764 protein-coding genes, 31 tRNA genes, 9 rRNA genes, 6 pseudogenes, 6 riboswitches and 2 other annotated features (1 of these 818 only partly in view) are annotated in these 922,746 nt (G+C 51.3%); of the genes and pseudogenes, 653 read left to right on the top strand and 157 right to left on the bottom strand.

All coding sequences use genetic code 11. The annotated features are described in order from the left end of the window. A protein-coding gene (locus MKZ07_RS22055; RefSeq protein ID WP_341027531.1) for a sensor histidine kinase crosses the window boundary here: on the bottom strand, positions 1-1,015 show its 5' portion. 284 nt of this gene lie to the left of the window's left edge; the window shows 1,015 of its 1,299 coding nt (coding positions 1-1,015); its start codon is at positions 1,013-1,015; its stop codon lies off the left edge, out of view. After that, entirely contained in the window at positions 1,015-1,692 is a 678-nt protein-coding gene (locus MKZ07_RS22050; protein ID WP_036691822.1) for a response regulator transcription factor, read from the bottom strand. Before MKZ07_RS22050 ends, MKZ07_RS22055 begins: the two co-directional genes overlap by 1 nt. Before the next feature lie 169 nt (positions 1,693-1,861). On the opposite strand from MKZ07_RS22050, the gene MKZ07_RS22045 reads away from it, so the two are divergent. From MKZ07_RS22045 to MKZ07_RS22035, 3 genes are read left to right on the top strand one after another with little or no spacing between them, the layout of a single operon-like run. Next, on the top strand, positions 1,862-2,605 hold the full coding sequence (locus tag MKZ07_RS22045; RefSeq protein ID WP_036691824.1) for a polyphosphate polymerase domain-containing protein: 744 nt from the start codon (positions 1,862-1,864) through the stop codon (positions 2,603-2,605). Further along, positions 2,598-3,281, top strand: a complete 684-nt coding sequence (locus tag MKZ07_RS22040) for a DUF4956 domain-containing protein (RefSeq protein WP_036691827.1) — start codon at positions 2,598-2,600, stop codon at positions 3,279-3,281. Before MKZ07_RS22045 ends, MKZ07_RS22040 begins: the two co-directional genes overlap by 8 nt. A gap of 27 nt (positions 3,282-3,308) precedes the next feature. Further along, positions 3,309-5,522: a carbohydrate-binding domain-containing protein gene (locus tag MKZ07_RS22035; RefSeq protein ID WP_036691830.1), complete on the top strand. Its 2,214-nt coding sequence runs from the start codon at positions 3,309-3,311 to the stop codon at positions 5,520-5,522. A 74-nt stretch (positions 5,523-5,596) separates the two neighbouring features. Here MKZ07_RS22035 and MKZ07_RS22030 read toward each other — a convergent pair whose 3' ends face one another. Beyond that, a complete protein-coding gene (locus tag MKZ07_RS22030; protein ID WP_036691833.1) occupies positions 5,597-6,511 on the bottom strand; it encodes a phosphatidate cytidylyltransferase in 915 nt (304 codons plus the stop codon). Positions 6,512-6,629: 118 nt separating this feature from the next. Between MKZ07_RS22030 and MKZ07_RS22025 the strand changes: the two genes are divergently transcribed. From MKZ07_RS22025 to MKZ07_RS22015, 3 genes are all read left to right on the top strand, one after another. Beyond that, positions 6,630-7,175, top strand: a complete 546-nt coding sequence (locus MKZ07_RS22025) for a hypothetical protein (protein WP_036691837.1) — start codon at positions 6,630-6,632, stop codon at positions 7,173-7,175. Positions 7,176-7,251: 76 nt separating this feature from the next. After that, positions 7,252-7,734 (top strand): DinB family protein, encoded by a 483-nt coding sequence (locus MKZ07_RS22020; RefSeq protein WP_036691839.1) that lies wholly within the window; start codon positions 7,252-7,254, stop codon positions 7,732-7,734. Between the two features lie 311 nt (positions 7,735-8,045). Further along, positions 8,046-8,921: a phosphotransferase family protein gene (locus MKZ07_RS22015; protein WP_036691842.1), complete on the top strand. Its 876-nt coding sequence runs from the start codon at positions 8,046-8,048 to the stop codon at positions 8,919-8,921. 61 nt (positions 8,922-8,982) lie between these two features. On the opposite strand, the gene MKZ07_RS22010 is transcribed toward MKZ07_RS22015, so the two are convergent. From MKZ07_RS22010 to MKZ07_RS22000, 3 genes are all read right to left on the bottom strand, one after another. After that, positions 8,983-9,870, bottom strand: coding sequence for a diacylglycerol/lipid kinase family protein (locus MKZ07_RS22010; RefSeq protein ID WP_076156465.1), 888 nt, complete (start codon positions 9,868-9,870; stop codon positions 8,983-8,985). Positions 9,871-10,003: 133 nt separating this feature from the next. Then, positions 10,004-10,978 (bottom strand): catalase family peroxidase, encoded by a 975-nt coding sequence (locus MKZ07_RS22005; protein WP_341027527.1) that lies wholly within the window; start codon positions 10,976-10,978, stop codon positions 10,004-10,006. Positions 10,979-11,047: 69 nt separating this feature from the next. Next, complete coding sequence (locus MKZ07_RS22000; protein WP_036691845.1) at positions 11,048-11,533, bottom strand: GNAT family N-acetyltransferase; 486 nt, start codon at positions 11,531-11,533, stop codon at positions 11,048-11,050. Between the two features lie 149 nt (positions 11,534-11,682). Here MKZ07_RS22000 and MKZ07_RS21995 point away from each other — a divergent pair, with 149 nt between their 5' ends. Further along, a complete protein-coding gene (locus MKZ07_RS21995; protein ID WP_036691846.1) occupies positions 11,683-12,024 on the top strand; it encodes a zinc ribbon domain-containing protein YjdM in 342 nt (113 codons plus the stop codon). Between the two features lie 249 nt (positions 12,025-12,273). Here the strand turns inward: MKZ07_RS21995 and MKZ07_RS21990 are convergent, their stop codons facing one another. Continuing rightward, on the bottom strand, positions 12,274-13,314 hold the full coding sequence (locus MKZ07_RS21990; protein ID WP_341027525.1) for a C40 family peptidase: 1,041 nt from the start codon (positions 13,312-13,314) through the stop codon (positions 12,274-12,276). A 183-nt stretch (positions 13,315-13,497) separates the two neighbouring features. On the opposite strand from MKZ07_RS21990, the gene MKZ07_RS21985 reads away from it, so the two are divergent. Both MKZ07_RS21985 and MKZ07_RS21980 read left to right on the top strand, forming a co-directional pair. Next, on the top strand, positions 13,498-14,169 hold the full coding sequence (locus MKZ07_RS21985; RefSeq protein ID WP_084648825.1) for a TetR family transcriptional regulator: 672 nt from the start codon (positions 13,498-13,500) through the stop codon (positions 14,167-14,169). A gap of 70 nt (positions 14,170-14,239) precedes the next feature. After that, positions 14,240-15,664, top strand: a complete 1,425-nt coding sequence (locus tag MKZ07_RS21980) for a DHA2 family efflux MFS transporter permease subunit (protein ID WP_036691852.1) — start codon at positions 14,240-14,242, stop codon at positions 15,662-15,664. A 31-nt stretch (positions 15,665-15,695) separates the two neighbouring features. Here MKZ07_RS21980 and MKZ07_RS21975 read toward each other — a convergent pair whose 3' ends face one another. Next, positions 15,696-16,130, bottom strand: coding sequence for a MarR family winged helix-turn-helix transcriptional regulator (locus tag MKZ07_RS21975; protein WP_036691854.1), 435 nt, complete (start codon positions 16,128-16,130; stop codon positions 15,696-15,698). A gap of 121 nt (positions 16,131-16,251) precedes the next feature. Between MKZ07_RS21975 and MKZ07_RS21970 the strand changes: the two genes are divergently transcribed. The 10 genes from MKZ07_RS21970 (at position 16,252) to MKZ07_RS21925 (ending at position 26,356) form a co-directional block, all read left to right on the top strand. Continuing rightward, complete coding sequence (locus tag MKZ07_RS21970) at positions 16,252-16,836, top strand: NAD(P)H-dependent oxidoreductase (RefSeq protein ID WP_036691856.1); 585 nt, start codon at positions 16,252-16,254, stop codon at positions 16,834-16,836. A 130-nt stretch (positions 16,837-16,966) separates the two neighbouring features. After that, a complete protein-coding gene (locus MKZ07_RS21965) occupies positions 16,967-17,821 on the top strand; it encodes an SDR family oxidoreductase (protein WP_341027522.1) in 855 nt (284 codons plus the stop codon). 181 nt (positions 17,822-18,002) lie between these two features. Further along, positions 18,003-19,631, top strand: a complete 1,629-nt coding sequence (locus MKZ07_RS21960; RefSeq protein ID WP_341027520.1) for a copper amine oxidase N-terminal domain-containing protein — start codon at positions 18,003-18,005, stop codon at positions 19,629-19,631. 257 nt (positions 19,632-19,888) lie between these two features. Then, positions 19,889-20,980, top strand: a complete 1,092-nt coding sequence (locus MKZ07_RS21955) for an iron-siderophore ABC transporter substrate-binding protein (RefSeq protein WP_341027518.1) — start codon at positions 19,889-19,891, stop codon at positions 20,978-20,980. Then, positions 20,977-22,017 (top strand): FecCD family ABC transporter permease, encoded by a 1,041-nt coding sequence (locus MKZ07_RS21950; protein WP_341027516.1) that lies wholly within the window; start codon positions 20,977-20,979, stop codon positions 22,015-22,017. Before MKZ07_RS21955 ends, MKZ07_RS21950 begins: the two co-directional genes overlap by 4 nt. Then, positions 22,014-23,045, top strand: coding sequence for a FecCD family ABC transporter permease (locus MKZ07_RS21945; RefSeq protein ID WP_036691869.1), 1,032 nt, complete (start codon positions 22,014-22,016; stop codon positions 23,043-23,045). Before MKZ07_RS21950 ends, MKZ07_RS21945 begins: the two co-directional genes overlap by 4 nt. After that, on the top strand, positions 23,045-23,845 hold the full coding sequence (locus tag MKZ07_RS21940) for an ABC transporter ATP-binding protein (RefSeq protein WP_341027513.1): 801 nt from the start codon (positions 23,045-23,047) through the stop codon (positions 23,843-23,845). Before MKZ07_RS21945 ends, MKZ07_RS21940 begins: the two co-directional genes overlap by 1 nt. Positions 23,846-24,076: 231 nt before the next feature. Next, entirely contained in the window at positions 24,077-24,532 is a 456-nt protein-coding gene (locus tag MKZ07_RS21935; RefSeq protein WP_341028075.1) for a LytTR family DNA-binding domain-containing protein, read from the top strand. Between the two features lie 14 nt (positions 24,533-24,546). After that, entirely contained in the window at positions 24,547-24,981 is a 435-nt protein-coding gene (locus tag MKZ07_RS21930; protein ID WP_341027512.1) for a DUF3021 family protein, read from the top strand. 139 nt (positions 24,982-25,120) lie between these two features. Further along, complete coding sequence (locus MKZ07_RS21925) at positions 25,121-26,356, top strand: alpha/beta hydrolase family protein (RefSeq protein WP_341027511.1); 1,236 nt, start codon at positions 25,121-25,123, stop codon at positions 26,354-26,356. Between the two features lie 26 nt (positions 26,357-26,382). Here MKZ07_RS21925 and MKZ07_RS21920 read toward each other — a convergent pair whose 3' ends face one another. Then, entirely contained in the window at positions 26,383-27,210 is an 828-nt protein-coding gene (locus tag MKZ07_RS21920) for a GNAT family N-acetyltransferase (protein WP_341027509.1), read from the bottom strand. Positions 27,211-27,305: 95 nt separating this feature from the next. After that, positions 27,306-28,409, bottom strand: coding sequence for a GIY-YIG nuclease family protein (locus MKZ07_RS21915; RefSeq protein WP_341027508.1), 1,104 nt, complete (start codon positions 28,407-28,409; stop codon positions 27,306-27,308). A 205-nt stretch (positions 28,410-28,614) separates the two neighbouring features. On the opposite strand from MKZ07_RS21915, the gene MKZ07_RS21910 reads away from it, so the two are divergent. The 11 genes from MKZ07_RS21910 to MKZ07_RS21860 all read left to right on the top strand — a co-directional run bounded on the left by MKZ07_RS21910 (position 28,615) and on the right by MKZ07_RS21860 (position 39,048). Then, positions 28,615-29,436 (top strand): MerR family transcriptional regulator, encoded by an 822-nt coding sequence (locus tag MKZ07_RS21910; RefSeq protein WP_036691883.1) that lies wholly within the window; start codon positions 28,615-28,617, stop codon positions 29,434-29,436. Positions 29,437-29,577: 141 nt separating this feature from the next. After that, positions 29,578-31,569 (top strand): FAD-dependent oxidoreductase, encoded by a 1,992-nt coding sequence (locus MKZ07_RS21905; RefSeq protein WP_036691885.1) that lies wholly within the window; start codon positions 29,578-29,580, stop codon positions 31,567-31,569. A gap of 76 nt (positions 31,570-31,645) precedes the next feature. Then, on the top strand, positions 31,646-32,191 hold the full coding sequence (locus MKZ07_RS21900; RefSeq protein WP_341027507.1) for a hypothetical protein: 546 nt from the start codon (positions 31,646-31,648) through the stop codon (positions 32,189-32,191). A gap of 160 nt (positions 32,192-32,351) precedes the next feature. Further along, positions 32,352-33,773 (top strand): hypothetical protein, encoded by a 1,422-nt coding sequence (locus MKZ07_RS21895; RefSeq protein WP_076156504.1) that lies wholly within the window; start codon positions 32,352-32,354, stop codon positions 33,771-33,773. Between the two features lie 90 nt (positions 33,774-33,863). Next, a complete protein-coding gene (locus tag MKZ07_RS21890; protein ID WP_036691893.1) occupies positions 33,864-34,145 on the top strand; it encodes a hypothetical protein in 282 nt (93 codons plus the stop codon). A 161-nt stretch (positions 34,146-34,306) separates the two neighbouring features. Beyond that, entirely contained in the window at positions 34,307-35,155 is an 849-nt protein-coding gene (locus tag MKZ07_RS21885; RefSeq protein WP_036691896.1) for an EcsC family protein, read from the top strand. 47 nt (positions 35,156-35,202) lie between these two features. Further along, positions 35,203-36,387 (top strand): nitric oxide synthase oxygenase, encoded by a 1,185-nt coding sequence (locus MKZ07_RS21880; RefSeq protein WP_051493241.1) that lies wholly within the window; start codon positions 35,203-35,205, stop codon positions 36,385-36,387. A gap of 52 nt (positions 36,388-36,439) precedes the next feature. Then, positions 36,440-36,991, top strand: a complete 552-nt coding sequence (locus tag MKZ07_RS21875) for a TetR/AcrR family transcriptional regulator (protein WP_036691898.1) — start codon at positions 36,440-36,442, stop codon at positions 36,989-36,991. 97 nt (positions 36,992-37,088) lie between these two features. Continuing rightward, a complete protein-coding gene (locus MKZ07_RS21870) occupies positions 37,089-37,445 on the top strand; it encodes a nucleotide excision repair endonuclease (RefSeq protein WP_036691900.1) in 357 nt (118 codons plus the stop codon). Between the two features lie 193 nt (positions 37,446-37,638). After that, positions 37,639-38,727, top strand: coding sequence for a 23S rRNA (adenine(2503)-C(2))-methyltransferase RlmN (rlmN, locus tag MKZ07_RS21865; RefSeq protein WP_036691903.1), 1,089 nt, complete (start codon positions 37,639-37,641; stop codon positions 38,725-38,727). Positions 38,728-38,760: 33 nt separating this feature from the next. Continuing rightward, entirely contained in the window at positions 38,761-39,048 is a 288-nt protein-coding gene (locus MKZ07_RS21860; protein WP_036691905.1) for a DUF6509 family protein, read from the top strand. A 440-nt stretch (positions 39,049-39,488) separates the two neighbouring features. Here MKZ07_RS21860 and MKZ07_RS21855 read toward each other — a convergent pair whose 3' ends face one another. The 3 genes from MKZ07_RS21855 to MKZ07_RS21845 form a co-directional block, all read right to left on the bottom strand. Next, positions 39,489-40,241 (bottom strand): esterase family protein, encoded by a 753-nt coding sequence (locus tag MKZ07_RS21855; protein ID WP_036691908.1) that lies wholly within the window; start codon positions 40,239-40,241, stop codon positions 39,489-39,491. Positions 40,242-40,254: 13 nt separating this feature from the next. Further along, entirely contained in the window at positions 40,255-41,424 is a 1,170-nt protein-coding gene (locus MKZ07_RS21850) for an ATP-grasp domain-containing protein (protein WP_036691910.1), read from the bottom strand. 96 nt (positions 41,425-41,520) lie between these two features. Then, positions 41,521-41,952: a MarR family winged helix-turn-helix transcriptional regulator gene (locus MKZ07_RS21845; protein ID WP_036691913.1), complete on the bottom strand. Its 432-nt coding sequence runs from the start codon at positions 41,950-41,952 to the stop codon at positions 41,521-41,523. A gap of 233 nt (positions 41,953-42,185) precedes the next feature. Between MKZ07_RS21845 and MKZ07_RS21840 the strand changes: the two genes are divergently transcribed. The 3 genes from MKZ07_RS21840 (at position 42,186) to MKZ07_RS21830 (ending at position 45,359) form a co-directional block, all read left to right on the top strand. Beyond that, on the top strand, positions 42,186-43,652 hold the full coding sequence (locus tag MKZ07_RS21840; RefSeq protein ID WP_036691916.1) for an MDR family MFS transporter: 1,467 nt from the start codon (positions 42,186-42,188) through the stop codon (positions 43,650-43,652). Between the two features lie 116 nt (positions 43,653-43,768). After that, the gene (greA, locus tag MKZ07_RS21835; RefSeq protein WP_036691918.1) at positions 43,769-44,251 is read left to right on the top strand and encodes a transcription elongation factor GreA; all 483 of its coding nucleotides are present in this window, start codon (positions 43,769-43,771) and stop codon (positions 44,249-44,251) included. A gap of 181 nt (positions 44,252-44,432) precedes the next feature. After that, positions 44,433-45,359: an AEC family transporter gene (locus tag MKZ07_RS21830; protein WP_036691919.1), complete on the top strand. Its 927-nt coding sequence runs from the start codon at positions 44,433-44,435 to the stop codon at positions 45,357-45,359. Positions 45,360-45,419: 60 nt separating this feature from the next. Here the strand turns inward: MKZ07_RS21830 and MKZ07_RS21825 are convergent, their stop codons facing one another. From MKZ07_RS21825 to MKZ07_RS21810, 4 genes are all read right to left on the bottom strand, one after another. Then, positions 45,420-45,806, bottom strand: a complete 387-nt coding sequence (locus MKZ07_RS21825; RefSeq protein ID WP_036691922.1) for a VOC family protein — start codon at positions 45,804-45,806, stop codon at positions 45,420-45,422. A gap of 81 nt (positions 45,807-45,887) precedes the next feature. Then, the gene (locus MKZ07_RS21820; RefSeq protein WP_036691924.1) at positions 45,888-46,748 is read right to left on the bottom strand and encodes a helix-turn-helix domain-containing protein; all 861 of its coding nucleotides are present in this window, start codon (positions 46,746-46,748) and stop codon (positions 45,888-45,890) included. A 126-nt stretch (positions 46,749-46,874) separates the two neighbouring features. Next, positions 46,875-48,050: an ATP-binding response regulator gene (locus tag MKZ07_RS21815; protein WP_036691927.1), complete on the bottom strand. Its 1,176-nt coding sequence runs from the start codon at positions 48,048-48,050 to the stop codon at positions 46,875-46,877. A gap of 8 nt (positions 48,051-48,058) precedes the next feature. Beyond that, a complete protein-coding gene (locus MKZ07_RS21810) occupies positions 48,059-51,541 on the bottom strand; it encodes a response regulator (RefSeq protein ID WP_235218355.1) in 3,483 nt (1,160 codons plus the stop codon). A gap of 347 nt (positions 51,542-51,888) precedes the next feature. Further along, a riboswitch (purine riboswitch) is annotated at positions 51,889-51,992 on the top strand. A 179-nt stretch (positions 51,993-52,171) separates the two neighbouring features. Between MKZ07_RS21810 and MKZ07_RS21805 the strand changes: the two genes are divergently transcribed. The 19 genes from MKZ07_RS21805 (at position 52,172) to MKZ07_RS21715 (ending at position 74,612) form a co-directional block, all read left to right on the top strand. Then, a complete protein-coding gene (locus MKZ07_RS21805; protein ID WP_036691931.1) occupies positions 52,172-52,777 on the top strand; it encodes a xanthine phosphoribosyltransferase in 606 nt (201 codons plus the stop codon). Then, complete coding sequence (locus tag MKZ07_RS21800; protein WP_036691933.1) at positions 52,771-54,069, top strand: nucleobase:cation symporter-2 family protein; 1,299 nt, start codon at positions 52,771-52,773, stop codon at positions 54,067-54,069. Before MKZ07_RS21805 ends, MKZ07_RS21800 begins: the two co-directional genes overlap by 7 nt. Positions 54,070-54,206: 137 nt before the next feature. Continuing rightward, positions 54,207-57,278: a hybrid sensor histidine kinase/response regulator gene (locus MKZ07_RS21795; RefSeq protein ID WP_341027496.1), complete on the top strand. Its 3,072-nt coding sequence runs from the start codon at positions 54,207-54,209 to the stop codon at positions 57,276-57,278. A 39-nt stretch (positions 57,279-57,317) separates the two neighbouring features. Continuing rightward, positions 57,318-58,454: a response regulator gene (locus tag MKZ07_RS21790; RefSeq protein ID WP_036691937.1), complete on the top strand. Its 1,137-nt coding sequence runs from the start codon at positions 57,318-57,320 to the stop codon at positions 58,452-58,454. Between the two features lie 146 nt (positions 58,455-58,600). Continuing rightward, positions 58,601-58,819, top strand: coding sequence for a hypothetical protein (locus MKZ07_RS21785; protein WP_036691939.1), 219 nt, complete (start codon positions 58,601-58,603; stop codon positions 58,817-58,819). Between the two features lie 29 nt (positions 58,820-58,848). Continuing rightward, a complete protein-coding gene (locus MKZ07_RS21780) occupies positions 58,849-59,535 on the top strand; it encodes a hypothetical protein (RefSeq protein WP_036692216.1) in 687 nt (228 codons plus the stop codon). After that, positions 59,532-60,755 (top strand): glutathionylspermidine synthase family protein, encoded by a 1,224-nt coding sequence (locus MKZ07_RS21775; RefSeq protein ID WP_341027495.1) that lies wholly within the window; start codon positions 59,532-59,534, stop codon positions 60,753-60,755. The genes MKZ07_RS21780 and MKZ07_RS21775 overlap by 4 nt, the downstream gene beginning before the upstream one ends. Next, positions 60,742-61,395, top strand: coding sequence for a hypothetical protein (locus tag MKZ07_RS21770; RefSeq protein ID WP_036691942.1), 654 nt, complete (start codon positions 60,742-60,744; stop codon positions 61,393-61,395). The genes MKZ07_RS21775 and MKZ07_RS21770 overlap by 14 nt, the downstream gene beginning before the upstream one ends. Further along, positions 61,392-61,784 (top strand): DUF350 domain-containing protein, encoded by a 393-nt coding sequence (locus MKZ07_RS21765; protein ID WP_036691943.1) that lies wholly within the window; start codon positions 61,392-61,394, stop codon positions 61,782-61,784. Before MKZ07_RS21770 ends, MKZ07_RS21765 begins: the two co-directional genes overlap by 4 nt. Before the next feature lie 92 nt (positions 61,785-61,876). After that, a complete protein-coding gene (locus tag MKZ07_RS21760) occupies positions 61,877-62,893 on the top strand; it encodes a potassium channel protein (RefSeq protein ID WP_036691946.1) in 1,017 nt (338 codons plus the stop codon). A 189-nt stretch (positions 62,894-63,082) separates the two neighbouring features. Then, positions 63,083-64,243 (top strand): hypothetical protein, encoded by a 1,161-nt coding sequence (locus MKZ07_RS21755; RefSeq protein ID WP_036691950.1) that lies wholly within the window; start codon positions 63,083-63,085, stop codon positions 64,241-64,243. 22 nt (positions 64,244-64,265) lie between these two features. Further along, complete coding sequence (gene wsfD, locus MKZ07_RS21750) at positions 64,266-65,813, top strand: glycan biosynthesis hexose transferase WsfD (RefSeq protein WP_341027492.1); 1,548 nt, start codon at positions 64,266-64,268, stop codon at positions 65,811-65,813. Continuing rightward, positions 65,810-67,366, top strand: a complete 1,557-nt coding sequence (locus tag MKZ07_RS21745; RefSeq protein ID WP_341027491.1) for a hypothetical protein — start codon at positions 65,810-65,812, stop codon at positions 67,364-67,366. The genes wsfD and MKZ07_RS21745 overlap by 4 nt, the downstream gene beginning before the upstream one ends. Before the next feature lie 34 nt (positions 67,367-67,400). Further along, positions 67,401-68,651 (top strand): glycosyltransferase family 2 protein, encoded by a 1,251-nt coding sequence (locus tag MKZ07_RS21740; protein ID WP_341027489.1) that lies wholly within the window; start codon positions 67,401-67,403, stop codon positions 68,649-68,651. 42 nt (positions 68,652-68,693) lie between these two features. Beyond that, complete coding sequence (locus MKZ07_RS21735; protein WP_341027487.1) at positions 68,694-70,781, top strand: cellulose biosynthesis cyclic di-GMP-binding regulatory protein BcsB; 2,088 nt, start codon at positions 68,694-68,696, stop codon at positions 70,779-70,781. Further along, positions 70,778-71,632 carry a diguanylate cyclase domain-containing protein gene (locus MKZ07_RS21730; protein WP_036691958.1) on the top strand — a complete coding sequence of 285 codons (855 nt, stop codon included), beginning with the start codon at positions 70,778-70,780 and terminating at the stop codon, positions 71,630-71,632. The genes MKZ07_RS21735 and MKZ07_RS21730 overlap by 4 nt, the downstream gene beginning before the upstream one ends. A 49-nt stretch (positions 71,633-71,681) precedes the next feature. Beyond that, entirely contained in the window at positions 71,682-72,470 is a 789-nt protein-coding gene (locus MKZ07_RS21725) for an SDR family oxidoreductase (RefSeq protein ID WP_036691960.1), read from the top strand. Positions 72,471-72,635: 165 nt separating this feature from the next. Beyond that, positions 72,636-72,884 carry a type B 50S ribosomal protein L31 gene (locus MKZ07_RS21720; protein ID WP_036691962.1) on the top strand — a complete coding sequence of 83 codons (249 nt, stop codon included), beginning with the start codon at positions 72,636-72,638 and terminating at the stop codon, positions 72,882-72,884. Positions 72,885-73,037: 153 nt separating this feature from the next. Next, the gene (locus MKZ07_RS21715) at positions 73,038-74,612 is read left to right on the top strand and encodes a sensor domain-containing diguanylate cyclase (protein ID WP_076162021.1); all 1,575 of its coding nucleotides are present in this window, start codon (positions 73,038-73,040) and stop codon (positions 74,610-74,612) included. A gap of 65 nt (positions 74,613-74,677) precedes the next feature. Here the strand turns inward: MKZ07_RS21715 and MKZ07_RS21710 are convergent, their stop codons facing one another. Next, entirely contained in the window at positions 74,678-75,883 is a 1,206-nt protein-coding gene (locus tag MKZ07_RS21710) for a polysaccharide deacetylase family protein (RefSeq protein WP_341027486.1), read from the bottom strand. A gap of 183 nt (positions 75,884-76,066) precedes the next feature. On the opposite strand from MKZ07_RS21710, the gene MKZ07_RS21705 reads away from it, so the two are divergent. From MKZ07_RS21705 to MKZ07_RS21660, 10 genes are all read left to right on the top strand, one after another. Then, positions 76,067-78,637, top strand: coding sequence for a DUF2339 domain-containing protein (locus MKZ07_RS21705; RefSeq protein ID WP_341027484.1), 2,571 nt, complete (start codon positions 76,067-76,069; stop codon positions 78,635-78,637). Next, a complete protein-coding gene (locus MKZ07_RS21700; protein WP_341027482.1) occupies positions 78,603-79,913 on the top strand; it encodes a DUF3999 family protein in 1,311 nt (436 codons plus the stop codon). Before MKZ07_RS21705 ends, MKZ07_RS21700 begins: the two co-directional genes overlap by 35 nt. 38 nt (positions 79,914-79,951) lie before the next feature. Further along, positions 79,952-81,058: an MBL fold metallo-hydrolase gene (locus tag MKZ07_RS21695; RefSeq protein WP_036691972.1), complete on the top strand. Its 1,107-nt coding sequence runs from the start codon at positions 79,952-79,954 to the stop codon at positions 81,056-81,058. Positions 81,059-81,127: 69 nt separating this feature from the next. Further along, positions 81,128-81,406, top strand: coding sequence for a hypothetical protein (locus MKZ07_RS21690; protein ID WP_341027480.1), 279 nt, complete (start codon positions 81,128-81,130; stop codon positions 81,404-81,406). Between the two features lie 280 nt (positions 81,407-81,686). Continuing rightward, a complete protein-coding gene (locus MKZ07_RS21685) occupies positions 81,687-81,887 on the top strand; it encodes a cold-shock protein (protein ID WP_019914790.1) in 201 nt (66 codons plus the stop codon). A 132-nt stretch (positions 81,888-82,019) separates the two neighbouring features. Next, positions 82,020-82,250 carry a cold-shock protein gene (locus MKZ07_RS21680; RefSeq protein ID WP_036691977.1) on the top strand — a complete coding sequence of 77 codons (231 nt, stop codon included), beginning with the start codon at positions 82,020-82,022 and terminating at the stop codon, positions 82,248-82,250. A gap of 128 nt (positions 82,251-82,378) precedes the next feature. Beyond that, positions 82,379-82,621 (top strand): hypothetical protein, encoded by a 243-nt coding sequence (locus tag MKZ07_RS21675; RefSeq protein WP_341027479.1) that lies wholly within the window; start codon positions 82,379-82,381, stop codon positions 82,619-82,621. A 169-nt stretch (positions 82,622-82,790) separates the two neighbouring features. Continuing rightward, positions 82,791-84,566, top strand: a complete 1,776-nt coding sequence (locus MKZ07_RS21670) for a cache domain-containing sensor histidine kinase (protein WP_036692223.1) — start codon at positions 82,791-82,793, stop codon at positions 84,564-84,566. After that, positions 84,550-85,350, top strand: a complete 801-nt coding sequence (locus MKZ07_RS21665) for a response regulator transcription factor (protein ID WP_036691982.1) — start codon at positions 84,550-84,552, stop codon at positions 85,348-85,350. Before MKZ07_RS21670 ends, MKZ07_RS21665 begins: the two co-directional genes overlap by 17 nt. A 122-nt stretch (positions 85,351-85,472) precedes the next feature. Continuing rightward, positions 85,473-86,798 carry an extracellular solute-binding protein gene (locus tag MKZ07_RS21660; protein ID WP_036691985.1) on the top strand — a complete coding sequence of 442 codons (1,326 nt, stop codon included), beginning with the start codon at positions 85,473-85,475 and terminating at the stop codon, positions 86,796-86,798. 193 nt (positions 86,799-86,991) lie between these two features. Here MKZ07_RS21660 and MKZ07_RS21655 read toward each other — a convergent pair whose 3' ends face one another. Further along, the gene (locus MKZ07_RS21655; protein WP_036691988.1) at positions 86,992-88,371 is read right to left on the bottom strand and encodes an MATE family efflux transporter; all 1,380 of its coding nucleotides are present in this window, start codon (positions 88,369-88,371) and stop codon (positions 86,992-86,994) included. A 246-nt stretch (positions 88,372-88,617) separates the two neighbouring features. Here MKZ07_RS21655 and hxlA point away from each other — a divergent pair, with 246 nt between their 5' ends. The 5 genes from hxlA (at position 88,618) to MKZ07_RS21630 (ending at position 92,264) form a co-directional block, all read left to right on the top strand. Next, positions 88,618-89,250 (top strand): 3-hexulose-6-phosphate synthase, encoded by a 633-nt coding sequence (gene hxlA / locus MKZ07_RS21650; RefSeq protein WP_341027477.1) that lies wholly within the window; start codon positions 88,618-88,620, stop codon positions 89,248-89,250. Positions 89,251-89,256: 6 nt separating this feature from the next. Continuing rightward, positions 89,257-89,814, top strand: coding sequence for a 6-phospho-3-hexuloisomerase (hxlB, locus tag MKZ07_RS21645; RefSeq protein WP_036691994.1), 558 nt, complete (start codon positions 89,257-89,259; stop codon positions 89,812-89,814). 242 nt (positions 89,815-90,056) lie between these two features. Continuing rightward, a complete protein-coding gene (locus tag MKZ07_RS21640; RefSeq protein ID WP_036691997.1) occupies positions 90,057-90,431 on the top strand; it encodes a winged helix-turn-helix transcriptional regulator in 375 nt (124 codons plus the stop codon). Between the two features lie 94 nt (positions 90,432-90,525). Further along, positions 90,526-91,662 (top strand): NADH-dependent flavin oxidoreductase, encoded by a 1,137-nt coding sequence (locus MKZ07_RS21635; RefSeq protein WP_036691999.1) that lies wholly within the window; start codon positions 90,526-90,528, stop codon positions 91,660-91,662. A 149-nt stretch (positions 91,663-91,811) separates the two neighbouring features. Beyond that, positions 91,812-92,264 carry a winged helix-turn-helix transcriptional regulator gene (locus tag MKZ07_RS21630; protein WP_083678220.1) on the top strand — a complete coding sequence of 151 codons (453 nt, stop codon included), beginning with the start codon at positions 91,812-91,814 and terminating at the stop codon, positions 92,262-92,264. A gap of 48 nt (positions 92,265-92,312) precedes the next feature. Here the strand turns inward: MKZ07_RS21630 and pepT are convergent, their stop codons facing one another. The 4 genes from pepT to MKZ07_RS21610 all read right to left on the bottom strand — a co-directional run bounded on the left by pepT (position 92,313) and on the right by MKZ07_RS21610 (position 97,228). Beyond that, a complete protein-coding gene (pepT, locus tag MKZ07_RS21625; protein WP_076162009.1) occupies positions 92,313-93,545 on the bottom strand; it encodes a peptidase T in 1,233 nt (410 codons plus the stop codon). 171 nt (positions 93,546-93,716) lie between these two features. Then, on the bottom strand, positions 93,717-94,376 hold the full coding sequence (locus MKZ07_RS21620; protein ID WP_076162007.1) for a sortase: 660 nt from the start codon (positions 94,374-94,376) through the stop codon (positions 93,717-93,719). A 30-nt stretch (positions 94,377-94,406) separates the two neighbouring features. After that, positions 94,407-95,375 carry a hypothetical protein gene (locus tag MKZ07_RS21615; protein ID WP_076162005.1) on the bottom strand — a complete coding sequence of 323 codons (969 nt, stop codon included), beginning with the start codon at positions 95,373-95,375 and terminating at the stop codon, positions 94,407-94,409. Positions 95,376-96,217: 842 nt separating this feature from the next. Continuing rightward, positions 96,218-97,228 (bottom strand): LLM class flavin-dependent oxidoreductase, encoded by a 1,011-nt coding sequence (locus tag MKZ07_RS21610; RefSeq protein ID WP_341027472.1) that lies wholly within the window; start codon positions 97,226-97,228, stop codon positions 96,218-96,220. 302 nt (positions 97,229-97,530) lie between these two features. Here MKZ07_RS21610 and MKZ07_RS21605 point away from each other — a divergent pair, with 302 nt between their 5' ends. From MKZ07_RS21605 to MKZ07_RS21580, 6 genes and pseudogenes are all read left to right on the top strand, one after another. Further along, positions 97,531-98,535, top strand: a complete 1,005-nt coding sequence (locus MKZ07_RS21605; protein ID WP_036692006.1) for a LacI family DNA-binding transcriptional regulator — start codon at positions 97,531-97,533, stop codon at positions 98,533-98,535. Between the two features lie 364 nt (positions 98,536-98,899). Next, on the top strand, positions 98,900-100,330 hold the full coding sequence (locus MKZ07_RS21600) for an ABC transporter substrate-binding protein (RefSeq protein WP_036692008.1): 1,431 nt from the start codon (positions 98,900-98,902) through the stop codon (positions 100,328-100,330). Positions 100,331-100,466: 136 nt separating this feature from the next. After that, on the top strand, positions 100,467-101,582 hold the full coding sequence (locus MKZ07_RS21595) for a carbohydrate ABC transporter permease (protein ID WP_051493245.1): 1,116 nt from the start codon (positions 100,467-100,469) through the stop codon (positions 101,580-101,582). Then, the gene (locus MKZ07_RS21590) at positions 101,582-102,673 is read left to right on the top strand and encodes a carbohydrate ABC transporter permease (RefSeq protein WP_076159369.1); all 1,092 of its coding nucleotides are present in this window, start codon (positions 101,582-101,584) and stop codon (positions 102,671-102,673) included. Before MKZ07_RS21595 ends, MKZ07_RS21590 begins: the two co-directional genes overlap by 1 nt. A 48-nt stretch (positions 102,674-102,721) precedes the next feature. Further along, positions 102,722-105,775: a beta-phosphoglucomutase gene (gene pgmB / locus MKZ07_RS21585; protein WP_341027470.1), complete on the top strand. Its 3,054-nt coding sequence runs from the start codon at positions 102,722-102,724 to the stop codon at positions 105,773-105,775. Between the two features lie 280 nt (positions 105,776-106,055). Next, positions 106,056-106,328, top strand: a pseudogene (locus MKZ07_RS21580) (group II intron maturase-specific domain-containing protein); the annotation flags it as partial. 367 nt (positions 106,329-106,695) lie between these two features. Here MKZ07_RS21580 and MKZ07_RS21575 read toward each other — a convergent pair. Beyond that, positions 106,696-107,067: a hypothetical protein gene (locus MKZ07_RS21575; protein ID WP_036692017.1), complete on the bottom strand. Its 372-nt coding sequence runs from the start codon at positions 107,065-107,067 to the stop codon at positions 106,696-106,698. 438 nt (positions 107,068-107,505) lie between these two features. After that, positions 107,506-108,483, bottom strand: a complete 978-nt coding sequence (locus MKZ07_RS21570) for a LacI family DNA-binding transcriptional regulator (RefSeq protein ID WP_036692019.1) — start codon at positions 108,481-108,483, stop codon at positions 107,506-107,508. A gap of 219 nt (positions 108,484-108,702) precedes the next feature. On the opposite strand from MKZ07_RS21570, the gene MKZ07_RS21565 reads away from it, so the two are divergent. Both MKZ07_RS21565 and MKZ07_RS21560 read left to right on the top strand, forming a co-directional pair. Next, on the top strand, positions 108,703-111,666 hold the full coding sequence (locus tag MKZ07_RS21565; protein WP_341027467.1) for an ABC transporter substrate binding protein: 2,964 nt from the start codon (positions 108,703-108,705) through the stop codon (positions 111,664-111,666). Between the two features lie 141 nt (positions 111,667-111,807). Next, positions 111,808-112,578, top strand: a complete 771-nt coding sequence (locus MKZ07_RS21560) for a type IV toxin-antitoxin system AbiEi family antitoxin domain-containing protein (RefSeq protein ID WP_051493247.1) — start codon at positions 111,808-111,810, stop codon at positions 112,576-112,578. A gap of 229 nt (positions 112,579-112,807) precedes the next feature. On the opposite strand, the gene MKZ07_RS21555 is transcribed toward MKZ07_RS21560, so the two are convergent. From MKZ07_RS21555 to MKZ07_RS21540, 4 genes are all read right to left on the bottom strand, one after another. Further along, positions 112,808-113,407, bottom strand: a complete 600-nt coding sequence (locus MKZ07_RS21555; RefSeq protein WP_036692024.1) for a hypothetical protein — start codon at positions 113,405-113,407, stop codon at positions 112,808-112,810. A gap of 16 nt (positions 113,408-113,423) precedes the next feature. Next, positions 113,424-114,032 (bottom strand): matrixin family metalloprotease, encoded by a 609-nt coding sequence (locus MKZ07_RS21550; RefSeq protein WP_162174442.1) that lies wholly within the window; start codon positions 114,030-114,032, stop codon positions 113,424-113,426. Positions 114,033-114,711: 679 nt separating this feature from the next. Next, positions 114,712-116,124 (bottom strand): aldehyde dehydrogenase, encoded by a 1,413-nt coding sequence (locus MKZ07_RS21545; protein WP_327196375.1) that lies wholly within the window; start codon positions 116,122-116,124, stop codon positions 114,712-114,714. Positions 116,125-116,133: 9 nt separating this feature from the next. Beyond that, complete coding sequence (locus tag MKZ07_RS21540; protein ID WP_036692029.1) at positions 116,134-116,838, bottom strand: Crp/Fnr family transcriptional regulator; 705 nt, start codon at positions 116,836-116,838, stop codon at positions 116,134-116,136. Between the two features lie 132 nt (positions 116,839-116,970). Here MKZ07_RS21540 and hcp point away from each other — a divergent pair, with 132 nt between their 5' ends. Next, positions 116,971-118,623, top strand: coding sequence for a hydroxylamine reductase (gene hcp, locus MKZ07_RS21535; RefSeq protein WP_341027461.1), 1,653 nt, complete (start codon positions 116,971-116,973; stop codon positions 118,621-118,623). Positions 118,624-118,724: 101 nt separating this feature from the next. Here the strand turns inward: hcp and MKZ07_RS21530 are convergent, their stop codons facing one another. From MKZ07_RS21530 to MKZ07_RS21520, 3 genes are all read right to left on the bottom strand, one after another. After that, the gene (locus MKZ07_RS21530) at positions 118,725-119,699 is read right to left on the bottom strand and encodes an aldo/keto reductase (RefSeq protein WP_341027459.1); all 975 of its coding nucleotides are present in this window, start codon (positions 119,697-119,699) and stop codon (positions 118,725-118,727) included. A gap of 30 nt (positions 119,700-119,729) precedes the next feature. Next, complete coding sequence (locus MKZ07_RS21525; protein ID WP_036692033.1) at positions 119,730-121,349, bottom strand: flagellar assembly protein A; 1,620 nt, start codon at positions 121,347-121,349, stop codon at positions 119,730-119,732. A gap of 104 nt (positions 121,350-121,453) precedes the next feature. After that, positions 121,454-121,546, bottom strand: a riboswitch (cyclic di-GMP riboswitch). Between the two features lie 640 nt (positions 121,547-122,186). Further along, on the bottom strand, positions 122,187-123,290 hold the full coding sequence (locus tag MKZ07_RS21520) for an FUSC family protein (RefSeq protein ID WP_051493248.1): 1,104 nt from the start codon (positions 123,288-123,290) through the stop codon (positions 122,187-122,189). A 291-nt stretch (positions 123,291-123,581) separates the two neighbouring features. Here MKZ07_RS21520 and MKZ07_RS21515 point away from each other — a divergent pair, with 291 nt between their 5' ends. The 4 genes from MKZ07_RS21515 to MKZ07_RS21500 are packed head-to-tail and all read left to right on the top strand — an operon-like array spanning position 123,582 to position 127,414. Continuing rightward, a complete protein-coding gene (locus MKZ07_RS21515) occupies positions 123,582-124,706 on the top strand; it encodes an ABC transporter ATP-binding protein (protein ID WP_200869182.1) in 1,125 nt (374 codons plus the stop codon). Further along, positions 124,696-125,502, top strand: coding sequence for an ABC transporter permease (locus MKZ07_RS21510; RefSeq protein ID WP_036692036.1), 807 nt, complete (start codon positions 124,696-124,698; stop codon positions 125,500-125,502). The genes MKZ07_RS21515 and MKZ07_RS21510 overlap by 11 nt, the downstream gene beginning before the upstream one ends. Beyond that, positions 125,499-126,344, top strand: a complete 846-nt coding sequence (locus MKZ07_RS21505; protein WP_036692038.1) for an ABC transporter permease — start codon at positions 125,499-125,501, stop codon at positions 126,342-126,344. The genes MKZ07_RS21510 and MKZ07_RS21505 overlap by 4 nt, the downstream gene beginning before the upstream one ends. Continuing rightward, entirely contained in the window at positions 126,341-127,414 is a 1,074-nt protein-coding gene (locus MKZ07_RS21500; protein ID WP_036692040.1) for an ABC transporter substrate-binding protein, read from the top strand. The genes MKZ07_RS21505 and MKZ07_RS21500 overlap by 4 nt, the downstream gene beginning before the upstream one ends. A 92-nt stretch (positions 127,415-127,506) precedes the next feature. Here the strand turns inward: MKZ07_RS21500 and MKZ07_RS21495 are convergent, their stop codons facing one another. The 6 genes from MKZ07_RS21495 to MKZ07_RS21470 form a co-directional block, all read right to left on the bottom strand. Then, complete coding sequence (locus MKZ07_RS21495) at positions 127,507-127,674, bottom strand: hypothetical protein (protein ID WP_341027455.1); 168 nt, start codon at positions 127,672-127,674, stop codon at positions 127,507-127,509. Between the two features lie 13 nt (positions 127,675-127,687). Next, complete coding sequence (locus MKZ07_RS21490) at positions 127,688-128,152, bottom strand: hypothetical protein (protein WP_076159351.1); 465 nt, start codon at positions 128,150-128,152, stop codon at positions 127,688-127,690. Positions 128,153-128,463: 311 nt separating this feature from the next. Beyond that, positions 128,464-129,837, bottom strand: a complete 1,374-nt coding sequence (locus MKZ07_RS21485; RefSeq protein WP_341027452.1) for a helix-turn-helix transcriptional regulator — start codon at positions 129,835-129,837, stop codon at positions 128,464-128,466. A 250-nt stretch (positions 129,838-130,087) separates the two neighbouring features. Continuing rightward, complete coding sequence (locus MKZ07_RS21480) at positions 130,088-130,912, bottom strand: class I SAM-dependent methyltransferase (protein ID WP_036692046.1); 825 nt, start codon at positions 130,910-130,912, stop codon at positions 130,088-130,090. A 41-nt stretch (positions 130,913-130,953) separates the two neighbouring features. Next, positions 130,954-131,805 (bottom strand): 1,4-dihydroxy-6-naphthoate synthase, encoded by an 852-nt coding sequence (locus MKZ07_RS21475; protein ID WP_341027451.1) that lies wholly within the window; start codon positions 131,803-131,805, stop codon positions 130,954-130,956. Further along, positions 131,805-132,512 carry a futalosine hydrolase gene (locus MKZ07_RS21470; RefSeq protein ID WP_076159340.1) on the bottom strand — a complete coding sequence of 236 codons (708 nt, stop codon included), beginning with the start codon at positions 132,510-132,512 and terminating at the stop codon, positions 131,805-131,807. Before MKZ07_RS21470 ends, MKZ07_RS21475 begins: the two co-directional genes overlap by 1 nt. A gap of 291 nt (positions 132,513-132,803) precedes the next feature. Between MKZ07_RS21470 and MKZ07_RS21465 the strand changes: the two genes are divergently transcribed. From MKZ07_RS21465 to MKZ07_RS21400, 14 genes are all read left to right on the top strand, one after another. Continuing rightward, positions 132,804-133,493 carry a response regulator transcription factor gene (locus MKZ07_RS21465; protein ID WP_036692051.1) on the top strand — a complete coding sequence of 230 codons (690 nt, stop codon included), beginning with the start codon at positions 132,804-132,806 and terminating at the stop codon, positions 133,491-133,493. Positions 133,494-133,713: 220 nt separating this feature from the next. Further along, positions 133,714-134,652: an ABC transporter ATP-binding protein gene (locus MKZ07_RS21460; RefSeq protein ID WP_076159338.1), complete on the top strand. Its 939-nt coding sequence runs from the start codon at positions 133,714-133,716 to the stop codon at positions 134,650-134,652. Next, positions 134,636-135,340: a hypothetical protein gene (locus tag MKZ07_RS21455; RefSeq protein ID WP_341027448.1), complete on the top strand. Its 705-nt coding sequence runs from the start codon at positions 134,636-134,638 to the stop codon at positions 135,338-135,340. The genes MKZ07_RS21460 and MKZ07_RS21455 overlap by 17 nt, the downstream gene beginning before the upstream one ends. A gap of 13 nt (positions 135,341-135,353) precedes the next feature. Continuing rightward, positions 135,354-136,100: an ABC transporter permease gene (locus MKZ07_RS21450; protein ID WP_341027447.1), complete on the top strand. Its 747-nt coding sequence runs from the start codon at positions 135,354-135,356 to the stop codon at positions 136,098-136,100. 26 nt (positions 136,101-136,126) lie between these two features. Then, on the top strand, positions 136,127-137,011 hold the full coding sequence (locus MKZ07_RS21445; protein ID WP_341027446.1) for a sensor histidine kinase: 885 nt from the start codon (positions 136,127-136,129) through the stop codon (positions 137,009-137,011). Between the two features lie 146 nt (positions 137,012-137,157). Next, the gene (locus MKZ07_RS21440) at positions 137,158-137,631 is read left to right on the top strand and encodes a MarR family winged helix-turn-helix transcriptional regulator (RefSeq protein ID WP_036692065.1); all 474 of its coding nucleotides are present in this window, start codon (positions 137,158-137,160) and stop codon (positions 137,629-137,631) included. 146 nt (positions 137,632-137,777) lie between these two features. Continuing rightward, entirely contained in the window at positions 137,778-138,179 is a 402-nt protein-coding gene (locus tag MKZ07_RS21435) for a DoxX family protein (RefSeq protein ID WP_036692067.1), read from the top strand. Between the two features lie 59 nt (positions 138,180-138,238). Further along, on the top strand, positions 138,239-139,189 hold the full coding sequence (locus MKZ07_RS21430) for a ring-cleaving dioxygenase (RefSeq protein ID WP_341027444.1): 951 nt from the start codon (positions 138,239-138,241) through the stop codon (positions 139,187-139,189). Continuing rightward, entirely contained in the window at positions 139,186-139,803 is a 618-nt protein-coding gene (locus tag MKZ07_RS21425; RefSeq protein ID WP_036692068.1) for an alpha/beta hydrolase, read from the top strand. The genes MKZ07_RS21430 and MKZ07_RS21425 overlap by 4 nt, the downstream gene beginning before the upstream one ends. Before the next feature lie 593 nt (positions 139,804-140,396). After that, a complete protein-coding gene (locus tag MKZ07_RS21420; protein WP_156949552.1) occupies positions 140,397-141,626 on the top strand; it encodes a multidrug effflux MFS transporter in 1,230 nt (409 codons plus the stop codon). Then, on the top strand, positions 141,623-142,489 hold the full coding sequence (locus MKZ07_RS21415; RefSeq protein WP_036692070.1) for a DMT family transporter: 867 nt from the start codon (positions 141,623-141,625) through the stop codon (positions 142,487-142,489). The genes MKZ07_RS21420 and MKZ07_RS21415 overlap by 4 nt, the downstream gene beginning before the upstream one ends. Positions 142,490-142,578: 89 nt before the next feature. Next, complete coding sequence (locus MKZ07_RS21410; RefSeq protein ID WP_036692072.1) at positions 142,579-142,962, top strand: FlxA-like family protein; 384 nt, start codon at positions 142,579-142,581, stop codon at positions 142,960-142,962. A 406-nt stretch (positions 142,963-143,368) separates the two neighbouring features. Continuing rightward, positions 143,369-146,023 (top strand): bifunctional lysylphosphatidylglycerol flippase/synthetase MprF, encoded by a 2,655-nt coding sequence (gene mprF, locus MKZ07_RS21405; protein ID WP_036692074.1) that lies wholly within the window; start codon positions 143,369-143,371, stop codon positions 146,021-146,023. Positions 146,024-146,184: 161 nt separating this feature from the next. After that, a complete protein-coding gene (locus MKZ07_RS21400; RefSeq protein WP_341027441.1) occupies positions 146,185-147,243 on the top strand; it encodes a hypothetical protein in 1,059 nt (352 codons plus the stop codon). Between the two features lie 475 nt (positions 147,244-147,718). Here MKZ07_RS21400 and MKZ07_RS21395 read toward each other — a convergent pair whose 3' ends face one another. Both MKZ07_RS21395 and MKZ07_RS21390 read right to left on the bottom strand, forming a co-directional pair. Beyond that, positions 147,719-149,389 carry an ATP-binding cassette domain-containing protein gene (locus MKZ07_RS21395; protein ID WP_051493251.1) on the bottom strand — a complete coding sequence of 557 codons (1,671 nt, stop codon included), beginning with the start codon at positions 149,387-149,389 and terminating at the stop codon, positions 147,719-147,721. Beyond that, positions 149,386-150,198, bottom strand: a complete 813-nt coding sequence (locus tag MKZ07_RS21390) for an ATP-binding cassette domain-containing protein (protein WP_341027440.1) — start codon at positions 150,196-150,198, stop codon at positions 149,386-149,388. The genes MKZ07_RS21395 and MKZ07_RS21390 overlap by 4 nt, the downstream gene beginning before the upstream one ends. A 224-nt stretch (positions 150,199-150,422) precedes the next feature. Between MKZ07_RS21390 and MKZ07_RS21385 the strand changes: the two genes are divergently transcribed. Continuing rightward, positions 150,423-151,031 carry a biotin transporter BioY gene (locus MKZ07_RS21385; RefSeq protein WP_036692081.1) on the top strand — a complete coding sequence of 203 codons (609 nt, stop codon included), beginning with the start codon at positions 150,423-150,425 and terminating at the stop codon, positions 151,029-151,031. Between the two features lie 381 nt (positions 151,032-151,412). On the opposite strand, the gene MKZ07_RS21380 is transcribed toward MKZ07_RS21385, so the two are convergent. The 3 genes from MKZ07_RS21380 to MKZ07_RS21370 form a co-directional block, all read right to left on the bottom strand. Further along, on the bottom strand, positions 151,413-152,897 hold the full coding sequence (locus tag MKZ07_RS21380) for an alpha-amylase (protein ID WP_036692084.1): 1,485 nt from the start codon (positions 152,895-152,897) through the stop codon (positions 151,413-151,415). Between the two features lie 117 nt (positions 152,898-153,014). Further along, on the bottom strand, positions 153,015-153,860 hold the full coding sequence (locus tag MKZ07_RS21375; RefSeq protein ID WP_036692086.1) for a DUF72 domain-containing protein: 846 nt from the start codon (positions 153,858-153,860) through the stop codon (positions 153,015-153,017). A gap of 325 nt (positions 153,861-154,185) precedes the next feature. After that, positions 154,186-155,778, bottom strand: a complete 1,593-nt coding sequence (locus MKZ07_RS21370; RefSeq protein WP_036692090.1) for a histidine kinase N-terminal 7TM domain-containing diguanylate cyclase — start codon at positions 155,776-155,778, stop codon at positions 154,186-154,188. A gap of 380 nt (positions 155,779-156,158) precedes the next feature. On the opposite strand from MKZ07_RS21370, the gene MKZ07_RS21365 reads away from it, so the two are divergent. From MKZ07_RS21365 to MKZ07_RS21340, 6 genes are all read left to right on the top strand, one after another. Next, positions 156,159-156,941, top strand: coding sequence for an ABC transporter ATP-binding protein (locus MKZ07_RS21365; protein ID WP_036692092.1), 783 nt, complete (start codon positions 156,159-156,161; stop codon positions 156,939-156,941). Between the two features lie 2 nt (positions 156,942-156,943). Then, positions 156,944-157,756 carry an ABC transporter permease gene (locus MKZ07_RS21360; RefSeq protein ID WP_076159314.1) on the top strand — a complete coding sequence of 271 codons (813 nt, stop codon included), beginning with the start codon at positions 156,944-156,946 and terminating at the stop codon, positions 157,754-157,756. Continuing rightward, complete coding sequence (locus MKZ07_RS21355; RefSeq protein WP_051493253.1) at positions 157,756-158,610, top strand: ABC transporter permease; 855 nt, start codon at positions 157,756-157,758, stop codon at positions 158,608-158,610. The genes MKZ07_RS21360 and MKZ07_RS21355 overlap by 1 nt, the downstream gene beginning before the upstream one ends. A gap of 206 nt (positions 158,611-158,816) precedes the next feature. Continuing rightward, the gene (locus MKZ07_RS21350; RefSeq protein ID WP_051493254.1) at positions 158,817-159,926 is read left to right on the top strand and encodes an ABC transporter substrate-binding protein; all 1,110 of its coding nucleotides are present in this window, start codon (positions 158,817-158,819) and stop codon (positions 159,924-159,926) included. Between the two features lie 98 nt (positions 159,927-160,024). Further along, the gene (locus MKZ07_RS21345) at positions 160,025-161,488 is read left to right on the top strand and encodes a CoA-acylating methylmalonate-semialdehyde dehydrogenase (RefSeq protein ID WP_036692094.1); all 1,464 of its coding nucleotides are present in this window, start codon (positions 160,025-160,027) and stop codon (positions 161,486-161,488) included. A 30-nt stretch (positions 161,489-161,518) separates the two neighbouring features. After that, positions 161,519-162,886 (top strand): aspartate aminotransferase family protein, encoded by a 1,368-nt coding sequence (locus MKZ07_RS21340; protein WP_036692097.1) that lies wholly within the window; start codon positions 161,519-161,521, stop codon positions 162,884-162,886. On the opposite strand, the gene MKZ07_RS21335 is transcribed toward MKZ07_RS21340, so the two are convergent. Next, the gene (locus MKZ07_RS21335) at positions 162,852-164,540 is read right to left on the bottom strand and encodes a PucR family transcriptional regulator (protein ID WP_036692099.1); all 1,689 of its coding nucleotides are present in this window, start codon (positions 164,538-164,540) and stop codon (positions 162,852-162,854) included. The two genes, MKZ07_RS21340 and MKZ07_RS21335, sit on opposite strands and share 35 nt — an antisense overlap. Positions 164,541-164,844: 304 nt before the next feature. On the opposite strand from MKZ07_RS21335, the gene MKZ07_RS21330 reads away from it, so the two are divergent. The 4 genes from MKZ07_RS21330 to MKZ07_RS21315 are packed head-to-tail and all read left to right on the top strand — an operon-like array spanning position 164,845 to position 169,225. Then, positions 164,845-166,236: an NAD(P)-dependent oxidoreductase gene (locus MKZ07_RS21330; RefSeq protein WP_341027438.1), complete on the top strand. Its 1,392-nt coding sequence runs from the start codon at positions 164,845-164,847 to the stop codon at positions 166,234-166,236. A 32-nt stretch (positions 166,237-166,268) separates the two neighbouring features. Continuing rightward, entirely contained in the window at positions 166,269-167,558 is a 1,290-nt protein-coding gene (gene preA / locus MKZ07_RS21325; RefSeq protein ID WP_036692104.1) for an NAD-dependent dihydropyrimidine dehydrogenase subunit PreA, read from the top strand. A gap of 1 nt (position 167,559) precedes the next feature. After that, on the top strand, positions 167,560-168,987 hold the full coding sequence (gene hydA / locus MKZ07_RS21320) for a dihydropyrimidinase (protein WP_036692106.1): 1,428 nt from the start codon (positions 167,560-167,562) through the stop codon (positions 168,985-168,987). Position 168,988: 1 nt separating this feature from the next. Then, positions 168,989-169,225 (top strand): hypothetical protein, encoded by a 237-nt coding sequence (locus MKZ07_RS21315; protein ID WP_036692109.1) that lies wholly within the window; start codon positions 168,989-168,991, stop codon positions 169,223-169,225. A 7-nt stretch (positions 169,226-169,232) separates the two neighbouring features. Here the strand turns inward: MKZ07_RS21315 and MKZ07_RS21310 are convergent, their stop codons facing one another. After that, the gene (locus tag MKZ07_RS21310) at positions 169,233-169,739 is read right to left on the bottom strand and encodes a GNAT family N-acetyltransferase (RefSeq protein WP_036692111.1); all 507 of its coding nucleotides are present in this window, start codon (positions 169,737-169,739) and stop codon (positions 169,233-169,235) included. Between the two features lie 118 nt (positions 169,740-169,857). Further along, positions 169,858-170,532 (bottom strand): cohesin domain-containing protein, encoded by a 675-nt coding sequence (locus tag MKZ07_RS21305; protein ID WP_036692114.1) that lies wholly within the window; start codon positions 170,530-170,532, stop codon positions 169,858-169,860. 167 nt (positions 170,533-170,699) lie between these two features. Here MKZ07_RS21305 and MKZ07_RS21300 point away from each other — a divergent pair. The 3 genes and pseudogenes from MKZ07_RS21300 to MKZ07_RS21290 form a co-directional block, all read left to right on the top strand. Continuing rightward, positions 170,700-171,134: pseudogene (locus tag MKZ07_RS21300) on the top strand (YrpD family protein); the annotation flags it as partial. A gap of 96 nt (positions 171,135-171,230) precedes the next feature. Further along, positions 171,231-172,604 carry a WG repeat-containing protein gene (locus tag MKZ07_RS21295; protein WP_341027436.1) on the top strand — a complete coding sequence of 458 codons (1,374 nt, stop codon included), beginning with the start codon at positions 171,231-171,233 and terminating at the stop codon, positions 172,602-172,604. Between the two features lie 33 nt (positions 172,605-172,637). Continuing rightward, the gene (locus MKZ07_RS21290; RefSeq protein ID WP_076159286.1) at positions 172,638-172,826 is read left to right on the top strand and encodes a hypothetical protein; all 189 of its coding nucleotides are present in this window, start codon (positions 172,638-172,640) and stop codon (positions 172,824-172,826) included. A 155-nt stretch (positions 172,827-172,981) separates the two neighbouring features. Here MKZ07_RS21290 and MKZ07_RS21285 read toward each other — a convergent pair whose 3' ends face one another. Both MKZ07_RS21285 and MKZ07_RS21280 read right to left on the bottom strand, forming a co-directional pair. Further along, on the bottom strand, positions 172,982-174,100 hold the full coding sequence (locus MKZ07_RS21285; protein ID WP_341027435.1) for a response regulator: 1,119 nt from the start codon (positions 174,098-174,100) through the stop codon (positions 172,982-172,984). A 2-nt stretch (positions 174,101-174,102) separates the two neighbouring features. After that, positions 174,103-177,219, bottom strand: coding sequence for an ATP-binding protein (locus MKZ07_RS21280; RefSeq protein ID WP_341027434.1), 3,117 nt, complete (start codon positions 177,217-177,219; stop codon positions 174,103-174,105). 139 nt (positions 177,220-177,358) lie between these two features. Here MKZ07_RS21280 and MKZ07_RS21275 point away from each other — a divergent pair, with 139 nt between their 5' ends. Then, a complete protein-coding gene (locus MKZ07_RS21275; RefSeq protein WP_036692124.1) occupies positions 177,359-177,997 on the top strand; it encodes a TVP38/TMEM64 family protein in 639 nt (212 codons plus the stop codon). Here MKZ07_RS21275 and MKZ07_RS21270 read toward each other — a convergent pair. Beyond that, positions 177,983-179,506, bottom strand: a complete 1,524-nt coding sequence (locus MKZ07_RS21270) for an aminotransferase class V-fold PLP-dependent enzyme (protein ID WP_372238085.1) — start codon at positions 179,504-179,506, stop codon at positions 177,983-177,985. The genes MKZ07_RS21275 and MKZ07_RS21270 overlap by 15 nt on opposite strands. Before the next feature lie 174 nt (positions 179,507-179,680). Continuing rightward, on the bottom strand, positions 179,681-180,157 hold the full coding sequence (locus tag MKZ07_RS21265; RefSeq protein ID WP_036692126.1) for a DsrE/DsrF/DrsH-like family protein: 477 nt from the start codon (positions 180,155-180,157) through the stop codon (positions 179,681-179,683). Between the two features lie 118 nt (positions 180,158-180,275). On the opposite strand from MKZ07_RS21265, the gene MKZ07_RS21260 reads away from it, so the two are divergent. The 5 genes from MKZ07_RS21260 to MKZ07_RS21240 all read left to right on the top strand — a co-directional run bounded on the left by MKZ07_RS21260 (position 180,276) and on the right by MKZ07_RS21240 (position 184,877). Next, positions 180,276-181,004 carry a response regulator transcription factor gene (locus MKZ07_RS21260; RefSeq protein WP_036692270.1) on the top strand — a complete coding sequence of 243 codons (729 nt, stop codon included), beginning with the start codon at positions 180,276-180,278 and terminating at the stop codon, positions 181,002-181,004. Continuing rightward, the gene (locus MKZ07_RS21255; protein WP_036692129.1) at positions 180,994-182,085 is read left to right on the top strand and encodes a sensor histidine kinase; all 1,092 of its coding nucleotides are present in this window, start codon (positions 180,994-180,996) and stop codon (positions 182,083-182,085) included. Before MKZ07_RS21260 ends, MKZ07_RS21255 begins: the two co-directional genes overlap by 11 nt. 73 nt (positions 182,086-182,158) lie before the next feature. Continuing rightward, complete coding sequence (locus tag MKZ07_RS21250; protein WP_036692131.1) at positions 182,159-183,037, top strand: ABC transporter ATP-binding protein; 879 nt, start codon at positions 182,159-182,161, stop codon at positions 183,035-183,037. After that, positions 183,034-184,620: a hypothetical protein gene (locus tag MKZ07_RS21245; RefSeq protein WP_036692132.1), complete on the top strand. Its 1,587-nt coding sequence runs from the start codon at positions 183,034-183,036 to the stop codon at positions 184,618-184,620. Before MKZ07_RS21250 ends, MKZ07_RS21245 begins: the two co-directional genes overlap by 4 nt. Before the next feature lie 35 nt (positions 184,621-184,655). After that, on the top strand, positions 184,656-184,877 hold the full coding sequence (locus MKZ07_RS21240; RefSeq protein WP_036692134.1) for a hypothetical protein: 222 nt from the start codon (positions 184,656-184,658) through the stop codon (positions 184,875-184,877). Between the two features lie 82 nt (positions 184,878-184,959). On the opposite strand, the gene MKZ07_RS21235 is transcribed toward MKZ07_RS21240, so the two are convergent. The 4 genes from MKZ07_RS21235 to MKZ07_RS21220 all read right to left on the bottom strand — a co-directional run bounded on the left by MKZ07_RS21235 (position 184,960) and on the right by MKZ07_RS21220 (position 190,869). Next, a complete protein-coding gene (locus MKZ07_RS21235; protein WP_036692136.1) occupies positions 184,960-185,265 on the bottom strand; it encodes a hypothetical protein in 306 nt (101 codons plus the stop codon). An 83-nt stretch (positions 185,266-185,348) separates the two neighbouring features. Next, positions 185,349-187,493: a bifunctional diguanylate cyclase/phosphodiesterase gene (locus MKZ07_RS21230; protein ID WP_051493257.1), complete on the bottom strand. Its 2,145-nt coding sequence runs from the start codon at positions 187,491-187,493 to the stop codon at positions 185,349-185,351. A gap of 261 nt (positions 187,494-187,754) precedes the next feature. Next, positions 187,755-188,378 carry an acetate uptake transporter gene (locus MKZ07_RS21225; RefSeq protein ID WP_036692138.1) on the bottom strand — a complete coding sequence of 208 codons (624 nt, stop codon included), beginning with the start codon at positions 188,376-188,378 and terminating at the stop codon, positions 187,755-187,757. A gap of 121 nt (positions 188,379-188,499) precedes the next feature. Continuing rightward, positions 188,500-190,869 (bottom strand): bifunctional diguanylate cyclase/phosphodiesterase, encoded by a 2,370-nt coding sequence (locus MKZ07_RS21220; RefSeq protein WP_076159269.1) that lies wholly within the window; start codon positions 190,867-190,869, stop codon positions 188,500-188,502. A gap of 171 nt (positions 190,870-191,040) precedes the next feature. Here MKZ07_RS21220 and MKZ07_RS21215 point away from each other — a divergent pair, with 171 nt between their 5' ends. The 7 genes from MKZ07_RS21215 (at position 191,041) to MKZ07_RS21185 (ending at position 199,523) form a co-directional block, all read left to right on the top strand. After that, positions 191,041-191,961: a prenyltransferase gene (locus MKZ07_RS21215; protein ID WP_341027429.1), complete on the top strand. Its 921-nt coding sequence runs from the start codon at positions 191,041-191,043 to the stop codon at positions 191,959-191,961. Between the two features lie 48 nt (positions 191,962-192,009). Beyond that, positions 192,010-192,783: a DUF6081 family protein gene (locus tag MKZ07_RS21210; protein WP_235218358.1), complete on the top strand. Its 774-nt coding sequence runs from the start codon at positions 192,010-192,012 to the stop codon at positions 192,781-192,783. Between the two features lie 32 nt (positions 192,784-192,815). Continuing rightward, positions 192,816-193,769 carry a 1,4-dihydroxy-2-naphthoate polyprenyltransferase gene (locus MKZ07_RS21205; RefSeq protein WP_036692279.1) on the top strand — a complete coding sequence of 318 codons (954 nt, stop codon included), beginning with the start codon at positions 192,816-192,818 and terminating at the stop codon, positions 193,767-193,769. 14 nt (positions 193,770-193,783) lie between these two features. Next, positions 193,784-194,779 (top strand): Gfo/Idh/MocA family protein, encoded by a 996-nt coding sequence (locus MKZ07_RS21200; protein ID WP_341027427.1) that lies wholly within the window; start codon positions 193,784-193,786, stop codon positions 194,777-194,779. A 192-nt stretch (positions 194,780-194,971) separates the two neighbouring features. Continuing rightward, on the top strand, positions 194,972-195,772 hold the full coding sequence (locus MKZ07_RS21195) for an ABC transporter ATP-binding protein (RefSeq protein ID WP_036692139.1): 801 nt from the start codon (positions 194,972-194,974) through the stop codon (positions 195,770-195,772). Then, positions 195,765-197,288, top strand: coding sequence for a hypothetical protein (locus MKZ07_RS21190; protein WP_341027425.1), 1,524 nt, complete (start codon positions 195,765-195,767; stop codon positions 197,286-197,288). Before MKZ07_RS21195 ends, MKZ07_RS21190 begins: the two co-directional genes overlap by 8 nt. Positions 197,289-197,513: 225 nt before the next feature. Continuing rightward, the gene (locus tag MKZ07_RS21185) at positions 197,514-199,523 is read left to right on the top strand and encodes a putative bifunctional diguanylate cyclase/phosphodiesterase (protein WP_076159260.1); all 2,010 of its coding nucleotides are present in this window, start codon (positions 197,514-197,516) and stop codon (positions 199,521-199,523) included. A gap of 100 nt (positions 199,524-199,623) precedes the next feature. On the opposite strand, the gene MKZ07_RS21180 is transcribed toward MKZ07_RS21185, so the two are convergent. Next, positions 199,624-201,318 carry a methyl-accepting chemotaxis protein gene (locus MKZ07_RS21180; RefSeq protein WP_341027423.1) on the bottom strand — a complete coding sequence of 565 codons (1,695 nt, stop codon included), beginning with the start codon at positions 201,316-201,318 and terminating at the stop codon, positions 199,624-199,626. Between the two features lie 252 nt (positions 201,319-201,570). Between MKZ07_RS21180 and MKZ07_RS21175 the strand changes: the two genes are divergently transcribed. Then, positions 201,571-202,002 carry a MarR family winged helix-turn-helix transcriptional regulator gene (locus MKZ07_RS21175; RefSeq protein ID WP_341027421.1) on the top strand — a complete coding sequence of 144 codons (432 nt, stop codon included), beginning with the start codon at positions 201,571-201,573 and terminating at the stop codon, positions 202,000-202,002. 162 nt (positions 202,003-202,164) lie between these two features. On the opposite strand, the gene MKZ07_RS21170 is transcribed toward MKZ07_RS21175, so the two are convergent. Further along, on the bottom strand, positions 202,165-204,027 hold the full coding sequence (locus MKZ07_RS21170; RefSeq protein WP_341027419.1) for an LTA synthase family protein: 1,863 nt from the start codon (positions 204,025-204,027) through the stop codon (positions 202,165-202,167). Between the two features lie 281 nt (positions 204,028-204,308). Between MKZ07_RS21170 and MKZ07_RS21165 the strand changes: the two genes are divergently transcribed. Next, positions 204,309-206,624, top strand: a complete 2,316-nt coding sequence (locus MKZ07_RS21165; protein ID WP_341027418.1) for an ATP-dependent DNA helicase — start codon at positions 204,309-204,311, stop codon at positions 206,622-206,624. 53 nt (positions 206,625-206,677) lie between these two features. Next, positions 206,678-207,646 carry a Gfo/Idh/MocA family protein gene (locus tag MKZ07_RS21160; protein WP_076159248.1) on the top strand — a complete coding sequence of 323 codons (969 nt, stop codon included), beginning with the start codon at positions 206,678-206,680 and terminating at the stop codon, positions 207,644-207,646. 27 nt (positions 207,647-207,673) lie between these two features. Here the strand turns inward: MKZ07_RS21160 and MKZ07_RS21155 are convergent, their stop codons facing one another. Next, the gene (locus MKZ07_RS21155) at positions 207,674-208,354 is read right to left on the bottom strand and encodes a CidB/LrgB family autolysis modulator (RefSeq protein ID WP_076159380.1); all 681 of its coding nucleotides are present in this window, start codon (positions 208,352-208,354) and stop codon (positions 207,674-207,676) included. Continuing rightward, complete coding sequence (locus MKZ07_RS21150; RefSeq protein ID WP_036692167.1) at positions 208,354-208,725, bottom strand: CidA/LrgA family protein; 372 nt, start codon at positions 208,723-208,725, stop codon at positions 208,354-208,356. The genes MKZ07_RS21155 and MKZ07_RS21150 overlap by 1 nt, the downstream gene beginning before the upstream one ends. A 113-nt stretch (positions 208,726-208,838) precedes the next feature. On the opposite strand from MKZ07_RS21150, the gene cidR reads away from it, so the two are divergent. From cidR to MKZ07_RS21115, 7 genes are all read left to right on the top strand, one after another. Next, on the top strand, positions 208,839-209,756 hold the full coding sequence (gene cidR / locus MKZ07_RS21145) for a cidABC operon transcriptional activator CidR (RefSeq protein ID WP_036692168.1): 918 nt from the start codon (positions 208,839-208,841) through the stop codon (positions 209,754-209,756). A 114-nt stretch (positions 209,757-209,870) separates the two neighbouring features. Continuing rightward, a complete protein-coding gene (locus MKZ07_RS21140; protein WP_036692170.1) occupies positions 209,871-210,155 on the top strand; it encodes an aspartyl-phosphate phosphatase Spo0E family protein in 285 nt (94 codons plus the stop codon). Positions 210,156-210,298: 143 nt separating this feature from the next. Continuing rightward, a complete protein-coding gene (locus tag MKZ07_RS21135; protein WP_036692172.1) occupies positions 210,299-211,705 on the top strand; it encodes a hypothetical protein in 1,407 nt (468 codons plus the stop codon). Positions 211,706-212,115: 410 nt separating this feature from the next. Beyond that, positions 212,116-212,502 (top strand): MarR family winged helix-turn-helix transcriptional regulator, encoded by a 387-nt coding sequence (locus tag MKZ07_RS21130; RefSeq protein ID WP_051493262.1) that lies wholly within the window; start codon positions 212,116-212,118, stop codon positions 212,500-212,502. Beyond that, on the top strand, positions 212,495-214,255 hold the full coding sequence (locus MKZ07_RS21125; RefSeq protein WP_036692176.1) for an ABC transporter ATP-binding protein: 1,761 nt from the start codon (positions 212,495-212,497) through the stop codon (positions 214,253-214,255). The genes MKZ07_RS21130 and MKZ07_RS21125 overlap by 8 nt, the downstream gene beginning before the upstream one ends. Continuing rightward, the gene (locus MKZ07_RS21120; RefSeq protein WP_341027415.1) at positions 214,252-216,156 is read left to right on the top strand and encodes an ABC transporter ATP-binding protein; all 1,905 of its coding nucleotides are present in this window, start codon (positions 214,252-214,254) and stop codon (positions 216,154-216,156) included. Before MKZ07_RS21125 ends, MKZ07_RS21120 begins: the two co-directional genes overlap by 4 nt. A 603-nt stretch (positions 216,157-216,759) precedes the next feature. Beyond that, a complete protein-coding gene (locus tag MKZ07_RS21115; protein ID WP_341027414.1) occupies positions 216,760-218,988 on the top strand; it encodes an MMPL family transporter in 2,229 nt (742 codons plus the stop codon). Between the two features lie 337 nt (positions 218,989-219,325). Here the strand turns inward: MKZ07_RS21115 and MKZ07_RS21110 are convergent, their stop codons facing one another. The 3 genes from MKZ07_RS21110 to MKZ07_RS21100 form a co-directional block, all read right to left on the bottom strand. Then, positions 219,326-219,646: an antibiotic biosynthesis monooxygenase gene (locus tag MKZ07_RS21110; protein WP_036692183.1), complete on the bottom strand. Its 321-nt coding sequence runs from the start codon at positions 219,644-219,646 to the stop codon at positions 219,326-219,328. Positions 219,647-219,784: 138 nt separating this feature from the next. Further along, a complete protein-coding gene (locus MKZ07_RS21105; RefSeq protein WP_036692186.1) occupies positions 219,785-220,504 on the bottom strand; it encodes a 3-ketoacyl-ACP reductase in 720 nt (239 codons plus the stop codon). Between the two features lie 174 nt (positions 220,505-220,678). Next, positions 220,679-222,232, bottom strand: a complete 1,554-nt coding sequence (locus tag MKZ07_RS21100) for an FAD-dependent oxidoreductase (protein ID WP_341027412.1) — start codon at positions 222,230-222,232, stop codon at positions 220,679-220,681. 154 nt (positions 222,233-222,386) lie between these two features. On the opposite strand from MKZ07_RS21100, the pseudogene MKZ07_RS21095 reads away from it, so the two are divergent. From MKZ07_RS21095 to MKZ07_RS21005, 19 genes and pseudogenes are all read left to right on the top strand, one after another. Beyond that, a pseudogene (locus tag MKZ07_RS21095) lies at positions 222,387-223,402 on the top strand (spore germination protein). Further along, positions 223,396-223,635, top strand: a complete 240-nt coding sequence (locus MKZ07_RS21090; RefSeq protein WP_341027410.1) for a spore germination protein — start codon at positions 223,396-223,398, stop codon at positions 223,633-223,635. The pseudogene MKZ07_RS21095 and the gene MKZ07_RS21090 overlap by 7 nt, the downstream one beginning before the upstream one ends. After that, positions 223,571-224,341, top strand: a complete 771-nt coding sequence (locus tag MKZ07_RS21085; protein WP_341027408.1) for a GerAB/ArcD/ProY family transporter — start codon at positions 223,571-223,573, stop codon at positions 224,339-224,341. Before MKZ07_RS21090 ends, MKZ07_RS21085 begins: the two co-directional genes overlap by 65 nt. Beyond that, positions 224,238-224,663, top strand: coding sequence for a hypothetical protein (locus MKZ07_RS21080; RefSeq protein ID WP_341027406.1), 426 nt, complete (start codon positions 224,238-224,240; stop codon positions 224,661-224,663). Before MKZ07_RS21085 ends, MKZ07_RS21080 begins: the two co-directional genes overlap by 104 nt. Positions 224,664-224,666: 3 nt before the next feature. Continuing rightward, positions 224,667-225,236 (top strand): Ger(x)C family spore germination protein, encoded by a 570-nt coding sequence (locus MKZ07_RS21075; protein WP_051493267.1) that lies wholly within the window; start codon positions 224,667-224,669, stop codon positions 225,234-225,236. A 7-nt stretch (positions 225,237-225,243) separates the two neighbouring features. Next, positions 225,244-225,678: a Ger(x)C family spore germination C-terminal domain-containing protein gene (locus tag MKZ07_RS21070; protein ID WP_084648834.1), complete on the top strand. Its 435-nt coding sequence runs from the start codon at positions 225,244-225,246 to the stop codon at positions 225,676-225,678. A gap of 72 nt (positions 225,679-225,750) precedes the next feature. Continuing rightward, entirely contained in the window at positions 225,751-226,152 is a 402-nt protein-coding gene (locus MKZ07_RS21065; RefSeq protein WP_036692190.1) for a Fur family transcriptional regulator, read from the top strand. A gap of 248 nt (positions 226,153-226,400) precedes the next feature. Beyond that, positions 226,401-228,455, top strand: a complete 2,055-nt coding sequence (locus MKZ07_RS21060; protein ID WP_051493269.1) for a methyl-accepting chemotaxis protein — start codon at positions 226,401-226,403, stop codon at positions 228,453-228,455. A 91-nt stretch (positions 228,456-228,546) separates the two neighbouring features. Beyond that, complete coding sequence (locus MKZ07_RS21055; RefSeq protein ID WP_036692192.1) at positions 228,547-229,359, top strand: uroporphyrinogen-III synthase; 813 nt, start codon at positions 228,547-228,549, stop codon at positions 229,357-229,359. Positions 229,360-229,413: 54 nt separating this feature from the next. Continuing rightward, the gene (locus MKZ07_RS21050; protein ID WP_036692195.1) at positions 229,414-230,046 is read left to right on the top strand and encodes a ThuA domain-containing protein; all 633 of its coding nucleotides are present in this window, start codon (positions 229,414-229,416) and stop codon (positions 230,044-230,046) included. Positions 230,047-230,161: 115 nt separating this feature from the next. Beyond that, positions 230,162-230,509: a phasin family protein gene (locus MKZ07_RS21045; protein WP_036692199.1), complete on the top strand. Its 348-nt coding sequence runs from the start codon at positions 230,162-230,164 to the stop codon at positions 230,507-230,509. Continuing rightward, positions 230,510-232,180 carry an ABC1 kinase family protein gene (locus tag MKZ07_RS21040; RefSeq protein WP_036692201.1) on the top strand — a complete coding sequence of 557 codons (1,671 nt, stop codon included), beginning with the start codon at positions 230,510-230,512 and terminating at the stop codon, positions 232,178-232,180. Positions 232,181-232,570: 390 nt separating this feature from the next. Further along, complete coding sequence (locus MKZ07_RS21035) at positions 232,571-234,484, top strand: DEAD/DEAH box helicase (protein ID WP_445670295.1); 1,914 nt, start codon at positions 232,571-232,573, stop codon at positions 234,482-234,484. A gap of 237 nt (positions 234,485-234,721) precedes the next feature. Next, positions 234,722-235,555, top strand: a complete 834-nt coding sequence (locus MKZ07_RS21030; RefSeq protein WP_036690412.1) for a M15 family metallopeptidase — start codon at positions 234,722-234,724, stop codon at positions 235,553-235,555. A gap of 484 nt (positions 235,556-236,039) precedes the next feature. Continuing rightward, positions 236,040-236,378, top strand: a complete 339-nt coding sequence (locus MKZ07_RS21025) for a DUF3243 domain-containing protein (RefSeq protein WP_036690410.1) — start codon at positions 236,040-236,042, stop codon at positions 236,376-236,378. Between the two features lie 325 nt (positions 236,379-236,703). Next, positions 236,704-237,726 carry an LLM class flavin-dependent oxidoreductase gene (locus MKZ07_RS21020; protein WP_341027400.1) on the top strand — a complete coding sequence of 341 codons (1,023 nt, stop codon included), beginning with the start codon at positions 236,704-236,706 and terminating at the stop codon, positions 237,724-237,726. A gap of 117 nt (positions 237,727-237,843) precedes the next feature. Beyond that, complete coding sequence (locus MKZ07_RS21015) at positions 237,844-238,320, top strand: glutathione peroxidase (RefSeq protein ID WP_341027398.1); 477 nt, start codon at positions 237,844-237,846, stop codon at positions 238,318-238,320. A gap of 242 nt (positions 238,321-238,562) precedes the next feature. After that, a complete protein-coding gene (locus MKZ07_RS21010; protein WP_076159221.1) occupies positions 238,563-240,197 on the top strand; it encodes a formate--tetrahydrofolate ligase in 1,635 nt (544 codons plus the stop codon). Between the two features lie 613 nt (positions 240,198-240,810). Next, positions 240,811-242,175 carry an FAD-dependent oxidoreductase gene (locus MKZ07_RS21005; protein ID WP_076159218.1) on the top strand — a complete coding sequence of 455 codons (1,365 nt, stop codon included), beginning with the start codon at positions 240,811-240,813 and terminating at the stop codon, positions 242,173-242,175. Between the two features lie 238 nt (positions 242,176-242,413). Here MKZ07_RS21005 and MKZ07_RS21000 read toward each other — a convergent pair whose 3' ends face one another. Further along, positions 242,414-242,800 carry a nuclear transport factor 2 family protein gene (locus MKZ07_RS21000; RefSeq protein WP_036690402.1) on the bottom strand — a complete coding sequence of 129 codons (387 nt, stop codon included), beginning with the start codon at positions 242,798-242,800 and terminating at the stop codon, positions 242,414-242,416. A gap of 284 nt (positions 242,801-243,084) precedes the next feature. On the opposite strand from MKZ07_RS21000, the gene MKZ07_RS20995 reads away from it, so the two are divergent. The 4 genes from MKZ07_RS20995 to MKZ07_RS20980 all read left to right on the top strand — a co-directional run bounded on the left by MKZ07_RS20995 (position 243,085) and on the right by MKZ07_RS20980 (position 246,936). Then, on the top strand, positions 243,085-243,912 hold the full coding sequence (locus MKZ07_RS20995) for a formate/nitrite transporter family protein (RefSeq protein WP_341027396.1): 828 nt from the start codon (positions 243,085-243,087) through the stop codon (positions 243,910-243,912). Positions 243,913-244,480: 568 nt separating this feature from the next. Continuing rightward, positions 244,481-245,692, top strand: a complete 1,212-nt coding sequence (locus MKZ07_RS20990) for an MFS transporter (RefSeq protein WP_036690399.1) — start codon at positions 244,481-244,483, stop codon at positions 245,690-245,692. 67 nt (positions 245,693-245,759) lie between these two features. Next, positions 245,760-246,284 (top strand): GNAT family N-acetyltransferase, encoded by a 525-nt coding sequence (locus MKZ07_RS20985; RefSeq protein WP_341028071.1) that lies wholly within the window; start codon positions 245,760-245,762, stop codon positions 246,282-246,284. Then, the gene (locus tag MKZ07_RS20980; protein WP_341027394.1) at positions 246,274-246,936 is read left to right on the top strand and encodes an MOSC domain-containing protein; all 663 of its coding nucleotides are present in this window, start codon (positions 246,274-246,276) and stop codon (positions 246,934-246,936) included. The genes MKZ07_RS20985 and MKZ07_RS20980 overlap by 11 nt, the downstream gene beginning before the upstream one ends. A 157-nt stretch (positions 246,937-247,093) precedes the next feature. Here MKZ07_RS20980 and MKZ07_RS20975 read toward each other — a convergent pair whose 3' ends face one another. Then, a complete protein-coding gene (locus MKZ07_RS20975) occupies positions 247,094-247,642 on the bottom strand; it encodes a GNAT family N-acetyltransferase (protein WP_036690396.1) in 549 nt (182 codons plus the stop codon). A 43-nt stretch (positions 247,643-247,685) separates the two neighbouring features. After that, complete coding sequence (locus MKZ07_RS20970; RefSeq protein WP_036690395.1) at positions 247,686-247,931, bottom strand: DUF2164 domain-containing protein; 246 nt, start codon at positions 247,929-247,931, stop codon at positions 247,686-247,688. A gap of 181 nt (positions 247,932-248,112) precedes the next feature. Here MKZ07_RS20970 and MKZ07_RS20965 point away from each other — a divergent pair, with 181 nt between their 5' ends. Further along, on the top strand, positions 248,113-249,816 hold the full coding sequence (locus MKZ07_RS20965; RefSeq protein ID WP_341027393.1) for a glutamine--tRNA ligase/YqeY domain fusion protein: 1,704 nt from the start codon (positions 248,113-248,115) through the stop codon (positions 249,814-249,816). Positions 249,817-249,890: 74 nt separating this feature from the next. Here MKZ07_RS20965 and MKZ07_RS20960 read toward each other — a convergent pair whose 3' ends face one another. Then, entirely contained in the window at positions 249,891-251,117 is a 1,227-nt protein-coding gene (locus MKZ07_RS20960) for an MFS transporter (RefSeq protein WP_445670294.1), read from the bottom strand. Between the two features lie 230 nt (positions 251,118-251,347). Between MKZ07_RS20960 and MKZ07_RS20955 the strand changes: the two genes are divergently transcribed. Genes MKZ07_RS20955 through MKZ07_RS20945 form a run of 3 tightly spaced genes read left to right on the top strand, consistent with a single transcriptional unit; the run spans position 251,348 to position 254,884 of the window. Then, positions 251,348-253,213 (top strand): ABC transporter ATP-binding protein, encoded by a 1,866-nt coding sequence (locus tag MKZ07_RS20955; RefSeq protein ID WP_341027391.1) that lies wholly within the window; start codon positions 251,348-251,350, stop codon positions 253,211-253,213. After that, positions 253,143-253,814, top strand: a complete 672-nt coding sequence (locus MKZ07_RS20950) for a response regulator transcription factor (protein WP_036690391.1) — start codon at positions 253,143-253,145, stop codon at positions 253,812-253,814. Before MKZ07_RS20955 ends, MKZ07_RS20950 begins: the two co-directional genes overlap by 71 nt. Positions 253,815-253,816: 2 nt before the next feature. Then, the gene (locus MKZ07_RS20945; RefSeq protein ID WP_036690390.1) at positions 253,817-254,884 is read left to right on the top strand and encodes a sensor histidine kinase; all 1,068 of its coding nucleotides are present in this window, start codon (positions 253,817-253,819) and stop codon (positions 254,882-254,884) included. 165 nt (positions 254,885-255,049) lie between these two features. On the opposite strand, the gene MKZ07_RS20940 is transcribed toward MKZ07_RS20945, so the two are convergent. Then, positions 255,050-256,552, bottom strand: coding sequence for an aminotransferase-like domain-containing protein (locus MKZ07_RS20940; RefSeq protein ID WP_036690428.1), 1,503 nt, complete (start codon positions 256,550-256,552; stop codon positions 255,050-255,052). Between the two features lie 504 nt (positions 256,553-257,056). Between MKZ07_RS20940 and MKZ07_RS20935 the strand changes: the two genes are divergently transcribed. After that, complete coding sequence (locus MKZ07_RS20935) at positions 257,057-257,674, top strand: LysE/ArgO family amino acid transporter (protein ID WP_036690389.1); 618 nt, start codon at positions 257,057-257,059, stop codon at positions 257,672-257,674. Positions 257,675-257,689: 15 nt separating this feature from the next. On the opposite strand, the gene MKZ07_RS20930 is transcribed toward MKZ07_RS20935, so the two are convergent. Then, the gene (locus MKZ07_RS20930) at positions 257,690-258,070 is read right to left on the bottom strand and encodes a hypothetical protein (protein ID WP_036690387.1); all 381 of its coding nucleotides are present in this window, start codon (positions 258,068-258,070) and stop codon (positions 257,690-257,692) included. A gap of 180 nt (positions 258,071-258,250) precedes the next feature. Between MKZ07_RS20930 and MKZ07_RS20925 the strand changes: the two genes are divergently transcribed. From MKZ07_RS20925 to MKZ07_RS33635, 4 genes are all read left to right on the top strand, one after another. Then, positions 258,251-259,642: a helix-turn-helix domain-containing protein gene (locus tag MKZ07_RS20925; RefSeq protein ID WP_305954395.1), complete on the top strand. Its 1,392-nt coding sequence runs from the start codon at positions 258,251-258,253 to the stop codon at positions 259,640-259,642. Between the two features lie 285 nt (positions 259,643-259,927). Next, the gene (locus MKZ07_RS20920) at positions 259,928-260,107 is read left to right on the top strand and encodes an aspartyl-phosphate phosphatase Spo0E family protein (RefSeq protein WP_036690386.1); all 180 of its coding nucleotides are present in this window, start codon (positions 259,928-259,930) and stop codon (positions 260,105-260,107) included. A 75-nt stretch (positions 260,108-260,182) separates the two neighbouring features. After that, the gene (locus MKZ07_RS20915) at positions 260,183-261,505 is read left to right on the top strand and encodes a helix-turn-helix domain-containing protein (RefSeq protein WP_051493122.1); all 1,323 of its coding nucleotides are present in this window, start codon (positions 260,183-260,185) and stop codon (positions 261,503-261,505) included. A 263-nt stretch (positions 261,506-261,768) separates the two neighbouring features. Next, positions 261,769-261,885: an IS3 family transposase gene (locus MKZ07_RS33635; RefSeq protein WP_084648771.1), complete on the top strand. Its 117-nt coding sequence runs from the start codon at positions 261,769-261,771 to the stop codon at positions 261,883-261,885. A gap of 472 nt (positions 261,886-262,357) precedes the next feature. On the opposite strand, the gene MKZ07_RS20910 is transcribed toward MKZ07_RS33635, so the two are convergent. Next, positions 262,358-263,068 (bottom strand): geobacillin-26 family protein, encoded by a 711-nt coding sequence (locus MKZ07_RS20910; RefSeq protein WP_341027386.1) that lies wholly within the window; start codon positions 263,066-263,068, stop codon positions 262,358-262,360. A 544-nt stretch (positions 263,069-263,612) separates the two neighbouring features. Between MKZ07_RS20910 and MKZ07_RS20905 the strand changes: the two genes are divergently transcribed. Beyond that, on the top strand, positions 263,613-263,810 hold the full coding sequence (locus MKZ07_RS20905) for a hypothetical protein (protein ID WP_036690383.1): 198 nt from the start codon (positions 263,613-263,615) through the stop codon (positions 263,808-263,810). Between the two features lie 501 nt (positions 263,811-264,311). Here the strand turns inward: MKZ07_RS20905 and moaA are convergent. Next, on the bottom strand, positions 264,312-265,313 hold the full coding sequence (gene moaA, locus MKZ07_RS20900) for a GTP 3',8-cyclase MoaA (protein WP_036690382.1): 1,002 nt from the start codon (positions 265,311-265,313) through the stop codon (positions 264,312-264,314). A 324-nt stretch (positions 265,314-265,637) separates the two neighbouring features. Here moaA and MKZ07_RS20895 point away from each other — a divergent pair, with 324 nt between their 5' ends. Continuing rightward, positions 265,638-266,333, top strand: coding sequence for a TorD/DmsD family molecular chaperone (locus tag MKZ07_RS20895; protein ID WP_036690381.1), 696 nt, complete (start codon positions 265,638-265,640; stop codon positions 266,331-266,333). Positions 266,334-266,664: 331 nt separating this feature from the next. Here MKZ07_RS20895 and MKZ07_RS20890 read toward each other — a convergent pair whose 3' ends face one another. Together MKZ07_RS20890 and MKZ07_RS20885 are read right to left on the bottom strand one after the other, a co-directional pair. After that, complete coding sequence (locus tag MKZ07_RS20890; protein WP_341027384.1) at positions 266,665-269,829, bottom strand: efflux RND transporter permease subunit; 3,165 nt, start codon at positions 269,827-269,829, stop codon at positions 266,665-266,667. A 59-nt stretch (positions 269,830-269,888) separates the two neighbouring features. Continuing rightward, positions 269,889-270,803, bottom strand: a complete 915-nt coding sequence (locus MKZ07_RS20885) for a TetR/AcrR family transcriptional regulator (protein ID WP_051493121.1) — start codon at positions 270,801-270,803, stop codon at positions 269,889-269,891. A 183-nt stretch (positions 270,804-270,986) separates the two neighbouring features. On the opposite strand from MKZ07_RS20885, the gene cls reads away from it, so the two are divergent. After that, a complete protein-coding gene (gene cls, locus MKZ07_RS20880; protein WP_036690378.1) occupies positions 270,987-272,495 on the top strand; it encodes a cardiolipin synthase in 1,509 nt (502 codons plus the stop codon). Between the two features lie 260 nt (positions 272,496-272,755). Here the strand turns inward: cls and MKZ07_RS20875 are convergent, their stop codons facing one another. Then, positions 272,756-274,213 (bottom strand): phospholipase D family protein, encoded by a 1,458-nt coding sequence (locus MKZ07_RS20875; protein WP_036690422.1) that lies wholly within the window; start codon positions 274,211-274,213, stop codon positions 272,756-272,758. A gap of 365 nt (positions 274,214-274,578) precedes the next feature. On the opposite strand from MKZ07_RS20875, the gene MKZ07_RS20870 reads away from it, so the two are divergent. The 36 genes from MKZ07_RS20870 to murA all read left to right on the top strand — a co-directional run bounded on the left by MKZ07_RS20870 (position 274,579) and on the right by murA (position 310,609). Then, positions 274,579-275,508, top strand: a complete 930-nt coding sequence (locus tag MKZ07_RS20870; protein WP_235218325.1) for a MerR family transcriptional regulator — start codon at positions 274,579-274,581, stop codon at positions 275,506-275,508. Between the two features lie 223 nt (positions 275,509-275,731). After that, a complete protein-coding gene (locus MKZ07_RS20865; protein ID WP_063828964.1) occupies positions 275,732-277,288 on the top strand; it encodes a phytoene desaturase family protein in 1,557 nt (518 codons plus the stop codon). Then, positions 277,285-278,805: a phytoene desaturase family protein gene (locus tag MKZ07_RS20860; protein ID WP_036690375.1), complete on the top strand. Its 1,521-nt coding sequence runs from the start codon at positions 277,285-277,287 to the stop codon at positions 278,803-278,805. Before MKZ07_RS20865 ends, MKZ07_RS20860 begins: the two co-directional genes overlap by 4 nt. Then, positions 278,798-279,655, top strand: coding sequence for a phytoene/squalene synthase family protein (locus MKZ07_RS20855; RefSeq protein WP_036690373.1), 858 nt, complete (start codon positions 278,798-278,800; stop codon positions 279,653-279,655). Before MKZ07_RS20860 ends, MKZ07_RS20855 begins: the two co-directional genes overlap by 8 nt. A gap of 2 nt (positions 279,656-279,657) precedes the next feature. Beyond that, positions 279,658-280,443 (top strand): carotenoid biosynthesis protein, encoded by a 786-nt coding sequence (locus MKZ07_RS20850; RefSeq protein WP_036690371.1) that lies wholly within the window; start codon positions 279,658-279,660, stop codon positions 280,441-280,443. Then, on the top strand, positions 280,412-281,152 hold the full coding sequence (locus MKZ07_RS20845) for a lysophospholipid acyltransferase family protein (protein WP_051493120.1): 741 nt from the start codon (positions 280,412-280,414) through the stop codon (positions 281,150-281,152). The genes MKZ07_RS20850 and MKZ07_RS20845 overlap by 32 nt, the downstream gene beginning before the upstream one ends. Continuing rightward, on the top strand, positions 281,149-282,306 hold the full coding sequence (locus tag MKZ07_RS20840) for a glycosyltransferase family 2 protein (protein WP_341027382.1): 1,158 nt from the start codon (positions 281,149-281,151) through the stop codon (positions 282,304-282,306). The genes MKZ07_RS20845 and MKZ07_RS20840 overlap by 4 nt, the downstream gene beginning before the upstream one ends. Next, the gene (locus MKZ07_RS20835; RefSeq protein WP_341027381.1) at positions 282,303-283,778 is read left to right on the top strand and encodes a phytoene desaturase family protein; all 1,476 of its coding nucleotides are present in this window, start codon (positions 282,303-282,305) and stop codon (positions 283,776-283,778) included. Before MKZ07_RS20840 ends, MKZ07_RS20835 begins: the two co-directional genes overlap by 4 nt. Positions 283,779-284,081: 303 nt before the next feature. Further along, positions 284,082-285,227: a type 2 isopentenyl-diphosphate Delta-isomerase gene (gene fni, locus MKZ07_RS20830; RefSeq protein ID WP_341027379.1), complete on the top strand. Its 1,146-nt coding sequence runs from the start codon at positions 284,082-284,084 to the stop codon at positions 285,225-285,227. 43 nt (positions 285,228-285,270) lie between these two features. Further along, the gene (locus tag MKZ07_RS20825) at positions 285,271-285,744 is read left to right on the top strand and encodes a GNAT family N-acetyltransferase (RefSeq protein WP_341027376.1); all 474 of its coding nucleotides are present in this window, start codon (positions 285,271-285,273) and stop codon (positions 285,742-285,744) included. 471 nt (positions 285,745-286,215) lie between these two features. After that, a complete protein-coding gene (gene ychF, locus MKZ07_RS20820) occupies positions 286,216-287,316 on the top strand; it encodes a redox-regulated ATPase YchF (protein ID WP_036690364.1) in 1,101 nt (366 codons plus the stop codon). A 230-nt stretch (positions 287,317-287,546) separates the two neighbouring features. Next, positions 287,547-288,614, top strand: a complete 1,068-nt coding sequence (prfA, locus tag MKZ07_RS20815; protein WP_036690363.1) for a peptide chain release factor 1 — start codon at positions 287,547-287,549, stop codon at positions 288,612-288,614. Positions 288,615-288,618: 4 nt separating this feature from the next. Continuing rightward, the gene (locus tag MKZ07_RS20810) at positions 288,619-289,632 is read left to right on the top strand and encodes a N5-glutamine methyltransferase family protein (protein WP_341027375.1); all 1,014 of its coding nucleotides are present in this window, start codon (positions 288,619-288,621) and stop codon (positions 289,630-289,632) included. 341 nt (positions 289,633-289,973) lie between these two features. Further along, on the top strand, positions 289,974-291,167 hold the full coding sequence (locus MKZ07_RS20805; protein ID WP_036699229.1) for an FtsW/RodA/SpoVE family cell cycle protein: 1,194 nt from the start codon (positions 289,974-289,976) through the stop codon (positions 291,165-291,167). A gap of 288 nt (positions 291,168-291,455) precedes the next feature. Next, on the top strand, positions 291,456-292,652 hold the full coding sequence (locus MKZ07_RS20800; protein WP_036699228.1) for an FtsW/RodA/SpoVE family cell cycle protein: 1,197 nt from the start codon (positions 291,456-291,458) through the stop codon (positions 292,650-292,652). Between the two features lie 140 nt (positions 292,653-292,792). Then, a complete protein-coding gene (gene spoIIR / locus MKZ07_RS20795) occupies positions 292,793-293,551 on the top strand; it encodes a stage II sporulation protein R (protein ID WP_036699233.1) in 759 nt (252 codons plus the stop codon). A 151-nt stretch (positions 293,552-293,702) separates the two neighbouring features. Beyond that, positions 293,703-294,875 (top strand): L-threonylcarbamoyladenylate synthase, encoded by a 1,173-nt coding sequence (locus MKZ07_RS20790; protein ID WP_445670293.1) that lies wholly within the window; start codon positions 293,703-293,705, stop codon positions 294,873-294,875. Positions 294,876-294,936: 61 nt separating this feature from the next. After that, positions 294,937-295,107: a V-type ATPase 116kDa subunit family protein gene (locus tag MKZ07_RS20785; RefSeq protein WP_143804353.1), complete on the top strand. Its 171-nt coding sequence runs from the start codon at positions 294,937-294,939 to the stop codon at positions 295,105-295,107. 147 nt (positions 295,108-295,254) lie between these two features. Beyond that, positions 295,255-295,830 (top strand): manganese efflux pump MntP, encoded by a 576-nt coding sequence (locus MKZ07_RS20780; protein ID WP_341027370.1) that lies wholly within the window; start codon positions 295,255-295,257, stop codon positions 295,828-295,830. A gap of 71 nt (positions 295,831-295,901) precedes the next feature. Beyond that, positions 295,902-296,489, top strand: a complete 588-nt coding sequence (locus MKZ07_RS20775) for a low molecular weight protein arginine phosphatase (protein WP_341027369.1) — start codon at positions 295,902-295,904, stop codon at positions 296,487-296,489. 49 nt (positions 296,490-296,538) lie between these two features. Further along, positions 296,539-296,622, top strand: a riboswitch (ZMP/ZTP riboswitch). Positions 296,623-296,711: 89 nt separating this feature from the next. Continuing rightward, complete coding sequence (locus tag MKZ07_RS20770; RefSeq protein WP_083678043.1) at positions 296,712-297,365, top strand: TIGR01440 family protein; 654 nt, start codon at positions 296,712-296,714, stop codon at positions 297,363-297,365. A gap of 59 nt (positions 297,366-297,424) precedes the next feature. Continuing rightward, positions 297,425-298,672 (top strand): serine hydroxymethyltransferase, encoded by a 1,248-nt coding sequence (glyA, locus tag MKZ07_RS20765; protein WP_036699223.1) that lies wholly within the window; start codon positions 297,425-297,427, stop codon positions 298,670-298,672. Between the two features lie 509 nt (positions 298,673-299,181). Further along, a complete protein-coding gene (gene upp, locus MKZ07_RS20760) occupies positions 299,182-299,811 on the top strand; it encodes a uracil phosphoribosyltransferase (protein ID WP_036699222.1) in 630 nt (209 codons plus the stop codon). 64 nt (positions 299,812-299,875) lie between these two features. Then, on the top strand, positions 299,876-301,051 hold the full coding sequence (wecB, locus tag MKZ07_RS20755; RefSeq protein ID WP_341027367.1) for a non-hydrolyzing UDP-N-acetylglucosamine 2-epimerase: 1,176 nt from the start codon (positions 299,876-299,878) through the stop codon (positions 301,049-301,051). Between the two features lie 164 nt (positions 301,052-301,215). Next, positions 301,216-301,449: an ATPase F0F1 gene (locus MKZ07_RS20750; RefSeq protein WP_051493920.1), complete on the top strand. Its 234-nt coding sequence runs from the start codon at positions 301,216-301,218 to the stop codon at positions 301,447-301,449. Next, a complete protein-coding gene (locus tag MKZ07_RS20745) occupies positions 301,442-301,819 on the top strand; it encodes an ATP synthase subunit I (protein WP_036699219.1) in 378 nt (125 codons plus the stop codon). The genes MKZ07_RS20750 and MKZ07_RS20745 overlap by 8 nt, the downstream gene beginning before the upstream one ends. Before the next feature lie 29 nt (positions 301,820-301,848). Further along, positions 301,849-302,616, top strand: a complete 768-nt coding sequence (atpB, locus tag MKZ07_RS20740; RefSeq protein WP_036699217.1) for a F0F1 ATP synthase subunit A — start codon at positions 301,849-301,851, stop codon at positions 302,614-302,616. A gap of 104 nt (positions 302,617-302,720) precedes the next feature. Further along, complete coding sequence (atpE, locus tag MKZ07_RS20735; RefSeq protein WP_036699216.1) at positions 302,721-302,933, top strand: F0F1 ATP synthase subunit C; 213 nt, start codon at positions 302,721-302,723, stop codon at positions 302,931-302,933. 97 nt (positions 302,934-303,030) lie between these two features. Further along, positions 303,031-303,519 (top strand): F0F1 ATP synthase subunit B, encoded by a 489-nt coding sequence (gene atpF / locus MKZ07_RS20730; RefSeq protein WP_341027366.1) that lies wholly within the window; start codon positions 303,031-303,033, stop codon positions 303,517-303,519. Then, entirely contained in the window at positions 303,516-304,067 is a 552-nt protein-coding gene (locus MKZ07_RS20725; protein ID WP_036699212.1) for a F0F1 ATP synthase subunit delta, read from the top strand. The genes atpF and MKZ07_RS20725 overlap by 4 nt, the downstream gene beginning before the upstream one ends. Before the next feature lie 11 nt (positions 304,068-304,078). Further along, complete coding sequence (gene atpA / locus MKZ07_RS20720) at positions 304,079-305,590, top strand: F0F1 ATP synthase subunit alpha (protein WP_036699211.1); 1,512 nt, start codon at positions 304,079-304,081, stop codon at positions 305,588-305,590. Between the two features lie 110 nt (positions 305,591-305,700). Beyond that, complete coding sequence (atpG, locus tag MKZ07_RS20715; RefSeq protein WP_036699210.1) at positions 305,701-306,570, top strand: ATP synthase F1 subunit gamma; 870 nt, start codon at positions 305,701-305,703, stop codon at positions 306,568-306,570. Positions 306,571-306,622: 52 nt separating this feature from the next. Then, positions 306,623-308,020: a F0F1 ATP synthase subunit beta gene (gene atpD / locus MKZ07_RS20710; protein WP_036699208.1), complete on the top strand. Its 1,398-nt coding sequence runs from the start codon at positions 306,623-306,625 to the stop codon at positions 308,018-308,020. A 63-nt stretch (positions 308,021-308,083) separates the two neighbouring features. Next, the gene (locus MKZ07_RS20705) at positions 308,084-308,500 is read left to right on the top strand and encodes a F0F1 ATP synthase subunit epsilon (RefSeq protein ID WP_036699230.1); all 417 of its coding nucleotides are present in this window, start codon (positions 308,084-308,086) and stop codon (positions 308,498-308,500) included. A gap of 277 nt (positions 308,501-308,777) precedes the next feature. Then, positions 308,778-309,035, top strand: coding sequence for a DUF1146 family protein (locus MKZ07_RS20700; protein WP_036699207.1), 258 nt, complete (start codon positions 308,778-308,780; stop codon positions 309,033-309,035). A 197-nt stretch (positions 309,036-309,232) separates the two neighbouring features. Beyond that, positions 309,233-310,609 (top strand): UDP-N-acetylglucosamine 1-carboxyvinyltransferase, encoded by a 1,377-nt coding sequence (murA, locus tag MKZ07_RS20695; protein WP_036699206.1) that lies wholly within the window; start codon positions 309,233-309,235, stop codon positions 310,607-310,609. A 191-nt stretch (positions 310,610-310,800) separates the two neighbouring features. Here the strand turns inward: murA and MKZ07_RS20690 are convergent, their stop codons facing one another. Further along, positions 310,801-311,046 (bottom strand): hypothetical protein, encoded by a 246-nt coding sequence (locus MKZ07_RS20690; protein ID WP_341027363.1) that lies wholly within the window; start codon positions 311,044-311,046, stop codon positions 310,801-310,803. Between the two features lie 21 nt (positions 311,047-311,067). Between MKZ07_RS20690 and spoIID the strand changes: the two genes are divergently transcribed. The 60 genes from spoIID (at position 311,068) to argH (ending at position 384,812) form a co-directional block, all read left to right on the top strand. Further along, positions 311,068-312,039: a stage II sporulation protein D gene (gene spoIID, locus MKZ07_RS20685; RefSeq protein ID WP_341027361.1), complete on the top strand. Its 972-nt coding sequence runs from the start codon at positions 311,068-311,070 to the stop codon at positions 312,037-312,039. A 61-nt stretch (positions 312,040-312,100) separates the two neighbouring features. Beyond that, positions 312,101-312,838: a M23 family metallopeptidase gene (locus MKZ07_RS20680; protein ID WP_036699267.1), complete on the top strand. Its 738-nt coding sequence runs from the start codon at positions 312,101-312,103 to the stop codon at positions 312,836-312,838. A 253-nt stretch (positions 312,839-313,091) separates the two neighbouring features. Further along, positions 313,092-313,379 (top strand): sporulation transcriptional regulator SpoIIID, encoded by a 288-nt coding sequence (gene spoIIID, locus MKZ07_RS20675; RefSeq protein WP_019915029.1) that lies wholly within the window; start codon positions 313,092-313,094, stop codon positions 313,377-313,379. Between the two features lie 127 nt (positions 313,380-313,506). Next, the gene (gene mreB / locus MKZ07_RS20670) at positions 313,507-314,505 is read left to right on the top strand and encodes a rod shape-determining protein MreB (protein WP_036699265.1); all 999 of its coding nucleotides are present in this window, start codon (positions 313,507-313,509) and stop codon (positions 314,503-314,505) included. A gap of 48 nt (positions 314,506-314,553) precedes the next feature. After that, positions 314,554-315,432 (top strand): flagellar hook-basal body protein, encoded by an 879-nt coding sequence (locus MKZ07_RS20665; RefSeq protein WP_076159463.1) that lies wholly within the window; start codon positions 314,554-314,556, stop codon positions 315,430-315,432. A gap of 70 nt (positions 315,433-315,502) precedes the next feature. Continuing rightward, a complete protein-coding gene (locus tag MKZ07_RS20660) occupies positions 315,503-316,324 on the top strand; it encodes a flagellar hook-basal body protein (RefSeq protein ID WP_036699261.1) in 822 nt (273 codons plus the stop codon). 9 nt (positions 316,325-316,333) lie between these two features. Continuing rightward, entirely contained in the window at positions 316,334-316,573 is a 240-nt protein-coding gene (locus MKZ07_RS20655) for a DNA-directed RNA polymerase subunit beta (protein ID WP_036699259.1), read from the top strand. A 303-nt stretch (positions 316,574-316,876) separates the two neighbouring features. After that, positions 316,877-317,299 (top strand): 3-hydroxyacyl-ACP dehydratase FabZ, encoded by a 423-nt coding sequence (gene fabZ, locus MKZ07_RS20650; protein ID WP_036699258.1) that lies wholly within the window; start codon positions 316,877-316,879, stop codon positions 317,297-317,299. Positions 317,300-317,346: 47 nt separating this feature from the next. Continuing rightward, positions 317,347-319,065: a phospho-sugar mutase gene (locus tag MKZ07_RS20645; RefSeq protein ID WP_036699256.1), complete on the top strand. Its 1,719-nt coding sequence runs from the start codon at positions 317,347-317,349 to the stop codon at positions 319,063-319,065. 142 nt (positions 319,066-319,207) lie between these two features. After that, on the top strand, positions 319,208-321,247 hold the full coding sequence (locus tag MKZ07_RS20640) for a DUF5693 family protein (protein WP_341027357.1): 2,040 nt from the start codon (positions 319,208-319,210) through the stop codon (positions 321,245-321,247). After that, on the top strand, positions 321,220-322,386 hold the full coding sequence (gene csaB, locus MKZ07_RS20635; RefSeq protein ID WP_341027355.1) for a polysaccharide pyruvyl transferase CsaB: 1,167 nt from the start codon (positions 321,220-321,222) through the stop codon (positions 322,384-322,386). The genes MKZ07_RS20640 and csaB overlap by 28 nt, the downstream gene beginning before the upstream one ends. A gap of 7 nt (positions 322,387-322,393) precedes the next feature. Further along, positions 322,394-323,152, top strand: coding sequence for a WecB/TagA/CpsF family glycosyltransferase (locus tag MKZ07_RS20630; RefSeq protein WP_036699251.1), 759 nt, complete (start codon positions 322,394-322,396; stop codon positions 323,150-323,152). Positions 323,153-323,265: 113 nt separating this feature from the next. Continuing rightward, a complete protein-coding gene (locus MKZ07_RS20625) occupies positions 323,266-324,393 on the top strand; it encodes a glycosyltransferase family 4 protein (RefSeq protein WP_036699250.1) in 1,128 nt (375 codons plus the stop codon). A gap of 226 nt (positions 324,394-324,619) precedes the next feature. After that, on the top strand, positions 324,620-328,543 hold the full coding sequence (locus MKZ07_RS20620; RefSeq protein WP_341027351.1) for an S-layer homology domain-containing protein: 3,924 nt from the start codon (positions 324,620-324,622) through the stop codon (positions 328,541-328,543). A gap of 126 nt (positions 328,544-328,669) precedes the next feature. After that, on the top strand, positions 328,670-329,011 hold the full coding sequence (locus MKZ07_RS20615; protein WP_036699246.1) for a hypothetical protein: 342 nt from the start codon (positions 328,670-328,672) through the stop codon (positions 329,009-329,011). 587 nt (positions 329,012-329,598) lie between these two features. Continuing rightward, positions 329,599-332,487: a DUF4469 domain-containing protein gene (locus tag MKZ07_RS20610; RefSeq protein WP_051493923.1), complete on the top strand. Its 2,889-nt coding sequence runs from the start codon at positions 329,599-329,601 to the stop codon at positions 332,485-332,487. An 86-nt stretch (positions 332,488-332,573) separates the two neighbouring features. After that, a complete protein-coding gene (locus MKZ07_RS20605) occupies positions 332,574-333,158 on the top strand; it encodes a hypothetical protein (RefSeq protein ID WP_036699245.1) in 585 nt (194 codons plus the stop codon). A gap of 188 nt (positions 333,159-333,346) precedes the next feature. Beyond that, a complete protein-coding gene (locus tag MKZ07_RS20600) occupies positions 333,347-333,619 on the top strand; it encodes an alpha/beta-type small acid-soluble spore protein (protein ID WP_036699243.1) in 273 nt (90 codons plus the stop codon). A 203-nt stretch (positions 333,620-333,822) separates the two neighbouring features. Next, positions 333,823-335,025 (top strand): methionine adenosyltransferase, encoded by a 1,203-nt coding sequence (gene metK / locus MKZ07_RS20595; RefSeq protein WP_036699242.1) that lies wholly within the window; start codon positions 333,823-333,825, stop codon positions 335,023-335,025. Between the two features lie 189 nt (positions 335,026-335,214). After that, positions 335,215-339,246: an Ig-like domain-containing protein gene (locus tag MKZ07_RS20590; protein ID WP_341027350.1), complete on the top strand. Its 4,032-nt coding sequence runs from the start codon at positions 335,215-335,217 to the stop codon at positions 339,244-339,246. A gap of 364 nt (positions 339,247-339,610) precedes the next feature. Beyond that, the gene (locus MKZ07_RS20585; RefSeq protein ID WP_036699239.1) at positions 339,611-342,340 is read left to right on the top strand and encodes a stalk domain-containing protein; all 2,730 of its coding nucleotides are present in this window, start codon (positions 339,611-339,613) and stop codon (positions 342,338-342,340) included. A gap of 57 nt (positions 342,341-342,397) precedes the next feature. Next, complete coding sequence (locus tag MKZ07_RS20580) at positions 342,398-343,555, top strand: sensor histidine kinase (protein WP_036699270.1); 1,158 nt, start codon at positions 342,398-342,400, stop codon at positions 343,553-343,555. A 4-nt stretch (positions 343,556-343,559) separates the two neighbouring features. Further along, positions 343,560-344,282 (top strand): response regulator, encoded by a 723-nt coding sequence (locus tag MKZ07_RS20575; RefSeq protein ID WP_036699238.1) that lies wholly within the window; start codon positions 343,560-343,562, stop codon positions 344,280-344,282. 252 nt (positions 344,283-344,534) lie between these two features. Further along, a complete protein-coding gene (locus tag MKZ07_RS20570) occupies positions 344,535-344,978 on the top strand; it encodes a hypothetical protein (RefSeq protein WP_051493922.1) in 444 nt (147 codons plus the stop codon). 94 nt (positions 344,979-345,072) lie between these two features. Then, positions 345,073-346,962 (top strand): DEAD/DEAH box helicase, encoded by a 1,890-nt coding sequence (locus tag MKZ07_RS20565; RefSeq protein ID WP_341027348.1) that lies wholly within the window; start codon positions 345,073-345,075, stop codon positions 346,960-346,962. Between the two features lie 72 nt (positions 346,963-347,034). Continuing rightward, positions 347,035-347,916 (top strand): ComF family protein, encoded by an 882-nt coding sequence (locus MKZ07_RS20560; protein WP_341027346.1) that lies wholly within the window; start codon positions 347,035-347,037, stop codon positions 347,914-347,916. A gap of 141 nt (positions 347,917-348,057) precedes the next feature. After that, positions 348,058-348,465, top strand: coding sequence for a TIGR03826 family flagellar region protein (locus MKZ07_RS20555; protein WP_341027343.1), 408 nt, complete (start codon positions 348,058-348,060; stop codon positions 348,463-348,465). Between the two features lie 105 nt (positions 348,466-348,570). Then, positions 348,571-348,858, top strand: a complete 288-nt coding sequence (gene flgM / locus MKZ07_RS20550) for a flagellar biosynthesis anti-sigma factor FlgM (RefSeq protein WP_036694667.1) — start codon at positions 348,571-348,573, stop codon at positions 348,856-348,858. 12 nt (positions 348,859-348,870) lie between these two features. Beyond that, positions 348,871-349,371: a flagellar protein FlgN gene (locus MKZ07_RS20545; RefSeq protein ID WP_036694669.1), complete on the top strand. Its 501-nt coding sequence runs from the start codon at positions 348,871-348,873 to the stop codon at positions 349,369-349,371. Positions 349,372-349,428: 57 nt separating this feature from the next. After that, complete coding sequence (gene flgK, locus MKZ07_RS20540) at positions 349,429-351,024, top strand: flagellar hook-associated protein FlgK (protein WP_341027342.1); 1,596 nt, start codon at positions 349,429-349,431, stop codon at positions 351,022-351,024. 13 nt (positions 351,025-351,037) lie between these two features. Next, positions 351,038-351,955, top strand: coding sequence for a flagellar hook-associated protein FlgL (gene flgL, locus MKZ07_RS20535; RefSeq protein WP_341027341.1), 918 nt, complete (start codon positions 351,038-351,040; stop codon positions 351,953-351,955). An 18-nt stretch (positions 351,956-351,973) separates the two neighbouring features. Continuing rightward, positions 351,974-352,537, top strand: a complete 564-nt coding sequence (locus MKZ07_RS20530) for a DUF6470 family protein (RefSeq protein WP_341027339.1) — start codon at positions 351,974-351,976, stop codon at positions 352,535-352,537. A 96-nt stretch (positions 352,538-352,633) separates the two neighbouring features. Next, entirely contained in the window at positions 352,634-353,080 is a 447-nt protein-coding gene (gene fliW / locus MKZ07_RS20525) for a flagellar assembly protein FliW (RefSeq protein WP_341027337.1), read from the top strand. Between the two features lies 1 nt (position 353,081). Further along, positions 353,082-353,330 (top strand): carbon storage regulator CsrA, encoded by a 249-nt coding sequence (gene csrA / locus MKZ07_RS20520; protein WP_341027335.1) that lies wholly within the window; start codon positions 353,082-353,084, stop codon positions 353,328-353,330. Between the two features lie 233 nt (positions 353,331-353,563). Further along, positions 353,564-354,793, top strand: coding sequence for a flagellin N-terminal helical domain-containing protein (locus tag MKZ07_RS20515; protein ID WP_341027333.1), 1,230 nt, complete (start codon positions 353,564-353,566; stop codon positions 354,791-354,793). Positions 354,794-354,925: 132 nt separating this feature from the next. Beyond that, positions 354,926-356,767 carry a glycosyltransferase gene (locus MKZ07_RS20510; RefSeq protein WP_341027332.1) on the top strand — a complete coding sequence of 614 codons (1,842 nt, stop codon included), beginning with the start codon at positions 354,926-354,928 and terminating at the stop codon, positions 356,765-356,767. A gap of 101 nt (positions 356,768-356,868) precedes the next feature. Continuing rightward, a complete protein-coding gene (gene rfbF, locus MKZ07_RS20505; RefSeq protein ID WP_341027330.1) occupies positions 356,869-357,651 on the top strand; it encodes a glucose-1-phosphate cytidylyltransferase in 783 nt (260 codons plus the stop codon). Between the two features lie 30 nt (positions 357,652-357,681). Continuing rightward, entirely contained in the window at positions 357,682-358,380 is a 699-nt protein-coding gene (locus tag MKZ07_RS20500; protein ID WP_341027329.1) for a hypothetical protein, read from the top strand. Then, positions 358,377-359,315 carry an NAD-dependent epimerase/dehydratase family protein gene (locus MKZ07_RS20495; RefSeq protein ID WP_341027328.1) on the top strand — a complete coding sequence of 313 codons (939 nt, stop codon included), beginning with the start codon at positions 358,377-358,379 and terminating at the stop codon, positions 359,313-359,315. The genes MKZ07_RS20500 and MKZ07_RS20495 overlap by 4 nt, the downstream gene beginning before the upstream one ends. Before the next feature lie 226 nt (positions 359,316-359,541). Further along, on the top strand, positions 359,542-360,108 hold the full coding sequence (gene rfbC, locus MKZ07_RS20490; RefSeq protein WP_341027326.1) for a dTDP-4-dehydrorhamnose 3,5-epimerase: 567 nt from the start codon (positions 359,542-359,544) through the stop codon (positions 360,106-360,108). Between the two features lie 2 nt (positions 360,109-360,110). Beyond that, the gene (locus MKZ07_RS20485) at positions 360,111-361,931 is read left to right on the top strand and encodes a glycosyltransferase family 2 protein (protein WP_341027324.1); all 1,821 of its coding nucleotides are present in this window, start codon (positions 360,111-360,113) and stop codon (positions 361,929-361,931) included. Between the two features lie 41 nt (positions 361,932-361,972). After that, on the top strand, positions 361,973-363,052 hold the full coding sequence (gene rfbG / locus MKZ07_RS20480; protein WP_341027322.1) for a CDP-glucose 4,6-dehydratase: 1,080 nt from the start codon (positions 361,973-361,975) through the stop codon (positions 363,050-363,052). 62 nt (positions 363,053-363,114) lie between these two features. Next, a complete protein-coding gene (locus MKZ07_RS20475; RefSeq protein ID WP_341027321.1) occupies positions 363,115-364,131 on the top strand; it encodes a CatB-related O-acetyltransferase in 1,017 nt (338 codons plus the stop codon). Positions 364,132-364,260: 129 nt separating this feature from the next. Beyond that, complete coding sequence (locus tag MKZ07_RS20470) at positions 364,261-364,677, top strand: flagellar protein FlaG (RefSeq protein WP_341027320.1); 417 nt, start codon at positions 364,261-364,263, stop codon at positions 364,675-364,677. 17 nt (positions 364,678-364,694) lie between these two features. Beyond that, complete coding sequence (gene fliD / locus MKZ07_RS20465) at positions 364,695-366,569, top strand: flagellar filament capping protein FliD (protein ID WP_341027319.1); 1,875 nt, start codon at positions 364,695-364,697, stop codon at positions 366,567-366,569. A gap of 17 nt (positions 366,570-366,586) precedes the next feature. Continuing rightward, a complete protein-coding gene (gene fliS, locus MKZ07_RS20460) occupies positions 366,587-366,997 on the top strand; it encodes a flagellar export chaperone FliS (protein WP_341027317.1) in 411 nt (136 codons plus the stop codon). Further along, positions 366,990-367,325, top strand: a complete 336-nt coding sequence (locus MKZ07_RS20455) for a flagellar protein FliT (protein WP_341027316.1) — start codon at positions 366,990-366,992, stop codon at positions 367,323-367,325. The genes fliS and MKZ07_RS20455 overlap by 8 nt, the downstream gene beginning before the upstream one ends. A 241-nt stretch (positions 367,326-367,566) precedes the next feature. Then, positions 367,567-367,764, top strand: a complete 198-nt coding sequence (locus tag MKZ07_RS20450) for a cold shock domain-containing protein (RefSeq protein WP_019915069.1) — start codon at positions 367,567-367,569, stop codon at positions 367,762-367,764. Positions 367,765-368,189: 425 nt separating this feature from the next. Next, on the top strand, positions 368,190-369,635 hold the full coding sequence (locus tag MKZ07_RS20445; RefSeq protein ID WP_341027314.1) for an S-layer homology domain-containing protein: 1,446 nt from the start codon (positions 368,190-368,192) through the stop codon (positions 369,633-369,635). 227 nt (positions 369,636-369,862) lie between these two features. Next, positions 369,863-370,420 carry a ribosome hibernation-promoting factor, HPF/YfiA family gene (gene hpf, locus MKZ07_RS20440; RefSeq protein WP_036721235.1) on the top strand — a complete coding sequence of 186 codons (558 nt, stop codon included), beginning with the start codon at positions 369,863-369,865 and terminating at the stop codon, positions 370,418-370,420. 307 nt (positions 370,421-370,727) lie between these two features. After that, entirely contained in the window at positions 370,728-373,232 is a 2,505-nt protein-coding gene (gene secA / locus MKZ07_RS20435) for a preprotein translocase subunit SecA (RefSeq protein ID WP_076159550.1), read from the top strand. 493 nt (positions 373,233-373,725) lie between these two features. Then, positions 373,726-374,860, top strand: a protein-coding gene (gene prfB, locus MKZ07_RS20430) for a peptide chain release factor 2 (RefSeq protein WP_341027312.1) whose coding sequence is annotated in 2 segments (ribosomal slippage) — positions 373,726-373,818 and positions 373,820-374,860 — 1,134 coding nt in all. Because the reading frame shifts where the segments join, the coding sequence is not laid out codon by codon here. A gap of 73 nt (positions 374,861-374,933) precedes the next feature. Next, positions 374,934-375,818, top strand: a complete 885-nt coding sequence (locus MKZ07_RS20425) for a YitT family protein (RefSeq protein ID WP_036694686.1) — start codon at positions 374,934-374,936, stop codon at positions 375,816-375,818. Between the two features lie 161 nt (positions 375,819-375,979). Further along, entirely contained in the window at positions 375,980-377,035 is a 1,056-nt protein-coding gene (argC, locus tag MKZ07_RS20420) for an N-acetyl-gamma-glutamyl-phosphate reductase (RefSeq protein WP_445670292.1), read from the top strand. 22 nt (positions 377,036-377,057) lie between these two features. Further along, the gene (gene argJ / locus MKZ07_RS20415; RefSeq protein WP_341027310.1) at positions 377,058-378,290 is read left to right on the top strand and encodes a bifunctional ornithine acetyltransferase/N-acetylglutamate synthase; all 1,233 of its coding nucleotides are present in this window, start codon (positions 377,058-377,060) and stop codon (positions 378,288-378,290) included. 44 nt (positions 378,291-378,334) lie between these two features. After that, positions 378,335-379,162 carry an acetylglutamate kinase gene (gene argB / locus MKZ07_RS20410; protein ID WP_341027308.1) on the top strand — a complete coding sequence of 276 codons (828 nt, stop codon included), beginning with the start codon at positions 378,335-378,337 and terminating at the stop codon, positions 379,160-379,162. Positions 379,163-379,237: 75 nt separating this feature from the next. Next, positions 379,238-380,521, top strand: a complete 1,284-nt coding sequence (locus MKZ07_RS20405; protein WP_341027306.1) for an acetylornithine transaminase — start codon at positions 379,238-379,240, stop codon at positions 380,519-380,521. Next, complete coding sequence (gene argF / locus MKZ07_RS20400) at positions 380,521-381,489, top strand: ornithine carbamoyltransferase (protein ID WP_036694692.1); 969 nt, start codon at positions 380,521-380,523, stop codon at positions 381,487-381,489. The genes MKZ07_RS20405 and argF overlap by 1 nt, the downstream gene beginning before the upstream one ends. 585 nt (positions 381,490-382,074) lie before the next feature. After that, positions 382,075-383,310: an argininosuccinate synthase gene (locus tag MKZ07_RS20395; RefSeq protein ID WP_036694693.1), complete on the top strand. Its 1,236-nt coding sequence runs from the start codon at positions 382,075-382,077 to the stop codon at positions 383,308-383,310. Positions 383,311-383,396: 86 nt separating this feature from the next. Then, on the top strand, positions 383,397-384,812 hold the full coding sequence (argH, locus tag MKZ07_RS20390) for an argininosuccinate lyase (RefSeq protein ID WP_036694695.1): 1,416 nt from the start codon (positions 383,397-383,399) through the stop codon (positions 384,810-384,812). Between the two features lie 269 nt (positions 384,813-385,081). Here the strand turns inward: argH and MKZ07_RS20385 are convergent, their stop codons facing one another. Beyond that, positions 385,082-385,867: an alpha/beta hydrolase gene (locus MKZ07_RS20385; RefSeq protein ID WP_341027304.1), complete on the bottom strand. Its 786-nt coding sequence runs from the start codon at positions 385,865-385,867 to the stop codon at positions 385,082-385,084. 185 nt (positions 385,868-386,052) lie between these two features. On the opposite strand from MKZ07_RS20385, the gene MKZ07_RS20380 reads away from it, so the two are divergent. From MKZ07_RS20380 to MKZ07_RS20370, 3 genes are read left to right on the top strand one after another with little or no spacing between them, the layout of a single operon-like run. Then, the gene (locus tag MKZ07_RS20380; RefSeq protein WP_036694697.1) at positions 386,053-386,583 is read left to right on the top strand and encodes a type IV pilus modification PilV family protein; all 531 of its coding nucleotides are present in this window, start codon (positions 386,053-386,055) and stop codon (positions 386,581-386,583) included. After that, on the top strand, positions 386,567-387,103 hold the full coding sequence (locus tag MKZ07_RS20375) for a prepilin-type N-terminal cleavage/methylation domain-containing protein (protein WP_051493419.1): 537 nt from the start codon (positions 386,567-386,569) through the stop codon (positions 387,101-387,103). Before MKZ07_RS20380 ends, MKZ07_RS20375 begins: the two co-directional genes overlap by 17 nt. Positions 387,104-387,116: 13 nt before the next feature. Beyond that, positions 387,117-388,964: a hypothetical protein gene (locus tag MKZ07_RS20370; RefSeq protein ID WP_036694698.1), complete on the top strand. Its 1,848-nt coding sequence runs from the start codon at positions 387,117-387,119 to the stop codon at positions 388,962-388,964. 71 nt (positions 388,965-389,035) lie between these two features. On the opposite strand, the gene MKZ07_RS20365 is transcribed toward MKZ07_RS20370, so the two are convergent. Beyond that, positions 389,036-393,607 (bottom strand): DUF5057 domain-containing protein, encoded by a 4,572-nt coding sequence (locus MKZ07_RS20365; protein ID WP_036694699.1) that lies wholly within the window; start codon positions 393,605-393,607, stop codon positions 389,036-389,038. Between the two features lie 308 nt (positions 393,608-393,915). On the opposite strand from MKZ07_RS20365, the gene MKZ07_RS20360 reads away from it, so the two are divergent. From MKZ07_RS20360 to MKZ07_RS20325, 8 genes are all read left to right on the top strand, one after another. Further along, positions 393,916-395,580: a GspE/PulE family protein gene (locus tag MKZ07_RS20360; protein WP_341028064.1), complete on the top strand. Its 1,665-nt coding sequence runs from the start codon at positions 393,916-393,918 to the stop codon at positions 395,578-395,580. 19 nt (positions 395,581-395,599) lie between these two features. Continuing rightward, positions 395,600-396,649: a type IV pilus twitching motility protein PilT gene (locus MKZ07_RS20355; RefSeq protein ID WP_084648907.1), complete on the top strand. Its 1,050-nt coding sequence runs from the start codon at positions 395,600-395,602 to the stop codon at positions 396,647-396,649. Beyond that, positions 396,649-397,854 (top strand): type II secretion system F family protein, encoded by a 1,206-nt coding sequence (locus tag MKZ07_RS20350; RefSeq protein WP_036694703.1) that lies wholly within the window; start codon positions 396,649-396,651, stop codon positions 397,852-397,854. Before MKZ07_RS20355 ends, MKZ07_RS20350 begins: the two co-directional genes overlap by 1 nt. A gap of 188 nt (positions 397,855-398,042) precedes the next feature. Beyond that, a complete protein-coding gene (locus MKZ07_RS20345; protein WP_051493420.1) occupies positions 398,043-398,513 on the top strand; it encodes a type II secretion system protein in 471 nt (156 codons plus the stop codon). Positions 398,514-398,599: 86 nt separating this feature from the next. Beyond that, on the top strand, positions 398,600-399,349 hold the full coding sequence (locus tag MKZ07_RS20340; protein WP_036694704.1) for a prepilin peptidase: 750 nt from the start codon (positions 398,600-398,602) through the stop codon (positions 399,347-399,349). Between the two features lie 15 nt (positions 399,350-399,364). Beyond that, the gene (gene pilM, locus MKZ07_RS20335) at positions 399,365-400,990 is read left to right on the top strand and encodes a pilus assembly protein PilM (protein ID WP_341027301.1); all 1,626 of its coding nucleotides are present in this window, start codon (positions 399,365-399,367) and stop codon (positions 400,988-400,990) included. Beyond that, positions 400,974-401,579, top strand: a complete 606-nt coding sequence (locus MKZ07_RS20330; protein ID WP_036694706.1) for a hypothetical protein — start codon at positions 400,974-400,976, stop codon at positions 401,577-401,579. Before pilM ends, MKZ07_RS20330 begins: the two co-directional genes overlap by 17 nt. A 209-nt stretch (positions 401,580-401,788) precedes the next feature. Beyond that, entirely contained in the window at positions 401,789-402,394 is a 606-nt protein-coding gene (locus MKZ07_RS20325) for a DL-endopeptidase inhibitor IseA family protein (protein ID WP_084648908.1), read from the top strand. A 111-nt stretch (positions 402,395-402,505) separates the two neighbouring features. Here MKZ07_RS20325 and MKZ07_RS20320 read toward each other — a convergent pair whose 3' ends face one another. Then, complete coding sequence (locus tag MKZ07_RS20320) at positions 402,506-403,933, bottom strand: VanW family protein (protein WP_341027299.1); 1,428 nt, start codon at positions 403,931-403,933, stop codon at positions 402,506-402,508. 189 nt (positions 403,934-404,122) lie between these two features. On the opposite strand from MKZ07_RS20320, the gene ftsE reads away from it, so the two are divergent. The 5 genes from ftsE to MKZ07_RS20295 all read left to right on the top strand — a co-directional run bounded on the left by ftsE (position 404,123) and on the right by MKZ07_RS20295 (position 410,106). Beyond that, positions 404,123-404,809, top strand: a complete 687-nt coding sequence (gene ftsE, locus MKZ07_RS20315) for a cell division ATP-binding protein FtsE (protein WP_036694710.1) — start codon at positions 404,123-404,125, stop codon at positions 404,807-404,809. Beyond that, entirely contained in the window at positions 404,799-405,713 is a 915-nt protein-coding gene (gene ftsX, locus MKZ07_RS20310) for a permease-like cell division protein FtsX (RefSeq protein ID WP_036694712.1), read from the top strand. Before ftsE ends, ftsX begins: the two co-directional genes overlap by 11 nt. A gap of 43 nt (positions 405,714-405,756) precedes the next feature. Then, positions 405,757-407,073, top strand: a complete 1,317-nt coding sequence (locus MKZ07_RS20305; protein WP_036694714.1) for a murein hydrolase activator EnvC family protein — start codon at positions 405,757-405,759, stop codon at positions 407,071-407,073. A 143-nt stretch (positions 407,074-407,216) separates the two neighbouring features. Continuing rightward, the gene (locus MKZ07_RS20300; protein ID WP_036694715.1) at positions 407,217-408,683 is read left to right on the top strand and encodes a S41 family peptidase; all 1,467 of its coding nucleotides are present in this window, start codon (positions 407,217-407,219) and stop codon (positions 408,681-408,683) included. Between the two features lie 100 nt (positions 408,684-408,783). Continuing rightward, the gene (locus MKZ07_RS20295; protein WP_036694716.1) at positions 408,784-410,106 is read left to right on the top strand and encodes a PDZ domain-containing protein; all 1,323 of its coding nucleotides are present in this window, start codon (positions 408,784-408,786) and stop codon (positions 410,104-410,106) included. 347 nt (positions 410,107-410,453) lie between these two features. Here the strand turns inward: MKZ07_RS20295 and MKZ07_RS20290 are convergent, their stop codons facing one another. Both MKZ07_RS20290 and MKZ07_RS20285 read right to left on the bottom strand, forming a co-directional pair. Beyond that, positions 410,454-411,113, bottom strand: a complete 660-nt coding sequence (locus tag MKZ07_RS20290) for a response regulator transcription factor (RefSeq protein ID WP_036694717.1) — start codon at positions 411,111-411,113, stop codon at positions 410,454-410,456. 35 nt (positions 411,114-411,148) lie between these two features. Continuing rightward, positions 411,149-412,312 (bottom strand): sensor histidine kinase, encoded by a 1,164-nt coding sequence (locus MKZ07_RS20285; protein WP_051493422.1) that lies wholly within the window; start codon positions 412,310-412,312, stop codon positions 411,149-411,151. A 196-nt stretch (positions 412,313-412,508) separates the two neighbouring features. Here MKZ07_RS20285 and MKZ07_RS20280 point away from each other — a divergent pair, with 196 nt between their 5' ends. The 6 genes and pseudogenes from MKZ07_RS20280 (at position 412,509) to MKZ07_RS20255 (ending at position 417,502) form a co-directional block, all read left to right on the top strand. Further along, positions 412,509-413,444, top strand: a complete 936-nt coding sequence (locus MKZ07_RS20280) for an ABC transporter ATP-binding protein (RefSeq protein ID WP_036694718.1) — start codon at positions 412,509-412,511, stop codon at positions 413,442-413,444. A gap of 15 nt (positions 413,445-413,459) precedes the next feature. Then, positions 413,460-414,626, top strand: coding sequence for an ABC transporter permease (locus tag MKZ07_RS20275; protein ID WP_076161264.1), 1,167 nt, complete (start codon positions 413,460-413,462; stop codon positions 414,624-414,626). Next, positions 414,619-415,779: an ABC transporter permease gene (locus MKZ07_RS20270; RefSeq protein ID WP_235218410.1), complete on the top strand. Its 1,161-nt coding sequence runs from the start codon at positions 414,619-414,621 to the stop codon at positions 415,777-415,779. The genes MKZ07_RS20275 and MKZ07_RS20270 overlap by 8 nt, the downstream gene beginning before the upstream one ends. Positions 415,780-415,887: 108 nt before the next feature. Beyond that, complete coding sequence (locus MKZ07_RS20265; protein ID WP_341027293.1) at positions 415,888-416,211, top strand: L-rhamnose mutarotase; 324 nt, start codon at positions 415,888-415,890, stop codon at positions 416,209-416,211. Positions 416,212-416,361: 150 nt separating this feature from the next. After that, positions 416,362-416,562 (top strand): annotated as a pseudogene (locus MKZ07_RS20260) (cation:proton antiporter domain-containing protein); the annotation flags it as partial. Positions 416,563-416,653: 91 nt separating this feature from the next. Then, positions 416,654-417,502: a hypothetical protein gene (locus MKZ07_RS20255; protein ID WP_341027291.1), complete on the top strand. Its 849-nt coding sequence runs from the start codon at positions 416,654-416,656 to the stop codon at positions 417,500-417,502. Between the two features lie 606 nt (positions 417,503-418,108). On the opposite strand, the gene MKZ07_RS20250 is transcribed toward MKZ07_RS20255, so the two are convergent. The 4 genes from MKZ07_RS20250 to MKZ07_RS20235 form a co-directional block, all read right to left on the bottom strand. Next, positions 418,109-418,906 carry an ABC transporter permease gene (locus MKZ07_RS20250; protein WP_076161251.1) on the bottom strand — a complete coding sequence of 266 codons (798 nt, stop codon included), beginning with the start codon at positions 418,904-418,906 and terminating at the stop codon, positions 418,109-418,111. A gap of 19 nt (positions 418,907-418,925) precedes the next feature. After that, positions 418,926-419,735: an ABC transporter permease gene (locus MKZ07_RS20245; RefSeq protein ID WP_341027289.1), complete on the bottom strand. Its 810-nt coding sequence runs from the start codon at positions 419,733-419,735 to the stop codon at positions 418,926-418,928. Beyond that, a complete protein-coding gene (locus MKZ07_RS20240) occupies positions 419,713-420,762 on the bottom strand; it encodes an ABC transporter ATP-binding protein (protein ID WP_341028055.1) in 1,050 nt (349 codons plus the stop codon). Before MKZ07_RS20240 ends, MKZ07_RS20245 begins: the two co-directional genes overlap by 23 nt. A 177-nt stretch (positions 420,763-420,939) precedes the next feature. Next, the gene (locus MKZ07_RS20235; RefSeq protein WP_341027288.1) at positions 420,940-421,290 is read right to left on the bottom strand and encodes a hypothetical protein; all 351 of its coding nucleotides are present in this window, start codon (positions 421,288-421,290) and stop codon (positions 420,940-420,942) included. 209 nt (positions 421,291-421,499) lie between these two features. Here MKZ07_RS20235 and MKZ07_RS20230 point away from each other — a divergent pair, with 209 nt between their 5' ends. Then, on the top strand, positions 421,500-422,276 hold the full coding sequence (locus tag MKZ07_RS20230; protein ID WP_036694728.1) for a helix-turn-helix domain-containing protein: 777 nt from the start codon (positions 421,500-421,502) through the stop codon (positions 422,274-422,276). Between the two features lie 104 nt (positions 422,277-422,380). Here the strand turns inward: MKZ07_RS20230 and gcvPB are convergent, their stop codons facing one another. From gcvPB to gcvT, 3 genes are read right to left on the bottom strand one after another with little or no spacing between them, the layout of a single operon-like run. After that, entirely contained in the window at positions 422,381-423,841 is a 1,461-nt protein-coding gene (gene gcvPB, locus MKZ07_RS20225) for an aminomethyl-transferring glycine dehydrogenase subunit GcvPB (protein WP_036694730.1), read from the bottom strand. After that, positions 423,838-425,190 (bottom strand): aminomethyl-transferring glycine dehydrogenase subunit GcvPA, encoded by a 1,353-nt coding sequence (gene gcvPA, locus MKZ07_RS20220; protein ID WP_036694732.1) that lies wholly within the window; start codon positions 425,188-425,190, stop codon positions 423,838-423,840. The genes gcvPB and gcvPA overlap by 4 nt, the downstream gene beginning before the upstream one ends. After that, entirely contained in the window at positions 425,187-426,311 is a 1,125-nt protein-coding gene (gene gcvT, locus MKZ07_RS20215) for a glycine cleavage system aminomethyltransferase GcvT (protein ID WP_341027285.1), read from the bottom strand. The genes gcvPA and gcvT overlap by 4 nt, the downstream gene beginning before the upstream one ends. Positions 426,312-426,391: 80 nt before the next feature. Further along, positions 426,392-426,492: riboswitch (glycine riboswitch) on the bottom strand. A 3-nt stretch (positions 426,493-426,495) separates the two neighbouring features. Then, positions 426,496-426,593, bottom strand: a riboswitch (glycine riboswitch). A gap of 184 nt (positions 426,594-426,777) precedes the next feature. On the opposite strand from gcvT, the gene gcvH reads away from it, so the two are divergent. After that, complete coding sequence (gcvH, locus tag MKZ07_RS20210) at positions 426,778-427,170, top strand: glycine cleavage system protein GcvH (protein ID WP_036694735.1); 393 nt, start codon at positions 426,778-426,780, stop codon at positions 427,168-427,170. A 100-nt stretch (positions 427,171-427,270) separates the two neighbouring features. Here gcvH and MKZ07_RS20205 read toward each other — a convergent pair whose 3' ends face one another. Together MKZ07_RS20205 and MKZ07_RS20200 are read right to left on the bottom strand one after the other, a co-directional pair. Continuing rightward, positions 427,271-428,146: a flagellar motor protein MotB gene (locus MKZ07_RS20205; RefSeq protein WP_036694736.1), complete on the bottom strand. Its 876-nt coding sequence runs from the start codon at positions 428,144-428,146 to the stop codon at positions 427,271-427,273. After that, positions 428,143-428,928, bottom strand: a complete 786-nt coding sequence (locus MKZ07_RS20200; protein WP_036694737.1) for a flagellar motor protein — start codon at positions 428,926-428,928, stop codon at positions 428,143-428,145. The genes MKZ07_RS20205 and MKZ07_RS20200 overlap by 4 nt, the downstream gene beginning before the upstream one ends. Before the next feature lie 181 nt (positions 428,929-429,109). Here MKZ07_RS20200 and uvrB point away from each other — a divergent pair, with 181 nt between their 5' ends. Further along, a complete protein-coding gene (gene uvrB / locus MKZ07_RS20195; protein WP_036694740.1) occupies positions 429,110-431,101 on the top strand; it encodes an excinuclease ABC subunit UvrB in 1,992 nt (663 codons plus the stop codon). 368 nt (positions 431,102-431,469) lie between these two features. Then, positions 431,470-434,346 (top strand): excinuclease ABC subunit UvrA, encoded by a 2,877-nt coding sequence (gene uvrA, locus MKZ07_RS20190; protein WP_341027281.1) that lies wholly within the window; start codon positions 431,470-431,472, stop codon positions 434,344-434,346. A 418-nt stretch (positions 434,347-434,764) separates the two neighbouring features. Here the strand turns inward: uvrA and MKZ07_RS20185 are convergent, their stop codons facing one another. Further along, positions 434,765-435,004, bottom strand: coding sequence for a DUF3977 family protein (locus tag MKZ07_RS20185; RefSeq protein ID WP_036694742.1), 240 nt, complete (start codon positions 435,002-435,004; stop codon positions 434,765-434,767). A 398-nt stretch (positions 435,005-435,402) separates the two neighbouring features. Here MKZ07_RS20185 and MKZ07_RS20180 point away from each other — a divergent pair, with 398 nt between their 5' ends. The 5 genes from MKZ07_RS20180 (at position 435,403) to galU (ending at position 442,624) form a co-directional block, all read left to right on the top strand. After that, the gene (locus MKZ07_RS20180; RefSeq protein WP_036694743.1) at positions 435,403-435,612 is read left to right on the top strand and encodes a hypothetical protein; all 210 of its coding nucleotides are present in this window, start codon (positions 435,403-435,405) and stop codon (positions 435,610-435,612) included. A 130-nt stretch (positions 435,613-435,742) separates the two neighbouring features. Further along, positions 435,743-436,930, top strand: a complete 1,188-nt coding sequence (locus MKZ07_RS20175) for a S1C family serine protease (RefSeq protein ID WP_235218412.1) — start codon at positions 435,743-435,745, stop codon at positions 436,928-436,930. Further along, positions 436,911-438,875, top strand: a complete 1,965-nt coding sequence (locus MKZ07_RS20170) for a stalk domain-containing protein (protein WP_341027279.1) — start codon at positions 436,911-436,913, stop codon at positions 438,873-438,875. Before MKZ07_RS20175 ends, MKZ07_RS20170 begins: the two co-directional genes overlap by 20 nt. A 188-nt stretch (positions 438,876-439,063) precedes the next feature. Then, positions 439,064-441,583: a DUF3656 domain-containing U32 family peptidase gene (locus tag MKZ07_RS20165; RefSeq protein ID WP_341027278.1), complete on the top strand. Its 2,520-nt coding sequence runs from the start codon at positions 439,064-439,066 to the stop codon at positions 441,581-441,583. A gap of 153 nt (positions 441,584-441,736) precedes the next feature. Beyond that, positions 441,737-442,624 carry a UTP--glucose-1-phosphate uridylyltransferase GalU gene (galU, locus tag MKZ07_RS20160; RefSeq protein WP_036694746.1) on the top strand — a complete coding sequence of 296 codons (888 nt, stop codon included), beginning with the start codon at positions 441,737-441,739 and terminating at the stop codon, positions 442,622-442,624. A 122-nt stretch (positions 442,625-442,746) separates the two neighbouring features. On the opposite strand, the gene MKZ07_RS20155 is transcribed toward galU, so the two are convergent. Next, positions 442,747-445,206 (bottom strand): O-antigen ligase family protein, encoded by a 2,460-nt coding sequence (locus MKZ07_RS20155; RefSeq protein WP_341027277.1) that lies wholly within the window; start codon positions 445,204-445,206, stop codon positions 442,747-442,749. A gap of 172 nt (positions 445,207-445,378) precedes the next feature. Here MKZ07_RS20155 and MKZ07_RS20150 point away from each other — a divergent pair, with 172 nt between their 5' ends. From MKZ07_RS20150 to MKZ07_RS20010, 29 genes are all read left to right on the top strand, one after another. Continuing rightward, positions 445,379-446,668, top strand: coding sequence for a glycosyltransferase family 4 protein (locus MKZ07_RS20150; RefSeq protein ID WP_341027276.1), 1,290 nt, complete (start codon positions 445,379-445,381; stop codon positions 446,666-446,668). Between the two features lies 1 nt (position 446,669). Beyond that, entirely contained in the window at positions 446,670-447,746 is a 1,077-nt protein-coding gene (locus MKZ07_RS20145; RefSeq protein WP_341027275.1) for a mannose-1-phosphate guanylyltransferase, read from the top strand. A gap of 57 nt (positions 447,747-447,803) precedes the next feature. After that, a complete protein-coding gene (gmd, locus tag MKZ07_RS20140; RefSeq protein ID WP_341027274.1) occupies positions 447,804-448,763 on the top strand; it encodes a GDP-mannose 4,6-dehydratase in 960 nt (319 codons plus the stop codon). Positions 448,764-448,792: 29 nt separating this feature from the next. Further along, complete coding sequence (locus MKZ07_RS20135; protein WP_341027272.1) at positions 448,793-449,734, top strand: GDP-mannose 4,6-dehydratase; 942 nt, start codon at positions 448,793-448,795, stop codon at positions 449,732-449,734. A gap of 20 nt (positions 449,735-449,754) precedes the next feature. Next, positions 449,755-450,531 (top strand): ABC transporter permease, encoded by a 777-nt coding sequence (locus MKZ07_RS20130; RefSeq protein ID WP_341027271.1) that lies wholly within the window; start codon positions 449,755-449,757, stop codon positions 450,529-450,531. Between the two features lie 13 nt (positions 450,532-450,544). Next, positions 450,545-451,819, top strand: a complete 1,275-nt coding sequence (locus MKZ07_RS20125; protein WP_341027268.1) for an ABC transporter ATP-binding protein — start codon at positions 450,545-450,547, stop codon at positions 451,817-451,819. Positions 451,820-451,826: 7 nt separating this feature from the next. Then, a complete protein-coding gene (locus MKZ07_RS20120) occupies positions 451,827-453,347 on the top strand; it encodes a class I SAM-dependent methyltransferase (protein ID WP_341027266.1) in 1,521 nt (506 codons plus the stop codon). 21 nt (positions 453,348-453,368) lie between these two features. Further along, positions 453,369-454,433, top strand: coding sequence for a glycosyltransferase (locus MKZ07_RS20115; protein ID WP_341027264.1), 1,065 nt, complete (start codon positions 453,369-453,371; stop codon positions 454,431-454,433). Between the two features lie 28 nt (positions 454,434-454,461). Then, positions 454,462-455,634 carry a glycosyltransferase family 4 protein gene (locus tag MKZ07_RS20110; RefSeq protein ID WP_341027263.1) on the top strand — a complete coding sequence of 391 codons (1,173 nt, stop codon included), beginning with the start codon at positions 454,462-454,464 and terminating at the stop codon, positions 455,632-455,634. A 121-nt stretch (positions 455,635-455,755) separates the two neighbouring features. After that, the gene (locus MKZ07_RS20105) at positions 455,756-457,972 is read left to right on the top strand and encodes a hypothetical protein (protein ID WP_341027262.1); all 2,217 of its coding nucleotides are present in this window, start codon (positions 455,756-455,758) and stop codon (positions 457,970-457,972) included. 48 nt (positions 457,973-458,020) lie between these two features. After that, the gene (locus tag MKZ07_RS20100; protein WP_341027261.1) at positions 458,021-458,443 is read left to right on the top strand and encodes a GtrA family protein; all 423 of its coding nucleotides are present in this window, start codon (positions 458,021-458,023) and stop codon (positions 458,441-458,443) included. A gap of 3 nt (positions 458,444-458,446) precedes the next feature. Continuing rightward, positions 458,447-459,565 (top strand): glycosyltransferase family 4 protein, encoded by a 1,119-nt coding sequence (locus MKZ07_RS20095; protein WP_341027259.1) that lies wholly within the window; start codon positions 458,447-458,449, stop codon positions 459,563-459,565. 34 nt (positions 459,566-459,599) lie between these two features. Then, the gene (locus MKZ07_RS20090) at positions 459,600-459,998 is read left to right on the top strand and encodes a divergent PAP2 family protein (protein WP_341027257.1); all 399 of its coding nucleotides are present in this window, start codon (positions 459,600-459,602) and stop codon (positions 459,996-459,998) included. A 14-nt stretch (positions 459,999-460,012) separates the two neighbouring features. Further along, complete coding sequence (locus MKZ07_RS20085) at positions 460,013-460,906, top strand: decaprenyl-phosphate phosphoribosyltransferase (protein ID WP_341027256.1); 894 nt, start codon at positions 460,013-460,015, stop codon at positions 460,904-460,906. A gap of 20 nt (positions 460,907-460,926) precedes the next feature. Continuing rightward, entirely contained in the window at positions 460,927-461,670 is a 744-nt protein-coding gene (locus MKZ07_RS20080; protein ID WP_341027254.1) for a sugar phosphate nucleotidyltransferase, read from the top strand. A 20-nt stretch (positions 461,671-461,690) separates the two neighbouring features. Continuing rightward, positions 461,691-462,242 (top strand): dTDP-4-dehydrorhamnose 3,5-epimerase, encoded by a 552-nt coding sequence (rfbC, locus tag MKZ07_RS20075; protein ID WP_341027253.1) that lies wholly within the window; start codon positions 461,691-461,693, stop codon positions 462,240-462,242. Positions 462,243-462,335: 93 nt separating this feature from the next. After that, positions 462,336-463,358 carry a dTDP-glucose 4,6-dehydratase gene (gene rfbB, locus MKZ07_RS20070; RefSeq protein ID WP_341027251.1) on the top strand — a complete coding sequence of 341 codons (1,023 nt, stop codon included), beginning with the start codon at positions 462,336-462,338 and terminating at the stop codon, positions 463,356-463,358. An 8-nt stretch (positions 463,359-463,366) separates the two neighbouring features. Then, positions 463,367-464,227, top strand: coding sequence for a dTDP-4-dehydrorhamnose reductase (rfbD, locus tag MKZ07_RS20065; RefSeq protein WP_341028053.1), 861 nt, complete (start codon positions 463,367-463,369; stop codon positions 464,225-464,227). A 148-nt stretch (positions 464,228-464,375) separates the two neighbouring features. After that, entirely contained in the window at positions 464,376-465,455 is a 1,080-nt protein-coding gene (locus MKZ07_RS20060; RefSeq protein WP_341027249.1) for a glycosyltransferase family 2 protein, read from the top strand. Positions 465,456-465,566: 111 nt separating this feature from the next. Next, the gene (locus MKZ07_RS20055) at positions 465,567-466,520 is read left to right on the top strand and encodes a glycosyltransferase family 2 protein (RefSeq protein WP_341027248.1); all 954 of its coding nucleotides are present in this window, start codon (positions 465,567-465,569) and stop codon (positions 466,518-466,520) included. Next, positions 466,517-467,917: an undecaprenyl-phosphate glucose phosphotransferase gene (locus MKZ07_RS20050; protein WP_341027246.1), complete on the top strand. Its 1,401-nt coding sequence runs from the start codon at positions 466,517-466,519 to the stop codon at positions 467,915-467,917. Before MKZ07_RS20055 ends, MKZ07_RS20050 begins: the two co-directional genes overlap by 4 nt. Positions 467,918-468,037: 120 nt before the next feature. Then, positions 468,038-468,904, top strand: coding sequence for a phosphatidylinositol-specific phospholipase C/glycerophosphodiester phosphodiesterase family protein (locus MKZ07_RS20045; RefSeq protein WP_341027243.1), 867 nt, complete (start codon positions 468,038-468,040; stop codon positions 468,902-468,904). Positions 468,905-469,070: 166 nt separating this feature from the next. Beyond that, positions 469,071-469,778, top strand: a complete 708-nt coding sequence (locus MKZ07_RS20040) for a heptaprenylglyceryl phosphate synthase (RefSeq protein WP_341028052.1) — start codon at positions 469,071-469,073, stop codon at positions 469,776-469,778. 49 nt (positions 469,779-469,827) lie between these two features. Continuing rightward, a complete protein-coding gene (gene pcrA / locus MKZ07_RS20035; RefSeq protein WP_076161178.1) occupies positions 469,828-472,197 on the top strand; it encodes a DNA helicase PcrA in 2,370 nt (789 codons plus the stop codon). 77 nt (positions 472,198-472,274) lie between these two features. After that, on the top strand, positions 472,275-474,287 hold the full coding sequence (gene ligA, locus MKZ07_RS20030) for an NAD-dependent DNA ligase LigA (RefSeq protein ID WP_341027238.1): 2,013 nt from the start codon (positions 472,275-472,277) through the stop codon (positions 474,285-474,287). Positions 474,288-474,472: 185 nt separating this feature from the next. After that, the gene (locus MKZ07_RS20025; RefSeq protein ID WP_445670308.1) at positions 474,473-476,194 is read left to right on the top strand and encodes an alkaline phosphatase; all 1,722 of its coding nucleotides are present in this window, start codon (positions 474,473-474,475) and stop codon (positions 476,192-476,194) included. A 12-nt stretch (positions 476,195-476,206) separates the two neighbouring features. Beyond that, a complete protein-coding gene (locus MKZ07_RS20020) occupies positions 476,207-476,932 on the top strand; it encodes an ABC transporter ATP-binding protein (protein WP_036694772.1) in 726 nt (241 codons plus the stop codon). Next, complete coding sequence (locus MKZ07_RS20015) at positions 476,929-478,173, top strand: ABC transporter permease (protein WP_036694773.1); 1,245 nt, start codon at positions 476,929-476,931, stop codon at positions 478,171-478,173. Before MKZ07_RS20020 ends, MKZ07_RS20015 begins: the two co-directional genes overlap by 4 nt. A 13-nt stretch (positions 478,174-478,186) precedes the next feature. Next, positions 478,187-479,092, top strand: coding sequence for a hypothetical protein (locus MKZ07_RS20010; protein ID WP_051493428.1), 906 nt, complete (start codon positions 478,187-478,189; stop codon positions 479,090-479,092). 83 nt (positions 479,093-479,175) lie between these two features. Here the strand turns inward: MKZ07_RS20010 and MKZ07_RS20005 are convergent, their stop codons facing one another. Next, positions 479,176-480,450 carry a molybdopterin-dependent oxidoreductase gene (locus MKZ07_RS20005; RefSeq protein WP_036694774.1) on the bottom strand — a complete coding sequence of 425 codons (1,275 nt, stop codon included), beginning with the start codon at positions 480,448-480,450 and terminating at the stop codon, positions 479,176-479,178. Positions 480,451-480,631: 181 nt separating this feature from the next. On the opposite strand from MKZ07_RS20005, the gene MKZ07_RS20000 reads away from it, so the two are divergent. From MKZ07_RS20000 to MKZ07_RS19985, 4 genes are all read left to right on the top strand, one after another. Next, positions 480,632-481,339, top strand: a complete 708-nt coding sequence (locus MKZ07_RS20000) for a response regulator transcription factor (RefSeq protein WP_036694776.1) — start codon at positions 480,632-480,634, stop codon at positions 481,337-481,339. A gap of 18 nt (positions 481,340-481,357) precedes the next feature. Continuing rightward, positions 481,358-482,464: a sensor histidine kinase gene (locus MKZ07_RS19995; RefSeq protein ID WP_341027231.1), complete on the top strand. Its 1,107-nt coding sequence runs from the start codon at positions 481,358-481,360 to the stop codon at positions 482,462-482,464. 103 nt (positions 482,465-482,567) lie between these two features. Further along, a complete protein-coding gene (locus MKZ07_RS19990) occupies positions 482,568-483,197 on the top strand; it encodes a hypothetical protein (RefSeq protein ID WP_036694778.1) in 630 nt (209 codons plus the stop codon). A gap of 98 nt (positions 483,198-483,295) precedes the next feature. Beyond that, positions 483,296-485,041 (top strand): transglycosylase domain-containing protein, encoded by a 1,746-nt coding sequence (locus MKZ07_RS19985; protein WP_341027229.1) that lies wholly within the window; start codon positions 483,296-483,298, stop codon positions 485,039-485,041. A gap of 10 nt (positions 485,042-485,051) precedes the next feature. Here the strand turns inward: MKZ07_RS19985 and MKZ07_RS19980 are convergent, their stop codons facing one another. After that, positions 485,052-486,302, bottom strand: a complete 1,251-nt coding sequence (locus tag MKZ07_RS19980) for an MFS transporter (protein ID WP_036694781.1) — start codon at positions 486,300-486,302, stop codon at positions 485,052-485,054. Between the two features lie 424 nt (positions 486,303-486,726). On the opposite strand from MKZ07_RS19980, the gene MKZ07_RS19975 reads away from it, so the two are divergent. The 12 genes from MKZ07_RS19975 (at position 486,727) to pssA (ending at position 501,937) form a co-directional block, all read left to right on the top strand. Then, a 16S ribosomal RNA gene (locus MKZ07_RS19975) occupies positions 486,727-488,287 on the top strand. 146 nt (positions 488,288-488,433) lie between these two features. Then, a tRNA-Ala gene (locus tag MKZ07_RS19970) sits at positions 488,434-488,509 on the top strand. Positions 488,510-488,720: 211 nt separating this feature from the next. Then, positions 488,721-491,642 (top strand): 23S ribosomal RNA (locus MKZ07_RS19965). A 127-nt stretch (positions 491,643-491,769) separates the two neighbouring features. Further along, positions 491,770-491,886: ribosomal RNA gene (gene rrf / locus MKZ07_RS19960) — 5S ribosomal RNA — on the top strand. The 16S, 23S and 5S rRNA genes sit together here with 1 tRNA gene alongside, the layout of an rRNA operon. Before the next feature lie 436 nt (positions 491,887-492,322). Further along, positions 492,323-493,495 (top strand): GNAT family N-acetyltransferase, encoded by a 1,173-nt coding sequence (locus MKZ07_RS19955; protein ID WP_036692310.1) that lies wholly within the window; start codon positions 492,323-492,325, stop codon positions 493,493-493,495. A 360-nt stretch (positions 493,496-493,855) separates the two neighbouring features. Continuing rightward, entirely contained in the window at positions 493,856-494,317 is a 462-nt protein-coding gene (locus MKZ07_RS19950) for a CtsR family transcriptional regulator (RefSeq protein WP_036692312.1), read from the top strand. A gap of 30 nt (positions 494,318-494,347) precedes the next feature. Further along, positions 494,348-494,872, top strand: coding sequence for a UvrB/UvrC motif-containing protein (locus MKZ07_RS19945; protein ID WP_036692314.1), 525 nt, complete (start codon positions 494,348-494,350; stop codon positions 494,870-494,872). A gap of 28 nt (positions 494,873-494,900) precedes the next feature. Next, positions 494,901-495,965, top strand: coding sequence for a protein arginine kinase (locus MKZ07_RS19940; protein ID WP_036692315.1), 1,065 nt, complete (start codon positions 494,901-494,903; stop codon positions 495,963-495,965). Positions 495,966-496,001: 36 nt separating this feature from the next. Next, positions 496,002-498,470, top strand: a complete 2,469-nt coding sequence (gene clpC / locus MKZ07_RS19935; RefSeq protein ID WP_036692316.1) for an ATP-dependent protease ATP-binding subunit ClpC — start codon at positions 496,002-496,004, stop codon at positions 498,468-498,470. Positions 498,471-498,677: 207 nt separating this feature from the next. After that, positions 498,678-500,045 carry a DNA repair protein RadA gene (gene radA, locus MKZ07_RS19930; RefSeq protein WP_036692317.1) on the top strand — a complete coding sequence of 456 codons (1,368 nt, stop codon included), beginning with the start codon at positions 498,678-498,680 and terminating at the stop codon, positions 500,043-500,045. Between the two features lie 13 nt (positions 500,046-500,058). Continuing rightward, a complete protein-coding gene (disA, locus tag MKZ07_RS19925) occupies positions 500,059-501,135 on the top strand; it encodes a DNA integrity scanning diadenylate cyclase DisA (RefSeq protein ID WP_036692318.1) in 1,077 nt (358 codons plus the stop codon). Between the two features lie 64 nt (positions 501,136-501,199). Then, positions 501,200-501,937, top strand: coding sequence for a CDP-diacylglycerol--serine O-phosphatidyltransferase (gene pssA / locus MKZ07_RS19920; protein WP_036692319.1), 738 nt, complete (start codon positions 501,200-501,202; stop codon positions 501,935-501,937). Between the two features lie 213 nt (positions 501,938-502,150). Here the strand turns inward: pssA and MKZ07_RS19915 are convergent, their stop codons facing one another. Next, a complete protein-coding gene (locus tag MKZ07_RS19915; protein ID WP_036692322.1) occupies positions 502,151-502,546 on the bottom strand; it encodes a hypothetical protein in 396 nt (131 codons plus the stop codon). 210 nt (positions 502,547-502,756) lie between these two features. Between MKZ07_RS19915 and MKZ07_RS19910 the strand changes: the two genes are divergently transcribed. The 25 genes from MKZ07_RS19910 (at position 502,757) to tuf (ending at position 528,984) form a co-directional block, all read left to right on the top strand. After that, positions 502,757-503,845: a PIN/TRAM domain-containing protein gene (locus tag MKZ07_RS19910; RefSeq protein ID WP_036692324.1), complete on the top strand. Its 1,089-nt coding sequence runs from the start codon at positions 502,757-502,759 to the stop codon at positions 503,843-503,845. 99 nt (positions 503,846-503,944) lie between these two features. Beyond that, complete coding sequence (ispD, locus tag MKZ07_RS19905) at positions 503,945-504,643, top strand: 2-C-methyl-D-erythritol 4-phosphate cytidylyltransferase (RefSeq protein WP_076161527.1); 699 nt, start codon at positions 503,945-503,947, stop codon at positions 504,641-504,643. Continuing rightward, complete coding sequence (ispF, locus tag MKZ07_RS19900) at positions 504,640-505,128, top strand: 2-C-methyl-D-erythritol 2,4-cyclodiphosphate synthase (protein ID WP_036692332.1); 489 nt, start codon at positions 504,640-504,642, stop codon at positions 505,126-505,128. The genes ispD and ispF overlap by 4 nt, the downstream gene beginning before the upstream one ends. Before the next feature lie 58 nt (positions 505,129-505,186). Further along, positions 505,187-506,650, top strand: coding sequence for a glutamate--tRNA ligase (gene gltX / locus MKZ07_RS19895; protein WP_036692333.1), 1,464 nt, complete (start codon positions 505,187-505,189; stop codon positions 506,648-506,650). A 512-nt stretch (positions 506,651-507,162) separates the two neighbouring features. Continuing rightward, complete coding sequence (cysE, locus tag MKZ07_RS19890; protein WP_036692335.1) at positions 507,163-507,855, top strand: serine O-acetyltransferase; 693 nt, start codon at positions 507,163-507,165, stop codon at positions 507,853-507,855. A 51-nt stretch (positions 507,856-507,906) separates the two neighbouring features. Further along, the gene (gene cysS / locus MKZ07_RS19885) at positions 507,907-509,313 is read left to right on the top strand and encodes a cysteine--tRNA ligase (protein WP_036692338.1); all 1,407 of its coding nucleotides are present in this window, start codon (positions 507,907-507,909) and stop codon (positions 509,311-509,313) included. After that, positions 509,310-509,747 carry a Mini-ribonuclease 3 gene (locus tag MKZ07_RS19880; RefSeq protein ID WP_341027224.1) on the top strand — a complete coding sequence of 146 codons (438 nt, stop codon included), beginning with the start codon at positions 509,310-509,312 and terminating at the stop codon, positions 509,745-509,747. The genes cysS and MKZ07_RS19880 overlap by 4 nt, the downstream gene beginning before the upstream one ends. Before the next feature lie 24 nt (positions 509,748-509,771). Next, positions 509,772-510,533: a 23S rRNA (guanosine(2251)-2'-O)-methyltransferase RlmB gene (rlmB, locus tag MKZ07_RS19875; RefSeq protein ID WP_036692343.1), complete on the top strand. Its 762-nt coding sequence runs from the start codon at positions 509,772-509,774 to the stop codon at positions 510,531-510,533. 2 nt (positions 510,534-510,535) lie between these two features. Further along, on the top strand, positions 510,536-511,057 hold the full coding sequence (locus MKZ07_RS19870; RefSeq protein WP_036692346.1) for an NYN domain-containing protein: 522 nt from the start codon (positions 510,536-510,538) through the stop codon (positions 511,055-511,057). Between the two features lie 160 nt (positions 511,058-511,217). Further along, positions 511,218-511,862 (top strand): RNA polymerase sporulation sigma factor SigH, encoded by a 645-nt coding sequence (gene sigH, locus MKZ07_RS19865; RefSeq protein WP_036692348.1) that lies wholly within the window; start codon positions 511,218-511,220, stop codon positions 511,860-511,862. A 362-nt stretch (positions 511,863-512,224) separates the two neighbouring features. Beyond that, positions 512,225-512,374 (top strand): 50S ribosomal protein L33, encoded by a 150-nt coding sequence (gene rpmG / locus MKZ07_RS19860; RefSeq protein WP_074086515.1) that lies wholly within the window; start codon positions 512,225-512,227, stop codon positions 512,372-512,374. A 21-nt stretch (positions 512,375-512,395) separates the two neighbouring features. Then, positions 512,396-512,587 (top strand): preprotein translocase subunit SecE, encoded by a 192-nt coding sequence (gene secE / locus MKZ07_RS19855; protein WP_036692354.1) that lies wholly within the window; start codon positions 512,396-512,398, stop codon positions 512,585-512,587. Positions 512,588-512,608: 21 nt separating this feature from the next. Further along, positions 512,609-513,142: a transcription termination/antitermination protein NusG gene (gene nusG / locus MKZ07_RS19850; RefSeq protein WP_020427084.1), complete on the top strand. Its 534-nt coding sequence runs from the start codon at positions 512,609-512,611 to the stop codon at positions 513,140-513,142. A 75-nt stretch (positions 513,143-513,217) separates the two neighbouring features. After that, positions 513,218-513,643: a 50S ribosomal protein L11 gene (rplK, locus tag MKZ07_RS19845; RefSeq protein WP_019908208.1), complete on the top strand. Its 426-nt coding sequence runs from the start codon at positions 513,218-513,220 to the stop codon at positions 513,641-513,643. A gap of 80 nt (positions 513,644-513,723) precedes the next feature. After that, a complete protein-coding gene (gene rplA, locus MKZ07_RS19840; protein WP_036692357.1) occupies positions 513,724-514,416 on the top strand; it encodes a 50S ribosomal protein L1 in 693 nt (230 codons plus the stop codon). A 68-nt stretch (positions 514,417-514,484) separates the two neighbouring features. Beyond that, positions 514,485-514,637: a sequence feature (ribosomal protein L10 leader region), on the top strand. Positions 514,638-514,701: 64 nt separating this feature from the next. Further along, positions 514,702-515,205 (top strand): 50S ribosomal protein L10, encoded by a 504-nt coding sequence (gene rplJ, locus MKZ07_RS19835; protein ID WP_036692359.1) that lies wholly within the window; start codon positions 514,702-514,704, stop codon positions 515,203-515,205. A gap of 63 nt (positions 515,206-515,268) precedes the next feature. Continuing rightward, positions 515,269-515,628 carry a 50S ribosomal protein L7/L12 gene (rplL, locus tag MKZ07_RS19830; RefSeq protein ID WP_036692360.1) on the top strand — a complete coding sequence of 120 codons (360 nt, stop codon included), beginning with the start codon at positions 515,269-515,271 and terminating at the stop codon, positions 515,626-515,628. A gap of 136 nt (positions 515,629-515,764) precedes the next feature. Next, entirely contained in the window at positions 515,765-516,361 is a 597-nt protein-coding gene (locus tag MKZ07_RS19825; RefSeq protein WP_036692362.1) for a class I SAM-dependent methyltransferase, read from the top strand. A gap of 425 nt (positions 516,362-516,786) precedes the next feature. Beyond that, positions 516,787-520,332: a DNA-directed RNA polymerase subunit beta gene (rpoB, locus tag MKZ07_RS19820; RefSeq protein WP_036692364.1), complete on the top strand. Its 3,546-nt coding sequence runs from the start codon at positions 516,787-516,789 to the stop codon at positions 520,330-520,332. A gap of 113 nt (positions 520,333-520,445) precedes the next feature. Next, positions 520,446-524,057 carry a DNA-directed RNA polymerase subunit beta' gene (gene rpoC, locus MKZ07_RS19815; RefSeq protein ID WP_036692365.1) on the top strand — a complete coding sequence of 1,204 codons (3,612 nt, stop codon included), beginning with the start codon at positions 520,446-520,448 and terminating at the stop codon, positions 524,055-524,057. Positions 524,058-524,236: 179 nt separating this feature from the next. Then, positions 524,237-524,488 carry a ribosomal L7Ae/L30e/S12e/Gadd45 family protein gene (locus MKZ07_RS19810; protein WP_036692367.1) on the top strand — a complete coding sequence of 84 codons (252 nt, stop codon included), beginning with the start codon at positions 524,237-524,239 and terminating at the stop codon, positions 524,486-524,488. A 134-nt stretch (positions 524,489-524,622) separates the two neighbouring features. Continuing rightward, a complete protein-coding gene (gene rpsL, locus MKZ07_RS19805; RefSeq protein ID WP_036692370.1) occupies positions 524,623-525,042 on the top strand; it encodes a 30S ribosomal protein S12 in 420 nt (139 codons plus the stop codon). A gap of 45 nt (positions 525,043-525,087) precedes the next feature. Next, on the top strand, positions 525,088-525,558 hold the full coding sequence (gene rpsG / locus MKZ07_RS19800) for a 30S ribosomal protein S7 (protein ID WP_020427074.1): 471 nt from the start codon (positions 525,088-525,090) through the stop codon (positions 525,556-525,558). A 47-nt stretch (positions 525,559-525,605) separates the two neighbouring features. Further along, positions 525,606-527,684 (top strand): elongation factor G, encoded by a 2,079-nt coding sequence (gene fusA, locus MKZ07_RS19795; protein WP_036692374.1) that lies wholly within the window; start codon positions 525,606-525,608, stop codon positions 527,682-527,684. 109 nt (positions 527,685-527,793) lie between these two features. Beyond that, positions 527,794-528,984, top strand: coding sequence for an elongation factor Tu (gene tuf / locus MKZ07_RS19790; RefSeq protein ID WP_036692377.1), 1,191 nt, complete (start codon positions 527,794-527,796; stop codon positions 528,982-528,984). 92 nt (positions 528,985-529,076) lie between these two features. Here the strand turns inward: tuf and MKZ07_RS19785 are convergent, their stop codons facing one another. Together MKZ07_RS19785 and MKZ07_RS19780 are read right to left on the bottom strand one after the other, a co-directional pair. Next, positions 529,077-529,418 (bottom strand): cupin domain-containing protein, encoded by a 342-nt coding sequence (locus MKZ07_RS19785; RefSeq protein ID WP_341027219.1) that lies wholly within the window; start codon positions 529,416-529,418, stop codon positions 529,077-529,079. A 32-nt stretch (positions 529,419-529,450) separates the two neighbouring features. Further along, entirely contained in the window at positions 529,451-529,906 is a 456-nt protein-coding gene (locus MKZ07_RS19780; protein WP_036692381.1) for a V4R domain-containing protein, read from the bottom strand. Between the two features lie 155 nt (positions 529,907-530,061). Between MKZ07_RS19780 and MKZ07_RS19775 the strand changes: the two genes are divergently transcribed. The 39 genes from MKZ07_RS19775 (at position 530,062) to MKZ07_RS19585 (ending at position 552,460) form a co-directional block, all read left to right on the top strand. Then, on the top strand, positions 530,062-530,781 hold the full coding sequence (locus MKZ07_RS19775) for a Crp/Fnr family transcriptional regulator (RefSeq protein ID WP_036692383.1): 720 nt from the start codon (positions 530,062-530,064) through the stop codon (positions 530,779-530,781). A gap of 235 nt (positions 530,782-531,016) precedes the next feature. Continuing rightward, complete coding sequence (rpsJ, locus tag MKZ07_RS19770) at positions 531,017-531,325, top strand: 30S ribosomal protein S10 (RefSeq protein ID WP_017692074.1); 309 nt, start codon at positions 531,017-531,019, stop codon at positions 531,323-531,325. Positions 531,326-531,363: 38 nt separating this feature from the next. Next, positions 531,364-531,987 carry a 50S ribosomal protein L3 gene (gene rplC, locus MKZ07_RS19765; RefSeq protein ID WP_036692386.1) on the top strand — a complete coding sequence of 208 codons (624 nt, stop codon included), beginning with the start codon at positions 531,364-531,366 and terminating at the stop codon, positions 531,985-531,987. A 25-nt stretch (positions 531,988-532,012) separates the two neighbouring features. Continuing rightward, entirely contained in the window at positions 532,013-532,636 is a 624-nt protein-coding gene (rplD, locus tag MKZ07_RS19760; RefSeq protein ID WP_036692389.1) for a 50S ribosomal protein L4, read from the top strand. After that, positions 532,636-532,929 (top strand): 50S ribosomal protein L23, encoded by a 294-nt coding sequence (gene rplW / locus MKZ07_RS19755; RefSeq protein ID WP_019908225.1) that lies wholly within the window; start codon positions 532,636-532,638, stop codon positions 532,927-532,929. The genes rplD and rplW overlap by 1 nt, the downstream gene beginning before the upstream one ends. A gap of 27 nt (positions 532,930-532,956) precedes the next feature. Further along, positions 532,957-533,787 (top strand): 50S ribosomal protein L2, encoded by an 831-nt coding sequence (rplB, locus tag MKZ07_RS19750; RefSeq protein ID WP_036692392.1) that lies wholly within the window; start codon positions 532,957-532,959, stop codon positions 533,785-533,787. A gap of 77 nt (positions 533,788-533,864) precedes the next feature. Then, positions 533,865-534,143 carry a 30S ribosomal protein S19 gene (rpsS, locus tag MKZ07_RS19745; protein ID WP_036692395.1) on the top strand — a complete coding sequence of 93 codons (279 nt, stop codon included), beginning with the start codon at positions 533,865-533,867 and terminating at the stop codon, positions 534,141-534,143. Between the two features lie 31 nt (positions 534,144-534,174). After that, positions 534,175-534,507 (top strand): 50S ribosomal protein L22, encoded by a 333-nt coding sequence (gene rplV, locus MKZ07_RS19740; protein ID WP_019908228.1) that lies wholly within the window; start codon positions 534,175-534,177, stop codon positions 534,505-534,507. A 13-nt stretch (positions 534,508-534,520) separates the two neighbouring features. Then, positions 534,521-535,186, top strand: coding sequence for a 30S ribosomal protein S3 (rpsC, locus tag MKZ07_RS19735; protein ID WP_036692398.1), 666 nt, complete (start codon positions 534,521-534,523; stop codon positions 535,184-535,186). Positions 535,187-535,188: 2 nt separating this feature from the next. After that, a complete protein-coding gene (gene rplP, locus MKZ07_RS19730) occupies positions 535,189-535,623 on the top strand; it encodes a 50S ribosomal protein L16 (protein ID WP_020427064.1) in 435 nt (144 codons plus the stop codon). Beyond that, positions 535,613-535,810 carry a 50S ribosomal protein L29 gene (gene rpmC, locus MKZ07_RS19725; protein WP_019908232.1) on the top strand — a complete coding sequence of 66 codons (198 nt, stop codon included), beginning with the start codon at positions 535,613-535,615 and terminating at the stop codon, positions 535,808-535,810. Before rplP ends, rpmC begins: the two co-directional genes overlap by 11 nt. 43 nt (positions 535,811-535,853) lie before the next feature. Beyond that, a complete protein-coding gene (rpsQ, locus tag MKZ07_RS19720) occupies positions 535,854-536,120 on the top strand; it encodes a 30S ribosomal protein S17 (protein WP_036692400.1) in 267 nt (88 codons plus the stop codon). 40 nt (positions 536,121-536,160) lie between these two features. Continuing rightward, entirely contained in the window at positions 536,161-536,529 is a 369-nt protein-coding gene (gene rplN, locus MKZ07_RS19715; protein WP_036680556.1) for a 50S ribosomal protein L14, read from the top strand. A gap of 56 nt (positions 536,530-536,585) precedes the next feature. Beyond that, complete coding sequence (gene rplX, locus MKZ07_RS19710; protein ID WP_019908235.1) at positions 536,586-536,939, top strand: 50S ribosomal protein L24; 354 nt, start codon at positions 536,586-536,588, stop codon at positions 536,937-536,939. 30 nt (positions 536,940-536,969) lie between these two features. After that, the gene (rplE, locus tag MKZ07_RS19705; RefSeq protein ID WP_036692402.1) at positions 536,970-537,512 is read left to right on the top strand and encodes a 50S ribosomal protein L5; all 543 of its coding nucleotides are present in this window, start codon (positions 536,970-536,972) and stop codon (positions 537,510-537,512) included. A gap of 44 nt (positions 537,513-537,556) precedes the next feature. After that, positions 537,557-537,742, top strand: a complete 186-nt coding sequence (locus MKZ07_RS19700; protein WP_036589425.1) for a type Z 30S ribosomal protein S14 — start codon at positions 537,557-537,559, stop codon at positions 537,740-537,742. Between the two features lie 32 nt (positions 537,743-537,774). Then, a complete protein-coding gene (gene rpsH, locus MKZ07_RS19695) occupies positions 537,775-538,173 on the top strand; it encodes a 30S ribosomal protein S8 (RefSeq protein ID WP_036692403.1) in 399 nt (132 codons plus the stop codon). A 30-nt stretch (positions 538,174-538,203) separates the two neighbouring features. Continuing rightward, positions 538,204-538,746 carry a 50S ribosomal protein L6 gene (rplF, locus tag MKZ07_RS19690; RefSeq protein WP_036692405.1) on the top strand — a complete coding sequence of 181 codons (543 nt, stop codon included), beginning with the start codon at positions 538,204-538,206 and terminating at the stop codon, positions 538,744-538,746. A gap of 84 nt (positions 538,747-538,830) precedes the next feature. Then, positions 538,831-539,199, top strand: coding sequence for a 50S ribosomal protein L18 (rplR, locus tag MKZ07_RS19685; protein WP_036692407.1), 369 nt, complete (start codon positions 538,831-538,833; stop codon positions 539,197-539,199). Between the two features lie 26 nt (positions 539,200-539,225). Then, positions 539,226-539,723, top strand: coding sequence for a 30S ribosomal protein S5 (gene rpsE, locus MKZ07_RS19680; protein ID WP_036652980.1), 498 nt, complete (start codon positions 539,226-539,228; stop codon positions 539,721-539,723). Positions 539,724-539,736: 13 nt separating this feature from the next. Continuing rightward, a complete protein-coding gene (rpmD, locus tag MKZ07_RS19675; protein WP_019908243.1) occupies positions 539,737-539,922 on the top strand; it encodes a 50S ribosomal protein L30 in 186 nt (61 codons plus the stop codon). 41 nt (positions 539,923-539,963) lie between these two features. Beyond that, positions 539,964-540,404 (top strand): 50S ribosomal protein L15, encoded by a 441-nt coding sequence (rplO, locus tag MKZ07_RS19670; RefSeq protein WP_036692409.1) that lies wholly within the window; start codon positions 539,964-539,966, stop codon positions 540,402-540,404. Further along, entirely contained in the window at positions 540,404-541,702 is a 1,299-nt protein-coding gene (secY, locus tag MKZ07_RS19665) for a preprotein translocase subunit SecY (protein ID WP_036692411.1), read from the top strand. Before rplO ends, secY begins: the two co-directional genes overlap by 1 nt. A gap of 98 nt (positions 541,703-541,800) precedes the next feature. After that, entirely contained in the window at positions 541,801-542,445 is a 645-nt protein-coding gene (locus tag MKZ07_RS19660) for an adenylate kinase (RefSeq protein WP_036692413.1), read from the top strand. Between the two features lie 4 nt (positions 542,446-542,449). Then, positions 542,450-543,202, top strand: coding sequence for a type I methionyl aminopeptidase (gene map, locus MKZ07_RS19655; protein WP_036692416.1), 753 nt, complete (start codon positions 542,450-542,452; stop codon positions 543,200-543,202). 11 nt (positions 543,203-543,213) lie between these two features. Beyond that, positions 543,214-543,522 carry a KOW domain-containing RNA-binding protein gene (locus tag MKZ07_RS19650; RefSeq protein WP_036692417.1) on the top strand — a complete coding sequence of 103 codons (309 nt, stop codon included), beginning with the start codon at positions 543,214-543,216 and terminating at the stop codon, positions 543,520-543,522. 2 nt (positions 543,523-543,524) lie between these two features. Beyond that, positions 543,525-543,740, top strand: a complete 216-nt coding sequence (gene infA, locus MKZ07_RS19645; RefSeq protein ID WP_018753971.1) for a translation initiation factor IF-1 — start codon at positions 543,525-543,527, stop codon at positions 543,738-543,740. A 53-nt stretch (positions 543,741-543,793) separates the two neighbouring features. Further along, the gene (gene rpmJ / locus MKZ07_RS19640) at positions 543,794-543,907 is read left to right on the top strand and encodes a 50S ribosomal protein L36 (protein WP_026688601.1); all 114 of its coding nucleotides are present in this window, start codon (positions 543,794-543,796) and stop codon (positions 543,905-543,907) included. A 19-nt stretch (positions 543,908-543,926) separates the two neighbouring features. Further along, complete coding sequence (gene rpsM, locus MKZ07_RS19635; protein ID WP_036692419.1) at positions 543,927-544,295, top strand: 30S ribosomal protein S13; 369 nt, start codon at positions 543,927-543,929, stop codon at positions 544,293-544,295. A 19-nt stretch (positions 544,296-544,314) separates the two neighbouring features. After that, positions 544,315-544,710, top strand: coding sequence for a 30S ribosomal protein S11 (gene rpsK / locus MKZ07_RS19630; RefSeq protein ID WP_020427052.1), 396 nt, complete (start codon positions 544,315-544,317; stop codon positions 544,708-544,710). 131 nt (positions 544,711-544,841) lie between these two features. Next, positions 544,842-545,786: a DNA-directed RNA polymerase subunit alpha gene (locus tag MKZ07_RS19625; RefSeq protein WP_036692422.1), complete on the top strand. Its 945-nt coding sequence runs from the start codon at positions 544,842-544,844 to the stop codon at positions 545,784-545,786. Positions 545,787-545,828: 42 nt separating this feature from the next. Further along, entirely contained in the window at positions 545,829-546,194 is a 366-nt protein-coding gene (gene rplQ / locus MKZ07_RS19620; protein ID WP_019908254.1) for a 50S ribosomal protein L17, read from the top strand. Between the two features lie 179 nt (positions 546,195-546,373). Then, the gene (truA, locus tag MKZ07_RS19615) at positions 546,374-547,147 is read left to right on the top strand and encodes a tRNA pseudouridine(38-40) synthase TruA (RefSeq protein ID WP_036692427.1); all 774 of its coding nucleotides are present in this window, start codon (positions 546,374-546,376) and stop codon (positions 547,145-547,147) included. A 238-nt stretch (positions 547,148-547,385) separates the two neighbouring features. Continuing rightward, positions 547,386-547,823, top strand: a complete 438-nt coding sequence (rplM, locus tag MKZ07_RS19610; RefSeq protein WP_036692430.1) for a 50S ribosomal protein L13 — start codon at positions 547,386-547,388, stop codon at positions 547,821-547,823. A gap of 20 nt (positions 547,824-547,843) precedes the next feature. Continuing rightward, on the top strand, positions 547,844-548,236 hold the full coding sequence (rpsI, locus tag MKZ07_RS19605; protein WP_036692433.1) for a 30S ribosomal protein S9: 393 nt from the start codon (positions 547,844-547,846) through the stop codon (positions 548,234-548,236). A 216-nt stretch (positions 548,237-548,452) separates the two neighbouring features. After that, positions 548,453-549,145, top strand: a complete 693-nt coding sequence (locus MKZ07_RS19600; protein WP_036692435.1) for a phosphoadenylyl-sulfate reductase — start codon at positions 548,453-548,455, stop codon at positions 549,143-549,145. Between the two features lie 116 nt (positions 549,146-549,261). Further along, entirely contained in the window at positions 549,262-550,437 is a 1,176-nt protein-coding gene (gene sat / locus MKZ07_RS19595; RefSeq protein ID WP_036692439.1) for a sulfate adenylyltransferase, read from the top strand. 72 nt (positions 550,438-550,509) lie between these two features. Next, positions 550,510-551,256 carry an N-acetylmuramoyl-L-alanine amidase CwlD gene (gene cwlD / locus MKZ07_RS19590; RefSeq protein WP_036692442.1) on the top strand — a complete coding sequence of 249 codons (747 nt, stop codon included), beginning with the start codon at positions 550,510-550,512 and terminating at the stop codon, positions 551,254-551,256. A gap of 94 nt (positions 551,257-551,350) precedes the next feature. Next, on the top strand, positions 551,351-552,460 hold the full coding sequence (locus MKZ07_RS19585) for an Mrp/NBP35 family ATP-binding protein (protein WP_036692453.1): 1,110 nt from the start codon (positions 551,351-551,353) through the stop codon (positions 552,458-552,460). Between the two features lie 72 nt (positions 552,461-552,532). Here MKZ07_RS19585 and gerD read toward each other — a convergent pair whose 3' ends face one another. Next, positions 552,533-553,231 carry a spore germination lipoprotein GerD gene (gene gerD, locus MKZ07_RS19580; RefSeq protein WP_051493272.1) on the bottom strand — a complete coding sequence of 233 codons (699 nt, stop codon included), beginning with the start codon at positions 553,229-553,231 and terminating at the stop codon, positions 552,533-552,535. Positions 553,232-553,358: 127 nt separating this feature from the next. On the opposite strand from gerD, the gene MKZ07_RS19575 reads away from it, so the two are divergent. Then, positions 553,359-553,949, top strand: coding sequence for a KinB-signaling pathway activation protein (locus MKZ07_RS19575; RefSeq protein ID WP_036692457.1), 591 nt, complete (start codon positions 553,359-553,361; stop codon positions 553,947-553,949). Between the two features lie 134 nt (positions 553,950-554,083). Further along, on the top strand, positions 554,084-554,905 hold the full coding sequence (locus MKZ07_RS19570) for a PPK2 family polyphosphate kinase (RefSeq protein ID WP_036692444.1): 822 nt from the start codon (positions 554,084-554,086) through the stop codon (positions 554,903-554,905). Positions 554,906-554,926: 21 nt separating this feature from the next. On the opposite strand, the gene pdaB is transcribed toward MKZ07_RS19570, so the two are convergent. Further along, entirely contained in the window at positions 554,927-555,730 is an 804-nt protein-coding gene (gene pdaB / locus MKZ07_RS19565) for a polysaccharide deacetylase family sporulation protein PdaB (RefSeq protein WP_036692446.1), read from the bottom strand. A gap of 133 nt (positions 555,731-555,863) precedes the next feature. Between pdaB and MKZ07_RS19560 the strand changes: the two genes are divergently transcribed. From MKZ07_RS19560 to MKZ07_RS19465, 20 genes are all read left to right on the top strand, one after another. Further along, positions 555,864-556,475, top strand: coding sequence for a stage II sporulation protein M (locus MKZ07_RS19560; protein WP_036692448.1), 612 nt, complete (start codon positions 555,864-555,866; stop codon positions 556,473-556,475). A gap of 235 nt (positions 556,476-556,710) precedes the next feature. Then, positions 556,711-556,941, top strand: a complete 231-nt coding sequence (locus MKZ07_RS19555; RefSeq protein ID WP_036692450.1) for a hypothetical protein — start codon at positions 556,711-556,713, stop codon at positions 556,939-556,941. A 346-nt stretch (positions 556,942-557,287) separates the two neighbouring features. Next, positions 557,288-558,848: ribosomal RNA gene (locus tag MKZ07_RS19550) — 16S ribosomal RNA — on the top strand. Between the two features lie 124 nt (positions 558,849-558,972). Next, positions 558,973-559,089: ribosomal RNA gene (rrf, locus tag MKZ07_RS19545) — 5S ribosomal RNA — on the top strand. A 47-nt stretch (positions 559,090-559,136) separates the two neighbouring features. Further along, a tRNA-Ile gene (locus MKZ07_RS19540) sits at positions 559,137-559,213 on the top strand. Positions 559,214-559,242: 29 nt separating this feature from the next. Then, a tRNA-Ala gene (locus MKZ07_RS19535) sits at positions 559,243-559,318 on the top strand. 175 nt (positions 559,319-559,493) lie between these two features. Beyond that, a 23S ribosomal RNA gene (locus MKZ07_RS19530) occupies positions 559,494-562,422 on the top strand. 76 nt (positions 562,423-562,498) lie between these two features. Further along, positions 562,499-562,615: ribosomal RNA gene (gene rrf / locus MKZ07_RS19525) — 5S ribosomal RNA — on the top strand. Positions 562,616-562,624: 9 nt separating this feature from the next. Then, positions 562,625-562,700, top strand: a tRNA-Asn gene (locus MKZ07_RS19520). Between the two features lies 1 nt (position 562,701). Further along, positions 562,702-562,777: transfer RNA gene (locus MKZ07_RS19515), tRNA-Thr, on the top strand. A 12-nt stretch (positions 562,778-562,789) separates the two neighbouring features. Then, positions 562,790-562,864, top strand: a tRNA-Glu gene (locus MKZ07_RS19510). Between the two features lie 36 nt (positions 562,865-562,900). Further along, positions 562,901-562,976: transfer RNA gene (locus MKZ07_RS19505), tRNA-Val, on the top strand. 53 nt (positions 562,977-563,029) lie between these two features. Further along, positions 563,030-563,103 (top strand) — tRNA-Gln (locus tag MKZ07_RS19500). Positions 563,104-563,108: 5 nt separating this feature from the next. Beyond that, positions 563,109-563,181 (top strand) — tRNA-Lys (locus MKZ07_RS19495). A 15-nt stretch (positions 563,182-563,196) separates the two neighbouring features. Beyond that, positions 563,197-563,280: transfer RNA gene (locus tag MKZ07_RS19490), tRNA-Leu, on the top strand. Between the two features lie 7 nt (positions 563,281-563,287). Further along, positions 563,288-563,362: transfer RNA gene (locus tag MKZ07_RS19485), tRNA-Gly, on the top strand. 8 nt (positions 563,363-563,370) lie between these two features. Continuing rightward, a tRNA-Arg gene (locus MKZ07_RS19480) sits at positions 563,371-563,447 on the top strand. 29 nt (positions 563,448-563,476) lie between these two features. Beyond that, a tRNA-Pro gene (locus MKZ07_RS19475) sits at positions 563,477-563,550 on the top strand. A 17-nt stretch (positions 563,551-563,567) separates the two neighbouring features. Next, positions 563,568-563,641: transfer RNA gene (locus MKZ07_RS19470), tRNA-Gly, on the top strand. 17 nt (positions 563,642-563,658) lie between these two features. Beyond that, positions 563,659-563,732 (top strand) — tRNA-Pro (locus tag MKZ07_RS19465). 79 nt (positions 563,733-563,811) lie between these two features. Here MKZ07_RS19465 and MKZ07_RS19460 read toward each other — a convergent pair. Further along, complete coding sequence (locus MKZ07_RS19460; protein WP_036696270.1) at positions 563,812-564,225, bottom strand: ImmA/IrrE family metallo-endopeptidase; 414 nt, start codon at positions 564,223-564,225, stop codon at positions 563,812-563,814. A 45-nt stretch (positions 564,226-564,270) separates the two neighbouring features. After that, positions 564,271-564,711 (bottom strand): helix-turn-helix domain-containing protein, encoded by a 441-nt coding sequence (locus MKZ07_RS19455; protein WP_341027214.1) that lies wholly within the window; start codon positions 564,709-564,711, stop codon positions 564,271-564,273. Between the two features lie 298 nt (positions 564,712-565,009). On the opposite strand from MKZ07_RS19455, the gene MKZ07_RS19450 reads away from it, so the two are divergent. From MKZ07_RS19450 to MKZ07_RS19295, 32 genes are all read left to right on the top strand, one after another. Further along, positions 565,010-565,510, top strand: coding sequence for an ArpU family phage packaging/lysis transcriptional regulator (locus MKZ07_RS19450; RefSeq protein ID WP_445670307.1), 501 nt, complete (start codon positions 565,010-565,012; stop codon positions 565,508-565,510). Between the two features lie 375 nt (positions 565,511-565,885). Then, positions 565,886-566,308, top strand: coding sequence for a phage tail terminator family protein (locus tag MKZ07_RS19445; protein WP_036696201.1), 423 nt, complete (start codon positions 565,886-565,888; stop codon positions 566,306-566,308). Continuing rightward, positions 566,305-566,511, top strand: a complete 207-nt coding sequence (locus MKZ07_RS19440; RefSeq protein WP_036696204.1) for a hypothetical protein — start codon at positions 566,305-566,307, stop codon at positions 566,509-566,511. The genes MKZ07_RS19445 and MKZ07_RS19440 overlap by 4 nt, the downstream gene beginning before the upstream one ends. Continuing rightward, positions 566,511-567,833, top strand: a complete 1,323-nt coding sequence (locus MKZ07_RS19435; RefSeq protein WP_036696206.1) for a phage tail sheath family protein — start codon at positions 566,511-566,513, stop codon at positions 567,831-567,833. Before MKZ07_RS19440 ends, MKZ07_RS19435 begins: the two co-directional genes overlap by 1 nt. A gap of 1 nt (position 567,834) precedes the next feature. Then, positions 567,835-568,305, top strand: coding sequence for a phage tail tube protein (locus MKZ07_RS19430; protein WP_036696208.1), 471 nt, complete (start codon positions 567,835-567,837; stop codon positions 568,303-568,305). Positions 568,306-568,471: 166 nt separating this feature from the next. Continuing rightward, entirely contained in the window at positions 568,472-568,894 is a 423-nt protein-coding gene (locus MKZ07_RS19425; protein ID WP_036696211.1) for a phage tail assembly chaperone, read from the top strand. Positions 568,895-569,086: 192 nt separating this feature from the next. Then, positions 569,087-570,919, top strand: a complete 1,833-nt coding sequence (locus tag MKZ07_RS19420) for a hypothetical protein (protein ID WP_341027212.1) — start codon at positions 569,087-569,089, stop codon at positions 570,917-570,919. 1 nt (position 570,920) lies between these two features. Beyond that, positions 570,921-571,667 (top strand): LysM peptidoglycan-binding domain-containing protein, encoded by a 747-nt coding sequence (locus tag MKZ07_RS19415; protein ID WP_341027210.1) that lies wholly within the window; start codon positions 570,921-570,923, stop codon positions 571,665-571,667. Between the two features lie 12 nt (positions 571,668-571,679). Then, on the top strand, positions 571,680-572,642 hold the full coding sequence (locus MKZ07_RS19410; protein ID WP_341027209.1) for an XkdQ/YqbQ family protein: 963 nt from the start codon (positions 571,680-571,682) through the stop codon (positions 572,640-572,642). A 5-nt stretch (positions 572,643-572,647) separates the two neighbouring features. Then, positions 572,648-572,941, top strand: coding sequence for a DUF2577 domain-containing protein (locus MKZ07_RS19405; protein WP_341027207.1), 294 nt, complete (start codon positions 572,648-572,650; stop codon positions 572,939-572,941). Beyond that, positions 572,938-573,366, top strand: a complete 429-nt coding sequence (locus tag MKZ07_RS19400; protein WP_341027205.1) for a DUF2634 domain-containing protein — start codon at positions 572,938-572,940, stop codon at positions 573,364-573,366. Before MKZ07_RS19405 ends, MKZ07_RS19400 begins: the two co-directional genes overlap by 4 nt. Then, the gene (locus tag MKZ07_RS19395; protein ID WP_341027203.1) at positions 573,359-574,417 is read left to right on the top strand and encodes a baseplate J/gp47 family protein; all 1,059 of its coding nucleotides are present in this window, start codon (positions 573,359-573,361) and stop codon (positions 574,415-574,417) included. Before MKZ07_RS19400 ends, MKZ07_RS19395 begins: the two co-directional genes overlap by 8 nt. 2 nt (positions 574,418-574,419) lie before the next feature. Next, complete coding sequence (locus MKZ07_RS19390; protein ID WP_036696228.1) at positions 574,420-574,833, top strand: hypothetical protein; 414 nt, start codon at positions 574,420-574,422, stop codon at positions 574,831-574,833. A gap of 1 nt (position 574,834) precedes the next feature. Continuing rightward, on the top strand, positions 574,835-575,857 hold the full coding sequence (locus MKZ07_RS19385) for a DUF2793 domain-containing protein (protein WP_036696230.1): 1,023 nt from the start codon (positions 574,835-574,837) through the stop codon (positions 575,855-575,857). 12 nt (positions 575,858-575,869) lie between these two features. After that, on the top strand, positions 575,870-576,205 hold the full coding sequence (locus tag MKZ07_RS19380) for a hyaluronate lyase N-terminal domain-containing protein (protein WP_081751111.1): 336 nt from the start codon (positions 575,870-575,872) through the stop codon (positions 576,203-576,205). 2 nt (positions 576,206-576,207) lie between these two features. Continuing rightward, a complete protein-coding gene (locus MKZ07_RS19375) occupies positions 576,208-576,819 on the top strand; it encodes a YmfQ family protein (RefSeq protein ID WP_341027201.1) in 612 nt (203 codons plus the stop codon). 11 nt (positions 576,820-576,830) lie between these two features. After that, on the top strand, positions 576,831-578,669 hold the full coding sequence (locus tag MKZ07_RS19370; protein ID WP_341027199.1) for a hypothetical protein: 1,839 nt from the start codon (positions 576,831-576,833) through the stop codon (positions 578,667-578,669). A 12-nt stretch (positions 578,670-578,681) separates the two neighbouring features. Continuing rightward, positions 578,682-579,155 (top strand): XkdW family protein, encoded by a 474-nt coding sequence (locus MKZ07_RS19365; RefSeq protein WP_162174473.1) that lies wholly within the window; start codon positions 578,682-578,684, stop codon positions 579,153-579,155. Between the two features lie 55 nt (positions 579,156-579,210). Beyond that, positions 579,211-579,342 carry a hypothetical protein gene (locus MKZ07_RS19360; protein ID WP_268748809.1) on the top strand — a complete coding sequence of 44 codons (132 nt, stop codon included), beginning with the start codon at positions 579,211-579,213 and terminating at the stop codon, positions 579,340-579,342. A gap of 421 nt (positions 579,343-579,763) precedes the next feature. Beyond that, entirely contained in the window at positions 579,764-580,111 is a 348-nt protein-coding gene (locus MKZ07_RS19355) for a hypothetical protein (RefSeq protein WP_156949649.1), read from the top strand. A gap of 1 nt (position 580,112) precedes the next feature. After that, positions 580,113-580,310, top strand: coding sequence for a hypothetical protein (locus MKZ07_RS19350; RefSeq protein WP_036696237.1), 198 nt, complete (start codon positions 580,113-580,115; stop codon positions 580,308-580,310). Next, positions 580,297-580,689, top strand: a complete 393-nt coding sequence (locus MKZ07_RS19345; RefSeq protein ID WP_036696238.1) for a hypothetical protein — start codon at positions 580,297-580,299, stop codon at positions 580,687-580,689. The genes MKZ07_RS19350 and MKZ07_RS19345 overlap by 14 nt, the downstream gene beginning before the upstream one ends. Continuing rightward, the gene (locus MKZ07_RS19340; protein WP_036696239.1) at positions 580,661-581,371 is read left to right on the top strand and encodes a M15 family metallopeptidase; all 711 of its coding nucleotides are present in this window, start codon (positions 580,661-580,663) and stop codon (positions 581,369-581,371) included. Before MKZ07_RS19345 ends, MKZ07_RS19340 begins: the two co-directional genes overlap by 29 nt. Beyond that, the gene (locus MKZ07_RS19335; RefSeq protein ID WP_200869214.1) at positions 581,371-581,649 is read left to right on the top strand and encodes a holin; all 279 of its coding nucleotides are present in this window, start codon (positions 581,371-581,373) and stop codon (positions 581,647-581,649) included. Before MKZ07_RS19340 ends, MKZ07_RS19335 begins: the two co-directional genes overlap by 1 nt. Before the next feature lie 299 nt (positions 581,650-581,948). Continuing rightward, positions 581,949-584,741, top strand: a complete 2,793-nt coding sequence (gene ppc, locus MKZ07_RS19330; RefSeq protein WP_036696240.1) for a phosphoenolpyruvate carboxylase — start codon at positions 581,949-581,951, stop codon at positions 584,739-584,741. Between the two features lie 551 nt (positions 584,742-585,292). Next, entirely contained in the window at positions 585,293-585,859 is a 567-nt protein-coding gene (gene sigW, locus MKZ07_RS19325) for an RNA polymerase sigma factor SigW (protein ID WP_036696241.1), read from the top strand. Between the two features lie 99 nt (positions 585,860-585,958). After that, positions 585,959-586,573, top strand: a complete 615-nt coding sequence (locus MKZ07_RS19320; protein ID WP_036696243.1) for an anti-sigma factor family protein — start codon at positions 585,959-585,961, stop codon at positions 586,571-586,573. A gap of 211 nt (positions 586,574-586,784) precedes the next feature. Then, a complete protein-coding gene (gene cdaA / locus MKZ07_RS19315; RefSeq protein WP_076160722.1) occupies positions 586,785-587,618 on the top strand; it encodes a diadenylate cyclase CdaA in 834 nt (277 codons plus the stop codon). Then, complete coding sequence (locus MKZ07_RS19310; protein WP_051493664.1) at positions 587,611-589,068, top strand: CdaR family protein; 1,458 nt, start codon at positions 587,611-587,613, stop codon at positions 589,066-589,068. The genes cdaA and MKZ07_RS19310 overlap by 8 nt, the downstream gene beginning before the upstream one ends. A 112-nt stretch (positions 589,069-589,180) precedes the next feature. After that, positions 589,181-590,521: a phosphoglucosamine mutase gene (gene glmM / locus MKZ07_RS19305; protein ID WP_341027189.1), complete on the top strand. Its 1,341-nt coding sequence runs from the start codon at positions 589,181-589,183 to the stop codon at positions 590,519-590,521. A 656-nt stretch (positions 590,522-591,177) separates the two neighbouring features. Beyond that, positions 591,178-593,010: a glutamine--fructose-6-phosphate transaminase (isomerizing) gene (gene glmS, locus MKZ07_RS19300; protein ID WP_036696248.1), complete on the top strand. Its 1,833-nt coding sequence runs from the start codon at positions 591,178-591,180 to the stop codon at positions 593,008-593,010. 275 nt (positions 593,011-593,285) lie between these two features. Continuing rightward, entirely contained in the window at positions 593,286-593,795 is a 510-nt protein-coding gene (locus MKZ07_RS19295) for an AAA family ATPase (RefSeq protein WP_341027188.1), read from the top strand. On the opposite strand, the gene MKZ07_RS19290 is transcribed toward MKZ07_RS19295, so the two are convergent. Further along, a complete protein-coding gene (locus tag MKZ07_RS19290; protein WP_341027184.1) occupies positions 593,788-594,696 on the bottom strand; it encodes an AraC family transcriptional regulator in 909 nt (302 codons plus the stop codon). The genes MKZ07_RS19295 and MKZ07_RS19290 overlap by 8 nt on opposite strands. Before the next feature lie 180 nt (positions 594,697-594,876). Between MKZ07_RS19290 and MKZ07_RS19285 the strand changes: the two genes are divergently transcribed. The 11 genes from MKZ07_RS19285 to MKZ07_RS19235 all read left to right on the top strand — a co-directional run bounded on the left by MKZ07_RS19285 (position 594,877) and on the right by MKZ07_RS19235 (position 604,922). Continuing rightward, positions 594,877-595,614: an SDR family oxidoreductase gene (locus MKZ07_RS19285; RefSeq protein WP_341027182.1), complete on the top strand. Its 738-nt coding sequence runs from the start codon at positions 594,877-594,879 to the stop codon at positions 595,612-595,614. A 67-nt stretch (positions 595,615-595,681) separates the two neighbouring features. Continuing rightward, entirely contained in the window at positions 595,682-596,278 is a 597-nt protein-coding gene (locus MKZ07_RS19280; protein ID WP_235218420.1) for a chloramphenicol phosphotransferase CPT family protein, read from the top strand. Beyond that, positions 596,275-596,673, top strand: a complete 399-nt coding sequence (locus tag MKZ07_RS19275) for a GNAT family N-acetyltransferase (protein ID WP_036694852.1) — start codon at positions 596,275-596,277, stop codon at positions 596,671-596,673. The genes MKZ07_RS19280 and MKZ07_RS19275 overlap by 4 nt, the downstream gene beginning before the upstream one ends. Positions 596,674-596,779: 106 nt before the next feature. After that, the gene (locus MKZ07_RS19270; RefSeq protein ID WP_036694853.1) at positions 596,780-597,148 is read left to right on the top strand and encodes a VOC family protein; all 369 of its coding nucleotides are present in this window, start codon (positions 596,780-596,782) and stop codon (positions 597,146-597,148) included. Between the two features lie 174 nt (positions 597,149-597,322). Then, positions 597,323-598,198: a stalk domain-containing protein gene (locus MKZ07_RS19265; protein ID WP_051493438.1), complete on the top strand. Its 876-nt coding sequence runs from the start codon at positions 597,323-597,325 to the stop codon at positions 598,196-598,198. A gap of 130 nt (positions 598,199-598,328) precedes the next feature. Beyond that, the gene (gene licT, locus MKZ07_RS19260) at positions 598,329-599,186 is read left to right on the top strand and encodes a BglG family transcription antiterminator LicT (RefSeq protein WP_036694854.1); all 858 of its coding nucleotides are present in this window, start codon (positions 598,329-598,331) and stop codon (positions 599,184-599,186) included. 192 nt (positions 599,187-599,378) lie between these two features. Beyond that, a complete protein-coding gene (locus MKZ07_RS19255) occupies positions 599,379-601,253 on the top strand; it encodes a beta-glucoside-specific PTS transporter subunit IIABC (RefSeq protein ID WP_036694855.1) in 1,875 nt (624 codons plus the stop codon). Between the two features lie 24 nt (positions 601,254-601,277). Further along, positions 601,278-602,687, top strand: coding sequence for a glycoside hydrolase family 1 protein (locus MKZ07_RS19250; RefSeq protein ID WP_036694856.1), 1,410 nt, complete (start codon positions 601,278-601,280; stop codon positions 602,685-602,687). Between the two features lie 149 nt (positions 602,688-602,836). After that, entirely contained in the window at positions 602,837-603,946 is a 1,110-nt protein-coding gene (locus MKZ07_RS19245) for a WG repeat-containing protein (RefSeq protein WP_036694857.1), read from the top strand. 41 nt (positions 603,947-603,987) lie between these two features. Beyond that, on the top strand, positions 603,988-604,236 hold the full coding sequence (locus MKZ07_RS19240) for a hypothetical protein (RefSeq protein ID WP_036694858.1): 249 nt from the start codon (positions 603,988-603,990) through the stop codon (positions 604,234-604,236). A gap of 14 nt (positions 604,237-604,250) precedes the next feature. Continuing rightward, positions 604,251-604,922, top strand: coding sequence for a class I SAM-dependent methyltransferase (locus MKZ07_RS19235; protein WP_036694931.1), 672 nt, complete (start codon positions 604,251-604,253; stop codon positions 604,920-604,922). A gap of 42 nt (positions 604,923-604,964) precedes the next feature. Here MKZ07_RS19235 and MKZ07_RS19230 read toward each other — a convergent pair whose 3' ends face one another. Both MKZ07_RS19230 and MKZ07_RS19225 read right to left on the bottom strand, forming a co-directional pair. Continuing rightward, a complete protein-coding gene (locus tag MKZ07_RS19230) occupies positions 604,965-606,575 on the bottom strand; it encodes a DUF4179 domain-containing protein (protein ID WP_084648914.1) in 1,611 nt (536 codons plus the stop codon). Continuing rightward, complete coding sequence (locus tag MKZ07_RS19225) at positions 606,532-607,125, bottom strand: RNA polymerase sigma factor (RefSeq protein ID WP_036694860.1); 594 nt, start codon at positions 607,123-607,125, stop codon at positions 606,532-606,534. Before MKZ07_RS19225 ends, MKZ07_RS19230 begins: the two co-directional genes overlap by 44 nt. A 272-nt stretch (positions 607,126-607,397) precedes the next feature. Here MKZ07_RS19225 and MKZ07_RS19220 point away from each other — a divergent pair. Further along, a protein-coding gene (locus MKZ07_RS19220; protein ID WP_341027176.1) for an IS5 family transposase occupies positions 607,398-608,170 on the top strand; the annotation gives its coding sequence in 2 pieces (ribosomal slippage) (positions 607,398-607,728 and positions 607,728-608,170; 774 coding nt in all). 256 nt (positions 608,171-608,426) lie between these two features. Here the strand turns inward: MKZ07_RS19220 and MKZ07_RS19215 are convergent. Further along, positions 608,427-609,818 (bottom strand): hypothetical protein, encoded by a 1,392-nt coding sequence (locus MKZ07_RS19215; RefSeq protein ID WP_341027174.1) that lies wholly within the window; start codon positions 609,816-609,818, stop codon positions 608,427-608,429. A 181-nt stretch (positions 609,819-609,999) separates the two neighbouring features. On the opposite strand from MKZ07_RS19215, the gene MKZ07_RS33630 reads away from it, so the two are divergent. The 6 genes from MKZ07_RS33630 to MKZ07_RS19190 all read left to right on the top strand — a co-directional run bounded on the left by MKZ07_RS33630 (position 610,000) and on the right by MKZ07_RS19190 (position 614,167). Then, a complete protein-coding gene (locus tag MKZ07_RS33630) occupies positions 610,000-610,257 on the top strand; it encodes a VOC family protein (protein WP_036694863.1) in 258 nt (85 codons plus the stop codon). Next, positions 610,205-610,432, top strand: a complete 228-nt coding sequence (locus tag MKZ07_RS19210) for a hypothetical protein (RefSeq protein WP_162174459.1) — start codon at positions 610,205-610,207, stop codon at positions 610,430-610,432. Before MKZ07_RS33630 ends, MKZ07_RS19210 begins: the two co-directional genes overlap by 53 nt. Positions 610,433-610,640: 208 nt before the next feature. Then, complete coding sequence (locus MKZ07_RS19205) at positions 610,641-611,387, top strand: SAM-dependent methyltransferase (RefSeq protein WP_036694864.1); 747 nt, start codon at positions 610,641-610,643, stop codon at positions 611,385-611,387. A gap of 166 nt (positions 611,388-611,553) precedes the next feature. Continuing rightward, positions 611,554-612,441, top strand: a complete 888-nt coding sequence (locus MKZ07_RS19200) for a M23 family metallopeptidase (protein WP_036694865.1) — start codon at positions 611,554-611,556, stop codon at positions 612,439-612,441. An 86-nt stretch (positions 612,442-612,527) separates the two neighbouring features. Continuing rightward, on the top strand, positions 612,528-613,469 hold the full coding sequence (locus MKZ07_RS19195; protein WP_341028049.1) for a metal-dependent hydrolase: 942 nt from the start codon (positions 612,528-612,530) through the stop codon (positions 613,467-613,469). Between the two features lie 11 nt (positions 613,470-613,480). Then, positions 613,481-614,167 carry a DUF5071 domain-containing protein gene (locus MKZ07_RS19190; RefSeq protein ID WP_036694867.1) on the top strand — a complete coding sequence of 229 codons (687 nt, stop codon included), beginning with the start codon at positions 613,481-613,483 and terminating at the stop codon, positions 614,165-614,167. A gap of 21 nt (positions 614,168-614,188) precedes the next feature. On the opposite strand, the gene MKZ07_RS19185 is transcribed toward MKZ07_RS19190, so the two are convergent. After that, positions 614,189-615,016 carry a DUF2785 domain-containing protein gene (locus MKZ07_RS19185; protein ID WP_036694868.1) on the bottom strand — a complete coding sequence of 276 codons (828 nt, stop codon included), beginning with the start codon at positions 615,014-615,016 and terminating at the stop codon, positions 614,189-614,191. 142 nt (positions 615,017-615,158) lie between these two features. After that, positions 615,159-617,813: a cation-translocating P-type ATPase gene (locus MKZ07_RS19180; RefSeq protein WP_036694869.1), complete on the bottom strand. Its 2,655-nt coding sequence runs from the start codon at positions 617,811-617,813 to the stop codon at positions 615,159-615,161. A gap of 209 nt (positions 617,814-618,022) precedes the next feature. Here MKZ07_RS19180 and MKZ07_RS19175 point away from each other — a divergent pair, with 209 nt between their 5' ends. Continuing rightward, entirely contained in the window at positions 618,023-618,697 is a 675-nt protein-coding gene (locus MKZ07_RS19175; protein ID WP_036694870.1) for a response regulator transcription factor, read from the top strand. Position 618,698: 1 nt separating this feature from the next. Next, positions 618,699-619,610 carry a sensor histidine kinase gene (locus MKZ07_RS19170; RefSeq protein ID WP_051493439.1) on the top strand — a complete coding sequence of 304 codons (912 nt, stop codon included), beginning with the start codon at positions 618,699-618,701 and terminating at the stop codon, positions 619,608-619,610. Between the two features lie 18 nt (positions 619,611-619,628). On the opposite strand, the gene MKZ07_RS19165 is transcribed toward MKZ07_RS19170, so the two are convergent. Continuing rightward, the gene (locus tag MKZ07_RS19165) at positions 619,629-620,384 is read right to left on the bottom strand and encodes a LytR/AlgR family response regulator transcription factor (protein ID WP_036694871.1); all 756 of its coding nucleotides are present in this window, start codon (positions 620,382-620,384) and stop codon (positions 619,629-619,631) included. Between the two features lie 151 nt (positions 620,385-620,535). On the opposite strand from MKZ07_RS19165, the gene MKZ07_RS19160 reads away from it, so the two are divergent. The 8 genes from MKZ07_RS19160 to MKZ07_RS19125 all read left to right on the top strand — a co-directional run bounded on the left by MKZ07_RS19160 (position 620,536) and on the right by MKZ07_RS19125 (position 643,864). Further along, positions 620,536-624,357: an ATP-binding protein gene (locus MKZ07_RS19160; RefSeq protein ID WP_341027168.1), complete on the top strand. Its 3,822-nt coding sequence runs from the start codon at positions 620,536-620,538 to the stop codon at positions 624,355-624,357. Positions 624,358-624,577: 220 nt separating this feature from the next. Then, positions 624,578-625,300 carry a thioesterase II family protein gene (locus MKZ07_RS19155; protein WP_036694872.1) on the top strand — a complete coding sequence of 241 codons (723 nt, stop codon included), beginning with the start codon at positions 624,578-624,580 and terminating at the stop codon, positions 625,298-625,300. Then, positions 625,300-626,505 (top strand): acyl-CoA dehydrogenase family protein, encoded by a 1,206-nt coding sequence (locus tag MKZ07_RS19150; RefSeq protein WP_051493441.1) that lies wholly within the window; start codon positions 625,300-625,302, stop codon positions 626,503-626,505. The genes MKZ07_RS19155 and MKZ07_RS19150 overlap by 1 nt, the downstream gene beginning before the upstream one ends. 15 nt (positions 626,506-626,520) lie before the next feature. Beyond that, a complete protein-coding gene (locus MKZ07_RS19145; protein WP_341027166.1) occupies positions 626,521-632,715 on the top strand; it encodes an amino acid adenylation domain-containing protein in 6,195 nt (2,064 codons plus the stop codon). A gap of 35 nt (positions 632,716-632,750) precedes the next feature. Further along, the gene (locus MKZ07_RS19140) at positions 632,751-640,292 is read left to right on the top strand and encodes a hybrid non-ribosomal peptide synthetase/type I polyketide synthase (protein WP_051493443.1); all 7,542 of its coding nucleotides are present in this window, start codon (positions 632,751-632,753) and stop codon (positions 640,290-640,292) included. Between the two features lie 16 nt (positions 640,293-640,308). Next, the gene (locus MKZ07_RS19135) at positions 640,309-641,688 is read left to right on the top strand and encodes a condensation domain-containing protein (protein WP_036694873.1); all 1,380 of its coding nucleotides are present in this window, start codon (positions 640,309-640,311) and stop codon (positions 641,686-641,688) included. Between the two features lie 14 nt (positions 641,689-641,702). Beyond that, on the top strand, positions 641,703-642,485 hold the full coding sequence (locus MKZ07_RS19130) for a thioesterase II family protein (protein WP_083678110.1): 783 nt from the start codon (positions 641,703-641,705) through the stop codon (positions 642,483-642,485). A gap of 26 nt (positions 642,486-642,511) precedes the next feature. After that, positions 642,512-643,864 (top strand): MATE family efflux transporter, encoded by a 1,353-nt coding sequence (locus MKZ07_RS19125; protein ID WP_036694875.1) that lies wholly within the window; start codon positions 642,512-642,514, stop codon positions 643,862-643,864. 66 nt (positions 643,865-643,930) lie between these two features. Here MKZ07_RS19125 and MKZ07_RS19120 read toward each other — a convergent pair whose 3' ends face one another. Genes MKZ07_RS19120 through MKZ07_RS19110 form a run of 3 tightly spaced genes read right to left on the bottom strand, consistent with a single transcriptional unit; the run spans position 643,931 to position 648,113 of the window. Next, a complete protein-coding gene (locus MKZ07_RS19120; RefSeq protein ID WP_036694876.1) occupies positions 643,931-646,309 on the bottom strand; it encodes an ABC transporter permease in 2,379 nt (792 codons plus the stop codon). After that, positions 646,306-647,004 (bottom strand): ABC transporter ATP-binding protein, encoded by a 699-nt coding sequence (locus MKZ07_RS19115; RefSeq protein WP_036694877.1) that lies wholly within the window; start codon positions 647,002-647,004, stop codon positions 646,306-646,308. Before MKZ07_RS19115 ends, MKZ07_RS19120 begins: the two co-directional genes overlap by 4 nt. A 59-nt stretch (positions 647,005-647,063) precedes the next feature. Continuing rightward, positions 647,064-648,113, bottom strand: coding sequence for a methyltransferase family protein (locus MKZ07_RS19110; protein WP_235218422.1), 1,050 nt, complete (start codon positions 648,111-648,113; stop codon positions 647,064-647,066). A gap of 344 nt (positions 648,114-648,457) precedes the next feature. Between MKZ07_RS19110 and MKZ07_RS19105 the strand changes: the two genes are divergently transcribed. The 4 genes from MKZ07_RS19105 to MKZ07_RS19090 all read left to right on the top strand — a co-directional run bounded on the left by MKZ07_RS19105 (position 648,458) and on the right by MKZ07_RS19090 (position 652,399). Further along, a complete protein-coding gene (locus MKZ07_RS19105; RefSeq protein WP_083678111.1) occupies positions 648,458-649,873 on the top strand; it encodes an ABC transporter substrate-binding protein in 1,416 nt (471 codons plus the stop codon). A gap of 61 nt (positions 649,874-649,934) precedes the next feature. After that, positions 649,935-650,918 (top strand): carbohydrate ABC transporter permease, encoded by a 984-nt coding sequence (locus MKZ07_RS19100; protein WP_036694878.1) that lies wholly within the window; start codon positions 649,935-649,937, stop codon positions 650,916-650,918. Then, the gene (locus MKZ07_RS19095; protein WP_036694879.1) at positions 650,908-651,762 is read left to right on the top strand and encodes a carbohydrate ABC transporter permease; all 855 of its coding nucleotides are present in this window, start codon (positions 650,908-650,910) and stop codon (positions 651,760-651,762) included. Before MKZ07_RS19100 ends, MKZ07_RS19095 begins: the two co-directional genes overlap by 11 nt. A 148-nt stretch (positions 651,763-651,910) precedes the next feature. After that, entirely contained in the window at positions 651,911-652,399 is a 489-nt protein-coding gene (locus MKZ07_RS19090; RefSeq protein WP_341027153.1) for a cysteine hydrolase family protein, read from the top strand. Positions 652,400-652,520: 121 nt separating this feature from the next. Here the strand turns inward: MKZ07_RS19090 and MKZ07_RS19085 are convergent, their stop codons facing one another. Then, entirely contained in the window at positions 652,521-653,570 is a 1,050-nt protein-coding gene (locus MKZ07_RS19085) for an LLM class flavin-dependent oxidoreductase (protein ID WP_036694939.1), read from the bottom strand. A gap of 811 nt (positions 653,571-654,381) precedes the next feature. Between MKZ07_RS19085 and MKZ07_RS19080 the strand changes: the two genes are divergently transcribed. Continuing rightward, complete coding sequence (locus MKZ07_RS19080) at positions 654,382-655,671, top strand: arsenic transporter (RefSeq protein WP_036694881.1); 1,290 nt, start codon at positions 654,382-654,384, stop codon at positions 655,669-655,671. Between the two features lie 105 nt (positions 655,672-655,776). Here the strand turns inward: MKZ07_RS19080 and MKZ07_RS19075 are convergent, their stop codons facing one another. Then, positions 655,777-656,973 (bottom strand): oxalate decarboxylase family bicupin, encoded by a 1,197-nt coding sequence (locus MKZ07_RS19075; RefSeq protein WP_341028047.1) that lies wholly within the window; start codon positions 656,971-656,973, stop codon positions 655,777-655,779. Positions 656,974-657,089: 116 nt separating this feature from the next. Between MKZ07_RS19075 and MKZ07_RS19070 the strand changes: the two genes are divergently transcribed. The 3 genes from MKZ07_RS19070 (at position 657,090) to MKZ07_RS19060 (ending at position 662,672) form a co-directional block, all read left to right on the top strand. Next, on the top strand, positions 657,090-658,658 hold the full coding sequence (locus MKZ07_RS19070) for a tetratricopeptide repeat protein (RefSeq protein WP_036694883.1): 1,569 nt from the start codon (positions 657,090-657,092) through the stop codon (positions 658,656-658,658). Between the two features lie 72 nt (positions 658,659-658,730). Then, positions 658,731-658,994 (top strand) — a binding site (T-box leader). An 82-nt stretch (positions 658,995-659,076) separates the two neighbouring features. Continuing rightward, complete coding sequence (locus tag MKZ07_RS19065; RefSeq protein ID WP_036694884.1) at positions 659,077-660,780, top strand: glutamine--tRNA ligase/YqeY domain fusion protein; 1,704 nt, start codon at positions 659,077-659,079, stop codon at positions 660,778-660,780. Positions 660,781-661,364: 584 nt separating this feature from the next. Continuing rightward, positions 661,365-662,672, top strand: coding sequence for an Nramp family divalent metal transporter (locus MKZ07_RS19060; protein WP_036694885.1), 1,308 nt, complete (start codon positions 661,365-661,367; stop codon positions 662,670-662,672). Between the two features lie 493 nt (positions 662,673-663,165). Here MKZ07_RS19060 and MKZ07_RS19055 read toward each other — a convergent pair whose 3' ends face one another. From MKZ07_RS19055 to MKZ07_RS19045, 3 genes are all read right to left on the bottom strand, one after another. After that, positions 663,166-664,482, bottom strand: coding sequence for an ABC transporter substrate-binding protein (locus MKZ07_RS19055; RefSeq protein ID WP_036694886.1), 1,317 nt, complete (start codon positions 664,480-664,482; stop codon positions 663,166-663,168). A gap of 124 nt (positions 664,483-664,606) precedes the next feature. Beyond that, complete coding sequence (locus tag MKZ07_RS19050) at positions 664,607-665,443, bottom strand: carbohydrate ABC transporter permease (protein ID WP_036694887.1); 837 nt, start codon at positions 665,441-665,443, stop codon at positions 664,607-664,609. After that, the gene (locus MKZ07_RS19045) at positions 665,443-666,333 is read right to left on the bottom strand and encodes a carbohydrate ABC transporter permease (RefSeq protein WP_036694888.1); all 891 of its coding nucleotides are present in this window, start codon (positions 666,331-666,333) and stop codon (positions 665,443-665,445) included. Before MKZ07_RS19045 ends, MKZ07_RS19050 begins: the two co-directional genes overlap by 1 nt. Before the next feature lie 155 nt (positions 666,334-666,488). Here MKZ07_RS19045 and MKZ07_RS19040 point away from each other — a divergent pair, with 155 nt between their 5' ends. From MKZ07_RS19040 to MKZ07_RS19030, 3 genes are all read left to right on the top strand, one after another. Next, entirely contained in the window at positions 666,489-668,315 is a 1,827-nt protein-coding gene (locus MKZ07_RS19040; protein WP_341027150.1) for a sensor histidine kinase, read from the top strand. Positions 668,316-668,370: 55 nt separating this feature from the next. Then, the gene (locus tag MKZ07_RS19035) at positions 668,371-669,951 is read left to right on the top strand and encodes a response regulator (protein WP_036694891.1); all 1,581 of its coding nucleotides are present in this window, start codon (positions 668,371-668,373) and stop codon (positions 669,949-669,951) included. 106 nt (positions 669,952-670,057) lie between these two features. Then, the gene (locus MKZ07_RS19030) at positions 670,058-671,062 is read left to right on the top strand and encodes an HD-GYP domain-containing protein (protein WP_036694892.1); all 1,005 of its coding nucleotides are present in this window, start codon (positions 670,058-670,060) and stop codon (positions 671,060-671,062) included. A gap of 7 nt (positions 671,063-671,069) precedes the next feature. On the opposite strand, the gene MKZ07_RS19025 is transcribed toward MKZ07_RS19030, so the two are convergent. Next, positions 671,070-672,242, bottom strand: a complete 1,173-nt coding sequence (locus MKZ07_RS19025) for an N-acetylmuramoyl-L-alanine amidase (RefSeq protein WP_341027148.1) — start codon at positions 672,240-672,242, stop codon at positions 671,070-671,072. Positions 672,243-672,481: 239 nt separating this feature from the next. Here MKZ07_RS19025 and MKZ07_RS19020 point away from each other — a divergent pair, with 239 nt between their 5' ends. Together MKZ07_RS19020 and MKZ07_RS19015 are read left to right on the top strand one after the other, a co-directional pair. After that, positions 672,482-673,483: a TIR domain-containing protein gene (locus tag MKZ07_RS19020; RefSeq protein ID WP_036694893.1), complete on the top strand. Its 1,002-nt coding sequence runs from the start codon at positions 672,482-672,484 to the stop codon at positions 673,481-673,483. A 4-nt stretch (positions 673,484-673,487) separates the two neighbouring features. Next, the gene (locus tag MKZ07_RS19015) at positions 673,488-673,715 is read left to right on the top strand and encodes a hypothetical protein (protein ID WP_036694894.1); all 228 of its coding nucleotides are present in this window, start codon (positions 673,488-673,490) and stop codon (positions 673,713-673,715) included. A gap of 710 nt (positions 673,716-674,425) precedes the next feature. Here MKZ07_RS19015 and MKZ07_RS19010 read toward each other — a convergent pair. Then, positions 674,426-675,598, bottom strand: coding sequence for an LLM class flavin-dependent oxidoreductase (locus tag MKZ07_RS19010; protein ID WP_083678053.1), 1,173 nt, complete (start codon positions 675,596-675,598; stop codon positions 674,426-674,428). Between the two features lie 344 nt (positions 675,599-675,942). Here MKZ07_RS19010 and MKZ07_RS19005 point away from each other — a divergent pair, with 344 nt between their 5' ends. The 7 genes from MKZ07_RS19005 to deoC all read left to right on the top strand — a co-directional run bounded on the left by MKZ07_RS19005 (position 675,943) and on the right by deoC (position 685,511). Further along, positions 675,943-676,617: a Na-translocating system protein MpsC family protein gene (locus tag MKZ07_RS19005; RefSeq protein ID WP_036694895.1), complete on the top strand. Its 675-nt coding sequence runs from the start codon at positions 675,943-675,945 to the stop codon at positions 676,615-676,617. A 149-nt stretch (positions 676,618-676,766) separates the two neighbouring features. Next, positions 676,767-677,168: a response regulator gene (locus MKZ07_RS19000; RefSeq protein ID WP_341027144.1), complete on the top strand. Its 402-nt coding sequence runs from the start codon at positions 676,767-676,769 to the stop codon at positions 677,166-677,168. Between the two features lie 210 nt (positions 677,169-677,378). Next, positions 677,379-679,655: a PAS domain S-box protein gene (locus MKZ07_RS18995; protein ID WP_341027142.1), complete on the top strand. Its 2,277-nt coding sequence runs from the start codon at positions 677,379-677,381 to the stop codon at positions 679,653-679,655. A 486-nt stretch (positions 679,656-680,141) separates the two neighbouring features. Then, the gene (locus MKZ07_RS18990) at positions 680,142-681,218 is read left to right on the top strand and encodes a bifunctional 3-deoxy-7-phosphoheptulonate synthase/chorismate mutase (RefSeq protein ID WP_036694897.1); all 1,077 of its coding nucleotides are present in this window, start codon (positions 680,142-680,144) and stop codon (positions 681,216-681,218) included. Positions 681,219-681,259: 41 nt separating this feature from the next. Continuing rightward, positions 681,260-682,714, top strand: a complete 1,455-nt coding sequence (locus MKZ07_RS18985; RefSeq protein WP_445670291.1) for a SulP family inorganic anion transporter — start codon at positions 681,260-681,262, stop codon at positions 682,712-682,714. A gap of 210 nt (positions 682,715-682,924) precedes the next feature. After that, complete coding sequence (locus tag MKZ07_RS18980; protein WP_341027141.1) at positions 682,925-684,682, top strand: methyl-accepting chemotaxis protein; 1,758 nt, start codon at positions 682,925-682,927, stop codon at positions 684,680-684,682. Between the two features lie 151 nt (positions 684,683-684,833). Beyond that, a complete protein-coding gene (deoC, locus tag MKZ07_RS18975; protein ID WP_036694901.1) occupies positions 684,834-685,511 on the top strand; it encodes a deoxyribose-phosphate aldolase in 678 nt (225 codons plus the stop codon). Between the two features lie 148 nt (positions 685,512-685,659). On the opposite strand, the gene MKZ07_RS18970 is transcribed toward deoC, so the two are convergent. The 3 genes from MKZ07_RS18970 to MKZ07_RS18960 all read right to left on the bottom strand — a co-directional run bounded on the left by MKZ07_RS18970 (position 685,660) and on the right by MKZ07_RS18960 (position 690,788). After that, positions 685,660-686,064 (bottom strand): hypothetical protein, encoded by a 405-nt coding sequence (locus tag MKZ07_RS18970; RefSeq protein WP_036694903.1) that lies wholly within the window; start codon positions 686,062-686,064, stop codon positions 685,660-685,662. Positions 686,065-686,711: 647 nt separating this feature from the next. Next, a complete protein-coding gene (locus MKZ07_RS18965; protein ID WP_051493447.1) occupies positions 686,712-687,992 on the bottom strand; it encodes a glycoside hydrolase family 125 protein in 1,281 nt (426 codons plus the stop codon). Between the two features lie 27 nt (positions 687,993-688,019). Then, a complete protein-coding gene (locus MKZ07_RS18960; protein ID WP_341027139.1) occupies positions 688,020-690,788 on the bottom strand; it encodes an alpha-mannosidase in 2,769 nt (922 codons plus the stop codon). A gap of 356 nt (positions 690,789-691,144) precedes the next feature. Between MKZ07_RS18960 and MKZ07_RS18955 the strand changes: the two genes are divergently transcribed. The 6 genes from MKZ07_RS18955 to MKZ07_RS18930 all read left to right on the top strand — a co-directional run bounded on the left by MKZ07_RS18955 (position 691,145) and on the right by MKZ07_RS18930 (position 701,441). Beyond that, positions 691,145-692,059 (top strand): ABC transporter permease, encoded by a 915-nt coding sequence (locus tag MKZ07_RS18955; RefSeq protein ID WP_341027138.1) that lies wholly within the window; start codon positions 691,145-691,147, stop codon positions 692,057-692,059. 16 nt (positions 692,060-692,075) lie between these two features. Further along, on the top strand, positions 692,076-692,987 hold the full coding sequence (locus MKZ07_RS18950; protein WP_036694906.1) for a carbohydrate ABC transporter permease: 912 nt from the start codon (positions 692,076-692,078) through the stop codon (positions 692,985-692,987). A gap of 37 nt (positions 692,988-693,024) precedes the next feature. Then, complete coding sequence (locus MKZ07_RS18945) at positions 693,025-694,635, top strand: extracellular solute-binding protein (RefSeq protein ID WP_036694907.1); 1,611 nt, start codon at positions 693,025-693,027, stop codon at positions 694,633-694,635. 93 nt (positions 694,636-694,728) lie between these two features. Beyond that, the gene (locus MKZ07_RS18940) at positions 694,729-697,032 is read left to right on the top strand and encodes a glycoside hydrolase family 3 N-terminal domain-containing protein (RefSeq protein ID WP_341027137.1); all 2,304 of its coding nucleotides are present in this window, start codon (positions 694,729-694,731) and stop codon (positions 697,030-697,032) included. Positions 697,033-697,035: 3 nt separating this feature from the next. After that, complete coding sequence (locus tag MKZ07_RS18935; RefSeq protein WP_341027136.1) at positions 697,036-700,206, top strand: alpha-mannosidase; 3,171 nt, start codon at positions 697,036-697,038, stop codon at positions 700,204-700,206. Between the two features lie 218 nt (positions 700,207-700,424). Next, positions 700,425-701,441, top strand: a complete 1,017-nt coding sequence (locus MKZ07_RS18930) for a glycoside hydrolase family 130 protein (RefSeq protein ID WP_341027135.1) — start codon at positions 700,425-700,427, stop codon at positions 701,439-701,441. Positions 701,442-701,798: 357 nt separating this feature from the next. Here the strand turns inward: MKZ07_RS18930 and MKZ07_RS18925 are convergent, their stop codons facing one another. After that, entirely contained in the window at positions 701,799-704,135 is a 2,337-nt protein-coding gene (locus MKZ07_RS18925) for a helix-turn-helix domain-containing protein (RefSeq protein WP_341027134.1), read from the bottom strand. 269 nt (positions 704,136-704,404) lie between these two features. Between MKZ07_RS18925 and MKZ07_RS18920 the strand changes: the two genes are divergently transcribed. The 7 genes from MKZ07_RS18920 (at position 704,405) to MKZ07_RS18890 (ending at position 712,602) form a co-directional block, all read left to right on the top strand. Beyond that, positions 704,405-705,505 carry an amidohydrolase/deacetylase family metallohydrolase gene (locus MKZ07_RS18920; protein WP_256707172.1) on the top strand — a complete coding sequence of 367 codons (1,101 nt, stop codon included), beginning with the start codon at positions 704,405-704,407 and terminating at the stop codon, positions 705,503-705,505. Next, positions 705,483-706,589, top strand: a complete 1,107-nt coding sequence (locus tag MKZ07_RS18915; RefSeq protein WP_076159719.1) for a DgaE family pyridoxal phosphate-dependent ammonia lyase — start codon at positions 705,483-705,485, stop codon at positions 706,587-706,589. The genes MKZ07_RS18920 and MKZ07_RS18915 overlap by 23 nt, the downstream gene beginning before the upstream one ends. Then, a complete protein-coding gene (dagF, locus tag MKZ07_RS18910) occupies positions 706,589-707,344 on the top strand; it encodes a 2-dehydro-3-deoxy-phosphogluconate aldolase (RefSeq protein ID WP_341027132.1) in 756 nt (251 codons plus the stop codon). Before MKZ07_RS18915 ends, dagF begins: the two co-directional genes overlap by 1 nt. Next, a complete protein-coding gene (locus MKZ07_RS18905) occupies positions 707,337-708,350 on the top strand; it encodes a sugar kinase (RefSeq protein ID WP_341027131.1) in 1,014 nt (337 codons plus the stop codon). The genes dagF and MKZ07_RS18905 overlap by 8 nt, the downstream gene beginning before the upstream one ends. Positions 708,351-708,360: 10 nt before the next feature. After that, positions 708,361-709,083, top strand: coding sequence for a GntR family transcriptional regulator (locus MKZ07_RS18900; protein WP_036694914.1), 723 nt, complete (start codon positions 708,361-708,363; stop codon positions 709,081-709,083). A 306-nt stretch (positions 709,084-709,389) separates the two neighbouring features. Then, positions 709,390-710,685, top strand: coding sequence for a homocysteine synthase (locus MKZ07_RS18895; RefSeq protein ID WP_036694915.1), 1,296 nt, complete (start codon positions 709,390-709,392; stop codon positions 710,683-710,685). 858 nt (positions 710,686-711,543) lie between these two features. Next, positions 711,544-712,602: a hypothetical protein gene (locus MKZ07_RS18890; protein ID WP_341027128.1), complete on the top strand. Its 1,059-nt coding sequence runs from the start codon at positions 711,544-711,546 to the stop codon at positions 712,600-712,602. Between the two features lie 266 nt (positions 712,603-712,868). Here MKZ07_RS18890 and MKZ07_RS18885 read toward each other — a convergent pair whose 3' ends face one another. Next, positions 712,869-713,678 (bottom strand): polysaccharide deacetylase family protein, encoded by an 810-nt coding sequence (locus MKZ07_RS18885; protein ID WP_341027126.1) that lies wholly within the window; start codon positions 713,676-713,678, stop codon positions 712,869-712,871. A gap of 308 nt (positions 713,679-713,986) precedes the next feature. Between MKZ07_RS18885 and MKZ07_RS18880 the strand changes: the two genes are divergently transcribed. From MKZ07_RS18880 to MKZ07_RS18845, 8 genes are all read left to right on the top strand, one after another. Further along, positions 713,987-714,652 carry a hypothetical protein gene (locus tag MKZ07_RS18880; RefSeq protein ID WP_341027124.1) on the top strand — a complete coding sequence of 222 codons (666 nt, stop codon included), beginning with the start codon at positions 713,987-713,989 and terminating at the stop codon, positions 714,650-714,652. A gap of 2 nt (positions 714,653-714,654) precedes the next feature. Continuing rightward, complete coding sequence (locus tag MKZ07_RS18875; RefSeq protein WP_341027123.1) at positions 714,655-718,935, top strand: glycoside hydrolase family 2 TIM barrel-domain containing protein; 4,281 nt, start codon at positions 714,655-714,657, stop codon at positions 718,933-718,935. After that, positions 718,932-721,472: a GH36-type glycosyl hydrolase domain-containing protein gene (locus MKZ07_RS18870; RefSeq protein WP_341027122.1), complete on the top strand. Its 2,541-nt coding sequence runs from the start codon at positions 718,932-718,934 to the stop codon at positions 721,470-721,472. Before MKZ07_RS18875 ends, MKZ07_RS18870 begins: the two co-directional genes overlap by 4 nt. A gap of 988 nt (positions 721,473-722,460) precedes the next feature. After that, on the top strand, positions 722,461-724,428 hold the full coding sequence (locus MKZ07_RS18865; protein WP_051493450.1) for a heavy metal translocating P-type ATPase: 1,968 nt from the start codon (positions 722,461-722,463) through the stop codon (positions 724,426-724,428). Between the two features lie 205 nt (positions 724,429-724,633). After that, positions 724,634-725,575 (top strand): thioredoxin-disulfide reductase, encoded by a 942-nt coding sequence (gene trxB, locus MKZ07_RS18860; protein ID WP_036694921.1) that lies wholly within the window; start codon positions 724,634-724,636, stop codon positions 725,573-725,575. A gap of 83 nt (positions 725,576-725,658) precedes the next feature. Continuing rightward, positions 725,659-725,895: a glutaredoxin family protein gene (locus MKZ07_RS18855; protein WP_036694922.1), complete on the top strand. Its 237-nt coding sequence runs from the start codon at positions 725,659-725,661 to the stop codon at positions 725,893-725,895. 410 nt (positions 725,896-726,305) lie between these two features. Next, a complete protein-coding gene (locus MKZ07_RS18850; protein WP_036694923.1) occupies positions 726,306-727,007 on the top strand; it encodes a phosphodiester glycosidase family protein in 702 nt (233 codons plus the stop codon). A gap of 115 nt (positions 727,008-727,122) precedes the next feature. Further along, entirely contained in the window at positions 727,123-727,674 is a 552-nt protein-coding gene (locus MKZ07_RS18845; protein WP_036694924.1) for a hypothetical protein, read from the top strand. 173 nt (positions 727,675-727,847) lie between these two features. Here MKZ07_RS18845 and MKZ07_RS18840 read toward each other — a convergent pair whose 3' ends face one another. After that, entirely contained in the window at positions 727,848-728,042 is a 195-nt protein-coding gene (locus tag MKZ07_RS18840; protein ID WP_036694925.1) for a hypothetical protein, read from the bottom strand. A gap of 229 nt (positions 728,043-728,271) precedes the next feature. Beyond that, entirely contained in the window at positions 728,272-729,432 is a 1,161-nt protein-coding gene (locus MKZ07_RS18835; protein ID WP_076159752.1) for an ROK family protein, read from the bottom strand. Between the two features lie 424 nt (positions 729,433-729,856). Between MKZ07_RS18835 and xylA the strand changes: the two genes are divergently transcribed. From xylA to MKZ07_RS18790, 9 genes are all read left to right on the top strand, one after another. Beyond that, positions 729,857-731,176: a xylose isomerase gene (gene xylA / locus MKZ07_RS18830; protein ID WP_036694948.1), complete on the top strand. Its 1,320-nt coding sequence runs from the start codon at positions 729,857-729,859 to the stop codon at positions 731,174-731,176. Between the two features lie 501 nt (positions 731,177-731,677). Then, positions 731,678-733,174, top strand: a complete 1,497-nt coding sequence (gene xylB, locus MKZ07_RS18825) for a xylulokinase (RefSeq protein WP_036694949.1) — start codon at positions 731,678-731,680, stop codon at positions 733,172-733,174. A gap of 118 nt (positions 733,175-733,292) precedes the next feature. Then, positions 733,293-734,837: a response regulator transcription factor gene (locus tag MKZ07_RS18820; RefSeq protein WP_036694950.1), complete on the top strand. Its 1,545-nt coding sequence runs from the start codon at positions 733,293-733,295 to the stop codon at positions 734,835-734,837. 195 nt (positions 734,838-735,032) lie between these two features. Continuing rightward, positions 735,033-736,811: a sensor histidine kinase gene (locus tag MKZ07_RS18815; RefSeq protein ID WP_235218425.1), complete on the top strand. Its 1,779-nt coding sequence runs from the start codon at positions 735,033-735,035 to the stop codon at positions 736,809-736,811. A 114-nt stretch (positions 736,812-736,925) separates the two neighbouring features. Beyond that, the gene (locus MKZ07_RS18810; RefSeq protein WP_372238090.1) at positions 736,926-737,912 is read left to right on the top strand and encodes an ABC transporter permease; all 987 of its coding nucleotides are present in this window, start codon (positions 736,926-736,928) and stop codon (positions 737,910-737,912) included. 12 nt (positions 737,913-737,924) lie between these two features. Then, a complete protein-coding gene (locus tag MKZ07_RS18805; RefSeq protein ID WP_036694953.1) occupies positions 737,925-738,824 on the top strand; it encodes a carbohydrate ABC transporter permease in 900 nt (299 codons plus the stop codon). Positions 738,825-739,007: 183 nt separating this feature from the next. Then, on the top strand, positions 739,008-740,750 hold the full coding sequence (locus MKZ07_RS18800; protein ID WP_036694954.1) for an ABC transporter substrate-binding protein: 1,743 nt from the start codon (positions 739,008-739,010) through the stop codon (positions 740,748-740,750). Positions 740,751-740,859: 109 nt separating this feature from the next. Continuing rightward, entirely contained in the window at positions 740,860-743,241 is a 2,382-nt protein-coding gene (locus tag MKZ07_RS18795; RefSeq protein ID WP_341027113.1) for a glycoside hydrolase family 95 protein, read from the top strand. 431 nt (positions 743,242-743,672) lie between these two features. Next, on the top strand, positions 743,673-744,812 hold the full coding sequence (locus MKZ07_RS18790; RefSeq protein ID WP_076159761.1) for a transglutaminase domain-containing protein: 1,140 nt from the start codon (positions 743,673-743,675) through the stop codon (positions 744,810-744,812). Positions 744,813-744,852: 40 nt separating this feature from the next. On the opposite strand, the gene MKZ07_RS18785 is transcribed toward MKZ07_RS18790, so the two are convergent. The 4 genes from MKZ07_RS18785 to MKZ07_RS18770 form a co-directional block, all read right to left on the bottom strand. Then, on the bottom strand, positions 744,853-745,173 hold the full coding sequence (locus MKZ07_RS18785) for a DUF3889 domain-containing protein (protein WP_235218426.1): 321 nt from the start codon (positions 745,171-745,173) through the stop codon (positions 744,853-744,855). Positions 745,174-745,259: 86 nt separating this feature from the next. Continuing rightward, entirely contained in the window at positions 745,260-745,475 is a 216-nt protein-coding gene (locus tag MKZ07_RS18780; protein ID WP_076159764.1) for a MerR family DNA-binding protein, read from the bottom strand. 396 nt (positions 745,476-745,871) lie between these two features. Next, complete coding sequence (locus MKZ07_RS18775) at positions 745,872-747,359, bottom strand: amino acid permease (RefSeq protein ID WP_051493461.1); 1,488 nt, start codon at positions 747,357-747,359, stop codon at positions 745,872-745,874. Between the two features lie 150 nt (positions 747,360-747,509). Next, positions 747,510-747,726: riboswitch (Lysine riboswitch) on the bottom strand. Between the two features lie 97 nt (positions 747,727-747,823). Further along, positions 747,824-748,957: a conserved virulence factor C family protein gene (locus MKZ07_RS18770; protein WP_341027105.1), complete on the bottom strand. Its 1,134-nt coding sequence runs from the start codon at positions 748,955-748,957 to the stop codon at positions 747,824-747,826. 429 nt (positions 748,958-749,386) lie between these two features. On the opposite strand from MKZ07_RS18770, the gene MKZ07_RS18765 reads away from it, so the two are divergent. Both MKZ07_RS18765 and MKZ07_RS18760 read left to right on the top strand, forming a co-directional pair. Beyond that, positions 749,387-750,385, top strand: coding sequence for an MBL fold metallo-hydrolase (locus MKZ07_RS18765; protein WP_341027103.1), 999 nt, complete (start codon positions 749,387-749,389; stop codon positions 750,383-750,385). A 95-nt stretch (positions 750,386-750,480) separates the two neighbouring features. Then, the gene (locus MKZ07_RS18760) at positions 750,481-752,106 is read left to right on the top strand and encodes an ABC-F family ATP-binding cassette domain-containing protein (protein WP_036694960.1); all 1,626 of its coding nucleotides are present in this window, start codon (positions 750,481-750,483) and stop codon (positions 752,104-752,106) included. 111 nt (positions 752,107-752,217) lie between these two features. Here MKZ07_RS18760 and MKZ07_RS18755 read toward each other — a convergent pair whose 3' ends face one another. Continuing rightward, positions 752,218-752,403, bottom strand: coding sequence for a hypothetical protein (locus MKZ07_RS18755; protein WP_036694961.1), 186 nt, complete (start codon positions 752,401-752,403; stop codon positions 752,218-752,220). A 130-nt stretch (positions 752,404-752,533) separates the two neighbouring features. Here MKZ07_RS18755 and MKZ07_RS18750 point away from each other — a divergent pair, with 130 nt between their 5' ends. Both MKZ07_RS18750 and MKZ07_RS18745 read left to right on the top strand, forming a co-directional pair. Continuing rightward, positions 752,534-753,403, top strand: a complete 870-nt coding sequence (locus MKZ07_RS18750; protein ID WP_036694962.1) for a cation diffusion facilitator family transporter — start codon at positions 752,534-752,536, stop codon at positions 753,401-753,403. A gap of 212 nt (positions 753,404-753,615) precedes the next feature. Next, complete coding sequence (locus tag MKZ07_RS18745; RefSeq protein WP_036694963.1) at positions 753,616-754,725, top strand: C40 family peptidase; 1,110 nt, start codon at positions 753,616-753,618, stop codon at positions 754,723-754,725. A 248-nt stretch (positions 754,726-754,973) separates the two neighbouring features. On the opposite strand, the gene MKZ07_RS18740 is transcribed toward MKZ07_RS18745, so the two are convergent. Both MKZ07_RS18740 and MKZ07_RS18735 read right to left on the bottom strand, forming a co-directional pair. Continuing rightward, positions 754,974-755,381, bottom strand: coding sequence for a hypothetical protein (locus MKZ07_RS18740; RefSeq protein ID WP_036694964.1), 408 nt, complete (start codon positions 755,379-755,381; stop codon positions 754,974-754,976). A 278-nt stretch (positions 755,382-755,659) separates the two neighbouring features. Continuing rightward, positions 755,660-755,827: a DUF1328 domain-containing protein gene (locus tag MKZ07_RS18735; protein WP_036694965.1), complete on the bottom strand. Its 168-nt coding sequence runs from the start codon at positions 755,825-755,827 to the stop codon at positions 755,660-755,662. Between the two features lie 188 nt (positions 755,828-756,015). Here MKZ07_RS18735 and MKZ07_RS18730 point away from each other — a divergent pair, with 188 nt between their 5' ends. The 11 genes from MKZ07_RS18730 (at position 756,016) to MKZ07_RS18680 (ending at position 768,006) form a co-directional block, all read left to right on the top strand. Next, on the top strand, positions 756,016-756,522 hold the full coding sequence (locus MKZ07_RS18730; protein WP_036694967.1) for a DUF948 domain-containing protein: 507 nt from the start codon (positions 756,016-756,018) through the stop codon (positions 756,520-756,522). Between the two features lie 71 nt (positions 756,523-756,593). Continuing rightward, a complete protein-coding gene (locus MKZ07_RS18725) occupies positions 756,594-757,130 on the top strand; it encodes a hypothetical protein (RefSeq protein ID WP_036694968.1) in 537 nt (178 codons plus the stop codon). Positions 757,131-757,221: 91 nt separating this feature from the next. Continuing rightward, positions 757,222-757,569 (top strand): general stress protein, encoded by a 348-nt coding sequence (locus MKZ07_RS18720; RefSeq protein WP_341027096.1) that lies wholly within the window; start codon positions 757,222-757,224, stop codon positions 757,567-757,569. A gap of 211 nt (positions 757,570-757,780) precedes the next feature. After that, positions 757,781-758,953 carry a PP2C family protein-serine/threonine phosphatase gene (locus tag MKZ07_RS18715; RefSeq protein WP_036694970.1) on the top strand — a complete coding sequence of 391 codons (1,173 nt, stop codon included), beginning with the start codon at positions 757,781-757,783 and terminating at the stop codon, positions 758,951-758,953. Then, complete coding sequence (locus MKZ07_RS18710) at positions 758,950-762,618, top strand: response regulator (protein WP_341027094.1); 3,669 nt, start codon at positions 758,950-758,952, stop codon at positions 762,616-762,618. Before MKZ07_RS18715 ends, MKZ07_RS18710 begins: the two co-directional genes overlap by 4 nt. Positions 762,619-762,699: 81 nt before the next feature. Then, positions 762,700-763,569 carry a CheR family methyltransferase gene (locus MKZ07_RS18705; protein ID WP_036694972.1) on the top strand — a complete coding sequence of 290 codons (870 nt, stop codon included), beginning with the start codon at positions 762,700-762,702 and terminating at the stop codon, positions 763,567-763,569. 17 nt (positions 763,570-763,586) lie between these two features. Beyond that, complete coding sequence (locus tag MKZ07_RS18700; RefSeq protein ID WP_036694973.1) at positions 763,587-765,257, top strand: response regulator; 1,671 nt, start codon at positions 763,587-763,589, stop codon at positions 765,255-765,257. 97 nt (positions 765,258-765,354) lie between these two features. Next, entirely contained in the window at positions 765,355-765,693 is a 339-nt protein-coding gene (locus MKZ07_RS18695) for an STAS domain-containing protein (RefSeq protein WP_036694974.1), read from the top strand. An 18-nt stretch (positions 765,694-765,711) separates the two neighbouring features. Continuing rightward, positions 765,712-766,164, top strand: coding sequence for an anti-sigma B factor RsbW (rsbW, locus tag MKZ07_RS18690; RefSeq protein WP_036694975.1), 453 nt, complete (start codon positions 765,712-765,714; stop codon positions 766,162-766,164). Then, the gene (locus MKZ07_RS18685) at positions 766,161-766,931 is read left to right on the top strand and encodes a sigma-70 family RNA polymerase sigma factor (RefSeq protein ID WP_036694976.1); all 771 of its coding nucleotides are present in this window, start codon (positions 766,161-766,163) and stop codon (positions 766,929-766,931) included. Before rsbW ends, MKZ07_RS18685 begins: the two co-directional genes overlap by 4 nt. Positions 766,932-767,058: 127 nt before the next feature. Beyond that, the gene (locus MKZ07_RS18680; protein ID WP_076159784.1) at positions 767,059-768,006 is read left to right on the top strand and encodes a WG repeat-containing protein; all 948 of its coding nucleotides are present in this window, start codon (positions 767,059-767,061) and stop codon (positions 768,004-768,006) included. Between the two features lie 92 nt (positions 768,007-768,098). Here the strand turns inward: MKZ07_RS18680 and MKZ07_RS18675 are convergent, their stop codons facing one another. Together MKZ07_RS18675 and MKZ07_RS18670 are read right to left on the bottom strand one after the other, a co-directional pair. Then, positions 768,099-768,428: a DUF5665 domain-containing protein gene (locus MKZ07_RS18675; protein ID WP_036694977.1), complete on the bottom strand. Its 330-nt coding sequence runs from the start codon at positions 768,426-768,428 to the stop codon at positions 768,099-768,101. A gap of 128 nt (positions 768,429-768,556) precedes the next feature. Further along, positions 768,557-769,060: a YtxH domain-containing protein gene (locus tag MKZ07_RS18670; protein ID WP_036694978.1), complete on the bottom strand. Its 504-nt coding sequence runs from the start codon at positions 769,058-769,060 to the stop codon at positions 768,557-768,559. Positions 769,061-769,383: 323 nt separating this feature from the next. Between MKZ07_RS18670 and MKZ07_RS18665 the strand changes: the two genes are divergently transcribed. After that, on the top strand, positions 769,384-770,103 hold the full coding sequence (locus MKZ07_RS18665; RefSeq protein WP_036694979.1) for a pirin family protein: 720 nt from the start codon (positions 769,384-769,386) through the stop codon (positions 770,101-770,103). Positions 770,104-770,208: 105 nt separating this feature from the next. On the opposite strand, the gene MKZ07_RS18660 is transcribed toward MKZ07_RS18665, so the two are convergent. After that, positions 770,209-770,433 carry a DUF1128 domain-containing protein gene (locus MKZ07_RS18660; RefSeq protein ID WP_036694980.1) on the bottom strand — a complete coding sequence of 75 codons (225 nt, stop codon included), beginning with the start codon at positions 770,431-770,433 and terminating at the stop codon, positions 770,209-770,211. A gap of 163 nt (positions 770,434-770,596) precedes the next feature. Here MKZ07_RS18660 and yyaC point away from each other — a divergent pair, with 163 nt between their 5' ends. Together yyaC and MKZ07_RS18650 are read left to right on the top strand one after the other, a co-directional pair. Next, positions 770,597-771,124 (top strand): spore protease YyaC, encoded by a 528-nt coding sequence (gene yyaC / locus MKZ07_RS18655; RefSeq protein ID WP_036694981.1) that lies wholly within the window; start codon positions 770,597-770,599, stop codon positions 771,122-771,124. 68 nt (positions 771,125-771,192) lie between these two features. Then, complete coding sequence (locus MKZ07_RS18650) at positions 771,193-771,978, top strand: alpha/beta fold hydrolase (protein ID WP_036694982.1); 786 nt, start codon at positions 771,193-771,195, stop codon at positions 771,976-771,978. A gap of 179 nt (positions 771,979-772,157) precedes the next feature. On the opposite strand, the gene MKZ07_RS18645 is transcribed toward MKZ07_RS18650, so the two are convergent. Both MKZ07_RS18645 and MKZ07_RS18640 read right to left on the bottom strand, forming a co-directional pair. Continuing rightward, positions 772,158-773,462, bottom strand: coding sequence for an MFS transporter (locus MKZ07_RS18645; protein WP_051493464.1), 1,305 nt, complete (start codon positions 773,460-773,462; stop codon positions 772,158-772,160). Next, positions 773,463-774,023 (bottom strand): ArsR/SmtB family transcription factor, encoded by a 561-nt coding sequence (locus MKZ07_RS18640; protein WP_051493466.1) that lies wholly within the window; start codon positions 774,021-774,023, stop codon positions 773,463-773,465. A gap of 238 nt (positions 774,024-774,261) precedes the next feature. Here MKZ07_RS18640 and MKZ07_RS18635 point away from each other — a divergent pair, with 238 nt between their 5' ends. The 3 genes from MKZ07_RS18635 (at position 774,262) to MKZ07_RS18625 (ending at position 778,861) form a co-directional block, all read left to right on the top strand. Continuing rightward, complete coding sequence (locus tag MKZ07_RS18635) at positions 774,262-774,924, top strand: DUF6483 family protein (RefSeq protein ID WP_076159796.1); 663 nt, start codon at positions 774,262-774,264, stop codon at positions 774,922-774,924. Positions 774,925-774,981: 57 nt separating this feature from the next. Continuing rightward, on the top strand, positions 774,982-776,163 hold the full coding sequence (locus MKZ07_RS18630) for a class I SAM-dependent methyltransferase (protein WP_076159825.1): 1,182 nt from the start codon (positions 774,982-774,984) through the stop codon (positions 776,161-776,163). Between the two features lie 193 nt (positions 776,164-776,356). Further along, positions 776,357-778,861, top strand: a complete 2,505-nt coding sequence (locus tag MKZ07_RS18625; protein ID WP_341027080.1) for an O-antigen ligase family protein — start codon at positions 776,357-776,359, stop codon at positions 778,859-778,861. Between the two features lie 143 nt (positions 778,862-779,004). Here the strand turns inward: MKZ07_RS18625 and MKZ07_RS18620 are convergent, their stop codons facing one another. Then, positions 779,005-779,658, bottom strand: a complete 654-nt coding sequence (locus tag MKZ07_RS18620; RefSeq protein WP_341027076.1) for an SdpI family protein — start codon at positions 779,656-779,658, stop codon at positions 779,005-779,007. A gap of 110 nt (positions 779,659-779,768) precedes the next feature. Beyond that, a pseudogene (locus MKZ07_RS18615) lies at positions 779,769-780,029 on the bottom strand (autorepressor SdpR family transcription factor); the annotation flags it as partial. Positions 780,030-780,366: 337 nt separating this feature from the next. Between MKZ07_RS18615 and MKZ07_RS18610 the strand changes: the two are divergent. The 18 genes from MKZ07_RS18610 to MKZ07_RS18525 all read left to right on the top strand — a co-directional run bounded on the left by MKZ07_RS18610 (position 780,367) and on the right by MKZ07_RS18525 (position 794,935). Further along, positions 780,367-780,981: a DedA family protein gene (locus MKZ07_RS18610; RefSeq protein ID WP_036696330.1), complete on the top strand. Its 615-nt coding sequence runs from the start codon at positions 780,367-780,369 to the stop codon at positions 780,979-780,981. Next, entirely contained in the window at positions 780,978-781,544 is a 567-nt protein-coding gene (locus MKZ07_RS18605; protein ID WP_076159804.1) for a thioredoxin family protein, read from the top strand. Before MKZ07_RS18610 ends, MKZ07_RS18605 begins: the two co-directional genes overlap by 4 nt. 5 nt (positions 781,545-781,549) lie before the next feature. Further along, complete coding sequence (locus MKZ07_RS18600; protein ID WP_036696338.1) at positions 781,550-782,179, top strand: MBL fold metallo-hydrolase; 630 nt, start codon at positions 781,550-781,552, stop codon at positions 782,177-782,179. A gap of 218 nt (positions 782,180-782,397) precedes the next feature. Continuing rightward, positions 782,398-782,604, top strand: coding sequence for a hypothetical protein (locus tag MKZ07_RS18595; RefSeq protein WP_036696324.1), 207 nt, complete (start codon positions 782,398-782,400; stop codon positions 782,602-782,604). A gap of 58 nt (positions 782,605-782,662) precedes the next feature. Next, positions 782,663-783,205 carry an RNA polymerase sigma factor SigY gene (gene sigY / locus MKZ07_RS18590; RefSeq protein ID WP_036696322.1) on the top strand — a complete coding sequence of 181 codons (543 nt, stop codon included), beginning with the start codon at positions 782,663-782,665 and terminating at the stop codon, positions 783,203-783,205. Continuing rightward, positions 783,195-783,515 carry a YxlC family protein gene (locus MKZ07_RS18585; RefSeq protein ID WP_036696320.1) on the top strand — a complete coding sequence of 107 codons (321 nt, stop codon included), beginning with the start codon at positions 783,195-783,197 and terminating at the stop codon, positions 783,513-783,515. The genes sigY and MKZ07_RS18585 overlap by 11 nt, the downstream gene beginning before the upstream one ends. A gap of 2 nt (positions 783,516-783,517) precedes the next feature. Next, positions 783,518-783,745, top strand: a complete 228-nt coding sequence (locus MKZ07_RS18580; protein WP_036696318.1) for a hypothetical protein — start codon at positions 783,518-783,520, stop codon at positions 783,743-783,745. 40 nt (positions 783,746-783,785) lie between these two features. After that, on the top strand, positions 783,786-783,977 hold the full coding sequence (locus MKZ07_RS18575) for a PLD nuclease N-terminal domain-containing protein (RefSeq protein WP_036696316.1): 192 nt from the start codon (positions 783,786-783,788) through the stop codon (positions 783,975-783,977). After that, positions 783,977-784,888: an ABC transporter ATP-binding protein gene (locus MKZ07_RS18570; protein WP_036696313.1), complete on the top strand. Its 912-nt coding sequence runs from the start codon at positions 783,977-783,979 to the stop codon at positions 784,886-784,888. The genes MKZ07_RS18575 and MKZ07_RS18570 overlap by 1 nt, the downstream gene beginning before the upstream one ends. Beyond that, positions 784,885-785,658 (top strand): ABC transporter permease subunit, encoded by a 774-nt coding sequence (locus MKZ07_RS18565; protein WP_036696311.1) that lies wholly within the window; start codon positions 784,885-784,887, stop codon positions 785,656-785,658. The genes MKZ07_RS18570 and MKZ07_RS18565 overlap by 4 nt, the downstream gene beginning before the upstream one ends. Positions 785,659-785,816: 158 nt before the next feature. Continuing rightward, complete coding sequence (locus MKZ07_RS18560) at positions 785,817-786,200, top strand: hypothetical protein (protein ID WP_036696310.1); 384 nt, start codon at positions 785,817-785,819, stop codon at positions 786,198-786,200. A gap of 487 nt (positions 786,201-786,687) precedes the next feature. Further along, positions 786,688-786,975 carry an Asp-tRNA(Asn)/Glu-tRNA(Gln) amidotransferase subunit GatC gene (gene gatC, locus MKZ07_RS18555; RefSeq protein ID WP_036696307.1) on the top strand — a complete coding sequence of 96 codons (288 nt, stop codon included), beginning with the start codon at positions 786,688-786,690 and terminating at the stop codon, positions 786,973-786,975. 26 nt (positions 786,976-787,001) lie between these two features. Beyond that, the gene (gene gatA / locus MKZ07_RS18550) at positions 787,002-788,459 is read left to right on the top strand and encodes an Asp-tRNA(Asn)/Glu-tRNA(Gln) amidotransferase subunit GatA (RefSeq protein WP_036696306.1); all 1,458 of its coding nucleotides are present in this window, start codon (positions 787,002-787,004) and stop codon (positions 788,457-788,459) included. Between the two features lie 31 nt (positions 788,460-788,490). Then, positions 788,491-789,936, top strand: a complete 1,446-nt coding sequence (gene gatB / locus MKZ07_RS18545) for an Asp-tRNA(Asn)/Glu-tRNA(Gln) amidotransferase subunit GatB (RefSeq protein ID WP_036696305.1) — start codon at positions 788,491-788,493, stop codon at positions 789,934-789,936. 89 nt (positions 789,937-790,025) lie between these two features. Further along, on the top strand, positions 790,026-790,499 hold the full coding sequence (locus MKZ07_RS18540; protein WP_036696303.1) for a GNAT family N-acetyltransferase: 474 nt from the start codon (positions 790,026-790,028) through the stop codon (positions 790,497-790,499). Positions 790,500-790,536: 37 nt separating this feature from the next. Beyond that, positions 790,537-792,462, top strand: a complete 1,926-nt coding sequence (locus MKZ07_RS18535) for a DUF4097 family beta strand repeat-containing protein (protein ID WP_235218465.1) — start codon at positions 790,537-790,539, stop codon at positions 792,460-792,462. A 125-nt stretch (positions 792,463-792,587) separates the two neighbouring features. After that, complete coding sequence (locus MKZ07_RS18530) at positions 792,588-793,019, top strand: Fur family transcriptional regulator (protein WP_036696300.1); 432 nt, start codon at positions 792,588-792,590, stop codon at positions 793,017-793,019. 194 nt (positions 793,020-793,213) lie between these two features. Next, the gene (locus MKZ07_RS18525) at positions 793,214-794,935 is read left to right on the top strand and encodes a glycosyl hydrolase family 18 protein (RefSeq protein ID WP_036696299.1); all 1,722 of its coding nucleotides are present in this window, start codon (positions 793,214-793,216) and stop codon (positions 794,933-794,935) included. Between the two features lie 126 nt (positions 794,936-795,061). On the opposite strand, the gene MKZ07_RS18520 is transcribed toward MKZ07_RS18525, so the two are convergent. Further along, positions 795,062-795,427, bottom strand: a complete 366-nt coding sequence (locus tag MKZ07_RS18520) for a DUF2614 family zinc ribbon-containing protein (RefSeq protein WP_036696297.1) — start codon at positions 795,425-795,427, stop codon at positions 795,062-795,064. 128 nt (positions 795,428-795,555) lie between these two features. On the opposite strand from MKZ07_RS18520, the gene MKZ07_RS18515 reads away from it, so the two are divergent. The 28 genes and pseudogenes from MKZ07_RS18515 to MKZ07_RS33625 all read left to right on the top strand — a co-directional run. Beyond that, positions 795,556-796,431: a nucleotidyltransferase-like protein gene (locus MKZ07_RS18515; RefSeq protein ID WP_036696296.1), complete on the top strand. Its 876-nt coding sequence runs from the start codon at positions 795,556-795,558 to the stop codon at positions 796,429-796,431. 433 nt (positions 796,432-796,864) lie between these two features. Beyond that, positions 796,865-798,425: ribosomal RNA gene (locus MKZ07_RS18510) — 16S ribosomal RNA — on the top strand. A gap of 266 nt (positions 798,426-798,691) precedes the next feature. Then, positions 798,692-801,620 (top strand): 23S ribosomal RNA (locus tag MKZ07_RS18505). Positions 801,621-801,682: 62 nt separating this feature from the next. After that, positions 801,683-801,758, top strand: a tRNA-Asn gene (locus tag MKZ07_RS18500). Between the two features lie 3 nt (positions 801,759-801,761). Then, positions 801,762-801,851, top strand: a tRNA-Ser gene (locus MKZ07_RS18495). A gap of 23 nt (positions 801,852-801,874) precedes the next feature. Beyond that, a tRNA-Glu gene (locus MKZ07_RS18490) sits at positions 801,875-801,949 on the top strand. A gap of 20 nt (positions 801,950-801,969) precedes the next feature. Beyond that, positions 801,970-802,045: transfer RNA gene (locus tag MKZ07_RS18485), tRNA-Val, on the top strand. A 33-nt stretch (positions 802,046-802,078) separates the two neighbouring features. Next, positions 802,079-802,155: transfer RNA gene (locus tag MKZ07_RS18480), tRNA-Met, on the top strand. 4 nt (positions 802,156-802,159) lie between these two features. Next, positions 802,160-802,237 (top strand) — tRNA-Asp (locus tag MKZ07_RS18475). Between the two features lie 21 nt (positions 802,238-802,258). Next, positions 802,259-802,334 (top strand) — tRNA-Phe (locus tag MKZ07_RS18470). A gap of 15 nt (positions 802,335-802,349) precedes the next feature. After that, a tRNA-Thr gene (locus tag MKZ07_RS18465) sits at positions 802,350-802,425 on the top strand. A gap of 5 nt (positions 802,426-802,430) precedes the next feature. Beyond that, positions 802,431-802,516: transfer RNA gene (locus MKZ07_RS18460), tRNA-Tyr, on the top strand. A gap of 5 nt (positions 802,517-802,521) precedes the next feature. Beyond that, positions 802,522-802,595 (top strand) — tRNA-Trp (locus MKZ07_RS18455). Between the two features lie 27 nt (positions 802,596-802,622). Further along, a tRNA-His gene (locus MKZ07_RS18450) sits at positions 802,623-802,698 on the top strand. Between the two features lie 48 nt (positions 802,699-802,746). Continuing rightward, positions 802,747-802,822, top strand: a tRNA-His gene (locus tag MKZ07_RS18445). Positions 802,823-802,842: 20 nt separating this feature from the next. Next, positions 802,843-802,917, top strand: a tRNA-Gln gene (locus MKZ07_RS18440). A gap of 6 nt (positions 802,918-802,923) precedes the next feature. Continuing rightward, a tRNA-Gly gene (locus MKZ07_RS18435) sits at positions 802,924-802,998 on the top strand. An 8-nt stretch (positions 802,999-803,006) separates the two neighbouring features. Continuing rightward, positions 803,007-803,080 (top strand) — tRNA-Cys (locus MKZ07_RS18430). Positions 803,081-803,109: 29 nt separating this feature from the next. Continuing rightward, positions 803,110-803,188: transfer RNA gene (locus tag MKZ07_RS18425), tRNA-Leu, on the top strand. A 400-nt stretch (positions 803,189-803,588) separates the two neighbouring features. Further along, the gene (locus tag MKZ07_RS18420) at positions 803,589-804,773 is read left to right on the top strand and encodes a sensor histidine kinase (RefSeq protein ID WP_076161068.1); all 1,185 of its coding nucleotides are present in this window, start codon (positions 803,589-803,591) and stop codon (positions 804,771-804,773) included. Beyond that, complete coding sequence (locus MKZ07_RS18415; protein ID WP_179090519.1) at positions 804,770-805,414, top strand: response regulator transcription factor; 645 nt, start codon at positions 804,770-804,772, stop codon at positions 805,412-805,414. Before MKZ07_RS18420 ends, MKZ07_RS18415 begins: the two co-directional genes overlap by 4 nt. A gap of 235 nt (positions 805,415-805,649) precedes the next feature. Beyond that, positions 805,650-806,582: an ABC transporter ATP-binding protein gene (locus MKZ07_RS18410; protein WP_341027054.1), complete on the top strand. Its 933-nt coding sequence runs from the start codon at positions 805,650-805,652 to the stop codon at positions 806,580-806,582. 13 nt (positions 806,583-806,595) lie between these two features. Further along, on the top strand, positions 806,596-807,873 hold the full coding sequence (locus tag MKZ07_RS18405) for an ABC transporter permease (protein ID WP_341027047.1): 1,278 nt from the start codon (positions 806,596-806,598) through the stop codon (positions 807,871-807,873). Continuing rightward, a complete protein-coding gene (locus MKZ07_RS18400; protein ID WP_341027044.1) occupies positions 807,821-808,981 on the top strand; it encodes an ABC transporter permease in 1,161 nt (386 codons plus the stop codon). Before MKZ07_RS18405 ends, MKZ07_RS18400 begins: the two co-directional genes overlap by 53 nt. A 35-nt stretch (positions 808,982-809,016) precedes the next feature. Further along, positions 809,017-809,196, top strand: a complete 180-nt coding sequence (locus MKZ07_RS18395; protein ID WP_036700500.1) for a hypothetical protein — start codon at positions 809,017-809,019, stop codon at positions 809,194-809,196. Continuing rightward, the gene (locus MKZ07_RS18390; protein WP_036700498.1) at positions 809,189-809,908 is read left to right on the top strand and encodes a thioesterase II family protein; all 720 of its coding nucleotides are present in this window, start codon (positions 809,189-809,191) and stop codon (positions 809,906-809,908) included. The genes MKZ07_RS18395 and MKZ07_RS18390 overlap by 8 nt, the downstream gene beginning before the upstream one ends. 75 nt (positions 809,909-809,983) lie before the next feature. Continuing rightward, the gene (gene istA / locus MKZ07_RS18385; protein ID WP_051494011.1) at positions 809,984-811,093 is read left to right on the top strand and encodes an IS21 family transposase; all 1,110 of its coding nucleotides are present in this window, start codon (positions 809,984-809,986) and stop codon (positions 811,091-811,093) included. 225 nt (positions 811,094-811,318) lie between these two features. Then, positions 811,319-813,511, top strand: a pseudogene (locus MKZ07_RS33625) (non-ribosomal peptide synthetase); the annotation flags it as partial. 21 nt (positions 813,512-813,532) lie between these two features. Here the strand turns inward: MKZ07_RS33625 and MKZ07_RS18380 are convergent. Beyond that, the gene (locus MKZ07_RS18380) at positions 813,533-813,712 is read right to left on the bottom strand and encodes a hypothetical protein (RefSeq protein ID WP_341028097.1); all 180 of its coding nucleotides are present in this window, start codon (positions 813,710-813,712) and stop codon (positions 813,533-813,535) included. Between MKZ07_RS18380 and MKZ07_RS18375 the strand changes: the two genes are divergently transcribed. From MKZ07_RS18375 to MKZ07_RS18335, 9 genes are all read left to right on the top strand, one after another. Further along, positions 813,635-829,759 (top strand): amino acid adenylation domain-containing protein, encoded by a 16,125-nt coding sequence (locus MKZ07_RS18375; RefSeq protein WP_341028044.1) that lies wholly within the window; start codon positions 813,635-813,637, stop codon positions 829,757-829,759. The two genes, MKZ07_RS18380 and MKZ07_RS18375, sit on opposite strands and share 78 nt — an antisense overlap. A gap of 66 nt (positions 829,760-829,825) precedes the next feature. After that, positions 829,826-831,088: an ACP S-malonyltransferase gene (fabD, locus tag MKZ07_RS18370; RefSeq protein WP_341027037.1), complete on the top strand. Its 1,263-nt coding sequence runs from the start codon at positions 829,826-829,828 to the stop codon at positions 831,086-831,088. A 48-nt stretch (positions 831,089-831,136) separates the two neighbouring features. Further along, positions 831,137-835,927: a type I polyketide synthase gene (locus MKZ07_RS18365; RefSeq protein ID WP_341027034.1), complete on the top strand. Its 4,791-nt coding sequence runs from the start codon at positions 831,137-831,139 to the stop codon at positions 835,925-835,927. A 16-nt stretch (positions 835,928-835,943) separates the two neighbouring features. Next, positions 835,944-840,761 (top strand): type I polyketide synthase, encoded by a 4,818-nt coding sequence (locus MKZ07_RS18360; protein WP_341027031.1) that lies wholly within the window; start codon positions 835,944-835,946, stop codon positions 840,759-840,761. A 40-nt stretch (positions 840,762-840,801) separates the two neighbouring features. After that, positions 840,802-842,343, top strand: a complete 1,542-nt coding sequence (locus MKZ07_RS18355; RefSeq protein ID WP_341027028.1) for a phytoene desaturase family protein — start codon at positions 840,802-840,804, stop codon at positions 842,341-842,343. Further along, complete coding sequence (locus MKZ07_RS18350) at positions 842,336-849,040, top strand: type I polyketide synthase (RefSeq protein WP_341027025.1); 6,705 nt, start codon at positions 842,336-842,338, stop codon at positions 849,038-849,040. The genes MKZ07_RS18355 and MKZ07_RS18350 overlap by 8 nt, the downstream gene beginning before the upstream one ends. Beyond that, on the top strand, positions 849,033-850,076 hold the full coding sequence (locus MKZ07_RS18345) for a methyltransferase (protein ID WP_036700419.1): 1,044 nt from the start codon (positions 849,033-849,035) through the stop codon (positions 850,074-850,076). The genes MKZ07_RS18350 and MKZ07_RS18345 overlap by 8 nt, the downstream gene beginning before the upstream one ends. A 31-nt stretch (positions 850,077-850,107) precedes the next feature. After that, complete coding sequence (locus MKZ07_RS18340; protein ID WP_341027023.1) at positions 850,108-851,832, top strand: ABC transporter ATP-binding protein; 1,725 nt, start codon at positions 850,108-850,110, stop codon at positions 851,830-851,832. Continuing rightward, the gene (locus tag MKZ07_RS18335; RefSeq protein WP_341027020.1) at positions 851,829-853,739 is read left to right on the top strand and encodes an ABC transporter ATP-binding protein; all 1,911 of its coding nucleotides are present in this window, start codon (positions 851,829-851,831) and stop codon (positions 853,737-853,739) included. The genes MKZ07_RS18340 and MKZ07_RS18335 overlap by 4 nt, the downstream gene beginning before the upstream one ends. Before the next feature lie 263 nt (positions 853,740-854,002). Here MKZ07_RS18335 and MKZ07_RS18330 read toward each other — a convergent pair whose 3' ends face one another. Beyond that, on the bottom strand, positions 854,003-855,244 hold the full coding sequence (locus MKZ07_RS18330) for a CynX/NimT family MFS transporter (protein WP_341027018.1): 1,242 nt from the start codon (positions 855,242-855,244) through the stop codon (positions 854,003-854,005). Then, on the bottom strand, positions 855,241-855,918 hold the full coding sequence (locus MKZ07_RS18325; RefSeq protein ID WP_036700411.1) for a FadR/GntR family transcriptional regulator: 678 nt from the start codon (positions 855,916-855,918) through the stop codon (positions 855,241-855,243). The genes MKZ07_RS18330 and MKZ07_RS18325 overlap by 4 nt, the downstream gene beginning before the upstream one ends. A gap of 209 nt (positions 855,919-856,127) precedes the next feature. Between MKZ07_RS18325 and MKZ07_RS18320 the strand changes: the two genes are divergently transcribed. Further along, positions 856,128-856,643: a MarR family transcriptional regulator gene (locus tag MKZ07_RS18320; RefSeq protein ID WP_036700409.1), complete on the top strand. Its 516-nt coding sequence runs from the start codon at positions 856,128-856,130 to the stop codon at positions 856,641-856,643. Continuing rightward, complete coding sequence (locus MKZ07_RS18315; RefSeq protein ID WP_235218556.1) at positions 856,624-856,890, top strand: hypothetical protein; 267 nt, start codon at positions 856,624-856,626, stop codon at positions 856,888-856,890. The genes MKZ07_RS18320 and MKZ07_RS18315 overlap by 20 nt, the downstream gene beginning before the upstream one ends. Before the next feature lie 80 nt (positions 856,891-856,970). Here MKZ07_RS18315 and MKZ07_RS18310 read toward each other — a convergent pair whose 3' ends face one another. Continuing rightward, positions 856,971-857,540, bottom strand: a complete 570-nt coding sequence (locus MKZ07_RS18310) for a TetR/AcrR family transcriptional regulator (RefSeq protein WP_218639663.1) — start codon at positions 857,538-857,540, stop codon at positions 856,971-856,973. A 164-nt stretch (positions 857,541-857,704) separates the two neighbouring features. On the opposite strand from MKZ07_RS18310, the gene MKZ07_RS18305 reads away from it, so the two are divergent. Beyond that, positions 857,705-858,664, top strand: coding sequence for a carotenoid biosynthesis protein (locus MKZ07_RS18305; RefSeq protein ID WP_341027011.1), 960 nt, complete (start codon positions 857,705-857,707; stop codon positions 858,662-858,664). Positions 858,665-858,731: 67 nt separating this feature from the next. On the opposite strand, the gene MKZ07_RS18300 is transcribed toward MKZ07_RS18305, so the two are convergent. Beyond that, positions 858,732-859,652 carry an aldo/keto reductase gene (locus MKZ07_RS18300; RefSeq protein WP_076161078.1) on the bottom strand — a complete coding sequence of 307 codons (921 nt, stop codon included), beginning with the start codon at positions 859,650-859,652 and terminating at the stop codon, positions 858,732-858,734. A gap of 157 nt (positions 859,653-859,809) precedes the next feature. Here MKZ07_RS18300 and MKZ07_RS18295 point away from each other — a divergent pair, with 157 nt between their 5' ends. Further along, positions 859,810-860,202, top strand: coding sequence for a MerR family transcriptional regulator (locus MKZ07_RS18295; protein WP_036700403.1), 393 nt, complete (start codon positions 859,810-859,812; stop codon positions 860,200-860,202). A gap of 108 nt (positions 860,203-860,310) precedes the next feature. Further along, positions 860,311-863,376, top strand: coding sequence for a glycoside hydrolase family 2 TIM barrel-domain containing protein (locus MKZ07_RS18290; protein ID WP_341027001.1), 3,066 nt, complete (start codon positions 860,311-860,313; stop codon positions 863,374-863,376). Positions 863,377-863,425: 49 nt separating this feature from the next. Here the strand turns inward: MKZ07_RS18290 and MKZ07_RS18285 are convergent, their stop codons facing one another. After that, positions 863,426-864,307, bottom strand: coding sequence for a helix-turn-helix transcriptional regulator (locus MKZ07_RS18285; RefSeq protein ID WP_341026998.1), 882 nt, complete (start codon positions 864,305-864,307; stop codon positions 863,426-863,428). Positions 864,308-864,880: 573 nt separating this feature from the next. On the opposite strand from MKZ07_RS18285, the gene MKZ07_RS18280 reads away from it, so the two are divergent. The 3 genes from MKZ07_RS18280 to MKZ07_RS18270 all read left to right on the top strand — a co-directional run bounded on the left by MKZ07_RS18280 (position 864,881) and on the right by MKZ07_RS18270 (position 868,425). Then, on the top strand, positions 864,881-865,747 hold the full coding sequence (locus MKZ07_RS18280) for an ABC transporter permease (RefSeq protein ID WP_339314977.1): 867 nt from the start codon (positions 864,881-864,883) through the stop codon (positions 865,745-865,747). 36 nt (positions 865,748-865,783) lie between these two features. After that, positions 865,784-866,677, top strand: coding sequence for a carbohydrate ABC transporter permease (locus tag MKZ07_RS18275; RefSeq protein ID WP_036700398.1), 894 nt, complete (start codon positions 865,784-865,786; stop codon positions 866,675-866,677). A 149-nt stretch (positions 866,678-866,826) separates the two neighbouring features. After that, on the top strand, positions 866,827-868,425 hold the full coding sequence (locus MKZ07_RS18270; protein ID WP_036700396.1) for an extracellular solute-binding protein: 1,599 nt from the start codon (positions 866,827-866,829) through the stop codon (positions 868,423-868,425). 1,171 nt (positions 868,426-869,596) lie between these two features. On the opposite strand, the gene MKZ07_RS18265 is transcribed toward MKZ07_RS18270, so the two are convergent. Continuing rightward, complete coding sequence (locus tag MKZ07_RS18265) at positions 869,597-871,837, bottom strand: AraC family transcriptional regulator (protein ID WP_341026997.1); 2,241 nt, start codon at positions 871,835-871,837, stop codon at positions 869,597-869,599. Between the two features lie 198 nt (positions 871,838-872,035). Then, the gene (locus tag MKZ07_RS18260) at positions 872,036-872,791 is read right to left on the bottom strand and encodes an AraC family transcriptional regulator (protein WP_076085625.1); all 756 of its coding nucleotides are present in this window, start codon (positions 872,789-872,791) and stop codon (positions 872,036-872,038) included. Positions 872,792-873,117: 326 nt separating this feature from the next. On the opposite strand from MKZ07_RS18260, the gene MKZ07_RS18255 reads away from it, so the two are divergent. From MKZ07_RS18255 to MKZ07_RS18185, 15 genes are all read left to right on the top strand, one after another. After that, positions 873,118-874,260 (top strand): BMP family ABC transporter substrate-binding protein, encoded by a 1,143-nt coding sequence (locus MKZ07_RS18255; RefSeq protein WP_341026994.1) that lies wholly within the window; start codon positions 873,118-873,120, stop codon positions 874,258-874,260. 41 nt (positions 874,261-874,301) lie between these two features. Next, on the top strand, positions 874,302-875,864 hold the full coding sequence (locus MKZ07_RS18250) for an ABC transporter ATP-binding protein (protein WP_341026991.1): 1,563 nt from the start codon (positions 874,302-874,304) through the stop codon (positions 875,862-875,864). Further along, positions 875,857-876,903, top strand: coding sequence for an ABC transporter permease (locus tag MKZ07_RS18245; protein WP_036700383.1), 1,047 nt, complete (start codon positions 875,857-875,859; stop codon positions 876,901-876,903). Before MKZ07_RS18250 ends, MKZ07_RS18245 begins: the two co-directional genes overlap by 8 nt. Continuing rightward, positions 876,900-877,838: an ABC transporter permease gene (locus MKZ07_RS18240; protein ID WP_036700375.1), complete on the top strand. Its 939-nt coding sequence runs from the start codon at positions 876,900-876,902 to the stop codon at positions 877,836-877,838. Before MKZ07_RS18245 ends, MKZ07_RS18240 begins: the two co-directional genes overlap by 4 nt. Before the next feature lie 34 nt (positions 877,839-877,872). After that, positions 877,873-878,829, top strand: a complete 957-nt coding sequence (locus MKZ07_RS18235) for a nucleoside hydrolase (RefSeq protein WP_036700373.1) — start codon at positions 877,873-877,875, stop codon at positions 878,827-878,829. A gap of 3 nt (positions 878,830-878,832) precedes the next feature. Continuing rightward, the gene (locus MKZ07_RS18230) at positions 878,833-880,236 is read left to right on the top strand and encodes an ADP-ribosylglycohydrolase family protein (protein WP_036700371.1); all 1,404 of its coding nucleotides are present in this window, start codon (positions 878,833-878,835) and stop codon (positions 880,234-880,236) included. Positions 880,237-880,749: 513 nt separating this feature from the next. Continuing rightward, a complete protein-coding gene (locus MKZ07_RS18225) occupies positions 880,750-882,297 on the top strand; it encodes a response regulator (RefSeq protein WP_341026984.1) in 1,548 nt (515 codons plus the stop codon). Positions 882,298-882,508: 211 nt separating this feature from the next. Then, positions 882,509-884,332 carry a cache domain-containing sensor histidine kinase gene (locus tag MKZ07_RS18220; protein ID WP_036700366.1) on the top strand — a complete coding sequence of 608 codons (1,824 nt, stop codon included), beginning with the start codon at positions 882,509-882,511 and terminating at the stop codon, positions 884,330-884,332. Between the two features lie 3 nt (positions 884,333-884,335). After that, positions 884,336-885,883, top strand: a complete 1,548-nt coding sequence (locus MKZ07_RS18215) for a response regulator transcription factor (RefSeq protein ID WP_341026981.1) — start codon at positions 884,336-884,338, stop codon at positions 885,881-885,883. Positions 885,884-885,995: 112 nt separating this feature from the next. Continuing rightward, positions 885,996-887,696, top strand: a complete 1,701-nt coding sequence (locus MKZ07_RS18210) for a sugar ABC transporter substrate-binding protein (protein ID WP_341026979.1) — start codon at positions 885,996-885,998, stop codon at positions 887,694-887,696. 90 nt (positions 887,697-887,786) lie between these two features. Beyond that, positions 887,787-888,761, top strand: a complete 975-nt coding sequence (locus MKZ07_RS18205; protein ID WP_076081983.1) for an ABC transporter permease — start codon at positions 887,787-887,789, stop codon at positions 888,759-888,761. Next, positions 888,761-889,723, top strand: a complete 963-nt coding sequence (locus MKZ07_RS18200; RefSeq protein ID WP_341026976.1) for a carbohydrate ABC transporter permease — start codon at positions 888,761-888,763, stop codon at positions 889,721-889,723. Before MKZ07_RS18205 ends, MKZ07_RS18200 begins: the two co-directional genes overlap by 1 nt. A 306-nt stretch (positions 889,724-890,029) precedes the next feature. Next, positions 890,030-890,791 carry a methionine ABC transporter ATP-binding protein gene (locus MKZ07_RS18195; protein WP_341028041.1) on the top strand — a complete coding sequence of 254 codons (762 nt, stop codon included), beginning with the start codon at positions 890,030-890,032 and terminating at the stop codon, positions 890,789-890,791. Next, positions 890,784-891,446: a methionine ABC transporter permease gene (locus MKZ07_RS18190; protein ID WP_209994116.1), complete on the top strand. Its 663-nt coding sequence runs from the start codon at positions 890,784-890,786 to the stop codon at positions 891,444-891,446. The genes MKZ07_RS18195 and MKZ07_RS18190 overlap by 8 nt, the downstream gene beginning before the upstream one ends. A 55-nt stretch (positions 891,447-891,501) precedes the next feature. Beyond that, the gene (locus MKZ07_RS18185; RefSeq protein ID WP_445667909.1) at positions 891,502-892,329 is read left to right on the top strand and encodes a MetQ/NlpA family ABC transporter substrate-binding protein; all 828 of its coding nucleotides are present in this window, start codon (positions 891,502-891,504) and stop codon (positions 892,327-892,329) included. A gap of 115 nt (positions 892,330-892,444) precedes the next feature. On the opposite strand, the gene MKZ07_RS18180 is transcribed toward MKZ07_RS18185, so the two are convergent. From MKZ07_RS18180 to MKZ07_RS18155, 6 genes are read right to left on the bottom strand one after another with little or no spacing between them, the layout of a single operon-like run. Next, positions 892,445-893,371, bottom strand: a complete 927-nt coding sequence (locus tag MKZ07_RS18180) for a metallophosphoesterase family protein (protein WP_341026969.1) — start codon at positions 893,369-893,371, stop codon at positions 892,445-892,447. A 39-nt stretch (positions 893,372-893,410) separates the two neighbouring features. Then, entirely contained in the window at positions 893,411-893,752 is a 342-nt protein-coding gene (locus MKZ07_RS18175) for a DMT family transporter (RefSeq protein WP_445667879.1), read from the bottom strand. Next, the gene (locus MKZ07_RS18170) at positions 893,749-894,639 is read right to left on the bottom strand and encodes an HAD family hydrolase (protein ID WP_341026966.1); all 891 of its coding nucleotides are present in this window, start codon (positions 894,637-894,639) and stop codon (positions 893,749-893,751) included. Before MKZ07_RS18170 ends, MKZ07_RS18175 begins: the two co-directional genes overlap by 4 nt. A gap of 40 nt (positions 894,640-894,679) precedes the next feature. Next, positions 894,680-896,029 (bottom strand): ABC transporter substrate-binding protein, encoded by a 1,350-nt coding sequence (locus MKZ07_RS18165; protein ID WP_341026963.1) that lies wholly within the window; start codon positions 896,027-896,029, stop codon positions 894,680-894,682. Between the two features lie 31 nt (positions 896,030-896,060). Continuing rightward, positions 896,061-896,903 (bottom strand): carbohydrate ABC transporter permease, encoded by an 843-nt coding sequence (locus tag MKZ07_RS18160; protein ID WP_051494002.1) that lies wholly within the window; start codon positions 896,901-896,903, stop codon positions 896,061-896,063. A 35-nt stretch (positions 896,904-896,938) separates the two neighbouring features. Continuing rightward, entirely contained in the window at positions 896,939-897,820 is an 882-nt protein-coding gene (locus MKZ07_RS18155; protein ID WP_341026959.1) for a carbohydrate ABC transporter permease, read from the bottom strand. Positions 897,821-898,043: 223 nt separating this feature from the next. Here MKZ07_RS18155 and MKZ07_RS18150 point away from each other — a divergent pair, with 223 nt between their 5' ends. From MKZ07_RS18150 to MKZ07_RS18115, 8 genes are all read left to right on the top strand, one after another. Next, positions 898,044-898,622 (top strand): GbsR/MarR family transcriptional regulator, encoded by a 579-nt coding sequence (locus tag MKZ07_RS18150; RefSeq protein WP_036700318.1) that lies wholly within the window; start codon positions 898,044-898,046, stop codon positions 898,620-898,622. Between the two features lie 3 nt (positions 898,623-898,625). Next, complete coding sequence (locus MKZ07_RS18145; RefSeq protein ID WP_036700315.1) at positions 898,626-899,300, top strand: response regulator transcription factor; 675 nt, start codon at positions 898,626-898,628, stop codon at positions 899,298-899,300. 38 nt (positions 899,301-899,338) lie between these two features. Then, positions 899,339-900,475, top strand: a complete 1,137-nt coding sequence (locus MKZ07_RS18140; protein ID WP_076161126.1) for a HAMP domain-containing sensor histidine kinase — start codon at positions 899,339-899,341, stop codon at positions 900,473-900,475. A gap of 89 nt (positions 900,476-900,564) precedes the next feature. Further along, on the top strand, positions 900,565-901,239 hold the full coding sequence (locus MKZ07_RS18135) for an ABC transporter ATP-binding protein (RefSeq protein WP_341026949.1): 675 nt from the start codon (positions 900,565-900,567) through the stop codon (positions 901,237-901,239). Then, a complete protein-coding gene (locus tag MKZ07_RS18130; protein WP_341026947.1) occupies positions 901,236-903,665 on the top strand; it encodes an ABC transporter permease in 2,430 nt (809 codons plus the stop codon). The genes MKZ07_RS18135 and MKZ07_RS18130 overlap by 4 nt, the downstream gene beginning before the upstream one ends. 48 nt (positions 903,666-903,713) lie before the next feature. Next, positions 903,714-904,172, top strand: a complete 459-nt coding sequence (locus MKZ07_RS18125) for a hypothetical protein (protein WP_341026945.1) — start codon at positions 903,714-903,716, stop codon at positions 904,170-904,172. A 93-nt stretch (positions 904,173-904,265) separates the two neighbouring features. After that, the gene (locus MKZ07_RS18120) at positions 904,266-904,631 is read left to right on the top strand and encodes an EamA family transporter (RefSeq protein ID WP_268748822.1); all 366 of its coding nucleotides are present in this window, start codon (positions 904,266-904,268) and stop codon (positions 904,629-904,631) included. 29 nt (positions 904,632-904,660) lie between these two features. Continuing rightward, positions 904,661-905,530, top strand: coding sequence for a helix-turn-helix domain-containing protein (locus MKZ07_RS18115; protein ID WP_341026943.1), 870 nt, complete (start codon positions 904,661-904,663; stop codon positions 905,528-905,530). 66 nt (positions 905,531-905,596) lie between these two features. Here the strand turns inward: MKZ07_RS18115 and MKZ07_RS18110 are convergent, their stop codons facing one another. The 5 genes from MKZ07_RS18110 to MKZ07_RS18090 form a co-directional block, all read right to left on the bottom strand. Beyond that, positions 905,597-908,101, bottom strand: a complete 2,505-nt coding sequence (locus MKZ07_RS18110; RefSeq protein ID WP_341026940.1) for an ABC transporter permease — start codon at positions 908,099-908,101, stop codon at positions 905,597-905,599. Between the two features lie 2 nt (positions 908,102-908,103). Beyond that, complete coding sequence (locus tag MKZ07_RS18105; RefSeq protein ID WP_036700300.1) at positions 908,104-908,796, bottom strand: ABC transporter ATP-binding protein; 693 nt, start codon at positions 908,794-908,796, stop codon at positions 908,104-908,106. 96 nt (positions 908,797-908,892) lie between these two features. Continuing rightward, on the bottom strand, positions 908,893-909,927 hold the full coding sequence (locus tag MKZ07_RS18100; RefSeq protein WP_036700297.1) for a sensor histidine kinase: 1,035 nt from the start codon (positions 909,925-909,927) through the stop codon (positions 908,893-908,895). Further along, positions 909,924-910,610 carry a response regulator transcription factor gene (locus tag MKZ07_RS18095; protein ID WP_036700294.1) on the bottom strand — a complete coding sequence of 229 codons (687 nt, stop codon included), beginning with the start codon at positions 910,608-910,610 and terminating at the stop codon, positions 909,924-909,926. Before MKZ07_RS18095 ends, MKZ07_RS18100 begins: the two co-directional genes overlap by 4 nt. 144 nt (positions 910,611-910,754) lie before the next feature. Beyond that, entirely contained in the window at positions 910,755-910,862 is a 108-nt protein-coding gene (locus MKZ07_RS18090; protein WP_179090518.1) for an S-layer homology domain-containing protein, read from the bottom strand. Positions 910,863-911,053: 191 nt separating this feature from the next. Between MKZ07_RS18090 and MKZ07_RS18085 the strand changes: the two genes are divergently transcribed. From MKZ07_RS18085 to MKZ07_RS18040, 10 genes are all read left to right on the top strand, one after another. Then, positions 911,054-911,356, top strand: coding sequence for a LiaF transmembrane domain-containing protein (locus tag MKZ07_RS18085; protein WP_036700289.1), 303 nt, complete (start codon positions 911,054-911,056; stop codon positions 911,354-911,356). Positions 911,357-911,403: 47 nt separating this feature from the next. Next, the gene (locus tag MKZ07_RS18080; protein ID WP_036700286.1) at positions 911,404-912,081 is read left to right on the top strand and encodes a PspA/IM30 family protein; all 678 of its coding nucleotides are present in this window, start codon (positions 911,404-911,406) and stop codon (positions 912,079-912,081) included. Positions 912,082-912,085: 4 nt separating this feature from the next. Beyond that, positions 912,086-912,559 carry a PspC domain-containing protein gene (locus MKZ07_RS18075; protein WP_036700326.1) on the top strand — a complete coding sequence of 158 codons (474 nt, stop codon included), beginning with the start codon at positions 912,086-912,088 and terminating at the stop codon, positions 912,557-912,559. 3 nt (positions 912,560-912,562) lie between these two features. After that, on the top strand, positions 912,563-913,270 hold the full coding sequence (locus MKZ07_RS18070) for a PspA/IM30 family protein (RefSeq protein ID WP_036700284.1): 708 nt from the start codon (positions 912,563-912,565) through the stop codon (positions 913,268-913,270). Between the two features lie 143 nt (positions 913,271-913,413). After that, the gene (gene liaF / locus MKZ07_RS18065) at positions 913,414-914,061 is read left to right on the top strand and encodes a cell wall-active antibiotics response protein LiaF (RefSeq protein WP_036700282.1); all 648 of its coding nucleotides are present in this window, start codon (positions 913,414-913,416) and stop codon (positions 914,059-914,061) included. Between the two features lie 39 nt (positions 914,062-914,100). Next, positions 914,101-915,135, top strand: coding sequence for a sensor histidine kinase (locus MKZ07_RS18060; RefSeq protein WP_036700280.1), 1,035 nt, complete (start codon positions 914,101-914,103; stop codon positions 915,133-915,135). Positions 915,136-915,150: 15 nt separating this feature from the next. After that, entirely contained in the window at positions 915,151-915,810 is a 660-nt protein-coding gene (locus MKZ07_RS18055; RefSeq protein WP_036700278.1) for a response regulator, read from the top strand. Positions 915,811-915,957: 147 nt separating this feature from the next. Then, complete coding sequence (locus MKZ07_RS18050; RefSeq protein ID WP_051493998.1) at positions 915,958-916,764, top strand: hypothetical protein; 807 nt, start codon at positions 915,958-915,960, stop codon at positions 916,762-916,764. 209 nt (positions 916,765-916,973) lie between these two features. Further along, entirely contained in the window at positions 916,974-918,524 is a 1,551-nt protein-coding gene (zwf, locus tag MKZ07_RS18045; RefSeq protein WP_036700276.1) for a glucose-6-phosphate dehydrogenase, read from the top strand. Positions 918,525-918,869: 345 nt separating this feature from the next. Beyond that, positions 918,870-920,456 (top strand): peptide chain release factor 3, encoded by a 1,587-nt coding sequence (locus MKZ07_RS18040; protein ID WP_036700273.1) that lies wholly within the window; start codon positions 918,870-918,872, stop codon positions 920,454-920,456. A gap of 122 nt (positions 920,457-920,578) precedes the next feature. Here MKZ07_RS18040 and MKZ07_RS18035 read toward each other — a convergent pair whose 3' ends face one another. After that, a complete protein-coding gene (locus MKZ07_RS18035) occupies positions 920,579-920,815 on the bottom strand; it encodes a small acid-soluble spore protein SspI (RefSeq protein WP_036700271.1) in 237 nt (78 codons plus the stop codon). A 193-nt stretch (positions 920,816-921,008) separates the two neighbouring features. Between MKZ07_RS18035 and MKZ07_RS18030 the strand changes: the two genes are divergently transcribed. Then, positions 921,009-921,668, top strand: coding sequence for a potassium channel family protein (locus MKZ07_RS18030; RefSeq protein WP_036700269.1), 660 nt, complete (start codon positions 921,009-921,011; stop codon positions 921,666-921,668). Positions 921,669-921,699: 31 nt separating this feature from the next. Beyond that, positions 921,700-922,542: a TrmH family RNA methyltransferase gene (locus MKZ07_RS18025; RefSeq protein ID WP_341026929.1), complete on the top strand. Its 843-nt coding sequence runs from the start codon at positions 921,700-921,702 to the stop codon at positions 922,540-922,542. Positions 922,543-922,746 lie beyond the last annotated feature (204 nt).

The following is a 922,746-nucleotide window of genomic DNA, read 5'->3' as shown; positions in this document are numbered from 1 at the left end:
AGCCCTTGGGATTCGTATATTTCACTGCGTTATCCAGCAGAATCATCACCACCTGCTTGATCTGCTCGCTGTTGCCTGGCACGGTAAGGTCCGGCTGGATGTCATAGTCGAGAGAGAGATTTTTCTCGAAAATGACCGCCTCCATGGTCAGAATAATATTCTCTACCGCCTCGCTCATATTGAACCGGCTGTGGAGCTTCCCGGTCCGGGAGTCATCCATCTCCGTCAGGTACAGCAGATCGTTCGTCAGCCGCGTCATACGCTCCGTTTCGGACTTGATATACTGCAGCCATTTTGCCTGATTGCGGATCGTATCCTCACTGTTCGCCAGCAGTACATCCGCGTTGGTGTTAATAATCGTCAGCGGCGTCTTCAGCTCATGGGAGGCGTCGGCAATGAACTGCTTCTGCTTGTCAAAAGCCTCCCGTACCGGCGCAATCGAGCGCCCCGCAAAGTAGCGGCTGGTGAAGTACAGGATGACCAGTGTCAGCAGGCCGACAGCCGCGAAGGTATAGATCAGGTTCGTCAGGATCTGCTGCTGGGCGGTGATGTCCATGAAGACCAACTGTTGTCCGCTGCTTGCAGGCTTCACCATGAAGATCCAGCGGCTGCCGTCCAGTGTGAACTGGCCGGTGTCCTTGCCCTGGCTGAGCGCCTCCTTCAGCGCGGCGGTATAGAGTTCATCGTCCATAGTGAACTTCGATTCCTTGCCGGTCAGCGTGCCGTTGGCATCGGTCTGCACCTTGAAGGAGACGGAACGCTCCGGCTGGTAAGGGTCGATCGGCCCCTGGCCCGCGGGCATTGCCCCGCCGCCACCGCCACCTGAACCGCGCGGGCCTTGTCCGTCGCCCGGACCCCGCTCTTGCATGTCCGCAATCCGGTGGAGCGCCATATAGATGTCTGCCTGCACATTGCGGTACGTGAAGATGTAGATGGCGGCGAAGGCCACCAGCATGATAATGGAGATGGTGACCAGATTGACAATCAGGAACCGGGTTCGGAGTTTATTGAACATCAGGCACTCCCCTCCAGCACGTACCCTACGCCCCTAATCGTGCTGATGCGCACCTCCGAGTTCAGGAAGGTCAGCTTTTTACGCAAAAAAGAAATATAAACCTCCACGTTGTTATGCTCCGCATCGGAATCGAACCCCCATAGCTTCTCAATGATCTGCTCCTTCGAGGTGACCGCCTGCTTCCTTAGGATTAGCAGCTCCAGCAGCTCCGTCTCCTTCAGATTCAGCTTCATCTCCTTGCCCTTCACCGTCAGCTTCGGATTAACCGTATTCAGCTCCAGATCCCCGAACTTCAGGGCATCGTCAGGAATCACCTCGCCCTTACGCCGCAGGGCAGCCCGGATACGGGCCAGCAGCTCCTCTGAAGCGAACGGCTTGGCGATATAATCGTCAGCTCCATGATCGAGTCCAGTCACCATGTCGGTGATCTCTCCTTTAGCTGTAAGCATGATGACCGGTGTGGAGATTCCGTCCTTGCGCAGCGTCTTCAGCACGCTGATTCCATCCAGCTCCGGCATCATAATATCCAGCAGCAGCAGGTCATAGATCCCGCTCTGCGCATAATCAAGACCGGCTCTGCCGTCATGCACCGCGTCTACCGAATAATTGTGTTTTTTGAGGATTTGGGTTAAGGCCTCCGCCAGATGGACCTCGTCTTCAACGATTAATATTCTCATGGGATGGCTCATCCTCTTCTTAAGTAATGGATTTGCTGCTGATGCCATTATATCAAGGGGACCTTTAATCAACCTTAATCCATTTAAGATTCACTAAAGGTTCGGAGGCTAAGATACATTCATAAGCAAGCGGCACCACTCATTACTCCCCTGAAAGGAACTGATCCCCATGGCTATTGAGGTCTTCAACCGTTACGAGAACAAGTATCTGCTGGACCATGAATCCTATCTGAAGCTCTATCATGAATTGCTGGAATATATGGAGCCTGATGCATACAACAAGCAGCACGAATATTATTCCATCACCAATCTGTATTATGACACCCCGCAGAATTCCTTGATCCGCAGCAGCCTGGCGAAGCCGAAGTACAAGGAGAAGCTGCGCATCAGAGCCTACGGCATTCCTGAAGGCGACACCAGGGTCTATCTGGAGATCAAGAAGAAGGTGCTGGGTCTGGTCAACAAAAGAAGAACCCCGCTGAAGCTGGATGAAGCCTATGCATTCATCGAGAGCGGCAGAGAGCCTGAATTCGCGAGCTATATGAACAAGCAGGTGATCGAAGAGATCAAGTACTTGCTGACCCGCTATGATCTGCAGCCGAAGCTCTATCTGTCCTATGATCGCAAGGCTATGTTCTGTAAAAATAACCGCGATCTCCGCATCACCTTCGATACCAATATCCGCTGCCGCCGGTATGATCTGAAGATGGAACATGGCGTGTATGGCGAGGAGCTGCTGGAGCCGGGGCAATGGCTGATGGAAGTGAAGGCGGAGAAGACCATTCCGGTCTGGCTGGCCAAGATGCTGTCGGAGCATCAGATGTACCGCACCAGCTTCTCCAAATACGGCAACGAATACAAAAAAATGCTGCGAAACAGCCAATCAGAAAGAGAGCGTGTCCGCTATGCTTGATTCGATATTTTCCGTAGCTGAGTCTACTTCAGAACTAACATTCATGAATGCTGCTTTAACCATCGTCATCGCCATTATCCTCGGCGGGCTGATCAGCTTCACCTACATGAAGACGAGCCCTGCCGGATACTCACAGAGCTTCACGCTGACCATGGTTCTGCTGCCGGTCATTGTAGCGATTATCATCCTGCTGATCGGCAGCAATGTGGCCCGGGCCTTCAGCCTGGCGGGCGCCTTCTCGATCATCCGGTTCCGAAGCGCCCCCGGTGATCCGAAGGATATCACTTTCGTTCTGTTCACTATGGCCTCAGGGCTGGCCTGCGGGGTAGGGGCCTTCGGTTACGCGGTCTTTTTCACCCTGATCCTCTGTATTCTGATGACCGTGCTTAACCGTACAGGCTTTGGACTTAAGAAGACAATGCACAAGACACTGAAGGTAACGATCCCTGAGAATCTGGGCTATGAGGAAGCCTTCGCGGAGGTTTTCAACACCTTCAATGTGGCCTACGAGCTGAAGAAGATCAGAACCACGGAGCTGGGCAGCCTGTATGAGCTGGTCTACGCTGTAACGATTGATGAGCAGACAAGCCAGAAGGAGCTGCTGGATGCCATCCGCACACGTAACGGGAACCTGGATCTCTCACTAACCATGGCACCTGTCATGAACGAATACTAATCCGCTACAGGAAGGGAACGATGACTGATGAAGAACAGATTAACAACCGGGAAAATAGGACTTATGCTGCTATGCACCGCAGTCATGTCGGCATGCAGTGCAAAAGCAGCTACGTCATCCGATACAAGTAACAACGTGAATACAACAGTTGAGGCCGTTCAGAGCAGTACCTCTGCCGCCGGACAGCCGGCAAGTGTGAAGACAGCAGATCTTGTGACCTGGGAGGAAGAGGATGCAGTAACCGCCTGGACGGCAACAGATTCGACCGCTATAACCCTGGCTGGAACAACGGCTGCAGTTGATGGTGCCGGCGCTACGGCGCAAGAGGGCACAGTGACCATTACGGAGGCAGGCACTTATGTGCTTAGCGGCACACTGAGTGACGGCCAGATTATCGTAGATGAGCAGTCCAAAGGGACCGTAAGGCTGGTACTGAATGACGCTCACCTGACGGACAGCGATAATGCCCCGGTCTACATCAAGGAAGCCGGCAAAGTGGTCATCACCTTGCAGGAAGGGACGGATAACAGTGTGACGGATGGAGCTGCGTATGTGTTCGCTGAAGGAGCTGAGGATGAGCCAAGCGCTGTGCTCTTCAGCAAAGCCGACCTGACGATTAACGGCACCGGCAAGCTGACGGTTACCGGCAACTATAACGACGGCATTACCAGCAAGGATGATCTCAAAATTGTGTCCGGCACGCTTGAGGTGAAGGCAGCCGATGACGGCATCGTCGGGAAAGATATGATTGCCATTCAGGACGGCCATATTACAATTCATGCCGAAGGCGATGGCCTCAAGTCAACCAATGACAAGGATGCCGCTAAGGGCTTCATCGCCATTGCCGCCGGAACCTTCGACATTACGGCTGCCAATGATGGGATACAAGCGGAGACGGCCGCAGTCATTGATGGTGGCACCTATACGATGGTAACCGGCGGCGGCTATGTGAATGCCGAAGTGAAGACCGGCGATCAGGGAGGGCCGGGAATGGGCGGCGGCGGCTTCGGCCAGCGGCCGGAGGACGGTAGCTTCCCTGCTCCGGGAGAAGACGGGGGTACACCGCCTGCGATGGATGCTGCGCCAGCGGCCGACCAGCGCCAAGCAGCGGAGAGTGGCACCGCAGGCGCAGCACAGTCAGACACCGCAGCAGCGGCGGAGACGGAATCCGTCAGCGCCAAAGGGATTAAAGCAGGCGGCGACCTGACCGTGAACGGCGGAAACTTCACAATAAATTCCGCCGATGATGCACTGCACAGTAACGGAAACATCAGTGTGACAGATGGAGAATTCCAGATCACTACAGGCGATGACGGGATTCATGCCGATGCTCTGGTCTCCATATCGGGCGGCACCGTCAATATTACGAAGAGCTATGAAGGGATAGAAGGGGCGGACATCACCATATCCGGCGGTGATATTCATGTGACAGCCACGGACGATGGCGTCAATGTGGCCGGAGGCAACGATACCAATGCAGCAGCAGGAACACAGGCACAGGATTCGTTCAGCAGCACCGGCAGCAACCTGCTGACCATTAGCGGCGGCACCCTGACTGTAGATGCCGCAGGCGATGGCCTGGATTCCAACGGCTCGGTAACTATGACCGGCGGCACCGTCATTGTGAATGGCCCCGAGAACTCCGGCAACGGCGCTCTGGATTATGACGGAGCCTTCAACATCACAGGCGGATTCCTGGTAGCCGCAGGTGCATCAGGAATGGCACAGGCTCCGGGCGAAGACTCCGGCCAGTATTCGGTAAGCGTGGAGTTCGCAGCAACCCAGCAGGCCGGAACGATGGTTCATCTGGAAGACGCTGACGGTAAGGCTGTTCTGACCTTCGCTCCGGCAAAGAGCTTCCAGACCGTAGTGGTCAGCACTCCAGAACTGAACGGCGGCTCTTATACCGTCTATACCGGCGGCAGCTCTACCGGAACAGCAACAGACGGATTGTATACCGGCGGGACGTACAGCGGGGGCAGCAAATTCGTTGCTTTTGACATCACCAGTCCGGTGACCTGGGTGAATGCATCGGGTGTAACCACAGGCGGAAGTGGTATGGGCGGGCCGGGGGGCGGCGGCTTCGGCGGTAGAGGTAACAGAGCCGGAGGCGGACCAGGCGGAGAGGGAGGAACGCCGCCTGCGGACGCTGGTACTACGAAGCCAGCCGATGCAGGCACCACGAAGCCGGCAGATGCAGGCACTACAGCTCCAGACAGTGCAGGTACAAGCACGAATTAAGCGGGACAGCATAGCAGAGACTATCCATTAACGGATAGTCTCTTCTTTTGCACATTAAGGGCTGTGATCAGCGGCTACATGAAGTCGAAATAGTAGCGGATGACATGGAAGAATACCGGTGCGGTGTAGGCAAGACTGTCTACGCGGCTCAGGTAGCTTTTTTGCAGCGCTGCGAATTTGTCGTCATCCCCGATCAGCAGATCCCGCTTGAGTACGGAGACTGTCAGGCTGCCGAAGAAGCCGCTGAGACTGATCAGCATGCCGGAGAGATAGCCAAAGGCCGGATTCAGCGGTGTAAGATGAGAATAGCTCAGGTACGAGACTGCTGTAGTCACCACGAACGCGCAGACGAAGCCTTCCCAGGTCAGGTGGGGATTCGCGGTCGGGACGATCCGGTGCTTGCCGATGTAGAGCGAGGCCAGATAATGCACAGCATCATTGAGCTGGGTCAGCACCACCAGGAAGAGAACCAGCCCTGCGCCGTATTCCGGCGTGGCGAACTGGAAATAGGCCAGATGGCTAAGCCCGAAGACCATCAGCATCAGTCCCCACTGCACCGCGCTGACACCGCGCAGGAAGCCGAGCGTTCCCTTGTTAATCAGCCGGGGAATCGGCAGCAGCAGGAACACATAGACTGGAATGAAGATAATGAACATCCCGTACCACTCAATGTAGATCCAGTAGAACTGCAGCGGAATGGACAGGTACGCCCAGAGGAACAGCCTGCGGTCTGCTTTTCGGGTGCGGATCATGGAGAAGTATTCCTTAAGGGCGAAGAAGCTCAGGACCATCAGGGACAGCAGGGACACGACCGAATTGGACAGGGTAGCCAGGCAGAAGATGAACAGCATGCCCCACCAGGTTCGGATGCGGAAGCCGATTCCGGTATAATCCTTGTCCTTCTGTAATTTGCTGACCACAAGATACAGCACATGGATCACCGATAGAGCTGCAAAGATCAGAACTAGTGTGAATAAAGAACGGTTCATTACAATCACCAACTTGTCTCGGGTATCATTTCAATATAGGAATTTTATGCTAAAATAGATAGAGCGTCCAGCTTATTATGAAGCAAAACAACCGACTTGATAAGGGGAAATATTGTAAATGTCAGCAGATCCATCGGTGTACATCATGCTCACCAATACGGGAACGCTGTTCACGAAGCTCATTCAGGGGTATACCAAAGCGCCGTATAATCATGCCTCGATCTCGTTTAACAGGGAGCTGTCCGAGCTATATAGCTTTGGAAGGAAGCATCCGGCCAATCCGCTGAACGGCGGGTTCGTGAAGGAGGATATTCGCACAGGTACCTACAGTAAATATCCAGAGACGACTTGCGTCATCTACGAGCTTCAGGTTACGGACCGTGAGGTTGAGAAAATGAAGCGGGTGCTCCAGGTCTTCATCCGCAGCCGCCAGAAGTATCTTTACAATATCCTAGGCGTCATCGGCATTGCCTTGAAGGAGCCGGTGGAGTTCAGTAACTCGTATTTCTGTTCGCAGTTCGTTGCCGAGATTCTGGAGCGCTCGGGCATTAAGCTGTGGAACAAGCTGCCTGCACTCGTCACCCCGGATGACTTCCGGCAGAGCGACCGGCTGCATCTGGTCTATTACGGCAAGCTGAGCGAATACAAGCCCTCCAGCCAGTAGAGAAGTCCTCGTTCCCGGTAGGGAAGGGGGCTTTACTTAGAATATAACGGAATGCGGAGTAGAGGAGAGTGAAGGAATGATTCATGCCAAGGATGTGCTTGCCAATCAATTGCTGGCCGGGGCCAACGATCCCAGCTGGCATCTTCCCTATATGCAGGCTGTGGAGGACGTGACCGAGGAGGAAGCGTTCTGGAAGCCCGGTGAAGGAGTCAACAGCATAGCTGAGCTTACCCAGCATTTGCTGTACTGGAATGAAGCCTGGCAGACACGGTACCGCGAGGGGCATATGGACGCTGTGCCTCCGGTTAAGGATAATAACCTCAGCTTCAGGCTTCCGGCAGATATTGCGTTCAGTGAGCTGCGCGGAAGGCTGCTGCAGGCGCTCTTGAACTGGCAGAGTCTGTTGTCTGAGGAAGGGCTGGAGGAGCAGGTGAACGGGTTCCCGGTACCGGCTGCATGGTGGGAGATCATTAGCAATGCGGCAACTCATAATGCCTATCATATCGGTCAAATGGTGTTGATCCGCAAGCTGTACGTCCCGTTCAGGCCACAAGCATAAGCACCGTCCAGGGCAGGTATTGGCTGTGCGTAGGGACCGCTAAGAGGCATGACCCAAGCAGACTGGCCGGGATTCTCTTGCCGGTCTCTTTGCTGTACAGAGAGGGCTGAAGCCTAGAGCTGCTTGTGCAGAATAGCTTAATCTGTAATGAAATGGAGCATGTGATATTCTTGAAATATAAGGATTTATACGTTGCACACGATAACTTATCCTTCTATTTCTCGCTGAAACGGTGCCGTCCCTAAAAGGATGGAAAAGTCGTTTTCACTTGGCATAGGGTCTACTGAAGGGAAAAGAGAGGGATTCATATCATGATTGAGAACATCATCAGAGGTCTGGAAGCAAGATATGCCTGCCGGCTGGAACGGCTGACAGGGGGATATACGAATCTTACCTATCTGATGGCGGGGGCGGAGCCGCCGCTTGTAGCCAAAATAACAAATCTGTCCAATGAAGACACTCTCAATGAGGTTCAGGTGATGCGGCTGGTGCAGGGAAGCTGTGATACCCCGGTGGTGCATGAGGTGGCGGAGATGGAGGGGATGCGCATCATCATCATGGACTGCATGCAGGGCGGGAACGCCCAATCCGTTCTGGATGCCAGGGACTGGACAAGAGCCGGGCGGATCTACAGCAGAATGGGGCAACTGCTGGCTGCCCAGATTCATTCCCGCCCTTATCAGCCGCAAGAGACAGAGATCCGGCTCAGCAACAGATCTGCACTGAGTCAGGTGATTCAAAAGCTGGAATTCATCCCCGCCGCTCTCGGCAGGCAGTCGCTTCACTTTCTGTCTGCGGCGGAGGCCGGGGAGCTTCCGTGGGTCCTGACCCATGGCGATTACGGAGTACATAATCTGCTCTGTGAAGGCGATGATCTGCTGCATGTGCTGGACTGGGAATGGGCGGAATGGGGCAGCCCGCTGAATGATGTAGCCTGGGTCTGCTGGTTCACGAAGCATCATTATCCCGTACAATCCGTGCTGCTTAACACGGCCTTCTTGCAGGGCTATCTGTCTGTTAACCCGCTGTCCTTCACGCCGCAACAGATGAAGGCGGCGAGTCTGTACAGGGTATGGAATATCCTGCACCGCCTGCAGATAGCGCCCAAGGAAGTGCAGCGTGAATGGGTCAGACGTCTGGAATGGACACTGGATGAGGACTTCGCAGAGCTGCATGGAATCAGTTGAGGAAGAGGCTTGTCCCGGCTTCCTGTACCCTGTATCCTGTAGCCTGGAGTGCCTTAGTCGGTCATTCCTCCGGCACCACGACCTGAATATGGCGCGGAATGGTGCTTAAGCGGATCGGCAGCTGCGGACCTTGCTCGCCATCCACATTCGTCTGTACTGGCTGAGTGGAGCGGACGGAGACCTCCTTGGCTGTGAAATAGATGACATCCTTATGATTCCGCAGATTGCCGAGCAGCAGGGAGATGCTGACCGTAACGGAATTCAGCAGGTGCAGGTCCTTGACGATGAAGCAATGGAGCAGGCCGTCATCTACAGCGGCAGCAGGAGCAAGCTTCTCGAAGCCGCCTACGGAATTCGTCAGTGCAGCAATGAACAGCGGGGAGGAGCCTTCCCAGATCTCCCCGTCGTGAGTAATCGTCAGGGGATGTGCAGTATTGCTGGCCAGCTCCTTAATGCCCTCTTTTAGATAAGCAAGGAACCCGAGCCGGCTCTTGTCTTCGGAGCTGACCGAGGAGAGGGAGCCTGCCAGAGAGCCTGCGGCTACCACATTGACGAACAGCCGGTCATTCAGCCGGCCCATATCGACTCTTCGGGTCCGTGGCGAAGCCAGGCTCTGGATTGCCTCTTCAGGAATAAGCGGAATCTGTAGCGCGCGGGCGAAATCATTGACGGTGCCCATCGGCACAATGCCAAGTGTGGGGCGGTGCTGCTGATCTGTAAGGCCGTTCATCGTCTCGTGGAGCGTCCCGTCTCCTCCAATGGCAACCACCAGATCATAGCACTCGGCGCATGCCTGGAGGCAGAAGGCGGTTGCATCTCCTTCCCCTGCGGTCTCCTGGACGGTAACCTGATACCCTGCGCCTTGCAGCACCTCTTCCGCTGCTCTGATATAATCCCGCGCCTCTGCCTTGCCGGACGACGGGTTCATGATGACCATGGCCTGCTGCATACTGCACTCCTTTCTCTTGTAACCGGATTAATATCCATTAACCAACTAAGTATAGCGTTTGAATCAAAAGCGCCAAAGGGCGCAGTGTCCCTTTGGCGCTGGGCCGGTATAAATCTGTCGCAGCAGGCAGCAGCTACCTTCCTTTGATCCGCCGTCCATAAGATTCGGCGTAGGCCGCGCTGCGGAACCTCAGAATCGGGTCATCCGAGAGGAGCATGCCGGTTGTAAGGATCGTAGGGTCCATGAGCAGATCTTTCGGATCGGGGCAGATCTCTGAAATATGCAGCCGCCCGAGATCGATTCTCCGGCGCTCTCCGGACCAGGCACGGGTAGGATCATCCGTAGCATCGCCTTCCTCTCCAAGAACAGCGACCAGTTGGAAGATGGCCGGCTCATCCTTGAAGCGCAGCTCCAGCTCATCCTCCAGATAGCGGTCCGGTTGCTGCGCTGCCTCTTCCAGCGTCAGTGTGCGCACGCCCGTCTCGGGAATCCACTCGAACCGGACAGGCCGCTGCCTGCCTTCTGCATTGACCAGCACATAAGCATGTATGCAGTAATAGTGGCATTCGGCGTAGCTGGCAGGCGGTTTCAGCCGCCGCACAGCGAGCAGGGCCTCCTTGCTCTCGCTGAAGTGGCTGACAATTTCCTTCATCAGCTCAATCGGTCCGAGTGTTCCGGTCCGCAGCCGGTGGGCCATATGTACAATATCGATGAAGGACTCCGGGGTCCGCGCAAAAAAGACAGGGACGGTCACTCCAACCAGATTCGTCACCTCGCCATCCGGCAGGATGAACTGGACAGCCATCCCCTTGGCAGGGGAGAGCAGATCCGCAAGTGCTGGATCGGTGGAACTGCCTGAGAAGCGGATAATGGTATTCACCTGCTGCTCCTGAAGGTGTTCCGCCTCCGTGAATTCCTTCCCCAGTCCGCTCGGCCGGAAGAAGCCGCGGCAGCAGACTCCCGCTGCATGGGCGCGGCGGTATCCGGGATGCACACCGGACAGGTTCTCGATCGCGTCTACAGCCTTGGCGGCAAGCCCTTCAGCCTCAGCTTGCTCCCCTGCCAGCAGTTGTCCGGCTAAGTCAGCTTTATTCTTGCCCTCATTCACGCTCGTATTCCTCCCGCATATCCATTGAAATGGAATTATCTACATCCTAATTCTTACCACACCGGCCATTCATCTAAACTGCTTCTCATAAACATCCACTTCGTTATTGTGGTTATCGGTCGCTCTTCTGACCGGGGCGAACCCGTTTCGGGTCCAGAAGGCCTCCCCGGCCTTGTTCTCCAGCTGAACGGCTAGTCTGACGGCGCTGAGGCCATGATTCCTGAACATTCGCTCCAGCTCATGTACGGCGGTTTTTCCGATCCCCTGCCGGCTGTATTGCCGGTGAATCACCAGCAGGCCGATCCACGGATAATGATCCGCGCTATAGTCAGGCAGGTAGGTGATCAGACCGGCAATCCGGTCATGGCTTCTGATGTATAGCATTTTCTCCCCCATGGTGAGGTTGTTGCGGTTCTCCTCCTCCAGCTCCAGAGGTTCCAGATACGCCTTATGCAGGACCATCTGGTTGAATTCAGGCTGAGAGTTCAGGATGGCGGCCTGAATATCCAGACTCTCCGGCGCTAACGGGTCCAGTACTGGTTCTAACCAAATCATATCATCACCCGCTTATAATTAGTTATAAATCTAATTAGATATTAATATAATAATATGATCTTATCAACTACCATGCGCAGGAATATGCTAAAATAAAGCAGACTTACCCAATACAACATGCATTAAGCAGAAATGGAGATTATTAATCAATGAATGAATTACCGAATTGCCCGCAATGTGGCTCTGTGTATACCTATGAGGATGGAGCGCTGCTGGTCTGCCCGGAGTGTGCACATGAGTGGTCTCTGGATGCAGCGGGCGCAAGTGGCGATGATGAGAAGGTAGTGAAGGATGCTAACGGCAATGTCCTGGCTGACGGAGACACCGTAACGGTGATTAAAGATCTCAAAGTCAAAGGCAGCTCGTCCGTTCTGAAGATAGGCACGAAGGTGAAGAATATCCGTCTGGTGGACGGCGACCATGATATCGATTGCAAAATCGACGGGTTCGGCGCAATGAAGCTGAAATCGGAGTTTGTGCGCAAGGCCTAGCAAGAAACAGCAAGAAGCGGGTGCGAAGAGATGGAAATAGGGCACTTATTTCTGGCGGAATGAAGTCATATGAAGAAGCAGTTGGAAAAAGTACACCTAATTCACCGAATCTTATAGACTCGGCTGCGTTTGGTCAGATTAAGTGCCTTTTTTCCAACTGTTACTCCTGAATGGGGCATTTGCTTAGGCAGCAAGTGTAGAAAATCCAACTGTTACCGGGGACCGCTGAATTCCCGCCCGCTCTCCCCGCTATAGAATCCGCCGTGCGGTAACAAACCGCTGCTTCCACTTGCTGCTGAAATCCTCCATATGTACACCCTGCTCCTTGGAGTAGGTATGCAGAATCCGGTTATTTCCGGCGTAGATGGCTACATGTCCGATGTCGAGGCCCCTGGCGGTGAAGAAGAGCAGATCTCCGGTGCGCAGCTCGTCCAGGCCAACCTTCCGGCCTTCCTGAGCCTGATCGTAAGAGACGCGGGGAAGCTCAATCCCAAGCGTATCCCCGAATACACGCTTCACAAAAGAAGAACAGTCGAACGTATTCGTCTGGTCAGGAGAAGCGCCAAATTCATAAGGGGTATTCAGATATTTCTTACCTGAAGCAATCAGGGCTTCCCCTTGCTTCTGCAGCAGGGAAGGGCTTCTGTAATCCGTGAATTTCGGCTTGGAAGATACATATCCTCTCATATGATCTGCGGTCCGCACCTCCAGCCAGAGGGCATCAACCTCACGGATGACATGGACCTTGCTTCCGGCGGGCAGCAGGCCCAGACTAGCCGCACTGCTCCCGGCATCCGGGGTGCTGCGCAGGTTGACCCCCCAGGTGACCGAGGTCTCATAGGCGGCTGCCGAGGAGATCAGAACAGAGCCCGAAGCCGGCTCCCAGCTCACCTCGCTGCCCAGGGCTTCACTGACGAAGCGCAGGGGAATCATACTGTAGCCTTGCGATAGTTGTCCCGGTACCGCCAGCTGGGTGGTCTTCCCGTTCAGCAGAGCTGTGGACGAGCCTAAGGTATAGGTAAGTGCAGTGCCGCCTTTGACGGCAGTTACGGTCTTGCTTGCATTGTTCCAGGAGAGCTCAGCCCCCTGGGCTTCGAACAAGCCGCGCATGGGGACCAGTACAGTCCCGCCGATATTTAGCGGCCGGGTCTCCGGCTGAAGCTGCTGCCCGTCAAGGTAGATGGAGATGGGCTGGGGTGAGGGTGCTGCATCTGCATGGGCATAACCGCCCACCGTAGCGGTCAGGGCCAGTCCTAGCAGAGACAGCAGCATAGTCGTTCTTGTTGTCATGGATTCATCACCTTTTGGATAGATTTAACTCTCTCCAGTTAGACGCGATTGGTGTGAATTGGTTTTGTGCCAATTGTTGGTAACGTATCGCAGACAATGCTGTAAGAGCCCTGCTTGACGTCCGCCAGGATGCAGATTATAATCTAACCAGTTAGTTATAAATAAGAATAGGGGGTAACAACCATAACCACAACAGGGAACAAACGCAGCGCCAAAATCTACGATGCCGCCCGGACCCGGGGCGTTATCCTGGATGCAGCCGAGGAGATCTTTGCCGAGTCCGGCTTCTCAGCGGCACGGATTGATGCCATTGCGAAGGCTTCCGGGTATAACAAAAGCCTGATCTACCAGTATTATGGCGACAAATTAGGGTTGTACACGGAAGTGGTCAAGCGGGCGGACCAGATTGGCGAACAGATCACCGGCTCGTTCATCAGCGAACTGCTGAAGGATGAGCAGCTACTGAAGGACCCGTCCGCATTCAAAAATTTCGTGGAATACTGGACCCGTCAGACGGTCTCCTTCCTGCTGGAGCACCGGAGTTACCTGAGAATCCTGTTCTGGGAAGCTGCAGAGGGCTGGAAGACCTGGAATCAGATTCCCTATCGTCCGGACGATGACCCTCAGATGCATGAAATTGCTCTGGCCGCCCAGAGGAACGGAATTCTCCGCCCGGATCTGGACCCGGCGCTCTTTCCGATGCTGATCATGAACATAATTGCAATGACACTGCAGTCGTCTTCAAGGTTTGAGCACTTGTTCGGCAGTCTGGACTCTCCGCAGGTTAGAGAGCAGACCACCCGGCAGATCGTGCAATTTATTATCCATGGCGTCATGGAGCCGTCTTTATTGTAAGGGCGGTTTTTTTAAAGATAAATATAAACAACTAGTTAGTTTTAAAAGTACAGATAGAGGAGGAGCAGAGATGGAGAACGCACCAAAGGGAACCAATCTAATCATGGCTATTCTAATTATCGGGACAATGGCGGGGCTATTGAATCAATCCTCGCTGAATACGGCACTGCCTAACATTATGGGTGAGTTCCAGTTGTCTGCGAGCACCGTGCAGTGGTTAACGACCGCATTTGCACTGGTGACGGGTATTGTTGTTCCGATTACAGCGTATCTTATTCAGCGCTTCACGACGAAGCAGGTATTCGTCTTTGCGATGGGCATGCTGAGCGCGGGTACGCTTCTGTGTGCGGTTTCCCCGAGCTTCGGCCTGCTGCTCACCGGAAGAATTGTGCAGGCGGTCGGAGTGGGCATTATGCTTCCCCTGGTCCAGACCCTGACGTTCATTCTCATCCCGGTAGCCAAGCGCGGGTTCACGATGGGGCTGATCGGGCTGGCGATTAACTTCGCTCCGGCGATCGGACCTGTGCTGAACGGCTGGCTCGTGGAGGATCATTCCTGGCGCTTGTTGTTCTATATTCTGGCTCCTTGCTCGCTGCTGCTTACGCTCCTGGGCGTGTTTCTGGTGAAGAACGTGACGCCACAGGTGAAAAGCAAGGTGGATGCAATCTCCATGACCTTATCCTCGCTCGGCTTCGGCGGTGTGTTGTACGGATTCAGTGTCTCCGGCAGCAAAGGTTGGGGAAGTACGGAGGTGCTGATCTCCCTCGCGGTCGGGTTCATCGCGCTCTGCCTGTTCGTGTGGAGGCAGTTGACGATGGAGAATCCGCTGCTGGAGCTGCGGGTGTTCACCAGTCCCTCGTTTACCCTGGCTACGGTAATCAGTATGATCCTGATGATTATCATGCTGAGCGCACAGCTCCTGCTGCCGCTCTATATGCAGACCATGCTTGGCTATTCCGCGCTGAAGTCGGGTCTGATGCTGCTTCCAGGTGCGATTCTGATCTGTATTATGTCCCCTATCGCGGGGAAGATTTTTGACAAAATAGGTGCCAGAACGATGGTAATCACCGGAATCAGCCTGACGGTCATCTCTGCACTGTTGTTCTCCAATCTGACGGAGCATACGTCCTATACGTTCCTGATGGTGGGCTACTCCCTGCGGATGATCGGTGTCAGCCTGACCCTGCTGCCTGTCGTCACCAGCGGAATGAATTCTCTGCCGCCTGCTCTGATCCGTCATGGTATTCCTGTGAACACTACACTGCGTACTGTCGCTGGTTCCATTGGGACGGCTCTGCTTGTTACTATAATGACCTACAGCGGCGGCGGCCTGAAGCAGACAGGCGATGTCCATAGCTTAATTCACGGGATGAATGTGGCTTCTATGGTTACGACAGGAGCCGCAGTGGTTGCACTGATCCTGTCCTTGCTCATCAAGCGAAAGGAGGCTCCTGCGCCTGCGGAGATTGCAGCGAAGGGCGTTGCTGTGAAATAACCGCTCATAGAATGCAGGGCAGCCCTTACCCTCAGCTCAAATAAAATACCTTCTGCTGCAAGAGATCGAGCGCCTGCTCGGTCTCTTTGCGTTCCTCAGCGCTCAGAGCCGCAATACGCTGCTCGAACCGGACAGCGATCTGTCCGAAAGCCTCATTCATCAACGACTCGCCTGCGGCGGAGAGCGTAATTCCCTGTCTGCGGCGGTCAGCGGGGTCGGTAATGCGGGTACATAGCCCTTTTTCGCTGAGTTTCTTCAGCTCTCTGCTGGTATTGGGCATTGACATGTTCATGCAGTCGCTGATCTCGCTGAGGGTAACAGGCTGGCTGACGGCGATGTATTCGACAATCTTATATTGCAGCGGCGTTAAGCCGTCTGAGTTCACATCTTTGGAAATATCGTTCGTTATTTGATGGACGGCGGCAGTGAAGGCTATAAATTTCTGAAATAGATGGTTGTTGTCCATAAGATCACCTCAGAGGTCACGATACCAGAATAATTATCAAAAAACAATTATCATTTGACAAGTAATTTACGGCTGTGCTATGTTTTGCTTATCAAATGACAACTAAAGGGGAATACCACTGATGAATACACTTGTGATCTACACCCATCCGAACCATAAGAGCCTGAGCTATGCCTTCCTGAAGGAAGTGCTGCGCGGCAGTAAGGAGAATGCCAAGATTACGGAAGTGAAGGTGCTTGATCTGTACGAGACCGGATTCGATCCGGTCCTGGTGTTCAATGAGAATCGGCGCAGACGGGATATGTACCGGGAACCGGAGCTTGCAGAGTACAGGGAGCAACTGCTGTGGGCCGATCAGATTGTGCTGGTCTATCCGATCTGGTGGGGACGCCCGCCAGCGATGCTGATGGGCTACATCGACAGGATGTTCGCATCGGGCTTCGCCTACCGGGATAAGGGCGGACTTTTGCCGGAGGGGCTGCTCAAGGGGAAGAGCGTGATCTGCATCTCAAGTATGAAGGGGCCGACCCACTACCCGCTGCTGTGGCTGGGGAACTCACATAAGATACTGATGCGCAAAGCCCTGTTCAACTTCGTGGGTATCCGTAAGGTGAAGTTTTTCGAGTTCGGTAATATGGAGAGCAAGAAGGGGAAGCAGAGCAAGAAGCTGGAGCAGATCTACCGCTATTTCAAGACAGTTGGCTGAGGCCGAAACATTTGGTTTGACATTCGGCTAACTTGTAACTACAATGGTTACATGATCAGTAATTACCGCTGTCAACGTGAGCTTTGATAGCCGGGATTGAAATACAACAACCCAAATGGAGGAATGAAGAATGAAGATCGCATTAACAGGAGCAACAGGCAAATTTGGTTCCATCGTAGCAGAGACTCTGTTGAAGACCGTACCCGCTGAGAATATTGTAGCCAGTGTCAGAAACCCGGAGAAGGCAGAAGCATTGAAGGCGCGCGGCGTCGATGTCCGTCATGGCGATTTCGATCAGCCGGAGACGCTGGATACCGCCTTTGCCGGAGTGGAGCGCCTGCTGATCGTCTCGGCTGACGGCGACAACGACACCCGTATCCGCCAGCATAAGACGGCTGTAGACGCCGCTGTCCGTGCAGGTATAGGCTTCATCGTCTACACCAGTGTAGGCGATGCCGAGAACAGTTCCCTGTTCCTTGCGCCGGTACACCGTGCCACAGAAGAGTTCATCCGCGAATCCGGCATTCCATATGCTTTCCTGCGCAACAACTGGTACTTGGAGAATGAAGTCGGCTCCATTCAGGCTGTGAAGGCCGGCGCTCCTTGGCTGACCTCAGCCGAAGACGGCAAGGTAGGCTGGGCTACACGCAGCGATTATGCTGAAGCGGCAGCGGCTGTCCTGGCCGGAGAGAGCCGTGAGAGTGTCATCTACGAATTGTCCGGTACTCCGCTTACCCAGGCAGAGCTGGCAGCAGTGGTCGGCGAGGTACTGGGCCAGGAGGTGGCCGTGCAGCAGGTGGATGACACCGCGTATGCGAAGATTATGGCAGGTGCAGGCGTGCCGGAAGCGGCGCTGCCGATCGTAGTTGCCATTCAGGCAGCCATCCGTGATGGCGCGCTGAATATCGAGAGCGGCGACCTTGCGAAGCTGCTGAACCGTCCGCTTACCCCGCTGAGTGAAGGTGTACGCGCGTTGCTGGCGTAACTCAATCTGCAAGCAGGTTATATTATTACAAGAGGCTGCCCGTTCCGGTATTTGATACCGGCGGGCGGCTTTTTTTTGCGGGATAGTGATCCAAACCTGAATCCCCTGCGTTTCAGTGTATGTACAGACAAACAGGCAACGTGAACAACACATATTACACCAATCTAAGGAGTGAAGTGAGATGAAGATGAAGAAATTAGTCGTTCCGATGTTAAGCTTGACCCTGATGATCCCTGCGCTGGCAGGTGCGGAGACAGCCCCGGCAGCCGCGATGATGAAGGCTTCGGTGAATACACCGGCTGCCGAGCTGAGAGCGGGCCTGGATTATTTGCTCTCCGAGCATTTCACCCTTGCCGTAACCGCAATGACGAAGGCCTATGACGGTACCAAGGATGCGGCAGCGGCCTACCAGGCGCTTGATCAGAACGCGCTCGATATGCAGCCCGCCATTGCTTCACTGTACGGCGATGCAGGCGCGGCAGAATTTGAACGGATTTTCCGTGCACATAACAAGTACACCGACGATCTGGTGAAGGCGACGAAGAACAAGGACACCGCAGCCGTCAAAGCTGCAGAAGATAAAGTAAGCGGCTTTGTAGATGAGTTCGGGAATTTCCTCGGCACGGCAACAGAGGGCAAGCTTCCGGCAGCGGCCGCGAAGCAGGTTATCCGAAGTCATGAGAACCATGTCCAAGAAGTGTTCGAGGATTATGCAGCCGGTGATTACAAAGGCGCGTATGAAGCTTACCGTAAGGGTTATGCAGAGATGTTCGGCATCAGCAAGGCCTTGTCCAGTGCGATTACTATGCAAATGCCTGCTAAATTCGAGAATACCAAGGCAGATACCAAGGCTGCTGATCTGAGATCCGCACTCAACCAGTTAGCGGGTGAACACTTCGCCTTGTCCGTCCTGCAAATGCAGGAGCAATATGACGGAAGAGCCGCTTCCAATGCACTCATCGGAGCCGAAGCCATGAATACGGCAGACTTCAAAGCAGCGATTGCTTCCATTTATGGCGCAGAAGGGGCAGCGGCTTTTGAGAAGATCTGGGTTACGAATCATGTGAATGCCCAGGCTGATTTTGTAACGGCAGTGAAGAACAATGATGCAGCGGCAAAAGCAGCAGTAGAAGCGCGTATTGCTGGCTTCACCACTGAATTCGCAGCATTCCTTGATTCGGCTACAGCAGGCAACCTGCCGAAGTCAGCGGGGCAATCCGCATTGACCACTCACGAGAATCAGGTGCAGCAGGTGCTTACGCAGTATGCAGCGGGCAACTATGACGCTTCTTACAAGACGAACCGTGAGGGCTACAAGACGATGTTCGGAGTAGGCCAAGCGCTAGGGAATGCGATTGTTACGCAGTTCAATGACAAGTTCCAGGATGCAGCAGCACCCGCACCTGCAACACCAGCAGATCCTGCTTCCATGACGAAAGTCTGGATGAAGGTGGGCAGCGGCGTCCTGAACATTAACGGACAAGTCACTCAAATGGATACCAAGCCGTTCATCTGGAGCGGAATGACCTACATCCCGCTTCGTTACCTGAGTGAAGGCATCGGAGCGGATGTGAAATGGGACAAACAAGCTCAGCAGGTTACCATTAAGGCAGGCAACGACACACTGGTGTTCTGGATGAACAAAGACTTCATGGAAGTCAACGGCATGAGAAAATCCGTCGGTGCCAAAGTCTTTGTGAACGACGACAACAGAACGGTTGTCCCGCTCCGCTTCATTACAGAGCTTCTTGGCTGGAATGTACAATGGGGCACAGCCGACCGGTCCATCACATTGACTAAGAGCATGTAAGCTAAGGTATTCCAAGCTCACTTTTCACAGTAGACAGTCCCACAAGCGGCTCACTTTAACTAGTGCCGCTTGTGGTTTTTGTTGTGGGGAGGATGCCACAAATTGTTGGTTCCCTGCTCGGCCGTTTGCAAGCGGAACCTAACTTTTACATTGACAACCTGTCCCATCACCTATATATTTAGCGATAATGATTCTCATTATCGTATAAAGTTGCATGAAACCACAAAATACATATTCAGATAAGGAAGGGTCCACACATGAACAGCACCAAAAAGTTCTCTTTCAAGACATTATTCATTCCATTAGCACTAACTCTAGTGCTGGCAGGCTGTTCCTCCAATCAGCCGAATTCAGCCGCATCTCCTTCTCCGGCACCGGCGGCTGCTTCAACCAGCGAAGCGGCAAGCACAGAAGCACCAGCGGCGCAGGATGCTGTGACATATCCGATCACCATCAAGCATGCGCTTGGTGAAACTGTAATTAAGAGCAAGCCGGAACGCGTAGTTACTGTGCAATGGGCTAACCAAGATGTGGTTCTGGCCCTGGGCGTTGTCCCTGTAGGCTTCTCGGCTGCGAACTTCGGTGTGCAGGATGGCAGCGGGCTGCTGCCTTGGACCGCAGATAAGCTCAAAGAGCTGAATGTAACGGATCCGAATGTGTTCCAGGATACTGATGGTCTTGATTTCGAGGCGATCTCTGACGCCAACCCGGATGTTATTCTTGCCGCGTACTCCGGCCTAACGAAAGAAGATTATGAGACACTGAGCAAGATCGCTCCAGTGGTAGCCTACCCTACAGCTGCTTGGGCTACGACATGGCGTGAGCAGGTGCTACTGAACGCAGAAGGCATGGGTATGAAACCTGAAGGCGAGCAGCTCATCAAGGATACTGAAGCCTTAGTTAACGACAAGCTGAGCAAATATCCGCAGATTGCCGGCAAAAAAGTAGTCTGGGTCAATTTCTCCGCTGAGGATTTGTCGAAACTGCATATTTATACACCAGTAGACTCCCGGGTCGCATTCCTGTATGAGCTGGGGATGACATATCCCGAGAGCATTACCAAACAGATTACAGACCCTACCAGCTACTCGCTCAGCTTAAGCTCCGAGAATGTGGAAGCCCTGTATGATGCAGATCTGATCGTAGGTTATGGCAATGACGAATTGCTTAAGACGCTTCAGGCAGATTCACTGATCGGCAAAATCCCGGCCATTGAACGGGGATCGGTAGCTTTTATCGACAGTGATACTCCGCTGGTTGCTGCCGGAACACCGAACCCGCTGTCCATTGCGTATACGATTGATGAATACCTTGCCTTAATTGGGGGAGCTATTGATAAAATAAAATGATGAGTTCACCGGTTTCGGGCGATAACAAGCTAAAATTGCATATGCCGAAGAATTTCATCCTGGTGCTGGTGAGCTGCATGGTCCTGCTGGTCCTGTGCATCATTGCCTCACTGGTACTGGGAGCCCGTCATGTAGGCTGGAATGAGCTGATGGATGGGCTATTCCGTCCAGAGGTGGACAGCTATGGGGCAAACGTGGTGCGCAAGCGGATTTCCCGGACGTTGTTCAGCCTGATGTGCGGCGGGGCGCTTGGTGTATCGGGAGCCTTGATGCAGGCGGTGACCCGCAACCCGATTGCCGATCCCAGCATCCTCGGGGTGAATACGGGGGCCTCTTTGTTCGTGGTCTGCGGAATTGCATTCCTGAACATAAGCACTGCGGGCCAATATATATGGTTAGCCTTAGCCGGAGCTGCAATTACAGCGGTATTCGTATTCGGAATCGGCTCGATGGGGCGTGGCGGAGCCACGCCCATTAAGCTCGTTCTGGCGGGTGCTGCGATCAGCGCGGCTCTGTCCTCTCTGGTTACCGCCATCATGATTCCGCGCGCTTACGTCATGGACCAGTTCCGGTTCTGGCAGGTGGGCAGCGTGGGTGCGGGGACCTGGAGCGGCATTACTACCTTCCTTCCGTTCCTGCTGATCGGCATACTGATTGCCTTCATTACAGCTCCGGCCCTGAATGCGCTGGCCCTGGGCGATGATGTGGCGACCGGCCTCGGGGTCCGCACAGGGACACTGCGGCTTACCGCCGCGCTGGCCGGGGTATTATTATGCGGAGCAGTGACAGCATTGGCTGGACCTATCGGGTTCATCGGCCTCTTGTCCACTCACGTAATCCGTCTGATCCTCGGCTCGGACCTGCGGTTCGTAATCCCGATGTCAGCGGTCACCGGGGCTATTATCCTCACGGTCTCCGATGTAGGCGGCCGGCTGATTGGCAGCCCCGGAGAACTTGAAGTCGGTGTGGTCACAGCCTTTGTAGGGGCACCGATCCTAATTCTATTAGCGATGAAGTCGAAAGTGCGATCCTTATGAGAAATGAAACGATTGAATTCATTATGGCGGGCAGACGTCAAAGACACCGCCGGGGCCTGATTGTAACCAGCCTGCTTGCAGTACTTGCCTGTGTACTGTGCTGCGCGATGCTTCTACTCGGGAATACCATCTATCCGGCCTCTGAGGTCATCCGCGCACTCTCTGGCGAAGAACTCCAGGGTGTCTCGTTCGCCGTGAATATTATCCGGCTGCCGCGGATGCTGGCGGGTCTTTTTGCCGGATTCGCCTTCGGTATGGCCGGGTACACCTTCCAGACGATGCTGCGCAACCCGCTGGCGAACCCGAATGTCATTGGCATTACTTCCGGATCAAGTGCGGCGGCGGTATACTGCATCGTGATCCTGCAAGCCAGCGGAGCTGTAGTCTCTGTTGCTTCGGTAATCGCTGGCCTTGCCACTGTGCTGCTGATCTACGTGCTCTCCAGGGGAAGAACCTTCTCTATCGGGCGGTTAATTCTGATCGGGATCGGCCTTCAGGCGATGCTGGATGCCGTGATCTCCTACCTGCTGCTGATCGGCTCCGAGAAGGACATCCCTTCAGCGGTCCGCTGGCTGACCGGCAGTCTCAATGGCTCACAGATGCGCGAGCTTCCGCCGCTGGTGATCATCGTGCTGATCTGTTCGCCAATCATCATCCTGCTGGGCAAGCATCTGAGTATTCTGGAGCTGGGGGAGCAGTCGGCTACCTCGCTTGGAGTCCGCACAGACCGGACCCGAATCGCACTGATTGTCAGCTCTGTCTGCATGGTGGCGATTGCTACGGCTACTACCGGACCTATTGCGTTTGTCTCCTTCCTGTCAGGGCCGATTGCCAAAAGACTGGTGGGTACAGGCGCCTCCAGCATCATCCCCGCAGGTCTGGTCGGCGTGAATCTGGTCCTGGCGTCCGATCTGATTGGACAATTTGCATTTGAGTACAGATTCCCTGTAGGCATCATTACCGGATTACTCGGAGCACCTTATCTGATCTTCCTGTTAATCCGCATGAATCGAAAGGGAGAGTTATAATGAACAAGGCACATGTGTTTGGAGCTGAGCAGTTGATGGCGGGCTATGAGAATAAGACGATTATTCATGGGATAGACCTGGTGATCCCGGATCATCAGATCAGTGTGATTATCGGCTCCAACGGCTGCGGGAAATCCACCCTGCTCAAAACCATGGCTAGGCTGATCAAGCATACCGCAGGCCAGGTGACGCTGGACGGCAAGCCGATCTCGCAGATTCCAGCCAAAGCGCTGGCCCGGGTGATCGGACTGCTGCCGCAATCCCCGATTGTGCCGGAAGGGATATCGGTTGCCGACCTGGTGGGACGCGGCAGATTTCCGCACCAGTCGCTGCTGGGCGGCTGGTCCAGGAAGGATTACGAGGCTGTGGCCGAAGCGATGGAGATTATGAATATTACCGAATTCGCTAACCGTAATATTGATGAGCTGTCCGGCGGCCAGCAGCAGCGGGTCTGGATTGCAATGGCCCTGGCCCAGCAGACCGATATCCTGTTCCTGGATGAGCCGACCACCTTCCTGGATATCACCTATCAGGTGGAGATCCTGGACCTGCTCACCGATCTGAACCGCAAGCACGGAACCACCATTGTCATGGTGCTGCATGATATTAACCTGTCCGCCCGGTATGCCGACCATATCTTTGCGCTGCATTCCGGCAGGCTGGTTGCGGAGGGCTCACCCGCAGAGGTCATCACAAGCGGGCGGGTCAAAGAGATCTTCGGGCTGGACTCTACAGTCATTCCTGACCCGGTCTCCGGTTCCCCGCTGGTCGTGCCTAGAGGGCGGTATCATAACAACTAAGTTTATATAAGGCTGTCCGACCGGTCCAACCGGAGGGCAGCCTTTTTTGAAATAGAATTTATATGTTTCACACGATAAGTTATCCTTCTATTTCTCGCTGAAACGGTACCGTCCTTTAAAAGGACGGCAAAGCCGTTTCCACTTGGCGTACCTGTGTAGAAGTTATATTTGTCGTATGGGAGCGGTTCCCGTATCATGTACATTAATTAGGCAACAGACCTTCAAATCTGAATTATCGCAGGTGATCCTATCCGAATTTCTATTGAGCACATCAGCAGGGAGCAGCAAGAGGAAATCCTCATCAGATGCTATGAAGCAACTGATGAGATCAGTCAGATTGTACATAAGCTTAAGGCAGAGACTCTTGTCCTCCTGGGGGTACAGGAAGAGCGGGTCAGCCGCATCAAGCTCAGTGATGTCTATTATTTCGAAGCCGTGGACGGTAAAGTATTCGTCTACAGCGAGAACCAGGTGTATGAAGTGAAGCAGAAGCTGTATGAGCTGGAGGCACTGTGCCGGGACAAGAACTGTTTTCGCGCCTCCAAATCCACGATTCTGAATATCGCCAAGATTGAGAGCGTGCGTCCATCCCTCAGCGGCCGGTTCACAGCTCTGCTTGATAATGGGGAACGTGTAGTCATTTCAAGACAGTATGTACCCGTACTGAAACAAAGACTTGGATTATAAAGGGGGATTACAGCATGAAGCGTTCAGAGGTTGCCAAAGACATCATCCGCGATTTTCTGGTTATCTTCGCATCCATCATCATAATCATTACGGTGCTGCGGCAGATTTTTATCCCGGAACTCGCCTTTGACCTGATATCCATCTATACGATTATGGGCTTCTCCCTGCTTGGAGCATTGACAGGCTTGATGTTGTACGCTCCTGAAGAGGTAAGCGAGCGGGCGATGCGTGTTAGGATCGTGATTCATTTTCTCCTGCTGGAGCTCCTGCTCATCACCCTTGCCAGCCTGATTGGAGCTGTGGCCAGTGTGTCCGCTGCACTTCTGTTTGCCCTGCAAATCGCTGTAGTCTATGCCATTGTCCGTCTGCTGTCCTATGAGAAGGATAAGAAGGAAGCGGAGCAGATTAATGAGAGACTGAGGGCGGTGAAGCAGGAGGTCCGCGAGTAATCATGGAGTTAACTACCCACTTAATGGTGATTTTGTGCATCTTATTGCCCTGTAGCTACAGCTTACCGTAAATGGGTATACACCCTTTTCGCAGTTTTTTATGATGAGATCATCATCTGACGCGAAAAGGAGAATCCCTATGCACAGCCGCATTAAGCTCATAAGCTGGATTAGAATTACCCTGTTTATCGTTTTCGTTATTCTGACATGGTCCCCCGTTATCGATTGGAGCTTCAGTTGGGTATTACTGGCGGTATTACTGTTTGTTTTTGCGCTGAAAGGCTCGGTGGATCTGATCCGAAAGAAGACAGACGTGAGACCGTTCAGGCGTTCAACCCGGGTGTGGAAAAGGCTGCTAACCGCTGTGGCGCTGCAAATCGCACTTATCCCGCCTATTCTGTTCCCGCAGTACCGTGCACCTGAAGTGACAGGGGAATATGAAGTCAGAACGGCTGTCTACACCTATACAGACCCTACCCGAGTGGAGGAGTTTACAGATACGGGGGAGCACCGGCGGGTGAATGTGGAATTCTGGTATCCGGGCCATGCGGAGGGCAAGTATCCGCTGATCGTCTTTTCTCATGGAGCCTTCGGGGTGAGAGAGAGCAACGCTTCAACCTTCACGGAGCTGGCCAGTCACGGCTATGTTGTGGTATCCATCGATCATCCTTACCATTCTTTTTATACACAGGGTGTGGACGGGAAGGTCACTATGGTTAATGCAGAATATATGCGGGAGGTTAACGATTCCAATAAGGACGGAGTATACACCGTAGAAGAGCTGTATGGCCTTACGCGTAAATGGATGAAGCTGCGCACCGGGGATATGAATCTGGTAATCGATCATATCCTGGAGAAAGCCGCCAGTAGCGGAGACCCCGTGTACCAACGCATAGATACGGAGCACATTGGCGTAATCGGCCACTCTATGGGTGGTGCGGCAAGCGTCGCGCTTGGCCGGGAGCGCGGCGATCTGGATGCTGTTGTGAATCTGGATGCCCCGTTCTTCACAGAACTGGTATATGACCGGAAGATCAATGATCTGGTTGCCAAAAATGAGCCCTACCGCGTACCGCTGCTGAACCTATATACGGACGATGTGTGGAGACAGCTCGGGAAGAACTCGGCTTACGCAGCGAATAACAACGCCAATCCGAACTTCAAGGACGCGTATACCGTTCATTTTGAGGGGGCCAAGCACTTAAGCCTGACCGACCTGCCGCTGTTCTCCCCGATACTTGCCAATGTGCTTCAACACGGACGGGCAGATATCGATAAGTATTACTGTATTGAGACGATGAATAGGCTGATTCTTGAATTCTACGACTATACGTTAAAAGGCACCGGGCCGTTTGCGCCGCAGGCGGTGTATTAAGAGTAATACAGCCTGCCGCAATGTGCCTACAAGGTGATCCCGGGAAACATAGTTTTCTGCTCCACCCTAGTGAATCCTAAGGACCGGTAGAGTGCTACTGCGCGGGTGTTCAGCTCCCAGACCTCAAGTCTGATCAGATTCATCCCATTTGCCAAGAAATAATCAAAAATATAATTCATGATCACCTTGGCAATGCCGGTTCCCCGGGCTTCTGGCATAACATAGAGCGATTCAATATAACCGTAGCCATCTGCCGCCCAAAAGGTACAGCCTCCCAGCAGCCTGCCGTCCCGCCCAAATGAAAGATTGTGGAAATGGGGATGTCTGCCTTGCTCTGCAAGTGTGTCCAGATTGAGTGGGGTGATGAATATGGTATCGTAACGCTCTTTGTAGACTATCCGTCTGTCCGCTGAATGAAGGTCCTCCGGCTGGACGGTTATCTCTTCCGGCAGGTTGTAAGTGAAGCCTTCCGCAATAGAGGCCTCCATAATTATGCTGTAATCCGCTTCGAACTCGGTCCCTATGTAAAAGTCACGCTGCTTCTGGTCTGCTTGGAATTCGCCGTAGATTCTGGCGGTTAAATCCGGCCGTAATGCCCGCAGCTCTCTCGCCCGGATCAGCACTTGGTTAAACAGCTCCCGGCTAACTTCCTGCTGTGCAATTTCATCCGAATGTTCAGCGGGGTCAACGCTTATATAGATCAGATACGGGGTGTCCGGTGTCTGGTGATGATTGATCGCCCGATAAGTATAGGCACTGCCCAGGTAATCTCCTTGCTCACCCAAAGCAATGAAGATATTCTCTCTGCTGTTCCCATACTGGTCTGCTTCCGGATGAATAATCTGTATGTTCATCAATGTCCTCCTGTATTCAATGAATCGTCAACGATCATACAATTATGACATGATTCATCAGGGGGCTGATGGTAGAGTTTCTCTATAATCAATTGCTACATATCCAAGACAGAGGACTGAACCAGTTCCGCTATCCCTTCCTCTAACCCCGTCACACCCTCATCGTCCAGCCACTCCGGCGGGACGAGCAGATAATGGCTGGAGCTGCTCTTCAGGTAGCTGTAGATGATCTGGGCCTCGTCGATCTTGTGGCGGCTCATCTCTTCCGTAGCGGCGGTCAGGCTGCTGCTGCGGAAGACCTCCCGGGCGGATGCAGCGATCCTCCCGGTGAGCTGCCCTTCGTTCAGCGCGTCTCTTGCCAGCAGGGTGCGGTAGAGGATCACGCTGCCCTTGATAAGGATCAGCTTATGGGACTGATCGTCCACCGGCTCCAGCACGATAATATTCTTGTTCGCTCCGGTGAATTCAATCACCTGCTCCTTCTGCAGCAGCGAATGGACGGCCCCCAGATAATCGCGGAATTTGGCGGCGGTCTCGAAGTCGAACCGCAGCGCAGCGTCCTCCATCCGGGCTTCCAGTCCGGCCACAATCACGCTGTCTCTGCCTTCCAGTAAGCAGATTATCCCGTCTATGACGGCTTCATACTGTGCCACAGCAGCCTCCCCGCCCCCGCACATGCCGATGCATAAGCCCAGCGAATGGTTCAGGCAGCGGGAGCTGCGGGAATGAGGGCTGCTGCACAGAATGCGCTGTGATTCCTTGATGCCCAGCACAGCTCTCTCCACCGTACTCCGGCTGGTATAAGGGCCATATACGAGGCTGCCCGCCTCTGTACTTGGCTCGTAGCCAATCTCAATCTGCCGGTAAGGCGCCTTATCCACGATGGAAATATAGCTGTAGGCGAGCGGGTTTTTCATTTTGCGGTTATACATCGGCTTGATCTCTTTGATCAGCTGGCATTCCAGCATGAAGGCCTCCAGCTCCGTATCGGTCAGCCGGTAGTCCAGATCGCGTATATGCTTAACCAGCTGCTTCACCTTGGGCGAATGTCCCTTATTATTATAAAAATAAGACTGTACCCGCTTCCTCAGCTGCTTCGCCTTGCCGACATAAATCACATGACCCAGGCCGTCCTTCATCAGGTATACGCCAGGCGTCAAGGGTAGGCCAGCGACCTTGTCTGTTAGCTGTGCGGGCATGACAGCCGCCTCCGTTCGTCAGTTTCTTCCGTATCTGTCAAGTATAGACCATGCCGCCGTCACCTGCGACAGGAAAAGCTCTTCCCGGTCCTCCGGCAGAAGCTGTGTGACATAGTCCACAATGTCTCCCGGCCAAACCCTCTATCATTAACTACATGAACGAAAAGCATGAGCGTATGTGATCAAGTAAGCTGGGGGGCTGCTGATGAAGTATTCGATCGGTGAATTTGCATCCATTCTTGGAGTGACGGCAGATACACTGCGCTTATATGAGAAACATGATATTGTCCGGCCGATGAAGGATCATCATAATAACTACAGGTATTTCGACGATCTGGATGCACGGAATCTATTGACGAGCAGATGGTACCGGAGCATGCAGATTCCGCTTCAGGATGTGGCCGGGCTGATTAAGGACGCGCCGTGTGAGCAAGTGATGGAGTCGATTGCCGCTGCGGGTATGCAGCTGGAGGAGGAGATCCGGCGCAGCACGCTGCTGCTCGGCAAGATTCAGGAGATTCAGGCGGAGCTGATGCAGGTCAGCGCATCCCTATATACGTGCAAGATGAAGCAGGTGCCGGGCATGTACCGGATTCAGCAGACGAACAAGAATCATTTGCTGCACAAGGAGGAGCTCAAAGACACGGTCCAGGCGTGGATGGAGCTGCTGCCGTTCACCTTCTACTCCTTCCGGGTTGAGAATAAGGCAGGCGAATGCGTCTGTGGACTAGGGGATCTGGAGTATAGCTGGGGACTTGGCCTGCTTGCGGAGGATCAGGTGAAGCTTGGCGTTAGCCTGAACGACAGTGTGGAGGTTCTGGAGCCGGCGACCTGCATCTCTGCCGTTATTGTCAGCGGCCACGAGGATTACCTGGAGCGGGGAGCCTTCGGGTTCATGCTGGAGTATGTGGAAGCAAGGAATTATAAGATTAGCGGGGATATCAGCGGTAAAATTCTGTTCACCGAGCGCACGGGTAACGGCAGCAAGACGTATCTGGAGATTAATATTCCGGTAGAAGGGGAGTAAGCGTCCGCCCTACTTTGAGAAAAGATTCACATATTGTTCATTGACCTTGGTACTGTACCAAGGTTTACACTGTGTGCGGTAGTAAGCAGTCCTAATAGAGAGAGAAACGGGGCTGCATTAACCACACAGGGGGAGAAATTGATGCGTAAGCAAGCAACAAAACAGGTGTTTCTATTCACCGCATGTCTGGTATTGGTCCTGTCGCTCCTAAGCGGCTGCAGCGGTAACAATTCCGCCGCACCGGCAGCTTCAGAGCAGCCGTCCGCTTCGCCGCAGGCGTCACAGCCAGCGGATACAAGTGCTGTACCGGCAGACTTCAAAGCGGGAACCTATAAAGCAGAAGCTGAAGGCAAGGACGGCAAGATTCAGGTTGAGGTGACTCTTGACGATCATTCGGTTATTACCGGAATCCATGTGGTCAGCCAGAACGAAACCGCTGGAATCGGGGTGGAGGCGATCAACAAGGTCAAGGAGGAGATTCTATCCGGCCAGACCCTGAATATTGATGCCGTCAGCGGTGCGTCCGAGTCCAGCAAGGCGATTCTGACCGCTGTGGAGGATGCGCTTAAGCAGGCGGGCGGGAATGTGGAGGCTTTTAAAACAAAGGCTGTAGTGAAATCGGGAGAAGGTAAGACCGAGCAGCTGTCGGCGGATGTTGTCGTTGTGGGAGCAGGTGCTTCGGGTGTATCGGCAGCGGTATCAGCAGCGGATAAGGGCGCGAAGGTAATCCTGATCGAGAAAACAGCGACGATCGGCGGCGCGAGCAACCTGTCCTGGGCGGGCAAATTCTACAACTCTTCGGCCGCGCTAAGCAGCGGGCTGAAAGTAGAAGTCGAGAAGGAGATTGCTGACTGGATCGTGAACAACCACTGGCGCGTGGATGCGGCGGCGATCCGCCAGTACGTCACGAAGTCGGGCGAGACCTATGACTGGCTGACCGGCAAGGGCTATACCACCACCTTCCTGAACTTCGCCGGGGAACAGCTCCATATGCTGCCTCCTTATGAGACCCGTCAGGAGCTGCTGCGCAAGATGCTTGCAGCATCCGTAGAGAAGGGCGGCGGACAGGTGATCACGGAGGCCACTGCACAGAAGCTGATGACGGGCGCTAATGGAGAGGTTACCGGAGTCGTGGCCAAGAAGTCTGACGGAACTACCCTGGAAATTTCAGGAGCTAGCGTTGTAATGGCTACCGGCGGTTACGCCGGGAATAAAGAGATGGTTAAGGAAGCTTTTGGCTTCGAAGGCGTGAACGGCGGGCTTGGGCAGAACATCGGCGAAGGGCTGAAAATGTCCTGGGAGATCGGTGCGAAGGTGCCGGACAACTTCGGCGGGCAGATGCTGCACCAGACGCTGGCCAGAGCTACAGACAAGCTGAAATCACAGTACGAGCCGTTTGAAGCCAGCTATCCAATGATGCTGTCTTACCTGCCAACTCTGATGAATGTCGGCCCTTCGGGTGCGAGATTCAGAGATGAGGCGGCGACGCTGACGGCGGTTGCGGCAGCGAATACCAGTGCTTTTAACGGAGCGTATCATCTGGTTATTGTCTCACAGGCGCAGTTGGATGCGCTTAAGACCAAGGGAATGAAGGGGCTTCAGGCACCTAAGCTGCCGGGTATGCCGCCGGAATTCTATGCCTCTTATAAAGACAAGTTCACGCTGGACCAGCCATGGAAGGATGCCGATAAAGTCTTCGAATCCATGGTAGCGAACGGCGACGGCTTCAAGGGCAATACACTCGAGGAGCTGGCGAAGAATGCTGGGATGGACCCTGCGGTGTTTGCCGCTGATTTCAAGCTCTATGAGGAAGCAGCGAAGACAGGCACCGATACGGAGTTCGGCAAGGCGAAGGAATATCTGGTTCCTATGGGCAGCAGCGGACCGTATTACGCCGTTATTGCCGAGATCAACAATCTCTGTTCGGTGGGTGGTCTGCTGGTCAATACCAAGTTCCAGGTGCTGAATGATAAGCGTCTGCCAGTCAAAGGACTGTATGCCGTGGGCGTAGAGTCTGAAGGGGTGCTATTCAACGATACCTATGTAGGCAACGGCGTTGGACTGGGTTACTCCTTCACCTCCGGGCGGCTCGGCGGCGAGGATGCGGCTGCGGGGGCATTGGCTAAGGAATAGCCCTTTATAAGTAATTTTCCTCTTTTTGCCGATAAAGAGTTGTCCTGAACTTTACGCGCGAGAAGAGGAACGTTCGATGTATATTCCCATATCACGAATCAACGCCGCTTCGCTGACCCGCTCACCGCAACAGGCGGAACACACTTCAGCCGGGTCATCTTCACTCAGCTTCCCGGAGATGATGGCGGCTGTGGGAGCGGCAATTGAGGATCAGGCACGCAGAATCAAGGCAAGGTACGGTCTGTCCGTCCGCATTATGGCGGTAGCCAAAGACGGCAGCAAGGGGGAGAAGACTGATGCAGGAGACCGGAGGGATCAGCGAGAGCTTGTAATCGCTCCGAATATTCTGCAGCAGATGAGCAAAGATCCTGTGATGCAGCGTAAGGTATATGGCTGCCTTGACGAGTATGTGCGCGAGCCGCACCCTTCGCCAGGCCATAGCCTGATCGTTTACAGGGACGGCACCTCCACTCTTCTTCCTGCCGCCGCAAGGCCAGCAGCAGTGCAGGAGAATACCCATCTACATACCGGGCAACCGGAAATCGCGGGCAGCTTATACGATCAGGACATGCTGAAGCAGCTCGCGTTCCTCCGGGCCAGGAGAGCAGGCAGGCACCGGTAACAGAGTGTAATCCGCAAATAAGATCCCTGAATCCATGTGATGTGGAGGCGGGGGTCTTTTTGTAAGGTCTTCGCGTCACTGAGGGGAACAATAGCCTATCCTCCTGCATAGCATATAGCACCTGCTTGCTATTTGTAAGTGGAAAGGGGGCGCACGACTAATGAGTATCCAGCTTACTGCGATTCATTGGGTGTATCTGGTGTTTATTGTGTTCATTCTGGCGCTGCTGATCAAGCGGCGTGATACAACTATGATCTGTGTGACCGGAATTCTGGCGCTCGGACTGCTGGCAACGGCGACGCTCAGCGGGTCGGTGTCGGGGATTTTTAACTCTTTTGTCTATGCGACTAAGGAGCTGCTCGGCACCATAATGATTATCTCCATTATCGTGGCGATGAGCCGGATTCTGATTATAACAGGCATCAATGAGACGATGGTATCGCCGCTCACTCGGTTCCTGCGCACACCGGCGATGGCCTACTGGGGCATCGGGCTGATAATGATGGTAACCTCGTTCTTCTTCTGGCCTTCCCCTGCGGTAGCGCTGGTCGGGGCGGTTCTGCTGCCGGTGGCGGTCCGGGTCGGCCTGCCCGCGTTGGGCGCAGCGGTAGCCATGAACCTGTTCGGGCACGGGATCGCCCTCTCCGGCGATTATATTATTCAAGGCGCTCCTAAGCTGACGGCGGATGCCGCCGGTCTTCCGGTGTCGAGCGTAATGCAGGCCAGTATCCCGCTGGTTGTTGTTATGGGGATTGTCACTACGGTCAGCGCATTCTGGATGATGAAGCGGGACCAGAAGAACGGCACCTGGAGAGACGGCCTGGTCTCTTCCCCGGGAGCAGCAGAGCCGCTGGCTGATGCGGGGACGGATGATGACCATCCAGTCTTCATGAGTGACCGTCTGCGCAAAGGGCTGGCCATTGCCATTCCGCTGCTGTTCCTGCTGGATGTGATCGGCATGTTCGTGCTGCATCTGCAAGGCGGCGATGCTACCGCTCTAATCGGGGGAACCGCTGTGCTGATCCTGATTGTCATTACCCTGCTGGCCCATCGCGGCCAGGGGCAGGGGCTGGAGAAGATCACCGCCTACCTCATTGAAGGCTTCACCTTCGGCTTCAAGGTCTTCGGGCCAGTCATCCCGATTGCCGCCTTCTTCTATCTGGGCGACGCCGCCTTCACCGAGCTGTACGGCAAGGTGCTGCCGGATGGCTCGCACGGTATCGTGAACGACCTGGGCGTGGCCCTGGCGAATCACGTGCCGCTGAACGGGGCGGTAGGCGCCGTAACGCTGACGGTGATCGGTGCGATCACCGGCCTCGACGGCTCCGGGTTCTCCGGCATCTCGCTGGCCGGCTCGATTGCCGGGCTGTTCGCCGCCGCGATCCATTCCGGCGCGGCAACGCTGACCGCCCTGGGGCAGGTGGCCGCCATCTGGGTCGGCGGCGGCACCCTGATCCCGTGGGCGCTCATTCCCGCCGCTGCGATCTGCGGCGTCAGCCCGTTCGAGCTGGCCCGGCGCAATCTGAAGCCGGTCCTGCTGGGCCTTACGGCCATGACGATTGTCGCCATGTTCCTGGTGTAGGCGATTCTGAGCCGGGATCGCCGCATAAGATTGCGCTCTCCAATCCATCCTAGAGAGGAACAGAAACCGAGATGGAGGGGGAAGGATTTTATGAAGCATTACGAATCCAGTCTGCGCACCAACAGTACGGTGGATCAGGCGCACGATGCGGTGACGAAGCTGCACAACGCTGTAACCCAGGCTTCGAGTCATCCGACCGGGCAGATGATAGATCAGGCAGAGAGCAGTCTGGAGCATGCAGAAGAAGCCGTGCGCCATGCCCCGGAAGGTTCAGTCGGCAGACAAGGGGTCGAGCTGGTCCAAGAGAGACTGGAGGAAGAGAAGCGCAGATTGTCTTCGCTGGATGAGCAGGCAGGCGAATCCCAAGATTAAAGCCTGAACCGGGCTAAGGTGAACCGGCATTTTCGGAGTTGATCCGGGAATGCCTGTTTGCTGTTGATGGGATCCGGGGCCCGGATATGGGGCCTCTGCAATCATTTGTTATGAAATAGGTTATAAGGTAATGACGAGACCATTCAGGGGAGGTACATACTATGCCAGAAGCAGACAACACCGGTTCATGGAGTCCTCCGGAGACACCGGAGATGCTGTATGCCGCACTTAAGGAGATTACCAAGTGGGAGAAAGAGCAGAATAGGCTGATGATCTGGGACCGGATTACCCGGCTGCCGTTCAAGCTGCTTGATGCAATTACGCCAAAGGTTATCCACGATAAGGTAGGCCGGCTGCTCGATGAACTGGGCGGCTACATCCAGAACGGCGGCAACTATCTGGTGGCCGGGCGCAAGGTGGGCAAGCTGATGAATGAGACAAGCAGGGCAGCAGGCGCTCCGGAAGACGGGCCGTTCCCGCTGGCTGTGATGGATGCAGTGGCTCTGAAGCTCGCAGAGCGGAGCTGGAATACGGCTACGGCCCAGGGGGCGACTACGGGCTTCGGCGGGATTTTTACACTGGCTGCCGATATTCCGGCTGTGCTGGGCCTCTCTTTGAAGGCGATTCAAGAGATTGGTCTCTGTTATGGCTATGATCCGACCGATAAGGCGGAGCGGATTTTCACCGTGAAGGTGATGCAGTTCGCCTCCTCCGATGTAGTGGGGAAGCGCACGCTGCTGAAGGAACTGAATCTGCAGGCGGGCGGAGACGGCAATATTCTGGCCGCAACCAAGGAGGCCGTCTCAAGGATTCAGGGCTGGAAGGAGGTAGTGACCGTATACCGTGACAATTGGGGCTGGAAAAAGCTGCTCCAGACTGTTCCGGTCGCAGGCATGTTCTTCGGCGCTTACCTTAACCGGAAGACGCTGGAAGAGGTGACGGAGGCTGCTCGGATGCTCTACCGCAAAAGACGGATTATCTCCAGACTGGCAGAGTTGGAGCAGAGATGATACGCTGAGGGTACTGCATCAGGGAACGAATGGATAGGAGAGAGAGGATGAAATACACAGTTTCACAGCATAACACTCAGGAGTTGATCCGGCAGGCGGAGTCCTTCATTATGGCCTGCTATCAGGAACTGGGGTTAACTGAGGGTGAACGGGACCTTCGTCTGGCGGATATACGGGAAGAGGTGCAGCGCACAGGTACATACAGGCATACAGGAGAAGAGCTGACGCACGGGGCAAGGATGGCCTGGCGTCATAACAGCCGCTGCATCGGAAGACTGTTCTGGCATTCCTTAGATGTGATTGACGCCCGCGGAGCAGAGACTGTAGAAGAGGTGGTAGAGGCGCTGCTGCATCATATGAAGCATGCGAATAACGGCGGCCGGATACGGCCGGTCATTACCGTCTTCCGCAGTGAAGAGGAGCAAGGCCGTGCCATGCGGATCTGGAATCATCAGCTCATCCGCTATGCCGGTTATCCCGATAACGGGAAGCATCCGCGTGCCGGTGATCCGGCTTCGGATGAATTCACTGCAGTCTGCCTTAAGCTGGGCTGGCAGGGCACGGGCGGAGATTTCGATATTCTGCCGCTCGTGATCAGCATCGGCGGGGAGGAACCCCGCTGCTTCCCTATCCCGGCAGGACTTGTACAGGAGGTGCCGCTCAGCCACCCGGAGATTCCGCAATTCAGGGAGCTGGGCCTGCGCTGGTACTCCGTTCCGATTGTCTCGGACATGTGCCTGGAGATCGGCGGCATCCGTTACCCGGCAGCGCCATTCAATGGCTGGTACATGGAGACGGAGATCGGCTCGCGGAATTTCGGCGATACGGACCGCTACAACCGTCTGCCTGCGGTGGCAGAACTGCTGGGACTGGACCGATCAACCAATACTTCGCTGTGGAAGGACCGGGCGCTGCTGGAATTGAACCGGGCCGTTCTCCATTCCTTCAAGCAAGCCGGGGTCAGTATTGTGGACCATCATACAGCCGCAGACCAATTCGTCCGCTTCCAGGAACAGGAGCAGCAGCAAGGGCGGGAAGTGTCAGGCAAGTGGGGCTGGCTGATTCCGCCGATGTCGCCTTCCTCCACGCCGATCTGGAATGACAACAAGCTGCGTGATTTGCAGCTAAGTCCGCGCTTTGTCTACCGGAAGAAGCAACAGGCGGACTCTGGACAGCTTGAAGCTGCGGAACGGAAGGGCTGTCCTTTTCATCAGTCCATGAAGAGTGATTGATTAATAACATATCGTTGCGGGAGCGGATGCTTCGGCATAAGGGGAGGCCTATATGAATAAGCAATCCGGTAAGACCCGCTCACCACAGGGAGATGAGACCCTTATTGTGAATCGCCGGGAGCAGATCTTGGAGGCGGCGGTGATTGTTTTTGCCGAGTATGGCTATTACCGGGCAACAACCGCCCAGGTGGCGGAGAGGGTGGGAATCTCTCAGCCGTACATCTTCAAGCTGTTCAAGAACAAGGAAGAGCTGTTCATTGCTGCGCTGGAGCGTGCGTTCGAACAGGTTCTCCGTACTTTTGCCGGATTTCGCGCCCCCAAAAAACAAATGCTAGCCGAAGCCATCCAGTTATATGAGCACCTGATGGAGACTCATCCGAACGAGCTGATTCTGCAGGTGCAGGCAAGCGGCATCCGGGATGAAGCAATCCGGCAGGCCATGCAGGCTGGAATGCAGGAGGTGACACGCCATATGGAGGACAAGTTCACCGCTGCCGGGTTTGCGCATCCTGAGGTGAAGGTGAGCACCTTCCTGGCTAACGCTATGCTGTGCAATATGGCTCTTACGCTGGGTATGCCGGAATTGAAGCCGAAGCGTAAGTAAGTTATGAACCGGCGGCAATTTGCACAAGATAGAAATAGTCACGTTACCCATTCTATGATACTATTTATTTCTATATCCAAAGAGGAAGTGAAGCTTAATGATCAGCATTACCATTCCGTCACCGGAAGTTACTATTTACAAGCAAGCTAACCCTGAGCTGAGCCATATTTACGGATTCACCGATTTCCACCTGATTACCCGCGAAGCCGGGGGCATCTTCATGTTCTACAATGATCAGGACGAGCTGTTGTTTGTGGGTAAGGCCCGCAAGCTGAGACCGCGGATCAAGAAGCATTTCGAGGATAATGTATCTGTGATGAAGCCCCACCGCGATGAGGTTACCCGCATCGAAGTCTGCCTCGTCGAAGATCCGGTGGACAGAGAGATTTATGAGACCTACATTGTGAACAAGCTTCGCGCGAAATACAATGTCGAGAAGGTTCTGTATAAATAAGGTTTGACGGAAAAGGCGTGGTCCCTGCGGACTGCGCTTTTTTGAATTTCCCTGCTCCAAGCGCTCAACTCCGCAGCGTTTCCTCTTGTTTTAACTAACGAAATTTGAGACAATAAGGTATTGTTGCTGCTAATGTCCCTGTCAAGGTAAAATAGATAGGTTGAACTTTAATGTTTTGAAAAGAGGATATGAAATGAATAAAGAATCCATTTATGGATTGACTTTGGAAGAGTTAACGGCATGGCTGCTGGAGCATGGGCACAAGAAATCCCGGGCCACTGCGGTCTGGGAATGGCTGTACCGCAAGCGGATTACCAGCTTCGCCGAGATGGACGGAATGAATCAGGAATGCACAGCGCTGCTGGAAGAGCATTATGTGTTCCAGACGATGGAAGAGCATGTGAAGCAGGAATCAGCCGACGGTACAGTGAAGTTCCTCTTCCGCCTCCATGATGGCAACCTGATTGAGACAGTGCTGATGCGGCAGAAATACGGCTTGTCCGTATGTGTCACTACTCAGGTCGGCTGTAATATCGGATGCAGCTTCTGTGCGAGCGGACTGCTGGCGAAGAGCCGGGATCTGACCAGCGGCGAGATTGTGGAGCAGATTATGAAGGTTCAGCATTATCTGGATCAGGCAGGCCACGGCCAGAAGGTCACCCATGTCGTGGTTATGGGGATCGGCGAGCCGTTCGATAACTTCCGGCATCTGCTGAACTTCCTGATTACCATCAAGGATCATAAGGGTCTGGCGATTGCCGGCAAAGGAATCACCGTATCCACCAGCGGCCTGGCGGACAAAATCAGAGAATTCGCCGACGCCAATATGCAGGTTAATCTGGCGATCTCGCTGCATGCCCCGAATAATGAGTTGCGGACACAGATTATGAAGATTAACCGGGCCATTCCTATAGAGAAGTTAATGCCGGCGATTGATTACTATCTGGAGAAGACGAACCGGAGAATCACGCTGGAGTATATCCTGCTGAAGGATATCAATGACCGCGAGGAGCATGCGCTGGAGCTGGCTGAGTTAATCGGAGACCGCCGCCAGTTGGCGAACGTCAACCTGATTCCGTATAATCCCGTGGATGAGCATAGCCAGTATCAGCGGAGCGAGCGGGAGTCGGTGCGTGCGTTCTTTGATACGCTGAAGAAGCAGGGCGTCAGCGTCAGCACCCGGTTGGAGCAGGGCGTCGATATTGATGCGGCCTGCGGCCAGCTGCGCAGCAAGCAGATCAAGAAGATCAAAGGCAAAGCCGCAGATACTGTGTTACAATAATCTGGCAGTGAATTGAGAAATGAGGAATGCAACTTGTTGACATTTACAAGCTACACCGTGGAGAACGTAAGAGATCCTTTTAATATTCTAAGCGGCAAGCGATATGAGTTCGTCGTGAATATTGATGTGCCGGAGGATGATGAGCTGTACGTGGAGAACGGCGTGTCCGCCCGCGTGATTGTCAAAGTGGAAGAAGAGCAGACAAGCTTGGTCAGCTACGATCTGCTGGAGACCTCCTCAGGCCAGCTGCTCGATTTCGATATGGAAGAAGATGAGGAAGCGGCGCTGCTTCAGTTCTGTTCGGAGCATGTACCTGCATAGTAAGAGGCGATAGTGGTCTCAAGAAAAAGGAACTGCTGATTTCAGCAGTTCCTTTTTTGATGCTTGATTCGCAGAGTACTTAGTTGCTGAATGTGGCTGAGGGTAGCCGCGAGGAGCAAGAGTGAACTTGGTATGCTGAAAAACGAGTACCATCGGTTGCTAAAAGCGGCGTATGGCCCAAATGTATTTGAAAAACAGTATACATTGTGCTCACATGCAGGCATATGGCCCGAATGTATGTGAAAAACAGTATACATTGTGCTCACATGCAGGCATATGGCCCGAATGTATGTGAAAAACAGCATACATTGTGCTCAAATGCAGGCATATGGCCTGAATGTATGTGAAAAACAGCATACATTGCAGTGGCGCGCAGGTAATCCCATTCATCCGGTAGGATGATTTTATTCAAATCAATTCGCGTTCAAGTCACAGCCTCACTAGCCCAAGCAGCCTTCCACATAATAATGAATCTGCTTGTTCCACCACGGCCAGTCATGGCTGACATCATGGCCCCAGTAGTCGATCCGGGCCGGAATGCCCTTCTGCCCCAGCACCTCCTGAAGCAGCCGGGTCTCATGAAGCATCTCGTCCTCATAAGCCCCTTGACCGACACAAGCAATAATGGTGCTGCTGCGGTACTGGTTCAGATAATGCTCATCCGTCAGGCCCGGCAGGTAATGCAGCGGTGAATTGAGATAGACGTTCCCGCTCATATAGTCGCCGAAGAAGTAGTAGGTGGAGTAGACGCCGCTCAGGGCGATCAAGGTATCGAAATAGTGCGGATAACGGAAAAAGAAGCTGGCGCCGTAATAAGCGCCCATCGAGCAGCCGGAGATCAGAATGCGCTGGTCGGTCCCGCCGTTATTCTGTTTGCTCTCATGGAGGATGCCGGGAATCAGCTCATACGCAATATATTTGTCATACTGCTCATGACGGTGTATCCGGTCCTCGTTGTTCCAGTGGGTGGAGAAGAAGGTCTCCTCATCCAGACTGTCACAGGCCCAGATCTGCAGCTTGCCCGCTTCAATGAAGGACGAGAGCGTATCGATCATGCCCGAATCCTCATATTGATAAAAGCGTCCAAGCGAGGTGGGGAAGACGAGCATCGGTTTGCCGGCGTGGCCGTATATTTTGTACTCCATGTCTCTGCCCAGGTTGTGGCTGTACTCCTTATGGTAGCTTATCCTCATCCGTTAACACATCCTATCCCTCTTCTTGTTGAATATAGCCTCTAATGTCTCTGACCTCCGAAAGCTCGGGGGAACGGAACTGATAAGCGCGGTTGCCCATCGCTCTGCTGAAGACCTCTTCAATCTCGTCATAATTGACAATCTTCCCGCCGAATTCACGGTAGATGTCCTCATGGCTGTGAGCGTAATGCTTATGATTCTTGCGGCTGGCATAGCCGGTATAATATTTGCCTTCGTATGGACCGCCAACCTCATTGTGCACAACCATGCTGGCCCATTCCTTATACACATTGACATCATAGGCGAAGTTAATCGCATCAGTCATCCAGGCGCCGGGCGGACGCATATTCACTTCCAGGGCAATGATCCGGCCATCCTTGTGCGATTTGAACAGCTCGATATGGAAGAACCGTTCCCGGATGTCAAAAGCCTGCAAAATGCTCCGCCCTGCCTCCTCAACCTCCGGACTGATCTCCCGCAGACAGAAGTAGTAGAGGTGGTTGTCCGTATTGACGACATCCATCACACTGTTCTCGAACAGGTGGCTGACCGCGAAGCGCACATTCCCGTCCCTGTCCACCAGGCCGTCATAGGTGAGAATAACTCCGTCTATGAATTCCTCAATAATGAAGGCTACATCCTCCGGCTTCGTGTCAAAAAAGTGCTGGAGCTCCTCTTCGTTATTGATCTTATACGTATTACTGGCCCCGGAGCCAAGATCGGGCTTCACCACCAGCGGGAAGCCGGCGCTCTGGATGAAGCTCTCTACGCTGTCACGCGTTGTACCGGTGGAGAACTGGACAGTGCTTACCCCGCTTTTGCGAAAAAACTCCTTCATCTTGGACTTCTGCTTGAGATTATGGACGAAATCCGACTTGGTGCCATAGATGTTGAAGTCCGTACGGATGGCGGCATCCTGCTCCAGCCAGTATTCATTCAGCGACTCGAAGCGGTCAATCTTGCCGTACTTATGGGTGAAATAGCCAACAGCCCGCAGAATCTCCTCATAGCTCTCCAGATTGCTTACCTTATAGTATTCGGTCAGTGCCGATTTCAGCTTGTCCTCCAGCTGGTCATAGGCTGCATCGCCAATTCCAAGCACCGTGGCCCCCTGCTCCCGCAGATGCGTACAGAATTCAGCGCTGTTCTTGGGGAAATGCGGGGAAAAGAAAATAAAGTTCATGCAGACCGGCCCCTTTGACTAAAATATAATTCCGAGTTGTTTTGTATGATTAATTCAATCTACCAGCTTCGCCAGCATCCGTCAATCCTCTTTGTGCTATTTTTGCTGCAGGGTGCGGTTGAGCCGGGCGAGCAGTCCGCTGAAGAGTCCGCAGTCCTCCGGGGACCAGTCCTCGAAGATCTCCCCGTAGCGCGCAAGCCGGATGTCCCGGGCCTCGGCGAAGGTCTGTGCACCAAGCGCAGTAAGCTGAAAATAGCTGGAGCGCCCGTCCTGCGGATCCGGCACCCGCTCCACATAGTTCTTCGCCTCCAGGACGCTTGTCTGTCTGCTGATGGTAGAGGTGTCAAGGCCGAATTGTTCGGCTAGCGCCTTAACGCCTACCTTGTCGTGCGTCGACAGATGGTGGAGCAGGGTATACGAGGAGCGGTCCAGCCCGCCATGCTTCTTATCCAGCGAGCCGTGGCGGATCAGCGTAATCAGCTCCTGATTCAGAGCTTCGAGGTGCTTGTCCTTCTGTTCATCAGCCATAGTTAGATTCCGTCCTTTACTGGTAACTTTGTCATTTGTCATATGTCTCCCTAGTATAATTGATAATACCGGCCTTATGCTAAGGCTGTCTGAGATTCTCGCCTCATTATGAAAGAATCATGAAATAAGTCACATTGACTTTCAAATACATAGTTGTATAATACACATATATTAATTTAATTGTATCATACACCTATATTAAGGTGAACCGCAAAATAGAGGAGAGAGCGCCCTTGAGCAGTCCGGCGGCAAAACATTCATCATTCTGGCTGATTATTCTGGCCATTTTTTTCGGTAATTTCATGGCTATTCTCAGTACAACTACCATTAATGTTGCGTTCCCGGTTTTCTTGAAGGACTTCCACGCCGGGATCAGCACCGTACAGTGGATGATTACCGGCTATCTGCTGGCTACCGGCGTCATTGCGCCTGTGGTGGGATATTTCGGGGATAAATGGAGCTATAAGGTTCTCTACGTATTTGCCCTGTCGGGCTTCACCTTGTTCTCGGCACTATGTACGGTGGCCTGGAATATTCACTCACTGATTACCTTCCGCATTATCCAGGGAATATTCGGCGGCCTGATTATCCCCACCACCATGACGATGATTTATCAGTTTATCGAAAAAGAAAAGCAGGCCTTCGCCATGAGCCTCTGGAGCCTGTCCTCGATGCTGGCGCCTGCCTTCGGCCCGACACTCGGCGGCTGGCTGACCGGATACTTCGGCTGGAAATCGCTGTTCGTGATTAATCTGCCGATTGGCCTGATTGCCATTGCCGTAGCGCTGAAGTGCCTGCCGTTCCAGCGGCAGAACACCGGGAGCAGAAGCTTTGATCTGCCGGGCTTCGTCACAGTCATTCTGAGCAGCGCCTTCATTATTCTAGCCTTCAATAAAGGGGGCGCCTGGGGCTGGATGTCATGGAACACCCTGACCCTGCTGCTGGTTGGGGCGGCGGCTTTAACGTATTTCATCCGCAGGGAGCTGTCGATCCAGGAGCCGCTGCTGAATCTTAAGGTATTCCGGCAGAGCCGGTTCACCTACAGCCTGATCATCAACTGTATTATCACCGTTGCGTTATACTCGGGGACCTTCCTGATCCCAGTCTTCCTGCAGGATATCCAGCAGTCCACCCCGCTGAAGACCGCGCTGGTGCTGCTGCCGGGCTCGATCGTGATGGCTGTTCTGTCCCCGGTGGTCGGCAAGCTGTACACCCGGATCGGCCCGTTCTGGCTGATCCTGGGCGGTATTCTGCTGCTAAGCGCCTCGACCTGGGAGCTTGCCCACATCACGCTGGCCGTGACCCATACCCGTGTGGCGGTGCTTATGGCGGTGCGCAATGTCGGCATTGCACTGGCCTTCATGCCGGTGACCAATGCCGGCATGTCGGCGGTGCCAAGAGCCATTACCGGCCATGCCTCCTCTGTAACCAATTGGGTCCGCCAGGCTACAGGTGCCTTATCCATTGCTGTATTCAGCTCGCTGCTCGCTTCCAGATCGCTTGCCCATCAGCAGGAACTGGCGGACGGGACGGCCCGGGCAGCGGGTTCTCTGCTGAAGGCGCAGGGGATGACGATGGGCGTACAGGATATTTTCCTGATCGCTACGGCAGTGGGACTGCTGGCTATTCCGCTGACCTTCCTCCTGAGAGGCAGTAGCGGCAAGCCAGCAGCTGCCCCTGCTCCGCAGGTGGAGACTTGAAGCCGTGACTCCGCCGTAAATACTCCTTTATCATGCGTTATAGCGCTTTCTCTTCGCATGTTGGGCGATTATGAGTTAGAATACTATAAAGCGAGCAAATCATAGGAGTTGTATACATGTCTAATAATGACGAAGTATTTTTGACCAAAGAGGGCTTGGCCAAGCTGGAGGAAGAGTTGAGGGAACTTAAGGGAGCAGGGCGCAAGGAGCTTGCAGCCCGGCTTAAGCTGGCGATCAGCTACGGCGATCTGAAGGAGAACAGCGAATACCACTCCGCCAAGGAGGATCAATCCTTCATGGAGACCCGCATTATGATTCTGGAGAAAATGCTGATCAAGGCGCAGATCGTGGATGCCAGCAATATGGATCTGAGTACAGTCAGCGTAGGCTGCATCGTTATCCTCAACGATGTAGAGTACTCGGAGAAGATCGAATATAGAGTGGTTGGACCGGCGGAAGCCGATGTGCTGGACAACAAGATCTCCTACGAGAGCCCGCTCGGCAAAGAGCTGATCGGCAAAAAGGTAGGCGATATCATCAGCGTCAACGCGCCGATGGGAATCATCAAATACGAGCTGCTTGAGATCAAAATGCTGTAAACCGAAGTCCTAACCGGAATCCCGTGGCCCTTAATTTGAGGGTGCGGGATTTTTGTTATGTTTTGGGGCGGGGGGCTGCCCATAGGCAATTGCTATTAAGGATATTGCTTCCTTGTCTTAGACGCTCCCTGCTAAGGAGGGTTATAGTAGAAATAACTACTACATAGAGGAGTCCTGGCTTGTGATTCAGACTGTACTCACGACACTTGTTGAGGTCATCGTACCGCTGTCCATTCCGGTGGCCGCCGGAGCGCTGCTTGGACGATATAAGCAGCTTGATACGAAGCCTCTGCTGACGCTGTATCTGTATTTTCTCAGTCCGGCTATTATTCTCGACACGCTGGCTACGGCGGATATCTCCTTCGATGATGTCTATAAGACACTCGCGTTCTCGCTGCTGAATCTGTTCCTCTTATGGAGCGTGGCGACGCTGATCGGCAAAATCCTCAAGCTGGCTCCGCCGGAAGCCGCTGGTCTTACGCTCATCTCCACCTTCACGAACAGCGTCAATTACGGCCTGCCGCTGGTGCAGCTGGCCTTCGGCCAGCTGGGCCTGGACAAGGCATCGGTTTACGTCATCGCCCAGATGGTGATTGTGAATACGATCGGCGTGTATTTTGCCGCCCGTTCACAGTTCTCCGTACGCAGCGCGTTGAAGTCAGTCTTCTCGCTACCGGCTATTTACGCCGCCATTCTGGCACTGCTGCTGCGGGCGCTGGGCCTGCATATGCCGCATGAGCTGGCTTCGGGGGTGTCGATGGTTGCCGGTGCCTATTCGCCGGTTGTGCTAGCGATTCTCGGCGCGCAGATGGTGAAGGTCAGAGCCGCGCACACGGAGCGCAATGTGCAGCTGGCCTTCTGGACGGGGCTGACCGTCCGGCTGGTGCTGGCTCCGCTGCTGGCCGCGCTGGTGCTGCTCGCCCTGAACATCACAGGCCCCCTTTTCTCGGTGCTGCTGATTCTGGCTTCCATGCCCGTGGCTGTCAATTCCGTCGTCCTGGCCGAACGCTTCGGCAGCTCGCCTGGGCTGGTCTCGCGCTGTATCGTCTGGACGACGCTGGCCTCTTTCCTGGTCCTGCCCGTGCTGATTGCGGCGGTGGGGGGATAGGGCGCGGGCCGAATGTATGCGAAAAACCGAATAAAGGGGCAATAATGCCCCTGGAAGTAATTATTCGGACACAGACACTTCACTCATCAAGGCATGTACATTCTTATCGGGGTCCTGAAAGAACGTCATCCAGGTTGCGGTTTGACCCATCTCAGCCACTTTATGCGGCTTGTCCAGGAAATGTACATTCCGCCCGACTAACGTTTCGTACGATGCGTGAATATTGTCAACCTGGAAATAGAATACCGAGCTGGGATGGTCGAACCGCGCGTCTTCAGCAATACTCAAGACCAGCTGAATCCCGTTACACTCCAGGAAGGTCATGTTCGGGATTTGAAATAACAGGTTTAGGCCTAGAGTATCTTGATAGAACCGGGTGGCTGCTTCCATGTCATGTACCCGAATGGATATTTGCCCGATGCCTTTAATTTGGAATTCTGAATTCATGTAAATATCGCTCCCTTGTGTAGGTTGTATGTTCCACGCAGTAAATGTAACATGTGCGGATGAAGATTTACTTTTCCAAAATCACTTTTTTCTAAACATCTGGGGCGATAATCCCGTTCTTTGTTTAAAAACCTTATTGAAGGAAGAGACATTGTCGAAGCCAACACTTAGGCTAATCTCGGTTACACTGTTTTCCGTTTGACAAAGGAGACGCTGTGCTTCAAGTATCCTTTTTTCAAGGATGAACTGGTGTGGTGTTCTTTTAAAAAAGTGACGGAAGTTGCGGATTAGATGGTTTTTAGAGAGACATGCGACTTTTGAGACTTCTTCAAGAGACACGTTTTGGTTGTAATACGCATGTAAGTACTCGTATGCTACGGTCAACCGCCGGAACAGCTCCTCCCTGGTGGCCGGGCGCGTGCCGGGGACGGTACTAATTTCTTGAACAATCTTCTGATGGACGTTAAGCAGTGCTTGAATCAGATTTTGATACTGTTCATCGACCCAGAGATTCTCGCTGCCGAATACAGGTAAGGATTGCTTAAAGTTCTCGATAAGCGGAGTGATCAAGTGACTATGACGGTATGACTTTGTATAAAATTGCAGCGGGTGCTTAGATTGTGAGAATGGATCGTCTAAAGACTTTTCTGCTCCGACATGAATAGCTCTAAGAAATTCTTCAGCATAACCTGCCTTGAAAAATACGCAAAAAGAGTCGACCTCTGTATCTGACTCAATGGCTATCCCGTACGGCTCCCCCTCATTTAAAAGGAGATAGCCCTCTTCCTCCACAGCATAATGACCTAGCTTTGTTTTGTAATAGGCACGACCATTCCGAAATGTCTTGATCGAAAGGGGGCCAGCGCCTTCCCAATGATGAGTTGTACTTCGGGCTTGCAGAACGAAGTTCCGCTGGAACAAAGGGAATGTGGAGGTTCCCATCTATACAATTCATCCCTTTCCGCAATTGGTTCATTCCATTCTACAATAGTCCTCACCGATAACAAAGAAGCTCCCTCTTCATCATCTGAAGGGGGAGCTTCTTTCATACAATCAGCGGCCAGGGTCTCAGTCCGGCTGGCCCTCAGCGACCTGGATGGTGAAGATGAAGGTAGCTCCGCCCACCACATCCGGCTTGGCATAGATCGTACCGCCCATGAGGTCGACCAGCATTTTGCAGATGGACAGACCGAGTCCGGTGCCGCCGAACTTGCGGTTGATGGTGGCTCCAATCTGGGTGAACGGCTGGAACAGGTATTTCATCTTGTCCGCCGGAATGCCGATCCCCGTATCTTCGATAATGAACTCTAGCTCCAGCAGCTGGTCCATGACCTGCCGGAGGCGGACATCCACCTTGACGCCGCCGGAATGCGTGAATTTGATGGCATTGCCGATCAGGTTATTGAGTACCTGACGCAGACGGTTGGGGTCACCGGTGAGCAGGGCAGGGATGTCAGGATCAATAAAGGTCTCCAGAGTCAGGCTGCGTTCTCTGGCCAGCGCCCGGAACAGATCAACGGTCTCCTTGAGGCAGGAGTGAAGATTGAACAGCTCGTAATCGAGCTCCATTTTACCGGATTCGATCTTGGTGAAGTCCAGGATATGTGTAATGACAGAGACAAGCGCGTGACCGCTGGTATGAATGATCTCAGCCATCTCCTGGTCGTCAGCGGACAGCTCGGAGGAACGAAGCACATCTGACATGGCAATAATTCCGTTCAGCGGGGTACGGATCTCGTGGCTCATCATGGCGAGGAAGCCGCTCTTGATCCGCAGTGCCACCTCGGCCGTCTCCTTCAGCTCGGTCAGGATGCTGTTGGCGGTCTCCAGCTCCCGCGTTTTGAGCTGCAGCTCCTTGTGGGTCTGGTAGAGACGGACGAAGCCGTCAATCTTGCTTTTTAACACGGTCGGATGGAACGGCTTAGTCAGGTAGTCAATTGCTCCGACCGAGTAGGCCATCATATAATTCTCCAGTTCGGAGGTCAGCGAGGTTAAGAAAATAATAGGGATATCCCGGGATTTCTGACGCATCTTAATCCGCTTCGCCGTTTCAAACCCGTTCATGCCGGGCATGAGCACATCCATAATGATCAGGGCGAACTCCTGCTCCAGCAGACATTTCAGAGCATCCATGCCGGTGAGGGCATGAACCAGCCGGTAGGGCGACTCGGCCAGCAAAGCCTGAATGGACAGGAACTCGTCTGTCCGGTCATCTACAACCAAAATATTAATCGGATACTCCATGCTGCCTCCTATTGAATCAACCATAATTTCAGCACTCTCACCAGTTGTGTGGTATTAATCGGTTTGGATATATAATCGTTAGCTCCTGCTTCAAGGCATTTGACCCGGTCTTCCTCCAGGGCGCGGGCGGTCAGCGCAATAATGACGATCTGATCATAGCCCGGGTTACGCCGGATATGCTCCATCGTCTCGTAACCGTCCATCTCCGGCATCATGATATCCATGAAGACCAGTTCAACGCCCGGGTGGGTCTCCAGATGCTCCAGGGCTTCTCTGCCATCCTGGGCAAAGCTGATCTCCATATTATAACCTTCCAGCACACTGGATAACGCAAAAATATTACGCATATCATCATCCACAAGCAAAATACTTTTGCCGGCAAAGGCGGACTCCGGATTATGCAGATTCTCAATCAGGCGCTGCTTATCCAGAGGCAGGTCTGCATGCTTGCGGTGGAGGTACAGGGCAGTATCATCATAGAGACGTTCCATTGAACGCACGTTCTTGATTACAATACTCTCAGCGTAGTGCTTAAGGCGCTGCTCATCTGTCTTGCTCAGATCCTTGCCTGTATAGATAATGACCGGCAGGGTCTGCAGCTTGCGGTTGGTCTTGACCTGCTCCAGCAGGTCGAAGCCGGAAATATCCGAGAGGCCCAAGTCAAGCACCATACAGTCAAAATGATGGCTCGCCAGATGCTCCATTGCTTCTCTTCCGGTACCCACCGCAATAATGTTCACATCGGGATGGGCGATGAATTCAACAAGACTGCCGCGCAGAACCTTGTTGTCTTCGACAATCAGCAGACTCTTCACCGGACGGCGGATATAAGTCTCGATCTGGAGGAAGGCTGCTTCCAGCTCCGCATAATCATTCGGCTTCTTCCAGAAAGACAAAGCGCCCATCGACAGGCTCTGCTGGTTCTCCTCGGCTGTAGAGATTACATGCACAGGGATATGCCGCAGCTCCGGCCGGCTCTTCAGGCGGCTGATAATGGACCAGCCGTCCAGAACGGGAAGATGCAGGTCCAGCAGAATAGCATCAGGCTTATAGGCATGGGCCAGGGCAAGTCCCTGATCGCCCTGGAAGGCGACGATGGCCTTGAAGCCCCGGCTGCGCGCCAGCTCCAGCAGCCGGGCGGCGAATTCGGCGTCCTCCTCGATAATTAGCAGGGTAATATCCCCGCTTAGCAGATTGCCCCGGTCATCATCCATCTCCGCATATTGCAGCAGCTTCGGATTGGAGATGGAAATGTCGGGCACGAAGGACTCGCGGAAGGCCGGATTCTCACGGCGGATAGGCTCGGAAGCCGGAATCTCCGGAGAGGCTGCTGCTGAATAGGCTGCGGCAGCAAGGGTCTGGGCATCCTCTCCTGGTTCCACAGCGGGAATAATCAGGGAGAAGGTGCTGCCCTTGCCCTCCATGGAATCCACCTCAATTCTTCCGCCGAGGAGTGTAGCCAGCTCCCGGCAGATCGTGAGGCCGAGGCCAGTGCCGCCGTATTTGCGGCTGGTGGTGCCGTCCGCTTGCTGGAAGGCTTCGAAGATGCTCTCCAGCTTAGAGGCGGCGATGCCGATACCGGTGTCGCTGACGGCGAAGATAACCTCCCCGCCGCTGGTGCGGATCGACAGGGAGACGGAGCCTTGCTCCGGTGTGAATTTGATGGCGTTGGATAACAGATTATTCAAGACCTGCTGCAACCTATGACCGTCGGTCATCAGATAATCAGGCAGCCGGTTGTCGGAATGGACATCGAACCGCAGGTTCTTCTTCTTGGCCTGCTGTTCGAAATGGCGGTGGACATGATTGCTGAGATCGACCGGGGAGACCGGCTCGATGACCGGGGGCATTTTGCCGACCTCCAGCTTCGCCAGATCAAGAATCTCATCGATCAGCTGCAGGAGATCCTTGCCTGCCGAGAAGATCGTATGCACGTATTCCAGCTGCTTCGCTTCCAGATTGCCGTCCTTGTTCTCGGCAAGAATCTGCGAGAGGATCAGCAGGCTGTTCAGCGGGGTGCGCAGCTCATGGGAGACATTCGCCAGGAATTCTGATTTGTACTGTGCAGCCATGAAGATCTCCTGTGCCTGAGCCTGGATCTCCTCTTTCTGCTTCTCGGTAAGCTCGACTTGAAGCAGCAGCTGATCATGGGAGGCGGCCAGCTCCTCCTTCTGGGTCTGAAGCTCATCGGCCTGAGCCTGCAGTGTATCTGTCTGGGACAGCAGCTCCTCCGTCTGGGCCTGGAGCTGCTCCTTCTGCTCCAGCAATTCACTTGTCTGGGCCTGCAGCTCATCGGCCTGATCTGCAATCTCGGACTTTTGCAGCTCCGTGATTTGCAGCTGCTTCTGCATATCGCGGTTTGCCGCAGAGATCTCATCCGCCTGGGCCTTGATCTCAAGGGTTTGCCGGCGGGAAATCTCCATTTGATTCTGTAATTCCAGATTGGAGGCGTGCAACTCCTGTGTCTGTTGCTTGAGCTCATCGGCCTGGGCCTCAATCTCGGCTTTTTGCTCCTCTGTCAGCTGCATTTGCGTCTGGAGGTGTTCATTGGAGCTTAGCAGGCTCTCAGCCTGAACCTCCAGCTCTGTCTTCTGGTCATGCAATTGCTCAGTCTGCATCCGGAGCTCCTCGGTCTGAGCCGCAAGCTCCTCGGTCTGAGCTTCAAGCTCCTGCGTCTGGGCCAGCAGCTCCTCGGTCTGAGCTTCCAGTTCATCCTTCTGCTGTTGTGTCTCATTCAACAATTCTTCAATTCTGGCGACATCCGCCAGCGTATTCATCAGCACGCCCATGTTCTGTCCGGTGCGTTCAATCAGCTGCATCTCCTTGGAGCTGAACGGGCTTAAGGCCGCCAGTTCCATGACAGCTACAACTTCCTGTTCATGCTTAATAGGAACGATAATCAGCGAGGAAGGGGCAGCTTCTCCGAGGCCGGAGCGGACCTTGATATAATTCTCCGGGAGATCCTGCAGAACGATCATCTGCTCATCCAGTGCGCATTGTCCGACCAGGCCGCTGCCCAGCGGTATGGATTCCTGTTGTCTTGCGGCATCATCGAAGGCATAGCCGGCTGCGAAGTCCAGCTGACTGCCCTGCTTCAGATAAATAGCCCCGTAGCTTCCGCCGACAGCGGTAGCCAGCCTGCGGATGAACACACGTGAGGCTGTTTTCAGCTGGACAGAGCCCTGAAGCAGCAGCGCCATCTCTGACACCTGCGTATTAAGCCAGGCCTGTTCCTCGGCTCTAAGCCGCAGCTCGCGCTCTTCAGCGGTTCTGTGGTGAAGGTCAGCTGCCAGCCCGAAAAAGGAAGCCGCCAGCTGCCCGAATTCATCCGTCCGCACAGTAGCCGCCGCCGCAGGGTTAAGACGGTCTGCGGCGATATCCTGCGAGATCTCCATAATCCGCTTCAGGCCGCGGTCTACATTCCGTCCGATACTGTAAAGAAGTCCGATACTGACCAGAATGCCGACCGAACCTAACCCTGCTGCAATCATGCGCGAGCCACCCTCCATAAAGAGGAGTGATATAGTAATCATACTGCCTAGAAGCAGTATAGTAGCTGAAGTTGCTAACCAAACCTGTTGTTTTATTCTCATTGTTCGCCGCCTTTGTTCAGTTAGAATGTTAAGCTATATAATTATAGCTTTTATGGAACTTCAGTGATATAGAAGACAGGAAGAAAACACCGTACACCTAAAATTTACAAGGCGCTCCGGAGTCAGGCCTGCTTTTGCCTGGGGTTTCATGAAAACTTTGAAATCACCGCAATTTACTTAAAATTTTGCTTGTAAGCAGCGGGGAGAGCGTGTAAGATAACAGACATGCTTCATGAATAGATTTCATATAACAGATTCATATAACTCATATAATCTTGGGAATATGGCCCATAAGTTTCTACCGGATAGCCACTGTAATTATCCGACTATGAGTGAAATAGCGCATCTAGGGTTCCGTTTCTTGTGCTGCGGCACGGGAAAGGCTGGTCCAAGCGATGCGGACACGTATATGTGTTACACCACCAAGGGACAAAAACCCAGAAGGACAGATTCACTTGAGAGAAACACTCAGGGAATCTGTCCTTTTTTATATCCGTTTTTTATTTCTAAGGAGGAAGATCCGCCGTAATGAAAGTATTGGAAGAACGTATTAGACAAGAAGGCTTAATTCTATCGGAGACTGTACTGAAAGTAGACTCGTTCCTGAACCATCAGGTAGACACAGCGCTTGCGCTTGCGATCGGGAAGGAATTCGCAGCGGTCTTCGGGGACCGGCAGATTACCAAGGTGCTGACTGTAGAGGCGAGCGGCATCCAGTTCGCCATGGCGGCGGGAATTGCGCTGGGCGTGCCGTTCATCTACGCCAAGAAGAAGAAGGCAGTCACCTTGTCCGAAGCGGTGTATTCGGCACCGGTTCACTCCTTCACCCGTCAGGAAGACTACCAGATCAGCATCTCGCAGAAATATCTCGGGCCGGCCGATACCGTATTGATTGTTGATGATTTCCTGGCTACCGGTGCGGCACTTGTAGGGTTATGCGATATCGTAGCAGAGTCCGGGGCGCAGCTGGCCGGGGTCGGCTGTGTCATCGAGAAAAGCTTCCAGGAGGGCCGCGGTCTGCTGGAGCAGCGCGGAATTCCGGTGTATTCTCTGGCACGGATTGCTTCCATGTCGCCGGGGGAGATTCATTTCATAGATAATGAAGGATTAATCAAGGAGAGTGCAGGATGTTAAGCAAACAGAAGATATTCGCCCTAGGGCTTCAGCATGTACTGGCGATGTACGCCGGAGCGGTCATTGTACCGCTGGTTGTCGGGGGAGCGCTCAACTTGAATGGTACGCAGATGGCGTATCTGATTGCAGCGGATCTGTTCACCTGCGGACTGGCAACTCTGCTGCAGATTATGGGCAGCAAATATTTCGGAAGCGGACTGCCGGTGGTTCTCGGCTGTACCTTTACGGCCGTTAGCCCCATTATCGCCATCGCTTCAGGTTCCAATCTGGCAACGGCTTATGGCGCAATCATTATCTCCGGGTTGTTCGTGGTGCTGGCAGCTCCGGTGTACGGGAAGCTGCTGAAGTTCTTCCCGACCGTAGTCACCGGCTCGGTAGTCACAATCATCGGACTGTCGCTGATTCCCGTTGCGATGAATAATGTGGCCGGCGGCCAGGGAAGCGCCGACTTCGGGCAGCCCCGCAATCTGCTGCTGGCTCTGATTACTCTGCTCGTTATTCTGGCCGTGAACCGGCTGACCACAGGGTTCCTGCGCTCCGTATCTGTGCTGGTAGGACTTGTAGTGGGTACTGTAATCGGCTATGCCATGGGTATCGTGCATTTCTCTACCGTGACCACAGCCTCCTGGGTCAGCGTTGCGCAGCCGTTCTACTTCGGCTGGCCGCAGTTCAGCATCACCGCGATATTCACAATGATTATCGTGAATATCGTGTCTATGGTCGAATCGACAGGGGTCTACTTTGCCGTTGGTAAGGCGACGGACCAGCAGGTGGAACAGAAGCAGATCGTGAACGGCCTGCGCTCCGAGGGACTGGCCATCATGCTGGGCGGCCTGTTCAACGCCTTCCCGTACACCGCATTCTCCCAGAATGTCGGCTTACTGTCGCTGACGCGGGTGAAGACGCGGAATGTTATTTTTGCGGCTGGCGGAATTATGATCGTACTCGGTCTACTGCCTAAGCTGGCAGCATTGACTACAGTTGTGCCGAATGCGGTGCTGGGCGGGGCGATGATTGTCATGTTCGGCTCGGTCGCCGCTTCCGGCATGTCGATTTTGTCCGATGTGGATCTGCGCAAGGACGGCAATCTGCTGATCGCCGCCTGCAGCATCGCGGTGGGCCTCGGCTCTGCGGTGCTTCCGTCCATGTTCGACCAGCTGCCGGAATTCGCCAGAATGCTGCTGCAGAACGGAATCGTATCCGGATCGCTGACAGCGATCATTCTCAATATCTTCTTGTCGAAGACCCAGGAGAGTGTGGTTCCTGCAGCCGCCGCTCCGGAAACAAAGTAAAATATTCCATACACGTAACTCTAATCAGATGAACAGCCGATTCCGAAATAAATGGAACTCGGCTTTTTTTTGCTTCAGATGAACGGAGCCTGTTGTATAATTTATACAATGACAACTAGAAGGGACTGGCAGAGGATATGAGAAGGTATTGGCTGAGTATTCTCGGCAGTCTGGTGCTGGTGCTGATCGTTCCGCTGCTCTCGGTCCTCCAGACACATCAGACCAAGGGAGACAGGCCGCAGGCCGTGCAGGGCGTGATTGACCTTCGCTCCTGGGACTCCCGCCACGACGGAATTATGAAGCTGGATGGAGAGTGGGAGCTGTACCGTGATGTGTTGCTGTCGCCCGGGGATTTCCATCCGGTGAATGCAGGTAAGGAGGTTCCCGCTGCCTCTACGATGATTCAGGTTCCGGGGAAGTGGAACGACGAGATCGCTGAAGAGGGCGAGCGCAGAGCTAAAGGCTATGCTACTTACCGCCTTCAGGCGAAGATTACTCCAGGGGAAGCTGTAGTCTATGGTCTGCGCACCAGCAACATCCGGAGTGCGGGCAAGGTCTATCTGAACGGACAGGAGATTGGAAGCAGCGGAACTCCGGCAGCCTCGCCCTCTGAGGGTAGACAGAATAACATGCCTTTTATGGGATTCGCCTCGGTAACCGGGGATACCCTGGAGATTATTGTGCAGGTGGCTAACTACAGCTACTCTTCAGGCGGAATCGTTCAGCCGATTGTAATCGGTAATCAGGCCGCTATTTTGAAGCACAGGGAATTTGCCCTGTTTGTAGACGGGGCTTCATTGATCGGATTCTTCGTGTTATCTCTCTTCCTGCTGATGTTCTCCAAGGTGAGGGAGAGCCGGGGGGTCACATTGTATCTGGGCTTGTTCTGCATAGCGGCCTTTGTCTACATTTTCACGCATGGCGAAAAGCTCATCCTGACGGCGCTGCCCGGCTTCCCTTACGAGATTATACTCAAGCTGCAGCTCGCGTCCTCTACACTGGTCTATTATTATCTGCTGCACTATGTCGCCAATTCAGTGAATTACCCGATGTCTTTCGGGGTAATTAAGGCCTCCAGGCTAGTTACGGCATTCCTGCTGCTGATTGCTGCCTTCGTCCCGGCCTATCTGTTCAGCTATCTGGAGGTGCTGCTGCTGACCTGGGGCTCGGTAAGCCTGGGCTTCGTGCTCTACTCCATGGTCCAGGGCACCCGGAGAAATCCGAAGAATATGTTCCTGATGATGGTCAGCATCGAGAGCCTGAGCGTGGTTATTATCTATTATCTGGTCAGCTTCATGGGCCTGGGCTTCAGCTATTTCATCCTCTCCTACGAGATTCTTCTGTTCGGGTTCGTACAGGCAATTCTGATGACCCGGCAATACGCAGCCTCCTTTCAGGAGGTGGAACAGCTCTCCCGCCGCCTTTTGTCGCTTGACGGATTGAAGGATGACTTCATCTCTGACACCTCGCAGGAGCTGCGGAGACCGCTGCAGGGGATTGTCAACATGGCCAAGGTGCTGGCACAGGGTACGGCCGGCTCCATCAGCGCTGCCCAGCAGGATCAGTTGCTCACGATTGTCTCCACCGGCAAGCGGCTTACAGCCCTAATCCATGATATGTCGGACTTCGCGAAGCTGAATCACGGCGCGCTCTTCCTCCGCCGGCAGGCCGTCGATCTCCGCATGGCAGCTTCCTCCATTATGGCGGTCACCCGTCAGGTCTATGGCAACAGCCAGCTGGAATTCCGGCTGAATCTGCCCGGGCAGCTTCCGCTGCTGGAGACGGATGAGCAGCGGCTTGCCCAGATCCTGCATAATTTATTGGCAAATGCAGTGAATTATACGCCCAGAGGCGTGATAACGCTGTCTGCTGAGGTTAAAGAAGAGTATGTTGCCATTATCATAACGGATACCGGTCAGGGCATCCCGCCTGAGCGTCTGCGTACGATCTTCGATGCAAATGATCCAAGCGGTCCTGCCGCGAGTAAGGTCTACCGGGAGAACGGGCTTGGCCTCAGTATTACCCAGAGACTTGTAGAGCTGACAGGCGGAGAGATTGCGGTGCATTCCGAGCTGGGGCACGGCTCGGTCTTCAGCTTCACCCAGCCGGTATTGCAGCGAAGCAATGCGCTGCTGGAGGAGGCATTCGGGGAGCTTCACGGCTGGGAGACAGCGCCTTCGTACCCGCTTCCTGGAGAAGAGCCTGTGCTGCTGCCGTCTGAGGACTGTTGCTCCATTCTGGTAGTGGATAATGATCCTGTTAATCTTCGCGTGCTGGTTGGCGTACTGCAGCTGGATAACCATTCAGTGATTACCGCCAGCAGCGGGGCTGAGGCGATTCAGATCATCCAGCAGCATCCTGAGCTTGATCTGGTGATTGCCGACTGGGTGATGCCGGAGATGCCTGGGCTTCTGCTCTGCAAGGCCATCCGTGAACGGTTCACTTTGTCCGAGTTACCGATTCTGCTGCTCATGGCGAGCAGCCGGCCTGATGACATTCTTGCAGCCTTCGAGGCTGGAGCGAATGATTATCTGAGCAAGCCGGTGGAGGTGCGCGAATTCAAGGCACGGATGCAGACCCTGCTGGATATGCGCAAGTCGATCCGCGTATCCGTCCAGTCGGAGATTGCTTTCCTGCAGGCGCAGATTAAGCCGCATTTCTTATATAATGCGCTGAACGCAATTATCTCGGTCTGTCCGGTGGACCCGGACAAGGCCACAGAGCTGCTGCTGGACCTCAGCCAATATCTGCGGAGCAGCTTCGACTTCCAGAACCGGGGACAGACGGTTTCTATGGAGAAGGAGCTGGGACTGGTCAAATCATATCTTGCGCTGGAGCAGGCACGATTCGATGAACGGCTGAATATTGAGTTCGATGTACCGGAGGATGTAATGGCGATGGTTCCGCCGCTAAGCATTCAACCGATTGTGGAGAATGCCGTGAATCATGGCCTGATGCAGAAGGAGGCCGGAGGGACAGTAAGGCTGACCGTCGAGCTGCTGCCGGGCAGGCTCAAGGTAGCGGTCACGGATGACGGTGTAGGCATGACCCCGGAGAAGATTGCAGAGATCCTCTCGGAAGAGCGGACAGAGGGGGGCATTGGACTGCGCAATATTCAGCACCGTCTGCTCAAGATGTACGGAGCAGGCCTGAATATCGACAGTGCACCGGGAAGGGGGACCGCTATATCATATACCATCCCCACCTAAAGGCAGCTGAGAACGACGAAGAGGAGGTGAGTCCGGACGATGAAGGCCATATTGATTGACGATGAGAAACCGGCACTGCAGCATCTGGAGCGTATGCTCCAGAAGGATGGACGTCTTACGATTACCGGGAAATTCACCTCGGCACGCCTGGGGCTTGCGCATCTGGAACGGGAGAAGGCGGATATTGTATTCCTGGATATCGGGATGCCGGAGATGAACGGACTGGAAGCCGGTGAATACATTGCCGGGCTGGACCGGAGTATCCGGATTGTCTATATCACCGCGTACAGTGAGTATGCTATCGAAGCCTTTGAGCTCAATGCTGCAGATTATTTACTGAAGCCGGTGACCTCCCAGCGCTTAAGCAAAACCCTTGAGCGTCTGGAGGTCGGCAAGGAGAGCGCTGAAGGGAAGATGCCGCCTGCCCCGGCGTCTGCGGCGCCCGTTAAGGAGCTGTCCATCCTCTGCTTCCACCGCCTTGAATTCACAGACAGCACGGAGCCGGGGCGCAAAATGCAGTGGAGAACAAGCAAGGCGCAGGAGGTCTTCGCCCTGCTGCTGCATAACCGCGGCCAGTGGATACTCAAGGACACCATTGTGGATCTCGTCTGGCCCGATTTCAAACCGGAGAAGGCCGTTACGAATCTGCATACAACGGTATACCATATCCGCAAGCTGCTGAAGGCTTGGGATATGGAGGTGCTTGTGGAATTCTCACAGGAGCGGTACAGGCTGACCAAGGAGCAGGTGCTGCTGGATGTGGAGGAGTTCGAGCTGGGCTACGCCGGTACGCCAGTGGAGTCCGAAGAGGAATGGCTGCGCCGGGAAAAAATACTGAAGCTGTACCGTGGAGACTATCTGCAGGAGCATCATTACGACTGGGCAGAAATCCGGCGCAAGGAGCTGCAGGTCCGGTATATCCGCATGGCGCTGCATTCCGCCGAATATGAGCTGTCCTCCGGGCGGCCCCGGCTGGCGCTGGAGCGGCTGCTGGATCTGCAGGCAGCAGATCCTTATTCCGACCAGCTCTGCAGGCTGATTCTGCGAAGTTACGCCGACCTGGGGGATTTCATCGGGTTCAGGACACACTACGATAAGTACAAGGAGCTCCTGGAGAATGAGCTGGGTATCCGCCCCGATCAGGTTATGGACAGCTGGGTCCAGAAGGTATTGTAAGCCCGTAGCCGGCCACTGCAAAACTGCTTGTTGTCATTATTATTTATATGCTGTGGTATACATATTCAAGGCTGCGGAGTTGAAACGAAAGCGTTCATGACAGCGTATCAGAAGCATACGAATATTCAAGAGGAGATGGAGTGGGAATGGATAACGGGTTGAAGGTCATCCTGTTCGAGAAGCTGCCTGAAGGCGACCTGCAAATGATTGAAGAGCGTGTCTGGAGCATGAATATGGTCACGGCGCTTGAACATGTCAATTATATTGTCGTTGGCGGCCGTGAGTTCGAGGCGGTTGAGGGAAGGCTGAATGTGGATGAAGGGAAGCTGGAGCTTCTGCTGGTTCCCATGCGTACGGAGGGTTAAGGATGAATACCAGGAAAGGAGGTCTCAAGTTGGCAAAAGACGAAAGTGCTAAAGAGCCCGCAATCAGCAGGCTGTTCACGCCGGACGGCAAACCGGTCCGCGTATTATCCACCTCGCTCGGCATTGCCCTGCTGGCTAACGCATTATTCATTCCCGGCGGCGCAGGCGCAAGCGGCAACGGCGGCGAGGAGCCTAAGCTGGTCTCCTGGTCTACCGAGGAGGTTAAGCAATATTTCGATAAGAATGTAGACTGGAATATTCCATACCCGGAAGACCAGGAAGAGAAAGTTCAGGAAGGGCAAGGGGCTGTGACCTCCGGCGGTACGACGGTAATCAACAACTACGGCGGCTATAACTCGGGGTTCGGCTGGGATGATGTGCTTCTGTACCACATGCTCTTCAATAGCGGTTCGTTCTATTCCTCCAGAGGCTGGTACAATGACCGGCCTACTTATTATGGAGGTACACGCAATACCTATAAACCGCCCTCCTATAATAGCGGACGATTCCAGAACAAGCCGGTGGCCGGCTCAGTGGTGAAGCCGAAGACTTCAACTTCATCCACCGGCTCTATTACAAGAAGGAATACCTCTTCCAAATCGGGCGGCATCGGGGGTACCTCCAGCGGCCTGGGTTCGAGCAAATCCAAATCCGGCTCCAGTAAAAGCTCCGGCAAAAGCTCGGTGCGCTCCGGAAAGAGCGGGTTCGGCGGATGATCCAGGCGGAGCAGGCATTCGAATATATAGACCAGTCCGGTCTGGAGCGCGCTCCCCGGGTAGAGCGGCTGCATGAGCTGGGCTTCACCTGGGCGGATCTGGAGGAAGAGGAATACTGGCTGGACGCGGTGGCTGTGATGCGTAGTGAGACCTACGAGGAATTGAAGGAAGCCGCCGCAGCGCTCTGGGCGATTCTGGATAAGGCCGTGCGTTATGTCCATCTCAGACATGACCTGTACGACCTGCTGGGGATTCCTCCGGTGCTGTGGCAGATGCTGGATGACTGTCCATTGCCGGAGCCGGGACTAATCAGCCGGTATGCCCGGTTCGATTTTTCCGTGGCAGGGGATGGTACGATCAAGCTGCTGGAGCTGAATGCGGATACTCCCACCGGTTATGTGGAAGCATCTATTGCTACGCCGTGGATCTGCGCGGAAGCAGGCGTCGGAAGCGCAAATGCGGCCATGAAGCAGCAGCTTGCCGCAGCCTGGAGCGTGGAACGGCCTGACACGGTAGCCTGTGTGGATTATGGCAGCCATGAGGAAGACAGTGGAACGATTGAGGCGCTGGCCGCGCATAGCGGACTGGATGTCCGCTGTGTCGATTGCCTGGATCTGTGGATTGATGAGGGCGTGGTCAAGGACGGGGAGAACCGGATCATAGAGCGGATGTTCGCGCTGTATCCGAAGGAGTGGATGGCCGTAGATGAAGGCGGCGAGGCTCTGGCCTATGCCATTGAGAGCGGGAAGCTCCAGCTGTTCAATGGACCACATAGCATCATCCTCCAGTCCAAGGGGCTGATGGCTGCTGTCTGGGGAATGTATGAGCTTGGCCTGCTGTTCACGGAGACGGAACGTGAGGCAATCTCCCGTTACATCCTGCCGACATACAATAAGGCGGTCTTCTCAGAGAGCTTTGTATCCAAATCCGTATTCGGCCGTGAAGGAGGATCTGTACGGATCTTCGATGACAACGGCGCGCTTGAGATCGAGGACGAAGAGGGCTACGACAGCAGCCAGCTCTTCCCCGTGGTCTATCAGAAAAGGGCCGAAATGGCCCGGATCATGACGGCGGAGGGTGAGCTGCACCTGCTGACCGGCATGTTCGTTATTAACGGAACGCCCTGCGGGCTGCTTGGCCGGGCCGGCGGGCCGATTACAGGCAATGCCAGTCATTTTATCGCGCTAGGAGTGAGGGGGCTTGAAGATGTTCAAGAGTAGAGAGGGGCGTGCTGCCGGGCACAGATCCCGGAGCGCCCTGCTGACTGCAGTGCTGCTATTGGCGGTTATGGTGCTGAGTGCATGCTCAGCGAATAGTGGCAGTGTATTTCACACGGGTACTAATACAACGGATAATGTATCACGTGTACCATGGGATTACCGGGTGGTGGAAGGCAAGGTTGGCGATCTGGTCGGCAGCGATATGACTATATTGCCGGATAATGAGCTGCTTCCCAACGACGGGAATTATGCTACAGGCGACACGGTCTGGACGCTTCAGTTCATGGACGCCGAGCTGGTGACGGATGCCGACCAGAAGAATGAGATCAAGCTGTCCGCCTGGACGACGCTTAAGTCTTACGCCGACCAGAAGGCAGCCACGGAGGATCTGGCTAATCTTAAAGTATCCATCACAACGGATGTAGACCTGGTTGGTGTGTACAAGACGGAATACCAGAGCAAGACCAGAAATTTCGCAGTGCTGGAGCTGCCTTCCGGCAACCGGATTAAGCAGCCGATTGACGACAAGCGTTATACCGCACTGGAGAAACAGAAGAAAGTCTCTGTGGTGCTGGAGGAAGTACATGATTTCGCCGACTATGATTCGGCCTATGCGAAATTTCGGGGGTGGGCTAAGTGACGATCGTAATTAATCTGGTGGTCAGTATTCTGACCATTGTTCTGCTTCAAGTGCTGGGTATGGTAATCTTCGCGCTCATGACTCCCTTCAAGGATATGGAGGAGCTGAAGAAGGGGAATGTGGCAGTAGCGCTGGCGTTCGGCGGCAAGTTCCTGGCGACGGCGGTCATTCTTGGGGTGGCCGCCTACACCAATACCTCCATCTGGTTCATGATGCTCTGGTTCGCGGTAGGCTATGTCTGCCTGATCGCTTCTTACTGGATCTTCGAGCTGTTCACTCCCGGTTTCCGGATTTCAGAGCAGCTGGAGAAGGGTAATGTTGCGGTTGGTGTCATGCTCTGCATGGTGTTCATCGGGACGGCCTTCGCAGTCAGCAGTCTGATTATTTAGTTTTGGCAGTCGGGCGGCGGCTGTGCCCCGCAAGGGACTCGGCGCAGGCTGCTGCCCGCCGGCCCAATTCACCCGGGAGGCAGGGATGAGCGTTGCATTTTCTAATCCAATTATCCGGCAAGTTGCTCCATCTCAAGAAGAAGTCCATTGCTTTTATTATTCTGGTCTTCATTCTTCTAAGCGCAACCATCGCCTTCCTGCTGGAGCCAGGCACGTTTCATAGCTGGTTCAACGCCTTTTATTGGGTGATGACCACCATGGCTACTGTAGGGTATGGCGATTATTTCGCCGCTACCGTCACCGGTAAGGTATTTACAATTTTCTTATATATCTTTGGCATTGGTCTGCTCAGCTTGGTGATCGGCAAGATTATTGATGCCATGGGCGAGATGCAGCGCAGGAGAGGAGCCGGAACCTTGACCTTTCACGGACATAATCATGTCGTGCTGATTAACTGGAACCGCAAGACACAGGCGGCAGTAGATGAGATTCTGTGTTACGACAGGGAATGCAAAGTGGTCATTATTGATGAGAACGGACGGCATCCGCTGGAAGCCATGGAGCAGGTCCACTTCATCAGCGGAGATGCCGCAAGCGATGACATTCTGCTGAAGGCGAACATCGCGAGCGCCAGAGCAGCGATTGTGTTCAGCGACACCCGTATCGACGAAGCTTCCTTGAGCGACGGCAAGTCACTGCTGATTGCTTCCAGCATTGAGCGGATTGCTCCGCAGGTACATACAACCGTAGAGATTATGCAGGAGAAGAACATTAAGAACTTCAAGCATGTGCAGGTGAACGAGTTCGTCCTCTCCCATGATGCGATCTCCAGATTAGCCGTCCGCTCTGCCCTGCAGGAAGGAAATTCTGAGGTGATCACCCAGCTGCTCAGCCGCGAGCACGGGGATGATATCTATGAGATTCCCCGCCGCAGCGGCTGGACAACCTATGGGGAGGCCTTTCAGGACCTGCTTCGCCAGGGGGCGACCCTGCTGTCCGACCGCGGTGATCTGGGCATTAACCGTAAGCTTGGCCAGCCGATTCCGGCAGATGCCAGACTCTACATCGTCGCCGATGAGGCCACGTACCGGAGAATTAAAGAGAGCTAGAGGCAATACCAAGGTATTCATAGGAGCTGTTCCGGTCGTTAAGACCTGGAGCGGCTCTTTTTTTGGGACAAAAAGGAGAAAAATGTGATGCTGACACATAATGTTCGAAGAAACAGTAAATAATGTGACAATAATTACCGTTATATTAGTATGAATCAATTGCAAGTTGTCATTTAAGGATGTGATCGATTGGGAAGCGGATATAAGAAGGCTGCTGTTCTGGGGATGTCGCTGCTCCTCTTAACCTCCTGCGGCGGTAATCAGGCCGGGCCAGCGCCATCCTCTCCCGGCTATACTCCGGCGGTCTCTCCTGCAGGGACTACACGGCCGGATGAAGCGCCGCAGCTAGAGCCTACACTGGAACAGCAGGAATTATTCAATTTCATAAATACGCAGCTTACAGGACCCGATGGTGTATATACGAATCTGAAGGAGACCTCTGAATCGGCAGAGGTGGCTACCGGCCATGAGATTCTAAGCGAGTCCGCTTCTCTTCTGATGGAGACCGCCGTCCGGACCCGCAATCAGGAGCTGTTCGACCGGCAGTGGGAGACAGCCCGGAGAACCTTCGATATGGAGGGTGGTTTCAGCTACCGCTACAGTCCCAAGCAGCAGAAGCGTTATCCCGTGAATGCAGCGGTGGACGACCTAAGGATGATCGGAACGTTATATGAGGCGGGGCAGGCATTTGACCAGCCGGAATATACCAGAGAAGCCGATAAATATGGAGAACGTTTCTATAAAAACAACACTAAAAAAGGTTACATTTATGACATCTATGACAATTATTTGAAAATGGTCAACGGATTCGTAACTTTGTGTTATATTGATCTGAGTGTATTGCAGAAATTGTCGATATCTAGCGAATTACAAGAGAATTTGTTGAATAATATGAGCGGTATTTTGGAGGAGGGATATTTGTCCGATTCTTTTCCATTCTATGAGACCCGCTTCGATTACAAGAGTGGACAGTACAGCTCTGAAGGCATCAACTCGGTAGAATCTCTGCTGACTATTCTGCATCTGGCAGAGACTGGACGTCAGCGGCCGGCAAGCATCAGCTACATTAAAGCTCAGGTCGCAGCGGGAACCTTGTTCGGACAATATACCCGAGAGGGCAAGCCTGCTAATGACATTCGTTCAACAGCGGTCTATGCGCTCACTGCCATGATTGGAGCTGTGCTGGAGGATGGTGACCTCTATCAGTCCAGTATGGGCCGGATGAATGAATTCAGGGTGACAGATCGTTCAAGTCTGCTATATGGCGGCTTCGGTGATCCTGCCTCCGGGCAGGCGTACTCTTTTGACAATCTCATGGCACTGCTGGCTTACTCCTATAAGGCGCCTTAATATAACCAAAAGGGGAATCGGAATGATAGACAACTTAGAGCTTACATCCACCCGGCCCAGTATCACGTTAGCTGGCTTTCGGATTACTCCGGCATTTGCCGCCGCGTTCTGTGTGCTGCTGGTGACGGCTATTTCGCTGTTTACCTCCCCTTACATCGGCATGGCGGATAACGGAGACTTTTACCGGATTATATATAGCAACGGTCTGTATTTCAATGCTCCGGACTATGACAGCCAGTACTTCGGCTATTTCGTGAAGCAGTTCGGAATCTTTCAATATTTCAACGAGAACAGCACGATGATGGTCTCCTCCCAGTCCCTGTTCATCAAGCTGGCGATCTTCGTCAACAAGCTGTTTTTCAGCCGCGAGGTCTTCGATATCCGCTTCCAGGCTGCAATCTACACAGTGCTGTATGTTGCCGCAGTCTACCTGCTGGTTGAAGCGATCACGCTGAAAATGTCGCCTAAGCGGGGGATGGCAGTCGCGGCACTTGCGGTGTTCATTTTCGGGGATACGGGGTACACCAACTATTTCAGCTCCTTCTTCGGCGAGAGCCTGGTGATGGTGACCATGATTCTGGTGTTCGCCTCCTGGCTGCTGCTGTACCGGAAGAGATATAACGATTATGCCATGCTGGCGATCCTGTTGATCAGCACCCTGATCCTGACCACCTCCAAGCAGCAGAATGCCCCGGTGGGGATGGTGATTTCCCTACTCTCAATTCCGCTGGTGCTGATCCGCCGGGACAAGCTGTTCCGCTGGGTTACACTGCTGTCGGCCGGTCTGATGATGTTCGCCGGAATAGCGACGTATCTTAATATCTCCAAAGAGTTCGTGAATATTAACCAGTACCATGCGATGACGCGCGGGGTGCTGATGGAATCCAAGAATCCGGAGACCGCGCTCGGTTCATTTGGCATCAATGAACAATACGCGATTCTCAAAGAGAATACCTATTATGACCAATACGGGACGGTGGATGTGAAATCCGAGCTGCTGGATAAAAATTTCTACAGCCGTTACGGCTTCGTCTCCATTCTGACCTATTATGCTTCTCACCCGAATGAACTGGGCTCGATCCTGGATACGGCTGCTGAGAGTGCCTATAAAATCAAGCCGGCAGCTATGGGGAACTATGAGCAGTCGGCAGGTAAGGAGTTCCGGGCGCAGAGTCATTTCTTCAGCTTGTACAGCACGCTTAAGGAGAAGCTGGCTCCCCGCCCATTTGCCTTCATTCTTCTCTGGATGGCCGTGACGATAGGGGTCTATATGCCATCGTTCGTCCGGTCCATCCGCACCCGGGATTTCCGGGGCATGCAGCGTCTGCTGGTGATTCTGGCAACGATGCTGGTCGGACTGTCGGGTATCGTAGTCTCCATTATCGGGGCGGGTGACGCGGATATTGCCAAGCATGAGTTCCTGTTCACGCTGGCCTTCGACCTGATTATCTTCCAGACGGCTGCCAGCGTAATCGGCCGCGGAATCTCTTCACGCAGATCAGTGCCGTCTGCGCCGTCTGCACGGCCGCTCAAGGAATATACGGCGCTGAATAAAGGGGTGGGCATGTGAGACGCAGAGGGATCGTCATTCTGCTGTTCATTGTATTGGCAGGTGATCTGCTGCCCTCTGCCGGGCGGGCATCCGCTGCCGCTTCTCCGGCTCCGGCGCAGCGGATTCTGCTGCTGTTCGACAGCCTGGCGAAGAATACAGGCCAGGAAGGGAATGTGGCCGAGCTGCAGCGGCTGCTTGCAGCCAACAGTGCACAGGTCACGCTGAAGCCTATCTCCTCTTATGCGCCGGGCGGCATGAAGGGCTATTCCGGCGTGATCACTGTGATTAACAATGATGAGCTTGAGATTACGAATCAAGCCTACCTTCAGGAGGCGGCTGGGTATAAGGGGCCTATGCTGCATGTTGGATATAGACCGCCTGCCCGGATGCAGCAGACGCTGCGGCTGAAGACCGGGGTATGGCATAGAGCGGGCGCAAGCCTCTCTATCGGCGGATTCACCGGCATTCCGCTGGAGGCCGAAGGGATGCCTTATATAACCGCTTCCGACGCGGGGCGTTCTTATGGAGCTTGGTCCTCATCAGATGCGGGGGCACAGGTGCCGTTTGCGGTAAGCAGCGGCCGGGTGGCTTACCTTCCTTATCTGAAGCAGGGCGATTTCACAGCCATAGCAGCGGCCTATGTGCTGAAGGACTGGCTGCACTATACTGCAGAGCCGCAGATGTATCTGGTCATCAAGGAGATCTATCCTTTCTCGGATCTTAATCTGCTGGAGCAGATGGCAGACCGCCTCTATAGAAGCGGTGTTCCCTTCATCGCCAGTGTACGTCCGGTATTCGCGAATACGGATTTCCCCGCCATGAAGCGGTATCTGGAGGCGCTCAGAGCCGTCCAGTCCCGCAACGGAAGTATCGTTGTCAATGTCCCGGCGGTCAGACCGCCGATCAATTCGAATGACCGGTCGCTGCGTGGGAAGATGAATCAGTTCATTAATGTGCTGGCGGAGGGGGGCGTGGCACCGCTCGGCGTTGCTGCCGAGAGCTATTGGGCGTATGACAAGGAGTATTCTGCCGCAGGCATGGGGTTCTTCAATTCGGCAGTGCTTTTTCCGGATGGAGAGACTCATTATATGGAACAGACTGACACTTCAGTGGCCTTCTCTTCCTCTCTGTACAGTCTGCCCCCGGAGCTCCTGCAGGGAATTGGCAGAACAGGCAAGGCGATGCCGGAGCTTCCGCTGAATACAGCGGTGACGCTGGATCTTCCGGAGGATGAGCGGGGGCTGGAGGAACTTCTGCGGAATTTGAATGCGGAATGGTATACCTTCGCAGACTATAAGCAGGAGGCCCATACGGTCCGCACGGACATGCACACCCTTGAGTCTGCTGACGGGGTGATCCGCATGGATGGCAACACACTGGATGTCGATTATACCCCGCAGAAGGTCGCCGTTGATTTCCAGTACAAGGAGAAGCAGGCGACGAGCTTCAACCGGCTGTTCAGCGTGCAGAATCAATTCTTCATCATCGTGATCCTGGCTGCGCTGCTCTTGTTCGGCGGCTTGCTCACTATCGGCTACAGGCTGTACCGCAGGAAATATTTGAACAAGTAATCCCGTGAAAATATAGCGAGTTTAGGAGAATACTATGACGATCTCAGACGTATTGATGGTGATCGCGGTCATCTGTATCTGGTCCCTGCTGCTGGTGAATGTGATGCTGATTATAGCGGGGTATCTGTACTACATTCAAACGGAAAACGAACCGGTGCCGGAGATTACCGGGGAGCATCCCATGGTGACAATTATGGTTCCTGCTCATAATGAAGGAATTGTCATCAGTAAAACCGTGGAATCCCTGCTGGCACTGGATTACCCGCATGACCGGTATGAGATTATCGTCATCAACGATAATTCGTCAGACAACAGCGCCGGGCTGCTGGCTGCTATCCAGGAGCGGAATCCGCTGCGCAAGCTGATCATTATCAATACAGACGCCGTCACAGGCGGCAAAGGGAAATCCAATGCGCTCAACATCGGCTTCACCCGCAGCAGCGGGGAGCTGATTGCGATCTATGATGCCGACAATACGCCGGAGCGCACGGCGCTGAAATATCTGGTGGCAGAGATTATGAATGATGCCTCCCTGGGGGCGGTAATCGGCAAGTTCAGAACCCGCAACCGGGATGCCAGCCTGCTGACCCGGTTCATTAATATCGAGACTCTGTCCTTCCAGTGGATGGCACAGGCGGGGCGCTGGAAGCTGTTCAAGCTCTGTACGATCCCGGGAACGAACTTCATTATGCGCCGGACGATTGTCGAGAGTATCGGCGGCTGGGATGTGAGGGCGATTGCCGAGGATACGGAGATCAGCTTCCGCATCTATATGATGGGTTACCGGATCAAGTTCCAGCCGAAGTCGGTCACCTGGGAGCAGGAGCCGCAGACGGTGAAGGTATGGTTCAAGCAGCGGACACGCTGGGCGAAGGGCAACATCTATGTCATTGTGAAGAACCTTCCGCTCCTTGTCGACCGGAAGGCGGCGAAGATCCGCTTCGATATTCTGTATTATGTCTCAATCTACTTCCTGCTGCTGATCTCGCTGGTCACCTCCGATATTCTGCTTGTGCTGCATGCCATGGGGTATGTACATACGACCATCGCCGGACTCAGCAGCTTCCTGTGGCTGCTCGCCATTGTGCTGTTCGTGGTGGGGATCTTCGTTACCCTGACCACGGAGAAGGGCGAGATGAGCCTGTCGAACCTGTGGATCATTCTGCTGATGTACGTCTCGTATTGCCAGCTTTGGATGGTAGTGGCCGCTTACGGGCTGTACAACTATCTCAAAGACGTTATTTTCAAACGGGAAGCCAAGTGGTACAAAACCGAGCGTTACTAGTGCGCCGGAGGTCCAGAAATAAGATGTCAGGAGATACGGAACATGATGAAAAAACAGATTCTAACAGTGCTGCTCTGCCTCTCCCTCTTCCTGGTTCAAATCCCTGCGGCGCAGGCGGCGGTGCTTCCCGGTGAAGCCGGAGCAACGTATGAGACGCTGTTCACGGGCAGCGACGTCTCGCTGAGGGGCGCAAGCTCCCAGCAGCAGTTCTTCACAGTCATGGATTACTGGAATGTGGATAAGGTGATGATCAATCTGCAATTCCAGACCTCACAGATCAGTGAGGATAAGCTGTCGAGCGTAACACTGTCGCTGAACGGTATTCCGTTCTATTCCTTCCGGCCGTCCCTGGATAATAACGGACAGCAGAGCCTGAGCGTGGAAGCGCCCAAAGGGTTCCTGACGAAGGGGAGTAACACGCTAAGGATACAGGGGAGCTTAAGAACCACGACGGGCGGCTATGAGCTGTGCAATATCGATGATATGCAGGACAGCTGGCTGCATTTGTTCAACACCTCGAATATTGCTGTGAATTATACGCCGAAGCCCATTACTGGAGGCATTCAGGATTTCAGTGCCAGATTCTCAGGAATGGATATGGTAAAAAATGCACAAAGCCTGCTCGCCGTGCCACAGAATGCCAGCGGGGCAGAACTGGAGAGCGCTACCTACGCCCTCTCGGGATTCGCCAAAGGCAACACACTGAACGACAGAACCATTCCCCTGCTGCCTTACCGCGAGGATACCGTCAAGGACAAGAGTGCGGTAGTGCTGGTAGCTATGTATGATCATCTGCCGGAACGGGTGAAGAAGCTGGTAAGTACGGCGGACGACCTTGGCACTCATGCGGTCATTCAACTGGTGGATAAGGATTCCCTGCCAACGCTGGTGGTGACCTCGAGGGACGAGAGCCTGCTGATCAAGGCCGGACGGCTGATGGCAAGCCGGGAGCTGATGAGCCAGCTCCGCAAGGATCTGAAGGTTGTTTCGAATGCTACCGATGTAGTGAACCCTGCGCCGGCCATCAGCTCGAACATTACGTTCACGGAGACGGGGGACAAGCTCACCGGGCCGAATCATCAGGAGCAGACGTATTTCGTCTCCCTCCCGTCCAACCGCTCCATTGCGGATGACGGCAGAATCAGCCTGGATTTCCGGTATGCAGCGAATCTGGACTTCAACCGTTCCCTGGTGACGGTGAGCATCAATAATACGCCCATTGGCAGCAAGAAGCTGACGAAGGAGCTGGCGAACGGCGATGTGCTGAATCTGAATGTGCCGCAGAGCCTGAATATCTCCGGCAACTTCACCGTGACGGTGGCTTTCGATCTGGAGCTTGCGAGCATGCTCTGTACACCGAACAAAGAGCAGATGCCGTGGGCTTACATCAGCAAGGAATCACTGATGCGTCTGAACACGAAGGACCGCACCGACCTCCTGCTGAGCAATTACCCTTATCCGTTCCTGCGGGACGGCATCTTCAACCGTGTGGCGGTGGTGCTGCCGGAGGAGAAAGATGATTACACCTACCGGAGCCTCGGGAATGTCTTCAATATGCTCGGGCAGTTTGCCGGAGGAAATACCGGTGATGTCCACTTTTACAGCGATAACGCAACAGCGGATAACCTGAAGGACAATAATATTATTGCGATCGGGAGCTATAAGAATAATAAGGTGATCCGTGACAACAACGGCAAGCTCTTTTTCAAGTATAACAAAGACGGATCAACCCTCCTCTCCAATGAGAAAATCGCCCTGGACGAGCAGTACGGAGCCGCCATCGGCACGCTCCAGCTCCTGGAATCTCCTTACGAGAGCGGACGCGGCCTGCTTGCAGTCACTGCGGTTAGCTCCGAGAGCTACTTCTTAGTCTCCAAGCTGATCGGGAGCGAGAAGGACAGGTGGAGGGTGTACGGTGACGGCGTTGTAGCGGATAAGGACGGCACGGTGAATGCCTACCGCTTCAAGACGGTCTCCGGAGCCAAGGCGGACTCGCTGGTCTCGCGGGTGATGGAGCGCAGTGATGTGCTGGGCTTCGTGACGGCAGCGGTGATGATTGTGACGCTGGTGGTCGTGGCGCTGATTCTGATGCTGCGCAAACATAAGAAGAAACGTGGTGATCAAGCGTGAGACGTAACCGCAGCAGTCTAACCTCGGATCTGGGCTTCCTGGCCTTTCTGGTCCTGATCTTTGCCTGCATCGTATATATCGCGGGCTCACCGGATAACTACGTTCAGAACATTATTATTCTGAATGTATCGTTCATCCTGGCGCTGGTCACGTATTTCACCACGGTCACGGCGGGACTGACGCTGAATCTGGCGTTTGTCTTCGGCTACGGCTTCTTCGTGGTCTATCAGACGGTCTCCCAAGGCGCTTCTATCGGTGTAGAGACGTATTTCTGGCTGATTATGACCCCGCTGCTTACGGTGGTATTGTGGGTCTTCACCACAAGCACCCGTGAGCTGCAGGCGGAGAATGAACGGCTGCTGAAGCGCACGAGTAATCTGGCTGCGGTAGATGAGAATACGGATCTGCGCAACAGCATTTCTTTTCAGAAGGATGCCAGCCTGTTCACCGGAATCTCGGTCCGTTATAAAATCCCGCTGACGCTGCTTGTGGTGAAGGTGAAATACTGGAATGAGATCCGCCGCCTGATCCCGGAGGAGCAGCTGTCCGAAGCCATCTATGATGTCTCGCAGCTCAGCCAGTCTAGCATTCGTACCAATGATGCGCTGTATCTGCTGGACAAGGAGGATGCTACCTGGGGCCTGCTGCTCTTCACGGACCGGGAAGGGGCCAAGATTGTCATTGAGCGGATCAAACAGCGGCTGCAGGACCTGAATGACTCGGAGTTCTCCGGCAAGTACAAGGTCACCCTGGGGCTGAAGATCGGTGCAGTGGAATATGCGGCGGACACCATCGAGAATCCGCTCGATTTCATTGTCCAGGCCAAAAAGGAACTGGAATACGATGTATAATGAGTGGGAGCAGGAAATCCTGCAACCAATCTGACAGGAGGACTGGACGATGGATTTGGGTCTTGAGGGGAAATCGGTGCTCGTTGCGGCGGCAAGCAAGGGGCTGGGTCTGGCGACCGCCCTGGAGTATGCCCGTGAAGGGGCGCGGGTGACGATTGCGAGCCGGAGCCTGCCGCAGCTGGAGACGGCGCGGCAGGCGATCCGTGAGGCTACGGGGCAGAGGATCGCCGTAGCGGAGCTGGATGTGACCCGCCCGGAGGAGATTACCCGGGCGGTGCGGACGGCCGCCGAATTCGGCGGCGGCCTGGAGGTGCTGGTCACGAACGCCGGCGGGCCTCCGGGCGGCAGCTTCGGGGATATGGCCGACGCTGACTGGAGCGGCGGCTTCGAGCTTACGCTGATGAGCGCGGTCCGCCTGATCCGCGAGGCACTGCCGCATATGCGCAGCGCAGGGGGAGGGCGGATCGTCAGCATCAGCTCGGTCTCGATCAAGCAGCCCATCGCCGGGCTGATTCTCTCGAACGTGTTCCGCGCAGGCGTGAGCGCGCTGAACAAGAGCCTGGCTACAGAGCTTGCCCCGGAGGGCATCCTGATCAACAGCCTGGCCCCCGGACGGATCGGCACAGACCGGATACTCCAGCTTGACGGCAAGCGGGCGGACGCGCAGGGCATCACGCTTGCACAGATTCAGGAGGAAGCCCTGAAGGCGATTCCGCTGGGAAGAACCGGCACGCCGGAGGAGTTCGGCAAGGCGGCCGTATTCCTCGGTTCTTTTGCGAATACGTATATTACCGGACAGTCCCTGCTGATCGACGGCGGAATGGTGAAATCGCTCTAGGACAGGCTCTTGACTCAGCGGCTCATTTCACGTATGATAGTATGGCGTGTAAAAATCGGAAGATTTACGCATCTCCCTTCGTCTAACCGGATTGTTCAAATAGACCAAGAGATGGCTTCAATACTTCTTCATAAGTTGTATTAGTTCGGAAAGGAGGTTACTACAATGAAACAAGGCATACACCCTAAGTTCAACCAGGTTATTTTCTTCGATGCTAGCGTAGGCTACAAATTCCTGAGCTCATCCACCAAATCATCCGGTGAAACAATGGAATGGGAAGACGGCAACACTTACCCAGTGATCCGTGTAGACTCCAGCTCTGCATCCCACCCGTTCTACACAGGTAAACAAAGAGATACCGAAACTGGCGGCCGCGTTGACAAGTTCAAACAACGTCTCGCTCAGAAGAAATAATGGTATTCCTATAGAGGATATTCCCGCATCCATGCAGATGGTGAAGGAGTATCCTCTTTGTTTTGCGTACTTACTTTTGTAAGAAAGATTCATTTGTACGAAAGAGTAGGATATAATAAGGCAAATCAATCTCAAAAATAGGAGAAATATGACATGCCGTGGATGCAGGGTTATCCGTTTTACTTGGTAATGGGCAGCGTTCTAAGTCTCTACATGGGCATCGGTTCTTACAGGCACCGCCATACACCAGGAAGATGCTATTTATGGATATTGATGCTGCTGGTCAGCATGATCTTCGCAGCTACGGCCGGAGAGATTCTACCCGGTTCCTTCGCGGCGAAGCTATGGTGGAAGAATGTGCAGCAGGGCCCGCTTTTTTTGAGTGCGATCTTCACCTATGCGGTTATTAAAGAGTATGTATCCCGTTCCTCTGAGGGTTTGTCCAAGAGGCTTATTTACTTTTGTATCCCGGCGGTGCTTGATGTGCTGCTGATCTTCACTGACTCCTACCATCATCTGATGCGTAGCGAGGTCGGACTGGCTACGGTGGCTGGTGTTACCGGAATCGTAGTGAAGCCCACGGTGCTCAGTATGATCCTCATCGCGTACGATCAGTTATTCGGACTGTATGCTGTGTATTTGCTGGCCATCTCTCTCCTGAATGGGCCTAAGTATTATTTCCGCCATAATGCGTTGCTGTTATTCAGTCTGCTGGTGCCAGTCCTGTCGGTGTTCCTGCTTCCGCTGCTGCAGATTACGATTACAGGTTTCACAGCCTTCACCTACTTGCCGCCAATCGTGGCCGCTTACCTCACCTTGTTCCGCGATCCCAGATTGTCCTTATATCCGCTGGCTAAGAATAAAATCTTCGAGAATATGAAGGACGGCATCGTCTTGACGGACCGCTACGATTACATCATGGATGTGAATGAGGCGGCAGATGCTATGCTCTCCGAGCTGCTGGAGGAGAAGCCGGCGACCTGGATGGGCACTAGCATTCAGCCGCTGCTCAGGCAGCACGGACAGTTGTCGGTCTGCTATGCCGAGCGGCGGGAGGGGCAGTTTGAAATCGAGCCTCCCGGCCGGAGCGGGTCCTGTTATGGAGTGGCGCTCATTGCTACGGAGCAGGTCCGGGGGAAGGGGGCGGGGATGCTGCTGGTCTTCAGTGATCTTAGCGAGAAGAAGAGGTATGAGCGGGAGCTGCTGCATCAGGCCACGGTGGACGATCTGACCGGGCTGTACAACCGCAGGCATTTCATGAGGCTGGTACAGAATTACTCTGCGCAGATCGGCGCGGGTATGGCCTTGCTGCTGTTCGACATCGATGATTTCAAATTAATTAATGATACATACGGACACATGGCCGGTGATCAGGCGCTGGTGGATTTATCTGGCAAGATTATGCAGGTATATCATAACAAAGGGATTGCCGGGCGCGTAGGCGGCGAAGAGTTCGCCGTCTGCTTCTCCGCCGGCAGCGAAGCTGCGGCCTTGAAGGAGGCAGAGAGCTTCCGCACCGCTATGGGCGAGCACATCGTTGAGCTGGACGGGGGACATCACATCCAGCTTACGGTGAGCATCGGCATTGCTTTTACGGATCAAGCGGATGTGACCTTCGAGGATCTGTACCGCGAGGCGGACGAGGCCCTCTATCTGTCCAAGGCTACCGGGAAGAACCGGGTAACCTTAGGCCGCGAACCGCTGGTGCGTCAGGCGGCTAAGGGGTAGGGGGCCGCGGGTTCACACGTTGATCCTTTCCTCCCCGAATCAGGTGTGAAGCGATAGGCGCGGCCTCACCCGGGCTTGTTCTGGCTGAGATGCGTCAGCTTCAGGACCGTGCTGCTGCGGTCGTAATGGATCGCTACGCCTAGCTCGGAGCATAGTGCATCTAGCGAAATCATGACTTTCCCGTTCCGCAGCTCCGGCGGAGTTCCGGTAAGGAGAACCCTCCTCCCGTTCACGGTCAGAATCATCGGCGGCTCGAATTGCTTCAGCTGCTGGATGGACAGCTCTGGCGTGAGTGTCCGGTTCCCTTCATTGATCCGTGGAGCATTCAGCGTAGTTCTGGAGCCGAGGCCCAGCCCGATATTGAATTTCAGATGGATGCCGAGTGAATCGCAGATTTCCAGCAGCTTTTCGTTATAGGAACCGTAAGGGAAAGCGATAGCCGAATCCGTATTGCCCAATTCTTCTTTCAGCCTGCGCTCTGCATGAGCGAGGTCCCCGGTTACTCTTCTGTAGTATTCTTCATTCAGTTCATTCCGGTTCTCGTCATGAATGTACAGCAGGGAGCTCGCCGCCGGGCGGGTACCGCCCTCTGCATCGACCACTGCATAATAATGCAGATTATACGTATGATTATAAAAGCCCATTCCGGCGCGCTTCATCTCCCGCATCTGCTCCCAGGTCAGCTTGGGCACCTGATGCTTATTAGTGTTGTCCACATCGGAGACAATGATGAAGTTCACTGCAGTGTAGCCGTACTTTTGCAGAATGGGAAACGCCAGCTTATAAAAGCTCTCATAGCCGTCATCGAACGTCAATAGAACCGCATTATCGGGAACCGGCGCGCGGTCAAGCATGAATTCCCTGTACTGCTTCATCGTAATGACATGGAAGCCCTCCTGCTTCAGCAGCTGCATCTGCTCATCGAACTGTGCGGCGGGTAATACGCCGGGATAGAGCATTAACGGGGTTTCCGTCAGATGGTGATACATGAGTACCGCCACATGATCCTTGTAGTACACACCCTTGGGGAGCGGAGCCTCCTTCTCCCAGCCGATACGCGCATGCAGAATCCGTTCAGCGAGGTCTTTATCCACCATCAGCTTGTGATCCGCTGTCAGCGCGTAGGCATCTGTCGTGATTTTGACTCCATCCAGCCCGGTAATGTTCAGCTTGGTCGTCGCCTTATGTCTAAACGGCACAGGCAGGAGGACCACCAGCAGCAACAGGATGAGGATATAACGTTTTTGCGGTTTGTGCAGGTTGAGTTTCAATGTCCGATTCTCCCCATCTCCCGAATATACAACAATAATAAACCTATAAGGTCTGCCAAGACAAAAATGTGACAGGATCTTAACTAAGTAATGTGGTTTTTGTTAGGTCTGTGGTGGTAATTAGAAATATAGTAATATCAATATATTAACAATTTGCCGATTAGCAGATACTGGGGGGCGGCTATGGAGGATTTCAGAGATCGGATGAGGGCTGTGCAGCAGCAGCAGGACGGGCTTTTGAAGGAATACCAGTCTTTAATTGAAGAATACGAGAGCAGTGATCTCGTCCGCGAGAACGAAGTGTTAAGACGGGAAAATGGGGCAAACAGGCAGAGCCTGGCGGAGCTGAAGGCTCAGGCTGCGAGGCTTGAGCGCGACAACTCAGAGCTGCGGACTGCGTTGGCGGAGCAGATTCTGGATGAGAAGCTGGGTATTCTCCGGGTATCGCGGCAGAAGCTGCAGACTTATTTTGCCTCACGGGATCATGCGTACCTCGACCGGCTGACGTCCTTCGAGCAGGACGCGAAGCGGCGAATAGAGCAGATGTACAGTATCGGGACCCGCGAGCTGGGCCAGGAAAAGACCCAGATCACTTATATTCTGGATGAGGTGCAGGCGAAGCTGAATGAGAGTATTCTGCTGCGCAGACAATGGCAACGGGAGGCAGAACGTTCGCTCAGAGGGACGATAGACAGCGGTCTGGATGATTTGACCGCCGAAGGGGTTGACGAGGAGACCCTGCTGCGCCGCCGCAAGCAGAACCGGATCGAAATGAAGATCGGCCTGAACTGGATCAACCGCCTGGGGATTCTCCTGCTGATCCTGGCAGTGGGCGCCGGGTTCAGATACACCTACTCCACCTGGTTCAATGATTATATGAAGGGCAGCGCTTTCTTCCTGCTGGGCGCAGTCCTGCTGGCGGGCGGGGAGTGGCTGTTCCGCAAGGGGCGGGGAGCCTTCGCTCTGGGGCTGATTGGCGGCGGGGTATCGGTGCTGTACGGCTCGATATTTTACAGTTATTTTCTGCTGGAGATTATCGGGTTATGGGCCGGGATCGGCCTGTCGGTGCTGGTCACGCTGTCCGCTGTGCTGCTGTCGCTGCGCTATGAGTCACGGACAATCTGTTCCATGGGGCTTGTGGGGGGCTATCTGCCGCTCTTCTCTTATATGGGAGCCTTCGGGCTGGAGGGCAGCGCAGTGTATGCGGCGATGGGTTATCTGTTCGTGCTGAACCTGCTGATTCTGCTGATCTCTCTGCGCAAGCGCTGGGTGGTCGTCAATTACATCAGCTTCCTGTTCAATGCACCGTCTATCCTGGTGCTGATTTATCTGGCAGACAGCTACACTGTGGGCATTCTCTGCGTTGTGTTGACCTTCGCCATGTATCTGGGGATTACACTGTGGTATCCGTTCAGGTTCAAGACGAAGCTTAACTGGCTGGACTTCGGCCTGCTGGGCTGTAACACGCTCGTTAGCTGCATAACGCTGTATCTTCTGTTCCTGAATGCCGGGCTGGATGAATTCAAAGGCGCGCTGGCGCTGGCCTTCTGCCTCATGTATCTGGGGCTTGGCGTGCTGCTGGAGAAGCAGATGCCGCAGGAACGCGAGAGCCGTCTGCTCTTCTATGTTACCTCACTGACCTTCGCCATCCTGATGATTCCGTTCCAGCTGGGAGCGGCGTGGTGGTCGATCGGCTGGCTGGTGGAAGGTGTGGCGCTCACGGTCTACGGACATCTGTACCGCTTCAAAATGGCAGAACGCTCAGGCTGGGGCATCCTTTCCCTCTGTCTGCTGACCTTCTTCGGATTCGACGTTCTGCTGCAGCTCTCGGATTATAATGCGGTCATCTACTACACGAACTCCTATTTCGATCTGAAGTATACATTCATTACGGCGGGAATGGTGATTGTAGCCTTATTATATGCCATCCGTTATTCGAATCAGGAGACGCTGCTTCGCAGTACGCCTGCGGAGGTGCAGGCTACCGTCTGGTTCAAATATGCGGCTATCGTCAATTTCTACGGGTATGTGGTGTATGAAGCGTTACGCCTGTACGACTGGATGGTGCCGGAGGATATGGCGCACAATGCCTTTTACAAGCTGCTGCTGGCAGGTCTGCTTACCTCTGGACTGGCTTATGCGCTGCCGAAGGTGAACGTTCTGTATGACAAGGTGGTCGGCATCATGGTTCTGGTGCTGCACGGGATTGCCTATGCGGTCTGTATCGGCATTACGCTGGGTCTGCCCAGTCTTCCGGAAGGGTGGTCCGGCAGCACTGCTGCCGATGTAGCGGCGCTGGGTCTGCTTATTCTGTTCAATGTGTTCGTATGGTTCAGCAGTGCAAGGCTGCTGCGGACAACGCTGCTGCGCGATTATAAGAATATAGAGCTGTATCCGGTAGCTATGGGTATCTATCTGCTGGTGATGGTTACGGCGTTCCTGGGAGTGCAGATGCAGGTACGTGACGGCGGGCTGGCCTTCAGTCTGCTCTATCTGCTGCTGGCCGTGCTGTTCATTATGTACGGCTTCTGGAAAAGATATCTGTATATCCGCCGCTTCGGACTGGCGCTGTCCCTGCTGGCAACCGGCAAGCTGTTGCTCTATGACTTGACTCTGCTGAATACCGGCAGCAAGATCATCGCTTATTTCAGCTTCGGACTCTGCCTGCTGGGGATATCCTACCTCTATCAGCGGATAACAGTCAGAATGGAGGAAGCTTATGCGCTTGCTGAGCAAGACAGGCCGGAGAGCTAGGGCGGCTGTGCTGCTCGCTGTATTGGGCGGACTCGTGCTGGGTTCCGGCACCTTCCCGGCGCACAGTGCGGCAGCGGCATCCGGCGGAGCGGAGAAGACGGACGGCGGGCAATGGAAGCTCTCTCGCGAAATCTCCGTCCCGGAGTCGGCTCCGTACTATGAATTGTATCTGGATGAAGCGGTGTACCGCTCGGCGGCAGAGGACTTGCGTGATCTGCGTATACAGGACAGCACCGGCGCTTCAGTTCCCTATTATATGGAGAGCGGAGCGGAGACGGTGGAGGAGCATAGCGCGGTCTATGCCTCAGAATTGATTCACAGGGCAGTGAAAGGAACGGATACCCTGCTGGATTATCAGATTAAGCCGCTTGCCGAGGATGTCGATATTCAGGGGAACCGCCTGGTGTTCGAGTTGCCCGCAGAATCCTTCCTGAAGCATGTGGAGGTATGGGGAGGCTATGACGGGCAGGCCTGGGAGCAGCTCGGCACAGGGGATCTGTATGCCACAAGCGGGTTAAGTGCGGACAGCATTACGCTGGAGCGCAGCTACAAGTTCGGCTATTACCGGCTTGTAGTGAAGAACAACCCGGAAGGGCTGGAGTTCCCCGGCCTGACCCTGGTAGACAGCAGCCGTGAGTGGAGTACGGCTGCATTCATGCGGCAGAAGACGCCGCAGACAGAGATTAAGCAGGTGGAGAACCGTACCGAGATCATGATAAGCAACACGGACCGGCTGAAGATTGGGAAGGTGATGCTCGGCAGCACCGGGAATTTCCTGCGGCGCTATGAGCTGTATGACAGTGCCGGGATTAAGATACCGGTCACCGGAAGCGGAGAGCTGTACCGGCTGGACTTCAAGGATGCCCGGATCTCCCGGACGGAGATTCAGCCGGAGGCCCCAGCCTCATCTAATAGCCTGCGTGTGGTTATCTACAATCTGGATGATGCCCCCATCTCCATCACAGATATTAAGATCGAATATCTGGTAGACCGGCTTGTATTCGCGGGCGGGGAGAAGATGCCGTATTCCTTGCTCTATGGCAATGCGCTGGCAACCGCTCCGCAGTATGATATTATTAATTTCAAAGACCGGATCGGCGGGGAGAAGCTTGTGCAGGTTGCGCTGGGTGCAGAGACCCTGGTACCGGTAACGGCAGCAGATCTGCCCGGCACAAGCTGGTGGCTTCAGGGCCGCTGGGGCTTCAATGCCATTATTATTGCGGTCTCGCTGCTGCTTATTCTCATCGTTGCCCGCAAGCTGGGCCAGGCGAAATAGGAGATGCGGCACGAACCCGCAGAAAGAAGGATTACCGCATGACCCTGATTATTATTGGTTCCATTCTGCTTGCAGTTGTTGCCGCTGCGTATCTTCTCATGACCGTCTATCCGGCGTTCGGGCGGAGGGCCGGGACGCAGGAGAAGGCCCGTAACCTCCGTTCCGCCCATTACAGCAAGGGCAAATTTGCTTATCCGCAGACTGCAGACCTGAGCGGTGAGAAGGCCGGAGGCAGCGGACTCTCCATTCTGAGAGACTTCATTAAGGGCAACCCTCACTCCAGACCCGCTGAGCCTCTTCAGCCGCAGCCGCTGTCGCCGTCCTCTATTGGACAGGGCCGCGACACCCGGGTTACCTGGTTCGGGCATTCAGCGGTGCTGCTGGAGATGGATGGCCTGAACCTGTTCCTCGACCCTATGCTGGGCCATGCACCGTCACCGTTTCCGTTCATTGGCGGCCGCCGCTACAGCAAGCAGCTTCCGCTGGAGGCTGCCCTTCTGCCGCAGCTGGATGCGGTGGTGCTCTCCCATGATCATTATGATCATCTGGACTATGGGACCATCCGCCAGTTGAAGGATAAAGTGGGACTGTTCATTGTACCACTGGGCGTCGGCGCCCATCTGCGCCGCTGGGGGGTGGCCGCAGAGAAGATCCGTGAGCAGGACTGGGGCGATACGCTCAGCTACGCAGGGATTACCTTCACCTGCGCCCCGGCACGACATTTCTCGGGCCGGAGTTTGCTGGACCGCAACACTACACTGTGGTGCTCCTGGATTATTCAAGGGGAGAAGACCAAGGTCTTCTTCAGCGGAGACAGCGGGTATGGCCCGCATTTTGCCGAGATCGGACGTACGTATGGTCCCTTCGATCTCACGCTGATGGAATGCGGCCAATACGATCCGCGCTGGGCAGATATCCATATGCTGCCGGAACAGACTGTCGAGGCGCACATCGATGTGCAGGGAGGTCTGCTGATCCCCATCCATTGGGGCGCATTCACCCTGTCGATGCATGACTGGACCGATCCGGCAGAACGGATCTCGGCTGCTGCGGCGCTGAGAGGGGTACGGTTGGCCACGCCGAGAATCGGGGAGACTGTAACCGCAGGGGCCGCCGGATATCCGGTTCTTCCCTGGTGGAGATGAGGCTGCGCGCACGAAGGGGACTTGTGGTACAATCAGGGTTCACAGAACCCAAGGAGCTGACGAACGAAGATGAGTAATGAAGTGAACGAGCAGGAACTGGTGGAGGTATTATCAGCACAGACGAAGGTGGCCCAAGATGTCATCCGGCTGGTGCTGAAGCATGAGCAGGCGTTCATCAATAAGGCCAAGGCCAATGCCAAAGGCGAGATTGATATCGATAATGATGATCTGGTCGACTATGTGACTGCGCAGCGCGATGTGAAGCTGGACGAGCTAACGGTGGAGACTATTCTGGATGCAGAAATGGATTACTTGATGGACAAGGGACTGGCCGGATATATCGACTGAATCCTGTAGCCGGAGGTGCATGGCGGATTCCAAGAACCCGTGCGCCCGGCAAGGTTTCTCTAAAATTTAAAATTTATTTTGGGTAATTGGCAATAATCCTTTGCATTTGGGAAAACAGTGTGCTACAATGAAGTTAATCATAAATTTAACCCTTAATTCACATATTGTAAAAGGTTATCAATTTGTGTTTGAAGCCTTTTCCAATGTGTGAATTTTTATTTGTTCGTACAATACGTAGGAATAAAAGGACATGTGTTAAATAAACTTTGGAGGTAATATCATGCAAACAGGTACAGTAAAATGGTTCAACGCAGACAAAGGTTTCGGTTTTATCGAGGTTGAAGGCGGAAGCGACGTATTCGTACACTTCTCCGCAATCACTGGCGACGGCTTCAAATCTTTGGACGAAGGCCAACGCGTTGAGTTCAACGTAACTCAAGGCGCTCGTGGACCACAGGCTGAAAACGTTGTAAAACTGTAATATCACAAATAAACTGCCCTTAACATCAGTTGAGGGCAGTTTTTTTTATGACTAGGTAAGAGAAAGAATAAGCATCCGTTCTGACACAACAGTCCGTAGGACGCACTAACCAAGCTATTAGGAGGGGTACTTATGTATTTTCGTAAAAAAGCGATGGTAGATCTTCCACAGGAAGAGACAGCCATCTGGTCCTGCACCAAGGAAGAATGCACCGGATGGATACGCGACAACTTTGCGTTCCAACATGTGCCGACCTGCTGGCAATGTAATTCACCCATGACCCGGAGCATGAAGATGCTGCCTACGCTCGTTAATAAGAATTTGGACGCGAAGGCCATTAAGAAGAGCGTTACTATTCGTTAGGCTGCCGCCCTCTGATCGGTTCATATAGAATTAGAGAATAGCAACCCTAGTACAGCAGTCCGTTCCTTGCCCGCAATGGGCTATTTTTTTTGTTTGACAATAATGGATAATACAGGGATGATGGAGCTATGAGACAATATTTTCTGCTTCTGACGCTCCTTGCGGTTGCCCTGAATACAGTGGGGATTTTTTATCATAAGCCTATGTTTAACATTATCGCAATTGGTATGATTCTGATCTTGATTCCGCTGGATATTTATCTGGAGCCGACCCGCCGCAAAGTCAAGAGTTACTGCATCGGCGCGGTATTGCTGGCTCTGCTGTGGGCGGCCCTGCATTTCGAATGGATTACTCCGCTAATGTTCATCTAGGTAGTCTTCTCTGTAAGCCCTTAGGGCAGCTCCTTGAACCGGGAGAACTGTGCTAAGGGCTATTTGTTGTTGGGCCGTCTTTCCCCTGCGGGCAATGATTTATCTTGACAAAACTCCCGGGGTTTGGAGAATAGAGTTGGAAACGCTGCCAACGAAAGAGGGAATTCTGATGCTTCAGAGGTTCAGAGAGCTCAACACACTGCGCAATCAGATATTCATCGGTTTTTTGCTGGTGATGCTCATTATTATTCTGGTTTCTGGGATATTTGTGTATGACCGTGTCTCTATTCTGCTCAAAAATAATGCCGAACGGCATATCCAGCAGACGGCAGTTCAGGCCAACGGAAGGCTGGACGCGCTGACCGGTCAGATTGATGGTCTGATGGAGCAGGTGGCCAATCATCCTACCGTTCAGCAGCTGCTGCTGGAGGAGCTGGACGGCAATGAGGTGTCCTTCAATCAGCGCCAGTCGCTGCTGCAGATTGTCTCCAGCTATCAGGCGTACATGCCGAGCGTGGGCTCGCTGGAGCTATATACCGCTGATTACAGGCTGCTGTTCCCGATTAAGGAAGGCAGCCTGGAGAGCAGAATTAACGAGCAGCATATCAGTGAGGCTAATGCCCAGAAGGGGCGGCTGGTCTGGATCGGCGTTGATCCGCATGATGAACAGAGCCTGCTGGCGATCCGCCAGGTCAGCCTGATGGACCGCTGGTTCTCACGGGGGGGCTACCTGATGGCCCGCATCCAGCGCAGCTACTTCCAGCTCGACGATCCCTTCTCCGGCAGCGATAGCGGGGAGTCAGTGCTGCTCGTGAATGATGAAGGCCAGCTTCTCGGGAGCAGCGGTACACCGCAGGAGGATCTGCTGCCGCTGCTGGAGAGCGTCGATCAGACGGTCAGCTTCCGGGGCAAGGAGTATGTGCAGGTCAAGCTGCGCTCGGACAAGACCTCCTGGACACTGCTGGTGCTGACGCCTGTCAGCTATGTCACTAAGGGGCTGTCTGTGCTGCGGACGGTACTGCTGGTGTCAGGCGGAATCGGAACCCTGCTGTTCCTGATAATATCCTTCCTGTTGTCGACAATGATTACCCGGCCGATCATTCACCTGATCCGGGCGATGCGCAAATCCCGCATGGGGGTGCTGACCCCCAATTCGCAGAAGGTATCTACCATGGAGCTGCGGGAGCTGAATAATACCTATAACGGTATGGTGGCTAATATTAATGATTTGATCAGGGTGGTCTATGAGAAGGAGGTCCTGCAGAGCCGGACTGAGCTTAAAGCCTTGCAGGCGCAGATCAATCCCCATTTCCTGTTCAATACGCTGGAAGCCTTCAACTGGTCACTGGAGGAGAAGGGGGAGGAGGAACTGGCCGGATTAGTGGTGATGATGTCCAGGCTGTTCCGCTACATTATCGGCAGCCCCCATAACAAGGATGAATGGGTAACGCTGAGCGAAGAGGTCGAGCAGATCAGGCGGTATTTGCGGATTATGGAGATGCGGATGGGGGAACGCCTGTCCTGGGATATCAGGCTTGACCCGCATGAGGCTGCTGTACCAGTGCCCAAGCTGCTGATTCAGCCGATTGTTGAGAACGCGATTCTCCATGGAGTGGAGAGCCGCGTCGGCAAGGGCGCGATTGAAGTGATCATCAGCCCCTCCTCCCGCAAGGGGTGGACCTCAGTTGAGGTGTCGGACAACGGGCCGGGTATGGATGAGGCTACGCTGCTGGCGCTCCGCGATGCGCTGGATGGCGGGCCGCCGGTCTCTGCCAAGGGCAGCGGAGTGGGGCTGGTGAATGTGCAGCGGCGGCTGAAGCTGTACTACGCGGAAGCGGACATGCAGACGGAAGGCCTGATCGTGGAGAGCCGGCGGTCTGAGGGGACCGTAATAAGGTTTGAGATTCCAAGCAATGGAGGAGATACCTATGAGTCTGGGCAATAAGACGATTCTAATCGTAGATGATGAACCAAGAACGCGTCAGGGGATTAAGCAGACGCTGGAGGTATGGGCGGCAGGCCGGTATATCGTGGAGACCTGTGACAATGGGGTGGAAGCGCGCGAGCGGCTGCGGCATGAGCGGGTTCATCTGCTGATTACAGATGTGCGCATGCCGGAGGTGAGCGGGCTGGATCTGATTCATTCGCTGCAGGAATCTCCCCGGAAGCCGGTGATCATTGTCATCTCCGGCTATGCGGAGTTCGATTATGTGCAGCAGGCGATGCGGCTGGGGGCGGTCAATTATCTGCTGAAGCCGCTGGACAAGTCTGAGCTGCTGACAGTGGTTGAGGATGCGCTGAAGCGGGAGGAGGAGCAGCAGCGCCATGTGAAGCTGGAGAAGCTGGTGGATCACAAGCTGCTGGAGATTGACCCGGAGCAGTCCGGGATGGGGCAGCCGGTGAAGGAGGCAATTGCCTATGTGGAGCAGCATCTGCACGAACAGCTGACGATGGCTGAGGTAGCGGGGCTGATTCACCTGAATGCCAGCTATTTCAGTGTGCTGTTCAAGGAGCAGGCCGGGGTTTCCTTCACTGAATATCTGTCCCGTCTGCGGATTCAGCGGGCGAAGGAGCTACTACTCCAGACTGCGCTGCCGGTCGGGGAGATCGGAGAGCGTGTAGGGTACCGGACGGATAAATACTTCATTAAGGTCTTCAAGTCCTTGGAGGCCATAAGCCCTAGCCGATACCGTCAACAGATGAAGGGAGGAACTCAGGAGATCCAATAAATGTGGTATTTTAGCCAATAAGTGTGCCCTTATCTGCCTCAGGGTACGATGCTAGAATTTTAATGATAGCGATTACATGGGCAATTTCGGCCTTTTGCAATGTGAGATGGGGAGGCAAGGCAATGCGAAGGAATCACATGACCAAGGGGCTGCTTCTGGCCTGTACCTGGCTGCTTGTTCTGACGGGTTGCGGCTCTGCGGGAGACAATAATAGTACGCTCGCAGCTAACGGCGTCTCTTCCCCCAAAAAAACTATTCATATGATGCACATCTGGCCCGCCGGACTCTCTGCGCAGCAGTATAAGCTGGTCAGCCAGATTATCGCAGAGTACGAGAAGGAGCATCCGGGTATCCTCATCAGGCAGGATGTGCTGGAGAATGAGCAGTATAAAAGCAAGCTCAAGGTGCTCTCCGCCTCCAATGACCTTCCCGATGTGGGTATAACCTGGGCGGCCGGCTTCATGGAGCCTTATGTAAAAGGCGGATTATTCGCTCCGCTGGATGACATCCTGAACGGCGGGCAGCTTAAGGATAAATTCGTGAAGAGCACTACAGAGTCTTATGCTGTTGATAACAAGACCTATGCGCTGCCTCTGGAGATGAACATCTCACCGATCTTTTATAATAAAGAAATCTTCGCCCAATATAATCTTCAGGTGCCTTCAACGTATGAGGAGTTCAAGGCAGTTGTGAGAGTGCTCTCCGGTCATGGTGTGCCTCCGGTGGCGCTGGGCAATAAGGACCGGTGGACAGGCTCGCTGTGGTATATGTATCTGGCAGACCGCATGGCCGGAAGTGAGACGCTGAAGCGGGCGACGAAGGGGACGGGTTATTTCGATGATCCCGGACTGGTGCAGGCTGCGGCGGAAGTACAGAACCTCGTCGATATGAACGCCTTCAACAACGGCTTCAACGGCTTGTCATATGATGAGGGCAAATCGGAATTTATGGAAGAAAAGGCGGCCATGTACCTGACCGGTACCTGGGAGCTGCCCAACTTCACGACCAACCCGGAGACTCCGCAGGCCTTCAAGGATAAGGTCGGCTTCTTCAAATTCCCTACGGTGGAAGGCGGGAAGGGCAATTCGGGCGACTGGGTAGGCGGTCCGGGTGTCGGACTGTTCGTAGCGGAATCGTCCAGGGTGAAGGAGGAGGCTAAGGCTTTTGTCGAATACTTCGTCTTCAAATGGGGCGAGGCTTCAGTGACGAGTGCGGGAGTGATTCCGGCGACTAAGGTCGATACCACGAATGAGAAGCTGCCGCAGCTATACGTGGATCTGTTGAATGAACTGAACAATGCCAGCAGTATTACCTTGTTCGCGGATGTGCAGATGAAGCCGAATGCTGCCCAGGTCCATCTGGATATGATCCAGGCGCTGTTCGGCAAAGCGGTCACGCCGGAGCAGTTCGCAGCCAGACATAAAATTGCAGTAGCCAAAGGGAACTGAGTATGGGACGAGCTTACGACAAAGGGATGCTAATCAGCCGTATTTCCGGTGGCTGATTAGCATCCCTTATTTGAAATATAAGAATTTTTATGTTTCACGTGATAAATTATCCTTCTATTTCTCGCTGAAACGAATGCCGTCCTATTGAAGGACGGCAAGGCCGTTTTCGCTTGTCTGAGGAGCTGCCGCAGAATTAGTGCGCCGGGGCTGCCGGAGCCGCTTCCGGCGGTTCATGCTGGATCAGGCCATGCTTCTCCCAGGCTCTGCTTTTCCAGCGGAAGTACATAATGACGGCCCGTACCCATTCGTCGAACGCTGTGGCCAGCCATACCCCGGCCAGACCCAGATCAAGCGTAAATACCAGGAAGTAGCCCAGCGGCAGACTCATGCACACCATAGAGATCATGCCCATGTAGACCGGGAACTTGGCATCGCCCGACGCGCGCAGCGAGTTGATAATGACCAGATTGCAGGTCCGCCCGGTCTCCAGGAAGAAGCTGAGCAGGATCACCTGGGCTCCCATGGTGATAATCAGCTCATTATCCGTGAACAGGCCCAGCAGCGGCTTGCGGAGCAGAATGACGATCAGGTCCATGATGACTGTGACCAGAAGTGCCCACTTCACACTGGTGAACACCCGTGAGTAAGCCTCCTGCGTCCGTTTTGCACCTACAAGATGGCCCACAATAATTGAGGTCCCCATTGCCACCGCTACGCTGAACAGGAAAATGTAGTTCGAGATATTGACCGCATACTGGCGGGTAGCCATGGCCTCGGCCCCCAAATAGGTGATATACAGGGTGAAGACGAGCTGGCAGCACTGGTACATTACGGATTCGAAGGCGGATGGAATACCGATTTTGAGAATCTGCAGCACATATTTCTTGGAGAGGTGAACGTAATAGCTCCATTTCACACGTACCTCCATAATGCGGTAAAGCAGCAGGAAGAAGATCAGGAGAGCGATGGAGCGGCTGATTACGGTTGATACGGCAGCGCCCTCTACACCGAGCGCAGGCAGTCCGAAATGACCGAAGATCAGCAGATAGTTACCGCCAACATGGATGACGTTCATAAGCAGCGATACCGCCATCGTCTGCTTGGTGAAGCCGTGGGTGCGGATAGTTGCAGCCAGCGCGTTGATAAGGGCCTGCAGGAAGATCGCGCCTCCGACAATGTTGATATACGAGCGGGCGTAGGCGAGAATGTCGCCCTTCACGTTCAGTGCTTGCAGCAGATGACCTCCGAATAGCAGCATGACTGTACTAAGTACGATCCCTACCGCAAGATTCAGGGTAACTGCGTTGCCGATCACTCTGGCGGCTTCCTTGGGCTGCTTGGAGCCGAGGTATTGCGACACGACGATCGCCGCGCCGTTCCCGATGACACTAAGCGCCAGAATAGCTATGGCAATAATCTGATTGGCCGCTCCGACACCGGAGACCGCATCATCTGACACAGAGCTGATCATGAAGGTATCCATACTTCCCATAAGCATGAACAGGAACAGCTCCAGGAAGATCGGCCAGGTCAGCTTCATTAGGTTGAATGTCTTGGGCTTGCTTGTTTCCATCATACACCTTCTTATTAGGATTCCTTGCGGCTGTGAATCTTCGAATCAAATGTATGGTAGCACAGCTGTTGTGAAAATGCAGTAGGATTTCCGACATGTTGCCTAAAAATCCGCCGGCTTCGCCCAATAGTATCCTCCAGGTGACTACCTCACAAAAAAGTGCCTACTTCCCTTATCGGCAGTATATCCCTAAACTGAGAAACAGCACTTCCTAAAATACATTACGGATAAGGAGAACTTACACATATGAAATTACAGTTAGCACTCGATCTGGTGGATATTGCTGGAGCCAAGGCGGTTGTTGCAGAGGTTGCCGAATCTATAGATATCGTTGAGATTGGAACACCTGTCGTTATCAATGAGGGGCTGCATGCGGTGAAAGCGATCAAGGAAGCTTTCCCGGCGCTTACAGTGCTGGCCGATCTCAAAATTATGGATGCCGGCGGTTACGAAGTTATGAAGGCAGTGGAAGCGGGCGCGGGTATCGTGACTGTGCTGGGTGTATCCGATGATTCAACGATCCGCGGTGCGGTTGAGGAAGCGAAGAAGACGGGTGCTGAGATCCTGGTCGATCTGATTAACGTGAAGGATCTCAAGGCCAGAGCCGCTGAAGTGGATGCGTTGGGTGTGGATTATGTCTGCGTGCATTCCGGCTATGACCATCAGGCCGAAGGTAAGAATTCCTTCGCGGATCTGAAAGATATTAAGAGCGTGGTAACCCGGGCCAAAACGGCAATTGCCGGCGGCATCAAGCTGAGTACGCTGCCTGAAGTGATTGCTGCGCAGCCCGATCTGGTAATCGTGGGCGGCGGCATTACCGGCGAAGCTGACATGAAGGCAACTGCGGCGGAAATGAAGCGCCTTGTAAGCCAGGCTTAAGCAGCCATGGACACGCAGTATTACGCACATGAAATTGTGAAGGAGCTGGAAGGCTCCGTCTCCGGGCTGGATGCCGGAGAGGGCGAGGTGCTGACGGAGCTGCTGCTGCGTGCAGGTCAGATCTTCGTGGCTGGTGCCGGGCGTTCCGGCCTGATGGGCCGGGCCTTCGCCATGCGGCTGATGCAGGCCGGGCGGACAGCTTATGTGGTCGGAGAGACGGTAACGCCGGGCATTGGCCCCGGCGATGTGCTTGTACTGGGTTCCGGCTCAGGCGAGACGAAGGGACTGGTCTCCATGGCTGAGAAAGCCAAGGCAATCGGAGCAGCTGTAGTCCTCGTAACCATTCAGCCGGACTCGGCGCTCGGACGTCTCGCAGATCATACAGTCAAGCTGCCCGGCGCTCCCAAAGAACGGCCGGACGGCGGCTATACGACGCTGCAGCCGATGGCCTCCTTGTTTGAACAGACGCTGCTTGTCTTCTATGATGCAGTCATTCTGCGGATCATGGAGCAGACGGGGCAGACCTCCGGCCGGATGTTCGGCAAGCATGCCAATTTGGAATAGCATACGATTTGGAATAGAATAGAGCTTGGAATACAATTAAGCTATCACACGGATGCTTTCCTTGACGGGAGGGCATCCTTTGCTGCCTAAATGCAAATATAAGAATTTATATGTTGCACACGACAAACTATCCTTATATTTCTCGCTGAAACGGTACCGTCCTTTAAAAGGACGGCGAAGCCGTTTCCACTTGGGTGGCTGATGGATCTGTATTATGATGATAGCCGGAAGGGGGCTGAATATTGGCGACTGAAATTAAAGACCGCATCAACCTGAAGGAGATCAACTGCGAGAAGGAGCTCACGCTCGCTGTGATCGGCGGGAAGTGGAAGCTGATTATACTGTGGCACCTGGGACTGGAAGGGACCAAACGCTTCAGTGAATTGAAGAAGCTGATTCCCCATATTACCCAGAAAATGCTGACCAACCAGCTCCGTGAGCTGGAGGAAGATCAGCTGGTATTCAGGCAGGTATATGCGGAGGTTCCTCCGCGCGTCGAATACTCCCTGACAGAGTATGGACATACGCTGATGCCGGTGCTGCGTATGATGTATGACTGGGGCAAGAATTACGGGGAGAAGGTAATCTGGAAAGATGTAACTCCCTCTGATAGATAGGTTCTGTAAATGCAGATTTACCATTTGTATTGTGTGAAATTAAGTTGTACACTATTTTATGTGTATATTTGATTTATTGGAGGGAATGGTAGTTATGCTAAAGACAGAATATAGCCCGCTGCTGGAGACGTTCAAATTCAAGAGCGGGATTGAACTGAAGAACCGTGTGGTCATGGCGCCGATGACTAACTTCTCCTCGAATGAGGATGGAACTGTCTCCCGGCCAGAGCTGGACTATTATATCCGCCGTTCGGGCGGAGCGGGGATGGTTATTACCGCCTGTGTCTATGTCTCGCGCGGCGGGAAGGGCTTCCCGGGTGAATTCGGAGCTGACCATGACGGTCTGATTCCAAGCCTGCGTGAGCTGGCAGAAGCTATCAAGGGCGAAGGGGCGAAGGCGGTGCTCCAGATCTTCCATGGCGGACGCCAATGCCCGCCGGAGCAGCTGGTTGACGGGCAGCCTGTCAGTGCAAGCGATGTGCCGGCTGAGCTGCCTGGCGGCGGACATGGGACAGTTCCGCGCCCGCTGACAGACGAAGAGATTACCGGAATTATCGCCGATTTCGGAGAAGCGACACGCCGGGCGATTGAGGCCGGCTTCGATGGCGTTGAGATTCACGGTGCGAACGGGTATCTGCTGCAGCAATTCTTCTCGCCGCACTCCAACAGACGCGAAGACCGCTGGGGCGGAGATCTGCAGAAGCGTCTCACCTTCCCGCTGGCCGTTCTGCGCAGTGTCAAGGCTGCGGTGAAGCAGCATGCACAGGGTGGCTTCCTTGTAGGCTACCGCTTCTCGCCTGAAGAGCCGGAGACACCGGGGATTACGATGGCTGACACGTTTGCCCTAATCGATGCGCTGACAGCGGAGGGGCTGGATTACCTGCATGCGTCCCTTATGGAGCTGTGGTCGCTGCCGCGCCGGGGAACAGAGGATAGCCGTCCGCGCATTGAACAGATCGTAGACCGGGCGGGAGACAAGGCTCCGGTAATTGGGGTAGGCTCGCTCTACTCTGCCGCCGACGCCCTGAAGAGTCTGGACAGCGGCATCAGCCTGGTGGCCCTGGGCCGCCCGCTGCTGATTGAACCGGACTGGGTGCAGAAGCTGGCCGGAGGCCGGGCCGATGAGATTAAGACTGAGCTTGATCCGAATGCACAAGCAGAGCTTGTGATTCCGGACCCGCTCTGGAGAGCACTGATCCATACACCGGGCTGGCTGCCGGTGAAGAAATAAGTCTAACAGACGGATAACGGTCTGTGACCTTAGCATGTTAAGAACCCCGTGCGCCCGTTGTTCCAGGGCGGCACGGGGTTTTTGCCGTATCAGCATCTATGATACAATTGTACTAAATCAGGGACGACCGGAAATGGGGGGCGGCAGAGATGAACGTACAAGGAAGAGACGGAGGCTCTGATGAGGCAGAAGGCGTGGATTGCGGGGCGGAGAACAGCTCATTGCAGCGGACCCTTGAAGTCATTGGCGGGAAGTGGAAGGGTGTTCTGCTCTATCATCTGATCAGCGGGCCGAAGCGGTTCAACGAGCTGCGCAGACTATGCCCCGGCATTACACAGCGGATGCTGGTGATGCAGCTGCGGGATCTGGAACGTGACGGTCTGGTCCACCGGAAGGTGTACCCTCAGGTGCCGCAGAAGGTAGAGTACTCCTTGACCGAATGGGCGCAGGGACTGGAGACTGCGATCCTCAGCATCAAGCATTGGGGAGAGGAATACCGGGAGATCCTCGCAAGAGGCGAAGACAGAGCCCTGGATGAAGACGGACAGGCCAGCAAGAAATCCCGGGACGAAGCCCCACGCAGCGCAAAAATCCCCGAATAAGCGGTATGCGCTTGAACGGGGATTTTTTGCTGCATAAGTTAACCCTACTTACGCTTTCTGCTCAGCCAGACGGGCAATCTCAACGATAACCTGTACAGCCTGCAGCATGACGTCTACAGAGGCGTATTCAAATTTGCCGTGGAAATTCTCGCCTCCGGTGAAAATATTCGGTGTAGGCAGCCCCATATAAGAGAGCTGTGAGCCGTCAGTCCCTCCGCGGATTGGACGGATAACCGGCGTGATGCCGAGGCCCTCCATCGCTTCCCGGGCGATATCGACGATATGCCGGACGGGCTCGATTTTCTCGCGCATATTATAATATTGGTCATTCATCTCCAGCACGATGTTGTCCGCCCCGTACGTAGATTTGAATTCCTCCACAATCGCGGCGATATTCGATTTGCGGTTCTCGAACTGCCCGCGGTCAAAGTCGCGGATAATGTAATGAAGCTTGCTGTGCTCGGCACTGCCTTGCATGGAGATCAGGTGGTAGAACCCCTCGTAGCCGTCTGTGAATTCAGGAGCTTCACCGGCGGGCAGACGGAGATGGAAGGCCATGGCGATTTTGGACGAATGGATCATCTTGCCCTTGGCTGTACCGGGATGGACATTGACTCCGTGGAAGCTGATCTTAGCGGCGGCGGCATTGAAGCTCTCATATTCCAGCTCCCCGAGCGGGCCTCCGTCCACGGTGTAGGCATAGGAAGCGCCGAAGGCGGCAACGTCGAACTTATGCGGGCCGCGTCCGATTTCTTCATCGGGGGTAAAAGCGACCCGGATCTTGCCATGCTTAATCTCCGGATGCGCCAGCAGATGGGCCATAGCCGTCATGATCTCAGCGATGCCCGCCTTGTTGTCCGCCCCCAGCAGGGTGGTGCCGTCGGTTGTAATCAGCGTATGCCCCTTGTAACCGCTCAGCTCCGGGAAGCTCTTCGTGGACATGATAATATTCTGGGCTTCATTCAGCACCAGATCCTGCCCGTCATAATTCTCTACAATCTGCGGCTTCACATTCGTACCGGTGAAATCCGTGGCGGTATCCAGATGGGCCAGGAAGCCGATCACCGGAACCTCTTTATCTGTGTTAGCGGGCAGCGAGGCCATGACATATGCATGCTCGTCCACCGTAATCTCCGTCAGTCCCAGCTCCTGCAGCTCCTCTGCCAGCTTATGCGCCAGTACCATTTGGCCTGGAGTGGACGGGCAGGTCTCACTGTCCTCGCTGGATTGGGTATCCATTTCAGCATACGATACAAAACGTCTAATTAACTCTTCCTTCAATGCAGGTCATCTCCTCTTCAGCTTCGTATGTCTATATTATCACGATCCGGCCCGGGTCTCATACTTTAGGCGGATGGTGTGGAGTGAAGGGGGATGGAGGCTGGCGGGAGGCGAGGGGCAAGCTGGAGTGAGGAAGGCAGCGGGAAAGCGGGGGAGGAGCGGGAACGCAGGTTATGGCTGCTGCACCGGAGATTGGCTGGAGACAAGCTTGGCCGAGAGCAGGTAGCGGTCTGGCGCTGAGCCTACATAAGAGAACGGGTAACAGGTAATCAAGGTGAGTATGGAATCTTTGCTGGGCTTAATCGCTCCCCTTGTATCTCCATCAACAATCCGGCTGCCGGTCACTTCATAGGTGAAAGTTCCATCCGCTGTCGCAAGCTCAAGCGTGTCTCCGGTCTCCAGTTCGCCGAGGCTGCGGAAGACGGTGTCACGGTGTCCGGCCAGCACGCTGTTCCCGTAGGCACCCGGGGCGGCGCTTGCTTCATCATGTCCTGCCCCCTGTTTAAGCTCCGCCCGTCCGGTTCCCTCCAGAATGGCAACCCGCTTCTTAAGCTTCGGAAAATAGATCTCTCCAATGACTTCGCCCGTTATATAAGCAGGCTTGTCACCCTTTGGTGCTTCCGCGCTGCTAACTATACCTTCGGGCAGCGGTATTTCTTCTTCGGAACTTACGGGCGTCTGGGCTTCCTCCCTCTTTTTGTCCCAGATTCTCAGGGCTTCGCGGGCTTCGGCGGGCGCTTTAAGGATCTGGAAGGCGGAATACACCATAACACACACAGAGAGCATGAAGATCAGCTTGACGGCCAAAGTGAACCCGCTGCGCATCTTCATGCTCTTTCTCCTCCTTACATATAGGCAAAGTTACTTCTTCTGTCCCAGCCTGCGGAGCACAAGCATACTGATCATGGCGACAACCAGGCTGGCCGCAATCAGATTGTACCAAGGGCTGGCTGTGTCCGGCAGTCTGCCGTCTTCCTCCGGCCCGCCCAGCGGAAGCGCGTCATCTGTAAGGTTGATCTCTTTCCCTGGTGAAGGGGCTGGTGTACTGCCAAGTGCAGCGGCTCCGGAATCCGGGGTCGCGGAAGGACGGTTGCCGCCGTCTTCCTCTCCTCCGCCTAACGGAACAGGATCTTCACTTACAGTTACTCCACCCGCAGGCGGTGTTGCCGTCGCTGCTGGTGTTGGCGATGGTATACTGCCAGGAGAGACTGTACCGTCTGTTGAATCCGTAGGGGCACTTGTTGCTGCTGGCGTACTGCCGGGACTGACCGTGGTGCCCGGTGTTGACCCGGGTGAAGGTGTAGCTGAAGCTGCTGGCTCAGCCGTCGGTTGCGGTGAGGGGGTTGGCCCGGCTGTCGGCGCAGGCTCCGCTGTAGCTGTGAATTCAAAGGCGACACTTACCATCTTCTCCTGGAACTCGTTGCCTGCCTCCGGCGGGAACAACACCTTCATTTCGATAGCTTCCTCTTCCCCTCCGGCAAGCGAGCCGATGGTCACTACCCCCGGGGCCTCGCTCATCACCCCGGAATAGAGGATTACTCCCTCTTTTTGCAGAGTCATTTGCAGGATATTGTATAGATCTACGTCCCCGGAGCGGAATTGGAAGGCAACTGCATAATCAAACGGGTCATTTCCGTCATTGATAATCTTATAATCCGAAGCCATCGTATCTCCCGGCTGCATGTTGTTCATAGTTGCCGTACTGGTCGTATGCGAATTGACGGTGAGCTTGATCGTATCCTCAGCGCTGACCCCTCCGGCATGCCAGATCACACCTGCCAGAACGGCCAAAATATACGCGCCAATTATGGATGTATGTCTCTTCTTCACTCTCCCCGCCCCTTTCTGTGCTGACCTTCGGCAGCCACCAGCCACCAGCCACCAGCCACAATCCGCCCCGGTTCGCGTTTCTAAATCATAGTTTGTCGAATAAAGTGGTTTCTTGAAGAACTACTACATATTAAAACGATAGTATAAATCAGAACAAGCATTAACCGGCCTGGATGAGCCTGAATGTGTGATGAACAAGCCTGAATGGTAAGAATGCGTTGTCGTTCGTTATAACGAATAATAATTACAGTATAATCTTAAATGGGCATAAAGAAAAACGGGAAAAGATCCTTTAAGTAAACGAATTCCGCTGTTTACTATAAATTAATGACGTTTATTTGGCGTTTACTGCGTTTAACTCGTTATTTCTACGTATATTAATGATTTTTGTATTTTATAAAGAACGAATAAGGCTAGGGAGGTTCGGCTCAATAATTTCCGCACCGAACACTTTTGTTTTTTCTGCAATGCTAAAATAGCCCACTTAGCTACCCCAACGGAGTTCTCCACAGGTAGTTAAATGGGCTAAATATATAGACTGGCCAGTAATCAGATTAGTAGACCATCAGAATAAAACAAGTGATTTCATTCCATAAATGCGGCCAAGCATCAAGCTGCCTTCGTAGCGGAAAGGAGGGATAAGTGTATTCCGTGCAACTAAAAACACTGAAACAGAAGGCTTTGCCCTCCTAACTGTAGTCTGTACAACTAAATTTGCCCGGATGGGCGAAAATCAAGTTATAGAGGCTGTTTAATTGCACGAAATACAGCTAAACGGTAATTTGGCGGCATATCAGGCGATTTAGTTGTACAAATTACAATTAAGCAATACTACCCACTTATTACTTCTTCAACAGGTCGGCCACAAGCTCATATGAGTGCAAGCGTGCAGAGTGGTCATAGATCTGTGAGGCGATAATCCACTCATCCGCATCCGTCTCTTCCTGAATCTGCAGCAGTCGTTCCTTAATCAGGGCCTGGTCGCCGGCGATGGAATATTGTTGTTTGCTCATGAGCAGTGCTTTCTCCTGGGAGGTCCAGATTCCGTCCAGACTGTCTACAGGCGGCTGGAGCTTACCGGTGCGGCCACGGATTATGTTCAGGAATTGCTGCTGCTGGGAAGTGGCAAGTCTGCGCGCTTCCTCTGCCGTATCCGCTGCTGTAATTCCCAAGCCCACCATAACATAAGGCTTGCCCAGTACAGCTGAAGGCTTGAAGCTGGTGCGGTACAGATTCAGTGCCGGCAGCAGATAATCCGGTGCAAAGTGGCTGGCAAAAGCAAAAGGCAGACCCAGCTGGCCCGCAAGCTGGGCGCTGAAGCCGCTGGAGCCAAGCAGCCAGATCGGAATGTTCAGTCCTTCACCGGGCACGGCGCGAACACCGGCCGGACGGGAGCCTGATCCTTCGGGGTCGAAATACGCCCGCAGCTCGCTAAGCTGCTCGGGGAATTCACTGCCATCGCTGCCGAGGCTGCGGCGCAGTGCTCTGGCGGCTGCCTGGTCGGAGCCGGGGGCTCTGCCCAGACCCAGATCAATCCGTCCCGGATACAGGGACTCCAGTGTGCCGAATTGCTCGGCAATCACCAGTGGTGCATGGTTGGAGAGCATGATGCCGCCTGAACCAACGCGGATGGTGTTAGTTCCAGCCGCCACATGTCCGATAACAACGGAGGTAGCGGAGCTGGCAATGCCGGTCATATTATGATGCTCTGCCAGCCAATAACGGTTATACCCCCATTTCTCAGCATGACGGGCCAAATCAAGGGTGTTATGAAAAGAATCCGCCGCCGTTCCGCCCTCCCGGATAGGGGCTAAATCCAGTACGGAGAATGGTATATCGTGCAATTGCTTCACATGAATCCCTCCTATAGTAGATGCCTACAGCATCAGTAGCATTATTTGCAGCCATGAATCAATATACCCGCCAATTATAACATGAAATAATATAATTTACACACTTTAAGTAAGCGGCATGACGGGGAGGGGGGATTTGAAGGGCGAAAAGCACAAAATGTAAGCGCATAACAATTTGCTTGCCAATTTAAGGGAGCCTTGCTATAATCGCTTTGAAAAGCTTTTCTAACTTAAGCGGCTAGGCCAATCCTGATAAGGAGGGCACACGTTTCGGGCAAAAAGAATAAGAAGGAAGTCAGACTATGAAGCCAACTATCAGAGATGTCGCCAAGATGGCCGGAGTATCCATCAGTACCGTGTCCCGTGTAATGAATGCGCCGGATACGGTAGTGGAGAGCAAGCGAAGCCGGGTCATTGAAGCGATAGAAGCGCTCAAGTATCAGCCTAATGCATTCGCACGGGGACTAATTTACAGGAAGTCTTTCACCCTCGGGCTGCTCATTCCCGATATTGAGAACCTGTATTTCGCAGGGGTGATCCGGGGAATGCAGGATGCCTGCATTAAGCTCGGTTACAGTCTGATGATTTGCAATACAGACCGTGACAAGGAGCGGACATTGTCCTATATGGATACTTTTCATGAGAAGCAGGTGGATGGTGTTGTGTTCGCCAGTGATATTCTGCACCCTGAGTATTATGAGAAGCTGGTGGACTGCAGAATTCCATTCGTGCTGGTCTCCTCCCATTCCGATGAGTATGAGGTAGCGTCAGTGGAGGTGGATGACGAGAAGGCGGCGTATGATGCTGTTAAATTCCTGATTGAGCTGGGGCACCGGGAGATCGGGATGATCGGCTTCAATCATGATAATTCGGTGTCCGGACCACCGCGGATGGCGGGGTTCGTGAGAGCCTTGAGCGAATCGGGGCTGGAGCGTAATATCGGCAAAATCAAGTACGCCAACCACCGCTTTGAGCAGGCCTATCAGGCTACGCACGAGCTGTTCACTGAATATCCGGAGCTAACCGCTGTATTCTGTGTAGCGGATGAGTTCGCCATGGGAACGATCTCTTACTTAAAGGACCGCAATATTCTGGTTCCCGGTCAAGTGTCGGTCATCGGCTTCGATAATCTGCGGATGTCGGGGATGTTCATTCCGAAGCTGACAACAATCGCACAACCTATCTATCAGCTGGGATACCGGGCGGCAGAGAAGCTGCATGAATTGTTGACCACAGGCGAGGTGGCTGTCATGAAAGAGAAGATGGAACATAAGCTAATCGTAAGAGAATCCTCGCGTGAGAAATGAGACGTAGTTCCGGCGGGCTGAAGCACGGCTGCCTGACAGGGCAGCACGGTTTCTTCGGACTATTTTGAAAAGCTTTTCAGAATGGCGGGTTACAGGAATGTGAGCGAATCATTTCGGGAACCGGTTCAGGAACTGTTTCAGGAAACGTACCCGCAGCAGAGGGTACTAACGCACTATTGGAAGCGCATACATTATAGTGGGATATGGAGAATGTACGTTTGAATTAGCGGTGTTAATGAGTGTGGGTGCCTGGTGTCCGTGAATTTCGATAAGGGGGTGAGTTGCTGCTCTGCCGTAAGGGGTTCCGGTAATGAAGCTGGCTTGATGCAGTCTCTAAAAACAATTAAAGGGGATGTATGAAACAATGAAGAAAGCTCCAGCACGTAAACTGTCACTTGCGATGGTGTTGTGTCTATCCTTCACCATGATGCTCAGCGGCTGCGGCGGCAATAACAACGCTGCACCAACGCAGGCCCCGGCGGCTACAGAAGCGCCGACAGCAGCACCTTCAGCAGATAACAACGCAGCATCAACAGATAGCCCAGATCCCGCTGCGGCAGGCAGCCCGTTGGACTTGGCGATGAAGGGTGAATACAAAGGCACGAAGGTCACGATGTTCGGACCGTTTGTCGATGCGGACCAGGTGAAGTTCGAGAGCAGTATTAAGGAATTCGAAGAGAAAACCGGCATTGATATTCAATACGAAGGCTCTAAGGAATTCGAAGCCACAATTAATATCCGGGTCGATGGCGGCAATGCGCCGGATATCGCGGACTTCCCGCAGCCGGGCCTGCTGGCCTCTATTGCTAAGACTGGCAAGGTTATCGATCTGACCGGGGTGCTGGATCAGGCGAAGCTGACGGCCAATTACAATAAGAGCTGGCTGGATATGTCCACCATGGACGGCAAGGATGGCAAGATTATGGCCGGGATCTGGAACCGCAGCAATGTGAAGAGCCTGGTCTGGTATCCGAAGAAGCAATTTGACGAAGCGGGATATACGGTTCCGCAGACTTGGGATGAAATGATGGCTCTGACGGAGCAAATCGCCAAAGACGGTGACCCGGCCTGGGCAATCGGTATCGAGAGCGGCGCGGCAACCGGCTGGGCGGCAACCGACTGGGTAGAGAACATCATGCTGCGGACTACGACGCCTGAGAATTATGACAAGTGGGTAAGCGGGGAGCTGCCGTTCACTTCGCCTGAAGTGAAGAACGCGGTGGAAGTAATGTCCAAGATCTGGCTGAACAAGGATTATGTCTACGGCGGTGCTAAATCCATTGTCACTACTGCCTTCGGTGATGCTCCGAAGCCGATGTTCGAGAACCCGCCCAAAGCCTGGTTCAACCTGATGGGGAACTTCATTACCAGCTTCTTCCCGGAAACGGCCAAGGTGGATACAGACTATGACTGGTTCTATCTCCCGCCGATTGATGAGCAGTATGGCAAGCCGGTCCTGGTGGCAGGCGATATCTACTCCATGTTCAATGACCGCCCGGAGGTACGCGCGGTAATGGAATTCTTCACTACTGGCGAATCGATCAAAAGCTGGGTGCAATCCGGCGGTGTCATTGCCCCTATGAATGATGCTTCCCTCGACTGGTACCAGTCCGAATCCGACCGCCGGATGGCGAAGCTGGTACAGGACGCCTCTACTCTGCGCTTCGATGGCTCGGACCTGATGCCGGGTAAGGTGGGTGCAGGTACCTTCTGGAAAGGCATGACTGACTATGTGAGCGGAACTGCTACGCTGGATCAGGCCCTGGAGCAGATTCAGTCAGGCTGGAAGAACTAAGGACCAGGCAAGCGCGGAATTAGACGCCAAGAGGTTGAAGGGGCGGTCTTGAACAATCAGGCCTGCCCCTCAACTGGTGTTAACGGGTGCTTATGAAGAAGGCTCTGCTCCAACAGAGCCTATAGGAGGAACCGATATGGATGCACAAATAAGGCCGGAGCCGGGTGCCGCCGGGGCGCAGGTAAAGCAGAGGATTAGCGGCAGGGCAGTGCTGCTATCGCTGGGCGTCTTGCTTGCGAATATTGTGGTCAACGGGCTGATTTTTCTGTTTTTCCGCGATTCAACGCTTCATCCACTGCTGACTGCGGTGCTGGCAGTGTTGTGGGGCGTGCTGGGCGTATATCTGATCTATTACACCTTGACCTGGGCAGTAGAGCAGTACCCGGACCATGTCCGCAGGAAGGTGCTGCCTTATGTTTTTGTCGGACCGGCTGTCCTTATTCTCGGTTGGCTGCTGATTCTGCCGGCCCTGCGGACGCTGTACTTAAGCTTCTTCAACGCGTCCTCCGAGAAGTTCGTCGGACTCAGCAATTACGCCGCGATCTTTAGCGACCGTCTGATGGGCACTGCCTTGCGCAATAACTTGCTATGGGTGTTCGTGGGCACGCTGGCCTGTGTCTGCTTCGGGCTGCTGATTGCCATTCTTGCCGACCGGAGCAGCTATGAGCGGATCGCCAAATCTATTATTTTCATGCCGATGGCTATTTCCTTTGTTGCCGCCGGGGTCATCTGGAAGTTCGTCTATTATTATCAGCCGGGCGATGAGCAAATTGGACTATTGAATGCGATTGTCACCTATTTCGGCGGTGAACCGCAGGCCTGGACGAGTATGCTGCAGCCGTGGAACAACTTCTTCCTTATTATCATTCTGATCTGGATGCAGACGGGGTTTGCGATGGTCATTTTCTCCGCAGCCATCAAAGGAGTGCCAGAGGATATTCTGGAGGCTGCACGGGTGGATGGCGCGGGTGAGGTGAAGATCTTTTTTGGCATCATGATTCCTTACATCTCCACAACGATTCTGACGGTGACCACCACGATTATTGTCTTTACGCTGAAAATATTTGACGTTGTCATGGTGATGACAGGAGGTCAATACGATACAGAAGTTGTTGCGACGCAGTTCTACCGGCAGTTCTTCATGTACCGTAACTTCGGCTACGGCTCTACGCTGGCTATCGTGCTCCTGATCGCGGTATTGCCTGTTATTCTTATTAATCTGCGGCAGTTCCGCAAGCAGGGGGGATTCTAATGGTAGGCACCAAGAAAAAAAGGGGCAGTAAAACGGCCGTCAATCTGATTCTGGGCGTCATCTGCTTCCTCTGGATTCTGCCGACGTTCGGACTCTTCGCCTCCTCCTTCCGTCCCGCAGCGGATATTTTGCAGACGGGCTGGTGGAAGGTGTTCCCCCATCAGGAATGGAAAGCGGGCGAGACGGTGCAGCTCTCCAAGGAGGTGGATCTGCGGGAGCCAATTGAGGTGAATGGCAAGACCTATACGGATGAACAGCTCAAGGCAGGGGTGAAGGCGGATGGCAGCCGCCTGATGTGGGAGAACCGCAGGGCACGCACGGTTAATATGCAGGAGCAGGGCTGGCAGGCAGTGCCTGACCTTACGCTCGACAACTACAAGAATGTGCTGTCCGGCAAGGAGTACACACTCAAGGAAGCAGACGGCAGTGAAACGGTACAGAAGGGGAGCGGATTATCGCAGGCGTTCTGGAATACACTTACAATTGCTGTTCCGGCGACCGTGATTCCGGTGCTGATCGCCTCTTTTGCCGCATATGCCTTCGCCTGGCTGCGGTTTCCGGGACGGAAAACGCTGTTCGTGATCATTATTGCGATGCTGGTCATTCCGATTCAGGTTGCACTAATTCCGGTACTCAAGGATTACACGGCGCTTGGGCTGAACGGCAGTTATCTTGGAATCTGGCTGGCACATACAGCCTTCGGGCTGCCGCTGGTCACGTATTTTATGTACAACTTCATCAGCCAGCTGCCGAAGGATCTGTTTGAATCGGCTTTTATTGACGGCGCGAGCCACTTTACGATTTTCAGCAGACTGATTCTGCCGCTGTCCGTGCCTGCGCTCGCTTCCATCGGGATCTTCCAGTTCCTCTGGGTATGGAATGATTATCTGGTGTCGCTGATCTTCATCGGGAACCAGCCGTCGGTGCAGGTCATGTCGATGAAGATCGCCGATCTGGTCGGCTCGCGCGGCAATGACTGGCATCTGTTGACCTCGGCAGCCTTTATCTCGATGCTGATGCCGCTGGCGATCTTCTTCCTGCTGCAAAAGTATTTCGTCCGGGGTCTGATGGGCGGCTCAGTCAAGGGCTAAGCCGCGGCAGGGACAAGAGAAGTCGGCAATCGGGAGGAGAATACGAAGATGAGACCGGAGACAAGTACGGAGATACGCACAGAGATGAAAATAAAGATGAAGTCCTGTGAGCATCCTCCCCCCTTATACCCTTACAGGGAGTGGAGTATTGAAGAGGAACACTACGAGGATGAATACAATCAGCGGAGCGAGAGTGTGTTCACACTCGGCAATGGCTATATTGGCATGCGCGGCAATTTCGAGGAAGGCTACTATGGCAAAACAGGTCGGTCGGTTGCCGGGAATTATCTGAACGGGTTCTTTGATTCCGAGCCGGTCGTCTATCCTGAGGGGGCCTTCGGGTACCCCTCCCGCAACCAGGCCATGCTGAATGTGAGCGATGCCCGTATCATCCGGCTTAGTATCGAAGGCCATGAATTCCGGCTGGATCAGGGGAAGCTGCACCGGTATAAGCGCCGGCTGGATATGAGGAGCGGCATGCTGCACCGGGAGCTGGAGTGGGAATCTCCCGCCGGACACCGGGTGCTGCTGGTGATCCGCCGGATGGTTGCCTTGGCGCACAAGCATCTGGCCGCTATCGACTATGCCGTGACGGCGCTGAACTTCTCCGGGACACTGAAGTTCGATTCTGCGGTGGACGGCGAGATCCGGCGGCCGGAAGCGACGGATGATCCCAGGCTGGGAGCGGGCAGCGCGGTGCCCAGCCTGCTGCTGGAGAATACCGGTTATGACGAAGCCTCCGGGGACCTGTGGATGAAGCAGCGGACCCGGCATACACGGTTCGCGCTGCTGACTGCTGTCAGCCATGCGCTGCAGGCGAAGTCCGGGCGCGAGATGAGTCACCAGCTGATCGGACAGCGCATCTCCGTCTGTTATGCCGCTGCTGTCCGCAGCGGAGAGACGGTGACGCTTACCAAATATATAACGTATCACACCTCCAGGGATTACGGGGAGGAGGAGCTGCCCGGCCGGAGTGCTGAAGCCTTGGCACTAGCCAAGGAGCTGGGCTTCGCCGGTCTGGCCGGGGAGCAGCAGACGTATCTGGACAGCTTCTGGGCACAGGCTGATGTAGAGATTAGCGGTGATCCTGCACTCCAGCAGGGCATCCGCTTCAATGCTTATCAGCTGCTGCAATCCGTGGGCCGGGACGGAGCAACGAATATCGGAGCCAAGGGCTTAACCGGTGAAGGCTATGAGGGGCATTATTTCTGGGACACGGAGATGTACATGCTGCCGTTCTTCACCTTCACACAGCCGGAGATTGCCCGTGCGCTGCTGGAATTCCGTTATGCAACGCTCGGCAAGGCCAGGGAGCGGGCAGCGGTTATGTCGCAGAAGGGGGCGTTGTACCCGTGGCGGACGATTGACGGCGAGGAAAACTCCGCCTACTTCCCCGCAGGCACTGCCCAGGCGCACATCAACGCCGACATTGCCTACGGCCTGAAGCAATATGTCCAGGCGACCGGTGATATGGATTTTCTGGTTAGCCGGGGGGCAGAGATACTGTTCGAGACCTCAAGGTTCTGGGCCGATCTGGGCCACTATAACCCCGCGCGAGGAGGGGCCTTCTGCATCGATGCAGTAACTGGGCCGGATGAATATACAGCGATTGTGAATAACAATGCTTACACCAACCTCATGGTGCAGGATCACCTCCAGTATGCCTATGAGACAGCTCTGCTGCTTCAGCGGGATTATCCGGCGGATTACGAACGGCTGCGGCAAGAGATCGGATTAACTCCCGAAGAGGCAGAGAGCTGGAGGGATGCGGCCGCAGTGATGTTCATTCCTTTTGACGAACCGCTCGGCATTTATGCCCAGGATGACACCTTCCTGAGTAAGCAAAAATGGGATTTCGAGCATACGCCTGCGGACCGGTATCCGCTGCTGCTCCATTATCATCCGCTTGTAATCTACCGGCATCAGGTGCTGAAACAGGCCGATCTGGTCATGGCGTTGTTCCTGCTAGGGGACAAGTTCAGCCTGGCGGATAAGCTCCGCAACTATCATTATTATGAGCCACTGACGACGCATGACTCCTCGCTGTCTCCTTGTATCCACAGTATTATGTCTGCGGAGATCGGAGATCTGGCCGGGGCATACCGTTATTTCAGCCGCACAGTGCGGATGGACCTGGACGATATCAACCATAATGCCAAGGACGGGCTGCATATGGCAGCGATGGCCGGGTCCTGGATGTCGATTGTGAACGGCTTCGGCGGCATGCGGCTGGCTCAGGGGGAACTGGGTTTTGCCCCTGTCCTGCCGGAGCAGTGGGAGAGCTGCCGCTTTAAGGTTACAGTGGGTGGTAAACTGCTGGATATCTTCGTTGAACGTGAAGCGGTAGTGTATACGCTGCTGGAGGGAACAGCGCTTGAGATTAGACATAAGAAGCAGCCGCTGCGGCTGCTTCCGCAGGAGCCGGTGAGGATTTCGCTGGCGCACCGGCTGGAGGCTGTAATCTTCGATCTTGACGGTGTGATTACGGATTCCGCCGAGGCTCATTATCTGGCCTGGCAGGCCCTTGCGGATGAGCTGGGCGTACCCTTCAGCCGGGAGAAGAATGAACGGCTGAAGGGCGTCAGCCGGATGGAATCGCTGGAGATCGTGCTGGAGGGCAGCGGTCTTGCGAAGCTGCCTGAAGCCGGGAAGCTCCGGCTCGCGGAGAAGAAGAACGATCATTACCGGCAGATGATCGGCCGGATCACCCCGGCGGACCTCCTGCCGGGTATCCGGGAGCTGCTCGATTCCCTGCGCGAGCGGGGAATCGCTGTGGGGCTGGCCTCGGCCAGCCTGAATGCGCCGCTGATTCTGGAGCGCCTCGGCGCAGCCCGGTGGTTCCAGGCCGTTGCCGACCCGGCTGCGCTCCGGAAGGGCAAGCCCGATCCGGAGATCTTCCTGCAGGCGGCAGAGCGGCTGGGTGTTCCGCCGGGCAACTGCATCGGCGTGGAGGATGCAGCCGCAGGCGTGGCCGCGATCCGGGCGGCGGGCATGAAGGCTGTGGGCATCGGCGCGGCCGGGCAGCTTGGCGCGGCCGACCTGGTGCTGCCTTCTACGGCGGAGCTCGATGCCGGGAAACTATTTAAACTGTTCGCGCGTTAGCCGCTTGCGGTAGGCGGCATCGGGCAGCGAGATTGCTGTGCGTATAGGAAGGGAGCGGGCGCGTGGCCGGATGTATGCGGAAAACCGTATACAATGTGCTGGTGAACGCCTACCGTTAGCCAAGAGCAAGGGTGTCCGCCGCGAGGCGGAATTTGAAGGAAGCTAGAGGCAAATGCACGATCCAAGGTATACGCAAGTGATGGACCCGATCTTCGATGTGGACTTCTCAAGGCATAGGTACGGTTTTCGCCTTGGGAAGCGAGCGCATGACGCGGTCATTCGAATAGCATCTGCGAAAGGGCACTGTGAGAAATTCGACCAGTGGATTCGCCGCAGACTGCATATGTGCTTATGGAAGCAATGGAAACGGGTACGCACTCGAATCCATGAGCTTCGAGCACTCGGCGTCCCAGAATGGGCGGGTTTTGTCATGGCTAACTCCAGACGCGGAGCGTGGGAAATGTCTCGAAACACAAACAACGCCCTTCCGACTTCCTATTGGGAAGCGAAAGCACTGAAAATTTTGCTTACTCGTTATTTAGAGCTTTGTTAACCTTTCGGAACCGCCGTTTGCGCACCCGCATGTAAGGTGGTGTGAGAGGACGGGGGCTAGGCGCCCCCTCCTACTCGATCATTGCGCTATCGTTCTCCGTGATTTTTTCTTTTCATGAGCCAAACCCAGATTGACGCTTGTCCGTTTATGCTTGCTTATTGCGTTTTTGCTGCAGACACACCGTTCAGCCAATCCGCGATATCCGAGATAACTTGATCCGAAATATTGCCGGCTATGGTGTACTCGGCGCCTGTTGATGGCTGGTCAACGGATATGAAGAAGTGATTCAGCTTCAACAGTCTCAACTGCTGCGCAAAAAATACCCTTTCTTCTAGGAAAAAGCAGAGTGCCGGAGTACTATACTTGTTCAACTATCATTCGACGTTAATTCAACTCTTTCGGAAATATTTTTACTTATTTCTTCAGGATTTTTAATGCCAATGATCAACTTTGATATTTTGAACTTACCAACTTTAAAGCTATCCAAATCGAAATGAAGAGTTTCTAGCTCATTCTCAAAAAAGTGCAGTTGAAAACCACCTTTTGATCTGAATAACCCATTTCTCTTTTCTCCTAATAAAGCACCATATAGTTTAAAAGCATTTGGTATCGGTCTGCCTGTTGTTATTCCCTTGATGGAAGAGTATGGAATTTGCAGCCCTTTATCTATTTTTAAAAAGGGTGAGTTTCCAAGGTCGATATTTACGTAGGTTTCCATTAGTTGAATTTTACGTTCCATATTTTGAATCCCCCATTCCATTTATTTCACAAATTATAATAACATATAATACCACAAAACCCTCTTTTCATAAAAAAGTCTAAGCTCTTCCCGTTAGCTTAACGCACGCCGCCAGTGCGAAGAATACCTTGACGGTAGTGACCGTCCGCTCCTTGGGGTGGGGAATATAATTGATGCTGTTAATGCACTTTTACATTCTTTGAAAACCTCGGTTAAACTAAAAGATGATACGGGTTTGTGCCAATGGGACACGGAGTAGACCACTAACACAATTGAGATTAAACAAGCCTCTGCAGCTATGCAGAGGCTTGTTCGGCTACACTCATATATGCAGCGATGTATGGAGTTTTGTTCGAGGCCAACTTTCGGCGATAGATGTATGCTGTACAATTAAAAACCGTAAAAAGGCAGGATTTCCAGTTAAGTGGCAGCCCCCCCTCAAGTAGTCCCCCCCTCCTCCAGCTCCACAGGCAGAATATGCGCAGCGGCCACGCTGTGGCCTTGCACCAGCTGCAGAATCAGGTCCACTGCCAGCTGGCCCATCGCTTCCATCGGCTGGCGGATGGTGGTGATCGGCGGGTCGAGCAGGCTGCGGAGCGCGATGCCGTCATAGCCGACGATCTTCACATCCTCCGGGACGCGCCGTCCTCTGGTGCGGCAGGCCTTCAGGGCGTAGGCGGCAATGATATCGCTGCCTGCAAAAATCCCGTCCACTTCAGGATGCTCCAGGAAGAGCTGCCCGAGCAGCTGCTCGTAAGCTTCGAAGTCGAAGCTGTTGTTGTCGGTATGGAGGGTGACATACTCCAGGCTGTGCTGCTTCGCGGTATCCTCGAACGCCACGCAGCGCAGATGGGATAAGATATTCAGCTTGGGATGCCCGCCGATATGGGCGAGGTGGCGGCAGCCTTTTTGGATCAGAAGAGTTGTAGCCAGCTGGCCTCCCTCATAATTATCTGAACAGACATAAGGGATATCCGGTGAGATCTGCCGGTCAAACGTCACCAGCGGCAGATTCATCTGCCGGTAGGCTTCAACCTCCAGCGTATGGCTGCCCATAATAATGCCGTCTACCCGGCTTGCGCGCAGCATGTGGATGTATTCCTGTTCCTTCTGCTTGTCCTGCCACGAATTGCAGAGCAGCAGCTTATAGCCCTCCCGGTAGGCATGTTCTTCAATATGACTGGTCAATTCGCCGAAAAAAGGCAAAGATACATGCGGAATAATCAGTCCGATAATGTTGGATTTCGAGCGGCTGAGGGAGCGTGCCAACTCGTTCGGCCGGTAATTCAGCTCCTCCATCGCCTGGTGCACCTTGTGCTTCAATTCCTCGCTTAAGTAACCCCTGTTGTTCAGTACCCGGGATACGGTGGTTGCCGATACGCCAGCCTTCAGCGCAACGTCTTTGATGGTCGGCATGGCCAGGCCTCCTGTCTAAGCAGTCAACTGCAGATTCATTCTAACGTTAGCAGTCTGCTCTGTCCAATATCTACGGCTGCTGTCGCTTTTTGTTGTTTCTAAAAACACCTTTTCCCCCTATAATTGTATCAAAGCAGTCCCCGTAATGAAGCCCCATGTATACATTATCCTTCTACTTGTCAGATTCCGATTATGAGATAGATGAACGGGAGTGTGCGAATGAGTGTAGATCATATTCATCTCAGGTTTTTAAGGAGTGTACTCTTGTCTCTGATGATCTTCCTGTGTACAACAGGCCCGGCAGGAGCTGCATTCGCCGCAGCCGAGGAGCTTCCCGCCCGGAACGTGCTGGTGTTGCATTCCTATCAGAAGGGCTTCGCCTGGACCGATGACCAAAGTGCCGGCATAGAGGAACGTCTCAAAGGTACCGCTAATCCTCCCGTCATCTACACCGAATACATGGACTGGAAAAGGTACCCCACGCAGGGGAACCTCGAACATTTCTACGAAACCATCCGCTTCAAGTATCAGAACATCCATATTAAAACGATCATTACAACAGACGATGCGGCGCTGAGCTTCGCGATGAAGTACCGCCATGAGCTTCTGAACGATGCTCCGATTATTTTCAGCGGGGTCAACGAGCTGGGGGTGGACAGCATCCCGGATAAGCGCAACATGACAGGCGTTATTGAGAAAATCGATGCTTCCCCCACCATCCGTATGGCCATGGACCTTAACCCTTCGCTGAAAAAGGTGTATGTCGTCTTCGATAATTCGGAGAGCGGGCTGTCGACCGGCCGGATGGTGATGGATCAGATTAGCTCCTTGAATCCGGAGCTTGCGCTGTTCCCCATGAACCGCTTGTCCATGGAACAGATCAAAGCTACGGCATCGGCGCTGTCCCCGGACAGTATTATACTGATGACTACATATTATAGTGACTCTACCGGAAGAATTGTGGAGTTCGACAGGTTCGCAAGCGAGCTGGGCAAGAGCAGCAGTGTTCCGGTGTATCATATTTATGATTTTGGATTGAACCATGGGGCCTTCGGCGGGAGCCTGATCAGCGGCAGAATGCAGGGGCAGACGGCGGCCGATCAGGCGCTGCGTATCCTGAAGGGGGAGCGTGCCGGGGATATCCCGGTGGTGACCGACAGCAGTGTACGCAAGGTATTTGATTATAATGAGCTGCAGCGCTTCAAGATATCGCCGGAGAAGCTGCCGAAGGGCAGCGAAGTGATTAACGAGCCGTTCTCCTTCTATCAGACCTACAAGGTGCTGGTGCTAAGCATCGTGGCTGCTTTTGCGGTGCTGGTAACCTTCATTATGGTGTTGTTATTCTATGTGCAGCTGGTCAGAAGGATTAGAAGCAACCTGGAAAAAAGCAATGAACGCTTCAGCTTGGCAACCTACGGCTCGGATGCGGTAATCTGGGACGTTGATATGTCTACGATGATCTATTATTTCTCGGACAGCTGGTATGAGGTGCTCGGATATGCCCGGGATGAGCTGAATGAGAGCCGCGGCGGCTGGCGGGATATCCTCCATCCGGAGGATGCCGAGCAGGAGAATCGGCTGCGCATTCAGCATCTGGAGGGTCGTTCTTCTTACTACTACGCTGAATACCGGATGCGCAGCAAGGCGGGCGAATACAAGTGGTTTCAGGCGCGGGGCAAGGTGCTGCGTAATGCGGGCGGCGGATATATCCGGTTTGCCGGGTCGATGGTTGATGTAACGGACCGCAAGGGCTATGAGAGCAAGCTGCAGACGAGCTATCAGGAGCTGGAATCGACCTATGAGGAGCTGACTGCCCTACAGGATGAGCTGCTGGAGCAGTATAACAAGGTGGTGGAGAATCAGGCACTGCTGCAGACCAGTGAGGAGAAATACCGGCTGCTTGCTTATAATGACGTGCTTAGCGGTCTGCCGAACCGGCTGTCGTTATCCGAGGAGCTGCAGCGGTTCATTGAGGAGCATTCCGGCGGCCATGCGGCGCTGTTCTTCCTGGATATCGATAACTTCAAGTACATTAATGACTCCATGGGCCATACCTTCGGGGATGAACTGCTGGTGCAGGTCGGTGAACGGCTGCTTAGCCGCGCTGACGGGCGCAGTAAGCATTTCCGCTTCGGCGGTGATGAGTTTGTGATTCTGTTCAAGGATGTGGCTGAGGCGGGTGAGGTGATCCGTTATGCGGATTCCCTGGTACAGGGCTTCAAGGAGCCATTCCAGCTTCATGCGAGTGTGGTGCATATCTCGGCCAGTATTGGAATTGCGGAGTACCCGGAGAACGGAGGGAATGCGGAAGAGCTGCTGAAGAATGCCGACATTGCCATGTACAAGGCCAAAGAAGCGGGAAAGGGCAGCTATATGATCTACGGGCATGAGATGCAGCAGTATTTTGACGAACGGATGATTATTGAGAATCACTTGAGAAGCGCGGTATCCAATAATGAGCTGTCGCTGCATTACCAGCCGCTGGTGGATACCGGCTCTGGCGAGATCTGGGGCTTCGAGGCGCTGATCCGTTGGAACAGCCCGGTGCTCGGCTTCGTCTCCCCCTTATCCTTCATCCGGATTGCCGAGGACTGCCGCTTAATCGTTCCCATAGGTGAGTGGGTGCTGCGTGCCGCCTGCCGGTTCACCAAGGATCTGCAGAATCAGGGCTATGAGGGCTACCATATCTCGGTTAATATCTCGGTCATTCAGCTGATGCTGGAGGACTTCACGGAGATGGTGCTGAGCGTGCTGGAGGATACCGGGCTTGCGCCGGAGTATCTGGAGCTGGAGATTACGGAATCAATATTCATGGAATCCTTCGAGGCGATCAGCTCCAAGCTGGAGGCGCTCAAGGAGAGGGGCATTGGTATTGCGCTGGATGACTTCGGAACGGGCTATTCCTCACTCAGCTATCTGAAGCAGCTCCCGATTACTACCCTGAAGATCGACAAGTCCTTCATCGACAGCATTGATACCCCGAACAATATGTCGCTGGCCAGCTCCATCGTCACCATCGGCCATGATATGGGACTGAATGTTACCGCTGAAGGGGTGGAGACCCCGGAGCAGCTTGCTTTTCTGGAGCGGACCCGCTGTGACAAGATTCAGGGCTACTATATCAGCAAGCCTATTCCGGAGAAAGAGGTCGCGGGCTGGGTGGCGGGGCGGATTGCGGGTTGAGGTGAACTGGGCATGGGGAATGTATTTTATTTATCTTATGTGTGTACAAATAGTGGATATAAATTGATAATAAAGGTATAATTTATACTTAAATGTACACACTTATTTGAATGTGAGTACATTTATTGTGTGGAGGTGATAATGGTGCCTGAAGCTGGAGATATAGATTACATTCATATTAAAAAAGGATTTTCAGAGATTTTGGAGCATCTCAATATGCAACAAGAGGATTTTTTTGAATTGATTTATCGTTATCCTAATATAAAAAATCTGGATGGGCTTATAGAGGCTATCAAGTCTGCGACTGGGAGTGAGGCTGAACTCTATCCGGAGGTTATAGATCTGTTTAAAACATATAATGGGATTGCCAACGGCACCATTCTCAAAGAAAATCAGGTCAGCTACTACAAGCTTCGTAAGCTCGAAGAGAGGGGGGAGATTATCAGACTGAAACGTGGACTCTATGCGCTTAGGGATATTAATTATGTTGTAGATGAGATCGTGGAGGCTTCCCTCCTTGTGCCTAATGGTGTCCTTTGTTTGTACTCGGCTCTTGCTCATCATGAACTAACTACGTATACCTCAGGTGAATATAATTTTGCGGTATCCCGTAAGTCCAGAAAGCCTCTACTCCCGGAATATCCGCCTATCCGACTTTTCTCATACGACGATGTTTCCTTTACTATGGGCGTTGAACAGATCGATAAGGAAGGTCATATTATCAATGTATACAATCTGGAGCGGACCATTTGCGATATCGTGAAATACAGAAATAAACTGGATGCAAATGTTGTGAAAGAAAGTCTCAATAACTACTCTTCCAGTAAAAGAAAGAATTACACCCGACTGCTTAGATATGCAGATAAACTGAGGGTAAGATCAATTTTGGATAGTTATCTGGAGGTGCTGTAGATGGTTACGAATAATCTGAGACGTTTAAGCGGAGAACTGCTCTGAATGAAAGAAGACATATCTTTTTTTACGGCAGAATTCTATACAGATTAACGCAGATATGCACCAAAAGAACCAGCTAGCGCCAGTTCTTTTGGTGGAACATATAAAAGGTTGAGCCCCAGAAGAGGTTAACCTTTAGATGTGAAGAGAATTGCAAGAACCACTTCTATGATCAGCTAGACTTTGACTACTGAATATCGATATTGTCAAAAATGTTGTTATTAATTATTTCTTGTTTGATTTGTTGTTGTTTTTCATTCAGGCTTTCATTGAGGTCGGTGTTATCAATATTATATTTGCCCATCTCGGCAGCGATAATAAAGTAAAGTCCTTCTGAATTTTGTTTAAGGTAAAGTAGGTATTCGCTAGATTGTTGTAATTCCGTATACTCATCTCTTGTTATCTTGCTTTTACCTGAAAGTGTTTGAACATAACTTATGGGTTCCCCGATTTTAATTATTGAATCATTTTGCACATCACCCTTTAGAGCCTGCTTTACCAAAAAATCAGTTTTTGTATAGAAGTCCTGAATTGCTCCTGTTGGGTAATTTACACTAATGTGTTCCCGATCCTCAAAGCTTTGATCAGTGGAGCCAACTACAACTAAGTCTGCTTCATTGAAGAGTGCTTCTTCTGTTGCGTAGTCAGGATATACAGCCGCTGTGTTAATTACTGTGCTTTTGACTGAATTGTAAATGAAAAAATAATAGGCACCAGCGAATACAAATAATAAAAGTAGAATCGTTAAGAACATATGGGACGGTTTACGAATGTTTAAAGTTTTCATATACAGCCTCCCTCAGTTAATTTCCATAAAGAGATTTTAATTGATTTTTATCATAGGTTGTAGGACTGTGGGATGTTTCGGAACCAGTAAAACTACCTTTCATTAAAGAATTTTGAGCATTTGTACCTGTGGTGTGATCTAATCCTAAAGAGTGACCGATTTCGTGTGTTGTTGTATATCGAGCTTTAAAAGCAGTGGCGGCATCGTTACTAGGGACATAAACGTTATTGTGATACAAAGAATTAACAGAATAATCCCAATTTTTTTCATATCTATTAACAGGATTATTTACTGGCCATGCAACAGTATAGGAAGTATTTGAACCCATCAGTTTAGGATCACTTGTAGTCCCAACATAGAACTCATCAGTACTATATCCATCAGGTGATGAAGTTTTACCAATAGAAACTTTGGAAGTAATCCCCCCCCAATTAGAACGTGCTGTATCGTAAGCACCTGTATAACCGTATGATGCCACTGACGAGTCATACCACGCGCTAAAATTACCACCACTTTTACGTTTATATCCAAATAAATCAGCATCAGCATTTCCGATAAATATTGTGCCTGCTAGAGTTCCAATTATAGATAGGGATAAGATAGCTTTAATAGTTTTACTTTTCAATTTAAAACCTCTTTTCTGCATAATATTTGAAGTTAAACTTGGTTTAGAGTAAAACAAAAAAAAGGTATATTTTATTACAAAAACAACTCCTATTCAATAAAATGAATATAATTACAAGGTAAATATTACTATAGATATATTAATAAGTAAACAATTGCATCTAAACAAAAACATATGGGGAAGTTACTAACTATGGAGGAGTAATTAAAAAGCGTTCAAGTAGTTTCCGCCTGGGCGTTTTTTGTAGAAAGGGAAGAAACAAAAGGCCCTAAAGGTTGGGCCGATGCTACACGCTAAGGCGGATTACTTGATCTAATAACTAGAGCACTAAACTGGGGTGAATCGCCCGGCTAGGCGATCAAGGTTCCTGTGCCGCACTTGTCACCCCGCACGAAGCAAGTTCAATTTTCAGCTGGCGGAATCAAGAAAGGCATGTGGGAAGCATTTATAAGAAATCTGAAATTGGAACACTCACCCACATTCCGAGATGCAATGGAATTAATACATACTTTCCTCGGTCCTATTTATCATAACGTGCTTGACGATAAAGATTTTTTTGGAGATTGGAATTATCAATTATTGAAGTGGGACAATAAATAGAATCACCCGAGCAGCACAAAGGAAACCTTCCTTCTATATAAGAGAGGTTTCCTTTGTGCTTTTTGCTCCTGCCACTACGCTATTTCAGCAGCTTCCGCGCCAGCTTGACCTTGCTGCCGTAGGGCGGGTAGACAATGCCGAGGTCAAACCGGGTGCCCCGCTTAACAATGCTTTTGTGATGGGAGAAGAGGTCGAAGCTGTATTTGCCGTGGTAGCCGCCGATCCCGGAATTCCCGACACCGCCGAACGGCAGCCGGGTACTGGCTACATGGGAGATGGTATCGTTAATGCAGCCGCCGCCGAAGGACACCTCGGTCATCACCTGCTGCTCCACCTGCTTATCGCGGGTGAACAGATAGAGAGCGAGCGGCTTCGGACGGGCGTTGATGCTCTGGATGGCTTCCTCCAGCCGGGTATACTCCATAATCGGCAGCACAGGCCCGAAGATCTCGTCCTCCATGGAAGCGTCATTCCAATCCGCCGGATAGATCAGGGACGGCTCGATATACAGCTCCTCAGGGATCACTGTCCCGCCCAAAATCAGCTTATCGCGGTCCCGTTCCAGCATCTCTCCGATCCGCCGCAGCTGGCGTTCATTCACGATCCGCCCATAGTCTGTGTTGTGCCGGATGTCGGTGCCATAGAAATCGGTGACGCAGCGCTTCATCCGCTCAATCAGCTCCGCTGCCACCTCGCTGTGGACCAGCAGATAATCAGGCGCAATACAGGTCTGCCCCACATTGATCAGCTTCCCCCAGACAATCCGTTTCGCGGCGGTCTCCAGGTCGGCGCTCCGGTCTACGATTACGGGGCTTTTGCCGCCCAGTTCAAGGGTGACGGGCACCAGGTTCTTCGCTGCCGCTTCCATGACAATTCTGCCTACAGGTACACTCCCGGTGAAAAAAATATAATCGAACGCCGCATGAATCAGCAGATTCGTCGTCTCCTTCTCGCCCTGTACCACCCGGATATAGGCGGGATCAAAGGTCTCCAGGATCATATTCTCGATAACAGCGGAGGTGGCGGGTGTACTCTCAGAGGGCTTCAGTACGGCACAGTTCCCGGCGGCGATGGCGCCGATCAGCGGTTCAATCAGCAGTTGGAACGGGTAGTTGAACGGCCCGATAATTAGCACCGTTCCGTAAGGCTCGGCTATGATTCTGCTCCGCGCCGGGAACAGGTGCAGCGGTGAGCCTACCTTCGCCGGCTTCATCCAGCGCCGCAGGTGCTTCATCATATAGCCGATGCTGTCCAGCGTGAATCCGATCTCTGTGGCATAAGCTTCGAACTCGCTTTTATGCAGATCCTGGTTCAGTGCAGCAATAATCCGGGCTTCATTGCGCGAGATAGCCTCCTTCAGCTTTCGAAGCTGCTCCAGCCGGAAGCCGGGGGTTCTCGTGACTCCGCTGGCGAAACATTGCCTGTGCTCAGTCAGCAGCTGGTCGATCTGTTGTGCAGTGGACGGTGGCATGCTTGTATCCTCCTCAGTCATTTGTGGTTCCTATAGATTGCCTGCCGAAGAAGGCAGAGTCTGGATGTAATCATGCATCCGTCTCCGGTTCAGCAGGGTGATTTCATTGCCCTTGAATTCGATCCAGCCCTGGTCGCGCAGGAATCCCAGCTCCCGCGACAAGGAGGGGCGGGCGGTGTTCATATGCTCGGCCCATTCCTTCCGGCTGAAGGGAAGCTTCAAGGTATCGGATTCCTGCTGCTCTCCCTGCTCCAGCAGGAAGTCTACGATACGGCGGCGCAACGGTCCGGCTGACAGGTTCTCGATCTTCCTGTTCACGAGTACCAGCCGCTCGGACAGATTCTCGATGAAGCGGGTGAGGATATCGGTGTCGGCCGCGAATAATCTCAGCAACTCCTGCTTGCTGATGAACATCACCTTGCAGGGGCCAGTGGCTGTGACGGTGGCGGGCACGGTGTTATTCCTGCGGAACAATACGGCTTCGCCGATGGTCTGCCCCTCCTTCAGATGCGCGATGGTCACACTGCTGCCGGTGGGGTGTGTCTTCTGTACCTCGATGCGGCCGGAGAGCAGAATCCCAAGCCGGTCCGCCGGATCACCCTCTGCCAGAATAATCGCATTCTTATGGTAGGAGCTGACAGAGTAGACCAGCGTATACAGTAACTGTTCGATCTCATCTGCGGATTTTCCGCGAAATAGCAGGCAGGCTTGCAGCGAAGCAGGCTCCGGTCTCATACTTTTCCTCCCGAAGAGTTGTGATTGGTAACATTCGTTACCGATTGATAGACGAAAGTCTACTACAATTATTGGTAACTGTAAAGGCGAGGCACAGAGCGATTCCATTAATGATAAGGAGTGATTCAGGTAATGAGCGAAATGTTTTGTTTCCAGTGTCAGGAGGCAGCTAAGGGGACCGGTTGTACGATTCAGGGGGTATGCGGCAAGACCAGTGAGGTAGCAAATCTGCAGGATCTACTGGTGTATACACTCAAGGGCATTGCCATTTTCGCGCGCAGCGGGCGTGAGCTGGGGATTACCGATCCGGTGACGGAGAAATTTATCATAGAGAGCTTGTTCGCTACGATTACCAATGCCAACTTCGTGCCGGAATACTTCACTGCGAAGATCCGGGAAGGATTGGCCCTGCGGGATCTGTGGCGCAGCAGAGTGGCTGATGCCGGAGTAATGGCCTATTTGTCGGAGCATGACGCGGCGAACTGGAATGCGGTGACGGATGAAGAGCTGATGGACAAGGCGAGAGCGGTGGGTGTGCTTGCTACGGAACATGAGGATATCCGCTCCTTGCGCGAGCTGCTGACCTATGGTCTGAAGGGAATGGCTGCTTACATGGAGCATGCTGCGGTACTGGGCTTCTATGAAGCTGGGACACATGCTTTTATGGAAAAAGGCTTGGCAGCTGCGCTGGATAATAATCTGGACGGCGGTGAGCTGACGGCTCTGGTGCTGGAGTGCGGCAAGTTCGGCGTGGATGTGATGGCGCTGCTTGACCGTGCCAACACCGCAGCCTACGGTAATCCGGAGATCACCAAAGTCAATATTGGAGTAGGCACGAACCCTGGTATTCTGATCAGCGGTCATGATCTCAAGGACATGGAGGCGCTGCTGAAGCAGACCGAGGGTACCGGAGTGGATGTGTATACGCATAGTGAGATGCTGCCGGCCCACTACTATCCGGCATTTAAGAAATATAGCCACTTCGTAGGCAACTACGGCAATGCATGGTGGAAGCAGAATGAGGAGTTTGCCAGCTTCAATGGTCCGATTCTGATGACCACGAACTGCATCGTACCGCCGAAGGACAGCTACAAAGACCGGCTGTACACGACAGGCAACACCGGTTATCCGGGCATTCAACATATCGCGGCAGGCGCGGACGGAGAGAAGGATTTCTCAGCTCTGATCGAGCAGGCCAAGAGCTGCAGTGCTCCGGTAGAGATTGAGACAGGCGAGATTATCGGCGGCTTCGCCCATGCGGCTGTAATGAACGTGGCAGATCAGGTGGTTGGAGCAGTAGAGAGCGGCGCCATCAAGCAATTCTTCGTCATGGCTGGCTGCGACGGACGGATGAAGAGCCGGAATTATTACACCGACTTCGCAGCAGAGCTGCCTAGTGACACGGTGATCCTGACCGCAGGTTGTGCCAAATACAAATATAACAAGCTGGCGCTTGGCGATATCGGCGGAATTCCGCGCGTACTTGATGCCGGCCAGTGCAATGACTCCTATTCTCTTGTGGTTATAGCACTTAAGCTGAAGGAAGTCTTCGGTCTTGCGGATATTAACGATCTTCCGATCTCCTATAACATTGCCTGGTATGAGCAAAAAGCGGTGATCGTACTGCTGGCGCTGCTGCATCTGGGCGTGAAGAACATTCATCTGGGCCCTACGCTTCCGGCCTTCCTGTCGCCTAACGTAGCTAAGGTTCTGGTAGATACCTTCGGCATCGGCGGTATTACTACCGTACAGGAAGACATGGAGCGGTTCATCGCTGCGGTATAATACACATTCTTCATGAGCCAAAATACACAAAAGCGAGTCTCCGTCTACGGGAGCTCGCTTTGTGTGTTTATAGATATGAACGTCACTGTCACCGTCACCGCTTACGGCAGCCGGTAGACCGCAAACGGCTCGCCGGTACAGAAGGCGGCGCTGGCCAGGTCAAGCTGCTTAAGTATCCCCGCATCCGGCGAAGCAGAAAGACTCTGCAGATTATACTGTACCTGTTCTACTGTAGTCGCTCCGACAATCACCGTGGAGACCGCGGGCCGGTTCATTAGCCAGGACAGGGATAGAGCCGCAGGTGAGGTGCCCAGCCCCTCCGCAATCGCCTGAACCTGCTCCCCGAGCGAGATGCGCTCCGGGGTAAGGAAGCGGAGGAAGTTCGGATCGGTCTCTGCTCTGGAGCCGGCAGGGGCTTTGCTGCTGCCGGAATATTTGCCGGTAAGGATACCGCCCGCCAGAGGGAAGTATGGGATGATGCCCAGACCCTGATCCAGGCAGAGCGGAAGCAGCTCGGCTTCGGGCGTACGGTCAGCCAGCGAATAGCTGCACTGGATAGAGATGTATTTCGCCCAGTTACGGGCTTCGCTGATCCCAAGCGCCTTCATCAGCTCCCAGGCGGCATAATTGGAGGCTCCGATATACCGCACCTTGCCTGCGGAGATCAAATCATCCAGCGTGCGCAGGGTTTCCTCCAGCGGTGTGTAGGGATCGAAGGTATGGATCTGATACAGATCCACATAGTCGGTCTTCAGCCGGCGCAGGCTGCCTTCCAGCTCCTGCATCAGATGATGGCGCGAAGAGCCGCTGCCGCCGGGTCCCTCATGCTTCGGCAATCCGGCTTTGGTCGCCAGCACTGTGTTATGGCGTCTGCCTTCAAGCGCAAGGCCGATGATCCGCTCCGATTCAGAGCCGGCATAGATATTGGCGGTATCGATGAAATTAATGCCCTGATCCATAGCGGTGTGCAGAATGCGGAGCGAGGTCTCCAGATCTGCCCGTTTGCCGAATGAATTGGTTCCAAGACCCAGGGCGGATACCTGCAGGCCGCTATTGCCCAGACGGTTATATCGCATGCGCTCACTTCTCCTTATCTAGTAGTAGTCTTAGCAGGAATCACGCACAAGCAGCTTGCCGCCGGACTCCAGGCGGCTGTCCTGCGACCGGGCAAGGTTAATCACCGCATGCTCCTCTTGGAGCAGCTCAATCTCCTCGCCCAGCTTAAGCAGCAGCCTGGAGAAGCGGCTTAGGACACTGTCTGTAATGTACCCGGTGTATTGTCCCGGATGGGCGAATACCTCAAGCATCTGCCGGAGCGGGTCCGTGCCGAAGCCGAACTCTCCGTTCATACGGCTTAGGGCAGCCTGGAAATCGCGGATCAGGCTGTCGAGATGGCTGTATTTATCCTCCAGCAGCAGCATAACCACCAGGCCGTAATTCACGGATTGCTGTCGGGATTCCACATTCTTGGCCAGCTGGCGCGCTGCCTCAAGCAGTCCGTCCGTCTCTGTCCGCAGCAGGCTTGCTAAGCTGTGCAAACGATGCTGCTGTACCCCGGCATATCCGGCGTACAGGCCGCTGCCGGTAACCTGGCCGCTAACATAAATGCTGCCGGTGGCTATAATTGTAGATTGGCGTATATCGCCATAGACGTACACATTCCCCAGGGCTTCGATCCTTACAGATCCATCCAGATCACCCGGTACAATGATGTCGCCTGCGAACATAACGTCACCGCCAGGGTCCATCATCTCCCTGGTCAGCAGACAGACTGGAGGGAAGTCACAGATTCGGACGCTGCTGTTTCCTCCGCAGATACGGGGTCTGCCTGTGTGCTTGGCTACGATATTACCACAGGGAAGGAGCTTGGCATGATTACCGGCAGCAAAGTAGATATCCTGCGGCGGGGGAGGGGGCAGGACCCTTCCGTCTGTGTCGAGGCCGGGAATGCCTTCTTCCGGCGGCAGTTTGCGGGCGAAGACTTCACCTGCAAAGGTAAAGGGGGCTCCCGGGAAACGGAGATACTCCATGGTATCCGCAGGCTTCTGAGCCCGGCTTCCCTGTCTATGAAGCATCCCGTTCCCCACCAGTGTATGCTCCGGCAGCTGCAATTCCAGCCGGGCTTCCTTGCCGGGCAGCGGGGCTCTTCCTTCAGCGATGCATACGGGAAGATATGTAGGGTTCTCCAGCTCCGCGTACAGGGCGGGAATATTCAGGTTGCGCAAAATAAAACGGTTGTCCAGTGAGGCGATAATCTGATCTATGGTAAGCGTGGACAGCAGCATTGCCGGGTTGGGCTGGGCACGGACGACCGCCTCGAAGGCGGCGGGGCAGTTGACCAGGTTCCAGGCGTACTTCTCTGCACGGTATAAAGTGAAATGGACCTTGAGCTTGTCAGGCGATACGGTAATTTCATACTGCGGCTTCTCGCAGATCTCCCAGGTAATATAATCTGCCTTGGTCACCTCGGTTGGCGCTGTAACGGTCTTCCAGTTGATCTTCAGGACAACAGGGTGGATCGCAGAAATGCGGGCGGGAGTGCCTCCGGGGAGCGGGGGAGTAATGAATATCTGGTTGTCCTGCACGAGGATAATTCCATTCTTATCCCCAGTTGTCCCGTCAGAAGCCCGGCCCTCCACAGAGAATGAATCCAGGAGACCTTTACGTTCGTGCATCAGGGACTCTACGAATTCATATCGGCTTGGTTCGATATCCTGCTGCGGCATGGTTGTAACCTCACTTTTTCGTATGATCAATGGCAATTCGTACAGAGAAAGAACATCATCAAGCCCGGGAGACTTCCCGTAAACAGTTGGCTTAAGTGGTCTCTATTGGCAGCCTGGCGACCGTAAACGCAGATTCCGGCGTTCTTAGGCCCATGGCTTTGCGTCCTGCCCTTTCGGGAAGTTTGCCTTTAGAAATAGATCAATGAGATACATCCTGTAGAGGCGATGAATTGTGATCGACTGTAATCGACAAAAAGAGTCATAAATAGTTCTTGTGCGGCATTAACTTCTGCAAACAAGCTTAATTCTAGTACTTAAAGAGCTATTTTTCAACTATATTATGCCTATTTATCAAAAAACTTAAAATATGCAGCTCTATTTCGACAAAAAAACTGGTTTCCCAGCGCTTACAGCTTATGGAAGTCATGAGAACTGGAAAAAGGGGGACGGTCTTCTGCGCCCGGCAGGTGGAAAAAGCAAAAAGCAGCGGAGGGGCATATGTTCACCGCAGCGAGGAGCAGGCTTTAAGTTCTAATCTTAAATGCGTCTTATATAGCAGTTGGATTTTGTCCACTTGCTGTTGGATGAATGCCGCCTATGGGAACAGCAGATGGATAAACAACACATATTTTGCCCACTTTTAACGGATTCCAGAGAATTCGGCGGATTAGATGTACTTTATCCAACTGCTTCAATTAAAGCGTATAATTCGGCTGAATCAAGTGTCATTTTTCCAACTGCTATAACTTTACGTGCTGCTACCCAAGCCACTTTACCCGCAAGCATCCTATCCCACCGAAAAGTTATGGCAACACAAAAAAAAGGACCCTCCCAAGCTTATAGCTTGTGGAAGAGTCCTTTTTGTATGAATTGGATGGCGCGTGCAGGGTGTGTCTTGACATGCTGTGGTGCGGTGGAAAGCGCGGCGTAATCGGCGCGTTCGATCTCTTCAAGAATCCGGTTCAGGTGGGAGAACACCGCACCGAGATCACGGAAGGCTGCGAGCGGGCACTGATCCTGCAGCTGCGAGAACCAGGCGAGCTGCACGTCGCGGGCTCTTCTCAGACTCTCCTGGAGTGAACGTCCGCTGCATTCGGCATCTGATAGCGTCCGTGTGCCATACAGGGCGATGCAGTCTGCCGTTGCGGTTACAACCTCCAGCATCCAATCAGCGGCGGCATAATGGGCCGGCAGCAGAGCGATTTCTTCGCTTATGGCTTTGACATAGGAGTGAACCTTGATGAGATGGGTGGTCGACTGTGTCAGCTTGCCAATGTCCTTACGGCACTGGTAATGAGACAGTGTGTAATGCATCTCCTTCTGCAGCCGGTCGCTCTTCTTCAGAAGCTCGCCGGAGCGCTCAAGAGCAGCCTTGGCTTGCGCTGCATCCCGGCCGCTTGCAGCGAATCCGGTTAAGGCATCGGATAAGGTCAGGCTGCCTTTCAGTGCCAGGTCCTTGACCTTGACGAAGCTCTTGGGCGGCACGATAATCATATTAATGATGAGGGCAATCAGCACGCCGATCAGCGTCTCGGCGACTCTCCAGACGATATATTGGTCATGATAGAAGGTGAGTGCAAGCACCGAGGTGACACCGATCTGAGAGACGGCCTGGATATTGATCCGGCAGGCTGTAGCCACCCCAATGCCAATCAGCAGCATCAGCAGAATCGACAGCGCGCCCACATCGAAGAACTTGCCTACGATCAGGCTGACGATGCCGCCAAGGACCACGCCGGTCATGCGGTAGACGCCTTTTTCAAGGGAGGCCTTGACGCTGCTCTGGGTAATCAGAATCGCCGCCAGCGGTGCGAAGTACAGGTAATGGTCCCCGTAGATAATGTGCACGGCCAGCCACGAGAGCGAAGCGGCGAGCGTAATCCGTATCATATATAAGGATAATCCGAACTTTTCAAGGCGCTCTTGTAAGCCCTCGTTCATGTTTGTCATCTTCTTTCATGTAAATAGGAAAAATTTTATGGTTTTCATCCGTTTTCATTATAGCACCTCAAAACAGGCCGGAGGCGGGCAAGATTTTACGAACTTGTTAAGTTTTTGTGCGTGATTTCACAATGTAAGCTATCGCATATATTGCAGGATTCCTTTATGCTATATATTGAAGTCTGCCAGACCAAGGCAGGAATTGTCGCTTATCCGTGCTGAGCATGCCGCTGCCGGATTGTCTCCCGCAAGAAGCGGGTAAAATAGGTTGTACTACATAAGTAAGGGAGGTTGTTAGCTATAGCTACCCCGGAAGGCACTATTATTTCTTTTGACCAGGTGATTAAGCAATACGACGACGAAGAGGCTGTACTCAAAGGCGTGAGCTTCGAAATTGAACGCGGTAAATTCTACACGCTGCTGGGCCCTTCGGGCTGCGGAAAAACGACCATTCTGCGTCTAATCGCCGGCTTCGCGGAGCCGACTGAAGGTTCGATCTATCTTAACGGCAAAAAAATCAACCACATTCCCGCCAATGAGCGGCAGGTCAATACGGTATTTCAGGACTATGCGCTGTTTCCGCATCTGAACGTATTCGAGAATGTGGCGTTTGGACTGCGCATCAAGAAGCTGAAGAAGGATGTCATTCAGCAAAAGGTGCAGGAAGCGCTGCGCTTCGTCAACCTGGTCGGCTATGATCAGCGGGCCATTAATGAAATGTCCGGCGGGCAGAGGCAGCGTGTCGCCATTGCGCGCGCCATTGTCAATGAACCGCAGGTACTGCTGCTGGACGAGCCGTTATCTGCGCTTGATCTGAAGCTGCGTACCGAGATGCAGTATATTCTGCGGGAGATGCAGCAGCGGCTGGGAATCACCTTCATCTTCGTTACCCATGACCAGGAAGAGGCGCTGGCGATGTCCGACTGGATCTTCGTCATGAACGGCGGCAAGATTGAGCAGAGCGGCACGCCTAATGATATCTACGATGAACCGATTAACCGGTTCGTGGCGGACTTCATCGGAGAGTCGAACATCGTGCCGGGTGTGATGATTGAGGACTATGTGGTGGAGTGGGGCGGCCACCGGTTCGAATGTGTCGATGCCGGTCTGAAGCCGAATGAAGCGGTGGAGGCTGTGATCCGCCCTGAGGATCTGGAGATTGTTACCCTGGAAGCGGGCAAGCTGAAGGTGCGTGTGGATTCCCAGCTGTTCCGCGGGGTTCACTACGAGATCAGCTGCTACGACGGCTCGGGCCATGAATGGCTTGTCCATTCTACCCGCAAGGCGGAGGTTGGCTCCGAGATCGGGCTGTATTTCGACCCTGAAGCGATCCATGTTATGCGTTTCGGTGAAACGGAGGAAGAGTTCGACAAGCGTCTGGAGGCTTACGCCGAGGTGGAGAGCCATGATGAGTAAGGGGAAGTCGTATTATCTCATCCCGTACTATCTGTGGATCGCACTGTTTGTCATTGCGCCGGTGCTGCTGGTGGTCTACTATTCCCTGTTCGATCTGGAGGGGAAGCTGACGCTGAATAACTACGTCAATTTCTTCACACCGGTCTATATGAGAATGATGCTGAATTCATTCTGGTACGCTTTTCTGATCACGGTGTTCTCGCTCCTGGTGGCGTATCCGGCGGCTTATCTGCTAACGCGAACGAAGCACAAGCAGCTGTGGCTGCTGCTGATTATTCTGCCGACCTGGATCAACCTGCTGCTCAAAACATACGCCTTCATCGGGATCTTCGGCACCTTCGGCCCGGTCAATAACTTCTTTGATCTGGTGGGTCTGGGCGAACAGCAGATTCTGTTCACAGGCTTCAGCTTCGTGTTTGTGTCGGTCTATATTTTCATTCCATTCATGATTCTGCCGATCTTCAGTGCTCTGGATGAGATGAATCTGTCGCTGGTGGATGCCGCGCGCGATCTGGGCGCATCGGGATGGACAACGTTCCGGCGGGTGGTTTTTCCGCTGACGATCTCGGGTGTACGCTCCGGCTGTATGGCGGTGTTCATTCCGGCGCTGTCGCTGTTCATGATTACGCGTCTGATTGCCGGGAACCGGGTGATTACGCTCGGCACCGCGATTGAGCAGCACTTCCTGGTTACACAGGACTGGGGAATGGGCTCGACCGTTGCGGTGTTCCTGATCGCGATTATGGCGCTGTTCATGATTCTGACCGGCGGCTCGCGGAAGGGGGTGCGCGGATGAAGAACAGACGCAGGGTTAAGAACAAGAACGGCATCGCCAATATCTATCTGGTGCTGGTCTTCCTGGTGCTGTACGCGCCTATCTTCTATCTGATGTACTACTCGTTCAACAGCGGCGGCACGATGCACAAGTTCGAAGGCTTCACGCTGGATTATTACCGTGAAGTGGTTGCTGATACCCGGCTGATGATTATTGTGATTAACACATTGGTCATTGCCCTCCTGTCATCGGCTATTGCGACCATAATAGCGGTGATCGGAGCGCTGGCGATTCATCATGTCCGCAGCCGCCGGGCCAAAAACACGCTGCTCTCGCTGAACAATGTGCTGATTGTCAGCCCGGATGTCATTATCGGAGCCTCCTTCCTGATCCTGTTCACGATTGTCGGGATCAAGCTGGGCTTCACCTCCGTGTTGCTCTCGCATGTGGCGTTCAGTATTCCGATTGCGGTCATTATGATCCTGCCGCATTTGCAGGAGATGAGCCCGACCTTAACGGATGCCGCCCGCGATCTGGGGGCTACGCGCCGGGATGTGCTCACGAAGGTCATTCTGCCGATCATCAAGCCGGGAATCTTCAGCGGATTCTTCATGGCCCTGACCTATTCCCTGGATGATTTCGCAGTTACCTTCTTCGTCACGGGCAATGGCTATTCCACCCTGTCGGTGGAAATCTATTCCCGGGCCCGGCAAGGGGTGTCGCTGTCGATTAACGCGCTGTCGACGCTGATTTTCCTCTTCACGATTCTGCTGGTCATCGGTTATTACTACCTGAACCAGCGTAAGAGCCGCCCGCCGGTACAGATTGCCGAGCCGGTGGCCGAAGCGGGGGTGCCTAGATGAAGCAGCTAGTCAATACGTTCCTGGCGATTCTGATCGTTGCCTTCGGACTGATGTTCCTGGCCTCCCGGCTGAACTCAGCCCAGGGCTATTCGGGCGGCAACACGTTGACCATCTATAACTGGGGCGACTATGTGGACCCCGATCTGCTGAAGCAGTTCCAGGAGGAGACCGGGATTACGGTCATCTACCAGACATTCGATTCCAATGAAGCGATGCTGACCAAGGTCGAGCAGGGCGGCACGATCTTCGATGTCGTCATCCCGTCTGACTATGCGATCGCCAAGATGCGGGAAGAGAATCTGCTGCTGCCGCTGGATCACAGCAAGCTGCCGAATCTCGCTAACATCGATTCCAAGTTCATGAATCTGTCCTTCGATCCCGGTAACAAGTATTCGGTTCCTTATTTCTGGGGGACGGTGGGGATCATCTTCAACCCCGACATGACGAAGGGGATTGATTTCAGCAGCTGGGATTCCCTGTGGGACAAGCGGCTGAAGAATAATATCTTCCTCGTGGACGGAGCCCGTGAGGTCATGGGTATGGCACTGAATAGCCTGCACTACTCTGTCAACGACACGAAGGAGGAGCATTTGCAGGAGGCGCTCGCCAAGCTGAACAAGCTGTCTCCGAATGTGAAGGCCATTGTGGGTGACGAGGTCAAAATGCTGCTCGCCAACGAAGAAGCGGCGGTCGGTATTGTCTGGTCCGGCGACGCTTCGGAGATTATGGATGATAACGACAAGCTGGACTTCGTCGTGCCGGAGGAAGGCTCGAACAAATGGTTCGACAACATGGTCATTCCGCGCACCGCAGGTAATGTCGAGGGCGCGCATAAGTTCATCAACTTCATGCTGCGGCCGGATGTGGCGGCCCAGAATACGGAATACGTCGGCTATTCCACGCCGAACGTGCCTGCGCTGAAGCTGCTGCCGGAGGACATCTCCGGCGACGAGCGCTTCTACCCGCCCGCCGAGCTCACTGACCGGCTGGAGGTCTACGACAACCTCGGTAAGCGGATGCTTGCCCACTATAATGAGCTGTTCCTGATGTTTAAGATGAATAAGAAGTAGCTGGCAGGCTGGAGTCAGCAGTGAAGCCCCCGTTTGTGCTTATGCGCAGGCGGGGGTTTTTGGTTTTATGTGCATTAAAAAAGGCCCGCCTTTTATTGGCGAACCTGAGCAGATGAACGTTCCTTTTTCAACTTAGCAATAGCGTCACTGACCCTTTTATCGCGCTCCGGATTGGGGCCAGGCATCGATTGTTGCACGTAATGACCGTCAGCATACTGGCGGACAACATCATCGAGATCAACAGTAGGATACTTCTTCACGATCATCACCTCTTTATGGGAAGTATAACATAATGAGACGCTTGGCGACAGTCTCGTCAATAACGATTAGGCCGCCGCCAAAATGTGAAGCCCCAACGATACTCGTGTAATAATGTATCAGCCTTGGCTTGATTTTTGATTGTAACGCGACAGCACCACCAAATCCAAGTTCAGTGCTTCGCTTGCAAGCAAAGGCGAGTAAATGCAATCCAACTCTACTAAACTCCTTGCGCTGTGAAGGAATGCTCTCAATAAGATGTACCCAGACATGATCTTCCTTTTCCTCAAAAGAAATAACCCCTTGAATAACTGTATTTCCGCTTACCACCATCTTATAGATTTCAATTCCGCGCTGGTTGAAATATATGGACCAATCGAAGCCTTTCTCCCAATCATGCATCTGATGCTGTATGTCATATGGTTGTAGCGCTAAGAAAGAAACAGGGTAAGTCTCGCCGCTGCGTTTATGTAATAGCACTATTCCGCCTCCTAACTCTCTAAATCACGGCAATGATTGAGAAGAGGTCGGATTGATGGCGCAAAATTCGGACGGCAGTTCTGTAGTCGACAGATAAGTCTGGTAAGATGTCCCCACTCCAGCCTTGCCTGGCGTTCCCCCTCAGGTCTGCTATTCAAGTGTCCGCTGATAAACTGTTCATGCGCTTCTTCAAAAGTCATGCTCCTCATCCTCTCCGGAAAATAGAAAAACGCCCCGGCTTCCCCACAAAGGGCAACCGGGACGTTCTTCGTCTCGCTGATTTTAAGTATAGGGTAAATGTTGGGAGAAGGCTAGAATGCTGTTGCTTTTGAATTTCGTGCTGTTCTAATTAAAAGTTTGTATTTCTCCATTTCTTCTTCTCCTGCTGTATACCTGTATTGTTCAAATAGATCCACACAAGTAATGGCTATACTCTCGTTGTTGATTTTAGCGGAGGATTCCAGGTTTCGCAGTACATTCGTAAACTTCTCATAATACTTATTGTGGAGGTAATAGGCTGCTAATTCAGCAAGAAAGCGAGTATGCTTGTCTGCCATAACTTGCTGGTTATATTCACCAAATTCAGAATTATACGTTCGGTAAGGGATGTAACTAGAGAAGCGCTCAAGAATATGGTCTACATTCCAATTATACCGATTTGCAGATTTAACAATGTTATACATTGCCGTGAATATCTCGTCTGGCTGGGTAGATATAAATTCCACATAATCATTCAATACCTCTAATTGCCCATCGAGTAAACGATACAAATAGATATTCGCTCTACCCCACTCTTTGAATTGGGCTAATATCCGCTTTGCTTCGTCATTAGTTTCTTGTATCCAACTCACATCTGTATAGAGGCTTACACGCTCTATCGCAGACTTATAGTCTCCATACTCCATACAGACACTTGATAGAAAGAGATGGGAGCGGAGAATATATAAATACAGCGGACTTGAAGGCAATCTTTCATTGTCCGGTTTACGTTTTGATCGGAGCTGGAGATTGTAACGGAGCGTAGCCAATTGGAGCATTTTCTCAGCAAGCTCGTTCACCTTGGACCACTTCTGTAGAGAGTAGTAGACATCCAGCAGGTCTTTCAATCCGTCCAGCTGATCCGCCTCATTCAGCCGGTCGATGAAGCACTCGAACAGGATGGCTACTCGCAGATTACTGCTCTGGTCATCACCAAGACCAATCCGGAACAAGCGGTATTGACATACGGCCAGCCGTTCGGAATTCTGATATTTCTCACTGGTGCTCACATTCTCGTACAATAATGCTGCTGCGTGCCACAATCCCTGCTCGAACAGCCCTTCTGCAACCTCAAATAGCATAGGGGCATAGACCAGATTCTCCAGCAGGTTCAGAACGACCTGTTCAACACAGTCGAGACGGCCGAGTGCCGCTGAACGCATAAGAAACGGCCGCAAGCGCCGCCAGGTGGGAGCCGAATGGTGAAAGCACTCGTCCACATATAAGCTATAGAAGTAGTCCTCCTGCAGGCCCATGCCCCGGGTAATGCGTTCCAGATGATTCATGGCAATCGGCTGACGGTCTTTAATGACACGGCTGAGTGTACCGGAATTAATTCCTGAAGAGATGGCAAACTGATTAATGGACAGGCCCTGATTAGACAAATATGCGGTTACCTGATCGCGAATCGTGGTTGTGGACTTCATACGAACACCACCTGACCTAATCCCAGTAATTAGATTTTTAATTTATTGGTGTAATAATATGTGATAAAATTCCAATGGTCAATAGACCGGATTAGTAGATACAGTGAACAAATGAAAGAGCAAGCTGAGGCCATATCCCGGGTTAAGTCTGCTGTAACGTTGAAATGCCCCGGTTCCCTTATTAGGATGACTGGGGCGTGCTTGATTCAGCTTGTACTATTAGAATGGAGCTTGGGTGCTAACGGGGATGTTACTTCACTCCGGTCCGCATACGGTAGCTAATCGGTACCTGCAAGGTCCGGCCCTGGAAGAATGCCTCTACCTCAGCCGAGAATTCGGCAATATCCTGCTCAAGTGAGGCTGGACTGAGCTTCAGGAGGGACTGAATACCACCCTGGCTGAGGGCCAGCCCGACATAGCGCTGAGCATCGCATGATTCTGTATTGTGAAAAACAATTTCGCGCGCGTACGTAAACCTTCCGCAGGCTTTGATCCGGCCCAGATGACCTTCCTTGTCCCATTTATTGGCCTGATCGGCACCGGTCTGAAGCTCCGCAAGCAGGGCGTCCGAAGCCGCGATCAGCCGGTTGTAACGGGCTTCAATAGCGGGCTGCAGTACCAAGGGCCAGTCACAGTCATAAGCTGCGAAGACTCCGCCTGGCCGCAGACAACGGGCGATCTCCTCAAGGGTGCTGTCCGGGTCCATCCAATGGAACGACTGCGAGCAGGTAATGATGTCCACGCTCTCCGTATCGAAAGGAAGCTGGTTAGAGTAGCCCTGCACAAAAGACAGGTTCTCTGCTCCTTGATCCAGGAGATGCAGCTTATCCTGAGCTTTGCTGAGCATATCCGGGTTAGGCTCCACTCCGGTTACTGCATCGGCAGCATCCTTCCACAGAAAGGTGGACAAGCCGGTACCGCAGCCAATATCTGCAACATGGGCAGGACGGCGGCCCAGATAACTGGTGAGCAGTTCAATAACCATTGGCGGGGCTTCCGGCCGGTAACGGTCGTAGTCATTCTGGTACCCTAGAAAACGGTCGATATTAGCCTTGCTGTTGCCTGAAGGAATCATGGGAATAGCCTCCTCACGGGATGGATTATCTCCTTACTTCATTAACGCAGAAGCGAAGGATCGACAGCAGGTACAAGCCCTTCGGCAGCGGCCCGGGTCAATAATGCAGAGATGGCTGCGTAGCCGTCTTCGCCCAGATTCATTGTGAATTCGTTGACATAGAGATCAATATGCGACTTGGCCACTTCCGGAGATAGCTCCTGGGCATGGCTTAGCACGTATTCCTGGCAGTCGAGAGGATGGTCCCAGGCATACTGTAGTGAGCTGCGAATCCAGCCGGTAATGGCGTCATGGTCCAGATCGCGGCGGGCAATAATCGCACCTAGCGGAATGGGCAGGCCGGTCTCGCTCTCCCACCAGCTGCCGAGGTCAGTCAGCAGATTGAGATTGTAGGACGGGTAAGTGAAGCGGGCTTCGTGGATGACGAGTCCTGCATCGATCTCTCCCTTTTGCACGGCAGGCATGATCTCATCAAAAGGCATAACGATGATCTCGGCCGGACCGTCCTGTACCTGCTGCGCTACCCATAGCCGGAACAGCAGGTATGCCGTAGAGCGTTCGCTCGGTACAGCAATTCTGCGGCCGGATAGCTCGCGCGGATGCTTGATGGCGCCTGCGCCTTTGCGCGTCAGTACGAGCGGTCCGCAGCCCCGTCCCAGTGCACCGCCGCAAGGGAGTAGCTTGTATTTGTCCAGCACCCAGGGGAGTGCGGCGTAGGAGATTTTGAGTACCTCAGGCCCGATGCCGTCTGCGGCAAGCCCGTTCGTAATATCGATATCGGCAAAAGTCACATCGAGCCGGGGAGCGTCAGGCACAAGGCCATGCGCCCAGGCATGAAAGACAAAGGTATCGTTCGGACAAGGGGAATAAGCAATATGAAGCTCTTGAGTCATTACAGCACCTCCCGTAAAATAGCCGCCGCCGCTGCCAGAGCGTCCAGCGCTTCATTGATCTTCCACGCGGCCCGGTCGCGCGGGCCGACCGGGTTCGAGATCGCGCGCAGCTCCAGCGCCGCGATCCCCAAAGCCTGGGCGGCCACGGCGACCCCGTGGCCTTCCATCGCCTCCGCCGCCGCCTCCGGGTGGCGCGCGGCAAGAGCCGCGGCCGTCCCGGCGGTGCCGGTCGCGGTCGATACGGTAAGCACGGTCCCCGTGCTTACCGTGAGGCCGGCCGCTGCCAGCGCGGCCGCAAGGGCCTGCACCGCAGCGCCCGGTGCAGGCACGGACACGCTGCCGAAGCCCAGCTCGGCAGCGCTGCGGAAGCCCTCCGGCGTCTCTGCGCCGAGGGCCGCGTCAAGCATCTCGCTGGCGACGACCAGCGAGCCTACGGGTGCCCGGCCCGGGAAGCCGCCGCCGATCCCGGCGCTGACGACGCAGCCGTACGAGCCGGCTGCCAGGGCGGCGGCGGTGCCCGCCGCTGCTGCCGCGGTGCCGGCGCCCGCCGCGATGACGTCGAAGCGGCGGCTGCCGTGCAGGCCGCGCAGGACCGCCTCGCGCTCAGCCGCGACTGCCGTCACGATCAGCACGCGCGGCCCGGGGGCTTCTTCCGCCGCAGTAATGCGCGCGGCGGCCCCGGAATGATGATGATCCTTCGATTGCATAATCAGCCTCCTTCTATAAATATTATTTATATTCCTCAGTTCATACTCACCTTTTGAAAGTGTACGCCGTTTTGGAGGGCAGGTCAAATGAGCAAGACGGTTATGGGAAGCTAAGGATGAGGGCTGAATTTAGAGGATCGCAAGGTATCTAATTCTAATCTTAATTATCGTTTTTTCGGGAATGAGTGTTAAAATAAAGGATAAAAGGAAAAAAATATACCCGGAAGAGTCTGGGAGTCCGGCAAAATAGCCGAATGATGATGATTAGGGAAGCGATAAGGATGTGGTTAATTGGAGCATATACTTATTGTTGAGGATGAGAAAGAGATAAATAGTCTGCTTCGCCAGTTTTTGACGGAACACGGTTATTTGACTACTTCAGCTTACAATGGGTTAGAGGCTTTGCAGTTCATTCAAAGGGACTGTTATGATCTAGTCCTCCTAGACCTGATGCTGCCCTACAAGAGCGGCGATCAGTTGCTAAATGAATTGCGGGAATATTCTGCAGTTCCGGTGATCATAATCTCAGCCAAGGATACGATCCAAACCAAGATTGAGCTCCTGCGGATTGGGGCGGATGATTACATCACCAAACCTTTTGATCTGGATGAGACCCTTGCACGAATAGAAAGTAATCTAAGGCGTAATCGAATGAACCAGGATTCTGCAGGCACCAGAAGTTTAACTTATCAGGATATTCAACTCAATGAGATGAATCATATTGTAGAAGTTGCGGGTCATGAGCTTGCGCTTACGGCCAAAGAATACGGTATTCTTGAACTGCTTATGAGGCATCCAGAGAAAATATATTCTAAATCCAATTTATTTCAGAGTATCTGGAATGAAGAGTACATGAGTGAAGACAACACGCTGAATGTTCATATTAGCAATATACGCAATAAGCTGAAGGCAGTAAGTCCGGATAAACATTACATAGAAACGGTTTGGGGAATAGGCTACCGCTTGTATAAACTTGACTAGCCCCGGATCGGATAAGGGATATAGGCTCATTTTGAAGATACCGTTTGCTCATGGCGCAAGCGGCTCTTCCTGTTGTGTGCAAAGCCCCGCAGGAACATAAACTTTATGAATTCTTTAAAAGTGGCTCAGGCAGAATTAAGAATTTCTTTAAGGTTACCGCTTAATGTAGTCAGTAAGGTTATGTAATTCAGCGTAACTGTAGATGAGGAGCGAGGCAGACATGAGTGACATCATCCTTATGACCAAGAATCTCACCAAGAAATATAATCATACTTTGGCCTTGGATAATATTAATCTAACCATTGAAAGGGGAAAGATCTACGGCTTCATCGGGCAGAATGGGGCCGGAAAAACAACGTTGATCCGTCTTATTGTAGGGTTGTCCTTTCCTACGGGCGGTGAACTGCACTTGTTCGGCAAGACAGGGAAGCAAGCCTTGCAGGAACAGCGCAAAAGGATCGGCTGTATGGTTGAGACGCCTGCTTTGTATCCTAACATGACTGCTGTGCAGAACCTGGAGGTCCAGCGGCTTCAGCGGGGGATACCCGATCCGCAGGTCATTAGGGAAACGCTTGAGCTGGTGGGTCTGGGAGATCATCTTACTGGAAGGAAGGCAGTTCGTAACTTTTCGCTCGGAATGCGTCAGCGGCTAGGCATTGCGATTGCTTTGCTGCATGACCCTGAGTTGCTTATTCTAGATGAACCCATTAACGGGCTAGACCCGATGGGCATCGCTGAAATGCGGATCTTGCTGAAACGCCTGAATGAGGAACGCGGGACAACGATATTGATATCCAGCCATATACTGAACGAACTGTATCAGACAGTGTCGCAGTATATCCTCATTAATAAAGGCGTTCTGATTGAGGAATTAACTCAGAGTCAGCTAAATGAGAAATGCAAACGCCACATTGCCCTTCAGACTAATCATGTAGAGAATGCCCTGCATGCTCTGGAAAGCCGGATGAATATCAAAGATTATCAGGTTATGCCTGATGGCACCATTAAGCTATATGATCACTTAGATGACATGGAGGGGATTTCGGCCACTTTAATGAAAGAAGGGGTGCTGATCACAGGAATGACAATCGCCGGGGATACGCTGGAAGGGTACTTCCTGGAGCGTATTGGAGGAGAAAAGCATGTATTGTCTCATTAAGGCGGAGCTTTATAAGCTGGTGCATGACAAGAGTTTTTTCATCCTGTCTGCCCTGTCTGTAATGCTTGGCAGCTTCCTTATGCTGGATCAGGGGCAGCTTACGGGATATGACAGTGTCTCGGCATCCTTATATAACGCACCTATATTAATGCTGCTCACTTGTGTATTCGGAGCACTCTACCTTGGCAAGGACTTCGCTGACCATACTCTGTACCATATGATTTGCGCAGGACATTCACGTAATCATGTTTTCTTTAGCAAGGCCATCCTGTTTATCGTGGGGTCCAACATCATCTTGCTATTGCAGCCCATTCTTTCTATTGCGTATAACACCGGAAGTCACGGATGGGGTCATTCTTTCGGGTCTGATTCTAGCAAAGTAATTGCCTTATTCTTTACCACAGCAGTATTGAATTCAGCGATGTGCGGAATTTCGCTGCTGATGGCCTTCATCTGTAGAGACATCGGTAAAACCTTATCGATTCCAGCATTGATTTATTTTCTGAACATCTTCCTGCTTAATGGTCCGAACGCTAAGACGATTGCACACTTTATTCCATTGGGGCAGCTGAGATTATTAATTGAGGACTCTTCATCCATAGGTGCGGCGTTGCTGGTCGGAATCATTTTTTTGATGTGTTTCTGCTTGGCGGCAGTTAGAATCTTCAATCGTTCAGAATTATATTAAAGGGGAGGATGCCATGAATAATCTATTGCAAATGGAATGGTACCGCATGAAATACAACCGTTTTTTTACCGGCAGTGCACTGCTTAGTATCCTTTACGGGCTTCTTGCCAGCAAGAGCTATATTGCTGATCTGACAACACACAAAGATACTATAGGCATATTTTATGCAATGGTTTACGATTCAACGGTCTGGCTGGTGTTATTCTCGGCAATCGTGGCTTTGCTGATGGGCCAGGACTTTTCGAACCGCACGATTCATCTGGAGGTCGTAGCGGGTCATTCGCGAATGGCAATATTCTTCAGTAAATGTTTTATCTACTTGGCTGTATTCAACCTTTTGATGCTGCTGGGGCCGGTAGTGGGGAGCATAAGAATGTCCTTTCAATTGGGCTGGGGGAGCTCATGGAATCATGATATTTTGTATATCCTCAGAGTAATTCTGTTGTCGGTGCTACTGAATAGTGCAGTGTTCTCAGTCTGTATCTTTCTTGCCTTTTTATTCAAGGACTCTGCCAAAACAGTATCTGTATCAATAGTTGTTCTTTTTATCAGTGCAATGATTATTGCCTATGCCGGGCCGCTTGGCTGGTATGAAGTTGTGCCGTGGCTGAGGTTCCTGCCTATGAATCAGGTCAGAGCCTCCTTAGCCTACTCGCTCTCTACGGTTCAGGTGTCTGAGATCATACTTTCAGGAGGATTATTTCTGCTGTTGTTCATCGCACTTTCATTTCAGCGGTTCAATACTTCTGAACTTAAATAAAAATGGGAAAAGAGGCGCTACAATCAATGATATATATTGCTGTTCTGCTCTCGGTAATACTTGGGGCACTTATGTTCCGCCTCTTTTCACTGAAAAGGCAAATTCGCAATATTACAAAACAGATGGTTGAACTGTCTTCGGGAACAGTTGAAAAGAAACTGAATATATCTTTGATCGATAAGGATTTGAATTCACTTACTGCGGAGATCAATAAGAATCTGACGAAGCAGCGTGAGCTCCGCATTCAGATGATACGCAGCGGCAATCACTTGAAAGAATCCGTAGCTAATATCTCCCATGATCTGCGCACACCCTTAACATCAATGATCGGCTACCTTCAGCTGCTGAGCAAAGGGGTGGTGAATCCAGAGCAACGTGAGCAAATAGGAATAGTCTTCCGCAAAGCTGCTCATCTGCAGACTTTAATCAAATTATTCTATGAACTGGCTGTGCTGGATTCTGAAGAGATTCAGCCGAAACTCAAGAATGTAAATTACTCGAATCTGATTATGGATAGCGTGGTGGAGAATGCTGCTATGTTCGAGGGACGGAACCTGCATCCTGAAATTAGTCTCCCGGAGGATACTGTATTTGTCTGGGCAGATGAGGATATGCTGCGGCGTATTTTGCAGAACCTGCTGGATAACGCAGCTAAGTATGCCACTGGTGATCTCAAGATCACCCTGATGAAGGGTAGCGCAACAGAATTAATAATAACCAATAGGATCTCAAGCCCGAATGAAGTGAATCTGGAAAGACTGTTCGACCGCTTCTATACATCGGATATATCCCGAAGTGCAGGGAGCACCGGACTGGGATTGGCAATTGTCAAAATTCTGATTGATAAACTAGGCGGAACGATCAATGCTGAATTACTGGAAGATCACCTGCAGATCACAATTGTGTTGTGAAGCGCGATAAAGAAGCTCAATTTGTTTCTCCAGAAGCAAATTAGTGAGTAGAACCACTTGACAGACTGCTCCCCATAACGTATATTTATCTTAATTTAAAGATAATTAACTTAAAGACAAACACAGCCGGACAGGAGGTGCAGGATATGAGCAGCAAAAACAAGACAGCAGGAACAGAAGCAGACACTACTCAGGAACAGGAGCAGGCAGCGTCGCTGAAGTTGTTCGTCGTTCTGTCGAAGGCGTATAAGAGCCTGATGGATCAGGCGGTGAAGGATATGAAGAGTCACGGGCTGGCATCGGCGGAGTTCATGGTGCTGGAGGTGCTGTATCATAGAAATCGGATTCCACTTCAGCAGATTGGTGAGAAGATTCTGGTCACCAGCGGCAGCATTACCTACAATATCGACAAGCTGGAGAAGCGGGGACTGCTGAAGCGCGTTCCTTGCGAGGATGACCGCCGGGTTACGTATGCCGAGATTACAGAGGCGGGGCGTGAGCTGTTCGACAATATTTTTCCGCAGCATATTCATTCTATTCATAACCTGATGGGCGGACTGGACAGCGAAGAGAAGGCTCAGGCGACACTGCTGCTGAAGAAGCTGGGCAAGGGCGTATAGAAGTGAGTGCGTCGCAGCCCAGCGGCGGTAAGGTTGTCTGCTTATTAGTACGCTGAACTAATGAGAGAATAATAGCTCAATAAATTTTTTTAGCCAATATCTTAATGTTAAGATAATTAAAACCAAGAGAATGGAGAGTGTTTAAAATGGTTAGTGTAGGTTTATTGTTGATGAGATTGGTAATTGGTGTAGCGTTCATCGGGCATGGTGCACAGAAGCTGTTCGGCTGGTTCGGCGGATATGGGCCTAAGGGAACAGGCGGCTGGATGGAGTCGATTGGCATTAAGCCCGGCGTGCGTATGGCGGTGCTGGCAGGTCTGATGGAGCTGGCCGGAGGCTTGCTGTTCACTCTGGGTCTGCTGACTCCGGTGGCTGCGGTACTGATTGCGGCAACGATGCTCGGTGCTATTGTGAAGGTGCATGCTCCTAACGGATTCTGGTCCACGGCGAACGGGATTGAGTTTCCATTGACGGTACTGGTAGTCGCTGTAGGTATAGCGCTGACAGGCGCGGGTTCGATTTCGCTGGACGCAATATTCTTCAACTAAAATAAAAATAAGCGTATCATCATCATCATCATCATCATAACTATCAGGAGGGTTCACTCATGACTATGCATACTGCAGGGATTCACCATGTTACCGCTTTTGTTGGAGACGCACAGCGTAATGCTGATTTCTATGCCGGAATTCTGGGCCTGCGGCTCGTCAAAAAAACCATCAATTTCGACGCCCCCGAGGTCTACCACCTCTACTTCGGCAATGAGCAGGGTGCACCGGGTACGATCATCACCTTCTTCCCATGGGCTCATGGCCGTAAAGGCAGAATCGGCGGCGGCCAGGTCGGTGTGACCACTTATGCTGTACCGGCCGGCTCTTTCGGATTCTGGGAGCAGCGGCTGGCCGCTTACCAGATTCCTGTGACTAACGTTACCCGGATCGGCGAGTCGTATCTCTCCTTCGCGGATTATGACGGACTGCGAATTGAGCTGGTGGAGCGTGAAGAGGGTGCGCTGAGCACCTGGTCGTTCGGCGGCGTTCCGGTAGAGCATGCGGTAAAAGGCTTCGGAGGTGCTGTCCTCTACAGCACAGCCCCGGAACGCACAGCTGATACACTCTCCCGCACACTGGGGATGGAACGTATTGCTGAAGGGGACGGTTATTTCCGGTATAGAGCGACTGGAGACATCGGCAATATTATTGATCTGAAGGCCACACCGGTTCCGCAGGGCGGCGGCGGTACAGGTACGGTTCACCATATTGCGTGGCGGGCGGCAGACGACAGTGAGCAGCTGGAGTGGGGCCGCCGGGTTCAGAGTCACGGCTACCAGCCGACTCCGGTGCAGGACCGCCAGTACTTCAATGCCATCTACTTCCGGGAAGAAGGCGGAATTCTGTTCGAGATTGCAACCGATCCTCCAGGCTTCGCCCGTGATGAAGCACCTGAGGCGCTGGGGCAGAAGCTGATGCTTCCGGGGTGGTTTGAGCCGCAGCGTGCGGCAATTGAAGACAATTTAAGCCCGTTTGAAATCCGTGAACTGGAGGTGAAGCCGGTATGATTCATGTATTTGAGCAAGGTACAGACGTAACACAGCCAACGTTGGTTTTATTCCATGGTACAGGCGGCAATGAACGTGATTTGCTGCCGCTGGCCGAGCTGCTGGCACCTGGAGCATCTGTGCTCGGTATTCGCGGTAACGTGCTGGAGAATGGCATGCCCCGCTTTTTCCGGCGGCTGGCGGAGGGGATTTTCGATGAGGAGGATTTGATCTTCCGCACCCATGAGGTGAAGCAGTTCCTGGAGGAAGCGGCTGCCAAATATGGCTTCGATGCCGGTAATCTGGTCGCTGTCGGCTATTCCAACGGTGCGAACATCGCGGGCAGCCTGATCTTCCATTACGGAGCCCTCTTCCGGGCCGCAGTGCTGCTGCACCCGATGGTTCCGCTGCGCGGCCTGGCGATTCCTTCGCTGCAGGGGGTTCCGGTCTTTATCGGGGCAGGGACCAATGATCCGATTATCCGCTCCGAGGAGACCCGGGAGCTGGAAGCTCTGTTAAGCGGCGCCGGGGCAGAGGTTACCTCGCACTGGGGCAATCAGGGGCACCGCCTGAGCGCTGCCGAGGCGGAGGCAGCAAGAGATTGGCTGGCCGCTCTGAAGGGTTCAATGAATTAACAACAGCACCACCCGGAATAACCGCCTGCGGGCCTGCCGATCACATAGAGGATTGGCGGCTACGGCAGGCGGTTTTTTGTTGTTGTGGAGAGTGGGCGGGGGCAAGCGGGCACGTAGCTCAAATTCGGCACAAATTGGGGTTGTGACTGTTGCATTTCGCGCAGGATATGCGCACAGTACACTTCAACCGAGCAGCAATGTTGCACTTTTTGCAGCAATTTTCTAAATTTGTTACTGGCTATGGCACATTGTTGCATCTTTTGCAGGAATTCCGGCGCTTCGGGGCTAGTTAGGGCTGCGAATGTTGCATTTCATGCAGGATTTCCACGCAGAGGGCCTCTCATGAGCGACATTGTTGCATATTCTGCAGGATTTGCGAGCAGGTCTCCCCCATCAGACCGCTTCTATCTCCCGGCACTATTGCACTTTGATCCCTCTGCACCAGTTCCCCCTGCTCTTCCCCGCCAAACCATAAATTCATTGAACAATCCGGCGGTAATCGGGTAGTATGGAGAAATATATTAACGGGCCTGAACATAAATAGCACTGCCGTCTTACTAAAGGTTACGGGCAAGAAAGGATGTATTCTGTTTATGATGAAGCAAAACTCGGTGACAAGCCTGGCCGAAAGCGGGCCGTCCAGAAGCCAGCGGCTGCAGCTTGCCGTGATTCTGGGAGCCATCGCTACCATTGGCCCGCTGTCGATTGATATGTATCTGCCTGCGCTGCCTGCTCTTGGCCTCTATTTCGATACCAGTCCCGCCATGATACAGCTTACTCTGACCTTCTTCCTGCTGGGGCTGGCTTCGGGCCAGCTTGTAGCCGGACCGCTCAGTGATGTGCACGGGCGCCGGATTCCTCTGTTGTTCGGGATGATTATCTATGCGGTGTCTTCGCTCCTCTGCGCGTTCAGCCCGTCCATCGGACTGCTGATTGTGCTGCGCTTCATTCAAGGCCTGGCCGGATCGGTAGGGGTGGTGATCTCCCGCGCGGCGGTCCGCGATATGTACAGCGGCTCGGAATTAACCAAGTTCTTCTCGCTGCTGATGATTGTCAACGGACTGGGCCCGATTGCAGCGCCGGTCATCGGGGGACAGCTGCTGAGAGTGACGGACTGGAAGGGCGTATTTATCGTCTTGTTCGTATGCGGGCTGCTCTTCGCGGCGGTCATCCTGCTGCGGCTGCCGGAGACTCTGCCTAAGGAACGGCGTATACGCAGCGGACTGGCAGGAACCCTGCGTACCTTCCGCACTCTGCTAGGCAATGCCGGCTTCATGGGCTATGCGCTCTCCCAGGGCTTTGTTATGGCAGGCATGTTCGCGTATATCTCGGGATCATCCTTTGTGCTGCAGACGATTTACGGGGTATCCCCGCAAATGTACAGCCTGATCTTCGCCGTGAACGGCTTCGGTATTATTCTGACCGGGCAGATTGCCGGGCGGATGTCGGCCAGAGTGGGTGAGCGTAAGCTGCTGATCTGCGGCCTTCTCCTTAGTACCTCCGGCGGTGTAATGCTGCTGATTACCCTCCTCGCCGGAGGCGGGCTGCTGCCAATCCTAATCTGTCTGTTCGCTGTGGTTGCAAGTGTAGGTCTGGTGGGTACGACCAGCTTCTCGCTGGCGATGCAGGATCAGGGGGAGACAGCAGGCAGCGCCTCTGCGCTTCTGGGTCTGCTTCCCTTGCTGCTGGGGAGCTGCGCGGCTCCGCTGGTCGGACTCGGCGGCAGCGGATCGGCTCTTCCAATGGCGCTGGTCATCGCGGGAGCGGGTCTCCTGTCGGTTCTGTCCTATCTGCTGCTGTGCCGAAGAGAGGTCAAGCCGTGAGCCGCAAGGACTTTGCTACCCTGCTGCTGCTTGCTTTTGCCTGGGGGGCTTCCTTCCTGTTCATGCGGATTGCCTCGCCGGAGCTTGGTCCGGTCTTCACGACAGAGCTGCGCGTTACGATTGCCGGAGCTGCTCTGCTGCTCTATGCGCTGTTGACCCGGCGCAGGCTGGGCCTCCTGAAGCACTGGAAGTCTTTCCTGCTGCTCGGTGCGATTAATGCGGCGCTTCCGTTCACGCTGATCTGTATGGCTGAGCTGCATCTGAGCGCCTCACTGGCAGCGATTCTGAATGCTACAACCCCGATGTTCGCGGCACTGGCGGCGTGGGGCACCCGGAAGGAGAAGCCGGGGGCGGCCAAATCAGTAGGGCTGATTATAGGCCTGGTGGGTGTGGGTGTGCTGGTCGGCTGGAGCCCGCTCCCGCTGACCAGTACGGTTCTTTTATCCGTAGGTTACTCTATTGGGGCCGCGCTTTGCTATGCGTTCGGAGGATTGTACGCATCACGCGTAGGCTCCGGTCTCTCTCCGCTGGCGCTTGCTGCGGGACAACAGCTGGGCGCAAGTGTGGTGCTGCTGCCGCTGGCGGTGCTTTTTGCCCCGGATCATCTCCCTTCTTCCGCCGCTGTATATTCTGTCCTCGGCCTGTCGCTGATCTGCACCTCGGTGGCGTATCTGCTGTACTTCCGGCTGATTGCCAGTGTCGGACCGGTCAAGACCGTCAGCGTTACTTTCCTCGTACCTGTATTTGGCCTGTTGTGGGGCGTAATCTTCCTGCAGGAGCAGGTGTATGTTAACACCATCGCCGGGCTGGTCATCATCCTGCTGAGCGTTATGCTGGTGAACCGGAGGGCGCGCCAGGAGTAGAGAGCGGATATTCAGCCAACTTTCAGCGCATTTTAACGTTCATTGTAGAGAAAAGGGATATATTGAAGAGGTGAAAGGAGGGATCGCCCATGAATGTCTCATCCGTAGCCGCTTCAGCATCCGTATCTTATACCTCCTCCAGCGCCAGCGATACCGCTGCACTTGAGAAGCAGAAGGCGAAGCTGGAGGCTGAGCTTGAGAAAGTAAACGCAAGTAAGGACAACGAGCAAGCCAAAGAAACACAAACCAAGCAGCTAGAACAGCAGATCAAGCAGATCGAAGCACAAATTGCCCAGAAGTCACAGGCTGCGGGCAGCTCTGCTTCTGCCCACAGCGCTGCTGCGTCTCCGGACAAGCCTTCCGGTAACAATAATAAGCTGACAGCAGCATCCGTTCAGGCGATTGCTAACGCGACCACTGACAGTTCAGGTAGATTCGACATTATAGCCTTAACGAGAACAGTATGCCTCTGAAGAGAGCCGCCATTGCCGTGGTGACAGGCTCTCCGTTAGGGGATGACAACCCTTGGCACGATGATAAAAGCACCCGGACTAATCGCAGTCCGGGTGCTTTTAAAATATAGAATTTATATGTTGCACACGATAAATTATCCCTCTATTTCCCGCTGAAACGGTACCGTCCTTTAAAAGGACGGTACCGTTTCCACTTGTGCCAATATAGATGTATACACTTCACATTATCAGAGGAACAAATATAGCTCCAGTGCAGGGAATTATCCTCCGCCTGCCGTCTTACTCTTGTAAGCGTGTGACCATTATACGGGAGTTCTGCTGCGGATCTTGTTATAATGGGTTCGTATGAAGAGGGCTGAATATGTTCAGGTAACAAGAGCGTTCGGCAGTGAGGACAGGTGAAGTCATGCATACTGTAATCAAAAATAAATTGGAACGCTTCAAAATCGTACGGCTGCTGATATCCATTTACCGGATTAAGGCGGTGCGGGCGCTTTTTCCGCTGCTGATTATCGGGCTGGTCTATCTGGAGGGGCAGCATGAGCTGAAGCAGATTCACATGGGTAAAATCATCCGTGATCTGAAATCCGTTCCCGTGCCCTCTATTATGCAGATGCTGGGAATATCGCTGCTGTCAGTGGCAGTTATGAGTACTTATGATTACTTGATCCGGCGGCATTTCCGCCTGCAGATCGGCTGGCTGCGGACCTTCCGTTATGCCTGGATTGCCAATACGTTCAATAATATGATCGGATTCGCCGGTCTGGCTGGCGCGGGCCTTAGAACGCTGCTCTATAAGCGGAGCAGTGTGCCTGCGTCCTTGCTCGCGCCGGCCATTGTGTTCCTGTCACCGCTGATGATTACAGGGCTGTCGCTGCTCGGGTGGGGGACGATTACCGGGCTTCTGCCGGCGGACCGGTTGCTGGAGGCGCATCGCTGGCTGGGTTTTGCAGTCTGGGGGATAGCACTGTATCTGCCGTTCTTTGTACTCCTCCAGCGCTCTGCGCTCTTCGCCAAATGGGTCAACCGGGGTGAGGGGAGAACCGCCTGGCTTACTGTGGTTGCTTCTGTAGGTGCCTCCTTCCTGGAGTGGGTGTTCGCCGGGCTGACCTTCTGGTTCATTGCCGGTGAGATGCTCGGAAGCGCTCCGTTTCTCACCATCTTCAGTATCTATGTTGTGGCTGCGATAGCGGGAATTCTAAGTATGGCTCCCGGCGGCATCGGCGCGTTCGATCTGATTGCACTGCTCGGGCTTACCCAGCTTGGCATCAAGAGCGATCATGCCATGGCAGTCCTGGTCATCTACAGATTATTCTATTACATTATCCCCTGGCTGCTCGGGCTGGTGCTGGCTGCGCTGGAGTTCGGGCTGCCGGGTACGAAGGGCACTGAACGCAGCGGCGACAGAGTCGAAGCACCCCTGACGGTATGGCAAAAAATATGGGGCTGGCCCGGCCAATATACCTTCCTCAGTGATCTGGGCGTATGGGCACTCGGTAAGCTGGTCTTAGCCAGTGGCCTGCTTCTGCTGTTGTCCGCAGCTACGCCTGAGCTGCTCTACAGGCTAAAGGTGACAGAGGAGCTGCTGTCGCTGCCCGTGATGCAGATCTCGCACCATCTGTCCGTGCTAATCGGCTTTATGCTGATTCTGCTGTCGCGCGGGATCTCCCTGCGTGTCCGTAGAGCCTATGTCTGGACAAGCCTGCTGCTGCTTAGCGGGGCGGTCTTTGCATTCACGAAGGGGTTCGATTACGAGGAGGCCCTGTTCCTGCTGGTGGTGGGGATGATTCTCTGGATCTCACGAAGCCGGTTCTACCGGATCAGCGTTCCTTTTAGCGCTAAAAGCACTTTATGGTGGCTGCTCCTGACTTCGGCTGTAGCCCTTAGCTATTACGGGCTGGCGAGTTATACCCATCACGGCTTCCTGAAGCATCTTCCGCCCGGCATCCAGCCGGAATGGCTGCGGCAGCACAGTAATGTGGCCGTTACGGCGGCCGGCGGACTGATCTTCTCCTGGCTGCTGCTGACGATGCTGGTAGCCCTCAGGCCGCAGCACAAGGCAGATACGCTTCTCGCGGATAAGGATATGGCGCGGCTGGAGCGCTTCCTCTCAGAAGGCTGGGGCAATGCCTTAAGCCACATGCTGTTCCTTGGCGACAAAAGCTTCTATTGGGCCCAGGAAGGCCGGGTGCTATTCGCCTTCGCCAGAGTCCGGGACAAGCTGGTGGTGCTGGGTGACCCGCTGGGGCCGATGAATCTGCTTAACAACGGAATCAGTGAGTTCAGGCAGGCTGCCGACTTATATGGCCTATCTGTAGTCTTCTATCAGGCGACCCCGGCGCATCTTCCGCTCTATCATGAGCAGGGCTACCGGTTCTTCAAGCTGGGGGAAGAGGCGCTGGTTCCGCTTGCGGACTTCAGCATTAGCGGTTCGCGGAACGCCAGCCTGCGTAATGTGAAGGGGCGGTTCGAGCGCGAGGGCTACCGTTTCGAGATTACAGAGGCACAGCACTCGAAGGAGCTGCTGCAGGAGCTTCGCCTGTTGTCAGAGGAATGGCTGGCCGGGCGAATGGAAAAAGGCTACTCACTGGGCTGGTTCAGCGAGCCATACCTCCAGCTCGCACCGCTGGCGCTGCTGCGCGGACCAGAGGGCCATCTGCTGGCTTTTGCCTCCATGGCTCCTGGCTATGACGGGCAGAAGACGGTCTCGGTGGATCTGATGCGCCATCACAAGGATACCCCGAACGGCACTATGGACTACCTGTTCCTGTGCCTGCTGGAATGGGCGAAAGCCCGCGGATACAGAAGCTTTAACCTCGGGTCTGCCCCGCTGTCCAATGTCGGGGGCCGCTTTGGAGCGCTGCGGGAGGAGAAGCTTGCCCGATTGGTTTTTGAACGCGGCGGCCACTGGTACGGCTTCTCCGGTCTGCGCCGGTATAAGGAGAAGTTCAACCCGGTATGGGAGCCGCGCTATCTGGCCTATCCCGCTGCTGTGACTCTCCCTCTGTTGACCCTGGATCTGGTGAGGCTGGTCTCCAGACATCCGGAGGAGGAGGAGTGAGTTGAATAGCCTGTTGGTGATTGGCGAATAAGCCTTGTAATAGACGGAAGACCGGATACGGCGACAAGGAGTTGCGGAAAATATTTGATTTTCTGCAACTTTTTATATATCCAGGCGTCATAAACAGGGATTCGAAAATCGCGTAACAGGAGGATTATTCTATGTTCAAGAAGGTATTAGTTATTTCTGCGTTGACTATGGGCCTGCTGATTTCCGCCGGTCCGGCGAATGCCGGCCCCAAAGAGCAGCCGGTTAATGAGCAGACCGATGTGGTATGGGTTAGCGGAAATGCAGTGGCACTTGTGGATCATGTGAATAATAGAGCCGATATCGTTGACTTACATACAAACACTGCGATTACGATATCTGAGGACTCCAGCCGTATCCTGGACTTACAGGTGATGAGCAGTCCCCCGAAAATTGTGCTGCTTAAACAAGGCAAGGGCACTAAAATTTCGAAATCCGTATTCTCCTCTAGTGGACGTCTCCTCAGCAAAACGGATATCCCGCTTAAAACGGCAGGGGATAAAGTGAAATGGGTAGCTCCAAGCGGTAAAACCAATGAACGGATCATGGTCCAAGCGGGGAATACCTTCAGCCTCTATCAGTATCCCTGGGCGAAGCCGAATGTAACTTACAATGCCAAGTTCGTTGATAAGGGCTATGAGAATATATCTGTAATGGATTGGGATTTTCAGAGATACCCGTATTTGGCGGTTAAGTATCAGGCACAGGGCATTATGAGCACGGACTATCTGGTGAAGCTGGTTAATCTGTATTCAAGAAATGAGACGGTAATCAAGGACTTCAATACGGACTTCTCCATTCAATCCAGCGGGAACTTCTATGCGGCCTACACTTCCTACACTTATCAGCCCGTACCGGGGAATGTCAGCCGTCCTTCAGCCGATGAGGCTCAGAAGGTCTTCCGGTTAATCAGCAAAGCTACCGGCAAAGAAACGGCTTCAGTACAACAAATCTTCAAAGAGGAAGGCGACATTTCCGGTTGGGTTACGGGAGCGGTTAACGGTCAGGTTTTTGTGGGGGATCTGCAGGGGCACTCATGGTCTCTATTCTCTCAGGGGGGCGCGGTGCTGCTGAAGAATCAGGAATGGCCGAAGAATGGCACCACCAAATTCCTGTACGCTAATGTGAAGTCGAAAACAGCGTATTTCCTGGATTATTCCTCCGGTGATATCTCGGTCCTTGCAGTACCTTGAAGTAATTAAAGCTGCTGTAGCTGCAAAAAAGTTGCCGCCCTCTCCGATAGCTGGGGGGGCGGCTTGCTTTTGATTAGGAGTGTGCGCTGTTGGGGGGAGTACTCGGACGCATGCTAAAGGAGTAAATGGTGTACCAAGATTGTATGAGAAAAACCGAATACATTGGACGGCGAGAGGTAGCACGAGCCGAATGTATGTCAAAAACAGCATACAATGTGCAGCTAGAGGGGGCACGGGCCAAATGTATGCCAAAAACAGCATACAATCAGCAATGGGCTGACGCGAGGGAGCGTAGGCCGAATAAAGGCCGATGGAGCAAAAATCAGGGGCGCTAGCGCCCCTGATTTAGCTGGATGCCCCATAAGTAGGTGGATAGCTAAGGCGGGTTTAACTATATTAGCTGCGAAGCACGTATAAGTTCTTGCATGATCCATCCGCTAAGGTGATTTTGTTCGCGGACTCGCTCCGTATCCGCTCAGCTAATCCGGGCTACCCACCACAGTGTAGCTGCAACAGCCAGGATACCTATCGCTGCCAGTGTATCACGCCTGCTCCAGCGGAGCTGATAGACAGGGGTCCGCTGCTTGGCGGGATCATACCCCCTTGATTCTACGGCTGTCGCCAGCTCATCGCCCATACCCAGGACAAGAATCAGCAGAGGCACGATGATTAGGGCGATCTGCCTCGGGGACCAGCGGGCCATTCCGCGGGCGCGTCTTCCGCGTGAGCCCAGCGCAAGCTGCAGCTGGGCCAGCTTGCTGAGAATCCACGGCACGAACTGCAGGGTCACGGATACGGCAAGCGACCAGTTACGGGTGCGGATGCCCAGGGTCCGCAGTGGAGCGATGCCCCATTCCAGACCCTCGCGCAAGGGGGCTCCGGTGGTCGTCTCGGTGAACAGGAAGCCCAGGGCAATCAGCAGCAGGAAGCGCAGCACGCTAATTCCCCCGCGCTCCAGTCCTGCATAGCTGAAGCTGAGCGGCCCGAGTACGAGGTCGGGAGAGCTCCAGCTAAGGCCGGACAGCAGCCAGAGGAACAGGAACATCAGCAGGAACGGGCGGAAGAAGCGGAAGGCCCGGCGCCAGGAGATGCGAGCCGATGCCGCGAGCCCGGTCAGCAGCCCGGTGGTAAGCAGCAGCGGAAGCAGAGTGTTCATCCCTAACAGGACCAGCGAGCCGAGAATCATCCCCAGCCATTTGGCCCGGGGATCAAGGCCTTGCCAGCCAGATCTGCGTGGAGGGTCCTGTTCGCGACTTGGGCTGCCGGATGTTGAAGCGCCACTGCGTGCAGAGTCGCCAGAGTCTGCGTGCCTGCTGTCTGCTTGCGGGATAGGCAGCGGGTGCTTTTCCAGCCCTGCCAGCAGCTCCTCCAGACTGTCCGGGACTGCTCCCAGCAGGCCATGCTGCACTGCTCTGCGTCCCATGGAAGCATAGACGGGGGGCGTGAGTCCGGCGTCTGCCAGCAGGCCGGGGTCGGCAGTCAATGCCGGAGCAGGACCGTCATAATGAATAGCGCCCTGCTTCATCACGATGACCTTGTCTGCAACCGGCAGGAAGCTGTCCAGATCATGGGTGCCGATGATCAGGGTCAGGCCGCTGCTGCGCAGCTGCTGCACCATTTCGAGCAGTGCTTGCGCTGCCTGCGGGTCCAGCCCTGCGGTCGGCTCATCCAGAATCAGGAGTCCGGGTTCTACGGCCAGGGCTCCCGCAATACATACGCGCCGCTTCTCACCTCCACTAAGCAGAAAGGGTGAGCGCCCGGCGAATTCATCGTAAGCCAGCCCGGTCTTCGCCAGGGCGCTGGCGATGATCTCTGGACGCTTCTCCTTGGACACCCCGCGCTCCATTAGGCCGTATTCGATATCTTTATGTACCGTAACCGCGAACAGCTGCGTCTCCGGCTGCTGGAACACCATGGATACTGCTTCGGCGGTCTTGGAGTCCGTCTTCTTCCCGTGATCGTAGAGTATCTGCCCGGAGGAAGGCTGTGCAAGACCCGCGAGCAGACGGAGCAGCGTAGATTTACCGCTCCCGTTCACTCCGCAGAGGACGGTCAGCGTACCTGTAGGGATATCAAGAGAGATCTCATGAACCGCTGGCCTGCTGCCTTCATAGCAAAAGGAGAGCTGCTCTGTATGAATTCTCATAGCAGCTCCTCCAGATTCTGCCCGGTCAGCGGCAGCAGATGAAGCGGCCAGCCCTGCTTCAGCAGCAGCTTCCCGACCCGGACAGCCGGAGAAGGAAGCCAGCCGAGTGTCTCCGGCAGATCCGAGGTATAGAACAGGCTGCGCGGGCTGCCGTCATAGAGCAATTGTCCCTCGCCCAGCACCGCGATGCGCGGGCTTGCGGCTAGCTCCTCCATCCGCTGGGTGACCCAGAGGATGGTAGTCCCCGCCTGCCATAGCCCCTGGGCCAGCTCCAGAATATCTGATCTTCCCTCAGGGTCCAGCATCGAGGTGGCCTCATCGAAAATGATCATATCGGCTTCCAGTGCCAGGCAGCAGCCTACCGCCAGGCGCTGGCGTTCTCCGCCGGACAGCGTGGATACCTCTGCTTCTGCTTTATGGCTTAGCCCTACCTGCTGTAGAATCTCATGGATTCGTGCAATCATCCGCTTCCGTTCCAGTCCCCGGTTCTCCAGCCCGAAGGCGATATCCTCGAAGGGGGTGGAGCCCACCGTCTGTGCTTCGGGATTCTGAAATACAAGCTGCACATGTTGCTTCACAGCCGTCCGGTTCTCCGGCAGGCGCAGGTCCAGTCCGGCCACGGACAGACTGCCGCCCGAGGGGGTATTCAGTCCGTTGAAGGAGCGGATGAGCGAGGATTTGCCGCAGCCGTTGGCCCCTGTGAGTGCTACCCATTCCCCGGGCTCTATATGAATGTTAATCCCTTGCAGTACCGTACGGCGATGCTGCCCCTCCCGCACAGACAAGCTTATATTATGCGCCCTGATCATCCTCATGCCTGCTTTCCGTCCAGCTCTAGTCAACAATTGCTACCCATTATAACAAAGTTTTCAGGATTGATGTATCTGGAGGGGGATGTTATAGTGATCCCAAGTGAAAACGGCTTTGCCGTCCTTCTAAAGGACGGTACCGTTTCTGCGGGAAATAGAAGGATAATTTGTAGCGTGAAACATATAAATTCTTATATTTTAAAAAAAGGGGGAACCTCCCGGCCATGAAGAAATGGACAACCCGCGGCCTGATATTCAGCGCTTTATTTGCCGCTGTCATGATAGCTCTGAGTTATTTAAAAATCTCGCTGCCCTTCTCCACGGTACCCATCACCATGCAGACCCTCGCGGTAATGCTGGCTGGTTCTATCCTTGGGGCCCGTTACGGGGCGCTTGCTGTACTGATCGTAATCGGACTCGCTGCTGCCGGATTCCAGGTGATGGGCGGAAGCGGAGGATTAGCGGTCCTGGTTGGCCCTACCGCCGGATATATCTTCTCCTGGCCGTTCGTGGCCTGGCTGATTGGCTTTTTCGCCGAACGCATCAAGCAGGACAAATACACCTTCGCGAAGCTGCTGGCCGTTAACTTTATCTTCGGGGCACTGTTAGTTTATCCGGGCGGTGTGGGATGGCTTGCCTATTCTACAGGCATGGATTCACTCGGCAAGGCACTGACGGCTGGCATGTGGCCGTTTCTTCCGGGCGACCTGCTCAAAGCAGTCCTGTGTTCGGCTGTAGTAACCGCAGTATGGAAGGTATATCCGATCGAACGTATTCTGAACAATGACACAGGCGTCTGGGCTGACGGGGATAACACAACCACAAGCCGCTAACCAACAGAAGCAAATGCTAACTGCAAGCTATGTCTTGCACAGCATAAATAGGCGAATTCATAGCCCCCGTGGCGTGGATTCGCCTATTTTGCGTTATTCATAATAGAAATTCTGTAGAGTTCATCAGATGTTGTGCATGTTGTGGATAAGATGTGGATAACATCGGGGATAAATCCCATTGTTGGAGCTGAAAGTGGGCCGGGTGAGTACCAGATGAGCAAATAAGTAGCTTGTTTTCGTTTATAAAGAGCAATATATTTCTTTTGTGGATAATATGTGGATAAAATGGGAGGTTTTTTGCCCGGGGAGTGAAGCCGCTTCACAGCTATAAAAGAATGCCGTCCCCTAATCACAGGGCCGGCATTCTTCATCTTTACAAGCTTACTCCTCCGCGCAGGCATCGGCCGGCTTCGGCTCGGGTAAGGCCCAGACGGAGACGCTGCCGCCGTTCACCGGGAATACGGCCCAGCCGTCTTCACCGATGGTGACGGACTCCTCACGGTTATGGGTGAAGTCCTCCCATACCTCCCCGCTGCGCGCTTCGCCCACGAACATCCGCTTCTCTCCGTTGTCTCCGTTGGAGATGACTACAGCGCAGCCGGAGCCTTCGATCTCCTGAACGCCGCGCCGGACCCAGCCGATGGTGTTCGGATGGTCGAAGTAATCGTCCTGCTCCCCGTACGCCTTGGTGTAGCGGGCGCAGAGCAGAGGATCGATGGCGTCCTTCTTGCCTTCCATCGGGGCAGGGCCGCCGATGCCGTAATAATCCCCGTAGAAGACCACGGGATATCCGTCGCGCCGCAGCAGAATCAGGGCATAGGCACTTTGCTTGAACCAGTCGCCCACCCAGGATTCCAGCGCTTCATGAGGCTGGGAATCATGATTGTCGACGAAGGTGACAGCATTCGCGGGATGTGTCTGGACCAGCGTATCATCGAAGATATGCGTCAGGTCGAAGTCCCGGCCTGCCAGTGCAGCGGAGTACAGCTTGTAATGAAGAGAGACATCGAACAGATCGATCTGGTAATCGACAGTGTTCAGGAATTCGCGGCAGGCCTCCAGATTGGAGTTCCAGAATTCACCGACGATGTAGAAATCCTCGCCGCGTTTCTTTTTCATCTCCATGGCGAATTCCTTGATGAACTCGTGGTTGATATGCTTGATTGCATCCAGCCGGTATCCGCTGCATTGCAGCGTATCCACCAGCCATTTGCCCCAGTTCAGCATCTCCTGCTTCACATCTGCATTGAGGTAATCGATGTTGGCGAACATCAGATAGTCGTAGTTGCCGAATTCGGTATCCACATTCTCATTCCAGCCTTTATTCGTGCCGTCAATCCGGAAGACGCCGCTGCGGCCTTCCTTGGCATCGAAATCGGTCCCGTTGAAGTGAGTATGATTCCACTTGAAGCTGGAGTATTCATCCCCGCGCCCCGGGAAATCGAATTTGGTCCAGCCTTCAATCTCGAACGGCTCGGAGATATCCTTGGTACGGTCGTTTCGATCCACCTCAATGACCTCGAAGACCTCCGTCTCATCCGCTCCGGCTTTATGGTTCATGACCAGATCCACGTAGACCGCAATGCCGTTCTTCAGGCACTCGGCAATCGCGTCGATTAACTCCTGTTTGGTTCCGTACTTTGTGCGCACATCGCCCTTTTGATCGAATTCACCAAGGTCGTAGAGATCGTAGACCCCATAGCCGGTATCTTCGGGCGAGACGGCCTTAGTCACAGGGGGGACCCACACCGAATCAATGCCCGCCGCCTTCAGCTCCGGGGCCATCTGGGCCAGGCGTTTCCAGTGTTCTCCGTCCGCCGCGACATGCCATTCAAAAAATTGCATCATAGTATGATTTCTCTTCATATAGGTAGGCCTCCTTTACATGTGTAAGACAACTCCGACGGTTACCCTGATCTGGAGATTCTGGTAATGCTGGCGCTTCAGCAAGGAGTAGAAGAGATATATGTAGACCTCTGTACATCAGGTGAACAAGTCCAGCTGGCGCGGGGCCAGTCCGCCGTCGATCCCGAGCAGCGATTGCAGCTCTAGAGCATTAGGAGTGGCATCCCCGGCAGAATTATTATTAAATACCACGTAAATATTCTTACAGGTCTGTTCAAGCTCCAGCAGCCGGTCCCGCCACTGCGTCAGTTCCTCGGTGCTGTAGCAGTACAGATAGCGAAGCTTGCGCCAGTCCGGGTGACTGCTCTGGTTCCAGCCTGCGGTGTTGCGCCCATGCAGCCGCACGTAGGTGAGGTCCGGCCGGGTGGCGACAGGGACAATCGGGACGGAGCCGGAACCTGCCTGCGGCTCGTCGGCTATCGTATGAATCCAGCCTTCCTGCTCCAGGAAACGGAGGGTCCGCTCACGCATCTCAGGGCTGTACCAGGAATCATTACGGAATTCGATGGCAGCGGGCACATCCAGCAGCAGCTCCTTCGCCTCACGCAGGAAATCCACGTTGTCTTTGGTGCAGTCGAACCAGGGCGGGAATTGAAACAGGGCCATCGCCAGCTTCCCCGCTGAGCGGACAGGAGCGATAGAGGTATGGAAGGCCCGGTACATCTCCTCCGGCGTATCGTAGTAATTCTTTTTTTCCCGCAGATGTCCGGTCATTCCCTGATAAGCCTTCACAATGAATTGGAACGCCTCCGGCGTCTGATTCACCCATTTCTCGTAATTTCGGACCGGCTGAACCGCATAGAAGGAGCTGTCAATCTCCACAATGGGAAAATGGGCGCTGTAGGCGGGCAGGCGGTCGGCGGGTTTGATTTTGCCGTACAGCTCCTCATGGTCTCCGAAGCCGGTCAGCCCAATCTTGATCATAGTCCCCTCCCCCTCACAACTACCGGAATTAAGACCGAACGGATCGGCTAACACTTATTAAACTGAAAACCCGCCTATGCAAACAACAGGAGAACAGGAATGACGGAAATCAGTGCGGAACCAGGAAAGAACTGGAGAGAAAAAGGGGCTATGGAAGCTGGTATCACCAAAAGAGCAGGCAGATATACCCGGCGGGTGCCTTTTATTCAAATATAAGAATTTTTATGGTACCGTCCTTTAAAAGGACGGCAAAGACGTTTCTACTTGATATGCGCTGAGAAAGCAGGAGGTGCCGCGCGGGGCAGGAAAAGAGGGCTTGCCTCCATCACATGGGCTTGAAGCGGGTGATGGAGGAGACGCCATAGAGATGAACGCTATTGCGGCCGTTCCGCTTGGAGGAATAGAGGGCGTGGTCTGCTTCTGAGAGCAGCTCCTCCAGTGAGATCGAACGGCGGAAGGCTTCAGTTACGCCGAAGCTAGCTGTGATTTTAATGGTTCCGGTGAAGGTGGAGAAGGTGCTCTGCTCGATGTCCCTGCGGATGCGCTCAGAGATCAGGGCCGCTTCCTTCAAGGGGGCTCCCGGCAGGCTTAAGACGAATTCCTCACCTCCGTACCGTCCGAAGACGTCCCCCTCCCGGACATGCTGGCGGCATACGCTTACTACATGCTGTAAGGCCATATCCCCGTGCTGATGCCCGTAGCGGTCGTTAATATTCTTGAAGAAATCGATATCCAGCAGGATGACCGAGAAAGGGGCGGCGGAGCCGGCAGCTTCCTTCAGCCGCTCTCGGCTCAGCTCCATGAAGTGGGTCCGGTTGTAGATGCCGGTCAGGCTGTCGATGGTGGCGAGCTGTAGCAGCTTGTCCTGGAGCAGGGTCCGTTCAGTAACATCGATCAGCATGATCATCCGCCCGGCGAGATGGCCGTCATGCTTCTGCACCGGGGAGGAACGGACCTGATAATAGCGGACTTCTCCGCCGGAATGCCACACCAGCTCCTGCTCTTCACTGATCTGCGGATTGGAATTCATTACATAATCGACCGCCTCTTTGCCGGCAGGCAGGAAGAGCTGGGCCAGCGGGCGGCCGATGGCGGCAGCATCCAGATCTTCAAGCATCTCGGCAGCGGCCCGGTTATAGTCCACCAGCTTGTCGGAGAGGTCCATGACCAGTACGCCGTCGCGCATGCTCTCGAACAGATTCTCGCGGGCAATCGGCGCGGCAGTCAGCATCCCTCTGGACAGAATGGCCCATATATACAGGGACGAGGTTACGCTCATCACAACGGGAACAGGGTCTGTTCCATACGGAGTCAGGTCCATCAGATAGAGGAAGGCCCCCAGCGCAGGCAGGAATTGTCCGACAAAAATAATCAGCATCTGCCGCAGATAAGCCCGCCGCATCCGCCCCCAGCGCCAGAGGATCAGGCACATACCCGCCAGCATACAGCCGAAGGTCAGACTGCCCTGCACGATATACCAGGGCCCCATGACGATATCCACCAGCGGTGTAGGTGCGTCTCCCCGGAAGTAGATAGACTTATAGAACAGGTGATGGGAGTCGTTGGTCCAGACAAGCACCGTGGAGATCACGGGGACGGAGTAGAGGAAGACCAGCAGTTTTTTGGAGACCAGCTTCTCTAAGCCTACGAAATGCATGATCATCAGCAGACTGGAGGGCGCGATGTACGGCATTCCGAGATACTCCAGCTTGATCCAGAACTTAATCTGTTCCATCGAGTTCCCTGAGAGTTCAAGTGCGAAGGCAAATGTGTATACCGCCGAGGCGGCGGAGCTGACGATGAATGCGCGCAGACCCGAGAAGTCAGTCTTCCTGTAAAAAGCAAACAGGGCGAGCAAGGCGTTCAGCACACCGGAGATCGAAACGATAATAATGTAGTTGGAAATCATAGATGCCATGGGGAATGCCTCCATGGGTTGGGATGAGCATAGGACATTGGGAATAGTCTCCTGGACACAAAATGACATGCATGTAAAGGATAGCACACATCCGCGAAGATGACATGGCGGGGTGGCGCAGCCGTTTCCACTTATGGTTACTTACTATTTTATCGGCAATCCGTTCTATTATTTACACTGTAAGCGGCCCCTTAGACAAAGTGACGGAATTTCACAGCCTCAATCTTACGCTTTGTCTAATGTGGGATTAGCAGGCAAAGTGTAACATGTTAATTAATCCTACATGAATAAATTAAAAGCACGGAAAACGCGATAATGACGCGATTATTATGTTATTTTAATTAACATTAAATAGATTCAGGGATGGAGGGGGACTGGAGATGTCACTAGTAGCAGCAACAATTCCTGAAATACAGCTGGAGCATGTCGAAATGCGTTACCAGACGGAGACGGCAGATGTGCTGGCCCTGCATCAGGTAAGTCTTGATATTGCCAAGGGGGAGTTCGTCTCCCTTCTGGGCCCTTCCGGGTGCGGAAAGACTACGCTGCTGAGGCTGATGGCAGATCTTATCACACCAACGGCAGGGAATATCATGGTGGCAGGCAAAAGCGCCAAGGAGGCCCGGCTGGCCCAGAAATACGGCATTGTGTTCCAGAGTCCGGTGCTGTATGACTGGCGGAAGGTCAAGCATAATATTACGCTGCCGCTCGAGCTGCTGGGCGTTAAGAAATCGATCCGTGAGGACAAAGCGCTGGAATTGCTGGATCTCGTGGGCCTGCAGGGCTTCGCTGATAAGTATCCCTGGCAGCTCAGCGGGGGGATGCAGCAGCGCGTAGCCATTGCCCGGGCACTCTCCATGGAGCCGGAAATTCTGCTCATGGATGAACCGTTCTCGGCGCTGGATGAATTCACGCGCGAGCGGCTGAATGAAGAGCTGCTCTCCGTCTGGAGTAAGGTGCAGAGCACGATTGTGTTCGTTACCCATAGTATTCCCGAATCGATCTTCCTGTCGGACCGGGTATTCGTTCTGTCTCCGCATCCGGGCAGGCTCTCGGCAGTCGTTGATATTCCGCTGCCCCGTCCGCGAACGGCGGACATGAGGAACAGTCCGGAGTTCTTCGAGCTGATTGCCCGTATCCGCGACAGCTTCGAAGGGGTGTAGCTATGAAGCTGAACCGTGCGTTAATGCGGGGGCGTACACTGCCGCTGCTTATCTGGATCTGCGGCCTGCTGGTGCTGTGGGAGGCGGTCTCCTGGTGGCTGCTGCATGTGGCGAAGACGCCGCTGGCCCAGTCCAAGCTGCCTTATGTCCACGAGGTGGCGCTCACCCTGTGGCAGTACAGCGGCACCCTTCTCCGGGAAGGGGGAGCCACCTTCGGCAATGCCGGGGTGGGCTTTCTGATTGGCGCGCTCTCCGGAGTGCTGCTGGCCGTGCTGATGAGCCTCTCCCGGATGATAGAGCAGCTTGCCTTCCCGTATGCCGTTGCTTCGCAGATGATTCCGATTCTGGGGCTAGCGCCGATCATATACGGGATTGTGCGGGATGAGCAGATGTCGAGGATCATCATCTCCGGCTATATCACCTTCTTCCCGGTGGCGCTGAATATGCTGCGCGGTCTGCGGAGTGTGGACCCTTCGGCCCTGGAGCTGATGCACTCTTATGCCGCTAAGCCGTGGGCTGTATATTGGAAGCTGCGTTTCCCGGCAGCACTGCCGGGGCTGTTCAGCGGTCTGAAGATTGCCGCGCCGCTGGCTGTAACCGGCGCAATTCTGGTCGAGCTGATGGGTGCGCAGCGCGGGATCGGGGTTATTATGCTCCGCAATCTCTATTATGGACCCTCCCATACCTATATGTTCTGGTCCACGGTGCTGGTCGGTGCTCTGCTGGGTATGACCAGCTATTGGCTGATGAGTCTGGTGGAACGTCTGGTAGCCCCCTGGCAGCCGGAATTCCGTCCTCAAGGAGGCAGCCGCTAATGGACATCAATACGGTTCGCGAATTCTCGTCCTCTAACAACGTTATTACGGCAGATACGGATCAAAGCAGAGATCCGTGGAAATTCCTGAGATGGCTGAACCCCGGGTTCGTGCTGCCCCTGCTTGCCGGAGCTTTGTTCCTGCTGCTGTGGGAGCTCCAGATCTTTCACCGTATCTTCGATCTGAAGAAATATCAGCTCCCCTTGCCCTCCGCCATCGCTGAAGCGATGCGGGATAATCTCAGTCTGCTGCTCTCTTACACCGGGTATACCCTCACTGAAGCTGTTCTTGGTATGCTGATCGGCTCCGGCTGCGGCTTCCTGATTGCCTTGGCTGCCACAGCCTGGCCCCGATGGGGCGGCGGCAGCCTCACGATGGTAGCTGCACTCAATGCCGTGCCTATTGTGGCGCTTGCCCCGATCATGAACCTGTGGTTCGGAGACGGCATCGGCTCGCGGGCGGCGATTGTGACCGCGACCACGATGGCGGCTATGGCGATCAATGCCTACAAGGGCATGGCGGATGTAGACCCGCTGGCGCTGGACCTGATGCATTCCTATGCGGCAGGCAAGCGGGCGGTATTCCGCCATCTGCGGATTCAGAACAGTCTGCCTTATGTATTCACCGCCTTGAAGATCAACGCAACAGCGAGCATGATCGGGGCAATTGTCGGGGAGTTCTTCTTCTCCTCGCGGGGGCTCGGGTATCTGCTCTCGAATTCCATCAAGGTGGCGAAGATGCCGCTGGGCTGGGCCTGCATCGTGCTTGCTGCGGTTGCCGGAGTAATCTTTTACCTGGCCGTGGAGCGGCTGGAAAAGGTATTTATCAAGTGGCACCCTTCCCGGCGAGCGTAGCGTGAATTCCCGCAGTATCCGCTGCGCCCGTAATCGCAATGCCTGTAATCGCAACATCTGCAACCCTGGAACTGTTACATCCGGTTTGTATGCTGGCAGGAGATAAAGAAGCTGCCAGGCACAAGCTGTATGCATATAGCAATAAGAGCGCAATCATGCTGTGTCAGGCTGTCTTACAAAAAACTTGAGTGGTAGGGGGAGTTGCTATGATGAAGGGTAAACAGGGCAAAACTCGTGGCGGGTTATGGCTTGCGGCGGTTCTAATGCTGATCTCGCTGCTTGCAGGCTGTGGCGGTAACAACAACGCCGGTCCCTCCGATGCAGAAGCGACTGCGGGGAATGCGGCGTCAGCTTCGCCGGAAGCTGCGGCGACCACAGAACCGGCGGCTGAGCCGGTCACTGTGAAGCTGCAGCTCAAATGGGTGCCGCAGGCACAGTTCGCAGGGTACTTCCTGGCGCAGGACAAAGGGTATTATGCGGCAGAGGGCCTGAAGGTCGAGATTCTGCCGGGCGGGCCGGATATCGTGCCTGAGCAGCAGGTGGCCGGCGGTTCGGCCGATATCGGCGTGGACTGGGTGGCGAGTCTGCTGACCAGCCAGGAGCAGGAGATGCCGCTGGTGCAGATCGCCCAGATTTTCCAGAAGAGCGGGCTGGTGCTGGTATCCAAGAAGGAAGCGGGCATCACTACACCCGCTGAGCTGAAGGGCAAGAAGGTGGGCAACTGGATGGGCGGCAATGAGTTTGAGCTTCTGGCGCTGTTTGATAAATACAAGCTGGATTCAGGCAAGGATCTGAACTTCACCAAGCAGGGCTTCACGATGGACCAGTTCCTCGGCGGTGAGCTGGATGCGGCCTCGGCCATGACCTATAACGAATATCAGGTGGTGCTGGAGTCGGGCATCAAGGCAGAGGACCTCAGTGTTATCGACATGAATGACGAAGGTGTGGCGATGCTCGAAGACAATCTGTTCGCCAATAAGGAGTGGCTGGAGGGCAACAAAGAGACGGCTGCCAAGTTCGTCCGTGCTTCCCTGAAGGGCTGGGCGGATGCGATTGCTGATCCCGAAGCGGCTGTGGACAGTGTGATGAAGCTTGCCGAGGCGGGCAGCACGACCCGGGAGCATCAGCTGACGATGATGACAGAGGTTGCCAAGCTGATCCAGCCGGAGGGCTTCGATGCTTCCAAGTTGGGGTATACGGATGCTGCTGCTTTCCAGCAGACCGCCGATATCGCGCTGAAATTCGGGGTCATTAAGACGGCTTCCAAGGTGGAGGAGGCCTACACGAACGAGATTGTGGAGATGGCGGCGAAATAACAGGTAATAGGATTCCTTCATAGCTGAAGCAGATGGCCGCCTGGTAAGGCGGTCATCTCTTCTAAATAGCGACGAACACAGGAAAAGAGGTGCAGACGATGACACTGCTCACGGGGCAGGCCGGTAAAGTGATGAACTATGTGAATGGAGCTTGGGTGGAGTCCTTATCCGGGCGGCAGGAGGAAGTGTTCAACCCGGCGACAGGTGAGGTGATTGCCTATGTGCCGATTTCCAGCCGGGAGGAGCTGAATGCGGCGGTGCGGGCAGCTTCGAGAGCCTATTCCGCGTGGAAAAGAGTCGCCGTTCCGCGTCGGGCCCGCTATTTCTTCCAGTACCAGCAGCTGCTGGTGCAGCACAGCAAGGAGCTGGCTGAGCTGATTACGCTGGAGAACGGCAAAAGCCTGGAGGAAGCGCTGGGCGAGGTGCAGCGCGGCATCGAATGCGTGGAATTTGCTGCCGGCACTCCTACGCTGATGATGGGCAGTCAGCTGCCGGATATCGCGACAGGCGTAGAGTCCGGCATGTATCGTTATCCCCTGGGAGTTGTGGGCGGCATCGCCCCGTTCAACTTCCCGATGATGGTGCCCTGCTGGATGTTCCCGCTGGCGGTAGCCTGCGGCAATACCTTTGTTCTGAAGCCCTCCGAGCGGACACCGCTGCTGGTGAACCGGCTGGCGGAGCTGTTCGCAGAAGCGGGCTTCCCGCCGGGGGTGCTGAATGTAGTACACGGGGGGCATGAGGTGGTGGACGGCCTGCTGGCGCATGAGGAAGTGAAGGCTGTCTCCTTCGTCGGCTCGCAGCCGGTGGCGGAATATGTCTATAAGCAGGGGACCGCACATGGCAAGCGTGTGCAGGCGCTGGCCGGCGCGAAGAACCATTCGATCGTGCTGAAGGATGCCGATCTGGACCATGCGGTGAAGAATATTCTATCCGCAGCCTTCGGCTCCGCGGGCGAACGGTGCATGGCCTGCGCTGTAGTGGTGGTGCAGGAGGACATTGCCGATGAGCTGGTGAGCCGGATCGCGGAGGCCGCGGACGGGCTGAAGATTGGGAACGGCAAGGATGAGGGGGTGTTCCTGGGCCCGGTCATCCGGCAGGCGAACAAAGACCGGACAATCGATTACATTGAAGCTGGGCTTGCCGAGAAGGCGGTGCTGGTGCGGGACGGCCGCAAGGATGCTGCGGCCGCAGGCAGCGGCTATTTCCTGGGCCCGACGATCTTCGACCATGTGCAGCCGGGTATGAAGATCTGGCGTGACGAGATCTTTGCGCCGCTGCTGTCAGTGGTGCGGGTGAAGAATCTGGCGGAGGCGATAGCGGTCACCAATGAGTCGCCCTTCGCCAACGGAGCGTGCATCTACACGGACAGCGCCAGGGCGGTCCGCGAATTCCGTGAGGAGATCGATGCCGGGATGCTGGGCGTCAATCTGGGCGTGCCTGCGCCGATGGCGTTCTTCCCTTTCTCAGGGTACAAGAAATCGTTCTATGGAGATCTGCACGCGAACGGCCGTGACGGTGTGGAATTCTACACCCGCAAGAAAATGATTACCGCGCGTTACTAAAAGAAGGAAAGCTAAGGAGGAGAGTGTGTCATGCAGAGTCTGGGCAAAGAAAGCGAGCTGGCGGTTAAGAAGGACCAGCGGTACTTGTGGCATAATATGACCCCTTACAGTGAGCAGCATCCGCCGATGATTGCAGCTTCCGCAAGCGGCTCATGGGTTACCGATATCGATGGCAATAAATTCCTGGACGGCATGTCCGGCCTGTGGTGTGTGAATGTAGGGTACGGGCGCAAGGAGCTGGCGGAGGCGGCGTACAACCAACTGCTGAGCCTGCCCTATTTCCCGCTGACGCAGAGCCATATGCCGGCCATCGCGCTGGCCGAGAAGCTGAATGAATGGCTGGAGGATGAGTATGTCATCTTCTTCTCCAACAGCGGCTCGGAAGCGAACGAAGCAGCCTTCAAAATCGCCCGCCAGTACCAGCAGCAGACCGGCCAGCCTGACCGCCATAAATTCATTGCCCGCTACCGGGGCTATCACGGAAGCTCGCTGGGCGCCCTGGCGGCGACCGGGCAGGCGCAGCGCAAGTACAAGTACGAACCGCTGGGAGGCGGGTTCCTGCATGTAGCGCCGCCTGACAGCTACCGCCGTCCGGCCGGCATGACTGAAGAGGCGTTCAACCTCCAGTGTGCGCAGGCGATTGAGGATATGATCGTCTGGGAAGGCGTAGCCTCTGTAGCGGCGGTGATTATGGAGCCGGTCATTACCGGCGGGGGCGTGATCGTCCCGCATCAGGTCTATATGGACCGGGTGCAGGAGATCTGCCGTACCCACGGCGTATTGCTGATTATCGACGAGGTGATCTGCGGCTTCGGGCGGTCCGGCCGCAAGTTCGGACATCACAATTTCGGAATCAAGCCCGATATTGTCACGATGGCGAAGGGGCTGACGAGCGGCTATCTGCCGTTATCGGCTACCGCTGTACGTAAGGAGATCTACGAGGCCTTCAAGGATAACAGTGATGACTACGGGCATTTCCGTCATGTGAACACCTTCGGCGGCAATCCGGCTGCCTGTGCGCTGGCCCTGCGCAATTTGGAGATTCTGGAGCAGGAGCAACTAGTGGAGCGGGCCGGAATTCTGGGCCACAGGCTGGCGGACGGGTTCGCCGGGCTGCTTGGGCATAAGCTGGTTGGTGATATCCGCAGCTTCGGGCTGGTCGTTGGGATTGAGCTGGTGGCGGATAAGTCCACCAAACAGCCCGCCGAGCTAAGCATCGTCAAGGGGATTATTGCGGACTGCAAAGCCAAGGGGCTGATCATCGGCAAGAACGGCGATACGGTGGCTGGCTTCAATAATGTGCTCACCTTCGCTCCGCCGTTATCCTCGGCAGATGAGGATGTGCAGTTCATCATCGATACCTTCACAGCTGTGCTGAACGGGAGCTGGGCAGAGTGAATTTCTCCGGGTACAGGAACTGGTAGGCGCGCAGGGCGACCTGAATGGAGATCCGGTTCTCCGGGAGCATGAAGTCCTCGCCGAGCAGCTCGGTGATTTTGTCCAGCCGGTAGTAGAGGGATTGCCTGACGATGAAGAGGCTGCGGGCGGCGATCTGCTTCGACCCGTCATGATCGAGGTAGACGCGCAGCGTCAGCAGCAGCTCGCTGCCTTTTGCCTCATCATGGTCAATCAGAGGGCCGATATAGCTGCGGATGAAATTCTCCAGCGTCTTGCCGTCGTTCAGGCTCAGCAGCAGCTGGAAGACGCCTAACTCCTCATACATGAGGACCGGCTTCTGGTAACAGGAATAGAGGGACAGCGCTTGTACCGCTTCCTGGTAACCGGCATGAGCATGCTTTAGGCCCCGGTGGGACTTGCTGACTCCGATGACGAGCTGCAGGTCCTTCAGCTTCTCATCCGCACGGATATGCTGCAGGGAATCGAGTGCCTGCTGCAGGCGCAGCTTGCCGGGCAGCTTGGACTGGATATCCAGCGCAATGACGGTCAGCCGGTTGTTCTTCAGGGTGATCAGCGGCCGGAGCGAGTACTTCTCGAAGATGGAGCGCAGGATGAGCGAGAGATGGAAGGTGATGGATTCCCAGTCATTCTCCGAGCTGTTCCATTTGACATCCCGGGGATTCTCGATCTCGATCAGGCAGACCCGGTAGGGCAGTTCATTAACCAGGTTGAAGTCCGGGCCGACCAGTCCCTTAAGCCGGTTGTCGTCCTGAGTGCGTCCCCCGACCAGCTCATCCACCCACAGATTCTCCGAGAACAGCTTCCGTTCCTCCATGTACCGCGTGCGGAGCAGCTCCTGTGCGATGGATAAGGAGGCCGAATCGAGCAGCAGGCAGTCGAATTCCTGCGGCTTGTGATTACAGACCATCAGGATATAGGCCCAAGTCTGGTCCAAGGCTCCAACGGGCTTCACGGCGATGGTCTTATGGCCGTATTCGCGGATATAGGGGGCGGCCTCCGGCACTGCTCCCTCCATTTCTTCGCTGAAGGTCTCGAAGAAGCCAAGCAGCGGACGCTGCTCCTCTGGCGCAAGGGCCGGGAAGAAGAGAGGTTTGCCTTGCAACTGCATATAGAGAATCTGTGTGCGGGTGCTTTTACATAACAATTGCAGGACCTTAAGGGTTCCCTGGGAGGTTAGGGTCAGCCGGTGGAATTCGCGGGAGATACTCTCCAGCTCTTGCAGCATCCGGTGGTGGCGGTTGATGATGAGGGAATGCAGATCGAGTGTAATATCGACGAACCGTACAGTGCGGGTAAATTGGATCAGCGGAAAATCATGCAGGTTCGAAAGAGCGATCATCTCCTGCGGAATGGCACTGAAGTAAGCTCCCAGCTCAATGCACAGGCAGGCGGCGTTCTTATCAATCAGATTCTGCATGAAAGACAGGGCGGCATCCAGATCCGTGCTTGCGCTCATTCCGGTGGTCAGAATCATCTCTTCCCCGTGAATCAGACTCTCCAGGCTCGCGCTCTCCAGCACATGCACCCAGCGGATGGCCCGGTTCAGGCCGTTTCTTCCCCCGATCAGCTCAGCTTCAGCGAACAGCGGCCGCTTCAGCGCGTCGCGGATCGTAAATACAAGTTCCCAGTCCATAAGCTTCCCCCTCATTCCCTTCGTTCTCAGGCCATTCTCACAGGTAAAAAAGTGACTTTTGAAATTAGACAATCTGTCTAATGTAACGAAAAAGCGGATTGACTATAGTTTGAATATAATATGTCAGAAAACTTAACTTAAATTGGAGTGTGATTAGCGATTTTATTGGCTTGAAGTTTATTTTACTACAATAATTCTTACAAGTATGCAAAATATTAAGGCGATCATCGTAATAATGTTATATTATATAACATAAATTCGAGCCGAGAGTGGAAGCTACTTTGGCCAGAAGGAGGGGTACCCGATGGAGCAATCTTCACCGTTAACCACATTGACACCGGAGCTGTTCATGCGTAATTTTGCCGAGGCAGAGCCGGGGCTTACCCGCAAGGGGGCCATCGAGGAATCCAACCGCTGTCTGTACTGCTATGATGCGCCGTGTATCAAGGCCTGTCCGACCAGCATCAATATCCCTTCCTTTATCAAAAGAATCGCGACCGACAATCTCAGGGGATCGGCGCAGACCATCATGGATGCCAATCCGGTCGGCGCAAGCTGCGCAAGGGTATGTCCTACGGAGGAGCTGTGCGAGGGAGCCTGTGTGCTGAACGGCGCTTCCGCGCCGATTGAGATTGGCCTATTGCAGCGGTACGCTACGGATTGGGCGATCCGCAGCGGGCTCCAGCTTTTCCAGGCGGGTGAACCTAACGGCAAGAAAGTAGCGGTGATCGGCGGCGGACCGGCAGGTCTGTCAGCAGCCAGAGAGCTGGCACGCGAAGGCTTCCAGGTAGTGATCTATGAGGCAAAGCAGCTGGCCGGTGGCCTGGATACCCACGGGATTGTCTCCTTCCGGCTGCCGCAGGACATCTCGCTCTGGGAAGTGGAGCAGGTGGAGAGGCTGGGCGTAGAGGTCCGCACGGGAATGAAGGTGGGAGTGGATGTTTCCATAGAAGAGCTTAAGGCCGGATATGATGCGATTGTGCTGGCGGCCGGAATGGGTTACGTCCCCCCGCTGGGGATTGAAGGCGAGAAGCTGTCCGGTGTCTATGATGCGATCGAGCTGGTGGAGACCACCAAGACCGGGATTCCCGCCCTGGAGCTGATGGGACAGCGTGTCGCTGTTATTGGTGCAGGCAATACGGCCATTGATGCGGCCACCTGCTCGGTGCGGCTCGGCGCGGCGAACGTGAAGATGATCTACCGCCGGACGCGCGGGGAGATGACGGCTTATGATTTCGAATATGAATTCGCCAAGCAGGAGGGTGTGGAATTCAACTGGCTGACCCTGCCGAAGCGGATTGTCGGGGATGGAGAGGGGAATGTTGCGGCACTGGAATGTGTGCGGATGGAGCTGACCGGTGAGGCCGGGCCGGATGGACGCCCCACTCCCGTGCCGGTGGCAGGCTCGGAATTCCTGCTCCCGGTGGATGCTGTAGTGGTGGCTATCGGCCTGAAGCGTCGGATGGACCTCATTGAGGCGTTGGGGCTTAAGCATACGCGGGGTGTAGTGGAGATTGATCCCGCAACCGGCCGCACCTCTGATCCGCAGATTTATGCTGCCGGCGATATTGTTTTTGGCGCAGGGACGGGGGAGGCCATGGTGGTCTCTGCCGCACAGCAGGGCAAAGATGCTGCCTATGCGATTGTGAAGCAGTGGTCAGGCCGTCAGGATGGCGTAACCGGCTCTGCCGTATAAAGCGGATTTCATAGAAGAGGGAGGGAATGGCAATGGCAGATCTCAGTATTGATTTTGCAGGCATCAAGTCACCGAATCCATTCTGGCTGGCCTCTGCGCCACCTACCAATACAGGCTATCAGGTGCAGCGCGCGTTCGAGGCAGGCTGGGGCGGCGCGGTGTGGAAGACGCTTGGGGAGCCGGTCATCAACACCTCGGCCCGGTTCGCCGCCGTTCATTTTGGCGGACAGCGTGTGGCGGGCTTCAACAACATTGAGCTGATTACCGACCGTCCGCTGGAGGTCAACCTGAAGGAAATCTATGAGACGAAGCGGAGATTCCCGCACCATACGATTATTGCTTCCCTGATGGTGGAGCCGAAGCGGGAGAAGTGGCATGAGATTGTGAAGCGCGTGGAGGCTATCGGGGTAGACGGTCTGGAGCTGAACTTCGGATGTCCGCATGGCATGGCTGAACGCGGTATGGGCGCGGCTTCGGGCCAGCAGCCTGATCTGGTGCAGGCGCAGACCACCTGGGTCAAGGAGGTGGCGACTACACCGGTCATTGTGAAGCTGACGCCGAACATCACCGACATTACCGTGGTGGCCCGGCATGCCGTCAAGGGCGGAGCCGATGCAATCAGCCTGATCAATACGATCAACAGTCTGGCGGGTGTGGACATCCACAGCTGGAATACGATTCCGAATGTCGGCGGACAGGGAGCACACGGCGGTTATTGCGGACCGGCCGTCAAGCCGATTGCCCTTAGCATGGTGGCGGAATGTGCCCGGGACCGTGAAGTCGGCGTGCCGATCTCCGGCATCGGCGGCATCTCCACCTGGCAGGATGTCGTCGAATTCATGCTGATGGGCTCAACCGGGATTCAGGTCTGCACAGCGGTTATGCATCATGGCTTCAGGATTGTGGAGGAGATGATCGACGGTCTGAACCATTACCTGGACGAGAAGGGGCTGGCTTCGGTAACCGAGCTGATTGGCAAGTCGGTGCCCAAATATTCCAACTGGGGCGATCTTGATCTTAATTATCAAGTCGTTGCGCGGATCAACGAGGAGAACTGCATCAACTGCAATAAATGCCATATTGCCTGCGAAGACGCCTCTCATCAATGCATCGATATGCTGACGAATGCGGAGGGCAAGGCGATTCTGCAAGTGCGCGAGGAGGATTGTGTAGGCTGCAATCTGTGTTCGATTGTCTGCCCGGCAGACGGAGCCATTGATATGATTACCCTTGAGGGCGGAGCGGCCCCGATGAGCTGGAATCAGCGCAGCCGGATCATCAGCGGGGTTAACGGTGCTTATTCGGAAGCGGAGGTGGGTTAAGATGAAGAAGATCATCAAGCATGGAATTATCGTTACAGCGGCAGATACGTATAAGGGGGATGTGCTGATTGAAGACGGAATCATCAGCAGCATCGGCCTGAATCTGGAAGCGCCGGGAGCGGAGATCATTGATGCTTCCGGCTGTTATGTCTTTCCGGGAGGGATTGATCCCCATACCCATCTGGATATGCCCTTCGGTGGTACGGTTACCGCCGATGACTTCGAGACCGGCACAATTGCCGCTGCTTACGGCGGAACCACCACGGTGATTGATTTCTGCCTGACCACGAAGGGGCAGCCGCTCCAGCAGGCCGTAGATACCTGGCATCACAAATCGCAGGATAAAGCGGTCATCGACTACAGCTTCCACCTGATGGTGTCAGAGCTGAATGATAAGGTGCTCAGCGAGCTGCCGCAGATTATCGAGCAGGAGGGCATCACCTCGCTGAAGGTGTTCATGGCCTACAAGAATACGTTCCAGGCTGACGACGGGGTGCTGTATAAGACGCTTCAGGCGGCGAAGCGCGAAGGGGCGCTGGTCATGGTGCATGCCGAGAACGGCGATGTCATCGAATATCTGGTGGACCAGGCGCTGGCCGCAGGCAATACCGATCCGATCTATCATGCGCTGACCCGTCCTCCTGAGCTGGAAGGCGAGGCGACGGGGCGGGCGGCTTATTTGACCGGGCTGACGGATTCGCAGCTCTATGTAGTGCATGTCACCTGCGCCGAGGCGGCCTGGAAGATTGCGGAGGCCCGCAAGAAAGGGCTGCGCGTCTACGGCGAGACCTGCCCGCAGTATCTGGTACTGGATCAGTCGGCGCTGGCGAAGCCGGACTTCGAGGGAGCCAAGTATGTCTGGTCCCCTCCGCTGCGCGAACAGTGGAACCAGGATGTACTCTGGGATGCCCTCTGGAGCGGGACGCTGCAGACCATTGGCTCTGACCAGTGCTCGTTCAACTTCAAGGGGCAGAAGGAGCTGGGCCGGGGCGATTTCTCGAAGATCCCGAACGGTGGACCCACCATCGAGGACCGGTTCAGTGTCCTCTACTCCGAAGGGGTGCAGAAGGGCCGCATCACGCTGAACAAATTCGTGGATATCATCACTACCTCAAGCGCTAAGTTGTTCGGCCTGTTCCCGCAGAAGGGCACGATTGCCGTGGGCAGCGATGCCGATATTGTGATCTTCGACCCGGCAGTGGAGCGGACACTGTCGGCAGAGACCCATCATATGAATGTGGACTACAATGCATTCGAGGGGCTTACGGTCAAGGGCGAGCCGGTCTCTGTGCTGAGCAGGGGAGAGTTTGTCATCAAGAACAAGGTATTCGTCGGTGCCGCAGGACAGGGGAAATACCTGCACCGCAAGCGCTTCGAGGCTGAAGCACCCCAACCGGCCCAGGCAGAAATCAGCGGAGGAGTGGTCTGAGATGTCAGCATTTGCAGAGTTCGACCGGGAACGGCAGGAAATCGACAATCTTATCGGGCTGGGCTACACCGTTGCCGGAATCTATGAGGATCTGGACGGTGCCAGGGTTACGTTCATCCGCAGTGAGCCGGCCGGCGGGCCGGTGGAGCTGCTGCTGCTCACAGCGGACGCGCGCAAGCATGTGACGACGCTGCTTGTTGGCCGAACCAGGCAGGCTGCTGCTGAGATTCATCGGTGAACCCGCATTACAGTGAATCAGTCCCCGTATATTCCTGACGAAGGATCGACATGATTGTCAGCGATTCAAATCCACCCTCCGTCTGTATACAATCGCGGAGGGTGCCTTCCTTTTTGAAGCCGGCCGCTTCATAGATATGCTGCGCTCTGACATTGTAATCCTTGACGTCGAGCCACAGCCGGTGTGTATCCGTATGATTGAATGTCCAGTGGATCAGCAGCTTCAGCGTCATTGTTCCGTAGCCGCGGCCCTTGGCCTGAATGACAATCCGTTTGATGCATAGTGTGCGATTAGAGTCCTGAAGCCCTGCGAGAATCACATACCCCACCCGTTCCCCCGTTGTATCTTGAACAATCAGATGCCTAAGATCTCCATCATCCAGAGCGGCTGCGTGCTGTTCCCTGTTCCACTGGCCGACGAACCGGCGGTTAGCCTCGGCCCCTTCGGCAGCCAGGACGAAGTCGAGATCATCCGGGGCCGTTGCCCGTATCTCTATAATTTCTGAGTGCAGCATTGCAAGACACCTGCTTCCCAAGTATGTATATACACCATAGTACAAGAATTATAGACGGCAGCCAATTATGTAAGGGATATGTATGTGGATGGAGCTGCCGCAACTGTAGGATACGCTGCTACGTCAGTCGGTTAACAGACTCTTGCGGAGAGAAGACGGACACGGACGGGGATTGGGTAATTTCGATCCTTGCCGGAGAGTTCGCTGTGACATCGGGCGAGTAGAGATAGAAGCTGTTCGCGGCTTCAGAGGTGCGGATTCTGGTGAATTCATTGGCCAGACTGATCGTTGAGGAGGAGGCAAGCGTAAGTTCCTTGACCCGCAGCTTGAAGGTGACCAGAGTTTGCTCTACCGCCGGGATCGTCTGCTGTCCGCTGCTTGCTTCAACCTGAATATCGATGCCGCGCATACTTGTGTTTTTTCCGAGGTAGATACTGCCATCGACAGGACTCTGAAAGTTGAACTGGAACAGGTTATCAACCTCGCTTCCAGCCGTATAATTCCCTTCCGCATAGACTGAGTGCTGCGTATATTCAAGGTTGTCGAATACCTGGCTGTCATATTGGATAATGAAGTTAAGAGAGCTGTAGCCGGGGTCATTTGGTGCGAAGTCTTTTAAATGCACCAGCACAGTCACCTCTTCCCCTGGAATATAGGTCTCTTTGTCAGTGGTGACCACAACAGACATGGCAGGTGCGGTGTTATCCACTGCAGCCTCACGGATCATGGACATCATAAGCGGCAGTACCTTCATTCCTCTGACTGCCTGCTTGAATCTATTCCTCTTATTCATGTTTCATCCCCCATTGCCATCATAATGATGCATCCCTATGCACGAATGATCTTGTATATGAACAATGGTAACAATTGTCACTGATAAAACACTGATAAACGTCGAACCATGGCGTAAAATATCGATTATTTTTGTATCATCTGTAGGAGCAAGGGTGGAAGCCTGCATATCAAATTAATGGTAGTACCACTAATGCTTCATTTGAAGCGCCATATAATCAAGTTCAGAGTGCTAACGCCTACATGGCAGGTTCTCAAGTTACTTTTTATGCAGGGTACAATAATAATAAGAAAATCCGTTTGAAAATTGATGGTACTGCTATTTGTGGTGATATTGGATGTAGTAGTTCAGCTGATAAACCGTTGACAACAATAATAGTATCCAATACCGATTATAATATTCAATCATCAAGTTTTCAGAAGTGGAAGCTCTTATCAGTTGTGACTGGAGATGATTACGGAAAAAATAAGTCGGAATTTACTAATATCAAAGTTGACGGAGTACCTGTGCTTAGTAATGTTTTTCCTGCTCCAGACCAGGATTATGCTACCGTAACACGTGATGCTAGTAATAATGTTATAATTGCCGTAACTGGTAAGTAACTAATAATATAGCCAATTCCTTGGAATATTAGGGAGTTGGCTATATCATTTAGGTTTTTCAATGAATTAAAAATAAAAGGAGTTGAACTATAAGATATGGGCAAATCAATAAAAGTAGCGTTCTCATTTTTCCTTGTTATATTCTTTATTGTAATGGTCAGTAAAGAGTCTGCTTTTGCGAAAAGTGGAATTAGAGTGATTTTGTATGGAAATCCCATTCAAGAAAAGCACTCACCGATTATGAAGAACAACACGGTATTGGTTCCATTCAAAGGGATATTTGAAAAATTAGGATTTAATGTAAGTTACGATTCGGCAAGCAAAACAATTTCTGGTCAGAAAACAGGCACTACTATTAAATTAGTAATTAATCAAAATACGGCTTGGATAAATGATACTCCAACTATACTTCAAGTAGCTCCACAGATAATTGACGGGGCAACGTTTGCACCACTTCGTTTTATTGGGGAAGCCAGCGGACTCGACGTGAAGTGGTACGGGGACTCTCAGATTGTTTCATTATACTCTAAGCAAAATCTTTTTCCGGTATCACGCGGAGGGAAATTCGGCTATATTGATGCAGAAGGCAAAATTGTTATTGATTATCAAACAAGATTTACAGATGCCTATGCTTTTAATGAAGGACTAGCCATTGTTTATTCAAATGCTAAATTTGACGGATTCATCAATCAACAAGGGAATAAAGTAATACCTAAGGGAAATTATTATGATGCCAAGGAATTTTCAGAAGGACTTGCAGCGTATAGAACGCTTAAAACTGCAACTGATTTTGCTGTATCTAACTATGGTTATATGGATCTTACAGGAACTAGTGTTATAAAACCGCAATTCAAAAAAGCTAATAATTTCTCCGAAGGATTGGCTGCTGTCCAAGTGGGGAGTGGATATGGATACATTAATTCTTCCGGGAAAATAGTAATTAAAGCCCAATATAACAGCGCTGAGGATTTCTCTGAAGGTGCTGCTCTGGTTACAACAAATGGAACTTCTCATTATATTGATAAGAAAGGGAAGTTTTTGTTCAATTCAAGTTATAAAAATGGGGAGTCTTTTTCAGAGGGATTGGCAGTTGTTAAATCAGGAGCTAACTATGGCTTTATTAATAAGAAAGGAAAATTAGAGATTCCTGCTAAGTATGAGGAGGTTCACTCTTTTTCGGAAGGATTGGCGGCTGTTAAAATAAATGGAAAGTCAGGTTATATAGATAACAAAGGAAAACTACTTATTCCTAACCAATTTGATGCAGCGAGTGACTTTCATGAAGGACTTGCAGTTGCCGAATCGGGAGGGAAGACCGGATTCATTAATAAAACAGGGGCTTGGGTTATTCAACCAACGCTTGACTGGGCTGCACGCTTTTCTAAGGGGCTTTCTTACGCATATAGTGTTGATGGAGAAGTATACATTAATAAAAACGGTCAGATTGTGTGGAGAAGAAGCCAACCTTAACAGAGGAATGAGAAATGAGGAAAAAGCCATAATATGAACAAAATTAGAAGATGCCGAACTATACAGAAATTAAAGGGAAGTACAATGCTGAAGGATCGAAATACGAAAAACAACCGTGAATTTTGGGAATACTATGAAAAGCTATACGACCATCAAGGGGATGAAACTGAAATTTGGGCGACTCAAGGATTCCTTTTAGATGAATACCAATTATCATTTTAAATAATACAAGTGTATAAAAGTATTCTAAAAGGACGACAATCATTCGCTAAGTTCGAATGATTGTCGTCCTTTTACTGTTAGTTTCTAAAGCATACGATAAAAAATATTTTTCAGTCTCTCAAAGGATATTATGGAGTAACGATAGAATTTCTACGCTATCTACCCAGCCGCCGGTATTCTTCGACGAACCAATCCGGCAACGCATCGCCGGTCTCTGCGATGTAGGATTCACTGAACTGGGTGAATTTGCGCTGGGCACGCAGGGGCTTGGCGGTTTCGTAATAGATGGCGATCAGCCGCAGGGCGTAGCTCTCCTCCAGCGGCTCCAGCTCCGTCAGGCGCACGGCATAATCTTCGGCCTCGTTAGGCCGTGCAGCCTCCACCAATCCCAGAGTAAGCTGCTCCAGCAGCTTGAGGTACAGCCGGCGGTATTTGTCACGGGCGGAATACACCCACAGGCTGTCCAGCGTCTGCAGCAGGTCACCGGTGTACAGGGCGGCGGCCTGTTGCATATCCTCCAGCCTGCTGCTCTGAAGCGCAAGGGCGGCAGCTTCCTGGAATTTCTCAATGTCGCCCTCAATCCCCCCCGAATCCAGCCTGTAATTCTCCCTGCCGAAGGTCAGCTCAATCTTGTCCTCCAGCGCGGCTTTCTTCAAGGTGGTGCGGATCTGGTAGACCGTAGTGTGCAGGTATTGCTTGCCCTTCTCGTAGTTCCACTGCGGAAACACATCATTCAGAATCAAGCTGACGCTGCCCTGCCTGTGAATCCACAGGTAAGCAAATAATTCCTGTGCCTTATGTGTCCTCCACTTCACCAGGCCCTGAGGGCTGGTCAGCTCATAATCCCCCAACAGCCGGAACGAGGTTGTCTTCCCGGGTGTTCCTGTTGCCCCGGCAGCCGCCGGCGATAGACGTTTACTGAGCAGCTTGTTCCAGGTCTTCAGCAGGCGCGAGGGATCAACCGGCTTCAGCAGATAATCCATTGCAGACAGGTCGAAGGCTTCGACAGCATAATTGCGGTAGGCGGTTACGAATACGATGTCTGTGTCCGGAGAGTAGGGCAACAGCTTCTCAGCAAAAGTGAGGCCGGACAGCTCAGGCATCTGGATGTCCAGGAAAAGAACATCCGGCTTCAGTTCGGAAGCAGCAGCGAGGGCTTCACGCGGGTTATCGTACGTCTGGACAGAGGATATTCCTTCACACTGGAGCAGCAGCTCCTTCATGTGATCCAGTGCCGGCCATTCGTCATCAATTACCATTACAGAGATGCTCATACTCAGAAGACCTCTTCCTTCCATGGGATTGTTATCAGTACATCTATACCTCCACTGGCTCCCCGTGTGAGAATCAGCGGACGCCCGAACTGTGTGAGCAACCGGCGGTTAATGTTCCGCAGGCCGATTCCGGTGCCTTCACCATGCGGAGAACGGTAGTCATCCTTCATCCATGAGGATAGCTGTTCATCGCTCATTCCCTTCCCGTTGTCCGAGATGGTGATCAGGATATCACCGCCTTCCTGCCGGGTGGAGATGACAACCGTTCCTCCGTCCATCTTCTCCATCAGTCCGTGACGGACGGCGTTCTCCACGACGGGCTGCACAATCAGCGGCGGCAGCGGGAATTCACTAACCTCAATATGATACTCGGCATTCAGCCGCTTCCCGAAACGGGCCTGCTCCAGCGACAGATAGGCTTCAATCAGCTCCAGCTCCTTTTCGAACGGAATGGCAGTCTCCTGGTTGCTGAAATCGAAGCTGCCGCGCAGGAAATGGCTCAGATCGTATAGCAGCTGCTGCGTTTTCTTGGTGTCACGCGTACTCATCCAGATAATTGTATTAATGGCGTTGTATAGAAAATGCGGCTTGATCTGCGCACGCAGCATGGCGATCTCCGAGCTTAGCCGCTCTGAGACGGACCGCCGTAGTTGAACCAGCGTGTTGACCCGTCCCTTCAGATCGCTCCAGATATAAGGCTTATGGATAAAATCATTGGCTCCGGCGCGGAACGCTGCCTCGTTGAAGTGAAGCTGCTGCCCGGCCGTAGCCATCAGGATCGGCAGGTCCAGCGGGCTGTAGGTCTGGCGGATGATCCTGCATAGCTCCAAGCCGGACATCTCGGGCATCATGACATCTATAATGCAGAGATCGAAATTACGGTCCACAGCCAGCAGCGCCAGCGCTTCCTTGCCGCTGCTGCGGCTTGCGATATTGTAATTCTCCAGCGATAACAGGTTGGTCAGTGCCTTGAGGTTGGCATAATCGTCATCCACGATCAGGATACGTGGCGCATAGGGAGCAGCTTGTCCGCTGGACTGCGGCGGATCAGCCGACCGGTATTTCCAGAGGTCATCCAGCATTTCCGGCTGGGTATACTCTGGCCGCGGGAGTGTCCGTTCCGCTTGGACAGCGGCGGCGGCTTCCGCCTCGTTGCCCGGAAGCGTGAAGGTGAATGTACTGCCCCGTCCAACCTGGGAAGAGACGGAGATGCTCCCGCCATGCAGCTCTACCAGCTTACGGCTGATCGCAAGGCTCAGCCCGAGGCCCCCGGTCTCAAGGGAATCGGCCTCGCTGATCTGCTCATAGTCATGGAAGATAGACTCCAGCTGATCCTCGGGAATGCCCTTTCCGGTATCGGTGACGGCAATGGAGATGAACTCCTCCTGCCAGTCGGCTTCGATGACCACGCTGCCGCGGTCCGTGAATTTCAGTGCATTATCCAGCAGGCTATAGAGGATCTGCATCAGCCGCTGTTCATCGGCCTGGACCAGGAAACGGCCCGGCGGGATGTGGTTTTTGATGCGGATGCTGCCCTTTTTGTTCAGGAACTGGAAGACCTCAATGACAATGGCCGCCACCCCCTGGACATCGACGGTCCCCCATTGCAGGCTGATGCGCTGGCGCTTGATCTGTTCGTAATCAAGAATATCCCTGACCAGGAAGGCCAGCCTTCTGCCAGTACCGAGTATCAGCCGTATATCCTCCCGTTGGGACGGGCTTAGCGGTCCTCCGGCCCCTTCATGCATGGATAACGCCACGTTAATAATGGCATTCAGCGGCGTGCGCAGCTCGGCGGAGGTCTTCAGCAGGAACACGTCTTTATCTCTGTCCTTGCGCTCCAGCTGTTGGGACAGCTGCTTAATGGTCTCATAAGCATGGGCATGGCGCGCAGACAGGAACAGGCCCTCGGCAAGAATGAAGATCGGGCCGGCCACTGGCGCGGCAGCATAGAGTTCAGTGCCGAAGAACAGATTACTGGCTAAGGATAAGGTGAAAATCACTACAGCAATGACACCGATCAGCAGATAGTAGGAACCGGTCTCCCTACGCAAAATGGCCTTGACCATAATATAGAATGTATAGCAGACAGAGATGAAGCTGAAGGCCAGCAGCAGCCCTGTAATCCGCGAATATACAGTCAATGAGCTTAGCAGTACAACGATACAGAAACTTAAGGCATACACAGAGCAGATCCGCTTAAAGAGCCGGGAATAGAGTGCGGGAAACAAAGAATAGGTATAGCTGGATACACAATAGAACCCGACTACACCGGATACTGCCTGCAGCTTGTTGAATCCTTCATAAGAGAGGGAAGGAAGGTACTCGAGCAGCAGCTTCTCACTGTGCGTCAGCATATATAAGGCGATCATGAAGCAGAAGATAGCCAGCTGAAGCGAGGATTTGTCCTCTTTGCGCTGAAAGCCCTGGCCGATGAAATAGCAACCGATAAAAGCAAAGCCTGCCACCAGCAAAGTGTCGTAGGTCCGGTTCCGCTGGTCGATGGCAGTTATAGCAGCAGGGGTGCCGATCCGGATAGGCTCCGCAATGCCTCCGCTTGAATAGGTGAAGTTGGACGTATGTATCAGAATCTCCGCCAGGTTATCCCTGCTGTGAAAAGTCAGGGAATACGGATGGTTGCGCGGCTTGGTGGTCTCCCGGGAGTCACCCGGCGTTCCGCTTCCCCCCAGCCGCTCACCATTTACATATACCTCGCTGGCATTGCGGATATTGCTCACCTTGAGGGCGAAGGCGGGAACTCCCGGCGGCAGCTGAACCAGCAGACGGTAGGTCGCATATCCGTAGCGGGAGAAGCCGGTAGCCTCTGACCCCCGGCCCCAAGCGCCGGGCACGGGCATATAGGCCGGCGCCTCTGCGGTTCGGGATAGGGTAACCTGTGGTTCCAGCCGCTCCTGCCAATAGAATTCCCATTCTCCTCTCAGCGGGTAGACGGCAGTATTATTGAAGGTGCAGGTGGACAAATCGGCCCATCCTGACCGTGGGCTGTTGCAGTTAGATGAGGAGCCGAGCAGGGGAATCAGCACCACTGCGGTGAGCAGGAGGGTGCATAGCAGGGCGAGTACTCTTTTAGCCAGCAGACTATAATCAAATGTTCTCATAATTTCATCATATCTCCGGCAGCTTGTGCTTGTCCAGCTTCCTTCTACTTCCCGGCGGAAGTGTTGTATAATTGAAGCTCATTGCAATGTATACTGTAACGTTAACTATTCCAGATCGTACTTGAGGAGCGCTGAAGAAATGTTCTTTTTAAATATTATGTCATGGCTGACCGAGGAGCGCCTGCTGCTGCTGCTGGAGCAATACCGCTCGTTCGGGCCGCTGCCGGGTGTGGGGCTTACCTTCATGAAATCGTTCGTGCCCCCGCTGCCTACCATAGCGATTGTGGGGCTTAACGGGGCGGTGTACGGGTTATGGCTGGGGTTCCTGTATTCCTGGATCGGTCTGGTCGCAGGCTGTACGGTCACCTTCCTGATTATCCGCAAAATTGCCGGACATCCCTACCTCACCAAATGGGCCAAGCGGCCCAAGGTTGCCAAAGCGATGACCTGGGTCCGCCAGAGCGGGTTCAGCTATGTGTTCCTGCTTAGTCTGTTTCCGGTGGGTCCGTTCGTGGTGATTAATATGGCGGCGGGGCTCGCGGGAATGCGGCTGCGTTCCTACCTGATTGCGCTGTGTGCCGGCAAAGCCATTATGGTATTTGCGGTATCCTACATCGGCAATGATGTGCAGCGGTTCATCCGTCATCCGGCGGAGATCGTCTATGTGCTGCTGTTTATCGGAGCTTCTCTGTGGGGGGTTAAAGCGATTGAAGCCAGGTTCGCCCGGCTGGCGCGGGAGCGGGAGCTGCGCGGCCAGGCGCCGCTACAGCACAAATAATTCACGAATCTCCTCCGTATCCTCTGTAACGCCTCTCTCTCCGGTATGAATCCAGCTGTTGGTGACCGCATTGTAGCGGTAATCCTGGCTCCATTCAGCAATATTGCTGACGATAGACTGTACGGCGAAGATCATATGCTCCACCTCGCGCCCGGTCATAATCGGGTGCAGGGACAGGCGGACCCAGCCCGGCTTCAGCGACTGGTCCCCGGCGTGGATCGCCTGGATAAATGCCTGGGACTTCGCAGGGTTCAGCCCGAGCAGCTGATGGCCGTACGGACCGGCACAGGAGCAGCCGCCGCGTGCCTGAATGCCGAAGCGGTCATTCAGCAGCCTTACCGCGAGATTGTAATGAATCTTCTTCAGCGTGAAGGAGACAATTCCATGGCGCTTACGGTGTGTGCCCTCCAGCACGGAGCAGCCGGGAACCTGTGCCAGCCCCAAGAGCAGCTTCCGGCATAGCTCTTGTTCGCGGACGATCATATATTGTCCGGTTCCGTTCATCTGTTCCTTCAGCTTCACGCAGAGGGCGGTGCGGATCGCCTGCAGGAAGCCAGGGGTGCCCCCGTCCTCGCGCACCTCAACATCATCGATGTAGCGGCGTCCGCCCCAGCGGTTCACCCATACCACGGTGCCGCCGCCGGGCTCATCCGGCAGCCGGCCGGTGCTGAGCGCGGTGTCGAACAGCAGCACGCCGCCGGTTCCCGGGCCGCCGAGGAATTTATGCGGCGAGAAGAAGATGGCATCCAGCTTCTCCTGCGGGGCTGCCGGATGCATATTGATCTCCTGATAAGGGGCGCTGGCTGCGAAATCCACGAAGCATACCCCGCCATGCCGGTGCATGAGCGAAGCAAGCTGATGATACGGGGTCTCTATGCCGGTGACATTGGAGCAGGCAGTGAAGGAGCCGATCTTGAAGCGGCGGTTCTGGTAGATCGTCAGCAGCTCCCCGAGCCGCTGCAGATCTACCTCTCCGCCCGGCCCGGAGGGGACAGTAACCACATCACCGAAGCTCTCCTGCCAGGGAAGCAGATTGGAATGATGCTCCATATGGCTGACGAAGATAACCGGGCGCTCCTCCGGTGCGCAGAGGTATTCCTGGTTCAGCCATTCCGGCAGCTTCAGACCCATGATCCGCAGCAGCTTGTTCACCGCGCCGGTGGTGCCGTTGCCGCAGAAGAGCAGGGCATCTGCGGGTGCGGCATTCACATGCTGCCGGATGATGCTCCGTGCTTCCTGGTAAGCGAGGGTTATGGTCAGGCCCGTGGTGTTGGAGTCGGTATGCGGATTGCTGACATAGGGGCCGAAGCTCTCCTGTATTTTGCGCTCAATCGGCTCATACAGTCGGCCGCTGGCTGTCCAGTCGGCATACAGAAGCGGCTTCCGTCCGTAGGGGGTGGAGATCAGATGACGGCAGCCGACAGTGTGCTCACGGAATGCCGCGAAATGCTCTTGTAGTGAAGACGGCGCGTCTGCCGCAGCGGTGCGGTGGATACTCAGCACGGACAATCCCTCCAGGCAATGAATGCTCTATCAATGAGACGGATTCCGGCAGGCGCTGGTGCTGCGCAAGGCAAGTAACGTGTGAGTCGCAGCCTCTGCGTGCCCGCCGTGCGTAACCAATCCGTCTTCGTCTGCCTCAGTATATGCCCGGTGGCGTAATTAGGTTAAAGCCCATAGCCATCAGATAAAGAGCTGGATATCACTCTCCAGCGCATCCTTCAGATACGCGGCGGCATCGATAATCTCCACCTCGGGCAGCAGCTCCTCCGGCTTGAAGCCCATGATCTCCACCGAGAGCTTGCAGGCGTAGAACTTGATGTTCTTTTTGCGCGCCCCCTTCAGGAAATGGATCAGCTTCGGTGCCCCCTGATCCTCCATCATCTCCTCCAGCATCAGCTTGCCAAGCCCGCTGAAGTTCATCCGCGAGAGTGGCAGCTGCTCCGGTCCCTTAGGTGTAATGACATCCATCAGCTTCTCGTAAATACTTTTATCCTCTAGCGTCATAGTCTCCGGGTCCCGGATGAGAAACAGCCCCCAGAACGAGAAGAACATCGTAACCTCCACCTCAATATCCCTGGCTGCATTCGCCAGAATCAGCCCGGCCATTGCCTTGTCATACTCTCCGCTGAACATTAGCAGATTCAGTTTTTTGCCCATTCATCAGCCCTCCATCAGTATCCATAGAATGTCATTAGTATGGTTATGGAGAGGGAAAGTATGCCTGACCGGCGAATACAGCATAAGAGGTTATTTCGAAAATTTAATGAAGGCAGTGATGAGGTTGGATGAGCGGATTTTGCTTGTGGACGATGAAAAAGGTATTTTAACCATGTTAGAACTGCTGCTATACAAGGAGGGATTTGAGGATATTTCAACAGCAACTACAGGACAAGAAGCTATGAAATGGGTGGAATCTGTACCCTTTGATCTAATTGTGCTGGATGTAATGCTTCCGGATACTGACGGATTTCAATTGTGCCAACAGATACGCATGCACACAGTGGCACCTATCCTATTTCTGACTGCGCGTTCAGGTGATTATGATAAATTAATGGGGCTTGGAGTCGGAGGAGATGACTACATTACGAAGCCATTCAACCCCATGGAGATTGTGGCGAGAATTCGAGCACAATTGCGCCGGAAGAATCTCTATAGTACAACAGCAGTGCCAAAATCACAGTATTTAGATTTCGGCGTTTTTGCTGTAGATAAAAGAGCTGCCCAATTGACTGTTCGTGGAGTGAACACTCCTTGTCCTGCGAAAGAGTATGAACTGCTGGTTTTTCTCTGCGAGCATCCGAACCAGGTGTTCACCGCTTTGCAACTGTACGAACAGATTTGGGGAAAATCTATGACAGGAGATGAGAAGACCGTAGTCATTCATATTTCCAGACTTAGAAAGAGACTTGAATCTGACCCCTCTGATCCAAAACATATAGTTAATTTGCGTGGAATTGGCTATAAATTTGTTCCGATCCGGAGGATAGAAGTCCATGAAAGCTAATTTGCATCTGATCTTTCGTCTGATCGCATATCTCATGATCAGTCTTCTTTTGCTTGCTCTGATTACAAGTGCTGTTCTGGCGATTGTAACAGAGTTGGTGATACCACAGGAGGGGAGTGGGCAAGATCTTATAGTGCTGCTCAGTGTGCCTTGCATCGTCTTCTGCTTCATGGTCATTGTCGGCTGGAGATTGGGGAAGCCACTATACTACATGATCCGCAGAATTGATCTTCTTGCAGGTGGAATATATGTTGATCCTGAGGGAGACAAGAAAATACACTCAGGTGCCATGGGGAAGTTGAAACGGCCATATCGTTTGTTCAAAGAGCTTATTCTCCAATTGAATACCTTATCGTGTGTGTTAGAGAACAGCAAGCAAGAGAGAACCCGCCTTGAAGAGTTGCGCAAAGAATGGGTCGCCGGAATCTCTCATGATCTAAAAACGCCGCTTACATACATAAAAGGTTATTCTTCTATGATGCTGTCTCCTGAGTACGAATGGACGAAGGAAGAGGAGATGAAGTTCCTTATGGAAATTGAACAAAAGGCGAATCACATGCAGGAGTTAATTAGCGATTTGAATCTATCCTTCCGACTTGATGATCAGCAGACTCCATTACAGCAAGAAGTTACAGATCTTGTCGAATACGTTCGGCGGATTGTATCAGATATAACTAATGACCCTCGTGCTGAACGTTATAATCTTACTCTTGAAACCGTGGAAGGTTATATTGAATTAAAGTTGGACCAGAGGCTATTAGGGCGGGCATTACGTAACTTAATCCTCAACGCCATTCTTCATAATCCTCAAGGTACCAATATTACGGTTTATATTATGCAGCAAGATCAGCAACTTAGCGTCGTTATAGCTGATGACGGTGTAGGAATGACCGGGGAGAGCATACAACGATTATTCGATAAATACTATCGAGGTACCTCCACAGATGTGTTGTCCGAAGGTACCGGCTTGGGTATGGCGATAGCCAGACAGTTAGTGCGGGCTCATGGAGGGGATATTAGCGTGAATAGCCGTCTTAATGAAGGGACTTCGATCTGTGTAACGCTGCCATTACTTAATTAGGATGCTGTTTGCCTGCTGTTTACTCCGATTTAACTTTGGCCCCCTATAATAAATAGCAATAGGGGGAGTAAGCATGCTGGAGATAAATCAGGTTAATAAGCAATACAATAAAGGGCGATTTGCCCTGATGGATATCAACTTGCAACTTAGACCAGGTATTATAGGTTTACTAGGTCCGAATGGGGCAGGGAAATCGACACTTATGAAGATTATGGCGACAATTTCACAACCGACATCCGGCAAGGTCATTTGGAACGGAATGAGTATGCAAAAGAAGCCAGATCAACTCCGAAAAATGCTAGGGTATTTACCTCAGGATTTTGGTGTGTACTCCCATTTAAATTCACTGGAGTTCCTTGAATATGTAGCTGTATTAAAAGGTATGGGAGGCCGTCAGATGAGGTCCCGGGTCCTGGAGATTCTTCAACTGCTGAATCTGCAGCATGACTTAAAGCGTCCACTCAGAAGTTTTTCCGGTGGGATGCGCCAGCGGATAGGTATTGCACAGGCCTTGTTGAATGATCCGCAATTACTAATATTAGACGAGCCGACTGTTGGTCTAGACCCGGAAGAGAGGATGCACTTTCGTAGCTTAATTAATGGCTTGTCCGAAGGACGGATTATCGTTCTTTCGACACATGTAATTTCTGATGTTGAGGCTGTCGCGGATCAAATTGCGATTTTAACCGGGGGTAAGCTCGCGGTGTACTCTGACCCGGCTGCACTCTTAGTTAAGGTACAGGGGAAAGTATGGTCCGTCCTAGTCTCGAATGAGAACTACCAGAAAGAACATGCTGGATGGCTGATTAGTGCTGCGATCCGTCAGGAGGAGGGGATCCTAGTCCGTATGATCTCGGAGTCACGGCCTTTTGTGCATGCGGTGGATGTGCCTCCAAGCCTTGAAGAAGCCTATCTGTATGTCAGGGCCATGCAGGAGGAAAGTATTACATGAGCAGTATCCGATCTATTTACTACATCGCAAGGGCAGACTTCCTCGAGAGAATCAGACAAAACTCACTTCTTGTCATCCTCTTTGTAACATTATTGGCAGCATATATATTTGTTCCTCCAGTAGATGCTGGATATGTCACCCTGAATCTTGATGGATATCGGGGGATTTATAATTCGGCCTGGATCGGCAGTTCCGTTGCAATCTCGACTACGTTGCTACTCTCCTTATTAGGTTTTTATCTTGTTAAGAATTGTATACAGCGGGATGAATCAACTGGAGTGGGGCAGATCATCGCATCTTCTTCTATGAAGAAAATGTATTATTTAATGGGGAAGCTACTAAGTAACATTTTTGTTCTATCTGTTATCACCGGAGTCGTGGTTGTCGTTTCGCCAATTATGCAATGGGTACGGGGAGAGGACAGGACTTTTGAACTTTGGCCGCTTATATCCCCTTTTTTATTCTTGACGCTGCCCTTTATGGCTGTTGTGGCTGCCTTAGCTGTAGTATTTGAGACATTTCATTTTTTAAAAGGAACCTTGGGAAATGTCATCTACTTCTTTTTGTATCTTTTATTTACTGCGGGATCAGGCGCTTTAGCATTTGGACCACAGATTATTATTTCGGCTATGCAGAAGGATCTGCTTCTAATCCATCCGGAATTACCAGGTTCTTATGGGATGGGAATTCTCTTTCAAAGAGAGCCATTGCATTGGTTTGAATGGCAAGGAGTAATATGGACTTTTGAGTTGCTGATACAGCAATTGGAAATAGTTATGGTTTCCTTTGTGCTGATTGCTGGAGCATCAGCCATCTTTCATGGATTCAGAGAAAAGGGTTATGCCAAAAGAAAACATGAGCTAGCTATGGTGGAGATAACTCCAGCATATAACAAGGAGTTAGATTCACAAATAAAATATGAAAGTCTTAATTCTAGATGTCAAGCAGCAACATTATCGCCGGTAGTCTTTAAGGATTCCTTTTGGGCCTTAGCTATTGCCGAATGGAAATTAATATTAAAGAGTGCTTCCCTGAGATGGCTTATTGTGGCCGCCATATTGTTTATACTACCGCTAGCGGTTTCTGTTTCTGAATCATCCGAATGGTTAGTTTGGCCCGTCATCTGGATCTGGCCGATAAAGCTCTGGTCTGGGATGGGGAATCAAGATGTACGCTATGGAACTCAATTCCTCGTAGTTTCAAGTCGGCGCTATGTAATCCGTCAACTAATGGCATCATGGATTTCTGGCATTATACTTACCTGCATGGTAACAGGAGGTATGATCATAAGGATGGTCTTTGAAGGAGATTTGGAACATCTGTTGTATAACGTTGCGGCTGTGTTTCTGATTCCCAGTCTTGCCCTGGCTTGCGGAGTGCTGACCAAGGGATGGCGAACTTTTGAACTGTTATATCTGATTATCTGGTATCTGGGTCCACTCAGCAAGTTGCCTTATTTGGATTTTCTGGGTACACATAATTCAAATGGGGATCTGTTAATGATGAATTCGGTCTATCTACTGATTAGTTTGGGTTTGTTATTGGTTGCTTATCAATCAAGAAAACGACTAGGACAAGATTAGTTGCCCTGGGAGTCAAAATAACGGAGGGGTAAATCATGAAATCTAAATCATTCTCAAAATACATAAATAAAATAGCCGCAATTGGAATAGGTATGGGTCTGATAATGTTCATACTTACCCGATCTGGAGTGTTTGAGCTTCCTATCGTGATTGGCACAACCTCATATGAAGGAATGGCCTCCTCCCTTATGCTGCTTACGGGTTTTCCAATCCTGTTAATTTTGATCTGCAGTATCCTATACTGGATGAGAAAATAATAGATTTATAGCATAACCATAAATTCCTCAAAAAAAGCCCCCGTAAGGGAGCCTCAATTTTAATACTATTGTGTGCTGTCCCTCAATGCTCATCCGGCTGCTCAGCCTGGCGGGCGTTGTCATAGCGGCGGGCGGACAGCCAGATGCTGCCGGTGAACAGGACGATCAGGCCGAGGATAATGCCGAAGCGCCAGTCTCCGGCTTTGAAGTTGAGCTGAAGGACGGTAAGCACCAGGGCGACCTGGGTCCAGACGAGGGTCCGCTTGCGGAACGCGGTAATGTCTCCGGCCATCTTCGGCATGCCGCGGATAATCCGGTACGCCAGGAGGGCGAGGATCAGCGCAAACAGGGCGGTGCCGGCCATTTCGCCGGTAGTTAATCTATTCATGGTCTCAGAATCCTTTCGGGTTAACATCGGATTAAGCTAATTATAACGATCGCCATACCCGCGTGCAAAGCATCCTGCCAGGATCAGGAGACCAGCTTGCGGATCTCATCGGCAGGCAGCGGAGGGAAGAACAGGAATCCCTGAATATGCGGGCAATTATGCTGCACCAGGAAGGCCAGCTGCTCTTGCGTCTCGACCCCTTCGGCAATTAGGTCATAGCCAAGCTGGGAGGCGACGAAGACGATGGATTTGATGATAGTCTCATCAATGGAGCTGACGCCGATGCCGGTGATGAAGGTGCGGTCAATCTTGATTTTGTTCACGGGAAAATGCTTCAGGTAATTGAGCGAAGAATATTTCGTGCCGAAATCATCGATGGAGACGATGATCCCGTGATCGCGCATCTGCTGCAGCAACGGATAATGCTCCTCCAGCAGCGCGGTGCTCTCGGTAATTTCAAATTCCAGCACACCGGTATCCAGTCCGTACTCGTCAAGCACGGCGAACAGATTCTCAATCAGGTTACGGTTGTAGAACCAGCTGTTGGAGATATTAATTGAAGTCCGCAGCAGCGGCATCCCCAGGCTGCGCCACTCGCACAGCTGGCGGCATACCTCACGAAGCACCCAGTCGGTCAGCTGGATCATCAGCCCGGCTTCTTCGACTGCGGTGATGAACGTCCCTGGTCCAATCAGCCCCTTCTCGGGGTGATTCCAGCGGATCAGCGCCTCTATCCCGATCATTTCTCCTGTGATGGCGTTGATCTGGGGCTGATAGTAGAGCACGAATTCTTCCCGCTCCAGGGCGGAGTGCAGGTATTTGGCGATCATCGTCTTCTGCTCCAGCTTCTCGCGCAGCCCCCAGTCGAAGATGAAGTAATTGACGTCCTCTTGCGACTTAGCCTGGTACATAGACATGTCAGCGAATTTCAGCAGATCGTCTGTATTCTGCGAGTGTTCGGGGTACAGGGAGATGCCGATACTGGTCGACAGGCTCAGATGTGCTCCCGAGATCAGGAGGGTCTGTGAGATCAGCATGCTGATCTGACCGGCGATCACAGGAATATCCGTGTGCGGCAGCCCAGCGAAGATCATCACGAATTCATCTCCGCCGGTACGGGCGAACAGCTTGAAGGGCAGGCTCCCGGATTTGAGCCGTCCGGCCAGGGTCTTGATCACCTGGTCCCCTGTAGAATGTCCGAGAGTATCATTAATCTCCTTGAACCGGTTCAGGTCGAAAAAGAATAAGGTATAGGTCTGCGTCGGCTCCGAGCTCTGCAGCAGACGCTCGAATTCATCCATGAAGAAGCGCCGGTTGGGGATCTCTGTCAGGCTGTCGTAATGGGCAAGCTTCTCATAGAGGCGCTTGGAAATACGCAGGTCCCTGGTCCGGATGCTGACCACCCTCTCCAGTTCACGGTTGAAGCGGCTCTGATACCAGAAGATATATAGAATGAAGGCAATCACCAGCAGAAAAGCAATATCAATCCACAGCACGCTGAGCAGCACCTGCCATTTCTTGTGGGAGGGCAGGGAGATCCCCATCAGCCAGTGCTGATTGTAGGTGTTGACGGGAACGGTGAGCTGCCGGTCCAACGCACTGGATTCATTGCCGAACAGGAAGGTATGATCCTTGGTAGTGACGTAGATATTACTATCCTTATACACAAGCTGGTTAATGATATTATCAATCTTTACGGTGACGGAGACGATGCCCTCCAGAGAGTTATCCTTATAGATAGCCTGCCGGATCACCATGCCATAGCCGCCCTGGGCAAGTGTGCGCGGACCGTCTACTGTAATGCTGCGGGAACGGAGCGTTTCTTGGATCATGCCGGGAGAGGCCAGGGAGGAATCCAGCAGCAGGCTTCTGCCTAGCAGTGACGAATTGCCTTCAAGCGGGTAGAGGTAGCGGATCAGACCATCCGGAGCGATCATGATATTCGTGACGTTGCTGGTGTTCTTGGCGTGTGCGGTGACCAGGTAGCTCTGGATGAGTGCAGGATCGGCATCGAAGCCGACAGTTTGGATAAAGGAGCTGACCCCTTTCACAATGGCCACCCGTTCTTCGATGTTCGAGGCCAGCGTGACCGCCTGTGAGGCCAGATCCGCTTTCTCGGCTCTATATTCCCGGGACAGGGAAACGGAATAGTAATAGAACAGGCAGAGCTGCAGGACGATGATGAAGCCGATGATGATGCTTAAAGGCTTTTTACTAAGGAAAGCCATGGATTGCCCCCGATACCGGAAAAATAAAAGCCGCAGATGTCAAAGCGTATAATAAGCGGTTCCTAGACCGCAGGGAAATGTCGATAAATGTCGCTTGGGTATCTATAGCATGTCATTATTATCATGTTTGCGCAAGGGGATTCCTAACAAAACCCGGCTGAATCCAAAAACGGATAAACACCGTCTGCATAAAAGGGCAGTAAGCATTTATCCGAGTTTTTTGACAGAAGGGGATGGCCCTGCCCGGCTGGAAGGCCGGAGCTATTTTTTGAAGATGCCCAGCGGGGCACCAATCGGCAGGAAGGTACGTCCGAAGTGGGCGTTGAGCACAGATGCGCCGCAGCCGTAGAGCGAAACAATACCGATAGCCATTTCCGATACGGCAGCCAGCTTGTGGAAGAATTCCGCAGCAACGCCGAAGGCATCCATCGAGAGTCCGAGGAACAGGAAATCGATCAGGATGAAGATAATCAGCAGTACGCGGTTCGCCTCAACGGCGCCGAGCGTCATGAAGAGTGTGAACACAAGATATCCTGCAAAAACAAATCCCAGCTGCTTGGGATCAACGCCCTCTGCCAGCACTGCACCGAATACACCGAGCTTGATCAGCCAGCTTGCTCCCATGCCGAACCAGAAGAACGCATAGGCGCCAAAGGCAGTCATGCCGAAGGTGTTGTTGTGCTTGGCATCTTGGATGGATGCGAATAGCTGGGCGAAGGCTCCAAGGAAGATGGCCCATGGAATACAGTAGCTGAGACCTGTTGTAATTTCGAGCTTTTGTGAAGAAGCGACCAGGGTAACGATGGCTAGTCCGAATAAGCCGATGGCGCTAGGGTCGGCGGTAACGATTTTGACGGACTGTGCGGTGTGCGGTTGCGCTGACATAACAATGAAAGCCTCCAATTTTCATAAGTGTTCGCATAGGATAACAGCACCCTGGGTCGGGTGCTGTTATCAGCTTGCCTATCATATCATATCGCCAGTAGCTTGCCTATAAAGAAGTCTCTTATCGTCTGGTGTAATAATTACCTCGCTCCAGAAAAGAATATAGCGCCTGGGCCTGAAGCGGCCGGCTGATATAGTAACCCTGAAGCTCGTCGCTGCCCAGCTCCCGCAGCATATCGAATTGCTCTCTATGCTCAATGCCTTCAGAGACTACGCGCAGCCCCAGATTATGGCTCAGCTCGATAATCGCCTTGACGAGCACATCCCCTTGGGCCTCCCGCGACATCTCGGAGATGAAGGAACGGTCAATCTTGATCACATCCACCGGGAAGCGCCGCAGATAGCTGAGGGAGGAGAAGCCGGTACCGAAATCATCCAGCGAGATCCGGAAGCCATGGGCCCGAAGCTGCTGCAGCGACAGGAAGATGCCGTCCCCGGAGACGAGCACGCTCTCCGTGATTTCCAGCTCCAGGCTGGAGGCCGGCAGCTCATATTCATCCAGCAGCTCTAGGAGCAGCTCCAGCAGGCCCGGCTGCATGAGCTGCAGCGCGGAGATGTTCACTGCGGCTGTAAGCTCAAGCCCCCGGCTGCGGAAATCGCGCATATCAGAGCAGACCTGGCGCAGCACCCAGCTGCCGATGCCGACAATGGAGCCGCTGCTCTCCGCCAGCGGAATGAATTCGGCCGGTGAGATATTGCCATAGCCCGGATTGTTCCAGCGCAGCAGGGCCTCCACCTTGGACACCTGTCCATGCCCCGTGCTGAGAATCGGCTGGTAGTGCAGCTCGAACTCGTTCCCGGCGGCAGCGGAGAGGAGCTGCTGGGCCAGTACTTTTTTGCGCCGGATGCCTGCTTCCAGATCCTCTGAATATTGAAAAATATTATTGCGGCCGGTCTCCTTGACGTGGAACATAGCCAGGTCCGCCTGCTTGACCAGATAATCGGCGTCTTCCCCGTTCTGCGGATAAATACTGATGCCGATGCTAGCGGTATTATATAGAAGATGTCCTTTGATCCGGTGCGGCATGGACAGGGCTTCCTGAATCCGGGAGAGCTGCCGGGCAATGCTGCCTTCATCAGGCACATCGTAGAGCAGAATGGTGAATTCATCCCCGCCGAGCCGAGAGACCACATCATGCTTGCCGACAACCTGTGTGATGCGGAAGGCAGTCTCCTTGAGGATAGCATCGCCGAAATCATGGCCGAGGGTATCGTTCACCGTCTTGAAATGATCCAGATCAATGAAGACCAGCACGATCTGGCGGTCACTTCCCTTAACGGCGGCAATCGCTTCATTTAATTTGTCGAAAAACAGGGAGCGGTTGGGCAGCCGGGTCAGCGGGTCCAGCATCGATTGCTGCCGCAGCTCGTCCTGGGTCTGCTCCAGCGAATCAATCATCCGGTTGAATTCGACCTCAACCTCGCTGAATTCATCCTGCCCGGAGCTGGGAATCCGGATCGACAGATCCTTGCTGCTGCCGATTCTACGGATGTTGCGGACCAGAGAAGACATTCTTCTCAGAATGAACCGGTTCACGAAGAGGAGGCTTGCGCCCAGCATTAACATAATGGAGATGAAATAGAATATACGGAAGGTGGAGAGCGACTTGAGCCCGCTGTTGTAGAACTGGCGGGGTTCCTTCAGGGTGAGGACCATTCCGGGATCGCCGAACAGATCGTCTAGTACTGTATGAATGCACATCTGCCCGCCTCGGGCAGGGCTAGTCCAGACGCGTTCGCCTCCGCTATCCGCAAGCAGGGGGGTGGTGAGGCGCGACATCTCCACCTTTGACAGGGTATCCTCCCAGATTTGAGCGATCCGGTCCTGGTGCAGCATCTGTCCGGCAATGGCCGTTCCGATGACCGGCTTGTCCTTGCTGCTGTTAAGAATAGGTGTAAGGGTAATTAGCATAGTCCCCTTGTCCAGATTAACGAAGCCGCTCCGGCTCTCGCCGGGAGCTTGCGGCACAGGCAGACGGCTTCGGATCAGCTTCATTAGCGTTAGCTGTTCCTGGGTTAACGGGGTGACCATTCCTGCCGGCAGATCATAAGAGCCGCCATACAGCGGTTGTCCGTCTAGATCAAGCAGGGCAATCATATCGAAATGATTCATTGGATAAGCAGCCGGTTCAAGGCTGTTGCGGATGAAGGCGGCAACCGTACTACCGGAGTCAGCAGAGCCGGTAGCTGCTGAATTCTCCATGAACCTGTAGGTTTCATCACGGACAGCAACATCAAGGAGTCCCGTTCTCAGGTTCTCCAGCTCTTGATGATAAGCAGCGGTAGCCTTGCTCAGGTTGCGCTCCAGCTCTGCCTCATCCAGCTTCTCGAAGCGGTTCAGCAGAATCAGGTGAAGCATCAGATAGGTGGCGCCAATGCCGAGGATAGCGACAAAACTAATGAAGATGATTATTTTTTGGCGGAGTTTCATCTGATCCCCTTCATTATTTAAGATTTAATAGGAAATAAGTACCATCGATTATAGTGTACCACGATTAGGGAATATTTTGCAGCGTAAATCTGTCCAAAGTGTCGAATTTTGATGTATAATAATTTAATGATAATCATTATCAAATAATAATAAAAGGAGATATTTCTTGGCATGATGGAGAAGTGGAACATATTTAAGAAAGCCTCACGGTTTGGAGTGATCCCTGTTATGCTCATACCGGTTGTCCTGGGAACGGCCGGGGCCTATGTATGGCAGGGAGTATTCCATCCGTTTTTATTTGTAATAACGTTCATTGGAGCGGCTGCAGCCCATTTATTCTCCAATATGGTAAATGACTTGTGGGATTTCCGCAACGGAACCGATACAGAGGCCCGGCATACTCCTGGAGCCATCTCCACGAACTCCGGGTTCCTGTCGGGGGGCGTTATGCGTGAGTCGCTGTTTGCTCTGCTGACCTGGGGTCTGCTGGCCGTTGCGGCTGGCTGCGGTCTGCTGCTCAGTCTCTACAGCGGCTGGGAGATTCTGTGGTTCGTGGCCGGAGGGGCGCTGATCGCTTATTTCTATGTGGCGCCGCCGCTGCGGTTCGGATACCGGGGCAAGGGCTACAGCGAGCTTGCCATCTTTCTTGCCTTTGGATTAATGCCGGTGCTTGGCGCTTATTTTGTTCAGACGGGAGCGTTCAGCCTGAAGCCGGTGCTGCTCTCGCTGCCAAGCGGGCTGCTCACTACCCTGCTGCTGTTCAATCATCACTTTCTGCACTGGAGAGCTGACAAGCAGGCCGGCAAGCTTACACTGGTCGTGGTATGGGGGGAACGCAGAGCGCTGATTTTCTCCCAGGTGCTGCTCTATATCTCTTATGCTTCACTGATTGCATGTGTGCTGCTTCATATCTTGCCGGTATATGCGCTGCTCGCTCTGCTGACAGCCATTGCCCCGATACGGATCTACCGCAGCCTCCAGCCGGAGAATCCTTCTGAAGCTTATCTGCCGCTTATGGGTGCTTCACAGCGCGCATCGGTACGCTGCGGGGCGGTCATGACGGTGGCGCTGCTGATTCAGGGTCTATTTTAGAATATAAGAAATGGATAGGCTACTACACTAAAGAAAGCGGGAGAATTCATGGACAAGCATCTGCCAACGAACGAAGATATGCCTGCAACACAGGGCAAGCAAATGGTGATCGGGGATTTCCATACGATTCTGGAAGAAGGAAAGGTCTGGCAAACGGGCGGCTTCAAGCTGTCGGACGGCTCGTTCTGGGCGTATCGTGAGCCGGAAGCGGTGGTGATCGTGCGTAATGATCATCTGTACGTACGGGCTCAGCTGAGCCGCCGTCATGATCAGGTGCAGATTCTGGATAATGCCAAGCATATGTATTATTCGGCCCGGCCGGTAGACATCCCGGAGGCAGGCGAAATCCGCTTCGAGCTCCAGATCCGCGCCCGCACACAGGGCACTGCCCCGGGGGATCTGTATGACGGCTATGTGTCACTGAATCTGCTGGACTTCACCACAGGCGCGGCGCTTGATTTCTTCGCGGGCAACGATAAATATGCGAGTGTGTACGGCATCCTTCCGTTCCCCGGGGTAACCGTACCCGAGACGGGAGGAACCAAATACTTCTGTATTTTCAAGGAGAATACGGACTTCAAGCCGCGTGAATTCAACACGTACGCCATCACCTACCACCGGGGTAACAATGAGGCTGTCTTCTATGTAAATGGCAATGAGGTGCGGCGCGAGCGGAATGTGCCCGTGAAATTCAACAGCTTCACCATTGCTCTGGGCATCATGACGGAGAAGGACCTGACCCCGGAAGGCAGCGTGTCGGCGCACGGACAGACGGTTATCGCTGAATGGTCGCCGATTACTATTACAACCACTGCACAGTAACGTGCTCATATGACTGATAAGGATGAATGGCCGTGAATATAAGAACTTTCTTCAAGTTTGTCGAGCTGCCGACGAAGGTGGCCAGTATGCTCCCGCTGCTGCTGGGGACGCTGTATGCCCTGTACCGGTTCGAGGACTTCTATATCCTGCGCTTCGTGTTGATGCTGGTGTCCCTCTTAAGCTTTGATATGGCAACAACAGCAATCAACAACTATTATGATTTCAAAAAGGCTGCCAAAACCCATGGCTACGGGTATGAGACCCATAATCCGATTGTCCGCTTCAAGCTGAAGGAGTCTACGGTGGTGGCGCTGATCGTCATTCTCCTTGTGCTGGCGGCAGGCGGGGGCATTGCCCTGGTATTCCAGACCGGACTGCTGGTATTCCTGCTCGGGGGACTCTCGTTCCTGATCGGCATCCTGTACTCCTTCGGACCGATCCCCATCTCGCGGATGCCGCTCGGAGAACTGTTCTCCGGGCTGTTCATGGGGTTCGTCATTATTTTCATCTCGGCCTATATTCATTCGGATCAGGCGGTGGTCACGCTGCTGCTGAAGGGCGAATGGATCAGCCTGCATATCAATTTCCTTGAGGTGCTGTATCTGTTCTGGTTCTCCGTCCCGGCCATTCTGGGTATTGCCGGAATTATGCTGGCGAACAATATTTGCGATATTGAAGATGATATCGAGAACCGCAGATACACGCTGCCGGTCTACATCGGACGGGAGAATGCGCTGCTGCTGTGGAGGCTGCTCTATTATGTGTCTTTTGCCGATCTGATTGTGCTGGTGCTGCTCGGGGTCCATCCGGTCCTGGTCCTGCTGCTCCTGCTGACCCTGATTCCGCTGCACCGCAATATTGCACGTTTCTATCAGGAGCAGCATAAAGGCACGACCTTCATTCTGGCGGTGAAGAATTTCGTGCTTATGAGTGCGGCAAGAATCCTTGTGCTGGGTATAGCTGTTATATGGGTCACACTAAGATAAGGAAGGTGATAACTTTGGCAGAGAAGCTTCGCTGGGGAATTATGGGCTGCGCGCAGATTGCTACGGGTTCGGTAATGCCGGCAATCCAGGAGTCCGAGACCGGAGTGATCCGGGCGGTTGCCAGCCGTGGACTCACGAAGAGCAGCAGCGTAGCCGCTGAATTCGGCATTGAGCAGGCATATGGCAGCTATGAAGAGCTGCTTGCGGACCCGGAGGTGGATGCCGTCTACATTCCGCTTCCCAATCATCTCCACTGTGAATGGGTGATCCGCGCGGCTGAAGCCGGTAAGCATATCCTATGCGAGAAGCCGATTGCGCTGAACAGCCGTGAGGCGGCCGAGATGGTAGAGGCCTGCCGGAAGGCGGGCGTTCACTTGGCGGAGGCTTATATGTACCGCCATCATCCGCGCATCAATGAGCTGCAGGTGATTATCGCCAGCGGCGAGATTGGTGCGGTGCGTTCCATCCGCGGCACATTCACCTATAACGATGCTACGGATACCTCCAACATCCGCTTCAACGCTGCCTGGGGAGGCGGATCACTCTATGATGTCGGCTGCTACCCGCTCACAGCCGCGCGGCTGCTGTTCGGTACAGAGCCTGAAGCCGTAACCGTGCACGCGCTGTTCTCGCCGGAGCATGACAATGTTGATATGGTGGCCTCCGGGCTAGTGGAGTTCCCCGGCGGGAAGAGCCTGATCTTCGACTGCGGGATGTGGGCGTACAACCGCCAGCTGCTGGAGGTCCTCGGTACGCAGGGGCGGATCGAAATTCCGATGCCGTTCAACGCCAGATTCGATGATGCGGAGTTCTTCGTGTACGGGGGCGGTGAGCCCCGGCGTGTCGAGGCCGTTGGTGCTAACCCTTACGTCCAGCAGGCCGACCATTTCGCCAGGGCAGTCTTCAGCGGCAAGCCCTGGATTGCGGAAGAGGACCCGCTGCTGAATATGAGGCTGATCGAGAGCTGTCTGGAATCTGCCCGGAGGCGTGAGCGAATCCGCTTAAGGTAATCATTCCTTGTCCGCATAGCAAATTCATCAAGAGTAGCCTAGGGGCTGCTCTTTTTGCTGTTTTCGGGTCTATGCAGAATTCCCGCTGCGATTAATCACAGGAATCAAGTGCTAAAATTTGCTAGAATAGGGTTAATGGTACTTTCTGTTGCTGGAAGGAAGAGTACGCTTACCGAAGGGAGAGAGACGTCAATGGTCTTAACGGAAGAGCCGGTTATCTCAATTGAGGGCTTGTGGATGAATTATAGTGACCGGATGGTGCTGCGGGGAATTGATCTGAAGGTATACCGTGGGCAGATTATCGGATATATCGGACCCAATGGGGCCGGCAAAAGCACGACAGTCAAGATTATGCTCGGGCTGGTGGAGGGATATAACGGAACGATACGGATTTTTGGCAGGGATATCTCAGACGGGGATACAGCGTACAAAAGAAGGATCGGATACGTGCCCGAGGTGGCAGAGCTATATGACAGCCTGACGGCGCGGGAGTATCTGACCTTCACCGGTGAGCTGTATGGACTGAAGCAGGCGGATGCCGATGACAAGGCGCGGAAGCTGATGGGGCTGCTGGGTATGGAGAAGGCCTATGATATGCGGATTGCCTCTTACTCCAAGGGAATGAAGCAGAAGGTGCTGCTGATTGCCAGCATGCTGCATGACCCGGATATTCTGTTCCTGGATGAGCCGCTCAGCGGACTGGATGCTAACAGTGTAATGGTGGTCAAGGAAATCTTCGCCACGCTTGCCGCCAGGGGCAAGACGATCTTTTATTCCTCGCATATTATGGATGTGGTCGAGAGAATCAGCAGCCGGATCATCCTGCTGGATGGAGGCGATATTGTCGCGGACGGTACCTTCACGCAGCTGCGGGAGCAGAGCCGGGAGGGGTCGCTGGAGGAGATTTTCAATCAGCTGACCGGGTTCGATCAATACAGGGATATTGCAAGTGAGTTCGTGGCTGTGATTGGCGCGGGTGCGGCGTATGACTGAATTCCGGATTCTGAAGCTGCTTGACCGGGTACAGTGGATCTTTAAGGGGCTGGGAGCCGATTATGCGCTCATGCGCCGCATTCTTCAGGTCAAGCTGACGATGGATGGCAGACGGACACCTACCCTGTTCTCCGGGTCGCAGAATTCCAAGCTGGAGATGGAGGGCTCGCCCTTCAGAGTCCAGTGGATCTATCTGCTGCTGGGGCTGATGCTGATCGCCATGGTTGCGCCCAGAGACCATCATATCCTGATGATGAGTCTGCTGTTCAGTATAGTGATGTTCCTGATCACCACAACGCTGATCTCCGATTTCTCGACGGTAATGCTGGATTTGCGGGATAAGAATATCCTCTTCTCCAAGCCGGTGGACCGCCGCACACTGAACATGGCCAAGAGCTTACATATTCTGATCTATCTGCTGATCCTGAGGTTCTTTGACGGGGAAAAGCTCAAGGACATCATCAACTACGTACAGATTATCCTGTCTGTGGCGGTAACTGTCGGTGCACAGCTGGTTAGCCGGATATTCAATCTATCAACGCTGGGCCTGGAATTCGCTACAGCCTGGTGGCATTTCCTGCTGGCTCCGGTCTGGTTCGGGGCACCGTTCGAGCTGCTGGGAGGCGGAACAGGAAGCCGGTCCGTGATTATTTTGACAGCGCTCTCTGTGGTGGTGCCTGCCGTGATGTTCGCCGCCTACATCCGGCTGATGCCGGTATTTGAACGCAGCCTCCAGAAACTGGCTGAGCATGGCGCAGAGGGCAGGGATAACGGGCGGTTTGCCCGGATGCTGTCGGAGACCGTGTGCCGGAACAAAGCGGAGGCCATGTTCTTCCGCTTCACCTGGTCGATGATGAAGAATGAACGCGAGTTCAAGCTCCGGGTCTATCCGACCATCGGCTTCTCGCTGATCTTTCCCTTTATCTTCATCTTCAATCAGGTATGGAGCGGCGATCTGGCCGGGATCAGAAGCTCCAAGTCCTTTTTGTTTATCTATTACAGCGCGCTGCTGCTGATGACAGTCGTGCAGATGGTCCGTTACTCGGCCAGCTATAAGGGTGCGTGGATCTATCAGGTGATTCCTTTGCCGGGCAAGGGGCTGGTCTACCGGGGAATGCTGAAGGCTGCGGTCGTGAAGCTGCTGGTTCCGCTCTTTCTGCTGGAGGCGGCGGTGTTCATCGCTCTCTTGGGTTCCTGGATTATAGCAGACATGGTAGTAGTCCTGCTGGCTCTGTTGCTGTATGCCGTTATTTGCTTCCTTACGTTCCCGAAGGCGCTCCCGTTCTCGGAGAAGTATGAGGCGGCGCAGCGGAAGGAATTCACCGGCAGCGCCTTTGTCCAGTTGTTCATTCTGGGGGGGCTTGCCGGATTACACTATGTCTTCACCCTGATTCCTGCAGGAATATACATCTACATGGTAATTCTGGTAGCTGCGAATGCCTGGATCTGGCGCAGGGCCTTCCTGCCGGACGCCTCCCGGGACAACGGATTTCCAACCCTCCGCGCAGGCGGCTGAGGACAAATATGGACAATTTTTGCCGGCGTTCAAAAAAGGGTCCAAGTTCCATTATTTACTTAGACAGCCCGGTGAATACAGGGTAAAATACAGCTAATGTTAGTTTTCAGAGAATACCTGTAATCATTATATACTCTTCCATTTATCCGCTATTCGTATATTGATTTATAACTTAAGATAGACCCTGAAACGACGCTGATACTATAACCAGTGAAGAGGTCAACTATGGATCAAATGGGAATCCACTATAATATCTGGATTGTTTTACTATCCTATGGGCTAGCTGCCGCAGCAGCATACTCCGCGCTTAATCTGATTTCGCAGGTTTCCCATTCCGCGGGCCGGGTCAGACGTCTCTGGCTGCTCTCGGGTGCCTGTGTGCTTGGCGGCGGAATCTGGGCTATGCATTTTGTCGGCATTATGGCCAGCCGGCTGCCGTTCAAGGTCAGCTACCATCCGGTGATGGCTGCCGTGTCCCTGCTAATTATTATGTCCTCCTGCTATGCAACCCTTCAGATGGTTACGGCTGCCCGCCAGAGAAGCTGGCGGCTTCTTGCGGGCGGCTGCATACTCGGCAGCGGCATATCGTTCATGCATTATGCTGGAATGGCCTCCATGGAGATGGAGGCCAAGATTCATTACAGGGCAATGGATCAGGCTGTATCGGTACTGATTGCTCTTGCTGCTTCCTACATCGGAATTCTAATGTTCCACAGATTCAAGGATCATACGGTCTTCAGCCCCTGGAAGCTGTATTCGGCACTATTCATCGCCCTGGCGGTTACCGGTATGCATTATACGAGTCTGAGAGCAAGCGATCTGCATAATTACAGCTGGCAGGCGCCTGCCCCCATGCTGATGGAGACTGATGTGGTTCTGCTGACAGGGATTTCACTGGTTACCCTGTTCGTGCTGGCAATCTCCGGCGGCAATGTTTTTCTGGACAGGGATGTACTGGAGCGAATGGCCTATCATGACCCGCTCACCGAGCTGCCGAACCGGCACGGTCTGGAGCGCTACTTCAAGGATGATTTCTTCGGCGGGGTCTCCGGCGCCGTGTTTTTTGTTGACCTGGACCGCTTCAAATCGATTAATGATACGCTGGGGCACGATATTGGAGACTTGCTGCTGCGGGACGTATCTGCCAGGCTGACCTGCTGCGTGGGCGGGAAGGGGAAAGTGTTCCGGCTTGGAGGGGATGAATTCCTGATTGCACTGCCGGATTGCACCGCCGTGGCGGCGGAGGAAGTGGCACAGCATATCCTCCAGGAGCTCAAGAAGTCTTACAGCATTGAAGGTAACGAATTGTACGTAACTGCGAGTGTGGGAATCAGTATGACTCCGGCGCACGGCACCGATCGTTCAGCGCTAATGAAAGCGGCCGATACGGCGCTCTATACTTCCAAGGATTCGGGCAAGAATAAATTCAGTGTGTTCGATCTGGAGATGAACCGTCATCAGGTCCGGCGGATGTCACTTGAGAAGGATCTGCGCAAGGCGCTGGCCCGTTCGGAATTCATGGTGGTCTACCAGCCCAAATGGGATTCGCTGCTGAATGTCACCGTGGGGCTTGAGGCGCTGCTGCGCTGGAGACACCCGGAGCATGGCGTCATCTCTCCGGGGGAGTTCATTCCGATCGCCGAGGAGACCGGCCTGATTGTCCCTATTACATACTGGATGCTGCATGAGGTGTGCGGACAGAATATGCTCTGGCATCAGGCAAAGGTTGCCAGTGTAGCGGTCTCGATTAATATGTCGGCGCGGATGTTTGAAAGCGGTAGCCTGTATGAGGTAGTGGAAGAGGCACTGTCGCGTTCGGGCCTTGCGCCGCATTTCCTTGAACTGGAGATTACCGAATCGATTGCCATGAACAATATGGAAGAGACGGTTGCCCAGCTCTCCAAGCTGCGGGATCTAGGTGTGCGGGTATCCCTGGATGATTTCGGAACCGGTTTCTCCTCGCTTGGCAATCTGGATGAGATTCCGGTGAACACCCTGAAGATTGATCAGGTCTTCATCCGCAAGAGCAAGATGCATTCCAAGAAAGCGATCATCAGCAACATCATTGCCATTGCCAGCAATCTGAACATGGAGGTTGTGGCCGAGGGCGTGGAGACTACAGAGCAGATTGAGCTGCTGCAATCGCTGGGCTGCCGGGTGATGCAGGGCTTCTACTATGGGCGTCCGATGCCGGTTAACGAATTGGGTCAATGGTTCATTGAGAATACAGCATAATGTATCTGATTGCTGTTGCACAAAAAAGGCTGTCCTGGATGTGAAGGGTTATTCCACATCAGGGCAGCCTTTTTCGTAGATAAATATATGAGACTCCAGCCTAAATTTTGAAATTCTCGACTAATACCTGCAGCTTCTCTGCCAGAGAGGAGAGGAATGCGGCGGAGGATTCGACCTCCTGCATGGCCGCAAGCTGCTCCTGGGATGAAGCGGACAAGGTCTCCGCGCCTTCTGCTGTCTGATTGGAGACCGCTACGATCTTCTGGATCGAAGCGACAAGCCCGTCAGAGAGCAGGGCCAGCTCACGCACGGTGGCCGAAATCTGCTGGCTGTGTGCAGACATATCGGAGACGGAAGACTCAATCTCGGAGAAAGAATGTCCGGCGGCTATAATCATCTCTTTGCCGTGATGCATCTCTTCCGTGGAGTGCTTCATGGTCTCTCCGGCCTTGTCCATCTGCTGGACAATCAGACTGACCAGCTCACCGATCTGGCGGGCAGATCCGGCCGAACGTTCAGCCAGCTTGCGTACAGAGCCTGCCACAACGGCGAAGCCGCGGCCCTCTTCACCGGCCCGTGCAGCTTCAATGGCCGCATTAAGGGATAACAGGTTCGTCTCCTCGGCAATACTGGCTATGGTGCCGACAATATTCTCAATTTCTTTGGAATGGCTGCCCAGCGTCTCGATAATGCCGGAAAGATCCGAGATGCTCGCGCCTACAATAGCCATCTGTGAAGTGGTCGAGTCCATAGATTCCCGGCCTGTCCGGGCCTTCTGGGAGTTGATGGCTGCCTGATTCATCGCGCTGTCCGCATTGCCTGCAATTTCAGTAATGAAATGCGACATATCCTGTACGGCCTTGAAGCTGCCCTCCAGATTCTGCAGCTGGGTATGTGCCCCGTCGGCCAGATCCAGGGTGACATTAACGCTGTGCTCTCCGGCCCGGTTGGTCTCCTGGGCGCTGGCGGACAGCTCCTGGGAAGAGGAGGCAACCAGCATGGATGTATCATTGACCTGTGTGATCAGGTCACGCAGACTCAGGGTCATGGCATTGAAGTCACGGGCAAGCTTGCCGACCTCGTCCTTGGCCGTGAAGAGCAGCGGTTCCCGGGTCAGATCGCCTTTGGCTACCGTGTTGACTGATGCAGACAACTTGGTGAGCGGGCTGACCATCCGGCGGATGAGCAGATAGGCGGCGAGAATTGCAATAATCAGAATCGAGCTGCCGATCAGGAAGGGCTGGGTGATGATATCCATGGTCCGGGATTGAATTAACGGGCCGTCGAAGTTAATCGCCATTAATGCAATGATGGGTTTGGTAGGGTCATGGTCCTGATAGATGGGGCCGTAGCCGGTTTTGAGGGAGGTACCCTGATATGTATACACTTTCGAGTAGGCGGAATGCTTCATGGTGGTAATCATTTCTTTATCTTCATCTGAGAAGTAGAAGGGGTCTCCGGCTTTGTAGCCTCGTTTCTTGAAGTTCTTGTCAGCGGCCAGCACCTTGCCGTCCAGTGAAAGAATGAAGGCTTCTTTGAAAATAGGCTTGTGATCACTGATCCATCCGATGCGGTCTTCGATTGCAGCCAGCTTGCTGGTATCCCCGGCAGCCAGAGCGGTTATGTCGGCAGGATCGATAAGGCCGGTGGTTATATTGGCGCAGCCTACCAATTCAATACCTGCAGCTTCATCGATCTGCTTGTAAGCCGCATGATAACCGAAGAAGCCTATGGATGAACCAACCAGTAGCAATACAATCAGCATCATCCATGTTAATTTTGTTGCCAATTTCATAACAAATATCACCAGCCCTGACTCTAAAAGATTAAGTGAATTTTGCGGTTCACTGCTACGATTATAGCGCATACGCTGCGGTTTGAGCGTATGTCGGAAAAAAAGAGTTTTTGTGTCGGAAAATGATGGATTATGTATAAAAAATCATTGAAAAACAGGCCCCTAATCCTATTTTATATTCAAAAAATATTGTATGTCGGACCGGTATAATGGTACGCTTGAGGCAGAATAAACGGATTGGGAGCTGAAGGGATGTCACAAGAAGTCAATCCTTTGATCGAACGTGTGGGATTATCCATGTGGAAGGTTCAGCGCAGAATCATGTCACAGATGTCAATGCATAAGGAATTGGGGTTGACTGTGCCGCAATTCGGGCTGTTACATATGATCTTTCAGGAGCAGAAGGCACGGGTGATTCAGCTGGCGGAAAAGATGGAAGTGAAGTCCAGTGCAGTCACCGTCATGCTCGACCGCCTGGAGCTGCTGGAGCTGATCGCCCGCGTGCCTGACGAGAATGACCGCAGAGCGGTGATCGTCACGATTACCGGCAAGGGGCAAGAGGTGCTGGAAGAAGCACAGCGCCGGTCACTGCTGCTGCTGGGAGAGCATCTGGCCATTCTGGAGCCGGCAGAGCTGGAGAACTTCGCGGATTATTATCTCATGCTGGAGAATCAGGAGCGTTAACATAAGCATCACAAAGAGGCAGCGCTTCTCCTGTTACGGAGAGGCGCTGCCTCTTGTCTAAATATGAGAAGCTATATGTTTTACGCTATACATTATCCTTCTATTTCTCGCTGTAACGGTACCGTCCTTTAAAAGGACGATACCGTTACCACTTGTGTCTGGCTATTCTACGGCAGGTTCTTTATCCGGCAATTGTGTAACGTAGCTGTCAGACAGCTGGCGCAGCCGCAGAGCACGGTTGTATTCATCCTCGTTGCCGGCCGGAGCAGTACCTCCGGTAGCCAACGGGTATTGGGTATTATCCTCGAAGCTGTTGCCCGGAATCAGCAGGGCAGAGCTGGAAATGAAGGATCCGGTAGGCAGGTAATACCGCTGCGGCAGCAGATTGTAGGACTGGCTGAGCAGATCCTGGCCGAAATGAATGTTGTTATCCATCGATACCCCCAGCAGGCTGGCGGCCGTAGGCATAATATCGACTTCTCCGCCTACCTGCGCAAGCTTCTGCGGAGCAATTCCCTCACCATGGATGAGCAGCGGAATGTTGAGCATATTGGCGTAGCTGTAATCATATCCGTAGATTTCCTTCATTAGCTGCTTGTCATCATGATCCAGCGAATAGATCGGCAGTCCCATATGGTCGCCGTAGACCATAACCAGACTGTTCTCCCATAATCCGCTCGCCTTCAGTTCATCTACAAACTGTCCGAAGGCATAGTCCGCATAGTTCTGCGACCGGACATAATCGCCGACAAAGGTTCCTTCATACCGCTCAGGAAGCTTCATCTTGTGCTTCTCTTCAGGAATAGTGAACGGGTGATGCGCCGACATGGAGATGACCTGAGCATAGAATGGCTGGCCTGCATCGCTCATTTCCTTCAGCTTCTCCGAGGATTTGCGGTAGAGCACCTCATCGGAAGCGCCGAAGAAGAAGGCGTCCTCGTCACCGAAGAACTGGTGATCGTAATACTTCTGCCAGCCGAGGGCCTTGTACAGCTCGCCCCGGTTCCAGAATTCCACTACGTTGGTGTGGAACGTGGCCGTCTGATAGCCGTTATCTCCCAGCAGACGGGGCAGACTCGGCAGCTGCTTGTCGATATAAGACATGGTAGCTGCACCCTGCGGAGGAATATAGAAGGACGAATTGACCACGAATTCCGCATCGGAGGTGTTGCCCTGGCCGACCATCTGATAGAAGTTCGTGAAGTACAGGCTCTGCTCCATCAGACGGTTCAGGTTAGGAGTGACCTCCTGGCCGTCTACCTTAAGACCCATCAGGAAGTTCTGGAAGGACTCCAATTGGATCACAATCAGATTCTTGCCCTTGGCGGCACCGGCATAAGCGGAGACTGCTGAAGCGTCGGTGCCCTTGAGCTGGTTAATCGTGCTCTGTGTGATTTCACTAGCCTCTACCAGCTCGGTTTTATCTTTGGCAAAGATCGTGTATGCTTCATAATTAAGGATGCCCATCTCCTGGGCCTTCTTGATCTCATTCATGCTCGCCTTATTCGGAAGAATATTGAACAGGCAGAGTCCGAGCGAGACAGCGAACAGTACGACATGCAGCGTCCGGCCACTGCGCAGGTTAATCTGGTCTTTTTTATAAGTGCGGCCGTTCTTGTTAATGAAGAAGTAGAAGCCCAGCACAATGATGTCGGTGAAGATCAGCAGATAATAAGGGTCCATCAATGAGAACACACTGTTCTTGACGGCAGTGACCTGGTTCACCTGCTCGGCGGCATGGTAAGTGACAATGACCCCGTAATATTTGAAATACATAATGGCGGCAAAAAAGATCGCGGTAACCAGCAGATTGACCGTCATGTAATAGCCGAGCTTCCGTCTGGAAGCAAAGCGCTCAATCAGGAAAAACAGGGCCCAGACAAAGGGCAGCTCCGTCAATACGGATTGCCAGAACTTTAAATCATCAAAGATTACACCCCAGGCCAGCAGGCTTTTGAGCAGAAAAAGAATGGAAAAGAACACAAATGGCTTAAGGAGCCATCGTTTCACAGTTTGGGATGACACAGCTTCGCCTTCTTTCTATAAAATGAACATGTTTCCCGGCTGAAAAGGAAACAGCAGCATGAGGACAGAAGAATACCATTATCAATAAAACTTATTATGAAGTGCCAGGGAAGGAATGTCAAAAATCAGAAGCGGCCGTATACTCCCTGAAGCGCGCGTAAACTACGGCTAGAACGAACCCGGCGCAGACCATTCCCTCAGGCGGGTTAATATCGGCGTTAAACGAAGAATATGAGCCATACGCAGCGGAAGCTGGCGGAAATTATTGGAGGTGGGGACGGATGGAGCATACAGAAATCACGCTGTCCGTGAGGGCGCTTGTGGAATTTGCCTACAGCAGCGGCAGTCTGGAGCCGGGCTTCCGCAGCGGGGCCGCCATGGCGGAGGGGACGCGCAGCCATCAGCTGATCCAGAAGCAATACAAGGAAGGGGACCGCAAGGAGGTCTATTTGAAGACCGGAATTCCTTACGGGGATCTGCTGTTCCAGATTGACGGACGCTGCGACGGCCTGCTTACGGCAGAGGATGGGAGTCTGACGGTGGAGGAGATCAAGTCCATGGCCGGAATCCCGGACCCTGCGCTAGAAGGGAAGGAGGTACATTGGGCCCAGGCATACATGTACGCTTACATGCTGGCAACGGAGCTGGAGCTTCCTTATATCCAAGTGAAGCTCACCTATGTGCAGCGGGGAAGCGAGGCACAGTACAGTCTCTACCGGGAGATGTCCCGCGAAGCGCTGACGGCCTTCGCGCTAGAGACCGTAAGCAGGTACGCACCGTATGCCGAGATGATGGTCCGTTACAAGGCGAAGAGAGGGGAGAGCATCACTGCCCTGTCCTTTCCGTTCTCGGCCTACCGGCCCGGCCAGCGCCATTTCGCTGCCGCAGTCTATACCTCCATTGCTGAGGGGGCGAACCTCTTCGCCCAGGCGCCGACAGGCATCGGCAAAACCATGTCCACTCTGTTCCCGGCGGTCAAAGCGCTGGGCGAAGGCAAGGCAGCCGGTATCTTCTATCTGACTGCCAAGACAGTTACACGGATCGCGGCGCAGGAGGCTGCCTCGATGCTGAACCGCCGCGGGCTGCATCTGCATGTCATTGCGCTGACGGCGAAGGAGAAGGCCTGTTTCCGGGAGGAGGGCATCTGCGGCAATGATTCCTGCGCTTATGCGGAGGGGTATTATGACCGGATCAATGGCGCACTGATCGATATGCTGGAGCAGGAGACGCTGATGACCCGGGAGACGATCGCCAGCTATGCCCATAAGCATCAGGTCTGCCCGTTTGAATTCTCGCTGGATGCCGCCTATGTCTGCGATGTTGTGATCTGCGATTACAATTATATCTACGATCCGCGCATCAGTCTGAAGCGCATGTCGGAGGAGCGTAAGAAGAACACTGTGCTGCTGGTGGATGAAGCGCATAATCTGGTGGACCGGGGCCGGGAGATGTATTCTGCTTCGCTCACCAAGGCGCCCTTCTTGGCACTCAGCCGGACCTATAAGACGGCGAATCCAAGGCTCAGCACTGCTGCCAAAGCGGTGAACACCTTCTTCATTGCGCTGCGTAAGATTTGCGGTGACAAGGGTGCGGGAGAGTGGGCGGCCTATCCCGAGGAGCTGCCGGAGCTGCTGGAGAACTTCGCGGCCGAAGCCGAGCTGGAGCTGCTGAATCCCTCTTCTCTTATAGGCTCCGCGCAGGCAGAGGAGGAGGGGGAGAACAGCCTGCTGGATACCTTTTACGCGGTACAGGCGATGCTCCGCACCTTCAAAACCTACGATGAACGCTACATCACCTATGCCGAGGTGCGCAGCGGAGATGTGTATCTGAAGCTGTTCAATCTCGATCCGTCGCATCTGCTGCAGCAAATGGGCAAGAGCTTCCGCAGCCAGATTCTGTTCTCTGCGACCCTATCGCCGCTCTCGTATTACAGAGATATGATCGGTGCAGGCGAGGAGGATTACAGTCTGAGCTTGGCTACGCCTTTTCACAAAGAGCAGTGGCAGGTATCTGTGCTGCCGGTATCCACCCGGTTTCATGACCGTGAGGCTTCAATACAGCCGCTTAGTGATGCGCTCAAAGGCCTGGTCTCGAAGAAGGGCAACTACCTGGTCTTCTTCCCCTCCTATCTCTACTTGAAGCATGTCTATGAGGTGTTCACTGAGAAGTACCCTGAAGTCCCCACGCTGCTGCAGGGCAGCGGAATGAGCGAGCCGGAGCGGGAGAGCTTCCTGGCGGCCTTCCGCCCGGATAACCCGGAGCCGCTGCTTGGCTTTGCCGTGCTGGGAGGTATTTTCTCGGAAGGGGTGGATCTGCCCGGTGACCGGTTGAACGGGGTGATGGTCGTAGGTGTTGGACTCCCGCAGGTGGGACTGGAGCGCAATCTGCTGCGGAGCTATTTCCAGTCACAGGGTAAGAATGGCTTCGATTATGCTTATATCTACCCGGGTATGTGCAAGGTGCAACAGGCCGGAGGACGGCTGATCCGCAGTGAGAGCGACAGCGGGGTCATTGTGCTCGCTGACGACCGCTTCATGCAGCAATCCTACAGGCAACTGCTTCCAGAGGAGTGGCGGGACTACTCTGTGATGACCTAAGCGGGTATAATCTACTGAAAAGGCATTCACCAGACAACTCAGGAGGTAATGACATGACGCTTAATATCGGACTTGTTGGAACAGGCTGGTTCTCCAAGGTACATGCGGATTTGCTGGCGGGCATGGAGGATGTGTCGCTGAAGGCCGTCTGCGGCAGCAGCAAGCTTAAGGGAGAAGAGATGGCCCGCCCTTACGGGGCCGAAGGCTACGGGGAGATTACCGAGATGCTGGACAGCCACAAGCTAGATGCTGTCTACATCTGTGTGCCGCCACAGTCGCACGGGGCGATTGAGCGGGCGCTGATCCGTAGAGATATCCCCTTTTTCATCGAGAAGCCGCTAGGCTCAAGTACGGCCATTCCGGCCAGTCTGCTGGAGGATATTAAGCAGCATCAGCTGCTGACCTCGGTAGGCTATCATTTCCGCTACCAGGAGAATATTCAGCGGCTGAAGCAGACGCTTGCCGGAGACAAGGTAGGGATGATTACCGGAGAATGGATGGGCGGAATGCCCGGCGTGGCGTGGTGGCGCAATCAGGAGCAGTCCGGCGGGCAATTCACGGAGCAGACGACGCATATCGTTGACCTGCTGCGTTATCTGGCCGGTGAGGTGACAGAGGTCTACGGCATGTTCGGCAACCGGATTATGCATGAGAAGCATGAAGGGGTGACTGTAGCCGATGTGGGCACCGTGTCACTGAAGCTTGCAAGCGGCATTATCGCCAGCATCTCCAATACCTGTGTGCTGCCCGGTGAGGTGAACAAGGCCGGAATCAGCTTCTATAATGACAACGGCATGCTTGACTGGAACCCGGAGCGTCTGCTCGAAGTCCGCAGCGGGGACAGCAAGGAATACAAGAATACGGGCAACCCTTATGCGGTAGAGAGCGAAGCCTTCCTGTACGCAGTCCGCACCGGAGACCGCTCCCGTATTCTCAGCGATTATGAGGACGGGTACAAGACGCTGAAGGTAACCTGCGCTGCGTATGAATCTGCCCAGAGCGGATTGCCTGTGAAGCTATAGGCCTCCGTCTTAAGACGAGGGAACAGCTTAATGAATGAACACTGCAAGCATTGCGGGTGCCAGCCCGATGGAGAACAGCGCCGCCAGAATCATTGAGATACTGGAGATGGTGCCGGTCAGCGAGCTAAGCTCGAAGGCCTTGGAGGTGCCGGTGCCATGCGCTGCGGTGCCAAGCGACACTCCGCGCGCCACTTCATTCTCAATGTGGAAGAGGCGCAGTACCGAAGGCCCCATCATCGTTCCAAGCACACCTGTGAGAATGACGAAGACTGCGGTGATGCTGGGAACTCCGCCTATGCTCTGAGAGATGCTCATGGCAATCGGCGTAGTTACCGAACGCGGGACCAGGCTGGTGGCGAGATCTCCGCTCAGGTGCATTAATTTGGCCAGCAGCATGGAAGATAGTACAGCCATTACCGTTCCTGACAGCACGCCTGCCGCAATTTCGGCGGCGTGCTTTTTGAGCAGCTTGAAGTTCTTGTGCAGCGGAATCGCGAAGGCGATTGTCGCCGGCTGAAGCAGGTCTGACAGCCATTTGCCGCCTGCATTGTAGGATTCATAAGAGCTGCCTGTGATCAGCAGGAAGCCGATGATGACCAGCGGGGTGATGATCAGCGGAGAGGTGTACATTTTACCGCTGGCCGCATAGATCCGTTTGGTTATAAGATATACGGTGATGGTAAGTCCAAGGAATAATAGTCCAGTCATCATGAGCTTCTACGCTCCTTTACTTTATAGATAACACCTGTCAGCAGACCTGAGCTGGCCATGACAGCAAAGGTGCCCACGAGCACAACAGCCAGTACCTGCAGGCCGAAGGATTCCAGCAGCTTCGAGTAGTTCATCACCCCTATAGCCGATGGAATGAAGAACAGCAGCAGTTCAGCCAGCAGCCACGAAGCACCTGCCTCCACCCAGTTCAGACGGATCACGCCGGATTCGAGCAGCAGGAATAATAGAATCATCCCGATAATGCTTCCGGGAAGCGGAATATGCAGCAGTGAGGTTAATCCGTTAACCAGCAGGGAGAACACGGTTAGGCCGGCCACCTGCAGTAAGCCTAAGGCAATCTTTTTCATCATGATTACCTCCTTTCATCTCTTACTGAAAGTTTACATCTGATTCTTTCATAGGTAAAATGAATGGATTGAATAGATCGCATTCTAATTGTCTATACATGGAGGGTTGTCTAATGGATATCAGACAGCTGGAGTATTTCGTGCAGGCCGCCAGGCTGAACAGCTTCTCCAGAGCCGCAGAATCGCTGTATATCACCCAGCCGACCATCAGCAAGATGATCCGCAATCTGGAGACGGAGCTGGGGGCTGATCTCTTCTACCGCGAGGGCCGGAGCATCCGCCTGACGGATGCCGGAGAGCTGCTGCTCGTCAAGGCGCAGAACATTGTAGAGTCCTTCGCCAGCCTCTCCTCCGAGCTGGACAGCCTGCGCAATCTGAAGCAGGGGCATATCCGTATCGGACTGCCGCCCATGGTGGGGGCGAGCTTCTTCCCGGCGGTCATCGGGGAATTCCACCGGAAGTATCCCGAGGTGACGATCCGGCTGCATGAGGACGGAGCAAAGAAAGTGGAAGATGACGTTGAGTCCGGCCTGCTCGACATCGGGGCGATTGTGCTGCCGGTGGATGAGGCCAGGTTCCACAGCTTCACCTTTGTGGAAGAGCGGCTGGAACTGCTGGTCCCCGCCGGGCACCGTCTGGACGGAGCGCAGCAGGTACCGCTGAAAGAGCTGGCCGGGGAGGAGTTCGTCCTGTTCCGGGAGGACTTCGCCCTGCATGACCGGATAATTTCGGAATGCGTGAGAGCGGGCTTCCAGCCCAAGGTGGTCTATGAAAGCTCCCAGTGGGATCTGATCAGCCGGATGGTCGCCGCCGGGATGGGCATTGCGCTGCTGCCGGAGACGATCTGCCGGGATATCGACCGTTCGCGGATTACCGTCATTCCCCTGACAGAGCCGGTAATTCCCTGGCAGCTGGGCATGATCTGGCGCAAGGACCGCTATCTGTCCTTTGCCGCAAGAGAGTGGATTGCTTTTGCGATGAATGTACTCGGGGAGCGGTATCACCCGCCGGAGCCTCCGGAGGATATATAAATAACAGAGCTTATTTATACTTCCGCCGACATTTTTTTCTTTTTTTGCAAATTTTGTTTTTTGGCATCATGATTTATGATAGGGGAGAAGTTGATAGAGAGAAGGTGAGTAACTGTGAACCTTTACCAGAATTCTCCTGATGCCAATGGCCGGGATTACAGAGAAAATGAGCTGTTCCTTACTATAGAGAATTTAAGAAGCGAGCTGCTGGAGGTAGCCCAGGAGCGGAGTCTGAGCGATCATGCGGTGCTGGAGCTAAGCCAGCGGCTGGATGGATATATTGTGATGGCCCAGAACCTGATGATGGAGAGCCTGCGCAGCCGCAAGAATGGAGCCGCGCCCTACGGCAAGAATAAGAAGAGCCAGCGGATCCGGAATCAGGCGGCTTTGCAGCAATAATCAATAATACACCCGGGCATCTGACGGTGTTTGTTAATCATGGTCCTACTAATGTGGGGCCATTTTGTTGTGCTTTTCATAGTGTTGTCCTATAATGGCAATTAATAGAAGGATAACCTGAATGATGGATAGGGAGGTGCCGGGTGGAGGCGAAGCTGACTACATTACGTACGGAAATCGAGAAGAGTCTGTCCCGCTCGGGTCATAATCTTGCCTCATTTGCCAAAGTCTCCGGCCTGAACCGCGGCAGTCTCAGCGCCATTCTTCACGGCAATCCGTCGAAGCCCATCTCGCTGGGACAGCTGGATGCCATGATCCGGGCCTTCGGCTTCCCGGAAGGCTGGCTGTATCCGCTGTATGTGGATGAGTGCTTCAGTGAAGAACGCATCTCCCGCCGCCGGATCGAGCCCTTCCTGGTCAAATGTGCCGAGATGGGCAAGCAGCAATGCATTGAAGAGGTCTTAAGGCGGATTATGGAATATCAGCGGCCGCTGGATATCATCTACAGGGTGGCAGAGAGGCTATTCTGCAGCGGCAAAGTACAGGAGTCTATCGTATTCTACAAGCTGATTGTAGACCATGAACAAGACAGCTATTCCGAGCGTATGGCGATTAGCCAGTACCGTATCTTCATGTCTTTGCAGTCTACTCCCGATGTGGATATGGAGCAGAAGCTTCGAGCTGTAATCAGCTTCGAGCCGTACCGCGGGCTGCTTCCCGAGGAGATGCAGCTGGACGGGCTGCTGAAGCTGGCGAAGGTGTGCTTCGCACTGCACCGCTGGAAGGATGTTGAGAAATTCTCCGATGAGCTGAGGGCGTTAGCAAGCGGGATCTACCGCGAGGAGCTGCGCCGCAGTAAGGGGAAGAGGGCGGAGGCTTTTCAGGCGGAACGTCCGCTGGTGGTCTATTACGGGCACGGCTACCTGCTGAAGGCATCGGCGCTTACCAAGCAAGGGGAGTATGAGCAAGCCAAGAAATATACCGCTGGCTATGCAGACCTGAGCTGGTTCGAGATGCTGGATGACGAAGGGCGCAGCAGTGTAGACAGCTTCAAGCTGTTTGCCACCGCCAACGGGTTCACGCTGGAGATTCTGATGGGTAATATCTCTGTATTGCCTTCCTATATCGCGTTCTTGTCCGAGCACCCTGGGGAGATTCTGTCCGGCATGGTGATCATTATGGAGTCGGCCAACCGCTTCGGGTTCTCCGCTGATGCGGTGATGTCGCGCTTTTCCCGGGAGATGCTGCGGTTTGAACAATTCCAGGATACGATTAATGTAGACCGGGTGTACCGTCTCTATTATCAGATTGCGATCTACCATATCTCCCGCAAGCAGTATGCCAAGGGAATAGACTATATCATTCATTGCCTGCGTCTGACCATTAGGCTCAACAGCGGCAAGGACTTCATTAATTGTGTGACCTTATTTGAAGTGAACAGAGACTACGCTTCGGATACCCAGCAGAATGCGTACCGGGAGCTGATCAGGGAGGTGAGAACGCATGAAGAGATCACTGTTGATGACGGCCAGCGTTTTGGTATTGTTTAGCTTCATTCTTGCGGGTACAGGAACAGATCAGAAGTCCAAGGTAAGAGGCTTTACCACTGTTGAACACGGAGTGGAATTTTAGAGCAGATTAGAGCAGTTAGCAGTTAATTGTATAGCTAAGAGAGACTCCCCGGCCCTCTGTGTCGCGGGAGCGTTTGTGCGCGGTAATGTGAAATAAATTACATAGTAACGGCGTAATCAGGAATTGACAAATTGCAGGCACGAAAATATAATTAGGTAACCTAATTAATACATGCTTTAATTATTTGTATACCTAACTAAAATGAGGTGGAAGCATTGGGATAAATCGCGAAGGTGAAAACTCAGTCGGACACAAGCTTTTCTCTGCACTTCGGAAGCTGCGCAAAGGGCATTGGCATCACTCGGTGGAGGGGCATAAGCCAAGTGAGATGACTTTACTGATATGTATTGCACGGGCGTCGCATACTTCAGATCTGGGACTTAAGGTGTCGGAGATCAGCCGTTTCTTAGGACTGACTCCGCCAACGGTAACTCAGCTGATTAACAGTCTTGAAGCCAAGCAGATGGTAGAACGGCAGGCTGATCCGTCTGACCGGAGGGTAGTGCGCATCAAGTTGACCGAACAGGGGAAAATTATTACCCGCAGAGCCAGGGACCATATGGACGCCACACTTCACAGGATGGTGGAGTATTTAGGTGAGGAAGAATCTGATCAACTGGCGGAACTGCTGCTGAAAGTCTATGCCTTTATGGAGGATAATCCTCCGCCTAATCTAGACCGGTTACAAATGAACGGAGATGAGAAGCATGATTAAATTAATGAAACAACTGAAGCCCTTCCGCTTGGCCATCGCAGGGGTATTGATTCTGGTATTCCTGCAGTCTATGGGTGATCTGTATCTTCCCACCTTGATGAGTAACATTATCGACAAAGGGATTGTGGACGGAGACCAGCCTTATATCTGGAGAATCGGCGGCTTCATGCTGCTGGTGGCGGCAGGAGGTGTGCTATGCTCTATTATTGCCAGTTATCTGTCAGCCAGGGTGGCGGCAGGCTTCGGGAAGAATACCCGTTCCCGGGTGTTCAATCATGTAGAGAACTTTACGCTCCATGAATTCGATAAGCTGGGCACGGCCTCATTGATTACACGTACCACTAATGATATTACACAGGTTCAGACCGTCCTGACTATGATGCTCCGCATGATGGTCGGTGCCCCGATGATGATGATCGGCGGGATTATTATGGCGGTGTCTGAGGACGCCAAGCTCTCGCTGATTTTTGTAGTGGTGATTCCGCTGCTGGTCGGAGCGATATTTTTCATCGGAATGAAGGGCCTTCCGCTGTTCAAGGCGATCCAGATCAAGCTGGACAAATTAAATCTGGTGCTGCGCGAGCATCTGACCGGTATCCGCGTCATCCGCTCCTTCAACCGGATTGAGCATGAGAACAGACGGTTCAGTGAGGCGAACCGCGACCTTACCGACACGGCGATTAAAGTTAACAAGGTAATGGCGGGGCTGATGCCGTTGATGATGATCGTCATGAACTTCTCGATGATTGCCATTCTGTACTTCGGCGGAATCCGTATCGGAGACGGGGATCTGAAGGTTGGCTCTCTGATGGCATTCATTCAGTATGCAATGCAAATTATGTTCTCGCTGATCATGGTTTCGATGATGTTCGTGCTGATTCCAAGAGCTTCTGCCTCAGCACTGCGCATTAATGAAGTACTGGATATGCAGCCTGAGATTAAGGACCCTACCTCTGCAGAACTGAAGACTACGGCTACAGCTACACATGAGGACGGCCGTGACGGATTGCGCGGGTATGTGGAGTTCGACAATGTATCCTTCGCTTATCCGGGTGCGGAGCAGGCGGCCTTGTCGGGAATTACCTTCAGAGCGCGCCCCGGTGAGATTACCGCCATCATCGGCGGAACCGGGTCAGGCAAGTCCACGCTGCTGAATATGATTCCGAGATTCTATGATGCTATTGAGGGTACGATAAGTGTGGATGGTGTGGATGTGCGCCAGATGACGCAGGAGGATCTGCGGAGCAAGATTGGTTATATTCCGCAAAAAGCCGTGCTGTTCACCGGTACCATTAACGAGAATATCCGTTACGGTAAAGAGGATGCTACCGAGGAAGAGATTCTTCATGCCGCCAAGGTGGCGCAGGCCTATGACTTCGTCTCCGCGATGAAGGAAGGCTTCGATTCAAGCATCTCCCAAGGGGGCGGTAACGTCTCCGGCGGACAGAAGCAGCGCCTGTCGATTGCCCGTGCTCTCGTCCGCAAGCCGGAGGTATACCTGTTCGATGACAGCTTCTCCGCGCTGGACTTCAAGACCGATGCCAAGCTGCGTGCCGCTCTTAAGGAGGAGACCACAGAATCTACCGTCCTTATTGTCGCACAGCGGGTAAGCACGGTAATGGATGCAGACCGGATTATCGTACTGGATGAAGGTCAAATTGTCGGAATGGGTACGCACCGCGAGCTGCTGGATAACAATGAGGTGTACCGCGAGATTGTATCCTCGCAGCTGTCAGAGGAGGAAATAGCATGAGTGAGCAGAACAAAGCAGTGAAGCCGCCGCAGGGCGGAAGACACGGCGGCTTCGGCGGTGGACCGGGCGGCGGTCCCGGCATGAGAATGCCCGCCGAGAAGGCAAAGGATTTCAAGGGCACCCTGCGCCGCCTGGTCCGGTATTTGCGTCCGCGCCAGGTCCAGCTAATTATTGTATTCGTGATGGCGATTGCCAGTACCGTATTCAGTATTTTCAGCCCTAAGGTTATGGGGAAGGCAACGACCAAGCTGTTCGAGGGCGCTTATGGCATGATGATGGATGTGCCTGGGGCTAAGATTGATTTTGGCTATGTGAATGATATTCTGATCCTGCTGGCAGGCCTGTATCTGTTCAGTGCGCTGTTCAGTTATATCCAGCAATATGTAATGGCCGGTGTGGCACAGAAGGTTGTATACGATATGCGCGAGCAGATCAACAGCAAGCTGGAGCGGCTGCCGCTGAAATATTTCGATTCCCGGACTCACGGGGAGATTCTCAGCCGGGCGACCAATGACGTGGATAACATCAGCACCACCCTGCAGCAGAGCTTGACCCAACTGATCACCTCCATAGTGACGATTGTCGGGGTTATTGTGATGATGCTGACGATCAGCCCTTGGCTTACCCTGATTACGGTCGTTACGCTGCCGCTTAGCTTCGTGGTGATTATGCTGATCACCAAGCGCTCCCAGACCTATTTCGTCGGACAGCAGAAATCGCTGGGCCAGCTGAATGGTCATGTGGAGGAGATGTATACCGGGCACCGGATTATCAAGGCTTTTGGACGGGAAAAGAACTCCCTGAAGGACTTCAATGCCATCAATGAGGATCTGTATAACTCCGGCTGGCGCTCCCAGTTCATCTCCGGGATTATTATGCCGCTGATGATGTTCATCGGGAACCTGGGGTATGTGCTGGTGTGTGTGGTCGGCGGGATCTTCGTGACCAAAAAAGCGATTGATGTCGGCGACATCCAGGCGTTCATCCAGTATTCGCGCCAGTTCACCATGCCGATTACGCAGACCGCAAATATTGCCAACATCATTCAGTCCACTATCGCTTCGGCAGAACGTGTATTTGAACTGCTGGATGAGGAAGAGGAAGTCCCTGAAGTGGCTGCTACACTGGCGAAACGTTCTGCAGATGCAGAAGAGGGCTCTGTGGAATTCCGTCACGTGCAGTTCGGCTACAAGCCGGGTGAACTCCTGATTGAAGACATGAACATAGAGGTCACTCCGGGACAGACCATTGCGATTGTAGGACCAACCGGAGCCGGCAAAACCACGCTGATCAACCTGCTCATGCGCTTCTATGAGATCAGCGGCGGGGAGATTGTGATCGACGGTGTGAACATCACCGATATGAAGCGCAGCGAGCTGCGCAGTAAATTCGGTATGGTGCTCCAGGATACCTGGCTGTTCAACGGGACCATCCGCGATAATATCGCTTACGGCCGGGAAGGGGCTACGGAGGCTGATGTGGTGCGTGCAGCCAAGGCTGCACATGCCGATCACTTCATCCGTACGCTGCCGCTCGGGTATGACACGATTCTGAATGAAGAGGCCTCCAACATCTCCCAGGGTCAAAAGCAGCTGCTTACCATCGCCCGGGCGATTCTGGCCGATCCGTCCATCCTTATTCTGGATGAAGCAACCAGCAGCGTAGATACACGCACAGAGGTGCAGATTCAGAAGGCGATGAACACGCTGATGCACGGCAGAACCAGCTTCGTGATCGCTCACCGCCTGTCCACCATCAAGGACGCCGATCTGATCCTGGTGATGAACCAGGGCAGCGTGATTGAGAAGGGTACCCATGTGGAACTGCTGGAAGCCGGCGGCTTCTATGCCGATCTCTATAACAGCCAGTTCTCCGGGGATGACCTGCCGGACGCAGGCTGATCCGAATAGAACAGTTACCTGAATATAGCCGGCTGTAGACCACAGCCAAGCATAACCCAGCGTTCATGCAGAGCGTCTTCGGACATTCTCTGTAGGAACGCTTTTTTATACCTATCCACGCACCCACCACTTTCCTATGCCACCACTCAACTCCACCAACTGAACCTTTCCTGCACAAAATACAACTTTCCCCGCGTCCAATTGGCTTAAATCTCAAATTGTTGCACAGAAGGCAGCATTCCTCCTCCATCCATAGGCTACAAATAAAAATTCCTGCATTTTGTGCAGCAATCCTCCAAATATCAGCTTATCTGTGAGCGGAAGGTGCAATATCTGCAAGATTTCCGTGTATAGGGTTCAAGTCATAGTCTCTAGCCGCCCGTGTATTATATAGTATATTCCAGATTATACTAGAAAAAGAGAGCGGAATCCCCCTGCGTCCATGGCACAGGTTCAGGCATTCCAGGGGGCAGCAGCGGCAATGATCACACTAGTTTTTCAAAATTTCAGAAAAAAGATTTGCTTAAAATTTTCGGGGTATATATGATAAGGATATCAAAATGACCCGCGGCTCATTTTTTGGGCGAACGGATAGGAGAGAGGATGAAAGGTATGTCGGGCTACGGAAAATGGGTAGCAGGGAGCAAGACCAAATGGATCACTCTGCTGGTGTGGATTGTACTGGTTGGGGTGCTTACAATGCTCTGGCCTTCGGTGAATTCACAGGTTGCCAATAATGCCTCCAATCTGCCGGAGGATTCACAATCGGTGCGGGCATCGGTCGTTGCCGAGAGAGAATTTCCGGCCGGAAGCGGAGTGCCGGCACTGCTCGTATGGCATCGTGACGGTGGAATCTCGGAGGAGGATCTCGTACATATAACTACAGTATACGGCAAGCTTGAGCAGCAGCCTCTGGAGCATCAGAACTTCGTTCCGCCGCTGGGCAAGCTGCCGCCGCAGGCGCTGCAGGCGTCCTTGTCGGAGGACCGGAGCACGCTAGTCACCCCGGTGCTGTTCGACAAGACGGCGGACAGCGACCAGCTCGGAGAGTCGCTGAAGAGCCTGAAGGAGCTGATCCGGACGGAGACGGGGAGTGACCCGTCTGCCGCCAAGCCGGACAGCGGAGACTTAAGCCTGCGCGTATCCGGCCCGGTCGGAATCTCGGTAGATGCTACAGGGCTATTCAAGAATGCCGATGTATCGCTGCTGATTGCCACCGTCATTCTGGTGCTGGTCTTCCTGCTGCTGATCTACCGTTCACCCATTCTGGCGTTGATTCCTCTGATAGCTGTAGGCTTTGCTTATGGCGTAACCAGCCCGGTGCTTGGTCTGATGGCCAGAGAAGGCTGGATTACGGTGGATTCGCAGGCGGTCTCAATTATGACAGTGCTGCTCTTCGGGGCAGGGACAGACTATTGCCTGTTCCTGATCTCGCGCTTCCGCCAGATGCTGAAGGTGGAGGAGAATAAGGGGCGTGCACTACTGAGCGCCATTTCCCATTCCTCGGGGGCGATTGCGATGAGCGGCTTCACCGTGGTGATGGCCCTCTTCGCTCTGCTGCTGGCCAAATACGGCGCGTACCACCGGTTTGCAGTGCCGTTCAGCGTCTCCATTCTGATTATGGGAATAGCCAGTCTGACCCTGGTTCCGGCCTTGCTGGCCATCTTCGGACGGACCTCCTTCTTCCCGTTCGTGCCGCGCACGCCGCAGATGGAAGCAGAGCGGGCCAAGGCCAAAGGCAGACCGGTGCCGCAGCCGCAGCCTGCCCGCCGCAAAGGAATCGGGTACCTGGTGGTATCCCGCCCGTGGGCCATTGTCGGAATTACGGTGGTGCTTCTGGGAGTGCTGGCCTCCTTCTCCAGCGGAATTAAGTTCACCTATGATATTCTGTCGTCGTTCCCGAAGACTATGGAGTCGCGGGAAGGCTTCGACCTGATTGGCAAGCAATTCTCCCCCGGTGAGCTGGCACCCGCCAAGCTGATGGTGGATACGGAAGGGTTATCCGGTGGAGAAGACCTGAAATCCGTGCTGAGCAGCCTATCCTACGTGGATGTGGTCTCAGACCCGCAGCAGGGATCCGTCAACCCGAAGATTACCGCCTATGACATTGAGTTCAAGGACAATCCGTATTCGATTGAGGCGATGAACCATATCCCGGCACTTCAGGCTACGGTTGAGTCTGCCCTGACGGAATCCGGGATTGAGAACGCGCAGGATAAGGTATGGATCAGCGGCCAGACTGCTACCCAGCACGATACCAAGGAGCTTGGAGAACGGGATACTGATCTAATCATACCGGTCGTTATCGGCCTGATTACGGTGCTGCTGCTGGTCTATCTCAGATCTGTGGTAGCCACAGTGTATCTGGTCGGGACGGTAATCCTGTCGTTCTTCTCGGCACTGGGCCTGGGATGGATCATCATTCATTATGTGCTTGGAGCAGATGCGATCCAAGGCTCCATTCCGCTATATTCCTTTGTTTTCCTGGTGGCGCTCGGGGAGGATTACAACATCTTCATGATCTCGAATATCTGGAAAAAGCGTAAGCATATGCCGCTGAAGCAGGCGATTGCAGAAGGTGTGAATGAGACCGGCTCAGTCATTACCTCCGCCGGACTTATCCTGGCCGGTACGTTCGCTGTATTGGCAAGTCTTCCGATTCAGGTTCTGGTTCAGTTCGGGATTATCACTGCGATCGGTGTCCTGCTGGATACCTTCGTTGTCCGTCCGTTCCTGGTCCCGGCCATCACCGTCCTCTTTGGCCGCGTGGCCTTCTGGCCGGGCAAGCATCAGGAGATCAGCGAAGCCTCTGCTTCGGATACACAGCAATAACAACAGGGATGCCCCGCTAAGCCTGACGGCTGGCGGGGTATCCCTGTTTTCTGCGATAAGATGTTTAGGATAGCGGACTAAATGTAAGTGAATAACCGAATACAGTGTGCTGGTGGCGATGACGTGTATGCCGAATGTATGTGAAAAACAGCATACATTGTGCACGCAAGCAGGCATATGAACCAAATGTATGTGAAAAATCCGGACACAATGGATTAGACAGTCATTTTGCCCAGCATATACATAAGATGTCTCACAAGAATCGTATCCTTCACGCAGAAAAGGGGACCGTCCTAAACGGCCGGCCCTCTCCACTTATTGCTGCTTAAGAAGCAGGCTAGTCAGCCTGAACGTCCGGAGTACGGCTGTGCACCAGCTCGTACTTGTCGAGCGAGGAACTGACAATGGCTTCATTCCGGCCGGCACCGCGGTGCGAGTCCCGGAAGGCGGGACTAGAGGTCCAGCCGTTCAGTGCCTCCTCATTCTCCCATACGGTGCAGATCTTCAGCTCCTCCACGCCTTCCTTAGGGGCGGCGTGCCACACCTCCATGCGAATGAAGCCGGGGATGCTCTGCACCCCGTTATCTGCGCTGAACCGTGAGGCCAGCGCTTGACCATGCCCTTCTTTGATCTTAATCGTATTGGTAACTACCAGCATGCCAAGTCCTCCTTGAAATATAAGAATTTATTTGTTGCACATGATAAATTATCCTTCTATTTCTCGCTGAAACGGTACCATCCTTTGAAAGGACGGCAAAGCCGTTTCCACTTGTTGGGCTGTAAGTAATGTCTGTCGTTATTGCGGATTCGTGGTCCAGATGCCTGCCGTCTTCAGGAAGACGCGATCAGGCAGCTTAAGGGCAGCCAGCGTCAGCTCGGCCACATCCTCCGGCTGCATCATCCGGTCCTCATCCCCGATCTTAAGACCCGCATCGGAAGCAAGGCCTGTATTCACTGTGCTTGGGGTCAGCGCAACGACACGGATATTATGCTTGCGTACCTCCATCGCCAGTGACTCCGTCATGCCCATTAGAGCAAACTTAGAGGCACAGTAGGCGGAGCCTGTGGCGAAGCCGCGTTCTCCTGCGGTGGAGGAGATATTGATGATATTGCCGCTCGAACGCTCAATCATCGCAGGCAGTGCCGCACGGGTCACATAATAGGCCCCGAACAGGTTGATCTGCATATGCCGTTCCCAGTCTGCCGGGTCCATCTCCAGGAACGTGCCGAACTGGGCGATCCCGGCGTTGTTAATAAGCGCGTCGAAGGGCCCAAGGTCCTTCTGCAGGGCTACTACCGCCCGCTCCGCTTCTTCACGTACTGCAATATCGGCCACGGCGATACTGACCTTGATGTCGTACACCTCGGTCAGCGCCGCCTTCAGCGCCTCAAGATCCGCTGAGGTTCTGGAGATTAGCCCCAGGTTGGCACCTTCCTTAGCCAGCGCCATAGCGAGCGCCTTGCCGATTCCCTTGCCTGCACCTGTAATGACAATACTGGTTCCTCTCAAATCCATAACCTGTCGTCACGCTCCTTATATATAGAATGATGGGTAATTCTAGAAGATACTGTCTATTATACCTGAGCAGCCGGGCACAATCACGCCAGAGCCGCAGCTCCGGCAGTGCAGGCTGCTGGCCCCCGGGACCACTTGTGCCGCTAATGCCCCGCAGCGCCCGGTCATCCCACTTTAGTCTTCCGGCGTAATTGTCTTAAGCGGCAAGGTCGCCGGACCTTCGATTACATCGCCTTCATAGGAGAAGCGGGAGCCGTGACACGGGCAATCCCAGGAACGCTCGGCGTTATTCCATTCGCATTCACAGCCCATGTGGGTACAGGTTCTGTCGACAAGATGCAATTGGCCTTCGGGATCGCGGTAGGCACCCGCGCGTTTGCCGTCATGGAAGACAACAGCACCCTGATCCGGCTCCAGATCCTTTGTTTTGGTGTGTACAATCTCCACTTTTCCGGCGACCAGCTCTTTAGCGACAGAGAGGTTCTGCACGATGAAGTTCTTAATGGCAGGGACTGCCTTGAAGCGTGAGGGATCATATAACCTGGTGTAGGGGTTGCTGCTCCCCAGAATGCCGTCTGCGATCAGGCGGGCAGCCGCGGTTCCGTTCGTCATGCCCCACTTCCCGAAGCCGGTGGCGATATAGATTTCCTCGTCCTCGGCGCGCTTGCCGATATAGGGAACCCGGTCCAGCGTGATCAGATCCTGGGTGGACCAGCGGAACGGAATACTGCGGATGCCCAGCAGCTTCCCGGCGAACCGCTCCAGATTCTCATAATGGCCGAATGTACAGATGCCTTGACCGGTCTTGTGGTTCTCCCCGCCGGCAATGACCAGCTTCTTGTCTCCCCATTCCACGGCCCGCAGCGAGCGGGTCGGTTCACCGGCACTCAGATACATGCCGCCCTCATAATCCGTCTCCGGCTCGAACGCCAGACAGTAGGAGCGTTCGGCATGCAGCCGCGAGAAGTAGAGGGACCCGCCGTCATAGAAGGGGAAGTGGGAAGCCGACACGGCATGGCGGCAACGGATCTGGAACTTCTCTCCCTCGGTATGCAGGATTATCTGTCCGTCCGTATCGGCCTTCTCCCCGATCATCGTATGCTCAAATACGGTGCCGCCCCTATCCAGAACCGCCTGCAGCAGCCCCTTCAGATACTCCAGCGGATGAAAACGTGCCTGATCCGGCATCCGGATGGCCCCGCCCGCGCCCAGCGGCAGGGGTACCTGATCCAGCCACTCTCCGGGTAGTCCCAGCTTGCCATAAGCCTCGAATTCCTTATTCAGCGCCTTGAGTGTCTTCTCGTCGCCTTGATCCGCATACAGATAGGCCGCCTCCCGCTTCATCCCGCAGGACAGGTCCAGCTCCTCTGCTGTGGCAATCATCCACTCCATGGCCTCGCTGTTCGACTGATAATACATCCGGGCATGCTCCTCGCCGAAATGCTTCACCAGATCATGATAGATCATGCCGTGCTGGGCGGAGATTTTGGCGCTGGTATAGCCGGTAGCCCCGCCGAGTATTTGTCCGGCTTCAAGCAGTGTGACCTTATATCCGGCCTTGGACAGCAGATAAGCGGTAGTAATCCCGGTAATTCCTGTTCCTACAATAGCAACATCTGTGACATGATCTTCAGCAAGTCTCGGAAAAGACGGCAGCCCGGTGCTGCCTACCCATAACGATTCCGGAAATTGCGGAAGACCTTGCGAATGGGGTTCCTGTGCATTCATAGTATATTCCCTCCTAAGTGATGATCCATTTCATTTATTACCACTCTTCCGTGAAAAGAAACGCTCCTCCTTCCCCAGCAGGTGCATGAAAACCGCCAGAAAGTGCCAACATAAGGAGAAGTTCGCAGAGAGACACGCTCAGGAAGGATGATCTATGCCCGGACAACAGCATAAGCAGAAGGCTTCTCTGGAATGGATCAGGAATGAGCTAAGCGGATTCGGCGACCTGGAGGACAAGCACATGGCTGTTCCGGCGGGAGGGGTCAGTCTGCTGTATATCAAAAGTGTCACAGACGCACAGGCGGTCAGCCGGAATATCATAGCCGCTTTTTACGAAATGAATCATCCGGCCACCTACTACAGCTACATTGCCAATTATCCGGGAAGTGAGGAGACAACAGACGGGCAGCGTGCCCTTGAGCTTCTGCTCAGCGGATATGCCTGCATCGGGAGGGAGGATAAGCTCTGCTTCTTCGATGTCCTGAAAGCCGAGACCGGCAGTATTAAGGAGACGATCACAGAGAGCATCAGCCAGGGACCTTCCGATGCGCTGGGAGAGAACCTGGCGGTGAATCTGAATATGGTCCGGCGGCGCTACCAATCCTCGGCACTGAAGACGGAATTCACCGTCATTGGCAGTGTCTCCAGGACCAAGGTGGCTATCCTCTACGATGAGGACCGGGTGGTATTCAATCTGGCGGAAGGAAAAGTGGCACTGCTGCTCGACACCACCGGCTATGCCATTGTGCTGCCATCTATCTTCAATGATTTCTTCACCGCGATGGATGACAAAATCCACCTCCCTTTTGTAGGGCGCTTCCTGAAGCTCCTGCGGATTATGGGTGTGGCCATGACGCTGTGGCTGCCGGCCCTGTATATCGCCTTTACCTCTTATAATCCGGAGATAGTGCGTGTGCAGATTGCACTGCTGATCGGGGGAAGCCGGGCGACTGTGCCGTATCCTTCATTTGTTGAGGTGATGCTGATGCTGCTGATGATGGAGTTTCTGACCGAGGCCCGACAGCCACGACGGTTGGCGGCCTGATTCTGGGACGGGCGGCGACGGCGGCGGGGCTGATTGGTAACATTATGATTATTCTGGTCTCGGTTGTGGCAATCTCCAATTTCCTGATTCCGCTGAACCTGATAGCTTCTCCATCCGTGTGCTGAAGTATTTCTTCGTGATTGCAGCGGCCATGCTGGGGCTTGTCGGGGTGGTCGTCTGCCTGGTCGGCTTCACGATGTATTTGTGTAGTCAGCGCAGCTTCGGCCAGCCGTATTTCAAGATGTTCTTCCTGGACACCCTGGGGACTACCCTAAGGAAGAAAAGCGTGGGCGATGATGGCAAAAAGCCGTTATTTCTATTGTCTGTTTCTCATGAATTCTCTGATCAATATCATTAACTTCACCCCGCGGGAGCTGATCGATGCCCGGTTTGAGGGTGCGCAGTCCTCCATTGTGATTGCGGTGGTAACAGGTACTCTGTTCATCTACTTGTTCACCAAAGTCATCAATAAATTTCCCGGGCAGGGATTGCCGGAAATCTTCGGAGCGGCCTTGCCCAAGCTGCTGGCCTCCCCGCTGATCTTCATCTATGCTCTTCTCTGGTATACGGCCGGGGCACTGATTATGCTGTCCTTTGTGGATATTACCCTGCGGTTCATCAGCCCGGATACCTGGCCTTACGCGGTGTTGCTCGGCTTCCTGGCAGTTGTCTGCCTCTGTTCGAGGATGGATTCACTGTCGCTGCTCTACGGGCTGGAGGTGACACTCGGGATTACCCTGCCTTTGATCCTGTATGCGACAGTCAAGGCGGTGGTTAACCCGGACTTCAGCTGGGATGCCGTACTGCAGATTATGACATTCCCTGCATGCGCCGGATATGAACAGCCTCGCAGCGGCAACCTTTACATTCAGCGGGTACATCAATTTAGCGATTTTCAACCGGGTGTTTCATGGCTTGAAGCTGAAGCATCTTTGGAGCTTGAGTCTGGAGGGGCTGCTGGTGCTGGCCTTGACTTTTTATGTACCTATCGGGTATCACGGAACGGTCGGGATCGAGCGGCATGTCTATACCTGGTTCACAACGGCGGACAGCATCCGCATTGAGGCATTTCTGATTGAACGCATGCTGTACATCTTCTATTTCGCCTATATCACCCTATCGCTGGTCAGCGCCATTATCCAGTGGCATGTCGGCAAGGAGCTGTTGCTTAGTCTGCTTCCGTCCACGGCCAGAGCGCCGAAGAAAAAGCTGTGGCAGGAGATCATAATCCTTGCCCTTTTTGCAGCCGGCACAATTCTTCTTATGCGACTGGATCAATATAACCTTAACATTGCTGGAGGTGTTCCTCCTGCATCTACGCTGGTATGGGGAGCTGCTGCTGATTCTGCTGTTATTCTGGTGCTACTGGATGATAAGGAGGCGTAGAGCATGAGGGGGCGATGGGGCGGTATTATTATGCTGCTGCTGTGTGTGACGATTACAGGCTGTAACTTCAAAGATATCGACCGGCGAATCTTCGTGGTCGCCATCGGGATCGATCCCGGCCAGCAAGAAGGGACATTCAAGGTAAGCCTCAAGCTGGCCATTCCCCAGGGCGATGTTACGAAGATTGACGAGAAGATGCAGATTCTCACGGAGGAATCAGAGTGCATCTCCGAGGCGCTACGGAGAATGAAGTCCAAGGTGGAGAAGGAGCTGGATTATGTCCACTGCAAATCTGTCATTCTAGGCGAGGGGATTGCGGCCGATGATATCCGGCATGTCACAGACTGGGCGGTGCGGCGCAGAGATATCCAGCTTATTCTTAACTTCGCTATAGGAAGGCCGGGGGCACTGGAGGTGCTGAGGGTGAAGCCGCCCTCTGAGCGCATTCCATCGAATTCGCTGATCCTGGCGATGAGCGGGCAAGGAACAGAGTCACCTTTTATCTCAAGCGTGTACTCCTATCAGCTTATGAGAAGTATATATGAGAATGGCATAGGTCCTCTCACCCGATGAAACCCGCCTGTTCAATCTGCTGTCCCGTTCCAATCTGCGGACGAACTTCCCCGCCCATATAGGCAGCGGAATGTACCAGTACTATACCGAGAGCTCCTCCTCCGGCTACAAGATTGTTGTTCCCCGGGAAGGTGATCCTTACATCCGCTATACCATTAGAATCCGTGCGATCCTGGAGGAGAACAGTACGGAGGAGATGATTACCCACCAGATGCTGAAAAAGATTGGAGTGGCCGGTGCAGCGGAATTAAGCGGTGCCGTCAAGGCACTGCTGGTCAAAATCCGGGAGAGCGGCATGGACCCGATGGGCTGGGGACTGCATTACGGGGCGAGGCACTGGAATAACGGGACGGAAATGACGGTATGGAAGAGTCTGTACCCACGGCTTGATTTTCAGGTGAATGCCAAAGTGGACGTTAAATACTCGGGAATGATCAAATAGGGCTGTGCTGCATTGACGCTTTCAGCATCAGGACTTATACTTGATCTAAAAACAAATTAGAGGATGATGAAGATGAGAACCCTGAACCTTACCTCTCAGCGTCAAGCCGTGTACGATATCGTCCGCAATTCCCATGATCACCCTACCGCTGCCGAAGTCATGAACCGGCTGGTCGAGCAGGGGCATAACCTGGCCTATGGAACGGTCTACAATTCCCTGCGCTATCTTACAGATAAGCAGATGATCCGCGAACTGAAGCTGGGCGAGGCGGCCAGCCGGTATGATGCGCGTCTGGACGACCACCAGCATATTGTCTGTGAAATCTGCGGTGCGGTGGATGAAGTAATGAGCCAGGTCCCGCAGGAGTGGAGCGATTCGGTAGCGGCGGATACGGGCTATTCGATCACTCATACGCATGTGGTATTCGGGGGGATCTGCCCGGCCTGCCAGAGCAGGAATTCACGCCAGAACTAGGACGTTTGTATGAGCTGCGACAGTCGGCATAGTAACAGAATATAACAAAAGACCGTTTTCATTGGAACGGTCTTTTTGCTGTACTCCTATAAAAATTATCAATAAATATAGGGAAATTATCATTAATTACCGGAAAAAAGAGGGTTTTGGGGACTGATATTTAATTATATATAAAGTCTGCTGCCATGATCCACCTTAAGACCCATGAAAAAAGAGAGAAAGCGAGAAAGAGAGAGTGAGTCCATCATATGAATAAAAAGGTGCGTCTGAACATCCGTACGAAGCTGATTACTACCTATCTGCTTGTCTTGCTGGTACCGAGCATCATTATAGGCTGGCTAACCTATCAATCTGCCAGCAGCACCATGGAGGAGCAGCTTACTAATAATGCCCAGGAAAGTGTAATTGCAGTGAACCAGATCATAAGTTCCAATATACAGTCGAAAATAGATGATATCCTCTATTTTGCCGGACAGCTTCCGGCAGATTCCATTAATAACGAGGCGGCTGGTCTGACGGCCCCTGAGCTGGGGAGCAGATTGAGGGAGTATGCGGCGCTTCATCCCGATGTGCTTGATATTTATGCCGGAACCAGCAAGGGAAAGAGCATCCGTGCGGCTGAGCTGGAGTTGCCGGAGGGCTATGATCCCCGCAAGGAAAATACATATATCAATGCGCTTAAGCAGGGCAGCGGCACAGTGATCTCCCCGGTATTTCAGACGGTGAAGGGGGAGAGCGCCATTGCGGTATCGGCGGTGCTCGCGGGCGGAGACGGCGTAGTCAGCCTTGATCTGAATCTGTCCTCCCTTGCCGATATGACGAAAATCAAGGTCGGCCAGGAGGGCTACATTCTGATTGTAGACAACAGCAAGAAATTCCTGCTTCATCCCACAGAAGCGATTGGCGCGGAATCTTCGCTTGAGTTCGTGAAGCAGATGTTCGGGAGCGAGAGCGGAAGCTTCGATTATGTATATAAGGATGCACCTAAGAAGATGACCTTCATGGTGAATGAGCTGACGGGCTGGAGAATCGGGGGCACCATCAGCCTGAATGAGATTACACAGGCAACCAGCGACATCCGTGAGACGGTCTGGCTGGTCCTCTCTATATCCGTGCTGCTGGCGCTGGTGCTGATCTATTTCAACATCGCGTCGATTCTGAAGCCGCTGATCCGCCTGCGCAAGGCAACTGAGCGGATTGCCGGCGGCGACCTGTCGCAGGATATCGGGGACTTCCGGGGGGATGAGATCGGTCTGCTGGCTGTGAATTTCCGCCAGATGGTGGATAATCTGCGGCAGATGATTATCGGGGTACAGACCATGACGGATAATGTCTCTTTCTCCGCTGAGCAGCTGAGCGCCGGGGCAGAGCAGACGACCAAAGCTATAGAGCATGTTACAGTGGCTATCCAGGAGGTGGCGGCCGGCACGCAGCAGCAGGTCAATAGTGTACATAAAGGGATGGCAAGCACAGCTGCCACCACAACCGAGGTAGCCCATATCTCGGAGTTCATGAAGCAGGTGTCGGTAATGATGGACAAGACCTCGCTGTCGGCTTCGGAGGGCAATGATTCGGTCATCAGCGTAGTCGACAAAATCAACGGGATTCATGAAACCGTGGAGGAAATGGGTACCGTCATTGATCAACTGAGCGAGCGGGTGGGGCAGATCCAGGGGATTACCGGTGTGATCTCGGGAATCTCGCGGCAGACGAACCTGCTGGCGCTGAATGCATCCATAGAAGCGGCCAGAGCCGGTGAACAGGGGCGCGGATTCGCTGTGGTAGCCTCGGAGGTCCGCAAGCTGGCTGAAGAATCCGGGAAGTCGGCAAGCCTGATCTCCGAACAGGTAGCCTCTATCCATTCAGAGATGCTCCGGGCTACGTCAACCATGGAGGATGCGAAGAGCAAGGTAATGGACGGCATTATGGCTGTGGATACAACGGGACGTTCGTTCTCGCGCATCCGCAGGGCAATTAAGGGGGCCGCAGAGACCATAGGCGGGATGAACGAAGGTGTTCAGACCCTGACTGCAGAAGCAGACAGTCTGGACCAGGCCATTAGCGAGATCCGCGGCATTACCGAGGCTGCGGCAGGCAGTACCGAGACGATCTCGGCAGCAGCCCAGCAGCAGCTTGCCTCGGTGGAAGAGATCGCCTCTTCCTCAGCCGACCTTAGCCGCCAAGCCGATGAATTGCAGCAGCTGGTCGGACGCTTCAAGCTGTACCCGAGAAACGAGGCTCCTGACGTACCGGAAGCGGTCAAGCCTGGGGAGATCCGCCCTGAGGGCCAGCAGAATTCCTGAGGCCGAATATGCGGTCTGGTCTTTTCTTTTACCTCACTTTGCAAGTATACTGATAAGCAACAATACGGGGTGATGAAGGGGAGAATCGTTCATGGCAGAGCAATTAAAGGGCATTACCGTAGCCCTGGCCGGTCCGCGTAAAGCGGAAGACATGGCCAAGCTGGTAGAGAATATGGGAGGAATCGCGCTGCACCGTCCCGCTCAAGGGACAACCTTTCTGGATGATGCCGCCCTGCGTGAGGGGCTGATTGCCTGGACGGAGCAGCCGCCGGATCTGGCTATTCTGACTACCGGTATGGGGCTGGATGCATTGTTCGAGACGGCTGAGAAGCTTGCGCTTGCAGACCGCTTCCTGGAGGTTCTCTCTGCCTCACCTGTTGCTGCCCGTGGCTATAAGACAGTGAATGCCCTGAAGAAACGGGGAATTGAGCCGGTCGTGCGTGACGATGACGGCAGCTCTGCCGGACTGATCCGCGGCCTGCAGGACTATGATCTGCAGGGTAAGCGCGTCATGCTTCAACTGCACGGGGAGACTGCCCCGCAACTGGTCGGATGGCTGGAGCAGGCAGGCGCAGCGGTAAGCTGTGTGCAGCCTTACCGGTATACTCAGCCGGAGCCTGGAGCGCTGGATCTGCTGCTTGCAGAGATTACGGAAGGGCAAGTGGATGCGGTGGCGTTCACAAGTGCCCCGCAGTTCCGCTTCCTGGCACAGCATGCGCGGGAGCAGGGGCGGCTTGCCGCGCTGGTGCAGGCTTTTGAAGACAGGGTGCTGGCGGTATCTGTCGGCCGTCTGACCTCGGAGGCTCTAAAGGAAGAAGGCGTGAAGCGGATCGTCATGCCGGAGCACGAGCGGATGGGCAGCATGTTCGTTACCCTGGGCCGCTATATTGCGGCTAACCGTTAGCAGCGGACATTCAATTACAACTACAAATACAGAGAGATATGGAGGAGGAGACCTATGGATAAGAGAAAATGCCTGTTGTTAGGCGATTACACACACCCCCGGTTTCACCCGTTGCAAGGTGTGGACAAACAGGTCAGTGAAATTCTGAATGAGCTTCTGACCGTGCAATGCTCGGAGAACAAGAAGCTGATGCTGAGCGAGCATCTCTCCGGATATGATCTGTGTATCGCATACAATGAATTGTGGAATGAAACCGTATCTCCACAGCAGACGGCAGGTCTGCTGAGCTATGTCAGCGGAGGCGGCGGTCTGATTGTCCTTCACACCGGAATATCCCTGGCGAAGCGTTATGAACTGGCCCAGCTGATTGGCGGCAGATTCACCGGCCATCCGGCCTATACTCCGCTTCAGTTCAAGGTGCAGGAGCATGATATTACCGAAGGCATTGAAGACTTCCAGCTCGATGAAGAGCCGTACCGGTTCGAGTTCGATCCGTTCACCGAGAAGCAGATTCTGCTCGAATATGAAGCGGACGGGGAGATGCTGCCTGCAGCCTGGTGCCACAGCTATGGCCTGGGACGGGTGGTCTATCTGATGCCCGGCCATCATGAGCCGTCGTTCCGGCATCCGGCGATCCGCCAGCTGATTCTGCGGGCAGCCACCTGGGCGGCGCGTATCCCCAGATAATTAGCAAATAATCAGTAATATCGAAGCTAAGCCCCACTTTGCGGGGTTATTTTGTGAAATGGCGGGCGAAGGGGTATACTTTATCCATAACTGCAATCTTTGGGAGGGAAGTACCATGAGTGATCTGTTGAAGAAAGCTATCTCATTAGGCGTAGGCCTCACCATTGTCAGCAAGGAAAAGGTTGAAAAGGTCGTAGACGAGCTGGTGAAGCGGGGTGAGTTGGCCCCGTCGGAATCCAAGGCTCTGGTGGATCGGCTGGTAGAGCGCGGAGATGAAGAACGGGGTGTGTTCAAGTCTGCCGTGCAGGAGCAGGTTCAGCGGGTGCTGAAGGAGCTTAAGGTACCTGTGCAGGAGGATATCACCAGGCTGGAGTCGCGTATTGCCCAGCTTGAGGGCCGTGTTGCCGAGCTGGAAGGCAAGTCACCCCAGGAGACCACCGTGCCGGAACAGCGTACGGAATAAATGGCTGTCCGCATAAGGCACGCCGGACGTTACCGGGCAATCGCCATGGCGCTTATGCGTCATGGCTTCGGCTATATGGTGGAGGAACTGGGCCTCTACCATCTTCTGTCGCTTCCCCGCCGGATCATCACACAGGAGGTTCATGAAAGTGTGACCCTCGCTGAACGGGTCCGCAGGGTGCTGGAGGAGCTGGGGCCGACCTTCGTCAAATTGGGCCAGCTTGCCAGTACGCGCTCCGATCTGCTGCCTGATGCGATTATTCAGGAGCTGGTCAAGCTGCAGGACAATGTGCCGCCGTTCTCAGCCGAGACGGCCCGCAATATTCTGGAGCAGGAGCTGGACCAGCCTATTGATGCGGTCTTCGAATACTTCGAGAACAATCCGCTCGCTGCCGCCTCCATCGGCCAGGTGCACCGCGCTGTGCTGCATGGCGGGCAGAGTGTGGCGGTCAAAATACAACGCCCAGGCGTCATGCGGACGATGGGCAGGGATCTTGAGATTCTATCGGATCTAAGCCTGCTCGCCGAGCGCAAGATGGACTGGGCCAGGCAATACGGATTAGCCCGGATGGTCGAGGAATTCTCCCGTGCTCTGCTGGCGGAGCTGGATTATGCCCAGGAAGGGCGCAATGCCGAGCGTATAGCCGGGCAGCTGTCTGCCCAAGATAACGTATATATACCGGCCATCTATTGGGATTTCAGCTCCACCAGGATTCTGACCATGGAGTACATGGAAGGAATTACCTTGAACCGCAAGGACGAGCTGCTGGGCTCGGGTGTGAAGCTTAAGACGATCGCCCAGCAGTTTGTGGAGATGATGTTGAATCAGATTTTCATTCATGGCTTCTTTCACGCTGATCCGCATCCCGGCAATGTCATGGTGCTGAAGGACGGGAAGCTGGCTCTAATTGACTTCGGAATGGTCGGGCGGCTTAGCGAGGATATGAAGGATGGCCTGTCCGCGTTGGTGATTGCACTCATGCGCAAGAATACGGACTCGATGGTACGGGCCATTCTGCGCCTGGGAGTGATCCCGGAGGAGGCCGACCGGATGGCGCTGCACGAGGATATGGACCGGCTGCGCGAGCAGTATTATGATATCCCGTTCAAGCAGGTCAGCATCGGCAAGGCGCTGAATGATCTGTTCAGTATTGCCCGCAAGCACCGGCTGGTCATTCCGCCAGATCTGGCGCTGCTGGGCAAGACGATGCTGACCCTGGAGGGCATGGTCGCCAGCCTGGACCCGGCCTTCAGCATTATGCAGATGGCCGAGCCGTTCGGCAGACGTCTGGTCAAGCAGCGCTTCAGCGGAAGCCGCCTGCAGCGCAAGCTGCTGGGTGGGGTCGCTGATCTTGCCGAGAGTCTGGTCGAGCTGCCCGCCCAGGCCCGGCAGCTCTCCTCGCTGATCAGCAAGGGGAAGCTGAAGGTAGAGATCGGAGTACCCGAGCTGCAGGACCTGGAGCATAAGTTCAGCCGGATCGGTAACCGCCTCTCCTTCAGCATCGTGCTGCTGGCCTTCAGCATCATCATGGCTGGACTGATCGTTGCCTCCTCCCTGCGCGGGGAGCCGTCGCTGCTCTGGGACTTCCCGATTGTGGAGATCGGTTCAGTCATTGCACTGCTTATGATTCTGTGGCTGCTGTTCTCCATCTTCAAATCGGGCAGATTCTAGCCGGAAGAGCCGGATAAATAATTATTCTTCACCGGATGCACACAAAGGCTGCACAATCAAGTACAATATTAAGATAACTTGCCACAATTAAAGTGTAATGGAACGCAAATGGAGTGCCGTCTGAACGTCCGGTGGATCGCTGCTGCGCCGTATAACCGAACGTTTGACCGCTGCCTTGCGGGCCCATGGGACGGAAGGGCTCCGGTGACGGGGTGCTTCCGCTTTTATTTGAAACGATAAGAATGTGAACGGTACCGTCCTTGTAAAAGGGCCTGAGGGTGACATCCCCCTCTGCTAACGCTTGCGTACATTACTCCGTTACATGGATAAATATAAGTTATGGACTGACATGCTGAACTTAAATTTAGGGAAATTAGTGAGGTGGAGCAATTGCCGGGTTTTAAAGATTTAGGAGTATCAGAAGTGTTGATCGATCTGCTCAAGGGGCAGGGCATCGTGAAGCCGACGCCGGTGCAGGAAGAGGCGATTCCGCCACTGGTGCAGGGGCTGGATGTAATTGCGCGGGCGAAGACGGGAACGGGGAAGACGCTGGCTTTTCTGCTGCCGATTATGGACAAGATCCGGGTTGAGGCCGCGTATCCGCAGGCGCTGATTCTTGCGCCGACGCGTGAGCTGGCGCTGCAGATTACCGAAGAGGCGCGCAAGCTGGCCCGTCATACGGGTGTGAAGATTCTGGCGGTCTATGGCGGCCAGGATGTGGAGAAGCAGCTGCGTAAGCTGGAAGGCGGCAGACATCTGATCATCGGTACGCCGGGACGGCTGCTGGATCACCTGCGCCGGGAGACTCTGGACCTCAGCGGTGTGAAGATGCTGGTGCTGGATGAAGCGGACCAGATGCTGCATATGGGCTTCCTGGAGGATGTGGAGACGATCATCACGGCTGTGCCTTACCGCCGCCAGACGATGCTGTTCTCCGCGACAATGCCGGACCCGATCAAGCGGCTGGCAGCGAACTATATGAAGGAGCCGCTGGATGTCATTATCAAGAGCGGCTCGCCGATCCCTCTGGACAATATCCGCCAGCAGGTGGTGGAATGCTCGGACCGCAATAAGGAAGAGGCGCTGATCTCCCTGATCGAGCGCGACCGTCCTTACCTGGCGATCATCTTCTGCCGGACGAAGCGCCGGGCCATCAAGCTGAACGAGGCGCTGCAGGCGGCCGGTTATGAATGCGACGAGTTGCATGGCGATCTGTCGCAGGGCAAGCGCGAAGCCGTCATGAAGCGGTTCCGTGACGCCAAGCTCCAATTGCTGGTGGCTACGGATGTGGCGGCACGCGGCCTGGACGTTGAAGGGATCACCCATATCTTCAACTATGATCTTCCGCTGGATGCGGACAGCTATATTCACCGGATTGGCCGCACCGGCCGCGCCGGAGGCAAGGGCCTCGCGATCACGTTCGCTTCGCCGCGCGAGCGCGACGGGCTCGAGCTGATCGAGCACGGCATCTCCCAGCGGCTGGACCGCCGCCGGTACGAGAAGGATGAATTCGGCGTAGGCGAATTCACCTCCGTCCAAGGCGGCGGCTCGCCGCGCGGGCGGCAGAGCGCGGCGCCTGAAGCGGCGCGCGCCGGCCGTGGCGGCCGCGGGCAGGGCCGCAGCGGCGGTGCGCCGCGCGGCGAAGCCGCAGGGCGTCCGGGCGGGCGCGGACGCGGCGGCAAGGACGCAGGCGGCTGGGGCGCGCCTGCGGAAGGCGGCGGCCGCAGCCGGAAGGACGCGGCCGGAGGCGGCAAGCGCAGCGCGTACAGCGCAGCTGCGGCGCCGAAGGGCGACTCCGCCGGGCAAGGCGCGGCGAAGAAGCCGAGACCTGGCGGCGGCTACGGCGCCTTCGCCAGCGGCGGCGATAACGCACCAGCCAGCGGCTATGCTGCGGGTGCTGGTGCCGCGGGCGGGCGCGGCGGCAAGGGCGGCGCTGCGCGGGGCGGGGCCTCTAGAGGCAACGCCTCCCAGGGCGGGCCGAGCAGCGGCTACAGCACCAACGTATCCCGGGGCGCAGATGCCGGCGGCTTCAGCTACGGCGCTTCGAAGGGTGCCGGCTCGGGTGCCGGGTATAATCCCGGCGGCGCGAAGTCGAGCCCGAAATTCCGGGCGCATGTAGCGCGCAGCAACGATGCCGGGGGCGAAGGCGCCTCCGCTCCCAAAGGCGGCTCACGCGGCGGCTCCAAGGGCGGAAAAGGCGGCTTCAGCTCGGGCGGACGCAGCGGCGGCGGGAATTCATCGCGCGGCGGGCGCAGTGGAGGCTCCGGCGGCGGTTCACGCGGCGGACGCGGCTCCTCCAGATAAAGGCGCTTTACATGCATAGCTAATCCTTGTTACCATAGGGCCGTTGGCGTAACAGCCAATGACTCTATGGTAATATTTATTTACTGAAACCTTTTGGCTATTAGGCCTGTCTATTAGATACCGGAACAACCGGGTACAAGTATAGAGAGATACAGAATGTAACCTGCACTTTTGATACAACGGGTTCTGCCGAATTCAGAGTGCGAGGGTACACAACGTTTAGGAGGATTACACAGCATGTCCAAAACCGCCAAAATTGTCATTCTACTCATCGTCGTCATTGCGGTCGGCTGGGGAATCGGGAAGTATACGACACCGTCCGCTTCCCCGGAGAACGGAACCAATATTAACACAGGCACAGATCTGGGAGCCGAGGGGCCGGAGGCAGCGCCAGAAGCTTCGGCAGTGCCGGAGCCTACGGATCAGCCAGTTCCTGGCGGTTCAGGCAATGGTACTTCGGGGAATAATGATGCGGAGATGGTGGTAGCCGAGCCGGAGAGCATCGCGGTCATGGTCAATAAGCAGTACAGCCTGCCGGAGCAGTATAAGCCTTCCGATCTGGTTTACCCGGATGTTCCTTTTATTTTCTCGGAAAAAATTGAGAAGCGCATGCTGCGCCGTGAAGCGGCTGCGGCGCTGGAGGAGATGTTCGCGGGAGCGAAGGCGGACGGGGTCTATCTGGCCGGTGTATCCGGCTACCGTTCGGAATCGACCCAGAAAAGGCTGTTCAATAACTATGTCGCCAGAGACGGTGAAGAGAAGGCCCGTACTTACAGCGCCATGCCGGGACACAGCGAGCATCAGACCGGACTGGCCATTGACCTGTCCGGCAGAGACGGCAAATGTGCAGCCGAGAGCTGCTTTGCAGGGACGAAGGAAGCGGAGTGGCTTGCCGCCCATGCGGCTGAATACGGCTATATTATCCGGTTCCTTGAGGGCAAGGAGGCCATTACCGGGTACAAGTACGAGCCTTGGCATGTCCGTTATGTAGGCAAGGAGATAGCCGCTTCCATCGCCGAAAGAGGGATTACACTGGAAGAATATTATGACGCCGTCCCGGTGTCGAATTAGGTTCATACTATAATCAGGCGGTCCCGCGATTTGCGGGGCCGTTTGTGTGTTTGGGCGGGCGGTCAGGGGCTTGTTACCAGTATCTGTATTTCCACAAGTTCACAAAATCCACAGTATCTCCACAAGGTGTGCCCGGACGCTAGCGGAGTGCTATAGTTGAGTAATATATACTCTGGTCATACACGTCACAGGAAATAAGTGGATTTCATCCACCTGCTGCGGCGCGATTGAGCCATCCTCCGGCAGCAGTTGGATAATGAGCACTTAATTAATCAATATTCAGCAAAAGTAGTCAAACGCCACCAATTAGATGCTGTTTTTCCACTTGCTTGCGGCCGATCGCCTGAAATCGAGGAAATAAGATACGTTTATCCACTTGCATGCTGCTGAAGCGGGCGGTATCTCACTCAGCAGCATGGTTCACCCCCGGGAACGCTGGTTAAGTAGTGGGAAACCGCACACTATGAAATGGGAGGCGTTCTGGATGTCTGAACATAATCATGTGGTGAGTAAGGACGGCAGTGTGACCATGAACCGGGTAACGGAGGCGCTGGACCGGATCGATCCGGCACAGAAGGAGATGATTCTGGACAACTTCGGGCACTTCAAGGCTTATTTAGGAAAGCGCATTCAACTGGCGCAAAAAATCGGTCTCAGCGACGAACAGCTGGCACTGGCCGCCGAGAAAATCGCCGGTTACCTGGCAGCGTATGAGGAGCCCCGCAATAGTGAAGAGAAGCTGCTGCTGGAATTGTGGAAGGCCGGCAACAAGGAGGAGCGCCACCGGCTGGCGCATATGCTGGTGAAGATGGTGCAACAGTAGCAGATGCAGCGCCGGTAAGCAACAGGAGCACTACCAGTATCACCAACAGCAACGAGCAACATGGCTCCCTGAAAAAGTAACATGAATGCGTTGCTACATTCATTCCAAATTAAAATTAAATCAGGCGGTTCCGCGATCCATGTGGAGCCGCCTGGTTACTGTGCCAGTAACCTTTGACACCTCTGTCTCTGGCTGAACCGTTGTGCGTAGGTTTGGGCGGCGTTACAATCTTCCGGTTGTGAATTACATTGGTGCGGGTATATTTAGTATAGGATGTACGGTACTCTGAAGCCTCGAAAATCCAACCCATTGGAGCTGCTCTCACATGAAATTAAGCATTCTCGATCAATCCCCGGTGCCGGAGGGAAGCACTCCGTCCGAGGCGCTCCGGCAGACGGCGCTGCTGGCCCGCGAAGCGGAACGGCTTGGTTATCACCGCTTCTGGGTCGCGGAGCATCATGCTGCGCCGGGCCTCGCCAGCTCCAGCCCGGAAGTGCTGATGGCGCATCTCGCTGCGGTGACCTCAGCGATCCGCATCGGCGCGGGAGCGGTGCTGCTCCCGCATTACAGTGCGTTCAAGGTCGCTGAGAATTTCCGTGTCCTGGAGGCGCTCTATCCCGGGCGGATCGACCTCGGGATAGGGAGGGCGGCAGGCGGCGGTGCTCTGGCCGCCAATGCCCTTCAGGATACCCGTGTCACTATTGACGACGTTGACCGGTACGAGCAGCAGATTCAGGAGCTGATGGCCTATCTCTATGAATCTGAGGGCGGAGCATCCCCGCAGCGTTATGCCGGATTACGGGCAACGCCTGCGGTGGACTCAGCGCCGGAGGTCTGGTTGCTGGGCTCAAGCGGAGAGAGTGCGGCGCTCTCAGCCCGGCTGGGAACCGGATATGCCTTCGCCCGGTTCATTGCCCGGAATGGAGGAGCAGGCGCGGTGCATGCGTACCAGGACAGCTTCGCGCCGTCCGTGGCTGCTGCATCGCCGAAGTCGCTGCTTGCTGTGTTCGTAGTCTGTGCGGAGACATCGGCCGGGGCAGACCGGCTGGCTGCCAGTATGGATCTCTCACTGGTCAGCCTGGAGAGGGAACACCTCTCTGCCCCAACCCCGTCCGTAGAGACTGCGCTGAACTATACATATACCCCGTACGACCGCTTCACCATTACAGATAACCGGAAGCGGATGGTCATAGGCTCGCCTGCTGAAGTCAGGGAGAAGCTTCAGCTGCTGGCAGAAGAATACCGCTGCGGGGAGCTGATGATTTCTTCGCATATCCATGACTTCGGGGACAAGCTGCAATCCATCCGGCTCATCGCCGAAGCCTGCGGGCTGGAGCGCAGGGCGTAGCCATCTCCGCCGGAATTTGGTTTTGGCTGCGAATAGGGTAGAATGAAGAGGTTACTTATTGAAGCTTAAAGCGCACTTCAGAACTGGGCCATACAGCCGAAAGGAAGCGAAGCAGAGATGTCGATTTATAGTTTTGCCGGAGTGAAGCCTTCGGGTACAGAAGTGCCGTTTAAGGACTATGAGGGCAAGGTGCTGCTGATCGCCAATACGGCCAGCAAGTGCGGACTGACCCCGCAGTACGGAGATTTGCAGAAGCTGCACGAGCAGTACGGGGACCAGGGGCTGATGGTGCTGGGCTTTCCGTGCAACCAGTTCGGGGGCCAGGAGCCGGGCACAAGCGAGGAAGCGGAGTCCTTTTGCCAGATTAACTATGGAGTCACGTTCCCGGTGTTCGCCAAGGTCGATGTGAATGGTCCGGAGGCGAGCCTGCTGTTTCAATATTTGAAGGGCCAGCAGCCGGGTGACGGCGAGAGCAGTGATATCCAGTGGAACTTCACGAAGTTCCTGGTAGACCGCAGCGGCAATGTAACGGCCCGTATCGAGCCGAAGGAATCACCGGAGAGCATGAAGGGGCTTATCGAATCCCTGCTGTAATGAGTCTGAAATTATCCGCTCTGAAGGCCGGAGCAAGGCTATACCTGTTCTCCCGGATAGTGGTGCAGATGCGCCCGGTCCGGGAGTTTTCTATAATATAAGTTTCACTCTTTATGAAAATTATCCTTGAATCTTTTCAGAGACCCTGTATCCTTTGAAGAGACATGTTTCGCGTGACACCATGAATGGCATACAGGAAGCAAGGATGCAGGATAATAACGGCAGGAGGGTTACATACAGGCATGAGGTTAATTACAGAGGTAGCATCGTCAGCGGGGATCAAGGAAGAGCATCTGGAACTGTACGGCAAATATAAAAGCAAGCTGGCGCCCTCGCTCTGGGCAGAGCTGGAGAACAAACCGGACGGCAAACTGGTTCTGGTTACCGCAATGAATCCTACACCGGCAGGTGAAGGCAAGACGTTGACGACGATCGGGCTTGCCCAGGCGATGAATGCAGCGGGTGTACGCACGGTAGCAGCGCTGCGTGAACCCTCACTTGGTCCCTGCCTGGGGATGAAGGGTGGAGCGACCGGGGGCGGCAAAGCGCAGATCGTTCCGGCAGATGAGATTAACCTGCATTTCACAGGGGATATCCATGCGGTGACGTCAGCGCATAACCTGCTCTCGGCGATGATCGACAATCATATGTTCCAGGGCAACAGCCTGGGGCTTGATCCGCAGCGTATCGTCTGGAAAAGAGTTATGGATATGAATGACCGCAGCCTGCGGAATATCGTGACCGGCATTGGCGACGGCAACGGAACTGTGCGGGAGAGCGGTTTTCAGATTACAACAGCCTCCGAGATTATGGCCGTGCTGTGCCTGTGCAGCGACCTTGCGGATCTGAAGCAGCGGCTCAGCCGTATTCTGGTCGGGTATGACCATGCCGGTCAGCCGGTAACGGCACAGGCGATTGGAGCCGTGGAGGCGATGACTGCGCTGTTGAAGGAGGCGGTGAAGCCGAATCTGGTGCAGACGCTGGAGGGAACCCCGGTTATTGTGCATGGCGGCCCGTTCGCCAATATTGCCCACGGCTGCAGCAGTGTGATCGGAACCCGCTACGCGCTGAAGCTGGGTGATGTGGTGGTGACCGAGGCTGGCTTCGGCGCGGACTTGGGCGCGGAGAAATTCATGGACATCAAATGCCGCCAGGCCGGGCTTGCTCCTGCGGCTGCTGTCCTGGTGGTTACGGTGAAGTCGCTGAAATACAACGGCGGTGTCCGCAAGGAAGAACTGTATGAGGGCAATCTGCCGGCACTGCTCTCCGGATTGTCCAATATGGAGCGTCATATTGAGAATCTGCGCAAGTTCGGCGTACCTGTGCTGGTGGCGCTGAATCATTTTGAAGGGGATGCCCCTGCTGAAGTGAATGAGGTGCTGGAGGCCTGCGGGCGGCTGGGTGCACCTGCTGCGGTATCCAAGGTATGGGCGGAGGGAAGCGCAGGCGGACAGGAGCTGGCGAAGGAGCTGATGAAGCTGCTGGACCGGGAGGAGCCTGTGCAGTACGCACCGCTGTATGAAGACCATCTGGATATTCCGTCCAAAATCAACCGCATTGTCACGGAGATCTACCGTGGAGCGGGAGTAGCCTTTTCTCCAGCTGCCAAGCGCAGTCTGGCGGTTATTGACCGGCTGGGCCTGCACCATCTTCAGGTCTGCATGGCCAAAACCCCGTATTCCTTCTCGGATCAGCCCCGCCTGCTCGGAGCCCCGGAAGGCTTCACCATGGGCATCCGGGACATCACCCTGTCCCTCGGGGCGGGATTCGCTGTTGTGATCACCGGCAACATGGTCACGATGCCGGGCCTCCCCGCCAAGCCGGCGGCAGAAAGCATACTGGTCGATGAGGATGGCGTAATTTCGGGTCTGGAATAAGACACTTCCGATCGTGACTACCAGCAGCATAAGACCATAGGGCTGTATAGCGAGTAGCGATTAGCAAATAACAATGAGTATAGCTTGGCCTTACTTTATCGCAGGTATGCTGCGGGAGTGAGGCTTTTTTGTATGCGAAAAAGCGAATACATTTTGCAGCCGCGAGGGTAAGTGACCGCAATGTAATCGAAAAACCGATTACAATGGGCTGGGCGTAGCGGACACGGAGCAAATGTAATCGAAAAACCGATTACAATGGGCTGGCGCGAGGTGCTCAAGCTCGATGGAAGTGATTTAGTCCGATTACAGGGCTGCGGTTCTGCCTAACTCTTTATCCTCCTGCTGTTTCCTGCTCCTGGCAGACATAATGCCCCTCCTCCGGGGGAAACTAAACCAAGGTTGAAGAGCGCATCGGCGGCACTAGTGGAGTGGATGATGCGGTGAAACTCCAAAGTTATTAAAATTTGAAATTGTGAACATTGTGAGAAAAATCACAAAACTACTTGCAATGTGATAAATATCACAATATAATCAGTGTATAAAGTGAAAACAATCACAAACGTAAACACAAGCCCTACTAAATAAGCTTTTCAACTTGGAGGAGGAAGAAATCATGAAAGTAGCAGTCATTGGATGTACCCACGCCGGAACGGCCGCCATTGTAAATACCGCACAGTTATACCCGGATGCACAGATCACGGTGTACGAGCGCAACGATAATATCTCATTCCTGTCTTGCGGCATTGCCTTATACGTTGGCGGTGTGGTCAAGGACCCGCAGGGACTATTCTATTCCTCCCCGGAACAGCTGGCTGCGCTAGGTGTGCAGACGAAGATGCGCCATGAGGTAATTAACGTGGATACCGCCCGCAAAACCCTGAAAGCCCGCAACCTCGTGACCGGCGAGGAAATGGAAGATACGTATGACAAATTAATTATGACAACCGGTTCATGGCCAATTGTGCCTAAGCTCGAAGGAATAGAGATGGAGGGTATCCTGCTCTCGAAGAACTACAATCATTCCAACACCATTATCGAAGAAGCGCAGAAGGTGAACAGAATTACTGTGGTCGGTGCCGGATATATCGGGGTCGAGCTGGTGGAGGCTTTTCAGATGAACGGCAAGGAAGTTACGCTGATTGACGGGGAAGACCGCATCCTGAGCAAATATCTCGACGAAGAGTTCACCGCACCGATCCAGCAGTCGCTTGAGGATCACGGCATTAAGCTGGCGCTGGGCGAGAAGGTTGCCTCTTTCGCAGGGGAGAACGGCAGAGTGACCAAGGTGATTACGAGCAAGGGTGAACATGAGACGGATCTGGTGATACTCTGCATCGGCTTCCGTCCGAATACCGAGCTGCTGAAGGGTCAAGTGGATATGCTGCCGAACGGCGCGATTATGGTTAACGATTATATGCAAACCAGCCTGCCGGATGTCTATGCTGCCGGTGACAGCTGCGCGATTCATTACAATCCGACCGGGAAGCACGCGTACATTCCGCTGGCCACCAATGCAGTGCGTATGGGAACGCTGGTCGCCCGCAATCTGGTCTCGAACACGATCCCCTACATGGGTACGCAAGGAACATCGGGCATCAAGATCTATGAGGACAATATTGCCGGAACCGGACTAACGGAAGAGGCTGCCGCAGCCGAGGGAATGGATACGGAGAGTGTAATGCTGATCGACAACTACCGTCCGGAGTTCATGCCGACCTTCGAGCAGGTTCAGGTAAAAGTGGTCTTTGACCGTGCCACCCGCCGCATTCTGGGCGCGCAGATTATGTCCAAGATGGATCTGACGCAGTCGATCAATACCGTATCGGTCTGCATCCAGAACAAGATGACCGTTGACCAGCTGGCCTTCATCGACTTCTTCTTCCAGCCGCATTACAACAAGCCTTGGAACTTCCTGAACACTGCAGGCCTTCAGGCTCTGCCTAAGCCTGCTCCCGTCAAGGAGCCTGTCCACGCTTAATTTATTGATACCTTTGTATTAGAGCCCATTCCGGGCTCTTTTTTTTGAAAAGGGAATTATGATTTTCTTCCGATGTGGATAAGTGGTGCATAAAGCCGGGGATACGCGAGTGGTCATCCGGGCTGAATGTGGTCGAAAAACCGACTACATCTTATCCGTCTATTTCTCGCCGAAACGGTACCGTCCTTGTAAAGGACGGCAAAGCCGTTTCCACTTGTGTTTCTTAAATGTTATGTGCTCAGCTGCGGTCCTCAATCAACACAATTTCTCCATCCTTAATGCCGAATATAGACGTTCCCTTTAGCCGCAGCATATCACCGGCCGATAATCCGCCAGGCATATCCACGGCAAGGATGCCTTCATAATCAATGGCCACCTCAACATTATTGTCAGGTCCTGCGCTGTACCCGGTAATGATCTGGCGGCGGCTGGAGAACATCGTTGATGATTGCTCAGCCAATGCCCGGAATGCCGGGATGCCGCTGGTTTCCGTGGTGGTTACCCCATTTGAAATATTCCGGAAGATGATATCCTGGTGCATCAGGTCAACCATGCCTTGAATGTCAAAAGAATTATATGCCCTGATATACGTTTCAATGATGTCCTGTACTTCTTGGCTAACCATACAAAGACTCCTCTCTCCGGCCTGTTTAACAAGCAGCCGGTATAACTTTTATCTTTTTTATTCGCTGCTGGATGCTCCGGTTCCTTCCGGTGAGATTAATCTGTGAATTCCTTGAGCTGTATTAAATCAGTGCATGAATCCAGCTTTTATGGTAAATTTGACATGTCAGTGAAAACTTTCACTTGGTTTTTCGGATAGTGACTTTTATCACGTAAATGTGATTAGGATCACGTTACAATGGCATAAAGGAACAAATTTTAAGTAATTAGAAGGGGATAGGAATCATGGCTTATAACAAACCGCAGGGAATCGCTGAAGTTACGGTAGAGAACGGAGTCAAGAAGGCACATAATCCGCTTAGCACTGTACTCATTCTCGGTTTTCTGGGAGGGGCGTTTATCGCGCTCGGATTTTTGCTGGATATTCGTGTCATTGCCGGTGCGCCTGCCGAGTGGGGGTCCATTGCTAACTTCATCGGGGCTGCGGTGTTCCCGGTTGGACTCATTCTGGTGCTGCTTGCCGGAGGGGAACTGCTGACGGGCAATATGATGGCGGTGCCGCTGGCGTTCATTGCGAAGAAGATCTCGTTCTGGGAAGTGATGAAGAACCTCGTGCTGATCACGCTCAGCAACCTGGCAGGCGCCTTGTTCGTTGCTTATTTCTTCGGTCACATCGTTGGTCTTACATCAGATGGTGTGTATCTGGAGAAGCTGGTAAGTATGGCGGAGCATAAGATCGATGCTACGTTCCTGCAGGCTTTTATCTCCGGGATCGGCTGTAACTGGCTCGTAGCGCTGGCGGTATGGCTGTCGTACGGGGCAGACAATTTCAGCGGCAAAATCCTCGGTATCTGGTTCCCGACCATGGCGTTTGTGGCCATCGGCTTCCAGCACGTTGTAGCTAACATGTTCCTTATCCCTGCTGCGATCTTCGAAGGACATTTCACCTGGGGCCAGTATGTGGCCAACTTCGTTCCGGTCTGGCTGGGCAATCTGACGGGCGGCGCGATCTTCGTGGCTGCTGCGTACTGGATGGCCTATCTGCGCAAGGAGGCGGGAGCAGTGAACTCGGCTGCAGGCGTCCCTGCTGCGGGTTTGAAGAAACACGCTTAATCAATATCGGACCTGACCCGGTGAATCGCCTGACTGTACCATAGCTTGGCCTAAGCACTTCCTGCTTCTCGGCATCCTGCTTCAAGGGATTCGTAGAGACAGGGAGTGTTTTTATGTCGGGTACAGCAGGATCTTTCTCCGGACACAAGTGGAAACGGCTTTGCCGTCCTTTATAAGGACGGTAACGTTTCAGCGAGAAATAGAAGGATAATTTATAGAGTAAAACTTATAAATACTTATATTTAAACAAAATTCACCGTGCAATCCGATTCGGGGGAACGAAATCGGATCTCACGGTGAATAAAATAGGGAGTGTTTCATATGGATCATTACCCCGGGTTCCGGGGAACGAATCAGTGCCGGCAAGGTATTTTTGTTTACGTGTGAAAGAGCGGGTTATAGAATATTAATATCGCTGGCGGCGGTGAAGAAGGGATTGATTTTCAATAGGATAATTCTCTGGTTTCCCGCGATACAGCATTAACGCGCATGCTTGCCCTGCCCCCTGTGTTGGGATGATACTGGATGGATTAATGACAGCTATGTTACAGGGGATGACAGACAAGATATGAGATTCATGCAGGCCTATCCGAAGGAAATAAAAGTATTCTTGATTGCCAGTCTTATTAATGCTACCGGCAGTGCGCTGATGTGGCCGCTGGTTACCATGTATGTATTCGATGAACTGGGACGTAGTATGAAGGACGCGGGAATTGTTCTGCTGGTGCAGTCCCTTGGGGGGATTGCCGGTCAGCTGCTGGGCGGCTCGTTGTACCATAAGGTAGGGGTCAACCGACTGATTGTCGGCGCTCTGGCCATGAATGCCCTGACGCTGTTTGCCCTCCCGTGGGCGAGCGGAAGCTGGAGCGTATTCATTATCGTGATGGGGCTGATGGGATTGTTCAACTCCCTCTCCCTCCCGGCGATTCAGGCGTTTATCGGCTTCCGGTTCGCGGAGCAGCGCGCCGAGCTGTTCAATATCATCTATGTTGCTAATAATATAGGGGTAGCTCTGGGAACCGCGCTGAGTGGCTTCCTGGGCAATTATATGCTGAGCTTTGTGCTCAACGGAGTCACCTCGGCTGTATTTGCCGGATTCTTCTTCATCTATCTGCGCAGGGTAGGGGCGGCACCGGCTCAGGGCCAAGCCGCTAAGAAGCATCCGCAGAATGAAGTATCGGGCTGGAGACTTCTCGGCCATATACGGATCTATCTGTTCATGGCGCTGGGTTCGATGTTCCTGCTGATCGGCAATTCGATCTGGAACAGCGGAGTCTCGCCGTTCATTATCTCGGAGGGCTGGTCGAAGCAGCTATACGGCTTCCTCTGGACGCTGAACGGTGTGCTGATCTTCGCGGCGCAGCCGCTGGTCAGCCTGATCAAGCGCGGATTCGCGCAGACGTCAACCGCGCAGATGACGGCAAGCGCCGTCTTTTACCTGGCCGGGTATGCTGTAATTCTGATGGTGCCAAGCTATCCGGGGATGCTGCTGGGCATGGTGCTGGCTACCCTTGGGGAGATGCTGATCTCTCCGGCGATGCCTTCCTTCATCTCGGAGCATGCCCAGCGCAGCGCGCCGTTCTATCTCGGGCTCAGCGGCGGGATCGGCGCAATCGGACGTGTCATCGGGCCATATCTGATGGGCGTTCAGTTCGACAGGGGCGGTCTTGCGCCTACCGGCTGGCTCGCTTGCGGCATGGCTGTGCTGTCTGTAGGATTCTTCGCGGTCCACGCCTACGTGAATCGTTCGGCCGTACAGCCTGAGCGCAGGACAGCATAATCGTTCAGGCTGTAACTAAACCTTTTACGATCTGCTTAGTAATTAGTAAGGCAAGGGGTGTATAATGATGCAACCAATCAACAGAGATGCTGCGCTGCTTATCCGGCCCTCCGAAATCAGGGATGCCCGTGAGCTGATCGTGCTGGATAATATGATCTGGACGGAGAATACAACCCCGGGTCCGCTGATGTGGCGCTCGCGGGAGGACTATTTGCTGCATGCGCCGCCCGGCTCCCAGCTCGTGGCCTTGCAGGAAGGGGAGTTATGCGGTTATGTCGGCTTCGGCTGTCCCAGCGGGATGGAGAGCAACCGCCATGTATGCGAGGTGAATATCGCTGTGCATCCGCGCTTTCAGCGGCTGGGTGTAGGCAGCCGGTTGATCGCGGAGATCAAGCGCCATGCCGTGAGGCATGGCATCCGCAAGCTGCGGCTGCGCGTGCTCTCCTGCAATACACCGGCGCTTCACTTCTACCGCAAATGCGGGTTCGAGGAAGAGGGACGCCTGCGGGAGGAGTTCTACTTAAGCGGACGTTATGTGGATGAAGTATTCATGAGCTGCTGGCTGACGGGAGGAGAAGGGGATGGAGACTGAAGTGAAGATGCAAGTCGTCTCGCTGAATGTAGGCAAGCCGAAGACGGTGGAATACCGCGGCAAGCCGCTGGACACCGGAATTTACAAGCTGCCGGTTGCCGGTTCGCTTGCACTTCGAGCCGGAGGGTTCACCGGGGACGGACAAGCGGATCTGATCAACCACGGAGGCCCTGACAAGGCAGTCTGCGTCTATCCGGTGGAGCATTATGCCTATTGGGAGGAGCGGCTTGGCCGGAAGCTGGAGTCTTCCGCCTTTGGGGAGAATATTACGGCGTGCGGATTGTTGGAGACCGAGGTGTGTATCGGGGATATCTTCGAGATCGGTACAGCACTACTGGAGGTGAGCCAGCCGCGCTTCCCGTGCTTCAAGCTTACGCAAAAGCATGGACCGGCAGATATGCCGGCCCATGTGTTGTCCACCGGCTACAGCGGCTTCTACCTCCGCGTGCTGCGTGAAGGCCGCCTTGCAGCCGGTGACCGGATCGTGAAGCTTGCGAGCGGAGCAGGCAATATCCCGGTGAGACAGGTCCTGTACTCGATGGAGCACGGGCGCAAGGATCACACCGGACTCGCCGAGCTGGCCGGACTGGAGAGCCTTGCGGCTGGCCTCCGGGAGCGGTTCCGGGGCTGGCTGGATGCGGCGGAGAGTTAAGATACTCGTCTCTCTCCACACCTGCACATGCCACTCTGTCGCTCCGCCACTTTCAACCCGCCCTTCAAGTAAACATGTGGAAAAACGTATCTTATCTCGCCTACATCTGGAAAATAACCGAAAACAAGTGGAAAAAGAGCAATTGAAATAGTTAGTTTCAGCCCAGCAGCTTCCATTCGCTGCGCAACAGGCCGTACACTGCGTGGTTCACATAACCGGCAGGCAGCTTCTCGGCCTGGCGGATGACCCCTTCGAAGATGAATCCCAGCCGTTCGGGGATCGCTCTGCTGGCCAGGTTGCCTGTAGCGCAGCGGATCTCGATGCGGTTCAGGTCCAGCTCCAGCAGGGCGTAATCGACAAAGACCCGGCAGGCACTGGTCATATAGCCTTGTCCCTCATAACCCTCGCCCAGCCAGTAGCCGATGCCGACTGAGCGGTTATGCCAGTCAATCTCGTGATAGCCGATAATTCCGGCCAATTCCTCCCGGACCCACAGTCCGGCAGTGAAGCCCCCGTTATCAATGCCCTGCTTCACGGAGTTCTTGATGAACGTGGTAAGATGAGCCTGTTCGGATACGCCATCCACCCAAGGCAGCCACTGCCTGAGCCGGTGGCGGGAGCGTTCCACCAGGGCGAACATCTGACGGGCATGCTCCGGCATGAGCAGCTTCAGCTTCAGCTCTTCATCTATGACATAATTAAACATGCGGCTGCCCCCCTATGCGTTGTGAGTTATAAGCCTCGCTGAACTAACGCTTCTGCCACTCCAAGGCGTAGATGTCTTCCTCCAGGGCTTGCATACGCTGGAGGGCAAGCGTGCGGCAGTCGCTGAGCGCCCCGTTATAGATTGCCGGTCCCAGCTCCTTCAGGAAGAACTCCAACAGATTGTCTGCGGCCAGGTGGCCTATCGTTTCCCCGCGCTCAGCTTCGAAGTAGGCACGGATATTCTCCGTAATCATCTCCCGCTGCTCTTTAGGCAGTTTTACCGGTTGCATAAGCATCCCCCTTTAGCGTAATATTCCTATATTTATCATGCTACTCCATCGCCGGGAGAGAAGTCAAAGGATGCGGGCGCTGCTTAACTTTTATTGAACATTCCCTGCTTAACGGGTATATTAGTAGGAAACATGTTCATACAAGGAAGTAGTTATATTACAGAATGAAAGGTTGATCAATGTGGAGAACCAGGGTACACCCTCCAATTTCATTAAGAACGTCATTACCGAAGATCTCCGCTCGGGTAAGGTTAAGGAAGTCGTCACCCGCTTTCCACCGGAGCCGAACGGTTATTTACATATCGGACATGCCAAGGCGATCTGGATTAACTTCACGCTGGCGGATGAGTTCGGCGGCAAGACCCATCTGAGATTCGATGACACGAATCCGCTCAAGGAAGATACCGAATATGTCAACTCCATCCAGGAGGATGTGAAATGGCTCGGGTATGAATGGGAGGAGCTGCGGTTCGCCTCCGATTATTTCGGGGAGATGTATGCGCGGGCCGAGCTGCTGATCAAGAAGGGCAAGGCCTATGTTGATGATCTCAGCGCCGAGCAGATCCGTGAATTCCGGGGAACCCTAACGGAGCCGGGGAAGAACAGCCCTTACCGCGAACGCGGAGCAGAAGAGAACCTTGATCTGTTCCACCGCATGAAGGCGGGAGAATTCAAGGACGGCGAGAAGGTGCTGCGCGCCAAAATTGATATGTCCTCTCCTAACATCAATCTGCGTGACCCGGTCATCTACCGGATCTCCCACTCCCATCACCACAATACGGGGGACGCATGGTGCATTTATCCGATGTATACCTTCGCACATCCGCTGGAGGATGCCATTGAGCATGTCACCCATTCTCTCTGCTCCCTGGAGTTTGAGGATCAGCGCCCGTTCTATGACTGGGTTGTAGCGGAATGTGAGTTGGAGGCTGCGCCACATCAGTATGAGTTCGGACGCCTTAATCTGGCCCAGACGGTTACGAGCAAGCGCAAGCTGAAGCTGCTGGTGGATGAAGGCCATGTGGACGGCTGGGATGATCCCCGCATGCCTACGATCTCCGGGCTGCGCCGCCGCGGCTATACGCCGGAGGCCATCCGCAGCTTCGTGCATGAGACCGGTATCTCGAAGAGCCAGGGACTGGTGGACCTGCAGATGCTGGAGCACTTCATCCGTGAAGATCTCAAGCTGACGGTTCCCCGGACGATGTCTGTGCTGCGGCCGCTGAAGGTGGTTATTACGAATTACCCCGAAGGCGAGACCGAATACTTCGAAATTGAGAACAATGTGGAGAACCCGGAGATGGGCAACCGTCAGATTCCATTCTCCCGTGAGATCTATATTGAACGCGATGACTTCATGGAGATTCCGCCGAATAAGTATTTCCGCTTGTTCCCCGGCAATGAAGTGCGCCTTAAGAATGCTTATTTCATCAAGTGCAACGACTTCATCAAGGATGAGAATGGCGAAGTGGTGGAGCTGCATTGTACCTATGATCCTGAGACGAAGAGCGGCAGCGGGTTCACCGGCCGCAAGGTTAAGGGAACGCTGCACTGGGTAGATGCCGGACAGGCTGTACCGGCGGAATTCCGCCTCTATGAGCCGCTGATCTCTGCTGAAGAGGCAGAGACGGATGCCGAAGTAGAAGGTCTGGAAGCTTCCGCTGATAAGCCGGAGCCAACCTTCCTGGATCAGCTGAATCCGAAGTCCATCGAGATCCTGCAGGGCTTCGTGGAGCCAGGGCTGAAGGACAGCGTGGCACAGGACAAGTTCCAGTTCTTCCGTCACGGGTACTTCAACGTAGACAGCAAGTATTCGTCGCCGGAGCATCTGGTGTTCAATCTGATTGTATCCCTCAAAAGCTCCTTCCAGCCCAAAAAAGGCTAGATGAGCTGCATATAAGCAAACAGGCTTGGTCTCCCGCCGGGAGGCCAAGCCTGTTTGCTATATCCTGCGCACTGCTAGTCCTCCGCCAGCTCATCCTCGGGATCAGGGGGGGGGCGGTAGCTGCCGCGAATGACAGTGAGCCACATCATTCCGAAGCCGATTGCCCCGAACAGGGCAAGAAGCGCACCGGATTGATACATCGTCTGCGCGCCAAGGGTCTGATACATCCAGCCGCCGAGGACGCCGCCGAGAATACCGGACATTCCGCTCCAGGTGAGCGTGTAGAGCGCTTGTCCCGAGGAACGGTAAGGCCTCGGCACCAGCAGCATGGTCAACTGGGTTCCGACATAGAAGAACCCGCCGAAGGTAATGGAGTGCAGCACCTGAATCAGCGCGACCTGCAGCGGTGTCGTTGCATCGGCCATCAGCCACCAGCGGAGGAAGAACAGCGCACTGACCAGAGTGAGCGAGGCCAGCAGGACCGGGATTCTGCGCCGGAGAAAGTAATTGCAGAGGAGCAGCACGCCCATCTCCAGGATGGAGGACAGGAACACAGCGAGACCGATCATCGTCTTGCTTCCGCCCAGCTCCGTGATGTACAGTGACACAAAGGTGTTATTCATCGTATTCGGAATCGAGACCAGGATGCCGAAGAGGATGAAGCACAGGAAGAACGGGTTATGGAAGATCTGGCTCATGCCTTTGAAGGGCAAGGGGGCGATTCCGATCGAATGGTCCAGCTTCGGCAGCGTGATCAGTGCAATCATCGCTGCACAGAGCAGTGACGCAAACAGATAGGACAGCACAGAGATGCCGGCCCATTCAATCACGGGACCGGCAAGGATGGCGGTGAAAGCCCAGCCTAGCGATCCCCATAACCGGAATGAGCCAAAGCTGCGGCTGGTTCCGTCAATATAGCTGAGAATCATCGTGTTGCTCTGGGCGAACAGCGGCCCCTGGAAGAAATAGAAGAACAGAATGGATATGTAGATCATTTCATATGTATTGGCCTGAAAGACAAGTTGGGTCAAGACCAGCGTTCCCGTCAGCATGACGAGGACAATCCGCCGGATATTCTGATACCGGTCACTCCAGATGCCCCAGAAGGGGTTGGCAATAATGGAGACCAGTGCGCCTACAGACATTAGGCTCCCAATCTCCAGCTTATTCATCCCTACATCCTGTAGATATAAGGGAAAGAAGCTGGTGAAGAGGACAACCGTTCCATACACGAAGAAGTTGAACCATTTCAGAGAGGTGAAAGACAGCTGCTTATCGAGATGATCCCGCAAACTTTGCACTCCTTTCCCGCTAGGATGCCTGCATTCTTACTGTGGCCGTCTTATGATGCCGCTGATATCACTGTAACATTTGTTGAAAAGGGATACAAACCAACTTTTATGGGGAATTACAAATCAATGGCAAAATATCTGTTTAACTTCAGTTTACATAGGCCAGTTATTCTGGGTTATATGGCGGAAGCGGGGCCCCACTGCTCCATACATCTATCTGCCGGAAAAGGGGAGTTCTTATGAAAAACAAGCAAGCACCGCAGAAGCAGGGCGCGGCCATGAAGCCCTTCCTGAAGCTGCTGCACGAAACCAAGCCATCTTATCTGCTGCTGGCGCTGGCCCTTGGCCTCAGTATCATTTCGACCCTTGTCGGTCTGGTGATTCCCATGTTCACGAAGAATCTGGTGGACGGCTTCTCGCTGGCTTCGGTCAGCAAGCTGCAGATTGCAGCCATCGCCGGAGCGTTCATTGCGCAGACCGTGGCCGGCGGAGTCTCGATTTACCTCTTGAATGCCGTCGGGCAAAAAGTCGTGGCCGGGCTGCGTGACAGGCTGTGGCGCAAATTTCTGGTGCTGCCCGTATCCTACTATAATGAGAACCGGACAGGCGAGAGCGTTAGCCGGATGACTAATGATACAGGAATTCTCAAGACACTGATCTCGGAGCATCTGGCCAGTCTGTTCACCGGCCTCATCTCCATTGTCGGCTCTGTCCTGGTGCTGTTCTATCTGAACTGGAAAATGACGCTGGTGCTGTTCACGGTGCTTCCGCTGTCGGCGCTGATTCTGGTGCCGCTGGGACGGCAGATGTACAAGATCTCCAAGGGAACGCAAGACGAGACGGCCTCCTTCACCGCTGTGCTCAGCGGCGTATTGTCCGAGATCCGGCTGGTGAAATCCTCGGGAGCGGAGCAGAAGGAGTATGAAGCCGGACGGCAAGGGATTATGAACCTGCTGGGCTTCGGGATTCGTGAGGGCAAGATCAGCGCCCTGATCAGCCCGCTGATCTCCTTCGTCTTCATGATGCTGCTGGTGGTTATTATCGGCTATGGCGGGATGCAGGTATCCTCAGGGGCGCTCACCGCCGGTGAACTGGTCGCCTTTATTCTGTATCTGATTCAGATTATTATGCCACTGACACAGCTGACGCAATTCTTCACCCAGCTCCAGAAGGCCAAGGGGGCCTCCGAGCGGATCATTGAGACCCTTGCAGCAGAGGAAGAGGTGTATGAAGGTGTGGAAGAGGCTGAGGGCACAGAGGGGCCGATTGCGGTGGAAGACCTCAGCTTCGGATACAAGACGGGGGAGAAGGTGCTCAGCAAGGTAAGCTTTACTATGCAGCCAGGGCAGGTGACTGCCATTGTCGGCCCGAGCGGCGGCGGTAAAACAACCTTATTCTCGCTGCTGGAACGGTTCTATGAGCCGCAGAGCGGAGTCATCCGGCTGGACGGCAAACCGGCGTCTGTGTTCTCCCTGAAATCCTGGCGGAAGCGAATCGGTTATGTCTCACAGGAAAGTCCGCTGCTGGCCGGTACCATTGCCGAGAATCTCGGATACGGGCTGGACCGCGAGATCAGCAAGGAGGAGCTGAAGCGGGCTGCGGCCATGGCCTACGCTGACGGCTTCATTGAAGAGCTGCCGGACGGGTACAACACGGATGTCGGTGAGCGTGGGGTGAAGCTGTCCGGCGGACAGCGGCAGCGGATTGCCATCGCCAGAGCGCTGCTGCGCGATCCGAAGATACTCATGCTGGATGAGGCAACCTCAAGCCTCGACAGTCAGTCGGAGGCCGTAGTGCAGAAGGCGCTGGGCAATCTGATGCAGGGCCGGACCACGATTGTAATCGCCCACAGATTAGCTACGGTGGTGAACGCGGATCAGATTATTTTCATGGAAAAGGGCCGGATTACCGGCAAAGGTACGCATGAGGAGCTGCTGAGGGACCATGAGCTGTACCGTGAATTCGCCGAGCAGCAGCTGCAGCTGAACACACCCGAGCTTCTGAGCCAAGAGATAGAGGAGGGTTCTACAGACTATGGTCAAAATACTGGTAGTGGACGACGATCCGCATATCCGCGAATTGGTGGGAGTGTTCCTGAGAGCTGAAGGGATGGCCGAGGTGCTGAGCGCTTCTGACGGACTGGAGGCGCTGCGGCTGCTCGAAGAGAGCACGGCGGATATGGCCATCATTGATATCATGATGCCGAATATGGACGGCTGGGAGCTGTGCCGGGAGCTGCGTAAGCAGTATGATTTTCCGATACTAATGCTGACGGCCAAAGGGGAGACCTCGCAGATTGTCAAAGGCTTCGAGCTGGGCACAGACGACTATCTGGTCAAGCCGTTCGAGCCGCCGGTGCTGATCGCCAGGGTCAAGGCACTGCTGAAGCGTTACCAGATTTCCGCCGCCCAGAGTGTTACCGTAGGCAGTCTGCGGATGAACCGCACAACCTACGAAGTGCTGTCCGAGCATGGCGAGTTCACGCTGCCGCTGAAGGAATTCGAGCTGCTCTTCAAGCTGGCCAGTTACCGGGGGCAGACGCTGACCCGCGACCGGCTCATTGAAGAGATTTGGGGCTATGATTATGAAGGCAATGAGCGGACGCTGGATGTACATGTGGGCCGTCTGCGCGAGCGGTTCCCGCAGGAGCGATTCGGATTCTCCATTCGTACGATCCGGGGGCTTGGCTACCGGCTGGAGGGATAGGCATGAAGCGTAGAATCATGAAGATATGGGAGAAAATCGGTATAGTTGGACCTATAGCCGGAATGTTGATTATGCTCTATATCTCCTGGAACGGGAGCTATTTCGGATCAAGACTGCTGGTCCGTCATTTCGGCTGGTCCTTCTCTGAATACGGGTATCACCTGTTTGTTATGGCTATGCAGATTATCATCTTTTTCGTCAGCGGGGCGATTATTGCCTTCGCTACACGCGGCGAGGATCAGAATTTCTATAGGCCGATCCTTACGGCCATGCGGCAGATCTCGCAGGGCGATTTCAAGATTGAACTGGAGAACAGCGGCCAGTACCGGCAGTTCGGAGGGATTGTGGAAGGAATTAATGAAATGGCGAGCGAGCTGAGCCGGATGGAGCTGATGCGGCAGGACTTCATCGCAAGCGTCTCCCATGAGATCCAGTCGCCACTGACCTCGATCCGCGGGTTCGCTGCCGCGCTGCAAGAGGAGAACCTCAGTCCGGACATCCGCAAGCATTACCTGGATATTATTGAAGCGGAGAGCCGCCGTCTGTCCGGCCTGAGCGACAATCTGCTGAAGCTGTCCGTGCTGGAGGCGGAGAGCTTCCCGTTCGAGCGCAAGCCTTATAGGCTGGATAAGCAAGTGCAGGCGATGATCCTGGCCGCAGAGCCGCAGTGGCTGGGCAAGGAGATTGAAGTGGAGGCCGAGCTTCAGGAGACCACCGTGAGCGCGGTACAGGATCTGCTGAGCCAGGTATGGACCAACCTGCTGCATAACAGTATCAAGTTCACTCCGCAGGGCGGACGCATCACCGTCATCGTGCGCAGCATGGGGGAGTGGGTGGAGGTGGAGGTTAGGGACAGCGGGATCGGTATGACCGAAGAGGAGCTGGAGCGGATCTTCGAACGCTTCTATAAGGCGGATAAGTCCAGAAGCGTCAGCAGCGGAAGCGGAAGCGGGCTGGGCCTCCCGCTCGTGAAGAAGATCGTAGAGCTCCACGAAGGCAGCGTACACGTAACGAGCCGTCCCGGAGAGGGGACGGCCTTCATCGTGCGTCTGCCGCAGCAGAGCAGATGAACCTGCCGTTGATGCGGAGGGTCCGCCCCGGCAACCCAGTTCGGGCTTTCAACGGCTAGGAGTACAAACAGTGTAGCCCCTAACCATGACACACAAATGATGTTGTCAGGGTTAGGGGCTATTTGCGCACCGTATCGTTAGAATCCGTGTGTGTGCTGTCTGCAATCAAAGTCCCTGCCGGATTAACTCAGCCAGCAGGGGGATGCCCTGCTCTAGTTCAGCCGCCGAGGCATAAGCATAGGACAGTCTGAGATGCCGGACGTCGCTGCGGTCATACAGATCGCCTGTATTCAGCAGCAGTCCGGCGCGCAGCGCTGCGGTGAACAGCTTGCGCGGAGGGACCGCCTGGTGGAGAGACAGCCAGATATAGAAGCCTCCTGACGGAACATTCCAGGTTGCCAGTCCGGTGCAATGGAGCTGCAGCAGCTCAAGCATATGGCTGCGGCGCGCGCGGAGTCTGCTGCGCAGTACCTGCAGGTGCTCTTCATGATAGCCGCCCGTAAGCCAGCTTGCGGCCGCCAGCTGAGACAGGGAGCTTGCGCCGTAATCGCTCTGCATCTTGATGTCGGCCAGCCGCCGGACGACCGGCTCCGGTCCGGCAATCCAGCCGATGCGCAGCCCGGGGCTGACAGCCTTGGACAGGGTGCCCAGATGCAGGACCCGCCCCTCATAATCCAGTGCCTTCAGCGGCGGCGGAGGGGGGACGTCCAGCCATAATTCCTGGTAGGCCCCATCCTCCAGGATGGGCAGCCCGAGTCTGCCTGTGACCTCCATCAGCTCCCGGCGGCGTCCGGCATCCATCAGGATTCCGGTTGGATTGTGAAAAGAAGGGATACTGTAGAGCATCGCGGCCTTACTGCGGACCGCCTCGGCTGCAAGCTGGTCCGGGATCAGACCACGCTCATCCATAGGCAGGCCGCTGAATTTCACACCCGCAGACTGAAAGGCATGAATCGAATACAGATAAGACGGCTTCTCCAGCAGAATAGACGTACCGCGCGGCAGCAGCCCGAGGGCAATGAGCTGAAGCCCCTGGAGTGCGCCGGAGGTAATCAGAATGGAGTCCGGTCCAGCGGTAATGCCGCTCCGGGCCAGTAACCGGCTGACCGCTGTCCGCAGCGCCGGATTACCGAGCGGCTCTTCATAGGAGAGCGGAGGAAGAATCCGCTGCGCCAGTCCGGCCAGCACCTCATTCATCGCTGCTCCAGGCAGCAGCCCGGGCGCTGGCTCACCCGTGCCAAGGCGGATCAGGCCCGGCTTATATTCGAGCCGGTTAATGTCCTGAATGGTGGGCAGGTTGGGATAATGAATTCCCTCCTCCACATAATCGTTCCAGTTGCCTGAGCGTTGCCGCTCAGAGGGCTCCGCTTCCCCGGCTTCTCCGGACTGTCCGGCGGAACCGCCGGAAGCCGGGAGCGTTGAACGCACGCCTGTAACTATCGTTCCGCCGCCGCGCCTGCCTTCGATCAGGCCCAGCGCGGTCAGCTGGCCCAGTGCGGTGACCACCGTACTGCGGTTCACTCCGAGCTGGCGGCTGAGCTCCCGCTGCGGGGCCAGACGCATCCCGGGAGGCCAGGCCCCGGTGCTGATCTTGGCCAGGAAGTGAGCTGAGATCTGGCCGTGAAGCGGCAGCGGAGAAGCCGGGTCCGGCTTCCAGGTGTCCGGCAGGCCGGAGCGGGCACCAGCTTGCTGTGATCCAGTAGCTGCGGGCCGAGAATCCTCCGTATGTACGGATGGGCCGGGCGTGCTTATGTCTATTGTTGTATGGTTGGGCCTTTGTGCATGTGTCAAGAGCAGGCTCCTTCCGGACGAATTATTGTGCAAAAGGGAAAAACCGAACATACTGCTCTCTGCGCAAGTAATCGGTTCTAATGTATGCGAAAAACCGAACACATTATCCACTGCGAGGGCAGGCTACCGAACGGTTGTCCCCCCTCACAGCCGCTACTGACTAACATTATCCCTCATTTCGTTCTCTCGTTCTCGTTCCTTCTTTCTTCCAGTCTACCATGATTCCTCCCCTTTCATTCGTCTTGGTTGGTATATGTCGAAGAACTTGGATGGTTACGACAGCTGTTATAACAGAGTACGATCAGTAGGCTTAGCTGGAGGAAGCCTGTGAAGCTGGTTTACCCTGGAAGCACTAAAAGGAAGATAAGAGGGGGAAAAGAAATGGTACAGGCCATTCTACATGGAATGATCCTGGCCTTCGGGCTGATTCTGCCGCTGGGCGTGCAGAATATATTCGTCTTCAATCAAGGGGCGCAGCATGCCAGATTCCGCAGTGTGCTGCCTGTCGTACTGACGGCAGCGGTGTGCGACACACTGTTTATCGCTGCCGCAGTCGGCGGAGTCTCCTTGGTCATTTTATCGCTACGCTGGGTGACGCCTGTTATATATGGGGCAGGCATTCTGTTCCTCACCTTCATGGGCTGGAGAATCTGGCGCTCTGCTCCAGCGAAGGATGAGTCGGGCCGGCTATCAGCGAAGGGACAGATCCTCTATGCGCTGTCTGTGTCCCTCCTGAACCCTCATGCCCTTCTGGATACGGTGGGCGTGATCGGGACCAGCTCGCTGCAATACGAAGGGGCGGTGCGCTGGACCTTCGCGGCGGCGACAGTGGCCGTCTCCTGGCTCTGGTTCCTCGGTCTTGCTGCAGCGGGCCGCCAGCTCGGCAGGCTGGCTGCTTCTGGCAAGGTCATGAAGGGGCTGAATACCGTTTCCGCCCTGCTGATCTGGGCGATCGCCGTCTACATGGGAGTCCAGTTGTGGGGCCTGTTGTATGGCTAAGTGATTTCTCTTAAATTAGTCTTTACTCAATAGATCTGTTAATTCTTTAGAACTGCTTTCTTTTAATTTCAACATTTTTTCGCTATTACTATCATTAATCAAAAATCCACTTTTGATTTTATAATCTAAATAAAGGCTGAATTTCACAACTTCGCTATCCGCGTAAGTAACATTCATTCGATATGTGGGGGGACCCACATCAACAGCCCCGCGTACTTTTTTCACAGTTCTTATAGCATCGCTGAATATTCGAATACTATCGTTATCAGTGTAAGTAATTTCCGCTGTTTCGGAAATAAGACTGACGCTAACAATCTCAGGATTTGGTCTGACTAAGACATATATGAAAACAAGTAATATTATCATTGAAATTGAAATGATGCTTATTTTTCTCATAAACTCTCCCCTTATCGTAAGGTTCGGCCAGCCCGTTGCCAAACTGTTTCGAATTCTTCACACTTTCGCGATATAGTTGTTTTATTTGACTCTATTCTATTGACGGTTGAAATCCCATCCTCTAACATACAGATATAAACATAAAGTTCTAAATTATGGAATGTGGGAGGTGGTGTTGCTTTGAAGCCTGCAGTCATGATTCGAGACCAGCTTGCAGATTATCTAACCCAGCATGGGCTGTCCATTAATCAGTTCGCCATAAGCTCCGGTATTAATTCCGGGACACTGAGCCGGATTATTAATGGCCATCAGCCCATTGCCATGAGCCATCTGGAGTCAATCACTGCAGGAATGGGGCTTGGCGAGGATTTTTTTTACAGCTTGTACGTGGAAGAATGCTTCTATTATTCGGCACCGACCTGGCGGCGGCTTCGCCCGTTCATTGTGAAGTGTGCGGAACTGGGGCGAACGGATTGTATCGGGCTTCTGGTGGAGAACCTGCTGGATAATCTGACCTATGTTCCCATGCTGTATGAAGTAGCGGAAGGCTTGTTCCAACAGGGCCACTGGCCGGCGGCGGCACTGCTCTATGAGAATGTAAGCGCCAGCGAGAAATACCAGTATTCCGAACGCCTGGCCACTTGCCAATACCGCCTGTTCCTGATTGCCCTGGGTGATGACCAGAGCACGAACCTGCGCGCAGCTACCCTGTTCGAGAGCTACATCCCGCGCTTGGATGAGGCGGATCAGTTGGATGCGTTGAGGAATTTAATGGATGTCTACTTCTCATTGCAATTATGGAGTAAAGTAAATGAGCTTGCTCTTGAGCTACTACGGATTGCTACAATCCGGTATGATCTTTATTGTCATTCGAGAAATAAAGACGCAGTGAAAAGCGGAGAAAGACCTCTTTGCTTCTATATATTGTATGCCCATCTAATGCGTTCAAATGCATACGGAGAATGTGGGGATTACAAAGCGGCTCTTGACCTTGTGCCTCTATATTTGGACGTGAATTGGATACATGAAGTAAGTGAGGAAGCGAAGAGGACTGTAGCGCAGTTTCAGGAATGGGGCAAGGCTAATACTTATCTGTATCGCTTACTCGATGGACAAATAGAGGTGTTAGCTGATTATGTTAACTATATTTCCACTCAACAAGGGGAGATTTTCGTAGCCTTATTCTATATCGTCAAATCTGCAAACCTGTACAATTGGAATGTGGATTCTATTTTAGAACGTTTCTCTAGTTACATGCCCTATAGGATACATCTCACTGAGTTCGGAGTGTACAATCAGCAGATTAAAGCGGATCAGCATACCAGATTTCTTGTAGAATTGGGAGTCTATTGTTTGCGGAATAAGCGCAGTGAAGGAATAAGATATATCCTAGAAGCTTTGGAATCATCTGCTAAGCTTAACAATGAGAGCTTCATCTTCAAATGTGTTGACTTATTCGAGCAGAATAGGCATATTGCTGGAGAAGATGAGCAGATGCAATACAAAATCTTAATAAGAGAGGTGCGGGATGCAAGTGAAAAGAAAACTCCTATTATTGCTAGCCTCGTGTAGCATTGCTCTACTAATTACTGTGCCTGTAGCACAGATAGTGGGCAAACCTGTACAACAACAAATGATTCAAGTAATGGGACATGGTTCAGGCGGCTGAATAAGTGGCTGCAATTATACAGTATCACCTTAGGCGTCTTCCGCTAATGCGGGGGCGTCTTTTTTATGGACAACTCTTATCACGCCGAACTTTGTCAATATATTCACTTTAACAGATAATGCAATCAGTCCAATATTTTGTAGTTTTACATAAAAATCTATAATGTTGCATAAGGAGGCGGGATTCCCATGCATAGTCCAGCAATCGTTAGAATTCGTATAGAGCAAGCTAGAAGTAAGCTTCATAAATTACATATTCAATATGGCGGTTTGAATCATCCGGAGGTTTTGCGGCAATCTGTAGTGCTGGATGAGCTACTCAATACATACGATAATGCCTACCGGACGAATAAACGGCCGCCCGCTTAAGCATTGATCTAGAAAATACTGTTAATTCAAATATAAAATCCAACGGATACGTGTATAAAAAAGGTGGTAAATGCAGTGGAGCATACAGTCAAAATCCGGGACGAGATAGCGGCGTATCTCACAAAACATAAATTGTCTATTAATCAGTTTGCGATTGCCAGCGGAATTCATTCCGGCACACTCAGCCGGGTGATGAAAGGCCAACAGGCCTTGGCGATGAACCACCTAACCCGCGTAACCAGCGGGATGGGGCTGCCGGAGGATTACTTTTACAGTCAGTATGTGGATGAATGTTTATATGATTCGACACCGACTTGGCGGCGTTTACGGCCGTTCCTGCTGCAATGTGCGGCGTTATCGCGTCTGGATTGTATTGAGCGGGTGGTGCAGAATTTACTGGATAATCTGCTGTATGCACCGCTGCTGTTCGAGGTTGCCGAGGAGTTGTTTGAGCAGAAGAACTGGCAGGCCGCTGCATTAATCTATGACAATGTGGGAGCCAGCGAGAAATATCAGCATTCCGAACGATTGGCGCTCTGCCAGTATCGACTCTTCCTGATTAATCTTGGCGATGATCCACAGGGAAATCTAATCGCTGCTACTTTATTAGAGAATTATGTCGATAAGCTGGACGAAGTCCATCAGTTGGATGCGCTGAAGCAGTTAGCTAATTTATACAGCGGGCTTCAGGCGTGGGACAAAGTATCTCAGTCTGTAGAAGAACTGCTAAGAGTAGCCACTGTTCAGTATGAACTCCACGGACAAGTGCATCGTAAGCATAGCAGTAATCAATTTTATAAAAAGCCACTCTATACATATATTTTATATGCTCAGCTTATGAGATCCTGTGTTTATGAAGAGCTGGGCGACTATAAAACCGCACTGGATATGGTACCTCAGTACTTGGATCATAGCTGGATACGGGAAGATGACGAAGAAGCAAGACGTATTAAGGCTCAATATATAGAATGGGGAACGGCTAATACGTACCTTTACCGCTTAATGGATGGGCAGATTGAGGTGCTGGAAGAATATATAGAGTATATCTCCACCTGTGAGAACGAGATTTTTATGGCGCTGTTCAAGATCGTTCAATTGGCTAATCAGTATAAGTGGGACGTGGATCATGTGATACAGAGATTTGCGGACTACATTCCTTACCGGAAGGTTTACAGTATCTTTGGTGAGCACAACAAGTTCATTCATGAAAAAAACTACACCCAATTCTGCAGCGAGCTGGCGACCTACTATCTATCCCGCAAGCGGTACAAAGGCGACGATGTAATCATGCAAAGCGTAGACTTATCTGCCAAATTAGACAGTGAGCAACAAGTGATCCGGGGGACGATATCCGTCGATTTCGAAATTGCGATTTCGGATATTCCGAAGTCGTGCTGAAGTATACACATAGGCAATCCTTGTACAACGGCTGAGAATCCTTCTGGAATCTCGGCCGTTTTCCAAAAATGAAATATTATTGAGACCTTTATGAGAACTTTCCGCAATTGGTCTAGCCTATGATGGATAAATAGGACCGAATACGCTCCTCATCCATACCATACATTCAGCCAAAGGTTGGCGCCCATATCAGCATGACTCACTGAGAGAGCTTCTTTTCGCATCTCAATGTGGAAGGACTCTGCCTTTGTGATATCTAAAATATAGATGAAATACAAAGAAGAATTGAAGAATATATCCACTTTGACAATAAGCATCGAAGGCAACAAAAGTTAAATAAGCTACCTCCGGTTGGGTACCGGGAGCAGCTTATAGCCTAGAGACTTTTTTTCACACATCCAAAATTGGTTATGGTAAAGCGCAAATCTACAATTACAATCTTGTGTAGTAATACCAACGTCCACACTTCCGTTTCGTCTTGCTTTGTGCCACTGTTTGCGTCACGAAAAAGCCAAACTTATTTCTTCTTGATTTCTGCTTTTGATAAAATCCTTTTGTCGCCAACGAAAGCAACAATAACGTTTAAGATTATGAGCACACACAACATGATTCCGATATTAATTCCTACGAGATAGAGCACTCCGGCGGCAACCATGCACAGTAAATAACATACCGTTGGAACGAGCTTTTGCTTAAGAAGTACGATGCGTTCCATACTTTCATCTGTGGAGTCCCTATGGGCTTTTTTTAATATAGCCCTTGCTTGTGCCAGTAGATATGCGTAGTATACAACAACTAAAGATATTAATGTAACTAAAACTATTCTAACGTAAGTTTCTACCATGATATTGTTTAATAGTGAGTATTGTTGGTTGAGTTTAGTGCGTTCCAATAAGCAAGTTCACAAACATTGCATTGCGTGCCAATTGCCGTCATCACAATAGCTGTTGCGCCAGTAGCTCCCGTTGCGGCAACAACAGCAGCAATAGCAGCTGGTGTAAGTGTACCTCCTGATGCAAGGGCTAAAGCTGATGCAAAACCTGCTCCAACAGCAGAGATCAATGAAACCCCATAAAGCGAGACTGCCGTCCATTCTTTATCATTGAGGATATTTACTTTATCGAAAAAACTGTTCAACTGGGTGGTGTTGGAGCTATTTTCATATGTCATAAAATAACCTTGCCCACTACCCTTTGGTCTTTCTAATCTCCACTCATTTGGACTGCCGGTGTAGACATCATATTCATAATTCGAAAATGTGTCCTGATGGATAGTTGATCTAGCACTTTGTGATGACTGAAGTGCTTTGGCTTCTATAGTTTCGCCTTCAACAATCGAACCTGTTTCCAAGTCTTTGATTGATACCTGCATTGTATTCTGAATAGAATCGTAAACGACGATATATTGTGACGTTTCGTCGCTCGTCACAGAAGTGCGGATTCCTGCTACTTCGGACACGGATAAATTAAAGTCAACATTTGGAACATCTGATGCGAAAGCCGTTGTACCTATACCCAAAACCATAATTGCCGATAGTGCTAATGCTAATAATTTTTTAAACATAAAATTGTCCGCACCTTCATTTTTTGATTTTTTAAAACAAACCTGACGATTTTTTTCGCAGTTGCTGGTATACAAACATCATACAAGTTTCATTTTAGTTCTATGTTGTAACCATCAGTACCCAATTTGCCCTCCTTTCTGCTTTAGTACAGCATTTTCAAAATATTAATTGAGGTGTCGGAACTAGGCACCCATTAATAGTTTCTTAGTAAGCTTAATGGTACTTCACTTATTATCATTCCATTCCACCATTTAAATTTCCTTATTATTCTATTATTTTTCTTTATTTTCCTATAGTAGTCTTAAATGTATATTTCGTCAATGCAAATAACTTTCTCTGTGAAAACAAGACTAATTTTATTGGTGACTGTTTAAAATTCATGGTAGTAGGAGGGTGTAGCAACAAGTCTAAAGATTCAATTTCGGTTTCTCAACTTCTTTCACTGCTCCAGCCATTACCGAAATGGAAAAAGAACTCGTTGGTGTTGTAAATAAGGACATACTCACCAAATTGACGTATACCTATCACCAGAAGAAAGATATTATGGCAGCAGCTGAAAAGGTTGGGCTAAAAAAAACTCCATCGATTGGCGCTGGACCAGATGACTACTTGGATAAGTTTGAAGTGGAGGAGAATAAGAATGAGCTTCATAATAAAGCGGAAGGTAAAAAAACAGTTAGACTTAACGATGAGAATACGGGTAAATGGATTCTAGAGGCCTTTCTTCGAAGAACGATTTGAAGCTTCAGCACGATCAATGAGACCTATAGAATAGGACTCTAAGCTACTGTATTGACGAAAGTTTTGATTCAGTACGATGGAACAAGCACATACAGATGGAGCGACTGCTGTAAACCAAGCTGTAGCAGCTGGACAACCAACGAGAACGGCTATCTATTTTCAGTTGACTATGATGCTACTGCTAGTGACTTGTACAACATCCTTATTCCTTATTATGGTTATCAGTTAATCAAGGATAAAGTAAAATGCATGGGTCCTTCGGAGGCTGGAAACTTTAATTGTTAGCATAATAATATTTGGGCTACTGATTGAAGGTAGGATAAAACCTTCAATTCGGTAGCCCATCTTTTTGTTTAAGTTTGTGCCAAGTCTAGCATAAACGTATCCTCTTTCTAAAAGATTGGTACGTTCAGCAGGCTATTTCCAATCGTCTACTTCGTGAGGATTAAAGCCTAATGCTCACATTATTCTAGCAAGCTCCCATCCTTAACTACCGGCGTCCTACCCCCCAATCTGCGACATGCGGCGGGCGGTTGGCGTGTGACTCTGAGTTTTGTGCTCTAGGGCCAGCGCCATTTCGTGGTTATGAGGCTTGTTGCCGAGCGCCTGGCGGAACAGGGCCTGCACGGCAGCGGGGTCGCTGATCAGTGGGCGCACATTATATTCGTCTTGCCAGTACAGGCAGGCTTTGATGTTGCCGTCGGCGGTCAGGCGCAGCCGGTTGCAATTGTCGCAGAAATGCTCGCTGACCGGGTGGATCAGCCCGAAGGTCCCTTTTGCACCGGTGACACGCCTATTCTGCGAAGGTCCGTTCCCGGAAGGCATGTCAGCCTCCTCGGTGGTCCAGCCCGCTTCCTTGCAGGCCTCCACTACAGTCTCCAGCGGCAGATAGGTCTGCCGCCAGGCATCGCTGGCGCTGCCGATCGGCATATATTCAATGAAGCGCACATTCAGCGGACTGTTCAGAGTCAAGGCAATGAAGTCCTTAATCTCATCATCGTTGATTCCCTTCATCAGCACGACATTCAGCTTAATCGGGGACAAGCCCGCAGCTTCTGCGGCTTCAATTCCCTTCAACACCTTGGCGACATCGCCGCCCCGGGTAATCATCGAGAAGCGCTCCGGCCGCAGCGAATCCAGGCTGATGTTCACACGTGACAGTCCGGCCTGCTTCAGGACAGACGCTTTGGCTGGAAGCATCAGTCCATTCGTAGTCAATGATATATCTTCGATGCCGGGTATGGCGGCGATCATGGAGACCAGCTTCTCCAGATCCTTGCGGACCAGCGGTTCGCCCCCGGTCAGCCGGACCTTCCGTAAGCCCAGTGGCGCAAGCGCCTCCACCACAGCGGCAATCTCCTCGTAGCTCATAATCTCGTCCTGCGGCTGGAATTGCATTCCTTCGGCGGGCATACAATAGATACAGCGCAGGTTGCAGCGGTCTGTAACCGAGATACGGAGGTAATCATGTACGCGTCCAAAAGGATCAGTTAGCGGCTCCATAACGTTGCTCCTTCACCTGTTGATTTTAGTTTAAATTTTAAAGAAAGCATCCCGCCGCGTCAATGCACAAGCAGACAACCTAAAGCATAGGGGACAGAAAGGTAAAGGAGCATCCTAATTATGACAAAAGTGCGACAATTACCGGGAATGGTCATAGAATGCTCACCGAAAGCGTTTAACATATTCGATATAATTTAGGTGCGGAAGATTCAAACTTTAGATACTTTTACTTTTGCGAAGCACAGCTATGATACCGGAAGACTAGGCGGCAATCCCTTAGGATACCCTGGGCATCCGGCAAACTAAGTAGGGAGGATTTGCAAAATGACTATACCAACTGTTCCATCGCTTGTTGTGCCGGAGGCTTGCAGCCGCTGGCTGGAGAGCCGGGGATTAATATATCAGCTTCTGGTGGACTTCTATGGAAGAAAACCGTCTCTCTCCCTGGTTGCCCAGTGGAGCCGTAACCGTGAGATGAGTGTTGCTGCGGAGATGACCGAAGGCGGCCGTGAGTTGAAGCGTTACCTGTGCAGCCAGGAGCCATCCATGCTCCCGGCCATCTGTGAGAAAGAGAAGCTTGAATACAAACGTCTGATGAACGAACGCGCCGTAAGCTCCTTCGTAGCCCGTGAAGCGGCTCAGCTGGGGCGTGAGGAAGAATTCTGCAACGTGCTGTCGGATGTGTACGCATCGGCGGGCATTGTCTTCAAGAAGTGCAGCGGCGAAGCTGACGACCATATTGCCATTGAACTGGAATTCATGGCGGTGATGCATGAGCGGATGCTGTACAACAGCTTCTCAATCCGCAGTGCGATGGAGCTTCTGGAGATTCAGGAGAAGTTCCTCGAAGAGCATCTGCTGAAGTGGACTCCACAATTCTGTGAAAGAATGAACGCTGCAACCGACAGCCCGCTCTATCTGGGGCTCAGCCATATGCTGGAGGAATTCCTGCCGCAGGATCTGCACATGCTGCGTGCCTGGAAGGCTTCGCTGGAGAGCAGCGCAGCAGCCATGGCTTAATAAGCAACCATACTCAATCAATAAGGCGCCCTTCCATCAATCGGAAGGGCGCCTTTTTCTGCTCGGGGGATCTTCAACTTAAGCTTTCAATTTATTAGGTTGTGATTTGGAGAAAATACAAAAAGCGTGCAGGATCGGAGGAGGATTTTGGAACTTTAGGAGCGGTAGCGTCCGCCTTTGTCTCCGGATTTCTACCGCAACAAGCGGTACCATCAAGAAATCTGGAGACAACAGCGGCCGGAAGTCCAAATATCCACCGTAGTGACGTCTGAGCTTTACGCTATGTTCTTACGTTCACCCCATATAACTGAAACTGAAGTTCATCCCCTATTTATTCGTAAGTTTTCTTGCTCCGAAACTTCATCAGGAACTCATACACCACCGGTACAACGACCAGGGTCAGCAGCGTGGAACTGACCAGACCGCCGATGACGGTTACGCCAAGTCCCTTGGAGATGATTCCGGCGCTGTTCTCAAGGCCGGTAACCAGTGGCAGCAGAGCTCCAATGGTCGCGAGCGCAGTCATGAGAATCGGGCGAAGACGCGTAGCGCCAGCTTCAAGCAGCGCCTTGCGGGTAGACATCCCCTCTTGCTCCTTATGGATGACGCGGTCAATTAAGACAATCGCATTGGTGACCACGATTCCGATCAGCATCAGTGCGCCCATTAGTGCCGAGACGTTCAAGGTCTCGCCAGCCAGGAGCAGGGCGACAAGAGCGCCGATGACTGTGAACGGCAGGGAGAACAGGATGGCGAACGGTGCCAGACCGCCGCCGAAGGTGACTACGAGCACGAAGTATACAATCGCAATAGCCGCCAGCATGGCGATGCCAAGCTGCCCAAAGGTCTCATTAATCTGCTCGGTGACTCCGCCGAAGGTAATGGTCACGCCGTCCGGGAGATCAAGAGCGTCTATTTTGTCCTGCACAGCACTTGCCGCACTATTAATGTCACTGGAGATAATGTCGGCGGTAACCTCGACTTTCATTTTGCCGTCTTCACGGGTAATGGAATCCGGGGACTGGCCCTGTTCAATGCTTGCCACCTCGCCAATCGGGACGGTAAGGCCCAGCGGCGAAGTGAGCGTAGCGGCCTTCATTTCTTCAATACTGCTGTAGGAATCCTTGTCCGTCTCAATGTAGACCTTGTAATTCTTGCCGTCCAGCTCTACCTCAGTCAGTACAGGCCGGGTTCCGGCAGGGCTCAGCTTCATCGCAAGCTGTCCGGCTGTAAGACCCAGAGAGCTAAGCTTGGCCTGATCCGCCACGATGGTATATTGATCATAGGCTTCAGAGAGACTGGTCTTCCCATCTTCGAAGTTCTTGGTGTCTGCCTTAACGATCCCGGCAATTTCATCGGCTACCGGTTTGAGCTGCTCCAGCGTATCGCCGTAGATATTGACAGTGAGAGTGCTGCCCCCGAGCCCGCCTCCGGCCATGCCGGACAGATCGCCCCACACGCCATCCGGCACCTCTTGGCTTAAGCCTTCAATTAACTTCTCCTTCACGGTATCAAAATCAGGTGTATTGCTGTCATATGTGACATAGAACAAGCCTGAATTGCCTGAGCCCATTCCGAACGGGCCGCTGCCGCCGATGGAATATTGCATTTTGTCCAGATGCTTCTGGGCCAGAATGAACTTCTCCGCCTTCAGGCCCTGCGCCTTCACATCCTCCAGCGTCTGACCGGCCTTCGGGGAGAAGGTTAACGTAACATTCTTCTCTTCCTGGGAAGGCAGGAAGCTGACGCCGATTGGCTTAATCAGGAACAGACTGCCTGCCAGCAGCAGGACAGCAACACCCAAGGTAATCAGCTTATGGGAGAGACACCAGTCCAGAATCCGGACATACCCGCCCGCCAATGCGCCGGGCTTGTCTTCGTGGCTCTTTGTCCCCTTCTTCAGCCCGTTACGGAACAGGGTGTGGGCCAGCGCAGGCACCAGGGTAATGGCGACCACCAGTGAAGCCAGCAGCGCGAATACCATAGTGAGGGCAAACGGCAGGAATAGCTCACCGACCATCCCGCTGACAAAAGCGAGCGGCAGGAAGACGGCAATCGTCACAATGGTTGAGGACATAATCGGTACAAACATCTCACGGGTAGCCGCGCTGATCAGCTCTCTGCCGCGCAGCTTCTCGCCGGACAGCGTAAGCCGCCGGAAGATGTTCTCAATGACGACGATGGAGTCATCGACTACCCGCCCGATGGCCACGGTCATGGCGCCGAGCGTCATCATATTCAGTGTAATATCCATCTGCCGCAGGCATAATATCGCAATCAGCAGTGATAACGGAATCGAGATAATGGAAATAATGGTAGAACGGATATTGCGCAGGAACAGCAGGATGATGAGCACGGCGAACAGGGCGCCGAAGGCGGCCTTGGACAGCATCGTGTTCACGGAATCCTCAATCGGCTTGCCTTGATCCAGCAGCACGGTGAGATCCATCGACTTGTATTGTTTCTTCAGTTCTTCGGTCTTGTCCTTGACCCCGTTCACGACATCAACGGTGTTGGCATCATTGGCCTTCACAATCTGAATCCCGATGGATTCTTTACCGTTGGTACGGGAGATCGATTCTGATTTGCCGACTACTTCAATAGCGGCAAGCTCGCTCAGCTTCACGGTCGGCAGACCGGTCATGGCCCCCGCGCCCGCGCCGTTATTGCCAGCCGCAGCACCGCCTGAAGCTGCGCCGCCAGCGGCCCCGGCCCCCGCAGCTCCTGCTCCGGCAGCGCCTGCGGCAGAGGGAACCAGCGGAATGCTGACATTCTGCAAGTCCTCCACCGTAGTGATGTTGCCGTCCACGACAACAGCCTTCTGTGCTTTGTCCATCTCGAACAATCCGAGCGGCACCCGCAGGGAGGAGGCCTGGATGATGCCTTTGATCGTATCCTCGGTCAGTCCGTATTGCTTCAGCTTCTCCTGATTGAACTTCAGGGAGACTTCTTTGACATATTGTCCGGCAATCTGCACAGAGGCGACGCCTTCAATATCCTCCAGCGCCGGGCGGATATCATTCTCGGCAACCCGGGTCAGCTCCTCCAGATCACCGGAGCTCTCATCAGAGATACTGAGAGAGATGACTGGCAGCGAGCTGAGGCTGAAGCGCGAGATTTGCGGCTTTTGCACCTCATCCGGCAGCTTCACCTCGTTCAGCGCTTCGTGAACTGCTGCTGTCGCATTGTCCAGGTTGGTGCCATAGTTGAATTCAATGGTGACACTGGAGGCATTCTCAAGAGAGGTGGAGGTCAGCATCTTGACCCCGTCCACATTGCGGAGCTTCTGCTCCAGCGGCTTACTGACGTCGTTCACGACACCTTCGGGTGCGGCTCCGGGATAAATAGTAGTAATGCTGAGATAAGGGATACTAATGTTAGGCAGGGTCTCCTGCTTCATGGTCATTCCGCTGTACAGACCGGCGAAGACAATAATGATCGTCAGCAGCCAGACGGCAAATTTGTTGCGGAGCGAGAAATTAATTAAGCTTTTCATCAGTAAAGGGAACCTCCAGTACAATTATTCTTGATTTTACAGGCGTGCCGCTTCTGTCCTTAATGAAGTCCGCAGGAAGTGTGCATATAGGGTGTGAATTCTTTCTTCAATTGACTTAGCTCACCGGATAGCCCGGCGTACCCCTCAAGATTGGCAATCATCCCTTGGATGATCGCTTTCCGGGGCCGGGTGGTGAGGACTTCGCTCTCCAGAATGCCTAGGGACTCCAGGCCGTCTTCGGCATGCTCAGGGCTGATTCCGTCCGCTTCACTGAGCAGGAGCTTCATTGCCTTGATCAGCTGAAGCGGGCTCTGGCGCGGTCCTTCTCCTTGCCCCTCGGCCCATCCGGCCAGGACTGCGGAAGAGATCAGAGGGGCGGGCTGCCCTGCAAGCAGGCCGGCGGCCATAATGTCCAGCCAGTCCACCAGCCGGTCAGCCAGCTCAGGGATGGAGACAACAGTCTCGCGCCCGAACAGCAGCTTGATGCTGGAGCTGATCATACCGTGGCTGAGTACGCACAGCTCGCCTGCATAGGGCAGAATCTCTGGCCCGTACATGAGCTCCAGCTTCTGCTGGAACCAGCGCAGCAGGGCGGCGTTGTTCTGCTTCACCCAATCGGGAATCTCGGCCATACCTCTGCCGGCTACCTCCTGGAATTGGCGCTGCAGGAATTCACGCAGCTCGTACACATGACTGAGCAGTATTTCGAGCTGGTTGCGCAGCTTCTCCCGGGGCTCTCTGCCTGCTGCCTGCTCCTCCTGCTGCAACGGATCATGAATCATCCGGAAGCAGTAGATGTATAAACTGCGCTCCAGCTCCTCTTTGGATTTGAAGATCAGATATAGACTTCCTTTGGAGATCCCGCATAATTCGGCAATCTCCTGCATGGAGGTGGAGGAGGAGCCTTTTACAGCGAACAACTGTATGGCGGTCTTGATGATTTGTTCTTTTTTGGTGATACTTTTAGCGGTCAAGGCGATATAAGCCCCCGTTCTGACTAGACAGTTCTGTATTTGACTGATTGGTCAGGGAGATTATATTATATATCCTGCAGCAATACAAATTTGCAGGTTTCAGTAGGAAGAAATGGATTCTTCATGTAAGATATAAATGTGTCATTTTGGTGATAATCGGCGGAATGAGAAGGTAGGGTACATATGAGAAGAGGACTGCAGGCTATGGTCATCATAGCGGCTATGCTGGCGTTCTATTATTTTGGATTTGGGATTTTCGGCAGCACAGCCGGAACCATTATCAGTATTTTTTCTACATTGACGGTCATCTCTATCGGACTCGGTATATTCATGGAGAACCGTAATCCTTCTACCACCGTATCCTGGATTCTGCTGCTGGCGCTGATTCCGGGGTTGGGACTGGTGTTCTACTTCCTGTTCGGACAGAATGTGTTCAAACGGCGCAAGTATGACAAAAAAGCTCAGCGCGATCTCATGGCCTATGAACGGATTGAGAATGACGCACTGCGGATGCACCAGGACTGGTCAGTGTTCAGCCCTGCACGGCAGAAGCTGCTGGGTCTGTCCCAGAGACTGGGCCGGACGCCGATTTCGTTCAGCTCGGAGACGCGCATCTTAACGAACGGTGAAGAGACCTTCGGGACGCTGCTGCTGGAGCTGCGGCAGGCGCAGCATCATATCCATATGGAATACTATATTTTTCGGGCAGATCATATCGGCACGCGCATTCAGCAGATTCTGATTGAGAAAGCCCGAGCGGGCGTGGCGGTCCGGTTCATGTATGACGCGGTCGGGAGCATTCAGCTCTCCAGAGCCTTTCTTAAGGAGCTCAGTGATGCGGGGGTGCAGGTGGCTGCTTACGGCAACTCCACATCCTTTTTCTCCAGCAGGGTGAATTACCGCAATCACCGCAAGATCGTAGTCATCGACGGCGATGTCGGCTTCATGGGCGGGCTGAATGTCGGGGACGAGTACTTGAGCCGCAGCAAGACCTACGGGTTCTGGCGGGACACGCATATGCTGCTGAGAGGCGAAGCGGTGCGGACGATGCAGATAATCTTTCTGCAGGACTGGATGCACACCACCGGTGAGAAAATCCTGGAACAGGATTACCTCTCCCCCCAGCTTCGCTTCACTACCGGAGACGGGGCGGTGCAGATTATTGCCAGCGGCCCGGATAATGAGCGGCGTGCGCTCAAGAATATTTTTTTCTCCATGATAACTACCGCGGAAAAATCCGTCTGGATCGCCAGTCCCTACTTCATTCCCGATGAGGATATACTGACTGCGCTGCGTGTAGCGGCGATGTCGGGGCTGGATGTCCGCCTGCTGTTCCCGGCCAAGCCGGATAAATGGATTCCGTTCCTGGCCTCCCATTCCTACTTCCCGGCGCTGCTGGAGTCCGGTGTGAAGATCTACGAATATGAGAAGGGCTTCATCCACTCCAAGCTGCTGATTGCCGACGGGGAGATTGCTACGATCGGAACGGCCAATATGGATATGCGCAGCTTCCATCTTAATTTCGAGGTGAACGCGCTGCTGCTGCAGACCGAGAGTGTCTCGCGCATTGTCGCAGACTTCGAGCGTGACCTGCAGTCCACGCGGCAGATTGTCCATGAGACCTTCATGGAGAAAAGACTGCTGGAGCGGCTGCTGGAATCCGCAGCCCGGCTGATGTCTCCGCTTCTGTAAGCGGACAAGCAGAATGAAAAACGGTACCGTCCTTTTGGGACACGGTACCGTTTTTTTTGTTTTTAGGAAATTATGATTTTCTTCTGAGGAAGTTCAACTATGGGTTGCTGAATGTGACTGAAGCCTGAAGGTATGCCTACAACCGATTACAATCGGCTGGTACAGCGGCATATGGCCTGAATGTATGCGAAAAACAGCATACATTGTGTTTGCGCACAGGTATCTTATCCACCCGTCTAGGGTGAATTTGTTCTTTTGCATTAGAAGGTAGTGAATCCAAGCCGGGTCTGTATCCGGTAGAGAATGTACTTCAACCAGGTGGCGTCACTCTGATATTCCTTCAGCGGCAGGCTGTATTCAGCCCCCTCGTTGTTCCATAGCCGCTTAAAGTAACCCTCCACCTCCGCATACAAGGGCTGCTCTCGAGGAACAGACACCCAGAGGTCATTCTCCAGGTTATAGTCGTCCAGGTTCCGGGCTGTGAAGTTCGTCGATCCGCCGAGCAGGATGGAGTCGCCTGATGCCTTGGCGATGAACAGCAGCTTGCTGTGATACTGCTCTTCACCTGTGTTGTACCAGCGGATCAGGATATTTCCTTCCGAGCGGCGGTCCAGATCCATGGCAACGGGTCGGTTCGGGATGCCGATTTTGTCCCGTCCGAAGGCATTCTGGTTAGGATCAAGCAGCAGTCTGACCTGGGCACCGCGGGCATCTGCGGCAAGCAGGGCATCAATAATTCTGTCGTCCGCCAGATAGAACATACCCATCCAGACGACATCCCCGGGTCCTGCCGCAGCGATTCCTTCCAGAGCATATTTGTACACCTTGCCTTCGGTCAGATAGCGGACTCCAAGCGGGGCATCACCGGATCCGGCGGCAGGCTGCTTGAACTCAGGAGGCTTGCTTAACAAGGGGCCGGCTCCCGACAGATTAGCCGCCGCCTGCTCGCTCCGCAGAATATCCTCCTGAATAGGACCTTGCACTTCCAGGGCGATGTTGGAATGATAAGCGCTGGCGTCATGCACATTGCCGGAGGAGATCAGAGCGGTGTTCTCACTCAGCACGACCTTGCGGTGATTGGCTTTGACATTCAGCAGCTTCAGATAGGAACGGGCGGTAATGTCCGGTCCTCCGCTGGCCATCAGATTCGGAATCCAGCCGGTGCCGGATTGCCCGAACCACTGGATGAAGGTGCGCCAGACCGCCGAATAAGCAGGTGTCGAATCACGCAGATCGTCCACATCCGTCAGGATAACCTTAATTCCGGCTGCGCTCAGCTCCTCCAGAAGGGCATTGGGCGCAGAGCCGTAATTCGTATTCACCTCATCGGTGATGAAGACGATCTCCATGGCGGGATGGGCGGCTTTCTGGGCAAGCAGCTTATCGGTAAGCTGTCTGCTGACAGCGGGGAACTGCTGGTCTGTATGGGTATAGTTATTGAACAGGAACAGATCGATCACGAGGAACTGCCGGGACTCTTCAATAATCTGCAGAATTCTGGGCAGAATCTGTTCTTCCCTCGCCTGCTTGCCGCTGTTGTCCTGGTAGGTCAGATCATGCCAGAAGGCGACCGTATTCACCTTATAAGCAGGGCTCTCCGCAGAAAGTCCGGGCGGCATCGGCTTATGGGTCTGATAGAGCATCACCCCGGCCAGCCAGAGGAGAAGAAGGATTAGAGCAATCAGGAGCTTGGAACGACGGCTCAGGAAGAGCTGCATCTGACGCTTGTGCCTGGATGCCGTAATGGCACCTGAAGCCAGCGTAATTTGTAACTGTTCGGGTGTGACGGGATGGCGGCCTCGATTCATATTCATCCTCCTGGGTCTGCTGCCGGGCCAGAGCGGCTATAGGGTAGCCCGGCATTGTAAGTACCTATAACGCCCGCTAAGGAGAAGTGAAGCAGCTGAGTGCAAAATCCCTGAAAATTCTAGTGTTACAAGAAGCCCTCCATTTCATCCGTACTGTACCGGCAAGCTGCATAATACAAGTTCTGGTGACATAACACAGAAGCGATTGTATAATGAGTGTAAATAATTTGTATAAGGTTTGAATCTTCAAAGTATTCAGTGTAAACAGGAAGCGAGTGAGATCCATCGTGTATTCCATCAAACAGGTCGTCGAAATGCTCGATATTCCCTCTGTCACTCTGCGGGCTTGGGAGAACCGGTATCAGGCTGTCGTCCCGGAACGTACCGAGTCCGGCTATAGACTGTACAACCAACAGAATATTGAGGACCTTCGCTGGTTGAAGGAACAGACCGATAAACCGGGCATCAGTATCTCACATGCTGTGCGGATGCTGAAGCAGCATAAGCAGAGGGACCTGGATGAACGGCTGTCCGTTGCGGGCGGTGACCCCAAGGATGCCTTGGACAAAATGAGGCAGCAGATCTATGCAGCGCTGCTCGATATCCAGGGTGAGCGGGCGGATGCTCTGATCGATTTCGGGTTCTCCCTGTACGGCTATGAGGCGATGGTCCATCAGGTACTGGTGCCGGTGCTGGTGAAGGTTGGTGATGCCTGGGAGCAGGGGACGGCAACCGTGGCGCAGGAGCATTATATGACACATATGATCTCGAACAGGCTATCCCAGTTCTTTCACGTGTTCCCGGTGTATGCCCATCTGCACAAGGTGCTTGCCTTCTGCCCGGCGGGAGAGCATCACCAGGTCGGCCTGCTGCTGTTCTCGCTGTTCCTGCGCCGGAACGGGGTTGAAGTCATCTATTTGGGGTCCAATACCCCCGAGGACGGTGTGATGGAGCTGCTGGCGAAGCAAGAGCGGATCGGAGCTGTCTGCCTATCCGTTACGAATAGCACTCTGGTTCCTTATACGGAGAAGCTGCTTGAACGGCTGGGCAGCCAGTACCCGGAGCTGCAGCGTATTGCGGGCGGCAAAGCTTATGAGGGAATCAGCCTTCAGGATACCAACGCCACCTATGTGATGGCGGAGCCGCCGGAGCAGTGGCAAGCCTGGTTCGATCAGGAATTTGCCGGAAGCCGGCATAGGGCGTAGTTTTTGTGGCAGATATAGTTAATTTTAATAGAGCATGAGATTCCATAGGAACCGGTCAGAACCCTTGTACAGGGCTGGCCGGTTCTTTTGCTATGGACAAGTCTAGCAACCAAATTGCTGGAAGTGCGGCGGATGATATTTACATGACCCGGCAAAGTATGTATGATATTTGTATCACTATTGTATAGTTTTTGTATAATGTTTGAACGGAGGAGGATGTCGCTTGATCCGAACCACAGATACCACAAAAGTCGCAGTAATCGGCGCAGGGCCGGGCGGGTTAGCCGCCGCCATGCTGCTTGCCGCCGAAGGATATGAAGTAGATCTCTATGAACAGCAAGCGGCGGTTGGCGGAAGATCTGGAGAATTGAAGCTGGGAGACTATCGTTTTGACCGGGGAGCTACCTTCTTGATGATGCCTCATTTGCTGGAGGAGCTGTTCACTCTGGCAGGACGTTCTGTGCATGATTATGTTTCGCTTACGCCGCTTGATCCGCTGTACTCCCTGCATTTTGGAGATACCGTATTTACGCCTTCTACGAACCAGGATCAGACGGCTGAGGAGATTGAGCGGCTGTTCCCCGGCAACGGCAGCGGCTACCGCCGGTTCATGGCAGAAGAAGCCGATAAGCTGGAGCGGGTGATTCCGTTGCTGCAGCGTCCGTTCCAATCGTTAGGAGATTATGTCAAAAGAGATGTGTTCCACGCGCTGCCCAAGCTGAACGCTACAGACACTGTGTACAACCGGCTGTCCCGTTATTTCGATGACGAGCGGCTGCGGTTCTCGTTCACGTTTCAGGCCAAGTATCTGGGGATGTCGCCTTGGGAATGTCCGGGCACCTTCACGATTCTGTCGTACATGGAGCACCGTTACGGCCTGTACCATCCGACCGGCGGAATTAACCGTGTGCTCCAGGCTATGGCTGAGGTCATCCAGGAGCATGGCGGGCGGGTCCATACCGCAAGCGGAGTGAAACGCATTATCGTCAAGGACGGGCAGGCCGCAGGCTTGCTGCTGGAGAACGGGGGGAAGGTGGATGCGGACTATATTGTGATTGGTGCAGATTTTGGTTCTGCAATGACACAATTGTTCGAGCCCGGACTTCTGAAGAAATATGCCCCTGACAAGATTGCCCGCAAAAGATATTCCTGCTCCACCGCCATGCTCTACCTCGGTGTGGATGGAGAGGTGGACCTGGGGCATCATTCGGTTCATTTCGCGGACGACTACCGGCGTAATGTCAAAGAGATCACGGAACTGGGCGTTCTGTCGGAGGATGCCTCTATTTATATCCATAATCCGTCGGTCATTGATAAGACACTGGCGCCTCCCGGCAAATCCTCGCTCTACGTGCTGATGCCGGTGCCTAATCTGAGTGCCGATATTAACTGGGAGCAGGAGCATGCTGAGGTAGAGGACTGGATGATGCAGCGGCTGCAGCAGATTCCGCAGCTGGCCGGAATCGCCGGACGGGTGGAAGAGAGCCTGTTCTTCTCCCCGCTGGACTGGCAGAACCAGCAGAATGTATATAACGGGGCCACCTTCAATCTAGCCCATAATCTTGGGCAGATGATGCATCTGCGGCCGCATAATACCTTCGAGGAGGTACGCGGCATCTGGCTGGTCGGCGGGGGAACCCATCCGGGTAGCGGCCTGCCGACGATCTTCGAGTCGGCCAAGATCAGCGCGCGGCTGCTGCGGGAACATGACCAGGCTGTGCGGGGGCGGTTCACCGTACAGGCAGGCGCGCCAGGCGCAGGTGCGGGGGTTCCGCTATGAGCCGCATTGCCATCGTAGGCAGCGGAATCGGCGGGCTGACGGCGGCGCTGCTGCTTACCCGTCAGGGGCATGAGGTAGTGATCTATGAACGGGCGGCCCAAGCGGGCGGGCGTGTGGCCTTTGAAGAGCAGGACGGCTACCGGATTGACCGCGGGCCTACGATCGTGCTGCTGCCGGAGATGCTTCTGGGTATTCTGGAAGAAGGCGGCCTTCCGCGATCCAGCCTGGAGCTGCTGCACTGTGACCCGCTCTACCGGGTTCACTTCAGAAGCGGGCGGGTACTGACCAAATTCGCGGATGCATCGGCGCAGGCGGAGGAGATTGACCGGCTCTATCCCGGAGAGGGCAAGGGCTTCACCCGGTTCATGAAGGACATGTCGGTGCTGTATCCGCAGGGGCGGACCTCGTTTCTGGAGCGGGGGTATGCAAGCGGGCGGGAATTTTTCAGTCTGGCTAACCTGTCGCTGATGGTCCGCCTGCACGCTTACCGGAACCTGCGATCTGCTATCGGCCAGTATTTCCGGAATGAAGAGCTTAAGGATGCGTTCTCCCTGCAGAGCCTCTATATTGGAGGAGCGCCCTTCCGCACACCGGGCATCTACACCATGCTTCCTTACGCTGAGCATGCCTTCGGCATCTGGATGCTGAAGGGCGGATACGGGACGCTGCCGCAGATCATGGCCCGGGAGCTGGAAGACCGCGGGGTACAGATTCATACGGGCACCGAGGTGGAGTCCTTGCTTGTTGAAGGGAGCCGCTGCTGCGGAGTGGTTGTTCATGGGCAGTCGATTGCTTATGATGCCGTTCTGTACAATGGAGATTTCCCGAATGTAGAGAAGCTGCTGCCGCCTGGTGTGTTCAAGCAGGAACAGGCGCTGGGTGTAACGGAGAATAAGGGCAGACCCGTATCGGCCAAGGGCATAAAACGCGGCACCTGGAAGCCCTCCTCGGGCTGTTTGCTGATCTATGCAGCCACGGATAAGCGCTGGCCGGATTCGCTGGTGCACCAGTTCTTCCTGCCGGACAGTCTGAATAGCAGCCTTCACGAGCTGTTTGACCGGGGACAAATTCCCCAGGATTCATCTTATTATATATTTAATCCGGTAGCACTGGACGATAGTGCAGCTCCTCCCGGACAGAGCGTGCTGTATTTCCTTGTTCCCGTCCCGGCGGCGCCGGATAAGAACTGGGAGGAAATAGCCGGAGCACTAGCCGATACAGTCATGGCGGATGCTGAGAAGCGGGGCTTCCCCGGGCTTGCCGCGAGTGTGATCTGGCGCAGACTGAGAACGCCTGCCGATGCGGAACAGGAAGGCATGTACGGCGGGGGCAGCTTCGGTATTGCACCGCTGCTGAGCCAGTCGGGGGTATTCCGGCCCCAGCCGAAGCCTTATCCTCTTAAGGGGTTGTATGCCGCTGGTGCTTCCGTCCATCCGGGCGGCGGTGTGCCGATTGTGATGCAGGGAGCGAAGCTTGCCGTTCAGGAAATGATAAAGGAGATGAGCGTACATGGATGAAAGGATACTGCAGCAATGTGAGGAACTGATGAAGAAAGGGTCCACTTCGTTCCATAAGGCGTTTGATGTTCTGCCAAGTCCCAGGCGTGAAGCGGTGCATGTTATTTATGCCTTCTGCCGGATTATAGACGATAGTGTGGATGAGCCGGAAGGCGCGCCGTACAGCATCCATGAGCTGCGGGAGCGTTTCATGAATCTGGAGCAGGCGGATGGGCATTTCATCTGGCCGGCGCTGCGCTGGCTGTTCAGCAGCTTCCCGCAGCTTCAGCGTGAGCCGTTTCTTTTGCAGATGGAGGGACAGCTTAGAGATCTTACCTTCACAGCCTATGACACGATGGAGCAGCTTAAGGATTATTGTTATCTTGTAGCGGGAACGGTAGGGGAGATGCTGCTGCCTGTTCTGCGGGATGATCAGAGTGAAGCGGCACGGACCTCGGGAATTGCGCTGGGGATAGGAATGCAGCTGGTGAATATCATCCGCGATGTGGGTGAGGATCTCCGGAGAGGACGCAGATACGTGCCGCTTGAGGTGATGGACAGACATGGCTACAGCCAGCGGGAGCTTGAGGGCGGAGAGGTCAATCACCGTTTCACCGCTGTTATTCAGGAGCTGCGGACAGAAGCGCTTGACTGGTTCCGGCAAGGACTTATGCATGTGCATACGTATCCTTTGGAGAGCGGTCTTGCCATTGAGCTTGCCGCATCCTTCTATGCTGCTATTCTGGATGCAGTGGAGGCAGACGGATATGATGTTTTCCGCAAAAGATCCTATGTCAGCGATGAAGCCAAGCTTCAGCTGTTCCAGCGTACAGTCGTGCGTTATGCCGGTGTAAGAACTGCGGTGGTCTAACGATGGTCCGAACGCTTTTTTGGATTTGGTATACCATCGGTGCGCTGCTCTTAATCGTGTTCGGAATTCCGGATAGTCTGAAGTTCTCTAACGGATTGTTTCTCGTATTCTATGGTGCCTACGGTTTGGACTTAGCAATCAAGGGGCAATGCAAACCCTTCATGTCTGACTGGTCAGTCAATTCTTCGGGAGGCCGGATGACCAAGCGGTTCTGGTATGCTGCAGCTCTTATCTGGTTAGGCGGAATGGCCGTCGAATGGGTAGGCGTGCATTCCGGCCGGTTGTTTGGGGATTATAATTATTCTACTATTCTTGGGCCTTTATTATTTGGTGTGCCGGTTACCCTGGGCTTCGCCTGGATTGCTGTGGTATGCAATGCTGTGCTGATCAGCCATGATTTCGGACAGCGCGGCCTCCGGCTCCTGCTGCTGCGGGCCATGCAGGTTGGCTTCTGGACAGTCCTGATGGATCTGGTGCTCGATCCTGTTGCCCATGCCAGGAACTTCTGGCACTGGGAGGGCGGCGGGGGCTTCTATCAGGTGCCCTGGAGCAATTTCGGCGGCTGGCTGATTGCAGGCGCTGCCTTGTCCATGCTGCTCCCGGCCGTGCCGTTCACCCGCCTGGCTGCCCGCCGGGGCACCCGCCTGTATCAGGCAATCCTGATCCTGTTCGGCCTGATCAGCCTGACAGAGGGACTGCCTGCCTGCACGGTGATCGCTGTGGCAGGCGCCGCACTGGCTGAAGGGAGTCTACGCTATGCTGGAAGCCGTTCCATCGGGAAGGTTTGACTGGTTATTCTACCGCTATAATTCCATGTATCTGCTGCGCAGACATTTCCACTTCATCGGAATCAGCGGAGAGCTTCAGCCCGCTGCCGCTGCCGGGCGGGGGATTCTCTACCTCATGAATCACAGCTCGTGGTGGGACGGCCTGCTGGCCTATCACGCCGTGGGGAAGCTGCCGGGGAAGCGTCATTATTTCATGATGGAAGAGGAGCAGCTACGTAAGTATGCCTTCTTCAGAAAGCTTGGCGCGTACTCCATTAACCCCGGAAGTCCAGCGGATGCGCGGGCTTCCCTGCGCTATACAGCCGGGCTGCTGGAGGCGGGGGAGAGTGTCTGGATGTACCCTGAAGGAGAAATCCGGCCGCTGGAGCACCGGCCGCTGAGTCTGAAGGAAGGGGCTTCCTTGGCGCTGCGGCTCAGTCCGCAGACGGTGGTAGTCCCAGTGACGCTATACCACGGCCTGTTCCGGCATACCAAGCCGGAAGCTACGCTGCTGGCCGGTGCGCCGCTGCTGCTCCCTTGGGCGGAGATGGACCGTTCAGCGATAGCCTGGCGGCTGGAGACTGTTCTTGGCGGACAACTGGAGTCACACCGCTGCAAAGTTCTTAACCATCAAGGCCATATGCCGGACGAATTCCGGCCGCTCCTCCGCCGGGGGAGATCAACCAATGAATGGCTTGATCTGCTGCGGCCGGGCGGAGGGAGAGGATGAATGTGTTCTTTCAGGCTGTAACCGGTATTCTGTTGCTCCAGCTTTTGTTCGCAATGTGGAATGCAGCGCAGCTCCCTAAGCTGGGGGCAGCGCCAGGAGCAAGAGCGGCGCAGGTGCTTCCAGCACCGGCGTCCTCCCGGTCCTTGCGTTTGTCGGTGCTGATCCCCGCCCGGAATGAAGCGGATAATATTGGGGATTGCCTCTCCTCCGTACTGGCATCAAGCACCGGCGGGATCGGGGCGGAGATTATTGTGCTGGATGATTCATCAACTGACGGAACGGGGGGGATTGCCGAAGCAACGGGCGGCGGCAGAATACGCGTTCTGAAGGGAAGGCCGCTGCCGGAGGGCTGGCTGGGCAAGTCCCATGCCTGCGCTCAGCTTGCAGAAGCGGCAAGCGGGGAGTGGCTGCTGTTCCTGGACGCAGATGTCCGTCTTCAGCAGGGGGCGCTTCAAGAGGTGCTCTCTGCTGCTGAAGCAGCGGGCGGCGGCATGATTACCGGCTTCCCCCGGCAGATGACTGGAACTTGGCTGGAGCGGCTGGTGGTTCCCCTGATGGTCTTCACCATCATCTGCCACCTGCCCATTCCGCTGGTCCGCGGCTCCAGAGATCCGCGCTTTGTTGCGGCGCATGGGGGCTTCATCCTGATTCACCGCGACAGTTACAATATCTGCGGCGGGCATGAGGCCATCCGCAGCGAGCTGGTGGATGACATGGCGCTGGCCCGCGCTGTGAAGCGTTCGGGCGGGACAGTGACGCTTATGGATGTTACGGAGCAGGTGTTCATGCGGATGTACCACAATGCACGGCAAGTATGGAACGGCTACCGGAAGAATATCTATGCCGGTATCGGCCGTAGCCCGGTGCTGCTGCTGGGTGTGCTTATTGCATATCTGTCGCTGTATGCGGTGCCCGCCGCCGCCGTTCTGTACTATGGCCTAAGCGGACAGCCAGGCGCGGCGCTCTGGCCTGCTGCTGCACTGCTTGCGGGTCTGGCCGTGAAACGGACCAGTGATGCTGCCGGACGGCAGCCGTTCTGGTTCTGTCTCCTACTCCCGGCGGGTATACTCTGCCTGTTGCTGATTGCTGTGGCATCCTGGCGCGGAAGCCGCACGCGCGCAGGCTATGAATGGAAAGGAAGGCGTTATGGATGAAACCGAAGGCAGTAATCATAGGCGCCGGATTTGGGGGGCTGTCCTGTGCGGTCACGCTTGCCGCGCAGGGCTGGGAAGTGACTGTGCTGGAACGCCAGCAGCAGCCCGGCGGCAAGCTGCAGCGTATTCAGGCGGGGGGCTACACCTTCGACCGGGGTCCAAGTACGATTACGATGCCTCATGTCTTCCGCTCGCTCTATGAGCTTGCGGGAGCCCGCATGGAGGATTATGTCCGGCTCTATGAGCTGGAGCCGCGCACCCGCAATGTCTTTGCAGACGGCAAGGTGGTTGATTTCTCAAGGGATACGGGGCGAATGCGTGAGCAAATGGCCTCCTACAGCCCGGCAGATGCTGCGAAATTCCCGGAGTTTCTGGAGGAAGCTTCGCGGCTGTATCAGCTTAGCGAGAAGCAGTTCCTTAACAGGCTGCTGCTATCCTGGAGGGATAAGCTCTCCCCTTCACTTGTACGGGATCTGGTGCGGGTCCGGCCTTTTCTCTGCCTGCATGACCTTCTGCTCCGCTACTTCAGCCATCCGAATACGCTGGCTATGCTGGGCCGCTATGCCACCTATGTCGGATCTTCACCGTATCGTTCCCCCTCCATCTTCGCCATGCTTGGTCATCTGGAGATTCAGGAAGGCGTATACGGGGTGAAGGGCGGCACCTATGAATTAATTAGCGGTCTGTCTACACTCGCCCGGAATCTGGGCGTGCAGCTGATTACAGGCATGGAGGTAACAGGGATTTCCGTAGTCTCCGGTGCGGTAGAAGGTGTGGATACGGCACAGGGCTTCTACCCGGCCAAGACTGTGATAGCCGGTGGAGATGTCCTCAGCATCAACAAGATGCTGCTGCCTGAAGCGGTTCGTCCGGGAATGACAGACCGCAGGATTGAAGCGTACGAACCCTCTCTGTCGGGGCTGGTAACGCTGGCGGGCGTGCCGCGTACGTATGATGCGCTGCTGCATCATACGGTGTTTTTCCCGGAGGACTATGAGCAGGAATTCAAGGATATCTTCGAGCATAAACGTCCGCCGCAGCAGCCGACAGTGTATGTATGTCACTCCGGTTATTCCGAGCCTGAGATGGCGCCTGAGGGCGGCAGCAACCTGTTCATTCTGGCTAATGCGCCTTATCTAAGCCCGGCCTGCGATTGGAGTGAGGAGAGGGATGCGTACGGGGAGCGGGTGATGTCTGTACTGGAGAGCCACGGGGTGAGTGGGCTGTCGTCCGCAGATGTGCTGGAGCGGTATACCCCGCAGGATATCGCACGCGATACGCTGGCGCATCAGGGGGCCATTTACGGGATATCCTCCAATACGGTGAAGCAGACCTTCTCCCGCCCGGGCAACCGATCCAGTGATGTTAAGGGACTGTGGTATGTAGGCGGAACCACGCATCCTGGCGGGGGAACACCTGTAGTTTCCTTGTCCGGCAGGCTGGTGGGCGAATATATTGCAAGCCATGTATGAAGAGTGAGCACCCCGCCAGCGTTCAACGGCCGAGCGGGGTTGTGCTATAGTTGTGCTATAATGGAAGGTAATTGTGGAGCGGGATATATGGCAAGTGGAGACAGTTGGGCCGCCCTTAGGGCGGCAATGGTTCTTGAATAACTCATAGAGTGACGTTGTTGCTGAATGTATGCTAAAAACAGCATACATAGTGCTCGCAGGCAGGCGTAAGGCCGAATGTATGTGGAAAACAGCATACATAGTACTCACAGGCAGGCGTTGTTATAGTTTGAGAATAGTGCAGCAGAAACGGAGGAAGACAGCATGAATGATATGCCGCGAAATGGTGTGCCGCAGAGTGCTAGGGAGCAGCCAGGAACAGGGCCCCAGCCACGGCAGGAGGCAGCAGGCTCAGGCCTTGCCGGACATAAATCTCTGCTGCCCGACTCCAGAACCGGAGAACGGAAGATTGAGCATGTACGGCTCTGCCTGAATGAAGATGTGGCCGGCAACGGAATTACAACCGGGTTCGAGCAGTACCGGTTCCGCCATAACGCGCTGCCAGAGCTGGATTACGATACCATCTCACTGGGCACTGAATTCTTAGGCCGTACGCTGCGTACCCCGCTGCTGATCAGCTCCATGACCGGGGGGAGTGCGGCTACAGGGAAGATTAATGAGCGGCTGGCCGAAGCGGCGGAGCGCAGGGGCTGGGCGCTGGGAGTCGGCTCGGTGCGCGCGGCTGTAGAACGCGCGGAGCTGGCGGCTACCTTCCATGTGCGGGCCAACGCACCCACGATTCCGGTCATTGCCAATGTCGGAGCGGTCCAGCTCGCCTACGGCTTCGGGGTAGAAGAATGCCGCAGGGCAGTTAAGATTGCCGGAGCGGACTGGCTGGTTCTCCATCTGAACGGGCTGCAGGAGGTATTCCAGCCCGAGGGTGACACTGGCTTCGGTTCCCTGTTGAAGCGGATAGAGGCATTATGCCGGACCCTTGAGATTCCAGTGGGGATCAAGGAGGTCGGGTGGGGGATTGACGGCGATACGGCCGCCCGGCTGTATCAGGCTGGCGCTGCCTTCATTGATGTCGCCGGAGCAGGCGGCACTTCATGGAGCCAGGTGGAGAAGTTCCGCAGCATCGACCCGGTACGGCGTGCGGCAGCAGAGGCCTTCGCCGACTGGGGCATTCCCACGGCGGAGTGCATTGCCGAGGTCCGTGCGGTCTCCCCGCGCGGGGCATTGATCGGCAGCGGCGGACTGAAGCACGGCGTCGATGCCGCTAAGGCGCTGGCCCTCGGCGCTGATCTTGCGGGCTTCGGACGGGGGCTGCTGGGTCCGGCCGTCAGCTCCGAGGAGGCGCTGGATCAGGCGCTGGCCCAGGTAGAGCTGGAGCTGCGGACGGTGATGTTCGGCATCGGCGCGCCGGATCTTGCCGCGCTGCGCGGAACGCCGCGTATGGTCCGGCGTTGACGCCAGGCTTGCTTTTATAATCAGACCGAAGGAAGGTATCCAAATGACGATTACATTGGTCCCGATGGACGAATCAGCGTTTCAGTCGTTCTTGAAGCAATCTACCCAAGATTATGCAGAAGAGAAAATACAAGCCGGAGCCTGGGATGCAGATACGGCGTTGACGCAGGCCCAAGAAGCAATGAATCGCTACCTGCCGCAAGGCCTCAATACGGTGGGAGCTTATTTCTATTCGGTAGTAGAGGACGCTTCGGGGACTCAAGCCGGTTATATCTGGTTCAACGTGACCGAGAACCGCGGGGTGCGGGAGGCGTTCATTTATGACATTTATATCTTTGAGCCGTTCCAGGGCCGGGGCTATGGTAAACAGACACTGCTGCTGCTGGATGAAGAAGCTAAGAAGCTGAAGGCGGCCAAGATCGGCCTGCATGTCTTCGGGCATAACGAACGCGCCTTCGGGCTATATAAGAAAATGGGCTTCCAGGTTACAGACATCACAATGTCCAAAACACTCTAGGCCGCAGGCGGAAAGTAGCACCAGGAAGGCATAAGGTTCTGCATAGCACCTGCCGAAGTAACTGGACTCCTCAAGGAGTCTTTTTGCATAAGGGGCAGTGTTCGGGAGTAAGTGCGACGGTGTGTGAGCTAAGGATTCACGGAAAAACGAACAAAATGGGACTGGTGCAACGTATAGTCGAAATGTAGTCGAAAAACCGACTACAATTAGACTGGACGCGCCGTGTAGGCTGGATGTAGTCGAAAAACTGATTACAATTGGAGCGGAAGCGCCGTGTAGGCTGAATGTAGTCGAAAAACAGATCACAACGGGCAGAGCCAAGTAAATATTTTTTACCCGGTAAGATGAGTTTGGCCGCCCGCCCTTGACATCCGCTGTTGCTGGAGAATTTGTTCTAATATATAATGGTTTGAGATCAGTTCGGTATTCATGCGGTGATCAAACCAACCGAAAATAGGAGTTGTCATATAAATGGCTTTGAAAGCAGGTATCGTTGGACTTCCCAACGTAGGCAAATCGACATTATTCAATGCAATCACACAAGCGGGCGCAGAATCCGCCAACTATCCGTTCTGCACCATCGACCCGAACGTCGGGGTTGTAGAAGTACCGGACGAACGTCTGGATAAGCTGGTGGAGCTGGTACAGCCGAACAAGACGGTTCCGACCGCTTTTGAATTCGTCGATATTGCCGGACTGGTGCGCGGCGCGAGCAAGGGCGAAGGCCTGGGCAACAAGTTCCTGGCCCATATCCGCGAGGTGGATGCCATTGTTCATGTGGTGCGCTGCTTCGTCGATGAGAACGTGACCCACGTAGACGGCAAGGTAAATCCGATCAGCGACATCCAGACGATTAACCTGGAGCTGATTCTGGCTGACCTGGAGAGCGTGGAGAAGCGGATTGAGCGTTCCCGCAAAAATATTAAGGGCGGCGACAAGAAATACGCCCAGGAAGTAGAAGTACTGGAGCGTGTGAAGGAAGCTTTGTATCTGGACCAGCCTGCCCGCAGTCTGGAGCTGTCCGACGATGAGCGCTCGATCGTGCGTGATCTTCACCTGCTCACCCTGAAGCCGGTGCTGTATGCGGCGAATGTGGGCGAGGACGAGGTGGCGACTGCCGAGGAGAATCCTTATGTGCAGCAGGTCCGTGAATTCGCAGCAGCCGAGAATGCTGAAGTCGTGCCGATCAGCGCGAAGGTGGAAGCGGAGATTGCAGAGCTGGAAGGTGAAGACAAGGAGATGTTCCTGGAGGAGCTGGGTCTGCAGGAATCCGGGCTTAACCGTCTGATCAAAGCGGCATACAAGCTGCTGGGCTTGTACACTTATTTCACTGCGGGCGTTCAAGAGGTTCGTGCCTGGACCATCCGCAAGGGCACCAAGGCCCCTGGAGCAGCAGGCGTCATTCATACGGACTTCGAGCGCGGTTTTATCCGGGCGGAGGTTGTAGCTTACACCGATCTGGTGGCGGCAGGTTCAATGAACGGTGCCAAGGAACGCGGGCAGCTGCGTCTGGAAGGTAAGGAATATCTGGTGCAGGACGGCGACGTTATGCATTTCCGGTTCAACGTATAGATACTTTTCGCTTGTTATAGAGAGGCCATTCAGGAGTAGAGGTTTGCTTGCTGGATGGTCTCTTTGCGTCATCTGAATCTTTTTCAAAAGATTTCCCCATCCCCCCCGCTTGTAGTGTAGCCAATTGAGGCTTGTGGTGGTATAATATAAAGTCGTATATCTACTTCAGTTGTAGCAACAATTTAAAGTAATATTGAACGAAGAATTTGAATCAGGAGAGGTGAATTCCCTTGTTGGACCGATTGCAATCCCTGGCGGACCGCTATGAGAAACTCAGTGAACTGCTATGTGACCCGGATGTTGCAAGCGACAGTAAGAAACTGAGGGACTATTCCAAAGAACAATCCGACTTGCAGCCCGCCTTCGAGGCGTATAGCGAATATAAGAACGTAATGGAAGAGCTCGAAGCTGCGAAGATGATGCAGGCCGAGAAGCTTGATGATGAAATGAAAGAAATGGTCAAGATGGAGATCGAGGAGCTGTCCGAGCGTCAGACCGTTCTTGAGGAGAAGATTCGTCTGCTCCTGCTGCCTAAGGACCCTAATGACGACAAGAACGTAATCGTGGAAATCCGCGGCGCAGCCGGCGGGGATGAAGCGGCCTTGTTCGCCTCTGACCTCTACCGGATGTATACCCGTTATGCCGATACCCAGGGATGGCGCGTAGAGCTGATGGATGTGAACACGAATGATCTCGGCGGCTTCAAGGAAGTGATCTTCCAAATTACCGGGCGCGGCGCTTACAGCAAAATGAAATTCGAAAGCGGCGCACACCGTGTGCAGCGCATCCCTACCACAGAATCCGGCGGACGTATCCATACCTCTACCTCTACGGTTGCTGTAATGCCGGAAGCGGAAGATTTCGAAATCGAAATTCATGACAAGGATATCCGTGTCGATACCTTCTGTTCGAGCGGCGCGGGCGGACAGTCCGTTAACACGACCAAATCAGCAGTACGTGTAACCCATGTACCTACGGGGATCGTGGCTACCTGTCAGGACGGCAAGTCCCAGAACTCCAACAAGGATAAGGCGCTGAAGGTGCTGCGTACCCGGATCTCGGATCTGAAGCGTCAGGAAGAGGAAGCGAAGTATTCCGGAGAACGTAAAAGCAAGGTGGGAACCGGTGACCGCAGTGAGCGTATCCGTACCTACAACTTCCCGCAGAGCCGTGTGACGGATCACCGGATCGGCTTAACCCTCCACCGTCTGGACCAGGTGATGAACGGGGATATTACCGAGATTATCTCGGCATTGTCGATTGCGGAACAAGCAGAATTGATGGAAAAAGGAGAATAATGCTTTGAAACACGACCCTTACGTCATGTCGGAAGTGCAAAGCATCCGGGAAGCCTTTGCGGAGGCTTCTTCTTTTTTGGCCGGGCACGGCCTAACGGAGCCGCAGCGCAGCAGCCAGCTCCTGCTGGAGCATGTGCTGGGCTTGTCCGGGGCGGCTTATTATATGGCGCTGGCTGATCCGTTCCCGCCGGCATGCAAGGCCGAATGGGAAGCAATGGTGACCCGCCGGGCGGCGGGAGAACCGGTGCAATACATCATCGGCGAGCAGGAATTCTACGGCCGGGCCTTCGAGGTCACGCCCGATGTGCTGATCCCCCGCCCGGAGACGGAGCTGCTCGTCGAGGCGATTCTGAAGTACGGCGCGGAGCTGTGGCCGGACGGGCTGGCGGGGGTGCGGGGCGAAGCCGCACCGGAAGCTATGGCGGCTGCGGATGAAGCAGCCGCCCACAGCGGGGCGGGCCGCAGCCCAGCCCGCCGGGAGAGCGGCGCGGGCGCAGCCGGCGCCGCACGGCCGCTGACCGCCGTCGATATCGGCGCCGGCAGCGGAGCCATCTCCGTCACGCTGGCGGCGGAAGCGCCGGTGTGGCGGGTCTGCGCCGGCGATATCTCGCCCGGCGCACTGGCCGTGGCCCGGCGCAATGCGCAGCGGCACGGCACGGCGGTGGACCTGCGGCTCGGCGATCTGCTCGAGCCGTTCGCGGGGCTGGAGACGGATATCCTCGTCTCCAACCCGCCGTACATCCCCGGCGGCGACATCGCCGGGCTGCAGCGCGAGGTGCGCGATCATGAGCCGCGCACGGCACTGGACGGCGGCGGGGACGGGCTGGACCCGTACCGCCGCATGATGGAGCAGCTGCCGCTGCTCTCGGCTCCGCCGCGCCTGGTCGGCTTTGAGCTCGGCCAGGGGCAGGCCGAGCAGGTGGCCGGATTGCTGCGGGCAGCCGGACATTGGGACGAGATCATCACCATCGATGATCTCGCCGGGATTCCCCGGCATGTGCTCGGGATAGCTCGGTGAGGACGGGGAACGGACTGAGAAGACGCTATTTGCTCAAATAACGCGAAAAGATCAACACTTGTGGACTGAGAAGACCTTATTGCCTGTAAACAGGCCTGTGTGAGCAACCAACTGAACGAATAGCGTCCTCTCTGTCCGCATTACTTCAGGGAAGGTGCTTTTGCAGCGAATAAGGTCCGCTCAGTCCGCTGCATTGGAGGTGGCCCGGCTGTTCACCTAACAGAGTACCCCCAAACGATGGAAATTGTATTTAGGCGGCCCCTTCCTTTACAATAGACAAGACGGAACTTCTGCCTGCAGACATGAACGGGAAGAACCAGTACTGAGTAAGGAGACAGAATATGCTTCAGAAGATTAAAAAGATTGACGGTGTCATCCTGGTGATTCTTGTGCTGCTGATGGTGGTCAGCATTTTCTCCATATATAGTGTGACCCACGGGCGTGAGAGGCTGGACGGGTCGCATATTAAGATGATCAAATTCTATATCGTGGGCTTCGTTGCCTTTATCGGGCTGACGTTCGTGGATTATCGCCTGTTTGTAAAATACGCGTTGTATGTGTACATCACGGGCATTGGCATTCTGGTCCTGGTCAGCTTCGTCGGTACAGAGCAGAACGGCGCACAAGGCTGGATCAAGTTCGGTACAAGCTTCAGTCTTCAGCCAGCGGAGCTGTTCAAGCTGATTCTTATTCTGTTCCTGGCGGCTGTGCTGGTCCGCAAGAATAAGAATAAGCTGCTGTTCTGGCGCGATGTAGTCCCGCTGGGATTATTCAGTTTCGTGCCGTTTGTCATCGTAATCAGCCAGAATGACCTGGGGAATGCGCTCTCGTACATCGTTATTCTGATCGGTCTCCTGTGGATCGGCAATATTAAATTCACCCATGCGCTGATCGGGCTGCTGGTTATAGGCGGCTCGGCGGCTGCCGGAATTATGAGTTATATTCATTATCACGATGAAATTAAGGATTTTCTGGTAGATATCAAACGCTCGCACTGGATTGAGCGCTTCGACCCGTGGCTGGTGCCGGATAAGGCGACGGCCAAAGCGATTTATCATACGAAGAACGCCAAAATGGCCATCGCTTCCGGCGGCATGAGCGGTGAAGGCTATATGACGGGCAGCTCGGTGCAGACCGACCGTGTACCGTACACCTACTCGGACTCCATTTTTGTACAGATTGCGGAGGAATACGGCTTTGTCGGGTCGGCATTGGTGCTGCTGCTGTACTTTATCCTCATTCACCGGATGATTCTAATAGCACTGGAGTGCAAGGATAGGGGCGGGCCATTCCTGATCGTCGGGGTGGTGGCGATGCTGCTGTACCAGATTTTTGAGAATATCGGGGCCTTCCTGGGCCTGATGCCGTTGACCGGGATTACGCTGCCGTTCATCAGCTTCGGGGGAACCTCACTGCTGATCAATATGGCGAGCATAGGACTTGTCATGAGCGTACGTCTGCATGGGCAAGAGGTGGAAGAGGATCTGCCGAGTCCTGCGCTGTATTCTTCCCCGGCTCCCGCCAAGAGAAGCTAACTCATTAAGAATAGTAAAGCCCGCGCATATGGGGAAGCTGGATGCTTCATCTATACCGGAATTCTTCGTATACGAAGGGTTCCGGTATTTTAGTTTTGAAATGTAAGAATTCATGTGTCTGGGCGTCTACGGAACTAAGGCCGTTCGGATGAAGTGGATCAGCTATGCAGAAATAGAAAAATTGAATAGATGCTCCCAATTGAATTACAATGGAAATTAGTGGGTTGAAGCCTGGGCTGGGTGTAACGGGCGGATTCCTAATCCGGAGAGGTTGAGGGGTATATCCTTATGTTGCAGAGAATCAAAAGAATAGACGGCAGCATTGTGCTTATTTTGATTGTGCTGATGGGGATCTGTATCTTCTCCATTTATAGCGTGACTCACGGAAGAGACGATCTGGACGGAATGCATATCAGGATGCTTAAGTATTATGCTGTGGGCTTTGTCGCTTTTATCCTGATCACCCTGTTCGATTACCGCCTGCTGGTACGGTATGGGCTCTATATTTATATTGCCGGGATTGGGATTCTGCTGTCGGTCAGCTTTTTTGGCAAGGTGAAGAACGGTGCCCAAGGCTGGATCGGTATTGGAGATTTAAGCATTCAGCCGGCGGAACTGTTCAAGCTGATTCTAATTATTTTTCTGACCACCATGCTTGTCCGCAAAAATAAAACCCGGCTCCAGTTCTGGCGCGATGTCGTGCCGCTGGGTCTGATTGCATTCATGCCGTGCGCGCTGGTCATCATCCAGAATGATCTGGGCAATGCGCTCAGCTATATCGTAATCCTGCTTGGCCTGCTATGGATCGGGCGTATCAAATTCTCCCATGCGCTGATCGGGCTGATTATCGCGGGCGGGGCAATTCTGGGCTTCATCCTGTGCTATATCAACTATCACGAGCAGACGGTTAATTTCATTGAAAAAACGCTGGGCCGGGATCATTTCGTCAGCCGGTTTGACCCTTGGCTCGTGCCTGATCTAGCCAGCAGCAAAGCGAGCTATCAGACGAAAAATGCCCAGACGGCGATTGGCTCCGGGGGCCTCAAGGGAGAAGGCTATTTGCAAGGCAGCTCCGTACAGAGCAACCGTGTGCCGTATCTGTATTCGGAATCGATTTTTGTGCAGATTGGGGAGGAATTCGGCTTCCTGGGCGCAGCGGCGCTGCTGATGCTCTTTTTTATCCTGATCCACAGATTAATACTGATTGCCTTGGAATGCAGGGACCGCGGCGGGCCGCTGCTGATTGTCGGGATCGTGGCGATGCTGCTGTATCAGATTCTGGAGAATATTGGGGCGATGACCGGACTGATGCCGCTGACCGGCATTACCCTGCCTTTCATCAGCTACGGCGGGACCTCGCTGCTGATTAATATGGCCTGCATGGGGATAGCGATGAGCGTAAGGCTCTACGGACAGGATGTGGAGGACGATCTCCCGCTGCCGCAGCCGGACGCGAAGGGCAAATCCCTTTTGTCCAAAAACTAGGCAACTGCCGTCTCTACTTCATAAATAATAGATTACTAGGTTTGCAGTCTCTCATTCCTGGACATACTGGGAACATAAGAGGTTCAGAGGGAGAGGGGCTGCGGAAGATGGAGGATGTTAAGCTGGAGCGAGGGGATTCCCTGCGGATTACCTTTAAGTATACTGCCATTTTAATTTGTTTTTTTATGATTCTGATGATGGCCTGGGAAGGGCAAAAAAGTGATGCTGCTGTTGCAGAGGTATCCATCCCGCAGGAGTCAATCCGCTTGCGTATTCTGGCGAATTCGGACGGCACCGGGGATCAGCTGGTGAAGCGCCAGATTCGTGACCGGATCGTGGAGCAGATTAATCAGTGGGTGGCCGGACTGGAAGATCCGCAGAGTCTGGAGCAGGCCCGTGCCCTGATCCGTAATCACCTGCCGGAGCTGAATGAGCTGGTGGGCAGAGAGCTGGCGCTGCGCGGGATTGAATACGGCTATCAGGTGGAGCTGGGCACGGTTCCTTTTCCGACCAAAATGTATGGCGGCCGGGTCTACCCTGCCGGAGAATACGAGGCTGTCCGGGTTACGCTTGGAGCAGGTAAGGGACAGAACTGGTGGTGCGTGCTGTTTCCGCCGCTTTGCTTTATCGATGCGGGAACCGGGGATGCTGCGGCTGCGGAACCGGCTGCTGCGAAGGCTGGAGCTAAGGATGTTACTAAGGTCTCAGCCAAGGCTTCGGGAGACGGCGCGAAGGTGAAGGGTGCGGATGGAACAGCGCAAGGGGCAGTATCCAGTCTCTCGGATTCTGCTAACAAGGAAGGAAGCTCGGGTGATGCTGCTGGGACACCGAAGGTGAAGTTCTTCGTGTGGGAGCTGCTGAAGAATATCTGGAGCTGGATCTGCGGGCTGTTCGCCTGAATGTCCTGAGAAGGATGGTGTAGACGCATATTGGATTCTACAGTTTTTGCGCCGGATATGGTACGATGATTGCAGCACTTGAGCAGAAGCGGCTCCGCCTGAGGGGGCCGTTTTTGGCGTAATAATTCAATTAGAAAGCTAGTGATGATAGATGACAGAAGATAAGCATTCACCGTTCGCGGCCCAGCGCCGCAGCGGTCATATAGAGTCTACTCTGTACTGGAGCCTTGCTTCCGGTAAGGAGGGAACAGATGGCGGATTGGGGAGTTCTGCCAGTTGGCAGCCGGGCGGGAGTGACCTGGGCATGATCTCAGAAGCGGCAACGCTGCTGCGGAACGGGGAGACGGTGGCCTTTCCGACGGAGACGGTGTACGGACTGGGTGCAGACGCGCGGAATACAGCAGCGGTTGAAGCGGTATTCGCAGCCAAAGGTCGTCCCTCGGACAACCCGCTGATCGTGCATATTGCCCGGCGGGAGGATCTTGAACGTCTGGTGACGGAGGTGCATCCGGTGGCCTCGGCGCTGATCGATGCCTTCTGGCCCGGCCCGCTGACGCTGGTACTGCCGGTGCGTCCCGGCGTCCTCTCGCCGCTGGTGACGGCAGGCCTGGATACGGTTGGCGTGCGCATGCCGGATCATCCGGTGGCGCTTGCGCTGCTGCGCGCGGCGGATTGTCCGGTTGCTGCGCCCAGCGCTAACCGGTCCGGGCGGCCAAGTCCTACGCTGGCCGCCCATGTGCTGGAAGACCTCGCCGGATTTATCGGCGGGGTTCTGGACGGCGGCGCGGCCGGGGTCGGCCTGGAGTCGACCGTGGTGCAGGTGCAGCCGGACGGGACGGTAGCCGTGCTCCGTCCAGGGGGCATCACCGCCGAGCAGCTCGCGGCGGTGACCGGCACTGAAGCGGCCGCCGCGAAGCCGGCCGCCGGCAGCAGCCCGGCGCCGCGCGCTCCGGGCATGAAGTACACGCACTATGCCCCGCGCGGCGCGCTTGGCATCGTACGCGGCTCCTCCGCGCAGCGCGTGGCGGATACCGCCGCAGGGCTGCTGCAGGCGGCGCAGCGGGCGGGCGAGATCACGGGCCTGCTCCTCTTCGAGGAGCATAGGGCCCTGTATCCCGCCGACCCGGCTGCCTGCACGGTGTCTCTCGGCTCGCTGTCCTCGCCGGAGGAGGCGGCCCGCTTCCTGTATGCCGCCTTGCGGCGTTTTGATGAAGCGGGGGCCACGTACATTCTGGCCGAGGCCTGCCCGGTCACGGGCCTCGGCGCAGCCATCATGAACCGGCTGATGAAAGCCGCCGGTGATACGGTAATCGACGCCGGTTAGCAGGCTGCTCTGTTAGCATGAACCGTGTCCGCCTGTTAAGCCGCTGGAAGGAGGTGCTTCTATGAGTGGAAAGGATCAGGAAGCCGATCAGGACAAAGTCAGAGAGCTTGAACGTCAACTGAAGGAACACGGTCAGCAGTTGGCGGAGATGGAGGGGCAGTTGGCCGAGATGGAGGAGGAGCTGGACATCCTCAAAAAGTCAAAGGAATATTTCGATAAACCCGAAAAATGAATTTTCAGATAAGCTGATACACCTGATTTCACGCAGGCTCTGGCTCCCTCCAGCCCCACCTGCCATCCACCTCACAGTCATGAATACCATCTTGTCCGCATATCGTTGTTGTACAAGAACTTACGGACTCAGGGTGGAGGGTTATTCATGGGCTGGGACGGAATATATGGGGGCTGGGGCCAGTTAGTAACAATAGCTATTATGGCAGTTGCGCTGGGGATGGATGCGTTCTCGCTGGGCGTAGGCATCGGGATGAGGGGCATCCGTCTGCTGCATGTGCTGCAGCTTAGCCTGCTGATTGCTTTTTTTCATGTACTGATGCCGCTGCTGGGCCTGTTCACGGGCAGCTATGTCGGCCATTTGCTGGGACAGGTTACCACGTATGCCGCCGGAGCCCTGCTGGTTCTGCTGGGCGGACATATGGTGTTCAATTCCTTCCGCCAGGACGACGGCGGCAGCAGCCGGCAGATGGATCACCGGACGATCTGGGGGATGCTGCTGATCTCGCTCAGTGTAAGTGTGGATTCTTTCTCGGTCGGGGTTTCACTCGGGATGTTTGTGAATAGTATTATACTAACCGTGCTGGCCTTCGGTGCCTGCGGCGGTGTCATGTCGATTACGGGGCTGCTGCTGGGCCGTCGGGTAAGCCGCGGACTCGGAGAATACGGGGAAGCGCTGGGCGGAGCCATCCTGCTGGCGTTTGGTTTGATGTTCATCTTCTGATACAATAACGGCAATACCCACGATTTTTTAGCTTTATACCGAAATTATAATGTTTACCGGAGGTGGAAAGGTTGCTGCATATTTTATTTGTCTGCACAGGTAATACCTGCCGTAGTCCCATGGCCGAAGGGCTTCTGCGGAAGCTTGCGAAGGAGCGGGGCATTCATGTGGAGGTGCGGTCTGCCGGAGTTTCTGCTGTCCCGGGTACTTCCATATCCAGACATGCTGGCGGCATTCTGCAGGATGAAGGGATTCAGGACCGCATCGTATCCTCACAGCTGGACGGGGAGGCGGTGGCCTGGGCTGATCTGATCCTTACCCTGACAGGAGCACATAAACGGTACTTGCTGCAGTATTTTCCTGACGCCGTTACCAAGACCCATACCCTTAAGGAGTATGTCCAGATGCAGGAATCCGTGAATGCCGATATCCGGGAGCTGGACAGCCTGTATGCGGAGGCAGAGCTGAATCTGGCCCTGGGCACCGAGCCGGATGCTGCGGCTATGCAGCGGATGATTGAGATCCGCCAGCGTATCCCCAGCTTCGATATCAGTGATCCGTTCGGCGGCTCGCGTGAAGATTACGAGCTGGCGGCGGCTGAGATCCGTACGGCGTTGTACGGTCTGCTCGATAAGCTTGAATCGCTAAGACGGCTTTGAAGTGGTTGATTTTTTGCTGACTATCCCTTAAGATGTAATAAATATGATCCGGTTCCGGTGTAACTGGCGACAAGTGTGGATGAAACCACGATGGAGCACCTGGAATAAACGGCCGGTCGCCTGGGCAAAAGAGCACATCCGCAGTTCAACCTGCGGACTGCTCTTTTTTGTTTAAAAGTTGCATCTCCATGGAAATCAGAAACGGTTGAAGGGGGCGGTAAGATGGAGGAAGTCCTGAAGCAGAATTCAGGGGATGACCGCTTATCCGGTAAGGCGGCTGCAGAGCAGCAGCTAACGGGCGGCGGGGAACTTTCTTTGGCCGCAGCCACTGCTGCGGTAACGCGTGAACTTGCAGTAGCGGGCAAGCTCGGTCCGGGGAAGATCCTGGTCGTCGGAGCCAGCACAAGCGAAGTGGCAGGGAAGCGGATTGGGACAGGCGGAGCGCTGGAGGTTGCACGTCAGCTGCTGGAGGGGATTACGCAGATTGCGGATGAATTTGGTTTTCACCCGGTCTACCAGTGCTGCGAGCATTTGAACCGTTCGCTGGTGATGGAACGCGCCCTGCTGGAAGCCCTTGGCCTTAGAGAGGTGTCGGCTGTACCCATTCCGGGAGCCGGAGGCTCCATGGCTGCTGCGGCCTACCAGTCCATGACAGACCCGGTACTGGCAGAGACCATTGAAGCTCATGCCGGTATAGATATCGGGGAGACCCTGATTGGCATGCATCTGCGTAGGATTGCCGTACCTTACCGGCCAAGCCTGCGGGTTATCGGGGCTGCCCGGGTAAATGCCGCGTGGAGCAGACCGCCGCTGATCGGCGGGGAACGGGCTGTGTACCGCACGCCTGAGACTAGCGGTTCCGCGAATTGTGACTGAAGTGAGAGGGTTTAACTAACACCACATAAAATCAGAGTTACAGGGAGGAAATTAGAAACATGGAACAATTGCGTAAAAGTGACCCGGCAGTACTGGAAGCGATGGGCCTCGAACTGAGCCGCCAGCGTGCGAACATTGAACTTATTGCCTCAGAGAATATTGTAAGTGAAGCCGTCATGGAGGCCATGGGCTCCGTGCTTACGAACAAATACGCCGAAGGTTATCCCGGCAAGCGTTACTATGGCGGCTGTGAAGATGTCGATATCGTAGAGAACCTGGCCCGCGACCGTGCCAAGGAGCTGTTCGGTGCCGAGCATGCCAACGTGCAGCCGCATTCCGGCGCACAGGCCAATATGGCTGTATACCTGGCTGCGCTTAAGCCGGGCGATACCGTTCTCGGTATGAATCTGGCGCATGGCGGCCATTTAACTCACGGCAGCCCGGTGAATGCTTCCGGAATTCTGTATAACTTCGTGGCTTATGGCGTACAGGAGGATTCCTTCCTGATCGATTATGATGAAGTGCGCAAAGCCGCCTTCAAGCACCGTCCCAAAATGATCGTTGCCGGTGCGAGCGCATATCCGCGTACGATTGATTTTGCCGCACTTGGTTCGATTGCGAATGATGTAGGTGCCCTGTTCATGGTCGATATGGCCCATATTGCCGGTCTGGTGGCTGCCGGTCTTCACCCGAGCCCGGTTCCTCATGCCCACTTCGTCACTACAACTACGCACAAAACCTTGCGCGGTCCGCGCGGCGGGATGATTCTGTGCAGACAGCCATGGGCTGCTGCGATTGATAAAGCAGTCTTCCCTGGTTCTCAGGGCGGACCTCTGATGCATGTGATTGCGTCCAAGGCTGTCTCGTTCGGTGAGGCGCTGCAGCCTTCATTCAAGACTTACGCCGAGAACGTAGTTAAGAACGCTAAGGTGCTGGCGGAGACCCTGGTCGGCGAAGGCATTAATATTGTATCCGGCGGAACCGATAACCATCTGATCCTGCTCGATACCCGCAACCTGAACATTACCGGCAAGGACGCCGAGAAGGTGCTGGATTCCATCGGAATTACAGTCAACAAGAACGCGATTCCGTTTGACCCGACCAGCCCGTTTGTCACCAGCGGTATCCGCATCGGCACACCGGCTGTTACGTCGCGCGGAATGGATGAGCAGGCTATGGTAACGATCGGTCAGATTATTGCACAGGTCCTGAAGAATCCGCAGGATGAAGCTAACTTGACCCAGGCAGCAAGCGGGGTAGCGAAGCTGACTGAACAATATCCGATTTACCCTGGATTGCAGTACTAATCCCCATCCCTTTAACATCGCCTTTGCGTGTCCGGTTCCGCCGGATTTACGCAAGGGCTTTTTTGAATATATTGTATATATTTCACACTATAAATTATCCTTCTATTTCTCGCTGAAACGGTACCGTCCTTTAAAAGGACAGCAAAGTGTTTCCACTTGTTTGCTGTTACATAATGTTCACAAATAGCTGCTGAGAAAACGCCATGAATTATGTTGAAAACGTTATGAAAGTTCATGGAATTTTCATAAAAACTAGTGAAAGAAATGTGAATAGTATTAAAAGCGCTTAATCGTACAAACTAAGCTTTGTTTTATATCCAGAGAGGTGGCTATATTGCCTTAAGCTTCCATGGGCTGGTAATCCCCAGTAAGCGGGGGGACCTGCAGATTTGTCTATCTGTAGGTGAAAAGCAGTCAGGGTGATGATATAATAGATAGGATTTAGCCACCTGAGAAGCAGAACGCTTACTTTGGCTATAAATAAGACTTACAATTACCGGAGGGACAATATGGGAAAATTGGTGATTTGCGATCATCCATTGATTCAGCACAAATTGACATTCATTCGCGATGTGCGGACCAACACAAAAGAATTCAGGGAGCATGTCGACGAAGTAGCAACACTTATGGCTTATGAGATTACACGTGACATTCCGCTGGAGACCATTACGGTGCAGACGCCGGTGGCTGAAACACAAAGCAAGGTAATTTCGGGGAGAATGCTGGGATTGATCCCGATTCTGCGCGCCGGTCTGGGGATGCTCGAAGGTGTGCTTAAGCTGCTTCCTGCAGCCAAGGTAGGCCATGTGGGCCTGTTCCGTGATCCGGACACCCTGCAGCCGGTAGAATACTACATCAAGCTTCCTACGGATGTCCAAGAACGTGAGTTAATCGTAATTGATCCTATGCTGGCTACAGGCGGCTCTGCCATTGCAGCGATTACCTCGCTCAAGAACCGCGGCTGCACCCAGATCAAGATGATGAACCTGATTGCTGCCCCGGAAGGCGTTGCGGCTGTACAAGCTGCTCATCCGGATGTGGATATCTATGTTGCAGCACTTGACGATCATTTGAATGATCATGGCTATATCGTTCCAGGCCTCGGAGATGCCGGGGACAGACTGTACGGTACCAAGTAAGAAGCGCAGATAATAATAGTATCAACCCAATAGACCACGGTTTTCAGAAGAGAGGGAAGGGCTTATGTCCAAAATTAAAGTAATGACGATTTTCGGAGTGCGCCCCGAAGCGATCAAGATGGCGCCTCTGGTTCTGGAGCTGAACAGACATCCTGAGCAGATTGAGTCCATTGTCTGTGTAACTGCACAGCACAGAGAGCTGCTGGATCAGGTACTCGAGGTATTCAAGATTACCCCGGATTATGATCTGGACGTAATGAAGGACCGCCAGACGCTTAACGAGATCACGATTCGGGTGCTCGAAGGCCTGGAGCCCGTGCTCCGCGAAGTGAAGCCGGACCTCGTGCTTGTGCATGGCGATACCCTGACCACCTTCCTGGCCAGCTATGCGTCTTTCCTGCAGCAGATTCAGGTTGGGCATGTGGAAGCAGGTCTTCGGACATGGAATAAGCTTTCGCCTTATCCGGAAGAAATGAACCGTCAGCTGACAGGCGTGCTTGCTGATCTGCATTTTGCTCCGACTCACTGGTCAGCGGGCAACCTGAGACACGAGAACAAAAAAGAATCAAGTATTTATATCACAGGCAATACCGTAACTGATGTGTTTCAATATACCGTACAGCCGGACTACCGGCATCCGGTCCTTGATTTTGCTTCAGGAAAAAGACTTATTTTGATGACGGCGCACCGCAGAGAATCCCAAGGCGAACCGCACCGTCATATTTTCCGTGCAGTCAAAAGAATCGCTGATGAATTTGAAGATGTAGCCATTGTGTATCCCGTGCACCCGAGTCCGGCAGTGAAGGAACCGGCGCATGAGATCCTCGGCGGACACCCTAGAATCAAGCTGATTGATCCGCTGGATGTCGTTGATCTGCATAACTTTTATCCGCATACCCACCTGATATTGACCGATTCCGGCGGCCTGCAGGAGGAAGCTCCCTCCTTTGGAGTTCCTGTGCTTGTGCTGCGTGATACAACCGAGCGCCCGGAAGGGATCGAGGCTGGAACATTGGAGCTTGTGGGGACGGACGAGGAGAAGGTGTATCAACGGACACATGCTCTTTTGACCGATCAGAACCTGTATCAGTCGATGAGCCGGGCCGCCAACCCGTATGGAGACGGCAAAGCCTCCGAGAGGATTGTCAATGCGATTTTGCACCATTTCGGAGCTGTTCCAGAGCGCCCGGAAGAATTTCACACAATGTTCACAAATGATAAAACAGGGCTAGACAACTAATATACTAACGTTAATAAAAGCAGCATACAGTTAAACTGTACGGTTTATATGGTTTTGGTGTTTTTTGCTGTGATTATTTTCATATTTTCATGCGATTTTGGGCAATTTTCTGTGAATTGACAAAGAGTCTGGATATTCAGTAAAATTAGTTGGGATTGTAGCCTATGAAGGAACCAAAGGATGAGCCTGGACTGGGGCGAACTGCTCTAGTACTCGGGGGTGCGGGCAGCTTGCTCGCCGCTTACATTGTAATAGGCTTTTTTGTGGCAAAGTGGCTGCGCAATCTGATGGACGGACCTGCCGTTTGGCTGGCTATCGGAACGATTGCCGGGTTGATTCTCGGCGTTGTGAATGTTGCTTTGCTAATCAAAAAATTTTTGGGGGAGCAAAATGGATAATATGACTCCCGTAATCAATATCGTCACCAGGGTGACAGTAATCATTATGGCAGGATTGGTAATGGGGTGGGCTCTGCATCATGAGACCCGTGCAGTTACTCTGGGAATGACACTCGGCTTGCTGGCAGGACTGGTTAATTTCCGTTATCTAGCCCTCAAGGTCAGAAGAGTGACAGCAGCGGTGGCGAAGCAAGGGAAGAGCTCCTTCAGCCTTGGTTTTGCTACAAGAATCAGTTTTGGAATTCTGGTTACCATGTTTTCAGTCAAATATGAGCATTTTTCGCTGGAGGCAACGATTATCGGCCTGTTCATCCCCCAGCTTCTGGCTATTCCCGTGGGGATATATCTAGGAATCAAGAATAAGCTGTAGCCATATTAACGAGAAAGGGGGATGATACTATGCACGAAATGCCTTTAATCTATGTTGGCGGAATACCAATCGACCTGTCTGCTGTGCTGATGCTGGTAATCAGCTCGGTGATTGTATTCGTACTGGTCATGCTGTCCGTCCGCAACCTGTCGGTTGAGAATCCATCCAAGCTCCAGAATTTCATGGAATGGGTGGTCGAATTTGTACAGGGGCTGATCAGCAGCGCCATGGATCTGAAGAAAGGAAAGCCTTACATATCACTGGGATTGACGCTGATACTGTTTATCTTCGTCTCCAATCTCCTTGGTCTGCCGTTTTCCGTTATTACAGAGGCCGATGGTCCAGTTACAGTCTTCGGACATGTTATCGAAGCAACCAAGAACCTGGCTGATGGCGCGCATGCTGAGATTCTGTGGTACAAATCGCCGACCGCAGACATCAACGTAACCGCAGGACTTGCGATCGTTGTGTTTGTACTCATGAACTACTTAGGGATCAAGCTGAACGGCAAGCATTATTTCAAACATTATATTGAGCCGTTTCCAATTTTCTTGCCGCTGAACATCATTGAGAACCTGGCGAAGCCAGTGGCGCTTGCCATTCGTCTATTCGCTAACATTTTCGCCGGCGAAGTTCTGATTACTGTCATTCTGAAGCTGGGACTGTTCAGTATTCCGTTCCTGGCCATCTGGCAAGGCTTCAGTATCTTTGTCGGGGCGCTTCAGGCCTTTATCTTTACGATTCTGACGATGGTCTACATCGCACAGATGACGATCCACGAGGAAGAAGCGCATTAATAAGCTGCCGTGAGGATAGCGGCAGGTGCCGGAAACCTTCGCGGGAGATTTTATATTATTAAGACATTACACAAAGAACCGAAATTAAAGGAGGATATTTACAAATGGAATTTTTAGCAGCAGCAATCGCGGTTGGTTTGGGCGCACTTGGCGCAGGTCTGGGTAACGGTATGATCGTCAGCAAGACGGTGGAATCTATCGCCCGTCAGCCGGAAGCACGTAACGCACTGCAGACAACAATGTTTATCGGTGTAGGTATCGTGGAAGTTATTCCTTTGGCCGCTACAGTTATCGCGTTCCTGATCATGTTTACTTAATAAACCGTTTTTACGGTTTGGCGGGGAGGGCAAGTGCCATCCGCGCCTTACTTTTGTATATGTCCGCAAGCCGCGGTAACGGAAGGGAGTGACCTCAGTGAATATCGTTTGGACCAATATAGTATTTTCCATTGTTGCATTTGGAGTTCTGTACTTCCTGCTCAGCAAATTTGCCTTCAGCAAGCTGTTCGGAATTATGGAGAAGCGCCGCGAAATGGTGCTGCAGCAAATGGATGAAGCAGCCAAGACCCGAGAGCAGGCGGTCGCTTATGTAGAAGAGCAGAAGCAGGCCCTGCAGCAGGCGCGCCAAGAGGCACAGGCTATCATTCAGCAGTCCCAGGCTACCAGCAACAACCAGGTTGACAAGATTCTCGAGCAGGCTCATGTGGAAGCAAGCCGTCTGAAAGATGAAGCGGTACGTGACATTGCGAACGAGAAGAACAAAGCGGTCGAAGCGCTGCGCAGCGAGCTGGGTACAGCCTCGGTCCGCATTGCCTCGAAGCTGCTTGAGAAGGAAGTTGCAGCTGAAGGCGAGCAGGAACAGCTTGTTGATCAATACCTCAAAGAGGTAGGAGGCCGATCATGAGCCGCGATACGGTAGTTGCCGGGCGCTATGCCAAAGCCTTGTACAGTGCAGCAGTCGATGAAGGCATTACACTTCAAGTGGAGGAACAGCTCAAATTAGTCGTCGAAGTGCTTTATAACGATGCAGAGGTGAAACGGTTTATCCTTGCGCCCCGCATCTCGCAATCCGACAAACTGAATGTGCTGCGCGGGACACTTCAAGGTAAAGTCTCAGAAGCGGTCATGAACACGGTACAATTATTGGTAGAGCGGGGCAGAACCGATATTTTCGAAGAGTTGCTTGCCAAGTATATCAAGATTGAAGGGGATGCTCTTGGCATTGGCTACGCTACTGTCTATTCCGCTTATTCCCTGAATCAAGCTGAACAGGATAGTGTTGCGGCTGAATTCAGCCAGCTTACTGGCCGTAAGATTCGTGTAACCAATGTAGTGGATAGAAGCCTTCTGGGCGGACTGAAGGTCCTAATCGGCGATACGCTATATGATGGAAGTCTGGCTGGTAAGCTTACGCGTCTTGAGAAATCCTTTAATGATAAGCAAAGAAGATAGGGGTGAGGATATTGGGCATCAGACCTGAAGAGATCAGCACTTTGATCAAAAGTCAAATTGAGCAATATAAAGCCGATATCGAAGTGGCCGAAATTGGCACCGTCATTCAAGTCGGCGACGGTATCGCCCGTGTCTACGGTCTGGAAAACGCAATGGCAGGGGAACTGCTGGAGTTCTCCAACGGTGTAGTGGGCATGGCGCTTAACCTGGAAGAAAGCAACGTCGGTGTTGTTATTCTAGGTGAATACAAAGAGATCCGCGAAGGCGATCAGGTCAAACGTACCGGCCAGATCATGCAGGTTCCGGTCGGCGAAGCCATGCTGGGCCGCGTAGTCAATGCACTGGGTCAGCCGCTTGACGGCAAGGGTCCAATCGCTACTACGGAATTCCGTCCGGTTGAACATAACGCGCCGGGGGTTATCGACCGTAAGTCGGTACACGAACCAATGCAGACGGGTCTTAAGGCAATCGATGCCATGGTTCCAATCGGCCGTGGACAACGCGAGCTGATCATTGGTGACCGTCAGACAGGTAAGACAGCAATCGCAATTGATGCGATTATCAACCAGAAGGGCAACGGCATGAAGTGTATCTATGTTGCTATCGGACAAAAACAATCTACTGTAGCACAGGTAGTAGAAACCCTCCGCCGTCATGGCGCGCTGGATTACACTATCGTTGTAACCGCGTCGGCTTCCGAGCCTTCTCCGCTGCTCTATATTGCTCCGTACGCAGGCTGTGCTATGGGCGAATACTTCATGTATAAGGGCGAGCATGTGCTTGTCATTTATGATGACCTTTCCAAGCAAGCTTCGGCTTACCGCGAATTGTCCTTGCTGCTCCGCCGTCCACCGGGCCGGGAAGCTTTCCCTGGTGACGTATTCTACCTGCACTCCCGTCTGCTGGAACGTGCGGCCAAGCTTAGCGATGCGCTTGGTGGAGGTTCATTAACCGCCCTGCCATTCATCGAAACACAGGCTTCTGACGTATCGGCTTACATTCCAACGAACGTAATTTCGATCACAGACGGCCAAATCTTCCTTGAATCTGATCTGTTCAACTCCGGGCAGCGTCCGGCGATCAACGTTGGTATCTCCGTTTCCCGTGTAGGGGGTTCCGCACAGATCAAAGCCATGAAGAAGGTCGCCGGTTCCCTGCGTCTGGATCTGGCTCAATACCGTGAGCTTCAGGCTTTCTCCCAGTTCGGCTCTGATCTGGACAAATCAACACAGGCCCGTCTGAACCGCGGTGCGCGTATGATGGAGATTCTGAAGCAGGGCGTGAATCAGCCGCTTGGCGTTGAGCATCAAGTGGTTAGTCTGTACACCGCTGTCAAAGGACATTTGGATGATATTCCTGTCAAGGACGTTAAGCGTTTCGAGAAGGAATTCCTGGCCTTTATCGACAGCAGCGGAGCCGCCATCCTCAAATCCATCACGGATACCAAGGATCTGACAGCAGACAACGAAGCTGCTCTTAAGGAAGCCATCGACAAATTCAAAAGAGGCTTTGCTACAAGCTAATATATAGAGATTACCGTTTATACTTATGAAGTTAGCTTTGGTACGTCAAAGCTCAGCTTATGCTTACGAAGTTAGCTTTGGCTACGCCAAAGCTCAGAGGTGGTGAAATCATGGCAAGAAGCATGCGCGATATTAAACGTCAAATTAAGAGCGTTCAGAACACCAGACAGATCACCAAAGCGATGGAAATGGTCGCTGCGTCCAAGCTGCGCAAGGCGCAGGAGAAGGCAGAAGCAGCCCGTCCGTATTCAGAGAAGCTGAAGGAGGTTGTCTCGAGTATTGCTGCCGGTACGCAGGATCTCCAGCACCCGATGCTGGTCAGCCGGCCTGTCAAAAAAACAGGTTATTTGATCATCACCTCGGACAGAGGTCTTGCCGGCGGCTACAATGCGAACATTCTGCGTAAAGTAACGATGCTGATCGCAGAACGCCATAAGTCCAAGGATGAGTATGCGCTGTTTGTGATCGGGCGCAAAGGCCGTGACTTTTTGCGGCGCCGTGAATATCCCATTGTAGAAGAAATCACCGAGCTGTCCGATACCCCGAAATTTGCCGACATCAAGTCGATTGCTTATTCGGCGGTTAACCAGTTCGAGACAGGTGTCTATGATGAGATCTACATTTGCTACAACCAGTTTGTCAATGCGATCAGCCAGATTCCGACTGTAGACAGACTTCTGCCTATGGAAGGTGTTGGGGAAGGCGGGCATCACGGAGCAGCTGCAGCTTATGAGTACGAGCCTTCACCTGAAGGCGTACTGGAGGTTCTGCTACCTAAATACGCCGAAACTTTAATCTATGCTGCTCTTCTGAACGGCAAGGCCAGTGAGCTGGGAGCCAAAATGACAGCCATGGGCAGTGCAACGAAGAACGCGTCAAAAATGATCGGAGAACTTAGACTTACGTATAACCGTGCCCGTCAGGCGGCTATTACGCAAGAAATTACCGAGATCGTGGCTGGTGCAAACGCGCAGTCTTAATAGGAGTGGGCTTAAGGTCCATATGTAACAGCTTTCGAGGAGGGAAATGAAGATGAACAAAGGACGCGTTGTGAGCATTATGGGTCCGGTTGTCGATATTGAATTTGAACGCGGCCAGTTGCCCCAGATATTCAACGCCATCAAAATTGTTGCGAGCCTCAGCGATGGCCGCAACATGGATCTGACTCTTGAAGTTTCCAATCATCTTGGAGATAACTTGGTGCGCTGTATCGCCATGTCGTCTACAGATGGACTGGTACGCGGTATTGATGCGATTGACCAGGGAGCGCCGATCTCGGTTCCTGTTGGTGAAGCAACACTTGGCCGCGTATTTAACGTACTTGGTAATCCAATTGATAACGGTGCTGAAGTGGTAGCTGCAAGAAACCCGATTCACCGTTTGGCTCCTACCTTTGATGAGTTGTCTACTCAGGCAGAGGTGCTGGAGACCGGAATCAAGGTAATCGACTTGCTGGCCCCTTATGCCAAGGGCGGTAAAATCGGCCTGTTCGGCGGTGCTGGCGTTGGTAAAACAGTAACTATCCAGGAATTGATCAACAACATTGCACAGGAACACGGCGGGATTTCCGTATTCGCAGGCGTTGGCGAGCGGACACGTGAAGGGAATGACCTCTATCACGAAATGACAGATTCCGGCGTTATCAAGAAAACAGCGATGGTCTTCGGACAAATGAATGAGCCTCCGGGCGCGCGTCTGCGCGTAGCACTGACTGGTCTGACCATGGCGGAATATTTCCGTGATGTGGAAGGCCGCGACACGCTGCTCTTTATCGATAACATCTTCCGGTTCACCCAGGCGGGTTCCGAAGTATCAGCCCTGCTCGGCCGGATGCCTTCTGCGGTAGGTTACCAGCCTACACTGGCTACAGAAATGGGCCAATTGCAGGAGCGGATTACGTCCACGAAGAAAGGCTCCGTTACTTCCATTCAGGCGATCTACGTACCTGCGGATGACTATACTGACCCTGCACCGGCTACGGCGTTTGCCCACTTGGATGCAACGACCAACCTGGAGCGTAAAATTTCCGAAAAAGGGATCTTCCCTGCGGTTGACCCGCTTGCTTCCAGCTCGCGGATGCTGGCACCGGAAATCGTCGGCGAAGAGCACTATAACGTGGCACAAGGCGTTAAGCAGCTGCTGCAGCGTTATACCGAGCTTCAGGATATCATTGCCATCCTGGGTATGGATGAGCTGAGTGAAGAGGACAAGGTGATTGTATCCCGCGCCCGTAAGGTTGAGCGCTTCCTGTCCCAGCCGTTCCACGTAGCAGAGCAGTTCACTGGCTTCAAAGGCAAATACGTGCCGATCAAAGAAACCGTACGCAGCTTCAAGGAGATCCTCGAAGGCAAGCATGATGATCTTCCGGAAGTAGCGTTCCTGTTCGTAGGCACAATTGAAGAAGCAGTGGAAAAAGCGAAAACGTTGTAACCCTAAGCATGCTTATGCTGGGGGATCGGGCTTTATTCTGTAAAGCTTTGAGGAGGAATGGAAGTGAATACCTTTTTGCTCGAAATAGTTACTCCGGAGCATTTGGTCTACTCCAAGCAAGTGAACAGTCTGACGGTACGCGGCGTGAATGGTGAGCTGGGGATTCTCCCGGGGCATATTCCGCTCGTCACCCCGCTTCAGGTTGCTCCGCTTAGCGTTAAGGCGGACGGTGTTACAGTCTCCATCGCTGTGCATGGCGGTTTCGTTGAAGTGCACAAAGATAAGGTAACGGTGCTGGCTGAAAGTGCTGAGCTGCCCCGGGATATTGATGTGGAGCGCGCTGAAGCGGCTAAGGAGCGGGCTGAGCGCCGCCTTAAGCTGCAAAGCAAGCAGGATGAGATCGATCACCGCCGTGCGGAGCTGGCATTGCAGCGTGCTGTAACGCGGATCAAAGTTTCGACCGGTAAAGGACAACAGTAGCAGATAAGCGGTCAAGCCCTGGGCTTGACTGCTTTTTTTGAAAGAATTTATATGTTTTGGGGCCCCCCCGCAAAGTACCTGAGTCATCTTCGAAGCTAAAGTCCAATTTGTGGGGGAATTTTGCTGTGCGCGAATCTAGCAGATTATGAACATATCGTCATCAGATCTGCATATAAAGACCCAATTGTTTAAAATTTCGTAAAAGTACTGGATTCTTTTCCCCTGCACAAGTATGATATAAGAGTCGATTTCCGAGTACCTAACACAGGGGGCTAATATGAACACACGCTTATCCGCTGAGTTGTCGGGTGCGATCGGCACCAGCAATATGATATCGATGGTTATCTCTTTGATCTGCGTTGCATTATCCTGGTGGTCACTTCAGAACCTTAAGCTGGATTTGGTCATAAGATATCCCAAGAGCCCTCAGGGCAGACTGCTGCACCTGTTGTTGGCGATTGTTCTGGGTCACTTCGTGGCCGGGTTCCTGCTTGATTATCTGGGCTGGAGCGGACTTATAGGACGGATGTTTTAACAGAAGCAGCTTTGGTTATATCTGTATAGGCTGATGCAGTGAAAAAAGTGTCGAATAATAAGGTTTTATTATGTTAACACTGAAGTTAAGCAAGGAATCTGCACCTAAGACGCAATGACGGAATATTCAATATCTTAACAGACGAATTTTAACCTCAAAATTAATTTCAGAAATAATGGACGCGGAGGGAAACCGAAATGAGCAAATTTATCGTCCGCGGTGGCAACAGATTGACCGGGAGCGTGAAAGTTAGCGGCGCAAAAAATTCCGTACTACCGATCATAGCCGCCTCTCTATTGGCAGAAGAAGGAGTTAGCGTCATTGTGGACGCACCTCCGTTAGACGATGTAATGACGATTAACAAGGTATTGGAATCTCTGGGTGCAGGTATTACATACCAGAACGATGTGATTGAAGTAGATGCTACTAATATTACTTCCTGTGAAGCACCATATGAATGGGTACGCAAAATGAGGGCTTCTTTCCTGGTTATGGGCCCACTCCTGTCCCGTATGGGGCATACTCGTATTTCTCTGCCTGGCGGTTGTGCCATTGGAACTAGGCCAATTGACCAGCACTTAAAGGGTTTTGAAGCGCTTGGAGCCGAGATCAGTCTGGGCCAGGGCTACATCGATGCGAAAAGTAACGGAAGACTGCGCGGAGCGAAGATCTATCTGGATGTTGCCAGCGTAGGTGCGACCGAAAATATAATGATGGCTGCCGCGCTTGCCGAAGGCACCACAGTGATTGAGAATGCGGCTAAAGAGCCGGAGATTGTCGACCTTGCCAATTACCTGAACGGGATGGGCGGCATTGTACGCGGAGCCGGTACCGGAGTAATCCGGATTGAAGGTGTCGAGCGTATGCACGGCGTAAGACATCATGTCATTCCTGACAGGATCGAAGCTGGAACCTATATGGCGGCAGCGGCGATTACAGGCGGTGATGTGTATGTTGAGGGAGCTATTGCCGACCATCTGGGTCCGGTGATTGCCAAGATGGAGGAAATGGGCGTTACGATTATCCCGGATGAGAACGGAGTCCGTGTCATCAGCGACAAGCCGCTGAAGGCTGTCGATCTCAAGACTTTACCATACCCGGGATTCCCGACAGATATGCAGTCACAGATGATGGCGCTGCTGCTCCGCTCGGAAGGAACGAGCGTAGTGACAGAGACCGTCTTCGAGAACCGGTTCATGCATGTGGATGAATTCCACAACATGAACGCGGAGATTAAGATTGAGGGCCGCTCTGCGATCGTGACCGGCAATGCCAGTCTGGTCGGCGCTAAGGTATGTGCTACGGACCTGCGTGCAGGGGCTGCGCTTATTTTGGCAGGACTTGTGGCGGAAGGCACTACAGAGGTTAGCGGAACGCATCACATTGACCGCGGGTATGTGCACCTGGCTGAGAAGCTGTCAGGACTTGGTGCGGACATATGGCGTATTTCCATGGAAGAGTCGGCTGTTCCTGCTGCGAAGGAAGAAGCACTTAAGCCTGAACCGGCAAGAAGCGAATCCTCCAAAGCCGAAGAGATCAGACCCCGTTTCCAGATTCAGCCGTCTTGGGTATAATAGTTATTCTTAAAAATATTAGGACCAGCCGCTAAGCGGCTGGTCCTTTTTTTATAGAAAGATAAGAATTTATATGTTTTGGGGTCCCCGCAAAGTACCTGAGTCATCATCGAAGCTAAAGCCCCACTTTGTGGGGTTATTTTGAGCGTATAACTTATATATTCCTGGGGGATTCCGCAACTCTCTTTCTCTCAAAATCCCGTTCTAGCAGGTGCCGCAAATTCATATCTATAAGAATCACCGGTGCTTACGGAAGGAGCCATAGAGATGAAAGAGTTAATCAACCTGCGGCGCATCCTGAAGCGTCCGCGCAGCGTAGCGCGCGCGCGGCGCGGCGCACACCCGCTGCGGCGGCTGGCCCCCGCCGCCTGGCTGGCAGCGCCCCTGCTGGCGGCGCTGCTGCTGCCGCTGGCTGTTGTCCCGCAGCGCGGGGACAACAGCCGCCGGCGCCCCCGGCCGTGCCGCAGGCCACGGCCTCTCCGGCGCCGCCGGCACCGGCTGCCGCAGAGGCGCCGCAGCCGGAGGTCTCCGTCTATTTGTCGCGGAGCGGACAAATCGAGACCTTGCCGCTGGAGGAATACGTCAGCGGCGTACTGGCGGCCGAGATGCCGGCCGAATTTGAGCTCGAAGCGCTCAAGGCGCAGGCCGTAGCGGCCCGCACGTTCATTGCCCGCCGTCTGGCCGCCGGCGACCATAGCGGGGTACCCGTTCCCGAAGCAGATGTGAGCGATACGGTAAGCCATCAGGCTTACGTATCGAAGGCCGTGCTGGAACGGGACTGGGCGTCCGGCAGCAAGCGCGCCGGACTGGCGAAGATCCGCCGCGCGGCCCTGGAGACGCGCGGGACGATCATGACCTATCAGGGGCAGCCGATCACGGCTTCCTTCTTCGCCTCCAGCGGAGGGTATACCGAGAACTCCGAGGAGTACTGGAACGCTGCGGTCCCCTACCTGCGCAGTGTAGCCAGCCCGTGGGAGCTGCGGATCACCCCGAACCTGGCGGTAACCTACACCTTCAGTAATTCGGAGCTGCGCAGCAAGCTGGGCCTTGGGACCAAGGACCTTTCGGTGTCTGCCAGTCTGGGAGCTTCGGGCAAGGCAATGCCGGTCTCCTCTCAATCCTCCACCAGCTTGCCAGCGGAGGTACTGTCGCTTACAGCCGGCCACCGGATCAAACAGATCTCTATCGGAGGAAAGGTGTTTACCGGGCGGGAAGTGAGAGAGAAGCTGGGGCTGCGCTCGAGCCAGTTCACTTGGAAGCGCCAAGCGGGGAAGGTACTGATCACCACGTATGGTAACGGGCATGGTGTCGGCATGAGCCAGTGGGGGGCGAACGGAATGGCGAAGCAGGGAAAGACGGCCACACAGATTCTCAAACACTACTACAGCGGGGTCTCTTTTACCGGAATCTCAACTCTCCTGAAAAAATAATCTGCAAGATACGTATAAAAGCGAAGCGCCCGGTAACACTGGTTACTGAGGTGATAACCATATGAATGAACAAGACAAAATCAAATCAACCCATGATGAATCTCTCAAAAACAAGCAGGGAGATTCAGGCGCCAAGCCTTCTTCATGGAGCAGACTGTTATCCAAACGGTGGGTATTCCCGGCAGTCTACACGGCGGCAGCGGCACTTATACTAACCTTGGTGTGGGTCTATCAGGATGCCGGCCAGAAGCCGCTGAATCCTGACAACGCCGCGGTAGTATCCCAAGGTGAGGCCGGCAGCAAGACAGGAGCTGCCAGCGGTGATCCCGAAGCTCTGGAAGTTGTCGCATCCGCCGAAAGTCTGGTCTGGCCGGTAGCCAGCCCGAGTGAAGTGGAAGTGGTCAAACCGTACTACGATGAGAACGGCACGGAAGAGAATCATATTGCGGCGATGGTGCAGTACAACAATACCTTTGTCACCAATACCGGAATTGATATTGCCCGTGAGGACAACAAGACGTTTGATGTGAAGGCGGCGCTCAGCGGTGAAGTTACCAGAGTGGAAGATGTTGCTGTACTGGGCAAGGTAATCGAGATTACCTCTCCCGGCGAGCTGAAGACGGTCTATCAGAGTCTGGGTGAAACCAAAGTGAAGCAGGGCGACGAAGTGAAGCAGGGCGATATGCTGGGGGCAGCGGGGCGCAATGAGATGGAGAAGGGTCTTGGCAACCATGTGCATTTTGAAGTGCATGAGGACGGCAAGATTGTGAATCCTTCGGATCTGCTTCCGCAGCGCTAAGCCGAATGATCAGCAGGGGGCGGAAGCCTCCTGTTTTTTTATGAATTTGTAAGGACGGGCTAACTGGTATTCTTGACCTGAAATGGACAGTCCGGCAGGTTCTATTCTGGAAATGGGGCAGTGAAATGCAGTGAATTGGGTTGTCCGACAAATAAAATGAGCCTTCCTGAGCTTGTCATGTCCTGAAAGCGCGAATATATAGGCCCGCCCCTCATATAATGTACCAAACTATTCACAGTTGGGAGGCGGGAGCGTGCACGATTACATCAAGGAACGTACCATTAAAATCGGACGCTGCATCGTGGAAACCAGGCACACGGTCCGGACCATAGCCAAGGAATTTGGCGTTTCAAAAAGCACGGTGCATAAAGATCTAACCGAACGGCTGCCGGAAATCAATCCGGATCTGGCTGATCAGGTGAAGCACATTCTCGAATATCACAAGTCCATCCGTCATCTTCGGGGGGGAGAAGCCACAAAAATTAAATATAAGAAAACCACAGGTAAGAAGCGTGAGGTTGCCGTAGCCTCAAAGCCATAAGATTTTCGGATTTTCGCGCCATAATTCAGGTTTAGTCCATTGTACTCACCCCCTAAAGTATGGTATTTTTAAATTTGGTACAATCTTCTTTTCTCATTTAAAATAACACTTTGGGGGCTCTTTCATTATGCTTAGCAAGGATATCGGAATCGATCTCGGCACAGCCAACGTGCTCATTCATGTCAAGGGAAGGGGAGTCGTTCTGGATGAACCTTCCGTGGTCACACTTGAAAGTGATACGAAGCGGGTCCTTGCGGTTGGTGAACAGGCACGCCGGATGGTCGGGCGGACACCTGGAAATATAACGACGATTCGTCCGCTCCGTGACGGTGTAATCGCCGACTTTGCCATTACGGAAATGATGCTCAAATACTTTATTGACAGCGTTGGCGGCCGGACCTGGTATTCGCGGCCCCGTATTTTGATTTGTGCTCCCACCAATATTACTTCTGTGGAAACGAAGTCCATCCGTGAGGCGGCAGAGCGCAGCGGGGCCAAAGAGGTTTTCATGGAGGAAGAGCCCAAAGCTGCAGCCATTGGCGCAGGTATGGACATTTATCAGCCTAGCGGAAATATGGTCGTCGATATTGGCGGCGGAACGACGGATGTAGCCGTATTGTCCATGGGCGACGTCGTTACCGCCTCTTCCATCAAAATCGCGGGGGACAAGTTCGACGATGCCATTTTAAGATATATTAAACAGAAATATAAGCTCCTGATCGGTGAACGCACAGCGGAGGATATCAAAGTGACTATCGGCTCGGTACGTCCGGGCGGGATGAAGGCAGAGATGGATATCCGCGGGCGTGATATGGTGAGCGGACTTCCCCAGACCCTTACTATTTCATCCGGCGAGGTGAAGGAAGCGCTGTGGGACCCGGTCTCTTCGATTGTGGCTGCGGCCAAGTCAGTGCTGGAGCGTACGCCTCCTGAGCTGTCGGCAGATATCATTGACCGTGGAGTTGTATTGACCGGCGGAGGTGCCCTGCTTAACGGACTGGACGAGCTGCTCTCCGAACAGCTGCATGTTCCGGTCTGGGTGGCTGAGGACCCGATGCACTGCGTAGTCAAGGGTACGGGAATCATGCTGGATCATTTGGACAAGGTGGTTAAGAAAAAGTTCTAGCCTGCCGATAATAAGGAGAACAGCAGATTCAAGGAAGGGACTGACCTCATGCTCAGAGGATTATATACAGCCGCAGCAGGAATGGTAACGCAGCAGCGCAGACATGATACGGCGACGCAGAACTTGGTCAATTTGAATACAACGGGGTACAAGCAGGTCGACAGTGTCAGCCACGCTTTTCCTGAGGTGCTGGTCACCGCGATGAACGGGGGCGCTGCCAAGCCTGTCGGACGGATCAATACCGGTGTTTTTGCCGAGCAGTCTGTCTCCCAATACCTGCAGGGCGACCTCATTGAGAGCGGCAAAAGCGTAGATTTTGCGCTGTCTACCGATCTGCAGGTCCCAGACCCGGAGAATCCGGGCGTAAATCTTGCTTTTGACGGCTCGGGTAAATATATCAGTCCGGATGGCGAGGTTACTTACCGGCCGCAGGCGTTCTTTACGGTTCAAGATAATGAAGGCAATAATTTATATACACGTAACGGAAGCTTTACAGTCGCACCTACAGGGGAAGTGCTTAGCTCGGGCGGGTTCAGAGTGCTCGATAATAACGGCAATCCGCTACGATTGACAGGGCCTCAGGATAACCTTAAAGTGGACGGGCAGGGAAATCTGATTAACAATGCTACGGGGCAGCCTTCAGGCACCCGGATCGGAATCAGTGTCATCACAAGACCGCAGGAGCTGGTGCGTGATGGTAATGGTGTCTTCCACGCTGATGATGCCGAGGCTGCAGATATCCGTTTTTCGAATGGAACTGATAATCTGCAGGTCCGTCAGGGCTACCTTGAGAACTCTAATGTGGATGCCACTCAGGTCACTGTGGATATGAACGCCGCTTACCGGGCTTATGAAGCGAATCAGAAAGTGATCCAGTTCTATGACAGCAGCCTGCAGAAGGCCGTGAATGAAGTCGGCAGAGTATAGCGGAGCTGCACGGACCATTGTTCTGACAGTGTAAGCCAGTTTCTTATCAAGCTTGTGGGAGGTTAGACCCGTGAACAACTCGACAATCGGTGCATCTGTCTCTATGGCCAGTCTGCAGCAGCGGCTGGATATTATAGCGGATAACATTGCCAATATGAATACCAATGGTTATAAGAGCAAAGAAGGCTCATTCGAGGATGTGCTTACCCGTGTGCAGCAGCAATCCAAGGATTATGACCAGACTGGCCGCAGCATGCCGCTGGGCTTCAATATCGGCTTCGGCGTGCGTGTGCCTACCGTGTCAAGTAATTGGGAGGAAGGCACGCTCCAGGAGACAGGGAAGCCTACGGACTTGGCGCTTCAAGGCAACGGATTGTTCGGCGTTCAGGTGAATGGTGAAACGGCATATACCCGCCAGGGGAATTTCCACTTCACCCCGGATACCGCTAATAAGGACAAGATGATTCTTGTGGACAATACCGGGAATCCTGTATTGGGGGCTAACGGCACCCCGCTTACCGTAGGGGCTAATGTAAGTGCTGCTATTGATGAGCGCGGGCAGGTGTGGACCAAGACGGATGAGAAACAGCCGCCTGTCTTGGCCGGGTCTCTCATGATTGTAGAGCCGCTCAGCAAGAGTGCTTTGCAGGCAGTGGATGGTAACTTTTATGTATTGGCTGAGGGCGTGACCGCGCAGCAGGCTTTCATGCCAAGAGCAGCGGGCGAAGCGAAGGATGTAGGCGTTCGCTCAGGCTATCTGGAATCCTCTAACGTGGATCTGAGCCGGGAAATGACGGAGATGATGCAGATTCAGCGTACGTATCAGCTTGCTGCCCGGGCGCTGTCCTCCAGTGACCAGATGCTGGGCCTGGCTAATAACATGCGCGCGTGAGGTGAAGGAATGAGTCGTGAGAAGGTTAAGACTGCACAGAAAGCAGAAGAAGAGCAGCAGCAGCCGGTCAAGCGGCGCAGGATTAGGGCCTGGACCATTATCCAGTGGTTCCTAATTCCATTGCTGCTGGTTGCCGCACTTGGAGGCGGGCTGGTCGTAGGGTATGTGATCCTCGGCAAAAAGGAACTAAGTGATGTGCTCCTGTGGAGTACCTGGAAGCATGTATATGATCTGGTGTTCGCACCTTGAAACGCTATGGAATACCGATATCGGAGGCTCCCTTGTTGTGCAGGGGAGTTTTCTTTTTTATACTGAAAAATGTATAATGATGGCGTGCCCTAAGAGCGCCAAAAAGGGCTCTCTCCGCCATGCTGCCGCGTGCGGTGGAGAAAGCCCCTTATCTTAACCTCCACTGCTGCAGGTGGTGAAGGATAATTATAGTTTTTGCCGAAGCTGTCCATATTTATGCAGGGCAGCGGAGAATAAAACAAAAGTGCTGCTGTAGGCGGAGGTTCATAGACGCGGTTACAACCGAAGGGAGCTTTAATAATTATGATGGATACCAATCAAATTCAAGAAATAATCCCCCACCGGCCCCCATTTCTGCTGGTGGACAAAATTACAGAAATAGAAATGGGCAAACGGGCAGTCGGCATCAAAAATGTAACGGTAAATGAGCCATTTTTTGCCGGGCACTTCCCTGGCTTCCCGGTGATGCCGGGTGTGCTGATTACGGAAGCCTTGGCTCAGGTAGGTGCTGTGGCTATCCTTGGAGTAGAAGCTAACCGGGGCAAAATCGGTTTTCTGGCCGGGCTTGACGGCTTCCGCTTCCGTGGACAGGTTGTCCCTGGCGATACCCTTGTACTTGAGGTAGAGATTACCCGGCTTAAAGGCAGCATCGGCAAAGGACAAGCCACTGCCAAGGTGGACGGCAAGACGGTAGCGTCCGGCGAGATTATGTTCGCACTCAGCTAGTTGCTGTTATAAACTTATACATTATAGATGGAGAAGGAGAGATTGACATGACTGGATTAAGCCCGAAGGCGCAGGAGACCCTGGCACGCTGGCTGCAGGACCCTTCTGTCGATGAGAACACCAAAGAAGAGCTGAAGGCTCTCGCCGGTGAACCGAAGGAACTGGAAGAACGATTCTATAGAGATCTTGAATTCGGTACAGGCGGCTTGCGCGGAGTCATCGGAGCAGGCAGTAACCGGATGAACCGTTATACAGTCGGCCGGGCTACTCAGGGCTTCGCTGATTACATTCTGGGACAGCATACGGGAGAAGGCAGACCCTCGGTGGTTATTGCCCACGATTCCCGGCGCTTCTCGCCGGAATTCACGCTGGAGGCTGCGCTTGTACTCGCCGGCAACGGAATTGAGACCCACTTGTTCCCTTCCCTGCGCTCCACGCCGCAGCTGTCCTTTACCGTCCGTCATTTGAAGGCATCTGGAGGCATTGTAATCACTGCCAGCCACAATCCGCCTGAATACAACGGATACAAGGTATACAATGCCCAGGGCGGACAGCTGGTGCCGCATGAAGCAGAGAAGGTTATTGCTAACATTTTGAATGTGGACTCCTTCAATGGGGTAAAACGCATGTCTCAGGAGGCTGCAGAGAGCGCAGGCCTGCTCCATTGGCTGGAGGCCGAAGAGGACGAGGCGTTTACGGATACGGTTGCTGCGGTAAGTGTCAGCGGTGAAGAGATTGCTTCTTCGCTGGGCCGGGATTTCTCCATTGTCTATACGCCGCTGCACGGGACAGGCAATCTTCCGGTCCGCCGTGTACTGGAGAAGATCGGCTTCACTCAGGTGCATGTAGTTCCTGAGCAGGAACAGCCGGATTCCGAATTCTCTACCGTGAAATCTCCGAATCCGGAGGAACGTGAAGCCTTCACCCTGGCGATGAAGCTGGGCGAGGAATTGAATGCGGATCTGCTGATCGGTACAGACCCGGATGCTGACCGTATGGGCGCCGTGGTTCGTGACAACGAAGGCAAATTTGTAGTGCTGTCCGGGAATCAGTCCGGCGCGCTCATGATTCATTATTACCTGAGCCGTTTACAGGAACAAGGGAAGCTGCCGGCTAACGGCGCTGTAGTCAAGACCATTGTAACCAGTGAGATGGGCGCTGCTGTAGCCAGCCATTATGGCGCTACGGTGTTCAACACCCTGACCGGATTCAAATATATCGGGGAGAAGATGAATCAGTTCGAGCAGTCCGGCGAGTATACGTATCTGTTCGGATATGAAGAAAGCTACGGATACCTCGCCGGCAACTATGCCCGTGACAAGGATGCAGTCCTTGCGGCGATGCTGATCGCTGAAGCGGGTGCCTATTACAAGGCCCAGGGCAAGACCCTGTACGATGTGCTGCAAGAGCTGTATGCACAGTTCGGATACTTCCTGGAGAGCCTGGAGTCCCGTACGCTGAAGGGCAAGGATGGAGTGGCCCAGATTCAGGGGATTATGAATGACTGGCGGACCAGCCCGCCGCACGAAATCGCAGGTGCTTCCGTGACGCAGGTGCTGGACTATTCCCTGGGGCTTGACGGTCTGCCTAAAGAGAACGTGCTGAAATATCTGCTGTCGGACGGCTCATGGTTCTGTCTGCGTCCTTCCGGCACGGAACCGAAGATCAAAGTGTATTTTGCCGTGGTAGGTGAATCCCTGGACAACGCTAAGCACAAGGTTGCTGAATTGACCAGTCAGGTTATGGCGCGGGTAGACGGGAAATAATAAGCAATATATAACTTCCCTGCGGAAACGGAGCTGCTCCAGATGGACAGACCTCCGTTTCCGCTTAAATTTGCCGCTGGCAAGAGGGTCGGCAACTGTGACGTACGGCAATCAGCTTTAAAGTGAAAGAGGAGGTACTTTGGTGCAGCAGAAATGGCAACGCTGGAATATAGCATCACGCAAGTGGTTATGGATCATTATGGTGATAGGGCTGATCAGTGCACTTCCGGTCGTATACGACCGTCTACAGACAGAGAAGTCTTCCAAAACGGTTGAGTTTGTCTTTGATTACCGCGATCTCGTGGAGGTTGCGAGCTACCGGGAGAATCCGCAGGATTATATCAACGAGCAGCTGGACCGGCTGAAGGCTGCCGGTGTTCAGAGTATGGCTATCTATGAAAATACATTGGAGGATTTCCGCAAGGCGCGCCGCCTGATGATTTGGGGAGCGTCTGATATCGCCAATCTTACCGATACTGTGATTCCGGAGAATGAGAACTATACATATGTCCTCTTTACCAGTGCGAAGAACAGTGAAATGCTCTCACCAGTTATCCGCGATGCCTTCAGTAGTCTGGACATCCGGACGGAAGAGTGGAACTACCGCGGACAGCAGGGGCTGATCATCGAGACTCCGCTGGAGAATGCAACGCTCAAGCCGCTGCAGCCGGACCCGATTACGCTGGAAATGCTGCACGGGAAGGGCTTCAGCATTGTGCCCCGGCTTGTAGACTCTCTGGCGTACAATCAGGATGCTGTGAAGAAGCTGCTGGACCGTTACGCCGAGCTTGGCGTCAAACGGATTCTTTTTGAAGGCGAGTCGGTTAAGGGTTACTCCGATGATGCGGATACGGCCAGTCTGACAGCCTTCGCTAATCTCCTGAAGCAACACGGGATGGGGATTGCAGCTATCGAGAATATTAAAGTTCAACAGAAGGGCTTCTCCAAGCTGGCCTATATGCTGGACTACAACGTGACTCGCCTGTATTCACTCAGTGAGGCGGATTCCAGCCTGAAGACTGAAGTGATTGCAGACCGGTTCGCACTGGGTACGAAAGACCGCAATATCCGCATGATCTATCTGAACACGATCCCCTCTAGAGACACCAAGAAGGCTGCCATTACAGATACGCTGGATAATCTGATCGAGAGTCTCAGCGGACCTGAGGGTGCGGTGGCCAAGATTGAGTCTAATGGCTTCAAGCTTGGACAAGCTACAGCGTTTGATGTGGCCGACTCCTCCTTCCAGCGTTATTTCAAGCTGATTGCAGTGATCGGAGCCGTGGCTATGGTTGCCCTGCTGTTCTCCTACTTCATTCCTTGGCTTACTCTGCCTGTATGGGTGCTTGGACTGGTTGGAAGTGCAGGACTGCTGATTCTGAAGCCGACATTATTTGAACAGGCGCTGGCGCTTGCCGTAGCAATAAGTGCGCCTACCCTGGCTATAGTGCTGGCTATCCGCAAAATTAATGAGATGGGCCCGCCTTTACGCGCCAATCCGTTAACCTTTGCCGTAATGAGCCCTCGCCGCCGTCTGACACATAGTCTCGTTCTGTATGTCAAAACTGCGTTAATCACATTCAGTGCGGTGCCTTTCGTCATTGCTCTGCTGAATAATATTACCTACGCCCTGGTGCTGGATCAGTTCCGCGGTGTAAGTCTGCTGCACTTGGCCCCGATCGGGCTTACTGCACTGTATGTCCTTCTGTACCGTGGCGAATTTGCCTTTAACAAGACCGGTAAGCTGCTGCGGACGCCGATTACACTCGCTATGGTCATTGCGGCCGGAGTAATCGGTATCGTGGGGATGTATTATTTGAGCCGGACCGGGAATGCCGGAAGTGTAAGTGCACCGGAGAAAATCCTTCGTGTCTTCCTGGAGAATACTGTCGGGGTCAGACCCCGTAACAAGGAATTCCTGCTGGCACATCCACTCTTTATCCTCGGCGCATTCTTGGCCTATAAATACCGGAGTGCAGCCTTCATCATGATTATTGCAGTCATTGGCCAGTTGTCTATGGTGGATACCTTTGCCCATATTCATTCGCCGGTACTTATCTCGCTGGTCCGCGGACTCCTGGGTCTTGGACTCGGCCTGATCATTGGTATTATCGCTGTAGGGATATGGCAGATTGTGGAAGGATGTTGGAAACGATGGTCACCTCTGCTCAAAAAATTGTAATCTCCGGCTTTTACGGCTTCCACAACAGTGGAGACGAAGCCGTTCTGCAGTCGATTCTGAATGCTCTGCGCAAGCATTCCCAGGCCGCCGGAGTAACGCTTGTGCCTGTGGTCTTATCCATTGATCCGGAGTGGACGGCTGCCACGTACGGGGTGGAATCCGTACACCGGATGAAACTGGGAGAGGTGCGGAGAGCTATATCAGACAGTGCGGGTCTGATCAGCGGCGGCGGCAGCCTGCTTCAGGATGTGACAAGCAGCAAGACCATCCCGTATTACCTGGGCATCATCAAGCTGGCCCAGTGGATGGGGAAGCCGACATTTATCTATTCCCAGGGAATCGGCCCGGTGAACCGCAAGCTGTTTCATCCGCTGATCAAATCGATTTTCCGGAAATGTGCTTATATCTCCGTGCGGGATGAACAGTCCCGCCTGCTGCTTCAGTCTATGGGGCTCAGCATTGATGATATAGACGTTGTACCCGACCCGGTTATGGGGCTGGAGTTGCCTAAGGATATGCAGTCAGAACAACATGCAGAAGCAGATCCTGTAGCTGGAACACTCAACTCCGGCCTGCAAGGTTCGCCCGCTACTATAGGTGTCTCCGTGCGCTTCTGGGAGGAGTCCCGCCAAGAACTTGATACCTTGGCTGAGGGTTTAGTGAAGGCTTCTGCGGTCCAGCCGCTCCATGTACACTTTCTGCCCTTCCATCATCCTGCGGACAATGAGGCTTCCCGCTATGTAATGCAGAAGATAGGCCGGGCTATAGAAGATAATGGGGGATCAGTAACGATCCGTGAGGATGTGCTTCATCCACTGAAGATGCTGTGGGAGGTAAGCCAGTGCCAAACGCTTATAGGTATGCGGCTGCACAGCCTTATCTATGCTGCGGGACAGCGTGTTCCGATGATGGGCGTCTCTTATGATCCGAAGATTGATCATTTTCTTGAGCGGGTGGATTGTCAGCCGGTGGGTAAGACAGATACACTGGAGGCAGACAAGGTGGCTGCCGTTCTTCTGGAGCTGCTGAGCTCAGGGGAGCGCTGGAAGCAGGAGCGGGAGCCGCTGATTGCCGCGCTGACCCAAGAGGCTGAGGCGCCTGCCCGGCGAATTGCCCAATATTTCGGCCGTAAAGGATGAGTGACAAGTGAAAGCAGATAGCGCATTACCGACAGTACCCATTTTTGGCATACGAGTATCCAAGGCGGATATGAAGACCACGGTTTCCTATTTGACGGAGGCGGTTCATAAGCGTGAGCCGCATCAGGTAATTACTGCTAATCCGATCATGGTTATGGCGGCGCTGGAGAATCCGTCTTATATGGAGATTATGAAATCAGCAGAGCTGGTTGTCCCCGACGGGACTGGAGTGGTATGGGCAGCGGAATATTGCCATGAGCCTGTAGCTGAGCGTGTAGCCGGTTTTGATCTTTTACATGAATTATTGCACCAAGGCGAAAGCTATAACTGGAGAGTATATTTGCTCGGTTCAACTCCTGAGGTGATTCGCGAGACGGCTTCCCGGTTACAAACAAGATATCCCGGTATTGTCATCGCAGGATATCATGACGGGTATTTTGGTCCGGCAGAGGACGAACAGATTGTGGGCGGCATCCTTGAAGCGAAGCCTGACTTGCTCTTTGTTGCCAGAGGGGCGGACAGTCAGGAACCATGGATTGCCCAGTACAAATCCCGGCTGCAGATTCCGGTGATGATGGGTGTTGGCGGGAGCTTTGATGTGATCTCAGGCAAGAGCCGCCGTGCTCCTGTTGCCTTCCAGAAATTAAGGGCAGAATGGTTATACCGGCTGCTTAAGGAACCTACACGTTACAAAAGAATGCTTGCGCTGCCGAAATTCGCAGTAAAAGTGGTACGAGAGAAAGATAAAGTAACAAAAGACCAGTAAAATGAGGAAATTTACTGAAAAAATCCGTGGTATCGCCTAAAAACAGTATTGGAATTTGCTTTTGGTTCAGCGTATAATTCAATGCGGTAGAGAAATGGAGGTCGACTTTTCAAATGTTAATCATATACATCGCCGGATTCATTGTGTGCATGGGGCTTGCACTGCTTTTGACGCCGTTCGTGAAGAAATTCGCTATTAAGATCGGTGCGACAGATGTGCCAAATGCCCGGAAAGTGCATACGAAGATCATGCCCCGCCTCGGCGGACTCGGCATATTTCTGGCGTTTGTGTTAGGCCTGCTTGCCGTATTGCCGTTTATTCCGTATGACTTCACTCCCCGGGAGACTAATTTCATTAAGGCGCTGCTATGCGGCGGCGGTCTGATTGTGTTGATCGGCGGTCTGGATGACCGTTTTGAGCTTTCAGCCAAAGTGAAGCTGCTGGGCCAAATTGCCGCTGCCTGTATCGTAGTTTTCGGGTTTGGCATCACGGTTGATTTCGTAAATATTCCTTTTCATAATAGCTATTCTTCCCTAGAGAGCTGGATTGCCATCCCTCTGACGATCTTCTGGATTGTCGGTGTCACGAACGCTGTGAATCTGATCGACGGGCTGGACGGGCTTGCAGCAGGCGTATCTGGTATCGCAATTGCTACGATTGCCGTCATGGCCTTCCTGATGGGTAACACCATGGTTGCCTTGCTCTGTCTGCTGCTTCTAGGCAGCATTCTGGGATTCCTGTTCTTCAATTTCCATCCTGCCAAAATCTTCATGGGCGATACGGGCTCGCTGTTCCTGGGCTTCTGCCTGGCGCTGCTCGCACTGCTCGGCTTCAAACAGATTGCGGTGGTTTCATTCATTACACCACTCCTTATCATCGGAGTTCCGTTATCGGATACGTTCTTCGCCATCGTCCGGCGCAAGCTGCAGAAGAAGCCGATCTTCGCTCCGGACAAGGGCCATCTCCATCACTGTCTGCGTGAGCTTGGCTTCAGCCATCGCCAGACAGTACTGATCATCTACGGCATTGCCGCATTCTTCGGCATCCTGGCAGTCATCCAGACCTCTGCTTCGCTCTACGAAGCCAACTGGGTTACTTTCGTAGTCATCTGCGTCATGCTCTTCTTCCTGCAGATCGGCGCAGAGATTACCGGCGTCATCAGCAAGACCAAGCGTCCGGTGATTGACTTGTTCTTGAGAATGCGGATGAAGGTTGGGCAGGAGCGGGGAAGCAAGCTATAAATTCTTCGGCATCCTGGCGTAACTTCAATTAGTTTCATTAAATACTAGTGCGTATCCTTTCATAAGGGTACGCTTTTTTTGTTTTATTCTCATAGCCGGGCAAGCTGGGGCCTTTGCTATTGCAGATCTGGATGCCGCTTACAGAAAAGTTGGGCGTAGTCCTTCAAATTATGGGCTGCTGGACCGATAAAATAATTATCATCAACAAAAGGGAGAGGTTAATGACATGCAGCGCATGAGAAAAACATTTATCTGGACACTTCTGTTCGCTTTATTGGTATCCTTAGTCCCACCAGGACTTATGAATATTGCGGCGGCTGCAGATAAGCCGACCAGTTATTTTACACCGGATAATCAAAAGCTGCGGAATACGGTTGATCTGACCCTGCTGCCGCCAGCTTCATCATCGTCATCTGCGCAAATTGCCAGAGACAATGTATTGCAGGTGACAGATGCGAGTCTCACAGTAACAGGAACCTTCACCAAGGTAACCAGTTCTACACTTGGAGCCAATGTACAGTTATTGACGTGGGATCAGAAGAACGGCAAGTGGCTGGAAGATCCTACACATGTTACGCCTGGAGTTGTTCAGCTGGATGTTGATAGTCCTGACAACCGCTTCAGTGCCAATTTGACCTTGTATCCTGGTATGAACCGGATTACATTGACCGGATCACAGGGCAGTAATGACCGCTCCGAAGCATTTTACGTTCTATTTGATCAGGTACCCTATGTAGAGAAGCTTCAGGTTCTAGGGGGATCTGAGAAGCTGAATCTGAATGAAGGCGCACAACTGGTCGTAGCCAACAAGGAAATCACACTTGAAGGCAAGGCCCAGAATGTTACCAAGGTTACAGTTGCTCTTAATGAGGGTACGGCTTCAAGCACATCATTATTGCAGGACGGCACCTTCTTTTCCCAGCGTATGGAGCTTAAGCCTGGGGTAAATAGCCTTAAGCTGGTTGTCCAGAATGGTTCTGACACACTCAGCTTTCAATATTCAATTTTCTACTATGATGAGAAGAACCCCATAGTCGCCATGTATTTAGGAGATTCAAAGGGCCAGGGTCAGGATTTCTTATACGGAGACCAGCCAGTGATGACAGAAGACAGCGACACCGCCAATCTGTTTGTCCAGATGATGGTTCCTGATAATGCAGGAGTACCTTTTAGCGGATCGGCAGTTGTGAAGCTGGATAGTGTAGTCCCCGCTATTAAATATGGGGAAGGGTTAACACTTGGAAGCAGTGGTGCTGTAGCGTTAAAAGACGGCAATGAAATTTTGGTGCCATCTCCAGTTAAGGATGCGCCAGCTTACCGGCTGGTAACTTTCCAGGTCCCTCTGACTCTAAACAAGGATAATGCAACACCCGCTAACCGCTTAGAAAAGCAAACGCACAATCTTTCAGTAGCCTATGGAACCAAGACCGTTAACCGGTCCATTGATTTTCAGTATATGAAGAATAATATTGTAATTACAGATATGAAGTATTTGCCGGGATATAACGAAACAACAGGGACAGTACCTGCCGGAGTAGCGCTGAATGGGGCTAAGGTGGATTCTGGAGAATTCTATATCTTGGTCAAAACCAATACGGCTGTGACAACCACTCCTGTGAAGCTGCTGGCAAACTATTTGCCTTTGTCCACCAGAGTTTTAGCGCCGCAATGGATTAAGGCGGTATCGCCAACAGAACATATCTTCAAAATTACGGATTTCCAGAATGGGAATCAGACTGTCCGATTCAAGATTGATGGCTCGTCATCAAACAAGGATGTGAATATTTCATTTGCTTCCAAGAGCTACATTTATGTATCCAACCTTACGGATGGCCAGACTTATGTAATAAACTCCAAAGAAAGTACAGTATTGAACGTAAAGGGACAATATATTGATTTTAATCTGGGCAGCAGCTACTTCCTCGCTGAAATGTATGTGAATGGAACGAAGATGAAGCCCACGGGAACTGAGAAATGGCCTAACCCAAGTGATGGTACTTTTTCGGTGGATTTAACAATTAATGCAACTTCAGGACCCATTGTATTCGGGGAGAACAAAATTGTTCTTACAGGAACAGGGGTAGATGAAAAAGGACAGGTTCGTGAGGTTCGCAAGGAACTGCGCGTCTATATTCTTGATGAGAACGTATCAACCATCAGCAAGTTCCAGCCAGCCTTAGGCACAGGGAGACCTACATTCCCGGACACTAATTTTGGACCAACGGATGTACTGCTCACGAAATTGTTTAATTTGACACCTGATTTTATTTATAATGAAACAAAGTATACAACCAGTCTAAAAACCTACGATTTGGTGCTGCGGGGCAGCGGGGCTGTGAAGCTGAACCTGAACCTGGGTACCAAAAATATTTTGTCGCTTGATATTCCGGCAAATGCCAGTACTTCAAATACAGCAAGCCCGGTGTTTGCTGATCAACGTTACACTACCAGCTTTGCCGGCAGTCAGAAGGACTTCGTAATGCGGATTCAGGATCTTACTAATGATACACCGGGAACTTACATCTATACGCTTGAACTGATTAACAGCACTGGTGCCAAGACCAGCCAGAAGCTGGAGCTGATCCGGGAGGTCAGTGCTTACCGCATTCTGTCTCCTCAACCCTCTGTAGGGACTCAGTATGTTGTGAATAAGAACTTTGTTCATTTCGATATTGAGGCTGAGGGTGCTACTAATGTAGTTATTGACAAAGAGCAGGCCGTTAAGCGGACGGATCTGGGACCGGGCAGATTCGTTCTGGATTACGTAGGCTTGAAGCCGGATAAGGCAAACAGTATCAAAATTCAAGTTGTCAGAGGAAGCAGTACAAGTACAGATACTATCTCGATATTCTATACGGGTACCGTGGCTGTTGATTCGCAGTATATGGCTCCTAAGGTAGCGGACAAATACAGTGTATTTAATAAGAAGCTGGAACTGAGCTTCCCGAAAGGGACTGTAATGCAAAGTACAGATACACGCAACCTGAAGAAGTTCTATCCGGATACCAAACTTCGCTTCGGTATTGCTGAACCGACAACAGGTGTGGTAGAACGCCGTAACGATTATGGCAATGTCATCGGCTTCCCGGTAACCTTTGAAGAGAGCGGAATTCCTAACTGGACCATTCCCGATGAGTTCTCACTTCGTTTCAGTTCTCCATATGAGAGCAGCAACTTCGTAACAATATCCGATGTGTACTGGATTAGCGGAGGCCTGGGAGAACTGGGTACGGTATCGACCGGAGGCTACATTCCTGCCACGAATGGCTTGGCTCCGTATTCTGTAGATGGTTTGTTCGGTGATCCGCAGACTCCGGCAGAACGCAAGATCACTCCATCCAAGCGTGGGAAACTAACGCTGGCCTTTGACTCCAATGTCGTTGATGACGCGGGGACTGTTGTAACTGTATTCCAATATAATTCCAACCGTGAATGGGTGAATATTGGCGGTACTGTGGATACCAACAAGCATACAATCAGTGTTCCGTTTGATGAGTTTGGTTATTACAAGGTTATGAAGATGAGCCGCGGTTATAACGACATTACGAATCATCAATGGGCCCGTAACATTCTCAATGCCCTGTATTCCAAAGGGATCATGAATAATCTTCGCTTTGAACAGTTTGGCACAGACGATCAGACTACAAGAGGAGAGTTCGCAACCCTGCTGGTAAAAGGCTTGAATCTGCCGCTTAACTACGATGGCAATAAGACTTACGCTGATTTGGTTCCAGGGGCCGGTTCAGTGACCTGGGATTATGAACATATTGAAACAGCCTCGAGAGCCGGAATTGTTACTGGACTTACCGATGGGGTATTCGGGCCAGATCAACCGATTACGCGCGAGCAAGCGGCAGTGATGATTGCCAGAGCACTCAAGCTGAAGCTGCCGGTTAATGATCAGAAATTAAAGGATGCAGTAGCCAAGTCATTCCTGGATTCCGGTAAAATAGAGTCCTATGCATTAGCCGCAGTTCAGGCCGTGTCAAAGGCGAAAATTATGAACGGGGCTGAAGTGACCACTACGGGCCAAAAGAAGGCTTCGTACAACTTTAATCCCAAAGCCAATATGACAAGAGCTGAGGCTGGTAAAATTGCTGTGGAGCTTTTGAAGAAAAGCACTACAATTTTCCCTAAAACCCTGAGTTAGGGATTGACAGTTCTATAGTAAAAACCTTATTCAGGTTAAATTACCATTCGGACATCTTTGTAATCTGCTCCCATTTGCGTTACAATGTCAAAGAAACCATTTTTACGTGAAAGGTGAAAGCTATCGATGAAACCGATTTTATCAAAAGCACAATTGGATTACACGAAAGCAAAGAATATGTTTGAGAATAGAGCAAAGGTTATGGAAAAGGAAATTGCAGCAAAGCGGGCTTTGCAGGAGATCACTCAGGAAGTAATGGAAGAGCTTGTTCAAGCAACTGGCTTCCATGATGCTTATAATGAACTGGTTATTGCTGAGAATGCTTTGATCGAATGGTCCCATAGCACAATCAAACATGAGAAGAGCTACCGCGAGAACCGTGCAGCTATTGATGCCATGTATGAGAATGTTAATGCAAGTCCTGAGAAGCGCCAGGAGTTAATACAGCTATCGTTGAAGATTCGATAGTCCTGGATATACTAATTTGAAGGAAAGGCTGCTGAGTTGATCTCAGTAGCCTTTCTTTATGTAAATCACTATCCGAAGTGTTAACCCTGTTGCAATGTGGTTATATACTTATTAACTTGAATGCTGGTCAACAAACACCCCCCTGTTAGTACGCAATATTTGTTTGTAAACTTAGAAAATATTGTTTAATGACGTTTGGAATATCTCTATGCTATACTGATTCCCGTAGCCACCCAACATTAACAATAGTTAGTAGAACATACATATTGTATCTTCTAGTGTATCGGGGCAGGGATACAGCAGGCAGGAAAAAGTTTTTTTTAACCAAAGCGCAACTTTTTCAAACCTATTGCGTTTAAGGTGTAGAGTCACTTGCACAAGGCAATTGTGGAATGCCCTGGAGGCACTGCTCATTGCTAAATGGAAAAATTAGCTTTACGTGACTAGAGGCACATTGTATAATACTTAGGTAGAATTAGGAATCTAGTATTACTATGCCTTGAAGCTGTTTACAAGTTTCTGTGATACCCGTCACAGACATTATTTATACTTAATCTGCTCAACTCGGGAAAGGGGGTGCTCGACAAATGAGTGATATGAGCTACACAACTAAAGAAAAATCCCAGTTTATGAACGTCCAAGGAGGAGAAAAAAAGGTTATGAAGAAAATTTTATCCGTAGCACTGTCTACAGCAATGGCATTCTCGATGTTTGCCTCTGTGGCATTTGGTGAAACAGCAAAAGCAACTCCACAACAAGCATTTGATGCTTTGGCAGCAAAAGGTATTCTTAATGGATACCCAGATGGTAAAGCTCACCTTGAAAAAGATCTGACTCGCGGTGAATTCGCTAAGATCGTTACTAAATTGTTCGGTCTTACTGAAGTAACTGGCAAGCTCACTTACAAAGACAAAGGTTACACAGCTACTAACTGGACTGTTCCTTACGTAGAAGCTGTTACAGCTGCAGGCTTGATGCAAGGTCAAGACACAGTTAAAGGCATCTTCAACTACAATGGTAAAGTAACAGTTGAAGAAGTTGCAGCAGTATTGTTCCGTGCTCTGAAGATGGAACAGCCTACTACAACTGACAACAATGCATCTGTATGGGCTAAAGGCTATGCACAAGCAGTTATCAATGCTGGTCTGATTGCTAAAGATGTAAACTTCAAATCTAATGCTGACCGTGCTCTGGTAGTACAAACAGCTTATGCGGCTGATCAAATCGGTAAAGTTCCTACATTGACTGTAGCTTCTGCTGAAGCAGTAAGCCCAACCAAAGTAGTTGTAACTTTCTCTGACAAGACTACTGCAAACGTTGAATTGACAACTGCTCTGGTAGCAGGCGTTGAACAAACAATCAACTTCAAACACCTTGAAAAGGACTACACTGCAAAAGTAACTCTGCAGGCTCCTAAGGTTGTTTCCGTAACAACTCCTAACTCTAAGCAAGTAGTTGTGAAGTTCAACCGCACAGTTGATACTGACACTGTTGCTGAATCCAGCAAATTGCTTGATGAAGTGATCAAGATCACTAAGGTTGGCACTAAGGAAAATGATGCAGTTAATGCTAATGTGACATTCAATGCCGATAACACTGAGGCTGTAATCACTTTGGCTAACGTTCCAACTATCAAGTTCCTTAAAGGTAACTACAACATTGAAGTAAGCGGGGATATTCGCACAACTTCTGCAGAATCCATCCCAGCTTTCCTTCAAACGGTGAATGTTGCTGACACAGTAGCTCCGACTATCGTATCTGCAACTGCTGCTGCAAAAACAAATACTAAAGATGTATATGTTAAATTCAGCGAGCCAGTTAAAACTACCGGTATCGTAGCTTACGTTAACGGCGCACCTGCTCAAGCTACTTCAACCAATGCTACTTATGATGAATTCAAATTGAGCGGCGTATCTTTGGATAGCGGCAAGACTTATGATGTGTCTCTGCAAAACGTATCTGACTATTCCGGGAACGCAATTACACCGAACCCAACTAAAACTACAGTTACAGTAACTTCCGATGTTGCAGCTCCTGTCATCAAGAGCGTAACTCCGGTAAGCGACAGATTTATCGAAGTTGAATTCGATAAAACTGTAGATCGTGCATCCCTGGTAGGTAACGTTCGCTTGTTGAACGCTTCTGGTGAAAGCCAAGGTACGTTCTCCGTTATTACTTCTGAGAATGGCAAGAAGTTCACATTGCAGTCCCCTAGAATTTCATTCCCATCCAGCAATACTTTCACCGGCTCAGTTGTTTTCGCTGCTTCGGTTAAGGACACACTGGGCAATATCCTGGGAACGGCTTCTAACCAAGCCATCACATTCACTAAGGACACAGTAGCTCCAACAGTGACTAATGTAACTTATTCAACAACTGCAACGAACAAAGGTATTGCCTTGAGATTCACTAAGGATGTTGAGTATGTTGGTAAGGGTACTGTATACCTGATCAGTGAATCTACTGGTGAATCCATCATTGTTCCAACTACCGGCTTCAAGAAAAACAACGAAAAAACTATCGTTATTCCAGTTCCAGCTACTGTAGCTGCTGGTAAGTACACTCTGCGTGTACCTGCTGGTCTAGTGAAAGATAAATCTTATGCTGGCAATGAAAATACTGCACAAGTATTGGATGTTACTTTGGGAGCTTCTTCCACTGATGACAAGGGACCAACATTGTTCATGCCAACTGCTAGCTACACACCAATTAAATTCAATGACAGTGTGAAAGTTAGCGGAGACAGCGTTACTAATACAGTATATGGCGAAGCAAGCATTACAGTTGATCTGATGGATCCAAGTGGTCTGAATAGCACAACTCTGATCGATGTAAACAGCTATACACTGGACGGTAAAGCACTTCCAGCTGGTTCATTCCCATCTGTAACAACTCTTGATATTAATGGTAATGTAACTACATCTACAAAGAATCCTGTATATGCTCGCGTAACTATCAAGATTCCTAGTGGTGCAATTGACAAAACTAAATCTGATTACGAGTTCATCGTAAGCGGAGTTACTGACACTGTTGGTAACGGCATTGATGGTACACAAGCTAAAGCTAAGGGTAAGCTGACTAGCAGAGTTAAGCCAACCTTTAACACTGCTGCAGTATCTGGAGGAAGCTCCACTGAACTGATCCTTGGATTCTCTAAAGACGTAGTTGGTCTTACTAAAGAGAACATCACAAGCAACCTGCAGTTCTTTATCAACAATGATGTTGTTGATAACCAAGCTGTTAAGGCATCACAAATCGTTTCGGTTACTGAAATCAAGTACGGTTCTGACAAGGGTAAATGGTCTGTTAAGTTCTCCAAACAAATCATTGATTCTAAAGCAGGCGCACTTGAAGAGCTTGACCTTAACGCTAACGAAGTTAACAGAATTATTGTTAAAGTCGTTAAAGGTGCAACGTTCACTGACGGTGACGGAAACGTTATTAAAGACGACACTACTGAAGTTTACGCTAAGTAATCTCCGATTACCGAAGCAAAGAATAGCCTCTTCGGAGGCTATTCTTTTTTTATAGCCATTTATTCCGATATGAGGAGGAAATACATTTGAAGACAGCTTGGAAAGTATCAATGTCGGCGGTGCTATTGGCGGGGAGCCTGTGGGCAGGCTCCTTACTTAATATTACGGCTGAAGGTGCAGGCGTAGGATCGCAGCCAGGAACGGCAGAGGACCCGGTGGTTACCAAGAGCTATGTGGATCAGCAGATTCAGAAGGTTTTGGGCGGTAACATTAGTCCACCTACCCAAGCTCCGAGCGCTACGGCTACTAATGCACCGGCTGCAACTGCAGCACCGAGTGCAACCACAGCACCTACCAAAGCGCCAGCTCCCGGTACAGGGGATACCAGCATTACAGGAAATGCCGTTGAAATTGTTGATGTGAAGCCAGGCCAGACTCTCATCGCTGGAGCAGGTGCAGAATTCATTGTTCGTGCCGGCAAAGCGGTTATTTATTCCCAGGATGCTAATGGGGTGGCTGATTTGACGGATGGTGTCGATTTGGCGAATGGTGTAGCTGCGCCTACGAATCATCTGTTATCTTTCCCGCGGGATGGCCGTGGAATCGCTGTACAGGACGGTCAGACGATGAAAATCGTTGTTATGGTCCGTGGTGCATATACTCTCAAATAAACAACAACCCGTTTTAAAGGACACATCAATCGGTATTTTTCTTTCTATATAAAGAATGCCCTATATTGGATTTCAATATACCCCGGAACTCATTCCCACAGCTGACAAACATTGAGCCGACTTAAGCCTTTGGAATTCGTACACAATACCACCTGTAATCTTAAAAAATTCGCAGGAGGTGCTGTAACATGGCACGTACAAATCGCACAGTGGTACCAGAAAGCCGGGCAATGCTGAAACAAATGCAATATGAAATTGCTTCTGAATTCGGATTATATGGAGCTTCGTACGGCGGCGGAATGGATACGGAGTTTGCTTCTGAGCTGGGGACAATTGGCGGAGCAAGCGCATCTGGAGGAACTCCATATCTGGGGCATCTAAGCTCCAGAGATAATGGATCTGTTGGCGGGGAAATCACAAAGAGGTTGATCAAACAGGCAGAGCAGTCTCTATTCGCATAACTGGCTTCAATTGACAGCAACCGGTAAATAAGATAATATGACTTTTGAGGAAGGCCGTAGACCTTTTCCATTCGGAAAAGGTTCATTTTTTGAATTAAACAGGCATTGGCCATTATTATTCTACTACTTACATTTGGCCTGTTATCTACTAGGGAGCCCCCTTGAATACAGTGTCAGATCAACAATATGGGAGGTTGTTGTATATGTCGATCAAAGGGCGTCATCTGTTTACTTCTGAGTCCGTAACGGAGGGACACCCCGATAAAATCTGTGATCAGATATCCGACGCGGTACTAGATGCATTTCTTGCTAACGATCCTAATGCCCGTGTAGCTTGTGAGGTAGCTGTAGCAACAGGTCTCGTGCTTGTCATCGGGGAAATTAGCACTAAGTCTGAATATGTGGATATTCCGGCAATCGTACGTAATACTATTAAGGAAATTGGCTATACCCGCGCGAAGTTTGGCTTCGATTATAATACGTGTGCCGTCCTTAGCTCGTTGAATGAGCAATCTGCAGACATTGCCCAGGGTGTAAATGCTGCTCTTGAGCATCGTGATCCTGCGTCACTAGCTGAAGAGACTGCTAACATCGGTGCGGGTGACCAAGGTCTGATGTTCGGGTTCGCTACCAATGAGACGCCTGAGCTTATGCCGCTTCCGATTGCCCTGTCTCACCGAATTGCCCGCCGCTTGGCGGAAGTCCGTAAGGATGGAACTTTGAAATATCTGCGTCCGGATGGTAAAACCCAGGTTACGATTGAGTACCAGGGCGACAAGCCGGTGCGTGTGGACACGATCGTAGTATCTACCCAGCATGCAGAAGAAATTACCCTTGAGCAAATTCAGGCAGACATCAAAGAGCATGTCATTCTTCCGGTTGTACCAGCTGAACTATTGGATGAAGCCACTAAATACTTCATTAATCCTACTGGCCGCTTTGTGATTGGTGGTCCTCAAGGAGATGCCGGTCTGACTGGACGTAAGATTATTGTGGATACATATGGCGGTTATGCCCGTCATGGCGGCGGAGCCTTCTCCGGTAAAGATCCGACCAAAGTGGACCGTTCTGCAGCCTATGCTGCCCGTTATGTAGCGAAGAATCTGGTCGCTGCCGGCCTTGCTGACAAGTGCGAGATTCAATTGGCGTATGCTATCGGTGTTGCAAACCCTGTATCGATCAATGTAGATACATATGGAACGGGGAAGATCAGTGAGGAGAAGCTGGTTCAGCTGATCAGCGATAACTTTGATCTTCGTCCAGCGGGAATCATCTCGATGCTGGATCTGCGTAAGCCTATCTATAGACAGACAGCTGCTTATGGACATTTTGGCCGTACAGATGTGGATCTTCCTTGGGAACGCGTGGATAAGGCGGATTTGTTAAAAGCCCAGTCCGGAATCTAAGAATTAAGAATAAACATGCCCATACAGATGCCCTCATGAAGAGGGTGCTGTGTGGGCCTTTTTTTTGTGAAAAGAGCAAGCCGATGTGCCCTTAGCTGTCATCTTCTAAACTTTGGAAGCCCTTTAGCCGAAATATAACAGTATACAAATACAAGAAGTGCTGGAAGGGCTGAAAGGGGTTTTTTAAGAATGAAAAAGAAATTAACAATAGGCACAGCAATTATCATTGCAGGCAATCTGCTGCTTGGTCTGAGCAGTCCAGCTATCGGTATACATACATCAGCGGTATACGCCGCTTCGGAATTCGGAATCAGCATTTCTCCTGCTAACGGGTCTGCTTTTGTAAATGTCGGGGCTTCGCTGGGGCTTAGCTTTGACCGCCAGGTGATCCCGCAAGCCGGGAAAATCACCATTACAGATGTAAATGCCGAAACAGTATTTACGGAAATTGCAATCGGGAGTGCAGGGCTAATCGGAAACTCGGCAAGCTACGAGATCAAGCTAGGCTCCAGTTTTAAATTCGCTCCTTACAAAACATATAGCGTAAGTGTGCCTAAAGGGCTGTTCAAGGATAGTGCAGGCAATGAATCAGCAGCAACCAGCTGGAAGTTCACGACAGCCCCGGAGGTGAACCCGGCGATTATAGCAAGCAGTATGTCTCCGGCCAGCAATTCCAGAATAGAGGCAAGTAGCTTAACGGAGCTGAGTATACGCTTATCCGGAGTGCTTACAGCCGGGGGAGGCAGCGTCAGGCTGCTCTCATCAGCGGATAACGCGGTTATACAGGAGTTTGCGATCCGCGAGGGAGAAGCTGGAGTAGCCTTCCAGAGCGCAGATTCAGCTACAACGGTTACACTGACACTGGCTAATAAGCTTCCATCTGGCGGAAATTATTATGTGCTTATCGATGCGTATGCATTCAAGGATACTAATAATACAACCTATCAGGGGATAGCGAGTGGCAGCGGCTGGACCTTCTCCACGATTGGCACGGGTACTATCTCTGCATCTACGGCTCCGGCCAACGCATCTTTTGGCGCATCGGTAAGTGGAGCCCTTAAGCTGTACTTCGACCGCCCGATGAGTCCGGCCTCTGGAGTAATCTCAGTCTCTCCAGGTGCAGAAGGGGACGCCAGGACAAGATGGTTGAATGTTAACTCGACGAGTGTCACCGGCGGGGGGAGCTCAGCAATTACACTGTTGCCAGCCTCCGCGGCGTCGCCGCTGTTGAGCGGTACACTATATACAGTTACAATACCGCAGGGGGCTTTTTATGATCAGGATGGTCAACTCTTTCCGGCTTCAGGCCCGTACTCCTGGACGTTCACTACAGCTTCGCTGACAAGTCTGTCTGTAGCCGGGTTATCTCCAGCGGACCGCAGTGAGTCGGTAGACATCTCCAAAACGATTGCGGTTAATTTCAACCGGGATGTTGTCTATGATAGCACCGTCGCAAGCGGGGTTGTTCTATACAAAAGCAATGGCTCTAAAGTGGCAGCAGCAGTCCAGCAGGGTGCCTCTGCCAAAGAATTCATTATTAAGCCGGCTGCAGCGCTGGAATCAGATACGATCTATTATATCGACATCGCCAAAGGGACGTTCACAGACGCCGCTGACCCCAGCGTGCAGTATGAGGGATTAAGCGGTACCAAATCATGGAGCTTCCGCACTGTAGCCATAGACAAGACCCCGCCATCGCTGACGAGTGCAGTGCTGGAGAACAATCGGACGATCCGTCTGAGGTATAGTGAGACGCTTAATGCTTCAGTGGCTCTGCTGGCTTCCAGCTTCGGGGTAACCGTCAATGAGGAAACCCGGAATATTGAGAGTGCCTATATTCAAGGAGATAGTGTATTTGTAGTGATTAGTACAGGTATCGCTGTAGGCCAGAATGTGAAAATCAGCTATACCGGCGGCGTGCGGACGATTCAGGATACGAGCGGGAATGCTGCACCTACCTTTTCTGGACAGCAGATCACCAATACTATAGAATCGGCGCTCCCTACGCCCAAAGAAGGCAGAATTACAGGCAGAACAGTAACACTGACCTTCAATGATACGCTCAAAACGGTCTCTCCATATGCCTATGAACAGTTTGTGGTCACGACTGACGGGTATTCGCTTGGGGTGAATTCTATTAGTACCAGCGGCAATACCCTATATCTAACTGTAGGTTCTGAGGTGGGCAATTCGGAGTCGGTCCGGGTATCCTATTACGCCGGATCGTATCCGCTGGTTAGCTCTCTGGGGCAGAATATCGCGGGCTTCGCTGAGTTTAACATCCGCAATACTAAGGACAACGTGCCGCCGGTGTTCCAGAATGCGACGGGAGCGGGCAATAAGCTACTTCTCAATTATAACGAAGGTCTGTCCACCATTAATTTGCCGATGAATAGCCAGTTCTCTGTACTGGTTGGCGGCAAACCAAACTATGTTACCAATGTTTCGGTGAGTGGTACACAGGCTACATTGACCCTTCAGAATGCATTGCCGCTTAGCGGAACAGTTACGGTATCCTATGTTCCAGGTACTCTTGGACTTAGTGATCTGAATGGAAATCGTGCCGCCTATGTTGATCTTCAGCCAGTGTCTGTAACTTCAGCTACGGTAGTCTCCGAGATCAGCGTAGCTACGGTGAAAGGCAATGAACTTAATGTTACCTTTACCAAAAGCATGCAGTCCTCTTCAAAATTGTATGCTAATCAGTTTGGGATTAAGGCTGATGGAAGCGGCATTGATGTTCAGGATTTCAGCCTGTCCGGAACTCTTTTAAAATTGAATCTCTCGCAAGCAGTGACGGCCGGTCAAAAGGTTGAGCTCTCTTACCTGTCTGGTGCGGGGATGATTACAGATACCAATGGGAACTCACTTCCTTCCTTCAACTCATTGTCTGTTCAGAATCTGACCACTGGTGTAACCGGCAATGGAAGCCGCCCTTCTTATCTGGGAACCCTGCCTGCCAGTGAGTTTGGCAAGGAGTACCCGTTACTGAAGAGTGATTCTGCTCTTGGGGTTACAGATCTTTCGGTCTACAAACAAATGGTTAAAAGATATGATCTGAATGCAGAGCGTATGGCTGCCAGTTATCAATATCTGAAGCTTGCAGGTACGGATGAGTTGGTATTCGAGGTTCCTTCTACAGAGAAGTCAGCCTATGTTACCGTTCCGCTAAAAGCTCTATCGGATGCAGCCGCAAGCAACAAAAATGCAAAACTGATCATCCGGTACGGAGATCATATGTATGGTATAAAACTAAGCGATATTGATGTGAATTCACTAATTGCTAGTTTGGGGACAGATATTAGTAAGGTCTCCCTTGTTCTGCGTATGGAGAGTGTTCCGGGCGGGACGTTCTATTCGTTCGAACAAAAAGTTGGAAGCCAGGCCATGCGTAACGTTACCGGGCTTATGGATTTACGTCTAACGGGTTCTATTAAAGATAACTATTCCAATGCCAAGGAGTTAAATGTAGCAGGACAATACACTGTTCGCAATGCTGCTGTACTGAACTCTGCACAAACGATGGCTGCCGGAGTAGATTCGACATATAATGATGCTATTTATTTGCCGGCCCAAATTGCTACAGTGGGGAGTAATAGCGTTGTTAGTGCACGCACGAAGGGGAACCAGGTGGTGGGAGTGTACATATCCTTGCGTACATTTGGAGATGTGACCTCCCATTGGAGTAAGACTGCTGTAGCAGAGTTGGCCGCCAAAAATATCATAGATAGCAGCTATGGAACTGCGTTTATGCCTGATCAGCCGATCACCCGTTCCGAGTTCGCTGTGATGCTTAGCCGGGGCCTGGGTCTACAAGCAGTTCGTGGTGGAGCTTCCCAGTTTAAGGATGTACGCCCCTTTACACAAACGAGTGACTTCATTGAAGCCGCCGCCAAAGCCGGCATCATCAACGGCAATACGGACGGGACCTTCCGTGCGGAGGATAAGATTACCCGTGAGCAGATGGCGATTATGATGGTGAGGGCGCTGGAGTATTCCGGACAGTCTGTAACGCTGAGTGCATCGGTGATGGATACGCTTAGCCCGTTCAAGGACCGGGCGAAAATTCTGAGCCAGAGTATCGAATTTGTAGCCAAGGCGGTTAAGGCGGGAATTATTCAGGGGGTCAGCACTACAGAGTTCCAGCCGCAAGGTAATGCTACCCGAGGGCAGGCTGCGGTCATGCTACAGCGGATGCTGAAGGCAGCAGGCTATTTGTAAGGGAATTGTATAGTTTATAGTTAAGCAGAGCATCCGGTCTATGGGCCGGGTGCTTTTTTGATAGATAAGAATTTATGTGTTTTGGGGTCCCCGCAAAGTACCTGAGTCACCACCTACGCTAAAGCCCCACTTTGTGGGGTTATTTTGCGAGGACATATTTTATATGTTCCGGAGCTATTTTGGCACGCCAGGACAGCTCCGGCGTGACTCTGCCCAGCCGGTAAAAACTGCTAGTTCTCTCCAATTTTCGCAACTTTTCGAGCTGAATTCAGTCTATTAAAGGTATAGTCTATTACTATGAACTGATATCCAGGTCTTGATAGCGAGGTAGAAGAGTACAAATAGATGGGAGAGTTACACTGAAATGAATGAGTTTTTCATGGGGAAGAAGAGTACGGAGCAAACACGGGGAAATCAATGGTCGCCTGCTAAAAAATGGATTGCTGCATCCCTGGCAGGTGTAATATGGATCATGCCGGTTGTCGGAAGTGAAGGTGCAGGATGGCTGGGCGCAAGCACTGCGCCGGTAGCACAAGCAGCAGCGTCCTTCTCGGCGACGAAGCTTAGTGAAGAGGTTATCACTTCCGGTGCGATGATGATGAAATATAAATTTACCACGGTGCGTTCCGGTAAGAGTGCGACAGGACTGGCCAGCGTCATTCGTGTCGATCTGAATAATCCTTACGTCTCTCTGGATGTAATGACCGGCAAAGGCGGGAATCTGACGACACGGCAGAGCACCGGGGGCATGGCGGCGGAGACAGGAGCAGTCGCGGCGGTGAACGGGGATTACTTCAATACCGGCGGAGAGGGTGCACCGATTGGCGGTCAGGTATCCGGCGGAGTATTGGTGTCTACCCCTTCACAGTTGAACGGAATGTATGCTTTTGCAGTAACCAAGGACCGTAAACCTATCATTGATGAATATACTTTTGAGGGGATGCTGACCGCAGAGGATGGTTCTCAGTTCCCGCTATCCGGCATCAACAAAGGGGCTTACAATCCCGAAGGCGGCAGTTCAACTTACAGTCATGCTAATGCTGCTTATATTTATACAGATGCTTGGACAGCGCTGGAGCGTCCTAAGGGCAGTTCTACTACACCGACGGAGGTGCTGGTAGAGAATGATATCATTACTCAGATCTCGCTGGATTCGGCTCTGCCGGTGACCGTACCCAAGGGGGCCTATATTCTGCGGACGCACGGGCTGGCTGCACAGTTCGTTAAGGCCCATCTGATTGTAGGACAGAAGCTGAACAGTACCTATGTGCTCCGTTCCAAAACTACTCAGCAGGAGCTCGATCCTTCAACGCTGCAGATGATGATCGGGGGGCATACGATTCTGGTCAATAACGGCAAGGCGTCGTCGTTCTCACGCTCCACAAGCAGTATAGGCGGGTACCGGGCGCGTACAGCGCTGGGATATTCCCAGGATGGCAGGTATGTATATGTCATTGCAGCCGAGAAAAACAGCAATAGTGCAGGGCTGTCGCTGACAGAGCTGCAATCCTTCATGACGAATATTGGGGTGTGGAAAGGGATTAATCTGGACGGAGGGGGCTCTACAACGATGGTAGACCGCCCGCTGGCTGAAACCTCGACTACACTTACCTTCAATACCGAATACGGCAAGGAGCAGCGTACAATCGTTAACGGCGTCGGGGTATATACTTCTGCTCCGCAAGGTGAAGTGAAAGGAATCAAGATCAGCGGCAGTTCGGTACTGTTAATCGGACAAAAGGCCACATACTCCCTAAAGGGCTATGATACGTACTACAATCCGGTGGATGTAGCAGCGGCTAATCCGGCCTGGACCGCAAGCGGCGGCAGTGTGACTGTGAATGCGGGCGAAGCAACGGCAGTCAAGCCAGGAACCGTGAAGCTGAAGGCGACCAGCGGAACAGCGAGTGCGGAGACCGAGGTCACCGTTCTGGGCGGAGAAGACTTGTCTAGCCTGATTGCAGGTACAGCCACTGCACCGCTGCAAGCTGGGGCCACTGTATCAGTTCCGGTTAGCGCAGTGTCGAAGAGCGGGGCAACGATAGCTGTTCCGGCAACCGCACTGAAGTGGGAGTTCATCGGCTTCAAGGGAAGTGTGGGGGATGGCAAGCTTAAGGTGGAGTCGGTCGATCCTGGCGTAACTACCGGATATGCGATTGCCCGCTATGACGGCTTCAGCACGGCGGTTGTCTTGTCTACTGCGGCTGCTACGGCGTGGGAGGATTTCGAGAATGCCAATTATCCGTTCGCGTTCACTACCAATGCGGCAGGGGTTACCGGAACAGCAGCAGTGGTTCCAGGCAGCGCAGAGCGTGCAGGCTCGAAGGTGTTATCGCTTAGCTACGATATGAGTGCAGGCACCGGCAAAATGTATGCATACGCCCAGTTCAACGGTACAACGGGCAAGGATATTCCGGCGGCGGCGACCTCAATGTCCGTCGATGTGATGGGAGACATGAGCCTGAACTGGATGCGTGCCGAGCTGACGGATGCCAGCGGAAAGACGGCCTATATTGATCTGGCGAAAGTCATCGACTGGAACGGCTGGAAGACGCTTAATATCGATCTGTCCGGCTCAGGGATTAAATTCCCAGCTTCCCTTAAGAGACTTTACGTGGTAAATGTAGAAGAAGGCCAGGATGAACGGGCCAAGACGGGGACAGTGGCCTTTGATAATATTTCCTTCGTGATGCCATCGCTCTCCAGTGAGGCGGGACTGCCCAAAGGGATGGCGGCGATGAGCATAGGCGGCAAGGCGATGACGGTTAACGGCACCAAGCAGCCTATTGATGTCGCACCGATCGTGAAGGACGGCAGTACGTATGTGCCGATAAAATATGTAATGGACGCGTTCGGCGGCAATGCGGTCTGGGATGCGAAGACCAAGAAGATTATGGTCCTTCGGGGCTCCAAGGCGCTGGATCTGACCGTGAACAAGAAGGAATTCGTGCTGAACGGGAAGCGGCAGAGTGCTGAAGTAGCACCTATAATCCTGAATGCCAGGACTTTAGTACCGCTCAGACTCGTGACAGAACAGCTTGGACTGACTGTAAAATGGGAACAGAACACTAAGACCGTAACTATCGAATCGTGATATGTTAGTATAAAGGAAAGCCTTTAATACGATTCGATAGAAATGGGGCAAGCATCCGTGGAATTTCAAGCCGATGCGATAGATCGGGTGATTAAAAACACCATCGATGTGATGGAGAGCAGCAAGTATCAGATATTCGAAATATTGCAGGTGGCACGGGATGAGCTTGCTGCACTCAACAAAGAGCTGCAGCGGGTCATGGAAGAAACGGATGAAACATTGCAAAAGGTAGACAAGCTGGAGCAGCAGTACCACCGCTCCCGGATCCGGCTGACAGAGGTCAGCCGGGATTTTGTCCGCTACACGGAGAAGGACATACGGATTGCCTATGAGAAGGCGACAGAGCTGCAACTTGAGCTGATGATGACCAGGGAGAGGGAGGCTTATCTGCGGAACAGACGCGATGAACTGCAAATGCGTGTTCGCAGTGTCGAAAATTCTGTAGAACGTGCCGAATCAATTGGTTCGCAAATGAGCGTTGTCCTGGAATATCTGTCTGGAGAACTAGGTCAAGTGACGCGAATTGTCGAATCTGCGAAGAACCGCCAGATGATTGGACTCAAAATAATCCTGGCTCAGGAAGAGGAACGGAAAAGAATTGCCCGGGAAATTCATGACGGGCCTGCTCAAATGCTGGCGAATCTAGTCCTAAGGACGGAAATTGTAGAAAGAATGCTGGTAAAGCAGGAATTTGGGCTGGTACAAGCCGAAGTAATAGACTTAAAGGGGCAGGTAAGATACAGCCTGGAAGAAATGCGCAAGGTGATTTTCAACCTGCGTCCGATGGCGCTTGATGATTTGGGGCTGATTCCGACTCTGCGGAAGTATGTGCATGATTATGAGGAGAAGACGAAGATCCGTACCTCTTTTGAAACCAGGGGGAAGGAGCACCGGTTGTCCTCGGCGATGGAAGCAGCGGTATACCGGCTGGTTCAGGAGGGGCTGTCCAATGCGGCGAAGCATGCTTATCCGAGCTACGTACTGGTAGAGATTACTTATCAGGCTCAATTGATCAAGATTGTCGTGAAAGACAATGGCTTAGGCTTCAATGTGAAAAAAATCAGTGAACAAGCCAACCGGGAAAGCTTCGGTCTGGTGGGTATGCGCGAACGCGTGGAATTGCTGGAAGGAAGAATGGAAATACAGTCAGCCGAGAACCAGGGCACAACAATCGTAATTCACATTCCGACGAATGTGGAAAAGGGAAAGGAGTAATGTGATGGAGAACCAAAACTCTGGCAAAGCGCCCATTAAAGTTCTTTTGGCCGATGATCATCAATTGTTTCGTGAAGGGCTCAAGCGTATTTTGAATATGGAGGATGACATCGAGGTCATTGGCGAATGCGGTGACGGCATCCAGGTGCTTGAATTCTGCAACGGCAACAAGCCGGATATCGTACTGATGGATATCAATATGCCGATTGAGAACGGCGTGGAGGCTACGCAAAAGCTCCGTGAAATGTTCCCGGATGTCAAAGTGATAATCCTCTCGATTCATGACGATGAAAGCTATGTGTTTGAGACGCTGCGCAAGGGGGCGAACGGATACCTGCTGAAGGATATGGAAGCCGAGTCGCTGATTAATGCGATCCGTTCTGTATGTGAGGGGCATGCTTTTATCCATCCGAAGGTGACCGGCAAGCTGATTAATCAGCTGCGGCGCATGACGTACCTTAACGAGACTGGCGCTATGGCCGAGACGGCCGTGAAGGAAGCCGGTGTCAAATTCGTTGCAGGCGACAACAATCCGCTGACCCGCCGCGAGGCAGAGGTGCTGCGCTTGATGGCAGAGGGCAAGAGCAACAAGATGATCGGGGAGTATCTGTTTATCAGTGAGAAGACGGTCAAAAACCATGTCAGCAGTATTCTGCAAAAGATGGAAGTGGATGACCGCACGCAGGCTGTAATTAATTCTATCAAATATGGCTGGGTAACTTTATAGCTTCCCTCATAATCGTTTAACTGAGCGTTTTGGAGAATCCTAATGATCCTATAAAACGGTACATAACTTGTATGCAGCCTCGAGCTGCAGCCATAGTATTGTTTCAGTCCGCACTCTATTCGAATTTTGCAAAATGCTAACTTAAATATGTACCCTAAGTTAAACTGGCGGGAGAGGCTCCCGTGCTAGTGGGCTGTCACCGTCCTTTTATATCCGGCATATAGTGTGGGTATAAGAGGGAGGTGCATCTTCATGATCGCCCAGTTAATCTGGATTATCTCTATTTATGCATCCGCAGCAGCCCTTGTTCAACTCCTGCATCATCGGGAAGAGACCCGGGCAGCAGCACGGACTGGTAAGCGGCTTCACTATATTCTGATTACCCGTAATCATGAGGCCGTGGTGGAGTGGTATCTCAGGGTCTTTGCAGTTCATGCTTGCTGGATGGGCAGGCCCCTGCAGGTTACCTTGGTGGATGACGGTTCAGAGGACAGGACCATGGCGGTAGCCTCACGGATGGCTTATTACAACTCTTCTATTGAATTTGCGCCTGCGGTGCCGTTATACGGTCTCGCGGACAGCGCAGAACTCCGGCAGGGAGTTACAGTGGACCTACGGGTTCAAGAGCCGCTGCTGCCGCTGCGGATGATGCGGTTGCCGGGAAGCGGGAGATCCCCATCCAAGCACGGCGAATGACAGTTAAATATACCAGTTACGGGTGAAGCACACTCTCCAGGAATGGGGCGGTGTGCTTTTTTGTTGTGTTTCTTAAGAAAAGGGGGCGAGGGAATTGAAGGTAGCAGTGTATGTGGTGACGCAGGGCGGGGACTGGCAGGCTCGGATTTCACTGAATCTGGCGGTGGATGAATTATGGTGGGCGGGTGAGGCGGAGGGGCTTGTGATGCTCTCCCGGTCACTACCGCTGGGCTGGGCGGTGAAACTGGCAACAGTTTGCAAGTTCACGAACCAGATGCAGCGCTGGGATGAGGCAGCCTGGGTGAAGTACACCGCAGCTCTCTTGAAGGCGGAGATCCGAGCGGAGCAGGCTGCTGGAGGGGCACGGGGAGCAGGTTGGCCTTTTGAGGAGGTTGTGGTGTATAGGCTGCCGGGAGACAGGGGATGGGGTGGGGATGGGGAATTGGGAGGTGTCAGGGGGAACGCACAGGAGAGCTTACGGAGGAGTGAGCTGGAGGTACTTGCAGCGGAAGCTGACCGGCTGGTTGCGGCGCTGGACGGGCGTTCCTTGCTTCAGGGTGAAGCAGAGGCTCTTGTGGCCGAGCAGCTCCCGGAGCTGGCGGAGAATTGGCGGGCTGCGGCGCAGCTCGCCTACCTCCAGGGACGGCTACGCCTTACGGCAGCCGTCCTGGCCCCTGCGGGCGCCGCGCGGCCAGGCCTGCTCCGCCGCGAAGTGCCGCGCTGCCTGCGTTGCGGCAGCGTACCCACGGGCCGCACGGCCTGCGCCGCGTGCGGCCTTGCCGGCTGCGCCTATTGCGAGGCCTGCCTCGCACTGGGGCGCAGCCGGGCTTGCGCGCTGCTGCTGCGCAGCGCACCGCTGCCGGCCGTGCGCTGCACGGCCGGCCTATCCCCCACCGTAGCGGCACGCCGGTGGGGGCTTAGCGCAGCGCAGGCGGCCGCCGCCGCCGCTGCGCTGGGGTTCCTGGCGGAGCCGCGCAGGCGCTCCGCCAGCCCGGGCCCAGAGCGGTTCCTGCTCTGGGCAGTGACGGGAGCGGGGAAGACAGAGATGATCTTCCCGCTCCTGGACGCGGCGCTCGCGGCCGGAGGCCGGGTGCTGATCGCCACTCCGCGGCGTGACGTCGTGCTGGAGCTTGCGCCGCGCCTGGCTAAGGCCTTCCCGGCGGATGCCCCCGCCGTGCTGTACGGAGGCAGCGAGGACCGCTTGCGCCGCAGCCGGATCACCCTGGCGACCACACACCAGCTGCTGCGGTTTGGTCAGGCCTTCGATCTGGTCATCATCGATGAGATCGATGCGTTTCCCTATCACAACGATCCTATGCTGGACTATGCTGCAAGGCAGGTCTGCAAGCCCGGCGGACGAGTCATCCTTCTCTCTGCTACGCCGCCTGCAGAGCTGCAGCGCCTCGCCCGCTCCGGCAGATTGCCGCATGCAAGGGTGCCGGTCCGGTTTCACGGCCATCCCTTGCCGGTACCGCGCCATATCCGGATACCGCCGCTTCATCGCTGCCTGAAGCAGGGCAGAATTCCGGCAGGACTGCGTTCAGCGCTGCAGCATTCCCTTGACCGTAAGGCACAGCTTTTCCTCTTCGTCTCCCGGATTGCCCATATTGAGGGACTGCTGCAGCTGCTGCGGCGGATGTTCCCCGGGATTTCTATAGAGGGAACCTCCTCTCAAGACCCGGGCAGAGCAGAGAAGGTTCTTAAGTTCCGGGATGGCACCATTTCCCTGCTGGTAACGACAACGATACTGGAGCGTGGGGTCACGGTACCGCATAGTGATGTGTTTATTCTGGATGCGGACAGCGGACTCTTTGATGAGGCAGCCTTGGTGCAGATGGCGGGCCGGGCGGGACGCTCCAAGGATGATCCGGCAGGCAATGTCATCTTCGCTTCGGCAGAGTGGACCCGCTCGCAGCGCGCCGCCATATCACAGATCCGCAGTATGAATTCGATCGCCCGCAGACAGGGATATCTCAAGTCTTAACCGTCTTCTAATTTTGGATTTGATACTCTCTGTACTCTAGACTCCATACCGTCATTTAGAAGGAGGTTTACCATGCGAAACCTGACCTCATGGATGAAGCAAGCCCGCTCCCTGATCGCACCTTCGCAGCCGGAATGTCTGTTTTGCGGCCACAGAGGCCGTCCTTCTCCCGAATGGCCCGGAATCTGCGTACACTGCCAGAGCGGCATTCCATGGATTCGTGTTCCCCGGTGCCAGATCTGCGGGCGTCATGTGGGCTGCCCCGATTGCAGCCGCAGCCAGGGGCCCTTACCGATCCGGTGCAACCGGAGTGCAGTAGCGTACACCAGTGATATGCGAGAAATACTAGGCCAGTATAAATACCGGGGGAATGAGCGGCTCGCACCCCTGCTCGGTCTGATGCTGGACAGGGCATACGAGCTCCTGCAACAAGAACAAAGCATTCAACAATTAAATGGAGCGCAACAAGGTGATTTTTTCAACAAACCATTCCCGGTATTACAATCAAAGCTTCGGATGCGTTCCAACCTATGGCAAGCCGACCTGCTGGTCCCTGTACCTGTGAGCGCTGTCCGCCTGTCCGAGCGTGGATTCAATCAGGCAGAGCGGATGGCAGAAGTAGTATCCCTGCAGAGAGGAGTTCCACAGCTTCCGCTGCTGGTCCGAACTCATCACACCGCCAAGCAGAGCTTCAAAAGCAGAAGGGAGCGGATGGCCGATATGAAGCATGCTTTTGCCGGAAATACAGATCCGGTGGTTCTGCAAAGTCTGAATGAACACCTGTATTCCCGTGCGTCGCATCAGCTTGAACAGCGCCTCCTGCGAATTATCATTGTCGATGATATCTACACTACGGGGAGTACGATTCGTGCCTGTGCCGGGGCGCTTCAGCAGCTCTGCCGCAGCCTGGATTGCACTGCCGAGATATACTCTCTGACCTGGGCGCGTTCCTAGCAGCAGCTGCCGCTCTGGAATTCAATAAAACCGCTTCCCTGACCGATACTAAACATAGACGGATCTTCGGCGATCATGTAATCTTAGTAGCATAAGCGATTCATGAGTTGTGCAGAATGATAGAAGGGAGCCGCGGTAGATATGAATGTAGACAATTGTCCGAGATGCGGCAAGTTATATGTCAAGAACCTGATGAACCTGTGCCAGCCCTGCATCAAGGAATTAGAGCATGAGTATGAAATCTGTGTAGAATACTTACGCAAAAATAGAGGCACCAACATACAGGAGCTGTCCGATGCCACCGATATTTCCATCAAGGAAATCACACGTTTTATCCGGGAGGGCCGGATTTCCATAGCCAATGCACCCAATATGATGTACCCTTGCGAGGTATGCGGAACCCTGATCCGGGACGGGCATATGTGCGACAGCTGCCGCAGCCGTCTGACCAAGGATCTTGCCAATGCGGCCAAGGAAAGTGCAGACACAAGCGCTTCCAAGAAGGCTCAAGATGGCGCTTACCGCGCGGTGGACAAGTTCCGCAACTAAACAATTCTGCAAAAAAACGCTTGCAGCTATAAAGAATGTTTCAACAGGGGCCGATAAACTTAGTAAAGATTATCGGCTTTTTTATTACAGAAGGAAGGTGAAGTTATGAAAATTAACGATGCCGGACGAATCAATGCGATTAATCCATACCAACGAAGTGCGGAATCGCAAAGGCAGGAACAGATGAAGAAAAGTACACGCAAGGATGAGGTATCGATTTCGGATGAAGCCATTAAGCTGCTTCAGGCACAGAAGAGCGGGAAGATTGACACTGAACGTGCGAACAAGATCGAGAGCCTGAAACAGCAAGTATCCGCAGGTACCTACCAGGTTGACGCAGCCAAGCTCGCCGAGACACTCGCCCCCTACTTTAAGCAATCCTCCGAGAATTAGGTGAACACACCCATGGCACTTACAACATTATTAGAATTGCTTGAGCGGCTGGACGAGGCGCATGTGCAGATGCTGGATCTGGCCGCAGTCAAGAAACAGACCATTATGGACAATAAGGTAGAGGGTCTCATTGATATCCTGAACCGTGAGTCCAAGCTGATGAAGGTGATTGGACAGCTGGAAGAACGGCGTGCAGAAGCGGCCTTCGAGTTTTTGCAGGGGGTTGGAATCCGTTCCAATCTGAATCTGAATCTTACCGAGCTGTCCCGCCTTGTATTTGATCCCGAAGACAAATCACGCCTGCTGCATATTCAGCAGAAGCTTTCCGGCACATTGCAGCAATTAAAAAAGGCCAATGAGCTGAATCAGAAGCTGATTGAGCAGTCGCTTACCTTTATAGATTATTCCCTGGATTTGCTTGTCGGAAGACCAAATCAGGAAATGACGTACCATCATCCGTCCGACAAGGGCAGCAGTGTAACTCGGCCGGGTCTTTTTGATGCCCGTGGATAATCAGGTTATCCGCTGAGCTGCGCCCACCGCAGCAATCACAAGGGAGGAACACGCAGTATGACATCTACATTCCACTCCATCGAGACCGCAAGACGAAGCCTGTTTACCCAGACAGCGGCGCTCAATACCACCGGCCACAACATTGCCAACGCCAACACGGAAGGATATACCCGCCAGCGTGTGAATATGAAGGCGGCCATCCCGATTGAAGCCTATGGTATGAATAACTCAACAGTTCCAGGACAGCTTGGAACCGGGGTTGAATTCACTTCCATTGAGCGAATTCGGGAGATGTTCCTGGACGATCAATTCCGCGGAGAGAACTCGGCAAGCGGGAACTGGAGCATTCAGTCGGATACCTTAGATAAGCTGGAAGCGATTGTGAATGAGCCTTCAGATACCGGTGTCCGTATCGTACTGGATAACTTCTGGAAATCCTGGTCGGACCTAAGTAAGAACCCGGAAGATCCCACAGCCCGCAAGATCGTCGTGCAGTCAGCTCAGGCGCTCACAGATGCTATGAACTATATGAGTACACAGCTCAGTAATCTGGACCGTGATCTAAGCACCAACATTGATGTCAAAGGAAAAGAGATCCAGAGCTACCTCAGCTCTATCGCTAACCTCAATCAATCCATCTCCAAGATAGAAGGTATGGGCGACAAAGCCAATGATCTGCGCGATCAGCGCGACCTGTTGACGGACAAGCTGTCCAAGATTGCCAATATCACCATACTGGATACCGATGCCGGATATAACATCTCACTGGGCTCACAGCCGTTAGTTCAAGGAGCGACCGTAACTGCGGCTGTAGACAGTACATTTCTTAATACCGCCTTCGCCTCCGGCGATTTGAAGGCCGGTGAAGCTTATGGGATGCTTTTCTCCAAAAACACCTATGTAGCAGATTACAGAAAGCAGCTCGACGCGATGGCCAATACCATTGCCAATGGTGAAGTGCAGGTGACCATACCGGCAGGCTCTAACTTGCCCGCAGGAACCACAGTGCTCAAGGATTCAGAGATTATTAATCCGGATGGCACCAAAGCAACTCTTCCGGCAGGAAGCGCCGTACCTATTCCATTAACGGGTGATTTGAAAACAACAGTCAAGGGTCTGAACGGACTCCATCAGTTGGGGTATGCGTTGAACGGGACTTCGGGCCGGCCATTCTTCACCTCTTCGGTAGCCGGGGAAGCAATCACTGCTGCCAATCTCAAGCTTAATCCGGAAATTGCGGCTGATCCCACGCTGTTTGCTACTTCCTTGCGTACTACTACAGACACATCAGGTAATGTATCCGTAGTAAAAGGGAATAACACACTGGCACTGCTGTTCAGCAATATGAAGGATAACAATACGTTTGCAACAGCGGACGGTACCAAGACCGGTACGGTCGGGTCATACCTAAGCTCCATGGTTGGACAATTGGGTATCCAATCTCAAGAGGCCACACGTCAGGCGAGCAACGCCGATTATCTGGTGGAGCAAGTCAATTCCCGCCGCCAGTCTGTAAGCGGTGTGTCGCTGGATGAAGAAATGTCCAATATGCTGGTGTTCCAGCATGCCTACAGTGCTGCTGCGCGTTTCATGACAACCTATGATCAGATGCTTGATAAATTAATTAATTCTACCGGCATGGTCGGAAGATAAGGAGGAACACACAATGATCAGAGTCACCTCCAATATGATGAGCTCACAGCTGCTGCTTAACTTGAACCGCAATGCACGTACCATGAACGACACCCAGCTCCAGCTGGCCAGCGGCCGCAAAATCAACAAGCCCTCCGACGACCCGGTAGGCATCACCTATTCCCTCCGCTACCGTGCGGAGTTGTCCTCTAACGAGCAGTACACGAAGAACGTGGATAGCGCGCTGTCTTGGCTGGATTATAACGATACGGTGTTGGGCCAGACGGGGGATGTTGTTCAACGTTTGCGGGAGCTTACTGTACAGGCTTCTACCGGCAGTAATCCTCAATCTGCTCTTGACAGTATTAATGAAGAAGTGATGCAGCTCAAAGAACAGCTGGTGGATATAGCGAACAGCAAGCTGAACGGAAAGTATATTTTTAATGGTGAGCAGTATACTACCAAGCCTTATGACTTTGCTAAGGGTGCTGATGGTACATATGACACTACCAAAACAATCACTACAGATCCTGGACAAATTCAGTATATTGTAGGAGAAGGCGTGCAAATGCCGATTAATATGACTGGAAATGATGTTTTCGGTCAAACTGGAGAAGCGGACAATCTGTTTTCGATTATTAACAATCTATCATCTGCACTTAAGTCAGGTGATCTAACAGGGATTTCTAGCCAGATTGATATGATTGATACTCGTAATGATTCAATACTATCTGCACGAGCTGAGATTGGAGCCAAGACTAACCGTGTGGAATTAATGCAAGATCGCTTGAGTGATCTCAATATTAACCTTAATGATTTGCAGGCTAAGACAGAGGATGCTGATTACGAAGGACTAATTATGCAGTCAAAAATTCAAGAGAATATTTATAACGCATCTCTTTCTGTGGGGGCGAAGATTATCTCTACGACTCTAGTGGACTTCATTAGATAATGGAGGTGGAACAAGTTGGTGCAATCTGTTCTGCAAATTCGACAGAAGCCTGCGATTCTTGGGATTGATGCTGACTTAGGAGCCTTTTCTATAACTCAGCCCAAAGCAGAGGTTACTATTACAACTACACCTGGGGAACTGAAGGTTCAATCTACTCGTCCAGAGCTGACGATTGATCAGACAAGAGCACGTGCAGCCTATAATGGTGGCAGCGTCTTAGACATGAACAAAAGGATTTACTCAGGAATCCAGCAGCTATATCTCCAAGCGATAGCCCGCAGAGTGGAGCAGGGAACTCGTATGGCTGAGTTTTTTAAACCGGGAAATACAATTGCAGAAGTCTATGGAATGGATACAGAACCTAATTCATTTCCAGAGCCGTGCGGTAATGCGTCTTATGATAATGTAGACATTCACTTTGAGACAAGAGCACCAGAAATCAGTTTCAGAGCTGCAACGGTAGATATTCAGGTTCAAAGGCACCGCCCAGAAACAGAATATACGCGCGGAAAACTTGATATTTATATGCAGCAATATGCTTCGGTACAGTTTATTTCACCAGAATTGAATGTTAAAATGTGATACGCTAAGCTATGGATGTGCCAGAGAGCGCTTCTGTAGCTTTTCTGTTATTAGGGAGTTAGTTTTGCTATGCAGAACTTATAAGGAGTGAATAATTTGATTATAGAAACATATGCAATGGGCAAACTTGAAGTAAGTGAGAATCAGATTTATCATTTTTCAAAGGGCATCCCGGGTTTTGATGATGAAGTTGATTTTGCCTTAATCGCTATGCCTGATGGCCCGTTTTGGGTGCTACAGTCTGTACATGAGCAAGGACTTTCATTTCTACTAAGTGATCCATTCGTATTTTACCCATCCTATGAATTTGAACTTCCTGATGATGAAGCGGAGGAGCTTGCAATTGAATCAGAAGTGCTTGTTCGCTGTATTCTTACTCTGAAGGAAGATGTAGAAGCTTCTACGATTAATCTCTTAGCCCCGATTGTGCTGAATCCCATAGGTCTGACAGGTAAACAAATTGTTCTCCATCGGACCCCCTATCACACGAAGCATAGCCTGCTACAAGAGCAGACAACAATAGACGGAAAGGATGGTGGATAATATGCTCGTACTGTCCCGCAAGAAAGGTGAGACCATTGTCATTCAAGATCAGATTGAATTGACGATCTTAAGTGTGGATGGTGATACTGTAAAAGTTGGCATCTCTGCCCCCAAGCATGTCGATATTTTCCGTAAAGAAGTCTATCTTTCCATCCAGCAATCCAACAAGGAGTCTGTGGCTCCACAACAGTCTGATTTAAATACACTGATTCATCGACTTCGTGGGCCAGGGAGCAATGAAGATGATTAGATTAAGGTATTCAGAGGAGGTATCAGAGTGGCTATTACATAGCTGCCGGGTATCTCTTTTTATATTAAATAATTAATACTGATTTATAAAAAACTTTCGAAATACTCTAAACAGTTGGGCACTTGTCGTCGATATATGTATTAGGCACTGAGCCGGCAGGGCGGCCGACCTTAATGGTTCAGTGCTTACCACATGGATGTGGAACTAACTTAATTTCAGGGAGGAAATATCAAATGATTATCAACCACAATATCGCGGCGCTGAACACGCACCGCCAACTGTCTGCTAACACAGCCAACACAAACAAAAATATCGAGAAACTGTCTTCCGGTCTTCGCATCAACCGTGCAGGTGATGACGCAGCAGGTCTGGCAATCTCCGAAAAAATGCGCGGCCAAATCCGTGGTTTGGATCAGGCTTCCCGTAACTCACAAGATGGTATCTCTTTGATTCAAACAGCTGAAGGCGCACTGAACGAAACTCACAGCATCCTGCAACGTATGCGTGAACTTTCCGTTCAATCCGCGAATGATACGAATACAGCTGGTGATCGTGGTGAACTACAGAAAGAAATGGATCAACTTGGTAAAGAAATTGATCGTATCCGTGATACAACTCAATTCAATACTAAAAACTTGCTTGATGGATCAATGGGCGATGGTGTAGCAGCAGATAAAAAGAATGTATTGACAAATACATCGCTTTCAAACACTACTACAAGTGCAACTACAATTGCCAACTTAAAAGATTCAAGCGGTGCTTCGCTGGGCATAGTTGATGGCGATACTATCGAAATTTCCTATGTTGTTAATGGAGAAGCAAAAGTTAACAATGTTACATTTAATAGTGCATCCGCATTGTCTGCTGTTCTATCGGCTGCTAATACTGGTGGTGCAATTAGTGATGTTACTGGTGGAGTTGCAATTACTGCAACAACAGCTGGTTTTGCTGGTGCTGTAAACGGACTTACTGTTTCTGTAAAGGATAGTAATGGGAATGTTCGTGCAGGTGCAACAAATGCTCTCTCAAGCTTTAATCAGACTGAGGCAGCTAAAAATATTAGAGCTGATGGACAAGCAACATTCCATATTGGAGCTAATACAGGTCAGAATATTAAGCTTAGTATTGAGGACACTGGCGCTGCTGCTCTAGGTGTGAATGGATTGAAAATTGGAAATCAAGGTCAAGCAAACGTTGCGATTAAAGTACTTGATGCGGCTACTCAATTTGTTTCAGCTGAACGTTCTAAGCTGGGTGCTGTTCAGAACCGTTTGGAACACACTATCAATAACTTAGGTACTGCTTCCGAAAACTTGACAGCTGCAGAATCTCGTGTGCGTGATGTAGACATGGCGAAAGAAATGATGCAACAAACGAAGAATAATATCCTTGCTCAGGCTTCTCAAGCAATGTTAGCACAAGCTAATCAGCAACCACAAGGTGTTCTTCAACTTCTGAGATAATTATCAGAGTATTAAGTAAGGGTCAGGGGATGAACCTCTGACTCTTTTTTTATACAGTATGTTAAGGAGTTCGTATTATGTAATAATCTTACCCAGGGAGGATAGGATTACATAATACGAAAGGGGGGAATTATGAATATTTCATTATGTGTGATATGTAAAAATGAAGAGAAAAATATACAAAAGTGTTTAGAAGGATTAAAAACTATTGTAAATGAAATGGTTGTTATAGACACGGGATCTACAGATCGAACAATAGAGATTGCGGAAAAGCTTGGTGCATCAGTCTATCAATACGATTGGGATAATAATTTTTCAAATGCTAAAAATTATGCGTTAGACATTGCTAAAGGTGAGTGGATTGTTTTTTTAGACGCTGATGAATTTATTCTTCCTAAGGATTCACAAAAGATAGTGCGTATTATTAATGAAATTGAAAAACGAGATCCTACTACAGATGGATTTGTTCTACAACACATTAGTATAGATGAGGCCAGTGGTAGTGTAATGGAAATAAATCGGTTGATAAGGGTGTTTAGAAAATCTACTTTGCGATATCAGGGAGCAATACATGAGTCTGTGTACAAACTTAATGGTAATCTCAATATTGCAGATGGTACAGCCAGTGATATTGCTATATATCATACAGGCTATTCAGTTGATCGAATAGAATTAAAAGCAGAACGCAATCTAAAACTTCTCCTAAAGGATATGGAGAATGGTAATGAAAATGAAATGACACCCTTGTATCTCTCGGATTGTTATATGGCACTTGGAGAATTTGAAAAGTCTTTGGAGTACGCTGTCAAATTTATCCGAAGAAATCATGTGGTATACGGGTTTAATGCAAAACCCTATTCTACTGTGATTCGTTCTTTGATGGTTTTGAATAAGGACAATGATACCAGACGTACATGGATCGAAAAAGCGATTACCAAGTTTCCTGGTCACCCGGATTTTATGTGGTATAAAGGAATACAGCACCTAGCAGAGGCGGAATACAGTGCTGGATTAGAGGCATTGCTACAAGCAATAGAATGCAACAAAAATTATGTTGGATCAGAATCAAAGAAAATCGCGTATGCTTTAGGTGAAATATATGTTCATATTGCTTCAGTATATAAGCTGAAAAATGATTATTTGAATGCTCTAGAATATTATTTAAAAGCTTTAAAAGAGAATAAACAAGTGAATAATGCTTTTGAAGGCTTAGTTGAAGTAACGCAAGACTACTCAAATGATGAGTTTATGAATGTTATTAGAGATATCTATGATGATAGTGAAAGTGACATAGGTTTTTTAGTGAATAAATTATCTGAGCTGAGGTCAGGAAGATTACTACTGGATTATTCTGACATCTGGATTAACTGTTACCACAAACAAGACCATATAAGCTTCTATAAATTATATCTAAAAAATGAATTTAACGAAGCTTTTAAATTAGTATATGCTTCTTCAACCGATGATACACAGGATAAGGTAACTCAGGTGTACATTGTTGTAACTGCTTTGTTAAGCATGAATGAGGCAATAATCCAACTCGCTTGCTCAAAAGTTAGTGTTTCCTTTAAAAGGATACTTGAAGTATATATAGGAAAGGGGAATAAGTTATTTAATGAGGATAATGACAGTTTAATTGCAATATTTTCAGAAATTGTTAGGATATGCAGTGATGAACAACTTAGGGAATTGTTTGCAATTGAAAAGTATATCCCCTTAGACATGTCACTAAAGATTGCGCTAATGTTAATGAATCAGAAAAGATATTCGTTGGCATTAGAATATTTTAATAATACTCTTACGCTTGAAGGAGAAGCCTTGTTCCATCTAGGTGTATGCTATTACAGAATGGGAATGTTTGAAAAAAGCATATTCGCTTTAGAGGAAGCAAAGAACACAGGCTATAGGAAGCAACAGGTCACTGAGTATTTGAAATGGTGTAATGAATATAAAGATTCTTCTGGTCAAATGTGATTTTTAAAATCTCTATAAATAATAACTTTGAAAAATATGCAAAAAAAAGATTATACTTTTATGAAGTTAGAGCAACATCTAAAGTAAGGATGTGAACAAGGATGAAGGTTGTTATCTTGGCTGGGGGAAGAGGAACAAGGATTAGTGAAGAGTCTCATCTAAAACCAAAGCCAATGATTGAAATTGGTGAAGCTCCGGTACTATGGCATATTATGAAGACGTATTCACATTATGGATATAATGAATTTATTATTTGCTTAGGCTACAAAGGTTACATCATTAAGGAGTATTTTGCAAATTACTATCGACATATGTCGGAAGCAGTCACTTATGATTATACCTCAGGTAACACTGTTGAAATTCATGGAAATAAAGTTGAACCTTGGAAAGTTACTCTCGTAGACACAGGCCTAAATACGATGACGGGCAGCCGGATTAAGCGAATTCAACCATATGTGGGTGATAATCCTTTTATGCTTACCTATGGCGACGGCCTATCCAATGTCAATATTAATCGCCTTGTTGATAGTCATCAAAAGAGTGGGAGACTGGCAACCATTACTGCAGTACAGCCAGATGGAAGGTTCGGACGGTTAGAAATAGAAAATGATAAAGTTATTGGCTTCGCTGAGAAGGTTAAGGGAGACGGCGGTTGGATCAATGGCGGCTTTATGGTTTGTGAACCTCAAGTGTTTAATTATATCAATGACAAAGACACAGCAATTCTTGAGCAGGGACCCTTGCAAGATTTGGCGCGGGATGGAGAGCTTAATGTTTACCGTCATGAGGATTTCTGGCAGCCTATGGATACACTTCGTGAGAAGATAATTCTGGATGAGATGTGGGAGAAGCAGGAGGCACCGTGGAAAGTATGGGGGATTTAATTAAAAATAAAATATTTCTTGGAGAACTATATGTTCAAAATCGCTCTGTCGTTAAATGAATTGCAAGACTACGTTCTTCGTCAACTGAGTCACTTTTTTCCCGATAATCAGTTAATTGTTAGAGACGAGCGGTTTAACCAAACCTTTCTCAATGCATTAGATCGCACGGAGTATTGTTTCCGGCATGTGAAGATGCAGTCATATCATCATGAAGGAAATACATTTTTCTCGCATCTTCACTCTGATCAGTACACATTGTTCTTATGGTTTTTGTCCAATTCGATATGGAAAGAATATGAGGATACTATATTTGCATCTAAGTTTTTTTATCTGAACAAGGTTTTGAATGGCGTGATGTGTATGTATGATGCGGATATGCCGGATATTTTTCTTGTCTTGCACGGCGGTGGTGTTGTTTTGGGGAAAGCTTCCTATAGTGATTTTTTTGTTTGCTATCAAGGTTGTACAGTAGGAGCTATTGAAGGTGCTTATCCGCATTTAGGAAAAGGTATAGTTATGGCTCCGCAGTCAACGATCATTGGATCATGCGTAGTCGAGGGCCATTCAACAATAGGAAATCAAGCGCTCTTGCGTAATATGAATCTGAAAAGCGGAATGCTATATTATAGAGATATTGTGACCGGACAGCATTTGATTAGGAAGTCTGAAAAAGTTTGGGCACAGTCTTTTTTTAATGTATCAATTCCACATGATGGAGAACAGTTATGAAGCCAAAAACCATATTAATCAGTGGTGCTGACGGATATATAGCGCTACATTTGTCTCAAATGTTACAAAAACATAATTTTAACGTTCTAACGGCTACACGGAATAAAAATGGGATGGTTCAAATGGACTTCTCCAAGCCTAGTGAGGTTGCATCACTGAGAATGAGTAGTATTGACTGGATGATACACACTGTTTCTCCAAATGAGGCGCTCTATAAGACAGATCCCTATCGTGCACTATCAGAGAGTGCACTGGGAATTCATGCTGCTCTTGATTTCTGCGTAGCAAATAGAATTAAAAATTTCATTTATTTTTCAAGTTTTCATGTACTGGGTAAGCAGGATGGGAAGTTAACTGAATTGACTCCAGTTGCACCTGTCAATGACTATGGACTGGCACATAGTTTTGCAGAACAAACGGTCCAGTTATTCAATCGTACTAATCTAGTGAACACATGGATCATAAGACCTTCTAATCTTTTTGGTGTTCCGGTAGAGTCAGAGAAATTTAAACGATGGAATTTGATACCGTTTTTATTTTGCAAAGAAGCTGTAGAACGTAACCAAATTACACTAATGACTCCGGGCAATCAGCTTCGTAACTTTGTAGGTGTATCCGATGTCTGTAAGAAAGTACTCTGGATATTGAACCAAAGCCCCAAAGAACGAATTATTCATGCATATGGAAAAGAAACGTATAGTGTTTTGCACTATGCTTCAATAGTACAGAAAATCGCTTCAGAGATCTATGGTATTTCTGTTGAAATCGTCCGGCCTGAGGGTGAAGATTTATTCATTGAATTTGAATTCACCAGTATATTGGATGAATCGGATATTGCACCGAATAGTGAATTGGATAACTTTGTAGCAGAAATGATTAAGGTACTACTAACGAACCAGAAAAAAGGGGGTTTTATACGCGCTAGAAGCATCTGATAATTGAAGAGAAAGTTGAACTTCAATGCAAAGTCGATAGTAATTATAATGATACGAGGAATATATCAGAAAAATCTCTAATTTTCCCACTCGTGAAAGCGACCTTCCACGTGATTCATTATTCTTCTTGCAAATATTCATAAGTAACAAATACAATAACAGCTTTCGAAACTTGGATTCATTGAAACTTTGATTAGGATTATAGTATTTTCTGAGGAGAGTAGTTATGCTTGTTAAATCTACACCATTGCAGCATGCAGCGGTAATTGAAAGAGAGCCAATACGAGATACGCGTGGTTACTTTGCAAGAAGCTTTTGTAGAAAAACTCTGGTTGATCATGGAATCTTATTTGATCTTGCCCAAACCAACATTGCATTTAATGATCATCCTTACACTATTAGAGGAATGCATTTTCAATTACCACCGTATTCTGAAGAGAAAATTATTACTTGTACTCAAGGTTCTATATATGATGTGATTATTGATCTTAACCTTCATAGTTCTACGTTCGGAAAATGGTTTGGTATCACGTTATCTGAAAAAAACCAACTATCTTTATATGTTCCTAAGGGTTTTGCGCATGGCTACCAAACACTGCAAGGAAATACACTAATACATTATATGGTCAGTGAATACTACACCCCGGATCACGAATCTGGAATACGCTGGGATGATCCGGCTTTTGGGATAGAATGGCCGTATAAAAATGAAATTATTATCTCAGGAAAAGATCAGCAGTGGAGAGATTTTAATAGTATTACAGACGGTATTTTATTTTCTGAGGAGGATTGAATATGGATACTCATACAGCAAATATACTCCTCGAAACCTTGCAGGATGCTCAAGAGGGAATTAATTATCTGGGAAATTGTATTCAACAGGGAGAAATCAATTTGTCAGATATAGTTATTCTGGATACTATGGTTGATTTACTGCCTATCGTGGAGAAGTCTACAGCGAGCGTAACTCTACCTAATAGGGTACGAGAGATCAATGCTAACATTCTTTTTTATATTGAACAATTAAAGCAGAGTGCTTATCAAGATAATACTGATCTATTTGAATATGATTTTCGTTTTCATTTTTGTTCGCTGGTCCGTATTCTAAATTATGAAATAGCATATATTGTTGAAGAACTTGTTAACAAGGAGATGTATCCCCGATTCTATCCAGAGGTGGGGGACATTAATCATTCCCAAATATCGGCTCAAGGGGATCATGCTCGCTATTTAGTCAGTGTGGTGCTTCTCGCATATAATAATCTTGATTATACACGTGATTGTGTTGAGAGTATTTTAATGAATACAGATGATATAGAATTTGAGTTGATTTTGGTGGATAACGGTTCAACAGATGGAACTAAGGAGTATTTTGATTCGATTCCAGGAGTAAAGGTTATCCATTTGGAGTACAATATCCATCTTGTAAAGGGTTTTAATATAGGATTGATGGCTGCGGAGGGAAAGTATTCTGCTGCGGTATGTAATGATTTTATATTCGCGCCTAATTGGTTGAATAACTTGTTGATCTGTATAGAATCAGATCCCGATTTTGGTTTTGTATCTCCAGGGGCAACCTCTATTTCTAATATGCAGCAAATTGCCATGCCGTTTATATCGAAGGCTGATTTTCGAGAAAAGGCCAGGGAATACAATATCAGCGACCCATCAAAATGGGAAGAACGAGTAGTACTCCTTCCTAATGTATTATGCTGCCCGACTGCATTATTGAATCGGATTGGCTATTACGATACGCGGTTTTTCCGTGGTGAATTTTTGGATGACGATATTAGTTTCAGAATTAGACGAGCCGGATATAAACTTATATATTGCGGAGATACAGTAACTCACCACTTTGGGAGTATAACCACTGCCAGTGATCATCTGACTAATTCATTGGAAGAAGGCAGAAAAACCTTTTTTGAGAGGTACGGCCTTGATGCCTGGCTAGATGCAAGGATGAGTCCGGTTTATATGGAAATTGACTATAACTGGCTTGCTGGAGTGGGTTCTATACTTGGAATTGATGTGAAGTGTGGGGCAACATTGTTACAGATAAAGAATAATATTTGGCTGAATTATGGGATAAAGCCACGACTGTCAGTGTACACATCAGAACACAAATACTTGACTGATGCAGAGACAATTTCTGAAGAAACTTCTTTATTATCCACATTTGAAAAATTATCATTGGAATTCAGAGGGAAAGTCGACTTGATTTTCATTGAAAAGCCGCTTGATTGCTATAATGAGGACCTGGACACTCTCTTCAATAGTTTATCAAAGATTATGAGTGAAAATGGGAAACTGATATTTATGGTTAACAATAGTATTAATATAGAAACATTTTATGAGATGCTTAATGAATCTAATGCTCTGCATAACCGGAAAATTTATATCCGCGAAATGCTTTATTTACAGGCAGCAAATTATGGATTTACACCATCATCTGTTATCGATTTTGGTACTGAACGCAATGTTAAAAACCAGCAAACTCTGAATCAGTTAGCCAGCTTCTTAGCTGGTGGTAGAGAGCATGAAACAAATTATTTGCAATCGAAAATGCACTTCAAATTCGGAATTTATCAAATGGATTACCAAACAGTCAATTCTTAAATGAGATTAGTGTTGGATACTATAAAGGGCAGGAGCGACTAATGAAAAGATCAAACTTGGTAGACCGTTTATTTTGGAACGGTAAAAAGGTTTTAGTTACTGGACATACCGGATTTAAAGGGAGCTGGCTTACTTTATGGCTTCATCAAATGGGTGCGAAAGTAACAGGATACTCTTTGCATCCGCCATCTTCTCCATCTTTGTTTGAACTTGCTAATGTTGAGCATACAATGGAAGAGTCAGTCATTAGTGATATTACAGATTTGGTAACTTTGAAGCATTCCATGCAAAAAGCAAAGCCGGAAATCGTTATTCACATGGCAGCACAGCCATTGGTTAGAAAATCGTATGAAGATCCTGTTGGTACCTATAATACAAATGTTATGGGGACTGTCAATGTTATGGAGGCAGCACGTTCCTGCAGCTCTGTTCGTGTAATTCTAAATGTGACTACAGATAAATGTTATGAGAATCAGGAATGGAACTGGGGATACCGTGAGATTGATCCATTAGGGGGATATGATCCTTACTCTAGCAGCAAAGCATGTTCTGAATTAATTACTTCTGCATATCGAAGTTCCTTTCTCGAGTCATCGGATGTAAAAGTGGCTACTGCACGAGCCGGAAATGTAATTGGAGGCGGTGATTGGGCAGAAGACAGATTAATCCCTGACTTGCTCAAAGCATTGGAAAATGGAGAACAGATCGAAATTCGAAATCCATTAGCAGTTCGTCCTTGGCAGCACGTTTTGGAACCATTGTCTGGATATTTATTGCTCTGTCAACAACTATATTGGGAAGGCACGGAGTATGCGCAGGCATGGAACTTTGGGCCGCAGGCTACCGATGCAAAACCAGTTGAATGGATAGTCAAACAGATGATTGAGAAGTGGCCGTATGAAAGTTCGGGATTTCGAATAACTGAGGATATCATTAAACATGAAGCAGGTATGCTTAAACTAGACTGTTCAAAGGCTGCAGTAGAGCTTGCCTGGACACCAAAGTGGTCGTTAGAGAAGGCTCTGGATGTTACTGTTCAGTGGTTTATTGGTTATTTAGAAGGGAAAGATATACAAAAGCTTTGTGAATTGCAGATTGTAGAATATGAATTATCGGTGTGACATTCAGAATTCTTGTCACTCAGGCCATCGGATCAAATAAATGCTTCTGGAGGCAACTAATTATGATTGCGAATATTTTGGTATCTCCAAATCAATTACGCACTGGTACCTTGTTTAAATGGGCTGATGAAAATAATGAGTACTTAAAGGGTTTTCCTGTGATGTATGTTGATAAGTTCTCCTATATATCAAATGCTACTGTTAGAACTGGAGTGGGGGAGCCTGGGTTTGCTAATGATTCATACGCAGTACATGTTGGAGCGTTTTGTTCAATTGCGAGGTTTTTGACTATCGGAATTAATGAGAATCATGACTACTTAAATATTACAACTGGTGTGTGTGACTTAATTAGTTACCCTGAAATGAAGATCAAGACTAAAGGTTCAGTTATAATTCAGAATGATGTATGGATAGGGCAAAGCTGTACTATTTTGGGTGGTGTTACCATCCATAATGGTGCTGTTATTGCAAGTAATTCTGTTGTAACCAAAGATGTTCCTCCCTATAGCATTGTGGGAGGAAACCCAGCACAAGTTATTAAATATCGTTTTAACCATGAAACTATTAAAAAATTGTTGGAAATACAGTGGTGGAATTGGGGCAATGATACTTTAGCAGAAAGAAGGAAGTGGTTTGAGGCGGATATTTTAGATTTTGTTGATGAGTTTTATCCTGATGCTCTGTCAAAAAAACCTTCTTATGAAGTAGCTTTGCCAGACTGTGAAATCAAATATGTGTTTTTCCCCGATTTTAATGAGTCTTTTTGTATTTGGGAGAAAGTAATTCTTGAGTTTTGCAAGACGTTTAAAAATTCATCGAATACCTGCCTAGTTATATTTATTGAGGACCAACAGGAACCTATTGAGCAACTTAATATGATATCAGAATTAGTTCAAGGCATTATTGCTGATTGTCAAATATATATTCACTGTGGCAATTCTCAGGATGAAAAAGTAATTTTTCAATATGTTTCTCATTACATAACTAGTCGCAGTCAAAAAACTATCTTCCGAACATGTCTTGCGGACATAAATAGGGTAAAGACTATTTCTGGGGTTGATATTCCTATATTTAGTTAAAGGGTTGAAAATTTTACTTTGGATAAACGGTGGTATTGAATTGCTCAGTCAACCTAAACAATCCCAATAAGTAACCGATATATACTATATAATCGAGATAATCGAGGTTTCTTGGAGGTCGGATGTGTAATGAATATTCAGTTCTCTCTTTCTGCCAGCGCTATTTCTAAAGGACAAAGCAGGTCTGAAGTGTTGTTGGGCAGTGGGGCAGTTCTGCCAGTTCCTGTGAGTACTCCAAACACTGAAGCTGTTCCAGCAACTAGTATTAAGGACACCAGAGAACTTACTGCAAAAGAGAGGCAAGGAGCGAACGTATCTGTAGCCGAAGAACAACTAATAAAGACAATTGAAAGAGCGGTTAAATCTCTACAGGGGCCCCAGACTACATTAGAAATCAGCATCCATGAGAAAACGCATGATATTATGGTCAAGGTGTTAAATAAGGATACTGGAGAACTTATCCGTGAAGTGCCCCCAGAGAAGACACTTGATCTTGTAGCTAAAATGATGGAAATTGCCGGAATATTAGTTGATGAGAAAATTTAGGATCTGGAGGTGCTGTATTGGTTACTAGAGTAAATGGATTCTCAGGTATGGATATTGATAGTATGGTCAAGAGTATGATGGCTGCTAAGCGCGTTCCCTATGATAAGCTTGTCCAAGATAAGCAATTACTTGAGTGGAAAAGAGACAGCTATCGGGAAATTAATAGTAAACTATATACATTCAAAAGTGCTAAGCTCACAGATAAATATGGGTTTAACAGTGCTTTGAATGCTAATAAAGCAGTTATCTCTGGTAATACAGATGCGCTCAGAGCTGAGGCTACAGCTGAAGCTAATGGAACGGAAATGAAAGTCAGTATTGAAAGGTTGGCTACGCGGGCAACTGTGGAAACGCGTGGTGTAGGAGCAGGAAAGTCAACTAAAATTACGCTTGCAGAACTTCTCAATCCTGAAGTGGGAAAACTGCCCCCAAATGATCAGGAGTCATTACTTAATGAGGAATTTTCTATAACGATTAACGGAGAAGGCTTCAAAGATAGCAAGGGGAAATCCTTATTTACTGGAAAAACAAGTGTTGCAACGGTGGTATCGACTATTAATGCTAATGCAAAAGCTAATGTCACAGCAAGCTTTGATGAGGTTACTGGTAAACTGCTTATTAGCTCCAAAACTTCCGGATCTGAAGGACAAGTAAACATTGGAACAGCGGGTACGAATCCGTTACTCAATTTATTTGGGGGAGAAGTTGCACCTCCTGCCAGATTAACAGCAATAGAAACTAAAAGTGGCGGTCAAAATATAACTACTAGTACTAAGCTAAGCGAACTTACAGGCGGAAGTGCTAGTTCTAATTATTCTTTGAATATAGAAGGTGAAACATTTACTTTTGATCAGAATCTCACAATTAGTGATATCGTGTCTTTGATAAACAATGGTGATACTGATTCAGGTATAAGTGCTGCTGTGAAATTTTCTGCTAAATTCGATTCTGCTCAAGGAAAATTAGTGTTCACCTCAAAAGTTGGAACGGGAGATGGGAAAATCCAATTTGGCGCAGCTGGGAATACATTGATTGAGCGTTTTAACGGGGCACAGCAATTGTATACACCAGGTGTTGATGCCCAAGTTACAATTAATGGGACGGAATTGAGTAAGAGTAGTAATAGTTTTACAATTAACGGAATTTCACTCACTTTATTAGCTACTACTGCTGGTAAAACAACGACTATTAATACTCAGACTGATTCTTCTACAGCAATTGAAACCATTAAAGGATTTATAGAAGATTATAACAGTATGATTGAACTTTTGAATAAAAAAACAAGTGAAGTGAAATATCGTGATTTTGCTCCTTTATCCGAAGAGCAGAAAAAGGATATGAAAGAAGCGGATATTAAGACTTGGACTGAAAAAGCACAAAGCGGACTTTTGAAAAATGATGATATTCTAAGATCTACAGTATCCTCAATGAGGATGCTCATTACTCAAAACTTAGGTGATCTCAGTTCTATTGGTATTACGACAGGACAATATTATGAGAACGGTAAGCTGTACCTGAATGAATCTAAATTGAAAACGGCTATCGCTGAAAATCCTCAGAAGATCATTGACCTACTTCAAGGACCTACTAGTGATGCTGGAAGTGGACTTTTCGACAAACTGGTGAAAATATCAGAGACTGCACTTGAAAGATTCTCTGAGAAGGCGGGAACTGATCGATTCTCTGCCAGTGTGACAGGAACCTACAAGGCGGAAAATGTAATTGGTAGAACTTTAAAAGGATATAATAGCCGCCTCGATACTATGCAAAAGAATCTAGCTACTGCGGAGAATCGTTACTACAAACAATTTACTGCTATGGAAACTGCTATGAGCAAGCTGCAATCCCAATCGTCCAGTCTGCTATCCAGCTTAGGAATGTCATCAAAATAGTATAAAGGGTGAGACTATTGCTTAATTCTCCTTACGATAAATACCGCCAGTCGTCTGTTCAGACGTCTACACCTGCCCAATTAGTAATTATGCTGTACGACGGTGCAATTCGGTTCATCCGTGCTGGACTTGATGGAATCAAGAAGAATGATTATGAGAAAACAAATACCAATCTTGGAAAAGCGCAGACGATTGTAAGTGAGTTGATGAGTACACTTGATCATAGTTACGAGGTATCTGGAGGACTTTACTCACTCTATGAATATACTAGTTTCTTGCTTATAGAGGCAAATATTCGCAAAGATGCTGAAAAGGCTGAAGAAGCGGTTGGGTATTTGACCGAGCTACGGGAGACATGGTTACAAGCTTCCAAAATAGTTGCAGGACAGGGTCTTACACCGGTGTCACCTGAAGGCGCTCATGGATGAGTTGATTAATGAACTTGATTGGTTAACGGAAAAACTTTCAGTTCATCTGGACGACGTCACCTACGAAGAACTCGAAGCCTTCGTAGAACAACGCCAAAACCTTGTCGAACGGATAGAGCAAGAGGTCGAAAAATGTCAGCCAATTTCTGCACAAAAGGATGCAATTCGTCGAATTTTAGAGCACGACCCGTCCATCATGGCCCGGATGAATGCCCTTCGCCAAGAAGCCCAAGACTTCCTCCAGAAACGCGGTCAAGCCAAAATCCAACGCAGCGCATATGAGGCGGCCTACACCCCGGACAGCTTCCTGATGGACCGCAAAAAATAAAGATAGAATAATAGATTTTCTCCTGTTTCAGTGGGGGAGTGGACGGGTATTTACAAGCGTCTGCTCCTTTTTTTGTAACTTATATTACCGAATGATATCCATTTCTGATGTCAATTGCACTCTGGTAAAATATTGAAAGTAATCATTTACTATTCCAATTGACAATGGAGAAGCTGCGGTGGTATAGTCGAATTGTGAGCAAGACTCACGTTCATCTGATGACGAAGGGAATGTTTAGTCAATGGAAGGTAAAGTTAAATGGTTTAACGCAGAAAAAGGTTATGGTTTCATCGAAACTGCCGATGGTGGCGACGTATTCGTACACTTCTCCGCGATTCAAACTGACGGTTTCAAGACTTTGGATGAAGGCCAATCCGTAGAGTTCGATATCGTTGAAGGCGCACGCGGACCACAAGCAGCTAACGTCATCAAATTATAATCATCCGGCGAAGCCGACCTACATATATGGTAGATGGTTAGCAATTGAGACAACGCTAGCGTTAGACCCTGGGGATATTCTCTTGGGTCTTTTTTATTGCGGTTTAGACATAACGATTTTTGTTTTTGGGGATGAGATGTATATGAAGTTGCGAGCCTTTGATTTAACGCGGGAATTTAACATTTTTCTAGTAAATATCCTATATTCCGAGTCGAATAGAGTCCGAAATTGGACACTTTGTAAAAATTAGTTACAGAAAAATGTTAACATCCTCCAGATTATGGGTAATAGTGAACGTTGGGCTTTTTTTGTTGCCTAGTCTGCACTCTCATTATTGCTTAGGCGTATGCTTCCGAAAGGTTTTTGGTAAGAAGTCATGCAGTGAAGCCTATGCCCATCAAACTCACAGGAGGATGAACAAACGAATGAAGAAAATGTGGCGTGGCCTTACGGCCGGAGTACTCGGTATTTCAATGCTGATCGGTTCTTTGGGAAGTGTGTCGGCAGCGCCGGCTCCCAAGGATATTCAAGGACACTGGGCGCAGAAACAACTGCAGAGCTGGCTGGATAAAGGATACCTGGGTGGTTATCCAGACGGAACGGTTAAGCCGAATAAGGCAATTACCCGTGGTGAATATGTGGCACTGATTAATCGTCTGTTCGGGTTCACCGAATCGGCTACCCTTAGCTTCACCGATGTGAAGAAATCCAACTGGGTCTACAGCGAAGTAGCCAAGGCTGTGAAGGCCGGCTACATTGGCGGGTATGAGAATAATACCTTCCGGGCCAACAACCCGCTCACCCGCCAGGAAGCAGCAGTTATTGCTGCCAAGCTGCTTAAGCTAAGTACAAGCTCTACTCCGCTTAAGTTCAAGGATAATGCTCAGATCGCAGCTTGGGCCAAGGTGGCAGTAGCCTCAGCGGCAGACAAGAAGATCATCAACGGTTATCCTGACGGCACCTTCGGTCCGAAGAAATCTCTTACCCGTGCCGAAGCGGTCGGAATTATAAGCAACTCGGTTGTGCATAAGCCGGCTACGGGCGGAGTAATGCCTACACCAGCACCAACAGCAACGCCGGCTCCATCTGCAACAACTGTACCAACTACCAGCCCGACAGCTACTCCGGTACCCGGTGGTAGTGGTGGCGGCACTGGCGGAGGTGGCGGAGGCGGTAACGTGACCTTGCCATCTGTAAGCAACGTGACTTACGGTCATGTAGGTTCCGTTACCGCTGATGTATATGTTACGCCTACTGTTACAGGAGCCGTGTATTATGTAGTTGCTCCATACAGCGTGAACGCAACTGCACCAACTGCAGCGCAAGTGAAAGACGGACTGATTAATGCTACAACAACAGGCGTTCATTCCGGGAAAATCGCTACAACCGGCAACACTACTGTTGCTTTCTCTGTGTATGGTCTGAATGCAGGAACGGATTATACCGTATACGTTGCCCTAACGGACGCTTCTGGTAACTGGTCCGGCGTAACACCGCTTCAATTGAAAACAGCAGCAGGCAGCAACTGGTCAGTTTCTCAAGTTGGAATCACCAACGTAACAACAGTATCTGCGGAAGTATACGCTGCTTACGGGAAGGCGGGTACTCCGACTCCGGTAATTCCTCTGAAATATGTGGTGGTTAATGCAGCAGATGCTGATCCAACCGCATTACAGATTTCCCAAGGGAAGAACAGTGCAGGTGTTACATTAACAGCACCTTGGACTGGAACTCTTACAGGTAGTCCAGTTGTGAAACACAACATTAACCTGAATGGACTTACTGCCAATACAGCGTATAAAGTCTTCTTTATCACTGACTCTAATGGCAGCCTGTCACCTGTAGAGCTTTTGCGGATTCACACTAAATAAGTAAGCTTGATGAATGCAATCATTCATATTCCAGGTTTTATAGTGGAATAATACAGCAACAGTATTCGGTCCGGCGAGGGCGGCTTTCTGCTCGAGCCGGGCCGTTTGTTGTTAAGACAGGTCTGTTACATCTATTGTTAGATGAATGTAAAGTCTGTCATGATTTGTTTTTTACTTAGCCCTGACAATTTGCTATAATGGAAAAGTAAACAAAGGAGGAGTGCCTTATGAAATTCAGCATTCGAGGTCAACAAATTGAAGTGACCGACGCTTTGAGAGACTATGTTGATAAGAAGCTCAGCAGACTTGAGAAGTATTTCGAAGCACCCCCTACCTCTGAAGGATATGTGACGCTTGGCGTCGTTCGCGGCCTTCATACGGTGGAAGTGACAATTCCTCTAGCTGGTGTGACGCTTCGTGCGGAAGACCGCAGCGATGATATGTATGCATCCATCGATGCCGTAGTGGACAAGCTGGAACGTCAGATCCGCAAGCACAAGACTAAGCTTAATCGCAAGTTCCGCCAGGAAGGCAGCCTGAAGACCTTGTTCGTTGAAGGTTCGGGCAGCGCCGTAGCTGTTGAAGAGCAGGAACAGGATTATGATGATCTTGAGGTTGTGCGGAACAAACGGTTCACCTTGAAGCCTATGGATGTGGAAGAAGCGATTCTGCAAATGAACATGATTGGACATACGTTCTTCGTGTTCTCCAACATTGACACTTCCGAAGTTAGCGTGGTTTACAAACGCGATGACGGCAAGTACGGTCTGATTGAGCAGAACTAACCTGCGGACCGGGAATTGTTGGAATAAGGAAGGCTTAGGTTCAGCCTAACGTGGACAATTAGACGAGTCCCTATTCGCCTGAAGCGAATAGGGCTCTTGTGCGTATATATAGAAGTTTCGGTAAAATGCCATCATCTGTCCTCATATAAGGGGATTATACAGAATAAGGTTAGGGCGGCTTGTATTGCGGCTTCTCTTACAAACTGTTACAATTTATGAAGCAGCGGAATCGAAAGCATATATGGCCCTTTCAATCTATGAGGATGGGCTCGGTTCCACCATCTGTGTTGCATGAAAGGGGTTAACCATGCTAGGACTTGTTAAGAAAATATTTGGCGACACTAATGAACGGGATGTCAAACGTCTCATGAAGACGGTCGAAGTTATTAATGGTCTGGAGCCGGATTTCGTATCGCTTACGGATGAAGAGCTGCAGGCAAAGACAGCGGAATTCCGCGCCCGTATTGAGAAAGGTGAGACCCTGGAAGCGATTCTTCCCGAGGCTTTTGCTACCGTACGCGAAGCTTCCAAACGGACGCTGGGCATGCGGCATTTTGACGTTCAGCTGGTTGGGGGTATGGCGCTTCATGAAGGCCGGATCTCCGAGATGAAGACCGGGGAAGGCAAGACGCTGGTTGGGACTCTGCCGGTGTATTTGAATGCGCTGCTGAGTAAAGGCGTGCATGTCGTAACCGTAAATGATTATCTGGCTCAGCGCGACAGTGCGCAAATGGGACAAATCTATAACTTTCTGGGCATGAGCGTTGGGGTCAACCTGAACGGCATGGACCATAATGATAAACAAGCGGCATATGCCTGCGATATTACGTACGGAACGAATAATGAATTCGGGTTCGACTATTTGCGCGACAACATGGTGCTCTATAAGGAACAGATGGTCCAGCGCCCGCTCTACTTCTGTATTATTGACGAAGTCGATTCCATCCTTGTTGATGAAGCGCGGACACCTCTCATTATCTCTGGCCAAGCTGAGAAATCGACGGAGCTGTATTACGCAGCAGACCGTTTTGTGAAGAAGCTGGTTGCTGAAGAGGATTACACCGTGGATATCAAGGTGAAGTCCGTTGCGCTCACCGAGAAGGGCGTGGCTACGGCTGAGCGTGCTTTTGGGATAGAGAATCTGTATGACCACAGCCATGTTACCTTGAACCATCATATTGTACAGGCCTTGAAGGCGAACGCTATTATGCGCCGGGATGTCGATTATGTGGTTAATGAAGACGAGGTTATGATCGTCGATGAGTTCACAGGGCGTCTGATGCAGGGCCGCCGTTACAGCGACGGGCTGCACCAGGCGATTGAAGCCAAGGAAGAGATTGAAGTTCAGAATGAGAGCATGACGCTGGCTACTATCACCTTCCAGAACTACTTCCGGATGTACCGCAAGCTGGGCGGCATGACGGGTACGGCGAAGACGGAGGAAGAGGAGTTCAAGAAGATCTATGGTCTTGAGGTTCTTCAGGTTCCTACGAATAAGCCGAATCAACGAATCGACATGCCTGATGTAGTCTACAAAAGCGAGAACGGCAAGTTCAACGCAGTCGTTGCTGAAATTGTAGAACGCCACAAGAAGAATCAGCCGGTACTGGTAGGTACGGTATCGATTGAGAACTCTGAACGTGTATCGGAAATGCTGAAGCGTAAGGGTGTCAGACACCAGGTACTGAATGCGAAGCACCATGCGGCCGAAGCCGAAATTATCTCTTATGCCGGTCAGCCGGGAACGGTAACGATTGCCACGAACATGGCTGGACGCGGTACGGATATCGTACTGGGCGAAGGGGTAACCGATGTGGGCGGTCTGCATATTATTGGTACAGAGCGCCATGAATCGCGCCGGATTGACAACCAGCTTCGCGGCCGTGCCGGACGCCAGGGCGATCCGGGTTCGACACAGTTCTACCTGTCCCTTGGGGATGAGCTGATGAAGCGCTTCGGTGCGGACAACGTGCTGAACATGATGGACCGTCTGGGATTCGAGGAAGATCAGCCGATTGAGAGCCGTATGATTACCAAGGCTGTTGAATCTGCGCAGAAGCGGGTAGAAGGCAATAACTTCGACATCCGCAAAGTCGTATTGCAATACGATGACGTCATGAACCAGCAGCGTGAGATTATCTACAAGCAGCGCCGTGAAATTCTGGAGTCGGATAATATCAAAGACATCGTAGTGGAAATGATCAAGCCGGTTATCGACCGTATTGTGAATGCCCACTGTAGTGACGATATCCCGGAGAACTGGGAGCTGCAAGAGGTCGCAGATTATGTGAACAGCAAGCTTCTTGAAGAAGATGAGCTGACACGCGATGATCTGTGGGGCAAAGAAGTGGAAGAAATCATCGAATTCATCTTCGCCCGTGTCCTTGAGAAATACGCTGCCCGTGAAGAGCGACTTGGCTCGGAGCTGGTACGTGAATTCGAGAAGGTTATTGTGCTTCGCTCCGTAGACAGCAAATGGATGGATCATATCGATGCTATGGATCAGCTTCGTCAGGGGATTCACCTCCGTGCTTACGGTGGTACCGATCCGCTGCGCGAATATCAATTCGAGGGCTTCGAGATGTTCAACGCCATGACAGCGAACATTCAGGAGGAAGTGGCGACCTACATTATGAAGGCGCACATTGAGACGAATCAGGAGCGGCAATCAGTAGTGGAGGAAGACAAGATCTCCACCAACGCAGAGCCTGCTGAGAACCGTCCGGTGCATGTGGAATCCACTGTCGGCCGTAACGATCCATGCCCATGCGGCAGCGGCAAGAAATATAAGAACTGCCACGGCCAGGCGTAAGATATAATAAATCTTCATGCTCGTGGATTCACTGTCTGGTGAAATAATGAGCAGGCATTAAGCTGCGAATACCTTTCACCGAATGCACTTGTGGTGTTGTTCACAGGCACTGGGGTTTATAATGAAAATAAAAAGCGGCTGGGCCCGGGGGACTCCCCGTTTGCGGCCCGGCTGCTTTTTTGGGCTTGAAGTGATCTGGGACGCACAGCTGTGCAGCAGACGGGAGCGTCCAGATGTTGTATGGCTGAGGTGGAAGTGACGGAGGGGAAGTTTGGAACTGGAGGAGCGTTAGCGTCCGCCTTTAGGATTGAATTTCTACTGCGATGAGCAGTTTAAATGAGGAAATTCAATCCTAACAGCGGCCGGAAGTCCAAACATTCCCGCAGTTACGGCGTACACCTGGCCATGTAGCAGCTGAAGCGAAGTGACAGCAGCATAGATGTCCGTCCATACCGGTAAGCCCAAACCGACAGTCCCGGCGCAATATTCAATTATGAAAGGTGATGTGATCCAATTGATCGATCCTAATGTGAAGCAGGACCTGCGTGAAATGGGTAAGAAATTAACCAACCTTAGGGGGTCACTTTGACTTAGACCTGAAGCTGGAGATTATAGCGAACTTTGAAGAGAAGATGGCGGCACCCGGGTTCTGGGATGATTCTGATCAGGCGCAGAGCGTGATTGGCGAGATGAATGCCGTGAAGTCGGTGGTTGACCAATTCGAGAAGCTTCAGCAGGACTATGACGATGCTGCCATGATGGCGGAGCTGGCCGATGAGGAAGGCGACGATGCACTGGCCGATGAGATAGCCGGAACGATCCGCAGTATAAGTGCCAGAGTGGATGAGTTCGAGCTGCAGCTGCTGCTCAATCAGCCTTACGATAAGCTGAATGCCATTCTGGAGCTGCATCCGGGTGCAGGCGGTACCGAGTCCCAAGACTGGGGCCAGATGCTGCTGCGCATGTACACACGCTGGGCGGAGAAGCGGGGCTTCAAGGTAGACGTACTGGATTATCTGCCGGGGGATGAAGCGGGAATCAAGAGTGTAACTTTGTTAATTAAGGGCCACAATGTATATGGATACCTCAAGGCAGAGAAGGGCGTGCACCGGCTGGTGCGCATTTCGCCTTTTGACTCCTCAGGCAGACGGCATACCTCCTTCGTATCCTGCGATGTGGTACCGGAGATTGCGGACGACGTCGAGGTGGATATCCGTACGGAAGACCTGAAGATTGATACGTACCGGGCCAGCGGCGCGGGCGGTCAGCACATCAATACTACCGATTCGGCGGTGCGGATTACGCATATGCCAACCGGCGTGGTGGTCACCTGTCAGAATGAGCGTTCCCAGATCAAGAACCGGGAGCAGGCGATGAAGATGCTGCGTTCCAAGCTCTATGAGCGCAAAATTCAGGAGCAGCAGGCACATCTGGACGAGATCCGCGGAGAACAATCCGAGATTGCCTGGGGCAGCCAGATTCGTTCCTATGTGTTCCATCCGTACAGCATGGTGAAGGATCACCGCACCTCTGTAGAGACAGGCAACGTTGGAGCGGTAATGGACGGCGATCTGGACGGGTTCATTGACGGGTATCTGCGCAGCCAGATCAAGACGGAAGCTGAATAAACGTAACCCTATTCCTACGCGTCTTCGGAGGTGTAGGGATTTTTTTCTGAACATAAAGGAGCAGGCCATAACGATGCAAAAAATCAATTCACGCAACAAACCTCCGCTGATCCCCCTGAACGGGCCGCTGCGCCATACCGTGGATATTGCGCTAATTCTGATCGGCTCGCTGATCACAGGGCTGGCATTCAACCTGTTCTTCCTCCCGAACCGGATTGCATCCGGCGGGGTGTCGGGGCTGTCGGTACTGGCTGAGGCCTGGTTTGGGGCAGAGCCTGCTTTTACCCAGTGGGCGCTTAATATTCCGCTCTTCATTCTCGGCGTGATCTTCCTCGGCAAACAGTATGGCATCCGCTCTCTGCTGGGCAGCTTTGTGCTGCCGCTGTTTATTTTCCTGACGAAGGACGGACCTGTGCCGACCACGAATCCGCTCCTGGCCTCTATCTATGGAGGAATTGGTGTGGGCCTTGGCTTGGGACTCGTCTTCCGGGGGCGCGGCTCTACAGGCGGACTAACCATTGCAGCTCAGATTATTCAAAAGCTTACCGGCTTCAGCTTCTCACTGTCTGTCGTGCTGCTGGATGGTACGGTGATTACCTTGGCGGCTTTTGTGCTGGGGATGGAGCAGGCGATGTATGCACTGATCGGGCTGTTCGTCACCGGCAGGGTGATCAACGCGCTGGAGGTGGGCTTCAGCACCACGAAGGTGGCGTATATCATCTCGGATCAGACTGAGGACATCTCGCAGGCGATTCTGAATGATCTGGACCGCGGGCTGACCAAGCTGAATGCGCAAGGCGGCTATACCGGTGACAACCGTACGGTGCTGATGGTCGTCGTTGGCCAGAATGAGATTACCAGGCTGAAGGCGATTGTCCGCTCGGTGGACCCGGGCGCGTTTGTGATTATTACAGAGGCTCACGAAGTGCTGGGCGAAGGTTTCAAAAGAGAAGCGTAGGCTCCCTTAGGGGCTCTGCGCTTTTTCTTTTTGCAAATATAAGAATGTATAAACTTAACGCAACGTGTTGTATTTATATTAATTCGGTCGTATAATAATACATATTTGCAGAACGGTTCAAGTCAGGCGATAATGATAGAAATGAGAAACGGGAAGCGGGGATGACAGTGACAGGCAAGCTGAGAGCGGCAATTGTCGGATCAACAGGTTATGGGGGCGTGGAGCTGATCAGGCTGCTGCAGGGCCACCCTGATATAGAGATTACTTCAGTGATTTCCTCTTCGAGTGCGGGTACGCCGATTGAGGAAGGTTTTCCGCATTTAACGGGAGTGGTGCAGCGTAAGCTGGACGGTGTTGATGCAGCAGAGATTGCGAGCCGGGCGGATGTTGTATTCACTGCTACCCCTTCGGGAGTGAGCGCGAAGCTGGTGCCTGGGCTGCTGGATGCAGGTCTCAAGGTCGTCGATCTGTCCGGAGACTTCCGGCTGAGGGATGGCGCGGAGTATGAGCGGTGGTATAAACATCCGGCTCCTCCGGAAGCTTATCTGCAGCAGGCGGTATACGGTTTATGTGAGGTGTACGGCGAACGTGCGGCGGGAGTGAATTTTATCTCGAATCCGGGTTGTTATCCGACAGCTACGCTGCTGGGGCTGGTTCCGGCGCTTGCGGCAGGCTGGATCAAACCGGACAGCATCATTATTGATGCGAAATCGGGAGTGTCCGGGGCAGGGCGGGGAACGAGCCTGATGGTGCATTTTGCCGAGATCAATGAGAACTTCAAAGCCTACAAAATGAACAAACATCAACATATCCCGGAAATCGAGCAGGTGCTTACAGATATTGCTGGGGAAAAGGTCACGGTAACGTTCACTACGCATCTGGTCCCGATGACACGGGGGATTATGACTACGATGTATGCCGGACTGAATGGTGACCACAGCGAGCAGGATCTGGTGGAATTATACCGTAACTATTATGCAGGCAGGCCATATGTGCGGGTGCGTGAGCCCGGAGTGGTTCCGGCGACGAAGGAAGTCAGCGGATCGAATTATTGCGATATCGGCTTCGCCACAGACGCGCGTACCGGACGGGTTACCATTGTGTCGGTTATCGACAATATTGTTAAGGGCGCCGCAGGGCAAGCGATTCAGAACCTCAATTTGATGATGGGATGGGAGGAAACCCGCGGGCTTGGTTACACACCAGTGTATCCATAAGCGCAAGCGGTCAAACAATATCATGAGTGAGAAACCACTATATACCGTCGTAGAAGGCGGTAGCATCACTGCACCTAAGGGCTTCACCTCCGGCGGCCTGCACTGCGGGCTCAAAAAAACAGAGCGCAATGACCTTGCCGCGATTCTCTGTGAGGTGCCAGCAACGGCGGCTGCGGTGTATACGACCAATGTGTTTCAGGCGGCTCCGCTGAAGGTTACGCGGGAGAGTCTGGCGGATGGGACACTGCAGGCGGTTATCGTGAACAGCGGCAATGCCAATGCTTGTACAGGGGACCAGGGCGAGGCGGATGCCTATGAGATGCGTGCGGCTGCTGCCCGTTATTTGGGCGTGAATGAGCTGGATGTCGCTGTCGCCTCCACAGGCGTGATCGGGGAACTGCTGAAGATGGACTGTGTGCGCAGCGGGATTGCCGGATTGCCGGAGAAGATGGACGCTGGCGCTGCCGGTGCGGAGGAATTCAGCCAGGCGATTCTAACCACTGATCTGGTCAAAAAAGAAAGCTGTGTAAAAGTAACGGTAGGTGGTACAGAGGTTCTTATTGCCGGAGCAGCGAAGGGTTCCGGGATGATTCACCCGAACATGGCGACGATGCTGGGCTTCATGACCACTGATGTGCTCATTGACGGGGAGGATTTGCTCAGCCTGCTGCGCACAGCTACTAATTCTACTTTTAATATGATTACTGTCGATGGTGACACCAGTACGAATGATATGCTGGTCACGATGGCCAGCGGACTTGCCGGCAATGAGAAGCTGACACGTCTGCATGCGGACTGGGAGGCTTTTGCAGCGGCGTTCACCCATGTGTGCCAGAGTCTGGCCATGGCAATTGCCCGTGACGGTGAAGGGGCCACGAAGCTGATTGAGGTGCAGGTGAGCGGGGCGGTGCATGATGAGGCTGCGGCGGCGATTGCCAAGACCGTGGTCGGCTCAAGCCTGGTGAAGTCGGCGATCTTCGGCGCGGATGCCAACTGGGGGCGGATTATTGCGGCCGTAGGGCGCGCAGGCGTTCCGGTATCGCCGGAGCGGGTAGATATTAAGCTGGGTGAGATCGAGGTGCTGCGCGGCTCGCGTCCGGTGGCTTTTGATGAGGAGCAGGCACTGCATTATCTGCAAAAAAGCGATACCGTGCTGATCACGGTAACCTTGTCGGACGGCAGCGGGCAGGCTACAGCCTGGGGCTGTGACCTGACTTATGATTATGTGCGGATTAACGCGGCTTACCGCACGTAATCTGTGCAGAGGCGTGTAGAAGCTGGTACAGAGGGGGCAGGGAGATGACAGTAGAACCGATAGAGCCTCAGGCGCAGGCGGGGGCCGCCGGGCTGTTCGTAATGAAATGCGGGGGGAGTACGCTGGCGGCGCTGCCGGATTCGTTCTTCGAGGATTTGCGGGAGCTTCAGGTCAGCGGGACTCATCCTGTAATCGTGCATGGCGGCGGCCCGGCGATCTCCGGCAATCTGGAGAAGCTCGGCATTGAGAGCCGGTTCGTGAACGGCCTGCGGGTAACGACAGAAGAGGTGCTGGATGTGGTTGAGATGACTCTGTCCGGCAGCATCAACAAGGCGATTGTCCGCCGAATTCAGGCCAGCGGGGGGCAGGCACTCGGGTTGTCGGGCGTTGACGGCAACCTGATCCTCGCGCACCCGGTGGCCAATCACGATGAAGTGGGTCTGGTGGGTGAAGTGACCGGTGTTCGAGCGGAGATTGTGACGGGTATCCTCGCGATGGGCTATATTCCGGTTATCGCACCAGTGGGCGTAGATGGCGAAGGCCAGCGGTACAACATCAATGCGGATACCGCCGCCGGAGCGGTGGCTTCTTATATAGGGTCACCGAGCATGATCGTAGTTACGGATGTGCCGGGCATTATGCGGACGGTGGACGGGGAGAAGATCGTGCTTCCGTCCGTAACGGTGGCGCAGATCGAAGCGCTGATTGAGAATGGCGAGATCTACGGTGGAATGATTCCCAAGGTGCGTGCCGCGATGGACTGCATCCAGGGTCAGGTGTCCGAGGTTATTATTGTAGACGGCAAAGAGCCGCGAGTACTTAGCAAGGTGCTGAAGGGCGAAGCGCTGGGCACGCGGATTGTAAGAGCATAGATAGGCTGGAAGAATAACAGTATATTAGACGCGCTGACGGGAAGCCGCAGCAGCATGGTGGGAGAGTGACTAAGAATGAGTGAGCTTACGCAAACGGACAAGAATTCTTTGACAGGGGCGCCGCAGGAGCGTTCAGCAGGAACGAACGGACAGGGGGCCGCTCCTGCCAAGCTGAGTGCGGTATTCCCGTCGTATAGCAGATATGATATTAGTCTGGTCAAAGGCAAAGGCAGCTGGGTATGGGATGAGCAGGGTAACAAGTACCTGGACTTCATGTGCGGACTTGCGGTAACGAGTCTGGGCCATGCGCCGGAGAAGGTCGGTGCGAAGCTGAAGGAGCAGATTGATACGCTGTGGCATGTCTCGAACCTGTTCCACATTCCGGGCCAGGACCGGGTAGCTGCGCTGCTGACAGAGAATAGCTGTGCGGATCAGGTCTTCTTCTGCAACAGCGGAGCGGAAGCGAATGAAGCGGCCCTCAAGCTGGCGCGCCGGTATCATCAGAAGGTGCAGGGTGCAGACCGCTACGAGGTCATTACGTTCGAGCAGTCCTTCCATGGACGTACGCTGGCTACACTGACAGCCACTGGGCAGGCAAAGGTCAAGGAAGGCTTCCTGCCGCTTCCGGCGGGCTTCAAGACAGTGCCGCTGCATGATCTGGAGGCGCTGAAGGGCGCCATTACCGGGCATACGGCAGCGATCATGCTGGAGATGGTGCTGGCTGAGGGCGGTGTGCTTGAGGTACAGCAGGAGTTCCTGGATGCTGTTGTTACGCTGTGCAAGGAGCACGGGCTGCTGCTGATCGTGGACGAAGTGCAGACCGGCATGGGCCGTACAGGCAAGCTGTTTGCTCATCAGCATTACGGCATTGAGCCGGATATTTTCACCTTAGCCAAAGGGGTAGCGAGCGGCTTTCCGGCCGGTGTGATGCTCGGCAAAGGTTATCTGCGCGAGGCCTTCAGCCCGGGCAGCCACGCCAGTACCTTCGGCGGCACCCCGCTGGCGGCAGCGGTGATGGAAGCGACCATTGAGACCATGCTCGAAGACAAGCTGCCCGAGCGGGCGGCGGAGATGGGCGAGTACTTAACCGGACAACTGAGAGAGAAGCTTGCAGACACCTCCTTCGTGAAGGAGATTCGCGGCAAAGGCCTGCTGATCGGCATCGAGTGCCAAGAGCCGGTAGCCGAGATTGTACTTGCCGGACAGGAGCGCGGGCTACTGTTCGTTCAGGCTGGCCCGGATGTGATCCGGCTGCTGCCTAATCTGTATGTCAGCAAGGCCGAGATTGATCAGGCGGTAGACATCCTATCGGAACTAATTCATACTTATGCTAACAAAGTAAACGGGGAGGCAAATTGATGAGTCACGGTACACCAGGCGTAACAGATACGATTGCCGCACAGCTCAAAGGCCGTGATTTGCTGGAGCTGAATGATTACAGCCCGGAGGAAATCACGTATTTGATTGACCTCGCGATTGAGCTGAAGCGAAAAGCTAAGAACGGTGAGGTCTACCAGCCGCTGCTGGGGAAGACGATCGGGCTTATTTTCGAGAAATCCTCTACCCGTACCCGGGTGTCGTTCGAAGTGGGGATGTATCAGCTGGGCGGACATGCACTGTTCCTCAGCAAAAATGATATTCAGCTGGGCCGCGGCGAGACGGTTGGTGATACGGCCCAGGTCATGTCGCGTTATCTGGATGGTATCATGATCCGAACGTTCGGCCATGATAAATTGGAAGATTTGGCCCGGTATGCCTCAGTGCCTGTAATCAACGGCCTCAGCGATCTTGCGCATCCCTGCCAGGTGCTGGCAGACTATCAGACTGTATACGAGCACAAGGGTAAGCTGAAAGGCCTGAAGCTGGCGTACATCGGCGACGGCAACAATATGGCCCATTCTCTGCTGATCGGCGGAGCCAAGCTGGGTGTGCATGTCTCTATCGCTGGACCGGAAGGCTACGAGCCGGACGAGGCTGTCGTGGCCGAGGCGCGTGAGATCGCCAAGGAGACAGGCTCGGTCATCACTGTGACCCGCAGCCCGCAGGAGGCGGTCCAGGACGCAGATGTGATCTATACGGATGTCTGGGCGAGCATGGGCTTCGAGGCCGAGCAGCTGGCGCGTGAAGCAGCGTTCAAGGACTATCAGGTCAACGAAGAGTTGGTGAAAGGTGCGAAGAGCGATTATCTGTTCCTGCACTGCCTGCCGGCCCACCGGGAGGAAGAGGTCAGCACCGGCGTCATCGACGGTCCGAACTCTGTGATCTTCGATCAGGCGGAGAACCGCCTGCATGCTCAGAAGGCGCTTATGGCGGCTTTGATGGGTTAGATGTAGCGTGGGCGCTAATGTATGAAGTGAAGTGTCAATTTTAGCGAACATTTAGAGATAAGTGTATTCCATGCAATTAAAAACAGTGAGAAGCAAGGATTTCCTCCTCTAACTGTAGTCTGTACAACTAAATTTGCCCGAATGGGTGAGAATTCAGGTATAGAGGCATTTTAATTGCACGAACTACAGCTAAACGCATACTTTGCGTTATACCAGCCCATTTAGTTGTACAGTTTGCAATTAAGTCCGATCGCACCTTAATCAGGACACCGCTACCCCTAGCAAGGCGCTGGGTTAAAGTAATTTTAAATATATACACAACACATATATAAGATGAACTTAGGTACAGAGCGTTGGATTTCCGGTGCATTGCAGCGAAGTGAAAGTTTGGATTGTAGGAGCGCCAGCGTCCGCCTTTGTCTACGGATTTCAACCGCGAACAGCGGTATAAATCAAGAAATCTGTAGACAACAGCGGCCGGAAGTCCAAACATTTCATGCAGCTGCGTCCAAGCACCGGATGTCTATACGCAAAGCTTGAAGTTGATCTTATCACCCTCCACACCGAAAGGAAGCTAAACACCCCATGCCAAAAGAAAAAATTGTACTCGCCTATTCCGGCGGGCTGGATACCTCAGTCATTCTGAAGTGGCTGAAAGAAACGTATGATGCGGAGATTATTGCTTTTACAGCGGATATTGGTCAAAAGGAAGAATTGGACGGCCTGGAGGAAAAAGCACTCGCCACCGGCGCATCCAAAGTCTACATCGATGATCTGCGCGACGAGTTCGCGAATGACTTCATCTACCCGATGTTCCAGTCGGGCGCACTGTACGAAGGTCAATATCTGCTGGGCACGAGCATTGCCCGTCCGCTGATCGCCAAGCGCATGGTCGATATCGCCATCGCCGAAGGCGCAACAGCCATTGCCCATGGAGCTACAGGTAAAGGGAATGACCAGGTACGCTTCGAGCTGAACGCTGCTGCATTATCGCCGAGCATTAAGGTGATCGCGCCTTGGCGTCTGGAAGAGTTCCGCAACCAGTTCCCGGGCCGGGCCGAGATGATCGCTTACGCCGAAGCCAATGGTATTCCGGTACAAGCCTCTGCGGCCAAGCCGTATTCGATGGACCGCAATCTGCTGCATATCAGCTATGAGAGCGGCGTGCTGGAAGATCCGTGGTTCGATCCAAGCGCACCGGAGAACAAGGAAATGTTCCTGCTCTCCAATGCCCCAGAAGATGCTCCGGATGAAGCCGAGTACCTGGAGCTGGACTTTCTCAAGGGGGACTGCGTAGCGCTGAACGGCGAAGCGTTATCCCCGCTGCAAGTCATGGAGAAGCTCAATGAGCTGGGCGGCAAGCATGGGATTGGACGCGTGGATATGGTCGAGAACCGTTTTGTCGGCATGAAGAGCCGTGGCGTGTATGAGACTCCGGGCGGAACGATTCTGTTCACCGCTCACCGCAAAATGGAGTCCATCACCATGGACCGTGAAGTGATGAACCTGCGTGACAGCCTGATCACCCGTTACAGCACGCTGGTGTATAACGGCTTCTGGTTCGCACCGGAGCGGATTGCGATGCAGGCCCTGGTGAAGGAGAGCCAGAAGAACGTGACCGGTACGGTACGCGTGAAGCTCTACAAGGGGAACATCATCGGCGCCGGAGTCAAGAGTCCGGTCAGCCTGTACAACCCGGATATCGCCACCATGGAGGCAGATCCTACCCAGGCCTATGACCAGGGCGATGCGACCGGCTTCATCCGGCTGAATGCCTTGCGTCTGAAGGTATCGGCGGGCGTAGCAGAATCCAATAAGTAGCACTATATAAAAGCGGACACAAGAAGGCCGTTCCTCCCAACTGGACAGGGGCGGCCCTTCTAACGTCTATCAAGGAGGAACAACAGGTGAGTAAGCTGTGGGGCGGACGTTTTACCAAAGGGACGAACAAGCTGGTAGAGGAATATACGGCTTCTATCGAGTTCGATAAAGTGCTGGCGGAAGAGGATGTGCAGGGCAGTCTGGCGCATGTCACGATGCTGGGCAAATGCGGAATTCTGCCGCTTGAGGATGTCGAGACGATCAAGAACGGGCTCGCGAAGGTACTGGACAAGGTCCGTGCGGGGGAGATTGTGTTCTCGGTTGCTGACGAAGATATCCATATGAATATTGAAAAGAACCTGATCGAAGAGATCGGCCCGGTCGGCGGCAAGCTGCACACCGGACGCAGCCGCAACGATCAGGTGGCTACAGATATGCACCTCTACCTGCGTAATCGCGTGGTGGAGCTGGTAGCGCTGCTGCATGAGCTGCAGGGTGCACTGATCGGGCAGGCCAAGGATAACCTGGAGACCATCGTTCCAGGATATACCCATCTGCAGCGGGCACAGCCGATTCTGTTCGCGCATCATCTGCTGGCTTACGTGTCGATGTTCCGCCGTGATGCGGAGCGTCTGACGGACAGTTACAAGCGGATCAACGTGCTGCCGCTGGGTGCCGGGGCGCTGGCGGGAACGACATTCCCAATTGACCGCCACTTCGTAGCTGAGCAACTTGGTTTCGATAGTGTCTATGAGAACAGTCTGGATGCGGTCAGTGACCGCGACTTCATCGTGGAGTTCCTGGCGAATGCATCGCTGGTGATGACTCACCTGTCCCGGCTCAGCGAAGAGCTGGTACTCTGGAGCAGCACCGAATTCAGCTTCGTGGAGCTGGACGATGCTTTCTGCACCGGCAGCAGCATCATGCCGCAGAAGAAGAACCCGGATGTACCAGAACTGGTACGCGGCAAAACCGGCCGTGTCTACGGCAACCTGATCGGACTCCTGACCGTGCTGAAGTCGCTGCCGCTGGCCTATAACAAGGACATGCAGGAAGATAAGGAAGGCATGTTCGATACCGTTGCTACCCTTACAGGGGCCTTGCAGCTGTTCGCACCGATGATCTCCACCATGACGGTGAACAAGGCGCGGATGCGCGAAGCGGTGAATACCGACTTCTCCAACGCAACCGATATCGCCGACTTCCTGGTAGGCAAAGGTCTGCCGTTCCGTCAGGCGCATGAGGTGATCGGCAAGACCGTCCTGTATTGCATCAACGAGGGCAAGTTCCTGCTGGATCTGACGCTGGACGAATTCAAGCAGTTCTCGCCGCTGTTCGACGACCAGATCTATGCGGTGCTCCAACCGGAGGCCGTGGTGAACGCGCGTAATGTCTACGGCGGTACCGCCACGGTTCAGGTACAGGCCGCCATCGGGCGGGCCGAAGCGGACCTGACGGCTGCGGGTGAATGGGTGAAGCAGCATGGACATGCTGCGGAGTAAGCCTGGTAGAGCCTGAAGGCGAAACTAGAGGACAAGTGGAAACGGCATTGCCGTCCTTTTAAAGGACGGTACCGTTTCAGCGAGAAATAGAAGGATAAGTTATCGTGTGCAACATATAAATTCTTATATTTTAAACGAAAGACTGTCTCTACTCAGCATCGGTTAGATGCGGTAGGACAGTCTTTTTTTCGAGAGGTAATGTTATATTCTCCGCACCCTAGGTAGAAGCTTACGGAAATGATCCGTATCCGCTTACAATCTGGAAGATCCTACTTGCTTAGCGGCAGCCACTTCAGCACATCGCGGATCTTGGCATCCCAGTATCCCCACTCATGCTCGCCCGGCCCTTCCTCGTAGGTCAGAGACAGCTTGGTCTTGGAGCAGGCCTCACGGAAGACCAGATTGTCCTCATAGAGGAAATCTTCGGTTCCACAGCACTGATAGAGCAGCGGCTTCGGCCCTTTGGAGCGGTTCACTTCCTCAAGCAGCCAGAGCAGATCCTCCGGAGTGCCCGCAATGTCCTTGTCCCCAAAAATCTGCAAATAATCCTTGGTCTTCTGCGATGGATCTTCAAAGTTCAAGAAATTATTTGCCATATCAAGCGCTCCCGACAGACTTGCAGCAGCGGCCCACTCCTTCGGCTTGCGCAGTCCCAGCTTCATCGCCCCGTATCCGCCCATCGACAATCCCGCCACGAAGTTATCCTCGCGCTTGGCCGACAATGGGAAGAAGGAACGGGCCAGCGCCGGCAACTCCTCACTGATGAATGTCCAGTACTTGCCGCCCGCCTCCATATCCGTGTAGAAGCTGCGGTGGACCTGTGGCATAACAACAGCGATGCCCAGTTCCGCTACATAACGCTCTATTGAGGTCCGGCGCAGCCAGATCGAATCATCGTCAGACAGTCCGTGCAGCAGGTACAGGGTGGGGTGCAGGGTCCCTTTGGAGACATTGCTCATTCCGATCTGCGTAGTGGTCTGCTGCGGCAGAATGACAGTCATCGAAGTACTGAGCCCCAGCACCTCCGAATAAAATTTACATTCAATCAAAGCCATTTACGTATCCCCTTTCTGCCCACATGATAGCACAGCCCCTGCCTGATATAAACTGTAGATTTCTTCAGATTAATTGTCCGCAAGCATTGCTGCTGCCGGAGGAGAAAGAATATAATGGAAGTAGGTAGAAAGAATCGGGATGTGCAAACACGAAAGATCTTCAGGGCGAGGGGCGGGAGAATAGGATGAAAGCGGGTCCTAAGCAAGAGCAAGGATTTACACTTATTGAGGTGCTTGCGGCGATTATTATTTTATCGATAGTCTCCCTGGTGCTTACGTCTTATTTTATCAATGCCATGTCCTACGCCAAAGCCAACCAGAACAAGACTATCATGGTCAATCTGGCACGGAATGCGCTGTTTTATGCGGAGAAGCAGGATTTTGATGAATGGGAACCTTATTTGAAAGCGAAGGGTAATATAGGCTTTGCAGATGTTTGCATTGATGTGCCTTGTAACTATAGCAGTCTGGTAAAGGACGATGCAGTATTGCAGAAAGTGCTCAATCCCAGCATTAATGGTATAACCTATATGATTAACATTTCTTACCAGGCGGAAATTTATAATCAGATGAAAATATCTGAGGATATGATCAAGCAAAGGTCGGCCGATTATCTTATTCCTGTGCTTATCACTGTTAGAAGTCCTGAGAAGAATGGCGGAAACTCCGCCCAGACCGTTGTGGAGGGATATATAACAGATGAAGAGATTCGCTAATCTTCTCCGCAAAGAGCAGGGATTGACGTTGATTGAATTGATAGCTGCTATTACATTATTTGCGATGATAGTTGGAATTATTTCCGGAATAACAATGTTTGGGTTCCGCAGCTATCATAAAATTACAATTGAAAATTCATTGCGAGATGAAGCGGATGTTATTATGTCTGCAATCATTACTAAACTATATACATCTGGTCCAGATAAGGTTGGTAATATATCTAACGGTAGTGGTGTGGAGATTTTTTCAAGCTCGAATGGAACAACTCTTATTCAAAAAATATTTATAAAGGATGGGAAGCTGGTTATCGGCGATAGTAGTGCTGTTGCTTCGGAGGATTCAATTACTGCTACAATCTCAGATTTAAGCGGATCAACAATCAAGTTTAAAAGCTCATCGGAATTATGCAGAAATAACGTATCTTGCGATACTGGACTTATTGAGATCAACCTTGTTCTGGTACAAAAATTTGAGGGCAGAGATTATAAGATGGAGCTTGAGAGTCAATTCGGATTTTAGGAGGCGTATATTAATGTCTGAATTTCCACACCGGAATAGAATATTGGTTCGTCTTCAAAGGGAGTGTGGTTCAGCACTAGTTCTCGTGATGTTCATCGTCTTGTTATTAACGATTCTGGGCTTAACGGTGCTTGGTGCAGCAGTTGGAGGAGGCCAGAGAGCTGAGACAAGAGAAAGTGATGTACAGACCCTACATTTAACAGAAAAATCTTTGGAAGAAGCAACTGCGTATATTACGTCTGGACTTAATGGTAAGAAGTTAAGCCCGGATGATTTGAAAGATACGATACTTAATAACATCAATGAGCTTTTGGCCACTCAGGCGTCTGTACAGACAGACTTTGAGAATGCTGAAGGTACAATTACTAAGATAACTTTTGATAATCCTGAAGAAGCAGCTACAACCTTGAAATATAATTTAACCTTAACAGCCATAGCCAGGGTAAACGGGGTAAAAAGACAACTACAGCAGCAGTTGATTATTGATGCCAATCCTGACTTTTTGAAGTACGCATTAGGCTCGGAAGGGGATGTAATTATTAATGGGGCTCCATTAATACAAGGAAACTTATATGCCGGTGGTAAACTCAAGTTAAGGGATTTGGCCTATTACAAGTTCATGGGCAGCACTACCCGAGAGAGTGAGACTGTTTATCCCATAGTATCGCAAATAGCGAAAGGGGACGACTATGGAGATATCTATGTTCAATCATTAAACAGTATTGAATATGCAGCTGGCAGTGGAGATTATAATCCAATAAATTATAGTACCAGTACAGCCGGATCTTCATCTGAAGTAGAAGGAGATACTATATCCACAGAAGACAATATTATTAACAAAAATTTGAAGGAGGTTTTGGGATTAGAATTGAACTCTAGTTCAACTGACCCGATAGTACCGCTGGATAATATTAAAATAAAAAAGCAGCAAAAGTTTGTGCAAATTGATGTCGAGGAATCATTTAAAGATAAATTGGCGGAAGCTACTAATGAGACTAATAGAGAGATGCTGAAAAAATATTTTATAGAACGTGATCCCAACACTATCTTTACTTATCCAAATACGTTCGAGAGGTTGCACAATGAATCGCATCCAATTGGTCCGCCTGATCCGGAAGATCCTGAATTTGAGAGGAAAAGTGGCGAATACGAAAGTGCATTGAAGGTGTATACCGATAACTTAGCTGAACTAACATTACTCACATCCAATGCGGTAATGGAAGACAATTTGGTTGTAAATGGGATTGAGTATAAAGGTATACAGTTTTCAGAAACAGCCAAGGAAAGCTCACAGTGGCTGATTATTAAAGGGGATTTAATTATTAATAACGAAACAAGAGTAGACACAATAAATGTATCGGGAAATATCCTAGTCACAGGAGACGTAATTATTAAAGGGAAGGTTAATTTTGACTGTACAATGTTTGTGCTGGGAAAGGCTACTATTGACGATGCTATCATTCATGGGCTCGCAGGCAAGCAACTGGTGTTGATCTCCAGAAAAGATATGCTTGTAAACCGGGTTGATAAATTCAGCAGTCAGGCTCCTGAACGAATGGATGCATTCTTGTATACAGAAGGGCAAGCTGTATTGTATGGTGTAGGAACTACATTAAGTATTAACGGGGGAGTCTTTTCCAAAGGAGATTTGACTATTAATGCAGTGGTAGGAGAAGTGTTTCAGCCCTCTTATCCGAGTAGTGCAACCCCGCTTCTATTTAAGGGTGGAGACTATAGACGCTTGCAAATCAAATACGATAAATCTGTATACGAAGCGCAAAAGGCTGGACTTCCTCGTGTGAATCAAGTCAATGTCACAAAGGGAGCATTGAAAATGATTCCGATTACAGCTCAACCATAGAAGGTATATATTAGCATAGCGAAAGGACCTCCCTTTAACAGGAAGGTCCTTTCGCTATGCTGTAAAATGAATTAATATCGATCGCCAGTCTCTTCAACAACTTTGATACGAATTTGAGCTGAAATCGAGCTTCCCTTATAGTTGACTGTGACCACAGAATTACCTGGTGATAGTCCTCTGATTTGTCCAGTGTTAGGATTCAAACTCAAGATATCATTATTCTCATTACTCCATGCTAGATTGTTTGCAATATCATTTATTTTTATTGAACTAGGATGGGTATATAGACGCGGGAGTAATTGTTCCGATTGTCCTACTAGAATTGTAACCTCATCTGTCGTGTTAAAGCTTAGGGATTCAAGTCCAATAATATTAATAATATGTTCGTCGCTTAAGCTACCCGCCGTAGCTCTTACGGTTACTGATGATCCGGATTGCATGTTAGCTTTGAGTATATATTTAGTAGCACTTACTTTGGTTAATGTAGCATATTCATTTCCAGCAATGATCTCCCAGTCATTGATCTTTAGGGGATCAGCATCATTCGGGAAAATAGCAAGATTCAAATATATTGCTGTACCTGTTAAGATTTCTGTTTCTCCCTTAATTTCAATAGAAGTCGCAGGATTGGTAACTTTGATATCTTTTGTTGCTGTAAGGATAGTTACACCATCTTCAAGTCTAAATGCTTCTACCTTAATAGTGAAGGCACCACTTTGCTGAGGAATATAAGTCTTATGCAGTTCGTCATTTCCAGCTTCGAGTTCTCCTCCAGAATGATCCCATCTATAGCCGATCTTGGGATCATTGGCAGGTGAATAGATAGCTTCAAGTGAAACCCTATCTCCAATAATCACTGGATTGTCGCCACCTATAAGCTCCAAAGTAGGTATGGTAGGTGTAGTAGGTACAGAATTATCTATAACAGGTCGATTTATAACAGTAACCTTAATCTTTTTGGAAGGGCGATTACTGGTAGTTGTATCCGTTGCCTTTACCGTAATATTAGCTGATCCTAAAGCCAATCCACTAACTACACCATTATTTAAATCTACACTCACTGTACCTGGGCTATCAGAATCCCATTCCAGTCTTTGATTCGTAGCATCTGTAGGAGTAACTGTAGCAGTCAGCTTACGGGATTCACCTAAATAGATAGTGGTATCGTCTGAATCCAGCTCAATAGCAGACACTTTCGTTACAGCCTCCAAATGAATTGAAGGGAAACTTACGAATACGCGCGGTATCGGTGTAGGAACTGGCGTAGGCGAAGGTGTTGGTGTAGCAGTTGGTGAAGGTGTTGGTATTGGTGTGGCTGTTGGAGCTGCAGAAGGCGTAGGAAGCGCACCGACATACGTATATTTCCCTATCGTTATTCTGCCAGTAAAGGATTTTCCGATTATCTGGCCCTGGAAAGTACCAGAAGTGCCCGTAATATCAGCTAATGGAGCTAGTACCGTTCCCTTAATTGGACCGCTGGAAAGGGTGAGAGTAGTTGCCTCAGGAAAGTTATAGACAATGTTGTTTTCATCTACTCCAGAAATAGATGTATTTCCTTTGAGAGTTGAAGAAGTACCCAATACATTAATTAGCACTGATGAATTATTAGGCACTTTTATATTAACTGGATTGGCATTGTCTATCACATTTGCAGGAAGTGTAAACACGTTTAAAGTGCCATTAGTTCCAATCAGATCTAAAGTATTCCAAGGCCAAAGTTTGTAATCATCTGTTTTGAATTGAGTTGCCAGATGTTTTGAGATCTTCGTAAGATAAGTAGCTGTTGAACTGAAATCAATCAACGTACCTCTGGTAATTGTACTAGTATCCTTATCTGGAACAGGACCGCCATGAAGCACACGGCCGCTTACTCCGCCCTGATTGCTTGGTGAATTATAATTCCCACCCGCTACTATCGCATAAGGGACGCTCGTTCCATTCTCTGTATTAATATTTATACTCTCAGTAAGATTAACATCTCCACCTGCAGCAACGTTACCCTTGATGCCATCATTAGAGAAGGTGAAATTTTGTAGAACGAACACATTATAATCACCAGCAACACCAAATGGGGAATTAGTTGTAGATATTGATGGATTAAACGTAGCGGCAGGAGCTGGCGTCACAGTTGGTGCGACCGTTGGTATGACAGTTGCAGTTGCCGTAGCAGTTGTAGTTACGGTAGGTGTTGGTGTAGCAGTGGCTGTAACAACACTACGGAGATCCTCGAAGTTTAATTTCGTTTCGGCAAGTGAATACTTTCCGGCCGCAGTGACCTTAAGATTAACTGTAATTACAATAGGTGTTGTTTGAGGATCAAAAAAACCATTATTATTTGGATCGGGTTTGTAAGTGATGCTGCCTAATTTTTTGGAAATAGTAATCCCGCTGGAGGCAGTACCTGTGCTGCTTACACCATCAGGTAAGGGATCTACAATAGCAATATTAGGCGGCAAAATATCTTCGAACTTTACATCCGAGACCTCAAGGGATGAAGCTATGCTATCTGTTGCGCTTAAGTTGGCAGGTTTAATAGAGACTGGGAGTACAGAGTATTCCATAGAAAAAGTCTCGTTTACTCCGATTTTCCCGTCAGTCATGTTACTTGAGCTGATCCTTTTTCTGATATCCAGATTTGCTGTTGATAACTGGGTTTGTGTTACAGATACATCTAATAGCTTGGTAGAAACAGCGCCTCTTCCATCCATGGCGCTAATTTCTATTTGGAGTGTACCCCCACTAGGCAATGGATTAGGAAAAATACGATAGATGCTGTCTCCTGATTTGATTGCAGTGTCATCAAACGTAATATCTGTTAGATAGCTACCGTTAACCTTGAATTTCACACTAGTAATTAAGTTAGTATCGTAGTGTTCAGGATCTTTTGCAGAATACTTAAGAACAAACTGTTTCTGATAAGCTGGGAATTCGCTAGCAGGTGCATCAACTGTAATAACCGGAGCATGATTGGATGAAATATAGTTATGGTGTATAGCATTAACAAGCAGTTTGTTCCAGATATCTGGCGTACTTCCCGTAAATAATTGAGCGTTGCTCAGGTAAACGGAATTTCCTTTAGAGTAAGCGAAATAATGATTATAGCTATCATCTTTGTCCTGAGAGTCTGCAGCGAAATTGTACCAAGGAATCACATCGTTATCTTCAAGATTTAGTGTGAAGGACGAGTTTTTGCTTCCAGAAAGTGATAAATCGGAAACAGATGACAGTATACCGGTGGCTCCATCTATTTCACTTGTATAGAACGGATATTGTGCCTGTAAGAAACCGTTAACTGCAATAATATTGGCAGATTGGTTGGCTGCACCAGGACTGGCAAGAAGTGCCGGATTCTGCTGCCCGATTGTTTGAAGCGTTTCCGGAGTCCAGTTATCCGAATTACTGGAAGTAGTATCGAAAAGATAGATGACTCCCTGCTTAGTATCTGCATATTCTTTTACAGCAGCAATAGCGGCACTAGTGAGCGGAGAGCTAGTTTTGTAAATGTCAGAGAAATTAACGACCAATTCATCGTAAACACTATTAAGACCATATTTCGGTGATGATGTATCTTTAGTGCTTACATAGTTGTTAAACTCAGTTGCGGACATAGAGGTCATGCTCAGTTGATAATCTTCTGAATTTTTGAGATAGTCAGGCAGCGTAATCCCGGTCCCTACCTGAAGGACTCTGATAGCAGCTGAATTCTTACGGTATCGTATAGCTCCGGTCTCATAATCCTTCAACTGCTGTCCACTACTTGATTCGGTAATTTCAAGCTTCCAATGTAACAATCCAGAATAAGTGGCAGGTAATTTATAACTGAGGATATTATCTGAATTTTTATTGACGGTCATTGAGGCTACTACTGTATCTTCCGTAAATGTGTGGATTCCTTCACTAAGTAGCAGTTTAACAAATACAGGATGCTCAGCAATATCTTCTACGTTTGCAACATTAATATTAAAACTAAGCGTGTCGCCTGCTTTGTACAGATGACTATTCTGTCCATAATCTTTAATAGCTGTTCGGTTAGAAATAGTTAGGTGGGGGCGTTGTTTGAGTTTGTATGTATACTTGGATTCGCTGCTTGAGAGTTCTGCTGCAAGTTTGGCCAGTTCATTGTCATTTACAAACACAACATTGTTAAGAAGAGATTTGGTCCGGTAAATATTAAAGGTGTTGTATAGTACACCGTGTTGGGCAGTAGTTTGATTCAGGAAGGGTGCGCTATGGAGAAAAACATAGAGTCCCTTGTTAATAAATTCATCGACAATTTCGTTTGCTTTTAGTTGAGTGATGTCATTCATTGAAGCTTCAGTGATTACAGAAGGGTCTTGGATGCCTTTCTTATCATATAGCCCTTTACCGATGTATATAGCGTCATACTTACCGTCAAGATCATCATGGAGAGCTATAAATCTTTTCATACTAACCGTGTCTATATCCATAACAGAGGAGGAAATTCCACTGGTTTTGAAGTCACTTGCTCCACTCTCGGTAATCTCCAGAATTCTGGGTTTATACTCTGTATTTCCTGCAAAAACATCTATCATCAGGTGTCTTGCAGTCAAGATTAACAGTAAAGTTACTAATATAAGCGCTGGAAAAAAAAGAAGTTTTCTCTCTTTAACATGCTTCATCATCATCATCTCTCCCTGGCCGATATATATCGTATGCTTAACTGTCAATAAAGATTGCATTATGTTAAATTATGGGTTGACTTGGCGGTGTTTTCATTGTAAAAATAACCAATCTATGCTATATATCATTCTAGGACATATTTAGTAGATAGGCAATTAAAAGATGCGCATATTTTACTAAAAAATGAGTCTATATAACTATTAAATTTGAAATGTTATTACGAATACATAAGTTTGAGCCAGTGGACCGTCTGGGATATATAGGGAATAATGGATTGAAAAAAATTGAAGCGCTGTGGAGTGAAACGGATATGGCCATCATGAAAAAGAGGCTGGGAGATCTGCTCGTAGACAACGGAATTATCTCGCAGGAACAGCTTGAAGAGGCGCTCGTGGAGCAACGTAAATCCAAGCGCAAGCTGGGAGATCTGCTGATTACCCAGGGCTATATCACCGAGCAGCAACTGATAGAAGTACTGGAATTTCAGCTTGGGATTCCACACGTCAGTCTGTTCAAATATCAGATTGACCCTGCAATTACACAGATTATTCCCGAGAGCATGGCAAAGCGTTATCAAGTGCTTCCGTTCATGAAAGAAGGCAGCAAACTGATGGTGGCGATGGCTGATCCGCTGGATTATTTTGCAATTGAGGATCTGCGCATGAGCACTGGATTTCGTATTGAACCCGCAATTTCCAGCAGGGACGAGCTGACGCGGGCCATCGCCCGCCACTATGGCATGCGGGACTCCATGAGCCAGATGATGGTAGAGCTGCCTACACAGGAAGAGATTGAAGAAACCGAGATTACAGACGAAGATTCGCCAATAGTTAGACTTGTGAACCAGATGATTCAACAGGCTGTTTCACTGAGGGCATCGGACATCCATGTAGATCCCGGTGAAAATAACTTGTCAATCCGTTACCGGATCGACGGAACACTGCGTACAGAGCGAATTATACCAAAGCAGATGCAGGGGTACATTACGGCAAGACTCAAGATAATGGCAAAGCTGAATATTGCTGAGCGGCGTCTGCCGCAGGATGGCCGTATCAAGATGCAGTTTGATTACAAAATGGTCGATATCCGCGTATCCTCCCTGCCAACCATGCATGGAGAGAAGATCGTTCTCCGGCTACTGGATTTAAGTACTGGAGTGAAGTCGGTGGACAGCCTTGGTTTCAGTGAGGGGAATGCTGCAGCTTTTCAAGAGATGATCAGCAAGCCTTATGGTATCCTTCTGATTACAGGACCTACGGGCAGCGGTAAAACAACAACCCTATATGCGGCGCTTAATCAGTTAAACACTGAGAGTGCCAATATTATAACTATAGAAGATCCGGTGGAGTATCAGCTCGAAGGGGTTAACCAGGTGCACGTGAATCCGGCCATTGGGCTGACCTTCGCAGCAGGGCTGCGTTCGATTCTCCGTCAGGACCCCAACATTGTGATGGTAGGGGAAATACGGGATACAGATACTGCAGAAATTGCAGTTCGCGCCTCGCTTACAGGACATTTGGTACTGTCAACACTGCATACCAATGATGCAATCAGTACGATTTTACGGCTGCGCGATATGGGTGTTGAGCCCTACTTAATAGCTTCTTCCTTGCTTGGAGTAGTAGCACAACGGCTGGTGCGCAAGATCTGTCCGGATTGCCGTGAGGACCATAAGCCAACCGAACAGGAATCAATTATGCTGCGCAGGCACGGACTGCCAGAGCATGTGATTTATCATGGCAGGGGCTGTGGCAGCTGCAATAATACAGGCTATAGAGGCCGGATCGCGATCCACGAGGTGCTGACAATCAATGACCGTCTGCGTCAGCTCATTACTGAATCGGCATCGATTGAAGAACTGCGTGCAGCAGGGAAATCGCAAGGCATGGTGCAGTTAATGGAGGATGGGTTCCTGAAAGTCTCCAAAGGAATAACCACCTTGCAGGAAGTCATGCGCGAGACAGTTTTGCATTGAATTTTAGGGGGAGACGAGAGTGCAAGCTTGTTCATGGGATATTGTTCAATTGCTGTATAAGACTTTTGCATCGAAGGCCTCAGACTTGCACATTTCGGTAGGTTCTCCGCCGGTTATGCGGATTGACGGGAGACTTCAACCGTTGGAAGGTGAGAAGATTAGCCCAGGAGAAGCAGTCTATATGGCAGATATGCTGCTTGGCAGTGAGAGAAGTGTAGAGTTCCGCAATATCGGGGAACTTGATTTCTCGTACCCCTTGGACAGTGGAGTAAGATACCGCGTGAACGTGTACCGGCAGCGTGGCGAAGTGAGCATTGCGGCTCGGGCTATTCCCGTTGAGATTCCAAGCCTGGAACAGCTGTCGCTGCCTCCGGTACTGTCCAGTCTGGCAATGAAACCCCAAGGTCTGATTCTGGTGACGGGACCGACCGGTAGCGGGAAATCATCCACACTGGCGGCGATGTTGAACTACATTAACCGGACAGCCAGTAAACATATTGTTACGCTTGAAGATCCGATCGAATTTCTGCATACGCACGGAACCTGCCTGATCGATCAGCGTGAGGTGGGCAGCGATACAGGAAGCTTCGCCAGCGGGCTTAGGGCAGCTCTCCGCCAAGATCCGGATGTAATTCTGGTAGGTGAAATGCGGGATCTGGAGACTATCTCGGCTGCCGTTACCGCAGCAGAGACAGGTCATCTTGTGATGGCCACTCTGCATACAACCGATGCGCCGCAGACGATAGACCGGATTATCGACACGTTTCCGGGTCATCAGCAAGGACAGATCCGCTCACAGCTGGCCTCCGTACTCTTGGCTGTGCTCTCCCAACGTTTGTTTCCACGAGCTGGAGGGAAAGGGCGTCTGAGTTCAACTGAATTGCTGATTAATACACCGGCGGTGGCCAATCTTATCCGGACCGATAAAACCCATCAGCTCAAGAATGTGATGCAAACCAGCCGCGCCCTCGGTATGCATACGCTGGAGATGAACATCCGTGAACAATTGCAGCTGGGGTTGATTCAGCCTGAGGCTGTCAAAGGTTATCTCGCGGAGGTGAGTAGCTGATGGCTCAGTTTGAATATCAGGTTAGAACCAATGCCGGAAAGCAGCTCAAGGGGAAATTGACGGCTTCAGACAAGGCAACGGCGATGGACGAGCTGCGCAAGCGGGGGCTCACAGTGTTCTCGCTCTCCGAGCAGAGAACATCATTCCTGTCGACGGAGATCTATATCGGCAATCCGGTGAAGACGATCCACTTCATCATTTACTGCCGCCAATTTGCAACACTGATGCGGGCTGGAGTATCCATTGTAGATGCCACCCGTATTCTCGCAGAGCAGACAGAGAGCAAAGCACTGCGCAAAGCGCTTCATGATGTCAACTCCAGCCTGCTGCGCGGGATTTCGCTGTCCCAGTCGATTCAGGAGCATAAGAAGATATTTCCTCCGCTGTTCGTCAGCATGATCCGCGCCGGCGAAGAATCCGGTGATCTGGAAGGGACGCTTGAGCGGCTAGCTGTATATTTTGAGAAACGGCATACCACTACTGAGAAAATCAAGTCAGCGCTGACCTATCCAGTCACAGTTGCTGTTATGGCTATTGCGGCAGTTGTATACCTGTTGTGGGCGATTGTGCCGCAGTTTGTAACCATGTTTGAATCGATGAATGCCGAGCTTCCGGCTATCACTAAGATGGTGCTCGCGCTCAGCAAGAGTATACAGGGGCAATGGTACATCTGGTTCTTCGCCATTATCTTGCTTGTGACAGGTTTTCAGATAGCCAAGCGAACAGAAAAAGGCGCATATGCACTTGATTACGCCAAGCTTAAGGTTCCGGTGTTTGGCAAGCTGAATCAAAAGGGTTCGATTGCCCAGTTCACACGTACTTTTGCTTCACTCTATGCCAGCTCGGTGCCGATTCTTCAGGCACTGTCCATCTTGGAAGAAGTGGCTGGGAATAAGGTGATCGGCGGTTATATCCGCAGTGCCGGGGACTCCTTAAGACAGGGCAAGCCGCTCTCGGAGCCGCTGAAGAAAGCCTGGGTATTCCCGCCGCTGGTTACACAGATGATCGCCATCGGGGAAGAGACCGGTGCGCTCGATCAGATGTTATCTAAGGTAGCGGATTTCTACGAAATGGATGTAGAGAATACCGTCGACCGTCTGAAGTCCCTGCTCGAGCCGCTGCTGATTGCCTTCTTGGCTGGAGTAGTAGGCGTAATTGTCGCAGCGATTATGCTGCCGATGTTCAGTCTTTACGGCAATATGTGAGCCATGTGCTCCTTGCATAGATTGAGAGGGGTGAAGCTAAGCGGGTGGACCGGGGGAAGCGTAAGCAGACTCCTCAACTAGCTGGGATAAGATAAGTACATTTCGATGGCAGTAGTAAGGATGCAAGTGATTAAGGAATAACGGAGTATCGGTCATATTATTTAATATATTTATAAGGGGGAAATGGTATGTTGGCACAAGCGATTCGGAAGAGATTGGGCAAGGCGGTTAAAGAGGAAAAAGGGTTTACGTTGATTGAGTTGTTGGCGGTTATTGTGATTTTGGGGATTATTGCGGTTATTGCGGTTCCTTTGATTGGGAATATAATCAATAAATCAAAAGAGGATTCTGATCTCGCTACAGCACGTCAAATTTATGATGCTAGTAGACTGTATATTACTGCTGAAAAAAATGGTGTTTTTGAAACTGTAACTATCAATGATGGTGATACTGATAAAACGAATGATTTAGTTCATGCCGGATACTTGGAAAATCCAATATATTTGCCAAGCAATAAAGAATCTATTACAGGTGGGGCGGTTACTTATACTAATGGCGCGCTTACAGGCGTTTCAATAACTACTTCATCTCATGCTGGTACAACAGGTAGCCCTGCAGTTACGTTTACTGCAACTCAAATACTTACATCAAAAAAATAATATAGTCGTATATAGATTATTCCCCCCTAAGGAATCGGAATTCCCGATTCCTTTTTTAAAATCCACCAGACAGGAATCGATGATTCATGACAATCTTCATAGCAGTATACATCATGCTTATCGGCCTGATTCTGGGCTCATTCTATAATGTAGTGGCATTGAGGGTGCCTGCGGGGGAGTCGCTGCTGCGGCCGCCGTCGCATTGTACAAGCTGTGGGACAAGTCTTACTGCACGAGACCTGATGCCGGTGCTGAGCTACCTGCTGTCCAGTGGCAGGTGCCGTCACTGCGGGGCGAGGGTTTCGCCGCTGTATGTGTTGGGAGAAGCGGCAACAGGGCTCTTGTTTCTGTGGGTGTATGTGCAGTTTGGCCTGACTGGCAAAGGGGCTATCGGGTTCGTGCTCGTCAGCCTCGCGGTGATTGTAACGGTGGCTGATCTGAGATACATGCTGATCCCGAACAAGGTTTTGTTGTTTTTCCTGCCGCTGCTGTTGGTACTGGTGATCTCTTGTTCAGAGGGTCCGCTGTGGTCCCACTTGCTGGGTGGAGCTGTTGGTGGTGTTATTGTACTGCTGCTGGCCCTGTTCGGGGGTATGGGTATGGGAGACGTGAAACTGTTTGCGCTGCTGGGCTGGGTGGTCGGCTTCCCCAATGTAATTCTAGCTTTCCTGATCGCCTGTGCGCTGGGTACTGTGGTGGGCGGTACATTAATATTGCTGGGCAAGATACAACGCAAGCAGCCGGTCCCGTTTGGACCTTGGCTGGCTGCAGGTTCACTGATTGCTTTCTCTTACGGTTCACATCTTATCAGCGGTTATCTCGCGCTCATCCGTTAGGAGGAACTTTATAGCATGTTTGGAATAGGTAACAAGGCCGCCGGTATTTCTATCGAGCAGACTGGAGTTCGTTATATCAGCTTCAAAAATAATAAATCAAAACAAATCCATAAAAAATCTTTTATCCCCCTGTTGCCGGGAATGATTGTGGAGAACCAGGTAGCTGATAGTGAGGCCCTTCTCGACCGGTTAAAACAATGGGTCAAAACCAAAGGGCTCCGTGGAAGCAAGGTTAGTCTGTCCATTCCTCCTTCACAAATGATCATCCGAAAAATGACGATTCCCAGCACCAACGAAAAGCAGATTGAACAATTGGTTAAGCTGGAGGTTGAAACCGGACTACATTTGCCGTTTGAGAACCCGGTATACGATTACGTGATTACCGGACAGGATACAGATGAGAGCCAACTGATTATTTTGGCTGCACCGCGCAAGGTCGTCCAGGATTACGTGGATGTACTGGAAGCTGCCGGCTTAAAAATCAAAAGCGTTGAGGTATCGGCAACAGCTCTTGCACGTAGTATTGTGGCAGGCTATGGGCATGCATTTAATGAGACGATGCTGATCCATTTGGAGCAGTCCCTGCTTGATATCTATATGTTCCGCAACGGTAATCCGGTGTTTATGCGGACTATAAATTTGATCGATCTGGCACATCAGCAACCGTTGAACTTTATTGAAGATCAACCGTTCCTGGCAGAAGCAGAGGTTGCAGCAACCTCACAGGATTATTTGTCATCGGAGCAGATAGTGGAGATTACAGCAGAAATTTCCCGGATGTTGAGCTTTTACCAGTACAGCTTGCATGATGGGACTACCAGGATTACCGAGTTGCTGATCACAGGTTCCCCCGAAATGCGAAGACAGCTGCAGCAAGAGTTGCTAGGCGCTTTGCCGGAGCTGGCCATAGCCCCCATTGCCGTAGATCAGTTCGCAGAAGGCGCCAAGCCGGATTTCAGCCTGAACGATTATCGGGTAGCTGCTGGAACGGCACTTCACACTCCTGAAATTCGCAGTATCAACCTGTTGCCCCGCGAGGATCGTGAGACGATCGTGTTCCCGTATGTCGCCATAACGCTTGCCGCAGTATGGTTGCTTGCTGCGGTGGGAACTGGGATTTTGTACGCTTCTGTACATAACGACTACGTGGACCAGAGCATACAAATTCAGAATATCCAGGAACGAAATACTATACTGCAATTGGAACTGACCGGTCTGAATAAGGGTGGGACTGGAAGCGGGAATCTTGACCGTACTGCCATTATTGAAGCACTGTCCACAAGCAGAGCGGATGCTGCCGCTGTACTCGATGAGCTGAAAGCGAAGCTTCCCTATGCTGCAGTTATTCGTGAGATCAGCTATGCTTTTCATGGTGACTTACTGCTGACTGTGAATTTTACAGCTATGGAGCATAGCGGAACTTATTTATCAGCGCTGCGGGAGATGTCATTCTCCCGGAAGGCGGTTATTGAGAAATTGTCGGAAGGAGCATCAGATATAACGACTGGCGGTGTATCCAATCTGATGAAGTACACCGCAGTGTTCAGAGTCGGGATGGCCCCTGCTGCTGCGGAGCAGCAAACGGCAGATGCGCAGACTGTCACGGAAGGAGACTCGGACAACAGTGGAACAGATCAATAAATACCGCTCACAGATCGTCATGGGTATTTTGATTTTATTCCTGCTCCTTTTTATTTTCTATATGCTGGCTATTCGTCCGGTAAACAGTGATGTGTCGGCGCAGAATACACAGCTCACCCAGTTGGAGCGGGAAAAGTCAATTTTGGAGAATAAGATCAATGAACTCAAAAGCTCCGGCGGCAACATTACTCCAGACGAAGAAACGGAGCTGACAGCGATTCCGCTTGGTGATGGCAGCGAATCTTTGATTAATGACCTCAAAAGCATTGGCGACAGCTCGCATGCGAGATTGAAGGATATTGGCTTCTCCTTACAGGATTCAAGTACAGCAGGTACATGGACTGGATTATCAGCATCCGTAACAGGATTGCAGGAAATTAAAATGACAGCTATCGTAGAAGGTGGCTATGGCGAGATTCATGAGTGGCTAAAACAGTTGAACGCTATACCAAGAATGCTCACCGTAGATTCCTTCTCCTTCCAGCAACCCTACGAATTTCCTACTCGGATGAAACCAGGCAGTATCCTAACGGCTAATGTGTCTTTTACCGCGTACTTTGAAGCGACAGCACCTAAGTCTGGTAATTAAGCTGTACCCTATCCCGCTCCCCCCAACTCTGCCCCTCCATTTACACGGAAGGCAGAGTTTTTTTACGCTTTCCCCCCATTACCCGTTTATACCCCGGGGTGGTTTGGGTATTACAGGTTACGGGCTATTGTAAGGTATAGAGTACTTATCGCAGCAGCTTAGTCTGGGGCAGGCTTCGGACTACCACACAGGAATATGAGGAGGCGTTCATGATGAACAAAAAATGGATGATCGGTTCACTGGCATTATCACTGGGTCTTGTCTCTGCAGGGGGCGGAGCGCTTGCGGCTTCACCGGTGGCAAGTATTGAGGGCGTAAGGACGGTTGCGGCGTCTGCACCGGGCAAGGAAGGGCCGGCTACCATTAACAATCTCACTGAACGGAGCGTTGTTCCCTTGGTGGTTCATGCCAAGAAGCTATATACGTATGCCAGCCGGGGAGGCAATGTATTCAGCCCGGAGTTGTTCACTTATAAAGCACAGGAGTACCGCTATCTGTCGAGCGATCTGAGCTCGAAGCAGCAGCTGATGAGCTATATCAAGAAGGGGTTCACGCATAATGCGGCCGCCTTCTATGCACAGACACAGTTCCTGGAGCATGAGGGCCGCATGGCACAGGTCAATTCCGATCTGGGCAACTCGCTGGATTTCACCAGAGCAACTGCACGGATGGTCTCCAAGACTGCACAGGCGGCAGTGTTCGAGCTGACTGTACCTGCGGAAGGAGCGAACGGGTCTTCCGAAGTAGTAACAGTGAAGCTGAAGAAGGTGAGCGGCTACTGGAGAATTGACATGTCGCCGGATACTCTTTTCTAAGCAGCGGCTTCAGGCTCAGTCTAGCGCTTCATAAAATAACGGCTGTGCCGACCTTGTCACAAGGCGGGCACAGCCGTTTCTGTTTGCTCATACATTTCAGGGAACCGGACGTTACCGAGCCTTCACTCCGTCCTCGACCAGCTGTCTGCGCGGGGATTCAGGTTGATCGGATTTGCTCATCCCGCCGCGGTTGATGGCGATGACACGTTTCTGGGCGTAATAGGTATCGCGGGAGAGCAGATTTCTCTCTACCGCTGTACCATCCACATGGCGGGTAATGAAAGTTTCAACTACATAGCCGGTTTTTCCGGCAAGCAGTACCCGGGTTCCGCCCTTGGGGAGCGAATTATCGCTCACATATTTATCCGTGGGGGGCAGCACTTGGGCGGTTCTGGATTCAATGGAATAGGTGACGTTCTTCGGGAACGTGCCGAACAGCTTGATGGTCAGCGTGCGCCCCTGGACTTCGGACTTGATGATCAGATATTTGCCGGTGTTGTTGCGGAAGCGAAAATTGATATACCCCTCGGCAAAAGTGGCGTCCTGCCCCTTCGGTAGATAGCTGACCGGAAGCGAGTGGTTGCGCCGTTCTACGATCTCCAGCCCAGAGCGCAGCGCGGCATTATACAGGGTGCTGGAGACCTGGCAGATCCCCCCGCCGGTACCGGGCTGGAGCTTGCCGTTCACGATGACCGGGGCTTCGCGGAAGCCGTATTCGGTCTGGGCCTTCTGGATCGCTTTTCCGTAATCAAAAACCGCATTCGGCGGCAGCACCGTGCCGTTCACGGCTTTGGCGGCGGCCTCTACATTGAAGCTGCGCCCGGGGCCGCTGGCCCCGAGGGAGGTGCTGAACTGGACGATTTTGCGGTCGATGCCCTGATCCTTAAGCGCCTGTAGCGTGATCTTCGGCTGCTTGACAGCAAGGGGAACCTCCAGCTGAATTTGCTGATCCTGAAGTGTGCCGTCAGCGGCTAACCGGGTGGGCACTGCCGCCTGCACCGCAAGCTCCAGCGCCTGCCAGTCCACCTCGTAGGAGGATGTGCCTGGCGTATATACGACCCGGTCATCTCCGGTGATCTGCCGGACCGCATCGACCGGAACGCCGAAGGATTCTTTTTCCCACTCGGGATTCAAGAGACTCCTGAGCTGCGCAGTCTGCAGCTGAATCTCCATATTCCAGCTGCCGGACCAGCTGCGCCGGGCTTGTACCCGCTCCATCAGCGTGCCGTCCGTCAGCGTTTTCAGCGCCTTGAGGAAATCCCCGGCTTCATAGGTCACACCTGCCTGCTTAAGGGTAACCTTGCGTCCGGCGTTATTTTTTGCCTTCAGCATGAGTGGAGTAGCTTCCAGCGCCTGAAGTCTTGCATCCATTCCGGCTGCTACATCAGCGATGTTCATTCCGCCAATCTCCCAGCCTGCGATAGCGGTATTTGCGGGCAGGGTAGGCTGGCTGCCGTATAGATGAAGCCCTCCGGCAGCCAGCGAACCGGCCAGCATCAGACCGAAACCCGCGATGAGAGCGGCGTGTATTTTTTTCATAAGTAATCTCTCCTTCTATGGGGCAAAACCTGATGTTTTTATGTATATGTAAGGATTCGGTAAAACTTTCGGGTACTCAAGGGGTTATGGATTTGTTACAATAGATACGCCTGCGATAATCATGCAGTTTATGGAAGCTCCCCCGGCCCAGTAGCCCGGCGGAAGATGTCAGAATCGGGAAGTGAGAAAATGATTGAGATGCAGGATGTATGGAAGACCTATGCTAACGGGACCCATGCATTGCAAGGAATATCCGTCAAAATCGACCGTAATGAGTTCGTCTACATTGTCGGACCGTCCGGCGCAGGTAAATCAACGTTCATGAAATTAATTTATAGAGAAGAAACGCCAACCAAAGGACAGATCTCCGTAGGCGGGTTCAATATCGGCAAGCTGAAGCCCCGTAAGATCCCTTATGTGCGCCGCAATATCGGTGTGGTCTTTCAGGATTTCCGGCTGCTGCCGAAGATGACGGCGTATGAGAATGTGGCTTTTGCGATGGATGTTATTGAGGCACCGAAGAAGATTATCAAGAAGCGTGTGAATGAAGTGCTCGATCTGGTGGGACTGCGCAGCAAGGCGGGGCGTGAGCCCTCACAGCTCTCAGGGGGAGAGCAGCAGCGGATCGCGATTGCCAGAGCTATTGTCAACAACCCTGCCGTTATTATTGCGGACGAGCCTACCGGCAATCTGGACCCGGAGACCTCATGGGGCATTATGCAGCTGCTGGATGAGATTAATTTTCGCGGCACCACGATCGTTATGGCGACCCACAACCGGGATATTGTGAACAAAATGCGCAAACGGGTGCTTGCGATTGAGAATGGAACGATCGTCAGAGACCAATTGAGAGGGGAATACGGTTATGAGTTTTAAAACCTTCTTGCGGCATTTGCGGGAAGGCTTCAAAAACGTATTCCGCAACGGCTGGATGTCGGTGGCGTCCATCACTTCCATCGTTGTCTCTCTCTTCGTACTCGGAGTGTTCATCCTGCTGGTGCTCAACGTCAATCAAATTGCGGACAAAGCAGACAGCCAGGTGCAGATCAATGTGCATCTGACGCTGAATACGGACCAGAAGATGCGGGAGAAGCTGGAAAACGAAATCGGCAATATGCCGGAAGTCAGCAAGGTGGAGTTCGTCTCCAAAGAACAGGGCTTGAAGGAATTCCGTGAAGATATGGGGCCGGATGCCGCTGAGCTCCTGGAAGGATTCGATGAAGACAATAATCCGCTGCCGGACAAGCTGCTCGTTGAAGTCATTGAGCCGACCACAGTTCCGTTTGTAGCGGAGAAGATAGAAGCACTGAACAAGACGCATGAAGAGCAGCCAATCTACAAGGTGAACTACGGTAAAGGCTCTGTGGAGACTTTATTCAAGGTGACCAAGGCGGTACGGAATATCGGGTTTATTTTTGTAGCGGGACTGGCGCTGATGTCGATGTTCCTGATCTCGAATACCATCCGGGTAACGATTCTGGCCCGCCGCAAGGAAATCGGCATTATGAAGCTCGTGGGCGCTACGAATTATTTCATCCGCTGGCCCTTCTTTATCGAAGGTGCTCTGATTGGATTGATTGGTTCAGTGGTAACCTCGGGTGCCCTCTACGCCGGTTATAGCAGTCTGGTGTCTTCCGTGAAGGGAGATCCGATGCTGGGGCTGCAACTCATTCCATTTGAGAATATCTGGTTGCTGCTATGCGGGCTGCTGGTGGGCCTCGGGGTACTGATTGGCGTATGGGGCAGCACGGTGTCGATCCGCAAGTTCTTGAAGGTATAACCTGTATGATTCTTATATTTGAACAAAGGACGGAGAGTGCAAGTTGAAGAAGATTGCTGCCGGAATGGCCGTAATATTGCTGGCTGTCACAATGTTCGGGCCCTCTGACGGATATGCGAAGAAAACAAGTGTTGCCGAAATCGATAAGCAGCTGAAGCAGCTGCAGCAGGAGGTCCAGGCGGCCAAGGCGGCGCAGGATAAGGCGGACTCCCGTAACCAGGAGGCTAAGCATTATAGGAATAAGACCACGCTGAACCTGGACTACGTACTGGGGCAGATTACACAGGTGAAGGGCGAGATGACCACAATATCCGGCAAAATTGCCAGCACGGAGAAGTCGCTTACCGTGACGGCAACAGAGCTGGATGAGGCGGAGGCGCGCGTTGCCTCCCGCGAAAAACTGCTGGAATCCCGCGTCCGTCTGATGTACACGGATGGCGCAGTCTCCTATCTGGATGTGCTGCTGTCCTCGACCAGCTTCTCCGACTTCCTGGACCGGGCCGATTCCCTGAAGATGATCGTGGATCAGGATCAGGATCTGCTGGTGCAGCATAAGCTGGACAAGCAGACGGTGATTGCCAAGAAGCAGGAGCTGGAAGGGCAATATGCCACGGCGAAGCAGCTGTATACCGACCTGGAAGCCCAGCGCAGTATGCTGAAGGAGAAGGAAGCGGAGAAGCAGGAGCTTATCGCTTATTATGATGAGGAGATTCAGAATTCGGAGGTTATCTCTGCTGAACAGGATGCCAAGCTGGTAGAACTGGCCAGCAGCCGCTCCGTGCTGGAAGCGCAGAAGGACAAGATTAAGGCGGAGGAAGCGGCGCGCAGAGCGGCTGCAGCGAAGGCTGAGGCGCAGCGCCGGGCGGCGTTAGCCGCAGCCAAGGCGGCGGAGAAGGCGAAAGCCGCGAAGTCTTCCGGCGGCGACAGCTCCTCCTTTGCGAGCGTAGAGGAATATTCCGGTGGAGATGGTCCTTATCTGCGGCCGGTGGGCTACGCGCGGATCTCCTCTCCTTTTGGCTACCGGACCCATCCGGTGACGCATGAAGTCGGCAAGCTGCATACCGGTGTGGACTTTGCCGTGCCGCAGGGTACGAGTATTCACGCAGCGGATTCCGGTACAGTGCTGGTTGCGCAGTGGTACAGCGGTTATGGTTATTGTGTCATTATCGATCATGGCGGCGGGGTATGGACGCTGTACGGACATATCCGCGAGGGCGGTATCAAGGTGAGCCAGGGACAACGGGTGGAGCGCGGGCAGAAGATTGCCGAATCCGGGTCTACCGGACGTTCGACCGGCCCGCATCTGCATTTTGAAGTGCGGATCAATGGGACAGCGGTGAATCCTATGCCTTATCTGTAAGCAGACTGAGCCTGAAAAATCCAATTTTTGCTGAACTGATAAATATATTTTCGTGCTGCGGCATATACTGGAAGAGATGCCGTTTCTCATGGAACGGGCCCATGCTGGTGTTAAGATGGACAAGAAGGGACGGTGGGAACATCATGTTAAAGAAAAGCACTGCGGCCTTTATGATCGTCGCGGCACTGCTGTGCGGCAGTCTGCTGACCCTGGGCGTGACCGGTTATGTGCAGGTATTCGGACAAGCCGCAGGTGAAGGGCTGGCGACGGTCCTGCAGACTGCCGGACTACAGGAGAAGGAATCGAAGAAGCTGGGTACCGCTCTTAGCCTGATCGAGAGCAATTATTATGAGAAGGTCGACCGGGAGAAGCTGATTGACGGTGCGGTCAACGGAATGATGGAAGCACTGGGCGACCCGTATTCCAACTACATGGGCAAGGAGACGGCACAGCGGTTCGAGGAGAGCATCGAAGGCTCCTTCTCGGGGATTGGCGCTGAAGTCTCCTCTGACAACGGCAAGGTCGTTGTTGTCTCCCCGATCAAGGGCTCACCTGCAGAGAAGGCGGGCATACAAGCCAAGGATGTGATCCTCTCCGTGAACGGTGAATCGCTGGAAGGGCTGGAGCTGAATGCAGCTGTAGCCAAAATCCGCGGTCCCAAGGGCAGCAAGGCGACCCTGAAGGTTCAGCGGACCGGAACAGCAGAGCCGCTGCAATTCGCCATCACCCGTGATGATGTCAGACTGGAGACGGTCTATGCGAAGATGGAGAAGGAGCATGTTGGTGTGATCGAGGTTACGCAGTTCTCACAGAACACCTCGGAGCGGTTCAAGGAAGAATTGACGAAGCTGGAGAAGCAAGGCATGAAGGGACTTGTTATTGATGTCCGCAATGACCCGGGCGGTGTGCTGCCGGTCGTCATTGAGATGGTCGAGCAGTTCGTACCGTCCGGCAAAGCCATCGTGCAGGTGGAGGATAAGAACAAGCGGCGCGAGATCAGCACCTCGAAGGGGTCGAGCAAGAAGTATCCGGTAGTCGTGCTGATGAATAAAGGCAGCGCGAGCGCTTCGGAGATCATGGCCGGAGCCCTGCAGCAATCGGCCGGAGCCAAGCTGATCGGAGAGAATTCATTCGGCAAGGGAACCGTACAGACCAGCTTCGAGGAGCAACTCGGTGACGGAAGCCTGCTGAAGATTACGATTGCCAAGTGGCTGACGCCTGACGGCACCTGGATTCACGGCAAGGGTATTAAGCCCGATATCGCCGTAGCCCAACCGGATTACTTCTCGGTGGCGCCGATTAACAAGAGCGTTACGCTGCAATATAATATGAACAGTGCAGATGTCAAAAGTGCGCAGACTATGCTGGATGGACTAGGCTACAAGCCGGGCCGCAAGGACGGCTACTTCGATGCCGGGACCAAAGAAGCGGTCAAGAAATTCCAGAGCGCAGCCAAGCTGAAGTCGACAGGCTCGATTGACGCCAAGACCGCGGAAGCGCTGGAACTGGCGCTGATCAAGGTCATCCAAGATCCGGTGAATGACAATCAGCGGAATAAGGGGATCGAAGAGATTCAGAAGGAAATCAAGGCTGCAGCGTCGAAAAAGTAAGAAGGCTGATTTCAGCCTTCTTTTTTCTTTTAAAAGATAAGAATGTATATGCTTCGCGCTATAATTATCCTCTAGGCTATGAAAAGGAGTGTGCGAACCGTTGAATGTACTCCTGGAGCTGCTGACCAGCTTAGGTACAGCAGTCCTACATCTGCTGATTCAGCCCTATTACTATATCGCTATTCTATTTATTGCCCTATATTACCGCAGACAGGTAGCCCTCGAGCGGAAGCTTATTCATGTGAAGCTGCATAGCTGGGGACCGGAAACCTGGCGGACCGTCTGGACTGGCGGCCTCATGGGGCTGCTTGTCTCCCTTTCCGCAGTTGCACTGGGAGTCTCGGTGACCTATACGGCTGTAGCCTGTATCTGGGTGGTCAGCCTTGTCTTAATGCTGTTTCGGGTGCGTTACTTATGCTTTGCGTATGCCATAGGCGCGCTTGGAATTGTGCAGTTTGTACTGTCGTTCTTCCCGGAGACGCTGCAGAGCGGAGCCGCCGGAACGGTTGCCGGTGCCGTGAGGGAGATGGATATCCCCGCACTGCTGGCGCTGGCCGCGCTGCTTCACGTGGCCGAGGCGCTGCTGGCTCGCTGGCAGGGGCCCCGGCTGGCGACGCCGCTGTTCCTTGCCGGCAAGCGCGGCAAGGTGGTGGGCGGCTACCAGCTGCAGGCCTTCTGGCCGCTGCCGCTGTTCGTGCTGATTCCCGCGGGCAGCGGAATCGGTGAACTGCCGTGGCATCCGCTGCTGGGCGGGGGCCTCGGCCTGGTCTCGCTGCCGGTCATCATCGGCTTCAGCGAGATGACCCAGGGCATGCTGCCCGGACGCAAGGCGGCCCGGACGTTCGGACGGCTGCTGATCTACAGCGCCGTCCTGCTCGGCCTCAGCCTGCTTGCGGACCTATGGAGCCCGCTGACGGTTGTCGCGGCGCTCGCGGCCATTCTGCTGCACGAAGGGTTAAGCTGGTACAGCGCTCTGGAGGAGCGCAGCCTTAGCCCCGTCTTCGTGCATCCCCCGGCCGGCCGTAAGGTGCTGGCCGTGCTGCAGGGCAGCCCCGCGCAGGAGCTGGGCATCCTGCCCGGCGAGATCCTGCTGAAGGTCAACGGGGTCCTGTTGACCAGCGCGGCGCAGCTGCATGAGGCGCTGCGCATGAACCCCGCGTTCTGCAAGCTGGAGGTGCAGAACCGCGAAGGCGAGAGCAAATATCTGCAGCGTGCGATCTATGCCGGGGACCATCATCAGCTCGGCATCATTCTGGTGCCGGACCCGGACGGGGGTATCACCGCAGAGATGAAGCCGTCCAGCATCTTCAGCATCATCGGGATGCGCACAGGCATCCGGCAGCGGGGAGTGCAGGCGGATCGGCTAGGCCGGGCGAAGAAGACGCCGCCGGCAGAGGCCAAGCAGGAATCTGCTGGTGTCTGAAGGTGTCTGACTGTAGATTACCAACGTAATTGGTTTCCCCAGTGACTGCTGGCGCGGAAGGTTAAAGAGGCCCGTTCTTTCTGAACTAAGTTCAGGTGGAACGGGCCTCTTATATTTATAGTTGTTAAGGGAGTGGTGTGAGGTACCTGGAATGTAATCGAAAAACCGACCACATTTGGACGGGGTGAATCGCACTAAGCACCGGAATTCCTGCAAATGATGCAACAATGTACCATAGCCAGTAACATTTATAGAGGAATCCTGTAAAATGTGTAACAATGCGGCTCCAGACAAGAGGTCCGTGAGAGGAAACGCTCAGAATTGGCGAGAGATAGCATTTCCGTGGCTTAATGATTCCCCTGCGTACTCTTCAGGTACAGAATCGCAATCTGTGTCCGGTCGCGTACGCCGAGCTTGCTGAGGATGTCGGTGATATAGTTTTTGACGGTGCCTTCGCTCAGGAACAGCTTGGCGGCGATTTCCTTGTTGGTGAGTCCCTCTGCGATGGAGGTGACCACTGCCTGCTCAGACTTGGTCAGTCCATAGGAAGCAAATGGCTGAGCCACTGGAGCTTCCTGACGCGCCGACGGTTGGAGGAAGCCCGCCAGCTTGCGGGCGATCTCGGGATGAATGAGCATATTGCCCTCATGTACAGTCTTGATGCCTTGAATGATCCGGTCCGGCGGGATGTTCTTGAGCAGATATCCGCTGGCTCCGGCGCGCAGAGCCTCAATAATATACTCGTCATCATCGAAGGTGGTCAGCATCAGTACAGCCACGGATGGATAAGCTTCTTTGATCAGCCGTGTACCTTCCACTCCGTCACAGCCCGGCATACGGATGTCCATGAGTACAACATCCGCTCCGCCGGGCTCCCCCAGCAAGGAGAGAGCCTCCCGGCCATCCCCTGCGGTTCCCGCGACCTCGATACCGGCATCCAGCCCGATTAAGACCTTCAGGCTCTCGCGGATAAAAGAATCGTCGTCAACAATCAATACTCTAATCATGCTTCGGCACCTCTTATCTTTGAGTATATCTCCATTCAGCGCGGCGCTTCCTCCGGCTGCCGATACACCGGCAGCCGGGTAATAACCGTGAACTGCGGCTGCAGCCGAAGCTCCAGCGTTCCGCCCAACATGGCGCATCGCTCGCTCATGCCCGTCAGGCCCATCCCGCTGCTGCCCGGCAGACGGCCCAGCGGGTCTGCTTCCGGCAGCTTCCCGTTATTGCCGGTCTCCATCCGCACCTCATGCTCCGTATAGGTGACCTCCACCCATACGGAGCTGGCTTGACCGTGCCGCAGTGCATTGGTGATGGCCTCCCGGGCATTGGTGTACAGCACAACCTGCAGGCTCGGATAGAGCGGATAAGGAATCCCTTGCACCGTATAGGTGGTGGCAATCCCGGTATCGCGGCCCACCTCTTCCAGCAGCCGGTCCAGCGCATGCGCCCCTTCAAGCTGGGGAGTATGGTTAATCCGCTTCAGCGCAGTACGCATATCGTCCATACTGCCCGAGAGCTGGTCCCGGATCTGGTTCATCATCTGCAGTCCCGATTCCGGTGCGGCAGGAAGGGTGTGAATGGCCGCTTCAGTCATCATCTTGACCCGGATCAGCCGGTGACCGATGTCGTCATGCAGCTGGCGGGCAATCCGCACCCGTTCATCGGCCTGCGCGGCCACCTCTATGTGTGAGGTGAACTGGAGCAGCCTAGCGCGGGCCTCTTCCAGCTCGAAATGCTTTTTGCGCAGCTCATCATAGAGGAATAAGGTATCGGTACGCACGCGCCCTGCCCGGAGCAGCAGCAGATTCAAGCCGGCACACAGCAGAAAGGTAAGATTCGTGAACACGAGCACTGCCGGAGCAGTATGAAGCAGCGCGGCATTCAACAGGGCCAGATGAATACAGAAGAAGGTAAGAGCCGTATTCTTGGGCTGCCGCCGGGTATAGGAGATCACCGCAGACAAGGCCGGAAAAACCATCAGCGGACCGTATTCATAACAAAGCCAGGCGGTGAGGATCAGTTCCATGCCTTCGGTCAGTGTGGCGAGAGATCTGGATGGCCTTGCACCCAGTATGACCAGCAGCATCAGCAGCATGAAATGCAGAGTGAACCCGTCATAGTCGGCGAATTCATAGACTTGAATCGAGAGGATCGCCGGGATTATAAGCAGGCTGTAGCGCAGCAGTATCAGTTCTCTGGTCAAGTAAGCTCATCCTTTTAAATAAAATATCCCTAATCCGTGTCGACATTCTTCTCAGGTATATCCATCTTAGCATAAGAGTGCTGCTCTTCAGGAGATGACTTTCGTCACCTCCGGATCATGACCTTTAGTACCTTCGCTTATCCCAGCCCTGCAGTACAATGAGAGTATGAGATTGAAGGAACAAGGGGGCGCAGCAATGGTACTTGCGGTACTTAGCGATGTTGTGAAGAGATATGACGGTAAGCTGATTGTGGATCACGTGAATTTCAATATACAGGAGGGTGAAATCTTTGGCCTGCTCGGCCCGAACGGTGCCGGGAAAAGCACGACCATCAGCATGATCTGCGGGCTGCTTCAAGCCGACAGCGGCGATATTATTATCGACGGGCTGTCCGTAAGGGAGCGGCCGCTTGAGGTGAAGAAACGTATCGGGCTTGTGCCCCAGGAGCTGGCGTTATACGAGAACATGACGGCAAGTGATAATGTAAGCTTTTTCGGCAGACTCTATGGGCTGCGCGGACAGCTGCTGAAGGAGCGGACGTGGGAAGCGCTGGAGTTCACCGGCCTAAGCGACCGGGCGAAGGATAAACCGTCCACCTTCTCGGGAGGGATGAAAAGACGGCTGAATATCGCCTGTGCGATCATGCACCGGCCGCGCTTGATTATTATGGATGAACCCACAGTCGGCATTGATCCGCAGTCACGCAATCATATTCTGGAATCCGTGAAGGCTTTGAATAAGATGGGGTCGTCGGTGATCTACACCAGCCATTATATGGAGGAGGTAGCTGCGATCTGTGACCGGGTGGCCATTATGGACCAGGGGCATATCATTGCCTGCGGTACGGAGAACGAGCTGCGCGAACGGGTGGCCCACGAGGAGAAAATCGTTGTGAAGGCAGCGGGCATCACCCCTGCTTTAGTGAACGAGCTGGGGCAGCATCCCCGGATCAACCGGGTAGAAGCTGTGCAGGATGCGATCGAGCTGTATCTTCCCTCCTCGCAAAGTGCGCTGCAGGATGTTCTGTTTATTTTCTCCAAGCACGAAGGGGTTATTGCCTCCCTGAATATAGAAGAGCCGGATCTGGAGACCTTGTTCCTTAGTCTGACCGGCCGGACCTTGCGGGACTAGAGAGGGGGGATAGGTGTGAATATCTGGATCATTATGGGGTTTGAGCTGCGCAGACAGCTCCGTTCACGCACATTGCTGCTTAATATGTTCCTGCTGCCGCTGGTGCTGATCTTCCTCTTGGGCGCGTCCCTCTCCGGGGTGGTTGGGGTGCAGGGGGCAGATGAGATCAAGCCTGTACGTGTAGCTATTGTGAATACCGGAGGCGGAGGGGCAGAAGCATCTGCGATCCTTACGGATTTTCTGGAGACGCCTGAGGTGAAGGGGCTCATTATTCCTGTCAAAACAGAGAGCCGTGAAGCCGCAGAGAGCGGGCTGCGTACCAGTAAATATGCCTATGGGGTTATTGTTCCTCCGGGCTTTGATCAGGAGGTGCAGAGCGGTAAGAAGGCGAGTCTGGAGTTCATTCTGGGCAGGAGCCATGACGATAACCGGGTAGCCGGAACCGCCTTCGACAATCTGCTCATGGAGCTGAATTATAAGCAGGCGGCAGCCGTTACCCTTGGACCGCAGGCGCTTACAGCGACTTCGGTACCTGCCAGTAAGCCGGGGGTGGTGCTGGGAGATCTGAACAATGGCGGGAAGACCTATTCGGCGGCCCAGTTCTATGCGGCGTCCATGCTGCTGATGTTCCTGATGTACAGCGGACTTACTGTGACAGCCTCACTTTTTAACGATAAAGAGAACCATACGCTGTTCAGAATCCAATCCATGCCGGTAAAAGACAATCATCTGTTCATCGGCAAAATGCTCGGCGTAGGCCTGATCAGCATCCTGCAGTGCCTTACGATTATTCTGCTGTCTGACTGGCTGTTCGGCGTCTACTGGGGGAACCGCCCGGGACTGCTGCTGCTGTTCTGCCTGCTGATGATTGCCGCCTCGATGACGCTGGGCGTACTGATCTGCCTCTTCAGCCGGACCTCGGCGGTTGCTGCGAACATCATTAGTGTCCTGACTATAGTGATGACCTTCGTCAGCGGAGGAATGGCGCCGCTTCCCGATTCCTGGGTGAACAGCGCAGGGGCATTCACGCTTAACCATTGGGTGCAGCAGGCGGTCATCCGGATGATGCTGCATTCCGGTCTGGAGCAGCTTTTGCCGAATCTGTGGGTGATGTGCTTCATCAGCGCGGCTTTGTTCGCGGCAGTGATTGTCTCATACCGGAAGGTGGGTTACCGTGGATAAAATATTAATCATTGCCTGGAATATGATCAGACGAAGCATTGGCACCTTCAGGGGACTTATGGTATTCATTCTGCTTCCCGGTGTAGTGGTGGCAGCGATTATCTCCCTTACCGGAGGGATGGCGGAGGAGCCGGCAACTGTGCTATATGCCAACTCGGATACGGGGGCAGCCGGCAGACATTTGATTACGGAGCTGGAGCAGGCCGGAGAATATAAGTTCGAGCCGCGCAGCGACGAGGCCGCTTTGAAGGAGGCGACAATTAAGCAGGAGGGAACGGTGGGGGTGTTCATTCCTGCCGGGTACACTGCCGCCTTGCTGGCGGGGGAGCCGCCACAGATCAGTATCTATGAGCTGCGGGCAAGTGAAAGCTCAATCATGATGAAGCTGAAGATCACCGCCACTGCCGCTCAAATTGCCGAAGCGGCGCATACCGTTGCTGCCGCAGGCGGGGGAACAGGCGAAATGCAGGCGCAGCTCGCTGCTGTACTGAAGCAGTCGGAGCAGCACAACGTGGGCAGCACACGCACCGATTATGATCTCTATCCGCGGCAGACGCTGGGCGTAGTTACAGGGATGACGCTCATGTTCCTGATGGCGCTGGTGACCAGCTCCGTCTCCCAGATCACGGATGACCGCAGAGGGCGTACCATGATGCGCATGTTCAGCGCGCCGGTCCGTTCTTATGAAATTGCGCTTGGCAACTTCCTGGGCAGCTTTCTTGTAGGAATGATTCAGATCCTTGTCGTGCTGGTGCTGGGCAAATGGGTGCTCCGCTATGATTACGAGATGCCGCTCTTTCTCTACTTCCTGGTTCTGGCGGCCTTCATGCTGGTATCTATGGGCATCGCCAGCACCGTTGCAGGCCTGATCCGCAATCCGCGTAATGCGGGGATGCTGAATTCACTGATTCTTACACCGACCTGTATGCTGGGCGGCTGCTTCTGGCCCGTCTCCATCATGCCGGAATATATGCAGAAGCTGGCTAACTTTACACCGCAGAAATGGGCGATTCAGGCGGTGGACATTGCCGCAACCGGCGGCGGCTGGAATGAGCTGTGGCTGCCGTTTGCAATCCTAGGCCTGATGGCAGCAGTTCTGCTGGCGATTGGCTCTGCCATTCTCCGTCCGAATGAAGCGGGAATCAGCACCTGAGATCGAAGCGTATCCTTGCTGCCCTCCATGTCTAAAACGGACATATTCAAATTGTATAATTATGTGATATGATCGGATCAAAGGAATGCATGACAGGGGGATACGAGGATGGGCAGGAATAAGCTGGCTTGGACCTGGAAGGTGAAAGAGGAATACTTAGAGGAATACGTACAGATGCATCTGGAGCCGTGGCCGGAGATTCTGGAGGAGCACAGCAAAGCAGGCATCCGTAATTATTCGATTTTTCAGAACGGCAACCAGTTCTTCTATTGCTTTGAATGTGATGATACGGAAGCTGCGTTCGCCTACATCGCCGGGAGTGAGGCCTGCAACCGCTGGAATGCGATCACCTCAAATATGGTCGAGGGCTCCTTTGATTTCAATAATGCGGTTCCGATGGTGCCGCTGCGTGAGGTCTTTTATCTGAAGTAATCCGGTTTACAGCAATGTTCATTGGAGCGATTCTGGAGAGAATCGTTTGAAGTGAACTGAATAATTCAGTGTTATTAGGAGGAGCCTGTCACGCAGGCTTCTCCTTGTCGTTTTACGTGTTTTTTAGGATAAAAGGAGTGAAAATCGCAAGCTCGGCTGACCGGGTTCAATACGCGTTCCTCGCTCATTATCGGCGCAGGCATGATCTCCAGAGGCGAAGTCGCCCTGATTATAGCCGCCACCGGTCTTGCGAGCGGACTGCTGCTGCCGCAGTGTTTTACCAGCGTGATTATTGCTGTAATGGTAACCACACTCGCCACGCCGCCGCTGCTCAAGGGAATGTTCCGGTGACTATTTTTTAAAGAAAATAAGACAATCTCTAAATTTGTGGACCGTGATAATCTTATATAATGGGTTGTACTCCAAAAATGATTAGAGGGGAATGAGTCCTATCCGGTCTAAAACTACAACACTGGCAGCGGGCACAGTTCTGTCGCTTAGCCTGCTGCTGGGATGTAGCAGCCAAAATACATCCGCCACCGGTACTCCGGCGGCAGAACCGGCTTCGTCTGCCTTAGTGTCTGCTTCTGCGTCGCCATCTGCAACTCCTACTGCACAGACTATTTCATCTGCACCAACTGCTTCCGTAGTCGCCTCGGAAACTGCTTCCGCAGCGACCCCGGTAACTACAGCCGGCCTCACCAGCCAGTTCCCGCCGGAGGGTCTAGCCGGATCGGTCATTATCGATTCCGTGAATGCCGAAGGGACGGTTCGGGCGAGAACCTCAGCCGGACCAGGCGAACTGCTGATGATCGCAAGCGGCCCCGAGGAGCGGGGACATCTGAATGTGTCCAGCAATGACGGCCTCGAAGGGGAGCAGACCTATCAGGCTGATTACTCTATCGTGTACCGGACGGGGGACCAGGATGAGGTATTGCTGGAGCTGCCTGCTTTCTTGTTCGTGCAGCCGACCGACCGCGTGCTGAAATTTGCCGTGGTCTCCTTTGCGAAGGCAGAAGTCTATCTGCTTGCGCCCCAATACAAGTCAGGGCACGGACTGGTTGCTTATGCTTTTGCTAGGGAGAAGGAAAGCGGAAAAGTGTTTCCGTTATCCTTCAAGCTGGGAGAAATTGTGCATGATACGCTGGTGTACTCTGAGCTGCCGCCGTTCCCGGCCAACCAGAACGAACAGTTAGTGGTGTACTTGCCAGTAGGGGCCGGAGGCGACCCGGAACCGGGACCGCAGAGGTATGAGATGGACCTCGCTAAGCGGCAATTTGTCGCACAGTAGAACGAAGTAGAGTAAAGCCTTCCTTTTAGCCGGAATTTTCTTTCAGGTAACCAAAGGGAGGTTTTTTAGTATAGTAAGATACTGAAAATCAAAGGGAGTGATTCGGGAGGCTGGCGGAAGGATTCCGGATAGGCGGATGAAAGGGATAAATCTCTCAGATGATGCTGAAAGTGGGCGGATGGGTGGAATGAAAGGGATAAATCCCTCAGATGCGGGCAGAAGTGGGCTGAAGGAGCCAATGAGGAGCATTAGTGCCCCTGAATTCGTAAATAGTTGGCTAAATGGCTGAATGAGGAGCATTAGTGCCCCTGAATTCGTAGATAGTTGGCTAAATGACTGAATGAGGAGCACTAGTGCACCTGAAATCCTCAAATGTGAGTAAAACCAGTAAATGAAGTGCACTAATGCACCTGAAATCGCCAAATGCGCGCCAATCCAGCGAATAAGGTACACTTCTGCATCTCAGCACCCTCAGCACCCTGAGCACCTCATTCACCCTACCCCCGGCTACCTTAAGCTCCCCCAGCTCCCGCCGGAACCCGCCGCATGTGAGCGGCGGATTGCCATACCGCCACATTGCCACACTCGTCACACCCGCCGCACTCCTCAGTTCCCCGTACTCTCATACCGGGACAACCCGTACCGGAAGACCCCGTAAGCCGCAGCCGCGCTTCCTATTGCCGCGACAGGGGCGAGCAGCCACCAGCCGGACCAGCCGCTTTTGCCGAAGATATAGGTTGCCGGGTAGAAGCTGATGAACGCATAGGGCAGCACCGTCGAAATGAAGATGCGGATCGCCTGCGGAAACAAGGTAATCGGGTATTTGGCCAGATCGGACAGATTATGCACCATCAGCGGAAACGCATTCCCGGCATTGCGAATCCAGAAGGCCGCCGAATTGCCCATGAGATTAATCGATACCCGGATAATGACCGCTGTGACGAACAGCAGGATAAGAATAGCAGCCTTGCCCGCAGTCCAGTGGATGGGGCTGTGCATAAGCGACTGCCAGATGATCACCCCGCCGATGAGCAGATTGCCGAGTCCGTTAATTCCAATCCCCGTGCAGAACACCTGAAGAACCACCGGCACCGGCCGCAGCAGATAACGGTCCAGCTCTCCTGTGTTGACCAGCCTGCCCAGCCGCCAGCTTCCCTCGAAGAACAGCGAACCCGCTCCCTCCGTCAGGAAAATCATAGCGTACATGAAGGTAACCTCCCAGAACTGCCAGCCCTGAATATCCGGAATCCGGTCATAGATCACCCACAGGAACACAAATCCCAGAACCTGCGTCAAGGCCGCCGAGCACATTAGGATGTAAAAGTCTTTATTATACTCCAGAATCGCCTTAAGCTGCTGCACATATAGCCTTCTATAGAGATAGAGCATTTGCGATATTTTCATTCTGCGTCCTCCTTCAGCCTTAGCCTCCATGAATGGTCACCTGGCGGACCGCCCAGTTCCACATGGCTTTGCCTGCCATCCAGAGCCCTGCTCCCCAAAAGAGCTGAAGGGCGATCAGCCTTAGACTCTCCCCGGTATCTGCCTGCTGCAGGAAGATCATCGTTGGCGTATGAATGATGGCCTGGAAGGGCAGCAGCAACGCCAGCTTTTCCAGCCAGTCCGGGAAGAAGGCCAGCGGTACCAGTGCGCCTGACAGCAGGTTGGTAAGCGCAATCCGCGTCCAGACTATCCCCAGTGACCCCGTCGACCAGAAGCATAACAGGGCCGCCAGATAGACCACGCCGAATTTGACCACAACCGCGCAGAGCAGACTGACCGCAAACAGCAGATAGACGATAAGCGAGTGGGGGAAGGTCACTCCGGTAAGGAAGGTGGCGAAGACGATCAGCAGAACCGTGCTTATCGCACCCTCCAGCAGACTCGCACCCAAGGTCTCAGCGAATCGGGCCGTCTGGAAATCAATCGGTTTCAAGAGGTCCATGGCGACGCTGCCGTCCAGGATTTTGCCGGAGATGGAGGTCTCGGAATACCAGGACAAGACGGAATTGGCCAGGAAGGTCACCAGCAGATAGGTCTTCATCTGATCCCAGGAGTAGCCGCCCACCGCCTCGCGCCCGCCATAGATTCCCTGCCAGAGGAAGAAGATTGCCACCAGATTAATTGAGTTTGCGAGTACATTAATGATGTAGGAGTTCCGGTAGGCCATCACATTCTGCAAGGAGCGGTTGGCAATGCTTCTGTATTTGTTAAGCCGGGCTACTGTCGTCATGGTGCGTCTGCCCCCTTGCTTCCCGGTGCTCGTTCAGGTCCAAATGGCCGTCATAGACAGCCTTAATGACCTGCTCAATATGGGTATCCTCCATGCGGAAATCGAGTACCTCCCCATGCTTCATCACCCGGCGAACCACTTCACTGGCGGTATATTCATACCGGTCAAAAGTGACCGAGAACTCCTGGCTGCTCTGCTGTTCCAGCTTCAGCCCGGGGCTCTGCTCCAGCAGCTCGTACAATTCCGGCATAGGGGAGCGTACCTGGAAGAAGATCACACGGTTTTTGGCAAAACGGGCCTTGACCTCGCTCAGCGTACCGTCATAAATAATCGCGCCGTGATCGATAATGACCAGCCGCTTGCACAGGTCTTCGATGTCGCCCAAATCATGGGTCGTCAGCATCACGGTCGTCTGCTGCTCCTGGTTGATCTGCTTGATGAACCCGCGGATTTTCTCCTTCACAGATACATCAAGGCCAATCGTCGGCTCATCGAGATACAGAATCGGCGGATTATGCAGCAGGGCTGCGGCCAGATCGGCACGCATGCGCTGACCCAGCGAGAGCTTCCGCGCGGATAGGTGGATGAAATCGCTCATCCCTAGCATTTCGGTGAACAAGTCCATGTTCTTCCTGTAGAGGACATCCGGAATCTGATAGATATCCTTCAGCAGCGAAAAGGACTCGGCAATCGGAATATCCCACCACAGCTGGGTACGCTGCCCGAAAACTGCGCCGATCTGGGCGGCGTTTTCCATTCTTTTGCGGTACGGATTGATCCCGTTCACAGAGATACTCCCGGAGGAAGGCATCAGAATGCCGGTCAGCATCTTGATGGTGGTCGATTTACCGGCACCGTTCGGTCCCACGTAGGCCACCGTCTCCCCTGCTTCAATGCTCAGATCCAGCGGCTTGACCGCCACCTTCTCAATATGCCTGGGCAGGAACAGATGCTTCACCGCTCCCTTTAGGCCGGGCTCCTTCACCGCCTGCATAAAGGACTTACTCAGTCCTCTGGCTTCAATCATACTCAAGCTTAACCCTCCTGTTCATTACTTTGAAAGCGTTACCGCAGATGACTGCGGAGAAAATATCTGAATCCTCAGCGGGCTGAAAGTCGTAAGAGTAAATATATCACTGAGCCGATGTCGAAAACTATCAGATTAGGTCGATTTTGCAAAAAAAAAGCAGCAGCCCCGGATAGCCTACACCAGCCGGGATTTGCCGCTCCGCTTAAGGAGAGTCTGGACGGCGAACCCTACCAGCAGGGGCAGCGCCAGTTGAACCTCAAGTCTCCAGTCTACAGCATACAGGTCTACGAGGTTAATCTGCTTCAACAATACATAGGTCACGTTGTATAAGAGGAATGAACAGCTGAAGGTGAGCAGAGGGATCAGATGCAGTGTCCTTTTATTCTGCAGTAGCCGGTATCCCGCAAGGGTTAAGAGTGTATAGCTGGCCATGATGAAGAGGGCATAATTACTGCCGAAGCGCAGGAAGGATACCATGGCGGTAGCCAGATTGAGGGCAGTCGATAGATAGCCGATGCGAAGCATGTCGAACCTCCTGGAATTATGTAGAAATATGAGATGAACAGATTTCTACATTTTACAGCGCTAACGCGGGGATTTACAGATCCAATACTGAATGTTCATTATTCCGTAATTGTATGTTATAATGCTTTCTTTTAAAATTGATGATATAGGAATTGGTAAATATGGAGGGATCGTTTGTGAGAGTCTTTAATCAATCAAGAGCATGGAGTATGCCTGGGGATTTAGAAGCTAGCGAACTTGAAGCCTTCCGGCCCCTGGAGGCAGCTAAGGCCCAAGTCCAGGGAGGGATGTCCGTGGCGGCGGGGGCTTCCGAAGAATCCAGGGAGCACATCTACCATAGAGCTATGATTTCTTCGATCCGCAGTGAAATGAACAAATTAAGCCAGCTGCTCTCGATTCCATATGTGGTATTCCTGACAGACAAGGCGGGGATCATTCTGGAGCTGGTCTATTCCTCTTCGGAGACGCAGGCGGAGATGGAGCAGGCGGAGCTGCGTCCGGGGGTCAGCTTAAGCAGGCAGCAGGCGGGAATGAATGCCGTATCGCTGGCGATGGAGATGAACTGCATCGGGGTGGTGCGGGGAACGGAGCATACGGATCAGACCTTCCGCGACTGGAACTGTGTATGCGCTCCGCTGCAGGATGATGATAGCGTTTACGGGTATGTTGATATTTCTTTTAATAGAGGAGAGCCTATTGAATTCGCCGTTCCCTTCGTGCAGCAGATTGCCGAGAATATCATGGAGAAGTGGATGGAGAAGAACCCGGAGATGCAGCAGTATCGGCTTGAGGCCATGCTTCTGGAATATAAACTGACTGCGCGGGAGCAAGAGGTAGCGAGGCTATGGCTGATGGAGAAGAGCGCGCTGCACATCGGGAGCGATCTGGGGATCAGTGAAGGCACGGTGCGCAATATGTTGAAGAGCATCTATAGTAAAATGCGGGTGAATGACCGCTTCCAGTTCGTGAAGCGCCTTACGCCTTAGCCGGGAGATCCGCTTCCGGGTACATACAAGACAGCCGGGCAGCGATACGAATGTATCCCTGACCCGGCTGTTTGATTTAGAAGCCTAGCTTCTCTGGCAGAAGGTTAACCGCAGGAGCAGTTAAGTACAGGCTTACGCGCGGCCTGCGTCTCATCGAGGCGGCTGATTTCAGTCGTATGCGGTGCGTTAATCACTATCTCCGGCGTTTCCTCAGCTTCCTTAACGATTCGGATCATCGTCTCAATGAAGCCGTCGAGCGTCTCCTTGCTCTCGGTCTCGGTCGGCTCAATCATCATACATTCCTCTACCGTCAGCGGGAAGTAGACGGTTGGCGGATGATAGCCGAAGTCAAGCAGCCGTTTGGCTACATCGAGGGTACGGACGCCGTATTGCTTAAGGTTCTTGCCGGACATGACGAATTCATGCTTGCAGATGCCCGGGAAGGGAATCTCGAAGTAAGGAGCCAGCCGGTGCATCATATAGTTGGCGTTCAGCACGGCGTTCTCGGACACCTCACGCAAGCCGTCAGGACCGTAGGTGCGGATATACGCATAAGCACGGACGAGAATCCCGAAGTTGCCGTAAAAGGCTTTGACGCGGCCGATTGATTCCGGCCCGCCGCAGTCCAGCGTGAAGCTGCCGTCTTCGTTCTGGGCCACAGTAGGCTGCGGCAGGAACGGGATCAGCTTCGCCTTTACACCGACTGGTCCGGCTCCCGGACCTCCGCCGCCATGCGGCGTACTCATCGTCTTGTGCAGATTGAGATGCACCACATCGAAGCCCATATCGCCCGGGCGGGTGATGCCCATAATCGCGTTGGAGTTCGCTCCGTCATAATAGAGCAGGCCACCCGCTTCATGGACAATCGCGGCGATCTCGACGATCTGCGTCTCGAAGAGTCCGAGGGTACTCGGGTTCGTGAGCATCAGCGCGGCGGTGTCGCTGCCGACAGCGGCCTTCAGTGCTTCGAGGTCCACCATTCCCTTGTCATTGGAGGGGATGGTCACGGTGTCGAGACCGGCTGCGGCGGCACTGGCCGGGTTGGTGCCGTGCGAGGAATCGGGCACGATCACTTTGGAGCGGACTTCGCCGCGGCTCTCATGGTAGGCGCGGATCATCATCAGGCCGGTCCACTCGCCGTGGGCGCCGGCAGCGGGCTGCAGGGATACGGCATCCATGCCGGTCAGGGCGGCGAGATCCTTTTGCAGCGTGTACATCAGTTCAAGCGCACCCTGGATGCTCTCTTCCGGCTGATACGGATGGATCTTGGAGAGTCCCGGGAAGCGGGCGACATCCTCGTTGATCTTGGGGTTGTATTTCATCGTGCAGGAGCCGAGCGGATAGAAGCCGTTGTCAACTCCGAAGTTGCGGCGGGACAGGGCGGTATAGTGGCGGATCACATCCACCTCGGATACCTCCGGCAGTACGACCGGCTCACTGCGCAGCAGCCCTTCAGGAATGAGTGAGCCAAGGCCCTCGTCCTGCGGCACATCACACAGAGGCAGGGAGTAGGCAGAGCGGCCTGGACGGCTTAATTCAAAAATCAGACTTTGTTCCGGTTTCATACACAGCCCTCCAGTGCGCTTGCGAATTCGTCAATTTCGGTCTTGCTTCGTTTCTCCGTTACGGCAACCAGCATATGTCCGGCCAGCTCGGGATAATCCCGGCTTAAGTCATAACCGCCCAGATAGCCTTCCTTCAGCAGCTTGGAGTTAACCGCACTCACACTGCTGCCCTCCGGGAGCTTCAGGACGAATTCATTGAAGAACGGGGCAGTGAAGACGCGCTCTGCGCCAGTGATTTCAGCCAGCCGCCCAACGGCATAGTGGCTCTTGCGGATGTTCAACTCACCAACCTCGCGCATGCCCTCCTTGCCCATCACGGACAAGTAGACGGAAGCGCACAGCGCCAAGAGCGCCTGATTGGAGCAGATATTCGAGGTCGCCTTCTCCCGGCGGATATGCTGTTCGCGGGCTTGCAGCGTCAGCACGAAGCCGCGCTTGCCATTCCGGTCAACCGTCTGGCCGACGATCCGGCCCGGCATCCGGCGCATGAGCGGCTCGGCAACGGCGAAGAATCCGCAGGTCGGACCGCCGAGCGAAGCGGCAATTCCCAGCGGCTGCGCGTCACCGACAACGATATCTGCGCCAAGCCGTCCGGGAGACTCCAATACGCCAAGTGCAATGGGATTCGCGCTGACGACAAGCAGTCCCTTAACCGCATGGATCAGCGGTTCGATCCCGCGCAGATCCTCAATCCCGCCGAAGAAGTTGGGGGACTGAACCAGAACGGCAGCGGTATCGCTGTCGATGGCTTCGGCCAGCTTGGCAAGATCCGTTACCCCGTCAGCATAGTCAATCTCTACAATTTGCAGACCCCAGGCGTTGGCGGAGGTACGCAGCACCTGACGCGCTTCCGGGTGAACTGTACGGGAGACAATCAGTTTCTTGCGTTTGGTGGCGCCTGCGGCCAACACAGCCGCTTCGGAGAAGGCGGTTGCGCCGTCATACATACTGGCATTGGCAACCTTCATGCCGGTCAGCTCACAGATATAGGATTGGAATTCAAAGATCGCCTGAAGCTCCCCCTGGCTGATCTCCGGCTGGTAAGGAGTGTAGGCAGTATAGAATTCCGAACGGGAAATCACATGGTTGATGACGACCGGAACGTGGTGGTCGTACAATCCGGCGCCCAGGAAGCTGGTGTGGGTATCGAAGTCGGCATTCTTGTCAGCCAGGCCCTTCATATGGCGAAGCAGTGCGTATTCGTCCAAGGCGCCGGACATCGGCAGGGTTCCCTGGTAACGGACAGACTGCGGAATATCGGCGAACAGCTCATCGATGGATTGTATGCCTACGGTCTCCATCATTTCTGCGCGGTCTTGCTCAGTCATTGGCAGATAGCGGTGCTTCATTGCGGCTTCACTCCTTGGCTTCTTTTGTAGAATGGGGCTTTGATGACGGCAGCCTTGAGCTGCTTGCCGCGAATCTCCACGTACACCTCTGTGCCGATCTCCGTATAGGCAGCGTCCAGCAGGGCGAGTCCGAGATTCCGCTTCAGGGTCGGGGACTGGGTGCCAGTCGTTACTTCACCGATCTTCACTCCGTCCGCGTACACAGGGTAGTGGGAACGGGGAATGCCGCGGTCGATCATCTCCAGGCCCACAAGACGCCGGGGCAGACCGGCTTCCTTCTGCTTCAGCAGGGCATCGCGGCCGATGAAATCGCCGGCGTCCAGCTTCACGAAGAACTGGACACCGGCTTCAAGCGGCGTAATCTCCGCCGACAGCTCCTGGCCGTACAGCGGCAGCTTGGCTTCGAAGCGGAGCGTATCGCGTGCGCCGAGTCCGGCAGGCGTCAGGCCATGCGGAGCGCCAGCGTCCAGCAGGCCGTTCCAGAGTGCTGCTGCTGTATCTGCGGGAGCATACAGCTCGAAGCCGTCCTCACCGGTATATCCGGTACGGGAGAGCAGGACGGTGACGCCGCAGACTTCAGCGTGTTCGAGGAAGTGGAACGGCTTAAGCTCTGTTAGAGACACCTGCGTGACCTTGGCCAGAATCGTCTCTGCCAGCGGACCCTGCAACGCGAGCAGCAGCGTCTCATCCGAGATATTCTTCAGACTGACGCCGCTGAATTCAGCGGTAAGATGCTCCTGCAGCCACTGGAAGTCCTTGTCGATATTGGACGCATTGACGACAAGCATGTAACGCTCCACGCCCAGCCGGTATACCAGCAGATCGTCCACCACTCCGCCGCTTGGGTAGAGCATCAGGGTGTACTGCGCTGCGCCGTCTTCCAGGCGGGTGACATCATTCGTGGTCATTCTCTGGAGGAAGGCTTCTGCACCGCTCCCGGTAACCATGAATTCCCCCATGTGGGAGACATCGAACAGTCCGGCCCGTTCACGGACGGCTTCATGCTCCTTCACGATGCCGGTGAACTGCACCGGCAGCTCCCAGCCGCCGAAATCAATACATCTGGACTCCGCATAAGCGGCATAGAGGTCATAAAAAGGCGTTCTTCTCAAAGACTCCATCTTGTCACTCCCTTGGTCTGATTACATACGAAAAAGGACAGGCGAAAGCCATTATGCACGCATGCATAAATGGACTTCCGCTCTGTCCTTGGTACCTGAGAGTTACCCTGCAATGAAGCGCAGGTTTCCCCGTTGGTGATCCGTGAAGCCTGCGGCGCAGGCACCCGGATGCTCTCCAGAGATGCGTCCGGCAAAGGTCCTTTTGCCTGAGAGATTCACCCATCCCGGGCTTACTCCTTCGGCGCTGTCTTCCTGTGAGACAGTCTCTCCCTATGCCATCATTCGCAAACCATATGTTTTTCTACTGACTCCATTAAACCGGGTAACCCTCTGCCCTGTCAATCAAAAAACGTCAAAAAGTTGACAAATTTAATTTTACTGTCAGTTATATTGACATTAGGCAAGCCGATAACTTAGGCTATAACTAAATTTAGAACTCCAATTACGGAAAAGAGGCGGCTTGGACATGAGTGAAGTGCTTGACAACCTGCTATACAGCGAAGAGCATGAGTGGGCGCAGCAGGGCGAGGGACGCGTAGTACGTGTAGGGATTACGGATCATGCGCAGCATCTGCTGGGCGATATCGTGTTTGTAGAATTTCCGGAAGTAGGCGCGGCGATCTCCGCAGGCGACAGCGTGGGCAGTATCGAATCCGTGAAGACCGTATCGGAGCTATATTCACCCGTATCAGGCAAGGTGACCAAGATCAACGATGCGCTGGAGGCCAGCCCGGAGCTGATCAACGATCACCCTTACGGGGACGGCTGGATTTTTGAGCTGGAGCTTGATGCAGAGTTCGGAGAGGCAGTAACCGGCCTGCTGGATGCGGCTGCGTACAAGGAACTGGTTGGGGAATAAAAGGTAGCTTATTTGCGGAAGCGGATGTTAATACGGCAGACCTCTCTTTATAACATTAGATGTTACTAATGTGAGAGGTCTGTCTTTTTGCGTCTGTATCTTACTCCTTCTCCTGAAGCTGGCGCAGCACAATCAGTTCAACCCGGCGGTTCCGCTGCTTTCCCTCAGTGGTTGTATTATCGTAAGCAGGCCGGGTATCGGCATAACCTGCGTACTGGAAGGTATCAGGGCTCAGCCCCTCTTTGTCCAGAAAAAAGCGCAGGACGGACAGCGCCCGGGCGCCCGATAACTCCCAGTTGTCTTTGTACACTGATCCTGGTGTCACGGGAACATTGTCGGTGTGGCCTTCGATGCTGATGGTAGCGCCGATACCGCGGAATAGGCCGGAGAGCTGGCGCAGTGCAGGGAAGGCAGGGGATTTCAACTCAGCCTTTCCCGCATCGAACAGGAACCGGTCACTCAGCGTGATGGCAATGCCCTGCGGCTTATCAGCAACAAAAATCTGTTCCCCAAGGTTATTCTCCTCCACATACTCCGTGATGACGCCCATAAGAGCAGCCAGCTTCGCTTCCTGTTCCCGAAAAGCAAGCTCGCGCGCTGACGGCTGGTGCCCCGCCCCATCTCCTGTTTGCCCGGTTCCATTCAGCCCGTCCGCATCCGCAGAGTCTGTGGCTGAAGGAGCGCCAGTGTCTCCACCGTCTTCATTATGACCCTTCGAAACGCCAGCCCCGGTGATTCCCTGATTGCCTTCCAGCACGCCGCTTCCGCCTTCCAGCACTGCACTTCCGCTCTTGAAGGTATCCGATAAGGAGCCGCTGACAATGGCATACTTCTGCGAATCCAAGCTGCTCATAGCATACAGAATCACGAAGAAAATAAGCAGAAGCGTGATCAGATCCGCGTAGGTAATCATCCAGCGGTCCCGGCTCTCCTTGCCGGCGGCGGCACGGGGCTGCCGGCGGTTTCTTTGTCTCATAGCGGTTCCTCCGGGCTGGTGCGGATGCTGCGTTTAGGAGCGTCTGTCAGGAAAGGGGCCAGCTTTTGCCGGACCAGATGCGGGTGATCCCCATTCTGCAGGGACAGAATGCCGACGAGCAGCATCTCCATGGTGCCCAGCTCACTTTGGCTGCGGGATTTGATTTTGGAGGCGATGGGTAAAAAGAGTAGATTGGCACTGGCTACGCCATAGAGTGTTGCTGTAAAAGCTACGGCAATCGACGCACCCAGATTGGAAGGGTCCGTTAAATTGCTTAGAACCCGGATTAGCCCCATAACGGTACCGATAATGCCCATGGTCGGTGCATAGCCGCCGGCGGCTTCGAATATTTTGGCATAGCCTTCATATTTCAGCTCCTTGGCATCCATCCCAAGCTCCAGGATCTGGCGGACCTGATCCGGGTCATTGCCGTCGACAATCAGAAACAGGCCTTCACGGGTGAAGGGATCGGGATGTTCTTCTGCCCGTTTCTCCAGGGCGAGAACACCGCCGCGCCGCGTGAGTGCAGCCATGGCAATCAGCTCTTCGGCTTGTTCCCGGCTGGTATCCCGTTGCCGGTCAAAAGCCAGGCGGAGCGCCGCCGGAATGCTGCGGAGCTTGGACCCCGGGAAGCTGATGAGCACCGCCGCAAGGGTGCCGCCGAACACGATCAGGGCAGCATTGGGCTGCAGCAGGCCGGACAGGCTGCCGCCTTCCCACAGAAAACCGCCGATCATAGCGGCAATTCCGGCCAGCAGGCCGAGTATTGTAATGAAATCCATAAATTCAGGCTCCTTAAATTTCTATATATTATGGTTTGCAACAGTCTGGGCAACGCTGTATAATAAACGGGAACGTGCATTCCTATCTTCCATATTTTTCAGTATGGTATGGATGAAGGATAATTAGGGTTAAAATTATAATATATTCATATATTCTAGACGATAGAGGGGAGACGGGCAAATGAGTGATATTGTCGTCAGTACGAAGACTTTTGAACTGGAGTCCGAGTATACACCCCAGGGCGATCAGCCTCATGCCATAGAAGAGTTAGTGGACGGCATCCGGCAGGGCAAGAAGCACCAGACGCTGCTGGGAGCGACAGGTACAGGCAAGACCTTTACCATCGCGCAAGTGATTTCCAAATTGAACCGCCCGACGCTGGTCATTGCGCACAACAAGACGCTTGCTGCACAGCTGGCGAGTGAGTTCAAAGAATTTTTTCCAAGCAATTCCGTGGATTACTTCGTCAGTTACTACGATTACTACCAGCCTGAGGCGTACATTCCTTCCTCTGATACCTACATTGAGAAAGACTCCAGCATAAATGAAGAAATCGACAAGCTCCGCCACTCTGCAACCAGCTCGTTGTTCGAACGCCGTGACGTTATTATTGTGGCGAGTGTGTCGTGTATTTATGGCCTCGGTTCGCCGAAGGAATATGGAAGCTTGCTGCTCTCGCTGCGGGTAGGGATGGAGAAGCCGCGTAATCAGATTCTGAGCCGGCTCGTAGATATCCAGTATCAGCGTAACGATATTAATTTTGTGCGCGGTACGTTCCGTGTACGCGGGGATGTCGTTGAGATCTTCCCGGCATCCCAGGGAGAACATGCGATCCGGGTTGAATTGTTCGGAGACGAGATCGAGCGGATCACGGAGATAGACGTTCTGACAGGCGAACTGATCGGCGAACGAGATCATATTGCGATCTTCCCTGCGTCCCACTTTGTCACCCAGGAAGAGACGATGCGTGTAGCCCTTGTTAATATTGAACGTGAGCTTGAGGAGCGGCTGGCTGTGCTTAATGGAGCAGGCAAGCTGCTGGAGGCTCAGCGCCTGGAGCAGCGGACCCGTTATGATATCGAGATGATGAAGGAAGTCGGCTTTTGTTCGGGAATCGAGAACTACTCCGGTCCGCTTACCTTCCGTGAGCCGGGAGCTACTCCTTATACGCTGATGGACTATTTCCCGGATGATATGCTGATTGTGATCGACGAGTCCCATGCTACGCTTCCGCAGATCCGGGCGATGTATAATGGTGACCGTGCGCGTAAGACCGTCCTGGTGGAGCATGGATTCCGCCTGCCGTCTGCGTTGGATAACCGTCCGCTGCAATTCGAGGAATTCGAAGACAAGGTAAGCCAGATTGTATATGTGTCCGCAACACCGGGCCCTTATGAGATGGAGCATTGCGATACTATGGTTCAGCAGATTATCCGTCCTACCGGTCTGCTTGACCCGATTATAGAAGTGCGTCCTACCGAAGGACAGATCGATGATCTGATTAGTGAAATCCGTGACCGGGTAGAACGCGATGAACGTGTACTCGTTACCACCCTTACGAAGAAGATGTCTGAGGACCTGACGGACTACTTCAAGGAGATTGGCATCAAGGTACGTTATATGCACTCTGATATCAAGACGCTGGAGCGGATGGCAATCCTGCGTGATCTCCGTCTGGGTACCTTCCACGTGCTGGTCGGTATTAACCTGCTTAGAGAGGGTCTTGACCTGCCGGAGGTCTCGCTTGTCGCCATCCTGGATGCCGATAAGGAAGGGTTCCTCCGTTCCGAGCGTTCGCTGATCCAGACGATCGGGCGGGCCGCGCGTAACTCTGACGGGCGTGTTATTTTGTATGGGGACCGCATAACAGATTCCATGGAGAAGGCAATGAGCGAAACCCAGCGCCGCCGTGAGATTCAAATGGCTCATAATGAGAAGCACGGGATTACCCCGACAACCATCAACAAGAAGGTCCGCGACATCATCGAGGCGACCAAGGTGGCCGAGTCCAAGGCCGATTACCTCACCGGTGTCGGCGGCAAGCTGAACAAGAAAGACAAACAGAGCCTGATGCAGCGCCTGGAGGCCGAGATGAAGGACGCCGCCAAGAACCTGCAATTCGAACGCGCCGCCGAGCTGCGCGATGCCTTGCTTGAACTGCGGGCAGAGTAACCCGGCGCTGAAGTTAACGATCCAGGGAACGGTGCTATTCAGGCCGTTCCTTTTGAAGATAAAGGGGCCACGTCCTTGCGTATCCCGAAGGGACAGCCCGCTGTTAAGCCCTTAGCGCGTATCCCGGAGGGACAGCGTTGTCGGCAAGCCACAGCGAGCCGAATCGCTCTAATCGTAGGAGCGGCCCCGTAGGGGTTAGCGGGCCCATTGCCCCAGTAGTCGTCCATTCACCAACCTAATTCCTTCCGCCGAGCTTGCGGGTGTCCAGAGGGTGCAACCCTTGGGGCCCTCCCTTGGAAGGGAGGGTTTGGGAGGGATCGAAAGGTAATGTTTTTCCATTTTAAATTCCCCTTAAAGGAGAGGTACCGTTGGCACATGAAAGTATAGTAATCAAGGGCGCAAGGGCCCATAATCTCAAGAACATCGACGTAACGATTCCGCGTGACCGCTTCGTCGTGCTAACGGGGCTGAGCGGTTCGGGTAAATCCTCCCTGGCCTTCGACACCATCTACGCCGAGGGACAACGCCGGTATGTGGAGTCTTTGTCTGCGTATGCCCGCCAGTTCCTGGGCCAGATGGAGAAGCCGGATGTAGATTCCATCGACGGACTCTCTCCGGCCATATCGATTGATCAGAAGACTACTAGCCGTAACCCGCGTTCCACGGTAGGGACGGTTACGGAAATCTATGACTATCTGCGGCTGCTTTTTGCCCGGGTTGGCCATCCGCATTGTCCGGATCATGGCATAGAGATCACTTCGCAGACCGTCGAACAGATGGTGGACCGGATTATGCAATACCCGGAGAAGACTCGCCTGCAGATTCTGGCCCCAGTCATTTCCGGCCGTAAGGGTGAGCATAAGGGTCTCTTCACAGATATCTCGAAGCAAGGCTTCGTCCGTGTACGTGTGGATGGTGAACTACGCGAAGTGACGGAAGATATTGTACTGGAGAAGAATAAAAAGCATACGATTGAGGTTGTTGTTGACCGGATTGTGATTAAGGATGATATCGAGACCCGGCTTACCGATTCTTTGGAGACTGCGCTGAAGCTGTCCGGCGGTCAGATTCTCGTTGATGTGATGGGCCAGGAAGAGCTGTTGTTCAGTGCCAGCTTTGCTTGTCCAGTCTGCGGATTCAGCATAGAAGAGCTGGCGCCGCGCATGTTCTCCTTCAACAGCCCATTTGGGGCCTGCCCTGAGTGTGACGGGCTGGGGATGAATATGGTAGTCGATCCCGATCTGCTGATCCCGGATATGGAGAAGTCCATTGAAGAAGGAGCTTTCCTGGCCTGGACAGGCAGTACGTCGAACTACTATCCACAGTTCCTGAAATCTGTATGCGAGCATTTCAAAATACCGCAGAATGTACCGGTCAGCAGCCTGTCGCCAGAGCATATGAACAAGCTGCTGCACGGAACGGGCAGCGAGAAGATCCGCTTCCGGTATGAGAACGACTTCGGCCAGCGCAAAGACGCTCTCGTTGCGTTTGAGGGAATAATTCCTAATCTGGAGCGCCGGTACCGTGATACAGCCTCTGAGGGTATCCGTGAGTTCATTGAAGGCTTCATGAGCGCCAAGCCCTGCCATTCGTGTAAGGGAAAGCGGCTCAAGAAAGAGATTCTGGCGGTGACCATCAATGAGCGGAATGTTGCCGATGTGACGGATCTTTCCATTGGGGATTGCCTGGACTTTTTCGCAGATCTGAAGCTTAGTGAGAAAGAAACAGCGATTGCCAATCTGATCCTCAAGGAAATCAGCAGCCGGCTAGGCTTCCTGGTGAATGTGGGGCTGAATTATCTGACCCTTAGCCGGTCAGCAGGTTCTCTATCCGGCGGGGAAGCCCAGCGCATCAGGCTGGCTACCCAGATCGGCTCCAGTCTGATGGGAGTCCTCTACATTCTGGATGAGCCAAGTATCGGCCTGCATCAGCGGGATAATGACCGCCTGATTGCTACACTGGCCCATATGCGTGACCTCGGCAATACGCTCATTGTTGTTGAGCATGATGAGGATACCATGATGGCGGCTGACTATATTATCGACATTGGACCGGGAGCTGGCAAACACGGCGGCCAAATCATTGCCCAAGGGACCCCGGAGGAGATTATGAAGGACCCCGGTTCCCTGACCGGTGAATACTTGAGCGGACGCAAGTTCATCCCGGTGACTGCTAAGCGGCGGCCAACCGATAATGAACGCTGGATCGAGATCCGTGGAGCGAAGGAGAATAACCTGAAGAATGTGAATGTAAAGATTCCGCTCGGTGTGTTCACAGCGGTAACCGGCGTATCCGGGTCAGGCAAATCTTCGCTCATTAACGAGATTCTCTACAAGAGTCTGGCCCGCCAGCTTAACAAGGCGGTCAAGGTTCGCCCAGGCTTGCACAAAGAAATCCGCGGCCTGGAGAATCTGGACAAGGTCATCGAAATTGACCAGTCCCCTATTGGACGTACTCCGCGCTCCAATCCGGCTACGTACACAGGCGTGTTCGATGATATCCGTGATCTGTTCTCCAAGACGAATGAGGCCAAGGTACGCGGCTTCCAGAAGGGGCGCTTCAGCTTCAATGTGAAGGGCGGCCGCTGTGAGGCGTGCCGTGGAGACGGGATCATCAAGATTGAGATGCACTTCCTGCCGGATGTCTACGTGCCCTGTGAAGTTTGCAAAGGCAAACGGTATAACCGCGAGACGCTGGAAGTGAAATATAAAGGCAAAAATATCTCGGATGTGCTGGAAATGACAGTGGAGGATGCAACGGAGTTCTTTAAGAACATTCCGAAGATTCACCGCAAAATGCAGACCTTGCTGGATGTAGGTCTGGGCTATATTAACATCGGCCAGCCGGGAACCACCCTGTCCGGCGGTGAAGCTCAGCGTGTGAAGCTGGCTTCGGAGCTGTACCGCCGCAGCACCGGCAAGACCCTCTATATCCTGGATGAGCCGACAACCGGCCTGCATGTGGATGACATCGGCCGTCTGCTTGAGGTACTGCACCGTCTGGTCGATTCAGGCGAATCGGTTCTGGTTATCGAGCATAATCTCGATGTCATCAAGACGGCCGATTATATCGTCGATATGGGACCGGAAGGCGGCAGCGGCGGCGGTACGGTCCTAGCCACTGGAACACCGGAGAAGCTGATTACTGTTGAGGAATCCTACACTGGCCGCTACCTGAAGCCTGTCCTGATCCGTGATACGGAACGTACGTTGGCTATGGAACTACAGACTTCTGAGACGGTGTAGCTGATAACCCTAATACCCCATGTCCCTTCTTACAGGAGAGGCATGGGGTATTTTTAATCTATTGCGGCAGGTTTCACAAGTTTCATACATTTTGGGGAGACAGAACGCCCCCTTACTTATTCTCTAACTTGTAGAGTAGACGTAGTTGGAAATAAGGCACTTAATATTGCTGGAATGGCGTGGAGTACGAACGTAGTTGGAAAAACTCCACTTCTCTCCATGGAACTCTGCGGATTCAGCGAAAATCGGGCTGAACAAGTGTTGTTTTTCCAACTGTTTGTTATAAATGCAACGGTTGCACCAAACTAGATGTACTAATTCCACTTAAATATCCCTCACACTTGCACTCCAGCGGTAAGCAAAAAACACACGTAACAGCAATACTGCCCGATCAGCAATTTATAGTATCAGCTCCCCGCTACAACTCACTGCGGATGCCCAGGATGATTTTGAACCGGCGGGTAGCTTTAGCTCCCCGTTTGAACCCTTCCTGTGAGTCCGCAATCCAGACTGTTCTTCCGATCCAGACCCGGATGTAGAAGGAACGGAAGATGACTGGCCGGACGATCCCCTGTACTTCGACCTCTGTGCCATCCGGCTGTTCAATCTCTGTTCGCACCCACCATGTGTTTCCGATTCCAAATTCGATATATTTCAAGCAGGGATCACCGTTCCTTCTACTGGCCTATATTCTGAATTCAGGATTGATTGTAACACTATATTATAAGAAAATTAAACGGACAGTAGACAAGCAGTTTAGGCATATCTACAGCATGTCCGCCGTAAGATTCAATGAGAAGCTTTTACGTTGAATGGATAGCAGCAGCTGTAGGCTGGTTTGAAGTGGATTGGCTCCTTGAAAAATGAATAAAACAACAACGGTCAATGATAAATATCGCTAATTTGAGGTGCGTTTTAGTCATAAGGGATATTTTTTTGTGACAAATACACCGTTTTTAAAATATTTCTATTGCGTGACTGAAATGGTAACGATAACATAGAAGGTGATATGGATTAGAGAAACTTGCTTGACAACACTCTCAGGGAGGGATTGCCATGCTGCTTGCAGAAGCTGCCGCGCAAGAACCGTCTAAATTTCATACCTTCGATGCGTTTATGATTGTATTCACGATCCTGATACTTATCGGTGTGGTCCGGCTGCTTAGAGCTCCACAGAAGAACAAATTTGCTATCGGTTTTGCAGTGGTAAGTCTGCTGGTGTTTGTGGTATCCGATTATGCAATGATTATCAACTGGTTTAGCTAGAGTAAGGCACACATAACCTCAGATGCAAGCTCATCTTAAAGACACCTTTACCGCCAGCGGCGATCCTAAAGGCGTCTTTTTTTGAAGATAAGAATTCATATGCTTCGCGCGCAGGAAAGAAGGGGAGAGCATGGGGATGGGGAGGAGCGGGATTGCCCGAGGCAAGGTGGTACTGCCGGGTATTCTGCTGATATCATTGTCGGGATTCATAGGTCCAGCCGGTGTTGTTCATGGGGTGGGCTACGGAGAGGCAGGAGCATTAGCGGCTGAGAGAAGCCCGGCTGTCAACGTAATGAAGGCCGGACAAGCAGGTATTGTGCAAAAGGAGAGTAAGGGACAATGGAGCCAGCCCGCAGCAGCAGATCCGGTTCCGCAAATCATAAGCAGTGTCTCGCCGTCTGTAGTCGGCATTATCGGCAAAGCGGGCGGAGAAACCGGCGGGCCGGATGACCGCTACAATCTGACTCACGGCTCCGGGATTATCGTCAGGGCTGACGGATGGATCATTACCAATGCCCATGTGATGGCAGGGCTGGAGAAGGCAGTAGTGGTCACCTCAGACGGGACGAGCTATAACATCACAGATACATACTCGGACGAATTCAGTGATCTTGCATTGGTCAAAATCAAAGCCAAAGCCTTAAAGCCTGCAACCTTCGCAGGCAGCGTCACCAAGCTTCAGGTAGGCGAAAAAGTTATAGCGATTGGTACGCCGATCTCCTTTTCCCTGAGAAATTCGGCGACTGTAGGCGTAATCAGCGGTCTCAACCGTTCGGTGGATGCGGCGTACCGGCTGATCCAGAGCGATACGGCGATCAATCCCGGCAACAGCGGAGGGCCGCTGGTCAATATGAAGGGGGAGGTACTCGGGGTCAACAGTATGAAGTTCGCAGCAGTGGGTGTGGAAAATATGGGCTTCTCGATTCCCGCAGATACGGTGAAGTACATCATGAATCAGCTGCTCCAATATGGAGAGGTCCGGCGTCCGAGCCTTGGAGTGGAGCTTGAGGAGAGCTGGCCTGTGATTGTCGGACTGCCGGGGCAGGAGCCATTGACGGTGACGAAGGTGCTTACGGCTGAAGCGCGCAAGGCAGGGATCACGCCAGGAGATGCCCTCTATGCGATAGACGGACACCGGGTAACTTCACTTGTCGATGTTAATGAGTTATTCAGACAGTACAAGCCGGGGGCAGTGGTCAAGCTGCTGATGCAAAGTGACGGCGATATCGTGGCCAGAAGCCTTGTTCTTGGACAAGGTGACCCTTTGGTGAGCGCCGCTAAGACGGAGGGGGAGACCGATGATCAGACGACAGAGTGAGGAGGCGGCAGGTACAGCCAGACCTTGTAGCAGGGCGGGACATCTACGGCGCGGAGTGTCTGTTATTGTAGTCCTATTGTTGCTGCTCAGCCTATTTCCTGTGGGAAAGGCCCAGGCGGCGGAGGGGGCATTGCTACAGCTTAGTCTTCAAGCGGGCAGTGCTTCTGCAACGGTTAACGGGAAGCCGGTCACGATTCCGAAGCCTTTTTCGGAGAATGGAACGCTGCTGGTCCCGTTGGGGATTTTCAAAAAAGCCTTCGGCAGCACCGTCTCCCTGCAAGGCGATGATGTGGTGAAGGTTATGTACGGGCCGCATACCGGTGCGATGACGATAGGCAGTACGACTGCCTGGAAGGATGGCGTCAAAATCAAGCTCGCCACGCCCCCGCGTATGGTATCCGGTGTGCTGATGGTGCCGCTGAGGTTCGTGGCTGGAGTGCTCGGTGCACGGATAAATCCGGCGGAGGGCGGAGGGGTACTAGTTACGCTAACTCCTCCGGTGGCAGCAGTAGGCGTTGAAGTGCAGAGCGGGATTGACAGTGACGCCGGCAAAACCCGGATCGGCAACAGTTATCTGGAGTGGAGCATGAACTATCCGCCAGGGCTGGTGGTAGGTGACAGTGGAGGAAATGAGAGCGTAGCGACTTTTACGAGTGCAGAGAACGGGTACTATCTGGAGGTGCACGCTTCGCCGCTTGCCGTTCCGCTTGATCCCGAAGGGCTGCTGGAGAATCTGGTCCGCTCCTCGGAGGAGGGCGGGGAGATTGTGCTGGACCGGGAGGCTGTGCCAAAGGCCAAGGTTCCTTATGCCCGGACAGTGAGCAAGGATTCGAGCGGCGCGCTCTGGGAGGGCAGGCAATATTATGCCGGAGGCAGGTTGTATGAGATCTATCTGACAGATGACAATGCAGCGAATTATAAGGATCTGGGCAAATATGCGGCGCTGCTGAATTCTTTCCAGCCCTCTTTTGACGCATCCGACGGAAAGCTACGCGACCTCTCTACTATCCGCAACGGGCTGCGCGAAGGCTACAACGATGACTACGGGATTGCGCTCAAAGTCCCTGCCGACTGGAGTGCAGATGACCAGCAGCTCTACTATGCAGGCAAGCAGGGGAGTTATCTTCGTGTAAAAGTAAGCTCCGCCCCTGCGGGCTCCACGCTGGCAAGCTGGAACCAGGAACTGCTGTCTCAGCTCCGTGACACCTATGTGGCTGAGGCCTACACCTTGAAGGACAGCGTAGCGGGCAAGGTCTCCGGTGAGCCGGTGCTGATTAACGAGATCGGGCGTAACCCGGGCAGCGGGTGGAGCACCGAATATCAGATTTTGCTGCTGAAGAACGGGTACCGTTATTATTTTGAATATGTTGCGGCTTCCGGACCCGGGCAGAGTGGTGATCAGGCGCACTTCACTGAGGTGTTGAACTCGATCGATATTGATTTTGCCCAGACGAAGAGTAACTTCGGACGCCTGGCGTCCGAGGATTATACACAGCTCAGCCAGAAGTCGGTCACCAAGACCTCCAAGACCTACGGCTACAAGCTCGAGATTCCGCGGCTGTGGAGCCCGGTTCAGGATCTGTTTGAGAGCCAGAGCGTGGAATACCGCTTCACCGGCGGCCGGTTCCAGCTCTATGCCAGCCCCGAGGTCACGCCAGAATATGCCGTCGGCCAGCTGCAGAGCTATTACCAGAACACCAAGCAAGATCCTAAGGGCCCGCAGGTGAAAGGCATCACAGAAACCACCTTCGCCGGTATGCCAGCCACCATACTCACAGTAGAGCAGACCAAAAACAGCATCCCGGTGGGCACGAAGATCATCGTCTTCAGCCGCAATGATGTGGTCTATACGCTCACCGTCACACTGAACACCGCCAATGCCACGGCGAGCCAGCAGGCGGTGCTGGAGCGGGTGCTGGGGTCGTTTGGGTGGGTGGAGGAGTAGGAGGATATACGAAGAATGCCTGAATTGCCATTATTGGCAGGAGGCATTCTTTTTTTGTATGGTGCTGACGAAGGAAGTGTTCATATAATTCTTGCCATTTAGATGGCGCGGAACTGTGATATTTGATACAATTAATAAGTTAAAAAGCTGTAAATGACCCGCCGAACAGGCGGTTTGGGAGGATATAAATGAAAGAGCAAGGAATACGCAGAGAAGACGTAGAGCTACTGGCTCCGGCGGGAGATTGGGACTGCATGCGTGCAGCGGTGGCGAACGGGGCGGATGCTGTCTTTTTTGGCGTAGAGAAATTCAATGCACGGGCTAGAGCGAACAACTTCCGGATGGACGAGCTGCCGGAGATTATGGCGTTTCTGCACAGCTATGGAGTGAAGGGGTTCCTGACCTTTAATATACTGGTGTTCGAGAATGAGCTGCCGGATGCTAAGGGACTGATTGATGCCTGCGTGGATGCGGGTGTGGATGCCGTTATTGTTCAGGACCTGGGGCTAGTGCAGATGATCCGCGAGATCTCGCCGGACTTCCCGATTCACGGTTCTACGCAGATGACGATTACCTCACCGGAAGCGGTGGAATTCACGAAGCCATGGGGGCTGGAACGCGTAGTCCTCGGCCGTGAAAATAATCTGAAGCAGATCCGTACGATTGGCGAGCAAGCCCGCCTGCCGATGGAGGTATTCGTACATGGTGCGCTCTGCGTGTCGTACTCGGGCCAGTGTCTGACCTCGGAAATGTGGGGCGGACGCTCGGCGAACCGCGGGGAATGCGCCCAGGCCTGCCGTCTGCCGTATGATCTGATGATTGACGGTGAAGTGAAGCCGATGGGCGATGTGACTTACCTGCTGTCTCCGAAGGATCTTGCCGCCATCGACCTGATGCCGGAGCTGATTGAAGCCGGAGTGACCTCGTTCAAAATCGAAGGTCGGCTCAAAACCCCGGAGTATGTCGCTAATGTGGTCAGTAAGTACCGTAAGGCGATTGATAAGTATTTTGAAGGTAACTGGACGCCTACCTCGAAGGAGGATATGCGTGAGCTGCAACAGAGCTTCTCACGCGGGTTCACGAACGGTTTCCTTGAAGGCACCAATAATAAGAAATTAGTCGATGGCACCTTCCCCAAGAGCCGGGGTGTGTACCTGGGCACCGTGGAGCAGATTTTACGTGATGGCGTGGTCTGCCGCATTCATGCTCCGCTTAAACGTGGAGACGGCATTGTGTTCGACGCCGGAGATCCGACGAAGAAGGAAGAAGGCGGCCGTATCTACGATTTGCGCCGCAAGGGTGTCAAGCTGGAAGGCGAAGCCGGTGAGGGCTGGATCATTGATATCGTTCCTGGCCGTAGTGACGTAGATCTGCGCCGTCTGCATGTGGGGGACCGCATCTGGAAGACGAACGACCCGGCGCTCGACAAGGCGCTGCGCCAGTCCTACGAGACCGAGAAGCCTTACCGGGTATTTCCGGTTCATGTGCGGGTGCAGGGCTGCGTAGGCGAGAAGCTGACGACCTGGTGGACAGACGTTCAGAAGAACGTCACTGTCCGTGTGGATTCGGAGCTGGCGCTGGAGACAGCGCAGAAGCGTCCAATGGATACCGCGCTGCTGGAAGAACAATTTGGCCGCCTGGGCGGGACCCTGTTCCAGCTTGAAGCGCTGGAGTCGCATCTGCAAGGCGACGTGATCGTGCCCATGCGCGAGCTGAACAGCATCCGCCGCCAGGCGGTGGAGCTGCTTGCAGGCGAGCGCCCTAAGCCTCCCGTGTATGTGAAACGGGAGGTCGAGGTCTACGGCGGCGCCTCCCGCAGGGACGCCGCAGCAGGCAGCGGTGAAGCGGAGCTCACCGCGCTGTGCCGCAGCCTGCCGCAGGTACAGGCTGCGCTCGAAGCCGGCGTAACGAATATATACGCCGATTTCGAGTTCATCAAGCAGTTCCCGGCGGCAGTAGACGCTGTGCGGGCTGCTGGGGCCAGCATTGCGCTGGCCACCCCACGCATCCATATGCCGAACGAGAACGGCTACCATGCCAACATCCTGCGGCTGCAGCCTGATGCTGTGCTGGTCCGCAACACCGGTGCGCTGTATTATTACCTGCGCCACCGCATGGAGCATCCAGAGGCTGCGCATCCCCGGCTGATTGGCGATTTCTCGCTGAATATCGCCAATCACCGGGCTGTGGATCTGTTCCTTGACGCCGGTTGTGACATGGTGACACCGTCGTATGACCTGAACATTCAGCAGATGGTCGACCTGCTGGGGCACAGCGACACCTCCCGCATGGAGGTTGTTATCCACCAGCATCTGCCGATGTTCCATACAGAACACTGCGTCTATTGTACCTTCATGAGTGAAGGCACGGACTACACCAACTGTGGCCGTCCTTGTGAGGAGCAGCGTGCGTCCTTACAGGACCGCATCGGCATGTCCCATCCCGTCCGTGTGGATGAAGGCTGCCGCAACACCGTCTATAACGCGGTAGAGCAGTCGGGCGCTGAATACCTCAATCACTTCCGTGAGCTAGGCGTAGCTTCTTTCCGTGTTGAGTTCCTGGAGGAGACCCCAGAGCAGGTGGCAGAGGTTATCAGCCTCTACAGCCGCGCACTACGTGGCGAAATCTCCGGCACCCAGGTTTGGAAGAGCCTGAAGGCCACTAACCAGCTTGGCGTTACACGCGGACAACTGGTGAATGCGAAGTAAATAATATTAAACGCATAAAGGCCCGGGCGAAGCCGGGACCATCCATTCGGGTGGTCCCGAGGTTCTCCCGGGCTTGTTTTTTGTGCGCTGCCCAAAAGCAGCAGGAACTGCTATAATTGAGATTATGAGTATATCTGTTAAAGGAGCCATGAGATGAAGATCCGTAAAGCGATTATTCCCGCTGCCGGTCTGGGAACCCGCTTCCTGCCCGCGACCAAAGCGATGCCCAAGGAAATGCTGCCCATCGTAGACAAACCAACGATTCAATATATTGTTGAAGAAGCAGTTGCTTCCGGGATTGAAGATATTATTATTGTGACGGGTAAAGGCAAGCGCGCAATCGAAGACCATTTCGATAATTCATTCGAACTGGAATTCAATCTGGCAGAGAAGCAGAAGTGGGAACTGTTGGAGTCGGTACGCAAATCTTCAGAAATGGCAGACATTCACTACATCCGCCAAAAAGAACCCCGTGGCCTTGGACATGCTATCTGGTGTGCACGTAAATTTATTGGTAACGAGCCATTTGCAGTCTTGCTGGGAGACGACATTGTGGAGTCTAACAAACCCTGCCTTAAGCAGATGATCGAAGTATACGATCAATACAGATCCTCTATCGTCGGCGTTCAACCCGTACCTTGGGAGGATGTTTCCCGTTACGGGGTGGTAGACGGATCTGAATTAGCAGAACGTGTCTATAAAGCCAACCGGCTTGTAGAAAAGCCGAAGCGTGAGGACGCTCCATCCAACCTTGCGATCCTGGGACGGTATATCCTGACTCCACGTATCTTCGATATGCTTGGTGAACAGCAGGTAGGTGTAGGCGGCGAGATTCAGCTTACAGATGCGATTTCCCGTTTAAGTGAAGTGGAGCGGATTATAGCTTATGATTTCGAAGGCAGACGGCATGACGTCGGCGAGAAGATGGGTTTTATCCAGACCAGCATCCACTACGCACTTCAGCATGAAGAGCTTAAGGAAGGGCTGTTGGAGTATTTGAAGCAGGTTATCGAGAACGAAGAGAGACTGTTTAGTAGGTAAGGATACTTATAGCGTATCTTCATACGTATTCTTATCCAATCTCCCTTAAATCATCATAAAAAAGCGGCCCACTGTACTCAGACAGGAAGCCGCTTTTTTGTATATCTGTTCTGTTATTGCGATTAGTACTGCGTATTCACAACAGCCTCTATGGCTGCGGCCTCAGCCGGATCAGCGGCAACCAGCTTGTCATAGACTGGCTGATCGACTGCTGCTCCTGCCTTCTTCAGTGCCGCCAAGTACCAGCGGGCAATTTCGCGGTTGGTTGTATCATTGTAATCTTCACTTAACCCAAGCTTCAACGTAGCAGCAGCTACATCATTTTGTCCTGAGATGACCTGTAGCTTCCCCACATTTAGTGCAATGGTAGGAGTAACCGAGAACGGACGGCCTTGCATTTGTTCTGGTGGAAGAGTCTTCAGATGCTCCACGCCATCCACCACATGCTTGTATGCATCCAGTCCGGCGGTGAGGTATTCTTGTTTCTTGGCCTCATCCTTCTGCTCATTAGCTGCAGCAGCAAGCGTCTGAGCACGGTTAATCAATGACTCATACCACGTGATATCCCATTTGAACTTGTAGGCATTGTCACTGTACACTGCCAATGCCATGTCAGGTTGGCCCTTCAGATCGTAATAGCTGGCCAATTGAGCCAATAGATTTTTATTGTAAGGCTCATCTTTCAAAACACGCGTCAATACATTGGATGCTTCATCCAGATACTGCTCATCTTGAATTTGCTTGAATACCTGCATGTCAAGAGAAGACAAGTATAATGCTGCTTCCGGATGGTATGGACGGGCATCTAATGCTTTGACCAACGGAGTTTTGATCTCCTCATAGGAGGTACTCACGGAAACTAAGTTTTTGCCCTTGAGCGCAGCATCGCTGGACCCGATGTAGTTGATCGACAGGAACAGCAGGAATATTGTCCCGATGGTCAGTACAGCCATGTATCCCATCCGAATGCCGGCTTTATTCCAGCTCTGGCGGAGCGGTTTGTTATCCATTTCAGCGCCCATACCAGCCAAACCGATGAACACCAGAATACCCATGAACGCATAACTCATATTAAAGTCCAGCAGACTGTGTACAAGGATAGACAGCGCAATAATGTAGAAGAAGAACCCGTTATGGAATTCATCCTTCTCACGCTTCAGATAGGTACGGATGTATTTGTAGAAAATAAATCCGATAAAGCCCATAAATACAATGAACCCGACAATTCCGACTTCGATTAAATACTGCAGGAAGAAGTTATGAACCTGACGGCTTAAATATGGGTTGTTCTGGTACTCTTCATATAAGGCAGACCAGCCGCCCCCGCCTGATCCGAGAATCGGATAATCCTTCACAACCTTCATAGCATCTTTATAGAAAGTAAAACGTTCTAACACACTATGCTGCTTGAAGTTAATGTTCTCCAGGCGCGTCTCAATGTTATCCGGCAATAAACTGCGGACGCTAGTCCCAATCAACAGAAAAGCAACGACAGCTACAGCCATGACTGATCCGAGTGGAATCCATAGCCCTGTGAATTTGCGGGTTTTTGAGCCCCCCAGCTTCTCATGCAGCCATGGTGCCACAAATCTTTGGATCACCCAGCCCAAAGTAGCAACGACTGCCGAGGCCCCAATCAGATAGGCCCAGGCCTTAAGTGCTGCTGATGAGGAATAAGTAGTATTTAGCTCTGTTCCAAGTGTAGTCAGCGGGTTAGTGACTAGCAGAGCGGCAAGACCAGACAGCGCAAGATGAATAATCCAGAGAATCTGCTGCGCAGGCTTCAGGAACAGCAGGAGCAGGATGAACACTACAGGCAGCATGACAAGTCCCCCACGGGACAAGGTCAGCAGCAGAGATACAATAATCGGCACCAGCATGAAGCTGTGCGTGAGCGTACCATACCACTTTTTGGAGCGGACCAGGGCATATACCGCCACGAACAGGAAGGCCATGAGGAAGGCTGCATAAGTATTGGCGTACTGGAAAATGGAGGTCAGACGCAGCCCGTTAGAGTCCGTCATGACTGCATCCAAATATTTATCACCACGCACCGTATCGGAGAACCAGCCTACCAGCCCACCAGCGAATTTCCAACTGCCAAGCCAGTTCAGCAGACCGAAACCGACGATGAAATAAGCAATAGCCAGAATAGCATTTTGAATGACAACATTTAGTTGCTTTTGCTGGAGCAAATATAACGCTATAATGAATACTGCGACATACATGCTCTGTACAAACAGCAGGTTCATCGCCATATAATGCGAAGCAGCGCCAATAAGCGACAACGCGTAGGTAGCAGGTAATAACAACGAGGCCACGGCAAGCGCATCACGCTGTCCCTCCAGTCTGAACTTGGTGAAGTATAGGCCTATCCACACCAGCAGCATCAGGCTACTTAGGAGTGAAGACAGATAGATAGGCTTCTCAAAGTCAATCTGCTGCCCATTAAATAATCCTACTTGAAACGGGGCCCAGACCAAAAAAACAATGAACCCTATCGCTAACGCCCATATGTAACTGGATATCTTTTCAACATTTCTCGACTGAACCGCATTTTTACCGTATACTGGTTTCGACACGTTTTTAATCTCCTTTATCTGTAGGTACGAGGATATTTTAGCATATAGAAATATGTGAGGGCTACTTTGCTCGTTTTTTTTGTGGTTTTGTGTATTAGTTGTGTGGAGATTTCACCTAGACATATTATGGGGGCTTTATGAATGAAATTCAATATAAGGTTGATTGTTAGATATGAGTAGTATTAAATCCCTGCTTTATAAAAGGCTTTATCGATTTGCAGTAAAATTAAAACCAATTGCAGTTAAGATTATCCCCTTCGAAAAGAGACAAAGTATCAAACAAAAACTGCTTAAAACTGCTTTTCCGATCGATAAAAATGGTGATGTAAGCTCTATTAAGGGAAATGTATCTGGTATTAATCTAGTGGGATATTCAAGAGCGGAAATGGGTATTGGAGAATCTTGCAGAATCGCCGCTAATAGCATAAATGCTGTCGAAATACCCTTTGGGATAATAAATTTCACAGGCACTAACTCGGCGCGGATGAGTGATACGACTTGGATGCACAAGGAAATACAGGAACCCGAGTTTAATCTCAATGTGTTTCATATTAATGCCGAACAGATGATTGAAATATATGCTCATTACGGGAACACGATTTTTAAGGATCGATACAATATAGGGTTCTGGCACTGGGAGCTTCCGGATTTCCCTGATGAGTGGAAGGAAAGCTTTAATTTAGTGGATGAGATATGGGCACCTTCAACCTTTGTGGTGGATTCTATTGCGATGAAAAGTCCGGTGCCAGTTGTTAAAATACCTCATAGTATTGACGTGAATATTTCTGATATGCGTGATAGAGGCTATTTTGGGTTACCAGAGCAATCCTTTCTATTTCTCTCCATGTATGATTTAAAGAGTTATCAGGAGAGGAAGAATCCCCAAGCCTCCATTAAAGCTTTTCAACTTGCATTTGATTCCGCTGATGAGTCTGTTGGTCTTGTGATTAAGGTGAACAGTGCGGAGGAAGGCTCAAAGGAACTTGAAGAACTTCATCACTTGATTGGGCCTTATAAGAATATTTATCTGGTCGACAAAACCTTGTCCAGGAATGATACAAATGCGTTGATTTCTGTCATGGACAGCTATGTATCTCTTCATCGTAGCGAGGGTTTTGGTCTTGGTCTGGCAGAGGCGATGTTTCTTGGTAAGCCCGTTATAGGCACGAACTGGTCCTCCAATACTGATTTTATGAACCACAATAACTCATGTTTGGTTGACTATACCCTGAAACAGCTTAACCATGATCATGGCCCATACAAGGCGAATCAGTACTGGGCGGATCCTGATGTTGAACATGCGAGCCGTTATATGCGTAGACTTTGTGACGATAAGAACTTTTATGCAGAGATATCGTCTAAAGCTGAAGAACATATAAAACAGAATTACTCACCTAAAGCGGTGGGAGAAATGATTAAACAAAGATTGGATTACATTTCTATGTGGAAATTTGGAGGATGAAATGACAATTACAGCAGTTATTATGGCAGGCGGTAAAGGGGAACGTTTCTGGCCTAAGAGCCGGACCAATCTTCCCAAACAATTTTTGAACATATCAGGCAGTAAATCAATGATTCAGCAATCTATTGCCCGATTAGAAAAACTGATTGATATTAATCAAATCTTCATTGTCACTAATGAACTGTACGCTGAGTTAATTAAGGCTCAAATTCCGCTTTTACCTCATGAGAACATTATCATTGAACCGGTGGGCAGAAATACAGCGCCTTGTATTGGACTAGCGTCTATTATTATTGAAGATCGCTTTCCTGACAGCACCATGATTGTTATCCCTTCTGATCACATTATTGAGAACGAAGAAGGCTTCGTTAAAATATTGGAAACTGCAGTTGAGGTAGCTCAAGACAATAGTAATCTCGTGACTCTTGGTATTCAGCCAACTTATCCAGAGACAGGATATGGTTACATTGAAAGCAGTAATCAGTCACAGGAAATTAATAAACTGTTCGTTCATAAGGTGAATAAGTTTGTCGAGAAACCTGATTTGGCTACAGCCCAGTCTTATCTGGAATCAGGTAATTTTTACTGGAACAGCGGGATTTTTGTCTGGAAGATTGAAACGATTAGAAGCTACATACAAGAGCTGATGCCAGACATGCATGATATCTTGGAAACGATGAAAACGGTTCTGGGTTCAAAAGATCGGGATGCAATAATCCGCTCGGAATTTTTAAAGATGCCTGATCAGTCGATAGACTATGGCATTATGGAGAAGGTCAATAATATCTATGTAATCCCGTGTGTGTTCGGATGGGACGACGTGGGTAGCTGGACGGCGCTGGAAAGGATCAGTGATCTGGACGAAAATGGAAATGTTATAAAGGGAAATATATTAAATCTTGATACTAAACACTGTATTATAGAAAGCAATGGAAAACTGATTGCTACCTTAGGGATTGAGAATTTGATTATTGTTGATACTGAAGATGTTACTCTGATCTGCACTAAGGATAAAGCCCAGGAAGTTAAACTCTTGCTAAAAGAACTGCGTATGCAGAAGCTTGAGCAGTATTTGTAATTTGATTAAACAAATGTTTAATCTCTAATTTATATAACATAAAGGGGAATTTCAAAAATGACTAAACGTGCACTAATTACAGGAATCACAGGACAAGACGGATCATATTTGACAGAACTGCTGCTGTCTAAAGGATATAAGGTGTTTGGCTTGCGCCGTAGAACGAGTATGCCAATTATGGAGAACATTGAGCACCTTAAAAATGATATAGAGTTTATTGATGGGGATCTGCTGGATCTTGGATCATTGATTAATGCTGTTAGAATCTCTGATCCGGATGAAGTTTACAACCTGGCTGCTCAATCATTTGTGGCAACCTCATGGATTCAACCTGTAGCAACAGGACAAGCAACAGGTATTGGTGTTACTAATATGCTCGAAGCGGTTCGCTTGACTAAGCCGGAAGCAAGATTCTATCAAGCCTCAAGTAGTGAAATGTTCGGTAAAGTTGTCGAGACGCCACAGAAGGAAACAACACCATTCTATCCGCGTAGTCCATATGGTGTTGCCAAGGTTTATGGTCACTGGATCACTATTAACTATAGAGAGAGCTATAATATGTATGCTTGCTCCGGTATCTTGTTTAACCATGAGTCGCCACGCCGTGGTATTGAATTCGTAACCCGCAAAGTTACAGACGCTGTTGCCAGAATTAAACTGGGTCTCCAGACTGAACTTCGTATGGGTAACCTTGATGCTAAGAGAGACTGGGGATTCGCTGGTGATTATGTAAAAGCAATGTGGCTGATGCTACAGCAGGATAAAGCTGATGATTTCGTGATCTCGACTGGCGAGACTCATACTATTGAAGAGCTTGTAGAAATCGCATTTAGCCACGTTGGTTTGAACTGGAGAGATTACGTTGTAGTTGATCAGAAGTTTGTTAGACCTGCTGAAGTAGATCTGCTGCTAGGTGACTGTACAAAAGCTAAAGAAGAACTGGGCTGGGAGCTTGAGGTTGGGTTTGAGCAACTGATTAAGATGATGGTGGATAGTGATATGGAAAAATTAAAATAAAGTTTTCAAAAAGTAAGGATGGGTTGAATTTGAAGGCTCTTATTACTGGTGTGAACGGTTTTGTTGGTAGGCATTTAGAGCAGTTCCTCTTATCGAATGGTTATGAAGTCTGGGGCTCTAGTCGTTCAAGCCATGATGTGAAAGCTGATTTATTAAACCGAGTTCAACTGGAATTTAATAATGTCGAAAAGCTTACTTCTACTATCAATGAATTAAAACCTGACCTGATTTTTCATTTAGCAGCTCAGAGTTCTGTCAAAAAGTCTTGGGACGACGTAGAGTTTACAATGAAATCAAATGTTATTAATTCAACTAAACTTTTTGAAGCAATACTGCACTCCGAGATTGCTGGGAGCTGCAAGGTGCTATCTGTGGGGTCCTCAGAGGAATATGGTATTCTTCCTCAAGAAAGTATGCCAATAAACGAGGGGAGTTTCTTGAATCCAATCAACCCTTATGGCATCTCGAAAGTATCTCAGTACATGCTGACGAAGCTATATGCAAAGCTGGGTTTGCATATAGTACATGTTAGACCATTTAATCACATCGGCCCCGGGCAAGAGTTAGGCTTTGTGGTAAGTGATTTCTCTAACCAAATTGCAAAAATAGAAGCGAAAAAAATTAGTCCAATAATGAATGTAGGAAATCTCTCTGCAAAGAGAGATTTCCTCGATGTTAGAGATATTATTCGCGCATATGCTGATGTAATAATCTCGGGTATCCCTGGCGAAGTATATAATATATGTTCCAGTGAGCCAGTAGCAATATCAGATATATTGAATACTTTGGTCAGTTTTTCTACGCAGAATATTGAAGTTAACATTGATCCTAAATTGCTAAGGGTTGTCGATATCCCACAATATGTAGGCGATAATAGTAAGATTAGAAGTTTAATTGATTGGCAACCAAAAATCTCACTTGAAGACACCTTGAGGGATACCTTAGAATATTGGCGGAATGAAGGAAACTAAATCGAAGGATGCGTTCAGATGTGAAAAAAATATTGTTAGAACTAATAAATTATAAACAGATGATTAAAAGCTTGGTGCTATCAGATTTGAGAACAAGATATAAAGGATCAGTCTTAGGCTTTTTGTGGACCTTTCTAAATCCTCTTCTAATGTTATTAGTATACACAATTGTCTTCTCTACAATTATGAGATTTGATATGCCGAATTATACAATCTATATGTTTATTGGATTACTCCCGTGGATGAATTTCTCAAGTTCTATATTGAGTAGTTCAAGTGTAATTATTAGAAATTCAAATTTAATTAAAAAAATATATTTTCCACATGAAGTCCTTCCTTTATCTACTGTCCTTGGTGGGATTGTTAATTATCTTTTCGGATTAATAATTATGTTCATAGCTATTTTTATAAGTGGTATGACAATATCAATACATGTTCTGTATTTCCCAGTCATTCTTTTTTTGTTGTTTTTGCTTATGTTTGCTCTTACCTTACTTTTCAGTTCTCTGAATGTTTATTTCAGAGATTTGGAACATATATTAGGGGCAATTGTAATGGCTTGGTTTTACTTTACCCCTGTAATTTATCCTTCAAATGTTATACCGGAAAAGTATCAATACTTGTTTAATATTAATCCTATGAAACCAATTATTGATTCTTTACAAGATATTTTTTACTATCATCGAACACCAGAACTTTCTGGCTTACTACAGTCTTTTATTTATAATGTCATATTACTAATTGTTTCATGGATTGTTTTCAGAAAACTTAGCAGAAGATTTGCTGAAGAAGTTTAAAGGAGAAGTAAACATGACCTACTCCATAAAAGTTGATAATGTATCTAAAAAATTCAGAAGATATACGGATAAACGTAATACTCTAAAAGATAAAGTGTTAAATTTCGGTAAACAAATTATTAAAGAAGATTGGATCTTAAAGAATATTGATCTGGAGATTGAGAAAGGCCATGCAGTAGGTTTAATAGGTCGAAACGGTTCAGGGAAAAGCACACTGTTAAAAATCATGACGAAAATTCTTTATCCTGATAAAGGATCGCTTTCTGTTGTGGGAAGAGTATCAAGCCTTTTAGAATTAGGTGCGGGTTTCCATCCGGAATTTACTGGTATTGAAAATATATATATGAATGCTTCAATTCTTGGTCTCTCGAAAAAGGAGATTGATTCTAAACTAGAAGAGATTGTTTCGTTCTCAGAATTAGGTGATTATATAAATCAACCAGTTAGAATTTACTCTTCAGGAATGTATATGCGATTGGCATTCTCGGTAGCAATCAGTGTGGATCCGGAAGTACTTCTAATTGATGAAGTTTTAGCGGTTGGAGACAGTGCGTTCCAAAACAAATGCATAGAAAAAATTAAAGAATTAAAAGGTAAAGGTAAAACTATTGTTATAGTTACCCATGATAATAGTATGGTAGAAAAAATATGTGATCGGGCTGTTTGGTTACAAAATGGAGAGATAACAGCTGATGGATCCCCAAGAGAAGTTATTATGGAATATATGGGGTTTTTATCTGAGGAGGAGAACAAAAGATTAATTGCTGTTGAAGATGTAAGCAATAATACAGGACCCTCCGAAGGAGAGATCCCAACTGCTGAATTGATTGAAAGTTCAGAGGTTGAAGGCTCAAGTAATAAACGTCATGGTAATAAAAAGGTGGAGATCCTTAATGTATGGTTCAGTGATCACCTAAATAAGATGAAGAAGAATTTTAATACAGGTGATGCTATGAACATAAATATTGAGTATAAAGTAAATCAAAAATGTGAGAGTGTGATTTTCGGCGTAGGTTTTGTTACTAATGACAACATATATTGTTATGGTACTAATACACACATCGATAGGTCAATTAGTATCGGACAACTTCAAACAGAAGGTACACTTCAGTTTAAAATAGAAAAACTTCTTTTGCTACCAGGCGTTTATAATTTAGATGTTGCAGTACATCATGAGAATGGTGAGCCATACGATTATTTAACACACGCATATTCTTTTCAGGTATCTTCTGAGATAAAAGATGTGGGGTTTGTTCGTTTAGAGCATTCTTGGGAAATGAAAGGATGAAGCAATTATGAATATTGAAGTGAATGATTCAGAAATAAATGTTCAAGAAATTATAGCTAAAATGAAGGAAGAACTTGGAAAACACACTATAAAAGAAGATTTATCAACTATAACCTTTGAGCAATACGAAAAAACAGAAATTCTCAACATAGACTTAAAAGAGCTTTATAACAAGGTCGATATCGTTAATAGATCATGGAATAGTAATCCTGAATTTATAATCACTTCACATCGTAGGTTTTTTGGACCATTCATTGTCAATGCGAAAAAAATAATTCGTAAATTAATGAGATGGTATATAAACCCTTATGCAAACTCGCAGAACGAATTTAATGCGAATTTAACTAGAACAATGAATGAATTATTCACACAATTTAAAAATACAGTGGATCAGTTTCAAATTATAAATCAACAACTTGATATAGCAAAAGCTGATTTATCAAAGAAAAACGAACAAATAGAAATACTTAAAAATAAACATGAAAAAATTGTCAATAACTATGAAGCATTAAATGAATCTTTAAATAATGATGAATATGAAATGATGAATTCGAAAATTTTAAATTTAGAACAATATGTATACTCTCTCGAAGATAGTCTGGGAACTAAAGTTGAAAATATAGATGCAAAGTTTGATAATTTTGACGCAAAACTTGTGAATATAGATGCAATGCTTGAAAGTGCAAAAAAAGTGGAAGAGTTAACCGCTATCAAGAACAACACACGTGTTATGGTCGAACGAGTACGAAGAATAGAGAGAAAGTTGAAACAAATTGGCAATTTTGAGAGAAATGAAAGTATCTCTTCTTCTAATCTAGTCGATAATAATCTTCTCGAAGAGAATCAGGGCTTGGATTTTGATTACTTTTTATTTGAGGAGTATTACAGAGGAAGTCGGGAAGAAATTATTGACAGACAAAAACAGTATTTACCTTATTTTACTGATGCGAAAAAGGTGCTTGATCTTGGATGTGGACGTGGTGAGTTCACTGAGCTTATGCTCCAAGAGGGAATTGATGTGGTGTCTGTAGATTTAGATGATGATATGGTGGATTATTGCAAGGATAGAGGATTTAATATTCAGAAGATGAACCTTCTCGACTATCTAAAGACGATAGAGGATAGCTCTGTAGATGGTATTTTTCTAGGTCAGGTAATCGAGCATATGAAAGCTGAGGATGTTATTTTAATGGTCAAACTCGCTTACCGAAAATTAAAGCCGAATGCTTGGTTAATAGCAGAAACTCCAAATCCTCGTAGCTTATCTATATTTGCTCAAAGTTTTTATCTGGATCTTACCCATAACAAACCCGTACATCCATTTACTTCTAAGTTTATTTGGGAGACTGAAGGCTTTAGAGATGTTGAAGTTCAGTACTTTTCTCCTAACAACCCTGTAGTACAGCTTCCTCCTTTAGAAATTTCAACTATGGACCAAGAAGTATTAAATAAATTCAATACTGGTCTGCATTATTGGAATGAGATTGTGTTTGGTAATCAGGATTACTTTGTGGCAGGAAAAAAATAAAATGTAAAATGGTGAACTAATATGATCATAAATCAACTTCTTCCAGCGATGAGCTATGGGGACGCTGTGAGTAATTCTGCCTTAAACATGAAAAAAACGATGGAGAAGGCGGGTATTGAATCGAAGATTTACGCAGAACATATTCATCCTAAACTTTCTAATATTGTTCAACCTGCAAGTTCCATTCCAAAAGATAAGCCAGTTATTTATCATTTAGCTATTGGTTGCGATCTAGCATATGAGATTCCGAAATTTACTGATAAAAGAATGATTTTGTATCATAATATAACACCCAGTCATTATTTTAGAGGATACGATGATCAGTCGGGTGACCTCTGCGATAAAGGTAGAGACGAATTGTTATTTTTAAAAGATTATATTGATATCGCTTTTGCAGATTCTCAATATAACGAGTCTGAATTAATTGATATTGGCTATAAAAATACTCATGTAACCCCAATTATTATTAACTATGAAGATTATGAGGGTGCGTACAATAAGGAGTTATTTAAAAAATTACAAAACTCTAAAAGGGGAACAGACTTGGTTTTTGTAGGTAGACTTGCCCCTAACAAAAAGCAGGAGGATATTATTAAAACATTTTATTTTTACAAAAAATATTTTGATGCGAATGCCAGATTGTTTTTAGTCGGATCATACACTCGTATGGAGCGATATTATGAGCAATTGAAAGGTCTTGTAAAACAACTTGATTTGGACGATGTGTATATAACAGGTCACGTACCCTTTAATGATATTATTACCTACTACAAAAATGCTGATATGTTCCTAAATATGAGCGAACACGAGGGATTTTGTGTTCCTATACTGGAAGCAATGAAATTCAATATTCCTATTATTGCATATAAAGAGGCAGCGGTACCTGAAACTATGGGTAATGGCGGCTTATTATTTCTGGAGAAAGATTACAAGTCTGTGGCTTCATTAATCAAAGTTGTAGCAAATGATTTAAGTTTACAGGAAAAAATATTAAAAAACCAAAAAGAACGTTTGAATTATTTTTCGAAAATGAATACTAGTGATATCTTTCTAAAGCAGCTACAAAAAGAGTTTGCATTTGCATGAAACAAGTGATGGACTAATCGGAGGTAATATGAAAAAGAAAATTGCTTTTGTTGTGCAAAGATATGGTCTTGAGGTCAATGGGGGATCAGAGTTGAGTTGCAGGTTAATTGCCGAAAAGTTAAGTCAATATTATGAGGTTGAGATACTAACTACAAAGGCATTAGATTATGTAACTTGGGAAAATCATTATCCGGAAGATATTGAAATGGTAAATGGTATTACTGTCAGAAGATTCAAAACTAATTTTCCAAGAGAATCAAAAGTCTTTAATAAGATTAATGAACAAGTGTTCACTAATCCCCAAAAAAATATTTACGATGAGCTTGAGTGGATGAAAGCACAGGGACCAGCTTCTTTTGAATTAATAGAATATATACAGAATAATCAAAATCAATATCATAAAATTATTTTTTTTACTTATCTTTATTTCACAACTTTTTTTGGCCTTCCTCAGGCTGCAGAGAAAGCTATTCTTGTTCCTACAGCACATGATGAGCCTTATATCTATTTCTCTATGTTTAAGCCGTTGTTCCATCTTCCAAGATCCATTATTTTTTTGACAGAGGAAGAAAAAAAGTTTGTCCACAAAACTTTTAACAATCAATATATTAATAATGTTGTTGCGGGAGTTGGAGTTGATGTCCCCGATAAGGAAGTTGACGTTGGTGTGTTTAAGGAGAAGTTTAAGATTGATTATGATTACATCCTGTATGTTGGTAGAATTGATGAATCTAAAGGATGTAAAGAACTATTTGACTTTTATTTGAAATATAAAAAAACTAATACTCAAACCCCCAAGTTGTTATTAATAGGAAAATCGGTTATTGATATTCCTAACGACCCTGATATAATTCCATTAGGATTTGTAACAGATGAAGAAAAATTTGCAGCTATGAAAAATGCGAAAATACTAATGATGCCCTCTAGGTTTGAAAGCTTATCTATGGTGGTTCTAGAAAGTCTATACTATGAAACACCAGTAATAGTTAATGGGCATTGTGATGTTTTAGTAGGGCATTGTGATAGAGGAAATGCAGGATTATATTATACAGATTATCAAGAATTTGAGTATTGTCTTAATACTATGCTTAGAGATGATCATTTGATGTCATTAATGGGTAGAAGAGGGAAAGAGTATGTGCATAACCATTTTGATTGGGATGTAATCATTAATAAATTTATCGAATGCATTGAGCGTTAGTAGACTCTACAAATTGTATATATATTATTTATTCCCTATTCAAATATACCTATAAATAACTGGTATTAAGAATGAATATGGGGCTCGGAAATGAATTGGATTCAAAGGGGAGAATCGAGAAATGTTGCCTGTTGTTTTATCAATTTTCATAATTATTATATTTTGTATTTCTGGGTTAGCATTTTTCAAGGTAATTAGAATAGATACAAACTTAATGGTTAATATAGGTTTTTGCACTATTATCCCAGTAGCGGGTGCAGTGTTCTTAACTTGTACAGTACAAATATTATCCCTCCTCTTACCAGTCAGAGTTATTGCTCCAATTCTTTTTTTTATACTCATTTGCTCTATTTACTATATCAGGGATATTGGAGTTAAATGGATTACAACGATAGTGCAGAATAGATATTTAATTTTTGTAGTTTTAGGATCTATCATTCTTCTTCAATTTCCTATTATAGCAAAGGGTGAATTATTAAGTTTACAGAATTCTAATAATGATATAGCATTTTATTTGTCCAGTATGGATTGGCTGAAGTATCACAGCATTACTGACTCGGTGAACTTCTCCTCTGAATATCCGTTTTATTCTCTTGCTAAATATATGATTAGTAATACAAGATTTGGAACGGATCTCCTTGGTTCTTTTTTTATGGTTATCTTTCAAATTCTACCTCATGAAATATATTTTTTATACTCAAGTACTCTGGCTACTTTAACTATTTTCACAGCATATTTCTTCATGTCTTATTGTTTGAATATTTCAAAAAGAACTACGCTATACGCTTCCTTAATATTTGCAGCAGGAGGATTATGGGTATTTCTTATATACTCACAATATGCTCCGCAAATCTTTGGGATAAATTGTTTGATAGGATTTACAGGGATCTATCTTGTCTATAACAATGATAAGCAGCAAAAAGGATTTGGAATTTTATCAGGCATACTCTTAGTGGGCACCCTAACAATGTATGCAGAATATGCAATTTATTTGTTTTTTATCTTTATAATTATAACTTTAGGCAAATTTATTAATGCACAAGTCGGATATAAAGTTGATATGATTAAGTTGGCTTTAAAAGTAGGAGCTCTATCTTTTATATTAAATCCGGTTGGTATGTTTGTAGCTTTCAGATTTAATTTGAATATTTTGAAATCTATGATGCAAGACTCTGGAAGTATTGATGCTTATTTTGGAAGAATGAAGAATCTAAAACAAATCGTGAGTGATTTATATGGATTACCAGATTATGAAACAACTATAGCGAATATAAATCAATATGGTTCGTCGCTCCATTTTGTAGCATGGGGGTACAACCTTTTATTGGTTTTCATACCATTGTTATCTTGTATAGTAATAGCTATGGCTATGAACCGGAAACGGCATTGGTATAGATATATAATTTTGAGTATAATAGTTTTTTTTGTTTTGAATGAAACATATCTTAGACAAAGTACGAATGCTTACGCAGAGATGAAGCATATTACTACAATAGCGCCGTTTATCATTTTGTTCCTAGCATATTATGTGGATGGATGGGACTACAAGTTCAGAAGAGTAAGGGTCAAAAATATATTATTAACTACCGTTGTTTCATGTGTGCTTTTTTTGAATCTATTTAATGTTTATCAGAATTACACAAAAGCAGATGTATATTACTTTGATCATTCAGTCACTGAATTACAAGCTGCTGTACAATTGGTTCCATCGAATGAATCAATAGGAATTACCAATAGCAGCCCTGCTTTAAAACACAGCATTGTATACGCATTAAAAAATGTTCCTATAAAACACAATGCTATAGCCTTAAAAGACTATTCATACTTTCAATCTAACGTTCCGTATAAGTTTGAAGATACAAAGTATTCGATTATCTCAATGACCGATTATCAATCTTTTTTGTCTGAATCAGAAAAGGTCTTATGGCACAACGACAGGTTTGTGTTAACAAATGTACCGGTGGCAGCAATACGACCAGGACAAGGTTTTTATAGTGTGGAAAATGATGGTAATGGTTTTTTTAGATGGACTAGTTCGAAAGAGTCGGAACTATCACTTTTTAATGCAACTGAAAATGAGCAGGACTTAAGTATTACCTTGATCACTGAGAAGGGGATCTTTAATAGCCGGAATATTAAGATCTATGCTAAAGGAAAACTAGTAGGTCAAGGTAGATCTGGAACATCAATAGTAACAGATGCAATTAATTTATTACCTAATGAAAGTACAAATATTCTGGTTATTTCAGAGGGCGAAATGAACACTGTTGATACAGGGGACAATAGGACTTTTGGATTTATCCTGAGGCATATTAATGTTACTCAGAAGGTAAAATAATACCTTATTAGGTTGGTAACACTTAGCATTTAGGAGTGGTCGAATTTAATGGATAACAGATCGATTTATGGAGAGAAGCTTCAGGATGTACTAGAGTTTATTAAATATAGCTTTTGGGGTGCAGTCACAACAGCAATTAATCTCTTGATCTTTTTTTTACTTGAAAATTTAGGAATTCACTATATTATTGCAAATATTTTAAGTTATATCTGCGCAGTGCTTTTGAACTACATCCTTAATAAGAAATTTGTTTTCAATAATCAAACATTGAAAAATAAGGAAAGCAGTCAACTTTTGAAATTCTTTGCAGTTAGATTGAGCGCATTGCTTATAGACAATATTTTATTCTATCTATTAGTGTCCGGGTTACACTATAATGTGAATATATCAAGAATTGGTCTGAGTTTTCTAATCATTATAGCAACATATGGTGTTAATAAATTTTTTGTGTTTAATACAAAGAAGAGGTAGACAATGAAATTAAAAATTTTAATCGTGCTAAATTATTATTACCCATATATAAGTGGACTTTCCGAATGCGCTAAATCTTTAGCTGAGGAGTTGGCTAAGGATCATGACGTCACAGTACTTACAGCAAAGCACGAGAAGGATCTTGCTAATTCTGAAGTTATAAATGGCGTTAAAGTTGAACGAGCAGAATTACTATTTAAAATAAGTAAAGGTTATATTAGTCCGGATTTTTTTAGGAAGTTCTATAATCTTCAAAAAAAATCTGACATTGTGAATTTACATTTGCCTATGGCGGAAGCTTCAATTATTAGTCATCTCACAAGCAAACAAAAGTTGATTTTGACTTATCAATGTGATGTGAATTTACCCAAATCTCTGTTTAATTCTGTTATTGTTAATCTAATGGATAAATCGTCAAAGTCAAGTTTTAAAAGAGCGAGAAAGATTGTTGTTAGCTCATTTGATTATGCATGCAATTCAAGAGTGTTGCCAGGATTTGAAGATAAATGGGTTGAGATACATCCAACTTCATCATTTTATAAAGAGTTTGATACACCTCGCTTGGGAGCGACTGGGGATAAGAATATAATAGGCTTTTGTGGTAGGATTGTTGAAGAGAAGGGCATAGATGTTTTGCTTAGGGCAGCTCCTCAAGTGAAGAAGGTAATACCAAATGTCCAATTTCTAGTTGCTGGGGATTATAATAATATAGCTGGTGGTAGTATTTATGAAGAATTAAAGTCTGGAATTGGTTGGGATGAATCCTATGTTAAGTTTTTAGGAAAGCTATCCACTGAAGAACTTATTAATTTTTATTACTCCCTTGATTTGTTTGTGTTACCTAGCACCAACTCACTTGAAGCCTTTGGAATGGTGCAAGTCGAAGCAATGCTAGCTGGAGTGCCAGTTGTAGCTTCGGACCTTCCAGGAGTAAGGGAAATAACGAGAAGGACTAAAATGGGAGAAACCGCCACACCTCAAGATGTTGAGAAACTTGCTAATGCTATCATTCAGGTGCTCCAGAATAGAGATGCGTATATAAAAGACAAAAGTATTATTGATAATTTGTTTGGAGTAACCAGTGCAGCTTCTAAGTATAGCGACTGTTTTAAAGAGATTTGACTAATACTTAAAAGTGAATGGGAGAATCTTAAATATGTATTATTGCTTTGTTCCTTTTGTGGCTTGGCTTGTTGCAGGTTCATTAAAATATTTAATTAATAGATTTAGGTTTGGAAAAGCTGCTCATAGTTATATTGGAAATGGTGGATTTCCTAGTAACCATACTACAGTTATTACTACAATTACCTGGTTAATAGGTTTTAATGAAGGCTTTAACTCGCCAATTTTCGGACTAGGTATTGCTGTGATTATGATAGTTATTTTTGATGCGACTGGACTAAGAAGATATGTTGGGAATCATGCAAGAACAATAAATGCTTTAAACCAAGATTCCACAGAAAAGCACAGGGAGAGAATTGGACATACTAGGATTGAAGTATTAGGTGGATTATCATTAGGGATTTTATTAGGTTATTTAATTTATCTTCTATAGTGGGAGTGTATATTTTGAATCATATTGTTTTGAAAAAGGAACGGAATTTTGCAACTTTTGTTTTGAATATATTGCTCGAGATGCGAATTAAACAATGGACTAAAAATCTACTTGTATTTGCATCTGCTATTTTCTCTGGAGCGATACTAAATCCTACTACACTAATTGATGCTTTTATAGGTTTTCTTTCATTTTCGTTTATGGCAAGTACAATTTATATTATCAATGATCTTGTAGATGTAGAAAAGGATCGTCGTCATCCAGATAAAAGACGCAGGCCTATTGCTTCAGGAGCAATTAATATCCCATCAGCAATTGTGTTGGCAGTTTTTACGTTTATCATTGCGGCTGGGTTAGCGATTTATGTTAATAACTATGTCTTTTTAGCAGTGCTAGTTTATTTTGTTATGAACCTCTCCTATAGTCTTTATTTAAAACACGTAGTTTTAATTGATGTGATGATTATTGCTGCTGGTTTTGTTCTGAGAGCAGTAACAGGGGCACTTGCGGTAGATGGGATTCTTACATCTTGGTTTATCTTATGTACTTTAGGACTTTCATTGTTTTTAGCTTTAGGAAAAAGAAGACATGAATTATTGCTATTTAAAGATGACCCTACTAATCAACGGAAGGTTTTGAATTTTTATAGTGTGGAACTTCTAGATCAGCTTATGAATATAATAACTGCTGTCTTGATTATGTTCTATTCCATGTATGCTGCTTCAGAGGAACCAGCAATGATGTTTTCAATTCCTTTTGTACTCTATGGTATATTTCGTTACTACTATTTAATTCATATGAAGAATGCTGGTGGAAAGCCGGAAGAAATTTTGTTGAATGACAAACATATATTAGTGACTGTCGTCTTGTTTTCAGTCTGTGTGGTTGCGATCAAAAAATTCATGTGAAATTAGACGGGGTGAATCCTATGAAAGGCATAATCCTAGCCGGAGGCACAGGCTCCCGCCTGTATCCCTTAACCAAAGTAACCAATAAGCACCTGCTCCCTGTTGGTAAATATCCTATGATCTTTCACTCCATCTATAAGCTCAAGCAGGCTGGTATACATGACATCCTGCTTGTAACTGGTAAGGAGCACATGGGTGATGTGGTGAACTTGTTAGGAAGCGGTACTAGTATGAATGTCTCCTTTACTTACAAAGTCCAAGACGAAGCAGGCGGCATCGCACAGGCCCTTGGATTGGCGGAACAGTTCGTCGGGCAGGAGCAGTGCGTTGTTATTCTTGGTGATAATGTATTTGAAGAGGACATCACCCCATACATCCAGAATTTCCGTGAACAAGGCAATGGGGCGAAAATTCTTATTCAAAAGGTTACAGATCCTCAGCGTTTTGGTGTTCCTGAGCTTCAAGAGGATAAGATTCTTTCGATCGAAGAGAAGCCACAGACTCCAAAGAGCAGTTATGCAGTAACCGGCATATATATGTTTGATAGTCAGGTTTTTCAAATTATTAATACGCTGACTCCTTCCGGTCGCGGTGAACTTGAAATAACTGATGTAAATAATGCATACATTATGAAGAATCAGCTTACCTATGATGTTCTGAATGGCTGGTGGACTGACGCAGGTACACATGCATCACTGGCTAAAGCGAATGAGCTGGCACAGAACATGATTTTTGAGGAAGAGTTCGGTAAGTTGAAATTATAGATATGAGGAGGAGCCCCATTATGAATGTCACTCCTTTAAAACTTCAAGGCGCAAGCCTACTCGAACCGGTTGTCCATGACGACAACCGGGGTTTTTTTATGGAGAGCTATAACGAAGAAATCATGCAGAACGCGGGGGTGAACTATAAGTTCATCCAAGACAATCAATCTCTCTCGGCCGAGGTTGGTGTACTTCGTGGGCTGCATTACCAGTTAAACCCTAAGGCACAGACGAAGCTTATTCGTGTGCTAAGTGGTGCGATCTATGATGTCATCCTGGATGTACGCCGCAATTCTCCCACCTTCGGGCAATGGGTAGGGGTCATTCTTAGTGAATACAACAAGCGTCAGCTACTCGTACCTAGGGGCTTTGCCCACGGATTCTGCACGCTTGTTCCCAACACCCAAGTACTATATAAAGTGGACGAATATTATTCCCCTGAGCATGATCGTGGCATACTATGGAATGATCCGGCGCTGGGAATTGACTGGCCGACCACGAATCCGGTATTGTCTGATAAGGATCAACGTCATCCGCTTTTAAAAGATGCGAAGTTGAACTTTGAGCTGTAAACTTAGATTGGAATTATATGCAATATGCTTCCTGCCTCTTTTGCAGAGAGTGGGACTCAATCGTCATCACAACTAGCCAAAGGTGGTCAACAAATGAAACTCCTCATAACCGGCGGAGCCGGCTTTATCGGCAGCAACTTCGTAATCTACATGCTGCAGCAACACCCAGATTACCAGATCGTCAATGTGGATGCGTTGACGTATGCGGGGAATCTGGAAAACTTGAAATCTGTTCAGAATCATCCGAACTACACGTTTGTGAAGGCGGATATTACTGATGTAGCGGCGATGGATAAGCTGATCGGTGACGGTGTAGATGTGGTGGTTAACTTTGCTGCTGAGTCGCACGTGGACCGGAGTATTTTGGAGCCGGAAGTGTTTGTGAAGACGAATGTCTTAGGGACTCAGGTGCTGCTGGATGCGGCTAAGAAATATAGTGTGACTAAGTTCGTTCAAGTGTCCACGGATGAGGTGTATGGATCGCTTGGTGCTACAGGTCTGTTCACGGAAGAAACTCCGCTCACGCCGAACAGCCCGTATTCTGCAAGTAAAGCAGGCGGAGACTTGCTGGTGCGTGCTTATCACGAAACCTTTGGGTTGCCGGTGAACATTACCCGTTGCTCGAATAACTATGGTCCTTACCAGTTCCCAGAGAAGCTGATTCCGCTGATGATCTCGCGTGCGTTGGCAGACCAGGCTTTGCCTGTGTATGGAGACGGAATGAATATCCGAGACTGGCTGTATGTTGAAGATCACTGCAGCGCAATTGATCTGGTTATTCATGAAGGTGTGAATGGTGAAGTGTACAACATCGGTGGCAACAATGAGCGGACGAATGTGCATATCGTGAATACTGTGCTTCAAGAGCTCGGCAAGCCAGATTCGCTGATTTCGTACGTTCAAGATCGTCCCGGGCATGACCGCCGTTATGGCATTGATCCAACGAAGATTACGAATGAGCTGGGCTGGAAGCCTAAGCATACATTTGAAACCGGCATTAAGGAAACGATTCAGTGGTATCTGAATAACAAGGAATGGTGGACCCGCATTCAGTCTGGCGAATACCAGAAATATGCTGCTCTCCAGTACGGTACCCGTCTGGGGGATTCTCTGTAATGACGAAAATGAAGGTGTTTGTCACAGGCTCTGGCGGGCAACTGGGGCAGGATCTTATGCTTTTGCTTCAGGGGCAGGGGTATGAGGTGCTGGGCTGTGACCGTCAGGAGATGGATATTACCGATCTGGACCAGTGCCAAGAGACGATTGGTGCGTTCGCTCCCGACGCGGTCATTCATTGTGCGGCTCATACGGCTGTGGATGCAGCTGAGACTGATGTGGATGCAGCGTACCTTATTAATGCTACAGGAAGCCGGAATGTGGCGCTCGCTGCTGAGAAGGCTGGGGCTAAGCTGGTCTATATCAGCACGGATTATGTGTTCGATGGCATGGGAGAACAGCCTTACCATGAATATGATAATACCGATCCTAAGAGTATCTACGGGAAGTCCAAGCGTGCTGGAGAGGTATTAGTCCAGTCGTTATCTTCCAAGTATTTCATCGTACGCACCTCATGGGTCTACGGCAAATACGGCAATAATTTTGTGAAAACCATGCTGAAGCTGGGGCAGGAAAAGCCGCTGCTACAGGTTGTCGACGACCAAAAAGGCTCGCCTACCTACACTGTCGACTTGGCCAGATTCTTGCTGGAGCTGATCCAGACGGAAAAGTATGGAGTCTACCATGCCTCGAACAGTGATTCCTGCACATGGTACGAATTCACTCAGGCGATCTTCGCTGAAGCTGAAGAATTACTCGGTCTAAAGTTCACGGCGAAGCTTGAGCCTTGTGCTACGGAGCAATTTCCCCGTCCGGCGCCGCGTCCGCGCAACTCTGTGATGGAGCATCTGGCGATCCGTACCAACGGGTTCCAGGATATTCGGCCTTGGCGAGAAGGGCTGAGGGAATTTTTGCTGGAACTGAAGTAGTTACTGGATATGTTAAAGAACCCCTAATCCATCTTAATGGTTAGGGGTTTCTTGTATTGAACAACCTTCCATAGCCCGGCACCTCTCTTTTCGCTATAATGGGGAGTAACAGGTTCGAACAATGAATATATGGAACTCGAGGTACCCCATGAAACTTAAAACGGTCAGTGTGCATATTGTTACTTATAACAGCGCAGATGATATTGCGGAATGCTTGTCGGCTGTGCTCGGCCAGGATTATCCGGTCAAAAAGATTGTAGTGGTGGATAATGCGTCCACGGATGGATCGGCGGAGAAAGTGCGGGCGTTCTATCATGAGCGTAATAAGGGTGCAGCGCTGCACACCGCAAAGCCAGCACATTCTGTGGACGCAGCAACAATTACTGCAGCAATCAGCTCAGGGGATGCTATCAACTGTATTCCTAGTCCATCCCTTGTCCTCCTGGAAAATGAACATAACACCGGCTTTGCCCCCGCGCACAATCAGGCGATTGCCGGGACTACGACCGATTATGTGCTGGTGCTGAACCCGGACCTTACGTTGGCCCCGGACTATATCTCCAAGCTGGTCGCCCGGATGGAGGCCGACTCCCGGATCGGGAGTGCCACAGGCAAGCTGCTGCTGAAGGCGGATCATTCGCTGGTGGACAGTACCGGACTGCGGATGAATAAAGCGCGGCGGGCATTTGACCGTGGAGCGGGAGAGCCTGCTGACCAGTGGAATGAGTCTGGTGAAGTATTCGGTGTCTCCGGTGCAGCGGCGATGTACTCGCGGCGGATGATTGAGGATATCAGCGTGGAGGGGGAGTTTTTCGACGCTGATTTTTTTGCGTATAAGGAAGATGTGGATGTGGCTTGGCGTGCTGGGCTGTTCGGTTGGAAGGCCTACTATGATGCGGAAGCGATAGGCTATCATGAACGGGGCTGGAAGACGTCGGGCCGGAGCGGCAAGGCGATGTTCATTAAGCGGATCTCCTATATTAATCGGTATAAAATGATATACAAGAACGAGTCCTCCCGTACCCTGCTGATTACTCTGTTAAATTCTCTTCCTTATGAGATAGCCGCACACGGCTACTCTCTATTGAAGGAGCCTAATCTGCTGGGAGCCTGGAGATCCTTTTTCGCACAGAGAGCTGCTCTTAAGCGGAAGCGCCGGTATATTCAAGAGAAGGCCAAACGCCAAGGCAGAGAGCAGAACAAAGAGTACTCACGGGTAGATTCTTGAAACGGCTGAAAACCTTGTAAAAACCTCCCTGAATAGGCGCTGCCTATCAGCGGGGTTTTTGTGTTATAATAATTGTCGATAGATTACTATTTTTGTCAGGAGAGTATAGCAGTGAATGTAGATGTTAGTATATTGATTCTAAATTACAACACATGCCGCCTGACGATGGATTGTCTGAGGTCGGTATATGATTCAGAGACAAGCTATTCCTATGAAATTATTCTAATAGATAATAACTCCCAGGATGACTCGGTGGAGACGATAAGCAAGGAATTCCCGGAGGTGCTGTTAATCGCCAATTCGGAGAATGTAGGCTTTGCCAAGGGGAATAACCAGGGGATGGAAGTCGCCTCCGGGCGTTATGTGCTGCTGCTCAATTCAGATACCGTGATCCGTAAGGATACGCTGGAGACGATGCTGGCGTTCATGGACAGCCGCCCGGATCTTGGAGCGTCCGGGTGTAAGGTGATTTTGCCGGATGGGTCGCTCGATAAGGCTTGCCGGAGAGGGTTCCCGACCCCATCTGCGTCCTTCTATTATGCCTTTGGCTTCAGTAAGCTGTTCCCGGACCGTCCGAAGTTCAACGGCTATCAGCTCGGCTATCTGGACCCGGATGATGAATATCCGGTAGATTGTCTGGTTGGAGCGTTCATGCTGCTGCGCCGGGAGACGATTGAGCAGGTGGGCGGGCTGGATGAGACCTTTTTCATGTATGGAGAGGATCTGGATTGGTGTTACCGGATCAAGGAAGCGGGCTGGGGGATTTATTATTATCCGCAGACGTCCATCGTACATCTGAAGGGTGGCAGCGCGCGCCGCAGACCGTTCAAGATTGTGTATGAGTTTCACCGGGCGATGATTTTATTTCATAAGAAGCATTATAGCAGCCGTTACAATAGTATGATAAATGGAGCGGTCTATGCTGGCGTCGGCGTTAAGTTCACTCTGTCGCTGCTGCGCAACGCATTGATTGCCCCGCGTAAGGTACCTACTCCCGCACAGAGTCTGAATGTTCCCGGGGAAGCTGGTATCCGCAATGAATCGAAGGCTGAGGTGAGATTATGATTCGCCGGAATCAAAAATTTTTGACCCAACTCTATATGGTAGCTGACTTCCTCGTGATTCAGATGTCCTTCCTTGCAGCCTGGTGGCTGAAGTTCAAGAGCGGCTTGCTGGAATCCTACCGGACGCTGCCTATAGAATCCTATGCTTACTGGAGCATCATCTACGGGGCCATAGCCGTACTGATTGGTATTGTAGTGTCTCTATATTTGCCCAAGCGGAAGAAGCGGTTCATTGATGAGTTCCTTAAGATTTTTCAGGTGCATGCCATGGGGATCTTCATCTTACTGGGCCTAATGTTCTTCCTGAGGGAGATTGATGTCTCCCGGCAATATCTGGCGATCTACATGGGCTTCAATATTCTGTCCATTATGCTGTACCGGTATGTGCTGAAGAAGATGCTGAAGTCGCTGCGTGAAAAAGGCTTCAACCGCCAGTTCGTCCTGATTCTCGGAGCAGGCACATTGGGTAAAAGATTCTATAACAACCTGGAGCAGTATCCGGAGCTGGGTTATGAGGCGATCGGGTTCCTGGATGACTTCCATCAGTGGGATGGCATTGAGGAGCAGCGGTATAAGCCGATACTGGGTACAGTGGATCAGCTGGAGGCGATGCTGGAAATGCTTCCTGTCGATGAGGTTATTCTGGCGCTGCCGCTGGATGCCCACTCGAAATACCCTGCTATTATTGCTACTTGTGAGAAAGCCGGGATGCGGACGCTGATTATCCCCGACTTCTTCGACTATCTGCCAGCCCGTCCATATTTCGATAACTTTGCCGGGATGCCGATGATTAATGTGCGTGATGTTCCGCTGGATATGGCCGGGAACAAAATGGCGAAGCGTGCGTTTGATATTGTGTTCGCCTTGTTCGCCATTCTCATGCTGTCTCCTGTGATGCTGATTGTTGCGCTTGGAGTGCGTCTGACCTCTCCAGGACCGGTGATTTTCAAGCAGGAGCGGGTGGGGCTGAACCGCCGTAATTTCATGATGTACAAGTTCCGTTCCATGAAAATGCAGACGGACGGTGAAGTGGACACAGGCTGGAGCACGAAGGAAGATCCGCGCCGGACCCGCTTTGGCACGTTTATCCGCCGAACGAGTCTGGATGAGCTGCCGCAATTCTTCAATGTTCTGTTCGGGCAGATGAGTGTGGTCGGTCCGCGCCCGGAGCGCCCATTCTTTGTAGAGCAGTTCCGTGGCGAGATTCCGAAGTATATGGTTAAGCATCATGTGCGGCCCGGAATTACCGGCTGGGCTCAGAGTAACGGTCTGCGCGGGGATACCTCGATTGAGGACCGGATCAAACATGATATTTTCTATATTGAGAACTGGTCCCTGCTGTTCGACATCCGGATTATCGCCAAGACGATTCGTAATGGGTTTAAGAACGCTTATTAGTACAAGGTCTTATCTATATTATATTTTGCGCTAAAAAACGGTTGCTGCCCCTTGAGGATGACACAGCCGTTTTTGCTTTTTCCAGCCGACTCTCTACTACTTGCAAAGGAGACTGCCATCATGAAGAGAACAAAGCTTATGGCTTCTATGATTATCATCGGGGCTGTTGCACTTCTGCTTGTACTGACGCTTGGAGGAAAAGAAAAAGAGCCGGCTACCGGCTTCGCAGCCCACAGGGTTATTGCCCATGCCATGGGCGGAATCAATGACAAGGCGTATACCAATACCAAGGATGCTTTTATTGCAAACTATGAGCAGGGGACCCGGATCTTTGAGGCGGACCTGCTGCTGACTAGTGATGAACAGCTGGTGGCCCGCCATGAATGGACTACGGGGATGAGCAAGAAGCTGGGGCAAGAGGAGGTACTTCCTCCTGACAAGCAGGGGGAGGTGCTGACTCACGATGAAGTGATGAACAGCCCGGTGCTGGAGCTCTACTCTCCGCTGGATATTGAGAAAATCGTCAACCTGATGGAGCTCTACCCGGACACGTATATTGTAACGGACACGAAGGAGCTGGAACCGGAGCAGGTAACGAAGCAATTTGAGCTGATTGTGGAAGCCGCCCGGAAGAAGGACCCTGCGCTGCTGGAGCGGATCGTTCCGCAGATTTACAGCCGGGAGATGCTGGAGGTTGTGAAGCAGGTGTACGCTTTTCCTGAGATCATCTTTACCTTATACCAGACAGAGGACAGCGACGAGGTGATCATTGAATTCGTCAAGCAGACTGGCGTGGATATCACCATGCCAACAACCAGGGCTACCAAGAGCTTCGTACGTAACTTGAAAAAAGCAGGCGCCAGGGTCTATGTGCATACCGTAAACGATGAGCAGGAAATTGTGGAGCTCTCCCGGATAGGCGTCTACGGATTCTACACTGATTTTGTCCCGGAAAATGATTTGAACCGGATCAAGGGTCTCCGCTGATTGAGGAGAAGGCTAAGGCAAATATGCGAAAAAATGTTCGCATTTTGTTCTCTTTTAAATTGACACCCCCCTTCGTGCTGACTTAGACTAGAGATACGGATTTTGCGTGCGCAGGAGTGTGTATATTCACTTAGATGAACAATGAGGATGGACAAAGATGAATGAGATGCGGCAAATGATCAGGCCATGGCGGCATGTATTCAAGCTGGACCCGGACCGTGTGCTTGGTGACAAGGAGCTGGACGCTGTGTGCCAGTCGGGAACCGATGCGATTATAGTCGGCGGCTCTACCGGCGTGACTTATGAGAATACAGTGAGTCTGCTTGCGAGAATCCGGCAGTATGACCTGCCTTGCGCGCTGGAGATCTCGGATCTGGAGGCCGCTGTGCCCGGTTTTGACCTGTATATGATTCCCATGGTGCTCAACACGGACGATACTTCATGGATTCTTGGCCATCACCGCCGGGCGATTGAACGCTTCGGCAGTCTGATCCCATGGGAATTGCTGCTGACAGAGGGCTATATTGTGCTGAATAGCGATTCCTCGGTAGCACGCCTGACCGGTGCGGACTGCTCGCTGGATGCGGCTGGTGCGGGAGCCTATGCGCAGATTGCAGACAAGCTGATGAACCTCCCGGTGGTCTATCTTGAATATAGCGGATGCTATGGAGATCTGGAGATTGTGCGCGAGGTCAGGGAAGTGGTTGAGCACAGCCAGCTTTTCTATGGCGGCGGAGTTACAGGTGCAGAGGAAGCCAAGCATGTAGCCGCGCTATGTGATACAGTAGTGGTCGGCAATATTATTTATAGTAATGTGGAACAAGCGCTGTTGACGGTTCAGGCTGTACGGGATACCCCGCAGATGGACTGGTAGAGTTTATAGATCATGATATAGCTTTTATTCAGAAAGGAGCATGTAACACATGCAACTTGTTAACATACAAGACGCCGTAAGCCGTCTGAATCCCCCGCAGCGTCAGGCTGTAGAAGCAACTGAAGGCCCCCTGCTCATCATGGCTGGCGCAGGCAGCGGTAAGACCCGCGTGCTGACCCACCGGATTGCCTGGCTGATCGCGAACCGCAAGGCACCGCCTTGGGCGATTCTGGCGATTACGTTTACGAATAAAGCCGCCCGGGAGATGCAGGACCGTGTCTCCAAGCTGGTAGGGCCGGAGGGCCGGGATATTTGGGTATCCACTTTTCACTCCATGTGTGTGCGGATTCTGCGGAAGGATATTGATCAGATCGGCTTCACCTCGAATTTCTCCATTCTGGATTCGACAGACCAGCTATCTGTTATCCGTAATTGTATGAAGGATCTGGATATCGATACCAAAAAGTTCGAGCCGAAGGCCATCCAGGCTGTTATTAGCACGAACAAGAATGAGTTGATCACACCGGCGCAGTATGAGCAGAAGGTCGGCGATTATTTTGAAGGCTTGGTTGCTAAAGTGTACACCAAATACCAGCACCGGCTGAGAAGCAACAACTCTCTGGATTTCGATGACCTGATTATGAAGACGATCGAGCTGTTCAAGGAGAAGCCGGATGTACTGGATTTCTATCAGAAGAAGTTCAAGTATATTCATGTCGATGAGTATCAGGATACGAACCGGGCGCAGTACATGCTCTGCCGGATGCTGGCTGAAGGCCATCACCGGATCTGCGTGGTAGGGGACAGTGACCAGTCCATCTACCGCTGGCGCGGGGCGGATATCTCGAACATTCTGAACTTCGAAGAGGATTACCCCGAAGCCCAGACGATTCTGCTGGAGCAGAATTACCGTTCCACCTCAAATATTCTGAATGCCGCCAACGGCGTGATTGCCCTCAATACGGGCCGCAAGCCCAAGAAGCTGTGGACCGACTCCGATGAAGGCGCGAAGATCAAGGTGTTCCGCGGTGACACTGAGCATGACGAAGGATATTTCGTCACCGGGGAGATCAGCAAGAATGTGAAGCAGGGACAGGCTTACCAGAATCATGCGATTCTGTACCGTACGAACGCCCAGTCCCGTGTAATAGAAGAAATTCTGATCAAGTCGGATATTCCCTACCAGATTGTCGGGGGGATCAAGTTCTACGACCGTAAAGAAATTAAGGATCTGCTGGCGTACCTGCGGCTGTTATCCAATCCTGATGATGATATCAGCTTGACGCGGATTATCAATGTTCCGAAGCGCGGGCTGGGGGATACAACCGTTGGCAAGCTTGCGGCAGCGGCTGCTGCCCAGGGCGTGTCGATTTTCCGGGCGCTGCAGACGGTGGATGATCTCGGATTCGCCGGACGGACCCGCAACACGCTGGTGGAATTCTACGATATGATCGAAGCGTTGCACCGGATGGTGGAATTCCTCTCGGTGACAGAGCTGACTGAGAAGATTCTCGAGCTGTCGCAGTACCGCCTTGAATTGCAGAATGAGAATACGCTGGAGTCCCGTTCACGCCTGGAGAACATTGACGAGTTCCTGTCTGTTACGATGGAGTTCGAGAAGAACAATGAAGACAAGTCGCTGGTCTCCTTCCTGACCGATCTGGCACTGATCGCGGATATCGACAGTGTGAACGATGAAGAGGAACGCAGCGATGCGGTGGTGCTGATGACGATGCACAGCGCGAAGGGGCTGGAGTTCCCGACCGTCTTCATCATCGGGATGGAGGAAGGGGTGTTCCCGCACAGCCGTGCCTTCCAGGACAATGATGAACTGGAAGAAGAACGCCGGCTGGCGTATGTGGGCATAACCCGTGCGGAGAAGCAGCTGTTCCTCAGCTGCGCACGGATGCGCACGTTGTTCGGGCGGACGAACGCGAATGCGCCGTCCCGCTTTCTGGAGGAGATTCCGGAGGAGCTGAAGGAAGATACCGTCCGTGAATCGGACCGCTTCCGGCGCGGAGGCGCGGAGGCAGGCGGTGCCTATGGCGGCCGGGGCTTCAGCGGAAGCGGAGGCAGCCGGGGGAACTTCGGCAGCCGCAGCGCTGCTGCCGGGAACGCGCCGGGAGGCGGCGGGTCCGCCAGCTTCGGCAGCGGCAGTTCGGCAAGCGCGGTGCCTGGCGCGGGCCGTGTTGTGGTAACGACCGGAGGCGCGCAGCGCACGACGGGCGGAGCCGGGGCGGCTGCGGAGGCCGGAGGCTTCAAGGCAGGCGACAAGGTCTCCCACGGCAAATGGGGCATCGGCACCATTGTAGCCGTGAAGGGCAGCGGCAACGATACGGAGCTGCAGATTGCCTTCCCGGCGCCGGTAGGCGTCAAGCGGCTGCTGGCCGGCTTTGCGCCGATCACCAAAGTTGAATAAATCAAGCTTGCGATTAACGGCAATGCTTTTGGATCACGCTAACCGTAGGAAACCCATTTGACGGAGGGATGTGCCGGATGGATATTATGTTCACGATGGAAGAACTTGTCGCCGAGCTGAATCAGTACAATTATCACTACTATACGCTGGATGCCCCGCAGATCAGCGACAAGGAATATGATGTGCTCTACGATAAGCTGGTAGCATTGGAAGCGGAGAGCGGAATGGTATTGCCGCATTCTCCGACCCAGCGGGTAGGCGGGGAGCTGCTCAAGGGCTTCACACCGCACCGCCATCTGGCACCGCTGTGGAGTCTGGATAAGGCGCAGAACATTGAACAGCTTCGTACCTGGAACACCCGTGTGCTGAAGCTGGTGAATGATTATAATACCAAGAACCCGGACAATCCGCTGCCGGATCCGTGTTATGCCGTGGAGCTGAAGTTCGACGGCTTGACACTGAACCTGACCTATCGTGATGGGGCACTTGTACAAGCAGCTACCCGCGGCAACGGGGTGACAGGTGAGGGGATTCTGGCTCAGGTGAAGACGATCAAGTCCGTTCCGCTGAATATCCCGTTCAAGGAAGGCGTTATTGAAGTGCAGGGCGAGGGGATTATGAACCTGTCTGTACTGGCGGATTATAATACCCGCGCAGCAGAGCCGCTGAAGAATGCACGCAATGGTGCGGCGGGCGCGCTGCGCAACCTGAATCCCAAGATGACTGCCGACCGCAGGCTGAATGCTTTCTTTTATAATGTGGGGTATGCAGAGGGCGTGAAGTTCGGCGATCATCAGGAGATGATGGATTTCCTGCGCAGCAACCGGTTCAAGGTTAACCCTTACCTCAACTACTTCAGCAATTTCGATGATGTGACTGAGCAGCTGGCAGAGATTGAAGAGAGCCGTTCCGGTCTGGATTATCTGATTGACGGAGCAGTGATTAAGGTCACGGACTTCCGCATCCGTGAGGCGCTGGGGTATACCGACAAGTTCCCGCGCTGGGCCGTTGCCTATAAATTTGAGGCGGAAGAGACCACAACTATTCTTGAATCTGTAAGCTGGAATGTCGGACGTACCGGCAAAGTGACTCCGCTCGCGCGGGTGGAAGCTGTAGAACTAGCCGGGGTTACGGTACAGAACTGCACCCTTAACAATGTGGGCGATATTGAGCGCAAGAATCTGAAGTTCGCACTGGGCACACGGGTGTTCATCCGCCGCTCCAATGATGTGATCCCGGAGATTCTGGGCAAGGTGACAGAAGAGAGTGACGGCGGGGAGATCCTGTTCCCTGAGGAGTGTCCGGCCTGCGGGTTCCCGCTGGAGATGCGCGGCGCTCATCTGTTCTGCAACAACAAGCTGGACTGCAAGCCGCAGATTGTCAGCCGGATTACCCATTTTGCGTCCAGAGATGCCATGGATATTGAGACGTTCAGTGAGAAGACTGCGGCTCAGCTGTATGAGGAGCTTAGTGTTCGGGAGCCTGCGGATCTGTATGAGCTAACCTTCGACCAGCTGGTGAAGCTGGAGCGGTTCGGAGAGAAGAAGGCGGCGAATCTGCTGAAGGCACTCGAAGACAGCAAAGGCAGAGATCTGGCATCCTTCCTCTATGCACTCGGCATTCCTAATACCGGCAAAGCCACGACAAGAATGCTGGCCGACCATTACCGCAGCCTGGAAGCCGTCATGTCTGCTACAGCGGAGGAGCTGGCCGGGCTGCCGGATATCGGTGGGATTGTGGCAGAGAGCATCGTGAACTATTTTGCCGATCCGTTCGTAGTGGTCAGTATTGACCGTATGCGGGCGCTGGGGGTAGAGGCCAAGGGTGCTGAAGCTCCGCGTGTAGTTGCTACCAACTCCTACTTCAGCGGTTTAACCGTTGTACTCACAGGTACGCTGCACAAAATGACCCGCGAAGAAGCGGCCGAACGCCTGGAAGCTCTGGGAGCCAAGGTATCCGGCAGCGTCTCCAAGAAGACTGACCTGGTCATCGCCGGGGAGAAGGCGGGCAGCAAGCTGGCCAAGGCTCAGCAGCTGGGGGTCAAGGTTATCGAAGACGAAGACGAGCTGATCCGCTTGCTGGAGTTGTAAGGCGAGAACGGATAGAGGTATACAGAGTCCTGTAATTCTTTTGCCTGACGGCGGAGAGGTACAGGGCTTTTTGTATATGTGAACACTTGATAATTTAATACAACTCCATACTTATTTTGACAGTTAGTTAATCTTTCCAAGGTAAGCTTGGGATTAGAACCGTCACAATGAGGAAGGGGTATATGATGAACAAGTTAATGAGGGGCATGATTGTTGGAGGATTGGCGGCAGCTGTAGTATCAGGAGCAACCCTTGCAGGTGCGGCCAAGAGCCCGGCGAATTCCGGGGGCGCTGCCAAGGCCCAGTCTAAGAATCTTATTGTTCTGATCGGCGACGGCATGGGCCCGGCCCAAGTGTCTGCGGCAAGATATTTTCAGCAATATACCAAGGGAGTCAAGCACCTGAACCTCGATCCATACTACGTGGGACAAGCTACTACATATGCAGACCGGGGAGAGGACAGCGGTAAAATCGTATCCGGGATCGTCACAGACTCCGCCTCTGCCGGTACTGCATTTGCTACAGGTCATAAAACCTATAACGCAGGCATCAGCGTCTCTAATGAGGATGTCTCGAGGCCCTTTGCTTCCATTATTGAAGCTGCCGAGAGCGCAGGCAAGGCCACAGGCCTTGTGACCACTGCCCGTATCACCCATGCCACACCAGCCGTGTATGCTTCCCATGTCCGTAACCGTGACAACGAATCGGCGATTGCCTCGCAGTATCTGGAGAGCGGAGTGGATGTGCTGATGGGCGGCGGGAAGCAGTTCTTCCTGACCAAGGAGGAGAAGGGCAAGCGTACAGATAAGAACCTGCTGCCTGACTTCAAAGCGAAAGGGTACACGGTAGTTGAGAATACCACCGCCTTAAATGCACTTACTTCCAAGAATACCAAGGTGTTAGGTTTGTTCGGTAACTCCCATGTGGCTTATACTCCAGACCGCACTCCTGAAATTCCGAGCCTGGCGGCGATGACCTCCAAGGCACTGAATATTCTGTCCGCCGATAAAGACGGCTTCGTTATGATGATTGAAGGCGGGCGTATCGACCATGCCGGTCATGCCAACGATCTGCCGACTATGGTGCAGGAAGCACTTGACTTCGACGCAGCCTTCAAGGCAGCTGTTGATTTTGCGAAGAAAAATGGCAACACCTCCGTAGTGGTTACGGCTGACCATGAGACAGGCGGCCTCTCACTCTCGCGTGACAATATCTATGAGATTAACATCGATCTGTGGAACAAGCAGAAGCACTCCTCCGAGAGTCTGGCAGCCGATCTTGAAGCAGCACAGACACCGGAAGAGATTCGCAAGATCGTAACCGCAAACACCTGGATTACAGATCTGACGGATGAGGAAGTTACCCAGATTATGAATGGCGACGGTTCTTCGTACAAACGGGAAGGCGCATATAATGCAGTAATTTCCAAGCGTCTGCTGGTCGGCTGGTCGGGTCATGGTCACTCTGCGGTGGATGTTGGGGTGTGGGCGTATGGCCCGATTGCTGACAAGGTGAAGGGACAGATTGACAATACGCAGATCGCAACGGCAGGAGCAGACATACTGGGAATTGATCTGAACAAACGTTCCGCAGAGCTGCAAGCGAAATATGTCTATCCGAAATTCAAAATCAGCCGCGACAATGAGGTGCTCTACCCGGCACAGGCACTGGTGAAGGCGCTTGGAGGAACCTATACAGGGAACACCTCTGCTGCCAAGCTGGCTTTTGGAAAGAATACGATCGACGTCGATCTGACAGGTAAAACAGCGAAGCTGAACAGCAAAGCGGCCGCATATACGGTGGATGTGGATAACAATGTACTCTACCTTCCGCTTAGTGCATTCAACCAGTTGAAGGGCACGACCCTAACCTGGGATGCCTTGTCCGAACGCATTGTACTCAGATAGGAGTGGCTCTTATTGCTCCAGATTCAGAATGTAACCAAACAATTCAAAGTGGACGGCAGAGCTGTGCCGATTCTTGATATCCCGCTTTGGAACGTTGAACAAGGAGAGTGCGTAGCCATTACCGGACCCAGCGGGTCCGGTAAAAGCACGCTTTTGCACTTGATCAGCGGCATCATGAGTACAGACAGCGGCAGAATTACCGTAAATGGACAGCCGCTTCACGAGTTAACTGAGGCGAAGCGCGATGCCTTCCGTGCTTCTGCTATCGGCTATGTGCTGCAGGACTTCCATCTGATTCCCTCGCTGACCGCGCGGCAGAATGTCGAGATTGCCATGACGGCCCGGCTTCCGCAAAAGGAGCGACGGCGTATAGTGGACGGCTGGCTGGAACAGGTGGGCCTGGGGGGCCGCGGAAGGCATCTGCCTTCCCAGCTCTCACGCGGGCAGCAGCAGCGTGTTGCCATTGTAAGAGCCATGGTCAATCACCCGCCGCTTCTGCTGGCAGATGAACCGACAGGCAGCTTGGACTGGGAGACTGCCGATGAGATATCCTCTTTGCTCTTGGAGCTTAGTGCAGCGCATGGACACACCTTAATCGTGGTAACACATGACCTCAATATGGCTGAACGGTTTCCGCGCCGCTTGAACATTCAGGATATCAATGAAGTACGCCGGGAGGTATTAGCCCGGCAGCGGTCCTCGTTCAGCGGGATAGACAAGGAGGGGGTTTCACTATGAGCCTCTTCCAGCTCACCCTCCGCAATGTGTTGCACCGGCGGTTCCTGTCTCTGCTTACCGTGTGTGCTGTGGCGATTACAGTTGCCTTTATTGTCTTACTTGTTCTATCCCGGCAGAGTGTTGAGCAGGGGGCCAAGAAAGGCTATGGCCCTTTTGATCTTGTCATAGGGGCAGCGGGCAGTGAGACACAACTGGTGCTCAATACCTTTTATCATATTGGCGCACCAACCGGGAATATCCCGCTCACTGTACTGGATGAGGCACGGAGTGACCCGTCCGTGGAAGCTGCCTTTGCGATGACTACGGGCGACAACTACAAAGGCTATCCAATTGTTGGGATAGATTCCGGGTACTTCTTCAACCGTTACGGCGGCAGCAGGCTGCAGGAAGGCAAGATGTATGCCGATACTGGAGATACGATTGTAGGCTCTTACGTCGCCCGGTCGCTGGGACTGAAGATAGGCGATACCTTTGCGGGGGCGCATGGACTTGTGCAGGGAGAAGACCACGAATCCTCAGCTCCTGAGCATGAGGAGGGTCATGAGGAGGAGCATGCAGCGGGAGAATCAGGCGGGCATGCCCATGAGGATTTTCGGTATAGGGTAGCGGGGATTCTTCCAGAACTCCATACTCCGGATGACCGTGCGGTCTTTACAACGGTGGACTATGCCTGGGCTGTACATGGCCTGGCGCCTGAGGAGCGGGAGATTACGGCAGTGCTGGTTAAGCCGGCTAGTCTGCTGGGGGCCCATGATTTGAAGCAGGCGTTCGATGGCAGCGGCGGTGTTCAGGCGGTGTATACCAGCAAGGCTGTGTCCGATGTGTTGAATGCAGTGGATCAGGGCTCCCGGCTGCTGGGGATGCTGACGGCTATATGTGTGCTGCTCGCAGGTATTGCGATTCTATTATCTCTTGTTGCAGCAGCCTCAGAGCGGACCAAGGATGTCGGAATACTGCGTCTTCTCGGAAAATCACGGGCCTACGTATGGCTCTCCCTGACCACAGAAGGCCTGCTCGTAACGGCAACCGGACTTATCGCGGGGCTTGTGACCGGTCATCTCGGAGCTTATCTGCTGAGGGACATGCTGTTCTCGCAGGCGGGCATTCAAATCGAGCCCTACCACTGGACACCGGAGCATTGGCTTATTGTGCTTGGGGCGCTGGCTATAGGTCTGCTGTCCTCGCTTGGACCAGCCTTCCGGATGTACCGGATGCACCCGCTCGCCTTGTTCAAATCATAGGAGGTACGTTCAATTGATACGACTACAAGGAAGACTGATTCTGCTGTCGGGAGCTGTGATAGGTCTGCTGCTGCTTCAGGCATGTGGCCAGAATACTGCTACCGAAGGCAACGGGGAATCCTTTGCAGCGGTGGCGGAAGCCTCGCAGAGCACTGCGGAAGTCACGGTGGAAGCTGAGTCGTCAGCATCCCCTTCCCCGCAGGCCATTGCTCCAGTTACCAAGGGCGGAGCTGCTGCGTCTGCTGTTCCATCCAAAGGTACGGATGCCGGATCCAAGGTGACGGTTACGTTCAAGCCGTCTCCATCGCCTGCTGCTGCACCTGTTGAGACGGCTTCCCGGAAGACCCCTGGGAAGACCGTAACTACTACTCCGAGTCCGGCAGCCTCATCTTCTGTACAAAGCCCCCGCCCAGCAGCAGCGTCTAAGGGTACCGAGGGAAGCGGCACTGGAGCAGAATCCGTCAAGGCGAAATCTGCTCCGGTATTGAGCGTGCCACCGTCACTGTCTCCGTCTGCGGCACCAGCGGCAACGGCTACAGTGGTTGCTGCCTACACAGGGAATACAGCCATAGACTGGAACGGTTTTTTTGATGGAGACGATCAGACCCGGCCCTCAGAGCACTTCTGGGATCTTAGCGGTCAGCAGGTCACTATTAAGGGATTCATGGGCGAGGTCCTTTCTTTTGAGAAAAACTGGTTCCTGCTTATTCCCGAACCGGGTGCAGAGTGTCCGTTCGATAATGGGGATGAGACCTACTGGAACAAGATTATGATTGTGTTTGTTCCTGAAGGCAGTAAGCTCCGCCACACCTCAGGTCCGCTGGAAATATCGGGTCGCCTGGACGTTGGAATCAAGATTGACGAGTCCGGCTACAAAACCATGTTCCGCCTGTACGATGCTTCCTTCAAAAGCCTGTGATCCATTAAGCAAGAACAAAAAACCTCCAAATTCCCTAATTGGGAAAGGAGGTTTTTTAATTGGATAAAAGGCAGGAGCTGCAACTACACCCGCTTGGCACCCGGCAGCCAGGCATCTTTGTCATACCCCCGCTGTTCCCAATACCCGACATAATCTTCATTGATTAACTCAATGCGGTTCAGCCATTTAACCGATTTATAGGCATACATTTGCGGAGTAACGAGACGAACCGGTCCGCCGAGCTGATTGGGGATAGGTTTGCCATCGTGCATCACAGCCACCATGATATCGTCCATCCTTGCCTGATCCAGAGTGAGTGAGTCCGTATAGACACCGTCTCCCGAGTAGAACTTGACCATGACGGCCCCAGGCTGCACACCGGCCATATCGAGCAGCTTCGAGAGGGGTAGACCCTCCCATGTGTTTTTGTACACAGACCAGCCTGTCACGCAGTGGAAATCACTGACCTGCACCTCACGCTGCAGCTTAACGAACTCTTCCCAGTTCCAGCTCAGCTTCTTATCCACCAGGCCATCAATAGTAAAAGACCAGTTGGAGTTGTCGAACGCGGGAATGGCCGTGACCGTATATACCCGAAAGCTGCCCTCGGCTCCCCCGCCGATAGGAGGTGCAGATTCCGCCAGCGGAACAGGGTCAGGAATCAATGCATTGGCATTGGTTGCCGCATAGTCGGCTGTACCCGGAAACTGCAGGGATTTACCGATCCAGCGGACAAAAGTAGGGCCGAGCGTGACAGCAAGCCCGGCGCCTACCGCAACCTTAATGAACCCGCGGCGTGAATACATAGGCTGGGCTTCAGAAGGAGCCGCGCGCCGCGCCCGTTCTGCGTGAGAAGAGGTCTCTTTTACAGGTACAGCTTCTGCCACAATCGTGCGCTTCTTGGGCTCCTTCAGCCACTTCACCCGGGTAATGGAGTGATAGATGATTACGGGCAGGCCGACCCAGGTCAGCAGATCATGGATGAATAACGCAGTATTCGCTGCTCTCGGCCCGGCGAGCCTGAACTGCCAGAGTACAACCCCTGAGATCAGCCAGCCGATCAAAAGCGTCAGCACGAAGAGGACATTGGCTTTTTGCGCAGGTTTACCCTTGAGCCGCTTCCAGTGCTTCGCTGCCAGTAGCAGATAATAGACTACAGGGATCAACAGCACCAGACCGAACACGATATGGCCCCACTTCAGCCACACTCTGCCTTCACCCAGCAGCTCTCTCCAGAAGCCGCCTACCAGCATCAGACCGCTAACGGCAAGGATTAAGACCAGCCAGGCATTCCACAAGTGAATCGAGACGAGCTTCTTGCCGTATCCTTTGCGGATGCCGGTCAATATTTTTTTCACCTGCAGTCCCTCCCTTGATGAATAAGTGTCCAATATCATATTAATTTAAGTTTTAACTAATTGTACCGCAAAAAAACACCGCTGAATAATATTATCCCGATCAAGCCTGACCGTATGGTTGCCTTCTCTGAACTTTTTCTTATAGACTAATGGAAAGAGCTAGGGAAAGGATTAAATGCCCATGAACCAAGAAACGATACTGCTGGTGGATGATGAAGTGGAGATTGTGGAACTGCTGGATATCTATTTTCGCAATGAGGGGTACCGGCTGCTTAAGGCATTTGATGGAAGAGAGGCGCTTGAATGCCTTGGCAAGGAAGAGGTGGATCTCATTATACTCGATGTGATGATGCCACACATGGATGGGATTGCCGCCTGCATGAAGATTCGTGAAGAGCGCAACATGCCGATTATTATGCTCTCCGCCAAGAATGCCGATATGGACAAAATCCTTGGACTCAGCATCGGTGCAGACGATTATGTGGGCAAGCCGTTTAATCCGCTGGAACTGGTGGCGCGGGCCAAATCGCAGCTGCGACGTTACCATAAATTGAATCGGGACACTTCTGCCAGAACGAATGAGCATGAACTGATCTTTGAAGATTTGCTGATAGATACACTTCGGCATGAGGTAAGTGTGGACAATCGCAAGGTGAAGCTGACACCCCGCGAGTTTTCTATCCTGGAACTTCTGGCGCGGCATCAGGGACAGGTGCTCAGCATGGAGCAGATTTATCTGAAAGTGTGGAATGAGCCTTTTCTGGATGGTGGCAATACCGTGATGGTGCATGTCCGCAATATCCGCGACAAAATTGAGCTGGACGCAAAGCAGCCCCGTTATGTGCAGACCGTATGGGGCATTGGCTACAAACTGGATCATCCATCCTGAAAGCTGAGGGGAACTGTAGTGAACACCAAATATATAAGCACCATCCGCTGGAAGTTTATCTGGGCCTTTGTGCTGAGCATTTTGTCGGGGGCAGCTCTGCTTTTGGCTGGCTATCGGCTGGTCAATTCCTTAGTTTATCTTGAGCCGGCGGAGCCCTCCGCGCTGTACTCACTTACTTTGAAATGGATCATCAACCATATCGGTTCAGCGCCGCTGATGACTGCTGTCGGGATTGCCAGCTTTCTGATTTTCTTCTTCATCTATACGCGTAAAATCGTCTCGTACCTCGAAGAGATCACCAGCGGTATCCAGCAGATCACGAAGCTTGATGAATCGCACCGGATTGAGGTTCGAACGTCGGACGAGCTGGGGGTACTTGCAGAGAACATCAACATCATGTCTGAGCGGCTACAGCATTCGCTGCTGGAAGAACGCAAGGCTGTCGAGTCCAAAAACGAGCTGATTACCGGTGTATCGCATGATCTCCGCACTCCGTTGACCTCGGTGCTTGGGTTTTTAGAATATATTGAGCAGGACCGCTGCCGGGAAGAGACGGAGATACGTTACTATGTAGGGATTGCCTATCAGAAGTCATTGGTGCTGCGCAAGCTGATTGACGACTTGTTTGAATACACGCGGGTTAACAGCAGCAGACTGCCGTTAGTGCTGGAACGGCTCGATCTCAAGGCATTTATGCGCCAGCTTGCGGAGGAATCGGTTCCGGCACTGACCCGTGAAGGCATGACTTATGAACTGCAGGATGATACCGAATCGTTGTGGATTGAAGCGGCTCCTTATGAATTGGTACGTGCGTATGAGAATCTGATTGCCAATGCGATCCGGTACGGGAAGGACGGGAAACGGCTTGAGATTGGACTCAGCTGTGAAGGTAACGATGCAGTTGTGCGGATCAGCAATTTCGGCGAGATGATTGCGGAGGGGGATCTTCCACATATTTTTGAGCGGTTCTACCGGGCGGAGCGCTCCAGATCGCAGATTACCGGGGGATCGGGATTAGGTCTGGCGATTGCCAAGGGAATTGTGGAAAGGCACCATGGGGAGATTACGGCTCACAGCACCAGATCCCGGACTGACTTTGTTACCCGATTTCCGGTATCCTCCTGACAATCTTCAGTATTTCTTAAGAAGTGGCAATGGTGTTTCTTAAGATTTAGCCGATATCCTTGGGCTATGGGATGAGACCCGGGGAGGCAGGAGAAATTGGCTGATGTCAAAAATACACACGATCCGCACACTTTACCTCTACATATTCTGCGGTAGCGCTCTGCTTAGTGCAGGGCTGTTGCTGCTTATGCGGGGGATTTTTACTATGCTCTACTCCTGGTATACGCCGGAATCGGCTGCGCTGTTTGTCCGTTTCATGCATTGGATCATCAATCATATCGGCGCAAGACCGGCGGCTGTCATGATGTTCACCGTTGTATGTGCAGGGCTGTTCCTGCTCCGTTCACAAAAAGCAGCCAACGATACCACCGCGCTGCTGCGCGCCGCAGAACAACTGGCGGTTCACGGCTCCTGTGAGCTTACGGACCTTGAGGTACAATCGGGTGGGGAATTCAGACGGCTGGCTGCCAGTCTGCGCCGGATTCATCAGGCCGGATTGCGGCCGGCAGCGGCCCCTGCACCGCAAATACAAATGCCAGAGCCGGATGCACAAGAGTTCATAGCGCTTATTTTGCGGACACGGGCGTTGATCCGCACGCTGGAACAGACAGTGGCGGAGTCAGAGGAAGAGGTCTGTATTATCCCCGGTGCAGTTCTGCAGCATCTGGTGATGGCTAAGCACGAGGCGTTGGGACTGGAAAAGCTTCTGGAGAATTGGACTCGGCAGGTATGAGTATGGGAACAAGACGGAGATTCCTGCTACGTATTTGCTATACCGTTTTTGATCTGACAGTCATCCTTACCATTCTTATGCTAGCAGGAATTATATATATGAGTCAGTATGGAAAGCTGGTGCTGGACCGTTATCCGGAGAAAATGATTTTACCGGAGTCAAGCGTCATTATGGCCTCTGACGGAACGGTGTTGCGGAGAATACCGCTGCCTGAAACGGGCTATCGAATCAAAGCAGGACTAGGAGAAATGCCGCAGCTGCTCATAGATACTTTCATTGCTGTAGAGGACCGCCGTTTTTACAGCCATAAAGGTCTGGACTACCAGGGAATAGCCCGTGCATTAGTCAATAATACCGTACGGATGGGGGTATCTGAGGGTGGAAGCAGCATCACCCAGCAGCTGGCAAGAGGGTTGTATCTGAACCGGGGGCAGAATCTGCTGCGTAAGCTGAACGAAGCCTCAATAGCATTGGCCCTGGAGAAGCAGTTATCGAAGGATGAGATTCTGCAGTTGTATCTCAACCAAATTTATATGGGACAAGGGCAATATGGGGTGAAATCTGCAGCGGAGCGTTATTTTGGTATAACTGATCTGAAGCATTTGGAGATCGGGCAGATCGCGACGCTTGCGGCTATCCCCAAAGGGCCGTCTATTTACAATCCGGCAGACAACCTTGAACGGTCAGCAAGCAGACGGAATCTTGTCCTGCGGATTATGCAACAGCAACAGCTGATTACAACGGAACAGATGACGGCAGCAATGAAGAGCACCTACGTACCTCCGGTTAAGGATAAGACTGAGATTGTCGGGGCGTCCTATATGGGTGCGGCAATTCAGGAAGTGATGCGGCAGACAGGATTATCGCAAAAGGAGCTAAGCACAGGCGGATATACACTGGTGACAGGCATGAATATTGAGGTGCAGCGTGCTATGGAGCGGGCATTCTCACAGGAGGAGGCATTTCCGCCGGATGGCAAAAACCAGAGAGCAGAAGCAGCCATGGTCATCATGGACCAGCGGACCGGTGAAGTGGCTGCACTGTTGGGCGGGCGAAACCCGCGTACAGGCGGTCTGAACAGAGCCGTAACTCCCTCCCGGCAGCCAGGCTCCGCGCTCAAACCCATTATAGATTATGGGCCGGCGCTGGAGAGCGGGAAATATACGCCGGACAGTCTCCTGCCTGACATTAAAACAACCTATGGCAGCTACAGTCCGGCTAATCTGAACGGTGTATATCGTGGGCAGGTGAGCATGAGGGTTGCCCTGCAGCAGTCCATTAATGCCCCAGCGGTATGGTTACTGAAGCAGGTGGGGGTCAGCTATGCCCGTGGGTTTGCCGCCAGGCTGGGAATAGAACTCGCTGCAGAAGACAACCATCTGGCCATTGCCCTTGGAGGTCTGTATAGCGGGGTTTCTCCGCTCATGATGGCTCAAGCCTACACCGTCTTTGCGAATGGAGGCATTCTTAACAAGGCGTATCTGGTGCGTAGTATCAGGAATTCGCAGAACCAGGTGGTGTATTCACATGTCGCTGCGCCGCAGCAAGCCATTTCGGTACGTACCGCAGCGGATATGACTGCCATGCTCCGTCAGGCAGTGAGTGAAGGGACGGGCAGACGGGCGCGAATGAATGTTACAGTCGCCGGTAAGACAGGAACCACGCAGTTGGATCTGCCGGGAGTCCCCGGCAAGGCCAACAGGGATTTATGGTTTGTAGGCTATACCCCTAGATGGACTGCAGCGGTATGGATGGGCTTCGACCACTCTGATCCGGACAACTACATGACTGCCGGCAGCGGGCTTGCGGCTGCTATGTTCGCCAAGGTTCTCTCCATGCTATGAATAGATTTGCTTATTCCGCTGCCCATTCCTCGAGCTTCTTGTCACCAGGCAGCAGCAGAGCCAACAGGCCGAGCAGCGGCAGGAAGCCGCAGGCCACGAACACCGTGGCGATTCCGATCGTGTCGATCAGATGCCCGATTACGACAGAGCCAATTCCGCCAAGCCCGAAGGCAAGGCCGGTAATTAGACCCGAGACCGTACCGATATTGCCTGGATACAGCATCTGCGCGTAGATAACCGTGACGGAGAAGCTGGATAGTAGAATGAACCCGGAGATAATCAGCAGGACGGCCGCCCAGAACTGGTTCACAAAAGGCAGGGCCAGCGCAAACGGCACCGTCCCGATCATCGAGACCAGAATAAGATTGCGGCGGCCGAAGCGGTCTGCGAGCGGGCCCCCGAAGAAAGTGCCGACAGCGCCGGCAGCGAGATAGATGAAGATATAGATCTGTGCCTTATCCAGCGTCATCCCGTATTTGTCCATTAAGTAGAAGGCATAATACCCGCCGATAGAGGCGCCGTACCAGGATCGCACGAATACGATGAAGACCAGAATAACCGTTGTAATCAGAATACGTTTGCTGCGGGCAGGGTCGATGGAGCGGGCAGCTGATTTTTTGCGGAAGGTGTATCCGGCATCCAGCATCTCACGGTACCAGCGGGCCACATAGGCTTGGATGGCTACTCCGGCAGCGGCGATAACGGTGAAGCCGAGAGCACCCATCTGACCGAAGGGAATGAATACCCACTTCATTAATAGAGGACCCAAGGCCTGGCCGGCGTTTCCGCCCACCTGAAATATGGATTGCGACAGCCCCTTGCGCTGACCGGCGGCCATATGAGCCACACGCATGCCTTCCGGATGGAACGCAGCTGATCCGAAGCCCACCAGCATTACGGACACAATCACTAATACATAATTACCGGCAAAAGCCAGCAGGAACACTCCGGCAAAGGTACAGCACATCCCCAGCGGCAGCAGGATCGGACGCGGCTTACGGTCAGCGGCGAAGCCGATAATAGGCTGTATTACCGAAGAGGTAAGGTTCAGCGCGAACGCTATCCAGCCGATCTGGGCATAGGAGAGTACCAGGTTATCTTTCAGTACAGGGAACATCGCCGGAATCAATGCCTGAATGGAATCGTTGAATAAATGAACAAAGCTGACGGCGAGCAAAATGCGGTAGATGGTAGCCTGCTGCAGATTGCGTGATTCCCCCAGAGGGACGGGGGGAGCTTGAGGCAGGGTCTTGTTGGACATTTGAACTCCTTTCAGGAACAGCTAATAAGTTAGTTATCTTTGGATATGAAGATAAATTCTATTGTAGCGACAAATGAAGTATTATGGGAATCAATTTGTGCAGGGCAGTGGTCAACTATTCATTATTAACTCAAAAAAAGCAGAGTTTAATCCTATTGTAAAAAAGACTTGCAAACGGTTGGAGAGCGTGATATATTATCTCTTGTGCTTATGAGACATCGACGCTAAATTGAGCGGCGGAAGAAAAATAAGTTGACAACAAACGTAATAAAATGATATGATCTAATTCCTGTGCAAGAGACATAACGTTGAAATGCCAGGAGCAAGTTCTTTGAAAACTGAACAAATGGAACGCTTTAATTTTTACAAGATTCATTCAATGAATCGTCAGTTTCAAAATGAGCAATCGCTCTTTCTAAATACCAATTTGGAGAGTTTGATCCTGGCTCAGGACGAACGCTGGCGGCGTGCCTAATACATGCAAGTCGAGCGGAGTCTGAAAGGAAGCTTGCTTCCTTTCAGACTTAGCGGCGGACGGGTGAGTAACACGTAGGCAACCTGCCCTCAAGCCTGGGATAACTACCGGAAACGGTAGCTAATACCGGATAATTTCTTTTTTCTCCTGAGGAGAGAATGAAAGGCGGAGCAATCTGCTGCTTGGGGATGGGCCTGCGGCGCATTAGCTAGTTGGTGGGGTAATGGCCCACCAAGGCGACGATGCGTAGCCGACCTGAGAGGGTGAACGGCCACACTGGGACTGAGACACGGCCCAGACTCCTACGGGAGGCAGCAGTAGGGAATCTTCCGCAATGGGCGCAAGCCTGACGGAGCAACGCCGCGTGAGTGATGAAGGTTTTCGGATCGTAAAGCTCTGTTGCCAGGGAAGAACGTCCGGTAGAGTAACTGCTACCGGAGTGACGGTACCTGAGAAGAAAGCCCCGGCTAACTACGTGCCAGCAGCCGCGGTAATACGTAGGGGGCAAGCGTTGTCCGGAATTATTGGGCGTAAAGCGCGCGCAGGCGGTTATTTAAGTCTGGTGTTTAAACCTTGGGCTCAACCTGAGGTCGCACTGGAAACTGGGTGACTTGAGTACAGAAGAGGAAAGTGGAATTCCACGTGTAGCGGTGAAATGCGTAGATATGTGGAGGAACACCAGTGGCGAAGGCGACTTTCTGGGCTGTAACTGACGCTGAGGCGCGAAAGCGTGGGGAGCAAACAGGATTAGATACCCTGGTAGTCCACGCCGTAAACGATGAGTGCTAGGTGTTAGGGGTTTCGATACCCTTGGTGCCGAAGTTAACACAGTAAGCACTCCGCCTGGGGAGTACGGTCGCAAGACTGAAACTCAAAGGAATTGACGGGGACCCGCACAAGCAGTGGAGTATGTGGTTTAATTCGAAGCAACGCGAAGAACCTTACCAGGTCTTGACATCCAACTAACGAAGCAGAGATGCATCAGGTGCCCTTCGGGAAAAGTTGAGACAGGTGGTGCATGGTTGTCGTCAGCTCGTGTCGTGAGATGTTGGGTTAAGTCCCGCAACGAGCGCAACCCTTGACTTTAGTTGCCAGCAGGTTAAGCTGGGCACTCTAGAGTGACTGCCGGTGACAAACCGGAGGAAGGTGGGGATGACGTCAAATCATCATGCCCCTTATGACCTGGGCTACACACGTACTACAATGGCCGGTACAACGGGAAGCGAAGCCGCGAGGTGGAGCCAATCCCAGCAAAGCCGGTCTCAGTTCGGATTGCAGGCTGCAACTCGCCTGCATGAAGTCGGAATTGCTAGTAATCGCGGATCAGCATGCCGCGGTGAATACGTTCCCGGGTCTTGTACACACCGCCCGTCACACCACGAGAGTTTACAACACCCGAAGTCGGTGGGGTAACCCGCAAGGGAGCCAGCCGCCGAAGGTGGGGTAGATGATTGGGGTGAAGTCGTAACAAGGTAGCCGTATCGGAAGGTGCGGCTGGATCACCTCCTTTCTATGGAGAATCGTCTTCTGCAATGAAGACATTCAAATAAAAGTCTTCAGGAAGTTAACTTCCTGAAGCAGGCTTTACTTCCTGAAGCAGGCTTTACTTCGTAAAGCCTTGAGCGTTTCCATTTGTTCGGTTTTGATGGAATTTGCGGGGCCATAGCTCAGCTGGGAGAGCGCCTGCCTTGCAAGCAGGAGGTCAGCGGTTCGATCCCGCTTGGCTCCACCAACAAACTGCATCTATTTGTCATGTCTGAAATACTGGATACAACTTGATCCTTGAAAACTGGATACCGAAACGAATTTGCGTTTTAGAACATTCCTTTAAGTTGAACTTGTGTAAACAAGTTTTAAATTAATGGCGATGCTACGATGATCTAGATGGAAATACAGGCGTTGAAGAAATTCATTGTCCGATATTTTCCTGACGGAACAATCGAGGTTAAGCTACTAAGAGCACACGGAGGATGCCTAGGCGCCAGGAGCCGACGAAGGACGTGGCGAACAACGAAACTGCCTCGGGGAGCTGTAAGCAAGCTTTGATCCGGGGGTGTCCGAATGGGGAAACCCAGCTGTGGTAATTCGCAGTTACTCGTATCTGAATACATAGGATACGCAGAGGCAGACCAGGGGAACTGAAACATCTAAGTACCCTGAGGAAGAGAAAACAATAGTGATTCCGTCAGTAGCGGCGAGCGAACGCGGAACAGCCTAAACCAAGGGGCTTGCCTCTTGGGGTTGTGGGACGTCTCACATGGAGTTACAAAGGAATATGGTAGGCGAAGAGGTCTGGAAAGGCCCGCGATAGAGGTAAAAGCCCTGTAGCCTAAACTGTGTTCTCTCCGAGACGGATCCCGAGTAGTGCGGGGCACGTGAAACCCCGTATGAATCCAGCAGGACCATCTGCTAAGGCTAAATACTACCTGGCGACCGATAGTGAAACAGTACCGTGAGGGAAAGGTGAAAAGCACCCCGGAAGGGGAGTGAAATAGAACCTGAAACCGTGTGCTTACAAAAAGTCAGAGCCCTTTCTATGGGTGATGGCGTGCCTTTTGTAGAATGAACCGGCGAGTTACGTTTAACATGCAAGGTTAAGGTGAGAAGCCGGAGCCGCAGCGAAAGCGAGTCTGAATAGGGCGACTGAGTATGTGGACGTAGACCCGAAACCGTGTGATCTACCCCTGTCCAGGGTGAAGGTGCGGTAACACGCACTGGAGGCCCGAACCCACGCATGTTGAAAAATGCGGGGATGAGGTGGGGGTAGCGGAGAAATTCCAATCGAACTCGGAGATAGCTGGTTCTCCCCGAAATAGCTTTAGGGCTAGCCTCGGTGAATGGAGTGGTGGAGGTAGAGCACTGATTGGGTGCGGGGCCCGCAAGGGTTACCAAGCTCAGTCAAACTCCGAATGCCATTAACTTCTTGCCGGGAGTCAGACAGTGAGTGCTAAGATCCATTGTCAAAAGGGAAACAGCCCAGACCATCAGCTAAGGTCCCCAAGTGTGTGTTAAGTGGGAAAGGATGTGGAGTTGCACAGACAACCAGGATGTTGGCTTAGAAGCAGCCACCATTGAAAGAGTGCGTAATAGCTCACTGGTCGAGTGACTCTGCGCCGAAAATGTAACGGGGCTAAACACACCACCGAAGCTATGGCTAGATGCTTTGCATCTGGGGTAGGGGAGCGTTGTATGTAGGTTGAAGGTGTACCGTAAGGAGCGCTGGACAGCATACAAGTGAGAATGCCGGTATGAGTAACGAAAAGATCAGTGAGAATCTGATCCGCCGAAAGCCCAAGGTTTCCTGAGGAAGGCTCGTCCGCTCAGGGTAGTCGGGACCTAAGGCGAGGCCGAAAGGCGTAGTCGAAGGACAACAGTTTGAAATTACTGTACCACCGTAATCCGCTATGAGCGATGGGGTGACGCAGGAGGGTAGTGACGCGGACTGATGGATGTCCGTCTAAGCAGTGAGGCTGGTGTGTAGGCAAATCCGCACACTATTAAGGCCAGGCTGTGATGGGGAGCGAAAATTATAGTAGCGAAGGTCATGATCTCACACTGCCAAGAAAAGCCTCTAGTCAGGAGAAGGTGCCCGTACCGCAAACCGACACAGGTAGGCGAGAAGAGAATTCTAAGGCGCGCGGAAGAACTCTCGTTAAGGAACTCGGCAAAATGACCTCGTAACTTCGGGAGAAGAGGTGCCTCGGTAGGGTGAATAGCCCGAGGGGGCCGCAGTGAAAAGGCCCAAGCGACTGTTTAGCAAAAACACAGGTCTGTGCGAAGCCGTAAGGCGAAGTATACGGGCTGACGCCTGCCCGGTGCGGAAGGTTAAGGGGAGTGGTTAGGAGCAATCCGAAGCTGTGAACCGAAGCCCCAGTAAACGGCGGCCGTAACTATAACGGTCCTAAGGTAGCGAAATTCCTTGTCAGGTAAATTCTGACCCGCACGAATGGCGTAACGACTTGGGCGCTGTCTCAACGAGAGATCCGGTGAAATTTTAATACCTGTGAAGATGCAGGTTACCCGCGACAAGACGGAAAGACCCCATGGAGCTTTACTGCAGCTTGATATTGAATTTGGGTACGATCTGTACAGGATAGGTGGGAGCCGTTGAGGCAGGAGCGCAAGCTTCTGCGGAGGCGCCGTTGGGATACCACCCTGATCGTATCTAGGTTCTAACCTAGTGCCCTTATCGGGTACGGGGACCGTGTCAGGCGGGCAGTTTGACTGGGGCGGTCGCCTCCTAAAGAGTAACGGAGGCGTTCAAAGGTTCCCTCAGAATGGTTGGAAATCATTCGCAGTGCAAAGGCATAAGGGAGCTTGACTGCGAGACCTACAAGTCGAGCAGGGACGAAAGTCGGACTTAGTGATCCGGTGGTACCGCATGGAAGGGCCATCGCTCAACGGATAAAAGCTACCCTGGGGATAACAGGCTTATCTCCCCCAAGAGTCCACATCGACGGGGAGGTTTGGCACCTCGATGTCGGCTCATCGCATCCTGGGGCTGAAGTAGGTCCCAAGGGTTGGGCTGTTCGCCCATTAAAGCGGTACGCGAGCTGGGTTCAGAACGTCGTGAGACAGTTCGGTCCCTATCTGTCGTGGGCGCAGGAAATTTGAGAGGAGCTGTCCTTAGTACGAGAGGACCGGGATGGACGTACCGCTGGTGCATCAGTTGTTCCGCCAGGAGCATGGCTGAGTAGCTACGTACGGACGGGATAAGCGCTGAAAGCATCTAAGCGTGAAGCCCCCTCAAGATGAGATTTCCCAGTATGTAAGACCCCTTGAAGACGACGAGGTAGATAGGTTGGAGGTGGAAGTGCAGCAATGCATGGAGCTGACCAATACTAATCGGTCGAGGGCTTATCCAAATTTCTAACACGCAGATTCGTTTCGGATTCAGTTTTCAGGAATCAAGTTCCTGAACGCAACGAAATTCATTCACACATTCGTGATGAACCGAATTTCTAGCGGCAGCGTCTGTTTCACAGACGCATGTTTGGTGGCGATAGCGGAGGGGTTCCACACGTACCCATCCCGAACACGACCGTTAAGCCCTCCAGCGCCGATGGTACTTGGACCGAAGGGTCCTGGGAGAGTAGGACGTTGCCAAGCACACATTAGCCATTGTTGAGCAATCGACAGTGGTTTTTTTGCGTGCAGGCAGGGCTGTGGAAAAGCTGTGGATAGATTTCAGTAAGTACAGAAAAGTTGCGCACATGTGGATACCTTTGCAGGAACAAATTGATCCCCGGATTATGGGGACATCACGCATAATATTGTGGATGAGTCAAGCAAAAACATAAGTAATACACCGATTTTGTGGATAAAAAGTGAATATTGTGGATAGATAAAACGTATTCGTGGATAACTCATTTCAGCCGGAAAGAATCTCTTTCCGGTTTTTTGCGTTGCTGTGCAAAAGCTGTGGATAACTATTCTTTTTGCAGCTGATGACAAGCCTCTATTAGCATCTGGCGGCTTCGCTTGTTATACTCTCTATTAAGCAAATATCTGGAGCTAATTTATGGAATGTAACGGGGGGAACAGAATGGAAATCAGGCAATTACGTGCCGGAGAATTTGAGGACAGCCTGAGCTTGTCCGAATATGCTTTTAAGTATAAGGTTTCTGCAGAAGATAGAGTACACGCCAAGGAGAATTTCAAACCGGAACAAACCTGGGCGATTTTTGAAGGGAACAGCATCGGTGCGAAGCTGACGCTTCTTCCGTTACAGGTATATATACAAGGCAAGCCCGTTTCTATGGGGGGCATCGCCGGTGTAGCTACTTGGCCGGAGAAGCGCCGGCAGGGGTATGTTGCCCATCTGCTGACCCATGCGCTCCAGACAATGAACGAAGCCGGTCAGACATTGTCCTTTTTGCATCCGTTCCTGATTCCCTTTTACCGTAAATTCGGCTGGGAGATCTATTGTGAATATAAGAAGTACACTCTTCCGGTAGGGAAGTTCCCGCATAAGACAGAGATTAAGGGCAGCGTGAAGCGCGATACCTCTGATCTTGCAGTATTCCGGCAGTTGTACGACCAATTCGCCATGAGGTATAACGGTACTCTCCAGCGCAGTGAGACCTGGTGGAAGGAAAGTGTGCTTGATGACGATACACATTCCTGTGTGTTTTATTCTGAGCAGGGTGACCCGGAAGGTTATGTGCTGTATAAGATAGTGCAGCAGGAGCTGGTCATAGATGAGTTCATCTATGGGAACGAGCTTGCCCGCCAGGGCTTGTGGACCTTCCTTGCCAATCATGATTCCATGATTACGGCTGCACAGCTGAAGCTGGTGCCTGCTGACGATATTCTGCCCTTTCTCCTTCCTGATCCGCGGATTGCGCAGGAGAATTATCCATACTTCATGGCGCGTATCGTCAATGCCAAGGCTTTTGTGGAGAACATGAGCTTCAATGTGCCGGAGGGTGAACGGGAGCGGGTGCTTTATATTGAAGATAAGCATGCGTCCTGGAACAACGGGTTGTGGCAGTGGACGGTGTCGGAGCAGGGGGAGGCGACGCTTACCCAAATTCAGGGCGAGCGGTCAGAGGCTGACCTGGAATGCAGTATCGGCACGCTTACCGTGCTGCTGATGGGGTATAAACGTCCGCTTCAGGCGGCAAAGTACGGACAATTATCCGGGACTGCTGAGGCGACAGCTTGGCTTGAAGCGCTGATTCCGCAGGCCGAGACGGCATTATTCGATTTTTTCTGACAGAGAAAAGCTCTTCCCCTTCCCTTGGAAGCGGAGGAGCTTTCCTATACATAACGCCTCAATTCATGGAACTAAGCAGGCAACCGGAATACAATACAGCCAAAAAGTAAAAAATAAGAGTAACCCCTTGGAATTCAGTGAGAATATGTTATAATATGAAAAAGTCAAAGAAAGTCAAAGTCAACGCAGGCCGGATATATCGTTCTCAGGAATGTAACATTTAGAGAAAAGCGCAGTGCAGAGGCTTTTGCAGCCGATTCTTATTGCATTGCCAGGGTTAAATTCTAAAGAGCATGTCTCTGACGGCAGGCGTTGGCGCAGCACAGATTTAACCAATGCTTACACACTGGAGGATGAGTGATGCGTAATATCTCCGATATTATTGAACAATATCTGAAGAATATTTTGCATGAAAGTCCCGAAGGTACGGTGGAAATTCAGCGCAATGATCTGGCGGATCAGTTCTCCTGTGTCCCGTCACAGATCAATTACGTCATCAGCACACGGTTCACATTGGAAAAGGGATATGTGGTGGAGAGCAAACGCGGCGGCGGCGGATATATCCGGATTCAGCGCTATGAGCTGCCACAGAATGTGGCCCTATACGCACATCTGAACTCCACGATAGGGAATGATATGGATCAGAATTCTGCCGAAGGGCTGATTTATCAGCTGGAGGAGGCCCGATTCCTCTCCAAACGTGAAGCGTGTCTAATGCGGTCTGCGGTTTCCCGGGAATGCCTGACGGTTAATCTGCCGTACCGGGATGAGATTCGTGCCAAGCTTATGAAGGCTATGCTAATCTCTTTATTGGGCAAATAATTTGTCAAATGGTAAGGAGGGACACCGCTCATGCTATGCCAGGAATGCGGCGTCAAACCGGCTACACTCCACTTCACGAAGATCGTGAACGGGGAGAAGACGGAATTTCATATTTGCGAAAGCTGTGCGCGGGAGAAGGGTGAACTGATTCCCGGAACTGCGGGAGGCTTCTCTATCCACAGCTTGCTTTCCGGTCTCCTGGACCTGGAGGGCTCGGGCAAGGGAAAATCAGCAGCAGCACAAAGTGTGCAAGGTCTGCATTGCGAAAACTGCGGTATGACCTATTCACAGTTCAGCAAGCTGGGACGGTTCGGCTGCAGCTCCTGCTATAAGTATTTCGACAGTACGCTTGACCCGCTCTTCAGACGGGTGCATGGCAGTACAGCACATGTCGGCAAGCTTCCCAAGCGGGCTGGAGCACAGATTATGTGCAAGCGCCAGATTGATGAGCTGAAGCAGGAATTACAGCAGAGTATTGTGCAGGAGGAGTTCGAAACCGCAGCTGAGCTGAGGGACAGAATCCGCAAGCTTGAAAAAGAAATTCCACAAGAGTAAAGTCTTTGATATATAGGGGGGATCAGGCATGTCAAGTCTCCGGTATACCGAACAAGCACTTAGTGAATGGATGCGCTGCGGCGGCAGTCATTCAGAGATTGTCATCAGCAGCCGTATGCGTATCGCCCGTAATCTGGAGCATCTTCCGTTCCCGCTACTTGCTTCGGCAGAGCAGTCGGAGGAGGTGCTGGAGCAGCTTGCCCCTGTATTTCAGGGCGATGCCTCTGCAGATTTCGGTAGCTTTGAACTGCTGAGACTGGATGAGCTGGGTGAGCTGGACAAAAAAGTGCTGGTGGAAAAGCACCTTATCAGTCCTAATCTGGCGGATGACTCCAAAGGCGGGGCAGTTATTCTTAATGAGGATGAGTCGGTCAGCATTATGATTAATGAGGAGGATCATCTCCGCATTCAATGCCTGTTCCCTGGGCTGCAGGTCAGAGAAGCATGGGTGAGGGCGACCGCCATCGATGATATTTTTGAGGCTGCTGTCAATTACGCCTTCGATGACCGCAGAGGATATTTAACAAGCTGTCCCACCAATGTGGGAACTGGGCTAAGAGCTTCGGTTATGGTCCATCTGCCGGCCTTGGTGATGACTCATCAGATCAACCGCATTTTATCTGCAGTCAATCAGGTGGGGCTTACCGTTAGAGGAATTTATGGTGAAGGCAGCGAAGCAGTAGGGAATATCTTTCAGATCTCGAACCAGATTACGCTGGGACAGACCGAAAGTGAGATTATTGAGAATCTTCACAGCGTAGTCACCCAGATTATAGAGCATGAGCGGAATGCGCGTGATCGCCTGCTGGCGGATTCCGCATTGCGGATTACTGACCGTATCAAGCGCTCCTACGGAATACTGGCCTATGCTGCTGTGATGGAACTGAAAGAATCGGCACAGCGGCTCTCCGATCTGCGGCTTGGTGTAGATCTGGGGATTCTGGAAGGGCCTTCGATTTCAGTGCTCAATGAGCTGAATGTCAAGACTCAGCCGGGCTTTCTGCAAAAGCTGTTCGGTGACGAGCTGTCGCCTACTGAACGCGATATGTACCGGGCAAAGCTGCTCCGGGAGACACTGGGATCACAACATTAATTATAGATATTTATTATCCGTGGAGGTGCAGGAGATATGATGTTTGGAAGATTTACGGAACGCGCACAAAAGGTGCTGGCGCTGGCGCAGGAAGAAGCCGTACGTTTGGGACACAACAACATTGGGACAGAGCATATTTTACTCGGACTGATTCGTGAAGGAGACGGCATTGCCGCTAAGGCATTGATCGGACTTGGTCTGGGTCTGGAGAAGATACAGGATGAAGTAGAAACGCTGATTGGCAGAGGTCAGGAACAACCGACCAACATCGCTTATACTCCTCGTGCCAAGAAGGTAATCGAGCTGTCTATGGACGAAGCCCGCAAGCTGGGTCATACGTATGTGGGAACAGAGCATATCCTGCTCGGTCTGATCCGCGAGGGAGAGGGCGTAGCAGCCCGTGTGCTGAACAATCTCGGCATTAGCCTGAACAAGGCCCGCCAGCAGGTATTGCAGCTCCTGGGGAGCAATGAAGCAACCTCCAGTCACAGCGGAGCTCCGGCTAACGTCAGCACGCCAACATTGGACGGCCTGGCCCGCGATCTGACAGCTTATGCCAAGGACGGTAACCTCGATCCTGTGATCGGCCGCAGCAAGGAAATTGAGCGTGTCATTCAAGTGCTGAGCCGCCGCACCAAGAATAATCCGGTATTGATCGGTGAGCCTGGGGTCGGTAAAACGGCGATTGCCGAAGGTCTGGCTCAAAAGATTATCAACAATGAAATTCCGGAGACGCTGCGCGACAAGCGTGTCATGACCCTCGATATGGGTTCTGTAGTGGCCGGTACGAAATATCGCGGTGAGTTCGAAGACCGCCTCAAAAAAATTATGGATGAGATTCGCCAAGCAGGCAATATCGTGCTCTTCATCGATGAATTGCATACGCTGATCGGAGCGGGTGGTGCAGAAGGCGCAATTGATGCTTCCAACATCCTGAAACCTGCCCTGGCCCGTGGTGAGCTGCAATGCATCGGTGCCACTACGCTTGATGAATATCGCAAATATATCGAGAAAGACGCTGCCCTGGAACGCCGCTTCCAGCCGATTACGGTGGATCAGCCTTCGCCTGCAGAAGCTGTTCAGATCCTCTTCGGCCTGCGTGACCGCTATGAAGCACATCACCGGGTGAAGATTACGGATGAAGCCATTGTGGAAGCTGTCAAGCTGTCGGACCGCTATATTCCAGACCGGTTCCTGCCGGACAAGGCCATTGACCTGATTGATGAAGCGGGCTCCAAGGTAAGACTGAATTCTTACACCATTCCGCCGAATCTGAAGGAACTCGAAATGCGTCTGGATGATATCCGCAAGGAGAAGGATTCCGCAGTTCAGAGCCAGGAGTTCGAGAAGGCTGCTGCACTGCGCGATACCGAGCAGAAGATTCGTGAAGAGCTGGATACTACGAAGAATCAGTGGAAAGAAAAGCAGGGCCGCACCGATTCCCAGGTTACACCTGAGGATATCGCACAGGTGGTTGCCAGCTGGACCGGCATTCCGGTCAGTAAGCTGAAGGAAGAAGAAACGGACCGTCTGCTGAATATGGAAGCTCTGCTGCATGAACGTGTAATCGGCCAGGATGAGGCCGTTAAGGCAGTCAGCCGGGCTCTACGCCGGGCGCGTGCGGGCCTGAAGGACCCGAAACGTCCGATGGGCTCCTTCATCTTCCTCGGACCTACCGGGGTTGGTAAGACAGAGCTGGCGCGTGCGCTTGCCGAAGCGATGTTCGGTGATGAGAATGCGGTCATCCGCATCGACATGTCGGAGTACATGGAGAAGCATTCCACCTCCCGTCTGGTCGGAGCGCCTCCAGGGTATGTTGGGTATGAAGAAGGCGGACAATTGACAGAGAAGGTGCGCCGCAAGCCTTATTCGGTTGTCCTGCTGGATGAGATCGAGAAGGCCCACCCTGAAGTGTTTAACATTCTGCTGCAGGTGCTGGAAGACGGCCGTCTGACCGATTCCAAAGGTCGCGTGGTCGATTTCCGCAATACCCTGATTATCCTGACCTCCAATGTCGGGGCACAGGCAATCAAGAAGAATTCGACGCTTGGATTCACGGCTGTTCAAGATGCAGGCGCCGATTATACCAATATGAAGGGCAAGGTTATGGAAGAGCTGAAGAAGAGCTTCCGGCCTGAGTTCCTGAACCGGATCGATGAGATCATCGTCTTCCACTCTCTGGAGGAGAAGCATATCGCAGAGATCGTTACATTGATGTCCGACGAATTGCGCAAGCGTCTGCGTGAGCATGATGTAGACTTCCTGCTTACCGACGGAGCCAAAGCGTTCCTGGCCAAAGAGGGTTATGATCCGGCCTTCGGTGCCCGTCCGCTCCGCCGGGCGATTCAGAAGCATATCGAAGACCGCCTCTCCGAAGAGCTGCTCAAAGGAAACATCAAGAAGGGCGATTCCCTGAACATTGATGAGGTGAACGGCGAACTGGTCGTAACCACCATTGAGGCGCCGGCCGAGGTCTCCCTGGAGAAAACAGTCGAAACTGAATAATTGTTCCGGAAAATGAAACAAAGCTCCCGCTCCTCCGTATAGAGGGGCGGGAGCTTTATTTGTTTCCGACCCTCAGGCATGCCTAAAAGAAGACGCAAATTAAAACTAGATCTTAAGTGTCCTTCCGTTCAGTGTGCAGAAATGGTAAACTTTGAATAAGAGTAAAATATCCGCAATTTTAGCAAGTTCGGACGGTAAGGAGTGCACATGGCTAAACCTAAAACAAAATTTTTCTGTACCGAATGCGGCTACGAATCACCAAAGTGGTTCGGGAAGTGCCCGGGGTGCCAGGAATGGAACTCGATGGTAGAGGAAACGGAAAGCGTCGTCAAAACACAAGGCATGAATGCACCTATTTTTCAGAGTAAAGAAAAGGCGCAATCGATCATAAATATAGAAAGTGACAAGGAGCCGCGTATTCTGACGGGCATCGGGGAGCTTAACCGCGTGCTTGGCGGCGGAATTGTACCCGGCTCGCTGGTGCTGGTTGGAGGCGACCCCGGAATCGGGAAATCGACACTGCTGCTGCAGACCTCGCATGCCTTGACTACACAAGGGCTGCGCGTGCTGTATATTTCGGGGGAAGAATCTGTGCGGCAGACCAAGCTGCGGGCCGACCGACTCGGAGCGCTCTCTGCGGAATTGTACGTTCTATGTGAGACGAACATGGAGAGCATTGAGGAAGCCATTGAGCAGATTCAGCCTCAATTTCTGGTCATTGACTCGATCCAGACTGTATTTATGCCGGAAGTGACCAGTGCGCCGGGCAGTGTAGCACAGGTGCGGGAATGTACGACAAGATTCATGCGGATTGCGAAGATCCGGGGAATCGCCACGGTGCTTGTAGGGCATGTAACCAAGGAAGGCGCTATTGCCGGCCCTCGTATGTTAGAGCATATGGTGGACTGTGTCCTTTATTTTGAAGGGGAACGCCATCATACGTACCGTCTGCTGCGTGCGGTGAAGAACCGCTTCGGCTCCACGAATGAGATCGGGATCTTTGAAATGGGTGAAATCGGGCTGACCGAGGTGGAGAACCCGTCGGAGCTGTTCCTGTCCGAGCGCCCGCTTGGAGTGGCCGGTTCTGCGGTGGTAGCCAGCATGGAGGGCACAAGACCTGTTCTTGTTGAACTGCAGGCGCTGGTAGCTTCGACACATTTCCCTTCGCCCCGCAGAATGTGCACAGGGATGGATCATCAACGGATGGCGCTGATCATTGCTGTACTGGAGAAGCGGATGGGCATGTTCCTGCAGAATCAGGACGCTTACCTCAACGTTGCGGGAGGGGTGAAGCTGGATGAGCCGGCGGTGGATTTGGCTGTCGCCATCAGCATTGCCTCCAGCTTCCGTGATTTTCCGACCAAGCCGTATGATGTGTTCTTCGGGGAGGTAGGGCTTACCGGTGAAGTGAGAGGGGTATCACGCGCAGAGATGCGGGTGAAAGAGGCGGCCAAGCTTGGCTTCCGGCGGGTCATTATGCCCGAGAAGAGTCTGAAGGGCTGGAAGCATCCGCAGGATATCCAGATTATAGGCGTCAGCACAGTAGCACAGGCACTAGCGGTTGCGTTAGATTAGGGGGCACAGGGACATGAAAGAATATAATCCATTAGATAATATGAATGATCTGCTTAGAATGGCTGCACCTGGAACACCCTTCCGGGAAGGACTGGAGAATGTGCTTCGCGCGAAGACCGGGGCACTGATTGTTGTCGGATATAGTCCGGAAGTCATGGAGGTTGTCGATGGCGGCTTCTCCATTAACTGCGATTTTTCACCAAACTATTTATACGAGCTGGCCAAAATGGACGGGGCGATTATTCTGAGCGAGGATCTGAAGCGGATTCTGTACGCCAATACGCAGCTGATCCCTGATTCCTCCATCTCTTCGATTGAGACAGGAATCCGGCACCGGACGGCTGAACGTGTAGCGAAGCAGACCGGCAAACTGGTCGTTTCCATTTCCCAGCGCCGGAATATTATTACGCTGTATCAGGGCTCCATCCGTTACGCGCTCAAGGAAATCGGTGCCATTCTGGCCAAGGCCAACCAGGCGATTCAGACTCTGGAGAAGTACAAAGCCGTTCTGACACAAGGGCTGACCAACCTGTCCGCTTCCGAATACGAGGGGATTGTGACGGTGGCCGAGGTTGTCGGTGTGATTCAGCGCGTAGAGATGGTGCTGAGAATCAAAATGGAAATTAAGCGATACATCAACGAGCTTGGCAATGAAGGCCGGCTGATCAGCATGCAGATGGAAGAATTGGTTGGAAATACTGAGGAAGAAGCATGGCTGCTGTACAGAGACTATGCCAGGGAAGAGCAGGAGGAGAAGATCCGTGAGATCATTGCCGGGCTGAAGCGCAGCAGCGATGATGAACTGATGGATGACAACCATATTGCCCGCCTGCTGGGCTATTCCTCAACAGCCATTTCCTCCGAAGAAGCTGTGACTCCGCGCGGTTACCGCCTGCTGAACAAGATCCCAAGGCTGCCGAATGTAATCATTCACAATTTGGTGGAACGCTTCGAAATGCTGCCTAACCTGATGACGGCAAGCATAGCTGAGCTTGATGAAGTAGATGGCATTGGCGAGGTCCGCGCACGCAATATTCAGGACGGGCTGAAGCGGCTCCAGAAACAAGTTCTTATTGACAGACAAATGTAAATACCATACAATCACGTAATGTTACAGTCCCATGCAGTGCAAGTAGGAAAATTGAGGTGAAGAAATGATACAAAAATCAATTCCAAGTCTTTTTACGATTGGTAATCTGATGCTTGGAATGTTTGGTATCATGATGGCGTTTGACGGCAAGCTGAGCATGGCCGCTATCATGGTGATTATCGCGATGCTGCTCGATGGGCTGGATGGCCGTATGGCCCGTGCGCTGAAATGTGAGAGTGAATTCGGCAAGGAGCTGGATTCTTTATCCGATGTAGTTTCGTTCGGAGTCGCACCGGCGCTGATTATGTATTTAACAAGTCTGCAGGAGCTGAATCCTGCAGTGGGATGGACAGTCACAGCGATTTTCCCTGTATTCGGAGCCTTACGTCTGGCCCGGTTCAATGTCCGCCCGGGGATTCCGGGATATTTCGTAGGATTGCCTATTCCTGCTGCGGGCGGGGTTCTGGCCACGCTTGCACTTTTCCATAAGGATGTATCTGCACCATTCATGATTGTGGCTACCCTGCTGCTGTCCTATCTGATGGTCAGCACAGTGAAGTATCCCAACTTCAAGAAGATCGGTTTTCCCAAAAAAGCGGTTATAGGCGCACCTGTAGTTATCGTGATCGCTGTAGCTGTTGCGGTGGTCTTCCCTGAACAGATTGCCAAGCTGATCTTTGGACTGCTGGCGCTGTATGCCTTGTATGGCTTCAGACAGAGCTTAGGACTATTTAAGGTTCGGCGGCAACGCCGCCGCAGAAGACGCGCGGAAGATAAGGTATATCATTCCAAGAACGGTTAGCCCTCCTTTTGAAGGACGGTACCGTTTCAGCGAGAAATATAAGGATAAGTTATTGCGTGAAACATATAAATTCTTATATTTGTACAAAAGGCATTGCCTTTCCTGATATCAGGAGAGTGCAATGCCTTTTTGCTGCTTGCGGGAAGGGAAGTATAAGGAATACGGTTCCCCCGGAGCTGGGGGAATGGATGAAGGAGAGCGCGGACGGTCTGCTCAGGACAAGTTGAACAACCCGAGTGTTGCGCATTTCTGCGATTCCTTGGCGACAACCTCGTCCATATTGATAGCAAGCAAATTGCAGAGTGCAGACATGTAGAACAACTCGCGGCCCAGCTCGGAGCCAATGACCTCCCGGCAGTTCTCACACAGCTCTCCTGCCAGATGAGTCCCTGCAAGCTCTTTGGCTTGCTCAAGGCCTAGAGTGGGCTCGAAGACCTGCTTGGTGGCGTGCAGCTGAATGCAGCCGCATTCGGTAATGGCTTTGACGACAGCCCGGTTGACGGAAGCACTGCTCTGTCCGTTCTTGGACATTACATCCAGAAGACTACGGTGACGGAGCAGCAGTTCGGAGACTTGATCCTGAAAGGCCTGTAAACTTGGTGCGCTCATTTTCCATTCACCCCTGGGTTCGAATTGAGTTCATTATATGCCAGGGTCTCCCTCATTTTCAACCAGAAATAGAGGTTTACGGCAAGAGAGCTGACCGGGAATTTCGGGCTTACAGAAAAAATAACGGCCCCCTGGATTATTGTCCTAAAAATTGGAACATACTGGTGAGGTATAGAGGATTGATGGATGAATAAAAGGAGGTGCGAGGTTATGTGGAAAAAGATGATTTTGATGCTTGCCGGGTTATGTGGAGCCTGGTCCGGTTATTCGCTATATCACGCGGCAGAAAGAGGGTTCCCGGTAGGCCTTGGGAAACTGGAGGATAGCTTGCCTATGGAAGGAAGCGTTTTGTGTGCGGTGCTGGGTGCCATTATTTTTCTGATTGCGGGGACTTTATGCGCGGATTGGGCAAGTTCAAAACTGCGGGAGGCGGTTGCGTATTGCTCGCGTATCCCGATGAATGAGCTTGCTGCAAGCGCAGCGGGGCTTACGGGAGGTCTGCTGCTGTCTCTGCTGCTGTATCCCGTTATGGCCTGGCTGGGCAAAGCAGGGGAGCTGCTGCAGGTAGCTGCTACGCTTGCCCTGGGTTATATGGGTCTGCGGATCGGACTGGAGAAGAAGGAGGAGCTCGCTTCGCTCTGGAATACCGGACGCTGGGCGCGCTCTGCGGAACCGGAGGAACGCGGAAATCAGGAGCATAAGATCCTCGATACCAGCGTGATTATTGACGGACGGATTGCTGACATCTGCAAAACGGGCTTCATCGAAGGTACCATTGTTATACCTGAGTTCGTACTGGAGGAGCTGCAGCATATTGCCGATTCATCCGATCTGCTGAAGCGTAACCGTGGACGCCGGGGGCTGGATATTCTGAATAAGATTCAGAAAGAGCTGGACGTCAAGGTGCTGATCTATGAAGGGGATTTCGAGGAGATCTCGGAAGTGGACAGCAAGCTGGTCAAGCTGGCGAAAGTGCTGCACGGCAAGGTCGTCACCAACGACTTCAACCTTAACAAGGTGTGCGAGCTGCAGGGAGTGTCAGTGCTGAATATTAATGACTTGGCGAATGCAGTGAAGCCGGTGGTTCTGCCGGGCGAAGAGATCATTGTACAGGTGATTAAGGACGGCAAAGAACATGGACAAGGCGTAGCCTATCTGGACGATGGCACGATGATTGTGGTGGAGGGCGGCCGGGATTATATCGGCACTACGATGGAGGTTCTGGTGACGAGCGTGCTGCAGACATCGGCAGGACGGATGATTTTTGCCAAACCGAAGCTTCTGGAAAAAGCACAATAAGTTCAGTCAAGGCTTCCGGCAGCACCTTTCGGGCTTGGAAATGCCAGCCAAACACGTTATGATGGGAGTATACGTGAAAGAAAGACAGGAGCCGAAAGCATGTCAAACAGTGTTGGCGTCGTTATCGTAGCGGCAGGCAGAGGAACCCGGATGAGGACGGCAGAGAGCAAGCAATATTTGCTGCTGCAGGGCAAGCCGATTATCGTGCATACCCTGGAGGTGTTCCAGCGGCATAAGCTGATCTCTGAGATTGTGCTTGTCACCGGGGAAGAGGATGTGCAGCGCTGTAAGCAATGGGTACAAGCCTTCAAGCTGGATAAGGTGGCTGCGGTCATTCCCGGGGGAACGGAGCGCCAGCATTCGGTTCGCCGCGGACTGGAGGAACTTAAGACTCATTGGGTCATGGTTCATGACGGGGTACGGCCATTCGTACAGGACAGCGAGATAGAGGCTTGCTACGAGCGGGCTCAGTCCGATGGAGCGTCGGTGCTTGCAGTACCGGTTAAGGATACGATTAAGCAGGTGGACAGTGAAGGCAAGGTGCTGTCAACGCCGGATCGGCGAAGTCTGTGGGCGATTCAGACCCCGCAGACTTTTCGTTTGTCCGATCTGCTGTCCGCCTATGAGGAGGCAGAGCGGGACGGTTTTCTCGGGACTGATGATTCCAGTCTGGCTGAACGCAGCGGCATTACCGTGTCAGTTGTAGAAGGAAGCTACATGAATATTAAGATCACGACGCCGGAAGACTTGGATTTCGCTGAATTCACAGTAAGAAGCAGGGGAGAGGAACACAGATGATTGCTGTAGGACAAGGATTTGACGTACACCAGCTGGTCGAGGGAAGACCGTGTATTATCGGCGGAGTGACGATTCCTTATGAGAAGGGGCTGCTGGGGCATTCGGATGCGGATGTGCTGCTGCATGCTGTAAGCGACGCTATACTGGGAGCGCTGGGACTGGGGGATATCGGCAGACATTTTCCGGATACGGACCCGGCGTTTAAGGATGCAGACAGCCTGAAGCTGCTGGAGCAGGTATGGGCACTTGCGCGTGAGCGCGGATACCGGCTGGGGAATATCGATTCAACCATCATTGCACAAAAACCGAAGATGGCGCCATATATTCCGCAGATGACGGAGATTATTGCCCGCACGTTGAACGCTGACGTATCGAAGGTGAATGTAAAAGCAACAACGACTGAGCAACTGGGCTTCGCGGGGCGCGGAGAGGGAATTGCCGCCCAATCTATTGTCTGTCTGCTGCAAGATGTGATATCATCGTGAGATGGCTTTAGCGTAAGTAAAGACCTAATTTTAACCAATATGAAGCGGAGGGAAACCCATGGCGGATCAAGTTCGGGTGCGTTACGCACCGAGCCCTACGGGACATTTACATATCGGAAATGCCAGAACAGCCTTGTTTAACTATCTGTTCGCCCGCAATCTGGGCGGCAAATTCATTATCCGGATTGAAGATACGGATCTCAAGCGCAACATTGCAGAAGGTGAAGAGAGCCAGCTGAAGTATTTGAAGTGGCTGGGAATTGACTGGGATGAAAGTGTGGATGTAGGGGGCGAATACGGGCCTTACCGCCAGACTGAGCGTCTGGATCTGTACCGTGTTTACTGGCAGGATATGCTGGACCGCGGCCTGGCTTACCGCTGCTATTGCACGGAGGAAGAGCTGGAGGCCGAACGCGAGGAGCAGACGGCACGCGGCGAAACCCCGCGTTATTCCGGCAAACACCGTAATCTGACCGAGGAGCAGCGCCTGGCCTTTGAGGCGGAGGGACGCGTGGCCAGCATCCGGTTCCTTGTTCCGGAAGACCGTACCTATACCTTCAATGATATCGTAAAAGGCAGCATTTCGTTCAATAGCAAAGAAATGGGCGACTTCGTCATCGTGAAGAAGGACGGTATTCCGACCTATAACTTCGCCGTAGCGGTAGACGACCATCTGATGGCTATCTCTCATGTGCTGCGCGGAGAGGATCATATCTCCAATACCCCGCGCCAGCTCATGATTTATGAGGCACTGGGCTGGGAAGCTCCGCTCTTTGGCCATATGACGCTGATTGTCGGCGATGATCATAAGAAGCTGAGCAAACGAAATGAATCGATCATTCAGTTTATTGAACAGTACGACCAGCTGGGCTACCTGCCGGAAGCCCTGTTCAACTTCATCACCCTGCTGGGCTGGTCGCCTGAGGGGGAAGAGGAAATCTTCACCAAGGAAGAGCTGATCTCGATCTTTACGGCGGACCGCCTGTCGAAGAGTCCGGCAGTGTTCGATACGAACAAGCTGGCGCATCTGAACAATCACTATATCAAGCATGCCGATCCTAAGCGGATTGCTGCACTTGCCATTCCTCATTTGCAGAAGGCAGGCCGTCTGCCTGAGGTACTCAGTCAGGAGCAGCAGAGCTGGGCGGAAAGCCTGGTTGCGCTGTACCAGGAACAAATGACCGCCGCGTCCGATATTGTCGCTCTCTCCGAGCTGTTCTTCCGCAGCCACCTGGAGCTGGAGACTGAAGCGGCTGGGGTGCTTGCCGAAGCCCAGGTTCCTGAAGTGCTGTCCGCATTTCTGGCTAAAGTGGAGGCTGCTGAAGATTTCAGCGCCCCGCATATGGCTGTTCTGATCAAGGAAGTGCAGAAGGAGACCGGGCACAAAGGCAAAGCGCTGTTTATGCCGATTCGTGTCGCTCTTACTGGACAGATGCATGGCCGCGACTTGAATGCAACGATTGCGCTGCTCGGCCGCAGCCGGGTGATCGAACGTCTGAAATCACAAATCAAAGGCGCTTAGGGCAGGACATACAAGGGGAGGAGACCCTTGTCAGTTTTGCGGCTTTTCGCTAAGATAGAAGAATATAAGAATAGCTGGGATCAGGAAAAGTAGGCGTATACAGACAATTACCAGAGAGAATAACCGCTTAAGGGCGAACGTCCTTGCAGGCTGGGAGTTATTCATTTGTCTGCCGCTGAAGATGCACCTGTGAGCTGCATGGTTGAACGTCCTTGTGCGGGGCTGTAGACTGTGCCGGGTTGTCGCCGTTACAGACACCAAGAGGAACACCGGATACGGGGCTGCAAGTTTACAGCTCTGACATATACCAATGTTCAAGCAGAGTGGGACCGCGGTTAAACGTCTCTGCAGCTATGATGCTGCAGGGGCGTTTTTTGTTGAAATATAAGAATGTGTAGGTTTCACGCTATCCATTATCCTTCTATTTCTCGCTGAAACGGTACCGTCCATCCAAAGGACGGCAAAGCCGTTTCTGCTTGAAATATAGCATCTCAAAGAAGAGGGGAACCGCGATGTTTAAGCATATCAAGTCGGATATTCGGGCAGTATTCGACAATGATCCCGCCGCCCGCAGCAGGTTCGAGGTAGTCTTCACCTACGCCGGGCTTCACGCGATCTGGGCACACCGGACGGCCCACTCTTTTTACAAACGCCGCTGGTTTACCTTGGCACGCATGGTTTCGCAGATCAGCCGGTTCATGACCGGAGTAGAGATTCATCCGGGAGCGGTCATCGGCAGCCGGTTGTTTATTGACCACGGAATGGGTATTGTCATTGGTGAGACCTGCGAGATTGGCGATGATGTCATTATCTATCAGGGCGTTACACTTGGGGGAACCGGCAAAGAGAAGGGCAAACGTCACCCTACCGTCGGCAACAATGTAGTTATCGGCTCTGGTGCCAAAGTACTGGGTTCCTTCCGAATCGGCGATAATTCTAATATCGGCTCTAACGCAGTCGTGCTGCGTGAAGTGCCTAACAACAGTACGGTAGTCGGCAATCCCGGGCGTGTGGTCAAGCGTAACGGGGAACGTGTATCCGACCGGCTGGATCATACCAAGATGCCAGACCCGCTGATTGATTCCCTCAAGTTCCTGCAGAAGGAGATCGAGGAGCTAAGAGAACAGATGGGTGCTGAAGATAAGCAGAAGAAGGAACAGCGGCGGCTCGAAAGCCAGCAATATATCGGCGATTACGAAATTTAAGAGCACCGGCATTTCACGAATCCGGGGACAATAGAAAGGGTTGGGACAAGAATGGCTTTGCATATTTACAACACAATGACGCGCACAAAGGAAGAATTTGTACCGCAGGAGACGGATAAGGTGAAGATGTATGTCTGCGGACCCACGGTCTACGGCTATATGCATATCGGGAATGCAAGACCGGTCATTGTTTTTGACATGGTGCGCAACTACCTGGAGGCGCTTGGGAATGAGGTCCGCTATCTGACAAATTTCACCGATGTGGATGATAAAATGATCCGCAAGGCGGAGGAGCTGAACATCACCGTAGCCGAGGTAGCCGAAATGTTCATCGCCGCCTACCAGGAGGATCTGGCCGGGCTTGGCGTGAAGCCGGCGACGATGAATCCGCGCGTTACGGAGAGCATGGACACGATTATCGAGTTCATTAAGGAGCTTGAAGACAAAGGCTACGCGTATGAGAACGGTGGCGATGTATATTATCGTACCGGCAAATTTGCCAATTATGGCAAGCTGTCCCGCCAGAATCTGGAAGAGCTGCGCTTCGGTATCCGTGTCGAGGTGGATTCGCGCAAGGAGAACCAGGAGGATTTCGTACTCTGGAAGGCAGCCAAGCCGGGCGAAGTGCACTGGTCCAGTCCATGGGGAGAAGGCCGTCCCGGCTGGCATATTGAGTGTTCGGCGATGGTGCGCGAATATTTAGGTACGACGATTGACATTCACGGCGGCGGTGAGGATTTGAAATTCCCGCATCATGAATGCGAATGTGCCCAGACCGAAGCGCTGACGGGGGAGCCGCTGTCGAATTACTGGATGCATAATGCTTTTCTGAATATCGGCGACGAGAAAATGTCAAAGTCGCTGGGAAATGGACTCCTTGTGAAGGATATCCGTGCGCGCTTCAAGCAGGGTGCTATCCGTTACTTCATGCTATCCAGCCATTACCGCAATCCGCTGAACTTCACCGAGGAAGCACTGCTGTCTGCTGAGAAAAGCGTAGAGCGGATCGCTCTGGCCGAAGGCAATGTGAAGCATCGCCTTGAATTGGCGGCGCAGGGGGCAGAAGGTGAGGCAAGTCCGCAGGTTACGGAGCGTCTGGCCGCTACCCTTAGCAACTTCCATGCCCGTATGCAGGATGATTTCAATACACCGGATGCCATTACTGCGGTATTTGACTGGGTGAGCCTGGCGAACCTTACGCTTGCTGATCATGAGGCGAATCCGGCTGACTTCGCCGCATTACTGAAGGCTTTTGCCGAGATGAACGCTGTACTACGCCTCACGGTAGAGGCTGAGGAAGAAGTGGCGAGCGAAGAGGTAGAACGCCTGATTGCGGAGCGTGCGGAAGCGCGCAAGAACAAGAACTGGAGCCGGTCGGATGAAATCCGCGATGAGCTGAATGCGCTGGGGATTCTGCTGGAAGATACTCCACAGGGAATGCGGTGGCGGCGTAAATGAACGGGCTGTTTGATCTGAACCGTGCCTGGTTCCCGTATGAACCCTCCAAGCCGGCCCACCTGCTGCCGCCTATTGTCCTTGCGTATGCAGGGGATGCTATTTACGAAGTTGCAGTCCGGCAGTATCTGATCTCGCTGCCCAATCTGCGTCCCCAGCATCTGCACCGGTCAGCGACCGGGCTGGTCTCCGCCAGAGCGCAGAGCACCATTCTTGCTTATCTGGATCCGGTGCTCACCGAGGAAGAGAAGGATGTGGTCAGACGGGGACGCAACGCCAAATCCGGGAACATTCCCAAAAATGCGGATGTGCTGGAATACCGCCACGCCACTGCTTTTGAATGCATGATCGGCTATTTATATTACACAGGACAACAGGCGAGAATCCAGGAGCTTGTTCACAGCAGTATCGAATATATGATGCACCGCCCCAAGTGAGTATACAGAACAGGAGATAAGAATATGGAAGAATTGAGAACTGAAGAGGAAATACTGGCAGGCAAGCATTCGGTGCTTGAAGCCCTTAGAGCGGGACGGACAATCAATAAAATATGGATCGCCGAAACTGCGCAAAAGCACCTGACCGCACCTATCGTTGCGGAAGCGCGCAAAGCAGGTATTGTCATTCAGCATGTGGACAAGCGCAAGCTGGATCAGCTCGCACCGGGCGTCCAGCATCAGGGAGTGGTGGCGCAGGCGGCGCCTTTTGCCTACACGGAGGTTGCTGATATTCTGGCAATTGCTGAAGCCAAGGGAGAACCGCCGTTTCTGCTCCTGCTGGACGAAATCGAAGATCCGCATAACCTCGGGTCTATCCTGCGTACGGCTGACTGCACAGGTGTGCACGGAGTCATTGTGCCGAAGCGCCGCTCCGCGCAGATTACTGCCACTGTATCCAAGACCTCGGCTGGTGCAGTCGAATATGTGCCCGTGGCCCGCGTAACGAATCTTGGACAGACCATTGACCGGCTGAAGGAGCTGGGAGTCTGGGTAGTCGGTACGGATGTGGATACCGATCAGAATTTGTTCGGATCGGATATTTTCACCGGACCGGTAGCCGTGGTGATCGGCAATGAGAATAAAGGGATGGGCCGCCTGATCCGTGAGAAATGCGATGTGCTGCTTAAGCTGCCGATGGCGGGGAAAATCAACTCTCTGAATGCTTCGGTGGCAGCGGGTGTAATCATGTACGAGGTAATCCGCCGCCGCCAAGAACAGGGATAACTATGGCAGACTGGCGCGATATCCTGCTCGTGGACGGATACAACATGATCGGCGGCTGGCCAGAGCTTGCGGCATTGTCGCAGACCGGTATGCAGGGGGCACGCGACCGGCTGCTCGATATGCTGGCCGATTATCAGGCATTCTCCGGGCTGCGCGTCATTGCTGTATTCGATGCTTACCGTGTGCCGGGACTGGGCAGATCGTTTGAACAAGGGAAGATCCAGGTCTTCTTCACCAAGGAGAAGGAAACAGCAGATGAATGCATCGAACGGCTGGTGGGGGAATTCACGCACCGCCGCAGACAAATCTCGGTAGCCACTAGCGATTTTGTGGAGCAGCATGTCGTTTTTGCCCAGGGGGCACTCCGGATTTCGGCTAGGGAACTGAGGCTTGAGATTGAGGAGAACCAGAAGCAGGTGAAGAAGGCCATCGAGCCGGGAAGCGTAAGCGGGACCCGTCACTCGCTGGAAGACAAGCTGCCACCAGAGACGCGTAAGCGGCTGGAGGACTGGCGCAGACAGTAGGACAGGAATAGCAGTTGCCCTTACAAGAAAATGACATAATATGTTATTGAAGATTGTTTTTGGACAAATCCGGTTGACGGTGTAAGGTAACATAATATATACTGTTCCTATATTTCGAGAAGTAACGATGTGTCTTGCGTTGCAGCCGGGGGGATTCTTGGTGAGTGTCGACCTCAAGGAATTAATGCTGTCCGAGTATGATTTCATAAGTGATGAAGAAATTGTCGAGATCTTCCGTGGTGGCGACAGTGGCGCATTGGAGCATTTAATTAACAAGTATCGTAATTTTGTGCGTGCCAAGGCTCGTTCCTATTTTTTGATCGGGGCAGATCGTGAAGATATTGTACAGGAAGGCATGATTGGCTTATACAAGGCCATCCGTGACTTCAAGGGTGACAAGCTGTCATCGTTCAAGGCCTTTGCCGAGCTGTGCATTACCCGTCAGATTATAACCGCCATTAAGACCGCTACCCGCCAGAAGCATATTCCGCTTAATTCATATGTCTCGTTAGACAAGCCCATCTATGATGAGGACTCCGACCGGACATTGATGGATGTGATATGCGGAAGTCAGGTGCTGGACCCGGAAGAGTTGATTATCAACCAGGAGGAGTTCATCGGACTGGAAGATAAGATGGCTGAGATTCTGAGTGATTTGGAACGCAAGGTTCTGATGCTCTATCTGGACGGACGGTCCTATCAGGAGATTGCCGAGGATTTGAAGCGGCATGTGAAGTCCATTGACAATGCTTTGCAGCGAGTGAAACGTAAATTGGAAAGATATCTGGAAGTGCGTGACAATTAATGATATAATGACTAGGAAGGCTCGGGACTCGAGTCTTTTTTTAGTGTCCGCTAGATTTGGATACAGCGAATTTACGACGGGTGAAGCGTTGGAGGATGGCAGGTTTATACACAAGCGAATTGCAGCATAATGATTATGGAAGACAGCTAGCGGTACAGGAAGAAGCAGGATCAAAGATGACTTATGGCATAAGGCTACAGCACCCGGAATTACCCAGTGCGATGGGGGAAACTTTCGTTGACACAGACATTGATATTATGCTAAAGTGTTTTAGGTAGGCCTAAATTCGCGGCTTTTTTTTGAATCAATATCTACGTCTTCTAATTTGATGATTAGAAGTACGTCTTCGGGAGGTGCACATCATGCGGGTAATTATCACTTTGGCTTGTACAAGTTGCAAACAAAGAAACTATGCAACAACCAAAAACAAGCGAAATCACCCCGACCGCTTGGAGATGAAGAAATTTTGCAAGTTCTGTAACGAGCAAACTCCTCATCGCGAAACCAGATAGTCTTTTGGAGGTGTAGTCGGCGTGAAACGTAGTTTCAAGTCTTTGTTTTCCTTTTTCACTGAGAGCTGGAGTGAACTCAAAAAGGTTCGCTGGCCTAGCCGTAAAGAACTGAAAAACTATACATTGATCGTTCTCGGTACAATTGTAGTTATTTCTCTTTACTTCTGGGTTCTGGACATCGGTATTTCCGCTGTGATTGAAGCGATTATTTAGAGAGGTCCCAGGTGGCTTGATATGGAAAAAAGATGGTACGTTGTTCATACCTATTCCGGGTATGAGAATAAGGTCAAGGCCAATTTGGAAAAACGCGTTGAGTCCATGGGCATGGAAGACAAAATATTCCGCGTTCTTGTTCCTATGGAAGAAGAGCTGGTGAACAAGGATGGCAAGAAAAAAACTGTCATGCGCAAAGTTTACCCTGGTTACGTTTTGGTCGAAATGGTTCAGACTGATGATTCATGGTATGTTGTCCGCAATACGCCGGGCGTTACCGGATTTGTCGGTTCAACTGGTTCGGGCTCTAAGCCTACCGCTCTGCTACCCGAAGAGGTTGAACAGATTCTGAAGCATATGGGCATGGTTGAACCTAAAGCGAAGATTGATTTCGAAATTAAGGAATCCGTACGTATTATGGTTGGTCCATTTGCGAATTTTGTGGGCTCCGTGGAAGAGATTTTGGCAGACAAAAGCAAGATCAAGGTGCATGTCAACATGTTTGGACGGGAAACCCCGCTGGAGTTGGATTTCACTCAAGTGGAGAAGATATAACAAGCACAAGGGTTTCTTGTGGGAGAATGCTGTTTAGCATTCGAATACCACTATTTACGCAAGGAGGTGTCACTCATGGCTAAAAAAGTTATTAAAATGGTGAAACTGCAGATTCCTGCAGGGAAAGCGAATCCAGCGCCTCCAGTAGGTCCGGCGTTAGGTCAAGCGGGTGTCAACATCATGGCATTCTGTAAGGAATTCAACGCTCGTACTGCCGACCAGGCTGGTCTGATTATCCCGGTTGAAATTACAGTATTTGAAGACCGTTCGTTTACCTTCATCACCAAAACTCCTCCGGCTGCTGTTCTGCTTCGCATCGCTGCAAAAGTAGAAAAAGGCTCCGGCGAACCAAACAAGAAAAAAGTAGCGAAGCTGGGCCGCGCAGCGGTTCGTGAAATCGCTGAAACCAAAATGCCCGATCTGAACGCTGCATCTGTTGAAGCTGCAATGCGTATGGTTGAAGGTACTGCCCGCAGTATGGGAATCACAATCGAAGACTAATATGTATTCGATGAACCGGTCGTTCATGACCGCAATATGTGGGAGGAATTTCCGCTAACACCACAAAGGAGGAACATTTCATGGCTAAACATGGTAAGAAGTACCAAGAATCCGCTAAGCTGATTAACAGCGAAGCGACTTACGAGCCTTCAGAAGCTGTAGAGCTTGTGAAAAAGGCGGCAACTGCCAAATTTGACGAAACCGTTGAAGCAGCAGTTCGTCTGGGTGTAGACCCGCGTAAACAAGATCAGGCAGTTCGTGGTGTTGTTGTCCTGCCTCACGGCACAGGTAAAACACAACGCGTGCTTGTATTTGCAAAAGGTGAAAAAGCTAAGGAAGCGGAAGCTGCTGGCGCTGATTTTGTTGGTGATGCTGATATGATCAACAAGATTCAACAGGGCTGGTTCGAATTCGACGTCTGCGTAGCTACACCTGACATGATGAGTGAAGTCGGTAAACTGGGTCGTCTGCTCGGTGGTAAAGGTCTAATGCCTAACCCTAAAGCAGGTACAGTTACTTTCGACGTTACCAAGGCTGTTCAAGAAATTAAAGCCGGTAAGATCGAATACCGTCTTGACAAAGCGGGCCAAATTCACGCGCCAATCGGCAAAGTGTCTTTCAACGCTGAACAATTGAACGAGAACCTTAAAGCTCTTATGGACGCTTTGAACCGTGCGAAACCGGCTGCTGCCAAAGGTGTATACCTTAAAGGCATCGCTATTTCGTCCACAATGGGACCTAGCGCTCGTGTGAACGCAGCTGCTTTCAGATAATTAAAGGTTGACTCCTAGAGTAATCTTTGATAGTCTATAACAGTTGTGAACATTAAGGTGATCAATCTTAAATGTGAATATGCTTACCGTAGACAGTAGGTGCCGTAGGGCTTAATTTCCTACCGAGGTGTTGTGATAGAAACAAAAAGTGCCAGGCTCGCCTGACTAACTTCCGTTTTATCAAGCCTTCGTGAATCTGCGGAGGCTTTTCTAATGCCTGCGTAGGAACGGCGCGGTTTCTCCGGAAGGATCGCCGTCACATAAATTTTCAGGAGGTGTATACAATTGGCAAATGCAAAAGTAATCCAAGCAAAACAGGATGCGGTTGATGTTGTTGCTAGCAAACTGCAGAACAGTGTCTCCACTGTTGTTGCAGACTACCGCGGATTGAACGTATCGCAAGTGACTGAACTGCGTAAGCAGCTTCGTGAAGCTGGCGTTGAGTTTCAAGTCCTGAAGAACACATTGCTTCGCCGTGCAACTGCGGCAGCTGAGCTGACTGATCTGGACGCTGTCCTGACTGGTCCTACAGCGATCGCATTCTGCGAGACTGATGCGGTAATAGCAGCTAAGATTCTAAATGACTTCGCTAAGAAGAACGACGCTTTGAAACTGAAAGGCGGCGTTGTAGAAGGTAAAGTTATCGATGCGGACCAACTGAAAGCACTGGCTGAACTGCCATCCCGCGATGGTTTGCTCTCCATGCTGCTTAGCGTGCTTCAAGCTCCAATGCGCAACTTCGCGCTTGCAGTTAAAGCTGTTGCTGAGAAAGAAGAACAAAGCGCGTAAGCCTTTGCTTCTAGCTTCATAATCAAGACCACAAACCAATTCAAATATAATGGAGGTTCAATCATGAGCAAAGAAACAATCTTAGAAGAAATTAAAGGCATGAGCGTACTGGAACTGAACGACCTGGTAAAAGCAATCGAAGAAGAATTTGGCGTAACTGCAGCAGCTCCAGTAGCTGCTGGCGGCGCTGTAGCTGCTGTTGAAGCAGAACAGTCCGAATTCGACGTAATTTTGACAAGCGCTGGCGCTTCCAAAATCAACGTTATCAAAATCGTTCGCGAAATCACAGGTCTTGGCTTGAAAGAAGCTAAAGAAGTTGTAGACAACGCTCCAAAAGCAATCAAAGAAAAAGTAAGCAAAGAAGAAGCCGAAGCTACCAAAGCGAAATTGGAAGAAGCAGGCGCAGTTGTAGAAGTAAAATAAGTTGATTCAATAGGTACTGCCCCGGAGCAGAAGTGATTCTCTCCGGTTCCTGCAACCCCCTTGAACTTGTTCAAGGGGGTTGCTCTATAAGGGAGCCTTGCAGGGATATGTAGTTCAACGTGAAAGGGAGGATGGTATGTCGCAGCATTATTACTCGCAGCAGCCTGAAGCGCGTCATGACAGACGCAGCATCGATACGGAGCTGAGAGGCAAAGGCCTCCGCTTTACCAGCGACGCCGGTGTTTTTTCTAAAGGAGATATTGATCATGGCAGTCGTGTTCTGATTGAGGCGATGGAGATTCCGGAAGGTGCGAAGGTACTGGACGTGGGCTGTGGTTACGGGCCTATAGGGATTAGTGCGGCGCATCTCGCTTCCAAGGGACATGTGACGATGATTGATATCAACAGCCGTGCGGTAGAGCTCGCCCGCGAGAATGCGCAGCATAATGGAATCCGCAATGTTACGGTGATGGAAAGTGATGTGCTATCGGCAGTGCAGGGGCAGACTTTCGATGTGATTCTAACCAACCCGCCGATTCGCGCTGGCAAGGCCGTAGTGCATGCGATTTTTGAACAGGCGTATGATCATTTGAATGAGGGCGGTTGTCTGTGGGTTGTCATTCAGAAGAAGCAGGGTGCGCCGTCGGCGGTTGCCAAGCTGGAGAGTATGTTCCCGGTAGTAGAAGAAGTAGGGAAAGACAAGGGCTATAGAATCTTAAAAGCTCAGAAATAAATAATAATACTCATTGACATGCGATGTCCGTAGTGGTATTATTATAAAATGTCAGTATTAAGCTAGGCTCCATGTCTTTAGTTTGCTGAAATGTCAAGTGATATATTGTCGCCCGGTAAGCGCATGCCGCACGGCAGGTTTTTGCGAATTCCGTTCTCTATGTTCCTGTCACGGCGAAGGTCGCCGGGGCAATAGATAATAGCGCATGATCTGTAGCCAGGTGACGTATAATACGCACGTTTTGGGCAAATCTACTGGATAAGGAGTATTTTGGCCGTGAATAGATGTGCTCTTTTTTCGAAAGATTTCGATAAGGGGCTTTTCTGTATTTATGGCTGAATCCTTCTGTTATGGTTCCATTATACGGGTCCAAACAAGGGTTCGCAATCAATTTTTAAGTGAGTAGACATGAGGGGTGAGTAAAGTTGGCAGGACATCTTGTTCAGTATGGTCGACGCACTCGGCGGAGCTATGCGAGAATTAACGAGGTACTCGAGGTCCCGAACCTGATCGAGATCCAACAAAAATCTTATGATTGGTTTTTGGAGGAAGGATTGCGGGAAATGTTCCAGGACATCTCGCCGATCCAGGATTTCACAGGGAATTTGGTACTAGAGTTCATTGATTACAGCCTGGGTGAACCGAAGTACACGGTTGACGACGCTAAAGAGCGGGACGTAACATATGCAGCTCCTCTGCGTGTGAAGGTGCGTCTCATCAATAAGGAGACCGGTGAGGTTAAAGAGCAGGAAGTGTTCATGGGAGATTTCCCTCTGATGACGGAAACCGGCACTTTTATTATCAATGGTGCAGAACGGGTTATTGTCAGCCAGTTGGTTCGCTCTCCAAGCGTCTATTTCAGCACAAAAGTGGATAAGAACGGCAAAAAAACTTACACCGCCACAGTAATTCCGAATCGCGGAGCCTGGCTGGAGCTTGAGACCGACGCTAAGGACATCATGTATGTCCGTATCGACCGGACTCGTAAGATCCCGGTAACAGTCCTCTTGCGTGCTCTGGGCTTCGGCAGTGATGCTGAAATCCTGGAACTGCTTGGCAATGATGAATATATTCGCAATACGCTGGATAAAGACAACACGGATTCAACGGAGAAGGCGCTTATTGAAATCTACGAGCGTCTGCGTCCGGGCGAACCACCTACACTTGATAATGCCAAGAGCTTACTGGTCGCGCGTTTCTTTGACCCGAAACGTTATGATTTGGCCAATGTAGGCCGATACAAAATCAATAAAAAGCTGCATATTAAGAATCGTCTGTTCAATCAGCGTCTGGCACAGCCTTTGGTTGATGAGTCTACTGGAGAAATCCTGGCAGAATCCGGCCAAATGGTGGACCGCCGCCTGCTTGATGAGCTGATTCCTTATTTCGAGAAGAGTATGGCTGCCAAAAACTACCGTGTAACCGGTGGGGTAATGGACAGCGAAGACATTCCGCTTCAGACGATTGATGTATTCTCGCCAATCGAAGAGGGCCGTATCATTAAGCTGATTGCCAATGGCAACATTGATAAATCGGTTAAGCACATTACTCAGGCTGATATTATATCCTCAATCAGCTACTTTATTAATTTGCTGCATGGTATCGGCAACACGGATGATATTGACCACCTGGGTAACCGCCGTCTGCGTTCTGTGGGTGAGCTTCTGCAGAATCAGTTCCGTATCGGTCTATCCCGGATGGAGCGCGTAGTCCGCGAGAGAATGTCGATTCAGGATGCCAATGCGATTACACCGCAGGCACTGATCAACATCCGTCCGGTCATCGCGTCCATCAAAGAGTTCTTCGGCAGCTCGCAGCTGTCCCAGTTCATGGACCAGACGAACCCGCTTGCCGAGCTTACGCATAAGCGCCGTCTGTCTGCACTCGGACCCGGCGGTCTGACTCGTGAACGCGCAGGCTTTGAAGTCCGCGACGTCCATCACAGTCACTATGGCCGTATGTGTCCTATCGAGACTCCGGAAGGTCCGAATATCGGCCTGATCAACTCCTTGTCCACCTTCGCCCGCATCAATGAATACGGCTTTATTGAAGCTCCGTATCGTTGGGTGGATCCGAAGACCGGTAAGGTAACTGAGCAAATCGATTATCTGACTGCCGATGAAGAAGATAACTATGTAGTTGCACAGGCGAATGTACTGATCGATGAAGAGGGCTCCTTCAAGGAAGACCAGGTTATCGTTCGTTACAACAAGGATTCAGACAACATCACTACCATGCCTAGCAACCGCGTAGACTACATGGACGTTTCGCCAAAACAGGTCGTATCCGTCGCAACGGCGCTCATTCCGTTCCTTGAGAACGATGACTCCAACCGCGCACTGATGGGATCTAACATGCAGCGTCAGGCCGTTCCACTTCTTATTCCTAAGGCTCCGCTTGTAGGGACAGGGATGGAGCATAAGTCTGCTAAAGACTCCGGCGTATGTATTGTCTCCAAATATGACGGTATTATCGAACGCTCCTCTGCCAATGAAATCTGGCTGCGCCGTGTTGAGGCAGTTGAAGGCAAGGAAGTCAAAGGCGATATCGTTAAATATAAATTACACAAATTCATGCGTTCGAACCAGGGTACCTGTATTAATCAGCGTCCACTGGCCAAACGTGGGGATATCGTCAAAAAAGGTGACATCCTGGCAGACGGACCTTCCACAGAAATGGGCGAACTTGCGCTTGGCCGCAACGTAGTCGTTGCATTCATGACTTGGGAAGGCTACAACTACGAGGATGCGATCCTGCTGAGTGAGAAGCTGGTTAAGGAAGATGTATACACTTCGATTCATATCGAGGAATACGAATCCGAAGCTCGTGATACAAAGCTCGGACCTGAAGAGATCACGCGTGATATTCCTAACGTCGGTGAAGAGGCGCTCCGCAATTTGGATGAGCGCGGAATTATCCGTATCGGTGCGGAAATCAATGCCGGCGATATTCTGGTAGGTAAGGTTACTCCTAAGGGTGTAACTGAGTTGACTGCTGAAGAACGCCTGCTGCACGCGATCTTCGGTGAGAAAGCCCGTGAAGTTCGTGATACCTCTCTGCGCGTTCCACATGGTAGTGATGGTATTGTCGTTGACGTAAAAGTATTCACTCGCGAGAACGGCGATGAGTTGCCTCCTGGTGTGAATCAACTGGTTCGTGTCTATATTGCCCAGAAGCGTAAGATTTCTGAAGGTGATAAGATGGCCGGACGTCACGGTAACAAGGGTGTCGTTGCCCGTATTCTGCCAGAAGAAGACATGCCGTTCCTTCCGGATGGCACGCCGGTACAGGTTGTCCTGAATCCGCTGGGCGTTCCTTCCCGTATGAACATCGGACAGGTGCTGGAAGTCCATATTGGTATGGCTGCACTGCGTCTGGGTATCCACGTAGCTACTCCGGTATTCGACGGAGCCCGTGAGTATGACGTGTTCGATACGATGGAAGAAGCCGGTATGCAGCGTAATGGTAAGACCATACTGTATGACGGACGTACAGGTGAACGCTTCGAACGTGAGGTTACAGTCGGTGTCATGCATATGATCAAGCTGGCGCACATGGTTGATGATAAGATCCATGCCCGTTCTACAGGTCCTTACTCCCTAGTTACACAACAGCCACTGGGCGGTAAAGCTCAGTTCGGCGGACAGCGTTTCGGGGAAATGGAAGTATGGGCGCTTGAAGCTTACGGTGCGGCTTATACACTGCAAGAGATTTTGACTGTGAAGTCCGATGATGTGGTCGGTCGTGTGAAAACGTACGAATCCATTGTCAAAGGCGAAAACGTTCCAGAACCGGGTGTTCCGGAATCATTCAAAGTATTGATCAAGGAACTGCAGTCGCTTGGTATGGACGTCAAAATCCTTAGCGGTGACGAGCAGGAGATTGAGATGAGAGAACTGGATGATGAGGACGAGACGTCAGGCGACAAGCTGAGCCTCAATTTGGAAGGCACAGAAGTCGGCATAGAGTAGTTCACCAGCAAGCCACTAATTTCATTATACAAAAGGACCCGCCCTCTGTTGACTTAAGCGTCAAGAGAGGGCTGTGGTACTAAATCAGGATATAGGTTAAGGAGGGTTGCTCCTTGTTGGACGTTAACAATTTTGAATTTATGAAAATCGGGCTCGCTTCCCCGGAAAAAATTCGTTCTTGGTCCCGCGGAGAAGTTAAAAAACCGGAAACCATTAACTATCGTACATTGAAACCGGAAAAAGAGGGTCTCTTTTGCGAACGTATTTTTGGACCGCAAAAGGACTGGGAATGTCATTGTGGTAAATACAAACGCGTTCGTTATAAGGGCGTTGTGTGTGACCGCTGCGGCGTGGAGGTTACCCGTGCTAAAGTTCGTCGTGAACGTATGGGCCACATCGAATTGGCAGCTCCGGTATCTCATATTTGGTATTTCAAAGGTATTCCAAGTCGTATGGGTCTGGCACTGGATATGTCTCCTAGATCGCTCGAAGAGATTATCTACTTTGCATCTTATGTTGTAACCGATCCGGGGGAAACTCCACTGGAGAAGAAACAATTGCTGTCCGAGAAAGAATACCGCAGCTACCGTGAGAAATATGGCTACGGATTCCAGGCTGGCATGGGTGCGGAAGCCGTCAAAAAGCTGCTTCAGGATATCGATATCGATAAAGAGCTGGAATTCCTCAAAGAAGAGCTGCGTACTGCTCAAGGCCAGCGACGTAACCGGGCGATCAAACGTCTGGAAGTCATTGAAGCCTTCCGCAACTCCGGTAACAAGCCTGACTGGATGATCATGGATGTACTCCCGGTTATACCGCCGGAGCTTCGTCCTATGGTTCAGCTGGATGGCGGCCGGTTTGCTACGTCTGACCTTAATGACTTGTACCGGCGTGTAATTAACCGGAACAACCGTCTGAAAAGATTGCTGGATCTTGGTGCTCCTGACATTATCGTTCAGAATGAGAAACGGATGCTTCAGGAAGCAGTAGATGCCCTGATTGACAACGGCCGCCGCGGCCGTCCTGTAACGGGACCTGGTAACCGTCCGCTCAAATCGCTCAGCCATATGCTGAAAGGTAAACAGGGACGTTTCCGCCAGAACTTGCTCGGTAAGCGTGTCGACTATTCCGGCCGTTCGGTTATCGTAGTAGGTCCTTACCTGAAGATGTACCAATGCGGTCTTCCGAAGAAGATGGCACTGGAGCTGTTCAAACCGTTTGTAATGAAAGAATTGGTTAACAAAGGGCTTGCCCATAACATAAAGAGCGCGAAGCGTAAGGTAGAGCGCGTAAGTCCAGAAGTCTGGGATGTGCTTGAAGAAGTAATCAGAGAGCATCCGGTTCTGCTGAACCGTGCTCCTACGCTGCACAGACTGGGTATCCAGGCGTTTGAGCCGATTCTAGTAGAAGGCCACGCGATCCGTCTTCACCCGCTTGTATGTACGGCTTACAATGCCGACTTTGACGGTGACCAGATGGCGGTTCACGTTCCTCTGTCCGCTGAAGCTCAAGCTGAAGCCCGTATTCTCATGCTGGCATCTGGTAACATCTTGAACCCTAAGGATGGTAAGCCGGTTGTTACTCCTTCTCAGGATATGGTCCTTGGTACGTTCTATCTGACCATGGATAACAATGAAGAAAAAGGAACAGGTATGATTTTGCGTACTGTGAACGAAGCGGTCTCCGCTTATCAGCGTGGAACTGCCGGTCTGCATGCGCGTGTTGCTATTCCAGCTAAAGCTCTGGGCAAAACCTGCTTCACAGAAGCGCAGCAAAATGCTTTGCTAATCACTACGGTGGGAAAGATTATCTTCAACGAAATCTATCCTAGCAGCTTCCCGTATATCAACGAAGCGACCAAAACCAACCTGCTGCAGGGAACACCTGAAAAGTACTTCATCTATGAAAAGGGTGCGGATGTCCGCGAACTGATCATGGCTGCTCCGGAAGCCAGCGCTGTAGGTAAAGAATATCTGGGCCTCATTATCGCCCGCTGCTTTGAGACATATCACACTACCAAGACCTCAGTAATTCTGGATAAAATTAAGCAACTCGGCTTTACGTACTCTACTCGTTCCGGTGTTACGGTTGCCGTATCGGATGTTATCGTGCCTGAGGAAAAAGTCACCATTCTTAAAGAATCCGAAGCTAAGGTTGATGTAGTTGCAAACCAATACCGCCGCGGTCTGATCACCAATGATGAGCGGTATGACCGTGTTATCGAAATTTGGTCAAAGACTAAGGATGAGCTTACTAACGTGCTGCTCAAATCGATGGACCGTTTCAACTCTATCATGCTTATGGTGGATTCCAAGGCGCGTGGTAACAAATCGCAGATCACTCAGCTCGGTGGTATGCGTGGTCTGATGGCCACACCTTCGGGCCGAATCTTTGAATTGCCAATCAAAGCAAACTTCCGTGAAGGGCTGACCGTCCTCGAGTACTTTATCTCTACTCACGGAGCGCGTAAAGGTCTGGCCGATACAGCGCTGCGTACAGCGGATTCCGGGTACTTGACACGCCGTCTGGTTGATGTGGCGCAGGATGTTATTGTCCGCGAAGAAGATTGTGGTACCGATAAAGGCTTCACTGTCAGCCGGATTCAAGATGGTAAGGAAGTTATCGAGGATCTGTACGACCGTATTGAAGGCCGTTACTCCTTTGAGACTATCCGTCATCCGGAAACGAAGGAAATCATCGTTCATCGTAACGATCTGATTGATTCGGATAAGGCTGAAGAGATCGTGAACGCCGGCATTACCAAGCTGCAGATCCGCTCTGTACTGAGCTGCCGTGCCCGTCACGGTGTCTGCAAGAAGTGCTACGGGCGTAACCTGGCAACAGGTAAGTTCGTGGAAATCGGGGAAGCTGTCGGTATTATCGCGGCACAATCCATTGGTGAACCAGGAACACAGCTTACCATGCGTACGTTCCATACCGGTGGTGTTGCCGGAGACGATATCACGCAAGGTTTGCCGCGTATCCAGGAGCTGTTTGAAGCCCGTAACCCTAAAGGTCAGGCAACAATCAGTGAGATTGACGGGGTAGTTAAGGAAATCCGTGAAACCAAGGACCGCCGTGAAATTGAAGTCCAGGGGGAAGCAGAGTCCAAGACGTATTCCATCACTTACGGCTCCCGTCTGCGTGTCAGCGAAGGCCAGGAGATTGAGGCCGGCGATGAATTGACAGACGGTTCCATTGACCCTAAAGAAATGCTGCGTATCAAAGGGATTCGCGGGGTACAGAACTACATTCTGCAAGAAGTGCAGCGTGTATACCGTAACCAGGGCGTTGAAATTAATGATAAGCACATTGAAGTTATGATTAAGCAGATGCTGCGCAAAATCCGCATTATTGATGCCGGAGATACCAATCTCCTGCCGGGTGCGTTTGCTGATATCCATGAATATGAAGCAGCTAACAAGGAAGCCATTCTTGCCGGTAATGAACCTGCAGTTGCCAAGCCGGTACTGCTCGGGATTACCAAGGCTTCCCTGGAAACGGACTCCTTCCTGTCTGCGGCTTCCTTCCAGGAAACTACCCGCGTCTTAACGGATGCAGCTATCAAGGGTAAAGTGGATAAGCTCCTGGGTCTGAAAGAAAATGTTATCATCGGTAAGCTGATTCCTGCAGGTACTGGCATGAATCGTTATCGCAATGTGAAGCTCAGTGACCCAAATGCTGAAAGCAGTGAAGAAGCTTTAGAGCCGGTTCCGGCTGAATAATTAAATACTCATGGCAAGCAGTATTCGCGTCACGCAGAATTTTGCGTGACGCGGCTGTCTGCTGTGATTATTAATAAATTTATTGTCGATATTCTTGACATCATGTACTGTGGATGCTAAAATGTCTAAGGTGCGTGAGTAGTCTTGTCATTCTTATTCAGCGGAGGTAATGTTTTTTCATGACTGATGATAGAGGGTTACAGGATGCTCAGGTCAAGATCGGTTCCAAGCAAACCGTCAAGGCGGTGGAGTTGGGCCAAGCCGCAGAAGTCTATGTGGCAGAGGACGGAGATCAACGGCTTACTTCCAGAATTGTAATGCTTTGCAACAAACAAGGTGTGAAGGTCACATATGTGGACACGATGCTGAATTTGGGCAAGGCCTGCGGTATAGAAGTTGGTGCTGCGATGGCAGCCGTCTTAAAACAATAGCAGCAAGAGAACGTTTTTGTACCGGGGTACACTTCGGCAGCAAGGACTTTTCATTTGTCTTTTTATGAACCACCTGGGTCTGTGGACTTAGTGTTTGTAAATTGACTATCATTTCAGGAAGGGGGTGGCACAACATGCCAACTATTAATCAACTGGTTCGTAAAGGCCGTCAAGCCAAAATCGAAAAATCCAAATCTCCCGCTCTTCAAAAAGGGTACAACGCCCTCAAGCGTGAGGCTACAAATTTGAGCGCTCCGCAGAAACGCGGTGTATGCACTCGTGTAGGCACAATGACTCCACGTAAACCAAACTCAGCACTTCGTAAGTATGCCCGTGTTCGTCTGACGAACCGTCTTGAGGTGACTGCTTACATTCCGGGTATCGGACACAACCTTCAAGAGCACAGTGTAGTATTGCTGCGCGGAGGTAAAGTTAAGGACCTTGCAGGAGTTCGTTACCACATCGTTCGTGGTGCACTGGATACTGCAGGTGTTGCTAACCGGATGCAGGCTCGCTCCAAGTATGGTGCGAAACGTCCTAAAGTCAAGAAATAAGATGAGCTTATCAGAATAATAACCATATAAGAAAGGGGGATATCCATGCCACGCAAAGGTCCAGTTACTAAAAGAGATGTATTGCCAGATCCATTGTATAATAGCAAGTTGGTTACTCGTTTGATCAACCGTATTATGCTGGGTGGTAAAAGAGGTGTCGCTCAAAGCATTTTGTACAATTCGTTCAAGTTGATTCAAGAACGTACAGGTAAAGAGCCGATGGAGGTTTTCGAAGCAGCCATCAAGAATATCATGCCTGTATTGGAAGTTAAAGCTCGTCGTGTCGGCGGTGCTAACTACCAAGTACCTATTGAGGTTAAACCTGAAAGACGTACTGCTTTGGGATTACGTTGGCTTGTAAACTACTCACGCAACCGCGGTGAGAAGACTATGGAAGAGCGTTTGGCGGCTGAGATTATCGATGCTTCCAACAACACAGGCGCTTCCGTTAAGAAACGTGAAGATACACACAAAATGGCTGAAGCGAACAAAGCGTTTGCTCACTACCGCTGGTAGGATTGCAGTCGTTCAAATAACTTCTATTTTGAAAGGAGATCCATTTCATGGCAAGAGAGTTCTCCTTAAAAAATACACGTAATATCGGGATCATGGCACATATTGATGCTGGTAAGACTACTACCACAGAGCGGATTCTTTTCTACTCAGGCCGTACGCACAAAATCGGTGAAGTTCACGAAGGTGCTGCTACAATGGACTGGATGGAGCAAGAACAGGAGCGCGGAATTACGATTACTTCCGCTGCTACCACCGCTGCTTGGAAGGGTAACCGCGTTAATATCATTGATACCCCAGGACACGTTGACTTCACCGTTGAAGTTGAACGTTCCTTGCGTGTATTGGATGGGGCAGTAGGCGTGTTTAGCGCCAAAGAGGGTGTTGAACCTCAGTCCGAAACTGTTTGGAGACAAGCTGACCGTTATAGTGTTCCGCGGATCGCCTATGTTAACAAAATGGATATTATCGGTGCTGATTTCCTTAATGTAATTGATTCTATGCGTGATCGTTTGATGGCGAATGCAGTTGCTATTCAATTGCCGATCGGCGCAGAGAATGACTTCATTGGTATTATTGACCTGATCGAGCAAAAAGCTCACATGTTTAAGGATGATCTGGGTCAAAACATTGAAGTTACGGATATTCCGGCTGAGTACCTTCCGAAGGTTGAGGAACTTCGTCTTGAGTTGATCGAGAAAGTTGCTGAACTTGACGAAGAACTTACTATGAAGTACCTTGAAGGCGAAGAACTAACAATCCCAGAAATCAAAGCTGCATTGCGCAAAGGCGTATGTGAAGTTAAGATTTTCCCTGTAATTGTTGGGTCCTCTTATCGTAACAAAGGGGTTCAACTTATGTTGGACGCTGTTGTAGATTACTTGCCATCGCCTCTTGATGTACCAGCTATTGTTGGTCATCATGATGATGGAACTGAAGGGGTTCGCCATTCTTCGGATGAAGAGCCTTTCTCAGCTTTGGCATTTAAAATCATGACAGACCCTTATGTGGGCAAGCTTACGTTCTTCCGTGTTTACTCTGGTGTTCTGGAGTCCGGATCATACGTAGTCAATGCTACTAAGAACAAACGTGAGCGTATCGGCCGTATTCTACAAATGCATGCGAACAGCCGCCAAGAGATTTCCATCGTGTACTCTGGTGACATTGCTGCTGCAGTAGGATTGAAAGATACTAGCACGGGCGATACTCTGTGTGATGAGAAGAATCCAATTATCTTGGAATCCATGAACTTCCCTGATCCGGTTATCGAAATTGCTGTTGAACCAAAAACCAAAGCCGACCAAGATAAATTGGGCGTTGCTCTCGGTAAGCTGACCGAAGAAGATCCAACTCTTCGTGCTCATACTGATGAAGAAACTGGCCAAACTATCCTGGCAGGTATGGGCGAACTTCACTTGGATATTATCATTGATCGTATGCGCCGTGAATTCCACGTTGAAACTAACGTTGGTAAACCACAGGTTGCTTATCGTGAAACATTCAATGCGCCTGCTCGCGTCGAAGGTAAATTCGTTCGTCAATCCGGCGGACGTGGTCAATACGGTCATGTATGGGTTGAATTCGAACCTCTCGAGGCTGGTACTGGCAACCAATTCGAAAGTAAAGTAGTCGGCGGTTCTGTACCTAGAGAATATGTCGCTCCTGCACTTGCGGGTATTGAAGAAGCTATGAAAAATGGTGTTATCGCAGGCTTCCCGCTTGTTGATGTTAAAGCCACTATCGTAGATGGTTCTTATCATGATGTTGACTCCAATGAAATGGCGTTTAAAGTTGCCGGATCATTGGCACTTAAGGCTGCAAAAGACAAGTGTAAACCTGTCCTGCTTGAGCCAATCATGAAAGTGGAAGTAACTGTTCCTGAGGAGTATATGGGCGATGTTATGGGGATGCTTAGTTCCCGTCGCGGTAAGATCGAAGGTATGGACTCCCGTGGTGGAGCTCAGATTATCCGGTCTAAGGTGCCTCTCTCCGAAATGTTCGGTTACTCTACAACACTTCGTTCCGGTACTCAAGGACGCGGCGTATTCTCAATGGAGCTTTCTCACTATGAAGAAGTTCCAAGAAGTATTGCAGAAGAAATCGCAGCCAAGAATAAAGGCGGAGAATAATTTAGAGTTTTTAACTTGCCGTCCGAGTATACCACTTAAGTCATCTTAGAATTGAAAATAGGCGGACGGCTCAAATATATGGACCCCACAATAAGGAGGAACTGTTCAAATGGCAAAGGCAAAGTTTGAACGTAACAAACCGCACGTTAACATTGGTACTATTGGTCACGTCGACCATGGTAAAACAACTCTTACTGCTGCAATCACAACTGTATTGTCCAAAAAATACGGTGGTGCTGCTGTAGCATTCGACCAAATTGATAAGGCTCCTGAAGAACGCGAACGCGGTATCACTATCTCCACGGCTCACGTTGAATATGAAACTCCTAACCGTCACTACGCTCACGTAGACTGCCCTGGACACGCCGACTATGTTAAAAACATGATCACTGGCGCAGCGCAAATGGACGGAGCAATCCTGGTTGTATCCGCAGCTGATGGCCCTATGCCACAGACTCGTGAACACATCCTGCTGTCCCGTCAAGTAGGCGTTCCTTACATCGTTGTATTCCTGAACAAATGCGACATGGTTGAGGACGAAGAGTTGCTTGAATTGGTTGAAATGGAAGTTCGCGATCTGCTTAGCGAATACGACTTCCCAGGCGATGATACTCCAATCGTCCGTGGATCTGCTCGTGAAGCTCTGCAGAACCCTGATGGCGAGTATGCACAGAAGATCGTTGAAATGTTCGAAACGATCGACACATATATCCCACTTCCTGAACGTCAGACTGACAAGCCTTTCTTGATGCCTGTAGAAGATGTATTCTCCATCACTGGCCGCGGTACTGTGGCAACTGGTCGCGTAGAACGCGGAACAGTTAAAGTCGGAGAAGAAATCGAAATCGTTGGTATTCACGAAGAAACTAAGAAGTCTGTAGTTACTGGCGTGGAAATGTTCCGTAAATTGCTTGATTCTGCTCAAGCTGGCGACAACATCGGCGCATTGTTGCGTGGTGTTGACCGTAACATGATCGAGCGCGGCCAAGTATTGGCTAAGCCGAACTCCGTTAAGCCACACACTGAGTTCACTGCTCAGATCTACGTTCTGACTAAAGAAGAAGGCGGACGTCACAAACCATTCTTCACTGGTTACCGTCCACAGTTCTACTTCCGTACAACTGACGTAACTGGTATCATCAACCTGCCAGAAGGTACTGAAATGGTTATGCCTGGTGACAACATCACTGTAACTGTTTCCCTGATCTCCCCAATCGCTATTGAAGAAGGTACTAAATTCTCCATTCGCGAAGGCGGACGTACAGTTGGTGCCGGTTCCGTAGCTTCCATCCAGAAATAATTCAGGCTCTATCCGTTAGGATAGACTGAATATAAGTCAGGCCCCCTTCATTTGAAGGGGGCCTGTTTTATTTTTATAGCATGGCCGATGAATTAGATTTCCTTCGCGTATTCCGCATTTGGCAGCTTGGATAGAACGACATGCAGGCTGGACGGGGATGAAGTATTATTCGTATAAGCGAATGACTCGTCACCGGCAATGTAGATGGTCTCTCCTTGGATGAAGGGGAACTCTTCCTCATTAACATGAATGGCACCATCACCGTGTAAGGCGAGGATATAGACATCTGCTCCGGGGTGCTTGTGAATGGGCAGCTTTTGCCCAGGCATGAAGTTTAGCACGAATACAACACTATCCCCTTTTTGGAAAATGATTTTTTTGGTAAAGCGCTCCTCTTGATACTGTACTGCCTCAGCTAATGTTTTCTTTTCCATTATAAATCCCTGCTTTCATTAAAATGTATTGTTTAAAGCTTAACTTCATACTCGCAGTGTTCATGACCGGTGACATTACATTTGATCTCCTTCACTGAAACCTTACGGCCGAGAATTCTGCATAGAGCACCTTCAATGATAGCTCCTTCTAGATCACAGACCATTCTTTCATCTTCAAGCGAAGGTAATCCTTTGCAGAAGCAATCGTCAACAACAATATTAATCCTGCGCTCATCAGAATGAACAATCCGGGGAATTCCGATTTTGAGCTCTTCAAAGATCTGCAGCAGCTCTTCCACGGAATGGACAGGCAGGCTCTCACCAATCTTTCTGCCTATGGTAACAGTCGTACCCTTTCCGCCTAACGGCAATCCCTGGTTCATTCCAATTAGACGGATGGTCCGGAATAGTTCAAGGGGGACCATATTACCCAGAGTTGTTCTATTCATCTGGCGCATATCCTCAAAAGTGTATTGCAGCAAGCCCATCAACTCCTTTTCTCTCTATGTACCTATTGTATAGATAGCAGGCACCTTAATCCTTGATATAGGTCAAGTTTTATGAAAATCTGTGCGTCCAGTCACCTGGCAGCGCTTAGATCATTGATATGGTGGGATAAGCGACAGTAGAGGAGGAAGGATGTATGGATTGTAATACGTGCAGCTCTCATGCCTGTGTGCGCCAGGTTCCGGTATTCAGGAGCTTATCCGATGAAGAATTGGTTATCATAGAATCAATCACAGAATCCCATTCATATAAAAAGGGCAGCCAGGTCTGCAGAGAAGGAGAGCCGTCTGAAGCCTTATATGTGGTGAAGAGCGGTCTTATCAAACTGACGAAGAACAGTAAAGAAGGTAAGCAGCATATTGTCCGCTTTCTTTTTCCAGGGGATTATTTCGGACAGTTTGCCCTTCTTCATAATAAAAATAATGATGTAACGGCGGAGATTATTGAGAGCGGAGTGGTCTGCCGGATGCACCGGAAGGATTTCATTCCCCTCTTGGAGCAAAATGCGAGCCTGGCGTTCAGTTTTCTAATGTCTGTTAGTGAGCAATTGCATTTGGCGGAAGAAGCGGCAGGGGCACTTCATATGTTTGAAGTGGAAAAACGGTTAGCCCGACTTCTGGTCTACTTGTACACAAAGAATCTACCAGATCCAGCTCTGACCATGCAAGCCTTGAGACATTCCGTGGATCTCCCGTCGGCACAAAAAGAAGTGGCGGCGATGCTCGGCACTACTGCCGAGACCCTAAGCCGTAAGCTCAACAAGCTGGAAGCGCTGAAGATCATCACTATGCATAAAAGAACCGTGAATATTCTGGAGATGGAGGCTCTAATTCAACTCGCAGAAATCAGTAATTAACAATTTTCAGATAAAAACGTTTTTTTAAAACTTTTTTTCTGGAAAAGGTGATTTGTTTTGCAATGGCTCTTGCAATATAGCCGCCTATTAGATATAATAATAAATGTTGTTCTGAGACGTTGCGATGATGTGAGAGGTTACTGACACACCCGGCCCCTTTGCCATGAGGTCGACGTCAGAAAATTTTCACGGAGTATGTCCGATAATAAATTGGGCGATAGAAGGAGGGACTAAAATGGCAAAGCAAAAAATTCGTATTCGCTTGAAAGCATACGACCACAGAATTCTTGATCAATCCGCAGAGAAAATCGTTGAAACAGCAAAACGTTCGGGTGCTGGTGTATCCGGGCCGATTCCGCTGCCAACTGAGAAGCAAATCATTACCATTCTCCGTGCGGTACACAAGTACAAGGATTCCCGTGAACAGTTTGAACAGCGGACTCACAAACGTTTGATCGATATTGTGAACCCGACACCACAAACTGTGGATGCCTTGATGCGCTTGGATCTACCGTCCGGTGTAGATATCGAAATCAAATTGTAATTCATTAAGTAACCAGGAAAAGAAAAGAGGTGTCAACATTGAAAGGTATCTTAGGAAAAAAACTCGGTATGACTCAAGTGTTTACTCCAGAAGGTAACGTAATCGCGGTTTCTGTTATCGAAGCTGGACCTTGTGTGGTACTGCAAAAGAAAGACCTGAATATCGACGGATATGAAGCAGTGCAGTTGGGCTTTTCCGATAAAAAGGAAAGTCGCTCCAACAAGCCTGAACAGGGTCACGCCAAAAAGGCAAATGCAACACCTAAGCGCTACGTTCGCGAAATTCGCGGTGTTGACCTCGGGTCACTCGAGGTTGGACAAGAGCTTAAGGCTGACATTTTCGCTGAAGGCGAGTTTGTTGACGTAACAGGTACTTCGAAGGGTAAAGGCTTCCAGGGTAACATCAAACGCTGGGGACAAAGCCGCGGACCAATGGCACACGGATCGCGTTACCACAGAAGACCGGGCTCGATGGGTTCCATCCAGGCTAACCGTGTTCCTAAGGGCAAACGCCTCCCAGGACATATGGGTCACACTACCATAACGGTACAAAAGCTTGAAATCATCCGAGTTGACGTAGAACGTAATGTACTGCTGGTTAAAGGCGCTATTCCGGGCCCGAAAAACAGCTTCGTGAAAGTTAAACAAACCGTTAAGAAATAATTACTGAAGAAAGGAGGAACATGAAATGCCAAAAGTAACACTTTTCAATACTAGTGGTAACGAAGTTGGCGAAGTTGAACTGAGTGATTCAGTTTTCGGTATCGAACCGAATGTACATGTGCTGCATGAAGCTGCACTTATGCAAAGAGCTTCCCTTCGTCGCGGTACACACAAAGTAAAAGGACGCTCTGAAGTGCGTGGCGGCGGACGTAAACCTTGGAAACAAAAAGGTACAGGTCGTGCTCGTCAAGGCTCCATTCGTTCTCCACAATGGAAAGGCGGCGGCGTAGTCTTCGGACCAACACCACGCAGCTATTCCTGGAAATTGCCTAAGAAGGTTCGCCGGTTGGCCATCAAATCCGCGTTGTCCTCGAAAGTACTTGAGAATGACATTATCGTATTGGATAGCTTGACTCTGAATGCTCCGAAGACGAAAGAATTCGCGGCGATTCTGAACAACCTTAAAGTGGGCGGCAAAGCCCTGATCGTAGCTCCTGGCTATGATGACAATGTAGCACTTTCCGCTCGTAACATCCCTGGGGTGAAATTCGTAGCGGCTGACGGCATCAATGTTCTTGACGTACTGACGTACGACAAACTGATCATCACTAAAGAAGCAGTTCTGAAGGTAGAGGAGGTGTTCGCGTAATGAAAGATCCTCGTGATATAATTAAGCGTCCAGTGATTACGGAACGCACATCCGAATACATGAGCGAACTGAAGTACGCTTTTGAAGTGGATATCCGTGCTAACAAGACCGAAATCAAAAAAGCTGTCGAGGCTATTTTTAAAGTTAAAGTCGTTAGTGTGAACACAATGCGCGTGCCTGGTAAACTGAAACGTTATGGCAAATATTCCGGTTATACTCCGGAGTGGAAAAAAGCCATCGTGAAGCTTAGCCCAGACAGCAAGCCGCTTGAATTCTTTGAAGCGGTAGAATAATACTCTTAAAGTAAGGAGGAAACTATAGTGCCAATCAAAAAGTACAAACCGACCTCTCCGGCAAGACGTAACATGTCTGTGTCTACGTTTGAAGAAATCACAACAAACCAGCCAGAGAAATCGTTGCTGTCCCCGCTGTTCAAGCATGCCGGACGTAACAACCAGGGTAAAATTACGGTTCGTCACCATGGCGGCGGACACAAACGTAAATACCGTATCATTGACTTTAAACGGACTAAAGACGGCATACCAGGTAGCGTTGCTACAATCGAGTATGACCCGAACCGTACTTCCAATATTGCTTTGATCCACTATGCTGATGGAGAGAAACGTTATATCATCGCTCCTAAAGGCCTTAAAGTTGGGGATAAAGTTGAGTCCGGCCCTGCTGCGGATATCAAAATTGGTAACAGCCTTCCGCTGATCAATATCCCTGTAGGTACAGTTATCCACAATATCGAGTTGAAACCAGGTAAAGGCGGACAATTGGTTCGTGCTGCCGGTACTGAAGCTCAGTTGCTGGGTAAAGAAGATAAATACGTATCTGTTCGTTTGAACTCGGGTGAGGTTCGCAGAATCCTCAGCGTTTGCCGTGCGACTATCGGAGCCGTAGGTAACGGAGATCACGAACTGATCAAGATTGGTAAAGCCGGACGCAGCCGCTGGCTCGGACGTCGTCCTGAAGTACGCGGTGTTGTCATGAACCCTAACGATCACCCACACGGTGGTGGTGAAGGCCGCGCTCCAATCGGACGGAAATCGCCAATGTCACCTTGGGGCAAACCAACCCTCGGCTACAAAACGCGTAAGAAAAACAAAGCATCTGATAAATACATCGTTCGTCGCCGCACAAAATAAGACGCTTCAGGCAAGTTAGTTAAGCGCGAAGCGTCGATTCGCGGTTTTGAAGAACCGGATGAAGGGAGGATTCACACATGGGTCGCAGTTTAAAGAAGGGGCCGTTCATCGATGGCTACCTGCTGAAAAAAGTTGAGGATTTGAACGAGACAGACAAGAAAGTCGTAGTAAAAACCTGGTCCCGTCGCTCAACCATTTTCCCTCAGTTTATCGGACATACGTTTGGTGTATATGACGGCCGCAAACACGTGCCTGTATACGTAACGGAAGATATGGTAGGTCACAAGTTGGGCGAGTTCGCGCCAACACGTACTTACAAAGGCCACGCGGGTGACGATAAGAAAACCAGAAGATAATTAACGTCTTCGTTTGAGAGGAGGGAAAACAATGGAAGCAAAAGCACATGCAAGATCGGTGCGGATTTCCGCTCGTAAAGCGAAACTGGTTGTTGACTTGATTCGCGGCAAGCAAGTGGGGGAAGCAATTGCAATTCTTCGCCACACTCCGAAGTCCGCTTCTCCGGTTGTTGAGAAGCTACTGAACTCGGCGATAGCGAATGCTGAGCATAACTACTCTATGGACGTTAACAGCTTATTCGTAAGCGAAGTTTTCGTTAACCAGGGTCCTACAATGAAACGTTTCCGTCCGCGCGCCATGGGCCGCGCAAGCCGGATCAATAAACGTACCAGCCACATTACTTTGGTGGTATCTGAGAAATAAGGAGGGATAACACGTGGGTCAAAAGGTAAATCCAGTCGGACTCCGAGTCGGTATTATTCGCGACTGGGAATCAAAATGGTATGCAGGCAAAGATTTCGGTACTCTTTTAATGGAAGACGTTAAAATCCGGGAATACCTTAAAGGCAAGCTGAAAGATTCCTCTGTTTCCCGCATCGAGATCGAAAGAGCGGCAAACCGAGTGAACGTTACAATTCACACTGCCAAGCCAGGTATGGTAATTGGTAAAGGCGGAGCAGAAGTAGAAGTACTTCGCAGCGCAGTTACAGCTATCGCCGGCGGTAAGAAAGTACACATCAACATCAATGAAATCAAACACCCCGAACTGGATGCTATTCTTGTTGCTGAAAGCATTGCACAACAGCTGGAACGTCGCGTATCGTTCCGTCGTGCTCTGAAACAAGCGATTCAAAGAACAATGCGTTCCGGCGCAAAGGGAATTAAAACTCAGGTTGGCGGACGTCTTGGCGGCGCTGAGATTGCCCGTTCAGAAGGCTATAGCGAAGGAACAGTTCCACTTCATACGCTTCGTGCTGACATCGATTACGGAACAGCTGAAGCACATACAACTTACGGCCTTATCGGCGTAAAGGTATGGATTTATCGTGGAGAAGTTCTTCCCCCAGCTAAGAAACAAGCTGCTCAGGAAGGAGGCAACTAATCATGTTGGTACCAAAGCGCGTTAAACACCGCAAGCAACAACGCGGTCACATGAAGGGTATGGCAAAAGGCGGAACCGAACTCAACTTCGGCGAATTCGGTTTGCAGGCTCTGGAGCCATCTTGGATCACTAACCGTCAGATCGAAGCTGCTCGTATCGCAATGACACGTTACATCAAACGTGGCGGTCAGGTTTGGATCAAGATTTTCCCGGATAAGCCAATCACTCAGAAGCCTCTCGAGGTTCGTATGGGTAGTGGTAAAGGTAACGTTGAGAAGTGGGTAGCTGTAGTTAAACCGGGTAAGATTATGTTCGAACTCGGAGGCGTGTCGGAAGAAATCGCTCGCGAAGCGATGCGTCTTGCCGCTCACAAGCTGCCTGTAAAGACTAAGTTTGTGAAACGTGAAGAATTGGGTGGTGAAGCAAATGAAAGCTAATGAACTTCGCAACTTAACCACTGCTGAGATTGAACAGAAAATCGCCGGATTCAAGGAAGAACTTTTCAATCTCCGTTTCCAATTGGCAACAGGCCAACTGGACAACCCGACTCGGATTCGTGATGTGCGTAAGGAAATAGCTCGTGCTAAAACCGTTATCCATCAAAGAGTACTTGGGATTAGTTAAGTGACGGCGGATGCATAATCCGTAATCAGGAAGGAGGCTAATTATGAGCGAAGAGCGTAATGCACGTAAAGTGCTGATCGGTAAAGTAGTCAGCGACAAAATGGATAAAACCATCGTAATTGCTGTTGAAACCTATAAAAAGCACAATCTGTATCACAAACGCATCAAGTCCACGAAGAAATTCAAGGCACATGATGAAGAGAATGTAGCTAAAATTGGTGATGTCGTGAAAGTCATGGAAACTCGTCCATTGTCGAAGGACAAACGGTGGAGACTGGTTGAAGTGGTAGAAAAAGCGGTAATCATCTAAGACATGAAACACATCCCTTTCCGGAAGGAGGAAAATAATAATGATTCAACCATTTACACGTTTGCATGTGGCTGACAACTCTGGTGCGAAGGAACTGATGTGTATCCGCGTACTGGGTGGTACTGGACGCCGTACAGCAGCAATCGGCGATCTGATCGTTTGTTCCGTTAAACAAGCAACACCAGGCGGCGTTGTCAAAAAGGGTGATGTTGTTAGAGCGGTGGTTGTTCGTACAAAACGTTCGGTACGCCGTAAAGATGGATCTTACATCGCATTTGACGAAAATGCAGCTGTTGTTGTCAAAGACGACAGAAGCCCGCGCGGAACACGTATCTTCGGACCAGTTGCTCGCGAACTTCGCGACAAGGACTACATGAAGATCGTTTCCTTGGCACCGGAAGTAATCTAAAAAACCGAGTGATGCTCGGTTGTACTTGATAAGGTCAGTTATAGGAGGTGTAATCAATGCCTAGAGTTAAAAAAGTTCTGGAATCCCATAACAATAAACTGCACGTGAAAAAAGATGATGTGGTGCTTGTGATCAGCGGGAAAGACAAAGGTAAAAAAGGCCGTGTCATCGCTGCTTATCCTCGTGAAAACCGCGTCCTGGTAGAAGGCGTGAACATGGTGAAAAAACACCAAAAGCCTAACCAGTTGAATCCGCAAGGCGGAATCATCGAGCAGGAAGCTTCGATCCATGTGTCCAACGTAATGCACATTGATCCGAAGAGCGGGAAAGTTACGCGCATCGGCTATAAAGTACTAGATAACGGTAAGAAGGTTCGGGTAGCAAAAAGATCCGGAGAGATTATCGACTAATACAGTCCTAATGAAAGGAGGTAAATCTTCATGGCAGCAAGAATGAAAGAACGTTATCTGAATGAAATCACACCATCTTTGATGCAGAAATTTAACTACACAACAGTTATGCAAGTGCCTAAGATCGAGAAGATCGTCATCAACATGGGTGTGGGTGACGCTGTTCAAAACTCCAAAGTACTTGACGCTGCAGTTAATGACATGCAGTTGATCACTGGTCAAAAGCCAGTTATCACTAAAGCAAAGAAATCCATCGCCGGTTTCAAACTGCGCGAGAATATGCCGATTGGGGTTAAAGTAACACTGCGCGGCGAGCGTATGTATTACTTCCTGGATAAATTGATCAACGTAACGCTTCCCCGCGTTCGTGACTTCCGTGGTATTTCCAGCAAAGCCTTTGATGGCCGCGGTAACTACACACTGGGTCTTAAAGAACAATTGATCTTCCCGGAAATCGAGTATGACAAAGTGGATAAGGTTCGCGGTATGGACATCGTTATTGTAACGACTGCTAAGACGGACGAGGAATCCCGTGAGCTGCTGAATCAGCTGGGAATGCCTTTCACAAAATAAGAATCATCCATTTCTCCGAAAATGTTTAGGAGGTGTCAGTCTAAGTGGCAAAGACTTCAATGAAAGTTAAACAACAACGCGAGCCTAAGTTCAAAGTACGTGCATATACACGTTGCGAGCGTTGCGGTCGTCCACATTCGGTACTGCAAAAGTTCAAAATTTGCAGAATTTGTTTCCGTGAATTAGCTTATAAAGGCCAGATTCCTGGCGTGAAAAAAGCAAGTTGGTAAGAAGTTTATAAACGGGAAGGAGGTTTACACACATGACTATGTCTGATCCTATTGCAGATATGCTTACTCGTATTCGTAACGCCAACACTGTGCGTCACGAGACAGTAGAAATGCCTGCTTCTACTATGAAAAAACAAATCGCGGACATCTTGAAGCGTGAGGGCTTCATCCGTGATGCTGAATTCGTTGAAGATAGCAAACAAGGGATTATCCGTATTTTCCTGAAGTACGGCCCAAGCCAGGAGCGCGTTATCACTGGTCTGAAAAGAATCAGTAAACCAGGTCTTCGCGTATACACGAAGAGCAATGAAGTGCCTCGTGTACTCGGTGGCCTTGGAATCGCGATTATCTCCACATCTAAGGGAGTTATGACCGACAAAGAAGCTCGTCAATCTAAATCCGGCGGAGAAGTTGTCTGCTACATTTGGTAATAAACGTCACAAGATAAGGAGGTGCAACACATGTCTCGTATTGGTCGCAAACCAATCGCAGTACCTAGCGGTGTAGATGTCACTTTGGACAACACCGTTATTACAGTAAAAGGTCCTAAAGGCACTTTAACTCGTGAGCTTCATAAAGACATGAAGATTACAGTTGAAAATAACGAAATCACTGTTGTTCGCCCGTCGGACAACAAATTGCATCGTTCACTTCACGGCACAACCCGCTCCGTTGTCAACAACATGGTGAGTGGTGTGACTGAAGGTTTCTCGAAATCTCTGGAACTGGTTGGGGTCGGATATCGTGCAAGCAAATCCGGAGATAAAATCGTATTGAACGTTGGTTACTCCCACCCGGTTGAAATCACACCGGAAGCGGGTATCGAGTTCGATGTTCCTGCGAACACGAAGATCATCGTTAGAGGGATTGACAAAGAACGCGTTGGCGCTTATGCTGCCAAAATCCGTTCCGTACGTGAACCTGAACCATATAAAGGTAAAGGTATCAAATATGAAGGCGAGCGTATCATCCGCAAGGAAGGTAAAGCTGGTAAGAAGAAATAACCAGCTCTACCTTAATTGTAAGATACCCCGTGCATCTTAAAGTGAAGCTGTTTACGGCAAACTGAAGGGAGTGAAAGGGAAGTCATGATTACAAAAGAGGATAAAAACAAGGCTCGTCTCAAAAGACACCTGCGTGTTCGTAAGAAGATCCAGGGTACAACTGAGCGTCCACGTTTGAATGTGTTCCGTTCTTCGAAACACATCTACGCTCAACTGATCGATGATGTGACAGGCGTTACTATCGTATCTGCCTCCACACTTGATAAGGAATTGAGTGCTACAATCGGAAATGGCGGCAGCGTTGAAGCTGCAAGCAAAGTGGGTCAATTGATCGCTGAGCGCGCTAAAGAAAAGGGTTATGCAGTGGTTGTATTTGACCGCGGTGGATACTTGTACCATGGACGGATTCAGGCTCTGGCTAGCGCAGCTCGCGAAGCTGGTCTTGAATTCTAGAATATTTCTAAAAGGAGGTTAACGACTTGCGTGTAGATCCGAACAGTTTAGAACTGACAGAAAGAGTTGTACACATCAACCGTGTTGCAAAAGTTGTAAAAGGCGGACGCCGTTTCAGCTTTAGTGCACTTGTTGTTGTGGGCGACGGCAACGGCTACGTTGGTGCTGGTATCGGTAAAGCCGGCGAAGTTCCGGATGCCATCCGTAAAGGCATTGAAGACGCCAAGAAAAACCTGATCCACATTCCAATCGTAGGAACTTCGATTCCTCACCTGGTTACTGGACATTTCGGCGCAGGACGCGTTCTGCTGAAACCAGCATCCGAAGGTACCGGCGTCATCGCTGGTGGACCGGTTCGTGCGGTGCTTGAATTGGCAGGCGTTGGCGATATCTTGACAAAATCTTTGGGTTCTTCGAATTCCATGAATATGGTCAATGCTACTTTAGAGGGTCTTTCCCGTCTGAAGCGCATTGAAGAGGTCGCGAAGCTTCGCGGCAAATCTGTCGAAGAATTACGCGGTTAAGGAGGGAACGTCAATGGCTAAATTGCAAATTACCCTCGTACGCAGTGTAATTGGACGTCCAGAAACACAACGTGTTACTGTTAAGACGCTCGGCCTGCGCAAAACCAACTCGTCCGTGGTTCACAACGACACTCCTGCAATTCGCGGAATGATCAACAAAGTGAGCCACTTGCTGTCCGTTACTGAAATTGAAGGCTAAAAAGCCTCGCATAAATTAACAAACATAAGGAGGTGCAAACGATGAAGTTACATGAACTTGCTCCAGCTCCTGGATCACGGAAAGAACGCAACCGCGTTGGTCGTGGACCAAGTAGCGGTAACGGTAAAACTTCGGGCCGTGGTCACAAAGGTCAAAACTCCCGTTCCGGCGGTGGTGTACGTCCAGGCTTCGAGGGTGGACAAAACCCACTCTATCGTCGTCTGCCTAAACGTGGTTTCGTCAATCCTACCCGTAAAGAGTACGCGATTGTGAACCTGGAAGATCTGAATAGCTTTGCAGAAGGAACAGAAGTAACTCCTGAGCTTTTGCTTGAAACTGGTGTTGTCAGCAACACTAAGAGCGGCATCAAGATTCTCGGCAACGGTGAACTGGCTGTTAAATTGACTGTCAAAGCAAATAAGTTCTCTCAATCTGCGGTAGAGAAAATCGAAGCTGCCGGCGGTAAAACCGAGGTGATCTAATGTTCAAGACGCTTAAGAATATATGGCATGTTGAAGATTTGCGCAAAAAGATCCTGTTCACCCTGTTCGTTCTGATCATTTACCGCATCGGTTCGTTTGTACCGGTTCCCGGTGTGAACAAAGAAGTACTGGAATCAGCAAATCAGGGCGGAGACGCTTTGATGGGTCTTTTGAACACCTTCTCGGGCGGAGCGCTCAAAAACTTCTCGATTTTTGCGATCAGCATTTACCCGTATATCACAGCATCCATCATAGTACAATTGCTTTCGATGGATGTTGTTCCTAAGTTTGCCGAATGGGCTAAGCAAGGGGAACACGGGAAAAAGCAGCTGGCGCAAATTACGCGTTACGGCACAGTTGTGCTAGGTTTGATTCAAGCGTTTGCCACATCTATCGGGTTTAACCGGATTTATGGCACTGAGATGATTCCAAATGCAACCTTTGCGGATTACCTGCTTATTGCGATCATATTGACGGCAGGTACATCATTCTTGATGTGGTTAGGTGAGCAGATCACTGAAAAGGGTATAGGAAACGGGATTTCGATCCTGATTTTTGCGGGAATCGTCGCCGCCTTTCCGGGATATATCACCACTACGGCGCAATCAAGCTTCATCCAGCCGGGTCAGATGTTCCTGAATATTCTTAAAGTCGTTATTGTAATGATCGTGGTTGTAGCGATTATTGTCGGGGTGATCTTTGTTCAACAAGGTATCCGTAAAATCCCTGTACAATATGCCAAGCGCGTAGTCGGTAACAAAATGTACGGTGGACAGAATACGCACATTCCGCTTAAAATTAATGCGGCTGGTGTAATTCCTGTTATCTTCGCCGTTTCGCTGCTTCAATTCCCGGTCGTTTTATCGAGCTTCTGGTCCACCCACACTTGGGCTAAATGGGTCTCGGCCAATCTGGATCATACCAAGCCGCTCGGCATGCTGCTGTATGTAGTCATGATCATCGGATTCACGTTCTTCTATACGTTTGTTCAGATGAACCCGCAGCAAATGGCTGACAATATGAAAAAGAATGGCGGATACATTCCAGGTATACGTCCAGGTAAGGCTACTGAGAAATATCTGACTAGAGTAATGTCGCGTCTGACCATGTCCGGTGCGCTGTTCCTGTCATTAATCTCTGTACTGCCAGTATTATTTGGATCGTTGTCCGGGTTACCGAAGCAAGTACAGATTGGTGGTACGGCACTGCTGATCGTTATCGGTGTTGCACTGGATACCATGAAGCAGATCGAGAGCCAATTGATCAAACGCCATTACAAAGGCTTCATCAATAAATAGGCGATAGGTTCCGGAGAAGTACCTAAGGTTCTAAACTTCCCGGTACCTATTGTGCTGTTTCTTGCTTGGTGGCGAACTTTTGGGGGGAGAAGAGAATCGTGAACATTTTATTCATGGGCCCTCCTGGGGCAGGCAAGGGAACACAAGCCGCAGTTGTTGTTAAAGAACTTGGTATTCCGCATATTTCGACCGGTGATGCTTTTCGCTTGGCAATCAAGCAGGGAACACCGATCGGGCTGAAGGCTAAATCTTACATCGATGAAGGTTTGCTTGTACCTGATGATGTGACTATTGGAATCGTCGAAGAACGGCTGCAGCAGTCCGATTGCGAAAAAGGTTTTTTATTGGATGGCTTTCCAAGAACCCTTTCGCAAGCGGAAGCGCTGGGAGAAATCCTCAGCCGGCTTGGAACTTCACTGGATCACGTTGTTAACTTGAATGTGGACCGCGGACTGCTGATGGCGCGTCTTACCGGACGCCGGATCTGCTCAGTATGCGGAACATCCTACCATTTGATTTTCAACCCGCCGAAGCAAGAAGGCGTCTGCGACATTGATGGCGGAGAATTGTATCAGCGTCCGGATGACAACGAAGAAAGTGTAGGCAAGCGTCTGGATGAGTATGATAACAAGACAGCGCCGCTGCTTGCATTTTATGACGATAAAGGTCTTGTGCGTCAGGTAAACGGAGAAAACGAAATCAATGTCGTTTCTTCTGAAATCGTATCTATGCTGCGGGGTTAATGTAATGATCATTTGCAAATCCGAACAGGAACTTGTCTTTATGAGGGAAGCTGGTCGAATTGTTGCCGAGAGTCACCGTCTTATTGCTGAAGCTATCCAGCCAGGCATTACTACCGGTGAGCTCGACAGAATCGCCGATGGGTACATTCGCAGTCAGGGTGCTGTGCCGTCTTTCAAAGGCTACAACGGTTTTCCTGCCAGCATTTGCGCTTCAGTCAACGAACAATTGGTGCATGGATTTCCAGGGAAACGCAAACTGGTAGAAGGCGACATCGTTACGCTGGATATCGGTGCAGAGTACCGTGGTTATCACGGTGATTCCGCCTGGACTTACGGGGTGGGCAGCATTTCCGAAGAGGCTCAGCATCTGCTGGATGTCACGGAAGGCTCCCTGTACGCTGGACTGGCGTTAGTCAAACCGGATGTGCGCTTGTTTACAATCTCCCATGCAATTCAAGCATACATTGAAGACGCCGGGTTCTCCGTTGTCCGCGAGTATGTTGGTCATGGCATTGGGGCAGAACTGCATGAAGAACCGCAAATTCCGAACTATGGCATAGCGGACCGTGGACCACGTCTAAAGCCGGGTATGGTACTCGCCATTGAGCCGATGGTTAACGCGGGAGAACGTTATGTCAGAACGCTGGATGATAACTGGACGGTCGTTACGGTAGACGGTTCACTGTGTGCTCATTTCGAGCATACAGTAGCAGTTACACCGGACGGCATGGAGATTTTCACAAAACTGAATGCGTAGGTGATCTTCACGTGAATACTGGGAGCAGCCCGCAGATTGGTCAAATTGTGAGGATTCTCAAAGGCAAGGATGCCGGAGAGGCTGCCGTTGTTATCGCAGTTGTGGATAGCAGATTTGTATATATTGCTGATGGGGACAAACGTAAGTTTGACAGCCCAAAGAAGAAGAATATTCAGCACCTGGAGCTCATACCCTTCATCAGCAGTGAGATTGTAGACAGTTTGGAAGAAACCGGCCGGGTCACCAACGGAAAGCTGCGGTTTGCAGTGATGAAGTATGGCGAGCCCCCTGGACAAAGTGCTAATGAGAAAGGAGACTAACTGTGGCTAAGGAAGACGTCATTGAGGTAGAAGGAACGGTTATTGAGCCGTTGCCTAACGCAACTTTTAAGGTTGAGCTTGAGAACGGTCATCAAATACTTGCCCATGTGTCCGGGAAATTGCGGATGCACTTTATCCGTATTCTAACCGGAGACAAAGTGGTCGTGCAGTTATCGCCTTATGATCTATCAAAAGGCCGTATAACTTACCGGAAATAGATGGGAACTACAACAAAAGTTTTGCTTCGCAAAACTTTGAGGAGGTAATTAACATGAAGGTAAGACCTTCTGTAAAGCCCATGTGCGAAAAATGCAAAGTCATCCGCCGCAAAGGGACTGTTATGGTAATTTGCGAAAATCCGAAACACAAACAAAAACAAGGTTAAGAAGGGGGTGTAGCGTAAAATGGCTCGTATAGCTGGAGTGGATTTGCCACGTGATAAGCGCGTTGAGATCGCCTTGACTTATATTTTCGGAATCGGTAAAACGACTTCCCAGAAAATTCTTAATGGAACAGGCATTGACGTTAACACACGTGTCCGTGATTTGACGGAAGATGAAGTCAGCAAACTGCGTGAAACGATCGACAAAGAGGTTAAGGTTGAAGGTGACCTTCGTCGTGAAATTTCCTTGAATATTAAGCGTCTTACTGAGATCGGCTGTTACCGCGGTGTTCGTCACCGTCGTGGATTGCCTGTTCGCGGTCAACGTACCAAAACCAATGCTCGTACCCGTAAAGGCCCGCGTCGTACTGTAGCAAACAAAAAGAAATAAGAAGAGGTGATAAGAGACAATGGCTAAACCGAAAAAAGTCGTACGTACGAAACGTCGCGACCGGAAAAATATCGAGTCTGGCGTGGCACATATCCGTTCCACGTTCAATAACACTATCGTTACGATCACGGATCCCCACGGAAATGCAATTTCCTGGGCAAGCTCCGGTGGTCAAGGATTCAAAGGTTCCCGTAAATCGACTCCATTTGCAGCGCAAATGGCAGCCGAAACAGCTGCTAAGGCAGCTATGGAACACGGCATGAAGTCCGTTGAAGTTATGGTTAAAGGACCGGGCGCGGGCCGCGAAGCAGCCATCCGTTCCCTTCAGGCCGCTGGTCTTGAAGTAAACCTCATTAAAGACGTTACTCCAGTTCCTCACAATGGATGCCGTCCGCCGAAGCGTCGCCGCGTTTAGTACAATCAGAATTGTGATTGTGGTATAATTCTGACGCATCTGCTAATAATAGGTGTTTAGGCATACTACATGATACACCTGATGGGGTGACTGTTTCATATAGGAGCGACGTTTGAAGGAGGGGTACACTCGTGATAGAAATCGAAAAGCCGAAGATTGAGACCGTAGAAGCCAATGATGATGGGACCTATGGGAAATTCGTAGTTGAACCGCTGGAACGTGGATATGGCACGACTCTGGGGAACTCGCTTCGCCGGATTCTGCTTTCCTCCCTTCCGGGAGCCGCAGTGACTTCGGTCCAAATTGACGGCGTTCTGCATGAGTTCTCGACCGTTCCCGGCGTAATGGAAGATGTGACGGAAATCATCCTGAACCTTAAAGCTCTTTCTCTGAAGATTCATTCGGATGAAGAGAAAGTGTTCGAGATTGATGCTGAAGGAGAAGGCATCGTTACCGCAGGTGATATCCGTGCGGACAGCGATGTTGAGATCCTGAACCCGGATCTTCATATTGCAACGCTGGGACCTGGCGCGAGACTGCACATGCGCATTTTTGCAGGCCGTGGTCGCGGCTACGTCCAAGCGGACCGGAACAAACGCGACGATCAGCCAATTGGTGTAATTCCAGTTGACTCTATCTACACTCCTATTTCACGTGTGAATTACGGTATTGATAATACCCGTGTTGGTCAAGTGACTAACTACGACAAGTTGACGCTGGAAATTTGGACAGATGGCAGTATCCGACCGGAAGAAGCCGTTAGCCTTGGAGCCAAAATTTTGAACGAGCACCTCGTTCTGTTCGTAGGACTTACGGATGAAGCGAAAGACGCCGAAATTATGGTTGAAAAAGAAGAAGACAAAAAAGAAAAAGTACTTGAGATGACTATCGAGGAGCTTGATCTTTCTGTCCGTTCCTATAACTGCCTCAAACGTGCCGGTATTAATACCGTGCAAGAGCTGACTACGAAAACTGAAGAAGATATGATGAAGGTTCGTAACTTGGGCCGCAAATCTTTGGAAGAGGTTCAAGAGAAGCTTGAGGAACTTGGTTTAGGACTTCGTACAGAAGAATAGGACCCCGGAGTTCTTGAGACTTGAGTGAAGGAGGGAAAACAAATGGCATACCAAAAATTGGGCCGTGATTCCAGCGCGCGTAAAGCTTTGTTCCGCGATATGGTAACGGATCTGTTCCTATACGAACGTATTCAGACAACAGAAGCCAAAGCGAAGGAAGTTCGTTCCATCGCTGAGAAACTGATCACTAAAGCGAAAAAGGGCGATCTTCATGCTCGCCGTCAAGTAGCTGCATTTGTTCGTCGTGAGACTGTAGATGGTGAACAAGACGCAATCCAAAAATTATTCTCTGATATTGCTCCTCGTTACACAGAGCGTCCAGGCGGATACACTCGTATCCTGAAGCTGGGACCTCGCCGTGGCGATGCTGCGCCTATGGTTTATCTTGAACTGGTAGACCGCGCGTAGTTTCACAAGCCATGATTTCCGGATGTACGCTTTACGTATTTAACGTTATTGTACTGCAGGGCATATTACCCTGCCGTGCAAATAACCGCGGGAATCACCTTGTATAGAGTAGAAGGAGCTCCCGCCGGGGCTCTTTTTTTTGAGAATAAATTAAGTATATGGACCAACAGGAGAATGAAATGCGCAATCTATTGATGAAAGTCAATTATGACGGTACCCATTATGATGGCTTTCAGACCCAGCCTCAGGGCAATACGATTCAGGACAAGCTGGAGCATGCTATTCAGCATCTGACCGGTGAGACGCTCAAAATCACGGGCTCAGGACGGACTGATGCGGGGGTGCACGCTTATGGCCAACCTTTTAACTTCATAACCTCCTCCCAGATTCCACTGGAGCGCTGGTGTCTGGCTCTGAATGCCAGGCTGCCGCAGGACATCGTGGTTACAGAGGCCGCTGAAGTTCCGCTCTCGTTCCACTCCCGTAGAGGGGCGAAGCGTAAAACCTACCGGTACACGATTAACGGCAACCGATTCCCGGACCCGTTCCAGCGGCGCTGGCAGCATCATCATCCGATGAAGCTGAACGTTCCTGCGATGGAGATGGGGCTAAGCTCGCTGCTGGGTACCCATGATTACACCTCGTTTGCCTCCAGGAAGTCCACCAAGACTTCTCATGTGCGGACTATTTACGAGGCTTATCTTGAGGTAGACCGCAGCATGTGCCGCCCGGGCTCTCCTGACCAGGGAGTAATCCATACCTATATTACAGGCAGTGGCTTTCTGCAGCATATGGTACGCATTATTATGGGGACGCTGATGCAGGTGGGGCAAGGTAAAATCAGCGCAGATAGAATGCCTGCAATTCTCGCGGCTTGTGATCGTGCAGCGGCCGGACCTACGGCTGTGTCTAAGGGGCTGGCACTCTGGAGTGTGGAATATGACGAGATGTAGGACTGAACGGCCGGTACTATATTTTTTTATGAAAATTAGTACTGAATGTTTAAAAATCGCTTGCGCTTGTCATGTTTATACTGTAATATAAAAGTTGTGTTTTCTTGATGGCTATCCCACAGCCCCGATCAAGGAAATGCCAATAAATAAGTTTTTTAACTCACTAAATTGTAATTCAATCGCGAAACAAGATATACGAAACAGATGATTTTCGTACGAGAACAAGGAGGAAACATTCATGCGCACCACCTACATGGCGAAGCCGAACGAAGTTGAACGCAATTGGCACATCATTGATGCCGAAGGCAAAACACTTGGCCGTTTGGCAAGCGAAGCCGCTGCTCTGATCCGCGGCAAACACAAACCGCAATTCACTCCACACGTTGATACTGGTGATTTCGTAATTGTTATCAACGCTGAGAAGATTCACCTCACAGGTAAGAAAATGCAAAACAAGAAATACTACCGTCACTCGATGCACCCAGGCGGCTTGAAGGTTACTGTTGCTGAAGACCTGATCAAGACCAAACCTGAGCGTATGATTGAATTCGCAGTTCATGGCATGATTCCTAAGACTCGTCAAGGTAATCACATGAAACTGAGACTTAAAGTATATGCAGGCGCTGAACATCCACATGCAGCACAAAAACCTGAAGTTTACGAACTTCGCGGATAAGAATAAAGGAGGACAGTTTCATGGCACAAGTACAATACTATGGGACAGGTCGTCGTAAACATTCGGTAGCACGTGTTCGCCTTGTACCGGGTGAAGGACGCATTGTCATTAACAAACGTGAGATGGACGAATATTTCGGTGTTGAAACACTGAAAATGATCGTAAGACAACCTTTGAACCTGACTGAAACTCTGGGCAGCTACGATGTAATCGTACTTGCACATGGTGGCGGCATTTCCGGTCAAGCTGGCGCAATCCGTCACGGGATTTCCCGTGCATTGCTCAAAGTAGACCCTGAATATCGCGGTACGCTGAAGAAAGCCGGATTCCTGACACGTGACCCACGTATGAAGGAACGTAAGAAATACGGCCTCAAAGCTGCTCGTCGCGCTCCACAGTTCTCGAAACGTTAAGATCCCTTGTTCTCAAGGAATGGAAGCTCCTGGCCTTTATGGTCGGGAGCTTTTTTTGTTATTCTCCTGATATCCAAGTATTTACGATACTTTATTCCAAATTGAACAAAACCCATTGACTTCGCTGCTCAAACGGATATACTATATCTTATAGAATTAGTCGGGATTAACCTCTTAGGTTTCGATCTTGACGATATCCGGATGGAGGAAACTTAGATGAACCTGCTCGAGAAAGAGGATTTAATCAAAGTGAAGGCGGAAGAGCTGGAGCATGCTGCTCCGGAAGAGATTATCCGCTGGGCGGTGGAGACCTTTCCGAATATAACCTTTGCCTGCAGCTTCGGGGCGGAGGATGTGGTGCTGGTGGATATGATTCAGAAGGTGAGTCCATCGACAGATGTGTTCTATTTAGATACGGATTATCATTTCAAGGAAACCTATGAGACTAGAGATATTATGGCTGACAAGTACGGGATGGAATTCGTCCGGGTGTCTCCGCAGATTACGGTGGAGGAGCAAGCCTTGCAGTATGGGGAGGCACTATGGAATACAGACCCTAACCAGTGCTGCGCGATTCGTAAGGTTGAACCGCTAACCCGTATTCTCTCACAATACGACGCCTGGATTACCGGAATTCGCCGGGACCAGGCTCCTACCCGAGCCAATTCGAAGAAGATAGAATATGATAATAAGTTCGGGCTGGTCAAATTCAATCCGATTGCGAACTGGACTACTGAGGATGTGTGGAATTATATCCGTGAGAATGATGTAATCTACAATCCGCTGCATGACCGCAATTTCCCGAGTATCGGCTGTGAGCAATGCACCCGGGCTGTTATGCCTGGTGAAGATCCGCGTGCCGGCAGATGGTCCGGTTCGGACAAGACAGAATGTGGATTGCACAAATAAGATACGCTTAAATAAGTTTCGCCCAGATATGATCACTAATCACTAATTTATCCGCACTAAGTTACCAGCACTGTATACAGCAGTGCACAGGCACTGCACAGGAGGAGAGAATAGGGATGACTTCAATACTTCCTCATGGAGGAACACTGATCCGGCGTATCGCAGACGGAAAAGAGAGAGAAGAACTGCTGAAGCAAGCTTTAGCCCATCAATCGATTGCCCTTAATACTTGGACCTTATCTGATTTGGATTTAATTGGTGTAGGTGCCTTATCACCGCTCACCGGATTCTTGAACGAAGAGGATTATCACTCGGTAGTGAGCAATATGCGGCTGGCTAACGGTACGGTATGGAGTATACCGGTTACACTGGCTGTCGGTGACGAGCTTGCGGCAACTCTTAAGACAGGCGACAGGGTTTCTCTAATCGGTGAAGACGACGGTGTTATCTACGGTTTGCTGGATATTGAGAGTATTTATACGGTCGATCAGCAGGTTGAAGCGCAGAATGTGTTCAAAACAACCGATCCCGCACATCCCGGAGTCAGCAAACTGCTGTCCCGGCCGGCGACCTATGTAGGCGGACCTATAACGGTACTGAACCGCCCGCAGCCGGAGAAATTCGCTGAATTCTATTTTGACCCCGCCGAGACCCGTCGGATCTTCGCAGATAAGGGCTGGAGAACGGTTGTAGGCTTCCAGACGCGTAACCCGGTACATCGTGCCCATGAGTATATCCAGAAATGCGCTATGGAGGTTGTAGACGCCCTGTTCCTCAATCCCCTGGTAGGTGAGACCAAGTCGGATGATGTCCCGGCCAACGTGCGGATGAAGAGTTATCTGGCCTTGTTGGAGAATTATTATCCGGAGAACCGTACTTTCCTAGGCGTCTTCCCGGCAGCAATGCGTTATGCGGGCCCGCGTGAAGCCATCTTCCATGCCATGGTGCGTAAGAATTACGGCTGTACACACTTCATTGTCGGGCGTGATCATGCAGGTGTGGGAGATTATTACGGTACGTATGAAGCGCAGGAGATCTTTGCTAACTTCACCGCCGAGGAGCTTGGGATTACACCGCTATTCTTCGAACATAGCTTCTTCTGTGTGAAGTGCGGCAATATGGCCTCCAGCAAAACCTGTCCGCACCCGGCCGACCAGCACCTGACGCTTTCGGGTACGAAGGTACGGGCACTGCTGCGTGACGGACAATGTCCGCCTCCTGAGTTCACACGCCCCGAGGTGGCGCAAATTCTGATTGAAGGAATGTCACCGGAAGTCTCTGTAAACTCCTAAACAGCCGGTACTATTTGGCCCTCTTGTCCCATATAGATGAGTAGAATCTATCGGGACGAGGGGGTCTTTGTTATGTCTGGAGGGCAGAAGCGTAAAGTCTCGGTCTGGATCTCTTGGCGCGGCATCAAAAAAAGTATCCTGGCCGCTGTGCTGCTCACTATAATGATCGGAATCATCGCCTACGACATGCCGACTGCCAAGACGGTCAATTATTGGAGCTTGCCGCTCTCCGGCAAGGTGATTGCCATTGATGCAGGTCACGGGGGACCGGATGGGGGAGCAGTGAGCCGCTCAGGCCTGATTGAGAAGGATATCAATCTCTCCGTGTCGCTGTACTTGCGCGATTATTTGCAGCAGGCTGGGGCGATTGTGGTGATGACCCGTGAAGGGGATTATGATCTGGCCCAAGGCAGTACCAAGGGATACGCAAGGCGCAAGACGGAGGATCTCAAGCAGCGGGTGCGGAGCATTGAAGAGAAGGGGGCAGATCTGTTTGTCAGCGTACATATGAACAGTATTCCTTCCAACCGCTGGAGCGGGGCTCAGACCTTCTATTATCCAAGCAACGATGGGAACAAGGCCTTGGCCGGGCTGGTACAGGATGAGCTGAGGGCTACACTTGAGAATACGGACCGTGTGGCGAAGACAGCGAGTACCATTTATTTGTTAAAGGTGTTAAAGATGCCGTCCGTGCTCGTTGAGGTAGGCTTCCTGTCACACCCTCAGGAGTCCTTGCTCCTTGGGGATGATCTGTACCAGCGGAAGGTGGCGACCAGCATCTACCGGGGCATCCTGCGGTACAGCTCCGAGAAGCCATAGAGGCATAGGGGGGACTACTCTTCCCTCCGGGGGTAATGCTATAATGGGTACAAATACCGGGGCTTACCGCCGGATAGGAACAGAGGTGCTTTCCATGCAGACCAGGGAACAAATTCAGGAACTTTTACAGCCGCTTACAGACCCGGAATCCGGAAAAAGCCTGATCGATTTACAGTTAATCCGCGATATCATGATCAAGGAGGACCGTATTTCGTTATCCATCGTATGTCTGGATTCGGACGAGAAGAAGCGGATGGAGCTGGAACAGAAGGTTCGTGATCTCCTTACGGAGGGCGGGGCAGAACAGATTCATATCCGCCTGCGTGATGCCACCGACTATGAACGGGCTACGCTTCGCGGAGAAGGCGGCGGGGACGAGCCGGATTCAGATCAAGAGGGGAAGCTCAAAGGACACGCAGCGGGTCTTGAGGGGCATGAGCTGATTAACGAGAACTCAGGGGTGAACTTCATCGCGATCGCCAGCGGCAAGGGCGGGGTCGGGAAATCAACAGTAACCGTGAATCTGGCGGTGGCGCTGGCCCGCAAGGGTAAGAGAGTCGGCCTGATCGATGCAGATATTTACGGCTTCAGCATCCCGGACATGATGGGAATTGAAGAAGGGCCGATTGTGGAAGAAGGAACGATTATTCCGGTAGAGCGCTTCGGCGTGAAGGTCATGTCGATGGGCTTCTTCATCCGGGAGAATAGTCCGGTCATCTGGAGAGGACCCATGCTTGGCAAAATGCTGCGCCAGTTCTTCAGTGATGTCGGCTGGGGAGAGCTGGATTACCTGCTGCTGGATCTGCCGCCAGGTACGGGTGATGTGGCCCTAGATGTCCACCAGATGCTGCCGCACAGCAAGGAGATCATTGTCACTACCCCGCATGCTACAGCTGCCTTTGTGGCGGCGAGGGCGGGCTCTATGGCACTGCAGACCGAGCATGAGATTCTTGGCGTCATTGAGAATATGGCGTACTACGAATGCTCTTCCTGCGGCAAAAAGGATTACATCTTCGGCAGAGGCGGCGGAGCCCGCCTGGCGGAAACGCTGCATACAGAGCTGCTGGCCCAAGTACCGCTGGGTGCCCCGGACAACCATATTTCCGAGCCGGACTTCTCACCGTCAGTATATAAGGCGGATACGGCTACCGGAGTACTGTTTGCAGACATTGCAGACAAGCTGATTGCCAAGTACGAGCAATAATCACCCTTTGACCTTGCTAGCACATAAACAAATAAGGCCATGTCCCTTCCACGGGGCAAGGCCTTATTTTAGTTAAGAACCCGAACCGGAGTCGTCTCCGCCATCCTGCTTCTGACTGTCCCCGCCCTGCTTGTCCTCCCCGCCGCCTTTCCCTGCATCTTTTTTCTCAACCTTGGGCTGCAATTCATCCTGGACCACGGATTTGAGAAGAGTAAGTACTTCCATACGGAATAGCGGGTTCTGCATGGCCTCCTGCATAATCGTCATGGACTGCTTGCGGTAATCCGGAGTCTTGGTAAGGTCGAGGAACATTTTCGTCATCTCGGGCGACTTCATAATTTCTCCAACTGACTTCTGATAAGTGGGGTCTTTGATTAATTGAAGATGAAGTTCCTTACTCTCTTTGTTAATCGCTTTGGCAAAATCTCCGGCAAACTGCGGGTCAGTCATGATTTTTTCGATTTCCTTCTGATACTCCGGTGCGGTGAGGGTATCTTTAACAGCGATCCGGATCTCCTCAGTTGTCTGCATAGGCATCATCTTCATGCTTAGGCCGCTGGCGGCGCTGCCCCCCTCTGAGCTTGGAGTAGACAAGGCCTCCTCTACAGCCTTTTTCCCTTCATCGCTTTTTAATATATCAACAACCATCGTCTTCATTTCCTTATATCCGCCTTGTCCCGAAGAAGAACTGCTCTGTTCGCCCCCGCAGGCCGTCAAGGTGATCATCAAGCCAAGTGTCAAGCCTCCAGACCAGATAGCCCTCCATTTCATTGGCGCTGCCCTCCTTTATAGAATTACTGCTTGTAGTATGCCGCGCCAGGGAACATTTATGTTGAAGCGGAATGGTTTTTTGACGGTAACCTTGGTAAAATAAATCTGACACGGGGAGGTGAAAGCGCTGAGCTTGAGAAAATGGTTTTATTTGTTCTGGACCACGCTTTTGATTGGTGCAGGCGGGGCTGTCATTGCTGGACTTGCTCTGCAGATAGGGAATGGCGGTATAGAGTTTAAAGGCACTGCCGATCTTCTCCTGTACTCCCTGATTCTTTTGGGCTACGGAGTGCTTGTAAGCGTATACGCCCAGCTCGGATTTTTTGCATATCTGATCCTCAACTATACGGGCATCGGGGTGTTCCCGCGCAAGGCGTGGCGTTACATACAACTGGTGTTGGCCGTGCTGGCGCTGTTTGAGCTGATGTTTCTGCGCACCTTTGTCAGCGGAGACCAGAGCGCCCGGACGGATTTGACGCTAGGCGTAGCTATTTTGTTCACTGCTCTTATTGTATCTTGGCTCAAAATACGCAGTACGAACGCGTCAGCCTGGGTCCCGACCTTTTTCTTCATGACAGCCATCACTATAGTGGAGATTATCGGTGTGCTGCGGATCGGCGTGGACAGCGCCACCATCTTTATTCTTGTACCGCTTGTCGCCTGTAATGCCTTCCAGATTCTGATGCTGCACCGTGTACTTAAGCTGGCCTCAATCTGACTATAGCAATCATGCTCAAAACCCCGCCCCTGTGTATAGAACCAGGGAGACGGGGTTTTGGCATTGCCTGTAGGGAGCGGTTAGAATGAAGATGAAGAGGTTAATCTTAAAGAACAGAGTGGAGGAGGGAATATATGAACATCAAGCGCTATATGATAAAAGACACAAGTGAAACACGCCTGAAGGACCTCGATCCTAATGAACGTGGAGACTTCAAATCCAAAGAAGAAGCCGAAGCCAAAATGGAGAAGCTGAAGGAACGGCTGGTCAAACTGCAGGATATCCTTTTTGCACAGAAAAAGCATTCGCTGCTGGTTATCCTTCAAGGAATGGATTCAAGCGGCAAGGACGGAACCGTCAAACACATCTTCTCCGGCATCAATCCGCAAGGGTTCATCGTAACCAGCTTCAAGAAGCCCTCTCTGGAGGAGGAAGCGCACGATTTCCTGTGGAGAGTCCATATGAAGACCCCGCCTAAAGGCTATATTGCCGCATTCAACCGTTCGCATTATGAGGATGTGCTGGTGCCCCGCGTGCATGGCGGTCTTAGCAAGGAGGATGCCAAGCGGCGGTTCCGCTACATCCGCCAGTTCGAGGAGATGCTGGCGGAAGAGGGAACGACGGTCATTAAGCTCTTTCTGCATATCTCCAAGGAGAAGCAGCTGGAGAAGATTAAGGAGCGGCTTGAAGATCCGGCGAAGCACTGGAAATTCGATGCCAGTGATCTGCAGGAACGGGAATACTGGGACGATTATCAGAAGGCGTATGAGGATGTTTTCCAGGAGAGCAGTATAGATAAGGCTCCGTGGTATTGGATTCCGGCGAATCACCGCTGGTACCGCAACTATCTGGCCCTCAAGATTGTTGTCAAAACGCTGGAGGGGCTTGACCTGAGCTACCCGAAGCTGAATACACCGACGCCAGATATTTCACAGCTGATCTCACCGCGTCACTGATGCCATGCAGTGGTAAGGGAGTTACATTCCTGCAGCGTCTTCCAGGCCATTATCCAACAAGGCGGAATCGCGGACTTCCTTGCCGTTTGCACTACTTTGGCTAATTAGCTCCGAGACGGTTACGAACTCATACCCCTGGCTGCGCAGCTTATCAATAATCTGAGGCAGGGCTTCATGCGTTTGTTTGCAGGAGTCGCTGGCATGCAGCAGCACAATATCTCCAGGATGGGCTTTGCTCGTTACACGGTTAACGATGTTATCTACACCGATGTTCTTCCAGTCCAGTGAGTCCGTGTCCCATTGAATGACTTTATAGCCGAGATCGGTTGCCACCTGCAGGACTCTTTTGTCAAAATCACCGTTAGGCATTCTGATCAGGTTGGGCTGAGAACCGGTTAGCTCCGTCAATACTGTATGGGCCGTACTGATCTGCGTGCGGATTTCATCATTGCTTAGTGTACTGTAGTTCACATGCTTGTGACCGTGGCTGCCAATCTCAAACCCGGCGTCTTTGATGCTTGTAACGATCTCAGGATGGGTTTTGCTCCAAGGTGAGGACAGGAAGAATGTCGCTTTATCCACCTTTTTGTCTTCCAGCACCTTCAGAATCGGCTCAGGCCGTTTCTCTCCCCAACTGATATCGAAGGTTAAGGCGATCAGCTTCTTTTCCGTCGGCACACTGTAAATGGCAGAAGGGGCAGCTTCAGAGAATACGGTGATATTGCCCCTCTCCACATAGACAACGCCGGCGGTAAGAAGCGCAGCAGCAAAAATGTACAGAAACCGTTTGATCTTTTTGCCGCTAAATACATAAAAAGAATTCATAATGTCAGCGCTCCTCTCCCATGCGAAATGCTTGTTTGTTCTAAATGTATGCTCGTACAGGGCGCTTATGACCTCAGATATGAATCAATCCATACGAATTGCAATTCGGCAGAATCCAAATCAGGAGGTACGCATGTTATCTTTTAATACATTTATCAAGGATCTAAGGACGATTCGCACCGCGCTCCTAATGGCCACAATCCTGTTCATAGCGGGGGGGATATTGGGCTGGGTCGGCACTGGTAGTCTTCAGCAGCTGCTGAATGAGCAATTGAAGGGGATCAGTAAGATTAGCGGGAACCTTAGAGAGTCGTCCAATCCGCAGTGGAGCTTTTTTGTATTCATTTTTTTGAACAATAGCATCAAAAGCGTAGTCATCATTTATCTGGGTGCCTTATTCGGCCTCTTGCCTGCGTTCTTTCTGTTGATCAACGGTGCCGTTATCGGCTATCTGATTCATTTGTCCGCGATACAGGGACAGGATCTGTTCACGCTTATTGTAAAAGGGCTGCTGCCGCACGGCATTATTGAGATTCCAGCCATCATCATTGCCTGCGCCTTTGGGCTGAAGTTCGGCAGTAATGTGCTCTCTGCACTCTTTGGAGCGATGAAGCGGAGCGGAGAAAGGGCAGTGAACTGGCAGGCCTTTATGCGGCAGACCTTCACCGCTTCAGTCTGGATCGTGATTCTGTTATTTGTTGCGGCAATCATCGAGAGCACAATTACATTTTGGCTTTTATCATAAAATCCTGGGGAATTGTGCATAACAGTAAAGCCGAAACATTTGGATCAGCTGCCAGGTTAAATAAAGAGAGTCCATGAATGGGATTTTCTTATGATAATGGTTATAGGTTCAATACTCCGGTTAATTTAGTGTAAGCACTTCAATAGAGCTTCCCGCATCAAATGGCTTTTGAGTGAGATGAAACGGCGTTTGATGATTTTGGATAACTATGAATTTCATGAAGGAGGCCAAGCATATGCTCGGAATGTTATTCAATGAGAAGGAATGCAAGGAGCTGGACTATGTTTTGCGCAAAGAGCTGGATGAGATGCTACTGGATATGAGTGACCAGCGTTTAGATCAGAACATTAGGCATGCGATTGCCAATCGATATAAAACAGTTTTCCGTATGTATGCACGATTTGCTCCACAGAAAGAGCTGTCTAAGTATGCGTGGGGTGGACGTTCTTCTCAGTTCAAGCATTAGGTTTGGAGCGGGCTGATAAACGGAATAAATAAAATGAATGGAATAGCTTGACGAAAAGGGAGCCGACATGATACATTATATCTCGCGCTCCTTTTGAATGTTTAAAGAGAAGACGCAGGCAAGAAATAATGAAAAATAATTTTTTCAAAAAAAGCTTGCCAAACAACTTAACACTATGATATATTATGAAGGTCGCCGCTGAGATGCGGTGAAGAGCTAAAATGAGACATTGATCTTTGAAAACTGAACAACGAGTGGGTGGGAAATCACTTCGGTGAGATCCAAAAAAGAGAATGTAAATTCTCGTCAGATGTTTCAAAATGAGCAATCGCTCTTTCTAAATACCAATTTGGAGAGTTTGATCCTGGCTCAGGACGAACGCTGGCGGCGTGCCTAATACATGCAAGTCGAGCGGAGTCTGAAAGGAAGCTTGCTTCCTTTCAGACTTAGCGGCGGACGGGTGAGTAACACGTAGGCAACCTGCCCTCAAGCCTGGGATAACTACCGGAAACGGTAGCTAATACCGGATAATTTCTTTTTTCTCCTGAGGAGAGAATGAAAGGCGGAGCAATCTGCTGCTTGGGGATGGGCCTGCGGCGCATTAGCTAGTTGGTGGGGTAATGGCCCACCAAGGCGACGATGCGTAGCCGACCTGAGAGGGTGAACGGCCACACTGGGACTGAGACACGGCCCAGACTCCTACGGGAGGCAGCAGTAGGGAATCTTCCGCAATGGGCGCAAGCCTGACGGAGCAACGCCGCGTGAGTGATGAAGGTTTTCGGATCGTAAAGCTCTGTTGCCAGGGAAGAACGTCCGGTAGAGTAACTGCTGCCGGAGTGACGGTACCTGAGAAGAAAGCCCCGGCTAACTACGTGCCAGCAGCCGCGGTAATACGTAGGGGGCAAGCGTTGTCCGGAATTATTGGGCGTAAAGCGCGCGCAGGCGGTTATTTAAGTCTGGTGTTTAAACCTTGGGCTCAACCTGAGGTCGCACTGGAAACTGGGTGACTTGAGTACAGAAGAGGAAAGTGGAATTCCACGTGTAGCGGTGAAATGCGTAGATATGTGGAGGAACACCAGTGGCGAAGGCGACTTTCTGGGCTGTAACTGACGCTGAGGCGCGAAAGCGTGGGGAGCAAACAGGATTAGATACCCTGGTAGTCCACGCCGTAAACGATGAGTGCTAGGTGTTAGGGGTTTCGATACCCTTGGTGCCGAAGTTAACACAGTAAGCACTCCGCCTGGGGAGTACGGTCGCAAGACTGAAACTCAAAGGAATTGACGGGGACCCGCACAAGCAGTGGAGTATGTGGTTTAATTCGAAGCAACGCGAAGAACCTTACCAGGTCTTGACATCCAACTAACGAAGCAGAGATGCATCAGGTGCCCTTCGGGGAAAGTTGAGACAGGTGGTGCATGGTTGTCGTCAGCTCGTGTCGTGAGATGTTGGGTTAAGTCCCGCAACGAGCGCAACCCTTGACTTTAGTTGCCAGCAGGTTAAGCTGGGCACTCTAGAGTGACTGCCGGTGACAAACCGGAGGAAGGTGGGGATGACGTCAAATCATCATGCCCCTTATGACCTGGGCTACACACGTACTACAATGGCCGGTACAACGGGAAGCGAAGCCGCGAGGTGGAGCCAATCCCAGCAAAGCCGGTCTCAGTTCGGATTGCAGGCTGCAACTCGCCTGCATGAAGTCGGAATTGCTAGTAATCGCGGATCAGCATGCCGCGGTGAATACGTTCCCGGGTCTTGTACACACCGCCCGTCACACCACGAGAGTTTACAACACCCGAAGTCGGTGGGGTAACCCGCAAGGGAGCCAGCCGCCGAAGGTGGGGTAGATGATTGGGGTGAAGTCGTAACAAGGTAGCCGTATCGGAAGGTGCGGCTGGATCACCTCCTTTCTATGGAGAATCGTCACCTGCAACGGTGACATTCAAATCGGAAGCTTTGCTTCCACAATAGAACCTTAGGGTTCGGACACTCACTCGTGTTCAGTTTTGAAAGAGCAAGTCTCTTTCGTATGCGTTTGGTGGCGATAGCGGAGGGGTTCCACACGTACCCATCCCGAACACGACCGTTAAGCCCTCCAGCGCCGATGGTACTTGGACCGAAGGGTCCTGGGAGAGTAGGACGCCGCCAAGCGAACAATCAATTCATTGATTGCTTCACTACTGTATGTTTTGTTATATGGGCTTTTAGCTCAGTTGGTTAGAGCGCACCTCTGATAAGGGTGAGGTCGGTGGTTCGAGTCCACCAAGGCCCACCATATAACAATCTTGAATTGAATACCTATTTGGGGCCATAGCTCAGCTGGGAGAGCGCCTGCCTTGCAAGCAGGAGGTCAGCGGTTCGATCCCGCTTGGCTCCACCAATTATTCTTTACAACAGTATATGCAACAACTTGATCCTTGAAAACTGGATACCGAAACGAATTTGCGTTTTAGAACATCTTTTAGCTGAAACTTGTGTAAGCAAGTGGAAATAGTTATTAGTTGCTACAAAGTGAAGGTTTTTGATTGTGCAAACAAGCAAAACACCGGAACGTTGGTTAAGCTACTAAGAGCACACGGAGGATGCCTAGGCGCCAGGAGCCGACGAAGGACGTGGCGAACAACGAAACTGCCTCGGGGAGCTGTAAGCAAGCTTTGATCCGGGGGTGTCCGAATGGGGAAACCCAGCTGTGGTAATTCGCAGTTACTCGTATCTGAATACATAGGATACGCAGAGGCAGACCAGGGGAACTGAAACATCTAAGTACCCTGAGGAAGAGAAAACAATAGTGATTCCGTCAGTAGCGGCGAGCGAACGCGGAACAGCCTAAACCAAGGGGCTTGCCTCTTGGGGTTGTGGGACGTCTCACATGGAGTTACAAAGGAATATGGTAGGCGAAGAGGTCTGGAAAGGCCCGCGATAGAGGTAAAAGCCCTGTAGCCTAAACTGTGTTCTCTCCGAGACGGATCCCGAGTAGTGCGGGGCACGTGAAACCCCGTATGAATCCAGCAGGACCATCTGCTAAGGCTAAATACTACCTGGCGACCGATAGTGAAACAGTACCGTGAGGGAAAGGTGAAAAGCACCCCGGAAGGGGAGTGAAATAGAACCTGAAACCGTGTGCTTACAAAAAGTCAGAGCCCTTTCTATGGGTGATGGCGTGCCTTTTGTAGAATGAACCGGCGAGTTACGTTTAACATGCAAGGTTAAGGTGAGAAGCCGGAGCCGCAGCGAAAGCGAGTCTGAATAGGGCGACTGAGTATGTGGACGTAGACCCGAAACCGTGTGATCTACCCCTGTCCAGGGTGAAGGTGCGGTAACACGCACTGGAGGCCCGAACCCACGCATGTTGAAAAATGCGGGGATGAGGTGGGGGTAGCGGAGAAATTCCAATCGAACTCGGAGATAGCTGGTTCTCCCCGAAATAGCTTTAGGGCTAGCCTCGGTGAATGGAGTGGTGGAGGTAGAGCACTGATTGGGTGCGGGGCCCGCAAGGGTTACCAAGCTCAGTCAAACTCCGAATGCCATTAACTTCTTGCCGGGAGTCAGACAGTGAGTGCTAAGATCCATTGTCAAAAGGGAAACAGCCCAGACCATCAGCTAAGGTCCCCAAGTGTGTGTTAAGTGGGAAAGGATGTGGAGTTGCACAGACAACCAGGATGTTGGCTTAGAAGCAGCCACCATTGAAAGAGTGCGTAATAGCTCACTGGTCGAGTGACTCTGCGCCGAAAATGTAACGGGGCTAAACACACCACCGAAGCTATGGCTAGATGCTTTGCATCTGGGGTAGGGGAGCGTTGTATGTGGGTTGAAGGTGTACCGTAAGGAGCGCTGGACAGCATACAAGTGAGAATGCCGGTATGAGTAACGAAAAGATCAGTGAGAATCTGATCCGCCGAAAGCCCAAGGTTTCCTGAGGAAGGCTCGTCCGCTCAGGGTAAGTCGGGACCTAAGGCGAGGCCGAAAGGCGTAGTCGAAGGACAACAGTTTGAAATTACTGTACCACCGTAATCCGCTATGAGCGATGGGGTGACGCAGGAGGGTAGTGACGCGGACTGATGGATGTCCGTCTAAGCAGTGAGGCTGGTGTGTAGGCAAATCCGCACACTATTAAGGCCAGGCTGTGATGGGGAGCGAAAATTATAGTAGCGAAGGTCATGATCTCACACTGCCAAGAAAAGCCTCTAGTCAGGAGAAGGTGCCCGTACCGCAAACCGACACAGGTAGGCGAGAAGAGAATTCTAAGGCGCGCGGAAGAACTCTCGTTAAGGAACTCGGCAAAATGACCTCGTAACTTCGGGAGAAGAGGTGCCTCGGTAGGGTGAATAGCCCGAGGGGGCCGCAGTGAAAAGGCCCAAGCGACTGTTTAGCAAAAACACAGGTCTGTGCGAAGCCGTAAGGCGAAGTATACGGGCTGACGCCTGCCCGGTGCTGGAAGGTTAAGGGGAGTGGTTAGGGGTTAAACCCGAAGCTGTGAACCGAAGCCCCAGTAAACGGCGGCCGTAACTATAACGGTCCTAAGGTAGCGAAATTCCTTGTCAGGTAAATTCTGACCCGCACGAATGGCGTAACGACTTGGGCGCTGTCTCAACGAGAGATCCGGTGAAATTTTAATACCTGTGAAGATGCAGGTTACCCGCGACAAGACGGAAAGACCCCATGGAGCTTTACTGCAGCTTGATATTGAATTTGGGTACGATCTGTACAGGATAGGTGGGAGCCGTAGAGGCAGGAGCGCAAGCTTCTGCGGAGGCGCCGTTGGGATACCACCCTGATCGTATCTAGGTTCTAACCTAGTACCGTAACCCGGTACGGGGACCGTGTCAGGCGGGCAGTTTGACTGGGGCGGTCGCCTCCTAAAGAGTAACGGAGGCGTTCAAAGGTTCCCTCAGAATGGTTGGAAATCATTCGCAGAGTGCAAAGGCATAAGGGAGCTTGACTGCGAGACCTACAAGTCGAGCAGGGACGAAAGTCGGACTTAGTGATCCGGTGGTACCGCATGGAAGGGCCATCGCTCAACGGATAAAAGCTACCCTGGGGATAACAGGCTTATCTCCCCCAAGAGTCCACATCGACGGGGAGGTTTGGCACCTCGATGTCGGCTCATCGCATCCTGGGGCTGAAGTAGGTCCCAAGGGTTGGGCTGTTCGCCCATTAAAGCGGTACGCGAGCTGGGTTCAGAACGTCGTGAGACAGTTCGGTCCCTATCTGTCGTGGGCGCAGGAAATTTGAGAGGAGCTGTCCTTAGTACGAGAGGACCGGGATGGACGTACCGCTGGTGCATCAGTTGTTCCGCCAGGAGCATGGCTGAGTAGCTACGTACGGACGGGATAAGCGCTGAAAGCATCTAAGCGTGAAGCCCCCCTCAAGATGAGATTTCCCAGTATGTAAGACCCCTTGAAGACGACGAGGTAGATAGGTTGGAGGTGGAAGTGCAGCAATGCATGGAGCTGACCAATACTAATCGGTCGAGGGCTTATCCAAATTTCTAACACGCAGATTCGTTTCGGATTCAGTTTTCAGGAATCAATTCCTGAAGCATTTACGCTGTAAATGCCCGTTTGGTGGCGATAGCGGAGGGGTTCCACACGTACCCATCCCGAACACGACCGTTAAGCCCTCCAGCGCCGATGGTACTTGGACCGAAGGGTCCTGGGAGAGTAGGACGTTGCCAAGCGGACAATATTCCCTGATAGCTCAGTTGGTAGAGCACTCGACTGTTAATCGAGTTGTCACAGGTTCGAGTCCTGTTCGGGGAGCCATGCTCTCATAGCTCAGCAGGTAGAGTGCTTCCATGGTAAGGAAGAGGTCACCGGTTCGAATCCGGTTGAGAGCTCCACAAATTTACTAAGGCCCGTTGGTCAAGGGGTTAAGACACCTCCCTTTCACGGAGGTAACATGGGTTCGAATCCCATACGGGTCACCATTTTTAATCAGTACCCTTATTAGTCACCATACATATGGAGGCTTAGCTCAGCTGGGAGAGCATCTGCCTTACAAGCAGAGGGTCGGGGGTTCGAACCCCTCAGCCTCCACCATAATGTTCTTGATATTTGAGGGAGATTGTGGGCATTATATAGGTATCTATTGTAGGGGATTCGCCAAGTGGTAAGGCAACGGACTCTGACTCCGTCATCATAGGTTCGAATCCTATATCCCCTGCCAAATATGAGCCATTAGCTCAGTTGGTAGAGCACCTGACTTTTAATCAGGGTGTCGAAGGTTCGAGTCCTTCATGGCTCACTTTTATTGATTTATGCGCGTGTGGCGGAATGGCAGACGCACCAGACTTAGGATCTGGCGTCGTAAGACGTGGGGGTTCAAGTCCCTTCACGCGCACCACTTATTTGCGGACGTGGCTCAGCGGTAGAGCATCGCCTTGCCAAGGCGAGGGTCGCGGGTTCGATTCCCGTCGTCCGCTCCAAATTTTTTGCGCCCTTAGCTCAGCTGGATAGAGCGTTTGACTACGAATCAAAAGGCCGGGAGTTCGAATCTCTCAGGGCGCGCCATTATTCTTTCGAATAGTAACTTGTATTAACGGGATGTAGCTCAGCTTGGTAGAGCACCTGGTTTGGGACCAGGGGGTCGCATGTTCAAATCGTGTCATCCCGATATTTCATTTCACCTGTGCGGGTGTAGTTCAATGGTAGAACTTCAGCCTTCCAAGCTGATAGCGTGGGTTCGATTCCCATCACCCGCTCCATAATAATCTAATAGTTTCGGGATGTAGCTCAGCTTGGTAGAGCACCTGGTTTGGGACCAGGGGGTCGCATGTTCAAATCGTGTCATCCCGATCGAACAGCTTATGGCTGGCAAGCAACTCTTACTGCGGTAAGAGTTTTTTGTTGCGTCATTAAAGGAACATACGTTCCTTTAATCGTCTAAAAAAAAGACAACCTCAGCCGGGATGCCGATCCTTGCATAATAGCTCTGTAGGGATTCATCCTGCTCAATGGCAGTGCCGACTGATAGCAGCTTAACCGCGAATAAGTTAGCTTGCCGCTCCAGCTTGCCTGGCGAGAAGTAAGAATTCTCCTCCAGAAAGAAACGGTTGACCCCTTTGTGCAGGCGGTCATGCGCGAGTTCATGGGCGCATACGAACCGTTGCCACTCTAGCGGCAGCTGGTTATGAATGACGATGAACCTTCTTCTTAACTTGCGGTAGTAGAGGCCCTTGGTGCCGTCACCCAGATGCATGAACCGGATGTGAATCCCCAGTGCTTCAGCCAGCTCGAAGGGGCTGCTGGTATTGTATTTTTTGACCAAACGCTTGATTAGCTCATCCATATTCTTCACCCGCAGCATGTTAATAGTAGTTGGATCGCCTGGTACTTACTCTTTACCTGGATGGTGCTTGGGCTTAGTCCGCTTGTTCATCTGCTTAGCCTCCCAGAACAGGCCGGTTAATACGTCCTTAATCCGCTGCTTATCTTCCTTGTTCAGGGGAATTCCGTCAAACATCAGCTCACCGTCATCCTCCAGCATTTGGCGGAAGTCCCGCTTATCCTTGCTGGTGGCCCAGGCAGGCACAGCGCCCTCTGAACTGCTCTCATTCTCGGTTAAATAACCGGCATGGCCCATCAGTTCCTCGTAAGACACATCTGTCGCTTCAGCAATCTTACGCAGTGTAGCCGGCTTGGGGACACCCCGTAATCCATTCTCGATCCGTGAGATTTGGGCTCCACTGATACCGGCAAGCGCTGCCAGCTGATTAATGGTCAGTCCCTTTCCTTCCCGAAGCTGTCTCAGATAGTATCCGAATTCCTCTGCCATCGATAACCACTCCTTATCCCTAATCACCTAAAAAGCTGTTGTACTTACTATAAGCTATTTATGCCAAGAGGTAAACAATAAAGAGTCTATTATTGCCAAAAGGTAAGAATAGACATGCATATAGCTTGTTTATGCTCCAAAACGGGCTAAAATGAGGTTTTACTGAATTGGGAGTTAAGTGGTATATTATCAAAAAAAGAGAACACTATACGAACAAGTAGAATTTTAACACATTTGGCCGGAAAGGTCCGTAACAAAGTTCTTAAATCTCTATAACATCTAAGGAGTGGTATAAATGATGATTCTATCTTCGCTGCCGGAGCTTGACCGCCGCCTGACTCAGGTCACTATAGAGAATATGCTGGAGAAGTACCGGATTTTCAAATCTGTAACGTTCGAGGCTAAAGAGGCTGGGATTACTTATTCCTACACGGAACGGTTCCATGGCGCGACCCATACGGTTACCGATCAGACCGCAGCAATTGCCACGCATAATGTAGATGTGCCTGCTGCAAGACGGGCGTACTGTGCTGTGATCGATTCGGTCGTAGAGCGGCTTACCCAGAGGGAACAGCAGCTGGTGCGGGAGAGGTACATGCGCAGAGAGGAGAGCTACGACTATACTATTTATAATCATATGTTCGATCCTCCGGTGAGCAAGGATACTTATGTGAAAATAAGGTCGAAGGCGTTCTATAAGATGGCGCTGGCGCTTGATGATCTTCAGCTGCTGTCTCTGGCTACGCTCACGAAGACCCCGGCTGGAGGAAATGGATCTAAGGGGCAGAAATCCTTTTGACAAAATGCAACTACCATATATAAATGAGATGGCCGTATTGCCCCTGGGGTGATGCGGCTTTTTTGTTGAACGGGGAGCACCATTTATCATCCCTTGTACCACCGGAAGTTATCGTTAACTCATCTGTAATAGCGCCTGCGCAAGGTCTCAGGGGGGCTATGATTATAACATGGCAAATGAAGCAGAAGGACACCGCAGGAGCATAAATGCTCCACATCATCGAAGCCTAAGGCAGGCTGGCAGACAAGCGCGGTGAAAGCTCCTTCGGTCATTGCCGGGTACAAGACGGGTCCAATTCTTCCTGAATCGAATCCGTGGGTGACTTCAAGAAAGGCAGGAGGGATTACCACATCTAATCATGAGAGGAATGAAATCATGACGGTACAACAACTGCGGGGAAATATCACTGCTGCGCTGGTGCAGTTTTTCCCGGATATTCCTGTCTATGTGGAAGGGGATAAGCCGCAGTCAGCCTACTTCAGGCTGGAGCTACTCTCTGCAACCTACGACAGGCAGCGTGAAGGCAGATACATGGCGATCTACCGCTTCGGTATACGCTATGAACAAGGCAATCTGCTGGATGCAGAGACTGTGGCTGACGGGCTCTGTGAGGCGCTGGACGCAAGAGAAAGTGTTAATCCCGCTTATCGGGTGGTGCGCCAGTCCTGGGTGGCCGGAGCAGAGGGACGGGGGGCGCTGTTCACCGTGGACTATATGCTCTATCTCCAGAAGCAGAAGCAGCCGGAGGAAGAGGCAGAGCTGATGGGACATTTCACAGAAGGGACGCGGCTGAAATGAGTTCTAAGGAAATGACGCAAAGTGAACAGGGACGCGGGAGCGGGGGGCCGGATGCTTTTGGAAAGAAGCAGATGATGAACTCCGCTCTGTTTGGGCCTAAGGAAAAGGATGTACTGGAGGTAGTTCTGCAAGAGGACGGGAGCTACACCTTGGAAGAGGCTAAGCATTTAATGGAGCAGTATCTAAATAAGGAGGTTATCTAATGGCTGGAGGAACATGGACAACACAAAACAAGGTGCGTCCGGGGGTATACGTAAATGTGGCCTCGAACGGCATTGTGGCAGGTAAAATGGGGGAACGCGGTACAGCTGCTTTGGCGCTTGCACTGCCTTGGGGGCCTGCGGGCGTCATTCTGAAGCTTACGGCTCAGGACGATTTCCAGCAAAAGCTGGGCTACGATCTGACGGCTGCAGAGCTGTTGCCGGTGAGAGAGGTACTGAAGCGGACGGGCACACTGCTGCTCTACCGTCTGAATCAGGGTGTGAAGGCAGCTGTGACCAATAATGGAGTTCAGGCGACTGCGCTGTATGGCGGGGAACGCGGGAATGCGCTTAAGGTAGTGATCGAGAAAAATATCGATGACAGCACTCAGTTCGATGTACGGACGCTGCTTGAGGGTAGTGAAGTGGACAAGCAGACGGTAAGTGCTGCTGCCGGTCTGGTTGCGAACGCTTATGTAGAATTTAAGCCGAATGAATCCGGTGCGCTGACGGTGAGCGCTGGACTGCCGCTGGCAGGCGGGGCGAATGGTACGGTGACGAATGCGGAGCATAGTGCGTTCTTGTCGGCGCTGGAGGTTCAGGATTTCCAGACGGTAGGTCTGGTATCGCAGGATAACACGCTGAAGTCGCTATATAGCGCCTATGTGAAGCGTCTGCGTAACACGGAAGGCAAGAAGGTGCAGGCGGTCTTGTCCGATTACGCTACGGCTGATCATGAAGGCATCATCAGTGTGGCGAACGGCGTCATTCTGAGTGATGGAACGGTAGTGGATAAAGCGCATGCCGTGGCTTGGGTTGCGGGGGCAACTGCCGCTGCCGCTGTGAACGAATCCCTGACTTATCAGGCCTATGACGATGCTGTAGATGCGGATGTGCGTTTCAGTCATTCCGAGACTGTAGAAGCACTTACAGACGGAGAGCTGTTGTTCACCTATAGCGGAGGCCGGGCAGTAGTGGAGCAGGACATTAACACGTTCACCTCCTTCTCCACAGACAAAGGCAAGGCCTTCTCCAAGAACCGCGTGCTGCGTGTGCTGGATGGGATTGCTGGTGATTTGAAGCGGATTTTTGAGAGCTACTTCATTGGCAAATTGCCGAATAATGAGGACGGGCGCGCGCTCTTCTGGTCGCAGTGCGTCACTTATATGAATGATCTGCAGAACCTCGGGGCGATTGAGAACTTCAATGCACAGAGCGACATTGTGGTGACTTCTGGAGCGGACAGTGACAGCGTAGTGCTGGAGGTAGCTGTGAAGCCGGTAGATTCCGTAGAAAAAGTATATATGAAAGTGAAGGTGGTCTAAGATGACATTCTTGAGAGCCAGCGATACGCTGTCCGGCCAGGAGGGCCGGGCGTATGCCATGATTAACGGAAAGACGGAAGAAATGTTCTATGTCAAAACCCTGGAAGCCACTGTTGAGAAGCAGAAGGCGGAAGTGAAGACGCTGGGACGCCGCGGGGTGCAGCATAAGGCGACCGGCTGGTCGGGCAGCGGTACGATGACGATTTTCTATATGACGAGCCGTTTCCGCCAGATGATGCTGGAGTACATGAAGACAGGGATTGACCAATACTTCAACATTAACGTGACCAATGAAGATCCGTCCTCAACCGTGGGCGCCCAGCGCATCATGCTGAAGGATGTCAATCTGGACAGCGTTATTATGGCTTCGCTGGATACGGAGTCGGATGCGCTGGAGGAAGAGGTTGCTTTTACCTTCGAGGATGTGGAATTGGTGCAGCCCTTCGCGGCTCCGGCGAATTCCGGCCAATAAAGCATAAGCGGGCTATCCGCAGGTTGTAAAAGAGTAAATGAATGAATAGGTTCGGGGGCTCCCGCAAAGTATCTGGAGGATCATTGAAGCCATAGCTGCTGTGCGGCGGTATTCTGCGGAGGGCCTCTTCGCTGCCCTAACACAATAAGAATCCGGGAGGAACAACATGAGTGAATTAAGCTTGTTTTTTGCGCAAAATGCGGCTTGTGATACAACAGAGGAATTCGCGGTCTCGCTGCGGTTCAAGGACAAGGAAGGTAACCCTGCCGTCTGGAAGCTTCGCAGTATGAATGAGGAAGAGAACCAGGAATGCCGTAAGGCAGCTACCCGCAAGGTCAAAGGAAAGAACGGCACCTACACTACGGACATCGATCCCAATGAATATATGGCGAAGCTGATGACGGCAAGCATTGTGCATCCGGATCTGAAGAATACGGAGCTTCAACGCTCCTACGGGGTGATGGGTGCCGAATCGCTGCTGCGCAAAATGCTGCTGCCGGGAGAATTCGCTGCGCTTGGGGAACGTGTACAGGCCCTGAACGGCTTCGCCACAGACATGAATGAGCTGGTAGATGACGTAAAAAACTAATCAACGAGGGCGATGGTGAGGCTAATCTGGCCTACTACGCCCTCCATGAGCTGCATATTCTGCCGCATGAGCTGATGAAGCTCTCCATCCGCGAACGCGCGGCGATCTATGCCATGATCTCCGTACGCGTGGACAAGGAGAAGCGGGAGCGCGCGCGGAGCAAGGGGAAGAAACGATGAAGGGGGTGAAAGAATGGAAATTACAAGTACAGCGCTGGTTCCCGTAACTGCACTAACCGTCTGGCAAAATGTAAACTCACAGTGGGACCGGCTGAACCAGAATTTCAACCGGGCCAGCCACTCGCTTAGTGGTCTGCAGCAGATCCTGGAGCGGGTGTATGAAGAGAAGAACAAGTCTTTCATGGAAGGATTCATGCAGTCGCAGGAAGCAGCCAGACGCCTGTCAGAGGAAGGTGCTTCGTCACGATCCCGCCGCTCTGCTGACAGTTCGGATGGCGATGGTCCGGATGATAATGATGTCCGGGATGCCAAAAACGGGTTCATGGGAAAAGTGCAAAAAATAATGAAGGCGCTGGATGTCAGCGGGTTCGAGTTAATCACATACGTGGGTGAAAAAGCAGTAGGGTATATTTTGGACAAGAAGAAGGAAAAGGCGGAAGACAAGGAAAAAGAAAAGGCTGAGAAGGAGAAAAAAGCAGCGGAGCCCGGATTCCTCTCCAAAGCAAAGGATTCATTAGGCGCACTGGACCTTGGGAGCGTATTTGATAAGGTGAAAGAACTGGGCACGAAGGCAGTAGTCGCCAATGCCTCTGACAAAGATAAGGAAAAATGGGGCAAGCTCCAAGGCAACATGGACAACGCAGTTGAATTGATGGGTCAAAAAGCGATTGTTGCGTTGCGTCCGATTCTGGATACCTTGAACAATGCGTTTCAGTCTGAAGGAATGACTACGGCTCTAAATCTGATAGCGAACGGCTTCTTGGTCATTGCTACGGTGATTAGCGAAGTGGTGGACGGCATCATGTATATGTTCACAGCCTTTCAGGAGAACTGGGATGTTGTAGGGCCGATCCTTGCGGCCATTGCCATTGTCTTCATAGCGGCGATGATTGTGCAGTTGTATAGTCTTGCTGCTGCATGGCTTGTAGGCATGTGGCCGATCCTTTTAATTGTTGCTGCTGTAGCGCTGCTTATTTACATTTTGCAGCAAGCGGGAGTATCCGTAGACGCGGTAGTGGCTTTTATCGGGGGAGCGTTTGGCTGGCTGAGGGCAACCATAGAGAATTTTGTAATCGGTCTGTACAATAACTTTGTCTCCTTTGCAGACTTCTTCCGTAACTTGTTTATTGATCCGACGTATGCGGTGCAAAAGCTGTTTTATGACCTGGCTACGAACTTCCTGGGCTTCATGTATCAAATGGCATTAGGTGTTGAAAGCTTTGCAGGCGGGTTCGTCAAAGCCATAGCTGAAGGTATAAACTTCGTGCTTAGAGGAGTTCAAACGCTGGCAGGATGGTTAAGCAAAGTTCCAGGCTTTGAATTCTTGGCTGATTTCAAGCCTAACTTCCTGGAGACGGAGAACCCGCATGTCTTCAGTGATATGATCAAGAACGTTCAAGGCACGCTGGTAGAACCTAAATCGACTAAGGATGTATACAATACACCGAAGAAGGAATTCGTAGATGCCTCCAAGAGTGTGGAGGAATACAAGGGTAAAGTACAGGATCTCGTTACTAAATTTAATACCAAGCTGGAGCCAGCCAAGCAAAAGGAGGATACTTCTCCAAATACTGCCCAGACCGCTGCCACGAACATGAATAATATCGGCAAGGTGGGCGAGGTAGGCAAGATCAAAGAAAAGGTCGATATCTCCAGTGATGATCTGGATATGCTGCGGGAGCTGGCGGAGATTCAGTCGATTCAGAATTTTGTCGAGCTGACGCCGACGGTGCAGGTAACAACAGGGAATATTAATAATTCCGGCGATATTGACTCCATCATCACGAAGATCGGGCAGAAGCTGAAAGAGGAGTTCGTCTCTACGGCGCAGGGGGTGTACACGTAACATGGAGGAGTATGGATTCTATCTTAGCTTCAATAATTATGAAGAGGTGATCCGGCTTCCGGTGAACCCTGAGACGCTGGAGATCAAGGAGAATAGCGATGGCAAAAGCTATACGATCGTGGATTTTGGTGAAATCAACGCGATTGCTTATCCGAAGCTGACGGAGATTACGATTGAGAGTATGTTCCCGGCACAGTATTATCCGTTCGTGGTGTATTCCGGCGAGAATGCCGGCAAGCTGCTGAAGCCCTATGAGTATGTAGAGCTGATCCGTAAATGGATGCTCAGCCGCAGGCCGGTCCGGTTTGTTTTTTCAGGGCTGAAGTCGGCGAACGTGCAGAATATGCAAACCCCAGATTGGCTGAGGCAGGCCAGGACGCAGGCGCAGCAGACCTTTACCGGGGATATTGGCATTAATATGGCGGTCAGTATTGAGAACTTCTCCTGGAAGCTGAGTGCGGGGTCCTCGGGGGATATCGATTATACACTTGGACTCAAGAAGTATGTGTTCTATCAGGCGTTAGCTGTGAATGTTGGCAGCACCGGTGAAGTGAAGAAGCAGCAGAAACGGGCAAGCGAGAAGGCAGTGCCTGCTACCTATACGCTCAAAGCCGGGGATACGCTCTGGTCGGTGGCCCAAAAGCTGCTCGGTGACGGCAGTAAATCCAAAACGCTGCAAAAGCTGAACAATATCTCGGACAGCGAACTGAAGAAGCTCAAAATTGGCCGAGTGATCAAGCTGTCTTAGGAGGCCATGGCGATGGAATTAATCATAATTAATAAGGAAGGCGCCATCTGGAATATTGCCGGAATCGTTACGGATATCACGTGGAAAACCACCCGGACCGGCAAGCCTGCGACGCTTGAGCTTACGCTGGTGGACAGCGGTATATATCAGCATAAGAAATTCGCGATCAGCAACGGGGATATAGTGCAGTTCCGCAGAGACGGAGTCGATGTATTCTACGGCTTCGTCTTCAGCATCGATACGGGTGCGAATCAGGAGATCAAGCTGACGGCGTACGATCAGATCCGCTATCTGCTGGGCAATGGCAGTTATGTACTTCAGGATGTTACTGCGGCTGAGGTCATCAGTACCATTGCCAAAGACCGCGGCTTGCGGCTTGGATTACTGGAACCGGCGGAGTACAAGATCCCCTCGCTGATCGAAGACGGCAAGAAGCTGCTTGATATTATTATGGGTGCGGTCGGCAGTGAGCTGCAGTATAAGGGCCAGCTGATGGCCTTCTATGATGATTACGGCAAGCTGACGCTGCGCAGTCCGCAGTCCATGCTGCTTAAGGTGATTCTGGGGGCAGGCCATTATCTGTATGATTATTCGCTGAAAAGAAGCATCGACGATAATACGTACAATACGATTCTGCTCTACCAGGACAACGAAAAGACAGGGAAGCGCGAGTTCTATCCGGTTACGGATAAGGAGAATGTAAAACGCTGGGGCATCCTGCATCTCTACCAGAAAGCGGATGATAATGCGAATGCTGCGCAAATCCAGGAGAAAGCAGACAATCTGCTGAAGCAGCATAACCGCGAGAAGGTCAGTCTCTCCGTGCAGGCTATTGGCGATATACGGGTGAGGGCAGGGAACTTCATTTATGTGCTGCTGGATGAATTCCAGACACAGCTGTTCCTGGTGGATCAATGCAGCCATAAAATTTCCGGAGGGGAGCATACGATGTCCCTAGACATTAAGGTGGTGTAGACAACATGCTCGATATTATCAAACAGGCAAGCCTCGGGGCCGTATCCAATACGAATCCGGTGGCTTTTTCTTATGGGACGGTGGTTCTGGCACAGCCGCTGCAGATTCAGGTAGAGCAGCGGCTGCTGCTGACAGGAGCCGCACTGGTTGTGGTTGAATCCGTGATGGAGAGCAAGGCTGTGATCGGGGGCCGGGAGATCCTGCTTCGCCGTGGACTTGAAGCGGGAGACCGCGTGCTGCTCGTGCGGATGCAAGGCGGACAGAGCTATATTGTCCTCGATCGGCTGGTGGACCTATGATTCCGGCGATAGGCAGATCCGGTCCGGTGACGAGAGCGCTGGAAGGGAATGTGACCGCTCCGGGAAATGCCCCGAGCCTGACGTACCGGATGGACTGGGAGCGCGGGCGGATCGGCGGGCGGGTAGACGGGCTTGAAGCGGTGAAGCAGGCAGTGCTTAAGGTGCTGCAGACCAGCCGTTATGAGCACCTGATCTATAGCACAGACTACGGAACGGAGTGGAAGCTGGTGCTGGGTCAGGACAGGCTGCTGGCCCGGCCGGAGCTGCGCCGCCTGATCAGCGATGCGCTGCTTCAAGATGAGCGGATTCTGGCGCTTGAGGATGTGGAGATTCTTTTTGAAGGAGATACGGTTAGCTTCAGCTGCATCGCTGTCACAGTATACGGTGATTTGGAGCTTAGAAAGGAGGGGATGGCCAGTGTATGAGGATCAGACATACGAGGCTCTGCTGGAACGTATGCTGGATCGGGTTCCAGAGGGGCTGGATAAGCGAGAGGGAAGTATTATCTATGATGCGCTTGCGCCGGCAGCGGCTGAAATGGCCCAGATGTATCTTGAGCTTGAGGTCAGTAATAATCTGTTCTTCCCGGATACGGCGGCCGGCGAATATCTGGAACGAACCATTGCCTGGACAGGGCTGAAGCGTCATCCCGCAGGCAAAGCGCAGCTTGGCGCGAGGTTCTATACCAGCGGCGAACAGCCTCTGGACATTCCGCTGGGCAGCCGCTTCTCCCTGGGACTGCTTCATTATAGTGCGGCGGAGAAGCTGTCTCCGGGGACGTACCGCCTGGAGAGCGAGACCGCCGGGACGGAGGGGAATCAGTATTCAGGCGCGCTGCTACCGATTGATTATATCCCGGGACTGGCCCGGGGAGAGATTACGGGCCTGCTGGTTCCCGGCACGGATGCGGAGACGGATGAAGCGCTGCGTCAGCGGTACTTCGATTCGGCCCGGCGGCCTGCAACGAGCGGCAATAAATATCATTATATGGAGTGGGCACAGCAGATTCAGGGCGTAGGGGGAGCGCGGGTCTTCCCGCTGTGGGCCGGACCGAAGACAGTCAAGGTGGTCATTGTGAATGCGGAGCATCAGCCCGCCTCCCCGCTGCTGGTCTCTCAGGTGCAGCAGTTCATCGATCCTGCGCCGGGTCTTGGCGAGGGCCAGGCTCCGGTGGGGGCGGTGGTGACGGTGGAATCGGCCACGGGCCGCACAATCAGCGTGACCGCGAAGGTCACGTTGGCGGCAGGCTATGCGCTGCAGCCGGTTATTCAAGCTTTTACCGCGCTCCTGGAGAAGTATCGTAAGGAGAAGGCTTTTGCCGCTACCTATATCAGTCAATCGGTCATTGGCGCATTGCTGCTGAATACGGAGGGCGTAGTGGACTATAGCGGGCTGAAGCTGAACGGCGGGACGGCAAATATCCCTCTGCTGGAGACAGAAGTGCCGCTGTTCGGCAATGTCGTACTGGAGGTGTAGGCATGGGATATCCGGAGCAGATCGATGTCTTTCAGGATAAGCTGAACAAAAAGGCAAACGGCGGCAGTCATGTTGTAGAGGAGAGACTTGGGCTTACAGGTGGTGCATTCAGCGGACTGCTGGCCCACGACAATATTAACAATCAGACGCTGGCCGTGTACACAGGCTCACGCTTCAGCGGGACTGAGGTGCGGAATTACTCGGTCTCTTTCCCGGACGAGGCCCCTTGGCGGCGTCTCATCAACATCTATGCGGATGTGCCCGAAGTCTATGTGACTTACGAGACCCCGGGGGATACCGTGGAAGCGGATGATGTGAACCAGTTACAGGACGGACTTACGGCTACGCAGCGTGAGCTGGAGCGTTATAAACAGGCCGGTCTGATTGACGGCGGATCTTTTAGAAGAGAGGTGTAATATGGCACAGACTATTCAGGTCAAACGCGGTACCCGGGCCGAGCTGTCCACTTACGGGATGCTGAAGGCGGGCGAAATGGGCTTCTGTACAGATACGAAGGAGGTTTATATCGGGGACGGTTCGTCCAACTCCATGGTGGGCCGGGCCTTGTCCGGTCCCGAAGCTTCGCGTCCTGCGGCAGCCTCGGCGGGGCGTCTGTATGTTGTGAGCAGCGGGAGTAACAACGGGTATTTGTATTTCGATGACGGGACCGCCTGGCGGCGGGTTAACGCGCAGAAATTAACAGATGTGAGCGGAACGGTGGACGATATTGCTGACGGCTCCACGTATGCCAAGGTGCTTAAGGCAGATCTTACAGCAGGGCATCCCAATAAAGTGTCGGACGGCACGAATACGAAGAGCGCCGCAGAAATCGCAACGCATCTTAACGATGCCGCGAAGCACAGAATCATCAACGACAGCGGGGCGACGATTACAGATCTGTGGTCCGCGCAAAAAATCAAAAACGAAATCGAGCTGGCCAAGCATAATATTGAGCCGCAGGCTTCGGTGAAGGATCAGAATCTGACGGCTCCGCCAGTAAGCCCCGTGGAAGCTGACCGGTATATCATTCCTTCCGGCGCAACCGGCGTCTGGGCGGGTAAAACCAGTCAGATTGCGGAGTATGCCTCAGGTAGCTGGGCCTATTATGTTCCGGCTGTCGGCTGGACGGCTTATGTGGACGATGAGCAAAAAATCTACAGCTGGAACGGGAGCGCCTGGGTGCGGACGGGCGGTGCGCTGCAGACGATTACGGCGGGGAATGGGCTTACCGGCGGCGGGCAGGCGGACAGTGTCACACTGACCGTCGGGGCAGGCAATGGGATCATTGTCGGCTCAACCAGTGTTGCAGCCAAGCCGGGTAAGGGGATTCTGGTAAACTCCACTGGCATTGAAGTCAACATCGACGGCTCAAGCATCGTTTACGATTCTGCCAATGGCAACCAGCTCACGGTAGGCACTATCGACGGCGGAACATTCTAGGAGGCGGTGACCATGGCACGGAAGACATTGATTCAAATCCGCCGCGGCCTGGAGAGTGCACTGGGTACGCTGGCCGCTGGTGAGCTGGGCTACTGCACGGATAGCGGCAAGCTGTTCATCGGCAGCGGCAGCAGCAATATGCTGCTGGCGGCAGGCCAGAGCACAGGCGATATGCTGAAAAGCATCTACGACACGAATAACAACGGCAAGGTCGATTATGCCCAGGCCGCGGATACGGTTCCCTGGTCAGGGGTGGACGGCAAGCCTTCGGTCTATCCGGCAGCTGCACATACCCATGATTATATGCCCAAGGGTCCGTTGACCTGGAACCAGCTGAAGGGGGTGTAGCTGTGGCTTATGGAGATAGTATCTATGGACTTATGACGTATTCGGCCGATGGTGTGACAGGGGAAGGGCCGGAGATTACCGCTCCTGATCTGATGAAGTACCTGCCCGATTATTATCAGGGCGTCCCTGAGATGGAGGCTGTACAGGCCAGTGCCGGTGCAGCCTGCGGTGAAGTGGCTTACGCCATGGCCGACAGTGACGATCAGAAGACGCTGGAGTCGGCTACCTGGGGGCTGGCCCGCTGGGAGCGGATGCTGGGACTGGTCTCAGATCCGAACAAGTCCTACGCCACCCGGCGGGAGATGATCAAGGCCAAGCTGCGGGGCAGCGGCACGACGACACCGGAGATGATCCGGCGGACGGCATCTGCTTTTTCCGGGGGAGATGTAGAGGTCGTGGAGGTGCCCGGAGCGTATAGCTTCGAGGTCCGATTCGTCGGCACACTGGGTATCCCGGCCAATATGGCGGGTCTGATTCAGATCATGGAAGAGATTAAGCCGGCTCATCTGGACTATAGCTTCGTGTACAGCTACACCTGGTGGGACTCCTTGAAGTCCCTCACCTGGAACGCTGCGCACGGCAAGACCTGGAACGAACTAAGAGTATATGAATAGGAGTGTGAGCGATGAAAACAACGGGTAATCTGGGGCTGAAAAAGCCCGATGGTACAGACATTGTAGATATCACCGACCTGAACGGTAATATGGATATTCTGGATACCGCCGTCAAGGCCGTGCAGGATCATGCCGCCGATACTGTCAAGCACATTACGGCGGCTGAGCGCACGTCATGGAACGCCAAGGCGTCTACGGCGGTTGCGACCACGACTGCTGCGGGGCTGATGGCCGCAGGGGATAAGTCGAAGCTGGATAGTGTGGCGCAGGGGGCTAATAATTATGTGCATCCCAATCATACTGGTGATGTAACCAGTTCTTCGGATGGCGTAACGGCAATCGCTCCTGGAGTGATTGTTAATGCGGATGTTAATGCGGCTGCGGGGATTGATGCGAGCAAGATTGGGACGGGTGTTGTTTCGAATGCGGAGTTTGGGTATTTGGATGGGGTGACTGGTAATGTACAGGCTCAGCTAGATAACCGCCCCCAACTGAATAGTAATAACACGTTCACGAATAACCAAAAAATCATTTCTACGGCTGGTATCAACACATCCCCAGCTCTTTCTATTGAGGGGGTTACATTTAATGCTGCATTGCAAATCAAGAACACAACCCCATCGACCGGGAAAAGATATTCCTTGTATTCATATAACGGCGGAGATTTTGCCATCGTAAATGAAACGGATGCATACGCCGTAGCTCAAGTTGACGCTGCTTCTAAGGTATGGATGATCCCGGGGGGTGTAAAATCTCCCAACGTTCCGAATCAGACGACGGCGGATATTACCTACTACGTCCGGACGGATGGAAATGATGGGAATACTGGAACGACAGATACGGCGGGCGGAGCGTTTAAGACATGGGCAAAAGCTTATAGCGTCCTGCCGAAAACAATCAATCATACAGTTAATGTTTATATAGGACCGGGAACATATCCAGAAACAATTTCACTAAAAGGATTTGGCGGAGAAGGTGCACTGAGTGTTATCGGGATCGCTGCAAGCAGATTTGTTCAGAGGGTTGAGATTGTTAACTGTACGATTGTCACGACGATTGACGGCTTTACTTGTACTGCAACAACGGTTGAAGCGGTGAGCATTCGTTCTTCTACTGCCGCAGTCGTGAACCAAGTAATATCTACTGTGAGCGCGACGAACCAATCTGGTATTGTGCTAAATTTAGCAACTGCACGATTAACAGCTTGTGTGATTTCGAATAAAGGGCGGGTTGTGAGCGCAGTTAATGGCGGGAAAGCTTATGCTGAAAATTTCAGTGGCACAGGGAATACACACGGGTATGTAGCAGATTTGGCTGGTCACATAGCGTATGCAGGCACTCAGGCAAATTCTACAAACGGAAATTATGCCGGAGCGGGAGGGATTGTAAATTCAGAGGTGCTCAACCCTTGGGGAGATAATACACTTGCAATTAGGCCCGTCATGAGAGCATATATAGGGACAGGACACGGGTTAACAGGGGGGGCATTTACTAAACTACAATTTAATGCTACGTACTATGATTACCAGAGCAATTTTAGTGTCGGGTTGAATAGATTTACCGCAAAGAAGTCCGGACTGTATTTAATTACAGGCGGCGTAATTACAGACTCTTCCGCCCCTGCCTCCGCCTCTCTAGTTCTAAGCGCATGGATCAACGGAACGAGACAGTTAGACATGGGTTCCTATAATAAATCTGGAGCGATTGGCAACATATACACACAAGGCGCAAGAACTGTATATCTAAGTGCTGGGGATTATGTAGAGATGTACGCTTACGCAGATGCATATATGGTCACACAAGGCGGCGTCGGTGTTTTTAACGACTTTTCAGTTACGCAAATTGCATAAGGAGGTATGACCGTGAATATATCACAAGCAATTATGTATCTATACCCAACAGCCAATCCCCTACACGATTTCATCGTCCAAGACAACGGCCCGGAACCCGTCCTGCGGCCGGGAGCCGAAGCCAAAGGCCGGGTACGCTACGAGATCAAGCAGCCAGAAATCGGCGAACAACCCGTAGAAGGTATTCATTACCGCTATGGGATCGACTATAACCTGCTGACCGAAGGCGAGGATTATGATCTGGTGGAGCGCGGGCCGTATATTGCGGTATGGAAGCTGGATGCGCCGCAGCCGACCGAGGCTGAGTTGCAGGCAGCTTGGGAAGCGTACCAGGAAGAAGAGGCGAACAAGCCGCCGGTGCTGACGGAGATGGAGCAGCTTCAGCAGGAGAATCTGCTGCTGAAGGCGCAGAATAACGCGCTCACCGAGCGTGCGGATTTCATTGAGGACATTATCGCCGAAATGGCTGTGCAAGTCTACTCTTAAATGCTCTGCGGGTTTGCCTAAGTTTAAGCATATTAATAGAAAGGTGGTGAGAGCAATGGCATTGTTTTTTGCACAACGCGTCACGTTGGGGAAGACGAAGTATAGCGAGGTTCCCTCTACGCTGAAGCCTGCCGTCAAGGAGATTCTGGTGGAGAACGGACTTACGTTCCTTGTAACTGAAGAGTAGATCACTACTATAGATGCTTTGGAGTCGGGGAGGACTGCTCGCATGCATGGATACCAGCAGGGCCTAAGTAGGGGATTGAAGGCCAGGAATAGTTGGATTTCCTCCACTTGCTGGCAACCAGCAGCGGCTTTTCCGATGAATAGTTGGAAAATCAGCACTTGCTATAGCTCCAAAACCCTTAAAGGGACAGTTTATACAGAAACAAGTGACGATTATCCAACTAAATCTGCCAGATGTTCCTAAGCGGGTGAATTAAGATACGTTTTTCCAACTACTATCCTCTCGAATTGATACTCTCTGGGCGTTTCCGCTGGGGGAGCAGGTTATTATCACTCGGTAGGTTATTTTTATTGAAATTATAGGAGATTTATAGGTTTGACAGGGGTATATGGTGCCTCCGGCCCAGGCCGGGGGTGTCTCTATGAATAACCACACAGAAGGGAGTGAAGCAATGGACAGCAACGATGTTGCGAATTTGGAGAAGCTGCTGCCGCTTGCGGATAAGTATGGACTGGCTTATATCATCACTCTGATTCTGCTCATGATTATGCTTGTGCTTTTGCGGTCAATTGTGAAGGGGAATCTGGTGCCGCGTGAACTGCTGGAGCGTGCTGAGGAAGACCGGGACAGGCTGCAGAATATCCTCGACAAAGAGCGGTCAGACTTCATGGCACCCACGCTTGAAGTATTGCAACGATTGAAGATAGACCATTCCGCGGGCAACCATACGGGTAGTAATAGTATTAATGAAGAAGACAGGGGGGGATAACGTGCTGAGTGCGTGGATCAAGCGTCTATCGCCCCTGCACCGGGACAGAGAGCGGAGGCTGGCGCTGGCAGGACATAAGGTGTCGCTCTCTATCCGCAGGTACAAGAATGTCTCTCAGGACATTCAGGATGAAATCAGGAACAACGGGTTCGCCGAGTTCCTAATCTATGATCGGGGGGCAGAAGATGAGCAGCATTGATATTGTGTTGTTATTGGCCTATTCCATATCCTTTATCTGTGCGCTGCTGCTGATGGCTGCGCTTTTTTTGTATTTCCGCCGGAGATTCCGGGTGCGTGTAGTCAGTCTGTTTATGCTGGCGGCGTTCTTTTTCCTCGGGGCGTATACGGTAAAAATGGCCGTGGCCTTCTGGATCAGATTCAGCACCGCGCCCGTCCCGGACGCTATACGAAGCTCGCTGCAATCGGATGCCTGGGCTATTGCCCAGACGGGAACGACCATTGGACTGGTCATCCTAACCCTCTTGATGTATACCAGACGCCAGGATCTGTTCGTGGTCCTCTCTGAAATCAGGAAAGGGGAGGAATCGCATGCTGACGCTGGCTCAGGTCCTGAATAAATCCGCTGCCCGCCTGTCCGGGCTTCATCCCGCCGTCCTTGCCGCAGCAACCGCACTGATTGAACGCAGTTATACTGGCGGGGTTCCCATCCTGATCACGCAAGGCCTGCGTACGATGGCCGAACAGGATGCGCTCTATGCCCAGGGGCGAACCCGGCCGGGAGCGATCGTGACGAATGCGCGCGGCGGGTACAGTTATCACAATTATGGATTGGCGGCGGATTTTGCGCTGCTGCTTCCGGATGGCTCTAGCGTCTCTTGGGATATGAACAGGGACGGGAACCAGAATGGGACCCAGGATTGGCTGGAGGTGGTGCAGCGCGCTAAGGCCATCGGGTTCGAATGGGGCGGCGACTGGACCAGCTTCAAGGATTACCCGCATCTGCAGATGAGCTTCGGATTAAGCCTGGCAGATCTGCGGACGGGGAAGAAGCCTGCGGCTGACGCCGTGGAGGCGGTGATGGAACGGATCAAGCCCAAGGAGGAACAAGCGGTGAAGACTCAGATGAAAGTTACAGTACAGGTGAATGGAAGGAAGATTGCGGACGGCTGGCTGGAGAATGGGGTTACCTATGTTCCTGCACGTAAAATTGCGGAGGCGTTGGGCGCTCAGATTGCCTACCATCCGGCTGCCAACACCGTGGAGATCACCACCACACCGCAGAAAGGAGCGATTTCATGATGAACAGCGAACTGCTGGATAATGTATTGGCTTTTGCCTCCATTCTGTCCGTCTTTATTCTTTCCCTAGTGCAGCTCATCAAAAATAATACCCATTTGCCGCGTAATAGCATCCCTTTTATCGGACTAGGCGTCGGGCTGCTGGTTGGAGCGGCGGCGTATCCTTTTACAGAGCTGGAGTTGACCTTGCGTCTATGGGCAGGCGGATTGGCCGGGTTATCGGCTACCGGATTATTTGAATTGGCATTCAACAACCGCTCAGGCCACACGATGAAATAAAAGTTAACCTGTAATCAACGGCCGGCTCTGCGGAGCTGGCTTTTTTGTCGTTTTACGTCATGTAACTTTACACAACTACTACATATAACACCTATAAAAGAGAGAATATAATAGGAAGAATTACATAATTATTTTTGACTGCATAAATAGCCGGGTTAGTGTATAATCGAAATTACTGCACTGCTTTACCGCGCAATAAAGTTGAAGATTTCCGGGCTGTTTTATTGTATGATATGTAGAAAGCTTTTCAAATAGACAATGTTAAGAGCATTGATCCGGAAGAGGATGGGGGGAGCAGCATGACCGAACTTACGACTGCCGTTAGCAAAAGCAACTCCAACAATCTGCTGCGGCGAGACGTACGGTTCCTGGGGAACATACTGGGCGAAGTCTTGGTACACCAAGGCGGCAACGAACTGCTGGATATCGTGGAGAAGATCCGGGAGACCAGCAAATCGCTGCGCTCACTGTTTTTGCCTGAACTGCACAATGAATTTAAAGAGCTGATCAGCTCACTGGATCCGGAGAATCGCCATCAGGTGATCCGTGCCTTCGCTATTTATTTTCAGCTGGTGAATATCGCCGAGCAGAACCACCGGATTCGCCGTAAACGCGACTACGAACGTTCTGCCGGGGAGACTGTACAGCCGGGGTCGATTGAGAGCGCGGTTCAGGAGCTTCGCGAACGGGATTTCTCCCACGAAGAAGTTCTTGAGATCATGAGCGGCATGTCGCTCGAGCTGGTTATGACCGCTCACCCTACAGAAGCTATGCGCCGTGCGATTCTCGATATCCACAAACGGATCTCCGACGACGTCATGGGCTTGGATAATCCGACGCTAACCTTCCGCGAACGCGAACAGCTCCGGGAGAAGCTGCTGAATGAGGTTATTACCTTGTGGCAGACTGATGAATTGCGTGACCGTAAGCCTACCGTGCTGGATGAAGTGCGTAATGGGATGTATTACTTCCATGAGACGATTTTTGAAGTGCTGCCGGATGTATATCAGGAGCTTGAGCGTTGTCTGAGCAAATATTATCCGGGCCAGAACTGGCATGTGCCGACCTATTTGCGTTTCGGTTCATGGATCGGGGGAGACCGAGACGGCAACCCTTCAGTGAAGGCATCCGTTACCTTACAGACCCTCCGTCTGCAGCGCAAGCTGGCTATTCGTGAATACCAGCGTATTATGCGCGAGTTGATGCAGTATCTCAGCTTTAGTACAAGCATTGTGAATGTGACGCCGGAGCTGCTGGAATCCATTGAGGCAGACCGGAATATTATCAATCTCAACCGGGTTGATGCCTGGCGTAATGATAACGAGCCTTACCGGATTAAGCTCAGCTATATGATCTCGAAGACCCAGAATGTGCTGGACGATGAGAAAAAAGGAACACCAGAGCGCTACGCATCCCCAGCGCAATTCATCGACGACCTGAACGTGATTGACCGCAGCCTGCGGCATCACTATGCCGATTATGTAGCAGATACCTACATTAAGAAGCTGATTCGTCAGGTGGAGCTGTTCGGCTTCCACACCTCTACACTGGATGTCCGCCAGCACAGCCAGGAGCATGAGAATGCAATGACAGAGGTTCTGGCTAAGATGAATGTTACGCCGGATTATTCCAAGCTGTCGGAGCAAGAGAAGATTGTGCTGCTGGAGAAACTGCTGAATGATCCGCGACCGCTGACTTCCCCTTACCAGTCTTATAGTGAAGGGACAGAGGAATGCCTGGCGGTATACCGTGCGATCTATGAGGCGCAGGAGGAATACGGCAAGCAGTGCATCACTAGCTATCTGATCAGTATGGCGGAGGCGGCAAGCGATATTCTGGAGGTTATGGTCTTCTCCAAGGAAGTCGGCTTGTTCCGCAAAGACAACGACGGTACGGTAGTCTGTACTCTGCAGGCGGTGCCGCTGTTCGAGACGATTGACGACCTGCATGATGCGCCGCAGATTATGCGTACGCTGCTCAGCATGCCGATCTACCGTGATGCCGTCAGTGCGATGAATGATCTGCAGGAGATCATGCTGGGGTATTCCGACAGTAATAAAGATGGCGGTGTGGTTACAGCGAACTGGGAGCTGCGTGTAGCCCTGAAGCAGATCACAGCGACTGCCGATGAGTTCGGCATTAAGCTGAAGTTCTTCCACGGACGGGGCGGCGCACTCGGACGCGGCGGTATGCCGCTCAACCGGAGTATTCTGGCCCAGCCGGCTTCCACCATCGGCGGCGGGATTAAGATTACCGAGCAGGGTGAGGTTATCTCTTCCCGGTATTCGATGAAAGGCATTGCTTACCGCAGTCTGGAGCAGGCGACATCTGCGCTCATTACGGCGGCTATTCATGCCAGATCGCCACAGGCGGATCTGTATGAAGCCAAGTGGGATGAGATTATTGCCCGCATCTCTGAAGTCTCCCTGAATAAGTATCAGGATCTGATCTTCCGTGATCCGGATTTCCTTACGTACTTCAAAGAGTCCACGCCGCTACCGGAGGTTGGTGAGCTGAATATCGGTTCACGCCCTTCGAAGCGGAAGAATAGCGAGCGCTTCGAAGACCTGCGTGCAATTCCTTGGGTATTCGCTTGGACGCAGAGCCGTTATCTGCTTCCAGCATGGTATGCCGCCGGAACCGGTCTGCAGAGCTTCTATGAGGGCAAGGAAGAGAATATGAAGATTATGCAGCATATGTATGCTAACTTCTCGTTCTTCACGACCCTGATCGATACGCTGCAGATGGCTATTGCGAAGGCGGATCTTGTCATCGCCAAGGAATACGCAGGGATGGGCAAGAACGAGGAGGCACGCGCGCGGATCTTCGGCCAGATCGAGGCCGAGTTCAAGCTGACCTCCGAGCTGATCCTTCAGATTACCGGCCAGCAGGATATTCTGGATAATGTTCCGGTCATTCAGGAATCCATCCGCCTGCGTAATCCGTATGTTGATCCGCTCAGCTACCTGCAGGTTCAGCTCCTCGCCGAGCTTCGCGCCCTGCGTGAGGTTGAGGGGGATGACGCTGAGTTGCTGCGTGAGGTGCTGCTCACGATCAATGGTATTGCCGCCGGTCTTCGGAATACCGGCTGATGTGCCTGTAGCAGTTGGTTTTTCGCTTTCGCAGTTGATCTAAAAAGTCGGCGAAGCCGCTTTAAGATGTTGAATCCGTTGTTCTTCAACCCCGTCTGCCTCTTAACTAGAGGAGGGACGGGGTTTTTGTCATTCAAGGAGGCCGGGAGCCACAGGCACGGCCGAGACCATGCCCCACCCCATTGTTGCCTGAGATATACTTTGGGCAACAAGAAAAGCAGTAGGGGAACCCAGGCTGATGGAGGGGGCGAAGCGGAAATTTGGAACTGTAGGAGCGATAGCGTTCGCCTTTATTGGCAGATTTCAACCGCACCCTGCGGTTCCAATCAAGAAATCTGCCGGGTAACAGCGACCGGAAGTCCAAATGTTCTGCGCAGCCCCCGACTAATCAGCCGCCAGCGACCCTGCAGCCAGCTTTTCCAGCACATTATATAGAAGGTAACAATACAAACCTTGATTTTTGAACACACATGATTTACGATTTAAATGCTTGTACCGTGGTCTTCGAAGAGCTGACAGTCCAAGGGCGGCAAGTCTGGGGGAGTTAACAGGTGGAGAATCTGGAAGGCAGACTGACAAAGCTCGCCCTGAAGGGTGACCAAAGGGCATTTGCCGAGCTTGTGGAACTATATAAAGACAAAATTTACCATTTGGCTTACCGTATGCTGAATAACCGCCATGAGGCGGAGGATGTTGTTCAGGAGACTTTTTTGCGCGTCTACAGAAATCTGGACAGGTATGATGATAAGCAGAAGTTCTCGACATGGATCTACCGGATTGGCACGAACCTCTGCATTGACCGGCTGCGTAAGCGGCGCCCGACCTATTCCCTGGATGCCGAGATGAACGACCAGGAGGGGATTGACGGGTATTCGATGATTCCGAGCGATAATGTGACACCGGAGACGGAACTGCTGCTCTCGGAGACACAGAGACTCATCTATGAAGCCATCGACAGCCTGCCCGTGAAGTACAGGTCGGTGATGATTCTGCGGTATCTGCAGGATTTGTCACTTCAGGAGATCGGCGATGTGCTGGATATGCCCGTGACGACGATTAAGACCCGGGTGCACCGGGGCCGTGAGTTTTTGCGTAAGAAGTTAGGACCTAAATTGTAAAAATAGATTATTTTTTATGAAACTCCTGCAGGGCAGGGACGTATGTAAGTTAAGCAAGTCTTATGCACTAAATTAGCACGTATGAAAGGATTGGCTCCTATGGAATGCAAACTGGCCGTCTCTATGATGCACGACTACCTGGATGACGACTTGCCCGACCTGCAGCAGAGGGAATTGAAGGAGCATCTTTTATCCTGTACGGAGTGCCGTGCGAGGTTCAAAGAACTGGAACAGACCGATATGCTGATGTTTTCCCTGATGCACCAGGCACCTGTGGCCTCGGAGGATATGGTTAGCCGGATTATGGATTCATTACCGAAACCCAAGAAGGAAAGAGCCTTCATCACCTGGATCAAGAGACATCCGGCCCTGACGGCGGCGTCCATGTTCATTCTTGTGATGCTGATGAGCTCCGTAACCTTTTGGAATCAGGATCGTCAGCTTGTGGTTAGAGGGGCAGACCTCGACCAGGTTGTGATCAAGGGGAATACGGTGATTGTACCCTCCGGCAAAATTATCTCCGGTGATCTGACGGTGGAGAACGGTAAGACTCAAGTCTACGGGGAAGTCAACGGGAACGTAACGGTGATCGACGGTTCGCTGTATCAGGCTTCAACCGCCCATATCTCCGGGCAAGTCAAAAGTATAGACCAAGCAGTAAGCTGGATCTGGTATAAAGTGACGAACATGTTCTCTGAAGTTGCCTACCGATAGCTAAATGTTGGTCGCTTGTAGCAGATAACTCATTTGCGCCTCTTTTTCCGGAAAGATGGCGCTTTTTTGTTGCCTGAAATGACAGGTTCTTCAATTTACCAGCCGCCAAACTTGCAACCGGAGGCGTAACGTTATAACCTAGAATAAGATTCATGCTTAACAGACAATTTACATAAACCCAGCTAATTTGAAATGACGGGGGTTTTCGGCCATGAGCTACTTTACTGACCTTACATGGAAAGAATCCATTAAAGATATAATCGATATTCTAATTGTCAGCTACATTATCTATAAAGTGCTCAATATGGTGCGCGGGACGCGGGCGGTTCAGCTGCTGAAGGGGATTCTGGTGCTGGTCGTGATCTGGGGCGGCAGTACGCTTCTCGACTTATACACGCTGAAATGGCTGATGAACCAGATGTTTACGTTCGGGGTGTTTGCGATCTTTATTATTTTTCAGCCGGAGCTGCGGCGGGGGCTGGAACAGCTGGGCCGGGGCAAGTTCTTCGGGCGGAATGCGGAGAGCGATGAGGAGATCAGCAAATTAATCGGCGAAGTGATTAAAGCCGTGAATTATCTGGCTGTCCGTAAAATCGGGGCATTGATCGTATTCGAACGGGCTACGGGGCTTAATGAATATACGGAGTCAGGGATTGCCATGCGCTCTGAGGTCAGCTCGGAGCTGCTGATTAATATCTTCATTCCCAACACGCCGCTGCATGACGGGGCGCTGATTATGCAGGGAAGCCAGATCGCGGCGGCCGCCTGTTACCTGCCGCTCTCGGAGAATCCGTTCATCAGCAAGGAGCTGGGAACCCGGCACCGTGCCGCCATCGGTATCAGCGAGGTAGCAGACTCGGTGTCTGTGGTCGTCTCCGAGGAGACGGGGCAGATCTCACTGGCCATTAATGGACAAATTGTCCGGGATATCAAGGAAGAGTCCCTGATCTCGAAGCTGCACCAAGAGCTGAGCGCAAGCAGCTCGCCCCTGATGGAGAAGAGCTCTGCTTTCTGGAGACGGAGGGGGAATAAAGACAATGGATAAGTGGATGAAGAACAACAACTTCAACAAGATCCTTGCCCTGGCTCTAGGGATTATTCTGTGGACCATTGTGCATGTGGATACTGCACCAACGTACCAGACTACGGTTAATAACGAATCGAAGACGATTGAGAATGTCAAAGTGGAGATTGAAGGCTTCGACAGTGAGAAGTATGTACTGACCAAGGATGTGGATAGCGTAAGGATGGAGGTGATGGGCAAAAAGTCTGATCTGACCTATAAGTTCTCCGATGCTTATCGGGTATGGCTGGACTTGAAGGATGTGAAGCCCGGCGATAATACGCTTCCGCTGATGTATTCGACTCCGAGCGGTGTAACCCTGGAAGCTATGGTCCCGAATCAGGTGAATGTGCATATCGAGCCGCGGACGACGAAGTCTTTTCCCGTCTCGCTGAATATAACGGGAGAGCCGGCAGCAGGTTATGAAGTGGGCAGTCCTGTGATTGACCCGGAATCCGTGGAGGTTACCCTTCCGGCAAGTGATCTTGGCCGGGTAGCGAAGGTACAGGGAAAGGTGGAGCTGGAGGGGCAGAATGAGACTTTCAGCGAGAAGAAGTTGAAGCTCTTCGCTCTGGACAGTAAGGGGAATGAGCTGGAGGATGCGGTAATTGAACCCTCTACAGTAGCTGTGGAAGTACCTGTTACCCTCCCGTCCAAAACCTTGCCGCTGGACATCAGCTTCACCGGCAGTCTGCCCGCTTCACTCGTGCTGTCCAGGGTAACGCCTGAACAGGATATGGTAACAGTGTACGGCAGTGCAGAGACCCTTAAGACCTTATCCTCATATGAGGCAGTACTGGATTTGAGCGCTATCAAGAATGCGGGTACAGAGCAGATGAAGCTGGAGCTTAAGCCGCCGGAGGGCACCGGCAAGATTGAGCCTGCGGCAATGACTGTAGCGGTCTCTGCGGCGGAGATTACCCAGCGGACCCTCTCTGCTATCCCCATCAAGCTGGAGGGCGTCAGCAGCGGGCTGACAGCCCGTATCCTAGAACCTGGAAGCGCCGCTATGGATCTGACCCTATCAGGGGCGCCAACTTTGCTGGACCAGCTCGACCAGGATAGTATCAGCGTGGTTGCAGATGTCGGGGGGCTTACGGCTGGTGTCTACGATGTTACGCTGCAGGTGTCGCTCCCCCGGTTCATTAGCCTGCAGAATGCTGCCTCGCAGCTTGTTGCGAAGGTGGAGCTGGTGGCGCCTGCTGCTCCGGCCGCGACTGCCGCGCCGGACAGCAGCCCGGCCTCGTCGTCGCCTACACCGGAGCCCAGCGCTGAGCCTGCATCCGTGGACGAGACGCTCGTAGAGCCAACCCCGGAGCATACCACCGAGATTATAGAGGAGACGCCGATGCCGACACATATTCCGCCGGAGACTGCTGAACCAACGCCGCCCGCAAGCGGCAATAATACCGACAGTACGGGAGGAACGTAACTTTCCGGGCATGTAAGAGTCTATTTATATGCACCTGACATACACGAATTATCGAATCATTCATACTATAATTTATTAAGCTGAAGCAGCGTATTCTAAAGGAGAAAAAAAGATGGGTAAGTATTTCGGAACAGATGGCGTACGCGGGGTGGCTAACCGTGAATTAACAGCAGAAATGGCCTACAGTATTGGACGCTGCGGGGGATATGTGCTGGCAGGAAATGTGGAAAAGCCTAAAGTGGTCATCGGGATGGATACACGGATCTCCGGTCCGCTGCTGGAATCGGCACTGATTGCCGGCTTGTTGTCCATTGGGGCAGATGTGATCCGTCTGGGTGTAGTCTCTACACCTGCTGTAGCTTATATCACTAGACTGCTGAAGGCAGATGCCGGAGTGATGATCTCTGCTTCGCATAATCCGGTGGAGGATAACGGAATCAAGTTCTTCGGCGGAGACGGCTTCAAGCTGACAGACGAAACAGAGCTGCGCATCGAAGAGCTGATGGATGCCGAGCACGATGAACTGCCGCGTCCAGTAGGATCGGGTCTGGGTACGCTGCGGGTGGATGATCAAGCGAAATACCTCTATCTGGAGTACCTGAAGACCACCATCGACCAGAGCTTCAAGGGTACGAAGGTGGTGTTGGACTGCGCACACGGCGCAGCCTATGAGCTGGCACCGCGATTGTTCAAGGAGCTGGGCGCGGAAGTGATTGCCATTGGGGCAGATCCGGACGGGCTTAATATCAATGACGGCTTCGGCTCCACACACCCGGAGACTCTGCGTGCAGAGGTACTGCGCCATGGTGCGGATCTGGGGCTTGCTTTTGACGGGGATGCGGACCGTCTGATCGCTATCGATGAGAACGGCGACGAGGTGGACGGCGACTTCATCCTCTGCATTTGCGGGGATGCGATGAACCGTGCAGGGAAGCTGAAGGATGGCACTATTGTATCTACAGTAATGAGCAACATCGGGTTCTATAAGGCGACAGAGAAGCTGTCGCTGAATACAGCGAAGACTGCAGTTGGTGACCGTTATGTGATGGAAGAGATGCGCCGCGGCGGCTATAATCTGGGCGGGGAGCAATCCGGCCATGTGATTTTCCTGGACTATAATACTACAGGTGACGGAATTCTGACCGCGATTCAACTGGTGAATACCATGAAGTCTTCCGGCAAAAAGCTAAGCACACTGAAGTCCATGATGACAAAATATCCGCAGGTGCTGGTCAATGTGCGTGTGCAGGACAAAACCAATTATCCGAACAATCCGGCCATTGAGGCCGCGATCATAGAAGTGGAAAGCAAGCTGGGCGACAACGGGCGTGTCCTGGTGCGTCCTTCGGGAACCGAGCCGCTGATCCGTGTAATGGCCGAAGGGCCGGATAAGGCGGAGCTGGATCTTTTTGTAGGGCAGATTGTTGAAGTGGTTCAGCGCGAGCTGGTGTAATCACACACTGAAGTAGCAGGAACGGTAGCCGGTGGATGGATCCATCCGATTCGTTCACCGGCTGAATTATTAATAAGGTCATGGCTGTTTGGAAAAGTGTGAAATGGATGAAAAAGGTTTTCTTCGCCACATCGTTGCAAAAACGGTATGAGGTGCATATAATAGACTAAGTGTCATTCCAGAAGGAAAGCGAGGATTGTAAGGTTATTGCAACACAAGCGCCAGAGCTTGATCATGCGCGGGAGAGAAGGGAGGACCGGTGGCTGCGCCGACAGTGCACGACGGTCTGAACGGATCACGGCAGATGTAAGCTGACGAGGTGGAGGTGTTCGAAATGTTCGGCGGGGACCTCCCGGTGATGCACCAGAGCCGTAAATGGAAGCGGAAAATGCGAGGGCGACCTTGCACACAACGCTTTTGTGGGTGCTAACTTAAAGATGTACAAATCATGGGTATGCGCATTTGCAGGAACGCAGACAGTTCTGCCACGGCAGAGGAGAAGACTGTGCATAATCGTGACTAACGATGTAATTGACAGGTTATCATGTTGGTTGTAATGGACAACATCATATTTGCTTTTCTTCAAAACATGCCGCACGGCACGTTTCTTTCCTCATGCGCGCCTAATTACGATAAATTGGACGGAGGAAAATATAATGTGTGGTATTGTAGGATATATTGGTAATCAGAATTCGCAGGGGATCTTGGTTGAGGGCTTGAAGAAGCTGGAATATCGCGGGTACGATTCCGCCGGTATTGCTGTGTTCACGAAGGATGGTCTGCAGGTTGTAAAAGCACAGGGACGTATGGCGAATCTGGAATCCCGTCTGGATGCAACTCCACTGACAGGAAGTGCTGGCATCGGCCACACCCGCTGGGCAACACACGGCAAGCCGTCCGATGAGAACTCTCATCCGCACACGGATAATACTCACAAATTCTCGGTTGTCCATAACGGGATTGTTGAGAATTACCTTGATCTTAAGGAAGAGCTGATTGCCGGAGGATGCCACTTCACCTCGGAAACAGATACAGAAGTCATCTCCCATCTGATTGCCCGTGAGTATAAGGGAGATATTGTTAAGGCTGTACAGCAGGCGATTTCTTACATGCGCGGAGCGTTTGCTCTGGGTGTACTGACTGAATATGAACCGGATAAGCTGGTCGCTGTACGTCAAGCCAGCCCGCTGATTATCGGTCTTGGAGAAGGCGAGAACTTTATCGGGTCCGATATTCCTGCACTGCTGGAATACACCCGCAATGTATATATTCTGAACGACGGCGAAATGGCTGTATTGACACGGGATGCTGTCGAACTGATGACGATTGAAGGCAACTTTATTTCTCGGGAAATGATTACTGTCGATTGGGATGCCGTTACCGCAGAAAAGGGCGGTTATGAGCACTTCATGCTGAAAGAAATCCATGAGCAGCCTAAGGCATACCGCGATACCATGCGCGGACGGATGAATGCGGAAGGCAACAAAGTCATTCTGCCTGAGCTTAACCTGACAGAAGAACAAATCAAGAACATCCGCAATATCCAAGTGGTAGCTTGCGGTACTGCATATAATGCCGGTCTGGTTGGACGTAACCTGATTGAGTCCCTGGTACGCATTCCTGTAGAGAATGATATCGCCTCTGAATACCGTTACCGTTCGCCAATCGTAACTCCGGAGACACTGGTTATCGTAGTGAGCCAATCGGGTGAAACTGCAGATACTCTGGCTGCTCTTCGTGAAGGTCAAGCAAACGGAGCCCATGTGCTGGCGATCACCAACGTAGTAGGCAGCTCTATTGCCCGAGAAGCAGACAGTGTACTGGTTACGTTGGCTGGTCCAGAGATCGCTGTAGCCTCGACCAAGGCGTACACTTCCCAGCTGATCGCCTTCACTTTGCTAGGTCTGTATCTGGCTGAAGTACGCGGCACACAGTCTGAGGCTGAGGTTACCAAGATTCTGGCCGCTATGCAGTCTCTGCCGGAGCAAGTAGAAGTGATTCTTGGTCAAAAAGACGCAATCAAAGCCTACGCTGAGCAAATTGCTGAGCACAAGCACCTGTTCTTCATCGGCCGCGGCGTAGATTACGCTGTAGCTCAAGAAGGCTCGCTGAAGCTCAAGGAAATCTCCTACATTCACTCCGAAGCCTATGCTGCGGGTGAACTAAAGCATGGTACCTTGGCACTGATTGAAGAAGGCGTTCCTGTCATCGCTCTGGCGACTCAGGAATCCGTGCTGGAGAAGACCGTCAGCAACATCAAAGAAGTAAAAGCCCGTGGCGCCCATGTCATGGCCATCACCCACGAAGAGCACAAAGACGACCTGCTCCGCTCCGTTGACCAGGTATTCGTAATCCCTCAGACTTTGCCGCTGCTGACCGCTGCACTGTCTGTAGTTACCCTGCAGTTGCTTGCTTACTATGCGTCTCTGGCCCTGGGTCATGATGTGGATAAGCCAAGAAACCTGGCGAAGAGTGTTACTGTGGAGTAGGGTTTGGGGAATTGGATATATTTTTTGATCAATGTTGATATAAAAATATTCAACAATTAAGTTCATTCTGAGCCGTCCTGAGAAATTAGGGCGGCTTATTTTTTTGATGTAAGATACAAATAAATAAACCAACTTCATCGTTAAATCCGGTAGAGTCTGCTATGATATGCAAACGATTACATTCTGCGGGGCCTAGGGTAGTTAAGGTATCATCATTTTCAAAGAGACAGTAGGCATAGAACAGTAAACAGGTTGTCATGAAGGAGGAAATCCATATGCTGTATATATTCGGAGGGTTGCCAGGCACCGGTAAGTCTACATTAGCATCGGCTTTAGCAAGCGAACTACGGGCACCGTATCTTCGGGTTGATGTCGTAGAACAGGCTATGCGCGTAGCCGGGGTTAAGGTTGATGGACCACAGGGTTACATCGTTTGTTACGAGATAGCGAGGCAGAATCTGATTTTGGGTCTGGATGTGATAGCGGACACGGTCAATCCCATTGACTATACCCGCCAAGCTTGGCGTAATGTAGCAGAGTCTCTAGGAATTCCGTTTGTCGAAATCGAAGTGGTCTGCTCGGACGAATGTACGCACAAGCAGCGAATCACCACTCGTACAACAGATATTCCCGGCTTTATCCTGCCCACTTGGAATGAGGTGAAGAACAGACATTACGAGCCTTGGGACCGTGACCACATCGTAATCGATACAGCTCATCAAACCGTGACGGAAAGCTGGATGTCGTTACGTGAACAGCTAAGTCTGAAGAAGTTAGCTACTTAGATAACCCAAGAATCCCCTGAACATCCGACACCGGAGGTCTCCCATACTGGCGGGTGTATTCGCGGCTGAATTGGGAGGGGCTCTCATAGCCTACGCGGAAGGCGGCATCGGAGGCTTGGAGGGATTCGGTCAGCATGAGGCGGCGGGCTTCCTGCAGACGGATGACCTTCTGGTATTGGAGTGGGCTCATGGCGGTGACACGCTTGAAGTGCTTATGGAAGGCGGATGTGCTCATATTTACGGACTCAGCCAGCTGTTCAACGATAAGGGATTGATCGTACTGCTTAGTGATCACTTGGATGGCTTCAGCAATCCGGTGCGCATGGCTGCCGATGATGGCGAATTGATGCAGGTGTGCGCCTTGGTCACTCTGAAGAACGCGATAGAGAATTTCGCGGATCATGAGCGGGGACAGAATGGCGATATCCTGAGGCGCGTCGAGTAACTGGATGAGCCGTACGATGGCTTCGAGTAAGGGCTCAGAGGTTAGTGCAACCGTGATGCCAAGCGACGTTTCTCCCGGAACAAGGGTGGAGTCATTCATTTCTTTAACAATTTCCAGGATGGTGCCGGGATCGAAGCTTAGCTTGATGCCCAGAAAAGGATGCTCAGGCGTAGCCCCGGTAATTCTCCCGTTAATCGGCAGCTCGACAGAGGTGACTAAGTACGTTGATGGATCGTAATGATAGGTTTCGCCGGACAGGGTAGCTGCTTTGGCTCCTTGGGCAACGACGCAGATCGATGGCTTATAGACAGACTCCAGCGGTTCGGCTGCATCTGTGGCGTGCATCAACTGCAAGGAAGGAATGAGCGTCTGGCGGGTGCCTGCCGATGGAGCATGGCGGAGGATCAGCGCAGCCAATTGCTGTAAAAGTGGCCCGGTCCGCAATGAATCGTCCAAGTTAGAAGCCTCCTTTTTCCGTATTCACGGGGTTTGTTGTTAATCATAACGAGTTGAAGAGAAATAGGCAAGAAGTGAACAGGTCTGTTATAACTGGATGCTGGTCGATTGATTTACAATGAATACATAAGGCCAACAGATCATCATCCGGCCTAAGCAAACTTAAGGAGAGTGGTCCTAATGAGTCAGAACGGAAAAGTAGCCATCATCACAGGTGCATCAAGGGGTATCGGAAGACAAATCGCCATCCAGTTGGCCGGGTTAGGAGTAAAAGTAGCTGTCAACTATTCATCCAATCCGGGGAAAGCGGACGAGGTTGTCCAAATCATTAAGGAATCCGGCGGGGAAGCGATAGCCGTTCAAGGCGACGTAAGCAAGGTGAGTGAGGTCGAAGCGCTGTTCTCGGAGACAATTGGGCAATTCGGGCGGATCGATATTTTGGTGAATAATGCTGGAATTATGGAGTGTGTGCCTATCGCAGACGTAACGGAGGAGATGTTCGACCGGCACTTTGCAGTAAATGTAAAAGGGACTTATTTCGCCTGCCAGCAAGCGATGAAGCATATGGAGCGGGGCGGGACGATTATCAACTTCTCGACCTCCGTATCGGGTGCCATGCTGCCGACTTATAGTGTCTATGCTGCAACCAAAGGGGCCGTTGAGCAGTTAACCCGCCAGTTAGCTAAGGAGTTCGGAGCGAAGGATATCGTCGTGAATTGCGTTGCGCCTGGGCAAGTATCAACGGAGCTATTCCTGAATGGAAAATCTGAGGAGCTGGTGGATTCCTTCCGCTTAATGAATGCTTTTGGACGGCTTGGTGAACCGGAGGATATTGCGAATGTGATCGACTTGCTCGTCAGTGACAAGGCCCGCTGGATCACCGGGCAGACGATTCGCGTCAATGGCGGGTTTAACTGATACAAATGATGAGTTCCTTCCTCTATCGCCTATGGTTTATAATGGAAGATAATTAGGAGGGGGCAAAATGAACATGAACAATAAAGGCATGTTGCTTGTTCTGAATGGGACTTCAAGCTCCGGGAAGAGCTCCATCTCGGCTGAATTGATAAAGCAGAAAGAGATTCCATTTTATCATGTGTCGATTGATGATTTTTTCATGAATTACAATGATTTCATTAATCATAAATTTCCAGACGAGCCTGTACGTGAAATCGACCATCAGGTGGTCTCGGAAATACTGGATGACTCTATAGTCTCAGTGTACTATTCGACGATTAAGCTGTTAGCGGAAATGGGATTCAATGTCATCGTGGATACTGTATTCGACAACGACAAGAGATTTAATGAGTTTTTGGATCATTTTGCCGGCCGGACTACGTTATTTGTTGGTGTCCTGTGCTCCCGGGAAGAGCTCATCCGAAGAGAGCAGGCCAGAGGGGACCGGCAGATTGGACTGGCGGATACGCAGTTCGACATCGTGTATTGTTTTGATGAATATGACCTCGAAGTGAACACGGAGGAGCTGACCCCGGCAGAATGCGCGGAACAGATCTTAAACTATATTAAGTCCAATCAGGAATATTTGGCATTTCAGAAATTACGTAAAAGGAGCCGCCCATGAACCTTGAGATCATCATCAATCTCCCAATCGAACCGCATGAAGTTCCGGCCTTAAGGGAGCTGGCGGGGTGGGAGGGCAGGCAGGCGGATTACCCTGCTGTATTCGAGCGCTGCAACTTCTGGGCAGGCGTGAGGGATGAACAGAGCCAGCAGCTAATAGCGTTCGGTTATGTTGCTGGAATGGGCTTGCAGCATGGCTATATGGAGGACATTCTGGTGCATCCTGAATATCAGAGGAAGGGATTGGGGCAAGCCCTGGTAAAGAGATTACTTCAGGAAGCGGAGCACGTCAGGCTGGAGATTGTAACCCTGACCTACGATACCAAGCATACGTCCTTTTACACCGGATGCGGATTTACCGCTTGTGCAGGAGGCGTCTGGAGGAGACAAGACTGAACCAAGCCGGGGCAGCAGATAGAACGCTACTGACATAACGTTGTCAGGAAGGGTGGGTATAATGAAGACTATATTAACCTACAAACGCGAATATTAGGAGGCTATTATGTCAGTCATTGGACCCGATTTCATCTCACTTCAGGTCAGCGATCTTGAAGGCTCTGCTGAATTCTATCAACACTATCTTGGACTCGTCCGTTCACAGGCGGGCCCGCCTCATGCGGTGGTTTTTGACACCAAGCCTATTGCATTTGCACTTCGTGACCTCATGCCGGGAGTCGAACTTAGTACGGGGACTCAGCCTGGACTGGGTGTTGCGCTATGGCTCTATGCCCCGGATACGCAAGACATTCACGATAAACTCGCAGCAGCAGGCGTAAAAATCACATCCGCACCCATCGACGGCCCCTTCGGACGTACCTTTACCTTCGCCGATCCGGACGGTTACCTGATCACTCTTCACAGTAAAGGCTGATTCGCACCACAAGAAGAAAGTGTTTCTGCACTGATTTGCTCCCCATATGGTAGACAGGTGAGATAATAAAGCCTGTTGCTGCATGGGGAGTTTTTGTTTGATTGAATTCTATTTTCTTAGAGAAAAGATGCGAGAGAGTAATTTGTGGTGAATTATTTAAGAGGAGGAAATATTATGATAAAAAAATGGACAATTGCATTGCTTTCATCAGCATTTCTTATGCTATCTTTAACAACTGGGTCTAGTTATGCGGCAGAGACACAAACATCTACAACGATTAACAATGGTCAAATAAACAACGGACGAGTCTTAATTCCCTTACGTGCTGTCTCCGAAAATCTTGGCGCAAGCTTGGAATGGTTTCAAACAGATAAAGTTGTTAAAATCAAAACCGGGAATTCGACGATATGGCTTGCAGCAAATTTCAAACGTGTGATTATTGAATCTGCTCCCTCAAGTGAAGCTCCAGATACACCAGCACAGAAATATGTCGATTTGGATACTGCTACACAAGTCATCAATGGAACCACTTATGTTCCTCTTCGTTTTGTTAGTCAGTCGTTAGGGGCAACGGTAATGTGGAACCAACTGTCTAAACAAGCTACAGTAACAGTGGGCAACAAAGGATTAGTTGTTCATATGGAGACCCCGTCTATTCAAATTCCGGAAAAGAACAAAATTTCTGACGCACGTTTGAAACTTCTATCTGATAAATTAAATCAAGCCTCAAATGTATCTTCAATTAAGAATGTAAATTCAACCTTTAAACCGTACTTTACGGATAAATTAATTAAGTCTATTACTCAGAATAAAGGATTGAAAACAGCGGGTACTTATGAAACGCCTGTCACTTCACCTATTTATACCAGTAAGAATTCTGCCACACTTTCACAATCTGTAATAGTAGCGAATGGTCTTACAGGTGAAGATCAATATGCAGAAGATCGGACAGTCTCGCTAATATTCGCGAACGGAACTTGGAAGGTGGACAGCGTCACTAAGGGTTCTAGAGTTCTGATTTCGGGATTCTCTGATTATCATCCACAGTGATTTTGCTTACTATACGTTCAGTACCAATACGTACCTGATGACTGGGCTCCCCCGCCTCTTGTCTTTTCTAACACCACTGTGTTATCTTAGGATATATTTTCAGGGAGTCATACAGAAGAGGTGAAGCACCATGATTATCCGGCAGATTTTCAATAACAATGTCATTCGGGCTGAAGACCAGGTCGGTCATGAATACGTTGTCATTGGGAACGGATTAGGCTATAAAAAGAAGGCGGGGCAGCGGGTTGAAGAGGAACGGATCGAGAAGACCTTCATGCTCAAGCCCGAGAAGGTTCCGCGCAAATTGATTGACCTGATCGGGGAGACGTCTGCTGAATATTTCTCGCTGGCCGATGAGATTATAGCCCACGCCAAGGCGGAGATGGGCGACATCTTCAACGACAATATCTATATCACGTTAATTGACCATATTCATTTTGCGATTGCCCGCTACCGGAAGTCGATGAATCTGAAGAACGCCCTGTTCTGGCAGATCAAGCGGTTCTACCCCAAGGAGTTCGCTATTGGCGTACACGCGCTGAGTCTGATCCGCAAGCACTTTGACATCGAGATGGATCAGGATGAGGCGAGCTTCATTGCGATGCATTTCGTGAACGCCCGGCAGGATGGCCAGGAGATGCAACGGACGGTCGAGGTGACCAAGGCGATGAGTGATATCTTCGGCATTCTGGCGGAAGAATATCAGGTGAAGCTCAATGAGAATTCGTTCAATTATTCCCGGTTCCTCACTCATCTCCAGTATTTCCTCCAGCGTATGATCAGCGGGGAACAGGAGCGGTCCGCATCGGGCGACAACTTCCTGTACGATCAGATTAAGGTGAAATTTCCGCAGGCTTTTGCATGTACGAATAAGATCAATCATTACTTGGAAGAGACGTACGGGAATGCTATGTCCATTGACGAGAAGGTCTATCTGACGATTCATATTCAGCGGGTCACTTCAAGAGATATGAACCCGTTGGATTAAAAAGGAAGCCGGAAAAGGCTTGCAAACGATTACCTAATCCGCTATATTGGAGTCACAACTTAAATCTAAGGATTGTTACTGCTGAAGCAGGCGATACCTAAACGAGATGTGGATCACACCGGTGTGATCTCACAACTTTCGTTTAGGTTTTTTTTATGCTCATTTTTGGCAGTATAGCAAAGGAGAATCAGCATGGATAACCGAAAAATGTCGGAAGACATCATCCGTCTCGTAGGCGGGGAGCAGAATATTAACGATCTTGTCCATTGTGCCACCCGGCTGAGATTCAGCCTCAAGGATAACAAGAAGGCCCAGCGGGAGGAGCTGGAGAAGCATGAAGGCGTCATTACCGTGGTGGAGAGCGGGGGGCAATTCCAGGTTGTCGTGGGAAGCAACGTAGCGAATGTATATGCCGAAATTGTCAAAAGCACCAGCTTCTTGTCCAGCACCTCCACAGATGCGAAGGAATCCGGGCAGAAAACCTCGGCGGTATCGAAGGTGTTCGAGGTTATCTCCGGAAGCTTCTCGCCGCTCATTCCTGTAATGGCCGGATCGGGGATGCTGAAGGCGCTGTTGACGGTGCTTACGCTGGCGGGCTGGATGTCCGATTCAGGCGATGCCTACAAGATTCTGTCTGCGGCCGGTAATGCCGTGTTCTACTTCCTGCCGATCTTCCTGGGAATTACCCTGGGCATCAAGTTAAAAGCGAACCCTTACGTAGCAGGAGCAATAGGGGCGGCGCTGATGGAACCGAACTTTACGGCGATGCTGGAGGGGGATGGCGGACATTCCTTCCTGGGAATTCCGGTGGTGATGGTCAGTTACGCTTCCAGTGTCTTCCCGATCTTCATTGCGATTAGCATCTACGCCTTGCTGGATAAGCTGCTGAAGAAGATTATCCACAAGGACCTGCAGATCTTCATGGTGCCGATGCTCTCGCTGATGATTATGGTTCCGCTGTCGGTGATTGCCTTCGGTCCATTCGGTACGAGTGTCGGCGACTGGATCGCTTCCGGCGTGACCTGGCTGATTGGCGTAAGCGGCATCCTGTCGGGGATCGTGCTTGGCGGGGGGATGACCTTCATGGTGGTGTTCGGACTCCACTGGGGCTTCACTCCCATCACGCTGCAAAATATAGCGAACGGCGGTGACCCGATTGAAGCCATGGCTTCAGCAGCGGTATTCGCCCAGATCGGTGTAGCCTTCGGGATCTTCCTGCGGGCCAAGAAAGACCGGAACCTGCGGAGTATCGCCGCCTCTTCCGGGATTACCGGACTGCTGGCCGGGGTCAGTGAGCCGATTGTGTACGGCCTGATTCTCCGCTACAAGCGAGTGATTCCAATCGTTATTATTGCCGGGGCACTCGGCGGCGCTATTAACGGACATTTCGGTGTGCTGTATACGGCGTATGTGTTCCATAATATTTTTTCGATTCCGGTGGAACAGCCGATGTCGATCTTTATTGTCTCGATGATCGTCTCCATGGGGACCGGGCTGCTGCTGACCTGGATGTTCGGCTATGAGGGTAAGGGTAAAATTGAAGCATCCGCTCCGGCAGCCGCACCTGAACAGATTCAGCCAGACAAGCCAGTAACACCAGTTGTAGACTTGAAAAAGGAACTGATCTTCAGCCCGCTGACCGGCGCAGCCTTCCCGCTTAGTGCAGTGCCGGACGATGCATTCTCAACCGGGGCTATGGGTAGAGGACTGGCGATTGAACCTGTAATTGGAGAAGCGGTCGCTCCTGTGGACGGGACGGTGACTTCTATTTTCCCGACAGGCCATGCGATTGGCATTACGTCCGCCGCTGGAACAGAGCTGCTGATTCATATTGGCATAAATACGGTCGGGTTAAAAGGAAAGTACTTCACACCAGTGGTCAAGGAAGGCGACCGCGTGAGCCAGGGCGATCTGCTAATCCGCTTCGATCTGGAGCAGATCCGGGCAGCCGGGTATCAGACCATTACGCCGGTTATCGTCACTTTAACGGCCAAAGAGGTTGTAGTTTTTGAGACAGACCAGCAGCAGATTGAGCAGAACGAAGTGCTTTTGACATTGGTGGATTAATACAAGACTGAGGAGGAATAAGGTATGCTGCACAAACAACTTCACGCTTTTCCAGAGAATTTCTTGTGGGGGGGCTCCACTTCGGCTTATCAGCTGGAGGGTGCCTGGGATGAGGACGGCAAAGGGCCTTCCGTCATTGATCTGGCCAACCATGTGGAAGGGGTAACGGACTTCAAGGTCGCCAGTGACCACTACCATATGTACAAAGAGGATGTTGCCCTGATGGCGGAAATGGGCTTCAAAGCGTACCGCTTCTCTATCGCCTGGAGCCGGATCTACCCGCAAGGAGACGGAGCCGTTAATCCGAAGGGGCTTGAATTCTACAGCAATTTAATTGATGAGCTGCTTAAATACGGTATTGAGCCTATCGTTACCATGTACCATTTCGACCTGCCTTACGGGCTGGAAGAGCGGGGAGGGTGGTCCAGCCGGGCGACGATCGATGCTTTTGAACAATATGCCAAGACGCTCTTCGAGCATTACGGGGACCGCGTGAAGTGGTGGCTGACGATCAACGAACAGAATATGCTGATTCTGCATCCGGGATCAATTGGAACCCTGAATGAGAACATGACCGACCCGCAAAAAGAGCTCTACCAGCAGAACCACCATATGCTCGTTGCGCAGGCGAAGGCTATGGTGCTATGCCATCAGATGCTGCCCGATGCGAAGATTGGTCCGGCCCCCAACATCGGTGTCATCTATCCGGCAAGCTCTAAGCCAGAGGATATGCTGGCCGCAGATAACTATGCAGCGATCCGCAATTGGCTCTATTTGGATATGGCGGTCTACGGACGGTACAACCATATTGCCTGGAGTTATTTGGTGGAGAAGGGCTATGAGCCGAAGATCGAGGAAGGGGATATGGATATCCTCCGGCAAGGCCACCCGGACTTCATTGCCTTCAATTACTATACTTCCCAGACCGTAGGCGAGAGTAAAAATGACGGCAACGACTTCTCCCACACAGGCGATCAGCACGAAATTGTCGGCGAGCCGGGAGCGTACCGGGGATCGGTGAACCCTAACCTGCAAACTACGGAGTTTGGCTGGGAGATCGATCCAGTCGGCTTCAGAACAACACTCCGCCAGATTTATTCCCGTTACCACCTGCCGTTGATTGTTACAGAGAACGGGCTGGGCGCATTCGACAAGCTGGAGGAAGACGGAACCGTAAATGATGCGTACCGCATTGAATTCTTCCGCAAGCACATCGAGCAAATTCAGCTTGCACTTACCGACGGGGTAGAGGTGTTCGGCTTCTGTCCTTGGTCTGCCATCGATCTGGTCAGCACGCATCAGGGCGCAAGCAAACGGTACGGCTTCATCTATGTAGACCGCGAAGAGTTCGACCTGAAGGAGCTGCGCCGCATCCGCAAGATGAGCTTTTACTGGTATCAGAAGCTGATTGCTTCCAGAGGCGAGGTTCGCTGAATGTAATTGCAAAGGGTTGTCCTGGTAGCCATGAGAGGCCGCTTGGGGCAGCCCTATTTTTTTCTTCCAAATATTGCACAACAAAACCGGTACAATCGCCGTCTATACATAAAGAATGGAAAATAGCCTCTGAGGAGAGTGAACCACAGGTGTTTAAAAAGCTGGCTTTAACCCTACTAATGACGACGATGGTGTTCAGTGCAAGTGCAGCGGGCCCATCGCAGGACAAGGCCCAGGCTGCCGGTGCGGGTACTGTGCAGGCCAAGACAGCCGATCAATTATATCCGGTTGAAGTGAACGGGAAAAACGGCTTCATCAACGGCAAAGGTAAGGTGGTTATCGAAGCGGTATACGACGGATACGGGTATTCAGGAATGCCCGGAGGGACAGTATACGTCGAGGACCATGCGGCTAAGAAGCAATATTATTTCAGCTCGGCCGGCAAAAAGCTGTTCGAATATAAGCTGAGAGATGCCGGCATTCTGTATAATGACCGCGCGCTGTATACAGCGAAGGTTCAACCGGCTGGCGGGGCCGCGGCGACCCGGTACGGGTATATCGACAGTCAAGGCAAGGTGGCTATACAGCCAATCTACGTCCGGGCATTTAATTTCTCCGAAGGACTGGCTCGGGTCAATATGGGCAAAGCCTCAGGGTACATTAACACGAAGGGCGAGCTTATCGTTCCGTACCGGTATAGCTTAACGTCTGATTTCTCTGATGGCATGGCAGCCGTTGCGCTTGCCGTTGGCGGAAAATACGGCTATATTGACACCACCGGCAAGCTTCGCATAACGCCCCGGTATGATTATGCTACACCGTTCTCCGACGGAGTAGCAGTTGTGTATGTGAACGGCAAATACGGCTACATTGACAAAACAGGCAATTACCTTATCAAGCCACAATTCAGCATGGCGCAGCCGTTCTCGGAAGGACTGGCATTCGTTGAACGTAATGGAGTCACCTTCTATATTAATAAGAAGGGCGCCAAAGTCATCCAGGGATATACGGCCGGAGGCTTGTTTAAGGGCGGTCTGGTTCCAGCCAGTACGGGGCAGCGGTACGGCTATATTAATACCTCCGGCCGCTTCGTGGTCAAGCCGCAACTCTATTGGGCTGATTCGTTTAACGGCGAGTTGGCGGAAATCACCCTGCTCGTTCCAGAGACACGCGAGGAAATCGGAGGGTATATGAACCGCAGCGGAACCATTGTCTGGCCGCCGGCTTCCGAGCTACCAGCCGGAGTGGTGAAACCGTAACTAAATCAATCCACCAAGAGTAGAGGAGGCAATAATATTCCATGGGCAACAACTTATACCGAAAACTAGGGGCGGCCTTTCTGATTGCTGCCGGGTTAATCTACACGATCGAACGTGTAGGGGCGTTAATCGCCCGCAGTCATGAAATTAATGCGTTATACCAAGCGCAAATGTTCGATGCCCAGCCTAAAATCCATATCGCCGGCTTCTTCGATAACATCTTTGTGCCCATCCTTACGTTAATTGGTGTGATACTATTCGTATACGGTTTTCCGAAGAAAACAAAATAGGAGAGTGAACAGTGATGGACAGTGGGGAAAGGTTTACTAATCGTGTCGATTCCTATTTGAAGTACCGCCCAAGCTATCCACAAGAAGCTATCGATTATTTGTACAACAATATTGGTCTGCGCCCGAACAGTAAAATAGCAGATATCGGTTCAGGCACAGGGAGCCTGTCCAAGCTTCTTCTGGAACGCGGCAGCGATGTATTCGCGGTCGAGCCTAATCAGGCCATGCGTGTAGCCGCAGAGCAAAGGCTCTACAGCAATCCGAACTTTCAGAGTAGGTCAGGCTCTGCGGAAGCTACCGGGTTACCGGATCGGTCGGTTGAGTTTATTGTCTGTGCTCAGGCATTTCACTGGTTTGACCGGGTAGCCGCGCAAACGGAGTTCCGCAGAATACTACAGCCTGGCGGGAAAGTCATACTCATATGGAATTCCCGCCTTACACACGGTACTTCATTTCGTGAAGAGTACGATCAACTGCTTCACACCTACGGAACCGACTATGAACAAGTAAATCATAAAAACATTTCTGAGGCGACGCTTGTCTCTTTTTTCAAAGAGAACACGATGCATAAAAGCCTGTTTGAAATGACTCAGGAGTTCGATTTCGAGGGTCTGAGCGGCAGGCTGTTATCCTCCTCCTATAGCCCTGTTCCGGGGCATCCGAATTACAAGCCGATGATGAAATAAATCAATACAAGCGCCAAAATGTGGTTTTCTCACTACTGTAAATTAATTGATTTCGTTGTTTTTCAATCCGGGGATTAGTTTGCCTCTTGGAAGGTCAAAAGACCATTGAATATCTGAATAATACCGATCGACAATACTTCGAATTAAAGTTAGTCTCATTGGTATACTGTTTAACCCTTTAACGATAAAAATTCCATCTTGTTCTTTCTGTTCAAGACTTGTTCTCCCTCGAAACTCTACAGGATAATTATTGCCTTTATCATCAATGGCTTGCCATTGATCAATATCAGGATTGCCCGTATTTATATAGGTACCCTTAATTTCGAAAACTCCCGCCGATATTGGTTCTTGATTCTCAATAACTCCAGCCGCTATTGCCGCTTGTTGATCAGGGTCCTGAGTGATTTTAAAGGATTTAAACCTTACTGTATCACCAGAATTATTAAATACGGCATTTTCTTTGCTCAGCTTTGATGGATAAATGACTAAGGAATCCTCGCTTTTCTCGGGCATGGAATATCCATCAAATACCATTTTTATGTGTTGTGTATCATAAGGCAAATCAATAAAGGTATAAGCCCAATGAACCCCTGTTTCAGTACGCTTTGATGTAACTCCCACTAACATATCAAAAGAGCCTAGTCCATTAACTAGTGATATTATTTTTCCTTGTTCATCTTCAAAGTGGAACATCAGTTTCTGCTTTTCTTCCATATCAGCCGGAACTTTATTTCTTATTTGTTGGCTTAGTGATGTTGTAAGTTCCAATTTGACTCCACTCGGGGTATGGGTAAGTCTATTCATTTGAATCGTCAGGCCTTCTGGGGTAACATAGCGCTCGTCCAACTCATCTACAGTAGTCAGAGAAGCTGCTCTAGTCAAATCCACAGAAAAAGAAAATTTCCAGTTTCCTTTGGTTTCCTTGATCTTATCAATAAGACTCTCTACAATAATCGTTGATGAAGTAAGCTCCCCTTTATAAGTGTATTTATAAACATATACACCACCAACATATCCTGTAATCCCACTCCCTAGGCCGACTTCATTTCCTTGCTCATCTTTAACGATAAGTTTCTCTGGATCGAATCCGTCTTTAATGGGTTGTCCAAAACGGTCAGTGATCTTCAACGCTATGGTGAGTCTGACCGCATCTGCTGAAACTTCATTTATCTGAATTCTGTACCCGTGACTACTAACATTTATTCCTGGATCTTGAATCAGACCTAATTCTCTGGATTGTAGTAGTCCAGGGTCTAACGAGGCGTCAGATGAAAACATGGAACGAACGAATTCCGCTATAGATGGACTTGCAAATATTAAGGATCCACACAATATGAGAATCGTCGCAGCAGCAACCGTCCATCGTTGTATGGTTCTATTTGTCCGGTGAGCAGACTCTCCAGACGGGAGATTCATTTGCACTGGCTCTCCGACAGGATCTATTGTGGTTTCTTGTATTTCTTCCATGATTTTGTTTGTGAATGAAGAAGGCAATGCATCCGGGAATAGGGCATCAGAGAATTCAGATTGTTCTTGCAGGAGCTGATTGTAACGAGCCAAACACTCCGGGCAGTTTTCAATATGCTTCTCCAACTCATCCAGTCGCCCACTAATGAGAGACTCTTCCATCTCCACAATGCTCCAACATTTCATTTAAGTCCACTCCTTCCTTTGTGAGTAATTTATGAAGTCTTTTTTTAGCCCGATGCAATCCGTTTCTGATTTGATTAATACTGTACCCTGTAATTTGCTCCATCTCTTCATAGGTCAGGTCATTTGTATATCTCAGTAATATCATTAATCTGTATTTGCTTGGAAGCTTGTTAACAAGAGCGGAGAGTTCTTTTCTGTTTTCCTGGTGTATAGCTTCGCTTTCCGGATTAGGTAGTGAGCTTAAGAGATCGTTGGTGATTTCTAGATGAACCTGGTGCTTCTTTCCTCTGTATCTATTCTGGAATATATGAATCGAAATTGTGTATATCCATCCTGCAAAACTTCGGTCTGTGCGATGACTTCCCAGCTTCCGATAAGCTGTTATAAAGGTTTCCTGTGTCATATCTTTTGCATCTTCAGTAGAGGCTCCCATTTTTAAAAGCAGGCCATAAATCTTGTTTTTATATTTGTCTACCAGGAAAGTGTAGGATGCCTTATTTCCTCTTAAAACATCGTGGATTATGCTAAGCTCCTGTTCCCTGTCGTTCATTTGTAATCCTCCTTTCCTGCTGTTCTACTTCTAAGATGCAACAAACCATTCAATATTCTCACTTCATTACAAAAAAAATTTATAACAGACCAGTTTCAGATGGAAGAGAGGAGATGGAATATAAAGAAGCAAGGCTCGTTGTTGCGATTCAGATTTCTTTTTTTCTGCTGAAATTATTTTTCTTTAGGGCGTGTCTTAAAACTAGATATTGCTTCCAACGCATAACCGTAGCATAATTTTACAAGGACGCAATTACGAGGAGCTTGTAAAAGATGCTAAGACGCCACGAAATCAAAGACCCGGACTGGGAAAGGGTCAAAGAACTGTTGCCACCTGAAAACAAGGGTGAAGGCAGACCCTCAAAACCCAATCGGGTGATGCTTAATGCCATGCTTTGGAAAGTCAAAACAGGGGCACCTTGGCGTGATCTGCCAGAACGTTTTGGTTCTTGGAAAACCGTGTATTCCCGGTTTCGTTTATGGAGCAATGACGATCTTTTTCAAAAGATATTTGAAGCGCTCGCCAGCGATGCAGACTTGCAGGATGTTTCTCTAGACAGCACCTCTTGTAAAGTTCACCAGCACGCAGCGGGGGCTAAAAAAGGGCTGAAAATGCCGCAACCAACCAAGAAATCGGACTTTCCCGAGGGGGACGCAATACCAAAATCCACGCTGTAGTCGACGCGCTAGGGAATCCGATTCGCCTATTTTTAACGCCTGGAAACATCCATGATTGTACGGCAGCGGTCGAAGTCCTGTCAGGGGTAAGCTTGTCCGGAACCGCTATTTTAGCCGATAAAGCCTACGGAACGGTAGAGATTCGAACGTACATTGAATCCCAAAACGCAACATACTGTATCCCGCCCAAATCCAATGCCGCAAATCCTTGGACATGTGATTTTTACCATTATAAAGAACGCCATGTAGTGGAATGTTTTTTCAACAAACTCAAACAATTCCGCGGAATCGCAACACGCTATGACAAGCTTTCTCGAAACTTTTTAAGCTTTGCCTTTCTCGCTTCCGCGATGATTCTGTTGAAGTAGCTTCAATATGATTAGTTTTCAGACACGCCCTAGTATAATTGCCACTACTGTGCCTTATCATTTAGAAAAGGGATTGTAAAAAGCCTGCACCCCATACCGGGATTACAGGCTTCTTGCTGATCAGATATAGAGTAGTTCAGGATTTCATGAATTCTATGCTTCCAACTTGGGAATCAACTGCTGGACATGTGCCCGCCATTATTCCCGGTTCTGCCATATTTCCCTTGCAGCTCTTCTCCATGTCTGTCACGTTCACTCAAAACGTATACACATGATCCCCGGCATCCGCCCAGGCCAGCGTTCCATCCGGCATCCAGTCCAGGAGGGTGCCTGCGGATACGAACGTGAAGGTCCGCTCCTGGGTGTCGTAGACCTGGATGGTTCCTGTGCCGGATTTGAAGGCTGCGAATCTGTTGTCAGGTGACCAGCGGAGTTCAGAGAGCAGTAAGTCATTGTGCGGCTGCTGCTCATGCTCTGTGAGATCCTGCTTCAACTGGTCCGTGATGCGCTTATCCTGCATAACCGTGGACGTTCCGCTTCCGGTATTGTATCGGATTTGGCCGAGAGGGTTCTTCTCACCTCTGTCTGTGGGAAGAATCAGATGCGAATCATCCTCCCAGGTCAGCGAATAAACGAACAGGAAGCCGTCACTGTGGGAGATGAAGGCAGCGTTCTCCTTGGAATGCAGTATTTTCCCCTTCTGATCCAGCACCGTCAAGTCTGCCCCGGGGCCAATGAACTCGTCATGTGCGGTTAATACAGCGATACGCTTACCGTCAGGTGAGGAGGACATTCCGTAGACCGGCTTGTTGAACACATGAAGCTTCGTACGGGTGAAGGCCTTCAAGTCTACGAGATACAGCGTCTTATTGCCTGAGATCATATAAGTGAAGTCCCCGTAGAAGCGGTCAGAATACATCTCATGGTATCCGTAGTCATTGCCGAAGGCATCCTTCTCCTGCGGAAAAGCCGGAATCTCCAGCGCCTCGCCCTTCAGGGCTTGCACCAAATGATGCTTCTCCTGTCCGTAGAACAGATAGGAGGGAGCGGAGGATTCAGCAGTTTGAATCGACTTGATCCAGCCCGTGTTCCAGGCAGGTACTACGCGCCGGGTACCGGAGGTGATGCCCTGGAACAGCAGGCTGCCTTGACCAGCCTGGGCTCTAACCACAACCGTGTTGCGGTACGGCTGCTCGGTACTGGCATACTTGCGCCCATCTGCGGTGACGGCTTCATCCAGGGTGAACGTCCCGGACCAGGCGCTGCTCTCATCCAGATGCAGGCGGATTTGCACAAAGCGCGGGGACTCCCATTCCAGCGTGTAACGGAACTCTGCCTCGGGAGTACTGGTCTGTAGACTTTTCTTCAGCGCTTGCTCCAATGATTGTTTATTGATATCGGTGTTCGACTTCACCTGAATCAGTTGTCCGCCTCCGCCGATAATTCGCAATTGCTCAATGTAGAGCAGTGGCTCTTCCTCGCTCGAAGGTGCTGAAGCGGAAGGTGTGGCTGACACAGCCGTAGGTAATCCGGTGGTTGGGGAAGCGGTCGATGGAGCTGAGGAAGAGCCATTAACAGCGGCCTTGTCTGCTCCCTGACATCCTGAGAGCAGAGCCGCAGCCAGCACAATTGCTGCCATATAGCGCATACATAAACCTCCTGTTGTCTTCAATTATCCTTTTGTTTTCAGAGAATAGATAGATTTTCCATATTGTTATGGACGCGGATGCTGCGCAGAAGTTGCAGATGCGGGTTTGACTTCAATTCTCTGCATGGATACCATGGAAGCAAAGATATGGCTGTTATGCCACAAACAGAGGTGATCCTAAATGATAAGAGAAGTAGAGATGCAAACGCATTCCTTGAAAGAAATGAAAGACTTTTATGAGAATACTCTTGGGCTGGCGGTAGTCCAGAAACTTTCAGCCTCCTTTAGTGTACAAGCAGGGGCGTCTACTCTAACCTTTACTGAGTCTGACCCAGGCAGACAGCCGAAATATCATTTTGCGTTCAACATCCCTGAGAACCAGATAGATGAAGCGTTGCTGTGGATCACTGGGGCTCGTTCCTTGGCAGGATTACAATAGCCAGTTCGCCGCTCTGGGTGACGAGCATGGGTTAATTATTGCAGTGAGGCAAGGCCGGATATGGTTCATGTCTGACCAGGAGAAAGCTTATCCGCATCCGCTAATGATTAGGACGGACGTCTGTGAGATTACGCTGGATGATTCGGAGGAGACGCAGGTCCGGCGGCTTCGTTAAGCTAACCGTACAGAATGAGTATAACGGTTCTTTCTTTTGACTCCCCGGCTCCAATTCTATACCCTTGAAGTTACATAATAAGGAAAGCGAGTGAACTTATGAATAGAAGCGCTGACAGGCTGAACGTTGTCATTCGGGACACGGAAGGGGTTAAGCTGTCACGCCAATACACTTCCGTGTAAGCACAACAGATACGGAGGGATAGCTTTTGAAGAATAAGCAAGCAGCCTTTGAGTATAGTGGGGATTATTATGAAGCCATCGGAGATTTCATGCGGGAGCAGTATTTGAAATACGGTTTCGCCCAGGGAACAATGCAGGAAGCAGACTTTTTAATGGAGTTAATGAATCTGCGGCGGGGTACTCGCACTCTGGATATTGGCTGTGGTCCGGGGCGGCATAGTCTGGAATTGGCCCGGCGCGGAATCAGAACAGTAGGCGTGGATATTTCTGCGGAATTTATCAGGCACGCGAATCGGGAAGCTGCGAGGGACAAGCTGCCGGCAACATTTCTGGTGGCGGATGCCCGCGAGTTAATGTTTGATAGGGAATTCGATGGTGCGATCTGTCTCTATGAAGGAGCTTTTGGACTGGCAGGCAGTGAAGAGAATCACCGGAAGGTCCTTAGAGGGGTGCAGCGGGCGCTGAAGCCGGGTTCCGTATTCGTGCTTACGGCAATTAATGTACTTAACTTAGCCCGGAATATACAGGATGAATCTTTATTTGACCCGTATTCCTGCACCGTAATCGATAAAGAAGAGATCCACAGCCCCGAGGGCGAATCCAAAGAAGTGTTGATTTACACTACCGCATTTACCTTCCGTGAATTGCAGATGCTGCTGGTCAGTGAAGGGTTCGTAGTAGAGGCCGCATATGGTTGTAGCCCAGGACAATTCGGGAACCAGCCCTTACAGCTCGGCAGCATAGAGATTATGATGGTTGCCCGCCGTAAGTAAACAATAGTGTGTTGAATAAGCAGCGGTAGCCGGTCTTAAGGGGCCAGGGTACCGCTGTTTGGTTTATAATATTCTCTATAGGTTTGCAGTTTATCCCGTTACAGATGTCGTCTAATTAATGAGACTTCATACATATGTTCATTCCGGGAGCTGAGCTGAATCTGTTATGAGAAAATCAAATGTTCTATCGTTGCTGTTCATATTGTTGACGCTTGGGTGTTGGGCCAGCGCATTGTGGATTCATGGGATGGTCGGCGTTTATGCCTGGCTGGCACTGAAATTTGCAGTTCCTGCTGTGGGAGGGATATGGGCTGTCGTTAATTTGATTGGGCTGGCGGCTAAGCTTGTGAGGTGTGTACGTCCAAAGGGACTGTTGCTGAACATAGGAATATCAGCTGTACTGATTAGCCACTTTCTTTTGACCATGAATATCATTCCGCTTGCCTATCCAACAGCTATTGCAGCCACTAAGCCGGGGCTTACAATTCAGCTGCCGCTTCAGTCAGTGAGTGTTGTCGGCTGGGGTGGAGATGCCGTAGAGGATAATGCGCCACATGCCGTTTGGCCCTCCGAACGCTGGGCTTATGATCTGGTGATGGAACCCTACAACACGGGGAGCCGTAATCCTGAAGATTACGGCATCTGGAATCAGGAGGTCTATGCACCGCTGGACGCAGTGGTTATCGCTGCTTATGATGAAGAGGCTGATATACCGCCCGGTTCGGAGGATATTCTATCAATGGAGGGTAATTATGTCTATCTGAAGGTTCCGGCTACAGGGACATATCTCTTGCTCAATCATCTGAAGCAGTATAGCGTTACCGTTACTGTAGGCGACAAGGTGCAGACAGGTGACCTGCTCGGACACGTTGGGAACAGCGGCTCCACCTCTGAGCCCCATCTGCATATCCACCATCAGCGCCAAGATCCTACACGCATGTGGATGCCTATTATGGCGGAGGGGCTGCCGTTGTATTTTGATAATGCCGAGGGCGGATCTATGCCTGTTAAGGGTGAAGTGATTGTGCCAAACTTGGTGCATGAAGACGAGTGAACCTTTTCCCCGCTCCATTTGTTAATAACTTGTCAGGCTCTGAGTAGTGAAGCTTAACCAACAAAGCGGGGGGATTACAGGTGTCTATGATATTGGCTATGCACATTGCTACACATCTGCTTACGGGCAGTTTCATTGTATCGATGGTGCTCATGCGCTATGAGATTTCTTTCAGGGAAAAGATTGTTCTGCTCGGACTGACCTCGTTCTTGGGAATTGTGCCGGATCTGTTGGGGAACAGATATGTATCTCCTTGGTCGCATTCCATTATAGTCATGGGGCTGGTTATGGTTCCAATTGTGTTCCTGTTCAGGCTGCTGCTGAAAAAATATTCGTATATCCACTTGTACCTATGTTTTGCTGGGAGTGTGCTGGGGCATATTCTGGTGGATTATTTGGGACATGGGGTCCATTTGGTCTATCCGCTGTCCAGCGAAGCTTATACCCTGCCCTTGATCTATCTCGGTGATCCTACGGTATGGGTGCCTATGTTGGTGGGGGTTATGAGTTTTGTATTTCCGGTGTCTTTGGGCAAGAGACGGGTGCTCAATGCAGCCTGTGTCGTGCTTCTTGTCCTGTACCTCGGTCTTAAGCTCGCCATGCTGATGCAGCTGGAGCAAGGGCTTCCGCGTAAGTTCACGCTAACTCCACAGGCCGCAGTACAAGTGTATCCGCTTAGGGATAATCAGGTTCATAGACTTACGGATTTTTGGAAAATGGGGTTTGACGTCATCGACTCCCAGCGCAGGGTGCTTGGGGTGTTGGCTGTACCGGGCGGTGGCATCCGGTTGGATGCTAACCTGATCTATGCCGTGAAGGGGGACGTTGTCCGCAGCAATACGGGAAAAGACGGGCTGGAGTATGTATACCGGATGCCCCCTGCCGGGGATGAGGCTTCATTTGAGGTGATGGAGGAGAGCGGCGACGGGCCTGCGGTTGAGATTGTTGCACGGGACCGGGAAGGGAATCCCCTCCATTTCATCTATAAGGATGGAGAGTGGCAGGAAGAATCGAAGATTGCAAAGTAGGGGGATAGCACGTGGAAGACATTCAAGCACTCATTCAAAAGCTAGACTGGGATACATCTGAAGGCGAACAAGCGGAGGCTATTCAGAAGCTTCAGGACATCCAGGATGCGGAGCTTCATCTATTGTTGCAGCCGTTAGGCAAAGAGTATTGGGGCGGAGCGGCGGAGGTTATTGTTAAGCTGGGCTATCCGCGGGTGAAGCCTATCCTGCCGGGACTGCTGGAGTGGATTCAGGACATGAATTGGCCGGGATCTCGCCGGATTGCTCCTTTTTTGAGAGAGGTCGGTGATCCGTTAATTCCATATATTCAAGAGGTATTCAGGAATTGGAACAAGGAACAGATCGCTCAAATTCAGGAGGAGCTAATCCGGCTAACTGGAGGGACCACAATTGCTCTGAAGGCCTTGCGGACGCTATGGGTCCACCAGATCTATTCGGGAGAAGCAGTTCTACTAATATTAGCGGACAAGAAACAGAGAGCCCGTGCAGAGATTGTGGAGCTGGACAGCGCGTATCCCGGCATTGATTGTGAAGCGCTGCAACGAGGATTCCGTGAAGTGATCTCCAAACCGGGATTATCCAAATTTTATATTGAGCAGCATCAGGAAGAGTTCAACTTCTGTGACCGGAAATCCAGTCTTCATGACTTCATAAGTGAAATTGAGGAACTGGTCAGTGAAGTGTCAGGCTCCGAGTAGCATCACGCGCTGAAGGATCAGTCAGCCATAATACACGCTATCCACTTGGTACAAGGTTTGCTCGATCACCGGGCAGAGGGCGGCATCCGTCTGGTAGAATTTGACTTGGAAGTACAAGCTCTTGAGGAAGTTCTTGATGTTGTTCTTCTGCCGGAAGGCGGGAAGGAAATCTGTACTTGCACTCACTTTGGCCTCATAAAAATATTGAATCCACCGCTCCACATCATCCTTACTTAGGAGTCGTCTATTCAGGACGCTGATTACAGCTCTTACCATTCGCTCGTCCTCGCCATCCGAATATACCCGATCCGTTATGGTCATCTTGCTGTGAATTAAATGTAGGATGTCCATGAGATCCTTATGCTCCAGCTCCGAACACTGCGCCAGATCGTCCAGAGCATCCGCCCCGTGCGCGATGGCATGAGCCCAGCCCTTATCTTCATCGTACCCGCGGTAATCCCGCTCTTCTTGTATGCTGTACAACACCTTCTTCTTGACCTCATGAATCTGCTCCTGTGAGAGGAAGGGAGAGGCTCTATGTCTGATGAGCAGCAGCGGTACAATGAGCATGGAGAAGGAGCGGGTGAACACGGAATCTGTACCCTGTTCCCCAAGCTTATAATGCAGATGGTCCGTATCCAGCGTGGTGAGGAGGAGCTGTTCCAGTTCAGGTACGGACAGCACATCGCCTGGAATCCAGTGAGAGAAGGTGGTGTAGATGAGATCATCCCGCAGTTCAGCATCTATAGAACCGATATGAAGCAGCATGTCTTGCGCCAGTGGGAAAGCGTCCGGGGGTGCCTGATAGTTATTGGTTTGGATGAATTGGAGCGTTTCTTTGATATTCAATCTGTGTGCCTCCTGCTGTTGAGATGATGTTACTTTCGCCATTCTATCACTGTTCAAGGACGGATGTTATCTCAAAATAGCCTGCACCGCAATCGAGATGCGGTACAGGCTGTCTGTGGCGGGTGCGTGACCACTTGCTTCACTATCCGGCCTGCTTCGCAGGCCGGAGGCGGCGGATCAGCTTCGCCAGCTCCATCACAATGACTGCGCCTAGGGCGAGTCCGGTGGCGGTCAGCCAGTGGTTCATTCCGAACGTGGCAGGGATTGAGAAGATCTCACGGACACCAGGCAGGACCGCAATGCCATAGAAGGCGAAGCAGATCATGACCGCGCCGATTACATATTTGTTGCTGAAGAATCCGGCTTCCACAGAAGTCTGGCTGTTGGAGCGGGCTGCGAAGGTCTGCAGGGTGCGCGCCAGAATGAGTGTGGTGAAGGCCATCGCAATTCCCATTTCATCTGAATGCTGCAGCCCGATATACTGGGAGATAATCACGGCAATCCCGATTAGCAGACCACGGGTAATCACTGCCTGCATCATCCCGCCTGCAAAGATGCCTTCGCTGATGTCCCGCGGCTTGCGGCTCATTACATCCGGCTCGGCCTTTTCCATGCCTAGCGCAATCGCCGGGAGGGAGTCATTCGCCAGGTTAATGAACAACAGCTGAATGGCCGTGAACGGATTGATCCAGTCGAAGATCAGGGCGAACAGGATGGCGATAATCGCACCCAGATTGCCCGCGAACAGATAGGCGATCGCCTTCTTAATGTTATCGAACACTGTCCGGCCAACGGCCACTGCATTTACAATCGATACGAAGTTATCATCGGTGAGGATCATAGCTGCCGAATCCTTAGCGACATCGGTTCCGCTGCCCATCGCAACCCCGATATCGGCTTGCTTCAGTGCAGGGGCATCATTGACACCGTCACCAGTCATGGCGGTGATTTTACCCTTGCGCTGCCAGGCCCGGACGATCCGGATCTTGTTCTCCGGGGAGACGCGGGCATAGACGCCGATCTGCTCCAGCCTGCTGTCCAGCTCCTCTTCGGACATCGCGTCCAGCTCCTGGCCAGTGACGGCGATTTCGTCCTCCGCCATCAGTCCAATGTCGCGGCCGATCGCCTGGGCGGTGGTCTTATGGTCCCCGGTGATCATAATCGTGCGGATACCTGCTTTGTTCGACTCGGCAATAGAGCCATATACGGCTTCGCGCGGCGGGTCAATCATCGCCGACAGGCCGACCAGAACCAGGTCCTGTTCATCTTCAAGGCCCACCTCTGTCACCGTGTCCGGTACATTCTTATAGGCGTAAGCAAGCACGCGCAGTGCTCTGCTGGAGAACTGTTCGTTGGCTTCATTGAAGCATTCCAGGACCTCCTCTGACAGCGGAACCTCCTGGCCCTCCAGCAGGACATGGGAACATCTGCTGAACAGAACATCCGGGCCGCCTTTGGTAAGGAGCGCCTTCTGTCCTTCGAACGTATGCAGCGTGGTCATTAGCTTGCGTTCCGAATCGAACGGCAGCTCGGCCTCGCGCGGGAAATTATCGCGGATCTCGCGGTAATCCCTGTCCTTGTTGTTGCTGAAGGCAATCAGTGCTACCTCGGTCGGGTCGCCCAGCTCCTTGCCTTCTTCATTAATATTGGAATCGTTACAGAGTACGGCGATGTGCAGCAGCTTGCGGGCTTCTTCCGACCAGTCATCGGCCTTCAGCTTGAACTGCTCTTCCGGCCCTCCAGGGAGGAAATAATCGACAACCGTCATCTTATTCTGGGTTAGTGTTCCGGTCTTGTCCGTACAGATGACACTCGTTGATCCCAGTGCCTCTACTGCAGGCAGCTTACGGATAATAGCATGCTGACGGGCCATCTTGTTCGTGCCCACGGAGAGCACAATGGTTACGATAGAAGACAACGCTTCGGGGATAGCGGCGACGGCTACTGCTACAGCGAACATCAGGGCATTCAGGATGGCTTCGGTGGTGTCCACCGTGTCATTCGAGAGCCAGACGCGTGCGGCCTGAATGGCGAAGATCAGCACAGACAGCAACAGGACAGCGATTCCCAGCTTTTTGCCGAAGCTCTCCAGCTTGCGCTGCAGGGGCGTCTGCTTGGCTTCAGCACTCTCGATTAGCCCGGCAATCTTCCCGAGCTCGGTGCCGAGTGCCGTTCCTGTAATCACCAGTGTTCCCCGGCCATAGACGACCAGTGAGCCGCTGAAGGCCATGTTGCGCCGGTCGCCCAGCGGAGCCTCCTGAGGGATAGGGTCGGTATGCTTATCCACGGCTTCAGATTCGCCGGTCAACATGCCCTCGTCAATCCGCAGACTCCCGGATTCAATAATCCGTCCATCCGCAGGCACATAATCGCCAGCCTCCAGGAAGACGATGTCGCCCCGGACCAGCTCCCTGGCCGGAATCGACAGTAAGGCCCCGTCCCGCATGACCTTGGCTTCGGGTGCGGACATTTTGCGCAGGGCGTCCAGTGAGCTCTCCGCCTTCCGGGTCTGCACCACACTGATTACAGCATTCAGAATCAGCACCACGAAGATGATGACGGATTCCATAATATGTCCCATTACGATCTGAACTGTAGCCGCGATGAGCAGCACAATGACCATAGGATCTTTGAAATTCTCCAGAAACAGCTTCCAGAGCGGGTCCTTCGCTTTGCCCTTCAACTCATTGTAGCCTTCCTTGGCCAGCCGGTTATCTACTTCAGCAGACGTAAGCCCGCTTGCGGAACTGCCGACTTCTTCCAGGGTTTCTGATATATTGCGGCGGTAATACTCCATCAGGTACAAGCTCCTCTCCCGTATGTTATTCTTTAGTCTGTATGGTCCAAATTTACGTTATATAGTATGACAAGTTTCAAGATTTTCAGTACGGGCGGCTGTTCTTAGATAATTTCTGAGAATTCTAATGAAATTCAAAGGAAAGTAGGGTATATTTTATAAATATAAACTTTTTTTCTAAATTGAGGAATCGAAATGGAGCTGATTCCGTGAGGATTTTATTAGTGGAAGATGAGCAGAGACTTTCCGAAGCCTTAGTGTATATTTTGAATAAGAATAATATTACGGTGGATGTAGCGAATGACGGAATTATAGGTCAAGGTATGGCTGAGATGGGAGGGTATGATGTAATTGTTTTGGATCGGATGCTTCCTGGCAAGGAGGGAGTAGATATTTTGAAATATCTGCGCTCCATCCAAATTAAGACTCCTGTGATTATCGTGACGGCTAAAGATGCCGTGGAGTCCAGGGTAGAGGGACTGAATGCAGGGGCCGATGATTATCTGATCAAGCCATTCTCCGTGGATGAGTTCGTAGCCAGAGTACGGGCGCTCGGTAGGCGCTCTGAAGCTGCTTTTACAGACAATAAGGTCAAGATTGCCGCACTAACTTTTGATCCGTTGCTGGGTGAAGCTATCTGTGATTCTACTACTATAAAATTCACACAAAAAGAGGCACAACTGTTGGATTTGCTTATCCGTAACCAAGGACATGTACTGACCAAAGAACAAATCCTGGAGCGGGTCTGGGGATTCGATACTGACGTCGAGATGAGCAGCGTGGAAATCTATATCTATTATTTACGTAAGAAACTGATCCCCAATGCATGTGGAATTACCATTAATACCGTGCGGGGCGTGGGCTACTGCCTGAAGGAGGCCTAACATGCTTCAAAAGGTCAGATGGAGATTAACATTTATTAATATCACAGTAATAGGCAGTATAGTGTTATTGTTCTCACTGGCGATTTACTGGAAATCACCCCGCAATCATGATGCTTTGTTTCCTTTGCTGTATAAATCACTTCCACTTCTCCTCATTACGTTACTTCTGGTATTTCTGGGGAGCTGGTTCATTGCCGGTAAAGCGTTGGTTCCGGCGAGAAAGGCATGGCAGAGACAAATTGATTTCACAGCGGATGCTTCGCACGAACTGCGTACGCCAATCACTGTTATTCAGACGAATCTGGAGCTTGTGTTGGGCAACCCTGAGGAGACCGTTGAGAGCCAGAAAAAGTGGCTGGATAATATCTTCATGGAGAATAAAAGAATGACCCATCTGGTTAACGATCTACTGATGCTTTCACGTGCAGATGCCAATGAGCATCCCTTCTCCCTGGTGTGGATGGATCTGGATCAAGTTCTTCTTGAAGCGCTTATCCCTTTTGAACCTCATGCAGCTAATGCAGACGTTACCTTAGTTTTCGATCTTGAACCGAATACATACTGCTGGGGAGACCCAGAGAAATTAAAGCAGTTAATCATTATTTTAATGGATAACGCTCTTCGTTACACTGACCGATCCGGCCAAATTACAGTTCAAATGGTCAAGAAAGACAAGACTGTAGAACTGTCAGTGGCCGATTCCGGTGTGGGAATAGAAGCGGAACATCTGGAGAAGATTTTTGACCGCTTTTACAGGGTTGATAAAGCCAGATCAAGAGACGGTGGGGGATCCGGTCTTGGGCTTGCTATCGCCAAGTGGATTGTGACGAAGCATCACGGACATATTCGGGCAGTAAGCAGCCCGGGGGAAGGGACAGCTTTTCAAATAACGTTGCCGGTGGTTAGAGCTTAATGAAGCAGCTAAAGCGTCTTACAGAAGGCTGTTTTTTAATAGGTTGTAAGTTGCGTAGTTCCTTCTGGTCAAGGGTACCCTGTAATGACTGTCTGGATAGATAATTTCGTGATTTCCCGGTATAGAGGGGAACGGAATAACTGCTTGTATATGTATAATATTGGCCAGATAGCTACGGTGGGGAATGAATATATTAGGAGAACATTGCTCTTTGATCTGCTCCAGATTCGTACTGGTCTCTATGACAGAATTATTGGCCATATAAATTTTGAATAATCGTTTGTCTGTCTTTTCTATAAAAAAAATATGGTCTTCATTAACATCTATGTCGTAATATCGTTGTTTAATATTGATCAAATGTGCTTTTTCGTGTAGCAACTGGTTGAGAAGTCTTTGTTCATTAAGGTTGGTTTTGGCTTGCCTGAGAGCCTTGTCCAGTCGGGCTTCCTGTATAGGCTTGTTGATAAAGTCCACCAGATTCAGTTCAAATCCAATACTGTAATGTTCGGGCAAAAAAGAGTTTGAAACCACAATAATTTGCAGCGGGAATCCTTGTTTGATTAGATTGCTGCAAGCGGATAAACCATCCATTCTGTCCAAAAGAATATCGGTAATAATGATATCAGGTTTGTACTTCATTACACTTTCCATTAATCTTGTTCCCGAGGAGACGCTATCCAGCAGATTGAGTCCTGCACCTAAGGCAGCCTGAATTAATTGTTTTCTTACATGATAGTCATCTTCTGCAACAATACAAGAATATCGTTCTTTCATGGCGATCTCCTTTTATAATTGAGAATCATATGAGTGTTTTCAGTATATTTTATATTTTTGACAGAAAAAAGTCTATGAGTTATTTCTTAGCTATATTATTGGAAGGTACTTTAATAACCTATGAGCGGAGAAGCAGGGGTGGTTGTCTGGGATGCTCAAGCATATGGTATATATTTGTGCGTTTATTTTTATCATTGTTTGTTTGGAAAATGGAGGATATTTTCTTGTTCATAGTAGTCATACCACTTCCTCTTTTGTAGTACTGGACAAGCCGGAGTACCGTCTTGGCGATTCCCCTTATGATGAAAGCGGAGTACCTGTGTGGACCTATCTGGACAAAACTCCGTGGGAGATTTCTAGCTCAACGTTCCTATCCAGAGCACGAGAAACAGAAGAACAGTATGTATGGTTTAAAATTAAACTTCCAGATGCAGCTTGGAAGCATCCTTATCTGTATATTTACCGGGTTCATGATAGGTTCGAAGTATACTCTAACAATAAGCTGCAGTATGCTTCCAGTGATTTGAAGCCGTCTCAACAATCATCTGCCAGCTGGACTTCGCATTATATTGAATTAGATGAAGAATTGCTGGGACACGATGTTTTTTTTCGTGTCAATTCAAATAGCCGACATCTTGGGTTTGAGCCCAAAATAATGATAGGCACTAATTCGAGTGTAATTAGAGAGCTTTTCTATGGGGATCTTGATAACTACGCGGCTGGTGTCATTCTAGGTTTTGTGGGTTTTTTGGCACTCTTCGTTTTTTTTCGATACAAAAAAGAACCTTCACTACTACATCTATCATTGTTTTCTGTAAGTGGTGGCATTATTGCTGTTACTGAGCAGGTGCAGACCCGTTTTTTGTGGAACACTCCGGTGCTGGATTCTTATCTCCATATTACAGCTATTTCTTTTATATGCGTACCCTTTCTCTCGCTTGTAGAAATGATGTACCAGAAGCAGACGATTAACAATAAAGTAATAAGAGTGTTAAAGCAAGGAGCTATTCTGCTGTTCTTTTTCGTAATCACATTGATGTGTTTTGATATGGAGCTACTGGACAGAATTAATTATCACATCTTGTTTTCTGTCTTTGTTTTTGTTGTGTTTTCAATTCTGAGTGTTACCTTGAGCCTTTCTCTAATCAAAAGAACAATGGATCAGGAATTGATTATATTAAGCTATGGCGTATTCGTATTTCTGCTAATCAATATGAAAGATCACATTGATCACCTCTTGCATTCTTTTATTTTTCTTCCGGGAAGAGGCATGAATTTGCAGCCTCATCCGGTACAAATTTCCTTGCCCTGGTCCTTATTGTGTATGATGATGACTTTTTCCATATTTCTGTACAGACGCTTTTCGAAAATTTCTGATCAAAATAAGCTATATTTAATGAAATTAGAGGAGCAGAATGAGGAACTACGGGGATTGAATACCATGAAAGATGACTTCTTGTTCAAGACCTCCCATGCACTGCTTGCTCCTTTAAAAGGGATGATTGGGGTTGCAGATTCACTTATAGAGGGCAGAAGCGGCTATTTAGACGAAGTGATTAAAAAGAGCTTATCCATGATTGTGATCAGCGGGAAAAGGCTGACTAATCTCGTTGACGGAATATTGGACTTTACCAAGCTTAAGTATGAAATAACAACCCTGGATCGTAAGGCCATTTCGTTAAGAGAGATAGCCGAACTGGTTATCCTTTCTTGTCGTACTCAGCTTCAGGGTAAACCAGTAAAAATTGCGAATAGGATTGATCCCAATGTTCCGCTTGTAGATGCGGATGAAGGCCGTGTTCAGCAAATCATTTATTATCTAATCGAAACTGCTATTAAATCTACCAATTGGGGAAATATAGAGATTAGCTCGAAGGTAATCGAAGGATATGTTCAGATTGAAATTCGGGATACAGGAGTGGGGATAACGCCGGAGAGGTGTGAAATCATCGAGAGCTGTGTAGAAGCGGATACCCAATTCTTTGCTGATGGAGGAGGAGAGGAAGTAGGTCTGGTAATCGCTAAACACTTGGTTCAATCCCACGGCGGCGACTTTCATCTCATCTCAGACCTGGGAGCGGGAACCACCGTGATATTTACACTCCCCATCTTTTCGGAGCCTAACGGCTGTTCGGTTCACCTTCCTGAGGAAGGCATAGCTGCAGATACATATGATATGACGGACCCGGCTGCAGAACACAATCTGCCTAATGATGCTGGATATTCTCAGAAAACGTTTATTCTCATTGTTGATGATGAGCCAATTAATGCTCAAGCTTTGCTCAACTTTTTGTCATCTGAGCAATATCTGGTTATGTTCGCATTAAGCGGGAGTGAGGCCATTGAGCTGATCAATAAAGGATTTGAGCCTGATCTGATTATATCGGATATTATGATGCCGCAGATGTCAGGATTTGAACTCTCCCAACGATTGAGGCAGATGTATTCTCCTAGAGATCTGCCAATCATTATGTTGGCTTCCTCCAATCTTGAGCAAGACCTGGCAAAGGGCCTGGATGCCGGAGTAAACGATTATTTAGTCAAACCCGTGTCAAAGCAGGAGCTGTTGGCACGTATAAAAATGCATACCCAGTTAACCAAGAGCAACAAAAATATAGAACTTATGCTATCTGAAAGAATAAGTAGAATCAGAAACATGTTAGATCATGCGGGACAAGGATTCTTGCAATTTGAAGACGATCTTCAGGTTCAAGCGGACTACAGCCGGGAATGCCTGGCGATATTCGGTTTTTCTATTGAACAGTATGATTTCCCCAGATTAATTTGCCCGCATCATGCGGAGAATCAACAATTTGTTAGGGATCTTCTTAAGAAGCTTTTTCATTCACAACTTAAAAAAAATCAGTTAGATACCTATCTTGCCCTATTGCCGGATACGTATGAAGCAGATGATCTGCTCTATAGAATTCAGTACCGGTTCTTTACTTGCAAACAGACAAATAAAAAGATTTGCCTAGTTACCATCAAGGACATCACCCAGCAACGATTGTTGGAGCAGCATCTGGAAAAGGAACGGCAGCAATTGAGAATGATAGTACAGGTAAGAAGCAATCATAATCTCTTTTGTGATTATTTACAGCAATACCGTGAGTACTCCCTTTCTCTAAACTACCTGATTGAAGGCAGACACGAATTGTTGTTAGAGGAGGTGATGGGGATATATAAGACCATACATACGTTCAAAGGATATTTTAAATCATTTCATATGCATACAAGTTCATCCAATATTTACGAGATGGAGAAACGATTATATGAATTCACAAGGAGAGCACATAAGGAGCAAGGCGATTTAACAACAATAATAGATGAATTGAAATTATTTGATACATGGATTCAGAAGGATATGGAGCTGCTTGAAGAAATTTTTGGGGAAACCTTCTTGGAGCAGGCGCATGTGTCTGGGAATGAAACAACAAGCTTAAAAAGTATTTCAGAGGTAACAGATTTAAATTCAAAAGAATTGTTAACACTGGCAAGAGAAATTGGCAAGAACATAAATCCGTTAGTCGTTACAGGCGCGGATATTGAAATTAATGTGGACCTTCACCGCGGAATCTCACAGATCCTGACCCATCTGCTGCGAAACTGTATTGTACATGGAATTGAGATTTCGGGTGAGCGGATAAGCAGGGGCAAGAGCCCTTACGGCACCATTCAATGTCATTTTTCACTACACCACGATAATGAAAGGCTTCACTGCATAATTATGGATGACGGACAAGGCATTCGAGAAGACTTAGTCAACAATATTTTTGAAGAAGGTGTTACAACAAGCTTTGGGCTGAATTCTTATGCTGGTCATGGGCTCGGGTTATCAGTAGTCAAAGAATTGATTGAACGGCTAAATGGTTCTATTATAGTGATCACCGAACCGGGTGCAGGAACAGAAATGCTGATAGACCTTCCGTACCTTATTCATGATTATTCAAGGCGAAAGCTTAACGTATATTAAAAAAATTCAAATAAGAGAGTGGGAGAATATCCTGCTTTCTTTTTTTATGGAGTCTTCCGAAGCATCCATTCTACCGAAAGAGGTCGAATTTCCAGCCTAATTGTCCATTTTTAGTCCTATCTGGACAAAGGGGTTATTTATACCTACTTCTCCCTTTATAGTTAGTACATTGGGAGCGGAATACAGATTTTTCTGGAAAGAGGGAGGAGGTCACTGGTATATGAAGTTATTTTGCTTTTCTTATGCAGGCGGCTCGGCCATGTTTTACGGGAACTGGAAGGATTATTTTCAAGGCGTGGTATCCGTTATTCCAATGGAATTGCCAGGTAGAGGCAGCCGTTTTACAGAACCGTTATGCCGCAGTATTGAGGAAATGGTGGATGATGCCTTTAATAAGGTTCGGAGGCAGCTGGATGGCTCTGCGTACATATTATTTGGTCACAGTATGGGGACTATTGTCGTTACTGAGCTTATTAACAGGTTATTGCTTGCAGGATACTATGAACCTCAGCATGTATTTCTCTCCGGGAGATTTCCGCCACATTTGGGTACTAAACGTCCTATAAGTGAATTCCCTGAAGAGCAGTTCATCGACGAAATCTACCGGATAGGAGGAACTCCACGGGAGCTTATTGAGAACAAGGAGTTATTTCAGATGTTCATCCCGATTTTGCGGGCCGATTATAGAGCGTTAGAAACATATTCATATAGAGATAGGGGCTTTCTCTGGAACTCGGATATCACTGTATTAACTGGGGAGGAGGATGCAACACTTACCGAATCCGATAACAAAGCCTGGAAGAACTATACTCTTGGAAGCTGTAGCTTCATCGAATTCCCGGGAGGGCATTTCTATCTTTTTGAGCAAGCCAAGAGCGTTACAACATTAATTAATGAGACACTGCTGAGCAGAAAATATGCTGAAAGGAGTATGAGTTACTAATGAGAACAATAACTGCGCATAAAAAAGAAACCGCACCACTGAATTATCTTTCGGATGAGGAGAAGAAGTTTCAGAATCATGTAAAGCATTTTGCCCAGATAGAAGTTAGCCCGCTTATCCATCAAATGGATAATGACGCGAAGATGGATAAAGGACTTATAAATAGTCTGTTTACAGAAGGGCTGATGAATATAGAAATTCCTGAGGCGTATGGGGGATCAGCACATCCCTTTTTCTATTCGATCCTGGCGATTGAGGAAATGGCAATTGTTGATCCGGCAGTAGCCGTCTTTATCGATGTGCATAATACACTGGTAGTTAATGCACTTATACGCTGGGGAACCGAGTTGCAGAAAGAAAGGTTTTTGCCAAGATTGGCGAACGGCACTGTAGGTGCATTCTCCATTACGGAAGAAGAAGCGGGCAGTGATGCGGCCTCTTTGACCTGTCGGGCAGAGAAGGTAGACAACGGGTATATTTTGAACGGTAAAAAACACTGGGTAACCAATGCGGCTGAAGCCGAATTGTTCATCATGTTCGCGAAGGTTCCTTCCTCCAATCCAGCACAGTCATCCAGCAGCGGGCATTTAACCGCATTCATCATTGACAAGAACGTATCTGAAGGAATAACTGTTTGTGAGCCGCAATTAAAAATGGGAATCCGGGCAAGCTCCACCTGCGACATGATTATGGATAATGTGTTTGTACCCGATGAGAATGTTTTGGGTTCTCGAAGCAAAGGGCTAATGATCCTGCTTGAGACGTTGTCAGATGGAAGAATTGGTATAAGTGCTCAAATGTTGGGCCTTGCGCAAGGCGCTTTTGATGAAGCTGTGAAATATTCAGGAGAACGAATTCAATTTGGAGAATATATCTCCACTTATCAGGGGGTACACTTTCCTCTTGCTCAGCTGGCAACGGAAATTCAGGCAGTTCGATTAATGATCTACAATGCGGTGCGGATGAAACAAGCTAAATGTAACTTTAGAGAGCTTGTCCTTCATTCAAGCATGGTTAAGCTGTACGCTTCTCAGGTGGCGGAAAGAGCTGCCTCGCAATGCCTGGAGATTATTGGCGGGAAGGGATACATGAAAGGAAATGTATTAGAAAAGTTATATAGAGATGCTAAAATCGGAACGATTTATGAAGGCACATCGAATATACAGCTTAGTAATATAGCAAGGCATTATGTGAAAATTAAATAGTGGAGGGTATATTGCATGAGAGACTTATATGCTGTGGTCCAAGCGTCGGATACTCTTGATTCTGAGGAATTGAAAAAGAACTCAACAATTGTCGAGATACTGCAAAAACGTGCAGCGATCCACCCGGATCAACCAGCTTTTTGTTTTCTCACATATTTGAGTAACAAAAGACAGGAGCATAAGCTGAACTTTAAACAACTGGATACAGGAGCACGCAAGGTAGCTGCTTATATGCAAAGCTTGGGGTTGTCCGGGAAACGGGCCATTCTAATGTATCCGGATGGTTTGGATTTTATTGTCGCTTTTTTGGGTTGTCTTTACGCGGGAGTAACTGCCGTCCCTCTCTATCATTTCATTACTAGAAGAAAGTCTGACCGGATGTTGTCTATCATAGAGGACTGTGATCCCCAAATCTTTATGAGCGATAGCAAGCGCATTTCAACGATCAAAAAATTTACCGATAATCAATTCTCCGGCACAACCTTTAATTGGTTAACAGTGGAACAGGCGGAGGAAGTGAATCCGGACGATTTCAAGCCAATGAACTACCAGCGAGATGAACTGGCTTACCTGCAGTATACTTCAGGCTCCACCTCTACACCTAAGGGAGTCATGATCACGCATAACAACATCATGCACAATATGGATGTTAACCAATGGAGCTTTGACCTTACACAGGATTCCATTGGCGTGTCATGGATTCCTCATTATCATGATATGGGACTTGTGCTCACGATCTTACAGCCCATTTATTCAGGATATCGCCAAGTCTTCATGCAGCCGGCAGATTTCGTATCAAGACCGTTCCGGTTTTTGAAAGCGATATCCGATTTTAAGGGTACCATGACACTTATGCCCAACTTTGCCTATGAACATTGCGTTCTCCATGCTACAGCCGAACAGAAGCAGGAGCTAGATTTATCCAGCATTGTTATAGCCATTAACGGTGCTGAACCTGTTCAATATTCTACTCTGGAAGTGTTCAATCAGGCCTTCCAAGTATGCGGCTGGAAGGAGAATGCTATGGCCCCTGCATGGGGTCTGGCAGAGGTGACACTTACGGTAACAGCCCATAAGCCGACGGGTGGTCCGGTCCGGGTATTGGATGTAGATCAATATAAGCTTGAGCAGAATATCGCTGAACCGGCCGGCAAGGATTCAGGTACGATACGTTACTGCAGTGTGGGAGCAGCGAGAGCGGATACACAGGTGGTGATTGTTAACCCTGATACCCTGACAGAGTGTCCCGAGGGGCATGTCGGAGAGCTTTGGGTATCATCAGATAGCGTCGCTATTGGATATTGGAATAAACCTGAGAGCACTAACGATACGTTCGCAGCTTATTTGGCTGTAACGGGAGAAGGGCCTTTTATGCGTACAGGCGACTTGGGTTTTGTATGGGAAGGGCAGCTATACATTAGCGGCAGAATAAAAGACGTAATTATTATCCGGGGTTCGAACTATTATCCAAATGATATTGAGTTTACGGCAGCCCATTGCCATCCCCAGCTTGTACCTAACAGCTGCGCAGCATTTGCTGTCACGGAGGGGAATCAGGAATGCTTATATATCGCCCAAGAAATTAAACGGACGGAGACCAACCGGATAGATGCACTGGGGATCTGTGACAGCATACGTAAATCTGTTGCTGAAATTCATGGATTACAAGTACAAGGGATCTTGTTATTGCGCTTTGGAGGGATACATAAGACATCCAGTGGAAAAGTTCAGCGCAAGCAGTGTAAAGAAGCCTACTTGCAGGGTGAGCTTGATGTGTTGCATACCAGTATCGCCGGTCAGGACAATAATGATGTGAAAGAACCATCCGCTGAATTAAAGCAAATCGAGAAGTGCCTCCTTGAGCTAGTTGGCAGTTCAACCCGTATAGACTGCAAGCAAGTCCGTATTACAAGCAGTATGGTGACTATGGGACTCGATTCAATGGCGATGATGATGCTCAAGCAAAAAATCGAAGATATGTTCCTGTGCCAGCTTGAACTGGCTGATCTATTCAACTGCACGTTAGCGGAATTGGCATGTATTATTAAGGATTTCACCCATTCGAAAGAAGGGTCAATACATCCATTAGAGGATTTGGCAGCGCTCGGTTCTATTAAGGACGTAGAGAGTGAAACCTTCCCTTTGACGGAGCTTCAGAATGCCTATTGGATGGGGCGTAATGAAGGCTTTGAGATAGGTGGAATTGCCGCTCACGGGTACCTCGAAATAAAGGTGAAACGAATGGATGTGGATCATAAGCGATTAAACCTTGCATGGCAGAAAATTGTAAAGCGCCATGAAATGCTCAGAGCTATGATCACTTCAGACGGAAAACAGCTTATAGTAGATTCGAACTCAAGCTATGATATTACTTACCACGATTTAAGTACACTGCATTCAACCCTTCAACAAGATCACTGCGAAGAAATAACACGCAAACTCAGTCATCAGGTTATCCCTCTGGATACTTGGCCGATGTTTGAAATTCATCATAGCAAGCTAGGCCCACAGGAAAGTATTTTGCATTTCAGTATTGATCTAATGATTGCGGATATCTGGAGCATCAATCTGCTATTTAAAGAGTGGTACCAGACGTATGTAGATCTGGAAACATCGCTCAATGAATTAAATTACACCTTCCGGGATTATTGCCATGCGTTAGAGCTGCTTAAGGGAACTGAGTTATATCGGAAATCTGAGATTTATTGGAAAAATCGTGTGGAGCAGCTGCCTCAGGCCCCCGTCCTGCCATTGGTTAAGTCGTTAATGAATCTGGGTGAAATCAAATTCCATCACCGGAGTTACACACTTCCTTCACACCTGTGGAACAAGTTAAAGGAACAGTCTTCCTTACACGGAGTGACGCCCTCTGTAGTTATTCTTTCGGCGTACTCCAAAATACTCGGAATGTGGAGCCAATCGGCACAATATTCACTGAACTTGACGCTCTTTAACCGGCAGCCCCTTCATCCCGATATTCACCTGCTCGTTGGCGAGTTCACTTCAGTTCTGGTATTTGGAGTAGACCTGGCACGAGCCGAATCCTTTGCGGACTATGCGCAACGGATACAGCGCCAACTGGCTGAAGATATGGATCACCGTTATTACAGTGGTGTTAATGTAGTTAGGGATCTTGGTCATAAGTGGGGGAAATCACCATATGAGTCTGTTCTGCCAGTAGTCTTCACAAGTGCGATATCCAGCGAATCCTCCATGGTATTCGGTGGAGGCGACAATTTTTTTGGAAAAGTAGAGACCCAATCCCAGACGCCTCAGGTGTACCTGGATCACCAGGTGTATGAAGAGGGAGACGATTTGATTCTAAGCCTGGATGCCATAGAAGAATTGTTTCCAAATAAGATGCTGGATGATCTATTCCATGTGTACATTAAATACCTGGAGGAACTGGCCTTACATTCAGAGAGATGGAGCAGTCTGGACGGCGGTCTTCTGCCTGAGAAGCAGCTGGAGCGGAGAACTACGTATAACCGGACCGAAGCACAGTTGTCCGAAGTGCCTGATGAGATGCTGTACAGCCGGTTTGTGAAGCATGCGATTCAAAAGCCGGGGAATGCAGGAATCATTACATCTGCACGTACATTAACGTATGGGGAAATATTGAACGGTGCCAGTTTTATTGCAGCTTCATTAAAAGCACAGGGAGCTAGGCCGAATGAATTAATTGCTGTATCTATGGAAAAATGCTGGGAACAAATCGTAGTTGTTCTAGGAGTTGTAATGGCAGGAGCCGCTTATGTGTGCATAGATCCTGCATTGCCTAAAGCGCGTCAAGAATATGTGATGGAGCATAGCAGTGTCAGGTTTATTTTCGCCCAACGCCTCCTTAAGGGCCTGCCTCCCGGCATAACCTGTTGTGTCGTGGATGAGACTATTTTACAGGAGCAGGTCAAAATTGTAGAGACTGATGCCAGTCCGGATGATTTGGCCTATGTGTTATATACTTCGGGATCAACAGGACTGCCTAAAGGGGTGTCCATCTCTCACCGGGGAGCACTTAATACGATTCTGGATATTAATCATAAGTTTGAGATTCATGAAAAGGATCGGATTTTGGCATTGTCTTCTCTCAGTTTTGACTTGTCGGTGTACGATATTTTTGGAATTCTCCTGGCGGGAGGAGCTATTGTTATCCCTGATCCGTCTACGGAACGCAACCCTGCACATTGGTTAGAGATGATGAAGCGGCATAAAGTTACGATTTGGAATTCGGTTCCATCCTTGATGGAGATGCTGGTGGAGACAGTAGAAGCGATGCGATGCAGCATCCAATTAAGGACGGTACTAATGAGTGGTGACTGGATTCCATTACATCTTCCTGAGCGTATTTGGCGGCTTGGGCCTGCTACGGAAATTATCAGTCTCGGCGGAGCTACTGAAGCATCTATCTGGTCGATCTACCATCCTCTCCGTTATATAGATTCTTCTTGGAGCAGTATTCCGTACGGGAAACCTTTGTCCAATCAAAAGTTTTACGTGCTTCACCCGGATTTAAGTGATTGCCCGGAATGGGTGACAGGCGAATTGTACATTGGCGGTGCCGGAGTCGCTTTGAATTACTTTGGGGATCAGGAAAAGACGAAGAGGTCATTTGTGCAGCATCCTGTTACAGGTGAACGGATCTATAGAACAGGAGATTTAGGGCGTTTTCATCCTGAGGGTCATATCGAATTCCTGGGCCGTGAAGACTTCCAGATTAAGCTGGGCGGCTTCCGTATTGAACTGGGCGAAATCGAGAGCGTGATTCATCAGCATCCGAAGGTAAGAAGAGCTGTAGTTAAGAAGGTCTTAGGTAAAGAAGGAAACGCCAGCTTAGCCTCCTATCTTGTTCTGCATTCAGCGGTTGAGTCAGAGGACATGGCAAAACAAGGCGGAGATGATTTCGGCCGCAATATGTCACAAGAGCTGCGGGACGACAGCTTCATTACTGACAAGCAGGAAAGGATTCTTTTTAAACTAAGCCACAAGGGACTTAGAGCGCCTGAAATGTTAATGCGTGAATCCGGAGAAACGGGAGAACACACGATAATGCTGGAGGCGCAACCATTCGATCATGACGATTATATTAAACGGTCCAGCTCCAGACGTTTTCTGGATACTCAGGTGTCTCTGCGGACTCTTTCCAGCTTCTTAGGGTGTCTGCAAGGCAGGGAAGTTGGGGATGCAGAACGTTTCCGCTATGGTTCGGCAGGACATTTATACCCTGTGCAGGTGTATTTATGTATTAAGGACAATAAGGTAGCTGGATTAAGCGGAGGTACTTATTATTATCATCCTTTGGATCATACGCTGATTCCTCTCCGTACCTCCAAGGAAATGAATGGGGATCTGCATGTCATTGAGAATAGAATGATATACGAATCGGCGGCCTTTACGATTTTCCTGATAGGAAAGCTCCCGGCGATTGAACCCTTGTACGGCAAACGTTCCAGAGACTATTGCCTGATTGAAGCGGGTCTAATCATACAGCTGCTGGAGACCTCTGGTATTCAGAATGAAATTGGAGTATGCCAAATCGGTGCATTAACCGATGAGCGTCGGGTTCCCGAACTATTGGCGTTGGATTCAGATCATATCCTTCTTCATACTTTATTGGCTGGAGGGGTTGATTATGCAGATCCGCTGCGGGGAGTTCCTACGGAAGCGAAAGACAACTTACCCATTGAGTCCTTCCCAGAACGAGTAGAAGAGGAAATTCGTAAATATTGTACTCAAAAGCTCCCGCATTATATGGTGCCTTCATCCTTTACATTTATGGACAGATTGCCGCTCACGCCGGTTGGCAAGGTCGATTTGAAGGCATTGCCGGAACCGGCAATTGAACGGCCAACGGATCAGGGGAACACGAACCCGGCAATGAATGAGATGGAAGCTCTAATCCATCGTATATTTTTCGCGAAATCAGGCATGAATGCCCAGCTTGATGTCCACAAAAGCTTCCTGGAGCTTGGGATTGATTCATTGACAATCACCCGGGCTTGGAGAGAGATCGTACAAGAGACCGGGATTCAGTTCCCCGTTGTCCGCGTTTTTGAAAAACCTACGATCGCCAGCTTGGCCGCGTTCCTAATGCAGCAAGATGCAGAATCGCAGAGTAAACTGCTTGTAAATGAAGCCATTGCGGATACAGCTGTTAGCGAGAAAGCGGCGAAACAGAGACAAGCATTAATCAATCGAAGCAAACGCCGCTGACATTATATGGGCAAGCCACAGAAAAGGAGAGAGTCATGGATAATAATTTTGGTGCATTAGATATAGCCGTAATTGGTATGGATTGCCGATTTCCTGATGCTGCAAGCCCGGAAGAGTTCTGGGGTAACCTGGTAAGCGGATTAGAGTCTGTAATTCCCATATCGGATGAAGAGCTACTATACTCAGGCATTCGGCAGGAGACGTTAGAACATCCGAATTATGTGAAATACGGCTCCTTTATAGATCATTATGATAAGTTTGCCGCCTCCTTTTTTGGATACAGTGCCAAAGAAGCGGCTATGATGGACCCCCAGCATCGAATATTTCTGGAGCTGTGCTGGCATGCTCTGGAGAAATCCGGTTGCGATTCTGAGCAATACAATGGAAGTATCGGGGTATTTGCCGGCTCGACCTTTAATTCCTATTTGCTGAACAATGTACTGAATGGAAGGGGGGCAGGCAGTAGTGCTGATAATTTCTTTGTACAAATCTCCAATGATAAAGATAATTTGGCAACCCGTGTTGCTTACAAGATGAACTTATCGGGTCCTGCTCTATCCATTCAGACAGCGTGTTCTACTGCCTTGGTGGCCATCCATTACGCTTCCCAGAGTCTGCTGAATCAGGAATGCGATGTTGCATTGGCGGGCGGAGTTACTGTGCGCAGTCCTCACAAGACAGGTTATATGTATCAGTCAGATATGATCTTATCTAAAGACGGACATTGTCGCCCTTTTGATGCTGATGCTTCAGGAACTATATTTGGCAGTGGAGCAGGGGTAGTCGTCTTGAAACGGTTGGAAGATGCTGTTCGGGATGGCGACATCATTCATGCTGTGATCAAAGGTTCCAGTGTTAATAATGATGGCGGCGAAAAGGTGGGTTATACTGCACCAGGAAGAAAAGGGCAGGAGACGGTTATTAAGACTGCGTTGGCACTCGCGGACATTCCGCAGCATAGTATTACCGCTGTTGAGGCTCATGGTACCGGTACCTTTTTGGGAGACCCGGTCGAGTTCGAATCGCTAAACCAGGTGTATGGTTCCAGTCATCATCAACAGCAGATTGCTCTCGGCTCGGTAAAAAGCAATTTGGGACATTTGGAGTGTGCAGCGGGAGTTGCGAGTTTTATCAAGATGGTGCTGTGCCTGAAGCATAAAATACTTGTTCCGAGCCTGAACTATCAGACGCCTAATCCTCATTTGCAAATCGAGAAATCACCGTTTTATGTGAATACGCAGGTCAAGGATTGGGAGCGGGTAGAGGGAGAACCGCTAAGGTGTGCCATCTCATCTTTTGGGATCGGAGGAACGAATGCACACTTGATTTTGGAGGAATGGACCGAAACGAAGAACTCCGCGGCTTCCTCTCCAGAGCTTGTGCTGCTGTCTGCACGAAGCCAGCACGCATTAAGCGAAATGTCAGCAAGTATGGCCTGCTTTTTAAGGTCAAATCCAGAGGTGAATTTGGGCGATGTAGCTCATACCCTAAGAGTTGGGCGCAGAGCATTTGAGTATCGGCTGGCAGCTGTTGGCTCCACTGCCTCAGATTTGGCTGGTGTACTTGAGGATTACGAGACAAAAAATAAATGGATAGGCTTCATCAAACAGACTAAACCGAGAATTGTGTTTATGTTCCCGGGACAAGGTTCTCAATATATTCATATGGCGAAGGAACTGTACGATAGTGAGCTTGTATTCAAACAGTTGATTGACCAGGGAGCTGATCTGTTACAGGAATTTATGAAGATTAATGTGCTGGCCGTGCTCTTTCCGTCAGAGGGGGAAGAAGCAGAGGCAGAACGTCTGCTCACATTAACTCATATTACACAACCGGTGATATTCCTGATTGAATATGCGCTAGCCAAGCTCTGGATGAGCTGGGGAATCAACCCGGATGCATGCATAGGACACAGTATTGGTGAATATGCTGCTGCCTGTCTGGCAGGTGTATTTACATTTGAGCAGGGACTGATGCTGACGGCTAAAAGAGGCGAGTTCATATGTAATCTTCCCGCTGGCTCTATGTGCGGTATTTCGGCCTCTGAGCAGGATATAACTCCTTACTTGACTGAGAAACTATCTGTTGCTGCTGTGAATGGGCCGGGGTTTACGGTTGTAAGCGGACCGGAGAATGACATAAGAAAGTTCATGCAGACCATTGAGGAGAATGGCATAAGCTGCAGTAGGCTGCACACCTCTCATGCTTTCCATTCATGGATGATGCAACCGGCTTATGAGCAATACTTACGGTTTATGCAAGGAATAACACTCAATCAGCCAACAATTCCTTACCTGTCTAATGTAACCGGTGATTGGATTGAAGCCGGACAAGCTACATCACATGAATACTGGGCCAGTCATATTATCTCTTCGGTACGTTTCAGTGATGGGGCGGACAAGTTATTGGAGAATGAGGAGAGTCTCTTTATTGAAGTTGGGCCTGGAAACGTCTTGAGTATCTTTATGAAAAATATTCAACCGACGACTAAGGTGTTCGCTTCTCTGCCGCATGCCAGGGAAAAAAGCCATTCTGTGAAATACATTTACGGTTCAGCCGGGAAGCTGTGGACTAATGGTGCTGTATTCCATTGGAATGAATTCTCGGAAGAAGGCACCCGGCGTAAAGTTGAACTTCCTGTGTACCCGTTTGAGCGGAGACGGTATTGGATGGAGCCCCACACCCATGACCTGGACACTGATTTTGATGTGGTGATAAGCGATTCGGAGTCCGGGCTTGATGAGCAGGATAAGGTGCTGTACAGCAGCGGACAAGCCCCTCGTAATGAGCTTGAACAGAAGACGATGTATGCTTTTTCAGCTGTGCTTGGCTTCCATTCCATCGGCATTTACGATAGCTTCTTTGAACTGGGCGGACATTCTTTATTGGCAATTCAATTGCTGTCCAGGATAAACGAGCAATTCGGAATTGAAATTAAATTGAATGAGTTTTATAAATTTCCTACGGTTGAAGCTTTAGCACAAGAAATCGGGCTTGCTATTTCTTCAAGAGCAGATCAGCCTTCTGAACCCGCGCAAGAGCTTTGGAAGCTCAATAATGTTATTGAGGATGTGGAAAGGAGAGCTGATCCGTTCCCATTAACCGAAATGCAAGAAGCACAATGGCTGGGACGGATATCCAGTTTCGGTGTGGGCAACATAGCGGCGCATGTCTATTACGAATCGGAGAAAGAGGGACTTGATATTCAGCGACTGGAGCAAAGCTGGCAAGCGTTGATCGACCGCCATGAGATGCTTCGTTCAGTCCTGTTACCCGACGGAGGCCAGCGCATCCTTACGGAGAGATTAACCTATAACATTCGGAATTTGGATGTGCGGAAACTGGATCACGAGTCGGCTGAGGCAGAAGCGCTAGTTGTCCGGTCCCAAATGGACCACGTTGTCCGTCCTGTAACGGAATGGCCTCTCTTTGAGATTCGTACAACGCAGTTACCCGAGAACAAGGTGCGTATTCATTTCAGTATGGATTTGGTGATTTGCGATGTGGGCAGCATGCGGATTCTGCAGAGCGAGTGGGCGCAGCTGTACAGGGGAGAAGCTCTTCAGCCTGCGGTGTTAGACCTTTCCTTCAGGGATTATGTTCTGGCAGAGAAGCAACTGAAGGATTCACCGCCATACGTCAAAGCGGATGAATTCTGGGAGCAGAAGATAAAGAGTCTGCCAGCGAATACAGCTCCTGAGCTGCCAGTGGCTAAGGATATTTCATCTATAACAGAAATCCGGTTTAAACGTTGGAGTTTTGTTGTTGAAACCTCCAGATGGGATCAAATTAAAGAGGCTGCTGTAAAACGGGCGTTATCTCCTTCCAGCGTGATTCTAACCGTGTTTGCTCAGGTACTCGGTCTTTGGAGCAAATCCAATGAGTTTTGTATTAATACACCGATCATTAACCGCTTGCCTATTCATGAGCAGGTCAAGCAGATTGTAGGGGAATTTGCCTCCTTTGCTCCGGTTGTTGTCAGCCTGAATAAACAGAAGACCTTTGAAGAATGTGCCAGAGAATTACAGCAGAATAGTTGGGAGAATCTCGATAACCGGTATATAAGCGGAACTTCTATCTTACGTAAGCTGGCAAAGCTGCGAGGCGGGAGTTCAGGACCAGTGTTTCCGGTTGTCTTTACTAGCACCATCGTACAAAAGGTTGCAGGTGAAAAAGAGTTCTTCGAGACATTGGGTGATTATTCCTACCTGATATCTCAGACTCCTCAAGTATGGCTGGATCATACGGCAATGGAGATGGAGAATGGCCTCTTGCTAAGCTGGCATGCGCTGGAAGAGATGTTCCCGCAAGGAATGCTGGACCAAATGTGGGAGACTTACGAAGGAATTATGAATCGGTTAGCTACTGATGAGTCTACATGGAGCAGTACTTATAATCAGCTACTTAGAGAGGTTGATCTGTCTATCGTTCTTGAGGCCAACGCCACGGATCAGCCAATAGATTGTGAATTGTTACACGATCCAATCTTCCGTTATGCCAAGGCGAATCCCAATCAAATCGCGTTAGTGACCTCCCGGAAGGAAATAAGCTATGGAGAATTGGATAAGCTGGCAACAGCAGTAAGCTGCAAATTGATGGAGAAGCAATTACGGCGTGCGGAGTTGGTTCCTGTCATCATGGAGAAAGGGTACGAGCAGGTAGTTGCGGTATTGGGCATTCTGCAAGGAGGCGGGGCTTATCTGCCGCTGGACCCGGAGCTGCCCCGGGAAAGATTGCAATATATATTGGAGAGCAGCGCGGTCAGAGTGATTCTGATACAGGAGAAATATCGTGCTTCTCTTCAGTGGATTCAGGACTTGGGAATTGCAGTCGAAACGATTACCTCACATAATGCAGTGTCCCCGGATAAGGTTACACGGCGGGATTCTTGTCAGGAGCTGGATGATTTAGCTTATGTCATTTTTACATCGGGTTCTACGGGAATGCCCAAAGGCGTTATGATCACCCACCGGGCAGCACAAAATACGATCATGGATATCAATGCCAAATTCCAGGTTAGTTCAGAGGATATAGGGTTTGCACTCTCCGAGCTGAATTTCGATTTATCGGTATACGATATATTCGGCATCCTGGGAGCAGGAGGGGAATTGGTGATTCCTGATGCCCATTCCTCACGTGACCCTAAGCATTGGCTGGATATGCTAAGTCTTCATAAGGTGTCTGTGTGGAATTCTGTTCCTGCACTGATGGCGATGCTGGTCGAATATACAGCGCTCTTAGAGGCCAGTCTTCCCTTTAGACTTGTTCTTCTGAGTGGTGACTGGATCCCGTTGAATTTAGCTTCCCGCATAAAGAAGCAGGCGGCATTGGCGCAGGTAATGGGTCTGGGAGGTGCGACGGAGGCTTCAATCTGGTCCAATTATTACCCGATTCAGGAAGTAGACCCTTCATGGAGGAGTATACCTTACGGTAAACCGTTATCCAACCAAAAATTCCACGTATACAATAAGGAGTTCGTTGATTGTCCGGTGTGGGTACCTGGCGATCTGTATATTAGCGGAAGAGGGTTGTCACTGGGATATTTGAATGATGTCACGCTCACAGACCAAGCTTTTATAACCCACCCTGATACAGGTGAACGGTTGTATAGAACAGGCGATATGGGGCGTTATCTTCCCGATGGGAACCTGGAGTTTATGGGACGCGAAGATTTTCAAGTGAAAATTTCCGGATTTCGGATTGAGCTGGAAGAGATTGAATCCGTGTTGTTAAAGCATATAGCCGTAAAAGGGGTCGTTGTCCATCTTGCAGGCAAGGATACGGATAAGAAAACTCTGACCGCTTACATCCTTGTAAAGGACGGAATGACGCTTGATACGAAGGAACTGAAATTATTCACTGCAAATGCTCTACCCAATTACATGGTACCGAATCAATATATGATTCTTGATGAATTCCCGCTTACTGTGAACGGTAAAATTGATCGTAAATCGCTTCCCGTTCCGGAGAATACCGGCAGAAAGTCGAAAGCTCAAGACCTGTCGGACAATAAAGTACTGAATATCTTAATCCCCATATTTGCAGAAGTGCTTCGTCTAGCGGAGGAGAAGGTTGATATCCATACCAATTTCTTTACGCTTGGAGGGGATTCGATTAGGGGAATTCAAATTATTAGTCTTGCTTCCAAGGAAGGCATAGAGATTTCACCGCAGTTATTCTTTGAACATTCTACACTAGCTGAGCTAGCAGAGGTTCTGAACAATAGTATGGTTGAGCTGGAAGATGGAGAGGAGCAGTATGTTGGAGAATTGCCTTTAAGTGCTGGTCAACAGCTTCTACTGGAAAGGTATGAATCTCTCCCAGCCTTAAATCAATCGCTTCTGTTCAAGGTGGAAAAGTTAATGGAACCGGAAAAATTGGAAAGTGCGTTTCAGTATGTAGTATCCAGGAATGCAGCATTGCAAATGCAGTTCAACCATAGTGACGGAGTCTGGACACAAGCTCTTTACAGTAAGGTAAAGAAGCCAGAGATTGATTATGTAGATTTGAACGGCCTGGAGGAAGAGGAGGTTCATAAATTGACCGAACAGATTCGTTCTGACCAGGAGCAGCAGTCAGCAGACATCCTGATCAAGCTAATTTTGTTGGATCAGCCAGATCAGAGATTGCAGTATATACTGCTGGTTTGGAATGAGCTGATTATGGACCAGCGTTCCGTAGGGCTATTCCTGGAACAGATCTATGATTGCTACAATCAGATCTCTGCGGGAGAGAAGATTAAGCAAATTCACCGTACCAAGCAATTTAGGGATTGGCTGAATCTGAACAGGGAGGAGCCTGCAGAACAAAGCCTGCAAGATTGGGATGACTCATCCGTAGCCCTTCACTTGGGTAATCCAACAGAAACCTCTGACCGTATGTGTACCCTAAACTTTACATTTATGAAAGAACCCGTCTGGAGTGCCGTGCTTGAGGAAGCAAAATTACAGGATTATGAGCTTCTCCTCATTGCAATGGGGTATTCAATGCAAGAGCTGGGTTATGCGCAGCAGCTTTGGGTTGATTGTATGTGTGAGGCGGAGCAGAAGGTGCTCGTGCAAAATGAAATGAATCATATCTTGGGCCAATTAGGCAGCATACATTCCGTTCTCTTCCGCTCAGATTATAGATCAGGATTGAGCGAATACATTCGAGCAGGCAAGACAACTATGCGTAATTGTAAAAAGTGGACAGAGGGTAAGCCCTCAATCCATCCAGAGATCAAGTTCACCTACAGTGAAGCACTGGAAAGGTTGAAACCCGGAATTGGTGTGAGCAGCGCAGTTTCATTGATCACGTCAACCAGCGAAAGAGCTTACCGTAGTCCCTACTTACTAGAAATAAGTGCATCTGCTGATCAGGAAGAATTGTTATTTCAAATCCAGTTTAATGCTGCCCAAGTAGATGATAGACGAATGGAGAAGCTGGGATACAGTCTATTACAGAATTTGCAGTCCTTATTCCTGTCTATCAAAAGTGAGGATTTGGATATGTATGTTGCAAGTGATTATCCTGACATGAGTTGGAGCGATGCAGAATTTGAATCATTCATGGGGATATTGGCAACCAGCCATTAAGAAGGGGAGGAAGTTTATGATGTCAACTGAACTTGCAGAAACAAGGAGTCCATCTGCAGCGATGAGGAACCTGGAAGATATTTATGAGTTAAGCCCATTACAGCTGGATAACTTTAACCGCTACCTTACTTCTCAGGGGGATGGTTTGTTTCACGAGAATCTGATCTTTAACTTTGTTGGGGAAATCGACGACAGGATTTTTACTCAGTGCTGGAACGAAATATTGAAGCGTCATTCGATTTTACGAACAGCCTTTATTAATAAAGGTATTGGGAAGCCTATACAGGCTGTATTAAGGAAGGCCCTGTTTCCTATTCAAATACACGATTGGACAGGCATAAGTGAGGAAGAACAAGCACACAGGATGGAGGTGGTGATAGAGGCGGACCGGTTAATCCCATACTGCATGGAGGAAGCGCCATTAATGAGAGTAACGCTAATCCATCTTAATGATCGTAAGTTCCGTCTCTGGTGGCGTTTTCACCATATGATCATGGATGGATGGGCGTTTACGGTAGTATTGTTTGATTTCCTGCAGCTCTACAAGCAGTTAAGCAGTTCAGGGGAGGTAGCACTCATGCTTCCAGGATATCCATATAAGGACTACATTCGTTATCTTAAAAATAGGGATACTGCTGAGGAAAGTGCTTTCTGGCCCGAATATTTACAAGGATGCACGCATCAGCCTCCGCTGAGCCTGCTGAAGCCTCCAGCACCAGAAGCTCCTGTGAGTCAGATACGCCAAGGAAGGCTCGATTATCATATATATGAATTGTTTCAACCTTTACAAGAAGTGATCAAGGCGAGCAAAGTAACGATGAATGGTGTATTTCAAGGGATCTTCTCGTTATTAATAAGTCATCTGAGCGGTGGGGGAGCTGACGTTGTCACCGGACAGACAGTAGCAGACCGGCCGATGCTGCTTGAGAATGCTCAAGCACGCGTAGGTTTGTTCGTTAATACCTTGCCGATTCGTTGTCAAATTCGGAAGGAGGAGGGTTTCGTTGAGTGGGTCAGAGGAATTCAGACGTCTATGATGAATACGTTTCGCTTTGCTTCTTCTTCAGAGCAGGAGATTAAGCATTGGTGTGGTATGTCCGATGACCGGGACCTGTTCCATAGTGCTTTGGTATTTAAGAATATCCCGCTTGCTGATGATCCGTTTGTAGGTTTGCCCTTCCGGACGGATGATTACAATCTGGAGAGTCGCCCGCATTTCCCGCTTTCATTATTTGTGTGGCCGGAAGCTAAGCTTGAGCTTAAGCTAATTTATGATAATAGTCTTTACAGCAGCGAATCTGCTTGGAGTGTTCTGAACAATGTCAGAGCTGCGCTCGTGAAATTTATTGAACATCCTGACATCTCGGTCTCATCCATGATGGATTTCGATATTTAGCAAAAGGAGTAGAGATGATGCGAGTACGTACTAATAACGGCAGGCTCACGGTAACATCCAGCCCATTATTTGTTGCTCCAAAGCTTAATCCCCAGGCGACTTGTCGTATATTCTGTCTGCCCTATGCCGGAGGGATGGCCGAGATTTATTGTCCCTGGTTGAATGTTCTTCCGGAAGAGTTCGAATTGGTGGCAGTGCAATACCCGGGTCATGTCCCGGGAACTGGGGATGAACTGTATACCTGTCTAAATTCGCTTGCTGAAGAGATAGCGAATGAGATTAGCGCCTTCAGTGATAAGAAATATATTATATTTGGACATAGTATGGGTGCTCTCATAGCATATGAAGTAACCAGACGGTTAGCCGGGAAAAAAGTCAGACAACCGGAGCATTTATTTATTGCTGCCCGCACTCCGCCGCATCTTCCTGTAGTTGCCCCCATGATCCACAAAATGTCGGACAGCGAAATTATTCAGATTGCGAGGGCTTTCAATGCTCTACCCGAAGAGGTGCTTCAGAATGAAGATATCCTCCAAATGATTATTCCTACATTAAAAGCTGACTTCGAGATGATTGGGACATGGAAACATGATCACAATGCACCTCCGCTTAATATTCCGCTGTGTGCCTTTACGGGGGTGTTTGACAGTTTAGGGTTTCCAGAACAGATGAAAGAATGGAGCAACTATACCAGCAATTCATTCAGGATGATAACGATGCCGGAGAAACACTATTTTATTCTAAACCCCGCTGTTCAGGAAGACATTATTCGTATTATTCAAGATTGCATACGTTAGACAACAAGGCTGGAAGGAGGGAAGATATGAACACAAATGATAAAAAAATATTTATACTTGGGGAGGAGGCCATTCCTAAGGCACTGTTAAAGCTCTCCACACCAATGATATTGGGAATGCTGATAAATGCAATCTACAATGTAGTTAACGCTTTGTTTGTAGGGGGACTTGGAACAAGCCAAATGGGGGCCGTGTCTGTTGCCTTTCCGATCTCTATGCTCGTAGTGGGGGTGGGCTTGACCTTCGGGAGCGGGGCCGGATCTTATATTTCGCGTCTTCTTGGTGAAGGAAGACATGATCAGGCGAGCAGGACTGCATCTACCGCAGTATTAACTAGTATAGTAGCCGGCGGGTGCTTGATAGCGGTCATATTAGGTTTTCTGGAGCCTGTGCTTACTTTCCTGGGGGCAACGGATACTATTATGCCTTATGCGACGGCTTACGCTACCCTTTATATCGGAAGTTCGATGCTTAACGTATTTAATGTTACCATGAATAACATTGTGGCATCAGAAGGCGCTGCAAAATTTAGTATGATTGCAATGCTGCTTGGTGCAGGGTTGAATATTATACTGGACCCCATTTTTATATATGGTCTGAACTGGGGAATAAGAGGTGCAGCAATTGCCACAATGGTTGCCCAGGGAACCACTACCATCCTTTATTTATGGTACATTCTGAGCCGGAAAAGCTTCGTGAAGATTTCATTTCATAACTTCTCCCTGGATGGAGAAATCTACCGACAAATCTTGAAGGTTGGTGTTCCTACCTTTATTTTTCAGATCCTCACCAGTGTGTCCATAGGGTTGACTAACACGGCAGCAAGTCATTATGGAGATACAGCTGTGGCATCTATGGGCATCGTGACCCGGATTTATTCCATTTTTTCTTTTGTGGTATTTGGATTTACCAAAGGATTTCAGCCGCTTGCCGGATATAGTTATGGCGCTAAAAAGTATGACCGTCTGCAAGACACGATTCGAATTGGGATTAAATGGTCAAGCTGGTTTTGTGGAATAGGGGCGTTCATCCTAATTGTGTTCTCAAGGCCGATTATTGCTCTGTTCTCTAACGATCCAGATGTAATTCGAATAGGGAGTCAAGCTCTAATTGCAAACTGCTCGATGTTTATCTTCTTTGGGTTCCAAATGGTATACATCACCTTATTTCTGGCTATTGGAAAGGCGAAAGAAGGAGCCATGCTCAGCATGTGCAGGCAAGGCGTGTTCTTTATTCCGACCCTATTGATCTTGCCCCAATTTATGGGGCTGAACGGTGTCATTATTTCACAGGCTGTAGCTGATTTCCTGACAGTGCTCTTAACGGTGTCTTTTGCCTGGAAGATGAGAAAGAACGTTTCTGGGGTGGTAACAGGATAGTTGGTAATAGGATAATTAAAGAGAACCAGCCAGTCCTCCATTATTGGGGATTGGCTGGTTCTTTGTTTATTCAAATACCAAGGTCTCTTTAACCTTCATCTTGGCTGCCTTACGTGAGGAGAAGATACTAGACATGTAACCGACGAGAAGCAGAATAACAAACCAAATGATATTTGGCAATATGAACGAGAATAGGTCAACAGTCAACGGAGTTTTGATTGTAACGTTCCCGATGACTATGGAGCCTAGATATTCAATCGGAATCCCCAGAATCAATGTGATACTCCAACTGATCAGGGCGATGAAGATGCTCTCCGCGGTTATAATTCGTTTGATTTGTTTCGTGGTAGAGCCGATAGCCTTCATGATCCCGATTTCTTTGGTACGTTCGACTACTTGAATGCTCATCGTAGAGGTGAGTCCAATGGCCCCTACAATCACTACAATGATAGCGACGAATAGAAAGGTGTACATCGTCATCAGTGAATGTTTTTTGACGACCGTGTAGAAATTCGTCTTACTCTCGCTGGAGTAAGTGTTGATTCCTTCTTGTTCGAGTTTCTCCTCAATGAGGGAAAGGCCGCTGTCTTGTTTTACGAGTTCGGGTGATGTCATTATTTTAATATGATTATTCGTCTCAATAGCGGGGCTTAACTGGTCAAAGCCTTGCTTGTTGATGAACATCGTAGAGCCACCCAACTCTTTAACAATTCCCACAATGTGGAGTGAATGAATCTCTTCTCCGATCCTGACGTTAATCTCGTCTCCCATCTTTACCGAAGGCTCCGAGTCGAAGAATCTATATCCGATAACGACCTCATTGGTGTCGCCCTCCTTCAGCCAACGGCCCTCCATTACATCAGGAGTATAGGTTTTCGTATCGAAGGGAGGGGCTAAAAGGTGGTAACGGCTACTCATCCTTCCATCAGCATTAATCAGATTTACGCTGCCGCCTCCCCATAATTCATGATTCTTTATTTCTGGAATATTTTGCATTACCTGATCTAAGGTTCCGCTATCTACAGGGGCTTTGGTATTTATTTCATAATCATAACCGAGCTTATCCATCGACTGGTCTATTGTATAATTCAGGGAAATGATTGAGGTCACGACAGCTATAAAAAGTGCTCCCCCAAACGTTAACGTTACAATATTCAGATAAAAACGTCCTTTCCGCTTCACTGCATTTCGAATAGAGAGACGGATGGGTCTGGACAGAAACCTTATCCCTGTTGCCCACTTCATCATAGGTCCTTCTTTAATATAAGCATCATCGCTTGAATGGCTGTTCAGCGAATCTTTCACTGACATAGCGACCCCTTTTCGTATAGGAATGAAAGCTATTACCAGAGGGACGAATAATGCCAATAGAGCAAATAACAAGAGCAGGCTGTTAGGGATACTGGAGTTTGGAAGGTCCATATTACTGATTCTCATCAGAAACTTGGAAAAGCTCTGGCTGAGTACGGAAGAGAGTGGTAATGAAATCGCGATGTTGCCCGCAACCAGCAGCAGAATAATACATAAGTAGGCTGAAAATATGTTATTGGTCTTTGCGCCGATAGCCTTTAATATACCAATCTGCTTAACCTGTTGAGTCAGAATAGTTGAAAGCAGACTGGTAATAATCATGCAACCTAATACAAAGGCCAGGCCGCTAAATATCCGAATTATAAAAAGCACGGCATTGTACTCAGCCTTGTGGGGGCTTTGTCCAGGAGTAAGAGAAACCTCAATGTTACTCACGGCGTATCCCTTGTTAACAATCTCCTTCATGTAATCTCTGGTTGTGCTCAGAATATGCTCACGGTTATAAGGATGTTCGGACAAGGTGATATCTAATCGGTTGGGTGTGAGGCCAAGCTGGGCAAGAGTCTCAAATGACACATAAGCGTATACCGTTTGATGCATAGAGGCAGGGTGAACATGGATATCATTAACCGAGCCTACGACCTTCAACTCCTTGATGCTTGAATCCGGTAGGGTGAATACGATGTTTTCATTAATAGCTGTTTTGGCCACACCCAGCGCATCCCGCTCAATTAGTACTTCATTTAGACCCGGGTTGAAGGAGCCGTCAATACTGGAGATTTTATTGCTTTGAATATTCTTGAAATCTTTTATCCCGTATAAATAAAGGGTTTTCCATTTATCCTCCCCGATCTTGATGCGCAGCGGGTATACCGCCTTTTCTTCAACTTTACCAATGCCTTCAAAGTTCTTGGTCAATTGGATCAGGTTGTCTTCAACACGGTCTAACATAATATTTGCTGATGAAGGCTGGGTGGGTACGAATACATCCACTAGCTCCCGGTCTAGAATGAAATAGGTGAACAACATGATCCCAAAAGCTGAAGTGCCGACTAGCATGGCGAGCAACGACAGGATCGTTCGGAATTTATCCTTGGCTAAATCACGAAAAACTTTTAAAAGTAATAATTTCATATCGCTGCTTCCTCCAGCTGAATTGTTTTATCTTCTATGATAGCGCCGTCCTTCAGCAGAATTTTTCGGGAAGCCCCCTGAATCATTTCTCTTTCGTGTGTAACCATAATGATGGTCTTCCCCTCCTGCTGAAGTCGCCCAAAGAGCGTGTGAATAATTTCCGCATTTCTGGAGTCCAGATTACCTGTAGGTTCATCCGCTACAAGAATCTTCACATCGTTTGCGATGGCTCTGGCGATGGCTACGCGTTGCTGTTCCCCGCCTGAGAGAGCACTGGGTCTTTTATTGGCGTGATTGGCAAGCCCGACTTTATGGAGCAATTCAAGGGCGCGTTCTTTTCTAAGCTTAGGCGGGATTATATTGACCAGATCCATAGGGAGAAGGATATTCTCAATGACGGACAGTGTAGGGATCAGTTGAAAGAATTGAAATACAATGCCTATGTTCTGTCCCCGCCATTCAGCCATCTCGCTTTCATTTAAAGGATTGATGAGTTCTCCGTTTACCCGTACTTCTCCTCCGCTAGGTTTATCTACTCCAGTTAGAATATTGAGCAAGGTTGATTTTCCGCTTCCGGATCTCCCCATGATCAGGGTGAACTCTCCTTGAGGGATCTCCAGGGTAATATTCTTAAGTGCAGAATAGGAGCCGGCTTCAGTGCAATAGTTTTTCTCGACATTATTTAAGCTAATCATTCGTGTAACCTCCGTTTGGTTTGATTTGATTTGATCTCAGAGTTGCTGCTTCAAAAGCTTTAATATACGGCTACCGGAATATTCCCGTATTTTACGGATTTAGGAAGCTCCAGGATTTGGGTAACTGTACCTTTAGCCAGATCTACCCACACCTCTACAATCCCTTTTCGCTCACTGACTTGGGTGAGGATGTCCTTACCTTCTACATTTCCCCCGGATCGCATGGTTGCTTTGGTGAAAATAATCTTATACAGGTTGTGATCATAGTCTGCGGGAGACTTATGACCTGCTCTATATTTAACGCCATTCATTGGAATCTCGGCGGCAAACCAGGTGGTAGGCAGCACATAATTTAGCAGCTTGGCGGGATGGTCTTGCTGAATCCTTGTCTGGACCCGTTCATCCGAAAGGGCAGTCTCAAGGACCTGATCCAATATAGCTGTATCAGTGGTGTTGATGGAGATAGTAGCTGAATCGCTGCTGTATACCGCATAGAGGCTGTTGATTGTCAGTTTTTGAACTGCACTTACCAGCAGGATGCCAATAAGCAGAGCCGCCAGATAAGTGAGCAGAGGAAGGATGAACCTGCTTTGTCGGGTAGCCGTCCGCTGCCGTATGTTCATAGAGAAGGGGATTCTGAAGGGAAGGAACATACCCGTTCTGTTTCTATATTCGGAATAACTTGATCCGAACTTGGCTTCACATTCCCGTTCCTCTGCTCTTGCAAGCATGTAATAGACGAACAGCATGGTGATGAACATGATCAGCACGATATACCGGGGCCACAGAATCAGCAGTCCAAAGCTGCAAATGATGAATGAGGCATATTGCGGGTGTCGTATATGGTTGTAGATTCCTCCTGTGACGACTCCTTTTTTGGCTAATTTATAATAGTAAACGTGGACTGCGCCTACCAAAAAACCAATGAAGCCTAATAATGCCAGGATTCCGCCAATGATATTGTGTGCATTTACCAAGGATGATGAGGTCTCGCGGACCGCGTGCGGCAGGAAAAATTGAATTAGCCATGACAAAAGTGGGGATTGATTAAAAAAATTCAATGCAGGCTTATACACCGAATAGAAGTAAACCGCAAAGGGACTGGCCATATAAAAGAACTCAAAAGCCACCAGAAAGTAAAAAAGGAAGGACCCCCGGAACGTAAACTTTGCAGATTTAATGGATTGCATGTCTCACACTCCTTATCTTGTTACAGGAATCATGACATGCGAGTCTTAGAATTGGATTAGAGATTGAGTCTTGTAAGCGAACATTTCTTGAAAAAAGACACATTCTAGAAAATGGAAGTGTCTTTTTTGTACTTTTTAGAGCAAAACCCATAAATAGTGGTATTTTTCCCAATGAGGGGTTCCTTATGCCGAAGAGGGACAAGCACTATAATATGAAGGCGGTTACAAAAAACCGAGGATGAATATAAAAGGGGAGGCAAAGTATGAAAAGTATGAAGCGTGTTTTAGCGGGGCTCTCAACAGTACTCGTGATGTCATCTGCTCTGGCAGGATGCGGCGGGAACTCGGGTAATAGCTCGTCCGGCGCAGCTGCAACAACAGCTCCGGCATCGAATGCGGCAGAGGCAACCAAAGCTCCGGATGCGGGTAGCGGTGAGAAGGTAACGATCAATCTGTGGAGCTTCACCGACGAAATTCCAAACATGACTAAGAAGTATTTGGAAATTCATCCAGAGGCAAATGTGGAGTTCAAAACTACGATTGTTGCAACTACAGATGGCGCTTATCAGCCTGCGCTTGACCAGGCTCTAGCTGCCGGCGGCAAAGATGCGCCTGATATTTATGCTACTGAAGGCGCATTCGTACTCAAATATACACAAGGTGATGCATCCACTTTTGCAGCCAACTATGCGGACCTGGGCCTTACTGATCAAATGGTTAAGGATGCAGGCATCGCTCAATATTCTGTTGATATCGGCAGCAAAGAGGGTCAACTTAAGGGTCTCGGCTATCAGGCTACAGGCGGAGCCTTTATCTATCGTCGCTCGCTTGCCAAGGATGTGTTTGGAACTGATGATCCGGCCAAGATCAAGACAGAGGTTGGACCCGGCTGGGATAAATTCTTCAGTGCAGCAGAGAAGCTGAAAGCTAAAGGATATGCCGCAGTTTCCGGTGACGGCGATATCTGGCACGCGATCGAAAACAGCTCTGATAAAGGCTGGATTGTTGATGGCAAGCTGCATATTGATCCGAAGCGTGAAGAATTCCTTGATCTCTCCAAGAAGCTTAAAGACAATAACTACTATAACGATACGACAGATTGGCAAGAAGCCTGGTTCGCTGATATGAACGGCACTGGTGAAAAACCAGTCTTCGGTTTCTTCGGTCCTGCTTGGCTCATTAACTATACGTTAAGCGAACATGCCAAAGATACAAAGGGTGACTGGGCAGTTACTGAATCACCAACAGGATTCTTCTGGGGAGGCACTTGGTTGCTCGCTAACAAAGATGTAGTCAAGGACGAAGCCAAGAAAAAGGCTGTTGCAGACTTTATCAAGTGGGTAACACTCGACACTACTGAAACCGGACTCCAGTACTACTGGGCTAACGGAACGTTGAAAGATGGCGAGCAAGGCGCGAAGGACAGCGTTGCTTCCTCCGTTGTTATGGATAAGTCAAAAGGTGACTTGGAACTCGTAGGCGGACAGAACATTTTCGATATCTTTGTTCCGGCGAATGCCAACGCTTCCGGTAAGAACTTGACTGCATTCGACGAAACGATCAACAAGCTCTGGCGTGATCAAGTACGCGAATATACTGCAGGCAATAAGGCCCGTGATAAAGCAATCGAAACCTTCAAACAGCAAGTCAAAGATCAACTTAATATCGATAGCGAATAAAAATCAAACGAAGGGGCGGGGAGTCATCCCGCCCCTTCATATCAACTAAAGGGGTGAGAGCATGCGCCGCAAAGGTGTGAACTACTCTAAATTTGGCTATATTTTTACGTTTCCGTTTGTTTTGGCATTTCTGATCTTCTCACTCTATCCGATTTTGTACACCGCATTCATCGGGTTCACTGATTTGCAGGGATTAATACCAAAACCCATACATATTTTGGATAATCCTTTTCAGAATTTCAAAGATTTGATCCTTAGTAATGCCTCCTTCCGGAAATCTCTGATTAACACCGGGTTGCTCTGGTTCCTTAACTTCGTTCCCCAGATCCTTCTTGCACTCTTACTCACTGCATGGTTCACTAACCAGCGTCTTAAAATTAAGGGACAAGGCTTTTTCAAGGTTCTGCTGTACATGCCAAATGTTATTACTGCGGGTACAATCGCCTTGCTATTCAGCACTTTGTTTGGCTATCCGATGGGTCCGGTAAACAGCTTTTTTCAAATGATGGGCTGGTCCGACGCTCCAATCTTCTTCCTTCAGGATAAGACGGTAGCGCGGGGCATTGTGGCATTCATCCAGTTCTGGATGTGGTACGGAAACACCATGATCATCCTTATCGCAGGTGTTATGGGTATCAATCCTGCGCTCTTCGAGTCTGCGGCGATTGACGGTGCAAACGGAGTTCAGACGTTCTTCCGGATCACGCTGCCAAGTTTACGTACCATTCTGTTATTTACGCTGATTACATCGATGGTCGGTGGCTTGACTATGTTTGATATTCCGCAGCTCTTCCTTGCAGGCGGACCGGATGACTCTACGCTTACCACGTCCATGTTCATTTATGGGCAAGCCTTTAAAGGAAGCTATTTATACAACCGCGCTGCTGCTGCGAGTATGATTATGTTCTTGATTTCAGGGATATTGTCTGCATTTGTGTTCTATCTAATGCGTGACCGTGACGCGGCAAGACTCAAAAAAATCGAAAAAATGCATCGGAAATCCAACAAGAGCAGCCAAAAGGGGGGCGTAGTACATGGACAATAAACAAAAAGATGGAAATGTCACCCGGACGATCAATAAAACGATTATCTATATCGTTTGTATCAGCCTGGCGGTGCTCAGCATTTTACCGTTTTGGATCATGTTTGTAAACGCCACCCGCTCTTCAGCACAAATCCAAGGCGGTCTCTCACTATTGCCTTCATCCCATATGATGGACAACCTGCGGGTGCTGCTCGAAAAGAGCTTCGATCCGATTCAGGGGTTCATGAATTCATTTATTATTTCGGCTTCGGCCACTCTCCTGACTGTCTATTTCTCATCCCTTGCGGCGTACGGTTTAGTGACTTATAGCTGGAGGCTGCGCGGGGCATTCTTTACCTTTATTTTGTGTGTAATGATGATTCCCTCTCAGGCAAGTGCCATTGGTTTCTATCAGTTCATGTATAAAATACATTGGACCAACAGCTTCCTTCCGCTGATTCTTCCTGCAATTGCTGCGCCGGCGGTAGTGTTCTTTATGCGCCAGTATCTGCTGGCCACGCTATCTATAGAGATCGTGGAAGCAGCACGTGTGGACGGTTCGGGCGAGTTCAAAACCTTTAACCGCATTATCTTGCCGCTGATGGTTCCGGCAGTCGCGACGCAGGCAATCTTCGCCTTCGTGGGCAACTGGAACAACTTGTTCATGCCGTTAATCCTCCTTACTCAGAAGGAGAAGTATACGATGCCGATCATGGTCAGCTTGCTCCGAGGGGATATATACAAGACCTCATTCGGCTCGATTTATATGGGGCTGGCGCTGACCGCATTACCGCTGTTCGTAGTCTACTTCCTGCTGTCCCGTTATATTATCGCAGGTGTAGCACTGGGCGGAGTCAAAGAATAACCGGATCAGGATTGCTGTGAAGACAAACCATACTGCAGAGAAGGCCCATTCCGGTGGATCATTCTACTGCAGTTTTTTGTGTGCGGCCGGTTGAATGAACATCCGGCATCGGGTAAGGTTGAAGGATCAACGGATAGGGGGTAGCAGATTGAAAATCGGATTATTAATTATTGATCTGCAAGAGGTCCATGTGAGCGAGGTAGAGCAGAAGAAGATTGACCGCGCCTGTGAGTATATCAATTTTGTCTCGGGATTGCTGCGCGCCAAGGGGCATGCCGTCATTCATATTCAGGACATTGAGGGCATGGAGCCGGCGGAGGAAGCGAAGTTCGCGATCATCCCCGGAGTTGAGGTTCAGGAGACGGATTTCAACGTGAAGAAGGAATACTCGAATGCCTTTTGGAAGACGGATCTGGAAAAGCTTGTGCGGGAGCAGGAAATTGATCTGCTGATCCTCTCTGGATATGCTGCAGAGCATTGTGTTCTGTTCACCTATAATGGTGCTGCCGAGAGGGGAATTAAGGCGGTGCTGTTGCAGAATGGGATTCTAAGCCCGCACAAGGATGTAATTACGGCGGCTTACCGAGACCGGAATCTGATTTCGTATCCTGTGATTCAGGCCCTGGTGCAATCTTAGCTGGGAAGGAACGACGGATGATTGCGAAGATATGCTAGGAAGCTTGAGATGATGTGAGCAAAAACACCTCCGGCGCCGAATGGGCCTTGAGGTGTTTTTGGTATGCTGTGCTTGCGTGCAGTTATTTACCCTCAGTACGGGCTAACTCCGCATGCACGATAGGGGCCACCTTGGTGCCCAGCAGCTCAATGGCACGCAGGACCTCGCGGTGCGGCATGTAGCCGACATTCACATGCAGGAAGAACCGTGTCACGCCGAGATTCTTGCGCAGCAGGATGAGCTTCTCGGCCACGTATTCAGCATCGCCGACATAGAGGGCGCCGCGTAAGCTGCGGGCATCATCGAAGGCTGCGCGGTTATACGTGCCGCCCCAGCCGCGTTCGCGTCCGATGACATTCATCTGGGCTTGGGTAGACGGGTAGAACAAAGCCGCGGCCTGTTCATTAGTTTCACCTACGAAGCCATGGGAGTGTGTGGCAATCTGCAGCTTGTCGGGATTATGCCCCGCGCGTGCTGCGGCTTCCTTGTACAGGTTCACCAGCGGAGCGAACCGCTCCGGCATTCCGCCGATAATGGCGAAGGCAATTGGCAGACCCAATGTTCCGGCCCGCACGGCAGATTCGGGATTGCCGCCGCTGGCGATCCAGACCGGAAGCGGGTCCTGAACAGCGCGGGGATAGACCGGAAGATTGTGAATCGCCGGACGGTGCCCGCCGCGCCAGGTGACCTTCTCGGAGGCGCGGATCGCCAGCAGCAGCTCCAAATTCTCCTCGAACAATTCATCGTAATCCTCCAGACTGTAACCGAACAGCGGGAAGGACTCAGTGAACGAACCGCGTCCGGCCATAATCTCTGCCCGGCCGTTCGAGAGGCCGTCCAGCGTAGCGAAATCCTGGTAGACCCGCACCGGGTCATCTGAAGACAAGACGCTGACCGCACTGGTCAGTCTAATCCGCTTGGTAGTCGCTGCCGCTGCGGCGAGGATTACAGCCGGGGCACTCCCTGCATAATCCTTACGGTGATGCTCGCCTATTCCATATACGTCCAGGCCCACTTGGTCAGCGAGCACAATCTCCTCAACAGCTTCCCGCAGCCGTTCTGCATGGCTGATCGTCTGCCCTGTCACCGGGTCAGGTGTTGTCTCCAAAAACGTGCTTATCCCAATTTCCATGATTCTCTTATCCTCGGCCATAATGATCCGCCCCTTTCTTCATGTCATCATTCTACTATACTTTTTAATGTTTCTCAACTTTAGTAAGTGAGATGAGTAATATTTATTATTATATACGGAAGACTCCTTAATTAGCAGGACGCACCAATGTAATCGAAAAACCGATTACAATTGGACCGGATGCGGCGCGTAGGCAAAATGTAATCGAAAAACCGATTACAATTGGACCGGGTGCGGCGCGTAGGAAAAATGTAATCGAAAAACCGATTACAATTGGACCGGGTGCAGCGTGTAGGCGAAATGTAATCGAAAAACCGATTACATTAGGTAGGTACCTGCGGTCTGCGCATCTTCCTACGCCAAAGAGACCGGGTTGCCCCGGCCTCTTTGGCGGCCTGCTGTCGTCAGGATTTATCTTTCTTGACGGCAAGCTGTACAATCATAATAACAAGAACGAGCAGTGCGATGAGCTGGTCTGTACTCATGGTAGTCCGAACCTCCAATCCCGTAACAAGGATGGCTCTTCCGGACCTGCATCTCCTCTCCAAGAAGCTGCTTCGTTCCCCATAATCCAGCCTATGTATTCATACATACACTTAGTACTTAAGCATATAAATATTATTGCAGCAGACGCCAGCTGGGCGGGGTGGCAATGCTGCTGAACAGCCTAGTGCTACGCAGGTGAACCTTCCAGCTATTTTTATCTTGTACTTCGGATGAGGCTGCTTTAGTATATATAAATTGGCTTATATTTATATCTACTGTAAGGAGTGCATCGGGGAATGCTGCAGATCAAATGGGGGGCTGAATTATGGTTGTAATAGCCTGCCTGATTTTTGTTGTGACTTTAGTTTTTGTGATCTGGCAGCCGCGGAATTTATCGATTGGCTGGTCCGCCTGCGGCGGGGCGATTCTCGCGCTTGCGGCAGGAGTGGTCAGCTTCGGCGATGTTCGTGATGTGACGCTGATTGTATGGAATGCGACGCTTGCCTTCGTAGCGATTATTCTAATATCCTTAATTCTCGATCGTGTCGGCTTCTTCGAGTGGGCGGCGCTGCATATGGCGGCGGCGGCACGCGGCAACGGCACGCTGATGTTCATCTATGTGATCGTGCTGGGTGCAGTCGTGGCGATGCTGTTCGCCAATGATGGGGCAGCGCTGATTCTGACACCGATTGTGCTGGCGATGGTCCGGGCGCTGAATCTTGACGAGCGCAAAGTCTTTCCTTTTATTATCGCCAGCGGCTTCATTGCCGATACCACCTCGCTGCCGCTGACCGTCAGCAATCTGGTTAATATTGTATCCGCCGATTTCTTTGGTATCACCTTCATGCAGTATGCAGGACATATGTGGCTACCGACCTTGTTCTCGCTTGGAGCAAGCATTCTGGTCTTATATCTGTATTTCCGCCGCAGTATCCCGAAGGAGTATGACACCGCTGGCATGAAGCTTCCGGGCGATGCTATCAAGGACCAGCGGATGTTCCGGCTATCCTGGTTCGTACTCGCGCTTCTGGTAGGCGGATATTTCGTCAGTGAATTCCTGGACATTCCGGTATCCGTGGTAGCAGGAGTAATCGCAATCTGTTTCCTGCTGATGGCCCGCAGAAGTCCTTACGTGAAGACGATGGAAGTGGTCAAGGGAGCGCCTTGGGCGATTGTTTTCTTCTCCATTGGCATGTACGTGGTAGTGTATGGACTGCGTAATGCGGGACTGACGGATGTGCTCGCAGAAATGATCGGCGGAATTGCGAAGCACGGGCTGTTCGCAGCCACGATGGGGATGGGCTTCCTGGCCGCGCTGCTCTCCTCGGTGATGAATAATCTGCCGACGGTGCTGATCGGGGCGCTGGCCATTGATACCGCACATGCCGCGGGTCTGGTGAAGGAGGCTCTGATCTACGCCAATGTTATCGGTTCGGATCTGGGTCCGAAGATTACACCGATCGGTTCACTGGCCACCCTGCTGTGGCTGCATGTGCTGTCCGGCAAGGGTGTGAAGATCTCCTGGGGCACCTATTTCAAAATAGGCATTATCCTCACCGTTCCCACACTGTTGATCACGTTACTGGGTCTATATCTGGAGCTGAGGTGGCTCTGATCAGGAGCTGCATAAGCGAACAAGGGGCCACGACCCCATGTCACAATATACAAGGAGCGGTCCAGACCTTAGTCTGACCGCTCTTTTTTTACATTCTAAGCCAGATCATTCCTTCTTTCCGTGTTCCTGCTCCGGGTACTTCACAACAGGCCATTTCACCTTGCGCAGGGCGTTCATCAGCTCCGGACCGGCATGCAGATTGCTGCTGACCAGTTCCCTTGGCGTGAGCGCCATCCACTGGTTGAGGGAGACGTCGGCGAACCGGTCGCTGCGGAACATCTCCAGGAACCAGAGCGTCTCTGTGCCGGTATTCTGAACATAATGCCCCTGTGCAAAAGGCACATAGCCGACATCCCCAGCCCTGACATTGAAGGTGCGGGCATCGCCGTCCCCTCCGAAGACGGTCATTCGTCCTTGCCCGCTGAGGTAATACTGCCACTCGTCATTGTTCGGGTGCCAGTGCAGCTCCCGCATCGCCCCGGGCTCAATCTCTACCAGGGCTGCGGCGATATTCCGGGAGATGGGAAAATTGCTGGAGTCGACAATCCGCACACTGCCTCCCGGTGTCTTGAGCGGCGGCTGAGCCATCAGCCGGTGCTTGAAGCTCAGCGGAATCTCCCCGTAAGGCGATTCGATCCGCTGGCTTGCAATCGGGCCTGGCACCTGATCCTGATAGATATACACCTGCTCCTTGGGAAGATAGGCGAAAGCGGATTCAGGTACACCGAAGTTCGCGGACAGGACTTCGCGCGGCGTATGGGCGAACCAGTCGGAGATGGACAGGGTGTTCAGATCCGAGAAGCCTCCGTCGTCGAACACAAGCAGGAATTCACATCCCTCAGCCAGACCCTGAATGGAATGCGGGATGCCTGGAGGGAAATACCACAGATCGCCGGGACCGACATCGGCAATGAAGTTGCGGCCATTCTGGTCTACAGCTGTAATCCTTGCGCTGCCCAGCAGCATGTAGGACCATTCCGCCTGCTGATGCCAGTGCAGCTCACGTACACCGCCCGGCGTCAGACTCATATTTACGCCCGCAAGTGTAGTGGCCACCGGCAGCTCCCTGACCGTCACTTCACGGGACCAGCCGCCATGATTCAGCTGCATATGGGCGTCGGAGAATGAGAATTTCAGATTCGGGATCAGCCCGTTGTCCGTGACCGGAGGAACGAACATATCGGGATTCTCCCGGTCGCACATGACGTCACGAGGACCCAGGTCGATATTGCCTGCACCGTCACTGCGTATGGGCTGGGGAATGACGGGCTGGCCTGGAGAACGGGGATGCTCAGGATTCATCATATAGGCTCCTTTCTGGAACGCACAGCATTTCAAGAAAATATATGCGCAAATGTGATAATATTTGACTACCGGACAAAGATCCGCACGATAATCAGAGAGCAGGGTTAGAACCAATGACATTAAGTGGACAAGAACGCTACCGCTTCAGCGAAGCGCCTATATGGGAATTGCAGCGCACCTATTATGAACAGCTGGGTCTCCAGGCTTGGGCCAATGACCAGGTTCCGCAGTATATTACAAGCAATCCGATGATTGGAACGGCGTATGCGGAGATCATCTTCGGCTTTCTTCAGGACCGTGCGCAGAAGGGATTCACTACAGAGACGGTAGTGGTGCTGGAACTGGGTGCAGGAGTGGGGCGTCTGGCGTTCCATGTGCTCCAGCAGCTGTGTGAGCTGATCAAGTATGCAGGCGTGCTGCTGCCGCCGTTCCGTTACGTGATGAGCGATTTGCCCTGGAAGAACATTGAGGGCTGGCAGCAGCATGAGGGGCTGAAGCCTTTTGTAGAGCAGGGAATGCTTGACTTTGCCCGCTTTGATGCGGTCCGGGATACGGAGCTCTCCTTAACGCAGAGCGGATTGGTGATTAAGCCCGGGGAGCTGGGGCAGCCGCTGATGGTGATCGCCAACTACTTCTTCGACAGTATCCCGCAGGAGCTGCTCTATGTGGATGAAGGCAAGATCTATGAATGTGAGGTCTCGCTGAAATATCCTGAGCAGTCTGCTACGATGGGGCCGTCCGAGGTGCTTCGTGATCTGGTGCCGGAATACCATTACAAGCATGCAGCGGGCTATGAAGACAGCTCGTATCCTTATCATGAAGTGATCTCGTTCTATCTGGACAAGCTGGAGGATTCACATGTGCTGTTCCCGGAGGCAGCCCTGTCCTGCATGGAGCGTCTGGGGGCACTCTCCCGGGGAAGCTTCCTGCTGCTCACTGCCGATAAGGGAGACCACCGGCTGGAGAACTGGGAGTTCGCCGAGCCGCCGAAGCTGATTCACCACGGCAGCATCTCGCTTACGGCGAATTATCATGCGCTGGTGCATTATTTTGAACGGAAGGGCGCACTGTCCCAGTTCACGCAGCATCATTACAAGAATCTCAATGTGGGCTGCATCCTGATGCTGGAGGAGCCGATGCTGCATCCGCATACCCGGCTGGCCTACCGGCGGTTTGTCGAGCGGTTCGGGCCGGATGATTTCTTCAGCCTGAAGGTGTGGATCGACAAGAATTACGACACCATCGGCATGCAGCAGATCCTGGCCTTCTGGCGGCTGGGGGGATATGACGCGGAACTGTTCATTCAGAGCGCCGAGCGCATCTCAGCGCTGCTGCCGGATGCCAGCGACGAGGAGCTGCTGGACCTTCAGCGGGGGATCGACCGGATGTGGCGGGGCTTCTACCCGATGCCGCAAAAGTATGATCTGGCGCTGGACTGCGGCCTGCTGCTGTTCGAGATGGAGCAGTACGGGGAATCCCGCCGTTTCCTGGAGCATTCGCTTGCGACAAGTAGGGAGGAGCCGGTAATTACCGTGCTGTACTGCCTGGCAATCTGCAGCTATGAGCAGGAGGATGATGAAGCGGCGCTGGATTATACGCGCAGGTCCCTGCTGATCGAGCCGGAGCATGAGGAAGCGCTGGAGCTGCTGGCTGCATTGAGCCTGGACCCGGCAGACGCTTAGGATGCTGCTCCCGGCAGCCCGGCGTAAGTACTTTACACCCGGCGTGAGATTTGATATTCTGTATCCAATAATTTAAACGCGATGATGAGAAGAGTACATTCAGGTTCTTCCCTCACAGAGAGCTCCGGCTGGTGTGAAGGAGCAGGGAGGACTGAATGGAAACAAGCCTCTGAGCGGCTTACCGGAACCAGGCAGCAGCCGGGGATGGTACGACAGGAGCTCCTGTTATAGAGCTAGAGTATAAGCCCTGCCGGACGGCAGCGCCGTACTTGATGAGATTAATATGGTGACATATTAATAAACCTGGGGTGGTACCGCGAGAATTTCGTCCCCAAGACTTACGGTCTTGGAGGTGAGGTTCTTTTTTGTTGTATCCAGATAAAAGCGGCGTACCACCCATGAACAGGAGGAGATTGGAATGACAGAGAATAATGGACCGGCTCTGCCGGAGAATTATATGGATAGGCTCATTAGAGAAGATGTGGAGGCGGGAGCCTTCAGCCGGGAGATCTGCACCCGGTTTCCACCGGAGCCCAATGGCTATCTGCATATCGGGAGTGCTTTTGCCATCCACACGAATGTGGGGATCGCCCGTAAATATGGCGGATGCTTCCACCTGCGCTTCGATGATACCAACCCGCTCAAAGAGGATAAGGAATACGTGGAGGCGATCATCCGTGATCTTGAATGGCTAGGCTGCAGTCCCGGGGAGCACATCTACTACGGCTCCGATTATTCGGAGGAGATCTACCGCAGGGCAGAGACGCTCATTCTGAAAGGCAAAGCCTATGTCTGTGATCTGACGGCAGCGGAGGTGACAGCTTACCGGGGGAGCTTAACCGGGCCAGGGCAGGACAGTCCTTACCGCAGCCGCACGCCGGAGGAGAATCTGCGGCTGTTCCGGGCGATGCGCAAGGGGGAATATCCGAGCGGTGCCAAAGTGCTGCGGGCGCGGATCGACATGGCTTCGCCGAACATGAATCTGCGAGATCCGGTGCTGTACCGGATTATTCATGCAGGGCATTACCGTACAGGCAATGCCTGGTGCATCTATCCCATGTATGACTTCGCCCATCCGATTCAGGATGCGCTGGAAGGGGTGACACATTCGCTGTGCTCGATCGAGTTCAAGGATCACCGGCCGCTGTATGAGTGGGTGCTGCGGGAGCTGGAGATCCCGGAAGCCCCGAGGCAAAGGGAATTCGGCCGGGTGAACCTGACGGGAGTGGTCACTAGCAAGCGGTATCTCCGGGAGCTGGTTGCCGGGAACTATGTGGACGGCTGGGATGATCCGCGGCTGCCCACGCTCAGCGGGCTGCGCAGACGGGGATTCACGCCGGAGAGCATCAGGGATTTCGTCCGGGAGATCGGGATGGTCCGGAATACGGCCATGGTGGATTTCTCGCTGCTGGAGCATTGCCTGAGACAGGATCTTAAGGCCAAAGTGCCGGCTGTCATGGCTGTGCTGGACCCGCTGAAGGTCGTGCTTACAAATTACGCAGCCGGGGCCTCTGAGCTGCTTCCGATCCCTAACAACCCAGAGAATGCTGAGCTGGGTTCAAGAGAGGTACCATTCTCCGGTATGCTGTATATCGAGCGGGCTGATTTCATGGAGGTGCCTGTGAAGGGCTTCCGCAGATTGGTTCCAGGCGGCGAGGTGCGGCTTAAGGGCGGTTATATTATCCGCTGCCATGAGGTGATTAAGGATGCGCAGACGGGGGCCATCCTCGAACTGCGGTGCACCTACGACCCGGAGACCAAGAGCGGCGGTACACTCAGCGGCCGGAAGGTGAAGGGGACCGTGCAATGGGTCTCGGCTGCTCATGCGCTGAAGAGTGACGTATATCTGTATGAGCAGCTGCTGACGGATAACAACGGGCCGAAGGAGGAAGGCGAGAGCTGGGAGGAATACATCAATCCGGGTTCCGTAACCCTGCTTACAGATTGCCTGCTGGAGCCGCTTGCGGGTAACCCTAAGCCCGGGGATACCTACCAGTTCCTGCGTCATGGCTATTTCTGCATCGACAGCAGGCATAGCACAGCTCAGAAGCTGGTGTTCAACCGAATCGTCCCGCTTAAGGATACCTGGAGGGGCAACACGGCCACATCCGCTGAAGCGTAATAAATACAAGACCTCTCACACACATTCTGCGAACGCTGTATGCACTGGCTGCGCCAAGGCAATTTATTAAAAGCTTAAAAAGTTACACAATCAGCGATGCCCCTGTTACAGGAGCATCGCTGATTTGCATATGTGTCTGCCAAGCTGCCTGCACTTTGTACATTAGATTTCATTAAAATCGACCCCAATACAGCTTCTATTGTATTTTATACAGCAGATTATTGGAAAATGGTCTTTGATAACAAAAAACCGGCAATCAAATGTATGAAATACAACAGAGTGTGTTATATCGCAATTTATTGTGTAATCAATTGCACAAAGTACAATCACCTCCAGCAGAGGAGTCCACCCGATTGTAGGAGCGGGTAATAACATAAGGCATGAGCCTCACTTTATAGGGGTGGATTACATAATATGGGTGGAGGATAGGCGAGTAGGGCATAGCCCAGGCAGCGTATGAAAACCCAGTGAAAATACATTTACAATTCTCATTCTGAGGATTATAATAAAACCAGATCGAATGTTGCACCAGGGAAACTTTCGTGTATATAGACAACTTTTTCCGGGCAAGAGGAGGACAGAACATGATGGAGCAAAATACCGCAGTAGAATCATCCCCTATACTAAAGGGTCATACAGTTCATACTAACAAACATTCGGCACAATCGGTGCTTAACGGAGATGTCAAAGGACTGAAGAGACTTCTTCCTTTTCTGGGCCCGGCATTTATAGCTTCCGTAGCTTATCTGGACCCCGGCAATTTCGCCACTAATATTACCGCAGGCTCGAAATACGGGTATCTGCTGCTCTGGGTCATTTTCGCCTCGAATCTGATGGCCGTACTAATTCAATCCTTATCCGCCAAGCTAGGCATTGCTACCGGCAAGAATCTGCCTGAGATCGCGCGGGAGCAATTCCCGAAGGGCGTGTCGATCTTCCTGTGGATTCAGAGTGAAATCGTCATTATCGCCACCGATCTTGCTGAATTCATCGGCGCAGCGCTCGGACTCTATCTGCTGTTCGGCATACCGATGCTTCCGGCTGCATTGATTACCGCTGTAGGGTCATTTGCCATTCTGGAGCTGCAGCGGCGCGGTTACCGCACGCTTGAGGCCGGAATCGCCGGTATGGTGATGATTGTTGTGCTGGCTTTTGCATTCCAGGTCATTATGGCTAAGCCGGATGCAGGCAGCATCCTTACCGGAATGTTTACTCCCAGATTCGAAGGTGTGGACAGCGTGCTGCTGGCTGCGGGGATTCTCGGTGCAACGGTCATGCCCCATGCAATCTATCTACATTCTTCGCTGACCCAGAGCCGTGTAATCGGAATTGATGAGCGTGAGAAGAAGCAGATCTTCCGGCTGGAATTCATCGACATTCTGATTGCTATGCTGATTGCCGGTGCAGTAAATATGGCTATGGTCATTGTAGCAGCCGCACTGTTCTTCAAGAACGGTCTGGTGGTCGAGGATTTGGATATCGCCTTCGAGCAGTTCCGCAATCTGGCGGGGCCTGTTACGGCAATCTCCTTCGGCCTCGCCCTGCTGATCGCAGGTCTGTCCAGCTCGTCGGTGGGCACAATGGCGGGTGATGTGGTCATGCAGGGATTCATTAATAAAAAAATCAATCTCTACCTCCGCCGGGCGATCACTATTATTCCGCCGCTCGCCATCATCGCCTTAGGCGTTAACGCAACCAGCGCACTGGTAATGAGCCAGGTTGTCCTTTCCTTCGGGATTGCCTTCGCCCTGATTCCGCTCGTCATCTTCACCAGTGACCGCCGGATCATGCAGGGGCTGGTGAACCACCGGATCACCACCATCCTTGGCTGGATCATCTCCGCTCTGGTGGTCGCGCTGAACCTGTTCCTGATAGTGGAGATGTTTGTGTAAGTTGTGCATGGAATTGAATGCTGAAGTATGGGCTCTATGCTTCACAGCCAGTAACCTTTTCGAGAAATCCTGCAAGAAGTGCAACAATACTGCCCCATAGAAGCGACTGATGCTGAAATCCTGCATGATGTGCAACAATGCTATCTATACAATCGGTCCGTGAGAGAAAACGCTCAGAATTGGCAAGAGATAGCGGCGAACGTAAATGAAGAGCAGAAGTGCATTTGAATCTGTGTTTGTAACTCCCCCCCTCTTAAACAGCGGAGCGGGCGGAATGATTGTGGAGAAGCGGAGCGGTCGCCTTTGTATCCGGATTTTCACCGATTAGGGGAATGAAAAAAATCTGGATACAAGAGCGATTGGAACAACATTCCGTTTACGGAGCGTGCACACCGGGCGTCGTACGTAACATGCGCATAACAAAAGAGGTGTCTCATTTGCCGTTTGCCGGCTTCTGAAGACACCTCTTTTCTGTTAAAGGATCAGCCTGCTGCTATTGCTTCACAATATCCTGTACCGCTTTGTCCAGCTTCTCCAGCAGCTGGTCATGGTTCAGCTGGCCGCCAAGGTATTCCTGCATGGCTGCGCCGAAGCCCTGGGTGACGCCGTCAGGGAACATATCCCAGTTCCAGCCCAGCGCGTTCCCGGATTTCTCCTGCACGGCAACGGCGACCTGGCCGATATCAGCGGCGTCTGCAGTGATGTTCGCTTCCGCCGGGATGAACTTGAATTCCTTGGTCAGATACTTCTGACCCGTTTCCGAGCTGACCATCCAGTTCAGGAAGGCCTTGGCTTCCTCCGGATGTGCGGATTTGCTGTTCACGATATAGTTGTTAGGCACGCCCACCAGGATGGTGCCTTCTTCGCCGTTAATCGGGAGCGGGAGGAGGCCCAGGTTCAGGGCCGGATCGATTTTGTCGATATCGCCTTGTGTCCAGTTCCCTTGCAGCATCATGGCAGCTTTACCGGAGGCGAATTCAGCCACCTGAGTCGCATAATCGGTAGTCATCTTGTTGTCCTGGGCATTGCCTATGATCACATCTACGAGATCCAGCCATTGCTTGAAGACGGCGTTGCCCTTGATGGTCTGTTTGCCTGCCTTCACATCGTCAATGAACTGCTTCGGATCAGGCTGGTGCGCCATTCCTACGTTAACGAGGTGAATCCCCATGGACCACCACTCATTGGTGGCTTCAAACGGTGTGATGCCAGCGGTCTTCAGCTTGGCTACGGCGTCCTTGAGCTGGGGAAGTGTCTTAGGCTCTTCTGTAATGCCGGCTTTGGCGAACAGATCCTTGTTGTAGATCAGCCCGTAGCCTTCAACATTCATAGGCATGCCATAGAGCTTGCCGTCTACGGTTGCCGGTGTCTTGGCGGTCGGGATCAGCTGGGCGGCCCAAGGCTCATTGCTCAGGTCAGTGGCACGGTCCATGTAAGGAACAAGGGCTGTATACCCGCCATTATTGAAAATCTCAGGCTCAGAGCCGGAAGCGATCTCCGCCTTCAGCAGTGCACCGTAATCCTCACCGCCGCCGTGCGTTTCGACCTCCACCTTCACGCCTGTCTCCTTCTCGTATTCTTCGGCGAGTGCATTCAGTTGCTCGGCAATTTCCACCTTGAACTGGAACATTTTAATCGTAACATCCTTGGCAGGCGCTTTGCCGGCTTCCGGTGCTGCCGATTCGGTTGACGCGTTAGGAGCATTCGTAGCGCTTCCATTGCCTGCGGAATTCGTATTGCCGCTGTTCCCGCAACCTGCGATAATGAGGGTGCAAACGGTTGCCATGATGAACGCGAACTTTCTTTTCATAGAATAACCTCCCTGGTCTGTGGTTCCTGCTCTTAGAGCGTAATGGAATTGATAGATGACTTACACTTCATATGTTGCTCGAAAAAGTGGATATTATTGCTGCAAAGGAAAGCCGATCCTAAGATCATCCCTTAATGGAGCCTGCCGTCACGCCTTCCACAATATAACGCTGGAGCGACAGGAAGAACAAGAGGATAGGCGTGATCGCCATAACGAGACCGGCAAGGGCCAGATCCCACTTCTTGGTGTACTGTCCGAAGAACTTGGTCACAGCTACGGGCAGGGTCGTCAGATCCTTATTCCCGCCGATCACCAGGACAGGCAGCAGATAGTCATTCCAGATCCATAGTGTATTCAGGATAATGACGGTTACAATAATCGGCAGCAGCAGCGGGAAGACGATCCGGAAGAACACGCCGTACGGATTCGAGCCGTCCACCCGCGCGGCTTCCTCCAGCTCAAGAGGCACCGTTTTGATGAACCCGTGGAACAGGAAGACCGACAGCGGCATCCCGAAGCCGAGGTAACAGGCCACAATGCCGTACAGCTCGCCGCGCAGCGCAAGCAGGCTCGTCACCCGGACCAACTGCAGCATGAGTGACTGGAACGGAATGATCATCGCCGAGACCAGCAGCAGGAACACGAAGGAATTGAAGCGTGTCGGCTTGCGCACAATCTGGTAAGCGGCCATCGAGCTGAACAGGACGATGAAGATTACACTTAGAATCGTAATTGTCAGAGAGTTGAAGAAGGCCTGCGGAAAGTTAATGGCATCCCAGACCTTGGAATAGTTACTCCAGTGGAACACCTGCGGCCAGGAAGCGGCATCGATCAGGATGTCCTTCAGTCCCTTAACCGAGTTGCTCAGGACCAGATAGAACGGTGACAGGAAGACAATAGCCAGCAGAATGGCGGCAATTTCGAGGATGAAGTTGCCCGGGCGGTAGCGGCTGCTGTTCATTAAGCGGACACCTCTTTTCGTTTGGTAAGCCAGACCTGGGTAACGGTGATCAGGGAGACGGCGGCGAAGAAGAGCAGTGCTTTGGCTGTACCCAGGCCATACCGGTTGTTGATCAATGCCTCCGCATAAATGTTATAGGCCAGCGACTGGGTCGAGGTGCCCGGCCCGCCTTTGGTCAGCGACAGGTTGAGGTCGAACATTTTGAAGGCATTGGAGGTCGTCAGGAACAGGCAGATGGTAATCGCCGGCATAATCAGCGGGATGTAGACGCTCTTGAACAATTGGGGAGCGCGGGCACCGTCTATGCGGGCAGCTTCAATGAGATCCTTCGGAATCCCGGCCAGCCCGGCGATATAGATGACCATCATATAACCGGCCGTCTGCCAGACGAACACGATGACCAGACCCCAGAACCCGGTGCTTGGCGTGCCCAGCCAGGGCAGCTGGAAGAACGAAAGCCCCGTCAGCTCGCCGATTGTAGCGAAGCCCTTGGTGAAGATGAACTGCCAGATGTAGCCGAGCAGAATGCCGCCGATCACATTGGGCATGAAAAAGACGGTACGGAGCAGCTTCTTCGTCTTCAGCGTCGTCATTAGAATGAAGGCCAGCAGCAGCGCAAGCACGTTGGCAGCCACAACTGAGATCACGGTGAAGCGCAGGGTGAAGACCAGGGACTCCCAGAACTTATCGTCATTCATGAAAATCCGTTTCCAGTTGGCCGCGCCGGTCCAGACCGCTTTGTCCAGATCCAGCCCGTTCCAGTCGGTGGAGGAGTAGTAGAAGCCAAGGAAGAACGGGGTGACTACAATGGTCAGGAAAAAGAGCAGACAGGGGCCGAGAAATACGATTTGCTGTCCCCAGCCTCGCTGCATACCTAGAGTTTTTCTCATATGGACTCTCCTTTGGGTAAGTTTGGGTAAGATATCTACGGGTTCACAGCTTGATTATAGAAAGCCCGGGCCACTGCCAACACTTCATTTCATGCCGGAAAAAGTGGATTATATTGCAGGATATACGGCTCACACAACTTGTAGGAGGTTCCCCCATGTTCAAGAACAGCATCCGGACACGGCTGATGGCCTTAGTGCTGCTGGCGTCAGTGATCCCGTCAGGCATCTCTGTGACCTTCTCTTATCTCTATACGAGGCAGTCGGTTACGGACCAGTCCGTGAAGCAGAATACGAAGCTGCTGACGCTGGGGGAGGCGAATCTCCGGAGTTATTTCAGCGGCATGAACCAGCAGGCGATGTCGCTCTACAGCGGGATCAATGTTCCCAGCTCCTTCTACACCACTCTGCTTACCGCCAAAAGCCCCGCCCAGGCCCCGCCCGGCACCATACTGCCAGACACCCGGGCGATCATCTCTACCCAGCTGTACAATCTGTTTCTCTCCGACCGCAATACGTATCAGATTCATCTGTATGTGAGGGCCGCCAGGCAGTCCAATCTGCTGCTTAAGGGATTTTTCCGCCGTGAGGATAATGCAGACTATGCCGCCAAGGGGCAAGCTGGAGGGACTTACCGCCCGTATCTCGAAGTGACGCATATGGATCATCAATACGGAGTGAAGTCCGGTTTCCCCAATCTGAAGCCGGGGAGCGTGCCGGTCTTTACGGCCCATTTTCCCATTTACCGGACCCCTAGTGACAGTGTACTGGCAGATTTGTCGATCGATTATACGCTGGGGGAGCTGGAGGGGATTGTGGAGTCGATGTACACTTCGGACACAGAACGCCTGTATGTGCTGAATGAGCAAGGCGAGGCGCTGTTCGCCTCCGATCCGGACTGGATCGGGAAGCCGGTGGCAGCGGGCTGGAGCCGTCTCCCCGCAGAGCAGGACAGCGGGCATTTCACCTGGAAGAAGGACGGCTTCCAGGGGATTGTAATGTTCAAGCAGATCAAGGCCCCTTTGTTCAGCGGAAGCATTATCAAGCTGGTGCCCTATGAGGATCTCTACACAGACGCAAGGGTGATTACCCGGTTCAATATGGGTATCGGACTGCTGTTCCTCCTGATCGGGGGCATCAGTGCCGTGCTGATCTCCATCGGCTTCACCCGTCCGATCAAGAAGCTGATTCACTTCACGCAGAAGGTGCAGACCGGCCAGCTGGATGCGCATATGGATGCCGAGCGGGAGGACGAGTTCGGGCTGCTCACCCGCAAGATCACCGGCATGACCCGCACGATCAATGAGCTGATCGTCAAGGAATACCGGCTGGAGCTGGCGAACAAAACGAATCAGCTGAAGGCGCTCCAGGCCCAGGTGAACCCGCATTTTCTCTACAATGCGCTGCAGTCCATCGCCAGCCTGTCCTTGCGCTATAATGCGCCGAAGGTGTATGATCTCATCTATTCCCTGGGCAGCATGATGCGTTACTCGATGAATACCGAGCGTATACAAGTACCGCTGCGTGATGAGATTGAGCATGTGCAGAACTATATGATTCTCCAGACGGAGCGGTTCGGCGAAGAGAATCTGCGGCTTGTGGTTCAGGCGGGGCCGGAGGCTCTGGAGCTGATCCTGCCGAAGATGATCCTGCAGCCGATTGTGGAGAATATCTTCAAGCATGCCTTCGCTGACGGCATAAGCGGGGGGTTGATCCAGATAGAGTGCAGGCTGGAAGGGGCGGCCAGGCTGGTGCTTGCCGTGAAGGATAACGGCCGGGGCATGAGCACGGAGCGGCTGGAGGAGATTACGGCCTGTCTCAGAGGCAGCAGCCAGCCGGACCAGGAGGAGATCGGCCTGTACAATGTGCTGGCCCGGCTGCGGCTCCAGTTCGGCAGCGCAGCGGAAATGCAGCTTAAGAATAATGAAGACGGCCAGGGGCTTACCGTTACGCTGATTATTCCGCTGGAGGAGATAGACGGTTAATTCCGGCGGCTTTTGCGAATAGAGAACAGAGACTATCCTTGAAGGAGCGGCTGAGATGAAGGTGCTGATTGTAGATGATGAGAAGCATGTGCGGGAGGCCATCCGATATTTTGTTCCGTGGGACAGCTATAACATCTCCGGGATCTATGAGGCGACCAACGGGCAGGAGGCGACACGGATCATGCAGGAGCATCAGCCGGCTGTCGTGTTCACGGATATGCGGATGCCGCTGATGGACGGGGCGGAGCTGCTGGAATGGCTGCACCGGCATTATCCGCACACGAAGACGATTGTCATCAGCGGGTATCAGGATTTCAATTACGTCAAGCCGGCCATCGTATACGGCGGTACGGATTATCTGCTGAAGCCGCTGAACAGCAAGCAGCTGATTGCCTCTGCGGAGCATGCCTTCAAGCTGTGGATGGAGGAAGAGGCGGAACGGAAGCGGCGCCAGCGCCAGAACATGCAGCTCAACGCGCTGCGTCCGCTCTACTGGGACAAGATGCTGTCCGATCTGGTGAGCGGACAGGCCTCGTTCCATGAGCTGAAGCTGGCCCTCTGTGAAGAGCTGGGGATGCCGATTGGGGCGCAGGAGTGCAGAATCGCCGTAATCCCGTTGCAAGCTGCAGACTGCCATCTGCTGCGGAGATTCCGCGGGGATGTGGCCTTGACGGCCTTCGTGCTGGCTAATGTCTGCAATGAAGTGATGGCCGCAGACCAGAGCGGCTATGCCTTCCGCAACTGGCAGGGCGGAGGCGAGCTTGTAGTTCTGCTGTGGAGCGCTGTAGCGCAGGCGGAGGAGATGCTTAACCGGATGAATGAAGCCATCCGCCAGGCGTTCGGCGTTCAGCTGGATATCGGGCTTAGTCCGCTGAACCCGTTGCCGGAAGGGCTGCGGTCTGCTTTTGAACAGGCAGGTCAGGCGCTTGAGGAGCGGAATCTATTGCAGCGGGACGGGCGAATCCATCCCTTCAGAGCGCACGGGGACGGAAGTAGACCTGCAAACGACTACGGCCTGGAGGAACGGCTGGATAAGCTTAGAATCGCCGTCTTGTCCGGCGATCTGGAGCGGATGGAGCGGGTGGCAGAGGAGTGGGCCGGACATCTGGCCGGGCTGCCGCTGCTCACGGAGCACGTTCTGCTGCATCAGGAGACGGAGATTCTGGACGTTCTGAAGCGCTGGCGGCCGGAGGAGGAGCTCAGCCTGGAGCGCTGTTATGACGCCGAAGGGCTGTTCTCGGTGGAGAACTGGCAGTGCCGGCTGAAATCGCTGCTGCACCGCTTATCCAAGGGCAGCCCGCAGGCCCCGGACAGCCGGCTCGTCCAGGAGATCAGGGAGTACCTGGACCAGAACTATGCGCAGGAGATGACGCTGCAGCATATTGCGGAACGCTTTTTCATCAGCAGAGAGAATGTGTCGCGCAAGTTCAAGCAGATCACCGGAGAGAATCTGTCGGATTATCTGACCGGCCTCCGGGTGGAGAAGGCGAAGACGCTGCTCCAGAATACGAATCTGCGGCTGTCGCAGATCGCGGAGCTGGTGGGCTATGAGGATGAGAAGTACTTCAGCCGTGTCTTCAAAAAAACCGCCGGCATCACGCCAAGAGAATACCGCAAGCAGGAGGAAGAAGCCTGAGTATATAAGGTTCACGACTGCCTGTCAGCATTTCCCGGCCTGCAACCGATAATAGCTATATGGGCAATAAATACATAGCTGCGGTTATAGGGGAGGGCTGGATAGAATGGACAATGATCTGGGAAGAACGATTAAGAATGACCTGATTAATGCCTATGGAGTGACTGTAATTCCGGCGGGGAGCAGGCTGAATGCCGAGCATCTGGAGCTTATCCGCAAACAAAAAATCGACAGGTTCGACATTCTTTTTGCAGATGAGGCTGACCAGGCGCCCCCCTATCAGAAGATGGTTAACAGTACAGTGGACCTGTCCAAGGAATTATTCGAATCCTATAGAATCTCCCGCAAAATCCCGCTGGCGGATATCCGCAAGGATGTTCTTCCGGTCATTCAGGAGATCTCGCGCAACCCGGATATCTTCGCCTTATTCCATTCAGTGCAGGGCAAGGATGATTATACATATCAGCACAATATCGGTGTTGCAGTACTGTCTACCCTGATCGGCAGGTGGCTGGAGATGAGTGAGGCGGAGCTGTCCGTGCTCTCCATGGCTGCAACCCTGCATGACATCGGCAAGCTGAAGATTCCCTCAGAGCTGCTGAATAAGCCCGGCAAGCTGACGGACGAGGAATTCACCCAAGTGAAGAAGCACACGGTCTACGGCTACGAGATCCTCAAAGAAACCACCGGAGCCAATTCACGCATTGCCCTGGTGGCGCTTCAGCATCATGAGCGAAATGACGGCAAGGGGTATCCGCTGGGGCTGACGGACGAGCAGATCGATCCTTACAGTAAAATTGTGGCCGTGGCGGATATTTTTCATGCGATGTCCAGCAAGCGCCCGTATCATGAGCCGATGCCGTTCCATATGATTGTGGATCAGATGAGAAGAGGCAGCTTCGGCGCGCTGGACCCGCATATTGTAACCGTTTTTCTGGAGAATGTCGTGAAGCGGTCCGTGGGGCGTGATGTAGTCTTAACTGATGGCCGGGTCGGTGAAATTGTCTATCTGAACCCGCATGATATCGAGACTCCGCTAATCCGCATCGGGGATGAATATATTGATCTCAGCAAAAGAACGGAGCTTAACATCCGGGAGATCAGCATCTGATTCTTATCTATTGGTTAAAATAATCGGCCACTCCCTCGGCAACAGCCTGAGCCGCCTTCCGCTGATAAGCTGCCTTGCGTACAATCGCTTCGTCGTACGGGTTCGACAGGAAGCCCAGCTCTACAAGGGTGGCCGGCAGCGGATTCTCCCGCAGAATATGGTAGTCGCCGAAGGAGAGGCCGTTGCTGCGCAGGCCAATACCCTCACCCAGACGGGTCTCCACTGCCCGGGCCAGCCGCAGATCATTCTGCTGCGAATAGAAGAAGGTCAGCGTGCCGGAGACATTTTTCGGCGATGAATTATAATGAATGCTGACAAAAGCGTCCGCACCGAGCTGCCGTCCGAGCTGCACCCGCTGAGAGAGCGCAGGCTTCTGATCCCCGCGGGTCCGGGTCATCTCCACTCTGGCTCCCTTGGCGGTCAGATAATCCCGCAGGTAGAGAGAGGTCTGGAGCGTCAGATCCTTCTCCATCGTGTCATAGGTTGTCCCGAGCATGCCGGGATCGGTGCCGCCGTGGCCGGGGTCCACAATGATCAGCTTGCCCCGGATACTGCCGGATTTCCGTACGACACTCGGAGTCTGGCTATTCGAGCTGACTGTACTTGCGCTGTGGACGGTTCCGTCTGACAGATAGCCGGAGGATACCCAGCCGGCCGTTCCTCCGGCGGTGCGGACCCGCGACCACTCTCCCTGACGGAGCAGGAGCGTAACCTTGTTGCCGGATTGCAGGGAGCCGACCACCTCATAACCGGTTCCCGGACCGCTGCGGATTCGCAGGGACGACGCGGTCACGACAGCCGTTCCGCTGGAGGCCGAGGTGGTCTTAACCGCCGCCTTGGCCGATGCCTTGGAGATGGTGGAGCTGGAAGAGGTGCTGGCGGACGAGCTTCCGCTGGTGCGCTTCAGATAATAACCGGCTACCCATCCGGAGACAGAGCCGGCCCGGACTTTGAGCCAGCCGTGCTGCTCCTCAGTGACGGTAACGGTGGCTCCGGCAGCCAGAGTGCCTGTGACGGCGGCGCTTGCAGCAGGCTCACTGCGTACATTCAGGGAGCTGGCGTACACTTTGGCGGTGTAAGCAGTTGCAGCATAAGCGGTAGAAGACGGCAGGACAGGTGCCAATATGGATGAAGCCAGCAGACAGGCTGACAGAACTGCGGTATGTATTTTTTGTCGCATACAAATAAAGCCCCATTTCCCCTAGAGATAACATTCTATTACCCGTTTCATCGGCAGGAGAATACCGAAAAATTAAAATTGAAGATAAATACCTACTTCAACTACTGCTAACAACGCTACTGATTACATTCCTCTTATCTTCTTCTGCGGCTGCCCAATATCGACTAAAGCCCTATTCGTTGGCAGGAAATGTCTGTATAATTATTACATATTGGGGAAACAGACAAAGGAGTGCCGCCGTGATCAGACCTAGATTATTCATTGGTTCTTCCAGAGAATCTATCCGCTATGCCAGGGCTATCCACGAACAGCTGAAGCGGACCGCCGAGGTTCATCCGTGGTATGCCGCTGCTTTCCGGCCGAATGAATACACCATGGAAGCGCTGGAGCGGAATCTGGATATCAGCGATTTTGCCGTCTTTGTGTTCTCGCCGGATGATGTAGCCCGGATTAGGGGTAAATATTATTATGTGACCAGGGACAACACGCAGTTCGAAATGGGCCTGTTCTGGTCGAGGCTGCGTCGTGGCAGGGTCTTCTGCCTGCTGCCGGATCAGGTGCCTGCCCGCAGTGATCTGATCCCGGGTGAGAATGTGGAAGAGTATCATCTGCTGTCGGATTTGTCGGGACTAACCCCGCTGGAATATGAGTGGCAGCATGAGAATGTTACAGCGGCGGTGGATGTGAGCTGCGGCAAGATCATTGACATTATTCAGGCACAGGGGATGTACCACGACCCGGCTGTAGAGCTGTTGCAGCTTCGGGCAGAGCTTAGGCGAAAAGAAAGTATCCTTCACTTCTTTTGGCAATATAATAATAATGTAACCCCGCCTCAGGCAGCCGAGAAATATCAGGCACTGAGCGAAGCCGTCCGCAATTCATTCCTGCCTCCGGAGAATTGCCGGGTGATTGGAGCCGCCATGTGGCGTGCCGAAGCGGAAGCGGGCCTGAAGCAGGTCGGCGGCAATGTGGGACGCGGGCAGATGTATCCGTTCTCCGCGTTCGAGGACGGGGGCGTGAAGCCGGGGGTGCTGGATGCTTTTTTGGCAAAAGAATGGACTTTTTTACAGCGTACGGAAGTTGCGGAGGTATATATCCTATGCTATCCTTTAGGTAAGAACCATGTGCTGTCCGTGCACTTCTCGGGAAGTCAGGGATTATCGGCAGAGGATATTACAGCAGTCGTGGCCTATAACCGGGATTTGTTCCGCACCGTCAATCATTTAGTGGGAGGGGACTAACAGGATGAAGAATATGAAGAATGCCGTTAGTGTATCCAGTACTGTCCGCCGGTCTGCAAGCGGTGACGGCAACAGCGCGGGAGGCAAAGGCCGCTCCAGACGCAAATCCGGCCCCAAGCTTACGCCCTCAGCGTCAAGCGTGTATTTGGCACCATCCCTGGAGGGTGGCGACGACGAGTACAAGAAGCTGGTCAGCGGTAAAGTGGATAATAACAAGCCATCATTTGCCTGAACATTGGCTAATTCATACTATTGAACAGGTCCCCAGCAATCGCTGGGGGCTTTTTTTGTCCATTGAACGAATGGCGGCCTCTACTTAGGTAATGTGAAGTTATGCGCTCTCCTGATGAGCCTGCTCACTCACATCCGTGGCATTCTCCGTCTGCAGGGTCTGGAATTTAAACTAATATAAGGAATTAGGGTGACTATGTGGGCTCCACTGGAAGCGGGCCGATTGGTGCGGGGTGGATTAGAAGGGGGAAGGGGATAGGGAGAGGGAAAGTGAAAGGGAGAGGGAGAGGGAGAGTGAAAGGAATAAATCCCTTTGATGGTGCTGAAAGTGGGCTGGCTGAGCAAATGAAAGGGATAAATCCCCTTGATGGCGATGAAAGTGGGGCGGATGAGTAAATGAAAGGGATAAATCCCTTTGGTGGAGCTGAAAGTGGGCTGGACGGGGGAGGGTAAGTTAGCTAAATGAGCGAATGAGGAGCACAAGTGCACCTGAATCAAGGAAAAGTTGGCTAAATGAGCAACTCAGGTGCAGAAGTGCACCTGATTTGAGTAGAAGTTGGCTAAATGAGAAAATCAGGAGCACAAGTGCACCTGAGTTGAGTAGAAGTTGGCTAAATGAGAAAATCAGGAGCACAAGTGCACCTGACTCAAGTAGATGTTAGTTAAATGAGCCTATCAGTTAGGCGGAACCCCATCCAGCGCAATAGACAACTATTGCGCGGACGATATCCCGTGCTGCTTCTTCGCAACCTCGCGGCGCACCACCGGGGCGACCTCGGTTGCGAGGAGCTCGATGGCGGCGGCTACCTTGGGGTAAGGGAGGCCGCCGATGTCGAGCTGGGTCATGAATCGGTTATGGCCGAACAGCTCATGTTGATAGAGAATCTTCTCGATAATCTGCTGCGGACTGCCCACCGCCAGGGTATTGTCGGGCGAGGTGAACCGGCCGAATTCACTGCGGGAGACCCGGTACTCCTGACCGGGGCGCGGGCTGATGCTATTACGGTAGCTGTAATAATAAGGATAATAGTCATCCAGTGCCTGCTGAGAGGTCTTGGCAATGTAGCCATGGCTGGTGATGGCGATCTTCAAGTCCTCCGGCTGGTGGCCGGCGGCTGCCCCGGCGCGGCGGTAGGTGCCGGCCAGATTCTGGAAGGGCTCCGGGCTGCCGCTCAGGATCGCGATAGCCATGCCGATGCCAAGAGTTCCGGCCTTCTCGGCACTTTCGGCTGACCCGCCGATGCCGACCGAGAGCGGCAGCTTCTGCTGGAGCGGACGCGGAGCAATCTCGGCGTTATGCAGCGGAGAGCGGAATTTGCCCTTCCAGTTCATAACCTCATGCTGGTTCAGTGTGAGCAGCAGGTCGAGGTTCTCGCTGAACAGCTGCTTGTAATCCTCCAGCTCATAGCCGAACAGCGGGAAGGATTCCAGAAAAGCGCCGCGTCCGGCAATGATCTCGGCCCGGCCGCCCGACAGCAGGTCCAGAGTGGCGAAATCCTCGAAGACACGAACCGGATCAATGGTACTTAGCACGGTCGTAGCGCTGGTGAGCTTGATCCGCTGTGTAACCTGGGCAATAGCCGCCAGCACAACGGGCACCGATGAGATTACGAAATCCAGCCGGTGATGCTCGCCTACACCGAATACATCCAGCCCGGCTTCATCGGCCAGCTTCGCGGCTGCAATGACTTCCTGCAGGCGCTGGGCGGGGCTGATCCGCTGCCCTGTATGGCAGTCGGTAACGATATCGCCCAGTGTATAAATGCCGAATTCAAACTCCGGCAGGCTTACTTCTTTTGCTTGAGCATCCTCTTGTGTGTTTGCCAGAGTATCCGCTTGCGTATTCCCTTGAATATTAGTATGAGCATTCCCTTGGTTGTTCATGGTACAGACCCCTTATAATCCAGAATATTGAGTAGCAGTTATCTTGTAAGCTTGTCCGTTAGTGCAAGGATATAGCCCAGTATATCACAATTACTTACTAATTGTAAGTATATGAGTGGAAGTTTGCAAAGCTTGTCCTGTGGTAACTTGTAATATTGGGCGTTCTATTATAGAAGCTTTTGTCTCAGCAATCGGAATGTCTGGGAAATATCCCATAAAGTTTTATATATACGAACCGGACGGTTGAGATTATACTAAGTTGAACGAACCGTTTCTTCAGCAGGCGGAGCGTCTCCCCAGATGTACACACACAGACACTACAATATTATGCTGGAGGAAATTGAATGAGCATTACAGAACTTACTAGCCAACTTTCCAGTTTCACAGGAAGGCTATTGCGGGAACGCTTCGGGAAAGGTCCTGAATCGATACACGCCTCCATCGGGGAGCAATGTATAGCCCTGCATATCCGTAATTTTATCGGGCCTGTGGAGAGGTTTTTATTGAATAAGGAAGAAGAACAGGCGTTTCGTTATACACGGGAGCTTCTGATGAAGTCCCTGCTTCCCGAGCTTGCAGCGTATCTGAAGGAGAGCATGGCTGTTGAGGTCGGCGAGCTTTTTTATGATTGGGGCATTCATAACGCCTCGGGGATGATCGTGGCACTCATCAAGAATGACGATGTACCGATTGATGATTATGCCGGGCGCGAGGAAGTCCATATCCAGATTAACGAGGTAACCAGGAAGGTTCAGAAGGAGCCGGTCTATACGGACTCCTGGTGGCTGGGACCCCGCATTCTGATTATTAAGCGCGAAGGCATCATGATTCCTTTGGAGAAGGAATTGATTGGCCTCGGCTATGAGAATACGCTTAAGACCACCAAGCGCAAGATGGAAAAGCGGTATTTGGACGATACCACCACGATAGCCCAGATGCTCGGCAAAGAGCTGGCGGATATTTATGTGGATTGGGATTTCGACAAAGATACCAGCGTGATAGCCTATACTTTTCACTGAAGTCTAACCATATATGGGTGGAAATGAGTCGGACATGCAAATGAGCCGAACATGAGCCGAAGAAGGGGGAAAGGTCCCTTTCTTCGGTTTTTTTATTTTCTGCCCATCTGCAGGTAAGGGGGCTGAGACTTTTTAGGAGGATAAACTGGATGGAGGAAGGCAAGTGGACGGTACTATATGTGGAAGATAATCAGCTCAATATGGCCTTAGTACACCATATTTTCAAAAGAAATCTGCCCTCTGTATTGCTGCTGAAGGCTGAAACGGCAGAGCTTGGACTGCAAATAGCCCGGGAAGCTCTGCCGGATCTGATCATCCTGGACATCGGGCTTCCCGGACTTAACGGATATGAAGCTCTGGAAATACTGCAGCAGGATCAGGCAACTTGTCATATTCCGGTGCTGGCGACCAGTGCGTTTGCACAAAACTCGGATATTGAAAAGGCCCGGAAGAAGGGCTTTGCCGAATATATCACCAAGCCCCTTCAGGTTAAAGCGTTCACCGAAACCGTGAAAAGGCTGCTCTACGGAGAAGACCTGCAGAAAATTTAGTTCGAAATAGCAACAGGGGATTCATTAAGGTGGGGAGCTGGGGAGATCTCTGTCTGGCGGCGGGTTCACGAACTGCTGTAATCCGCTGAATAAGGAATAATTTTTATTCGACATAATGATTTGACTTTCGCCCGATTATGCAAGATATTTATATTGCAGATTTAATATAAAGGAATTGCATCTAATACTTCACAACGGGCGGTGGATCTTATGCTAGGGCAGCATACGGAGACGTCTTCTCCATTTGAACAGGCATTTAAGACAGGAACTGCCGGAGTAGCCTTTCTCTCCATGGCTGAAGAATGGATGAAAGTGAATCCGGCGGTAACCCTCTTACTGGGATATTCCGAAGAACAGTTGCTGGGACACAGCTTCACAGCGTTCTGGGATGAAGATAGCTTGCACATACATAGTTACAGGATGGGGAGCCTTAGGAGCGGAGCAGCCCCTTTTTTTGAAGCCGAAATCAAGCTGCGCCATGCGGACGGCTCTGCCGTTCCGGTGCTGCTGCATGTGGCGAGGGTAAGCGAACCTTCGACGGGAGAAGGGCTGTATTATATTGTTCACTTGGCCGGAAGGCCGCTTGCGGCACCGGCGGAGGCACTCCCCGGGACACCTGAGCGGCTGTACCAGCTGATTGCCGGCAACATCAGGGACATTGTCTACTATACGGCGCCGGGTTCAGTCTGTCGCTATTGCTCCCCTTCAGTAGAAGAGGTGCTCGGGTATAGACCGGAGGAGCTGATCGGCCAGGACAACAGCAGACTGGTTCACTCTGAGGATCTGGCCTTAATCAGTGCGCAACAGATGGCTGACTCGCCTGATGTCCAGCTGCGGATCTTACATGCGAACGGCCAATATATCTGGATTGAGTTCTCCCTGAGAACGGTGGAAGATGGCGGGGAGCGCGGGGTGCTGGCTGTCGGCCGCGATGTGACCCGGCGCAAGATTGTGGAGCAGAAGCTTCAGGAGTCGGTCGAGCGGTATACCTCGCTGAAGAAATATAATCATGACGCGATCATATCGCTGGACCTGAAAGGCCATATTATTAACGGGAATGAACAGGCGGTACGGCTGACAGGGTATACGATCGCTGAGATGGTGGGCTTGAGTGTCAGCCGGATAATAGGCGAGCGCCAGTTGCAAAATGTAATCGGTCCCCGCTGGCAGAGCGGCTCCGCGGGACAGGATATCAACCTGATCTGGCATAAGGACGGGCATTCTGTGGAGGTTCTGACCACCCTTGCACCGATTATTATCAACCAGTCTACCGTAGGCTTTTATATTATCGTCAAGGATATTACCGAGCAGAAGCAGCTGATGATTGCCAAGGAGACCGCAGAGAATACGAACCGCGCCAAAAGTGAGTTCCTGGCCATGATGAGCCACGAAATCCGTACCCCGATGAACGGGGTGATCGGGATGACCGACCTGCTGCTGGAGAGCAGTGAGCCAGGTTCGCAGCAGCGGGAGTTCCTGGAAATTATCCGCCAGAGCGGCGAATCCCTGCTCAATATCATCAACGACATTCTCGATCTGTCCAAGATTGAGGCAGGCAAAATCTCACTCCAAGATGAGCCGTTCATTCTCCGGCACTGTATGGATTCCGCGCTGGAGCTGCTTCAGCTCAAGGCGGAGCGCAAAGGGCTGACCCTTAGCGTGGAGAGCGGGCCGGATGTGCCGCAGCGGCTGATCGGGGACAGGGAGCGGCTGAAGCAGATCCTGCTCAATCTGGCCGGCAATGCTGTGAAGTTCACCTGTACCGGCGGGGTAAAGGTAGGCGTAAAGCGCATTGCCGATGGCCCGGCAGGAGTAACGCTCCAGTTCACCGTGGCGGATACGGGAAGCGGCATTCCTGAGGAGGCCCGCAGCCGCTTGTTCGAGCCGTTCTATCAGCTGGAGCATTTCAGGGGCCGCCAGGGAGAAGGCACCGGTCTGGGGCTGGCAATCAGCAAGCAATTGGCCGAGCGGATGGGCGGAGGGATCTATCTGGATACAGCGGCCGAGCAAGGGGCGACCTTTGTGTTCACCGTGGTCCTCCGGACAGAAGCGCAAGCACTTCCGGCTGACGGGACGGAGGGGAACGTGCCGGAGCCACAATCAGCAGGCCGGTTCCTGCATATTCTGGTAGCCGAGGACAATGTGATCAATCAGATCGTCCTGCGCAAAATCCTGGAGAAGCGCGGCTTCGCTGTCGATGTGGCCGAGGACGGGCGGCAGGCAGTCGATATGACGGTCCGGCACGGCTATGATCTGATCTTCATGGATGTGCAGATGCCCGGGATGAACGGCTTGGAGGCTACAGCTGCCATCAGGGCAGAGCAGCGGGCAGACCAGCAGCCGGTCATTGTTGCAGTGACGGCCAACGCGCTTAAGGGCGACCGGGAGCTATGCCTCGAAGCAGGGATGGACGAATATATCAGCAAGCCGCTGAGAAGCGACAGCATTGACAAAGTAATCGGGAAATTTTTTGCGGAACAGGAATAAGCAGTCAGCTCTTCACAAAATAATCACATTACTGAGTTAAAGCTGCAATGCAGTGCTGAACTATCTTGCATCTGGAAGTCTTTTTGATTAAGATAGCAGAAACTGGTGCATAAGAGCACTGATATACCTTGTAATGACAATGACGAAGAGAGTAAGCACTTCATAGCGGATCTTAACAGGGAAGGCGTGCCGGAGACTGAGAGCACCCTCATGAGACGTTTAGTGCCGAAGTTCACTTCCGAGTCGGTCCCTGAAGTACACTGCTGCAGCAGGTATGGGTAGGGTGGCCCGCTTCCTGCGTTAACGGATGTAAGACAGAATGAATCCACGGCCGGTAATCTTCAGGTATTCCGCCATATGCTGATGCGTCAGCTGGATTCAGCTCTAAATAAGGGTGGTACCACGGCTCCTCGTCCCTTGCGGCGGGGGGTCTTTTTGCGTTCGTTCATAGCCTTAATTATTAATATCACAAAGGAGTGTCTGGGAATGAGTAATGTGGAATTGGATGACTTGAGAGCAAGATTGGATGAGATTAACGGTCAGCTGCTGGAGCTGATCTCGGAGCGTGCCGGAATCGTTCAGGAGATTGGGGTACTCAAAGAGAAGCAGGGCGTGCCGAAGTTCGATCCTGAACGGGAGAAGGCGATGCTGGAGAAAATGGTGGCAGGCAATAAGGGGCCGTTCACGAATGGAACCATCCGTACGCTGTTCAAGCAGATTTTCTCTGCCTCGCTTGATCTGCAAAGTACGGAGCATAAGAAGACCCTGCTGGTAGCGCGCAAAGATCATGCGGAGGATACAGTTATTGAGCTGCCGGGCGGCGTTACTGTAGGCGGATTATCCTCGCTGATGGTGGCTGGCCCCTGCTCGGTGGAGAGCGAGCTGCAGACCCGTACGGTAGCTGCGGCCCTGCAGAAGGCAGGCATCAAGGTTATGCGCGGCGGCGCCTTCAAACCCCGGACCTCCCCTTATGATTTCCAGGGACTGGGCATGGATGGCCTGCGGATTCTGCGTGAAGCGGCGAGTGAATACGGGCTTTTGACGATCAGTGAGATTGTCGATCCCCGGCATATTGAAGAAGCGCTGGATTATGTGGATGTCATTCAGGTCGGCGCGCGGAACATGCACAACTTCGAGCTGCTTAAGGCGGTAGGGGAAGTGAATAAGCCGGTGCTGCTGAAGCGCGGACTATCCGCCACGCTGGATGAATTCGTTCATGCGGCAGAATATATTATGTCCCGCGGCAATATGGAGATTATGCTGATTGAACGCGGGATCCGAACCTATGAGCGGTCGACGCGCAATACGCTGGATATCTCAGCGGTGCCGATTCTTAAGCAGGAATGCCATCTGCCGGTGCTGGTCGATGTCACCCATTCCACTGGACGTAAGGATATCCTGATTCCATGTGCCAAGGCCGCGCTTGCTGCCGGAGCCGACGGGATTATGGTAGAGGTGCATCCTGATCCGGCTACAGCCTTGTCCGATGCGGCGCAGCAGCTTAATATTGAGGAGTTCAACACCTTCTTCAATGAAGTGAAGGCTTCGGGATTATACCGTTAAGCTGAATAGGGTAAATTCAGGCACTAGGAGGAACTGGAATTTTGAAGCAAATCGTCTCATACAACAACGGTTGGTTCTCCAACACACGGAGTGATATTTTATCGGGCATGACCGTGGCTATTGCCTTAATTCCTGAAGCGATTGCTTTCTCCATCCTTGCTGGCGTAAGCCCGATGGTTGGTTTGTACGCCTCCTTCTGTATCGCTATTGTAACAGCCTTCGCCGGCGGGCGGCCGGGGATGATCTCGGCGGCGACAGGAGCGATGGCGCTCCTGGTCGGCAGCCTGGTGTTGTCGCACGGCATTGAGTATCTGTTCGCGGCTACGGTGCTGGCTGGCATCCTGCAGATTGTGATGGGACTGCTGAAGCTGGGCCGGTTCATCACCTTCCTGCCGCAGCCGGTCATGACGGGCTTTGTCAACGCGCTGGCGATTCTGATCTTTATGGCTCAGCTGGTGCATTTTGAGGGGCAGGGCTGGATCATGTATGCATTGGTGGCTCTTACGCTGGTCATTATCTATATGGTTCCCCGGATCACCAAGGCGGTGCCGTCAGCGCTGGTCGCCATTGTCGTAGTCTCGGTACTCAGCATTATGCTGGGGCTGGATGTTAGAACCGTGGGCGATATGGGGACTATTACTTCGGCACTGCCGGTATTCCATCTGCCGAGCCTTCCCTTGACGCTGGATACGCTGCTGATTATTCTGCCGTATTCGCTCTCTCTCGCGGTAGTCGGATTACTGGAATCGCTGATGACGGCCACGCTGATTGATGATATCACGGGCACCGGCAGCGATAAGAACCGGGAAGCGAAGGGGCAGGGGCTAGCCAACATTGTGACCGGCTTCTTCGGAGGCATGGCGGGCTGCGCGATGATCGGCCAGTCGATGGTCAATATGAAATCGGGCGGACGGACACGCTTGTCCACTTTTGTCTCCGGGATCTTCCTATTGTTCCTGATTCTTGTGTTGGGTGATGTCGTTAAGAAGATTCCTATGGGTGCACTGGTCGGTGTAATGATTATGGTCTGCATCAGCACCTTCGAATGGAAGTCCCTGACCTCCTTGCGGAGAGTTCCGCTAAGCGATGCCCTGGTCATGGTGGTCACTGTGGTTACAGTAGTAGCTACCGATAACCTGTCGATCGGCGTGCTGTTCGGCGTGCTGCTGAGTGCTTTGTCTTTTGCCTGGAAAATCGCTTCCCTCCAGCTGAGTGTTCATACTACGGCCTCTGTAACGACTTATCGGGTATCGGGCCAGCTGTTCTTCGGAACCACGAGCCATTTCGTGAATGAATTCATGTATGACAGTGATCCGGCGCAGGTCATTATCGATTTCAGCCGTTCCCATGTGTGGGATCAGTCGGCGGTGGGGGCTATTGCCAAGACGATGGACAAATACGCGGCACTAGGTACTAAGGTCACTCTCACGGGTCTAAATGAAGAAAGTGCCCGGCTGGTGCAGCGGGTTGGATTGTCGTCTTCGGGCGGACATTGACGGATCAAGGACAGAAGGCTGTTTTTGGAGCGATTGGGCTTCAGAAGCAGCCTTTTTTTGAATGGTTCAAAATTTATCGTTTGTACCCCCTTAGGAAAAGGGTTTTTGAAAAGTTTGTCGAAATTTTCCGGTAGAGGGACATTTGTCATTGCTTCTTCGGATGGCCCTACTATAACTACGCAATTGTGATGCGCGAAAGGGAAGGCCTCCATGTTTTCTTTTATCCGAACCAGACTGATTGCCCGTATTCTCTGTGTTATGACTTTAGTGATTCTCTGCATTACAGCAGGCAATGCTGCCATTCAGTGGGTGAACACCGGATCAGCGGTTAAAGGGACGATCAGCAGCTACAACATGAGTATTGCCAGCCATTATGTGACGCAGATTGATGCCGGGCGCTACAGTGAATTCCTGGCCGATCCGCAGGAGTCGGACCTGTATTGGTTGCTCCGCCATGAACTGGATCAGTTCCGGAAGTCGATTGGTGCCCGTTATGTATATTTTGTGCGGATTGATGATGCCCGCCAGCCGCAGCTGATGATTGACGGCAGGCCGGAGGGAGACCCGCTGGCTTCGGGGATTAATGAGAGTACCGATATGCCAGCGGCCGCAGTTACGGCCGTACTTGCCGGAGAGAATGCCAGCACGCCGCTGATCAGTAATCCCGAATACGGGGATTATATCTCGGCATTCGTTCCAATGAAGGACACCACTGGGAAGCTGGTCGGGGCGCTGGGCATTGATACGGATGTTGCTGTACTGAGTACGCTGACCCGTGATGTCCTGATTGAGAGCCTACCGCTCTATAGTATTATTCTAGCGCTGTCTCTGGGCGCACTCGCGGTGCTGGCATGGTTCGTCTCCCGGTCCTTGCGTCCGCTGGTGACGATTACAGAGAGCGCGGGCACGATGGCCGAAGGGGATCTCGCCGGGGCTGCCCGCATCCTGCATGCCCGTCCGGTCACCTCCCGGGATGAGATTGGCAGGGCTTATCAGGCAATGCTCCAGATGTCGGGGGATCTGAATGCCAGAGTGAAGGGGATGGTATCCGGGGTGTCTACCGCATCCGACAGCCTCTACGGCTCCTCCGAGACCTTCGCCAGGAATGCCGATGATGTGCTGAAGATGAGTGAGACGGTGAGCGGCAGAATCAGCGATATCTATGCCGGTGCTAACTCGCAGACGGAAGGCGCACAGAGCAGCGCTGTGGCTATGGATGAGATGGCGCTGGGCATCTCGCGTATTTCGGAGGCCTCGGCTGCGGTCTCGGAATTCGCAGTCAAGGCGCTGGACATTGCAGAGGCGTCCCAGACGGCCATGAACCATACGAACCAGCAGATGAAGTCGATCTCCGTATCTACCGGGGAGACGCTGGATATCGTGCTGAAGCTGCAAGGCTATACCGATGAGATTGAGGGCGCGCTGGCTGCGATCAGGGAGTCTGCGGATCAGACAAAGCTGCTTGCGCTGAATGCCTCGATTGAAGCGGCACGTGCGGGGGAGCACGGCAGGGGATTCACTGTCGTAGCCGGTGAAGTGCGCAAGCTGGCAGAAGGTTCCGCAGCCTCGGCCGAGCGGGTGGCTGAGCTGCTGTTGCATATCAGCCAGGCTTCGGCGAGCATCGGGGTTCAGATGACGGAAGCGTCCGCTGAAGTGAAGGAAGGGGTGCGGATGTCAGCCGAAGCGGAGGCTGCTCTGCTGGAGGCCTCCGCCGCCTTCCGGGAGGTGGCCGGACAGATCGTTGATGTGTCGGCGACAGCGGAGCAGCTCTCCGCTGGCTCGGAGGAGGTTGCGGCAGCGGTGGGCAGTATGGCCGATATTGCCGGAGAGGTCTCGGAGCAGACCCGGGAGATCCGTGAGCTGACCGATCTGCAATTGGCGCGTATCAAAGAAGTCTATGAGGCTTCGCTGAGCGTCAGCGCGAGTACGGGCGATCTGCGGGAGGCCATCCGGCAGGTGAATGTATAGGGAGATAGGGGACGGTAGGTGTGATCTATACTGCCCGGATTGGATACAGGATTAGCAGATGTGATACCCTCCAGCTTTCAAAAGTGTCCGACTATTGGTATGATTACAAGGGATGTGAACATCTATTACCGATTATATGGAGGAATTGAACATGAGTGAAACTACAATATCCGGGATTATTGATCATACGCTGCTGAAGGCGGATGCCCGTAAAGATGATATTATCAAGCTTGCTGAAGAGGCAAAAGCCTACAAATTCGCCTCTGTGTGTGTGAATCCGGCATGGGTCGCCACGGCGCATGCCGTGCTGAAGGATACACCGGAAGTGAAGGTATGTACAGTAATCGGCTTCCCGCTGGGGGCATCGACGCCTGAGTCGAAGGCTTTTGAGACGAAGGATGCCATTGCGAACGGTGCCGGTGAGGTGGATATGGTCATTAATATCGGCGCACTAAAGGATGGCAATGACGAACTGGTGAAGCGCGATATGGTTGCAGTAGTCGAAGCCGCGCGCGGCAAAGCGCTGACCAAGGTCATTATTGAGGCCTGCCTGCTGACTGAAGAGGAGAAGGTCCGTGCCTGCAAGCTTGCTGTAGAAGCGGGCGCAGACTTCGTGAAGACTTCGACCGGCTTCTCGACCGGCGGGGCAACGAAGGAAGATATCGCCCTGATGCGGGCAACGGTCGGTCCTGAGATCGGCGTGAAGGCCTCCGGCGGTGTACGCAGCGCGGAAGACGCCCTCGTGATGATCGGCGCAGGCGCCAGCCGGATCGGAACCAGCGGCGGCGTAGCGATTGCCAAGGGCGAGCAGAGCCAGAGCGGCTACTAAGCCGAAGTAAGCTAAATACACACAGAAACGGCTGAGGCCTCCTTGAGTTCAAGGGAGCCTCAGCCGTTTTCTGCTTGTGGGAAGTAGGGAAGGTGGATTTCCTCCAACTATTAATGATCAAATGAGTGCTGCCGTTCCACTACATAAATTAATTGTATTTAAGAGTACTTAACAAATTAATAAAAGTTATATAAAAAGGATATATAACCATAGCACCAATAGCAAGGAGTCCATGCACTGGAGGAACCATTTCAGCAGGATTAACATTTGGCCATATTGTGGTAAAAACAAATACGAAAATGGCGAAGTATGGCAACCATAAAATTGCCGTGAAATAATTTAATTTAGATGCTTTAAAATGCTTGTTGGTATAAAAAATGAAGAAAGCCGTACCTAATATAAAAAATATTATATTAAAAATTGAGACCAATCTATTTGTAAAAACGAAATCTAAACCAGTTGTCCTACTCAATCTATTTACATTCCCCATTAATTGCAATTCAATAAATAATAATAAAGCATACATACAACTGATACTATTCAGCTTTAGCATAATTAATCACCTCACTCCACTTCCATACATACTCTAGGTGGACAATTTTATGAATGATCTATGGTTGAGGGGCAAGGCAGTAGGCATTATTGAAGGTTGATTTCCAGGGAATGAATTATGTAGCCTTGGCTAATGTCAACTGGCTTTTGACGGTATGAAAAAACAAGGACACTGTGGGTTTTAGCAGGTCCTTGTTTTTTTTATTGTACGTGGGCCAAATATATGCGTAAAACAGAATACAAGGGGCGCTGCTGGGATGACGTATAAGCCGCATGTTCCCCAGCCAGGAACATTTTTAGAGAAATCCTGCAAAAAGTGCAGCAATACTGCCCAATAGAAGCGGTCTGTACCGAAAACCTGTACGAAATACAACAAAGTCAGCGCTAACTTGCTCTCTGTACTGAAATTTGTGCAAATAATGCAACACTCTACTACAATCAGTAAAAGTTGTAGAAGAATCCTGCAAAACATGCAACAATGCTCTCTATATAACTGATCGGTGAGAGAGAAATGGCTGGATATGCCACCAGAAAGTGATAAGACACCAGTATTATTTACCGCAGGGGGATTTTATTCTGCAGATTGCTAGTATTAGCTCCTCTATTAGTGGGCAAAACCGAAAGTTCTGTTTGATTTCCCGCTACCCCCTAGACCAGCCCCTTATCCATTGCCTTGCCGATCAGCGTGGCGAACAGGCTGTTGGACCAGGCGAACCACTCGCGCGAGAAGTCAGCCGGATCATCCGGGTGGAAGCCTTCGTGCATATAGCCGGTATCGGCATCGGTCCGGATCAGCATATCGATCAGCTCCTTGATCTCCTCATCGTTATCCGCCGTCAGTGCCTGCATGGATAGCGCCATATGCCACACATAACCGCCCGGCGTATGCGGACTGCCGATGCCCTTGGCGTGCTTGCCCTCGAAATAGAACGGGTTGTCGAAGCTGAGCGCGAACCGGCGGGTATTCTGATAGATCTCATCCTCCACGCCAACATACCCAATATAAGGAATAGAGATCAGCCCCGGGGTTCCGGCATCGTCCATCAGTGAGTAGTTGCCGTAGCCATCTGTCTCATAGGCGTAGATTCTGCCGTATTTCGGATGGGTTACGATGCCGTAGGTACGGATGCCGAAGTCGATATCTTTGCGGAGCTTCGCCGCTCTGGCTGCCAGCCGCTCATCCTTATATACCTCAGTTGCCATCTCGCCAATATATCCCAGAATAACCACAGCGAACATATTCGAAGGAATGTTGTAGCCGAATTCGCAGCTATCATCGCTTGGGCGGAAGCCCGACCAGCTCATCCCCGTATAGTTGACCGGCATTCCCCGGCCGTCATTCTGCAAGGTCTCGGTATCTTTCAGCGTCTGGCGGACGAAGTGGTACGGGGACTTCTCCCCGTGGCGCTGCTCGGTCTCAATCGTGTTCACAATCGAGGTCAGCGCCTGATAGCAGGCAGCATCGAAGATATCGGTCTGCTCCGCTTCCTTCCAGTACATATAAGCCAGCTGAACGACGAAGCAGAGGGAGTCCAGCTCATATTTGCGTTCCCACATCCACGGGTTCAGGTTACAGTCGTCCGTATCGCGGTAATGCTTGTCGCTTGCCGTCTCGTTGAAGGCGTTGGTGTACGGATCAATATTCACATAGAACATCTGGCGGGCAATCAGGCCGCGGAGAATCCGCTGCAATTCAGGGTCATGCTTGGCAAAAGGAATATAGTGCCGCACCTGCTCCGTCGAATCGCGCAGCCACATGGCCGGAATATCGCCGGTGAACACGAAGGTCGTGCCGTCCTCCAGCAGCTTGGTTGTAGTCTCCAGTGTGTTCGGGAAGCAGTTGCGGAACAACTGCTGCAGTTTCGGGTGATGCGCAAGCCGTTCATCGGCCTCATTCAGATAGGCGGTAATGGAAGCTGGCAGATTCATGATGTAATTCCTCCTGGCATAGTGAATTTAGGATTGTGCGGATTTTAGAGCATAGGTGACAATTTGAGCTTTACCGACAGAGTGGCGTAGAGTGCCTGCTTCCAGGGCTTCCTGCTGTTTGCGCCGTTCCAGAATATCACTGGCATGGATGGCCTTCACGGGAAAATGCGGCGTAAGCGCGAGCTCCTGCTCTGCTCCCGCCAGGTTGTACCAGCGTAGAATGAGGTCCTCATGGTCTGCGGACATTTTGAAGGCGGACAGCGCCAAAGTGCGGCCCTGCCATTCCAGCGGCTGATAGACCGCAGGGAGGGAACCCTCCTGCCAGCCGGTCTGGACCGTGAACCAAGGTACCTGGTACTGATAGGCCCAGGAGCAGGCCTCCGTCCAGTCCGTATCCCCGGCAAAGGGACAGACCGCGAACTCCACCGTCTGCTCACCAAGACACTGGGCTTCCGGTGTAGGGAACACGCCCCAGTCCCCCAGCTCCGATACGCTGCGCAGCAGGGTAACGGCAATTGCATTGCTGCCGTCCCGCAGCACCTCGTATTCGTTCAGCCCTTTATTGGCTACCAGTAGTCCGGCGCTGCCATCCGACACACTGACATAAGCCTGCTGGTGCTGGGCATTGCTCGGATTGATCCAGTCCGCAGCCGGCTCGATCTCACGTTCAGCAGCTTCGAAGATCGAGTCGGCCCGCAGGGTGGACGCCGCCAGCCCGGTAGGGAAAAGCACACGCAGCCGGTGATCCTTAGCCTGATTATTGAACGCGGCCGAGACCTGAACGCCGGTCCCGCCGGCCTCCAGGCTGATCCGGGTTACAATCCGCAGCGGAGTCTGCTCCGCAGAGCGTCCGGCCTTGCGCTGCCGGAACGGCACCATTCTGCGCTTCTCGTCCTCGAACGAAGCATCGGCGGAAGCGGGAATCGTCCATTCATGCACGATTTCATAGGTGATTCGGTAAGGCTCATGTTCGGCAAGCGAGATCCGGGCAGCGAGTCCCTTGGTCGTCAGTGCAGCATCGCCCTCGGGCTGGCGGAACACATATTCATTGCCGATATCGCCGCAATTCTCATAGACGCCGAGTCCGGTGAAGCTGCGGCCTGTCCGCTTGTCGGCCACATCGTAAGAACCGTCCTCGCGGATCTGGACGGCCAGGAAGCCATTCTCCATCCCCCGTTCCAGCAGCTTAAGCGGACCCGCATCAGCAGCACCGGCAGCTCCAGCGGATGCATCGTCCAGCGCCCCCGTCCAGGCGTAGGTGCTGTAACCAAGCGGTGGTACATGCATGGCCTCGAAGGTCAGCCGGACCATCCGGGCCATATAAGGCTTGCGGAACTGATCGTCCGGCAGCTCATAACCGAACCGGGTGCCCAGATCCTCCGCCCGGCAAGCCACGATCTGCCCTTCGGAGTCCACTAGCCGACCGCCCTCCAGGTCAAGCGGAAGCTGATCCAGCGCTTCGGCAATCGCCGCCGGATTTGGCCCTTCCTTGAAGTAACGCTTGGCGAAGATGACCTCCATGCTTACTGTTCCGCTGCGTTCCCAGCCGGTAGTATTGAAGACCGTCACTGGCAGGGCAGATTCGCCCCAGGCCGCTACATTCCGGGTTCCGATCTGAGCGGATACCGCCTTCAGACTCTCTTCAATAATAACTTCGCCGACATGGCGGCTCTTCTCGAAGCGGCTGATCATCTCGCGGTGGACCTCATCCACACTGCAGCCGCAGATGCTGTCATGCGGGTGATTCTGCATCAGGGTCTTCCAGGCATAGGTCAGCAGGGCATGAGGATAAGCCTGTCCGCTGACCAGGTAAGCCAATGCCGCCAGCGGCTCAGCGCCCTTCTCCAGCAGCGTCTGGCCCTGCTGGTTCAGCTGCTTCAGGTAGACGCGGGCGGAAGCGGTATTCACCAGCGTCCCCCAGCCGTCCGTATGCTGGCTGCGCAGCTCGCCATGCACGGTGACCAGGTCCTCAGGCAGCGAAGGCGCCAGCGCTTTCAGGTATTGCTCGAAGCTGGAGTGGACAAAGTCTGTGTCCGGGTACAGCTTCCGGGCCGTCTCCAGCGCATCCGCGAGATCACGCTGCACCGGCTGATGATCACAGCCGTTCATGAACAGCAGCTCCGGGGTGGAGGCGTATTTGCCGGCATCCGTGATTTTTTTGCCCCAGAAGACCTTGGCTTCCTCTAGATCTACCGGCACCTCGTTGCCATTGCTGTACCAGTTCGCAAACAGTAGTCCCAGCACAGTCGAGCCATCAGGTGACTCCCAGTACATCTCAGAGTAAGGCGATTCGTAGCTGGTGCTGTTCAGCTCGCCCACCATATTATCGAAGCCCGTCGGCTTCACGCCGCGGCCGAACACCGCAGTCTCAATGTCAGCCTGCTTGAGCAGCTGGGGGGCTTGGCCCATATTGCCGAAGGAATCGGGGAAGTAGCCGAGCTTCGAGATGACGCCATATTTCGCTGCGTCCTGATGGCCAATCAGCAGATTGCGCACATTAGCCTCGGAGCTGGTCAGGAATTCATCCTGGAGCACATACCAGGGGCCGATGACAATCCGGCCTTCACGGATGAAGCGCTCCAGCTGCTCTCTCCGCTCAGGATGAACCTGCAGATAGTCTTCAATAATAATGGTCTGTCCGTCCAGGTGGAAATACCGGTAGCGCTCGTCCTGCTCCAGCGTCTCCAGCAGCTCGTTCATCAGCTTCGCCAGCAGCACATGGTGACGCTCGTAAGGCATATACCATTCCCGGTCCCAATGGGTGTGTGAGATCAGGTGGGCAGTTGTACGGGTCATGACAGAAACCTCCTATATCTTCAGTCGATATTGTAGCGATGGCATTCGTAGCAAATGTTTGCATACCTGCCGGGGGATCACAATATGTAACTTTTGCAGGGGGGAGGAGGGTTCATAATTCACACATTTACGGCAGTAAGCCAGCAGCGGCCCATCGAAGTATTCAGCCCGTAAGTCCCGTAGCAGCGCGGTTTTACACTCCGTTAACATGACAATGCACAACCTACATATTTACGATGTCAGCTTAGTTTCTCTACAATTTGGGATGTAAGCGTTAGCAGGAAAGGCCATAGCAAGAATGCGAAGCGGATACAGATTTATGTGTAATGAAAACTAACATAGAGAGGAGTGGGAGAATGAAGGGGAACAAGTCCCTTGGCAAAAGAATCTGGCAGAATTGGGAGCTCTATCTGTTCATGCTTCCCGCGTTACTGTATTTCTTCATCTTTCATTATGGTCCGATGTACGGCATTCAGATTGCCTTCAAGAACTTCGTACCCTCCAAAGGAATTACAGGCAGCGACTGGGTAGGCTTCGACCATTTCCAACGGTTTTTCAATTCTTATTTCTTCTGGGATCTGCTGTGGAACACGTTCAGCATCAGCTTCTATGAGCTTGCCATCGGGTTTCCGCTGCCGATCATTCTGGCCCTGGCCTTCAATGAGGTCTATAGCGGCCCGTTCAAGAAGTCGGTCCAGACAGTTACTTATGCGCCGCATTTCATTTCGGTGGTCGTCATGGCAGGGATGATTATTACCTTCCTGTCGCCCTCCAGCGGAGTGATTATCCGGTTCATTGAATTCCTGGGCTTCCAGCCCGCACAGTTCCTGACCGATCCGGCCTGGTTCAAGACGGTGTACGTCTTCTCAGGCGTCTGGCAGAGCACGGGGTGGGGGACAATTATCTATCTCGCGGCCCTGTCCGGCGTAGATCCCCAGCTGCATGAAGCGGCCATCGTAGATGGAGCCAGCCGGATCAAGCGGGTACTGCATATCAATCTGCCGACGATTATACCCACGATTACGATCATGCTGATTCTGAACATGGGTAACATTCTGGGCCTGGGCTTCGAGAAAATCCTGCTGCTGCAGAATTCGCTTAATATGGAAGCCTCCGATATCATATCCACCTATGTGTACCGCGCCGGTCTGGTGAACGCCCAATACAGCTTCTCGACCGCTGTCGGATTGTTCAACTCGGTGGTCAATGTAATACTGCTCGTTACCGTCAACCGGATTGCCAAACGCACCAGTGAGAACAGCCTCTGGTAGAAAGGAGTTGAAGTCTTTGGTTACTGCGATGAAAGAATCCAGGGGAGATAAGCTGTTTCTGATCAGCACCTACATCTATCTGTGCCTTGCACTGGTAGTGGTCCTCTATCCGCTGATCTACATCCTCAGCGCGTCTATCAGCTCGCCGCAGGATGTCAATTCGGGCGCCATGTGGCTGTTCCCGAAGAATGTGACGCTGGACGGCTACAAGCTGGTGTTCGAGAACCCGAAGATTTGGAACGGATATCTCAATACCATCATCTATACAGCTGTGGGCACTCTGCTTAATCTGGCGGTTACGCTGCCAGCAGCATATGCGCTCAGCCGGTCTGATTTTGTCGGACGCCAGCTGTTCATGGGTCTCATTCTGTTCACAATGTTCTTCAGCGGAGGTCTGGTGCCGACCTACCTGCTGGTTAAGAACCTGGGCCTCATTAACAGCATGGGGGCGTTGATCCTGCCTGTGGCCGCATCGGTGTGGAACATCGTGGTCGCCCGCACCTTTTTCCAGTCCACGATTCCAAAAGAATTACAAGAAGCGGCCCACATCGACGGCTGTACGAATCTGAAGCTGTTCATCCGCATTATCCTGCCGCTGTCCGCGCCAATTGTCGCCGTGATGGCCCTGTTCTACGGGGTTGGACACTGGAACAGCTATTTCCCGTCCCTGATCTATCTGAACGATGAAGCCAAGTATCCGCTGCAGATGGTGCTGCGCCAGATCCTGGTCCTGCAGGAAATGTCAGCTGAGACCACAGGCGCTGCGATCAACGGTGAGGTAGCTATGGCCATGAATAATAAGGCAGAGACGGCATCGCTGGTCAAATATGGCGTCATCGTCGTCTCGACACTGCCGATTGTGGCGGTCTACCCGTTCCTGCAGCGTTATTTTGTCCAAGGGGTCATGATTGGCTCTGTGAAAGGCTAAAGGTTAAAATGTAATGAACCTAAGGGAGGAATTATTAATGCAGATCACACGTAAACCATGGAATATTCTGCTGTCTTCGGCTGTGATTCTTGGACTGCTGGCTGGTTGCGGGAGCTCCAATGAAGGCACCGCGAATAAGGGTACCGGAGAGGCCACGGTGAACAAGGAGGGCTTCCCGATTGTGAGTGAGCCGATCACCCTGAGCATGATGGCGCCGGATGTGGGCATTCAGAACTGGGAGAACATGCCGGTGCTCCAGCAGATGAAGGAGAAGACCGGGATTACGATGGAATATAAAAATGCGCCGAAGGACAGCTTCGATACCAAAAAGAATCTGGTGTTCGCCAGCGGCGATTACCCGGATATTTTCTACGCTGCCGGTCTGACGACTGCCGAGCAGATGAATTACGGCGAACAGGGCATTCTGATCCCGCTGGAAGACCTGATCGAAGAATATGCCCCGAACTTCAAGGCTTTGCTTGCGGAGAACCCGGATGTGCGCAAATCGATTACCGCTCCGGACGGTCATATCTACTCCCTGCCGGTGGTGGAAATGAGCCAGCACTGGTACCGCAACCCGATGTGGTATAACGGGGACTTCCTGAAGGCCCTGAATATCGATAAGCTGCCTGAAACGACCGAGGAGCTGTACACCTACCTGAAGCGCGTGAAGGAGGAAGATCCGAACGGCAACGGAACTGCCGATGAGATTCCAATCTCCTCAGTGACGACAACGGCTGCGAACCTCCGCGATATCCGTACCTGGCTGCTGGGCGCTTTTGGCATCTATGAAGAAGAAATCTATGTAGACGATGCGGACAAGGTCCACTATACACCGCTTGAAGAAGGCTATAAGGAGTACCTGACGTATATGAACCGTCTCTGGTCCGAGGAGCTGCTGGATCATGAGAGCTTCTCGCAGACGGCGGAGCAGAAGAAGGCCAAGGCGCAGAATAACCGCGTGGCGCTCTTTTCCGACTGGCATGCTTATATGACGAAGGGCGGAGAGCCGTCCATGGCAGATCCGATGTTCGCCCCTGTGCGCAGTGAATCGGTGTCCGCTCCGGCGATTGCCAAGAACAGAGGAATTACGACCGGCGCATTCGCCATTACGAACAGTAACCCTGCACCGGAAGCCTCGCTCCGCTGGGTAGATTACCTCTATTCCTATGAAGGTGCCCTGTTCTTCAACAAAGGGCCGGAGGGAACGCTCTGGGAGTACACCGACAAAGACAACCGTGTGAAGCAATACCTGCCTGTACCGGACGGCAAGGAGATGGAGGATTTCCGGGCCACCTTGACGCCGAACTACGGCATTCCTGCCCCAACCCTGTCCATGGATGATATCAACAAGGGACTCAAGACAGACTTCGACCTCTGGGTAGAGCAGGAGACCAAGCAGAAGCTGCTGGATCGGGGCGCACGGATTCCGTTCCCGGCCCTGTTCCTCACGGTGGAAGAGCAGACAGAAATCAGCAGTCTGAATTCGGACCTGAGCACTTATGTGAAGCAGATGGAAGCGAAGTTCATCACTGGTGCCGAGCCGCTGACCGGCTGGGACAACTATGTCGCAACTGTCAAGAAGATGGGCGGAGAGCGTGTAGCCGAGATCAACCAGGCTGCGTATGACCGCTGGAAGACTAACTAATTCCTCAGGCGCTATCCATTTTCTTCGAACTTTCATTCTCTGAAGTGCCGAGAGTGAGCGGCAGAATGACTAATGCAGAAAGGTGCTGTAAAAATGATCTATAAGGATAAAACGCGGACTGTGGCGGATCGGGTACAGGACCTGCTGCAGCGCATGACACTTGGAGAGAAGGCTGGACAATTAGTCCAGCCTTTCGGCTGGCAGTGCTATGAGAAGCACGCGGACGGAACCACAGGCATGACGGAAGCCTTCAAGCGCCAGGTTGCTACCGGAGGCGTCGGCTCCCTGTACGGGACGCTGCGTGCCGACCCGTGGACCGGAGTCACGCTGGAGACCGGCCTGTCCCCGAAGGAGGGGGCGGAGGCCGTTAATGCCATTCAGGCTTATGCGATGAAGGAGAGCCGGCTTGGCATTCCGATTCTGTTCGGCGAAGAATGCTCCCACGGGCATATGGCGATCGGAGCCACTGTATTTCCGGTGCCGCTTGCACTGGGCAGCATGTGGAACCCGGAGCTGTACCGGGAGATGTGCCGGGTGGTAGCGCTTGAGACCCGCAGCCAGGGCGGAGCGGCGACCTACTCGCCGGTGCTGGATGTGGTGCGTGATCCGCGCTGGGGCCGGACGGAGGAGACCTTCGGCGAAGATCCGTTCCTGATTGCGACTATGGGTGTGGAGGCCGTGAAGGGCTTGCAGGGAGAACGGCTGGACGCGGAGGATTCCGTGCTTGCCACCCTGAAGCACTTCGCCGCCTACGGCAGCTCGGAAGGCGGGCGGAACTCCGCGCCCGTGCATATGGGATTGCGCGAGCTGCATGAGGTTGATCTGTTGCCGTTCCGTAAGGCGGTAGAGGCCGGTGCGCTGTCCATTATGACAGCTTACAACGAGATTGACGGCGTGCCGTGTACGACGAACCGTTATCTTTTGCAGGATGTGCTGCGGGAAGAGTGGGGCTTCGAAGGCTTCGTGATCACGGACTGCGGAGCGCTGGGCATGCTGACGAATGGTCATAACACCGCAAATAGCGGAGAAACAGCTGTAGCGCAGGCACTGCTGGCGGGCATCGATATGGAGATGTCGGGCGAGATGTTCGAGCAGCATATCGCGGCTGCTACCACGCACGGGCGGCTGCAGGAATCCGATCTGGAGCGTGCGGCGGCACGGATTCTGGAGTTGAAGTTCAAGCTTGGGCTGTTCGACCGCCCCTATGCCGATCCTGAGCAGGCGGAGAGCATCATCGGCAAGCCGGAGCACCGCGAGCTGGCCCGGCGGATTGCCGGTGAGAGCATCATCATGCTGAAGAATGAGAACGCAGTGCTGCCGCTAAGTAAGGAGATCCGTAAGCTTGCTGTGATCGGCCCCAATGCGGATGCCCCGTACAACCAGCTTGGCGACTATACCTCGCCGCAGCCCGCAGGCGCGATTATCACCGTGCTGGACGGTATCCGGCAGGCGCTGGGCGGTGGAGCGGACAAGGTCCTGTACGCACCCGGCTGCCGGATCAAGGGCGATTCCCGGGAAGGCTTCACCCCTGCGCTGGCCTGTGCGGCCGAAGCCGATGCGGTGGTGCTGGCGATCGGCGGCTCCAGCGCCAGAGATTTCGGTGAGGGGACGATTGATTTGCTCACCGGCGCTTCTGTTGTGACGGAGCATTCCTGGAGCGACATGGAATGCGGCGAGGGCATCGACCGGTCCACGCTGAATCTGATGGGCGTGCAACTGGAGTTAGCGCAGGAGATCCACAAGCTGGGCAAGCCGCTGATTGTGGTCTATATCAACGGCCGCCCGATTGCCGAGCCTTGGATTGTAGAGCACGCGGACGCCATTCTGGAGGCGTGGTACCCGGGCCAGGAGGGCGGACATGCAATTGCTGACATTCTGTTCGGCGAGGTGAACCCTTCCGGGCGGCTGACGATCAGCATCCCGAAGCATGTCGGCCAGCTGCCCGTGTACTACTATAAGCGGCGGACGAGAGGCAAACGGTATCTGGAGACGGATTTTCACGCTGAATATCCCTTCGGCTATGGTCTTAGCTTCACTGAATTCGGATACAGCAACCTGAAGGTGGAGCCTCCTGTAATCTCTGCGGATGAAGAAGCGCTTGTCTCCGTGGATGTAACTAACAGCGGTGACCGGGCGGGCAGCGAGGTGGTCCAGCTGTATATTTCCGACCTGGCCTCTTCCATTACCCGGCCCGAGAAGCAGCTGAAGGGCTTCCGCAAGATCAGCCTTCAGCCGGGAGACACGCAGACGGTGACGTTCCGTGTAGGCCGGGAGGAGCTGGAGTATGTATCGGCAGATCTGACGCGGATCGTCGAGCCGGGAGAATTCACAGTGATGGCCGGCCCGCACTCCGCAGAGTACCTGAGCGCGCCGCTCCAAGTCAGAGAGGAGGGCTAAGCTATGAAGCGTATGGACCGGTTCGCCGGATGGCTGGACAAGCGGCAATGGGCTGAGAAGATAGAGCTTGCGGAATGGACTATGCGGAGGTCCCGCTACCGCACTCCCGGCTGCTATGAGCATGAGGAGGAGCTGCATCGGGAGTACAATGTTTCCCGGCTGGATGGCGGGTATGGAACCACCTATTTCCTTCACCGGGAGATCGCGGTGCCGGGAGACTGGGCACCGGAAGAGGCGGCGCTGCTCTATCTGGGACGCGGGGAAGGTCTGCTGAAGCTGGGCGGAGCGCCGTACCATGGCCTGGACAGCAATCACTGGTTCATTCCGCTGCCGTCCGGCGCTGCGGGCGAGCGCCTGGAGCTGGACATCGAGCTGTATGATCCGGTACCGGAGCCGGAGGACCCGCTGAACCGCCAGGCGGTGATCAAGCCGCCGCTGACGGGTATTGAAATCAAGCTGGTGCGCGTCAATCGTCCGGTATACAGCCTGCTGCATACGGTGCGAATCGTACACGAAGCGGCCCTCCTGCTGCCGGAGGGAGACATGCGCCGCCTCCGCAGCCTTAAGGCGCTGGAGCGGGTGATGGACACGCTCTATATGAAGGAGGAGCTGCTGCTGGACGGCGGGGCCGTAACTGCGGCGGAACAGCAGTTACGGGCTGCTGCTTCGGCGGACCGGGCGGCGGGACTGCACCCGGGAACGATGCATATGGTAGGCCAGTCGCATATTGATGTGGCCTGGCTGTGGCCGGTCCGGGAGACGGTGCGCAAGGTCAGCAGGACCTTCTCCACCGTCTGCACTCTGATGGACAAGTACCCGGACTTCCGGTACTCCCAGAGCCAGCCCCAGCTCTATGCCTTCGCCAAAGAGCATTATCCCGAGCTGTACGGGCGGATCAAGGAGCGGATTGCCGAAGGCCGGTGGGAGCTGGTCGGAGGTATGTGGGTGGAGCCGGATCTGAACATTCCCGGCGGGGAGTCGCTGGTCCGGCAGATGCTGTACGGCCAGGACTTCTATATGAAGGAATTCGGCAAGCAGTCCACGATTGAATGGCTGCCGGATACCTTCGGCTATTGCGCCTCTCTGCCGCAGCTGCTGAAGCAGGCGGGTATCGATTATTTCATGACCACCAAGCTGGGCTGGAATGATACCAATCCCTTCCCGCATACCTTATTCCATTGGGTCGGCATTGACGGGACGAGGATTGTGGCCTATCAGAACCATGGGGTGAACGAGCATACGCATCCGAAGGATGTGCAGGAGCATTGGCAGGCCAACGCCCAGAAGGAAGCGCATGATGAGCTGATGCTGCTCTACGGACACGGCGACGGCGGAGGCGGGGTCACCCACGAGATGCTGGAATATGTGAGCCGCACCGATCTTGCGCCGGGCCAGCCGGTTAGCGAATTCTCGACGGCGGAAGCCTTCTTCTCGGAGATCGGCGCGCGCCAGCCGGAGCTTCCGGCGTGGCACGGCGATCTCTATCTGGAGCTGCACCGGGGGACCTTCACGACCCATGCCTTCAATAAGTGCAGCAACCGCAAGGCGGAGATTTTGTACCGGCAGGCGGAGATTTGGAGTGTGCTGGCGGAGAAGGACGGTGCTCTGGATCTGGAGCAGCCGGATCAGCCGGAGGTGCAGCGGCTGCCCTCAGGGGAGCTGGCCGAGGGCTGGAAGCTGCTGCTGCTCAACCAGTTCCATGACATCATTCCGGGGACTTCGATCCCGGAGGTGTATACGACCTCGCGGGAGGAATACGCGGAGATCTTCCGTCTGGGCGGGCAGGCGCTGGACCGCTCCCTGCATGCTCTGACGGCTGAAGTGAATACATTGGGCGAAGGCCGTCCCTATGTGGTCTTCAACAGCCTGGGCTGGGAGCGTACGGAGCTGCTCCGGCTGGAGGGCGGTTCTGAGCTGGCTGCGGTGCAGGTATTCGACGAGGACGGTCTGCTGCCGAGCGAATACTGGAACACGGAGGCTGGCGGGGATAGTTACACGCTGGCTGTGCAGGTCCGCAAGGTTCCGGCCTTCGGCTGCCGGACGATCTGGCTGCGGGAGGCGGAGGAGCCGGCCGGAGCATGGCCTGAGCCGCCGGGTGCTTCCGTCATCGGGGAAGCTTTCCCGGAAGAGTGGGAGACCGACCATTACATCCTCACATTCAATAAGTACGGCGAAATCAGCCGCTGGTTTGACAAAAGCGCGGGCCGCGAGCTGCTCCAGCCCGGCCAAACCGGGAACCAGCTTCAGTTCTACCATGACACCCCGCCGCTGTGGGATGCCTGGGATATAGATCCGCGTTATGAGCAGCAGCCTGCGGGCAAGGCGAAGCTGCTGGACTGCCGGGTGCTCACCAGCAGCCCTGTGCAGACCGTGCTGAAGTTCCGCTGGCAGCTGCATGAATCGCTGATTGAGCAGGAGATCGTCCTGCCCCGGAACAGCCGCAGGGTGGATTTCCGTACCCGCGTAAGCTGGAGGGAGCAGCATAAGCTGCTGAAGGTTGCTTTTCCGGTGGACATTGTGGCCGCGAAGGCTACCTATGAGATTCCGTTCGGCGCGCTGGAGCGCCCGACCCACCGCAACACCAGCTGGGAGCAGGCGCAATTCGAGGTCTGCGGGCACCGCTGGGCCGATCTGTCCGAGGGCGGCTATGGCGTGAGCCTACTGAACGACTGCAAATACGGCTATGACATTCATGACGGAGTGCTGCGGCTCTCGCTGCTGCGCTCCCCGCGCTGGCCGGACCGTTATGCCGACCAGGGGGAGCATGAATTCACCTATTCGCTGTATCCGCATAGCGGAGAATGGCGGCAGGCCGATGTGGTACGGGAAGCAGCAGAGCTGAATGAACCGCTGCTGGCGGTCAGCGAAGCCGCACATTCCGGCCAATATCCAAGCACCCATGCCTGGCTTGCCTTCCAGAGCCATCATGTCATGCTCGATACAATCAAGCAGGCAGAGGACGGCAGCGGCACGATTATCCGGCTGTATGAAGCGGCGGGCAGCAGAGAATCGGCTGTGCTGGATTGGAAGGACAAGGACGTCCGCGCCTGCCGCGTCAATCTGCTGGAGAGCACGACCAGCTCCGTGGAGACCGCCGGCGGCGTCATCCCGCTGTCCTTCAGACCCTATGAGGTACAGACGCTTAAGTTATATAAGAAGCACGAAAGTAATTAACAGAAAGCAGAGAAGCGGAGGGGAAATTTGGAACTGTAGGAGCGGTAGCGTCCGCCTTTGTCAACGGATTTCAACCGCTGAAAAGCGGATTAAATCTAGAAATCTGTTGACAACAGCGGCCGGAAGTCCAAATGTTCACCGCAGTGACGATCAAGCTTCAAGTTCAAAGCCTAAGTGCTTCTTATATACCACGAACATCATTCGCAGGAGGAATAGACATGCAAATTACAAGACATCCCAATAATCCGATTGTCGTCCCGGGCGGCTATGAGTGGCGCAAGGTGACCGTGTTCAACCCGGCGGTCATCATCGATAACGGCAAGTTCTATATGATCGAGCGCACCGCCGGTTCCCTGACTCCCTGCAAGAACTATCTGGGCTTGCAGGAGAGTGAGGACGGAGTGAACTTCACCCATGTGAAGGATGAGCCGATTGTTACCCCGGATATGCTGGGCTTTCCGTACGGCAGCGTGCAGGACCCGCGTATTGTGAAGATCGATGGAACCTTCTACCTCAACTACGCCCTGCGTCCCTGCGCCATGAGCTATTATCCTACCGGGGCCGGCGTCCCTGAGCGCTCCATTCCCAAATACCCGGACGGCTGGGGGGAAGAGGAGGGCCACTGGCTGACCCGCTCCTCGATTCTGAAGTCAACCAATTTGCTGGACTGGGAGTTCGTGGCGGATACCACACCGCTCGACATCAATGACCGGGACAACATCCTGTTCCCTGAGAAAATAAACGGCAAATTCGTGCTGCTCCGCCGCCCCGAAGAATATGTGGGCGAAGCTTACGGGACGGAAAAAGCTGCTATGTGGATTACCTATTCCGAGGATCTCGTGAATTGGGAAGAGCCCAAGCTGCTCGCCGCCGCCGGGAACCTGTCCTGGGAGTCGCGGAAGATCGGCGGCTCAACGCCTCCAATCCGTACAGACAAGGGCTGGCTGGTGCTCTATCACGGTGTCGATGAAGAGATCGTCTACCGTGTAGGGGCGATGCTGCTGGATCTGGAGCAGCCGGAGAAAATCATTGCCCGGACCCATAACTTCATTATGGAGCCGGAGACGTATTACGAGAAATTTGGCTTCCAGATTCCGAATGTCATCTTCCCGACCGGCAATGTGGTCAAGGACGGCCTGCTCTATATCTACTACGGGGTAACCGACACAGCGATCGCGCTCGCCACGGTGCCGCTGGATGAATTGGTGGAGCATATTCTGAACGAAGCGGAGTAGCCAGGAAGCCGCCGCCAAGCGGAGTACCAGATAATCGCCCCGCGAAGCGGAGTAACCCAAGCACTGGTGAGGCAGGCTGCGTGATTCGTCCCGCAAATGGCGAAGTGGCGAATCACCTGCATAGCTGCTGGTGATATAAATGTTGCACATTTTGCAGCCCCGGTTCACAGATAGCGAGCTTTGCGGGAGGAATGTTGCATAGAATGCAGGAATAAACCTGCCACGCTGCCCGATAAAGATGGAATCCTGCCTTTTGTACAACAATTATGCGTTCGGGCCCATAGGATGAGTAAAATGTTGCATTATGTGCAGGATTGGTTGTATGCCAACATTCAGGGCGGACGCTCCGCCCGTTTTTCAAACCGGTCTTTTCGCAGCGGCCCCCTTCAAGGCATGTTCCTTGCGGTATTGCCCCGGCGTCAGACCGGTTTCTTTTTTGAACTTGCGGATGAAGTTGGGTGCATCCAGGTAACCGACCTGCTCGATGATCTCCTTGAGCGGAGCACTGGAGTTCTCCAGCAGCCGGATCACCTCGTCCACACGCCGCTGCCAGATATATTGCGAGAAATTACTGCCGGTCTTCTCCTTGAAGCTTCGGCTTAAATAAGAGGTCGAGATGGCGAACTTCAGCGCCACATGCTCAAGGCTCAGGGTGTAGTCTGCGAACTGCTGATCCACATACGCCAGAATGTCATCCATCAGGGAAGATTCGCTGTTCTCGGTGTTCCGCTCCACCTGGGCACAAATGGCGGAAGCCAGCGAGAGTAGCCGGCTCTCCAGCTCCTCCAGCGTCTCGAAGGAGGTCAGCTCCGGCATATTGGTGAACACCTCATCCATACCCAGCTCCGAGGCGGTACGCAGAAAAGCATTCAACAGATCGAAGCAGATACACCGCAGCAGATGAACCTGCAGCGGCTCGTCCTTGATCGTGTCAATGGTGTCGGCAATCATCTGAGCCGCTACCGATTCGTTGCCCTGCTTCAGACTCTGCTCCAGCTTCAGCATGGATTTGCGCGGAATCCAGAAGCTCTCGGCAGCGGCGGGATTCAGCTCTGCGAGCTGCTCGAAGTAGGTGACCTGGCCGCTGCGCCGGATCATCCGGTGCTCAAGAGCAGCGGAGGCTTCAATGAAGGACTGGTTCAGCCTGGCGAGGTCCCGGTAGGCCATGCCGACACCGATGCTCAGCGCGAGCTGCGAGTGTTCGCGGATCACTGCCTGAATGGCTTCAATAACCTGCTCCATCCGGTGCTGAACAGGCATCTCCCCTTCCCCTGGAAGGGAGATAATCAGGGCGAACTGGTCCTTGACCGAGAATTCAATCCCGAAGATCTGCGCATCCGGGCCCGGCAGGCAGATATTGCTGAGCATCTCCTGCAGCAGATGGCGTTCCTGCCAAGACTTGCCGCCCTGCGCTGCATCATCCCAGGACAGGATGGCCGAGAAATAGAGGCCCTGTCCCTGCGGATGCCTGAAGCCTGCGCTCAGGATCATCTGTTCAATCTCGGGATCATCCGGCTGGCCGTGCTTGAGCAGCAGCAGCATGCACTGGTTGCGGACAAAAGGCTCCTGGAGGTCAATCCGGGCACTGTAGTCATGAAGCGTCTGCCGGATCGATTCCCATTCATTGCGCAGCTTGGGAGCTTCGTTGCCGCTGCCCCGCGGCTTGGCGAATTCCATCAGATCGCGGATCGGGTGGTATTGCCGCTTGGCCAGCAGCAGCGCGGCCGCTATGCCGGTAACAACTGTAATACAGAAGACAATTAGAATCAGCGTCTGAACATGGGCGACCCGGCTGAAAAATTGGAAACTGGGCATCGTGGTGACGTAGGTCCAGCCATTCTCTTCAGACTTCACAGAGACCACAGAGTACTGCTCTCCGTCCAGCTCCAGATTGTGAATCCCCGGCTTAAGAGCGGATAGGGTCTGAAGCTCGTTCTGGGGGAAGCTGACGCCATGGCTGTTCGCGGTCAGCACCTCGCCGGAGGGGCCGAAGATATAGCTGCTGCCCGAGAAATCGCTCAGAACTGAATCCATGACGCCGGTAAGATTGGATTCCTTCATCAGATAGACAACTGTTCCGTAAGGGAACGGGTCATTCGGCTTCACCGGGACGAGCATGGCGAGCATCGGCTCCATCCGGGAATTGACCGTCACATTCTCGGCTGGACGGACCAGTGGCTGACGGGTCTCGTTCAAGTCACGCCGCAGTTCCTCCGGGGTCCAGTGCTCGAACTGATAGAGAGTATCGAAGGTGACATGAAGATCAGCCAACCCACGGTAAGAATAGATATTGGAATCGCCGTGGAAGTAGAGGAACAGATCCTCGGCGATACTGCTGCTGGCCTTGTAATTCGCCAGTGCCTGAATCGCCTCCAGACTGTAATAAGGATGCCGGACCATATAAGGGGTCAGATGCTTGTCATAGGCGATGCGTCCGGCGATCTCCTGAAGCTCATTCATCCGTCCGTCGATGGTGCTTTTCACTTGATTAAGCTGATTAACATTGGATTGTTCAATTTCGACCCGCAGGCCCTTGACGGCGTTTTCATAGACGAAGATGGTAACGCCGGTGAGCGGGATCAGGAACATGAGGATATAGGAAAAAGCGTATTTCAGCAGCAGCCTTGACTTGAAGTGATTCCAGGTCAGCCGGAACCGGTTCAGCAAGGATGGCTGGGGTGCGGGATTGGACATGCAGCAGTACCTCCAGTGTTAAGATATTCGGATTAGAATTCTTGGATGGAACCTCTTGGATTAGAAATCGCAGTTCTCTTCTGGATTACACTTGTGCTACTATAAACATTATAACATTATAATCTTTGGAGTGAAGCAGCTTTATATTTTTATGACAGGACGGCACAGCCATTGCTACTTGTTAAATATAAGGATGTATGGAGTTCATGTCATTAATCATTTTTGGTAATTCCCCTGTAAATCTGTAATTGAAGAAGGAGATGGGACGAGTGGGCACAGAGAACGTGCTGCGCAACTTGCAGCTGGTGGATGGCCGGACGGTGGATATCTCCATTCAGGGCGGAATCATTACCGCGATTACCCCGCCGGGCCAGGCGGAAGGCAGGAGCCTGCTGGACTGCTCCGGGTTATACGGCTCCAGCGGATGGATTGATCTGCATGTGCATGCTGTGCCGGAGCTTGACCCCTACGGCGATCAGATTGACGAGATCGGGGTGAAGCAGGGGGTGACGACACTGGTGGATGCCGGGAGCTGCGGAGCAGACCGGATCGGGGCTTTTTACAGTGCGAGTCTTCTGGCCGATACCCGGGTATTCGCACTGCTTAATATCTCAAGAATCGGACTTGCGCGGACCGACGAGCTCTCGCAGCTGGAGTGGATTGACCGGGCCCGCGCGCTTGCAGCAGTGGAGGCTTATCCTGAATTCATCGTCGGCCTGAAAGCCCGCATCAGCCAAAGCGTCGTTAAGGGCAGCGGCATACAGCCGCTTAAGCTGGCACGAACCTTATCGGATGAGACGAAGCTTCCGCTCATGGTGCATATCGGCTCCGCGCCGCCTGCTATCTCTGAAGTGCTGGAGCTGCTGCGGGCGGGCGATGTAATTACTCATTACCTGAACGGCAAAGCCAATAATCTGTTCCGGGCGGACGGCACACCGCTGCCGGAACTGCTGGATGCTGTAGACCGGGGTGTCCAACTGGACGTAGGGCATGGCACCGCAAGCTTCTCCTTCCGGGTGGCGGAACAAGCGAAGGCGGCTGGTATCGTGCTGAATACGATCAGCACAGACATCTACCGGGGCAACCGGCTGAACGGTCCGGTGTACAGCATGGCGGATGTACTGACCAAGTTCCTCTATCTCGGCTACAGTCTGGAAGAGGTAATCCGTGCCGTCACCAGCAGCGCCGCAGAGTGGCTCGGCAAGCCGGAGCTTGGGCAGATCCGGGTAGGGGGGCAGGCGAATCTGACCTTATTCTCCCTGGAAGACGGTGAGAAACAGCTTATGGACTCAGAGGGCGGGGTGCGGACCGCGCACCACTATATTGAAGCAAAAGGAGTCTTTATCAATGGATCACTCATTACAGGCTAAATATGGATTGAAGCGTGTGATTAATGCCAGCGGAAGAATGAGCATCCTTGGCGTGTCTGCACCGGCGGATTCAGTCATGGAGGCAATGAAGCAAGGAGGGCAGCGGTATGTGGAAATCGCGGATCTGGTGGACAAATCGGGAGATTACATCGCCCGTCTGCTCGGCTCGGAAGGAGCCGTTGTGGTGAACTCGGCCTCCAGCGGCATTGCGCTGTCGGTGGCGGCCATAGTGACCGCCGGAGATCCGCGGCTTAGCCTGCGCCTGCATCAGGAGCCGGTGCTGAAGAATGAGATTATCATGCTGAAAGGCCATAACGTGCAGTATGGAGCGCCGGTGGAGACAATGGTCTTCCTTGGCGGAGGGCGGGTGGTTGAAGCGGGATATGCGAATGAAGGCCGCGTAGAGCATATTGAACAGGCCATCGGGGAACGTACCGCAGCGATTCTCTATGTGAAATCCCACCACGCCGTCCAGAAGAATATGATCTCGGTGGAGGAGGCCTGGGAGGTTGCCCGGCGCAGGGGTGTGCCGATGATTGTTGATGCGGCTGCGGAGGAGGACTTGCGCAAATATGTCCAGTATTCCGATTTGGCCATCTACAGCGGCTCGAAGGCGGTGGAAGGTCCAACTTCGGGCATTGTAGCGGGCGGGAAGAAATACATCGGCTGGCTGAAGGTGCAGCTGCACGGGATCGGCCGCAGCATGAAGGTCGGCAAAGAGACGACCTTCGGGCTGCTCCAGGCTTTGGATGAATATCAGGACAAGGCGGACAACAGCCAGCAGGAGAAGCAGGCGCTGGAGGCACTTCAGCCGCTCGCCGGTCTTCCCGGCGTGTCGGTCCGCACCGTGCAGGATGAAGCGGGGCGGGCGATTTACCGGGGACGCATCCAGATTGATGCCGCTGCTGCGGGAAGGGATGCAAGAGAGGTCAATGACCGCCTGCGGGAAGGCGATATTGCCGTGTATACGCGGGACTATGGCGTGAAGCAGGGATATTTCGATATCGATCCGAGATCGCTGCAGGGCGATGATCTCCAGGTTATCGTCAGCAGAATTCAAGAGATTATAGGGGGCAGATCATAATGAGCAAGATTCAGGAGCGTTTTTATAAGAACAGAGCGGCACTGAATGTCCTGGCCGGCAGTATCGGGAACGCCAAGGATATCTACGAGGCTGCCGAAGGGCATGTTCTGGTGGGCGTACTCTCCAAAAATTACGCCAACGCCCAGGAAGCGTCCGCCGCTATGACGGAGTACGGACAGGGGATCCAGGATGCCGTATCCATCGGGCTTGGTGCCGGGGACAACCGCCAGGCGGCGGTGGTCGCAGAGATTGCTGCAAGCTATGCGGGCAGCCATATCAACCAGGTCTTTCCGGCTGTAGGCGCGACCCGTGCTAACCTGGGAGCCAAGGACAGCTGGATTAACAGCCTGGTCTCTCCCTGCGGACAGCCGGGCTATGTCAATATTTCCACCGGGCCGGTCAGCGCGGGGAATGCTTCGCAGGCCATCGTTCCAGTGCACGCTGCCATTGCCCTGGTCCGGGATATGGGCGGCAATGCACTCAAATATTTTCCGATGAAAGGGCTGGAGCTGGAAGAAGAGTATCGTGCGGTGGCCCAGGCCTGCGGAGAAGCCGGATTTGCCCTGGAGCCTACAGGCGGAATCGATCCGGATAACTTCGCGCCCATTCTGGAGATTGCGCTTCAGGCAGGCGTACCGCAGGTGATCCCGCATATCTATTCTTCCATTATTGATCCGCAGACCGGAAGCACGAAGGTGCAGGATGTCCGCACGCTGCTCCATAAGATGAAATCGCTGGTGGACCGGTATGCCTAGAATCGCGGCCTTCGGCGAAGTGATGATGCGGCTGCAGGTGCCGGGGGTGGAGACGCTGGCCCAGAGCAGCAGGCTGGAGTACTCTTTTTCGGGCAGCGGGGTGAATGTAACGGCGGCGCTCGCCAAATACGGCCATAATGGAGCACTAATCACAACCTTGCCGGAGACTCCAGTGGGGGAAGCTGCGATGGCCTATCTGCGCAAGCTTGGGGTGGATACGTCACTGATCCGCCGGGGCGGCAAGCACCTCGGAATGTACTTCCTGGAGAACGGGTTCGGCGCCCGCCCCGGAAGAGTCACGTATACCGACCGGCTGGGCAGCAGCTTCAATACCGCTGAGGCTGGTCAGTATGATATGGCGGCGCTGGCTTCCCGGGTGGATGTGCTCCATCTATGCGGCATTACGCTGGCTATGAATGACGGAGTGCGCGGGCAGATGAAGCAGCTTGCGGCGGAGGTGAAGCGTGGGGGGGGCATGGTGGTTTTTGACTGCAATTACCGTCCGGCGTTATGGGGTGAGGCGGGGTATACCAAGGCCCGTCCGCATTACGAAGAGCTGCTTGCGCTTGCCGATTTGGTGCTGATGAACGAAAAGGATGCGCTGTACATTCTTGGCACCGCAGCGGCAGATTATGATAGAATAACACAGTTGAAGCAAGCGGTTCCCGCTGTGGCGGAGCGCTTCGGAATCAGAGCGGCAGCGGGCACCCACCGTGAGATTAATGCGGACAATACGCATTCCCTGACAGGATATTTGTACCGTCAAGGTACATTCGCGTTCTCCCGCAAGCTGACCTTCCCGGTGTATGACCGGATTGGTGCCGGTGATGCTTTTGCCAGCGCTGTGATCCATGGTGAGTTGCAGGAGTATCCGCAGCAGCAGACGGTGGAGATGGCAGCGGTCGCAGCGATGCTGGCCCACACCATCCCGGGAGATACCGCGCTGTTTACCGAGAGCGAGGTGCTCCGGGCGCTGTCAGACTTTACCTTAGATGTTGAAAGGTAGTGAACGTAAGGTGTCACTGAAACGCAAGCAAGGCCCCTTATACCAGCAGATCCACAAGATCCTCAAAGACCGGATTCTGCACGGGGTATACCCGCTCGGCAGCATTATCCCCTCCGAGCCTCAGCTCGAGAAGGAGTTCGATGTCAGCAAAATGACGGTTCGCGGCGCGGTCCAGGAGCTGGCCCAGGAAGGCTATGTGCAGAAGAAAAGCGGCGTCGGAACCATTGTGATGCGCAATACCGCCTACCAGAAGCTCTCCAAAGGCAAACGGTTCACAGAGCTGCTGGTCGAAGCAGGCCATAAGCTGGAAAAGAAATTGCTCGCATCCCAGCGTCTCGCTAATGAAGCAGGAACAGAGGAATACAGCCGCTACGGGCCGTATTGCCAGCGGATCGAACGTCTGTATATTCTGGATGGCCAGCCCTATATACATCTGGTGCATTTCCTTACGGCAGCAGCCCTGCCCGGCGGGGGAGCGGCAGAGATGGGGGCAGACATCCAGTCCTTGTACGACTCGCTGGAGGAGAACGGTATTGTGCTGGAGAACTTCAGGGACCGCTTCTTCGTGGAGCCGGCACCATCCGAGGTATGCCTGCTGCTCAAGCTGCCGCCGGGGACGCCTGTGCTGAAGCGTCTGCGCAACTCCTATGACGGGGAGGGCCGGCTGATCGAACACAGTATCGGCTGCTATAATACGGAGCTCCATCACTATCTGGTCAGCTATGATACTTGAGGTGGAGGCTGATGAGCGCCGCTCCCTTGAACCCGCTGCTTGCAGCGGGTTTTTTAGGATTGATGTAGCCCGCGGCTAAGAATTGTGCCTGAAAAACAAGATTCGCTGAAACCTATCGGCTCTATCCCTCCAAAGTTGCAGAATGTACAGCATTTTGCAGGGAGGTTATTCTGGCTTGCTAAACTTAATAAAACACAGTGAATTAATAAGAATTTTATCTTTTCAAATGACATGGTTTGTGAGAGAATAGGTACAATCTTGTAGAGTTAACATTTGACATTACCTATTTTAGAGGAGGAAACACCCATGTCAGAAGAGCACAAGCTGTCCTTTGAAACCCTCGCCGTCCACGCAGGCCAGGAGATTGATCCCACTACTTTAGCTCGTGCCGTGCCGTTGTACCAGACCACTTCGTATGGGTTCCGCGATGCGGAGCACGCAGCGAATCTGTTCGCGCTTAAGGAGTTCGGCAATATCTACACCCGGCTGATGAATCCGACGACCGATGTGTTTGAACAGCGTCTTGCTGCGCTTGAGGGCGGGGCAGGTGCACTGGCGACCGCGTCCGGAATGGCGGCCATTTCCTTCTCTATTCTGAATATTGCCGGAGCAGGGGATGAGATTGTGTCCTCCGCAAGTCTGTACGGCGGGACTTATAATCTGTTCTCTACAACGTTGCCTAAGCTGGGGATTCAGGTGAAGTTCGTGGATTCCGACAATCCGGAGAACTTCCGGGCAGCGATTACGGACAAGACCAAAGCGCTGTACGCCGAGACCATTGGTAATCCGCAAGGGAATGTACTGGATATCGAAGCAGTGGCGGCTATCGCCCATGAACATGGAATTCCGCTGATTGTGGATAATACCTTCCCAAGCCCGTATCTGCTGCGTCCGATTGAACATGGTGCGGATATCGTCGTGCATTCGGCAACCAAATTCATCGGCGGCCATGGCACATCCATCGGCGGAATCATCGTGGACGGCGGCAAGTTCGACTGGAAGGCCAGCGGAAGGTTCCCCGGCCTGACCGAACCGGACCCGAGCTACCACGGGGTAGTCTACACTGAAGCTGTAGGCCCTATCGCTTATATCATCAAAGCACGGGTACAACTGCTTCGTGACCTCGGCGCGGCGATCTCCCCGTTCAACTCCTGGATGCTGCTGCAGGGACTCGAAACGCTGCATTTGCGTCTGGAACGCCACAGCCAGAATGCACTCAAGGTCGCCCAATATCTGGAGGCACATGATTCTGTAGAGTGGGTCAGCTATGCCGGACTACAGAGTCATCCATCCTATAAGCTGGCTCAGAAATATCTGCCTAAGGGCCAGGGCGCGATTCTGACCTTCGGAATTAAGGGCGGGGCGGCCGCAGGGGTGAAGCTGATCGAGAACGTGAAGCTGTTCTCGCATCTGGCCAATGTCGGCGATTCCAAGTCGCTGATCATCCACCCGGCCAGCACCACCCACCAGCAGCTGTCGGTCGAGGAGCAGATTACCGCCGGTGTTACACCGGAGCTGCTGCGTTTGTCCATCGGCACCGAATCCATCGACGATATCCTCTATGACCTGGAGCAGGCGATCGCTGCCAGCCAGCAGGGATAGAAAGGGTTAGCGGGAGCGGGCTGTGCTGGGGAGTGAGAGGTTGAACCGCTGAGCTGCCGAGCTGCCGGAGAGTTGTAGCCGGATAGACGGTGAGCAGAAGCCTTGTACTCCCCCCCCAACTGGTTTCAATTAGACACAGTTCCTTGCAACTTAGGAAGAGGAATTAAAGACTACTGTTTGATGCAGAATGTTTCTGTATTAGGCGGTGGTCTTTTTTTGCGGGAGCAGGGGGTGGGGTTGGGAGTGTGAGTGTGAGTGTGAGTGTGAGTGTGAGTAATGGGAAGAGGGTGAGGGTTTGCGAGGAAATAAGGAATAGTTTGTGAGAAAAACGGTTCGTGAGGGATTGATCCGCACTGAAACTGCCCGGCAATTGTACTTTCTGCAATAGATTAGGCTATATCCGGCGTTAAATTCCGTTCTGATGTATTCCATACAACAGATTTCCGGCACATGCCTCCAAAACACCCTTTCCGCGAAAATCTGCTGTACAAACTGCAACAGATCGCTTTTTACAGCCGCTAAAGAGAAGATCTGCTGTAGTAAATACAATTGATCACCAAGCGCCAAGCAGAAGCCAACCCGAACCCTAAATTAATTCGAAGTCTATAGAGATTAACAACAGAATATGTAAAGGTTACTTCCCGCCTACTTCAGCTCGCCTACCCATTGAAGCTCGTCACCCCACCGCATGTCCACTACTCATCCGGGTAAGATTTTGCTGCTGCATTCATTTGATAACGTTTGCATATTTCAGTGCCTCTGCCAGTATTTATAGATTGAAGCCTCTTAAAATGCTGGCAGCTTCTCCTCAGGGGGAGCGGAGCGGCAGTAATTCAAAGGTAAAGGGTGGGTGCGAGGATGAAGGGTGAACGCCAGCAGAAGGATGATCCAAACAAGGAAGAGCGCCCGTTCAAGTATAACACCGGCGACCGGACCATTGGCGTGGAGATGAGCCAGTCCGCATCTGTAGCTTCCGCAGCAGCGGAATTTCTTGCTGAAGGGGAGCCGCGTAAGGGAAAAGTGAACCGGGAGCGGACTTATTCGCGCCGCCCGGGGGAGCGCCAGGCTTTCCTGGTCCTGCGTGATGGAGCGGGCGAGCGGTCTCTTCAACGCGCAGAGCCGGGTGTCTACCCTGCGGGCCCTTGCCTGATCCGGGGCGAGGAATGGCTGCTTGCGCCGGAGGTCGCAGCACTCTATTCAAGCTGGATGTCATGCAGTGATGAGGAGCAGGCGGAGCGTATCCTGCAGCGGATCTGTCACCGGCTGCGGGCTGCTGCTGCCGACCTTCTGGAGTCGGCGGACGGCGTCTGGGCCGCAGTTGCTCTGCTCTACACGCCGGAGCTTGCTGCCCGCCCGGCCAGACTCGCTGCGCTTCAGGATGCGCAGCTTGATGCGCTGTTCGCCGCCGCGCTGCAGAGCCAGCGGCTGGGCGGCGACAGCCGCATCGACTTGCTGGCGCCGTACCCCGCCAGCCTGGAGGAATTCGCGGCGCAGCGCGAATTCATTGAGGGCGTGGCCGAGCAGACTCTCGGCCACGCTTATGCGGCAGCCTGCCGCATCGGGGCGCTGCTCGCGCCCGATGTGGGGCAGGCTGCCGCCGGGGAAATCGCGCGTATCGCCGATTTCCTGGTGCTGGACGGCGCGGCGGCGGAGGCCGCGCCCGGAGAGAACGCCGCCGAGGGCTTCGCGCTGGCGGCGGCTGGGGTGCTGGCCGCCGTACGCCGGGTGCGGCCGGCGGCTGCGGTGCTCGCCGCAGGGGCACCGGCGGCGTATGCGCTGGCCGATCTGTATGAGATCGGCATGAGCGGGGTCTTTTGCAGCGCGGCTCAGCGAACCGAAGCGCTGCTGCGGGCGGCCTGCCTGACCTGGATTGCCCGGCAGGACAATGTAGATGCCGCCGCCGGAGGCTGGCAGTAGCCGGGTATCTAGCGGTAGCTGGCAGTAGCGGCGGGCTGGCCTGCCTACACTGTCTGATCTGCCGCAAGCAGCCGGATCGGCAGGCAACGACCAATCCGGCTGCTCTATTCTTCACCATCTCCACAATCGTATGCCAACGAATTAACCGCAAAACCTTCGAAAATACACAACAACCCGATTACGCCAGGCCCTGGGGCTGTGCGGAATCGGGTTTTTAATCTAACTTAATAGGGTGTGTTTTATGTCGTCTGACTTATCTCATATGTTTAAGTCGTGTGCCCCAATCTGACCGTAGCTCCGCCCGGGATGCGGCGGGCTTCATTCCCCACTGAGACCCATACCTCCGTTGCCGACGGGTTATAGACCATCTTCTGCGAAGCGGAGAAGCGCAGTCCTTCCACAGCGGACAGGTAGTCCACGATCTCAATATTGGTGGCATACCAGATGTCCTCGTGACCGCCCATCATAGCGGCGAACTGCTCCAGCTCCTGCCAGTTATCATCGTCATTGAACTCATAGCTGTGTCCCCAGACATAGAGCAGCTGCATATAAGAGAAACGGGGCTTTTCCTCCAGGAACTTCTTGCCCAAGTCCAGCATCTCCTTGTGGTGGCAGGTAGGGTGCCAGGCTAGCAGGTTGTCCGGCAGGCTGAAGCTGTGGTGGGAATTCACCGTGCGGGAATATTCAATGCCCAGGGCAGGTAGTAGGGCGATAACATGATCATTGTAATTGCCGAACGGATAGGACATGCCCCGGACCGGATAACCGGCTAGCTCCTCTAGCGCCTTGCGGTCCGTCAGAATCTCATCGGCGATCCCCTCGCGCGGGGTCATGGTAAGGAACGGATGAGTGCTGGTATGCGCCGAAATCTCATGCCCCTCATAGAGTACAGCCACCTCGTCCTGCGAGATGTAGCCCTCATTGCCGAACAATCCCGAATTGAGATGAAAAGACCCCTTCAGCCCATGCTGATTCAGAATCTCCACGAGCTTCCGGTCGTAGGTTCTTCCATCATCCCAGCTTAATGTTAGCGCTTTAGAAACTCCGCCCGGAAAAAGATCAAATTTGATTCTCATACTTTGCTTTCCTCCCTGATTGTACGAATAGAGTGAAGTCCCAATAAGCTGTTCTTTCTAAGTTAAAGATAATAATTCATTAAAAATGATGCCAGAAGTGAGGACGGATAGCAAGACGCTTATTCAAAGAGATATTTCGGAGCTTGATCAACCATCTATTGGAAGGGGATTCACATGCTTAATTCTAGTAAAGTATCCGCACTTTTCTCATGTCGTTATTATGCTAAAGAAGGGCATGATCGTCAAGGAACCGGCCCGCCGGATACGTTACTCTAAAAGGGTAGATGACATAAGGTTGGAGGGACACGATGCAGCGTTGTTTATATAGAGCCGAGTGCCGGGAGGATGCTAATCCGTCAGCGTTCTGGGGTGCACAGACCCCGTTACTGAATGAACGCATGGACAGGCTGGGCCTTGAACGGCTGAGTATTTTTCAGGATGGTAAGGAGCTGTTTCTGTACTATGAATGCGCCAGCAGGGAGGTGGAGCCGGAGCAGCTATTTCAGGGTGCGGCAGAGATTCTTAAGGAGTGGCCGGGAGGGGGGCAGCCCCGGTTGTGGGTGCCTCTGATAGATATTTTTCATTATCAGCAGCCGGTCACCGCAGAACATTGGAAGCGCAGTCATTCGGGGGGGACCCCCTACGGAAGAGTGGCGGCGCTGAAGCCGGAGCAGGTCGCCAGCTATGTGTATCACCATTACCAGTATCAGGAGGAGCGCCCGGGAGACGGCGACAAGTACGGGATTATCGGGCTGCATGAGAACCTGCTGTTCTTTTATTCCGAGCTGCCTGCAACGGTAGAGCCTACCCCGTACGCAGGGAAGCTTACCACGAATCTCCGGCCGGAGAACTGGGGTGAGGTGATGGAGCCGCATTTCAGGAAATGGAGTGAGATGGAGACGGGTCAGGCCATTTGGAAAAAGCTTGCGCTCGTCCTAACCATCCCCCGCCCCCATTTAGGAAAAGGAGAATGAATATGTTACGTACATCCATATGTCTCAATGGCGAGTGGGATTTCATGCCGCTCTATGACCAGCCGCGCACCCGCGCCCTTCCGGAGAGATTGCAATACGAGGCCCGCAAAATACAGGTCCCATCGAGCTGGCGCTACAGCTATACTGCGCCTTCGGGCAGCAAATTCGGCGAAGTCGCCGAGTATCAATTCCAGCCCTTCGATGTGTACAGATACCCCGGGGAATGGAATGAGGCTGAAGCCGGGGTGCTCCACCGCACCTTCCAGGTGCCGGAGACGATGCTGGGGCAGCGGATCGTACTGCGGTTCGAGGGCGTTATGCAAAAAGCGGCAATCTATCTGGACCGCGAGCGGATTGCGATCTGGGAGGACGGCTTCCTGCCCTTGCGGCTGGATATCACCGCACTGGTGAAGTCCGGCCGGGAGCAGCATCTGCATGTAGTCTGCGGCAGCTTCGACACGGCGGTGCTTCCCTCCGGGGAGACCAAAATCACCGGACTCTCCGGCTCCTGGTTCGGCAGAATTGCCCGGGGCATCTGGCAGGATGTCTTCCTGGAGGCGTATCCGCCGGTAACGCTGGAGGATCTTACGATCCGTACCTCTGTCCGGCAGGGAAGGCTGGAAGTGGATGCTCTGATCAGCAGCACAGAAGAGGGCCCCTCACCCGAAGGTTTGCGGGTGCTCCTGCAGGTCAGGGAGCGGAAGTCCGGCATTCCGTCCGCGCAGGCAGAGCCGCCGCATCTGTCGCAGCCGCTGGCGGCTGTCCGTCCGCAGCCCGTACTTGAGGCGGAAGCCGCAGTATCGCTTCTTCCCGCGCAGGCTGCGGCCGGGCGGCAGTTATGCAGCAATACCGGCAGCCGGGAATGGGGCGGAGCGGCCTTCAGCCTGCCCTGGCAGGAGGCTATGCTGTGGAGCCCGGATTCCCCAGTCCTGTATGAGCTGGAGCTTGTGCTTCAATCGGACGGTGAGATTCTGGACCGCCGGAGCGAGACCTTCGGCTTCCGGGAGTTCTGGTGTGAGGGGCCGCAGTTTATGCTGAACGGGATTCCTGTTAATCTGCGGGGGGACTCTTGGCATTTTCAGGGGGCGGCCCAGCAGACTGAGGACTATATCCGGGGCTGGTACCGGATGTGCCGGCAGGCGGGCATTAACAGCATCCGGCTGCATGCGCAGCCCTATCCGTCCGATTATCTGCGGATTGCCGATGAGGAGGGGATGCTGATTGTCGATGAGACGGCTATCTACGGCTCCAGCAAAAGCATGGATGCCGCCCATCCCGATTTCATCGGCAATTGCCGCGCGCATGTGCAGCGGCTGGTGAAGCGGGACAAGAATCACCCTTCGGTCATTCTGTGGAGTGTACAGAACGAGATGCGCTGGGTGGACGGAAGGGATCACTACAAGCAGCATATTCCCGGCCTGATCGAGCTGATGAAGGCGCTGGATGATACCCGCCCGGTCATGGTGGAGGGGGATAACCGTCTGGTCTCCAGGCAGCAGACCGAGGTGGAGAGCCGCCATTACAATATTGACGGCACGATCGCGCAGTGGGACCGGCAGGTTCCGCTCACCTTCGGCGAGCATGGCGGCTGGTGGTACATCTGTCCGCAGAACAGCAGTATGTACTCGGGAATGGATGTATATAAGGATTCGGACACAAGCGCTGCCGGTTTAGCCCACAAGGAGCGGCTGTTCGTGGAATATGCACGGCGGCAGGGCGTCTCAGGCATCTCTACCTTTAACTTTGTCCACTACTTCATGCGGGCGATGCCGGAGCAGGAGCTGAAGCTGCCGCAGGCCGATCTGACCACACCCGGTCCTAAGCCTGCTGTGATTCGGGCCTACTCACTTTCGCTGAACAACGGGCTGCTGCCGGAGGAGTATCCGGTCTACAGGCCTAATCCTGCTTTTGCCATTATGGCCGCGGCCTTCAAGCCAGTCACGCTGATTGCCGCTGAATACAACCGCTGCTTCTTCGATGATGCGCCGGTCTCCCGCAGCTTCGATGTCTATAACGATACGCAGTCAGCGCAGGAAGTAACGGTCGAATGTGAAGTCATACAGGGCAGTCACAGGGTATATAGTGAGACCTTCCGCTTCCGTCATGAGCCTGCTCAGCGCCAGAGCATCCGCCTGGAATGGATGCCGGAGGCGGTCCATGGTGAAGGAGCTGGAGCAGGAGAGGGGGCAGGAATAGACGCAGCGGTAGGTGAAGGAGAAGCGACCCTGTCTGCCCGCCTGTTCCATGGCGGCGAGCTGATGCATGAGCTTGAGGTAAGCTATCGCCTGCTGTCCGGGAGCTGCCGGACTGAGCCGGTAGAGATCGCTCTGACCGCAACATACATTGGCTCTGACCGGGACTTCCAGGCGATTCACACGCTGGTGCCAGCTCTGGTCCAGGCAGAACCGGAAGCTGTAGAGAAGCTTGCGGCCGGAACCCTGCTGATTGTCGGCAGCAAGATGGAGGATAAGGACGGGGCGCTGGACCGGAGGCTGAGAGGATTCGTGCAGCGGGGCGGCCGGCTGCTGCTGCTGGAGCAGCTTCATCTCTCTCCCGGCAGATTGCCGCTCACCCGCAGGGAATTCATCCGCGCCCATGCCGGGGATTACGGGCATCCGGTACTTCGGGGATTAGGCGCGGAGGATCTGATGTACTGGCATGGGGAGCTGCGTGAGGACGGGTCGCTGCCGATCATCCGGGCGGCGTTCGAGAAGCCGGTAACCGGTGACTTCACCCTGCTGCTGGAATGCAGCGCAGGAGACTTCGGAGACGGCGGCGATCTGTGGTCACCGCTGCTGGAATACCGCAGCGGAGCCGGCATGTTCCTGGCAAATCAGCTGGAGATCATGGATCATCTCCAGCGGGTTCCCCAGGCGCAGCTGCTGCTGCGCAGCCTGCTGCAGTACGCGGGCCGCGCGGTCCACGCGGCCGCTCCCCCGGCTGCGGCGCTGAATGCCTCCGCGGGTCCTGGCATCGCGGCCAGCCCTGGCGCCGCCATCAAGCCCGCCGCCGTCACCGGGTCCGCTGCGGCTGCCGGGCGACCCGCCGCGCTGGCGCCCGCTGCGGCAAGGTCCGCTGCGGTGTGGGTCCGCAGCGGCGGAATGGCGGAGGCCTTGCTCGGCAAGCTCCGCCTGAAGGGCCAGAGCCTGGACAGCGCCGCAGGCTTGTCCGGCCTGCCCCCCGGCCTCCTCGTCGTGGAGGCCGAACTGCTGGGCGTGCCGGGCGCGGCGGAAGCCGTGCGCCAGGCAGCCCTGGCCGGCGGCAGCGTGCTGGTGCTGCCGGCAGAGCCCGGCGGGCAGGAGGCACTCGCCCGCCTGCTGGACGCTCCCGTGCGCATCGCGCCGCACGGCACGTATCATCTGGCGGCGGACTACGCGCACGCCGCCGTCCAGGGCATCAGCCCGGTCGACCTGTTCGGCTTCGATAAGGTGCATCTCTCACCCCGGAATGTCGTCAACCGGGAGCTGGCCGTATGCAGGCTGGAGGTGCCGGGCGCCGAGGTGCTGTGCACCAGCGTGGAAGGCACGGCCTGGAAGGACTATTTCGCCGGGCAGCATACGGCGGAATACAGCAGGCTGGCGCTAGTCGAGCTGAACCGCAGCCAGGCGGCAGCTCCAGGGGCTTTTGTGATCCGCCAGGCGGCCGGAGCGGGAGAGATCCTCTGCTCGCAGCTGCTTACCGACCCCGACAGTGACAAGAGCCTAAGGCTCTACGCCCGCCTGCTCGCCAATCTCGGAGCCGCTTTTGACGATGAGCTGCTGCTTCATGACAAGGAGGATGCGCAGTGGGCGGTGGAGGCCGCAATGACGCTGTTCTGTCCGCCGCATATCGACTACGAGGCGATGAAGGCCTACTATACAGACCCTGAATTCTCCCTGAACAATCTGGGGGAAGGCCTATACGGCTGGATGAAGAAAAAAGAACGGCGCACAAACGGAACCTTCCTCATTCCCGCACCGGAAGGACGCCCTCTGTTCCTGAGCTGCTTTGTGCACCTGCCGGAGACGGCGGATGCAGCCTCAGACAGCATGAACAGGGACGGCACAAGAACCGGCAGACTCCGGGTGAACTCGGCCTGTACTTTTGAGATCTATATGAACGGCAGACTGGTGGCAGATCCTGAACAGGAGATTACGCTGGCCAGCGGGATCAACCGCTTGATCGCCATCGTCAGGGGAGCGCAGGAGGATATCGCCTTCGGCATGGTGTTCCTGAATACAGACGGCACGTATATGAATGATCTGGAGTTCCGCCTGACGATGGATGAGGTGGAGCCCAAATGAGCAAGAGCAATGGAGAGGAGCAGACCGATATGAACGCCAATGAACCGGGACCATCCGCATCATCCGCACCGTTCACATCATCCGTACCACCCGCAGACCCATCTGGCCACGCACAGAGTAACAAGGCTGTAGAACCGCCTTTTGGGAGCAATTTGCTTGCCCGCACTGCTGAGCTGGACCAGTATTTCGCCTTCAACGATGAAGCGAGGGAGGTAGAGTTCAAGCGGCATGATATGCCGACTCCCTGGCTGAATTATTTATCCAACGGGACCTTCCATACGATGCTGTCCCATGCAGGCGGGGGACTATCTTTCTATAAATCTCCGCAGATCTGGCGGATTACCCGCTACCGTTTCTTCCATCTGCCGACCGACCGCTCCGGCCCGTATATTTACTTGCAGGATGCAGGAACCGGCAGCTACTGGTGTCCCACTTATGAGCCGGCCTTCCGGAAGCCGCAGGAGTGGCGGAGCAGCCATGGCATGGGCTATACCCGCTTTGAAGCGCAGGCGGATGAGCTGGCAGCGAAGACGGTATATTTTGTCGGGCCTTATGAGAATTCGCTGATCTGGAATCTGACGCTGACGAACAATAGCAGTGAGGTCAAGGAGCTGAACGTGTATGCCTACGCCGAGTTTGGGATGATGGAATTCATGCGCGAGCTGCAATGGCAATGCTACAACAAGCATCAGGTCTCGGTGCAGTACCATGACAAGGAAGCGCTGATCTACAAATACGGGGTGGAAAATCAGCCCAAGCCGGACGAAACCCCGCTGGTCTATATGATGTCCGATGCCCCGCTCGCCGGATATGACGGAGACCGTGAAGAATTCATCGGCAGCTACCGCAGCGAATCCAATCCGGCTGCTATTGAGCAGGGGGGCTGCACTGGCTCGGCCATTCTGGGAGGCGACCCCTGCGGCGCACTCCAGGTCCGGGTAAGACTTGCGCCTGGAGAGACCCGCACCGTGAACTTTTTCCTCGGAACAGCGATGAACGAGGAAGAGATTGAACGGGCCATCGGCCATTCACGGGAGGCGGATTTTGTCACCCGTTCCTATGCGGCACTTCAGGAGAACTGGGAGCGTTACCTCGGGGCGTGGAATTGTGAGCTGCCGGATCAGGATGCGCAGCGTATGCTTAATACCTGGAATCCGTATCAGGCGCAGCGGAATTTTCTGTTCTCGCGCAATATTTCGTATTATGCCACCGGCACCTTCCGGGGCGTAGGCTACCGGGATACGGCCCAGGATACTCTGGCGGTCGTACCGTACGATCCCGAGGCAGCCAAGGATAAAGTCCGGCTGCTCCTGGGGCAGCAGTACCAGGACGGGCATGTGAATCATTATTTTTTCCCGAATGAGGGCTGGGACCCGGTGACCAGCATCCATTCGGATGATCACCTGTGGACGGCGCTTGCCGTATGGGACATTCTGGCCGAGACCGGGGACGCGGCGTTCCTTCAGGAGAGTATCCCGTTCTATGATGGCGGTGAAGCGCCGCTGTATGATCATTTGAAGCGGGCGGTGGACTTCACCGTCTCCCGGCTGGGACCGAACGGCTTCCCGCTGATGCTGCGCTCGGACTGGAATGACCAGCTTTTCCGCGTATGCCGTGAGGGCAGGGGAGAGAGCATCTGGACAGCGATGCAGTTCGGGACCGTGCTGCTGCGCATGAAGGATCTGGCGGCGGCCTCCGGTTACCCGGAGCATGCGGCGGACTATGACCGGCTCTACGGGGAGCAGAAGCAGCTTGTGAACACGCTGGGCTGGGACGGGCAATGGTTCCGGCGGGCGGTGATGGATGACGGGCGGTATCTGGGTACCGCTGAGCATGAGGAGGCCCAGATCTGGCTCAATGCGCAGACCTGGGCGACCCTGTCCGGGATGGCTGAGCCTGACAAGGGGCTGAAGGCGATGGACAGTGTGCGTGACATTCTAGATACAGAGCTGGGCATCAAAAAACTGCATCCGTCCATCACCACCTTCCCTGATCCCGCCGATCCGTTAACCAACTATAACAAAGGAACCGGGGAGAACGGGGCCGTCTTCTGCCATGCCAATACCTGGGCAATTATTGCGGAGTGTATGCTGGGTAGAGGGGACCAGGCGTACAAATATTACCGCCAGCTGATCCCGAACGTCGCCATGGAGCAAGCCGGAGTCCAGCGCTACAAAGCGGAGCCGTATGTCTATGCCTCGAACCTGTTCGGGCCGGAGTCCGACAGATTCGGTCTGGCGAACGTATCTTGGCTGACCGGGACGGCCGCATGGATGTATGTAGCCGCTACGCAGTACATTATGGGCATCAAGCCGGTGCTGGCCGGACTGTCCATTAACCCGTGCATCCCGTCTTCCTGGGAGGGCTTCTCGGTCAGCCGGCGGTTCCGTGGCTGCGAGTATGAGATTACCGTGAAGAACAATAGCCATGTCTGCTCAGGCGTCCAAGAAATTCGGGTGGACGGCGAACGGCTCGAAGGAACAGTCATCCCCCCATACCCGCACAAACAATCTGTGAAAGTGGAGGTCATACTATAAACGGTAGGCTTTCTGTAGAGACAGAGTGTATAAGTTAGACTCACAGTTTATAAGCAGTATATAAAAAAGTGTCCCGCCATCGGCTCCTAGCAATGCCCGTGCGGGACACTTTTTTTGGTGTGCAACGACAGCCGGTTGATGCAATGGGGAACTGCGCACCTGGCCCCACCATTTGAAATCGCTGGATTAATGAGGTGCAGAAGTGCACCTGAATTCACCTAAAGTGGGAGATATGTGGAAATGAAGTGCAGAAGTGCACCTGAATTCACTCAAAGTGGGAGATATGTGGAAATGAGGTGCAGAAGTGCACCTGAATTCACCTAAAGTGGGAGATATGTGGAAATGAGGTGCAGAAGTGCACCTGAATTCGCCTAAAGCGGAAGATACGTGGAAATGAGGTGCAGAAGTGCACCTGATTTCGCAGCTGAACTATAAGTTACTGTTAATGACATTAAACAAATTCACATCCTTAGCTGCCACCTCGCTAAAACGCCCTCATTAACCTCATTAACTCCACGAATCCCAAGCACCGCCACTAACCGTACTAAACACACTAATCAACTAGCGCCCCAGTAACCGCCTTAATCGCCTTAATCTCCTAACCCGCCTAGCCCGCATTCCCTTCATCCGCCTCCCTAGCAATCTGTACCCTTTCCCCAGGTTTACCCTATTTCCCAAAAATCAGGCTTGCCCCCGGGGTTTACTTTTACTCCTTGCGTGGTATAGTATAGGTATAAGTTGCGCTAAGGAAATATAGTTGCTCTATTGCAACAATGATTATCATTCTCATTTATCTCTCAGGCATGTCTTTCTTTTAGTCATCACTTTGAGTCATGCCATCATCCCAGTCATTATCCTCAACAACCATACCTATTCAACATGCTGTCCCGGCGATGCCGGGGCAGCATGTGTCATTTTAAGGGTGTTAATAATGGCTCTCATTCTCAAGTGTGCGCTTAACCAAAACCATTCAGGAAGGTGATTTATTATGCAAGCAACCTCGAAATCAATGCCCAAATCCATAGCGCGTCAAGGAGGGGCGCAGCAACCCCGTACTCCGGGACCGCGCCGCTTCGATCCGCTGGCAATGCTCAGCAACTCCGAAATGCAGGCCGCTCTGGGGAGCGGGCTGATTATGCTCGCAGCCTGGGCTACCAGCGGCTGGTCGGAGGTCTTGTCTGTAATTCTCTACGTGATCTCGTATACACTGGGCGGCTGGATGAAGGCGAAAGAAGGCGTGGAGACGCTGGTCAAGGAGCGTGACCTGGATGTTAATCTGCTAATGATCGCAGCTGCCCTGGGGGCCGCCTCCATCGGGTACTGGAATGAAGGGGCGATGCTGATCTTCATCTTTGCGCTGAGCGGAGCGCTGGAGAGTTATACGATGGAACGCAGCAAAAAGGATATCTCCTCTCTGCTGGCCCTCAAGCCTGCCACTGCGGTCCGCATCGAGCAGGGCGCGATGAGTGAGGTAACCATTGATCAGCTCGTGCTGGGCGATCTGCTGCTGATCCGTCCGGGTGAGCTGGTTCCTGCTGACGGCAAGGTGTGCCGGGGGGAATCATCTGTGAATCAGGCCTCCATCACGGGAGAATCGCTTCCTGTAGACAAAACTGTCGGCAGTGAAGTATTCGCCGGCACCGTTAATGGAGAAGGCCCCCTGTATATAGAAGTGACGAAGACTGCCGAGAATACGCTGTTCGCCAAAATCATCCGCATGGTGGAAGAGGCGGAGAACGAAGTGCCGGATTCGCAGCGTTTTATCAAACGGCTGGAATCCGTATATGCCCGAGTTGTGGTGGCTGCCACAGTACTGCTGATCACCTTGCCGCCGTTTGTGCTGGACTGGAGCTGGAGCGATACGTTCTACAAGGCCATGGTCTTCCTGGTCGTGGCGTCCCCGTGTGCGCTGGTATCCTCAATCATGCCCGCCATGCTGTCGGCTATCTCCAAGAGCGCCCGCAAAGGCATCCTGTTCAAAGGCGGGGTTCATCTGGAGAATATGGCGCGGACCTCGGTTGTTGCTTTTGACAAAACGGGTACTCTGACGGAAGGCATTCCGCAGGTCACGGACTTCATCGCCGGAGAAGGGTATGTGCGGAAAGAGCTGCTGGCCGTGAGTGCCTCCATCGAGAAGCTGTCGGGGCATCCGCTGGCAGAGGCCATTGTCGCACTGGCGGAAGCGGAGCAGATCGGGCTGCGGGATATTGAAGAGAGCCAGTCGGTTACCGGCTGGGGAATTGAAGGCGTCATAGACGGCCAGTTGTGGCGGATCGGCAAGTCCAATCTGCTGGATGAAGCGGAAGGGGCGGCTGCCGGGGCGGCTACGGACCATTGGAAGGCTCTGCGCAGCAGTCTGGAACAGGAAGGCAAAACGGTATCGCTGATCCTTGCCGGAGAGACCATCGCCGGAATGATTGCCCTGCAGGACACCGTTCGCCCCCAGGCGGCGGCTGCCGTGCGCAAGCTGCATGATCTGGGGATCAAGGTAGCGATGCTGACCGGTGACCGCGAGGCTACAGCCCGGGTCATTGCGGGGCAGAGCGGCGTTGACCTTGTGTTCGCCGGGCTTTTGCCGGAAGATAAGGTATCGCATATCAAGGCGCTTCGGGAGCAATACGGTCATGTGATCATGGTAGGCGATGGGGTGAATGATGCGCCTGCGCTCGCAACCGCAACGGTTGGCATGGGCATGGGCATGAAGGGCAGCGGGGCTGCACTGGAGATTGCCGATGTGGTACTGATGAATGACAACATTGAAGAGATTGCCGGGACGATTGCCCTGGCGCGCCGGACGCAGCGGATTGTGAAGCAGAATATGATCTTTGCCGTAACGGTCATTGCCGCCTTGATGATCAGTAACTTTGTGCAGGGGATTGCGCTGCCGTTCGGGGTGGTCGGGCATGAGGGAAGTACGATTCTCGTTATCCTTAACGGATTGCGTCTGCTGCGTTAGAAGCCGGTGCAATGTAGGGAGCAGCAGAATATGTGCCCCCGCTTATTTTAAATTGCTTAAAATTGAATTGTTCACAAAAAGGAGCGTTTACAACGGTTCTGACATATTGACAACTCCCCTTGAGGTGATCATAATAAATACTAGATTATAATTATTTTAAATAAGGAATGGCGTCTTTTCCGTCCATCTCAAGGGGGATATCATCATGTACAAATCAATTATTGTCGGTACTGGACCGGCTGGATTGACAGCTGCTATATATTTGGCCCGGGCGAACCTGAACCCGCTCGTTATCGAAGGTCCGCAGCCAGGCGGACAGCTTACAACTACAACGGAGATCGAGAACTTCCCGGGATTCCCGGAAGGCATTCTGGGTCCTGATCTGATGGATAATATGCGCAAGCAGGCAGAGCGTTTCGGTGCGCAGTTCGTGACCGGCTGGGTGAACAGCGTGGAACTGGGTGACCGTCCGTTCAAGCTGAACGTGGAAGGCATGGGCACGCTGATTACGGATACGCTGATTATCTCCACGGGTGCTACTGCCAAGTATCTCGGGATTCCCGGGGAGCAGGATAACATCGGACGCGGGGTCAGCACTTGTGCTACCTGTGACGGATTTTTCTTCCGCGGCAAAGAGATCGTGGTGGTCGGCGGCGGCGATTCCGCGCTTGAAGAAGCGGGCTTCCTGACACGTTTTGCTTCCAAGGTAACCCTGGTGCACCGCCGTGAAGAGCTGCGGGCCTCGAAGATTATGCAGGACCGTGTCCGCGATAACGCCAAAGTGACCTGGGGACTGAACCGCACCCCTGTTGAAGTGATTGCCGGAGATAAGGGTGTAACCGGCCTGAAGGTGATCAACAACGAGACCGGGGAAGAAGAGTTCATTGAAGCCAGCGGGGTATTCGTGGCGGTCGGCCATCATCCGAATACGGCATTCCTGGGCGGACAAATCACTACGGATGCAAACGGTTATATTGTATCGAATCCCGGAACCTCCGAGACGAACATTCCCGGCGTATTCGCCTGCGGCGATGTGCAGGATACCCGTTACAGACAGGCCATCACGGCTGCAGGCAGCGGCTGTATGGCGGCTATGGATGCCGAGAAATATATCGAGAGCCTGGAGCACAGCGCAGTAATTATGTAAGTCTGGCATTTGGAGAAGCACGGATTCCGGTGCTACAATAGAGCTCAGAGTCTAATACTTAGATACGAGGAGGAAATCATACTATGGAGAATGTAATTGTATACACATCGACGAATTGCCCGCATTGCCGTCAGGTGAAAAGCTTCCTGAGCGATAAAGGGGTAGCGTACGAAGAACGCAACATCGAGCAGAACGAAGAGTACGCCCAGCAGGTGTGGGATATGGGCATGAGAGCCGTGCCGATTACGGTGATCGGGGATATGAAGATCGTAGGCATGAACAAAACCAAGTTCGACAAGGCTCTGGCTGCAACGGAGTAATTAGCTGAATAGATTGAATAGCATACACAGGCCGCTTCCCGCTGGGAGGCGGTTTTTTTGTATATTTTGGGGTCCCCGTAAAGTATCTGAGTCATCATCGAGACTATAGCTGCACTTTTTGGGGTTATTTTTGGCGGTGCTGCTGCGGGATGAGTACTTATTATAATCGTCTTCGTAGTAAGGATGCTTAACATCCTACTTAGTACTCGACTATCCTCAAAAAGTAGTAGGGGAAGCAATGGGATTATACAAAATAATCCTTAAAAATTATCGATTGGGTAGTAAAAGAGATCTAATAATTCACCTACTAAGTGAAGGATTATCGACAACCGTTATTGTTAGGGAATGACAATGACAAGGGTTGATTCCCGCGATATCACCTCCACATCAAAATGAAAAGGGTGATTAATATGGCTAACGCGAAATATCGACAAACAACCTGGAATGGAATTACAGTAGATTATATTGAAGCAGATATGTCCACAATACGGATTAAAGATTTGGGGGGGACAAATCTCACAACCTCTAGCGAGTACGGGATTAACGGGACTTACTTTGACGATACTACGGGCTATGTTCATGGTATTGCCGTAACATCCGGTGGTACTCCAGTAAGAAATTATGCTTCAACCAATGCAACATTAAAACGCGGCACGCTTGTTTGTATGCGACCCAATAACGGAACAAATCAAGTAGCATATGTCTCGGTCATCAACAAGATTGCTGACTTGTCCATTCCGACTGGCTGGATTGATTGGGCAATTGGAGGTGTCAGCTTAAAGTTGCAAGAAGCAGTTTCTAGCGAAGCTGCTTACAACAATCTCGTCAAGGATGAAAAAGGAAATCTAAGCTTTGGTGCTAACTTTCGTGCTGCAGTAGGTTATAATGGCAGCAAAATTATTATGGCTGCAATGACCAAAGCCACAAATTGTACAGCTTTGGACGCGAGAGGTATCATGAAATATCTTGGATGTACTGATGCAGTTATGTTGGATGGCAGCACAGCATCACAAATTCGTGCGAAACAAGTAAACAGCAGCGTACCTTACGTCTCAGGTGGTCCACGTAACATCTATAGTGTTATCACAGTAAATGGAGCAACTTGGTCTTAATACAATCATGCTTTTTATGGGAAATCCATTATTTGTTTCCTTTTTAATACATAATTGTGTAACCTTTTCTCATTGATAACGTCTAATTTTATATCATCCAAAAAGGTGGGATAAAATGTCAAAGTATATTGCTAGATTGGCTTTAAGCCTTTCAATGGTCATGTTCTTGTTGTTATCCTGTAGTAATGCGGCTCCAACGGGTGAATTAAATCAAGCAACCAGTACGACCTCACACAACAACTTGAAAGACAATAGCAACGAAAAAGCATCTGAAACAGATCAGTCAAAAAAAAATACCTTTAAAGCTGAACTAGCATTTGATGTGAGTTCTTTAGAAAATCAGTTATCCGAAGACCAGCGGCCACTGCTAAATGTTCTTGAAAAAAATCTAAAGGCACTTGTTGAGCACAACCACGAGGAGTTTCAAGCTGGGTTTGTTAATAAGAAATTAGCTGATGCCTTAGACTTTTACTATGGTGAAAACCTCCAATATAAGTTCACGGGTGTTGAAAGTGTAGAATTCAATTCCACAATCAAAAACCAGGTGCATATCACAGTCATTGGGGAATGTTTGGACAACAAGACTGGAAAGTTAGACTCAATTAAAATGATGTATGCCATTCGGCTGAATGAGAAAGGTACTTGGAACATATACACAATTGATTAACGCACCTATCCGTCATCATTAGAGCTAAAGTCTAACAATTGGTTACAACCGTGTGCGGAAAACAGAACACAATATGCAGGAACGAGGTCTGTGGGGGACTAAGGCATGACGAAGTGAGAGAAACAGCCGGGCGTTGAGCAGTTATAGAGTCTCCTGCGCAACGCGCCGGTCCATCAAGTAAGAGACATGAACATCTGAAAGACAGCATAGACGGCAATGCCGCTGGCGATAAGGAGGAATCCCGATTTCTTCCGCGACTGGAACAGACGCAGGACACCGAGGCTGACGAGCGGAGCAATGATGAGCAGCAGCAGCAGCACCGCTATGAACATCTTCGCCGAAATATCAGACGTATCAACATAAGTCATGGATTCTCTCTCCATTTCAGAAAAAAAGGGTATGGTGACAAATGTCACACAAGTATCCTTATTATATAGGATAGCTACTCCTTTTAGAGCAGGAAATGCAGATAAAAATGCGGCGATTTTAAGAAATATAAGAATTTATGCGCTAGCCAAAAGTGATCCTACTTTAATCACGCAAAAACAAGCCGCGTCATAAAAAGCATGCCGCAGCTGTTCCGCTTGTAAATATGCTTTATAGGGTCACGCGGATATTGCCCAGAAAATGCATGACCGCTGAAAATCCCGCTCCAATCATGGTTCCCCGGCTACCCAGCCTGGAGAAGGTGATTTCGAGCTGCTGCTTGTGGTAGGGGAGGGTACGCTCAGCCACGACCCGGCGCAGCGGCTCGACGAGCCACGGCTCCGCCTCCGATAGAGCGCCGCCGATAACGATCAGCTCAGGATTGAAGCTGTTGATCAGATTGGTCACTCCGATCCCCAGATACTCGCCGATGGAGTTGAAATGGCTTAGCGTGTCAGGCTGCCCCTCAAGCGCATACTTGACCAGTCCGGTCGTTGTGCGGGCCGGGAGGGAGAGGCCGGGGTTATCATAGGTTTTCTCGGAGGCGTACAGCTCCCAGCAGCCCCGGCTGCCGCAGCTGCAAGGCTTGCCTTCCGCTTCAATCGTCATATGTCCGGTCTCGCCCGCATAGCCGCGCGCTCCCTTATACAACTCTCCGCCGATAATAATCCCCGACCCGATCCCCGAGCCTGCGCTGATATACAGCAGATGGCGAACATCGCGTGCTGCGCCGAAGTTCAGCTCCCCTTGCGCACCTGCATTGGCCTCATTATCAATGGTGACCGGCACCGCGAAGGCGCTTTCCAGAATCGAACGCAGATCAACCATCTCCCAGCCCAGGTTGGGTGCGAACAAGACAACGCCCTGCTCATCGACCATTCCCGGGACGCCGACACCAATGCCCACGAGTCCGTAATGAGAAGGCGGGGCGGTAGCGATCAGCTCCGAGATCATCTGCTGCATCTGCCCGAGCACATAAGGGAAGTCGTGGTTCTCCAGCACACTGTCCCGTTCATGAAGAATGCCGCCCCCCAGGTTGCAGAGTACAGCCTTAAGCTGTTTCACACGCAGCTCGAGCCCGATTACAGTTCCTGCCATTTCGTTAAAATGCAGCATTAGCGGCTTGCGCCCGCCGCTGGATTCCCCGGGTCCGGCTTCTGTAACCAGCTGCTGCCCGCATAGCTCGGCTACCAGATTGGAGACGGTAGCTTTATTAAGGCCTGTCACCCCGGATACCTTGGCCCGTGAGATAGGAGAATGCTTACGGATGGTATGTAAAATAATCGATTTGTTAATTTTTTTGACCAGCGCCTGATCACCGGTAACTTTCAAGCAGCACACTTCCTTTTGCAATATAAGAATTTATAGGTCTCATACAATAATGTTCGTCCGGTCTGCTGATCGGCGGCATGTAACAATGAGGAAAGCCGTTGTTTCAGGATAGAACGGGGGCCTTGCACGTGCGGGAAGAGGGTAGCTGTGAAGCTGCGCTCCGCTGCGCGGGTATGCCCCCTAGTCTAGAATGAAGAGCGCAAAAATGCAACTACATCCATTGAACTGGAGCGAAAGTGAAATTTCATAATTTTATATATATGGAATTTAAAAGGGTGGGTATAGGCTCTGGGATCAATCGAAATACCGAGAAAAATAAAAATAAAAAAACTTTGTTTAACCAATATACAAAGTCAAAGAGATGTGTTAAGATGATGCTGTAAACGCTTGCGGGCGAAGCAAAATATCGAGGAGGATTTTACAAATGGCTTATTTTGAAACAGTGAGCAAGATCTCTTACGAGGGAAGCCGTTCCACCAACCCTTATGCATTCAAATTCTACAATTCCAAAGAAATCGTAGCCGGCAAAACAATGGAAGAACACCTGAAATTTGCAATGGCTTACTGGCATACATTAACAGCTGGCGGTTCCGATCCGTTCGGCGCTGAAACTGCAGTCCGCGCTTGGGACAAACTGAGCACGCTCGACAAGGCTAAGGCCCGTGCTGAAGCAGCATTCGAATTCATGGATAAGATGGACCTGCAGTACTACTGCTTCCATGATGTGGACATCGCCCCTGAAGGCGCGTCCCTGCGTGAATTCTACAGCAACATCGATACCATCGTAGACATCCTTGAACAAGGCATGAAGGCTTCCGGCAAAAAATTGCTGTGGAACACTGCCAACATGTTCACCAACCCGCGCTACATGCACGGTGCAGGCTCCACATGCAACGCTGATGTATTCGCACACGCTGCTGCACAAGTGAAGAAGGGTCTGGAAGTGGGTAAACGTCTGGGCGCTGACAACTATGTATTCTGGGGCGGCCGTGAAGGTTATGAGACTCTGCTGAACACCAACATGCAGCTGGAGCAGGACAACATTGCCCGCCTGTTCAGCATGGCTGTTGATTATGCGAAGGAAATCGGCTTCGACGGCCAGTTCCTGATCGAGCCTAAGCCGAAAGAGCCTACCAAGCACCAATATGACTTCGATGCAGCAACTTGCATTGCATTCCTGCAGAAGTACAACCTGGATAAGCACTTCAAGCTGAACCTTGAAGCGAACCATGCTACACTGGCTGGCCACACCTTCGAGCATGAACTGCATGTAGCCCGTATTAACGGTATGCTGGGATCACTCGATGCGAACCAGGGCGATCCATTGCTCGGCTGGGATACAGATGAATTCCCTGCAAGCATCTACGATGCTACACTGACTCTGTATGAAGTACTGAAGAACGATGGTCTGGGCAAAGGCGGAATCAACTTTGACTCCAAAGTACGCCGTCCTTCCTTCGAGCCTGAGGATCTGTTCCTGGCACACATCTCCGGTATGGACGTATACGCTAAGGGCCTGAAGGTAGCTGCTAAGCTGCTGGAAGACGGCGTATTCGAGAACTTCATTGCTGATCGTTACAGCAGCTTCAACGAAGGCGTTGGTGCTGACATCGTATCCGGCAAAGCGACACTGGCTTCGCTGGCTGACTACGCGCTGAACAACGAGAGCCCGCGTCCGAACAAATCCGGACGTCAGGAATTGCTGAGAGCTACACTTAACCAGTACATCCTGACTGCTGAGTAAGACGCTTCGGGATTTGCGGGATTGTCCGCAGATTCATTAGAGAATACACGCAACGGGGGTTGCTGAAGAGAGCATTCTTCGGCAGCCCCTTTTTTAATGCAGACTCGCGGGGTTTCCTGCGTAGTAGGGCATCGGAACTGCAGAAGTGAAATTATTCCATAAATGCGCTAAGTCTTGCGGATCTAGGACCGTGTGAGTGTATTTTGTGCAGTAGAATGCTCTAATTTCGCTGGGAAACAGCATTCTGCTGTATTCCGTACAACAGATATTTGAGGGTACCCTACAAAACAGACTTTTCAACAAATTCTAGTGTACAAAGTGCAATAGCTTACGATTTTTGGCCGATTTAACGAGAATCTATTGCAGGAAATACATTTGCGGCTGCATCTTAGGCGTACCTCTCGCGTACTTTGGCCGTCCCTTTAGTGAAAGGTGTTTTTGAACGGCTGCGGAGTCGTTTCAAGAGAAGTAATGCTTCATATAACTTTTAGGAGGATAACTATGAAATATGTAATCGGTGTCGATCTTGGAACCAGCGCGGTAAAGACTGTACTGGTAGATCCTCAGGGCAAGGTAGCCTTTGAGCACTCTGAAGCGTATCCGCTCAGCAGACCCCAGCCGAACTGGAGTGAGCAGAACCCGGAGGATTGGGTGAAGGGAACCATCGCCAGTCTGAAGCGTCTGATGGAAGTATCGGGCGCTAAGCCTGGACAGATCGACGGTATCAGTTTCTCCGGCCAGATGCACGGGCTTGTGCTCGTTGACGGCGAAGGCAAAGCGCTGCGTCCGGCCATTCTCTGGAATGATACGCGTACAACTGCGGAATGCCGTAAGATTGAGAAGAAGCTTGGCAGCAAGCTGATCGATATCGCCAGAAACCGCGCGCTCGAAGGCTTCACGCTTCCGAAGATTCTGTGGGTCCAGGAGCATGAGCCGGAGGTGCTCGCGAAGGCTGAATTATTCCTGCTGCCGAAGGATTATGTGCGCTACCACCTGACAGGTGACTATGCCATGGACTACTCCGATGCAGCGGGAACCCTGCTGCTCGACGTTGGCGCGAAGCAGTGGAGTGCGGAGATTGCCGGAGCGTTCGATCTGCCGGTCTCCCTCTGTCCGAGACTGGTGGAATCCTTCGAGCAGACCGGAACCCTGCTTCCGGCAGTTGCCGAAGCCTCCGGCCTGCTGCCTACCACCAAGGTGTTCGCCGGCGGGGCAGACAATGCCTGCGGCGCACTGGGTGCAGGCATTCTGGGTGAAGGCCGGACGATGTGCAGCATCGGGACTTCCGGTGTGGTGTTGTCTTACGAGAGCAATAAGGATCTTAACCTCGAAGGCAAGGTCCATTTCTTCAACCACAGTGAGAAGGATGCCTTCTACATTATGGGCGTGACCCTGGCGGCAGGACACAGCCTGACCTGGTTCAAGGAGACCTTTGCGCAAGACAAGAGCTTCGACGAATTGCTGCAGGGAGTGAACGAAATCCCGGCTGGCAGCAGCGGTCTCTTGTTCACCCCTTACATCAGCGGGGAACGTACACCGCACCCGGATGCAAGCATCCGCGGCAGCTTCATCGGTATGGATTCCGGACATACTCTGTCCCACTTTACCCGCGCTGTGCTGGAAGGCATCACCTTCTCGCTGCGTGAATCGATTGAGATTGTGCGTGAATCCGGCAAAGAGATTACCGAGGTTGTGGCGATCGGCGGCGGGGCCAAGAATGAAGCCTGGCTGCAGATGCAGGCTGATATCTTCGGCGCTACGATCATCAAGCTGGAGAGTGAGCAAGGTCCGGCTATGGGCGCAGCTATGCTGGCAGCCTACGGTGCAGGCTGGTTCGAATCCCTGGGTGAATGTGCGGAAGCCTTCATCCGTCCGGCAGAGACCTATACCCCTAATGCAGATCAGGCGGCGCTATATGACGGGATCTTCGCTTTGTATCAGAATGTATACGGCCAGACCCGCGAGCTGAATGAGAAGCTGGCTTCTTACCGGAAATAGAATATCCGCACGGAATGACTGCCATCCTGTACAGGGTGGCAGCTTATTTTCTTTTATATAGGTTATGGTATAAGCTTGCTGTAAAGTTTGTAATACGCTCTGTGAAGGGAGGCCCCAATTGATCAAAGTACTGATTGTGGATGATGAGCCCAAGCTGAGGGAAGGGATGCGCACCTTGATTCCCTGGGAGGAAAAGGGGTATACCGTAGTGGCGACAGCGGCTAACGGTTATGAAGCGCTGGACAAATTCCGTGAGCTGAAACCTGGACTTGTGATGGCAGATATCCGCATGCCGGGAATGACCGGGCTGGAATTGATCGCTGAGCTGCGCAAGGAGAATCCGGGCTGCCATGTGCTGATTCTGAGTGGCTATGCCGATTTTGAATATGCGAAGCAGGCCATCTCCTATCATATTGACGGCTATTTACTTAAGCCGGTGGATGAGGAGGAACTGATCAGCTATCTGCAGGAGCTGCGGGAGAAGATCAGCCTGGAAGAACGGATCAACGAATGGCAGGCGCTGGAGCCGGCAAGAACCACCGAGGTGCTGGTGCGGGAGCTGCTGCAGTCGAAGGAAGGCGGAGAGCCGGCGGCCGAGTTGGGTCTTAAGGACAGCAGCTGCGAGGTGGTGCTGCTGGAATTGAAAGGGCTTAACAAGGGGGAAGATGCCCGCGAAGATGCGGTGAAGCGGCTGATGGAGCGGCATTGGCAGGAGGAGGAGCGCGGCTTCTTCTTCACCCTTCCCCCATACATGGGAATTCTGCTGAAGGAGCCGCTCCGGGATGAACGCGCCCGGGCGGCGCTCTGGCAGGAGCTGTACCAGCTAATCTCGAAGGAGGGGCTGGAGTTCGTGGCCGCAGCGGGCGGAGCAGCTGTCCGGCCGGAGGAGGCCAGTGAGTCCTTCGGGGCCGCACGCGCCCGGCTGGAGGATGCCTTCTTCGGGCAGAAGAACACACTGCTCTGCGAAATGCCGGACCTCTGGGAGGAGCCTGCACAAGCTGCGGTTGAACCGGAGGAGGAGCCGGACCCCGAGCGTGACATCGAGGTGCAGCTGCTGCTGGCAGTGGAGGCTGGAAGCAGCGGGGTGGCCAGGGAGCTAACGCTGCAGATTATCCGCCAGCTCGTGCATACCCAGCGGGACGAGACCTATATCAAGGATCAGCTGCTGCGGATTGTCAGCAGCACAATTGCCCGGCTGGAGGCGGCGAGTCCTGAGCTGCGCCCGCTGATTGCCGGACAAGCCTCGCCGATGGGCGAGGTCTACAGCAGCAGATATCTGCATGATGCAGAGCGGCTGGTGTCGGGCTATATGGAGCAGCTCTCCCGGCTGACAGGCAGCGGAAGCGGGCGCGGCGATGAGATTAAGCGGATCACGGATCTGATCCAGCGGCGGTATAAGGAGAATTTGAAGCTGGGTACACTTGCGGAGATTTTTAACTACAATAGTGCCTATTTGGGTAAAATGTTCAAGAACCAGGTGGGCGAGCACTTCAATACGTATCTGGATAAGGTGCGGATCGAGAAGGCCAAGCAGCTGCTGTCTCAGGGCATGAAGGTCTATGAGGTAGCCGAGCAGGTTGGATACATGAACTCCGATTACTTCAACGCCAAATTCCGCAAATATGTCGGCGTCTCCCCAAGCGCGTACCGCAAGGAGAACTAGACTTAAAGCACTTAACGAAAAGCAAAAAGAAGCGGAAGGGAAATTTGGAACTGCAGGTCGCGGCAAGCTTGCAGATAATCAGGTATGAGGCTTATGATATACAGGCTGTTCCCCTTCTTGCAGAAGACCGGGAGCAGCCTGTTTGTATAGAGAGGGGAGATTGATATCAAAAAGCTGGTGCGGATGGTCAATAATATGAAGCTGAAATACAAGCTGATCTTCTTTTATATCATAGTGGTGATGATTCCCGTGCTGATTGCCGGGATTATTCTGACGAATTATTTTCGGGAGGGAGCCTTGAACAGAGCGATAGATCAGGCCACCAACAACGTGGAAAAGATCAAAAGCCAGTTGTACAGCAAGCTGCGTGTCCCTACAGATATTTCGAATCTGCTCTATTTCGATGAGGATCTGGAGCGGCTGGTTAATACGCATTATCCGAGTATCCTGGAGCTGACCAAGGCTTACCTGAATTATACCGACCTCAAGGAATATGTGCTGCGGTACCGGGAAATCTCCAATATCCGCTTTTTTATCGATAATCCCACACTGGTGGACGATATGTCCATCGCGCCGGTAACGCCGGAGATCCGTACGAGAAACTGGTATACACAGGCTATGCAGAACAATCAGATCTACTGGATGTATATCCACGATAAGGACCCTTATATCAACAGCCCCAAAGGAACCATCAACAAGCTGAGCCTGGTCCGCCAGGTGCCCTACCCAGAATATAGCAAGTCAGGAATTCTGATGGTGCAGGTGAATCAGAATGAGCTGAACCAGATGCTGCACCAGGAGCCGTTCGAGACCATTATTATCGATGAGCAGGGCTATATTGTATCTGCCAAAAACCCGCAGCTGGTGGGCAGCACGGTGGATGCTTTTGACATAGGGATTGATGTGCAGGCGCAGTCCAAGGGCGTGTTCACGACCCAGGTGAAGGACAAGGATTCCTACGTCATCATCGATGAGATGATCCCTGAGCTGAGTGTCAGCAGGCTGAAGATTATCTCGGTATTTGAGACCAAAAGTATTCTGAGCGATGCCAATAAGGTGAGTCAGCTGGGCCTGTTTATCGTAATCGGGGTGCTGCTGGTTGCGCTTGTACTGGTCTATACGATCTCGCTGCTGACGAGCAATCGGCTGCTGCGGCTGAGCCGCCAGCTCAATCAAGTGGCCCTCGGGAACCTGAATGTCGTCTCTCACATTGACGGAACAGATGAGATCGGCCAGCTGTCGCGCCAGTTCAACTACATGGTAGCCAGCATCAACCAGCTGATTACCCAGGTGATAGAGAGCAATGAGAAGAACAGTACGCTGGAGATCGCGCAGCGGGAGATTAAGCTGAAGATGATGGCCAGTCAGATCCATCCGCATTTTCTGTTCAACGCCCTGGAGTCCATCCGTATGAATGCCCATCTGAGGGGAGAGAAGGAGATCGCCAATATTGTCCGGCTGCTGGGCAAGCTGATGCGCAAGAATCTGGAAGTCGGCCGGGAGAGAGCGCCTATCAAGGAAGAGATTGAGATGATCCGCTCCTATCTGGAGATTCAGAAGTTCCGGTACGAGGACAGGCTGGAATATGAGATTACCTTCGATCCCGCCGCCGCTGAGGTGATGATACCGCCGCTGATTATCCAGCCGCTGGTGGAGAATTCGGTCGTTCACGGTCTGGAGAATAAGGAAGGCACGGTGCATGTCAGCATCGCTATTACCCTCACGGAGAATCAGGAGATTCAGGTGATTGTAATGGATGACGGGATCGGGATGAAGGAAGGACGGCTGTCCGAGATTATGGAGGTCATCACCAAGGTGGAGGAAGAGGAGCAGGGCCGGATCGGGCTGCGCAATGTGCAGCAGAGACTGACTCTGTATTACGGAGCGGAGCACGGGCTGAATATCTCAAGCCGGGAAGGAGAGGGGACACGGATTACATTTTCAATCCCTAGGGACAGTGATTTGAAGGCTTAAGGGGATACAGGCGGGGAGAATGTCTAATTTCTATAGGTTTTTACGTGAAATCTGTTGGGTATTCTCGCCCCCGGCGCTGGGATAAGATAAAGCTATCAAAGCGAAGGGGGAATATTGATCGTGAAAGCGCTCACTGAAAGCGGTGTTACAGCAAATGAAAGCGTAACCCCCCGCCCACCTGCGAAACGGAATAGTGGATTTTGGAAAAGCGTACTCCAGCAAAAGTACTTATACCTGATGTCCCTTCCATTCGTAATCTGGGTATTTATATTCAGCTATGTGCCTATATGGGGATGGCTAATGGCCTTCCAGAATTATAAGCCGGTCAGGTCGTTCAGCGAACAGAAATGGGTTGGACTGGATAACTTCAGGGAGCTGTTCCAGGATGAACGCTTCTACCTTGTATTAAGAAATACACTGGCGATGAGTATGCTGGGGCTGATCTTCGGCTTCGTGGTTCCGATTCTGTTTGCGGTCTTGCTCAATGAGCTGCGCGGAAGCGTCTTCAAAAGAACGGTCCAGACGATATCTTACCTGCCCCACTTTGTATCCTGGGTGGTTGTAGGCGGAATTGTCTACAAGACGCTTGCGATTGACGGGGGGATCGTGAATGATTTGCTGCTCTGGATGAATGTGATTGATGAGCCGATCCAGTTCATGGCTAAAGGTAAATACTTCTGGGGAGTCTTAACCGCAGCGGATATTTGGAAAGAAACAGGCTGGAATGCAATTATCTATCTGGCAGCGATTACAGGCATTGATAAAGAGCTGTATGAAGCGGCGAAGGTGGATGGGGCAGGCAGAATCAAACAGATGTTCAATATTACATTGCCGGGGATTCGTACGACGATTACGGTACTCCTGATCATGTCGATTGGTCATCTGGTCGGAATCGGCTTTGAGAAGCAGTTCCAATTGCAGAACAATCTTGTTACCGATTATTCGGAAGTGTTGGATTTGTATGCGCTTAAATACGGGATACAGATTGGACGGTTCTCCTATGGTACAGCGATAAGCATGTTCACCTCGGTAGTCAGTGTCATTCTGCTGTTCACGGCTAACGGAGTGATGAAGAAATTAACGAAAGAAAGCATTATGTAAGGAGGGGATCAAATGGGCGGCAAAGCTTTTCAAATGTCTAAAGGTGAACGCATATTCGACGTGTTTCTCTACATCACTCTGGGATTAGTCATGATTGTGACCTTATATCCCTTTCTGAACGTGCTGGCGATTTCCTTCAATGAATCTACAGATACGGTCCGGGGCGGCATCTATATCTTCCCGCGGGTCTGGACTCTGGAGAATTACCAGCGGATCTTCAGCTATACCGGCCTGATTCAAGGCTTCAAAATATCGATTCTGCGTACCGTTTCAGGTACACTGCTGGGTCTGGTGAGTTCCTCTATGCTGGCGTTTACGCTCAGCCGTCCGGAATTCAGAGCGAGAAGATTCATCTCGGTTTTTCTGGCCTTGACCATGTATTTCTCTGGCGGTATGGTGCCGATGTACATTCTGATGAAGGATTTGCATCTGATCGGGACGTTCTGGATCTACATTTTGCCGGGTGCGGTTGCCGCATTTAATGTGTTCATTATCCGCTCCTTTATGGACGGACTGCCCTTTGCCCTGCAGGAATCGGCTAAGCTGGACGGGGCGAATGACTTTATGATTTTCTACAAAATCATCCTTCCGCTCTGCAAGCCGGTACTCGCAACTGTCGCGCTGTTCCTGGCTGTAGGACAATGGAATGAGTGGTTCACCACCTATCTCTACAACGGCAACAAGCCGCATCTGACTACGCTGCAGTACGAGCTGATGAAGGTCCTGTCTTCGACCAATCAGGGCAGCGGCATGGCAAATGCGAATGATATGGCCAGACAGATGGCGCAGATTTCACCGGAGTCGATCAAGATGGCGATTACCATTGTCGTAACCGTGCCGATTCTCGTGGTCTATCCGTTCCTGCAAAAGTATTTTGTCGGCGGGATGACGTTGGGTGCAGTTAAGGCATAGGCTTTAACCCAGGAGTGACAGGGGAGAAGCTGCCGGGTTCAGTGCAGGGCCGGGCAGCTAACCCGCTTAGGTAATTAATGGAAACTTATATTTATAGTAGTTTTGCAAGCGTTCACAATGGTATATTCAGGTCTCACCTGATATGCATAGAGGCAATATATTAAGATACAAGGGGGATACACAATGAACCGCAAGAGTACCAAGACCATCTTCACACTCCTGCTGATGAGCTCGATGCTGATCGCTGGTTGTGGAGGCAACGGCAATAATGCAGCCAACAATACGACTCCTAACAACACAGGAACTACACCTGATGCTACTGCCGCAGCAGATGATACGGCTCTAGATACCTCGCCAGCTACATTCACCTTCTTCGGTGCCGATGCCAGTCCGAACTGGAACAAGATGCAGGATGATGTTGGTAAAGCCATTACAGAAAAGACAGGCGTCACCCTTGAAGCTGAATTCGATGTAGGCAGCGGCGGCGGCGACCAGAAGATTGCGATGATGGCAGCCAGCGGAGACGTTCCTGATATTATTTTCGCTAAAGGTAGTCTGAGTACCCTGGTGGATGCCGGCCTGATCCTTGATATGACGGACCTCATTGATAAATATGGCCCTAACCTCAAGAAGGTCTACGGCGAGAACATGAACCGTCTGAAGTACAGCCTGGACGATCAGAGTATTTATCAGATTCCTACGAATATGGGTGTCGGCCAGAAGTCCTTCGATGCCACAGGCGGATTTGAAATCCAGCATCGTGTGCTTAAAGAGCTAGGCTATCCGAAGGTACGGACTGTAGCTGATTTTGAAAAGGTGCTGAAGGATTATGTCGCTCTGCATCCGGAAACCGATGGACAGCCTACGATTCCGCTGACGCTGAATGCCGATGACTGGAAGATTATGATCACCGTGACCAACCCGGCCTTCACTACAACCGGCGCACCGGATGACGGTGAATATTATGTGGACCCTGAGACCTTCGAAGCGAAGCTTCACTACAAACGCGCCGAAGAAAAGGAATACTTCCGCTGGCTGAACGGCATGTACAATCAAGGCCTGCTCGATAAGGATACCTTCGTACAAAAGGATGACCAGTACAAAGCGAAAGTAGCCAGCGGCCGTGTACTCGGTCTGATCTCCCAGGAATGGGAATACTCTGATGGTGAGAATGCCCTGAAGGCTGCCGGCAAAGACGAGTATACCTATGGACACTTCCCTGTAACCCTGACCGAAGAGTATAAGGATCATTCCTTCATGCAGACCGGTATCGACGGTTACGGTATCGCAATTACTACAGCAGCCAAAGATCCTGAGCGGATCATCAAATGGCTGGACTGGATGTCCTCCGATGAAGGCCAGGTCCTGAGAACCTGGGGGATTAAAGACAAGCACTATACTGTGGATGCAAACGGCAAACGTGAGGTTCTGCCTGAGATCCGTGACGGCTTAGCCAATGATACAGCGAACACTCAAAAAACAACCGGGATCGGCCAGTACCTGATCTTCGGTGCACGGTATGGCGACGGCGTGAAGGATTCAACAGACAACTATTACACCACAAGCTTCCCTGAGCAGATTGTTGCTTCGTACTCAGAAGCTGAGAAGGAATCCCTTGCCGGATATAAAGCGACTACCTGGAAGGACCTGTTCCCGAAAGAGGATGAATTCCCTGTAAAAGAAACAGGTGCCCTGTACAACCTGCCGGTTCCGACAGACGGTAAATATCAAGTCATTTTCAAAAAGACCCAGGACATCGTACGTAAACGTATCCCGGAAGCGATTCTGTCCAAACCGGCTGATTTCGATAAAGTCTATGATGCCTTCCTGGCTGAGCTGGACAAAGCCGGCGCTCAGGATATGGAAAAAGAATTCACTGAGCTGGTGAAGAAGAGAGTATCCCTGTGGACAGGCAAAAATCTGTAAATCCTAATAGGATGTAGCATGATCCAGAGTATAGCAGAAGGCAGAAAGGCCCGACTTAGGTCAGGGCCTTTTGCTGTATTCAGAACTTAGTACGAAGGGTGAGGAGAATATGGAAACTAAACAAAAGAAATCCGCGTGGAAGCTTAGATACAGCCAGCCCGCAGCCGTCTGGGAAGAGGCGCTGCCGCTGGGGAACGGGCACATGGGGGCTATGGTATTCGGCGGTACCGCCAGAGAGCTGATCTCGCTGAATGAGGATACCTTATGGTCCGGGTTCCCCCGGGATACCAATAATTATGAAGCGCTCAGGTATCTGGAGAGAACCCGGGAGCTAATCGCTGCAGGCCACTATGGCGAGGCCGAGGATATGGTGAATGCCCATATGCTGGGGGTCAACGCCCAGGCCTACATGCCGCTCGGGGACCTGATTCTTACGCAGCCGGGCGCAGAGAACTGTACGGCTTATGAAAGAGAGCTGGATTTGGATAGCGGAGTTGCCAAAGTGACCTACCAGACGGAGCAGGGCAACTTCACCCGTGAGGTGTTCATCAGCACACCGGACCAGGTCGGTGTCGTGCATCTGACAAGCGGTCAGCCGGGAGGAATTCACCTGGAGCTTGCACTGGACAGCCAATTACAGCATAGCGTTAGTCCAGCGGAGGGGAACGGGCTGGTAATGAAGGGGCGCTGCCCCTCGCATATTGCTGACAATTACCACCAGGATCATCCGCTTGCGGTGCTCTATGAGGAGGGGCTTGGAGTTGCGTTCGAGCTGCACCTGCATGTACAGGTCACCGGGGGAAGTATCGGGAATTCCGCAGGCAAGCTGGTAATCAGTGGCGCGGAGCGTGTGCTGCTGCTGCTGGCTGCCGGGACAGATTATGAGGAGGTGCGGGCCAGAGCAAGCCATAGAGCCGCAGCGCCAGCTCAGTATTCCACAGCTATGCTAAGCCCGGCGGAGCTATGCGCCAGCAGATTAAGCGCTGCGGCGGGTAAGACTTATGAGGAGCTGCGGAGAAGGAATACCGGGGATCATCAGGCGATCTTCCGCCGGGTGGATCTGGATCTCGGCGGTCACGAGGCGGAGGAGCGGCCAACCGATGTACGTCTGGCTGCCTATCAGGAGGGGGTAGAAGACCCGGCACTGGAGGCCCTGCTGTTCCAATATGGCCGCTATCTGCTGATGGGCAGCTCACGGGCCGGAACACAGGCGGCGAATCTGCAGGGGATCTGGAATCCCCATGTTCAGCCGCCATGGAACAGCAATTACACGACCAATATTAATACGCAGATGAACTATTGGCTGGCGGAGGTCTGCAATCTCAGCGAATGCCATGAACCGCTCCTTGAGCTGACTAAGGAGCTTAGTGAGACCGGAGCCAGAACGGCTGCCATCCATTATGGAGCGCGCGGCTGGGCAGCCCATCATAATGTGGATCTGTGGAAGGCTTCCACACTGTCTGGCGGAGATGCCAGCTGGGCCTTCTGGCCCATGGGCGGCGTGTGGCTATGCCGTCACCTGTGGGAGCATTACGAATTCAACCCGGATTTGGAGTATTTGGGCGAGACCGCTTATCCGCTAATGAAAGGAGCAGCCCTCTTCTGCCTGGATTGGCTGGTGGAAGGACCGGAGGGCCGGCTGGTTACCAGCCCGTCTACTTCGCCGGAGAACCGGTTTGTCACGGAGGACGGCAGGGCTTGCAGTATATCTATGGGCTCGGCCATGGATATGAGCCTCATCGCTGAGTTAATGCAGCACTGCCTGGAGGCTGCGCGTATTCTCAGCGTGGACGCTAAGTTTCAGGAGGAGCTGGAGCAGACGCTTGCCCGTCTGTCTCCGCTGAAGATCAGCAAGAGCGGACGGGTGCAGGAATGGCTCTATGACTTCGCCGAAGCAGAGCCGGGGCACCGCCATGTCTCCCACCTGTACAGCCTGTATCCGGGCAACCGGATTAACAGGCGGGACACGCCGGAGCTGCTGGAAGCCAGCCGTTTAACGCTGGAGCAGCGGGTTGCTTCCGGCGGGGGACATACCGGCTGGAGCTGTGCTTGGCTGATCAATCTCTATGCCCGGCTCGCAGACGGCGATGCGGCTTACGGCTATGTGCGCACGCTGCTAACCCGCTCCATCTACACCAACCTGTTCGATGCGCATCCGCCGTTTCAGATTGACGGTAATTTCGGTGCGGCCGCCGGAATTGCAGAAATGCTGCTGCAGAGTCATCTCGGGGAGCTTGCGCTGCTTCCCGCGCTGCCGGGAGCCTGGAAGAACGGCCGTATCAGCGGCCTGAAGGCACGCGGGGGGTATGAGGTGGACATCGAATGGCAGGCTGGGGTTCTGGTATCCGCGCGGATTACAGCCCGGTTCGATGGAACGTTGCGCCTCGGCTATACGCAAGAGCTGATGCTACAGCTTGCAGACGGCCAACGACAGGCGCTGAACGGTACGCTTGAGGTTATGGCTGGCGGGGTGTATTGGGTGGGGGTGTGAGCACCTAAGGGACAAGTGATATGCGTAATTGCACTCTGTACAACTAAATCGTCTGATGTACCGCTGAATATCCGTTTAGCTGTATTCCATACAATTAAAATGCCTCTATATCGGTGTTCTCACCTAATCGGGCAGACTTAGTTGTACAAACTACAGTTAGAAGATGAAAGACTTCCTTTTCACTGTTTTTAAATGTACAGAATGCACCTATTCCTGTGTTCACCTCTATTCTCTATGCATTATTCTTCTGCTCGCAGCGGGAGAGAACTACTTATTATGCACGGAGAGGGCAGAGCCGATATAATGGATAGTACAGGCACGAACGCCTGCCTATTCTTCAGGTTGGAGTTGTAAACAGGGGATTATTGGCATTTACTATAGAGTATACGGCTATGGCCGATGATATAGATTGCAGGAGGCGCGCGGATCATATGGGGAAGAGACAGGGATCGCTGATGAAGACGGCGGTTGGACTGATGCTTGTGTTTGCAGCTCTACCGCCTGCGACGTACTGGGGATACGAGCATGCGTATGCTGCATCGGATTCGGCGGTGGTGCAGACCACACAAGGAATGATGCAGAAGCTGGCTGGTGCAATGAGTAACCGCAGAGAGACGATCACCTTCACTTATCAGGGCAAGACCACCAAGCTGAAGAGTGAGATTCAGACGGCAATTAATCAGGCGATGGGGAGCGACCCGTATCTGTATTATATTATTGACAGCTATGCCTTCTCCTACCGTGGAAGCACGCGTGCTGTTCATGTGACGGTTCAGGTGGAATACCGGGAGACGCTGCAGCAGACGGCATATGTGAATAAGCAGGTGAAGGCTATTCTGCAGCAGATCATAACACCGGGCATGAACAATCACCAGAAGGTAAAAGCGATCCACGACTGGGTCGTGCTGAATCTGGAATATGATCACTCGCACCGCAAATATACCGCTTATGAAGGACTTCAGACTGGAAGTGCGGTCTGCCAGGGCTATACACTGCTAACCTATAAGCTGCTGCTGGGGGCGGGGATTCCGAACAGAATTGTGGAAGGGACGGCCAGGGCCGCAGACGGTGTAACCCAGTCGCATGCCTGGAATCTGGTGCTCTTGAACGGGGCATGGTATCATCTCGATACCACCTGGGATGACCCCGACCCGAGTCCGGAGGGCGGAATCAGTACACTCTATTATATGAGGACCGATGCCCAGATGCGGCTTGACCACAAGTGGACCAAGTCCTATCCGGCGGCCTCCACCAGTTATGCCCAGACCTTGACTAAGCTGGTCAATCAGGGGGGCCAGGGGGTGGAGGCATACAAGACGCTGCAGAAGGATCTGAATTACTGGCTGTACGAGGAGAATCAGGTGGTTTCGTCGGCGGAACAGCTCAAGGAGCTTGCGATGCAGGCGGCAGAGTCCGGGCAGCAATCGCTGCTGTTCCGCTATCGCGGAAGCGACAAGTTGCTGAGGCAGGATCTGCAGGTGCTCTACGGGCTGGGACTGAACAACCTGGCCTTTAACAGCTCGCCGTTCGAGAATACAGGAGATCTTAAGGTATACGTGACCTGGAAATAAAAGAGTGTCAGCTATCCGGCGAACCAGCCAGGGTGGCACTTCAGGCATTGGTCTCCAGAAATTGAATGGTCTGAAGCTTGTTTGTTGAAGGGTTGAAGCGGACCATCACGATTACGCCGAATTCCCGGCCCGCCTTGCTTCGGACCAGCAGCTTGAATTTCTCTTCCGCAAGCTTGGGCCTGATCTGGGTCCGGCCGATGTGCTTGTAATCGATGATCTCGGCGTTGTATTTCTGCTGCGTCTCCTTTACGGCGATGGTTCCCCAATGGGCATAGTCAGGTGCAGCGGAGATGGAGTTTAACGGGCTGCTCAGGATTAGGGCTAACGTCAGCAAGGCTACTGTCCATATTTTTTTCATCATGGCCTCCTTGAGCTGGAATTACAGGTTAGCGTCCCCCGGCACCCGCGTTTTTATGCGATTCCCTAGAGCACAGCAGCTCTGGGGTTTTAGTGTTTTCCGAACCCGTCCTCACAGGTAATATCCATCTTTAGAAGCTTGTAAAGAGACTGCTTGGAAGCCTCCAGGTTTTTTTGTGCGTCTTCAATTTCAGCTATTTTAGCCGTTATGATACGTGTTTGTTCATCCTTCGAAATTCCCTGCCTGGAGATCATCGATTTAATATCCTGGATGGTAAATCCGACGGCTAAGCTATTCTTAATCACTTCAAGATAAGTAATAATCTCCGGGACATAATTCCGGTAATTATTTTCTTCTCTAAGGACATGGAGTCCGTTACTCACCCCATTGGCGACTTTCTTCCCAAATAAGAGCACCTCAGTCCGTTACGCTAAGCCAAACGCCCCTGAAGAACAACGCCCGCTTGGAAAAAAGATGTAATTTGAAGGGGGATTGCGTCTGCACCACTATTTTAAATCTGATAAGGTTCTAGCTATATATAAAAGACCGGTTTTGGCCCGCTGCTGCGGGATCAAAACCGGTCTTTTGCTGAAAGAGAAGAATTTATATGCTTCACGCTATAATTATCCTTATCTTTTTCGCTGAAACGGTACCGTCCTTTAAAAGGACGGCAATGCCGTTTCCACTTATGTTGCAAGGAATCAGTCAGCGTGGGTGCTCAGATCACACTTCTCCAGCGGGATCAGGCTGCTCTTGCGGAACCAGCCATAGCCCAGCCAGATCAGCAGGAACAGCGGCACGCTGACGTAGGAGACCAGAATGCCGTACCAATCGATCTTCGCGCCGGTGAAGGCGCCCATGTTCTGGCCGAATACGGCTACCATACACAGAGCGAAGGCAAACAGCGGACCGAACGGGAACCATCTTGCCCGGTAAGGCAGCTCCTCCAGGGAATGGCCCTGCTTCACGAAGGCCCGGCGGAAACGGTAATGGCAGACGGCAATCCCGAGCCAGTTGATGAAGCCGCACATTCCAGAAGCGTTAAGCAGCCAATTGTACACCGCGCCGTCTCCGAAGAAGGAGGCTAGGAAGGCAAGCATGCCGACAGCGGTAGTCACGAGCAGTGCGCCTACAGGAACACCTCTGCGGTTCAGCTTGCCGAGCGCGCGCGGTGCCATTCCATCCTTGGCCATGGCGTACAGGACACGGGTGGAGGCGTACATCCCGGAATTACCGGCAGACAGCACGGAACTGAGAATTACGGCATTCATTACCGAGGCGGCAATCGCCAGCCCTGCTTTGTTGAAGACGATTGTGAACGGGCTGACGCCGATATCATCAATACCGCCGCGGAGCAGATCGGGATTCGTATAAGGAATTAGCATACCGATGACGGCTATCGCGAAAATATAGAAGATTAGGATGCGCCAGAACACCTGGCGGATCGCGATCGGGACGTTGCGGCGCGGATTTTCGCTCTCCCCTGCGGCGACACCGACCAGCTCTGTTCCCTGGAAGGAGAACCCGGCGGCCATGAAGACCCCGACGAAGGCGAAGAAGCCGCCATGGAAGGAGCTGCCTCCAAGCTCAAAGTTGCTGAAGCCTACAGCTTTGCCGCCCAGAATCCCGAAGATCATCAGGACGCCGACCGTCAGGAAGACGACCACCGTAACAATTTTGATAATGGCGAACCAGTATTCCGACTCACCGTACCCTCGCGCAGACAGGAAGTTCAGGCCGAACATGAGTGCCAGGAAGAGCAGGCTCCACAGGAACGAGGGACTGTCCGGGAACCAGTACTTAATGATAACGGTGGCTGCTGACAGTTCAGCTGCTATGGTCACCGCCCAGTTGTACCAGAAGTTCCAGCCGATCGCGAAGCCGAAGGCGGGGCTGACGAACCGTGTGCCGTAGGTACTGAAGGAACCGGAATCGGGCAGATAGGTTGCCAGCTCCCCAAGGCTGGTCATCAGAAAATAGACCATAATGCCGACGGCCGTGTAGGCGAGCAGTGCTCCGCCTGGACCGGAGGAGGCAATGGCCCCGCCGCTGGCGAGGAACAATCCGGTTCCGATCGAGCCGCCGAGGGCGATCATGGTCAGATGTCTTGCTTTGAAGGATTTGCGCAGGCCCGGTGTATTGGCGCTACCCGCCTGTATTGCCGGCCGTTTAGGCTGCTGTTCTTGCATGAATAGGACACTCCCTTTAGATTGATGGTTCTGTTCACAGGGGGAGTGCTGCTGCCTGCATGTGCCGGTTCTTCTTCCCGGCGTGATGCACGCAAAAAAACCGCAGACGGACGCTGCGGTTCCTCAATATAGGCTCCGCATCATACTCCCTGTTAAGATAGCGCAACACGGTGCAGCTCCCGCAGTCTCCTGACAGGCAGTATGCACAGTGACAGTTCCGCGCCTTTCGGCAAACGGCCCCAATCGTAGCTGCGGACTAAGAGCAGCAGTTACGACTTCGGCGGATATTCCTTTGGGCGCGTATCAACGATGGCTCTTAGGCATCTCCACGCGCTTACTCTTCTTATCCGCGACCTCTACCTCATCCTAGGTATGATGAGGCTATCTTTGAACGATATGAACAACAGGAATCAGTATAATGCATACCGGCTTCTCAGGCAATGACAAAATACGGCAGGTTCACGTCAGCTCCGCCGGCGCTCTGACATCTGCTGCCAGACGGTGCCCGCCGCCTCTTCGCCGGACAGAATCCGTTCCAGCGCCATCTTGGCCTGAAGCCCGACCTCGAATTCGGGGTCTTCGGCAGCAACGCTAAGCGCGTTCTGGGCCTCAGCGGTCCCGACTTCGTAGAGGAAGCGTGCCGCCCGCCAGCGCACCAGCTTGCTGGCATCACTCAGCGACGCCGTCATCACCGGCGTCGCCGCCGGGTCGCCGATGTCGGAGAGCGTGTCCCCGGCTGTGCGCCGCACGGCCGGGGCGCTGTCCTTCATCGCCTCATAGAGCAGCTCCATCGCACCTGGCGTGCGGATGTCGCCCAGGTACACGACAGCCAATCTGCGAATCTGCAGCTTGGGGTCGTGCAGCGCTGCCCGCAGCTCCGGCAGGAGCTGCTCGCCCGGCGCCAGATCCTCCAGCGCGGCGTAGCGCACGCGCCAATCCGCATCCTGCAGGTCTCGCAGCAGCTCGGCCTGCTCTTTCTTGTGCCGCTGCTCGACGAACTCGCCGGCAGCCCCGTGCGCGATGGCCTGCTGCACGAGGGAGTCCAGGCGTTCCTGCGGATACGCCGCCTCCAGCTCCTGCTCGACCTCGCGGGCAATCTCCGGCGGCTCGCCGTAGCGCACGCCGTAATCGCTGAGCTTGCGCTCTTTGATCATCACGGCGCTGGCCACATCGGTCACCGCCTGGGTGAAGCGGCTGGAGAGGGCGATGCGCTCCTCCTTCGCGCCGGTCTTGACGCGGATCTGAATCGGGATGCCGCGGAACATCTGCACGAAGACCTGGGACTCCCCGTAGTGGGTACCGTCATTCTCATCGCCGAGACTGTACTCTGCGCTGAGGCCGTCCGCCCCGAAGCGGTTCTGGACCTCGCGCAGAATCGCTGCCCAGTCGGCACTGCCCTTGCGCTCCAGCGCAGCGAAGTCAGCGGCATGATAAATACTGGTGACGCCCGGAATCTCCAGCATCTCCTGCGCCCAGGAAGGGGCGGAGCGCCGGGACTCCGGGGTGTAGGTCCGGCGGATACCGGGGGCAAGGCTTTCGTACAGATGAAGCTTCATGGTATTTGGACTCGGTGTCGGTTCAATAAATGTAATCTTCATATGTCAGCTCCTTGGGTTAAATGGCATAAGTTCCGTCCTGCGTTACCCGCATTTTACCTCATTTGAGCAGGTGAATACAAAGGGGCGGAGACGCGGACCCGCAAAATTTTAAATATTATTGAATTAGCAACCCAAACGGGAAGTGATGCATATTTTGCAATTTTGACTTCTTGAATAATCGGGTTGTTGAGGGAATGTTGCAATTCGTGCAGGATTTCATCCTTCCTCATACCGCCCACTAGATCCGCATCATCCCTGACAAAAGAGGCCCGGACGTTTCCCGCCCAGCCATTTGGGTACAATTTGTAGTGAGCGTTCTTCAGGGTCCTGTAATTTTGCAAATGATTCTGCGGAACCCTATAGTTAAGATATGTGGTTTGCCGCCAGTCAACAGAAACGGCAAATCTGCTATAAGGAGTGGTTCTTGGTATGGCCAAAATACGTTATAACAACATCGACAATGTCAGCACCGATAAAACGCTTAAGGAATTCCGCCAATGGCGTGAGGACCGCCGCAAGAAAAAGAAGGATTACACCTATAAAGTGCCGAATCATCCGCCGCGCCTCGACTATTTGGCCGGGAACCGGCTGGAGACGACGATAACGTGGATTGGTCACTCCACTTTTTTTCTGCAATACGAAGGGCTTAATATCATCACTGACCCGATATGGGCGCGGCGGCTGGGCTTCGAGAAGCGGATCGGTCAGCCGGGCATTCCGCTCGCGGATATCCCGCCCATCGACCTGATCCTGATCTCCCATTCCCACTATGATCATCTGCATATCGCGTCCATCCGCAAGCTGTACCGGGCAGGAACAACCATTGTGGTGCCTGCCGGGCTTAAGCGCAAAATGCTCCGCAAAGGCTTCCCTAACTGCCAGGAAATGCAGTGGTGGCAGGAGATTACGCTGGGCGCCGTCAAGCTGACGTTTGTCCCGACCCAGCACTGGACGCGAAGAACGCCGTTCGATACGAATTCCTCGCACTGGGGCGGTTATGTGCTTCAGCCGTCAGACCCGCAGAAGCACCCGGAGGGGGAGGAGGGCAAGGCGCAGCATAAGCTGCTTCCGCCGAACCTCTATTTTGCCGGAGACAGCGGCTTCTTCCCGGGCTTCAAGGAGATCGGCAGACGCTTCAAGCTGCATGTGGCGCTGATGCCGATTGGTGCTTATGAACCTGAATGGTTCATGAACTCTCAGCATGTGAATCCCGAGGAGGCCGTGCAGGCCTTCCTTGATGTAGGCGCAGAGCTGATGATACCGATGCACTTCGGAACCTTCAGGCTAGCCGATGATACCGCGCGCGAAGCGCTGGACCGGATGGAGCAGGCTAGGGTGGCGCAGGGGCTTGGTGAGGAGCGTATCCATACTTTGGGCTATGGGGAGACGCTGGTTGTCCAGCCCGAGGAACGCCCGGCGGGGAAATAACACTTCTACTTAAATAAGAGCCGTAATAAGGGCCATTTTGCTTGATTTTATGCTATAATGAGCCGGAACCTAAGTGAAAAGGATGGTAATGCTTAATGATTAGCACAAGCGGCGTAACACTCCGCTACGGAAAACGCGCACTATTTGAGGACGTAAACATAAAATTCACACCCGGCAACTGTTACGGTCTGATTGGCGCGAACGGCGCCGGCAAATCGACCTTTCTAAAGATTCTGTCCGGAGAGATTGAAGCGAACATCGGCGATGTGCATATTACACCCGGTGAACGCCTGGCGATACTCAAGCAGAACCATTTCGAGTATGATGAGCATCTGGTGCTGGAGACAGTAATTATGGGCCATACCCGGCTATATGAAATTATGAAGGAGAAGGATGCTCTGTACGCTAAGAGCGACTTCACTGAAGCGGATGGACTTCGTGCGGGTGAACTTGAAGGTGAGTTCGCAGAGCTGAACGGCTGGGATGCTGAGCCTGATGCGGCTGCAATGCTGATAGGCCTTGGTATTATGCGTGAGATGCATGATAAGAAAATGGCCGAACTCAGCGGCAACGAGAAGGTCCGTGTACTGCTGGCCCAAGCTTTGTTCGGACGTCCGAACAACCTGCTGCTCGATGAGCCTACCAACCATTTGGATCTTGAATCCATTGGCTGGCTGGAGAACTTCCTCATGGACTACGAAGGCACTGTTATCGTGGTATCCCATGACCGTCACTTCCTGAACAAGGTATGCACGCATATTGCGGACATTGATTTCGGCAAAATCCAGATGTACGTCGGCAACTACGACTTCTGGTATGAGTCCAGCCAATTGGCCCAGGCCCTGCAGCGCGACTCGAACAAGAAGAAGGAAGACAAGATGAAGGAGCTGCAAGCCTTCATTCAGCGCTTCTCGGCCAACGCCTCGAAATCGAAACAGGCGACTTCGCGTAAGAAGCAGCTCGAGAAGATTACCCTGGATGACATCCGTCCGTCCAACCGTAAATACCCGTTCCTGAACTTCAAGCCGGAGCGTGAAGCCGGCAAGCAGCTGCTTACGATTAGCGGCCTGACCAAGGCTGTGGACGGCGAGAAGCTGCTGGATGAAGTCAGCTTTGTAGTCAACAAAGGAGATAAAATCGCTTTTGTAGGACCGTATTCCCAGCCTAAATCCCTGCTGTTCGATGTGATTATGGGCGAGAATGAAGCAGATGCGGGCGAGTACACTTGGGGAGTGACAACCACCCAGGCGTATTTCCCGAAGGATAACTCCAGCTACTTTGACGGGGTGAACATGAACCTGGTGGAGTGGCTGCGCCAGTATTCCAAGGATCAGGACGAAACCTTCCTGCGCGGTTTCCTGGGCCGGATGCTGTTCGCCGGCGAAGAAGCACTGAAGAAGGCAAGCGTATTGTCCGGGGGCGAGAAGGTCCGCTGTATGCTGGCCAAGATGATGCTGAACGGGGCGAACGTGCTTGTGTTCGATGAGCCTACCAATCACTTGGACCTGGAATCGATCACCGCGCTCAATAACGGCCTGATTGACTTTGACGGCACGATCCTATTCACCTCCCATGACCATCAGTTCATCCAGACGATCGCCAACCGCATCATTGAGATTACTCCGGCTGGCATCATTGACCGTACGATGAGCTATGACGAGTATCTGGAGAACCCGGAGATCAAGGAAATGCGGGCCCGGATGTACCCTGTTGAGGCTTAAGAATCAGATATAGACAGAATGAACGGTTATGAGTTCATATGAAAACGGCTGCGTCGTCCCCGGAGGGATAACGCAGCCGTTTATGTTCACAATATACAACAACCTGGAAGTCTAAGACCCGCCAGTCCGGCGGCGCTGATTGTTAGGCTTCTTGTTATTCTGGCTTTTCAGCGGCTTCGCGGAGCCGGCCTGAAAGGTTGAACCCGGTTTTCCCGAAGCATGCTGTTTCTTCTGCTCCAGCTTCTGGCGGATGGCATCAGCCAAATTAATTTTTGGTTTCTCATTGTTCTCGCTCATTATGTTACCCCCTTAGGCAGCAAGTCCTTTTCCTTATTCTAAATGTTTTTAAATGCTGCTACAAGGGCAAGAATAACTCAAAGAAAGTTTTCCTGTATTTATGCGGCAGGGATGGGGAAGAGGGGCAGAGATGACTGATATTTATGAAGATATTCGCAAGGGTGAAAAGGGTGCGCTGGTCAGTATCGCTGCATATGTGATTTTGTCCGCCTTTAAGCTGGTCTGCGGCTACCTGTTCGCCTCCAGTGCACTCCTGGCAGACGGTTTCAACAATCTAACCGATATTGTGGCCTCGCTGGCTGTGCTGATCGGGCTGCGCATCTCCCGGAAGCCGCCGGATTCCGATCATACCTACGGGCATTTCCGGGCCGAGACGATTGCGGCGCTGATGGCCTCTTTTATTATGGCGCTGGTGGGCATTCAGGTTATTGTGGAGGCGGTGCGTTCGCTGTTCGGGGGGGAGAAGGCCACGCCGCAGCTCTGGTCTGCCGGTGTTGCGCTGGTGTGTGCCGTAGCGATGATGGGGGTATATATATATAACAAGCGCCTGGCCGAGCAAATTAATAACCATGCGCTGATGGCTGCTGCTAAGGATAATTTCTCGGATGCTATTGTAAGCGTAGGGGCCGCAATAGGGATTGTAGGAGCGCAGTTCGGACTGCCGTGGATCGATTCGGCGGCTGCCATCGGAGTCGGCTTGCTGATTATCAAGACAGCCTGGGATATTTTCCGTGATTCCACGTACCGCCTCACTGACGGCTTTGACGAAGATAAGCTGCTGGACCTGCGCAGCACCATTGCCCGGACACCAGGTGTGGAGGGCATCAAGGATTTGAAGGCCCGTGTACACGGCAATCATGTACTGGTGGATGTAGTCGTGGAGGTGAATGCCCGCATGACGGTCATGGAAGGGCATGAGATCAGCGACTCGATTGAAGAGCGGATGACCAAGCTGCATAACATCATGCATGTGCAAGTTCACGTGGAGCCCAAGGATTAACATTCCATGATTTCTCCTAGTTAGCTGTAATTTCCACCAAATCCAAGGAGGAATCGCGACTATAGACCTGTATGTTACCATAAGATGGAAAGGTTTTTTGTGAAATTTGGAGCATGTTCCAAATCCCGGGCCAGCCTATAATGAGGGCAGAAAGCAACAAACGTAGCGCGCGACGTTGTTGAATTTCTTAATACGTTAAGCGGGGGAACGCTATGATCGTATCACGCAAGAAATTTACAGCATCGCTATGGGTTTCCGCTTCACTGGCATTATCCTTGGGAGTGTTCAGTCCGGGACAGGTCTTCGCTGCAACTGATTCTTCGATTACAATGCTGGCGGCGTCCACCGGGCAGACTGGCATCATTGAAGCTTCAGTCCGGCTGCGTACAGATCCGTCTACCAGCAGTACGGTACTGAAATATCTTAATAAAGGCGATCAGGTAGTTATTCTGGAAGCTGCGAACAGCTACTGGTACAAAGTAAGAACTGCAGAGGGAATTGTGGGGTATATGAGCTCGGGAGATTCCTATATCCGGTTGGCTACGGTTTCTGCACCTGCGTCCCGGACAGCGGTGATTCAGGCCACAGTCCGTGTAAGGGAGACCCCTGCAACCAGCGGTCAAGTGGTTGGATATCTCTATAAGAATGACCAGGTAACCATTCTTGAAGAGACTAACAGCTATTGGTACAAAATAAAAACGGCAAATGGGACGGTGGGTTATACAAGCTCATCCGATCAATATATTTCAGCGGGCGCTTCATCGCCGTCTGCTCCAGCCACTCCAGCTCCAACACCGGTACCTGTTCAGACACCGGCGCCTGTTCAGACACCGGCGCCTGTTCCAACACCAGCACCGGTACCTGTACCTACAGCCGGGCAGACGGCTGTGATTGAACGTGTGATCGCAGCGGGGATGGGCTATCTGGGGACGCCATATGAATTTGGCTCCAGCCGTAATGATACGAGTACCTTCGACTGCTCGGATTTCATCCGCCAGATCTTCATGGATGCAGCGGACTTGAAGCTGCCTGCCGATTCCCGGCAGCAAGGGGACTGGGTCAAGCAGAACAGTGGTGTAGTTACGGATGTATCCGGCTTGAAGCGCGGCGATTTGATGTTCTTCATGGATTATAAAGGAACTTCTCCCTCTGCGTATGCCGGAATCAATAAGTATACGGCAAGAATTACACATGTCGCCATGTATTTGGGTGACGGGAAGCTGCTGCATACCTATTCAGTAAGCTCCGGCGGTGTAAGAGTAGATAATCTTAGCGCTTCTTGGATGAACCGTTTCCTGTACGGAGGCTCGGTCATCCGCTAATATATACAGCTAGGACAGCAAGAAGCGACAGGCAGTACAAGTTTGTGACGGGTGAACTACAAGCGGGTGTATGTCGGGGTTATCCCTTCAGTAGAATCTTCTACTGAAGGGATAACCCTTTTTATTGTCATTAGACACAAAAAAAAGGCCGTTTGGATTGGCGTCCACGGGCCTTGTCAGGGTACACCGGTTGAGTCATAGCTGCAGCATATGAGTGGAGCAGCTATGACTCTTATGTGTCGAGTCGCTTATGGATTGATTACGTATGCGGAGGAAGGAACCTTGATCCATGCTTTACCCAGCCAAGTGTAGACTTCTCTCCATTCGTTGCCCATTGCGTCAGTCATAATCACACCAGTAGTATCAACAGTCTGTGCACTCAGCCAACCAGCAGGGGTTGCCATGCTTCCCATAGAAAGATGGAATGCTGTGATCTTGGTCAGAATGATCTGAGGAGTTGCCGGCTTGATGTCAGCTGGCGTAATGACCGGAGCTGCCGGATTCAGGTAAGTCGCTCCGGTTACAGTAGTTACTGCATCAGAAGAAGTGGTTTTGGTAGTTGCTGTTGTCCCTGTTGTTACCTCAGCCGCAGAAGCTGTTGCTGCCAAGGAAGCCATAAGACCCATTGCTACTGTTAAACTGGCTAATTTTTTCATCGATGATTCCTCCTAGGTATGTTGGTGTGATTTTCTATGTTCATGCTGTGCTAATATGGATGTAAACATAATTTGCATTGAATGAACCAGCGTAAGCAAGAAATTTTATTCTTCTTGTCCAGCTTGACGGGTGACGCTTCATTCCGGTCAGAATCACCGATGACAATCTGAGCGGAAAGGCCTATACTTTTTGAAGGGCAGCAAGAAGCCCGGAGGTTTCCTGACGGAGACCTCCGGGCCTTGAGCACTGCCTGGCCGGCAGTTAATGGTATGCTTGCCTACATTGATCGTCCCCTGCGTCCCATAAAGAGTGAGACCACGAAGAGGATCAGGAAGATGTAGAACAATACTTTGGCGATGCCGACGGCTGCCGCCACAATGTTGAAGAATCCGAAGATACCGGCAATCAGGGCCACTACCAGCAGAATTATAGACCATCTTAGCATGAGATGTCATCCTTTCTGTGCATTGATGTAATCATTGTTTAAACGGGGCTTATCCATTTGAAACAGGGAGGAAAGGAAGAGGATTCCAGGGACTTGGCCTTTGTTTCGGCCGAATTCTGTAAGGGTAACTATGCAGTATCACACAGGGTAAACTGACAATTTAAACACTTTGGAAGGGGTTATCCACTATGATCATTGAACTTAGCGTAGCACTGGCTGCTATTGCCTTTGCAGTACTCGTATTCTTCTTAATCAAAACCTTGAAATCAGCGAAGGACTCGCTCGACAAGGTCAGCCAGACGCTGCAGGAGGTTCAGAAGACTATCGATGAGCTTACCTATGAAGTGAAAACAACAGTCCGGCATGCCAATGACATCACTGCCGATGTCCAGGGCAAAATTCAGAAGATTGACCCGATCGTGGATTCCGTGAAGAATCTGGGCGATGTCATGAACGAGCTGACATTGACCGTGAAGCAGGTATCGGTAACGGTAATCGAGAAATTCCGTAAATCACGTGAACTGAAGGATAAGGCAAAATCCGTATCTATCGCAGAAGCCCCGTTAACACCAGCCGAGGAGAGAACTGTACAATCCTATGAGGCAGTGAGTTCAAGCAAATCTAAGGGCAAGGTTGCTACAGCCCTCAAAGGCGTGGATGCAGCCGCCGCGATCTGGCAGAAATTCCGCCACTAATACCTTGATGGAATGATATACGGCGGTGCACAGGACGGGGCAATACCAGCTCATGAAAGGCGGGAACCCTTATGAAAATGGTTATTCTCTTGCTTAGTCTTCTTGCTCCCTTCATATCTGCACCGCCGCAAGGAGAGACGGTTTCGCCCGCTCCCGGTACTGCCGCACAGCTGCCGGCAATGTTCGCCTACGAGCATAGCGCAGTTGCCGATCCCTACATAAGCAGCTTCGATTCCTTGTCCGGTATTAGCTTATATATGACGGAAAAGGAGCTGCTGCAGGCCAAGGGAACGCCTCAGCAGATTGCAGAAGATCCTTGGGCGGGCTGCCTTGAATATCAATATGCCGATATCTCGGCGGGAGTATGCGGCAGTGTGGTCCTCTATGTACATGCTTCGCCTGCTCAGGCAGGGCAATACGGTCTGAGCCTTAACGGGCAGGTGCTCCATCCGCAGACTATGAACGTGCAGGATATGCTGGGAACGCCTGATTTTGAAGCTGAGGATGGGGATGTTTATATTAGAGGAGAGGCCGCGCTCAAGATCTACCGGAATATGGAGAGCGGCGAATGGGACGGCTTGGATTTGTTCGATGCTTATTCCTTCTGAAGCTGATTCAAGTTCGGCGATTTTGGTTAATGAAGGGTCAGTCATCTATACCGGTGGCTAGGCCTTATTCATTATGAAGGAGAGTGATTTCATGGATTCAACTGGTACACAGGCTTATGCCAAGCTGCTGGAGAACAGCGTTCAGGCAATAGAAGAAGTGAATCGGCTCCGTAGCAGCGGCTACACCAGAGAGGATCTTTATGTGATCAGTCATGATGAAGACCGCGAAGGACGTATCGTAGACGCCGCAGATTCTAATGAAGTGGGGCTGAGCGAAGAAGGGCTGTTCGGTGCCATTGCCAACCTCTTCCGTTCGCGTGGCGACGCTTTACGCTTCAAGATTACTTCACTGGGCTTCAGCGCAGCGGAGGCGGCCTTTTATGAGAAAGAGCTTGATACAGGCAAGGTTCTGGTCATTGCCAAAAGAAACCCACAATAATCGCGGGTCAGCTTCGTTGACCTCAATAGTACAATAGCGTAACCTCCAGTCCCACTAGTATGTAGTGGAGCTGGAGGTTACTTTGTTGAAGCCGGAACCTGTTTTATGCCAATATCTAGCTGGATGGTAACAGGCCGTATAAATATCGTATGATAGAACGATAGAGTTGCGGGTTCATAGTCTTAACACTATTCGCGTGAGGTGAAGAAGCTTGAGAATATTAATCGTAGACGACAATCCTACCAATGTAATTATTATCCGTGAGATCCTCAAGAAGGAAGATTACCGGAATTTCATAACGGCTTCGTCCGCTATAGATATGTTGAAGCTGCTCGGCGTCGGTGCAGGGGAAGAGAACGCACAGCCCCGTCCATCCGATGTGGACCTGATTCTGCTGGATATGATGATGCCGGAAATGGATGGGATTGAAGCCTGCCGTGTGGTTCAGCAATACGAGCATCTGAAGGATATTCCTATTATTATGGTTACGGCTGTAGGTGACTCTAAGAAGCTCGCCGAGGCGCTGGATGCCGGAGCGGTGGATTATGTGACGAAGCCGATCAACAAGGTGGAGCTGATGGCCCGTATCCGCTTGGCGCTGCGGCTGAAGCGCGAGAAGGACTGGCATAAGGAGCGGGACCAGCGGATACAGGATGAACTGAAGCTGGCTGCCCTGGTGCAGAATGCGGTACTCAGTCTGCCGCTGGCCGAGGAGACCTTGGAGGTGCATGCCATCTATCAGCCTTCCTTCGAGCTGGCCGGAGATCTGTATGCGTGGTATCCGCTGGGAGACGGGCGTTATGCTGTCATTCTGCTGGATATGATGGGCCACGGTATCTCGTCTTCCCTGTTCTGCATGTTCCTGGCCTCTGTACTGAAGGATACCGTAACTACGTATGTGGAGCCGGAGAAAGTCATTCAGGAGCTGAACAGACGGTTTAACCAGCTCTATATTGAGAAGCAGCTGGTTCAGTATTATTTCACGGCTATTTATCTTGTCATTGATACCCGCATGAAGCGGATTAATTATGTGAATGCCGGGCATCCGCCGGCGCTGTTCTTTGAAGGGGACGCTAAGACCCCGGTACTGCTTGAGAGCAACTGCCACCCTGTCGGACTGTTTGACCGGATCGATATCCAGCAGCAGAGCCTGAGCTATGAGGATGAGGGGCACCTGGTGCTGTTCACGGACGGCCTCTTGGAGATGGTGGAGGGCGGTCAGGAGGAGCAGCTGCAATTCATGATCGGACATTTGAATACCACGCATGACTGGCAGGAAGACCTGGTGCGCGCTGCATTCCTGAGCGAGCCTGTTAACGCGGACCGGGATGACGATAAATGCCTAGTCTGGATCTCGCTGAAGAAAGGAACCGATAAGGAATGAAGATAAAGGCTAAACTGCTGATCGGATTCAGTGCTATGCTGGCGATTATGCTTGCACTGACCCTGATCGGCTATGACAGGCTTCATTATATGAGCAGTCAGCTGGACAGCTACCAGGAGAGATACAGCAAGGGCCGGGCTTCGTCGGGACTTCGCGGGGAAGTGAACGACATGGCACGGATATTGACTACTTCCATGCTTAATGCCGATACTGTAACCCTGGAAGCGCAGAAGGCTGAGATTGACAGCAAGGTCCTCAAGTCTGCAGAGCATCTTAAGAACATTAAGGCCTCGCTGAAGACGGCAGAGGAACTCCAAATACTATCCCGGATTGAGAACTCCTATTCGGCTTATCTGAAATATCAGGACAAGGCTCTGGAGATGCTGAGCGCCGGATACTTTCAGAATGCCAACACCTACCGCAACGCAGAAGGGCAGGACGTTCAGAACGAGGTGCTGAACAGTCTGAATGCGTTGTCTGATTATAATGCCTTCCGCATGACTGAGGAGACTGCCAATGCCCAGGAGGCGTCGAACAGATCGATTCAGATGGTCACCCTGATTATGGTCTTGGGGCTGCTGCTTGGGCTGGGTGTCATTCTGTGGGTGATACCGAGTATCACGCGCGGCCTAAGTGTCGTGTCCATGATGATTACCAGCTTCGGCAATGGAAAAATGCGGGCGATCCGCCGGATCAAGGTGAAGTCCAAGGATGAGATTGGTGATGTAGCGCGGGTATTCCAGCGGATGGCCGAGGATATTGAGCAGAAGCAGGAGCTGGAGAGATCCTATTCCCAGGCACAGAGTGATCAGGCTTGGCTGAATGCCAATATTGCCCGGATTACGGAGCTGCTGCGCGGTGTCAGCTCGCTGGATCAGGTATCCCAGACCTTCATCAGTGAGTTCTCACCTGTGCTGGGAGCGCAGTATGGTGCCGTCTATCTGAAAAGCCAGGACAATCCGAATCTGCTGGTCAGCAGCGCCTTCTATGCCGGGGAGGAGGGGGTTTCGCCCAAGGAGAGCTTCGAGATAGGTCAGGGGCTAATCGGGCAGAGCGCCTTGGATAAGCTGCCGATCAAGCTGACGGAGGCGCCTGACAACTATATCTCCGTATCTTCGGGATTCGGGGAGGCGCATCCGAGTTATATTTCCATTCACCCTCTATTATTCGAGGATGAGGTGCTGGGTGTTGTAGAGTTCGCTTCCTTCACGCCGTTCTCGGTGCTGCAGAATGAACTGCTCCATCAGCTCTCCAGTAATCTGGGGATTATTCTGAACAACATCAGCCGCAGGCTTGTGGTTGAGGAATTGCTGCGCGAATCGCAGGCGCTGACCGAAGAGCTGCAATGCCAGTCGGAGGAGCTGCAGACCCAGCAGGAGGAGCTGCGCCGCTCCAACGAGAACCTGGAGGAGCAGACAGATGCTCTGAAGCGCTCGGAGGAGCTGCTCCAGCGTCAGCAGGAAGAGCTGGAGCATTATAATACAGAGCTGGTCTCCAAGACCCGTGCGCTGCAGGATCAGGTGCAGGAGGTTGAAGAGAAGAAGGATGAAATTGAGCATGCCCGTATGCAGCTGGAGAAGCAGGCTAAGCAGCTTGCGGTAACCAGCAAATACAAATCCGAGTTTCTGGCCAATATGTCCCATGAGCTGCGCACCCCGCTGAACAGCCTGCTCATTCTCTCCCAGCTCCTTACGGAGAATAAGGAGGGCAATCTGAGTGAGAAGCAGGTAGAATTCGCCCATACTATCTATATGTCAGGTGCAGATCTGCTTAAGATGATTGATGAGATTCTCGATCTGTCCAAGGTTGATGCCGGCAAAATGGAGCTGAATCATGAAGAGATTCCGCTGATTGAGCTAAAGACCTTCGTGAAGCAGAACTTTGCTCCGCTGGCCGCGAAGAAGGGGCTGTCGCTGCGCCTGTCCTTTGACGAGCCGCTGCCGGACAGTGTATATAGCGACAGTCACAGACTGAAGCAGATTCTGCGCAACCTGTTGTCCAATGCCTTCAAATTCACCAGCGAAGGCTATGTGGAGTTCTCTGTCAGCCGTGCGGACGTCAAGCGACTGCCTGCCTATCTGCCGCATGATTATGATTATATTGCGATATCCGTCAAGGATAGCGGAATCGGTATCCCGTCAGATAAAATGGATATCGTCTTCGAGGCGTTCCAGCAGGTTGACGGAACGACGAGCCGCAAATATGGCGGCACGGGGCTTGGCCTCTCGATCAGCCGCGAATTAGCCCGCCTGATGGGCGGAGCGATCGGACTGGAGTCCCGTGAAGGGCAAGGAAGTATATTTACACTGTATCTGCCGGTCCAGGGGAACTTCAGCCTGCTGCCGGGAGCAATCGAAGCCGCACCTGCCGGCGAGCCTGCGCAGCTTGAGGAATACCGTGAGGAACTGCCATGGAATGTGGCAGGGGATATCGCGCCTACACCTGCTACGCCTGTAGTTGTTGAAGATGACCGTGATTCTCTGGCCAGCGGCGACAAGGTGCTGCTGATTGTTGAGGATGACGAGAGCTTTGCCAAGATCCTGCTGAGCATGGCCCGCGGGCGCGGTTTCAAGGGACTGGTAGCCCTGCAGGGCGATATCGGCCTGCAGATGGCCAAGACCCTGCTGCCGGATGCAATCATTCTCGACATCCAGTTGCCTGTCCTGGACGGCTGGTCGATTCTGAGGGAGCTGAAGAGCGACTCCCAGACACGCCATATTCCGGTGCATGTGATCTCTGTGAATGATGAGATGAAGCAGGGGCTCATGATGGGAGCGATGGCCTATCTCAGAAAGCCGTCCTCGCGTGAAGCGCTGGACCGGGCCTTCTCGCAGATTGAGAACTACACCGCCAGCACGATGAAGCATCTCTTGATTGTCGAGGACGACGATATTCAGCGACGCTCCATCGAGGAGCTTATCGGTCATGACGATGTAGTGATTACGGCGGTGTCTTCAGGCCAAGAGGCTCTGAATGAACTGCACAAGCAGAGATATGACTGTATGGTGCTTGATCTGATGCTGGATGATATGACCGGCTTCGAGCTGCTGGATCAGATCCGCGACGATGAGGAGCTGAACGATCTGCCGATTATTATTTATACCGGCAAGGATCTGGACAGCAAGGAAGAGACCAAGCTGCGCAAATATGCGGAATCCATCATCATCAAGGATGTCCGCTCGCCGGAACGGCTTTTGGATGAGACCACGCTGTTCATGCACAGGGTAGAAGCAAATCTGCCGGAGGATAAGCGTAAAATCCTGCAAAAGCTGCACAATAAAGAGGAGCTGTTTGACGGCAAAAAAATTCTGCTTGTCGATGATGATATCCGCAACGTCTTTGCCCTCTCCAGTGTGCTCGAAGGCTATCACATGGAAGTGAAATTTGCCGAGAACGGCCGCGAGGCCATCGACATGCTTGTCGAACAGAGTGATTATGACCTCGTGCTGATGGACATGATGATGCCGGAGATGGACGGATATGAAGCTATGCGCCGCATCCGGCAGATGCCGCAGTACCAGAAATTGCCGATTATCGCCCTCACAGCCAAGGCCATGAAGGAGGACCGGGCCAAGTGTATTGAAGCCGGAGCCTCTGATTATATGAAGAAACCGATCAGCACAGATCAGCTTCTTTCGTTAATGCGTGTCTGGTTGTATTCGTAAGGGCGATTTCAGGGTAATAGCTATACAGCAGGTTCAAACCGCGTACGGAAATAAGGCTCAGGCAAGGGAGTATTGATGACAATGGCAGCGATGGAGCACGGATATGAGGGGCAGGGTAATCCGCCGGAGAGCAAGCAGGAGCTTGAACAGATTGAGATTGAACTGCTTCTGAACGGAGTACACCGTTTGTATGGATATGATTTCAGGAATTATGCCCTGCCTTCCTTGAAGCGGCGCATCTGGCATCATGTCCATGCAGAGAGCTTACCTACCATTTCTGCCCTGCAGGAAAAGGTCCTGCATGACCGTGCATGCTTCGAACGGTTCGTGTACAGTCTCTCGATCCCTGTGACAGAGATGTTCCGTGATCCGGGTCTCTTCCTGACTTTCCGTCAGAAGGTCATTCCCCTACTGCGGACCTATCCTTATATCCGGATCTGGCATGCCGGCTGCTCGACAGGCGAAGAGGTCTACTCGATGGCAATTATGCTTCATGAGGAAGGACTATATGACAAGGCAAGAATTTATGCCACGGACATGAACGCCCGTTCCTTGCAGCAGGCTAAAGAAGGCGTGTACGAGATTGGCAAGATGCAGCAATACACCAAGAACTACCTTGAGGCTGGTGGTACGGGCGTCTTCTCGGAATACTATACAGCGAAATATAACTCAGTGATTCTGCAGCCGTATTTACGCAAGAACATTATTTTTGCAGAGCATAATCTGGCGACAGACACTTCCTTCAACGAATTCAATGTGATCCTGTGCCGTAACGTAATGATCTACTTCAACGACGAGCTTCGCGATCATGTCCATGGCTTGTTCCATGAGAGCCTCAGCCGGTTCGGAGTGCTGGTCCTCGGTTCCAAGGAGTCCATTCATTTCACACGATACAGTGACAGCTATGAGCCCTTGGACCGGGTAGAAAAAATATACCGCAAAAATAAATAGCGGGTAAGGAGGGACCTATGGGGGTTCAGGAACCGATTCATATACTGCTGGTTGACGACCGTCCCGAGAATTTGCTGGCACTCGAAGCCGTCCTTGAGAGTCAGCATTACAAGCTTGTCAAAGCCAATTCTGGAGAAGAAGCACTGCGGTGCTTATTGAAATATGAATTCGCCGTGATTGTTCTGGACGTTCAGATGCCAGGTATGGACGGGATCGAAACCGCCAAATTAATTAAAGCCAGGGAGAAAACCAAGGATATTCCGATCATCTTCATCTCAGCCAACAGCAGGGAGTCGGAGCATCTGTTCGCAGGGTATTCTGCCGGCGCTATTGATTATATGGTCAAACCGTTTATCCCGCAAATTCTGAAGTCTAAGATTGAAGGCTTTGTGAATATGTATCTGACCAGCAAGAAGCAGCAGATTCAAGCCATGCAGCTGCAGCAAAAGACGCTGGAGCTTGAGCGCATGAACGGTGAATTGATCAAAGCCAAGGAAGAAGCGGAGATTGCGGCTAAGGCTAAGACTGAATTTCTTGCGATGATGAGTCATGAGATCCGCACGCCGATGAATGGCGTAGTGGGTATGATTGATCTTTTGATGGAGACCCAGCTTGCTCCTGAGCAGAAGGAATATACAGAGATTATCCGTAAAAGTGCGGACACACTAATTACGGTGATTAACGATATTCTTGACTTCACTAAGATGGAATCGGGTAAGATGGAAATGGAAGAGCAATTATTCGAGCTGCATACCACCGTTCAGGAGGTATTTAGCTTGTTCTCAGCTGAAGCCGGCAAAAAAAATCTGGAGCTGGCCTATTTCATCGACCAGAAGCTGCCGCGGCTGATCTATGGGGATATGGCACGGCTACGCCAGGTACTGATAAACCTCGTAGCCAATGCGGTGAAATTTACCAATCAGGGCGGCGTTTATTTAGTTGCTTCCAGTCTGCCGGCAGCGGATAATAAGCTGGTCATTGAATTTACGGTTAAAGATACAGGCATCGGCATTTCTCCGGAGAAATGTGACCGGCTGTTCCAGCCCTTCTCCCAGCTTGATTCCTCCATGACACGTAAATACGGAGGTACGGGCCTCGGCCTCGCCATCTGCAAATCCCTTGTGAGTATGATGGGCGGAGATATCCGTGTAGAGTCGATGGAAGAGAAAGGGGCGACCTTTGTATTCAGTATTCAGGTGGCCGTGCCGGAGCATGAGCTGGAGGGCAGCAGCCGGGAAGAGGGAGGCATAGCAGACCGGGTAGACGAGGCAAGCCGGAGCAAAGTGCTGGTCGTGGATGACCATCCGATTAACCAGCGGCTTATGGTTAGCATGCTGGATAAGCTTGGGTACCGTGCCGATGTGGCCGAAGACGGGAACCAAGCTGTAGAGCTGGCCCGGAAATCTGCTTATGATTTCATCTTCATGGACCTGCAGATGCCGGTGATGGATGGACTTGAAGCAACCTCCCTGATTCGTGAGGAGAGCAGCGGTTCTCCCGACAAGACTGTGATCATTGCGATGACTGCGAATGTGATGGAGGGAATTCAGGACCGCTGCACCGCTGCCGGGATGGACGGCTACATCAGTAAGCCTCTCAAGCTAAGCAGCATCAAGCAAATGCTCTCCAGATATTCCGGCAGGGATAACCCTGCAACCCAGCGGAACACCTCACTTTTTAACGCATGATCCATGAATTACCAGTGCCAACATTATCTCTTTTTTGTTTCAACCCTATGCTATTAGGGTTATTGGTAAAGAAAACATTTAATCAGGAGAGTTGTCTATGAATACACATAAAAGCGAAAAGTTTCACGCAAAGACCGAAACCGTTGGTTCGGTATGTACTGTCTATCTTGTAGGTGAACTCGATCTGTCTGTGGCGCCTGACTTTCGTTTGGTGATGGAACCGCTAGTGGGAGACACGGGGCTTGATCTCGTAATTAATCTGAAGGATCTGAAATATATTGACAGCACCGGAATCGGAATCCTGTTGTCCATCCTCAAAGCAAGACATGGAATGGACGTCAAGTTCACCGTTGCTGAGGTTCCTCCGCAAATACAGAAGCTGTTTGACATGACCGGCATTTCCAAATTTTTTGCCTCCCAAGAGAATTCCCACTAGGAAAGGATCGAACTAAGAATGAGTGATGACATACAAAGAGTACTTCTTCAGTTACCCGCCAGTGCAGAATATGTCGATATTGTCAGACTTAATCTATACGGCATTGCCTCTAAGATGGGTTTCACTTATGAAGACATTGAAGATATGAAGGTTGCCGTCTCGGAAGCATGCAATAACTCCGTGCTTTATGCCTATGGGCAGGCGGACGGTATGGTTGATGTAATCTTTGAGGTAGGATCAAGTGTCTTATCGATTACTGTCAAAGATGAGGGGGAGAGCTTTGATAGTTTGGATGCGTCCGGGGAACGTCTGACGCTTCATGACAAGGAGCTGAATGATGTTCAGGTAGGCGGGCTGGGATTCTATCTAATGCAGGCGCTAATGGATGACGTTAGCGTCGTTAGCGAAGCAGGGAAAGGGACAGTCGTTACCCTGACTAAACGGCTCAATTTCAGCGAGGAGAAAGTATGAATGACAAAGTGACTCCCCCAGAGTCCATGAATGAAGCAGTAAGCCTGATCTGGGAATACCAGCAGACGAAAGACAATGAAATTGCAACAGTGCTCATCCGCAAATATGAACCCATGGTGAAGATGGCCGCTGGCAAAATCGCCCGTAACCGTCCGGATCTCTACGAGGATCTGTATCAGGTGGGGCAAATGGCGTTAATCCGGCTGCTGGCGCAATACGACATCAGCTTGGGGATTCCCTTTGAGCCATATGCGATGAAGAGTATGATTGGACATATGAAAAACTTCCTGCGTGATAAATCCTGGTATATACAGGTTCCACGGCGGATTAAGGAAAAAGGCGCGCTTGTGCAGCAGGCTATTGATGAACTGACCGTGCGGCTCGAACGTTCTCCGGCGGTTGAAGAGATTGCCCATTACCTGGATCTTACTGTTGAGGAAACTGTGGAAGTGCTTGCCGGCAGAGAATGTTATCATTATGTCTCTCTGGATTCACCGCTCTCCCAGGAAGAGAGTGGAGCTACACTCGGTGAATTGATCAGCTCGGAGGCGAATGACTACGAGACCGTGGAGAAGCGTATGGATCTCCAGCAGGCGCTCGGACAACTGAAGGAGCAAGAGCAGCAGGTGCTGCTGTTGGCCTTCCAGGATGGTCAATCCCAGCGGGCTATCGCCCAAAAGCTGGGTGTCTCGCAGATGAGTGTCTCCCGTATCCAAAAGCGGGCCACCGAGAAGCTGAAGCAGATCATGGCTAATTCATCCTATTGAATATCAATGCCATTATAATTATCAGGGCAGTGTTCCGATTATCTATAGAGCATAAAATTACTTCATTAAACAATTCCGATGATTGAATGTATCGGGATTGTTTTATTTTTTGATGAGAGGATAAATAATGGTGCACAAATACGGTTATATTGATCGAGACGGCAACTTTGCCATGGAGCCTATTTTTGATTTTACTAATTCGTTCCGAAATGGCATTGCTTCATGTGATTTTGAGGGAAAATCAAGATTTATTACCGTAAAGGGAGATACCGTATTACAAACAAATTACTCTTTTGTAGGTGATTTTTATTGTGGTAGAGCTTTATTTACGAATGGAAGTAAATTCGGATACATGGACTTAGAAGGGAACGTAGTTATACCGACAATATATGATCACGCTTACAATTTTTCGGAAGGATATGCTAGTGTAACAGCACCAAACGGGAAAATAGGCATTATTGATATTGAAGGAAATTTGATCATTGATCCCATTTATGATACAGCGATGCATTTTGAAAATGGAATTGCAACAGTCAGTAATGAAGAAGGGAAATATGGGTGTATTAACATCGATGGAGATTTTGTAATCGAGCCGATATATGATTCTCATATTTTTTTTTCAGAGGGCCTAGCAGCAGTAAATGTAAGAAGTAAGCATGGATATATTGATATGCAAGGAAATTTGAAAATTCCACTTCAATATAAATACACAAATGGATTTAATGGCGGGTTAGCTCCAGTATTGGTTGGTAGTAAATATGGTTTTATCAATAAAACGGGGAGTATTGTAATAGATCCTGTTTTTGATGATGTAGGCAAGTTTATTTCAGGGGATCTATCTGCTGCGAAACTGAGTAAAAAATGGGGATATATTAATCGAAGTGGAGAGTTCATAATTGAACCTAAATTTAAAAATGTTTCGCATTTTACCGAAGATAGAGCCTTTGTTATTGAAAATGAATATCAGGTAGTAATAAAAACTAGTGGGGAGTTTATTGATACGAAGTATTCGCTGATTCAAGCGGAATCCTTTAACGAAGGATTGAGTGCTGTTCAAGCAGAGGTAAGGAAATAAATATATTATTTAATCTGCGATCATGAGCAACATCCATCCTGCAGTCTATTCACGGTAGAGTAGGCTGCAGGAGGGATGCGCGGGAAATGTGTTTAGTTCGCATCGATATACTTTTTGATTTCTCCAAGATATTCCCCGATAACCGGTACGTTGAGAAACAAACTGAGGATATAGCCAAGAATACCGAGAATGACAAAGGTACCGAGTGAGAGGCCCAGGCCTCTGGAGATCCCGGCCATCAGATTGGTGATGATCCGCTTCTTGGGGTCTGTATAGTTCTCCAGGATATCCTTGAACTCGGATTTCTCCAGTGAGTCGGCGATCTTGTCGAGCCTCGCATTCAAGCGTTTGACCTCATGCCGCAGCTCGAAGGGATGCTCATCTACGTCATAAGCTTTGGTTCTGTTGTCCGCTTCTCCCATAAGGCGTACCTGCTTTCTGTAGCCTGAACCAGGCTTTATTGGAATATAAGGCATGCATAAATAGAGAGCAGCCAGCTATAGACGATCTGGCCGCTCTCTTGAATGTCTGTTCAGCCAGAGACCCGGCCTTAATAAGAAGATTTGTAAGTATTCTTAACTTCCTCTTTAGCATCCTTCGCTTCGTCTGCGACTTCTTTGGAAGCATCCTTTGCCTTGTCGGCTACCTCGCCGGAGGCATCCTTCACGTTCTCCGAAATATCCTTGGAAGCATCCGTAACTGTTTCGCCAATCTTTTTACCTGTTTCGGCCAGAGTGGCTGCAATCTGCTGCTTGCTGTCACTAACTGTTGTGAAGATATCAGAGGCCTTGGCGGATACTGTGCCGGCCAGATCGGTAGCCTTTTCGCTAACTGTTGTGGCCAAGGATTTAGTTTTATCCGTTACCGTTCCTGCGACCTCTTTAGTCTTGTCCGTAGCTACAGTCAGCTTGTCGGACAGGTCACTGCGCATCTCACGCCCTGGCTTCGGTGCGAATAACAGGGCCGCTGCTGCTCCGAGCAGACCGCCGATGAAGATCCCTTTAAAGAACGTGCTGCCGCTTTCTACCGGAAATTCCTTCTCTGCTTTATTCATTATCAATCACTCCTTATCAGAATTGTCATTCCAATTCAGGTTAGCCTGAATGTTCTTACTTCGTATATAAACTTTGGGCTATCGGCTGAAACAGCGGAATAGCTTGGCAAAGATTGCCGGAGGATAAAGAAGCATCGCTGTCAAAATCGTGCTTTTCTAACCTAATTCCGAAGAATTTGCGGCTTTACAAGTTTGATTGATCACGAAGGGAAGGGGGTAAGAAATAGTAAATTATAGCGCCTATATACATCTCATATTGAGGAGCATTCATTCCCCTGCTTAGGATATTGATAAAATAACAACATCTATGGAGGTGCAGCATTATGATTAAAGTAGTCACAGCAGCCGAGCGTCATACTTCGAATAGAGAATGGATACACAGTGAATTCAGCTTCTCCTTTGCCGATTATGATGATCCCAGCAACGCCCACTTCGGTGCCCTGCTGGCGCATAACGACAATGAGTTGAAGCCGGAGCAAGGCATGCATGAGCACCCGCATCATGATCTGGAGATTATCACATATGTGGTATCCGGTGTGCTGAAGCATCAGGATGATCTGGGGAATCATGCAGATCTGCAGGCAGGAAGTGTACAGCTGATGAGCGCAGGAACAGGCATTAACCATTCGGAGACGAATCCGTCAGGCCATGCGGATGTCCGGTTCCTGCAGATCTGGCTTTTGCCTGACCGGCCTGGAAAGACCCCGAAATGGGATGCCCGGTTCTTCCCGGCAGAGCTTAAGCTCAACCATCTGCTGCCTGTGGCTTCAGGCGGAGGGACTCAGGGCTCGCTTCAACTGGACAATGATGTTAACATCTACCTGTCCATTCTGCAGACGAACCGGGAGGTGAGTTATCCCCAGCAGGAAGAGCGGCGCACCCATCTGTATGTTATTTCCGGGAATCTGGAGATCTCATGCGCGGATGGTACATTCCAGCTCCAACAGGGGGATGCGGCGCGTATCCGTAAGAGCTGCGAGCTTACGCTCAAAGGCATAAGCAGTTCAGGGGATGCAGAATTTATTCTGATTGATCTCCCATAGCAGCCGGAGCGTGACAGCAAGATTATTATTGCAGCACATAAAAGCCCTTCAGCACCAACGTCCCGTCTTATGGACAATGAAGCTGAAGGGCTTTCTGAGCAGGTGCTACTTCTTGCGCAGGCGGCCAAGCTCTGAGACAATCGCCTCCACCTGGGAGATACTGAGCCGGTCACTGCCCATTGCCACCTCGTAAATATCCTGAATATCCTCATACTGCTCCACCGAAAAGGCTGACGCCTGCATTGCAGCAGCACTGGCCATTTTCAGCTTGTTTTTGATTCCCTCAATCATATATTCAACGTTCTCCTGGCTTGGGTTCGACAAATCCATTGAGTCTAACCGTCCTTCCTGAGTAATATAGAATTTGAACTGGTATAGTTCAAATATCTTAACATGTTTGGGCAGGGGATGACCATTTTTTTTGTCCAGATCACGCAAACATGTTAAATTAAAGGTAAATATAACAGGCTGCTGAGTAAGGGGGAGAGAGTCTTTGGCCATCAGAGAAGAAGAGAGCAGGAAACGGCGTAAAATGGATGCCGGGGAGCTGGCGGCTTTCTTCCGCAGGATCGCAGACGTGTATTCTGCTGAGCAGCTGACCTTCCTCTGTATCGGAACAGACCGCTCCACCGGAGATGCGCTGGGGCCGCTCACGGGAAGCCGCCTGCTGGAGTACGGATTTCCGAATGTAACGGGTACGCTTCCGGCGCCCTGTGATGCGGATAATCTGATTCAGCGGATAACAGAGATTCCGGAAGGGCAGATTATTATCGCTGTCGATGCCTGTCTGGGACCGCCGGCCGCACTGGGCTGCTATTTTGCGGCAGCGCAGCCGCTGCGTCCGGCAGAATCGGTAGGAGGACTCCTGCCTGCTGTAGGAAATTACAGTCTGGCAGCAATCGTTGATGTGAACAGCCCGCGCCCTTACCGTACGATACAGACTACCCCGCTCTACCGGGTAATGGTTATGGCAGATCAGATTGCCAAGGCAGCCGCCCAGGGATTTGGACTTATGGATTGAGAGCGTTTCAAATCAGCTTGTTCTAGCTTATTAATATAGACCACTACATAGAAAGAGGGTAAGCAGCCATGGAAAATGTTCGATGCGAGGGAAGCAACATCTGCTACAGTGATCAAGGCAAAGGGGATGTAATCGTACTGCTGCATGGATTCTGCGGGAGTGCCGAGTACTGGGAAAAGGTGATTCCAAGCCTGACTGCCCATTACCGTGTCATTGCCCCGGATTTGCGCGGGCACGGGGCTTCGGATGCTCCGCTTGGAGCCTATACCATCGAGCAGATGGCTGATGATGTGCTGTCGCTGCTGAATGCCTTGGAGATTCAAGAATGTTATCTGCTGGGACATTCGCTCGGAGGCTATATTACCCTTTCGTTTGCCCAGCGCCATGCCTCCCGGTTGAAGGGCTTCGGGCTGATTCATTCCTCCGGTTATCCGGACAGTGAAGAGGCCAAGGAGAACCGGCTCAAGAGCGTCACCATGATCCAGAGCGAAGGCATCTTTGCTTTTGTGGATCAGCTGGTGCCTGGACTCTTTGCCCCTGGAGTGGAACCCAAGCTGCTGGAACGTGCCAAGGAGATTGGCTACAAGACTCCGCCGCAAGGCGCGGTTGGCGCGTCCTTGGCGATGCGTGAGCGCCCGGACCGTCGCGATGTAATCTCGGCAACGGCGCTTCCAGTGCTGCTGGTTGCCGGAGCAGAGGATTCGAAGGTGACACCGGAGCGTACGTTCACTTCAGACAACCGGAACATCACCAAGGTGACGCTCCCGGGTGTCGGCCATATGGGCATGTTTGAAGCACCGGAGCAGCTGGCGAAGATTATTAAGGATTTCGTGCATACGCCTGTGAAGAAGTAAACTACATCAGGCATTAGTGACAGAAGGCAGCACTTCCGCTCTCCCGCGGGTGCTGCCTTCTGTTTGTTGTGCAAATATAAGAATTTATATGTTTCACATGATAAATTATCCTTCTATTTCTCGCTGAAACGGTACCGTCCTTTAAAGGGACGGCTAAGCCGTTTCTACTTGGCTGGATTCTATTGAAACTTACGGATCGCCGGAACGCACAGCACCAGGGCAACACAGGAGAGGCCCAGGCCGGAAAAAATAATAATGGTCGGTACTCCTCCGATCCGGTCGGCCAGCCAGCCGACTAAGATATATCCGACCGGCAGCAGGGCGAAGGACCCGAACATATCCAGACTGGCTACCCGTCCGAAGGCTTCCTTCGGAACAAGCTCCTGCAGGCTGATCTCCCAGATCAGCCCGAAGATCATTAATCCGAAGCCTTCCACGGCAAATAAAGTGACGGCTGCTGCCGGAGTGCCTGCGAACGGGAGCAGCAGCAGAGCAGCCCCGCTGATCATGGCGCCGCCGTAAGCCAGGATACCGCGGTGATTCCATTTCGGCCGCAGGCCGTACAACAGGCCGGCTGCTATGGCCCCGACACCGGAGAACGTAACGGCCAGGCCATAGAGATAAGGAGGCCAGCCGTGATGGACCTTGAACAGCCAAGGAAGAAGGACGCTGATTACGCCCGTATAACATATATTGACGAAGCAGAAGGCGAGAATTGTAATCCAGAGCCAGGGCTGGCTGCGCAGAACATGTATTCCTTCGGCGAAATCCTCCCTCCAGTGCGGAGCGGGAGAGGTCCTGGCGGCAGGCTTAGCCGGGAGTTCAGTCTCAGCGGCAGCAGACTGCAGCCGGGTCATCATCACTCTGCGCAGATAGACCAGGCAGATGAGGGAGATAAGATAGGTGAAGGCATCAATTCCGAAGCCGAAGCCTGCGGACAGGTGGGTAATCAGCAGTCCCCCTAATGCGGGACCGATCAGCCGCACGGACTGGGTTGTGATCTGAGTTAAAGAATTCGCTGCTACGCGGATATCCGGAGTGAATACGGTAGCGCGGACGGCAGCGTAGGCGGGCTGGAATAAGCCATCCAGCAGGCCGTAGCAGGCAACAAGTCCATAGAGAAACGGAATGCTCAGCACTCCGGTCAAGGACAGCGCAGCCGTCGTAATCATAACGATGAACCGGGCAATATCGGCCAGCATCATAATCCGTACACGGTCGTAGCGGTCGACAATATGTCCGGAGACCGGCAGCATGATTACATTAGGCAGCATGTAGGCGGCCATGACCATCCCCATAATGGTGGTGGAGCCGGTCAGGGAATAGACCAGGACAGGCAGGATAACCATTGTTACCGAGCTACCCAAAAAAGAAACTAAATGTCCCAGCCACAGGTAAGGAAAGGCGCGGGATTGCCGGAAAGGGGCGGCGAAGCCCTCAAGCAGATGATGCTTCCGTTGTCCGGAAGGGCCAATGGTGCTCATCTATTGCTGTGCCTCCTCTTCCGGCTGCGAAGCAGCATCGGCAGACTGCAGCCGGCCTATCATCACTTCCACACCGTATTCCTCACCTTCCGTTACCTTGGACTCCCAGGCGGTAATCAGCTGCAGTAGCTCCTGGTGGAATTCCGCAAGCTCCTGAGGAGAGAGAGTGAGTCTGGTAGTGAAATGCCGGGTCTGGTCTTCTTTGCGGAAGTGAAGGCTGCGAAGCGCCTCCGGGTGGAACATCGTACCTTTGGAACGGTAGAATTTCTGAATGATTCCTCCTGCGGCTTCTGTGCGGACAAGCTCCAGCAGACCGCCCTCATAGAGCTTGACGATATGGTAGTGAATATTACCCGGAGTCTTATTCAGCTTCTCCGCAACCTGCTTGGATGTAAGCGGCTCTGCCGACAGCGTGTGCATAATCTTAATCCGTAAGGCGCTCTCCAGCAGTTTATCCTGTTCCGGCGTAACGTTCAAAAGCTGGTTGCTTGTCTGCAGATCCGGTTGACCTGAAACGGCCGCTGTGATGGAGTCTTGCATTTTGCCGATTGGCTTGGTCATCAATAAGCCTCCTATGTAAGGTCCGTATTAACATGTATACAGTCTGTATCCAAGTTTCAATCTGTAAAATAGTTCGATCTGTATTACAGATCGATTAGCTGGATTATAGTTCATCATTATAGTGGGGTCAAGACTTAACTCCGCAGAGTGGCGCCGGAGAGACGAATGGTTTAAGATGAGTCCAACAGCAAGCAGAGGATACAGAAGAGAAGCAGTTGCGTAACGAAAGGAGCTAAGTATGTTCCGGAGAGATTATATTGTGCGGATGATCGAGGATATGACAGCTATGGTCGCCAAGGTGCTGACCTTGAAGCAGGATAAAAAAACAACGGAGGCCCTGTGGGAAGTAGATGAGCTGCTGATGCGGCATTTTCGCCTGAATTCGCGTCTGCTCAATTCGTTGTCCGTAGAGGATATTATTGATATGTTTCGTCTTGGAGGGGTGCTTGAGGCCGACAAGCTGCAAGGGGTAGCCCGGCTGCTCAAGGAGGAAGGCGGGATATACGCGGCCAAAGGAGACCGGGATGCAGCCCTGTTCAGGGCGATGCGTTCCCTGCATTTATTCATCTATGCCGGTCTTCATGGTGCGGACCGTGAGCTGCTGAATATGACGGAAGAGATCAATGAGCTGCTTGAGGAAGTGGAGCCGTACCGCCTTCCCGCCAAGACCGAACGTCTCCTGATGGCTTACCACGAATCTCTGGGACATTACGCCAAGGCGGAGAACAGTCTCTACCGGCTCTGGGAGCAGGGGGAGAATGTAGCGGAGGAAGGCAGGGAGCTGTACGGACGGCTGCTGCTTTTAAGTCCGGAGCAGTTAGCCCGGGGCGGTCTTCCTGTAGAGGAAGTGCAGCAGGGCAGGGAAGAATGGAGCAAGCTGACAGTTAATGCTATAATGTAACGATATTCAGGAGACTACGTGCTCTATTTTATATATCCGAAAGTGAGATGTACCCATTTGGAAGCTTTGAAGGAATTGATCGAGCAAGTGATAACCGGCCGCACTCTGATTACGGCTACACTAAGCCAACTGCGCAGTAAGGGCGATGCTGCCTACAATAAAGTACAGGTTAAGCCTGTTGAGCTAAAAGGGAAGCTGCATTATCAGTTTGCCTATTATATCGGCCCTAAGGTCGAACACCGCAACATTCCCGCAGATGAGGCCGCCGAAGAGATGCTCTCTTTGCTGAGGGACACCTTCCGCCAAGGTCTGCTGTGTACGGCCGGTGCCGACTATCAGGTGCTGATCAGCAAGAAATACAAGGTATCTATTCTGACCAAATCAGCCAGCAAGCAGGAAGCGCCGGATCTGGCCCATAACCGCCGGAAGCAGTATGTGCTGGATGAGGGGGAGCCGGTGCCGTTCCTGGTCGAGCTTGGTATTATGAACAGCGAAGGCAAGGTACTGGCCAAAAAATATGATAAGTTCCGCCAGATCAACCGGTTCCTGGAGATGGTTCAGGATGTGCTGGGCGATCTGCCGGCAGGCCGTCCGCTGACGATTGTGGATTTTGGCTGCGGCAAGTCTTATTTGACCTTCGCGCTGTATCACTATCTCGCCGTCCGCGAGCAGCGGGAGCTGAATATTGTCGGCCTTGACCTTAAGGCGGATGTCATTGCGCACTGCGATGCGCTGGCGGCCAGGCTGGGCTATGACCGGCTGAAGTTCCTGGTGGGTGATATCGCTGACTATAATGAGCTGGATCAGGTGGACATGGTGGTTACGCTGCATGCTTGCGATACCGCCACCGATGCAGCACTGGAGAAGGCCGTGCGCTGGGGCGCATCGGTAATCCTATCGGTGCCCTGCTGCCAGCATGAGCTGTTCGCGCAGGTCGAGAGCGAGGTACTGAATCCGCTGCTGTCACACGGTATCCTGAAGGAGCGGTTCTCGGCGCTCGCCACCGATGCAATCCGGGCGAAGCTGCTGGACCTGATGGGCTACCGCAGCCAGCTGCTGGAATTCATCGACATGGAGCATACCCCGAAGAACATCCTGATCCGCGCCGTCCGCAGCGACAGCGGTGACCAGGCTGCCAAATGGCGCGAATACACCGCATTCCGCGATTTCCTCGGTGCCAAGCCTTACCTGGAGCGCGTCTGCTCCGATCTGCTGCCCGCCGGCAGTCTGGAAGCTTAATTCATGTGTTGAATAGTTTAGGGTATGACAGACCGGCTGCTTCCTGATGGGGGCGGCTGTTTTTTTGCGGTTCGAGGCTGGATAGTGCTCCTCAATTGAGCGTGTGAGCTAACTCGTGCGGATTGGCTGCCTCTTCTGATTTCCGGTAAATATGGGCAGACTGTTAAGCATCATGAGCAATAGGAGATTTAGGATGCGGGTGAACAGGTATGGACGGCAAAGTGATTGGTTGGTTACTTTGGTTTGCGGGTTGGCGTTAACAGCAGCGGGGATGGCGGCCTGTGTGCTGAGAGGGTTCTTTTTCACCGGGGAGATGTATTTGTTCCTGACGGTGTGGTTTGGCTTATGCGGAGTCTTACTGGGATTGCTACTTATCTATATGGCGGGTGGTAGAGGGGTACAAGTAGAGGAGCAGTCTGAACGCAGAGAGAATATACGGGAGCTGGCTGGCAGTGCAGGTAGAGGGAGGGGGCTGGCTGTATGGGGGTTACTCAGCGGTTGTCTGCTACTCTGTCTCTTGTATGCTATCCAGGCACTGGGCAATCCTGTATCTGCGCAAGGAACACTACATGAAATGCTGCGCTCAGGCTTCTACACTAGCTTTGTGACATTCGCTTTGTTGGCGGCAAGAACCCGTCGGGGAGGAACTCTTCTTGCAGCAGTGTGGCATATGCTTGGAATCACTATTAGTTTGTCGGCTCTTTTGGCGGTCTGCGGAGGTCTCCCGGTTCCTTATGCGGTGGCGTATACCCAATCTCCCGGAGTCAGTGCCACTGGTGCGAGGCTGGCAGGGCTGCTTCAGTATCCGAATGCCTTTGGTGCGGTGATGGCTGTGTATCTGCTGGAACGGCTGTTTGCTGCCGCTTATAGCTTCGGGTCTGGAGATTCTGGGAAAGCAGAGGATGGGGAGAAGAATGGTGCGCTTGGAGGCGTGGCTGTAGCCGGAGTAGATAAGGGAGATGCAGGCAGCAGTGCGGTGCGTGCGAGTGTCAGCGGAGTAGATGAGTTAGGTGCAGAAGGTGCGGATGCGGGAAATAATGCTGAGCGTATGGATGTCAGTGGAGCGGGTGAGGTAGGTGCAGAGGGTTCGGGTACGTGCAGCAATAGTTCGGCGCGTGCTGGTGTCAGCAGAGCGGGCAAGGTGGGTGGAGGTGCAGGCACCCATGGAGAGCGGACCAGAACCTGGTCCGCTGCGCACTGGCTAAGAGCGGCGCGCCTGCTGCCGCTCTTCCCGTACGCCGCCGCGCTGCTGCTCAGCGAGTCGCGCGGCGCATGGCTGGCTGCGGCTGCCGCCGGCGCCGCAGCCCTTCTCCTGAAGCGGCAACTGTTCGTGCCGCTTCTAATCACCGGCGCCGCCCCCGTTGCCGCGGCGGCGCTGCTCTACCGCCAGCTGGCCCGCTCCGGGCTGGCGGTAGAGCCCTTGCCCGGCCTGCTGCTGCTGGCCGGGCTCTGGGCCGGCGCGTGGCTGGCCGGCCTATGGCTGCACCGCCGCAGCTGCCATGCGGCGGGCGGGTCCCGCGCCGCCGTGCTGGCACTGGCGGCGGCGGGCTGGACGGCGGCGGCCAGCGCCGTCCTGCTGCTGGTACGCGCGCGGATCACCGGGCCGTCACCGACGGCCGACGCGCGCGGACTGTTCTACCGCGACGCCTGGAAGCTCGCGGCAGAGGCGCCCTGGCTGGGGCGCGGGGGTGAGACCTGGCGGCATACGTACCTTGCCGCCCAGTCACGCCCCTACGTGGGCAGCCAGGTGCACAGCGGTTACCTCGACATCCTGCTGAACCTCGGGATGGCGGGTCTGGCTGCGGTCCTCCTGCTGCTCCTGGCCGCAGGAGGGCTGGTATTCAAGGCGTCACCAAGGCTGCTTCCGCCTCTGCTCGTGATCATTCTGCATAGCGCAGCTGATTTCGACTGGAGCTATGGACTAGTCTGGTTGCTGCTGCTCCTGTTGCCCGCTTGGGCATTTGCCGAAGCAAATAGCCTGACTATTAGGACGGTTGACTCTGCAGCTCTGCATGACTCCCGTTGGCAGCGCAGCAAGCGTCCTTGCCAGCGAAGGAAGTGGCCTCACCGATTATGGGTTTATGCAGGCATAAGCGTTTTCTGCGGGCTGACCCTTCTGTGCAGCGGTCTTTCCTTCGAGGCAATGAAGGGGTCTGCCTTATTCAAGCAGGCGGTTAGGGAGAGTGATCCTGCGATACGAATTAAGCTGCTGCAGGAATCACTGAGATGGAATCCGAGAGAGCCTCAGGCTGCGGTTGCTTTATCGCGTCTGCTTCCACAGAAGCAGGGGGTTGATCTGTTGTTGCGAAGCCTGTCATTCTCTCCAGGGGATGTTGCTCTCCATGGGGAGCTTGCGGCAAGTTATCTGCGGGGCGGTAATCCTGGAGAAGCGCTGTACTGGGTCCGCCGCAGTCAACAGACGGATCACTTTAATGCTGCCAGAAGGCTTGCTGCTTTAAGAGGAATGCTTGAGATGGGGGAACGCAGCTTGGCAGAGGGAGACAGACGTATAGCGGAGGATAGCGCGGCGGCGGGACTAGAGCTGATGCGGCAGTACAGCCTGCTAACCACCAAGGAGGAGGACAGAGGACCGCAGCATAATGACCGCAACTTCACCCTACTTCCGCAGAGCGAAGGGATCTATCTTGAGTTAACACATTTACAGTCCCAGGCGTCACTTAGCTCCAATAATAAATAAGAAGCGCCTCATATTGAACTCGGGGCTTGATCGCCGCTGCGGTGAACCTAGCAGCACAATGACCGCAGTCTCACCCTCACCTTAGGACTTCCCACAGCCGCCCCTCACCCGAGCCTCAGTTCCTACCCATCCCCCGACTAATCTCAAGCTTTAACACGCCGCGAGATCAGCCATGAGTACACAATAGGGAGTATAATCATGATTACCAGAGCGGTGATGATCATGCTGATCGACAGCGTAACGGGCATGAAGGCCGCAAGCGCAATCAGCAGACCGCCGGTCACCCACATCCTTCCGGAGAAACGGTGGGTTCTCCGCCATACGGCAGGGTTATGCAGCGTCCAGGGCGTGCGGACTCCCATGAAATAATTATCCCTGATCTGCGGCAGGAAATTTCCGATTACAGCCAGCAGCAGCCCTATGCTTACAGTAGCCCATTTTCCTGCAGGAAATTGCACATCCAGCCCGTAACTGACCGACAGGACAAGGGCGGCATCACAGATGACGGCAACGGTGAGACGGATCATTTTGTAAGCGCCCGGGAACTTATTATAATTCTCTCCCTTAGGGTCAACATTGCGTATGAACTGCATCGCGAGCGGGAAAATCAAGCCCAAAAAAGAGAACAAGGCAATAACCGAACCCTTGCTCCAGTAAGTATTGACCTTGCCCGTTATACTGAATTGGGCGGGCAGCTGATCCGGCAGCTTGCCGTAATTCACCAGCGCGTAGCCCAGTGAGAGGAGCCCGAGAATGACAATCAGCGTATCCTGCCACTTCCATGTGAAATTCTTCATCAATGTTCATCCTCCGTATGTTTAATAGCGTGCGGTTCACTTTTCCCTTTGGTCCCGGAGCCCTTTGAGCCAGCATCCGTCTGAGCTTCCGGTTGATGGTCCCTGCTTCCCTTGCCTGTACCCGTCAATTCCAGGAACCAGCCAAGCACCTCTTCAAGTACCGTGGAGTCCAGCGAATAGACGATGAATTGCCCGTTACGTTCGTCCTGCACCAGCCCCGCGTGCTTCAGCGCATTGAGGTGGTGAGAGATGCTGGGCTTCGTCATATTGAAAAAATGGGCGATTTCCCCGGCCGTCCGGTCCTTTTCACGCAGCAGCCGGAGAATTTGCCTCCGGGTCGGGTCGGCGAGCGCTTTGAACGATTCATTCAACTCCATATCCTCCTTTCGATATTTAAATAATTATCTAAATATATAATATGACTCGATTCCAATCTTTGTCAATGCAGAAACTCACGCGAAGGCGCTTTTCTTCCAAATAGAGGAATTTATATGCTTCACGCTATAAATTATCCTTCTATTTCCCGCCGAACCGCTACCGTTCTTTAAAAGAACAGCAGAGCCGTTTACGCTTGTATTCCTTAAGTAGAAGTCGTAAGCCTGCATATGCTAGAATAGGCTAGGAGAAGCTGGATACATAGAGCGGTTAAGCAGATGGGTTCTGCCAGCAGAATACCAGGCTATTACGCCATACGGGAGGAGACCTGCAGTGCACTTTATATCTGATGTCATTTCACAATTGTTTGAATGGATTCAGTCTTTGGGTTACTTCGGGATTATGATCGGCCTTATGATTGAAGTCATTCCAAGTGAGATTGTCCTGGCTTTTGGCGGCTATTTGGTTTCACAAGGCGATATTAACTTTTTTGGTGCGGTGCTGTTCGGTACCGTCGGGGGAGTCATCGCCCAGATCTTTGTTTATTGGATTGGCCGTTATGGCGGCAGGCCTGTGCTGGAGAAGTACGGCAAGTACATTTTTATCTCCAAAAAGCATATTGACCACTCCGAAGAATGGTTTCAAAAGTATGGGACCGGTGTGATTTTTACAGCCCGCTTTATCCCGGTTGTCCGTCATGCCATCTCCGTTCCGGCCGGTATTTCCCGCATGCCGCTGGGCAAATTCACTATGCTGACAACCCTTGCAGTCATTCCGTGGAGCGCGTTGTTTGTCTATCTGGGGTATACGCTTGGGGACAAGTGGAAGACCATTGATGAGGTCGCAGCCAAGTACACTCATGAGATTCTTCTTGGCGCTATTGCGGTAATTATTCTGTATTTCCTGTTCAAGTGGTACAAATCCAAAAAGAAGGGTAGTGCAGTATGAAGCAGAATGTAGCATCCAAATTTGGCCAAGGCCTGACTCCGCGCCAGTTCGTGGAAGCCATGACGAAGAACCAGCAGGCTTTTGAAGCCTGGTATGAGAAGTTCGCCTGGGAAGACGAGAGTGACCGGGAATATTTCGAGAGCCTGAATCACCGTGATGATCTGCGTGTGCTGATTCTGGCTGCGGACTGGTGCGGAGATGTGGTCCGCAATGTTCCGGTCGTCTTCCGGATTCTGGAGACTGCGGGCATCAAGACGGAAGTGCTGATTCTCGAAGAGAACCAGGAGCTGATGGACAATTTCCTGACCATGGGCGGACGCTCCGTTCCTATCGTGATTTTTGCGGATACCGGAGGTTATGTACTGGGGCAGTGGGGACCGCGTCCGGAGCATGTCCAGACGCTGATGAGAGAATTCAAACGGGAGAACCCGGACCGCGAAGCAGCGGACTATGACAGCAAAATTACCGAAGTGCGCAAAGCAATGGGGCAAGCCTACGGAGAAGGAACGGAATCACACGCAGTTATCGCCAAAGAGCTGCGCAGTCTGATCTCCGGATTCTAATGCCGATGCTTAATATTCGTTCTTATAATCTGGGGGCACTCCAGACCAATGCCTATCTTCTGACGGGGGCAGACCCTAAGCGCGGTGTCATCATTGATCCGGGGGCTAATCCTGCGGGTCTTCTCCGCGGCGCCGAGGGAATGGAGATTGAGGCGATTCTGCTGACACATGCCCATTTCGACCATATTGCCGGGCTGGACGAGGTCCGCAAAGCCAAGAAGTGCCCGGTCTATATCCATCCGCTGGAGAGTGATTGGCTGGGCAGCCCGAAGCTGAACGGCTCCTTGATGTGGCCTGATACCACGCCTCCCATCAGCACAGATCCAGCAGAGTACGATCTGGCGGAAGGCCAAATTCTGAAGCTGCTCGGCCTTTCTTTCCGTGTCATGCATACGCCGGGACATTCGCCGGGAAGCGTCAGCTTTTTATGCGGGAATGATTTGTTCGCCGGTGATGTCTTGTTCAAAATGGGAGTAGGACGTACCGATCTTCCAGGCGGCAGAGAACGGGATCTGATTGACTCGATCCGCGGCAAGCTCTACCGGCTGGATGAGGAAGTGAGAGTGTTCCCCGGACATGGTCCGCGAACCTCAATCGGCTATGAGAAGCTTCACAACCCTTATGTCCCGATGTAGAATGGTATATCTTTTGGGATGATTTTGCATTGTAACGACATCTTCTGGCCGGATTTGACACAAACCGGGAAATTAGAGGTAGACAAGCCAGGGCCAGATTGTTACAATATGGTTAATTAAATGTAACATTTACCTCGCGAAGCACGCAGACTGTGGAATAATCCCGGTTTGCGTTCTTTTTTTTGCCTATAGATATGAATTTTTCAGGGGGAAGCAGAATGAAGGATAATATGCATTGCCAGTTGGATTATGGGGAATTGGAAGCGAATAATTCATTGATAGCGGAGCGGAATGAAGTGAATGATCCGGCCGGGAAGAGTGATACTAAATATACGTTGTTCTGGAGCTTTCCCGGAGGCAAGGGGGCTATTCAGCCATGGAGACGCAGACTGTGGGAGCTGCAGAATAATTCTGACTCTGAATGAACGATAACTATTACATAGACGTATTACAGGTGTGACAGAAGAGATAAGGGGAGGGGCTATGGGCGACAGGACGCTGGAGATGATCAGCCAGGCACAGCGGGGTGACGCTGCTGCACTGGCCGTGCTGCTGCGTGAGCATTATCCCTTCCTGTACAAGTATCTGATCAAAGCGACACTTGACCCGTTGCTTGCGGAAGAGATTGCTCAGGACACAATGGTCAGATGCATGGAGAAGATCGGGACTTACAACGGGACCTCGGCATTCTCTTCATGGCTGATTACCATTGGCAGCCGGTTGTACATTGACCGTAAGCGGCGCTGGAGCCGGGAGGCACAGTGGCGGGAGAGACAGATGCAGGAGCAGGGGAACCGCAGTTTACGCTGGAGCTTTGAGAGCCGGAATATGGAGTGGAGTGAAGTGCTCGATGCCTTGTCGCGTCTATCCTCTGCGCACAGAATGGCTGTGCTGCTGAAGCATTATTACGGGTACAGCTATGATGAGATCGGGGAGATGCTGGAGATCCCTTCCGGAACGGTCAAATCACGGGTAGCTGCCGGACTGGGTCAACTGCGAAAGGAGCTGAATGAGGATGAGGTTTAAGAGTGACGAGGAGCTGCTGGGTAAGCTGTCCGCGGAGCTGGATCATCTGGATATGCTGTATGCCGATGTTACTCCGCCTTCCTTGCCGGAGCTGGAGCAGCTTATTGCCGGGGAAGCTGTCCGCCGGAGGAAGCGGCGCCGTAAGGAACTGCTGCTATTCATTCTAGTGGCTCTTGTGCTGGTTACCATAGTGATTTCTATTCTAAGCACAGCGCCGGTGCTGTATTGGAGTCTGCAGGCAGTGTTCATTCTGAGCGCACTTGGCAGCTTGGGAGCAGCGCGGATCAGACACGGGCGGGAGGAATCATAAGCGTGAAGGAGCTGCAGGAGATACCTATTTGGTTTTGGATGATTCTTGCAGCTGTGCTGCTGCTGCAGGGAACCTGGCTGTTCCGTGATGCCAGGAACAGAGGTCAGGGAATGAAGGCCTGGTTCTGGGGAATCTGGGGACTTACCGTTGTACCCTCACCGGCAGTATTTTACCTGCTGTTTGTAGTTCTTCCAGATAAGCGCAAACGGAAGGCCGGAAGGAGCCGCTGAGACAATAGCTGATTGCCCGGGAGATAAGGAGGATATGGCTATGAATGATTTGAATTGGGGATTGATTGGGCCGCTGCTTGCGTTGCAGGTAATACTGGCAATCATCGGTCTGATTTCTCTGAGCAAGACAGAGCAGGTACGCGGACCGAAATGGATGTGGGTTCTATTCTTGATTTTTGGCAACCTGCTGGGCAGTGTGGCTTATTTCACACTGGGAAGGAAAGAGTTCTGATGCCGCTGCTAGAGGTTAAGGATCTTCACAAGAGCTTTAAGGGGCATCCCTCAGTGAATGGCATCAGCTTTGGAATTGAAGCAGGACGCTGTGTCGCGCTGCTCGGACCCAATGGAGCCGGGAAGACTACAACGCTGCGCATGCTTGCCGGCCTTCTGCCGCAGACTGCGGGAACGATCACTTTTGACGGGGCTCCGGGGACGGATTACCGCCGGCAACTGGGCTATCTGCCGCAAGCCCCGGCTTTTTACAATTGGATGAGCGGGCACGAATATATCTTATTTGCCGCCAAGATGAGCGGAATGAATGCACGGGAGGCTGCAGCGGCATCGGGCGTTGTGCTGGAGCGTGTGGGACTAGGCTCTGCGGCACGGCGGCGGATTGGCGGATATTCGGGGGGGATGAAGCAGCGCTTGGGGCTGGCCCAGGCCCTGGTACACCGCCCGCGTCTGCTTCTGCTGGATGAGCCGGTCTCCGCGCTTGATCCTATCGGACGCCGGGAAGTCATGGAGCTGCTTAGGGACATCCGGGAGCAGACAACCGTTATTTTCTCCACGCATGTGCTGCATGATGCGGAAGAGATATGCGATGATGTCGTATTGATGAACCAGGGGACCATAGCCGTTCAAGGAACCTTGTCCAGTCTCCGCGCAGAATACAGTCTGCCGGTAATCCGGCTCACTACAGGGAAGGAAGCTTCGGCTATCCGCTGGCTAGAAGGGCTTAGACACAGGGATTTTATTGAAGAAGCGCTTATTTCGGATGGCAAGGCCGTGTTCAACGTCACGGATGTAGGGCTTGCCCGCCGGACGCTATTACAGGAAGCCGTAGAGCTGGATATTCCGCTGCTGCAATTTGAAGCAGGCTCATCGACACTGGAGGACCTGTTCATGAAGGTGGTGGGAACATGAGGAAGCTTTGGGCTCTATATTTGAAGGAGATGCTGGAGAATGTGCGCAGCTATAAGCTGATATGGGTTCCCGTGGTGTTTATTGTTCTGGGAATTATGCAGCCGCTGATCAGCTTTTATATGGCGGATATCCTGGCGTTCTCTTCCAATGTCCCTGCTGGATTGATGGAGAATATGGAGAGACCGGCCGCGTCCTCTGTAATGGCTCAGGCCTTGGGCCAGTATGGAACAATTGGTATGCTGATTCTGGTGCTGGGAACGATGAACAGTCTGGCAGGAGAGCGCAGCAGCGGCACCTCCGAACTGTTAATGGCGAAGCCGGTCTCCTCTATATCCGTTGTTGCAGCCAAATGGACCGCGAACTTCACGGTACTGGTTATTGCAATGGGGCTGGGGGCAGCGGGAGCGGCTTATTATACAGTACAGCTTATGGGGGCTTTATCCTGGCAGGACGTGATTGCAGCGTCTGGACTGTATGCGCTGTGGCTGCTCTGTGCGGTGTCGCTTACGCTGCTCTTTAGTGCCTGGCTGCGCGGGCCTGCTGCTGCCGGCCTGTCTCTCTTGTTGGCAGCGGTCATGAGTCTCGTCCATGGCCTGTTGCCAGTTAAGCTGAACTGGATGCCTGCTGCTCTGCCGGGAATGTCTGCCGGTGTACTTGCAGATGGAGGTACCGGAGTGAGCTTGGCACCGATTGTCTCCGCAGTACTCTTGATTATGATTTGTATTGCCGGTGCCTCACTGCTGGCTGCAAGGAATAAATTGCCAGTCTAGCAAGCTTTACGATAAGAAAGCGATCTTTCATGAATTTTCAGAGTATTTTCTGCGGAAATTCATCGTACCATCATCCTGCTGCTGGACAGCTCTATCTTTTTTTAGTAGACTGTTGAAACAAGCAGAACCATGATAGATTTTGGTCAGGAGGTAGGATGATGCTGCGTTTAGGAGAGAAGATTGTCATTGTCGCAGACGCTTTTGAGCAGAGTCTTCCTATCGGAGACTATGGCTACCTGATTGCTTACGACCGCAATCCTGATAATGCGTTTGATTATGTCATTCGTGTTCCCGAAGCTAACCGGAATTTCTATGTTACGGCAGAGGATATTGAGGCCGAGGAACAATTGCTGGTAGCAGAAGCTGAGAGAGCCACGCACGAAGCGCTGATAGATTATGCATTGTCAACGTACAACGAGAAGCTGTTTCATCACCTGATGAACGGCGAGGAAGTTGAAGCGGAAGAGATAGAGACAACATCCCCAGAAAGTTTGTCCCAGGCGGATTTCATCAAGCAGGTGAATCTTCGCGCTTGGATTTAAGTAAGAGCCGGCGAATGCCGGCTTTTTTGTCTTTATACGATCCTACCTCAAAACTCTAACCCCGGAAATCCATCCTCTGCCAACCGCCATCCCGCCATCCCGCCATATATCCTGCACAAAGTACAATATTGTTGCCCTACAACCCGTCAGTCTTTGCAAATCCTGCACGAAATACAACCTTCTGGTGAGTTTAGTCTGTTAACCTGAAGGAATTCTGTATACCGTACAACAATCTGGGTATTCAAGCACCAAAGTTGCATTAATCATGTACAACATACAACAATCTCGTATTCGATCTGCTAATTCTCATTAAACCTGCCCAACATACAACAATCCGGAGTGCCGCTCCGCCAGCACGGGAATTCTACATACTTACTCCCCATATATCCCCTCAATCGACAAGCGCATTGAATTGTAAGGCCGTCTACCCTATAATTAAAAACGTTATCCGGGCGCTTTAGCCCTTTAAACAGGAGGGATATCCATTATGAGCATCACCGTCAAAGATGTGCAGCATGTGGCCAAGCTGGCCCGCCTGCAATTAAGCCCGGAAGAAGAGGCTACCTTCACCGAACAAATGAATGCTATTTTACAATATGCCGAGAAGTTGAATGAGCTGGATACCGAGAATGTTCCGCCGACCACCCATGTGCTGCAGGTAAGCAATGTAATGCGTGACGATGTGGAGAAGGAGAGCTTGACCCAAGAGGAAGCGCTGCTTAACGCACCGGAAGACGAAGAAGGACATTTCAAGGTTCCCGCTGTTCTGGAATAACCCCATACCTGAGAGGAGGAAGCAAGTTGAGCCTGTTTCAATACCGATTACCCGAAGTACATAACATGCTGAACACCAAAGCGGTCTCGGTCAGTGAGCTGACCGAAGATTCGCTGTCCGTCATTGCGGAGCGTGACAGCAAGGTTCATGCCTTTTTGACACTGAATGAAGAGGGAGCCCGCGCTAAGGCGCGCGAGCTTGATGACAAGCTGGCATCCGGTGCTTCCCGCGGTCTGCTCTTCGGACTGCCTGCCGGTATTAAGGATAATATTGTGACCCAAGGTCTGCGCACCACCTGTGCCAGCCAGTTTCTCACCAATTTCCAGCCGGTCTATGATGCGACAGTAGTCAACAAGCTGCGTCAGGCCGATGCCGTCACTATGGGCAAGCTGAACATGGACGAGTTCGCCATGGGCGGGTCCAATGAGAATTCCAGCTTCGGCGCTGTTCGCAATCCATGGGATCTGGAGCGTGTTCCAGGCGGTTCGAGCGGCGGTTCGGCAGCAGCGGTTGCAGCCGGGGAAGTCTTCTTCACCCTCGGCTCAGACACTGGCGGTTCGATTCGCCAGCCAGCCTCCTATTGCGGGGTAGTCGGCCTCAAGCCTACGTATGGCCTGGTCTCCCGTTATGGCCTGGTCGCTTTTGCTTCCTCCTTGGATCAGATCGGTCCGATTACCCGTACCGTGGAGGATTCCGCATACGTCCTGCAGGCAATTGCCGGTTACGATGCCCAGGATTCCACTTCAGCTAAGGTTAACATACCTGATTATCTGAGCTCGCTGACCGGTGACATCTCGGGTCTGCGAATTGCCGTACCTAAGGAATACCTGGGTGAAGGTGTGGATGCCCAGGTCCGTGAATCGGTGCTCGCAGCGCTTAAAGTGCTGGAAGGCCTTGGCGCCATATGGGAAGAGGTTTCCCTTCCGCATACGGAATACGCTGTAGCTGCTTATTATCTGCTCTCCTCCTCGGAGGCTTCCTCCAACCTGGCCCGTTTTGACGGTGTCCGTTATGGAGTGCGTGTGGATGATGGGGGCGGATTACTGGATTTGTACCATAATTCCCGCAGCCAGGGCTTCGGCCCTGAAGTCAAACGCCGGATCATGCTCGGCACCTATGCGCTCAGCTCCGGATATTATGATGCCTATTATTTGAAGGCGCAGAAGGTCCGTACCTTGATTAAGCAGGATTTCGACGAAGTATTCCGCAAGTATGATGTTGTCATCGGGCCGACTGCGCCAACCACAGCCTTCAAGCTGGGTTCGCAGACCGAAGATCCGCTGACCATGTATCTGAATGATATCCTTACCATTCCTGTCAGCCTGGCCGGTATTCCTGCCATCAGCATCCCTTGCGGCTTCGCGGAAGGCCTGCCTGTCGGCCTGCAGATTATCGGCAAGGAGTTTGATGAGAGTACGGTACTGCGCGTTGCGCATGCCTTTGAACAACATACAGAGCATCACAAGGCCCGTCCGCAACTGTAGCTTGAAGTAGTTGACCATAAACTTTTAAGGGATGAGATTATCTATGTCTAAATATGAAACGGTCATCGGGCTGGAAGTTCATGTGGAGCTTCATACCAAGTCCAAAATCTTCTGCGGCTGCTCCACTGAATTCGGCGCGCCGCCTAATACGCACACCTGTCCGGTCTGTCTCGGTCACCCCGGTGTACTCCCGGTGCTGAACCGCCAAGCGGTGGAGTATGCGATGAAAGCGGCAATGGCTCTGAACTGTACGATCGGCGATGTCAGCAAATTCGACCGCAAAAACTATTTTTACCCCGACTCCCCGAAGGCCTACCAGATTTCGCAATACGATCAGCCTATCGGCCTCGGCGGCTGGATTGATATTGAAGTGAACGGCGAGACCAAGCGGATCGGAATTACCCGTCTTCATCTGGAAGAGGACGCGGGTAAGCTGACGCATGTGGATGGAGGCTTCGCTTCACTGGTTGACTTCAACCGTGTGGGGACGCCGCTGATTGAGATTGTGTCTGAGCCTGATCTGCGTTCGCCGGAGGAAGCGCGTGCTTACCTGGAGAAGATCCGCGCTATTATGCAGTACTGTGATGTGTCCGATGTGAAGATGGAGGAAGGCTCCATGCGTTGTGATGCTAACATCAGCCTGCGGCCGGCAGGCCAGGAAGAATTCGGTATCCGTGCGGAGCTGAAGAATATGAACTCCTTCCGCGGTGTGCTCCGTGGCCTTGAATATGAGCAGTTCCGCCAGGCAGAGATTCTGGATGACGGAGGAACTGTTGTACAGGAGACCCGCCGCTGGGATGAAGCCGGAGGCAAGACCTTGTCCATGCGCGGCAAGGAGGAAGCCCATGATTACCGTTATTTCCCGGACCCGGATCTGATTGTGCTGCATATTGGGGAGGACTGGAAGGAAGCGATCCGCTCCACAATCCCTGAGCTGCCGGATGCCCGGCAGGCCCGGTACAGTGAGGAGTATGGTCTGACTGCCTATGATGCCGGAGTGCTCACCTCCTCCAAGCCGCTTGCGGACTTCTTCGAGGGCAGTCTTGCCTTCACGCAGGATGCTAAGGCTGTCGCCAACTGGATGATGGGCGATCTGCTCGGATATTTGAACAGCAACAATCTGGAATTATCCCAGGTGAAGATTACGCCGCAGGGACTGGGCGAGATGATCGGCCTGATCGCAGGCGGAACCATCAGCAGCAAGATCGCCAAAACAGTATTCAAAGAAATGCTGGAGAGCGGGAAGCTGCCGGCGGTAATCGTGGAAGAGCAAGGCCTTGTTCAGATCAGCGATGAAGGGGCGATCAAACGAATTGTTGAGGAAGTGGTCGCGGCCAATCCGCAATCGGTCGAAGATTACAAGGCTGGCAAGCAAAAAGCCATCGGCTTCCTTGTAGGCCAGGTCATGAAGGCGAGCAAAGGGAAGGCTAACCCGGGTCTTGCGAACACTCTGCTCGCAGAAGTGCTGAACAGATAGACTGCTTTTGGGTAATAGATCATAGAATCTTGGACACAGGGCTTGTCGGCAACGGCAGGCTCTGTGCAGTATATAAGGGGAATGTACGGATGGATACAATCGTGAAGCTGAATCTGCAGGATGAGTTCCTGCTTGATGAGCTGTGGAGCCTTCAGCATAAGGCCTACCGCCTGGAGGCGGAGATCATCGGGTTTCGTGACATACCGCCGCTGCTGGAGACGAGGGACATGCTCAGCCGGGTTACAGAGGATTTCTATGGCTGCTTCGATGAGACGGAGGAGCTACTGGGCGCTGTTGCAGTTATCGAGGAGTCTCCCGGCAAGCTAACGGTTACCCGGATGATGGTCAGCCCGGACCATTTCCGCCAAGGTGTGGCCGGAAGACTATTAGAATTTATCTTTGCCCGTTATGCGGAGATGGAGCAGTTTATCGTATCTACAGGGAAGCTGAATCTTCCGGCAGTGACGCTCTATACCAAGCACGGGTTCATTCCTGCCGGGTCCGAAGAGGTGGTTCCGGGAGTAGAACTGCTGGAATTCCAACGGGCAGGCAGGCTGAAATGACAAGTACATCCCATTTTAGAAAGGAGGAGTACTGAGAATGAATTCCGGTTATCAGAATCATGAGGAGCTTCCCGTGGGGGAGGAAGAGAACGAGGCAGGCATGCCGCTGTCTGAAGCAGACGGAGAATTGAAGGCCCCCTACATCCCTCCCCGTCCCAAGCGCCGTCCGCACAAACGTAAATTTATAGCCGGCCTGCTTGCTGCAGTGCTTCCCGGCACGGGACATCTCTATCTCGGGCTGCTCCGCAAAGGGATTTCTGTCATTTTCCTAATTGTGCTGGATATTGTGGCACTGCTGTATTTCTCATCTATCGGGATGCAAATTAATGTACCGCTGCTGATTTTACTGGGGCTGCTGATCCCGGTGTTATACTTCTATAATGTGTTTGACGCGCTCCAGACTGCAGACCGGATTCTGCGTTTTCCTGAAGACCATGATCATGAAGAGCTGGAGACCATGAGTGCAAGTACAACCTCAAGACGCCGGGTAAGGATCAGCGAGCCCGGGATTTCCTTTGGCCTCCTGCTGCTTATCGGCGGGGCACTGCTTTTTCTTTTCCAGCAAAAGCCGCCTTGGCTTCGGGGATTCATTGAGACCTCTGCCGGTGCTGCCGCCTCCGTGGTGCTAATTGGCCTTGGCCTGCTTATGGGAATCAGAGAGATGGCCAGGGACTCCATAGCGCGTAAGGACAAGGAGCGGAAGAAGCGGCGGATCGGCAGATATACGGCCTCAGTAACGCTGGCTGCTGTCGGAATCCTGCTTCTCCTGGACTGGCGCGATGGAACGGATTATATGATGCTGCTGCTCAAATGGTGGCCAATCATTCCGGTATTATGGGGAGTAGAGTATCTGCTGATCTATATTCTTTTCCGCCGGTTGAAGCAGAACGGTGCTGCCGGAAGAGCGAGGATGGATCTGCGGGGATTGTTCTCTGCGGTAATACTGGCTGCATGTGTGTTTATCGTAACCGAGCAGGAGCACTATCTGCATTTGTGGAACAAAGTGAGTCTTAACCTGACCGTGGCGGCAGTCGATTACGGGGAAGCGGAAGGAAGCTCTTATCAGAAGGCTCCGCTGATGGTTCCGGTCGAACTGAACACCTCCAAGGTCAATATTGACGCTATTAATGGAGACATTCTCATTCACCGGGCGGCTGTGGAGGATATCGAGATTACGGCAACCGTATGGGTGGACCAGTTGGACGGGGTACTGGCTGAATCCATAGCCGACCAGTCTTTTGTCGAGGTGACAGAGGGAACAACGATCAAGATTACACCCCAGAGTAAAGCTTATGGTGAATCCGGCAAACGCCAGCCGCGGATCAACCTCGATATCTCCTTGCCGGAAGACCGGCGGTTCGACCTGAACGTCCGTACGATGAATGGCGGAATTACTCTGCAGAATGTGGAAGCCATTGCCGACATCTCGCTGGAGACCGGGAACGGGGAGCTGATCCTGCACCGCATTTACGGCAATGTAAAAGGTAAAACCTTGAACGGAGCGGTGCGCGCCAGAGATGTCCTGGGCAATGTGGAGCTGGGGACAAGCGGAGGCGATATGGGGGCCTGGGACGTCAGAGGCTCTCTGAAGCTGTCAACGGCGGTTGGCAATATTACGGCATATGACAGCGGGGAAGCGCTGGATTTGTCCACGAAGAACGGCAATGTGGAGGTATCCGGAGCAAGAGCCAAGCTGCATGCTGAATCCCTGAACGGCCGGATCAGCATCCGCTCCGGGGACTTCGGGGGAGACTGGGATATTTACAGTGCAGTGGGGGATATTGAACTGTTCCTGCCGCTGACGGGTAATTATACGGTGGAGGGCTCCAGCGGCTACGGGGATATTGTAACAGACCTGCCAGGACTCGTGATTGACAAAAAAGTGCTTTCCGGCCAGATCGGAACCGGCGAATTCAAGCTGCGCGTAGACGGAAACAGCAATTTAAATGTGAGCAAATATTGAAATAAGGAATTTTTATTATATAATAATAAATATAATGTAATGACTTCATTGACAACGCTAAAAGCAGAGACATACAATTACATTAGAATTATTATTAAGTTGTATAATCAAAGGCGGTGGCATGGATGGGTAGTGGCGTACAGCATGCATTGGAGCAACTCAAGACAACCGGTGTCCGTATTACGCCTCAGCGTCATGCGATTCTAACGTATCTGATGGAAGCGATGAATCATCCTACGGCAGACGACATCTACCGGGCGCTTGAGCCTCAGTTTCCGAGCATGAGTGTGGCAACTGTGTATAACAATCTTAAGATGTTCATGGAAGCAGGTATGGTCCGTGAGCTGACCTACGGTGATAATTCCAGCCGTTTCGACGCCAATGTATCTGATCATTATCATGTTATCTGCCAGGAATGCGGTAAGATTGAGGATTTCAGCTATTCCACTCTTCATGAGGTAGAGCTGCAGGCCGAACAGGCCACAGGCTTCAAGATTCATGGATTGCGTATGGAGTTGTACGGTGTGTGCAAAGGCTGCGGCGAGAAGCAGCACTGAATGGAATAATACCTATAAGCGTGTAGAGTCCGAATACGGATTCTGCACGCTTTTTTGATTAAAGAAATAATGAAGCTGTTACAAAAATACAAACCTTCCAAGAGATTCGCGCAACCAAGCACGCCTGCATGGCGTATACTTAACAGAAGTATTGCCTGCTTTTAAAATTCAACGAATGGTTTGGAGGACCTATTTTGGACAGAAGACAGAGACAAAGACGCGTCACGAAGCGTGGAAGTCTTACTCGCCGCTTATTGGGACTTGTCATCATAGCCGCCGCAGCCTTTTGGGTTGTTTATTATGTACTGCCTAACCGCCAGCATCTGGACCCGGACTGGAAGGGGCTGGATAAGCCGATTTTTGTGAAGGGACAGCTTACCGGCTATTCAGCATCGGGTACGGGGGACGGACTGCTTTTACCGCTGCCTTTTTTGCAGGAATATGTAGATCCTTCTATCCGTTATGAAAAAGAGAGCAAATCAGTTATCCTCTCAACGGACAGCAGTCTGTTGTACATGCAGGAGGAATCCAAGGACGCAGCTCTGAACAATGAACCTCTGCAGCTTCGCCTTGCTCCCGAGGTTAAAGATAAAGTGACCTATCTTCCGGCAGATACACTGGAGAATCTGTACGGCTTCGAGATCGAAGAGGATACGAATACCGGTGCGGTGCTGCTAATGACTGCGGGAGAATCGGTGCCGCTTGGCAAGGTGAAGGGTAAAGAAGGCGGGAAAACGAAAGCCCTGCGCAGTGAACCTTCGGTGCATGCACCGATTTTTGCCGATATGAATCCTGGCGATGTTGTACGGATCTGGAATACGGATACTAGGGACTGGGTATACGCTCAGCTTGATAATGGTTATTCGGGCTACGCCCAGGCAGATGATATTACTGAAGACGGTACCCGAACTGTAGAGAAAAAGCCCGAGACACCTACACGTGCGCAGCGCAGCTGGAAGGACAAGCCGGTTAACATGTTCTGGGAAGCCGTGTACGAACGCAAGCCGAATCCGGCCAAATTCGCAGCCTTGCCTGGAATTAACGTGGTTAGCCCCACCTGGTTCAGCATTATTGATGTGAAGGGGAATGTGCGCAGCCAGGCGGACCGCTCTTATGTGGATTGGGCGCATAATCAAGGGATGGAGGTATGGGGGCTGCTGAGCAACAGCTTTGAACCCGATTTGACTACTGAAGCCTTATCCACGTATGACAATCGGATGAATGCCATTGTGCAGATGCTTAAGTATGCAGACCTGTATAACTTAGACGGGATTAATATCGACTTCGAGAATGTGTATACCAAGGATGGACCAAACGTAACCCAATTCATGCGGGAACTGAAGCCAATGGCCCAGAGCCGGAATCTGATTGTCTCTATTGATGTGACGCCGAAGTCTAAGAGCGAGATGTGGTCCCTGTTCCTCGACCGCCCGGCGCTTGCCGCCGTATCCGACTTCCTGGTTGTAATGGCCTACGACGAGCACTGGGCAGCCAGTCCGGTTGCAGGATCAGTAGCCTCTCTACCATGGGTTAAGACCTCTATGAACCGGATTATCGAGGAGGATAAGGTGCCGTCAGAGAAACTGATTCTGGGAGTGCCGCTCTATACGCGGATCTGGACGGAAACCACCGAGAAGGGCAAGACCAAAGTAAGCTCCAAGGCCGTCAGCATGAATGCGGTCAAGGAAATTATCGCCGAGAAGAAGCTGACACCGGTTTTCGATAAGGAAGCCGGACAGAATTACGTAGAGTATAAGGAAGATGATGTTCTCCGCAAAATCTGGATCGAGGACAGCACCTCGCTCACAGCCAGGGTAGAGCTGGCCCAATCCTTGAAGCTGGGCGGTGTGGCAGCCTGGAACCGGAGCTTCGCCAGTCCGGAGGCATGGGAAGCATTGAAGGGAATTATTAAATAAGATGATTCCATTATAAAAAGGTGTTGTCCTACAGTGGACAACACCTTTTTTGGCAGACAATACTATTCTTACATTACCTTGTCTCTTAATAAATGCATAATATCAGTAAGAACTGCATGGAGAGGATTAGTGTTTCAGTTGCTGGGTTTCAAGCTCTTCGGCAGTAATGGTTGCTTGTGCAGCGTCCATGGTGAGGATGGTATGGCAGAACATACAGCGGTCAGTTTTGCCCAGCATTTTGGTCAGCTTATGGCACTCTGGACATTCCACCTGAACCGCACTGGTTGAGAGCATACCCGCCCAGAAATAAATAGCCAGACTGGCCATCATAGAGACGAGTCCAATGACAAGACCGACAGCAGCGACGACTTTTCCGGCAGATCCCCAGAATACAATGCCTGCGGTTCCCATGATCATGAGACCCATGCCCAGCATGGTCAGAAGCAGTCCCCAGGTGCGAAAAGCATTGATTTTAGCCGATTTAAATTTCATGAGTATGATCTCCTAACTGAAATATAGTTCGGTTGTTCAGGAGGAACTGGCATGAATATGTAGAATAAGCTTATGTATAGAGATTATAACTGACGGACGCAAAATCGCCAAATTTGATGGAGGGAAGTATGGAACTGTCCAATTTGACCCTATTAAGCGGGGAGACATTTGAGGAGAATGTTCTGGGAGCCGTTGCTTGGCGGCAAAGAGGGGATGCCACGTTTCAGAGTGCGCTGTTGCACGATTTTGATATGGTGGTTCTTCTGCTGCACGAAGAACAGGAGACGGAACGCATCATAACCCATAGCATTGCCGGTGATAAGCGGACGCAATCGGTGCATGTAGGTCTATCTGCATTGGAACGTGCTGTAATGGCCGGGGATAACAACGAGCTTCTTAGCAGCCTGATATCCGGAGAGGTACTCTGGGACCCGAAAGGGATCTTGGCAGAGATGCGCAAGCAGCTCACTCAGTTTGAGGGCCCGCTCAAAGAACGGGTGCTGTTTATGGAATTCGCCCGTTTTTTACATATGTATATTAAGTCCAAGCGTTACATTGAAGCAGGCTGTACCATGGATGCCTATAATTGCGTACTCATTGCCTTGTATCATTGGGCGCGCATTGAAGTGAGTGAAGCGGGGTATTTCCCGGAACCGGCAGTATGGGGACAGGTGAAAAGTCTGAACTCACCGGTCCATAAGCTATATGAAGAATTGACTATCAGCACAGAGACGCTGGACCAGAGAATCGAGCTTATCCTGCTTGCCTGTGAATTTGCCCTCATGTCAAAAATGGAGGATTGCTGTACCATGCTGCTTCATATCCTGGGCAGTCGCAAGGAGGCGTGGAGTATTAAGGAGCTTCTGCAGCATTCGGGGCTCAGCCCGCTCCAGGCAGAATTGCCGCTTGTGCTTCGCAAGCTGGTTTCCCGTTCATTAATTCGGGAGATCGCCTCCTGGGCAGTTGAAGCTGGAGACGGTCATGCCATTCGTTATACCCTTTAAATTCACAAATCGCCTACTGGCGGTAACAGCTTTATATAGATAGCATTAGCGGGAGAATGGAGAGAGTAAATGTACTCTCTTTTTTTATTTGTCCAGGTTTGCAGAAGAGCTGGAACGGAACAGAATATTTAGGGTTGACTAGGGTGTAGTTCTTATGATAAATTATAACTCGTCCCTCTGACATAACGATGCGCAGCAATGCAGTCGTAAATCAGCCGAAAAAAGAAAATTAAAAAAAGGTTGACTAAAACGAGGGCGCTGTGATATATTATAAAGGTCGCTGCTGAGACAAAAAACAGCGACGAAAGATGAACTTGATCTTTGAAAACTGAACAACGAGTGAGTATCGGAGATCGCTTCGGCGAGATCCAAATTAGAGAATGTAAATTCTCGTCAGATGTTTCAAAATGAGCAATCGCTCTTTCTAAATACCAATTTGGAGAGTTTGATCCTGGCTCAGGACGAACGCTGGCGGCGTGCCTAATACATGCAAGTCGAGCGGAGTCTGAAAGGAAGCTTGCTTCCTTTCAGACTTAGCGGCGGACGGGTGAGTAACACGTAGGCAACCTGCCCTCAAGCCTGGGATAACTACCGGAAACGGTAGCTAATACCGGATAATTTCTTTTTTCTCCTGAGGAGAGAATGAAAGGCGGAGCAATCTGCTGCTTGGGGATGGGCCTGCGGCGCATTAGCTAGTTGGTGGGGTAATGGCCCACCAAGGCGACGATGCGTAGCCGACCTGAGAGGGTGAACGGCCACACTGGGACTGAGACACGGCCCAGACTCCTACGGGAGGCAGCAGTAGGGAATCTTCCGCAATGGGCGCAAGCCTGACGGAGCAACGCCGCGTGAGTGATGAAGGTTTTCGGATCGTAAAGCTCTGTTGCCAGGGAAGAACGTCCGGTAGAGTAACTGCTACCGGAGTGACGGTACCTGAGAAGAAAGCCCCGGCTAACTACGTGCCAGCAGCCGCGGTAATACGTAGGGGGCAAGCGTTGTCCGGAATTATTGGGCGTAAAGCGCGCGCAGGCGGTTATTTAAGTCTGGTGTTTAAACCTTGGGCTCAACCTGAGGTCGCACTGGAAACTGGGTGACTTGAGTACAGAAGAGGAAAGTGGAATTCCACGTGTAGCGGTGAAATGCGTAGATATGTGGAGGAACACCAGTGGCGAAGGCGACTTTCTGGGCTGTAACTGACGCTGAGGCGCGAAAGCGTGGGGAGCAAACAGGATTAGATACCCTGGTAGTCCACGCCGTAAACGATGAGTGCTAGGTGTTAGGGGTTTCGATACCCTTGGTGCCGAAGTTAACACAGTAAGCACTCCGCCTGGGGAGTACGGTCGCAAGACTGAAACTCAAAGGAATTGACGGGGACCCGCACAAGCAGTGGAGTATGTGGTTTAATTCGAAGCAACGCGAAGAACCTTACCAGGTCTTGACATCCAACTAACGAAGCAGAGATGCATCAGGTGCCCTTCGGGGAAAGTTGAGACAGGTGGTGCATGGTTGTCGTCAGCTCGTGTCGTGAGATGTTGGGTTAAGTCCCGCAACGAGCGCAACCCTTGACTTTAGTTGCCAGCAGGTTAAGCTGGGCACTCTAGAGTGACTGCCGGTGACAAACCGGAGGAAGGTGGGGATGACGTCAAATCATCATGCCCCTTATGACCTGGGCTACACACGTACTACAATGGCCGGTACAACGGGAAGCGAAGCCGCGAGGTGGAGCCAATCCCAGCAAAGCCGGTCTCAGTTCGGATTGCAGGCTGCAACTCGCCTGCATGAAGTCGGAATTGCTAGTAATCGCGGATCAGCATGCCGCGGTGAATACGTTCCCGGGTCTTGTACACACCGCCCGTCACACCACGAGAGTTTACAACACCCGAAGTCGGTGGGGTAACCCGCAAGGGAGCCAGCCGCCGAAGGTGGGGTAGATGATTGGGGTGAAGTCGTAACAAGGTAGCCGTATCGGAAGGTGCGGCTGGATCACCTCCTTTCTATGGAGAATCGTCTTCTGCAATGAAGACATTCAAATCGGAAGCTTGCTTCCACCAATCAGGTTTAGGCCTGTTACTCACTCGTTGGTCAGTTTTGAGAGTTTAAGCTCTCATCTTTACCTTGATCCTTGAAAACTGGATACCGAAACGAATTTGCGTTTTAGAACATCTTTTAGCTGAAACTTGTGTAAGCAAGTTGAAATAGTTATTAGTTGCTACAAAGTGAAGGTTTTTGATTGTGCAAACAAGCAAAACACCGGAACGTTGGTTAAGCTACTAAGAGCACACGGAGGATGCCTAGGCGCCAGGAGCCGACGAAGGACGTGGCGAACAACGAAACTGCCTCGGGGAGCTGTAAGCAAGCTTTGATCCGGGGGTGTCCGAATGGGGAAACCCAGCTGTGGTAATTCGCAGTTACTCGTATCTGAATACATAGGATACGCAGAGGCAGACCAGGGGAACTGAAACATCTAAGTACCCTGAGGAAGAGAAAACAATAGTGATTCCGTCAGTAGCGGCGAGCGAACGCGGAACAGCCTAAACCAAGGGGCTTGCCTCTTGGGGTTGTGGGACGTCTCACATGGAGTTACAAAGGAATATGGTAGGCGAAGAGGTCTGGAAAGGCCCGCGATAGAGGTAAAAGCCCTGTAGCCTAAACTGTGTTCTCTCCGAGACGGATCCCGAGTAGTGCGGGGCACGTGAAACCCCGTATGAATCCAGCAGGACCATCTGCTAAGGCTAAATACTACCTGGCGACCGATAGTGAAACAGTACCGTGAGGGAAAGGTGAAAAGCACCCCGGAAGGGGAGTGAAATAGAACCTGAAACCGTGTGCTTACAAAAAGTCAGAGCCCTCTTTATGGGTGATGGCGTGCCTTTTGTAGAATGAACCGGCGAGTTACGTTTAACATGCAAGGTTAAGGTGAGAAGCCGGAGCCGCAGCGAAAGCGAGTCTGAATAGGGCGACTGAGTATGTGGACGTAGACCCGAAACCGTGTGATCTACCCCTGTCCAGGGTGAAGGTGCGGTAACACGCACTGGAGGCCCGAACCCACGCATGTTGAAAAATGCGGGGATGAGGTGGGGGTAGCGGAGAAATTCCAATCGAACTCGGAGATAGCTGGTTCTCCCCGAAATAGCTTTAGGGCTAGCCTCGGTGAATGGAGTGGTGGAGGTAGAGCACTGATTGGGTGCGGGGCCCGCAAGGGTTACCAAGCTCAGTCAAACTCCGAATGCCATTAACTTCTTGCCGGGAGTCAGACAGTGAGTGCTAAGATCCATTGTCAAAAGGGAAACAGCCCAGACCATCAGCTAAGGTCCCCAAGTGTGTGTTAAGTGGGAAAGGATGTGGAGTTGCACAGACAACCAGGATGTTGGCTTAGAAGCAGCCACCATTGAAAGAGTGCGTAATAGCTCACTGGTCGAGTGACTCTGCGCCGAAAATGTAACGGGGCTAAACACACCACCGAAGCTATGGCTAGATGCTTTGCATCTGGGGTAGGGGAGCGTTGTATGTGGGTTGAAGGTGTACCGTAAGGAGCGCTGGACAGCATACAAGTGAGAATGCCGGTATGAGTAACGAAAAGATCAGTGAGAATCTGATCCGCCGAAAGCCCAAGGTTTCCTGAGGAAGGCTCGTCCGCTCAGGGTAAGTCGGGACCTAAGGCGAGGCCGAAAGGCGTAGTCGAAGGACAACAGTTTGAAATTACTGTACCACCGTAATCCGCTATGAGCGATGGGGTGACGCAGGAGGGTAGTGACGCGGACTGATGGATGTCCGTCTAAGCAGTGAGGCTGGTGTGTAGGCAAATCCGCACACTATTAAGGCCAGGCTGTGATGGGGAGCGAAAATTATAGTAGCGAAGGTCATGATCTCACACTGCCAAGAAAAGCCTCTAGTCAGGAGAAGGTGCCCGTACCGCAAACCGACACAGGTAGGCGAGAAGAGAATTCTAAGGCGCGCGGAAGAACTCTCGTTAAGGAACTCGGCAAAATGACCTCGTAACTTCGGGAGAAGAGGTGCCTCGGTAGGGTGAATAGCCCGAGGGGGCCGCAGTGAAAAGGCCCAAGCGACTGTTTAGCAAAAACACAGGTCTGTGCGAAGCCGTAAGGCGAAGTATACGGGCTGACGCCTGCCCGGTGCTGGAAGGTTAAGGGGAGTGGTTAGGGGTTAAACCCGAAGCTGTGAACCGAAGCCCCAGTAAACGGCGGCCGTAACTATAACGGTCCTAAGGTAGCGAAATTCCTTGTCAGGTAAATTCTGACCCGCACGAATGGCGTAACGACTTGGGCGCTGTCTCAACGAGAGATCCGGTGAAATTTTAATACCTGTGAAGATGCAGGTTACCCGCGACAAGACGGAAAGACCCCATGGAGCTTTACTGCAGCTTGATATTGAATTTGGGTACGATCTGTACAGGATAGGTGGGAGCCGTTGAGGCAGGAGCGCAAGCTTCTGCGGAGGCGCCGTTGGGATACCACCCTGATCGTATCTAGGTTCTAACCTAGTGCCCTTATCGGGTACGGGGACCGTGTCAGGCGGGCAGTTTGACTGGGGCGGTCGCCTCCTAAAGAGTAACGGAGGCGTTCAAAGGTTCCCTCAGAATGGTTGGAAATCATTCGCAGAGTGCAAAGGCATAAGGGAGCTTGACTGCGAGACCTACAAGTCGAGCAGGGACGAAAGTCGGACTTAGTGATCCGGTGGTACCGCATGGAAGGGCCATCGCTCAACGGATAAAAGCTACCCTGGGGATAACAGGCTTATCTCCCCCAAGAGTCCACATCGACGGGGAGGTTTGGCACCTCGATGTCGGCTCATCGCATCCTGGGGCTGAAGTAGGTCCCAAGGGTTGGGCTGTTCGCCCATTAAAGCGGTACGCGAGCTGGGTTCAGAACGTCGTGAGACAGTTCGGTCCCTATCTGTCGTGGGCGCAGGAAATTTGAGAGGAGCTGTCCTTAGTACGAGAGGACCGGGATGGACGTACCGCTGGTGCATCAGTTGTTCCGCCAGGAGCATGGCTGAGTAGCTACGTACGGACGGGATAAGCGCTGAAAGCATCTAAGCGTGAAGCCCCCCTCAAGATGAGATTTCCCAGTATGTAAGACCCCTTGAAGACGACGAGGTAGATAGGTTGGAGGTGGAAGTGCAGCAATGCATGGAGCTGACCAATACTAATCGGTCGAGGGCTTATCCAAATTTCTAACACGCAGATTCGTTTCGGATTCAGTTTTCAGGCGATCAAGCCTGATATGTATATTCCCTGATAGCTCAGTTGGTAGAGCACTCGACTGTTAATCGAGTTGTCACAGGTTCGAGTCCTGTTCGGGGAGCCATATGGAGAGGTGTCCGAGTTTGGCCGAAGGAGCACGATTGGAAATCGTGTAGGCGCCACAAGCGTCTCGAGGGTTCGAATCCCTCTCTCTCCGTAGCAATACTTTTTACACAGCATGGCTCGTTGGTCAAGGGGTTAAGACACCTCCCTTTCACGGAGGTAACATGGGTTCGAATCCCATACGAGTCACCAATTTTTTGGAACTGATACATGGAGGCTTAGCTCAGCTGGGAGAGCATCTGCCTTACAAGCAGAGGGTCGGGGGTTCGAACCCCTCAGCCTCCACCATCTATCTTTAACCGAATAGATTTTGTTCAATGACGCGGGGTGGAGCAGCCCGGTAGCTCGTCGGGCTCATAACCCGAAGGCCGCAGGTTCAAATCCTGCCCCCGCAACCAATTTGGAACCGTGGTGTAGTTGGCCTAACATGCCTGCCTGTCACGCAGGAGATCGCGGGTTCGAATCCCGTCGGTTCCGCCATTTTTACCAAATTATTTATATGGCTCGGTAGCTCAGTCGGTAGAGCAAAGGACTGAAAATCCTTGTGTCGGGGGTTCGATTCCCTCCCGCGCCACCATATACAACTTAATATGCCGGTGTAGCTCAATTGGTAGAGCAACTGACTTGTAATCAGTAGGTTGGGGGTTCAAGTCCTCTCGCCGGCACCATCCGTGGAGGCTTAGCGAAGTGGCCAAACGCATCAGACTGTAAATCTGCTCACGTACGTGTTCGGTGGTTCGAATCCATCAGCCTCCACCATTTTTAGGGGCATAGTTTAAAGGTAGAACAACGGTCTCCAAAACCGTTGGTGTGGGTTCAATTCCTGCTGCCCCTGCCAAGTAATTTCATATAAAAGAATCATATGGCGACCGTGGCGAAGGGGTTAACGCACCGGATTGTGGTTCCGGCATTCGTGGGTTCGAGACCCATCGGTCGCCCCATTTCTTTTATAAGAATTACATAGCAGTACAACTTAAAAGCTTCACATGGCGACCGTGGCGAAGGGGTTAACGCACCGGATTGTGGTTCCGGCATTCGTGGGTTCGAGACCCATCGGTCGCCCCATTTTCTTTTAAACAATATATTGGGGATTAGCCAAGCGGTAAGGCAACGGACTTTGACTCCGTCATTCATAGGTTCGATTCCTATATCCCCAGCCATTATATGCGGACGTGGCTCAGCGGTAGAGCATCGCCTTGCCAAGGCGAGGGTCGCGGGTTCGATTCCCGTCGTCCGCTCCATTTCATGTGGTGCCATAGCCAAGTGGTAAGGCAAAGCTCTGCAAAAGCTTTATCCCCAGTTCAAATCTGGGTGGCACCTCCATTATTTTTTTGGAAATTATATATGTATACGCCGGCGTGGCGGAATGGCAGACGCGCTCGACTCAAAATCGAGTGGGAAACCGTGGAGGTTCGAGTCCTCTCGCCGGTATAATAATAAAAAGGATCTTACATCTACTTAGGAGTAGATGTAAGATCCTTTTTATTATTAGTGCTCTTATGACTGTAGAGAATCAATTAGAAATGCTTTTGTTGAAAAATTGGGTAAAAAAGAAGCACATTCCTGGCTTACATACTATCCCAAGGGGAGGATGGTGATGTCAAGAGGCTTTGGTTAGTTCTTCAGCCATTACCAGCCATTATACGTTGAGGTGACTCGGTAAGTAGAGCATCACCAAGACGGGCTCGACTTAAAATTGAGCGGAAAGTCGTGGAGGTTCGAGTTCTCTGGCCAGTATTTTAAAAAGGGTTATTATGAATAAATGGTTTTGTGTTATATTATAGGTAAAACCTGTATGCAAAAATTGCAACTAAGTAAGAGGGACTGATTCATGGTAAAATTAAGTGTACTTGGAAATAAGATGGTGATACAGAAAGTTATTATGGGATTTTCACTGTTCTCAATGTTTACAACGCTTCTCCATAAGTATTCAGGAGATGAGCAAATCATTCTGTTCCTCACTGTAGTTATTTTTCTTTTTTTTGTGAATGATTTCACTAGAGAAAGGTATCAGAAGCATACCAGCATGATGTGGATTGTATCCTTTATTTTCAGTAATGTATTGGCAGGATTCTTACTCTTTAAAATTTACTGTATTGGTACTCAGATTTACATTATTATATTACTGGTCGAAATCATTGTAAGCACACATAAAATTCCTATATATATTTTGGGGTTACATTTTACTATTTTTGCTGCTTCGCTGATAGCTGATCATACCACTCTCAGAGATATTTTATCATCTTATTTAATCATCATATCTATTGTCTACCTGTTTCGAAACGGAGTGCTTGAGAAGTCTAGAACTCAAGAGCTAAATCAGGAATTGCAGCTGGCAAATAATAAACTTCACGAATACTCTCATAAGATACAGGAGCTGACGATTTCAAAAGAAAGAACAAGGATTGCCCAAGAGCTCCATGACTCCCTGGGACATTATCTTGTCGCCTTAAATATGAACCTTGAATATGCTAGTACAGTCGTTAACATAGAGCCTGATAAAGCAAGATCGGCTATTAATAAAGCCCATCAGCTCTCTAAAGAATGTATTGTTGATCTTCGGAAAACTGTAGTTCTTCTAAGCGAGGAGCGACTATCCAAAGAACTTGAACAATCCCTTAGTGAGATGTTCAACAACTTTACCGGCACAGACAAGATTCAATTCGAACTGGATATGGATCAAGAAATAGAATATACAGATTCGGATATCAAGAATTGTATATATAAAACTGTTCAGGAGTCCATAACTAATGGCATCAAACATGGGAAGGCCACACGTTTCTCAATTGCCATTTACAAATATTCCGATCATATCTCCTTGCTTATTCATAATAATGGAACTGGCAGTAAGGAGATCATTAAATCTAAAGGGATTCAAGGGATTGAGGAGAGAATTTTAGCCTTGGGAGGGAGTGTTTTTTTTCATTCGAATAACTCTTCAGGATTTAACGTTGAGGCCAGTATTCCCAGAATTGCTGACGATTTTGAGGTTAACAAGGAGGAACATTCATGGTGAATATTATTATAGTGGATGATCAGCAAATTGTCCGGGAAGGCTTGAAGATGATTCTTAGTCTGAATAATGAAATCAGTGTAATCGGTGAAGCTTCTAATGGGGAAGAGGCACTGGAGCTTCTAACCTATAGCTCTCCCGAAGTAATTCTCATGGACATCAGAATGCCTGTAATGAATGGAATTGAAGCAACCAAATTGGTCAAAGCTAAATATCCTGATATTAAGGTGATTATTCTAACCACCTTTAACGACAATGAGTATATATTTGCAGGCCTTAAAAATGGAGCTGACGGATATATATTGAAGGATTCAGGTGCCCAGGAAATTATTTCGTCCATTAAGACCGCCTGTGAAGGAAACATCCTTTTAAATCCGAAGATTACACGGGAGGTAGTGAACGCTCTGAACTCAGCACAGAATACAGGAACAGAAATTATACGGAATGAGCAAATTCTTCAGTTACTTACACCACGTGAGCTTGAGGTCGCCAAATGCATTATGGAAGGCAAAAGCAATAAAGAGATCAGCACTAACCTGTTTATTACTGAAGGTACTGTTAAAAACTATGTCTCGCGAATGCTGGAGAAGCTTGAGCTTAAAAACAGAACAGAATTAACACTTTGTCTGCAAAAATCACTGTAATCCCGGTATGTGCGCAGACTGAGGTTTCAGTTAAGCCGTCCTTATCGTAATCCGTCTATCTCAGACGGATTACGATAAGAACGGCTTATTTATTTTTGCCTCCTGTATGACTAAAGTAATCAACATAACTGGTTACTAAAGTAATACTCGGATTGAGTACTATAGTGAATATTTATAAGTGGATGCGGGGGGTACAATGAGAACAGATCAGAAATGAACGAGAGGTGCTTCGCAAATGCTTGAATTAATTAATTTGACCAAAACCTACAATAACGTCAATGTGGTTAACAATATTTCGCTAAGTGTGAAGCGTGGTGAAATTTTTGGCCTATTAGGTCCTAACGGAGCAGGAAAATCAACGACTGTCTCTATGATCAGCACAGTGCTAACACCCAGCGGCGGAAGTATTATCATCGATAATAAATCACTTAAGGATCATCCTATTGAGATCAAGAGAATCATGGGGATCGTACCGCAGGATCTGGCTTTGTACCAAGCTTTAAGTGCCAAGGAGAATCTGGAGTTCTTCGGGAGTCTATACGGACTTGGCGGAAAAAAGTTAAGAAGCAGGACGGATGAGGTTCTAGAGATTATAGGGCTGCAAGACAAAAGAAGCCAGGATGTGGCTGAGTTCTCCGGAGGGATGAAACGCCGGGTCAATATTGGAGTGGCACTTATGAACAATCCCAAGCTATTGATACTTGATGAACCTACAGTAGGTATCGATCCTCAATCCCGAAATCATATTCTGGAGACAGTAAAAAGACTGAATCAGGAAAGAGAAATGACTGTGATCTATACGAGTCATTACATGGAAGAAGTAGAGTACTTATGCAGAAATGTTGCCATCATCGACCACGGATCTTTGATTGCTCAAGGAACGAAAGAAGAATTAAAGCATGGCTTGGCTGCTTGTGACACACTAACGGTGAATTTTAGCGAAGCGAGTAAGGAAGCGCTTGAACAGCTAAAACGGATCTCCGGAATATCTAAGGTGGATATAACAGGTAATCAAATCAGGATGCTGGTTTCAACCAGCGACAAGAATGTGATTGAAATTGTTGATGAAATTAAGAATACGGGAATAAAGCTTACCAGCTTCAAATATGAGGAAGTTAACCTGGAGAGTATCTTTCTGCAGATCACAGGAAAGGATTTAAGGGGGTAATGGGGGTGATCAAATGAAAAAGCTACTGCGTTTATTCCTGCTGGATCTGCGGCTGCTGACTAAGAATAAAACATTTTATCTCAAGCTTATTCTGTTTCCATCAATCTTGATACTCATCCTGGGAACTGTGTTTAGTGATTCGAGCTCTCAAATTAAAGCATTTCATGTAGCCTTTTATAATGCTGATAAGGGTGCTTCGGTTGATAATCAGATCATAACATTAGGAAATGTCTTAAGAGATACATTATTGAAACAAGAAGAACTGAAGCGAATCGTGAATTTACAAGAAACAGCTAGTTACGCGGAAGGCAAGCAATTACTCCAAGACGGTAAAGCGGCAGTATTAGTATATGTACCGGAAACCTTCACTAAGGCTGCTATTCATAATGAAAAAGCAGATCTTGTACTAATAGGTGATCATGATAAGCCTCTGGAAAAAGAGATTGTTTCCACAATTCTGGATCGATTCAATGCAAGTATCAGAACTACGGATGTTGAACAAAGAACGATTCTTCAAGCCATATCCAGTAAAGGCAATATTCCTAAAGATCACATACAAAAGGCTCTCAGTCAGATTGGCGGCAGCCCTGGGCTCAGTCTAAAGATACCTGTGACTCCAACTAATGATAAAGCTGTTCCCATAGATGCTATGCAGTATTACTCCATTGCCATGGTAGTAATGTTCTCTATAATGACGGCTTTTGTGCTGGTTCACAGTATTGTGGACGAGAAACAAAATCATACGCTATTTAGAATCAAATCCACACCCACATTGAATATACAGTATGTGCTTGGTAAGTTGTTTGGAATTATTTTATCGGTTGTTATTCAAATGACTATTGTCATCATTATTAGCCGGTTAGTATTCCAGATGAAATGGGGGAATCCTCTTGTTCTTCTTGTAATAACTGTTGTTTATGCTTTTGCCATTGGCAGCATCATTCTGTTATGGGGATTTACTGCGAAAGACCATGTGACAGTTTCCAGTCTAGCTTCGCCGGTGCTTTATATTTTTAGTTTCTTGGGTGGGAGTTTTATCACCAAAAGCGGGTTACCGGATAGTCTGCGTGTTATTCAGACGATCATCCCTAATGGTAAAGCGATTAATTCCTATCTAAAAGTATGCCAAGGGGTGGGCCTCAGAGGTATTTATATCGATTTGCTTGAGCTTCTGGGCATAGGGCTGATATTTGTGTTCTTTAACATTATGGTATACAGCGGAAAAGGGTGGAATCAACGTGCAATTTATAGTCATGGTAAAAAACCAGCTGAAACTGATGTTGCGAAATAGAATTGCAATATTTGCAACCATCGCAGTTCCTTTAATCCTGACCTTCTTGTTTTCCTTCTCTCAAGGAAGCGGCCAGGTTAGCTTATACGTAGCTGATGCAGATCAAAGCTTATACTCCAATCAGCTCATGGATATGATTCAACAGCACCAGGTTAAGATTGTACATTCCGATGAAACGACGATAAAAAAAAAGGTGGATGATCAGGACATTCCTTTTGGATTGGTCATCCATCAGGGGTTTGACACCCGTCTGTCTTCAGGGAAGGAACTGCCTATGTATTTCGTTCAAAACTATGAGAACGGGGATGGCATGATTCTGGAGGAGATCATAACAGGTGAAGTAAGTACCCTCCAGAAGGTCATTCACGATACCCAGATGGTTTCTAAGGAACTGAATATAGAGGATTCGGGAATGAATACTAGTATATTTGCGGAGCTTCATAAGGACTCTAATCTGACGGTTGATGATCAAACAATAAGCAGTGGTGAGAAGACTCATGATAAGGCTACGGCCAGATTAATCGGGTTTCTGGTTATGTTCATCTGGTTTGTTGTTGTTCAGGGATTAAGAACCTTGATTGATGAAAAAGAGAATAATACGCTGAGCAGGCTGTTAAGCACTCCAGTAAATTATAAGAAATATTTGCTGGCAAAAATGATGTCAACCTATCTGTTTGGGGCGGTTCATATCTTCGTTATTCTGGCGGCTGGCAAGTATTTGCTTAAGATTAGTATTGCAGACCATGCACTTGCAGTTGGAGTTCTGTTCGCTGCTTATTTATTTGCCCTGACCAGTGTGACGATGATTGTTATCCCGTTTATGAAGAATCAGAAACAGTTTACCTCTTCGGCTTCTATTCTCATAGCTGTAACCGGAATGCTTGGCGGCTCCTTCTTTTCAATGGAAATGGCCCCTCAATTCATGCGGACTCTTTCGAAGCTCACTCCAGAGTCCTGGGCAATCGAATCCTTATCAGATGTCATTTTTGGCCATCAGACAGTGACTTCAGAGTGGGTTCCGTTGGTTGTATTTGCAGTGATCGGGGCTGTTGGATTGGCAGCGGGGTTCTTGTTAACGGGTAGAGAGCTTAAGGCTATGAGGAGCTAATAGCAATTCAAAAACTAATTCAGGAAGTGATTAAGATGGGCACAATGGAATTAATCGGGATCGTGGAGCTCATAATCGGAATTCTAATTAACGTATTTATTGGGACATTAGGCCAGGCGATATTTAGAAAAGACGACAGGACCTCAAGAGTTATTTTGCGAGTCATCGGGGTCTTCCTTATCATCAATGGCGTTTCAAGAGCTTTTCATGTCTAAGAAATTATTGTTTTGTTTGCCATATGCCGGAGGATCGGGTTCGCTCTATTATAAATGGAGCAGTCTTCTGAGCGATTCCGTTCAACTCTGTCCCATCGAGTTGAAAGGAAGAGGCCGAAGGATCAATGAATTTTTTTATGAAGATATCAATGAAGCTGTTAACGATATCTATTATCAGTTAGCAGAGAAGATTGAACACCATGACTATGCTGTTTTTGGACATAGTATGGGAAGCCGTCTGGCCTATAAGTTATATCATAAAGTTGACCGAATGAATAACAGAAAGCCCACGCATATCTTTTTCTCGGGCTACGGCGCTCCAAACTTCTCTAACCGTAAAGATATGATTCACCGGTTACCCGATCCAATGTTTATTCAGCGAATTATAGAAATGGGGGGGACCCCGGAGGAATTTGCAACCAATAAGGATCTGCAGAAGCTGTGTCTTCCGGTATTAAGAAATGATTTTAGAATTCTGGAGAAGGATACGGTTCTGGAAAGTGAACAGAGGCTTGATTGCAACATTTCTATATTATCAGGGAACAGAGATACCTTAAGCTGTGAAGCGTTAGAAGGGTGGAGACAATTTACAGATAAGCAATGCAAGCTGTATATGTTTGAAGGAAATCATTTTTTTATCAACCATCATGCTGCTGAGATTACAGCTATTATTAATGAGACTCTAAGAGAAAAGGAGCCTGTTAAGCTTTGATACTCCCAAAAGTTAGTTCTCTTCAGGTGTTCCTGATTATAGAACTGACAAATAAGCTCTCAGGGGGGACACAGAATGAGAAAAGAGGAGTATCTTGCTATTCAAGAGATGAAGCAAAAAGGGATGAGAGTCAGTCAAATTGCCCAATTATTGGGCAGAGACCGCAAAACAATCAGTAGATGGTTAGAAAGCAAGCCACCTGAGGACCACCCTTCGTTCAGTATGCCTAAACTGGCTCCATATAAAGATTATATCTATCAGCGTATGAATGACGGATGTTTAAATTCGGTTACCCTGTTAAGGGAAATCCGGCATTTGGGATATCAAGGTGAATCCACCTTGTTAAGGGAATACATGAGGCCTTTACGTTCTCAATTCAACGCTGGGTCTAATGACACTAGGACATACAGAGAAGTGTTGCCTGGCGAGGAAGCAAGGGTAGACTGGGGTGAGATGACTGTCAAGCTGCAGGGCATAAAAACAAAATTACATGTTTTTGTCATGACATTGGAGTATTCACGGATGGTCTATGCAGAATTTATAGAAAATCAAAAGCTCGAAACTCTGTTAAGCTGCCAACTCCGTGCCATGGAGTATTTCGGAGGCATTACCAGGCAGGTGATCTATGAGAATCTGCGGAGTATCTCAAGCGGTCTGGACAGCCAGGGTAGGGTGATCTGGGACCGGCGTGTAATTCAATTTGCAGAGCACTACCATTTCACGATAGAATTTCTGGGCTCCGGCTTCAAGCATGGTCATGGGGAACGGGGAATAAGATTCCTGAAACACAATTTCCGTCTATATGATTTTAATTTCATGGATTTGAGTGAGGTAAATGAAAAGGTGCAGGGCTGGATGAATTATATTGCCAATCAAATTCAGGTCAACGCCACTGCTAAGAATGCCATGGAATGTTTAGCACTGGAGGAGCTTCAGCCGATCAATAGGGAGTTTTTCAAGCTTACTGATTATTATTCCAGGAAAGTCTCCGGCCACTGCCTAATTTCTTATGAAACAAATCATTATTCCGTTCCATCCGATTTTGCTGGCCAGGAGGTATATATCCTTGAGCACAATGGGGCTATCCATGTCTTTCACGGGAAGCAAGAGATAGCGGTTCATCAAAAGGCGGTTGGAAAACACCAGATTTTCCGCAAAGAGCAGCACAGGAAAAAAACATACTAGGACCTCCCCTTTCCCTTTTTTCGTTTTGGGATAAGGGGTAGTTCTTTTTGCAGTTTAACTTTGAGAAAGCTGTTTTAGGCATAATGGGGAAATTCAAATGATGGAAATGGGTAAAAAATTACTTCATTGACAAAAAAAGATTACAGGTATATCATTCTATTTGTTCAATATATTTACTGATTTTTTTTTATTAGACTGGCGAAATAAGTCGCATTATTGAGGAATATGGCGAATTTTATCTATTATCCTCTAAAAATAAAAGTTAAGGAAAAAGTTATTCTGAATTTAAAGGTGAAGGGGTTCAAGATGATGTCTGAATATTCGGAAAAGGGTAATTTGATCGAATCAGGAAATGTACCGGCGGAGTTCACCAGCACTTTTTTCCCAACTGATTATACTAGCCGTGAGAAGAGAGAGAGCCGAAAAGAACAAGTTATATTTACAGCATCGAAAGAATTATGCATAACATTGAACAGTGGTTCTTATGAATCCATACATTGCATACTGTCTGCAGCATTGATCCTGTTGTTGTATAAGTATACGGGAGAACGTGATATCGTCTTAGGGGCCTCCCGATTCAACAATGAGCTGGCACTGGTGAGCCGGATTAATGAAACAAGCACACTAAAGACTTTATTAACAGACGTTAACAAAATATATTATGAAGCTCTTGAAAATCAAAAAGACCAAAGTACTAAACAACATGGCTCTCTATATGACACGATGATTGTTCTCGAAGGATTCCAAGGGCAAATGAGTGCAGCAGCTTGTGATGCAGATATGCTGTTCACTTTTACCAAAAAAGATCAGATTCTTGAAGGAACCATTCAGTATAATGCGAACTTGTATAAATGCGATACAATCCTCAGAATATCCACTCATTTGTTAAAAGCACTGGAAGCAATATTGTGCTCTCCCGACACCGCAATATTGGATACGGACATCCTCACATTCAAGGAAAAGCAGCAACTGCTATATGAATTTAACGACCACACTGCAATATATTCCCAAGAAGCAACGTTCCAGGATTTATTCGAGCAGCAGGTAAAGAGAACACCATTAAATACAGCAGTGGCACAGGGAAATCTGACAATGACCTATCAGGCTCTGAATCAGCGGGCAAACCGTTTAGCAAGAACCTTACGGTTAATGGGGGTGAAGCGTGAATCCATTGTAGGTATAATGGCAGACAAGTCTATGGAAACAATCGTTGGTATCATGGGGATACTAAAAGCGGGAGGCGCCTTTGTACCGATAGATCCCGGTTATCCGGGAGAGAGAATACACTATATGCTGGAGGATAGCGGGGCAGAATTACTTCTAACAACGGAAAAAGTTAATGTTATATCAGACTATAATGGCCGTATTGTCAGGCTGGACGATGAATATTTGTATAATAATGATTCGTCCAATCTGGTAAGTATGAGCACCGCACAGGATATGGCTTATGTGATTTATACTTCAGGAACTACTGGAAGACCTAAAGGTGTAATGGTTAAACATTGCGGCATAAGTAATCTGAAGACTATATTTGAGAATGATTTAGGCATTTATGAAAAAGACAAAATTATTCAGTTTGCCAGTTTTTCATTCGATGCTTCGGTATGGGAGATGAGTATGGCCCTGCTAAACGGTGCTGAATTGCACCTTCTCTCCAACGAAATTATAGGCAGTTATTCTGATTTTACAGAGTATATCAGCCACAATCAGATCACCGTTATGACGCTGCCGCCGACGTATCTGATTCAATTAGACAGCAATCAAATAAACACTTTAAGATTACTGGTGACGGCTGGCTCTTCCATAAGCAGGGCGTTACTGGAACAATGGGCACCTAAGGTAAAGTATATTAATGCTTATGGGCCAACGGAATCTACGATCTGTTCTACAATGTGGGCCTGTAATATCCCGGAAGCTGAAATGGCAATTGAATTTCCAGTTGTGCCTATCGGCAAGCCTATTGCCAACCTGAAGGCATATATAGTAAATGGATATAATCAGCTTGTACCTATCGGCGTTGCCGGAGAGTTATGTGTCTCCGGAATTAGCCTGGCAAGAGGGTATCTGAATAAAGCGGAATTAACAGATGAAAAATTCGTAGAGAATATTTTTGAACCTGGAGCTACAATGTACAGAACCGGGGATCTTGTCCGCTGGCTGCCAGATGGAAATATAGAGTTCATCGGGAGAATAGATAGTCAGGTCAAAATAAGGGGCTACAGAATAGAGACCGCAGAAATTGAATATCAGTTGCTTAAGCAGGAGGGCATCAAAGAGGCAGTTGTGGTAGATAGAACCGATAAATGGGAAGAAAAATATCTGTGTGCTTATGTAACAGCAGACACGGAAGTGAAGCTCGCACAGGTAAGAGATGAGTTAGCCAAGGTGCTCCCGTCTTATATGATTCCGGGGTATATGATGCAGATTGAACGCCTGCCATTAACGCCAAACGGAAAGATCGACCGCAAGCAATTGCCGGAACCCGATCTGAGCCAGATGCAGAGTAGGTACGAAGGCGCGGGTAACGAGACTGAAGAGAAGCTGGCAGAGATCTGGAGCAGGCTGCTGGGCATCGAACAAATCGGCATTCATGATGATTTCTTCGAACTGGGCGGCCATTCACTCAAAGCTGCGCAACTGGTCTCTCAAGTACACAAAGTACTGGGTGCGGACATCAAAGTCAAGGAGGTCTTCGAGCACTCCACGATTCACCGGCTGAGCGGCTGGATCAGTGGCCTGGAACGCAAGGATGACACAGGTACAGGTCTATCCCCAGCACCATACCAGCCCTATTATACAGCCTCTTCTGCAGAGAAACGGATGTATGCCCTGTGGGAGATGGACAAACAGAGTGTAGTCTATAATGTACCGGTGGTTCTGGAGTTTGAAGAGGCGCTGGATGCGGTACGGACTGAAGGAGTCTTGAAGGAAATCGTGCAGCGGCATGAAGTGCTGCACACCCATTTCGGAGTGGTGAACGGAGAAGTGGTCCAGTATATCAATGACAGCTGGAAGCTGGACTTCACCAGCAGGGGAGTGTCTGAGGCAGACGCAGAAGCTGCCATCTGCAGGGCTGTGTCCCCGTTCGACCTGAGCCAGGCACCATTATTAAGAGCCCGGCTGCTCCAATGCGGAGAAGCGAAGTCCATTCTGATCCTGGATATTCATCATATTGTCATGGATGGTATTTCTAGCGGGATATTGATCCACGAATTCAAGGCGCTGTATGAAGGGAAGCTGCTTGAGTCTCCACCATTTCAATTCAAGGATTATTCGGAGTGGCAGAAGCATCTGAACGGGCAAGAGGCTCTGAGCAAAGAGGAGAGCTATTGGCTGGAACGGTTATCCGGAGAGCTGCCGCTACTGAATCTGCAGACAGATAAGGAAAGACCCCGGGTGAAGCAATTCGAGGGAAGCCGGATACACTTTGAGGCAGGAGCGGAGTTAACTGCTGCGTTGCTGCAGGTGGCCCGGGACACGGGGACCACGCTCTACATGGTGCTGCTTGCCGTGTACAATGTGCTGTTATGGAAATATACCGGGCAGGAAGACATCATTGTAGGAACAGTGGAGTCAGGAAGATCACACAGTGAACTCCAGGAAATGATGGGCATGTTCGTAAATACGGTAGCACTGAGAAATTACCCGGCAGGAGACAGAACGTTCCGGGAGTTCCTGGAGGAAATCAAACAGCATACCCTGGCAGACTTCGAGCATGCTGTCTATCCTTATGAGAACCTTTTGGATCTGTTGAATTTACAAAAGGATACCAGCAGAAATCCGTTGTTTGACGTCATGTTTGCTTTTGAGAGCAAAGATTACGGGTTCGCCCAGGGTGAGATTGCTGATGGAATAAAGGTTACAGAGCCGGATTTGAAGGTAGCGATGTTTGACCTGACTTTAACAGCGAAAGAGACTGACGGAAACCTATCCTTTAGTTTAGAATATTCCAGCAGCTTGTTTGACCAGGTTACAGTGGAGCAAATGGGAGAGCACTATAAACGTCTTTTAGCAGAGGCAGTTGTTAACCCGTATCAAGAGCTTGGAAGGCTCGATATGGTTAGGAGTGAAGAGAAACAATTACTGTTAAACGTATTCAATGGTACATCCCGAGACTATTCCAAGGGTAAGACGATTCATGAGTTATTCGAGGAGCAGGTGGAGAGAACTCCAGATCGGTTTGCCGTTGTGTACGGAGATCAGACGCTTACCTATAAAGAGCTTAATGAGCAGGCCAATAGCTTGGCCAGCGTACTTAGAACATACATGCTGGAGAAGGATTCTATCATAGGCATTATGGCGCAGCCTTCACTAAAGATGATAATAGGTGTTATGGGCATTTTGAAGGCCGGAGCGGCGTATCTGCCGATTGATCCGGAGTATCCGGAGGAACGTATAAGATATATGTTACAAGACAGCTGCGCTGCAGTTGTCCTGACTCATCAACAGCCCAACTGGGATGTAGCCGATGGAGTTTCAGTTATTGATCTTGAAGATAGTAATCTGTATAACCGGAAGGTAAGTCATCTGGAGTCCAGAGGTGATGCCAACCATCTGGCTTATGTAATCTACACTTCAGGAACAACGGGAAATCCCAAAGGAGTCATGGTTGAGCATCATGCACTTATTAACTTATGCTCTTGGCATAATGAATATTATAGTGTCACTGAAAAAGATAAAGCTACGAAGTATGCCGGCTTTGGCTTCGATGCATCAGTGTGGGAAATATTCCCTTATCTTATAGCGGGAGCTTCAATCTATATAGTGAACCCGTCCATTATGCTGGATATTGCTGAGCTTAACCGTTTCTATGATGAACAGGGAATCACAATCAGCTTTCTTCCTACGCAGATATGTGAGCAATTTCTGGAGGCGGAGAATAAGTCTCTCCGCAAGCTGCTGACGGGAGCGGATAAGCTTAAGAAATATAGAAGACAGACCTATGACTTAATAAATAATTATGGGCCAACTGAAAACACAGTAGTGACTACGAGCTTTATTGTTGATAGAGACTACAAAAATATACCGATTGGAAAACCTGTTGCAAACACAGATATATATATTCTCGATCCGTATAATATGCTGGTGCCGGTTGGAGTTCCCGGTGAGATGTGTATTTCAGGTGCTTCATTAGCAAGAGGGTATCTAAACAGAGCGGATCTGACCCGGGAGAAGTTTGTGGATAATCCTTATCATCCTGGAACAAAAATGTATAAAACCGGAGATTTGGCTAAATGGCTGCCTGATGGAAACATTCAATATTTAGGAAGAATCGATAATCAGGTGAAAATTAGGGGGTACAGAGTAGAGACAGCCGAAATTGAAAGCAAGTTACAAAATATGAAGGCTATACGTGAGGCAGTCGTTACGGCCAGGACCGATGATTACGGAAACCACTTCCTATGCGCATATATCGTTGCAGATCTGGAACGATCAGCAGCAGAGCTAAAAGAGGAATTAATGAAGGTACTTCCGTCGTATATGATACCTGCTTATATCCTCCAGTTGGATAACATTCCAGTAACTCCGAATGGCAAGGTTGACAGGAACGCGCTGGATAAGATGAAGCTTATGGATTCAACGGTTAGGGAATGGGAAGCACCGAGAACAACTGCAGAAGAAATATTAATTAATGTATGGGAGGATATTCTGAGAGTTGAGCGGATCGGGATTAATGACAATTACTATGATCTGGGCGGCGACTCCATCAAGTCAATTATGCTGGTCTCAAGACTTCAGCAGCATAATCTGCGTCTCGAAGCGAGAAATATCCTGCAGTACCCGACTATAAAAGAATTAAGCAGACATATTCATAACTGTACAACAGAGGTTGATCAAAGACCTGTTGAAGGAGAAGCGGAATTCTCGCCAATTCAGCGTTGGTTCCTGGAATGCAGGTTTACAGAACAAAACCATTTTAACCAATCATTTATGTTTGCAGTCCAGGGCGGGGTAGAGGAAGAAGTGCTGCGTACCGCATTCAGAGAAGTGATTCATCATCATGATGCCCTTCGCATGATATACCCGGCAGGACAAGACGGCATAACACAAATGAATAGAGGAATTGATCAGTCCCCAAATGCTTACAGGCTGGATATCTACGACTTAAGAGAAGATCTGAATTACACGAATACGATAGAGAACTTAGCGAATCAAATCCAGCAGGGAATGAATTTGGAGGAAGGTATCTTAATAAGACTGGGACTATTTAGAACCATGCTTGGCGATCAACTGCTAATCACCATCCACCATATGGTAATAGATGGAGTATCATGGAGAATTCTGCTTGAAGATCTGGAGAACGCATATGGATGTGCTCTACAGGGAAAGGAGATTAAACTGCCGGCAAAAACGGCTTCCTACAGAGAATGGACAAGTAAGCTTGCATCGGTTGCAAATAGCAGAACTATACTGAGGGAGCTCCCGTATTGGGAGAAAATTGAAAATGCACAAGCCACAAAAATCACCAGAGATTATGAGGCCAAAGAAAGCACTTTTGGTGCAAGCCAGGATATTACGATATGTTTTTCAAAAGAAAGCACAGAAAAGCTGCTGAGAAAAACAAATGCTGCCTACAACACACAAATTAATGATCTTTTACTCTGTGCATTGGGGATAGCGGTGAAAAATTGGGCTGGAATCAATCTTGTGTCATTCAATCTTGAAGGCCATGGCCGCGAAGAGCTGGTTGAAGATATTTCTATAGACCGGACTATCGGCTGGTTTACCTCTATGTATCCGGTAGTCCTGGATATGACTCATAGTGATAATATGTCAGCTTGTATAAAGTACACCAAGGAATATTTAAGAGGAATACCCAATAAAGGAACCGGGTATGGGGTACTTAAATATTTGACCAACCCGGAGCTTAAAGGGGGTATCCAGTTTAAACTGAAACCTGATATTAGCTTTAATTACCTGGGTGAGTTCGCTGATCCTGCCGGGCTGGCGACGTTCAGACATTCCGGAATCTCATGCGGCAGGGGTGTCTCTTTAGCTAATCAGAAGCTAAATGCTATAGAAATCAATGGTCTAATTATAGACGGACAATTAAAATTTGTATTTAACTATAGTACAGAAGAATTTAAATATGAGACCATTGAGAGACTTGCCGAAAATTACTTGAAGTATCTAACAGCAGTTATCGAGCATTGTGAAGCCCGTGAGCATACAGAGAAAACTCCGTCGGATTATGGAGATAAGGAATTAACCATGGAGGATCTGGCTGTTATCATCTCTAGTGGAGAACAAGTTGAGAAGATCCACTCGCTTACTCCTATGCAAGAGGGAATGCTCTATCACCTTCTGCTTGATCCTCACTCTCAGGCCTATTTTGAACAGCTTGTATTCACTCTGGAAGGAAGGCTTAATCTGGCTCATTTGCATACAGCCCTCAATAAGCTGATTGAACAACATGAAATTCTGCGGACCGCCTTCTTCTACAAGGAGTTAAGTTATTCCAAGCAGGCCGTAATGAAGGAACGCACGATAAGTGTACATTATGAGGACATTAGCCAGCTTGATGAGAAGGATAAAGACAGGTTCCTGGATCAGTTCAAGAATGAGGATAGAGCCAAAGGCTTTGACTTAACTAACGATTGCCTGGTTCGTGTATCAGTCATCAAAATCAGCCGCCGGAAGTACCAGCTTCTCTACAGCTTCCATCATATTATTATGGACGGCTGGTGCACAGGCTTATTGATGAAAGAGGCGGCAGAAATTTATAACGCGTTATGTTCGTGCCGGGAGGTAATCTTGGATTCAACAGAACCGTACAGCAAGTATCTGAAGTGGTTGGAGCAACAAGATAAAGAAGCGGCATTACACTATTGGGGCCGGTATCTTGAGGGCTATGAGCATGGTGCTGAAATTCCACATTTCCATATGAGCAGGGAGACTGAAGGCTACCGGCAAAGAAAAACCTCCCTTCAGCTTAGCAGGGAAGCAACCTCCAAGCTGAAAGAGGCGGCCGAAAAGAACCGGATAACCTTAAATTCAATTATTCAGGCAGCCTGGGGAGTATTACTGCAAAAATATAACCGTTCAGAGGATGTTGTGTTCGGTACGATTATCTCCGGACGGCAAGCTGGCATTAAAGATATTGATAAGATGGTAGGCTTGTTCATTAATGCAGTGCCGCTAAGAGTGAGAGGAGGGGAAACAACATCATTCCTGGCACTCGCGCAGCAGCTTGAACATGATTTGAATGAAGCTAGTAATTCTTATGGTTATAGCTCACTGGCAGATATACAAGCATTAACCGGCATGAAGGATAAGCTCATTAATCATCTTGTGGTCTATGAAAACTATCCGCTTGAGCATGTGGCAGAAATCGGGGACAGCAGAGCTGTACTTGGTATCACCGGAATCGGGGCATTTGAGCAAACTCATTATGACTTTGGAGTCGTAGTACTCCCTGGCGAACAGTTGACCTTCGAATTCACCTATAACGGTTATATCTACGACGAAGCAATGGTTGAGCTGGTTAGCCGTAATTTAAGCCATATCATCGACAGTATTGCTGCAGACCCCGGCATCAGGCTGGGCGGCATCCGTGGAATTGCGGGTCAGGAGCGAGATAAGATATTAAGCACGTACAATAATACAAATTCAGAATATTTAGTGGATAAAAGCCTGCAGCAGCTTTTTCAGGAGCAAGCCGAGAATTCACCTAATCAGGTGGCAATAGTTTATCAAGGCCGGCAGCTTACTTATAAAGAGTTGAATGAAAAAGCAAATCGTCTGGCTAGAACATTGCTCGGGCAAGGAATAGGACATCATAGTATTTGCGCTTTGCTGCTTGAGCCGTCAGAAAATATGCTGGTAGCGATTTTAGGAGTTTTAAAGGCCGGCAGCTCCTTTTTGCCTATAGATGAGGAGGCACCAGGCACCAGGATCGCTAATATTCTCAAGGATAGCCAGGCAGACCTGCTAATCTCTACCTCGAACCTCATTCAAATGCTGAATGTTGACATTGAATGCCTTGACATTGAGGACGAGAGCTTATTTGCAGGACAGGTAAGCAGCAATCTGCACAGCAGTTATGACTTGAAGGATGAGGTATATGTTATCTATACTTCCGGAACAACAGGGAATCCCAAGGGAGTAAGCATTCTGAATCAATCCTTAGTCAATTACTCCGGTTGGGTTATCCGTGAATTGAACCTTGATTCTTCCAGCAGATCGCTTATTACCTCAAAGTATAGCTTTGATTTATGCTATACCAGTATCTTTCCTGTACTGCTCTGTGGAGGAGTATTGCATATCATTCCAAAAGAAGGCTATCTTAATCCGCCTGCATTATTGAAGTACGTGCAGCAGACAGGGATCAGCTACTTGAAAATGACTCCAAGTTTATTCTCAACACTAATGGATAACGAAGCCGGTTGGAGCTCCTGCAGAGACCTGAAGACAATTATCCTTGGCGGGGAGCGGTTAAATGTTAATCATGTGTTGAAGGTTGCAAAAGAATGTCCTTGGGTGAAATTCATGAATCATTACGGACCAACGGAGAGCACAATTGGCTGCATTGCGCACTACATGGATGTAAGAAATCTTCGTGAGGGTGTGTATAGTCTGATTGGAAGACCCGTCACAAATACAAAGATCTATATAGTTGACTCTGCGCATGAGGTTACTCCGATAGGCGTGCCGGGTGAAATCTGCATCAGCGGTATGGGATTGGCAAAGGGATACTTGCATAATAAGAATCTTACAGAGGAGAAGTTTGTTACTAATCCCTTCCTAGAAGGGACCCGAATGTATAAAACGGGTGACCTCGGGAGAATGCGGCCTGATGGCAGCATCGAATATTTGGGCAGACAAGACCAGCAGATTAAAATTAGAGGATTCCGTATTGAGCTCGGAGAGATTGAACAGCAACTCTTAAAGCAAAAAGCTGTCAAAGAGGCAGTTGTGGTAGACAGAACCGATAAATGGGAAGAAAAGTATCTGTGTGCTTATGTAACAGCAGACACGGAAGTGAAGCTCGCACAGGTAAGAGATGAGTTAGCCAAGGTGCTCCCGTCTTATATGATTCCGGGGTATATGATGCAGATTGAACACCTGCCATTAACGCCAAACGGAAAGATCGACCGCAAGCAATTGCCGGAACCCGATCTGAGCCAGATGCAGAGTAGGTACGAAGGCGCGGGCAACGAGACAGAAGAGAAGCTGGCAGAGATCTGGAGCAGGCTGCTGGGCATCGAACAAATCGGCATTCATGATGATTTCTTCGAACTGGGCGGCCATTCACTCAAAGCTGCGCAGCTGGTCTCTCAAGTACGCAAAGTACTGGGTGCGGACATCAAAGTCAAGGAGGTCTTCGAGCACTCCACGATTCACCGGCTGAGCGGCTGGATCAGTGGCCTGGAACGCAAGGATGACACAGGTATAGGTCTATCCCCAGCACCATACCAGCCCTATTATACAGCCTCTTCTGCAGAGAAACGGATGTATGCCCTGTGGGAGATGGACAAACAGAGTGTAGTCTATAATGTACCGGTGGTTCTGGAGTTTGAAGAGGCGCTGGATGCGGTACGGACTGAAGGAGTCTTGAAGGAAATCGTGCAGCGGCATGAAGTGCTGCGCACCCATTTCGGGGTAGTGTACGGAGAAGTGGTCCAGTATATCAATGACAGCTGGAAGCTGGACTTCACCAGCAGGGGAGTGTCTGAGGCAGACGCAGAAGCTGCCATCTGCAGTGCTGTGTCGCCGTTCGACCTGAGTCAGGCACCATTATTAAGAGCCCGGCTGCTCCAATGCGGAGAAGCGAAGTCCATTCTGATCCTGGATGTTCATCACATTGTCCTGGATGGCACCTCTATTGGAATATTTGTCCGGGAGTTCAAGGCGCTGTATGAAGGGAAGCTGCTTGAGTCTCCGCCATTTCAATATAAGGATTATTCGGAGTGGCAGAACCGTATGAACGGGCAAGAGGCTCTGAGCAGAGATGAGCGCTATTGGCTGGAACGGTTATCCGGAGAGCTGCCGCTACTGAATCTGCGAACAGATAAGGAAAGACCCCGGGTGAAGCAATTCGAGGGAAGCCGGATACACTTCGAGGCAGGAGCGGAGTTAACTGCTGCGCTACTGCAGGTGGCCCGGGACACGGGGACCACGCTCTACATGGTGCTGCTTGCCGTGTACAATGTGCTGTTATGGAAATATACCGGGCAGGAAGACATCATTGTAGGGACAGTGGAGTCAGGAAGATCACACAGTGAACTCCAGGAAATGATGGGCATGTTCGTAAATACGGTAGCACTGAGAAATTACCCGGCAGGAGACAGAACGTTCCGGGAGTTCCTGGAGGAAATCAAACAGTATACCCTGGCAGACTTGGAGCATACGGCTTATCAATTTGAAAAGATAGTTAAAAAGTTGAATCTCAAAAGCGATACCAGCAGAAACCCGCTGTTTGACGTTATGTTTGTGCTGGAAAATCTGGATCACGGGTTAAATGCAGATAACGCTCAGGCCAAGATCAGCCTGATTGAACCGATGGCCGAAGTGGCGAAATTCGATCTAACCTTGACAGCGCAGGAAATGGGCGGAAATCTTAGCTTCAGCTTGGAATATTGCAGCAGATTATTCAACCAAACTACAGTACAGCGGATGGCAGACCATTATATCTGTCTATTGGCCGAAGCCGTTTCTAAGCCGGATCAAGAGCTTGACGGCCTGGACATGCTAAGTCATCAAGAGAAGGACCTGCTGTTGAACGTGTTCAATGGATCACCTTCGGATTATCCGATGAATAGAACCATCCACGAATTGTTCGAGGAGCAGGTGAACCGGACCCCGGCTCAGGTGGCAGTTGTATGTGGCAGCCAGGCGGTAACCTACAAAGAGTTGAACGAACAGGCCAATAGCCTGGCCAGCGTATTAAAAGATAAAGGGGTGGCCTCAGAAGCTATTGTCGGAATCATGGCTGACCGCTCTGTGGAACTGATTATTGCAATTCTTGCTACTCTGAAGGCCGGAGCAGCTTATCTGCCGATTGATCCGGAATACCCGGCAGAGAGAATCAATTATATGTTAACAGACAGCCAAGCAACCGTTCTTTTGTTGCAGCATCATACCGACAGAGATTTATCATATAGCGGGCAATATCTGTATCTGGAGGATAAGTGGTTGTACGGAAGAGAAACTGATAATCCGGCAAGGGCTTGCTCTCCTGAAAATTTAGCTTATGTGATATATACTTCCGGTACAACAGGCACACCTAAGGGAGTAATGGTAGAGCACAGAAATTTAGTGAATTATATTTATTGGGCGGATAAACAGTATGCCGGAGATAAAGAAACTGTATTTCCGCTGTATTCTTCGATCTCATTTGATTTAACAGTGACTTCAATTTATACACCGCTTATATCCGGCAATTCCATCGTCATTTATGAGGGGGAAGATAAAGCTCTGCTTACCAGAACTATAGCTGAAGAGAATAGGGTTAACATTATTAAGTTGACCCCCACACATTTAAGATTACTGGAGGATATGGAATTATCTCAATCGAACATCAGGGCACTGATTGTGGGTGGTGAAGATCTTAAGGTGAAGGTTGCGGAGAAGATACACCACGCATTCGGTGGACATATTGAAATCTATAATGAATACGGACCTACAGAGGCGACAGTGGGCTGCATGATTTATAAATACGATGTTACGCGGGATCAAGGGAACTCGGTTTCTATCGGTATCCCTGCAAACAATACTGAATTGTATATTGTGGGGAATAAGATGCAGCTGCAGCCGATCGGCATCGCCGGAGAATTATGTATTGGCGGCGCCGGGGTGGCACGGGGGTATTGGCAGCAAGAAGCATTGACCGCCCGGAAATTTGTAGATCATCCTTTTAAGGCAGGCCGCAAATTATACAAGACTGGCGATATGGCGAGATGGCTTCCTGACGGTACGGTAGAGTACCTGGGGAGAATGGATAATCAAGTCAAAGTAAGAGGCTACCGGATTGAAACCGGGGAGATCGAGAACAGGCTGTTACAAATACCAGATATCGCAGAAGCTGTTGTGGTAGCTAGAACAGATCAGCAGGGCCATAACTATTTATGTGCTTATGTAGTATCCAATAAAGAGATCATTGCATCGGAAGTCAAAGGAATACTGGCAAAGGAACTCCCGGGGTATATGGTTCCCGGCTTTATTGTTCAGATCTCTACTCTCCCGTTGAGTTCAAATGGAAAGGTTGATATGAAATCCTTGCCAGTAATGGATTTCAATGAATTCCAATCAGATTATTATGCGGCGCCGGAGAATGAACTGGAGGAAATTCTTGTAGATGTATGGCAAAGAGTACTCCGTATGGAGCCTATAGGGACCAATTATAATTATTATGAAATAGGGGGGGACTCTATAAAATCCATCCTTATTGTCTCAGCGTTGAGGGAGCATCATCTGAGGCTCGAAGTGAAGGACTTGATGCAGTATCCCAGTATTAAAGAACTTGCCGCTCATGTTAAATATGATGGTGTGCAGATATCTCAAGAAGCGGTTGAAGGTAACGTGCCATTCCTGCCCATTCAAAAGTGGTTCCTGGAAAGGGAATTTCCACAGGAAAACCATTATAATCAAGCTTTTATGTTCTACAGAAAAGAAGGATTTGACCAAGAGATTGTGAGAAAGACATTTGTGGCTCTTCTGGTCCACCATGATGCCCTAAGAATGATGTACCAGAGAACGCATGAGGGGATGAGGCAAAGGAATCGAAGTGAGAAAGTTGCTGATCATGCTTTTGCCCTGGATGTATATGATCTGAAGGATCAAGATGAGCAAATCGTTATTCCGGCACTATCTGATGAATTGCAAAAGGGGCTTAACCTGGAAGAAGGACTCTTGATTAAACTGGGCCTGTTCCAAACAGATCGGGGAGACCATCTACTTGTAGCTGTTCATCATCTTGTGATTGACGGAGTATCTTGGAGAATTCTGATATCGGATCTGGAATCAGCATACCGTGAGCTTGCTGCCGGAAATGCTCCAAGACTTCCTCTCAAGACTGCTTCCTACAAATCATGGGCGGAAAAGTTAAATGAATATGCCAAAGGAAGAGAAATGCAGAGAGAGGCCAGTTATTGGAAGGGAATTTCCAATATAGATGTAAGTACATTACCCAAGGATTCCGGTAAAGAGCATAGTGGATTTGGCGAACGGATGGAAATCATCCTTAACTTCTCTAAGAAACAAACGGCCAGTCTTGTAAGAAATACTAATACAGCGTATAACACGAATATTAATGACGTTCTATTATGCGCACTGGGGCTTGCTTTCAAGGAGTGGAGAGGAATTGATAAAGTGCTGGTAAGCCTTGAAGGGCACGGCAGAGAAGATATCTTTCAAGAAATGTCCATAGACCGGACCATTGGATGGTTTACTACAATGTATCCAATTGTTCTAGATATGACCAGCAGTGATGATATTGCATTATCCCTCAAAAGCACTAAGGAGATGTTGCGACATATTCCGAATAAAGGTATCGGATATGGAATTTGGAGATACTTGGCGGATGACGGTAAGGAGCTTCGTATTCATGAGCCTGAAGTAAGTTTCAACTATCTTGGTGAGTTTGGAATAGAGGGCGGAAGCGGACTGCTGGAATTCTCGAACCTGTCCTGCGGAGACAGTATTTCAAGTGTTAACCATAAGCATACCGGCATCAGTATTAACGGGCGGATAATGGATGGGCAGTTAAAGCTGTTCTTCAGCTACAGCACTAAGGAATATAAGCATGATACTATGGCGCACTTGGCGGCAGCTTACCGCAGCAGCTTGCTGAGAGTGATAGACCATTGCCAGAATCAGGAGATTACCCGGAGAACACCGTGGGATTATGGAGATCCGGATTTAAGCCTAGAAGACCTTCAAACAATACTCTCATGCGGACAAGAAATTGAGAAGATTCATTCCTTATCACCTATGCAAGAGGGTATGATGTATAGCTCCATCGTGGATGCAGGTTCCAGCACTTATCTGGAACAAAGTGAGTTGAACATTGAAGGCAATCTGAGTGTAGAAATTCTGGAGGTTATCCTAAATGAATTAATCGGTAAATATGAAATTTTAAGAACTGCTTTTTTCTACCGGGATATTAAGAGATTCAAACAAGCGGTGCTCAAAAAGAGAGTGTTGCACGTCGGTTATGAGGATATCACTGACTGGAGCATACCAGAGCAGAGCCGCTATGTCGAACAGCTTGTATTGGAGGATAGAAGTAAACCTTTTGACCTTGAACAAGACGCCCTTCTCCGGGTTGCTGTTCTTAAGACAAATGTAAATGAGTTCAGACTCCTGTACAGTTTCCATCACATCATTATGGACGGCTGGAGCACAGCTATTATATTGCAGGAGGTGATAGCCCGGTATAAAGCGCAAATTCAAAAAGCTGAACGGATTCAAGAGAAGGCTGTTCCTTACAGCGATTACTTGAATTGGCTTGATCGTCAGGACAAAGAGGTGGCATTGGAATACTGGCAATCCTATTTAGCGGCATATGAGCCGGTAACGGCGATACCTGAACTGCAGCATCAGGACAAGGGCTTCAGGCATCAGCAGGAACGAAGCTCATTAGACGCGGTAACAACGGCCAAACTGAAACGTCTTGCTGATAACAACGCTATAACGTTAAGTTCAATTGTCCAAACTGCGTGGGGAGTAGTCCTGCAAAAATACAGTAATACCAATGATATGGTATTCGGTTCTGTCGTATCGGGCAGACCTGGTGACGTTAAAGGGATTGAACAGATCGTCGGCTTATGTATCAACACCGTACCTGTTCGGGTCGCTGGGGGAAGCCAGTCATCCTTTATTGCTCTGGCCAAGAAGCTGAATATGGATTTCATTCATGCCAATGCCTTCAGCTATTGCCAGTTAGCAGAAATTCAGACTCTATCCTCTAAGAGGAATAATCTGATTAATCATGTAGTGGTCTATGAGAATTATCCTATCGACCAAAGTCTGAATGAAATTCAGAAGTCTGAGGGACAAGAGGTGGAAATAACCGGAGCAGCGGGATTTGAGCAAACGAATTACGATTTGGAGATTCTGATTGCTCCCGGCCATACGCTGCAGATTAAGATTACCTATAATGCTTATACGTACAGCAGGGATGTTATAAATGCCCTAATGGACAATCTGATCTATGTACTAAGCTGTGCGGCGTCTGATCCGGAGCAACTGGTTGAGCATATTGATATGGTGAATGGCTGCGAAAGAAATAAGTTGTTGCATGAGCTTAATAACACCACGACAGCTTATGCCCAAGAGAAGACCATCACCCAGTTGTTTGAAGAGCAAGCCGTACGGACACCAGATGCTATTGCATTGGAATTCCATGACACATGTATGACGTACAGTGAGCTGAATCGAAGAGCGAATCAACTGGCAAGGATCTTACAGAAGAATAATATTAAGAACAATGTTATTGTCCCAATTATGGTGAAAAGATCTTGTAATCTGCTGGTTGGCATACTCGGAATACTAAAAGCGGGAGGGGGATATTTGCCTCTGGATACTGACTATCCGGTAGATAGAATTACCTATATGCTTCAGGACAGCCAGGCTGGTCTGTTGCTGACGGAGAGAGGTCTGGCCGATTCCTTGGGCTTCAATGAAGCGGTCACCATTCTCGATATTGACTCAAGGCAGATACAGGACGAGGATGATTCCAATCTTCAGGGGATGTATAACTCCGAGGATTTGGCATATGTACTCTATACTTCAGGTTCTACCGGCAGACCAAAGGGGGTTGCAATAGAACATAGGGCGCTTCACAACTTCATTGAAGGTATTTATGATCGAATAAGCTTTACAGAAGATACATCCATTCTCTCGGTAACAACATGCTCCTTTGATATTTTCGGCTTAGAGACCCTATTGCCTCTAACACGAGGGCTAAAGGTGGTTATTGCCAGTGAAGATGAGCAGAAGGATCCTTACCGGCTAAATCAGCTTATTTTGGATTCAGACGTCAATACCATTCAATTAACTCCATCGAGGCTGAGGCTGATGCTAAACTGCAGTAATACAGCGGAAAGCTTCCGGAAGTTGAAGCTGCTGATGATTGGCGGAGAATCATTTCCTAAGGATTTGCTGATCCGGCTGAAAGAATTAACGAATGCCAGAATCTACAATATGTATGGGCCTACTGAAACTACAATTTGGTCCGCAGTAAAAGAATTAACTCATGAGGCTACGGTCAATGTCGGAAAACCGATAGCGAATACCCGGTTTTACATTGTGGATCAAGCTGGCCACATCTTGCCGGGGGGTGTTGCGGGTGAACTATGCATAGCCGGTGACGGGGTAGCGAGAGGATACCTGCACAATGAAGAACTAACGGCTGCCAAATTCGTGGACAATCCGTTCATTCCAGGCACCAAGATGTATAGAACAGGAGATATGGCATGCTGGCTGCCCAATGGGGATATGGATGTGATCGGCAGATTGGATAATCAGGTCAAAATTGGCGGTTACCGGATTGAACTGGAGGAGATTGAAAGTGTGGCAGCCGGTCACGAAAAGGTCGGGCAATGCGTGGTCACCGGATATCCTAATGCATTTGGTTCACAGGATCTAGTGCTCTATTTCGTAGCCTCAGAGAGACTGATCATATCAGAGCTGGCAGAGTATTTATCGGCTCTTTTGCCTAAGTATATGATGCCGCAGATTTACATTCAGATTGATGAGATTCCGTTGACCGCGAATGGGAAAATTAATCTTAAAGCATTGCCTGAGCCTGAACACGTACGTCCAGCCTTGCGGGATGACTATGAAGAAGCGGTTACAGAGCTTCAAAAAGAAATTCAGCATATTTGGTCCTCCATTCTTAATATGGAGAAGGTCGGCATTGATGATCATTTCTTCGAGTTAGGCGGTAATTCTCTAAAAATTGTGGCTATGTATAACGAACTGCAGAAGCTGTTCCCGGATCAAATTCAAATTACTGATCTGTTCTCCTATCCGACGATCAACAAGCTGGCTGGATACATTGAGCATCAGTTTGCCTTTGCTGAGACCGCTGCTGCTATTGAGGCGGAAGGCATGGCAATTGAATGGCCGGCAGAATATTTAGCTGATGAGACTGACCCTGATGATGGTCCGTTTCCGAGATTCAGCATTGGAGGAGAGGCATATACCGAATGGGTGAAGGTATGTACCGGGAACCAGTACGAATTCATTGATCTTCTGCTGGCCGGCTATATGTTCCTCTTATCCGACATCTGCCAAAGAGAACGGCTTGCTGTAAAGTTCTCTGATCCGGCTGAGGGGGTACACGGCTGGATTGAGATAGATATCACCGGAATAGATAATTTTCATGAGATTGTAAACCTGGTGAAGAATCAGCATATACACCTGCGGGAGGACATCGGGGCTGCTGCAGAGAGTGGACAAGAGCCGTCTGGAACCGGAACGGACAACAGGTTCGTCCCATTATTCGCATGGGGGATTGCCAGTAATCCGCCTATGGACCATGGACGGACAGACTTGATGCTTGAAGTCACTGAGAAAGTTGGTGAACTTGAAATTGTAGGCAGCTATAACCGCAGTAAGCTTAAACAGAGTAAGATGTTCGAGCTGTTCAATCAATATATGAAATTGCTGCAGGTCCTTACTGAAAGCGATAAGTGTTCTTCAGACAGAGTAGAAATATGAAGCACAGGCTGGAATGTGAAAAGTTTCTCATATCAAAAAAATTTTAAACAGATTGGAGAAAATATAATGTCGAAAATAGCGTTTCTCTTCTCAGGCCAGGGTTCCCAGTACGTGGGCATGGGCAAAAGCCTTTACGATACCTTTGATATTGTTAAAAAAACCTATGCTGAAGCAAGTGAGGTTTTGGGATTTGATCTGGGCAGGCTCTCTTTTGAAGGCAGTTCAAGTGAGTTGTCCCAGACAGAGAATACCCAGCCAGCCATACTGGCACTTAGTATCGCCCAGTACCGGGTCTATATGATGGAAGCTGATGAACGGCCCTATTATTTAGCCGGTCATAGCTTAGGTGAATATACAGCTCTGGCAGCCGCAGGAGCAATTGAATTTGCAGATGCCGTCAAGCTGGTCAGAGCCAGGGGCTTGTACATGAAAGAAGCTGCAGAATCTGGAACAGGGGCTATGGCGGCAATCAGGGAGGTGGAAGAAAGCGTTATTGAGCGGGAATGCAGAACACTCTCTTCCCGCGGCATGACGATATGTATTTCCAATTACAACGGAAATAAAGACATTGTGGTCTCAGGAGAGGCTCAAGCGGTTGAATGTCTTATTGAAATCCTAAAGAATCAAGGCGCGCAAATCTTTAAGCTTAATGTCAGTGCCGCGTTCCACTCTCCAATCATGGAACCGGCGGCCAAAAAGTTGAACTATGAATTAGGCAATTATAATTTCAATCCGCCTAAGTATCAGGTGATATCCAATGTGACCGCGCTGCCGTATAAGGATGAACAACAGATCAAAGGAACTCTCACACAGCAGATCGTGAATCCGGTGAACTGGTATGCAACAATGAAATATTTAGAACAGAACGGGGTGGAGACGGCCATTGAATTTGGTCCCAAAGCCACATTAAGAAATCTGATTAGAAACAACACAACGGGGATCACTGCTTACAGCTATGACAAACCGGAAGATCTTAGCGAAATAAACAAGGGGCCCGTTCCAGCAGCGAAAGGAGACCATAATACATCAAGGACATTCTCTCTAATCTCCCGCAGCCTTGGAATTTCTGTGGCGACCAAAAATAATAATTGGGATAACGATGAATATTTCCATGGCGTTATTGAGCCATATGAACGGATTTCGAAGCTTCAGGCTGAACTGGAGGAAACGGGGAAACAACCTACAGTAGAACAAATGTATCAGGCAGTAGATATGCTGAGATCTGTCTTCCAAACGAAGAAAACTCCGATGAAAGAGAGAAGCGAAAGGTTTAACCAGTTGTTTCAGGAGACGAACACCCAACAATACTTTGAAAATTTCAGTGTATAACACAGACAACCCGGCAGGTCACAATTCCGCATATAACGAGGTGAGAAAATGAGAGATGGTTTTATTAGCTTAAAGGATTTGAAAGCTTCAGCTTTCACAGCCAGCGGCCCTGAAACTGAGGAGAGAGAGAGAGCTGAGAATGACATTGCGATTATTGGCATGTCCGGCAGATTTGGAGAGGCTCATAATTTAAAATCCTTTTGGGATGTGCTCCTGAATGGGAAAGAGTGTATCAGAGAGCTTCCGCTGAGCAGGAAGGCAGATGCTGACCGGTACCTGGAATTCAGTGGGGAGAAGTCTCAGCACGAAAATATTAATTATACAAAAATTGCGTACATGGAGGAAATCGACAAGTTTGACTGCAGTTTTTTTGGAATACTTCCCAATGAAGCTAAGCTGATGGACCCCAGGCAGAGACTGTTTCTGGAATCAGCCTGGAGTACTTTGGAAGACGCCGGTTACAGTGGCGGACAACTAAGTGGAACCAAGACAGGAATTTATGTGGGCCTAAGCAGTGATGGCAGCAATGAATATTTCAAGTTAATAGAGCAAGGAGACCCATCACTGATCGGTTTGTCAACTGCAGGGAACATCAAGTCTTTCATAGCCAGCAGATTAGCATATATCCTGGATCTCCAAGGTCCATCTATGATAATAGATACCGCTTGTTCTTCCTCTCTGGTTGCACTGCATGTAGCTTGCCAAGCTATTAAGAATAATGAATGTGAAGCTGCGTTGGTCGGCGGGGTGAATATTAAGATCTTCCCTAAAACGGAAGAGGAGAACAAAATGGGCATTGGGATCAGCTCGTCGGACTCAAAGATCAGGACTTTTGATGACCAGGCTGATGGGACTAACAGCGGGGAAGGTGTTGCTTCAATTCTGATTAAACCGCTGCACAAGGCAATCCGGGACCGGGATCATATTTATGCAGTGATTAAAGGGAGTGCCGTCAATCAAGACGGCAGTTCTGTGGGAATTACAGCACCGAATATGACTGCACAGGAAAATGTGATTGTAGAAGCCTGGAGACAGGCGCATGTGGATCCCCGGACGATTACATATTGGGAAGCGCATGGAACAGGCACTAAACTGGGAGATCCTATCGAGGTTCATGCTATACAGCGGGCCTTCAGCCGTTTCACAGACCGTAAGCAGTTCTGCGCTATCGGCTCCTTGAAAACTAATATCGGTCATCTGGACAGTCTGGCTGGATTGGCTGGATTGATGAAGGCGGTTATGGCGATACAGTATAAAAAAATACCGCCCAGCCTGCATTTCAAATTCCCCAACCGTAATATCCAATTCAGCAGCTCACCGGTGTACGTAAATGACCGGATTAGCGACTGGAAAGGCTATGGCGGAGTGTATAGATGCGGAATCAGCAGCTTCGCACTCAGTGGTACAAATGCCCATGTCGTTCTTGAGGGCCCCCCCGAGTTGGATGCGGGCAAAGAAACGGCGGCGGGAAATCATGTGTTTACTATTTCTGCCCAGTCTGAGGCATCGCTGGAGAGACTGATCTTGAGTTATATTGATTTTCTCGATAGAGGACAAGATTTAAGGATCAGTGACCTTTGTTACACCGTCAATACCGGAAGACTTGCTAATCAATGCAGAATCGCAATGATAATCTCGTCTGCCGAAGAACTGATCCGTAAGCTTAAGCTGCTGGCTGGCAGCGGAGCAGAAACCTGCAGAGATGAAGATATATATTATCGGAGGTTGGACCGGAAAGTAAAGCTTTCAGGGAAACGTATGGCTGGCAACGGGGGCATAGCGGGATTGTTCCATAGCTCTACAGAAGATTTGCGCGTGTTGTGCCAGGCGTATTGCAATGGTGCAGATATAGACTTTGAGGAGCTCTACCGTGAGCTTGATTGCAGAAAGGTAAGTTTGCCTACGTACGCCTTTGAACCGAAAAGATTGTGGGTAGAGCTGGAGAAGCCGTGCAGAGCGGAAGCGGCTGCAGGAACTATTCACCCTCTGCTGCAGGAATTAGCTGTTCAGTCATTTAATTTGCAAGTCTATATTTCCTATTTGAAGGTTCAGAACTTGTGGGTTCTCAATGAGCATCAAGTCGGCAATGCTTATGTCATTCCGGGTACGACATATTTGGATATGGCTCGGGAAATTGGAATAAGACATTTCGGCGATGGCTGCGAGATTATTCTGAGAGACGTAAGTTTTTTGCAACTCTTGAAGGTGGGGAAGGATGAGGTCAGGGAGATTCATACTATTGTTAATATTGAAGGTGACACTTTGAAATTCACAGTCATCAGTAAGGGGGCTTCGACAGAAGAGTGGACGAAACATGCTGAGGCCTGGATTAGCAGCGGAGCAAGGCAGCCGCGGACATCTTATAACATCGGGCTTCTCAAACAAAGTTATGATTCAGTGTATGCTGTCCGCCGTAACCAAGGCTGGCCGGTGATTGAGGAGTCAAATTATACTTCTGTTGAATATGTGGAGGATGTCAACCGTCCAGAAAGCATCATCCATGTGGGCGGACGCTGGAAATGCACCAATGCCATCTATAGAAATCCGGAAGGAATATTGTGCGAACTGGAGATCCAAGCAGAATATGAGAAGGATTTGGAGCATTACTATTTGCATCCTGCCATGATGGATTGTGCAGTAAATGCAGGTACTTTTACGATAAATGAAGATACTTACCTTCCTTACTATTACAAAGAATTTAGAATCTTTGGACCTACACCCCAAAAATTCTACAGCTATATCACAAGGCAAAAAACGGAGAATAATGAAACCGGGAAATTTGATCTGCTGCTTCTGAATGAAGACGGAGAGGTGTTTGGGGAGATCACCAGCTATATCGTTAAAAAGGTTCACAGCTCTAAAACGATTGAGATACCAATGGAAAAAGAGCATCTCTATCATAAGCTCAATTGGGTACAGAAGAAGGAGTACAAACTGCTCAGCCGCGATAAGAACGGTGAGGGTATCCTGTTGTTTCATAATCAGAATCAATTGGCAGGTGAGATTATAGAGTCTTTGCGCCGGGAGGGGCGGAGGGTAATCGAAGCTGTGCCCGGACAGGGCTTCTCTGAACTGGATGCGCAAAAATATAGCATAGGCGGGCAGCAAGAGGATTACGATAAGCTACTTGATGCGATTAAATCGCAAAGAATGAGTCAAATTGCTCATCTGATGGCGATCCATGACCAGGCCTCAGACGATGATCTTCAGAATCTTGAGTCTAATCTTAAGCTTGGGCTGGATAGTTTGTTTCATTTATCCAAATCTATAGTGAAATATACAAACTATCCGGTAGAGCTTCTATTATTTACAGACCGCGCCTATCGGATCAACGGTTCAGAGACAGTGGTTCACCCGCATCAGGCTGCCTTACTGGGTCTGGGGAAAGTACTGGGAAAAGAATCTGCAAAGTTGAATGTAAGATGTATAGATATTGATAAAGGGACCAGTTCCGCCGATTGCATCTGTGAGATCAAAACTAACAAACAGGTGGAGCTTGTAGGTTATAGAGCCGGAGTTCCTTATGTGCAGGAGCTGCAAGCCGTTCATCTCCCGGCACTGCCGGATCAGGAAGTGGAGATTAAAAGAGACGGTGTCTATATGATTACCGGGGGGCTGGGCGGATTGGGGCTGGAGGTGGCCAAGTACCTCACTTCATTAGAAAAGGTGAATCTGATCTTAATTGGCCGTTCCGGCTTGTCAGACCGGGAAGATTCGAGGGAGAAGAATCAATATAAGACAATGGTTCTGAATCAAATTAAAGCGAACGGTTCAAATATAGCCTTCTATAAAGTGGATGTAGCAGATATAACGGATATGCAGAGTGTGCTGGTGCAAGTAAGGCAACGGTATGGGAGGATTAACGGCATCATACACTGTGCCGGTGTTGCCGGAGAGGGATTTATATTTAATAAAGAGAAGGAAGTTTTTGGCCGTGTGACCAGACCCAAAATTCAAGGGACTTGGATCTTGGATAAACTGACTGCTGAGGACAGACTGGACTTTATGGTGATGTTCTCATCCATCAATTCAATGAACGGAAGCATGGGACAGGCCGATTACACGGCAGCTAATGCATACCTCGATTCGTATTCTGAATATAGGAAACTATCTAAGCCCGGACACAAAACACTTACAATCAATTGGTGCGGCTGGAAAGACATTGGGATGCTGGTTGATTACAAGGATAAGATTGGAAAAATGGGAAGGGCCCAGGAAGAGCAGAACGAGCAGGGATTCAAAAATATCGGTACGCAAGAGGCGATTGATGCCCTGGATGCGGTTCTGAACAAAGATATTTCAAATGTCATTATTGGCGAACTGGATCATAAGGTCTTAGGGCTGCACAAGGATCAGATTGCATTTAGCATATCGCCGGAAATAACTGCAATAATTGAAAAATTCCTGCCTAAGACTCCGAGACAGGCCGCAGGGTCTCCGGCTGGAATGGAGTTCAAGGATTATAGCAGAATTGAAGATGCCGTTGTGAAGGCATGGGTCAAGGTACTCGGTCTGGAAGAAATCAATGTTGCCGATAAATTCTATGATCTGGGGGGGGATTCTATATCAGCGATATATTTAGTTAAAGAAATCAGTCACGTATTTCCATCATTGATTGATATCTCTGATCTATTCACCTACCCGTCGATCACCGAAATGTCTCATTATATTCATAGCAGAATGGAAGACAAGAGAAGTCAGGCTGCTAATGATGTTCAACCGCTGACCAATGAGAAGGAAACAGAGACAGAACTTGACGGTATTCTGAGTAAGCTGGCTTCCGGTGAACTGGAGGTAAGTGAAGCCAACCAATTGTTATATTCCGGTCAAAAACAATAGTGGGAGTGAGCAGCTAATGAGTGTGGTTCAAACCTATATCTTTGAGCAGGTCAAGCAGCATAAGCTAACACAAGAAGAAGCAAAACAGATACTTAAGGAACTGAAAAGTGAAGGAGTACAGAGGGAAGATATCGCAATTATAGGTATTTCGTGCAGGCTGCCTAAGGCAAGTAACACCGATGAGTACTGGAATAATCTGATGGAAGAGTTAGATTGTAAGGTTGAATTTCCAAAAAGAATGCTCGAGCATATCAAACCTATTGTAAATAATAGAGCTTATGCGGAATTTATGGGAGGGAGGTTTTTTACAGAGGAAGAAGCAGAGGATTGTAATCTGGGCGGGTATCTGGAAGATGTCGATAAGTTTGATGCCGAGTTGTTTAACATCTCCCCCAAAGAAGCTAAAACGATGGATCCGTCCCATAGAGTGTTGCTGGAGAGCGTCTGGACCGCTATAGAAGATGCCGGTTATGCCGGAGATAAAATATATGGCAGCCGCACCTCACTGTATGTCGGTAAGGATCATGTGAATGATACTTTATATCGCTATGTCACCGAAGATGAATCCACAAGCATGACAGGAAACTGGCCGGGATTAATGGCAGGACGGATTAATTACCTGTTAAATTTGAAAGGGAATTCTATGGTGCTGGACTCTGCATGCAGTTCCGGATTACTGGGTGTACACTTGGCCTGCAAAGCTCTGAAGAACAAAGAATGTGAGATGGCTATTGTCAGTGCGATCTCTTTGGGCATCTTCCCGCGATTCCGTGCAGCCCGCAAATCTATGATGGAATCCCAGGATGACCGGGTGAAGACCTTTGATAAACATGCAGACGGCACTTTTTTTAGTGACGGTGTGGCCGCGGTGATTCTCAAGCCTTTAACCAAAGCTCAGCAGGATGGAGATCATATCTACGCTGTTATTAAGGGAAGTGCAGTGAACAATGACGGGGCTTCCAACGGACTGACTGCACCTAATGCGGTAGCCCAGGAGGAGGTTCTCCTAAAGGCTTGGGAGGATGCCCGGATTGACCCTGAGACCATTCAATATATTGAAGCCCATGGAACCGGAACCAAGCTGGGCGACCCCATAGAGATTAAAGGGCTTAGCAATGCCTTTGCTAAACATACCGATAAAGTCCAGTTCTGCGGTATAGGATCGGTTAAAGCAAATATTGGCCATACAGTGGCTGTATCAGGTCTGGCGTCTCTAATCAAGGTAGTCTTATCCATGAAGCATCATGTAATTCCTTCAAGTATTCATTTCAAAGAGCCTAATCCGCTAATTAATTTCATTAAGTCACCGATGTTTGTTACGGAGAAGCCGTTGCCTTGGCCCAAAGGGGTTCAGCCTAGAAGAGCAGGAATTAATTCGTTTGGTTTTGTGGGGACGAATGCCCACGTTGTTGTAGAAGAAGCCCCGGATCAAGAGCAGCATGGGGAGGCTGCAGTTCCCGGGTATGAAATATTTGCAGTATCCGCGAAGTCAGAGGCATCCTTACTCCAACTGATTAACCGGTATGAGGAATTCTTCAGACAGGGGTCGGAAACCAGCCTGAATAACATTTGTTATACGGCTACAACTGGAAGAGGCCATTACGCCTACCGGCTAGCCTTGATTGTGCACAGCTATGAAGAACTTAAACAAAAAATCAGCACGCTGTCCTCCAGCAGATTAAGTGATCTTTCAGGTAAGGGTGTATTCTATGATTTCCATAAAATCGGATCTGACCGGAAGCCTATCAGGGATCAAGGAGAAATTACACTTTCAGAACATAGGGAGCTGAGTAGCCAAGCTAGTCATCTTATGGAAGAGGTTATCCAAGACCGAAGCGACTATCTGATTCTGAATCTGGCAGAGATCTGCAAGTTATATGTAAAAGGGGCGAAAATTGACTGGAACTTGATGTACCGGGACGGTAAAAGAAGAATCGTATCGTTACCCACATATCAATTCGATAGAGTGATGTATTGGGGTGAAGTGAAAGATAGAAGATCCGGAATGGAGTCAGCGGCCAAAAGTATCAGCCATCCTCTGATCGACCACTGTATGGCAGATTCTCTGGATGAAACCATCTATGCTACAACATTCAGCGTGAACTCGCATTGGGTGCTCAGTGACCACAAAATTATGGGGGTAAGCGTGATTCCCGGAACGACCTATCTGGAGATGGGAAGAAAGGCATGTTCGCAACTGTACGGCACGGATTTTCTTGAATTAAGAGATATCTTCTTTTTTACACCGTTCTCGGTAGGGCCAACAGAAGACAAGCTGGTACATACCATTGTAAAGAAGGAAAAGGACCATGCCCGCTTCATTATTGCCAGTGCAGACCAGGGGAAATGGACTACTCATGCGGAAGGAAAAGCCTATCTTTTCAGCGGAACTTCTCCGGATGCACAGCCCTTAACGTTCGATCTGAACACTGCCTGGAATGACAGCAAAAAGGAACGCATTAAAGTTAAATATGAAGGCTCCAGCTTAAACAGTAAAGTGTTCTCTTTTGGTCCGCGTTGGCTGAATTTTAAAGAAATCCTTATGGATAATAATGAACAATTAGTAGAGCTGGAATTGTCGGAAGCCTTTAAGGGAGATCTGAAGGAGTTGATTATTCATCCCTCCCTGCTGGATAATGCGGCAAATGTATTTATTGGAGAGGACGATGATGATAGTACGTTTCTCCCGCTCTCCTATAAAAATATTAAAATTTATTCTGCGATGCCGCAGCATTTCTACGCTTATGTACACAAAAAATCAGGTAACAAGGAAACTAAGACATGCGATCTTCAATTAATAGATATGCAAGGCAAGATTTTTATGGAAATTAAGGACTATGTACTTAAAAAGGTCAATCGGTTGATGACCCTTTTTAAAGACAATGAACAGCTGGACAGCAGCTTCTATCATTTAAATTGGATACCGGATGAACCTGCAGATCAAGGCCGCAGAGACTGTGAAGGAGCATTGCTGGTATTTAAAGATAAGCAAGGAGTATATGAGAAGCTTGCCGGGAAATTGCAGCATGAACCTATGAATACGATTCAGATTGAATTCGGAGAAGTCTTTCAAAGGCTCACCTCTAATCATTACATTATCCGTGGGACGGAGAATGATTACATTAATCTGATGAATGAGCTCAAGGGCCGTAATATCAGGCAAATTCTTCATTTGTCCTCGATCGCGGGTGAGGCGGCTACTTATAAGGAATTGGAGGACCAGCAGAACCGGAGTTTGTACAGCTTGTTCTTTTTAGCCAAAAGTATCAGCAGCAACAAGATTAAAGAGAATATTGATGTAGTCTTGGTCTCTGATCATGCTACGGAAGTGACAGGACAAGAGAAAAAGATCAATTCCCTGGGGGCGGCATTATTCGGTCTGGGTTCTGTACTTACTCAAGAGTCCAAGAACATTCATTGCAGAGCGGTTGATGTAGATAACGAGACTCCGGCAGAGCAGATCATTGGAGAGATTCAGCGGATTGAACCCAAGTATCAGGTTGCCTTCAGAAACGGGAAGCGATACACCTCTGAACTGGATCTGTATAAGCCAGAGAATCAGGAAGAGAAAGAACTGGAGATTAAGGAGAACGGGGTCTATATCATTACAGGCGGTACAGGTGGTATAGGATTAGAAATTGCCAAATATCTGGCCGGGAAGAGCTCCGTCCATATTGCCTTGATTAACCGTTCGAAGCTGCCGGAAGCAGAGCTGTGGGAGCAAATGATTCAGGAGAATCCTGAACATAAGCTGTCCAGCAAGCTCAAAACGATAAATGAGATAAAAGAATCAGGTTCAGGTGTATATTGCTACAGTTGTGACATTACCGACCCGGATCAGGTCAATGAAGTGGTTCAGGAGCTAAAAATGAAATACGGTAGTATCCAGGGCATTTTCCACTGTGCAGGTGTGGCAGGCGACGGTTTTATCTTCAGAAAGCCCGAGGCCGTATTTAAAGAGGTAGTCAGCCCCAAAATAACCGGTACATGGGTGTTGGATCAGGCAACAAAAGAGGAAAATCTGGACTTCTTTATGCTCTTCTCATCCATTAATGCGGTCTTTGGAGGCTCCGGGCAAGGGGATTATACTGCTGCCAATGCTTACCTGGATTCCTTCTCCTATTCACGTAATAAAAGAGATGCGCGTACAACATCCGTCAATTGGCCGGCGTGGGGCGAGGTGGGAATTGCAGCCGATTATGGAATTAACGGCGATTTATCTGTATTTCACATGTTACCGGTAAAAGAAGCACTGAAGCTTATGGACAGAATGGCAGCAGGAGATATCGCCCAAGCGATTCCGGGCCGACTGAACTGTCCGGTGCTGGCTGCCGCTCAAGACCAATTGCCGTTTGCTTTATCAGCAGCGGTCAGAGACCAGCTGAGGGATGTGGGGACAGCCGGAATAGCAGCTGCAGAAGGCGCCGAAAGAAAGGCGGCAGGGGACGTTGTTCTCAAAGGAAAAGGCGCTGACTACTCTGAAACCGAGAAGAATATTGCACAGATGTATTCTTCAATTCTTGACAGACACGAACTTGATCTGTATGAAAGCTTCAATGCTATGGGAGGAGACTCAATAATGGCGACTCAATTACTGAAGCTGATCGACACACAGTATCCTGATGTCGTTGATATCTCTGACATTTTCACCTATTCATCAGTGGTAGAGCTGGCCGAATACATTGACCGGGAAACCCGGAAAAACAATATGCCCGCGAGGGGGAAAGCAGAGCCTGCTGCCGAACCAGCGGACCAGGAACTGAAAGATTTAATTGAGAACCTGCAAAAAGGAACGATAGATATTATTGATGGCCTGAAAATTCTGGAAAGCTGAAAAACGGATTTCTAATAATTTGCCGAAAGAGGGAGAAACAATGGACAATCAGAAAACTATCATTATTGGAGCGGGAATCGCCGGACTTGCTGCGGGATGTTACTTACAGATGAACGGGTATGACACCCTGATTATGGAGGCAGGAGCGCTGCCGGGCGGATTGTGCACCGGGTGGACAAGGAAGGGGTATTTTTTTGACGGCTGTCTAAGCTGGCTGGTAGGCTCAGGCCCCAACAATACCTTTCACAAATTCTGGAGTGAATTGAATGTGATCCAGAACATGACGTTTGTTAATGATGAGGAATTTGCTGTAGTTAATTTCAAGGACGGGACACAATTTACGTTGTATGCTGATGCAGATAAGCTGGAGCAGGAATTTCTTAGAATCGCACCCGAAGATGCAGCAATAATAAAGACCCTGACCGATGCAATCAAAATAATCTCAAACGTTGATTTGAGAATTGATAAAGCGCCTGAGTTGTTCGATCTTACTGACTTTCAAGCCTTCAAAGCCAAAGCTGGCGAGTATATGGAAGTAATGAAGAAGTGGGGCGGTGTGACGATTAAGGACTTTGCCCAGCAATTCAAAAGTGAATTTGTACGAACGAATTACCGCAAAATATTCTGGTTTAATGCGGATACGGCCGTTGCTTATTTCATGGCTACTATGGGCTGGGTTCATGCTAAGGCATCAGGTTATCCGGTAGAAAGTTCTTTGCACCTCTCTAAAATCATTGAGCAAAGATATCTGGAGCTTGGAGGGAAGATTCAATATCATTCCAGAGTTTCACGGATCATTGTTGATGAGGGTGCGGCAACAGGTGTTGAATTGGATAACGGGAGAATCTACCCCGCAGATCAGGTGATTTCGGCCGCTGACGGCTTCAGCACTATTTTTGAAATGCTGGAGGGGAAATACGCAGACGATGATCTGAGATATTGCTATGAGAATTTCAGTACCAAAACTGCGCAGATCTATGTAGGGCTGGGGATATCACGGACATTTGATGATATGCCGCACTATATGAGCCTGGAGCTGGACAAGCCGCTGAATGCAAATGGTGATGCCAAGACGGATAATATATTCGTGAAAATATTCAATAAACACCCGGACTTCGCGCCAAAGGGCAAAACGAGCGTCGTAGTCTATGCGAAGACTCCCATGGGGTATTGGGAACATCTGAAGGAAACGAATCCGCACCATTATGATGAGCAAAAGAAAGCCGTAGCTGATGAGATTATCGGGCTGCTGGAAGAACGGCTCGGAAACATAAAAGAGCATATTGAAGTAGTGGATGTTTCAACACCTTGTACCATTACCAGATATACAAGTAACCGGAATGGCAGTTGGATGGGATGGGAGAAGCATATGGATAACATTGTGCAGGAGAAGAAGCTGAAACGGTCTTTGCCCGGACTGGCGAATTTTTATATGGTTGGGCATTGGACGCAGGTAGGCGGAGGATTGCCGAGTGTGGTGCTGCAGGCGCGGAATTTGGTGCAGGTTCTTTGTACGGAAAATGGACAGCCGTTCTCTACGACGATTGGAGAGTCTTCCCTTGGGGTGAGCAACCGTGGATGATGCCTCTATCATCAAAAAATATATCCTGGAGCAGGTTAAAGCTCAAAGCATGGACAGCGAGATGGCGCTGAAGGTATTGAAGCTGTTAACCCAAAAAGAGAAGAAGGGCAGCAATGACATTGCTGTGATCGGGATGGCCTGCAAATTCTCTGATGCAGATAACACACAGGAGTATTGGAGCAATATTTTGAATTCGATGAAGTGCATCAGAGATCTGCCCCATGGCAGAAAGGCGGATCTGGACCCGCTGATGAACGATGCCGGGAAGGAAGCCTACTTCCAGGCAGGGTTCATAGAGGAGATTGATAAGTTTGATGCGGGCTTTTTTAGAATATCACCCCGGGAAGCGATGCTTATGGACCCGAAGCAGCGTCTGTTCCTGGAGACAGTGTATCATGCTATTGAGGATGCGGGGTATGCCGGCCCCAAAATATACGGGTCTAATACAGGCATGTACGTAGGTCATGACCACAGCGGGGAACTGAAGATCTCCTATGCCTCTTTCATCAAGGATGCGGATATGATTGCAATGACAGGCACCTACCCCGGGATTCTTGCAAGCAGAACCTCTTATATCTTCAATCTCAAAGGCCCGAGTCTTGTTGTTGATACGGCCTGTTCTTCAGGGCTGGTGTCCGTTCATCTTGCCTGTAACGCGCTGAAGAATGAAGAGTGCAGTATGGCCATTGCCGGCGGGGTCAATCTGTTTCTCCTGCCGCAGCAAACGGGGATGATGAATGAAATTGAAGCAGGCAATGGCCAGATCAGTATTTTTGATAAAAATGCGGGAGGCACTATGTGGGGAGAAGGGATCTCTGCACTCGTTTTAAAGCCTCTAGACCGGGCTGTGGAGGATGGGGATCAGATTTACGCAGTAATCAAGGGGAGTGCCATTAACAATGACGGGGCCTCCAATGGAATAACAGCTCCGAATGCGGAAGCTCAAACGGGACTGATTGTCAGAGCCTGGGAGAATGCCAAAATAGACCCGGAAACCATTGGATATATTGAAACTCATGGTACCGGAACCATTCTGGGAGATCCTATAGAGATCAAAGGAATAACCAATGCTTTTAAAAAATATACAACTAAAAAGCAGTTCTGCGGCATCGGTTCAGTAAAACCCAATATTGGCCATACCGTGGCAGCATCAGGAATTGCTTCCTTGATTAAAGCAATTCTGGCGATTAAAGAGGGAGTAATTCCCCCCAGCATTAATTTCCATGAGCCCAATCCGCTGATTCATTTCAGCAATTCTCCTGTATATGTGAGTGATCGGGCAGCTGTGTGGGAGAGCGGAGCGGGGCCAAGAAGAGCCGGTGTCAGTTCTTTTGGATTCAGCGGAACCAATTGCCATGTTGTGCTGGAGGAAGCACCGGGGCAAGCGGCAGATGCCCAGCCTGGTCAACCGGTTGAGGTACTGACACTGTCTGCCAAGAATACAAAATCACTCGAGAAATTAATTGAAAATTATATTCACTTTCTGGATAAGGATCTATTCGATCTGTCCAGCCTTTGTTACACAGCAAATACCGGAAGGAAGCATTGTGAGTATAGGATATGCCTGAAGGTTAAGGACAAGGCTGAATTGAAAAGGGAATTGAACAAACTGAGTGATAGCCTCCATTTCCTGAATCCCAGAAGGCTCTCTCCTGCGGAGGAACGTGAATTGAAAAATACCGCCCGGCAAAAGGTTGAGGCTTACACAAGAGGCGGCAAAACAGAAATGAGTATATTGAATGAGATCTGCAGCCTGTATGAAAAAGGGGGAGAGGTGGACTGGGAGAGCTTATATGAAGGAGAACAGAGGAAAAAAACCAGTGTTCCGCTCTACCCGTTCCTGAAGGAAAGACACTGGATCAGTATGGAAAGTAGAAGAGCAGCAGAACCAAGTGTGCATCCAATCACATGGCAAAATAGCCTTGAGGCTGCAGCGGCAGGCATACAGCTTGAAGGCAGAGCCAGCAGCCAATATTCTGAAACGGAGATCAGTCTCGGCCAGATTTGGGGAGCAGCCCTGGGAATGAACCCGATGTCTATAACGGCAGACTTCTATGAGATCGGCGGAGATTCAATTATTGCCATAGAAATTGTAAATACTCTTAATACAATTCTGGATCTCAGTTTGCAGGTGCCGGATTTATTCGAGCACTCCAATATACAAAGACTGGCGTCCTATATCGATTGCCGTGCTGAGAGCAATAAAGATACGCGCGGGAATCCGGAAATACCACGTATCCCGGAAGCACAATACTACGAGGTGTCTTCCTCCCAGAAGAGAATCTACATTCTGAACCAGCTGAACACCTTGAGCACCTCGTATAATATTCCGCATTTTATAATGATTGAAGGTGAACTGGATCAAGAGCGCCTCGAACGCTCACTTGATTTGCTTATCCAGCGGCATGAAGTATTGAGAACTTCTTTTAGCTTCGCGGATAAGCAGCTTGTCCAGGTAGTAGAGGATCATGTTCATCTGGCGATTGAAAAATATCGTGCAGAAGACGAAACGGAATTGAATGCAATCACCAGAGCATTTATCCGTCCGTTTGATCTAAGCCAGGCTCCCCTGGTCCGGGCGGGGTTGGTTGAACTTCACAAAGGCAAGCATCTCTTGATGCTTGATGTACAGCATATCATTGCTGACGGGGCTTCGATTCCGCTGCTGCAGAAAGAGATCATCTATTTGTATGAGAATAACCCGCTGCCGGAATTGAATGTTCAATATAAAGATTTTGCAAAATGGCAGAATGAATTATTTAAGACAGACTACATGAATAAGCAAAAGAAGTATTGGATAAATACCTTTTCCGGTGAAATTCCCACACTTAATTTGCCGTATGATTATCCCAGAGACAGCGAGCAGGGAGTGCAGGGGGAGCGGTTAACTTTTAAGGCAAGCAGGGATCTGACGCAACGGTTAAGTAAATATTGCTCCAAGGAAAAGACTACCCTGTTTATGACTTTGCTGGCAGCCTTCAATGTATTCCTGTTCAAGCATACGGGTCAAGAGGATATCATTGTGGGTTCTCCTATTGCCGGCCGGAAGCACAAGGAGCTGGAGCAGTTGATAGGAATGTTTGTCAATACACTTGCTCTCAGGAACCGTCCATCTGCTCAAATGGCATTCAGAGACTTCCTTGCCGGGGTTAAGGAGAAGGCGCTGCAGGCATACGAGCATCAGGATTATCCGTTTGAGGAATTGGTAGATCAATTGAATATGGGTAGAAATCTAAACGGAACAGCCTTGTTCAATGTCATGTTTGTTCTTCAAGTGATGGATAACCCGGCCATTGAAGTCAATGGTATGAAATATGCGCCGTATCCCTTTGAGAATAAAACAGCTAAATTTGATCTTGTGCTGCAGGCCTTTCCGGGCCGGGACGAGCTTAAATTTGAATTCACTTATGCTGCCAAATTATTCAAGCCCGGTACCATTGCAAGGTTTGCCACACGGTTCCTGCAGATTCTGGAGCATGTTGTTTCGCTGGAGAATATTCTTATTGGTGAGATTGATATGCTGGACGGGGACGAGCTGCGGAGCATAAGAAGTTATAGCCAGTCAGGAATGTCAGCCCCGTACAATGCCAAGACGTTAACTGAAGAATTCGAGGGGCAAGCAGCAAGGGTTCCGGACCAATTGGCTGTATCCGGGATTGACGGCTCATTAAATTACCGTGAGTTGAATGAACGGGCTAACCAACTGGCCAGAGTGCTTATCGGAAACGGAGTGTGTAAGGATAGAGTAGTAGGTATTATCGCAGAACGCAGTACAAATTTTGCAGTAGGGATTATGGGGATATTGAAGGCTGGCGGGGCTTACTTGCCCATTGAGCCTGCTTATCCCCCCGACAGAAAACGATTTATGCTGGAGGATAGCGGGGCCTGTATTGTCCTTACCGATAAAGTTCACCGGAAGGAGCTGGAGCATGGAATTAAGGAAGTATGTCTTGAAGAAGCGGAAGTCTGCTCCGGGGAGAATGGAAATCTTGAAATACAAGCATCTCCTGATAGCCTGGCTTATGTAATTTACACCTCTGGCTCTACCGGACAACCTAAGGGAGTGATGATCGAGCACAGAAGCGTAACAAACCTTGTAGATGCACTTCATGAGAAAGTTTACAGTCTGCATGGTCCGCACCTTAATGTGGCTCTGCTTGCCCCCTTTGCATTTGATGCATCCGTGAAGCAGATCTTTTCAGCGCTTCTTCAAGGGCATCATCTGAATATTGTACCCGGAGGGGTACGCCAGGATATCATTCAGCTAACGGAATATTACAAGCAGCATAACATTGATATATCGGATGGGACCCCGGCGTATATACGTCTGCTGTCAGAGACGTCTCTGTGCGGACGGATGGGGGTTTCGCATTTCATTATCGGCGGTGAGGCGCTGTCCTTAACAGAGGTAGAGCGGTTCTACAACAATTATGGCGGTTACAGCCGTCCTTATATAACGAATGTTTATGGCCCCACCGAATGTTGTGTGGATGCCACGGCCTTCACAATTAAGCCAGAGGAATTGAGAGAACTACAGACCCTGCCGATTGGTTCTCCTATCAAAAACTGTTCAGTCTATATCCTTGATGAGCAAAAGAGGCTTGTGCCAACAGGAGTCCTTGGAGAGCTCTACATCGGCGGCCAAGGGGTTGGAAGAGGATACAGTAATAATAAGGAGTTAACGGACATCCGTTTTGTTGAAGATTTCTGTACGCCAGGAAGGTACATGTACAAAACTGGAGATATAGGAAGATGGATGGAGGACGGGCAAATCTATTTCGCTGGAAGAGCCGACGATCAAGTGAAAATCAGGGGATTCCGTATTGAACTGGATGAGATCAGGCATAGATTGCTTTCCTGTGATGGAGTACAGCAGGCAGTTGTTGCAGTTAAAAAGGACCAGCGGGAGGAACCCTATCTTTGTGCATATGTTGTGTGCAGGGATGGGCAGATTCTGCCGGAGCTTAACCAATATCTTAAGGATTACCTGCCTGATTATATGATCCCTCAAGCGATTATACCCATAGATCAGATTCCGGTGACTGTCAACGGCAAGGTCGATACCTCCCGGCTGCCGGATCTGCAGGAAACAAGAGATTATGCTGAGGGATATGCCGCCCCGAGAAATCATGTTGAAGAGATATTATGCACAGTCTGGTCCGAGGTGCTGGAACTTCGGCGGATTGGAATCAATGATAATTTTTTTGGGTCAGGTGGTGATTCCATCAAGGCCATCCAGGCTGCAGCCAGGATGGAAAAGTACAATTTGAGGCTTGAAGCGAAATATCTCTTTCAGTATCAGACCATTAGTGAGGTTTCCAAAAAGGTACAGGACCGGGCGGATCCTGCCGAATACGGAGCAGTAACTGGGGAAGCCGCACTAGTGCCTATCCAAAGCTGGATGATTGAACACTGTAAAGATACTCTGCATCATAGAAATCTTTCTTTTGTGCTCTATAGGGAGGCCGGCTTCGGCGAAGAGTATATCAAGAAGAGTTTTACTGAGCTCATCAAGCACCATGATGCCCTCAGGATGGTATTCAAAGATCATAACCGTCACAAGCTGCAGTACAACCGGGGGTCCGAGGAAGAATTGTTTGATTTCTATCGGATAGATCTTGCAGAATCGCATTCCTCCATTGAGGATGCAAAGGCTGCAGTGAACCAAGTACAGGCCAGTATGGATTTGGAGAAAGGGCCATTGGTCAAGCTGGCCTTAATTAAAGCCAAAGACGGTGAACATCTGTTAATTGTTGTTCACCAGATGATCATCGACCACCTGTCTTGGAGAATTGTTCTGGAAGACTTGGATACAGTCTACAGACAATTAATAAATCAGGAGGATATCAGGCTGCCTCCTAAAACAGCATCATTTCTGCAGTGGTCCAATCAGCTGCATGAGTATGCGCACAGTACAGACTTGCTCTGTGAGAAGCCATATTGGAATCAGGTAGAGAGTGTAGAGGTTACACCGCTGCCTACCGATTATGAAACAGATGAAGCCAGAGTAAAAGATAATTTCACCTTATACCAAGCCTTCGATTTCACAGAAACGGAACAAATCATGTCATCCATCCGGGGCAACCGGAAGTTCACAACAGAAAGTGTCATGCTGACAGCTCTGGCCATGACGATCTGTGATTGGACAGGTAATCTGGAGGTTGTGGTGAACTTGGGCAATCATGGCCGTGATTTGAACAGTAAAGATATTGATATTCTCAGAACTGTAGGCCGGTTCTCAACCCTCTACCCTGTGGCCCTGCAACTTCCGGAGGACAGAAATATTGGTTCATGTCTGGAGTATGTCAGAGAGTACCTGGGAGGAATTCCTAAGCAAGGAGGAGGGCATGGGGTCTTGAAATATCTGAGCAGTCCTCAGGAAGGGCTGCAATTCCGCTTGAATCCTGAACTGTCATTTAACTATATGGGACAATTTGATGCGGAGTTTAATACAGACATCTTCAGGATATCGCCTATAACTGGTGGGGAGGAGCGGAGCGGAGAAGAGGTCTGGAATTATAAACTTAAATTCATCAGCTTTATAAAAATGAACCAATTGACTGTGGGCATCGAATATAATCATCAGCAATACACCCGGGAGACTGTACATGCTCTGCTGCAGCAATACATGGTGTATCTGCAAAAAGCAGCTGCCAAACCGCTAATCACAACAAATGGAGGTCTTTACAATGACTAATACAATTAAAAGTGAACAGCCCGTGAACAAAATCTTTCCACAGGCTGCAGTTATGCAGATTGTCTCCGGCGTAGGTTTTTCTCTTGCCGTCAAAACTGCAGTGGAACTAGGTGTGTTCGATGCAATTAACAACGGGAAAAAGACAGTGAATGCTATAGCTGAATCTCTTTCTCTAAATGCTCCGGCCTTGTCCAGGCTGTTAAAGGCATTGCAGTCAGTAAGCCTGGTGACTCATGACGAAGACGGGAGCTATCAAGTTACGGAGTATGGAGCCACCCTTCTCACCGGGAAACCAAGGTCTCTTGAGCCGCTTGTGAAATATCTGCTCCATGAGACTGTAGTACAGTCAATGGCTGAGATGAAGTACAGCATCCAAACAGGCAGACCTGCATTTGAGAAGGTCTTCGGGGAGCAATGGTATGGAAATCATGAGATGAAAGATGATTATTTGCAAACCATGGACAAGGCTATGGAAATCTACTCCAGAATGAGTCTTCCGGCCTTGCTGGCTTCGTACCCGTTCGATCAATATGATGTCATCGTAGACGTGGCTGGAGGGCTGGGCCAGCTGATTTCAGGAGTGCTGCAATCGGCTCCAGAATCCAAAGGGGTCCTATTCGATCTTCCTGACACGATAGAAAGAGCCAGAATGAATGCCGGTATGGCAGATACCGGAGAACGTTGTGCATTTGTTTCAGGCAGCATGTTTGAGCAGATCCCTTCCGGCGGCAGTCTGTATATGATCAGCAAGGTGCTGAATGACTGGGATGACGAGCATGTCGTCAGTATTCTTGCAAATATCCGTAAGGTTATGACAAGCGGAACAAGGCTGATTATTATTGAGAATCTTCCGGACAAAGAGGGGATGTCTCCCGAAGAGGCGTTCCGTGATCTATTATTTCTGGTCTGCTCCGAAGGCGGAAGTGTCCGTACTCTGGATGAACTGGGTAAGCTGGCTAACGAAGCCGGTCTGGATATCTTGAGCGTCAGACAAACCCCAAGTAAATATTCAATAATTGAATGTGCAGTCCGGTAAGCCAAAGTCTGTATAGCGGGAGGTCTGGAAGTTGGCCAAATTGTTAAGATTTTTGAAGCCTTATCGGGTCTATCTCGGTTTGATTTTCATATTAGCTTGTTGTCAGGCTATGGCAGAGGTCTACTTGCCAACCTTGATGTCAGAGATAGTGAATAAGGGAATCTTAAAAAAAGATGTCCACTATATTCTGGAAATCGGGGAGTATATGATCCTGGTTGCTCTATTCAATGCAGTGGTTATTGCTTTGACCAGTTACATCTCTGCGAAGGTTACTGTAGGGTACGGGAGTTCTCTGCGTAAGGCTGTGTTTGCCAAAGTACGAAGCTTTTCGCTGAGCGAGCTGGATCGTATGGGGACAGCTTCCCTTGTTAACCGTACAACTAATGATATTACGCAGTTTCAGCAGATCTTCACAGCAATGCTGCGGATGATCATTGTTCCGATGATTTTGATCGGAAGCATCCTTATGGCCGTTTCCAAAAACGCAAAGCTTTCTCTGATTTTTCTGGCAGTCCTGCCTATTCTCGGACTATGTACGGTTGTGATCGGGAAGAACAGTATGCGTTTTTTTAAGACCATGCAGGATAAGCTAGACCGGTTAAACATGATTGTCCGGGAGAACCTGAAGGGGGTCAGGGTGATCCGCGCATTTCATCAGATGGAGGGACAGACCGAAAAACTTCATGCAGCGGGCAAAGATCTGACGGTAATATCTATAAAAGCTAACCTGACGATAGCGCTGGTTATGCCACTGATGATGTTGATTATGAATGTAGCTACTTTGGCAGCTCTCTGGTACGGAGGGCTGTTTACCGGCAGCGGGAGTATGCAAATTGGGGATTTAATGGCCTACGTCCAATACATGATGCAGATCATTATCTGCATTGTGTTTGTATCAATGATGTTCTCAGCAATGCCAAGGGCTAAAGCTTCGGCAGAACGAATTCAGGAGGTTCTTGCCATTAGTCCGGACATTATGGATAAACGTCAGCGCCGCAATGATGAACACGGCGCAGGCAGCATTGAATTCCGGAACGTCAGCTTTAGCTACCCGGGGGCAGAGCGGCCAGCTATACGGAATGTTTCCTTCCGGGCGGAACCGGGCAAGACCGTGGCTATTATTGGAGGTACCGGCTCCGGGAAATCTACCTTAATAAATCTCATCCCCCGCTTTTACGATGTACAGGAGGGAAGTATTCTATTGGATGGTACAGATATCAAGGAGATGCCATTACAGATCCTTAGAGCCAGATTAGGCGTGGTTCCGCAAGAGAATGTTCTCTTCAGGGGTACAGTTGCTGATAATATTAGTGTCGGCAATAGGGCGGCAAGCCGGGAGGAGATCCGGAAGGCTGCGGAGAAGGCACAGGCTCACGAATTTATCCTAAGTATGGAAGGCGGCTATGATGCAGAAATAACGCAGGGCGGGACGAATCTGTCCGGCGGCCAGAAGCAGCGGCTTGCCATAGCCCGCGCGCTGGTCCGCAGACCGGATATTTATATACTGGATGACAGCTTCTCCGCGCTTGATTTCACTACAGACCTTCATTTGAGGACTGCACTTAAGAATGAAACATTGGCAGCCACAGTAATCGTTGTTGCCCAGAGAGTAAGTACAGTGATTGATGCAGATATCATTCTTGTTATGGATCAGGGCTGTATTGTTGGCATGGGGACACATACAGAGCTGCTTAATACCTGTGTGACTTATAAGGAAATTGTCTCCTCACAGCTTCCGGGGGAGGAATCAGCATGAGCAAGGAGGATAAAACCTCATTAATGAATAAATCCATGAGAGGCCTAAATCCAGTAGGCTCCATAGGTCATCCCAAGGAAAAGGTCAAAAGCTATAGAGTTACTCTCAAAAGAATACTGCGATATCTGGAGCGCTTTAAATGGCAGGTACTAACAGTATGCCTCATGACTGTAGCCAGTACACTATTCAGTATACTTAGCCCTAAAATAATGGGGGAAGGCATCAATATTCTGGCAGAAGGGATATACGGGAGACTGGAGGGTTCCTCCGGGACCACCATTAATTTTGCTGCATTCGGAAATATTCTGTTCATTCTGCTGATCATCTATCTGATTAGTGCTGCCTTCTCTTATCTGCAGCAGCATGTTATGGTGAAAATCTCACAAAAAGTTATTTTTCAATTAAGAGAAGATTTGAACCGGAAGCTGGCCAGCTTGCCCCTGAAATTTTTTGATTCACATCCCCACGGCGAATTGTTAAACCGGGTAATTAGTGATGCTGATACCATCGGTATCGCCCTGCAGCAGAATCTTACTCAACTGATATCCGCTGTCCTTCTCATCGCGGGTGTGCTGACGATGATGCTCTTAATCAGTCCTATATTAACAATAATAACAATAATAACAATTCCCTTAAGTATCTTGTCAATCAAGTTCCTGGCGGGACGGTCACAGCCTTATTTTATCGCACAGCGCAGAGCGGCGGGCGGGCTTAGCGGACATATTGAGGAAGTGTATTCAGGTCTAACTGTTGTACAGGCTTACGGTCTGGAACAAGAAGCAGAAGAGAAGTTCATGAAGTTCGATGGCAGACTATGTGAAGCAGGTGTGAAGTCGCAGTTTATTACCGGCTTCATGATGCCATTAATGGATTTCATCAATAATATCGGATATATTGTAGTGTGCGTTCTAGGCGGGATTTTTGTTGTTGATGGAAGAATCAAGATAGGGGATATTCAAGCGTTCATTCAGTACTCTAAGCAATTCTCCCGCCCCATCAATCAAATTTCCAATATTATGAATAGTTTTCAGTCTGCGGTAGCATCCGCTGAACGGATTTTTGAGGTATTGGATGCTCCGGAAGAGTGGGAAGACCTGGATGCTTCACAGGCAGTTGCACTTGAGAACCCCCAGGGGCGGGTTAGCTGCCGCGATGTCAGTTTTGCATATGATGAGGGAGAGACACTGTTGCGGCATGTTGATTTTCAGGTGGAACCGGGGAGCACTGTTGCGATTGTAGGTCCAACCGGAGCCGGAAAAACTACGTTAATCAATCTGCTGATGCGGTTCTATGAAATGGAACATGGAGAAATCCGGATTGATGGCGTGGACATCAGAGATATGCAGAAGGCTGATTTACGAAGGATGTTCGGCGTGGTTCTTCAGGATATCTGGTTATTTTATGGAACAATCAGGGACAATATCGCGTATGGCCGCCCGGATTGTACGTTAGCAGAAGTAGTCCAAGCGGCGGAGGCAGCTCACGCAGATCATTTTATCAGGACCTTACCGGATGGCTATGATACTGTGATTAATGAAGCAGCCTCGAATTTATCCCAGGGGCAGAAGCAACTGTTGACCATCGCCCGGGCTTTTCTTACCCGCCCGCCCATTCTAATCATGGATGAGGCGACCAGTAGCGTGGACACCCGTACAGAGATTTATGTACAGAAAGCAATGAATACTTTGATGAAGGGAAGGACCAGCTTTGTCATCGCCCACAGATTATCTACAATCCGGAATGCTGACATGATCCTGGTGATTGATAAGGGAACGGTTATTGAACAAGGCAGTCATCATGAGCTGTTGGCTAGAAAAGGGGTCTATCATGATCTTTTTAATAGTCAATATGTTTCTGTAACACCTGAACAGCAAAGTATATATACATCAGGATATGCGCAGGTGTAGACAAAGAGCAATATGTTTCAAGATGAAAAGTCCGCACCCCCCTTTGCTGTAATGCGGGTCCATCTGGTGGCCCGTTCCATTTAATCTGCTCAGGCGAAAGATCATCTAGGTATTTTGGTTCCTTTAATATGGGTAATCAACGCCGGTAAAAAAGAACTGTCTCTGTGTATCTTACAACACAGAGACAGTTCTTTTTATATTCGCAATGTCTAAGATCTAAGTGATTGTCGGTTGCTTGGTAATTGAGTGCTTACATCATAAACTTACTCCGCCGAACCCACAAATTGATTTCTGGCTGCACCTAGACCAATGATACCGAGTAGGGCAGAAGCGCCAACCAAGATCAGGAGTGGAGCATTCCAACTATGAGTGGCATCATGCAGGTATCCAATCAGCGCCGGGCCGGTGGCTGCCAGCAGATATCCGATGGATTGGGCCATGCCGGATAATTCCGCCGCCTGATGGGCACTTTGAGTGCGCAAGCCGAAAAACATCATAGACAAGCCAAAGGCAAAGCCCGCTCCAATGCCAAGAATAATCACCCACAACAGAAGCAGTTGGATACTGCTATAGAGAAGCCCAAGTGTCCCGATCAAAAGTAGGATTGTTGTAATAACCACTAAGGACCGCTGGTTAGCCATACGCCCTGCCATAACTGGAACGATAAATGCAAAGGGGAGGGAAGCCATAATCATAACCGAGAGAAACCAGCCGGATTGACTTGAACTGATGCCTTGCTCTTTTAGGATTTCAGGCAGCCAGGCTACCAGCACATAGAAAACGGCTGATTGTATTCCCATAAACAGAGTCACCTGCCAAGCTAATGGGGAGCGCCATATTTTAACCTGATGGTTGTTACCTGTGCTGTTACTAATAATGGCGGGTTTCGTTGGAGTCTTGAGCAGCGGTATCCAAAAGAGAATGGAGATGAAGCTAAGTATTCCCCATACTCCCAGGGCACCTTGCCAGTTCATGCCTGCTCCTACAGCTAAGGGAATACTAATACCGGAAGCAATTGCCCCGCATAGATTCATGGAAACCGAATAAACGCCTGTCATAATCCCCATTTGCTGCGGAAATTCCCGTTTAATCAGGCTGGGAAGTAATACATTACATATAGTAATAGCAAATCCCAGAATTGCAGTTCCAACATATAAAGTCGCTGCTCCGGATAACGACCGGACAGCAATACCGATGACTAAAAAAATAAGAGAAATCAGGATAATTCGTTCTATACCATATTTATGGCCTAATTTGGGTACAAAAGGTGATAACAAGGCAAATGCAATTAGTGGTACTGTGGTAATCAGGCCTGCTAATGTATTTGAAATATTCACGTTGTCCCGAATAAGGCTGACCAAGGGTCCCACTGATGTGAGGGGGGCACGCAAATTCGCTGCGATAAAAATAATTCCTATAATCATGAACCAGACAGTCGCTTGCTTGCGTATGCCGGTTCTGGATATTCCATCCTGTTTGTTAAACAATTGTTCTGGTGAACTCATATGTGTTCCTCCTGTGTACGGGTCTTTTCAATGTATGAACGGACAGCCTCTTCCGCTTGATGACCATCCTGATTGGCAATAGCTTGATAGAGCAGGGCATGAGAGTCAAGATAAAAATCCACATTTTTCAAATCCTTCATTTCTATAATCATGTTCTGCAGCGCCTCGGAAATATGATTGTACAAATTCGCCATCAATTGGTTGTGTGAAGCGGCTATCACCATTTTGTGAAACTCCACATCCCAGTGGGCATAAGCTTCAAGATCTTGCTGGACGGCAGCTTGTCTGCACTGGTCCAGGCATGTCCGTAGTGCAGCCAGGTCTTCCTCGCCTCTCCTGAGCGCAGCCAGGGCAGCAGCTTCTCTTTCCAGTGCATAGCGGACCTCCAGGCTCTCAAGCTTATCCGTATGCTGAATCACTTTTCTAATCACTGACCCCAAAACACTGGAGGAGCAGACATAAGTTCCATCGCCTTGCCTGGTCTTGAGCAGACCTGCATAGGTTAGAGCCCGAATCGCTTCCCTTAAGGTATTACGGCTGACTTGAAGCTGCTCCATTAGCTCCGGCTCTGGAGGAATACGCGTCCCTACTTGCCATTCGCTGCTTTCGATCTTCTCTTGGATCTGGTAGGCCACCTGTTCCACCAAGGTTAAACGTTGAGTCTGAGCTAACAATAATATCATTCCTTTGCAAACGTAGGATGTTTGGTACTTTGGTTGAATTATAGCAGATAGTATTCGGCTTGAAAAGATGAAAATGATATTGATTCTCAATATCAGTCGTGTTAATATAATTTTGTTCAGTGGTGAACAAAAAGAAAAGCAATGGATTGCTGCCTCTGACCATGGTCTGCATGAAGTACAAGAGAGGAGAGAACCGGCAAGTGGAATTTCAAAATCATTCTAAAGGTCACCTTTATGAGCAATATATCAGAATGCTGCATTTGAATGAATTATATACAGAACATGAAATTAATCTGTTTCGTGAGCAAGCCAAAAAGCTTCAGATCGATATGCTGTCCAATAATATTACCAGTGTGCATGTTATTGATTGCATTGGTGATCATGAGCCGATCAATCATACCGGAATTACCAAAAGAATGAATCTGTCCAAAGCAAGCATTACAAGTATTAGTTCCAAGCTGTTGGAAACAGGCTTCATTATGAAAAATCAACTAAATAACAACCGGAAGGAGATTTATTTTAGCTTAACGGATAAGGGAAGACAGGTTTATCAACTGCACCAAAAGATGCATCAAGCGAAAGAAGACAGCTTTTACCAGTTTATTGAATCTTATTCAGAAGCTGAGATACAGACGATTGGGAAATTCATGAGTGATTTGTTGGCGCGCGCCGAAGAATACTCCGAGGGGAAGTTTAATGGAAATGAAGATATTTAATTCGAACCGGAAGGAAGCATCAGGTAATGAAGAAAAAAACTCGGGTCTCTCAGAATTAGAGCAAATTGCCCGCGAGAAAAAGAAAATCCAATTTTACCTCAATATGATGTTAGGACTCAGCGCAAGCTGTGCTGTGATGATACCTGTAGAGCCGATTTATATGACTTTAAAGGAGCTTTCCGCTCAAGAGACCGCACTTATACAAAAGGTAAAGGAGCAATCAGAGCAATCAGAGCAATCGGAATGAGTAATGAATAAGGAATGAAATGATTGGAAAAAGAGCAGAGAAGCGGCCTTCAAAAAGAGGGACCGCTTTATTTTATTAAATTATAATTCTTCGGAATAAAATGCTTTGGATACTGCCTCGGTTGCTTTATCAATAAAAGCTGCAACCTTACCCGGGCTTTCCTTCAGACCACTGCTCACCCACTTTTTAATAATGGCGATACTGCCATGAGCGGTAAACGTATACCAGGACTCAAATAATTGGGGATCGAAATATTTCAATTCCTGCTTCCAGCGCTCAATGGTTAAATCGTGGCTGATATAAAGGACTCTTTCCAATAATTCTTTATCGCCATTTTCGGAGAACAGAACCTCACATATCGTTTTATTCGCTTTTATATACTTACATAATTCATAAGACAGCTTTTGAGGGCTTGCAGAACTCATCCCGAGTTGCTTAATTTCTTCGTAAAGATCATTTTCGATCGTAGAAAGAAGCTCGAACTGATTCGCATAGTGTGAATAAAAGGTGTTGCGGTTAATCCCTGCTTCGCTGCAAATGTCGGTCACGGTAACTTTATTGATAGACCGTTCTGTCATCAGCTTCAACAGGCTTTCTTTAATAACCATTTTTGTATATCTCACCCGGTGATCTGTTTTTTTGTCTGCCATCGTAACCTCCTAATTTAAAATAATAAAATGGTTAATGAACAAATCTAATATGATTTGTATGGTAACTAACATAATCCAAACGAACAGCCTGTTGTTTAACTAACATGATGACATTATAATTTATTTAAACGTTCGATTCAAATTAAATTAATTGGAGGAAGAAAATGGGTAGTATAACTGTAGTGCCTGTATGGGTTATTCAAGACATTCTTGTCTTAATTGCTGCTGTCCTAATGGTGTTCTATATCCTTGATAAGGAAACACATCCCAAAACGGTTTTACTGCAATTTATAGGTTTTGTGTTCTTTTACGCCGCCGTTTTTGAAATTACTGCTTCATCGCTTGGGGAAGGGTTCTACGCCTATGGGCGCAGTATTTTAATGTTATTTAACATACCAATTACTGTCCCTATTATTGAGTTTCTGATCATCTATTCCACTTTGCGTGTTCTAAAGTCTGTAAATATACCGTCCTGGACGAAACCGTTTATTACGGGATTAAGTGCGATGGTGTTTGACTTTTCACTCGACCCGGTGGCCGTTAAACAGATTTTTGAGACCATGGATGGAACCATTGCAAGATGGAGTTATTATCCGCTGGCCGGTGAACCTCAAATCTATGGGGAACCGGTGATGAATTTTACAGGATGGATTTATATCGCGGGATATTGGACAGTCTTTATCCTGATCGGTGAATGGTGGCATAAAAAGAAAGGCTACAGTAAAAACGTGGGTTACATCTATCCGTTTCTGGCGGCCCTTGCGTCATTGGCTTGTATGTTCTCACCTTTATCTAACTTCTTTAACTATATGGGGCCGTTCTTCGAAAGAACCTCTAATATGCAATGGGTTAATTTGATTGTACTTTCTGTCATTACAATTGGAGTTTTAGCATTAGCTTTCCTAAAGTTCTGGGACCGGAAGGCTAATTATTCAATCACTCCCAAAAAAGATTTTCCGATCATGTTCACTTTCTTAGGATTCCCCTTGGTTAATACGATATTTTGCCTTATAGGTGGGTACACAGAAGTCTTGTGGCTGGTCGTTCTGGCTCAGATCGTATTGATGTTAGCCTGGATCGGAATTTCCAGGATGGGTAAAAAAGCAAGCCCAATCGCGAGATAGTTAAAAAAACACCGCCAGGCTTTAGACTCTTTCGTCTAAAGGTGGCGGTGTTTTGCGGCTATCTTCGTTAAGGCAGCACATTCCCGGCTGCGCGGTAAATCTCGTACCATTCCTCACGGCTGAGGGTGATGCTTGAGGCCTTGGCGATGTCGAGCAGGCGTGCGGTGTTGGTGGTGCCGACAATCGGCTGCATTTTGGCCGGATGTCTGAGCAGCCAAGCGATGGCGATCGCGGTGTCGGCTACTCCGTTGTCCGCGGCGATACGGTTAATGACTTCGTTCACCTTAGGGAACTTCTCGTTGCCGAGGAATACGCCCTCGAAGAAGCCGTATTGGAACGGCGACCATGGCTGGATGGTCATATCATGCAGGCGGCTGTATTCCAGGATTCCGCCGTCGTGGACTACGGAACCGGCATTGGTCATATTGACATTGAAGCCGGAATCTATCATGCCGGTAACCATGATGCTGAGCTGAAGCTGGTTGAACAGGAGGGGCTGCTTGACGTTCTTTTTCAGCAGCTCAATCTGTAGCGGGTTCTGGTTGCTGACGCCAAAATGCTTGACGAGCCCTCTGCGCTCCAGATCATCGAAGGCTTCGGCCACTTCCTCCGGCTCCATCAGGGTGTCGGGACGGTGAAGGAGAAGGACATCTACATAATCGGTCTGCAGCCGTTTCAGGCTGTTCTCTACTGAACTCACAATATGTTCTTTGGAGAAGTCGAAGAAGCCGTTACGGATGCCGCATTTGGCCTGAATCATCAGCCGGTCGCGCATGCCGGGATTTGCAGCCAGTACGTTACCGAATACTTCCTCCGCTTTACCACCAGCATAAATATCCGCATGGTCAAAGAAGTCTATGCCCACCTCAAGGGCGCTGTGGATATGGACTTCAGCCTCTTTGGGAGACAAATCAGCGATCCGCATACAGCCGAGTGAAATCTCGGAAACCTCAAGTGTACCGTTAGCTACATTAATTCTTTTTACCATTAATCATTCACTCCTTAAATGAAGGTATAGTGTTAGCTTAGACCTTAGAGTTAGGTGTAAGTCAATAGAATCATAGAGTGGCTGTTCATAGAAACGGATTGGTGTTACCTTTACATATAGGTGAAGCCAGCCATGGTTGGCAGAAAGGAGCTGCATGATGGGATACAGCATCAAAACCATAGCACAAAAAAGCGGACTGAGCCAATATACGCTGCGTTACTACGAACGGGAGGGTGTATTGCCGGTTGTGGCAAGGGATGTGAACGGTAATCGTTGCTTCAATGATGAGGATCTGGAGCTAATCTCGCTAATCTGCTGCCTGAAGGATACCGGAATGGCTATAGCGGATATTAAGCAATTCATCGCGCTCTCGCAGGAAGGCAGAGAAGCCTTGCCCGACCAGCGTAGACTGCTGCAGGAGCATAAACAGCATATCGATGAGAAGATCAAGTTCTTTCAGAGCTTTGCCCGGAAGATTGACCATAAGATTGCTTATTTTGCATCATTGGAGAATGAAGCGAAAGCCTCTGGAAATCATAAAACCACCTGAAAAGTAAGTTATCTGCACCGAAGTTGTGATCCGCTTCTTGGAGCCGGGGCAAACTTTGGGTAGAATAAGGAACAGATTCACTTCAAGAAGATGAAGGAGGACACTATAATGTCAGGCAATGAACCAAATCTGGATTGGCTAAGTGATGTATCTGTATTTAAGGTGAACCGATTGGAAGCGCATTCGGATCACCGCTATTATAAAACGATGGAGGAAGCGGAGAGACAAGCCCCCATGGCGCTGCGCCACTCTCTGAACGGAGACTGGAAATTCAGTTATGCGGTGAATGTGGCAGCCCGTGTGCAGGATTTCTATAAGACGGAATATGATACGAGCGGCTGGGGGGACATCCAGGTGCCGGGTCATATCCAGCTTCAGGGGTACGGCAGGCCGCAATATGCGAATACGATGTATCCGTGGGATGGTCTGGATGCTGTAAGGCCGCCGGAGATTCCGGTGAGCAGTAATACGGTGGGCAGCTATGTGAAGTTTTTTGAGGTTCCGGCGACTATGGAGCAGGGGCCGGTCTTTATTTCTTTTCAGGGCGTGGAGGCGGCTTGTTATGTCTGGTTGAACGGGCACTTCGTCGGCTACAGTGAAGACAGCTTCACCCCTGCGGAATTCGATTTGACACCTTATCTGCAGGAAGGAGCTAACAAGCTCGCGGTTGAGGTCTATCAGCGCTGTACGGGGAGCTGGCTGGAGGATCAGGATTTCTGGCGGTTCTCGGGGATTTTTCGTGAGGTGTATTTGTATACGGTTCCTGAGCTGCACGTACAGGATTTGCGGATTCAGGCGGGGCTGGATGCTTCCTATGAGAAAGGTAAGCTAACGGCTGAACTTCGCATGGCAACTGAGGCTGAGGCTGTGATTCGGGTGGAGCTGAAGGATGCGGCAGGTGCTGTGGTAGCGGAAGCAGAAGGACGGGCTGTGGCGGGCAAGGTGGATCTAAGCGTGGAGGCAGGCAAGGTGTTCCCGTGGAGCGCCGAGAATCCGTACCTGTATAACGTCTGTATCTCTGTATATAACAGCCAAGGGGAACTGGTGGAGGCAATTGTGCAGCGGGCGGGCTTCCGCACCTTCGAGCTGAAGGACAAGCTGATGCTGCTGAACGGCAAACGGATCATGTTCAAAGGTGTCAACCGCCACGAGTTCAACCCCCGCACAGGCCGGAACATCTCCAGGGAAGATATGATTAAGGATATCATCATCCTGAAGCAGAACAATATCAACGCGGTGCGGACCTCGCATTATCCGAATCAGACGCTCTGGTATGAGCTGTGTGATGAATACGGGGTCTATGTGATTGATGAGATGAATCTGGAATCCCATGGCTCGTGGCAGAAGATGGGCGCCGTTGAGCCGTCCTGGAACATCCCCGGGGATAAGCCGGAGTGGGAGGGGATTGTCATGGACCGGGCGGTATCGATGCTGGAGCGCGATAAAAATCATCCGTCGATCCTGATCTGGTCCTGCGGCAATGAATCGTATGCGGGCGAGGTGATTCTGAAGGTGTCCCATTACTTCCGCAAGTCTGATCCGGGACGGCTGGTGCATTATGAAGGAGTCTTCCATAACCGCAAATATAATGACAGCAGTGATATGGAGAGCCGGATGTATGCCAAGCCCGCCGATATTGTAGAATACCTGGAGAATCAGCCGGATAAGCCTTATATCAGCTGTGAGTACATGCATGCTATGGGTAATTCGGTAGGGGGACTCCATAAATATATCGAGCTGGAGAGCCGTTATCCGCTGTATCAGGGCGGCTTCATCTGGGATTACATCGATCAGGCGCTGGTAGCCAAGAACCGTTACGGTGAAGAGTATCTGGCATATGGCGGGGATTTCGATGACCGGCCAACGGACTACAGCTTCTGCGGCAACGGGATTGTCTTCGCTGACCGGACGATCACGCCGAAGATGCAAGAGGTGAAGTTCCTCTACCAGAACATCCGGCTGGTTCCTGAACGGGACGCGGTGACGGTGATCAACGGCAATCTGTTCGAAGGGACGGAGCGGCTGTTGCTGGAGTTCCGGTTATTGAGAGAGGGACGGGAGATCTTCAAGGGGCAGAAGGAGATCCATGTGGCTGCGCAGGAGGAGGCGCGGATTGCGCTGGAACTGCCGGATGTGTCAGCAGCTCCTGGGGAGTATACTCTGGCTGTAGGTCTGGTGCTGAAGGAAGCCGAGCTATGGGCGGAGCGGGGGTTCGAGACCGCTTATGGAGAGCATGTCTTCCGCGTAGAAGCGGCCGGAATAACAGCAGGCGGGGAAGCGGCGCTCTTGCCTGCGGCAGCGGAGTTCGGCGTCATTGAAGGGGATGTGAACATTGGGGTGAGCGGCCGGGGCTTCACGGCGTTATTCTCCAAACAGGCAGGTTCCCTGGTGTCGCTCTGCTATGGGGGGCGTGAGATGATTGCGACTCCGCCGGTTCCGCTGTTCTGGCGGGCAACGACCGACAATGATAAGGGGACTGCGCTGGGCTACCATGCCGGCGGCTGGTTCGCGGCAAGTCTAGCCCGCCAGTGTACGGCGGTCAGCCTGCACACCGAAGCAGACCGGGCTACGGTCAGCTTCGACTATGCCTTCAGCATCAGCAGTGAGCTGAAGACCAGGATTGAATACACGGTCCATGCCGACGGCAGCGTCCGTGTCCGTATGGTCTATGACGGGGCAGACGGCTTACCGGATGTACCGGTGGTGGCAGTATCCTTCCGGATGTCGGCAGACTACGAGGCCTCCGAGTGGTATGCCCGCGGACCGGAAGAGAACTACAGTGACCGCGCATATGGAGCGCGGCTCATCCGCTTCCGGCGTAAGGTGACGGAGCTGCCGTCACCGTATCTGGTGCCGCAGGAATCCGGCAACCGGACGGGTGTCCGTGAGGTGAGCATCACGGACAGCCGGGGGTATGGGCTGCAGGTTCAGGCGGCTGCAGGCCAGCCTCTGGAATGTACGCTGTCACCGTATACAGCGTTCGAGCTGGAGCAGGCAGCACATACTTATGAGCTGCCTCAGGTGCACTATACGGTTGTCACCCTCGCGGCAGAGCAGATGGGTGTGGGCGGGGATGACAGCTGGGGAGCGCCGGTGCATCCGGAATACCGGATCGCAGCGGGTCAGCAGCTGGAATTCGAATTCACGCTGACGGCGGCATTGCCGGAGGCGTAAGAATCATAGAGAAACAGGCCATCAGCGCAAGCTTCGCTGATGGCCTGTTTCATGAGAACCGCTGCCGGTATTCGCGCGGCGACAATCCCTCCAGCTTCATGAAGCTGGAGCTGAAGTAGGAGGATTGGTTGAAGCCCACCTCTTCGGCAATCCGGGCGATCGGGAAGCTGGTCTGCATCAGCAGCAGCTTGCTCTGTCCGATCCGGTAGCGGAGCAGATATTCCATGGGTGAACAGCTATATACCTTGTTCATGCATCGGGCAATATATACCGGATGGAAGTTGAGGCTGTCTCCCAGCATGGCGGTTGTAATCTCTTCACGGTAGTGGGTGCGGAGATAGGAGGCGGCCTGCTCGGCACATAGGGTGGTCTGGGAGCTGCGGTGCTCCGGATTCACAGAAGCGGCCAGCTGCTGCAGGAGGTCCTGGAAGAGGAGCTGCTGCCGGAAGCGGACGGCTTCGAGGTGGGCGGTGGCCTGCAATTGCGTGAGCTGCTCCAATACCTCGTAAGCTCTGTCCGGCAGAAGCAAGTTAACAAACTGGGATAACGCCAGATTGAAGGAGCTGATATCGAATAGAGATGCGGGAAGCTCTCCTGCAGTCTCGTTCGGGTTGCCGGGACCGGATCCTGCTATGGATGAGGCAGACCGGTCATGGAAGGTCTGAAAGTGGAGCCAGTGGTAGGCCGTCTCCTCCTTGCAGCCTTCGGTTCCAAAGTGGTGGCAGTCGGGGCGCAGGATCAAGGCATCGCCTGCCTTCACGGTGAACCGCTGCTCCTCCTCGCCGATATACAGGCATCCCTGCTGGACAATGAGCAAATCAAATACCTTGATCTGCTGGCGGCTCCGGTGCTGATAGCCGGGCTGGCAGTGATTGAGGCCGCTGGCTATATAATGCGGCAGGGGAGGGATGCGGAACAGAAGCGGGTTCATGGGCTGGCCTCCTGAAGAAAAGTTTGGATATTGAAAGTTTAGGTTGGAGAATTAGTACATTTTCCAGAGTATATCACCTATAATTTATTACAGGCAAGTTTAAATCGTAAGGCTACGGATAGGTCCTGCGCGACCATCCGAATTCCCCCGGATTCTTCTCCTTAAGGAGTATTCCGGGGGCTTATTTGCGTTGAACTTGCGATTACTTCACAAATGTATGATAAGTGCACAGTGCGGTTAGCCGTAATGTACAGGAATATCCCGAAGCTTCACTGTTCAGCCGCAGGAGGCTTCTTCTATACTCAGGTCATACAAGTCATACACTTGGACTTAACGAAGCTATAGGGGCCATCAAGGACGGAGGCTTCGGACCAAGTGACGCGGCAACTTATCTATAGGCATAGGAGAGTGAAGGCTTTGAGACACCGCAAACGCAAGACCGGTATGCCGCTTGTCGCCCAGTTTCCCCTGAAGGGAACAAGCGGGCTGTCCCCGCAGCTTGACTCCGGTACCCGGAAGAAAAAGAAGAAGGGCTTCGTGCATGAGCTGGTCCATAACCGGATTCTGTTCCTGATGCTGCTGCCTACGCTGTTGTTCTTTCTAATTAACTCGTATTTTCCGATGGTGGGGGTCTATTATGCGTTCACACAGTTCGACTTCAATTCCGGGCTGTTCGACGCTCCCTTCGTGGGGCTGAAGAACTTTGAATTTCTCTGGAAGTCCGGCACGCTGGTGAAGCTTACGCTCAATACGATCGGCTACAATCTGGCATTTATTTTACTCGGGAATGTGCTGGCGATTATCTGTGCTATTCTGCTTAGCGAGCTGCGGGTGAAATGGTTCAAGAAGCTGACCCAATCGGTCATGTTCCTGCCGTACTTCGTATCGTTCGTTATCTTAAGCGTTATCGTCTACAATGTGTTCAATTATGATAACGGTTTCTTGAATACGCTGCTGACGCAATTCGGGGCGAATCCTGTGGATGTCTATAATAATCCGGTCATCTGGATTTTCCTGATCATTCTCTTTTATCTCTGGAAAAATCTCGGCTACAGCATGGTCATTTACCTGGCCTCCATCACGGGTATCAGCGAGGAATATTATGAAGCGGCCAAAATTGACGGTGCCCACATTTTCCAGCGGATCTGGTATATCACGGTGCCGATGCTGAAATCGACCTTCGTCATGCTGCTGCTGTTCTCGCTGGGGAGTATTATGAAGGGGCAGTTTGACCTCTTTTACCAGCTGATTGGAAATAACGGGGTGCTGTACAATACAACGGATATTCTGGATACGTACGTGTTCCGCTCGCTCAAGGTGACCTTCGATGTCGGGATGGCAACGGCGGCCGGCCTGTATCAATCGTTGTTCGGCTTCATCCTGATTATGACGGTCAACTATATCATCCGTAAAATAAATGACGATTACGCCTTGTTCTAGGTTGTGCGGAACCTGCTGCGGAAGGAGAGAAAGAGTATGCAAATCAAAGACGACTCGTACACCAGGCTATTGCAGGGAGTAGCTTATACGGTAATTATACTGGGCTCCTTAGCCTGTCTGATTCCGTTCCTGCTGATTATTTCGGCTTCCTTGACGGCTAATGAGTCCATCATCAAGGACGGGTATCATTTCATCCCGGCGCAGTTCTCGCTGGAGGGCTATAAGACGGTATTCACTTTCCCTGATGAGGTGCTGCGGGCGTATGGGGTGACGCTGTTCACTACGGTGACGGGGACGACACTGGGACTGTTCTTCATGACAATGGCCGGTTATGTGCTGGCCCGCAAGGATTTCAAATACCGCAATACCTTCTCGTTCTATATTTACTTCACGACCCTGTTCGGCGGGGGGCTGGTGCCCTGGTACATTATGATTACTAAGTATCTGCATCTGACCGATTCTTATGGGGCGTTGATTTTCCCCGGCTTGATGACGCCGTTCCTGATTATTCTGATGAAGAATTTCATCCGCTCGGCGGTGCCGGAGGAGCTGTTCGAATCGGCCAAGATTGACGGGGCGGGGGATTTCAAAATATACTGGCGCATTGTGCTGCAGCTCTCGATGCCCGGGATTGCTACCGTAGGTCTGTTCCTCGCACTGGCTTACTGGAACGACTGGTTCTCCTCGTCGCTGTTCATTAATGATCCGCATAAGTATCAGCTGCAGTTCCATTTGTATAATGTCATCAACTCGGCTTCCTTCATCGCCAATATGGGCGCGGGTACCGGGGTCAGCTTAGGCAGCGATCTGCCTACAGAATCCACCAAGATGGCGATGGCCATTGTGGTCACGGGGCCGATTCTGTTCCTGTATCCGTTCATCCAGCGTTATTTCGTGAAGGGGCTGACGATCGGAGCGGTCAAAGGTTAGAACCGTGTGGCAGATTGTACCTTTACCGTACAGCTGCTATATCGGCTAACATAGAGTCACACACAAGGGCGGTATGCTTCCGGGGAGAGAACTGCACGAGGAGCATCAGGGAAGCCTGGGCTTACAAAAAATTCTAGGAGGGTTCATTCATGAGAAAGAAAGCAGGCAGACGATCTTTGGCTACGCTTACAACAGGGTTGCTCGCTCTATCGCTCCTGGCCGGCTGCGGCGGGGGGAACAGCAATGGCAACACCGGCAGCAGTGCCGGGAAGGACGGCAACGCAGGCACACCGGCTGCATCAGAGGGAGCGGCGAAGGCAGCGGACACCGGGATCGACACCTCGAAGAAGGTGGAGCTGCAATTCTATATGCTCGGCGATGCTCCTAAGGATCTTCCGGCCATCCAGGCTGAAGTCAACAAAATGGCTGAGGCAGACCTGAACGCCACGGTGAAGTTCAACTTCACGAGCTGGACGGACTGGGATCAGAAGTACAAGCTGCTGCTGTCCTCCGGGCAGGCGATTGATCTGATTTTTACGGCAGACTGGACTCAATATCAATCCTATGCGAAGCGCGGTGCCTTCTTGCCGCTGGATGACCTGCTTCCGAAGGCGGCTCCTGAGCTGCAGAAGTTCGTTCCGGAGCAGATGTGGGAGGACGTTAAGGTTGACGGTAAAATCTACACGGTTCCGGCGACCTTCAAGGAGTATGTCACCAACGGGTTCGTCTACCGCGAGGATCTGCGCAAGAAGTACGATCTTCCCGTGCCGAAGGATCTGGCCAGCTACGAGGCTTACATGGACGGCATTGTCAAAAATGAGCCGGACATGATGCCGATGTCCCTGAACAGTGATGTGGGCAACAATCTGCACTACATCTATACGGAGCTGAACAAGATGATCGGCGCGCTCCCTTACGGGATGGGTGTGAAGTATGATTCCCCGGGAACGGTCTACTCTTACTGGGGCTCGGAGGAGCAGAAGGAAGAGCTGAAGACGATGAAGCGCTGGGCGGACAAGGGCTTCATTCCGAAGAACGTGCTGAACATCAAGGATACGATGCAGGACCCGATGACTTCCGGCAAAGCCGCCAGTATGTTCGGAGACAACCCTAACCGCTTCAATGATATGAAGATGAAGATCAGCACGACTCACCCGGATTGGGAAATGGCTTATTCTCCGTTTGGTTTGACTACCGGCTATGCGACTCCGGTCCATCCGATTCACAACGGATTCGCGATTCCGAAGAGCAGCAAGAACCCGGAACGGGCACTGGCCTTCTATCAGAAGATGGTGCTGGACAAACGCTATAATCAGCTGACGCAATACGGCATTGAAGGCAAGAACTACACGGTGGAAGACGGCTATTACAAGCTGGTCGGCACCAGTACCTCCAATGGCTTCACTCGTGAGGGCATGAACGGCTGGGCGTGGAGAAATCCAGAGTATATGCTGTTCGACAAGGGCTTTGACGGGGTCAAGGCGATCTTTGATGAGCTGGATAAAATCCAGAAGCCGGATCTGTTCCTGGGCTTCGCCGAGGACTACAGCTCCTATCAGGCAGAAAAGGCTGCGCTAGAACAGGTAGAGAAGCAGTACCTGTTCCCGCTGGAGGCCGGACTGGTAGATGATGTGGATAAGGGCCTGGAGACCTTCATGCAGAAGGCCAAGCAGGCGGGCCTGGAGAAAATTCAGGCGGAGTGGACGAAGCAGTGGGAGGCTTATGTTGCTGAAAAGGGTCTTAAGTAGATGAGAGGAGCCCCGGGAGCCGAAAGGCTTTTGGGGCTTTTTGCTGTGGCGGGGCGTTTGGACGCTTGGGTGGACGCTCCGAAAACGGAATGATGTTCCGATCGCTGTTGTGTCCGGATTTTTTTGATTTTACCTTAGCGGTGAAAATCCGGACACAAAGGCGAACGCTCCGCTTCTCCACATTCATTCCGTTTTCTCCGCTGTTTAAGCGCTAGGCGCAACCGGACCACAGCTGCGGGGCCGCGTCAGCCCTACGGCCTCCGCGGCAGGAGGGAAGAGCATCAGCCCGTCTCCATGGATCTGGAGACGGGCTGATGTTGTTCCACATCTAAAGCGTGACAGAGCAAAATGAAAGGTGCCAAGACACTGGCTTGGTGTTCCACCAAAGCAGAAAAGCGAACGGCAGGCTTGGTGTTCCACCAAAGCGGGAAAGCTAACGGCGGGGGCTTGTTGTTCCCCCCAAAGCGAGAAAGATAACTGCGGGCTTGGTGTTCCACCAAAGCATGGAACGACTCAATTTCTAAAATCCTGCATGAATTGCAACATTCGACACTCTAAAACTGGCTCAAGGTGGGAATTGTTGCAGAAAAGTCAGCAATTCACTTGAATTCGGCTGATACTTGGGTGAGTTGCTGTATTTGGTGCAACAATTCAACTAAATAGCTAAGGATAGGGGCTCCAAGTTGCATTAACTGCAACATCTCGACTGGCCGAGTTTGTTCAAATGATATGTGTATCTCGACAATGTGCGGGTTAGTGACACCTGAGGTGCATGGTGCTTCACTAAACCAGAAAAGCTAACGGCAGGGGCTTGGTGTTCCACCAAAGCGGGAAAGGCAACTGCGGGGCTTGGTGTTCCACCAAAGCGGGGAGGGCAACTGCGGGGCTTGGTGTTCCACCAAAGCGGGGAGGGCAACTGCGGGGCTTGGTGTTCCACCAAAGCAAAAACAAAAGCGGCCCCAATACGAAATCCTGCACAAATTGCATCATTATACTTTATAAATGGGGCCTGAGCAGGAAATGTTGCAGGGAATGCAGCAGTTCGCTTAGGGTTAGCGGATACTTGAGCGAGTTGCTGCATTTGGTGAAACAATTAAACACAGAAGCTAAGTATCACGTCTCCAGGTTGCAGTATCTGCAACATTTTGATCAGGCTAGTTTGTATAAACCCCTAACTCATCCGCACACTCTTCAACCGGCGATAATCGGTAGGTGTTGTACCGAAGCTGCGCTTGAACATCCGGTGCAAGTAAGAGCTGCTGGTGAAGCCGCAGCGCTCGGCTATCGCAGTGACGGGCAGGTCGGTGTTCTCCAGCAGGGCGCACACCTCACGCATCCGCACCTCCAGGATGACATCGACGATGCTGTTCATGGTCTGCTGCTTGTAGAGGCGGCTGATATAGATGGGTGACATATCCAGCTCATCGGCGATCTGGTTCAGGCTCAGATGAGGCTTCATGTAATCCTCGTTGATCATGGCGTTGATCTGGCAGATGAGGTCGTGCTGCTTGGTGTTCTTTTTGCCTGCCAGCTGCTCCTGCAGGGTATGGAAGAGGGCGGCGAAGGCCTCCTCAAGCTCGTCTATCGTCTCGATGGCGTCAAGGCTGGGCAGCTCGGCCACTCCATCGATTTGTAAGCGATTACGCTTCTGGATAGTATTCACGATCTCTCTTATAGTGACGCTGAGCCTGGACACGGTTAACTGCGCGGTCTGGTAAGGGAAGGCCTCTGTCTCGCGGATCATCGCGCTGAACTGTTCGGCAGCGTCCGTCAGCTTACCGCTCAGCAGCGCATCCGCTAATCTTTTCTCCTTGTCGGCCGGATAATGATAAGTGCTGGACTCCAGGGCGCAGATATCCCGGGCATTCAGGATACAGCCATGTCCATAGAACAGGCGGTGATTCGACGCCTCGCGGACCTGCTGATAGAGCTGATGCAGTTGGCTGGCATTACGGTCAATATGGCTGTAGGTCAGCGTAAGGCTGATCTTCAGATAGTCGGAGCAGGCCTGCTGAATCTGCCGGAGCAGGGCTTCGATCAGTCCGGTATCCGTATATTCCACGGGATCGATAATGTTCAGCAGCACCAGGATTCCGTCATCGTTCATATCCACAGTCTCCACGCGGTAGGTCTGGCCGCAGATTTCGGAGGCGATGTTCATGATGGCGAACTTGGAGGCCAGCAGATACGACGAGCGGGCTTCCCGGAACTCCCGGTAACGGTCAATCCGCAGCAGGATCAGCCGGTAATCATCATTGAAGGTGAAATGAATGCCGAGCTGGCGCAGCTTCTCGACCTGTTGCATGGACTGCAGCGGCTTCAGGCCGAGGATCAGGTCACGCAGTGTATTTTGTCGGATCATGAACATGCTGTCGCGCTTCTCGGTCTCCAGGATATGCATCTCGCTGACAATCCGGTTCATCGGCAGGTAGAGGCTTCTGGACATGATCCAGGAAAGGCCTATGCCGGCCACCAGCACAAGACCTGCAATCAGCAGGGTGGTGTTGCGGATGTTGTTGGTCTGCTTCGTAATGATCTCATATGGCGTAATTCGTACATACTGCCAGCTTAGATCGTCCGGCGCCGTATAAGAGATCAGTGAGTTCACACCCCCGAAGGGAGCGATGAAATACCCGGCCTCCCGGCCCTTGATCCGCTGCTCGATGAATCCCGCTTCCTCCGGGGTAAGCTCCTGCTGCTTCAGGCTGTTGCTGGACAGGAAGGCACCCTGATCATCCAGTATATAGGTGGCGCTGGTTGAATCCGCCGGGCTTGCGATCTCTTTGTTAATCCAAGGAGCCGAAATATTCACAATCACTGCCGAATTAATCGCCCGGTCCCAGCCGATGGCATCCAGACAGAGGAAGGTGTAGGCCCGGACCTGATCGTTCTCCTGTGCGCCGTTAGAATAGACTCTAGGAATAGGAGTGAACGCCTTATATTTCTGATAATGGCTCAGAATATCCAGAATGGAGGTATCGACCAGCTCCTTTTCGGTATACACACCGTTCTGGCCATGGGAGGAGGCAACATACAGCTGCCCGCCCTTGGGATTATATACATAGATGGATTCGATATAAGGCATAGAGCTTAGATAGTTGCCCAGCTCGGACATGGCGGCGGTGACATCGTAGATGTCCGGCTTATCGTAGAACACAATTTTGGAGATGGTGCTGTTGCGGTAGATTTGAAAAGAAAGCGATTGCGCAGCATCAGTCATGTTCATGACCTCCCGGCTGGTCTGTGTGAGGTTGCCGAGGTCGGACTGGAAGGTCTGTTTCTTTTCTACGCCGATATAGTAGTTGTAATAAATGATGGTGGAGACCAGAAAGGTTAAGGAGACGCAAAGCGTAATGCTGACTAGCAGTCTGCTGTACAGTGCCCGTTGATTACCGATCTTGTTCAGTCTCATCCAAGTAGCCCCCTAACTCACTGTGTATTCTTGCGGGTACTGTCCTTTGTCTTAAATGTTCATAGTAAGATTATAAGCTCCAGCCTATGAACAGGACAGTGGAACAAGCTTACAACAGTGAACAGGCCGGACCCCTGAACAGTGAACAAATGCAAGATTCGTGTACAAAAGCTACTTGTGACAGGAGGGGACTATTCCCTATATGACTCTGCTCTGAATGCGGAAGGTGCGCGGGGAGAGGCCGATCTCCCGTTTGAACATATTGCAGAACTGCGCATCGTTGACGAATCCGGCTGCAGCCGAGACCTCGGAAATATGCATTTGGCTGTGCAGGAGGAGCGACTTGGCATAATCCAGGCGTTTTAGTAAAAGATAACGGTGGGGGGAGTGCATGAACCGCTCCTTGAACAAATGCCGGAAGCGGTCGTAGCTGTAGCCGGACATCTCTGCCAGCGAAGCCACCGAGAGCTTGTGACGGTAATGCTCGTTCATATAATTGAGCACATACTGCATCTGATCCTCTGCAGGGGAATGGAAATCGGAGGCGCTGAGCAGCCGCTGGAGATAGACGGTAATTTCACTCATTTGCAGATTCAGCAGCTCGCTGAACCCGTCACGCTTGCGCTTGAACTCGGCGCTCATCCGTTGCAGGGTCTGTAGTACTGTGTGCTCTTTATCGTCGTCAAACACACCGGACAGCGAATTAATCACGGGATTGCCGCAGTGAAAGCCGACGAACAGCACCTCCGGGCTGGGCTGATGATTCTCGTCATGCTTGAAGCCTGCCGGAATGAGGGCGAAGGTAGAGGGCCGGAAGTGATAGCTGCGCTGGCCGATGCTGCAGGTGCCCTGACCATGGATATAATAGACAAGCTCGAAGCACTCATGCTGGTGCGGAGGGATATAGGTACCCGCTTCATGTTCTGCATTTACAATATATAGGACACGATCCATGATGAGGCCTCCCTTGATAGTCATTTAGCCGAATCGTACAAAAACATGACCGAAAATATATAAATATTTATGTTTTCATTTGATATGATCTTATCAATAAAACCGAAGATTCTCAACTGGACTGGCCATCTTGTTCGGATATTTTACGGTTTTTTAGCGAAATGTAACATGAAATGTTTGGTTTTCATAGTAAATTGCTTATTTCAGAATTTCAACAGTCGCTTATTCATGCTGCCCGATTCGAAGGGACCAACAAAACGTGTAATTGGGATTTTATGCTATTGAGCTGGATGGATCTATTACAAATAGGGGTGTGAACTTAGAAAATGAAAAAGAAAATGCTCACTTTAATGTTGCTGGCAGTTATGGTACTGGTCGCTGCGTGCGGGAACAACAAGTCCGGGAACGGGAATGGTGCGGCAGCAACTCCGGGAACGGATGCGGAAGGCGGCGGCGCGGCTGCGGGGGACAAGCTCAAGGTGGTGCTGCTGATTCCGGGGACGCTGGGGGATAAATCGTTTTTTGATGCGGCGAACAATGGTCTGCAGAAGGTGAAAAGCGAGCTTGGCGCAGAAACGAAGGTTGTGGAAATGGGCGCTGACAAGACGAAATGGGAGCCGACTTTTAATGATATCGCTGCTGAGGATTGGGATGTTGTTATCTCCGGCGGCTCGGAAATTACAGAAATGTTCAATGCAACGGCTGAAGCGAATCCTGATAAAAAATTCATCAACTATGATACTGACATCGAGGAAGCGCCTGCCAATATGTACAATATGTCTTACTCGACCAATGAGGTCTCCTTCCTGGCCGGGGCGGCGGCTGCGCTTGCTACCCAGTCTGATATGCCTAATGCCAACAAGGACAATGTGATCGGATTCCTGGGCGGAATGGACATTCCCGGCATCAATGCCTTCCTGGTTGGTTACATTCAGGGAGCACAGTATGTTGATCCGGAAGTGAAGGTAGCTGTATCCTATGCCGGAGATTTCGTGAACCCTGCGAAGGGCAAGGAATTGTCGCTGATCCAGTATAACTCGGGTGTGGATATTATCTTCAACGTGGCGGGCGGTACGGGCCTTGGTATCTTCGATGCAGCGAAGGAAAAGAACAAATATGCAATCGGCGTCGATTCGGACCAGGCGATGCTGCTGAAGGATACGGATAGTGTGAAAGCCAACCTGATCGTTACTTCTGCGATTAAAAAGATTGATTCGGCCATCCTTGGCGCAGTGAAGAAACTGCAGGACGGCACGCTTGAAATGGGTAAACGCGATGTGCTTGGCTTCGTGGAAGACGGCGTAGGCATTGCCGAGAACGAAATCTACAAAGCGGCATTCCCGGCGGAATTGCAGACCAAGATTGAAGAAGTGAAGCAGAAGCTGATCAATAAGGAAATTAAGGTGGATAATGCAATGGGTATGGAGACCTCTGAGGTCGAAGCGATCCGTAATGCCGTTAAACCTTAAGGACATGAATAGAATCTTTGGTTGAAAGGCGTTGATGACCCATGGCAAATGCTCTGCTGGAAATGCGGGGAATCACCAAAGTGTATCCGAACGGTGTGGTTGCCAACAAGAACGTTGAGTTCTCCCTGCGTGAAGGCGAGATCCATGCGATTGCGGGTGAGAACGGAGCCGGTAAATCGACTCTGATGAAAATTATGTTTGGAATGGAGAGCCCGAGCGAAGGCGGGCTCTATATCCGGGGAGAACAAGTAAAGCTGCAATCCCCGCAGGACGCGATTGACCGCGGTATCGGTATGGTGCATCAGCATTTCATGCTGGTGCCTTCTTTTACAGTGGCTGAGAATATGGTGCTGGGTATGGAGCCGCGCAAGGGTGTGGGCTTCAATTATGCAGAGGCTGTACGTCTGACAGAAGCAACTGCACGTAAATATAATCTCTCAGTGAATGCCAAAGCGAAGGTGGAGGACCTAAGTGTCGGCATGAAGCAGAAGGTGGAAATTCTGAAGGCGCTGGTGCGCGGGGCCAAGATTCTCATCCTCGATGAGCCGACAGCGGTGCTGACTCCACAGGAGACGGAGGAGCTGTTCCATGAGCTGCAGCAGCTTAAGGAGCAGGGGCACACGATTGTGTTCATCTCGCACAAGCTGAAGGAGGTCAAAGCGATCTGTGACCGGATTACCATCATGCGCGGCGGCCGGAGTGAAGGCGTCTTCGATACTAAGGAAGTAACAGAGCAGGAGATCTCGCGGCTGATGGTCGGGCGGGATGTGGTGCTGAAGTATGACAAAAGCGATCTTCCCTACGGCAAGCCGGTGCTTGCGGTGGAAGGGCTGAGCGTCTCAGACAGCCAGGGAAAAGCGCTGCTCTCCGAGATCAGCTTCTCGGTCCGTGAAGGCCAGATTGTCGGCATCGCCGGCGTTGAAGGGAACGGACAGACGCAGCTGATCGAGGCGCTGACCGGCGGCCTGCGAGGGGTTGGCGGCAGCGGGTCGGTACAGGTGAAGGGGAAGGATATCCGTGAGCTGGATATTCTGGACATCCGCAACCTGGGGGTATCCTATATCCCTGAGGACCGGATGCGTCAGGGCTCTGCCGGAGAGGCCAGCATTGCCGACAATCTGATCTCCACGCGCTACCGTCAGAAGGATATGAATAAAGGGCCATTTTTGCACGGGTCCAGAATTGCTGCGCTGGCCTCTGCGCTGGTGGAGGAATTCAAGGTGCGGTGCTCCGGTCCGCAGCAGCCGATCGGCATGCTGTCCGGCGGTAACATGCAGAAGGTGGTCGTAGCCAGGGAGTGTTCCACGAATCCGCAGCTGCTGATCGCCGAGCAGCCGACCCGGGGCGTGGACATCGGGGCTGCCCAGTTCATTCACCAGAAGCTGCTGGAGCTGCGTTCGGCGAACTGTGCGACGCTGCTGGTATCGGCAGATCTGAATGAAATTCTGGAGCTGAGCGACAGTCTTCTTGTGATGTATGAGGGCCAGATTGTGGCGTATTTCGAACATCCGTCGGCAGTCGGTGAGGAAGAGCTGGGGCTCTACATGCTGGGAATTAACCGGCAGGACAAAGAGCAGACCGGGAGGGCCGCAAATCATGTTTAAAGTCAAATATTTCGAGGCGATCCGCACAGCGGCGGTCATCGTCATTGCACTTATTATCGCGTTCCTGATCATCTCGCTGGTCAGTGACCACCCGGTGAAGACGATCGGAATCTTCCTCTGGGAGCCGTTGTCCACGAAGGGCCATATCGGCAACGTCATTGAAATGGCGATCCCGCTGATGTTCACCGGACTTGCGGTCTCCCTGCTGTTCCGGGCCAATATGTTCAACCTGGGGGCAGAAGGAATCTTTTATTTCTCCGGAGTGGTGACTACTGCACTGGCGATTCATCTCAGCCTGAACAGCTGGTTCCATCCGGTAGTGGCGATTCTTGCAGGCTCCATCGTGGGGGCGCTGCTCTCGGCCATCCCCGGTATTCTCAAGGCCAAGTGGAATGCGAATGAGCTGGTGACCTCTCTGATGTTCAATAACATCCTGTTCGGGGTGGGGCTGTACTTGCTGAACTATCATCTGCGGGATGCCAAGGCGTTTGCCAACGTTTCTTTTAAATTTGAGAAAACGGCCCAGCTCAGCAAGCTGTTTGCAGGGACGCGGATTCACACCGGACTTATTATTGTGCTGGTGCTTATCGTATTGGCCCATCTATTCCTCTACAAGACCAAATGGGGCTACGAGCTGCGGATGACCGGGGTTAACCGGGATTTCGCCCGTTATTCGGGGATGAAGACGGCCAAGGTGATCATTCTGGTCCATCTGATCGCCGGGTTCATTGCCGGTATGGGCGGCTCGGTGGAGGTGCTCGGGATGTACAGCCGGTTTCAGTGGACCTCCTTGCCGGGCTACGGTATGGATGGTGCGCTGGTGGCCATGCTGGCCAAGAATAATCCGTTCTCCGTCATTGTCTCGGCGCTCTTCCTGGCCTATATCCGCATTGGCGCCGATATGATGTCGCGCCTCTCCGATGTGCCGTCCGAGATGATTTCGATCATTCAGGCTGTCATTATTCTGCTGATATCTGCTGAGCAGTTCCTCAAGTTCTGGAAGAACCGCATGCTGCTGAAGGAGGCGAAGGAAGCATGAACAGTCTGCTGAATGTCATACTGACGACGGATTTTGCCTTCTCTGTCCTGCGTGTAACCACGCCGATACTGTTCGCTGCACTGGGGGCGCTGATCTCGAACCGTGCCGGAATTATCAACATCGGGATGGAAGGGATCATGCTGGTCTCGGCGCTGGCCGGGGTTATTGTGAGCGCGTATACGCAGAGCGCCTGGGTGGGACTGCTTGGGGCGGTGCTGTCGGGTACGCTGATTGCGGGGATTCTGGCCTTTTTCACCTTGAAATTCAAGACCCATATTATTCTGGGCGGGGTGGCGATCAATATGTTCGCCTCCGGGGGTACGGTATTTATTCTGTATCTGCTGAGCGGCGACAAAGGATCTTCCACCTCCTTAGCGAGTAAAGTGTTGCCGAGTGTGAATATTCCGCTCCTGCAGGATATTCCGGTGCTGGGCCCGATTCTGTCGGGGCACCACATTCTGACGTATTTCTCTATATTGTCAGTGCTCGTAGTCTATTATCTGCTCAACCGTACACCGCTGGGATTGCGAATCCGCTCCGTAGGCGAGAATCCGCACGCGGCCCAGTCCGTAGGCGTCAGTGTGGTCCGCATTCAGTATAGTGCACTGCTGCTCAGCGGCTTCTTCGCCAGTCTGGGCGGAGCCTATATGTCGATGGGCTACTTGTCACTGTTCACCCGCGATATGATCGCTGGCCGGGGCTGGATTGCAATCGCTGCCGAATCCATGGGCCGGAGCACCACCGTGGGCACAGCGCTGACCTCACTGCTCTTCGGCGCAGCCGACGCGCTCTCCAATGCCCTTCAGGTGCTGAAAATTCCAGCTGAGCTAATCGCTACGCTACCTTATGTGGCAACGGTCATCGGCCTGATCATCTACGCCATCTCCGAGACACGGAAGAAGAATAAGAAGCTTAAGGCTACTGTTACGAAATAATTAGCAAAGATCAACCTACAAGGGAGCGACAACGATGCCAACACCTATCATTATTGACTGCGATCCGGGGCATGACGACGCGATTGCCATTCTACTTGCGCTGGCACATCCGGGAGAGCTGGATATCCGGGGGATTACAACTGTTGGCGGCAATCAGATTCTGGATAAAATTACCGACAACGCGCTCAAGATTCTCAGCTTTGTAAATGCAGATATTCCGGTGGCCAAGGGAGCGGCGGCGCCGCTGCTGGGCAAGCTTGTTACCGGGGAGGAAGCCCACGGGGAGTCCGGCATGGACGGCCCGGCGCTGCCAGCGAGCAAGTTCAAGCCGGTAGAGCAGGGAGCAGTAGAATTCATGCTGGAGATTATCCGCGCTTCGGAAGAGAAGATCACCCTGGTGCCTACCGCCCCGCTGACGAATATCGCCCTGCTGATTACCGCTTACCCGGAAGTGAAGGAGCGGATCGAGAAGATCTCGCTAATGGGCGGCGGGCTGGCTTACGGCAATGTGACCCGGACAGCGGAGTTTAATATTTATGTGGACCCGGAAGCGGCGCGGATCGTTTTTGAATCTGGCATTCCAATTGTCATGAGCGGACTGGATGTGACAGATAAGGCGGCGATCTTCGAAGAGGAGATTCAGGAGCTTAAGACGCGCGGCCCCGTGTCCGTCATGGTCGGCGAGCTGCTGGATTTCTATTCGATCTACGGGAAGAAAATGGGCTTTGTCGGCAATGCACTGCATGACCCTTGCGCCATTGCCTGGCTGCTGCACCCGGAGCTGTTCGAATCCGAGCACCTGTATGTAACGGTAGAGACCGAAGGCAAGCTTACCCGCGGCATGACCGTGGCCGACCGCCGCAAGAAGCCGGACCAGCCTGCGAATACGGAGGTACTGCTTGGTGTGGACCGCGAAGCCTTCATCAAGCTGCTGTTCGATTCGTTGGACCGGTTAGACCGGCAGCTCGAGTCGCCGGCGGGAGAAGCTTAGCAGATGGCAGGCTGGGAACGTCTGCAGGAGACGGTAAGGTTCGAGCTGCAGCAGCGGATCGAGGAAGGCTGCCAGCCGGGCAGCCTGGCGGAGAAGCTGGATGCAGCCGGGAGCGATGAGGACAAGCTGATGGAGGTATACCGGGAGCTGATGGCACTTCCCGTGGATACAAGCTTTCCTTACCAGGAGCCGTCGGATCTGGAAGCGATCAGACAGCTTCGCCCGGAGGGTCCGCGCAAGCTTGCGGTGGACTGGACGGCGGACCAGTGGAGAGACAGGTTCTACGGCGCCTGGCTCGGGCGGAGTGTAGGCTGCGCGCTGGGCAAGCCGCTGGAATATTGGGACTATCTCTACGGGAAGGATGGCCGGACCGGCTGGGAGAATATCGAGCTGTGGTTCCGCGGTGCGGATGCCTGGCCGATTACAGGTTATACTCCTGAGCATTCCACGGCAAGGAAGGAATATGGCCTGGGCTTAAGCGACTGGTCATTCACCAGCACGCGCGAGAAGATCAGCTACATGGAGAGCGATGATGATATTCGTTATACCGTGCTTGGCCTGATACTGCTGGAGCAAAAAGGGCTGAACTGGGACTCCTGGGATATCGGCAAACTGTGGCACGGCCATCTGACCTACAGTCAGGTCTGCACGGCGGAAACGCAGAGCTATATGAACTTTGCTCAGGAGACCTCCCATCTGCACGGGGAGAAGCCGGCGGACTGGCCGCTGCGGCAGGAGCGGGTACGGATGCATCTGAATCCGTACCGGGAATGGATCGGTGCGGCGATCCGCGCGGATGCCCTGGCTTATGGAGCGGCCGGACATCCCCAGCTGGCGGCAGAGCTGGGCTGGCGGGATGCCTCCTTCTCGCATGTGAAGAACGGAATCTACGGCGAAATGTTCAATGCCGCGATGATCTCAGCGGCATTCGCAGGCCTCAGCAATCAAGAGATTGTGCAGATCGGCCTGAGCGAGATTCCGCAGACAAGCAGATTGGCTAAGGATGTGCTGAGGGGCGTAGAAATTGCACAGCAGGCAAAGAGTGAACGTGAACTGGTCAGCACCCTCTGGAACGAGTTCAGCCATTACGACCCGGTGCATACGAACAACAACGCTGCCATTGTGGCGGCCTCGTTGATCTACGGCGGCGACGACTTTGAGAAAGTAGTGGTCACCTCCGTATCAGCCGGAATGGACACCGACTGCAACGGGGCTACCGTTGGCTCTATTATGGGAGCGAAGCTGGGTGCTGCCAAGCTGCCGGTTAAGTGGACCGCTCCGCTGAACGACCTGCTGTATGCGGATCTGCCAGGCTTCCACCCGATCGCCATTTCTGAGGTCGCGGAGCGTAGTTATCAGGTGTTTCTGAAGCTGCGGGCGGAGCTGGGAGAAGAGGAAAAGGGATAATACAGATACTAATTATATTTAAGCGCTTTTTATGAGGTCGCCTCGCACCGGATGTTTTCAGGGGAAAACATCCGGTGCGGTTGGGCGTCTTTTTTGTCTTCCGGGAAGTTATTACCTCCACTGTTCTGGATGTATACAGTGGGGCATAAGTGCTCAGATGCATTTAAAATGAGGAGCCTAGAATGTATGTGAAAAACCGAATACAATGTGCCGCTGAGAAGGTGAGTTGATACACAGGGGAAATTTGGAACTGGAGGAGCGGTAGCGATTTCTTGAAAGCTTTTCGAAGGAAAGCTCGCATCGTAAGCATAGGCTATATTTGGATTTCTACCGCGAGGAGCAGTTCCCACAAGGAAGTCCAAATATAACAGCGGCCGAAAGTCCAAATGTTCACCGCAGTGAGGACCAAGCTTTGATTTTTAAGTTAACATTCACATGATTGAACTTGTATGTTAGCATTACTTGTAATTCTATTACTTACCAAATTTAGATATTGAGATGGGGGCAGAGCTCATGCTGAAAGTCATGATTGTAGACGATGAACCTTGGGTTCTGGAAGGACTCAGGACGATGGTGAACTGGGAGAAATCCGGATTCGAGGTATGCGCCGAAGCGCTTAGCGCCGGGGATGCGCTGCGGCTGATCCGGGAGCACAGACCGGATCTGCTGCTGACGGATATCAATCTTCCGGTGATGAGCGGCCTGGAACTGATTGCGGCGGTGAAGGAGACGGTGGACCCTCCGCCCCGGTTCGTGATCCTGAGCGGGTATGACGATTTCAACTATGCCCGGATTGCGCTGCGTCATAAGGTGGACGGCTACCTGCTGAAGCCGGTGGATGATGAGGAGATTGAGGAACTGCTGGGGAAGATCAGTGCTATTATCCAACGTGAAAACGCTTCCAGATTAGAGGGGCAGAAGAAGCACAATATCCTGGTACATAATCTGATCAGCCGTTGTGTCCAGGGGGATTGGAGTGAGGAGCTGGAACATGCCGCCTCCGGTCTGTTGGGGCTTCAGCCTGATACAGAGCTGCAGTGTATTCTGGCTGCTGCCATCTCAGGTTCAGGGACGGTGAGCCTGAACGAAGGCGATACCGAGGGTTTCCCGGATCACCTGGGCTATGTGTTCCACGACCCGGCCGGAAGGGCCGGACTCCTGGTTCGCTCAGCCGGACTGTCCCCGGAAGCGCTGGAGGCAGCCGCCGCCCAGGTGCAGAAGGTGCAGTCAGAGAAGCTGGGGTTGCCGGTGGCTGTAATGATCAGCAGCCGGGGAAACGGCCTGCGCTCCATCCAGGAGCTGTACACCCAGACGCTTGAGGTCTGGGGGCTCAAGTACCGGAAGGAGCGGGGCGGAATTTTCTACTACAACGATTTGCGTACTGCCCGCTTGTCTCCGGAATTCACAGACGGGCACTTTACGCGTGTGCTGGATGAGGTGAAGGAAGGCGTGCCGGAGAGAATCCGGGCCGCTGCCAGGGAAGCCTTCGCAGCCATGACTGCCAAGAGGGTGAGTATTGAAGCTGCACAGGCCGAGGTAGCCCATCTGGAGATGACCTTATGCCGGAGCATTACCGAGATGCAGGGAGATCCCGACCAGATCATGTGTGCGATGCACAAGGAGTACGGCAACCTGGGCGGACTCACGGATTATTACAAGCTCAGCCTGTATGTGGACCGGCTCTGCCTGGAGACAGCGGCGTACCTCACCGAGCTACGGGCCAACAACGAGGGGAACACCATTTATAATGTGATTCAATACGTGGATCTGGAATTCCGCAGCAAGCTGCAGCTCCAGGACCTCGCCCGGCAGTTTCATATGAATTCGGCCTATCTGGGCCAGCTGTTCCGCAAGGAGACGGGGCGCAGCTTCAGCGATTATCTGAATGAGAAGCGGATCGAAGCAGCCAAGAGCCTGCTCAAGCGCACGCAGCTCAAGATATCGGATATCGCGGTGCAGGTGGGTTTTTCCAATACCGATTATTTCATCGACAAGTTCAAGAATAAGGTGGGTTCATCACCTTCGGTGTACAAGAATGCCCACAACAATAAACAGCTCTAAGTGGAAACGGCCTTGCCATCCTTTTATAAGGACGGTACCGTTTCAGCGAGAAATAGAAGGATAAATGAATGGTTTGAAACCAATACATTCTTATATTTTAAGATAACCCCACAAAGCGGGGCTTTGGCTTCGAAGGTTACTCAGGTACTTTGCGGGGACCCCGAAATCTTATAAATTCTATAATGATAGGAAAGCCGGGTGTGTGTGAGGGATGGCGACAAAACGGTTTAAATTCGGCACCATCGTCAATGATATTCCGCTAAGCTACAAGTTCTATCTCATCTACATTGTGGGTGTGCTCCTGCCGATCATGGTGCTGAATCTGGTATTCCTGGAGCGGATTACGGATCTCATCAAATCGAGGGAGCAGCAGAATCTGGAGATTTCCATGGAACGGGCGCGGAAGGACATTCATGATTTTATTGAAGGGGGGGTCTCTGTCGGCTACACGCTGGCTGCGGATAAGAACCTGTACGAGATGCTGGACCGCACCTATACGGACTCTATCGAGTTCTACAGCATGTTCAACGAACAGCTAAGAGACCGGATGAACAGTTATATGCCTGTTAATAATCAGCTGGAACGAATCAGTATATACACGAACAACCAGACGGTTGTATCCGGGGGCAATTATCAGGTGATGAACGATAAAGTATGGTTAAGTGACTGGTACCAGCAGGCGAAGAAGGCCACCACCCAGGTATATGTTGCGGCTTACCGGACGACGGAGAACAAGAATCTGGCCTCGTCCACCCCTACGCTCAGCATTATTGAGACCATGGACAATTACCGTAATCTGAACAGCTATGAGAAGGTGCTGCGGATTGATCTGGACATCAGTGAGATCTATGACATTATCGTCCGGGAACGGGATTACCTGAGCCTGTATCTGATCAATGGGGAGAACAAGATTGTGATGTCAGCGGACAGCGGCTATCAGCACGTTACAGATAATCCCTATCCGGTATTCGATCAGTGGGGGGACAGCCAGGACGACAGCGAGGGAGTGCGGGTAATGGCTGTAGGGACGGCGAATTATCTCAAAGGCTGGCGGATTGTCGGAATTACGCAGGGGGAGCGGATCTCCCAGGCGGTTCTCGATATCCGTCTGTACGCAGCGGGCCTAGCGACAACGCTTACTCTGTTGACCAGCATATTCATATATATCATGCTGCGCTCCTATAATTACCGGGTGAAACGCCTGGCCCGGCACATGCAGAAGGTGACGAACGAGAAGTTCGAGCTGATTGCCATCGATGAGGGCCGGGATGAGATCGGCGGGCTAATCCACAATTTTAACCGGATGACCTCCAGAATCCATTCCCTGATCAATGATGTGTACAAGCTGGAGATCCAGAGCAAGAACCTGGAGATGGAGCGCGTCAGGGCGGAGCTGAATTTCCTGCAGAGCCAGATGAACCCCCACTTCCTGTTCAACACGCTGAATGCGATTCTGGTGGTCTGCACCAAGAACAAATATAACGATGTCACCGATATTGTAAAAAGCCTGTCGAAGCTGCTGCGCAGACTGCTGAGCTGGAAGGAGGATCTGGTGTCGGTGCGCGAGGAGATCGCATTTATCGACATGTATCTGAGGATTGAGAAATTCAGGTTCAGGGATAAATTCGACTATACCTTTGAGATTGATGAGCAGTCCCTGGACTATAAAATTCCGAAGCTGAGCATGCAGCCGCTGGTCGAGAATTCCTGCAAGCACGGTCTGCAGACGATTGAGGGGCTGGGGATAATCAAGGTGGCTGCGGCCGTGCTGGATAACAGGCTGCAGATTACAGTATCCGACAATGGTAAGGGCATGGATCCGGAGAAGCTGAAGGAGCTGATGTTCGCGGTCCGCAAGGAGGATTACTCGGGCACCCACATCGGGATTCGCAATGTATACCGCAGGCTGGAGCTGAATTACGCAGATCAGGTGCGCTTCGAGATATCCAGTACGCCGGATCAGGGAACCGTAGTGACCTTTGGCATTCCCCTGAAGCTGCTTGAGCAGAATTATTCCCCGGAAAGAGAGGTATAGACGATGAAATACAAAGTGTTATTAATCGATGACGAGCCTAGCGCTCTGGAAGGTATGGAGATGTGGATCGATTGGCAGGAGCTGGGCTTCGAGCTGTGCGGAACCTGCGGCAACGGCCGGGAGGGGCTGCAGATGATGAAGCAGCTTCAGCCGGATCTGGTCATTACCGATATCCATATGCCTCTGATGAATGGTCTGGAGATGATCGGGGAGTGGCGGCAGGAGGGGACGGATTCGACGAAGTTCGTCATTCTGAGCGGCTACAGTGAGTTCGAATATGCCCGCACAGCCATCAGCTACGGAATCAATCACTATCTGCTGAAGCCGGTCTTCCCGGAGGAGGCTACCGAGGAGCTGCGGGAGATCCGCCTGGAGCTGGAGCAGGAGGCGAACCGCAGAAGAATCCATGAGACCGCTTCCGGGGAAGAGGCGGCAACCTTAATCAAGGGGCTGTTATATGGCAAAAAGGAAGAACCCGAGCTTATGGAATGGCTGGAGACTCTGCCCGGCTTCAAGGAGAGTCTTTCCTGGAATGTTTGCCTGATCCGGACGGTCCCGGAGCTGTATACAGAGGTGAGGAGCCGTGCAGTCTCCCTGCTGGCCGGATATAAGGCAGTGGTGACGATCGATCTGGAGGCGGGATTGCTCGGGATCGTGTACGGGATGACGGCAGGCAGCGGGGACGCTGGCGGAATAGCTGAAGTGCTGAATACTCTGTTGGGTGAGTACAGGGGAGGGAATGTCCATATCGCACTGGGAACCCCGGAGGACTCCTTGTTGTCCATAAAGGGTAGTTATGGCCGGGCCAAAGAGACCCTGCTGCATTTCTTTTACGAGCCGGAGCAGGCAGGGGTGCTGGCTTACAGCGGGGTGCAGAATAAGCCCTTCAGTTATCACTACGACCATATCGGACTGATGGATGCTCTGCTGGATTGCGTGAATCTTCTGGACGCGGACGGCTACCGCGAGGCACTGGAGGCGGCAGCCCGCAGCTTCCGGGAACAGCAGGTGGCGCCGGAGGTAGTACGCAAATTCGGAATCCACCTCATGTACCGGATCTTCGCACTCGCACCCGGGGCAGAAGCCGCAGGCGAAGAGGGCGGAGTGGCCTTGGGCGTTGAGGTATCAGAGATTCAGCAGGCGATGACCCCCCTGAGCGGGCTGCTCAGCCGCCTATGGTCCTACGGAGGGAAGGCCATAGATCTGCTGGTGCGTGAGCAGAACTATAAGTCGCATGGGATTGTCCGGGAGATCAACCAGTACATCGGGGAGCATTATCAGGAGAGCCTGAGCATTCAGAAGCTGGCTGAGATCTTCTTCCTGCATCCGGTATACCTGGGCCAATTATTGATTAAGAAGAACGGGATGACCTTCAATGAGCAGCTGCATCATCTGCGGATTCAGGCGGCGGCTGAGCTTCTGCGCGGGAGCAGGCTGAAGCTCTCAGAGATTGCCGAACGTGTCGGTTATGCCAATTACGGACAGTTTCTGAAACGGTTCGAGAAGGAGCTGCACATGGGCCCGAATGAGTACCGGAATGCCAAGTTCTAAAATTTTCGGGGGTACACCTTTAGTTCGGTCGTATTTTAGCGGTCAGTTCACCTCTATAATTTACTTGTGTAAGTGCTTACAAAATAAAGACAATACACTATGGAGGTGCTTTATGGGGGGCAAGTCGAAAGTGACGTTTAAGTATTCCCTGGTTGCTTTATTAACCCTTAGCTTCGCGTTGTCAGGCTGCGGTGGAGGAAACGATAAGAATGCTGCTGCAACTGACAAAGCTAAGGAGACAGCTGCAACGGATTCTGCTTCATCTAACACGGGAGGAAAGATTGAACCGTTCAAGGTTAGCGCATTTATCGGTGTAGCCGGGCAACAGCCGACACCGGATAACAAGATCTACAAGAAGATCAAAGAGGAGACCGGTGCCAGCTTCGATATGGAATTCTTAGCAGGTGATATTAACCAGAAGCTAGGGGTTATGATTGCAGGTCAGGATTATCCGGACCTTATGACCGGAAGCACCAAGCTGACAGCAGCAGGGGCTTATATCCCGCTTGAAGACCTGATTGAAGAGCATGCGCCGAATTTGAAAGCGCATTATGCAGACTATTGGAACATGATGAAGGACCCGAATGACGGACATATTTATATTTTGCCTAACTACGGTGTATATAACGGTAAGGTCAACAGCTCATGGTATTCAGGACCGGCCTTCTGGATTCAAAAAGCAGTGCTTAAGGAATTCAACTATCCGAAGGTTAAGACACTGGATCAGTACTTTGACCTGATTGAGCAATATAAAGCAAAATATCCGAAAATCGACGGAAGCCCGACCATCGGGTTCGAAATTCTGAACTATGACTGGAAAAACTGGGGGCTGTTCAACGCTCCGCAGCATCTGATCGGACATCCGAACGATGGCGGCGTGGTCGTGAAGGACGGCGTAGCCGAGGTATTTGCCAACAAGGATTATGCCAAGAAATACTATCAGAAGCTGAATGAGATGAACGAGAAGGGCATTATCGACAAAGAAACCTTCGTGCAGAACTATGACCAGTACATGGCAAAGCTGTCCAGCGGCACCGTTCTGGGGATGTTCGACCAGCACTGGAACTTCAACGCTGCTGAGGATTCACTGACGACCCAAAATAAAATTGAACGTACTTATGTAGGTCTTCCGCTGGTATACGATGAGTCGACCAAAGACCACTACCGCGATCTTGCGGTGCTTAACCTCAACAACGGCTTCGGTATCAGCATTAATGCCAAAGATCCGGTGAAGATTATCAAGCTGCTCGACACCCTGATGGATGAGAAGTGGCAGAAGCTGTTCTCCTGGGGTGTGGAAGGCGAGGATTATATCGTTGAGAACGGCAGATTCATGAGAACCCAGGAACAGCGTGACAATGCCGCCGATGCCACCTGGCAGCTGGCCAACAAGGCCAAATCATTATTCGAATATCTGCCTAAAACCGAAGGAAGCTACAGCGACGGTAACTCCACGGATGCTGCTGCGCAGCCGGAAGAATATAAAGCAGGCCTGAAGCCGTACGATAAGGAAGTTCTGGATGCCTATGGCTTCAACTCCTACGTAGACTTCTTCAGCGATCCGCCGCCGAACCCTGTCTATTATCCTGCCTGGTCCATCGACCTGATCGAAGGCTCGGATGCCAAAATTGCCAGCACCAAGCTAAATGAGCTGCAGACCAAGTTCCTGCCGAAAGCCATTCTTGCCAAGCCGGCTGAATTCGATTCCGTATGGACCGATTATACGGAACAGATCGAGAAAGCCAATGTGAAGGCTTACGAAGACAAGATCAATGAGCAGATTAAGTGGAGAATCGAGAACTGGAGTAAATAACGTAAGGTCTGGTACCGGGTTTTAGAAGGTGGAAGGCCGCTTGACGGCCTTCCGCCTTCCATTAATTTGATGGAGTAGGAGACAACGAATATGGATGAGACCTTAGAAATAGATACTGGCGTCCGGCGTCCGAAGAAGAACAAGAGGAAAAAGCAGCCGATTACCTGGCGCGTAATTAAGAATCAGAATCAGCTGATCTGGATGTCTGTGCCTTTAATGCTCTACATTATCCTTTTTGCCTACGTTCCTGTATGGGGCTGGACCATGGCGTTCCAGAACTACAGACCGGCCAAGTCCTTCGGCGAGCAGGAATGGGTGGGACTGAAGCAGTTCAAGTTTTTGTTCACCGATGATAACTTCATTCGTGTCCTGCGCAATACTCTGGCTATGGGGGTTATCAATCTGATCCTCGGCTTCGTGACAGCCATCGTGCTGGCGCTGCTGCTTAACGAGATTAAGAAAGTATTCTGGAAAAGAACCGTGCAGACGATCTCCTATCTGCCCCATTTCCTATCATGGATAATCGTTACCGGTATTGTGGCCACCTCGCTGTCCATCAATGACGGGATTGTAAATATCGTTCTGATGAAGCTGCATCTGATTAAAGAGCCGATTCTGTGGCTTAGTGAAGGCAAGTATTTCTGGGGAATCGTAGGGGCTTCGCATGTGTGGAAGGAAGTGGGCTGGAATACCATTATCTATCTGGCCGCCATCGCTTCCATTGACCCTGCCCTGTATGAGGCGGCGGAGATTGACGGTGCGAACCGTTACAAGAAAATGATGCATGTAACCCTGCCCGGGATCAAGGCAACCATTGTTATTCTGATGATTATGTCCATAGGACATGTGCTGGAAGCAGGCTTTGAAGTTCAGTACCTGCTCGGCAACGGACTGGTAGTAGACTGGGCCGAAACGATAGATATTTTCGTGCTTAAATACGGACTTGCACAAGGGAATTATTCACTCGCAACCGCTGGCGGGATTTTCAAAACGGTGGTCAGCGTGACATTGCTGCTTATGGCTAACGGGATTTCCAAGCGGCTTGGGGAAGAGAGGTTGTTATAATGGCGGATAACCGGCAGATTACCCCTGGGCAACAAGCAGGCTTTACGGCGAAAAGAAACCTGGGCACCGGCAGACTTGAACCGTTTTTGTTCACTTCCTTCAATACGGTCTTCATGGTCTGTCTGGTGGTTGTGACTTTATATCCATTCATCAATACGATTGCTGTTTCATTTAATGAAGGAAATGATACGATCCGCGGCGGCATTTACTTATGGCCAAGACAGTGGACCTTTCAGAATTACAAGGCGATTTTTGCCACCGGAACGATTTTTGATGCTTTCCTGATCTCAGTGGCCCGTACAGTGGTTTCTACATTGCTTAATATTTTTCTGACCACCATGCTGGCTTATACCTTAAGCCGCAGGGAGTATGTATTCCGTAAGTTTATTACGGTAATCTTCGTGCTGACGATGTATTTCAGCGCAGGTCTGATCCCGAACTACTTCCTGATTAAGGACCTGGGCATGTTGAACAGCTTCTGGGTCTACGTTATTCCATCGATGATCAGTGCATTTAACATGATCGTCATCCGCACCTACATCGGTACGATACCGGAGAGTCTGATGGAATCGGCCAGAATTGACGGCGCCGGGGATTTCAAAATCTTCATGCGGGTCGTCTTCCCGCTCTGTAAACCGGTGCTCGCGACGATTGCGCTGTTCGTGGCGGTCGGAGCCTGGAATGCCTGGTTCGACGCTTTCATCTACACCTCCTCCAAGCAACATCTCAGTACACTGCAGTATGAGCTGATGAAGCTGCTGTCTTCAACGATGAACTCCAACGGGAACCCTACCGTAACCAACGGGGTGGGGATGGATCAGAATTCAGCCCGGGCAATGGTCACGCCGATCTCGATCCGGGCAGCTATCACAGTAGTCGCCTCCGTACCTATACTGCTGGTGTATCCGTTCATGCAGAAGTATTTCGTAGTGGGTCTCAATGTCGGTAGTGTGAAGGAATAAGCGTTCAGAGCAAATAGACTTGTCCATGCAAAATAGCAAAAGGGGTGCAGTCCTATCAGGGGCCGCACCCCTTTTTGTGCTAACTATCCTGCTTCCATTGAATAATCCCATAGAGCCACGAGCATCCTTATAATGCTCTGCTCTTCCAAGAACTTAGCAATCATTTTGAAATAAATGATGACACAGCGGAAGAAATACCTTATTATTTAAAGAGATTTTTAATGAAACAGATTTTAAATAATTATAGTACAATATGCCCTGAGGTTCAGAGAGTACGTTAAGGCAGTCTGTAAAGGAGGGCTTCATATTCTTTCGCTGAGTCAGGTTAGCAAGAGCTTCACTCTGAAGGATGGCCCTTATAAGGCTGTCGATCAGGTATCGCTTGAAGTGCAGGCGGGTGCCATTCACGGTATTATTGGCGCAAGCGGCGCGGGCAAATCCACGCTCCTGCGGCTGATCAATCTGCTGGAGCGGCCCGATGCAGGAATGGTTACGGTTGACGGGCAACGGCTTACGGAGCTGCCGGACAAGGAGCTGCGCCGGCAGCGGCAGAGAATCGGGATGATCTTTCAGCATTTCAATCTGATCGGCAATGCCACTGTCAGCCGGAATGTGGCGATCTCTCTTGAGCTTGCCGGAGTGCCGCGTGCAGGGCGGATGAAGCGGGTGGAGGAATGTCTGCAATTCGTCGGCCTGGCGGACAAAGCCGGGCAATATCCGGCCCAGCTCAGCGGCGGACAGCGTCAGCGGGTAGCGATTGCCCGCGCACTGGCTAACAGTCCGAAGCTGCTGCTGTGCGATGAGCCGACCTCTGCGCTTGATCCAGGCACCACGGCAGATATTCTGGAGGTGCTGCGCCATATCAATGCTTCCATGGGCGTAACGATTGTGATCGTTACCCATGAACTGGATGTCGTGCGGAGCATCTGTTCCGAGGTATCTGTCATGGAGGGCGGACGGATCGTAGATTCCTTCTCCCGTGGGGAGGGCGGCTTCCTTCCGCCGGGAACTCATTCAGGCTCCTTCCGGGAGCGGATCACCGGCAGAACGGGGGCCGCCGATGTTTGAGAGCATGCTGAAATACCAGGATCAGATGTGGCAGTCTATTGGAGAGACCTTTGTCATGGTCGGTATTTCCATAGGCGCTGCGCTGCTGCTGGGCCTTCCGCTGGGGACGCTGCTGTATTTTTGCCGCAAAGGCCAGTTATATGAGAATAGAGGACTGTCTCTAGTGCTCAATAGCATCGTCAATGTCGTCCGTTCCTTTCCGTTCCTGCTGCTGGTGGTGGCGCTGATTCCGTTCACCCGTCTGGTTGTGGGTACGGCGATCGGTACACTGGCGGCCACGGTGCCGCTGTCCATCGTTGCCATTGCGTATTACTCACGGCTGGTGGAGCAGTCCCTGCTGGAGGTTCCGCGCGGAACGATTGAGGCGGCATTGTCGATGGGGGCCTCGAAGCCGGGAATGATCTTCAAGTTTCTCTATGTAGAGGCCCGTTCAGGGCTGGTGCTGGGACTTACTGCATCTACGATCAGCTTCATTTCTTTTTCAACCGTAATGGGGGTTGTCGGCGGCGGCGGCGTGGGCGATTTCGCCATCCGTTACGGGTATCAGCGCTTCGAGACTGAAGTGATGATCTACGCCATTCTTGTGATGATTGTACTGGTGCAGCTCATTCAATTCACGGGAAGCACGATAGCCAGACTGCTCGACAAACGCTAGAATACTATACAATAATGGGGGCATAAGAGAGATCATGAAAAGAACAGGAAAAAGAATGACCACCACGTTTGCACTGGTACTGCTTGTAATGACGCTTGCACTTGCAGGCTGCGGCAACAACAAAGAAGCGGAAGAGACACCGGCGGCAACCAGCACCGGGCCTGTGAAGATCAAGGTAGCCTCGCTGATTCCGCCAATGACAGATATTCTCGATATCGTGAAGCCGATTCTGAAGGAAGAAGGCGTGGATATGGAGGTTGTCGTACTGTCCGATAACGTGCAGCCGAATGAAGCGCTGGCGAACAAAGAGGTGGACGCGAACTTCTTCCAGCATGTCCCTTACATGGAGCAGTTCAATGCCAGTAAAGGCGCAAAGCTGGTGCCCGTTCAGCCTGTGTATGATGCCATCTACGGCGGGTACTCCAAACGCTTCAAGAACATTGCCGATCTGCCGGAGGGGGCAACGCTCGTGATGGCGAATGATCCGTCCAACATTGGGCGCTCCCTGCAAATGTTCGCAGATGCCGGATTGATTACGCTGAAGGATGGCATAGGAATTCAGGCTACGCAAGCCGATATTACCGCCAATCCGAAGAACTATAAGTTCGAGGAGGTCGATCTGCTGATGCTGGCCCGGATGCTGGATGATGCGGATCTGGTAGCGATGACGCCGGCCTACGCGAGCCCGCTGGGTCTGACTCCGAAGAAGGATGCGCTGATCACCGAGCGTGAAGATTCAGCCTTCACCATTACCCTCGTTGCCCGTGAGGACAACAAGGATTCCGAGGCCATCCAGAAGCTGGCCAAGGCGATCAGCGGCCCGGAAGTGAAGAAGTTCCTGGAGGATAATTACGCGGACATTGCGCTGCCTGCTTTTAAATAGTAGATACACGGATTGACTCCTGCATCGAAGCAGATGAAAAAGCTGTCCCAAAAGCCATGAAATGGCTGCTTGGGGCAGCTTTTTATTGTGAGTGGAACTTCAATAATTCCCTAACTTACCGTAGAGCGCTAACGGGATAGGCTACCTCATATTGCGCCGCTTCAATCCAGGTGCCCGTAGTGAAATCCCGTCCCCGCACAAGCACTTTATCAGCATAGACTTCTATATAATAGCCCTGGCTGCCGTTCTTGTGTTCATCCGCATCCGTCCAGAGGTAGGCTACAGAAGCAGCATTGAACATCGTTGCTGTCTGTCCGTTGCCGGGATACATGGTATTGCCGACCTCCAGCTCCCAGTGGGTATGCCCGGTGAACAGCAGGGTCTGCGGGTGCCGCGACAGAATAGTACGCAGCTCCTGATCCTGAGTGACTCCGTACCATTCCTGAGATTCCAGTGAACCGGCTACTGTATCCTTCAGCGGCTGGTGCAGGAAGAGGAAGACGGGCTGATCCGGCAGAGATGCCTGCTCCGTGTGCGGCTGCAAATAACTGTTAGCCTCTGGTTTGTCCGGTGCGCGTTCCCCAAGCTTCCGGTCCAGCCACTGGAGCTGCCCGTCGGATAAATTGCAGAATGTCTGCAGCCCTTCCTCAGTACCCAGGAAGATGAAATGATACCCGCCGATCCAGTGATCATGATAAGGACCTGGCATGCCCATGCGGGAAGTATACATCGCAAGCCGGGATTCCCAGTGGCCGAGGCCGACGTCATGGTTGCCTAGGGTGTAACGAATCTGCGGCAGTGAAGCCTGATGCTGTTCAAGAATACGCTGGACCTCCTCGTACTCCTCCGGGAAGCCATTGTTCGTAATATCTCCAATATGCATGATGCCGCTGCTGCCTTGTGCGTGTAAGGCCAAATCCTGCAATGCCCGTCCTAAGTTCTGGTTGTACTCATGCTCGGGATCAGCCGTGACATGGGTGTCGGTAATAATCTGGAACGTCAACAGCGGTTCAGTAACGCCGGTTGTGGCGGATGTATTCATAGGCAAGCGAAGCCTCCTTGAAATATTTTCTTCGATAGATTAATGCCCCTTGGCGCTAATGTTCAATCCGACAATTCCGGCTACAATCACAGTTACCCACAGGAGGGAGGAACCCGATAGCCGCTCTTCGAAAAATAAGACCCCCGCCAGCGAAATCAAGAGGATACCCGCACCGGACCATACGGCATAAGCGACTCCAACCTTGATGGAGGTGAGTGCGATACTCAGCGAGGTGAAGCTGATCCCGTAGAACAGGAACATTAGCACAGAGGGCCAGGGCCGGGTGAGGCCATGAGACAGCTTCATGGAGACCGTTCCAGACAGCTCGAAGACAATAGCCAAGGCAAGAAATACCCAGGCCAAGGCCCCTTCGGCCTTCATCGTGCCATCCTTCGTACGCTAAGCTCCGAATAAGACGAAATCACACAATCTGCATCCGGCAAAAGAGTCCCGGCAGCCTGCAAATCTGCCGTAGCAGGCCCGCGTCCGCTGGCATCGGCTGTCCCGCCAGCATCGTCGCGTCCGCGACCCGCCGTCGTCGTCGCCGCGGAAGCCGTGAGCCCGGCGGTGATTCCGCCGGCAATCCCAAGGGCTGCGGCAGCACCCGCTGCCTTCGCCATCCGCATATCTCCGTTCGTATCGCCGATCACGGCGGCTTCAGCCGGAGATACCCCCAGCCGCCCGCAGGCAAGCAGTGCCATGTCGGGGAAGGGTTTGCCCCGCTCCACCTGATCGGTGCCGATCACGGCGGTGAAATACTGGCGGATGCCCAGCCAGCGCAGATGACTCTCTGCTGCCGCAGTTTCATCGGCAGTCACTACGGCCATAGGTATGCCCTGGGCTGCGCAAGCGTCCAGAAAGGGCACCAGCCCGGGGAGCGGGCGGACCGGACGGCTCTGCTCCAGCATCGCATCCGCTGCATTCCGGCAGGCGTCCACCAGTTCAACCGCTTCGGCCCAGGATAGGCCAAGAGTATATCCCTGCCAGGACAGAATGGCATACAGATCGTTCATCGTGCCCATGGCGAGCGGGCCGTTACGGTCGTAATCGGTGATCTTCCCTGCAGCATCATGAACCGTTCCCAGCAGGGAGGCCCGTTGGTGCTCAGGGAAGCTCAAGCCGCGCTGTTCAAGCCCCCGGGCGAACTGGTCCAGGAAGCACTCGCCCCAGCTTCCCCAGAGAGATACGAACTGCAGCAATGTTCCATCCTTGTCGAACAGGATAGCCGATACAGGATAGTCTCCTTGCGGAGTATTAAGCTCGATCATGCAGCGTCCCCCTTCATTAATAGAAATGTATTCAGCCGTTCTATTTCAGCTTATCCAGTGCGGCCTGAGCCGTCTGTTGTGCTTCCTTCAGCGCGTCGGCTGCCGGAATATTCTCAATCTGTACCTTATCCGCAGCGATCTTCAGCGCATCGTTAATCTTGCCGCCTGTCGGGTCCTGGAAGGGAGCGGAAGCATGAGCCGCCTGCTGCAATGGAATCTTGATCTGCGGGTTGCTCTCACTGAAGGCTACGAAGGCCGGATCTTGCAGGGCGGACTGGCGTACGGAAATATAGCCCGTATTGATCGACCAGGAGGCCGTATTTTCGGAGTTCGTGAAGTAGGCGAGCCATTTCATCGCCGCTTGTTTCTCCGCTTCTCCGGCTTTGGCAGGAATACCGGCCATAATCGCCTGAGCAACAGGCTTGCCTTCCCCAACCCCGGCCCAGCCCGGCTGCTCCATCGCGGAGACGATACTGAAGTCAAGGTCGCCCTGGTCGCCGCTCGAACCGGTGTATCCGGCCGCTTGGCCTTTCATTACATCATCAATCGTCTTGTACCAGTACTCCCAGCCTTGTCCGCCGGAGTGGATGCGCATCGTCTTATCCTCATGAATGGCTTTGCGGAAGAACTCCCAGGTGTCGATCCATTCCGGGGAATCAATCATGGCCTGGGTGCCGTCTGCACTAAGAATGCTGCCGCCCTTGCTGAGTGCGGCGTCAATCATGTTGCCGGAGCCCCACATCGGCTCCCAGCCGTAGAAGCTGGTTTTGCCGCCTTCCGATACCGTCATCTTTTTGGCAGCCACAGCGAGATCCTCCCAGGTCTTAATCTGGCTGGCATCGAGGCCAATCTTCGCAAAAGCGTCCTTACGATAGTACATCACCTGCGTCGTTCCATACATCGGCAGGAAATACTGCTTACCATCCACCTGCCCCTGGTTCAGGAAGGTCTGTACGAAATCCTCTTGCTTAAATTCCGGCAGCTTGGCAATAAGCTCATCCATCGCAGCGAAATAGCCTTTGCGAGCCCAATCTATATTGGAGGAGAGGACCGCCGCCGGGACCTGCCCGGTAGCAATCGCAGCCTGAAGCTTCTGTTCGGTTTCTGTATAATCCCCCTGCACGATCCCTTTGACGATGACCTCCTGCTGGGAAGCGTTGAACTTCTGAATGAGCGATTGCATATTTTCTCCCAGCTTGCCGCCGAGTCCATACCAGAACTCAATCGTTACCGGTGCGCTTTCAGCCGGAGCGGCATTGGCAGCAGGGATTGCGGCGGCTGCGCCGTCCGCAGTGGATGTATTGCCGGGAGCGGCATTTCCGCCGCAAGCGGTGAGCACGGAGAGTCCGGCGATCATGGATACTGCGGACAACCTTTTGAATACGTTCATCATCATTCTCCTCTGGGGTTTAAGTTGGGTTTCAGCCTTTGCTTGAGCCTGCGGTCATGTTGACACTTTGCATTATCGTTTTCTGCGCCAGCAGGAAGACTAGCAGCAGCGGGGCAATCGTGAAGGCGCTGGCGGCCATGATGAGCGGCCATTTCAGTCCGTAAGCACCCCCTTCCACGAAGAAGCTGCGCAGACCGGCCGAGACCAGCTGCAGACTGGGGTCCTTCGTAATAAGCATCGGCCAGAAGTAATTGTTGTACTGGTCAATGAAGGTAATCAGCGCCAGTACGGCGAATGAGGATCGTGTGACCGGCACAAGGATCGTCCAGAGAATCCGCATATGCGAGGCACCGTCCACTTCGCCGGCCTCCACCAGCTCATGCGAGACTTGAAGAAAGGCCTGCCTGATCAGGAAGATCGAGAAGATACTCACACAGTTGGAGAGAATCAGGCCCGCATAGGAGTTCAGCAAGTGCAGCTCAGAGAGGACCAGATAGCCTGGCAGGTAGACTGCCGTTGCAGGAACCATATAACCGAACAGAATCACTCCGGCAAAAACGCCCTTCAGGCGGAATTTCATATGCGTCAGCGCATAAGCCATCATCCCGGAATTGATCGATTGAAGGAGGACAATGGAGACAGCGACGAAGATACTGTTACCCATATATCTGGCGAACGGCGCCTCGTTCCAGGCAGCGGCGAAGTTACCCCACAGCGGTACCTCAGGCCAGAGTGTGGGCGGGGAACGCCAGATTTCATCATTGGTCTTGAGGGCGCTCGTAACCATCCAATAGAACGGGAAGGCCATCAGAAGAGCAAGCGCGGCGAAAAAAATCTGGCGGACCAGCCCGCTGATACGTGTGAATATAGTCAAGCGGTTAGACCTCCTTAAGGGCTGATAGTAAGCTTTTATTGATAATGAGTGGTCCGCTTGCTGATCCCGAAGGAGAGAACAGACAGCAGCATGCAGATCAAAACCAGGACGACAGCTACGGAAGAAGCCTCTCCGATCTGGAACGATTCGAAGGCGGACTGATAATACAAATAGAGCAGAGTGCGGGTAGAGCCGGACGGGCCGCCCTGGGTCAGCACATTAATCTGGTCATAAGCCTGAAGCGCCGAGACGAGCTGCACCACGAATAAGAAAAGAGTAGTCGGCGAGATCAGCGGCCATATAATCCGCAGGAACTTCTGCACCGGGCTTGCCCCGTCCAGCTCCCCGGCTTCCAGCAGGTCTGAAGGCACATTGCGCAGGGCCACCAGATAAAAGATCATTGCCCAGCCGACCGACTTCCAGATCGTGACCAGCAGGACGCCGGTTAAGGCCCATTTGGGGTCCTGCAGCCAGCCGATGGAATCCAGGCCGAAGAAGTTCAGCACCGCATTCGCGAGTCCGGCTTCAGGCTGATAGATCCAGGACCAGACGATAGATACTGCAACGGTCGGCGTCACCCAGGGGGAGAACAGCAGCACCTGATAAAGTGCCGATCCTTTTAGCTTTTTGTTCATTAATAGGGCAAGGCCCAGTCCGAGCAGGATCACCGGCAGCACACTGCCGAGGCAGAAGAGAACGGTCACCCTCAGCGCTTTGTAAAAAGCCGGGTTGCTAAGCAGATCGGTATAATTCTGCCAGCCGACAAAGGTTTTCTCTGGGCTCATGAAATCCCATTCCGTGAAGCTGAGATACAGCACATACAGCAGCGGCGCGAGCCAGAACACGGCGAACGGGATCATGGCCGGCAGAGTGAACAGCACGGGCTTGAGGCCGCTGATTAACTTTGAACGTGTCATTTTCGTACATATTCTCCATTTCATCCACATTGGTTGATGCGGTATAATGCAGAGGACAGCTCCTCTGTTCAAAAAAAATTGTACACTCATGAGGCAGGCTTGTGGTCAAGCGGAGGTAAAGCCCGTTCGGAATTTGTGTAAAATTTGTAGGATGATTGCCGTAAAGCTACGGTATTGTGTAATGTAGAGAGAACGATTCTATGTGAAAATGAGGTGCCACCTGATGAAGCAGGCCGCATTCGGCGAGGAACATCCGCACCGTTCGCCCCGGGAGCAGCTGCTCGGCCCGGTGATCGATGCCATAGCACAGACCATGGATTTATATGGAGCGAATTATTCCTTCGGGCAGCTGTACGGAGTGATGTTCTTCGAGGACAAGCCGATGACGCTGGAGGAAATGAAGCAGGTCATGAATATGAGTAAAAGCAATATGAGCTACGGGGTCCGCTCCCTGATTGCCTCCCGGATGGTGACGAAGCTTCCGGAGAAGCGTGAGCGGAAGGAGCTGTACGCAGCGGAGACAGACTTCTTCGAGGCCTTCCGGAACTTCTTCACCCTGAAGCTTCAGCGGGAGATCGATGTGATGCAGGAAGCGATGGCAGCCGGGGTCCCCGGCCTTAAGGCACTGGCCCACGCAGCAGACACCCCCGAAGAGGAGAGGCAGGCCTGCCTCAGAGATCTGGAGAAGCTGGAGCATGCAGCCGAGTATTATGCCTGGATGCAGCGGTTCGTATCGGGGCTTGCGGAGGGGGAGGTCTTTGGCGGGAAACGGGGAAGTACCGGGGAGGAAGGCGGAGTGTAAGCTATGAATAATCAGATTCTGATTGTTGATGATGAAGCAGATATAATTAATCTACTTACAGATTATTTTGAGCTGAATGGCTATAAGGTTTTAACCGCGCGAAGCGGAGGGGAAGCTTTACGCAAAGTAATGTATCAACCGGACATTATTTTACTGGATATTAATATGCCTGAGATTGATGGTCTTGAGGTATGCACTCGTATACGGAATTTCGTATCCTGCCCTATTATATTCCTGACTGCGCAAGTAGAAGAGACAGATAAAATTAATGGCTTTCGTGTTGGCGGAGATGATTATATTGTGAAGCCATTCAGCATTGATGAGCTTGGAGCCAGGGTAGAGGCACATCTGCGCCGTGAACGAAGACAAGCTATTAAGACGCAAACCAGATTTTCAGATCATTTGGTGATTGATTACTCTGCTAGAGTGGTGTACTACAAGGGACGCGAACTTTCTTTTGCCAAGAAGGAATTTGGCATTATTGAGTTGTTGTCAATGAACATTGGCCAAGTCTTTGATAAGGACCATATCTATGGCAAAGTCTGGGGTCTGGATCATGAAGGGGATAGCATCGTTGTTGCAGAGCATATCAGAAGAATTCGGTCCAAATTTAATGAGGTTAGTGATCACATATACATTTCAACAGTATGGGGTGTGGGCTATAAATGGATAGGGTAATAAAAGCTTGGCGTAGCTTATCCATTAGGATGACATTTATGATCTATATGCTTGTATTTGTCCTTATTGCCGGGCTCCTCAGTATAATTACCATTACTGGCGCAGGTCACATACGTAATAATATGTTTCTGAAGTATAACGATTCCTATACATTAGCGGATATCAAGAATCCAGCCATTGTCTACAACATGAAGGACTTTAATACAGATTATTCTTATACAGATGAACAAATCATTAAGCTTTGTAGTTTTCTGGATTCTTGGTCCATTTTGATATTTTTTGGGTTATCTACCCTGGCGGCATCCTTTTTGTTTTACCATAATAAGCTTAAACAACCGATTGGGATTTTGCGCGAAGCTTCTACTAAAATATCCAATAATGACTTGGATTTTAATATTCCGCACGATAGCGAAGATGAAATGGGACAGCTATGCAGGTCTTTTGAAAGCATGAGAGCTGCTTTGGAGGATAACAACCGTCAAATGTGGCGTTCCATAGAGGACAGAAAACAATTAAATGCCGCTTTTTCACATGATTTGCGAACGCCGCTGACCGTATTGCGGGGGTACGCTGACTTTTTAAATAGATATCTGCCGGAAGATAAAATTAGCAAGGAGAAGCTGCTGGATACGATAACAACCATGAGTGTACATATATTACGGCTGGAGAACTATGTGCAGATTATGGGCGAGGCACAAAAGCTCGATGAGATATCAGTAGCCCTTACGAAAGTGGAGATTTCTGCATTTTTGGAGCAGCTAAGTAGTATGGCTGCATTTCTGGCAAGGGAACACTCACTCGAGCTTTCATTTGATAATCAAATCTCTGAACAAGCTCTGTGCATGGATACAGGAATTGTTACCAGGATATACGAAAATATGATTGCTAATTCTCTTCGTTATGCAAGCCAGAAAATTTCTGTGCGTTTTGAATTTGTGAAGGGATTTTTTTCGATTACAGTTAGTGATGATGGTGATGGGTTCTCGAATCAAGATTTAAAGCGTGCTACCACGCCATTTTATACAAACGGAGCGGAAGCTGACCAGAGACATTACGGCATGGGGTTGAATATTTGCAAGGTGCTGGCCGAGAAGCTAGGAGGCAATATTCAGCTAACGAACAATAATTCGGGTGGCGCCTGTGTGAAGGTTTGGATAAGCGTACAGCAAAGTTGATAAATAATAGATAATTATTGGATATCCTTTCCTAGAGAACAACTTAGGGGAGGATATTTTTGTATCCAAGTATAAAGGGAGGCGCCGTTATGATTCTGGAAGGGAAGAAGCTGTGCAAATATTATGGCACTGGAGATCGTCAAGTGAAGGCCATTCATAATGTTGATTTTTCGGTGGCGAAAGGTGAGTTTATCTCTATTGTTGGGCAGTCCGGTGCAGGAAAAAGTACATTAATGCACATCATTGGGGGGGTGGATGCACCTACAAGCGGTGAGGTCATCATAAATGGGACTTCCATTTATACATTGCCAATGAGTCAACTGGCAGTGTTTCGCCGCCGCCAGATCGGCTTTGTGTTTCAGGCTTTTAATTTGGTACCCTCACTTAATGTGTGGGAGAACATCATTTTACCCATTGGGCTGGATGGAAAGAAAGCAGATGTCAGCTATATTGAAGATATTTTAAATACTTTGGGGATCTATGAAAAGCGGGCAAGTCTGCCCACAGTGTTGTCTGGCGGTCAGCAGCAAAGAGTGGCAATTGCCCGTGCACTGGCAGCTAGGCCGGCTATTGTCCTCGCAGATGAACCCACAGGAAATCTCGATAGCCGTTCTAGCAACAACGTTTTGGATTTGCTGCGTTTATCCGTAGAGAAATATAACCAGACTTTGATTGTTGTAACGCATAATGACGAAGTGGCTAAGCTTGCAGGTCGGACCGTTCGGGTGGTGGACGGTTCCATTGTAGTAGGGGTAGAAGGATGAAAGATACGATTACTGTTCACAATGTATCCCTGAAAAATCTACGTCATCACAAAAGCCGGACCTTATTGACTGTAGGTACAGTTGCTTTAGCCGTAGCCTTACTTTTTGTGGTGCTGACCTATTTCTACTCCAACGATCAGAGGAGCAAGCGAGAAGCGATTAATGAGCTAGGCGCCTATCATGTACAGTATGAGCATTTGTTGCCAGAGCAGCAACAAGCTATTGAGAATAATCCGAAGATAAAAAAGCACTATGTTTCCTATATCAGTAAAAATGTTAAATCCGGCTCATTTGAAAAATTGAATATTAATATGGCTATAAGTTATATAGAGGGAATTAATGAAGGACTGATTCAATTAATGCAAGGGAGGGCTCCAGCCACTGACGACGAAATTGTATTGGATAAATGGGTGATAGAGGAAATTGGCTTTCCCTCCAAGCTAGGAGAAATAATACCCTTGGATTTACAAATTAAGAGTGCAGGGAAAACGGAATATATCACTAAAAGCTTTAAACTGGTGGGAATTGTTGATGATATAGCTGTACGTAAGGCGGCTAGAGCCGGTCTGATGTTCATTTCCAAGGATCTTTCACAACGTTATAGTCCTGATCCGGATGTTGTTATATTTGCTCTTTTGAATTCGGACTTCAATGCGACATCTACGGCACATAGAATTGCTGAGGGGGCTAAGCTACGAGAAGATCAGATTCAAATCAATGAGCGTTATAGCGGCGCATATGAGCAGAATCCTGTATCTATCTTGAAAGCAGCCGTTGTCATAATTGTAATTGTTATTAGTGCAGCCATGGTTATTTATAATATTTTCAATATATATCTGTCGGAGCAGATCCGTTTATTTGGCATGATAAAAGCTATAGGAATGACTCCTAAGCAGCTAAGCAGCATGATCCTCACAGAAGGGCTTATGATTTCACTGGCGGGGAGTTTCCTGGGTCTCCTGTTGGGGGTAGGAGGAAGCACAGCATTTATTCCCTTCTTAGGACATACGGCTAGCGGAAGCTCCCCGTTATATGTTGAATTGTCTCCTTATATTGCTTGTGCTGTTTTTGTTATAGGTCTGATTCTCGTTAGACTATCTGTTTATATTCCTGCTAGAAAAGTAGGGAAAATTACAGAGATTGCAGCTATTCGTTATAATCCCGCCGAAGACTTTGGGAAGAGAAGCCTCAATCCCAAGAGCAAATTAAAACAATCAATCAGCGGTTTCTCCCTGGTGTTGGCACAACTTATTCGATATCGCAAGCGCACCTGGGTGACTGTAATATCCATTACACTGACAGGTTTTATTTTTGTGGTCACAGGGAGTATTTTCAGTAGTATGAATATCGATAATATGGCTGGAAGTATGGTGCCTGGTGACTATAAGCTAAGTGCTGTTGCTAACCTTGAGTCTGACGAACAACTCGATTTGTTTAACAACGAGGTGATACAGCAAGTGAAGACTATGTCAGGCGTCAAATCTGTATTGACGGAGATGTATGACGTATTAATTTATAACAAGCAGGATGCACACCTTCACCTCAAAGACTTGGCGGGTATAAGGAACCCGGAGATTAGAACGGATATCTATGCCTACGATGATCACTTAATGACAAGTGCCCTCCAGATGCTCGGGAAAGATGATTCTATGCTTACAGCACTGAGAAGTGGCAATAATCTCATCGCCGTTTCGGAAGATGGAGGCTACCGGGAGGGAGACAAAATACGATTCGCAAAGTATGGAGAAGGGCAGAAAGAACGTGTATTCACTATTATTGGTGTATTGCCCAATTACGTTACATATAAAGGTAATTCTTCGGATGGAGGAGTTTTTATTGCTCACCAGGACCTGTTTAAACGATTAAATATGGATCACCGCATCCAGCAGGTTAGCGTCCAAGTTAATGAAGGACGACAAGGGGAAGTCGAACGGAATTTAAAAGGCATCGCAACTGCTGATCGAAGAATAACATTCACTTCTTTCCAGGAGATGTATCAGGAGTTTAATGGAATGAAGAAAGTATTTCAGTTGGCGGCTAATAGTCTTACTTCGGCATTGCTGATTATCAGTATATTTAACTTAATTAATTCTAACTTAACCAGTATGTATTCTAGAAAACGGGAGATTAGCTTAGTTGAAGCGATTGGCATGTCACGGAGTCAACTAACCTTGCAGCTAGGCAGTGAAGGCTTAATGGTTATTCTAATTAGTCTGTTATTCACTTTTTCGCTGGGTATACCAGCAGGATATTATGGTGTTGAAATTTTCAAGCAATCCGCCACCTATGTTCAGTATCAACTGCCAATAACAGCCATGCTATTCTTGATATGCGCCTATTTTACAGTTCAAGTGGGAACTACCTTCTATATGCAGTGGCGCTTAAGCAAGGAGAGCTTAATGGAACGAATCCGTTTTAGTGAATGATCGATGGAAAGCAAATAGCTGAATATAACCTTTGAGGGGGCTATCATTGTGTTTCAATCTAAATTGCATTTTACAAAATCCGTTTACACTATATTAATGTTGTTAATGGTTATTGCATTATCGTTAACAGCCTGCGGAACTAATAAGGGAGATAGTATTTCTCCTGAATATCATGGCGTAAAATACACAGGGCAAGGCGCTTTGGAAACCAAAGTTAATGTGGTTATTTACAACGAAGATGAGATTTTGTTTCTACAGACCGTTAAAATTGTAGATGATAATCCTACTGTTTGGAAAGTACTGCAGGCAATTTCAGACAATGCTGAACAGGGAATGCGAATTGAAAAGGATCAGAAAGGACAAATAAGTATGGTTGACGGAATAGAGAATAATCAGACTAAAAAGTGGAAGCTGTATATTAATAATATCCTTGAAGATGAAGACCTTGAAAATGTCGGAATTGACGAGGAGCAGCCATTGACATTGAGGTACATAGCCAATTCTTAGAGTATAATGAATTTTTAGGAGCGGGAGAAAGGGAGAAAATATGAAGAACAAATCACAGGCTAATCCAGTGTACGTGGTAGGAATTGCACTCTTATTTGTGTATTTATTTTGGGGAGGCACCTTTGGTCCACACTTAATATCTCCGGCATTTCTATGCGATCCTACCTGGCTCTGGCCTACCTGATCACCTTCGGCTCCATTGTCGGCTATACAGCCTATATCTGGCTGCTTAAGAATGCTGACGCTACCCTCGTCTCCACGTATGCCTTCGTTAATCCGGTAGTCGCAGTGCTGCTTGGCTGGCTGCTGGTTGGCGAACAGCTTACCCTGAATACCCTGATCGCTGCCGTGATCATTATCGGGGTTGTGGTATTGGTGACTCTTTTCCGTAGTAAGCCACAGCCGGCGGTAACTCAAGCAGCGCTTGATATACAACCGCAGCAGCAGTCGATACACTGAGAGCATCTTAGCCGAAGGAGTGGTAAGTTATGTTTGATATGTTAAAGGTGGGCCGGAATATCGTTAGATTAAGAGGTCTGGCCGGTCTGACTCAAATGGGGCTTGCGGACCAGTTGGGCATCAGTTATCAGGCGGTGAGTAATTGGGAGAGGGGCAACAGTATGCCGGATATCTCCAAGCTTCCGCAGCTGGCAGAAATCTTTGCTGTGGGGATCGATGAGATCCTCGGGGAAGAACAAGGACAGGGCTCCCGCGTAATCGGGAGTGTACTGGAGCATGGCGGCACAGATTATTTTGAGCGGGGGGAAGGAACGGCCCAAGAGCTCTCAGACCTTGCGCCAATTCTTCATAATGAGCAGATTGGTGAAGCATTTGAGCATGTGAAGGACGGGGCCGCTGTAGACGATCTGCTGGCACTTGCGCCGTTCCTGAGCGAGGAGACTCTCGATTCATGCGCCAAGCAGGTGTTTGAAAGGGGAGGGGTGGAGCCTCTGCTGAAGCTGGCCTCGTATGTCAGTGATGAAGCAATGGACGAGCTGGCCAAGCTGGTATATGCCGCAGAAGGTCTGAAGGCACTGGTGGAATTCGCCCCATTTATTAGTGATGAGAGGCTGGATGAACTTGCAGGGACTGTCTTGATGCAGGAAGGTTCGGAGGCACTGGTATCCCTCGCTCCATTTATAAGTGATGAGAGGCTGGATGAACTTGCTGAGACTGTCTTGACGCAAGAAGGTTCGGAGGCACTGGTATCCCTCGCCCCATTTATTAGTGATGAGATGCTTGATCAACTTGCTGTAGCTATTTCTACAAAAGAAGGCGTTAAAGCGCTCCTGCCCCTTGCCCCGTTCCTCAGTGAGGAAATTCTGGATAGCCTTGCTGCGCAAACCTTCTCCAGATAATGACCTTATCCTATACTCATCCACAGCCGGTACTCTAACAGAGCATCCGGCTGTTTCAGCATGCCATTATTCCATTTCACGGAGCCTTTCGACGATCGGGCTGCGGGCGAGCGGCTTATAGGCGCTTAAGGTGATGAGATAAGAGAGGACTGCCAGGATCGGGATGATCAGAATAAACGGCAGCCACATCATCCGGAATTCCATGTATGCCATCCCTGCGGCAATACCTCTGGCGGTGCAGTAAGTCAGCAGCACACCTATAGTAGAGGTAAGCAGCGCAGTGAGAAGCACGGTGTACATGCCCTCGTAGACGAGCATACGTTTGAGCTGCTGTTTGGTCATTCCAATGCTCTCTAGAACGGCAAATTCATACCTGCGTGCGATCACTCCGGTCAGGACAGAATTAATGTAATTAAGCAGGCCGATAAGTGCAATTACGAGACTAAGTCCATACCCTATAATCTGAAAAATACGGATATTATCGCTTAACTCCTTCCTATAATCTTCTCTTGATTTCAGCTGCAGAGCATCCAGCGGGCGGATAGCCTCCCTGATCTGTTGCCCCGTTTCATCAAGCTTGCCGGGGGCTGCATTCAGGGTAAGCGAGAGGATGTCTGCCGGAGTCCCGCTCTCCAAAGTGGCTTGCCGGAGTTCGGCTGCAGGCAAAAAGGCATTGTAGCCGTTACCGAAATACATTTGACTGGTTGCTGCATAGAAAGCATGATATTTCAGCACGGCCATCACTTCGTATCTCCGCTTCAATCCGGAATAGCTGATAGCATCCCCGGGATGATAGTAGCTTGTATAAGCACCTGGCCCTGTAAGAGTCTCCGCCACCAGTATGTAATCTCCGGAATCGAATTGTTCCCTGTTAAAGTGACCTTCAAGTATATCCTGATCTGCGAGATCGTACCAGCCGGAATCAAGCCCGTAGAGTTGGGTATGAACTTTGGCGGGAAGGGCAGAAGGAGTGGCTGAAGACTCGGCTGAAGCACGGACGGAATCATCCGGAGGATAAGAGAAAAGGGTATAATATACTTTATCGATATTTTCCACACCGTCCAGATGCTCCAGCTTCGCACACAGTTCCTCGGACAGCTCGGTTTCATTGACTGAGCGTTCCCCCTCCTGCTGGATAATTCCCTTGTTGTGAATCATATAATCTCCATGAATATATGCACTGAGATATTTATTGATATCCATGGAGGAGATCACGGTAAATATCGTATTAAATAGCAGAATGCTTAAGAAGAGCGAGGATAACATCAGACTCAGCTTCTTCTTGCTCCGGAACAGGTTGGAGAACGACATCCGGTATAGTCTGGCTCCATGCTTGGATGGCTTGAAGGTTCTTTTTCCGCTATTCTGAACGCCTGAGAATTTAACGGCTTCCACCGGAGCGATGTCCGCTGCCAGCCGTCCCGGCTTATGCGCTGCGATCCACACGGTCAGGAAGGAGAAGAGGGCTGCCCCTGCAAATATCCATGGACTGGATGATAGAGAATTTCCTTTAAACTCCCCGGACAGCGAAGTGGTCAGAGGTGTAACCCATCTGCCGGTCATATAGCCGGAGCCAAGGCCGAACGGCAGGGCAATGAGGTACAGCAGCCTGGCTTGAATAGCGATGATTCTCCGCAGTTGTCTCGGGGTGGTGCCAATCATTTTCAGCAGGCCGTAGAACTTCACATCCCGGACCACTGAAATATAGAAAATATTGTAAATAAGCAAGTAGCCGCTAAGCATAATGATAAAGATAACTGCGGCATATGGAAGGATAGCCTCAACATTGTCCGCCAAAGATACGCTGGAGTAGGCCCAATTGATCCCGATGGGAGCCGTAATCCTCGTATCAGCCAGAATCCTGTTCAGCTTTTTCTCAATATGAAATGAATTGTTGAACATGACACTCAGTTCTGAGGTGTTTACGTAGGATCCGCTTTCCTTCGATTGTTCGGGATCAATATCTGAGAGGTTTTTATCGGTAAAGGCCTTGGACACAAAAGCCAACCCTGCCATCGCCAATTGCTTGTCCGCTTCATAATAGCCCGACAAGGTGAATTTCCGGTTAATGATCCGTTCTCCGGTATCGATCTGCAACGTGATTTCCTTCCCTAGCTCCGGCTGCACCCCTAGCTTGCCCAGAACCCAGGTATTTAGGGCAACCTCATTCTCTCCGGCAGGCAATCCCCCTTCAACGAATTCTATGAAGCCGTGATCAGCGTAATTCTGGTCAACCTGCAGCACCTCAACCCGGTCCTGGCCGAATGCTTTATTATGCAATATGCCGGAATGAAGGGAGAGGGCGGATTGTTTAATGGAAGGGTGCTTCAGCAGCGTCTCCACTTGTTCCGGGCTAAGATATTTAAACCCTCCGTGAAAGTCACTTCCGACTGTCTTCATCTGTGCATTTTGCATGGATTGATTAATGCTCAGAGCCATGGTGAAAATGGAGGTGATGAGCAGTGTAGTCAGTATAATGGCGCAGATGGCAGCCAGATTCCGCAGCCGGTTGGCTCTCAGGCTTGCCATCGCCAGATTTAATATGGTCCTCCGGTTTTTCGTCGCGATCATAATCATCTCTCCCCGGGGGCCTGCGTCGATCCCGAGGCAAGCCTGCCGTCCTCAATGCGGATGATCCGGTCCGCCATCTGTGCAATGCTCTCGTTGTGTGTGATCATCACAATGGTCTGGTCGAATTTGACACTGAGCTGTTTCAGCAGGATAAGTACCTCCTGGCTGGTCCTGCTGTCAAGATTGCCGGTGGGCTCATCGGCCAGAATAATGGAAGGTTTGGTAGCAAGTGCTCTTGCGATGGCTACACGCTGCTGCTGGCCTCCGGAGAGCGCAGAAGGCAGGTTACCAACTTTCTCCTGAAGCCCCAGACTTGAGATAATCAGGTTCAGATACTCCCGGTCGATCTGGCCTCCGTCAAGCTCAATGGGCAGGACAATATTTTCCAGCACACTCAGGATCGGCACCAGGTTATAACTCTGGAAGACAAATCCTACAGAACGGCGTCTGAAGATGGTCAGCTTCTCATCACTCATCTGAAAAATATCATGCCCGTTGACATAAACCTTGCCCTCTGTAGCCCGGTCCAGACCGCCAAGCATGTGAAGCAGCGTGCTTTTTCCGCTACCGCTCGTGCCGACGATTGCCACGAACTCCCCTTTTTCTACATTTATAGACACGTCATCCAGGGCTTTGACCGTATGCTCACCTTTTCCATAATATTTCTTGAGATTCTCTATTCGTAGAATAGACATGTTATATTCCTCCTGTACGTATGTTCGTATCCACATCTACAAGGTATCAGACAAAACTAACAGGAGAGTGTCTGAAATCTGACGGAATGGACATATTCAGAATAGCGGCAGGAAGATCGAGAACACAGTGCCTTGCCCGGGCACAGAAGCAGCTTTCATATGTCCGCCTTGAGCGGTGATGATCTCCCGGGCCAAGAAGAGCCCAATTCCCACACCTTCTGCATCGCGCACATTCTTTCCCCGGTAGAACCTCCTGAAGATTTGGGGCAGCTCTTCCTGGGAGATTCCACGGCCGGTATCTGCGATATCCAGGCGTATAAACATCTCATTCGCTTCCGCAGTGATATGGATGCTATCCCCTCGTTCTGAATATTTCACAGCATTATCCAGCAGATTGGATAACACTTCGGTTGTCCATTTGAGGTCATAGCATGCTGTGATGTGAGGTTCACAGTTTATACTGATAGTGATGCGGCTGTTCTCTGCCTGGATGAGGATCTGGGAGACTGCTTCAGAAACCGCATGGATCACAGGACAAGGCTCCATTCGCAGAGAGATCATGCCTGTCTCCAGCCTGGACAGTTTGATCAGGGATTGGATCAGCCAGTCGAGTTTTTCCGACTGTTTTTTAACTTGTACAGCAAGCTGAAGCGCATGTTCATCATTCACCAGACTTTCCTCAAGCAGCTGGCTGTAGATCATAATATTGGATAAGGGCGTTTTGGTCTGGTGGGAGATGTCGGAGATTAGTTCTTTAATTTTATTCTTTTCCGTTTCCAGATTCTGTCCGTTCACTCTTGCAATCTCTATGTACCGCATTAATTTATGTTCTATGGAGGAGAGAAGGGTTTCTTCATAATTATAGGTGGGCTCACGCCCGTGAGTAGCATTGTCTACCAATGTCTCTACCTTTCCCATGAAAGAAGTAACCATATTCCGGAGCGACCGGGACCAGACACCTCCAAGGATCAGCATGCAGATTATGAATAGAAGAGAGAGTCCAAGCAGCGATGAACCGGTGATCTCTAGCAATATAATACAAGTCACATATACCAGGACCAGAATGGTAAAAGCTGCGGCGAATGCCAGATTCACCAATTGGTTAAGCGGCAGCCGTTCTTGTCGCTTCATAGAACAGGACCTTCTGTCCATGTATACCCTAAACCATATACAGTTTTGATATATTGAGGCGAAGAGGGTTCCTCTTCGATCTTAGCCCGCAATCTTTTGATGGCTACCGTTAACGCATTCTCATCCACGAATACCGCCTCCTGGCTCCACGTTCTGTCGATCAGCTGCTCACGGGTCAGAATGTTTCCCCTATTCGTTACCAGTATGCGCAGCAGTTTCTGTTCGGATTTGCTCAGCAGCAGCGGCCGGCCGTTCTTGAAGTACTCCATTTTGCCAAAATCAAATTCAAGCAGGCCTACAACGATCCTCTCATGGGTAAGCGCATCACTCCTTCTCAGGACGGCCATTACCCTGGCCCGCAGAATCATCAGACTGAACGGTTTGGTAATATAATCATCAGCCCCCAGAGCAAACCCGGTTACAATATCCGGTTCCATGTCGTTGGCCGTCAGGAATATAATCGGTACCTGCGAGGCTCCGCGGATTCTTTCGCAGTAATCCAGTCCGCTTCCGTCCGGAAGGTTCACATCCAGCAGAATGAGATCAATTTGGGTGGAGGAGATAATCTGATCAGCCATCGTCAGTGAATAGGCTTGTTCTATATGCAATTCATTATGGGCCAGTGACAGGGCTATTCCCTTGTTCAAGCTTTGATCATCTTCAACGATGAGTAGTGTCTTCATGGGCATGACTCCTTTAGTAATCAGGTATTCTCCCAATATTATGGCCAACCCTGGAATATCCTGCAAGTGGGGCGGGGCAGTCTTGATTTGTCGGACAATAAAAAGGCATCTCCATAGTAAAAATTCACCTTGAACTTCTTGTCCTCAAAGCTCGGCAAACCCCAGTGTAGCGATCTTCATTACATATTTGTACATCCATGAGCTGTTGCTTACATCGCTGAAGCCGCTGAAGCCTTTTTTTCTCTTCAGCATGCTTAACTTCTCCGCATCTGCAGGAAGCAGCAATAGAATATATTTCAGGATGTATAGCCGCTTCCAGTCCTGCAACCATCCCCGACTAAGGTCCAGTACATAAAACCGTCCACAGTCTGTTTTGAAAGATGCGGGATTGCCCTAGAATAAGGGTATAAGAAAGAGAAAGCAGCGAAAGGCGGTGATAACAAATGCAAAGAAACAAAGGTAACGGACTTGCGATTGCGCTGATTGTAATCGGAGCGGTAATGCTGCTTGGCATTCTGCCTCACTTGATTTCAGGAGTCTTCGGCATCCTCTTCCCGGCAGTGCTGGTTGCACTCGGATACTACGGAATTAAGAGCGGCCGCAAGATTATCGGCTGGGTGGTACTCTTCATCGGTGTCATGTCCCTGATCTCCAAGCTTTCCTGGATTATCGGTCCGCTGCTGGGTATTGCTCTGGTAGTGTGGGGCATCTCGGTACTCAGAGGCAAACAAAGCAGAACATACTAATACACACAGTCCATACTTATTAAGAAGCAGGGAGGGAGCAGGAAATCATGAGTGTTTTTCGCAGAATGAGGGACATCACCGTAGCCAACTTGAATGAACGCCTGGAGCAGAGCCAAGATCCGGTGAAGCTGATTGATCAATTTCTACATTCAACCCGTGAAGAGATCGGGGAGGCCGAACGTCTGTACCAACAGTACGCTTCTCATACGAAGCAATTGCAGCAGCAAGTGAATCAGGCCACCGCCATGAGGAACAAACGTGAAGAGCAGGCGCTCCTCGCACTCAAGGCAGGCGAAGATCATCTGGCCAAGCTGGCATTGCAGGAGAAAATTATCCACGAGGAAAAGCTGGAGCAATACAGCGGGCTGCTGGAGACGAGCCAGCAATCACTCTTCGAACTGGAATCCCAGCTGAACGAGCTCAAAATGGAGTATCAGACGGTATACAGCAAACGCCAGTTCTATGCAGCACGGATGGAGTCGCTGCGGCTGCAGCAGCGCATGAATCAAAGAGCCGGGGCTTACGGCGGCGGAGATGTTCCCAAAATGTTCGGCCGTCTGGAAGACAAGATGACCGACTGGGAGCTTGAAGCCAAAAGCCTGAGCGACTTGCGCCGGATGGGACAGGAATATGCGGTGCAGGCTGGAGAGACCGTGGCCACCGTACTCGAAAGAGAAATGGCCCGTCTAAAGGAGAAGCTGAACAATGATGGCAGAAAGGAGTAGTAGTATGACCCGATTGTATCGTTCAAGAAGAGACAAAGTAATGACAGGGCTGGCAGGCGGATTGTCCGAGACTCTCGGCATTGACTCTACCCTGTTCCGGATTCTGCTGGTGATCAGTATTCCATTTAGCGGTGGAGCTACGATCCTCGTATACTTTATCGCGGCAATGGTGATTGCCAAGGAGCCTAACCAGTACAATCCCTTTGGACCCGGTGCGCAGGGTGGCCCGTACGGCGGACCTTACTCCGGCGGACCTGAATATGGCCGTGGACCACAGGCTCCGCACCAAGGACCTCAGGGATATGGCCCTTATGGCGGACAGCCGGGCTACAATCCCGGTTATGACAAGGCAGGCGCTCACGCAGCTCCCGATTCTGGCCTGGATGCCATGATGAAGGATATCGAGAAGAAGGCACTGCAAAAAGAAGTGGAAGAGCTCAAACAAAAACTTGCTAAATACGAGAAGGGAGAAGTGTAAATTATGGGAGTATTCAAACGGATTAAAGATATGACGAAGGCGTCGGTAAATGATATGTTGGATAAGGTAGAGGACCCGATTGTGATGCTTAATCAGTATCTGCGCGATATGGAGGCTGAGATTCATGAGGCTGAAGTAACGGTAGCGAAGCAGATGGCTAATGAACGCCGTATGAAACAGCGTGTGGACGAAGCTGCTAAGGTAGCCGGACAACGCGGGGCACAGGCTGAGCTTGCGCTGAAGAACGGGCAGGAGGAAGTTACCCGTAAGCTGCTGGAAGAGAAAATCTACTTTGACCAGAAGTTTACCGAGTACGGCGAGCTTCACGCACAGGCTGAAGTACAGGCCAAGGAACTGGTGCAGCAGCTGCATGATATGAAGGATGAGTTCTATAAAATGCGCAACAAACGCAATGAACTGGTATCCCGCGCTCAGATGGCTAAGGCCAAGAAGCAAATGTCCCAGATCAGCAGCGTACATTCCATTGAAAGCGGAAGTGCGTCCCTTGGCTTCCACCGCATGGAAGAAAAGATCATGCAGCTCGAAGCGGAAGCAGATGTCATGCGTGCTCCGTATAGCCCTTCGGCAACCGCATATGCTAAGCCGGTAGATCCTGAGAAGGAACTGAAAGTAGAGGAGCAGCTTGCCGCACTCAAGAACAAGCTGAACTCAACTCCAGCAGCCCCTCCTTTGAATAAAAAAGAACAATAATCCCTGTTCCTAAAGAACAGCCGGATATGATATGCTGATCAAGGTAAAGCCATACGGTATGGATTCTCCATACCGGTATGGCTTTTGTAGCGGATGCAGTAGGATGAAGATGTAGCTTCGCAACACTTTAAGGAGGTGCGGAAATGGATAAACGGAACCGGTTGATTGCCATCGGATTGATTGGTGTAGGCTGCTTGATGATATTTGGCAAATGGATCGGCTTCTTCTCCATTGTCGCACTCCTGTTCCTGCTGCTGGGAATCTACCGGACGACGTCGGGCAGGGTCAAGCAAGGCTATAAGCTAATGGGAGTCGGGGCGGTACTGCTGCTGCTGGATCATTTGTTGCTGGTGCTTGGCATTTGCTTGGTTTCGCTGGGGATGTTCTTTGTCAAATCGAAAAGAATGCAGCGCAAGGCAGGGTTTGTGCAGAAACAAAGCTTTTCTTCCCGGTTCGACTGGGATCTCTCACCTTGGGTGATGCGCAGCCTGAGCGCCTGGCATGTGCTGGGTGAGGTGGATGTGGATCTTTCCCTGGCCATGGCGGAAGAGCAGGAGACGATTATGCTGTATCAGGGGATTTTTGGTGATGTGGATATTCTGCTGTCTGAGGATTACGGTGTAGAGATCGAGGCATTCGTGCTGTTCGGCTCGATTGAGTCCGGCAGTAACCGTGATACGGGGATGCTGAACCGGCTGAACTGGAAGTCACCCAACTATGACAGCTGCGAGCATAAAGTGAAATTTAACATTTCTTATCTGATGGGGGATCTGGACGTACGCTTCCCTTAAGAGTATGTTAGGGTCAAGAGAGAAGGGAGAGCTCCCGGCATGGACAAAAAAAGCAGTAACATGGTAACGCGCAGTATGGGTGAGGGAGCTCTGTTCTCTTTGTTCATGCTGCTCGTTATTACATATATTATGTATACATATGGTTTATTACGGCCATTCGAGGATTGGCGGATTGGCGTAAGGACAGGAATGACGCTAATTCTACTGCCGATGGCTTTTGGCATCGGTTACGGCTTCTATCAGGGCTTCCGCAGCAAGCGCAAGCTGGAATTACTGCGGGCCACCCTGGTCGCCTGGGAGAAAGGCAATCTCACCCCGGCCATGCCGGACCTCGGCAATGATGAGCTGGGGCGGCTCGGGGAACAGCTCGGGCGGATCAGCGGCAAGTGGGAGAATCAGGTGAATACGCTACAGCGGCTCTCCACCAATAACGCGAAGCTTGCCGAGCAGGCCCGGGTCACGGCAATCATCGAGGAGCGGCAGCGGCTGGCACGGGAACTGCATGATGCGGTATCACAGCAGCTGTTCGCCATCTCGATGACGGCAACGGCCGTAGGCCGGACGCTGGAGAAGGACTTTGACAAGGCACAGCGTCAAATCGCGCTGATCGAGGAGATGTCGGCCGTAGCCCAGTCGGAGATGAGGGCACTGCTGCTGCATCTGAGACCGGTGTACCTGGAAGGCAAGGGGCTGGAGGAAGGTCTGCAGGAGCTGATTAAGGAACTGAAGATCAAGGTGCCGATTGATATTCTGTTCGAGATGGATCAGGGTGTAGAGCTCTTGAAGGGCGTCGAGAATCACTTGTTCCGTATTGTGCAGGAGGCTATCTCCAATACGCTCCGCCATGCCAAAGCGGAGAAGATGGAGATCCGCTTGCACCGCCGGGGGGATACGGTCCGGCTGACGCTGCGCGATGACGGAATCGGCTTCGAGATGGATGACAGCAAGCAGACCTCCTACGGTCTGTCGAATATGCAGGAGCGGATTACAGAGATCGGGGGCTCGATCCAGTTCATCACCGCTCCCGGCAAAGGCTTGCGGATCGATATTACCGTACCGGTAGTCAATGAATAGGGGGCAGGTGTAACGATGGAGATAGAAGAAGATGATGCAATCAAGGTCCTGCTTGTAGACGATCATGAGATGGTCCGGATCGGACTTGCTGCGGTCCTCGGTACCGAGGATGGCATTGAGGTCGTCGGGGAAGCAGGAAGCGGCGAGGAGGGCATCCGTCTGGCCCAGGAGTATACGCCGGATGTGGTGCTGATGGATCTGGTGATGGACGGCATGGACGGAATCGAGACGACCAGACAACTGCTGAAGCTGTACCCGGATTGTAAGGTTATTGTGTTGACCAGTTATTTGGATGATGAGAAGATGTATCCGGTGATCGAAGCAGGAGCCTTCAGTTACCTGCTGAAGACCTCACGGGCCAGCGAAGTCGCAGATGCGATCCGTGCAGCCGCAAGAGGCCAGTCGGTGCTGGAGTCGCAGGTGGCTTCCAAGATGATGAACCGGTTCCGTTCCAATGCACGAGGAGAGGCACCTGCCTACAAAGAGCTTACAGAACGCGAGATGGAAGTGCTAAAGCTGCTAGCTCAAGGCAAGTCCAACCAGGACATTGCCGATCAATTAATTATTGGAATCAAGACGGTGAAATTCCATGTCACGAATGTTCTTGCCAAGCTGGGGGTTGAAGACCGGACCCAGGCGGCTATTTATGCATATAAGAACGGACTGGCGGAGTAGGTTCGGTCTATGGAAGCCATGGAGCACTTTCAAGCGAGTCCGCCCGGATGATCTTGGAAGTGTTTTTTGCATGCGTTCGTATATCTTTCTCTGAAATTGGATAACCTGTCTAGTAGATTACTAGATCGGTTGAGAGGGAGATGCGAAGTGGGGAATAAAGGGCGGAGTAAGGGAATACTGGTATTGGTGTTGGCGGGAATGTGCACACTGATGCTGCTGCTGAGCGGGTTCCGTAGCGCGGAAACCGCAGGAAGAAGCGGCGTTCAGAGTACTGTTGCTTCTGCCGCTGCCGGAGAGCTTCAGGAATCCCTTGCTCTGCTGACCACACTGGGCGGACAGGCCTCCTCTCCAGGGGCGCCGCTCCGGCTCGTATTGAAATGGCAGGGGGAATACAGCGGAGAAGAGGCTGCTGGGACTGCCGTACAGAGCCTTTCAGACAGGCTTGGGCTCGGTGAAATGAGCAGCGCAGATAATGAAGGACACCGGGCTTGGCGCTCTGCCGTGCAGCTCAGTGGAGGTATACAGGTCTCCCTGTTCTGGAGTGAGCTTGGCGGCGGACGGAGCTATTGTATTGTTACGCTGGAGACGGCCGATCTTCTGGGCTCACCGGAACTGCCGGACGCAGCGGCGGACACCGGAGAGGCGATGCTCCAGGCGGGAATTGCTGCGGATTGGAATGCATCGCTGCAGGCACCTGCGAAGGAGCAGGGCGGAACGCAGGCAGCACTCCTTGCTACGGAGAAGTTACTGGCCGCAGAGCTTCCCGGGATTCAGGCAGAGGAGAGCTACGCCGACGTCTCTACATTCAGTCATTCTTACAGTGTGCCGGGTCTTCAGCGCATTGTTAGTAGCGGTAACCACAGCCTGGCCTTCCAGCTGGCAGTTCACAAGAACGTCAACGCGGACGAGAACCGGATAACCCTTGGAATGCCATTAATTACAATCGAATATTGAGGTTAAATAACGTAATATAAGCGTAATTCGGTGAAGGCATAAGAAAGAGTAATGGAAAAGTGCGAAATCCCGAGAGAAACTGTCAGGAATGTGATGGCATCCTCCGAGCAATTATGATAAAATGACATCACGCCTATAGTCGTATGTTGTTTCATACCAGGCGATGAGAATGAATGTCAACTATATTACATACAGAGAGATGAGGAGCCATGGCTGAAAATCAAACCCTTGATGCACTGCATACACCCGGTGCTGTATTCTTTATCTTCGGGGCAACCGGAGATCTGGCCCGGCGTAAGCTTTTCCCGGCGATTTACAGTTTGTACCGTGAAGGCAAGCTGACCCAAGATTTTGCGGTCATTGGCGTGGCTCGGCGTCCCCGCACCCAGGATGAATTCCGGGAAGATGTGAAGGAATCCATCCGCGAGTTCTGCCGGTATCAGGCAGGAGATGCTGCGGAATGGAACGAGTTCGTACAGCATTTTGAATACAAGTCACTCGACATCAATAATATTGACGGCTTCCGTGAGCTGAACGAACAGACGGAGCGGCTGGAAGAGAAGTTCCATATTCCGGGCAACCGTATGTTCTATCTGGCACTTGCGCCTGAACTGTTCGGCAGCGTATCCTTCAACCTCAAGGCAGGCGGGATGCTGCAGGCCAGAGGCTGGAACCGTCTGGTCATCGAGAAGCCATTCGGCTACAATCTCGAATCCGCTGAGGAACTGAACGAACAGATCCGTCAAGTCTTCAAGGAAGAGGAGATTTACCGGATTGACCATTACCTGGGTAAGGAAATGGTTCAGAATATTGAAGTAATCCGGTTCGCTAATGCCTTCTTCGAGCCGTTGTGGAACAACAAGCATATCGCCAACATTCAGATTACACTCGGCGAGACGGTGGGCGTGGAAGAACGCGGCGGGTATTACGATCATGCGGGGGCACTGCGCGATATGGGCCAGAACCATATTTTGCAGCTGCTGACGATGATTGCTATGGAACCGCCTAGCCGTCTGCTGGCTGAAGATATCCGTGATGAGAAGGTGAAGGTCCTACGTTCGCTGCGTCCTTATGCTACCCCTGATGAGGTCCGCGAGAACGTTGTTCGCGGCCAATACACTCAAGGTCTCTACAAGGGCAAGACGCTTCCGGCTTACCGCCAGGAAGACAAAGTGGACCCGGAATCGAATACAGAGACTTATTTCGCAGCCCGTGTGTTCGTGGATAACTTCCGCTGGGCTGGAGTTCCTTTCTATATCCGCACCGGCAAACGCCTGCCTGTGAAGACCACGGAAGTGGTTGTAGAATTCAAAGGAATGCCGACCAACGTCTACTTGGGCCAGAAGCACAAGCTTGAGCCGAACTTGCTCGTCATCCGCGTCAATCCGATGGAAGGCATCTATGTGAAGATCAATGCGAAGAAGCCGGGCTCGGAATCCGAGATTCAGCCGCTGGCTATGGATTTCTGCCAGAGCTGCATGATCGGCATTAACTCGCCGGAGGCTTATGAGCGTCTGCTGCATGATGCTGCACGCGGCGATTCCACCTACTTCACCCGCTGGGATGAAGTATCCTCGGCCTGGTCCTTCGTGGACCGGATTGCCAAGGCATGGAAGGAAGAGAGCAACGACTTGGCTTCCTATCCTGCCGGCTCCTGGGGTCCGGTTGAAGCCGACCAGCTGCTTGCCGGAGAAGGCTTCCACTGGTGGCCGGTCAACGGCCAGGATGAAGACAATGTGGTCTGGCAGGTTAACCGCTAGTTCCTGAAGAAGAATGGTTACAGATCCTCCTGCATTTCGCTGCAGGGGGATCTTTTTGCTGAATCGTGAATTTATATTACAAGATATTTCACTACAGCCGCTTTTTTGTAGATAATCTCTGCCGGATTTTGCTATACTGAGAAGGATGCTTTCAACATAAAGATTTCTAAGCCTAGCGCTATAGATGATCCTATAAATGGTAAACGTTACGTTCAAGAAATAGACGTTGATTCTCTGTTGATTTTCGAAGGAAAGGATCTGAATCCATGAATAGCAGACCGATTTGATCGATCCGGCAATAGAGGCAGAAGTAAGCATGAATTTATAGATGAAGGGATATGTGCAATGAATAAAGCAACGGACCATAAGCTTCAGAGTGAAGTCGACAAACGCAGAACCTTTGCGATTATTTCCCACCCGGATGCGGGTAAAACGACACTGACCGAGAAACTTCTGCTCTTCGGAGGAGCCATCCGTCTGGCAGGTACAGTCAAAGCCCGCAAGGCAAGTAAGCACGCCACCAGTGACTGGATGGAAATTGAGAAGCAGCGCGGAATCTCGGTAACGTCCTCTGTGATGCAGTTTGATTACCTGGACCACCGGGTGAACATTCTGGATACTCCAGGTCACCAGGATTTCAGTGAAGACACCTATCGTACGCTCACTGCGGCTGATAGCGCCGTCATGCTGATCGACGTAGCCAAGGGTGTGGAGACACAGACAATCAAGCTGTTCCAGGTCTGCGCGAAGCGCGGCATTCCGATCTTCACCTTCATTAATAAGCTGGACCGTGAAGGCCGCAGCCCGTTTGATCTGATGGAAGAGCTGGAGAATGTATTGGGCATCCGTTCGGTGCCGATGAACTGGCCGATTGGGATGGGCCGTGAGCTGTGCGGCGTCTATGACCGGATGAAGAATCAGGTCGAGCTGTTCCAGGGCGATGACCATTCCGTAATTAAAGTACAGAAGGTGGAGAGCTACCGCGACCCGATTATCCGTGAGATGGCGGGGGAATACCTGCATGATCAGCTATGCGCGGATCTGGAGCTGCTTGATGTAGCGGGTGATCCTTTTGACTATGAGAAGGTGCTGCGCGGGGAGATTACTCCGGTATTCTTCGGCAGTGCTATCAACAACTTTGGTGTGCAGACGTTCCTGGATAATTTCCTGGAGCTTGCGCCGAAGCCTGAACCACGCCGCAGTACAGCGGGCTCTATAGAACCGACGAATGAGAAATTCACCGGCTATGTATTCAAAATTCAGGCGAATATGAATCCCGCACACCGTGACCGTATCGCTTTCCTGCGTATCGTGTCCGGCAAGTTCGAGCGCGGGATGAGTGTGAAGCATGTACGTGCCGGCAAAGACATCAAGCTGTCCCAGCCGCAGCAGTTCCTTGCCCAGGACCGGGATATTGTTGAAGAGGCGTATCCGGGGGATATTATCGGTCTGTTCGACCCGGGCATCTTCCGGATTGGCGACACGCTCAGTCAGGCTGGAGATATGGAGTTCGATGAGCTGCCGACCTTCTCGCCGGAGATTTTCTCCAAAGTCACCATCAAGAATGCACTGAAATCGAAGCAATTCCAAAAGGGGATTGACCAGCTGACCGAAGAGGGCATGATCCAGGTGTTCCGTACCGTCAACTTCGACGATATTCTGCTGGGTGTAGTCGGACAACTGCAGTTCGAGGTGTTCGAGTACCGCATGAAGGGTGAGTATGGCGTGGATGTGCAGCTGCAGCGTATGAGCTACCAGTTCGCACGCTGGATCGTGGATGAGAACAAGCCGGATGCCAGCAAGTTCCGGATCAACTCCACTCTGGTTACGGACAAGAAGGGCAATTACGTAGTGCTGTTCGAGAACGAATACGCCATGCGGACCGCGATGGAGAAGAATCCGACCGCGAAGTTCCTGGAGACTGCACCTTGAAGAGTGTAATAGAAGCAAGATGAGCAGTTAAGCATATGTATGATTAGGCTATAAAAAACCTCCGCCTCCACCTGTGCAGCAGCACGGTGGGGTGCGGAGGTTTTTGGCGGGATGGGCCCCCTCTAGGAGGTGATGGAGCCTGGGGTAAGCTTGTCCAGGTGTCTGTGCAGCATAGAGAGAACCCGGTCCTGCTTCGCAGGGTCGAGGTCCTTCCAGATCATCTCAAAGACGACACCCAGTCCGGGAAGCGCGGCTTCCGGCCCGTCTACGGAATTCTCAATGACCTCCCGCAGACCTTCTTCGGACTGGCCGTGTACCTTGTGAATGATGGCCTGGCGCAAATCAAGGGTGACTGGCATAATCGGCCTCCTTAAAGTTTTTGAGCATCTGCTTACTGAATCAGCATCGCAAAACTGATTTCGAAAGCAGGGGCTTAGTCAGGTAAGCAGCCTTCTTATAAGGTGCCCTGCGGGAGCGCTGAACATTCAAGTTTATAACGGCTTATGCTATACTGTGTGAGATGTATTATACGTACGGGAGGGACAAGGCTTAATGGCAAAAAAACAGTATGCGATCATCGGCATGGGGCGCTTCGGCTCAAGTGTGGCCAAAGCACTCAGCGGGATGGGTTATGAGGTGCTGGCCATTGATGCGGATGAACAGCGCACCCAGGAAATCTCCAACATTGTGACGCATGCCGTATCTGCGGACTCCACGGATGAAGAGGCGCTGCGTGCGCTTGGCATCCGTAACTTCGATGTGGTGGTAGTCGCCATCGGTGAGGATATTCAGGCCAGCATTCTGACAACGCTGATCCTGAAGGATTTGGGCGTACCTGCTATTATCGCCAAAGCCAAAAGTGAGCTGCACGGCAAGGTTCTGGGTAAAATCGGAGCAGATAAGGTTATCTACCCGGAGCGGGACATGGGGATGCGGGTGGCGCATCATCTCGCTTCTCCGAACATCCTCGATTACATTGAGCTGTCACCGGAGTACAGCATTCTCGATATGAAGGTCTCGGGGCCGATGCTGGGCAAGAACCTGCAGGAGCTTGACATACGTGCCAAATATGGGTGCAATGTGATGGCAATCCGTCAGGGCGAGGAAATGAATATCTCCCCCAGAGCGGAGGACCGTCTGACCGATGGTGATGTCCTTGTCATTGTCGGACGGAAGGATAACCTGACGAAGCTGGAAATGGCTTATCAATAGGAATCTGTGAGGAATAGAAAGGTAGGACCCTATGGAAATTATGTCGCCGCAGAATACGCGGGTGAAGGAATGGGCCGGACTGCAGGAAAAGAAGCATCGTGACCGGTCCGGTAAATATATCGTGGAAGGCATTCATCTGGTACAGGAGGCGCTGCAGGCCGAAGCGGATGTGGAATGCCTGGCTTTTGATCTCGATAAAGGCATGCCGTCTGAGCTGAAGCCGCTGCTTCAGGCTGTCCAGGGTATGGAGGTCATCGGTGTGTCGGCAGCGGTAATTGCCAAGTGCAGCAGCACGGGCACCCCGCAGCCGGTATTCGCCATTGTGCGGAAGGAGCAACAGGGCCTAGAGGCCATTCTGGCGAAGCCGGACAGCCTGGTTGTGGTGCTTGACGGGGTCCAGGACCCCGGCAATGTAGGCACTATCATCCGCAGCGCGGATGCGGCGGGCGCGGACGGCGTGATCCTCGGCCGGGGCTGCGCCGACCTCTTCAACCCGAAGACCATCCGGTCTACGATGGGGTCGATGTTCCACCTCCCGGTAGTGGAGGGAGAGCTAAGTGCCATTCTCCCTCAGGCTCGGGAGGGCGGGGCGCTACTGGTCAGCACCTCGCTGACAGCGGAGGATTCCTGCTACACCCATGATTTTCACGGCAGCCAGTGGCTGCTGATCGGCAGCGAAGGCCAAGGCATCTCGCCCGAGACGGCTGCAATGGTCGACAAAAGCATCCTCATCCCGATGGCCGGCCGCGCCGAATCGCTGAACGCCGCGATGGCGGCGACGATATTGTTGTTTGAGGGGATGCGGCAGCGGGGGGGGGAAACAATAAAAAATTCCTGTCCATTTTCAATAATACTGTCCAGGAATAAAAATTAGTGTCCACAAGAACTCCAAAGACTCATACCCCAAGCATTTCTCCAGTCTTTTTTATCCTTCGCGGCGGAACCATGCAGGGATTTCTCAGTCTTTCCTCGAATAATTACTCCATCAGAAACCCAAGCAGCTCAAGGGTTCAGAGGTTGTGGGAGGTCTTTACTCAAGCTTTTACTCAGGCATTTTCCAGGCTCTTACCCAAGCGGT

Source organism: Paenibacillus sp. FSL P4-0338, assembly GCF_038002365.1.
Lineage (GTDB): Bacteria > Bacillota > Bacilli > Paenibacillales > Paenibacillaceae > Paenibacillus_AQ.
This window is presented reverse-complemented; position numbering and strand designations above follow the sequence as displayed.

Coding starts and splice junctions, on each gene's coding strand:
- MKZ07_RS22050 (WP_036691822.1), bottom strand. CDS start 1,692: ATGAGAATATTAATCGTTGAAGACGAGGTCCATCTGGCGGAGGCCTTA.
- MKZ07_RS22045 (WP_036691824.1), top strand. CDS start 1,862: ATGGCTATTGAGGTCTTCAACCGTTACGAGAACAAGTATCTGCTGGAC.
- MKZ07_RS22040 (WP_036691827.1), top strand. CDS start 2,598: ATGCTTGATTCGATATTTTCCGTAGCTGAGTCTACTTCAGAACTAACA.
- MKZ07_RS22035 (WP_036691830.1), top strand. CDS start 3,309: ATGAAGAACAGATTAACAACCGGGAAAATAGGACTTATGCTGCTATGC.
- MKZ07_RS22030 (WP_036691833.1), bottom strand. CDS start 6,511: ATGAACCGTTCTTTATTCACACTAGTTCTGATCTTTGCAGCTCTATCG.
- MKZ07_RS22025 (WP_036691837.1), top strand. CDS start 6,630: ATGTCAGCAGATCCATCGGTGTACATCATGCTCACCAATACGGGAACG.
- MKZ07_RS22020 (WP_036691839.1), top strand. CDS start 7,252: ATGATTCATGCCAAGGATGTGCTTGCCAATCAATTGCTGGCCGGGGCC.
- MKZ07_RS22015 (WP_036691842.1), top strand. CDS start 8,046: ATGATTGAGAACATCATCAGAGGTCTGGAAGCAAGATATGCCTGCCGG.
- MKZ07_RS22010 (WP_076156465.1), bottom strand. CDS start 9,870: ATGCAGCAGGCCATGGTCATCATGAACCCGTCGTCCGGCAAGGCAGAG.
- MKZ07_RS22000 (WP_036691845.1), bottom strand. CDS start 11,533: ATGATTTGGTTAGAACCAGTACTGGACCCGTTAGCGCCGGAGAGTCTG.
- MKZ07_RS21995 (WP_036691846.1), top strand. CDS start 11,683: ATGAATGAATTACCGAATTGCCCGCAATGTGGCTCTGTGTATACCTAT.
- MKZ07_RS21990 (WP_341027525.1), bottom strand. CDS start 13,314: ATGACAACAAGAACGACTATGCTGCTGTCTCTGCTAGGACTGGCCCTG.
- MKZ07_RS21980 (WP_036691852.1), top strand. CDS start 14,240: ATGGAGAACGCACCAAAGGGAACCAATCTAATCATGGCTATTCTAATT.
- MKZ07_RS21975 (WP_036691854.1), bottom strand. CDS start 16,130: ATGGACAACAACCATCTATTTCAGAAATTTATAGCCTTCACTGCCGCC.
- MKZ07_RS21970 (WP_036691856.1), top strand. CDS start 16,252: ATGAATACACTTGTGATCTACACCCATCCGAACCATAAGAGCCTGAGC.
- MKZ07_RS21965 (WP_341027522.1), top strand. CDS start 16,967: ATGAAGATCGCATTAACAGGAGCAACAGGCAAATTTGGTTCCATCGTA.
- MKZ07_RS21960 (WP_341027520.1), top strand. CDS start 18,003: ATGAAGATGAAGAAATTAGTCGTTCCGATGTTAAGCTTGACCCTGATG.
- MKZ07_RS21955 (WP_341027518.1), top strand. CDS start 19,889: ATGAACAGCACCAAAAAGTTCTCTTTCAAGACATTATTCATTCCATTA.
- MKZ07_RS21950 (WP_341027516.1), top strand. CDS start 20,977: ATGATGAGTTCACCGGTTTCGGGCGATAACAAGCTAAAATTGCATATG.
- MKZ07_RS21945 (WP_036691869.1), top strand. CDS start 22,014: ATGAGAAATGAAACGATTGAATTCATTATGGCGGGCAGACGTCAAAGA.
- MKZ07_RS21940 (WP_341027513.1), top strand. CDS start 23,045: ATGAACAAGGCACATGTGTTTGGAGCTGAGCAGTTGATGGCGGGCTAT.
- MKZ07_RS21930 (WP_341027512.1), top strand. CDS start 24,547: ATGAAGCGTTCAGAGGTTGCCAAAGACATCATCCGCGATTTTCTGGTT.
- MKZ07_RS21925 (WP_341027511.1), top strand. CDS start 25,121: ATGCACAGCCGCATTAAGCTCATAAGCTGGATTAGAATTACCCTGTTT.
- MKZ07_RS21920 (WP_341027509.1), bottom strand. CDS start 27,210: ATGAACATACAGATTATTCATCCGGAAGCAGACCAGTATGGGAACAGC.
- MKZ07_RS21915 (WP_341027508.1), bottom strand. CDS start 28,409: ATGCCCGCACAGCTAACAGACAAGGTCGCTGGCCTACCCTTGACGCCT.
- MKZ07_RS21910 (WP_036691883.1), top strand. CDS start 28,615: ATGAAGTATTCGATCGGTGAATTTGCATCCATTCTTGGAGTGACGGCA.
- MKZ07_RS21905 (WP_036691885.1), top strand. CDS start 29,578: ATGCGTAAGCAAGCAACAAAACAGGTGTTTCTATTCACCGCATGTCTG.
- MKZ07_RS21900 (WP_341027507.1), top strand. CDS start 31,646: ATGTATATTCCCATATCACGAATCAACGCCGCTTCGCTGACCCGCTCA.
- MKZ07_RS21895 (WP_076156504.1), top strand. CDS start 32,352: ATGAGTATCCAGCTTACTGCGATTCATTGGGTGTATCTGGTGTTTATT.
- MKZ07_RS21890 (WP_036691893.1), top strand. CDS start 33,864: ATGAAGCATTACGAATCCAGTCTGCGCACCAACAGTACGGTGGATCAG.
- MKZ07_RS21885 (WP_036691896.1), top strand. CDS start 34,307: ATGCCAGAAGCAGACAACACCGGTTCATGGAGTCCTCCGGAGACACCG.
- MKZ07_RS21880 (WP_051493241.1), top strand. CDS start 35,203: ATGAAATACACAGTTTCACAGCATAACACTCAGGAGTTGATCCGGCAG.
- MKZ07_RS21875 (WP_036691898.1), top strand. CDS start 36,440: ATGAATAAGCAATCCGGTAAGACCCGCTCACCACAGGGAGATGAGACC.
- MKZ07_RS21870 (WP_036691900.1), top strand. CDS start 37,089: ATGATCAGCATTACCATTCCGTCACCGGAAGTTACTATTTACAAGCAA.
- rlmN (WP_036691903.1), top strand. CDS start 37,639: ATGAATAAAGAATCCATTTATGGATTGACTTTGGAAGAGTTAACGGCA.
- MKZ07_RS21855 (WP_036691908.1), bottom strand. CDS start 40,241: ATGAGGATAAGCTACCATAAGGAGTACAGCCACAACCTGGGCAGAGAC.
- MKZ07_RS21850 (WP_036691910.1), bottom strand. CDS start 41,424: ATGAACTTTATTTTCTTTTCCCCGCATTTCCCCAAGAACAGCGCTGAA.
- MKZ07_RS21845 (WP_036691913.1), bottom strand. CDS start 41,952: ATGGCTGATGAACAGAAGGACAAGCACCTCGAAGCTCTGAATCAGGAG.
- greA (WP_036691918.1), top strand. CDS start 43,769: ATGTCTAATAATGACGAAGTATTTTTGACCAAAGAGGGCTTGGCCAAG.
- MKZ07_RS21825 (WP_036691922.1), bottom strand. CDS start 45,806: ATGAATTCAGAATTCCAAATTAAAGGCATCGGGCAAATATCCATTCGG.
- MKZ07_RS21820 (WP_036691924.1), bottom strand. CDS start 46,748: ATGGGAACCTCCACATTCCCTTTGTTCCAGCGGAACTTCGTTCTGCAA.
- MKZ07_RS21815 (WP_036691927.1), bottom strand. CDS start 48,050: ATGGAGTATCCGATTAATATTTTGGTTGTAGATGACCGGACAGACGAG.
- MKZ07_RS21810 (WP_235218355.1), bottom strand. CDS start 51,541: ATGATTGCAGCAGGGTTAGGTTCGGTCGGCATTCTGGTCAGTATCGGA.
- MKZ07_RS21805 (WP_036691931.1), top strand. CDS start 52,172: ATGAAAGTATTGGAAGAACGTATTAGACAAGAAGGCTTAATTCTATCG.
- MKZ07_RS21800 (WP_036691933.1), top strand. CDS start 52,771: ATGTTAAGCAAACAGAAGATATTCGCCCTAGGGCTTCAGCATGTACTG.
- MKZ07_RS21795 (WP_341027496.1), top strand. CDS start 54,207: ATGAGAAGGTATTGGCTGAGTATTCTCGGCAGTCTGGTGCTGGTGCTG.
- MKZ07_RS21790 (WP_036691937.1), top strand. CDS start 57,318: ATGAAGGCCATATTGATTGACGATGAGAAACCGGCACTGCAGCATCTG.
- MKZ07_RS21785 (WP_036691939.1), top strand. CDS start 58,601: ATGGATAACGGGTTGAAGGTCATCCTGTTCGAGAAGCTGCCTGAAGGC.
- MKZ07_RS21775 (WP_341027495.1), top strand. CDS start 59,532: ATGATCCAGGCGGAGCAGGCATTCGAATATATAGACCAGTCCGGTCTG.
- MKZ07_RS21770 (WP_036691942.1), top strand. CDS start 60,742: ATGTTCAAGAGTAGAGAGGGGCGTGCTGCCGGGCACAGATCCCGGAGC.
- wsfD (WP_341027492.1), top strand. CDS start 64,266: ATGATAGACAACTTAGAGCTTACATCCACCCGGCCCAGTATCACGTTA.
- MKZ07_RS21740 (WP_341027489.1), top strand. CDS start 67,401: ATGACGATCTCAGACGTATTGATGGTGATCGCGGTCATCTGTATCTGG.
- MKZ07_RS21735 (WP_341027487.1), top strand. CDS start 68,694: ATGATGAAAAAACAGATTCTAACAGTGCTGCTCTGCCTCTCCCTCTTC.
- MKZ07_RS21725 (WP_036691960.1), top strand. CDS start 71,682: ATGGATTTGGGTCTTGAGGGGAAATCGGTGCTCGTTGCGGCGGCAAGC.
- MKZ07_RS21720 (WP_036691962.1), top strand. CDS start 72,636: ATGAAACAAGGCATACACCCTAAGTTCAACCAGGTTATTTTCTTCGAT.
- MKZ07_RS21715 (WP_076162021.1), top strand. CDS start 73,038: ATGCCGTGGATGCAGGGTTATCCGTTTTACTTGGTAATGGGCAGCGTT.
- MKZ07_RS21705 (WP_341027484.1), top strand. CDS start 76,067: ATGGAGGATTTCAGAGATCGGATGAGGGCTGTGCAGCAGCAGCAGGAC.
- MKZ07_RS21700 (WP_341027482.1), top strand. CDS start 78,603: ATGCGCTTGCTGAGCAAGACAGGCCGGAGAGCTAGGGCGGCTGTGCTG.
- MKZ07_RS21695 (WP_036691972.1), top strand. CDS start 79,952: ATGACCCTGATTATTATTGGTTCCATTCTGCTTGCAGTTGTTGCCGCT.
- MKZ07_RS21690 (WP_341027480.1), top strand. CDS start 81,128: ATGAGTAATGAAGTGAACGAGCAGGAACTGGTGGAGGTATTATCAGCA.
- MKZ07_RS21685 (WP_019914790.1), top strand. CDS start 81,687: ATGCAAACAGGTACAGTAAAATGGTTCAACGCAGACAAAGGTTTCGGT.
- MKZ07_RS21680 (WP_036691977.1), top strand. CDS start 82,020: ATGTATTTTCGTAAAAAAGCGATGGTAGATCTTCCACAGGAAGAGACA.
- MKZ07_RS21675 (WP_341027479.1), top strand. CDS start 82,379: ATGAGACAATATTTTCTGCTTCTGACGCTCCTTGCGGTTGCCCTGAAT.
- MKZ07_RS21670 (WP_036692223.1), top strand. CDS start 82,791: ATGCTTCAGAGGTTCAGAGAGCTCAACACACTGCGCAATCAGATATTC.
- MKZ07_RS21665 (WP_036691982.1), top strand. CDS start 84,550: ATGAGTCTGGGCAATAAGACGATTCTAATCGTAGATGATGAACCAAGA.
- MKZ07_RS21660 (WP_036691985.1), top strand. CDS start 85,473: ATGCGAAGGAATCACATGACCAAGGGGCTGCTTCTGGCCTGTACCTGG.
- MKZ07_RS21655 (WP_036691988.1), bottom strand. CDS start 88,371: ATGGAAACAAGCAAGCCCAAGACATTCAACCTAATGAAGCTGACCTGG.
- hxlA (WP_341027477.1), top strand. CDS start 88,618: ATGAAATTACAGTTAGCACTCGATCTGGTGGATATTGCTGGAGCCAAG.
- hxlB (WP_036691994.1), top strand. CDS start 89,257: ATGGACACGCAGTATTACGCACATGAAATTGTGAAGGAGCTGGAAGGC.
- MKZ07_RS21635 (WP_036691999.1), top strand. CDS start 90,526: ATGCTAAAGACAGAATATAGCCCGCTGCTGGAGACGTTCAAATTCAAG.
- MKZ07_RS21630 (WP_083678220.1), top strand. CDS start 91,812: ATGAACGTACAAGGAAGAGACGGAGGCTCTGATGAGGCAGAAGGCGTG.
- MKZ07_RS21620 (WP_076162007.1), bottom strand. CDS start 94,376: ATGAAGATGCGCAGCGGGTTCACTTTGGCCGTCAAGCTGATCTTCATG.
- MKZ07_RS21605 (WP_036692006.1), top strand. CDS start 97,531: ATGAAGCCAACTATCAGAGATGTCGCCAAGATGGCCGGAGTATCCATC.
- MKZ07_RS21600 (WP_036692008.1), top strand. CDS start 98,900: ATGAAGAAAGCTCCAGCACGTAAACTGTCACTTGCGATGGTGTTGTGT.
- MKZ07_RS21595 (WP_051493245.1), top strand. CDS start 100,467: ATGGATGCACAAATAAGGCCGGAGCCGGGTGCCGCCGGGGCGCAGGTA.
- MKZ07_RS21590 (WP_076159369.1), top strand. CDS start 101,582: ATGGTAGGCACCAAGAAAAAAAGGGGCAGTAAAACGGCCGTCAATCTG.
- pgmB (WP_341027470.1), top strand. CDS start 102,722: ATGAGACCGGAGACAAGTACGGAGATACGCACAGAGATGAAAATAAAG.
- MKZ07_RS21575 (WP_036692017.1), bottom strand. CDS start 107,067: ATGGAACGTAAAATTCAACTAATGGAAACCTACGTAAATATCGACCTT.
- MKZ07_RS21570 (WP_036692019.1), bottom strand. CDS start 108,483: ATGCCGACCATCAAAGACGTTGCGCTGAAGGCTGGCGTATCGGCAACC.
- MKZ07_RS21565 (WP_341027467.1), top strand. CDS start 108,703: ATGAGTGTAGATCATATTCATCTCAGGTTTTTAAGGAGTGTACTCTTG.
- MKZ07_RS21560 (WP_051493247.1), top strand. CDS start 111,808: ATGGTGCCTGAAGCTGGAGATATAGATTACATTCATATTAAAAAAGGA.
- MKZ07_RS21555 (WP_036692024.1), bottom strand. CDS start 113,407: ATGAAAACTTTAAACATTCGTAAACCGTCCCATATGTTCTTAACGATT.
- MKZ07_RS21545 (WP_327196375.1), bottom strand. CDS start 116,124: ATGACTGAGGAGGATACAAGCATGCCACCGTCCACTGCACAACAGATC.
- MKZ07_RS21540 (WP_036692029.1), bottom strand. CDS start 116,838: ATGAGACCGGAGCCTGCTTCGCTGCAAGCCTGCCTGCTATTTCGCGGA.
- hcp (WP_341027461.1), top strand. CDS start 116,971: ATGAGCGAAATGTTTTGTTTCCAGTGTCAGGAGGCAGCTAAGGGGACC.
- MKZ07_RS21530 (WP_341027459.1), bottom strand. CDS start 119,699: ATGCGATATAACCGTCTGGGCAATAGCGGCCTGCAGGTATCCGCCCTG.
- MKZ07_RS21525 (WP_036692033.1), bottom strand. CDS start 121,349: ATGCCGCAGCAGGATATCGAACCAAGCCGATATGAATTCGTAGAGTCC.
- MKZ07_RS21520 (WP_051493248.1), bottom strand. CDS start 123,290: ATGAACGAGGGCTTACAAGAGCGCCTTGAAAAGTTCGGATTATCCTTA.
- MKZ07_RS21510 (WP_036692036.1), top strand. CDS start 124,696: ATGATGAGTAAGGGGAAGTCGTATTATCTCATCCCGTACTATCTGTGG.
- MKZ07_RS21505 (WP_036692038.1), top strand. CDS start 125,499: ATGAAGAACAGACGCAGGGTTAAGAACAAGAACGGCATCGCCAATATC.
- MKZ07_RS21500 (WP_036692040.1), top strand. CDS start 126,341: ATGAAGCAGCTAGTCAATACGTTCCTGGCGATTCTGATCGTTGCCTTC.
- MKZ07_RS21485 (WP_341027452.1), bottom strand. CDS start 129,837: ATGAAGTCCACAACCACGATTCGCGATCAGGTAACCGCATATTTGTCT.
- MKZ07_RS21480 (WP_036692046.1), bottom strand. CDS start 130,912: ATGATTCCTTCAGGCAACAGCAAGGCTAATATCGACCGTTTTCTAGGG.
- MKZ07_RS21475 (WP_341027451.1), bottom strand. CDS start 131,805: ATGACTCAAGAGCTTCATATTGCTTATTCCCCTTGTCCGAACGATACC.
- MKZ07_RS21470 (WP_076159340.1), bottom strand. CDS start 132,512: ATGCAATCGAAGGATCATCATCATTCCGGGGCCGCCGCGCGCATTACT.
- MKZ07_RS21460 (WP_076159338.1), top strand. CDS start 133,714: ATGAGTGACATCATCCTTATGACCAAGAATCTCACCAAGAAATATAAT.
- MKZ07_RS21455 (WP_341027448.1), top strand. CDS start 134,636: ATGTATTGTCTCATTAAGGCGGAGCTTTATAAGCTGGTGCATGACAAG.
- MKZ07_RS21450 (WP_341027447.1), top strand. CDS start 135,354: ATGAATAATCTATTGCAAATGGAATGGTACCGCATGAAATACAACCGT.
- MKZ07_RS21445 (WP_341027446.1), top strand. CDS start 136,127: ATGATATATATTGCTGTTCTGCTCTCGGTAATACTTGGGGCACTTATG.
- MKZ07_RS21440 (WP_036692065.1), top strand. CDS start 137,158: ATGAGCAGCAAAAACAAGACAGCAGGAACAGAAGCAGACACTACTCAG.
- MKZ07_RS21435 (WP_036692067.1), top strand. CDS start 137,778: ATGGTTAGTGTAGGTTTATTGTTGATGAGATTGGTAATTGGTGTAGCG.
- MKZ07_RS21430 (WP_341027444.1), top strand. CDS start 138,239: ATGACTATGCATACTGCAGGGATTCACCATGTTACCGCTTTTGTTGGA.
- MKZ07_RS21425 (WP_036692068.1), top strand. CDS start 139,186: ATGATTCATGTATTTGAGCAAGGTACAGACGTAACACAGCCAACGTTG.
- MKZ07_RS21420 (WP_156949552.1), top strand. CDS start 140,397: ATGATGAAGCAAAACTCGGTGACAAGCCTGGCCGAAAGCGGGCCGTCC.
- MKZ07_RS21410 (WP_036692072.1), top strand. CDS start 142,579: ATGAATGTCTCATCCGTAGCCGCTTCAGCATCCGTATCTTATACCTCC.
- mprF (WP_036692074.1), top strand. CDS start 143,369: ATGCATACTGTAATCAAAAATAAATTGGAACGCTTCAAAATCGTACGG.
- MKZ07_RS21400 (WP_341027441.1), top strand. CDS start 146,185: ATGTTCAAGAAGGTATTAGTTATTTCTGCGTTGACTATGGGCCTGCTG.
- MKZ07_RS21395 (WP_051493251.1), bottom strand. CDS start 149,389: ATGAGAATTCATACAGAGCAGCTCTCCTTTTGCTATGAAGGCAGCAGG.
- MKZ07_RS21390 (WP_341027440.1), bottom strand. CDS start 150,198: ATGATCAGGGCGCATAATATAAGCTTGTCTGTGCGGGAGGGGCAGCAT.
- MKZ07_RS21385 (WP_036692081.1), top strand. CDS start 150,423: ATGAAGAAATGGACAACCCGCGGCCTGATATTCAGCGCTTTATTTGCC.
- MKZ07_RS21380 (WP_036692084.1), bottom strand. CDS start 152,897: ATGAAGAGAAATCATACTATGATGCAATTTTTTGAATGGCATGTCGCG.
- MKZ07_RS21375 (WP_036692086.1), bottom strand. CDS start 153,860: ATGATCAAGATTGGGCTGACCGGCTTCGGAGACCATGAGGAGCTGTAC.
- MKZ07_RS21370 (WP_036692090.1), bottom strand. CDS start 155,778: ATGGCATCTATGATTTCCAACTACATTATTATCGTTTCGATCTCCGGT.
- MKZ07_RS21365 (WP_036692092.1), top strand. CDS start 156,159: ATGTCACTAGTAGCAGCAACAATTCCTGAAATACAGCTGGAGCATGTC.
- MKZ07_RS21360 (WP_076159314.1), top strand. CDS start 156,944: ATGAAGCTGAACCGTGCGTTAATGCGGGGGCGTACACTGCCGCTGCTT.
- MKZ07_RS21355 (WP_051493253.1), top strand. CDS start 157,756: ATGGACATCAATACGGTTCGCGAATTCTCGTCCTCTAACAACGTTATT.
- MKZ07_RS21350 (WP_051493254.1), top strand. CDS start 158,817: ATGATGAAGGGTAAACAGGGCAAAACTCGTGGCGGGTTATGGCTTGCG.
- MKZ07_RS21345 (WP_036692094.1), top strand. CDS start 160,025: ATGACACTGCTCACGGGGCAGGCCGGTAAAGTGATGAACTATGTGAAT.
- MKZ07_RS21340 (WP_036692097.1), top strand. CDS start 161,519: ATGCAGAGTCTGGGCAAAGAAAGCGAGCTGGCGGTTAAGAAGGACCAG.
- MKZ07_RS21335 (WP_036692099.1), bottom strand. CDS start 164,540: ATGGACTGGGAACTTGTATTTACGATCCGCGACGCGCTGAAGCGGCCG.
- MKZ07_RS21330 (WP_341027438.1), top strand. CDS start 164,845: ATGGAGCAATCTTCACCGTTAACCACATTGACACCGGAGCTGTTCATG.
- preA (WP_036692104.1), top strand. CDS start 166,269: ATGGCAGATCTCAGTATTGATTTTGCAGGCATCAAGTCACCGAATCCA.
- hydA (WP_036692106.1), top strand. CDS start 167,560: ATGAAGAAGATCATCAAGCATGGAATTATCGTTACAGCGGCAGATACG.
- MKZ07_RS21315 (WP_036692109.1), top strand. CDS start 168,989: ATGTCAGCATTTGCAGAGTTCGACCGGGAACGGCAGGAAATCGACAAT.
- MKZ07_RS21310 (WP_036692111.1), bottom strand. CDS start 169,739: ATGCTGCACTCAGAAATTATAGAGATACGGGCAACGGCCCCGGATGAT.
- MKZ07_RS21305 (WP_036692114.1), bottom strand. CDS start 170,532: ATGAATAAGAGGAATAGATTCAAGCAGGCAGTCAGAGGAATGAAGGTA.
- MKZ07_RS21295 (WP_341027436.1), top strand. CDS start 171,231: ATGGGCAAATCAATAAAAGTAGCGTTCTCATTTTTCCTTGTTATATTC.
- MKZ07_RS21290 (WP_076159286.1), top strand. CDS start 172,638: ATGAACAAAATTAGAAGATGCCGAACTATACAGAAATTAAAGGGAAGT.
- MKZ07_RS21285 (WP_341027435.1), bottom strand. CDS start 174,100: ATGAGCATCTCTGTAATGGTAATTGATGACGAATGGCCGGCACTGGAT.
- MKZ07_RS21280 (WP_341027434.1), bottom strand. CDS start 177,219: ATGAGAACATTTGATTATAGTCTGCTGGCTAAAAGAGTACTCGCCCTG.
- MKZ07_RS21275 (WP_036692124.1), top strand. CDS start 177,359: ATGTTCTTTTTAAATATTATGTCATGGCTGACCGAGGAGCGCCTGCTG.
- MKZ07_RS21265 (WP_036692126.1), bottom strand. CDS start 180,157: ATGGGCAAAAAACTGAATCTGCTAATGTTCAGCGGAGAGTATGACAAG.
- MKZ07_RS21260 (WP_036692270.1), top strand. CDS start 180,276: ATGAGGTTGGATGAGCGGATTTTGCTTGTGGACGATGAAAAAGGTATT.
- MKZ07_RS21255 (WP_036692129.1), top strand. CDS start 180,994: ATGAAAGCTAATTTGCATCTGATCTTTCGTCTGATCGCATATCTCATG.
- MKZ07_RS21250 (WP_036692131.1), top strand. CDS start 182,159: ATGCTGGAGATAAATCAGGTTAATAAGCAATACAATAAAGGGCGATTT.
- MKZ07_RS21245 (WP_036692132.1), top strand. CDS start 183,034: ATGAGCAGTATCCGATCTATTTACTACATCGCAAGGGCAGACTTCCTC.
- MKZ07_RS21240 (WP_036692134.1), top strand. CDS start 184,656: ATGAAATCTAAATCATTCTCAAAATACATAAATAAAATAGCCGCAATT.
- MKZ07_RS21235 (WP_036692136.1), bottom strand. CDS start 185,265: ATGAATAGATTAACTACCGGCGAAATGGCCGGCACCGCCCTGTTTGCG.
- MKZ07_RS21230 (WP_051493257.1), bottom strand. CDS start 187,493: ATGGCTTTCCTTAGTAAAAAGCCTTTAAGCATCATCATCGGCTTCATC.
- MKZ07_RS21225 (WP_036692138.1), bottom strand. CDS start 188,378: ATGTCAGCGCAACCGCACACCGCACAGTCCGTCAAAATCGTTACCGCC.
- MKZ07_RS21220 (WP_076159269.1), bottom strand. CDS start 190,869: ATGAAACTCCGCCAAAAAATAATCATCTTCATTAGTTTTGTCGCTATC.
- MKZ07_RS21215 (WP_341027429.1), top strand. CDS start 191,041: ATGATGGAGAAGTGGAACATATTTAAGAAAGCCTCACGGTTTGGAGTG.
- MKZ07_RS21210 (WP_235218358.1), top strand. CDS start 192,010: ATGGACAAGCATCTGCCAACGAACGAAGATATGCCTGCAACACAGGGC.
- MKZ07_RS21195 (WP_036692139.1), top strand. CDS start 194,972: ATGGTCTTAACGGAAGAGCCGGTTATCTCAATTGAGGGCTTGTGGATG.
- MKZ07_RS21190 (WP_341027425.1), top strand. CDS start 195,765: ATGACTGAATTCCGGATTCTGAAGCTGCTTGACCGGGTACAGTGGATC.
- MKZ07_RS21185 (WP_076159260.1), top strand. CDS start 197,514: ATGGATCAAATGGGAATCCACTATAATATCTGGATTGTTTTACTATCC.
- MKZ07_RS21180 (WP_341027423.1), bottom strand. CDS start 201,318: ATGAAATTGGCAACAAAATTAACATGGATGATGCTGATTGTATTGCTA.
- MKZ07_RS21175 (WP_341027421.1), top strand. CDS start 201,571: ATGTCACAAGAAGTCAATCCTTTGATCGAACGTGTGGGATTATCCATG.
- MKZ07_RS21165 (WP_341027418.1), top strand. CDS start 204,309: ATGGAGCATACAGAAATCACGCTGTCCGTGAGGGCGCTTGTGGAATTT.
- MKZ07_RS21160 (WP_076159248.1), top strand. CDS start 206,678: ATGACGCTTAATATCGGACTTGTTGGAACAGGCTGGTTCTCCAAGGTA.
- MKZ07_RS21155 (WP_076159380.1), bottom strand. CDS start 208,354: ATGACTGGACTATTATTCCTTGGACTTACCATCACCGTATATCTTATA.
- MKZ07_RS21150 (WP_036692167.1), bottom strand. CDS start 208,725: ATGAAAAAGATTGCCTTAGGCTTACTGCAGGTGGCCGGCCTAACCGTG.
- cidR (WP_036692168.1), top strand. CDS start 208,839: ATGGATATCAGACAGCTGGAGTATTTCGTGCAGGCCGCCAGGCTGAAC.
- MKZ07_RS21130 (WP_051493262.1), top strand. CDS start 212,116: ATGACTTTACTGATATGTATTGCACGGGCGTCGCATACTTCAGATCTG.
- MKZ07_RS21125 (WP_036692176.1), top strand. CDS start 212,495: ATGATTAAATTAATGAAACAACTGAAGCCCTTCCGCTTGGCCATCGCA.
- MKZ07_RS21120 (WP_341027415.1), top strand. CDS start 214,252: ATGAGTGAGCAGAACAAAGCAGTGAAGCCGCCGCAGGGCGGAAGACAC.
- MKZ07_RS21115 (WP_341027414.1), top strand. CDS start 216,760: ATGAAAGGTATGTCGGGCTACGGAAAATGGGTAGCAGGGAGCAAGACC.
- MKZ07_RS21110 (WP_036692183.1), bottom strand. CDS start 219,646: ATGCTGGTAGTTACCAATACGATTAAGATCAAAGAAGGGCATGGTCAA.
- MKZ07_RS21105 (WP_036692186.1), bottom strand. CDS start 220,504: ATGGATTTGAGAGGAACCAGTATTGTCATTACAGGTGCAGGCAAGGGA.
- MKZ07_RS21100 (WP_341027412.1), bottom strand. CDS start 222,232: ATGAATGCACAGGAACCCCATTCGCAAGGTCTTCCGCAATTTCCGGAA.
- MKZ07_RS21085 (WP_341027408.1), top strand. CDS start 223,571: ATGATGGCAAAAAGCCGTTATTTCTATTGTCTGTTTCTCATGAATTCT.
- MKZ07_RS21075 (WP_051493267.1), top strand. CDS start 224,667: ATGAGGGGGCGATGGGGCGGTATTATTATGCTGCTGCTGTGTGTGACG.
- MKZ07_RS21065 (WP_036692190.1), top strand. CDS start 225,751: ATGAGAACCCTGAACCTTACCTCTCAGCGTCAAGCCGTGTACGATATC.
- MKZ07_RS21060 (WP_051493269.1), top strand. CDS start 226,401: ATGAATAAAAAGGTGCGTCTGAACATCCGTACGAAGCTGATTACTACC.
- MKZ07_RS21055 (WP_036692192.1), top strand. CDS start 228,547: ATGGCAGAGCAATTAAAGGGCATTACCGTAGCCCTGGCCGGTCCGCGT.
- MKZ07_RS21050 (WP_036692195.1), top strand. CDS start 229,414: ATGGATAAGAGAAAATGCCTGTTGTTAGGCGATTACACACACCCCCGG.
- MKZ07_RS21045 (WP_036692199.1), top strand. CDS start 230,162: ATGAGTGATCTGTTGAAGAAAGCTATCTCATTAGGCGTAGGCCTCACC.
- MKZ07_RS21040 (WP_036692201.1), top strand. CDS start 230,510: ATGGCTGTCCGCATAAGGCACGCCGGACGTTACCGGGCAATCGCCATG.
- MKZ07_RS21030 (WP_036690412.1), top strand. CDS start 234,722: ATGTCCAAAACCGCCAAAATTGTCATTCTACTCATCGTCGTCATTGCG.
- MKZ07_RS21025 (WP_036690410.1), top strand. CDS start 236,040: ATGTCTGAACATAATCATGTGGTGAGTAAGGACGGCAGTGTGACCATG.
- MKZ07_RS21020 (WP_341027400.1), top strand. CDS start 236,704: ATGAAATTAAGCATTCTCGATCAATCCCCGGTGCCGGAGGGAAGCACT.
- MKZ07_RS21015 (WP_341027398.1), top strand. CDS start 237,844: ATGTCGATTTATAGTTTTGCCGGAGTGAAGCCTTCGGGTACAGAAGTG.
- MKZ07_RS21010 (WP_076159221.1), top strand. CDS start 238,563: ATGAGGTTAATTACAGAGGTAGCATCGTCAGCGGGGATCAAGGAAGAG.
- MKZ07_RS21005 (WP_076159218.1), top strand. CDS start 240,811: ATGAAAGTAGCAGTCATTGGATGTACCCACGCCGGAACGGCCGCCATT.
- MKZ07_RS21000 (WP_036690402.1), bottom strand. CDS start 242,800: ATGGTTAGCCAAGAAGTACAGGACATCATTGAAACGTATATCAGGGCA.
- MKZ07_RS20995 (WP_341027396.1), top strand. CDS start 243,085: ATGGCTTATAACAAACCGCAGGGAATCGCTGAAGTTACGGTAGAGAAC.
- MKZ07_RS20990 (WP_036690399.1), top strand. CDS start 244,481: ATGAGATTCATGCAGGCCTATCCGAAGGAAATAAAAGTATTCTTGATT.
- MKZ07_RS20985 (WP_341028071.1), top strand. CDS start 245,760: ATGCAACCAATCAACAGAGATGCTGCGCTGCTTATCCGGCCCTCCGAA.
- MKZ07_RS20980 (WP_341027394.1), top strand. CDS start 246,274: ATGGAGACTGAAGTGAAGATGCAAGTCGTCTCGCTGAATGTAGGCAAG.
- MKZ07_RS20975 (WP_036690396.1), bottom strand. CDS start 247,642: ATGTTTAATTATGTCATAGATGAAGAGCTGAAGCTGAAGCTGCTCATG.
- MKZ07_RS20970 (WP_036690395.1), bottom strand. CDS start 247,931: ATGCAACCGGTAAAACTGCCTAAAGAGCAGCGGGAGATGATTACGGAG.
- MKZ07_RS20955 (WP_341027391.1), top strand. CDS start 251,348: ATGAAAAACAAGCAAGCACCGCAGAAGCAGGGCGCGGCCATGAAGCCC.
- MKZ07_RS20950 (WP_036690391.1), top strand. CDS start 253,143: ATGGTCAAAATACTGGTAGTGGACGACGATCCGCATATCCGCGAATTG.
- MKZ07_RS20945 (WP_036690390.1), top strand. CDS start 253,817: ATGAAGCGTAGAATCATGAAGATATGGGAGAAAATCGGTATAGTTGGA.
- MKZ07_RS20935 (WP_036690389.1), top strand. CDS start 257,057: ATGGTACAGGCCATTCTACATGGAATGATCCTGGCCTTCGGGCTGATT.
- MKZ07_RS20930 (WP_036690387.1), bottom strand. CDS start 258,070: ATGAGAAAAATAAGCATCATTTCAATTTCAATGATAATATTACTTGTT.
- MKZ07_RS20920 (WP_036690386.1), top strand. CDS start 259,928: ATGCATAGTCCAGCAATCGTTAGAATTCGTATAGAGCAAGCTAGAAGT.
- MKZ07_RS20910 (WP_341027386.1), bottom strand. CDS start 263,068: ATGTTTAAAAAATTATTAGCATTAGCACTATCGGCAATTATGGTTTTG.
- MKZ07_RS20905 (WP_036690383.1), top strand. CDS start 263,613: ATGGCAGCAGCTGAAAAGGTTGGGCTAAAAAAAACTCCATCGATTGGC.
- moaA (WP_036690382.1), bottom strand. CDS start 265,313: ATGGAGCCGCTAACTGATCCTTTTGGACGCGTACATGATTACCTCCGT.
- MKZ07_RS20895 (WP_036690381.1), top strand. CDS start 265,638: ATGACTATACCAACTGTTCCATCGCTTGTTGTGCCGGAGGCTTGCAGC.
- MKZ07_RS20890 (WP_341027384.1), bottom strand. CDS start 269,829: ATGAAAAGCTTAATTAATTTCTCGCTCCGCAACAAATTTGCCGTCTGG.
- cls (WP_036690378.1), top strand. CDS start 270,987: ATGAGAAGAGGACTGCAGGCTATGGTCATCATAGCGGCTATGCTGGCG.
- MKZ07_RS20875 (WP_036690422.1), bottom strand. CDS start 274,213: ATGCAGCTCTTCCTGAGCCGTCGTTCCAAGCTCCTGATTGCTCTAATC.
- MKZ07_RS20860 (WP_036690375.1), top strand. CDS start 277,285: ATGAGCCGCATTGCCATCGTAGGCAGCGGAATCGGCGGGCTGACGGCG.
- MKZ07_RS20855 (WP_036690373.1), top strand. CDS start 278,798: ATGGATGAAAGGATACTGCAGCAATGTGAGGAACTGATGAAGAAAGGG.
- MKZ07_RS20850 (WP_036690371.1), top strand. CDS start 279,658: ATGGTCCGAACGCTTTTTTGGATTTGGTATACCATCGGTGCGCTGCTC.
- MKZ07_RS20845 (WP_051493120.1), top strand. CDS start 280,412: ATGCTGGAAGCCGTTCCATCGGGAAGGTTTGACTGGTTATTCTACCGC.
- MKZ07_RS20840 (WP_341027382.1), top strand. CDS start 281,149: ATGAATGTGTTCTTTCAGGCTGTAACCGGTATTCTGTTGCTCCAGCTT.
- MKZ07_RS20835 (WP_341027381.1), top strand. CDS start 282,303: ATGAAACCGAAGGCAGTAATCATAGGCGCCGGATTTGGGGGGCTGTCC.
- fni (WP_341027379.1), top strand. CDS start 284,082: ATGAATGATATGCCGCGAAATGGTGTGCCGCAGAGTGCTAGGGAGCAG.
- MKZ07_RS20825 (WP_341027376.1), top strand. CDS start 285,271: ATGACGATTACATTGGTCCCGATGGACGAATCAGCGTTTCAGTCGTTC.
- ychF (WP_036690364.1), top strand. CDS start 286,216: ATGGCTTTGAAAGCAGGTATCGTTGGACTTCCCAACGTAGGCAAATCG.
- MKZ07_RS20805 (WP_036699229.1), top strand. CDS start 289,974: ATGCTTCAGAAGATTAAAAAGATTGACGGTGTCATCCTGGTGATTCTT.
- MKZ07_RS20800 (WP_036699228.1), top strand. CDS start 291,456: ATGTTGCAGAGAATCAAAAGAATAGACGGCAGCATTGTGCTTATTTTG.
- MKZ07_RS20790 (WP_445670293.1), top strand. CDS start 293,703: ATGACAGAAGATAAGCATTCACCGTTCGCGGCCCAGCGCCGCAGCGGT.
- MKZ07_RS20785 (WP_143804353.1), top strand. CDS start 294,937: ATGAGTGGAAAGGATCAGGAAGCCGATCAGGACAAAGTCAGAGAGCTT.
- MKZ07_RS20780 (WP_341027370.1), top strand. CDS start 295,255: ATGGGCTGGGACGGAATATATGGGGGCTGGGGCCAGTTAGTAACAATA.
- MKZ07_RS20770 (WP_083678043.1), top strand. CDS start 296,712: ATGGAGGAAGTCCTGAAGCAGAATTCAGGGGATGACCGCTTATCCGGT.
- glyA (WP_036699223.1), top strand. CDS start 297,425: ATGGAACAATTGCGTAAAAGTGACCCGGCAGTACTGGAAGCGATGGGC.
- upp (WP_036699222.1), top strand. CDS start 299,182: ATGGGAAAATTGGTGATTTGCGATCATCCATTGATTCAGCACAAATTG.
- wecB (WP_341027367.1), top strand. CDS start 299,876: ATGTCCAAAATTAAAGTAATGACGATTTTCGGAGTGCGCCCCGAAGCG.
- MKZ07_RS20750 (WP_051493920.1), top strand. CDS start 301,216: ATGAAGGAACCAAAGGATGAGCCTGGACTGGGGCGAACTGCTCTAGTA.
- MKZ07_RS20745 (WP_036699219.1), top strand. CDS start 301,442: ATGGATAATATGACTCCCGTAATCAATATCGTCACCAGGGTGACAGTA.
- atpB (WP_036699217.1), top strand. CDS start 301,849: ATGCACGAAATGCCTTTAATCTATGTTGGCGGAATACCAATCGACCTG.
- atpE (WP_036699216.1), top strand. CDS start 302,721: ATGGAATTTTTAGCAGCAGCAATCGCGGTTGGTTTGGGCGCACTTGGC.
- MKZ07_RS20725 (WP_036699212.1), top strand. CDS start 303,516: ATGAGCCGCGATACGGTAGTTGCCGGGCGCTATGCCAAAGCCTTGTAC.
- atpG (WP_036699210.1), top strand. CDS start 305,701: ATGGCAAGAAGCATGCGCGATATTAAACGTCAAATTAAGAGCGTTCAG.
- atpD (WP_036699208.1), top strand. CDS start 306,623: ATGAACAAAGGACGCGTTGTGAGCATTATGGGTCCGGTTGTCGATATT.
- MKZ07_RS20700 (WP_036699207.1), top strand. CDS start 308,778: ATGAACACACGCTTATCCGCTGAGTTGTCGGGTGCGATCGGCACCAGC.
- murA (WP_036699206.1), top strand. CDS start 309,233: ATGAGCAAATTTATCGTCCGCGGTGGCAACAGATTGACCGGGAGCGTG.
- MKZ07_RS20680 (WP_036699267.1), top strand. CDS start 312,101: ATGAATGAACAAGACAAAATCAAATCAACCCATGATGAATCTCTCAAA.
- mreB (WP_036699265.1), top strand. CDS start 313,507: ATGCTTAGCAAGGATATCGGAATCGATCTCGGCACAGCCAACGTGCTC.
- MKZ07_RS20665 (WP_076159463.1), top strand. CDS start 314,554: ATGCTCAGAGGATTATATACAGCCGCAGCAGGAATGGTAACGCAGCAG.
- MKZ07_RS20655 (WP_036699259.1), top strand. CDS start 316,334: ATGAGTCGTGAGAAGGTTAAGACTGCACAGAAAGCAGAAGAAGAGCAG.
- fabZ (WP_036699258.1), top strand. CDS start 316,877: ATGATGGATACCAATCAAATTCAAGAAATAATCCCCCACCGGCCCCCA.
- MKZ07_RS20645 (WP_036699256.1), top strand. CDS start 317,347: ATGACTGGATTAAGCCCGAAGGCGCAGGAGACCCTGGCACGCTGGCTG.
- csaB (WP_341027355.1), top strand. CDS start 321,220: ATGGTCACCTCTGCTCAAAAAATTGTAATCTCCGGCTTTTACGGCTTC.
- MKZ07_RS20625 (WP_036699250.1), top strand. CDS start 323,266: ATGTTAATCATATACATCGCCGGATTCATTGTGTGCATGGGGCTTGCA.
- MKZ07_RS20620 (WP_341027351.1), top strand. CDS start 324,620: ATGCAGCGCATGAGAAAAACATTTATCTGGACACTTCTGTTCGCTTTA.
- MKZ07_RS20615 (WP_036699246.1), top strand. CDS start 328,670: ATGAAACCGATTTTATCAAAAGCACAATTGGATTACACGAAAGCAAAG.
- MKZ07_RS20610 (WP_051493923.1), top strand. CDS start 329,599: ATGAGTGATATGAGCTACACAACTAAAGAAAAATCCCAGTTTATGAAC.
- MKZ07_RS20600 (WP_036699243.1), top strand. CDS start 333,347: ATGGCACGTACAAATCGCACAGTGGTACCAGAAAGCCGGGCAATGCTG.
- metK (WP_036699242.1), top strand. CDS start 333,823: ATGTCGATCAAAGGGCGTCATCTGTTTACTTCTGAGTCCGTAACGGAG.
- MKZ07_RS20590 (WP_341027350.1), top strand. CDS start 335,215: ATGAAAAAGAAATTAACAATAGGCACAGCAATTATCATTGCAGGCAAT.
- MKZ07_RS20585 (WP_036699239.1), top strand. CDS start 339,611: ATGAATGAGTTTTTCATGGGGAAGAAGAGTACGGAGCAAACACGGGGA.
- MKZ07_RS20575 (WP_036699238.1), top strand. CDS start 343,560: ATGGAGAACCAAAACTCTGGCAAAGCGCCCATTAAAGTTCTTTTGGCC.
- MKZ07_RS20570 (WP_051493922.1), top strand. CDS start 344,535: ATGATCGCCCAGTTAATCTGGATTATCTCTATTTATGCATCCGCAGCA.
- MKZ07_RS20560 (WP_341027346.1), top strand. CDS start 347,035: ATGCGAAACCTGACCTCATGGATGAAGCAAGCCCGCTCCCTGATCGCA.
- MKZ07_RS20555 (WP_341027343.1), top strand. CDS start 348,058: ATGAATGTAGACAATTGTCCGAGATGCGGCAAGTTATATGTCAAGAAC.
- flgM (WP_036694667.1), top strand. CDS start 348,571: ATGAAAATTAACGATGCCGGACGAATCAATGCGATTAATCCATACCAA.
- MKZ07_RS20545 (WP_036694669.1), top strand. CDS start 348,871: ATGGCACTTACAACATTATTAGAATTGCTTGAGCGGCTGGACGAGGCG.
- flgK (WP_341027342.1), top strand. CDS start 349,429: ATGACATCTACATTCCACTCCATCGAGACCGCAAGACGAAGCCTGTTT.
- flgL (WP_341027341.1), top strand. CDS start 351,038: ATGATCAGAGTCACCTCCAATATGATGAGCTCACAGCTGCTGCTTAAC.
- csrA (WP_341027335.1), top strand. CDS start 353,082: ATGCTCGTACTGTCCCGCAAGAAAGGTGAGACCATTGTCATTCAAGAT.
- MKZ07_RS20515 (WP_341027333.1), top strand. CDS start 353,564: ATGATTATCAACCACAATATCGCGGCGCTGAACACGCACCGCCAACTG.
- MKZ07_RS20510 (WP_341027332.1), top strand. CDS start 354,926: ATGAATATTTCATTATGTGTGATATGTAAAAATGAAGAGAAAAATATA.
- rfbF (WP_341027330.1), top strand. CDS start 356,869: ATGAAGGTTGTTATCTTGGCTGGGGGAAGAGGAACAAGGATTAGTGAA.
- MKZ07_RS20500 (WP_341027329.1), top strand. CDS start 357,682: ATGTTCAAAATCGCTCTGTCGTTAAATGAATTGCAAGACTACGTTCTT.
- MKZ07_RS20495 (WP_341027328.1), top strand. CDS start 358,377: ATGAAGCCAAAAACCATATTAATCAGTGGTGCTGACGGATATATAGCG.
- rfbC (WP_341027326.1), top strand. CDS start 359,542: ATGCTTGTTAAATCTACACCATTGCAGCATGCAGCGGTAATTGAAAGA.
- MKZ07_RS20485 (WP_341027324.1), top strand. CDS start 360,111: ATGGATACTCATACAGCAAATATACTCCTCGAAACCTTGCAGGATGCT.
- rfbG (WP_341027322.1), top strand. CDS start 361,973: ATGAAAAGATCAAACTTGGTAGACCGTTTATTTTGGAACGGTAAAAAG.
- MKZ07_RS20475 (WP_341027321.1), top strand. CDS start 363,115: ATGATTGCGAATATTTTGGTATCTCCAAATCAATTACGCACTGGTACC.
- MKZ07_RS20470 (WP_341027320.1), top strand. CDS start 364,261: ATGAATATTCAGTTCTCTCTTTCTGCCAGCGCTATTTCTAAAGGACAA.
- MKZ07_RS20455 (WP_341027316.1), top strand. CDS start 366,990: ATGGATGAGTTGATTAATGAACTTGATTGGTTAACGGAAAAACTTTCA.
- MKZ07_RS20450 (WP_019915069.1), top strand. CDS start 367,567: ATGGAAGGTAAAGTTAAATGGTTTAACGCAGAAAAAGGTTATGGTTTC.
- MKZ07_RS20445 (WP_341027314.1), top strand. CDS start 368,190: ATGAAGAAAATGTGGCGTGGCCTTACGGCCGGAGTACTCGGTATTTCA.
- hpf (WP_036721235.1), top strand. CDS start 369,863: ATGAAATTCAGCATTCGAGGTCAACAAATTGAAGTGACCGACGCTTTG.
- secA (WP_076159550.1), top strand. CDS start 370,728: ATGCTAGGACTTGTTAAGAAAATATTTGGCGACACTAATGAACGGGAT.
- MKZ07_RS20425 (WP_036694686.1), top strand. CDS start 374,934: ATGCAAAAAATCAATTCACGCAACAAACCTCCGCTGATCCCCCTGAAC.
- argC (WP_445670292.1), top strand. CDS start 375,980: ATGACAGTGACAGGCAAGCTGAGAGCGGCAATTGTCGGATCAACAGGT.
- argJ (WP_341027310.1), top strand. CDS start 377,058: ATGAGTGAGAAACCACTATATACCGTCGTAGAAGGCGGTAGCATCACT.
- argB (WP_341027308.1), top strand. CDS start 378,335: ATGACAGTAGAACCGATAGAGCCTCAGGCGCAGGCGGGGGCCGCCGGG.
- MKZ07_RS20405 (WP_341027306.1), top strand. CDS start 379,238: ATGAGTGAGCTTACGCAAACGGACAAGAATTCTTTGACAGGGGCGCCG.
- argF (WP_036694692.1), top strand. CDS start 380,521: ATGAGTCACGGTACACCAGGCGTAACAGATACGATTGCCGCACAGCTC.
- MKZ07_RS20395 (WP_036694693.1), top strand. CDS start 382,075: ATGCCAAAAGAAAAAATTGTACTCGCCTATTCCGGCGGGCTGGATACC.
- MKZ07_RS20385 (WP_341027304.1), bottom strand. CDS start 385,867: ATGGCTTTGATTGAATGTAAATTTTATTCGGAGGTGCTGGGGCTCAGT.
- MKZ07_RS20380 (WP_036694697.1), top strand. CDS start 386,053: ATGAAAGCGGGTCCTAAGCAAGAGCAAGGATTTACACTTATTGAGGTG.
- MKZ07_RS20375 (WP_051493419.1), top strand. CDS start 386,567: ATGAAGAGATTCGCTAATCTTCTCCGCAAAGAGCAGGGATTGACGTTG.
- MKZ07_RS20370 (WP_036694698.1), top strand. CDS start 387,117: ATGTCTGAATTTCCACACCGGAATAGAATATTGGTTCGTCTTCAAAGG.
- MKZ07_RS20365 (WP_036694699.1), bottom strand. CDS start 393,607: ATGATGAAGCATGTTAAAGAGAGAAAACTTCTTTTTTTTCCAGCGCTT.
- MKZ07_RS20360 (WP_341028064.1), top strand. CDS start 393,916: ATGGCCATCATGAAAAAGAGGCTGGGAGATCTGCTCGTAGACAACGGA.
- MKZ07_RS20350 (WP_036694703.1), top strand. CDS start 396,649: ATGGCTCAGTTTGAATATCAGGTTAGAACCAATGCCGGAAAGCAGCTC.
- MKZ07_RS20345 (WP_051493420.1), top strand. CDS start 398,043: ATGTTGGCACAAGCGATTCGGAAGAGATTGGGCAAGGCGGTTAAAGAG.
- MKZ07_RS20340 (WP_036694704.1), top strand. CDS start 398,600: ATGACAATCTTCATAGCAGTATACATCATGCTTATCGGCCTGATTCTG.
- pilM (WP_341027301.1), top strand. CDS start 399,365: ATGTTTGGAATAGGTAACAAGGCCGCCGGTATTTCTATCGAGCAGACT.
- MKZ07_RS20325 (WP_084648908.1), top strand. CDS start 401,789: ATGATGAACAAAAAATGGATGATCGGTTCACTGGCATTATCACTGGGT.
- MKZ07_RS20320 (WP_341027299.1), bottom strand. CDS start 403,933: ATGAAAAAAATACACGCCGCTCTCATCGCGGGTTTCGGTCTGATGCTG.
- ftsE (WP_036694710.1), top strand. CDS start 404,123: ATGATTGAGATGCAGGATGTATGGAAGACCTATGCTAACGGGACCCAT.
- ftsX (WP_036694712.1), top strand. CDS start 404,799: ATGAGTTTTAAAACCTTCTTGCGGCATTTGCGGGAAGGCTTCAAAAAC.
- MKZ07_RS20300 (WP_036694715.1), top strand. CDS start 407,217: ATGTTAAAGAAAAGCACTGCGGCCTTTATGATCGTCGCGGCACTGCTG.
- MKZ07_RS20290 (WP_036694717.1), bottom strand. CDS start 411,113: ATGATTAGAGTATTGATTGTTGACGACGATTCTTTTATCCGCGAGAGC.
- MKZ07_RS20280 (WP_036694718.1), top strand. CDS start 412,509: ATGGTACTTGCGGTACTTAGCGATGTTGTGAAGAGATATGACGGTAAG.
- MKZ07_RS20265 (WP_341027293.1), top strand. CDS start 415,888: ATGGGCAGGAATAAGCTGGCTTGGACCTGGAAGGTGAAAGAGGAATAC.
- MKZ07_RS20255 (WP_341027291.1), top strand. CDS start 416,654: ATGAGTCCTATCCGGTCTAAAACTACAACACTGGCAGCGGGCACAGTT.
- MKZ07_RS20250 (WP_076161251.1), bottom strand. CDS start 418,906: ATGAAAATATCGCAAATGCTCTATCTCTATAGAAGGCTATATGTGCAG.
- MKZ07_RS20245 (WP_341027289.1), bottom strand. CDS start 419,735: ATGACGACAGTAGCCCGGCTTAACAAATACAGAAGCATTGCCAACCGC.
- MKZ07_RS20240 (WP_341028055.1), bottom strand. CDS start 420,762: ATGATTGAAGCCAGAGGACTGAGTAAGTCCTTTATGCAGGCGGTGAAG.
- MKZ07_RS20235 (WP_341027288.1), bottom strand. CDS start 421,290: ATGCTTCGCATCGGCTATCTATCGACTGCCCTCAATCTGGCTACCGCC.
- MKZ07_RS20230 (WP_036694728.1), top strand. CDS start 421,500: ATGCCTGGGGATTTAGAAGCTAGCGAACTTGAAGCCTTCCGGCCCCTG.
- gcvPB (WP_036694730.1), bottom strand. CDS start 423,841: ATGAAACCGGAACAAAGTCTGATTTTTGAATTAAGCCGTCCAGGCCGC.
- gcvPA (WP_036694732.1), bottom strand. CDS start 425,190: ATGAAGCACCGCTATCTGCCAATGACTGAGCAAGACCGCGCAGAAATG.
- gcvT (WP_341027285.1), bottom strand. CDS start 426,311: ATGGAGTCTTTGAGAAGAACGCCTTTTTATGACCTCTATGCCGCTTAT.
- gcvH (WP_036694735.1), top strand. CDS start 426,778: ATGAGTGAAGTGCTTGACAACCTGCTATACAGCGAAGAGCATGAGTGG.
- MKZ07_RS20205 (WP_036694736.1), bottom strand. CDS start 428,146: ATGAGACAAAGAAACCGCCGGCAGCCCCGTGCCGCCGCCGGCAAGGAG.
- MKZ07_RS20200 (WP_036694737.1), bottom strand. CDS start 428,928: ATGGATTTCATTACAATACTCGGCCTGCTGGCCGGAATTGCCGCTATG.
- uvrB (WP_036694740.1), top strand. CDS start 429,110: ATGAGTGATATTGTCGTCAGTACGAAGACTTTTGAACTGGAGTCCGAG.
- MKZ07_RS20180 (WP_036694743.1), top strand. CDS start 435,403: ATGCTGCTTGCAGAAGCTGCCGCGCAAGAACCGTCTAAATTTCATACC.
- MKZ07_RS20175 (WP_235218412.1), top strand. CDS start 435,743: ATGGGGATGGGGAGGAGCGGGATTGCCCGAGGCAAGGTGGTACTGCCG.
- MKZ07_RS20170 (WP_341027279.1), top strand. CDS start 436,911: ATGATCAGACGACAGAGTGAGGAGGCGGCAGGTACAGCCAGACCTTGT.
- MKZ07_RS20165 (WP_341027278.1), top strand. CDS start 439,064: ATGAAAGAGCAAGGAATACGCAGAGAAGACGTAGAGCTACTGGCTCCG.
- galU (WP_036694746.1), top strand. CDS start 441,737: ATGAAGATCCGTAAAGCGATTATTCCCGCTGCCGGTCTGGGAACCCGC.
- MKZ07_RS20150 (WP_341027276.1), top strand. CDS start 445,379: ATGAGTAGTATTAAATCCCTGCTTTATAAAAGGCTTTATCGATTTGCA.
- MKZ07_RS20145 (WP_341027275.1), top strand. CDS start 446,670: ATGACAATTACAGCAGTTATTATGGCAGGCGGTAAAGGGGAACGTTTC.
- gmd (WP_341027274.1), top strand. CDS start 447,804: ATGACTAAACGTGCACTAATTACAGGAATCACAGGACAAGACGGATCA.
- MKZ07_RS20125 (WP_341027268.1), top strand. CDS start 450,545: ATGACCTACTCCATAAAAGTTGATAATGTATCTAAAAAATTCAGAAGA.
- MKZ07_RS20120 (WP_341027266.1), top strand. CDS start 451,827: ATGAATATTGAAGTGAATGATTCAGAAATAAATGTTCAAGAAATTATA.
- MKZ07_RS20115 (WP_341027264.1), top strand. CDS start 453,369: ATGATCATAAATCAACTTCTTCCAGCGATGAGCTATGGGGACGCTGTG.
- MKZ07_RS20110 (WP_341027263.1), top strand. CDS start 454,462: ATGAAAAAGAAAATTGCTTTTGTTGTGCAAAGATATGGTCTTGAGGTC.
- MKZ07_RS20105 (WP_341027262.1), top strand. CDS start 455,756: ATGTTGCCTGTTGTTTTATCAATTTTCATAATTATTATATTTTGTATT.
- MKZ07_RS20100 (WP_341027261.1), top strand. CDS start 458,021: ATGGATAACAGATCGATTTATGGAGAGAAGCTTCAGGATGTACTAGAG.
- MKZ07_RS20095 (WP_341027259.1), top strand. CDS start 458,447: ATGAAATTAAAAATTTTAATCGTGCTAAATTATTATTACCCATATATA.
- MKZ07_RS20090 (WP_341027257.1), top strand. CDS start 459,600: ATGTATTATTGCTTTGTTCCTTTTGTGGCTTGGCTTGTTGCAGGTTCA.
- MKZ07_RS20080 (WP_341027254.1), top strand. CDS start 460,927: ATGAAAGGCATAATCCTAGCCGGAGGCACAGGCTCCCGCCTGTATCCC.
- rfbC (WP_341027253.1), top strand. CDS start 461,691: ATGAATGTCACTCCTTTAAAACTTCAAGGCGCAAGCCTACTCGAACCG.
- rfbB (WP_341027251.1), top strand. CDS start 462,336: ATGAAACTCCTCATAACCGGCGGAGCCGGCTTTATCGGCAGCAACTTC.
- rfbD (WP_341028053.1), top strand. CDS start 463,367: ATGAAGGTGTTTGTCACAGGCTCTGGCGGGCAACTGGGGCAGGATCTT.
- MKZ07_RS20060 (WP_341027249.1), top strand. CDS start 464,376: ATGAAACTTAAAACGGTCAGTGTGCATATTGTTACTTATAACAGCGCA.
- MKZ07_RS20050 (WP_341027246.1), top strand. CDS start 466,517: ATGATTCGCCGGAATCAAAAATTTTTGACCCAACTCTATATGGTAGCT.
- MKZ07_RS20045 (WP_341027243.1), top strand. CDS start 468,038: ATGAAGAGAACAAAGCTTATGGCTTCTATGATTATCATCGGGGCTGTT.
- MKZ07_RS20040 (WP_341028052.1), top strand. CDS start 469,071: ATGCGGCAAATGATCAGGCCATGGCGGCATGTATTCAAGCTGGACCCG.
- pcrA (WP_076161178.1), top strand. CDS start 469,828: ATGCAACTTGTTAACATACAAGACGCCGTAAGCCGTCTGAATCCCCCG.
- ligA (WP_341027238.1), top strand. CDS start 472,275: ATGGATATTATGTTCACGATGGAAGAACTTGTCGCCGAGCTGAATCAG.
- MKZ07_RS20025 (WP_445670308.1), top strand. CDS start 474,473: ATGAACAAGTTAATGAGGGGCATGATTGTTGGAGGATTGGCGGCAGCT.
- MKZ07_RS20015 (WP_036694773.1), top strand. CDS start 476,929: ATGAGCCTCTTCCAGCTCACCCTCCGCAATGTGTTGCACCGGCGGTTC.
- MKZ07_RS20000 (WP_036694776.1), top strand. CDS start 480,632: ATGAACCAAGAAACGATACTGCTGGTGGATGATGAAGTGGAGATTGTG.
- MKZ07_RS19990 (WP_036694778.1), top strand. CDS start 482,568: ATGTCAAAAATACACACGATCCGCACACTTTACCTCTACATATTCTGC.
- MKZ07_RS19985 (WP_341027229.1), top strand. CDS start 483,296: ATGAGTCAGTATGGAAAGCTGGTGCTGGACCGTTATCCGGAGAAAATG.
- MKZ07_RS19980 (WP_036694781.1), bottom strand. CDS start 486,302: ATGTCCAACAAGACCCTGCCTCAAGCTCCCCCCGTCCCTCTGGGGGAA.
- MKZ07_RS19955 (WP_036692310.1), top strand. CDS start 492,323: ATGGAAATCAGGCAATTACGTGCCGGAGAATTTGAGGACAGCCTGAGC.
- MKZ07_RS19950 (WP_036692312.1), top strand. CDS start 493,856: ATGCGTAATATCTCCGATATTATTGAACAATATCTGAAGAATATTTTG.
- MKZ07_RS19945 (WP_036692314.1), top strand. CDS start 494,348: ATGCTATGCCAGGAATGCGGCGTCAAACCGGCTACACTCCACTTCACG.
- MKZ07_RS19940 (WP_036692315.1), top strand. CDS start 494,901: ATGTCAAGTCTCCGGTATACCGAACAAGCACTTAGTGAATGGATGCGC.
- clpC (WP_036692316.1), top strand. CDS start 496,002: ATGATGTTTGGAAGATTTACGGAACGCGCACAAAAGGTGCTGGCGCTG.
- radA (WP_036692317.1), top strand. CDS start 498,678: ATGGCTAAACCTAAAACAAAATTTTTCTGTACCGAATGCGGCTACGAA.
- disA (WP_036692318.1), top strand. CDS start 500,059: ATGAAAGAATATAATCCATTAGATAATATGAATGATCTGCTTAGAATG.
- pssA (WP_036692319.1), top strand. CDS start 501,200: ATGATACAAAAATCAATTCCAAGTCTTTTTACGATTGGTAATCTGATG.
- MKZ07_RS19915 (WP_036692322.1), bottom strand. CDS start 502,546: ATGAGCGCACCAAGTTTACAGGCCTTTCAGGATCAAGTCTCCGAACTG.
- MKZ07_RS19910 (WP_036692324.1), top strand. CDS start 502,757: ATGTGGAAAAAGATGATTTTGATGCTTGCCGGGTTATGTGGAGCCTGG.
- ispD (WP_076161527.1), top strand. CDS start 503,945: ATGTCAAACAGTGTTGGCGTCGTTATCGTAGCGGCAGGCAGAGGAACC.
- ispF (WP_036692332.1), top strand. CDS start 504,640: ATGATTGCTGTAGGACAAGGATTTGACGTACACCAGCTGGTCGAGGGA.
- gltX (WP_036692333.1), top strand. CDS start 505,187: ATGGCGGATCAAGTTCGGGTGCGTTACGCACCGAGCCCTACGGGACAT.
- cysE (WP_036692335.1), top strand. CDS start 507,163: ATGTTTAAGCATATCAAGTCGGATATTCGGGCAGTATTCGACAATGAT.
- cysS (WP_036692338.1), top strand. CDS start 507,907: ATGGCTTTGCATATTTACAACACAATGACGCGCACAAAGGAAGAATTT.
- MKZ07_RS19880 (WP_341027224.1), top strand. CDS start 509,310: ATGAACGGGCTGTTTGATCTGAACCGTGCCTGGTTCCCGTATGAACCC.
- rlmB (WP_036692343.1), top strand. CDS start 509,772: ATGGAAGAATTGAGAACTGAAGAGGAAATACTGGCAGGCAAGCATTCG.
- MKZ07_RS19870 (WP_036692346.1), top strand. CDS start 510,536: ATGGCAGACTGGCGCGATATCCTGCTCGTGGACGGATACAACATGATC.
- rpmG (WP_074086515.1), top strand. CDS start 512,225: ATGCGGGTAATTATCACTTTGGCTTGTACAAGTTGCAAACAAAGAAAC.
- nusG (WP_020427084.1), top strand. CDS start 512,609: ATGGAAAAAAGATGGTACGTTGTTCATACCTATTCCGGGTATGAGAAT.
- rplK (WP_019908208.1), top strand. CDS start 513,218: ATGGCTAAAAAAGTTATTAAAATGGTGAAACTGCAGATTCCTGCAGGG.
- rplA (WP_036692357.1), top strand. CDS start 513,724: ATGGCTAAACATGGTAAGAAGTACCAAGAATCCGCTAAGCTGATTAAC.
- rplL (WP_036692360.1), top strand. CDS start 515,269: ATGAGCAAAGAAACAATCTTAGAAGAAATTAAAGGCATGAGCGTACTG.
- MKZ07_RS19825 (WP_036692362.1), top strand. CDS start 515,765: ATGTCGCAGCATTATTACTCGCAGCAGCCTGAAGCGCGTCATGACAGA.
- MKZ07_RS19810 (WP_036692367.1), top strand. CDS start 524,237: ATGACTGATGATAGAGGGTTACAGGATGCTCAGGTCAAGATCGGTTCC.
- rpsL (WP_036692370.1), top strand. CDS start 524,623: ATGCCAACTATTAATCAACTGGTTCGTAAAGGCCGTCAAGCCAAAATC.
- rpsG (WP_020427074.1), top strand. CDS start 525,088: ATGCCACGCAAAGGTCCAGTTACTAAAAGAGATGTATTGCCAGATCCA.
- fusA (WP_036692374.1), top strand. CDS start 525,606: ATGGCAAGAGAGTTCTCCTTAAAAAATACACGTAATATCGGGATCATG.
- tuf (WP_036692377.1), top strand. CDS start 527,794: ATGGCAAAGGCAAAGTTTGAACGTAACAAACCGCACGTTAACATTGGT.
- MKZ07_RS19785 (WP_341027219.1), bottom strand. CDS start 529,418: ATGGAAAAGAAAACATTAGCTGAGGCAGTACAGTATCAAGAGGAGCGC.
- MKZ07_RS19780 (WP_036692381.1), bottom strand. CDS start 529,906: ATGGGCTTGCTGCAATACACTTTTGAGGATATGCGCCAGATGAATAGA.
- MKZ07_RS19775 (WP_036692383.1), top strand. CDS start 530,062: ATGGATTGTAATACGTGCAGCTCTCATGCCTGTGTGCGCCAGGTTCCG.
- rpsJ (WP_017692074.1), top strand. CDS start 531,017: ATGGCAAAGCAAAAAATTCGTATTCGCTTGAAAGCATACGACCACAGA.
- rplD (WP_036692389.1), top strand. CDS start 532,013: ATGCCAAAAGTAACACTTTTCAATACTAGTGGTAACGAAGTTGGCGAA.
- rplW (WP_019908225.1), top strand. CDS start 532,636: ATGAAAGATCCTCGTGATATAATTAAGCGTCCAGTGATTACGGAACGC.
- rpsS (WP_036692395.1), top strand. CDS start 533,865: ATGGGTCGCAGTTTAAAGAAGGGGCCGTTCATCGATGGCTACCTGCTG.
- rplV (WP_019908228.1), top strand. CDS start 534,175: ATGGAAGCAAAAGCACATGCAAGATCGGTGCGGATTTCCGCTCGTAAA.
- rplP (WP_020427064.1), top strand. CDS start 535,189: ATGTTGGTACCAAAGCGCGTTAAACACCGCAAGCAACAACGCGGTCAC.
- rpmC (WP_019908232.1), top strand. CDS start 535,613: ATGAAAGCTAATGAACTTCGCAACTTAACCACTGCTGAGATTGAACAG.
- rpsQ (WP_036692400.1), top strand. CDS start 535,854: ATGAGCGAAGAGCGTAATGCACGTAAAGTGCTGATCGGTAAAGTAGTC.
- rplN (WP_036680556.1), top strand. CDS start 536,161: ATGATTCAACCATTTACACGTTTGCATGTGGCTGACAACTCTGGTGCG.
- rplX (WP_019908235.1), top strand. CDS start 536,586: ATGCCTAGAGTTAAAAAAGTTCTGGAATCCCATAACAATAAACTGCAC.
- rplE (WP_036692402.1), top strand. CDS start 536,970: ATGGCAGCAAGAATGAAAGAACGTTATCTGAATGAAATCACACCATCT.
- rpsH (WP_036692403.1), top strand. CDS start 537,775: ATGACTATGTCTGATCCTATTGCAGATATGCTTACTCGTATTCGTAAC.
- rplF (WP_036692405.1), top strand. CDS start 538,204: ATGTCTCGTATTGGTCGCAAACCAATCGCAGTACCTAGCGGTGTAGAT.
- rplR (WP_036692407.1), top strand. CDS start 538,831: ATGATTACAAAAGAGGATAAAAACAAGGCTCGTCTCAAAAGACACCTG.
- rpmD (WP_019908243.1), top strand. CDS start 539,737: ATGGCTAAATTGCAAATTACCCTCGTACGCAGTGTAATTGGACGTCCA.
- rplO (WP_036692409.1), top strand. CDS start 539,964: ATGAAGTTACATGAACTTGCTCCAGCTCCTGGATCACGGAAAGAACGC.
- secY (WP_036692411.1), top strand. CDS start 540,404: ATGTTCAAGACGCTTAAGAATATATGGCATGTTGAAGATTTGCGCAAA.
- map (WP_036692416.1), top strand. CDS start 542,450: ATGATCATTTGCAAATCCGAACAGGAACTTGTCTTTATGAGGGAAGCT.
- rpmJ (WP_026688601.1), top strand. CDS start 543,794: ATGAAGGTAAGACCTTCTGTAAAGCCCATGTGCGAAAAATGCAAAGTC.
- rpsM (WP_036692419.1), top strand. CDS start 543,927: ATGGCTCGTATAGCTGGAGTGGATTTGCCACGTGATAAGCGCGTTGAG.
- rpsK (WP_020427052.1), top strand. CDS start 544,315: ATGGCTAAACCGAAAAAAGTCGTACGTACGAAACGTCGCGACCGGAAA.
- rplQ (WP_019908254.1), top strand. CDS start 545,829: ATGGCATACCAAAAATTGGGCCGTGATTCCAGCGCGCGTAAAGCTTTG.
- truA (WP_036692427.1), top strand. CDS start 546,374: ATGCGCAATCTATTGATGAAAGTCAATTATGACGGTACCCATTATGAT.
- rplM (WP_036692430.1), top strand. CDS start 547,386: ATGCGCACCACCTACATGGCGAAGCCGAACGAAGTTGAACGCAATTGG.
- rpsI (WP_036692433.1), top strand. CDS start 547,844: ATGGCACAAGTACAATACTATGGGACAGGTCGTCGTAAACATTCGGTA.
- MKZ07_RS19600 (WP_036692435.1), top strand. CDS start 548,453: ATGAACCTGCTCGAGAAAGAGGATTTAATCAAAGTGAAGGCGGAAGAG.
- sat (WP_036692439.1), top strand. CDS start 549,262: ATGACTTCAATACTTCCTCATGGAGGAACACTGATCCGGCGTATCGCA.
- cwlD (WP_036692442.1), top strand. CDS start 550,510: ATGTCTGGAGGGCAGAAGCGTAAAGTCTCGGTCTGGATCTCTTGGCGC.
- MKZ07_RS19585 (WP_036692453.1), top strand. CDS start 551,351: ATGCAGACCAGGGAACAAATTCAGGAACTTTTACAGCCGCTTACAGAC.
- gerD (WP_051493272.1), bottom strand. CDS start 553,231: ATGAAATGGAGGGCTATCTGGTCTGGAGGCTTGACACTTGGCTTGATG.
- MKZ07_RS19570 (WP_036692444.1), top strand. CDS start 554,084: ATGAACATCAAGCGCTATATGATAAAAGACACAAGTGAAACACGCCTG.
- pdaB (WP_036692446.1), bottom strand. CDS start 555,730: ATGAATTCTTTTTATGTATTTAGCGGCAAAAAGATCAAACGGTTTCTG.
- MKZ07_RS19560 (WP_036692448.1), top strand. CDS start 555,864: ATGTTATCTTTTAATACATTTATCAAGGATCTAAGGACGATTCGCACC.
- MKZ07_RS19555 (WP_036692450.1), top strand. CDS start 556,711: ATGCTCGGAATGTTATTCAATGAGAAGGAATGCAAGGAGCTGGACTAT.
- MKZ07_RS19460 (WP_036696270.1), bottom strand. CDS start 564,225: ATGGATGAGCTAATCAAGCGTTTGGTCAAAAAATACAATACCAGCAGC.
- MKZ07_RS19455 (WP_341027214.1), bottom strand. CDS start 564,711: ATGGCAGAGGAATTCGGATACTATCTGAGACAGCTTCGGGAAGGAAAG.
- MKZ07_RS19450 (WP_445670307.1), top strand. CDS start 565,010: ATGATTCTATCTTCGCTGCCGGAGCTTGACCGCCGCCTGACTCAGGTC.
- MKZ07_RS19445 (WP_036696201.1), top strand. CDS start 565,886: ATGACGGTACAACAACTGCGGGGAAATATCACTGCTGCGCTGGTGCAG.
- MKZ07_RS19440 (WP_036696204.1), top strand. CDS start 566,305: ATGAGTTCTAAGGAAATGACGCAAAGTGAACAGGGACGCGGGAGCGGG.
- MKZ07_RS19435 (WP_036696206.1), top strand. CDS start 566,511: ATGGCTGGAGGAACATGGACAACACAAAACAAGGTGCGTCCGGGGGTA.
- MKZ07_RS19430 (WP_036696208.1), top strand. CDS start 567,835: ATGACATTCTTGAGAGCCAGCGATACGCTGTCCGGCCAGGAGGGCCGG.
- MKZ07_RS19425 (WP_036696211.1), top strand. CDS start 568,472: ATGAGTGAATTAAGCTTGTTTTTTGCGCAAAATGCGGCTTGTGATACA.
- MKZ07_RS19420 (WP_341027212.1), top strand. CDS start 569,087: ATGGAAATTACAAGTACAGCGCTGGTTCCCGTAACTGCACTAACCGTC.
- MKZ07_RS19415 (WP_341027210.1), top strand. CDS start 570,921: ATGGAGGAGTATGGATTCTATCTTAGCTTCAATAATTATGAAGAGGTG.
- MKZ07_RS19410 (WP_341027209.1), top strand. CDS start 571,680: ATGGAATTAATCATAATTAATAAGGAAGGCGCCATCTGGAATATTGCC.
- MKZ07_RS19405 (WP_341027207.1), top strand. CDS start 572,648: ATGCTCGATATTATCAAACAGGCAAGCCTCGGGGCCGTATCCAATACG.
- MKZ07_RS19400 (WP_341027205.1), top strand. CDS start 572,938: ATGATTCCGGCGATAGGCAGATCCGGTCCGGTGACGAGAGCGCTGGAA.
- MKZ07_RS19390 (WP_036696228.1), top strand. CDS start 574,420: ATGGGATATCCGGAGCAGATCGATGTCTTTCAGGATAAGCTGAACAAA.
- MKZ07_RS19385 (WP_036696230.1), top strand. CDS start 574,835: ATGGCACAGACTATTCAGGTCAAACGCGGTACCCGGGCCGAGCTGTCC.
- MKZ07_RS19380 (WP_081751111.1), top strand. CDS start 575,870: ATGGCACGGAAGACATTGATTCAAATCCGCCGCGGCCTGGAGAGTGCA.
- MKZ07_RS19370 (WP_341027199.1), top strand. CDS start 576,831: ATGAAAACAACGGGTAATCTGGGGCTGAAAAAGCCCGATGGTACAGAC.
- MKZ07_RS19360 (WP_268748809.1), top strand. CDS start 579,211: ATGGCATTGTTTTTTGCACAACGCGTCACGTTGGGGAAGACGAAGTAT.
- MKZ07_RS19355 (WP_156949649.1), top strand. CDS start 579,764: ATGAATAACCACACAGAAGGGAGTGAAGCAATGGACAGCAACGATGTT.
- MKZ07_RS19345 (WP_036696238.1), top strand. CDS start 580,297: ATGAGCAGCATTGATATTGTGTTGTTATTGGCCTATTCCATATCCTTT.
- MKZ07_RS19340 (WP_036696239.1), top strand. CDS start 580,661: ATGCTGACGCTGGCTCAGGTCCTGAATAAATCCGCTGCCCGCCTGTCC.
- MKZ07_RS19335 (WP_200869214.1), top strand. CDS start 581,371: ATGAACAGCGAACTGCTGGATAATGTATTGGCTTTTGCCTCCATTCTG.
- ppc (WP_036696240.1), top strand. CDS start 581,949: ATGACCGAACTTACGACTGCCGTTAGCAAAAGCAACTCCAACAATCTG.
- MKZ07_RS19320 (WP_036696243.1), top strand. CDS start 585,959: ATGGAATGCAAACTGGCCGTCTCTATGATGCACGACTACCTGGATGAC.
- cdaA (WP_076160722.1), top strand. CDS start 586,785: ATGAGCTACTTTACTGACCTTACATGGAAAGAATCCATTAAAGATATA.
- MKZ07_RS19310 (WP_051493664.1), top strand. CDS start 587,611: ATGGATAAGTGGATGAAGAACAACAACTTCAACAAGATCCTTGCCCTG.
- glmM (WP_341027189.1), top strand. CDS start 589,181: ATGGGTAAGTATTTCGGAACAGATGGCGTACGCGGGGTGGCTAACCGT.
- glmS (WP_036696248.1), top strand. CDS start 591,178: ATGTGTGGTATTGTAGGATATATTGGTAATCAGAATTCGCAGGGGATC.
- MKZ07_RS19295 (WP_341027188.1), top strand. CDS start 593,286: ATGCTGTATATATTCGGAGGGTTGCCAGGCACCGGTAAGTCTACATTA.
- MKZ07_RS19285 (WP_341027182.1), top strand. CDS start 594,877: ATGAGTCAGAACGGAAAAGTAGCCATCATCACAGGTGCATCAAGGGGT.
- MKZ07_RS19280 (WP_235218420.1), top strand. CDS start 595,682: ATGAACATGAACAATAAAGGCATGTTGCTTGTTCTGAATGGGACTTCA.
- MKZ07_RS19275 (WP_036694852.1), top strand. CDS start 596,275: ATGAACCTTGAGATCATCATCAATCTCCCAATCGAACCGCATGAAGTT.
- MKZ07_RS19270 (WP_036694853.1), top strand. CDS start 596,780: ATGTCAGTCATTGGACCCGATTTCATCTCACTTCAGGTCAGCGATCTT.
- MKZ07_RS19265 (WP_051493438.1), top strand. CDS start 597,323: ATGATAAAAAAATGGACAATTGCATTGCTTTCATCAGCATTTCTTATG.
- licT (WP_036694854.1), top strand. CDS start 598,329: ATGATTATCCGGCAGATTTTCAATAACAATGTCATTCGGGCTGAAGAC.
- MKZ07_RS19255 (WP_036694855.1), top strand. CDS start 599,379: ATGGATAACCGAAAAATGTCGGAAGACATCATCCGTCTCGTAGGCGGG.
- MKZ07_RS19250 (WP_036694856.1), top strand. CDS start 601,278: ATGCTGCACAAACAACTTCACGCTTTTCCAGAGAATTTCTTGTGGGGG.
- MKZ07_RS19240 (WP_036694858.1), top strand. CDS start 603,988: ATGGGCAACAACTTATACCGAAAACTAGGGGCGGCCTTTCTGATTGCT.
- MKZ07_RS19235 (WP_036694931.1), top strand. CDS start 604,251: ATGGACAGTGGGGAAAGGTTTACTAATCGTGTCGATTCCTATTTGAAG.
- MKZ07_RS19230 (WP_084648914.1), bottom strand. CDS start 606,575: ATGAAATGTTGGAGCATTGTGGAGATGGAAGAGTCTCTCATTAGTGGG.
- MKZ07_RS19225 (WP_036694860.1), bottom strand. CDS start 607,125: ATGAACGACAGGGAACAGGAGCTTAGCATAATCCACGATGTTTTAAGA.
- MKZ07_RS19215 (WP_341027174.1), bottom strand. CDS start 609,818: ATGCGCTATATGGCAGCAATTGTGCTGGCTGCGGCTCTGCTCTCAGGA.
- MKZ07_RS33630 (WP_036694863.1), top strand. CDS start 610,000: ATGATAAGAGAAGTAGAGATGCAAACGCATTCCTTGAAAGAAATGAAA.
- MKZ07_RS19210 (WP_162174459.1), top strand. CDS start 610,205: ATGAAGCGTTGCTGTGGATCACTGGGGCTCGTTCCTTGGCAGGATTAC.
- MKZ07_RS19200 (WP_036694865.1), top strand. CDS start 611,554: ATGAGAAAATCAAATGTTCTATCGTTGCTGTTCATATTGTTGACGCTT.
- MKZ07_RS19195 (WP_341028049.1), top strand. CDS start 612,528: ATGATATTGGCTATGCACATTGCTACACATCTGCTTACGGGCAGTTTC.
- MKZ07_RS19180 (WP_036694869.1), bottom strand. CDS start 617,813: ATGGAGTATTACCGCCGCAATATATCAGAAACCCTGGAAGAAGTCGGC.
- MKZ07_RS19170 (WP_051493439.1), top strand. CDS start 618,699: ATGCTTCAAAAGGTCAGATGGAGATTAACATTTATTAATATCACAGTA.
- MKZ07_RS19165 (WP_036694871.1), bottom strand. CDS start 620,384: ATGAAAGAACGATATTCTTGTATTGTTGCAGAAGATGACTATCATGTA.
- MKZ07_RS19160 (WP_341027168.1), top strand. CDS start 620,536: ATGCTCAAGCATATGGTATATATTTGTGCGTTTATTTTTATCATTGTT.
- MKZ07_RS19155 (WP_036694872.1), top strand. CDS start 624,578: ATGAAGTTATTTTGCTTTTCTTATGCAGGCGGCTCGGCCATGTTTTAC.
- MKZ07_RS19150 (WP_051493441.1), top strand. CDS start 625,300: ATGAGAACAATAACTGCGCATAAAAAAGAAACCGCACCACTGAATTAT.
- MKZ07_RS19145 (WP_341027166.1), top strand. CDS start 626,521: ATGAGAGACTTATATGCTGTGGTCCAAGCGTCGGATACTCTTGATTCT.
- MKZ07_RS19140 (WP_051493443.1), top strand. CDS start 632,751: ATGGATAATAATTTTGGTGCATTAGATATAGCCGTAATTGGTATGGAT.
- MKZ07_RS19135 (WP_036694873.1), top strand. CDS start 640,309: ATGATGTCAACTGAACTTGCAGAAACAAGGAGTCCATCTGCAGCGATG.
- MKZ07_RS19130 (WP_083678110.1), top strand. CDS start 641,703: ATGATGCGAGTACGTACTAATAACGGCAGGCTCACGGTAACATCCAGC.
- MKZ07_RS19125 (WP_036694875.1), top strand. CDS start 642,512: ATGAACACAAATGATAAAAAAATATTTATACTTGGGGAGGAGGCCATT.
- MKZ07_RS19120 (WP_036694876.1), bottom strand. CDS start 646,309: ATGAAATTATTACTTTTAAAAGTTTTTCGTGATTTAGCCAAGGATAAA.
- MKZ07_RS19115 (WP_036694877.1), bottom strand. CDS start 647,004: ATGATTAGCTTAAATAATGTCGAGAAAAACTATTGCACTGAAGCCGGC.
- MKZ07_RS19110 (WP_235218422.1), bottom strand. CDS start 648,113: ATGGCCAGTCCCTTTGCGGTTTACTTCTATTCGGTGTATAAGCCTGCA.
- MKZ07_RS19105 (WP_083678111.1), top strand. CDS start 648,458: ATGAAAAGTATGAAGCGTGTTTTAGCGGGGCTCTCAACAGTACTCGTG.
- MKZ07_RS19100 (WP_036694878.1), top strand. CDS start 649,935: ATGCGCCGCAAAGGTGTGAACTACTCTAAATTTGGCTATATTTTTACG.
- MKZ07_RS19095 (WP_036694879.1), top strand. CDS start 650,908: ATGGACAATAAACAAAAAGATGGAAATGTCACCCGGACGATCAATAAA.
- MKZ07_RS19085 (WP_036694939.1), bottom strand. CDS start 653,570: ATGGAAATTGGGATAAGCACGTTTTTGGAGACAACACCTGACCCGGTG.
- MKZ07_RS19080 (WP_036694881.1), top strand. CDS start 654,382: ATGGTTGTAATAGCCTGCCTGATTTTTGTTGTGACTTTAGTTTTTGTG.
- MKZ07_RS19075 (WP_341028047.1), bottom strand. CDS start 656,973: ATGAATCCTGAGCATCCCCGTTCTCCAGGCCAGCCCGTCATTCCCCAG.
- MKZ07_RS19070 (WP_036694883.1), top strand. CDS start 657,090: ATGACATTAAGTGGACAAGAACGCTACCGCTTCAGCGAAGCGCCTATA.
- MKZ07_RS19065 (WP_036694884.1), top strand. CDS start 659,077: ATGACAGAGAATAATGGACCGGCTCTGCCGGAGAATTATATGGATAGG.
- MKZ07_RS19060 (WP_036694885.1), top strand. CDS start 661,365: ATGATGGAGCAAAATACCGCAGTAGAATCATCCCCTATACTAAAGGGT.
- MKZ07_RS19055 (WP_036694886.1), bottom strand. CDS start 664,482: ATGAAAAGAAAGTTCGCGTTCATCATGGCAACCGTTTGCACCCTCATT.
- MKZ07_RS19050 (WP_036694887.1), bottom strand. CDS start 665,443: ATGAACAGCAGCCGCTACCGCCCGGGCAACTTCATCCTCGAAATTGCC.
- MKZ07_RS19045 (WP_036694888.1), bottom strand. CDS start 666,333: ATGAGAAAAACTCTAGGTATGCAGCGAGGCTGGGGACAGCAAATCGTA.
- MKZ07_RS19040 (WP_341027150.1), top strand. CDS start 666,489: ATGTTCAAGAACAGCATCCGGACACGGCTGATGGCCTTAGTGCTGCTG.
- MKZ07_RS19035 (WP_036694891.1), top strand. CDS start 668,371: ATGAAGGTGCTGATTGTAGATGATGAGAAGCATGTGCGGGAGGCCATC.
- MKZ07_RS19030 (WP_036694892.1), top strand. CDS start 670,058: ATGGACAATGATCTGGGAAGAACGATTAAGAATGACCTGATTAATGCC.
- MKZ07_RS19025 (WP_341027148.1), bottom strand. CDS start 672,242: ATGCGACAAAAAATACATACCGCAGTTCTGTCAGCCTGTCTGCTGGCT.
- MKZ07_RS19015 (WP_036694894.1), top strand. CDS start 673,488: ATGAAGAATATGAAGAATGCCGTTAGTGTATCCAGTACTGTCCGCCGG.
- MKZ07_RS19010 (WP_083678053.1), bottom strand. CDS start 675,598: ATGAACAACCAAGGGAATGCTCATACTAATATTCAAGGGAATACGCAA.
- MKZ07_RS19005 (WP_036694895.1), top strand. CDS start 675,943: ATGAGCATTACAGAACTTACTAGCCAACTTTCCAGTTTCACAGGAAGG.
- MKZ07_RS19000 (WP_341027144.1), top strand. CDS start 676,767: ATGGAGGAAGGCAAGTGGACGGTACTATATGTGGAAGATAATCAGCTC.
- MKZ07_RS18995 (WP_341027142.1), top strand. CDS start 677,379: ATGCTAGGGCAGCATACGGAGACGTCTTCTCCATTTGAACAGGCATTT.
- MKZ07_RS18990 (WP_036694897.1), top strand. CDS start 680,142: ATGAGTAATGTGGAATTGGATGACTTGAGAGCAAGATTGGATGAGATT.
- MKZ07_RS18980 (WP_341027141.1), top strand. CDS start 682,925: ATGTTTTCTTTTATCCGAACCAGACTGATTGCCCGTATTCTCTGTGTT.
- deoC (WP_036694901.1), top strand. CDS start 684,834: ATGAGTGAAACTACAATATCCGGGATTATTGATCATACGCTGCTGAAG.
- MKZ07_RS18970 (WP_036694903.1), bottom strand. CDS start 686,064: ATGCTAAAGCTGAATAGTATCAGTTGTATGTATGCTTTATTATTATTT.
- MKZ07_RS18965 (WP_051493447.1), bottom strand. CDS start 687,992: ATGAATCTGCCAGCTTCCATTACCGCCTATCTGAATGAGGCCGATGAA.
- MKZ07_RS18960 (WP_341027139.1), bottom strand. CDS start 690,788: ATGACCCGTACAACTGCCCACCTGATCTCACACACCCATTGGGACCGG.
- MKZ07_RS18955 (WP_341027138.1), top strand. CDS start 691,145: ATGAAGGGGAACAAGTCCCTTGGCAAAAGAATCTGGCAGAATTGGGAG.
- MKZ07_RS18945 (WP_036694907.1), top strand. CDS start 693,025: ATGCAGATCACACGTAAACCATGGAATATTCTGCTGTCTTCGGCTGTG.
- MKZ07_RS18940 (WP_341027137.1), top strand. CDS start 694,729: ATGATCTATAAGGATAAAACGCGGACTGTGGCGGATCGGGTACAGGAC.
- MKZ07_RS18935 (WP_341027136.1), top strand. CDS start 697,036: ATGAAGCGTATGGACCGGTTCGCCGGATGGCTGGACAAGCGGCAATGG.
- MKZ07_RS18930 (WP_341027135.1), top strand. CDS start 700,425: ATGCAAATTACAAGACATCCCAATAATCCGATTGTCGTCCCGGGCGGC.
- MKZ07_RS18925 (WP_341027134.1), bottom strand. CDS start 704,135: ATGTCCAATCCCGCACCCCAGCCATCCTTGCTGAACCGGTTCCGGCTG.
- MKZ07_RS18915 (WP_076159719.1), top strand. CDS start 705,483: ATGGATCACTCATTACAGGCTAAATATGGATTGAAGCGTGTGATTAAT.
- dagF (WP_341027132.1), top strand. CDS start 706,589: ATGAGCAAGATTCAGGAGCGTTTTTATAAGAACAGAGCGGCACTGAAT.
- MKZ07_RS18905 (WP_341027131.1), top strand. CDS start 707,337: ATGCCTAGAATCGCGGCCTTCGGCGAAGTGATGATGCGGCTGCAGGTG.
- MKZ07_RS18895 (WP_036694915.1), top strand. CDS start 709,390: ATGTCAGAAGAGCACAAGCTGTCCTTTGAAACCCTCGCCGTCCACGCA.
- MKZ07_RS18890 (WP_341027128.1), top strand. CDS start 711,544: ATGAAGGGTGAACGCCAGCAGAAGGATGATCCAAACAAGGAAGAGCGC.
- MKZ07_RS18885 (WP_341027126.1), bottom strand. CDS start 713,678: ATGAGAATCAAATTTGATCTTTTTCCGGGCGGAGTTTCTAAAGCGCTA.
- MKZ07_RS18880 (WP_341027124.1), top strand. CDS start 713,987: ATGCAGCGTTGTTTATATAGAGCCGAGTGCCGGGAGGATGCTAATCCG.
- MKZ07_RS18875 (WP_341027123.1), top strand. CDS start 714,655: ATGTTACGTACATCCATATGTCTCAATGGCGAGTGGGATTTCATGCCG.
- MKZ07_RS18870 (WP_341027122.1), top strand. CDS start 718,932: ATGAGCAAGAGCAATGGAGAGGAGCAGACCGATATGAACGCCAATGAA.
- MKZ07_RS18865 (WP_051493450.1), top strand. CDS start 722,461: ATGCAAGCAACCTCGAAATCAATGCCCAAATCCATAGCGCGTCAAGGA.
- trxB (WP_036694921.1), top strand. CDS start 724,634: ATGTACAAATCAATTATTGTCGGTACTGGACCGGCTGGATTGACAGCT.
- MKZ07_RS18855 (WP_036694922.1), top strand. CDS start 725,659: ATGGAGAATGTAATTGTATACACATCGACGAATTGCCCGCATTGCCGT.
- MKZ07_RS18850 (WP_036694923.1), top strand. CDS start 726,306: ATGGCTAACGCGAAATATCGACAAACAACCTGGAATGGAATTACAGTA.
- MKZ07_RS18845 (WP_036694924.1), top strand. CDS start 727,123: ATGTCAAAGTATATTGCTAGATTGGCTTTAAGCCTTTCAATGGTCATG.
- MKZ07_RS18840 (WP_036694925.1), bottom strand. CDS start 728,042: ATGACTTATGTTGATACGTCTGATATTTCGGCGAAGATGTTCATAGCG.
- xylA (WP_036694948.1), top strand. CDS start 729,857: ATGGCTTATTTTGAAACAGTGAGCAAGATCTCTTACGAGGGAAGCCGT.
- xylB (WP_036694949.1), top strand. CDS start 731,678: ATGAAATATGTAATCGGTGTCGATCTTGGAACCAGCGCGGTAAAGACT.
- MKZ07_RS18815 (WP_235218425.1), top strand. CDS start 735,033: ATGAAGCTGAAATACAAGCTGATCTTCTTTTATATCATAGTGGTGATG.
- MKZ07_RS18805 (WP_036694953.1), top strand. CDS start 737,925: ATGGGCGGCAAAGCTTTTCAAATGTCTAAAGGTGAACGCATATTCGAC.
- MKZ07_RS18800 (WP_036694954.1), top strand. CDS start 739,008: ATGAACCGCAAGAGTACCAAGACCATCTTCACACTCCTGCTGATGAGC.
- MKZ07_RS18795 (WP_341027113.1), top strand. CDS start 740,860: ATGGAAACTAAACAAAAGAAATCCGCGTGGAAGCTTAGATACAGCCAG.
- MKZ07_RS18790 (WP_076159761.1), top strand. CDS start 743,673: ATGGGGAAGAGACAGGGATCGCTGATGAAGACGGCGGTTGGACTGATG.
- MKZ07_RS18785 (WP_235218426.1), bottom strand. CDS start 745,173: ATGATGAAAAAAATATGGACAGTAGCCTTGCTGACGTTAGCCCTAATC.
- MKZ07_RS18775 (WP_051493461.1), bottom strand. CDS start 747,359: ATGCAAGAACAGCAGCCTAAACGGCCGGCAATACAGGCGGGTAGCGCC.
- MKZ07_RS18770 (WP_341027105.1), bottom strand. CDS start 748,957: ATGAAGATTACATTTATTGAACCGACACCGAGTCCAAATACCATGAAG.
- MKZ07_RS18765 (WP_341027103.1), top strand. CDS start 749,387: ATGGCCAAAATACGTTATAACAACATCGACAATGTCAGCACCGATAAA.
- MKZ07_RS18760 (WP_036694960.1), top strand. CDS start 750,481: ATGATTAGCACAAGCGGCGTAACACTCCGCTACGGAAAACGCGCACTA.
- MKZ07_RS18755 (WP_036694961.1), bottom strand. CDS start 752,403: ATGAGCGAGAACAATGAGAAACCAAAAATTAATTTGGCTGATGCCATC.
- MKZ07_RS18750 (WP_036694962.1), top strand. CDS start 752,534: ATGACTGATATTTATGAAGATATTCGCAAGGGTGAAAAGGGTGCGCTG.
- MKZ07_RS18745 (WP_036694963.1), top strand. CDS start 753,616: ATGATCGTATCACGCAAGAAATTTACAGCATCGCTATGGGTTTCCGCT.
- MKZ07_RS18740 (WP_036694964.1), bottom strand. CDS start 755,381: ATGAAAAAATTAGCCAGTTTAACAGTAGCAATGGGTCTTATGGCTTCC.
- MKZ07_RS18735 (WP_036694965.1), bottom strand. CDS start 755,827: ATGCTAAGATGGTCTATAATTCTGCTGGTAGTGGCCCTGATTGCCGGT.
- MKZ07_RS18730 (WP_036694967.1), top strand. CDS start 756,016: ATGATCATTGAACTTAGCGTAGCACTGGCTGCTATTGCCTTTGCAGTA.
- MKZ07_RS18725 (WP_036694968.1), top strand. CDS start 756,594: ATGAAAATGGTTATTCTCTTGCTTAGTCTTCTTGCTCCCTTCATATCT.
- MKZ07_RS18720 (WP_341027096.1), top strand. CDS start 757,222: ATGGATTCAACTGGTACACAGGCTTATGCCAAGCTGCTGGAGAACAGC.
- MKZ07_RS18710 (WP_341027094.1), top strand. CDS start 758,950: ATGAAGATAAAGGCTAAACTGCTGATCGGATTCAGTGCTATGCTGGCG.
- MKZ07_RS18705 (WP_036694972.1), top strand. CDS start 762,700: ATGGCAGCGATGGAGCACGGATATGAGGGGCAGGGTAATCCGCCGGAG.
- MKZ07_RS18700 (WP_036694973.1), top strand. CDS start 763,587: ATGGGGGTTCAGGAACCGATTCATATACTGCTGGTTGACGACCGTCCC.
- MKZ07_RS18695 (WP_036694974.1), top strand. CDS start 765,355: ATGAATACACATAAAAGCGAAAAGTTTCACGCAAAGACCGAAACCGTT.
- rsbW (WP_036694975.1), top strand. CDS start 765,712: ATGAGTGATGACATACAAAGAGTACTTCTTCAGTTACCCGCCAGTGCA.
- MKZ07_RS18685 (WP_036694976.1), top strand. CDS start 766,161: ATGAATGACAAAGTGACTCCCCCAGAGTCCATGAATGAAGCAGTAAGC.
- MKZ07_RS18680 (WP_076159784.1), top strand. CDS start 767,059: ATGGTGCACAAATACGGTTATATTGATCGAGACGGCAACTTTGCCATG.
- MKZ07_RS18675 (WP_036694977.1), bottom strand. CDS start 768,428: ATGGGAGAAGCGGACAACAGAACCAAAGCTTATGACGTAGATGAGCAT.
- MKZ07_RS18670 (WP_036694978.1), bottom strand. CDS start 769,060: ATGAATAAAGCAGAGAAGGAATTTCCGGTAGAAAGCGGCAGCACGTTC.
- MKZ07_RS18665 (WP_036694979.1), top strand. CDS start 769,384: ATGATTAAAGTAGTCACAGCAGCCGAGCGTCATACTTCGAATAGAGAA.
- MKZ07_RS18660 (WP_036694980.1), bottom strand. CDS start 770,433: ATGGATTTGTCGAACCCAAGCCAGGAGAACGTTGAATATATGATTGAG.
- MKZ07_RS18650 (WP_036694982.1), top strand. CDS start 771,193: ATGGAAAATGTTCGATGCGAGGGAAGCAACATCTGCTACAGTGATCAA.
- MKZ07_RS18645 (WP_051493464.1), bottom strand. CDS start 773,462: ATGAGCACCATTGGCCCTTCCGGACAACGGAAGCATCATCTGCTTGAG.
- MKZ07_RS18640 (WP_051493466.1), bottom strand. CDS start 774,023: ATGACCAAGCCAATCGGCAAAATGCAAGACTCCATCACAGCGGCCGTT.
- MKZ07_RS18635 (WP_076159796.1), top strand. CDS start 774,262: ATGTTCCGGAGAGATTATATTGTGCGGATGATCGAGGATATGACAGCT.
- MKZ07_RS18625 (WP_341027080.1), top strand. CDS start 776,357: ATGCGGGTGAACAGGTATGGACGGCAAAGTGATTGGTTGGTTACTTTG.
- MKZ07_RS18620 (WP_341027076.1), bottom strand. CDS start 779,658: ATGAAGAATTTCACATGGAAGTGGCAGGATACGCTGATTGTCATTCTC.
- MKZ07_RS18605 (WP_076159804.1), top strand. CDS start 780,978: ATGAAGCAGAATGTAGCATCCAAATTTGGCCAAGGCCTGACTCCGCGC.
- MKZ07_RS18600 (WP_036696338.1), top strand. CDS start 781,550: ATGCTTAATATTCGTTCTTATAATCTGGGGGCACTCCAGACCAATGCC.
- MKZ07_RS18595 (WP_036696324.1), top strand. CDS start 782,398: ATGAAGGATAATATGCATTGCCAGTTGGATTATGGGGAATTGGAAGCG.
- sigY (WP_036696322.1), top strand. CDS start 782,663: ATGGGCGACAGGACGCTGGAGATGATCAGCCAGGCACAGCGGGGTGAC.
- MKZ07_RS18585 (WP_036696320.1), top strand. CDS start 783,195: ATGAGGTTTAAGAGTGACGAGGAGCTGCTGGGTAAGCTGTCCGCGGAG.
- MKZ07_RS18575 (WP_036696316.1), top strand. CDS start 783,786: ATGAATGATTTGAATTGGGGATTGATTGGGCCGCTGCTTGCGTTGCAG.
- MKZ07_RS18570 (WP_036696313.1), top strand. CDS start 783,977: ATGCCGCTGCTAGAGGTTAAGGATCTTCACAAGAGCTTTAAGGGGCAT.
- MKZ07_RS18565 (WP_036696311.1), top strand. CDS start 784,885: ATGAGGAAGCTTTGGGCTCTATATTTGAAGGAGATGCTGGAGAATGTG.
- MKZ07_RS18560 (WP_036696310.1), top strand. CDS start 785,817: ATGCTGCGTTTAGGAGAGAAGATTGTCATTGTCGCAGACGCTTTTGAG.
- gatC (WP_036696307.1), top strand. CDS start 786,688: ATGAGCATCACCGTCAAAGATGTGCAGCATGTGGCCAAGCTGGCCCGC.
- gatB (WP_036696305.1), top strand. CDS start 788,491: ATGAGATTATCTATGTCTAAATATGAAACGGTCATCGGGCTGGAAGTT.
- MKZ07_RS18540 (WP_036696303.1), top strand. CDS start 790,026: ATGGATACAATCGTGAAGCTGAATCTGCAGGATGAGTTCCTGCTTGAT.
- MKZ07_RS18535 (WP_235218465.1), top strand. CDS start 790,537: ATGAATTCCGGTTATCAGAATCATGAGGAGCTTCCCGTGGGGGAGGAA.
- MKZ07_RS18530 (WP_036696300.1), top strand. CDS start 792,588: ATGGGTAGTGGCGTACAGCATGCATTGGAGCAACTCAAGACAACCGGT.
- MKZ07_RS18520 (WP_036696297.1), bottom strand. CDS start 795,427: ATGAAATTTAAATCGGCTAAAATCAATGCTTTTCGCACCTGGGGACTG.
- MKZ07_RS18515 (WP_036696296.1), top strand. CDS start 795,556: ATGGAACTGTCCAATTTGACCCTATTAAGCGGGGAGACATTTGAGGAG.
- MKZ07_RS18420 (WP_076161068.1), top strand. CDS start 803,589: ATGGTAAAATTAAGTGTACTTGGAAATAAGATGGTGATACAGAAAGTT.
- MKZ07_RS18410 (WP_341027054.1), top strand. CDS start 805,650: ATGCTTGAATTAATTAATTTGACCAAAACCTACAATAACGTCAATGTG.
- MKZ07_RS18405 (WP_341027047.1), top strand. CDS start 806,596: ATGAAAAAGCTACTGCGTTTATTCCTGCTGGATCTGCGGCTGCTGACT.
- MKZ07_RS18395 (WP_036700500.1), top strand. CDS start 809,017: ATGGGCACAATGGAATTAATCGGGATCGTGGAGCTCATAATCGGAATT.
- MKZ07_RS18390 (WP_036700498.1), top strand. CDS start 809,189: ATGTCTAAGAAATTATTGTTTTGTTTGCCATATGCCGGAGGATCGGGT.
- istA (WP_051494011.1), top strand. CDS start 809,984: ATGAGAAAAGAGGAGTATCTTGCTATTCAAGAGATGAAGCAAAAAGGG.
- MKZ07_RS18380 (WP_341028097.1), bottom strand. CDS start 813,712: ATGGCCGCCCAGTTCGAAGAAATCATCATGAATGCCGATTTGTTCGAT.
- fabD (WP_341027037.1), top strand. CDS start 829,826: ATGTCGAAAATAGCGTTTCTCTTCTCAGGCCAGGGTTCCCAGTACGTG.
- MKZ07_RS18365 (WP_341027034.1), top strand. CDS start 831,137: ATGAGAGATGGTTTTATTAGCTTAAAGGATTTGAAAGCTTCAGCTTTC.
- MKZ07_RS18360 (WP_341027031.1), top strand. CDS start 835,944: ATGAGTGTGGTTCAAACCTATATCTTTGAGCAGGTCAAGCAGCATAAG.
- MKZ07_RS18355 (WP_341027028.1), top strand. CDS start 840,802: ATGGACAATCAGAAAACTATCATTATTGGAGCGGGAATCGCCGGACTT.
- MKZ07_RS18345 (WP_036700419.1), top strand. CDS start 849,033: ATGACTAATACAATTAAAAGTGAACAGCCCGTGAACAAAATCTTTCCA.
- MKZ07_RS18335 (WP_341027020.1), top strand. CDS start 851,829: ATGAGCAAGGAGGATAAAACCTCATTAATGAATAAATCCATGAGAGGC.
- MKZ07_RS18330 (WP_341027018.1), bottom strand. CDS start 855,244: ATGAGTTCACCAGAACAATTGTTTAACAAACAGGATGGAATATCCAGA.
- MKZ07_RS18315 (WP_235218556.1), top strand. CDS start 856,624: ATGGAAATGAAGATATTTAATTCGAACCGGAAGGAAGCATCAGGTAAT.
- MKZ07_RS18310 (WP_218639663.1), bottom strand. CDS start 857,540: ATGGCAGACAAAAAAACAGATCACCGGGTGAGATATACAAAAATGGTT.
- MKZ07_RS18305 (WP_341027011.1), top strand. CDS start 857,705: ATGGGTAGTATAACTGTAGTGCCTGTATGGGTTATTCAAGACATTCTT.
- MKZ07_RS18300 (WP_076161078.1), bottom strand. CDS start 859,652: ATGGTAAAAAGAATTAATGTAGCTAACGGTACACTTGAGGTTTCCGAG.
- MKZ07_RS18295 (WP_036700403.1), top strand. CDS start 859,810: ATGGGATACAGCATCAAAACCATAGCACAAAAAAGCGGACTGAGCCAA.
- MKZ07_RS18290 (WP_341027001.1), top strand. CDS start 860,311: ATGTCAGGCAATGAACCAAATCTGGATTGGCTAAGTGATGTATCTGTA.
- MKZ07_RS18285 (WP_341026998.1), bottom strand. CDS start 864,307: ATGAACCCGCTTCTGTTCCGCATCCCTCCCCTGCCGCATTATATAGCC.
- MKZ07_RS18280 (WP_339314977.1), top strand. CDS start 864,881: ATGCTGCTGCCTACGCTGTTGTTCTTTCTAATTAACTCGTATTTTCCG.
- MKZ07_RS18275 (WP_036700398.1), top strand. CDS start 865,784: ATGCAAATCAAAGACGACTCGTACACCAGGCTATTGCAGGGAGTAGCT.
- MKZ07_RS18270 (WP_036700396.1), top strand. CDS start 866,827: ATGAGAAAGAAAGCAGGCAGACGATCTTTGGCTACGCTTACAACAGGG.
- MKZ07_RS18265 (WP_341026997.1), bottom strand. CDS start 871,837: ATGAGACTGAACAAGATCGGTAATCAACGGGCACTGTACAGCAGACTG.
- MKZ07_RS18260 (WP_076085625.1), bottom strand. CDS start 872,791: ATGGATCGTGTCCTATATATTGTAAATGCAGAACATGAAGCGGGTACC.
- MKZ07_RS18255 (WP_341026994.1), top strand. CDS start 873,118: ATGAAAAAGAAAATGCTCACTTTAATGTTGCTGGCAGTTATGGTACTG.
- MKZ07_RS18250 (WP_341026991.1), top strand. CDS start 874,302: ATGGCAAATGCTCTGCTGGAAATGCGGGGAATCACCAAAGTGTATCCG.
- MKZ07_RS18245 (WP_036700383.1), top strand. CDS start 875,857: ATGTTTAAAGTCAAATATTTCGAGGCGATCCGCACAGCGGCGGTCATC.
- MKZ07_RS18240 (WP_036700375.1), top strand. CDS start 876,900: ATGAACAGTCTGCTGAATGTCATACTGACGACGGATTTTGCCTTCTCT.
- MKZ07_RS18235 (WP_036700373.1), top strand. CDS start 877,873: ATGCCAACACCTATCATTATTGACTGCGATCCGGGGCATGACGACGCG.
- MKZ07_RS18230 (WP_036700371.1), top strand. CDS start 878,833: ATGGCAGGCTGGGAACGTCTGCAGGAGACGGTAAGGTTCGAGCTGCAG.
- MKZ07_RS18225 (WP_341026984.1), top strand. CDS start 880,750: ATGCTGAAAGTCATGATTGTAGACGATGAACCTTGGGTTCTGGAAGGA.
- MKZ07_RS18220 (WP_036700366.1), top strand. CDS start 882,509: ATGGCGACAAAACGGTTTAAATTCGGCACCATCGTCAATGATATTCCG.
- MKZ07_RS18215 (WP_341026981.1), top strand. CDS start 884,336: ATGAAATACAAAGTGTTATTAATCGATGACGAGCCTAGCGCTCTGGAA.
- MKZ07_RS18210 (WP_341026979.1), top strand. CDS start 885,996: ATGGGGGGCAAGTCGAAAGTGACGTTTAAGTATTCCCTGGTTGCTTTA.
- MKZ07_RS18205 (WP_076081983.1), top strand. CDS start 887,787: ATGGATGAGACCTTAGAAATAGATACTGGCGTCCGGCGTCCGAAGAAG.
- MKZ07_RS18200 (WP_341026976.1), top strand. CDS start 888,761: ATGGCGGATAACCGGCAGATTACCCCTGGGCAACAAGCAGGCTTTACG.
- MKZ07_RS18190 (WP_209994116.1), top strand. CDS start 890,784: ATGTTTGAGAGCATGCTGAAATACCAGGATCAGATGTGGCAGTCTATT.
- MKZ07_RS18185 (WP_445667909.1), top strand. CDS start 891,502: ATGACCACCACGTTTGCACTGGTACTGCTTGTAATGACGCTTGCACTT.
- MKZ07_RS18180 (WP_341026969.1), bottom strand. CDS start 893,371: ATGAATACATCCGCCACAACCGGCGTTACTGAACCGCTGTTGACGTTC.
- MKZ07_RS18175 (WP_445667879.1), bottom strand. CDS start 893,752: ATGAAGGCCGAAGGGGCCTTGGCCTGGGTATTTCTTGCCTTGGCTATT.
- MKZ07_RS18170 (WP_341026966.1), bottom strand. CDS start 894,639: ATGATCGAGCTTAATACTCCGCAAGGAGACTATCCTGTATCGGCTATC.
- MKZ07_RS18165 (WP_341026963.1), bottom strand. CDS start 896,029: ATGAACGTATTCAAAAGGTTGTCCGCAGTATCCATGATCGCCGGACTC.
- MKZ07_RS18155 (WP_341026959.1), bottom strand. CDS start 897,820: ATGACACGTTCAAAGTTAATCAGCGGCCTCAAGCCCGTGCTGTTCACT.
- MKZ07_RS18150 (WP_036700318.1), top strand. CDS start 898,044: ATGAAGCAGGCCGCATTCGGCGAGGAACATCCGCACCGTTCGCCCCGG.
- MKZ07_RS18145 (WP_036700315.1), top strand. CDS start 898,626: ATGAATAATCAGATTCTGATTGTTGATGATGAAGCAGATATAATTAAT.
- MKZ07_RS18140 (WP_076161126.1), top strand. CDS start 899,339: ATGATCTATATGCTTGTATTTGTCCTTATTGCCGGGCTCCTCAGTATA.
- MKZ07_RS18135 (WP_341026949.1), top strand. CDS start 900,565: ATGATTCTGGAAGGGAAGAAGCTGTGCAAATATTATGGCACTGGAGAT.
- MKZ07_RS18130 (WP_341026947.1), top strand. CDS start 901,236: ATGAAAGATACGATTACTGTTCACAATGTATCCCTGAAAAATCTACGT.
- MKZ07_RS18115 (WP_341026943.1), top strand. CDS start 904,661: ATGTTTGATATGTTAAAGGTGGGCCGGAATATCGTTAGATTAAGAGGT.
- MKZ07_RS18110 (WP_341026940.1), bottom strand. CDS start 908,101: ATGATCGCGACGAAAAACCGGAGGACCATATTAAATCTGGCGATGGCA.
- MKZ07_RS18105 (WP_036700300.1), bottom strand. CDS start 908,796: ATGTCTATTCTACGAATAGAGAATCTCAAGAAATATTATGGAAAAGGT.
- MKZ07_RS18100 (WP_036700297.1), bottom strand. CDS start 909,927: ATGAAGCGACAAGAACGGCTGCCGCTTAACCAATTGGTGAATCTGGCA.
- MKZ07_RS18095 (WP_036700294.1), bottom strand. CDS start 910,610: ATGAAGACACTACTCATCGTTGAAGATGATCAAAGCTTGAACAAGGGA.
- MKZ07_RS18090 (WP_179090518.1), bottom strand. CDS start 910,862: ATGCTGAAGAGAAAAAAAGGCTTCAGCGGCTTCAGCGATGTAAGCAAC.
- MKZ07_RS18085 (WP_036700289.1), top strand. CDS start 911,054: ATGCAAAGAAACAAAGGTAACGGACTTGCGATTGCGCTGATTGTAATC.
- MKZ07_RS18080 (WP_036700286.1), top strand. CDS start 911,404: ATGAGTGTTTTTCGCAGAATGAGGGACATCACCGTAGCCAACTTGAAT.
- MKZ07_RS18075 (WP_036700326.1), top strand. CDS start 912,086: ATGACCCGATTGTATCGTTCAAGAAGAGACAAAGTAATGACAGGGCTG.
- MKZ07_RS18070 (WP_036700284.1), top strand. CDS start 912,563: ATGGGAGTATTCAAACGGATTAAAGATATGACGAAGGCGTCGGTAAAT.
- liaF (WP_036700282.1), top strand. CDS start 913,414: ATGGATAAACGGAACCGGTTGATTGCCATCGGATTGATTGGTGTAGGC.
- MKZ07_RS18060 (WP_036700280.1), top strand. CDS start 914,101: ATGGACAAAAAAAGCAGTAACATGGTAACGCGCAGTATGGGTGAGGGA.
- MKZ07_RS18055 (WP_036700278.1), top strand. CDS start 915,151: ATGGAGATAGAAGAAGATGATGCAATCAAGGTCCTGCTTGTAGACGAT.
- zwf (WP_036700276.1), top strand. CDS start 916,974: ATGGCTGAAAATCAAACCCTTGATGCACTGCATACACCCGGTGCTGTA.
- MKZ07_RS18040 (WP_036700273.1), top strand. CDS start 918,870: ATGAATAAAGCAACGGACCATAAGCTTCAGAGTGAAGTCGACAAACGC.
- MKZ07_RS18035 (WP_036700271.1), bottom strand. CDS start 920,815: ATGCCAGTCACCCTTGATTTGCGCCAGGCCATCATTCACAAGGTACAC.
- MKZ07_RS18030 (WP_036700269.1), top strand. CDS start 921,009: ATGGCAAAAAAACAGTATGCGATCATCGGCATGGGGCGCTTCGGCTCA.
- MKZ07_RS18025 (WP_341026929.1), top strand. CDS start 921,700: ATGGAAATTATGTCGCCGCAGAATACGCGGGTGAAGGAATGGGCCGGA.